The sequence below is a fragment of the Tardiphaga sp. 866_E4_N1_4 genome (genome assembly GCF_052076075.1).
GTDB classification, from domain to species: domain Bacteria; phylum Pseudomonadota; class Alphaproteobacteria; order Rhizobiales; family Xanthobacteraceae; genus Tardiphaga; species Tardiphaga robiniae.
Genome location: NZ_CP197242.1, coordinates 4,480,711 through 5,394,212, shown reverse-complemented (window position 1 = coordinate 5,394,212; position 913,502 = coordinate 4,480,711). Strand labels below are relative to the sequence as shown.

The 913,502-nt window shown below is 61.8% G+C and carries 840 protein-coding genes, 5 tRNA genes, 1 other RNA gene, 7 pseudogenes and 3 riboswitches (2 of these 856 only partly in view); of the genes and pseudogenes, 411 read left to right on the top strand and 442 right to left on the bottom strand.

The annotated features are described in order from the left end of the window. Together AB8B20_RS25970 and AB8B20_RS25965 are read right to left on the bottom strand one after the other, a co-directional pair. Positions 1–1,400 carry the beginning of an efflux RND transporter permease subunit gene (locus tag AB8B20_RS25970; RefSeq protein WP_439073125.1) on the bottom strand. Its footprint begins 1,753 nt before the window's first position, so the window shows 1,400 of its 3,153 coding nt (coding positions 1–1,400); the start codon lies at positions 1,398–1,400; its stop codon lies off the left edge, out of view. 5 nt (positions 1,401–1,405) lie between these two features. Then, positions 1,406–2,617: an efflux RND transporter periplasmic adaptor subunit gene (locus AB8B20_RS25965; protein WP_439073126.1), complete on the bottom strand. Its 1,212-nt coding sequence runs from the start codon at positions 2,615–2,617 to the stop codon at positions 1,406–1,408. A gap of 196 nt (positions 2,618–2,813) precedes the next feature. Between AB8B20_RS25965 and AB8B20_RS25960 the strand changes: the two genes are divergently transcribed. Both AB8B20_RS25960 and AB8B20_RS25955 read left to right on the top strand, forming a co-directional pair. Next, complete coding sequence (locus tag AB8B20_RS25960; protein WP_439073127.1) at positions 2,814–3,494, top strand: TetR/AcrR family transcriptional regulator; 681 nt, start codon at positions 2,814–2,816, stop codon at positions 3,492–3,494. A gap of 95 nt (positions 3,495–3,589) precedes the next feature. Next, positions 3,590–4,012, top strand: coding sequence for a hypothetical protein (locus AB8B20_RS25955; protein ID WP_184513628.1), 423 nt, complete (start codon positions 3,590–3,592; stop codon positions 4,010–4,012). Positions 4,013–4,022: 10 nt separating this feature from the next. Here the strand turns inward: AB8B20_RS25955 and AB8B20_RS25950 are convergent, their stop codons facing one another. Then, complete coding sequence (locus AB8B20_RS25950) at positions 4,023–5,234, bottom strand: glycosyltransferase (protein ID WP_093759432.1); 1,212 nt, start codon at positions 5,232–5,234, stop codon at positions 4,023–4,025. Positions 5,235–5,498: 264 nt separating this feature from the next. On the opposite strand from AB8B20_RS25950, the gene AB8B20_RS25945 reads away from it, so the two are divergent. The 9 genes from AB8B20_RS25945 to AB8B20_RS25905 all read left to right on the top strand — a co-directional run bounded on the left by AB8B20_RS25945 (position 5,499) and on the right by AB8B20_RS25905 (position 15,087). Continuing rightward, on the top strand, positions 5,499–6,437 hold the full coding sequence (locus AB8B20_RS25945; protein ID WP_068733475.1) for a LysR family transcriptional regulator: 939 nt from the start codon (positions 5,499–5,501) through the stop codon (positions 6,435–6,437). Positions 6,438–6,541: 104 nt separating this feature from the next. Then, on the top strand, positions 6,542–7,432 hold the full coding sequence (locus AB8B20_RS25940) for a shikimate dehydrogenase (protein ID WP_439073128.1): 891 nt from the start codon (positions 6,542–6,544) through the stop codon (positions 7,430–7,432). Positions 7,433–7,492: 60 nt separating this feature from the next. After that, positions 7,493–8,635 (top strand): ABC transporter substrate-binding protein, encoded by a 1,143-nt coding sequence (locus tag AB8B20_RS25935; RefSeq protein ID WP_089262041.1) that lies wholly within the window; start codon positions 7,493–7,495, stop codon positions 8,633–8,635. Positions 8,636–8,818: 183 nt separating this feature from the next. Then, a complete protein-coding gene (locus tag AB8B20_RS25930) occupies positions 8,819–9,694 on the top strand; it encodes a branched-chain amino acid ABC transporter permease (protein WP_439073129.1) in 876 nt (291 codons plus the stop codon). Beyond that, on the top strand, positions 9,691–10,686 hold the full coding sequence (locus AB8B20_RS25925) for a branched-chain amino acid ABC transporter permease (RefSeq protein WP_439073130.1): 996 nt from the start codon (positions 9,691–9,693) through the stop codon (positions 10,684–10,686). Before AB8B20_RS25930 ends, AB8B20_RS25925 begins: the two co-directional genes overlap by 4 nt. Further along, complete coding sequence (locus tag AB8B20_RS25920) at positions 10,683–11,426, top strand: ABC transporter ATP-binding protein (protein ID WP_089262045.1); 744 nt, start codon at positions 10,683–10,685, stop codon at positions 11,424–11,426. Before AB8B20_RS25925 ends, AB8B20_RS25920 begins: the two co-directional genes overlap by 4 nt. A 12-nt stretch (positions 11,427–11,438) precedes the next feature. Next, positions 11,439–12,179, top strand: coding sequence for an ABC transporter ATP-binding protein (locus AB8B20_RS25915; protein ID WP_439073131.1), 741 nt, complete (start codon positions 11,439–11,441; stop codon positions 12,177–12,179). Beyond that, positions 12,176–13,231, top strand: a complete 1,056-nt coding sequence (locus tag AB8B20_RS25910; RefSeq protein WP_439073132.1) for a Gfo/Idh/MocA family protein — start codon at positions 12,176–12,178, stop codon at positions 13,229–13,231. Before AB8B20_RS25915 ends, AB8B20_RS25910 begins: the two co-directional genes overlap by 4 nt. Continuing rightward, positions 13,228–15,087, top strand: a complete 1,860-nt coding sequence (locus AB8B20_RS25905; protein ID WP_439073133.1) for a bifunctional sugar phosphate isomerase/epimerase/4-hydroxyphenylpyruvate dioxygenase family protein — start codon at positions 13,228–13,230, stop codon at positions 15,085–15,087. Before AB8B20_RS25910 ends, AB8B20_RS25905 begins: the two co-directional genes overlap by 4 nt. 15 nt (positions 15,088–15,102) lie before the next feature. Here the strand turns inward: AB8B20_RS25905 and AB8B20_RS25900 are convergent, their stop codons facing one another. The 3 genes from AB8B20_RS25900 to mnmA are packed head-to-tail and all read right to left on the bottom strand — an operon-like array spanning position 15,103 to position 17,377. Then, the gene (locus AB8B20_RS25900; protein ID WP_439073134.1) at positions 15,103–15,474 is read right to left on the bottom strand and encodes a hypothetical protein; all 372 of its coding nucleotides are present in this window, start codon (positions 15,472–15,474) and stop codon (positions 15,103–15,105) included. Between the two features lie 50 nt (positions 15,475–15,524). Beyond that, positions 15,525–16,163 (bottom strand): class I SAM-dependent methyltransferase, encoded by a 639-nt coding sequence (locus tag AB8B20_RS25895; protein ID WP_089262053.1) that lies wholly within the window; start codon positions 16,161–16,163, stop codon positions 15,525–15,527. A 17-nt stretch (positions 16,164–16,180) separates the two neighbouring features. Continuing rightward, positions 16,181–17,377, bottom strand: coding sequence for a tRNA 2-thiouridine(34) synthase MnmA (mnmA, locus tag AB8B20_RS25890; RefSeq protein WP_120289120.1), 1,197 nt, complete (start codon positions 17,375–17,377; stop codon positions 16,181–16,183). Between the two features lie 320 nt (positions 17,378–17,697). Between mnmA and AB8B20_RS25885 the strand changes: the two genes are divergently transcribed. From AB8B20_RS25885 to flbD, 8 genes are all read left to right on the top strand, one after another. Continuing rightward, positions 17,698–19,209 carry a flagellar hook-length control protein FliK gene (locus tag AB8B20_RS25885; RefSeq protein WP_439073135.1) on the top strand — a complete coding sequence of 504 codons (1,512 nt, stop codon included), beginning with the start codon at positions 17,698–17,700 and terminating at the stop codon, positions 19,207–19,209. A 10-nt stretch (positions 19,210–19,219) separates the two neighbouring features. Next, positions 19,220–19,933: a flagellar hook assembly protein FlgD gene (locus AB8B20_RS25880; protein ID WP_175366389.1), complete on the top strand. Its 714-nt coding sequence runs from the start codon at positions 19,220–19,222 to the stop codon at positions 19,931–19,933. Between the two features lie 146 nt (positions 19,934–20,079). Beyond that, the gene (gene sciP / locus AB8B20_RS25875; RefSeq protein WP_002714638.1) at positions 20,080–20,355 is read left to right on the top strand and encodes a CtrA inhibitor SciP; all 276 of its coding nucleotides are present in this window, start codon (positions 20,080–20,082) and stop codon (positions 20,353–20,355) included. 171 nt (positions 20,356–20,526) lie between these two features. Then, positions 20,527–22,140 (top strand): flagellar basal-body MS-ring/collar protein FliF, encoded by a 1,614-nt coding sequence (gene fliF / locus AB8B20_RS25870; RefSeq protein WP_120289119.1) that lies wholly within the window; start codon positions 20,527–20,529, stop codon positions 22,138–22,140. 5 nt (positions 22,141–22,145) lie between these two features. Continuing rightward, a complete protein-coding gene (gene fliG / locus AB8B20_RS25865; protein WP_089262059.1) occupies positions 22,146–23,237 on the top strand; it encodes a flagellar motor switch protein FliG in 1,092 nt (363 codons plus the stop codon). After that, positions 23,237–23,857 carry a FliH/SctL family protein gene (locus AB8B20_RS25860; protein ID WP_175366387.1) on the top strand — a complete coding sequence of 207 codons (621 nt, stop codon included), beginning with the start codon at positions 23,237–23,239 and terminating at the stop codon, positions 23,855–23,857. Before fliG ends, AB8B20_RS25860 begins: the two co-directional genes overlap by 1 nt. 21 nt (positions 23,858–23,878) lie before the next feature. Continuing rightward, on the top strand, positions 23,879–24,223 hold the full coding sequence (gene fliN, locus AB8B20_RS25855; protein ID WP_089262063.1) for a flagellar motor switch protein FliN: 345 nt from the start codon (positions 23,879–23,881) through the stop codon (positions 24,221–24,223). 53 nt (positions 24,224–24,276) lie between these two features. Continuing rightward, complete coding sequence (gene flbD / locus AB8B20_RS25850; RefSeq protein WP_439073136.1) at positions 24,277–25,662, top strand: sigma-54-dependent transcriptional regulator FlbD; 1,386 nt, start codon at positions 24,277–24,279, stop codon at positions 25,660–25,662. On the opposite strand, the gene AB8B20_RS25845 is transcribed toward flbD, so the two are convergent. Then, positions 25,663–25,845 carry a hypothetical protein gene (locus AB8B20_RS25845; protein WP_093759441.1) on the bottom strand — a complete coding sequence of 61 codons (183 nt, stop codon included), beginning with the start codon at positions 25,843–25,845 and terminating at the stop codon, positions 25,663–25,665. After that, entirely contained in the window at positions 25,842–26,228 is a 387-nt protein-coding gene (locus AB8B20_RS25840) for a DUF4345 domain-containing protein (RefSeq protein ID WP_439073137.1), read from the bottom strand. The genes AB8B20_RS25845 and AB8B20_RS25840 overlap by 4 nt, the downstream gene beginning before the upstream one ends. Positions 26,229–26,402: 174 nt before the next feature. On the opposite strand from AB8B20_RS25840, the gene AB8B20_RS25835 reads away from it, so the two are divergent. From AB8B20_RS25835 to AB8B20_RS25810, 6 genes are all read left to right on the top strand, one after another. Continuing rightward, entirely contained in the window at positions 26,403–27,512 is a 1,110-nt protein-coding gene (locus AB8B20_RS25835) for an ATP-dependent DNA helicase (RefSeq protein ID WP_093759443.1), read from the top strand. A gap of 117 nt (positions 27,513–27,629) precedes the next feature. Further along, a complete protein-coding gene (locus AB8B20_RS25830; RefSeq protein ID WP_120288506.1) occupies positions 27,630–28,019 on the top strand; it encodes a BA14K family protein in 390 nt (129 codons plus the stop codon). A 217-nt stretch (positions 28,020–28,236) separates the two neighbouring features. Beyond that, positions 28,237–28,953, top strand: a complete 717-nt coding sequence (gene msrA, locus AB8B20_RS25825) for a peptide-methionine (S)-S-oxide reductase MsrA (RefSeq protein WP_439073138.1) — start codon at positions 28,237–28,239, stop codon at positions 28,951–28,953. Between the two features lie 41 nt (positions 28,954–28,994). After that, positions 28,995–29,408, top strand: a complete 414-nt coding sequence (gene msrB, locus AB8B20_RS25820; protein WP_093759446.1) for a peptide-methionine (R)-S-oxide reductase MsrB — start codon at positions 28,995–28,997, stop codon at positions 29,406–29,408. A 164-nt stretch (positions 29,409–29,572) separates the two neighbouring features. After that, positions 29,573–29,953 (top strand): hypothetical protein, encoded by a 381-nt coding sequence (locus AB8B20_RS25815; protein ID WP_139285870.1) that lies wholly within the window; start codon positions 29,573–29,575, stop codon positions 29,951–29,953. Between the two features lie 246 nt (positions 29,954–30,199). Further along, the gene (locus tag AB8B20_RS25810) at positions 30,200–30,484 is read left to right on the top strand and encodes a hypothetical protein (protein ID WP_068733430.1); all 285 of its coding nucleotides are present in this window, start codon (positions 30,200–30,202) and stop codon (positions 30,482–30,484) included. Between the two features lie 38 nt (positions 30,485–30,522). Here AB8B20_RS25810 and AB8B20_RS25805 read toward each other — a convergent pair whose 3' ends face one another. Further along, a complete protein-coding gene (locus tag AB8B20_RS25805) occupies positions 30,523–31,041 on the bottom strand; it encodes a DUF4112 domain-containing protein (RefSeq protein WP_374725705.1) in 519 nt (172 codons plus the stop codon). A gap of 173 nt (positions 31,042–31,214) precedes the next feature. Between AB8B20_RS25805 and AB8B20_RS25800 the strand changes: the two genes are divergently transcribed. Beyond that, positions 31,215–31,727 carry a PAS domain-containing protein gene (locus AB8B20_RS25800; protein ID WP_439073139.1) on the top strand — a complete coding sequence of 171 codons (513 nt, stop codon included), beginning with the start codon at positions 31,215–31,217 and terminating at the stop codon, positions 31,725–31,727. Between the two features lie 5 nt (positions 31,728–31,732). Here the strand turns inward: AB8B20_RS25800 and AB8B20_RS25795 are convergent, their stop codons facing one another. Then, the gene (locus tag AB8B20_RS25795; RefSeq protein ID WP_439073140.1) at positions 31,733–32,962 is read right to left on the bottom strand and encodes a GGDEF domain-containing protein; all 1,230 of its coding nucleotides are present in this window, start codon (positions 32,960–32,962) and stop codon (positions 31,733–31,735) included. A gap of 275 nt (positions 32,963–33,237) precedes the next feature. Further along, complete coding sequence (locus AB8B20_RS25790) at positions 33,238–34,065, bottom strand: lytic murein transglycosylase (protein ID WP_439073141.1); 828 nt, start codon at positions 34,063–34,065, stop codon at positions 33,238–33,240. A 911-nt stretch (positions 34,066–34,976) separates the two neighbouring features. On the opposite strand from AB8B20_RS25790, the gene AB8B20_RS25785 reads away from it, so the two are divergent. Continuing rightward, positions 34,977–35,213, top strand: a complete 237-nt coding sequence (locus AB8B20_RS25785; protein ID WP_068733419.1) for a hypothetical protein — start codon at positions 34,977–34,979, stop codon at positions 35,211–35,213. Between the two features lie 94 nt (positions 35,214–35,307). Here AB8B20_RS25785 and AB8B20_RS25780 read toward each other — a convergent pair whose 3' ends face one another. The 5 genes from AB8B20_RS25780 to AB8B20_RS25760 all read right to left on the bottom strand — a co-directional run bounded on the left by AB8B20_RS25780 (position 35,308) and on the right by AB8B20_RS25760 (position 41,104). Next, the gene (locus AB8B20_RS25780) at positions 35,308–37,770 is read right to left on the bottom strand and encodes a DUF4238 domain-containing protein (protein ID WP_439073142.1); all 2,463 of its coding nucleotides are present in this window, start codon (positions 37,768–37,770) and stop codon (positions 35,308–35,310) included. A 92-nt stretch (positions 37,771–37,862) separates the two neighbouring features. Beyond that, the gene (locus AB8B20_RS25775) at positions 37,863–38,273 is read right to left on the bottom strand and encodes a DUF4345 domain-containing protein (protein ID WP_439073143.1); all 411 of its coding nucleotides are present in this window, start codon (positions 38,271–38,273) and stop codon (positions 37,863–37,865) included. Positions 38,274–38,657: 384 nt separating this feature from the next. Further along, positions 38,658–38,978, bottom strand: coding sequence for a hypothetical protein (locus AB8B20_RS25770; RefSeq protein ID WP_439073144.1), 321 nt, complete (start codon positions 38,976–38,978; stop codon positions 38,658–38,660). A 23-nt stretch (positions 38,979–39,001) separates the two neighbouring features. Beyond that, positions 39,002–39,937 (bottom strand): non-homologous end joining protein Ku, encoded by a 936-nt coding sequence (gene ku / locus AB8B20_RS25765; protein ID WP_120288495.1) that lies wholly within the window; start codon positions 39,935–39,937, stop codon positions 39,002–39,004. A gap of 195 nt (positions 39,938–40,132) precedes the next feature. Beyond that, positions 40,133–41,104, bottom strand: coding sequence for an alpha/beta hydrolase family protein (locus tag AB8B20_RS25760; protein ID WP_439073145.1), 972 nt, complete (start codon positions 41,102–41,104; stop codon positions 40,133–40,135). 120 nt (positions 41,105–41,224) lie between these two features. Between AB8B20_RS25760 and AB8B20_RS25755 the strand changes: the two genes are divergently transcribed. Beyond that, the gene (locus AB8B20_RS25755) at positions 41,225–42,049 is read left to right on the top strand and encodes a LytTR family DNA-binding domain-containing protein (RefSeq protein WP_439073146.1); all 825 of its coding nucleotides are present in this window, start codon (positions 41,225–41,227) and stop codon (positions 42,047–42,049) included. A 189-nt stretch (positions 42,050–42,238) separates the two neighbouring features. Here AB8B20_RS25755 and rpoD read toward each other — a convergent pair whose 3' ends face one another. The 4 genes from rpoD to AB8B20_RS25735 all read right to left on the bottom strand — a co-directional run bounded on the left by rpoD (position 42,239) and on the right by AB8B20_RS25735 (position 48,737). After that, complete coding sequence (gene rpoD / locus AB8B20_RS25750) at positions 42,239–44,368, bottom strand: RNA polymerase sigma factor RpoD (RefSeq protein WP_089262093.1); 2,130 nt, start codon at positions 44,366–44,368, stop codon at positions 42,239–42,241. A gap of 280 nt (positions 44,369–44,648) precedes the next feature. Next, positions 44,649–46,667 carry a DNA primase gene (gene dnaG, locus AB8B20_RS25745; protein ID WP_439073147.1) on the bottom strand — a complete coding sequence of 673 codons (2,019 nt, stop codon included), beginning with the start codon at positions 46,665–46,667 and terminating at the stop codon, positions 44,649–44,651. A 284-nt stretch (positions 46,668–46,951) separates the two neighbouring features. Then, a complete protein-coding gene (locus AB8B20_RS25740; protein WP_439073148.1) occupies positions 46,952–48,352 on the bottom strand; it encodes a hypothetical protein in 1,401 nt (466 codons plus the stop codon). Next, the gene (locus AB8B20_RS25735) at positions 48,345–48,737 is read right to left on the bottom strand and encodes a hypothetical protein (RefSeq protein WP_231078028.1); all 393 of its coding nucleotides are present in this window, start codon (positions 48,735–48,737) and stop codon (positions 48,345–48,347) included. Before AB8B20_RS25735 ends, AB8B20_RS25740 begins: the two co-directional genes overlap by 8 nt. A 177-nt stretch (positions 48,738–48,914) precedes the next feature. Here AB8B20_RS25735 and AB8B20_RS25730 point away from each other — a divergent pair, with 177 nt between their 5' ends. Together AB8B20_RS25730 and AB8B20_RS25725 are read left to right on the top strand one after the other, a co-directional pair. Beyond that, positions 48,915–49,472 (top strand): chlorite dismutase family protein, encoded by a 558-nt coding sequence (locus tag AB8B20_RS25730; RefSeq protein WP_439073149.1) that lies wholly within the window; start codon positions 48,915–48,917, stop codon positions 49,470–49,472. Between the two features lie 242 nt (positions 49,473–49,714). Continuing rightward, on the top strand, positions 49,715–50,932 hold the full coding sequence (locus AB8B20_RS25725) for an MFS transporter (protein ID WP_439073150.1): 1,218 nt from the start codon (positions 49,715–49,717) through the stop codon (positions 50,930–50,932). Here AB8B20_RS25725 and AB8B20_RS25720 read toward each other — a convergent pair. Together AB8B20_RS25720 and AB8B20_RS25715 are read right to left on the bottom strand one after the other, a co-directional pair. Then, positions 50,929–51,324, bottom strand: a complete 396-nt coding sequence (locus AB8B20_RS25720; RefSeq protein WP_439073151.1) for a gamma-glutamylcyclotransferase family protein — start codon at positions 51,322–51,324, stop codon at positions 50,929–50,931. The genes AB8B20_RS25725 and AB8B20_RS25720 overlap by 4 nt on opposite strands. Before the next feature lie 8 nt (positions 51,325–51,332). Beyond that, positions 51,333–52,241, bottom strand: a complete 909-nt coding sequence (locus AB8B20_RS25715) for a transglutaminase family protein (protein WP_320447733.1) — start codon at positions 52,239–52,241, stop codon at positions 51,333–51,335. 126 nt (positions 52,242–52,367) lie between these two features. Here AB8B20_RS25715 and AB8B20_RS25710 point away from each other — a divergent pair, with 126 nt between their 5' ends. Beyond that, positions 52,368–53,171: an N-formylglutamate amidohydrolase gene (locus tag AB8B20_RS25710; protein ID WP_439073152.1), complete on the top strand. Its 804-nt coding sequence runs from the start codon at positions 52,368–52,370 to the stop codon at positions 53,169–53,171. Between the two features lie 48 nt (positions 53,172–53,219). Here the strand turns inward: AB8B20_RS25710 and AB8B20_RS25705 are convergent, their stop codons facing one another. Together AB8B20_RS25705 and AB8B20_RS25700 are read right to left on the bottom strand one after the other, a co-directional pair. Then, positions 53,220–54,194, bottom strand: a complete 975-nt coding sequence (locus AB8B20_RS25705) for a DUF3592 domain-containing protein (protein WP_439073153.1) — start codon at positions 54,192–54,194, stop codon at positions 53,220–53,222. 80 nt (positions 54,195–54,274) lie between these two features. Beyond that, positions 54,275–54,892, bottom strand: a complete 618-nt coding sequence (locus tag AB8B20_RS25700) for a LysE family translocator (RefSeq protein WP_120288488.1) — start codon at positions 54,890–54,892, stop codon at positions 54,275–54,277. Positions 54,893–55,109: 217 nt separating this feature from the next. On the opposite strand from AB8B20_RS25700, the gene AB8B20_RS25695 reads away from it, so the two are divergent. Then, positions 55,110–55,631, top strand: a complete 522-nt coding sequence (locus AB8B20_RS25695) for an SRPBCC family protein (protein ID WP_439073154.1) — start codon at positions 55,110–55,112, stop codon at positions 55,629–55,631. A 232-nt stretch (positions 55,632–55,863) separates the two neighbouring features. Here the strand turns inward: AB8B20_RS25695 and AB8B20_RS25690 are convergent, their stop codons facing one another. Beyond that, entirely contained in the window at positions 55,864–57,474 is a 1,611-nt protein-coding gene (locus AB8B20_RS25690; protein ID WP_439073155.1) for an acyl-CoA synthetase, read from the bottom strand. Positions 57,475–57,750: 276 nt separating this feature from the next. Between AB8B20_RS25690 and AB8B20_RS25685 the strand changes: the two genes are divergently transcribed. Next, complete coding sequence (locus tag AB8B20_RS25685; protein WP_439062224.1) at positions 57,751–58,596, top strand: DUF1499 domain-containing protein; 846 nt, start codon at positions 57,751–57,753, stop codon at positions 58,594–58,596. 22 nt (positions 58,597–58,618) lie between these two features. On the opposite strand, the gene AB8B20_RS25680 is transcribed toward AB8B20_RS25685, so the two are convergent. After that, complete coding sequence (locus AB8B20_RS25680; protein ID WP_439073156.1) at positions 58,619–59,860, bottom strand: PLP-dependent aminotransferase family protein; 1,242 nt, start codon at positions 59,858–59,860, stop codon at positions 58,619–58,621. A gap of 154 nt (positions 59,861–60,014) precedes the next feature. Here AB8B20_RS25680 and AB8B20_RS25675 point away from each other — a divergent pair, with 154 nt between their 5' ends. Next, on the top strand, positions 60,015–61,742 hold the full coding sequence (locus AB8B20_RS25675; protein WP_309947538.1) for a cation:proton antiporter: 1,728 nt from the start codon (positions 60,015–60,017) through the stop codon (positions 61,740–61,742). Positions 61,743–61,780: 38 nt separating this feature from the next. Here the strand turns inward: AB8B20_RS25675 and AB8B20_RS25670 are convergent, their stop codons facing one another. Continuing rightward, positions 61,781–62,719, bottom strand: a complete 939-nt coding sequence (locus AB8B20_RS25670; RefSeq protein ID WP_439072572.1) for an IS110 family transposase — start codon at positions 62,717–62,719, stop codon at positions 61,781–61,783. Between the two features lie 429 nt (positions 62,720–63,148). Here AB8B20_RS25670 and ribB point away from each other — a divergent pair, with 429 nt between their 5' ends. The 5 genes from ribB to AB8B20_RS25645 all read left to right on the top strand — a co-directional run bounded on the left by ribB (position 63,149) and on the right by AB8B20_RS25645 (position 68,241). Then, positions 63,149–64,240 (top strand): 3,4-dihydroxy-2-butanone-4-phosphate synthase, encoded by a 1,092-nt coding sequence (gene ribB / locus AB8B20_RS25665; protein ID WP_089263618.1) that lies wholly within the window; start codon positions 63,149–63,151, stop codon positions 64,238–64,240. A 124-nt stretch (positions 64,241–64,364) separates the two neighbouring features. Further along, the gene (locus AB8B20_RS25660; protein ID WP_120288483.1) at positions 64,365–65,579 is read left to right on the top strand and encodes an acyl-CoA dehydrogenase; all 1,215 of its coding nucleotides are present in this window, start codon (positions 64,365–64,367) and stop codon (positions 65,577–65,579) included. A 250-nt stretch (positions 65,580–65,829) separates the two neighbouring features. Beyond that, positions 65,830–66,297 carry an RrF2 family transcriptional regulator gene (locus AB8B20_RS25655; protein WP_439073157.1) on the top strand — a complete coding sequence of 156 codons (468 nt, stop codon included), beginning with the start codon at positions 65,830–65,832 and terminating at the stop codon, positions 66,295–66,297. Beyond that, positions 66,294–67,193, top strand: a complete 900-nt coding sequence (locus tag AB8B20_RS25650) for an NAD(P)/FAD-dependent oxidoreductase (protein WP_439073158.1) — start codon at positions 66,294–66,296, stop codon at positions 67,191–67,193. Before AB8B20_RS25655 ends, AB8B20_RS25650 begins: the two co-directional genes overlap by 4 nt. A gap of 112 nt (positions 67,194–67,305) precedes the next feature. Continuing rightward, positions 67,306–68,241, top strand: a complete 936-nt coding sequence (locus tag AB8B20_RS25645; protein ID WP_175368810.1) for an MBL fold metallo-hydrolase — start codon at positions 67,306–67,308, stop codon at positions 68,239–68,241. Positions 68,242–68,457: 216 nt separating this feature from the next. Here the strand turns inward: AB8B20_RS25645 and AB8B20_RS25640 are convergent, their stop codons facing one another. Next, the gene (locus AB8B20_RS25640; RefSeq protein ID WP_439073159.1) at positions 68,458–69,609 is read right to left on the bottom strand and encodes a lactonase family protein; all 1,152 of its coding nucleotides are present in this window, start codon (positions 69,607–69,609) and stop codon (positions 68,458–68,460) included. Positions 69,610–69,701: 92 nt separating this feature from the next. Next, the gene (locus AB8B20_RS25635) at positions 69,702–71,999 is read right to left on the bottom strand and encodes a TonB-dependent receptor domain-containing protein (RefSeq protein WP_439073160.1); all 2,298 of its coding nucleotides are present in this window, start codon (positions 71,997–71,999) and stop codon (positions 69,702–69,704) included. 95 nt (positions 72,000–72,094) lie between these two features. On the opposite strand from AB8B20_RS25635, the gene nikR reads away from it, so the two are divergent. After that, positions 72,095–72,535, top strand: coding sequence for a nickel-responsive transcriptional regulator NikR (gene nikR, locus AB8B20_RS25630; protein WP_320446859.1), 441 nt, complete (start codon positions 72,095–72,097; stop codon positions 72,533–72,535). Positions 72,536–72,737: 202 nt separating this feature from the next. Here nikR and AB8B20_RS25625 read toward each other — a convergent pair whose 3' ends face one another. Further along, positions 72,738–73,556, bottom strand: coding sequence for an aldo/keto reductase (locus AB8B20_RS25625; protein WP_439073161.1), 819 nt, complete (start codon positions 73,554–73,556; stop codon positions 72,738–72,740). Between the two features lie 125 nt (positions 73,557–73,681). Here AB8B20_RS25625 and AB8B20_RS25620 point away from each other — a divergent pair, with 125 nt between their 5' ends. The 5 genes from AB8B20_RS25620 (at position 73,682) to AB8B20_RS25600 (ending at position 78,969) form a co-directional block, all read left to right on the top strand. Further along, positions 73,682–73,807: a hypothetical protein gene (locus tag AB8B20_RS25620; protein ID WP_256461202.1), complete on the top strand. Its 126-nt coding sequence runs from the start codon at positions 73,682–73,684 to the stop codon at positions 73,805–73,807. Positions 73,808–73,916: 109 nt separating this feature from the next. Then, positions 73,917–75,167: a sarcosine oxidase subunit beta family protein gene (locus AB8B20_RS25615; RefSeq protein ID WP_439073162.1), complete on the top strand. Its 1,251-nt coding sequence runs from the start codon at positions 73,917–73,919 to the stop codon at positions 75,165–75,167. A 7-nt stretch (positions 75,168–75,174) separates the two neighbouring features. Next, complete coding sequence (locus AB8B20_RS25610; RefSeq protein ID WP_439073163.1) at positions 75,175–75,435, top strand: sarcosine oxidase subunit delta; 261 nt, start codon at positions 75,175–75,177, stop codon at positions 75,433–75,435. Next, positions 75,432–78,398, top strand: a complete 2,967-nt coding sequence (locus AB8B20_RS25605) for a sarcosine oxidase subunit alpha family protein (RefSeq protein ID WP_439073164.1) — start codon at positions 75,432–75,434, stop codon at positions 78,396–78,398. Before AB8B20_RS25610 ends, AB8B20_RS25605 begins: the two co-directional genes overlap by 4 nt. Continuing rightward, positions 78,391–78,969, top strand: a complete 579-nt coding sequence (locus tag AB8B20_RS25600; RefSeq protein WP_439073165.1) for a sarcosine oxidase subunit gamma — start codon at positions 78,391–78,393, stop codon at positions 78,967–78,969. Before AB8B20_RS25605 ends, AB8B20_RS25600 begins: the two co-directional genes overlap by 8 nt. A 203-nt stretch (positions 78,970–79,172) precedes the next feature. Here AB8B20_RS25600 and AB8B20_RS25595 read toward each other — a convergent pair whose 3' ends face one another. The 6 genes from AB8B20_RS25595 to AB8B20_RS25570 form a co-directional block, all read right to left on the bottom strand. Continuing rightward, positions 79,173–80,111: a 2-hydroxyacid dehydrogenase gene (locus tag AB8B20_RS25595; RefSeq protein ID WP_439073166.1), complete on the bottom strand. Its 939-nt coding sequence runs from the start codon at positions 80,109–80,111 to the stop codon at positions 79,173–79,175. 19 nt (positions 80,112–80,130) lie between these two features. Beyond that, positions 80,131–81,762, bottom strand: a complete 1,632-nt coding sequence (locus AB8B20_RS25590; protein WP_439073167.1) for an ABC transporter ATP-binding protein — start codon at positions 81,760–81,762, stop codon at positions 80,131–80,133. Beyond that, the gene (locus tag AB8B20_RS25585) at positions 81,762–82,601 is read right to left on the bottom strand and encodes an ABC transporter permease (protein WP_093759485.1); all 840 of its coding nucleotides are present in this window, start codon (positions 82,599–82,601) and stop codon (positions 81,762–81,764) included. Before AB8B20_RS25585 ends, AB8B20_RS25590 begins: the two co-directional genes overlap by 1 nt. Further along, positions 82,598–83,569, bottom strand: coding sequence for an ABC transporter permease (locus tag AB8B20_RS25580; RefSeq protein ID WP_120288470.1), 972 nt, complete (start codon positions 83,567–83,569; stop codon positions 82,598–82,600). The genes AB8B20_RS25585 and AB8B20_RS25580 overlap by 4 nt, the downstream gene beginning before the upstream one ends. 84 nt (positions 83,570–83,653) lie before the next feature. Further along, positions 83,654–85,201 carry an ABC transporter substrate-binding protein gene (locus AB8B20_RS25575; RefSeq protein ID WP_439073168.1) on the bottom strand — a complete coding sequence of 516 codons (1,548 nt, stop codon included), beginning with the start codon at positions 85,199–85,201 and terminating at the stop codon, positions 83,654–83,656. A gap of 66 nt (positions 85,202–85,267) precedes the next feature. Further along, the gene (locus AB8B20_RS25570) at positions 85,268–86,041 is read right to left on the bottom strand and encodes a class II aldolase/adducin family protein (RefSeq protein WP_093759488.1); all 774 of its coding nucleotides are present in this window, start codon (positions 86,039–86,041) and stop codon (positions 85,268–85,270) included. A gap of 138 nt (positions 86,042–86,179) precedes the next feature. Between AB8B20_RS25570 and AB8B20_RS25565 the strand changes: the two genes are divergently transcribed. The 4 genes from AB8B20_RS25565 to AB8B20_RS25550 all read left to right on the top strand — a co-directional run bounded on the left by AB8B20_RS25565 (position 86,180) and on the right by AB8B20_RS25550 (position 90,649). Next, positions 86,180–86,878 carry a GntR family transcriptional regulator gene (locus AB8B20_RS25565; RefSeq protein ID WP_231078048.1) on the top strand — a complete coding sequence of 233 codons (699 nt, stop codon included), beginning with the start codon at positions 86,180–86,182 and terminating at the stop codon, positions 86,876–86,878. Further along, a complete protein-coding gene (locus tag AB8B20_RS25560) occupies positions 86,875–87,900 on the top strand; it encodes a histone deacetylase family protein (RefSeq protein WP_439073169.1) in 1,026 nt (341 codons plus the stop codon). The genes AB8B20_RS25565 and AB8B20_RS25560 overlap by 4 nt, the downstream gene beginning before the upstream one ends. A 154-nt stretch (positions 87,901–88,054) precedes the next feature. Beyond that, positions 88,055–89,332: a 4-aminobutyrate--2-oxoglutarate transaminase gene (gabT, locus tag AB8B20_RS25555; RefSeq protein ID WP_439073170.1), complete on the top strand. Its 1,278-nt coding sequence runs from the start codon at positions 88,055–88,057 to the stop codon at positions 89,330–89,332. Between the two features lie 27 nt (positions 89,333–89,359). Beyond that, positions 89,360–90,649, top strand: a complete 1,290-nt coding sequence (locus AB8B20_RS25550) for an ArgE/DapE family deacylase (RefSeq protein ID WP_089262157.1) — start codon at positions 89,360–89,362, stop codon at positions 90,647–90,649. A 55-nt stretch (positions 90,650–90,704) separates the two neighbouring features. On the opposite strand, the gene AB8B20_RS25545 is transcribed toward AB8B20_RS25550, so the two are convergent. Further along, a complete protein-coding gene (locus AB8B20_RS25545; RefSeq protein WP_439073171.1) occupies positions 90,705–91,094 on the bottom strand; it encodes a hypothetical protein in 390 nt (129 codons plus the stop codon). Between the two features lie 228 nt (positions 91,095–91,322). Between AB8B20_RS25545 and AB8B20_RS25540 the strand changes: the two genes are divergently transcribed. Beyond that, entirely contained in the window at positions 91,323–91,730 is a 408-nt protein-coding gene (locus AB8B20_RS25540; protein WP_439073172.1) for a hypothetical protein, read from the top strand. Between the two features lie 313 nt (positions 91,731–92,043). Here the strand turns inward: AB8B20_RS25540 and AB8B20_RS25535 are convergent, their stop codons facing one another. After that, positions 92,044–92,457 (bottom strand): VOC family protein, encoded by a 414-nt coding sequence (locus tag AB8B20_RS25535; RefSeq protein WP_439073173.1) that lies wholly within the window; start codon positions 92,455–92,457, stop codon positions 92,044–92,046. Positions 92,458–92,723: 266 nt separating this feature from the next. Here AB8B20_RS25535 and AB8B20_RS25530 point away from each other — a divergent pair, with 266 nt between their 5' ends. The 5 genes from AB8B20_RS25530 (at position 92,724) to AB8B20_RS25510 (ending at position 97,295) form a co-directional block, all read left to right on the top strand. Continuing rightward, the gene (locus AB8B20_RS25530) at positions 92,724–93,947 is read left to right on the top strand and encodes an ABC transporter substrate-binding protein (protein ID WP_068733339.1); all 1,224 of its coding nucleotides are present in this window, start codon (positions 92,724–92,726) and stop codon (positions 93,945–93,947) included. 128 nt (positions 93,948–94,075) lie between these two features. Then, the gene (locus AB8B20_RS25525) at positions 94,076–94,930 is read left to right on the top strand and encodes a branched-chain amino acid ABC transporter permease (RefSeq protein WP_068733337.1); all 855 of its coding nucleotides are present in this window, start codon (positions 94,076–94,078) and stop codon (positions 94,928–94,930) included. A 1-nt stretch (position 94,931) separates the two neighbouring features. Continuing rightward, on the top strand, positions 94,932–95,861 hold the full coding sequence (locus AB8B20_RS25520; RefSeq protein ID WP_175368795.1) for a branched-chain amino acid ABC transporter permease: 930 nt from the start codon (positions 94,932–94,934) through the stop codon (positions 95,859–95,861). Then, positions 95,858–96,601, top strand: coding sequence for an ABC transporter ATP-binding protein (locus AB8B20_RS25515; protein ID WP_120288460.1), 744 nt, complete (start codon positions 95,858–95,860; stop codon positions 96,599–96,601). The genes AB8B20_RS25520 and AB8B20_RS25515 overlap by 4 nt, the downstream gene beginning before the upstream one ends. After that, complete coding sequence (locus tag AB8B20_RS25510; RefSeq protein ID WP_439073174.1) at positions 96,588–97,295, top strand: ABC transporter ATP-binding protein; 708 nt, start codon at positions 96,588–96,590, stop codon at positions 97,293–97,295. The genes AB8B20_RS25515 and AB8B20_RS25510 overlap by 14 nt, the downstream gene beginning before the upstream one ends. A 159-nt stretch (positions 97,296–97,454) precedes the next feature. Here AB8B20_RS25510 and AB8B20_RS25505 read toward each other — a convergent pair whose 3' ends face one another. After that, on the bottom strand, positions 97,455–98,663 hold the full coding sequence (locus AB8B20_RS25505; RefSeq protein WP_089262173.1) for a DUF3419 family protein: 1,209 nt from the start codon (positions 98,661–98,663) through the stop codon (positions 97,455–97,457). Positions 98,664–98,832: 169 nt separating this feature from the next. Here AB8B20_RS25505 and AB8B20_RS25500 point away from each other — a divergent pair, with 169 nt between their 5' ends. Then, entirely contained in the window at positions 98,833–99,525 is a 693-nt protein-coding gene (locus tag AB8B20_RS25500; RefSeq protein WP_439073175.1) for a class I SAM-dependent methyltransferase, read from the top strand. A 1-nt stretch (position 99,526) separates the two neighbouring features. Here the strand turns inward: AB8B20_RS25500 and AB8B20_RS25495 are convergent, their stop codons facing one another. Next, positions 99,527–100,405, bottom strand: a complete 879-nt coding sequence (locus AB8B20_RS25495; RefSeq protein ID WP_439073176.1) for a lysylphosphatidylglycerol synthase transmembrane domain-containing protein — start codon at positions 100,403–100,405, stop codon at positions 99,527–99,529. Between the two features lie 320 nt (positions 100,406–100,725). Here AB8B20_RS25495 and AB8B20_RS25490 point away from each other — a divergent pair, with 320 nt between their 5' ends. Further along, the gene (locus AB8B20_RS25490; RefSeq protein ID WP_439073177.1) at positions 100,726–100,947 is read left to right on the top strand and encodes a hypothetical protein; all 222 of its coding nucleotides are present in this window, start codon (positions 100,726–100,728) and stop codon (positions 100,945–100,947) included. 16 nt (positions 100,948–100,963) lie between these two features. Here AB8B20_RS25490 and AB8B20_RS25485 read toward each other — a convergent pair whose 3' ends face one another. The 6 genes from AB8B20_RS25485 to AB8B20_RS25460 all read right to left on the bottom strand — a co-directional run bounded on the left by AB8B20_RS25485 (position 100,964) and on the right by AB8B20_RS25460 (position 106,782). Continuing rightward, a complete protein-coding gene (locus AB8B20_RS25485) occupies positions 100,964–101,791 on the bottom strand; it encodes an NAD-dependent protein deacetylase (protein WP_439073178.1) in 828 nt (275 codons plus the stop codon). Positions 101,792–102,145: 354 nt separating this feature from the next. Continuing rightward, positions 102,146–102,532 (bottom strand): hypothetical protein, encoded by a 387-nt coding sequence (locus AB8B20_RS25480; protein WP_439073179.1) that lies wholly within the window; start codon positions 102,530–102,532, stop codon positions 102,146–102,148. A 215-nt stretch (positions 102,533–102,747) separates the two neighbouring features. Further along, complete coding sequence (locus AB8B20_RS25475; RefSeq protein ID WP_244628390.1) at positions 102,748–103,548, bottom strand: ABC transporter permease; 801 nt, start codon at positions 103,546–103,548, stop codon at positions 102,748–102,750. Positions 103,549–103,569: 21 nt separating this feature from the next. Further along, positions 103,570–104,454 carry an ABC transporter permease gene (locus AB8B20_RS25470; protein WP_093759510.1) on the bottom strand — a complete coding sequence of 295 codons (885 nt, stop codon included), beginning with the start codon at positions 104,452–104,454 and terminating at the stop codon, positions 103,570–103,572. 11 nt (positions 104,455–104,465) lie between these two features. Continuing rightward, positions 104,466–105,521 carry an ABC transporter ATP-binding protein gene (locus tag AB8B20_RS25465; RefSeq protein ID WP_439073180.1) on the bottom strand — a complete coding sequence of 352 codons (1,056 nt, stop codon included), beginning with the start codon at positions 105,519–105,521 and terminating at the stop codon, positions 104,466–104,468. Between the two features lie 97 nt (positions 105,522–105,618). Next, complete coding sequence (locus AB8B20_RS25460; RefSeq protein ID WP_176454477.1) at positions 105,619–106,782, bottom strand: ABC transporter substrate-binding protein; 1,164 nt, start codon at positions 106,780–106,782, stop codon at positions 105,619–105,621. 255 nt (positions 106,783–107,037) lie between these two features. Here AB8B20_RS25460 and AB8B20_RS25455 point away from each other — a divergent pair, with 255 nt between their 5' ends. Continuing rightward, positions 107,038–108,048: a Gfo/Idh/MocA family protein gene (locus tag AB8B20_RS25455; protein ID WP_439073181.1), complete on the top strand. Its 1,011-nt coding sequence runs from the start codon at positions 107,038–107,040 to the stop codon at positions 108,046–108,048. Positions 108,049–108,189: 141 nt separating this feature from the next. Next, positions 108,190–108,915, top strand: a complete 726-nt coding sequence (locus AB8B20_RS25450) for a FadR/GntR family transcriptional regulator (protein ID WP_439073182.1) — start codon at positions 108,190–108,192, stop codon at positions 108,913–108,915. Positions 108,916–109,020: 105 nt separating this feature from the next. On the opposite strand, the gene AB8B20_RS25445 is transcribed toward AB8B20_RS25450, so the two are convergent. Then, positions 109,021–109,097: transfer RNA gene (locus AB8B20_RS25445), tRNA-Pro, on the bottom strand. Between the two features lie 93 nt (positions 109,098–109,190). Here AB8B20_RS25445 and AB8B20_RS25440 point away from each other — a divergent pair. From AB8B20_RS25440 to AB8B20_RS25430, 3 genes are read left to right on the top strand one after another with little or no spacing between them, the layout of a single operon-like run. Next, complete coding sequence (locus tag AB8B20_RS25440) at positions 109,191–110,174, top strand: L-threonylcarbamoyladenylate synthase (RefSeq protein ID WP_439073183.1); 984 nt, start codon at positions 109,191–109,193, stop codon at positions 110,172–110,174. A gap of 39 nt (positions 110,175–110,213) precedes the next feature. Then, the gene (locus AB8B20_RS25435) at positions 110,214–111,671 is read left to right on the top strand and encodes an FAD-binding oxidoreductase (protein WP_439073184.1); all 1,458 of its coding nucleotides are present in this window, start codon (positions 110,214–110,216) and stop codon (positions 111,669–111,671) included. Beyond that, on the top strand, positions 111,668–112,096 hold the full coding sequence (locus tag AB8B20_RS25430) for a GNAT family acetyltransferase (RefSeq protein ID WP_089262327.1): 429 nt from the start codon (positions 111,668–111,670) through the stop codon (positions 112,094–112,096). The genes AB8B20_RS25435 and AB8B20_RS25430 overlap by 4 nt, the downstream gene beginning before the upstream one ends. Position 112,097: 1 nt before the next feature. Here the strand turns inward: AB8B20_RS25430 and AB8B20_RS25425 are convergent, their stop codons facing one another. Further along, on the bottom strand, positions 112,098–112,853 hold the full coding sequence (locus tag AB8B20_RS25425) for an SOS response-associated peptidase (RefSeq protein WP_439073185.1): 756 nt from the start codon (positions 112,851–112,853) through the stop codon (positions 112,098–112,100). A 61-nt stretch (positions 112,854–112,914) separates the two neighbouring features. Here AB8B20_RS25425 and AB8B20_RS25420 point away from each other — a divergent pair, with 61 nt between their 5' ends. The 4 genes from AB8B20_RS25420 to AB8B20_RS25405 all read left to right on the top strand — a co-directional run bounded on the left by AB8B20_RS25420 (position 112,915) and on the right by AB8B20_RS25405 (position 114,963). Further along, positions 112,915–113,430 carry a hypothetical protein gene (locus AB8B20_RS25420; protein WP_068733299.1) on the top strand — a complete coding sequence of 172 codons (516 nt, stop codon included), beginning with the start codon at positions 112,915–112,917 and terminating at the stop codon, positions 113,428–113,430. Between the two features lie 4 nt (positions 113,431–113,434). Next, a complete protein-coding gene (locus AB8B20_RS25415) occupies positions 113,435–113,857 on the top strand; it encodes an NUDIX hydrolase (protein WP_093759520.1) in 423 nt (140 codons plus the stop codon). 80 nt (positions 113,858–113,937) lie between these two features. Beyond that, the gene (locus tag AB8B20_RS25410; RefSeq protein WP_439073186.1) at positions 113,938–114,312 is read left to right on the top strand and encodes a TIGR02301 family protein; all 375 of its coding nucleotides are present in this window, start codon (positions 113,938–113,940) and stop codon (positions 114,310–114,312) included. A 15-nt stretch (positions 114,313–114,327) separates the two neighbouring features. Further along, positions 114,328–114,963: an HAD family hydrolase gene (locus tag AB8B20_RS25405; protein WP_439074039.1), complete on the top strand. Its 636-nt coding sequence runs from the start codon at positions 114,328–114,330 to the stop codon at positions 114,961–114,963. A gap of 118 nt (positions 114,964–115,081) precedes the next feature. On the opposite strand, the gene AB8B20_RS25400 is transcribed toward AB8B20_RS25405, so the two are convergent. Further along, the gene (locus tag AB8B20_RS25400; protein WP_439073187.1) at positions 115,082–116,356 is read right to left on the bottom strand and encodes an acyl-CoA dehydrogenase family protein; all 1,275 of its coding nucleotides are present in this window, start codon (positions 116,354–116,356) and stop codon (positions 115,082–115,084) included. A gap of 146 nt (positions 116,357–116,502) precedes the next feature. Here AB8B20_RS25400 and AB8B20_RS25395 point away from each other — a divergent pair, with 146 nt between their 5' ends. Continuing rightward, positions 116,503–117,282 (top strand): enoyl-CoA hydratase-related protein, encoded by a 780-nt coding sequence (locus tag AB8B20_RS25395; protein ID WP_320446737.1) that lies wholly within the window; start codon positions 116,503–116,505, stop codon positions 117,280–117,282. 11 nt (positions 117,283–117,293) lie between these two features. Here the strand turns inward: AB8B20_RS25395 and AB8B20_RS25390 are convergent, their stop codons facing one another. The 3 genes from AB8B20_RS25390 to AB8B20_RS25380 are packed head-to-tail and all read right to left on the bottom strand — an operon-like array spanning position 117,294 to position 119,523. Continuing rightward, positions 117,294–117,668 carry a DUF6285 domain-containing protein gene (locus AB8B20_RS25390; RefSeq protein WP_309947589.1) on the bottom strand — a complete coding sequence of 125 codons (375 nt, stop codon included), beginning with the start codon at positions 117,666–117,668 and terminating at the stop codon, positions 117,294–117,296. Positions 117,669–117,726: 58 nt separating this feature from the next. Next, positions 117,727–118,725: a phosphotransferase family protein gene (locus tag AB8B20_RS25385; protein ID WP_439073188.1), complete on the bottom strand. Its 999-nt coding sequence runs from the start codon at positions 118,723–118,725 to the stop codon at positions 117,727–117,729. Between the two features lie 3 nt (positions 118,726–118,728). After that, positions 118,729–119,523 (bottom strand): enoyl-CoA hydratase/isomerase, encoded by a 795-nt coding sequence (locus tag AB8B20_RS25380; protein WP_068733289.1) that lies wholly within the window; start codon positions 119,521–119,523, stop codon positions 118,729–118,731. Between the two features lie 218 nt (positions 119,524–119,741). On the opposite strand from AB8B20_RS25380, the gene AB8B20_RS25375 reads away from it, so the two are divergent. Then, entirely contained in the window at positions 119,742–120,533 is a 792-nt protein-coding gene (locus tag AB8B20_RS25375) for an SDR family NAD(P)-dependent oxidoreductase (RefSeq protein ID WP_439073189.1), read from the top strand. Positions 120,534–120,718: 185 nt separating this feature from the next. Here AB8B20_RS25375 and AB8B20_RS25370 read toward each other — a convergent pair whose 3' ends face one another. Continuing rightward, a complete protein-coding gene (locus AB8B20_RS25370) occupies positions 120,719–122,380 on the bottom strand; it encodes a flavin-containing monooxygenase (RefSeq protein ID WP_439073190.1) in 1,662 nt (553 codons plus the stop codon). A gap of 209 nt (positions 122,381–122,589) precedes the next feature. Here AB8B20_RS25370 and AB8B20_RS25365 point away from each other — a divergent pair, with 209 nt between their 5' ends. The 3 genes from AB8B20_RS25365 to AB8B20_RS25355 are packed head-to-tail and all read left to right on the top strand — an operon-like array spanning position 122,590 to position 125,719. Next, entirely contained in the window at positions 122,590–123,723 is a 1,134-nt protein-coding gene (locus AB8B20_RS25365; protein WP_439073191.1) for a nitronate monooxygenase, read from the top strand. Between the two features lie 16 nt (positions 123,724–123,739). Next, a complete protein-coding gene (locus tag AB8B20_RS25360) occupies positions 123,740–125,257 on the top strand; it encodes an acetyl-CoA acetyltransferase (protein ID WP_439073192.1) in 1,518 nt (505 codons plus the stop codon). Positions 125,258–125,263: 6 nt separating this feature from the next. Continuing rightward, positions 125,264–125,719: a PaaI family thioesterase gene (locus AB8B20_RS25355; protein ID WP_439073193.1), complete on the top strand. Its 456-nt coding sequence runs from the start codon at positions 125,264–125,266 to the stop codon at positions 125,717–125,719. Positions 125,720–125,777: 58 nt separating this feature from the next. Here the strand turns inward: AB8B20_RS25355 and AB8B20_RS25350 are convergent, their stop codons facing one another. The 5 genes from AB8B20_RS25350 to ltnD form a co-directional block, all read right to left on the bottom strand. Further along, positions 125,778–126,986 carry an efflux RND transporter periplasmic adaptor subunit gene (locus tag AB8B20_RS25350; RefSeq protein ID WP_439073194.1) on the bottom strand — a complete coding sequence of 403 codons (1,209 nt, stop codon included), beginning with the start codon at positions 126,984–126,986 and terminating at the stop codon, positions 125,778–125,780. Beyond that, positions 126,976–130,173 carry an efflux RND transporter permease subunit gene (locus AB8B20_RS25345; protein ID WP_089262355.1) on the bottom strand — a complete coding sequence of 1,066 codons (3,198 nt, stop codon included), beginning with the start codon at positions 130,171–130,173 and terminating at the stop codon, positions 126,976–126,978. Before AB8B20_RS25345 ends, AB8B20_RS25350 begins: the two co-directional genes overlap by 11 nt. 458 nt (positions 130,174–130,631) lie before the next feature. Continuing rightward, positions 130,632–131,909 carry a 3-oxo-tetronate kinase gene (gene otnK / locus AB8B20_RS25340; protein ID WP_439073195.1) on the bottom strand — a complete coding sequence of 426 codons (1,278 nt, stop codon included), beginning with the start codon at positions 131,907–131,909 and terminating at the stop codon, positions 130,632–130,634. Then, positions 131,906–132,688, bottom strand: a complete 783-nt coding sequence (gene otnI / locus AB8B20_RS25335) for a 2-oxo-tetronate isomerase (RefSeq protein WP_439073196.1) — start codon at positions 132,686–132,688, stop codon at positions 131,906–131,908. The genes otnK and otnI overlap by 4 nt, the downstream gene beginning before the upstream one ends. A 17-nt stretch (positions 132,689–132,705) precedes the next feature. After that, positions 132,706–133,638 (bottom strand): L-threonate dehydrogenase, encoded by a 933-nt coding sequence (ltnD, locus tag AB8B20_RS25330; RefSeq protein ID WP_439073197.1) that lies wholly within the window; start codon positions 133,636–133,638, stop codon positions 132,706–132,708. A gap of 133 nt (positions 133,639–133,771) precedes the next feature. Between ltnD and otnC the strand changes: the two genes are divergently transcribed. Further along, positions 133,772–134,440 carry a 3-oxo-tetronate 4-phosphate decarboxylase gene (gene otnC, locus AB8B20_RS25325; protein ID WP_439073198.1) on the top strand — a complete coding sequence of 223 codons (669 nt, stop codon included), beginning with the start codon at positions 133,772–133,774 and terminating at the stop codon, positions 134,438–134,440. A 6-nt stretch (positions 134,441–134,446) separates the two neighbouring features. Here otnC and AB8B20_RS25320 read toward each other — a convergent pair whose 3' ends face one another. The 8 genes from AB8B20_RS25320 to AB8B20_RS25285 form a co-directional block, all read right to left on the bottom strand. After that, entirely contained in the window at positions 134,447–134,701 is a 255-nt protein-coding gene (locus tag AB8B20_RS25320) for a ParE family toxin-like protein (protein ID WP_439057169.1), read from the bottom strand. Beyond that, positions 134,698–134,898 carry a hypothetical protein gene (locus AB8B20_RS25315; protein ID WP_231078082.1) on the bottom strand — a complete coding sequence of 67 codons (201 nt, stop codon included), beginning with the start codon at positions 134,896–134,898 and terminating at the stop codon, positions 134,698–134,700. The genes AB8B20_RS25320 and AB8B20_RS25315 overlap by 4 nt, the downstream gene beginning before the upstream one ends. 32 nt (positions 134,899–134,930) lie before the next feature. Then, on the bottom strand, positions 134,931–135,635 hold the full coding sequence (locus AB8B20_RS25310; protein ID WP_068733264.1) for an ABC transporter ATP-binding protein: 705 nt from the start codon (positions 135,633–135,635) through the stop codon (positions 134,931–134,933). Continuing rightward, positions 135,619–136,353 (bottom strand): ABC transporter ATP-binding protein, encoded by a 735-nt coding sequence (locus AB8B20_RS25305; RefSeq protein ID WP_068733262.1) that lies wholly within the window; start codon positions 136,351–136,353, stop codon positions 135,619–135,621. Before AB8B20_RS25305 ends, AB8B20_RS25310 begins: the two co-directional genes overlap by 17 nt. Beyond that, the gene (locus tag AB8B20_RS25300) at positions 136,350–137,333 is read right to left on the bottom strand and encodes a branched-chain amino acid ABC transporter permease (protein WP_176454485.1); all 984 of its coding nucleotides are present in this window, start codon (positions 137,331–137,333) and stop codon (positions 136,350–136,352) included. The genes AB8B20_RS25305 and AB8B20_RS25300 overlap by 4 nt, the downstream gene beginning before the upstream one ends. Continuing rightward, entirely contained in the window at positions 137,333–138,166 is an 834-nt protein-coding gene (locus AB8B20_RS25295; protein WP_210269314.1) for a branched-chain amino acid ABC transporter permease, read from the bottom strand. Before AB8B20_RS25295 ends, AB8B20_RS25300 begins: the two co-directional genes overlap by 1 nt. 267 nt (positions 138,167–138,433) lie before the next feature. Then, positions 138,434–139,684: an ABC transporter substrate-binding protein gene (locus AB8B20_RS25290; RefSeq protein ID WP_068733256.1), complete on the bottom strand. Its 1,251-nt coding sequence runs from the start codon at positions 139,682–139,684 to the stop codon at positions 138,434–138,436. 81 nt (positions 139,685–139,765) lie between these two features. Continuing rightward, a complete protein-coding gene (locus AB8B20_RS25285) occupies positions 139,766–140,584 on the bottom strand; it encodes a putative hydro-lyase (RefSeq protein ID WP_439073199.1) in 819 nt (272 codons plus the stop codon). A gap of 119 nt (positions 140,585–140,703) precedes the next feature. On the opposite strand from AB8B20_RS25285, the gene AB8B20_RS25280 reads away from it, so the two are divergent. The 3 genes from AB8B20_RS25280 to AB8B20_RS25270 are packed head-to-tail and all read left to right on the top strand — an operon-like array spanning position 140,704 to position 143,841. Continuing rightward, positions 140,704–141,621, top strand: coding sequence for a LysR family transcriptional regulator (locus tag AB8B20_RS25280; protein ID WP_439073200.1), 918 nt, complete (start codon positions 140,704–140,706; stop codon positions 141,619–141,621). 41 nt (positions 141,622–141,662) lie between these two features. After that, positions 141,663–142,910: a Zn-dependent hydrolase gene (locus AB8B20_RS25275; protein ID WP_439073201.1), complete on the top strand. Its 1,248-nt coding sequence runs from the start codon at positions 141,663–141,665 to the stop codon at positions 142,908–142,910. Positions 142,911–142,932: 22 nt separating this feature from the next. Continuing rightward, positions 142,933–143,841, top strand: coding sequence for an NAD(P)-dependent oxidoreductase (locus AB8B20_RS25270; RefSeq protein ID WP_439073202.1), 909 nt, complete (start codon positions 142,933–142,935; stop codon positions 143,839–143,841). A 70-nt stretch (positions 143,842–143,911) separates the two neighbouring features. On the opposite strand, the gene AB8B20_RS25265 is transcribed toward AB8B20_RS25270, so the two are convergent. After that, entirely contained in the window at positions 143,912–144,988 is a 1,077-nt protein-coding gene (locus tag AB8B20_RS25265; protein WP_439073203.1) for a tartrate dehydrogenase, read from the bottom strand. A gap of 145 nt (positions 144,989–145,133) precedes the next feature. Between AB8B20_RS25265 and AB8B20_RS25260 the strand changes: the two genes are divergently transcribed. Beyond that, a complete protein-coding gene (locus AB8B20_RS25260; RefSeq protein ID WP_439073204.1) occupies positions 145,134–145,913 on the top strand; it encodes an SDR family oxidoreductase in 780 nt (259 codons plus the stop codon). 167 nt (positions 145,914–146,080) lie between these two features. On the opposite strand, the gene AB8B20_RS25255 is transcribed toward AB8B20_RS25260, so the two are convergent. The 3 genes from AB8B20_RS25255 to AB8B20_RS25245 all read right to left on the bottom strand — a co-directional run bounded on the left by AB8B20_RS25255 (position 146,081) and on the right by AB8B20_RS25245 (position 150,753). After that, positions 146,081–146,992, bottom strand: a complete 912-nt coding sequence (locus AB8B20_RS25255) for a 4-(cytidine 5'-diphospho)-2-C-methyl-D-erythritol kinase (RefSeq protein ID WP_439073205.1) — start codon at positions 146,990–146,992, stop codon at positions 146,081–146,083. Between the two features lie 4 nt (positions 146,993–146,996). Beyond that, positions 146,997–148,784: a tetratricopeptide repeat protein gene (locus tag AB8B20_RS25250; protein WP_439073206.1), complete on the bottom strand. Its 1,788-nt coding sequence runs from the start codon at positions 148,782–148,784 to the stop codon at positions 146,997–146,999. A 310-nt stretch (positions 148,785–149,094) separates the two neighbouring features. Continuing rightward, positions 149,095–150,753, bottom strand: coding sequence for an electron transfer flavoprotein-ubiquinone oxidoreductase (locus tag AB8B20_RS25245; protein WP_439073207.1), 1,659 nt, complete (start codon positions 150,751–150,753; stop codon positions 149,095–149,097). 155 nt (positions 150,754–150,908) lie between these two features. Here AB8B20_RS25245 and AB8B20_RS25240 point away from each other — a divergent pair, with 155 nt between their 5' ends. Beyond that, positions 150,909–151,742: a uracil-DNA glycosylase gene (locus tag AB8B20_RS25240; RefSeq protein ID WP_231078091.1), complete on the top strand. Its 834-nt coding sequence runs from the start codon at positions 150,909–150,911 to the stop codon at positions 151,740–151,742. Here the strand turns inward: AB8B20_RS25240 and AB8B20_RS25235 are convergent. The 4 genes from AB8B20_RS25235 to AB8B20_RS25220 form a co-directional block, all read right to left on the bottom strand. Beyond that, positions 151,739–153,247, bottom strand: a complete 1,509-nt coding sequence (locus AB8B20_RS25235) for a glycosyltransferase family 39 protein (protein WP_439073208.1) — start codon at positions 153,245–153,247, stop codon at positions 151,739–151,741. The two genes, AB8B20_RS25240 and AB8B20_RS25235, sit on opposite strands and share 4 nt — an antisense overlap. Before the next feature lie 82 nt (positions 153,248–153,329). Next, positions 153,330–154,064, bottom strand: coding sequence for a ribonuclease HII (locus AB8B20_RS25230; protein WP_439073209.1), 735 nt, complete (start codon positions 154,062–154,064; stop codon positions 153,330–153,332). A 75-nt stretch (positions 154,065–154,139) separates the two neighbouring features. Next, on the bottom strand, positions 154,140–154,592 hold the full coding sequence (locus AB8B20_RS25225; RefSeq protein WP_439074040.1) for a VOC family protein: 453 nt from the start codon (positions 154,590–154,592) through the stop codon (positions 154,140–154,142). 117 nt (positions 154,593–154,709) lie between these two features. Then, the gene (locus AB8B20_RS25220; RefSeq protein WP_093759550.1) at positions 154,710–155,873 is read right to left on the bottom strand and encodes a PA0069 family radical SAM protein; all 1,164 of its coding nucleotides are present in this window, start codon (positions 155,871–155,873) and stop codon (positions 154,710–154,712) included. Between the two features lie 204 nt (positions 155,874–156,077). On the opposite strand from AB8B20_RS25220, the gene AB8B20_RS25215 reads away from it, so the two are divergent. Together AB8B20_RS25215 and AB8B20_RS25210 are read left to right on the top strand one after the other, a co-directional pair. Beyond that, positions 156,078–156,647 (top strand): glycosyltransferase, encoded by a 570-nt coding sequence (locus AB8B20_RS25215; RefSeq protein WP_089262399.1) that lies wholly within the window; start codon positions 156,078–156,080, stop codon positions 156,645–156,647. A gap of 35 nt (positions 156,648–156,682) precedes the next feature. Continuing rightward, positions 156,683–157,156, top strand: a pseudogene (locus AB8B20_RS25210) (GNAT family N-acetyltransferase); the annotation flags it as partial. On the opposite strand, the gene moaB reads toward AB8B20_RS25210, so the two are convergent. Together moaB and ypfJ are read right to left on the bottom strand one after the other, a co-directional pair. Beyond that, positions 157,153–157,713 carry a molybdenum cofactor biosynthesis protein B gene (moaB, locus tag AB8B20_RS25205; protein WP_120288413.1) on the bottom strand — a complete coding sequence of 187 codons (561 nt, stop codon included), beginning with the start codon at positions 157,711–157,713 and terminating at the stop codon, positions 157,153–157,155. The pseudogene AB8B20_RS25210 and the gene moaB sit on opposite strands and share 4 nt — an antisense overlap. A 5-nt stretch (positions 157,714–157,718) precedes the next feature. Then, entirely contained in the window at positions 157,719–158,657 is a 939-nt protein-coding gene (gene ypfJ, locus AB8B20_RS25200; RefSeq protein ID WP_092139544.1) for a KPN_02809 family neutral zinc metallopeptidase, read from the bottom strand. Positions 158,658–158,897: 240 nt separating this feature from the next. Here ypfJ and AB8B20_RS25195 point away from each other — a divergent pair, with 240 nt between their 5' ends. Together AB8B20_RS25195 and AB8B20_RS25190 are read left to right on the top strand one after the other, a co-directional pair. Next, positions 158,898–160,031 carry a site-specific DNA-methyltransferase gene (locus AB8B20_RS25195; RefSeq protein WP_093759553.1) on the top strand — a complete coding sequence of 378 codons (1,134 nt, stop codon included), beginning with the start codon at positions 158,898–158,900 and terminating at the stop codon, positions 160,029–160,031. Between the two features lie 149 nt (positions 160,032–160,180). Further along, positions 160,181–160,867, top strand: a complete 687-nt coding sequence (locus AB8B20_RS25190) for a glutathione S-transferase family protein (protein WP_439073210.1) — start codon at positions 160,181–160,183, stop codon at positions 160,865–160,867. Between the two features lie 53 nt (positions 160,868–160,920). Here AB8B20_RS25190 and AB8B20_RS25185 read toward each other — a convergent pair whose 3' ends face one another. Then, the gene (locus AB8B20_RS25185; RefSeq protein ID WP_089262411.1) at positions 160,921–161,349 is read right to left on the bottom strand and encodes a nuclear transport factor 2 family protein; all 429 of its coding nucleotides are present in this window, start codon (positions 161,347–161,349) and stop codon (positions 160,921–160,923) included. Between the two features lie 91 nt (positions 161,350–161,440). Here AB8B20_RS25185 and AB8B20_RS25180 point away from each other — a divergent pair, with 91 nt between their 5' ends. Both AB8B20_RS25180 and AB8B20_RS25175 read left to right on the top strand, forming a co-directional pair. Continuing rightward, positions 161,441–162,364 (top strand): LysR family transcriptional regulator, encoded by a 924-nt coding sequence (locus AB8B20_RS25180; RefSeq protein WP_439073211.1) that lies wholly within the window; start codon positions 161,441–161,443, stop codon positions 162,362–162,364. Between the two features lie 156 nt (positions 162,365–162,520). Further along, a complete protein-coding gene (locus AB8B20_RS25175) occupies positions 162,521–162,856 on the top strand; it encodes a hypothetical protein (RefSeq protein WP_089262415.1) in 336 nt (111 codons plus the stop codon). Between the two features lie 78 nt (positions 162,857–162,934). Here AB8B20_RS25175 and AB8B20_RS25170 read toward each other — a convergent pair whose 3' ends face one another. Continuing rightward, complete coding sequence (locus AB8B20_RS25170) at positions 162,935–164,260, bottom strand: methyl-accepting chemotaxis protein (RefSeq protein WP_439073212.1); 1,326 nt, start codon at positions 164,258–164,260, stop codon at positions 162,935–162,937. Continuing rightward, on the bottom strand, positions 164,223–164,759 hold the full coding sequence (locus AB8B20_RS25165) for a PAS domain-containing protein (RefSeq protein ID WP_439073213.1): 537 nt from the start codon (positions 164,757–164,759) through the stop codon (positions 164,223–164,225). The genes AB8B20_RS25170 and AB8B20_RS25165 overlap by 38 nt, the downstream gene beginning before the upstream one ends. A 207-nt stretch (positions 164,760–164,966) precedes the next feature. Between AB8B20_RS25165 and AB8B20_RS25160 the strand changes: the two genes are divergently transcribed. Continuing rightward, positions 164,967–166,256 carry a flavin-dependent oxidoreductase gene (locus tag AB8B20_RS25160; RefSeq protein ID WP_439073214.1) on the top strand — a complete coding sequence of 430 codons (1,290 nt, stop codon included), beginning with the start codon at positions 164,967–164,969 and terminating at the stop codon, positions 166,254–166,256. A 45-nt stretch (positions 166,257–166,301) separates the two neighbouring features. Here AB8B20_RS25160 and mutY read toward each other — a convergent pair whose 3' ends face one another. Next, positions 166,302–167,414 carry an A/G-specific adenine glycosylase gene (mutY, locus tag AB8B20_RS25155; protein ID WP_439073215.1) on the bottom strand — a complete coding sequence of 371 codons (1,113 nt, stop codon included), beginning with the start codon at positions 167,412–167,414 and terminating at the stop codon, positions 166,302–166,304. A gap of 27 nt (positions 167,415–167,441) precedes the next feature. Between mutY and AB8B20_RS25150 the strand changes: the two genes are divergently transcribed. From AB8B20_RS25150 to smc, 6 genes are all read left to right on the top strand, one after another. Continuing rightward, positions 167,442–167,921 (top strand): DUF721 domain-containing protein, encoded by a 480-nt coding sequence (locus AB8B20_RS25150; RefSeq protein WP_439073216.1) that lies wholly within the window; start codon positions 167,442–167,444, stop codon positions 167,919–167,921. A gap of 105 nt (positions 167,922–168,026) precedes the next feature. Next, a complete protein-coding gene (locus AB8B20_RS25145) occupies positions 168,027–168,683 on the top strand; it encodes a DsbA family protein (protein ID WP_089262423.1) in 657 nt (218 codons plus the stop codon). A gap of 62 nt (positions 168,684–168,745) precedes the next feature. After that, on the top strand, positions 168,746–169,090 hold the full coding sequence (locus tag AB8B20_RS25140) for a DMT family transporter (RefSeq protein ID WP_068733204.1): 345 nt from the start codon (positions 168,746–168,748) through the stop codon (positions 169,088–169,090). 616 nt (positions 169,091–169,706) lie between these two features. Next, positions 169,707–169,979: a hypothetical protein gene (locus AB8B20_RS25135; protein WP_439073217.1), complete on the top strand. Its 273-nt coding sequence runs from the start codon at positions 169,707–169,709 to the stop codon at positions 169,977–169,979. Between the two features lie 496 nt (positions 169,980–170,475). Continuing rightward, the gene (locus AB8B20_RS25130) at positions 170,476–171,057 is read left to right on the top strand and encodes a DUF262 domain-containing protein (RefSeq protein WP_439073218.1); all 582 of its coding nucleotides are present in this window, start codon (positions 170,476–170,478) and stop codon (positions 171,055–171,057) included. Between the two features lie 410 nt (positions 171,058–171,467). Further along, positions 171,468–174,932 carry a chromosome segregation protein SMC gene (gene smc / locus AB8B20_RS25125; RefSeq protein WP_439073219.1) on the top strand — a complete coding sequence of 1,155 codons (3,465 nt, stop codon included), beginning with the start codon at positions 171,468–171,470 and terminating at the stop codon, positions 174,930–174,932. Positions 174,933–175,007: 75 nt separating this feature from the next. Here smc and AB8B20_RS25120 read toward each other — a convergent pair whose 3' ends face one another. Beyond that, the gene (locus AB8B20_RS25120; RefSeq protein ID WP_439073220.1) at positions 175,008–176,024 is read right to left on the bottom strand and encodes a DUF6892 domain-containing protein; all 1,017 of its coding nucleotides are present in this window, start codon (positions 176,022–176,024) and stop codon (positions 175,008–175,010) included. A gap of 123 nt (positions 176,025–176,147) precedes the next feature. On the opposite strand from AB8B20_RS25120, the gene AB8B20_RS25115 reads away from it, so the two are divergent. Together AB8B20_RS25115 and AB8B20_RS25110 are read left to right on the top strand one after the other, a co-directional pair. Then, positions 176,148–177,113 (top strand): small ribosomal subunit Rsm22 family protein, encoded by a 966-nt coding sequence (locus AB8B20_RS25115; protein WP_439073221.1) that lies wholly within the window; start codon positions 176,148–176,150, stop codon positions 177,111–177,113. Between the two features lie 209 nt (positions 177,114–177,322). Next, positions 177,323–177,703, top strand: a complete 381-nt coding sequence (locus AB8B20_RS25110) for a COG4315 family predicted lipoprotein (RefSeq protein WP_439073222.1) — start codon at positions 177,323–177,325, stop codon at positions 177,701–177,703. 192 nt (positions 177,704–177,895) lie between these two features. Here AB8B20_RS25110 and AB8B20_RS25105 read toward each other — a convergent pair whose 3' ends face one another. Continuing rightward, a complete protein-coding gene (locus AB8B20_RS25105) occupies positions 177,896–180,862 on the bottom strand; it encodes an autotransporter outer membrane beta-barrel domain-containing protein (protein ID WP_439073223.1) in 2,967 nt (988 codons plus the stop codon). Positions 180,863–181,182: 320 nt separating this feature from the next. On the opposite strand from AB8B20_RS25105, the gene AB8B20_RS25100 reads away from it, so the two are divergent. Together AB8B20_RS25100 and AB8B20_RS25095 are read left to right on the top strand one after the other, a co-directional pair. After that, positions 181,183–181,743: a LemA family protein gene (locus AB8B20_RS25100; protein ID WP_439073224.1), complete on the top strand. Its 561-nt coding sequence runs from the start codon at positions 181,183–181,185 to the stop codon at positions 181,741–181,743. Positions 181,744–181,882: 139 nt separating this feature from the next. Beyond that, positions 181,883–183,046 (top strand): M48 family metallopeptidase, encoded by a 1,164-nt coding sequence (locus AB8B20_RS25095; RefSeq protein ID WP_439073225.1) that lies wholly within the window; start codon positions 181,883–181,885, stop codon positions 183,044–183,046. A gap of 5 nt (positions 183,047–183,051) precedes the next feature. On the opposite strand, the gene AB8B20_RS25090 is transcribed toward AB8B20_RS25095, so the two are convergent. The 8 genes from AB8B20_RS25090 to AB8B20_RS25055 all read right to left on the bottom strand — a co-directional run bounded on the left by AB8B20_RS25090 (position 183,052) and on the right by AB8B20_RS25055 (position 192,302). Next, entirely contained in the window at positions 183,052–183,684 is a 633-nt protein-coding gene (locus AB8B20_RS25090; RefSeq protein WP_089262445.1) for a hypothetical protein, read from the bottom strand. Positions 183,685–183,795: 111 nt separating this feature from the next. After that, the gene (gene acuI / locus AB8B20_RS25085) at positions 183,796–184,782 is read right to left on the bottom strand and encodes an acrylyl-CoA reductase (NADPH) (protein ID WP_439073226.1); all 987 of its coding nucleotides are present in this window, start codon (positions 184,780–184,782) and stop codon (positions 183,796–183,798) included. Positions 184,783–184,921: 139 nt separating this feature from the next. Further along, positions 184,922–185,431: a 6,7-dimethyl-8-ribityllumazine synthase gene (locus tag AB8B20_RS25080; protein WP_439073227.1), complete on the bottom strand. Its 510-nt coding sequence runs from the start codon at positions 185,429–185,431 to the stop codon at positions 184,922–184,924. Positions 185,432–185,511: 80 nt separating this feature from the next. Beyond that, a riboswitch (FMN riboswitch) is annotated at positions 185,512–185,664 on the bottom strand. A 65-nt stretch (positions 185,665–185,729) separates the two neighbouring features. Continuing rightward, complete coding sequence (locus AB8B20_RS25075) at positions 185,730–186,983, bottom strand: MFS transporter (RefSeq protein ID WP_089262451.1); 1,254 nt, start codon at positions 186,981–186,983, stop codon at positions 185,730–185,732. 266 nt (positions 186,984–187,249) lie between these two features. Then, positions 187,250–188,689: a cell wall hydrolase gene (locus tag AB8B20_RS25070; RefSeq protein WP_439073228.1), complete on the bottom strand. Its 1,440-nt coding sequence runs from the start codon at positions 188,687–188,689 to the stop codon at positions 187,250–187,252. A gap of 161 nt (positions 188,690–188,850) precedes the next feature. Then, positions 188,851–189,024: a hypothetical protein gene (locus AB8B20_RS25065; protein ID WP_165826769.1), complete on the bottom strand. Its 174-nt coding sequence runs from the start codon at positions 189,022–189,024 to the stop codon at positions 188,851–188,853. A gap of 28 nt (positions 189,025–189,052) precedes the next feature. Then, a complete protein-coding gene (ppdK, locus tag AB8B20_RS25060; RefSeq protein ID WP_170849757.1) occupies positions 189,053–192,025 on the bottom strand; it encodes a pyruvate, phosphate dikinase in 2,973 nt (990 codons plus the stop codon). Between the two features lie 118 nt (positions 192,026–192,143). Further along, positions 192,144–192,302, bottom strand: coding sequence for a DUF3096 domain-containing protein (locus AB8B20_RS25055; protein WP_089262456.1), 159 nt, complete (start codon positions 192,300–192,302; stop codon positions 192,144–192,146). Between the two features lie 247 nt (positions 192,303–192,549). Here AB8B20_RS25055 and AB8B20_RS25050 point away from each other — a divergent pair, with 247 nt between their 5' ends. Further along, positions 192,550–192,915 carry a DUF1236 domain-containing protein gene (locus tag AB8B20_RS25050; protein WP_093760047.1) on the top strand — a complete coding sequence of 122 codons (366 nt, stop codon included), beginning with the start codon at positions 192,550–192,552 and terminating at the stop codon, positions 192,913–192,915. Between the two features lie 255 nt (positions 192,916–193,170). On the opposite strand, the gene AB8B20_RS25045 is transcribed toward AB8B20_RS25050, so the two are convergent. The 8 genes from AB8B20_RS25045 to AB8B20_RS25010 all read right to left on the bottom strand — a co-directional run bounded on the left by AB8B20_RS25045 (position 193,171) and on the right by AB8B20_RS25010 (position 200,914). Beyond that, positions 193,171–194,271 carry a hypothetical protein gene (locus tag AB8B20_RS25045; RefSeq protein ID WP_175368723.1) on the bottom strand — a complete coding sequence of 367 codons (1,101 nt, stop codon included), beginning with the start codon at positions 194,269–194,271 and terminating at the stop codon, positions 193,171–193,173. A gap of 268 nt (positions 194,272–194,539) precedes the next feature. Then, the gene (gene glyS / locus AB8B20_RS25040; protein ID WP_439073229.1) at positions 194,540–196,630 is read right to left on the bottom strand and encodes a glycine--tRNA ligase subunit beta; all 2,091 of its coding nucleotides are present in this window, start codon (positions 196,628–196,630) and stop codon (positions 194,540–194,542) included. Next, the gene (locus AB8B20_RS25035; RefSeq protein ID WP_439073230.1) at positions 196,630–197,064 is read right to left on the bottom strand and encodes an endonuclease domain-containing protein; all 435 of its coding nucleotides are present in this window, start codon (positions 197,062–197,064) and stop codon (positions 196,630–196,632) included. Before AB8B20_RS25035 ends, glyS begins: the two co-directional genes overlap by 1 nt. Before the next feature lie 74 nt (positions 197,065–197,138). Further along, positions 197,139–198,080, bottom strand: a complete 942-nt coding sequence (locus AB8B20_RS25030; RefSeq protein ID WP_439073231.1) for a glycine--tRNA ligase subunit alpha — start codon at positions 198,078–198,080, stop codon at positions 197,139–197,141. A gap of 406 nt (positions 198,081–198,486) precedes the next feature. Beyond that, positions 198,487–198,678 (bottom strand): hypothetical protein, encoded by a 192-nt coding sequence (locus AB8B20_RS25025; RefSeq protein ID WP_089262464.1) that lies wholly within the window; start codon positions 198,676–198,678, stop codon positions 198,487–198,489. A gap of 108 nt (positions 198,679–198,786) precedes the next feature. Further along, the gene (locus tag AB8B20_RS25020) at positions 198,787–199,671 is read right to left on the bottom strand and encodes a S49 family peptidase (protein ID WP_439073232.1); all 885 of its coding nucleotides are present in this window, start codon (positions 199,669–199,671) and stop codon (positions 198,787–198,789) included. Between the two features lie 234 nt (positions 199,672–199,905). After that, positions 199,906–200,682, bottom strand: coding sequence for a tRNA1(Val) (adenine(37)-N6)-methyltransferase (locus AB8B20_RS25015; RefSeq protein WP_439073233.1), 777 nt, complete (start codon positions 200,680–200,682; stop codon positions 199,906–199,908). Between the two features lie 4 nt (positions 200,683–200,686). After that, positions 200,687–200,914, bottom strand: a complete 228-nt coding sequence (locus AB8B20_RS25010) for a putative signal transducing protein (RefSeq protein ID WP_439073234.1) — start codon at positions 200,912–200,914, stop codon at positions 200,687–200,689. A gap of 236 nt (positions 200,915–201,150) precedes the next feature. Between AB8B20_RS25010 and AB8B20_RS25005 the strand changes: the two genes are divergently transcribed. After that, complete coding sequence (locus AB8B20_RS25005; protein WP_089262468.1) at positions 201,151–202,161, top strand: polyprenyl synthetase family protein; 1,011 nt, start codon at positions 201,151–201,153, stop codon at positions 202,159–202,161. A gap of 18 nt (positions 202,162–202,179) precedes the next feature. On the opposite strand, the gene AB8B20_RS25000 is transcribed toward AB8B20_RS25005, so the two are convergent. Then, complete coding sequence (locus AB8B20_RS25000; RefSeq protein WP_439073235.1) at positions 202,180–203,070, bottom strand: AraC family transcriptional regulator N-terminal domain-containing protein; 891 nt, start codon at positions 203,068–203,070, stop codon at positions 202,180–202,182. Between the two features lie 133 nt (positions 203,071–203,203). Between AB8B20_RS25000 and AB8B20_RS24995 the strand changes: the two genes are divergently transcribed. Then, positions 203,204–203,959 (top strand): SDR family oxidoreductase, encoded by a 756-nt coding sequence (locus AB8B20_RS24995; protein ID WP_439073236.1) that lies wholly within the window; start codon positions 203,204–203,206, stop codon positions 203,957–203,959. A 69-nt stretch (positions 203,960–204,028) separates the two neighbouring features. Here the strand turns inward: AB8B20_RS24995 and AB8B20_RS24990 are convergent, their stop codons facing one another. Further along, positions 204,029–204,874: an alpha/beta hydrolase gene (locus AB8B20_RS24990; protein WP_439073237.1), complete on the bottom strand. Its 846-nt coding sequence runs from the start codon at positions 204,872–204,874 to the stop codon at positions 204,029–204,031. Between the two features lie 147 nt (positions 204,875–205,021). Here AB8B20_RS24990 and AB8B20_RS24985 point away from each other — a divergent pair, with 147 nt between their 5' ends. The 3 genes from AB8B20_RS24985 (at position 205,022) to AB8B20_RS24975 (ending at position 208,733) form a co-directional block, all read left to right on the top strand. Then, positions 205,022–206,446: an amidase gene (locus tag AB8B20_RS24985; protein ID WP_093759580.1), complete on the top strand. Its 1,425-nt coding sequence runs from the start codon at positions 205,022–205,024 to the stop codon at positions 206,444–206,446. A gap of 358 nt (positions 206,447–206,804) precedes the next feature. Continuing rightward, entirely contained in the window at positions 206,805–208,040 is a 1,236-nt protein-coding gene (locus tag AB8B20_RS24980; RefSeq protein WP_120289104.1) for an MFS transporter, read from the top strand. A gap of 30 nt (positions 208,041–208,070) precedes the next feature. Then, on the top strand, positions 208,071–208,733 hold the full coding sequence (locus AB8B20_RS24975; RefSeq protein WP_439073238.1) for a sulfite oxidase-like oxidoreductase: 663 nt from the start codon (positions 208,071–208,073) through the stop codon (positions 208,731–208,733). Positions 208,734–208,754: 21 nt separating this feature from the next. Here AB8B20_RS24975 and AB8B20_RS24970 read toward each other — a convergent pair whose 3' ends face one another. The 4 genes from AB8B20_RS24970 to AB8B20_RS24955 form a co-directional block, all read right to left on the bottom strand. After that, positions 208,755–209,321 (bottom strand): DUF2478 domain-containing protein, encoded by a 567-nt coding sequence (locus AB8B20_RS24970; protein ID WP_439073239.1) that lies wholly within the window; start codon positions 209,319–209,321, stop codon positions 208,755–208,757. A gap of 149 nt (positions 209,322–209,470) precedes the next feature. Then, a complete protein-coding gene (locus AB8B20_RS24965) occupies positions 209,471–209,845 on the bottom strand; it encodes a winged helix-turn-helix domain-containing protein (RefSeq protein ID WP_439073240.1) in 375 nt (124 codons plus the stop codon). A gap of 291 nt (positions 209,846–210,136) precedes the next feature. Continuing rightward, positions 210,137–210,736 (bottom strand): NAD(P)H:quinone oxidoreductase, encoded by a 600-nt coding sequence (gene wrbA / locus AB8B20_RS24960; RefSeq protein ID WP_439073241.1) that lies wholly within the window; start codon positions 210,734–210,736, stop codon positions 210,137–210,139. Between the two features lie 56 nt (positions 210,737–210,792). Next, positions 210,793–211,491, bottom strand: coding sequence for a pirin family protein (locus AB8B20_RS24955; RefSeq protein ID WP_184513408.1), 699 nt, complete (start codon positions 211,489–211,491; stop codon positions 210,793–210,795). 107 nt (positions 211,492–211,598) lie between these two features. On the opposite strand from AB8B20_RS24955, the gene AB8B20_RS24950 reads away from it, so the two are divergent. Further along, positions 211,599–212,525 carry a LysR family transcriptional regulator gene (locus tag AB8B20_RS24950; protein ID WP_439073242.1) on the top strand — a complete coding sequence of 309 codons (927 nt, stop codon included), beginning with the start codon at positions 211,599–211,601 and terminating at the stop codon, positions 212,523–212,525. Here AB8B20_RS24950 and AB8B20_RS24945 read toward each other — a convergent pair. Next, entirely contained in the window at positions 212,522–213,613 is a 1,092-nt protein-coding gene (locus AB8B20_RS24945; protein ID WP_441253337.1) for a glycosyltransferase family 4 protein, read from the bottom strand. The two genes, AB8B20_RS24950 and AB8B20_RS24945, sit on opposite strands and share 4 nt — an antisense overlap. A gap of 142 nt (positions 213,614–213,755) precedes the next feature. Next, a complete protein-coding gene (locus AB8B20_RS24940; RefSeq protein WP_439073244.1) occupies positions 213,756–213,950 on the bottom strand; it encodes a hypothetical protein in 195 nt (64 codons plus the stop codon). Between the two features lie 59 nt (positions 213,951–214,009). On the opposite strand from AB8B20_RS24940, the gene AB8B20_RS24935 reads away from it, so the two are divergent. Beyond that, positions 214,010–214,978, top strand: a complete 969-nt coding sequence (locus AB8B20_RS24935; protein WP_175368704.1) for an ABC transporter substrate-binding protein — start codon at positions 214,010–214,012, stop codon at positions 214,976–214,978. Here the strand turns inward: AB8B20_RS24935 and AB8B20_RS24930 are convergent. The 3 genes from AB8B20_RS24930 to AB8B20_RS24920 all read right to left on the bottom strand — a co-directional run bounded on the left by AB8B20_RS24930 (position 214,950) and on the right by AB8B20_RS24920 (position 218,875). Further along, positions 214,950–216,206 (bottom strand): MFS transporter, encoded by a 1,257-nt coding sequence (locus AB8B20_RS24930; RefSeq protein ID WP_439073245.1) that lies wholly within the window; start codon positions 216,204–216,206, stop codon positions 214,950–214,952. The two genes, AB8B20_RS24935 and AB8B20_RS24930, sit on opposite strands and share 29 nt — an antisense overlap. Next, the gene (locus AB8B20_RS24925) at positions 216,203–216,571 is read right to left on the bottom strand and encodes a hypothetical protein (protein ID WP_089262497.1); all 369 of its coding nucleotides are present in this window, start codon (positions 216,569–216,571) and stop codon (positions 216,203–216,205) included. The genes AB8B20_RS24930 and AB8B20_RS24925 overlap by 4 nt, the downstream gene beginning before the upstream one ends. 99 nt (positions 216,572–216,670) lie before the next feature. After that, on the bottom strand, positions 216,671–218,875 hold the full coding sequence (locus AB8B20_RS24920) for a TonB-dependent receptor (RefSeq protein WP_439073246.1): 2,205 nt from the start codon (positions 218,873–218,875) through the stop codon (positions 216,671–216,673). Positions 218,876–219,111: 236 nt separating this feature from the next. On the opposite strand from AB8B20_RS24920, the gene AB8B20_RS24915 reads away from it, so the two are divergent. Next, positions 219,112–220,155 (top strand): helix-turn-helix transcriptional regulator, encoded by a 1,044-nt coding sequence (locus tag AB8B20_RS24915; protein WP_439073247.1) that lies wholly within the window; start codon positions 219,112–219,114, stop codon positions 220,153–220,155. 166 nt (positions 220,156–220,321) lie between these two features. Here the strand turns inward: AB8B20_RS24915 and AB8B20_RS24910 are convergent, their stop codons facing one another. From AB8B20_RS24910 to AB8B20_RS24895, 4 genes are read right to left on the bottom strand one after another with little or no spacing between them, the layout of a single operon-like run. Beyond that, positions 220,322–221,218, bottom strand: coding sequence for an efflux RND transporter periplasmic adaptor subunit (locus AB8B20_RS24910; RefSeq protein WP_439073248.1), 897 nt, complete (start codon positions 221,216–221,218; stop codon positions 220,322–220,324). Further along, positions 221,215–221,424 carry a DUF1656 domain-containing protein gene (locus tag AB8B20_RS24905; protein WP_068733131.1) on the bottom strand — a complete coding sequence of 70 codons (210 nt, stop codon included), beginning with the start codon at positions 221,422–221,424 and terminating at the stop codon, positions 221,215–221,217. The genes AB8B20_RS24910 and AB8B20_RS24905 overlap by 4 nt, the downstream gene beginning before the upstream one ends. Beyond that, entirely contained in the window at positions 221,421–223,487 is a 2,067-nt protein-coding gene (locus AB8B20_RS24900) for an FUSC family protein (RefSeq protein WP_439073249.1), read from the bottom strand. The genes AB8B20_RS24905 and AB8B20_RS24900 overlap by 4 nt, the downstream gene beginning before the upstream one ends. Continuing rightward, positions 223,484–223,963 (bottom strand): MarR family winged helix-turn-helix transcriptional regulator, encoded by a 480-nt coding sequence (locus AB8B20_RS24895; protein WP_439062127.1) that lies wholly within the window; start codon positions 223,961–223,963, stop codon positions 223,484–223,486. The genes AB8B20_RS24900 and AB8B20_RS24895 overlap by 4 nt, the downstream gene beginning before the upstream one ends. Positions 223,964–224,271: 308 nt before the next feature. Between AB8B20_RS24895 and AB8B20_RS24890 the strand changes: the two genes are divergently transcribed. Then, a complete protein-coding gene (locus AB8B20_RS24890) occupies positions 224,272–225,027 on the top strand; it encodes a hypothetical protein (protein WP_089262507.1) in 756 nt (251 codons plus the stop codon). Between the two features lie 48 nt (positions 225,028–225,075). Beyond that, positions 225,076–225,744, top strand: coding sequence for a hypothetical protein (locus AB8B20_RS24885; protein WP_093759593.1), 669 nt, complete (start codon positions 225,076–225,078; stop codon positions 225,742–225,744). A gap of 7 nt (positions 225,745–225,751) precedes the next feature. On the opposite strand, the gene AB8B20_RS24880 is transcribed toward AB8B20_RS24885, so the two are convergent. From AB8B20_RS24880 to petA, 10 genes are all read right to left on the bottom strand, one after another. Further along, complete coding sequence (locus AB8B20_RS24880) at positions 225,752–226,297, bottom strand: adenine phosphoribosyltransferase (protein ID WP_068733118.1); 546 nt, start codon at positions 226,295–226,297, stop codon at positions 225,752–225,754. A gap of 28 nt (positions 226,298–226,325) precedes the next feature. Continuing rightward, on the bottom strand, positions 226,326–228,488 hold the full coding sequence (locus tag AB8B20_RS24875; RefSeq protein ID WP_439073250.1) for an anthranilate synthase component I: 2,163 nt from the start codon (positions 228,486–228,488) through the stop codon (positions 226,326–226,328). Positions 228,489–228,695: 207 nt separating this feature from the next. Further along, complete coding sequence (locus AB8B20_RS24870) at positions 228,696–229,175, bottom strand: GNAT family N-acetyltransferase (RefSeq protein ID WP_439073251.1); 480 nt, start codon at positions 229,173–229,175, stop codon at positions 228,696–228,698. 55 nt (positions 229,176–229,230) lie between these two features. Then, complete coding sequence (locus AB8B20_RS24865; RefSeq protein ID WP_439073252.1) at positions 229,231–229,716, bottom strand: GNAT family N-acetyltransferase; 486 nt, start codon at positions 229,714–229,716, stop codon at positions 229,231–229,233. A 14-nt stretch (positions 229,717–229,730) separates the two neighbouring features. After that, the gene (locus AB8B20_RS24860) at positions 229,731–230,405 is read right to left on the bottom strand and encodes a dienelactone hydrolase family protein (protein ID WP_439073253.1); all 675 of its coding nucleotides are present in this window, start codon (positions 230,403–230,405) and stop codon (positions 229,731–229,733) included. Between the two features lie 49 nt (positions 230,406–230,454). Further along, complete coding sequence (locus tag AB8B20_RS24855; protein ID WP_439073254.1) at positions 230,455–231,732, bottom strand: flavin-containing monooxygenase; 1,278 nt, start codon at positions 231,730–231,732, stop codon at positions 230,455–230,457. Continuing rightward, positions 231,729–232,694: an SDR family oxidoreductase gene (locus AB8B20_RS24850; protein WP_439073255.1), complete on the bottom strand. Its 966-nt coding sequence runs from the start codon at positions 232,692–232,694 to the stop codon at positions 231,729–231,731. The genes AB8B20_RS24855 and AB8B20_RS24850 overlap by 4 nt, the downstream gene beginning before the upstream one ends. Then, positions 232,691–233,620 carry a bile acid:sodium symporter family protein gene (locus tag AB8B20_RS24845; RefSeq protein WP_439073256.1) on the bottom strand — a complete coding sequence of 310 codons (930 nt, stop codon included), beginning with the start codon at positions 233,618–233,620 and terminating at the stop codon, positions 232,691–232,693. The genes AB8B20_RS24850 and AB8B20_RS24845 overlap by 4 nt, the downstream gene beginning before the upstream one ends. Positions 233,621–233,789: 169 nt before the next feature. Continuing rightward, a complete protein-coding gene (locus tag AB8B20_RS24840; RefSeq protein ID WP_439073257.1) occupies positions 233,790–235,859 on the bottom strand; it encodes a cytochrome c1 in 2,070 nt (689 codons plus the stop codon). 59 nt (positions 235,860–235,918) lie between these two features. Then, positions 235,919–236,446 carry a ubiquinol-cytochrome c reductase iron-sulfur subunit gene (gene petA, locus AB8B20_RS24835; protein WP_068733107.1) on the bottom strand — a complete coding sequence of 176 codons (528 nt, stop codon included), beginning with the start codon at positions 236,444–236,446 and terminating at the stop codon, positions 235,919–235,921. Between the two features lie 562 nt (positions 236,447–237,008). Here petA and AB8B20_RS24830 point away from each other — a divergent pair. The 3 genes from AB8B20_RS24830 to AB8B20_RS24820 all read left to right on the top strand — a co-directional run bounded on the left by AB8B20_RS24830 (position 237,009) and on the right by AB8B20_RS24820 (position 241,223). Beyond that, entirely contained in the window at positions 237,009–239,291 is a 2,283-nt protein-coding gene (locus AB8B20_RS24830) for a TonB-dependent siderophore receptor (protein ID WP_439073258.1), read from the top strand. Positions 239,292–239,397: 106 nt separating this feature from the next. Continuing rightward, positions 239,398–240,687 carry a PepSY-associated TM helix domain-containing protein gene (locus tag AB8B20_RS24825; RefSeq protein WP_439073259.1) on the top strand — a complete coding sequence of 430 codons (1,290 nt, stop codon included), beginning with the start codon at positions 239,398–239,400 and terminating at the stop codon, positions 240,685–240,687. A gap of 86 nt (positions 240,688–240,773) precedes the next feature. Continuing rightward, complete coding sequence (locus AB8B20_RS24820; protein WP_439073260.1) at positions 240,774–241,223, top strand: tRNA (cytidine(34)-2'-O)-methyltransferase; 450 nt, start codon at positions 240,774–240,776, stop codon at positions 241,221–241,223. Here AB8B20_RS24820 and AB8B20_RS24815 read toward each other — a convergent pair whose 3' ends face one another. Beyond that, positions 241,224–241,766, bottom strand: coding sequence for a hypothetical protein (locus tag AB8B20_RS24815; RefSeq protein ID WP_115031234.1), 543 nt, complete (start codon positions 241,764–241,766; stop codon positions 241,224–241,226). It lies immediately after the preceding gene. 192 nt (positions 241,767–241,958) lie between these two features. On the opposite strand from AB8B20_RS24815, the gene queE reads away from it, so the two are divergent. Both queE and AB8B20_RS24805 read left to right on the top strand, forming a co-directional pair. After that, entirely contained in the window at positions 241,959–242,591 is a 633-nt protein-coding gene (gene queE / locus AB8B20_RS24810) for a 7-carboxy-7-deazaguanine synthase (RefSeq protein ID WP_439073261.1), read from the top strand. Positions 242,592–242,622: 31 nt separating this feature from the next. Beyond that, positions 242,623–242,988: a 6-pyruvoyl trahydropterin synthase family protein gene (locus AB8B20_RS24805; protein ID WP_089262534.1), complete on the top strand. Its 366-nt coding sequence runs from the start codon at positions 242,623–242,625 to the stop codon at positions 242,986–242,988. Between the two features lie 80 nt (positions 242,989–243,068). On the opposite strand, the gene AB8B20_RS24800 is transcribed toward AB8B20_RS24805, so the two are convergent. Continuing rightward, positions 243,069–243,518, bottom strand: coding sequence for a PaaI family thioesterase (locus AB8B20_RS24800; protein ID WP_093759607.1), 450 nt, complete (start codon positions 243,516–243,518; stop codon positions 243,069–243,071). A 98-nt stretch (positions 243,519–243,616) separates the two neighbouring features. Continuing rightward, positions 243,617–244,096, bottom strand: a complete 480-nt coding sequence (locus AB8B20_RS24795) for a MarR family winged helix-turn-helix transcriptional regulator (RefSeq protein WP_089262538.1) — start codon at positions 244,094–244,096, stop codon at positions 243,617–243,619. Between AB8B20_RS24795 and AB8B20_RS24790 the strand changes: the two are divergent. The 4 genes and pseudogenes from AB8B20_RS24790 to AB8B20_RS24775 form a co-directional block, all read left to right on the top strand. Further along, positions 244,087–244,302: pseudogene (locus AB8B20_RS24790) on the top strand (hypothetical protein); the annotation flags it as partial. The gene AB8B20_RS24795 and the pseudogene AB8B20_RS24790 overlap by 10 nt on opposite strands. Before the next feature lie 13 nt (positions 244,303–244,315). Further along, positions 244,316–244,453 (top strand): hypothetical protein, encoded by a 138-nt coding sequence (locus AB8B20_RS24785; protein ID WP_439074079.1) that lies wholly within the window; start codon positions 244,316–244,318, stop codon positions 244,451–244,453. Positions 244,454–244,558: 105 nt separating this feature from the next. Then, the gene (locus tag AB8B20_RS24780) at positions 244,559–245,281 is read left to right on the top strand and encodes an aspartate/glutamate racemase family protein (protein WP_120289098.1); all 723 of its coding nucleotides are present in this window, start codon (positions 244,559–244,561) and stop codon (positions 245,279–245,281) included. 82 nt (positions 245,282–245,363) lie between these two features. After that, a complete protein-coding gene (locus AB8B20_RS24775; RefSeq protein WP_439073262.1) occupies positions 245,364–245,561 on the top strand; it encodes a YodC family protein in 198 nt (65 codons plus the stop codon). A gap of 93 nt (positions 245,562–245,654) precedes the next feature. On the opposite strand, the gene AB8B20_RS24770 is transcribed toward AB8B20_RS24775, so the two are convergent. Genes AB8B20_RS24770 through AB8B20_RS24750 form a run of 5 tightly spaced genes read right to left on the bottom strand, consistent with a single transcriptional unit; the run spans position 245,655 to position 249,355 of the window. Beyond that, positions 245,655–246,518, bottom strand: a complete 864-nt coding sequence (locus AB8B20_RS24770) for a serine hydrolase domain-containing protein (protein ID WP_439073263.1) — start codon at positions 246,516–246,518, stop codon at positions 245,655–245,657. Positions 246,519–246,532: 14 nt separating this feature from the next. Further along, positions 246,533–247,786, bottom strand: coding sequence for a CCA tRNA nucleotidyltransferase (locus tag AB8B20_RS24765; protein WP_439073264.1), 1,254 nt, complete (start codon positions 247,784–247,786; stop codon positions 246,533–246,535). Then, a complete protein-coding gene (locus tag AB8B20_RS24760; protein ID WP_089262546.1) occupies positions 247,783–248,046 on the bottom strand; it encodes a DUF6111 family protein in 264 nt (87 codons plus the stop codon). The genes AB8B20_RS24765 and AB8B20_RS24760 overlap by 4 nt, the downstream gene beginning before the upstream one ends. Beyond that, entirely contained in the window at positions 248,043–248,708 is a 666-nt protein-coding gene (locus AB8B20_RS24755; protein ID WP_439073265.1) for a CoA pyrophosphatase, read from the bottom strand. Before AB8B20_RS24755 ends, AB8B20_RS24760 begins: the two co-directional genes overlap by 4 nt. A 35-nt stretch (positions 248,709–248,743) precedes the next feature. After that, on the bottom strand, positions 248,744–249,355 hold the full coding sequence (locus tag AB8B20_RS24750; protein ID WP_439073266.1) for a DUF1285 domain-containing protein: 612 nt from the start codon (positions 249,353–249,355) through the stop codon (positions 248,744–248,746). 247 nt (positions 249,356–249,602) lie between these two features. On the opposite strand from AB8B20_RS24750, the gene AB8B20_RS24745 reads away from it, so the two are divergent. The 7 genes from AB8B20_RS24745 (at position 249,603) to AB8B20_RS24715 (ending at position 260,721) form a co-directional block, all read left to right on the top strand. Beyond that, complete coding sequence (locus AB8B20_RS24745) at positions 249,603–250,607, top strand: AAA family ATPase (protein ID WP_309947746.1); 1,005 nt, start codon at positions 249,603–249,605, stop codon at positions 250,605–250,607. Beyond that, positions 250,607–251,548, top strand: coding sequence for a DUF58 domain-containing protein (locus AB8B20_RS24740; protein ID WP_439073267.1), 942 nt, complete (start codon positions 250,607–250,609; stop codon positions 251,546–251,548). The genes AB8B20_RS24745 and AB8B20_RS24740 overlap by 1 nt, the downstream gene beginning before the upstream one ends. After that, entirely contained in the window at positions 251,548–254,361 is a 2,814-nt protein-coding gene (locus tag AB8B20_RS24735; RefSeq protein WP_439074041.1) for a DUF4159 domain-containing protein, read from the top strand. The genes AB8B20_RS24740 and AB8B20_RS24735 overlap by 1 nt, the downstream gene beginning before the upstream one ends. 9 nt (positions 254,362–254,370) lie before the next feature. Beyond that, a complete protein-coding gene (locus tag AB8B20_RS24730; RefSeq protein WP_439073268.1) occupies positions 254,371–256,434 on the top strand; it encodes a hypothetical protein in 2,064 nt (687 codons plus the stop codon). A gap of 307 nt (positions 256,435–256,741) precedes the next feature. Further along, the gene (locus AB8B20_RS24725) at positions 256,742–257,680 is read left to right on the top strand and encodes an IS110 family transposase (RefSeq protein WP_439072572.1); all 939 of its coding nucleotides are present in this window, start codon (positions 256,742–256,744) and stop codon (positions 257,678–257,680) included. A gap of 194 nt (positions 257,681–257,874) precedes the next feature. Then, on the top strand, positions 257,875–258,252 hold the full coding sequence (locus tag AB8B20_RS24720) for a DUF2946 domain-containing protein (RefSeq protein ID WP_439073269.1): 378 nt from the start codon (positions 257,875–257,877) through the stop codon (positions 258,250–258,252). 123 nt (positions 258,253–258,375) lie between these two features. Further along, positions 258,376–260,721, top strand: a complete 2,346-nt coding sequence (locus tag AB8B20_RS24715) for a TonB-dependent receptor (protein WP_439073270.1) — start codon at positions 258,376–258,378, stop codon at positions 260,719–260,721. A 143-nt stretch (positions 260,722–260,864) separates the two neighbouring features. Here the strand turns inward: AB8B20_RS24715 and AB8B20_RS24710 are convergent, their stop codons facing one another. Further along, a complete protein-coding gene (locus AB8B20_RS24710) occupies positions 260,865–261,377 on the bottom strand; it encodes a GNAT family N-acetyltransferase (RefSeq protein ID WP_093759621.1) in 513 nt (170 codons plus the stop codon). Positions 261,378–261,434: 57 nt separating this feature from the next. After that, positions 261,435–261,923 (bottom strand): NUDIX domain-containing protein, encoded by a 489-nt coding sequence (locus AB8B20_RS24705; RefSeq protein ID WP_439073271.1) that lies wholly within the window; start codon positions 261,921–261,923, stop codon positions 261,435–261,437. Between the two features lie 138 nt (positions 261,924–262,061). On the opposite strand from AB8B20_RS24705, the gene AB8B20_RS24700 reads away from it, so the two are divergent. Then, positions 262,062–262,946, top strand: coding sequence for a metallophosphoesterase family protein (locus AB8B20_RS24700; protein ID WP_439073272.1), 885 nt, complete (start codon positions 262,062–262,064; stop codon positions 262,944–262,946). A gap of 5 nt (positions 262,947–262,951) precedes the next feature. On the opposite strand, the gene AB8B20_RS24695 is transcribed toward AB8B20_RS24700, so the two are convergent. Beyond that, positions 262,952–263,500 carry a hypothetical protein gene (locus AB8B20_RS24695; protein WP_439073273.1) on the bottom strand — a complete coding sequence of 183 codons (549 nt, stop codon included), beginning with the start codon at positions 263,498–263,500 and terminating at the stop codon, positions 262,952–262,954. Positions 263,501–263,749: 249 nt separating this feature from the next. Further along, a complete protein-coding gene (locus AB8B20_RS24690) occupies positions 263,750–263,959 on the bottom strand; it encodes a DUF4170 domain-containing protein (protein WP_068733054.1) in 210 nt (69 codons plus the stop codon). 211 nt (positions 263,960–264,170) lie between these two features. Between AB8B20_RS24690 and AB8B20_RS24685 the strand changes: the two genes are divergently transcribed. From AB8B20_RS24685 to AB8B20_RS24655, 7 genes are all read left to right on the top strand, one after another. Continuing rightward, positions 264,171–265,616, top strand: a complete 1,446-nt coding sequence (locus AB8B20_RS24685; RefSeq protein ID WP_439073274.1) for a helix-turn-helix domain-containing protein — start codon at positions 264,171–264,173, stop codon at positions 265,614–265,616. A gap of 62 nt (positions 265,617–265,678) precedes the next feature. Next, entirely contained in the window at positions 265,679–266,170 is a 492-nt protein-coding gene (locus AB8B20_RS24680; protein ID WP_441253336.1) for a GNAT family N-acetyltransferase, read from the top strand. A gap of 116 nt (positions 266,171–266,286) precedes the next feature. Further along, a complete protein-coding gene (locus tag AB8B20_RS24675) occupies positions 266,287–267,516 on the top strand; it encodes a lytic murein transglycosylase (RefSeq protein WP_441253335.1) in 1,230 nt (409 codons plus the stop codon). Between the two features lie 188 nt (positions 267,517–267,704). Further along, a complete protein-coding gene (locus AB8B20_RS24670; RefSeq protein ID WP_093759626.1) occupies positions 267,705–268,208 on the top strand; it encodes a DUF1993 domain-containing protein in 504 nt (167 codons plus the stop codon). Between the two features lie 180 nt (positions 268,209–268,388). Then, a complete protein-coding gene (locus AB8B20_RS24665) occupies positions 268,389–269,480 on the top strand; it encodes an alkene reductase (protein ID WP_439073276.1) in 1,092 nt (363 codons plus the stop codon). Between the two features lie 130 nt (positions 269,481–269,610). Continuing rightward, positions 269,611–270,621 (top strand): NAD(P)H-quinone oxidoreductase, encoded by a 1,011-nt coding sequence (locus AB8B20_RS24660; RefSeq protein ID WP_439073277.1) that lies wholly within the window; start codon positions 269,611–269,613, stop codon positions 270,619–270,621. A gap of 228 nt (positions 270,622–270,849) precedes the next feature. After that, positions 270,850–271,392 (top strand): hypothetical protein, encoded by a 543-nt coding sequence (locus tag AB8B20_RS24655; protein WP_439073278.1) that lies wholly within the window; start codon positions 270,850–270,852, stop codon positions 271,390–271,392. A gap of 102 nt (positions 271,393–271,494) precedes the next feature. Here the strand turns inward: AB8B20_RS24655 and AB8B20_RS24650 are convergent, their stop codons facing one another. The 20 genes from AB8B20_RS24650 to AB8B20_RS24555 form a co-directional block, all read right to left on the bottom strand. Further along, a complete protein-coding gene (locus tag AB8B20_RS24650) occupies positions 271,495–273,288 on the bottom strand; it encodes an ABC transporter substrate-binding protein (protein WP_439073279.1) in 1,794 nt (597 codons plus the stop codon). Positions 273,289–273,349: 61 nt separating this feature from the next. Then, positions 273,350–273,679, bottom strand: a complete 330-nt coding sequence (locus AB8B20_RS24645; protein ID WP_093759628.1) for a DUF2160 domain-containing protein — start codon at positions 273,677–273,679, stop codon at positions 273,350–273,352. A 9-nt stretch (positions 273,680–273,688) separates the two neighbouring features. Then, a complete protein-coding gene (locus tag AB8B20_RS24640; RefSeq protein WP_120288339.1) occupies positions 273,689–274,495 on the bottom strand; it encodes a carbohydrate ABC transporter permease in 807 nt (268 codons plus the stop codon). Beyond that, on the bottom strand, positions 274,495–275,397 hold the full coding sequence (locus AB8B20_RS24635) for a carbohydrate ABC transporter permease (protein ID WP_439074043.1): 903 nt from the start codon (positions 275,395–275,397) through the stop codon (positions 274,495–274,497). The genes AB8B20_RS24640 and AB8B20_RS24635 overlap by 1 nt, the downstream gene beginning before the upstream one ends. Further along, the gene (locus AB8B20_RS24630; protein WP_439073280.1) at positions 275,397–276,482 is read right to left on the bottom strand and encodes an ABC transporter ATP-binding protein; all 1,086 of its coding nucleotides are present in this window, start codon (positions 276,480–276,482) and stop codon (positions 275,397–275,399) included. Before AB8B20_RS24630 ends, AB8B20_RS24635 begins: the two co-directional genes overlap by 1 nt. 1 nt (position 276,483) lies before the next feature. Then, a complete protein-coding gene (locus tag AB8B20_RS24625) occupies positions 276,484–277,572 on the bottom strand; it encodes an ABC transporter ATP-binding protein (RefSeq protein WP_439073281.1) in 1,089 nt (362 codons plus the stop codon). After that, the gene (glpD, locus tag AB8B20_RS24620; protein WP_439073282.1) at positions 277,569–279,113 is read right to left on the bottom strand and encodes a glycerol-3-phosphate dehydrogenase; all 1,545 of its coding nucleotides are present in this window, start codon (positions 279,111–279,113) and stop codon (positions 277,569–277,571) included. The genes AB8B20_RS24625 and glpD overlap by 4 nt, the downstream gene beginning before the upstream one ends. Before the next feature lie 139 nt (positions 279,114–279,252). Continuing rightward, positions 279,253–280,071, bottom strand: coding sequence for a DeoR/GlpR family DNA-binding transcription regulator (locus AB8B20_RS24615; protein WP_439073283.1), 819 nt, complete (start codon positions 280,069–280,071; stop codon positions 279,253–279,255). A 113-nt stretch (positions 280,072–280,184) separates the two neighbouring features. Further along, a complete protein-coding gene (locus tag AB8B20_RS24610; protein ID WP_093759633.1) occupies positions 280,185–280,379 on the bottom strand; it encodes a hypothetical protein in 195 nt (64 codons plus the stop codon). A gap of 86 nt (positions 280,380–280,465) precedes the next feature. Next, positions 280,466–280,897, bottom strand: coding sequence for an acyl-CoA thioesterase (locus AB8B20_RS24605; RefSeq protein WP_439073284.1), 432 nt, complete (start codon positions 280,895–280,897; stop codon positions 280,466–280,468). A gap of 27 nt (positions 280,898–280,924) precedes the next feature. Then, positions 280,925–283,021, bottom strand: a complete 2,097-nt coding sequence (locus tag AB8B20_RS24600) for a 3-hydroxyacyl-CoA dehydrogenase NAD-binding domain-containing protein (protein ID WP_439073285.1) — start codon at positions 283,019–283,021, stop codon at positions 280,925–280,927. Positions 283,022–283,028: 7 nt separating this feature from the next. Continuing rightward, the gene (locus AB8B20_RS24595; protein WP_439073286.1) at positions 283,029–284,312 is read right to left on the bottom strand and encodes an acetyl-CoA C-acetyltransferase; all 1,284 of its coding nucleotides are present in this window, start codon (positions 284,310–284,312) and stop codon (positions 283,029–283,031) included. Between the two features lie 13 nt (positions 284,313–284,325). Then, positions 284,326–286,602 (bottom strand): acyl-CoA dehydrogenase, encoded by a 2,277-nt coding sequence (locus AB8B20_RS24590; protein WP_439073287.1) that lies wholly within the window; start codon positions 286,600–286,602, stop codon positions 284,326–284,328. Positions 286,603–286,837: 235 nt separating this feature from the next. Further along, positions 286,838–287,461, bottom strand: a complete 624-nt coding sequence (locus tag AB8B20_RS24585; protein ID WP_439062100.1) for a flavin reductase family protein — start codon at positions 287,459–287,461, stop codon at positions 286,838–286,840. Between the two features lie 36 nt (positions 287,462–287,497). After that, complete coding sequence (locus tag AB8B20_RS24580) at positions 287,498–288,097, bottom strand: TetR/AcrR family transcriptional regulator (protein ID WP_089262602.1); 600 nt, start codon at positions 288,095–288,097, stop codon at positions 287,498–287,500. Positions 288,098–288,116: 19 nt separating this feature from the next. Beyond that, positions 288,117–291,257, bottom strand: coding sequence for an efflux RND transporter permease subunit (locus tag AB8B20_RS24575; RefSeq protein WP_439073288.1), 3,141 nt, complete (start codon positions 291,255–291,257; stop codon positions 288,117–288,119). 27 nt (positions 291,258–291,284) lie between these two features. Then, positions 291,285–292,391, bottom strand: a complete 1,107-nt coding sequence (locus AB8B20_RS24570; protein ID WP_439073289.1) for an efflux RND transporter periplasmic adaptor subunit — start codon at positions 292,389–292,391, stop codon at positions 291,285–291,287. Between the two features lie 112 nt (positions 292,392–292,503). Beyond that, entirely contained in the window at positions 292,504–293,850 is a 1,347-nt protein-coding gene (locus AB8B20_RS24565) for an MFS transporter (RefSeq protein WP_089262608.1), read from the bottom strand. A gap of 115 nt (positions 293,851–293,965) precedes the next feature. After that, positions 293,966–294,547, bottom strand: coding sequence for a TetR/AcrR family transcriptional regulator (locus AB8B20_RS24560; RefSeq protein ID WP_184513309.1), 582 nt, complete (start codon positions 294,545–294,547; stop codon positions 293,966–293,968). A 94-nt stretch (positions 294,548–294,641) separates the two neighbouring features. Beyond that, complete coding sequence (locus AB8B20_RS24555; RefSeq protein WP_089262612.1) at positions 294,642–295,895, bottom strand: Hsp70 family protein; 1,254 nt, start codon at positions 295,893–295,895, stop codon at positions 294,642–294,644. A 239-nt stretch (positions 295,896–296,134) separates the two neighbouring features. On the opposite strand from AB8B20_RS24555, the gene AB8B20_RS24550 reads away from it, so the two are divergent. Both AB8B20_RS24550 and AB8B20_RS24545 read left to right on the top strand, forming a co-directional pair. Further along, positions 296,135–298,474, top strand: a complete 2,340-nt coding sequence (locus tag AB8B20_RS24550) for a Tex family protein (RefSeq protein ID WP_439073290.1) — start codon at positions 296,135–296,137, stop codon at positions 298,472–298,474. A 190-nt stretch (positions 298,475–298,664) separates the two neighbouring features. Beyond that, complete coding sequence (locus AB8B20_RS24545) at positions 298,665–299,603, top strand: IS110 family transposase (protein WP_439072572.1); 939 nt, start codon at positions 298,665–298,667, stop codon at positions 299,601–299,603. Positions 299,604–299,802: 199 nt separating this feature from the next. Here AB8B20_RS24545 and AB8B20_RS24540 read toward each other — a convergent pair whose 3' ends face one another. The 3 genes from AB8B20_RS24540 to AB8B20_RS24530 form a co-directional block, all read right to left on the bottom strand. Further along, positions 299,803–300,975 (bottom strand): IS481 family transposase, encoded by a 1,173-nt coding sequence (locus AB8B20_RS24540; RefSeq protein WP_439072339.1) that lies wholly within the window; start codon positions 300,973–300,975, stop codon positions 299,803–299,805. 123 nt (positions 300,976–301,098) lie between these two features. Further along, complete coding sequence (locus tag AB8B20_RS24535; RefSeq protein WP_439073291.1) at positions 301,099–302,274, bottom strand: amidase; 1,176 nt, start codon at positions 302,272–302,274, stop codon at positions 301,099–301,101. A 32-nt stretch (positions 302,275–302,306) separates the two neighbouring features. Beyond that, positions 302,307–303,542 carry an amidohydrolase family protein gene (locus AB8B20_RS24530; RefSeq protein WP_439073292.1) on the bottom strand — a complete coding sequence of 412 codons (1,236 nt, stop codon included), beginning with the start codon at positions 303,540–303,542 and terminating at the stop codon, positions 302,307–302,309. 262 nt (positions 303,543–303,804) lie between these two features. Between AB8B20_RS24530 and AB8B20_RS24525 the strand changes: the two genes are divergently transcribed. The 6 genes from AB8B20_RS24525 (at position 303,805) to AB8B20_RS24500 (ending at position 308,790) form a co-directional block, all read left to right on the top strand. Beyond that, positions 303,805–304,236, top strand: coding sequence for a nuclear transport factor 2 family protein (locus AB8B20_RS24525; RefSeq protein ID WP_439073293.1), 432 nt, complete (start codon positions 303,805–303,807; stop codon positions 304,234–304,236). Between the two features lie 109 nt (positions 304,237–304,345). Further along, the gene (locus AB8B20_RS24520; protein WP_439073294.1) at positions 304,346–305,506 is read left to right on the top strand and encodes an ABC transporter substrate-binding protein; all 1,161 of its coding nucleotides are present in this window, start codon (positions 304,346–304,348) and stop codon (positions 305,504–305,506) included. 6 nt (positions 305,507–305,512) lie between these two features. Further along, the gene (locus AB8B20_RS24515) at positions 305,513–306,379 is read left to right on the top strand and encodes a branched-chain amino acid ABC transporter permease (protein ID WP_068732997.1); all 867 of its coding nucleotides are present in this window, start codon (positions 305,513–305,515) and stop codon (positions 306,377–306,379) included. Further along, on the top strand, positions 306,376–307,314 hold the full coding sequence (locus AB8B20_RS24510; RefSeq protein ID WP_439073295.1) for a branched-chain amino acid ABC transporter permease: 939 nt from the start codon (positions 306,376–306,378) through the stop codon (positions 307,312–307,314). Before AB8B20_RS24515 ends, AB8B20_RS24510 begins: the two co-directional genes overlap by 4 nt. Further along, positions 307,311–308,087 (top strand): ABC transporter ATP-binding protein, encoded by a 777-nt coding sequence (locus AB8B20_RS24505; protein WP_439073296.1) that lies wholly within the window; start codon positions 307,311–307,313, stop codon positions 308,085–308,087. Before AB8B20_RS24510 ends, AB8B20_RS24505 begins: the two co-directional genes overlap by 4 nt. After that, positions 308,080–308,790: an ABC transporter ATP-binding protein gene (locus AB8B20_RS24500; protein ID WP_439073297.1), complete on the top strand. Its 711-nt coding sequence runs from the start codon at positions 308,080–308,082 to the stop codon at positions 308,788–308,790. The genes AB8B20_RS24505 and AB8B20_RS24500 overlap by 8 nt, the downstream gene beginning before the upstream one ends. Before the next feature lie 122 nt (positions 308,791–308,912). Here AB8B20_RS24500 and AB8B20_RS24495 read toward each other — a convergent pair whose 3' ends face one another. The 5 genes from AB8B20_RS24495 to AB8B20_RS24475 all read right to left on the bottom strand — a co-directional run bounded on the left by AB8B20_RS24495 (position 308,913) and on the right by AB8B20_RS24475 (position 314,279). Beyond that, positions 308,913–309,872: a Bug family tripartite tricarboxylate transporter substrate binding protein gene (locus AB8B20_RS24495; RefSeq protein ID WP_439073298.1), complete on the bottom strand. Its 960-nt coding sequence runs from the start codon at positions 309,870–309,872 to the stop codon at positions 308,913–308,915. Between the two features lie 177 nt (positions 309,873–310,049). Further along, positions 310,050–311,015 (bottom strand): Bug family tripartite tricarboxylate transporter substrate binding protein, encoded by a 966-nt coding sequence (locus AB8B20_RS24490; RefSeq protein ID WP_439073299.1) that lies wholly within the window; start codon positions 311,013–311,015, stop codon positions 310,050–310,052. Positions 311,016–311,093: 78 nt separating this feature from the next. Next, the gene (locus AB8B20_RS24485) at positions 311,094–312,443 is read right to left on the bottom strand and encodes a hemolysin family protein (protein WP_439073300.1); all 1,350 of its coding nucleotides are present in this window, start codon (positions 312,441–312,443) and stop codon (positions 311,094–311,096) included. 55 nt (positions 312,444–312,498) lie between these two features. Continuing rightward, positions 312,499–313,641, bottom strand: coding sequence for a 3-dehydroquinate synthase (gene aroB, locus AB8B20_RS24480; RefSeq protein ID WP_439073301.1), 1,143 nt, complete (start codon positions 313,639–313,641; stop codon positions 312,499–312,501). Then, positions 313,638–314,279: a shikimate kinase gene (locus tag AB8B20_RS24475; protein WP_068732982.1), complete on the bottom strand. Its 642-nt coding sequence runs from the start codon at positions 314,277–314,279 to the stop codon at positions 313,638–313,640. Before AB8B20_RS24475 ends, aroB begins: the two co-directional genes overlap by 4 nt. Before the next feature lie 175 nt (positions 314,280–314,454). Between AB8B20_RS24475 and AB8B20_RS24470 the strand changes: the two genes are divergently transcribed. Then, a complete protein-coding gene (locus AB8B20_RS24470) occupies positions 314,455–314,601 on the top strand; it encodes a histidine kinase (protein WP_089262632.1) in 147 nt (48 codons plus the stop codon). Here AB8B20_RS24470 and AB8B20_RS24465 read toward each other — a convergent pair. Further along, positions 314,591–315,169: a TetR/AcrR family transcriptional regulator gene (locus tag AB8B20_RS24465; protein WP_439073302.1), complete on the bottom strand. Its 579-nt coding sequence runs from the start codon at positions 315,167–315,169 to the stop codon at positions 314,591–314,593. The genes AB8B20_RS24470 and AB8B20_RS24465 overlap by 11 nt on opposite strands. Positions 315,170–315,269: 100 nt before the next feature. Here AB8B20_RS24465 and AB8B20_RS24460 point away from each other — a divergent pair, with 100 nt between their 5' ends. From AB8B20_RS24460 to xerD, 3 genes are all read left to right on the top strand, one after another. Continuing rightward, positions 315,270–316,310, top strand: coding sequence for an SDR family oxidoreductase (locus tag AB8B20_RS24460; RefSeq protein ID WP_439073303.1), 1,041 nt, complete (start codon positions 315,270–315,272; stop codon positions 316,308–316,310). Positions 316,311–316,342: 32 nt separating this feature from the next. Continuing rightward, complete coding sequence (locus tag AB8B20_RS24455) at positions 316,343–316,753, top strand: nuclear transport factor 2 family protein (RefSeq protein WP_439073304.1); 411 nt, start codon at positions 316,343–316,345, stop codon at positions 316,751–316,753. A gap of 83 nt (positions 316,754–316,836) precedes the next feature. Next, positions 316,837–317,790: a site-specific tyrosine recombinase XerD gene (xerD, locus tag AB8B20_RS24450; RefSeq protein ID WP_439073305.1), complete on the top strand. Its 954-nt coding sequence runs from the start codon at positions 316,837–316,839 to the stop codon at positions 317,788–317,790. 3 nt (positions 317,791–317,793) lie between these two features. On the opposite strand, the gene AB8B20_RS24445 is transcribed toward xerD, so the two are convergent. After that, positions 317,794–318,576: a class I SAM-dependent methyltransferase gene (locus AB8B20_RS24445; protein ID WP_439073306.1), complete on the bottom strand. Its 783-nt coding sequence runs from the start codon at positions 318,574–318,576 to the stop codon at positions 317,794–317,796. 180 nt (positions 318,577–318,756) lie between these two features. On the opposite strand from AB8B20_RS24445, the gene AB8B20_RS24440 reads away from it, so the two are divergent. From AB8B20_RS24440 to AB8B20_RS24430, 3 genes are all read left to right on the top strand, one after another. Then, complete coding sequence (locus tag AB8B20_RS24440) at positions 318,757–319,104, top strand: MliC family protein (protein WP_439057077.1); 348 nt, start codon at positions 318,757–318,759, stop codon at positions 319,102–319,104. 84 nt (positions 319,105–319,188) lie between these two features. Further along, positions 319,189–319,956 carry a hydroxyacylglutathione hydrolase gene (gene gloB, locus AB8B20_RS24435; RefSeq protein ID WP_439073307.1) on the top strand — a complete coding sequence of 256 codons (768 nt, stop codon included), beginning with the start codon at positions 319,189–319,191 and terminating at the stop codon, positions 319,954–319,956. Then, complete coding sequence (locus AB8B20_RS24430; protein ID WP_439073308.1) at positions 319,956–320,390, top strand: cupin domain-containing protein; 435 nt, start codon at positions 319,956–319,958, stop codon at positions 320,388–320,390. The genes gloB and AB8B20_RS24430 overlap by 1 nt, the downstream gene beginning before the upstream one ends. A gap of 157 nt (positions 320,391–320,547) precedes the next feature. On the opposite strand, the gene phbB is transcribed toward AB8B20_RS24430, so the two are convergent. Together phbB and AB8B20_RS24420 are read right to left on the bottom strand one after the other, a co-directional pair. Beyond that, positions 320,548–321,273, bottom strand: a complete 726-nt coding sequence (gene phbB, locus AB8B20_RS24425; protein WP_068732968.1) for an acetoacetyl-CoA reductase — start codon at positions 321,271–321,273, stop codon at positions 320,548–320,550. A 183-nt stretch (positions 321,274–321,456) separates the two neighbouring features. Next, a complete protein-coding gene (locus AB8B20_RS24420) occupies positions 321,457–322,635 on the bottom strand; it encodes an acetyl-CoA C-acetyltransferase (RefSeq protein WP_439073309.1) in 1,179 nt (392 codons plus the stop codon). Between the two features lie 307 nt (positions 322,636–322,942). Between AB8B20_RS24420 and phaR the strand changes: the two genes are divergently transcribed. Both phaR and AB8B20_RS24410 read left to right on the top strand, forming a co-directional pair. After that, on the top strand, positions 322,943–323,542 hold the full coding sequence (phaR, locus tag AB8B20_RS24415) for a polyhydroxyalkanoate synthesis repressor PhaR (RefSeq protein WP_089262652.1): 600 nt from the start codon (positions 322,943–322,945) through the stop codon (positions 323,540–323,542). Positions 323,543–323,630: 88 nt separating this feature from the next. Next, positions 323,631–324,152: a methylated-DNA--[protein]-cysteine S-methyltransferase gene (locus tag AB8B20_RS24410; protein ID WP_439073310.1), complete on the top strand. Its 522-nt coding sequence runs from the start codon at positions 323,631–323,633 to the stop codon at positions 324,150–324,152. Positions 324,153–324,320: 168 nt separating this feature from the next. Here the strand turns inward: AB8B20_RS24410 and AB8B20_RS24405 are convergent, their stop codons facing one another. Next, positions 324,321–327,116, bottom strand: a complete 2,796-nt coding sequence (locus AB8B20_RS24405; RefSeq protein ID WP_093759686.1) for a [protein-PII] uridylyltransferase — start codon at positions 327,114–327,116, stop codon at positions 324,321–324,323. 271 nt (positions 327,117–327,387) lie between these two features. Here AB8B20_RS24405 and AB8B20_RS24400 point away from each other — a divergent pair, with 271 nt between their 5' ends. The 5 genes from AB8B20_RS24400 to AB8B20_RS24380 all read left to right on the top strand — a co-directional run bounded on the left by AB8B20_RS24400 (position 327,388) and on the right by AB8B20_RS24380 (position 331,511). Beyond that, positions 327,388–328,362, top strand: a complete 975-nt coding sequence (locus AB8B20_RS24400; protein ID WP_439073311.1) for an aliphatic sulfonate ABC transporter substrate-binding protein — start codon at positions 327,388–327,390, stop codon at positions 328,360–328,362. Between the two features lie 95 nt (positions 328,363–328,457). Next, positions 328,458–329,306 (top strand): ABC transporter permease, encoded by an 849-nt coding sequence (locus AB8B20_RS24395; protein ID WP_439073312.1) that lies wholly within the window; start codon positions 328,458–328,460, stop codon positions 329,304–329,306. Beyond that, the gene (locus AB8B20_RS24390) at positions 329,306–330,085 is read left to right on the top strand and encodes an ABC transporter ATP-binding protein (RefSeq protein WP_439073313.1); all 780 of its coding nucleotides are present in this window, start codon (positions 329,306–329,308) and stop codon (positions 330,083–330,085) included. Before AB8B20_RS24395 ends, AB8B20_RS24390 begins: the two co-directional genes overlap by 1 nt. A 57-nt stretch (positions 330,086–330,142) precedes the next feature. Continuing rightward, positions 330,143–330,652, top strand: a complete 510-nt coding sequence (locus AB8B20_RS24385) for an OsmC family protein (RefSeq protein ID WP_089262662.1) — start codon at positions 330,143–330,145, stop codon at positions 330,650–330,652. 61 nt (positions 330,653–330,713) lie between these two features. Next, a complete protein-coding gene (locus AB8B20_RS24380) occupies positions 330,714–331,511 on the top strand; it encodes a hypothetical protein (protein ID WP_439073314.1) in 798 nt (265 codons plus the stop codon). A gap of 101 nt (positions 331,512–331,612) precedes the next feature. On the opposite strand, the gene mutS is transcribed toward AB8B20_RS24380, so the two are convergent. After that, the gene (gene mutS, locus AB8B20_RS24375; RefSeq protein WP_439074044.1) at positions 331,613–334,336 is read right to left on the bottom strand and encodes a DNA mismatch repair protein MutS; all 2,724 of its coding nucleotides are present in this window, start codon (positions 334,334–334,336) and stop codon (positions 331,613–331,615) included. Between the two features lie 232 nt (positions 334,337–334,568). On the opposite strand from mutS, the gene pcaF reads away from it, so the two are divergent. From pcaF to pcaG, 3 genes are read left to right on the top strand one after another with little or no spacing between them, the layout of a single operon-like run. Continuing rightward, positions 334,569–335,777 carry a 3-oxoadipyl-CoA thiolase gene (gene pcaF / locus AB8B20_RS24370; protein ID WP_116661429.1) on the top strand — a complete coding sequence of 403 codons (1,209 nt, stop codon included), beginning with the start codon at positions 334,569–334,571 and terminating at the stop codon, positions 335,775–335,777. 58 nt (positions 335,778–335,835) lie between these two features. Further along, positions 335,836–336,537 carry a protocatechuate 3,4-dioxygenase subunit beta gene (gene pcaH / locus AB8B20_RS24365; protein WP_068732948.1) on the top strand — a complete coding sequence of 234 codons (702 nt, stop codon included), beginning with the start codon at positions 335,836–335,838 and terminating at the stop codon, positions 336,535–336,537. Next, on the top strand, positions 336,537–337,118 hold the full coding sequence (gene pcaG / locus AB8B20_RS24360) for a protocatechuate 3,4-dioxygenase subunit alpha (protein WP_089262670.1): 582 nt from the start codon (positions 336,537–336,539) through the stop codon (positions 337,116–337,118). Before pcaH ends, pcaG begins: the two co-directional genes overlap by 1 nt. Positions 337,119–337,208: 90 nt before the next feature. Here the strand turns inward: pcaG and AB8B20_RS24355 are convergent, their stop codons facing one another. After that, positions 337,209–337,667 carry an SMP-30/gluconolactonase/LRE family protein gene (locus AB8B20_RS24355; protein ID WP_439073315.1) on the bottom strand — a complete coding sequence of 153 codons (459 nt, stop codon included), beginning with the start codon at positions 337,665–337,667 and terminating at the stop codon, positions 337,209–337,211. A gap of 72 nt (positions 337,668–337,739) precedes the next feature. Between AB8B20_RS24355 and AB8B20_RS24350 the strand changes: the two genes are divergently transcribed. Next, complete coding sequence (locus tag AB8B20_RS24350) at positions 337,740–338,735, top strand: aminoglycoside phosphotransferase (protein ID WP_439073316.1); 996 nt, start codon at positions 337,740–337,742, stop codon at positions 338,733–338,735. 9 nt (positions 338,736–338,744) lie between these two features. Here the strand turns inward: AB8B20_RS24350 and AB8B20_RS24345 are convergent, their stop codons facing one another. From AB8B20_RS24345 to AB8B20_RS24330, 4 genes are all read right to left on the bottom strand, one after another. Beyond that, positions 338,745–340,316, bottom strand: a complete 1,572-nt coding sequence (locus AB8B20_RS24345) for a DHA2 family efflux MFS transporter permease subunit (RefSeq protein WP_439073317.1) — start codon at positions 340,314–340,316, stop codon at positions 338,745–338,747. Positions 340,317–340,320: 4 nt separating this feature from the next. Then, positions 340,321–341,475, bottom strand: a complete 1,155-nt coding sequence (locus AB8B20_RS24340) for an HlyD family secretion protein (protein ID WP_439073318.1) — start codon at positions 341,473–341,475, stop codon at positions 340,321–340,323. Further along, positions 341,468–341,947, bottom strand: coding sequence for a MarR family winged helix-turn-helix transcriptional regulator (locus tag AB8B20_RS24335; RefSeq protein WP_089262682.1), 480 nt, complete (start codon positions 341,945–341,947; stop codon positions 341,468–341,470). Before AB8B20_RS24335 ends, AB8B20_RS24340 begins: the two co-directional genes overlap by 8 nt. Positions 341,948–342,127: 180 nt before the next feature. Then, positions 342,128–342,973 (bottom strand): outer membrane protein, encoded by an 846-nt coding sequence (locus AB8B20_RS24330; protein WP_439073319.1) that lies wholly within the window; start codon positions 342,971–342,973, stop codon positions 342,128–342,130. 65 nt (positions 342,974–343,038) lie between these two features. On the opposite strand from AB8B20_RS24330, the gene AB8B20_RS24325 reads away from it, so the two are divergent. The 4 genes from AB8B20_RS24325 to ispG all read left to right on the top strand — a co-directional run bounded on the left by AB8B20_RS24325 (position 343,039) and on the right by ispG (position 347,148). Continuing rightward, positions 343,039–344,217 carry a helix-turn-helix domain-containing protein gene (locus tag AB8B20_RS24325; protein ID WP_439090673.1) on the top strand — a complete coding sequence of 393 codons (1,179 nt, stop codon included), beginning with the start codon at positions 343,039–343,041 and terminating at the stop codon, positions 344,215–344,217. Between the two features lie 155 nt (positions 344,218–344,372). Further along, positions 344,373–344,858: a Fur family transcriptional regulator gene (locus AB8B20_RS24320; protein ID WP_092139844.1), complete on the top strand. Its 486-nt coding sequence runs from the start codon at positions 344,373–344,375 to the stop codon at positions 344,856–344,858. Between the two features lie 42 nt (positions 344,859–344,900). Further along, positions 344,901–345,815, top strand: a complete 915-nt coding sequence (locus tag AB8B20_RS24315) for a DMT family transporter (protein ID WP_439073321.1) — start codon at positions 344,901–344,903, stop codon at positions 345,813–345,815. A 49-nt stretch (positions 345,816–345,864) separates the two neighbouring features. Next, complete coding sequence (gene ispG, locus AB8B20_RS24310; RefSeq protein WP_089262692.1) at positions 345,865–347,148, top strand: flavodoxin-dependent (E)-4-hydroxy-3-methylbut-2-enyl-diphosphate synthase; 1,284 nt, start codon at positions 345,865–345,867, stop codon at positions 347,146–347,148. A 20-nt stretch (positions 347,149–347,168) separates the two neighbouring features. Here ispG and AB8B20_RS24305 read toward each other — a convergent pair whose 3' ends face one another. Next, on the bottom strand, positions 347,169–347,474 hold the full coding sequence (locus tag AB8B20_RS24305; RefSeq protein ID WP_439073322.1) for a type II toxin-antitoxin system RelE/ParE family toxin: 306 nt from the start codon (positions 347,472–347,474) through the stop codon (positions 347,169–347,171). Then, positions 347,474–347,701 carry a hypothetical protein gene (locus AB8B20_RS24300; RefSeq protein WP_439073323.1) on the bottom strand — a complete coding sequence of 76 codons (228 nt, stop codon included), beginning with the start codon at positions 347,699–347,701 and terminating at the stop codon, positions 347,474–347,476. The genes AB8B20_RS24305 and AB8B20_RS24300 overlap by 1 nt, the downstream gene beginning before the upstream one ends. Before the next feature lie 188 nt (positions 347,702–347,889). Here AB8B20_RS24300 and AB8B20_RS24295 point away from each other — a divergent pair, with 188 nt between their 5' ends. Then, on the top strand, positions 347,890–348,279 hold the full coding sequence (locus AB8B20_RS24295; RefSeq protein WP_120288293.1) for a hypothetical protein: 390 nt from the start codon (positions 347,890–347,892) through the stop codon (positions 348,277–348,279). Between the two features lie 6 nt (positions 348,280–348,285). Here AB8B20_RS24295 and AB8B20_RS24290 read toward each other — a convergent pair whose 3' ends face one another. The 3 genes from AB8B20_RS24290 to AB8B20_RS24280 all read right to left on the bottom strand — a co-directional run bounded on the left by AB8B20_RS24290 (position 348,286) and on the right by AB8B20_RS24280 (position 351,696). Further along, entirely contained in the window at positions 348,286–349,890 is a 1,605-nt protein-coding gene (locus tag AB8B20_RS24290) for a Na+/H+ antiporter (RefSeq protein ID WP_439073324.1), read from the bottom strand. Positions 349,891–350,057: 167 nt separating this feature from the next. Continuing rightward, positions 350,058–350,756: a DUF1345 domain-containing protein gene (locus AB8B20_RS24285; protein WP_089262695.1), complete on the bottom strand. Its 699-nt coding sequence runs from the start codon at positions 350,754–350,756 to the stop codon at positions 350,058–350,060. A 13-nt stretch (positions 350,757–350,769) separates the two neighbouring features. Beyond that, the gene (locus tag AB8B20_RS24280; RefSeq protein WP_089262697.1) at positions 350,770–351,696 is read right to left on the bottom strand and encodes a polyprenyl synthetase family protein; all 927 of its coding nucleotides are present in this window, start codon (positions 351,694–351,696) and stop codon (positions 350,770–350,772) included. Between the two features lie 168 nt (positions 351,697–351,864). On the opposite strand from AB8B20_RS24280, the gene mtgA reads away from it, so the two are divergent. From mtgA to AB8B20_RS24265, 3 genes are all read left to right on the top strand, one after another. Further along, positions 351,865–352,527: a monofunctional biosynthetic peptidoglycan transglycosylase gene (gene mtgA / locus AB8B20_RS24275; RefSeq protein WP_439073325.1), complete on the top strand. Its 663-nt coding sequence runs from the start codon at positions 351,865–351,867 to the stop codon at positions 352,525–352,527. 297 nt (positions 352,528–352,824) lie between these two features. Next, the gene (rpmF, locus tag AB8B20_RS24270; RefSeq protein ID WP_068732923.1) at positions 352,825–353,010 is read left to right on the top strand and encodes a 50S ribosomal protein L32; all 186 of its coding nucleotides are present in this window, start codon (positions 352,825–352,827) and stop codon (positions 353,008–353,010) included. Between the two features lie 235 nt (positions 353,011–353,245). After that, a complete protein-coding gene (locus tag AB8B20_RS24265; RefSeq protein WP_439073326.1) occupies positions 353,246–353,908 on the top strand; it encodes a hypothetical protein in 663 nt (220 codons plus the stop codon). 15 nt (positions 353,909–353,923) lie between these two features. On the opposite strand, the gene AB8B20_RS24260 is transcribed toward AB8B20_RS24265, so the two are convergent. Beyond that, on the bottom strand, positions 353,924–354,250 hold the full coding sequence (locus tag AB8B20_RS24260; RefSeq protein ID WP_439073327.1) for a hypothetical protein: 327 nt from the start codon (positions 354,248–354,250) through the stop codon (positions 353,924–353,926). A gap of 207 nt (positions 354,251–354,457) precedes the next feature. Between AB8B20_RS24260 and AB8B20_RS24255 the strand changes: the two genes are divergently transcribed. From AB8B20_RS24255 to AB8B20_RS24245, 3 genes are all read left to right on the top strand, one after another. Further along, a complete protein-coding gene (locus tag AB8B20_RS24255) occupies positions 354,458–356,212 on the top strand; it encodes an EAL domain-containing protein (protein WP_439073328.1) in 1,755 nt (584 codons plus the stop codon). Positions 356,213–356,386: 174 nt separating this feature from the next. Continuing rightward, positions 356,387–356,752: a DUF1304 domain-containing protein gene (locus tag AB8B20_RS24250; RefSeq protein ID WP_439073329.1), complete on the top strand. Its 366-nt coding sequence runs from the start codon at positions 356,387–356,389 to the stop codon at positions 356,750–356,752. Between the two features lie 397 nt (positions 356,753–357,149). After that, positions 357,150–358,352, top strand: a complete 1,203-nt coding sequence (locus tag AB8B20_RS24245) for an ABC transporter substrate-binding protein (RefSeq protein WP_231081223.1) — start codon at positions 357,150–357,152, stop codon at positions 358,350–358,352. A 254-nt stretch (positions 358,353–358,606) separates the two neighbouring features. Here the strand turns inward: AB8B20_RS24245 and AB8B20_RS24240 are convergent, their stop codons facing one another. After that, a complete protein-coding gene (locus AB8B20_RS24240; RefSeq protein WP_439073330.1) occupies positions 358,607–358,969 on the bottom strand; it encodes a hypothetical protein in 363 nt (120 codons plus the stop codon). Between the two features lie 123 nt (positions 358,970–359,092). After that, the gene (locus tag AB8B20_RS24235) at positions 359,093–361,291 is read right to left on the bottom strand and encodes a KAP family P-loop NTPase fold protein (protein WP_439073331.1); all 2,199 of its coding nucleotides are present in this window, start codon (positions 361,289–361,291) and stop codon (positions 359,093–359,095) included. Positions 361,292–362,212: 921 nt separating this feature from the next. On the opposite strand from AB8B20_RS24235, the gene AB8B20_RS24230 reads away from it, so the two are divergent. Beyond that, entirely contained in the window at positions 362,213–364,486 is a 2,274-nt protein-coding gene (locus AB8B20_RS24230) for a transglycosylase domain-containing protein (RefSeq protein ID WP_439073332.1), read from the top strand. A 128-nt stretch (positions 364,487–364,614) separates the two neighbouring features. On the opposite strand, the gene AB8B20_RS24225 is transcribed toward AB8B20_RS24230, so the two are convergent. From AB8B20_RS24225 to AB8B20_RS24210, 4 genes are all read right to left on the bottom strand, one after another. Further along, complete coding sequence (locus AB8B20_RS24225) at positions 364,615–365,451, bottom strand: M48 family metallopeptidase (protein ID WP_089262719.1); 837 nt, start codon at positions 365,449–365,451, stop codon at positions 364,615–364,617. 291 nt (positions 365,452–365,742) lie between these two features. Further along, the gene (locus AB8B20_RS24220; protein WP_089262721.1) at positions 365,743–367,068 is read right to left on the bottom strand and encodes a polyhydroxyalkanoate depolymerase; all 1,326 of its coding nucleotides are present in this window, start codon (positions 367,066–367,068) and stop codon (positions 365,743–365,745) included. A 136-nt stretch (positions 367,069–367,204) separates the two neighbouring features. After that, entirely contained in the window at positions 367,205–368,020 is an 816-nt protein-coding gene (locus AB8B20_RS24215) for an ABC transporter permease (protein WP_439073333.1), read from the bottom strand. Then, positions 368,017–368,811, bottom strand: coding sequence for an ABC transporter ATP-binding protein (locus AB8B20_RS24210; protein WP_093760075.1), 795 nt, complete (start codon positions 368,809–368,811; stop codon positions 368,017–368,019). The genes AB8B20_RS24215 and AB8B20_RS24210 overlap by 4 nt, the downstream gene beginning before the upstream one ends. 109 nt (positions 368,812–368,920) lie before the next feature. Between AB8B20_RS24210 and AB8B20_RS24205 the strand changes: the two genes are divergently transcribed. Together AB8B20_RS24205 and AB8B20_RS24200 are read left to right on the top strand one after the other, a co-directional pair. Continuing rightward, positions 368,921–370,237 (top strand): ActS/PrrB/RegB family redox-sensitive histidine kinase, encoded by a 1,317-nt coding sequence (locus AB8B20_RS24205; RefSeq protein WP_089262725.1) that lies wholly within the window; start codon positions 368,921–368,923, stop codon positions 370,235–370,237. A 221-nt stretch (positions 370,238–370,458) separates the two neighbouring features. After that, positions 370,459–371,682 (top strand): LON peptidase substrate-binding domain-containing protein, encoded by a 1,224-nt coding sequence (locus tag AB8B20_RS24200; RefSeq protein WP_439073334.1) that lies wholly within the window; start codon positions 370,459–370,461, stop codon positions 371,680–371,682. An 88-nt stretch (positions 371,683–371,770) separates the two neighbouring features. On the opposite strand, the gene AB8B20_RS24195 is transcribed toward AB8B20_RS24200, so the two are convergent. Together AB8B20_RS24195 and AB8B20_RS24190 are read right to left on the bottom strand one after the other, a co-directional pair. After that, on the bottom strand, positions 371,771–373,009 hold the full coding sequence (locus AB8B20_RS24195; protein ID WP_439073335.1) for an MFS transporter: 1,239 nt from the start codon (positions 373,007–373,009) through the stop codon (positions 371,771–371,773). 114 nt (positions 373,010–373,123) lie between these two features. Beyond that, the gene (locus AB8B20_RS24190; protein ID WP_439073336.1) at positions 373,124–373,804 is read right to left on the bottom strand and encodes a DUF938 domain-containing protein; all 681 of its coding nucleotides are present in this window, start codon (positions 373,802–373,804) and stop codon (positions 373,124–373,126) included. Between the two features lie 145 nt (positions 373,805–373,949). Between AB8B20_RS24190 and AB8B20_RS24185 the strand changes: the two genes are divergently transcribed. Next, positions 373,950–374,990, top strand: a complete 1,041-nt coding sequence (locus tag AB8B20_RS24185) for an MBL fold metallo-hydrolase (RefSeq protein WP_115031396.1) — start codon at positions 373,950–373,952, stop codon at positions 374,988–374,990. A 49-nt stretch (positions 374,991–375,039) separates the two neighbouring features. Continuing rightward, a complete protein-coding gene (locus AB8B20_RS24180; protein WP_439073337.1) occupies positions 375,040–375,870 on the top strand; it encodes a class II aldolase/adducin family protein in 831 nt (276 codons plus the stop codon). Positions 375,871–375,880: 10 nt separating this feature from the next. Here the strand turns inward: AB8B20_RS24180 and AB8B20_RS24175 are convergent, their stop codons facing one another. Next, entirely contained in the window at positions 375,881–376,936 is a 1,056-nt protein-coding gene (locus AB8B20_RS24175; RefSeq protein WP_439073338.1) for a HoxN/HupN/NixA family nickel/cobalt transporter, read from the bottom strand. A gap of 219 nt (positions 376,937–377,155) precedes the next feature. Between AB8B20_RS24175 and AB8B20_RS24170 the strand changes: the two genes are divergently transcribed. Beyond that, complete coding sequence (locus AB8B20_RS24170; RefSeq protein WP_068732887.1) at positions 377,156–377,392, top strand: hypothetical protein; 237 nt, start codon at positions 377,156–377,158, stop codon at positions 377,390–377,392. After that, the gene (locus tag AB8B20_RS24165; protein ID WP_089262737.1) at positions 377,392–377,646 is read left to right on the top strand and encodes a hypothetical protein; all 255 of its coding nucleotides are present in this window, start codon (positions 377,392–377,394) and stop codon (positions 377,644–377,646) included. Before AB8B20_RS24170 ends, AB8B20_RS24165 begins: the two co-directional genes overlap by 1 nt. 37 nt (positions 377,647–377,683) lie before the next feature. Here AB8B20_RS24165 and AB8B20_RS24160 read toward each other — a convergent pair whose 3' ends face one another. Then, positions 377,684–377,932, bottom strand: a complete 249-nt coding sequence (locus AB8B20_RS24160) for a hypothetical protein (protein ID WP_068732883.1) — start codon at positions 377,930–377,932, stop codon at positions 377,684–377,686. 87 nt (positions 377,933–378,019) lie between these two features. Between AB8B20_RS24160 and AB8B20_RS24155 the strand changes: the two genes are divergently transcribed. Next, complete coding sequence (locus tag AB8B20_RS24155) at positions 378,020–378,244, top strand: hypothetical protein (protein WP_439073339.1); 225 nt, start codon at positions 378,020–378,022, stop codon at positions 378,242–378,244. Between the two features lie 78 nt (positions 378,245–378,322). Here the strand turns inward: AB8B20_RS24155 and AB8B20_RS24150 are convergent, their stop codons facing one another. The 4 genes from AB8B20_RS24150 to AB8B20_RS24135 all read right to left on the bottom strand — a co-directional run bounded on the left by AB8B20_RS24150 (position 378,323) and on the right by AB8B20_RS24135 (position 382,222). Next, a complete protein-coding gene (locus AB8B20_RS24150) occupies positions 378,323–379,249 on the bottom strand; it encodes a dihydrodipicolinate synthase family protein (RefSeq protein WP_089263644.1) in 927 nt (308 codons plus the stop codon). Between the two features lie 71 nt (positions 379,250–379,320). Continuing rightward, positions 379,321–380,304, bottom strand: coding sequence for a TRAP transporter substrate-binding protein (locus tag AB8B20_RS24145; protein WP_089262741.1), 984 nt, complete (start codon positions 380,302–380,304; stop codon positions 379,321–379,323). Positions 380,305–380,331: 27 nt separating this feature from the next. Then, positions 380,332–381,597: a TRAP transporter large permease gene (locus tag AB8B20_RS24140; RefSeq protein WP_093759765.1), complete on the bottom strand. Its 1,266-nt coding sequence runs from the start codon at positions 381,595–381,597 to the stop codon at positions 380,332–380,334. 1 nt (position 381,598) lies between these two features. Beyond that, positions 381,599–382,222 (bottom strand): TRAP transporter small permease, encoded by a 624-nt coding sequence (locus AB8B20_RS24135; RefSeq protein ID WP_120288274.1) that lies wholly within the window; start codon positions 382,220–382,222, stop codon positions 381,599–381,601. A 179-nt stretch (positions 382,223–382,401) separates the two neighbouring features. On the opposite strand from AB8B20_RS24135, the gene AB8B20_RS24130 reads away from it, so the two are divergent. Next, positions 382,402–383,079 carry a GntR family transcriptional regulator gene (locus AB8B20_RS24130; RefSeq protein WP_089262746.1) on the top strand — a complete coding sequence of 226 codons (678 nt, stop codon included), beginning with the start codon at positions 382,402–382,404 and terminating at the stop codon, positions 383,077–383,079. Between the two features lie 30 nt (positions 383,080–383,109). Here the strand turns inward: AB8B20_RS24130 and AB8B20_RS24125 are convergent, their stop codons facing one another. Then, positions 383,110–384,288 (bottom strand): M20 aminoacylase family protein, encoded by a 1,179-nt coding sequence (locus tag AB8B20_RS24125; RefSeq protein WP_439073340.1) that lies wholly within the window; start codon positions 384,286–384,288, stop codon positions 383,110–383,112. A 531-nt stretch (positions 384,289–384,819) separates the two neighbouring features. Here AB8B20_RS24125 and AB8B20_RS24120 point away from each other — a divergent pair. Then, the gene (locus tag AB8B20_RS24120; protein ID WP_089262750.1) at positions 384,820–385,290 is read left to right on the top strand and encodes an aminoacyl-tRNA deacylase; all 471 of its coding nucleotides are present in this window, start codon (positions 384,820–384,822) and stop codon (positions 385,288–385,290) included. A 92-nt stretch (positions 385,291–385,382) separates the two neighbouring features. On the opposite strand, the gene AB8B20_RS24115 is transcribed toward AB8B20_RS24120, so the two are convergent. Next, positions 385,383–386,183: an AMP nucleosidase gene (locus AB8B20_RS24115; protein ID WP_089262752.1), complete on the bottom strand. Its 801-nt coding sequence runs from the start codon at positions 386,181–386,183 to the stop codon at positions 385,383–385,385. Positions 386,184–386,510: 327 nt separating this feature from the next. Between AB8B20_RS24115 and AB8B20_RS24110 the strand changes: the two genes are divergently transcribed. From AB8B20_RS24110 to AB8B20_RS24100, 3 genes are all read left to right on the top strand, one after another. Then, positions 386,511–386,930 carry a CBS domain-containing protein gene (locus tag AB8B20_RS24110; RefSeq protein ID WP_120288271.1) on the top strand — a complete coding sequence of 140 codons (420 nt, stop codon included), beginning with the start codon at positions 386,511–386,513 and terminating at the stop codon, positions 386,928–386,930. A gap of 329 nt (positions 386,931–387,259) precedes the next feature. Then, a complete protein-coding gene (locus tag AB8B20_RS24105; protein WP_439073341.1) occupies positions 387,260–388,663 on the top strand; it encodes an NfeD family protein in 1,404 nt (467 codons plus the stop codon). Next, positions 388,660–389,424, top strand: a complete 765-nt coding sequence (locus AB8B20_RS24100) for a slipin family protein (protein WP_093759775.1) — start codon at positions 388,660–388,662, stop codon at positions 389,422–389,424. Before AB8B20_RS24105 ends, AB8B20_RS24100 begins: the two co-directional genes overlap by 4 nt. Positions 389,425–389,510: 86 nt before the next feature. Here AB8B20_RS24100 and AB8B20_RS24095 read toward each other — a convergent pair whose 3' ends face one another. The 7 genes from AB8B20_RS24095 to AB8B20_RS24065 all read right to left on the bottom strand — a co-directional run bounded on the left by AB8B20_RS24095 (position 389,511) and on the right by AB8B20_RS24065 (position 394,685). Beyond that, a complete protein-coding gene (locus tag AB8B20_RS24095) occupies positions 389,511–389,714 on the bottom strand; it encodes a hypothetical protein (RefSeq protein WP_089262760.1) in 204 nt (67 codons plus the stop codon). Positions 389,715–389,850: 136 nt separating this feature from the next. Next, on the bottom strand, positions 389,851–390,144 hold the full coding sequence (locus AB8B20_RS24090) for a GYD domain-containing protein (RefSeq protein WP_089262762.1): 294 nt from the start codon (positions 390,142–390,144) through the stop codon (positions 389,851–389,853). A 36-nt stretch (positions 390,145–390,180) separates the two neighbouring features. Beyond that, entirely contained in the window at positions 390,181–390,546 is a 366-nt protein-coding gene (locus tag AB8B20_RS24085; RefSeq protein WP_439073342.1) for a cytochrome C oxidase subunit IV family protein, read from the bottom strand. Positions 390,547–390,555: 9 nt separating this feature from the next. Next, on the bottom strand, positions 390,556–391,278 hold the full coding sequence (locus AB8B20_RS24080) for a heme-copper oxidase subunit III family protein (RefSeq protein WP_439073343.1): 723 nt from the start codon (positions 391,276–391,278) through the stop codon (positions 390,556–390,558). 16 nt (positions 391,279–391,294) lie between these two features. Beyond that, on the bottom strand, positions 391,295–391,999 hold the full coding sequence (locus AB8B20_RS24075; protein WP_439073344.1) for a cytochrome c oxidase subunit 3: 705 nt from the start codon (positions 391,997–391,999) through the stop codon (positions 391,295–391,297). Next, positions 391,996–393,771 (bottom strand): cbb3-type cytochrome c oxidase subunit I, encoded by a 1,776-nt coding sequence (locus AB8B20_RS24070; protein WP_439073345.1) that lies wholly within the window; start codon positions 393,769–393,771, stop codon positions 391,996–391,998. Before AB8B20_RS24070 ends, AB8B20_RS24075 begins: the two co-directional genes overlap by 4 nt. A gap of 80 nt (positions 393,772–393,851) precedes the next feature. Continuing rightward, positions 393,852–394,685: a cytochrome c oxidase subunit II gene (locus AB8B20_RS24065; protein ID WP_439073346.1), complete on the bottom strand. Its 834-nt coding sequence runs from the start codon at positions 394,683–394,685 to the stop codon at positions 393,852–393,854. 599 nt (positions 394,686–395,284) lie between these two features. Here AB8B20_RS24065 and AB8B20_RS24060 point away from each other — a divergent pair. Then, complete coding sequence (locus tag AB8B20_RS24060; protein ID WP_231078252.1) at positions 395,285–396,196, top strand: DUF2189 domain-containing protein; 912 nt, start codon at positions 395,285–395,287, stop codon at positions 396,194–396,196. 146 nt (positions 396,197–396,342) lie between these two features. On the opposite strand, the gene AB8B20_RS24055 is transcribed toward AB8B20_RS24060, so the two are convergent. From AB8B20_RS24055 to AB8B20_RS24030, 6 genes are all read right to left on the bottom strand, one after another. Continuing rightward, positions 396,343–397,215, bottom strand: coding sequence for an amidohydrolase family protein (locus AB8B20_RS24055; protein ID WP_439073347.1), 873 nt, complete (start codon positions 397,213–397,215; stop codon positions 396,343–396,345). Between the two features lie 11 nt (positions 397,216–397,226). Next, the gene (locus tag AB8B20_RS24050; protein WP_068732845.1) at positions 397,227–397,619 is read right to left on the bottom strand and encodes a RidA family protein; all 393 of its coding nucleotides are present in this window, start codon (positions 397,617–397,619) and stop codon (positions 397,227–397,229) included. 22 nt (positions 397,620–397,641) lie between these two features. Beyond that, positions 397,642–398,445 carry a 2-oxo-hept-4-ene-1,7-dioate hydratase gene (hpaH, locus tag AB8B20_RS24045; RefSeq protein ID WP_068732843.1) on the bottom strand — a complete coding sequence of 268 codons (804 nt, stop codon included), beginning with the start codon at positions 398,443–398,445 and terminating at the stop codon, positions 397,642–397,644. Positions 398,446–398,447: 2 nt separating this feature from the next. Beyond that, complete coding sequence (locus AB8B20_RS24040; RefSeq protein ID WP_439073348.1) at positions 398,448–399,308, bottom strand: fumarylacetoacetate hydrolase family protein; 861 nt, start codon at positions 399,306–399,308, stop codon at positions 398,448–398,450. Positions 399,309–399,397: 89 nt separating this feature from the next. After that, the gene (locus tag AB8B20_RS24035) at positions 399,398–400,006 is read right to left on the bottom strand and encodes a flavin reductase family protein (protein ID WP_068732840.1); all 609 of its coding nucleotides are present in this window, start codon (positions 400,004–400,006) and stop codon (positions 399,398–399,400) included. 3 nt (positions 400,007–400,009) lie between these two features. After that, on the bottom strand, positions 400,010–400,975 hold the full coding sequence (locus AB8B20_RS24030; protein ID WP_439073349.1) for a Bug family tripartite tricarboxylate transporter substrate binding protein: 966 nt from the start codon (positions 400,973–400,975) through the stop codon (positions 400,010–400,012). A gap of 135 nt (positions 400,976–401,110) precedes the next feature. Between AB8B20_RS24030 and AB8B20_RS24025 the strand changes: the two genes are divergently transcribed. After that, complete coding sequence (locus AB8B20_RS24025; protein ID WP_439073350.1) at positions 401,111–401,899, top strand: IclR family transcriptional regulator; 789 nt, start codon at positions 401,111–401,113, stop codon at positions 401,897–401,899. Between the two features lie 19 nt (positions 401,900–401,918). Here AB8B20_RS24025 and AB8B20_RS24020 read toward each other — a convergent pair whose 3' ends face one another. Further along, the gene (locus tag AB8B20_RS24020; protein WP_439073351.1) at positions 401,919–404,594 is read right to left on the bottom strand and encodes an Ig-like domain repeat protein; all 2,676 of its coding nucleotides are present in this window, start codon (positions 404,592–404,594) and stop codon (positions 401,919–401,921) included. Positions 404,595–404,910: 316 nt separating this feature from the next. On the opposite strand from AB8B20_RS24020, the gene AB8B20_RS24015 reads away from it, so the two are divergent. Both AB8B20_RS24015 and AB8B20_RS24010 read left to right on the top strand, forming a co-directional pair. Continuing rightward, a complete protein-coding gene (locus AB8B20_RS24015) occupies positions 404,911–409,737 on the top strand; it encodes an NAD-glutamate dehydrogenase (protein ID WP_439073352.1) in 4,827 nt (1,608 codons plus the stop codon). 76 nt (positions 409,738–409,813) lie between these two features. Further along, positions 409,814–410,134: a hypothetical protein gene (locus tag AB8B20_RS24010; RefSeq protein WP_439073353.1), complete on the top strand. Its 321-nt coding sequence runs from the start codon at positions 409,814–409,816 to the stop codon at positions 410,132–410,134. Positions 410,135–410,190: 56 nt separating this feature from the next. On the opposite strand, the gene AB8B20_RS24005 is transcribed toward AB8B20_RS24010, so the two are convergent. Both AB8B20_RS24005 and AB8B20_RS24000 read right to left on the bottom strand, forming a co-directional pair. Continuing rightward, positions 410,191–410,267: transfer RNA gene (locus AB8B20_RS24005), tRNA-Arg, on the bottom strand. 150 nt (positions 410,268–410,417) lie between these two features. Then, complete coding sequence (locus AB8B20_RS24000; protein ID WP_089263645.1) at positions 410,418–411,845, bottom strand: ATP-binding protein; 1,428 nt, start codon at positions 411,843–411,845, stop codon at positions 410,418–410,420. A 447-nt stretch (positions 411,846–412,292) separates the two neighbouring features. Here AB8B20_RS24000 and rpmH point away from each other — a divergent pair, with 447 nt between their 5' ends. The 12 genes from rpmH to AB8B20_RS23940 all read left to right on the top strand — a co-directional run bounded on the left by rpmH (position 412,293) and on the right by AB8B20_RS23940 (position 421,918). Further along, positions 412,293–412,427, top strand: coding sequence for a 50S ribosomal protein L34 (rpmH, locus tag AB8B20_RS23995; protein WP_011471298.1), 135 nt, complete (start codon positions 412,293–412,295; stop codon positions 412,425–412,427). Between the two features lie 24 nt (positions 412,428–412,451). After that, the gene (gene rnpA / locus AB8B20_RS23990; protein WP_089262790.1) at positions 412,452–412,814 is read left to right on the top strand and encodes a ribonuclease P protein component; all 363 of its coding nucleotides are present in this window, start codon (positions 412,452–412,454) and stop codon (positions 412,812–412,814) included. Between the two features lie 73 nt (positions 412,815–412,887). Continuing rightward, a complete protein-coding gene (gene yidC / locus AB8B20_RS23985; RefSeq protein ID WP_093759796.1) occupies positions 412,888–414,756 on the top strand; it encodes a membrane protein insertase YidC in 1,869 nt (622 codons plus the stop codon). A 135-nt stretch (positions 414,757–414,891) separates the two neighbouring features. After that, the gene (gene yihA / locus AB8B20_RS23980; protein WP_120288259.1) at positions 414,892–415,542 is read left to right on the top strand and encodes a ribosome biogenesis GTP-binding protein YihA/YsxC; all 651 of its coding nucleotides are present in this window, start codon (positions 414,892–414,894) and stop codon (positions 415,540–415,542) included. Continuing rightward, positions 415,542–415,919 carry a DUF423 domain-containing protein gene (locus AB8B20_RS23975; protein WP_439065794.1) on the top strand — a complete coding sequence of 126 codons (378 nt, stop codon included), beginning with the start codon at positions 415,542–415,544 and terminating at the stop codon, positions 415,917–415,919. The genes yihA and AB8B20_RS23975 overlap by 1 nt, the downstream gene beginning before the upstream one ends. Before the next feature lie 92 nt (positions 415,920–416,011). After that, positions 416,012–416,908, top strand: coding sequence for an acetylglutamate kinase (gene argB / locus AB8B20_RS23970; RefSeq protein ID WP_068732793.1), 897 nt, complete (start codon positions 416,012–416,014; stop codon positions 416,906–416,908). A gap of 80 nt (positions 416,909–416,988) precedes the next feature. After that, positions 416,989–417,972, top strand: coding sequence for a DUF1036 domain-containing protein (locus AB8B20_RS23965; RefSeq protein ID WP_439073354.1), 984 nt, complete (start codon positions 416,989–416,991; stop codon positions 417,970–417,972). Between the two features lie 23 nt (positions 417,973–417,995). Further along, positions 417,996–418,703 (top strand): pyrimidine 5'-nucleotidase, encoded by a 708-nt coding sequence (locus tag AB8B20_RS23960; protein WP_439073355.1) that lies wholly within the window; start codon positions 417,996–417,998, stop codon positions 418,701–418,703. Between the two features lie 98 nt (positions 418,704–418,801). Beyond that, on the top strand, positions 418,802–419,647 hold the full coding sequence (gene dapD / locus AB8B20_RS23955; RefSeq protein ID WP_439073356.1) for a 2,3,4,5-tetrahydropyridine-2,6-dicarboxylate N-succinyltransferase: 846 nt from the start codon (positions 418,802–418,804) through the stop codon (positions 419,645–419,647). 68 nt (positions 419,648–419,715) lie between these two features. Next, complete coding sequence (locus AB8B20_RS23950; protein ID WP_093759806.1) at positions 419,716–420,192, top strand: DUF805 domain-containing protein; 477 nt, start codon at positions 419,716–419,718, stop codon at positions 420,190–420,192. Beyond that, positions 420,192–421,361, top strand: coding sequence for a succinyl-diaminopimelate desuccinylase (gene dapE / locus AB8B20_RS23945; RefSeq protein WP_439073357.1), 1,170 nt, complete (start codon positions 420,192–420,194; stop codon positions 421,359–421,361). Before AB8B20_RS23950 ends, dapE begins: the two co-directional genes overlap by 1 nt. After that, a complete protein-coding gene (locus tag AB8B20_RS23940; protein WP_439073358.1) occupies positions 421,358–421,918 on the top strand; it encodes a phosphorylase family protein in 561 nt (186 codons plus the stop codon). Before dapE ends, AB8B20_RS23940 begins: the two co-directional genes overlap by 4 nt. On the opposite strand, the gene truA is transcribed toward AB8B20_RS23940, so the two are convergent. Genes truA through def form a run of 3 tightly spaced genes read right to left on the bottom strand, consistent with a single transcriptional unit; the run spans position 421,915 to position 424,147 of the window. Then, positions 421,915–422,655 (bottom strand): tRNA pseudouridine(38-40) synthase TruA, encoded by a 741-nt coding sequence (gene truA, locus AB8B20_RS23935; RefSeq protein ID WP_439073359.1) that lies wholly within the window; start codon positions 422,653–422,655, stop codon positions 421,915–421,917. The two genes, AB8B20_RS23940 and truA, sit on opposite strands and share 4 nt — an antisense overlap. Continuing rightward, positions 422,655–423,587 (bottom strand): methionyl-tRNA formyltransferase, encoded by a 933-nt coding sequence (gene fmt / locus AB8B20_RS23930; protein WP_439073360.1) that lies wholly within the window; start codon positions 423,585–423,587, stop codon positions 422,655–422,657. Before fmt ends, truA begins: the two co-directional genes overlap by 1 nt. A 38-nt stretch (positions 423,588–423,625) precedes the next feature. Next, a complete protein-coding gene (def, locus tag AB8B20_RS23925; protein ID WP_175368577.1) occupies positions 423,626–424,147 on the bottom strand; it encodes a peptide deformylase in 522 nt (173 codons plus the stop codon). 231 nt (positions 424,148–424,378) lie between these two features. On the opposite strand from def, the gene AB8B20_RS23920 reads away from it, so the two are divergent. After that, on the top strand, positions 424,379–425,593 hold the full coding sequence (locus AB8B20_RS23920; RefSeq protein WP_439073361.1) for a DNA recombination protein RmuC: 1,215 nt from the start codon (positions 424,379–424,381) through the stop codon (positions 425,591–425,593). 194 nt (positions 425,594–425,787) lie between these two features. Here AB8B20_RS23920 and AB8B20_RS23915 read toward each other — a convergent pair whose 3' ends face one another. Further along, positions 425,788–426,084, bottom strand: a complete 297-nt coding sequence (locus AB8B20_RS23915) for a GIY-YIG nuclease family protein (protein WP_093759816.1) — start codon at positions 426,082–426,084, stop codon at positions 425,788–425,790. Positions 426,085–426,317: 233 nt separating this feature from the next. Here AB8B20_RS23915 and AB8B20_RS23910 point away from each other — a divergent pair, with 233 nt between their 5' ends. Continuing rightward, complete coding sequence (locus tag AB8B20_RS23910; protein WP_439073362.1) at positions 426,318–427,685, top strand: AmpG family muropeptide MFS transporter; 1,368 nt, start codon at positions 426,318–426,320, stop codon at positions 427,683–427,685. 11 nt (positions 427,686–427,696) lie between these two features. On the opposite strand, the gene AB8B20_RS23905 is transcribed toward AB8B20_RS23910, so the two are convergent. From AB8B20_RS23905 to ffs, 5 genes are all read right to left on the bottom strand, one after another. After that, complete coding sequence (locus AB8B20_RS23905; protein ID WP_439073363.1) at positions 427,697–428,143, bottom strand: hypothetical protein; 447 nt, start codon at positions 428,141–428,143, stop codon at positions 427,697–427,699. Positions 428,144–428,159: 16 nt separating this feature from the next. Then, positions 428,160–428,762: a recombination mediator RecR gene (gene recR / locus AB8B20_RS23900; RefSeq protein ID WP_089262818.1), complete on the bottom strand. Its 603-nt coding sequence runs from the start codon at positions 428,760–428,762 to the stop codon at positions 428,160–428,162. Position 428,763: 1 nt separating this feature from the next. After that, entirely contained in the window at positions 428,764–429,084 is a 321-nt protein-coding gene (locus AB8B20_RS23895; RefSeq protein ID WP_089262819.1) for a YbaB/EbfC family nucleoid-associated protein, read from the bottom strand. Positions 429,085–429,105: 21 nt separating this feature from the next. Beyond that, complete coding sequence (locus AB8B20_RS23890; protein ID WP_309947920.1) at positions 429,106–430,983, bottom strand: DNA polymerase III subunit gamma/tau; 1,878 nt, start codon at positions 430,981–430,983, stop codon at positions 429,106–429,108. A 170-nt stretch (positions 430,984–431,153) separates the two neighbouring features. Further along, positions 431,154–431,250, bottom strand: an RNA gene (ffs, locus tag AB8B20_RS23885) — signal recognition particle sRNA small type. Between the two features lie 180 nt (positions 431,251–431,430). Here ffs and AB8B20_RS23880 point away from each other — a divergent pair. The 6 genes from AB8B20_RS23880 (at position 431,431) to AB8B20_RS23855 (ending at position 436,441) form a co-directional block, all read left to right on the top strand. Continuing rightward, entirely contained in the window at positions 431,431–431,853 is a 423-nt protein-coding gene (locus tag AB8B20_RS23880) for an HIT domain-containing protein (RefSeq protein ID WP_439073364.1), read from the top strand. Positions 431,854–431,858: 5 nt separating this feature from the next. Further along, a complete protein-coding gene (gene nudC / locus AB8B20_RS23875; protein WP_439073365.1) occupies positions 431,859–432,797 on the top strand; it encodes an NAD(+) diphosphatase in 939 nt (312 codons plus the stop codon). Between the two features lie 18 nt (positions 432,798–432,815). Next, positions 432,816–433,748 (top strand): sugar kinase, encoded by a 933-nt coding sequence (locus tag AB8B20_RS23870; protein ID WP_439073366.1) that lies wholly within the window; start codon positions 432,816–432,818, stop codon positions 433,746–433,748. Between the two features lie 78 nt (positions 433,749–433,826). Beyond that, the gene (locus tag AB8B20_RS23865) at positions 433,827–434,336 is read left to right on the top strand and encodes an Lrp/AsnC family transcriptional regulator (protein ID WP_089262825.1); all 510 of its coding nucleotides are present in this window, start codon (positions 433,827–433,829) and stop codon (positions 434,334–434,336) included. Between the two features lie 145 nt (positions 434,337–434,481). Further along, complete coding sequence (locus tag AB8B20_RS23860) at positions 434,482–435,519, top strand: YeiH family protein (protein ID WP_439073367.1); 1,038 nt, start codon at positions 434,482–434,484, stop codon at positions 435,517–435,519. A gap of 10 nt (positions 435,520–435,529) precedes the next feature. After that, the gene (locus AB8B20_RS23855; protein WP_439073368.1) at positions 435,530–436,441 is read left to right on the top strand and encodes a LysR substrate-binding domain-containing protein; all 912 of its coding nucleotides are present in this window, start codon (positions 435,530–435,532) and stop codon (positions 436,439–436,441) included. A gap of 94 nt (positions 436,442–436,535) precedes the next feature. Here AB8B20_RS23855 and AB8B20_RS23850 read toward each other — a convergent pair whose 3' ends face one another. From AB8B20_RS23850 to AB8B20_RS23835, 4 genes are all read right to left on the bottom strand, one after another. Further along, on the bottom strand, positions 436,536–437,306 hold the full coding sequence (locus tag AB8B20_RS23850; RefSeq protein ID WP_439073369.1) for a molybdate ABC transporter substrate-binding protein: 771 nt from the start codon (positions 437,304–437,306) through the stop codon (positions 436,536–436,538). A gap of 116 nt (positions 437,307–437,422) precedes the next feature. After that, positions 437,423–439,519, bottom strand: coding sequence for an acetate--CoA ligase family protein (locus AB8B20_RS23845; RefSeq protein WP_439073370.1), 2,097 nt, complete (start codon positions 439,517–439,519; stop codon positions 437,423–437,425). Positions 439,520–439,523: 4 nt separating this feature from the next. Beyond that, the gene (locus AB8B20_RS23840; RefSeq protein ID WP_089262835.1) at positions 439,524–440,315 is read right to left on the bottom strand and encodes an enoyl-CoA hydratase/isomerase family protein; all 792 of its coding nucleotides are present in this window, start codon (positions 440,313–440,315) and stop codon (positions 439,524–439,526) included. Positions 440,316–440,368: 53 nt separating this feature from the next. Further along, a complete protein-coding gene (locus AB8B20_RS23835; protein WP_439073371.1) occupies positions 440,369–441,421 on the bottom strand; it encodes a tripartite tricarboxylate transporter substrate binding protein in 1,053 nt (350 codons plus the stop codon). Here AB8B20_RS23835 and AB8B20_RS23830 point away from each other — a divergent pair. Then, entirely contained in the window at positions 441,408–442,388 is a 981-nt protein-coding gene (locus AB8B20_RS23830; RefSeq protein WP_439073372.1) for an IclR family transcriptional regulator, read from the top strand. The two genes, AB8B20_RS23835 and AB8B20_RS23830, sit on opposite strands and share 14 nt — an antisense overlap. A 109-nt stretch (positions 442,389–442,497) precedes the next feature. Here the strand turns inward: AB8B20_RS23830 and AB8B20_RS23825 are convergent, their stop codons facing one another. The 3 genes and pseudogenes from AB8B20_RS23825 to hrpB form a co-directional block, all read right to left on the bottom strand. Next, positions 442,498–443,997 carry a phosphomannomutase/phosphoglucomutase gene (locus tag AB8B20_RS23825; protein WP_089262839.1) on the bottom strand — a complete coding sequence of 500 codons (1,500 nt, stop codon included), beginning with the start codon at positions 443,995–443,997 and terminating at the stop codon, positions 442,498–442,500. A 144-nt stretch (positions 443,998–444,141) separates the two neighbouring features. Next, entirely contained in the window at positions 444,142–444,660 is a 519-nt protein-coding gene (locus tag AB8B20_RS23820) for a TIGR02281 family clan AA aspartic protease (RefSeq protein ID WP_089262841.1), read from the bottom strand. 141 nt (positions 444,661–444,801) lie between these two features. Beyond that, positions 444,802–447,479 (bottom strand): annotated as a pseudogene (gene hrpB / locus AB8B20_RS23815) (ATP-dependent helicase HrpB). A 202-nt stretch (positions 447,480–447,681) separates the two neighbouring features. On the opposite strand from hrpB, the gene AB8B20_RS23810 reads away from it, so the two are divergent. After that, a complete protein-coding gene (locus AB8B20_RS23810) occupies positions 447,682–448,746 on the top strand; it encodes an acyltransferase family protein (RefSeq protein ID WP_439073373.1) in 1,065 nt (354 codons plus the stop codon). Between the two features lie 3 nt (positions 448,747–448,749). Here AB8B20_RS23810 and AB8B20_RS23805 read toward each other — a convergent pair whose 3' ends face one another. Further along, the gene (locus AB8B20_RS23805; RefSeq protein ID WP_175368565.1) at positions 448,750–449,355 is read right to left on the bottom strand and encodes a hypothetical protein; all 606 of its coding nucleotides are present in this window, start codon (positions 449,353–449,355) and stop codon (positions 448,750–448,752) included. Between the two features lie 139 nt (positions 449,356–449,494). On the opposite strand from AB8B20_RS23805, the gene polA reads away from it, so the two are divergent. Then, positions 449,495–452,581, top strand: a complete 3,087-nt coding sequence (polA, locus tag AB8B20_RS23800) for a DNA polymerase I (RefSeq protein ID WP_439073374.1) — start codon at positions 449,495–449,497, stop codon at positions 452,579–452,581. Between the two features lie 120 nt (positions 452,582–452,701). Beyond that, complete coding sequence (locus AB8B20_RS23795; protein ID WP_089262849.1) at positions 452,702–453,337, top strand: LysE family translocator; 636 nt, start codon at positions 452,702–452,704, stop codon at positions 453,335–453,337. A 187-nt stretch (positions 453,338–453,524) separates the two neighbouring features. On the opposite strand, the gene AB8B20_RS23790 is transcribed toward AB8B20_RS23795, so the two are convergent. Further along, positions 453,525–454,151, bottom strand: a complete 627-nt coding sequence (locus AB8B20_RS23790; RefSeq protein ID WP_439057018.1) for a glutathione S-transferase family protein — start codon at positions 454,149–454,151, stop codon at positions 453,525–453,527. Positions 454,152–454,327: 176 nt separating this feature from the next. On the opposite strand from AB8B20_RS23790, the gene pyrE reads away from it, so the two are divergent. The 3 genes from pyrE (at position 454,328) to AB8B20_RS23775 (ending at position 457,293) form a co-directional block, all read left to right on the top strand. After that, the gene (gene pyrE, locus AB8B20_RS23785; RefSeq protein WP_439073375.1) at positions 454,328–454,891 is read left to right on the top strand and encodes an orotate phosphoribosyltransferase; all 564 of its coding nucleotides are present in this window, start codon (positions 454,328–454,330) and stop codon (positions 454,889–454,891) included. A 115-nt stretch (positions 454,892–455,006) separates the two neighbouring features. Continuing rightward, entirely contained in the window at positions 455,007–456,371 is a 1,365-nt protein-coding gene (locus AB8B20_RS23780) for a sodium:proton antiporter (protein WP_439074045.1), read from the top strand. Positions 456,372–456,471: 100 nt separating this feature from the next. After that, positions 456,472–457,293 carry a DUF2865 domain-containing protein gene (locus AB8B20_RS23775; protein WP_439073376.1) on the top strand — a complete coding sequence of 274 codons (822 nt, stop codon included), beginning with the start codon at positions 456,472–456,474 and terminating at the stop codon, positions 457,291–457,293. A 1-nt stretch (position 457,294) separates the two neighbouring features. On the opposite strand, the gene AB8B20_RS23770 is transcribed toward AB8B20_RS23775, so the two are convergent. Next, positions 457,295–457,726 carry a hypothetical protein gene (locus AB8B20_RS23770; RefSeq protein ID WP_089262853.1) on the bottom strand — a complete coding sequence of 144 codons (432 nt, stop codon included), beginning with the start codon at positions 457,724–457,726 and terminating at the stop codon, positions 457,295–457,297. Between the two features lie 230 nt (positions 457,727–457,956). Between AB8B20_RS23770 and AB8B20_RS23765 the strand changes: the two genes are divergently transcribed. Beyond that, positions 457,957–460,488, top strand: coding sequence for a glycogen/starch/alpha-glucan phosphorylase (locus AB8B20_RS23765; protein ID WP_120288235.1), 2,532 nt, complete (start codon positions 457,957–457,959; stop codon positions 460,486–460,488). A gap of 12 nt (positions 460,489–460,500) precedes the next feature. Here AB8B20_RS23765 and AB8B20_RS23760 read toward each other — a convergent pair whose 3' ends face one another. The 3 genes from AB8B20_RS23760 to AB8B20_RS23750 form a co-directional block, all read right to left on the bottom strand. After that, the gene (locus AB8B20_RS23760) at positions 460,501–460,938 is read right to left on the bottom strand and encodes an EamA family transporter (protein ID WP_089262857.1); all 438 of its coding nucleotides are present in this window, start codon (positions 460,936–460,938) and stop codon (positions 460,501–460,503) included. Positions 460,939–461,149: 211 nt separating this feature from the next. Continuing rightward, positions 461,150–462,763: a phosphoenolpyruvate carboxykinase gene (locus tag AB8B20_RS23755; RefSeq protein WP_089262859.1), complete on the bottom strand. Its 1,614-nt coding sequence runs from the start codon at positions 462,761–462,763 to the stop codon at positions 461,150–461,152. A gap of 183 nt (positions 462,764–462,946) precedes the next feature. Next, entirely contained in the window at positions 462,947–463,684 is a 738-nt protein-coding gene (locus AB8B20_RS23750) for a HugZ family protein (protein ID WP_439073377.1), read from the bottom strand. Positions 463,685–463,899: 215 nt separating this feature from the next. Here AB8B20_RS23750 and AB8B20_RS23745 point away from each other — a divergent pair, with 215 nt between their 5' ends. The 5 genes from AB8B20_RS23745 (at position 463,900) to AB8B20_RS23725 (ending at position 467,895) form a co-directional block, all read left to right on the top strand. Then, complete coding sequence (locus tag AB8B20_RS23745) at positions 463,900–464,601, top strand: response regulator transcription factor (protein WP_068733897.1); 702 nt, start codon at positions 463,900–463,902, stop codon at positions 464,599–464,601. A gap of 135 nt (positions 464,602–464,736) precedes the next feature. Beyond that, positions 464,737–466,542 (top strand): stimulus-sensing domain-containing protein, encoded by a 1,806-nt coding sequence (locus AB8B20_RS23740; RefSeq protein WP_439074046.1) that lies wholly within the window; start codon positions 464,737–464,739, stop codon positions 466,540–466,542. Positions 466,543–466,559: 17 nt separating this feature from the next. Further along, entirely contained in the window at positions 466,560–467,063 is a 504-nt protein-coding gene (locus tag AB8B20_RS23735) for an HPr kinase/phosphorylase (protein ID WP_439062701.1), read from the top strand. Between the two features lie 131 nt (positions 467,064–467,194). After that, positions 467,195–467,596, top strand: a complete 402-nt coding sequence (locus AB8B20_RS23730) for a PTS sugar transporter subunit IIA (protein WP_068733893.1) — start codon at positions 467,195–467,197, stop codon at positions 467,594–467,596. Then, positions 467,593–467,895 carry an HPr family phosphocarrier protein gene (locus AB8B20_RS23725; protein WP_089262865.1) on the top strand — a complete coding sequence of 101 codons (303 nt, stop codon included), beginning with the start codon at positions 467,593–467,595 and terminating at the stop codon, positions 467,893–467,895. Before AB8B20_RS23730 ends, AB8B20_RS23725 begins: the two co-directional genes overlap by 4 nt. A gap of 33 nt (positions 467,896–467,928) precedes the next feature. Here the strand turns inward: AB8B20_RS23725 and AB8B20_RS23720 are convergent, their stop codons facing one another. Continuing rightward, entirely contained in the window at positions 467,929–469,560 is a 1,632-nt protein-coding gene (locus AB8B20_RS23720; protein ID WP_439073378.1) for a glycosyltransferase family 39 protein, read from the bottom strand. A 126-nt stretch (positions 469,561–469,686) separates the two neighbouring features. On the opposite strand from AB8B20_RS23720, the gene lepA reads away from it, so the two are divergent. The 3 genes from lepA (at position 469,687) to AB8B20_RS23705 (ending at position 473,434) form a co-directional block, all read left to right on the top strand. Beyond that, entirely contained in the window at positions 469,687–471,492 is a 1,806-nt protein-coding gene (lepA, locus tag AB8B20_RS23715; RefSeq protein WP_089262869.1) for a translation elongation factor 4, read from the top strand. Between the two features lie 47 nt (positions 471,493–471,539). Continuing rightward, on the top strand, positions 471,540–472,010 hold the full coding sequence (locus AB8B20_RS23710) for a DUF1801 domain-containing protein (RefSeq protein WP_439074047.1): 471 nt from the start codon (positions 471,540–471,542) through the stop codon (positions 472,008–472,010). 203 nt (positions 472,011–472,213) lie between these two features. Further along, positions 472,214–473,434 carry an ABC transporter substrate-binding protein gene (locus AB8B20_RS23705; RefSeq protein ID WP_315840405.1) on the top strand — a complete coding sequence of 407 codons (1,221 nt, stop codon included), beginning with the start codon at positions 472,214–472,216 and terminating at the stop codon, positions 473,432–473,434. 88 nt (positions 473,435–473,522) lie between these two features. On the opposite strand, the gene AB8B20_RS23700 is transcribed toward AB8B20_RS23705, so the two are convergent. From AB8B20_RS23700 to AB8B20_RS23685, 4 genes are read right to left on the bottom strand one after another with little or no spacing between them, the layout of a single operon-like run. Continuing rightward, on the bottom strand, positions 473,523–474,698 hold the full coding sequence (locus tag AB8B20_RS23700; RefSeq protein WP_439073379.1) for an MFS transporter: 1,176 nt from the start codon (positions 474,696–474,698) through the stop codon (positions 473,523–473,525). 1 nt (position 474,699) lies between these two features. After that, entirely contained in the window at positions 474,700–475,731 is a 1,032-nt protein-coding gene (gene arsB, locus AB8B20_RS23695; RefSeq protein WP_439074048.1) for an ACR3 family arsenite efflux transporter, read from the bottom strand. 31 nt (positions 475,732–475,762) lie between these two features. Next, the gene (gene arsC, locus AB8B20_RS23690) at positions 475,763–476,215 is read right to left on the bottom strand and encodes an arsenate reductase (glutaredoxin) (protein WP_439073380.1); all 453 of its coding nucleotides are present in this window, start codon (positions 476,213–476,215) and stop codon (positions 475,763–475,765) included. Next, complete coding sequence (locus AB8B20_RS23685) at positions 476,208–476,561, bottom strand: ArsR/SmtB family transcription factor (protein ID WP_231078300.1); 354 nt, start codon at positions 476,559–476,561, stop codon at positions 476,208–476,210. The genes arsC and AB8B20_RS23685 overlap by 8 nt, the downstream gene beginning before the upstream one ends. Before the next feature lie 42 nt (positions 476,562–476,603). Here AB8B20_RS23685 and AB8B20_RS23680 point away from each other — a divergent pair, with 42 nt between their 5' ends. After that, positions 476,604–477,143 carry a DUF6428 family protein gene (locus tag AB8B20_RS23680; RefSeq protein ID WP_439073381.1) on the top strand — a complete coding sequence of 180 codons (540 nt, stop codon included), beginning with the start codon at positions 476,604–476,606 and terminating at the stop codon, positions 477,141–477,143. 69 nt (positions 477,144–477,212) lie between these two features. On the opposite strand, the gene AB8B20_RS23675 is transcribed toward AB8B20_RS23680, so the two are convergent. Next, complete coding sequence (locus AB8B20_RS23675; RefSeq protein ID WP_439073382.1) at positions 477,213–478,193, bottom strand: LysR substrate-binding domain-containing protein; 981 nt, start codon at positions 478,191–478,193, stop codon at positions 477,213–477,215. 204 nt (positions 478,194–478,397) lie between these two features. Here AB8B20_RS23675 and AB8B20_RS23670 point away from each other — a divergent pair, with 204 nt between their 5' ends. The 3 genes from AB8B20_RS23670 (at position 478,398) to AB8B20_RS23660 (ending at position 481,229) form a co-directional block, all read left to right on the top strand. Beyond that, entirely contained in the window at positions 478,398–478,784 is a 387-nt protein-coding gene (locus AB8B20_RS23670) for a cupin (RefSeq protein WP_068733870.1), read from the top strand. A gap of 89 nt (positions 478,785–478,873) precedes the next feature. Beyond that, positions 478,874–480,097 carry an FAD-dependent oxidoreductase gene (locus AB8B20_RS23665; protein ID WP_439073383.1) on the top strand — a complete coding sequence of 408 codons (1,224 nt, stop codon included), beginning with the start codon at positions 478,874–478,876 and terminating at the stop codon, positions 480,095–480,097. Positions 480,098–480,251: 154 nt separating this feature from the next. After that, positions 480,252–481,229, top strand: a complete 978-nt coding sequence (locus tag AB8B20_RS23660) for a Bug family tripartite tricarboxylate transporter substrate binding protein (RefSeq protein WP_176454493.1) — start codon at positions 480,252–480,254, stop codon at positions 481,227–481,229. A gap of 393 nt (positions 481,230–481,622) precedes the next feature. Here the strand turns inward: AB8B20_RS23660 and AB8B20_RS23655 are convergent, their stop codons facing one another. Further along, a complete protein-coding gene (locus tag AB8B20_RS23655) occupies positions 481,623–483,857 on the bottom strand; it encodes a putative bifunctional diguanylate cyclase/phosphodiesterase (protein WP_439065765.1) in 2,235 nt (744 codons plus the stop codon). 378 nt (positions 483,858–484,235) lie between these two features. On the opposite strand from AB8B20_RS23655, the gene mepA reads away from it, so the two are divergent. The 6 genes from mepA to modC all read left to right on the top strand — a co-directional run bounded on the left by mepA (position 484,236) and on the right by modC (position 488,393). Beyond that, entirely contained in the window at positions 484,236–485,171 is a 936-nt protein-coding gene (gene mepA / locus AB8B20_RS23650) for a penicillin-insensitive murein endopeptidase (protein ID WP_439073384.1), read from the top strand. A 151-nt stretch (positions 485,172–485,322) separates the two neighbouring features. Further along, positions 485,323–485,532 (top strand): TOBE domain-containing protein, encoded by a 210-nt coding sequence (locus AB8B20_RS23645; RefSeq protein WP_089262895.1) that lies wholly within the window; start codon positions 485,323–485,325, stop codon positions 485,530–485,532. Positions 485,533–485,534: 2 nt separating this feature from the next. Then, complete coding sequence (locus tag AB8B20_RS23640) at positions 485,535–486,032, top strand: hypothetical protein (RefSeq protein WP_439073385.1); 498 nt, start codon at positions 485,535–485,537, stop codon at positions 486,030–486,032. 193 nt (positions 486,033–486,225) lie between these two features. Then, complete coding sequence (gene modA / locus AB8B20_RS23635; RefSeq protein ID WP_439073386.1) at positions 486,226–487,011, top strand: molybdate ABC transporter substrate-binding protein; 786 nt, start codon at positions 486,226–486,228, stop codon at positions 487,009–487,011. A gap of 3 nt (positions 487,012–487,014) precedes the next feature. After that, positions 487,015–487,710: a molybdate ABC transporter permease subunit gene (modB, locus tag AB8B20_RS23630; RefSeq protein ID WP_093759884.1), complete on the top strand. Its 696-nt coding sequence runs from the start codon at positions 487,015–487,017 to the stop codon at positions 487,708–487,710. Between the two features lie 2 nt (positions 487,711–487,712). Next, positions 487,713–488,393 carry a molybdenum ABC transporter ATP-binding protein gene (gene modC, locus AB8B20_RS23625; RefSeq protein WP_068733910.1) on the top strand — a complete coding sequence of 227 codons (681 nt, stop codon included), beginning with the start codon at positions 487,713–487,715 and terminating at the stop codon, positions 488,391–488,393. A gap of 5 nt (positions 488,394–488,398) precedes the next feature. Here the strand turns inward: modC and AB8B20_RS23620 are convergent, their stop codons facing one another. Beyond that, the gene (locus tag AB8B20_RS23620; protein ID WP_439065761.1) at positions 488,399–490,195 is read right to left on the bottom strand and encodes a potassium/proton antiporter; all 1,797 of its coding nucleotides are present in this window, start codon (positions 490,193–490,195) and stop codon (positions 488,399–488,401) included. 239 nt (positions 490,196–490,434) lie between these two features. Between AB8B20_RS23620 and AB8B20_RS23615 the strand changes: the two genes are divergently transcribed. The 4 genes from AB8B20_RS23615 (at position 490,435) to radC (ending at position 494,253) form a co-directional block, all read left to right on the top strand. Continuing rightward, positions 490,435–491,757: a mechanosensitive ion channel family protein gene (locus AB8B20_RS23615; protein WP_184513124.1), complete on the top strand. Its 1,323-nt coding sequence runs from the start codon at positions 490,435–490,437 to the stop codon at positions 491,755–491,757. Between the two features lie 6 nt (positions 491,758–491,763). Continuing rightward, positions 491,764–492,477 (top strand): DNA/RNA nuclease SfsA, encoded by a 714-nt coding sequence (gene sfsA / locus AB8B20_RS23610; protein WP_439073387.1) that lies wholly within the window; start codon positions 491,764–491,766, stop codon positions 492,475–492,477. 131 nt (positions 492,478–492,608) lie between these two features. Beyond that, entirely contained in the window at positions 492,609–493,436 is an 828-nt protein-coding gene (map, locus tag AB8B20_RS23605) for a type I methionyl aminopeptidase (protein ID WP_068733840.1), read from the top strand. A gap of 97 nt (positions 493,437–493,533) precedes the next feature. Beyond that, positions 493,534–494,253, top strand: a complete 720-nt coding sequence (gene radC, locus AB8B20_RS23600; protein WP_439073388.1) for a RadC family protein — start codon at positions 493,534–493,536, stop codon at positions 494,251–494,253. 15 nt (positions 494,254–494,268) lie between these two features. Here radC and AB8B20_RS23595 read toward each other — a convergent pair whose 3' ends face one another. From AB8B20_RS23595 to AB8B20_RS23570, 6 genes are read right to left on the bottom strand one after another with little or no spacing between them, the layout of a single operon-like run. Beyond that, complete coding sequence (locus tag AB8B20_RS23595; protein ID WP_439073389.1) at positions 494,269–495,081, bottom strand: tetratricopeptide repeat protein; 813 nt, start codon at positions 495,079–495,081, stop codon at positions 494,269–494,271. Between the two features lie 53 nt (positions 495,082–495,134). Continuing rightward, on the bottom strand, positions 495,135–495,785 hold the full coding sequence (locus tag AB8B20_RS23590) for an AprI/Inh family metalloprotease inhibitor (RefSeq protein ID WP_184520155.1): 651 nt from the start codon (positions 495,783–495,785) through the stop codon (positions 495,135–495,137). Positions 495,786–495,841: 56 nt separating this feature from the next. Further along, the gene (locus AB8B20_RS23585; RefSeq protein WP_089266316.1) at positions 495,842–496,825 is read right to left on the bottom strand and encodes a 2-hydroxyacid dehydrogenase; all 984 of its coding nucleotides are present in this window, start codon (positions 496,823–496,825) and stop codon (positions 495,842–495,844) included. Further along, positions 496,825–497,661, bottom strand: a complete 837-nt coding sequence (locus AB8B20_RS23580; protein ID WP_439073390.1) for an ABC transporter permease — start codon at positions 497,659–497,661, stop codon at positions 496,825–496,827. Before AB8B20_RS23580 ends, AB8B20_RS23585 begins: the two co-directional genes overlap by 1 nt. Continuing rightward, complete coding sequence (locus tag AB8B20_RS23575) at positions 497,658–498,464, bottom strand: ABC transporter ATP-binding protein (protein ID WP_439073391.1); 807 nt, start codon at positions 498,462–498,464, stop codon at positions 497,658–497,660. Before AB8B20_RS23575 ends, AB8B20_RS23580 begins: the two co-directional genes overlap by 4 nt. A gap of 8 nt (positions 498,465–498,472) precedes the next feature. Further along, complete coding sequence (locus tag AB8B20_RS23570; protein ID WP_439073392.1) at positions 498,473–499,495, bottom strand: ABC transporter substrate-binding protein; 1,023 nt, start codon at positions 499,493–499,495, stop codon at positions 498,473–498,475. Positions 499,496–499,583: 88 nt separating this feature from the next. Here AB8B20_RS23570 and AB8B20_RS23565 point away from each other — a divergent pair, with 88 nt between their 5' ends. The 3 genes from AB8B20_RS23565 (at position 499,584) to AB8B20_RS23555 (ending at position 503,254) form a co-directional block, all read left to right on the top strand. Beyond that, on the top strand, positions 499,584–500,405 hold the full coding sequence (locus tag AB8B20_RS23565) for a creatininase family protein (protein ID WP_439073393.1): 822 nt from the start codon (positions 499,584–499,586) through the stop codon (positions 500,403–500,405). A gap of 191 nt (positions 500,406–500,596) precedes the next feature. Then, the gene (locus AB8B20_RS23560) at positions 500,597–500,857 is read left to right on the top strand and encodes a hypothetical protein (RefSeq protein ID WP_089266312.1); all 261 of its coding nucleotides are present in this window, start codon (positions 500,597–500,599) and stop codon (positions 500,855–500,857) included. Positions 500,858–501,268: 411 nt separating this feature from the next. Further along, a complete protein-coding gene (locus AB8B20_RS23555; protein WP_439073394.1) occupies positions 501,269–503,254 on the top strand; it encodes a carbohydrate porin in 1,986 nt (661 codons plus the stop codon). A 59-nt stretch (positions 503,255–503,313) separates the two neighbouring features. On the opposite strand, the gene AB8B20_RS23550 is transcribed toward AB8B20_RS23555, so the two are convergent. Then, complete coding sequence (locus AB8B20_RS23550) at positions 503,314–504,954, bottom strand: FMN-binding glutamate synthase family protein (protein ID WP_439073395.1); 1,641 nt, start codon at positions 504,952–504,954, stop codon at positions 503,314–503,316. Between the two features lie 212 nt (positions 504,955–505,166). Continuing rightward, entirely contained in the window at positions 505,167–505,940 is a 774-nt protein-coding gene (locus tag AB8B20_RS23545) for a ferredoxin--NADP reductase (protein ID WP_089266309.1), read from the bottom strand. A gap of 374 nt (positions 505,941–506,314) precedes the next feature. Here AB8B20_RS23545 and AB8B20_RS23540 point away from each other — a divergent pair, with 374 nt between their 5' ends. Together AB8B20_RS23540 and AB8B20_RS23535 are read left to right on the top strand one after the other, a co-directional pair. After that, a complete protein-coding gene (locus AB8B20_RS23540; RefSeq protein ID WP_439073396.1) occupies positions 506,315–507,322 on the top strand; it encodes an ATP-grasp domain-containing protein in 1,008 nt (335 codons plus the stop codon). After that, positions 507,315–508,634: a bifunctional folylpolyglutamate synthase/dihydrofolate synthase gene (locus tag AB8B20_RS23535; protein WP_439073397.1), complete on the top strand. Its 1,320-nt coding sequence runs from the start codon at positions 507,315–507,317 to the stop codon at positions 508,632–508,634. Before AB8B20_RS23540 ends, AB8B20_RS23535 begins: the two co-directional genes overlap by 8 nt. 151 nt (positions 508,635–508,785) lie before the next feature. Here AB8B20_RS23535 and AB8B20_RS23530 read toward each other — a convergent pair whose 3' ends face one another. Both AB8B20_RS23530 and AB8B20_RS23525 read right to left on the bottom strand, forming a co-directional pair. Continuing rightward, positions 508,786–509,703, bottom strand: coding sequence for an amino acid ABC transporter substrate-binding protein (locus AB8B20_RS23530; RefSeq protein WP_439073398.1), 918 nt, complete (start codon positions 509,701–509,703; stop codon positions 508,786–508,788). Between the two features lie 8 nt (positions 509,704–509,711). Next, complete coding sequence (locus AB8B20_RS23525; protein WP_089266305.1) at positions 509,712–511,007, bottom strand: dicarboxylate/amino acid:cation symporter; 1,296 nt, start codon at positions 511,005–511,007, stop codon at positions 509,712–509,714. A gap of 234 nt (positions 511,008–511,241) precedes the next feature. On the opposite strand from AB8B20_RS23525, the gene AB8B20_RS23520 reads away from it, so the two are divergent. The 4 genes from AB8B20_RS23520 (at position 511,242) to AB8B20_RS23505 (ending at position 516,167) form a co-directional block, all read left to right on the top strand. After that, positions 511,242–512,243, top strand: a complete 1,002-nt coding sequence (locus AB8B20_RS23520; RefSeq protein WP_120288202.1) for an NADP-dependent oxidoreductase — start codon at positions 511,242–511,244, stop codon at positions 512,241–512,243. Positions 512,244–513,370: 1,127 nt separating this feature from the next. After that, complete coding sequence (locus AB8B20_RS23515; RefSeq protein WP_089266877.1) at positions 513,371–513,829, top strand: PaaI family thioesterase; 459 nt, start codon at positions 513,371–513,373, stop codon at positions 513,827–513,829. A gap of 220 nt (positions 513,830–514,049) precedes the next feature. Next, the gene (locus AB8B20_RS23510) at positions 514,050–514,460 is read left to right on the top strand and encodes a response regulator (protein WP_439073399.1); all 411 of its coding nucleotides are present in this window, start codon (positions 514,050–514,052) and stop codon (positions 514,458–514,460) included. A 129-nt stretch (positions 514,461–514,589) separates the two neighbouring features. After that, positions 514,590–516,167, top strand: coding sequence for an ATP-binding protein (locus AB8B20_RS23505; protein WP_439073400.1), 1,578 nt, complete (start codon positions 514,590–514,592; stop codon positions 516,165–516,167). 3 nt (positions 516,168–516,170) lie between these two features. Here AB8B20_RS23505 and AB8B20_RS23500 read toward each other — a convergent pair whose 3' ends face one another. The 7 genes from AB8B20_RS23500 to AB8B20_RS23470 all read right to left on the bottom strand — a co-directional run bounded on the left by AB8B20_RS23500 (position 516,171) and on the right by AB8B20_RS23470 (position 526,804). Next, complete coding sequence (locus AB8B20_RS23500) at positions 516,171–518,813, bottom strand: EAL domain-containing protein (RefSeq protein WP_439073401.1); 2,643 nt, start codon at positions 518,811–518,813, stop codon at positions 516,171–516,173. A gap of 190 nt (positions 518,814–519,003) precedes the next feature. Then, positions 519,004–521,637 (bottom strand): EAL domain-containing protein, encoded by a 2,634-nt coding sequence (locus AB8B20_RS23495; protein ID WP_439073402.1) that lies wholly within the window; start codon positions 521,635–521,637, stop codon positions 519,004–519,006. Between the two features lie 269 nt (positions 521,638–521,906). Next, positions 521,907–522,692: an ABC transporter ATP-binding protein gene (locus AB8B20_RS23490; protein WP_439073403.1), complete on the bottom strand. Its 786-nt coding sequence runs from the start codon at positions 522,690–522,692 to the stop codon at positions 521,907–521,909. Continuing rightward, positions 522,689–523,462 carry an ABC transporter permease gene (locus AB8B20_RS23485; protein ID WP_093761596.1) on the bottom strand — a complete coding sequence of 258 codons (774 nt, stop codon included), beginning with the start codon at positions 523,460–523,462 and terminating at the stop codon, positions 522,689–522,691. The genes AB8B20_RS23490 and AB8B20_RS23485 overlap by 4 nt, the downstream gene beginning before the upstream one ends. A 130-nt stretch (positions 523,463–523,592) precedes the next feature. Continuing rightward, positions 523,593–524,537: an ABC transporter substrate-binding protein gene (locus AB8B20_RS23480; protein WP_439073404.1), complete on the bottom strand. Its 945-nt coding sequence runs from the start codon at positions 524,535–524,537 to the stop codon at positions 523,593–523,595. Between the two features lie 105 nt (positions 524,538–524,642). Continuing rightward, a complete protein-coding gene (gene hutC, locus AB8B20_RS23475) occupies positions 524,643–525,407 on the bottom strand; it encodes a histidine utilization repressor (RefSeq protein ID WP_439073405.1) in 765 nt (254 codons plus the stop codon). Next, a complete protein-coding gene (locus tag AB8B20_RS23470) occupies positions 525,407–526,804 on the bottom strand; it encodes a formimidoylglutamate deiminase (protein ID WP_439090577.1) in 1,398 nt (465 codons plus the stop codon). The genes hutC and AB8B20_RS23470 overlap by 1 nt, the downstream gene beginning before the upstream one ends. A gap of 77 nt (positions 526,805–526,881) precedes the next feature. Here AB8B20_RS23470 and hutI point away from each other — a divergent pair, with 77 nt between their 5' ends. From hutI to AB8B20_RS23450, 4 genes are all read left to right on the top strand, one after another. Then, positions 526,882–528,108, top strand: coding sequence for an imidazolonepropionase (gene hutI, locus AB8B20_RS23465; RefSeq protein WP_439073407.1), 1,227 nt, complete (start codon positions 526,882–526,884; stop codon positions 528,106–528,108). A gap of 11 nt (positions 528,109–528,119) precedes the next feature. Then, positions 528,120–529,793, top strand: coding sequence for a urocanate hydratase (gene hutU / locus AB8B20_RS23460; protein WP_439073408.1), 1,674 nt, complete (start codon positions 528,120–528,122; stop codon positions 529,791–529,793). A gap of 9 nt (positions 529,794–529,802) precedes the next feature. Beyond that, positions 529,803–530,372, top strand: coding sequence for a HutD/Ves family protein (locus AB8B20_RS23455; protein ID WP_439073409.1), 570 nt, complete (start codon positions 529,803–529,805; stop codon positions 530,370–530,372). Positions 530,373–530,524: 152 nt separating this feature from the next. After that, a complete protein-coding gene (locus AB8B20_RS23450; protein ID WP_089266864.1) occupies positions 530,525–531,406 on the top strand; it encodes a LysR family transcriptional regulator in 882 nt (293 codons plus the stop codon). Positions 531,407–531,592: 186 nt separating this feature from the next. On the opposite strand, the gene AB8B20_RS23445 is transcribed toward AB8B20_RS23450, so the two are convergent. Together AB8B20_RS23445 and AB8B20_RS23440 are read right to left on the bottom strand one after the other, a co-directional pair. Next, a complete protein-coding gene (locus AB8B20_RS23445) occupies positions 531,593–532,552 on the bottom strand; it encodes a phospholipase D-like domain-containing protein (protein WP_439073410.1) in 960 nt (319 codons plus the stop codon). A gap of 74 nt (positions 532,553–532,626) precedes the next feature. Then, complete coding sequence (locus AB8B20_RS23440; RefSeq protein ID WP_175365955.1) at positions 532,627–533,970, bottom strand: TAXI family TRAP transporter solute-binding subunit; 1,344 nt, start codon at positions 533,968–533,970, stop codon at positions 532,627–532,629. 190 nt (positions 533,971–534,160) lie between these two features. Here AB8B20_RS23440 and AB8B20_RS23435 point away from each other — a divergent pair, with 190 nt between their 5' ends. From AB8B20_RS23435 to feoB, 3 genes are all read left to right on the top strand, one after another. After that, positions 534,161–535,954: an ABC transporter ATP-binding protein gene (locus tag AB8B20_RS23435; protein WP_439073411.1), complete on the top strand. Its 1,794-nt coding sequence runs from the start codon at positions 534,161–534,163 to the stop codon at positions 535,952–535,954. Between the two features lie 89 nt (positions 535,955–536,043). Further along, positions 536,044–536,331 carry a FeoA family protein gene (locus AB8B20_RS23430; RefSeq protein WP_093761616.1) on the top strand — a complete coding sequence of 96 codons (288 nt, stop codon included), beginning with the start codon at positions 536,044–536,046 and terminating at the stop codon, positions 536,329–536,331. Further along, complete coding sequence (feoB, locus tag AB8B20_RS23425) at positions 536,328–538,214, top strand: ferrous iron transporter B (protein WP_439073412.1); 1,887 nt, start codon at positions 536,328–536,330, stop codon at positions 538,212–538,214. The genes AB8B20_RS23430 and feoB overlap by 4 nt, the downstream gene beginning before the upstream one ends. A 123-nt stretch (positions 538,215–538,337) precedes the next feature. Here the strand turns inward: feoB and AB8B20_RS23420 are convergent, their stop codons facing one another. Next, positions 538,338–539,930 (bottom strand): gamma-glutamyltransferase family protein, encoded by a 1,593-nt coding sequence (locus AB8B20_RS23420; protein WP_439073413.1) that lies wholly within the window; start codon positions 539,928–539,930, stop codon positions 538,338–538,340. A 176-nt stretch (positions 539,931–540,106) separates the two neighbouring features. Between AB8B20_RS23420 and AB8B20_RS23415 the strand changes: the two genes are divergently transcribed. Further along, positions 540,107–541,555 carry an amidohydrolase family protein gene (locus tag AB8B20_RS23415; protein ID WP_439073414.1) on the top strand — a complete coding sequence of 483 codons (1,449 nt, stop codon included), beginning with the start codon at positions 540,107–540,109 and terminating at the stop codon, positions 541,553–541,555. A gap of 253 nt (positions 541,556–541,808) precedes the next feature. Here the strand turns inward: AB8B20_RS23415 and AB8B20_RS23410 are convergent, their stop codons facing one another. Then, positions 541,809–543,062, bottom strand: a complete 1,254-nt coding sequence (locus AB8B20_RS23410; protein WP_439073415.1) for an acetyl-CoA C-acetyltransferase — start codon at positions 543,060–543,062, stop codon at positions 541,809–541,811. A 250-nt stretch (positions 543,063–543,312) separates the two neighbouring features. On the opposite strand from AB8B20_RS23410, the gene AB8B20_RS23405 reads away from it, so the two are divergent. Then, positions 543,313–544,875 (top strand): adenylate/guanylate cyclase domain-containing protein, encoded by a 1,563-nt coding sequence (locus AB8B20_RS23405; protein ID WP_439073416.1) that lies wholly within the window; start codon positions 543,313–543,315, stop codon positions 544,873–544,875. 127 nt (positions 544,876–545,002) lie between these two features. Continuing rightward, on the top strand, positions 545,003–545,917 hold the full coding sequence (locus tag AB8B20_RS23400; protein WP_439073417.1) for a 3'-5' exonuclease: 915 nt from the start codon (positions 545,003–545,005) through the stop codon (positions 545,915–545,917). 153 nt (positions 545,918–546,070) lie between these two features. On the opposite strand, the gene AB8B20_RS23395 is transcribed toward AB8B20_RS23400, so the two are convergent. After that, the gene (locus AB8B20_RS23395) at positions 546,071–547,060 is read right to left on the bottom strand and encodes a Bug family tripartite tricarboxylate transporter substrate binding protein (protein ID WP_439073418.1); all 990 of its coding nucleotides are present in this window, start codon (positions 547,058–547,060) and stop codon (positions 546,071–546,073) included. Between the two features lie 223 nt (positions 547,061–547,283). Between AB8B20_RS23395 and AB8B20_RS23390 the strand changes: the two genes are divergently transcribed. Beyond that, a complete protein-coding gene (locus tag AB8B20_RS23390) occupies positions 547,284–548,342 on the top strand; it encodes a ketopantoate reductase family protein (protein ID WP_184513068.1) in 1,059 nt (352 codons plus the stop codon). 82 nt (positions 548,343–548,424) lie between these two features. Here the strand turns inward: AB8B20_RS23390 and greA are convergent, their stop codons facing one another. Further along, positions 548,425–548,907: a transcription elongation factor GreA gene (gene greA / locus AB8B20_RS23385; protein WP_439073419.1), complete on the bottom strand. Its 483-nt coding sequence runs from the start codon at positions 548,905–548,907 to the stop codon at positions 548,425–548,427. A 340-nt stretch (positions 548,908–549,247) separates the two neighbouring features. Here greA and AB8B20_RS23380 point away from each other — a divergent pair, with 340 nt between their 5' ends. Further along, entirely contained in the window at positions 549,248–551,116 is a 1,869-nt protein-coding gene (locus AB8B20_RS23380) for a dihydroxy-acid dehydratase domain-containing protein (RefSeq protein ID WP_439073420.1), read from the top strand. A 182-nt stretch (positions 551,117–551,298) separates the two neighbouring features. Here AB8B20_RS23380 and AB8B20_RS23375 read toward each other — a convergent pair whose 3' ends face one another. After that, positions 551,299–551,655 (bottom strand): hypothetical protein, encoded by a 357-nt coding sequence (locus tag AB8B20_RS23375; protein ID WP_093761634.1) that lies wholly within the window; start codon positions 551,653–551,655, stop codon positions 551,299–551,301. Positions 551,656–552,114: 459 nt separating this feature from the next. Here AB8B20_RS23375 and AB8B20_RS23370 point away from each other — a divergent pair, with 459 nt between their 5' ends. The 7 genes from AB8B20_RS23370 (at position 552,115) to AB8B20_RS23340 (ending at position 562,988) form a co-directional block, all read left to right on the top strand. Then, positions 552,115–552,843 carry an outer membrane protein gene (locus tag AB8B20_RS23370; RefSeq protein ID WP_093761636.1) on the top strand — a complete coding sequence of 243 codons (729 nt, stop codon included), beginning with the start codon at positions 552,115–552,117 and terminating at the stop codon, positions 552,841–552,843. A gap of 190 nt (positions 552,844–553,033) precedes the next feature. Further along, entirely contained in the window at positions 553,034–555,178 is a 2,145-nt protein-coding gene (locus AB8B20_RS23365) for a methyl-accepting chemotaxis protein (RefSeq protein WP_093761638.1), read from the top strand. Positions 555,179–555,298: 120 nt separating this feature from the next. Then, positions 555,299–556,351 carry a biotin synthase BioB gene (gene bioB, locus AB8B20_RS23360; RefSeq protein ID WP_439073421.1) on the top strand — a complete coding sequence of 351 codons (1,053 nt, stop codon included), beginning with the start codon at positions 555,299–555,301 and terminating at the stop codon, positions 556,349–556,351. An 87-nt stretch (positions 556,352–556,438) separates the two neighbouring features. Continuing rightward, on the top strand, positions 556,439–557,503 hold the full coding sequence (locus AB8B20_RS23355; protein ID WP_309940513.1) for an MBL fold metallo-hydrolase: 1,065 nt from the start codon (positions 556,439–556,441) through the stop codon (positions 557,501–557,503). A 162-nt stretch (positions 557,504–557,665) separates the two neighbouring features. Beyond that, entirely contained in the window at positions 557,666–558,895 is a 1,230-nt protein-coding gene (gene hemA / locus AB8B20_RS23350; RefSeq protein ID WP_116661565.1) for a 5-aminolevulinate synthase, read from the top strand. 131 nt (positions 558,896–559,026) lie between these two features. Next, positions 559,027–559,356 carry a GlpM family protein gene (locus AB8B20_RS23345; protein ID WP_068732644.1) on the top strand — a complete coding sequence of 110 codons (330 nt, stop codon included), beginning with the start codon at positions 559,027–559,029 and terminating at the stop codon, positions 559,354–559,356. Positions 559,357–559,469: 113 nt separating this feature from the next. Next, entirely contained in the window at positions 559,470–562,988 is a 3,519-nt protein-coding gene (locus tag AB8B20_RS23340) for a NahK/ErcS family hybrid sensor histidine kinase/response regulator (RefSeq protein WP_439073422.1), read from the top strand. A 5-nt stretch (positions 562,989–562,993) separates the two neighbouring features. On the opposite strand, the gene AB8B20_RS23335 is transcribed toward AB8B20_RS23340, so the two are convergent. Further along, positions 562,994–563,671, bottom strand: coding sequence for a response regulator (locus tag AB8B20_RS23335; RefSeq protein WP_068732722.1), 678 nt, complete (start codon positions 563,669–563,671; stop codon positions 562,994–562,996). Positions 563,672–564,082: 411 nt separating this feature from the next. Between AB8B20_RS23335 and AB8B20_RS23330 the strand changes: the two genes are divergently transcribed. Beyond that, positions 564,083–565,735 (top strand): MFS transporter, encoded by a 1,653-nt coding sequence (locus tag AB8B20_RS23330; RefSeq protein ID WP_439074049.1) that lies wholly within the window; start codon positions 564,083–564,085, stop codon positions 565,733–565,735. Positions 565,736–565,836: 101 nt separating this feature from the next. Here AB8B20_RS23330 and AB8B20_RS23325 read toward each other — a convergent pair whose 3' ends face one another. After that, complete coding sequence (locus AB8B20_RS23325) at positions 565,837–566,307, bottom strand: secondary thiamine-phosphate synthase enzyme YjbQ (RefSeq protein WP_439073423.1); 471 nt, start codon at positions 566,305–566,307, stop codon at positions 565,837–565,839. 93 nt (positions 566,308–566,400) lie between these two features. Here AB8B20_RS23325 and AB8B20_RS23320 point away from each other — a divergent pair, with 93 nt between their 5' ends. Next, positions 566,401–566,562, top strand: coding sequence for a hypothetical protein (locus AB8B20_RS23320; RefSeq protein WP_170849831.1), 162 nt, complete (start codon positions 566,401–566,403; stop codon positions 566,560–566,562). 15 nt (positions 566,563–566,577) lie between these two features. On the opposite strand, the gene AB8B20_RS23315 is transcribed toward AB8B20_RS23320, so the two are convergent. The 3 genes from AB8B20_RS23315 to AB8B20_RS23305 all read right to left on the bottom strand — a co-directional run bounded on the left by AB8B20_RS23315 (position 566,578) and on the right by AB8B20_RS23305 (position 568,160). Continuing rightward, a complete protein-coding gene (locus AB8B20_RS23315) occupies positions 566,578–566,799 on the bottom strand; it encodes a DUF6894 family protein (RefSeq protein ID WP_089266842.1) in 222 nt (73 codons plus the stop codon). A gap of 145 nt (positions 566,800–566,944) precedes the next feature. Continuing rightward, positions 566,945–567,481 (bottom strand): hypothetical protein, encoded by a 537-nt coding sequence (locus tag AB8B20_RS23310; RefSeq protein WP_439073424.1) that lies wholly within the window; start codon positions 567,479–567,481, stop codon positions 566,945–566,947. A gap of 55 nt (positions 567,482–567,536) precedes the next feature. After that, positions 567,537–568,160 carry a 2-hydroxychromene-2-carboxylate isomerase gene (locus AB8B20_RS23305; RefSeq protein WP_093761648.1) on the bottom strand — a complete coding sequence of 208 codons (624 nt, stop codon included), beginning with the start codon at positions 568,158–568,160 and terminating at the stop codon, positions 567,537–567,539. A 275-nt stretch (positions 568,161–568,435) separates the two neighbouring features. Here AB8B20_RS23305 and AB8B20_RS23300 point away from each other — a divergent pair, with 275 nt between their 5' ends. The 5 genes from AB8B20_RS23300 (at position 568,436) to AB8B20_RS23280 (ending at position 571,093) form a co-directional block, all read left to right on the top strand. Further along, a complete protein-coding gene (locus AB8B20_RS23300) occupies positions 568,436–568,813 on the top strand; it encodes an AtpZ/AtpI family protein (protein WP_068732630.1) in 378 nt (125 codons plus the stop codon). Between the two features lie 104 nt (positions 568,814–568,917). Next, positions 568,918–569,667 (top strand): F0F1 ATP synthase subunit A, encoded by a 750-nt coding sequence (locus AB8B20_RS23295; RefSeq protein ID WP_089266839.1) that lies wholly within the window; start codon positions 568,918–568,920, stop codon positions 569,665–569,667. 73 nt (positions 569,668–569,740) lie between these two features. Further along, positions 569,741–569,968 carry a F0F1 ATP synthase subunit C gene (locus AB8B20_RS23290; protein ID WP_068732626.1) on the top strand — a complete coding sequence of 76 codons (228 nt, stop codon included), beginning with the start codon at positions 569,741–569,743 and terminating at the stop codon, positions 569,966–569,968. A 62-nt stretch (positions 569,969–570,030) separates the two neighbouring features. Beyond that, positions 570,031–570,600 (top strand): F0F1 ATP synthase subunit B family protein, encoded by a 570-nt coding sequence (locus AB8B20_RS23285; RefSeq protein ID WP_184513054.1) that lies wholly within the window; start codon positions 570,031–570,033, stop codon positions 570,598–570,600. A 4-nt stretch (positions 570,601–570,604) separates the two neighbouring features. Beyond that, positions 570,605–571,093, top strand: coding sequence for a F0F1 ATP synthase subunit B family protein (locus tag AB8B20_RS23280; protein ID WP_439073425.1), 489 nt, complete (start codon positions 570,605–570,607; stop codon positions 571,091–571,093). 72 nt (positions 571,094–571,165) lie between these two features. Here AB8B20_RS23280 and AB8B20_RS23275 read toward each other — a convergent pair whose 3' ends face one another. The 12 genes from AB8B20_RS23275 to coxB all read right to left on the bottom strand — a co-directional run bounded on the left by AB8B20_RS23275 (position 571,166) and on the right by coxB (position 582,114). Next, positions 571,166–571,846 carry a hypothetical protein gene (locus AB8B20_RS23275; RefSeq protein WP_439073426.1) on the bottom strand — a complete coding sequence of 227 codons (681 nt, stop codon included), beginning with the start codon at positions 571,844–571,846 and terminating at the stop codon, positions 571,166–571,168. Positions 571,847–572,000: 154 nt separating this feature from the next. Next, positions 572,001–572,588 (bottom strand): GNAT family N-acetyltransferase, encoded by a 588-nt coding sequence (locus tag AB8B20_RS23270; RefSeq protein WP_175365935.1) that lies wholly within the window; start codon positions 572,586–572,588, stop codon positions 572,001–572,003. A gap of 34 nt (positions 572,589–572,622) precedes the next feature. Continuing rightward, on the bottom strand, positions 572,623–573,912 hold the full coding sequence (locus AB8B20_RS23265) for a M16 family metallopeptidase (RefSeq protein ID WP_093761650.1): 1,290 nt from the start codon (positions 573,910–573,912) through the stop codon (positions 572,623–572,625). After that, complete coding sequence (gene thrC / locus AB8B20_RS23260) at positions 573,912–575,327, bottom strand: threonine synthase (protein WP_175365934.1); 1,416 nt, start codon at positions 575,325–575,327, stop codon at positions 573,912–573,914. The genes AB8B20_RS23265 and thrC overlap by 1 nt, the downstream gene beginning before the upstream one ends. 128 nt (positions 575,328–575,455) lie before the next feature. Beyond that, positions 575,456–576,211: an SURF1 family protein gene (locus AB8B20_RS23255; protein WP_439073427.1), complete on the bottom strand. Its 756-nt coding sequence runs from the start codon at positions 576,209–576,211 to the stop codon at positions 575,456–575,458. Further along, entirely contained in the window at positions 576,208–576,603 is a 396-nt protein-coding gene (locus tag AB8B20_RS23250; protein ID WP_439073428.1) for a DUF983 domain-containing protein, read from the bottom strand. The genes AB8B20_RS23255 and AB8B20_RS23250 overlap by 4 nt, the downstream gene beginning before the upstream one ends. 79 nt (positions 576,604–576,682) lie before the next feature. Next, entirely contained in the window at positions 576,683–577,540 is an 858-nt protein-coding gene (locus AB8B20_RS23245) for a cytochrome c oxidase subunit 3 (protein ID WP_089266832.1), read from the bottom strand. Positions 577,541–577,636: 96 nt separating this feature from the next. Further along, entirely contained in the window at positions 577,637–578,287 is a 651-nt protein-coding gene (locus AB8B20_RS23240; RefSeq protein WP_175365930.1) for a cytochrome c oxidase assembly protein, read from the bottom strand. 18 nt (positions 578,288–578,305) lie between these two features. Further along, positions 578,306–578,479: a CoxF protein gene (locus AB8B20_RS23235; protein ID WP_439073429.1), complete on the bottom strand. Its 174-nt coding sequence runs from the start codon at positions 578,477–578,479 to the stop codon at positions 578,306–578,308. A 16-nt stretch (positions 578,480–578,495) separates the two neighbouring features. Continuing rightward, positions 578,496–579,437, bottom strand: coding sequence for a heme o synthase (locus tag AB8B20_RS23230; protein WP_439074050.1), 942 nt, complete (start codon positions 579,435–579,437; stop codon positions 578,496–578,498). Positions 579,438–579,538: 101 nt separating this feature from the next. After that, positions 579,539–581,164, bottom strand: coding sequence for a cytochrome c oxidase subunit I (ctaD, locus tag AB8B20_RS23225; protein ID WP_068732612.1), 1,626 nt, complete (start codon positions 581,162–581,164; stop codon positions 579,539–579,541). Positions 581,165–581,268: 104 nt separating this feature from the next. Further along, positions 581,269–582,114 (bottom strand): cytochrome c oxidase subunit II, encoded by an 846-nt coding sequence (gene coxB / locus AB8B20_RS23220; RefSeq protein WP_089266828.1) that lies wholly within the window; start codon positions 582,112–582,114, stop codon positions 581,269–581,271. A gap of 483 nt (positions 582,115–582,597) precedes the next feature. Between coxB and AB8B20_RS23215 the strand changes: the two genes are divergently transcribed. Further along, positions 582,598–583,158: an invasion associated locus B family protein gene (locus tag AB8B20_RS23215; protein ID WP_231078358.1), complete on the top strand. Its 561-nt coding sequence runs from the start codon at positions 582,598–582,600 to the stop codon at positions 583,156–583,158. Between the two features lie 18 nt (positions 583,159–583,176). Here AB8B20_RS23215 and AB8B20_RS23210 read toward each other — a convergent pair whose 3' ends face one another. From AB8B20_RS23210 to AB8B20_RS23200, 3 genes are all read right to left on the bottom strand, one after another. Then, positions 583,177–583,809, bottom strand: coding sequence for a TlpA family protein disulfide reductase (locus tag AB8B20_RS23210; RefSeq protein ID WP_439073430.1), 633 nt, complete (start codon positions 583,807–583,809; stop codon positions 583,177–583,179). A 46-nt stretch (positions 583,810–583,855) separates the two neighbouring features. After that, on the bottom strand, positions 583,856–584,368 hold the full coding sequence (locus AB8B20_RS23205; protein WP_439073431.1) for a DsrE family protein: 513 nt from the start codon (positions 584,366–584,368) through the stop codon (positions 583,856–583,858). A 91-nt stretch (positions 584,369–584,459) separates the two neighbouring features. Further along, on the bottom strand, positions 584,460–584,843 hold the full coding sequence (locus AB8B20_RS23200) for a DoxX family protein (protein WP_439073432.1): 384 nt from the start codon (positions 584,841–584,843) through the stop codon (positions 584,460–584,462). 233 nt (positions 584,844–585,076) lie between these two features. Between AB8B20_RS23200 and AB8B20_RS23195 the strand changes: the two genes are divergently transcribed. After that, the gene (locus AB8B20_RS23195; RefSeq protein ID WP_410001902.1) at positions 585,077–585,409 is read left to right on the top strand and encodes a winged helix-turn-helix transcriptional regulator; all 333 of its coding nucleotides are present in this window, start codon (positions 585,077–585,079) and stop codon (positions 585,407–585,409) included. A 17-nt stretch (positions 585,410–585,426) separates the two neighbouring features. On the opposite strand, the gene AB8B20_RS23190 is transcribed toward AB8B20_RS23195, so the two are convergent. Next, the gene (locus AB8B20_RS23190; protein WP_439073433.1) at positions 585,427–586,611 is read right to left on the bottom strand and encodes a PepSY-associated TM helix domain-containing protein; all 1,185 of its coding nucleotides are present in this window, start codon (positions 586,609–586,611) and stop codon (positions 585,427–585,429) included. A gap of 342 nt (positions 586,612–586,953) precedes the next feature. Here AB8B20_RS23190 and tldD point away from each other — a divergent pair, with 342 nt between their 5' ends. Next, entirely contained in the window at positions 586,954–588,381 is a 1,428-nt protein-coding gene (gene tldD, locus AB8B20_RS23185; protein WP_439073434.1) for a metalloprotease TldD, read from the top strand. Further along, positions 588,378–589,154, top strand: coding sequence for a signal peptidase I (gene lepB, locus AB8B20_RS23180; RefSeq protein ID WP_320446419.1), 777 nt, complete (start codon positions 588,378–588,380; stop codon positions 589,152–589,154). The genes tldD and lepB overlap by 4 nt, the downstream gene beginning before the upstream one ends. Positions 589,155–589,170: 16 nt before the next feature. On the opposite strand, the gene AB8B20_RS23175 is transcribed toward lepB, so the two are convergent. The 5 genes from AB8B20_RS23175 to AB8B20_RS23155 all read right to left on the bottom strand — a co-directional run bounded on the left by AB8B20_RS23175 (position 589,171) and on the right by AB8B20_RS23155 (position 592,692). Continuing rightward, positions 589,171–589,662, bottom strand: a complete 492-nt coding sequence (locus AB8B20_RS23175; RefSeq protein WP_439073435.1) for a DUF6644 family protein — start codon at positions 589,660–589,662, stop codon at positions 589,171–589,173. Positions 589,663–589,672: 10 nt separating this feature from the next. After that, positions 589,673–590,032: a DUF6152 family protein gene (locus tag AB8B20_RS23170; RefSeq protein ID WP_439073436.1), complete on the bottom strand. Its 360-nt coding sequence runs from the start codon at positions 590,030–590,032 to the stop codon at positions 589,673–589,675. Between the two features lie 27 nt (positions 590,033–590,059). Beyond that, positions 590,060–590,575, bottom strand: a complete 516-nt coding sequence (locus tag AB8B20_RS23165) for a PAN domain-containing protein (protein WP_244628372.1) — start codon at positions 590,573–590,575, stop codon at positions 590,060–590,062. Positions 590,576–590,724: 149 nt separating this feature from the next. Further along, entirely contained in the window at positions 590,725–592,095 is a 1,371-nt protein-coding gene (locus AB8B20_RS23160; RefSeq protein WP_093761676.1) for a glutamate--cysteine ligase, read from the bottom strand. Positions 592,096–592,191: 96 nt separating this feature from the next. After that, positions 592,192–592,692 carry a MarR family winged helix-turn-helix transcriptional regulator gene (locus tag AB8B20_RS23155; RefSeq protein WP_068732586.1) on the bottom strand — a complete coding sequence of 167 codons (501 nt, stop codon included), beginning with the start codon at positions 592,690–592,692 and terminating at the stop codon, positions 592,192–592,194. Between the two features lie 125 nt (positions 592,693–592,817). On the opposite strand from AB8B20_RS23155, the gene gstA reads away from it, so the two are divergent. Beyond that, positions 592,818–593,432: a glutathione transferase GstA gene (gstA, locus tag AB8B20_RS23150; RefSeq protein ID WP_184513026.1), complete on the top strand. Its 615-nt coding sequence runs from the start codon at positions 592,818–592,820 to the stop codon at positions 593,430–593,432. 259 nt (positions 593,433–593,691) lie between these two features. Here gstA and AB8B20_RS23145 read toward each other — a convergent pair whose 3' ends face one another. From AB8B20_RS23145 to AB8B20_RS23130, 4 genes are all read right to left on the bottom strand, one after another. Next, the gene (locus AB8B20_RS23145) at positions 593,692–595,908 is read right to left on the bottom strand and encodes a 3-hydroxyacyl-CoA dehydrogenase NAD-binding domain-containing protein (RefSeq protein ID WP_439073437.1); all 2,217 of its coding nucleotides are present in this window, start codon (positions 595,906–595,908) and stop codon (positions 593,692–593,694) included. Between the two features lie 12 nt (positions 595,909–595,920). After that, complete coding sequence (locus AB8B20_RS23140) at positions 595,921–597,129, bottom strand: acetyl-CoA C-acetyltransferase (protein ID WP_068732581.1); 1,209 nt, start codon at positions 597,127–597,129, stop codon at positions 595,921–595,923. A gap of 157 nt (positions 597,130–597,286) precedes the next feature. Continuing rightward, complete coding sequence (locus tag AB8B20_RS23135; RefSeq protein ID WP_184513020.1) at positions 597,287–599,077, bottom strand: acyl-CoA dehydrogenase C-terminal domain-containing protein; 1,791 nt, start codon at positions 599,075–599,077, stop codon at positions 597,287–597,289. Positions 599,078–599,175: 98 nt separating this feature from the next. Then, positions 599,176–599,562, bottom strand: a complete 387-nt coding sequence (locus AB8B20_RS23130) for a nuclear transport factor 2 family protein (RefSeq protein ID WP_439073438.1) — start codon at positions 599,560–599,562, stop codon at positions 599,176–599,178. 77 nt (positions 599,563–599,639) lie between these two features. Between AB8B20_RS23130 and AB8B20_RS23125 the strand changes: the two genes are divergently transcribed. The 5 genes from AB8B20_RS23125 to AB8B20_RS23105 all read left to right on the top strand — a co-directional run bounded on the left by AB8B20_RS23125 (position 599,640) and on the right by AB8B20_RS23105 (position 606,711). After that, positions 599,640–600,227 (top strand): TetR/AcrR family transcriptional regulator, encoded by a 588-nt coding sequence (locus AB8B20_RS23125; protein WP_439073439.1) that lies wholly within the window; start codon positions 599,640–599,642, stop codon positions 600,225–600,227. A 227-nt stretch (positions 600,228–600,454) separates the two neighbouring features. Then, the gene (locus tag AB8B20_RS23120; RefSeq protein ID WP_439073440.1) at positions 600,455–603,862 is read left to right on the top strand and encodes a hypothetical protein; all 3,408 of its coding nucleotides are present in this window, start codon (positions 600,455–600,457) and stop codon (positions 603,860–603,862) included. Between the two features lie 118 nt (positions 603,863–603,980). Continuing rightward, a complete protein-coding gene (locus AB8B20_RS23115) occupies positions 603,981–604,796 on the top strand; it encodes a hypothetical protein (protein ID WP_439073441.1) in 816 nt (271 codons plus the stop codon). A 215-nt stretch (positions 604,797–605,011) separates the two neighbouring features. Further along, positions 605,012–605,941, top strand: a complete 930-nt coding sequence (locus AB8B20_RS23110; RefSeq protein ID WP_439073442.1) for a sulfite exporter TauE/SafE family protein — start codon at positions 605,012–605,014, stop codon at positions 605,939–605,941. After that, entirely contained in the window at positions 605,938–606,711 is a 774-nt protein-coding gene (locus AB8B20_RS23105; protein WP_068737508.1) for a TIGR02186 family protein, read from the top strand. The genes AB8B20_RS23110 and AB8B20_RS23105 overlap by 4 nt, the downstream gene beginning before the upstream one ends. A 126-nt stretch (positions 606,712–606,837) precedes the next feature. Here the strand turns inward: AB8B20_RS23105 and AB8B20_RS23100 are convergent, their stop codons facing one another. From AB8B20_RS23100 to AB8B20_RS23090, 3 genes are all read right to left on the bottom strand, one after another. Further along, positions 606,838–608,142 carry an NRAMP family divalent metal transporter gene (locus tag AB8B20_RS23100; RefSeq protein WP_439073443.1) on the bottom strand — a complete coding sequence of 435 codons (1,305 nt, stop codon included), beginning with the start codon at positions 608,140–608,142 and terminating at the stop codon, positions 606,838–606,840. Positions 608,143–608,215: 73 nt separating this feature from the next. After that, complete coding sequence (locus AB8B20_RS23095; protein ID WP_093761700.1) at positions 608,216–608,980, bottom strand: MBL fold metallo-hydrolase; 765 nt, start codon at positions 608,978–608,980, stop codon at positions 608,216–608,218. Between the two features lie 3 nt (positions 608,981–608,983). Further along, positions 608,984–609,910 carry a DMT family transporter gene (locus tag AB8B20_RS23090; RefSeq protein ID WP_093761702.1) on the bottom strand — a complete coding sequence of 309 codons (927 nt, stop codon included), beginning with the start codon at positions 609,908–609,910 and terminating at the stop codon, positions 608,984–608,986. A 96-nt stretch (positions 609,911–610,006) separates the two neighbouring features. Between AB8B20_RS23090 and AB8B20_RS23085 the strand changes: the two genes are divergently transcribed. Together AB8B20_RS23085 and AB8B20_RS23080 are read left to right on the top strand one after the other, a co-directional pair. Further along, entirely contained in the window at positions 610,007–610,870 is an 864-nt protein-coding gene (locus tag AB8B20_RS23085; protein ID WP_116664696.1) for a LysR substrate-binding domain-containing protein, read from the top strand. A 78-nt stretch (positions 610,871–610,948) separates the two neighbouring features. Further along, a complete protein-coding gene (locus AB8B20_RS23080; protein WP_439073444.1) occupies positions 610,949–611,482 on the top strand; it encodes an ureidoglycolate lyase in 534 nt (177 codons plus the stop codon). Positions 611,483–611,504: 22 nt separating this feature from the next. Here the strand turns inward: AB8B20_RS23080 and pdeM are convergent, their stop codons facing one another. The 4 genes from pdeM to AB8B20_RS23060 form a co-directional block, all read right to left on the bottom strand. Then, on the bottom strand, positions 611,505–612,200 hold the full coding sequence (gene pdeM / locus AB8B20_RS23075; RefSeq protein ID WP_439073445.1) for a ligase-associated DNA damage response endonuclease PdeM: 696 nt from the start codon (positions 612,198–612,200) through the stop codon (positions 611,505–611,507). Between the two features lie 89 nt (positions 612,201–612,289). After that, the gene (locus tag AB8B20_RS23070) at positions 612,290–614,992 is read right to left on the bottom strand and encodes a ligase-associated DNA damage response DEXH box helicase (protein WP_439073446.1); all 2,703 of its coding nucleotides are present in this window, start codon (positions 614,990–614,992) and stop codon (positions 612,290–612,292) included. Positions 614,993–615,178: 186 nt separating this feature from the next. After that, complete coding sequence (locus AB8B20_RS23065; RefSeq protein WP_439073447.1) at positions 615,179–616,396, bottom strand: ABC transporter substrate-binding protein; 1,218 nt, start codon at positions 616,394–616,396, stop codon at positions 615,179–615,181. A 105-nt stretch (positions 616,397–616,501) separates the two neighbouring features. Beyond that, entirely contained in the window at positions 616,502–617,722 is a 1,221-nt protein-coding gene (locus AB8B20_RS23060; protein ID WP_439073448.1) for an ABC transporter substrate-binding protein, read from the bottom strand. Between the two features lie 346 nt (positions 617,723–618,068). Here AB8B20_RS23060 and AB8B20_RS23055 point away from each other — a divergent pair, with 346 nt between their 5' ends. Together AB8B20_RS23055 and AB8B20_RS23050 are read left to right on the top strand one after the other, a co-directional pair. Beyond that, the gene (locus AB8B20_RS23055; protein ID WP_175365907.1) at positions 618,069–619,418 is read left to right on the top strand and encodes an outer membrane protein; all 1,350 of its coding nucleotides are present in this window, start codon (positions 618,069–618,071) and stop codon (positions 619,416–619,418) included. A gap of 197 nt (positions 619,419–619,615) precedes the next feature. Next, on the top strand, positions 619,616–621,022 hold the full coding sequence (locus tag AB8B20_RS23050) for an outer membrane protein (protein ID WP_439073449.1): 1,407 nt from the start codon (positions 619,616–619,618) through the stop codon (positions 621,020–621,022). Positions 621,023–621,209: 187 nt separating this feature from the next. On the opposite strand, the gene AB8B20_RS23045 is transcribed toward AB8B20_RS23050, so the two are convergent. Beyond that, positions 621,210–622,142, bottom strand: coding sequence for a methyltransferase domain-containing protein (locus AB8B20_RS23045; protein ID WP_439073450.1), 933 nt, complete (start codon positions 622,140–622,142; stop codon positions 621,210–621,212). 74 nt (positions 622,143–622,216) lie between these two features. Between AB8B20_RS23045 and AB8B20_RS23040 the strand changes: the two genes are divergently transcribed. Then, positions 622,217–623,245: a ligase-associated DNA damage response exonuclease gene (locus AB8B20_RS23040; RefSeq protein WP_439073451.1), complete on the top strand. Its 1,029-nt coding sequence runs from the start codon at positions 622,217–622,219 to the stop codon at positions 623,243–623,245. Here AB8B20_RS23040 and AB8B20_RS23035 read toward each other — a convergent pair. Continuing rightward, positions 623,242–624,150, bottom strand: coding sequence for a hypothetical protein (locus AB8B20_RS23035; protein ID WP_439073452.1), 909 nt, complete (start codon positions 624,148–624,150; stop codon positions 623,242–623,244). The genes AB8B20_RS23040 and AB8B20_RS23035 overlap by 4 nt on opposite strands. 22 nt (positions 624,151–624,172) lie before the next feature. On the opposite strand from AB8B20_RS23035, the gene AB8B20_RS23030 reads away from it, so the two are divergent. From AB8B20_RS23030 to AB8B20_RS23020, 3 genes and pseudogenes are all read left to right on the top strand, one after another. Continuing rightward, positions 624,173–625,849 (top strand): ATP-dependent DNA ligase, encoded by a 1,677-nt coding sequence (locus AB8B20_RS23030; RefSeq protein ID WP_439073453.1) that lies wholly within the window; start codon positions 624,173–624,175, stop codon positions 625,847–625,849. 86 nt (positions 625,850–625,935) lie between these two features. Next, positions 625,936–626,241 carry a DUF6460 domain-containing protein gene (locus AB8B20_RS23025; protein ID WP_068737958.1) on the top strand — a complete coding sequence of 102 codons (306 nt, stop codon included), beginning with the start codon at positions 625,936–625,938 and terminating at the stop codon, positions 626,239–626,241. Between the two features lie 30 nt (positions 626,242–626,271). After that, positions 626,272–627,620 (top strand): annotated as a pseudogene (locus AB8B20_RS23020) (MATE family efflux transporter). Here AB8B20_RS23020 and AB8B20_RS23015 read toward each other — a convergent pair. Beyond that, positions 627,595–628,689 carry a quinone-dependent dihydroorotate dehydrogenase gene (locus AB8B20_RS23015; protein WP_439073454.1) on the bottom strand — a complete coding sequence of 365 codons (1,095 nt, stop codon included), beginning with the start codon at positions 628,687–628,689 and terminating at the stop codon, positions 627,595–627,597. The pseudogene AB8B20_RS23020 and the gene AB8B20_RS23015 overlap by 26 nt on opposite strands. Next, positions 628,686–629,030, bottom strand: a complete 345-nt coding sequence (locus AB8B20_RS23010) for a DUF952 domain-containing protein (protein ID WP_439056926.1) — start codon at positions 629,028–629,030, stop codon at positions 628,686–628,688. The genes AB8B20_RS23015 and AB8B20_RS23010 overlap by 4 nt, the downstream gene beginning before the upstream one ends. 237 nt (positions 629,031–629,267) lie before the next feature. Here AB8B20_RS23010 and AB8B20_RS23005 point away from each other — a divergent pair, with 237 nt between their 5' ends. Continuing rightward, positions 629,268–629,897 (top strand): S24 family peptidase, encoded by a 630-nt coding sequence (locus AB8B20_RS23005; protein ID WP_089266927.1) that lies wholly within the window; start codon positions 629,268–629,270, stop codon positions 629,895–629,897. A gap of 83 nt (positions 629,898–629,980) precedes the next feature. Further along, positions 629,981–630,490 (top strand): SgcJ/EcaC family oxidoreductase, encoded by a 510-nt coding sequence (locus tag AB8B20_RS23000; RefSeq protein WP_439073455.1) that lies wholly within the window; start codon positions 629,981–629,983, stop codon positions 630,488–630,490. Between the two features lie 63 nt (positions 630,491–630,553). Here the strand turns inward: AB8B20_RS23000 and AB8B20_RS22995 are convergent, their stop codons facing one another. Both AB8B20_RS22995 and AB8B20_RS22990 read right to left on the bottom strand, forming a co-directional pair. Next, the gene (locus tag AB8B20_RS22995; RefSeq protein WP_439073456.1) at positions 630,554–632,197 is read right to left on the bottom strand and encodes a lysine--tRNA ligase; all 1,644 of its coding nucleotides are present in this window, start codon (positions 632,195–632,197) and stop codon (positions 630,554–630,556) included. Between the two features lie 72 nt (positions 632,198–632,269). Next, positions 632,270–633,151 (bottom strand): transporter substrate-binding domain-containing protein, encoded by an 882-nt coding sequence (locus AB8B20_RS22990; RefSeq protein ID WP_439073457.1) that lies wholly within the window; start codon positions 633,149–633,151, stop codon positions 632,270–632,272. Between the two features lie 118 nt (positions 633,152–633,269). On the opposite strand from AB8B20_RS22990, the gene AB8B20_RS22985 reads away from it, so the two are divergent. From AB8B20_RS22985 to AB8B20_RS22975, 3 genes are all read left to right on the top strand, one after another. Further along, positions 633,270–635,222 carry a glycosyltransferase gene (locus tag AB8B20_RS22985; protein ID WP_439073458.1) on the top strand — a complete coding sequence of 651 codons (1,953 nt, stop codon included), beginning with the start codon at positions 633,270–633,272 and terminating at the stop codon, positions 635,220–635,222. Positions 635,223–635,524: 302 nt separating this feature from the next. Continuing rightward, on the top strand, positions 635,525–635,764 hold the full coding sequence (locus tag AB8B20_RS22980; RefSeq protein WP_441253343.1) for a helix-turn-helix domain-containing protein: 240 nt from the start codon (positions 635,525–635,527) through the stop codon (positions 635,762–635,764). Positions 635,765–635,859: 95 nt separating this feature from the next. After that, positions 635,860–637,260, top strand: a complete 1,401-nt coding sequence (locus AB8B20_RS22975; RefSeq protein WP_439073460.1) for a primase-helicase family protein — start codon at positions 635,860–635,862, stop codon at positions 637,258–637,260. Between the two features lie 945 nt (positions 637,261–638,205). On the opposite strand, the gene AB8B20_RS22970 is transcribed toward AB8B20_RS22975, so the two are convergent. After that, positions 638,206–638,574, bottom strand: a complete 369-nt coding sequence (locus tag AB8B20_RS22970; RefSeq protein WP_439073461.1) for a hypothetical protein — start codon at positions 638,572–638,574, stop codon at positions 638,206–638,208. 40 nt (positions 638,575–638,614) lie between these two features. On the opposite strand from AB8B20_RS22970, the gene AB8B20_RS22965 reads away from it, so the two are divergent. Genes AB8B20_RS22965 through AB8B20_RS22955 form a run of 3 tightly spaced genes read left to right on the top strand, consistent with a single transcriptional unit; the run spans position 638,615 to position 642,059 of the window. After that, complete coding sequence (locus AB8B20_RS22965; protein ID WP_439073462.1) at positions 638,615–640,234, top strand: recombinase family protein; 1,620 nt, start codon at positions 638,615–638,617, stop codon at positions 640,232–640,234. After that, a complete protein-coding gene (locus AB8B20_RS22960) occupies positions 640,231–641,142 on the top strand; it encodes a plasmid partitioning protein RepB C-terminal domain-containing protein (protein ID WP_439073463.1) in 912 nt (303 codons plus the stop codon). The genes AB8B20_RS22965 and AB8B20_RS22960 overlap by 4 nt, the downstream gene beginning before the upstream one ends. Further along, complete coding sequence (locus tag AB8B20_RS22955; RefSeq protein WP_439073464.1) at positions 641,139–642,059, top strand: plasmid partitioning protein RepB C-terminal domain-containing protein; 921 nt, start codon at positions 641,139–641,141, stop codon at positions 642,057–642,059. The genes AB8B20_RS22960 and AB8B20_RS22955 overlap by 4 nt, the downstream gene beginning before the upstream one ends. A gap of 153 nt (positions 642,060–642,212) precedes the next feature. On the opposite strand, the gene AB8B20_RS22950 is transcribed toward AB8B20_RS22955, so the two are convergent. After that, positions 642,213–643,247, bottom strand: coding sequence for a D-alanine--D-alanine ligase family protein (locus AB8B20_RS22950; RefSeq protein WP_439073465.1), 1,035 nt, complete (start codon positions 643,245–643,247; stop codon positions 642,213–642,215). Further along, positions 643,244–644,227: a putative zinc-binding metallopeptidase gene (locus tag AB8B20_RS22945; RefSeq protein WP_439073466.1), complete on the bottom strand. Its 984-nt coding sequence runs from the start codon at positions 644,225–644,227 to the stop codon at positions 643,244–643,246. Before AB8B20_RS22945 ends, AB8B20_RS22950 begins: the two co-directional genes overlap by 4 nt. A 714-nt stretch (positions 644,228–644,941) precedes the next feature. On the opposite strand from AB8B20_RS22945, the gene AB8B20_RS22940 reads away from it, so the two are divergent. Next, a complete protein-coding gene (locus tag AB8B20_RS22940; protein ID WP_439073467.1) occupies positions 644,942–646,429 on the top strand; it encodes a hypothetical protein in 1,488 nt (495 codons plus the stop codon). Continuing rightward, complete coding sequence (locus AB8B20_RS22935; RefSeq protein WP_439073468.1) at positions 646,429–648,903, top strand: hypothetical protein; 2,475 nt, start codon at positions 646,429–646,431, stop codon at positions 648,901–648,903. Before AB8B20_RS22940 ends, AB8B20_RS22935 begins: the two co-directional genes overlap by 1 nt. A gap of 453 nt (positions 648,904–649,356) precedes the next feature. Here AB8B20_RS22935 and AB8B20_RS22930 read toward each other — a convergent pair whose 3' ends face one another. From AB8B20_RS22930 to AB8B20_RS22920, 3 genes are all read right to left on the bottom strand, one after another. Beyond that, positions 649,357–650,967 carry a hypothetical protein gene (locus AB8B20_RS22930; protein WP_439073469.1) on the bottom strand — a complete coding sequence of 537 codons (1,611 nt, stop codon included), beginning with the start codon at positions 650,965–650,967 and terminating at the stop codon, positions 649,357–649,359. Beyond that, a complete protein-coding gene (locus AB8B20_RS22925; protein WP_439073470.1) occupies positions 650,967–652,307 on the bottom strand; it encodes a restriction endonuclease subunit S in 1,341 nt (446 codons plus the stop codon). The genes AB8B20_RS22930 and AB8B20_RS22925 overlap by 1 nt, the downstream gene beginning before the upstream one ends. Before the next feature lie 77 nt (positions 652,308–652,384). Then, a complete protein-coding gene (locus AB8B20_RS22920) occupies positions 652,385–654,481 on the bottom strand; it encodes a restriction endonuclease subunit M (protein WP_439073471.1) in 2,097 nt (698 codons plus the stop codon). A 476-nt stretch (positions 654,482–654,957) separates the two neighbouring features. Between AB8B20_RS22920 and AB8B20_RS22915 the strand changes: the two genes are divergently transcribed. Together AB8B20_RS22915 and AB8B20_RS22910 are read left to right on the top strand one after the other, a co-directional pair. Further along, positions 654,958–655,971 carry a hypothetical protein gene (locus AB8B20_RS22915; protein ID WP_439073472.1) on the top strand — a complete coding sequence of 338 codons (1,014 nt, stop codon included), beginning with the start codon at positions 654,958–654,960 and terminating at the stop codon, positions 655,969–655,971. Next, positions 655,971–656,744 (top strand): hypothetical protein, encoded by a 774-nt coding sequence (locus AB8B20_RS22910; protein ID WP_439073473.1) that lies wholly within the window; start codon positions 655,971–655,973, stop codon positions 656,742–656,744. Before AB8B20_RS22915 ends, AB8B20_RS22910 begins: the two co-directional genes overlap by 1 nt. Positions 656,745–656,962: 218 nt before the next feature. Here AB8B20_RS22910 and AB8B20_RS22905 read toward each other — a convergent pair whose 3' ends face one another. Next, positions 656,963–658,246, bottom strand: a complete 1,284-nt coding sequence (locus AB8B20_RS22905) for a tyrosine-type recombinase/integrase (protein ID WP_439073474.1) — start codon at positions 658,244–658,246, stop codon at positions 656,963–656,965. Positions 658,247–658,398: 152 nt separating this feature from the next. Here AB8B20_RS22905 and AB8B20_RS22900 point away from each other — a divergent pair, with 152 nt between their 5' ends. Beyond that, a complete protein-coding gene (locus AB8B20_RS22900; RefSeq protein ID WP_439073475.1) occupies positions 658,399–658,851 on the top strand; it encodes a hypothetical protein in 453 nt (150 codons plus the stop codon). On the opposite strand, the gene AB8B20_RS22895 is transcribed toward AB8B20_RS22900, so the two are convergent. From AB8B20_RS22895 to AB8B20_RS22885, 3 genes are all read right to left on the bottom strand, one after another. Then, on the bottom strand, positions 658,842–659,435 hold the full coding sequence (locus AB8B20_RS22895; protein WP_089266787.1) for an SCO family protein: 594 nt from the start codon (positions 659,433–659,435) through the stop codon (positions 658,842–658,844). The genes AB8B20_RS22900 and AB8B20_RS22895 overlap by 10 nt on opposite strands. A 32-nt stretch (positions 659,436–659,467) precedes the next feature. Next, the gene (locus tag AB8B20_RS22890) at positions 659,468–659,662 is read right to left on the bottom strand and encodes a hypothetical protein (protein WP_089266786.1); all 195 of its coding nucleotides are present in this window, start codon (positions 659,660–659,662) and stop codon (positions 659,468–659,470) included. Between the two features lie 209 nt (positions 659,663–659,871). Continuing rightward, entirely contained in the window at positions 659,872–660,330 is a 459-nt protein-coding gene (locus tag AB8B20_RS22885; protein ID WP_089266785.1) for a hypothetical protein, read from the bottom strand. A gap of 256 nt (positions 660,331–660,586) precedes the next feature. On the opposite strand from AB8B20_RS22885, the gene AB8B20_RS22880 reads away from it, so the two are divergent. Next, a complete protein-coding gene (locus AB8B20_RS22880) occupies positions 660,587–662,245 on the top strand; it encodes an FAD-binding dehydrogenase (RefSeq protein WP_439073476.1) in 1,659 nt (552 codons plus the stop codon). A gap of 12 nt (positions 662,246–662,257) precedes the next feature. Here the strand turns inward: AB8B20_RS22880 and corA are convergent, their stop codons facing one another. Continuing rightward, the gene (gene corA, locus AB8B20_RS22875; protein ID WP_439073477.1) at positions 662,258–663,265 is read right to left on the bottom strand and encodes a magnesium/cobalt transporter CorA; all 1,008 of its coding nucleotides are present in this window, start codon (positions 663,263–663,265) and stop codon (positions 662,258–662,260) included. A 283-nt stretch (positions 663,266–663,548) separates the two neighbouring features. Here corA and AB8B20_RS22870 point away from each other — a divergent pair, with 283 nt between their 5' ends. From AB8B20_RS22870 to AB8B20_RS22850, 5 genes are all read left to right on the top strand, one after another. After that, positions 663,549–663,872 carry a hypothetical protein gene (locus AB8B20_RS22870; RefSeq protein ID WP_439073478.1) on the top strand — a complete coding sequence of 108 codons (324 nt, stop codon included), beginning with the start codon at positions 663,549–663,551 and terminating at the stop codon, positions 663,870–663,872. Next, positions 663,869–664,672, top strand: coding sequence for a helix-turn-helix domain-containing protein (locus AB8B20_RS22865; RefSeq protein ID WP_439073479.1), 804 nt, complete (start codon positions 663,869–663,871; stop codon positions 664,670–664,672). The genes AB8B20_RS22870 and AB8B20_RS22865 overlap by 4 nt, the downstream gene beginning before the upstream one ends. 945 nt (positions 664,673–665,617) lie before the next feature. After that, positions 665,618–667,018, top strand: coding sequence for a TAXI family TRAP transporter solute-binding subunit (locus tag AB8B20_RS22860; RefSeq protein WP_439073480.1), 1,401 nt, complete (start codon positions 665,618–665,620; stop codon positions 667,016–667,018). Positions 667,019–667,043: 25 nt separating this feature from the next. Next, on the top strand, positions 667,044–667,223 hold the full coding sequence (locus tag AB8B20_RS22855; protein ID WP_315844440.1) for a hypothetical protein: 180 nt from the start codon (positions 667,044–667,046) through the stop codon (positions 667,221–667,223). A gap of 309 nt (positions 667,224–667,532) precedes the next feature. Next, on the top strand, positions 667,533–667,793 hold the full coding sequence (locus AB8B20_RS22850) for a hypothetical protein (protein ID WP_439073481.1): 261 nt from the start codon (positions 667,533–667,535) through the stop codon (positions 667,791–667,793). Between the two features lie 51 nt (positions 667,794–667,844). Here the strand turns inward: AB8B20_RS22850 and AB8B20_RS22845 are convergent, their stop codons facing one another. From AB8B20_RS22845 to AB8B20_RS22830, 4 genes are all read right to left on the bottom strand, one after another. Continuing rightward, entirely contained in the window at positions 667,845–669,272 is a 1,428-nt protein-coding gene (locus tag AB8B20_RS22845) for a carbohydrate porin (RefSeq protein WP_439073482.1), read from the bottom strand. Then, positions 669,272–669,784: a DUF1003 domain-containing protein gene (locus tag AB8B20_RS22840; protein WP_439073483.1), complete on the bottom strand. Its 513-nt coding sequence runs from the start codon at positions 669,782–669,784 to the stop codon at positions 669,272–669,274. The genes AB8B20_RS22845 and AB8B20_RS22840 overlap by 1 nt, the downstream gene beginning before the upstream one ends. A gap of 1 nt (position 669,785) precedes the next feature. Beyond that, on the bottom strand, positions 669,786–670,244 hold the full coding sequence (locus AB8B20_RS22835) for a low affinity iron permease family protein (RefSeq protein WP_439073484.1): 459 nt from the start codon (positions 670,242–670,244) through the stop codon (positions 669,786–669,788). 782 nt (positions 670,245–671,026) lie between these two features. Then, positions 671,027–671,251 (bottom strand): hypothetical protein, encoded by a 225-nt coding sequence (locus tag AB8B20_RS22830; RefSeq protein WP_439073485.1) that lies wholly within the window; start codon positions 671,249–671,251, stop codon positions 671,027–671,029. Between the two features lie 326 nt (positions 671,252–671,577). Between AB8B20_RS22830 and AB8B20_RS22825 the strand changes: the two genes are divergently transcribed. The 7 genes and pseudogenes from AB8B20_RS22825 to AB8B20_RS22795 all read left to right on the top strand — a co-directional run bounded on the left by AB8B20_RS22825 (position 671,578) and on the right by AB8B20_RS22795 (position 675,841). After that, complete coding sequence (locus AB8B20_RS22825; protein ID WP_439073486.1) at positions 671,578–672,120, top strand: DUF4142 domain-containing protein; 543 nt, start codon at positions 671,578–671,580, stop codon at positions 672,118–672,120. Positions 672,121–672,131: 11 nt separating this feature from the next. Beyond that, positions 672,132–672,346: pseudogene (locus AB8B20_RS22820) on the top strand (hypothetical protein). Positions 672,347–672,355: 9 nt separating this feature from the next. Beyond that, entirely contained in the window at positions 672,356–672,505 is a 150-nt protein-coding gene (locus AB8B20_RS22815; protein WP_439073487.1) for a hypothetical protein, read from the top strand. Positions 672,506–672,616: 111 nt separating this feature from the next. After that, positions 672,617–673,387 carry a histidine phosphatase family protein gene (locus AB8B20_RS22810; protein WP_439073488.1) on the top strand — a complete coding sequence of 257 codons (771 nt, stop codon included), beginning with the start codon at positions 672,617–672,619 and terminating at the stop codon, positions 673,385–673,387. Continuing rightward, positions 673,384–674,274, top strand: a complete 891-nt coding sequence (locus AB8B20_RS22805; protein ID WP_439073489.1) for an NAD(P)H-hydrate dehydratase — start codon at positions 673,384–673,386, stop codon at positions 674,272–674,274. Before AB8B20_RS22810 ends, AB8B20_RS22805 begins: the two co-directional genes overlap by 4 nt. Before the next feature lie 31 nt (positions 674,275–674,305). Beyond that, positions 674,306–674,734 (top strand): sigma-70 family RNA polymerase sigma factor, encoded by a 429-nt coding sequence (locus tag AB8B20_RS22800; protein ID WP_439074051.1) that lies wholly within the window; start codon positions 674,306–674,308, stop codon positions 674,732–674,734. A gap of 396 nt (positions 674,735–675,130) precedes the next feature. After that, a complete protein-coding gene (locus tag AB8B20_RS22795) occupies positions 675,131–675,841 on the top strand; it encodes an outer membrane protein (RefSeq protein ID WP_439073490.1) in 711 nt (236 codons plus the stop codon). Between the two features lie 513 nt (positions 675,842–676,354). Here the strand turns inward: AB8B20_RS22795 and AB8B20_RS22790 are convergent. The 5 genes from AB8B20_RS22790 to AB8B20_RS22770 form a co-directional block, all read right to left on the bottom strand. Continuing rightward, positions 676,355–679,528, bottom strand: a complete 3,174-nt coding sequence (locus AB8B20_RS22790) for an autotransporter outer membrane beta-barrel domain-containing protein (protein ID WP_439073491.1) — start codon at positions 679,526–679,528, stop codon at positions 676,355–676,357. A gap of 798 nt (positions 679,529–680,326) precedes the next feature. After that, the gene (locus AB8B20_RS22785; RefSeq protein WP_439073492.1) at positions 680,327–682,402 is read right to left on the bottom strand and encodes a putative bifunctional diguanylate cyclase/phosphodiesterase; all 2,076 of its coding nucleotides are present in this window, start codon (positions 682,400–682,402) and stop codon (positions 680,327–680,329) included. Positions 682,403–682,968: 566 nt separating this feature from the next. Then, the gene (locus AB8B20_RS22780; RefSeq protein WP_439073493.1) at positions 682,969–683,127 is read right to left on the bottom strand and encodes a hypothetical protein; all 159 of its coding nucleotides are present in this window, start codon (positions 683,125–683,127) and stop codon (positions 682,969–682,971) included. A gap of 490 nt (positions 683,128–683,617) precedes the next feature. After that, positions 683,618–683,929: a hypothetical protein gene (locus AB8B20_RS22775; protein WP_439073494.1), complete on the bottom strand. Its 312-nt coding sequence runs from the start codon at positions 683,927–683,929 to the stop codon at positions 683,618–683,620. Positions 683,930–683,952: 23 nt separating this feature from the next. Next, positions 683,953–685,062 (bottom strand): DUF1236 domain-containing protein, encoded by a 1,110-nt coding sequence (locus tag AB8B20_RS22770; protein WP_439073495.1) that lies wholly within the window; start codon positions 685,060–685,062, stop codon positions 683,953–683,955. A 227-nt stretch (positions 685,063–685,289) separates the two neighbouring features. Between AB8B20_RS22770 and AB8B20_RS22765 the strand changes: the two genes are divergently transcribed. Further along, positions 685,290–685,517 carry a hypothetical protein gene (locus AB8B20_RS22765; protein ID WP_120286876.1) on the top strand — a complete coding sequence of 76 codons (228 nt, stop codon included), beginning with the start codon at positions 685,290–685,292 and terminating at the stop codon, positions 685,515–685,517. A gap of 273 nt (positions 685,518–685,790) precedes the next feature. Here the strand turns inward: AB8B20_RS22765 and AB8B20_RS22760 are convergent, their stop codons facing one another. From AB8B20_RS22760 to AB8B20_RS22745, 4 genes are all read right to left on the bottom strand, one after another. Then, positions 685,791–686,300, bottom strand: a complete 510-nt coding sequence (locus AB8B20_RS22760) for a PRC-barrel domain-containing protein (protein WP_120286877.1) — start codon at positions 686,298–686,300, stop codon at positions 685,791–685,793. Positions 686,301–686,649: 349 nt separating this feature from the next. Further along, positions 686,650–686,862 (bottom strand): hypothetical protein, encoded by a 213-nt coding sequence (locus AB8B20_RS22755; protein WP_120286878.1) that lies wholly within the window; start codon positions 686,860–686,862, stop codon positions 686,650–686,652. A gap of 96 nt (positions 686,863–686,958) precedes the next feature. Next, on the bottom strand, positions 686,959–687,360 hold the full coding sequence (locus tag AB8B20_RS22750; RefSeq protein ID WP_120286879.1) for a DUF1236 domain-containing protein: 402 nt from the start codon (positions 687,358–687,360) through the stop codon (positions 686,959–686,961). Positions 687,361–688,091: 731 nt separating this feature from the next. Beyond that, the gene (locus tag AB8B20_RS22745) at positions 688,092–688,841 is read right to left on the bottom strand and encodes an SDR family oxidoreductase (RefSeq protein ID WP_120286880.1); all 750 of its coding nucleotides are present in this window, start codon (positions 688,839–688,841) and stop codon (positions 688,092–688,094) included. A 99-nt stretch (positions 688,842–688,940) separates the two neighbouring features. Here AB8B20_RS22745 and AB8B20_RS22740 point away from each other — a divergent pair, with 99 nt between their 5' ends. Further along, positions 688,941–689,879: a LysR family transcriptional regulator gene (locus AB8B20_RS22740; RefSeq protein WP_120286881.1), complete on the top strand. Its 939-nt coding sequence runs from the start codon at positions 688,941–688,943 to the stop codon at positions 689,877–689,879. Between the two features lie 166 nt (positions 689,880–690,045). After that, positions 690,046–691,215, top strand: coding sequence for an MFS transporter (locus AB8B20_RS22735; protein WP_120286882.1), 1,170 nt, complete (start codon positions 690,046–690,048; stop codon positions 691,213–691,215). A 227-nt stretch (positions 691,216–691,442) separates the two neighbouring features. Here AB8B20_RS22735 and AB8B20_RS22730 read toward each other — a convergent pair whose 3' ends face one another. From AB8B20_RS22730 to AB8B20_RS22715, 4 genes are read right to left on the bottom strand one after another with little or no spacing between them, the layout of a single operon-like run. Continuing rightward, complete coding sequence (locus AB8B20_RS22730) at positions 691,443–692,087, bottom strand: HD domain-containing protein (RefSeq protein WP_439073496.1); 645 nt, start codon at positions 692,085–692,087, stop codon at positions 691,443–691,445. A gap of 23 nt (positions 692,088–692,110) precedes the next feature. Further along, the gene (locus tag AB8B20_RS22725; RefSeq protein ID WP_439073497.1) at positions 692,111–692,593 is read right to left on the bottom strand and encodes a carboxymuconolactone decarboxylase family protein; all 483 of its coding nucleotides are present in this window, start codon (positions 692,591–692,593) and stop codon (positions 692,111–692,113) included. Positions 692,594–692,635: 42 nt separating this feature from the next. Further along, complete coding sequence (locus AB8B20_RS22720) at positions 692,636–693,184, bottom strand: DUF4863 family protein (RefSeq protein WP_120286885.1); 549 nt, start codon at positions 693,182–693,184, stop codon at positions 692,636–692,638. A gap of 22 nt (positions 693,185–693,206) precedes the next feature. Further along, positions 693,207–693,914: a nitroreductase gene (locus AB8B20_RS22715; protein WP_120286896.1), complete on the bottom strand. Its 708-nt coding sequence runs from the start codon at positions 693,912–693,914 to the stop codon at positions 693,207–693,209. A 94-nt stretch (positions 693,915–694,008) separates the two neighbouring features. Here AB8B20_RS22715 and AB8B20_RS22710 point away from each other — a divergent pair, with 94 nt between their 5' ends. The 3 genes from AB8B20_RS22710 to AB8B20_RS22700 all read left to right on the top strand — a co-directional run bounded on the left by AB8B20_RS22710 (position 694,009) and on the right by AB8B20_RS22700 (position 697,323). After that, positions 694,009–695,001 (top strand): LysR family transcriptional regulator, encoded by a 993-nt coding sequence (locus AB8B20_RS22710; RefSeq protein ID WP_439073498.1) that lies wholly within the window; start codon positions 694,009–694,011, stop codon positions 694,999–695,001. A gap of 327 nt (positions 695,002–695,328) precedes the next feature. Beyond that, positions 695,329–696,345, top strand: coding sequence for an adenosine deaminase (locus AB8B20_RS22705; RefSeq protein WP_120286886.1), 1,017 nt, complete (start codon positions 695,329–695,331; stop codon positions 696,343–696,345). Positions 696,346–696,465: 120 nt separating this feature from the next. Continuing rightward, positions 696,466–697,323, top strand: coding sequence for an enhanced serine sensitivity protein SseB C-terminal domain-containing protein (locus tag AB8B20_RS22700; protein WP_439073499.1), 858 nt, complete (start codon positions 696,466–696,468; stop codon positions 697,321–697,323). Between the two features lie 1,366 nt (positions 697,324–698,689). Here AB8B20_RS22700 and AB8B20_RS22695 read toward each other — a convergent pair. Further along, positions 698,690–698,983, bottom strand: a complete 294-nt coding sequence (locus AB8B20_RS22695; protein ID WP_439073500.1) for an HdeA/HdeB family chaperone — start codon at positions 698,981–698,983, stop codon at positions 698,690–698,692. 26 nt (positions 698,984–699,009) lie between these two features. Further along, positions 699,010–699,300, bottom strand: coding sequence for an HdeA/HdeB family chaperone (locus AB8B20_RS22690; RefSeq protein WP_120286890.1), 291 nt, complete (start codon positions 699,298–699,300; stop codon positions 699,010–699,012). Positions 699,301–699,946: 646 nt separating this feature from the next. Here AB8B20_RS22690 and AB8B20_RS22685 point away from each other — a divergent pair. The 3 genes from AB8B20_RS22685 (at position 699,947) to AB8B20_RS22675 (ending at position 702,419) form a co-directional block, all read left to right on the top strand. Continuing rightward, complete coding sequence (locus AB8B20_RS22685; protein WP_439073501.1) at positions 699,947–700,210, top strand: hypothetical protein; 264 nt, start codon at positions 699,947–699,949, stop codon at positions 700,208–700,210. Positions 700,211–700,459: 249 nt separating this feature from the next. Continuing rightward, on the top strand, positions 700,460–701,209 hold the full coding sequence (locus tag AB8B20_RS22680) for an outer membrane beta-barrel protein (protein WP_120286898.1): 750 nt from the start codon (positions 700,460–700,462) through the stop codon (positions 701,207–701,209). A gap of 874 nt (positions 701,210–702,083) precedes the next feature. After that, complete coding sequence (locus AB8B20_RS22675; RefSeq protein WP_439073502.1) at positions 702,084–702,419, top strand: hypothetical protein; 336 nt, start codon at positions 702,084–702,086, stop codon at positions 702,417–702,419. A 493-nt stretch (positions 702,420–702,912) separates the two neighbouring features. Here the strand turns inward: AB8B20_RS22675 and AB8B20_RS22670 are convergent, their stop codons facing one another. The 3 genes from AB8B20_RS22670 to AB8B20_RS22660 all read right to left on the bottom strand — a co-directional run bounded on the left by AB8B20_RS22670 (position 702,913) and on the right by AB8B20_RS22660 (position 705,077). After that, a complete protein-coding gene (locus AB8B20_RS22670) occupies positions 702,913–703,176 on the bottom strand; it encodes a ribbon-helix-helix domain-containing protein (RefSeq protein ID WP_120286894.1) in 264 nt (87 codons plus the stop codon). Positions 703,177–703,480: 304 nt separating this feature from the next. Continuing rightward, complete coding sequence (gene scpB / locus AB8B20_RS22665; RefSeq protein ID WP_120286895.1) at positions 703,481–704,137, bottom strand: SMC-Scp complex subunit ScpB; 657 nt, start codon at positions 704,135–704,137, stop codon at positions 703,481–703,483. Between the two features lies 1 nt (position 704,138). Then, the gene (locus AB8B20_RS22660; RefSeq protein WP_439073503.1) at positions 704,139–705,077 is read right to left on the bottom strand and encodes a DUF1403 family protein; all 939 of its coding nucleotides are present in this window, start codon (positions 705,075–705,077) and stop codon (positions 704,139–704,141) included. Positions 705,078–705,619: 542 nt separating this feature from the next. Here AB8B20_RS22660 and AB8B20_RS22655 point away from each other — a divergent pair. Both AB8B20_RS22655 and AB8B20_RS22650 read left to right on the top strand, forming a co-directional pair. Continuing rightward, positions 705,620–706,156 carry a hypothetical protein gene (locus AB8B20_RS22655; RefSeq protein ID WP_147421593.1) on the top strand — a complete coding sequence of 179 codons (537 nt, stop codon included), beginning with the start codon at positions 705,620–705,622 and terminating at the stop codon, positions 706,154–706,156. 188 nt (positions 706,157–706,344) lie between these two features. Next, complete coding sequence (locus AB8B20_RS22650) at positions 706,345–707,358, top strand: tyrosine-type recombinase/integrase (RefSeq protein ID WP_120287934.1); 1,014 nt, start codon at positions 706,345–706,347, stop codon at positions 707,356–707,358. A gap of 53 nt (positions 707,359–707,411) precedes the next feature. Here the strand turns inward: AB8B20_RS22650 and AB8B20_RS22645 are convergent. Beyond that, positions 707,412–707,485: transfer RNA gene (locus tag AB8B20_RS22645), tRNA-Gly, on the bottom strand. A gap of 166 nt (positions 707,486–707,651) precedes the next feature. Between AB8B20_RS22645 and AB8B20_RS22640 the strand changes: the two genes are divergently transcribed. Genes AB8B20_RS22640 through AB8B20_RS22625 form a run of 4 tightly spaced genes read left to right on the top strand, consistent with a single transcriptional unit; the run spans position 707,652 to position 710,043 of the window. After that, the gene (locus AB8B20_RS22640) at positions 707,652–708,230 is read left to right on the top strand and encodes a methylated-DNA--[protein]-cysteine S-methyltransferase (RefSeq protein ID WP_439073504.1); all 579 of its coding nucleotides are present in this window, start codon (positions 707,652–707,654) and stop codon (positions 708,228–708,230) included. Positions 708,231–708,239: 9 nt separating this feature from the next. Then, complete coding sequence (locus AB8B20_RS22635) at positions 708,240–709,082, top strand: helix-turn-helix domain-containing protein (protein WP_439073505.1); 843 nt, start codon at positions 708,240–708,242, stop codon at positions 709,080–709,082. A 35-nt stretch (positions 709,083–709,117) separates the two neighbouring features. Beyond that, positions 709,118–709,519, top strand: coding sequence for an SRPBCC family protein (locus AB8B20_RS22630; protein WP_439073506.1), 402 nt, complete (start codon positions 709,118–709,120; stop codon positions 709,517–709,519). Continuing rightward, a complete protein-coding gene (locus tag AB8B20_RS22625; RefSeq protein WP_439073507.1) occupies positions 709,516–710,043 on the top strand; it encodes a hypothetical protein in 528 nt (175 codons plus the stop codon). Before AB8B20_RS22630 ends, AB8B20_RS22625 begins: the two co-directional genes overlap by 4 nt. A 7-nt stretch (positions 710,044–710,050) precedes the next feature. Here AB8B20_RS22625 and AB8B20_RS22620 read toward each other — a convergent pair whose 3' ends face one another. Continuing rightward, entirely contained in the window at positions 710,051–711,496 is a 1,446-nt protein-coding gene (locus AB8B20_RS22620) for an MATE family efflux transporter (protein WP_439073508.1), read from the bottom strand. A 129-nt stretch (positions 711,497–711,625) separates the two neighbouring features. Beyond that, a complete protein-coding gene (locus AB8B20_RS22615) occupies positions 711,626–712,678 on the bottom strand; it encodes a hypothetical protein (protein ID WP_439073509.1) in 1,053 nt (350 codons plus the stop codon). Positions 712,679–712,806: 128 nt separating this feature from the next. On the opposite strand from AB8B20_RS22615, the gene AB8B20_RS22610 reads away from it, so the two are divergent. Beyond that, positions 712,807–714,147, top strand: a complete 1,341-nt coding sequence (locus AB8B20_RS22610) for a PQQ-dependent sugar dehydrogenase (protein WP_439073510.1) — start codon at positions 712,807–712,809, stop codon at positions 714,145–714,147. Positions 714,148–714,317: 170 nt separating this feature from the next. Here the strand turns inward: AB8B20_RS22610 and garD are convergent, their stop codons facing one another. Beyond that, positions 714,318–715,862 carry a galactarate dehydratase gene (gene garD, locus AB8B20_RS22605; protein ID WP_439073511.1) on the bottom strand — a complete coding sequence of 515 codons (1,545 nt, stop codon included), beginning with the start codon at positions 715,860–715,862 and terminating at the stop codon, positions 714,318–714,320. 162 nt (positions 715,863–716,024) lie between these two features. Between garD and AB8B20_RS22600 the strand changes: the two genes are divergently transcribed. After that, positions 716,025–716,879, top strand: coding sequence for an SDR family oxidoreductase (locus AB8B20_RS22600; RefSeq protein ID WP_439074052.1), 855 nt, complete (start codon positions 716,025–716,027; stop codon positions 716,877–716,879). A 19-nt stretch (positions 716,880–716,898) separates the two neighbouring features. On the opposite strand, the gene AB8B20_RS22595 is transcribed toward AB8B20_RS22600, so the two are convergent. After that, positions 716,899–717,891, bottom strand: a complete 993-nt coding sequence (locus AB8B20_RS22595) for an aldo/keto reductase (protein ID WP_439073512.1) — start codon at positions 717,889–717,891, stop codon at positions 716,899–716,901. Between the two features lie 139 nt (positions 717,892–718,030). On the opposite strand from AB8B20_RS22595, the gene AB8B20_RS22590 reads away from it, so the two are divergent. Next, complete coding sequence (locus tag AB8B20_RS22590) at positions 718,031–718,924, top strand: LysR family transcriptional regulator (protein WP_439073513.1); 894 nt, start codon at positions 718,031–718,033, stop codon at positions 718,922–718,924. A gap of 229 nt (positions 718,925–719,153) precedes the next feature. Next, positions 719,154–719,816: an outer membrane protein gene (locus AB8B20_RS22585; RefSeq protein WP_184512957.1), complete on the top strand. Its 663-nt coding sequence runs from the start codon at positions 719,154–719,156 to the stop codon at positions 719,814–719,816. A gap of 93 nt (positions 719,817–719,909) precedes the next feature. Here AB8B20_RS22585 and AB8B20_RS22580 read toward each other — a convergent pair whose 3' ends face one another. Further along, positions 719,910–721,016, bottom strand: coding sequence for a 2'-deoxycytidine 5'-triphosphate deaminase (locus AB8B20_RS22580; protein ID WP_068737579.1), 1,107 nt, complete (start codon positions 721,014–721,016; stop codon positions 719,910–719,912). 107 nt (positions 721,017–721,123) lie between these two features. Continuing rightward, positions 721,124–721,203: riboswitch (SAM riboswitch) on the top strand. A gap of 83 nt (positions 721,204–721,286) precedes the next feature. Here AB8B20_RS22580 and AB8B20_RS22575 point away from each other — a divergent pair. Further along, positions 721,287–722,468 carry an O-succinylhomoserine sulfhydrylase gene (locus AB8B20_RS22575; RefSeq protein WP_093758062.1) on the top strand — a complete coding sequence of 394 codons (1,182 nt, stop codon included), beginning with the start codon at positions 721,287–721,289 and terminating at the stop codon, positions 722,466–722,468. Between the two features lie 155 nt (positions 722,469–722,623). On the opposite strand, the gene AB8B20_RS22570 is transcribed toward AB8B20_RS22575, so the two are convergent. Genes AB8B20_RS22570 through opgC form a run of 3 tightly spaced genes read right to left on the bottom strand, consistent with a single transcriptional unit; the run spans position 722,624 to position 725,606 of the window. Next, positions 722,624–723,595: an SGNH/GDSL hydrolase family protein gene (locus AB8B20_RS22570; RefSeq protein ID WP_439073514.1), complete on the bottom strand. Its 972-nt coding sequence runs from the start codon at positions 723,593–723,595 to the stop codon at positions 722,624–722,626. After that, positions 723,595–724,353 carry an SGNH/GDSL hydrolase family protein gene (locus AB8B20_RS22565; RefSeq protein ID WP_439073515.1) on the bottom strand — a complete coding sequence of 253 codons (759 nt, stop codon included), beginning with the start codon at positions 724,351–724,353 and terminating at the stop codon, positions 723,595–723,597. The genes AB8B20_RS22570 and AB8B20_RS22565 overlap by 1 nt, the downstream gene beginning before the upstream one ends. Next, entirely contained in the window at positions 724,350–725,606 is a 1,257-nt protein-coding gene (opgC, locus tag AB8B20_RS22560) for an OpgC domain-containing protein (RefSeq protein WP_439073516.1), read from the bottom strand. The genes AB8B20_RS22565 and opgC overlap by 4 nt, the downstream gene beginning before the upstream one ends. Before the next feature lie 242 nt (positions 725,607–725,848). Between opgC and apaG the strand changes: the two genes are divergently transcribed. Further along, positions 725,849–726,241, top strand: a complete 393-nt coding sequence (apaG, locus tag AB8B20_RS22555) for a Co2+/Mg2+ efflux protein ApaG (RefSeq protein ID WP_089266768.1) — start codon at positions 725,849–725,851, stop codon at positions 726,239–726,241. Positions 726,242–727,200: 959 nt separating this feature from the next. Here apaG and AB8B20_RS22550 read toward each other — a convergent pair. Then, the gene (locus AB8B20_RS22550) at positions 727,201–728,199 is read right to left on the bottom strand and encodes an Hsp33 family molecular chaperone (protein ID WP_089266767.1); all 999 of its coding nucleotides are present in this window, start codon (positions 728,197–728,199) and stop codon (positions 727,201–727,203) included. 129 nt (positions 728,200–728,328) lie between these two features. Here AB8B20_RS22550 and AB8B20_RS22545 point away from each other — a divergent pair, with 129 nt between their 5' ends. Then, positions 728,329–729,138 carry an aminoglycoside phosphotransferase family protein gene (locus tag AB8B20_RS22545; protein ID WP_439073518.1) on the top strand — a complete coding sequence of 270 codons (810 nt, stop codon included), beginning with the start codon at positions 728,329–728,331 and terminating at the stop codon, positions 729,136–729,138. A gap of 7 nt (positions 729,139–729,145) precedes the next feature. On the opposite strand, the gene argF is transcribed toward AB8B20_RS22545, so the two are convergent. Together argF and AB8B20_RS22535 are read right to left on the bottom strand one after the other, a co-directional pair. Continuing rightward, entirely contained in the window at positions 729,146–730,084 is a 939-nt protein-coding gene (gene argF / locus AB8B20_RS22540; RefSeq protein WP_068737593.1) for an ornithine carbamoyltransferase, read from the bottom strand. Continuing rightward, on the bottom strand, positions 730,084–731,310 hold the full coding sequence (locus AB8B20_RS22535) for an aspartate aminotransferase family protein (protein WP_093758055.1): 1,227 nt from the start codon (positions 731,308–731,310) through the stop codon (positions 730,084–730,086). Before AB8B20_RS22535 ends, argF begins: the two co-directional genes overlap by 1 nt. A 446-nt stretch (positions 731,311–731,756) precedes the next feature. On the opposite strand from AB8B20_RS22535, the gene AB8B20_RS22530 reads away from it, so the two are divergent. Continuing rightward, complete coding sequence (locus tag AB8B20_RS22530) at positions 731,757–732,266, top strand: GcrA family cell cycle regulator (protein WP_068737968.1); 510 nt, start codon at positions 731,757–731,759, stop codon at positions 732,264–732,266. Positions 732,267–732,369: 103 nt separating this feature from the next. Here the strand turns inward: AB8B20_RS22530 and phoB are convergent, their stop codons facing one another. From phoB to AB8B20_RS22480, 10 genes are all read right to left on the bottom strand, one after another. After that, positions 732,370–733,074: a phosphate regulon transcriptional regulator PhoB gene (gene phoB / locus AB8B20_RS22525; RefSeq protein WP_068737970.1), complete on the bottom strand. Its 705-nt coding sequence runs from the start codon at positions 733,072–733,074 to the stop codon at positions 732,370–732,372. A gap of 92 nt (positions 733,075–733,166) precedes the next feature. Further along, positions 733,167–733,880 (bottom strand): phosphate signaling complex protein PhoU, encoded by a 714-nt coding sequence (phoU, locus tag AB8B20_RS22520; RefSeq protein ID WP_439073520.1) that lies wholly within the window; start codon positions 733,878–733,880, stop codon positions 733,167–733,169. Between the two features lie 28 nt (positions 733,881–733,908). Beyond that, positions 733,909–734,736, bottom strand: a complete 828-nt coding sequence (pstB, locus tag AB8B20_RS22515; RefSeq protein WP_315840220.1) for a phosphate ABC transporter ATP-binding protein PstB — start codon at positions 734,734–734,736, stop codon at positions 733,909–733,911. After that, entirely contained in the window at positions 734,733–735,578 is an 846-nt protein-coding gene (pstA, locus tag AB8B20_RS22510; protein WP_089266762.1) for a phosphate ABC transporter permease PstA, read from the bottom strand. The genes pstB and pstA overlap by 4 nt, the downstream gene beginning before the upstream one ends. A 1-nt stretch (position 735,579) precedes the next feature. Next, a complete protein-coding gene (gene pstC / locus AB8B20_RS22505) occupies positions 735,580–736,578 on the bottom strand; it encodes a phosphate ABC transporter permease subunit PstC (RefSeq protein ID WP_093758054.1) in 999 nt (332 codons plus the stop codon). A 147-nt stretch (positions 736,579–736,725) separates the two neighbouring features. Next, positions 736,726–737,736, bottom strand: a complete 1,011-nt coding sequence (gene pstS / locus AB8B20_RS22500; RefSeq protein WP_439073522.1) for a phosphate ABC transporter substrate-binding protein PstS — start codon at positions 737,734–737,736, stop codon at positions 736,726–736,728. A gap of 439 nt (positions 737,737–738,175) precedes the next feature. Beyond that, complete coding sequence (locus AB8B20_RS22495) at positions 738,176–739,492, bottom strand: ATP-binding protein (RefSeq protein ID WP_089266759.1); 1,317 nt, start codon at positions 739,490–739,492, stop codon at positions 738,176–738,178. 39 nt (positions 739,493–739,531) lie between these two features. Beyond that, positions 739,532–740,578 (bottom strand): lysylphosphatidylglycerol synthase domain-containing protein, encoded by a 1,047-nt coding sequence (locus tag AB8B20_RS22490; protein ID WP_089266758.1) that lies wholly within the window; start codon positions 740,576–740,578, stop codon positions 739,532–739,534. A gap of 327 nt (positions 740,579–740,905) precedes the next feature. Next, the gene (locus tag AB8B20_RS22485; protein WP_309940781.1) at positions 740,906–741,205 is read right to left on the bottom strand and encodes a hypothetical protein; all 300 of its coding nucleotides are present in this window, start codon (positions 741,203–741,205) and stop codon (positions 740,906–740,908) included. Then, entirely contained in the window at positions 741,202–742,605 is a 1,404-nt protein-coding gene (locus AB8B20_RS22480; RefSeq protein ID WP_439073523.1) for an OmpA family protein, read from the bottom strand. Before AB8B20_RS22480 ends, AB8B20_RS22485 begins: the two co-directional genes overlap by 4 nt. A 162-nt stretch (positions 742,606–742,767) precedes the next feature. Between AB8B20_RS22480 and AB8B20_RS22475 the strand changes: the two genes are divergently transcribed. Continuing rightward, positions 742,768–743,826 carry a polysaccharide deacetylase family protein gene (locus tag AB8B20_RS22475; RefSeq protein WP_439073525.1) on the top strand — a complete coding sequence of 353 codons (1,059 nt, stop codon included), beginning with the start codon at positions 742,768–742,770 and terminating at the stop codon, positions 743,824–743,826. 56 nt (positions 743,827–743,882) lie between these two features. Here AB8B20_RS22475 and AB8B20_RS22470 read toward each other — a convergent pair whose 3' ends face one another. Next, on the bottom strand, positions 743,883–744,608 hold the full coding sequence (locus AB8B20_RS22470) for a CBS domain-containing protein (RefSeq protein WP_439073527.1): 726 nt from the start codon (positions 744,606–744,608) through the stop codon (positions 743,883–743,885). A gap of 169 nt (positions 744,609–744,777) precedes the next feature. Between AB8B20_RS22470 and AB8B20_RS22465 the strand changes: the two genes are divergently transcribed. The 4 genes from AB8B20_RS22465 (at position 744,778) to atzF (ending at position 750,097) form a co-directional block, all read left to right on the top strand. Further along, the gene (locus AB8B20_RS22465) at positions 744,778–745,584 is read left to right on the top strand and encodes an SDR family oxidoreductase (RefSeq protein ID WP_068737620.1); all 807 of its coding nucleotides are present in this window, start codon (positions 744,778–744,780) and stop codon (positions 745,582–745,584) included. Between the two features lie 263 nt (positions 745,585–745,847). Continuing rightward, positions 745,848–746,582 carry a cysteine hydrolase family protein gene (locus AB8B20_RS22460; protein WP_439073528.1) on the top strand — a complete coding sequence of 245 codons (735 nt, stop codon included), beginning with the start codon at positions 745,848–745,850 and terminating at the stop codon, positions 746,580–746,582. Further along, a complete protein-coding gene (locus AB8B20_RS22455; RefSeq protein WP_439066652.1) occupies positions 746,579–748,222 on the top strand; it encodes a regulator in 1,644 nt (547 codons plus the stop codon). The genes AB8B20_RS22460 and AB8B20_RS22455 overlap by 4 nt, the downstream gene beginning before the upstream one ends. A 54-nt stretch (positions 748,223–748,276) precedes the next feature. After that, a complete protein-coding gene (atzF, locus tag AB8B20_RS22450; RefSeq protein WP_439073529.1) occupies positions 748,277–750,097 on the top strand; it encodes an allophanate hydrolase in 1,821 nt (606 codons plus the stop codon). Positions 750,098–750,248: 151 nt separating this feature from the next. Here atzF and AB8B20_RS22445 read toward each other — a convergent pair whose 3' ends face one another. From AB8B20_RS22445 to AB8B20_RS22435, 3 genes are all read right to left on the bottom strand, one after another. Beyond that, the gene (locus tag AB8B20_RS22445; protein WP_439073531.1) at positions 750,249–752,294 is read right to left on the bottom strand and encodes a methyl-accepting chemotaxis protein; all 2,046 of its coding nucleotides are present in this window, start codon (positions 752,292–752,294) and stop codon (positions 750,249–750,251) included. Between the two features lie 282 nt (positions 752,295–752,576). Continuing rightward, positions 752,577–753,281 (bottom strand): 3-oxoacid CoA-transferase subunit B, encoded by a 705-nt coding sequence (locus AB8B20_RS22440; RefSeq protein WP_439073532.1) that lies wholly within the window; start codon positions 753,279–753,281, stop codon positions 752,577–752,579. Then, positions 753,278–753,949, bottom strand: coding sequence for a 3-oxoacid CoA-transferase subunit A (locus tag AB8B20_RS22435; protein ID WP_093758046.1), 672 nt, complete (start codon positions 753,947–753,949; stop codon positions 753,278–753,280). The genes AB8B20_RS22440 and AB8B20_RS22435 overlap by 4 nt, the downstream gene beginning before the upstream one ends. 354 nt (positions 753,950–754,303) lie before the next feature. On the opposite strand from AB8B20_RS22435, the gene AB8B20_RS22430 reads away from it, so the two are divergent. From AB8B20_RS22430 to AB8B20_RS22415, 4 genes are all read left to right on the top strand, one after another. Further along, entirely contained in the window at positions 754,304–754,789 is a 486-nt protein-coding gene (locus AB8B20_RS22430) for a (2Fe-2S)-binding protein (protein WP_068737631.1), read from the top strand. Between the two features lie 88 nt (positions 754,790–754,877). After that, positions 754,878–757,232, top strand: coding sequence for a xanthine dehydrogenase family protein molybdopterin-binding subunit (locus tag AB8B20_RS22425; protein ID WP_439073534.1), 2,355 nt, complete (start codon positions 754,878–754,880; stop codon positions 757,230–757,232). 74 nt (positions 757,233–757,306) lie between these two features. Continuing rightward, positions 757,307–758,107 (top strand): FAD binding domain-containing protein, encoded by an 801-nt coding sequence (locus tag AB8B20_RS22420; RefSeq protein WP_439073536.1) that lies wholly within the window; start codon positions 757,307–757,309, stop codon positions 758,105–758,107. A 293-nt stretch (positions 758,108–758,400) separates the two neighbouring features. Beyond that, positions 758,401–759,507 (top strand): CaiB/BaiF CoA transferase family protein, encoded by a 1,107-nt coding sequence (locus AB8B20_RS22415; protein ID WP_439073538.1) that lies wholly within the window; start codon positions 758,401–758,403, stop codon positions 759,505–759,507. Positions 759,508–759,670: 163 nt separating this feature from the next. On the opposite strand, the gene hppD is transcribed toward AB8B20_RS22415, so the two are convergent. Further along, positions 759,671–760,795 (bottom strand): 4-hydroxyphenylpyruvate dioxygenase, encoded by a 1,125-nt coding sequence (gene hppD, locus AB8B20_RS22410; RefSeq protein WP_439073540.1) that lies wholly within the window; start codon positions 760,793–760,795, stop codon positions 759,671–759,673. Positions 760,796–760,928: 133 nt separating this feature from the next. Between hppD and AB8B20_RS22405 the strand changes: the two genes are divergently transcribed. Further along, complete coding sequence (locus AB8B20_RS22405; RefSeq protein ID WP_184512917.1) at positions 760,929–761,396, top strand: Lrp/AsnC family transcriptional regulator; 468 nt, start codon at positions 760,929–760,931, stop codon at positions 761,394–761,396. A gap of 77 nt (positions 761,397–761,473) precedes the next feature. Beyond that, on the top strand, positions 761,474–761,785 hold the full coding sequence (locus tag AB8B20_RS22400; RefSeq protein WP_439073542.1) for a DUF1272 domain-containing protein: 312 nt from the start codon (positions 761,474–761,476) through the stop codon (positions 761,783–761,785). 70 nt (positions 761,786–761,855) lie between these two features. On the opposite strand, the gene hmgA is transcribed toward AB8B20_RS22400, so the two are convergent. The 4 genes from hmgA to AB8B20_RS22380 form a co-directional block, all read right to left on the bottom strand. Continuing rightward, entirely contained in the window at positions 761,856–763,202 is a 1,347-nt protein-coding gene (gene hmgA, locus AB8B20_RS22395) for a homogentisate 1,2-dioxygenase (RefSeq protein ID WP_439073543.1), read from the bottom strand. Between the two features lie 96 nt (positions 763,203–763,298). Continuing rightward, a complete protein-coding gene (locus AB8B20_RS22390) occupies positions 763,299–764,249 on the bottom strand; it encodes an MBL fold metallo-hydrolase (protein WP_439073544.1) in 951 nt (316 codons plus the stop codon). 135 nt (positions 764,250–764,384) lie between these two features. Further along, the gene (locus tag AB8B20_RS22385; protein ID WP_439073545.1) at positions 764,385–764,609 is read right to left on the bottom strand and encodes a DUF2783 domain-containing protein; all 225 of its coding nucleotides are present in this window, start codon (positions 764,607–764,609) and stop codon (positions 764,385–764,387) included. After that, entirely contained in the window at positions 764,606–766,219 is a 1,614-nt protein-coding gene (locus AB8B20_RS22380; RefSeq protein ID WP_439073546.1) for an FAD-dependent oxidoreductase, read from the bottom strand. The genes AB8B20_RS22385 and AB8B20_RS22380 overlap by 4 nt, the downstream gene beginning before the upstream one ends. A 144-nt stretch (positions 766,220–766,363) precedes the next feature. Here AB8B20_RS22380 and AB8B20_RS22375 point away from each other — a divergent pair, with 144 nt between their 5' ends. Beyond that, positions 766,364–766,837, top strand: a complete 474-nt coding sequence (locus AB8B20_RS22375) for a MarR family winged helix-turn-helix transcriptional regulator (RefSeq protein ID WP_439073547.1) — start codon at positions 766,364–766,366, stop codon at positions 766,835–766,837. A gap of 174 nt (positions 766,838–767,011) precedes the next feature. Here the strand turns inward: AB8B20_RS22375 and AB8B20_RS22370 are convergent, their stop codons facing one another. Beyond that, the gene (locus AB8B20_RS22370; RefSeq protein ID WP_439073548.1) at positions 767,012–767,824 is read right to left on the bottom strand and encodes an N-acyl homoserine lactonase family protein; all 813 of its coding nucleotides are present in this window, start codon (positions 767,822–767,824) and stop codon (positions 767,012–767,014) included. A gap of 267 nt (positions 767,825–768,091) precedes the next feature. Between AB8B20_RS22370 and AB8B20_RS22365 the strand changes: the two genes are divergently transcribed. The 5 genes from AB8B20_RS22365 to AB8B20_RS22345 all read left to right on the top strand — a co-directional run bounded on the left by AB8B20_RS22365 (position 768,092) and on the right by AB8B20_RS22345 (position 775,579). After that, positions 768,092–769,579 carry a caspase family protein gene (locus tag AB8B20_RS22365; RefSeq protein ID WP_439073549.1) on the top strand — a complete coding sequence of 496 codons (1,488 nt, stop codon included), beginning with the start codon at positions 768,092–768,094 and terminating at the stop codon, positions 769,577–769,579. A gap of 224 nt (positions 769,580–769,803) precedes the next feature. Continuing rightward, entirely contained in the window at positions 769,804–770,460 is a 657-nt protein-coding gene (locus tag AB8B20_RS22360; protein ID WP_439073550.1) for an OmpA family protein, read from the top strand. Between the two features lie 140 nt (positions 770,461–770,600). Next, complete coding sequence (locus tag AB8B20_RS22355; protein WP_439073551.1) at positions 770,601–771,554, top strand: efflux RND transporter periplasmic adaptor subunit; 954 nt, start codon at positions 770,601–770,603, stop codon at positions 771,552–771,554. Further along, positions 771,554–774,664, top strand: coding sequence for an efflux RND transporter permease subunit (locus tag AB8B20_RS22350; protein WP_439073552.1), 3,111 nt, complete (start codon positions 771,554–771,556; stop codon positions 774,662–774,664). The genes AB8B20_RS22355 and AB8B20_RS22350 overlap by 1 nt, the downstream gene beginning before the upstream one ends. Positions 774,665–774,673: 9 nt before the next feature. Further along, positions 774,674–775,579: an efflux RND transporter periplasmic adaptor subunit gene (locus AB8B20_RS22345; RefSeq protein WP_093758031.1), complete on the top strand. Its 906-nt coding sequence runs from the start codon at positions 774,674–774,676 to the stop codon at positions 775,577–775,579. Between the two features lie 15 nt (positions 775,580–775,594). Here the strand turns inward: AB8B20_RS22345 and AB8B20_RS22340 are convergent, their stop codons facing one another. Then, positions 775,595–776,461, bottom strand: coding sequence for a caspase family protein (locus AB8B20_RS22340; protein ID WP_089266722.1), 867 nt, complete (start codon positions 776,459–776,461; stop codon positions 775,595–775,597). 351 nt (positions 776,462–776,812) lie between these two features. Here AB8B20_RS22340 and AB8B20_RS22335 point away from each other — a divergent pair, with 351 nt between their 5' ends. From AB8B20_RS22335 to AB8B20_RS22320, 4 genes are all read left to right on the top strand, one after another. After that, positions 776,813–778,549, top strand: a complete 1,737-nt coding sequence (locus AB8B20_RS22335) for a hypothetical protein (RefSeq protein WP_439073553.1) — start codon at positions 776,813–776,815, stop codon at positions 778,547–778,549. 114 nt (positions 778,550–778,663) lie between these two features. Beyond that, the gene (locus AB8B20_RS22330; RefSeq protein WP_439074053.1) at positions 778,664–779,389 is read left to right on the top strand and encodes a thermonuclease family protein; all 726 of its coding nucleotides are present in this window, start codon (positions 778,664–778,666) and stop codon (positions 779,387–779,389) included. A 53-nt stretch (positions 779,390–779,442) separates the two neighbouring features. Beyond that, on the top strand, positions 779,443–780,294 hold the full coding sequence (locus AB8B20_RS22325; RefSeq protein ID WP_089266719.1) for an LssY C-terminal domain-containing protein: 852 nt from the start codon (positions 779,443–779,445) through the stop codon (positions 780,292–780,294). An 86-nt stretch (positions 780,295–780,380) separates the two neighbouring features. Further along, positions 780,381–781,559, top strand: a complete 1,179-nt coding sequence (locus AB8B20_RS22320) for a pyridoxal-phosphate-dependent aminotransferase family protein (RefSeq protein WP_439073555.1) — start codon at positions 780,381–780,383, stop codon at positions 781,557–781,559. On the opposite strand, the gene AB8B20_RS22315 is transcribed toward AB8B20_RS22320, so the two are convergent. The 4 genes from AB8B20_RS22315 to AB8B20_RS22300 all read right to left on the bottom strand — a co-directional run bounded on the left by AB8B20_RS22315 (position 781,556) and on the right by AB8B20_RS22300 (position 787,598). After that, on the bottom strand, positions 781,556–782,821 hold the full coding sequence (locus AB8B20_RS22315) for an MFS transporter (protein WP_231081241.1): 1,266 nt from the start codon (positions 782,819–782,821) through the stop codon (positions 781,556–781,558). The two genes, AB8B20_RS22320 and AB8B20_RS22315, sit on opposite strands and share 4 nt — an antisense overlap. Positions 782,822–782,908: 87 nt before the next feature. Next, positions 782,909–783,496, bottom strand: a complete 588-nt coding sequence (locus AB8B20_RS22310) for a PRC-barrel domain-containing protein (protein ID WP_093758027.1) — start codon at positions 783,494–783,496, stop codon at positions 782,909–782,911. A 58-nt stretch (positions 783,497–783,554) separates the two neighbouring features. Continuing rightward, positions 783,555–785,756: an amylo-alpha-1,6-glucosidase gene (locus AB8B20_RS22305; RefSeq protein WP_439073556.1), complete on the bottom strand. Its 2,202-nt coding sequence runs from the start codon at positions 785,754–785,756 to the stop codon at positions 783,555–783,557. A 75-nt stretch (positions 785,757–785,831) separates the two neighbouring features. Then, positions 785,832–787,598 carry an ABC transporter ATP-binding protein gene (locus AB8B20_RS22300; RefSeq protein ID WP_439073557.1) on the bottom strand — a complete coding sequence of 589 codons (1,767 nt, stop codon included), beginning with the start codon at positions 787,596–787,598 and terminating at the stop codon, positions 785,832–785,834. Positions 787,599–787,615: 17 nt separating this feature from the next. On the opposite strand from AB8B20_RS22300, the gene AB8B20_RS22295 reads away from it, so the two are divergent. The 5 genes from AB8B20_RS22295 (at position 787,616) to AB8B20_RS22275 (ending at position 792,093) form a co-directional block, all read left to right on the top strand. Continuing rightward, on the top strand, positions 787,616–787,900 hold the full coding sequence (locus tag AB8B20_RS22295; protein ID WP_139285809.1) for a hypothetical protein: 285 nt from the start codon (positions 787,616–787,618) through the stop codon (positions 787,898–787,900). Position 787,901: 1 nt separating this feature from the next. Next, entirely contained in the window at positions 787,902–788,966 is a 1,065-nt protein-coding gene (locus AB8B20_RS22290) for a glycosyltransferase family 4 protein (protein WP_089266708.1), read from the top strand. 188 nt (positions 788,967–789,154) lie between these two features. Then, entirely contained in the window at positions 789,155–790,738 is a 1,584-nt protein-coding gene (locus AB8B20_RS22285; protein WP_093758025.1) for a Na+/H+ antiporter, read from the top strand. A 112-nt stretch (positions 790,739–790,850) separates the two neighbouring features. After that, positions 790,851–791,600: a glucose 1-dehydrogenase gene (locus AB8B20_RS22280; RefSeq protein WP_093758024.1), complete on the top strand. Its 750-nt coding sequence runs from the start codon at positions 790,851–790,853 to the stop codon at positions 791,598–791,600. A 313-nt stretch (positions 791,601–791,913) separates the two neighbouring features. After that, the gene (locus AB8B20_RS22275; RefSeq protein ID WP_089266704.1) at positions 791,914–792,093 is read left to right on the top strand and encodes a hypothetical protein; all 180 of its coding nucleotides are present in this window, start codon (positions 791,914–791,916) and stop codon (positions 792,091–792,093) included. Positions 792,094–792,100: 7 nt separating this feature from the next. On the opposite strand, the gene AB8B20_RS22270 is transcribed toward AB8B20_RS22275, so the two are convergent. From AB8B20_RS22270 to AB8B20_RS22225, 10 genes are all read right to left on the bottom strand, one after another. Continuing rightward, on the bottom strand, positions 792,101–793,465 hold the full coding sequence (locus AB8B20_RS22270) for an FAD-containing oxidoreductase (RefSeq protein WP_439073558.1): 1,365 nt from the start codon (positions 793,463–793,465) through the stop codon (positions 792,101–792,103). A 114-nt stretch (positions 793,466–793,579) separates the two neighbouring features. Beyond that, the gene (locus AB8B20_RS22265; RefSeq protein WP_439073559.1) at positions 793,580–794,575 is read right to left on the bottom strand and encodes a branched-chain amino acid ABC transporter permease; all 996 of its coding nucleotides are present in this window, start codon (positions 794,573–794,575) and stop codon (positions 793,580–793,582) included. Then, positions 794,572–795,438 (bottom strand): branched-chain amino acid ABC transporter permease, encoded by an 867-nt coding sequence (locus tag AB8B20_RS22260; RefSeq protein ID WP_068737690.1) that lies wholly within the window; start codon positions 795,436–795,438, stop codon positions 794,572–794,574. The genes AB8B20_RS22265 and AB8B20_RS22260 overlap by 4 nt, the downstream gene beginning before the upstream one ends. 12 nt (positions 795,439–795,450) lie before the next feature. Then, positions 795,451–796,155, bottom strand: a complete 705-nt coding sequence (locus AB8B20_RS22255; protein WP_093758021.1) for an ABC transporter ATP-binding protein — start codon at positions 796,153–796,155, stop codon at positions 795,451–795,453. Continuing rightward, the gene (locus tag AB8B20_RS22250) at positions 796,148–796,867 is read right to left on the bottom strand and encodes an ABC transporter ATP-binding protein (RefSeq protein WP_089266696.1); all 720 of its coding nucleotides are present in this window, start codon (positions 796,865–796,867) and stop codon (positions 796,148–796,150) included. Before AB8B20_RS22250 ends, AB8B20_RS22255 begins: the two co-directional genes overlap by 8 nt. Before the next feature lie 45 nt (positions 796,868–796,912). Continuing rightward, a complete protein-coding gene (locus AB8B20_RS22245; RefSeq protein ID WP_439073560.1) occupies positions 796,913–798,157 on the bottom strand; it encodes an ABC transporter substrate-binding protein in 1,245 nt (414 codons plus the stop codon). Between the two features lie 209 nt (positions 798,158–798,366). Then, on the bottom strand, positions 798,367–799,314 hold the full coding sequence (locus tag AB8B20_RS22240) for a glutathione S-transferase family protein (protein WP_093758019.1): 948 nt from the start codon (positions 799,312–799,314) through the stop codon (positions 798,367–798,369). A 19-nt stretch (positions 799,315–799,333) separates the two neighbouring features. Next, entirely contained in the window at positions 799,334–799,543 is a 210-nt protein-coding gene (locus AB8B20_RS22235) for a hypothetical protein (protein ID WP_068737702.1), read from the bottom strand. Between the two features lie 133 nt (positions 799,544–799,676). Continuing rightward, the gene (locus AB8B20_RS22230; RefSeq protein ID WP_093758018.1) at positions 799,677–800,957 is read right to left on the bottom strand and encodes an MFS transporter; all 1,281 of its coding nucleotides are present in this window, start codon (positions 800,955–800,957) and stop codon (positions 799,677–799,679) included. An 84-nt stretch (positions 800,958–801,041) separates the two neighbouring features. Further along, positions 801,042–803,324 carry an FdhF/YdeP family oxidoreductase gene (locus tag AB8B20_RS22225; protein WP_439073561.1) on the bottom strand — a complete coding sequence of 761 codons (2,283 nt, stop codon included), beginning with the start codon at positions 803,322–803,324 and terminating at the stop codon, positions 801,042–801,044. A 188-nt stretch (positions 803,325–803,512) separates the two neighbouring features. Between AB8B20_RS22225 and AB8B20_RS22220 the strand changes: the two genes are divergently transcribed. The 3 genes from AB8B20_RS22220 (at position 803,513) to AB8B20_RS22210 (ending at position 807,086) form a co-directional block, all read left to right on the top strand. Next, a complete protein-coding gene (locus tag AB8B20_RS22220) occupies positions 803,513–804,625 on the top strand; it encodes an alkene reductase (RefSeq protein WP_439073562.1) in 1,113 nt (370 codons plus the stop codon). A gap of 81 nt (positions 804,626–804,706) precedes the next feature. After that, positions 804,707–804,898 (top strand): hypothetical protein, encoded by a 192-nt coding sequence (locus AB8B20_RS22215; RefSeq protein WP_081422070.1) that lies wholly within the window; start codon positions 804,707–804,709, stop codon positions 804,896–804,898. 97 nt (positions 804,899–804,995) lie between these two features. After that, positions 804,996–807,086, top strand: coding sequence for a molybdopterin-containing oxidoreductase family protein (locus AB8B20_RS22210; RefSeq protein WP_439073563.1), 2,091 nt, complete (start codon positions 804,996–804,998; stop codon positions 807,084–807,086). 9 nt (positions 807,087–807,095) lie between these two features. Here AB8B20_RS22210 and AB8B20_RS22205 read toward each other — a convergent pair whose 3' ends face one another. Further along, a complete protein-coding gene (locus AB8B20_RS22205) occupies positions 807,096–809,219 on the bottom strand; it encodes a molybdopterin-containing oxidoreductase family protein (protein ID WP_184512867.1) in 2,124 nt (707 codons plus the stop codon). A gap of 184 nt (positions 809,220–809,403) precedes the next feature. Here AB8B20_RS22205 and AB8B20_RS22200 point away from each other — a divergent pair, with 184 nt between their 5' ends. Next, positions 809,404–810,321, top strand: a complete 918-nt coding sequence (locus AB8B20_RS22200) for a helix-turn-helix domain-containing protein (protein ID WP_439073564.1) — start codon at positions 809,404–809,406, stop codon at positions 810,319–810,321. A 21-nt stretch (positions 810,322–810,342) separates the two neighbouring features. Here AB8B20_RS22200 and AB8B20_RS22195 read toward each other — a convergent pair whose 3' ends face one another. Together AB8B20_RS22195 and AB8B20_RS22190 are read right to left on the bottom strand one after the other, a co-directional pair. Next, positions 810,343–811,980, bottom strand: coding sequence for a GMC family oxidoreductase (locus tag AB8B20_RS22195; protein ID WP_439073565.1), 1,638 nt, complete (start codon positions 811,978–811,980; stop codon positions 810,343–810,345). 150 nt (positions 811,981–812,130) lie between these two features. After that, positions 812,131–813,303 (bottom strand): IS481 family transposase, encoded by a 1,173-nt coding sequence (locus AB8B20_RS22190; protein WP_439072339.1) that lies wholly within the window; start codon positions 813,301–813,303, stop codon positions 812,131–812,133. A gap of 415 nt (positions 813,304–813,718) precedes the next feature. On the opposite strand from AB8B20_RS22190, the gene AB8B20_RS22185 reads away from it, so the two are divergent. After that, positions 813,719–814,657 (top strand): IS110 family transposase, encoded by a 939-nt coding sequence (locus AB8B20_RS22185; RefSeq protein WP_439072572.1) that lies wholly within the window; start codon positions 813,719–813,721, stop codon positions 814,655–814,657. A 57-nt stretch (positions 814,658–814,714) separates the two neighbouring features. On the opposite strand, the gene AB8B20_RS22180 is transcribed toward AB8B20_RS22185, so the two are convergent. Beyond that, the gene (locus tag AB8B20_RS22180) at positions 814,715–815,968 is read right to left on the bottom strand and encodes a D-amino acid dehydrogenase (RefSeq protein ID WP_439073566.1); all 1,254 of its coding nucleotides are present in this window, start codon (positions 815,966–815,968) and stop codon (positions 814,715–814,717) included. Then, positions 815,965–817,128 (bottom strand): alanine racemase, encoded by a 1,164-nt coding sequence (gene alr, locus AB8B20_RS22175; protein ID WP_439073567.1) that lies wholly within the window; start codon positions 817,126–817,128, stop codon positions 815,965–815,967. The genes AB8B20_RS22180 and alr overlap by 4 nt, the downstream gene beginning before the upstream one ends. Before the next feature lie 153 nt (positions 817,129–817,281). On the opposite strand from alr, the gene AB8B20_RS22170 reads away from it, so the two are divergent. After that, positions 817,282–817,758: an Lrp/AsnC family transcriptional regulator gene (locus tag AB8B20_RS22170; protein ID WP_439073568.1), complete on the top strand. Its 477-nt coding sequence runs from the start codon at positions 817,282–817,284 to the stop codon at positions 817,756–817,758. A 68-nt stretch (positions 817,759–817,826) separates the two neighbouring features. Here the strand turns inward: AB8B20_RS22170 and AB8B20_RS22165 are convergent, their stop codons facing one another. Both AB8B20_RS22165 and AB8B20_RS22160 read right to left on the bottom strand, forming a co-directional pair. Further along, the gene (locus AB8B20_RS22165) at positions 817,827–819,452 is read right to left on the bottom strand and encodes an ABC-F family ATP-binding cassette domain-containing protein (RefSeq protein WP_309940910.1); all 1,626 of its coding nucleotides are present in this window, start codon (positions 819,450–819,452) and stop codon (positions 817,827–817,829) included. A gap of 89 nt (positions 819,453–819,541) precedes the next feature. Then, positions 819,542–820,450: a LysR family transcriptional regulator gene (locus AB8B20_RS22160; RefSeq protein WP_439073569.1), complete on the bottom strand. Its 909-nt coding sequence runs from the start codon at positions 820,448–820,450 to the stop codon at positions 819,542–819,544. Positions 820,451–820,615: 165 nt separating this feature from the next. Between AB8B20_RS22160 and AB8B20_RS22155 the strand changes: the two genes are divergently transcribed. From AB8B20_RS22155 to AB8B20_RS22120, 8 genes are all read left to right on the top strand, one after another. Then, on the top strand, positions 820,616–821,668 hold the full coding sequence (locus tag AB8B20_RS22155; protein ID WP_439073570.1) for an ABC transporter substrate-binding protein: 1,053 nt from the start codon (positions 820,616–820,618) through the stop codon (positions 821,666–821,668). Then, positions 821,668–823,134: an amidohydrolase family protein gene (locus AB8B20_RS22150; RefSeq protein ID WP_439073571.1), complete on the top strand. Its 1,467-nt coding sequence runs from the start codon at positions 821,668–821,670 to the stop codon at positions 823,132–823,134. The genes AB8B20_RS22155 and AB8B20_RS22150 overlap by 1 nt, the downstream gene beginning before the upstream one ends. 206 nt (positions 823,135–823,340) lie before the next feature. Continuing rightward, complete coding sequence (locus tag AB8B20_RS22145; RefSeq protein WP_439073572.1) at positions 823,341–824,390, top strand: ABC transporter substrate-binding protein; 1,050 nt, start codon at positions 823,341–823,343, stop codon at positions 824,388–824,390. A 189-nt stretch (positions 824,391–824,579) separates the two neighbouring features. Next, a complete protein-coding gene (locus AB8B20_RS22140; protein ID WP_092141868.1) occupies positions 824,580–825,374 on the top strand; it encodes an SDR family NAD(P)-dependent oxidoreductase in 795 nt (264 codons plus the stop codon). Positions 825,375–825,388: 14 nt separating this feature from the next. Then, the gene (gene allB / locus AB8B20_RS22135) at positions 825,389–826,816 is read left to right on the top strand and encodes an allantoinase AllB (protein ID WP_439073573.1); all 1,428 of its coding nucleotides are present in this window, start codon (positions 825,389–825,391) and stop codon (positions 826,814–826,816) included. Positions 826,817–826,820: 4 nt separating this feature from the next. Further along, entirely contained in the window at positions 826,821–827,663 is an 843-nt protein-coding gene (locus AB8B20_RS22130; protein ID WP_439073574.1) for an ABC transporter ATP-binding protein, read from the top strand. Further along, complete coding sequence (locus AB8B20_RS22125; RefSeq protein ID WP_068737726.1) at positions 827,660–828,436, top strand: ABC transporter permease; 777 nt, start codon at positions 827,660–827,662, stop codon at positions 828,434–828,436. The genes AB8B20_RS22130 and AB8B20_RS22125 overlap by 4 nt, the downstream gene beginning before the upstream one ends. Positions 828,437–828,450: 14 nt before the next feature. Then, on the top strand, positions 828,451–829,398 hold the full coding sequence (locus AB8B20_RS22120; RefSeq protein WP_439073575.1) for an acetamidase/formamidase family protein: 948 nt from the start codon (positions 828,451–828,453) through the stop codon (positions 829,396–829,398). On the opposite strand, the gene AB8B20_RS22115 is transcribed toward AB8B20_RS22120, so the two are convergent. The 3 genes from AB8B20_RS22115 to AB8B20_RS22105 all read right to left on the bottom strand — a co-directional run bounded on the left by AB8B20_RS22115 (position 829,395) and on the right by AB8B20_RS22105 (position 831,607). After that, a complete protein-coding gene (locus tag AB8B20_RS22115; protein WP_439073576.1) occupies positions 829,395–830,414 on the bottom strand; it encodes a carbon-nitrogen hydrolase family protein in 1,020 nt (339 codons plus the stop codon). The genes AB8B20_RS22120 and AB8B20_RS22115 overlap by 4 nt on opposite strands. A gap of 189 nt (positions 830,415–830,603) precedes the next feature. After that, positions 830,604–830,918, bottom strand: coding sequence for a hypothetical protein (locus AB8B20_RS22110; RefSeq protein ID WP_439073577.1), 315 nt, complete (start codon positions 830,916–830,918; stop codon positions 830,604–830,606). Between the two features lie 131 nt (positions 830,919–831,049). Next, on the bottom strand, positions 831,050–831,607 hold the full coding sequence (locus AB8B20_RS22105) for a helix-turn-helix domain-containing protein (RefSeq protein ID WP_439073578.1): 558 nt from the start codon (positions 831,605–831,607) through the stop codon (positions 831,050–831,052). 266 nt (positions 831,608–831,873) lie between these two features. Between AB8B20_RS22105 and AB8B20_RS22100 the strand changes: the two genes are divergently transcribed. The 4 genes from AB8B20_RS22100 (at position 831,874) to AB8B20_RS22085 (ending at position 835,919) form a co-directional block, all read left to right on the top strand. Then, positions 831,874–833,379, top strand: a complete 1,506-nt coding sequence (locus tag AB8B20_RS22100) for a sensor histidine kinase (RefSeq protein ID WP_439073579.1) — start codon at positions 831,874–831,876, stop codon at positions 833,377–833,379. Continuing rightward, entirely contained in the window at positions 833,372–834,013 is a 642-nt protein-coding gene (locus AB8B20_RS22095) for a response regulator transcription factor (RefSeq protein WP_439073580.1), read from the top strand. Before AB8B20_RS22100 ends, AB8B20_RS22095 begins: the two co-directional genes overlap by 8 nt. 99 nt (positions 834,014–834,112) lie before the next feature. Further along, positions 834,113–834,478, top strand: coding sequence for a response regulator transcription factor (locus tag AB8B20_RS22090; protein WP_176454687.1), 366 nt, complete (start codon positions 834,113–834,115; stop codon positions 834,476–834,478). Positions 834,479–834,614: 136 nt separating this feature from the next. Further along, positions 834,615–835,919 (top strand): PQQ-dependent sugar dehydrogenase, encoded by a 1,305-nt coding sequence (locus tag AB8B20_RS22085; RefSeq protein ID WP_439073582.1) that lies wholly within the window; start codon positions 834,615–834,617, stop codon positions 835,917–835,919. A 63-nt stretch (positions 835,920–835,982) separates the two neighbouring features. Here the strand turns inward: AB8B20_RS22085 and mmsA are convergent, their stop codons facing one another. Beyond that, a complete protein-coding gene (gene mmsA, locus AB8B20_RS22080; RefSeq protein WP_439073583.1) occupies positions 835,983–837,476 on the bottom strand; it encodes a CoA-acylating methylmalonate-semialdehyde dehydrogenase in 1,494 nt (497 codons plus the stop codon). 98 nt (positions 837,477–837,574) lie between these two features. Here mmsA and AB8B20_RS22075 point away from each other — a divergent pair, with 98 nt between their 5' ends. Beyond that, positions 837,575–838,462 (top strand): LysR family transcriptional regulator, encoded by an 888-nt coding sequence (locus AB8B20_RS22075; protein ID WP_439073585.1) that lies wholly within the window; start codon positions 837,575–837,577, stop codon positions 838,460–838,462. A 16-nt stretch (positions 838,463–838,478) separates the two neighbouring features. Here the strand turns inward: AB8B20_RS22075 and AB8B20_RS22070 are convergent, their stop codons facing one another. The 9 genes from AB8B20_RS22070 to AB8B20_RS22030 are packed head-to-tail and all read right to left on the bottom strand — an operon-like array spanning position 838,479 to position 847,314. Further along, a complete protein-coding gene (locus AB8B20_RS22070; RefSeq protein ID WP_175369531.1) occupies positions 838,479–838,925 on the bottom strand; it encodes a CoxG family protein in 447 nt (148 codons plus the stop codon). 28 nt (positions 838,926–838,953) lie between these two features. Beyond that, positions 838,954–839,658 carry an ABC transporter ATP-binding protein gene (locus AB8B20_RS22065; protein WP_092140474.1) on the bottom strand — a complete coding sequence of 235 codons (705 nt, stop codon included), beginning with the start codon at positions 839,656–839,658 and terminating at the stop codon, positions 838,954–838,956. Beyond that, complete coding sequence (locus AB8B20_RS22060) at positions 839,651–840,406, bottom strand: ABC transporter ATP-binding protein (RefSeq protein WP_439073587.1); 756 nt, start codon at positions 840,404–840,406, stop codon at positions 839,651–839,653. The genes AB8B20_RS22065 and AB8B20_RS22060 overlap by 8 nt, the downstream gene beginning before the upstream one ends. Further along, complete coding sequence (locus tag AB8B20_RS22055; protein WP_439073589.1) at positions 840,403–841,395, bottom strand: branched-chain amino acid ABC transporter permease; 993 nt, start codon at positions 841,393–841,395, stop codon at positions 840,403–840,405. Before AB8B20_RS22055 ends, AB8B20_RS22060 begins: the two co-directional genes overlap by 4 nt. 11 nt (positions 841,396–841,406) lie before the next feature. Further along, a complete protein-coding gene (locus tag AB8B20_RS22050) occupies positions 841,407–842,273 on the bottom strand; it encodes a branched-chain amino acid ABC transporter permease (RefSeq protein WP_439073591.1) in 867 nt (288 codons plus the stop codon). A gap of 18 nt (positions 842,274–842,291) precedes the next feature. Further along, entirely contained in the window at positions 842,292–843,542 is a 1,251-nt protein-coding gene (locus tag AB8B20_RS22045) for an ABC transporter substrate-binding protein (protein ID WP_439073592.1), read from the bottom strand. Positions 843,543–843,572: 30 nt separating this feature from the next. Then, positions 843,573–845,945 carry a xanthine dehydrogenase family protein molybdopterin-binding subunit gene (locus AB8B20_RS22040; protein ID WP_439073593.1) on the bottom strand — a complete coding sequence of 791 codons (2,373 nt, stop codon included), beginning with the start codon at positions 845,943–845,945 and terminating at the stop codon, positions 843,573–843,575. After that, positions 845,942–846,454, bottom strand: coding sequence for a (2Fe-2S)-binding protein (locus tag AB8B20_RS22035; RefSeq protein WP_439073594.1), 513 nt, complete (start codon positions 846,452–846,454; stop codon positions 845,942–845,944). Before AB8B20_RS22035 ends, AB8B20_RS22040 begins: the two co-directional genes overlap by 4 nt. Next, positions 846,451–847,314: an FAD binding domain-containing protein gene (locus tag AB8B20_RS22030; protein ID WP_439073596.1), complete on the bottom strand. Its 864-nt coding sequence runs from the start codon at positions 847,312–847,314 to the stop codon at positions 846,451–846,453. Before AB8B20_RS22030 ends, AB8B20_RS22035 begins: the two co-directional genes overlap by 4 nt. 150 nt (positions 847,315–847,464) lie before the next feature. Here AB8B20_RS22030 and AB8B20_RS22025 point away from each other — a divergent pair, with 150 nt between their 5' ends. Further along, entirely contained in the window at positions 847,465–848,136 is a 672-nt protein-coding gene (locus AB8B20_RS22025; protein WP_231078470.1) for a TetR/AcrR family transcriptional regulator, read from the top strand. A gap of 460 nt (positions 848,137–848,596) precedes the next feature. Here the strand turns inward: AB8B20_RS22025 and AB8B20_RS22020 are convergent. Together AB8B20_RS22020 and AB8B20_RS22015 are read right to left on the bottom strand one after the other, a co-directional pair. Further along, positions 848,597–848,785 (bottom strand): annotated as a pseudogene (locus AB8B20_RS22020) (nucleotidyltransferase family protein); the annotation flags it as partial. A 552-nt stretch (positions 848,786–849,337) separates the two neighbouring features. After that, positions 849,338–850,255, bottom strand: coding sequence for a LuxR C-terminal-related transcriptional regulator (locus AB8B20_RS22015; RefSeq protein WP_093758231.1), 918 nt, complete (start codon positions 850,253–850,255; stop codon positions 849,338–849,340). 525 nt (positions 850,256–850,780) lie between these two features. On the opposite strand from AB8B20_RS22015, the gene AB8B20_RS22010 reads away from it, so the two are divergent. Further along, positions 850,781–851,464: a LuxR C-terminal-related transcriptional regulator gene (locus tag AB8B20_RS22010; protein WP_439073597.1), complete on the top strand. Its 684-nt coding sequence runs from the start codon at positions 850,781–850,783 to the stop codon at positions 851,462–851,464. Between the two features lie 147 nt (positions 851,465–851,611). Here AB8B20_RS22010 and AB8B20_RS22005 read toward each other — a convergent pair whose 3' ends face one another. The 16 genes and pseudogenes from AB8B20_RS22005 to AB8B20_RS21930 all read right to left on the bottom strand — a co-directional run bounded on the left by AB8B20_RS22005 (position 851,612) and on the right by AB8B20_RS21930 (position 867,635). After that, positions 851,612–852,379, bottom strand: a complete 768-nt coding sequence (locus AB8B20_RS22005) for a helix-turn-helix domain-containing protein (protein ID WP_244528100.1) — start codon at positions 852,377–852,379, stop codon at positions 851,612–851,614. Positions 852,380–852,783: 404 nt separating this feature from the next. Beyond that, the gene (locus AB8B20_RS22000; protein WP_093757974.1) at positions 852,784–853,311 is read right to left on the bottom strand and encodes a 4-vinyl reductase; all 528 of its coding nucleotides are present in this window, start codon (positions 853,309–853,311) and stop codon (positions 852,784–852,786) included. Position 853,312: 1 nt separating this feature from the next. Beyond that, positions 853,313–854,290 (bottom strand): dipeptidase, encoded by a 978-nt coding sequence (locus AB8B20_RS21995; protein WP_093757973.1) that lies wholly within the window; start codon positions 854,288–854,290, stop codon positions 853,313–853,315. A 78-nt stretch (positions 854,291–854,368) separates the two neighbouring features. Further along, the gene (locus AB8B20_RS21990; protein WP_439073600.1) at positions 854,369–855,088 is read right to left on the bottom strand and encodes an ABC transporter ATP-binding protein; all 720 of its coding nucleotides are present in this window, start codon (positions 855,086–855,088) and stop codon (positions 854,369–854,371) included. Beyond that, positions 855,085–855,873 (bottom strand): ABC transporter ATP-binding protein, encoded by a 789-nt coding sequence (locus AB8B20_RS21985; protein ID WP_231078498.1) that lies wholly within the window; start codon positions 855,871–855,873, stop codon positions 855,085–855,087. The genes AB8B20_RS21990 and AB8B20_RS21985 overlap by 4 nt, the downstream gene beginning before the upstream one ends. Beyond that, the gene (locus AB8B20_RS21980) at positions 855,870–857,036 is read right to left on the bottom strand and encodes a branched-chain amino acid ABC transporter permease (RefSeq protein WP_439073602.1); all 1,167 of its coding nucleotides are present in this window, start codon (positions 857,034–857,036) and stop codon (positions 855,870–855,872) included. Before AB8B20_RS21980 ends, AB8B20_RS21985 begins: the two co-directional genes overlap by 4 nt. Next, positions 857,033–857,944 (bottom strand): branched-chain amino acid ABC transporter permease, encoded by a 912-nt coding sequence (locus tag AB8B20_RS21975; protein WP_068737795.1) that lies wholly within the window; start codon positions 857,942–857,944, stop codon positions 857,033–857,035. The genes AB8B20_RS21980 and AB8B20_RS21975 overlap by 4 nt, the downstream gene beginning before the upstream one ends. A gap of 22 nt (positions 857,945–857,966) precedes the next feature. Beyond that, positions 857,967–859,151 carry a branched-chain amino acid ABC transporter substrate-binding protein gene (locus AB8B20_RS21970; RefSeq protein ID WP_439073604.1) on the bottom strand — a complete coding sequence of 395 codons (1,185 nt, stop codon included), beginning with the start codon at positions 859,149–859,151 and terminating at the stop codon, positions 857,967–857,969. A gap of 265 nt (positions 859,152–859,416) precedes the next feature. Continuing rightward, a pseudogene (locus tag AB8B20_RS21965) lies at positions 859,417–859,590 on the bottom strand (formyltetrahydrofolate deformylase); the annotation flags it as partial. Then, positions 859,548–859,817, bottom strand: coding sequence for a dihydroneopterin aldolase (locus AB8B20_RS21960; protein WP_439074054.1), 270 nt, complete (start codon positions 859,815–859,817; stop codon positions 859,548–859,550). The pseudogene AB8B20_RS21965 and the gene AB8B20_RS21960, both read right to left, overlap by 43 nt. A gap of 12 nt (positions 859,818–859,829) precedes the next feature. Beyond that, on the bottom strand, positions 859,830–861,110 hold the full coding sequence (gene glyA, locus AB8B20_RS21955) for a serine hydroxymethyltransferase (RefSeq protein WP_439073605.1): 1,281 nt from the start codon (positions 861,108–861,110) through the stop codon (positions 859,830–859,832). 9 nt (positions 861,111–861,119) lie between these two features. Next, entirely contained in the window at positions 861,120–862,493 is a 1,374-nt protein-coding gene (locus tag AB8B20_RS21950; RefSeq protein ID WP_184512755.1) for an L-serine ammonia-lyase, read from the bottom strand. Between the two features lie 29 nt (positions 862,494–862,522). Continuing rightward, the gene (locus tag AB8B20_RS21945; RefSeq protein WP_439073608.1) at positions 862,523–863,092 is read right to left on the bottom strand and encodes a sarcosine oxidase subunit gamma; all 570 of its coding nucleotides are present in this window, start codon (positions 863,090–863,092) and stop codon (positions 862,523–862,525) included. Next, the gene (locus AB8B20_RS21940; RefSeq protein ID WP_439073610.1) at positions 863,085–866,075 is read right to left on the bottom strand and encodes a sarcosine oxidase subunit alpha; all 2,991 of its coding nucleotides are present in this window, start codon (positions 866,073–866,075) and stop codon (positions 863,085–863,087) included. The genes AB8B20_RS21945 and AB8B20_RS21940 overlap by 8 nt, the downstream gene beginning before the upstream one ends. Continuing rightward, positions 866,072–866,365 carry a sarcosine oxidase subunit delta gene (locus AB8B20_RS21935; RefSeq protein ID WP_068737808.1) on the bottom strand — a complete coding sequence of 98 codons (294 nt, stop codon included), beginning with the start codon at positions 866,363–866,365 and terminating at the stop codon, positions 866,072–866,074. The genes AB8B20_RS21940 and AB8B20_RS21935 overlap by 4 nt, the downstream gene beginning before the upstream one ends. A 16-nt stretch (positions 866,366–866,381) precedes the next feature. After that, the gene (locus AB8B20_RS21930; RefSeq protein ID WP_231078505.1) at positions 866,382–867,635 is read right to left on the bottom strand and encodes a sarcosine oxidase subunit beta family protein; all 1,254 of its coding nucleotides are present in this window, start codon (positions 867,633–867,635) and stop codon (positions 866,382–866,384) included. Positions 867,636–867,911: 276 nt separating this feature from the next. Between AB8B20_RS21930 and AB8B20_RS21925 the strand changes: the two genes are divergently transcribed. The 3 genes from AB8B20_RS21925 to AB8B20_RS21915 all read left to right on the top strand — a co-directional run bounded on the left by AB8B20_RS21925 (position 867,912) and on the right by AB8B20_RS21915 (position 870,247). Next, positions 867,912–868,427 carry a prolyl-tRNA synthetase associated domain-containing protein gene (locus AB8B20_RS21925; protein WP_439073611.1) on the top strand — a complete coding sequence of 172 codons (516 nt, stop codon included), beginning with the start codon at positions 867,912–867,914 and terminating at the stop codon, positions 868,425–868,427. Positions 868,428–868,618: 191 nt separating this feature from the next. Continuing rightward, on the top strand, positions 868,619–869,722 hold the full coding sequence (locus tag AB8B20_RS21920) for a GlxA family transcriptional regulator (RefSeq protein ID WP_115030417.1): 1,104 nt from the start codon (positions 868,619–868,621) through the stop codon (positions 869,720–869,722). Between the two features lie 33 nt (positions 869,723–869,755). Continuing rightward, on the top strand, positions 869,756–870,247 hold the full coding sequence (locus AB8B20_RS21915; RefSeq protein ID WP_309943825.1) for a GNAT family N-acetyltransferase: 492 nt from the start codon (positions 869,756–869,758) through the stop codon (positions 870,245–870,247). 445 nt (positions 870,248–870,692) lie between these two features. Here the strand turns inward: AB8B20_RS21915 and AB8B20_RS21910 are convergent, their stop codons facing one another. Continuing rightward, a complete protein-coding gene (locus tag AB8B20_RS21910; protein WP_439073613.1) occupies positions 870,693–871,970 on the bottom strand; it encodes a hypothetical protein in 1,278 nt (425 codons plus the stop codon). Here AB8B20_RS21910 and AB8B20_RS21905 point away from each other — a divergent pair. Then, on the top strand, positions 871,963–872,148 hold the full coding sequence (locus AB8B20_RS21905; RefSeq protein ID WP_439073615.1) for a CarD family transcriptional regulator: 186 nt from the start codon (positions 871,963–871,965) through the stop codon (positions 872,146–872,148). The two genes, AB8B20_RS21910 and AB8B20_RS21905, sit on opposite strands and share 8 nt — an antisense overlap. 168 nt (positions 872,149–872,316) lie before the next feature. Here the strand turns inward: AB8B20_RS21905 and AB8B20_RS21900 are convergent. Next, positions 872,317–872,406 (bottom strand) — tRNA-Ser (locus tag AB8B20_RS21900). A gap of 353 nt (positions 872,407–872,759) precedes the next feature. Here AB8B20_RS21900 and AB8B20_RS21895 point away from each other — a divergent pair. Both AB8B20_RS21895 and AB8B20_RS21890 read left to right on the top strand, forming a co-directional pair. Continuing rightward, positions 872,760–873,803, top strand: a complete 1,044-nt coding sequence (locus AB8B20_RS21895) for a PstS family phosphate ABC transporter substrate-binding protein (RefSeq protein WP_439073617.1) — start codon at positions 872,760–872,762, stop codon at positions 873,801–873,803. Beyond that, positions 873,800–874,813 (top strand): PstS family phosphate ABC transporter substrate-binding protein, encoded by a 1,014-nt coding sequence (locus AB8B20_RS21890; protein ID WP_439073619.1) that lies wholly within the window; start codon positions 873,800–873,802, stop codon positions 874,811–874,813. The genes AB8B20_RS21895 and AB8B20_RS21890 overlap by 4 nt, the downstream gene beginning before the upstream one ends. 164 nt (positions 874,814–874,977) lie before the next feature. Here AB8B20_RS21890 and AB8B20_RS21885 read toward each other — a convergent pair whose 3' ends face one another. Then, a complete protein-coding gene (locus tag AB8B20_RS21885; protein WP_093757960.1) occupies positions 874,978–876,081 on the bottom strand; it encodes an ROK family protein in 1,104 nt (367 codons plus the stop codon). A gap of 245 nt (positions 876,082–876,326) precedes the next feature. On the opposite strand from AB8B20_RS21885, the gene AB8B20_RS21880 reads away from it, so the two are divergent. Beyond that, entirely contained in the window at positions 876,327–877,667 is a 1,341-nt protein-coding gene (locus tag AB8B20_RS21880; RefSeq protein ID WP_439073620.1) for a TadE/TadG family type IV pilus assembly protein, read from the top strand. Positions 877,668–877,764: 97 nt separating this feature from the next. Here the strand turns inward: AB8B20_RS21880 and AB8B20_RS21875 are convergent, their stop codons facing one another. After that, on the bottom strand, positions 877,765–878,658 hold the full coding sequence (locus AB8B20_RS21875) for a LysR family transcriptional regulator (RefSeq protein ID WP_439073622.1): 894 nt from the start codon (positions 878,656–878,658) through the stop codon (positions 877,765–877,767). Between the two features lie 130 nt (positions 878,659–878,788). Here AB8B20_RS21875 and AB8B20_RS21870 point away from each other — a divergent pair, with 130 nt between their 5' ends. From AB8B20_RS21870 to AB8B20_RS21855, 4 genes are all read left to right on the top strand, one after another. Continuing rightward, positions 878,789–879,952 carry a mandelate racemase/muconate lactonizing enzyme family protein gene (locus AB8B20_RS21870; protein WP_439073624.1) on the top strand — a complete coding sequence of 388 codons (1,164 nt, stop codon included), beginning with the start codon at positions 878,789–878,791 and terminating at the stop codon, positions 879,950–879,952. A gap of 384 nt (positions 879,953–880,336) precedes the next feature. Further along, positions 880,337–880,831: a 50S ribosomal protein L21 gene (rplU, locus tag AB8B20_RS21865; RefSeq protein ID WP_068737819.1), complete on the top strand. Its 495-nt coding sequence runs from the start codon at positions 880,337–880,339 to the stop codon at positions 880,829–880,831. An 80-nt stretch (positions 880,832–880,911) separates the two neighbouring features. After that, positions 880,912–881,184, top strand: coding sequence for a 50S ribosomal protein L27 (gene rpmA / locus AB8B20_RS21860; protein ID WP_068737821.1), 273 nt, complete (start codon positions 880,912–880,914; stop codon positions 881,182–881,184). Between the two features lie 133 nt (positions 881,185–881,317). Further along, positions 881,318–881,908 carry a GNAT family N-acetyltransferase gene (locus AB8B20_RS21855; protein WP_089266554.1) on the top strand — a complete coding sequence of 197 codons (591 nt, stop codon included), beginning with the start codon at positions 881,318–881,320 and terminating at the stop codon, positions 881,906–881,908. 46 nt (positions 881,909–881,954) lie between these two features. On the opposite strand, the gene AB8B20_RS21850 is transcribed toward AB8B20_RS21855, so the two are convergent. Then, entirely contained in the window at positions 881,955–882,872 is a 918-nt protein-coding gene (locus AB8B20_RS21850; protein WP_093758225.1) for a DMT family transporter, read from the bottom strand. 162 nt (positions 882,873–883,034) lie between these two features. Here AB8B20_RS21850 and obgE point away from each other — a divergent pair, with 162 nt between their 5' ends. The 3 genes from obgE to AB8B20_RS21835 all read left to right on the top strand — a co-directional run bounded on the left by obgE (position 883,035) and on the right by AB8B20_RS21835 (position 885,625). Next, on the top strand, positions 883,035–884,084 hold the full coding sequence (gene obgE, locus AB8B20_RS21845) for a GTPase ObgE (protein WP_120287811.1): 1,050 nt from the start codon (positions 883,035–883,037) through the stop codon (positions 884,082–884,084). A gap of 51 nt (positions 884,085–884,135) precedes the next feature. Then, positions 884,136–885,266: a glutamate 5-kinase gene (gene proB / locus AB8B20_RS21840; protein ID WP_092140564.1), complete on the top strand. Its 1,131-nt coding sequence runs from the start codon at positions 884,136–884,138 to the stop codon at positions 885,264–885,266. Positions 885,267–885,403: 137 nt separating this feature from the next. Further along, positions 885,404–885,625, top strand: coding sequence for a cysteine rich repeat-containing protein (locus AB8B20_RS21835; RefSeq protein ID WP_439073626.1), 222 nt, complete (start codon positions 885,404–885,406; stop codon positions 885,623–885,625). Positions 885,626–885,693: 68 nt separating this feature from the next. Here AB8B20_RS21835 and AB8B20_RS21830 read toward each other — a convergent pair whose 3' ends face one another. After that, positions 885,694–887,379, bottom strand: coding sequence for an MFS transporter (locus tag AB8B20_RS21830; RefSeq protein WP_439074055.1), 1,686 nt, complete (start codon positions 887,377–887,379; stop codon positions 885,694–885,696). Between the two features lie 164 nt (positions 887,380–887,543). On the opposite strand from AB8B20_RS21830, the gene AB8B20_RS21825 reads away from it, so the two are divergent. After that, positions 887,544–888,920: a hydrolase gene (locus AB8B20_RS21825; protein WP_439073627.1), complete on the top strand. Its 1,377-nt coding sequence runs from the start codon at positions 887,544–887,546 to the stop codon at positions 888,918–888,920. A gap of 235 nt (positions 888,921–889,155) precedes the next feature. Here the strand turns inward: AB8B20_RS21825 and AB8B20_RS21820 are convergent, their stop codons facing one another. Further along, a complete protein-coding gene (locus tag AB8B20_RS21820) occupies positions 889,156–889,986 on the bottom strand; it encodes a hypothetical protein (protein WP_439060358.1) in 831 nt (276 codons plus the stop codon). Between the two features lie 210 nt (positions 889,987–890,196). Between AB8B20_RS21820 and AB8B20_RS21815 the strand changes: the two genes are divergently transcribed. The 4 genes from AB8B20_RS21815 to AB8B20_RS21800 all read left to right on the top strand — a co-directional run bounded on the left by AB8B20_RS21815 (position 890,197) and on the right by AB8B20_RS21800 (position 894,755). Further along, entirely contained in the window at positions 890,197–891,582 is a 1,386-nt protein-coding gene (locus AB8B20_RS21815) for a cytochrome P450 (RefSeq protein ID WP_439073629.1), read from the top strand. 136 nt (positions 891,583–891,718) lie between these two features. After that, the gene (locus tag AB8B20_RS21810; RefSeq protein WP_439073631.1) at positions 891,719–893,128 is read left to right on the top strand and encodes an adenylate/guanylate cyclase domain-containing protein; all 1,410 of its coding nucleotides are present in this window, start codon (positions 891,719–891,721) and stop codon (positions 893,126–893,128) included. Between the two features lie 157 nt (positions 893,129–893,285). After that, a complete protein-coding gene (locus AB8B20_RS21805) occupies positions 893,286–893,765 on the top strand; it encodes a TerB family tellurite resistance protein (RefSeq protein WP_089266541.1) in 480 nt (159 codons plus the stop codon). A 210-nt stretch (positions 893,766–893,975) separates the two neighbouring features. Then, complete coding sequence (locus tag AB8B20_RS21800; RefSeq protein ID WP_439073632.1) at positions 893,976–894,755, top strand: SDR family NAD(P)-dependent oxidoreductase; 780 nt, start codon at positions 893,976–893,978, stop codon at positions 894,753–894,755. A gap of 111 nt (positions 894,756–894,866) precedes the next feature. On the opposite strand, the gene AB8B20_RS21795 is transcribed toward AB8B20_RS21800, so the two are convergent. After that, a tRNA-Ala gene (locus AB8B20_RS21795) sits at positions 894,867–894,942 on the bottom strand. A gap of 196 nt (positions 894,943–895,138) precedes the next feature. On the opposite strand from AB8B20_RS21795, the gene AB8B20_RS21790 reads away from it, so the two are divergent. The 3 genes from AB8B20_RS21790 to folD are packed head-to-tail and all read left to right on the top strand — an operon-like array spanning position 895,139 to position 896,673. Further along, positions 895,139–895,429, top strand: a complete 291-nt coding sequence (locus tag AB8B20_RS21790; RefSeq protein ID WP_068737841.1) for a YggT family protein — start codon at positions 895,139–895,141, stop codon at positions 895,427–895,429. Between the two features lie 15 nt (positions 895,430–895,444). After that, a complete protein-coding gene (locus AB8B20_RS21785) occupies positions 895,445–895,792 on the top strand; it encodes a DUF167 domain-containing protein (protein ID WP_089266538.1) in 348 nt (115 codons plus the stop codon). Next, positions 895,789–896,673, top strand: a complete 885-nt coding sequence (gene folD, locus AB8B20_RS21780; protein ID WP_439073634.1) for a bifunctional methylenetetrahydrofolate dehydrogenase/methenyltetrahydrofolate cyclohydrolase FolD — start codon at positions 895,789–895,791, stop codon at positions 896,671–896,673. Before AB8B20_RS21785 ends, folD begins: the two co-directional genes overlap by 4 nt. A 122-nt stretch (positions 896,674–896,795) precedes the next feature. On the opposite strand, the gene AB8B20_RS21775 is transcribed toward folD, so the two are convergent. The 3 genes from AB8B20_RS21775 to AB8B20_RS21765 form a co-directional block, all read right to left on the bottom strand. Then, positions 896,796–898,277, bottom strand: coding sequence for a M20 family peptidase (locus AB8B20_RS21775; RefSeq protein WP_439073636.1), 1,482 nt, complete (start codon positions 898,275–898,277; stop codon positions 896,796–896,798). A gap of 31 nt (positions 898,278–898,308) precedes the next feature. After that, positions 898,309–898,863: an inorganic diphosphatase gene (gene ppa / locus AB8B20_RS21770; RefSeq protein WP_089266533.1), complete on the bottom strand. Its 555-nt coding sequence runs from the start codon at positions 898,861–898,863 to the stop codon at positions 898,309–898,311. A gap of 103 nt (positions 898,864–898,966) precedes the next feature. Continuing rightward, positions 898,967–899,476, bottom strand: coding sequence for a GNAT family N-acetyltransferase (locus AB8B20_RS21765; protein WP_068737851.1), 510 nt, complete (start codon positions 899,474–899,476; stop codon positions 898,967–898,969). 279 nt (positions 899,477–899,755) lie between these two features. Between AB8B20_RS21765 and AB8B20_RS21760 the strand changes: the two genes are divergently transcribed. Together AB8B20_RS21760 and AB8B20_RS21755 are read left to right on the top strand one after the other, a co-directional pair. Continuing rightward, on the top strand, positions 899,756–900,640 hold the full coding sequence (locus tag AB8B20_RS21760) for an alpha/beta hydrolase family protein (RefSeq protein WP_439073637.1): 885 nt from the start codon (positions 899,756–899,758) through the stop codon (positions 900,638–900,640). Positions 900,641–900,674: 34 nt separating this feature from the next. Further along, entirely contained in the window at positions 900,675–901,085 is a 411-nt protein-coding gene (locus AB8B20_RS21755; protein ID WP_441253334.1) for a thiol-disulfide oxidoreductase DCC family protein, read from the top strand. 8 nt (positions 901,086–901,093) lie between these two features. Here the strand turns inward: AB8B20_RS21755 and AB8B20_RS21750 are convergent, their stop codons facing one another. After that, complete coding sequence (locus AB8B20_RS21750) at positions 901,094–902,347, bottom strand: flavin monoamine oxidase family protein (RefSeq protein ID WP_439073639.1); 1,254 nt, start codon at positions 902,345–902,347, stop codon at positions 901,094–901,096. Between the two features lie 93 nt (positions 902,348–902,440). Between AB8B20_RS21750 and maiA the strand changes: the two genes are divergently transcribed. Then, positions 902,441–903,106, top strand: coding sequence for a maleylacetoacetate isomerase (gene maiA, locus AB8B20_RS21745; RefSeq protein WP_439073641.1), 666 nt, complete (start codon positions 902,441–902,443; stop codon positions 903,104–903,106). Positions 903,107–903,301: 195 nt separating this feature from the next. On the opposite strand, the gene typA is transcribed toward maiA, so the two are convergent. After that, positions 903,302–905,125, bottom strand: coding sequence for a translational GTPase TypA (gene typA / locus AB8B20_RS21740; protein ID WP_089266528.1), 1,824 nt, complete (start codon positions 905,123–905,125; stop codon positions 903,302–903,304). A gap of 232 nt (positions 905,126–905,357) precedes the next feature. Further along, positions 905,358–906,911: an alkaline phosphatase D family protein gene (locus tag AB8B20_RS21735; protein WP_439073643.1), complete on the bottom strand. Its 1,554-nt coding sequence runs from the start codon at positions 906,909–906,911 to the stop codon at positions 905,358–905,360. 143 nt (positions 906,912–907,054) lie between these two features. After that, a riboswitch (cobalamin riboswitch) is annotated at positions 907,055–907,246 on the top strand. Between the two features lie 106 nt (positions 907,247–907,352). On the opposite strand from AB8B20_RS21735, the gene AB8B20_RS21730 reads away from it, so the two are divergent. Together AB8B20_RS21730 and AB8B20_RS21725 are read left to right on the top strand one after the other, a co-directional pair. Next, the gene (locus AB8B20_RS21730) at positions 907,353–909,620 is read left to right on the top strand and encodes a TonB-dependent siderophore receptor (RefSeq protein WP_441253333.1); all 2,268 of its coding nucleotides are present in this window, start codon (positions 907,353–907,355) and stop codon (positions 909,618–909,620) included. Positions 909,621–909,622: 2 nt separating this feature from the next. Further along, on the top strand, positions 909,623–911,071 hold the full coding sequence (locus AB8B20_RS21725) for a PepSY domain-containing protein (protein WP_439073646.1): 1,449 nt from the start codon (positions 909,623–909,625) through the stop codon (positions 911,069–911,071). A 60-nt stretch (positions 911,072–911,131) separates the two neighbouring features. On the opposite strand, the gene AB8B20_RS21720 is transcribed toward AB8B20_RS21725, so the two are convergent. Then, positions 911,132–912,550 carry a TAXI family TRAP transporter solute-binding subunit gene (locus AB8B20_RS21720; RefSeq protein WP_439073647.1) on the bottom strand — a complete coding sequence of 473 codons (1,419 nt, stop codon included), beginning with the start codon at positions 912,548–912,550 and terminating at the stop codon, positions 911,132–911,134. A 200-nt stretch (positions 912,551–912,750) separates the two neighbouring features. Here AB8B20_RS21720 and AB8B20_RS21715 point away from each other — a divergent pair, with 200 nt between their 5' ends. Together AB8B20_RS21715 and AB8B20_RS21710 are read left to right on the top strand one after the other, a co-directional pair. Beyond that, on the top strand, positions 912,751–913,074 hold the full coding sequence (locus AB8B20_RS21715) for a 4a-hydroxytetrahydrobiopterin dehydratase (protein WP_256461208.1): 324 nt from the start codon (positions 912,751–912,753) through the stop codon (positions 913,072–913,074). A gap of 81 nt (positions 913,075–913,155) precedes the next feature. Beyond that, positions 913,156–913,502: the 5' portion of a YkvA family protein gene (locus tag AB8B20_RS21710; protein WP_120287796.1), read on the top strand. The gene runs 37 nt beyond the window's last position; only the first 347 of its 384 coding nucleotides appear in the window; it begins with the start codon at positions 913,156–913,158; the stop codon falls past the right edge of the window.

Below are 913,502 nucleotides of genomic sequence, written 5' to 3'. Positions count from 1 at the left end.
TAGATGATGCCGACAGAGCCGCTGAAAAAGGCCATCGGAATGAACACCGCCGACAGCACGACGCCGATGCCAACCAGCGCGCCGGTGATCTCGTGCATCGACTTCTCGGTCGCCTCGCGCGGCGACAGGCCCTCTTCCTCCATCACGCGCTCGACGTTCTCCACCACGACGATGGCGTCGTCGACAAGCAGGCCGATGGCGAGCACCATCGCGAACATGGTCAGCGTGTTGATGGAATATCCGGCAATCGACAGCACGCCGAAAGTGCCGAGCAGAACCACCGGCACGGCAATGGTCGGGATGATGGTCGCCCGCCAGCTCTGCAGGAAAACAAACATCACGATGAAGACGAGCACGATCGCCTCGAACAGCGTGTGCACGACCTTCTCGATCGACAATTTCACGAATGGCGTCGTGTCATAAGGGTAGATCACCTTCAGCCCCGCCGGCATATTCGCCGTGAGCTGATTAATGCGCGCCTTCACACCCTCGGATGTGGCCACCGCATTGGCACCGGTTGCCAGGCTGATGCCCATGCCGGCCGCCGGCTTGCCATTGTAGCGCGCGACGGCGTCATAACTCTTGGAGCCGAGTTCGACGCGAGCGACATCCTTGATACGAACCGTCTGGCCAGACGTGCTGGTCCGCAGGATGACGTCGTTGAATTGTTCGATCGTCTGCAACCGGCTCTGCGACGTGATCGTCGCATTGAGCTGCTGTCCACCGACTGCCGGGAGACCGCCGAGCTGGCCGGCGGTCACCTGGATGTTCTGAGCTGTGATGGCCGCGGTGACATCGCCCGGCATCAGATTGTATTTCGCGAGCTTGTCGGCATCGAGCCAGATCCGCATCGCATATTCGGCACCGAACAATTGCACCTGGCCCACACCGGAGACGCGGCTGATCGGCTCGTTGATCGAACTCGCCACATAATCCGCGATGTCGCTGGCGGTCATGCTGCCGTCTTCGGAGACGAAGCCGAGAACCATCAGGAAGCTCGACGACGACTTCACCACGCGCAGGCCCTGCTGCTGCACGACCTGCGGCAGAAGCGGCATCGCAAGCTGCAGCTTGTTCTGCACCTGCACCTGCGCGATGTCGGGATTGGCCTCGTTGCTGAAGGTGATCGAGATCTGCACGGTGCCGGTCGAGGTCGAGTAGGACGACATATATTGCAGATAGTCGACGCCAGTCATGTTCTGCTCGATGACCTTGGTCACCGAGTTCTCCGCCGTTTGCGCATTGGCGCCCGGATAGGTCGCGGAGATCGTGATCACCGTCGGTGCGATCTGCGGGTACTGGGCGATCGGCAGCCCGAGAATGGCCAGCAGGCCACCGAACATGATCAGGATCGCAAGGACCCAGGCAAAGATCGGCCGTTTGATGAAGAAATGCGACATGCCCGTTATTCCTTGCGGGCCGCGGGCGCAGCGTCGGGGCCCGCGTCAGCCTGCTTGCCGGGATTGAGGGTCAGGCCGGTGGCGGGATCGACGGTCACCTCGACAGTCCGGGCATTGGCGCCCGGCTTGACCTTCTGCAATCCGTCGATGATCACGCGATCACCCGAGGCAGCGCCGCGTTCGACAAGCCAGTTGTTGCCGATCGCCTGAGCGACTTCGATAATGCGCTGCTCGACCTTGCCGTCCTTGTCGACGAACATGGCGGTCGCTTGCCCGAGCGGATTACGCGACACCGCACGCTGCGGGATCATGATCGCAGTGGGATCGACACCGGCTACAACGCGCGCACGCACATACATGCCAGTCAATAGCGCACGGTTTGGATTTGCGAAGATGGCGCGGGTGCTGACCGAACCGGTCGCCTCATTCACGCTGGAATCGGTGAAGCTGTATTTGCCCTTCTGGTCGTAAGTCTTGCTGTTCTCCAGCAACAGCTCGATCTGGACACGACCATCCGGCTGCTTCAACCGGCCGCTCTGAAGCTGCGAGCGCAGCCGCTCCATTTCCGAGGTCGATTGATCGAGATCCACATAAATCGGATCGAGTTGCTGGATCGTGGTCAGCGCACTGGCCTGGCTCGCGGTGACCAAGGCCCCCGGCGTGATCGACGACTTTCCGATGCGACCTGAGATCGAGGCGGTTACCTTCGTGCGGTCAAGCGCGATTGCCGCGGTATCGCGATTGGCCTCGGCAGCTTTGAGATCGGCTTCGCCCTGCTTGAAGGTGGCGACGGCATCGTCGACATCCTGCTGACTGGCAGCATTGGTCTTGAGCAACTGCGTCTTGCGCTCGGCCTTGAGCCGCACGCTCACGAGATTGGCTTGCGCCTTCAGAACCGCAGCCTCCGCGCTTTCGAGCGCAGCCTGATATTGAACCGGGTCGATCTCATAGAGAAGATCGCCTGCTTTCACTTCCGAACCTTCGACAAAGTTTCGCTTCTGCAGGATTCCCGTAACCTGCGGCCGCACTTCCGAGACCTGATAGGCATTGACCCGGCCGGGAAGCACGGTGGAGACCGGCGCCTCCCGCGTCTTCAGAACCAGGACGCCAACTTCAGGCGCCGGCGGAGTCGCAGCTTCCTTCTTCGCTTCGCCACATCCCGCGAGCGCCAGCAGGCCAACCAGGGCGAAAGGGCGCACAAATCCAAGACTCGTCATCAGTTCACCAATGCAAAACGGCGTCCGGCATCCGCGCAAATCGCGGACGACGTCGCCGTTGGAAATATGTGGAAACTCTTCGGTTTCCGTACAGGAAACTTGGTAGTTTCCTTTCGGGAAGTCAAGCGCTATACAGCGGGGGAAGTCGCTGCTCAAGCGTTTGTGAGACGGCCTCGGTTAACAGGATCGATGCGCAATGGTTGCACCAGCAAGTGCGAGGAAGAATCGCGATGGCACTTTGTCGCAGGCAACGCGTCTGCCGCCGGCGAGTCCTGCCGCATCGAGCACTTCGGCTTCGCCATCCGACGAACGCACCGAGCATCTGCTCACGGTAGCCAAAGCAACCTTCACGTTGAAGGGCTTCGCGGCGACCACCATGGATGACATCGCTGGCGCCGCCGGCATGTCGAAGAAAACGCTCTACAAGATGTTCGCCAGCAAGAGCGAGCTGTTCCGCGCGATGCTGCTGGGCAGCCTGCCGCAGGTTCGTTTCAGTCACGTAGAAACCAAGGGTACGCCGATCGACCGGTTAAGGTTATCCCTGAAGCACATCGTCGATATCGCGCTAGCACCCGACGAAATAGCACTGCATCGGCTGATCATCAGCGAGCGCCTGCTCTCCCCGGATATCGCCGGCATCTTCGCCGAGGTCATCTTCGAACTGGGCGCCAAGGACGTGGTAGAGGCCCTTAAGCGCGTGACGCTCCGGTCCGAGCTGCGCGATCAGCCCATCAAGCAGGTCTCCGAAATGCTGCTCGGAATCGTGTTCGCCAATGATCACTTCAGGCTGATGGCGGATAACAGCTATCGCCTCAACCGGCGCATGCTCAACACGCGGATCGAGTTGGCGATCGCGATGTTCTGCAAGCCCGCCTGATCAGGTATCCGATTTCTTAACCGATTGATCACCATAATCGGCCAAGCTGCGCCATTGCGCGGCATACCGCCGCGCGCGCTTGGACCGGATACGGCATGTTCCAGATGTTCCTGCGGGCTCGTGCCCAGAACTATCTTCGCAGCCTTGTCGGCGAGCGTGAGTTCAGGGCGCGTTCGGCTGAACGCGATGCCGAAACTGATCGCGAGCGGCTGGATTACGTCCTTTCGGCCCTCGATAGCGCACTCAGCAATGCCGAAGCCGAGCAGGCCGGCCTCACCCGCCGCGTCGACGATGTGCTGGCGCGCGCGGCCGTGACCTTCGGCAATGGGGACGATGAGTATCTGACGCGGGAGAAGCTCGACAGCGATCACCTGGACCTGTTCGAGACCGAAATTTCAAACGGCCAGCGCCGGTTGCGCGACCTTGCTGTCAGCATCTCGCACTTCAAGTTCCTGAAGACCGCCATGCTGTCGCGGTTTCCGGATTACAGAGGCCCCGCGTCGCGGGCGTCATCGTAACGGCAGATGCCTATTCGCTTCGGGCGGAATCCTTGGCATCGCTCCAACGCCGCTTGAAGCCCGCCGCATCCGGCGAACTGCCATCGCGATTGCGCCGCCGCTCACCGCTGAATGTCCGCATGTGGTCGTTCACAAATGACATCAGTTCGTTGCGGAAACGCTCAGCCGAGAATTTCTCGGCCTGCATCCGGCAGTCAGCACGCGAAAATGAGCTTTCATTCGCTACAAAGGCACGGACGCATTCCGCAATCGCCTTCGGCTCGTTGGAATCGAAAAACATGCCGGTGCGCAATTCCGGAGAGGCCGAGACCGTCTCTCGCGCGCCGCCGCGGCCGAACGCCAGAACCGGCGCACCCTCGGATTCCGCTTCGACAACGATGATCCCGAAGTCTTCCTCGGCGGCAAAGACGAAGGCACGCGCCGTCGCCATCAATTCGCGCAGCTTCTCATCACTGACGAAGCCGACGAATGTCACGTTCGGGCCGGCGATCGCCTTCAACCGCTCCGCATCCGGGCCGTCGCCTGCAACGATCAGCTTCTGATCCGGCAGTTCGGCAAAGGCCTGGATCACGGCTTCGATCTTCTTGTAGGGCACCAGACGACTTGCCGCGAGGAAGTGGTCCCCCGTGGGCAGATCGGGCGGCAGCTTCGACATGGTCACCGGCGGATAGATGACCTTGGCGTCGCGGCCATAGACCTTCTTGATCCGCTTGGCGACGAAATTGGAATTCGCCAGCATGGCGTCCGGCCCATGGGCCGTGCGCACGTCCCAGATCCGGATGCGGTGCAGCAGTGCTCGCGCCAACGCGCTCTTGATGCCAGCGGTGTAACCGCTTTCATTCAGATAAGCGTGCTGCAGATCCCACGCATAACGCATCGGCGAATGCACATAGGACACGTGGAGCTGGTTCGGGCCGGTGATCACGCCCTTGGCCACCGCATAGCTGCTGGAAATAACCAGGTCGTAACCTGACAGATCGAACTGCTCGATCGCGATCGGCATGAGTGGCAAGTATGACCGATGACGTTTGCGGATGAACGGCATCTTCTGCAAGAAGCTGGTACGCGCCTTCTTGAAGCCAATCTTGGCGCGATCTTCCGGCGTCAGCACATCGAACAGCGTGAAAACGTCCGCTTCCGGATAGCACTGCAATATCTCGCGCAGCACCTGCTCGGCACCGCCCAGCGTGTAGAGCCAATCGTGGACGACAGCGACGCGCATAGGACCTCAACGGCGGAAACGACGAATGTGGGCTGACCTGAAAATAGACCAATGCGCCCCTTCTACAATCCACTCCTACAACTTGCGTTAATTCGATTGCGAACTGTCGGTAAAAATTGAATCAATTCAGATGTGTTCTGATAATCTCTGGGGAAGATGCTACCCGGTTCGCAGGACGCGGTCGGTACCATGTCCATCCAGGGCAGACGAGCGCGCATTCTGGCGCACCATCCGCGCCATTCAGCATAACGAGAGTTCTTGCGCATGATGACGTTACGCCAGGTTGAAGTGATCCGCGCCGTCATGGTGACGGGCACCATTGGCGGCGCTGCCAAGCTCCTGAATGTGTCCGCGCCCGGCATCAGCCGCCTGGTCAAATACACCGAGAAGTCGCTCGGCATCCGCTTCTTCCAGCGCCAGAACGGACGCTACTTCCCGACCCCTGAAGCGCAGAATATTTTCGAGCAGATCAACGGTGTCTACAAGAAAGTCGACGATCTCACCGAGATCATCTCCAAAATCGGCCATGGAACGCTGTCGGAACTGCGCATCGGATCGGTTCCCAGTATCTCGCAGGTGATGGTGCCACGCGCCATCGAACAGGTGCGGCGGCGTTATCCCGGCCTGCGGATCGACATCAACATTCTGAAGCTTGAGGAGGCGATCGACTATCTGCTGCTCGGTCGCGGCGACTGCGTCGCCATGAGCTATCGGCTCGAACATCCCGGGCTCGACTTCATGCCGCTGGCATCCGGCGAATTGTTCTGCATCGTGCCCGAGGGACACGAGCTTGCGGGTCGCAAGCAGGTGTCGGCCAAGGAGATCATTCGGTATCCCCTCATCGGCATCGATCCCAACGATCCCTACGGTCGGATCATGGCGGAGATCTTCGCCCGCAATAAACTCAAATACGACATCACCATCCGGGCGAGATTTGGCACCACGGTCTGTGCCCTGGTGAAGGCAGGATTGGGCATCGCGGTCATCGACCAGTTCACGGTGGCCCATGGCGGCTATCCCGGCGTCGAGGTGATCCGCATCGTCGAACCGACCCGGTTCGATACCTATGTCGCCGTGAAACGCGGCGCGCCGCTGTCACTGCATATCGAGCATTTCATCGACTGCCTGCGCACCGAGATGCGTGCAGTCGGCTCTCACAAAATTGCCGCTGCAAAGCCGGCCTCGCGCGTCCGTAAAAAATAACATCATGTTATGTTTGTTGTATAACAGGGTAATTGTGTTAGATCGCCGCCGCGCTATCTTCTGTCCTGTTTCTGATGATGATTGACAGTATTGGCCATCCGTTCATGACCTCTTCGACGCCCCATACCCCGGCGACGGGCCAACGTTTCCTCACCGGCCTGCTCGGCGCGCCGATCGCGCATTCAGCGTCACCGGCGATGCACGAGCGGGCCGCCGAGGCCATGGGCGCCCGCTGTCACTATCAGCTGATCGAAATCGCCGGTGCCGACCGCGGCGATTTGCACGCCGTTCTGGACGGCGTCCGTCGCCTCGGTTTTGCCGGCATAAACGTGACCTTCCCCTATAAGGAAGCCGTGGTCGATCTACTCGACGAGCTCTCGCCCGGGGCCAAGGCCATCGGCGCCGTCAATACGGTCGTGGTCCGCGACGGCAGGCTGACTGGCCACAACACCGACACCACGGGCTTTGCACGGGCCGCCAGGCAACTGGTCGCCAATTCCAACCACGGCCCGGTCGCGGTCATCGGCACCGGCGGCGTCGGCAAGGCCATCGCCTTTGCGCTGGCTGATCTCGGCGTTTCCGAGATCAGGATCTTTGATACGGACGCGGCCAAGGCCCGGCATCTCATTTCGCTGCTCCACAACAAGCAAAGCATCCGCGTGGCGGACAGCGTCGATGACGCCGTTCGCGGCGCGGTCGGCATCGTCAACGGCACACCCATCGGCATGTTGCCCAACCGCGGCACGCCAGTGCCCGATGCGCTGCTGCATGCGGAAGCGTGGGTTGCGGATGCCGTGTATTCCCCGCTGTGGACGCCGCTGCTCAACGCGGCCAAGGCCAAAGGCGCGCCGGTCATGACCGGCCGCGATCTGGCGATCTACCAGGCCGCCGATGCCTTTGAGTTGTTTACAGGATTTGCGCCTTCACCGACTGAAATGGGAATTGCTTTCGACGCCGTCATGGTCAAAAGGTACCCGACACCAAACGCAGCCTGAATGAAGCGGCCGCTCATAAGGCCGCACCCACAAACACAACAATAGCAACAGGAGGATTCCATGAAGCCAGTGTTCTTGGCGAGCGCCCTGCTCGCGACTGTATTGACCGGTGCTGCCATCGCGCAGTCCGGAGCCCCTATTAAACTCGCCAATGTCGCCGAATTGTCCGGCGGTGGCGCCACCGTCGGCACCAACTGGAAGAACGGCATCGATCTCGCGATCGAAGAAATCAATTCCAAGGGCGGTGTACTCGGCCGCAAGCTGGAAGTGACCCATGCAGACTCGCAGTCCAACCCCGGTGTCGCCCGCGCCCAGGTTCAGAAGGCACTGGACGCCGAGCCTTATGTGCTGCTCGGGCCCGGCTATTCCGGTTCGGTGAAGGTCACCGCGCCGCTCGCCGCCGAAGCCGGCATCGCACAAATCATGGGCGGCGAAGCCGCTGAACTCACGACAACCGGCAACAAGTTTCTGTTCCGGACGTCGTTTGGCCAGCAGTCGTCCATGCCCAAGGTCGCCAAATACATCAACGACGAATTGAAGGCGAAGTCGGTCGCCATCGTTTGGGTTAACAATGACTTCGGCAAAGGCGGGCGCGATTCCATCAGCAAGGAATTCGCCAAGTACAATATCAAGGTCGCGGCCGATCTCTCCACCGAAGCCGGCCAGGCCGATTTCGCGGCCGATGTCAGCAAGATCAAGTCGGCGGCGCCGGACGCGGTGTTCGTCTATGTCAACGAAGAAGAGAGCGCGCGCATACTCAAGGAGTTGAAACGCCAGGGCATCACTGTGCCGCTGGTCGGCGAAACCACGCTGGTCGGACAGAAGGTCGTCGAACTCGCCGGCGACGCGGCCAATGGCGCGCGCGGCCATGTCGGCCTCACCACCGACGCGCCGGTCGAACTGATCAAGGCGTTCCGCGACAAGTTCGTGAAGAAGTACAACTACGTCCCAGACCATAACGGCCTCAAGGGCTGGCTCGCGATCTACATGATCAAGGCCACCACCGAGAAGATGGGCAAGGTCGATTCCAAGGGCTTCGCCGATGCCCTGCACGGCTTCACAATCACCGCCGCCAAGGAGCCGGGCATCCTGATGGACGCGACCTTCGACGCCAATGGCGACATCGATAGACAGGGTTTCCTCGTCGAGATCGTCGAGGGCAAGCAGGTCGTCAAGCAGGTGCTGCCAAAGCTCGGCAACTGAGGCCTCGCGTACTTAAGCTCTCCCCGCTTGCGGGGAGAGGTCGGAGCCGAGCGGAAGCGAGGCTTCGGGTGAGGGGGAGCGAGTGTTTTACGTGCAAGACCCCCTCACCCCAGCCCTCTCCCCGCAAGCGGGGCGAGGGAGCGCGCGGCCGGTGCTTTAGCTGCCGGCCATTTGGAGAACCACATGTCCAACCTTCTCGATCTCCTCATCGCAGGTCTTGCCACCGGGGCGATCTACGCGATCGTCGCGGTCGGCTTCACGCTGCTGTGGCAGACCTCACAGACCATCAATTTCGCGCAGGGCGAATTCGTCATGCTGCCGGCATTCCTGATGCTGGCGGTGATGCATGCTGGCGCGCCGTTCTGGCTGGCGATCCTAATTGGCATCGCACTGTCGCTGCTGCTGCTGGGCCTCGGCTTCAAGATGCTGCTGGTCGATCCAATGCTACGCCATGGCGTGCTGCCGCTGGCGATTGCGACCATGGCCCTGGCCATCGGCATCAAGGAAGCCGCCAAGCAATTCTGGAGCGCAGAGGCCTCGCCCTTTCCCTCGATCATTCCGGGCGGCGATATCACGATTTTCGGCCGCGTCGTCGCGCTGCAGAGCGTCGGCGTGCTGGTGCTGGCGATCCTAGCCGTGCTCGGCCTGACAACGCTGCTGAACCGCACTTCCATCGGTCACCAGATGCAGGCTGCCGCGCAGAACCCGACCGTCGCGCGCATCATCGGCGTGCCCGTCGAACGCATGATCCTGCTGACCTTCCTGATCAACGCGTTTCTGGTCGCGCTGGCCTCGCTGCTCATCACGCCGATCTATCTCGCTAAATTCTCCAACGGAGAAGTGCTCGGCCAGGCCGCGTTCATCGCCGCCATTGTCGGCGGCTTCAACCAGGTCCGCGGCGCCATTGCCGGCGGCCTGCTGATCGGCGTCGTCGACAATCTGTCAGCCGCCTATGTCTCCACCCAGTATCGCGCCGCCGTGCCATTGGTTCTGCTGATCGCGATCATTCTGTTTCGGCCGCAAGGCATGCTTGGCCGGCCTGAGGAGCGCACCGTATGACCGCGGCGAAGACCCTCAAGATCGGCTTCGGCATCGTTATCATTGCCGCGCTGATCATCGTCCCGATGAATTTCAACCGCTACGGTCTGTTCATCCTGAGCCAGTGGGCTGTGATGACCATCGCCGCCATGGGGCTCAATCTGACGCTGGGCTATGCCGGGCAGGTCTCGCTGGCGCAGGGCGCCTTTGTCGGCATCGGCGCTTATACGGCTGCGATCATGACATCGAACGGCCTGCCGCTCATCGGAGCGCTCGGCGTTGCCATCGTGCTGTGCTTCGCCATCGGCTGGATTCTCGGCTATCCCGCCCTGCGCGTACAGCACCACTATCTGGCTTTTGTCACCCTCGCCTTTTCGACGCTCGCTTTTCTCGTGTTTCGGAACGAGGATTGGCTGACCAAGGGCATCTACGGCATCAGCAACATTCCTCGCCCGGAAATCTTCGGCTATCCGACGCGGCGGCCGTTGCCGTTCTATTATGTCTGTCTGGGATCGCTCGGCATCGTCTCACTGGCCGTCTGGTGGCTGATCCGTTCTCCCTGGGGCCGTGCTTTCATTGCACTGCGCGAAAATCCCGTTCGTGCGCTCTCGCTCGGCATCGACACACGGCGCTATACGCTGATGGCTTTTGCGATCGGTTCCGCGCTCGGTGGTGTCGCCGGCACGCTCTATGCGCCGCTGACCCAATATGTCGATCCCGTGCCGTTCCACCTGTCGCTATCCCTCGATCTCTTGATGATGGTGATCGTCGGCGGCTCCGGTTTCTTCTTCGGGCCGTTCCTTGGCGCGATGATCGCCGTGCTGTTGCCTGAATGGCTGCGCTTCACGCAGGGTTACTATCTGATGCTCTATGCCATCGCAGTGATCCTGTTGCTGATCTACTCACCCACCGGCATTCTCGGCATTCTCGATCGTTACATCTCCGAACGCCGCACCAAGGCAGCCTCCGCATTACGTGCGGTCGCCAAAGCGAAACTGGAAACGGCGCCATGACCGCGGTTCTCGAAGTCAGCAATATCCGTAAGAGCTTTGGCGGCATCACCGCCGTCAACGGCGTCTCGTTCGATGTGCAGGAAGGGGAAATCCTCGGCCTGATCGGTCCGAACGGCTGCGGCAAGTCCACTTTGTTCAACTGCATCCTCGGCCAGCTCACGCCAAGCGCCGGCGAAGTGAAGGTCGACGGCAAGGTGGTCACTGGTATGCGGCCGTCAGAGCTGAACGGCCTCGGTGTCAGCCGCACGTTTCAATTGCTGCAGGTATTCCCGAAGCTGTCGGTGCGCGAAAACCTGATCCTTGCCGGTCAGGAACACCAAGGTAACATGCTGTCGCGCCTGCTCGGCCCATCCGATGCCGGACTGACCGAGGCGGCCAACCAGATGATCGGCTTCTTCAAGCTCGACCATCTCGCCGATGAGCCCGCGGGCGGCCTCTCTTATGGCCAGCAGAAACTGCTCGATGCCGCGATGGCCTTCATGGGCGGCCCGCGCCTCGTGCTGCTCGACGAGCCTGCCGGCGGCGTCAACCTGACCATGCTCGCGGATCTCAAGGATCGCCTCGCGGCGATCAACCGGGAGAAGCGCGCCACTTTCGTTGTCATCGAGCACAACATGGAATTCGTGATGTCGCTCTGCACACGCGTGATGGTGATGGCCGAAGGCAAGGTTCTTGCGGTGGGGCGACCGGACGAAATCCGTGCCAATCCTGCCGTGATCGAAGCCTATTTGGGACATTGAGGATATAACGCTATGAGCGATGCAATCCTGGACGTTCTGAACCTTGTCGGCGGCTACGGCAAGATGACGATCTTGAATGGCACCACCTTCTCGGTGCCGGCTGGGTCGATCACCACCGTCATCGGGCCAAACGGCGCCGGCAAGTCCACGGTGTTCAAGGCGATCTTCGGCCTGTTGAAGCTGCGTGAAGGCAAAGTTACATTCAAAGGCAAGGACGTCACCGGTCTCAGCCAGCGCGCACTGCTGACGGCAGGCATCTGCTATGTCCCGCAGGGCCGCAACATCTTCCCGGAACTCACGGTCCGTCACAATATCGAGCTTGGTGCCGTCGCCGCCGGCCGCGACATCACCGATCTGCCGGCTCGTATCGAGGCCGCTCTCGATAAATTCCCCGTGCTGCGCACCAAGGCGAAGCAACAGGCCTCGACGCTATCCGGCGGCGAGCAGAAGCAGCTCGAAATCGCTCGCGGCCTGCTGCTCAATCCACAGCTGGTGCTGATCGATGAACCTTCCATTGGGCTGTCGCCGCTGATGGTGCTGCAGACCTTCAACATCCTGAAGGAGCTGCGTGACCGCGGTGTCTCGATCCTGATGATCGAGCAGAACGCACGCTCGGCACTGGAGATTTCCGATTTCGGCATCGTGCTCGAACTCGGCCAGACCCGCTTGATGGACAAGGCCGACCGTGTGCTTAACGATCCGCGCATCGGACAGTTGTTCCTCGGCGGCGCCATGACGGAGACCGCGGCATGAGCACGATGCGGATCGGCGTGGCGGGCGCAGGTGCGATCGGCCGCAAGCATGTCGAGCTGATCGAGGCCTCAAGGGATTGCATCGTCGCGGGGATCGCCGACCCCTCGCCCGAAGCGAAAGCATTCGCGTCGGCGCGCGGCATCGACTGGTATGCCGACCATCGCGAACTGCTTGAAGAAGCGCAGCCCGACGGCCTGATTGTCGCTTCCCCGAACGCGCTGCATCTGGCGATGACGCTGGACTGCATCGAACACGGCATCCCGGCGCTGGTGGAAAAGCCGGTCACCGACACCGTGATGGCCGCGCAGGAGTTGCTTCGGGCTACCAGGCGTTCCGGCGTGGCGGTGCTGGTCGGCCATCATCGCCGTCACAATCCACGCATCAAGGCGATACGTGACGCGATTGCTGCCGGGCAGATCGGTCAACTCACCGCCGTGGTCGGGCTGTGGCTGCTGAAGAAGCCCGACGATTATTTCGACGTCGCCTGGCGACGCGAGCCGGGTGGCGGTCCGGTCCTGATCAACCTGGTGCATGACCTCGACAATCTACGCTTCATCTGCGGCGAGATCGTCCACGTGCAGGCGCTGACCTCGAACAAAGCGCGCGGCTTCGCGGTCGAAGATACTGCGGCGCTGCTGCTGAGATTCGCCAGTGGCGCGCTCGGCACGGTGACGGTGTCCGATGCCACACCGGCGCCATGGAGCTGGGAATTGTCGTCCGGCGAAAACACCGCCTACGCCCGCGAAAACCAGCCCTGCTATCTGTTTGCCGGCACCAAGGGCTCGCTCTCCGTGCCGACCATGGAGCTGTGGTCCTATCCCGATGCCAGCGGCTGGTTCACGCCGCTCGCCCGCACCGATCTTGTCGCGGCGAATGACGATCCGCTGGCCGAACAGCTCCGGCATTTCCTCGCCGTCATCGCCCGTCGCGAAGCGCCCTTTATTACCGTCGAGGATGCCATGGGTACGCTCGCTGTTGTTGAAGCCGTACAGCAAGCAGCGCGCACCGGCATGCGCGTCTCGCCCGGCCAGATCGTGGAGCAGGCTGCATGACCAAGCTCTCAATCGCCACCGTCTCGCTATCAGGCGCACTGGACGAAAAACTCCGCGCCATCGCTGCTGCCGGCTTCGACGAGGTCGAGATCTTCGAAGCGGACCTTCTCTCTTTCAACGGAAGCCCGCGGGATGTCGGCCAGATGTGCCGCGACCTCGGCCTGACCATCTGCGCTTTCCAGCCGTTCCGCGACTTCGAGGGCATGCCGGAGCCGCAGCGCAGCCGCAACTTCGCGCGCGCGGCGCGCAAGTTCGACCTGATGAAAGAGTTGCAGACGGACTTGATGCTAATCTGTAGCAACATCTCGCCGGCCTCGCTTGGCGGTATCGACCGCGCCGCAGCGGATTTTCATGAGCTTGGAGACCTCGCCGCGCAGCATGGCATGCGTGTCGGCTTCGAGGCGCTCGCATGGGGCGCTCATGTCAACGACTATCGCGATGCCTGGGAGATCGTGCGCCGCGCCAATCACCCGTCCATCGGCGTGATCCTCGATAGTTTCCATGCACTGGCTCCGGCATTTCCCGTCAGCGCCATCGCATCGATCCCGGCCGACAAGATCTTTCTGGTACAGCTCGCCGACGCGCCGAAGCTGGGCCTCGATGTCCTGTCCTGGAGCCGACATTTCCGCTGCTTCCCCGGTCAGGGCGACCTGCCTGTGGCCAAGTTCATGGAGGCCGTGCAAGCCACCGGCTATAGCGGCGCGTGGTCGCTCGAGATTTTCAACGACCAGTTCCGCGCAGGCTCCGCGGTTCGCACTGCCACTGACGGGCTGCGTTCACTGATCCTGTTGCAGGATCAACTGGCAAAGACACCGGCCGACGCCCTGCAGCCGAAGACATCGACCCGCGGCGTCGGCTTCGTCGAATTTGCCGTCAACGAGACCAAGGCCGCGGACCTTGCGACGTTGCTCAGCCAACTTGGCTTTCGCAAGACCGGCGCTCATCGCAGCAAGGACGTCGAACGCTGGTCCCAGGGCGCGATTGAGCTCGTGATCAATTCTGAGCCGGACGGTTTCGCACATTCGCATTACGTGACGCATGGCCCCGGCGTGTGCGCCATCGCACTGGACGTCGGCAATACCAAGCAGGCCATGGCGCGCGCTGAAGCCTTGCAGGCGCGGACATTCTATCAGCCAGTCGGACCGGGCGAACTGGAAATCCCGGCGATCCACGGCGTCGGCGGAAGTCTTCTCTATTTCCTGGAAGCGGCCGGCAAGAACTGGGACGTAGATTTCGAGCCGCTGCAGAGCAATGCCGGTACAGACCATCTCTCCGTCGTCGATCACATCTCGCAATCGATGCCCTATGACGAGATGCTGTCGTGGCTTCTGTTTTACACCGGCATTCTCGACCTGCAGCGCCTGCCGCAGATGGAAATTCCGGATCCGGTCGGCCTCGTGCAAAGCCAGGCGCTGATATCAGCCAATCAGTCGCTGCGCATCATTTTGAACGGATCATCCGCAACGCGCACGCTGTCGAACCGCTTCATCTCGGAGTTCTTCGGTTCCGGCGTGCAACATATCGCGTTCTTGTGCGACAATATCTTTTCTGCTGTGGCCGATATGCGCAAACGCGGCGCCAAATTCCTACGTATTCCCGACAATTACTACGATGACGTGGAAGCCAAATATGGGCTCGATGCCGAGCTGATGGCTGCGCTGCGCGACAACCAGATCCTGTATGATCGCGAAGGCGACGGTGAATTCTTCCAGATCTACACGCCGAGCTTCGATGAGCGCTTCTTCTTCGAGATTGTCGAGCGCCGCAACTATCAGGGGTTTGGTGCGGCTAACGCCGGTATCCGTCTCGCAGCTCAAACGCGTGACGCGCGGCCTGTGTCCGTGCCGCGCGCCTGACGAACTCGTTAAGGCTTACTTCGGCCGAACGCTTTGATCGCCACCGGGACTGCCGGGCGGGGGAATCACCGGCGTATTGCTACTATCTGAATTCGGCGCGCGTGCCCGCATCGCGGGATCGACATTGCTCGGCGGGCAAAGGACACCATCTGATTGCGCGAGCTTATCGCCCAACGGCTCCGGGCTCTGGCCGGTCGTCGTACCGCTCGGAGCAATCGTCCCCTGTGGGGTCGTTTGTGTGGGTGCACAATTGGCATTTGCGCGCTCGGCCGATGGCGGCGCGGTCTGTGCGGGAGGCGTGGCAGGCGTCGGCGGCGCCTGCGCGAAGGTGGCGCTGGAACCGGCGATGACTAGACCTGCGATGACGAGCGACTGTTTGATCTGCATCCGGAGCCAACCGCGGGCGCGAACGGAGGTTCCGGTCCCGCGCTCCACAGTCAGGATTTAATGTAACGGATCAGCGAAAAATGCCCCATCGGCGGCATCGGCCGCCGCTCGGCCAGTGTGATCCCGCCATGGACCGTTGCCCAGTCCACCAGCCGCTTCCACGGAAATTCCGGTCGCCAGCCGAGACGGCGCGCCAGCGGCGCAAAGGCCAGTTCGAAAATCTTGCGCGGACCGCTTTCGGCGCCGATGTGATTGACGAGAATGAGCTCGCCGCCTGGTTTCAACACGCGGATGAAATCGTCCAGCGTCGCTTCCGGATCGGGTACGGCAGTGATGACATATTGCGCCACGACGGCATCGAAATGATTGTCGGGGAATGCGAGATTCTTCGCATCCATAACCGCCAGCGTTTCGACATTGGTGAGGTTGTGGGTGCGGACGCGCTCATGCGCCTTGCGCAGCATCGGCTCGGAAATATCGACGCCGCAAATCTTCGTGGTGCGGGCGTAATCGACCAGCGACAGACCTGTGCCAACACCGACATCAAGGATGCGGCCGCCAATGCGATCGGCCTCGATAATCGTCGATTGCCGACCGCTATCGAACACTTTTCCAAAAACCAGATCGTAAATCGGCGCCCAGCGCCCGTAAGCCTTCGCGACCCCCGCGCGGTCGATATCGCCAGCCATGCCCCTACCCTGAACTCTTACACACGCATTGCTGCGACGGCAGGGACACTAGCATCGCGGGGGGAGATGCTGACAGGGCTTTTCGCCGCAGCGCTCTTGATGAAGCCGCCGCCGAGCACGCGGGCCTGACCGTCCGGCGCGTCGTAGAACACACAGGCCTGACCGGGCGACACGCCCTCCTCGCCGCCGACCAGTTCGATCTCGTAGCCGCCATTCATAGCACGCAACCAGGCTGGCTGTGGTCCACGGGTCGAGCGCACCTTGACGAACAGCTCGAGGCCATTGCCAACAGCGCTATCGAGCGTCCCGCCGCCGATCCAGTTGACGTCGCGCAGCACAATGCGGTGCATCCGCAAGGCCTCGCGCGGGCCGACCACCACGCGCCGGGTGACGGCGTCGAGTTTGATCACATAGAGCGGCGCGCTCGCTGCAATACCGAGGCCGCGGCGCTGACCGATAGTGAAATGGATAATGCCGTCGTGGCGGCCGATGACATGGCCATCCATATCGACGATCTCGCCGGGTTCAAGCGCATTCGGCTTCAGACGCTCGATCACGTCGGTGTAGCGGCCGGACGGCACGAAGCAAATGTCCTGGCTGTCCTGCTTGTCGGCGACCGACAGATCGAACTGCCGGGCCAATTCGCGGGTCTGCGGCTTGCTCATGTCACCGAGCGGAAAGCGGAGATAATCGAGCTGTTCCTGCGTGGTGGCGAACAGGAAATAGCTCTGGTCGCGATCCGCATCGGCAGCACAGACCATGGCGCGCGAGCCGTTAGCAAGGCGGCGCGAGGCCACATAATGACCGGTCGCCAGCGCCTGCGCGCCGAGATCGCGCGCGGTCGCCAGCAGATCGCGGAACTTGACCGAACGATTGCATTCGATGCACGGCACCGGCGTTTCGCCGGAAGCATAGCTCGCGGCAAAATTGTCGATGACGGACTCGCGGAACCTGCTTTCGTAATCCAGCACGTAATGCGGGATCCCGATCCGCTCGGCCACGTCGCGGGCATCATGGATGTCACGGCCGGCGCAGCAGGCGCCCTTGCGATGGGTGGCGGCGCCGTGATCGTAGAGTTGCAGCGTAATACCGACGACGTCGTAGCCCTGCGACTTCAACAGCGCAGCCGTCGCCGAGGAGTCGACGCCGCCGGACATGGCGACCACGACCCTGGTGTCCTGCGGACGGCCTTCGAGATCGAGACTGTTAAGCATGGTTTCGGTCACTGATGCGACCGCGCTGGCTGCAAACCGTCGCGATCAGGAAAACGGAGCCAAATCCCGGAACTTAAGGTCGGTCCGACAATGGGTTGGGATATGGCACTTTAATATAGGCCGCCTTGCGCTCAATCAATCACGGCGCCTCGCCGGAAACGGCAATTCTTGCCGCCGGGCAGAAAAGATAATGCCGCGACGCTCCCCACGGAGGTTCCATCCGAATTACAACATACTGATTTATATAGATATTTTTATAAAACGAGAGGTGGCCCGGTCCTTGCTGAAAGGAGGATAGAACTCTTCTGGAAAGGCCGCCCGTGGTTAGCGTCACGTCCGATATCGTCTCAAACGTCTCGTTTCAGAACGCACGATCAAATTCGTCCCGCGACGATCAGCGGTCGGATGCCGACAGCTTCGGCTCGCTGGTCGACAGCAACACCGTTGCCAGCGCCAATAGCGACCGCGCCGCGGCAGCCCAGCCTGATCTGCCAGCATCCGCACGGCGCGACGACACCCGCTCCTCAAGTAATGACCGCACACGGCAGGCCGACGACGCGGCCGCCAATGCACGCGACCGCGACACCCACGCAGCCGATGCCGCGCAGGACTCCCGCAAGGCGAATAAGAGCGACCCGAGCGATATGAAGGTCGATTCCAAGGCCGAAGCGAAGACGGGCGACAAGACCGACACCAAGGACGCCCCGTCCAAGGATACCGACAAGACAGCAACGACCGACGCCGACGCAACGGCCTCAACCGAGAAACCCGTCGCGGTTGCCGCCGTCGCCGTTGCGATCCCCGTGCCTGCGGCCACGACCGATGTTGCAGTAGCTCCAACAGCGCCCGAAACCACCGGCGTTGCACAGCCTCTCGCCATCGCTGCAGCCGTTTTGAAAGCCCAGACGGCAGTGACCGAAGCCGCAACGGTTGACGCCGAAGCGGCGCCTGCATCGACGACCCCGGAAGCCGAAGCGAATTTCGCGGCACTTATCGCATCCGCGACACCCACGGGCGGCAAAGCCGGCGCGAACAAGACCAGCGCAGCCGATGCCGCAACGGCATCAACGGCTGAGGTCAAATCAGAAGACAAGACGAAGGCGGCCACGACGACGTCCACGCAGCCAGTCGACGCGGCCGCAGCGGCAACAGTCGGCAAGGACGCCAAGCCGGGCGACAAACCCGTAGATGGCGTAGCAACTGACGCGACCACTGCTGCACCGGAAGCTGCAAAGCCTGCGGCTAGTGCTGCCCACGAGCGTCGCACCGAACACACCGCTCAGGCTGCAGTACCGGATGTGACTGCGCCGACCACCAATAGCTTGCAGCAGCAGCCGTTGCAGACCGCAACGACGCCGATTGCAGCTGCGACCCCGCAATTGACCGCCACGGTCGCGACCAATGCGCCAGTGCCTTTGAATGGCGTCGCCGTCGAGATCGCGCAGAACGCCAAATCGGGCAAGAGCAGCTTCGACATCCGGCTCGACCCTGCCGAGCTCGGCCGTATCGATGTCCGGCTCGAAGTCGACAAGCATGGCAATGTCACCTCGCATCTCACCGTCGAGAAGCCGGAAACCCTGACCATGCTGCGCCAGGATGCACCGCAACTGCAGCGCGCGCTCGAACAGGCGGGTCTCAAGACCAACGACAGCGGATTACAATTCAGCCTGCGCGATCAATCGCAAGGCCAGCAACAGAATAGTGGCGAGAATTCGGGCCGCAACGCCCAGCGCCTTGTGATCCACGAAGACGAGTCCGTGCCTGCGATTGCTGCGGGCCGCGGTTATGGCCGCATGCTGGGATCCAGCAGCGGCGTCGACATCAGTATCTGAGGAGTGAACCATGGCAGTTGAAGCAACGACTCCAAGCCCTGTCGTATCCGGTACCACGCCGGTATCGAACTCGAGCAGCAGCTCCGGCTCGACGACCACCGGCATTGCCGATAATTTCCAGACGTTCCTGACGCTGCTGACGACGCAGCTGCAGAACCAGAACCCGCTCGATCCACTCGATACCAATCAGTTCACGCAGCAACTCGTGCAGTTCGCGGGCGTCGAACAGCAGCTCAAGTCGAACGATCAGTTGAAAGCCCTGGTCGATCTCGGCAAAGCTACGGAAGCGACGCAGGCGCTCATCTATGTCGGCAACAACGTCGCTGTCGATGGCAGCACGGCGCAATTCAAGACGTCGGCGACATGGAATCTTCTCGCCGACAAGGACTCGACAGCCACCGTCAACATTACGAATTCCGCTGGTAACGTTGTCTACACCGGCAAGTACACGTTGAAGTCCGGCAACGGCACTTTCGTATGGGATGGCAAGGGCAATGATGGTGTTCAGTATCCCGAAGGGGCCTATACGCTGACTGCAACGGGCAAGGATGACAACGGCCGCGACGTCGCCATCTCCACGGAAGTCCAGGGCGTTGTGGATTCCGTCGATCTGTCAGCGAGCCCCGCCCTGCTCTCGATCAACGGCACCAACTATACCGTCGACAAGATCAAGCGTGTGGTGCGGCCGACGACTCCGACGACGCCAACCACACCGACAACCTGACGCTGCGCCGCGTCATCTCCTCGGGACGATTATTTCGAACCAAATCCAGTTCTATTCGCATTGGAGTTGTAGGCTTAGGCAAATTTTAAGTCGCTGGGCGTAGATTGTTGAAGTGAGTTCAGTGGTTGAGAGTTTGTGAGTACGCCATGACAGAACCCCATCGCCCGAGGGTCAAATACGTCATCGGGCCTGACGGCAGTCCGTTAACAATTGCGGATCTGCCCGCGCCCGGAACCAAACGGTGGGTCATCCGCCGCAAAGCCGAAGTTGTCGCCGCCGTCCGCGGTGGCCTTTTGTCTCTTGAGGAAGCCTGCAGCCGCTATACGCTGACAGTCGACGAATTCCTCTCCTGGCAGTTCTCGATCGACCAGCACGGTCTGGCAGGACTGCGGACCACCCGCATCCAGCAGTATCGTCAGTAAACGAATCGTTAATATCTCCAATTCGATGAAAACCGGCTCCCTCGTGGGAAGCCGGTTTTCGTCATTTGGCCATATTTTTGCCACCCGTTAACCGCCGTTAACCATATCGAAACCATACCCCGGCAAAATTTGCCCAGTCGGTCTTTGAGGCCGAATCTCAGGGGCTGGTTCGTGCAGAGTCTTCTAAGTTTCCTTAAAGGTCTCGGCGCGGCGCGCCTGATGGCGATGGTTGCGGTCACGGCCGCGCTCATCGGCTTCTTTGCTTTCGTCATTATGCGGGTCACCACGCCGCAGATGACCACCCTGTTCACAGATCTGAGCGTCGAGGACTCCTCGGCGATCATCAAGGACTTGGAACGTCAGGCTATCCCCTATGAGCTGAAGAACGACGGTGCCGCCATCATGGTGCCGAAGGACAAGGTGACCCGCCTGCGCATGAAGCTGGCCGAAGGCGGCCTGCCCAAGGGTGGTGGCGTTGGCTACGAGATCTTCGACAAGTCCGACGCTCTCGGCACAACAAGTTTTGTTCAGAATATCAACCACTTGCGTGCTCTCGAAGGCGAATTGGCGCGAACCATCCGGGCGATCGACCGTGTACAGTTCGCCCGCGTTCACCTCGTCCTGCCGGAACGCCCCCTGTTCTCCCGCGAAGCTCCCGAGCCTTCGGCCTCGATCGTCGTCCGCGTCCGCGGCGCCCTCGACCCGCAGCAGGTCCGGGCGATCCGCCATGTCGTCGCCTCGGCCGTCAACGGCCTGAAGCCGGCCCGGGTTTCGATCGTCGACGAAGCGGGACAACTGCTCGCCGACGGCGCCGCCGACGCGACCATGGAGGGCGCCACCGGCGACGAGCGCCGCGCCGGCTTCGAGAAGCGGATGCGCAGCCAGGTCGAAGCGATCGTTTCCTCGGTGGTGGGCGCAGGCCGGGCCCGGGTCCAGCTCACAGCCGACTTCGACTACAACAAGGTCACGCAGACCTCCGACAAATTCGACCCGGAAGGCCGGGTCTTGCGCTCCAGCCAGAGCCGCGAAGAATCCTCCGCCGTCGGCGAGCGGGATGGCCAAGTCACCGTCAACAACGAACTGCCAGGCAATCAGGCGGCCGGCAACACGGGGACGGCGAAGGATCAAAGCAAGAAGTCGGAAGAAACCAACAACTACGAAATCTCCCGCATCACCAAGACCGAAGTGACCGAAGCAGGCCGTGTCAATCGCATCTCGGTCGCGGTACTGGTCGACGGCAGCTACAGCAAGAACGAGAAGGGCGAGCAGGTCTACGCCCAACGCCCCAAGGAAGAACTCGATCGCATCGCAGCGCTGGTCCGTTCGGCCATTGGCTTCGACCAGAAGCGCGGCGATCAGGTCGAGGTCGTCAACCTGAAATTCGCCGAGGGCCCAACTGTCGTTCCGACGCCGGAGCCGACCGGTCTGCTCGGCATGATGCAATTCACCAAGGATGACGTGATGCACGTCATCGAACTCGCGGTCATGATGCTGCTCGGTCTGGTCGTGATGTTCATGGTCATCCGCCCGCTCGTCCGCCGCGTCCTCGCCTCTGAGCCCGTGCCGGCGCTCCCTGCAGCCAACGCTCTCGTTCTTCCCGACGGTGTCGCCCTCAGCGCTGACGGACAGACCGTCATTCCCGCCAGCGGCCCCAACATGATCGACGTCGCCACCATCCAGGGTCAGGTCCACGCGCAATCCGTGCATCGCGTGGGCGAACTGGCCGATCGTAACCCCAACGAAACCGCAGCCATTGTTCGCGCATGGCTGCAGGAACCGGCGTGATCTGAATGGCATCCGTTCCGCAAACCACCGGCGACAACAGCAGCGACATCGCCAGCGTCGTCGCTTCGCTCGCACAGCGCCAGGGCGGCCGTGCGCCCGCGAAGCCGCTCAGCGGCCCGAAGCGTGCAGCCATCCTGATGCTGGCGCTGGGCGAACAGTATGGCGGCAAGGTGTGGGCGCAGCTCGACGACGACGAAGTGCGTGAGCTTTCACTTCACATGTCGTCGCTCGGAACCATCGAGCCGGAGACGGTCGAAGATCTGCTGCTCGAATTCGTGTCACGGATGTCCGCCTCAGGCGCCCTGATGGGCACTTTCGATGCCACCGAGCGTCTGTTGACCCAGTATCTGCCATCCGAGCGCGTCAGCGGTATCATGGAAGAAATCCGCGGCCCTGCAGGCCGCAACATGTGGGAAAAACTCTCAAACGTGCAGGAAGAGGTTCTCGCGAACTACCTGAAGAACGAATATCCGCAGACCGTCGCTGTGGTGCTGTCGAAGCTGAAGCCGGAGCATGCAGCGCGCGTCCTCGGCATCCTGCCCGAGGATCTCGCGCTCGACGTCATCAACCGCATGCTCAAGATGGAAGCGGTCCAGAAAGAAGTCATCGAGCGCGTGGAACAGACGCTGCGCGTCGAATTCATGTCGAACCTCTCGCAGACCCGTCGCCGCGACGCGCACGAAGTCATGGCGGAAATCTTCAATAACTTCGACCGCCAGACCGAAACGCGCTTTATCACCTCGCTGGAAGAAGACAATCGCGAGGCGGCCGAGCGCATCAAGGCGCTGATGTTTACCTTCGACGACCTCATCAAGCTCGATGCCGGCTCGGCACAGACCCTGATGCGCAGCATCGACAAGGACAAGCTGGGTATCGCACTGAAGAGCGCCAACGAGGAAGTTCGCGCCTTCTTCATGGGCAATATGTCGTCCCGCGCCGCCAAGATGCTGACCGACGATATGGCCGCGCTCGGCCCGGTCCGTCTGCGCGATGTCGACGAGGCACAGGCACTGCTGGTGAATTTGGCCAAGGATCTCGCCGCCAAGGGCGAAATCGTGCTGACCAAGAACCGCGCCGACGACGAGCTGGTGTATTGATGGCCGCCCCCGCAAAATTTCTGTTCGATATGGACTTCGCAGCGCCCGACAAGACGCGTGCGCCCGCGATCACGCCCGCCGAGATCGCGGAGAAGGTTGCCAACGCCGAAGCCCAGGCCTATCGCGCCGGATTCGATGCGGCCCAGCGCGAAGCCAAGGCTGAAAGCGACCGTCGCGCCGCATTGGCGCTGGAACAGATCGGTGTTGCGATCTCCTCGATCTCGTCGCGCTTCGGGGCCATCGAAGAAAAGATGGAAACCGAAGCTGTCGATGTCGCGGTGTCGGTGGCACGCAAACTCTGCAGTGAATTGATCGCCGTTGAGCCGCTCACCGAAGTCATGGCCTTGGTCCACGACTGTTTCAAGAATCTGGTGTCGACGCCGCATCTCGTGGTGCGCATCAACGACCAGCTCTATGACGAAGCACGCGAACGCATCGAGAAACAGGCCAAACAAAGCGGCTTCGCCGGTCGCCTCGTTATCCTCGCCGAGCCGGATATCGAGAACGGCGACTGCAAAATCGAATGGGCGGATGGCGGCGTCGTGCTCGAACGCTCAACCATCGACGCCAAGATCAACGAACTCGTCGGACGCTACATGGCGTCGCGCAATCAGGCCTGACAGGGCTGTGAGGACTAGAATATGAGCGATCCACAGGTGCCGCTTCCCGATCTCAATGCCACCGATCCCGGCGCGATGGGGGACGTGGGCTATGCTGACGAAGAACAGGTCACGCGTATTGCCGCCGATCTCGAAGCGGTTTTCGACGTTCCAGTCCAGGTCTCGGCCGTGCTCGGCCGCTCCAAGATGGGTGTGGGCGAATTGCTGAAGCTCGGGCCCGGCACCGTGCTCGAACTCGACCGCCGCGTTGGCGAAGCGATCGACATCTACGTGAACAACCGCCTGGTGGCGCGCGGCGAAGTCGTCCTCGTCGAAGAAAAGCTCGGCGTCACCATGACTGAAATCATCAAGGCTGAACGCAGCTAATTCGGGATAAACGGCGCCTCAAGGGCGCGACCAGGATATAACAGGAGATCACCATGCGGCTTCTCATCGTTGGTACCCTCAAGGGCCAACTCACCACCGCCACCAAGATCGCCATGGATAACGGCGCCTCCGTGGTTCATGCCGAAGGCCACGATCAGGCGATGGGCGTGTTGCGCGGCGGCAAGGGCGCAGACCTCCTGCTGGTGGATGTCGCCCTCGACATCCGCGACCTCGTGATGCGGCTGGAAGCCGAACACATCCATGTACCGATCGTCGCCTGCGGCATCACCACCGATGCCCGCGCTGCGGTGGCGGCGATCCATGCCGGCGCCAAAGAATACATCCCGCTGCCGCCGGATCCAGAACTGATCGCCGCCGTTCTGGCCGCCGTCGCCAATGACAGCCGCGACCTGATCTATCGCGACGAGATGATGGGCAAGGTGGTCAAGCTGGCACAGCAGATCGCCGGCTCCGATGCGTCGGTGATGATCACGGGCGAATCGGGCACCGGCAAGGAAGTGCTGGCGCGCTACGTCCACACCCGCTCCAACCGCGCCAAGAAGCCGTTCATCAGCATCAACTGCGCTGCAATCCCCGAGCATCTCCTGGAGTCCGAACTGTTCGGCCACGAGAAGGGTGCCTTCACCGGCGCGATCGCACGCCGTATCGGTAAATTCGAGGAAGCCACCGGCGGCACGCTCTTGCTGGACGAAATCTCGGAAATGGACGTGCGGCTGCAGTCGAAGCTGCTGCGCGCCATTCAGGAGCGCGTCATCGACCGCGTCGGCGGCACCAAGCCGGTGCCGGTGGACATTCGCATCATCGCAACCTCGAACCGCAATCTCTCCGACGCCGTGCGCGAAGGCACGTTCCGCGAAGATCTGCTGTTCCGTCTCAACGTCGTGAACCTGAAGATCCCGCCGCTGCGCGATCGCCCGGCCGACATTCTCGAACTGGCGCAACATTTCGCCAAGAAATATGCCGACGCCAATGGCGTTCCGGTGCGTCCGATCTCCGCCGAGGCGCGGCGCGTGCTCACCGCCAATCGCTGGCAGGGCAACGTCCGTGAACTCGAAAACACGATCCACCGTTCGGTGCTGATGGCCAACGGCGACGAGATCGGCGCGGATGCCATCCTGACCCCGGATGGCGATCGTCTCGATCTCGCCAAGACCCCGCCGGCCGTGGCGCATGCAACCCTGGCGGCAGAAACCGTGACCCGCGCACTGGTCGGCCGTACCGTAGCCGATGTCGAGCGCGATCTGATCCTGGAGACGCTGAAGCACTGCCTCGGCAACCGCACCCATGCGGCCAACATTCTTGGCATCTCGATCCGCACGCTGCGCAACAAGCTCAACGAATATGCCGATGGCGGGTTGCCGATCACACCGGCGGGAGCAGGCGCCGGCGACTATCGTGCGGCCATGGGCGCGATGTAACTACGCGAAGAACGACAACGACGCGCCCTGCGAATAGCTCGGCGCGTCCTGCTTGCGAAAAATCTTGATCGGATCACCCGGCGTCAGCTCCTGCCGGGTGAACATCGCATAGGCGTAGAGCGCGAGATAACCGATCGAAATCGCGCCGATCACATAGACGATCCCAATGCCGATCCGCTTCATGCGACCGCACCCCGGCGCACGAGACGGCGGAGCCACAGCCAGATCATCGGGACGACCACGAGTTCGCCGATCAGACTGATCAGGAGTCCCACGGTCGGAAAGCCATGACTGAGCACGGCCAGTAGACGCGCGGCAGCGCCGAACACGAGGATGAAGGTCACGATCGAAATCCGCTCAAAGCGTTTTTCGATCTGCGGGATCGCCGACCAGTAGATCAGCCCGACCGCCACCAGCACGCCTTTGATGAAGCGCACATAGCCTTCCATCGTCACGCCGAGCCTGACGCCTGAGAGGCTGGTGCCGAACAGCACGCCGGTCAGGCCGAACAGGATGGCCACGAGGCCGACAATCGCCAGTGCGATCTGAAGCAGTCTGCGTTCCAAATTGGGCTCCCTAGGCTCAAGCAGCCTAATAACTGCGTCATGGAACGACAATGAGCAACCGGCCACGTTGGCGCACACAACTTGGGGGTCTCCGGCTTGCGTCAGACGCCTGAATGGTTAGCTTTCCCCGCTGAGTCGCGGCAAAATGGCTGCGCACCGCTTTCCAGAGACGCAATGCCGACCTTTACCCCGCATCAGGATGCCGCGCTGAAAGCCGTCGACGACTGGCTGAAGGCGAAGCCAGGCCGCAACGGCACACCGCAGGTGTTCCGGCTGTTCGGCTTTGCCGGTACCGGCAAGACGACATTGGCGCGGCACGTCGCCGACAATGTCGATGGCGAGGTGAAATTCGCAGCCTTTACCGGCAAGGCGGCGCTGGTGATGCGCAACAAGGGCTGCGACGGCGCATCCACGATTCACTCGCTGATCTATCGCGCTCGTGAGAGCGGCGAGGAACAGCCGAATTTCGAATTGTGGGACGATGCACCAGCCTCGAAGGCCAAGCTGATCGTGATCGACGAATGTTCGATGGTGGACGCGGAGCTTGGCCGCGATCTCCTGTCATTCGACTGCCCTCTGCTGGTGCTCGGCGATCCCGCGCAGTTGCCGCCGATCCAGGGTGGCGGCTTCTTCACCGAGACCGAGCCCGACGTGATGCTGACGGAGGTGCATCGTCAGGCTGAGCACGATCCGATCGTGCGCATGTCGATGGATGTCCGCGAGGGGCGGTCGCTGCAGCCCGGGCAATATGGCCTGAGCGAAATCGTGTCGCGCAAGGCACTCGATCCGGACCGCGTGATGGCCGCCGATCAGGTGCTGGTCGGCCGCAACAACACGCGGCGCGCCTACAATATGCGTGTGCGGCAGAAACTTGGCATCGAGGACCTGCTGCCGGTGGCCAATGACAAGCTGGTCTGCCTGCGCAACAACCGCAAGAAGGTGCTGTTCAACGGCGGTCTGTGGCGCGTGAAGGCGCGCGCTGCCTCGAAGTCGCAGATCATCACCATGCGAATTTCGCCGGATGAGGATTTTGGCGGCAAGGTCACCAAGGTATCTGTGCGCGCGGACTGTTTCTCGGGCGGTGTTGAGACGCTGCCGTGGGAGCAACGCAAGCCTTACGACGAATTCGACTATGGCTACGTGCTGACCGTGCACAAAAGCCAGGGCTCGCAATGGGACGACGTCGTTCTGTTCGACGAGAGCTTTGCATTTCAGGAGAGCCGCGCCCGCTGGCTCTACACCGGCATCACCCGCGCCGCGAAGCGCTTGAGCATCGTGGTTTAACGCGCGTATTTTGCAATCAATCGCATGCGCTGATCTGACGCGTCTGGCTCCTAGGCATCGTGGAACAAGATGCCCGCCCGAACGTTTCGGCCACTTACGCTTAATAAGGAGCTCGATATGCATCCCGCGAAAATCTTGACGATGGCTACGATGATCGGCGCAAGCGCGCTGGCGTTTTCGGCGCCGGCAACATCTGCGCCCCTGCTTAGTCAGCCCGGCCTCGCCAGTGCCGTACCGTCGGCCACCGAGAACGTGCAGTATTATCGCCGCTACGGTTATGGCCCACGCTACGGCTACGGTCCCGGCTACTATCGCCGCGGACCCAGCGCTGGCGCCGTCGTCGGCGGCCTCGCAGCGGGCGCCATCATCGGCGGCGCGATTGCGGCCAGCCAGGCCAACGCGGCAGCCCAGCAGAACGCAGCCTATTGCTCGCAGCGCTATCGTTCCTACGATCCGGCGTCAGGCACTTATCTGAACAACGACGGCAATCGTTATCCCTGCCCATAAGCGGACAGCGCCGTCTCCAAACAAAAGCCGCGAGACTCACGTCCCGCGGCTTTTTCGTGCCTTCGTCAGATCCTCACGAATTCGTGTGCGGCATCCCGTAACAACCGGCACCCTCTTCCGTATCTCGGATGTGCCCACCGGAAATGCCGATTGCGAACCACGGGCTCCGGTCTAGACTGCCGGTCATCCGGCCATCGATCATCCAAGAGGACCTGCTATGCGCCGCTCCCTGTTCAGCCGCCTCTCGCTCTGCGCCTTTGCCGGCGCATTGGCGATTTCGACCGCCCTCGTGGCTCCTACTTTTGCCGCCGAAGAGGCTGTCATCATTCCCGCACCCGCAGCGGACACGCCGGCCGCGACCGGCATTCAGACTGCGGTGATTGCGGGTGGGTGCTTCTGGGGCGTCCAGGGCGTATTCCAGCACACGGCAGGCGTCGTCAACGCTGTGTCCGGCTATGCCGGCGGCTCCAAGAGCTCGGCCAATTACACAGCGGTGAGCACCGGCTCCACCGGGCACGCCGAAGCGGTTGAGATCAAATACGACCCGCAGAAGATCAGCTACGGCAAGATCCTGCAGATCTATTTCTCGGTGGCACATGACCCGACCCAGCTGAATCGCCAGGGCCCGGATTCGGGTACGCAATATCGGTCGGAAATTTTCGCGACGACGCCGGAGCAGAAGAAAGTGGCGGAAGCCTATATCGCCCAGCTCAACGCTGCGAAGGTCTACAAGAAGCCGATCGTCACCAAGCTCGGAATGCTCGAAGCCTTCTATCCGGCGGAAGCTTATCATCAGGACTACCTGACGCTGCACCCGAACCAGCCCTATATTGCCTATAACGATATTCCGAAGGTCGAGAACCTGAAGAAGATCTTTGCCCAGAACTATATCGAGAAGCCGACGCTGGTGAGCACGTCGAAGGTCACAAATTGACCTGAGCGCTCGCAGCCATCGCCGATCGGGAAGGAGAGAGAATGACCGACACCAAGACCACATCCGGCAAGGTCGAAAAGAGCGAAGCCGAATGGCGCCGCGAACTGACCCCGATGCAGTATGCCGTACTACGCGAAAAGGCGACGGAGCGTCCGTTCACCGGCGAGTACGAACATGACCATACGCCGGGCACCTTCGTCTGCGCCGGCTGCGGCCAGACGCTGTTCGAGTCCGACGCCAAGTTCGATTCCGGCTGCGGCTGGCCGAGCTTCACGCAGCCCTCACGAGAAAGTCATATCGACGAAGAACGCGATGTGACCCACGGCATGATCCGCACGGAAGTGCTGTGCTCCAAGTGCAATGGTCATCTCGGACATGTGTTCGACGACGGCCCCGGCCCCACGGGATTGCGCTATTGCATCAACTCTGCGGCCTTGAAACTTCAGCCTAAATAAATACGTATCCCGTATCGAACTGTTTCCATGCCCCGTGCGACTCATCGAAGTCTCGCGGGGCATTTCTGTCCAATACTTGTCCGTAAGCGGCTCGCCCATTGCCTGTTACTTGAACATGCCTCAGCGGCATGCACGTTCGCGAAGAAGAATAAGAAAGTACCAAGATGTCTACCCGTTCAAACCGTTTGTTGCTCGGCATTGCCCTTGCGGGTCTCATTCTCGAAAGCTTGGTGTCCCACCCCGCACTGGCGACCGACAAGGTGTCGCTGTTCAAGGTGATCACGGCCAAGGACGAGATCATCATCGGCATTAACGATGACCAGCTCTCCACTTTCGAAGCCAAGAATGCCGGCGGTGTCGCCAAGCATTTGGTCCAGAAGGGTACGCTGACGGCCTGGCAATACGCCGTGCGCAAGGCCGAGGCCGGGGCGCTGGAGCAGGCGCCTTTGCGGCAGGTGGGGCTTATGTCGACTGAGGCCCTGCGGGTCGAGCCCTATACCACCCCCCTCAAAATCGTGCCGCTGCCGGACGTGACCGGACAATAGGCAAATATTGCGCCGCGCGCGCCACTGCCCATGCCTTAAGCGCACGCTAAGCTCTTTAAATCACAAAGCTATTACGGCAATACCGTCCGCGAACTGCGATTCATCATGCTGTATCGCAGGTGTCGCAATCGGCCAAAACGTGCTTATATTGGGGTCTGTCCTGAAATGATGTTCCGCGCGCCGCCGGATCGGCTGCATTGCGAATGAAGCGTCGTTTCGTTGCGTATTCAGATGAGGTCCCCGACCATGGCAGCTTTCAGCTACAACACCGCAGCCGAACTCTTCCCCGCCGCGATCCGCAAGAAAAAGCGTGCCGGTTTCGCCTATCGTCGTTTCGATACGGCCGCGGCCGCGGTCCAGTTCGCGATCGAGGAGCTGCCGGCTGACTCGCTGAACGGCGCCTATCTGCAGGTCGAGGAAGCGCGTTTCGACCAGAGCGGCATCCGCTCGCTCTATGAGAGCCAGGATTTCCCGCTCGAGCGCCGCGTGCGCGCCGAAGAACCTGCGACCGACGACGCCGACGCAGCTTGAGCTTCACGAATTGAGACGATCGCAGCCCGGACTCTGAACTAGAGTCTGGGCTGTTTTTCGAGCCACTTGCGCAGCATTCTGACGTTGCGGACATTGGCCCGGAACATCACGTCGAACGCATCGCCGATAAACGGCACGATGCCGACAGCACCGTCCACCGCAACATTGCCCAGCATCCGCGCCGTGAGATGCCACGGCGCGCCGAGCGCCCGTGCCTCGCGCACCACCCAGAGCGAGATCGCCGTGGTGATGATGTCGCCCACGATCGGAATCAAGCCGATCAGACCATCGATGCCGTAGCGGATCTTGGTGCCTGGCACGATGAAGGCGACGTCGAGCAGTTTCGCCAGCGCATCCAGCCGCGCCAGCCGTTGCTCGCGCGTGAGATTGGCAAACGGATTGGCGCCCGCTCCGAAGTCGAACCGAAAGCCCTGCACATCCGGCCGAAGTTGCTCGGGCCGAACCTCAAAACCGTCCTGATCGATGATCGGACCATGCGCGGACGCCGCCTTGCGCGGGCGGCCGGCGTCGTAAGTGGTTGATTGACCTGTGCTCATCATGGCCATGACATGGGGGACACGCGCCAACTCTGCAAGCGGCATCGCGTCACGCCTCATCGGGCGCTCCACCGCGATCCCCATATTTGCTGCGCAGAAATTCTCCAACCACCGGTTGAATTGCAAGGAGCCCGCTATATTCTGCCCCCGCCGGGAACGGGTGGGGATGAGCGATGCGACGACCCTTGGGTGACCTGTGCCTCGATATTGCAAGCTTCGCCCGGGAGCGGAAGCACGAATTTCTCTCCTACATCCTGCGGCTCGCGGCAGCAGAGGCCTACCAGACCACGGCCGAAGACGACGCGTTCGAGATGCCGATGCCGCGCCGGCTCGCCGCCCGTGAACTGATCGCCGGTTTCTGGGACTGGGACATCAGCAACGACCGCAACTATCTTGATGCAGGGGCTGCCCGCTTCTTCAATGTCGATCCCGAAACGGCCGCGCGCGGTCTGCCGAACATGGCCTATCTCGCAGCGGTCCATCCCGATGACGTTGATCGGGTGCACGCGGCGGTCGCGGCCGCGATGCGATCGGGCGGCATCTTTGAGTGCGAGTGTCGGCTGATCAAGAACGACCGGATCAGCTGGGTTCTCGCGCGCGGCAGTTGCACGCTGGACGGACATGGCCGCCCCGTCCGCCTGCCCGGCGCGATCATCGACATCACCCACGACAAGACGATGAACTGAGGCGATCAGGCCAGCTTGCGGGCGCGGTCGATGGCTTCGTCCATGTTGAGAGCCGGCACCATCGACGGCGCTTCGAGATCGCAGAGGGCGAAGCGGTTCTTGCCGTCGTTCTTGGCGGCATAGAGCGCCTGGTCGGCAGCCGCGATCAGTCGCTCCGGATATTGCCCGACCTGCGGGTGCCACTGCGCAACGCCGATGGATGCCGCAATCGGAATCTCGCCGGGCGCGCAGCCTGCGGCGTCGATGCGGCACACTTCCAGAATGCGGCGCGCTATGTTTGCCGCTTCGTGTAGCGTCGTCGCCGGCAGGATGATGCTGAACTCGTCGCCGCCGGAACGCGCGAGCAGATCGCCGGGGCGGAGTTTGCTCTGGGTCATCAGCGTGAAGTGACGCAGGCAATCGTCGCCGGCCGCGTGGCCGTGGCCGTCATTGATTTCCTTGAAGCCGTCGAGATCGATCGCCAGCAGCGCAAACGGCTTTTGCGTGCGGCGCGCCAGCGCGCATTCCTCGGTGAGACGCTGCACCAGATGGCGGCGATTGGCGACGCCGGTGAGATCGTCGACCAGTGCGAGTTCGGCGACTTCGCCGCGCAGGCGGTCGATGGCCATCAGGAGGAATCCGAAATTCCACGACATCGCCAGGAACACCAGCACCAGCACCATCATGGCCTGGAGATTGTTGAAATCGGCAAAGGTCATGTTGCCGCCGATATTCGCCAGCGCCGCGGCCGAGCGCACGGCATGCGCAGCAACGAGCGTGATGGCGAGCCAGCCGGCGAGACGGGCGCCGGCATTGCCGCCGCCATCCTTGCGCGACAACAACAGCGGCACGGTCATGACAACGGTGACCGACTGGCCGGCGGAATAGATCAGCACGCGCATCGTCATGTTGTCGTGCCACAGCGTGAACAGCAGCAGGCCGGCCAGGCTGGCGGCGATGATGACGGCTTGCGCGCGCCAGCCCGCCGGGCGGCCGTAAAACTGATTCATGCCGATGGCGGCGAGGCTGGTGGCCAGCAGCAGCAGGCCGTTGCCCAGCACGATGGCGATCAGCGGATCGACGCCGACGCCGCGCAGCACCGAGATGCTGTTGCCGAGCGCCGCGGCGAACGCGGCGGCTGTCCAGTAACGTGCCGCGTGCAGATTGGGATAGCTGGTGGCCACATAGGCCCAGACCACGCCGAGGGCCAAAAAGTTGACGGTGAACACCGTGAACAGCGTGCCGACGTTCAACATCGGCGGCACCCGCCACGTTGTGCGTCGCGCTTCTGCGCGCTGCTGTCGATCCCCGCCATCACTCTCACCACTCGTTCCCGGCAGGTGGTAAAATGCGTCGGCGACGCTTAACGGAATCTGACTCGCGGCGGATAATCCCCAGTGTGGTTTTGAAAGAGTGAAAGGGAATGAGTTAATCCGACTTTCACCATCGGGGTTCCCCAAGTTCGCCCGGCGGTCGCGCGGCCTAACGAAAGCTTAACGCCGCGCGCGACCTCCCTCTATCGTCCCGTGGCCTATCGGCCGGCCGCGAGGCGATCGGCGAAATAGCCGATGGTCTTGCGATAGATCGTGGCCCTGTTCCACTCGCGCATCGCCTCGAAATTCGCCGTGCCCTCGCCGTAGGGCTGGCCGCCCTTGAAGCCTGCGGTCTTGAGCAGGTTCGCGGTCGAGGCCAGCACGTCCGGCACCGAATGGCGCAGATCCACATGGCCGTTGCCGTCGAAATCGACGCCGTATTTGATGTAGCTCGACGGCAGGAACTGCGTCTGGCCGAGCTCGCCGGCATAGGCGCCGATCAGGTCTCGCTGCGGCAGGTCGCCGCGCTGCAAGATCTTCAGAGCCGCGATCAGCTCGCCCTGAAACAGCTCGGTGCGGCGGCAGTCATGCGCCATGGTGGAGAGCGTGCGGATCACCGGCATCTTGCCGATGTCGCCCTTGCCGAAATCCGACTCCAGGCCCCAGATCGCCACCACGATTTCAGGCGGCACGCCGAAGCGCTGCTCGATGCGCGACAGCAGCGAGGCGTGACGCTGCATCATCTGCAGGCCCATGGAGATGCGGCCTTGGCCGACGCGGGTCGAGACATATTGCTCGAAACTCTTGTTGAAGGTGCCGCGCTGGCGGCGATCGAACGACAGCACCGCGGGGTCCTGCGTCACGCCGGCAAAGGCCTGCGAGATCACGCCCTGCGACACGCCGGCGGCGGCCGCCTCCTGCGACATGGCCGCGATGAAACCCTGGAAGTCGCCGCCGCATTTGGCAGCCTGCGAGGATGTGGCCGTCAGCGCAACCAAGACGAAGGACACAGCGGCAATGGCAATGGCGGTGATACGATTGGTCATGAAAAACCTGTTGGGTTGGCGATACCGGAGTGTGGCATGACCGGTGTGTCCGAACAACGGCGCGCCTTGTTCTCGTCATTCCGGGGCGCGCGCGACGCCGAAGGCGGCAAGCGTGAACCCGGAATCCCGACATGGCCTAGCGCTATCTGAGCCTCCCATGTCGGGATTCCGGGCTCGCGTCCGGCAAGCGCCGGCCGCGCCCCGGAATGACGTGCGTGGGATCTTCAGACATGCGTCATCACCCCTGTTGTTTACGGCGCGGGGGCGCCGTCGTGCTTTGCATTCCCGCCCCCTTGCGAGAGGGCGTGCGGAACGCCGGGTGCCCGTTGCACCCTTGGGCCTGATGCGAATGCGGTCTTCCGCAATTTAGAGTGCATCAGGACTTTCGGAGGCGCCGAGCAAGTGCCCGACGTTCCGCCTGCGGTGTTTTTTCGGTTGCTTGCACATCTGCCATGGCGAACGGTCCCATCACCAAAATTAATGTCCCAGGGCGGAGGGACAGGGTAGCCGCAAAGCACTTGGCCGAACGCGTTTCGACTTGGTCGTCCGTCACACCGTCCAGAGAGTCTTTCCATCCCAAGATCGGCCGTCTCCTTGCCAGTGGCAGTGCTGGCGCAGATCCGTCCTGCCCGAAGACAGACGTTCCCCATGAACCGCGTGACGCCGCATCTCCGGCGTCCACCGCATCCCACCCCGCGAACGTGACGATCGCGATCGCCCCTCTCGGTGGGGCAGGACGGAGGGGATAATAATCCTTATTCCTGAAACGTCAAGAACAAATCATGAACCTTTGGTCGCAGGCCGCGTGGCGCGTCCCGCCGGTAACCACTGCCCGCTTTTGCCCACAGATGCATGCACGCTTTGCGCGCTAAGGCTTTGACTTCGCCTGCGCCATCCCCCACTTAACCGCCATGGCCAAGAAACCCGGTACCAATCCCAAAGGCGAATTCGCCTTCTTCAACGTCTTCTATGAAGACGGCTCGCAGCGCTCCAACCGCCGCGTCCCCTCCGAATTGCTGGGCGGCCTCGACGGCGACGAGCCGGCCAAAGCCGCCATCGCCGAGCAGGACCGCGAGATCGCCGAAAAGTCCGGCCGTCCGGCGCTGGAAATCAAGAGCGTCGAGCGCGTGGGCGCGAAGAAGAAGTAGTAGCAAGCTTCGCAAAATCAGCATCTGAATTTGAAATGGCCGGGCTTGTCCCGGCCGTTTGCTGTCGAGCGCGAACTCTACGCGGCCGCAGCGGTCAACTATCGTCTACCGTGATTGCCTCGGCTGGTTCAATGAAGAAGGCCATCGGAACACCCGACAAGTGCCTCTCAGAGCTCGACATCAGGAGCAACCTGTTGACCGTATTGTCCTGCATGCCGCCTGGAGGAGCGACGCACGAGATGCGCCCTTCCTTCAAGGGCACGCCCGACTTTTTGAATCCGGCCTGCGCCGCGGCATGCGCTTTGGCGAACCGGCTGGCAAACTGCGCCTCTCGATTGGGCTTCGCCCCGCGCTCTTCCAGATTGGAAAGGTACTTGAAGAGGTCCCGGAGCAAATCCGGGTAGCCTGCGCCGCTCTTGCTCAGGGCCGCGGCGACCACGTCCGTCGCGTTCTGCGGGAACGCGAACTTCGAGCGCTCGATATCAGTCACTAGCGGGGCAAGACCGGGAGTCGCGGCCTTGTAGCGCTTCCGGATAGCGCCCTGGACCTCGCTCCAGCGAAGGGGACTATCCGTGACAATGCACGAACCCGTTGCCTGGGCTAAATACATAGTCATCTCGAAATTCGGTGCGAGCTTGAACATACTCATCTGCCCGCCGCCTTTTCCGCCTTCCAACGAGCCCTCCTGGAGGACGGCTAGAGGATCATCCTCCCGCATCCACACACTGGCACGCATCGTGGCCTCAACCTCTTCCTCACTGAGGTTTGGCTTGAACTTGTGGAGCTGCCTGCGCATCGCGTCCGGCGACATCAGCATGATACCGCGCCGGCTATCCTCTTCCATCGTCTCTCGTAGGCGGGGGTCGTACTTCGGGTCTACCCGCGAAGCTCGAGCCCGTGCCATGCCCATCATCTGCTCGCGAAGATGAAAGTCGAAGTCGCAAGGGTCCGGTACGAGGTTGATCAAGCCGAGGTCGACGAGCGGCATGACATTCAGAAAGAACATGATCGTCTTCAAGAACTCCTGCCGATAGGACTTCGGATTGCCGGTCGGGCTCATCTCCTTCTTCATGATTCCGGGGTGGACGAACGGATGCGCCACTATCAGCTCACCGAAGTACAGCGGAGCAGCGAGCGCGAAGTCTGTGATCGACGACGGATGGATAGACCCCGTGTAGACGGCGCGAGCTTCGCCGTCGGGTTTGGGCAGCAGCGCGAGCAGATCAGTTTCGAGCGGCCACAGCCCTTCGTAGAGGTGGTAAATTTCGCCTATCTTCTCGTCGGTCAGCTCGCGGCGAATCTGCACCCAGTCCTTCCCGGACTCGAGTTCCAGCACGTTCACTATCGCGTGCTGGAGCATCAGGTTGCGCTCGCGGATGCTCTTCTCGTTCCAGGCTGGCCGCAGCGCCTCGGGCTTCGACTGGCAACACTCTTTGAACGACTTCCCATGCCCGCATCCGCAGTAGTCGCCCGGCCGCAAAGGCTTCTCCGGCAGCTTCTTGATCAAGAACTCCCGGGGCTTCTCGGTCCTACCGAACTCGTCCTGGTAGTGGACGTCGCCGCTCTCGTACTTGACGAATATCTCGCCGCCGAACTCAAACAGGCCGAACTCGGGCGGCAGCAGCGTTTTCCGCAGTTCGCTCCACGGCTGTGTCACCGTCCGCTCCGGATACAGCCACTCTTTGCGCCCGCCGCCGATATAGCGACGCGCGCGCTTCTTGATCACGAAGTTGATTTGCGCGACTTCCTGCGCGGTGAGCTTTCGCCCGCGTATGAACGAGTCGATCTTGGTGATGGACTGCCGGTAGTTGCGCGCAAAGGTCCTCTTCTGGAGCGGATCGGTGTCCGGGTCCTTCGCGTATTCCAGGTTCGTGAGGATCAGGCAGTGGTCGCGGTCCATCGGGTAAATCGTCTGCGTCCCGCGCAGCGCAATTCCGGGATCAAGCGGGTAGGCGCACCCTCGATCCGTGGGAGGGACCGCGTGGTTGTAGATCGTCACAGGATGGTCACTCGTGATGAACTTCACGTCGGAGTCTTCGGCAGAGACAATTTCGCGCACGCCGCCGACCCAGATCGTACAGTGCAGCATGCGGACGCCCTGCATCTCGAACATGAGCTCGTTCTGTGTGAGAGCCGGGTACTGGGCCTTCAGCCAATCCAAACCCTTCGGCGTGCGGATTTTCTGGATATCTAGAAAGTCGAAGAAGTCTTGGAAATGCTCGTGCCATTTGCGCATGTCCGTGCCGATGAACGCGCGCACGGCCTGCGAGCCCCGAGTGTCGACATCGCCGAAGAGGCCCCGCTCGATCTCGTCGTTGACGGACGTACCGAAGAAGGTCGAATACAAATCAGTCTGAAAGAACGCCCTTGAGGTCGGCGTGTTATTCCACGCGCCGTTCTGGGTGATCACGCGCCCGTCGGGGAGGGTTTTCTGGTCCGGAGTCATGTCAACATAGGCAATCGACTTCCGGCCGGCCTCGAAGAAGCCTTCCTGATACCATTGCGGGACGTAGTGGTTATCTCTCGTTATCGACATTTCCGCTGCTTCACCTGACATCCCGTACGCTGGCGCCCTCTCCTGACGTCTCCAACGGCGCGCAGCTTTGCTGCGCTGGGGGAGAGGTGACACTGCGGACGGAGCGTGCCCCCTCACCCCGCCGCGCCCGCCATCTGCCTGTTCGTCATCACCTGCGCCGCGATGATGATCCATGGGATCGCCAGCTCCGGCATGAGATAGGTAATCCACAAAGCATGCGGTTCGGGCAGGCCGACTTTTGATATCGACAGCACGCGGCCGAGGCCGCCGACAAACACCGTCGCCGCCATCAGGAAGACCAGCGTGTTGTGTTCGCGAATGGTCGATGCCGCCCACAAGCCCATGACGCCTGACATCAGATAGATGCCGCCCATGAAGCGATGCACGTTGTCGAGCCGCGGCGCGGTCTCGGGCTGGCCGAGATACATCTGCAGCGAGCCGCCGAAGATGGCGATGGCGCCGACCAGAAACAGGCAGACCTGGGCAACGCGCTGACTGAGCAGCATCGGGGCGAGCGACGTCACGGCAATGTCCTCGGGTGAAAATGTGCTTCAAGACAATTGATCGGGCAATACGTGACGCTAGCGCGGGACGCGGCACAATCAAAGGGTGTGGCGGAGTTATCAACGTAGGCCGCGTCGTGTGCGGCGCCCCCTCTCCCGCTCCCGCGCACAGCGAGCTGTGCCAGGCGGGATGCGGACATTCTCCCGGTTCGAGACGGTGCGACCCGAAAGGTGGTGATTGCAGCTGCGTTGGTGACGACCCCTCACCCGACCGGCTCCGCCGGTCGACCTCTCCCCGCATTGCGGGGAGAGGTTAAGAGCGCGCACGATAAGAAGGCGGACCTTGCGGTCCGCCTTCTTTATTCGGTCACCCCCTCGTCGCGGAGAAGTATCTCAGGCCCCGCGTCACGCCAGCCTGAGCGTGAGCTGCTGCTCGCGGCCGGCGTGGCGCTGGACGAAGTCGTCGAGCGACGAGGTGACGTCCTCGTAATTGCGGTCGGCGCGGCGGCGGATCTCGCGGGCGACGTCTTCCGACACGTCGTCGGCCCAGCGCTCGGCCGTGTTGAAGGCGATCACGCGCTGCGGATCGTTGTACTGGCCGGACATCAGGTCGGCGATGACGGTTTCGAGATCGGTCGCCGCGACATCGGCCTCGCGCCAGGCGCAGCCGGCGCGGTCGAAACAATCCAGCACGAGATAGACGGTCTGCTCGCCGGCATCCGGCACCAGCGACGGGGTCCAGGCGCGCGTTATCCCGCCCTCCTGCCCTTGGTCACCCCTTTGGCCACCGGCCGCACCGCCTTCTTCGCCGGCGCGGGCTCCTTCTTGCCGGTGATCGGCAGCAGCATTTCCTTCTGGCCGGTGGCGCGTTTCGGGGGCTTCTTCGCCTTTGGCTTCGGCGCGGCGCCGCCGCCCTTGAGGCTCTGCTGCAGAGCAGTCATCAGATCGACCACATTGGTGCCGGGCCGCGCCTTGCCATGCGGCTTGAGGGCGACGCCGCTGCGCTTCTGGTTGACGAGATCGACCAGCGCGGACTCGTAGCGATCCTCGAATTTGCCGGGCTCGAATTCGGCGGCCTTCTGCTCCACGATATGCCGCGCCAGATCGAGCATGTCCTTGGTGACCTTGACGTCCTGGATGTCGTCGAAATACTCCGCCTCGTCGCGCACCTCATAGGGATAGCGCAGCAGCGTGCCCATCAGCCCGTTCTTCAGCGGCTCCAGCGCGATGATGTGCTCGCGATTGGTGAGCACGAGCCGGCCGATGGCCACCTTGCCCATGTCGCGGATGGTCTCGCGGATCACCGCATAGGCGTCGTGGCCGATCTTGCCGTCGGGCACGAGGTAATAGGGACGAATGGCGTAGCGCGGGTCGATATCGGCCTTCGGCACGAATTCGTCGATCTCGATGGTCCGGGTGGAGTCCAGCGCGATGTTGTCGAGTTCGTCTTTCGACACTTCGACATAGGTATCGGTATCGACCTTGAAGCCCTTCATGATGTCGTCTGCCGCCACCTCCTCGCCGGTATCCGCATCGACCTTCAGATATTTGATGCGATGGCCGGTGTTTCGGTTGATCTGGTTGAAGCTGATCTTCTCGGAATCCGACGTGGCGGGAAACAGCGCGACCGGACAGCTCACGAGGGACAGGCGCAAAAAGCCCTTCCAATTGGCACGCGGGGCCATGACAATACTCCAACTCACACGACGCGACACAATCCCGACTCAAGCGGGACCCGCCTGATTTGTTCCCGGTGCCGGAACCAGTTCGGGCAGGCCGACCTTCGAACAGCACGCGACCGAGGCCGCCGACGCGCACCGCAGGTGTGCGCGCCCATCTCGATCAAGAGAGCTGTCGGGCGAACCAAATCCAGGCCGCGACTACAGCGCCCGTGTAAAGAACGCGACGATGTCGCGATCGAAGCGCTCATGAAATGCAGCGCGGTCGAACCCCGGTCTGCTGGTGCAGATCGCCGGCACGCGTGTTGCCAGTTGCGCGGAGCATGGCGTCAAGAAATCGTAGTGCCCGGCATTCGCCACGACATGCGCCTCGGGCGACGTCGGCAAAGCGAGGCGAACGGCCTCCGCATAATAGGGATGTGGCAGGACCTGGTCGTCCTCGGCCCGCCAAAGCTGGACCGGCTGACGGACCGCCGTCAGGCCCTTGCGACCGAAGGCAAAACCAAGAGCGGGCGCCGCGGAGACGACCGCCTTGATGCGCGGATCGTGGGTCCAGACGATAGCGGCATCCAGGGGAAGCGGGTGCCGTTCGACGATCTGGCAATCTTCGAAAGCGGGATGCGCCCTGCAGTGATCTCCGAGAGTCCGCAGGTCCGGCTCGCCACCGGCCACCGCGAGCACCGTGAATCCGCCGGCCGAGAAGCCGAACGCGCCGACGCGCGTCGCATCGATACGCCCATGGTCCCCCCATGCGTCCAGCATGTAATCCGTGACCAGCTTGAATTGGCGCGGCCGTTCCCAGATCGCGGTGGGGTTGCCCGGGTCGCGCCAGCTATCGCCGTTATGCGTGAGGGCGGCGACGACGAAACCTGCATTGGCCAAGGCCATGGCGGTGTCGAGATGCCCGGCATAGGAGCCCCCGTGACCATGGGATATCACCACCAGCGGCAGGCGGTCACCCGCGAGTGCCGCATCGCGGGCAACCATCTGTTGATCGGACTCAATCGCCTGCAGCTTCGGCGCAGCGCCGGTGGGATACCAAACGCCGACCTCGATGGGTGGCCCTTGTGGATCGCTGATGCTGAAATGCTGGAAGCCGACCGCGGCGTCGGCCTGGCTGGCGGCAGCGATAGCGATGAATGCGACGAAAACCTGTGCGATGATGCTGCGCATGGAACCTCCTGCGGATTGGGATGACACGCGAGTTCTGCAAACGGCGCCGCCCTGCGCCAGCCGTTGTTCGCCAATGGGCGAACGGGTGCGCCGGTGGGCGAACCGCTGCGATGAGACGTCATGAGCAACGCTTGGCAACGTGATTTTCTGCGGGATTGGGCCGTCGACCTGGCGATCGCGACCGTCTGCGCCATCTTCCTCGGCCTGATCGGACCATTCGGCAGCTATCTGAATGGACCGGCATGGCAGCGCGTGGCGTTTCAGCTTGCCTGCTTCTGGTCGGGAATCCTGCTGTATGGGTCCCTGATCCGCGTGGTGCTGCGATTCCAGTTGAGGCCGTGGATGACGTGGACGGCGATCGTCCTCGGCGTCGCCATCCTGACCGTCCCATTTCAGATCTGGACCGCGTGGATCGGCGTATCGATATGGCCGTTCCTGAGAAGGCTGGGCCCGCTCGACTGGTATGTGCAAGGACTGATCACCGCCCTGCCTGTCGTGCTCGGCTTCACCCTGTTGCTTCAGGCGCGACGACACAAGCGGCACCAGGCCAAGGAAGCCGACGACGCGCCGCCAACGGCTTTCGGCCTGCTCGGTGCGCCGCCCGTCGCGGTGCTTTGCCTGCAGATGGAAGATCACTATGTCCGCGTCCACCATATCGCCGGCCACTCCCGGTTGGTGCTGGCAACGCTCAATCAGGCCATGGCGGCTCTCGGCACCGCTGACGGCCTGCAGGTGCACCGGTCATGGTGGGTCGCGCGGAAGGCCGTTGTGCGCGTCGTGACCGAGGGCCGCAATCTGCGCCTGCAACTCGTCAACGGGATCACCGCCCCTGTCTCCCGCTCGGCCGTGGCCATGGTGCGCGAGGCCGGCTGGCTCACGATAGAGACCGCGCCGGACAACCGCGGCGCCGAACCAGCGCGCGCAGAACCGATTGGCGACACGTAGTCCGCCATCCGCTCGCGACGGGTGGAGGACACGCGCGACACAAAGCCTCTTGACGAACAGAACAAATCATGAACATATTTGCAGCCACGTACCCTGGCAACGAGCGCGTGAAAGCGCGGCACGCACACACGAAAATGCCCGGCGCGAGGCCGGGCATCATCAGAAGGATCGAGTGATCGACAGCGACCGTTAGTTATCCAGGAACGAGCGCAGCTTGCGCGACCGCGACGGGTGCTTGAGCTTGCGCAGCGCCTTGGCTTCGATCTGGCGGATACGTTCGCGCGTCACCGAGAACTGCTGGCCGACTTCTTCCAGCGTGTGGTCGGTGTTCATGCCGATGCCGAAGCGCATGCGCAGCACGCGCTCTTCGCGCGGGGTGAGCGAGGCCAGCACGCGCGTGGTGGTTTCGCGCAGGTTGGACTGGATCGCCGCGTCGATCGGCAGGATCGCGTTCTTGTCCTCGATGAAATCACCGAGATGCGAGTCTTCCTCGTCACCCACCGGGGTTTCGAGCGACAGCGGCTCCTTGGCGATCTTCAGAACCTTGCGCACCTTCTCCAGCGGCATGCCGAGCTTTTCGGCGAGCTCTTCCGGGGTCGGCTCGCGGCCGATCTCGTTGAGCATCTGACGCGAGGTACGCACGATCTTGTTGATCGTCTCGATCATGTGCACGGGAATGCGGATGGTGCGGGCCTGATCAGCGATCGAACGGGTGATCGCCTGCCGGATCCACCAGGTCGCATAGGTCGAGAACTTGTAGCCGCGGCGATATTCGAACTTATCGACGGCCTTCATCAGGCCGATATTGCCTTCCTGGATCAGATCCAGGAACTGCAGGCCGCGATTGGTGTATTTCTTGGCGATCGAGATCACGAGACGGAGGTTGGCTTCCACCATCTCCTTCTTGGCCTGACGGGCTTCGCGCTCGCCCTTCTGCACGCCGTGTACGATCTTGCGGAATTCGCCGATCTCAAGACCCGTGAGGGCTGCGAGCTGCTGGATTTCGCCGCGCAGTTCCTTGATGCGGTCCTTCTCGATGGCAACGAAGTTCTTCCAGCCCTTGGCCGAGAGTTTCGAGACGCGGTTGAGCCAGCGCGGATCGAGCTCCGAGCCCTGATAGTTGCGCAGGAAGTCCTCGCGCGCGACGCCGTGGCTGTCGCCGAGACGCAGCAGGCGGCCTTCGAACGAGACGAGACGCTTGTTGATGTCGTAGAGCTGCTCGACGAGTGAATCGATACGCGCCTGGTTGAGGCGCAGCGACTTCACCTCGACGATGATCTCGTCCTTGAGCTTCTTGTACTTGCGCTCCTGCGACGGCGACAGCGAGGGGCCCTGCGAGGCGCTCTCGAGCTGGTTCGCAATGTCCTGTTCCTGCAGCTTGCGCAACTTCTTGTAGCTGTCGGCGATCTTGTCGAAGGTCTCGACCACCTTCGGCTTCAGCTCGGCCTCGATGGCGGCGAGCGACATCTGGTTCTCGAACTCGTCGTCGTCCATGTCGCCGTCAGCAGCGCCTTCCGACGTGCTTTCGCCGGCGGGAGCTGCAGCAGGCGCCGAACGCGGCGGCGCCGGACGGAACGGCGTGGCGGACGGCGGGGCCGCAGGCGGAGCCGCAACGGCTTCGGCGCCCTCGGCCACTGCTTCGCCATCGCCGGTGGGCGGGGCGATCAGCGCCGGGTTCATGTTGTTCTTGGCGTCGGGACCGGCGTAAGTCGCTTCGAGATCGATGATGTCGCGAAGGAAGATCTTTCCTTCGTTGAGTTCATCGCGCCAGATGATGATGGCCTGGAAGGTCAGCGGGCTTTCGCAGAGGCCTGCGATCATCGCCTCGCGGCCGGCCTCGATGCGCTTCGCAATCGCGATTTCGCCTTCGCGCGACAGCAGCTCGACGGTGCCCATCTCACGCAGATACATGCGGACGGGATCGTCGGTGCGCTCGCCGGGCTCCGACTTCTTGACTTCGGTGACGGCCTTCTGCGTGACTTCGACGAGTTCGTTGTCGGTATCGTCGTCCTCGTCCTTGCTCTCTTCCTCGCCGTCGGAGTCTTCGTTTTCGGAAACGTTGATGCCCATGTCGGAGAGCATCGACATGATGTCTTCGATCTGTTCAGGAGAGGTGGTATCGGATGGCAAGACGTCGTTGAGCTGATCGAAGGTCACGAAGCCGCGCTTCTTGGCCTGCTTGATCATCTTCTTGACGGCAGCGTCGGACAGGTCGAGCAAAGGTGACGGCGCGTCTGCGGAGTCCTTCTCCGGCGTGTCAGCTGCCTTGTCGTCTTTTTCCTTGTCCTTGGTCTGCAGCGTCTTTGCCTTGGTGGCCATTCAATGCTCCTGAAACGCGCTCACGCCGGGGGCGTCACCGCCCCACTATCAATCCAGGGGGCGCAAGCGCCCCGATCCAATCATCGTCACCGCTTGACGCACAAAGGGCGGCGCATATCCATCGCCACCCCCGACGTCGTCTTCGCGGTTTTCACTACTTAAGCCCAGACCCTTAACGTGGAGAGCCTTAAGCCCGGATTAACCCTGTTTTTGCAGCCAAACCATGGGTTTGGCGAGTCTTTTCGCGGTTTGCCCGGGCACCATCCGCAGCAAAGTTGCTTCACGAACTGCGCTGGAACCGCCCCGAGGATTCTCCGAACCCCTCGATCAGCGCCTCGATCCCGTCGACCTCAGCCAACCGGGCCTTCACATCGCGCAACCAGCCGTAGTTCGTTTCGCTCGCTTCTGCGCCCAGAGCAAGCTCCGCGTCTTTAAGCTCCCTAAGTAATGAGTGCCACTGGCGATGCAAGGCAACGAGCTGCGTCCAGGTGGAAAGAACATCCTCGCGGGCTGCGCCGGGCCGCGCCGCCCACACCGCCTGAGTGGTAACCGCCTGCTCAACGTGTTGTAATTGCTCGGAATATCCAGCTTTAACCAGATCTGAACGCATTTGTTCACTTTGCTCGGCCTCATCGCCGTGATGATGCTCATGGGCAAAGGCCGCGATGATCCCGGCACGCAGCCGGTGCATCTCGGGATGGGCGAGTTCCAGTGCCGCCACCTCCTCCAGCCGGTCATGCAGCAGCCAGGGATGGTTGATCAGCGACTGCACGATCAGCGCCTCGCGCCTGGAAATGGCGCTGCGCTGGCCGCGCATGATCGACGACGTCGCAAGCTGTGGACTGACCACCTGATAGGGCCCGCGCTGGATGGTCTGGGGCCCGGCATTGGCCCCGCCCCGCCCGCCGCCACTGATTCGCCCGGCCGGACCGGGGGTAAACGGGCGCGGAGAACGGGCAAAACCGCCGCCTCCGCCGCCCTGCTGGAAGCCGCCGCGCCCACCGTTGTTACCGCCGTAGTTTCGCGGGCCGGTGCCGAAGGCGCGCTGCAGCCGCTCGGTCATGTCCTGGCGGTAGTATTTCTTCACGACGTCGTCGCGGATGCCGTTCGACAATTCGTTGATCCGCGCCTCCAGCGCCGCACGACGCTCCGGCGTCGCGAAGGTGCCGCCGGCGATCTCGCGCGCCCAGATCAGATCCGATAGCGTGCCCGCCGCGGCCATTACGTCCTCGATCGCGGCGCGGCCGCCGGAGCGGGCGAGGTCGTCGGGATCCTGTCCTTCGGGCAGCAGCGCAAATCGCAAACTCTTGCCGGGCTTGAGATGCGGCAGCGCCAGCTCCGCCGCGCGCCATGCCGCCTTCTGGCCAGCCTTGTCGCCGTCGAAACACAGGATCGGCTCGTCGGCCATCTTCCATAGCAATTGAAGCTGGTTCTCGGTCAGCGCGGTGCCGAGCGGCGCCACCGCACCGGGGAAGCCGACGCCGACCATGGCAATGACGTCGACATAGCCTTCGACCACCACCAAAGGTGCGCCGTCATGGGCGGCCTTCCGCGCCATCGGCAGGTTGTAGAGATTGTCGCCCTTGTGAAATAGCGGTGTTTCCGGCGAGTTCAGATATTTTGCCGGCGCATCCTTCTTCAGCGCGCGGCCGCCAAAGGCGATGATACGTCCGCGCACGTCGGAAATCGGAAACATCACGCGATCGCGAAAGCGATCATAGGGCACCGGGATGTCCTCGCCGCCGATCAGCAATCCGGCCTCGACCATGTCGGGCACCGGCACGCCGGCGGCGCCGAGATATTCCTTCAGCGCGAAACGATCTTCGGATGCAAAGCCCATGCGGAACTGCAGTTGCACCGCGGGCGTGATGCCGCGATCGGCGAGATAGCCGCGTGCGCGCGCGCCTTCGCGCCCCACCAGCGTGTCCGCGAAGAATTTTGCGGCGAGATCCATCACGTCATAGAGCGTTTTCCGTCGCTGCTCATGGCGCGCCGCGTCCGGCGTCGCCGCCGGCAGCGCCACGCCCGCCATCTGCGCCAGCCGCTCGACCGCCTCGACGAAACTGGCGCCGTCGGTCTCCATCACGAAATTGATGATGTCGCCGTGCTTGCCCGACGAGAAGTCGTGGTAAAATCCCTTCTCGTCATTGACGAAAAACGACGGCGACTTCTCCTGCTGGAACGGCGACAGCCCCTTCCACTCCCGCCCGGCCTTCTTCAGCTTGACGCGCTTGCTCACGACTTCCGAAACCGGAAGCCGGGCGCGCAGATCATCGAGGAATTGGGGCGTGAAGCGCATGGGGTGTACTGCATATAGGGCGCGCGGCGACAAAGGCCAGAAATCGCCGATCCGGCCCCATTATACACAGGGGCTCACCGACCAGATACCTCAGCCCCGCTCGTCATTCCGGGGCGTCCGCGCCACTTGGCGCGGGCGAACCCGGAATCCCTGAGTGTTAGGCACTTCTATCCCGCCGTGAGGTCAGAGGGGATGAACACCTCGGGATTCCCCGCCATTCCAATTGGAATGGCTGAGTTCGGGTGCGGCTAACGCCTCCCGCGCTGTTAGCCACGGATGTCGACCTACTTGATCTCCTTATCCTTGCTGAACGCCCGGAACGGCAGCGACCACAAGAAGTCGGACTGGAAATAGACCGGCACCTTCGGCTCGCGATCGGTCGGGCAGGCTGAAACGGTCTTCGGCAAGAACTGCAGGCAGTCTTCGTTCGACATCCCGATCGCCTCCTCCGGGACCGGGGCCGATCCGAGATTGCGCGCATAATTGTTGAGGCTGCTGAACACGGCGATGCCCGACGAGTCGAACTTTCCACCAAACGGCACATCCGCACGCAGCGCCACGGTCGCTCGGGCATGGCATGCGATACAGGACGATTTCTGAAACCCGTCCTCGATCACCGGGTTCGACAAAATCGTCGGGCGCCCCTCGGCCGAGATGAACGCGATCTGGGTGCCGCGCAGGCGATAGTTCTCCCACTTCGACCCCAGCGTCTCGTTGCGCTTGCCGTTCTTGCCGGAGGGGCCGATGCCACCCGGCACCGACGTTCCTGTGGTCGCATCGCGTAGGGGACTCTCACCCGTCGATGTATGGCTGTCGCAAGCGCTCTGCGCGGTCTCGCAATCGATGTGACCGAAATCCGACCAGAACCAGTTCGGCAGATCCTTCGTGATGATGTGAAGCGCGACGAGACCCCACACTTCTTTCTTGTTGTTGCCAGGGTTGGTGACGACACGCCAATGGTAGCGATCCTTTTGCATGCAGGGCTGCTCGACCTGACAATCGGGCAGCGGCCGCCACACCGCCTTGACCTCTTTTGAAGCGGGTTCGAAGGTGACGAGACTCGTTGCGCCCGACGCTTTCGCCTTTTGCGCCGCGGCCTCAAGCCCTTCGACGCTATAAAGCACTTTTGAGCGTACCGTATTGTAGGTGGACTGGTTCATGCGGACTTCCTGATCGCTCGGTCGAACACCGACCGGCGCGGCAAATACGCTGACGTCCCCCGACCGGACCGCTGGCGGACTCGCGGGATTGGCGCGTAGGGCCGAGCGCAGGCGCGTCGTCGCTTGCAGCACCGCAATGTTCGATTTGAAACTCGGCGACAGCACCGGCTCTTTCGGCTCAGAGCGATCCAGATCTTTCCAGGCGACCGGAGCTGTCGCAGGATACTTGAAAACCTCGCTCCGATTGTTGGTGGCGCTGCCGCCGCTGGCGAACGCCCAAGTCTCCCACACCACCGGCCTGTCGGGATCGTATTGTTTTATGTCGCTTTTGGAGGCATCGGCGACTCCAGCCGTTTTCGGCGCGGCCTGCCGGTTCATGAACAGAAAAAGCCGCCAAGCGTATTCGTCCGGGTTGCTTGCTGCGAGCGCAATGTCTTCAGGGCGGCCGCCGGGCTCGATGATCTGTGCGGACAGCGGCGACGTCAACGTCATCAACGGGACCAGCAAAGCCAGAAGTCTACGCATCATCGCCCTCCGCAGGTTTGTCTGCCACCACCACATCAGACGGGCTCGGTGGCGGCGCATCTAGTTTTGCACCGTCTGAAATCCAATCAGCGATCTCATCGATCTCGGAGTCGCTCAGATACGGCCCCCCGCGCGGCATCCGCGCAAAGCCGTCGACGCCGGTGCGCAGCGCTACGACAAGATTGGATTTACGCCCTTCACCAGGCGCCATCGTCTCAGGCGCGATCAGCGGCAGACCGAACGCCTTCGCGGCGAGCAACTTTGCATGCGTGTCCCAACCGAACGTGGCGCCATGCACGCGTAGGCGCGGTGGCCGGTTATTAGCCACGGCCCAATCGTCACGGGCCTTCTTAAGCAATTCGACGACCCTTGCGAAGTCAGTCATCAATGACATCTCTAAAAAGGATATAATTCAAATTACAACCCAAGATAGAATATCCCGTACTCTTCTGCAATCATCATTTGTGAAAAGGCGTCGTTGCCTTTCTCCGCCACGGTAGGCACGCGCGGTCGTCGCACGCGATGCACTTGAACTCCGCCGGGTTCCGCGGTCACATATCCCATGTTCACAACATTCCGCGGCGGAAATACCGGTACATGGCAGGTGATCTCGATCTCGCCCGTCAAGGGCGAGGCGCTGAAACCCGTTGCGGCGCTGTCCATCACCCATGCCGATGCCATCTCACTGCCGCTGCTGCCCTCGCAGACATCCTGGCGCCTCGCCGGCGTCGCCAGTCATGTCCGCTATGTCGAACGTACCGAGAAGATCGCACTGGTCGCCGCGCAGGCCGGGCTCGGCCGCGCCGAGGCAACCCATGGCGCACTGATCCCCATCAGGAAGAACGCAGCCTGGTGGGACATGACCCAGAACGAGCGGCGCCGGATTTTCGAGGACAAATCCCGCCACATCGCCGACAGCCTGAAATACCTGCCCGCCATCGCGCGCCAGCTCTACCATTCGCGCGATCTCGGCGAGCCCTTCGATTTCCTCACGTGGTTCGAATACGCGCCGGAACACGCGCAGGAATTCGAGGATCTCGTCGGCGGCCTGCGCGAGACGGAAGAATGGAGCTATGTCGAGCGCGAGGTCGATGTGCGGGTGGTGAAGGCGGTGGTGTAAACGCGCCCCACTCGTCATTCCGGGATGAACGTCGGTCGGCGAAGCCGGCCAAAGTTCAGACCCGGAATCCCGACAATGTTCTGAACATTTCGGGATTCCGGGTTCGCGCAAGAGCGCGCCCCGGAATGACGAGGCTAGACCGGAACGGCACGCTGCATGGCTCCCATTCAAGACGCCACACTTTTGGCATGGCATCACATGCGCCATATCTCTCCCACCGCCCCGCCCGCCTGAAAGCCTCCATGTCCTCATCGTCCGAACATCTCGCCCGCGACTCCGGTCCCGGCGGCTGGCTGATTTTTTCCTTTGCCGTCGCCTGCGGCGTCACCGTCGCCAATATCTATTACGCGCAGCCGCTGGTGGGGCCGATCAGCGAGAGCTTCGGGCTCGACCTGTCGTCGGCAGGCATCATGCTGACCATGGTGATGTTCGGCTATGTGCTGGGCCTGCTGTTCCTGGTGCCGCTCGGCGATCTCGTCGAGAACAAGCGGCTGATCCTGATCACGCTGGGCAGCCTGATCGTGAGCCTGCTGATCGCCGCGGCCGCACCCACTGCAGCGATCTTCATCGCCTCGACATTGCTGCTCGGCGTTGCTGCCGTGGGCACCCAGATGATCCTGCCTGTGGTGGCGCATCTGGCGCCGGAGCAACGGCGCGGGCAGATCGTCGGCACCGTGATGAGCGGGCTGCTGTTCGGCATCCTGCTGTCGCGGCCGCTGGCCACCATGGTGGCCGGCTCGTTCGGCTGGCGCGCGGTGTTCGTGATGTCCGCGGTGCTGATGTGCGGCGTATTCGTATTGATGGTAATCGCGCTGCCGCGCCGGCAACCGAAGCATGAGCTGACCTATGCGACGCTGATCCACTCGCTGTGGGACCTGATGCTGACCACGCGGGTGCTGCAGCAACGCTCGGCCTATCAATGCCTGCTTTACGGCTCGTTCAGCCTGTTCTGGACGGCGATGCCGCTGGTGCTGGACCAGCCGCCGTTCTCGTTCGGCCATATCGCCATGTCGGCCTTCCTGCTCTCCGGTGCCGGCGGCGCATTGGTGGCGCCGCTGGCGGGACGCCTCGCCGATCGCGGCCGCGGCGATCTCGTCACGGTCACCGCGATGCTGCTGGTGTTGGTGAGTTTCGTGCTGACCTGGATCGGCGGCCACACCGGCGGCGCGACGGCCGTGACGCTGTTCGTGATCGCGGGCATCCTGATCGACGCCGGCACACAGGGCAATGTGGTGGCCGGGCAGCGCGCCATCTATGCCCTCGCCGGCAACATCCGCAGCCGGCTCAACGCGCTGTTTCTCGCCTGCGCGTTTTTCGGCGGCGCTGTCGGTTCCGGCTTCAGCGGATTTGCCGTGGCATCAGGCGGCACGTCGATGATCGCCTTGATCGGCATCGGCGCATCGCTGATTGCGCTGGCACTGTTCGGCCTTGAGGTCGCCAGCAGACGCAAAGTGAGCTAGGGCGCGAGGAAACGCCCGGACATGATGCGCTTCGTTTCATCGACCGGTTTGTTGTAGATATAGGTCCAGACTTCGCTCACGCTGCCATCGGCGAGCGTCACAGCGATCCGCTCACGCAGATACAGCGCCGGCTGCGGATGATCCGGGCCGACGCTCTCATAGTCGTCGAGCGCCGCCATCAGCTCATTCGGCTTGCGCAGCCGGAACAGCTCGCCGAACACGATGTCCCCGGGATCGTCGGAGTGCAGCAGGCCGGGATAATGCGCGACCATGTACAGCCTGCCGCGGCAGGAGGCTTCGCCGAGAAAATCGGCGCCGGACGAGAGCAGCTTCGACATCGGATGATCGAAACCGCGCATCAATGTGCCATAGACGAAGACGCGATCGGGCATGACGGCGGCTAGACTTTCTCGGCCAGTGCAGCGGCGACATCATCGCCCGCGGAGACCACATTGATACTCACATCCATGCCGAGAAATGCATCGGCCGAGCCCATATAGGTGCCGTGCAGTGGCACCGCCTGACGCGGATCGCGCGCCACCGCGACGCGAATGAGATCCTTGCTGCCGATGATGCCATTGGTCGGGTCGAACTCGATCCAGCCTGCGGCCGGCAGATAGACCTGCACCCAGGCATGGGTCGAGCCACCGCCCACATAATTGTGCTCGCGGTCGCCATGGATGAACAGATAGCCCGACACGAAACGCGCGGCGATGCCGAGCCGGCGCAGCGCCTCGATCATGAACAGCGCGAAATCGCGGCAGGTGCCGGATTTGGTCTGCAGCGTATCGAGCGGATGCTGGGTGCCGTGCTCGTAGCGCTTGCGATAGGCGAACTGCTTGCGGATGCCGAGCGTCATGCCGGTCAGAATATTGACGCTCGGCGTGCGGCCCTGCGGATCGAGAAATCCGCGCGCCCATGCGGCGAGTTCGCCATCGGGATCGCCATATTGCGGCCGGATGAATTCCTGCAGATCGGGCAGCTCCTCGGCGTCATAGAGGAACGGATAGAAATAGGCCTTGTCATCAGCGGTCAGCGCGAACTCATCCGATGGCAGATGTTCGATGGTTGCGGTGGATACGAAGGTGAGTTTGCGCGCGTGCTCATCGAAAGTGGCGATAGCTACCGAATTGCCGAACACGTCATGGATCCAGCGCAGCGACGCCGGCTCGGGCGTGATCTCGAGCTTGCCATTGAGCATGCGCAGATCATGGCCATCGCGCGGCCGCAGCATGATCCGGTGTTCGCCGAATGCGACGGGATGCGCGTAGCGATATTCGGTCTTGTGATGAATCGTGAGCAAGGGCATCAATGGTTCGTTCATGCGTGATTTGTCCCGTGTAATTTATACGGAAGCCTGCAGAATCACAGGCCGGGATGCCGCATCGTTAGGCAATATCGGGAAAAAGCCTTGGACAGAATCTTGGACAGAGCCTTGGATAGCAATCAAGACACATCCCTACGTCTCGGCCCCCAGGAGGTTCCGCCCGTTCTGGAACTCAATACCGCCGGCACATCCCCTTTTCTCCTGACCTGCGATCACTACGGCCGGCTGATTCCCGACATGCTCGGCGATCTCGGCCTGCCCGAGGGCGAGCTCGTCCGCCACATCGCCTGGGATGTCGGCATCGCCGGCGTGGCCGAGCAGATGGCTCGGGCGCTCGATGCGCATCTGGTAGCCCAGCGCTATTCGCGGCTCGTCATCGACTGCAACCGGCCGCCGGACGCCGTGAGCGCGATCCCGTTGATCAGCGAAGCGACCACCGTGCCCGGCAATGACGGTCTCACACAGGACATCAAGGCGCGGCGGCGTGAGCTGATCTTCGATCCGTATCACCGGCGCATCGACGAGGTGATCGATGCAAGGCTGGCAAAGGGCCAGCCGACAGTGCTGGTGTCGCTGCACAGTTTCACGCCTATCTATGCCGGCATTCCCCGCCCCTGGCATATCGGCACGCTCTATCAGCACGACAGCAAACTGCCACCGTTGCTGCTGCAGCTGTTGCGCGCCGAAGCCGATCTGGTGGTGGGCGACAACGAACCCTATGCGGTCTCCGACGCGACCGACTACACAATTCCCGTGCATGGCGAGAAGCGCGGACTGATGAATACGGGCATCGAGATCCGGCAGGATCTGATCACCGACCCAAGCGGCCAGACCGAATGGGCGGAGCGGCTGACGCGCATTTTTACGGAGATCGAGGCGACGCTGATCACGCCGCGCGCATCGCATCTCTAGCTCTTGATACCGGCGTAGCTGCCAATGCACCTGCGCAGCGTGAGGCGCCTAGCCGTGCGTCCCGATGAAATAAGCCACCACCACAAATCCCGCTGCGACCGCCCACAGGAAATAGGCCGCACCGCCACCAGGGCTCAGCGTCGAGTCAGACGGATTGTCCGGATTAACGAAGACCTTCACCGCGTCACCGTTCTTGTAGTCCATCCCGAACAGCCGCAACTGCCATTGCGGCGGGTTCGGGTTGCTGGTGCTCAAGCTCCCAGCGGACCCGATATAGGCGACGTGCTTGAAACGATAGTTGTATTGCACGTTCCGGGTCTGCATCACGGGCCCGCTGCGGCCGGTGTCGCTGTCCCGACTCACATAGGTCTCGGGCGCACCCAGCTTAACGATGCCGGGCACCACCGGCCACTTCTTGGCCAGAGATCCCTGCCGGTGTAGCGCCAACCCGAACAAGGCAACGAGGAAGCCGAACCCGCAGAGCGCCGTCACAATCGGGGACACCTTTGGATCGACAAGATGTGCGGCGATAAATTCGTTGATGCGGACGCCGCCAAAGATGCCGCCGACCACAATCGCCAGCACGATAACTGCAGCGATGCCAAGGCAACCGCCGATCCCCTTCGGCATCTCGCGATCGAGCACGGCATCGCGTGGGTGTCGCGGGTTGTAATAGACCATCACCGCGGTGCCGACCGGATAGCGCGCGATCGTTTCCGCGACTTCGAAATTGCCGCGGTCCTCGCCGATGCTGACGCGATTGTTGGTGAGCTTCTGTCCGCTAACAGTGTATTCGTAGACGATGTTCGCAAAATTGCGCTTTTCGGTGCGTTTGCGCTCCTCGCGCGTGTCGTCGAGCACCTTGACGTCGCGTACTTCGGAGGTCGAGACGATCACCTTACCGAAGGTGGATGGCCAATCGCTGGCAGCGCGGACCTGCAGATATTTATAGCCGGCGGCGACCAGGATCAGGCCGAACGGCGCCAGCAGCATGGCATAGACGAACCAGGGAATGTCGGGCACGGCGAAACCTCATGGCACGGCGCGGCGCGCCCCGAGGTTTGACGTGACGATGCGGCGAAAGGTTCAGCGCGACAAAAGATTCACCGTGCCCGGGTCAGCGCCAGCCAGACGCCGCCGCCGATCATGAAGCCGCCGGAGATCCGCGACAGCAACCGCGTCCGCCGCGCCGAGAAGAATTGTCGCGCGCGGCCCGCGGCCACCGCGTAGACGATATCGGTGAGCGCGGCCGTCACCATGAATGTCGCACCAAGGATGCCGACCTGCAGGATGTGGTTCTTCTCCATGTCGACGAATTGCGGAATGAAGGCGCCGAAGAACACCAGCACTTTCGGGTTGCTCAGCAGCACCATCATGCCCTGCAGGAAGAAGCCGCCGCGCGGCGGCGCCGGCGGCGTATCCGCATCGATGCCCTCGACCGGCGCACGAACCATCTTGATGCCGAGCCACACCAGATAGGCAGCACCTGCAAAGCGCACCCAGTCGAACCAATAGCCCATGGTGGCCATCAGCGTCGCAAGCCCAAGCGCGACGATGCCGATGACCACGGCGAGACCTGCTTGCGTGCCGGCAATGCTGATCATCGCCGCGCGCGTGCCGTAGCGCAGCCCATTGGCGATCACCAAAGTGACGTTCGGGCCAGGGAGCAGCGCCAGCGCGATGCAGGCAGCGACAAAGGCGAGATAGACTTGCAGGGACATCGGCACGCTCCTATTCCGATTTTATCTACGTCATGGCCGGGCTTGTCCCGGCCATCCACGCCTTTACTGCAGGCTAAGACGTGGATGCCCGGCACAGGGCCGGGCATGACGACGGTGTGTTGTCCTAACACTAGCACTCGTATTGCTCGCAGCAAAACACACTTGCCCGTCAGGGCGCCATCTGGTTGCCTGTCACTGCACGCATGGAGCAACGGCCATGATCGATATCAACAGGTTCCGGCCCGCGATCGTCTACACGATCTATATCGCCGCCACGCCCGAAAAAGTCTGGCAGGCGCTGACCTCGGCGGAGTTCAGCCGGCAGTATTTCTCCGGCTTCGCGGTGCAGCTCGAGGGAAACGTCGGCGGCGCGTTCAAGGTGCTCGCGCCTGATGGATCGCTGCATGTTTCGGGCGAGGTGATCGAACACGATCCGCCGCGCAAGCTCACCATCACATGGGATGTGAACTGGCCCGGACTTGTCGAAGCGCTCGGCTCGACACTCGTCACCTATGATCTCGTGCCATCAAGCGAGACGGTGAAGCTGACGATGACGCAGGCGCATGATCGCCAACTCAGCGACGACACCCTGTCCGGCGGACGCGCAGGCTGGCCGGCGATCCTGTCGGGCCTGAAGAGCCTGCTGGAAACGGGCAAGGTCCCCGCAATCCAGATGGAGCCGCCACTGAAGCTACTGGCAGCGCTGAAGGAGATGGGGATCAAGGTGCCGGGGATGTGAGGCGAAGCGCCGGCCGTGCGCTCCCTCTCCCCGCTCTGCGCGGGGAGAGGGTCGGGGTGAGGGGCAAGGGCACGTCGATGCACCAATTTTCTTCTATCGGGTCGGTGCGATCCGGTAGTTTCTCGATTGTTGTGAATGAGTGCCATGCCCCTCACCCGCCGCGAAGACGCGGCGACCTCTCCCCGTAAAGAACGGGGAGAGGTTAGCGGAGTGCCGCTGCTATCTTCTCGCCCTACCCCAGCGCCCGCAATTCCCGCCTGAGCACCTTGCCTGTCGCCGTCATCGGCAGCGACTCCGCGAACTGCACGTGACGCGGATACTCGTGCGCCGCGAGTTGCGATTTCACAAAGTCCTGCAGCTCGCGCGCCAGCTCATCACTCGGTTCAAAGCCCGGGCGCAGCACGATCCAGGCCTTCACAGCCTCGGTGCGGATCGGATCGGGAATGCCGACCACCGCCGACAGCGCCACCGCCGGATGCTTGAGCAGCGTGTGCTCGATCTCCGAAGGGCCGATGCGATAGCCGGCCGAGGTGATCACGTCGTCCTCGCGTGACACGTACCAGAAGTAACCGTCATCATCCTGAATGCCGAGATCGCCGGTCAGCAGGAATTCGCCGGCGAATTTCTTGGCGGTGCCTTCGGGGTTCTGCCAATAGCCGAGCATGGTGCAGGGATTAGGCTGTCTGATGCCGACAATGCCGCGCTCGCCGCGCGGCAGTTCTTCGCCCTGCTCATTGACGATACGCACATCGAAGCCCGGCGTCGGCTTACCCATGGAGCCCGGCCGGATCGGAAACAGATCGGCATTGTTGCCGACCACCAGATTGCATTCGGTCTGGCCGTAGATCTCATGCGCGTCGATGCCGAACGTATCGCGTACCCAGTCGAGCAATTCCGAACCGAGCGACTCGCCCCCAGTGAGCATGCTGCGCAGCTTCACGCCATCATGTTTGACGTTTGCCTGCCGCATCAGCTTCAGCGCCGTCGGCGGCAGGAACACATTGCGTATCTTGTGATCGGCCATCAGCTGCATCGCGGCGTCAGGTTCGAATTTCCTGGCGCGATAGCCGACGATCGGCACGCCGTGATACCAGGCAGGAAACAGCGCATCGAACAGCCCGCCGATCCACGCCCAGTCGGCCGGCGTCCAGTAGACGTCGCCGGGCTTGGGGAAGAAACCGTGCACCATCTCCACATTGGGCAGATGGCCAAGCAGCACGCGATGGGCATGGAGCGCGCCCTTGGGATTTCCCGTCGTGCCCGAGGTGTAGATGATGATCGCGGGATCGTCGCAGGACGTATCGACCGTGGTGAAGTCTTCGGACGCCGCCTCGATCGCCGACCAGAACGATTTGGCACCGGCATGCGGTGCACTGTCCGTGACGTAGATATCTTGTAAATGAGGCAGCCGCTCGCGGATTTTCGACAGCTTGTCCCAGCCGCTCGCGTCGGTGACGATGGCCTTGGCCCCGGAATTGGCAAGGCGGAATGCCAACGCGTCCTCGCCGAACAGCGTGAACAGCGGCACCGACACCAGCCCGGACCGGAACGCCGCGAGATGCGCCACCGGCAATTCCACCGATTGCGACAAAAACACCGCAATGCGGTCGCCGCGCTGCAGGCCATCCGCCTTCAGCACATTGGCGAAGCTGCGCGAGAAAGCCTGCATCTCGTCGAAGGAGAAACGATGCGTGCCGCGGTCCTCGTCCACATAGATCAGCGCCAGCCGCCCGCTACCGTCGGCATGACGGTCGCAGGCCACCGTCGCGATGTTGAATCGTTCCGGCACGTCCCAGCGGAAATTGCGGGCGAGCGTCTCATAATCCGTGGTTTCGACCAGCATCGGCACTCCCTGCCCTCATGGAGAGGAGCGCGCTCTTGCGCGCGTCTCGAACCATGATTGTTTTGCACATCCTTCGAGACGCGGTCGAAGAGACCGCTCCTCAGGATGAGGGATCGCTTGTGGATCCATTATGAAGTTCAAGGCAAAAGAACTCTAAACGATAGCCGCCGTCCGCCAAAGTGCCTTGAAATTCCCGGCCCGGCATGGTCTCAAGCACCCTATTCGGAACCCGGCGCTATCAGCGCCTTCGCAAGCTCAATCCGGCAGAAATTCCCCATGGCACGCAGGTTTTCGGCCGCTTACCAGTCGGAGCCAGTATCCAGCCTGGCGCTGTGGGCGCGGCGCCTCGCAGTTTTCGCCGCCATTGCCGCCATCACCTCGATCATCATCGTCCGCTTCGGGTTCCTCGAAGTGAAACCGGCGCTGATGACCTTCTTCGGCGCGTTGGGCTTTGCCGGCCTGTCGATCCTGGTGGCGCTCGCCGGCTTTGCCGCGATCTGGCAGAACGGCTCGCGGGGCATGAGCGTGATCATGGTGGCGCTGATGCTCGACGTGGTGATCCTGGCGTATCCCGGCTACCTTGCGTACCAGTACCGCAAGCTGCCGAAGATCCACGACATCACCACCGACCCCGTCGACCCGCCGCGCTTCGAGGCGCTGGCGCGGCTGCGGACCGGCGACGGCACCAATTCGGCCGTCTATTCCGGCCTCTACTCCGCGGAGCAGCAGCGCACCGCCTATCCGGATATCGAGCCGGTGGAGCTGGAGGTGCCGGTGCAACGCGCCTATGACGTGACGCGCGCTTTGGTCGAAAAGCGCAAGTGGATCGTCATCGACGAGCGTCCGCCGCAGCCGCCGCGCCGCATTGGCCGTATCGAGGCGGTGGCGCGCACCCCTATCATGGGTTTTCGCGAGGACGTCTCGATCCGTTTCACGCCCGACGGCGAAGGCTCGCGCGTCGATATCCGCTCGTCGTCACGCTATTTCGAAGGCGACCTCGGCAGCAACGCGGCGCGCATCACCAAGCTGATCGACGACATCAACACCGCCGTCGACAGCGCGCCGGCACCGAAGAAGGCAGCGACGCCGGCAAAGGCCGCGGCCAAGGGCGCGAAGAAGTAGGCTCCCGCCCCCCGACCAGCTCTTACCCCTGCGCGCGTTTCTCCACATTCGCGATCCGCTCTGGTACACCGAACTCCTGCCGGCAGACATCAGCGAGGACCGCGATCCCTTCGCGGATTTCGTCATGCGTCGGGCTGGCAAAGCAGATGCGAATGTGGCTGTGCGCATAGGCCTTGTCGACAGACCACTCCGGGCCGGGATTGATCGACACGCCGGCCTTGAGCGCGGCCTGATAGAGCTTCATCGCATCGACATTGGCGGGCAGTTTCACCCACAGAAAGATGCCGCCTTTGGGTTCGTCGAATTCCGCCGCCGTGCCGAACTGCTCGTTGAGCGCGTCCATCAGCGTCTCCAGCTTGGCACGCAACCCGCGCGTCGCCTTCGGCACATGGGTGGCGAAATGCGGCACGCAATATTCGGCGAGCACCATCTGCTCCAGGGCGCCGGAGCCGGCATCGGTTTTCAGCGCCAGCATGCGTGACATGATCTCCCAGGGTGCGACGATGTAGCCGACGCGGAGAGCAGGCGCGATCGACTTCGAAAACGAGCCGATATGGATCACGCTGCCGCTTGTATCCATCGCGTGAATCGCCGGCGGACGCTCGCCGTTCCAGATCAGGTCGGCATAGCAATCGTCCTCAAAGATGGGGACGCCATATCTGGCCGACAGCGCCAGCAGCTCGCGGCGACGGCTTTCCGGCATGATGGTGGCGGTCGGGTTCTGCACGGTCGGGATCGTATAGATATATTTCGGCCGGATGCCCTTCGTCTTCAGATCTTCCAATGCTGAGGCCAGCGCGTCCATCCGCATGCCGTCGTCATCCAAGGGGATGCCGACGATGTTGACGCCGAGACGGGTGAGCCGGTTGATGGAGCCTTGATAGCAGTCGCGCTCGATGATGACGGTGTCGCCCTTGACCAGCAGGCTGTGATTGACGAGGTCGAGCGCCTGCAGCGAACCGGAGACGACCAGGATGTCATCGGCGCTGCAATCGATGCTCGCATCGCGCTTCAGCTTGGTAGCAATGAAATCCCGCAGCGGCAGATAGCCCTGCGGACCGCTCGCCAGGCCGTAGGTTGCCAGCGTGCGTCCCTCGCGCAGCATGACGGCATTAGCGGCGGCAGTCAGACCCTCCACCGGCACCTGGTCCATATCGTTGTTCCCGCCGACGAAGCTGTATTTGGCGAGACCGGTCCATTTTGCCGCAGCCGCGGGCAGGCCCGGAGGCAGCAATGGCGCGTAGTCGAACCGTGCAGTGGTCATGAACGTCGTCTCCCTGAAGCTTTTTATGACGAAGGCTGCCTCGTTGGACCGCCCTCCGCGTGTATCGCGCGCCGAATGCCGGATATTACCCCTTTGCCCTCACGCGGCGCACCATTAGAGTGCCGCCGAAATGTAAGGCTTTTCCGGCAGGGGCATGCACGACTTAATCCGCGATATCACGCTGTGTATCCTGTTTGCGTGGGGCATCGGGCTTATTGCGCATTTCACCCGTCAGCCGTTGATTCTTGCTTATCTGATTGCCGGCTTCATCATTGGGCCATTCGGTATCGGCTGGGTCAAGTCGGACGAATCCATCAGCACGATCTCCGAACTCGGCCTGATCTTCATGCTGTTCATGATCGGTCTCGAGATCGATCTGAAGAAGATCATCCGCGCCGGCAAGGTCATCCTGTTCGCCGCGGGCGGCCAATTGATCGCAGGCTGCGTGCTCGGCGCCGCCTTCTTCATGGCGCTCGGGCTCAAGCTCGGCGGCGGCGGATTCGACGCGCTGTATCTCAGCGTCGCCTGTGCGCTCTCCTCCACGGTGGTCATCGTCAAGGTGCTCTACGAGAAGCGCGAGCTCGACACGCTGCCCGGCCGCATCACGCTCGGCATCCTGGTGCTGCAGGACATCTTCGCGATCCTGTTTCTGGCGGTGCAGCCGAGCCTCGCTGATCTGCAGGTCAGCGTTGTCGCGTTGTCGATCGCCCGCGTCGGCGTGCTGGTCGCCACCGCGCTGATCCTGAGCCGCTACGTACTGCCGGCGCTGTTCCATCAGATCGCGCGGCGCCCGGAGCTGGTGCTGCTGGGCGCGCTGGCCTGGTGCTTCCTGATCGGCGAAATCGCCGAACGGCTGCATCTGTCGCGCGAGATGGGATCGCTGGTGGCCGGCGTATCGCTGTCGACCTTCCCCTATGCGCTCGATGTCACTGCCAAGGTGACGACGCTGCGGGACTTCTTCATCACGCTGTTCTTCGTCGCCGTCGGCATGACGATCCCGATCCCGAACGGCGCGACCATCGGCCTCGCCCTGATCATCGCCGTGTTCACCGTGATCAGCCGCATGCTCACGACCTTCACGCCGCTGTATCTGATGAAGCAGGGCCTGCGCGCCAGCCTGCTACCGGCGCTCAATCTGGCGCAGATCAGCGAATTCTCGCTGGTGGTGCTGCAAACAGGAATTGCCGCCGGCCATATCACAACGCAGACCTCCAGCGCGGCGTCCTTTGCCTTTGTGATCCTCGCGGTGCTCTCCACCTTCGCGATGATGCGCAGCGACCAGATCACGCGCCTCTTGATCGGCCCGATGAAGCGCATCGGGCTGCGCGACCTCGATCACGGCCAGGGCCGCGAGGGCGATCATGCCGAGGGCCATGGCGACGCCCGCCGCATCGTCATTCTCGGCTTCTTCCGCACCGCCTCCGCCCTGCTCGCCGAGATCGAGCGCCAGAACACGTCGTTGCTCGACCAGATCAGCGTCGTCGACTTCAATCCGAACGTCTTCCGCACTTTGGTCGGGCGCGGCCAGCACGTGATCTATGGCGACATCAGCAATGTCGACACGCTGGTGCATGCCGGCGTCGGCAAGGCCGAGATCATCATCCTCAGCGTGCCGGACTCGCTCCTGAAGGGCGCGAATAACGAGAAGCTGGTCCGCCATGTCCGCTCGATCAACCCGACCGCCAAGATCATCTCGACCGCGGACGTGCTCGGCGACGTGAGCGATATTTACGCCGCCGGCGCCGACTACGTCACCGTGCCCCGGCTCAGCGACGCCCATGCGCTGTATGAGGTGATCGAAGCCGCCGATCAGGGCCTGCTGGACGATAAACGCGCCGAAATGGACGCGCAGCTGGCGGAGCGGCGGGAAGTGCTGCCTTGACCTCTCCCCGCTTGCGGGGAGAGCGACTGTCTTGTTGGTCAAGCGTTTTGATGCTGCCATGGGGTCTTGTCTCGCAGGATGGCGTTGAGGATGGTGAGCAGCTTGCGGGCGAGGGCGATGATAGCGACGAGCTTGGGCTTGCCGGCGGCGACAAGCTTGTCGCGGAACAGTTTGAGCTGCGGATTGAAGCGGGCGGCCACCATCGCTCCCATGAACAACACGCGGCGTACATTGGCCCGGCCGCCGCCGATGAAGCTCTTGCCGCGCCACTGGCCGGATTGCCGAGTCCATGGCGCCAAACCGGCGAGCGCCGCAATCTGACGACGATCTAGTGTGCCGAGCTCCGGCAGTTCGGCAATCAGGCTGCGCGCGATGGTCGGACCGATGCCGGGCACCGACACCAGCAAGTCTTCTTTCTCGGCCCAGGCCGGCGATCCCCGCACGTGATCGCCGATGTCGTCGTCCAGTTCGGACAACTCCTTCTCCAGTGCCTTGTGGAGCCGGGCGATGCTCTTCTTCAGCCGCAGATTGCTGACGCGCCGTGCACGCTGGCTTTCCGCGGCAATCATCTCGACGATCTGGCGCCGACGTGCCACCAGATCGGCTAGCAGCCGCGTCGTCGCATCGGGAAGCGGCCGCAGTTGCGGTTTGGTCGCCTCGGCAAAATGCGCGATCACCATGGCATCGATCGGATCGGTCTTGGCGCGCTTGCCGAGGGCATTGGCAAAGGCGCGCACCTGCGCCGGATTGACCACCACCACAGGCAGATCGGCGCCGGCCAATCCTGCGGCGACGACCGTCTCAAAGCCGCCCGTCGCCTCGATCGCCACCATCCGTGGCGGCCGCGCTTTCAGCCGCGCGATCAGATCATCGATCCCCGCACCATTGCGGGCAACCGCAAAACTCTCACCGCCCGGACGCAACGCCACATCCAGCCGATCCTTCGACACATCGATGCCAACATAAATCGCGTCCATCTGATCCCATCCTTGCGCAACCGGGCTTGCTGAGCGGCCCAAGCGACTGTTCGGGTTCGATGGAACGGCAAGCAAGGACCCGCGCTCTCCCACGGGCTTGGTGTCCCTCAGGTCACTCGGTCTCCCGCCTGCCACCGCTCCGCACAACTTAGCAGATCCGGCGGCTGGCAAGTTACAAGGTCGCCGCGTCTTCGCGGCGGGTGAGGGGGACTTTCCATCCACTCATCAGTTCGTGGAACGTCCCCCTCATCCGACCCGATCATGCTTCGCATGCTCGGGCCACCTTCTCCCCGCAAGCGGGGAGAAGGCAAACTCCCCATTCCGCACTGCGAACCCGCATACCGCCCCCCATTTCCGCGGGTTGCACCGCCCCCCGCTCTGCGCCATATGGACTTCACACAGAGCAAGAGTGCATCCGAGGCGAATTTTATGGCCGACCCGATTTCAGACGTTCTGCAAGCCTTTGCCGCCGGCGAAATGGTCGTGGTGACCGACGATGACGACCGCGAGGGCGAAGGCGATCTCATCGTCGCCGCGTCGTTCTGTACCGCCGAGAAGATGGCCTTCATCATCCGGCACACCTCCGGCATCGTCTGCGCGCCGATCACCACCGAGGATGCGCGCCGCTTGCGGCTCGATCCGATGGTCGTCAACAACGATAGCAACCACACCACCGCCTTTACCGTCTCCATCGACTACAAGCCCGATGGCGGTACCGGTATTTCCGCCGATGAGCGCGCCTCCTGCTGCCGCGCACTGGCCAATCCGAATGCCGGCGCCAATGACTTCGCCCGCCCCGGTCACATCTTCCCGCTGATCGCGCGTGAGGGCGGCGTGCTGATGCGCTCCGGCCATACCGAAGCCGCCGTCGATCTGTGCAAGCTGGCCAATCTCGCGCCCGTCGGCGTCATCAGCGAATTGATGAACGACGATGGCTCGGTGATGAAGGGCCAGCAGGTCGTCGACTTCGCGGCCAAGCACAAGCTCAAGCATGTCACGATCGCTGACATGATCGCCTATCGTCAGGCCCGCGAGAAGCTGATCGAGCGCGTCTCGACCTTCACCACCGACAGTCCGATCGGCCCGCTGCACGGCTATTCCTATCGCTCGCCCTTCGATCCGATCCACCATGTTGCCTTCGTTTACGGCAGCGTCGGCGACGGCAAGAACGTGCTGACGCGCTTCCACAAGCCGAACATCGTGCGCGACGTGTTTTTCGGCCCGGCCAAGATGCAGCCCGTGCTGGAACGCTTCAAGAAGAACGGCAGCGGCGTGCTCGTCTATCTGCGCGACGGCGCCGCGGGCGTGCCCGTCGAGCCGCTCGATGCGCCGAAGTCGGCGGAAGCCGACCGCAACCGGCAGTGGCGTGAAATCGGCGTCGGTGCACAGATCCTGCGCGATCTCGGCGTCACCTCGATCCGCCACCTGACCTCGTCGACCCATGACTACAAGGGCCTGTCGGGTTTCGGCATCGAGATCGCCTGCAACGAACAGCTTGATGGCGATAGTTCAAAGACCTAAAATGCCGTAGCACGCAATGCGCGGGTGCCGCCTGAGACGGCACCCTGTTGAGCGAAACAGCGCTTGCGACCAGAACACGCGCAGCCAATGCGCATTACTCAGCCATGATGTGAAAGGGATTTCGATGAGCGTTGCCCCCAAGGCAAAGGACAAGCCCGCCGCTGCAAGTTTCCAGTGGGACGATGCGTTCCTGCTCGATAGCCAGCTCACCGAAGACGAGCGCATGATCCGCGACACCGCGCGCGCTTACGCCCAGGACAAGCTGCTGCCGCGCGTCAACGACGCTTATCTCAATGAGCATACCGACCGCGAAATCTTCAACGAGATGGGCGAGCTCGGCCTGATCGGCATCACGCTGCCGGAAGATTATGGCTGCGCCAATGCCAGCTATGTCGCCTACGGCCTCGTGGCCCGCGAAATCGAGCGCGTCGACTCGGGCTACCGCTCGATGAACTCGGTGCAGTCGTCGCTGGTGATGTATCCGATCTACGCTTACGGCGACGAGAACCAGCGCAAGAAATACCTGCCCAAGCTCGCCACCGGCGAGTGGGTCGGCTGCTTCGGCCTGACCGAGCCCGATGCCGGCTCCGATCCCGGCGGCATGAAGACCCGCGCCGAGAAGGTGTCGGACGGCTACAAGCTCTCGGGCTCCAAGATGTGGATCTCCAACGCCCCGATCGCCGACGTGTTCGTGGTCTGGGCGAAGTCCGCCGCGCATGACAACCAGATCCGCGGCTTCATTCTCGAGAAGGGCATGAAGGGCCTCACGGCGCCGAAGATTGGCGGCAAGCTCTCGCTGCGCGCTTCGATCACCGGCGAAATCGTCATGGACGGCGTGATCGTGCCGGAAGAGAATCTGCTGCCCAACGTCTCGGGCCTGAAGGGTCCGTTCGGCTGCCTCAACCGCGCCCGCTACGGCATCTCCTGGGGCGTGCTCGGCGCCGCCGAGGACTGCATGGCCCGCGCCCGCCAGTACACGCTGGACCGCAAGCAGTTCAACCGCCCGCTCGCGGCTACCCAGCTGGTACAGAAGAAGCTTGCCGACATGCTGACCGAAATCTCGCTCGGCTTGCAGGGCAGCTTGCGCGTCGGCCGTCTGATGGACGAAGGCAATTTCCATCCGGACATGATCTCGGTGGTGAAGCGCAACAATTGCGGCAAGTCGCTGGATATCGCCCGCATGGCCCGCGACATGCACGGCGGCAACGGCATCCAGGCCGAATACCATGTGATGCGCCATGCGCAGAACCTGGAGACCGTGAACACCTATGAAGGCACCCACGACGTGCACGCGCTGATCTTGGGACGTGCGATCACGGGTATCCAGGCCTTCGGTTAAGCGCCTACGCTTCAGATTTCAAAGCTTCGAAATGCCCGGCCTCGCGCCGGGCATTTTTTATTTGGCCATACTTCCGTCATTCCGGGGCGTGGCCGGCTCTTGCCGGACGCGAACCTGGAATCCCGGAGTGTTTGGCTACGGAGACTCCCATGTCGAGATTCCGGGCTCGGTCCCGCCGCCTGCGGCGTCGGCCCCGCCCCGGAATGACAGAGGGTTGACGCTTGCCTTTTCATGTATCATCATAAGTTACATGAGACGAGACAACCGCCTCTCGGCCACGCTGCATGCGCTGCTGCACATGGCCGAGCAGAACCGCCCGATGACCTCGGCCGAACTGGCCATGTGCATGACCACCAATGCAGTGGTCGTCCGCCGCACCATGGCGGGGCTGCGCGAAGCGGGCCTCGTGCGCTCCGAAAAGGGCCATGGCGGCGGCTGGGAGATCGCGCGCGCCCTCGCAACCGTGACGCTGAAGGACATCTACGACGCGCTGGGCAAGCCCAGCCTGATGGCCATGGGTATTCATCTGGAAAGCCCGACCTGCCTTGTCGAGCAGGCCGTCAATCACTCGCTCACATCGGCCTTTGCAGAAGCAGAAGCCGTGCTGATCGGCCGCCTTGCGGATGTCACGTTGGCGCAGCTCGCCGCGGATTTTCACGCGCGGGCGGAGGATCATCGCAGCAAAATTCAGAGCAAGATTTCAAGGAAGACAAAATGAGTTTCGATGCCATCGTCATCGGCGGCAGCTATGCCGGCCTCTCCGCAGCGCTGCAATTGGCGCGGGCGCGCCGCAAGATCCTGGTGATGGATTCCGGCCAGCGCCGTAATCGCTTCGCTGAACACTCCCACGGCTTTCTCGGTCAGGACGGGCGTCCGCCGGGCGCGATCGCTGCAGACGCCCGCGCGCAGTTGATGAAATATCCTACGGTCGCGTGGGTTGATGCGAAAGCCACAACGAGTGAAGGCGAAACGAACGCTTTCAGTGTCAGCACCGAGAGCGGCGCGCAATACGGGGCCCGGCGCATCATCCTCGCTGCCGGCGTGGTCGATGCACTGCCAGATGTCCCCGGTCTCGCCGAGCGCTGGGGCAAGCATGTGTTTCACTGCCCGTATTGCCATGGCTATGAACTCGACCAGGGTCGCATCGGCGTGCTGGCCTCGTCGGAGATGTCGATGCATCACGCCTTGATGCTGCCGGACTGGGGATCGACGACGCTGTTTCTCAACGGCGCGTTCACGCCGGACGCTGAGCAAATCACGCAACTGATGCAACGCGGCGTCACTATCGAGCGCGAACCGATCAGGCGATTGTCAGGCGCATCCATCGATGTCGAACTCACGGATGGCCGCGTCGTTCCGCTCGATGGCATGTTCACGCTGACGCGCACCAGCCCGGCGTCGCCGCTCGGCGCACAGCTCGGCTGTGCCATGGAAGACGGGCCGATGGGACCGTTCCTGCAGACCGACATGTTCAAGGAAACCACCGTCTCCGGCGTGTTCGCCTGCGGTGACATGGCGCGCGCGACGGGCTCCGTGGCGCTTGCGGTGGGCGATGGCGCGATGGCCGGGGTCGGCGCGCATCGGTCGCTGATGTTCGGGACGGGCCACGGCTAGAGTTGGACGCCTAGCGGCTTCAGCGCATGGCTGCAGCGAATTGTCGTGGTTTGATTTCCCTGATCATGTTGCTAGTCATCACAGGCCAAGAACATGCTGGGAAGGACCGACCATGAGCGACAAGGATAACGGCGCTAACGACGACGTTCCGTTCAATCGCGATTATCCGCTCAAGCCCGGCGTCGTCGATCAGGTCCGCCCAAACGTGCGCCGGGTTCTCTGTAATAACCCCTCGCCTTTCACCTTTACCGGAACCAACAGCTATATCGTCGGCACCGGCAAGGTCGCGATCATCGATCCCGGCCCGGCCAATGACGCGCATCTGCAGGCGCTGCTCGATGCGGTGAAGGGCGAAACGGTGACGCATATTCTCGTCACCCATACCCATAGCGACCATTCGCCGAATACCGCGGCGCTCAAGGCCGCCACCGGCGCCACGGTCTACGCCGAAGGCCCGCACCGCGCCTCGCGGCCGCGCTTCGAGAGCGAAAAACACTCGCCGGAGTCAGGCGCCGACCGGGACTTCAAGCCGGACGTACTGGTCGCCGACGGCGACGTGATCGAAGGCGACGGCTGGGCGCTGGAAGGCGTGGCGACGCCGGGCCACACCGCCAACCACATGGCCTTTGCCTGGCGCGAGAAAAAATATCTCTTTGTCGCCGATCATGTGATGGGCTGGTCGACCTCCATCGTCGCGCCGCCCGATGGCTCGATGATCGACTACATGGCCTCACTCGACAAACTCGCGGCGCGCGACGAGGACCTGTATTTCTCCGGCCACGGCCCGGACATTCCCGACGCGCAGCGCTATGTCCGCTTTCTCATTCGCCACCGCCGCGCCCGCGAAGCCTCGATCCTGCATCGTCTCGGCAAGGGCGAAGCGGATATCCCCACCATCGTGCGCGCGATCTATATCGGGCTAGATCCACGCCTGACGGGTGCCGCCGGCTATTCGGTGCTGGCGCATCTGGAAGATCTCGTCGCCCGCGGCCTGGTGCTGACGGACGGCGACCCGGTCATCAGTGGGAGTTATCGGATGGCTGCTTAACCTCTCCCCGCATTGCGGGGAGAGGTCGCCGCGTCTTCGCGGCGGGTGAGGGGCAGGGCACACACTCACAACAATCAAGCGACGATTGGATCGCGCCGGACACGAGAGAAAAGCTCTGCGGCATCGACGTGCCCACGCCCCTCACCCCACCCCTCTCCCCGCATTGCGGAGAGAGGCAGCCAGAGGACGGTGCGTCGGATCGAAGTGAGACAGTCCTTACGGCAGATTCACGATCTCGACCCAGTTCGGATTCTTGCCCACGGGTGTTTCGCTCAGCTTGGTCAGGCTGCCCGTCGCCTTGTCGATGGCATAGGTCGTCATGCTGTTCGATAGCTGCCCGACCACCAGCAGATAGCGTCCTGACGGATCGATATTGAAGCCGCGCGGCTGCTTCTCCGTCGCGGTGGAGCCAAGCGATGTCAGCGCGCCGGTTTTGGGATCGACACGGAACGCAGCGATCGTGTTGCTGGTGCGCTCCGACGCATAGAGAAACTTGCCGTCGGGTGTCAGATGGATATCCGCCGCCCAGGGCTTGCCGTCAAAGCCCTTGGGCAGCGCGGAGGCGACCTGCGTTTCCTTCTTCAGCGTGCCGGTGGCAGCGTCCCATGGAAACACATAGATCGCCGCATCGAGCTCGTTGAGCAGATAGACGAACTTCTTGTCCGGCGAGAACACCAGATGGCGAGGGCCACCTTTCGCCTTCACGCTCACGGTCGGCGGATCGTTCGGCGTCAGCTTTCCCGCCTTGGCATCGAATTTCTGCTGATAGATGACATCGCCGCCGAGGCTCGTATGCAGCACATAGCGATTGGTGGGGTCGACGATAATGCAGTGCGCGTTCGGTTCGGTGGCGACGACCTGCTGTGCCGGCGCGATCACGCCATTGGGCCCGATGGCGTTCACCGTCACCTTGTTGCCGCCATAGGACGCGCTGAGCAGGAAGCGCCCGGTGCGATCGACGGCGATATAGGCCATGGAATCGGCCAGTGGCCCGGGGCCGACAAGTTTCAGTTTTCCAGTTTTGGCATCGATATCGAAGGTCACCGCCGTGTAGGGCTCGTTGCGCAAACCGGCATAGAGCCGGTGCTTCTCGGGGCTGATGGCCAGCGGCAGCGAGCCGCCCGGCTTCGCCGGCCCCGGCACCGCCACGGTATCGATCGCAGCGAGACTGCCATTCGCCTTCAATTCGAGAATGCTGATGTTCTGGCTGTCGGCATTACCGACATAGACGTAGGTGGCGGCACTGGCCGATGACATGATGAGCCCTGTTGCTAACGGGAGCGAGACGATCGCCAGCAGCGCCTTCAAACCGGCGCTGGCACGCGTGAATAGCCAACGGCGCGAAACGGAACGAACCCGTGCGAGCATCAACGCCTCCCTGCCTCTTTTCATTGGGAGGGATGATGCTACCGCCTTCTGGAATAGGCAAGCTGCGCTGCGGCAAAGTCAGAACCGCGAGATCAGAACCGGCCGGCCGCCGTCACCCGCAGTGCCAGCGGCTCGACCGGATGCAGCACGCGGTCCATGATGCCGGTCTGGCACACCGCGGCAGGCGCCGTCGGCGCCCCGCCGCCGCCCGGGAAGCACATGGCGAACAGCGAATCCGATTTCAGCAGCGAGCCATAGGCATAGGTGATCTGGTCCGACTTGCTATCGAGAATGTTGAAGGCATCGAGCTGGATGCGCCAGCCATTATCGAAGCGGTAACCAACCTGCCCGTTGAGCAGACCCGTGGCTGGCGAGATGAAGGCCGCGTCTTCAGTCAGCGGACGCGGGCCGAAATAACGATAGCGCAAGGCGCCAAACCAGCCGGTCGCCTCGCCCAGCCTGATGCCAGCCGAGGCGATCATGTTGGGCGCGCCGGGAATGAAATTGCCGGGCGCGTTGCCGATCTGCGAGGCTGGATAGCCATCCAGCTCCGCATAGGCCGCCGCGTGATCGGCATTGCTGCCGCGGAAGCGCGCGCGGGTCATTGCGAGATCGGCTTCAAGACTCAACCATGACGTGGGCTTGTAGTCGTTGGTCCATTCGAAGCCGACGCGGCGGCTGGGACGACTCGCTTCAGTGTCACCAGCATCACCGACGAACAGGATCTCGGAGGCGGAATCCAGCATGAAGAGCGCGATCGAGCTGGTCAGCCCTGGAATGAGCCTGGTGCGCAATCCAATCTCCGCGCCCTTTGTCTTGACCAGGAACGGCGAGCTATCGACCGGCGATCCGTCGCTCGGCGAATCCTTGATGGTCACACCGCGCGCATCGTTGCTGTGAAAACCCTCGCCGGCATTCAGGAACAGTTCGGTCCTGGCGAAAGGACCGAGCACGAGACCTGCCTTGGGGCTGCCGATGGTCGCCGTGGCGCTGCCGGAGTTCACCGGATTGAAGAACGAATTGACCGTGGTGTCGTAATAGTCGCCGCGCCAGCCGATATTGGTGCGCAGCCAGTCGGTCCAGAAGGTAGTGTTCTGCACGAACACGCCGACGCTACCCTCCTTCACGCCATCGTTGCGCGCGGTGGAGAGATATAGCCGCTGAATGGTGTTGCCGAGACTGACATTGATATCGTCGTAGCGGCTCTGGATGCCGACCTCGGTTTCGTTGCGGAAGCCTGCGATACTGTACTTGAATGTATGCGAGGCATTGATGCCGCCGAGCACGCGGTCGTCATATTGGTGAAACTGGTCGCCATTGACGGGATCGCTCAGGAAGAACGTGAAGTTGTTCCACAGATTGAGCTTGCTCTTGATGACGTAGAAATCGAGTTTGGTTGCGCTGTCGAGATCGGTTTGCCGGAGACGGCCGGACAGCGAGAAACGCTCCGAATTGCCGCCATCGCTGGGATCGAGCGCGCCATAGCGGCCGATCTCGCCGGAAGTGATTGCGCGCAGCGGCACCTGATCGGTGGAATTCCACTTGTTGCCATAGGCCATACCGGTCAGCGACAAACCATTGTCGGCGGTGCCCTGGATGTAGCGGATCACGCCATTGAGCTTCTGGAGCTTGTCGGGATTGTCCCACGGGCCGTTATAGATATTGGCCTCAGCGGCCACCAGCAGCGTGCCTTCGCCGACTTTGCCCGACGTCACGCCAAAGGCCCGGTTGTAACCGAAACTTCCTGATGTGATCGACGCCATGGTGCGCGCGACGCTGTCGATCAGGCTGACATGGATCGCACCCACGGACGAGAAGTCGCCTTCATCGGCGAAATACGGTCCCTTGCGGACGTTGACTGAATTGATCAGCTCGGGGATCACAAAATTTGTATCGGCATAGCCCTGGCCGTGACCATGGGTGCGCATGTTCACCGGCATGCCGTCGATGGAGATCGCCAGATCCGTGCCGTGATCAAGATTCACGCCGCGCAGGAAATACTGGTTGGCTTTGCCCTCGCCCGAATGCTGGGTGACGATCAGGCCGGGCGCGACTTCCAGCGCTTCGGCGGGACGCGACAGAGGACGTGCATTGATCTCGGCGCCGCTGACAGTCTTCTCGCTGGCAGAGGCGACCAGCGCCTGCGCTGCACTGGCACCGGGCGTGACACTCATGCCGCCGGCCCCCAACGTCGGTGCGGCAACATGGCGTGCCGCCGGGCGGCCCGCCTCATTCCCGCTGCGCGGTACACGTGGTTTGACCGCAGGCCCCGGCGGCGCCTCGACTTCGACCGGCGACAGCACTGTCGCCGGCTGCGCAACCGACAGCGTGACGGCTGCGAGCGACGAGGCCAGCGAGATTCCGGCCGATGAAAAGAGAGAGCGATGCATCGGTCAGTCGGCCGGGCTATGCTGGGTTCAACCGGAACACACTGACATGCCAAGTATGACAAAGTCAAAGATTCGTCATACTTTTGAGAGGGCCGATGCAGCGCATTACGATCACGCTCGATGACGACCTGATGGAAGAGCTGGATGCGATGATCGCCGAACACGGCTATCAGAACCGCTCCGAAGCGATCCGCGATTTCGCCCGTGCCGGCATGCAGCAGGCCGCGCAGGAAAAGGGCAAGGCCGGCGAATGCGTGGCCGCCCTAGTCTATGTCTATGATCACGCCCAGCGCGATCTGTCACGCCGGCTGGTCGACACCTATCACCATCACCATGACCTCTCGCTGGCGACGCTGCATGTGCATCTCGACGGCGACAACTGCATGGAAGTCACGGCGCTGCGCGGCTCCGGCAGCGAAGTGCAGCACTTTGCCGATCACATCATTGCGGAGCGCGGCGTGAAGTATGGGCGGGTGGTGATGATGCCGACGGGGAAGAAGGCGGAGGGGAAGAAGAAGGGGCACAGTCACGGGTGATGTGGAGCTTCCTTCCCCTCTCCCCCAGCGCGGCAAAGCAGCGCGCAGCGGGAGAGGGTGGATCGAACCGCGCAGCGGTTCGAGACGGGAGAGGGAGCGCCACAGGCTCCGTACGTTGTGGCGCCCCTCTCCCGCCTTCGCTTCGCTCAGGCACCCTCTCCCCCCGCGAAGCTGCGCTTCGCGGGGGAGAGGGGAAGAAAGATCAATCCCAATCCGGCGCGAAACCCGGATTGACCAGCCGCTGCGTCTTCGGCAGTGCTGCGATCGCCTTGCGGTCGTCGTCGTCCAGCGTGACCTTCAGCGCATCGAGATTGGCCTGCTGGCTTTCCTTGCGCGACGCCTTGGGGATCGCCGCGACGCCGTCCTGATCGAGCAACCATTTCAATGCGACCTGCGCCGCTGACACGCCGTGCTTGGCGGCGATCTTTTTCATCACATCGTTGTCGGCCAGCCGGCCCTGGCCGAGCGGACAATAGGCCACCAGCGGGATCGACTTCGACCGCAGATAGGTCAGCAGCTTCGTCTGGTCGAGCAGCGCATGATATTCGACCTGATTGCAGGCGACCGGCGCGCCGATCTCCTCCACCGCCTGCTTCATCAGCTTGACCGGGAAATTCGCGACGCCGATGGCGCGAACGCGGCCCTCATCCTTCAGCTTCAGCAACGTCTCGAAGATCGTCGGGAGATTCATGCCCTTCGAGGGCCAGTGCACCAGATAAAGATCGATGACATCGAGTCCGAGCTTCTTCAGGCTGGTGTCGAAGGCGCGCCTGATGGCATCCGGCGCGAGGTTCTCGTGCCAGACCTTGGTGGTGACATGCAGGTCCTTGCGCGCGATGCCCGAGGCCTTGATGCCGGCGCCGACTTCCGCCTCGTTGCCATACATTTCGGCGGTGTCGATGTGGCGATAACCGAGGCCGATGGCGCTTTCCACGCCGGCGACGCCGCCGTCGCCCGTGAGCTTGAACGTGCCGAGGCCGAGCTTCGGCACTGAAATGCCCTGCGTGTTCAGATTGTCCATGTCACTTCCTCAAGCATGTCAATTCTTCAATATGGCGAAACCGTCCGAGACGACGGCGCCTGAAGTGTTTGATACGGTGCCAGCCTGCAACGATAAACTCAAATCACCGGGAGAGTTTCAGCACCATGGAAAAGGCATTACGCGGATGGCTCGACTCCCACGGCCTGCTGGCCATCACTGCGGCCGTGCTCGGGGTCATCAGCCTGCTGGCCATGATCCTGGTGGTGGGCGGCTTCTGGCTGGCACGCTAAACGGCATCATCTCACGATGTCGCTAATGGGCTTCTGAATGTCGCACATGGACTGGTGCCGATCCCCGAAATACGCGACACTCCGGGCCTGATCGCCACCCGGATTTTCCATGCGCTATTCGCTGACGTCCCTGCTCAGGCAAACCCTCACCGGCCACAAAGGCTGGACGCCGCAATGGCGCGATGCTGCGCCGAAGCCCGAATACGACATCATCATCGTCGGCGGCGGCGGCCATGGGCTGGCGACGGCCTATTATCTGGCGAAAGAGTACGGCCTCACGAACATCGCCGTCCTCGAGAAGAGCTGGATCGGGTCAGGCAATATCGGCCGCAACACCACCATCATCCGGTCCAACTATCTGCTCTCGGAAAACATCTCGCTCTATGAGCTGTCGCTGAAACTGTGGGAAGGCCTCGAGCAGGACTTCAACTACAACGCCATGGTCAGCCAGCGCGGCGTATTGAACCTCTATCACTCCGACGGCCAGCGCGACGCCTATGCCCGGCGCGGCAACATGATGCGGCTGAACGGCGCCGATTCCGAGCTGCTGGACCGTGAGGGCGTGCGCAAACTCTATCCGTTCCTGAATTTCGACGCCGCGCGGTTTCCGATCCAGGGCGGCCTCTTGCAGAAGCGCGGCGGCACCGTGCGCCATGATGCCGTCGCCTGGGGCTATGCCCGCGGCGCCAGCGATCGCGGCGTCGACGTGATCCAGAATTGCGAGGTCACGGGGATCGACATCGTCGACGGTCGCGTGGTGGGCGTGCAGACCTCGCGCGGCGCGATCAAGGCCAAGAAGATCGGCATTGCCGTCGCCGGCTCGTCGTCGCGCGTTGCGGCGATGGCCGGGATGCGGCTGCCGATCGAAAGTCATGTGCTGCAGGCCTTCGTCTCCGAGGGACTGAAGCCTTTCATTCCCGGCGTCATCACCTTCGGCGCCGGGCACTTTTACATCAGCCAGTCCGACAAGGGCGGCCTGGTGTTTGGCGGCGATATCGACGGCTACAACTCCTATGCTCAGCGCGGCAATCTGCCTGTGGTCGAGGATGTCTGCGAAGGCGGCATGGCCCTGATGCCGGCGATCGGCCGCGCGCGGATGCTGCGCAACTGGGGCGGCCTCGTCGACATGTCGATGGACGGCTCGCCGATCATCGACCGCACCCACGTCAAAGGACTCTATCTTAATGCCGGCTGGTGCTATGGCGGCTTCAAGGCGACGCCGGGCTCGGGCTTCGTCTTCGCGCATCTGCTGGCGAAGGACGAGCCGCATCCCGCCGCCAATCGTCTGCTGCTGGGTCGCTTCCGTAGCGGCCACATCGTCGACGAAAAGGGCCAGGGCGCCCAACCGAACCTGCATTGAGGCCCCCATGCGCATCCCCTGCCCTTATTGCGGATCCCGCGACGCCTCGGAGTTTTTCTATTCCGGCGATGCCGCGCTGACACGGCCCGCGCCCGAGAGTGCGGATGCGATGTTCGACTATGTCTATCTGCGCGACAATCCAGTCGGCGTTCACAGGGAATATTGGTATCACGCCGCCGGCTGTCATGCCTGGCTGACGGTGACGCGCAACGTCTCGACGCATGAGGTGATCGACGCCGTGCTGGCCCATGATGAGGCTGCATCATGAGCATCTCGCGTCGTCTCGCATCCAGTGGGCTGATCGACCGGTCCAAGCCGATCAATTTCACCTTCGACGGCAAGACCTATGGCGGCTATGCCGGCGATACGCTGGCGTCGGCGCTGCTCGCCAATGACACGATGCTGGTCGGCCGGTCGTTCAAATATCACCGGCCGCGCGGCATCTTCTCCGCTGGGCCCGAAGAGCCGAATGCGCTGGTGACGCTGCGCTCGGGCGCGCGCGCCGAACCAAACACCAAGGCCACCACGGTCGAGCTGTTTGATGGCCTGGACGCATCGAGCCAGAATTGCTGGCCGTCGCCGAATTTCGATCTGCGCGCCGTGCATCAGCTCGCCGGCCCGCTGCTGAATGCCGGATTCTACTACAAGACCTTCATGTGGCCGGCGGCGTTCTGGGAGAAATTCTACGAGCCCGCCATCCGTGCCTCGGCGGGCCTCGGCGCACTCAGCGGCCTCGACGATCCCGACACTTACGAAAAATCGTACGCCTTCTGTGACCTGCTGGTGATCGGCGCCGGCCCGGCAGGCCTCGCCGCCGCACTTGCGGCGGGACGCGCCGGGGCGCGCGTGATCGTGGCAGAAGAAGATTTCGTGCTCGGCGGGCGCCTTCTGAGCGACACCGCGCAGATCGATGGCATCTCAGCGGCCTCATGGGCAGCGCTGGCGGAAGCCGAACTCGGCACACTGCCGAATGTCCGCATCCTCAAGCGCACGGCCGTGTTCGGCGCCTATGACGGCGAATATGGCGCCATCGAGCGCGTCAGCGATCACCTGCCGGTGCCACCGCCATTCATGCCGCGTCAGCGGCTGTGGAAGGTCGTCGCCAAACAGTGTGTGCTCGCCGCTGGCGCACAGGAACGACCGCTTGTATTTCCCGGCAATGACCGGCCCGGCATCATGCTGGCGTCGGCATTGCGCACTTACGCCAACCGCTTCGGCGTGGTGCAGGGCCAACGCGTTGCGATCTTCACCACATCGGACGATGGCTGGCGCAGTGCGTTCGACTTGCAAGCGGCCGGCGCCGAGATCGCTGTTGTGGTCGATGCACGGACGGAGGTTTCGCCTGAGGTGCGCAAACTCGCAGGCAATGCACCGCAGTTTCTCCGCGCGCATGTCTCCGACACGTCAGGCTATCGCAGGCTGACGACGATCGAGATCACCGACAGTGCGGGCAAGACCCGCAGCGTGGCTGCGGACACGCTTGGCGTTTCCGGCGGCTGGTCGCCGAGCATCGGCATCGCCACGCATCTGGGCGGCAAGGGCAACTGGTCGGAGGAGAAATCCGCATTTCTCTGCAACGACATGCCGCCCGGCATGCAGATCGCGGGCGCCGCAGCCGCGCAATGGACGCTGGCGCGGGCATTGGAGAGCGGTACACTGGCCGGAGCAAAAGCTGCTTCGCATGTCGGCGTCGGCCTGCAGACGCAGAAGCCCATCACCGCCAGCGACGAGGCGTCCGGTAACAATCCGGTCTGGCTGTTTAAGGGATCGCGCCGCAAGGCGTTCGTTGACCTGCAGAACGATGTCACCGCGACCGATGTTGCTCTCGCTGCGCAGGAGGGCTTCCGTTCGGTCGAGCAGCTCAAGCGCTACACGACTTTGGGCATGGCGACCGATCAAGGCAAGACATCCAATGTCAACGGCTTGGCGATCCTCGCCGGCGAGATCAGGAAGACCATCGCCGAAACCGGCGCGACGCGGGCACGCCCGCCGCATGTGCCGGTCGCCATCGGTGCTTTTGCGGGTCTGCACAGCGGCAAGCATTTCAAGCCGACGCGGCTGACGGCGAGCCACGCGGCCTCCGCTGCGGCGGGCGCCACCTTCGTTGAAGCCGGCCAATGGATGCGCGCGCAATGGTTCAACGCGCCCGGTGAGAGCGACTGGTTGCAGAGCGTCACCCGCGAGGTGAAGGCGGTGCGCTCCAGCGTCGGCATCTGCGATGTCTCGACCCTCGGCAAGATCGCGCTGTGCGGATCGGATGTCGGCACGTTCCTCGACCGCGTCTATATCAACACCTTCTCGACGCTGCCCATCGGCAAGGTGCGCTACGGCGTGATGCTGCGCGAGGACGGCTTCGTGATGGATGACGGCACCACCGCGCGGCTCTCCGCCGATCATTATGTAATGACCACCACCACCGTAAATGCCGGCAAGGTGATGCAGCATCTGGAATACTGCCATCAGGTGCTGTGGCCCGAACTCGACGTGCAGATGGTCTCGGTGACCGAACAATGGGCACAAGTTGCCGTCGCCGGGCCTAAGTCGCGCGAGCTGCTGCAGGCGCTGCTCGGCGATGCCTTTGATGTCTCCAATGAGGCCTTCCCGTATCTGGCCTGTGCTGAATTCCACGTCGGCACCGTTCCGCTGCGGTTGTTCCGCGTCTCGTTCTCCGGCGAGCTCGCTTATGAGATCGCTGTGCCAGCGGGCTATGGCGAAGCGCTGTTCAACGCGCTGATACAGGCCGGCAAGGCGTTCGACGTCGTGCCCTATGGCACCGAGGCGCTATCAGTGATGCGGATCGAAAAGGGTCATCTCGCCGGCTCCGAACTCAACGGCCAGACCGTGGCCCGCGATCTCGGGCTCGGACGGATGACGTCGGTGAAGAAGGACTATATCGGCCGCACCATGGCCGCACGTGAGGCGCTGATCGATCCGGATCGGCCGACGCTGGTCGGCCTGCGGCCGGTCGATCGCAGCCATCGTTTGCGTAATGGCGCATTGCTGTTCGCGCGCGGCGTGACGCCTGCGCCGGACAACAATGCCGGCTTCATCACCTCGACAGCCTTTAGCCCGGGCAACAATCACTGGATCGGCCTTGGCCTGCTGGCCCGCGGGCCGGAACGGCATGGCGAGATCATCCGCGCCTGGGATCCGGTACGCTCCGGCGACTATGAGCTCGAAGTCGTAGATCCCGTCTTCGTCGATACAGAAGGAGCGCGGCTGCGTGCTTGATCTCGCTTACGTCTCCGCATTTGCCGGCTTGCGATCCATCGGCGATGGCCGCGGCGTCATCGCCAGGGAACGTCGCGGCATCGCCATTGCCACCGTGATGGCGCGCAAAGGCCAGAGTGCCGCGCTCGCTGCTGCCGTGAAGGAACAGTTCGATATCAATCTGCCACTGGGACCGCACGGCTCCGGCAGCGACGCGACCTCGTTTCTCGGCACCGGTCCCGGCCGCTGGCTGGTGACCCACGATGCGGGCACACCGCGTTTCGTCGATAGCCTTGCGCAGCAGCTCGATGGCCTCGCCTCCGTCGTCGATCAGTCCGATGGCGTCGGATTGCTGCGGCTAACCGGGCCGGCCCTGCTCGACGTGCTCGCCAAGGGCGTCGCCATAGATCTCAGCGCCATCGCGTTTCCCGCCGGCAGTGTTGCCGTCACGCAGATCGCACATATGGGCGTGACGCTGTGGAAGGTCGACGAGGCGCCAACTTTCCACATCGCGGTCGCGCGCAGCATGGCCGGCAGTTTCCTGCACTGGCTGGAAGCGTCGGCGGCGATGACGGGATTGGCGGTGGAGTAGTCGCTTTCTTAACCTCGCCCCGCTTGCGGGGAGAGGTCGGAGCCGAGCGGCTAGCGAGGCTTCGGGTGAGGGGGAGCTAGTGTTCTACTCGCTAGCTCCCCCTCACCCGTCGCGACAAGCTTCGCTTGTCACGCCACCCTCTCCCCGCTTAGCGAAGCTTCGCTTCGCCGGGCGGGGCGAGGGAAGCAAGCCGCTCCGTCCATCTAATACCCCCGGCTGCGATCCAACGAATCCTTCGGCCGCACACCGGCCTGCACGGCTTCTGCCGTGGCAAGGATGGTATCGCCGATCGCGGTCATCGTGACTTCGCAGGCGTCGTGCGGCGTCAGCACGATCTGCGGATGCGACCAGAACGGATGGTCCTTGGGCAGCGGTTCGGTGTGGAAGACATCGAGTGTCGCGCCGGAGAGCTGCCCGCCGGCGAGCGCATCGAGGATATCCTGCTCAACGGAGTGCTCGCCGCGGCCGACCTGAATGAGATAACTGCCGCGCGGCAGCTTGGCGAACAGGCTTGCATCGAGGATGCCGCGGGTTTCCTCGGTGAGCGGCAGCAGGTTCACCAGCACCTCAGAGCCCGCGAGCATCGCATCGAGCCCATCGCTGCCGTGGAAGCCGGTCACGCCGGGTGTCGTCGGCTTGGCCGAGCGGCTCCAGACCCTGACGGGAAAGCCGAGCATCGCCAGATCGGACGCGACGCGCGCGCCGATGGCGCCGTAGCCGAGAATGCCGATCGGAACCTCGGACGGGCGGCGCCCGCCACCGAGGCGCTTCCACACGTGATCGCGCTGGTTCTGCAGATACGTCCCGAACTGGCGCTGGTGATAGATCACGTTCCAGATCACGAAGCCCGACATCATCTGCGCCTGTGCCGGCTCGACCACGCGCACCACGTCGATGCCGTCGCGCAGGCTCGGACAGTTCAGGATGCTGTCGGCGCCGGCGCCGATGGAACACGCTGCCTTCAGGTTCGGATAGTGATCGAACCCGTCGGCATGCGGATGCCAGCTCACCGCCATGTCGATTTTAGCGGGATCGGTGCCGTCGAGATGGTCGACAAAATTCACCTTGCCGTCGAGCCGGGCGATTTCGTTGGTCAGGTATTTGCGCAGGTTGATGGTCCTGCTCAGGAAAACACAAGTCACGGGAGACGTCGGCATAAGGTCAGGCGGCCTGGGATGGCGAACTCTGGCCGGGGACGGCGCCGAGCAATTCGCGGGTGTAGGGATGTTCCGGCGCCGCAAACAGTTGCGCCGTCGGCTTCAGCTCGACGATCACACCGCGCTGCATCACCGCGATGCGATCGCAGATCTGTGCGGCGACACGAAGGTCGTGGGTGATGAACAGCATCGACAGACCAAGGCGGGCCTTGAGGTCTTCCAGCAGCTTCAGCACCTGCGCCTGCACGGAGACGTCGAGCGCGGAGACGGCTTCGTCGGCGACGATGATCTCCGGATCCATCGCAAGCGCGCGGGCGATGCCGAGACGCTGGCGCTGGCCGCCGGAGAATTCATGCGGATAGCGGTCGAGCGAACCGGCATCGAGGCCGACCATTCCCAGCAGATCACGCGCACGCTGCATCGCGACCTTCGGATCGGTGCCGCGGGCGATCGGGCCATCGGTGATGATCTGGCCGACCCGGCGACGCGGATTGAGCGAGGCGAACGGGTCCTGAAAGATCATCTGGATGCGGTGGCGCTGCGCGCGCAGCGCCTTGCCTTCGAGTGCCGTGAGATCGATATCCCCGATGCGCACGGTGCCGCGGTCGGCTTCGATCAGCCGCATCACCAGACGCGCCACTGACGATTTGCCCGAACCGGACTCGCCAACGAGACCGACGGTCTCACCCTGCATGATCGAGAACGTGACTTCGTTCGCCGCCTGCACGCGGCGATCCGGCTTGAACCAGCCGCCCGAGGTCACATAGGTCTTGTCGAGGCCGATGACCTCGACAGCCTTCGCATTTTCATCCAGCGACGCGCGCACCGGCGGGTGCATCGAAGGCACGGCAGCCAGCAGAGCCTTGGTGTAATCGTGCTGCGGATTCCTGAAGACGGCGTCGATCGAGCCTTCCTCGACGATCTTGCCATGACGCAGCACCACGACGCGGTCAGCGATATCGGCGACGACGCCGAAGTCGTGGGTGATGAACATCACCGCCATGTTGCGGCTGCGCTGCAGATTGCGGATCAGCTTGAGGATCTGAGCCTGGGTAGTGACGTCGAGTGCCGTGGTCGGCTCGTCGGCGACGAGCACTGATGGTTCGAGCGCAAGTGCCATGGCGATCATCGCACGCTGGCGCTGACCACCGGAGAGCTGGTGCGGATAGGCGCGGATGATGCGCTCTGGATCGGGCAGACCGACTTCCTTGGCGAGGCTGAGGGCCTTGGCGCGGCGCTCCTTCGGCGTCAAAAGATTATGCGCCTCGAACATTTCCATCATCTGCTCGCCAATCCGCATCAGAGGATTGAGCGCCGTCATCGGCTCCTGGAACACCATGGCGATGCCGCGGCCGCGCACTTCGCGCCAGCCGCTTTCGTCGAGCTTCAGGAGATTCTGGCCTTCGAACAGAACTTCGCCGGTCTCGGTCTTCACCGTATCCGGCAACAGTCCCATCAGCGCATGGGCGCACATGGACTTGCCGGAACCGGATTCGCCGACGACGCAAACGATCTCGCCGGGAATGAGATCGATGGACACGCCATCGACCGCATAGGGACGTTCGGCGCTCTTCGGCAAAGCAATCTTGAGGTTCTTGATGGAAACGGCGGGCGCTTTAGACGGCACTTGGGTCATCAGCGGCTATCCTTCGCCAGGCGCGGATTGAGCGCGTCGTTGAGGCCTTCGCCGATCAGGTTCATGCCGAGCACCGAAATCAGGATGGCGACCCCGGGGAAGACCGTGATCCACCAGGCCTGACGGATCACCGTCCGGCCCGCGCCGACCATATAGCCCCAGGACATCAGGTTGGGATCGCCAAGGCCGAGGAACGACAGCGAGGATTCCAGCAGAATCGCATTGGCGACCATCAGCGACGCCAGCACGATCACCGGCGACAGCGCATTCGGCAAAATCTCGCGCGAGATGATCCAGGTATTACTCTGGCCGGTGACGATGGCGGCCTGGACATATTCGCGGGTACGCAGCGACAGCACCTCACCGCGCACCAGACGCGCCACCGGCGGCCACGAGACGATGGCGATGGAACCGACGATGGAATAGATCGACGGCTGCAGGATCGCCACCAGCACAATGGCCAGCGGGAAGCTGGGAATGGTCTGGAAGAACTCGGTGAAGCGCATCAGGGCGTCGTCGACCTTGCCGCCGAAATAACCGGCGATGGCGCCGAGCGGCACGCCGATCGTCAGCGCCACGGTGGTCGAAACGAGACCGACCAGCAGCGACACGCGAGCGCCATAGATCAGGCCGGCAAACACGTCGCGGCCCAGCGCATCGGTGCCGAGGGTCACCATGGGATTGGTGAAGGGCGGCAGGAACGGCCGCTGCACCATCCGCCAGGGCGAGGTCGGGAAGATCATTTGCCCGAACAGCGCGACGAAAATCGCAAGCGTGATGATGACCAGACCGATAACGCCGCCGGGATTGCGCAGCATCAATTTCCAGAACTTCTTCATGATGCAAACTCGATGCGTGGATCGACCAGCCGATAGACGAGGTCGGTGACGAGGTTGAAGATCAGGACCATCGCCGAGCAGACCACGAAGACGCCGAGCAGAAGGTTATAATCGCGTTGCAAGAGCGCCTCATAGAGCAACCTGCCAATGCCGGGCCATGCAAACACCGTCTCGGTGAGCACGGCACCGCCGACCAACGTACCGGAATGGACGCCGGCCAGCGTCACCACCGGCAGCAGCGCGTTGCGCAGCACGTGGCGGCGCTGGATGATGTTGTCGCGCAGGCCCTTGGCGCGGGCCGTCTTGACGAAATCGAGCCGCTTGACCTCAAGCATCGAGGCGCGCGTCATGCGCGTATAGGTCGCCATGAAGAACAGGCCGATGGTCATGGCCGGCATCACCAGATGCAGAGCCACGTCTTTCACATGTGCCCATCCGGTAAAGTTTCCACCGACGGTCTCGTAGCCGAAGCTCGGCAGCCAGCCGAGATAGACCGAGAACAGCAGGATCGACATCAGCGCGACCCAGAAGATCGGCGTGGCATAGAACAGCAGCGCGGAGACAGTGATGGCGGTGTCCGCCCATGTCCCCGCAAATCTCGCGGCCAGCGTACCGAATGTGATGCCCAGTAACAGCGATATGCCGAACGCCGTCAGCGTCAGCAGCAGCGTCGCCGGCAGACGCTCGGCGATCAGCTTCGCGACCGGCATCTGCTGGCGGAACGAGAAACCGAGGTCGAGGGTGACGACACCCTTCACGTAAATGAACAGCTGCTCCGGCAGCGGTTTGTCCAGTGAGAACTTTTCGCGCAGCTGCTGGACGAATTGCTCATCGCTGGCGCCGGCCTCACCGGCCATCACCGCTGCGGGATCGCCGGGCGCAAGGCGGATCAGGAAGAAGTTCATCACGATGATCGCAAGCAGGACGAACACGCCCTTCACGATCCTCTGGGCAACGAATGACAGCATCAGAGGTCCATCGCATTCAGGTCAGAGTACACAAAGAAAACCCGTGACAATCCGAGGGATCGTCACGGGCATCAGGCTGAAAGCTTACTTGTCGATCCAGGCGTCGCGGAAACCGTCATTGACGCCGATACCGGTCGTGATCAGGTTCTTGATCTTGCAGTTGGTGATGGTCGGGAACTGCAGTTCAAGCTGCCATGCCACAGGGACGTCCTCGACGAGGATCTTCTGGACCTTCTCGTAGATTTCCTTGCGCTTCGAATCCGGCGTGGCGACGGCGCCCTCTTCGAACAGCTTGTCGACCTCAGGATTGGAATAGCCCTCAAGGTTGTTGAACAGCTGGCCCTTCTGGATCGCGCTCGTCACGTAGTTACGGCCAACGCCGAGCGCCGGATCGCCGTACTGATAGAGATAGGTGAAGGAGATATCGTAATCCCACTCCATGTTCTTCTGGTTCGAACCAGGCACGTCGGTGGCGATGGTCTCGATATTCATGCCGACGTCGACGAGATTCTGCTTCACAGCTTCACCCCAGCGCGACCACGTCTCGCCGTAAGGCAGCGGCATCAGGCGGACCTTCTCGCCCTTGTAGCCGGCTTCCTTCAGCAACGCCTTGGCCTTGGCCGGATCGTAGGGATATTTCGGCACATTGTCGGTGTAGAACTTGATCGCCGACGACGACGGACCGGTGGCCACCTTGCCGAGACCGTTCCAGATCACGTCCTTGGCGAACTCGCGGTCCACCGCATACATGATCGCCTGACGAACCTTCTTGTTGGCGAGCACGGGGGTGCGGTTGTTGAGCCACATCCAGGCCATCGGCGAGAAGAATTCCCAGCCATCGCCGGTGACGCAGGTATTCGGCAGCTTGCTCACGCGCGGCACGTCGAAGTTCTCGATCGAACCGCCAGGCAGCACATCGACCTTGCCGGTCTCGTAGGCGACCGAACGCGCAGCGGCGTCCGGAATGATCTGCCAGTAGATGCCGTCGATATAGGGCTTGCCCTGGACGTGGTAGTTGGGGTTCTTCACCAGCTGGATGAACGAGCCCTTCTTCCATTCCTTGAACATGAACGGGCCGGTCCCGATCGGCGTGTTGTTCGCCGGATTGGTCTTGACGTCGCTGCCCTCATAGATGTGCTTCGGGATGATCGGCATCGAACCGACTTCGAAGATGCCGATGAAGGGGCCAAAGGGCTGCTTCAGCGTGAAGACGACGGTGTAATCGTCCGGCGCTTCGACCTTGTCGAGCTGCACGAGGTTGTTGCGCGCACGGGCATGGGTGACCTTGAGCGTCTCGATGGAGAACAGCACGTCGGCAGCGGTGAACGGCTTGCCGTCGTGCCAGGTCACGCCCTGCTTGAGCTTGAACGTGTAGGTCTTGGCATCCGGGCTGATGGTCCAGCTCTCGGCGAGACCCGGCTGCGGCTCCAGCGTTTTGCTGTAGCGCAGCAGGCCTTCATAGATATTGCCCGAGACCATCTGGGTCGGGCCGTTCTGGACGAGTGCCAGCATCAGGCCCGGCGGCTCTGGCTGGATCACCGCATTGATGGTGCCGCCCATCTTCGGCTCCTGCGCGAGCGCCATTGTACTCACGGTGCTCAGTGCCAAAGCCAATACAAATTTCTTCAACATATCTTTCCCCTTAGTGCCGGTTGGCACGTAACCCAGATCAGTTGACGATGTGTAGCGGAAGTCGGATCAATTCTTGTAATCGGCGTCCGTGCGATCGAGCATGCGCTTGAACGCTTCCCACTCGCTGTCCGGCTTGCCGCCTTCGGTGCCATGCACCTTGTCGTAACCGCGGTCATACTGGCCGGCGGTGTGTGCGGCAATGGCGTGGGACGGGCGAATGACTTCTGCGCCGGTTGAAAGAATCGCGAGCTGCGCGCGGCAGGAGCGCTCCATATTGAACATCAGCTTGAAGGCCTCACCGACCGAGCGGCCACAGGTGAGCAGGCCGTGGTTGCGCAGGATGAGAACCATCTTATCGCCGAGATCGGCGACCAGGCGCTCACGCTCGGACAGGTCCAGCGCGATACCTTCGAAGTCGTGATAGGCGATGCGGTCGGTGAACTGCATCGACCACTGGTTCAGCGGCTGCAGACCATCCTTCAGGCACGACACTGCGACGCCGGCAACGGTATGCGTGTGCAGCACGCACTGCGCATCGTGACGGGCGGCGTGAACGGCGCTGTGAATGGTGAAGCCGGCCGGATTGATACCGAGGCCGAGCGGATCGTCGACAACTTTACCGTCGACGTCGACGGTGACGAGGTTGCCGGCCGTCACTTCCTCGAAGCGCATGCCATAGGGATTGATCAGGAAGCGGTCCTGGGTGCCGGGGACGCGCACCGAAATATGCGTGTAAATGCTGTCATCGAGGCCGAGGCGATGGATCAGACGATAGGCCGCAGCAAGATCGATACGAACCTGCTTGGCGGCATCGAGGGTCGGCGTAAGGTTTGCATGCATATTCACAGGCGCGGTTCCCGGCTTTTTTTAAGGTGCGGGCAGGAAACACAATCGCATGGCAGCTCGCAAGATTAAACTGTCGACAATCGACGATTAATTCTTGTACAGGGGAAGAAACGGGTCCCCCGCATGCGTTTGATGTCTCCTCCAGTTGGTCTGACTGCCCTCGCCGACACCGATCTTGTCGGGCAGGTCGCACGCATCCTGACCCAGGCCATCATCAAGGGACAGTTGCTGCCCGGCGCCAAAGTCGTCGAAGCCGGCATCGCCCGCGAACTCGGCGTCAGCCGCGCCCCTGTCCGTGAAGCTGCACGGCTGCTCGAGCAACAGGGCCTGCTGGTCTCGCATCCGCGCCGCGGCTTCTTCGTCCGCAAGCTCGAAGCGACGGATATCGACGAGGTCTACGACCTGCGCATTTGCGTCGAATGTCATGCGGGCGTGCTCGCCTCGAAGAACATGACGCCTGCCAATCGCGACATGCTGCGCCGGCAGATCGACGTCATGCATGAGACTGCAGCGATCGACGATCACGCACGACAGATCGAGGAAGACTACAAATTTCACCGCATGATCTGCGAAATCGCCGGCAGCAAACGCCTGTTGCGCTTGTTCGACGATCTCGCTTCCGAACTGCGGATGACGATCGGCCTGATCGGCCGGCTCTATGACGATCCGCATCGGATTGCGCAGACCCATGAGGCACTGCTCGAAGTCCTCGAACAGGGGCATCCCGATATCATCACCGCACGGATCGACTATCACATCGGCGCCGCCTGGCGCGAAGTCGGCAAGCTGGTCCGCGAACTTCCCTCCTCAACGAATGGAGCCGCCACGTGAAGGCAGTGTATTCCGACAAGCACAAGAGCCATGATCCGCAGTTCTTTCTGGTACGCGGTCAGGTCCGTAAAACCACCGAGCAGCCGGAGCGCGCCGAGCGCTTGCTGAAAGGCCTCGCCGACGGCAAGCACACGATCGTCGCGCCGACCGAATTCGGCCAGGGCCCGCGCGCCCGCGTGCACTCGCCGGAATATCTGCGCTTCCTCGAAGGCGCCTGGGAGGAATGGATCAAGTTGCCGGACTACGGCCCGGAGATGATCGCCAATATCCATCCGAACCGCGTGGCAGGCAGCTATCCCACCCACATCACCGGCAAGCTCGGCTGGCACACCGCGGATACCGCAGCGCCGATCGGTCCTGGCACCTGGCTTGGTGCCTGCGCTTCCACCGATGTCGCCGTTACCGCGGCGCAGATGGTGATGGACGGTGAGGACGCCGTCTATGCACTCTGCCGCCCACCCGGCCACCACGCCTATCGCGACATGGCCGGCGGCTTCTGCTTCATGAATAATTCGGCCATCGCCGCCGAACATCTGCGCACCAAACATGAGCGCGTCGCGATCCTCGATGTCGACGTGCATCACGGCAACGGCACCCAGGGCATCTTCTATGCGCGTCTGGACGTGCTGACGGTGTCGATCCATGCCGATCCCGTCGGCTACTACCCCTTTGTTTGGGGCTACGCCCATGAGAAGGGCGAAGGCAACGGCCTCGGCACCAATCTCAACATTCCGCTCGCGCTCGGCACCGGCGACGACGGTTTCATCGATGCGCTTGCTGTCGCCGAGAAGACCATCAAGTCGTTTGCGCCGACGGCTCTCGTTCTCGCCCTCGGCCTCGATGCATCCGAGCACGATCCGCTGGCGGCCCTGAAAGTCACCACCCCAGGCTTCAAGCGCATCGGCGAAGCCGTGGCGCGCATGGGCCTGCCCACCGTTCTCGTTCAGGAAGGCGGATATCTGTCCGACATCCTGGGCGCCAACCTCACCTCGACGCTCGCCGGTTTCGAAGCCGCGCGGTGATTGGACTTATCGAGTGAACACCAGCACGCCGCGCTCTCTTAACCTCTCCCCGCAAGAGCGGGGCGAGGGAGCCTACAGCGCCCGGCGCAGCAGCCTGCTCCATCCACTGATCCACACCCAACAACATCCAAGAAAACTCGAAGGACAAACTCGCATGCCAACCAACGCAGAAATCTTCGCACGCCGCGAAGCCGCCGTTCCACGCGGCATCGGCCATTCCACTCCGATCTCGGCGCAGCGCGCGCTGAATGCCGAAGTCTGGGACGTTGAGGGCAAGCGCTATGTGGATTTCGCAGGCGGCATCGCCGTGCTGAACACCGGCCACTGCCATCCGACCATCATGGCCGCCGTGCGTGCGCAGATGGAGAACTTCACGCACACCTGCTTCCAGGTGCTGCTGTATGAATCCTACGTGACCCTCGCCGAGCGCCTGAACAGGCTGGCGCCGATCGACGGCGCCACCAAGACCGCATTCTTCACCACCGGCGCCGAAGCCACCGAGAACGCCATCAAGATGGCCCGCGCCGCTACCGGCCGCGCCGGCGTGATCGCCTTCACCGGCGGTTTCCATGGCCGCACCCACATGACCATGACCATGACCGGCAAGGTGTTCCCCTACAAGAAGGGCTTTGGCGGCGCCATGCCGGAAGTCTGGCACGTGCCGTTCCCGGCCGCGCCGCTCGATGTCACCGTTGAGGAATCGCTCAAGTATCTCAGCTTCCTGTTCAAGGCCGACATCGATCCAGCCCGCGTCGCGGCCATCATCATCGAACCCGTGCAGGGCGAAGGCGGCTTCCATCAGGCCCCGCCGGAGTTGATGCGCGCGCTGCGCAAGATCTGCGACGAGAATGGAATCGTCTTCATCGCCGACGAAGTGCAGACCGGTTACGGCCGCACCGGCAAGATGTTCGCGATGGAACATTACGACGTGAAGCCCGACCTCATCACCGTGGCGAAGAGCCTCGCCGGCGGCTTCCCGCTGTCGGGCGTGATCGGCAAGGCGAAGATCATGGACGCTGCCGATCCGGGCGGCCTCGGCGGCACCTATGCCGGCAACCCGCTGGCGATTGCCGCTGCGATGGCCGTGCTCGACGTGTTCGAGAAAGAGAAGCTGATCGACCGCGCCAACCATATCGGCGAGCGCATCACCACGCGCCTGAAGAAGATGCAGCAGCGAAACGACCTCGTGCCGATCGCCAGCATCCGCAATGTCGGCGCCATGATCGCCTTCGACATCGTCAAGGAGCGCGGCTCGGATGCGCCGGACGCCGAAGTGACCAAGAAGGTGACGCAGAAGGCCACCGAGGAAGGCCTGATCCTGCTGTCCTGCGGCGTCAACTTCAACACCATCCGCGTGCTCGTTCCGCTGACCGCCCAGGATGAAATCCTCGACGAAGGCATGGACAAGCTCGAGCGCGCGCTGACCGCCTGAGCCCTCTCACAAGAAAAGGAAAAACACATGGCTCTCGATCCCGCCCTCCGCGACAAGATCATCGCCGCCGTCGACAAGGGCTTCGATGCCCAGGTTAAGTTCACCCAGGACATGGTGCGCCACGTCTCCACGCGCGGCAACGAACACACGATGCAGGACTTCATGTTCCGCGCCATGAAAACGCGCGGCTACAAGATGGAGCGCTTCGAGATGGATCGCGCCGCGCTCGGCCATCATCCCGGCGCCGGCGCCTGGGACGAATTGCATTCGACCGCGCCTATCGTGGTCGGCACGCATTATCCACGCGAGGAGAAGGGCCGCTCGCTGATCATGCAGGGCCATGTGGACGTGGTGCCGGAAGGCCCGCACGACATGTGGACCACGCCGCCTTACGACCCCGTGATCCAGGGCGACTGGATGCAGGGCCGCGGCGCCGGCGACATGAAGGCCGGCTGCGCCTCCAACATCTTCGCCCTCGACGCACTCAAGAGCCTCGGCCTGCAGCCGGCGGCGACGGTCTATCTGCAGTCTGTCGTGGAAGAAGAATCCACCGGCGACGGCGCGTTGATGACACATCTGCGCGGCTACAAGGCCGACGCCGTTGTTGTGTCGGAGCCGTCGCATGAGACGATCACGCGCGCCAATATCGGCGTGGTCTGGTTCCAGGTCGAAGTCCGCGGCGTGCCGGTGCATGTGCAGCGCATGGGCACCGGTGCTAACGCGATCGACGGCGCCTATCGCATCATCGGCGAATTGCGCAAGCTGGAAGCCAAGTGGAATGCGACCAAGGACCAGCACGAGCACTTCAAGAACATCGAGAAGCCGGTCAACCTGAACATCGGCAAGATCGCCGGCGGCGACTGGGCGTCATCGGTCCCGGCCTGGTGCAAGGTGGACTTCCGTATCTCGCTGTTGCCCGGCAAGACGGCCGAAGCTGCGAAGAAGGAGATCACCGACTGCGTCGCCGCCTTCGCGCATCAGGATCCGTTCCTGTCGAACATCCCGCCGACCGTGACCTTCAACGGCTTCCAGGCCGAAGGCTACGAACTCAAGCCGGGCTCGGATGCAGAAGCCACGCTGGCCGCGGCGCATGAAGCGGTGTTCGGCCAGAAGCCGAAGCCGGAAATCTCGCTCGCCTATCTCGACAGCCGCGTCTACGCGCTGTTCGACAATGTGCCGACGCTGAACTACGGCTGCATTTCGCGCGGCGTCCACGGCTTCGACGAAGGCGTCAACCTGCCCTCGCTGAAGAAGACGACGACGGCGCTGGCGCTGTTCATCGCCGAATGGTGCGGCGTGGAAGAGATCAAGGCCTGATCATTCAGGCCTCAGCCTGAAGACCGAATGGGCGGCGGAGCAATCCGCCGCCTTTTCATTTCTGCCAGCTGCAGATGCCACCTGTGCGGCACGGCCAGACCTGCACCCGCGTGTCCGCCGCATTGGCGTTCAGCGGATTGCTGCGACGGCCAACCTTCTTCTGCGCAGCGGCGCGCTGTGCCACCGGCTTCGCAGACTGCGCGCGCACAAGACGCGGTGCTGCCTTCGCCGGATCAGCTTTCACATTCGCCTTCGCATCGGCCTTGGCCTGGATCTGCACCTGCTCGAATGACGCGGGCGGGCCCAGCAGTTTCGGCGACAGCACGGCCTTCTGCAGGTCGAGCAGCAAGAATTCGCCGGGCTTGTATGTGTCCGCTTGCGCGGCACCGACGCACGCCAGCAGACTGACGCCGGCCGCAATCATACTCAAACGCTTGCAACTCATTTACGCCTCCTGAGGCCGGTTCCCGGCTTCTGGACTGACAATGTCTCTAAGCTAAGCACGGATAACGTTGAATCCAGCCCCGAGTTTCCCCGGAAAGTGCCTGCGGCGCAGGCATTTCTGGCGGTAAGACTAACCGTCCATCGCGCACCCGCCGATTGATCCAGCGCAATGCGACTCCGCGCTGCTGCGCCGACCCTCCGCTCAATCACTTCAGCAGCGGAGACCGCCATGACATCCGTCCAGCCCTATCCCATCGTCAGCAATCTCATTGAACGCATTGGCGACTGGTTGATCCAGCGCCGCCAGCTCAACAAACTCGGTGCGCTCGACAGCGGCGAGTTCAGACGTATGGCCCATGAGCTTGGCCTTGCGCCAAGCGATCTCGATACGATCGTGCGCAGAGGCGTGAACGGTGCGGAGGAATTGCCGCAGATGCTCCGTGCGCTCGGTTTTGACGAGGCCGCCATTGCCAAGATCCGGCCACCTGACATGATGGAGATGCGCCACGCCTGCGCCAGTTGCGCGCACAAACGGGCCTGCGGCGCCGACCTCGCAACCAAGACGGCGGCGGCGAACTACGAGAACTATTGCGCCAATGCCAACGACATCACGCTGCTGGCCCGGGCTGCGGAGTAGATTATTCTCCACCTTTACTAAAAATGCTCGAAAAGCCGGCCAGGTAAGCCTAATCGGTTAGGTTAAGATTTGGTTTAAGTTGCGACAAAACCCGGCTGGGATAGCGTCGATCACGTCGCGCAGTGGGGCGCGGAAGTCGCTTTCCAGCCCCGAATTTCAATGCACGGCACGGGACCGCCGTTATTACCTGCGTCGGCGGTCCCACCCCTTGGCCGACAATCCTGACCACCCAAACACGCAGCCGTTACCCATTACGCGACCTGCGTCGTGCTGCGACTGCGTGCGTCCGATCACGTGCAGAGCATCGGTGCGCCTAGATATCAGCGAACACCTCCAGCAAATTCCCGTCGGGATCGCGAAAGAACAGCGTGCGGTGTCCAAAGACCTGATCGGTCGGCGGTGACACGAGGCTGATATCTTTCCGCATCAATTCCTCGGCACACGCATCGACCTCCGCCACGGAAACCTTGAAGGCGAGCTGAAGTGCTGCATTGCCAACCGGGACCGGATGATCCGACGCGGTGCGGCTTGGTATCGCCAGAGCTAACGTGTTGCTGCCGATACGAAATTCTATCCAGCCGGACGACAGCACGCGCTGCAGCGAAAAGCCGAGCACTGTCTCGTAGAAGCGACGCATCGCGTCCATGTCGCGGACGAAGATGACCGTGTAGTCGATGGCGCGAATGGCTTGAAAGGCTGAGCTGGTGCCTGCACCCTGTTCATTCATCCCGGCTTCTCCATGCTCATCCGGCGAGACGATCCATCAGCGTCAAAGCTCGCACGGCTGGCTGCGCGTCTACAACTGCAGGGCACACCGCGCATGCGCGTCATCGCAACGCAACAGAATTACACGTTGTGAATGCTCGCAATTTAATCCGCGACACAGTGTTGCTGTGCGCAATCTTCCTTGACTTGCTCTCGCCGCACTTGGCAGTCTGTGATCACACAAAAAAGCATCGGGCAACGACCCAGATGCCTCTAGGGAGAGACACCATGGACTCATTTCTGAGGCCGCTTGCGGCTGCGAGTATGATTGTTGCTGGCGCCCTTGCTTCCACTGCTCCAGCATCTGCCCAGCAAGCGCCGATCAAGATCGGCATTCCGACGTCGGTCCAGCTGCAGGTCGGTCGCGACACCCAGAACGCCGCCAAGCTGGCCATCGAAGAGATCAACGCCAAGGGCGGATTGCTCGGCCGCAAGCTCGAAATGGTTGTCGCCGACGAGACCGAGAATCCCGAACAGGGCATCGCTGCAATCAAGAAGCTCACCGCCGACGACAAGGTCAACGTGCTGATCGGCGGCTATACGTCAGGCGTCACACTGGCCCAGCTGCCGCATATTTCCAACGCCAAGACGATCTATATCGGCGTCGGCGCGGCCTCCCCGGCCATCACCGCAAAGGTGAAAACAGACTATGAGAACTACAAATATATCTTCCGCGCCTTCCCCATCAACGCGGCGCATCAGGCGCGCGCGCTGGTCGACTTCATCAACGGCAAGCTGAAAGGCGAGATGGGCCTGAAGAAGATCGCCATCGTCGGCGAGAACGCGAAATGGGTGCAGGATCTCGTTCCGATCCTGAAAAAGGGCGCGACCGACGGCGGCACCGACGTGACGCTGGCCGAATTCTTCGACACTTCGACCTCGGATTTCTCACCGCTGTTCGCCAAGGTGAAGAATTCCGGCGCGCAGTATCTGATCGTCGTGCTCTCGCATGCCTCATCGGACATCTTCGTCAAGCAGTGGCATGACGCGCAGGTGCCGATCCCGATCGGCGGCATCGACGTGAAGAGCCAGGATGCCGACTTCTTCACCCGCGTCAGCGGCAAGGCCAACGCCGAGACCGTCGGCATGTTCGCCATCCGTGCGCCGCTTACTCCGAAGACCATTCCGTTCTGGGATGAATTCGTGAAGCGCTTCGGCACCGCGCCCGTCTATACCGGCATCGGCGCCTATGACGCCGTTTATGTCTATGCCGATGCCGTGAAGCGCGCCAACTCCATCGAGCCCGATGCTGTCATCAAGGAGCTGGAGAAGACCGACCATGTCGGCATCGCCGGCAAGCTGGTGTTCGACGAAGTACACGACGTGAAGACCGGCCCGGGACTGCAGAACCTGCTGTTCGTGCAGTGGCAGAAGGACGGCGCCCGCGTCGTGGTCTGGCCCAAGGAAGCCGCAACCGGCCCGATGATCGCGCCGCCATGGATGAGCAACTGATTTGTTGATGGCGGTCATCTGACCGCAGCGTAACCGCGCGGCCGGCGATCCCTCGCCGGCCGGAAAACGGGAGAAGCGAGCCCGAAGAAGTTCGCCCTCCGCCGTCCGGTCTTCAACAGCGGGTTCTCATGCTTCAGATTCTGATCTACGGCGCGGTCTCCAGCGCCATCTATGCGATGCTGGCCGTTGGTTTCACCCTGATCTTCGGCGTCGCCCGCATCCTCAATCTCGCCCATGGCTCGTTCTACGCACTCGGCGCCTATGCGGCCTATGTCCTCACCTCGCTGCTTGGCGTTCCGCTCTTCATCGCAGCCCCGCTGGCGGTATTGATCGTCGCCGGCTTCGGCGTGGTGATGGAGCGTTTTCTGGTGCGTCCGCTGCGCTCGTCTCAGCTCGCCGTGCTGATGATTACCCTCGCCGTTTCGCTCGCGGTCGAACAGGCGCTGTTCATCACTTTCGGCTCCGAATATCGTAACGTGCCTTCCTTCGTGGCTGACAAGCTCTCGATCGGCGGCGTCGATATCTCCGGCCAGCGCCTGCTTGCCCTTGTCGCCGGCGTCCTCGTGCTGCTCGGCCTCTGGCTGTTCATCCAGCGCACCCGGCTCGGCGCCGCCATCCTCGCTGTCTCGCAGGATCCGGAAGCCGCGCAATATATGGGTATCCCGACCAACCGCATTTTCTCCATCGTGATGGCGATCTCCGCCGGCACCGCGGCGCTGGCCGGCGTGCTGGTGTCGCCCTTCCTCACGGTGCAGCCCACCATGGGCCTGCTGCCGATGGTGAAGGCCTTCGCCATCGTCATCGTCGGCGGCCTCGGCTCGATCCCCGGCAGCATCATCGCGTCGCTGATCCTCGGCTATTCCGAGACCATCGTCGCCTATCTGATTTCGACATCATGGACGGAGCTGGTGTCGCTGGTCGCGGTCGTCGTCACGCTGATGATACGTCCGTCAGGACTCCTCGGGCGACGGGCGGCATTCTGACATGAAACGCATCGCCCCCATCGACATCGCAGGCGGCATCCTCGTCGTCGCCTTCCTCGCGCTGCTGCCCATGTTCGCCGCCAGCAACTATCTCACCGGCGTGCTCACGGTCTGCGTGATCTACGGCATCTGGGCCTCGAGCTGGGACTTCATGTCCGGCCTCACCGGGCGCGAGAACTTCGGCCACTCGCTGTTCATCGGCGCCGGCGCCTATACCGCCGGCTTCCTGTCTTCGATCTGGTCGACAAATCCGTGGGTCAGCCTGCCGCTCGGCGTGGTGATCGCCATCGCCTTCAGCCTGCTGGTCGGTTTCCCGACATTGCGGTTGCGTGGGCCATATTTCGCGCTGGCGATGCTCTCCGCCTCCGCGATCCTGCAGCGGCTGTGTCTGATTTTCTGGGAATATACCGGCGGCGAGGAAGGCATCTACGGCCTCGATCCCTTGATGAAGAATCCGCTGCATTACTACTGGTTCGTGCTGGCGATTCTCGCGGTCACCGTGATCGCGCTGACGCTGCTGGCGCAGTCGCATTGGGGATTACTACTCCGCGCAATCCGCGGCGACGAGGCGACCTGTCAGGCAGCCGGCATCAACGTCACCTTCTACAAGATCGTGTCGCTGATGATCTCGGCCGGTTTCGCCGGTCTGGGCGGCGCGCTCTATGCGCATTATCAGCTACAGGTGTCACCGCCGCTGTTCTCGGTCGTGGTCTCCATCACGGTGATCATCATGGTCTATGTCGGCGGCATCGGTTCGATCTATGGCGCCGCCGTCGCCGCGATCCTCCTGACGTTGCTCACCGAGATGCTGCGCGGCTTCGGCGAATACCGGCTATGGATCTACACGCTGACCCTGATGCTGATCCTGTTCTTCCTGCCTAATGGACTGATCGCGCCGCTCTGGCGCCGGCTGACGGAGCGCCTGCGATGACTGACCTGCTCGAAGTCAACGGCGTGACCAAGCGCTTCGGCGGCCTGACCGCAGTCAAGAACGCGAGTTTCACGCTGAAGAAAGGCGAGTTCACTGGCATTCTCGGCCCCAACGGCGCCGGCAAGACCACACTGTTCAACATCCTCACCGGCTTCATGCAGCCGACAACCGGCACCATTCACTTCAACGGCGAACTGGTGCGCGAGCTTGCCCCCTACAAGGTGGTCAATCGCGGCATGGCGCGCACCTTCCAGCTCACCCGGCCTTTCGTCGGCATGAACCTGCTGGAGAACGTGCTGGTGGCCTGCATGTCGCCGCGCGCCAGCGAGGACAAGGACAAGGAGGCGCGCGCCAGCTATCTGCTGGGACAGGTCGGTCTCGGCGGACGCGACAAGGAGCCGGTGGAGACGCTGCCTTACGGCGACCTGCGGCGATTGGAGATCGCCCGCGCGCTGGCGACCCGCCCCGATCTGCTGCTGCTCGACGAGCCCTTCGCAGGGCTAGGCAGCAGCGAGATCGAACAACTGGCGCAACTGATCCGCAGGCTGCATCGCGAGGAGAACCTCACTATTTTGCTGATCGAACACAAGCTGCGCGAATTCATGGCGCTGGTGTCGCGCGTGATCGCGATGAATTTCGGCGAAATCATCGCCGTCGGCCCACCGGAAGAAATCGTGAAGAACGAGAAGGTGATCGAGGCCTATATCGGCAAGACGGAGGAAGCCCATGCCTCTGCTTGAAGTCGCCGATCTCAAGGTCAGCTATGGCAAGGCGCTGGCCATCGAATCCGTCTCGATCAGGGTCGAGAAGGGTGAGCTCATTGGCGTGCTCGGCCCCAACGGTGCCGGCAAGACCACACTGCTGAAGGCCATCTCACGCAGCATCGCTTCCCAGGGCACACTGAATTTCAAGGATGCGTCGCTACATCCGATCGAGTCATACAATGTCGTCGCCAAGGGCATCTGCCACTGTCCAGAGGGGCGAAAACTGTTCTCGGAATTGTCGGTGCTGAAGAACCTGCAGCTCGGCGCTTACCTGCGCAAGAACAATGCCGACGTCGAGAAGGACCTGGAGCGCGTCTTCACGCTATTCCCAGTGCTGCGCGAACGGCAATGGCAACAGTCCAGTACATTGTCGGGCGGCGAACAGCAGATGGTCGCCATCGGCCGCGCGCTGATGGGCAGGCCGGAGCTATTGCTTCTGGATGAGCCGTCCGTCGGCATCGCGCCGCGGCTGAAGGGGCTGATTTTCGACTCGATCCAGCAAATCCGGAGAGACGGCACCGCCATCCTGATCGTCGAGCAGGACGCGACATCGACGTTGCGGATCGCGGATCGGGTCTATGTGCTGGAACATGGGCGGACGATCCGCGAGGGGACGTCGGCGGAGATCGCCGGAGACAAGTATATCCAGCAGATCTATCTGGGGGTGTAGTCACACTTAGCTGTCGTCCCCGCGAAGGCGGGGACCCATATACGCTGGATTACAAATCAGAACGAGATCGTTGCAGCTCTGCCGCTTCTATCACGCTGCCCGTGGTTATGGATCCCCGCCTTCGCGGGGATGACAATTACAACGGCTGGTGAGCAATGCTTACGCCTTGCGCGTATACAGATGAAACCCGCCATAGATGCCGGAGCGATCCGCAGCCAGACCTTCGGCACTGCGCGCCTCATCGCGCTGCCACGTCTCACGCAGCGATGCATGTTCAGGATCGTCCAGCGGCGACTCGGCGCCGGCGGTGCGGAAGATCACCCGGATGCCGTCCTTGCCGGCGCGGTCGATCGCGTCCCACAGCGCACGGATTTCATCCGGCGCCATCCAGTCCTGCGAATCCAAGAGCACAACCGCGTCGATCTGGCGGGCCGGAAGGCTCTCCAGGAACACGCGCAGATTGGCATGCACCGGCGTGACCAGAGCGGCGCGGCTGGCGGTGTCCGCGTAACGGCTCTGCTGCAGATAGAGCGGCAAGCACTTGTCACCGGGGCCGACATAGCTGCGGCTCAGCGCCTGCCAGGCAAAATAGTTGTTGGCGTTCGGATGCACGTCGATCAGAGCGAGCAGACGCTGATGCAGCACTTCGTTGAGCGGCTGGTTGCCGCCCAGCAGCGTGCGCTGCTGCGGCGGGATGCCGAGGCTGAACAACAGCGCCGGCGTCTTCGTCATCATACGAGCGAGCCGCGAATGAAACAGCCAGTGCAGTCGTTCCAGCGCACGCTTGCGCGCCGGGGACTGCTTGTCCTCGTGCAACAACGCTTTGAGATCGATGCGGGCGAGCTTCGCCAGCGTATGCGCGAAGCCGATGAAACGGCCGAGCGCGCCATGACGATAGAAGCCGTCACTGAAGTAACCGTAGCGCGGGCGGCCCTGGATATCGCGCTCGTCCCAATAGCCACGCGCTTCGGCATCGAGCAGCGGCCGCAGCCGCTCGCGATAGAGGCCCACATTGGTATCAGATGCGCCTTCGCCGAAGAATTTCCAGAAATCCTGATAGTTCGGCAATGCGCGCAGGCCGGCGAGTTTCAGCTTCAGCAGCGACAGATGCGCCTCGTTGAGATCGACCGCGTAGACATGCTCGGGCTTCGCCGACAGATAGGATAGCGCGTTGCAGCCACCGCTGGAGATAGTCACAATCGTCGAACCGGGCGCCAGTTTCAGCGCCGCCATGTCCGCTTCGGGATCTTCCCAGATCTGGGTATAGACCAGCCGACGGAACCAGAAGGCAAACAGCCTGTCCCAGATCGTCGTTTCCTCGCGACCACGGCTATTGCGAACGGCGTCGGCGATCAGATGCGTATTCATCGGCTTCTTGGACCCTTCGAATCGACAATCTGAAATTTTTATCAAGCGCAGACTGCGGTTTTGCGACAGTCATTCTAAATTTCGGCCGATTTCCGCGACGAAACTACTGTCACACCGCTGTCGTGTTGCGATGAAATGGATCGCTCATCCGGATGCGATGAGGTGCGCCATGACGATTGTCTCCGAATACGAAGACGGCGGTCAGCCCGCATGGTCGAACGAAGCCACCCATCGCATGAACCGGATGTATCGCTGGCAGCGCTTCATCTATGACGCGACGCGCCGGTACTATCTTCTCGGCCGCGATCAGCTCATCGCAGAACTCGCGCCTGCGCCGGGCGCGACGGTGCTGGAAATCGGCTGCGGTACCGGCCGCAATCTCGTTCAGGCTGCTCGGAAATATCCACAGGCGGTATTCTACGGCATCGATATTTCGACCGAGATGCTGACCACGGCCATCGCGTCAATTGCCCGCAACGAGCTCACGGATACCGTCCGTGTCGCCCATGGCGATGCGACGAATTTCGATCCGGCACGCATCTTTGCTGTTCCGTCATTCGATCACGTCATGATTTCCTACAGCCTCTCGATGATCCCAAGCTGGCAGGATGTGCTCGATCACGCCGTATCGCAGCTCAAGCCCGGCGGCCAACTGCACATCGTCGATTTCGGCCATCAGGAGCGGTTGCCAAAGATCGCGAGCAAGCTGCTGTTGCGCTGGCTGACGCTGTTCGACGTGACGCCGCGCCGCAAGCTTCTCGATGTGCTGAAGGCGCTCGCCGAGCGTCATCACGCCAATCTCGATTTCAACCGCCCGTTCCGCGGCTATGCGCAATCGGCGGTGCTGACGTTGCCGAAGTAACTCAGGCGAGCTTGCGTCTGTTGACATTCCGGTAGGCTTCAACGGCGCCGAACAGCGTCAGCGACAGCACGAATGGAATCAGGTGATAGAATAGCCGGAACAACAGCAGCACAGCCAGCAGTTGTTCAGTATGTTCGCCGCCGAGCCCGACAAGGATCGTGGCATCGAACACACCGATGCCCGCGGGTGCGTGGCTGGCGAATCCCAACAGCGTCGCAGCGATGAAGACGACGATCACCTGCGCGACGCCAACATCCATCGTCTCGGGGATCAGCACATACATCGCCAGAGCTGCCGCCCCGAGATCGACGAGCCCGATCCCGATCTGGAAGAACACGTTGCGCCCGCTCGGCACCGGCACCGACCAGTTGCGGCCACCGAGCGTCCGAATGCCGTTCCATGTCCAGCCGACATAGGCGAGGATGCCGACGAGAATTGCGACAGCGATAAAGCGGTTGATCTCGGGCGAGAGCTGATCGATCCGGCTGATGGCGCCTGGCTCGTGCAAGGTGCTGAGCGCCAGCGCGGTGAGATTGCCGAGCCAGAAGGTCAGGCCGGTGAGAAAGCAGATGCGGGCGACGCCGGCAGGACCGATGCCATGCGGTGCATAGATCCGGTAGCGCACTGCCGATGACACCAGCAGCACGGCGCCGGTTCCGTGCGAAATCGGGTAGCTGGTGAAATTGGCCAGCGCTGCAATCCTGAAGGGAATGTCCCCTCGCCCGATCATCTGCAGCGCCAGCCAGTCATACAGCGTCAGGCTGCCGTAGGAGATCGCCACCAGCACCAGCGCCAGCGCGATGCTGCCTGGCGGTACCATGTGCATGGCAGACAGCACGTGGGCGAAATCCACGCCCTTAAGCGCCTTGGACAGCGCCATAAACGCAATCGTGGCAATTGCTATGCTAAGGAGCGCGCCAAGCCACCTCCAGCTGAGGCGCGTACGCATCAGCTGCATGATATTTTTCAATGCGGGTGGCACATTGTTCTACTTTTCATTAGGTCTGAGCACGCCGTGATTCGCGCATGTGTTCGCGCGTTCTGTTGCACGTCCATGTGACAGCTGCGCAAAAGCAGCGTTTTGGCGCCGCCCAACAATCCGGTGATTTCCAGATTTCGCCCCCGCCATGTCGCATCAAGGTCATGCGGGTTCCGTAAGCCATGCACACTGAATGCACTGATTCATCCAAGCAGGACACCATGTCGACCGAGACCGAATATCAGCTCACCGAAAACCAGTGGGACACATTGCGGATGCTTCGCCCAGCGATCCTGCCACCGGCCAAGCTGAACCGTTACGTGCTCGATCAGCTGGTTGCGTTGGGACTGGTTGCGCTATCGGACACTCACCCGGCGCTCACGCCGATGGGCCGCGCCGTGGTTCTGCGCGGCTGTCCGCGACTGTGGGACCTGGCGGCCTGAGCCGAGGCCTGCGTCGTTAGGGCGTATCCGCCCGCTGAAGCAGAAATGCGAGCGCGTCCTCGCAGCGATCTTCGACTTTGAAGCTGAGAAACTCGTCGGCGCGCGTGCGGCCGAGATTGACCGCGACAATCGGAATCCCCGCGCGCACCGCGGCTTGCACGAAGCGAAAGCCGGAATAGACCATCAAAGACGAACCGGCGATCAGCATGGCATCGGCGTTCTGCAAGTGGCCGAGCGCGGCATCGACGAAGTCGCGCGGCACGCTCTCGCCAAAGAACACGACATCCGGCTTGAGGATGCCGCCGCAGATCTCGCAGGCCGGCACGACAAAGGATGCGAAATCGACGCCCTCCAGATCGGCATCGCCATCGGGCGCAACGGCCGCATCGAGGTCCAGCCATCCCGCGTTCAAGCGACCCATCCCGTGCTGAAACTCGTCTCGCCGAATCCGGCGTTCGCAGCCCATGCAGCGCACGAGGTCGAGCCGGCCGTGGAGGTCGATGACCTTCTTGCTGCCAGCGGCCTGATGCAACCGGTCGACATTCTGGGTCAGCAGAACTTCGCATTTGCCGATCTGTTCAAGACACGCCAATGCGTGATGCGCATCGTTTGGTCGCGCCTGGCCAAACCGACGCCAGCCAATGAGACTGCGCGCCCAATAACGCTGCCGCGTCAATTCCTCGCCCATGAAGGCCTGAAAGGTCACAGGCTGTGTGCGTTTCCAGTTGCCGTCGGTGTCGCGATAATCGGGAATGCCCGAATTGGTGCTGCACCCGGCACCGGTCAGGACAAACAGACGTTGATGGCGATCGACGAAGTCGCGGAGGACATTGGGTGGGGTCATAGGGGAACGTTTATCTCTCGGCAGCAAATCATGCCAAGCCACCACGGATGCGGCACCTGGCACTGCATATGTGGGGACGGAATTCGGCGAGTCCACCACGCGAGATCACGCCGCGGCGTCGAATATCGCTGGCGAGCGGATGAACCGGTTTGTTCATGAGTGGAGACAAGGTGCTTGCGACAGTCGGAATGACTCATTTTATCTGGCAGAAAACATTTCCCGAAGCGCCGCTGCGCTTAGGTAAATGAACCGCAACAGAAACGATCGAGATTTCTGGGTCGGCAGCTCGAGGCTACGCGTCTAGACCCGATAGTCCCGGGCGGCTGACACACGCGGCTCCTTGCCGAAACGAAATCAATGGATGCTCCGCTTGGCCCAACCATAGGCAACCATTGCATCGTGAAGTGCATTCCTAGCATCAACAGTACTGACCGGATCTTCGCTCGCAGCAGCTAGCCTGCTGACGACGTCAACCCATTGAGGGGACGCGCGGGTTTCAGCTCCAACGTAGCGCTGGATCCATCTCAGCGCCGAAACAACCGACAACAGCTTCCGATCACCGGTCGGAGTCTGGCCAGGCGCATCAGCGGTTAAAGTGATCGGCGCGAAGATGACCTGCACCGTTACCCCGTCGGTTGGTGGATTAAGTTCCAAGCCGGTGTAGCGCAAAGTACGACGTATCCGCAAAGTCACGAAATTCAATTTGGAAACAGGCGCCCGTAGGACCGCGCTGATGCCCATGAACCAATATGCGAACGAGAACCCAGCCGGCTGCTCGTCATCGGACTGTTCAACGTTCCATACATCGGCACGCCTCGAACGGCAGGTTCAAGATCGCGACAAAAGTCGATGCCAGTTGCTAGGTCCGACTCCATGCTTCGGCAGTGGTTCCTGTCCGCGCTGCGTCATGAGCCAACCTTGGCGATGACCAAACACGCGCCGCCTCAAATATGAATTTACTTGTCGAGCTTGAACACCATCTGTGTCGGGCGCACGAACCGCAATGCGATCAGAAGCAGCGTCATGACCATCACCATGTAGATCACGGCCATGGCATCGATGGAATAGACGGGGCGGACACCACCGGCAAACATGTTGTAGAATAGCGCGACGACGAGCGTCTGCGATCCACCGCCGCCGAGAAGAAATGCGAGCTCGAAATTCGATATCGTATTGACCAGCACAAGGACGCCAGCGGTCAGTATTCCCGGTACCATCAGGGGAAATAGAATCCGCCTGAAAATCTGAGCCCGGCTTGCGCCAAGCATTGACCCGCTCCATTCCAGATTGACGCTGATCTGCTCGAAAAATGGCATCAACACGAAGACGGCCAACGGGACCATCGGCACCAGGACCGCTAGAATCACGCCGACGACGGATCCGCCGACCCCGTATCGGTAGAGAGTGGTCGCCAGCGGAATCCCGTAAGTCATCTGTGGGATGACCAGCGGCAGAAAATACAGCAGCAGAATGACCGATTTGAATCGGAAATTTCGTCGCGCAAGAATGTAAGCGGCCGGAAATCCAATGGCCAATGCAAGAAAGACGACAACGACTACGATTAGCAGCGTGACACCTAACACCTGCCCCAGATCGAAATTCTTCCACGCATAAGCAAACCAGTCCGTCGTATAGGCCGGCGGCAGCAGGCCGCCGAACCAACGCTTGGCGAACGAGCTCACGACAACGTGCGACACGATCCCGAGCATGTTGAGGATAAAACCCACAATGAACAGATAGAGCGAGAGCTTCCACATTCTGCTTCGCATTGTGCGGCCCTATCTCTTTCCGACGCCCATGGTCGCTGCCGGCGACAACCGGCGACGGAACAGGATGATGACCAGCAGTGCTGCCAGCTGACACAGGCCCATAACCACCGCGATCGCGGAAGCAGCCGACATGTCATATTGTTCGAAGGCCTTCTGATAGGCCGCAATAGAGATCGTGCGCGTGGTACCCGCCGGCTGCCCGAGCATGATGGCGGACGGAAAGACCGCGAAGCTCATGACGAACACCAGCGCGAATGCGATGGCAAGACCGGGCGCGATGAGCGGCAGCATCACACGCCGGAAGACGATCGAAGGTGTCGCACCCAGCATCCGCGCCGAGCGTTCAAGGCTGGGATCGATGCCGGATATGTATCCCAGCAGCATCAGGAAGCAGAACGGAAACTGCTGCATGAACAACGCCAGCATAACGCCAGCGTAGTTATGGGTCAGGATGAACGGCTCTTTGATAAGCCCTAGTCCGAGAAGGACCTGATTAAACCAACCCTGCGAACCATAGAAACCCAAGATACCTTCCGACAGCAGGATCACGCCAAGCGAAATAGGCATGATCAAAATCGTCGTCACGGTCCGTTCCATGAAAATGCCCCGGCGCATGCCGTAAGCCAGCCAAAGAGCGAGCAGAAGGACAACGATCGTAGTGGGAATCGCCAGACTGAAGGTGATCCAGATCGTACCATACTGATAGGGATCGCTGAAGAAGGTGAGATAGTTAGCGAGGCTGAAGCCGCCGACCTTTTGCGGCTGAAGGCTGAGATAGACACCATACAGAAACGGATAGACGAACATGCAGAGAACGTAAAGCAAGGACGGCAGCAAACAGAAGAATGCCAGCGCGTCGAATTCGCTCTTCTCATCGTTGGCTACGGCGCGCATTATTTTCTCGCCTATTCCGCAGGAAGCAAGACGACCTTGTCGATCGGAAACTGAAGGCCAATCGTGTCGGCGGTTCGTATCGCCTCCGCGGTGCGTAACCACACTCGCGTATTGTCATTGATGCGTATGGCGGCTTCCTGTTCCCGACCGAGATACTCGACCACTTCGACACGGCCACTGACATCCTCAGCGCCCGGCACGACTTCACCGCCCGCCCGGATATCGTCCGGGCGAATCGCCATGACCATATCGACATCCGCCCGCACATCGGCCGCTGCCCGCGCTCGAATTCGGATTCCGTCGCCGACACCTTCGGCGATTCCGTTGGACACTGACGCGATCCGGACCTTGAAGAAATTCCGGAAACCCATGAAGTCCGCCACGAAGACATTCTTGGGCCGGTCGTGGATTTCCTGTGGGGTGCCCGACTGCATCAGGACGCCATTGCGCAGCACCACTATCCTGTCCGACAGCGACAGTGCTTCGGCCTGGTCGTGAGTCACGTAGATCGACGTCAGCCCCAGCGCGGCGTGGATCTGCTTGATCTCCGCGCGCATCTCGACTCTCAGCTTCGCGTCGAGGTTCGAAAGCGGCTCGTCGAACAGCATCAGGCGCGGATGCAACACGAGGGCCCGCGCAATCGCAACGCGTTGCTGCTGACCGCCGGAGAGCTGGCCCGGATAGCGCTCCTCATAGCCGGTCAATTGCACCAGCTTGAGCATCGCATCGGTGCGCTTCTTGATCTCCTCCTTGGACAATGGCTTCAAGGTGAGCCCGAACGAAACGTTGTCGAAGACCGTCATGTGAGGAAACAGCGCGTAATTCTGGAACACCATTCCGAATGCGCGCTTCTCGGGCGGCAGATGATCGACCCGCGCTCCATTGAGCCTGATCTCGCCCTCGGTCGCCGCAATCAGGCCAGCGACGATCGACAAGGCCGTCGACTTTCCGCATCCACTCGGTCCGAGGAAGGTGACGAACTCGCCCTTTCGGATATCGAGTTCAAGGTTGTCCAGCACGGTCTTGTTGCCATAGCGCTTGGTGATTCCAAGCTTCAGCGAGTCCAACCTATCTCCCGGCCCGTTCATGTCGTCCCGTTTCTGAGTAAGAAGCAGCAAGGTCATCGGCGGGCCGCACACACGGACCCGCGCGCTCTCGAATTGATTACTTCTTGACCTGGTTTGCGCCCACTTCCCGGTCCCAACGATCCATCGCGTAGCTCAATTCCTTTACGCCGAGCGGCGGGGATACTTTCCACTTGGTTCCGACCTCGTCGTATTCCGGCCGCCAAAACTCTTTCACCAGTTCCTGGATCTCCTTGGGTGCCTTTTCCATGGTGGCTGCCGTGATAGTCGGCCCAATGAAGCCCGGCCAGGAAAGCACCTGCTGCTCTGGCCGGCGCATGAACTTCATGAGATCGAGAATGACGTCGACCTGCTCTTTCGGCACGCCTGTGGGGATGCACCAGTAATGTCCGTCGACCACGAAGGTCGTGTTCTGAAGGATGGTGATCTTGGAGTCCGGCGGGATGACGCTCTGGGCGCGCGGCTTCATGTCCCATTCCATGATGCCGGCGATGATCCAGCGTTGCCCCTGGGCGAATTCCTTCAATGTGATCGCGGTGCCCGTCGGATAGTATTCGACGTATTGCCCAAGCTCCTTCAGATAGGCCCAGGTCTTGTCCCACCCCTTGTCGGGATCAAGTGGCTTCGAGTCATTTAGAATGTGCGCCATGCCCAGCACGATCGACCGGCCCGGTCCGCTATTCGCCGGCCGCGCATACATCAGCCGACCCGGATTTGCCTTCGCCCAGGCCAGCAATTCTTCGGCGGTTTTCGGCGGGTTGGGGACCTTGCTGGGATTGTAGACGAACACCGGGCCGCCGGCGTTGCCTACCGACGGCACCATATAATCGCGGCCTTCGTCGTACAGCGCCTTGCCGGCAGGCGTCATCTCATCGCGCGGAAACTGCTTCTCAAAATCGGGGATCTTGATCAATTGGTTGTTGGCCGCGAGAAACGCGCCGCCGTCCTGTCCGGTCAGCACAAGGTTGATGTCCAGCCGTCCGGCATCCTGTTGAGCCTTGATCTTGGCCGGCAGCTCCGGCGCCGGCGCACGCTGAATCCTGATCTCCTTGATCTTGTCCGGATTGGCCTTCTTGTAGTTCTCGATGATGACCTGGGTAGATGCGAGATCGCCACCGGTATCGATGATCGAGAGAACGATGGGCTCGGCGGCCCGCAGAGGTTCACCAGCGAAGGCCGTCACGGCGAGGACAGCCACGGCGCCGGCAAACGGGCGCAATAATGCATTCGGACAGATCCGCATTTCCGATTCCTCCCTGGCATATGCACCCGCGTCGCGCGCGGTTGTCATTTATTTGTAAACACAGCATCGACGAGTTGGGCGACATCTGTCAAGCATTGGGAGATCGCAATCGGCCGATCATGAGCAGGAGTTGCTGATGTCGCGATGTCGCACCTTGCCCGTCCTGCTCGTTCGCATATCAATCTGTGACGTCATAACCGCCCCTAAGAGCCGACAAGTCGGCGCCTTGAGAAGGTCGGCCATCGGGAGAGACGCATGCCAATTGGAGTCGGCCTGATTGGGCTAGGAATGGCGGTGAGGCCGCATATTCTTTCGTTGCTTGAATTGCAGACGCAGGGACGGATCACAATCGTCGGCGGGTTTGCGCCGTCAGCGGACCGGCGGTCAGCGTTTTCACAGCAGTGGGGCGTTCCGGCTTTCGATAGCCAAGAGGATTTGCTGTCGCGCTCGGATCTCGATCTCGTCCTGATACTGACGCCCCCTGGAAGGCATCTGGCGACCGTGCAGGCTGCAGCCGCAGCAGGGAAGCACATTCTGGTGGAGAAGCCCGTCGAGATATCGGTTGCCAGGGGTGAGGAACTCGCGGCCGTCACGGAGGCTGCTGACGTGCGGTGCGGCGTGTGCCTGCAACATCGCTTTCGTCCCGCAGCACTACGCCTGAAGGCGGTGCTGGATCAGGGAGATCTGGGCGATATCCTGTCGGCGAGTGCATCGATCCGCTGGTGGCGTGATGACGCCTATTTCCGTCAACCGGGCCGCGGCATGAAGGCTCGCGATGGCGGCGGCGTATTGCTCACGCAGGCCATCCATACGCTCGATCTGCTTTTGCATTTCGTGGGGCCGCACAAGGACGTCGCCGGTTTTGCATCGACCTCGCCGCTCCGAACGATCGATACTGAAGACGTGACGGCGGCGGCCGTGCGCTTCCAAAGCGGTGCCATCGGCGTGCTTGATGCCACCAGTGTTGCGCGGCCCGGCTATCCGGAGCGTATCGAAATCGCTGGCACGCGCGGCTCGGCCTATCTCGAGACGTTCCAGTTGGTCATCCATCGCCACGAAGGCCCGCCAGAGACGGTCGGGACTGCGCAATCCGGCGGCGGTGGCGCCGATCCAATGGCGTTCGATCACGGCCCGCATCGAGGCGTGATCACCGAGATGCTGGATGCAATCGAACAGGGCCGCGAGCCGTACAATAGCGTGCGCTCCGCCCTTCACGTGCAGCGGCTGATCGAAGCCTGGCTGTCAGACGCCGCCGCCCGCGCCTGACCGACGCTCTCACGACCGCTCGCGCCCAAGCAGTTTGGCCAGCGCTGCAATCCCGGATTGTCAGCGGCAGTGCACCGACTTGTCAAAAAGATGTAATGTTGCCAAAGACTGGAGCATGTTCGGAGCAAGGACGGGGTGAACATGGGCTCAACGGTCAAACGGGACGACATTCCGGAGCGCCCGGCTGTGACGGGAAAGCTTAGCGACCGCGTCTACGACCATGTCCTCAGCCAGATCACGGTCGGAATCTATCCGGTCAATGCGCGGCTCCCTCCTGAGACACGCCTGGCAGATCAGCTTGGCGTTTCGCGCCCGGTTGTCCGTGAAGCACTGATGCGGCTGCGCGATGACGGCGTCGTCGCATCGCGGCAGGGCGCCGGTTCGTTCGTGATGCGACGTCCCGCGGCAGACGTTTACAACTACGCTCCCGTGGGAAGCATTGCCGATATCCAGCGCTGTTTCGTATTTCGGATCGGCATCGAAGGAGAAGCCGCCGCGCTTGCCGCGCGCGATCACGACCCGGAAGGTCTGCGCCGGATCCACGACGCTATCGTGGCACTTGATCAAGTGATCGCAGATGCCGCGCTGGGCGTAGAGGAAGACATTGCGTTCCACCGTTCGGTCGCAGAGGCCACCGGCAATCGCTTCTTCGCCGCGACTCTCGCCGCGATCCAGTCTCAGGTGAGCGTGGGTATCACGCTCAATCGAAACCTCTCCTTGATCCAGCCTCGCGACCGACTTCTGCGTGGGCAAGAGGAGCACCGGGCCGTGTTCGATGCGATCGCCTCCAGAGACGAAGCCGGAGCTCGCGAAGCCATGCGGTCGCATATCGAGAACGCCCGCAAGCGCGTTTTTGAAGGCGGATAGCTGCGCGCAACAGGGCACGCGCGCCCTGGTGGTCGTTCTCAGATGAAAATCGGGAGTTCTTGACAGACGGCAGCGCCGCGAAAGGACGCTAAGTCATTGAAATCATGGTCGGAGTGGCAGGATTCGAACCTGCGACCCCTGCGTCCCGAACGCAGTGCTCTACCGGGCTGAGCCACACTCCGACTAAGAGCGCGGCTTATAGCCTTGGGTTTCGCATCCTGCAAGAACCCCGGTAAAGAAGCCTGACCAATTTTGAAGACAAGGATCTGCCCTGCATGGCCGTAGGCCTGACGACCCGGATGAGCCCCGTCGACGCCGCCCATATTGCGGAGGCGGCGCGCTGCCTGCGCGCGGGCGGGCTGCTGGCGTTCCCGACCGAGACGGTCTACGGGCTCGGCGCCGATGCGGCCAATCCACGAGCCGTGGCAGGGATCTATGAGGCCAAAGGCCGGCCGTCGTTCAATCCGCTGATCGCCCATGTGGCCGACCTCGCCGCTGCCCGGCGCATCGCCCGATTCGATGCGCGCGCGCTGGCGCTTGCCGAGGCGTTCTGGCCGGGGCCGCTGACGCTGGTGCTGCCCAAGGCTGTTGACTGCCCGGTGGCCGATCTGGCCACCGCCGGCCTCGACACCATTGCCATTCGTGTGCCGGCGCATCCCGTGGCCCACGCGCTCCTGCAGGCCTTTGGCGGCGCCGTGGTGGCGCCATCGGCCAATATCTCCGGGCATGTCTCGCCGACCACCGCAGCCCATGTGCTGAGCGATCTGGATGGCCGGATCGACATGATTCTCGATGGCGGACCGGTTGAAGTGGGCGTTGAATCCACCATCGTCGGTTGTTTCGACACGCCGATGCTGCTCCGCCCCGGTGGCCTGCCGCGCGAGGCGATCGAGTGGGTGTTGGGCCAGCCGCTGGCAAGCCCGCCGGACGAACCCGCAAGCGATACAAACCAGCCGCTGGCGCCGGGCATGCTGGCCTCGCATTATGCGCCGCGGACACGGGTGCGGCTGCTGGCCGAGGCTGTGAATCCCGGCGAGGCCCTACTAGCCTTCGGATCGGCCCTGCTGCCCGGCATCGAGGCCGCCGCCGCTGTCCTGAATTTGTCCGAACAGGGCGATCTCGGGGAAGCCGCCACCAATCTTTTCGGCTATCTTCGCGCGCTCGACGCTAAAGGCGCGAGCGGCATCGCGGTGATGCCGGTGCCGAACCACGGGCTCGGCGAAGCCATCAATGATCGGCTGCGCCGCGCCGCCGTGTAAGTCGAACGCAAGACCAAGAAACGCGCTTAGGGAATAGTTATGAATATCGTCCAGCCGAAGCCGCCAACGCTCTCCCCCGAAACCATTGCGCGCTTCCGGGCCATCGTCGGCGACAAATACGCCATCACCGATCAGGCCGACGTGCATCAATACGTCACCGAGGATCGCAACCTGTTTTTCGGCACCTCGCCGCTGGTGCTGCGCCCGGGCTCGACCGCCGAAGTCGCCGCGATCTGCAAGCTCGCCACCGAGACCCGCACCGCACTGGTGCCGCAAGGCGGCAATACCGGGCTCGTCGGCGGCCAGACGCCCTATGGCGGCGAGGTTGTGCTGTCGATGCGCCGGATGGACAGAGTGCGCGATCTGGACACTTCGTCCAACACTATGACGGTGGAAGCTGGCCTCGTGCTGCAGGTTGCGCAGCAGCGCGCCGCGGAAGCCGACCGGCTGTTTCCGCTGTCGCTGGGCTCCGAAGGCAGCTGCACCATCGGCGGCAATCTCTCCAGCAATGCCGGCGGCACGACCGCCCTCGCCTACGGCGTCGCGCGCGAAATGGCGCTCGGCCTCGAAGTGGTGCTGGCCGATGGCCGCATTCTCAATGGCCTGTCCAAGCTGAAGAAGGACAATACGGGCTACGATCTGCGCAATATCTTTATCGGCGCCGAAGGCTCGCTCGGCATCATCACCGCGGCGACGCTGAAGCTGTTTCCGAAGCCGCGCGCGGTCGAGACCGCCTTTGTCGGCCTGAAGTCGCCGGACGATGCGCTGAAGCTGCTCAGCATCTCCCGCTCCGAAGCTGGCGGTAACCTCACCAGTTTCGAACTGATCGCCGATATCGCCGTCGATTTCAGCGTCCGCCACGGCATCGGCATTCGCGACCCGCTCTCCAGCAAACACGCCTGGTATGTACTGATGGAATTGTCGTCGGGACGCGACGATGCCCGCGCGACATTGGAGGCGATTCTCGAACGCGGCTTTGAAGACGGCATCGTGGATGACGCCGTGATCGCCGAGAATATCGCCCACCGTCAGGCGTTCTGGAAACTGCGTGAGGAAATCTCGCCGGCGCAGAAGCCGGAAGGCGGATCGATCAAGCACGATATCTCGGTGCCGGTCGCTTCCGTGCCTGCCTTCATCGCCGAAGCCAATGCGGCTGTCGTGAAGCTGATGCCCGGCGCACGTCCGGTGCCGTTCGGCCATCTCGGCGACGGCAACATCCACTACAATGTCACGCAGCCCAAGGAGACGCTCGGCGACAGCGACGGCCGCGAGAAATTCCTGGCGCGCTGGCACGACGTCAACGAAGTCGTCTTCGACGTCGTTCTGCGCATGGGCGGTTCGATCTCCGCCGAACATGGCATCGGCCAGATGAAGGCGGCTGAGCTGCCCTCGGTGAAGGACCCCGTCGCCATCGAACTGATGCGCAGCCTGAAGGCGATGCTGGATCCGCTGAACATCCTCAATCCCGGCAAAGTGCTGCTGCCGGTGCAACATTGAAAGTTGCCCGGCTCGTCGACACCGACATTCAAGCGGTCGTCCAGCTCTGGCTGCGCTGCGGACTGGTCCGGCCCTGGAACGATCCGGAGGCCGATATCAGGCTGGCGCGCGCAGGCACCAATGCTGATGTCCTGGTCGGTCGCAAGGGAAGGACCATTGTCGCCTCCGTGCTGGTCGGCCATGATGGCCATCGCGGCTGGGTCTATTACGTCTCGGTCGATCCCGAGCACCAGCGCCAGGATTTCGGCCGTGGCATCATGGGTGCAGCCGAAGACTGGCTGCGCGAGCGCGGCATCGAGAAGATGCAGCTCATGGTGCGCTCGGATAACACCAAGGTGCAGGCGTTCTACGAGTCGCTCGGCTACGGCGAACAGAAGCGCGTGATCTATGCCAAGTGGCTCGACGGACGGCCGCTGACGCCGTGAACTAGAACAACGAGCCCTGGCCGTCGTCCTCGCTCACCACAACCTTGCGCGGCGCCCTCGTCGGGTTCACCTGCTCCACGGCAGCTTCTTCCGCCGAGATCGGCAGGATCAGTTGCGCATCGTCATTGGCCACCTTGTTGACGGCCATCGCCACCGGATGCCAGGCGAAGGTGCCGTCTGCGGGCGCAGCGAGCATCGTCATCACATCGGACGCACTATCCGAACTGCAATCGAGCCACTGGCCGAAATGATCGGGTGCGATCGTCACCGGTACGCGATGGTGCAGAACCGACATGCCCGTGCTGGCTTCTGCGGTGATGAGCGCAACCGTGTCGACTTCTTCGCCGTTCGGTCCCATCCAGGTCTCGGCCAGGCCCGCAAAGCCCATCGGCCCGCCTGCGCTTGGGTGGATAAAATACGGCTGTTTGCGTTCACCGCGATTTTGCCATTCGTAATAGCCATCGGCCGGAATCAGACAGCGGCGTCGGCGAATCGCGTTTTTGAAGGCTGGCTTTTCTTGCACCGTCTCGGCGCGTGCATTAATCAGAAGCGTAAACTTCCGCGGGTCCTTGACCCAGGAGGGCAAAAGGCCCCATCGCATCAGACGGAAATGCCGGGATCCGTTTTCAACGATGACAACAGGAACCGGCTGCGTCGGCGCAATATTGTACCTCGCAGGAAAATTCGGTTGCTCGATATAACTGAATACCTGCCGTAACGCTTCCGGCGCTGATGTAATGACAAACCGCCCGCACATTCTCGATCCGCAATCCTGCCTCTTCAGGCGGTTTTAACCCAAAACACCAACAGTGCGACATATGACCCTGACGGCCATACAACCGGCGCAGCATGACCATCACGATCTGGCCAGTGCCGGTGCCGGCCCCGTCGCGTCCGCTGCCGAGCTGATGGCCGCCAATATCAATCCACGCACGGGTCTGGCGACCGACTATCTCAATCACTTCAATGAAGCCATCATGTTGCTCGAGCTGATCCCGGACATGCCGGACTGCTATGAGCTGTTCCTGGAATGGCAGCCGCTCAGCTATGCCGAGCACTTCATCAAATCCAACTTCAAGGCACGCGATCTCGCCATCGCATCCTATGAGGCTGCACGCCCGGCCATCCGTGCAGAATTCGATGCGCTGGTGGCGAACATGACGCAAATCCTGACGACTGTCGGCGAAGCCATGCGCACCGTGCAGCAGGACCGGACCCGTGCCATGCTGGCCGAACAGGCCGCCGGCTGGGTCAAGCCCATGGTCGGGACCGCCGGCGGCATCATCAATGGCCGCGATCAGGAATCCGACGTCGACAGCATCATGGCGCAATGACCTCGTGACCGACACGCCTCCTACCCATCCGCAGCTCGCTACCAGCGCCGCCATCTTCCGCGATGGCAAGGTGCTGCTGGTCCGCCGCGCCCGTTCGCCGGGCAAGGGCTTCTATTCGCTCCCCGGCGGACGCGTGGAATTCGGCGAATCCCTCGCCGTAGCCCTTGCCCGCGAGGTGATGGAAGAAACCGGACTGACCATCGACATTGTAGGCCTGTCCGGCTTTCGCGAAGTGCTGCCGAACGACAAGGTCGCGGGGCATTACCTGATCATGTCCTTTGCCGCGCGCTGGGTGGCTGGCGAGCCCGAGCTAAATGACGAACTTGACGATTTCCAGTGGGTCGCGCCGGACGATCTCGGCGCCTTCAAGACCACCGATGGCCTTGGCCCGATCCTCGCCATGGCGGAAGATCTGGTCGGACCATAGATAGCTCCTTGCCGCACCAGCAGCGTTGCCTTGCTTCAGACGCCTTGAAAAGGCATATCAGCCGGGTTCCGGGACCATTCATGTTGAAGCATCTGCTCATCATTCTGACCATTGCGATGACCTGCGCTGGCTCTGCCCGGGCGCAGGACGCGGCTGCGCCGTTCGACAATGACCTGCAGCGGATGTCGGAGATTCTTGGCGCGCTGCATTACCTGCGCGGCATCTGCGGCAACAACGAAGGCAACAAGTGGCGCAACGAGATGCAGGCGCTGGTCGATGCCGAGACGCCGTCCGGCGAGCGCCGCGCCCGCATGATCGCCGGTTTCAACCGCGGCTATAACGGCTTCCAGCAGACCTACCGGACCTGCACGCCGGCGGCCAGTATCGCCATCCGCCGCTATATCGACGAAGGCTCGCGGATCTCGCGCGATCTCACCGCAAGGTATGCGAACTAGATGAAGCCACATGCGATCGACACGGTCTTTTTCGATCTCGACGGAACGCTCACCGATCCGAAGATCGGCATCACGGGCTCGATCCAGTATGCGCTCGGCAAGCTCGGGCTTCCCGTCCCGACACAGGACGAACTGACCTGGTGCATCGGCCCACCGCTGCGCGCCAGCTTCGTGGCACTGCTCGGCGGCGAGAAAGATGCCGATCGCGGCGTGGAGCTCTATCGCGAACGCTTCGGCACGATCGGCCTGTTCGAGAACACGCTTTATGATGGCATCACCGCGACGCTCGATACGTTGCACGCAACAGGCCGCCGGCTGTTTGTCGCCACCAGCAAGCCGCATGTGTTCGCCGATCGCATCGTCGATCACTTCGGCCTGCGCAAATATTTCACGCGCGTATTTGGCTCAGAGCTCGATGGCACTCGCGTCGACAAGAGCGACCTGCTGCGTTATGCGCTCGACGAAACCTCCGCCGATCCCGCGCGAGCGATCATGATCGGCGATCGCAAGCACGACATCATCGGCGCCGCGAATAACGGCATTCCGGCGATCGGCGTGCTCTATGGCTATGGCGGCCGCGAGGAGCTGACCTCCGCTGGTGCGCGCCATCTGGTGGCTTCGCCTGCGGAGATCCCGGGGTTTATCGACTGAGCTATCAACGTCATTGCGAGCGAAGCGAAGCAATCCAGTCTTCGCTTGTGACCTCTGGATTGCCGCGTCGCTTCGCTCCTCGCAATGACGGCGGAAAGGGCGGCGTGTCGAAACTAGTTCAGTGCTTACCCGCGCCCATATAGCCGAACAGGAACCCCGCGACCTTGCGCTTCTGGATTTCCTCGCTGCCTTCGGTGATGCGGTAGCGGCGGTGATGGCGATAGATGTGCTCGAACGGCTTGTGGCGTGAATAGCCCATGCCACCATGCACCTGCATCGCGCGGTCGGCGGATTCACAGCACAGCCGGTTGGCCCAGTAGTTACACATCGACACCTTGTCCGACAGCGTATGCTCGACCTGGGCCTGGGTAAGCTGGTCCATCTCCCACGCGGTCTTGCGGATCAGGAGCCGCAGCATCTCCGCCTGCGTCGTCAGCTCGACCAACGGAAACTGGATGCCCTGGTTGCGCGCCAGTTCCTCGCCGAACGGCTTTCTCTCGCGTGCATATTTCACGCTCTCATTGATACAGTAGACCGCCGCACCCAGCGAACTCGCCGCCTGCCGGATACGGTTCTCATGCACGAAACACTGCGCCAGCGACAGGCCGCGGCCGATCTCACCGAACAGTGCGTCAGCCGGCACGAACACATCGGTGAACGACACACGCGGATGGTCTGTGGGCATGTTGAAGGTCCACATATATTCTTCGATCTTTACGCCTGCGGCCTTAGCCGGCACCAGGAAGCAGGTAATGCCGCGCGCATCGCCGTCATCCCCCGACGTGCGCGCGAACAGCGCGCAATGCGTGGCCACGTGCATGCCGGTCGTCCACATCTTCTCGCCATTGATGACCCAGCCCTTGACGCCGTCACGCGTCGCCTCGACGGCCGTCGTCTCCATATGCGTGGCGTCAGAACCATGCTCGGGTTCGGTGAGGCCGAAGGTGATGCGATATTTTCCGGTGATTGATCCTTCGATCATTTCCTTCTGGTCGTCGCGACCATAGCGATCCAGCATCGTCACCAGCGGCAGATTGCCGACAATGGAATGTTCGTTCTGCAGATCGTTGTGCAGGCCGAGGCCTTTGGCGGCGAAATGTTCGCGGATGACAGCCATCCAGAGATTGCTGCCATCTTTGCCGCCATAGCGCTTCGGGATTGCAAAGCGCAGATGGCCGGCGCCGTCGGCGAGATTCTTCGCCTGACGCAGCAACTGCTCCCATTCATGTCGCGGCAGCCCGCCATTGTCGAAATCGGTGCGCGCCCATTCGCGGCGATGATCGAAGAAGCGGATATTGTCATCCCGCTCTTCGAGCGGCTTGATCTCGCGCAGGATGAATGAATCGAGTTCAGCGAGATAGGCGACCAGGTCGGCCGGCAGGGAAAAATCCAAGGCGCTCTCCCGATTGTTTTCCGAGCTTTGTTGCTCTTGTTAATCGAGCGATTAAGATGGCATCGTCCGATCAAGTCAAGCGCGGCAAGTCAAGTACGCTTTGGCGTCATAAATTCTGCGTAACGAAAAACAAAAGGGAGGCCGCGATGGCTCTGCAATTCTCAACCGTGACCCGCAAGGGACCGATCACCATCGTGACGCTGTCGCGTCCGGAAGTTTACAACGCACTGCACACCGATGCGCATAACGAGTTGCACGAGGTGTTCAACGACTTCGCCAGTGATCCCGACCAATGGGTTGCGATCGTCACCGGCGCCGGCGACAAAGCGTTCTGCGCTGGTAATGACCTCAAATGGCAGGCCGCCGGCGGCAAGCGCGGCTGGAACACGTCGGGCTTCGCCGGCCTCACCGCGCGCTTCGATTGCGACAAGCCGATCATCGCGGCCGTGAACGGCGTCGCTATGGGTGGCGGCTTCGAGATTGCGCTGGCCTGCGACCTCATCATCGCTGCGGAAAATGCGACCTTTGCCCTGCCCGAGCCCCGCGTCGGCCTTGCCGCACTCGCCGGCGGCCTGCAGCGCCTGCCGCGCCAGATCGGCATGAAGCGCGCCATGGGCATGATCCTCACCGCACGCCATGTGAAGCCGCAGGAGGGCTATGAGCTCGGCTTCGTCAATGAAGTGGTGCCCCAGGGCGAGGCCCTGAATGCCGCGCTGCGCTGGGCCGAGACCATCTGCCAGAATTCGCCGATGTCGATCCGCGCCTCCAAGCAGGCGATCCAGAAGGGCATGGCGGTGTCGCTGGAACAGGCGATTACCGAGCAGCGCGAATATCCCGCCGTGAAAGCTATGGCGGCGTCGGAGGATTATGTGGAAGGGCCGAAGGCGTTCTCCGAAAAGCGCAAGCCGAACTGGAAGGGGAAGTAGCGCTGCGGCGCTTACTTCGGTTCCAGCTCGCGTTTGTACGCCGCGTAATTCGGCTGATCGACGGCGAGCTTCGCCAGCGTCGTCTGCCACAGATGCTCCTTCACACCGGGCGTCGCGAGATCGATATCGCCTTGCGCGATGCGGTCGGCGAGATCCTGGTTCAACCCGTCGAGCGTGCCATGCACGCCGAGCAGCATCGTCAATCCATGTAGCTCGGCGGCATCGCTGTCGCCGGCAAGCGTGAGCTGCCGGGTCACCAGATCGAGCGCGTTGATCGCGACACGCAACTTGAAGGCGGCATGACCTGAGATTTGAGGTGCAATGTCGTTGCGGAGAAAATCGGCAACGGCCTTTACCAGTTCGTCCGGCCTCGGTTCGTCCTGCATGTCATCACCTTGTTTTTGTGCATGATCTGATCCGAAAACCGGTCGCCACTTTTCGGGATCATGCGCGCGGCGCCAATAGCCGTAACAGATCGATCTCCGTCTCCGACGAGCGCCGTCCGATCATCGCGCGCTCCATCGAATGATCCGGGCCGAGACGAAACCGCTGCATCATGCCGACGCACATCACGCCCCAGCGCAGCGTGCCCATCACTTCCCAGAATTTCACGCGGTTAGCGTCGACGTTGATGCCGCTGGCCGTCTCGTAGCCGGCGAACAAATCTTCATAGGTGCCGAAACCGCCGACCGGCTTGTCGATGACGCCGAAGCGCCAGGAATTGACGCAGATCCAGCCGAGATCCTCCATGGGATCGCCGAGATGCGCGAGTTCCCAGTCGAGCACGGCGCGCACGCCATCGGGCCCGATCATCAGATTGCCGTGACGAAAATCACCATGCACCAAAGTGACGCGCTCTGACGGGCCGGGATCGTGATCGCGCAACCAGCGCAGCGCCAGCTGGAACACCGGGCGCGGCCAGCCAAAACCGTCGATCTCCCGCTGCAATTCGGCGGTTTCTGCTGCGGCAGTCATGCGGCGAAGCTGCGGCAGGCTTGCAGCGGACAGTCCGTGGATCCCGGCAAGGATCTCGCCGCATTGCCGGGCGAGTTTGGGCCGTGCGTCGGCGAATTCTTCGTCGCGCAGGATCTTGCGCGGGATGGTTTCGCCAGCGACTCGCTGCATGATGAAGCCCGTTCCCAGATCGTCATCCGGTCTGAGAACGTGCAGCACCTTCGGCGACGGTACGCCGGCATCAAAGGCCAGCTGCATCAGCACCGCTTCGGCATCAAGCCCTGCGGCTCGGCCGGGCGCAGCGCCATAACCCGACGGCGCGCGGCGCAGGATGGCGCCGATAGTGCCATCAGGATGCGTGATGTCGAAGGACCACGTCTCCTGACTGGCGCCGCCGGACAGCCGTCCTGCGGATGTCACGCCCGCCGCGCCGGGACACCACGCCGCCGCACTGCGCGCCAAAAGCTCCGCGACGGACGCCGTGCTCAAGGCTTACTGGCCCGTGAACTTGGCCGGACGTTTTTCCAGGAATGCCGCCACGCCTTCCTTGAAGTCCGGTGAAGCGCCGGCGGCGCGCTGCGATTTGACTTCGAGATTGATCTGGTCCTCGAAGGAATTCTCCGGGCTTTCCCAGTAGAGCTTGCGGATCAGCGACAGTGCGATGGTCGGGCCGTTGGCGAGTTCATGGGCGAGCTTCATGGCTTCATCCATCAGCGCCGCATCGTCATAGACGCGATTGACGAGGCCCCATTCCAGCGCCTTCTCGGCCGGCAGCTTTTCACCAAGCAAGGACAGTTCGACCGAACGCGCCTTGCCGATCAAGCGCGGCAGGATCCAGGTCGAGCCGCAATCCGGCACCAGCCCGATACGACGGAACGCCTGCAGGAAATAGGACGAGCGCGCACACAGAATGAGATCGCCCATCAGCGCAAAGCTCATGCCGGCGCCGGCGGCGGGGCCATTTACCGCGGTGACGATCGGGCAATGCAGGTTCTGCAGCCGGCGCAGGAACGGATGGAAAGCGGTCTCCAGCGTCGCACCGGCGTTGCTGCGCGCCTTCGTGAGCTGATTGTTGCGCCCCTGAAGATTGGCGCCCGTGCAGAAGGCACGGCCGGCACCGGTGAGGACCACGCAGCGCACGTCGGCCTTGCGATCATCGATCTCGTCCAGCGCCTCGCCGAGGCCGCCAAGCATGTCGACCGAGACCGCGTTCATCACCTCCTGATGATCGAGCTTCAGGATGGCGACATTGCCGTCGAAATCGAGCGTGACGTGTTTGAACTGCATGGTTTCCTCACGGGATGATCCGCGTGTTTATTCCGCGGTGTGGAAGCTTTGTCTGGGCATGATCTGATCCGAAAACCGGCATCCACTTTTCGGGATCATGCGATTGTATGTCAGGCGGCATATTTGATTTTTCGGACGCGCTTGTCCATGCTTCCTGGGGAACACCAGCCCACCAACGGACGCACGGCATAACGCGCGCCAAACATGGAAACGCTGACATGGCAACGTCTACACAGATATTCGACCTCAGCGGCCGCGTGGCCGTCATCACCGGCGGCAATGGCGGTATTGGCCTCGGCATCGCGCAGGCGCTGGCCACCGCCGGTTGCAACGTCTCGATCTGGGGCCGCAACGCCGAGAAGAACAAGGCCGCAGCTGCCACCATGGCGGACTGCACCGGCAAGGTCGATACGCTCATCTGCGACGTCACCGACACTGCCTCGGTGAAAGCGGCGATGGATGCCACGCTCAAGACATTCGGCCGTGTCGATGGCTGCTTCGCCAATGCCGGCATCGGCGGCGGCGGCCGGCACAATTTCATCGACCGCACCGAAGAGCAGTGGCGTACCATGTTCGCCACCAATCTGGACGGCGTCTTCCATGCCTTCCAGGTGGCCGCACGGCATATGACCGAACGCGCGGAGGCTGGCGACAAATTCGGCCGGCTGGTTGCGACATCGAGTCTTGCCTCGATCTTCGGCACCGCGCGCAACGAGCACTATGCCGCGACCAAAGCGGCGATCAATGCGCTGGTGCGCGCGCTGGCCGTCGAACTGGCGCGGCAGGGCGTGACGGCGAATGCGATCCTTCCGGGCTGGATCAAGAGCGACATGACCGCAGGGATCATGGGCAACGAGAAATTCGTCGCCAATGTCATGCCGCGCATCCCGGTGCGCCGTTTCGGCGAACCGTCGGACTTTGGTGGCATCGCGGTCTATCTGATGAGCAAGGCGTCATCGTATCACACGGCGGATACGTTCGTGATCGATGGCGGGTATACGGCGTTCTAGCTTTCTTCCCTCTCCCCTTGCGGGAGAGGGGGCCTGAGCGAAGCGAAGGCGGGAGAGGGGTGCTGGACTCGGAGCTTGCGGCTGACCCTCTCCCGTCTCGAACGCGCTTTGCGCGTTCGATCCACCCTCTCCCACTGCGCGCAGCTTCGCTGCGCTGGGGGAGAGGGAAAGAAAGTCGCCCTCTTCTACGACGCCACCGCCTCCTTTGGCCGCGCGCCCACCGTCATCGCGAATCCCTCATAGTCCTTTGTTGCGACATCATTGCAGATCTGCCGGTAGACACCGACGCCGCCGATATAGGGCATGAAAATCTGCGGCTTGCCGGGAATATTCGCGCCCATGTACCAGGAATTGGCCTGCGGATAGAGCGTGCCGGCCGCCACCTCGTTGACATGCGCGACCCACTTGTCCTCCGCGGGATGCGTTGCCTCGATCACCTCGGCGCCGCGGTCGCGCATATAGCTCAGGCAGTCGGTGATCCAGTCGACATGCTGCTCAATGGACACGATCATGTTCGACAGCACAGACGGCGAGCCGGGACCGGTGACGATAAAGAGATTCGGGAAGCCGGCGCTCATCAAGCCGAGATAGGTTCGCGGGCCTTCTGCCCATTTGTCATTCAGCGTCTGGCCGCCGCGGCCGCGAATGTCGATCTTGGCGACCGAGCCGGTCATCGCGTCGAAGCCGGTGGCGAGCACCAGCGCGTCGACCTCGTAATCCTTGCCGCCGGTGCGCACGGCATTCGGCAGAATCTGCTCGATCGGATGGGCCTTGATATCGACCAGCATCACATGCGGGCGATTGAAGGTCGCATAGTAATCTGTGTCGACGCAGATACGCTTGGATCCGACTGGATGATCCTTCGGCTGCAGAAGTTTCGCTGTGACCGGATCGCTGACGATCTCTGAAATTCTCTCGCGGATAAAATCGGCAGCGGTATCGTTGGCGCGCTGATCCAGGACCAGGTTATTGTAGACGCCCATGAAGGTAAGCCCGCCCGATGTCCATCGCGCATGATACTTCTCACGCCTTTCATGTTCCGGATCGTCGAGCGCGCCGCGATCCGGAATCGGCTGCACGATGCCGTTCTTGAAATCCTCACGCGCCTGCCGGCGAATTTCCGGATAATTGTCGCGAAACGATTTGCGCTCATCATCGGTGAGCGGCGCGTTGCGCGCCGGCACGCTGAAATTTGCGGTGCGCTGGAACACAGTGAGCTGGCTCGCCTGTTCGGCGATCAGCGGGATCGATTGGATTGCTGACGATCCGGTGCCGATGACGCCGACGCGCAGGCCGGTGAAATCGACTGTCTCATGCGGCCAGTTGCCGGTGTGATAGACCTTGCCCTTGAAATCCTTCATGCCCCTGAATTCGGGCGTGCGGGCGTTCGACAGACAACCCGTCGCGAGTACGACATGCTGCGCGATGGTGGCCTGACCATCGGAAGTCGTTACCGTCCATCGATTGGCGCGCTCATCGAATACCGCGGATTTCACCGTCGTATTAAACTGGATGTCCTTCCTCAGATCGTAGCGATCGGCAACATGGCTGGCATAGCGCAGGATTTCGGGCTGCGGCGCATAGCGCTCGCTCCAGTCCCATTCCTGCTGCAATTTGTCATCGAACGAAAAAGAGTACTGCATGCTTTCGACGTCGCAGCGCGCGCCGGGATAGCGGTTCCAATACCAGGTGCCGCCGACATCGCCGCCCTGTTCGAAGACTTTCACATGGAGACCGAGGCCGCGCAGCTTGTGCAGCAGATAAAGCCCCGCGAACCCGGCACCGACGACCACGACATCGATGCGTGCGGTTTGATGTGACACAGATTGCGGCTGTGCAGCGGCCATGCGTTCACTCCCGTATTTTTGCTTTGCTTGTTACGGGCAGCATTTCCCGCATGACGCGAAAGCGCAAGCAGGAAATCAGGCGGCGTTGCCCGGTATTTTGCCAGGCGGAATGCCCCTCGTCCGCTTGGCATCGCCCTTCCCCATACGCTAGCGTTCATCACGAACTCGCCAGATGAAGCGGGTCACAAGAGATTCAGGGAGACACGCCGATGAAGTCGCAGATCTGCGAGATGCTGGGCATCGCGTTTCCGCTACTCGCCTTCAGCCATTGCCGCGACGTGGTTGCTGCCGTCAGCCGCGCCGGCGGCTTCGGTGTGCTCGGCGCCACCGCGCATTCGCCGGAAACGCTGGAGCAGGAACTGAGGTGGATCGACGATCACGTAGACGGCAAGCCTTACGGCATCGACGTACTGATCCCGGAGAACATCTCCACCGCAGGCGAGAAGGACGTCACCTGGAAGTCGCTGGAGCGCCGCATCACGCCGGAACATCGCGCTTTCACTAGGAGTCTGCTGAAGAAATACGGCGTCGATCTCAAGATCACCGAAGTCTCCTCCGATCAGCCGCAGCCGTTCGACGGCGAGACCGCGCTGCGGCTGCTCGACGTCTCCTTCAACCATCCGATCCGGCTGATCGCCAATGCACTCGGCGTGCCGCCGAAGGCGATGATCGAGATGGGCAAAGCCCATGGCGTTCCGGTGGCGGCACTTGTCGGCGCCAAGGAACATGCGATCCGCCAGGTTGCGGCCGGCGTCGATATTCTCGTGGCGCAGGGCACCGAGGCCGGTGGCCATTGCGGCGAGGTCTCGACCATGGTGCTGGTACCGGAGGTGATCAAGGCCATCAAACCGATGCGCGAGGTCCCGGTGCTCGCCGCCGGCGGAATCATGACCGGGCGGCAGATGGCCGGTTGCATGGCGATGGGCGCTGCAGGCGTCTGGACCGGTTCGGTGTGGCTCGCGACCACGGAATCCGAAACCTCCGAAATCTTTCGCGAGAAGATGATTGCCGCCTCGTCGCGCGATGCGATCCGTTCCAGGGGCCGTACCGGCAAGCCCGCACGGCAATTGCGCTCGGTCTGGACCGATGCCTGGGATCGCGGCGAAGACAGCCCAGGCGCGCTGCCGATGCCACTGCAGAGCCTGATCAGCCGCGATGCTTTCGCCTCGATTGATCGTTCCGCAGCCGCGGGCAATGCGCAGGCACGGGATCTTGTCAGCTATTTCGTCGGCCAGGGCGTCGGCCTGATTGACAGCGTCAAGTCGGCAGGCGCAGTTGTGCAGGAATTCAAGGAGGACTTTGCCGAAGCCGCAGAGCACCTCACCATGCTGGTTTCCGAATAGAGGCAGAGCAAGAACAATGGCAGTGTCGAACCAAGCTGAAGACCGCATCCCCGTCATCGTCGGCGTCGGCGAATTCTCCGATCATCCGAAGGAGCTCACGGAAGGTCTCGAGCCACTCGCGCTGATGATTGAGGCGTTGAAGCGCGCAGAGCAGGATTCAGGCGGGAAGCTGCTTGGGGATATCGACTCGCTCGACATCGTGAACTTCCTGAGCTGGCGCTACACCGCGCCGGAGAAGCAGCTCAGCAAGAAGCTCGGCATCGCGCCGAAGCACGCCTATTACGGTCCGGTCGGCGGCGAGAGTCCGATCCGTTACATTCATGAAGCAGCCAAGCGTATCGCGCGCGGCGAATCGCACGTCGCGGCGATCACGGGCGCGGAATCGCAGGGCACGGCCACCAAGGCCGAACGCGCCAAGGTGGATCTGCCCTGGACGCCATTCGCCAAGGATGCGCCGGAGCCGCTCCGCGGTGCCAACTATCAGAGGCCGATGGCGACCAAGCTCGGCGTGGCCAAACCGGTCACGGTCTACCCGTTCTATGAAGCCGCCTCTGCCGCGCATTGGGGCCAGACGCCGCGGGAGGCGCATCGCGAATCCGGCGAGCTGTGGTCACGCTATGCGGGCGTCGCTGCGACCAATCCTGAGGCCTGGATCAAGAAGGCCTACACACCGGAACAGATCACCACGCCGACGCCGGACAACCGGCTGATCGCCTGGCCCTATACCAAGCTGATGGTCGCCAACCCGATGGTGAACCAGTCGGCAGCCATCCTCGTGACGAGTCTGGCCAAGGCGCGCGCGGCCGGCGTGCCCGAGAATCGTATCGTGCATATCCAGGGCGGTGCCTCGGCCGAAGAGCCGCGCGATTATCTCGACCGCGACCAGTATGTCGAAAGCCACGCGCAGAATGCCGTGCTGAAAGTCGCGATGGATCTGGTCGGCGGCTCCGGCAAGAATTTCGGCGCCATCGAGCTCTATAGCTGTTTCCCCTGCGTGCCCAAGATGGCCCGCCGCACCCTCGGCCTTGGCAGCGACGTGCAACCAACCGTGACCGGCGGTCTCACCTTCTTTGGCGCGCCGCTGAACGACTACATGGCGCATGCCGCCTGCGCGATGGTCCGCAAAATCCGCGCGGGGACCAAGACGGGCCTGCTCTACGCGCAGGGCGGCTTCGTCACCAAGCACCACGCATTGGTGGTGTCGAAGGAGGCACCAAAGGAGACGCTCGCGCAGGACACCAATGTGCAGGCGGACGCCGACCGCAACCGCAAGCCGGTCCCGACATATGTCACCGAGGCCTCGGGCAACGGCACTGTCGAAAGCTTCACGGTGATCTACGGCCGCGGTGGCGAGATCGAACACGGCGTGGTGATCCTCCGCACCGCGGCCAATGAACGCGCGCTGGCGCGTGTGCCAGTGCAGGACCAGGCGACGCTGGCGTTTTTGATGGATCAGGACAAGACGCCGGTGGGAGCGTCGGGGCCGATCAGCACGGCAGGTGACGGCGTGCTGGAGTGGCGAAAGGCGCGATAAAGCGAAATGACCAGATTCATTCCAAAGGATGCAAACTTCGAGGCCCGCGTCCAGGCGAGCTTCGCCCGCCAAACGGCGATGGCGACACTGGGCATCGAAGTTGCTCGCCAGGCAGCCGGCGAAGTCGAACTAAAAATGCCATACAACACCGCCTTTACGCAGCAGCACGGGTTCATTCATGCCGGCATCATCACGACAGCGCTGGATACAGCCTGCGGATATGCCGCCTTCTCGCTGATGCCCGATAATGCCGCAGTACTCACCGTTGAATTCAAGACCAATTTTCTGGCCCCGGCCCGCGGCGAGCATTTCCTGTTTCGGGCTCACGTTCTCAAGCCCGGCAGAACCATAACGGTTTGCGAGGGCCAGGCCTTTGCGGTGGAGCGAGGCGAGGAGAAACTGATCGCAACAATGAGCTGCACCCTGATGGCGCTGTTCGATCGCGAAGGCATCACTCACTAGACGATAGTAAACGCAGGGGTCACTTTGCCGGGCATATGGGCCCGGCATAGCGAACGCCCTACCCCTTCACTTCCTTCTTGTCCGTCTCCGCCGTCGGCTTGCCACTTTTCGGAGCACCGCTGCCGCCAGTGATACGGACCTTGTCGCCGTCGTTGAGGCCGTCCGGCGGGGCAATAACGATGCGGTCGCCCGCGGTGATGCCGGACGCGAGCTCGATGTCGCGGCCGAGATCGCGGGCAATGGTCACGGTCTTGAACAGGATCTTGTCGTCCGGGCCAACGGTCGCGACGCGTAGACCGCTCTTGTTGAAGATCAGCGCCGAAGCCGGCACATGCAGCGGCGCGGAATCACGCGCGAGGCTCATCTTAACATTGGCATAACCACCCGGCAGCAATTCGCCGTTGGGATTGTCGAGCACAAGCTGCATACGCGTGGTGCCCGACGCCACATCGACCGATTGCGACGAGGCTTCCACCGTGGCCGGGAATGTCTTGTTCGGATGATCGGGCACGCTGATGATCGCTTTGGCGCCTAACCTGATCGCCGGCACATAGCTCTGCGGCACGTCGACATAAACGCGCAGCTTCTTGATATCAGATACCACGAACATCGCGGCGCCGGTGCCGGTGCCGCCCGAGATCAGCGCGCCGACGTCGGTGTTGCGCTGGGTGACAACGCCATCGAACGGCGCGGTGATCTTCTTGTAACCGGCCAGCGCTTCCAGACGTTCGACATTGGCCTGACCGGAATTCACGGCGGCGCGCTTGTTGTTCAGATCGGCGGTGCGTTCGTCGATTTCCTGCGCCGAGACGAAATTCGACGCCACCAGCGTCTTGCGGCGGTTCAGCGTCGCTTCCGACAGTTTGGCGCTGGACTGCTGGCTGACAAGGTCGGCGCGGGCCTGCAGCAACTGCTGATCGAGGTCCGGGGCTTCGATCTCGGCGATCACCTGGCCGGATTTGACCTGTGCACCGATATCGGCGCTCCAGCTCTTCAGATAGCCCGAGACGCGGGCAAAAATCGGCGCGCGGTAATAGGCTTCGAGCCGGCCGGGCAGATCGAGCGACGCGTTGAGAACGCGGGCATCCGGCGGAGCCACAGCCACCGTCGGGATCGCCTGATCATCGGTCCAAGCCTTTAAATCGCTCTCGGTCTTGGCGCGGGCCATGATGCCGGTGACGACGATGGCGCCGGCGGCGCACAGGCCGATCACTCCGACCAGGCCGAGCTTGCGGCGTGACACCGGGGGGGTCTGCTCAGTGGGCATGCAAAGTCTCCGAGGTAGCCACGTCAGCCGCAGGCTGATTTTCGGGCTGCTGTTTCTTGTGAACCATGCTGAACACCACCGGCACGAACATCAACGTGGCGATGGTAGCAAAAATCAGGCCGCCGATGACAGCGCGGCCAAGTGGCGCATTCTGCTCGCCGCCTTCGCCCAGCCCCAGCGCCATCGGCGCCATGCCGATGATCATGGCCAGGGCCGTCATCAACACCGGGCGGAACCGGACGAAACCGGCTTCGGACGCGGCCTTGATGGGGTCGCCGAGAATCGCGTAGCGCTCGCGGGCAAAGGAAATCACCAGCACCGAATTGGCCGTGGCGACGCCCATGCACATGATGGCGCCGGTTAGTGCCGGAACCGACAGCGTCGTCTGCGTCGTGAACAGCATCCAGACGATGCCGGCCAATGCCGCCGGCAGCGCGGTGATGATCACGAACGGATCGGACCAGGACTGGAAGTTCACGACGATCAAGAGATAGATCAAAACGATGGCGCCGAGCAGACCGAACAGCAGGCCGGCAAAGGCGCTGTTCATGGTCTGCACCTGACCGAGCAGCGCCACATTGCTGCCCTTCGGCACATCCGCCTTGGTTTCTTCCAACACCTTGTAGATGTCGTTGGACACGGAACCGAGATCGCGCCCCTGCGTGGTGGCATAGATCTGCACCATCGACTGGATGTCATATTGCGACACCACGGCATTCGAGGTCGAGCGATTGATGCTGGCAATGCCGCCGAGCATCGGGGAGTTGTTGCTGGCATTCACGGCCGTGATCGGCAGCGTCTCCAGCGCACCCAGCGAATCCAGTTTGTATTGCGGCGTCTGCATCACGATGGAATAGGACACGCCGTTATCAGGACTGAGATAATAGGTCGGCGCGACCTGCGACGAACCTGCGAGGTTGACCACGAGGCTGTTGGTGACATCGCGCTCGGTCAGGCCGACATATTGCGCACGGGTGCGGTCGACATCGATGTTGAAGCCGGGATTGTTCGGCGACTGCTGGAGCCGTGCATCGGCAATGCCGGGAATGCGACGGATCTTGCCGAGCAGCTTGTTGGCATATTCGAAGTTCGCCGCGAGATTCGCACCGCGGATCTGCAGGTCGATCGGGGCCGGAGCGCCGAAGTTCAGGATCTGGCTGACGATGTCGGCAGGCAGGAAGGCAAAGCTGACGCCCGGGAACTGCCGCGGCAGTTGCTCGCGCAATTGTCGCACATATTCCTCGGTCGGCCTGTGGCCTTCCTTCAGCTTGATCTGGAAGTCACCATCCTGGGGGCCGATCACGCCGGTGTTGTTATAGGTGAGATTGATGCCGGAGACGGGCATGCCGATATTGTCGGTCATGGTCTCGATCTGATCCGGCGGGATGATCTTGCGCACCGCCTTGGTGATATCAGCGAACTGGTTCGCGGTTTCCTCGATGCGGGTGCCGACCTGCGCGCGAACATGCATCAGGATGGCGCCGCCGTCGACCGACGGGAAGAAGTTACGGCCAAGGAACGGCACCAGCAGAAACGACACGCCGACGACGCCGAGGAAGCCAATCACAAAAACAGGGCGCCGCGCCAGCGCCATATCCAGCAGGCCGTGATAGCCGCCACGGATACGCTCGAAGCCGGCCTCGAAGCCACGCTGGAAACGCACCAGCGGATTGCGGGTCGGCGGTTTCTCGCCGTCATGATGGACATGCGGCTGCAGCAGATACTTGGCCATGGTCGGCACCAGCGTGCGCGACAGCAGGAACGACCAGACCATCGCGAACATCACCGCTTCGGCCATCGGTACGAACAGGAAGCGCGCAATGCCGTTGAGGAAGAACATCGGCACGAAGACGATACAGATACACAGCAGTGACACGAAAGCCGGCGTCACGATCTGCGCCGCACCATCCATGATCGAGGTCTCGACGTCCTTGCCCTGCTCTAGATGGTAATTGATGTTCTCGATGGTCACCGTGGCATCGTCGACGAGAATGCCGACTGCGAGCGCCAGACCGCCCAGCGTCATGATGTTCAGCGTTTCGCCGATCATCGACAGCATGATGATGGCACCGAGCACCGCCAGCGGGATCGACACCGCGATGATAACGGTGGAACGCCAGCTGCCAAGGAACAGCAGGATCATCACCGACGTCAGCAAGGCCGCGATGACGCCTTCCACGGCCACGCCCTCGATGGCGCCGCGCACGAAGCCGGATTGGTCGCCGATATAGCTGATCTTCAATGCGTCCGGCAACGCGGCGCGATAATCGATCACCTTCTGCTTGATGCCGGATATGATATCGAGCGTCGAAACCGAACCGGCCTTCAGCACCTGCATCAGCACCGAGCGATTGCCATCCACATGCACGATATTGGTCTGCGGCGGATTGCCGTCGCGCACGGTGGCGACGTCATCCACATAGACCATGGCGCCGTTGACGCTCTTGATTGGCAGCCGGCCGAGTTCTTCGATCTTCAGCGGCGAGTTGTTGAGGTTGATCGTGTATTCGAACTCGCCGATCTTCTGCGTGCCGACTGGGGTGATCAGGTTCTGCGCCGCCAATGCATTGGCGACGTCCTGGCCGGAGAGACCGCGCGCCTGTAGCGCGCCGGGATTGAGGTCGATCTGGATCTGGCGCTGCTTGCCGCCGAACGGATACGGAATCGCGGCACCGGGCACGGTGACCAACGGCGTGCGGAGCTGGTTGATGCCGATATCGGCGAGGTTCTGTTCGGTAAGACCGTCACCCGACAGTGCGACGTTGATGATCGGCACCGTCGAGGCCGAATAGTTCAGGATCAGCGGGGGCGTAGCGCCGGGTGGCAACTGCTTGATCAGCGTCTGCGAGATCGCGGTGACCTGCGCATTGGCGGTGCGGATGTCGACATTGGGCTGGAAGAAGATCTTGATGATGCCGAAGCCGGCATAGGAATTCGCGGTGATGTGCTCGATGTCATTGACCGTGGTGGTCAGTGCGCGCTGGAACGGCGTGGTGATACGGCCGGACATCTGGTCCGGCGGGAGGCCGGTATATTGCCAGACCACGCCGATGACCGGGATGCGGATGTCAGGGAAAATATCGGTGGGTGTGCGAAGCGCGGCCAGCGGCCCGACAATCAGCAGCAGCAGGGCCAGCACCACAAAGGTGTAAGGCCGGGTCAGGGCGATGCGCACCAACGAGATCATGAACGGGTAGTCCTCGATACATTGACGAGAGGGGCACTGCGGAAGCCCGCCTGCCCACGATCGAATTCACCTGTTTAGAGAGATCGTCCGCATCCGATTAGTGAGCCGGGCCGGCATAAGCCTATCGGCTCGGTTCATGAATGAACGGGCAATCCTCTTTGCATGAAGGGCTGCGAACGAGCGGTTTCCCGGCCTGTCCACGCCACCAGATTTACCCGACCTGCGACAAAATAGCTAACGCGCGAAGCCTCACGGCAATTCACTTCAGCGGTATTGTTAATTGTTTCCGGGCCGCCGTGGCGTCCGCACAACAGTTTTAGGCTTAAAAAGACGCGGCTGCGGCCCGTGACACCAGAAGTGTCACGAGCCGGTCAAGATGAACTATCTGTAATGCGCGCGGCGCAAGCAGCGCCCTGCCTATTCGGGCAGCCTGTCGCCCCGGGATTGGGCGACATCCATCAGATCATCAGGCCAAGCGCATCTTCAAAAAAAGCCGGTCCGCCGAAATTGCCGGACTTCAGCGCCAGCAGCATCTGGCGCTCCGCCGCACCGACCGCGCGCAACACCGGCACACCGGCGGCGATTTCCGCACCGACCAGAAAACCCGGAATGCCCAGCCGATCGACGACAGCACCGGATGTTTCGCCGCCAGCCACGACGAGCCGTTGTACGCCGGCGCGGACGAGACCTTCAGCGAGATCGGCCATCGCCTGCTCGATGGCATGCCCGGCGGCATCGCGGCCATGGCGCTTTTGCAGGGCTGTCACCTGATCCGGCGTCGAACTGCTGGCGATCAAGACCGGGCCCTTGCCCAACCGCTCCTTCGCCCAGCCGAGCGCGCGCTGGACTTCCGCGCCGCCGGCAATCACCTGTTCGGGATCGAGATGCAGCACTGGCATCACCTGTTCGGCACGCGCGATCTGCTGCAGCGTCGCCTGCGAACAACTCCCAGCCAGACAGGCTGCAGCGCCACCCACAGGCGTATCCTTGATCGAGGTCGCCGCATTCGCCTTGACGCGGCCGGACGCGACCAGTGCACGCGCGAGACCAAGCCCCATGCCGGATGCACCGACAGAGACGCGATGACCCAGGGCGACCGCACCGATGGTTTCCAGATCGCTGGCAAATACGGCGTCGATGATCGCCGCGCCAAAGCCATTCTCCGACAGTCCATCGAGATGCGTCCGCACCACGTCGGCACCGCAGGCGACAACTCCGAGATCGACCAGCCCGATATTTGTCGCGCTCTGCCGCGCCAGCACACGGACGAGATTGGAGTCGTGCATCGGATTGAGCGGGTGATCCTTCAGCGGGCTCTCGTTCAGCGGCACGGAGCCAACGAACAGATTGCCCTGATAGACCGTGCGGCCGGTCTCGGGGAATGCCGGTGTCACCAGCACGATATTGTCACCGGAATCGAGCCGCAACGCGTCCATCACCGGGCCGATATTGCCGGCGTCGGTGGAATCGAATGTCGAACAGATCTTGAACAGCACATGATCCGCGCCGCGGCTGCGCATCCATTTTTCGGCGGCGCGCGATTTCTCGACCGCCTTGCTGGCCGCGATCGAGCGACTCTTCAGCGATACTACAACGGCATCGACGTCCGGCAGCTGCAGATCATCAGCAGGAATGCCGATGGTCTGCACCGTGCGCAGACCGCACCGGGTCAGCGTGTTGGCCAGGTCGGACGCACCAGTGTAGTCGTCAGCGATGCAGCCCAGCGCCAGCGTCATGCTTTCACTCCGGCATAGGGCTTGAACCAGCCAAGTCCTGCGACCGTATCGCCGGCCGGGCGATATTCGCAGCCGACATAATTGTCGTAGCCGAGCCGGTCGAGTTCATCGAACAGGAACGGATAGTTCAGTTCCTCACCGGACGGTTCGTTGCGCGACGGCACGCTGGCGATCTGGATATGCCCGATCCACGGCAGCATCTCGCGCAGCCGCATGGTGACGTCACCGTGCATGATCTGGCAGTGATAGATATCGAACTGCAGCCCGAGATTGGGAATCTTCATGTCGGCGATGATGTCGCGCGCGAACATGAAGTCGTTGAGAAAATAGCCGGGCACATCGCGCGGGTTGATCGGCTCAATCACCACGTCGACGCCATGTTCGCCGAGAAAATTCGCGGCCCATTCAACGGATTTGCGGAAGGCTGCGACGGCCTTCGGATCCTTGCGATCGGCGAGACCGGCCATCATGTGCAGGCGGCGGACATTGGTGGCCAGGGTATAAGGCAGTGCCGTGTGAATGCTCTGCCGGAGCTCATCGAACTTGTCGGGACGTGCGGCAAAACCCTTTTCGCCGGCATTCCAGTCGCCCGGCGGCAGATTGAACAGCACCTGCTTCAGGCCATTGCGCTCCAGCCGCTCGGCAATCGCCTCCGGCGGATGCTCATAGGGAAACAGGAATTCCACCGCCGTGAAGCCGGCCTTGGCCGCGGCATCGAAGCGATCGAGGAACGCGTGTTCGTTGAACATCATGCTGAGATTGGCGGCGAAGCGGGGCATCGATCGTCCTCGTGTTCTTAATTCGGCTCGCCCGGCAGCTTGGTACCGGTGACCTTGGCATACATTCGCGCCACCGACGCATCGTCATCGCGGCCCATGCCGGAGGCCGATGTCATCAGGAACATCTGCAGTGCCGCAGCGGAGACCGGCACCGGGAATTTCGCCGCGCGCGCCATATCCTGGATGATGCCGAGATCCTTCACGAAGATATCGACCGCGCTGCGCGGCGTGTAATCGCCATCGAGCACATGCGGCATGCGGTTCTCGAACATCCAGGAGTTGCCGGCGGAGGCGGTGATCACCTCGTAGACCTTGCGGATATCAAGACCCTGCTTGGCGGCAAACGCGATGGCTTCCGAGGCGGCGGCGATATGTACGCCTGCGAGGAGCTGGTTGATCATCTTGAAAGCGGCGCCCTGCCCGGCGGCATCACCGAGTTCGTAGAGCTTGGCGGCCATCGCATCGAGCGCCGGCCGCGCCTTGGCAAAGGCAGCCTCGCTGCCGGATGCAAGAATGGTGAGTTCGCCCTGCGCCGCGCGCTGTGCACCGCCGGAGATCGGGGCATCGAGGTAATGTCGGCCGGTGGCTTCGAGATCCCCAGCGAGACGGCGGGCGACATCGGGATCCATCGTCGCGGACGATACGAATACCGCACCTTTCGGCAGCGTTTCGGCAACGCCATCCGTCCCGAACAGGATGGTCTCCGTCTGCGCGGCATTGACGACGACGCTGATGACGATATCCGCGCCCTGCGCAGCGCCGGCCGGGGTATCCGCGCCCTGCCCTCCGTCCGCCACGAAGCGCTTCACCGCATCCGCCGACACGTCGCAGCCAGTCACCGTGAAGCCGGCCTTCTTGAGCGACAGGGCCATACCATAGCCCATCGACCCCAGACCAATAACGGCGACGCGTGGTCTCTCAGAACTTGGTTTTTCAGATGCAGGTGACATGCGGCAATTCCCTAGGGGTCCTCGATGGCCAGCTTGAGGCGGCCTTGCCTCTCGGTAACACGGCTTGGCCATCATGCCAAAGCGTGGGAAAAAGCATCACGAGGAAATGCCAAGAAAAGACCGAGGACATCCGGTGACTGACACAAAGCTGCGTGAAGAGATCTGCCGGCTCGGCCGCTCGCTGTTCGACCGCGGGCTGACGCCGGGCTCATCAGGCAATATCAGTGTGCGCTGCGATGATGGCGGCTGGCTCGTGAGCCCGACCAATGCGTCACTGGGCTCACTCGATCCGGCCCGGCTGTCGCGCCTCGACAGCAACGGCCGCCTCACGTCTGGCGATCCGCCGACCAAAGAGGTTCCGCTGCATACGGCACTGTATGAGACCCGCAGCGCCGCCCGCGCCGTGGTGCATCTGCATTCGACCCATTCGGTGGCGGTGTCGATGCTGCCGGAGATCGATCCCCGCGCCGCGCTGCCACCGATGACGCCCTATTACCTGATGAAATGCGGCGCGACGGCGCTGGTGCCATATTATCGACCGGGCGATCCGGCCGTCGCCGACGCCATTAAGGGCCTCGCCGGCAAATATTCATCGGTGCTGCTGGCCAATCACGGCCCCGTAGTGTCCGGCGACACGCTGGAAGCAGCGGTCTATGCCATCGAGGAGCTCGAAGAAACCGCGAAACTCTATCTGCTGCTGCGCGGGCTCAACCCGCGGCACCTAACGCCCGCGCAAGTGAAGGACCTGGTGGCGACGTTCGGGCTGGTTCTGCCGGATCATGACCGACACGGGCACGATTGAACTGCGTTATTTTATAAGTCGATTGTAGACCGCGTGCGGACCGATCCAGAACCACACCAATCCATCATCGACTTCGACCGCGAGCGCGCGATACTGCCGCCCCACCCGCGCGGAGAGATAGCGGCCTACTTTCTTGAGATGGATCGACGGGTGGCTTGGGTCACTCTTCAAAAGAGCGAAGTTTTTGTCGGCAAGCAACCGTACATGGTCGGGTAATTTTTGATACGCCGCCCAGAAAGCCGGACTGGCGTGATGTTTCATAGTTCCCGCGTCCGCCCATCGCGGTGCGCTTTCAGTGCCTCTTCAGCCAAGCGATCCAACCGACCAGACAAGGCATCGGCTTCGATCTGACGGTCGAACCGCTCTGCCTCGAACGCCTCGAACCACGCTCGAAACCGCTCCAACTCTGCCGGGGGCAGGCTTTCGACGGCCTTCTCAATATCTTCGACATTGGACATAGCGAGACTTTAGCACAACGGCGACCGGCCGCCTACAGCCCCAGATACGCCTTGCGCACATCCGGATTGGTCGCAATCTCCGAGGCCTTGCCCTGCATCTGGACGCGGCCGGTCTGCAGGATATAGGCGCGGTCGGCGATCTCCAGCACTTCGGCCATGCGCTGCTCGACGATCAGCACAGTCATGCCCGCGTCGCGGATCTTGATGACCGCCTGAAAGATCTCGTCCACCAGCTTCGGCATGATGCCCTGCGACGGCTCGTCGAGCATCAACAGGCGCGGACGGGTCATCAGTGCGCGGCTGATGGCCAGCATCTGCTGCTCGCCGCCGGACAGGGTTTCGGCGCGCTGCTCGAGACGTTCGGAAAGGCGCGGGAACAGGTCGAACACCAGCTTCAACGGCTCGTCGCGATCGGGCTTGCCGCGATACATGTAGCTGCCGAGGCGGAGGTTGTCTTCCACCGACAACCGCGGAAACAGCCGGCGGTTCTCCGGCACATAGGCGATGCCGCGCGCGGTGATGAGATGCTGCGGCACGCCGTTGATCTGCTCGCCATCGAAGGTGACAGTGCCCGAACGCGGACGCTCGGCGCCGGCGATGGTCTTGATCAGCGTCGACTTGCCGGCACCATTGGAGCCGCAGACGGCGACGATCTCGCCCTTGGCGACGTCGATGGTGACGTCCGAAATGGCGACCAGCCCCTGATAGGCGGTGGTGGCCTCACGCACCGACAGCATGGCGATCCCCGAGATATGCACTGATGACTTCAGGATGCCGCACGACATCCGCGGGTTTGCCCTCGACGAGCTTCTTGCCGAGATTGAGCACGATGGCGCGGTCGACCAGCGGCATGACGATTTCCATGACGTGTTCGACCATCAGCACGGTGACGCCGGTCTCGCGGACCTTGCGGACCAGGGCCACGCCCGACTGCGCCTCGAGCGGCGTCAGGCCGGTGAGACATTCGTCGAGCATCAGGAGCTTCGGTTCGGTGGCCAGCGCACGCGCTACTTCGAGGCGGCGCTTCTCCGACGGAATGAGATCCCTAGCAAGCTTGTCGGCGCGCGGGGCAAGACCGCAGAACTCAAGCACCTCATGTGCCTTGCGCCGCGCATCGCGCATCTTTTCGTTGCGGATCAGCGCGCCGACGATGACGTTGTCGATCACGGTCATGGTCTCGAAGCTCTTCACCACCTGGAAGGTGCGCGCGATACCGCGCTGGCAGCGTTCCGCCGCCGGCATCTGCGTGACGTTCTCGCCGTTGAACCAGATCGTGCCCTGCGTCGGCGGCAGCACGCCGGCGATCAGGTTGAACAGTGTCGACTTGCCGGCGCCGTTCGGCCCGATCAGGCCGACGATTTCGCCAGCGCCGACGGAGATCGAGACGTCACTATTGGCGATCAGGCCGCCGAAGCGCTGCCAGACGCCACGGGTTTCGAGAAGAGGTGTCGTCATTGCGGCACTCCTTTCGAAGCCGGACGTCGCGAGAACAGGCCGATCAAACCATCGGGCCGCGCCAGCGAGATCACGACGATCACTGCGCCATAGAGGATGAGATCGACGCCGCGGCCGGAGCCGCCGATGAAGGAGCGCGTCAGTTCGGTCATCGGGATCAGGATGACCGCGCCGAGCACGGGTCCCCATAGCGTACCGATACCGCCCAGCACCGCCGGCAGTGCCATCAGCAGCGAGAACTGGAAGGTCATGACGCTTTCAGGATCGATATAGGAGACGAACTGCGCATAGAAAGCGCCGCCGATCGCGGTGAGGAAAGCGGAGACGGCAGCGGCGCCCATCTTGGAATTGAACACCACGACGCCGAGGCTTTCGGCCGCATCGGGATTATCCTTCACCGCGCGCCACCAGAAGCCCCATTTGGAGTCTTCCAGCCACCAGGTGATGAACCAGGCGACGCAGCAGAACACCAGCGCGAAGTAATAGAACGGCAGCTTGCTGCGCGTGAACTGGAACTTGGCCCAGCTATCGCCGCGCACGGGAATGTCGATGCCGAGCGCCGCACCGGCATAGTCCCAATTGTGGAACAGCAGGAAGCCAATTTCGGCGATGACGATGGTGGCGATGACGAAATAGTGGCCGCGCAGGCGGAAGGTCGGATAGCCCAATGCGAGCGCGATCAGCGCGGAGATGACGCCACCGCCGAGCATGCCAAACCACGGCAGCACGCCGAATTTGGTGAACAGCAGCGCCGTCGTATAGGCGCCGAGGCCGAAATAGAGCGCGTGGCCTAGCGAGATCTGGCCGCAATAGCCGCCAAGGATATTCCAGGCCTGCGACAGCGCCGCATACATCAGGGTCAGCACCATGATGTTCTGGACATAGACGTCCTTGACGAAGAACGGCACGCAGGCGGCGATGGCCGCAAGCGCGGCGGCAAGGATGAGGTCGCGGCGGCGACGTTGGGTGAAGCTGTCCATCAGATCGATCCGAACAGGCCGCGCGGCCGGACAAAGACGACGAGAAGATAGACGGCATAGATGCCGACCGATTTGAGCGACGGCGGCAGGATCATCGCGGTGGTCGCCTCGACCAGGCCGACGATGATGCCGCCCGCGAACGCGCCGAACACGCTACCGAAGCCGCCGAGCGCCACGGTGACATAAGCGATCAGCGCAAAGGACGCGCCCACATCAGGGTAGATATAGAAGAAGATCGCCATCACGCCGCCGGCAAGGCCGATCAGCGCCGAGCCGAGACCCCAGCCGAGCGCGAACACCTTGTTCTTATCGATGCCGACCAGCGCCACGGCACCGGCATCCTCACGGGTCGCTTCGAGCGCGCGACCGAAATCGGTCTTCTTCATGAAGAAGTAGAGTGCGCCGAAGGCGGCGATCGAGATCAGCGCACCGACCAGCTGCGGCACCGGCAGGAACACGCCGAAGATCGAGATGGTCTTGCCGCCGAGCATCGAAGCCGGGATGCTGCGATAATCCGGGGTGAAGAAGAACTGCGCGAGGCCGCGCATCAGAATGGCGAGGCCGAAGGTTGCGAAGATCTGCACCATGCCGATATTGGCCTTGGCCCGCATCGCGAAGCGTATGATCACGAGATAGATCACCGCGCCGAACACGAACATGCCGGCGGCCACCAGCGGGATCGACAGCAGTGGGTCGACCGCCCAGAACATGAACAGGAAGAAGGTGAGATACATCGCCAACATCAGGAATTCGCCATGGGCGAAGTTGGTGACGTCCATCAACCCGAAGATCAGCGCGAGGCCGACCGCGAGCAGGCCGTAAAGCAGCCCCATCAGCAATCCGCTGGCAAGGCTCTGGATGATGGTCGCGGCGGTCACGAAGTAATCCTCTCTGTCTGTCGTCCCCGCGAAAGCGGGGACCCATAACCACCGACATCACAACTGGGCGATGCCGGTCAGACCAGGTGCAAACCAATCCTTCGGAGGATATGGATCCCCGCCCCCCGCACGCCTTCGGCGTGCTAGGAGGGGATGACACCGGAGTATGTGATGACATCGTCGAGTCCGACGACGCCACCACATGCGTTTAGAGAACGCGCCTTACGGCATCGGCCAGATCGCATCCGCCACGGCGGCCTGCGGCGGGAAGATGGTGACGAACTTGCCACCGTTATACTGCAGCAGCACCGGGTCGGCGTTGTTGTTCTGGCCCAACTCGTCGAACTTGACCTTCGCCCACGGCATGATCGTGCTTTCGCCAGGCATGTCGGTGGCGACCAGCGCTTCGCGGATCTTCTCACCATCGGTCGACTTGGCGCGATTGATGGCGTCGGCCATCACGATCAGGCCCATGAACTGGCGCGAGGAGTAGTCGTTGAAGTCCTTACCGGACTTCTCCTTGAACATGTCGTTGATCTTGCCGACCATCGGACGCTTGGCGGCGAGATCGAGTGAGAACGAACCGCGCGAGATGACGCCCGGAATCTTGTCACCGACCGCATCATACAGCGCCTTCTCGGAGAAGCCGGCGTCCTGTGCGACGATGTTCTTGGCCTTGTAGCCGAGTTCGCCCATGGTCTTGATGAGCAGGATGCCATCGGTGGTGTAGCTCGACGGCATCAGCACGTCGGCATTGGCAGCCTTGAGCTGCTGCACTTCGGCAGTGAGTGACGGCGAATTGGCGCGATACTTGATGTCGGCGACGATTTTGTAACCGCGGTCGGCAGCGAGCTTGAGCTGCGCATTCGCCGAGTCCGTGCCGAAGATAGTGTCTTCGTGGAACAGCGCCAGCGTCTCGATCTTCTGGCCTTTTTTCTTCAGCGCATCGAAGAAATCGAACATCGCCGTCGAGAACATTTCGTCATGCGGGGCGGCGCGGAAGTAATATTTCAAGCCGCGGCGATGCAGGCTTGGCGATGAGTTGTCGGCCGACAGGAACGGGATCTGGTAGCGCTCGCAAATCTGGCTGACGGTGACGGCGACGGCGCTCTGATAGGTGCCGACGATGGCCGAAACCTTCTCCTGGGTGATGAGACGCTCGGCTTCAGCGCGGCCCTTCTGCGGATCAGCCTGATGGTCGGCGAATACGAGACGCACCTTGGCGCCGCCGAGACCGGTGAAGCCTTCGCCCTTCGCCATCGGCAATGCGAAATCGTAATCCTTGTTGATGATATCGGCAGCAGTTTCGAAAGCTTTCTGCGCGTCGACGCCGATCTGCGCGCTGGCGCCGGACAGCGGATAAATCACGCCGATCACGACTTCCTTGACCTGCGCGCGCGCAGGCTTGGCCAGAGGCAGCAGCGCGGCGGAAGCGGCGCCTCCAAGCAATACGTTTCGGCGAGAAATCGTCATGTCTTTGTCCTTTGTGACCGGCGGCTATCGATGAAACTAATCAAGGTTACGGTAAAGCCCGAAAGATCGGCAAGCTGCTTCTTATAAAACAGCCAAATGCTTATTCTTGAGGTCTGTGACGAGCATGACACCCGGCGCATGCGTAATCGCGAACGGCACGCGCGCTGCAGCAATGACGGCTTGCGGCGTCACGCCACATGCCCAGAACACCGGGATTTCATCGTCGTTGATGTGCACCGCATCGCCGTAGTCAGGCTTGCTGATATCCTTAATGCCGATCGACTGCGGCAGGCCGAGATGTACCGGCGCACCATGCACTGCGGGAAAACGCGAGGTGATCTGGACGGCGCGGATCGCATCAGCCGGCTTCAGCGGCCGCATCGACACCACCATCGGCCCGGCGAACGGGCCTGCGGATTTGCAGGCGATGTTGGTGCGATACATCGGCACCAGCACATCCTGTTCGATATGACGGATCGGCAGATCGTCGGCCATCATGGCTTCTTCGAACGAATACGAGCATCCGATGACGAAAGAAACGAGATCGTCGCGCCAGTACTTCGTCACATCGTAAGGGCGATCAATCGCCTCGCCATCCTTCCAGACGACATATTGCGGAATGTCAGTCCGGATATCGAGATCAAGACCGAGCGCGGGAATGCTTGGATTGCCGACATCCGACATGCCGATGATCGGGCACGGCTTCGGATTGAGCTGGCAGAAGCGATGAAAGGCTGCGGCCTGGGCTTCCGGCAAAATCACGAGATTGCCCTGGACATAACCCGGGGCTACTCCGGCGGTGCTGCCATATTTGCCCGCGCGATATTCGCGGCGAGCAACCGCGCTGGGCAAATCCGAGGATCGATCGTCGCTTTGCTGCGCTGCCGAAGAAATAGCCATCTTAGTGTCCTGCCTAATTCTGCCTCGACACGCACTGAAACTCAGGGCTAGTATAATGTCTAATCGTTGTTTTTAATCGACATCCATAAATCCTACTTATCGATAGCCGGATCGCATCCATGGCGGACTTCAAGGCGCTGGAGACTTTTCTCTGGGTGGTCAATCTCGGCAGCTTCCGCGGCGCGGCCCAGAAGCTCAACACGACCCAGCCGGCAATCTCCCAGCGTATCGCGCAACTGGAACAAGAGATGGGCGTGCGGCTTCTGCAGCGTGACCGCCGTATGGCCTCGCCGACGACGGCCGGACGGCAGATGCTGGTCTATGCCGAAAAGCTGATCGGCCTGCGCTCAGAGATGATGGCGGCGGTTGGCGATCGCTCGGCAATGCGCGGCGTGCTGCGGCTCGGCGTCGCCGAGACCATCGTCCACACTTTGCTGACGCGGCTGATCAAGCACGTCAACATCTCGTATCCGAACCTGTCGCTCGAAATCGAGGTCGATATCACGCCGAACCTGAATGCGCGGTTGCAGGCACAGGAGATCGATCTCGCTTTCGTGCTCGGGCCGCTTTCGACATCCAACATTCGCAACCGTGTGCTGTGCGACTACCCCGTCGGCTTTCTCGCCAGCCCTTCGCTCAAGCTCGGCGACGGTCCACTCTCGATCCACGACCTCGCGAAATTTCCCATCATCACCTTCTCGCGCAAGACCCGGCCCTACGAGATCGCGCGTTCGCTGTTCAACCGGCCCGACCTGCCACCGATCCGGCTGCACGCCAGCGCGTCGCTGTCTACCGTGATGCATATGGCGATTGAGGGCTTAGGCATAGCACTGATCCCGACAGCCATCATCGAGAACGAACTCGCGGACGGACGCCTGCAATTGCTCAATACCAACCTGCAGCTCCAGCCGCTGACATTTTCGGCAAGCTGGCTCGCGTCACCCGACACGGCCGCGATCGAACTCGTCGCAGGCATTGCTGCGCAACTGGCGCAGAACAGCCCATTGGTTGACGAGCCGGCATCGCCGGGTCATTGAAAAGCAGGCTCTTCAACACAAACTTTCTCGGGACAGACCGCATGACCAAGCTTGGCGACAACCTCAAAATCGATTCCGCGCGGCTCTGGGACACCATCAACGAGACCGCAAAATTCGGCGGCACGCCAAAAGGCGGTGTGCGGCGTTTGACGCTCGGGCCTGAAGACAAACTGGTCCGCAACTGGTTTCGCAAAGCCTGCGAAGACGCTGGCCTGGAGGTGCATGTCGATGCCCTCGGTTCGATGTTCGCGCAGCGCAAGGGCCGCGACATGTCTAAGGCGCCGATCGGCATCGGCTCGCATCTCGATACCCAGCCGACCGGTGGCAAGTTCGACGGCATTCTCGGCGTGCTCGGCGCGCTCGAAGTCGTCCGCACGCTGAACGATGCCGGCATCGAAACCGAGATGCCGATCTGCATCGCCAACTGGACCAATGAAGAAGGCTCGCGCTTTGCGCCGGCGATGATGGCCTCCGCCGCCTATGTCGGCGACTTCACCACCGACGACATTCTGTCGCGCAAGGACATTGCAGGTGTCACCGTCGGCGAAGCGCTCGACGAGATTGGCTATCGCGGCGACGTTGCGGTCGGCACGCAGAAATTCTCGGGCTTCGTCGAACTGCATATCGAGCAGGGCCCGATCCTGGAGGCCGAAAGCAAGACCATCGGCGTAGTCGATTCCGGCCAGGGTGTGCTGTGGTTCGACGGCAAGATCACCGGCTTCGAGAGCCATGCCGGCTCGACCCCGATGCCGCTGCGCAAGGATGCGCTGGCGACATTGTCGGAGATCGTGCTCGCCACCGAGCGTGTGGTCAGCAATATCGGCGCGCTCGGCACCATCGGCGAAGCCGTGATCGCAAATCCGTCACGCAATGTGATCCCCGGCGAGATCGCCTTCACCATGGATCTGCGCAGCGCCGACGCCGGCAAGCTGGACGCCATCGAGAAAGGCGTGCGCGATGCCATCAAGGAGATCGCTGCGCATCGCAAGGTCGACGTCGCCTTCGACAAAGTCTGGCACAAGCCGCCGACGCACTTCAACAAGGACTTCGTCAATGCGGTCGAGACCGCTGCGACCTCGCTCGGCTACTCGCATCGCCGTATCACCTCTGGCGCCGGCCACGACGCCTGCAACCTCAACAACATCATGCCAACAGCGATGGTGTTCATTCCGAGCAAGGATGGTATCAGCCACAACGAGCTCGAAAGCTCGACGCAGGAAGATTGCGCCGCCGGCGCCAATGTATTGATGCATACGGTGCTGGCGCTTGCCGGCGTCGCATCGAAGTAACGAAGACAGACAGGGGATAGTGATGCGGGGTGTATTCGTCGATGCCAGCGAAGAGCTGGCGAAGATTCTGGAACGGCTGACGCAGCCGGGCGACATCGCAATCAAGATCAATCGGGATGAGGACATCAAGTCGAGCGATCTGCCTGAGGTGCTGGACGGCGCAGAGATCGCGATCGTCGATCACACCTATCTGCCGACAGACGTTGCGAAGCAGAGCACGGGCCTCAAGCATGTGGTGTTTCTCGGCACCGGTGCACGCAGCTATATGCATATCGAGGAGCTTGCTGCGCTGGGGATCGAGGTGCACCTGATCCGCGGCTATGGCGATACCGCCGTCGCCGAATGCGCCATCGCGCATATGTGGGCTGCCGCGCGCGGCCTTGCCCAGCAGGACCGTGAAATGCGGGGCGGCAACTGGCTGCGCGATGAAGGCATGGAGCTCACCGGCAAAACGGTTGGTCTGATCGGCTTCGGCGGCATCGCTGCGGAAGTCGCGCGTATTGCGCTCGGCTCGGGCATGAAGGTACTAGCCTGGAACCGGTCGCCGAAGTCCTATCCTGGCGTGACCTTCACCGATCTTGACACGGTACTGTCGACCAGCGACGTGGTCTCGATCCATCTGCTGCTGAATGACGAGACGCGCGGCATGATCACACGCGACCGCATCGCGCAGATGAAGAAGGGCGCCATCCTCGTCAACACAGCGCGCGGAGCCGTGGTCGATGAAGCGGCGATGATCGATGCGCTGCGGTCTGGTCATCTGCGCCATGCCGGCCTCGACGTGTTCGACATCGAGCCGCTGCCGGCCGGCCATGTACTGACGACACTGCCTAACGTGACATTATCAGCGCATTCGGCTTTCCGTACGCCCGAGGCGAGCGTGAACTTGATTGCCGCAGCCTGGAAACATTGCCGGCGGATCGCCGCCTAACCTTCGAGCCCCCCGAAACGACAATGCCCGGCATGAAGCCGGGCATTTTTTGCGCATCAGTGGCAGGAGCTTATTCGATCATCTCCGCGACGGCCTTGCCGCAAGCGCCTGTATCGGCCTGACCGCCAAGATCGCGCGTGCGCAGCGTGCGTTCACCGAGCGTGCGTTCGATCGCCTTGACGATCGAATCCGCTGCAGCCTTCTCGCCGAGATGTTCCAGCATCATCGCCCCGGACCAAATCATGCCGATCGGATTCGCAATGCCCTGCCCGGCAATATCCGGCGCCGAGCCATGCACCGGCTCGAACACCGACGGGAAATCGCCAGTCGGGTTGATATTGCCGGATGGCGCGATGCCGATGGTGCCGGTGCAGGCCGGGCCCAAATCGGACAGGATGTCGCCAAACAAGTTGGATGCAACCACGACGTCGAACCAGTCCGGATGCATCACGAAATTCGCGGTGAGAATGTCGATGTGATACTGGTCCCACTTCACATCGGGATAGTTCGTGCCCATCGCCTTCACGCGTTCGTCCCAATAGGGCATCGTGATCGCGATGCCGTTGGACTTGGTCGCCGAGGTCAGGTGCTTCTTCGGCCGCGACTGCGCGAGGTCGAACGCGAACTTCAGGATGCGGTCGACACCGGTGCGGGTCATCACCGTCTGCTGGGTAACGAATTCACGGTCGGTGTCCGGGAACATGCGACCGCCGACGGATGAATATTCACCTTCAGTATTCTCGCGCACCACCCAGAAGTCGATGTCGCCGGGCTTGCGACCGACCAGCGGACAGGGCACGCCGGGCATCAGGCGCACCGGGCGCAGATTGACGTATTGGTCGAATTCGCGCCGGAACTTGATCAGCGAGCCCCACAACGAAATGTGATCCGGAATCTTTGCCGGCAGGCCGACGGCGCCGAAGTAGATCGCATCGTGCTTGCCGATCTGCGCCTTCCAGTCGTCCGGCATCATCTGGCCGTGCTTCTCGTAATAGTCGTAGGACGAGAAGTCGTAGTGATCGAAATGCACCTTCACGCGATGCTTTTTCGCTGCCGCTTCAAGGACACGCAGGCCTTCCGGCATGACTTCCTTGCCGATGCCGTCGCCGGGGATGACCGCGATCCGATATTCTTTTTGTGCGCTCACGTGGGGTTTCCTTCGCCAGTAATTCTGCCTGCAGATGTGGACCAAAGCCGGCCTGCGATCAACGCTGCACTGCAATGTTGACCGGTTTTGCCGCAGGGGCCTAACTCTGTCGCAGACAATCCCTTCTGCAATCCAGAGGCATTCCATGGATCTTCATTTGCGCGGCAAGCGCGTCCTGATCACGGGCGCATCCAAGGGTATCGGCGCGGCGGCCGCGGAAGCGTTTGCCGAAGAAGGCTGCGATCTCCGCCTCGCGGCCCGCAATGTGGAGCAGATGCAAGCGCTGGCAGACCGGCTGCGCTCTAGCCACCAGATCGACGTCGCCGTGCATGGTGTCGACCTGCGCAAGCCGGACGATCTGGCGTCGCTGGCGGCAGCCGCCGGCGATATCGACATCCTCGTCAACAATGCCGGCGATATTCCCGGCGGCTCGCTCGACAAGATCGACGAACCGACCTGGCGCCATGCCTGGGACCTCAAAGTGTTCGGCTTCATCAATCTGACGCGCCTCGTCTATGCGCAGATGAAGGCCCGCGGCCACGGCGTGATCGTGAACGACATCGGCGCCGCCGGCGAGAAGTTCGACGCCAATTACATCTGTGGCAGCGCCGGCAATGCCGCGCTGATGGCGTTCACCCGGGCGCTGGGCGGAAAAAGCCTGAAGGACAATATCCGCGTGGTCGGCATCAACCCGGGCCCGGTGGAGACCGAGCGCCACATCACGCTGATGAAAACCCGCGCCAAGGCGCAATTCGGTGACGAGAATCGTTTCCGGGAATTGCAGCAGGGCCTGCCGCTGGGCCGCGCTGCGAAACCGCGCGAGATCGCCGATATGATGACGTTTCTGGCGTCAGAGCGCGCGGGCTATACGACCGGCGTGATCTACACGGTGGATGGCGGATATAGCGCTGGATGGGGCAGTTAGTCGCTTTTCTTAACCTCGCCCCGCTTGCGGGGAGAGGTCGGAGCACGAGCGGCAGCGAGTGATCCGGGTGAGGGGGAGCCAGTGTTTCACTCGCTGGCTCCACTCACCCGTCGCGGACTTCGTCCGCGCCACCCTCTCCCCGCAGGCGGGGCGAGGGAAAAAGCGCGCTAGCTCAGCGCGCCGGCATGCACCCACCACAGCGGGTGGGCGAGTTGAATGACACCGGCCGCGCGTCGCGCATCGGTGTCATTGCCAAACAGCGCAAAGCAGGTCGCGCCCGAACCCGACATGCGAGCCAAGCGAACGCCTTCGGCACCGCGCAAGGCCGACAGCACGGTGTCAATCACGGGCTCGACCTTCAATGCGGGCGCTTCAAGATCATTGTTTCCGGCATTGAGCGCGTCGATCCAGGCATCGAGTGAGCCGCCTTCATTCGGCCAGGTAGCCCGTTTCAGGACGTCTTTGACGCCGGCACGCAGCTCGCCATTCTTCAGGCCGAGCTCCTTGAACACATCCTTGGTCGCTACCGGCACGCGCGGATTGACCATCACGCAGGGCAAACGCGGAATGCTGAGCGGCAGCAGGTTTTCGCCCACGCCCGTCATCACGCAGGCGTGCGACGGCACGCAAACCGGCACATCGGCGCCGGTCAGGCGCGCCACTTCGAGCACGCGGGGATCGTCCATTTCGAGATTGTTGGCGCGCACCAGGAGGCGGAGCGCTGCGGCAGCATCCGCCGACCCGCCGCCAATGCCGGCGGCAACCGGCAAGTGCTTGTCGAGTGCAAAGCGCCCGAATGTGAGACCCTCGACGCGCTCGCCGAGCAGCCGAGCGGCCTTGATCACGAGATTATCGGCGGTGTCGCCGCATTCCTGCGCGCGCGGGCCGGTCGCGGTCAGCGACAGATCGCCGCCCGCATCCAGCGTCAATCTATCGGCGCAATCGGCAAAGGCCACGACGCTTTCGAGATCATGATAGCCGTCAACTCGACGGCCGATGACGCGCAGGGTCAGATTGACCTTGGCGCGCGCATTTTCTTCGAGAACCGGGCTCGTTGAACCGGTCGTGCCCCCAACCATTGAATCAGCCGCCTTTACCGTCTTCTTTTTTCTTGTCGTTGGATGCAGCCGACGACGATGGCTCGTCCGACAGACCGTTTTCCATCTTGGCTTCGATCTTCGGAATCTCTTCGGTTTCCGGCTTCAGATCCTTGGCGTGCTGCCACTGGAACTTGGCTTCCAGCTTGCGACCGACGCGCCAATAGGCATCGCCGAGATGGTCGTTGATAGTCGGATCTTCCGGCTTCAGGTCGATGGCGCGCTCAAGTTGCTTTACGGCATCGTCGAAATTGCCGATGCGGTAATAGGCCCAGCCGAGCGAGTCGACGATGTAGCCATCGTCCGGACGCTGATCGACGGCGCGCTTGATCATCTTCATGGCGTCGTCGAGATTGATGCCCTGATCGATCCAGGAATAGCCGAGATAGTTCAGCACGTGCGGCTGTTCGGGCTGCAATTCGAGAGCCTTGCGCATATCGACTTCAGCCTTGGCCCACTGCTTCGAACGCTCAAGGCAGATGCCGCGGAAGTAGAAATACACCCAGTTCGGCTTGTCCTGGTTGGCGGCGATGACATCGATGCCCTTGGTGTAGGTTTCGGAGCAGTCCGCAAACTTCTTGCGCCCGCGTTCGATATTGCCGAGCGCCATGATGGCTTCGAGATCCCGGGGATCGTCGGCGACAACACCCTTGAGAATCTTGATGCCTTCATCGCTGCGATCAGCCGCATCGAGATCGGTGGCCTGCTGGATCTGCGCATTGCGCTTCAGCGCCGAATTGGCCGGCACGCGCTCATAGACCTTGATGGCCATCTGCGGCTTCTTCACCGACTCGTAGAGATCGGCGAGCGACAGCAGCGCCAGCGAGTGGTCCGGCTTGAGATAAAGCGAGAGCTGCAGATAGACCAGTGCGAGGTCTTCACCGCCGCGGCGGGTCAGCGATGCGCCAATGCCATAAAGTGCTTCAGCAGCGCCGGCCTGCGGGCTGTCGACCAGCGGCGCCAGCTTCTTGCCGGCCTTGGTCTCGCGGATGCCTTCCAGCACCAGGGGGTGACGGGCGAGCTTCTTGTTGAAGGTCTCGTAGATGCCGAGCGCTGCCGCATCGTCCTTGTTGCGCGACGTCCAGCGGCCATAGGCGTCGACCACGCGCAGCGCGGAGTCGTCGAGCTTGTAGGCACGCTCGAAACGGGCGCCCGCATCCTTCTGCTTGTTGGCAAGATCGAGGATCAGGCCAGCATGCAAATCCTTGAAGATCGGATACCATTCCGGACCGGCCAGCTTGTCGATATTGGCAATCGCCGTCTTGCTCTCACCGGCGCCGTAGCCGGCCCAGGCCGACAGCAGCGTCGCAACGAGGTCGGTGATCGGGCCGCGCACCGACTGGTTGATATTGGTCTGCGCGGCAGCGTATTTCTTCAGCTTGAGATCGCGCACGCCTACGACGAGACGGGCAACGCGGTTCGACTTGTCGATGGTGAGGATGCGATCGGCGAGCTTGACGGCCTCTTCGATATCGCCGTCAGCGAGCGAGGAGATGAAGGCGCGATCGAGCAGTTCGTTGTTCTTCGGATCGGTGCGCAGAGCGGAGCGGTAAAACGCCGCAGCCGAGGTGGCATCGCGCTCCACGCTGGCATGGCGGGCGGCCAGATAACTGCCGGCGGTGGTAAGCGACTTCAGATCGCGGGAGGTGGGAAACTGGGCAGCCGAGCTATCGCCGGTATGATCCGGGGTTTGCGCCAGCAGCTGACCGGGCATCGCGAGGACGGCGACCGTCGCGGCAGCGAGCGTCAAACGATTGAAACGGATGGACAACATAGGGTTCGCCTAGCTCCAGGATTTACGGGCAGGATATCGAGCAAAATGCGAGCAGGACTGCAAGACAGGCTCGGATGCGCAGCCGACCCGGCAATAGTGCGCATGCCAACAATGCCGCGTTTGGCGGTCAATCGCAAGGATCGGGGGCGCGATCGCACCAATGGCACCTTGAAGCCTGTCAGCAATTGGGCCGCCGGATTGCGCCACTGCCCCTGAAAACGCTCGCACTGTGGCGTTATCGTGACATCCGGCCGGTGTAGCGGCCCGCGAACAGGCGCCGCCGCTCACACAATCGTAATCAGCGAGCCGGTTACATCGCCTCGTAGTTCGGGCCGCCGCCACCTTCCGGCGGAACCCAGGTGATGTTCCCGTTGGGGTCCTTCACGTCGCAGGTTTTACAATGGACGCAATTCTGCGCATTGATCTGGAATCGCGCACCGCTCGACTCTTCAACCCACTCATAGACGCCTGCCGGGCAATAGCGATTCGACGGGCCGGCAAAGACGTCGTGCTCCGACGACTTCTGCAGCGCCATGTCGGCAACCTTGAGATGGATCGGCTGGTCTTCCTCGTGATTGGTGTTCGACAGGAACACCGAGGACAGGCGATCGAAGGTGATCTTGCCGTCCGGCTTCGGATAGACGATCGGCTGATACTGCTTGGCGGGCTTGAGCGCCTTGCGATCCGGCTTCTCATGCTTCTGGGTGCCGAACAGCGAGAAGCCGAACGTGTTGCACCACATGTCGAAGCCACCGAGCGCGTTGCCGAGGAGGGTCCCGAACTTGGACCACAGCGGCTTGGCATTGCGGACCGGATAGAGATCCTTCCCGATCGAGGACGACCGCCAGCCGGCCTCGTATTCCATCAACTCGTCATTGGCGCGACCTGCAGCTAGCGCAGCGGAGACGTGCTCGGCAGCCTGCATGCCTGACGCCATGGCGTTGTGAACACCCTTGATGCGCGGCACGTTGACGAAGCCTGCGGCGCAGCCGATCAGCGCCCCGCCCGGGAAGACCAGCTTCGGCACCGACTGATAGCCGCCCTCGGTGATCGCACGGGAACCGTAGGCTAGGCGCTTGCCGCCTTCGAACGTGTCGCGGATCAGCGGATGGGTCTTGAAGCGCTGGAATTCCTCGAACGGATAGAGATAAGGGTTTTCGTAGTTCAGATGCAGCACGAAGCCGACGGCCACAAGGTTATCGTCGTAGTGGTACAGGAACGTGCCGCCGCCCACGTCATTGTCGAGCGGCCAGCCGAACGAGTGCTTCACCGTGCCCTTCTGGTGCTTGGCCGGATCGATCTGCCAGACTTCCTTGATGCCGATGCCGAACTTGCCGGGCTCGCAATCCTTGTCGAGGGCGAATTTGGCGATGATCTGCTTGGTTAGCGAGCCACGCGCGCCTTCGGCGAACAGCGTATATTTGCCCAGCAACTCCATGCCGCGGGTGAAGGAGTCCTTCGGCTTGCCGTCGCGGCCGATGCCCATGTCGCCAGTAGCGATGCCGCGCACCGCGCCATTGTCGTCATACAGCGTCTCGGCAGCCGCGAAGCCGGGATAGATTTCGACGCCGAGAGCTTCTGCCTTCGCGCCCAACCAGCGGCACACCATACCGAGCGAGGTGATGTAGCAGTGATGATTGTTCATCAACGGCGGCATCAGGAAGTTCGGCAGCTTGAAGCCGCCGGTCTTGGTCATGAAATAGAACTGGTCGTCCTTGACCTGGGTCTTGAGCGGGCAGTCCGCATCGTCGCGCCAGTCCGGGATCAGCTTGTCGAGATTGACGGGATCGATCACCGCGCCGGACAGGATGTGCGCACCGACTTCGGAACCCTTTTCCACCACGACGATGGACAGGTCCGCATTGAGCTGTTTCAGCCGGATCGCGGCCGACAGACCGGAGGGCCCGGCACCGACGATGACGACGTCGAATTCCATGGACTCGCGCGGCGGAAGTTCTTCAGTGCTCATAATCTCGTCTCAGACCCGTTTCCAACCCGTTCAGAACGCTTCTAAGGGCTGTTGTTTCCGATTTTTGACGGAAGAACAACCACCTAAATGCACAGGGGGCGTTTCGCTGGGCGGCGATCCGGCCTAGATTGGCGGCATGCCTGTGACCCCCTCTCATGACGCCTGAACCCCACCCCAGCGTTGCGCAACTGCTCGCCTTTTATCTGGAGGCCGGGGTCGATTGCGCATTGATGGATGAGCCGGTGAACCGGCTGTCCGACGACCTCCCGCCGCCTGCCCGGGAACTGTCCGACAGCGCGCCGAAGCGACCACCGCTGAATGGCATGCCGCCGCCCCCAGCACGCCCACCCGCCCGCGTCGAGGTCGCCCCGGACGTGGCGATTGCGGCCGCCCGCGACGCCGCACGCACCGCGCCCTCACTTGAGGTGCTGCGTGGCATGCTGGATACATTCGACGGCTGCGCGCTAAAATCGACCGCGACCCAACTGGTGTTTGCCGACGGCAATCCGCAGGCGCGGATCATGTTCGTCGGCGAGGCACCCGGCCGCGACGAGGACATCGAAGGCCTGCCCTTCGTTGGCCGCTCCGGCAAATTGCTCGACCTAATGATGGGCGCCATCGGCCTGAAGCGCACCGACGTCTATATCGCCAATGTGATTCCGTGGCGGCCGCCGGGCAACCGCACGCCGACGCCGCAGGAGACACAGATCTGCCTGCCGTTCATCCAGCGCCAGATCGAGCTGGTGAATCCTGACATCCTCGTCACGCTCGGCAATCCGTCGACACAGACGCTGCTGCAGACCCGCGACGGCATCATGAAGTCCAGGGGACGCTGGGTCGACTACGACACCGGTACGCGCAAGATCAAAGCGCTGGCGACGTTCCACCCCGCCTATCTGCTGCGCTCGCCGTCTTATAAGCGGATGACCTGGATGGATCTGCGCGCGATCGCGAAGGCGCTGGAAGCGTCGTCGGGCAGGACCAGTTAGGGCGCCTTTGGCCGCACGATCGCCCAGCCGATCCGCAGCAAGGGTTGCCGGCCATTCACCAGACGTTCGAAGGCGCGCGGGACTTCCGGCACGAGGTTGGGGAAACGCTGCGTAATGTCTGCAGGCGGCGTACCGACTGTATCCGCTGCGCGCCACACGACGACGCCGCCGGTCTCGGCGAACTTTGCTGGCGTAATCCACGGCGTACGGGAAGGCACTGCATCATTCAGCAGATGCGGCCGTGACGCGCTCATCCCAATCAATGCTGCGAGTTGCGCATCGCCGGCCACCGCCGGCAATGGCTTATTGGTCCGGCGCTCGAAGCTCTCGCCGAAGAAGCGCCCGATCTCGCGCGCGGGAAGCGCTGTGACATCCTCAGGACCATCGACCCAAGGCAGAATCACGAGACTGGCGAAAGCTGCCAGCGCAGGCGCAATGATGGCGAAGGCCCAGACCTTGCGCAGCACGCGCTGGCGCCGCAGCGTGATCAGGTCGCCCGACGCCACGACCACGGCGAGACCCGACATGACCAGCGCAATGCCGGCACCGCCGACCACGCGATCGAGGCCGTAAAGGGCAGCGAACAGGCTGCCGAGCAGCCCCGGCACGAGCGCGAAGAAAAATACATAGTCACGTGCCAGCGGATCGACCGGCGGGCGGAAGATAATCGGAGCTTCCTCGGTCTTCGGAACGATGCGGCCCCAGTTCATCACCGTCAGCACGATCACGCCGGTAATTGACGCAAGCAGCCAGGCCATCAGCACGCCCCACTGCCGCGCCTGGCCTGCGATATCGGTCAGTTGCGGCGGTACAGGCACAATCGGTGCCCCGGCCCGGATCACCCACATGGCCCATGGCAATGTCAGCACCGCGATGACCAGTAAGGCATAAAGCGGGTCGAACGACGTCAGGTTACGGCGGCCACGCGAGGTCGCGAGACCGAAGACGAGCGGCAGCGGCAGTAGCCACATCGCATGAGGCGTGGTCAGCAGCAGCAGGCCGGCCTCGATGGACAGTGCGAACCAGGCATTGCGACGGCCCTGCCCGATCGCCAGCCAGGCATGCAGCAGGAACATCGCCCAGAGCGGACGCGCCAGGATCAGCGGGCCGAATTCGATGCCAGGCGTGCTAAAGGCCGTAACCGTCATGGTGAGCAGCACGGCGATGACTGCCTGCGGGCCGCCGACGATGGCACTCCCCAGCTGATAGACCGCGCGGAAGGTGAGGACGACGCAGATCTGCGCCAGCAGATAGACACCGAAAACATGATTGCCGGCGGCCCGGAAGGCGATATCGGCCAACCAGAACGCCAGCGGCGGACCCATATGGGTGCCGACCTGATATTCCCGGCCATAGGCCAGCACGGTGGCGAGATCGCCCGGCGGCCCGCGATACAGCAGCAGGGGGACGACGAGCCAGATCGCGGCCTGACACAGCACGACGATCCAGAACACTAGCCGTGGCCGGGCGCGGATCAGTTCGACGATCAGGGAGGTGAAACGCATTGAACGTCTGAACCGGCCAGCAGGGAATGAAGCGTGCTCAGGTGATACGGCGCAGAGCCGGGAGAGGCAACCGCCTGAGCGCTCAGGCGGTTATCTCGATATCGATGGCGGTGTGGACTTCGATCAGACCCGCCGCACGAACGCCAGCCTGATGACGCGCACGCGCCGCAGCAACCGGCGCGAACAGGCTGCGATGATGAATGCTGGGCCCCAGTTCATTCAGCGCGGCCATATGCTGCGGCACGCCGTAACCCTTGTGCACCTCGAAGCCGTAGCCCGGGCAATCCTCGGCCAGCCGGCACATCAGCCGGTCGCGCGACACCTTGGCGATGATCGAGGCTGCTGCGATGGAGAGCACCAACGCGTCGCCGCCAATGACCGCCTCGCAATCGGCCGTCGTGTCGATCTTGTCGCGGCCATCGACGAACACTTGTTTCGGCGCATCCGGCAGCGACGCGACCGCACGCGCCAGCGCCCAGAGCGAGGCCCGCAGGATATTGTCGCGGTCGATCCGGGTGGGTGATGCGTAGGCGACGGCAAAGGACGACGTAGCGCAGATTTCCTCGAACAGCGCCTCGCGCTTGCTCTCTGTCAGCTTCTTGGAATCGTCGAGGCCTTTTGGAATGTTGCTCGGGTCCAACACAACCGCGGCGGCAACCACTGGTCCTGCCAGCGGACCACGCCCGGCCTCGTCGCAACCAGCCACCGGCCAGATGCCTCTCTCCAGCAGCACGAATTCGCGCGTAAAGCATGGCGCGACAACGATCTTGCTCTTGCGCGACTTGGCGGGGGGCTTCTTTTTCGCATCTCGAATCATCCGGCGATCCTGCTGAAGCAGGCCAACACGCGCAACCGGGAACTCGGGATCGTGCCCGCTATTCAGATTGCCGCTTTAATCGTCCAGATGCACCCGCCGGTCGTCACCGACCTCGATCCCCGGTGCCGTCACCACGTCCCAAGCGTGCCCGTCCGGGTCCGCAAAGTAGCCGGAATAGCCACCGTAATCGGTCTTTCGCGCTGGCTTCAGCAGCGATCCACCACAATCGACAGCGAAAGCGAGGACCGCATCGACCTCGCCTTCGGAGCGGCAATTCCACGCCAGCGTGCTGCCGCGAAACGCCTGCGGCCTTGGATGGTCAGGCAATGTCGCGTCCTGCGCCAGTTGATCCCATGGAAACAGCGCGAGGACGCTGGCGCCGGTGTCAAAAAAGGCGATGGCCTCGCCAGAGGCACGGGCCTTTCGCGTAAAGCCCAGCGCTTCGTAGAACGCAATGCTCCTGCGCATATCCGCCACGCCCAGCGTGATTACCGTCATGCGCGCGATCGGCGCCGGTGATTTCGTCATCGTCATGCGTGTCACTCCTGTACACACTCTATAGATCGAAAAGAGGGACGCTGGCAGGCTCTGGTTTCCTGCCAACGTCCCCTCTCCACCACTCCGTACGCTGCGAGACCTGCGGAGTTAGAACAGATTCAATTGCTGACCGGCACCGGCCGGCTTCTCAAAATGATCGAGGGTGAGCTTCGAACGACGTTTGTTGAGGCCAAGCTTCGTGCAGGCGATCTCGAAGCGGCGACCGATCATCCAGGCCATCGGTCCGGTGCCCTTCATGCGCGTGCCCCATTGCGAGTCGTAATCGCGGCCGCCACGCATTTCGCGGATCAGCGTGAAAACATGCCGATAGCGATCCGGATAATTCGCGATCAGCCACTCGCGAAACAGATCGCGTACTTCCATCGGCAGCCGCAGCAAAACGTAGCTAGCTTCCTTGACGCCGGCATGCGCGGCGGCATCGAGAATCCGTTCGATCTCGCTGTCGTTCAGCGCGGGGATCACCGGCGCCACCATCACCGTGGTCGGAATGCCAGCCTCGGATAGCTGCCGCAAAGCTTCCAGCCGCTTCGACGGCGTCGACGCGCGCGGCTCCATGGTGCGCGCGAGCTTTGGATCGAGTGACGTCACCGACAACGCCACTTTGACCAGATTGCGCTTCGCCATCCGCGCCAGGATATCGATGTCGCGCGTCACCAAAGCCGACTTGGTGACGATGCCGACAGGATGACCGGTCTTCTCCAGCACTTCGAGAATGCCGCGCATCACCTGACGCTCGCGCTCGATCGGCTGATACGGATCGGTATTGGTACCGATCGCGATCATCTTCGGCTCGTACTCGGCGGCGGCCAGCTCCTTCTCAAGCAGCGCCGGCGCATCGGGCTTCACGAACAGTTTGGATTCGAAATCGAGCCCGGGCGAGAGACCGAGATAGGCGTGGGTCGGCCGCGCGAAACAATAGACGCAGCCATGCTCGCAGCCGCGATAGGGATTGATCGAACGGTCGAAGCCGATATCCGGCGATTCATTGCGCGTGATGACCTTGCGCGCGGTGTCCGTCGCAACAGTCGTCTTGAACGGCGGCAATTCATCGAGGCTCTGCCAGCCGTCATCAAAGGCGACCCGGGCCTCGGCCTCGTAGCGCCCGCTGTCGTTGGACTGGGCACCGCGGCCGCGTCGCCGCTGCTGGTCGATCGCCACCGCGATCTCGGGAAAAGGGGAAAGCGCACCCGCCGGCTTATCGGAGGGCGCCGGGACCGGCGGGTGCTTGAGGGCAGCGATCTGGCGACTCATGAAGCCACGATAGCGCACGCAAGGAACAAAGCAAGAACATAAATAGCGTGGTACACGGCCGGGGCACTGTGCATTCTCCCGCCGCCTTGCAGGGGCGGCCGAAAGTCGAACCGCCCCGAAATTGCAGCAGCCGCCGGTGCCGCATAGACTATGACGAAATGATAACGCGGCCACCCCGTTGTTGAGAGGTATTATCCGACACCCATGCTGAGCGTGATCATCCCCACCGAAGGCGTCGAACAGCCCGCTGTTGCCACACTGGCAGCGCTGGTGCCGGGCGCTGCTGCCGGTGTGATCCGCGAAGTGCTGCTGGTCGATCGCGCTGGCACCGATGTCATCGAACGTGTCGCCGATGTCGCGGGCTGCGGCTTCCTGACCTCGCAGGGTTCGCGCGCCGCGGCAATGGCCGCCGGCGCCAAGCAGGCGCGCTCGCCCTGGCTAATGTTTCTCCATGCCGGCGCCGTGCTCGATGCCGGCTGGATCGAGGAGACCCAGCAATTCATCCAGCGCGTCTCGACCAGCAACCGCCCCCGCGCGGGCATTTTCCGCTATGCGCGCTCGCCCTATGACGAGACCAATTTTCGCGATGGCCTGAAGCACCTGGTCCGGATGATCACAGGCCCCAAGGCCGATCAGGGCCTGCTGATCGCACGCGAACACTACGACCGTCTCGGGGGCTACGCACCCGATGCCCGGCGCTCCGAGGCGCGGTTGCTGCGCCAGCTCGGGCGGTCATCACGCACATTGCTGCGCAGCCGGATCATCGTTGCCTGATCATGGCCGCCCAAGCCCCCGATGCCGTTCAGCTTGCAGTGCTACGCGATCTCCAGCCTGGCGATATCGACTGGGTCATCCGCAGTCACGGCGAGCTCTATGCGGCCGAATACGGATTCGATGCATCCTTTAAGGCGCTGGTAGCCGACATCGCTGCAGAATTCGTCGCATCATGCGATGCCACGCGCGAACGCTGCTGGATCGCCGAGATGGATGGCGCGCCCGTCGGCTCGCTGTTTCTCGTGAAGGCATCCGACGACGTCGCCAAATTTCGGCTCTTGCTGATCGATCCCAAGGCGCGCGGACAAAAGCTCGGCCAGCGCATGGTGACGGAATCCATCGCCTTTGCGCGGCAATGCGGTTATCGCAGGATCACGCTGTGGACCCAGAGCAATCTCGGCGCTGCGCGAAAAGTCTATCAGGATGCAGGTTTCGCGCTGGTCGCCACCGAGCCGCATCGCAGTTTCGGGCAGGATTTGATCGGCGAGACCTGGGAACTCGTGCTCTAGACCGACGCGCCCTTCGCCTTCGGGCGTCGCAAATGCTCATCCAGCCGCGGCATGATCTCCACGAAATTGCAGGGCCGCGTGCGGTAATCCAGTTGCGCGGCAAGGATGCCGTCCCAGCCATCGCGGCAGGCGCCGGGCGAACCCGGCAGGCAGAAGATAAATGTCGCGCCGGCGGTGCCAGCAGTCGCGCGGCTCTGGATCGTCGAGGTACCGATCTTGGCGTGGCTCAGCATGTGAAACGCAATCGAGAAACCATCCATCCGCTTCTCGAACAGCGGCTCGATGGCTTCCGGCGTGACATCGCGGCCGGTGAACCCCGTGCCGCCGGTCGTAATGATCGCGTCCACGCCGGGATCGGCAATCCATGCGCGCACGATCTTGCGGATCGCTTCGACATCGTCCGTGACGATCTCGCGCTTCGCCAACACGTGACCGGCCGATGTCAGCCGATCGGCCAGCGTCGCGCCGGACTTGTCGTCATCGAGCGACCGCGTGTCGGAAATCGTCAGTACCGCAATGTTGAGCGGTACGAAGGCTTTGGTCGTGTCGGGCTCCATCGTCGTTACAGTCGATCCGTCGCGAATGTATTGCAGGCCTGCACGGTGCCCTGCTGATAGCCGGTCATGAACCAGCGCTTGCGCTGTTCGGCAGAACCGTGCGTGAAGGAATCCGGCACGACGCGACCCTGTGCCTGACGTTGCAACGTATCGTCGCCGATGGCGGACGCGGTCTGCAGCGCGGCATCGATGTCACCGGCTTCGAGGAAACCGGGGCGCTTCTTCGATTCGCGATTGACCCAGACGCCCGACAGACAATCGGCCTGCAACTCGACGCGGACCTGCAGCAGATTGGCCTCAGCCTTGCTGCCGGCCTGCTGCTGCAGGCGTGTCACGCGCGGAATGATCCCGAGCAGGTTCTGAATGTGATGGCCGGCTTCATGCGCAATGATATAGGCCGCGGTAAATTTGCAGGCATTGCCCGAGCAACCACGGAATTTGGTTTCGACCTGACGGAAGAAGCCGGTGTCGAGATAGATCTTCTTGTCGGGCGGACAGTAGAACGGCCCCATCGCCGACTGCGCATTACCGCAGCGTCCGCCATTGGTGGCATTACGAAACAGCACGATCTGCGGCCCGGTATATTTTTGCCCGCTCTCCTTGAAGATTTCGTCCCAGCGATCGTCGATCTCGCCGAGCACGCCAGAGATCATGCTGCCCATCTCGTCAGTGGGTGCGCCTGATTTCGTCGGCGTCGAGCGACGGTCTGTCTGATAGGTCGGCGCCTGCTGGCCGCCGGTGAGAATTTCTGCACCGCCGATAAGAATGCGCGGATCGATGCCGAACGCCCAGCCAACGAGGCCAAGCACAATCACCGTGCCGATGCCGAGGCCACCGCCGCCGCCGGGAATACCGAAACCACCGCCCCCGCCACCATATCCGCCGCCGCTATCGTCACGACGGTCGTCGATATTGTCGCTGCGACGGAAGTCATCGTAACGCATGAGGTAATTCCTTCATTTCAAGTCGCAGCATTTTAGACCGGTTTGACGCGATCCGAACACCATAACGCAATTGCAGCGTAAAATTTCCATTCCATTAAGCATTAACCTGCCCGGCAAAACTTGCCTAGTTCGAACTCGTTACCAATTAAGTCGATTTTTACTTTGCCCGGTCAATGTCTGCCTGTCGGTTGTTTAGTCCCGCGTCGCCGACAGCGTCGCCTGAGTCAGAGTAATTGAGTCATGGTTGTTTCGCGTCGCGGGGCGTCTGCAAGGGCGCCCCGCTCTCACTTCGAAACCTCTCCGAGCAGCAGCATCGTCATTGGTGATTGCGTCGCAGAGATGTCAAAACTCCCGGCAGGGTCGGTCGATCTGGTGTTCGCAGATCCGCCGTACAATCTGCAGCTGAAGGGCGATCTCAAGCGCCCCGATGAATCCCATGTCGATGCGGTGAATAATGACTGGGACAAGTTCTCGTCATTCGCCGCATATGACGACTTCACGCGCGCGTGGCTCCTGGCCGCACGCCGTATCATGAAGCCGTCGGCGACCCTGTGGGTGATCGGCTCCTATCACAATATTTTCCGCGTCGGCGCAATCATGCAGGACCTCGGCTTCTGGGTCCTCAACGATATCGTGTGGCGCAAGTCCAACCCGATGCCGAATTTCCGCGGCCGTCGTTTCACCAATGCGCATGAGACCATGATATGGGCCGCGCGCGATGAGAACGCCAAGGGCTATACGTTCAATTACGAAGCCCTCAAGGCCGCGAATGAGGACGTGCAGGCACGTTCCGACTGGCTGATTCCGCTTTGCACCGGCGACGAACGCCTAAAGGGCTCGGACGGCAAGAAGGTTCACCCGACCCAGAAGCCTGAAGGCCTGCTGGCCCGCGTGCTGCTGTCATCGTCGAAACCCGGCGATCTCGTGATCGATCCGTTTAACGGCACCGGCACCACAGGCGCCGTCGCCAAGCGCCTCGGCCGCAATTACATCGGCTTCGAACGCGACCGCGACTATGCCGCCGCTGCCGAAGCACGCATCGCCGCGATCGAGCCGCTGCCCGAGGCAACACTGGCACCGTTCATGACCGCCCGCAGCGCGCCCCGCGTGGCGTTCTCCGAACTGGTCGAGCGGGGCATGATCTCGCCCGGCACCAAGCTGGTCGATCTCAAGAAGCGTCATGGTGCATTGGTGCGCGCCGACGGCGCCATCATGTTCGGCGACAAGGTCGGCTCGATCCATCGCATGGGCGCGATGGCCCAAGGCTCCGCCTCCTGCAACGGCTGGACGTTCTGGCACGTCGAGACCAAGAAGGGCCTGCGCCTGATCGACGAACTCCGCGCTGAAATCCGCAGCGAGATGGGCGCGGTCTAAAGTCCCCGCCCATGCCACCGGCCGGACGCATGCGCCCGGCCTTCGTCAAAACATCGCTTGCACTCCCCCTGAATTCCAAGCACGAGACGACGGTCCGCATCAGCGGCCCCGCCTCGTGCTTTGACGTACAAAATCCAGGGAGATTTGAGATGCTGAAGTTTTACTTCAATGGGTCGCCGAACCCGACCAAGGTCGCGCTGTTTCTGGAAGAAGCCGGCCTGGCCTATGAGCCGATCGCCATCGACACCCGCACCGGTGCGCAATTCAACCAGGACTTCCTGAAGATCAATCCGAACGGCAAGGTGCCTGCAATCGACGACGATGGCGTCAAGGTGTTCGACAGCAACGCCATCCTGCTCTACCTCGCCGAGAAGACCGGCAAATTCCTGCCCTCCAACACCCCGGCCAATCGCGGCGAGATGCTGTCCTGGCTGATGTTCGTCGCCACCGGCGTCGGTCCGTTTTTCGGCCAGGCCGTGCACTTCAAGCATTTCGCGCCGGAGAAGATCGACTACGCGCATAACCGCTATCAGTTCGAGGCAAAACGCCATCTCGGCGTGCTCAATGAACGCCTGGCCGGACGGCAATATATGGTCGGCGACAGCTACACGATCGTCGACATGGATGTCTGGGGCTGGGTGCGGATGACCAACTTCATTCTCGGCGACGAGGGCTTTGCCCAATTCCCCAACGTAAAGCGCCTGCATGACGAGATCTCGGCACGCCCGGCCGCAGCGAAGGCTGTCGCCCTGAAGGACACATTCAAGTTCAAGGCCGAGATGGACGACGAAGCCCGCGCCGCCATGTTCAAACATCTCGCCACCAGCGCAGCCTGATCACGAGCCATCGAACGAATGCCGGGCGCAGCACTGCGCCCGGCATCTTTGTGTCAGGCAGGAACGCGCGCCATCTCCTCCGGGAAAGGACCCAACACCCGCTCCACAAGCGCAGTGTCGCAATATTCCTTGATCATGGTGATCTTGCCGTTCTCGACACGCCACACCATGCAATAATCGTTGTCGTAACGATCGCCGGTCTTGGTGACATTGTCGCCCTTGGCCTCGACCACCACCAGATTGCCTTCCGCAATGAAATTGGACGCGACCGTGCGCGGCCGGATGTCAAATAGCGACCTGAAATGCCCCATGAGGCCGTTGAGGATCGCATCCTTCCCCTTGAAGGTGCGTCCCCAGGAATACTGACCGACCACGATCCAGCATGCATCATCGGCGAGATGATCGGCGAAGGTCGTGCCGCTGCGGTTGGCTGAATCGCTATAGACCTGCTGAATAAGCTTCTTGTTGTCTGCCGTGCTCATTGTTCTGCTCCATCGCTTGAACGATGACACAGTATGGGTTGGACAATCCCCATTCTTCCAATCGATAGTCCGTATGATATATATTCGGTCCATGAATTTGGCCGCGCTCGATCTCAATCTGCTGGTCGCGCTCGATGCATTGCTGCGCGAGAGCAATGTCGGCCGCGCCGCGATGCGGATCGGCCTGTCGCAACCGGCTGCGAGTCACGCATTGCGCCGGCTGCGCGACGTTCTCGGCGATCCTCTGCTGGTCCGTGTCGGCGCCCGCATGGAGCTGACGCCGCGCGCACAGGCCCTGCGCGGTCCACTTGCCCAGACACTGGAGCAAGTCCGCGGACTGTTCATCCCGGATGTCTTCGACGCCCGCCAAAGCGACCGGCACTTTCGGCTGATGATGCCGGATCTGGCCGTCGAACTGCTGATGCCGCCATTGATGAAGAAGCTCGACAGCGTCGCGCCGGGCGTCCAGATCAACGTCGTGCCATGGCGCGGCCCGGCGATCATGACGGCGGAATTCGCCCGCAGCCTCGACATGGTGATCAGCATCGGCAACGCCTTCAACGGCTTCCATCGTCAGTTGCTCTATGTCGATTCCGATGCCCTCGCCGTCCGCAGGGGCCATCCGGCGGCACCGCGCCTGAAAACGACCGAGGGGTTTCTCAAAGCCCGTCATATCGCCGTGGTGCTCCGAGGCCAAAGCGAAGACCTCATCGACGACTGGCTGCTCAGCAAGAAACTGGAGCGGCAGATTGCCCTCGTCGTCCCGAGCTATATCGAGGCGCTGCATGTTGCGGCGCGCACCGATCTCGTGGCCTTTGTGCCGCGACGCCTGATCGCCGCATTGGCTCAGCCGCTATCGCTCACAATCATTGCCCCACCGCTCGATCCCGGCATCGACGAACAATTCATGTTCACGCCGACACGCGCGCAATTCGATTCCGGATCGATCTGGCTCCGCAAGATCATGCTGGAGACCGGCCGCGAACTCGACCCGCCAAAGCGCCGCACGGCCTGACGCAGCGCGCCTCGGTCAATTTTGCCGGCAAAGCTTGCCGGCAGGCAACGCCTGATAGCAACTACAAATACCTAACCGCTTATGATTTCTGAATATTTCTGATGGCCTGATTTTTGCGTAGTGGGTCGCGAACATCTCACAGCAAGAGAAATTCAGATGTCGAACTCCATTATCTCCAGCATGCAGTCCTTCAAGCTTCCGACCAGACTGCAGCCATCCGACAAGGCCGAGAGCGGCCTCGGCAATGCAACAGCGATAGCAAAATCGCCGGAAGAGAAATTCCTCGACTACGCGAAAAAGACGCCAGCAGAAAAAATGCGCGACGCGCTGCTGTCGAGCATCGGCGTAACGGAAGAAGAATTGAACAACATGTCGCCGGAGCAACGCCGGGAGGTCGAGCAGAAGATTGCCGACAAGATCAAGGAAGCCGTGAACAAGAAGACCGAGAATGGCGGCAGCGCCAGCGGCTTCTTCACGGATATCAGCGCCTAACAGGCGCGCCTTTCACCACAAACGAAATTGGCGCCGCAACGGCGCCAATTCCAGATCATTCGAAATGAGCGGACGCGATCAGCGCGCGGCAGCCTGGCGTACCAGATTTTGCCGGGCCTCGCCGAGATAGCCGCGGATTTCCTTGGTCAGCAATCCCGACTGCGACGACAGATCGCCCGATGCCACCATGGTCGATGTGGCGAGTTGTTCGGTGTCCTTGGCCGTCGTTGCCAGCGACTGGATGTTGGTCGAGATCTCACGCACGACAGCGAAGGCCTCGTCGATGTTGCGCGCGATATCGGCCGTTGCCGCCGACTGCGCTTCGGAGGCGCTCGCGACCTTGCCGGTGATCTCGTTCACTTCCGCGATCACGGTGCCGATCTCGGTGATCGACGAGGAGACCTTGTCGGTCGCCGACTGAACCTGGCCGATTTCCTTCTCGATCTCGGCGGTAAAGTTGGCGGTCTGGGTCGCCAGCGCCTTCACTTCATGCGCCACCACGGCAAAGCCGCGGCCGGCATCGCCTGCGCGGGCCGCCTCGATCGTCGCGTTCAGCGCCAGCAGATTGGTCTGGCTGGCGATCACGTTGATCGAGGTCACGACTTCACTGATGCGCACGGCGACAGCGCGAAGCACGTCGACATTGCTGGCTGCATCGGCGACGCGTTCGACGGCGCGGCCGGCGATGGCGGCCGAGCGATTGACGTCGGCACCGACTTCGCTGGCGCTGGACGACAGCCGCGCGGTGGCCGAAGCCACTGACTGCATGTTGGCGGACGCCTGTTCGGATGCCGCCGCTACCGAGGTGACACGGGTCAATGTCGAGGATGCACCGGTCCGCAGATTGCCTGCGGTGCTGCTCATCTCGACCGCACCGCTGTCGAGTGCGGACACGATGCCGCCCACCGTGGATTCGAGCTGGCTGGTCTGGCGCTCGAAATTCCTGATACGGTCGGCGATATTGTCGGTCGCCGCATTCATCGCTTTCGCGCCGTGCAGCAGGCCGCCATGCAATCCGCCCGGCAGAATGCGCCGGTAATATTTGTTGTCGTTGAGCGCCGCCATCGCCGCGGTGGATTCACGCACGAAGGCGTCCCAGCCATCGATCATGTCATTGACGCTATGCAGCAACTCGCCGGTCACGCCGCGCACCGGGATGCCAAGGATACGGGCCTCGAAGTCACCCTGCGCGATGCGCTCGCAGGCGATACGTGCCTTCTCGATCAGGCGCGCTGTCTTGCCCATCAAAACAAGGGCGACAATCGCCGCCGCGATCGCAACGGCCTGACAGACCATGGCCGCGAGCGGAAGACCGAAGAACTGAAGCACCAAAGCAAGCGCAGAGCCAGCGATGACGACGAGCGTGCTAAGCTGCGCTCTTGAGAGAAAACATAAGTTCGTCATAGCCGACCTTCTGGGATGCAACGAAATCGGTAAGGGCCTTGTAGCCGGCGGCGAGGGATTCCTTGCCGTTCACGTGTCGCTTCTCGATTGCCAGCACGTCGGCATATACAGGCGCGATCGTCTTCTTGATGAGATCCGGCGGCGGCACGCGGCGATTGGAATGATAGCCGGCGATCTTGCCGTCAAGGCCGTAGGACGGCGTGACATGGGCGAAGACCCAGTAGTGATCGCCATTGCTCGCCATGTTTTTCACAAAGGCGAAAATCTCGCGGCGTTCCTCGACTGTGTCCCAGAGCAGCTTGAAGACACTGCGCGGCATATCGGGATGACGGATCAGGCTGTGCGGCTGGCCGAGTAACTCGGCTTCGGTATAGCCGGCCATCTTGCAGAACAAACGGTTCACATAGGTCATGCGACCCTTGAGATCCGTCTTTGATACGATGAGCTCCGACGCCGGAAAGAAAGTCTCGCGGCCGCTCGGCTTAATCTGGTTGGACATCATTGACCTGTCGGTGACCGATTCACCCCAAAAGTAGTGCTACCGGTATTAGGGAACGCGGCTGAATTTTGCGTTAAGGTTCTGTCCACCATGAATTCGCTGCCAGCGGACGATCCGGACGCGTTTTTCCGTCGCGATTGTCCCAGTTGCCGCCATCGCCTCTCCCGTGCCATGACCTCGATCAAATCGAGGGGGAGGCAACAAAAAATGACCGTTCTCATTGCAGGCGGCGGAATTGGCGGACTGACGCTTGCGCTCAGCCTGCACCAGATCGGCGTGCCGTGCCGCGTATTTGAAAGCGTGCCGGCGCTGAAGCCGCTCGGTGTCGGCATCAATGTGCTGCCGCATGCGGTGCGCGAGCTGATCGAGCTCGGCCTGCACGACCAGCTCGACTCGTCAGGCGTGCGCACCCGCGAACTCGCCTTCTTCTCCAAGCACGGCAAGCCGATCTGGAGCGAACCGCGCGGCATCGAGGCCGGCTACAAATGGCCGCAGTTCTCGATCCATCGTGGCAGGCTACAGCAGATCCTGCTCGACACCGCCATCGAACGCCTTGGCGCCGAGAACATCCTCACCAGTCATCACCTGACCGGCTGGACGGAAACGCCGGACGGCATCCGCGCCGACTTCATCGACAAGGTCACCGGCAAATCCGCCGGCAGCTATGACGGCACGCTGTTGATCGCCGCCGACGGCATCCATTCAGCAATCCGCCAGAAGCTCTATCCGCAGGAAGGCGCGCCGCTCTGGAACGGCCGCATTCTGTGGCGCGGCATCACCAAGGGCGATGCGTTTTTGACTGGCCGCACCATGATCATGGCTGGCCACGAAATCCTGAAATTCGTCTGCTACCCGATCTCGCAGGAGCCGGACGCCGACGGCAAATACGACATCAACTGGGTGGCCGAACGGCACATGCCGCCGACCTATGAATGGCGCCGCGAGGACTACAACCGTGCGGCCAGACTCGACGAATTCCTGCCCTGGTTCAAGGACTGGAGATTCGACTGGCTCGACGTGCCAGGCCTGATCAGCAACTGCCCGCACGCCTATGAATATCCGCTGGTCGATCGCGATCCAGTCGACCGCTGGACCTTCGGCCGCGTGACGCTGATGGGCGATGCTGCGCATCCGATGTATCCGATCGGCTCCAACGGAGCGTCGCAGGCCATCCTCGATGCGCGCGTACTGACGCGGGAGATTCTTGCGCTTGGCGAAGTGCCGGCCGCGCTCGAAGCCTATGAGGCCGAACGACGTCCCGCGACCACTGACCTTGTGATGCTGAACCGCCGCAACGGACCGGAACAGGTCATGCAGATCGTCGAGGAGCGCGCGCCTGAGGGCTTCAACGTCGTCACCGACGTGCTGTCGCAGCAGGAACTCGAAGACATCGCCGCCAACTACAAGCGCGTCGCCGGTTTTCAGGTTGAAGGGCTCAACGCGAAGCCGCCGATCGTGACGCTGCCGCAATCGTCGCAACTTTCCAGCGCGAGCTGATGCAGCTCGCGCGCTGGCGCGCCTTCAAGCTTCTGGATTCAAACTTCAATCCAGTCCGTGCGCGATGACCTTGCGCATGACGTTCGGCAAGGCTTCGTCGTCCAATGTTGCGATCGGGACCCAGCGCATGCCCTCCGGGGGGCGGGTGCGGGGCGGGACGTGCGCCGTATAGACGGCGAGCTCCAGCGGGAAGTGTGTGAAGATATGGGTGACCGCGCCCGTTTTGCGATGCCACGCCGTGAGATTTTTTAAGGTCGGCGCCTGCTTCAAGGCATCCTTGTCATCGTGACCGGCCAGCCACTCCGATGACGGCACTTCGGTCATATTCCCCAACAAGCCCTTTTCCGGGCGGGTGCGCACGAGGAGTTCGTTGCCGCGCGTGACCACAAAGGCGGCGCCGCGGCGCAGCGTGCCCGCCTTCTTCGGCAGTTTGCGCGGAAACGTCTCCTGATCGCCGCGGGTCTTGGCCGCGCAATCGTCATTGATCGGGCACAGCACACAGGCAGGTTTTTTGGGCGTGCAGATGGTGGAGCCGAGATCCATCAGCGCCTGCGCGCTGTCGCCGGCGCGCGACGGACCGAGCAGTGTGGCCGCCAGCCCCACAATCACGGGTTTCGATTTCGGCAGCGGTTCTTCCACCGCATAGAGACGCGACGTCACGCGCTCGATATTGCCGTCCACCGGCATGCATTGGCGGCCGAAGGCAATCGCGGCGATGGCCGATGCCGTATAGGGCCCGATGCCCGGCAGCGCGCGCAACCCGTCCTCAGTATCCGGGAAGACGCCGCCATGGTCGCGCAGCACGGCGACGGCGCAGGCGTGGAGATTGCGCGCGCGGGAGTAATAGCCGAGCCCCGCCCACATCCGCAGCACATCGTCCTGCGAGGCGCTGCCGAGATCGCTCACCGTGGGCCAGCGCGCCAGGAACTTGGCGAAATACGGCCCGACCGCCTGCACGGTGGTCTGCTGCAGCATGATTTCCGACAGCCAGACCCGATAGGGATCGATGCCCTCGCCGGGCAAAGGCCGCCACGGCAGCCTGCGGCGATGCTTGTCATACCAGGCGAGCAATTGGGCCGGACGCTTGGCGGCGGCGCTTTCCCCGCTATCCCGTGCGGAAGGTTTCTTTCGTCGGGTGGCGGCGGCTGATAGACTCATGCCGACATGTATCCAAAAGCCTCGTTCATGAACAAGCCCGGCCCGATCTCCGCCAAGCCGCTCTCCGTCCTGCTCGGCGGGGTGTTTGCCGATGCCTATGCCAAACAGGGCTTTGCTTCGCGCGAGCTGGTGACACGCTGGGCCGAGATCGCCGGCCAGCAGGTAGCGAATTTCTCGGAGCCGCTGAAGATCCAGTGGCCGCGCCCCGTCGAAGGCCAGCCGCAGGAGCCGGCGACATTGATCCTGCGCGTCGAAGGCCCGATGGCGCTGGAGATCCAGCATTCGTCGGATGCGATCCTGCAGCGGGTGAACCGCTTTTTCGGCTGGAACGCGGTCGGCAAGATCGCGCTGCGCCAGGCGCCGCTGTCACGGCCGCAGCCTCGTCGCACCGTGAAGCCGCCGGATGCCAAGGCGATCGCCCAGGTTGCGGAAACGCTGCCCGAGGTCGAGGACGAGGCGTTGCGCGACGCGCTGGCGCGGCTCGGCGCCTCGATCAAGCGAAGTTGAGGCTTTCCAGCTCGCCCGGAACCGGCGCGTGCTTGCCACATTTGTGGTTTCAAGTTAGCGAAGCGAACCTTGTCCCGGCGTCCGCCGCCGCTTTGGAGCATTCCTTTGATCATCACGCGCCGTGACTTCACCGCCGCCCTTGCCCTGACCGGCGCCGCAGCAGCCATCGGCCTGTCGCCGCTGCAGCTGATCTCCGAGGCATTCGCGCAGAACGCCGTCGACGTCGCCAAGCCGGTGTCGCTGCCCGACATGGCGCTCGGCCCGAAGGATGCTGCCGTCACCGTCACCGAATATGCCTCGATGACCTGCCCGCATTGCGCGGCCTTCACCGAGCAGGTGTTCCCGAAGATCAAGGAAGCCTTCATCGACACCAACAAGATCCGCTTCGTGTTTCGCGAATTCCCGCTCGACATCAAGGCCGCCGCCGGCTCGATGCTGGCGCGCTGCATCGCCAAGGAGGATTCGGGCAAGTACTTCGCCGTCATCGACATGCTGTTCAAGCAGCAGAACGACTGGGTGATGAAGGACACCGCCGCGACCCTGACCCGCATCGGCAAGCAGGCCGGCCTCAGCCAGCAGGCCGTGGAAGAATGCCTGAAGGACCAGGCGCTGCTCGACAAGATCGCCGCCGACCAGAAATATGCCAATGAAGTGCTGAAGGTGAACTCGACGCCGACCTTCTTCATCAATGGCGAAATGCTGAAGGGCGAACAGTCGTTCGAGGAATTCTCCAAGAAGATCACCCCGCTGCTGAAGAGCTGAGGTCTTCTTGTCCCTCCCCCGTTTTTGCGCGGGCAGGGATTCCTGAACGTCCGAGCCCTTTCATGACCCCGACCTTCCTCAACTACGCCGCGCTCGGCTGCGCCATCGTGCTGGAGACCATCGGCACGGCGCTGCTGGCTCAGTCGCAGCAATTCACGAAGCTCTGGCCGACGTTCGGCATGGCCGTCTGCTACATCCTGTCGCTCTATTTCCTGTCCCATGCGCTGAAAGTGATGCCGGTCGGCATCGCCTATGCGATCTGGAGCGGGCTCGGCATCGTGCTGATTTCGGCGGTGAGCTATTTCGCGTTCCGGCAGGCGCTCGATCTCGCCGCCATCATCGGCATCGGCTTCATCCTGACCGGCGTGGTCATCGTCAACGCGTTCTCGGCCAGCGCGTCGCATTAGCGCGCTGCCGCGCCGTCATCTTCTCTGATTTTTCGCTTCAAACAGCCAAGCTCTCGCAGTCTCGCGGCGCTTGCGCGTCCGAGGTGTGAGCAGTCCCCTCCTGAAACATGAGGGGCGGCGGCGCGCCATCAGGCGCAAAGGGTGGTGTGTGTCGCGATCCGCTCCACCGGAACGCCGGCAAGCTGCAACCGCGCAACGCCTTGAGGGCGCGCCACCGCGACGTCTTTTTAGCTTCGGGACCGTTCTTCCGGGTAAAGGGCAGAGCTCCGCACTCCGCTGATCCCGACGATTTCGCGCCGTTCACCAATACCACGTCCAGCCAGCATGAGTGGCAGAGCCCCGTAGTGGGCCCGGACGGTGACCCCAAGCCTCCCGAGTGTGCGGGGTACGTCACCCCACACCCGCAGGCGCCGCATCCTGTCCCACCTCAAGACGCCTCATGAAGCGCCCCTCGCGAACCGGATAAGATTTGATTATAATCTTATAGGAAAACTGTCAAGTTCCCGCCGGGCATTTTTTCGATGCCGGATGCAACTGAAGCCGCGCTCATGCGTTCACGTAGTTCACCCAAAAGAATGGTTCAGTCCCCCTCGTCCAACCCGATGAGACTTGCCCCATGCCGACACGCGCTAGCCACCTGCCGCATTATGTCGAGCGCACCGCGCTTCAGAAATTGCGCGATACGCCGGGCCTGCTTGCGCCGCATTTGATGCCTGCCGGGCCGAAGACCCTGTCCAAGATGGTCGCCAAGACCTGGATCGCGCTCCAGGCCGGCTCGCTGGTGCGTTATTGCATCACGCCCGAAGGCGAAGCCGCGCTGAAGGCCAAAATCCCGATGCCGCACAGCGCACAGACTCCGCCCGCTGACACCCTAGCAGCCCTGCGATAGCAGCCCGGCAGCAGCCGCGAGGCGATAGCCGCGCCACGCGCCTGCCGGATCTTAACGGATGGCGCGCTTGCAGATTAACCCTGATTCCAGGTGTAAACGCGCGTTAAGGAACGCTTAAGCGCCATCTCCGCATTCTCATCCCATTAGCGTGAGGGGCGTATCATGTTTGAAAATTTCATCTGCGAGATCATCGGCCTGGCATTTCTCGGCCTCTGCATCGCCGTGCTCGGCGCACCGCAGCAGCGTCGCCCGAATGGGTATGCACGGGACGTGTGAGGCCAAGCCTCCAACTCCAAGCCCTGACACAAACTCCATTGTAACACACAGCCAGCGGGCCAAGCTATCTCGCCCACGCCAACTCGCATACCACGCCGAGCCCCGTTAGCCTTTGTAGTGCTCCTTAGACCTCAGCTCATTTGCTATAGTACGGAAATGAACGTATTTCAGATCAACAGATCTGAAATAGCATTTCTGTTCTGAGATAATTGGGCCCTGAATGCGCAACTCAAAGTCCGTACTAAAGAGCTTCAATGAAGCTCAGGCTCAGCTGGTTGTACAAACTGCAGACTTGCCGCTTGGCACACTTGCGGGAATGGTGGACAGCGGCGCAATCGACCTTCAACCGGGCTTCCAACGGCGAGAGCGCTGGAACACAGAAAAGCAATCGGCACTGATTGAATCTTTTCTATTAAATGTCCCAGTCCCCCCCGTTTACCTCGCGGAAGAAGAGATCGGCACTTACACCGCAATTGACGGAAAGCAACGCCTCCGCGCAATCGCAGACTTTATTGGAAATCGCCTGCCCCTCCGACATTTGGATCGGCTAGACGACGTCGAAGGCCTCTATTTTCGGGACCTCCCGCCCGAAATAACCAACGCGCTTTTACTGCGGCCATTTCTTAGAGTTGTGACACTCCTAAAACAGACAAACGTGACGCTAAAATATGAAGTCTTTCTCAGACTTAATAGAGGAGGCGAATCGCTCAATGCTCAAGAAATCAGAAACGTCGCCTTTCGCGGAAGCATGAACGAAGCGATCTATGCGTTGGCAGATAGCCCCCGCGCATTACCTCGCTGAACCTCGCTGATCCTTCCAACACCATCACGCTTGGATCATCGAATACTCGGACAGGTCGATCTTCAACCTAGTCTGGCAGACACCTGACTGACCGACGCAGATGGGCGGCAGAGCTTCTTGGACGGTGAAATCCACCAATAGAAGCCGTGCTCCTCCGGCATCCTCTTTAAAACAAGCCCTTTTTCACGCCCTCCCCCACCTATCCCCCGCAAAACCCTTGGGAAAAGCGGGGTTCCGCGGTTGCGCGACTGCCCTCGTCTCGCCATTGTCCGGGCCAATGAGAGCCGCGACCAGCGAGTCTCCACCCGCGCGGCAGATGCATTTATGCTATTGTTCGTGCTGGGGGATTCGCGCTCTGCCGGGGCTTTTTCGATAAAGTGGCCTGTTCGGCTAACCAGAGTACCGTATCCATGAAACTCACGCGTCTGCGCCTGCACGGATTCAAGTCGTTCGTCGAACCGACCGACTTCATGATCGAGCCCGGTCTGACCGGCGTCGTCGGCCCCAATGGCTGCGGCAAGTCCAATCTGGTGGAAGCGCTGCGCTGGGCGATGGGCGAGACCTCGCACAAGTCGCTGCGCGCCGCCGACATGGACGCGGTGATCTTCGCCGGCTCCGGCAACCGCGCCTCCCGCAACCACGCCGAAGTGGTGATGACGATCGACAATACCGATCGCACCGCGCCGGCCATGGTCAATGACGCCGAGATTCTCGAAATCTCCCGCCGCATCGAGCGCGAAGCCGGGTCGCAGTACCGCATCAACGGCCGCGACGTGCGCGCCCGCGACGTGCAGATCCTGTTTGCCGACGCCGCCACCGGCGCGCGTTCGCCCGCCCTCGTCCACCAGGGCAAGATCGGCGAAATCATCCAGGCGAAGCCCGAGCAGCGCCGTCGCGTGCTGGAAGACGCCGCCGGCGTTGCCGGCCTGCATGCGCGCCGCCACGAGGCCGAGCTGCGTCTGAAGGCCGCCGAAACCAATTTGACTCGCGTCGAGGATGTGATCGGCCAGCTCTCGGGCCAGATGGAAGGCCTGAAGAAGCAGGCCCGCCAGGCGATCCGCTACCGCGAAGTCGCCGGCAAGGTGCGCAAGGCCGAGGCCATGCTGTTCCACCTGCGCTGGCTGCAGGCGCATCAGGACAATGCCGAAGCCGCGACGCTGCACGACCAGTATGTCCGCGATCTCGCCGAACGCACCCGCGAACAGGGTGAAGCCGCGCGCATCCAGGCGATCCGCGCCAGTGAATTGCCCGCGCTGCGCGAGGCGGAAGCCGCCGCTGCCGCCGGCCTGCAGCGCCTGACCAATGCCCGCGACATGCTCGACCGCGAGGAAGAGCGCGCCAAGGAGCGCGCCGCCGAGCTCGACCGTCGCCTGACGCAATTCGAGAGCGACGTCGCGCGCGAGATGAAGCAGTCGGAAGACGCCGAATTCGCGCTGCTGCGTCTCGACGAAGAAGACGCGATGCTCAAGGAAGAGATCATGCAGCGCGTCGAGCTGCGTGGCGGCGTCGATGACCGCGTCTCCGAGGCCGAGGCCGTGCTGGCCGCCGCCGAGCGCACCTTCACCGAACTCACCACCGCCCATGCGGACATGACCGCCAAGCGCAACCAGTTGCAGTCCAACGTGCGCAGCCAGGCCGATCGCCTCGCGCGTCTGGGCCAGGAAATCGCCAGCGTCGAGGCCGAGATTGAGGCGCTGACGGCGCAGACGTCAGGCTTCGGCGACCTGGACGAACTCGCCGCCCTGATGGAGACCTCGCAGGAAATCCTGCTGCAGGCCGAAGGCAGCGTGGCCGACAACGAGGCCGCCCATGTCGCGGCACGGCAGACACTGGAAGCCTCGCGCGCGCCGCTCAACGACGCCGACAGGAAGGTGCAGCGGCTCGAGACCGAAGCCCGCACGATTTCGAAGATCCTGAACGGCGAGACCAAGAACCTGTGGCCGCCGATCATCGACGGCGTCAGCGTCACCAAGGGCTATGAAAAGGCGCTCGGCGCCGTGCTGGGCGACGATCTGGACGCGCCGGTCGATCCGTCCGCACCGATGCGCTGGACCAATGCCGGCGATCACGCCAACGATCCGGCGCTGCCTGCGGGCGTGGAATCGCTGGCGTCGCATGTCAATGCGCCGGCCGAACTCGCACGCCGCCTGAAGCAGATCGGTGTCGTCTCCAAGGATCAGGGCGCGGCCCTGGTGTCGCAGCTACAGACCGGCCAGCGGCTGGTGTCGCTGGAAGGTGACGTCTGGCGCTGGGACGGTTTCGTCGCCGGTGCGCATGCGCCGACCGGCGCTGCCCGCCGTCTCGCCGAGCGCGCCCGCCTCACCGATATCGAAGCCGATCTGGAAAACGCCAAGATCGACGCCATTGCCAAGCGTGAAGCGCTGGAAAGCGCCGAACAGGCGCTGAAGGCTGCGGCTTCGGCCGAAGGCGCATCGCGCGATGCCCTGCGCAATGCCCGCCGCGATGTCGACCAGGCCCGCGAGCGCCATGCCAATGCCGAGCGCGAGATCAACCGCCATGCGGCCCGCCGTGCGACGCTGACCGAAGCGCAGTCGCGCCTCTCCAACGATCGCATGGAAGCGGAAGCGGCGCATGAGAGCGCGCATGCCGCGCTGGAATATCTGCCGGAAAGCTCCGACGCCGAGGCGCAGCTCGCCAGCGTGCGCGGCGAGATCGAAGGCCATCGCCGCGGCGCAGCTCAAGTGCGCGCCGAAGCGCAGGCACTGGCCCGCGAGGCCGAACTGGCCGACCGCCGCCTGCAGGCGATCATCGCCGAGCGTACCGACTGGGCGAACCGCAAGACCTCCGCGGCCTCGCAGATCGAGACCGTTGCCGCCCGCGTCGCCGAAGTGACGCGCGAGCGCGCGGAACTGGAAGACGCACCGGCGCTCTATCTGCAGAAGCGCCGCGCGCTGATCTCGGAAGTCGAGAGCGCCGAACAGGCGCGCCAGCTCGCCGCCAATGCGCTCGCCTCGGCCGAGAACGCCATGCGCGAGACCGACCGCGATGCCCGCGGGTCGCTGGAGGCTCTCTCGGCCGCGCGCGAAGCCTGCGCCCGCACCGAGGAGCGCATGGAAAGCGGCAAGCGCCGCCTCGAGGACATCGAGCGCGAAATCCGCGACATGCTGGAAGTCGAGCCGGAAGGCGTCGCGGCGCTGGCCGAAGTCCGTCAGGACGATACGTTGCCTCCGCTGGCCGACATCGAAGCCGATCTGGAAAAGCTGCGCCGCGACCGCGAGCGTCTCGGCGCCGTCAACCTGCGCGCCGAGGAAGAGCTCAACGAAGTCGAAGGCACGCATAACGGCCTCGCCACCGAGCGCGACGACCTCGTCGAAGCCATCAAGAAGCTGCGCACCGGCATCCAGAGCCTGAACAAGGAAGCCCGCGAACGGTTGATGACCTCGTTCGACATCGTCAACGGCCACTTCAAGCGCATGTTCGTCGAACTGTTCGGCGGCGGCGAAGCCGAGCTGAAACTGATCGAGAGCGACGATCCGCTCGAAGCCGGTCTCGAAATCGTCGCCAAGCCGCCCGGCAAGAAGCCGCAGACCCTGTCACTGCTGTCCGGTGGTGAACAGGCGCTGACCGCGCTGGCGCTGATCTTCGCGGTATTCTTGACCAACCCGTCGCCGATCTGCGTGCTGGACGAAGTCGACGCGCCGCTCGACGACCACAACGTGGAGCGCTTCTGCAGCCTGCTGCATGAAATGTGCGCCTCGACCGAAACGCGCTTCATCACCATCACGCACAACCCAATCACCATGGCGCGCATGCACCGCCTGTACGGCGTGACGATGGCTGAGCGCGGCGTGTCACAGCTGGTGTCGGTGGATCTCGAAAACGCGGTGAAGATCCTCGATCAGGAAGTGGCGTAACTCTTCCTTGCCCCCCCCCGCGCGAAGCGAAGCTTCGCCAGGTGGGGAGGGCAAGACAAACAAAGCTCGCCTCCCCTACGCGTCGATGCGCACCGCGACGCCACGCGCCTTTAACGCGGCGATCAAAGCCGGATCGCGGATGGCGGTTTCCGGGAATGTCAGCTTCTTCAGCGCAGGGAGCTCGAGCAGACGCCCGGGATTGTCGCACACCGACGGCAGTTGCAACGTTTCGAGCTTGCCGAGACCGACGAGATCCGCCGCATCCAGCCGCTCGATCATCGCGATGCAGGTGAGCTGCCGCAGGTTCTGGCACAGGCCGATCCCGGCCGTACTGGAAATGTCGAACTCTTCGCTCTCGCCGTCCCAGAAATAATAGCAATAGGGATAGATCTCGCTGCCGCCATCGAAGGTAATGGCCTCGACCTTCGCCAGGTCCGCCTCGGTCAGGGGATAGCGCACCAGATAATCGTAGGCATCGCTGATCAGATCGTAACCGTCCTCCTCGAGATCGACCGCGCGTTTCAGCACGAACGCGGCGAGATCCCCGGGCTCGGCCAGATCGAGCGCGCCGCTCTCCAGCAATGACGACATCACGGCGAGTTTGAAGTTCGGATCGCCGAAGGGAGCGCCGGGCGCACCGGCGGCCACCGGATACGCCATCGGCTGCTTGTCCGGATAGACGGCCGCTGGATTGCGCAACGAGATCGCGTAAAGCTCCTGCCAGCGAAACGCCAGCGCAAGCTTCGTCGCATGCGAGACGTCGGCGACAAAATACATGGAATCGTAGACCGGCGCGCGATGCGACAGCGCGAGCTGCGGCAGCGCCGCCAGGGCGTCCGCGACCGGCATACCGATCCGCAGACCGAGAACACCTGGCGCGGCGGGGAACGGCTCGCGATAACGAATAGCGCCGATCCGTCCCGCTGTATCGATCTGCGCTTCAAAGCCGTGCTGCTTCGACAAGGCGGTGACACGGCCCTGCTGATGCGGCGCAGGTTCGCACCAGCGCGCACCAAGCGCGCGGCTGAGATCTTCGCGCGCGTCGCCGGGCCGAAGCGCCGCAAGTGCGGTGAAATTGACCGGGTGATCCATCGTCGATATTCCTGTCTTGGCGTCACCGACGCCATGTGGTGAGAAGGCCTGTTGGTGTCGCAGCCGCGGCCTCGGGTTCAATACGAAGGTCGCGGCGCACCGCGACAACATGACGGACCACCGATGTCACCCGACCTCCCGGCCGAACTCACCGCCGCCCTCAACGCCCGCCTGCACGGCTTCTCGCGCAATGACGCCGCGGAGCGCTCCGACGCGATCTCGAAGACCTATCGCAGTGGCGGCGGCTCGACGACCATCCGCAACGAGAGCGACGCACTGGCCTATGCGCTCGCCCGCATGCCGGCGACCTATGCGGCGGTCGTCGCCAGCCTCAATGCGCTGCAGGAGACACGACCGGACTTCGCACCGACCACGCTACTCGATTGCGGCGCCGGGCCGGGAACGGCGACATGGGCCTGCGCCGAAGCCTTCGCGTCGCTCGCTTCGTTCACACTGCTCGATGCCAATCCCGCTCTGCGCACCCTGGCGCTTGGTTTGGCGCAGGACAGCCACCGCATCCCCGCGATGAACTACACGCTCGGCGACGCTGCCGCGACAATCGCCAATGCCCCATCCGCCGATCTCGTCATCGCGAGCTATGTCATCAACGAACTCAACGATCTCGCGCGGACAAAACTCGTCGCGGCGATGTGGACGAAGACGAATGATACGCTTGTTATCGTCGAGCCCGGCACGCCGTCGGGCTATCAACGCATCCTCGATGCGCGTGCGCAGCTCATCAAGAACGGCGCGCATGTGATTGCGCCCTGCCCGCATGACGATGCATGCCCGCTGGTGAAGCCGGACTGGTGCCACTTCAGCCAGCGGCTGCAGCGCTCCCGTGTGCATAAACAACTCAAGTCTGCAGAACTTCCCTATGAGGACGAGAAATTTATTTACGTCGCGCTGTCGCGTGCGCCGATCGCCCAGCGGCCTTCGCGCGTGCTTGCGCAACCGGTGACGACAAAGATCGAAATCACGGCAAAACTCTGCACAAATGCAGGCGTTATCGCCGCGAATGCACCGCGCCGCGACAAGGCGAAGTATGCCAAGTTCCGCAAGCTCGATTGGGGCGATGCGGTTACCTGACCCATCGGTCGTCATTGCGAGCGCAGCGAAGCAATCCAGCCCTGCCTCGCTTGTGCTTACTTGCTTGCTTCGTCGCTGCGCTAAGGGGAAAGCTGAAAGCTTTCCCTGACCTCGCAATGACGTGGAGAGGCCATGGGAATAATCCAACCCACCCGGCGTTTGTTCTCCTGACGCGACTGCGTCGCCCAATCATCAGGAGTACCGCTGCAATGACCAAATCATTCGCCGCCCTCGCGGCTCTGACTCTCATGCTCGCCTCAAGCGCCGCTTCGGCGCAGGCGCTGAAGACCGCCGACACCGCCAAGGGCAAGACCTTCGTCGATGCCAAGGGCATGACGCTCTATACTTTCGACAAGGATGCCGGTGGCAAGTCGATGTGCAACGGTCCCTGCGCCGAAAACTGGCCGCCGCTGTTCGCGGTGGACGATGCCAAGCCGAGCGCCGACATGACCATCGTCGTGCGCGACGACGGCAAGAAGATGTGGGCCTATAAAGGCAAGCCGCTCTACACCTTCAAGAAGGACACGGCCGCCGGCGACACCAATGGCGACGGCTTCCTGAACGGCGCCTGGCATATGGCGAAGCCGTAAGGACGACTTACTTCCCCTCCCCCCCAGCGCAGCGAAGCTGCGCGCCGTGGGAGAGGGTGCCTGAGCGCAGCGAAGGCGGGAGAGGGCCTTGCTTGTGGCGCCCCCTCTCCCGTCTCGAACATGCTTCGCATGTTCGATCCACCCTCTCCTACCAACGCAGCTTCGCTGCGCTGGGGGAGAGGGGAAGAAAGATCAGAACGAATGCCGGATGCGGCCCATCACCTGATGCGCGACGGCGTCATTGCTGCCGACGATCGCATCATAGTTCACCGACAGTACCGTGAGCGGCGCAAGCTTGCCGGACAGGCCGGCGCCGATCACGCCGCGATCACGCAGCGCGCTGCCGGTCGCGGTGATGAACGAACCCGGCAGCGTGGTATCGGCGAAGCTCGCATTGATGCCGCGCACGCCATCGCTGAATTCATGCAGCCAGGCCAGCCGCAATTCCGGCGTCAGCACGCCGCCATTCAGCGCGTAGTCATAGGCGAAGCGTGCGCCGACGCTCGAGCGCAGCGATTCCGAACTGTCCGAGCCGACCACCAGCGCCGCAGCGCCGCCGCGTTCGGCGAAGCCGTCGGTCATCACCCGCGTATATTGCAGGCCGATCTCCGGCGTGACGACCCAGCCGCTGACGCGCAGGTCTGTGCCGACCGTGCCGCGGATCGCATAGTGATCGCCGCTGAACGCCGCGGTGTTCGTCGTGCCGACCGCCACGCGCGTGGTGTCGTAATCGCTGAAGCCATAGAGGCCCATGGCGGTCGCGAACCAGCCGGGCGCCTGATAGGTGCCGTAGCCGCCGATGGTACCGGTCGAAATCTTGGTGTGGCTGCCGACATTATCGATATCGCCGCGGGTCAGCGCGTAGCCACCGAACACGCCGGCGACGATGCTGTCCGTGATGCGCCGGTCGTAGCCGGCAAGCACGTTGACGGTGTTCGACTTGAAGCCCGGCGCGTCAGTTCGCGCGCCTTCACGGGCGAAGCTCGCGCCCGACGTGATGAACAGGCCCTGTTCGGCAGCGACAGCCACCGGACGCAGACCGGGCAGAGCCTTGGTCACCGGCGCATAGGCCATCGCATCGGCGGCATTGCCGCCCCAGCCGGCATCCGCCAGCGCAGAACTTGCGCTGCCAGGGAATCCCGTCACCGCAGCTAGCGCACGATCGGCACTGAAATTCTTGTCGAACATGCCGCCATCGAACATCGCCAGCGCGTTGCCGACACCGGACATGTCGGTGCCGAGGCCGCCAAGGCGGTTCTGCGTCAGGTGTTGGCCGACCAGCGAGGTCGTCTGGAACGCGTCATTCATGGTCATGCGGCCGAGGCCCTGATAGGCCGCGGGCGTGAGCTGCGCCAGCGCCGCGCCGACATCTGCCGAGCTGGCAACGCTGTCGAGCAGGTTGACCACCGAACTGCTGGTGGCGTTGGCCGGCAGATTGTCGAACAGCGAGGCGACGCCGAGCGAGCCCGCGCTGGCAAAGGACGCGAACGAAGACGACGTTCCGGTGATCACCTCGAACGAGGTATAGAGCGTACCGCCGATATTCACGGTCTGACCGGCCTGTAGCGCAGCGCGCTTGGCGTCGGTGAGGCCCGCTTTGTTGTAGTTCAGCGTATCCGTACCAACGCCGCCATCGACGAGGCCGACGATCCGCGAGCCCTTCATGATGTTGACGGTGTCGTTGCCGCCTTCCATGTTCACGGCGCGGCCGGTGTTGCCGATGATGGTGCCGTAATTGGTCAGCACGTCATTGCCTTCGCCCATCTGGATCGCCGAACCATCGCCGCGGATGAAGCGGGCGGAGCCGGTACCGGTATAGGTGACGCCGTTGAGGGTGCCGACGGAATTGGGATCTGCCACGCCCGTATTCATCAACACGATCGCATTTGGGTCTGGGATCGCGCCATTGCCGATGATGGTGCCGTAGTTGACGATCGCGTCGTTATTGATTGCCGGCGTTGCCGTGCTCTTGTTTTCGAGACGGATCGCGTAGCCATTCTGGCCAATAATGGTGCCGCCGACGTTGTTTATGATCGTCGTCGCCGCCACGCCGCTCCGCGTCCCATCAGCGTTGGAATCATTGTTCACAACGATGCCGTAGGACGCGCCGCTGATTGTACCGAAGTTGGTGACGGTACCACCGCCGATCGACAGGCCTTCGCTGTTGTTGGCGCGACCGTTGTTGTCGAAACCACCGGCACCGGTACCTTCGATAATGCCGTAATTGGTGATGGTTGCCGCGAGGTCGATATCAACGCCGTCACCATCGCCGTTGAGCGACGCAACCCCGGCATTGGTGAAGATATTGCCGGCGCCGGCATAGGCGCCCGTGATCCGCCCGTAGTTGAACACAGTGCCGGTGCCATCTGAGCCGACGCCCGAGCCGTTGCGACCGATGATCGTCGCGCCCGCGTCGTTGACGACATTGATGTCGACACCGGCATTCACGCCGTGCCGCGCGCCCGAAATGAGTCCGCTTCCGGAGTTGATGACCTTGACGCCGGTCAGATTGCCCGCATCGATCGCATCGGAAATATCAGCGCCGCTGCCCGTATTCGCTCCAAAGCTGCGGATGATTCCGAAATTCTGGACCGTTGCATTCTGTCCTGGGCGCACGGCATCGGTCGTCGTCGCTTCGATAATGCCTGTCGCGCGATTGATGACGGTGATGGTGACGCCGTTGTTTGCAACCGGCCGGATATCGACTGCATTGCCCAGCGCCGCAAAGCCGGTGCCGCCTGCCTGGATGAGACCGGCATTGTCGAGAAGAATGGTGCCGCTCGTGAGCACCGTGCTGATCCGGAATGCGTCGTCGGACGACGAACTCAAGACCGCACCGATGTTGTTCAAGAACGTAAAGGTGCGTGACGTGGTCGCCCCCGTTGAATTAACGGCGCGGGCACCTGTGGCGGCGATGGTGCCGGAATTGATAACAGTGTTGGACGAGCCATTCCAGATCACGGACACAGCGCCGGTCGTCGACAGCGTGCCACCACTATTGACGGTCAGCGTGTCGGTCGTGGTGAGCGTCTTCTGGGTTGTGTCCGGCGCGCCCGGATTCACCACATAGTCCGTCGCCTCCGCCGTCATCGGCGCGAACAGCGCCGCCACAACAACGCCCATCGCAAGCCGGCTCGCGCCGTTACGCCATTCCAACATCACAGTTCATTCCCCAGCCCAAAGGTTAGGATTTCATTAGGTTTTGCGCATGACGGTTGGATGACGAATGGCACATGCGCGCTAACCCGCAGGCATTGAGCGCAAAAGTCTCGAAGACCGATGCAATGTTGCAACGTTGCAACACTTCCGGCTTGCACGCATGCCATGCAGGTTCTGCGGTGACCTCTTCGCCTCGCCACCTTGAACGTATTCCACCCTCGCGGCGACCAATCCGTGCCGCGACGTGCCTGCGGCCCCTGCTCTGCGGCCGCATGATCGGCTAGGCTTTGGGTTTGGTGGTTTCTTTTGGGGGTTCTTACATGTCGACCGGCTGGATCGTTCTTGGCGTCATCGTTGTCCTGATCTTCCTGGCATTTGCTGCCTACAACCGGCTGGTGGCGCTGAGCCAGCGGGTCAACCAGTCCTTTGCCGATATCGACGTGCAGCTCAAGCAGCGCCACGACCTGATCCCGAACCTGATCGAGACCGTGAAGGGCTATGCGGCCCATGAGCGCGGCACCCTCGACGACGTCATCAAGGCGCGCAATTCGGCGATGAACGCACAGGGCCCGGCGCAGGTCGGCGCCGCGGAAAACCAGCTCTCCGGCGCGCTCGGCCGGCTGATCGCATTGTCCGAGGCCTATCCGGACCTCAAGGCCAATACGAACTTCCAGCAGTTGCAGACCGAGCTCTCGGACATCGAGAACAAGATCGCCGCCTCGCGCCGCTTCTTCAACAATGCCGTGTCCGAATACAACACCGGCATCCAGCAGATGCCCGCGGCGCTGTTCGCCGGCACCTTCGGCTTTCACCCGAAGGAGTTCTTCGACCTCGGCGAGACCCGCAAGGAGGTCGAAGCCGTGCCGCAGGTCAAGTTCTGATCCTCAGACCCAGAACACATGCCCCCCACGTCATTGCGAGCGCAGCGAAGCAATCCAGAAAGCTATAAGCGAAGACTGGATTGCTTCGTAGCAAGAGCTCCTCGCAATGACGGCTGATAGTGAATCCTAGGACTGCATCATGGCCGCCTATGGTCTCTATACGCATATTGCCTCGAACAAGACGCGTTCGATGCTGCTGCTCGCGGGATTGTTCCTGCTGATTTACGTGATGGTGTTCGCCGGCGCCCTGATCGGCGAGGTGGCGGTCAACAGCAACGGCTCGGTCGCCTATTACATCAATGCTGCAACACGCGACCTGATCAAGGCGCTTCCCTTCGCCACCATCGGCGCGGTGCTGTGGATCGTCATCGCCTATTTCGGTCATCAAAAGATGATCGATAGCATCACCGGCAGCGAAAGTGTGACGCGGCAGGAGCAGCCGCGACTCTATAATCTCCTTGAAAACCTCTGCATCTCGCGCGGCATACCGATGCCGAAGCTGAAGGTGATGGACAGTGATGCGCTGAACGCCTTCGCCACCGGCCTCAACCCGCGGCAATATTCCGTCACGGTCACGACGGGCCTCCTGCGCGCGCTCAACGATGACGAGATGGAAGCAGTGCTCGGCCACGAGCTGACGCATATCCGCAACGGCGACGTGCAGCTGATGGTAGTCGCCGTCATCATCGCCGGCGTGGTCGGCTTTGCGGCTGAATTGTTCTTCCGGATATTCATCAATTCCGGTTTCCGCTTCGGCGGCAGCCGATCATCGCGATCGTCTTCCTCGTCTGACAGCGACAGCAAAGGCTCTGGCGGCGGTGCAGTCATTGTCATCATCATCGCGGTGGCGCTGATCGCGCTGGCCTGGGCATTGTCGCTGGTGGTGCGCTTCGCGCTGTCGCGCTCGCGCGAACTGCTGGCCGACGCAGGTTCGGTGGAGCTGACCAAGAATCCCGACGCCATGATCTCGGCGCTGCGCAAGATCGAGAATCGCGGCGAACTGCCCGGCGCGACTTCGGCCGTGATGGAGATGTGCATCGACAATCCCCGCGAGGGTTTTGCCGATCTGTTCGCGACACATCCGTCGGTGGATTCGCGGGTGGCTGCATTGGTGAAATTCGCCGGAGGACACGACCCCGGCCGGATGGCACTGCCGTCCGATACGGATGCGCCCGGAGAGGCCGACGACACGCCGCCGCTCCCGCCGCGCTCCGGCCCATGGAGCAACGGCAAATCGCCTACAGGCAGCGCGCAGGAGCCGCTACGGGGCCCGCTCAAAGGCCCTTGGGGTCGCCACGCTTAGCTTGCTTAGTTGGTGGATTTGCGCAGTTCGAGCGCTTCGGTCTTTTCCGGCTCCGGCGTCTTGGCAATTTCCTTGGCCGGCTCGGACTTGATCGATCCGACGGCGTCGATCTTGCTGCTCTCGACGCGCGGGGTCGAGACGCGGGTCACGGTGTTGTCGGCGCCAGCGGAAGCATCGGCCGAACGGGTGGTGGACGGCGCGCGCAGCGAGCGCGGGGCCGACAGCGAGCGGGCCATCAGCATCTGGCCGCGGCCGCCCTGGTGGCGGAAATCGCAATAGGCGAAGCCCATGCCGGAGACCGAGCCGCGGAACGAGCGCTCGTCATTCTTGTTGAGATTGAAACACGGTTCGAACGGGATGCCCTTGATCGAGGCGCAGATGGCTTCGCCGCGGACCTGCAGCGTATTGCCCGGCAGGCGCATGTTGCGCGCCGGACCGGAGCCCGAGAACTGCACAGCGCCCGCCGCACCGCCATCGTCGAACACGCGGCCTGCGCCGCGGGTGCCGTCGAAACAGGTGAAGGCAAAGACCTTGCCGGCAACAAACTTGCGGGCCTCTTCGGCCGTCATCGACCCAGCCAGCGCGGGGGTCGCCACCGTGGCGGCAAGCACCGCTCCCAACACATAACGCGCAACCATAGGATACTCCGAACAACCGAGCGCGGATGACCGCCTGATGTCTTTACCCGCTGCTTACCATACCAACCGTGGCAACAATGGAGCAGGTTGGTTGGTAAAGTCTGAACGTCGTTAGCCGATCTTTACCACGATTCGCCCGCGGACCTGCCCGGCGAGCACCTTGGCGCCGGCCTCGATCACCTGGTCCAGCGGAATTTCATTAGTAATTTCAGCAAGTTTTGCGTGATCCAGATCCGTCGCCAATCGCGCCCAGGCCTGCTGCCGCAGCTCGATCGGGCACATGACAGAATCGATGCCGAGAAGACACACGCCGCGTAAAATGAAGGGTGCAACCGAAGATGGCAGGTCCATGCCGGCTGCGAGGCCGCAGGCGGCGACGGCGCCGCGATACTTTGTCATCGACAGGAGATTCGCGAGGGTGGTCGAACCGACGCTGTCGATGCCGCCCGCCCAGCGCTCCTTGGCCAGCGGCTTGGCCGGGCCGGACAGCTCGTTGCGGTCGATGATCTCGCTGGCGCCAAGGCCCTTGAGATAGCCCTCCTCGGACGTGCGCCCCGTCGAGGCGATGACCTGGTAACCGAGCTTCGACAGCACCGCGATCGCCACCGAGCCGACGCCGCCCGCCGCCCCCGTCACGACGATCGGGCCATCGGCCGGCTTCAGCCCGTGCTTCTCCAGCGCCAGTACGCTGAGCATTGCGGTGTAGCCGGCGGTGCCGACCGCCATGGCGTCGCGGGTGGTCATGCCGGCCGGCAGCCGCACCAGCCAGTCGCCTTTCACGCGGGTCTTTTCGGCATAGGCGCCGAGATGGGTTTCGCCCATGCCCCAGCCATTGCCGATCACCTTGTCGCCGGGCTTCCAGTTCGGATTCTCCGAGGATTCCACCGTGCCTGCGAAATCGATGCCGGCGATCATCGGAAAACGCCTCACCACCGGCGCCTTGCCGGTGACGGCGAGGCCGTCCTTGTAATTCACCGTGGACCATTCGACCCGCACGGTGACGTCGCCATCCATCAATTCGGATTCGTCGAACTGCGTCAGCGCAACCGTGGTGCCTTTATCAGCCTTGTCGATGCGGACAGCCTTGAACGTTCCCAACACGCCACTCCCGAGTTTTTGCTTGTGATTTCCGTTGCCGAATTATGCCGCGCCGTTGCGGGAAACGCCACCCGCGCCAGCCGGGCAGGAGCTCTGCAGCCCTGCCCGGCCATAGCGGCATAACGCGGTGTTGCGGCGATCAGGCGGCCAGTTGCCGGGTCGCCGCAATATTGGCGATGGTCGCTGCACAGGCCGTCGCCGCCTCGGTGCCCTTCACAACGAAATGCTCGCGGAAGAAGCGCAGGTGCTCGGCGTGCTCATGGAAATGCTGCGGCGTCAGCACCGCCGAGATCACCGGCACTTCGCTGTCGAGCTGCACCCGCATCAACCCGTTGATCACAGCGTCAGAGACGAATTCATGGCGATAGATTCCGCCATCGACGATGAGCCCGGTGGCAACGATCGCCACATAGCGGCCGGTGCGCGCCAGCAATTTGGCCTGCAGCGGAATTTCGAAGGCGCCGGGCACCTCGAAGACATCGATCTGACTGTCAGGCACACCATGCCGTGCAAGTTCGGCGACAAAACCGACATGGCATTGATCGACGATATCCTTGTGCCAGCACGACTGGATGAAGGCGATCCGCCCGGTCGATGGTGCAAGATTTACGGAAGTGGAAGTTTTGAAGTTCATCACAGGCTGATTCATGGATGCTCTCGCGGTTTGAGACCAGAATCAGGACGTACGGTCACACGCCGAGCATCCGCCAAGGCGGACTCCCTGCGCATACCCGTTCTCTTTCATCCGGACTATGACCGTCGGCTCCGGCATCGCACCGGATCTGCTGACCCCGACGGTGTAACCCGTCAGGCGCTCGCGGGCTCCCGAGCTTGCGCCCGATTACCGCCGGTGGGGATTTTCACCCCGCCCTGAGAACGAAGGCCGCCCCGATTGGGACGGCCAAGATCAATTTTTATCGCTGGAGATCAGCGAGTCAACAACAGGCTCATGCCGGCTGTGCAATCGGACGCTTCACCGGCTCTTCCACGATCGGCAGATTGATCAGCGCCGACAACACGCCAAACAGCACCGACAGCCACCACACCGGCGTGTAGGAGCCGAACTTGTCGAACACGACGCCGCCCAGCCAGGCGCCAAGGAAGCCACCGACCTGATGGCTGAAGAAAGCAAAGCCGTACAGCGTGGCCAGCCAGCGCGTGCCGAACATCAGCGACACCAGACTCGATGTCGGTGGCACGGTGGAGAGCCAGGCAAGCCCGCTGATGGCGCCGAAAACGAGCGCCGACGTGGTGGTCAGCGGCAGCATGATGAAGGCTACCGTCGCCAGCGCGCGGGTGAAATAGATGAAGGAGAGGATGTAGCGCTTCGGCAGTTTGCCCTGCACATAGCCGACCGTCAGCGAGCCGATGATGTTGAACAGGCCGATGATGGCAATCACCCAGCCGCCCACAGCCGCCGGCAAGCCGCGATCGACCAGATAGGCCGGCAGATGCATGGTGATGAAAGCGAGCTGGAAGCCGCAGGTGAAGAAGCCGAGCACCAGCAGCACATAGGAGCGATGGCCGAAGGCTTCCGTGAGTGCGCTCTTGAACGACTGCTTCTGCGCCACCGGCGCGTCGGCGGACGCAGCACTCGCGGTTGGAGTCGCCAACGCGAGCGACAACGGGATCACCAGCAACATCAGCACCGCAAACACGGTGAGCGTCGCCTGCCAGCCGGTGTTGTCGATCATCGCCACTGTGAAAGGCGCGAAAATGAACTGGCCGAACGAGCCTGCGGCGGTGCCGGCGCCGAGCGCGATGCCGCGCCATTCCGGCGGCACCAGTTTGCCGAAGGCAGACAGCACCAGATTGAACGAGCAACCCGACAGGCCAAAACCGATCAGCAGTCCAGCGCTGATATTCAGCTCGAGCGGTGTCGAGGAATAGCGCATCATCAGCAAGCCAGCCGCATAGAGGAAGGCGCCGACGCAGATCACGCGCACGCTGCCGAACTTGTCGGCAACGGCGCCGGCGAAAGGCTGGCCGATGCCCCAGAGCAGGTTTTGCACGGCGAAGGCGAGCGCGAAAACGTCACGGCCCCAGCCGAACTCCTGGCTGAAGGGCTGCATGAAGAAGCCGACGCTGGAACGCGGCCCGAAGGTGAGCATGCCGATCAGCGATCCGCAGATGATGATCACCAGCGGGGTACGCCAGCCAAAACCAGATGCCGGGCGCGTCGCGCCGTCGATTGCCGCCATGTCGTTTCCCCGGATCAAATTCGGATTGAAAATTCAGCCGGCCCAAGAGCACAAGCCCGGTCCAGATTGGATGGAAGATTAATGCATTCGCATGGAAATCCCAATGGCGATGATGGGGTTTTCAGAGGATGCATTGCTGGGATGCAGGGCCACGCGGACGTCATCCCGGCCCAGGGTCGGGATGACGTTCTGCGGAATCCGGAATGGAAAGAGCGATGCCGGGCATGGCATCGCTCTTGGTAGGCTCGGAGGTAAAGTCGTGGCTGTTACGGCTTGATTTCGGAGAGCTTGGCGGAGATTTCCGCCGTCTGCGCCGCCGTGCCCCAGCTCGGCGCCTCGCTGCCGTCGCCCCAGTTACGTGGACGGTAGAAGGAGTGCACGCCGGTCTTGTACATCTTCTTCATCTCGCGGACCCAGGACGGATGCACCCAATAGGCATGGTAATGCGTGGACTTCGCGACTTCCGGCAGCCAGATCCGGCCGTCGAGCGTCGCCTTCGCGATCTTGCGGGCGCGTTCCCACATGTCGGGCTCTTTCACGACATCCGGAATGCCGTCGCAGGCGAAGGTGAACTGGCAGGCCAGGCGGCGATGCTTGTTCTGATAGACCACGCCGCAGACGGTTGTCGGATAGAAGCCGGAGAACACGCGGTTCATCACCACCTGCGCCACCGCCATCTGGCCACGTACCGCCTCGCCGCGGGCCTCAAAATAGATGGCTTCCGTCAGACACTTTTCCTGCTTGCCGCGGGTCTGCTCGGTGAGGCCCATACGTTCGGCCGGCGTCTTCGCACGCTGATTGGCGCTGTTGACCTCGCCCTTGCCGGCAACGCTTTCGCCGCCATCGGTCGGGTTGATCGCCGCATTCGGCACCACCGCCGTAGCCTTCATGTCCGGGTCCAGGCTTGAGCCCGGCATGGCATTGCCTGGCACGGCTGTGCCTGGCATTACGATGGTCGGCTCTTCGCCGGGCTGCCAGCGTTCCATTGTCTCGACCGATGCGCCAAGCGACGAGCTACCGAAAAACAGGCTCGCGGTCTTCACAGAGAAGCCGTCCTTGGCCGGCGCCGGCTCGACGGGGATCACCGCTGCATCGGTCTTGGCGTCCTCGGTGGGCTGCACGGGCTGCGACGTGTCGTATTGAGCGAGCGGCGGGGCACGCAGCGCTTCATCGAGTTCGGGATCGAGCGGGGCATGCTGCACGGATGGCAGTGCATCGACGGTCTTCGCGCCCATCACCGATCTGTTGTCGTCGAAAGAGTCCTGTCTGGCCGGCTCGGGCGCCATGGTCTCCGGCGTGCGGATGGCGAGGCGATCGCCCTTCAGCGAGCGATCCACTTTTGGAAAATCTGCAGCTTCATAGCGGCGGGGCGGTTGCGCCAACGGATTGCGGGTCAGTGCACCGGTGATGTCAGTCAGCGCTCCGCTGGCGGCGATGCCGGAATTGTCGAGGCTGGCGAGTTGCAAGGTCGGATTGCGCGAGGCCGTGCCCATCGGGCGGCCGAACGAGAATGTCGCAACCTGGATGGAGGAGACGGCGGGCGCGAACACGCGCTTCTGCCAGCGTTCGGTCACGCCCGGCTGGCGAGCCAGCAGCGAGGCGATGTCCTGATAGCCAGATTCTGTCGGGGCCAATGCGAAAACGCAGAGACCGAAGCCGAAGAACGCGCCACGCGCGCCCTTCGGCCGGTTACGCAGTACTAACATCGATACGCTCACGCAACGCTTACACCAGCATCGCCCTGCACGGCACTAATCTGCACATCCGTACATTTCGATCTATTTCGTTAGTACGGAATCAAAGTTGCCGCGGAGTTAATCGGCGATGCAACGACGCCACACGCAAGCTGTACGAGCGCAGCGCAAAATCATTCGAAAGCCTTGGTAAACCGCGGCTCCACAAAAGTAGTAAACATCGCGTTGACAAAGATGATGAAGAGAAATTCGCGGATGCGTGAAAATGTTTGCGAGTTCCATTCCGACGCACGAACAAACACGGCATGAGGCACGCAATAAAAATGGCCGGGGAACTCCCCGGCCATTTTTCAGATCATGAAATCAGCGAAGCACTTACGCTTGGCTGGAAATTTCCTTGCCGAGCGCAGCCTGTGCGGCAGCGAGACGCGCGATCGGCACGCGATAGGGCGAGCACGACACGTAGTCGAGGCCGATCTCATGGCAGAAGGCTACCGACGCCGGATCACCGCCGTGCTCACCGCAGATACCAACCTTGATATCGGGGCGAGTCTTGCGGCCACGCGCGACGCCAATCTTCACGAGTTCGCCGACGCCGCTGCGGTCGACCGTGATGAACGGATCGACGGGCAGAATGCCCTTGGCGATATAAGTACCGAGGAAGCTCGCGGCGTCGTCACGGCTGATGCCGAAGGTCGTCTGCGTGAGATCGTTGGTACCGAACGAGAAGAACTCGGCGGTCTCGGCAATCTCGCCGGCCAGCAGACAGGCACGCGGCAGTTCGATCATGGTACCGACCGAATAGTTCAGCTTGCCGCCGGTCTCCTTCATCACCGACACCGCAGTGGCATCGATGCGCGCCTTGATGAGATCGAACTCCATCTTGGTGACGATTAGCGGCACCATGACTTCGAGGCCGACCTGTTCGCCAGTGCGCTTGCCCGCTTCGATCGCGGCTTCGAACAGCGCGCGCGCCTGCATCTCGGCGATTTCCGGATAGGCGATCGCGATGCGTACGCCGCGGAAGCCGAGCATCGGATTGAACTCGGCGAGATCACGCGCACGGTCCGCAAGCTTGCGCGGATCGGTGCCCATGACACGCGCCACTTCCTCGACTTCGCCCTGGGTGTGCGGCAGGAATTCGTGCAGCGGCGGATCGAGCAGACGGATCGTGACGGGCAGGCCCTTCATGATCTCGAACAGTTCGACGAAGTCGGCGCGCTGCATCGGCAGCAGCTTGGCGAGCGCGGCGCGGCGGGCCTGCTCGTCTTCGGCGAGGATCATCTCACGCACGGTGCGGATGCGGGTCTCTTCGAAGAACATGTGCTCGGTACGGCACAGGCCGATGCCTTCAGCGCCGTACTTGATGGCGGTGCGGGCATCTTCCGGCGTGTCGCCATTGACGCGGACCTTGAGCTTGCGGACTTTGTCGGCCCAGCCCATCAGCGTTGCGAATTCGCCCGACAATTCCGGCTCGATCATCGGCATGCGGCCGGACAGCACATGGCCAACCGAACCGTCGATGGTGATGACGTCGCCAGCCTTGAACACGCGGCCACCGATCGACATGGTGCCGCGGCCGTAGTCGACGCGGACGGTGCCGCAGCCGGAGACGCAGGGCTTGCCCATGCCGCGCGCGACCACCGCCGCATGCGAGGTCATGCCGCCGCGGGTGGTAAGAATGCCTTCGGCAGCGTGCATGCCGTGAATGTCTTCCGGCGAGGTTTCGACGCGAACAAGAATAACCTTCTTGCCGTCGGCCTGCAGCTTGGCGGCTTCGTCCGACGAGAACACGATCTCGCCCGATGCGGCGCCCGGCGATGCCGGAAGGCCGGTGGCGATGACGTCGCGATTGGCCGATGGATCGATGGTCGGATGCAGGAGCTGATCCAGCGACGCCGGATCGATGCGCGATACCGCATCCTTCTGCGAGATCACGCCTTCATTGGCGAGTTCGACCGCGATGCGGATCGACGCCTTGGCAGTACGCTTGCCGTTGCGGGTCTGCAGCATCCAGAGCCGGCCCTGCTCGACCGTGAACTCCATGTCCTGCATGTCGCGGTAGTGCTTCTCGAGTTGGGTGTAGATGCGCGTCAATTCCTTGAACGCCTCCGGCATCGCCGCTTCCATCGACGCCTTGTCCGAACCGCTCTCGATCCGTGCGTCTTCGGTGATGTCCTGCGGCGTGCGGATGCCCGCCACCACGTCTTCACCCTGCGCGTTGATCAGGAATTCGCCATACAGCTTGCTCTCGCCGGTCGACGGGTTGCGCGTGAACGCAACGCCGGTGGCCGAGGTCTCGCCCATATTGCCGAACACCATGGCCTGCACGCTGACGGCGGTGCCCCACGACTCCGGGATATCGTGCAGGCGGCGATAGGTCACCGCGCGGGTATTCATCCAGGATGAGAACACGGCGCCGACGGCGCCCCAGAGCTGCTCATGCGGATCCTGCGGGAAGTCCTTCCCCGTTTCGCGCGCGACGGCTTCCTTGTACTGGCCGACAAGCTTGACCCAGTCGTCACCATCGAGATCGGTGTCGAGTGTGTAGCCCTTGTTGTCCTTGTAGGTGTCGAGAATGTCCTCGAAGTGATGATGCTCGAAGCCGAGCACCACGTCGGAATACATGGTGATGAAACGGCGATAGCTGTCATAGGCAAAACGCTTGTCGCCGGAGAGTTCGGCCAGCGCTTCCACCGTGGTGTCGTTGAGACCGAGATTGAGGACCGTATCCATCATGCCCGGCATCGAGGCGCGGGCGCCGGAGCGCACCGAAACCAGCAGCGGGTTTTTCTCGTCGCCGAAGCCCTTGCCGGTGATCTTGCCGACGGCCTCGAGCGCCTTCTCCACCTGCGACTGCAATTCCTTCGGATAGGATTTGCCGTTCGCGTAGAAATAGGTGCAGACCGAGGTCGGAATCGTGAAGCCGGGAGGCACCGGCAGGCCCAGATTGGCCATTTCAGCGAGGTTCGCGCCCTTGCCGCCGAGCAGGTCGCGCAGGCCAGCCTTGCCCTCGGCCTTGCCGCCGCCGAACGAATAAACCCACTTGCCAGCCTTGATGACGTCAGTCACCGGCTTGCTGGTGGCCTTCTTGACGGCCTTGGTCGCCGAAGTCTTGGCTGTAGAAGATTTGGCCACAACCGCCTTCTTGGATGCGGGAGCCTTTGCAACAGGCTTCGGAGCAACCTTTGCTTTCACAGCCGTTTTGGCCTTCGCCGCGGATTTTGCTGCAGGTTTTGCAGCTGACTTCTTAAGCGCCTTGCGGGCCACCGAAGCTACTTTGGGCGCAGCCTTGGACAACTTTGACTTCGCAGGGGCTTTCTTGGACTTCGAGGCGGTTTTGGCCATGGTTCTCAATCAATCCGCGAGAGGAAACGACAGGGAAATGTGCCGCGTTACACCACGTTTCAGGGACGTGGCGCAAGCAGCCCGGAGGTACCGCTGTAGGTAACGGCCGTGTCGAAATTTAGCCGATTTTCAACATCCTGAAGACGCCGAGTCCGGCCAGTCCGACGAAGATCAGATAGATCGCCACCACCAGATTGAGAAACCGCGGCATGATCAAAATCAGAACGCCAGCGATAAGCGCGACAATCGGCTGGATGTGAGCTGCCGTGATGACCATGAAGTGTCTCCGTGAGGGAATCGATTCGGGTGCGATGCGCCGCGGGGATTTAGCAGCATAAAGACGCCCTGCCCATCAATGGGTTCCCGCATACCTGCCTGCAGTGCATCAAAAACCAGCAATTGCGCGTGGAAAATTCCGGAACGATCGCTGGCGGCATGCATTGGCCGACGGTGAATAAACCAAACCAGGCTGGATGGCACAGACCGGCGCGGCAAGCCGGACATCGTTCACGAAGGAGACGATCATGCGAAACAAACTTATTGCAGCAGCGGCCCTTTTCGGCGCCCTCGGCGCACCGCTGGCCGTGCAGGCTCAGGGCGTCACCGTCGGTGTATCCGGGGGCGATCGCGTCATCGTCGACAACAACGATCCCGATGGCATCACTGTGCAGGAGCGTCCGGCATTCCGTGAGTATGTGGTGCGCGAACGCGTGCCTACCTTCACCGTGCCCGATCGCATCGTCGTCGGCACCACGCTCCCTGAAGCCGGCGTGACCTATTACGACGTGCCGCAGACGGTCGCGACGACGCCGTATCGCTACACCGTGGTGAATGGTCAGACGGTGCTGGTGGAGCCGCGCTCACGCCGCATCGTGCAGGTCGTCGACTAGCACGTCACGTTGAAAGAAGATTCGTTCGGGCGCCGCGAATGGCGACCGGGCGAAGAAGCCCCGCCCCGGTCATCCCCCACCGGGCGGGGCTTTTTTGTTTGCGCATGACGCCACAAGCTCCGCCTCATGAGGAGCGCGACTTCTCGAACCATGAATGGGTGAGCGCTGGCGTTCGCAGCCATCCTTCGAGACGCGGCGAAGATGCCGCTCCTCAGGATGAGGACGGAGTGTTGCAGCACCTTCCTGTATCGACGCTTATCCGCTCTTCAGCAGCGACAGGATGTGGTTGGTCGACTTGTAGCTCGCCACGGCATTGTCACGGAAGCTCGGCGTCCAGTTGGACGCGGTCCGCTCCTCATCGCTCATCGCCGAATAGGTATTGAGAATGCCGAGGCTGAACTGGCTGGGATCGCCGCTCTTCTGGCTTGCCTGCAACGCCTCGAGAATACTGGTGCGATTGCGTGAATCGAGCACCTGTTTGGCGGCAAAGCTCTCTTCCTTCGAGAACAGACCATCCTGATTGAGCGAGATCGCCGAGAGCGAACGATTGTCGACGGCAGAGAAATCCGCGAGCTGGCCGGTCTTGCGGCGGCTGTCGTAAACGAGTTCGCCCTTGCCCGCCTCTTTCGCCGCCTTGGCCTGCGCATCCAGCGCCGCACGCACGCTCTTCGCAACGGTGGCGATGTCCTGCACGGGCGTCGTTGTATCGGGCTGCGCGAGATAGGCTGCGACCGGATCGTTGGCGATGCCTGATGGCGCCTTGGTCGGTGTCTGCTCGGTCGCCTGAATGCCCTTCAGCACGGCCTCGCGCTGCGCGGACCAGGCCGCCGAGGCTTTCTCTTCGCTGCCCGCGGCATCGAGATAGTCCAGCGCCGCCTTGTAGATGCCGCTGAAATCGCCGGTGAGCTTGGCCGTGCCTGCAGCAGGCGCCAGCGCCGCGTTGAAACGATTGCCCAGTTCGGCTTGGGCGACCTTCTGCTCGTCGGCGGTGAAGGTGCCGCCATTGTTGGTGGCCATGGCGTAGAGCGAACGGCGATCCAGCGTCGAGAGATCGATGGTCAGCTTGCCGTCCTTGTCCAGCGGACCCGTCGCCTTTGCGGCCACATATTGGGCCGCCAGCTTCGCCCGCAGATCCGTAATGACGGTCGCGATATCCTTGTCGGAGCCGGAGCTCGCAAGCTTCGCCCGCGCCGCCTCCGACAGCGTCAGATTGGTCGCCGCATCGGACGAGGACGACGATGCGCTCTCATTGCTGTTGAGCGCATTGGCCAGCGATGGCTGGGCGGTGGCGGCGGCACGCGCATAGGCGGAGCCGTAATTGGCATAGGGATTGAGGCCGGTATTGACCGAGGTCATGGGCGATCCTTGGGCAGTCCTGCCCGCGCTGGGAAGCGACGGTTAAGAAACCGTTACGGAACCGGACCATTTCAAGGGATGGTTAATGTAAGGTAAATGTTTCGGGAGATTGCTGGAAATATCGCGTCAGCCGACGACTGCCGCGCCCTCGGTTCAATCTCCGTCATGCCCGGCCTCGTGCCGGGTATCCACGCCTCGGCGACAGAGAAAGAGGTGGATGGCCGGGTCAAGCCCGGCCATGACGTGGGGAGAGGCCCGTGTGTAAGCCTTAGTCTTGGATCTTCGAGAAATCCGCCACCGCACGCGTTGCCGCGCGGATCTCGTTCAGCAGCTTCAGACGATTTTCGCGGACCGCCGCGTCGTCGTCATTGACCTTCACCTTGTCGAAGAATGCATCCACCGCCGGACGCAGCTTGGCCATGGCGGTCATCGCACCGGCGAAATCTTCCTTGGCGACAGCCGCGCTCGCTTCCGGACCGACCTCGGCAATCGCCTTGGCCAGTGCCTTTTCTTCGTCGAGCTTGAACAGTGCGGCATCAGGTGCGCCGTCGAACTTGCGCTTGTCCTTCTTCTCCTCGATCGCGAGAATGTTGTTGGCGCGCTTGGTGCCGGCCAGCAGGTTCTTGCCGTCATCGCTGTCGAGGAATTTGCCGAGCGCTTCGACGCGGCGGACAACCATCAACAGATCGTCCTGACCGCCGAGCGCGAACACCGCATCGACGAGATCGTGACGCGCGCCCTGATCGCGGAGCTGACCTTTCAGGCGGTCGGCGAAGAAGGCGAGGAGATCGGCCGGTTTGCTCTCGTCATAGCCGGTCATCGTCGACGCATGAGACGACGCGACAGACTTCAGCTTGAGGCGCAGATTGTTTTCGATGATCAGACGGATCACACCGAGCGCCGCACGACGCAATGCGAACGGGTCCTTCGATCCCGTCGGCTTTTCGTCGATCGCCCAGAAACCCACCAGCGTATCGAGTTTGTCGGCCAGCGCCACGGCGACACTGACAAGATCACTCGGCACGCGATCGGTCGGCCCCTGCGGCTTGTAGTGATCCTCGGATGCAGCAGCGACGGCGGCGTCTTCGCCTTGCGCCAGCGCGTAATACTTGCCCATCAGGCCCTGCAGCTCTGGAAACTCGCCGACCACTTCGGTGAGCAGATCGGTCTTCGCGAGCTGCGCCGCACGCTTGGTCTTCGTGGCATCGGCGCCGACCAGCGGGGCGATCTCGGCAGCGAGCTTTTCAATGCGCGCGATACGCGCGGCCTGCGTGCCCAGCTTCTCGTGAAACACAATCTGCTCGAACTTCGGCAGTCGCGATTCCAGCTTCGTCTTCAGGTCCGTCTCGTAAAAGAACTTCGCATCCGACAGGCGCGCGCGGATGACGCGCTCGTTGCCGGCGATGATCGCGGTGCCGCCGTCGCTCGCTTCGATATTGGCGGTGATGACGAACTTGTTAGTCAGCTTCTGGGTCTTGGGATCACGGACCACGAAACATTTCTGGTTGGCGCGGATGGTGGCGCGGATCACCTCGTCGGGGATCGACAGGAAATCCTTGTCGAACGAGCCCATCAGCACCACCGGCCATTCGACCAGGCCCGCGACTTCGTCGAGCAGCGCGGGATCTTCGACCAGCTCAAAGCCCTGCGCGAAAGTGAGCTGCCGCGCGTCAGCCAGGATGATTTCCTTGCGGCGCTCGGGATCAAGCACGACTTTCGCGGCCTGTAGCTTCGCCACATAGTCGTCGAAGCGGCGCACCTCGATGGCATCAGGCGCAAGGAAGCGATGACCGTAGGTGGTCTGACCGACGCTGACGCCGCTGAGGTCGAACTGCACCACTTCCGGTTCTTCGGTCTCGATGCCGAAGGTCGCGACGATGGAATGCAGCGGACGCACCCAGGTCAGCGCGCTCGATTTCGCGGAAGCCGCACCCCAGCGCATCTGCTTCGGCCACGGGAAGGTGCGGATGATGATGGGGAGGATCTCGGCCAGCACATCGACCGTCGGCTTGCCCGGTTTCTCCGTCAGCGCGATGTAGAAATCGCCCTTGGGGTCGCGCTGGATCTTGGCTTCATCCAGCGAAGCGAGGCCGGTGGCTTTCAGAAACCCCTGGATCGCGGCTTCGGCGCCGCCGACACGCGGTCCCTTGCGTTCCTGCTTGAGGTCCGACTGCCGTGCGGGAATGCCATGCACCGTGAGCGTCAGACGACGCGGCGTCGCAAAGGCCTTGGCGCCTTCATAGACGAGACCTTCGGCAACCAGTCGGTCAGTGACCATGCGGCGCAGGTCTTCCGCCGCCTTGGCCTGCATGCGGGCGGGGATTTCTTCAGAGAACAATTCGAGGAGAAGATCAGGCATTACTGGTTCTCCCCACGCAAAGACTTACCCTCCCCTGGAGGGGGAGGGTCGCCCGCCTCTTGCGGGCGGGGTGGGGTGACAGCGGTCATGTTATGGATAACTTCCAGCACAGCGTCGGTCCTGCTCATCACATCATTGTTCCAAAATCGTATCACTCGGTAGCCTTCCGACTGCAGCCAGCGCGTGCGGCTTTCGTCGTGGGCAAGCCCCTCATCGTCGCCGTGTTGCGAACCATCGACCTCGATAATCAGCCGCGCCGCGAGGCAGGCGAAATCGGCGATATAGGGTCCAATCACAACCTGCCGTCTGAAATGGCTTCCCTTCACATCGAGTCTTCGCAAATGTCGCCAGAGAATTTGCTCAGCGACCGTCGTATTTTCGCGCAGCCGTTTCGCGCTTTGGCGTTTGAAGTCGCTGATGGGCCGCTTGACCATATCACCACCGCTGTCACCCCACCCCGCCCGCCCGTGACGATGCAGAGCATCGTCAGTGCGGGCGACCCTCCCCCTCAAGGGGAGGGTAAAGAAGAACCGGCTTCGGTATGCACCCACGCTTCGCCGCAGGCCTTGGCGAGTTCGCGGACGCGCATGATGTAGCTCTGGCGCTCGGTGACCGAGATCACGCCGCGCGCATCGAGCAGATTGAAGACATGGCTGGCCTTGATGCACTGGTCATAGGCCGGCAGCGCCATCAGATGTTCTTCGCGCTTGTCGCTCTTCCAGCCGGCGTCGAGATATTTCTTGCAGGCGGCCTCGGCCATCTTGAACTGCTCGAACAGCATCGCGGTGTCGGCATGTTCGAAATTGTGCCGCGAATATTCCTGCTCGGCCTGCAGGAAGACGTCGCCATAGGTCACCTTGTCGGCGCCGTCGCGGCCGTTGAAGTTGAGATCGTAAACGCGGTCGACGCCCTGCACATACATTGCGAGGCGTTCGAGACCGTAAGTGAGTTCGCCCGCTACCGGCGCGCATTCGACGCCCGCGACCTGCTGGAAGTAGGTGAACTGGCTGACTTCCATGCCGTCGCACCAGCATTCCCAGCCGAGGCCCCAGGCGCCCAAAGTCGGGCTTTCCCAATCGTCCTCGACGAAGCGCACGTCATGCAGCGCGGTGTCGATGCCGATGGCCTTGAGCGACTGCAGATAGAGGTCCTGCAGATTCGCCGGCGACGGCTTCATGATCACCTGGAACTGGTAATAGTGCTGCAGCCGGTTCGGATTCTCGCCATAACGGCCATCCTTCGGCCGGCGTGATGGCTGCACGTAGGCGGCCTTCCACGGCTTCGGCCCCAGCGCGCGCAAGGTGGTCGCGGGATGGAAGGTGCCGGCGCCCATTTCCATGTCGTAGGGCTGCAGGATCACGCAGCCCTGCTCGGCCCAAAACCGCTGCAGAGCGAGAATGAAGCCCTGGAACGAACGTTCCGGGCGCATGTGCGGAGGCAGGGAGTCCATGGTGGTTTCTGGGCCGTTTTTCCGGGGATTCGCCAAGGGGATCAAGGCGGATCAAAGCGCGCGGACCGTATCGGCGCGGCCTTGCGGAATCAAGGCAATGTGGCCCGATTTGGCGGTAACCGACGGGTAACCGCGCCGGCACATCGCCTGATCAGCAGGGTTAGTCGTTAAGTCCCGCGCACTATCCTGAATGGCATCGGTGGGAACGAACCCGGTCATCGGGACTTACCCCAGCGAAAGGCCCGAACGATCCAAGTCGCGCGGGCCGAAGACTTCCAAGTCTTAAGTTGTCCAAATCTCCAGGGCCGAGGGACCTCCAAGCCTGAAAGCCCAACTTTGTCGCCGGTCTCGAGGACGTGCCCCGTCCTCAGGCCGGCGCAAATGTTTTGGGGCCTGTTTGCGGCTCCTAGCCCGGCCGATAGGCGCCGGTGACGGGATCGCGGCGCAGGGTCGGGACCTCCGTGGTCCCGCTGCGTTCGGCTACCCGCGCCTGACGGGCTTCTTCCAATTCATGATTGATCCGCTTGGCGGTTCTGTAGGCCCAGCGGACAACGGCTGCGCTCCCAAGCGCGCCTGCAAGTGCGACCAGCGGCGGCATGTGTCGATTCCTGTCGTTCATCTCAAGCCCCCTGCCGATAGTCTCGCGCAAGTGCCGGATTCCTGCAATTAGCTTTTAAGCCACCAAATGCCGCGCAATACCGTCCTGCTAAAAGCCGTATTTGGACCACAGCGCGCGCGTCTCCAGCGCCGAGATCAGTTGATCCGGCAGTCCCGACAGGCCGTCGAGCGAGAGCTGCGAGCCCGCGCCGGATTTGCGGCCGAGCAGACCCGACAACATGCCGGATGGCTGCGCGATCACCGGCATCTGCACCTTGTCGCCATAGCGCGCGCGCAGCACCGAGCGCAGATCGCCAATGGCATCGCTAAGGCCAAGCGCGATGGATTTTTCGCCGGCCCAGTATTCGCCGGAGAACAGCACGTCCTCGGCGCCCTTCAGCCGGGCACCGCGGCTCTCCTTCACGAGATTGATGAAGATCGCGTGGATTTCGCGCTGAAGCGATTTCAACCGCGCCACATCATCGGCATTTTCCGGCAGGAACGGATCGAGCATCGCCTTGTGCTCACCCGCGGTATAGAGCCGCCGCTCGACACCGATCTTCTTGATCAATTCCTGAAAACCGAAGGTGCCACCGACCACGCCGATGGAGCCGACAATCGACGACGGATCGACGAAGATTTCATCGCCGGCGCAGGCGATCATGTAACCGCCAGATGCAGCGACATCCTCGACGAACACATACACCGGTAGTTTCTTCTCCGCGGCGAGCTGGCGGATGCGCAGATAGATCTGCCGCGACTGCACCGGCGAGCCGCCCGGCGAATTGATCACCAGCGCAACAGCCTTGGCATTCTTGATCGCAAATGCCTTGTCCAGCAGCCTTGCCACGCCTGCGAGCGACAATCCCGGACGCAGCGGCGTGACGGCGCCGATCGTGCCGGACAGACGCACCACCGGAACGACTGCAGATGCGCGACGGAAACGCGCAGGCAGCAGCCTTGTGATCGCCGCTTTTAAATTGGATTCGCTCATTCAAATTTCCTCGACATTAACCAACTCTTATCACGCTGCTGTCATTGAACCGAGAGACGCTTTCAGCGTTTGAAAACCATAACAGGCCTTTACGCCGCAGCGGGAGAAGACATGAAAATCTATCTGCTCATGCTGATCATCGGTACGCTGCTTACGGCGATCCACTTCACGTCGGCGCCGCAGAAACGTTCCGAAACAGCTCCTCAATAAACACCAGGCCGACTGCGGCATCGCCTAGAGCGATGTCCGAAGCGACGACCACGGCAGAACCGCCTGCCCGGCCAGCACGCGCTGGATATGGAGATCAGGCGCGCCATCCGCATCCCGCAGCGAGATGCCCGGCTCAATTGCCGCAGGCGCGCGGCCACCCTTCACAGCACGCACCAACACCCTGATCGCCGGCGCCTCCGCATCGCCATGCACCGGCATGATGGCGACGCTGCCGAAGCCGCGACCCAGCGCCGCCAGCACATCGGCCAATCCGTCCGCTCGCCAGATCAGCGTTAGCACGCCGCCGGATTTCAGCACGCGGCGCGCCGCGTGAATCCATGTCTGCAGCGTGTCCTCCGTCGCGACATGGGCGATCTCGCGCGATTTGTTCGGCGAGGCGCGATGGCGCGCGGGATCGTTGAAAGGCGGATTCATCAGCACCCCGTCGGCGCTGTCTTTCGGCAGGCCTGCGGCAGCGAAAACATCGGCACTCGCGGCAATATCGAGCGTCACGACATCCGCAGCAATACCATTCGCTGCAGCATTTTCCCTCGCCAGTTCAGCCAGTTGCGGATCGATCTCGACCAGTGTCAGGGACACGCCGGGGACACGCCGCGCCAGCGCCAGACCGGCCGTCCCCACGCCCGATCCAAAATCGACGACCTTGTGACCGGCTTGCGCCGAGGTTGCAGCAGCCAGCAGGATCGCGTCATGGCCGGCGCGATGGCCGGATTTCGGCTGCCGCAGCCGCAATTGGCCACCCAGGAAGCCGTCCTCCGTGGTCACGATCGCGTCAGCCATAGGCTTAATCCTGCACCCGCAGCTCGTGGGCCAGCCCGGCATCCGTCAGCACACGGCGCGCCTGCAGGTCATCGTCTTCATGCACCAGGATCCGGCGCGGAATGATGCCCAGCGATCCTTCGATCACGCTCATATTCTGGTCCAGCACCAGATGGTGGATATTCGCGCCGTCGAGCAGCGCGCTCACCGCCGAGACCAGCACCACATCGTTCGTCCGCATGATTTCGCGCAATTGGAGGTCGCTCCCTGCCAGTAACCGGGTGTGTATCTATGGGGAAGTCAAGGTTCCGATGCCCTTGCCGCGCCGCTGCGCAGTTTCTATTGTGCGGCCCGATATCGGTCGACGGCAATTCAGCAGATGGGGACACCTGTTTTCAACGTGAATTCGCCCTATTTGAATATAAGCGCTGCCAGTGCCTGCCTTTTTCATGGCCCGACGAAGCGCCCTTGTAATTCGGAGAGCCCAGCGTGGCGGTGATTGTTCCCTTCGAGAGTCACGCGACAGCGTCGATCGACCAGTTGGTCAGCCTTGTCGCCCCTGACATGGAGCGCGTCAATGCGACGATCCTGTCGCGGACCGGCTCGGAAGTCACCATGATCCCCGAGGTCGCCAACCACCTGATCTCCTCGGGCGGCAAGCGGCTGCGCCCGATGCTGACGCTCGCGATGGCCAATCTCACCGGCTACACCGGCGATGGCCATATCAAGCTCGCGGCCTCCGTCGAATTCATGCACACCGCAACGCTGTTGCATGATGACGTGGTCGACCAGAGCGAATTGCGCCGTGGCAAGCTGTCCGCGCGCATGCTGTGGGGCAACGAGGCCAGCGTTCTCGTCGGTGACTTCCTGCTCGGCCAGGCCTTCCGCATGATGGTCGAAGTCGGCTCACTGCGCGCGCTCGATATTCTATCCTCGGCTGCCGCCACCATCGCGGAGGGCGAAGTGATGCAGCTCGCCGCCGCCAAGAACACCGCCACCACCGAAGACGAATATCTCGCGGTCATCCGCGGCAAGACGGCCGAACTGTTCGCCGCCGCCTGCGAAGTCGGCCCGGTGATCGCCAACCGCCCGAAGGCCGAACAAACGGCGTGCCGCTCGGTCGGCATGAATCTCGGCATCGCCTTCCAGCTCATCGACGACGTGCTGGATTACGGCGGCAAGGCCGCCAAGCTCGGCAAGAATGTCGGCGACGATTTCCGCGAGGGCAAGATCACCCTGCCCGTGGTGCTCGCCTTCCGCCGTGGCAACGACGCCGAGCGCGAATTCTGGATCAAGGCGCTGGAGCGCGGCGAGATCGGCGAAGGCGACCTCGATCACGCCATCGGCCTGATGACCAAGCACCGCGCACTGGAAGACACGATCAACCGCGCCCAGCATTACGGCGCCATGGCCGTCGATGCGCTGGCGCTGTTTCCGTCGTCACCGATGAAGACTGCACTGGAGCAGGTCGTGGCGTTCTGCCTGGCACGGACGCATTAAGGGCTCATCAGACCTCGGTCATGCGACAGCGCGTGCTTTCTCCCGCGCCGATTCGATGTCGCGCACCGGCGGTGCACCGAACATGCGACCATATTCCCGGGTGAATTGCGGCACGCTCTCATAACCGACGGCGAAGGCCGCAGTGCTGGCACTCGCGCCTTCCCACAGCATCAGCCGCCGCGCCTCGATCAGGCGCAACTGCTTCTGGAACTGCAGCGGCGTGAGTGAGGTCACCGTGCGAAAATGCTGGTGGAATGACGACGGGCTCATGCCCGCAACATCTGCGAGACGCTCGACCAGCACCGGCCGCGCGAACTCGGTGCGCAACACCGCAACCGCGCGCGCGACACGCTGCGCGTGGCTATCCGGCCAGCCAAGCCGTCGGATCGCCGGCCCGTGGCGACCAGCCAGCAGCCAGTAATGCATCTCCCGCACCAGCTGCGCGCGCAGCACCGGCAATGACGCCGGACGATCGAGCAAGCGCATCAGCCGCAACGCCGCGTCCGTAACTTCGGCATCGGTGGGCTCGACCCGGACACGCGCGAGATCGGCGCTTGGCTCCGCTTTCATCTCGACAACCAGTTCGGCGATCACGGCCAGATCAAGTTCGAACACCAGCGAGAGATAGGGCGCGGCAATGCTCGCCCGTGTGATTTGACTGACGATCGGAACATCGGCCGTGATGATCAGCGAATCCCCGGCGGCGAAGACAAAACTCTCCGTGCCCATGGTGACATGCTTGGTGCCCTGCACGACGAGACAGATCAGCGGCTGGAAGATCGCGTGGATAATGTCGCTGGGTGTGGTTGCGCGCACGGCAGCAAGGCCGAGGATCGGCGTGGTCGCGATGCCGGCACTATCAGCATGGGTCTCTGTGTAACGGCGAACGGCATTGAGAAGCGTGGTCATGACGCCCAGCCTACATCATCGCAAATGCGCCAGCACATGATTTTGGAGGATTAGGCAAGGAACGTCGAGCTTCGGGCAACCAAGCCCGGTTCGCCGGGGCGATATCGGGATGGTCACACCACAGGAGCTGACCATGACCAAGATTACCCTCGTTACCGGCGCCAGCCGCGGGCTCGGCCGCAACACCGCTCTCAATATCGCCCGTCACGGCGGCGATGTCGTCCTCACCTATCAAAGCCGCAGCGAAGACGCACAGGCTGTCGTCTTCGAAATCCAGCGCATGGGCCGCAAGGCGGTGGCGCTGCAACTCGACACCGGCAAGATTGCCGGCTTCGCCGTTTTTGCTGATCGTCTCCGAGCAGCGCTGCGCGAAACCTGGTCGCGCGAGACGTTCGACCATCTCGTGAACAATGCCGGACACGGGGATTATGCACTGATCTCCGATACCACCGAAGCGCAGTTCGACGGGCTGGTTAACGTCCATTTCAAAGGCGTGTTCTTTCTGACGCAGACACTGCTGCCACTGATCGTGGACGGTGGCCGCATCGTGAACCTGTCGTCCGGTCTTACGCGGATGTGCCTGCCTGGCTATGCCGCATATGCCGCGATGAAAGGCGCCGTCGAGGTGATGACCATGTATATGGCGAAGGAACTGGGCAGCCGCCGGATCACCGTGAACACGGTCGCGCCCGGCGCAATCGAAACCGATTTCGGCGGCGGTGCCGTGCGTGACAATCCGGACATCAACAAGACGATCGCCGGCATGACCGCCCTTGGCCGCGTCGGCCTGCCCGACGATATCGGGCCGATGATCGCGAGCCTGCTGTCGGAGGACAATCGCTGGGTGAACGCGCAGCGGATCGAGGTGTCGGGCGGACAGGGGCTGTAGACAAAACAATCCCGGCGCTGACGAGCGGCGCCGGGATACGTCTCACATATTCAAATTGCTGGTCTGATTCTAAATCCGCGCGACCAATTCCTTGATCAGCGTCGTGATCCGCCCCGTCGGCGATTCCAGTTCTTTCATGATCGAGAAGTGATCCGCGCCCGGGATCTCCTCATAGCTCACCGGCAGACCGTACTTTGCCCGATGCACGGCGAGGTCCGCGGTCTGCTGGCGCAGGATCGGCAATTCGCCGCCGCCGACCACCAGCGCCAGCGGCTTGTTCGGGCCGCCATCCTGCAGCAACGGCGACTGGCGCTTCGACATCGCCTCGTCGAGCTTGAGCTTCTCGTTGAGATAGGACGCGCGGATCGGTTCGAGATCGTAGATGCCGGAAATGGCGACACCGCCCTTCACCTTCGGATGCGACAGCGTCGTCGAGGTGAGATGACCGCCGGCGGACCAGCCGGACACCACGATGCGGTTCGGATCGCCGCCGAGCGAGGGAAGCTTCTCAACCAGCGCATCGACGCCGGCATGCATCTCGGCGACGATCTCCTCCAGCGTCGCATCCGGCGCGAGCGTGTAACCAATTGCAGCGACGTTGATACCGTGGGCGATGGGACCTGCAGCGAAGCAGGTGAAAAAATCCTTCGAGCGCATCTGCCAGTAGCCACCATGGATCAGCAGCAGTGTCGGCCCGCCATCGGCAGCCTTGATGAAATCGAACCTGTTGCGCTCGCGTGGACCGTAGGCGACATCGAGATGCGCAGGGTACTTCGCCTTCATCGTGTCAGAGCGCTGGCCCCATCCGGCGGCGATGTCGGCGCTGCCCGCAACGGCGGTCGAGTTATTCAGGCCGGCATCGAGCTGCTCGCGCGTCATCGCGCGCCAGTTGGAATCGCCGAAAGGCTTACTCATGGTTGCATCCCTGCATTGTGTGAGGCGACTTGGGTTAAGGAGATTTGGCCTGCGAGTCCCATTTATCCAGAAAATGGTCTACACGGCTACGTCGGGATCGACATCCCAAGCATACGAATTGCTCTGCATCCGAAATTGGAGACGTGCGTGGCCTCTCAGCAAGATCTCATCAAAGCAACGGCCTGCGCCGTGGTCGATCAACTCAATGCCGGGACGGTAACGCCGCTCGACCTGCTGGACGCGCTGGAAGCGCGCATCAAGGACGTCGATGGCCAGGTCAACGCGCTGCCGATCCTGTGTTTCGATCGCGCCCGCGATCACGCGAAGGAATTGATGAAGAAGCCGCTCGGCGAACGCGGCATCCTTGCCGGCCTGCCGGTGCCGATCAAGGATCTCACCGCCGTCGCCGGCGTACGCACCACACAGGGATCGCCGATCTACAAGGACGTTGTGCCGACCAAGTCCAACGTGCTGGTCGAACGCCTCGAAGAAAACGGCGGCGTGATCTATGCCAAATCCAACACGCCTGAATTCGGCGCGGGTGCCAATACGTTCAACGAAGTGTTCGGCGCGACGCTGAACCCGTGGGACCTGTCGAAGTCGGCCGCCGGCTCGTCCGGCGGCGCCGCGGCAGCACTTGCCAGCGGCACGGCGTGGATTGCCCATGGCTCCGACATGGGCGGCTCGCTGCGCAACCCCGCCAGCTTCTGCGGCATCGTCGGCCTGCGTCCGAGCGTCGGCCGCGTTGCGTCCACGCCCGCCGTGGCGCTCGCCCGGATGGTGAGCGTGCAGGGCCCGATGGCCCGCACCGTGGAAGACCTCGCGCTGATGCTCGATGCCATGAGCGGCGAACATCCTGCCGATCTGATCTCGCTGCCGAAACTGCCGACCTCGTTCCGCTCGGCCGTGCGCGCCGGCACCAAGCCGAAGCGGATCGCCTATTCGCCGGATCTCGGCATCACCCCGGTGGACCCCGAAGTGGTCGCCATCACCCGCAAGGCAGCGATGGCATTCGCCGACGCCGGCGTGATCGTCGAGGAAGCGCATCCCGACCTGCGCGAAGCCCACGAATGCTTCCATGTGTTGCGCGCCTATGACTTCGCGATCTCGAAGCTCCAGCTGCTCCGCGACAAGCGCGATCAGCTGAAGCCGGAAGTAATCTGGAATATCGAGCAAGGCCTCAAGCTCACGGTCGATGACCTGGCGAAGGCGGAAGCGCAGCGTGTCACGCTGGCGGCGCGGGCCTACGAGTTCTTCCAGACATACGACCTGCTGCTGTGCCCGGCGACCATCACGCCACCGTTCCCGATCGAGCAGCGCTATCTCGCCGAATGCAACGGCACCAAGTTCGACAACTACGTGCAGTGGCTGGGCATCGTCTATGCGATCACGCTGACCTGCTGCCCGGCGCTGTCGATGCCCTGTGGCTTCACCTCAAAGGGTCTGCCGGTCGGATTGCAGGTCGTCGGCCCGCCGCGCGGCGAAGCCTCACTGCTCGCCGGCGCACGCGTGCTGGAGGACATTCTGGGCCTGCGCGACTCCACGCCGATCGATCCGCGCCCGGCGAAGTAACGAAACTCCGCCCTCATACTCGCTCGTCCTGGCTGGCCCTGTGCCGGCCAGGACGACGCCTTTGGGCAGAGCCGCCCGGAGTACCGCTACCCTTCATAGACTTTTGTCTAAGCCACATTGTCGCATGTCGAGGCTAGTCATGTGCGGCCGCCGGGATGCAGACATCGGCTGACAGAACGATCCTGCCAGCAGCAATGCATTCCGCGGCATTGGCTTTTCGTGCCGCGCGTGGCAACGGGACATTTCACTTCACGGAATACGAGGGTTCTACGTGGCAGATTCATTCGCACCGCCGGTGGACGGCAAACTCCATTTCGACGACGCCAAAAAACGCATCAAGGCGATCTTCATCGGCTCGATGGGCAATCTCGTCGAATGGTACGACTTCTACGCCTACACCGCCTTCGCCCTGTATTTCGCGCCGGCCTTCTTCCCGAACTCCGACCCCGTCGTTCAGCAGCTCAATGCGGCCGTGCTGTTTGCCGCCACCTTCCTGATGCGGCCGCTCGGTGGCTGGCTGTTCGGCTATCTCGCCGACACCTATGGCCGTCGTATATCGCTGACGATCTCGGTCCTGTGCATGTGCTTCGGCTCGCTGATCATCGCCTGCACGCCGACCTATGCCACCATCGGCATCGCGGCACCGATCCTGCTCGCGCTCGCCCGCATCATCGAAGGCCTCAGCCTCGGCGGCGAATACGGCGCCAGCGCCACCTATCTCTCGGAAGTTGCCGATCCCAAGCATCGCGGTTTCTATTCGAGCTTCCAGTATGTCACGCTGATCGGCGGCCAGCTGACCGCGATCATCGTGCTCCTGCTGCTGCAGAAGGTATTCCTCACCGAGCAGGAGCTGAAGGACTGGGGCTGGCGCATTCCGTTCGTGATCGGCGCTGGTCTTGCGGTCTTCACCGCCGTGATGCGTCGCGACATGCACGAGACTGACCAGTTCGTTGAAGCGAAGAAGCAGGCCAAGCCAATGGGTTCGCTGCGCGCGCTGATGGCCTATCCGCGCGAATTGCTGCTGGTTGTCGGCCTCACCGCCGGCGGCACCGCAGCGTTCTATACCTTCACCACCTACATGCAGACCTTCGTCAAGCTCTCGGTCGGCCTCACCGCGGACCAGACCACCACGGTGATCTTCGGCACGCTGATATTCGCCTGCCTGCTGCAGCCGATCTATGGCGCGATCTCCGACCGCATCGGCCGCAAGCCGCTGCTGATCTTCTTCGGCGTTGCCGGCACGCTGGCGACTGTTCCGATCCTCACTACGCTGCAGACCACCAAGTCGCCATTCACGGCGTTCCTGCTGATCTGCGGCGCCTGGATCTTCGTGGCCGGCTATACCTCGATCAATGCGGTGGTGAAGGCCGAACTGTTCCCGACCAATATCCGTGCGCTGGGCGTCGGCGTGCCCTATGCGCTGACGGTGTCAATCTTCGGCGGTACGGCGCCGGCGATCGCGCTGTACTTCAAGCAGATCGGTCATGAACAGTGGTTCTACTATTATCTGTCGGGCATGATCTTCCTGTCGCTGCTGATTTACGCCACCATGCGCGACACCAAGCACAAGTCGGCGATGCACCGTCACGAGTGACGGCGTCGATCTAGGGAAGGAGCGTCAGCCATGACCGAGGATCACACCCCGCCGGAATCCAAGCTGACGCAGACCAAACAGCGCTGGGCGCGCGAAGGCCGGTTTCTCACCGGCAAGATTGCGCGCCCGGACGACCAGCGGCTCCCGCCCGGCCAGCATCTGACCCAGGATTGGCCGGTGCTGGATCTGGGCATCACGCCAAACATCCCTCGCGAGCGCTGGCGGCTCGATGTCTACGGCGCCGTCGAGACGCCGCTGTTCTGGGATTTCGGCCAGTTCAGCGCACAGCCGCAATCGACCTTCATCTCAGACATCCATTGCGTCACCACCTGGTCGCGTTACGACAACCAGTGGGAGGGTCTTTCGACCCGCGCGTTGCTCGACGCCTGCCAGCCGAAGCCCGAGGCGCGCTTCGTCGTGCTGGAATCCCATGACGGCTACACCACCAACCTGTCCCTGGAAGATTTCGCTTCCGAAGACGCACTGCTGGCACATTCGTGGCAGGGTTCCCCGATCGAGCGCGACCATGGCGGCCCCGTGCGCGTGATCGTGCCGCATCTCTATTTCTGGAAGAGCGCGAAGTGGCTGCAGCGCATCCAGTTCGTCAGCGACGACAAGCCCGGCTATTGGGAAGTTCGCGGTTATCACAACCGCGGCGATCCGTGGCAGGAGCAACGGTATTCGGCCGATTGACGACTGCGCGTTGATGGAATTCTATTTCAGCACTTCGCAAACGCTGCGATGGTCCTGACGTATCAGTCCCTCGCTGCGACAAGAGACTTTCGCCCACCAGCCGTCGAGCGACTCGCGATCGCAATGAAGTTTGACGCTCATGCCATCGGCAAATGCGATCCATTCGGCAAAGCGATGCGACGGCACGGCGATCACCACGGGGATATCGCTGGAGAGCGCGCGTTCGATCAGATAAGCGAGCCCCTTGCCCTCGCGCTCCTGCTTGCCGAACCGGTTGATGATCACGAGATCGGCGCCCTCGTCGATGGCGTCGGCGACCTCCGTGCCGGCATCGAGCAATTGCCCGACATCGAGCTTGCAGCCCTTGGCGCCGGGACCGAGATCCTGAAACAAGCGCACGTGCGCACCGGTGTGCAGCATGACCGCAGTCAGCTTCGGCACGTCGAATTCGCGATGCCCGAGTTGCACCAATCCGACGGCACGAATGCCCTGCTTGCTCAAATCCGCCGCGAAGGTGTGCAACACTGCATCGGGATCCTGATCCTTGTCATAGACAAGCGCAGCCAGATCGCATTGGGCGTCGAACATTGCGAAGTTCCAGTTTAGACCACGGCGCGCCACGAGCGACCAAGGATGGATCAATCCTATTCCAGAATAGAGCCATTCGAAAGCGCGATCGGGGTGACCGTCACGATATATTTATCCGGATACAACGGTGATACCGCCGGCTTGACCGGTTAGAATCTACGCTTCTTGCCGATATCGCCCTTCAGCGCCATCAGCTCCTTGCGCGCGGCTGTAGCCGCAGCGTTTTCGATGCCGCGATAGCGCTTGATGAGCATCAGACCGAATGGCGTGAGGATCGCCCCGCCCCCATTCTTGCCGCCAGTCTGGCGCTCGACGGCAGGCTGCCCGCAGATCCGGTTGAGTTCATCCACCAGATCCCAGGCCCGCTTGTAGGACATCGCCATGGCGCGGCCGGCGGCCGAAATCGAACCGGTAGCGTGAATATGTTCGAGAAGCTGAATCTTGCCCGGTCCGATCCGTCCCTCGGGATCGAGGTCGATGCGGATACTGAGGACTGGCGCGGGCGAGCTGGCTGGCTTGGACATAGCCGAAGTCTACGTCCCCAGACGCAACCTTGCCAGTCCAACAATCAAGGAACGTTTCAGTGTTGGCGGCATTCGGGGCAAACGACTTCGCCCCTGGTCACATGCGCGATGCCGCGACAAAGCCATTTCCGGGCTATCGCGTGCAGCGGCCGCCGGGCCAGCTGATAAATGAAATACACGTCGAGCATGATGAAATCGAATCCGTTCGTTCCGACATAGATAGGGCGGCGTCCTGCAATCAGAACGCCGCCTTTCTCTTGTCAGCCATCTCTTTTCAGTTAGCCACGCAGCTTAGCCGTGAAGTTTCTTCGCGGTCTCGGCGATCGCCTTGCCCTGATAACGGGCGCCGGCCAGTTCGTTGGCCGAAGGCTGGCGGCTGCCGTCGCCACCGGTCAGGGTGGTGGCACCATAGGGCGAGCCGCCGGTGACTTCATCGAGCTTCATCTGGCCCTGGAAGCCGTAATTGAGGCCGACGATGGTCATGCCGAAATGCAGCAGGTTGGTGATGATCGAGAACAGCGTGGTTTCCTGGCCACCGTGCTGGGTCGCGGTCGCGGTGAAGGCACCGCCGACCTTGCCATGCAGCGCGCCCTTCATCCACAGGCCACCGGCCTGATCGAGGAAGTTGGCCATCTGCGAGGACATGCGGCCGAAGCGGGTGCCGGTACCGACGATGATCGCGTCGTAATTGGCGAGATCGTCGATGGTCGCTATCGGGGCAGCCTGGTCAATCTTGTAGTAGGACGCCTTGGCGACCTCGGCAGGCACCAGTTCAGGCACGCGCTTGATATCGACAGTGGCACCGGCTTCGCGGGCACCTTCGGCGACGGCATTGGCCATCGCTTCGATATGGCCGTAAGCGGAATAATACAGAACGAGTACTTTGGTCATGGTCAGTCTCCGTTGGATTGGGATGAATAGGTCGGGTTGATGATTGGTGGGCACCGTCAGGCCGCGTCCACCAGAACGAGTTCGGAATCTTCCAGCGCGGTGATCGTGACGTTTGCTTCGTCACGGATGGCGACACCGTCGCGGGCGTTGACGCGAATGCCGTTGATCTCAATCGCGCCGGCCGCCGGCACGAGGTAGCCGTTGCGCGAGCTACCCAGCGGATATTGCGCGGTCTCACCGGCCTTCAGCGTGGTTGCCAGCACCCGGGCGTCAGCCCGGATAGGCAGTGCCCCGGCGTCGTCCTTGAAGCCGCTGGCAATGGTGACAAACTGGCCGGAGCGATCGGCCTTCGGGAACGGCTTGGCGCCCCAGCAAGGCTGGCCGCCCGTTTGTGTGGGCTCGATCCAGATCTGGAAGATCCGCGTGGTCGATGCCTCCAGATTGTATTCGGAGTGCCGGATGCCTGAGCCCGCACTCATCACCTGAACGTCGCCGGCCTCGGTACGACCCGTGTTGCCCAGACTGTCCTGATGCGTGATCGCGCCTTCGCGGACATAGGTTATGATTTCCATGTTGGAATGCGGATGAGCCGGGAAACCGGTGTTCGGCGCGATCTCGTCGTCGTTCCAGACGCGCAAGCTGCCGTGGCCCATATTCTCGGGGTCGTAGTGGCTGCCGAACGAGAAATGGTGCTTGGCCTTGAGCCAGCCGTGGTCGGCGCCGCCGAGTTTGTCGAAAGGTCTCAGGTCGATCATGACGAAATCTCCGTCGTTTGATGCATTTGCATCCTGGGCATCTGGATATGCCCGCGCAGATGGCGCATAAATAGAAATGATGGAAACTCATCGTTTCGGATTTTGAGATGCCCAAACTTCCCGATTTCGAGGCGCTGGCGATTTTCGCCAAGGTGGTCGAACTGCGGTCCTTTGCGGCGGCGGCAACCGAGCTAACCCTGTCCAAGGCCACCGTCTCCAAGGCGGTGAGCCGGCTGGAGGACCGCCTCGGTGCTAGGCTGTTCAACCGGACCTCGCGGCGGCTGGCGCTGACCGATGCCGGCCGGACGCTGGCGGTAAAGGCCGCGCAATTGCTGGCGGACGGCGAAGCGCTCGAGAACGAGGCGCTGGCGCAGTCGGCGACACCGCGCGGGCTGGTACGGCTGGCCGTGCCGATGACCTACGGCACCAATACGGTGGCGCATCTGCTGCCGGAGTTCCTCGCCAAATATCCGGAAGTCTCCATCGACCTCAGCCTCAGCGACGCCACCGTCGACCTGATCGGCGAAGGTTTCGACGCCGCGATCCGCATCGCATCATTGCCGGATTCATCGTTGATCGCGCGGCGGCTCTGCCCGGTGAAGCGCCACATCGTGGCGGCGCCGTCCTATTTCGCAAAATACGGCCGGCCGACGCACCCCATGCACCTCGCCGACCACAAATGCTTTGGCTACACCTATCTCTCAACCCCCGGCGTCTGGCACTTCACCAATGCGGCCGGCGAACAGGCCAGCGTTCGGCCAGCTGGGCCGCTCCGCGTCAACAATGGCGAGGCGCTGCTGCCTGCGCTGATCGCCGGATTGGGGATCAGCGACCTGCCGGATTTCATCGTCGGCGATGCATTGGCGAGCGGCGCGCTCGAGGCCGTGTTGCAGGACTGGTCGCAATCGTCGAGCGGCGTCTACCTCGTCACGCCGCCGGGCGGTCCCCGCCCTGCCCGTGTCGAAGTGCTGCTGGAATTTCTTGCTGACAAACTCGCTGCCACCGGCAAGCGCACACGCAAGACATCAGGCTAGCTCACCCTCATCATCTGCCCGTAGATGCCGAAATACTGGTCGCGCATATTGGCGATATCGAATTCGGTGACGAAATCCTTCGCCGTCCTTGCGATCTTCGCGGCGAGCTCGGGCTGCGCCGCAAGCGCCGCGATCTTGTCGGCGAGATCCTCGGCGGATCCGACCTTGAATTTGATACCGTTCGATCCATCCACCAGCAGCTCGGCCGGGCCATCGACATCCGCGGCGATGACAGGCAGGCCGACCGCCATGGCTTCGAGCAACACCAGTCCGAAACCTTCGAAACGCGATGGCAGGACGAAAATATCGGCCTCGTCCAGCGGACGGCGCACATCGGTACGCCCGCACAGGAAGCGAACACGATCGGCGACATTCTCGGCGATCGCCTGCGCCTTCAAACTCAGGAGGGTCGACTCGTCGCCCTCCGGTGGGCTGCCGACGAAATCGCAGCGAATGTCGAGCCCGCGCGCGACGCAGAGGCTGACCGCCTTGATCAGGATGTCCTGCCCCTTCTGTTTCGGATAGATGCGGGCGACATTGATCAGACGCAGAGCCGGTCCGAGGCGACGTTGCCGCGCCACTCTATCGAATGTCGCGAGCGGTATGCCGTTATGCACCTTGAACAGGCGCTTCAGTTTGACAGATTCACATTCACGCTCGACCGCAGCAGAGATCGCGATGTTCCAATCGACGAACCGCTGATGTAGCCGAAGCTTTACGCGGTCCCACGCGTTGACGAGGCCGGTATTGTGAATCGTGTAGCCGACGCTCATCGGACGATACAGTTTACTCAACATGGCGAAGTGCTTGGCGCCGCTGTCGTGCGCATGGATGATGCGAATATCGTGACGGCGGATGATGTTGAGTAAACTTAGAATGACACGTGGATTGCGGTTCCCGGGTGGACGCTTGAGGAAGTAGACCGGATGACCTGTCGCGGAGAGCTCGGCAGCAAGGTCGGGATGGAAAAAGTCGTTAATGACGACGAAAACCTGCGGAATGTCCTCTCCCGGCGTGCAACTGGCAGCGAAATTGATCAGCAGCCGCTCCGACCCGCCCACGGTCAGCGACGAAATCAATTGAAGCACACAACCCACTTTGAAATGCTCCCGGCCCGAATGCCGGGCGACTTCCAAATCCGTCGCGCTCCAAACGGCCCGATTGCGAAATAGCGCCAGGGTTTTTGTCTGTTCGGAGTAATCCATTCCCTATTTCGGCTGACGCTCGTGGCTATTCTGCGGCGCACCAAATGCGCTGCGGAAGTGAATTCTGGCGGAAAGGCGGCAGAGTTGGGCGGGAATGCGCATGCAGGTTGACGATGGGCCAAAACACATCAGATTTTCCGAAAGCGCAAAACTTCCACGCTACTTCCAGCAGCGCTACATTCGTTGCTTCCGCTCGATGATATTCAGTCAGCCATTTCATTGACTGAATCCGTGTCGGACGTAGCTTTGATGCTCGCCATTGCATCAGAGAAAGTGACCATGACCGCCTCTTCCACCTCGCGCCGCTTGCTTTCAACGCTCATCGCCACAGCCTTCAGCGCAACGCTCGCCACCTCCGCTTTCGCGGCGGACCAGATCACGCTGCGCGTCGGCGACCAGAAGGGTGGCAACCGCTCGCTGCTGGAGATCTCCGGCTTGGCGAAGGACTTGCCTTACAAGATCCAGTGGTCGGAATTCCCTGCGGCAGCGCCGATTCTCGAAGCCATCAATGCCGGCGCACTCGATGTCGGTTACACTGGCGACCTCTCGTTCCTCACGGTCTATGCCAACGGCGCACCGATCAAGGCGATAGGCGGCACACGCTCCAATGCGGACACACAGGCGATCCTGGTGCGCAACGATTCACCGATCAAGACCGCTGCCGACCTCAAGGGCAAGCGCCTCGCAGGCACCCGCGGCGGCTGGGGCCAGTTCCTGATTGAGGCGACGCTGGAGAAAGCCGGTTACAAGACCAGCGACGCAACTTTCGCGCCGCTCGGTCCCGTCGATGCCAAGATTGCACTTCTCGCCGGTTCGATCGACGGCTGGGCCGTATGGGAACCCTACATCTCCTACGCCGTGCTGAAAGACAATGCGCGGGTGGTTGCCGATGGCACGGGCCTGACCCCGACCCTGACCTTTATCGTCGCTTCCGAACAGGCAATTGCCACCAAGCGCGAGGCCGTCGCCGACCTGTTGCAGCGGCTTAACAAGGCCCGCAACTGGTCGCGCGAGCATGTCAATGAATATGCCAAAAACACCGCCGAGCTGACCAAGCTGCCGGAAGACGTGCTGGCGCGCGCCTACAAGGCGCAGGACACACGGCCGATCGCCATCGACGATGGCGTGGTGAAGGAGTTCCAGGAAGCCTCGGATCGCGCCACGCGCTACGGAATCCTGTCGAAGCAGGTCGATGTCAGCAAGGCCGTCGACCGCAGCTTCACGCAGGCTGCGCCGGCGTCGAACTAGCGGGCGGTTGCGCAGCGAGAATGCGCATCGTGGCGATCGCCGCGATCAGCGACAACACGGTGGCGACGCTGAACAGCGTCCCATAGCCGAGCAGATCGGCAATGCGGCCCGACAGCATCGAGCCGATGAAGTAGATGATGAGCTGGGCGCAGGCGAGAATGGTGAAGTCGGTGCCCGGCTGCTCCTTCGACGCCGCGGCCATGAACAGGCTGTAGAGCGCAACGATCTCCATGTAGCGGATCAGGGTCTGGAATCCGGCCGCACCGAAAATCGGCCAGAAGCCCGAGATCACACCCAGCGCATGAGCCGTAAACAGCGCGAAGCAGATAGTGCGGAGAATGCCCAGCAGACCCAGCGTCCAGCCGGTGCCGCAGCGTTGCAACAGCCATGCTGCGCCAGCGGCACCCGCGAGGCCCGCCGTCGTCGCGGCGCCGCCGGAAAGATAACCGATCTGTTTGAGCGGCACGCCGGCATCGACGAGATAGCTGCCCTCCATCGCCTTCACGAGGCCCTCGCTCATCCGGTAGATCAGTGCGATCCAGAGAATGTTGCGCACCTCGCGGCGGCGCAGGAAGGCCATCACGGAAGGCCGCGGCTTCAACGGATCGATCTGCCCGGCTTCGTCCTCGCGCATGGCGAAGGCGGCAAACAGCGGGATCAGCGAGAAGCCGGCGATGGTCAGCAGCATACCGGTCCAACCGATCTGCGCATACAGCACCAGCCCGAGCGTGCCGCCGATCACGACACCGAACGCGACCGAGCCGCCCTGGATGGCGTTGCCGATGGCACGATCCTCCGGCGCCAGATATTTCGCAGCATAGCCATCGGTGGCGATATCCTGCGTCGAGATCAGCAGTGAACCGAACAGGCCCACCGTGATGATGCCCCAGATATTGGTTGCGCCGAGCGGGATCAAACACAGCAGGCTGATGATGACCCCGGTTTGGGTCACGATCACCCAGCCGGCGCGATGCGCGCGCGCGAAGGGACGGATACGATCCACGACCGGCGCCCAGAAGAACTTCAGCAGCAACGGCAGAAACCAGAGGCTGAGATATCCGATCTCGCTGCGCGAGACGCCGGCTTCGCGCATGATCGGCGGCAGAGCGGCGGCGAACAGATAGGACGGGATCGCCTGTGCCAGATACAGCCCGCCAAGCACGACGAACAGACGCTTGCGTCCCATGACGGCGACCGGCGCAGATGCGTTAAACTCTGCGGTGCTCATGCGAGGCCGCGATGTTCGGCGAGAAAGGCGCGCGCGGCGATCTCGTCCTCGAGCGCCACCAGCGGCATCGGCCAGAGCTTCCGAAACGTCTCTTCCATCTTCTTGTTGGCGCCGGGGCGTACAATCGCCACAGCACGGCAGCGCGCGGAGATATGGCCGCGCGTCGCCTTGAACCACAGCGCCTGCTCCCGCTCGCCGGCGACGGACAGTTTCCCGCCGCCCCCGAACACGGTCAGAAGTTCGAATGGCGCATCATGCTCGCCGACCCGGGCCAGCGCGGCCAGATAATCGCGCTCGTCCGACTCCGCATAAGGCGGCAGGAACCGTAGCGTCAGCAGGCTCCCATCAATCTCCAGATCCACCATGATGGCAATTAGAACTCCCTGGGAAGTGGCCTTGGAAGGTTTGTCTCGTTTGAGCGTGATCTGATCCGAAAACCGGCGACCACTTTTCGGGATCACGCCCTAGAACGTCTTGCGATAGCCGACCGTCACGGTGCGGCCCCAGGAATAGACCGGCAGGTTGCGCACCGACGTCGCGGTCGGGTTCTGCAACTCCGTATCGAACAGGTTGTTGACGGCTGCATAGGCCTCGCCGCCATAGACCGGCCCGCTCAGCGCGGCATTCATCGTGAAACCACCCTCGATGGGATAGACCGTATTGGTCAGGTTGATGCCGCGGTTCCGGCCCGAATAGCCCTCGCCCTCGACGCGCAGCTTGATGCCGTTGTCGAAGCGATAGTCGCCGAAGATCAGACCGCGCACCGGACTGCCGATGCGGTTGTTGGGCAGCCACGAGTCGAGCACACCGTCCTTGTTGGTGTCGTAGCGGCCTTCCTTGTAGCCGATCGTGGTACCGAGCGTGAAATTCCGGTTGATCGCCATCTCGCCGATATATTCGACGCCGTAGATCATTTCTTTCTGCTGCGAGATCAGGTTGGTGACTGGGTCGAAGGTCACGCCCTTCTCGGACGTGCTGACAAATCCCGTGATGCTGCCCTTGTAGGGGCCGTCGCCGCCGCGAATGCCGATCTCGTAATTATTGACGATCTGGGCTTCCGGCGCGATCGAGCTGAAAGAGATGGTCTGGCGTGCCAGCGGCAGGCAGTTCGGCGTCGCTACCGGACAGGCAAAGGCCGTGGATGACAGGCCGGCGCGGCGCGTATAGGCGCCGACATCAGGCAGCGCATAGCCCTGCGAGAAACCGCCGAACAGATCGATCTTGTTGTTGAGCTTGAAGGTCGCCCCGAGATTGTAGGTCGGCGAGGCATATTCGTACTGGCCGCCGATAACATTGAGCGCCGGCAGAACGAAGCGCGTCACGGGCGAGATCGCGGCATAGGCGGCCGGACGCAGGAAGTCGTCAACGCTGAGATCGAAATGCTCGTAGCGAACGCCGCCCCGCGCGGTCAGCCGATCGGTGATCGGGACTTGTACCAATGCAAATCCGGCGGTCGTCACCTGGGTCAACGGCGTGAACACATCGCGTCCATCGGTCAGTGTCTGCCATGTCTTGTCATGGACGACGTCCGTCCCCCAGGTCACCTTGGCGCCGTTCCAGATGCGGTCGAGCGGCGTATCTATCGTCAGATTGACCCCGCCGCGCTCGGAATACAGCGTGGTCTGGTTGGCCGGGCTGGTCGGGCTCAGCGGGTTGCCGGAATAATAGACCAGCGAGTTATAGGGATAGGAGAACTCCGAATAGTTGAAGCGCTTCTTGATGTCGTTATAGAAGCCGACCACGCTGAGATTGCCGAGCACGAAGTCGGTATCGCTGTAGCGCAATTGGAACGAGCGCGAATCTTCCAGCACGCTCTGCCCGGTATAGGGCTTGGTAAAATCCGGCTTCGCATAGGCGCCGGAATAGTCGGTGAGGTATTTCGGCGTCTGGTCGAGATAGAACTGGCTGATCGAGGCTTCGATGCGCTTGCCGCCATCGAAATCGTAACCGATCTTGCCCAGGAAATTACCGCTGACGAGGCGATCGCCGCCTCCCTGGCCGAGCATGGCATCCGATGGCAGCTCGCGGCCCGCGCCGTCATAAGTCTTCTGCGCGCCGCGACCGCTGCCGACGAACACGTAGTCGATGCCATTCGTGCCCTTGCCACTGACCGTCGCCGACATTTCCGGTGCCAGCGAACCGCCGGGATCGGCGGTGAAGGTGCGCAGCGCCGTGTTGACGCTAACACGGGGACCGCCCGGCTGCGCTTTCTTGGTGACGAAATTCACCGTACCGCCTGTCGCGCCGGCGCCATACAGGCTCGATGCACCGGCGACCAGTTCGATGCGCTCGACGGAATTCAGATCGATCAGCGACAGGACGCGCGAGACGTCGCGGAGCGGCGTCGTCAGCGGCACGCCGTCCATCAGCACCAGGAGGTCGCGGCCGCGATAGCTTTCGGAAGCGCCGGAGATGGTCTGGTTCGACACCGAGAAGCCCGGCAGCAATTTGGCCAGCAGCGCGGATGCGCTGCCGCTTTGCTTGAGCTGTTCGTCGATCTCCTTCTGGTCGATCACCTGCACGGTCTGCGGAATATCCGAAATCGAGCGCTGGGCACGCGCGGCCGTTACCGTGATCTCGTCGAGCGTGACGCCCGCGCTCTGCTGCGCAACGGCCTGCGACGACATGAGCCCGACGGCGGGGATGAGAAGGAACTGGCTGTAACGCATGAGCTCGAAGTCTTCCGTATGTTCGTGGCGACGAAGCACTGGAGAGGTCGAGCCGGTCAATTCGACCGAGGCCGCAGCAGTTTGGAATCAATGTAAATTCCAGCCACGGCTTTACTCTTCTTACGCCTGTGCATTCCGTCTATCGTCACAGCGATACGGCACAGCCCATGGCATGACTTGGACTCGGTGAATTGATAGTCGGACTGGAGCGAACGAAGCGGTTTGGATTCGATGCTGTGGCAAACGCGCATCAGTCGCGGTCTCCATCCTGCGTCGATGCCGCTCCCGATTGCCCTCTCGTCCCGCTCTGGCTGGTTGCCGACGATATCGATGACACCCTGCGCAAACCGCTTGAAAGCCGCCTGCCGTGGAAGACCGTGCAGCGCAATTCGCTGGGATCATTTCGCGCAGCGCCGTTCCAGTCAAAGGCGATCCTGCGGATGCAGCCGCATCTCGGACTGATGTCGTGTTTCGATCCCGCACCGCTCTGGACCATGCCCGACGACGATACCGCCACGACTGGCAACGACTCGCCGCAGGACATCCTGGTGCTGCGCCCCTCGGACGGCGTCGTGATCGTCCAGCAGGATGGCCAGCGCCAGACATGCATGCCGCGCGAGGCGATCGTTCTCGATCCCGGCCGCGCCACCACCTTCATCATGAATGATGTGAGTCGCGTCGACTGCCTGCTACTCGCCGGCAATGGCCATACCGGATTGCGCCATATCGCCCATGACAATGGCGGGCTGATCGCGCTTGGCCATTACGCCGCCGCGGTGATGCGCGGATTGTTGCCGATGAATTCCGTTGCGCTGACGGGTCTTGCCATCAACTATATGAACGGCCTCGTCGCCACCATGATCGATGAAGCCGATGCGCCGGGACGACGTGCAGCACTGCGACAGGATCGGCCGACCATCAGCCTGCTGTCGCTCAAGGCCGATATAGAGGCCAGCCTCAGCCAGCCGACGCTGTCACTGGAGCGGCTCGCGACCACCCATGGCGTCACCGCGCGTTATTTCCAGAAATTGTTCGAGGCCGAAGGGCGGACGTTTTCGGATTATCTGCTGGAGCGTCGGCTCGAGCGCGCCTTCCATATGCTGCGCGATGGCAACCGCGGGGATCGCGCCGTCAGCACCATCGCTTTCGAGGTCGGCTTCGGCGACCTGTCTTATTTCAACCGCACCTTCAAAAAGCGCTTCGGCGCCACGCCTCGGGAAATACGGGCGCGGTTTGAAGTGATGCTGGTGGGTGCACAGTCACCGATAGTCGACAATTAGCGAGTTGAAGCACGAACAACTCTACTGTCGTCCCCGCGAAGGCGGGGACCCATAACCTCCATCCTCTCCGCTGAAGTGAAGGCTTCTCCCAACGGTGATCAACGAGACTACAGTGTGTATGGATCCCCGCCTTCGCGGGGATGACAGACTGTGAGTATGAGCTTCGTCAATTCGCCTTCGCGACCGTCGTACGATTGCCCGGCAGAATCTCCACCGTCGCCGTGCGGCCCGCGACGAGTGTAGCGCCGGCCGGGACCGGATCGAGCGCTACGCGCACAGGCACGCGCTGGGCGAGGCGCACCCAGCTGAAGGTCGGCGTTACATTGGCCAGGAGATTGCTGCCTTCAGCGCGGTCACGATCCTCGATGCCGGCGGCAACGCTTTCGACATGGCCGGTGAGCTTGGCGGCGTCGCCCATCAAGTGAATGTGGACGGGATCGCCGACGTGGATCCGCGACAGCTTGGTCTCCTCGAAATAGCCGTCGACATGCAGGCTCGACGTATCGACCAATGCCATCACGCCCTTGCCGGCGGTGACATAGGTGCCGGGGCGCAGGTCCATGTTGGAGATCACGCCCGAGACGGGCGCGTGAACCTCGCTGCGATCGAGATTGAGCTGCGCCACGGCCCGATCGGCAATGGCCTGATCCAGCGACGCCTTGGCCAGCAGCTGCGTTGCAAGCACCTGCTCCTGCTTCTGCTGCGAGACGGCGGCCGTTGTCAATTCCTTGTAACGCTTCAGATCGAGATCGGCCTGTTCAAGGCTGGCTTTGCGACCGGCCACAACGGCTTCGGCCTGCTGCAGTGCCAGCGCGAAACGTGCACGGTCGATCCGCATGATGACGTCGCCGCGGGCCACCTTCTGATTGTCCTTCACCAGAATCTCAGTGACGAAGCCGGAGACATCAGGCGCCACGGTGACCACGTCGGCACGGACGCGGCCGTCGCGGGTCCACGGCGCATCCATATAATAGACCCAGAGATAGCGCCCCACGGCGAGCGCGGCGACGACGGCCAGTGCGGTGACAGCGAAACGACGAACGAAACTCACAGCGTTTTTCATGACAGCAATCCGGAGGACAGATAGACCACGCCGCCCAGCAGGCAGACGTACAGAGCAAGATCGAACAGCGCGCGGTGCCAGACATAGCGATAGAGGCCGGAGCGCTCGATCAACGGGCGTAGCAGTGCGCCGATGGCGTAAGTGATGACCAGCCACAGCATCAGCGATGGCAACAGCACACCGAACAGATCGATTTCATATCTCATGCTGCCACACTCCCGGCATGAAGGCCCGGTTCGGGCAGATAGGCAGGTGCCGTCGGGAACAGACCGCGGCGAATGCCAACGAGCCCGATCAGCGCATCCTCGCGCCCTGCCCCGCGTTCGCCCATGGCTTCCGACAGCGCGTGATCGACTTTCGCCAGCAGTGGTTCCGGCATCGCACCGCCTTTGTAGTTGCGGAAGCTCGCGGCCAGTTCGTCTAGCATCGTGTCCATCGCATTGAGCGTCGGTGACGACAGATGATGCCTTGCGCGGCGCAGATCGACGATATTCAGCCCGACGCGCAATTCGCGCAGGTTGTCGACAGCACGCAGCGGTGAATCCCTCAGCGCCGTCAGCCGTGGCGCCAGAAGGCCGATGCGGTTCAGCATCAGCCCGGCAAAGGCTGCGCGGTCACGATTGCCGCGCTGTTCGGCAGCCTGCGCGATGGCGATCCAGCCGCGCCGCATCAGCCGCTTCACACTCCATTCGGAGCCGACTGAGCGGATCAACTGGATCGAGATGACCGACAGTTCAGTACCGACGAAGAAAGCCACGCTGGAATTGGCGAAACTTGCGAAGTCGGCATTGTAAGTCGTCTGCAACGCCATCAGCGTCGCGGTATTCGCCGCCAGCAGCATGCCGATGAAGAAGGTGGCGGGGCGTGCGATGAGATAGCCAAACAGCAGGAACGGCGGCGCCAGCACGGCGACCAGCACTTCGACATCGGTGATAGCCGGCAGGATCGCGAACAGATAGAGCGCGATGATCACCATCGCGGCCAGCGTCCATTTGGCAAAGCCGCGCAACCCCACCGCGGGATCATCCATGCTGGCGAAGAACGAGCAGCCGACAGCCGCCATGGTCGGTGCTGTCGCGCCATCGGTCCAGCCGGTGGCGATCCAGAACGCGCAGCAGACGAGGATGGTCACGAATACGCCTGCTGCGGACCATAGCGCCATGCCGTGATCGACATGCCGCACCGGGGCCACACCGGCTTCAGCCTGAAAGGCGAGTTTCGCGCCCGGCGGACGGCCGCCCTCGGCAATCGCCTGATTGAGGACCCGGCAATCCGCCGAAATATCGACAAGCTCGCGCATCCGCATCAGCAGACTGGCGATCATGATCTCGGTCCACGACGACGACGCGCTCAGTTTCGGCTGCTGCGCGGCGATCATGCTGCGCAGCCGCTCGGCGGGTTCGCGGTCGGTATCGTTGTCGGCGATCCAGGCGGAGACGTCGTCGATCAGCGCCATCAATTGCGGTGAGGTCGTCCGCGCGTCTTCGCCCAGCGCGTCGATGCGATCGCCCATGGATGACAGCAGCGGCAGGAATGTCAGCATGCGCGTGCGCAGGGCGCGCATCCAGCGTGAAGTCTCGCGTCCGCCGAGCCGATCATAGGCCAGATGATCGGCGAGCGTATCGATATCGACGGCATCGGCGGCGAGCTTGAGGCGCAGATCGCGCGTGGCCGGATCGGCGCTGCGGCCGGCCAGCACGTCTTGGGTCAGCTTGCGCGCACCGGCGAGCCAGCTATCGACCCGCGCTGCAACCGCCGGACCGACGCTGCGCGGCAGCAGGATCGTGGATACCAGCGTCGCGCAGAGAATGCCGACAATGATTTCCTCGCTGCGCGCCACGGCCGTATCGAAGATCGCGGCGGGGTCGTTGACCGAGGGAAAGCTGATCAGCGCACAGGTGTAGCCCGCCAGCATGAACATGTAGCCGCGGGGGGTCCTGTCCAGCAGCGACACATAAAGACAGAGACCGACCCACAGCGCGATGGCGAGACTCAGCAGTTCCGGCGAATTGACCAAGTTCGGCACCAGCACCACGCTGGCCGAAGCCCCAACCAGCGTGCCGATGACGCGAAACAGCGCCTTCGAACGCGTCGCGCCGGCCAGCGGCTGCGAGGCGATATAGACCGTGGCCAGCGCCCAGTAGGGCCGCGGCAGATCCATCGCAAAGCCGATCAGCAAAGCCATCATGCCGGCGATGAAGGTTTTGACGGAGAAGATGATGTCGGCGTGGCGGACGAGAAACGGCGGTTGGGCAGCAGCGGAGGTCATGGCAGCGCCTCCGCCTCCTCGGCGGCCTCATACAGGCGATTGGCCGATAGCTCGATCCGTCCGAGCACATCGAAGGCGATAGCGAGTTCATCCGGCGCGATGCCCTTCATCAGGTCACCGCGCAGCCGGCGCATGACACGCCTGATCTCTTCGGCCTTGGCTTCGCCAAGCGGGGTCAGGTGCAAAACCTTGGCGCGGCGGTCGGTCGGGTCCTCGCGGCGCTCGACCAGCCCTTCGGCGGCCAGCAGGTCGATCAGCCGGACCACCGACGGGCCCTCAAGCCCCATTTCGTCAGCGAGCACGCCCTGACGCACATTCTCCCGTCCGGGCCGCGACAGGATCAGCAGCGGATGGGCCGTGGCTTCGGACAGGCCATGCGCCGACAGGGTCTGGTCAGCCTTGCGGCGCCAGACCCGTGCCAGTCGCGCAACCAGCAGACCCAGTTCGGCCTGGATATGCGCTTGGGAGTGGGGCATGGAAATTAGATAGGACCCTATCGATTAGGCTGCAATCTATTTTGTGCGTCGCATCAATCACGGTGTGGTGAGCGCCGCCGGGGACCCCGGCACCTGCAAGCCAGGTAGGGTAGCCGTAATGCGGGGAAACAACGCCGGCAGCCAAATATTGAGAATTTCCCAATGATTTCCGTGGGCCATATCTTTCAGCGATTGAAATCCCCCTTGTTTCTGCCATGTTCGCGCCCAAAGCAGGCATCGGGTAGTGTTCTCCGGCGCGCGAATCTCCATCGCGCGGATGCTCCAGTTGAAAGCGGCAAAGGAATTCCATGGCGAAGCCAGCAGTGATTGTCGTCGGCGCGGACAAGGGTGGGGTCGGCAAGACCACGGTTTCGCGGACGGTTCTGGACTATTTCAGCGCCAACAACGTTCCGACGCGCGCTTTTGACACCGAAGCGCCGCGCGGCACGCTGAAGCGGTTCCATTCGGACATCACCGAAATCGTCGACATGACGACCACGTCCGACCAGATGAAGATCTTCGATACGCTCAACAGCGCATCCCCCTCGGTGACCGTGATCGACGTCCGCGCAGGCCTGCTGTCCCGGGCGCTGGCCGATCTGCGTGACATCGGCTTCCTCGATGCCGCCAAGTCCGGCCAGATTACCTTTGCCGTTTTCCATATACTCGGCCCGTCGATCGCCTCCCTGGACGAGATCGCCGAGACCGCCGGCTTCATGGACGGCGCGAAGTATTTCCTGGTGAAGAACTTCATCAACAACACCAGCTTCTTCGAATGGGACCAGGCGACCTACAACTCCTATTTCCACCGCATCAAGGGCGCCACCGAGATCACCATCCCGAAGCTGAACGAAATGGCCTATGAGCAGGTCGAGGTCTCCAGCGTGCCGTTCCTGAAATTCGTCGCCAACAAGGGACCGCATGACGAGACCGCGAACTATTCGTTCGTGCTGCGCGGCTATGTCCGGCACTGGCTGGCCAATGTCTGGAGCGAATTCGACCGCATCAAGCTGACCGACATCGTCCACGACAAGCCCGGTGCCCGCAGCCCCGGCGAGAAGTAAGTCCATTTAACGATTGGAGCGGCGTCGGATTCGCCTGATATTGCGCCGATGCGACGCACGCCCGTTTATATCATCTGCTCGACGCGACCGATGGTCGGCAAGACCCTCGTCGCGCGCCTGTTGTGCGAATTCCTGAAGCTGCAGCGCGGCGACGTCACCGCCTTCGATGTCAGCCTGAAAGAACCGTCGCTGCTGGATTTCCTGCCGAAGCTGACCGAGACCGCCGATATCGGCGACACATTTGGCAAGATGTCGCTGATGGACCGGCTCATCATCAATGACGACGTCGCCAAGGTGATCGACCTCGGCTATTTCGCCTTCGACGAATTCTTCAAAATGACCGGCGAGATCGGTTTCGCCAAGGAAGCCGCACGCCGCGGCGTGGCGCCCATCGTGTTCTTCATGGGCGATAGCGACCGCGCCTCATTGCGCGGCTACGAGATGCTGCAGCAGCAGTTCACCCGCAATTCGCTTTATGTGATCGACAACGAACACGTGCTGCGCGGCGAAATCCCGGTGGCGCTGGCGCAGGGCCGCATGCTGCGCATCGCGGCACTGCCGGTGTTCCTCAAGACCTATATCGACCGGCTGAATTTCTCCTTCACCGGCTATTTGCGCTCGGAGCAGGATTCATCCACCGAGCTGCATCAGTGGATCAGGAAGAATTATTTCAGCTTTCGCGAGATCGAGCTGGGACTGCTGCTGCAGGGGTCGTGACGGGCAATCAATGCCCGTCGAACGTCATCAACGTCCGCACCGGCACATTCATCGCCCGCAGCTTCGCCGCGCCGCCGAGATCCGGCAGGTCGATGATGAAACAGGCGGCCATCACCTCAGCACCGATCTGGCGCATCAGTTTGACCGCACCTTCAGCCGTGCCGCCGGTGGCGATCAGATCATCCACCAGGATCACGCGCTCGCCGGGCTTGATGGCATCGGCATGCACTTCCATCTCGTCGATACCGTATTCAAGGGAGTAAGCGATGCGCACGGTCGTGTGCGGCAGCTTGCCCTTCTTGCGGATCGGCACGAAGCCGGCCGAGAGCTGATGCGCCACGGCGCCGCCGATGATGAAGCCGCGCGCTTCCATACCGGCGACCTTGTCGATCTTCAGCCCCGCCCAGGGCTGCACCAGCTCATCCACCGCGCGGCGGAACGAGCGCGCATCACCCAGCAATGTGGTGATGTCGCGAAACAGGATACCCGGCTTCGGATAATCCACAATGGTGCGGACGGAGGCTTTGAGATCGTGCGCGAGTTCGGGTGTCATCAGGGTCTTTCGATTCTTCAGATGGAGATCAGTTGGGGCGCTGCCCCAACCGGAATGCGTTTTCGACGATGCGTAAGCCGACCTCGCCGCCAAGCGACATCAGCGATTCCGGATGAAATTGCACGCCGCCGACCGGCAGCGTCTTGTGTTCGATGGCCATGGCGACACCGTCCTCGGTCGAGGCCGTCACGGTGAGCACATCGGGCATGCTGTCCTGCTCGACAAACAGCGAGTGATAGCGGCCGATGACGATTTCATTGGGCAGACCGTTCATCAACTTTCCGCCCCGCACCTGCACGCGCGACGGCCGTCCATGCGCCGGCTGCGCGAGCTGGCCCAGCACGCCGCCGAAATATTCGCCTATTGCCTGCACGCCAAGACAGACACCGAACACCGGCAGCTTCTTTTCGAGCGCGGTATCCAGCGTTTTGCCGATGCCGAAATCGGCGGGACGTCCCGGCCCCGGCGACAGCACGAGGAGATCGAAACTCTCGCGGTTCAGGACGGTCTGTGCATGGACATGACGAACCACGCTGACGGTGGCGCCGACCTGACGGAAATAATCCGCCAGCATATGCACGAAACTGTCATCGTGATCGATCAGCAAGACCTTCTTGCCCGAACCGGTAGCATCCGGCGCGAAGGCCGACAGCCGCTTCGGCGGATCGCCGCGCAGCGCCTGGAACAGCGCTGCAGCCTTGGTCTGGCATTCCTTCTCTTCGGCGACGGGATCCGAATCGAACAGCAGCGTCGCGCCGACGCGCACTTCGGCGAGACCATCCTTCATGCGGATAGTGCGGATGGTGATCCCGGTATTGATGCCGCCATCGAATGACACGGCACCAATGGCGCCGGCATACCAGCGCCGCGACGAGCGCTCGTTATCCTCGACGAACTGCATCGCCCAGAGTTTCGGCGCACCGGTCACCGTCACCGCCCAGGCATGGGTCAGGAACGCATCGAGCGCATCAAATCCGGGACGCAGCATGCCTTCGACGTGATCGACGGTGTGGAACAGTTTTGAGTAGGTCTCGATCTGCCGACGCGCCAGCACCTTGATGGTGCCGGGCACGCAGACGCGCGCCTTGTCGTTACGATCGACGTCGGTGCACATGTTGAGTTCGAACTCGTCTTTCTCCGAATTCAGGAGCTGTCGGATCTGCTCGGCATCGCCGATGGCATCGACGCCGCGCGCGATGGTGCCAGAGATCGGACAGGTCTCGACCCGTCGCCCGTCGGAACGCACGAACATTTCCGGCGACGCCGCAACAAGAAACTCGCCATCGCCGAGATTCATCAGCGCGCCATAGGGCGACGGGTTGATGACACAGAGCCGCTGGAACACTTCCGCCGGTGAACGTTCGCAGGGCTCGGCGAACAACTGACCGGGCACTGCCTCGAACAGATCGCCGCGCGCAAAGGCAGCACGGGCGTTCTCGACCGTCTTCTGATATTCGCCGGGCGCATGATCGGCAAAGCCCTGGCGCGGTGCCTTGTTATAGCCGCTGTCGGGCGTGTCGCGTGGCAGGCCCTCGGTGGAGCGATCCTTCCAGGTGAAGTCATAGGACATCACCACGCCGCGGCCGGTGGCGCGGTCATAGGCCAGCAGCGTGTCGGGCAGATACAGCACGATGTCGCGCTGGTCGGCCTCGCGCATGCGCTTCTGCTTCAGGTCTTCCATCTGGAACACGAGGTCATAGGCGAAGGCGCCATAGAGCCCGAGCATGGAATCGTCTGAGGAGAACAATTGCGCGACCATGTCGCGCACCAGTGACATCACGCTGGCGCGGCGGGTGCGCTGATCTTCCTCGACCGGCGCCTCGCCGCGGATGATGTGGCCCTTGAGCTTCGACATCGTCCGCCCGTCGAGCGCGATACAGGGATCCTGCAGCGTGTCGGCGAGGAAGGCGATCAACACCTGGCCACGCTTGTTCAGCGCCGTCAGCGTGAAATCCGTTCCGGTGGTTTCCAGCAGCAGCGGCGGGTCGGCGAAGCCGAGATCGAAACTCTCATAGCGGCCGGGCACGGTGGTGCCCGACGACAGCACCACGCCGCGGCGCTGGTCGAGCCGGACGATCAGATCGTCCAGCGCGGTGCCGCCGGTGAAATAATCGACATGGCGCGCCACGGAGAGACCCGCGCGGGTCTTGTAAGCGCTGTCAGCGGGGAGCGAAAACACAGTCCTGTTCATGGTGTCCTCTTAGGAAACATGCCGGAGGGGGCGCCACACAGAACAAACAAGCAAAGGCCGTCGCACTGCGATGGCGGCCTTCGACGATTGAAAATAAGCAAATCGCACCGACCACCTCTTCAGGAGGTGCGCCACCAACGACGGCTGTTGCGGACAGGGGTGCTCATGGCGGGCAAATCACCATGGCCGGCCCGGAAGGTCAAGGGACTAGACGGCCCCCGGCCGCTCCCGGACGAATACCGTCAGTTTAAGCGCCCCGACGCCGTCCTCGATCGGGGTCCAGCCGATGCTCTCGTACCAGGCCCGACGGGGCGGGGCAGCGCAGAGATAGACCCGGGCACGCCCCCGGGAGAAGGCCTCCAGGCACGCCCGCTCGATCAGCGCCGGGGCGATACCCTGTTTGCGGGCATCTGGCTCGGTCCAGACCGCCGCCACCCAGGGCGTATATTGCGGACGCTCGTCGAGATCGGACACCAGCAGCGACGCCGTTCCGAGAAAGTCTGGCCCACGATGGGCCACCAGCGCGATCGGCAGGTCGGTCCCCTGCATGTTCTCGCGCAGTCGCTCGACGATATAGGCCTCGGGCACGCCATGACGCTTCCACCACGCCTGCCAGATCCGATCGGCGACGATGTCGAAGAAGTCGGCCTGCTGGCGCAAATCGGAAATGGTGTAGTCGGATGTCATTGGCCTCGACCTACAGGGTCGGGCCTGTCGCATCAAGCTGCCACGCGGCTATGCATCACGATGTGTGAGATTCACCGGTGAGCCGCTTCAGCATGGGAAAGGATGACGTCGTGCCGAATTTTCCCTGTGGCACTCCGCAGTCTTCATAGCCGGCAGACAGATACAGGCGATGGGCTGTCTCGGTGCTGATCAGATGGCAGACATCGTTGCCATGGTCCCGTGCGGTCGCCTCTAGCTGTGCCAGCATCGCCTTGCTGACGCCCCGGAACCGGGCATCCGGCAAGACGTAGTTGCACGTAATCTCGCCATCGTGTCTGACGATGCCGACGGCGAGCACTGTTTCTTCCTCGACCGCGACGAGAACGAAATTGTCCGGATGGGCGATCCAGCCCTCCACTATTTTAGGAGTCTTGTTGGCGAGCCACCTGTGCAGGATCGCTGGATCGTCATGATGATCGGCGCCGCAGAGCTCGGCGATGGAGCGGCGCAAAACATCGCATATCTCGGCCGCTTCATCGGGGCGCGCTCTGCGGATCAGCATCCGATCATAGGACCTCAGCCCAGGTGCTTCTTGAAGAACGCGGTCGCGCGGCCCCAGGCGAGTTCGGCGGCTTCACGGTCATGTACGCTGACGCGCTGCTCGTTGACGAAAGCGTGGTCGGCGTCATAGCGGAAGAACTCGGCCGACTTGCCGGCAGCCTTCAGGCCGTTCTCGAACGCATCAACCACCGCAGGCGTGCACCAGTCGTCGCGATTGGCGAAATGGCCCTGCAGCGGCACCTGCACATCGGCGGGCTTGGCGGCCTGCTCCGGCGGGATGCCATAGAACGCCACGGCGGCCTTGAGTTCGGGAATCTTGCACGAACCGATGATGGTCACGGCGCCGCCAAGGCAAAAACCGGTGAGACCGACTTTGGCACCGTTGCGCGACAGGTACTGTGCAGCACCGCGCACGGTCTGCGTCGTGGCATCCATGAAATCGAGCGAGTTCATTTCTTTGCCGGCCGCGTCCGTGTCGTGATAGGGCACGACCACGCCGTTATAGAGATCAGGCGCCAGCGCATCGAAGCCGGCCAGCGCGAGACGATCGGCCAGGCCCTTGATCTGCTCCTGCAGGCCCCACCATTCCTGGATGACGACGACGCCGGGCGCATTGCTGGCCTGGGCATTGGCGAGATAGCCCTTGGCTTCCTTGCCGTCGGGGCGCTTGAAGCTGATCGATGTTCCCATGATGTCCTCCGCTGGAATGGTTCGGGGCAACTTATAGACCCCTCACGTGTCAACTCAACCGGGCCAGCGCGCGCTGCAGGTCTCGCTTGTAGGCCAGAAAATCGACAAACAGTCCGTGTTCGCCGCCGTCCCGCCGTGGCGGTTGCACGAACCATTGCGTGATCTCCTGCCGCAGCGCTGCTGCCGCATCCGGCCGGGCACTGCGCGCTGTGAGATAGGCTGCGATCACGCGGGCCTGCAAGGCCCGCCCCTCCCAACCGACGCCGGCGCCTTCGAGAAGTCCGGCCACATACAGACCGTTATCCTCCGACGGAAACATGTTCATGAACAGCCTGGGCGCACCGATCGCGTCCTGCCAATCGAGTGCACGGAGATCGTCCAGGAACGGAAACGTGATCCGGTAACCGGTCGCGAACAGCACCAGATCGACCTCGTCGGAACGGCCATCGGCGAAGGCCACCGACCTGCCGCTGAATTCGCGGATCGGCTTGCGCAGGGCGACATCGCCCTGGCCGAGATGCTGCAGCACCAGCGAATTGACGATCGGCGTGCGGTCATAGAGCCGGTGCTGCGGCTTGGGCAGACCGAAACGCTCCGGCGCGCCGACGATGAAGCGCAGGATCGGCTCGTGCAGCCTTGAGCGCAGGTTCTTCGGAATGATGAAGCGCTTCGGCTTGTGATTGCCTTCGTCCGCCGGGTTGCCAGCGAGAAACTTCGGCACGAAATGATTGCCGCCGCGCACGCTCCACAACACCCTATCCGCGCGATGGATCGCATCCACGACAATGTCGCAGCCGGTATTGCCCATGCCCACCACCAGCACGCGCTGGCCGGTGAAGATATCGGCGGTCTTGTAGTCCTTGGCATGCATCAGTGGGCCATCAAAGGTGCCTGACGTTTTGGGGATCAGGGGATCGCTGAGATGGCCATTGGCGATGACGACGCCGGCATAGTCGGCTGCCGTACCGTCGCTGAAAACGGCGCGCCATCCGCCACCCTGCCGCGCCAGACTGCGCACGCCAGTGTTGAAGCGGATTAGCGGATAGAGATCGAAATGCCGGGCATAGCTCTGCAGATAATCCAGCACCTGGCGATGGCCCGGATAGGCCGGCCAGTCCTCCGGCATCGGGAAATCCGCAAAGGCCGTGGTGCGCTTCGACGAGATCAGATGCGTCGAGGCGTAGACTGCGCTCGGCGCCGCGCCATACAGCCACTGCCCGCCGACATCGGCATTCTGCTCCACGGCTTCCACCGCATGGCCAGCGGCTTTCAGGCTCTGGATTGCGGCAAGACCTGCGGGACCGGCGCCGATGACAAGGAAAGTCATGACATCGGCTCCGGGCGCTCGTCGCGATAGCGTTCGAACACGGCGCGCGCATCGAGCTGCGGTGAGTAGCCGAATTCGGACTTGAGGCGCGTATTATCGAGTACCGGACGATACTGGATGAATTTGACATTCTGTGGTGTCAACTTGGTCAGCCCGAACGCATGGAGCAACCACAGCGCACCCTTCATCACCGCGGGCGGAATTGGAATGAACGGCTTGCCATTCAGCTGCGCAATCTCGCGCAGGCTGAGCGTACCATCGCCGGCGAGATTATAGATGCCGCCCTTGCCAGTGTGCACGGCCTGCGCCAGTGCCGCCACCACATCGGAATCGGCGATCAGCGAGAACGGCGTTGCGGTGCCACTGAGGCCGGTGACAACAGGGCGCTCGAACAATGCAGTGATCTGGTTGTTCGTGGTTGGCCCCAGCACCGTGCAGGGACGAAACACGGTCTGCCGCAATTGCGGATGATCGCTACGCCAGCGCGCCAGCATCTCCTCGACCTCGCGCTTGTTGCGCGCATAAGGGAAATCCTCGTTACCGCGCAGCGGATCGGCCTCGCGCAACGGGACGGGATTGTCGGCGTGATAGCCATAGGCCGCGCCGCTCGAGGTGACGATGAGGTGGCCAACACCAGCCGCGAGACAGGCTTCCAGCACATTGCGCGTGCCCAGCACGTCGATCTCATAGTCGCGCCGGTCGTCGCCGCCGACGGCAACGACCGAAGCCAGATGCACCACCGTACGGGGTTTCACGCGGGCGACGACATCCTTCAAGCCGGGATCGCGAATGTCGCCGTGCTCATAGGCTACGCCGTCGAGGCGCTGTTGTGGCGGCACCTCGCGCAGATCGAGCGCTGTCACCGGCCCGTCACTGCGCGCCAGCTCGCGCAACAGCGCGCTGCCGATGAAGCCAGCAGCGCCGGTGATCAGCACCCCACTATTCGCCATCGCGTCGCTCATGCAGCACCTTCCATGCGTGCCGGATGTGGATCGCGCCGTTTCCACCAGGCCGCCAGCGCCCAGCCGGAGACGAGGTGCCAGACTCCCCAGCCAGCGGCGACCAGCGCAGCCCCGCCAAGGCCGTCGAATTGCGTGAGGATCAGCGCCAGCCCCAGGCCGGAATTATGCATGCTGACTTCGATGGTGAGCGCGCGGGTGTCGTAGTCGCTGAGCCCAAGGATCTTCGCGACGCCCCAGCCGAGTGCGACGGCGATCGCGTTATGCAGCACGACGAATGGCAGCACCGAGGTCGAGAACACCGAGATGTAGCGCCAGTTGGTGACGGTTGCGGCCAAAATAAATCCGATCAGGAACACGAAAGACAGGATCTGCAGCGGCCGGCGCAGACGGTCGGCCAGCCCCGGCAGATGACGCACCGTGAGCAGACCGGCAACCATCGGCACGCCGAGCAGCAGCACGGTCGATCCGATAAACGAGACGAGATCGACGCTCACCTGGCGCAGCAGTGCGGCGGTTTGCGGATTGAGCCCGGCCCAGAACAGGATGTTCAGCGGCGTCGTGACGGACGCAAGCAGGCTGGAGATGCCGGTCATCGACACCGACAGCGCCGTGTTGCCGCGCGCCATATGAGTGATGAGGTTGGAAATGTTGCCGCCGGGACAGGCCGCCACCACCATCATGCCAAGCGCGATGGAAGGCTGCGGCTTCAACACCATGGTGATCGCCCATGTGACCGCCGGCAGGAGGATCAGTTGCGCGGCGAGCCCCGCGAGCGGCGCCGCCGGACGTCGGAACACATCGACGAAATCGGCGACGCGAAGATCGAGCGCGACGCCATACATGATCAGCGCCAGCACGATGCCGAGCGCCATCTGGCCACCCGGACTGATGTTCAGCAGAATATCGTCGATCGCCGCGCCCGCCATCCATCCCCCCGATGAGCGTGGATATCCGTGACGCTCACCGAGCCCGCGTCTCCCGCCTTTGCGCGAAGCTTAGTCAACGGTTCCCCGAGAATCCATGGTCCGGGCGCGCACAGGCTGAAAACGAAAAAGGGCCCCATCGGGGGCCCTTTTGAAAGAATGTTTGCGATGCTCAGTGAGCGTTCGCCCAGACCTTCTTCTTCGTGAAATACATCAGGAACGCGAAGATGATCAGGAACACCATCACCTGCAAGCCAATACGCTTGCGGGCCTCAAGATGCGGCTCCGCGGTCCACATCAGGAAGGTCGAAACGTCCTTGGCGTAGTTCTCGACCTTCTGCGGGGTGCCGTCGTCATAGGTCACCTGATCGTCGGAGATCGGCTTCGGCATCTTGATGGCGTGGCCGGGGAAGTACTTGTTGTAATACGCGCCCGGCGGCAGCTGGAAATCCTTCGGCGCCGGATCGACGTAACCCTGCAGCAGGGCGTCGATATAGTTCGGGCCCTTCTCCTGGAACTGGGTGAAGAAGTCGAACACGAATTGCGGGAAGCCGCGGTCGTAGTTGCGGGCCTTAGCCATCAGCGACAGGTCCGGCGGATAGGCACCGCCATTGGCCGCGCGCGCCGCGTTCTCGTTCGGGAACGGCTTGGGGAATGGATCCGCGAGACGACCGGGACGTTCGAACATATCGCCGGCGTCGTTCGGACCGTCCTGCACCTTGATCTCGGATGCCACTGCCAGCGCCTGAGCCGCAGAGAAGCCCGGGCCGCCCACGTCCGCGAGGTTGCGGAAGTGGATCAGGCTCATCGAGTGACAGGTCGAGCAGACTTCCTTGTAGACCTTGTAACCGCGCTGCAGGGCACCGCGGTCAAACTTGCCGAACGGGCCGGCAAATGACCAGCTCAGAGACGGCGGCGTCGGGCCGCCATGCTCGTCGGCAGCCTTGGCGCTCTGCGTGCCGCCGGCCATCAGGCCACCGGCGAGAACCAGCGCGACGATCGCGGAGGCTGCCTTCTTGCCGTATTTGGCCAGCACATCGTCAGCGATCGAGTTCGGCACTGCGCGCGGCGTTTCGATACGGCTGAGGATCGGCAGCACGATCAGGAAGTAGGCGAAGTAGCAGAACGTCAACACGCGGCCGGCGATGATGTAGATGCCTTCCGCGGGCTTGCCGCCGAGCCAGCCGAGCAGGACAGCCACCACGACGAACATCCAGAAGAACTGCTTGGCCAGCGGACGATACTTCGACGACTTGGTCTTGGCGGTATCGAGCCAGGGCAGGAAGGCCAGCACGATGATCGCCGAGAACATCGCGATGACGCCGCCGAGCTTGCTCGGAATCGAACGCAGGATGGCGTAGAACGGCAGGTAGTACCATTCCGGCACGATGTGCGCGGGCGTCACACCCGGATTGGCCGGGATATAGTTATCGGGATCGCCGAGATAGTTCGGGATGTAGAACACGAACCAGGCGTAGAAGATCATGAAGCAGACCATGCCGAAACCATCCTTGATGGTCGCGTAGGGCGTGAACGGCACGGTATCCTTCTCGGTCTTCGGCTCGACGCCGGCCGGATTGTTCTGACCGGCGACATGCAGCGCCCAGACGTGCAGCACGACGACGCCGGCGATCACGAAGGGCAGCAGGTAATGCAGCGAGAAGAAGCGGTTCAGCGTCGGATTGCCGACCGAATAGCCGCCCCACAGCAGGGTCACGATGCTCTCGCCCACATAGGGAATCGCCGAGAACAGGTTGGTGATGACGGTGGCGCCCCAGAAGCTCATCTGGCCCCACGGCAGCACGTAGCCCATGAAACCGGTCGCCATCATCAGAAGGTAGATGATCACGCCAAGGATCCAGAGGATTTCGCGCGGTGCCTTGTACGACCCGTAATACAGGCCACGCAGCATGTGGATGTAGACGGCGATGAAGAACATCGATGCGCCGTTGGAGTGCAGATAACGCAACAGCCAGCCGTAATTCACATCGCGGACAATGCTCTCGACCGAATTGAACGCCATATCCACATGCGGCGTGTAGTGCATCGCCAGGATCACGCCGGTGACGATCTGCACGCCGAGCATGAAGGAGAGGATGCCGCCGAACGTCCACCAGTAATTCAGGTTACGCGGTGTCGGATAGGCAACGAAGGAGGAATGGACGAGGCCGATAATTGGCAGACGCTTTTCAATCCACTGCAAAGCGGGATTGGTCGGCTGGTAGGTCGATGGTCCGCTCATGATGCGATCCTGAGAAGAGAAAAACACTATCGGCGCGAGATCGGATGGGATCCGACAGCTCAGCCGATCTTGATCTTGGTGTCAGAGACGAAGGCGTAAGGCGGGATCGGCAGGTTGAGCGGCGCCGGACCCTGACGGATGCGGCCCGAAGTGTCGTAGACCGAGCCGTGGCAGGGGCAGAAAAAGCCGTCGTAAGCGCCTTCGTGAGCAATCGGGATGCAGCCCAGATGGGTGCAGATGCCGATGACGACCAACCACTGGTCGTGGCCTTCCTTGACGCGGGCCTGATCGGTCTGCGGATCGGGCAGGCTCGACACCGGAACGGCGCGCGCCTCTTCGACCTGCTTCTTGGTCCGGTTCATGATGTAGATCGGCTTGCCGCGCCAGAACACCTTGATGTCCTGCCCCTCGGCGATGGGGGCCAGATCGACCTCGATCGGCGCACCCGCCGCGATGGTCGAAGCATCTGGATTCATTTGAGAAATCAGCGGCCAGACGGCGGCTGCGGCGCCCACTGCAGCCACTGCCCCAGTGGCCACGAACAAGAAATCACGGCGCGTGTGTTCCGCCGAAGACGTTGTCGTCACGATCCCAACCCTTTCTTATCTGCAGCCGGCTTAGACACTCCCGGTCACGTCTTTGCGTTGACCTGAAGCAAAAAACCGACGCCCGCGATTCTCCCCACGGCGGCAGAGGCCTACTAGTCCTTGCCTAACAGGCAGAACACGCAGTCCAGAATCGTTCTATTGGCACCCTTGGTGCGGCAGTGCAAGCCTACGATCGGCGAAGCAAGATGCGATGCACCACAGAATCAACGCCTTTCCGCGCGGCGGATAATTCGGCACGTCGTGACTATCGGAAACGGCCATCAGGCTTTGCGCGGACAAAGGATCGCGATTCGCAGTCGATCGCGCTCCGCCGATTTTCCGGACACCTCTCGCGCGCCACGATTCGCGCGACGGTCAGGCAAAAACAGCAACAATTCATGATCGTGAATAATTCTGCGTCGTTTCAGCAACAAATCGCGCTCAAGTAGCGGGTTTGAAGACGTTCTAAATCCCTAATTCTGTTCTCATTCTTCGCCTGCGCTAAAGCGAAAGCATCCAAATTTTACCGGTAGAGCCGGCCTAACTGGGGCATCGCAGCGTCATGACAACATTCCACTCCATCGAATCGGCAACTCGGCTGCACATGCTGCGGGCTCTATGTCTTTGCGCCGTCAGCGGTCTCGCTTTGTCGATTCCGACAGGTGCTGCCGACGCTCAGTCTGCCCTGCCACCAGTGACGGTGGATGCGCCGCAGCAGCGTACGCGTCCGGCGACGGCCAGGCCGACCCAGCGCGCATCGACCAGCCGCGCTGCCCGCACCAATCGCACGGCCCGTGCGCCGCAGGCGGCACCGGTGGCACCAGCCAATCCCAACGCCGGTGAGCGCGCCGGCGGCCCCGTGATCGGCTTCGTCGCCAATCGCAGCGGCTCCGCCACCAAGACCGACACCCCGATCATGGAAACTCCGCAATCGATCTCGGTGATCACCTCCGACCAGATCAAGACCCAGGACGCACAGACCCTCACTCAGGCGCTGCGCTACACCGCGGGCGCCAATGGCGACGTCAATGGCGGTTCCGACACCCGCAACGGCGGCATTCAGATCCGCGGCTTCGACATGACGCAGCAGGGGCTGTATCTTGATGGCCTGCGGCTGCCCAGCACGCCCTATATCCATTTCGACAGCCTCGATCCCTTCGGCGCGTCTCGTCTCGAAGTGCTGAAAGGGCCGTCCTCGGTGATGTATGGTGGCAGCGGGCCGGGCGGCATTCTCAACTATGTCAGCAAGCTTCCGACCGCCCGGCAGTTCGGCGAAATCTCGGTGTCAGGCGGCAGTTTCGACCGCTATCAGGGCGAGTTCGATTTTGGCGGCCCCGCCAACAAGGAAGGCACAGTGCTCTATCGCCTGACCGGTCTGGTCCGCGACGGCGGCACCCAGGTCGATGACGCCAGGGACAGCCGCGTCTTCATCGCGCCGGCCGTCACCTTCAAGCCGAACGAAGAAACCACACTCACAGTGCTGGCGAATTATCAGAAGGAGAAGAACGGCTGGGGTCTGCAGTTCCTGCCGGCATCCGGCACGATCTATCCGAATGCGGGCCGTATCATCCCTATCAACCGCAACACCGGCGAACCCGGCTTCAACAGATACAACAACGAGATCGCTTCGGTTGGCTACCTGTTCGCGCATAACATCAACGACAACCTGACCTTCCGGCAGAACCTGCGCTACTCGTGGATGCACAACGAATCCGACAGCATCAATGCCGGCGGTTACCTCGACGAAGCCGCCGGACTGCTCTACCGCTACGGCGGATCATCGGCCTCTACGATCAACTCCATCGCCGTCGACAACCAGCTGGAGGGCCACTTCACCACCGGCATCCTGAGCCACACCACGCTGTTCGGCATCGACTATCGAAACACGACATCGACCGACGTCAACACGAGCTACAGCGCCGATCCCCTCAACGTCTTCAACCCCGTCTACACCAACACCTGGACCAAGGGCGCCCTCTACGAAGACTATCGTGTGAAGCAGTCGCAGGTTGGTATCTATGCGCAGGACCAGATCAAGCTCGGCCGGCTCTCGGTCCAGCTCGGTGGCCGGCAGGATTTTGCCAAGACGACCTACGACAATTACATGGACGGTTCATCGACCTCCACCGACGCCTCGGCCTTCACCGGTCGTGCAGGCGTGATCTACAATTTCGACAGCGGCGTGGCGCCCTATTACAGCTACTCGGAATCTTTTCTGCCGGTGCTGAACATCGCCAATGGCAGCCTGCTGGCGCCGGAAACAGCGCATCAGCATGAGGTCGGCATCAAGTATCAGCCGGTCGGCGTCAATGCGATGATCACACTCGCCGCATTCGACCTGACGCGGCAAAATGTCGTTCGCTTCCTGCCTGTTGCGCCGTTCACGGCGATTCAAACCGGCGAGGTCAATTCGCGCGGCATCGAACTGGAAGCCACCGCCACCCTCGCCGCCGGCTTCAATGTCCGCGCCGCCTATTCCTACATCGACATCGAAGTCACCAAGGATCCGGTGAATGTTGGCAAGGCTCTGACCACCGTGCCGATGAATCGCTTGGGCATCTGGAGCGACTACACGATGCAAGGCGGCCTGTTCGAGGGCGTCCAGGTCGGCGGCGGCATTCGCTACATCGGCGATAGCTGGGCCGACGATGCCAACACAAGCAAGGTGCCGGGAGCCACCGTGGTCGACGCGCTGCTGGCCTATAATCAGAAGAACTACCGGCTCGCGCTCAACGTCACCAACGTTGCGGACACCCGCTATGTTTCATCCTGCTACAGCCCCGTCTATGGCTGCTTCTACGGTGACTCGCGCAAAGTCGTCGCCAAGCTGACCTATCGCTGGTGAACATTAGAATCACCCTAAAACGCGACAATACGCCACCGCCGGTCTCTCGACCGGCAGTGGCGACACTTGGTAGTAAACGCGACCACAACAACACGGGCGGAACGCCATGAGATCGATCTTCGGGCGCCTGCATCGCTGGGCTGGACTCCTCACCGCAGCATTTCTGTTTTTCTCGGGCGTTACCGGCGCGGTTATCTCGTGGGATCACGAGCTTGACGATCTTCTCAACAGCAAGCTGAAGGATGTCACCACCGCAGGCCCCGCCAAACCGTCGATCGAACTCGCGGGCTTGATCGAGCAGCGCGATCCGCGCGCGCGCGTGATCCACATGTACATGACGCCGGAAAAGAATGAGTCGCTCTCGTTCTTTGTTCTGCCGCGGATCGATCCCACGACAAGCAAGCGTTACACGCTCGATTACAATCAGATCTTCCTCGATCCCAACACCGGTGAGGAACTCGGCCGCCGCTATTGGGGCGCCGTCTGGCCCGTGACCCGCGAGAACTTCGTCTCGTTTCTCTACAAGCTGCACTACACGATGCACATCCCGGAATTCTGGGGCAGCGACCGCTGGGGCATGCGCATCCTCGGCGTCATCGCCATCATCTGGACCATCGATTGCTTCATCGGATTCTATCTGACACTGCCGTCGCGCAAACGCGTCAAGGCGGGAGCCGCTCCCGCCGTCGCGCGCGAACTCGGCAAGGGGTTCTGGGCGCGCTGGAAGCCGGCCTGGATGATCAAGACCTCGGGCAGCGCCTACCGGATCAATTTCGACATCCACCGCGCCTTCAGCCTGTGGACCTGGGCCCTGCTCTTCATCATCGCCTTCACGGCGTTCTCGCTGAACCTGTATTTCGAAGTCTTTTCGCCGCTGATGAAGAAGTTCTCGGACTACACGCCGACGCCTTACGAGCAGCGTGAGTATCGTCACCTCGATAATCCGATCGAACCCAAGATGACCTGGGCCCAGATCCTCGAACGCGCCACCGCCGACGGCAAGGCGCGCGGCTGGACCACACCGATCGGCTCGCTGTTCTATGGCCCGGCACACGGCGTGTATCAGGTGTTCTTCTTCGAACCTGGTGACGATCACGGCGCCGCAGGCGTCGGCCCGCCGTCGCTTTTTTACGACAGCGAGGACGGCCGCCCGCTCGGCGCCAAGCTGCCCTGGGTCGGGACCGCCGCGGACATCTTCGTGCAGATGCAGTTCCCTATGCATTCGGGACGAATCCTGGGTCTGCCCGGCCGCATCCTGATTTCGGCGATGGGCCTGGTCGTGGCGGCGCTCTCAGTCACCGGCGTGGTGATCTGGTCGCGCAAGCGCCGCGCACGCGTGAAGGTACGCGAGACAACGGAAGCACGTTCGAATACGCGACTCGCGCCGGCGGAGTAGAGCCGCCGGCCTTGTCCGACTGCATGTCAGGCGGTATCGCCTGACATGGGCCGCGTCGATCAAGATGCGGCCGGAGAAAGTCCGCCGTGCGCATCGCCCTCTACCAGCCTGACATTCCGCAGAACACCGGCACCATCCTGCGGCTCTGTGCCTGTCTCGATGTCGAAGCGCATATTATCGAACCGGCGGGCTTTCCGACCTCCGACCGCCATTTCCGCCGCGCCGGCATGGACTATCTCGATCAGGTATCGATCGTCCGGCACGATTCATGGCGGCATTTCGAGGACTGGCGGCGCGAGGCCGGTCATCGCCTAGCGCTGTTCACCACCAAGGGCGCCACGCCCTATCTCGAGCATCGCTATTCTGACGATGAGATTCTGCTGTTCGGCCGCGAGAGTGCCGGTGTGCCGGAGGAGGTTGCGACCGCCGCAGAGAACCGCGTGGTCATTCCCATGCGTGAGAGTCTGCGGTCGATCAATCTGGCGATGACGGTGGCCATGGCATTGGGAGAGGCCCTGCGGCAGACGCGCGGCTGACTACCGCCCGCTCGGCACACGCGTGGCGATGTAGTCTTTGCCCTTCGCCGTGAAGGTTTCGCGGATGATGAAGCCGTCCGCCGGCGACATCGGGCCGATCGGCACTGGCCCCGTGGGCATGATCAGCGTGGCATTGCCGCCGACGAAGATCAGCAGGTGGCGACGTTCTGCCAGCAGCTTCTCCGACCAGGCGATCAGGCCGGAATGGATCGGCTCCTTCTGCCAGGCGAAAGGCGTGCCGGGATCGACCTGGCCATATATGAAGCCCGTCGTCGGATAGACCGAAAACACGATCTTCGAGTTTTCCGGCTTCCAGGATTCCGGCATCTCGTTGTCCTGGATCCAGACGCAATCGAAGGCGCGGCATTGCTGCGGCCGGCTGTCGTAGATCTTACAACCCTGCGCGATCGCGCAGTGCTTGCACCACTTGCCCGCCGGCTTGGCGAGGTCGTCGATGCGATAGACCTTGCAGCACATGGTGCAGGTCCCGCACGTACGTGTGGCGGCGGCAGAACTGCCGGATGTGACGAGCGACGGCTGCATGGTATCCAGGTGCGACAATTTGACGTGATGTCATCGACCTTTGGCGGCCCGCGCCGGACATCGCAATTGACATGTCGGTGATCGGCCGGGACATCCACCGGCTAGCCGTGCTAAGAGCCGCGGCTTACCCCATATGGAACCGAGATGTGGCCCGAGGCGGATCGGGCATGCCGGTTTTAGAGAGCTAAGACAGTGAGTTACGCGGTCAAAGAGATTTTCCTGACATTGCAGGGCGAAGGCGCCCATGCCGGCCGCGCGTCCGTCTTCTGCCGGTTCTCGGGCTGCAACCTCTGGACCGGCCGGGAGCAGGACCGCGCGGAGGCCACCTGCCAGTTCTGCGACACCGACTTCGTCGGCATGGACGGCACGCTGGGCGGTCGTTACCCCACCGCCGACCAGCTCGCCGACACCATCGCCGCGCAATGGGTGGGCCCTTCCGATAACCGCTATGTGGTGCTGACCGGCGGCGAGCCGCTGCTGCAGGTGGACGCCGAACTGATCGACGCGCTGCATGCGCGCGGCTTCGAGATCGGCGTCGAGACTAACGGCACGGTCGCGCCGCCCGAAGGCATCGACTGGATCTGCGTCAGCCCGAAGGCCGGTGCGGAACTGGTGGTGCACAGCGGACACGAATTGAAGCTGGTCTATCCGCAGGCGCAGGCGATGCCGGAAAAATTCGAAGGCCTCACCTTCGAGCGTTTCTCATTGCAGCCGATGGACGGGCCGGACGCCATCAGCAATACCGCTGACGCAGTGGACTACTGCCTGCGCCACCCGCAATGGCGGCTAAGCGTGCAGACACACAAGACACTTGGGATCCGCTAAGGACCCGGACTTCTAAGGACGACGACTTCCTATGTGGGAACTGACCAAATCGTTTCGCTTCGAGGCGGCGCATGCGCTGTCTCACACCACGCTCGGTGAAGTGAGCCAGGAAATCCATGGCCACTCCTTCCGTGCCGAAGTCACCATCCGCGGCGTACCTGATCCCGTGACCGGCATGGTGATGGATCTCGGCTTGCTCGACCGCAGCCTCGATGAGCTGCGCAAGACGCTCGACCACAAGTTTCTCAACAAGATCGAAGCGATCGGCATTCCGACGCTGGAAAATCTCTCACGCTTCATCTGGGACCGCGTCGCCGACAAGGCTCCGGTCGTCCGCGTCGGCGTGTTTCGCGACAGCTGCAACGAGAGCTGCGTATATTTCGGGCCGAAGGGTTAGAGGCTTTATTGGAGCATGATCTCTCGACAAACGAATTCGTTTGTCGGCGAAAACCGGAATCCAGTTTTCGGGATCATGCTCTAGTCTTTTCCCGTGATCATGCAGGTCGCGGTCGCATGCGCGCAAAGCCTGCCATCCTTGTCGGTTAGTGTACCCTCCGTAGCAGCCATCCTGCGCCCCATGTGAATGATACGGCCTTCGGCGCGGATCGGCCCTGACGCGGCCGTCATGGCACGGATATAGGTGACCTTGAGATCGAGCGTCGCGTAACCAGTGCCCGCAGGCAGCGAGGTCTGCACTGCCAATGCGATGGCGCCGTCCAGCATCGTGGCTGCGTAACCGCCATGCACCGTTCCGAGCGGATTGTAGTGATCCTCGTTCGGCGAGCCGACCAGCACAACCTTGCCCTGCTCTGCGGACTCGCCCTTGATGCCGAGTGTGCGGCCGATGCCGCGCGCAAATCCGCCTGCGGCGAAGGCCTGCTGCACAAGCTTCAGTCCGCTGCTCGCGTCACCAATCTCAGTTGTCATGTTTGCCTCCGCCGTCCCGTGAACATCCTTGTTATGGGACCGGGATGGCAGAGCTTGCCTATCAAGTCAATATTGTTGACCTCAAGACTTGAACTTGGCTAGTCGCGCGCCGCCTCCGCCATCACCGCCGACCATGCGGCCTGGCTGCCCGCCCCCGCCTTCTTGAAGGCGCGGGCCATGATCTTGCGCTCATGACCGGATGCGATGCGCTCGACCGCGCGGCCGGCGGGCGTCAGTTCAAGAATCTTGAAACGATGCCGCGTCGGATCGCGCTTGACGGCCACATAGCCCTCATCGAGCAATTGCTTCATCGGGCGATGCAGCGCCTGTTTCGAAATCTGCAGGATCGCCAGCAGATCCGACATCGTGATGCCCTCGCCGCGCAGCACGGCATAGAGAATGCGATGGTGAACCCGAGACAGGCCGACCGTCGCCAGATACTCGTCAGCCGCACGCGTCATCCCGCGCCATCCGAAATACATCAGCGCCAGTGCATCATCGAGCGGATCGAGTTTCTTAAGGTCAATATCATTGACTTGAGAAACGGCGATGCTAGGTTTTCTGGGAGATGGGCTCATCGAAGGCTCACGACAGGGAGACGGGACTCATGTTGACGCGGCAGGACGCGATGGCATTCGCGCAGCAATGGGCTGCAAACTGGAATCGGCTCGCGATCGATACGATCGTTAATCATTTTGCTCCCGAAGGTGAGATGCGCAGCCCGCTGGCAACGAAACTGGCGGGATCATCCACCATAAAGGGACGCGACGCCATTCGCACCTACTGGCACGCCGCCTATGGCGGGCTATCCGAGCCACATCTCACCCTGGAGCGCGCCGCTGCCCGGTGGACCGACCCGGGCGTGCGAGATGATGGATTTCGATGCCGATCACCAGATCGTCCGCAGCGAAGCCTATTACGGCGCCGGCAGCTAGGACGGCGGCGGGCGGCACGTCTCATGCGCCCGCATGCGTTTCGATGATCGCCGTGCATTTCCCGCACTGGCGCCTATAGTGGACGGACTCATCGAGAGCCCCCCTGTGCGCATTCTGTTGATCAATCCCAACACCACCGAGAGCGTCACCACGCTCGTAAAACGGCATGTCGAGGCCGTAGCCGGCGATGCCGCGACCTTTGTGCCGGCGACCGGCCGGTTCGGCGCCCGCTATATTTCGACGCGCGCCTCGGCGGCCATCGCAGGCCATGCGGCGCTCGACGCCTATGCTTCTCATGGCGCCGGCTGCGATGCGGTCTACCTCGCCTGCTTCGGCGACCCCGGCCTGCTGGCGCTGCGCGAAATTGCAGACGTTCCCGTGGTCGGCATGGCCGAAGCTTCCTGCATCGAGGCCTCCAGACGCGGGCGTTTCGCCATCGTCACCGGCGGCGCGCTGTGGGGGCCGATGCTCCGGGAGTTCGTCGGGAGCATTGGCTTGGCCGACAAGCTCGCCAAGGTGCGCACCATCGCACCGACCGGCGGCGATATCGCGCGGAATCCCGATGCAGCACTGGCTGCGCTCGCCAGCGCCTGCACGGCCTGTGCCACGGACGACGGGGCCGAGGTCGTGATCCTTGGCGGCGCAGCACTCGCCGGCCTTGCGTCTCGCATCCAAGCTGACGTGCCGGTACCCGTCTTGTGTTCCGTCGAAACCGGCACGCGTGCCGTGATCGCCGCAGCAGCGAAAGGTCTCGACAGCAGCCCGCCGCCTGCGCTGGAGAGCGTCGGCCTCGGCGCGGAACTCGCAAAACTGCTTCAGCAAAAATAGCTGACAGAAACATCCCCGTGTTCGGCCTGTCATGACGCGGAGCTAGACTCAGCGCGTGTCACACACATTTCGGGAGCCGACCATGGAATTGAAATCAGGCGATGTCGTCATGCTGAAGTCGGGCGGTTGCCCGCTGACCGTGGCCGACATTGACGGCGACAACATCGAATGCATCTGGCTGGGCGAGGAAGGCGATCTGTTCCGCGAGACCCTTCCGCGTGCCGTGCTCGAACTCGCCCTCGTCATCCCGCATGACGACGAGCGAAGAGGACGAAGCTGAAGAACACGACGACGACGAAGAAGAGCACAAGAGCAAGGTGGCCTGATCAGGCCGTCCGCCGCCGGGCGCAAATGTCCGGCGGCAGCTTGTCGCTCAGCCTTGCAGAGCAAGTTCGAACGCATTTGTCTCGATACGGCCCGCAGCGCCGCCGGTCGCGAAGACCGCAACGGTTGCTTGCGCATGTTCGGGACAATGATAGACGGCGATGCCACTGCCCGGACCTCCGCCGGTATGCCCGACGACGCGTAAATTACTGGTTGTCGTTCCAGCCATAACGCCAAGGCCGTAAGCCGCGTGTTGCCACGGACGTCCTGTACCGGGATCACCCACTGCGATTCCGTGGCACATCTCGTCGCGCAGCCCCACAGGCAGCAAGTCCGTCGTCATCAAGCGGTGCAGCAGCATTGCGGCATCGCGCAATGTCCCGACCGCCAGCCCGTGATAGACCCAGCGCGGATCGTAAGACTGCGCATTGCCCATCCGGACATCGGCGAGATCGCTGCGTTGATTGGCGATGCGCGGCCCGACCACACCGAAGGGTTCGAGCAACCGGTGTCGTATCAAGGCATCGAGCCCCAGCCCGCTCACGCGTTCGAGATGTTCCCGGACCAGCAAATAGCCGACATTCGAATAGGCGAAATGGCCCGGCCCAATTCCGGCATGCAGAGGAGAAACTGAGTGCAGCAGCCGGTCCACCGGCCAGGCGTCTTCACCGGCAGCGACAGCCGCATGGTAGGCCGTAACAGAACCGTAGTCGGCCAGACCGGCGCGATGCTGCAACAACTGGCGGAGCGTAAAGGACTCGCCCGGCAACGCATCATCCAGACGCAACTGTCCATCACGCACCATGGTCAGTGCCGTGGCGGCAATCAGCGTCTTGGTAAAACTCCACCACGGCACAACGATGTCGGCATCATCGCTGATATCGGCAGAACCGGGGCGAATGACATGCTTCATGGTGCCGTCGAAACTTAGAGCTGATGGTCGTGCTTGAATCGCGCAATCGTTTGGTCGGCGATAACAGTCAGCACATCGACCTCCATCGGAAAGTCCAGCGCCAGCCAGGCATCTTCCGCCAGCGCCAGCACATGGCCGAGCGCCGGGCCCTTGGCGATGCCGCGCGCCATGAAGTCGGCGGCCCTGAGCGGAAACACCGGCGGTGTCCATCGTTCCGGCAAGGTTACGAGCGTTTTCCACGCCTCTACATCGGCATCGCGGCCGGCGCGGGCCCAGGCGAGCATCATGCGGTTGCGATAACGGGTTTCGCCCAAGCGATAGAGCCGCCGCCGGGCATGGGATTCATCCATGCCCTTCAGCCGCCACCAGCGATGGCCCATCGAATCCAAGGCCTTGGTTTCGTCATTGGAGAGCCGCAGCTTTTGCGCAAGCCGGCGCGCATCTTCCGTAACTGCGACGCCGAGCGCACCAAGCCTCAGAACCGCATCGGGTTTTAGCCCCAACGCCTGCTCGATGGCGATCATTGCGGCGAACGGCCCCTTGTAGGTGACACCGCCCACGATCCGCAGCATCAGGCCGGCATCGACCATCGCATCCACCGCCGCGAAGGCGCCATCGGCCACCAGCAGCTTGAGCAACTCCATCCTGATACGCTCGGCCGATATTCCCGCCAGTCCATCGCGGCCGCGAATGCTGGCGAGATAACCTTCGCGATCCGGCGCGCCGGCGCCATAGGCGGCATGAATGCGGAAGAACCTGAGAATGCGCAGATAGTCTTCGGCGATGCGCCTGTCGGGATCGCCGATGAAGCGCACCCGCCGGGCATCGAGATCGGACAGGCCGCCGACATGATCATGCACCACGCCGTCGATGGATGCCGAAAGGCCGTTCATCGTGAAATCACGTCGTTCGGCATCGCGCTTCCAGTCGCGCCCGAATGCCACCTTGGCCTTGCGGCCAAAGGTCTCGACGTCTTCGCGCAATGTCGTGATCTCGAACGGTGCGCCATCGACAACCAGCGTCACCGTGCCGTGCTCGATGCCCGTCGGCACGCTCTTGATATGGGCCGCCTTGGCGCGGCGGATCACTTCATCGGGCATGGCCGTCGTGGCTATATCGATTTCGCCCACTGGCAATTTCATCAGAGCGTTGCGCACAGCGCCGCCGACCGCGCGGGCTTCCTCGCCATTGCCGTTGAGCAGCGCCAGCACCTGCCCGCACGGTCCTGACGTGAGCCACGGCGCGTCGGGCAGTTTGCGCACGCTCATTTTTCGACCCCGGGAACGAGCCTGCCGTTTTCGATATGCGCCGGGACATAGGTCGATCCCGGCGGCGCGCCGGAAAACTGCGCCAGCAGCACGAGGCTCACGATCACCAGCACGGCGGCGGCGATGGCGAGCCTGATCATCACCGGCATCGGCCATGACGATTTCAGTGTCACACCATTCTTGGTCGCGATCAGGAAAATGGCATAGAGCGCAAACGGGATGAGGAAAATGCCGACTTCGGTCAGAACCGGACGGATCATGTGAGCACGATCCGTTCGTACAGCACGCGCAGGATGCCTGCGGTAGCGCCCCAGATATAACGTTCGGCGAACGGCATCGCGTAATAGGACCGCTCCATGCCGCGGAATTCCTTGCTGTGCAGCTGATGATTGGCAGGGTCCATCAGAAACGCCAGCGGCACCTCGAAGGCGCTTTCGACCTCGTTCTCGTTGATCTTCAGATTGAAGCCTGGTTTCACACGCGCCAGCGTCGGCAGGATTCGAAAGCCGAAGCCGGTCGCATAGAGATCGAGATAGCCGATCGGCTCGACGAAGGAGCGATCAAGACCGATTTCCTCCTCGGCCTCGCGCAACGCGGCGTCCAGCGGCGAGACATCGGTCGGATCGATCTTGCCACCGGGAAACGAGATCTGTCCGGCATGATCGTTGAGATGCGCGGAGCGCTGGGTAAGCAGCACGGTTGGTTGTTCGTGTTCGACGATGCCGATCAGGACCGCGGCCGGGCGGATCGGCCGCTCCTGCGCCACGATCTGGATCATGCGGTCGTTGCCGGCATCGCCGGTGACGGGAATGATGCTGGCGTCGGTGAGCCCCTCGGGCACATCGAAATTCAGGCGTGCCTTCGCCCGCTTGAAAAACTCAACTGAACCGATATCCGCGGCATCCGCGTCGGTCTTCAGCATCGGCTCATTCGCCCGGCTCACTTCAATCGGCTCACTTATGTAGCTTCCCTGACCTGCTCCGCATCGGCCATGGCGAAAAACGCGCCCGCGGAGGCGATGCCGAACATCGCGATACCATCGACCATCCGCTCCTCGCCCATGTCAACCAGATCGTAATAGACCGCCCGCGTCACCTTGGCCCACAGGTCACTGCGGACATGCAGATAGGGCGTCAACCCGCCGTCCTCAGCCATCTCGAATCGCAGCCGGTGTTCGCTGTCACACGCGACCCAATCGTCCACATTCGTGCGAAACTTCAACACCGTGCCGCGCGTGTCCTGCTCCTTGAGCATCTCGACGGCGAGAAATGGGGCATCGTCCACGGTGATGCCGACCTTCTCCACGGGGGTCACGAGAAAGTGCTTGCCGCCCTCACGCTTCAGGATCGTTGAGAACAACCGCACCAATGCGGGCCGGCCGATCGGCGTTCCCAAATAGAACCACGTACCATCGCCAGCGATTCGCATGTCGAGGTCGCCGCAGAATGGCGGATTCCACAGATGCACCGGCGGCAGGCCCTTGCCGGCTTTACCGTTGGCCGCCGCATCCCTCGCCGCAGTGGTCAGGCCATCCAGCCCCTGATTTGCGATCTGCCCTTGCTTCGCCATTGTTTGCCCTGACCTTACCGCTGCCATTTGGCACGATTGGTGCACGTATTGAAACGTGTGATGTCACAATCCAACTCGCCACAACGTGATGCAGTTCATAGCCGCATCCCGATATTGTGGGGATAGTTTAATTCAACAAATACATGGCCTTCGCTTAAGTTTAGCATCAGGTCCATGGAATACTAAGATGGCGTGACGACAAATGCGGCGGCGTATTTCAGGCGCCGTTCACCCGAAGGAGCAATGGATGGCTGGCGCTGACAGTGTCGAGAAACTCGAAGACGTGATTGTCCGCTCCGCGGAACAGGTGGCCGGCCAGATGCGCGCCGCCAAGGACGCGATCTCCACTGTCATCTTCGGCCAGGAACGCGTCGTCGAAAACACGCTGGTGACCATCCTGTCCGGCGGCCATGCGCTGCTGATCGGTGTTCCGGGCCTCGCCAAAACCAAGCTGGTGGAAACGCTGGGCGTCACGCTCGGCCTTGATGCCAAGCGCATCCAGTTCACCCCCGACCTAATGCCTTCAGACATTCTCGGCGCCGAAGTGCTGGACGAGAGCGTCGCCGGCAAGCGCTCGTTCCGCTTCATCTCGGGACCTGTCTTCGCACAGCTTCTGATGGCCGACGAAATCAACCGCGCCTCGCCGCGCACGCAATCCGCATTGCTGCAGGCGATGCAGGAACAGCACATCACCGTCGCCGGCGCCCGGCACGATCTGCCGAAGCCGTTCCATGTGCTGGCCACGCAGAATCCGCTGGAACAGGAAGGCACCTATCCGCTGCCGGAAGCGCAGCTCGATCGCTTCCTGATGGAGATCGACGTCGATTATCCGGATCGCGACGCCGAACGCCGCATCCTGTTCGAAACCACCGGCGCCGAAGAAACCATCGCCAAGGCTGCCGTGACCGCTGAAACGCTGATTACCGCGCAGCGCCTAATCCGCCGTCTGCCGGTCGGCGACAGCGTGGTCGAAGCGATTCTTACATTGGTGCGCTCGGCACGTCCGGGACCGGACGCAGGCGATGCCAGCAAGCTGATCGCCTGGGGCCCAGGTCCTCGCGCGTCACAGTCGCTGATGCTGGCAGTGCGTGCCCGTGCATTGCTCGATGGCCGTCTCGCGCCGTCGATCGACGACGTGCTCTATCTCGCCGAACCGATCCTGAAGCATCGTATGGCGCTGACCTTCTCGGCGCGTGCCGAAGGCCGCACAGTCCCCGACGTCATCCGTCAGCTCAAGACGCGGATCGGTTAATGGCCGCAGCGCCGGATCACGCCACGCAGGAGATCATCGCAGTCCGCCGCGCCGATGGCGAAAGCCGTACGCTTGCTGCATCGCTGCCGCGTCTGGTGCTGGAGGCCCGGCGCATTGCTGCGACCGTCATCCATGGCCTGCATGGCCGGCGCCGCGCGGGCCATGGCGAAAGTTTCTGGCAATATCGTCGCTTCGTCTCCGGCGAACCGTCGCAGAATGTCGACTGGCGCCGTTCGGCGCGTGACGATCATTTGTATGTCCGCGAGCAGGAATGGGAAGCCGCGCACACCGTCTGGCTGTGGCCGGACCGTTCGCTGTCGATGGCTTTCGCCTCCAAGGGCGCGCGCGACAGCAAGCTCGAACGCGCACTGATCGTGACCTTCGCACTGGCTGAACTCCTGGTCGCCGGCGGCGAACGCGTCGGCGTGCCCGGCCTGATGAATCCAACCTCGAGCCGCAGCGTCATCGACAAGATGGCGCAGGCGATGCTGCACGACACGACGAACCGCGCCAGCCTGCCACCTTCGTTTGTGCCCTCAGCACTGGCCGAGATCGTGGTGCTCGGCGACTTCTGGTCGCCGATGCCGGAGATCAAGGGGATGCTGGCCGGTCTGTCGTCATCCGGCGCGCATGGCGCACTGGTGCAGGTCGTCGATCCCGCCGAGGAGAGTTTCCCTTATTCCGGCCGCGTCGAATTCGTCGAGCCCGAAAGCGGCAATGTCATCACCGCAGGCCGTGCACAGACCTGGGCCGAGGATTACGTCGCGCGCGTCGCCGCGCATCGCGAAGAAATCCGCGCCGAGACCGCCAAGCTCGGCTGGCTGTTCTCGACACATACCACCAGCCGCTCGGCGGCTGAACTGCTGCTGTTCCTGCATGGCGGCATGATGGTCAGCAAATCTGCCGGCGGCAGCATGGTCAAGGCAGGACGTTCAGCATGATCGGTGGTTTTCCGCTCGCCTTTGCTCAACCGCTGCTGCTGCTCGGCCTGATCAGTCTTCCCGCCCTATGGTGGTTGCTGCGCGTGATGCCACCGCGTCCGCAGCGCATCGCGTTTCCGCCGACACGTCTGCTGTTCGATATCACACCGAAGGAAGAAACCCCGTCGCGCTCGCCCTGGTGGCTGACGCTGCTGCGCCTGCTGGCTGCGGCACTGATCATCTTTGCCGCAGCCGGTCCTATCTGGAATCCGCAGACCGGCACGGCCGGCAGCAATGCACCGCTTGCGATTTTGCTGGACGATGGCTGGAGCGCCGCGGCAAGCTGGGACGCTCGCGTCAAGGCGGCGGATGAGCTGATTGCCAATGCCGACAGCAACCGCCGCGGCGTGGCCCTTGTTCCGCTGTCGGAACCGAACCGCGACATCACGCTGCTGCCCGGCGGCACCGCCCGCGTCGCGTTGCGTCAGCTCTCGCCGAAGCCCTATGCGATCGACCGCGTCGATACGCTGCCGGCGCTGGAGCGCTTTTTGAAAGCCACCGGCGACAGCGAAATCGTCTGGCTCTCGGATGGCGTTGACACCGGCCGTGGCGCGGATTTCACGCAGGGCCTTGCCAAGGCCATCGGCGACCGCACGCTGACCATCTATGACGGCGGCGCCACGCCGGCCCATGCGCTGGTCGCAGCGGAAAACGCCGCAGCTAAGATGACCGTGAAGGTGCTGCGCGCCAATAGCGGCGGCCCGGATGGCGGCGTGGTGCGCGGCCTCGACCAGAAGGGATCGCCGGTTGGCGAAGCCAAGTTCCTGTTCACACCGAACGACCGCGAGACCGAAGCCTCGTTCGATCTGCCCGTGGAACTGCGCAACGACATCGCGCGGCTTGAAATCACCGGCGAACGCTCCGCCGGCGCCGTGCAACTGCTGGACAAGCGCTGGCGCCGTCGCGCCATCGGCATCGTCTCGGGCGCCACCAACGATACCGCGCAGCCGCTGCTAGCCTCGACGTTCTATCTAACGCGCGCGCTGGCGCCATTCGCGGATGTGCGCCTCGGCGATCGCGGCGCGCCGCAACAGGCGATCACACAATTCTTGGACCAGAAACTTCCGATGATCGTGCTGGCCGATGTCGGCACGCTGTCGCCGGAAATCCGCGAGCGTCTGAATGCCTGGATCGATGCGGGCGGCGTGCTGGTGCGCTTCGCCGGCCCGCGCTTGGCGCAGGGCGATGACGATCTCGTGCCAGTGAAACTGCGCCGCGGCGACCGCAGCCTCGGCGGCAGCCTGACCTGGGAGAAGCCGCAGCATCTGGCGTCCTTCGCCGCCGATGGCCCATTCGCTGGCCTCCCTGTGCCGAAAGACATCACCGTGAACCGCCAGGTGCTCGCAGAGCCGAATGCTGCGCTGGCCTCGAAGAGCTGGGCGTCGCTGGTCGATGGTACGCCGCTGGTCACCGGCGAGCGTCGTGGCAAGGGTCTTGTGACGCTATTCCATGTCAGCGCCGATATGCGCTGGTCCGATCTGCCATTGTCTGGCACCTTCGTCGAAATGCTGCGCAGGGTCGTCGATATCTCCGGTTACACGTCCACGCCCGGTGCAGGTGTCGCCGGCGAGACCGGCGCGGAAACGGTTGCGCCGCTGCGCACGCTCGATGGTTTCGGCGCATTCACGCCGCCGCCCTCCACGGCCAAGCCGCTCGCCGCCGACTATCGCGACCGCGCCACGCTCGATCACCCGCCGGGCTTCTATGGCCCTGCCGATGGCCCGCTCGCGGTGAATGCACTGGCATCGACCGATCGCATTGAGCCTATCGATTTCTCAGGCCTGAAGGCCAACCGCGCCAGCTACACCAATGCCGAACCTCGCGACCTTCGCGGCATCCTGCTCTCCACGGCGCTGGCGCTGTTTTTGGTGGACGCGATCATCGTCGCGCTGCTCGGCGGTGCCATCGCCGCGATGTTCCGCCGCCGTGCCGTCTCGGCGGCCCTCGCCGTGGCATTCGCGCTCGGCACCGTCATGGGATCGCCGGTGCCATCGCGGGCCGATCCAGCCAGTGACGATTTCGCCGTCAAGGCGGTGTCGCAGACACGTCTCGCTTACGTCGTCACTGGGAATGCCGATGTCGACTCCATCGTGAAGTCGGGCATGACCGGACTGACGCTGTTTCTCGCGCAGCGTACCGCGCTGGAAGCAGGTGAGCCGGTCGGCGTCGATCCTTCTCGCGATGAACTGTCATTCTTCCCGCTGATCTACTGGCCGATCATTCCCGGCGCGGCCAAGCCGCCGCAGGAAGCCATCAACCGCATCGACGCTTACATGAAGCAAGGCGGTACGGTGCTGTTCGACACCCGCGACGCCGTCGAGGCGCCGCCTGGACCTAATGGCGAGTCGCAGACGCCGGGCATGCTGACGCTGCGCAATATCCTGTCCTCGCTCGATGTGCCCGAGCTCGAGCCGGTGCCGCGCGAACATGTGCTGACCAAGACCTTCTATCTTCTGCGCGACTTCCCCGGCCGCTTCAATTCCGGACCGACCTGGGTCGAGACCCTGCCGCGCGACGATGGCGATGACGCTGCCTCGCGTCCGGCTCGCGGCGGTGACGGCGTGTCACCGATCATCATCACCTCGAACGATCTTGCCGGCGCCTGGGCGATGCGCCCCGATGGCCAGCCGATGCTGCCACTGACGCCCGGCGAACCGCGGCAGCGCGAATTCGCGTTCCGCGCCGGCGTCAACATCGTGATGTATACGCTAACCGGCAACTACAAGGCCGATCAGGTGCACGCGCCCGCACTCATCGAACGTCTCGGACAGTAGGAGCGCGACATGCAGTACGGCATCGCGTTTACGCCCCTCGTCCCGACCATCGTGCTGTGGATCGGCCTCGCCGCCATCGTGGCGATATCAGCATTGCTATTGCTCGGCCGTGCACGCGGTGCTGCAGTGCGTGTGGCCGCATTGGCGCTGATCCTGCTGGCGCTGGCCAATCCATCGTTTACGCGCGAGGAGCGCGAGCCGCTCACATCGGTCGCCGCCGTCGTCATCGACAAGAGCCCGAGCCAGAATTTCGGCGCGCGCACCAAGGAAACCGAGGAAGCGCAGAAGCAGCTGGTCGACCGGCTGAAGCAGGTCAAGGGCCTCGAGGTCCGCGTCGTCGAAGCCGGACAGGCTGATGGCGAAACCGACGGCACCAAATTGTTCGGCGCACTGTCCTCCGCTCTCTCCGACGTGCCGACAGACCGTGTCGCGGGCGCCTTCCTGATCACCGACGGCCGTGTCCATGACATCCCGGCCAATGTCGCGGGTCTCGGCTTCAATGCGCCGGTGCATGCGCTGATCACCGGCCGCAAGGACGAACGTGATCGCCGCATCGCCATCACGGCTGCTCCCAGATTTGGCATCGTCGGCCAGTCGCAACGCGTCACGTTTCGCCTTGACGATCAGGGCGTCACCGGCGAGCGCGCCCGTGTCGCCATCCGCCGCGACGGCGATACGCTGAGCGAGCGCACGGTGCTGTCCGGCCAGACCGTGTCGGTCGATATCGACATCAAACATGCCGGCCCGAACATCGTCGAGATCGAAGCCTCGCCGCTCGACAACGAACTCACACTGGTCAACAACCGCGCCGTGGTCGCCATCGACGGCGTGCGCGACAAACTCCGCGTGCTGCTGGTGTCGGGCGAGCCGCACTCCGGCGAACGCACCTGGCGCAACCTGCTGAAGTCCGACGCCTCGATCGACCTCGTTCACTTCACAATTTTGCGCCCGCCGGAGAAGCAGGACGGCACGCCTATCAATGAGCTGTCGCTGATTGCGTTTCCGACCCGCGAATTGTTCCAGCAGAAGATTCACGAATTCCAGCTGATCATCTTCGATCGCTATGCCCGCCAGGGCGTGTTGCCGATCGCCTATTTCGACAATATCGCGCGCTATGTCCGCGCCGGCGGCGCCGTGCTGGTCTCGGCCGGGCCCGATTACGCGTCGAACACCTCGATCTGGCGCACGCCGCTGGATTCAGTGCTGCCTGCCGAACCTGTCGGTGTCAGCGAGAAGCCGTTCTATGCTCATCTCAGCGATATCGGCAAACGTCACCCGGTGACGCGCGGTCTCGAAGGCTCCAATTTCGAGCCGCCGAAATGGAGCCGCTTCTTCCGCACCGTCGAGACCCGCAATACCACCACTCCCCCTGTCATGACCGGTGCCGACGGTCAGCCGCTGCTGCTGCTGTCGCGGTCCGGCGAAGGCCGCGTCGCGCTGCTGCTGTCGGATCACATCTGGCTATGGGCACGCGGCTATGAAGGCGGCGGCCCGCATCTCGATCTGCTTCGTCGCACGTCGCACTGGCTGATGAAGCAGCCGGATCTCGACGAGGAAGCACTCAAGCTGCAGAGTCAGGGCAAGGATCTCGTTGTGCTGCGCCAGACCATGGGCGACGCCGTGCAGCCCGTGACGGTGACCTCACCATCAGGCAAGACCCGCGAACTGACGCTGTCAGCCGGCGAGCCCGGTCTGTGGCGCGCGACCACGCCGGCCGATGAACTCGGTCTGTGGCAGGCCACCGACGGCACGCTGAAGGCGCTGATCAATGTCGGCCCGATCAACCCGAAGGAATTCTCCGAGGTCACCTCGACCACCGAGATGCTGAAGCCGCTGGCGCAGGCCAGCGGTGGCGACGCTCGACGGATCAATGAAGGCTCGGGCGTCGAGCTGCCGCGTATCGTGCCGGTGCGCTCCTCGACCGTATTCCGCGGCGACGGCTGGATAGGCGTGCATATGCGCGATGCCAGCGTGGTCCGCGGCGTCGGCGTGCTGCCGATGTTTGCCGGCCTGATCGGGCTGCTGCTGCTGCTCGGCGCGTTTGCCGCGACATGGCTAAGAGAGAGCCGGTAGCTTCTTCCCTCGCCCCGCTTGCGGGGAGAGGGTGGCGCGGACGAAGTCCGCGACGGGTGAGGGGCAGCCAGCGAGTGAAACACTGGCTCCCCCTCACCCGTCATCCACGCTAACGCGTGAATGACGACCTTGTAACTTGCCAGCCGCCGGATCTGCTAAGTTGTGCGGAGCGGTGGCAGGCGGGAGACCGAGTGACCTGAGGGACACCAAGCCCGTGGGAGAGCGCGGGTCCTTGCTTGCCGTTCCATCGAACCCGAACAGTCGCTTGGGCCGCTCAGCAAGCCCGGTTGCGCAAGGATGGGATCAGATGGACGCGATTTATGTTGGCATCGATGTGTCGAAGGATCGGCTGGATGTGGCGTTGCGTCCGGGCGGTGAGAGTTTTGCGGTTGCCCGCAATGGTGCGGGGATCGATGATCTGATCGCGCGGCTGAAAGCGCGGCCGCCACGGATGGTGGCGATCGAGGCGACGGGCGGCTTTGAGACGGTCGTCGCCGCAGGATTGGCCGGCGCCGATCTGCCTGTGGTGGTGGTCAATCCGGCGCAGGTGCGCGCCTTTGCCAATGCCCTCGGCAAGCGCGCCAAGACCGATCCGATCGATGCCATGGTGATCGCGCATTTTGCCGAGGCGACCAAACCGCAACTGCGGCCGCTTCCCGATGCGACGACGCGGCTGCTAGCCGATCTGGTGGCACGTCGGCGCCAGATCGTCGAGATGATTGCCGCGGAAAGCCAGCGTGCACGGCGCGTCAGCAATCTGCGGCTGAAGAAGAGCATCGCCCGGCTCCACAAGGCACTGGAGAAGGAGTTGTCCGAACTGGACGACGACATCGGCGATCACGTGCGGGGATCGCCGGCCTGGGCCGAGAAAGAAGACTTGCTGGTGTCGGTGCCCGGCATCGGTCCGACCATCGCGCGCAGCCTGATTGCCGAACTGCCGGAGCTCGGCACACTAGATCGTCGTCAGATTGCGGCGCTCGCCGGTTTGGCGCCATGGACTCGGCAATCCGGCCAGTGGCGCGGCAAGAGCTTCATCGGCGGCGGCCGGGCCAATGTACGCCGCGTGTTGTTCATGGGAGCGATGGTGGCCGCCCGCTTCAATCCGCAGCTCAAACTGTTCCGCGACAAGCTTGTCGCCGCCGGCAAGCCCAAGCTCGTCGCTATCATCGCCCTCGCCCGCAAGCTGCTCACCATCCTCAACGCCATCCTGCGAGACAAGACCCCATGGCAGCATCAAAACGCTTGACCAACAAGACAGTCGCTCTCCCCGCAAGCGGGGCGAGGTAAGACCGCAGCGTTGCCGTAATCCCACAGCAGGCCGGGTTTCTGTGTCCGGAGATGACTGGCCGTTGACACCCGGCCGCCCGTTGCGCGATGTTACATTATAACATCGGTGCTGGCAGACCTCTCCGCCGACCGATGCCGGGGCAGCCTGTCGGCATGAAGTGGTTTCGCGCGAATATCAGACAAGGGGCAAAGCTGGCGCTGTTCGCGCTGGCGGTGCAGCTCGTTCTGTCATTCGGCCACGTTCACGGCGGGACGGTCCATGCTGCCCCTCTCGACGCCACCTTGGCACTCTCGGCCAGCGACGTTGCGCAAACACCGGCCGCTCCCGATACTGACCACCATCACCGCGCAGCCGATCCCTGCGCCATCTGCGCCGTCATGGCGATGGCCGGTACAGCGCTGTTCGCCGCGCCGCCGGTCCTGCTGTTGCCGCAGGCTGCCGTCCTGCTGCAGCGGATCACCGAGGCTGAGTTCGACCATCTCGACGCCATCAGCGGCGCATCGCAGCCGCGCGGCCCTCCTGTATCCTGACACGACATTTGACGATCGCTGCCGCGAATTTCTCGCGAACGGCGTAACCGAAGTCAGATTCGCATCACCGCGAGTCCCGGCGCAAGCGCCCGAGCGCGCGGCCGGTGAAGTCAGGACAAACCTATGTCGATTCAATTCAAGCGCGCCCTCCTGCTCGGCACATCTGCCGTGGTGGGACTGAGCTGCCTCCCGCAATCCGCGCTGGCGCAGACGCAGCTTCCCGCCGTGGAAGTCACCGCGCCAAGCCCGATCGTGCGCCGCAAGCCGGTGCCGTCACGCACCGCGCATACCCATGTCACGCGCCCCGCACCGAACCGCAATGCCGCGCCGGTGCCCGTCGAGGCAGAGCCGGCCCAGCAGGGCGAACTCCCGATCGTTACCGATCAGTTCGCCACCGTGACCGTGGTGCCGAATGACGAGATCCGCCGCTCCGGCGCCTCGACACTCGGCGACCTCCTCGCCAACAAGCCTGGCATCACTGGCTCCGGTTACGCACCGGGCGCATCGAGCCGGCCGATCATCAGGGGTCTCGACGTCAATCGCGTCGGCATCGTCGAGAACGGCATCGGCAGCAATGGCGCGTCGGACCTCGGCGAAGATCATTTCGTGCCGGTGGATCCGTTTGCCGCCAATCAGATCGAGGTGATCCGCGGCCCGGCGACGCTGCGCTACGGATCGCAATCGATCGGCGGCGTGGTCAGCTCATCAAACAATCGCATTCCCGACGCGCTGCCGAACTGCGCCGTGGCGGCGCCGTTCCAGAGCTACGGCATGCCGGTGAAGGCGCCGGTCGCCGGTCTCGCAGCGCCGGGCTGCATGAATGCCGAGGTGCGCACCTCGTTCAGTTCAGTGGACCGCGGCGTCGATGGCGGCATTCTCCTTGACGCCGGCGGCGGCAATGTCGCCGTTCATGCCGACGTCTATGGCCGCAAGGCCGGCGACTACAATGTGTCGAGCTATCCCTATGCCGAGCCCGGCCTCGCCTTCAATGGACGTCAGCCGAACTCGGCTAACCAGTCGGCCGGCGCATCGGTCGGTGGCTCCTACTTCTTCACCGGCGGCTATATCGGCGCGGCGATCACACAGAACAACACGACCTATCGCATTCCGGGCGTTGAAGGCGCGCAGGTCGGCACCCGTATCGCCGGCCAGCAAACCAAGTTCACGGCGAAGGGCGAATATCGCCCGGACGCCGCGGCGGTCGAAGCGATCCGCTTCTGGGTCGGCGCGACGAACTACAAGCACAACGAAATCGGCCTTGCGGACGCCAGCGATCTCTTGTCCGACGGCGTGCGCCAGACCTTCACCAACAAGGAGCAGGAAGGCCGGCTCGAAGTGCAGATGATGCCCTTCAACGCACGTTTCGCCACGATCACCTCGGCCTTCGGCCTGCAAGTCAACCACCAGGAACTGACGGCACCAAGCCCCGACGACATCGGCAGCCCTCTCAATGGCCTGTGGGATCCGAACAAGAATACAAGGGTCGCCGGCTACAGCTTCAACGAGTTCAAGTTCACCGAAACCACGAAGGCGCAGATCGCTGGCCGCATCGAGCATGTCGAACTGTCCGGTACGACGCCATCTTCGACTCCGAACGAGTTCGATCTCAATGCCGATCCCGGTGCCATTGGGCCGGCTGTCGGGCGCAACCTGACCTTCACGCCGAAGAGCGGCAGCATCGGTCTGATCCAGGATCTGCCCTGGTATGGGCTCTCCGCCAGCATCACCGCGCAATATACCGAGCGCGCACCGAAGCCCGCCGAACTGTTCTCGCGCGGCGGACATGATGCGACGGAGACCTTCGACATCGGCAATCCCAATCTAGGCATCGAGACGGCGAAGTCGGTCGAACTCGGCCTGCGCCGCGCCGCCGGTCCGTTCCGCTTCGAGCTCACCGGTTACTACACGCAATATAGCGGCTTCATCTATCGCCGCCTGACCGGCAACACCTGCGGAGACGGAGTCTGCCAAGCGGGACTTGGCCTCGAACTGAACCAGGCGATCTATTCGCAGCGTGACGCCACCTTCCGCGGCGGCGAATTCCAGAGCCAGCTCGACGTTGCGCAGATCTATGGCGGCACATGGGGTATCGAGACCCAGGCCGACATCGTGCGCGCGACCTTCAGCGACGGCACCAATGTGCCGCGCATTCCGCCGGTGCGTGCCGGCGGCGGTCTGTTCTGGCGCGATGCCAACTGGTTCGCGCGCGTGAACTTGCTGCACGCTTTCGCGCAGAACGACATCGCTGAGATCGCCGAGACGCCGACATCGGGCTACAATCTCCTGAAGGTCGAAGTGAGCTACAAGACGCTGCTCGACCCGCGCATCTACGGCGCCAAGGAAATGACGCTTGGCGTGGTCGGCAACAATCTGTTGAACGAGAACATCCGCAACGCGGTGTCCTATAACAAGGACAACGTGCTGCAGCCCGGACTGAACGTGCGGGCGTTTGCGAGTGTGAAGTTCTGATTGTAAGCGTCGTTCCGGGGCGTGCATTCAGCGCAGCTGAGTGCGCGAACCCGGAACCTCATGCGGTTCTATCACTTCGAGATTCCGGGTTCGCTCGCAGCTAACGCTGCGCGCGCCCCGGAATGACGGCTTGGATCAAAAAATTACTTCGCCGCGTCCCAATCCGGCCGAACGGCGCCGGCGAGACCCGTAGCGGCGCCCTCCACCAGCTCGAGCACAAGCAACCGGTTTTGATCGACCGGACCCGGCATGGTCACATTGCCCTTAGGGATCGCCTTGAAGCCGACCCGGCGGTAATAGGGCTCGTCGCCGACCAGCACGATGAGCTTGTGGCCCTTCTTGCGCGCATCCGCGATGGCGCGGTCCAGCAGCTTGCGGCCGACGCCGCGGCTGCGGAACGGCGGCTCGACGGTGAGCGGCCCGAGCAGCAGTGCCGGCGTATCGCCGACGCAGATCGGCAATTGCCGGACCGAGCCGACCAGCAGCGTGCCGATCCGTGCCGTGAAAGACAGGTCGAGCAGATGACCGACATGTTCACGCAGCCGGTAGGCTGATAGCACGTAACGGCCCGGGCCGAAGGTGCGGGCATGCAGCCGTTCGATGATCTGGGCGTCGTTGGCGGTTTCCGCCAGGATGGTCAGAGAAAGGTCATTCATGTCGGGAGGCGGGATAGCATTTGGCGGGCGCGCGGTCCATTGCCCGGGCGGACGGGATCAGACCCGCCAGGTAGCACTGATCGGCTTGCCGTCGAAGATCTCGGCCAGCCGCAGCCGGGTGCCCTCGGTGGTGTCGTGAGGCAGGGCATCGAGGACGAAGAAGCCGGTTTCGGCGATTTCGCGATTGGGCTCGGGCAACCAGTCCTGCCGGAACTGCCTGACCACATAGACCGCCACATGATCGCGGATCGAGACGTGACTGTTGAGAAAGACACCATGCAGAACCGGCTCTCCCGTGAGTTCGATGCGCCCCTCTTCCCGCAGCTCCATGTCTAGCGCCTCGCGAAAGGTCTGGCCGACTTCGACGCCGCCGCCGGGTAGATACCAGCCGGTGACATAAGTGTGCCGGACTAGAAACACGCGATTGTCAGCGTCCAGCACCACGGCGCGGACGCCCAAGGTCATGCCGCGGGCGAAGCGGAAATACAGATGCACGAATTTGCGCAGGGTCGGCTCCAGCCGCTGCCGCAACGTCGGTGAGGTCATCACGGCAAATTCCTGGCTGGCGACACGGTGGGTGCTTGCGTCATATGCCCCACCTTGCCAAAACATGCAGGGATTTCACAGGCATGAGGGCGCATTGAGCCGGCTTGTTCACATACGCGCAGGGGCAGATCGCTTCTCATGACCGCTTTCACCCTCGCCCATCTGTCCGATCCGCATGTTCCGCCGATGCCAGAGCCGCAATGGCGCGAGCTCCTGGGGCAGCGCGTGCTCGGCTATCTGAACTGGCGGCGCAACCGGCACCTGATCCACCGCCGCGACATGCTGGATGTCATCGTCAGCGACATGCAGGCGCAGCAGCCGGACCATATTGCCGTCACCGGCGATCTCGTGAATCTCGCCCTGGATGCCGAATTCCCGCGCGCGCGCCGCTGGATCGAGAGCGTCGGCACACCGGACAAGGTCTCCCTGGTCCCCGGCAATCACGACGCCTATGTGCGCGGGGCACCGGAGCGCTTTGCGGCAACCTTCGGCGACTATATGCGCAGTGACGGCACCCCCGATACGCGCTTTCCATTTCTGCGTATCCGCGGCCCGCTGGCTCTGATCGGCGTTTCGTCGAGTGTGCCAACCGCGCCGTTCATGGCGACGGGCTCGCTCGGCGACGCACAGCTTAGGGCGCTCAACATTATGCTTGGCGGCCTCGCCGACGCTCATCTGTTTCGCGTATTGCTGATTCATCATCCGCTACGCTCAAAGCAGAAAATGAAGCGACTGACGGATTCCGAAGCGCTGCAAGCTGTGCTCAAGCGCCACGGCGTCGAACTGATCCTGCACGGCCACGACCACATTCATTCGACCATGTGGTTCGACGGCCCACAGCGGCGCATTCCCGCAATCGGCGTGCCATCGGCATCATCGGTTGCACACGGCCACAAGCCGGCAGCCGCCTACAATCTGTTCGCCATCGAACGCGACGGCGAACGCTGGCGCTGCGAGCAGACGGTGCGAGGATTCGGGGGCAGCAATATGGTACACGAGCTGACGCGGACGATGCTGGTGTAGCGTGACTAATGTCCGCGCACGGACACGAACAGCGCGAGCGCAAATAGTCCCACGACGCCGACAATCACACCGAACACGAACGGCCAGAATCTGCTGCGCGGCTTCTTCACCGCCGTCGCTACCTCCGGCGCCGGCATTGTCACCAGCGCGTGCTCGCGCTCAATCATGCGGCGCGCGATATAGTCGGTGACCGCCTTTACGATGGTCGGAACGTCATGCGCCTCGGCCAGCACCACGCGACCGTGGCGGGTGTCCTGCACGAAGCGATACATGCGCTTGTCGCGACCCATCGCGACATGGGCGACCATGTCGATCCACAGCCGCGGCGTGTCGCCCTGGCTGATGCCCCGGTCGAACATCTCGATGCCAACGGGGATCTCGGCGAACGGCAGGTCGAGCGCTTCATTGAGGATCTCCAGCCGCGCCACTTCGGCATCGCGCAGCTCGACGACGACACCGGTGCGATCGGCCGCCTCGATGCGGGCCTGACGCAACGCGTCGCGCAGCCGCTGCGGCCTGGCTTCCTGGACAGGCTTCGTCCCGTTACTCGCCACGCTGGACCCCTTTCTGGCTGCCTGAGCGCGCCATCCACCGGCAGTAACCTATCAGTAACCACGAGTGCCGGAAAGGCCGTTTGTTTCCAGAGGCTTGGCCGCTAAACGCATCAACGGCCCCACCCGGTTTCCCGGATGAGGCCGCTGATATCCTTGGACGTCTTCTTATGGGCAAATCAGCGACAGGCTTGAGGCGATCCAGCGGCACTGACGCCGCTCGGGATCTCAGCTTCAGGCGACCCGTCGGTCCTAAGCGACCTGACGGCTCGGCTCTTCGACGATGGAGAAGCGGACGCCGGCGCGGTGGCGATTCTCTTCCGACACGGTCTTCCAGGCTTCTTCAGCCTGCTTGCGCGTCTTGAACGGGCCCTGCACCTGGGCCGAGCCTTCAACCAGCTTGTGGAAGTTCATCGAACCGAACTCGCCGCCGATGACCCAGAAATTGCTACCGTGTGACATGTCGTGCTCCTGTTTATTCCTTAAATCGACATTCGTGACATGCGATGCATTCACCGTGTGAACAGATAACGCCATGTCAGACAAACCACCAGATGCCTTGTGTTTGAATGGTGATGCGATGTAACATCACGACTTGTAATAAATGTCATTTTGTTAATTTTGTCACAATCAACGACCGGGTGGCGACTCGGGGAACCAGGAATTGGCGCGGATGGCGGGCGAGTCTGGCAAGAAGCTGTTCGTGGGGCCGCGCTTCAGGCGGATCCGGCAGCAACAGGGCCTGTCCCAGACCCAGATGGCAGAGGGCCTCGGCATTTCGCCGAGCTACATCAATCTGATTGAGCGCAACCAGCGGCCGGTCACCGCGCAGTTGCTGCTGCGCCTCGCCGAGACCTACGACCTCGATCTCCGCGATCTCGCGACGGCGGATGAAGATCGCTTCTTCGCGGAGCTGAACGAAATCTTTTCCGATCCGCTGTTTCGCCAGATCGATTTGCCGAAACAGGAATTGCGCGACCTTGCCGAACTCTGTCCCGGCGTCACGCATGCGCTGCAGCGGCTCTATGCGGCTTATACCGAAGCGCGGCGCGGCGAGACCATGGTGGCGGCGCAGATGGCCGATCGGCACGAAGGCGCGCCCTTCGAAGCCAATCCGATCGAGCGCGTGCGTGATTTGATCGAGGCCAACCGCAATTACTTCCCCGAACTCGAAACGACCTCCGAAGGCCTACGCGACGAGATCAACGTGCCGTCGCAGGATCTGTTTGCTGCGCTGAGCACACGACTACGCGACAAATATTCGATCGTCACCCGCATCATGCCGGTGGATGTGATGCGCGAGACGCTTAGACGTTTCGACCGACATCGCCGGCAGTTGCTGATCTCGGAAATGATCGATGCGCCCGGCCGCGCCTTTCAGGTCGCATTCCAAATCGGCCTCGTCGAGTGCTCATCGCATTTCGAGACCATCATCGGCCGCGCCGGGCCGCTCGACGACACCACACGGCGGCTCTATCGCATCACGCTGGCCAACTATTTCGCAGCCGCCGCACTGATGCCCTATGCAGCGTTTCATGCCGCCGCGGAAGCGCTGAGCTATGACGTGCAGGTGCTCGGCCAGCGTTTCAATGTCGGATTCGAGCAGATCTGTCATCGCCTCACCACACTGCAGCGGCCGAATGCGCGCGGCGTGCCGTTTTTCATGCTGCGCGTCGACAATGCCGGCAACGTCTCGAAGCGGTTTTCATCCGGCACCTTCCCGTTTTCGAAATTCGGCGGCACCTGCCCGCTGTGGAACGTGCATTCGACCTTCGACACGCCGGACCGCCTGCTGAGCCAGGTGATAGAACTCCCCGACGGCAGCCGCTACTTCTCCATCGCACAGACACTACGCCGGCCCGCAGCGCCGCATCCGCAGCCGCAACCGCGCTTCGCCATCGGCCTCGGCTGCGAGATCCGCCATGCCGGCAAGCTCGCATATTCAGCAGGCCTCGATCTGGAGAAGACTGAAGGCACGCCGATCGGCGTCAATTGCCGTCTCTGCGAGCGCGAGAATTGCAGCCAGCGGGCCGAGCCGCCGATCACGCGCAGCCTGATCCTCGATGAGAACACACGGCGGGTGTCGTCATTTGCTTTCAGCAATGCGCGGGAACTATAGTTGCAAGGTCTTCCCGATCGCCCCTAACATTGAGGCCATTGATGACGTTGCTGGTCCGGGAAATGCTGCCGTCCGAAGTTCACGTCGTCAGCACCTATTTCCACAATGCCACGCCGGAATTCCTGGAAGCGATGGGCGTCGATCCAACGAGGATGCCGCCGGCGCTGATCTGGCAGGAGCGTATCGGCCAACAATATGCCCTCCCGCCGGAACGCCGCGCCGCCGTTGTTGCGCTGTGGCTCATGGATGATCAGCCCATCGGATTTTCCAGTTGTGACAAGATCGTCTATGGCGAAAGCGCCACCATGCATCTTCACGTGCTGCACCCGGATAAACGGCAGAGCGGTATCGGCACTCAATGCGTCCGCCAGAGCGCCGCACTTTATTTCGATATGCTGAAGCTGAAATCGCTGTTCTGCGAGCCGAATGCCTTCAACATCGGGCCGAATCGAACCTTGCAAAAAGCCGGCTTCAAGTATGTGAAGACCCACATGACGGTGCCCGGACCGTTGAATTTTCATCAGGCCGTAACACGATGGGTCCTCCAGCGCTGATGCTTGTATGACATGTCATGGCCGGGCTTGACCCGGCCATCCATCTTGAATGTTAGTGTGGGAGAAAGATGGATGCCTGGATCAAGTCCGGGTATGACAGCGGAGAGGTCTGGTTCATGCTGCGAATGTCTGTGCGATCCACAATTCTCATTGCAGCATCTGCCCTTATCTCCTTCACCTCCCCCGCCTCCGCCCAGCGCGCCGCATCCTGTCATGGCGGCCAGAGCTTCGACCAATTCCTTGCCGGGCTGAAACAGCAGGCTGTCGCTAGCGGGGTATCGCAGCGCGCGATGGCGGAAGCGGCGCCCTATCTCGTCTACGACCAGGGCATCGTCAATCGCGACCGCGGGCAGCGAGTATTCGGGCAGTTGTTCACGCAATTCGCCGGTCGCATGGCGGCTGATTACCGGATGCAGAACGGGCAGCTCAAGATCAAGGCGAACGCCGCAGCCTTTGCACGTGCAGAGAAAGAGTATGGCGTGCCGCCAGCGGTCATCGCCGCATTCTGGGCGCTGGAGAGCGACTTCGGCGTGCAGATGGGCAATCTGCAGACGCTGCGCTCGCTGGTGTCGCTGGCCTATGACTGCCGGCGCTCGAAGATGTTTCAGGACGAGACCATCGCCGCACTGAAGATCATCGATCGCGGCGACCTGTCGCCGGCCGAGATGATCGGCTCATGGGCCGGCGAACTCGGCCAGACGCAGTTCCTGCCGACGCACTACTTCAACTATGCCGTCGACTACGACGGCGATGGCCATCGTAATTTGCTGCGCAGCCCCGCCGACGTGATCGGCTCGACGGCGCATTACATTTCCACGGGCCTTAAATGGCGGCGTGGCGAACCGTGGCTGCAGGAGGTGCGGGTCACCGAGAACGTACCTTGGGATCAGGCCGATCTCACCATTCAACTGCCGCGCGCCAAATGGGCATCGTTCGGCGTGAGTTATCCCGATGGACGGCCGCTGCCGAATGACAGCATGCCGGCCTCGCTGCTGCTGCCGATGGGCCGCCACGGTCCCGCTTTCCTCGCCTACGCGAATTTCGCCGCCTATACCGAATGGAATAATTCGCTGATCTATTCGACCACCGCCGCCTATCTCGCCACCCGCATCAATGGCGCGTCCAAGATGCGGCAGCCGTCCGCCCCTGTCGCGCAACTGTCACATCCTGAACTCCGCGAGCTGCAGCAACTGCTGGCGAAGCGCGGCTTCAATGTCGGCAAGATCGACGGCATCCTCGGCCAGCAGAGCCGCACGGCCGTCAAAGCCATGCAGGTCAAATTCGGCCTGCCCGCGGACTCCTGGCCGACGGCTGAATTGTTGGCGGCGCTGAAATCCGGGCGCTAGAGCCTGATTTATCTGATCCGAGAAACGGTATCCACATCTCGGGATCACGCTCGAAATTTCTTCTCTTTTGTAAGGCTGGGGCGGTTGAATTCGGCTGGCCGCGCCCCAAGTCCATGCAGCAGCATCTTTCTTGACCCTTTCGGGTCGTCACCGCTGCGCAGCCGCAATCGACCGAAAAAGAGCATCACATGTCATTTTACGATTCCGCCGTGCCTGCTTATCTGCAGATGCTCGGCAGCCTCTCCGCCATTCTCGACAAGGCTGAGGCCCACGTCACCGCGAAAAAGATCGAGCCGGAAGCCTTGCTCGGCGCCCGGCTTTATCCCGACATGCTGCCGCTCTCTCGCCAGGTTCAGGTCGCCTGCGACCAGGCCATGCGTGGTTGCGCCCGGCTCACCCAGAACGAACCTCAGTCGGTGCCGGACACCGAGAAAACCTTTGGCGAATTGAAGCAGCGTCTGGCCAAGGCGATGGATTATGTGAAGGGCTTCACGCCGGCTCAATTCGAAGGCGCCGACGTACGCGAGGTCACGTTTCCGATCGGCGGCGGCAAGACCACGACCATGACGGGCCAGCAGTATCTGAGCAGCTTCTCGCTGCCGAACTTCTACTTCCACGTCGCTATCGCCCACGGCATTCTCCGGCATAGCGGCATCGAGATCGGCAAGCGCGACTTCCTCGGCGCGCAGTAAGCCGCGCCATCACCGCAGGATATTCGGCTGCTGGCCGACCGATAGAGAGATCATGATCATTCAATCCGTCATCGCCACGATCGTTTTATCCTGAACCAACGACATGCAGCGCAGCGGTATTGCCAATGCGCTGCATGATGCCCAATTCGATTTCACCTTTCATCGACTGGATCATTCATCATGAGCACGTCCAAACTCTTCGACCCCTACAAGCTTGGTGCGAACACGCTGACCAATCGCACGGTGATGGCACCGCTGACGCGCAATCGCGCATTGCCGGGCAACGTGCCGAACCCGCTGGCGGTCGAATATTATAGCCAGCGTGCCAGCGCCGGCCTTCTGGTGACCGAAGGCACACCCGTCTCGCAGCAGGGCCAGGGCTACCAGGACGTCCCGGGCATCTACACCAAGGAGCAGATCGCCGGCTGGAAGAAGGTGACGGAGGCCGTGCATGCCAAGGGCGGTCATATCTATATGCAGATCTGGCACGTTGGCCGCATCTCGCATGTCAGCCTGCAGCCGAATGGCGGCGCGCCGGTGGCCCCTTCGGCGATCCGCGCCAACACCAAGACCTTCGTCAACAACACCTTCACCGACGTCTCGGAACCCCGCGCGCTGGAGCTGGGTGAAATTCAAGGCGTCATCGACAGTTTCGCACGCGGCGCTGCCAATGCGGTCGAAGCCGGTTTCGACGGCGTGGAGATTCATGGCGCCAACGGTTATCTGCTTGAGCAATTTGCGCGTGACAGCACCAACAAGCGCACCGACGCCTATGGCGGTTCGCTCGAGAACCGCGCCAAACTAATGCTGGAAGTGGCCGCGGCAGTTGCCAAGGAAATCGGCGGCGACAGAACCGGTATCCGCATCTCGCCGGTGACGCCGGCCAACGATGCCGCCGCCGACACGCAGGCCCAAAAGCTGTTCGACTACATCACCGACGGGCTCAGCGCCGAGAAGCTGGTCTATCTACATGTCGTCGAAGGCGCGACCGGCGGTCCGCGCGACGTGGCACCGTTCGACTATGTCAGCCTGCGCAAGCGTTTCAGTGGAACGTATATCGCCAATAACGGCTTCGATCTCGCGCTCGCCAACAAGGTGCTCGCGGCCGATGCCGCCGACCTGATCGCCTTCGGCAAGCCGTTCATCTCGAACCCGGATCTGGTCGAGCGCCTGAAGAGCGGCGCGCCACTCAACGATGCCGACAAGGCGACGTTCTATGGCGGCGGCGCCAAGGGCTACACGGACTACCCAACGCTGGCTGCGGCGAAGTAAGATCCGCTATCGATAAAGTGAAAAGGCCGGGATCGTCCCGGCCTTTTCTGTTATTTGTGCGCTTGCAACGCGCTTCGTAAATTCTCCATCTCGTGCCGCAACGACGCGGCGACGCCTCAACAGGTTCGACATGACGCAGCCCACATATCCCGCTTCCATGAAGGCTATTGCCTTCGATCACTTCGGCGGCCCGGAGGTCTTGCGATATGTCGGGCTCCCCTCGCCCTCCGCAAGGCCAAACGACCTGATCGTGCGCGTCGCGGCTGCCGGGATAAACCAGGCTGATATCAATTATCGAAAAGGGAAGTATGGCAAGGAGCCTAACTTCGGCGATTCCGACCTGACGGGCCTGGAGATTGCCGGAACGGTTATCGATACCGGCGAAGCCGTGACGCAATTCAAGCCGGGTGACCGGGTCATGGGGATCACGGGCGGTGGCGGCTATGCAGAGTTTGCACGGATGGATGCCGGGCTGGCGATACCCGTCCCGACCTGGATGACGGATATCGAAGCGGGAGCCATTCCCGAAGCCTTTGTTACAGCCCATCAGGCACTCTTTCATCTCGGGCGCCTGCAAAAAGGCGAGCGGGCTCTGATCCATGGTGCAGGCGGGGGCGTCGGCTCTGCAGCCGTGCAACTGGCGGTTCTATCCGGAGCGGGCTCCGTCATCACTACAAGCAGCGACGAGAAACGTACGAGGTTGCTGGCTCTTGGCGTCGATCTGGCGATCAACTACCGCGGTGAACAGTTCGAAGACGTTATCGCGCAGCTGTCCCCCGATCCCGGCGTCGATGTGATTGTCGACTTCGTCGGAGGCCCTTATCTCGAGCGCAACATTCGTTCACTGCGGCCGGGCGGACGCCTGATCCAGATTGGCGTCTCCGGTGGATCGCAAGCAACGCTCCCCCTCGATCTCGTGCTCTTCAGGCGACTACGGATTGAAGGGACGGTAATGAAATCCGTCTCTCTGCATGAGAAGCGGAATATGGTTGGGCGTTTCGCGGAGCGATGGATGCCAGCGCTCGTGGAAGGTGAATTGAAGCCGATCATCGACCGGACATTCGCCTTGCGCGAGGCCGAAGAGGCGCATCGCTATCTAGAACGCGCTGCGCACTTCGGCAAAATACTCTTGATCCCCTAAAGTCGGAAGCGGCAGCGCAATAGCGTCTTGTAAGTTCCTGCGCCTCCGGCATGCGGGGCGCATATACGTTCGTTGCTATGGCGCAAACGCAAGCATGCGAACAGCAAGCTACCGCGTGATGGAGGAATGTGGGCGGTGCTGCCAGAACAGTGGTGTCGTTCCCGTTAGCGAACGTCGGATGGATGCACTCGATAGCTGAGGCGCCCTCGTCACTGCAAAGGACATAGCATGAAGATCCTCCTTGATCAGATACTCTCTCAATCGGCCTATTCGAGCGAGATCGACGTTCCCATCGAAAAAATCGATATCGCCGACTGGCTGTTCAACCTGCCGGAGGCCGAATATCAGCGCTGCTGCCCGCCCGACCACATCTCCGCCGGAACGACCAGTACCGACGATGGACGCCGGATGTCCATCAATGTCGAGCAGATCGGAGCCGGACTGGTGATACAGCATTATGTGGCTGAAGAGGCGACGCCTACCTATTGCCGGATGAATTCGATCTCGGACGTGTTCACCGCGAGCGGGCACACACAGGTCAACGTCATCTGGGAGCTGATCGCGGAGCCACTGGATGCCAGCCGCACGCGTTACACCAACCGCGTCACCTGTCATCCGACAGACGCATTCATGGCGTTTATCGCCGAGCGCGGCCAGACATACGAGCAGGCAGCGGCAGCGCGGCAGGCCGCTGGCGGCGATCACAACAATCGCGAGACACCGCTGTTCGCAGCCAGCATCGCCCGCAAGGCACTGGCGACCGAGGTTTGAGATGAGGATCGTCATTACGGTCCCTGTAATGACGACAGCAGGAGTGCTGGCAGAAAGAAAAGGCCGGGATCACTCCCGGCCTTTGTGTTTATTGAGTCAGCCTTAATTCGCCGACGCGCGCTTCTGCGGCGGGGTCGCGGGCCACGACTTGATCAGCGTGTCGTAGTCCACCGTCTCGCCCTTCGGCTTCTCGTTGGCCAGCTTGCGCTGGGGCGCGATGTTGCCGTCCTTGGCGGACTTCGCATACCAGAACTCGGCCGTTTCCTTCTTGTTCAGCTTCGGTCCGCATTCGCCCTGAACCTTGGATCGTTCAAGACGTTCGAGCACCGAATCCTGAGCTGCGGCCAGTGAGTCCATCGCCTGCTGCGGGGTCTTCGCACCGGACGACGCATCGCCGATGTTCTGCCACCACAACTGCGCCAGCTTCGGATAGTCCGGGATGTTGTTGCCGGTCGGCGACCACTGCACGCGGGCCGGCGAGCGATAGAACTCGACCAGACCGCCGAGCTTCGGCGCACGTTCGGTGAACGACTTGTCCCAGATATCGCTCTCACGGATGAAGGTGAGACCGACATGGCTCTTCTTCAGCGACACCGTCTTCGAGGTGATGAACTGCAGATAGAGCCAGGCTGCCTTGCGGCGATCGGCAGGCGTCGACTTGAGCAGCGTGCCCGAACCGACGTCCTGATAGCCGAGCTTCATGCCTTCCTTCCAGTAGGAGCCATGCGGCGACGGGGCCATGCGCCACTTCGGCGTACCGTCGGCATTCATGACCGCAAGACCCGGCTTCACCATGTCGGCGGTGAAGGCGGTGTACCAGAACATCTGCTGGGCGATATTGCCCTGCGCCGGCACCGGCCCCGACTCCGAGAAGGTCATGCCTTGCGCCTGCGGCGGGGCATACTTCTTCATCCAGTCGAGATATTTCGCGATCGAATACACGGCGGCCGGACCGTTGGTATCGCCGCCGCGCTCGACGGAGGAGCCGACCGGACGACAGCCTTCCATGCGAATACCCCACTCATCGACGGGCAGACCGTTCGGAAGACCCCTGTCGCCGTTGCCGGCCATCGACAGCCACGCGTCGGTGAAACGCCAGCCGAGCGACGGATCCTTCTTGCCGTAGTCCATGTGGCCATAGACCTTGACGCCGTTGATCTCCTTGATGTCGTTGGTGAAGAACTCGGCGATGTCTTCATAGGCCGACCAGTTCACGGGCACGCCGAGATCGTAGCCATACTTGGCCTTGAACTTGGCCTTGTAGTCGGGATTGGTGAACCAGTCGTACCGGAACCAGTAGAGGTTGGCGAACTGCTGGTCGGGCAGTTGATACATCTTCTTGTCCGGCGCGGTGGTGAAGGACGTTCCAATGAAGTCCTTGACGTCGAGCGTCGGGCTGGTGACGTCCTTGCCTTCTGCGGTCATGTAGTCCGACAGCGCAATGGTCTGGCCGTAGCGGAAATGCGTGCCGATCAGGTCGGAGTCGTTGATCCAGCCGTCATAGACGTTCTTGCCGGACTGCATCTGGGTCTGCAGCTTCTCGACCACGTCGCCTTCCTGGATCAGGTCGTGCTTCAGCTTGATGCCCGTGATCTCGGAGAATGCCTTGGCCAGCGTGCGCGATTCATATTCGTGCGTGGTGATGGTTTCGGAGACGATATTGATCTCCATGCCTTTGAACGGCTGCGCGGCCTTCTCGTACCACTGCAGTTCTTTCAGCTGCTCTGCCTTCGACAGCGTCGATGGCTGGAATTCGCTGTCGATCCACTTCTGAATGGTGGCGTCGTCGGCCTTGGCCGGTGCGGCGAGCAACGCAGTCGCCGTGATCAACGCAGCAGCGCTGGTCATCGTGATATGGCGCGTCGGGCGACGTGCCTGTGTCGTCAGGTGCCTCATAGCTTCCTCCCTCACTTCTGTTTCAGGCCCGGGTTCATCCCGGGACTGCAGTCCATGCCGGTCAGACGGTGCGAAAAATTGCCACCGCCGAGACCAGCGAAATCAATGTCGCGAACCACAGATTCGAGATTTCAACTCCCTCCTCGCCGATCGGCAGCGTCGCGATCGGGTCGGAACCGACGAAGCCGATCCACAACAGGTGGATGACGGCCGCCGCGATCAGCGACAGGAACAGCCGGTCGCCGCGCGTGGTAGGAATGCGCAGGATGCCGATGCGTTCGGCTTCGGGATAGGCGACTGCGAGCCAAGTCATGGTGCCCAGCGTGAGTGCCAGCAGGCCGAAGAAGATCGCCGTCGGCGGCGTCCAGGCCATCCATGCGATGTTTTCCATGACGACCTCCTAGACCCGGCCAAGCGCGAAACCGCGCGCGATGTAATTGCGGACGAACCAGATGACGAGGGCACCGGGGATGATGGTCAGCACGCCGGCGGCGGCGAGCAGGCCCCAATCCATACCAGAGGCCGACACGGTACGCGTCATGACCGCGGAAATCGGCTTGGCATTCACCGAGGTCAGCGTGCGCGCCAGCAGCAGTTCGACCCAGGAGAACATAAAGCAGAAGAAGGCAGCGACGCCGATGCCCGACGCGATCAGCGGCACGAGAATCTTCACGAAGAATTTCGGGAACGAGTAGCCGTCGAGAAACGCCGTCTCGTCGATCTCGCGCGGCACGCCGGACACGAAGCCTTCGAGGATCCACACCGCCAGCGGGACGTTGAACAGGCAATGCGCCAGCGCCACGGCCCATGGCGTGTCGAACAGGCCGATGGCCGAATAGAGATTGAAGAATGGCAGCGCGAATACGGCGGGCGGCGCCATCCGGTTCGACAGCAGCCAGAAGAACAGGTGCTTGTCGCCGAGGAAACGATAGCGCGAGAACGCGTAAGCTGCCGGCAGCGCGAAAGAGATCGACAGGATGGTGTTGATGATGACGTATTTCAGCGAATTGATGTAACCGGAATACCAGCTCTCGTCGGTGAAGATGCGGGTATAGTTCTCCAGCGTCGGCTGGTGCGGCCACAGCGTCATGGTCGAGACGATCTCGCCATTGGTCTTGAAGCTCATATTAACGAGCCAGTAGATCGGCAGCAGCAAGAACACCAAAAACAGTAACAGGATAATGCGACGCCCAGGGATCGTATGCATCAGACCGCTCCCTCGCGCTTGGTGTGATCGACGCCGGCATTGGTCATCACGGTGTAGAATATCCAGCACACGATCAGCACGATGATGTTGTAGACCAGCGACAGCGCCGCAGCCTTGCCGAGATCGAACTGGCCGAGCGCGATCTTGACAAGCTCAATGGAGACGAAGGTGGTCGAATTTCCGGGGCCGCCGCCGGTGACCACGAAGGGCTCGGTATAGATCATGAAACTATCCATGAAACGCAACAGCACGCCGATCAGCAACACACGGTTGAGCTTCGGCAACTGGATCGCGCGAAACACCGCCCAGCGCGACGCGCCGTCGATCTGTGCCGCCTGATAATAAGCGTCGGGGATCGACTTCAGGCCTGCGTAGCACAGCAGCGCAACGAGGCTGGTCCAGTGCCAGACATCCATCACGATGACGGTCGCCCAGGCATCGAACTCGTTCGACACATAGTTATAGTCGATGCCCATGTGATTGAGCGTGTAGCCGAGCAGGCCGATATCGGGACGCCCGAAGATCTGCCAGATGGTGCCGACCACGTTCCATGGAATCAGCAGCGGCAGCGCGAGGATCACGAGGCAGGCTGCGACGCGCCAGCCGTCACGCGGCATCGACAGCGCGACAAGAATGCCGAGCGGCACTTCGATGGCGAGGATGATCGCGGAGAAAGCCAGGTTTCGCAGCAGCGACGCGAAGAAACGCCCGCCGAGATCGCTGGACGGATCGAGCAACTCCTTGAACCAGCCAACGCCGTTCCAGAAGAACTGGTTGTTGCCGAAGGTGTCCTGCACCGAATAGTTCACGACCGTCATCAGCGGCAACACCGCGGAGAACGCCACGATGAGAAACACCGGCAGGACGAGGAACCAGGCTTTTTGATTGACGGTTTTGTCCATCATGCAACCCCTTCGACAAGGCGGCTGTCAGCATAAACGTGCACCCGGCCGGGATCGAACACCAGCCCGACATCGCTCCCCGCAACAGAAAATCCCTGAGGTACGCGCGCGGCGAACTTGACGCCGCCGATGCGGACGCGCGCGAAACTGATACGGCCGAGATCGTCGACCCGCTCGACCTGCGCCAACAGCAAGCCCGGTGCGGGCGTCGCAACATGGACAAATTCGGGGCGAACGCCGATTTCGATTGTCGCGCCCGCTGGCAACTTGTCGTAACTGCGCTGCAGCGCGATCACGTGCCCGCCGATACGCGCCTCGCGGCCGCTGACTTCGGCCGGCACGATATTCATGCCGGGCGAGCCGATGAAATAGCCGACGAATGTATGTGCGGGCTTGTCGAACAGCTCCTGCGGCGTGCCGGACTGTACGACACGCCCGTCATGCATCACCACCACCGTATCGGCAAAGGTCAACGCCTCGGTCTGGTCGTGGGTCACGTAGATCATCGTGAGGTCCAGCGCGCGGTGCAGTGCCTTGAGCTTCGAGCGTAGTTCCCATTTCAGTGCGGGATCGATCACCGTCAGTGGTTCGTCGAACAGCACCGCAGCAACGTCGGAACGCACCAGGCCACGGCCGAGCGAGATCTTCTGCTTGGCATCGGGCGTTAGCCGCGTTGCCTTGCGGCCCAGATAGGGCGTGAGATCGAGGAGTTCGCCGATCTCGGCGACACGTGCATCGATCTGGGCTTTCGGCACGCCGCGATTCTTCAGCGGAAAAGCGAGATTCTCACCGACCGTCATGGTGTCGTAGATGACCGGGAACTGGAACACCTGCGCGATGTTCCGCTTCTGGGTCGACAGCGGCGTGATGTCCTTGCCGTCGAACAGGATCTGGCCGCGCGTCGGCGTCACGATGCCGGAGATCAAATTGAGCAGCGTGGTCTTGCCGCAACCGGATGGGCCGAGCAGCGCATAGGCGCCGCCCTGCCGCCAGGTCATGGAGATCGGCTTGAGGGCAAAGCTCTCCAGATCGGCATCGGGGCCGCTGTAGGACTGCGCGAGATCGACGAGATCGATGCGGGCCATGTTACGCTCCCTGCACAGTGTTGGGAGCGGCAACCAGACGGTCGCTGCCATCGAAGACGAACAGATTGGCGGGATCGAGCACGGCGTCGAGCATGTGGCCGGGCAGGAATTCATGCACGCCCTGCAGCACCGCAACCCAATTCGACGCGTCGCGCTTCAGATGGACGAAGCTTTCCGACCCGGTGATTTCGGTCACGGTCACTTCGGCCGGAAACGCATGCCGTCCGGCGAGACCACTGGCGACTTCGAGCTGATGCGCGCGGAAGCCAACGCGATAGCTGCCGTCGGCGAGGTTTGCGTAGAGCCCGCTGGCGGGCGCTGTCGCGCCACCGGCATAGTGCACATTGCCGTTCTTCTTCTCGATCACCACCAGATTGAGTGGCGGATCCGAGAACACTTCGGCGGCCTTGAGAGTCTCGGGATGGCGATAGACCCTGGAGGTCTGGCCGACCTGCAAAACCTGGCCTTCCCACAGACACACGGTGCTGCCGCCCAACAAAAGCGCTTCGGAAGGCTCCGTCGTCGCATAGACGAAGATCGCACCGGAGGCCTCGAATATCTTCGGCAGTTCGGTGCGCAATTCCTCGCGCAGCTTGTAGTCGAGATTGGCGAGCGGCTCGTCGAGCAGCACGAGATCGGCGCCCTTGACCAGCGCGCGGGCAATGGCGGTGCGCTGCTGCTGGCCACCGGAGAGCTGCAGCGGCGTGCGCTTCAGATAGGGCTCAAGCTTGAGCAAGGCCGCGGCTTCGTGCACGCGGGTTTCAATCTCGGCTTTCGGCTTGCCCTGCACGCGCAGCGGCGAGGCGATATTCTCATAGACCGTCAGCGAAGGGTAATTGATAAACTGCTGATAGACCATCGCCACCGAGCGTTTGCGGATATCAACGCCGGTGACGTCCTTACCATCGACCAGCACACGACCTTGGGTCGGCTTATCGAGCCCGGCCAGCAACCGCATGATCGAGGTCTTGCCGGCCAATGTCGGCCCGAGCAGCACGTTCAGTGTGCCCCTTTCCAGCGTCAGCGACACGTCACGGATCGTCGTGACGCCATCGACCATCTGCGAGACGTGATCGAGTGCGACGCTCATGACCGCACTCCCGCTTCACGCATTGGATTGGCGGGCTGGGCGCGATTAGCCTGCAGCCATTGATCGAGAGCCGCTATCTCTTCCTTCGACAGGCGCAGACCGAGTTTGGAACGGCGCCACACGATATCCTCGGCACTGACGGCCCATTCATTGGCCACGAGATAGCGCACTTCGCGCTCGGTCAGCGTTGCGCCAAAGGCCTGACCGAGATCGGCCGGCGATTTCGCGGTGCCCAGCATCTTTGCGGCGCGCGTGCCATAGGCATGTGCCAGCCGGTTGGCATGGGCCGGCGTCAGGAACGGATAGTCGCGCAACAATTCGGCGATCAGCGCATCGACCGCGGAGACATCGAAATCACCGCCAGGCAGCGTGGCATGGGCCGTCCAGCCTTCCCTGGCCTTGGTGCCCTTCAGATACGGCGCAAGCTTCTGCAAGGCTTCTTCGGCAAGGCGGCGATAGGTCGTGATCTTGCCGCCATAGATCGACAGCAGCGGCAGGCCGCCGGGCAGATCGAGCTCGAACACATAGTCGCGCGTCGCCGCCTTGGCCTCATTGGCGCCGTCGTCATAGAGCGGACGCACGCCGGAATAGGTCCACACCACGTCTTCGGCCAGCACGGGCCTGGCGAGATATTCGCTGACCGACTTGCAGAGATAGTTGATCTCGTCGGCAGAGATTTTCACATCGGCGGGATCGCCGTCATAATCGATATCGGTGGTACCGATCAGGGTGAAATCGTTCTGATAGGGAATCGCAAACACGATACGACCATCGGCATTCTGGAAGATGTAGGCACGGTCGTGGCTGTAAAGTTTCGGCACCACGATATGCGAGCCCTGCACGAGGCGGACTTTCGCCTTCGCATTGACGCCGGCACCGACCGCCAGAACATTCTCGACCCACGGACCGCCGGCATTGACCAGCGTGCGCGCACTGATGGTCGAGCGGTCGCCCGTCGCCGTATCCTGCACCGTGACCTGCCACATCCCGTCGGCCTGCCTGATCTCGGTTGCGCGCGTGCGCGTGCGGATGTCAGCGCCCCGGTCCGCGGCATCACGCGCGGTGAGCACGACAAGACGCGCATCATCTACCGAGCAGTCGGAATATTCAAAGCCACGCTTGAACCGGCCGGGCGCCAGCGGCTTGCCGGTCTCGTCGCGGGTGAGGTCAAGCGTGCGCGTCGGGGGCAGAAGCTTACGGCCGCCGATATGGTCGTAGAGAAACAACCCCAAGCGCAGCAGCCAGGCGGGCCGCAGACCGGCGTGATGCGGCAGCACGAAACGCAAGGGGCGGATGATATGCGGCGCGATCTGCCAGAGAACTTCGCGCTCCAGCAGCGCGTGGCGCACCAATTTGAAGTCGTAATATTCGAGGTAGCGCAACCCGCCATGGATGAGCTTGGTCGACCACGACGAGGTGCCGCTGGCCAGATCGTTCATCTCGCAAAGGAACACGGAATTGCCGCGGCCGACGGCGTCGCGGGCGATGCCGCAGCCATTCACACCGCCACCAATGATTGCGAGGTCGTAGATCTGACCCACCCCGTGTCCCCTCCTGCGCCAATTGTCTGGCGCCTTCCTTCGGACGCGCCATCTTCGCTTTCAGCGATTTGGCTTTCGCTTTCGATTAAACCACAACCTAAAACGAAAGCAACTGGCGTTTTCGGGGTCTGAACAGGGTCTAAAGCGGGGTCGGCTCGGGTTCCAGGTCGTCCGCATCGTCGGCGGAGCCCGGCAAGGCGGCGATGACCTGTACGCCCCGGCTTCGGCAGATCTCCTGCAAGGGCGGTGGCAGCGGCACGTCGGTGACGAAGGTCTGTATCTGGCTGATATGGGCGATGCGCACCGCCGCCGAGCGCCGCAGCTTGGTCGAATCGCAGACCAGCATGACACTGCGGGCATTGGCGATGATCGCCTGCGCCGCCTGCACCTCGCGATAGTCGAAGTCGAGCAGCGCACCCTCCTCGTCAATCGCCGAGGCGCCGATGATGGCGTAATCGACCTTGAATTGGCCAATCAGCTTGATCGCCGTGGAGCCGATCACCGCACCATCGGAGCGACGCACGGTGCCACCGGCTACAATCACCTCGATATGCGGGTGACGATAGAGCATCATCGCCACATTGAGGTTGTTGGTGATGACCAGCAGGTTTTCGTGATTGATCAGCGCGCTCGCGACTTCTTCCGTGGTGGTGCCGATATTGATGAACAGCGACGAGCCATTGGGAATCTGCGCCGCGGCAGCAACGCCGATCGCCTTCTTCTCTTCGGCGGCCACGAATCGCCGCGCTTCATAAGCGAGGTTTTCGACGCCGGACGCGACGATGGCGCCGCCGTGGATACGCGTGAGCAGGCGCTGGTCGCAGAGATCGTTGAGATCCTTGCGGATGGTCTGTGCGGACACCTCGAAGCGCCGCACCAAGTCGTCGACCATCACGCGGCCAAAGGCCCGCGCGTGATTCAGGATTTCGGATTGGCGATGGGTCAGGCCAGCAGTCACAACGGCACCTCGGAACGAACGGTTCCATGGTGCGGGTGTTGGCGGCAATGGTCAACGCATCACCAGCGCAGGTGCCATACGCGTCGCCGCCGATGTCGTCAGAGAATCGCCCTCTAGGGCGTCACAGCTGCTTGGATACCCTGCGCGAATTGAAAGGCAGCGCGTTCAGCTTCGCGCGCATTGCGAAACAGTTGGCCTTCCATCGGGTTGAAACGGTGAGACGCGGCGAAGAACCTGTACCCACCGGGATCGCGAACCACGATGCCGGCAGCCTGCGATGAGACTTCGATGATGTAAGTGTCTGACATGGCGGCCCCCTACGCGATAGGCGATGCATATTCCGGGCCACTAACTGCAGAGGAGGTATTTCGTTCCCGCCGGTGTTTAGAATTGCTCAGGTCGAGATCGTCGCGTCCGGACGCTTGATCACCTGCGGGCGCCCCGCCTCGTCAATGGACACGAAGGTGAAATTGCCGTCGGTCACCAAGATCGGGGCGTTTTCGTTGCGGCGAAGCACCCAGGCCTCGATATGCACGGTAAGTGACGTGCGGCCCATCCGCACCAGTTCCGCATGCACGGACACGACGTCACCGACATGAACGGCCTTGCGGAAGGTCATCGCCTCGATGGCGACGGTGACGGTACGCGTCTTCGCCACCTTGGCGGCAAAGATGCCGCCGCCGAGATCCATCTGGCTGAGCAGCCAGCCGCCAAAGATATCGCCATTGGCATTGGTATCTGCTGGCATCGCCACCGTGCGGATGGTGAGATCGCCGGTCGGCTCCGCATCCAGCCCCGTCACTAGCTGCGTCGTTGATTCAGTCATGAGCAAAGCCTGCCGCAAATTGAGTCATCATTTAAAGGTTTCCCAGCCGGCATCCGGCGCAAAGCGGTCGCCGAACCGGGCCGCCAGCGTGCGCAGCGTGGCGGTGATATTCTCGGTTCCACGCGTCCGCGCATAGTTCAGCGGGCCGCCGCGGAATGGCGCGTAACCTGTTCCGAAAATCATTGCGCCATCGACAACATCGGGGTTGTCGACGATGCCTTCGCGCAGACAGGCGACGCAGACATTCGACATCGGCAGCACCAAGCGATCGATCATCTCCTGTGTCGGACGCGCGGTGGCAACCGCACTGGAACTCTTCTCGGCCTTGCCGTCACGCCATGTATAGAAGCCACGGCCGGTCTTCTTGCCGAGCTCGCCCTTGTTGACCTTCTCGCGGAGCCAGGCCGGCGTCGGCGGCAGCAGGTCACCAAATTTCGAGCGCAGCATGTCGCCGACGGCCAGGCAGATATCGAGCCCGACCTGATCGGCCAGTTCGATCGGACCCATCGGCATGCCGAATTGCTCGGCGGCGGCGTCGATGGTTTCCTTGTCGACCTTCTCCTCCATCAGCATCATCGCCTCGAGCATGTAAGGCGTCAGCGCGCGGTTGACGAGGAAGCCCGGCGAGCTCTTCACCGGCAGCGGCAGACGATCGATCGCGCCGACGAAGGCCGTGGCCTTCTTCAGCATGTCCTGGTCCACGCCATCATGACTGACGACCTCGACCAGCTGCAGGCGCGAGACCGGGTTGAAGAAATGCAATCCCAGCAGCCGCTCCGGCCGCGCCAGTGTGCTGCGCAGATCCTGCAGGGGAATGCTCGATGTATTGGTGGCGAGGATCGCATCCGGCTTCATGCGCGGCTCAATGCCGGCATAGACCTTCTGCTTCAGTTCGAGCTTCTCCGACACCGCCTCGATGATGAGGTCGGCATTGCGTACGCCCTCGCCGTCCATATCGGGAATCAGGCGATCCAGCGTATCACGCTGATCGGTGCGCTTGCGGATGATCTTGCTGTAGAGATCGGCGGCGCGCTTGATGGCGCCCGCGATAGGTTCAGGTTTCATGTCGGCGAGCGTGACACGGATGTCCTGATGCGCGCACCACGCCGCGATGTCGCCGCCCATGGCGCCAGCACCGATCACATGAACATGTTTGATGGTGTTGCCGTCACCGGCCAGCTTCTTCATCTGCTCGCGCAGGAAGAAAACGCGGATCAGGTTCTGCGCCGTCGCCGTCACCATTAGCCGGGCGAAGGACGCCTTCTCGGCATTGAGCATCGCCGCACGGTCACCGCCATGCTTCTCCCACAGCTCGATCAACGCATAGGGCGCGGGGTAATGTTCGCGCGGCGCAGCCTTGCTGGCCTCCGCGACCATGCGCGATGCGAGAATCCCGCGCATCGGCGAGAAGTTCATGATCGGGATCAACGCACTCGGCTTGGCGCGCTTGAGCTTGCCGAACACCGCATCGCGCACGGCGTTACGGACATGGCGTTCCTCAGTCACCGCATCGACAAGGCCGATCGCCTTCGCCTTGCGTGCGTCGATGGTCTTGCCGGTCAGCATCAGCGGCATCGCCTGCATCGGATTGACCAGATGCGTGAAGCGCGCGGTGCCGCCCAAACCTGGATGCAGGCCGAGCATGACTTCCGGGAAACCAAACCGCGCACCATCGATGGCGATGCGCATCTGGCAGGCCAGCGCCACTTCGAGGCCGCCGCCGAGGCAGAAACCGTGAATGACGGCCACAGTCGGGATCTTCAGCGCCTCGAAGCGGTCGATCACCGCGTGAGCACGGCTGATCTGCGTTTCCACTTCCAATGGATCGCTGGCGCCACGAAATTCATTAACGTCGGCGCCGGCGATGAAACCGGACGTCTTGGCCGAACGAACCACGATGCCGGTCGGGCGCTGGGCTTCCAGCGCGTTCAGCACCTGATCGAATTCTTCCAGCACCACAGCTGACAGCGTATTGGCGCTCGCATCGGCGCGGTCAAACAACAGCCACGCGATGCCATCGGCATCGCGCGTCAGCTTGAAGTGGCGATAAGCGCCTGATGTGTCGGGAGCCGGCCCGAGTTCGAGCACGCGATCCCCAAGAACGTCCATGATCTTGCTGTCCATGACGCCCTCACACCGTCTCGATCAACATCGCGCCACCGAGGCCGCCGCCGATACATTCGGTAGCGATACCCCGCCTGGTGCCAAGCCGCTTCATCGCATTGACGAGATGCAGCACAATACGGTTGCCAGACGTGCCAACGGGATGGCCGAGGCTGATCGCACCGCCATCGACATTGAGCCTGGCGCGATCGATCTCGCCCGCGGCGCCATCAAGGCCGAGCACCTCGCGGCAGAATTTTTCGTCCTTCCAGGCGGCGAGACAGCCGAGTACTTGCGTGGCGAAGGCTTCGTTGAGCTCCCAGGTCTCGATGTCCTGAATCGTCATGTTGTTGCGCTTCAACAGATCGTTCGACGACAACACCGGACCGAGCCCCATGATCGACGGATCGAGCGCAGACCACTGGCTGTCGATGATCACCGCCTTCGGCGTGAGACCATGTTTCGCCACCGCTTCTTCGGACGCAAGAATCGTCCATGATGCGCCATCGGTGATCTGCGAAGAATTGCCGGCGGTGACCTGCCCCCACGGACGTTCGAATACCGGCTTCAGTGTCGCGAGCTTGTCGACCGACGAATCCGCGCGTACGCCGTCATCGTGGTCGTAGAAATTGCCCTTGCGATCGAAGGCGGTTTCAACCTCACCCTTCAGCCAGCCCTGCTCCTGCGCATACGCAAGGCGCTTGTGGCTTTCGACGGCATAGGCATCGGCCTGCGCACGCGTGATGCCGAACAGATGCCCGACCTTCTCGGCGGTCTGGCCCATATTGAGGTCGGTGATCGGATCGGTGAGACCGCGCTCAAGGCCGATGATCGGCTTGAAATAAGCCGGCCGGGCCTTGGCGATCGCCGCCACCTTGCCGAGCACACCCTTGGCCATGGCAAGCCCGGCGAACCAGCGTACGCCGTTCTGCGGCCAGACCAGCGGCGCGTGGCTGAGCGCTTCGGCACCCCCGGCTAGGATCAGATCGGCATTCCCCTCGCGGATATAGCGATAGCCGGTGTCGATCGACTGCATGCCGGAGCCGCAATTGATCTGCACGGTGAAGGCCACCATCGCCTCACCCATACCGAGCCTGAGCGCGGCGACGCGCGCCGGGTTCATCTCGTCGGCGATGACATTGACGCAGCCGAGGATCACCTGATCGAAGGCATCGGGCGCAAATGGCTGCCGTGCCAGCAGCGGGCGGCCGCATTGAACGGCAAGATCGACAGGGGTGAACGGGCCGGGGCCACTGCGCGCCTTCAGGAACGGCGTGCGGCTGCCGTCGACGATATAGACTGGTCTTGTCATGAAAGTCTTGCCATTAGCTTGCTGCCCGCTGCTCACCAAGTTCCTGGAAGAACTGGTGCACGTTATCGGACTTCTTATAGCCGGGCGACAGCTCTTCCGGCGCGAAGTGATCGACCTCGATCACCAGCTTGACGGCTTCCTGCGCAGCGGCGAGCTTTTCGCCCTCGGCCTGAGTGATGACGCCCTGCGTCACTGCATCCTTCCAGTTCTTGAGCTTCGCCGTCCGAATGCGCTTGGCAATATCGTCACTCGATGTCACCAGTTTGAACGCCTTCTCAAGCCGCGCGAGACCGCGGTCATCATCCACATGCGACAGATCCGGCGTCAGGCGATCGCGCGTCGCCGACGGCTCCAGGATCATCTGCGCGCAGCGATGCACCACGCGGTCCGAAGGCCCGAGCACCGATGCACCATATGGCTGCACGATGAATTTGAGGATGCCGGCGACAAAGCGGTTCGGCAGGTTGGCCAGAATCTCCGCAAAGCGGTTCTCGATGGTCTTGAAGCCGAACGCCATACACCATTCAAGCGCCGGCAGGTCGTCCTGCTGGCGGCCTTCGTCCTCCCAGCGCTTCAGCGCAGCCGAGAGCAGATAAAGCTCGGAGAGAATATCGCCGAACCGCGCCGACAGCATTTCCTTGCGCTTCAACGCTCCGCCCAGCGTCAGCAACGCCATGTCGGCGCACAATGCGAAGGCCGAGGAATAACGCGAGAGCTGGCGATAGAACTGTGTGGCATCGCCGGCATCCGGCGCAGGCGCGAATACGCCACCGGTCCAGCAGCGACCCCAGGCGCGGAACAGCGTGGTGACGCTATGGCCGATATGTTTCCAGAACGCAGTGTCGAAGGCCTCTAAGCCCTTCGCCTTGTCGGGATCGCCGAGCGCATTCATTTCCTGCAGCAGATAAGGATGCGCGCGGATGGCGCCCTGCCCGAACACGATGAGATTGCGCGTCAAGATGTTCGCGCCTTCCACCGTGATGCCCACCGGCACCGCGCGATAGAGATTGCCCATATAATTCTGCGGCCCGTCGATCACGGCCTTGCCGCCATGGATGTCCATGGCATCATCGATGGCCAGGCGCATACGCTCGGTGGCATGCAGCTTCATGATGCCGGAGATAACCGCGGGATGATGGCCTTGATTGAGCGCCGCCGAGGTCAGGCGCCGTGCGGCATCGAGCAGATAGGCCGTGCCGGCGATACGGGCCAGCGGCTCCTCGATGCCTTCGAACTTGCTGATCGAAATGTTGAACTGCTCGCGGATGCGGGCATAGGCACCGGTGGTGCGCGCGGCATAGGCGGCACCGGCGGCAGATAGCGACGGCAATGAGATGCCACGACCGGCGGCGAGCGCCGACATCAGCATCTTCCAGCCCTGCCCCAAGCGCTCCTGACCGCCGATGATGTAATCGAGCGGGATGAAGACGTCGCGGCCCCAGTTCGGGCCGTTCTGGAACACCTGCATCGACGGTAGATGGCGCTGGCCGATCTCGACGCCCGGAAGATCATGCGGGATCAGCGCAACTGTGATGCCAAGCTCATCCTGTGAGCCCACGAGGTGATCGGGGTCATAGGCCTTGAAGGCGAGACCGATCAACGTCGCGACCGGGCCGAGCGTGATGTAGCGCTTGTGCCAGTTGAGGCGCAGGCCCAGAACCTCCTGGCCTTCGAACGTGCCCTTGCAGATGATGCCGCTGTCGATCATCGAGGCCGCGTCCGAGCCCGCTTCCGGGCTGGTGAGGCCGAAACAGGGAATGTCGCGTCCATCGGCAAGGCGCGGCAGCCAGCGCTGGCGCTGCGCGTTGGTGCCGAACTTCATCAGCAGTTCGCCGGGGCCGAGCGAGTTGGGCACCATCACGGTGACGGCGGCGACCACCGACCGCGACGAAATTTTGCGCACCACTTCCGAATGCGCATAAGGCGAGAAGCCGAGACCTCCGAATTCCTTCGGAATGATCATGCCGAAGAACTTTTCGCGCTTGATGAACTCCCAGACGTCCGGCGGCAGATCGCGCAATTCCCAATTGATCTTCCAGTCGTCGATCATCTCGCAGAGACGATCGACAGGTCCGGTCATGAAGGCCTGTTCTTCGTCGGTCAGTGTGGCCGGCTTGACGGCGAGCAGCTTGGCCCAATCCGGATTGCCGGTGAACAGATCCGCATCCCACCAGACGTCGCCGGCTTCCAGCGCCTCGCGCTCGGTATCCGACATTTTCGGTAGCACGCCCTTGGCCCAGCCAAAGATCGGCTTGGTGAGATGGTCGCGGCGCAGACTGGACGAGCTCATGGAGGCTTCCTCTCAATCGAGACGACAAGCAGTCCGGGCGGACCACGGGCGCCAAAAGGCAGACGCTCTTGCAGGACGGTGTCGGTGTCACCTTGGCTTTCGCATTGAAATTCAAGCGAAATTTGACAGCATCGAGCCATCATTAACGACAGGATACCGCAACGGTTCCCGAAAGGCGATTTCCCGCCGCGTGACCAGTGGTCGCGCGACCGAAATGCCGGAAGAATAGCCGGCCTCAGTCCGGCCGGTTCATCTCGAACATGGCGTCCTGCTTGATGTGGAAATAGTCGCCGCGGCGGCCGGCGCGCAGGATCGGGCCAGCCAATGCGGTCTGGTACACGCCATCCACGATCAGGGTCTTGTCGATATGCACGGCGACGACTTCACCCATGGTGAGGAAGGCGTTGGCCGAAGCGCCGTTCGCGCCCTTGAGTTCGATGATCTGAGTCACCTTGCACTCGAAAGCGACCCGGCTCTCGCCGACACGAGGTACGTTCACCAGCTTGCTCGGCACCGGCGTCAGGCCGGCGATCTCGAATTCATCGACTTCCGGGCCGACATGCGCCGCCGTGGCGTTCATCTGCTTGGCCAGATCCATGGTGGCCAAATTCCAGACGAATTCCTTCGTCGCCTGCATGTTGCGGGCGGAGTCCTTGATCCCGATGCTGGAAAAGCCGATCAGCGGCGGCGTGTAGTTGAAGGCGTTGAAGAAGCTGTATGGCGCCAGATTGACGTGGCCATTGGCATCCCGGGAGGAGACCCACCCGATCGGACGCGGACCGATGATGGCATTGAAGGGATCGTGCTTGAGGCCGTGGCCGTTGACGGGCTCGTAAGAATGCAGATCGAATGCGGTCACGCGGAAGATCCCCTGAATTGACGTCAGAGAGATCGTCTAGCCCCGCGGGGCCAACCCGGCAAGAACGAAGTCGATCATCTGGTCCAGGGTCGGGCCAGGTTTCGTCGCACATTGCGCGATCATCTGCGGGTGAAAGAAGCGCATCATGGCGGTGCAGGCGCACATGGCTGCCAATTCGACGTCCGGAGCCTGAAACTCACCCTTGGCAGCACCGTCCGCGATGACACCGCCGATGGTAACGGTGATGCGCTCCATATGAGCAGTGCAGACATCCCAACTCTCTTCCATGGCGATGGCGACCATCTCATGCAGCTTGGCATCGCCGACATAGCGTTCGGCATTCATCTCATGGATCGACGTCAGCAGTTCGCGGAGCCGCGCGGCGGCCGGCTGCGGATTTTCAGCAATCGCTCCAGCGGCCTCTTCAACTTCCCCCATCAACCGCTGCGCCACGGCCGAGATGATCGACTTCTTCGAATCGAAGAAGCGATAGACGTTCGCCGGCGACATCCGCAGCACCTTCGCAATATCGGCGACGGTGGTCTTCTGGTAGCCTATTTCACGAAACAGCTTTTCCGCGACCACAACGATGCGGCCCCGCATATCGGCTTCGACGTGATCAGAAATCAGAGTCATCTCGGCGTGCAGTCTTCAGTTATTCGGCAGCAAGCGGAAAGGCCTGTTGCTTGTCGTGATGGTGCGGTGCGTGATGATCCACATCCTCACCCGATCCGCGTTCATCCAGGCTCTTGCGAAACCATAGGGCATAGAGACCCGGGAGATACAACAACGTCAAGAACGTCGCCACAAACAATCCACCCATGATGGTGACCGCCATCGGCCCCCAGAAGGCCGAGCGCGACAGCGGGATCATCGCCAAAATGGCCGCCAGCGCCGTCAGGATGACCGGACGCGCACGGCGCACGGTCGCCTCGACGATGGCTTCGCGGCGGGTCAGGCCGTGCCGCACGTCGGTTTCGATCTGATCCACCAGAATAACGGCGTTGCGCATGATCATACCCGCCAGCGCGATCAGGCCGAGCAGTGCCACGAAGCCGAACGGCTTGTTGGCAACGTTCAGCGCCAAAGAGGCGCCGACGATGCCGAGCGGCGCCGTCAGGAACACCAGGATCAGGCGCGAGAAGCTCTGCAACTGCACCATCAGCAGCGTCAGCATGATGATCATCATCAGCGGAAACAGCACGGCGATCGAGGCATTGCCCTTGCTGGATTCTTCCACCGCGCCGCCGATCTCAATGCGATAGGCCGGCTGCAGGCTGTCGCGGATCTGCTGCAACTGCGGCCAGATCTGGTTGGTGACATCCGGGGGCTGCACGCCATCGACGACGTCGCCGCGCACGGTGATCGCCATGTCGCGGTTACGGCGCCAGAGGATCGGCTCCTCATGGGCATATTCGATCTTTGCCACCTGTGACAAAGGCACCGGAACGCCGTTGCGCGAGATGATGGTGAGATCGCCCACACGGCCGAGATCGAGGCGTTCCGACGGAACGGCACGGGCGACGACGCCGACCTTCTCGATACCGTCACGCACGGTCGTGACCGACGCGCCAGAGATCAGCATCGCCAGGGATTGCGACAGCTCCTGCGGCGTCAGGCCGAGGGCGCGGGCACGGTCCTGATCGACCACCAGCCTGAGAGAAGGCGTCTGCTCGTTCCAGTCGAGCTGCGGATCGACCATATTCTTGTTGGCGCGCATAACCTCGCGCACCCTGTAGGCGATATCGCGCACGGTCGCGGTATCCGGCCCGATGACGCGGAACTGGACGGGGAAACCGACCGGCGGACCGAAATTGAAGCGATCGACACGCACGCGTGCTTCCGGCAGCTGGCCATCGGCGACGGCCTTCTCGATCTTGGACTTGATGCGCTCGCGTGCCTCGACATCCTTGGACACGATCACGATCTCGGCGAAGGCCTCATTCGGGAGCTGCGGATTGAGGCCGAGCCAGAAGCGCGGCGAGCCGCGGCCGACATAGGCCGTATAAGTGGCGATGTCCTTGTCGTCCTTGAGCAGCTTCTCGGCGTCCTTGACCGCCTTTTCGGTAACGCCAAAGGCCGTGCCTTCTGGCAGGCGCAGCTGCAGGAACAGTTCGGGACGTTCCGACAACGGGAAGAACTGCTGCTGGACATGGCCGAAACCGACGATGGCAGCGATGAAGATACCGACGGTGGCAGCCACCACCTTGATGCGGTGCGTGACGCACCACTGCACGACGCTGCGCAACCCGCGATAGATGCGCGTCTCATAGACCGCATGCGGATCGTGATTGGCCTTTCCGTGGGCAGCAAAGTTCGGCAGCAGCTTGACGCCGATATAGGGTGTGAAGATCACCGCGACGAACCAAGAGGCGATCAGCGATATCGCCACAACCCAGAAAATGCCGCCGGCATATTCGCCCACTGCGGAATTCGCAAAGCCGATCGGCAGGAAGCCGACGGCCGTGATCAGCGTGCCGGTGAGCATCGGAAATGCCGTGGACTCCCAGGCGAAGGACGCCGCGCGCACACGATCCCAGCCCTGCTCCATTTTCACCACCATCATCTCGACCGCGATAATGGCGTCATCGACCAGTAGGCCGAGCGCGATAATCAACGCACCTAGCGTGATACGGTGCAGGTCCATACCCATCGCATTCATGACCATGAAGACGATACCGAGCACCAGCGGCACCGAGAGCGCCACCACAATGCCGGTGCGCCAGCCGAGCGCAAGGAAGCTGACGAACAGCACGATGCCCAACGCCTCGATGAACGAGTGCGTGAATTCCCCAACGGCATGTTCGACCACCAGCGGCTGATCGGCGATCTGCTCGACATTGACGCCCTGCGGGACGGCGACCATGAACTCGTTCTTGGCCTTTTCGACGTCCTTGCCGAGTTCAAGAATGTTGGCGCCGTTCGCCGTCACCACGCCGATGCCGAGTGCGTATTGGCCCTTCTGCCGGACCTTGAAATCCGGCGGATCGACGAAGCCATGGCTGACCGTCGCGATATCGCCGAGGCGGAACGTGCGCCCGTTACTCTCGACCGGCGTCTCCGCGACGGTCTTCACGCCATCGAGCGCGCCGGTGACGCGCAGCGGCACGCGCTGCGACGAGGTTTCCACCGTGCCCGCCGGCTGGATCGCGTTCTGCTTGGCGAGCGAGTCGAACAGCGTCTGCGGCGTGATGCCGAGCGTCGCCAGTTTGGCGTGGGAGAATTCGACGAAAATGCGCTCGTCCTGGGTGCCGTAGAGATTGACCTTGGTGACACCCTTCACCTTCAGCAGGCGCTGGCGCAAGCCTTCAGCGACCACCTTCAACTGTTTGAAATCGGCGCCGTCCCCGGTCATCATGTAAAGAATGGAATCGACGTCGCTGAATTCGTCATTGACCGTCGGCCCGATCAGATTGGCGGGCAGGCTGCCCTGCACGTCCGCGAGCTTCTTGCGCAACAGATAGAACAGGAACGGTACTTCCTTGGCGGGCGCGTTATCCCTGAACGTGACCTGCAGCGCCGTGAAGTTCGGCTTCGAATAGGTCTGCACCTTTTCGAAGTAAGGCAGTTCCTGCATCTTCTTCTCGATGGGATCTGCAACCTGTTCCTGCATTTCCTTGGCGGTCGCCCCCGGCCAGATCGCCGTGACGTTAACGACCTTCACCGTGAAAGATGGATCTTCGGCACGGCCGAGCTTCTCGTAAGAGAAGAAGCCACCGACACCGAGCGCGATGATCAGAAACAAAATCAGTGCCGGATGAGCGACGGCCCAGGCGGAGAGGTTGAAGCGATGCATCGGCTTCGTCCTTTGAATGCGAGCGTCTTAAAACGACAATGCGGAGACGACGTGAACCTTCAGCGCCGGGTCGAGCTTCTGCACGCCCAGCGTCACGATCTTGGCACCTTCATCGACGCCACCTGAGATGATGACGTCGTTGCTCTCATAGGACTTCACCTTGACCGGCTGCAGCGCGACGTCGCCCGATGCGTTCACGACGTAGAGCGAAGGGTTGTTGCCCTGGCTGAACAGCGCCGAGAGCGGCACGCGCGCAACGCGTTCGGTGGCGGGATCGGACAGCGTCAGCGTCGCCGTCATGCCGAGCGACACCTTGTCGTCGGCCTCGGGCAGCGAGAACTTGGCGAGATAAGTGCGCGTCGCGGTGTCGGCATTGGGCGCAAGTTCACGCAGCTTGGCGGCATATTGCTTGCCGGGCTCGGACCACAGCGTCACGCTAGCTTTGCCTTCCTTGGCGCGGCCAACCAGCGTTTCCGGAATGGAAACCACCGCCTCCTTCTCGCCGAAACGCGCGACACGGATGGCGGCCTGCCCTGCGGCGACGACCTGCCCGGCATCGATCAGCGTCGCGGTGACAACGCCGCGGGTGTCGGCGATCAGCGTCGCATAAGAAAGGCTGTTCTTGGTGAGTTCGACCGAGCGTTCGGCGCGATTGAGACGCGCGCGGGCTTCGTCGCCTGTGGCCTTGGCCTGATCGAGCTGTGCCTGAGTGGACCAGCCCTTGGCGCGCAATTCGGTGGCGCGGCCCTCGGCTGCAGTGGCATTGGCCAGCACGCCCGTGGATGCGTTGAGTTCGGCGACGGCCTGCTCGGCCTGCAGCTTCAGATCGACCTCGTCGAGCGTAGCCAGTGGCTGGCCGATCTCGACGTTCTGCCCGACCTCAACAAGGCGCTTGGCGACCTTGCCGGTGACCCGGAAGCCCATATCGGTCTCGATCCGCGGGCGGATGGTGCCGACGAAACTGCGCTGCGGCGATTCCGGCTCGTAATGCACAGTCGCGACCAGCACGGGGCGGGTTGGCTTGGCTTCCGCCTCAGTTTTCTTGCCGCATCCGGCCAGAGCAAGGGCTGGGATCAGCAAGAGCGCGGCAGCGAATGGCTTGCGGGAAGCGCTGACTTTGGTGTGGCCGAGCATCACGAGCGTCCTTCGAATGAATGTTCGAAGGGAACTTAGGCGTGACCACTGACGAATGTCAATATTCGTCAGTGGTCACAATTTCGGCAGATTGCCGCACCCCATCCCGGCCTTATTTCACCCGCGCCGGTTTGCCGGTAGCTGCGAACTCCGTTGCTGTCCCGTGATTGCCGACCAGCACGAGAATACCGGCGACCAGCGGCATCGCCGCCAGGACCAGAAGCCCGGTCGAGGTGCTGCCGGTCAATTCCTTGACCCAGCCGATCAGATAGGGACCGCCGAAGCCGGCGAGATTGCCGATCGAATTGATCAGCGCGATGGCGCCGGCCGCCGCCGTGCCGCTGAGCCACGCCGTCGGCAGCGTCCAGAACAGTGCGAAGGTGCAGAACACGCCGATTGCCGCGACCGTCAGCGCGACCATGGTCAGGGTCGGATTGGTGGAAATGCCGGACAGCGCGAGCGCCACGGCGGTCAGCAGCAGCGGCAGGCCGACATGCCAGACGCGCTCGCGGGTCTTGTCGGAATGCTGAGCCCACAGCACCATGGCAATGGAGCCGAACAGATAGGGGATCGCAGTGACGAAACCGGTCTGCAGGTTGGTGAAGCCGAACGCCTTCACGATCTGCGGCAGCCAGAACTGCATGCCATAGAGCGCGCCGACGAAGCCGAAATAGATCACGCTCAGCATCAGCACCTTCGGCGACGACAGCGCCTGCCCCAGCGTCATGCCATGGGCGCTCTCCTTGGCGAGACGCTCGCCTTCCAGCTTGTCGGACAGCCACATCTTCTGGTCAGGCGTCAGCCATTCGGCCTTTTCAGGCTTGTCGGTGAGATAGAACCAGGTGACGACGCCGAGAATGACCGAAGGAATCCCTTCGATGATGAACAACCACTGCCAGCCCTTCAGGCCCATGACACCGTCGAGCCCCAGCAGCATGCCGGAGATCGGCGCGCCAATCACCGTGGATACGGGCACCGCGATCGCGAAGGCGGCGAGGAAACGCGCGCGATATTCGGCCGGAAACCAGTAAGTGAGATAGAGGATAATGCCGGGGAAGAAGCCGGCCTCAGCGACACCGAGCAGAAAGCGCAGCGTGTAGAAGCTCCACGGGCCACTGACGATCGCCATCAGCGCGGAGATGATGCCCCAGCTCACCATGATGCGCGCGATCCAGCGGCTGGCGCCGAATTTCTCCAGCGCGATGTTGCTGGGAACCTCAAAGATGAAATAGCCGATGAAGAAGATGCCGGCGCCCCACGCAAAAACGGTGGGCGAGAAATTCAGCTCGGCATTCATGGTGAGCGCGGCGAAGCCAAGATTGACGCGGTCGAGATAGGCCAGGAAATAAGCCAGCACCAGAAACGGGATCAGCCGCCAGGAAATGGCGCGGATGGTCGAGGTTTCGATGTCGGATTTTGCGCTGCGCGTGGCGCGCGCGCCGACGGCGGTCTGGCTCATGGTTCACTCCCGGTCGCTTGTTGTCGGCGACGGCCTCTGCGGGCCGCGCTGTCATGTCGCACGGTTTAGCGAAAGAGCCGAGGAGCGGCAATGTCTGTGCAGAGCAGCAATCAGCTCAGCGCAGCACCTGCGTGAACAGCACCTGCGCGAAGCGCTCAATCGGTGCCGGGCTGCGTTCGGCTTTCGACAGCAGGTTGGCGCCCTGCAGCGAGGAGACGATGAAACCCGCAACCTCCGCGCATTTGAAGTCGGCCGGCAGCTCGCCGGCTTTCACCGCGGAGGTCAGGCATTCGGCAATACTCTGCTGAACATCGGCGAAGATCGTCAGCAGCCGGTCGCGAATGAGATCGCTGTGGTCGCTGGCTTCGGCCGTGAAGTTGCCGAACAGGCAACCGTTGCACATCTGGTCTTCGCTCAGCCGGGCCACGTTGGCATCGATATAGGCGCGCAACCGCGCCAGTGGCGACAGGCCCTCATTGCGCAGCGTCTGCGCCATCAGTTCGCGACCCTTCGCGAAATAGAGATCGATGATCTCGAGGCCGAATTCTTCCTTGGAGGTAAAGTGGTTGGTGAAGGTGCCCTGCGGCACGCCCGCGGCATGCACGATGTCGCGAACACTGGCGCCCGCATAGCCGCGCGCATGCACGACCGCGAGGCCTGCCGTGAGAATCCTGTCGCGATTCGAGAGCTTCGCCATGGACTTAATATGGCTGTGCCGGGCGCCGGATCAAGCGACCGCCACGCATAACCACAAGGCGTTCAGCCCCCTTTTACTGCCCTGGCCTTTGGGTCTAGCCGTGCCCGTAGCGGCGGGCCGCCTCGACAGTCAAACCCTTGCCGACGGCCCCGAACGTGTCGCCATCGATAGCGCGGGCGGCCGGCAGCGCCGCCGTGATCGCCTTGCGGACATGGGCGAGCTGCACCGAACCGCCGGTCAGGAACACCGCATCGATCGCTTCGGGCTTCAATCCGGCCTGGTTCAGGCAGATCTTGATCCGCGCGGTGATCCGATCGGCGAGCAACTGGGTGTGGCTGACGAGTTCCTTGCGGGCGACGCCAGCGGCCAAACCCGGCTCGATCCAGTCCAGCGCGATGCTCGATTTCGGCTTGTCGGACAGGCCAATCTTGGCGCCCTCGACTTCCATGGCCAGTGTGTGGCCGCGCTGCTCGTCCAGTACGCGCACCAAGCGATCCAGCAGCTCCGGCTGCTGTGCCTCATAGCGCACCTGTTTCACCTCATTCATGACCTTGGAATCGTACATCCGGTTGATGCTCGACCAGGTCGCCAGATCGTGGAAATAGCCTGACGGCACATCGAGCCCCGCGCGCTTCATCGCCGAGCGATAGCCGAGCAGCGGCATGATCACGCCGAGGCTGAGATGTCTGTCGAAATCGGTACCGCCGATGCGCACGCCATCATTGGCGAGAATGTCGTCCTTGCGGTCGGCATGACGGTGCCGCTCGGGCGACAGGCGCACGATGGAGAAATCCGACGTGCCGCCGCCGATATCGGCGATCAGCGCGATCTCCTCCGAATTGATCTGGCGCTCGTAATCCAGCGCCGCGGCAATCGGCTCGAACTGGAACGTGACGTCCTCGAAGCCGACGTCTTTCGCTATGGCGCGCAGCGTAGCTTCGGCCTTGGCATCGCCCGCCGGATTGTCATCGACGAAATGGACGGGACGGCCATGGACGACCTGGCGGAGTTCAAGCCCTGTGGCCTGTTCCGCACGCCGCTTCACCGCACCGAGATAATAGGCGATGACATTGCGGAAGCTGACGCGCTCGCGGCCGACGCGTGTCGTCTCGTCGATCAGCGACGTGCCGAGCACGGATTTGAGGCTGCGCATCAAGCGGCCAGGCGCGCCCTCGACATAGGCTTCGATCGCCTTCCGGCCAATGAAGGCGCCGGTATCGGCCTTGTAAAAGATCGCACTCGGAATTGTGACATGATAGTCTTCGAGCGCCGCCAGCACCGGAACATCATTGATGACCGTGCCTAGCGTCGTGTTCGACGTCCCAAAATCCAGACCACAAACCGACATTGCCGCTCCCGAAAGGAACGTCCGTCTACACAGTTCGCAGGCCGCGATCTAGCATTATATTTTTGCACAGCCGCACTGTCATGAAGCGCATCGAACACTGCAATTTTCGAAGCAAAACAACGCGATCCACAGAACAATCGACTGCATCCGCCGGGGTTGATGAATCGTGCGGCATCGGTCCATAAGCGTTTTGCGACGGCGGTATGACCCGCCACGGAATTTCGAAGGAATCTCTACGCGTGGCAAACATCAATCAGAAGATCGCAGACGAACTTGGCGTGCGCGAACAGCAGGTCGCGGCAACGGTAGAACTGCTCAACGGCGGCGCCACGGTGCCCTTCGTTGCACGCTACCGCAAGGAAATCACCGGCGGTCTCGATGACGCACAACTGCGCACGCTGGAAGAACGCCTGACCTATCTGCGCGAACTCGAAGAACGTCGCCTCGTGATTCTGGAATCAGTGCGCGAACAGGGCAAGCTCGATGCCGCGCTCGAAACCGCCATCATGACTGCCGACACCAAAGGCCGTCTCGAGGACATTTATCTGCCGTTCAAACCGAAGCGCCGCACGAAGGCCGAGATCGCCAAGGAAGCCGGCCTTGAACCGCTGTCTGAACTGCTGCTCACCGAGCCGCAGAACGATCCGAAGAAAGTTGCCGAAGCTTTCGTCAATGCCGAGAAGAACGTCGCCGATGTCGCCGCTGCGCTCGACGGCGCGCGCGCGATCCTCGTCGAGCGCTTCGCCGAAGATGCCGATCTGATCGGCGCGCTGCGCGAGCAGATGTGGTCGAGCGGCCTGATGGCCTCGACCGTGCGCACCGGCAAGAAGACCGAAGGTGAGAAGTTCAAGGACTATTTCGACTTCAGCGAGCCGCTGCACAAGCTGCCGTCACATCGCATTCTAGCGCTGTTTCGCGGCGAGAAAGAAGAGATCCTCGACCTCGCTATGCAGCCCGAGCCGGTACCGGCCACGCCTGCTCCAACAACCGCACCCAGCTCCTATGAGCTGAAGATCATGAACCGCTTCGGCGTCTCCGATCAGGGCCGCCCCGGCGACAAGTGGCTGACCGAAACCACCCGCTGGGCCTGGCGCACCAAGATCCAGGTCCATCTCAACATCGACCTGCGCATGCGGCTGTGGACTGCGGCGGAAGAAGAAGGCGTCCGCGTGTTCGCCTCCAATTTGCGCGATCTCCTGCTCGCAGCGCCTGCCGGCGCGCGCGTCACCATGGGTCTCGATCCCGGTTTCCGTTCGGGTGTGAAGACCGCGATTATCGACGCTACCGGTAAAGTCGTCGCAACAACCACGATTTATCCGCATGAGCCGCAGCGCCAGTGGGATGCGTCGCTCGCCATGCTCGGCAAGCTCGCCGTCCAGCACAAGGTCGATCTGATCGCCATAGGCAACGGGACGGCCTCGCGCGAGACCGACAAGCTGGCGATGGAGCTGGTCAAGCTACTGCCGGACCTCAAGATGTCGAAGATCGTGGTGTCGGAAGCCGGCGCCTCGGTCTATTCGGCCTCGGCCTTTGCCTCCGAAGAATTGCCCGAACTCGACGTCACGCTGCGCGGCGCCGTGTCGATCGCGCGCCGCCTGCAGGATCCGCTGGCCGAACTGGTGAAGATCGATCCAAAGGCGATCGGCGTCGGCCAGTACCAGCACGATCTCGGCGAGAGCAAACTGGCGCGGTCGCTCGATGCCGTCGTGGAAGACTGCGTGAACGGCGTCGGCGTCGATGTGAATACCGCATCGGCGCCGCTGCTGGCGCGCGTGTCGGGCATCGGAACCGGATTGGCACAGAGCATCGTGCAGCACCGCGATGCCAACGGCCCGTTCAAGTCACGCAAGGCGCTCAAGGAAGTGCCGCGGCTTGGCCCGAAGGCGTTCGAACAATGCGCCGGCTTCCTGCGCATCAATGACGGCGAGGATCCGCTTGATAAATCCGGCGTGCATCCGGAAGCCTATCCACTGGTGCGCAAGATTCTCGAAGCTACCAAGAGCGACATCAAGGCGCTGATCGGCAATGCCGAGATCCTGCGCAAGGTGCAGCCCAAGACCTTCGTGGACGACACCTTCGGCCTGCCGACGGTCACCGACATTCTGAAAGAACTCGAAAAGCCCGGTCGCGACCCCCGCCCCGCCTTCAAGGCTGCAGTGTTCATGGAAGGAGTCGAGAAGCTCAGCGATCTCAAGCCCGGCATGGTGCTCGAAGGCACTGTGACCAACGTCGCTGCCTTCGGCGCCTTCGTCGATATCGGCGTGCATCAGGATGGTCTGGTGCACATCTCGGCGATGTCCAAGACCTTCATCAAGGATCCGCGCGAGGTCGTGAAGTCAGGCGACATCGTCAAGGTGAAGGTGCTGGAAGTCGAAGTCGCCCGCAAGCGCATCGCTCTGACGCTGCGCATGGACGATCCTGTCGGCGCCAAGGCCGATCGCCCGCAAGCCGATCGCGGCCCGCGCTTCAACGAGCGCCAGATGACGTCGCGTGCGCCTGCCAAGCAGGAGAGCGGCGGTGGTGCATTTGCGGAAGCATTGCGCCGTGCGGCCGAGAAGGGCGGAGGGAAGGCGAAGTAGTCTTACTTAACCTTGTAACTTGCCAGCCGCCGGATCTGCTAAGTTGTGCGGAGCGGTGGCAGGCGGGAGACCGAGTGACCTGAGGGACACCAAGCCCGTGGGAGAGCGCGGGTCCTTGCTTGCCGTTCCATCGAACCCGAACAGTCGCTTGGGCCGCTCAGCAAGCCCGGTTGCGCAAGGATGGGATCAGATGGACGCGATTTATGTTGGCATCGATGTGTCGAAGGATCGGCTGGATGTGGCGTTGCGTCCGGGCGGTGAGAGTTTTGCGGTTGCCCGCAATGGTGCGGGGATCGATGATCTGATCGCGCGGCTGAAAGCGCGGCCGCCACGGATGGTGGCGATCGAGGCGACGGGCGGCTTTGAGACGGTCGTCGCCGCAGGATTGGCCGGCGCCGATCTGCCTGTGGTGGTGGTCAATCCGGCGCAGGTGCGCGCCTTTGCCAATGCCCTCGGCAAGCGCGCCAAGACCGATCCGATCGATGCCATGGTGATCGCGCATTTTGCCGAGGCGACCAAACCGCAACTGCGGCCGCTTCCCGATGCGACGACGCGGCTGCTAGCCGATCTGGTGGCACGTCGGCGCCAGATCGTCGAGATGATTGCCGCGGAAAGCCAGCGTGCACGGCGCGTCAGCAATCTGCGGCTGAAGAAGAGCATCGCCCGGCTCCACAAGGCACTGGAGAAGGAGTTGTCCGAACTGGACGACGACATCGGCGATCACGTGCGGGGATCGCCGGCCTGGGCCGAGAAAGAAGACTTGCTGGTGTCGGTGCCCGGCATCGGTCCGACCATCGCGCGCAGCCTGATTGCCGAACTGCCGGAGCTCGGCACACTAGATCGTCGTCAGATTGCGGCGCTCGCCGGTTTGGCGCCATGGACTCGGCAATCCGGCCAGTGGCGCGGCAAGAGCTTCATCGGCGGCGGCCGGGCCAATGTACGCCGCGTGTTGTTCATGGGAGCGATGGTGGCCGCCCGCTTCAATCCGCAGCTCAAACTGTTCCGCGACAAGCTTGTCGCCGCCGGCAAGCCCAAGCTCGTCGCTATCATCGCCCTCGCCCGCAAGCTGCTCACCATCCTCAACGCCATCCTGCGAGACAAGACCCCATGGCAGCATCAAAACGCTTGACCAACAAGACAGTCGCTCTCCCCGCATTGCGGGGAGAGGTCGACCGGCAAAGCGCAGCGTAGCCGGTCGGGTGAGGGGCGTGGCAGCGCCTCTCCTCAATGATTGATCTCTCAGATCGGATTGTGCGACCCGCAACGTCATTCGATTTATTTTAGTGAGTGCCCAGCCCCTCACCCCACCCCTCTCCCCGCGCAGATGTTCAGTCGGGAGACATGGTTGACACCTGTTCGGAGACATCACTGACACTTTTTGTGCCAGTCAAGTCGATTTCTGCGACTTTCCGGCTGCCGAAGAAAATCCCGTAGTGGCCGTCGCTGTCCAAGGGGCGGATTGCCAGCCGTTCGCCGCGAAAGGCTTTTGGTACGCGCCATCGCCGGCCCTTGAAGTCGATGCGCGGATTGACTGAGACGCGGCGCACGATGTCATTGCTGGCATATTCGACCTCGACGATTTTGTCGGGCATCGGCCGCGTGCTGGGTTTGTAACGGGTAGCGGGAACGTCCATGCCGAGTGCTTCGTGGGGGCGTTGCAGATTGTAGACGGTGCGCCATGTATCGAAAGCGCGCTGTAGTTCGGCAAAGTCGCGGAACCGGCGTGCCGCGAATACTTCGGCCTTGAGGGAACGGTGGAAGCGTTCGTTCTTGCCGCGGCTTTGCGGGTGGAACGGCCTTGCATAGATCGTGTCGACGCCAAGCTTGAGCAACCAGACCCGCAGGGCAGTCCAGCGCGAGCCGCCGCTGTCGCCCCAAGGCGAGCCGTTGTCGACGAAGAACGCGTCCGGCAGACCATAGCGCCGGAAAGTCTGTATCAGCCGCTGCTGCACGGTTGCACTCTGTTCGTTTGCGCAGGCCTGGATGCAAAGTGCATAGCGCGAGTGGTCGTCGATTACGGTGAGCGGATGGCATGCTGCGTTGTTGGCCAGCGGCATGCGCCCTTTGAAATCCATCTGCCATAGCTGGTTGGGCGCCTCCTTCTCGAAGCGCTGCAGCGGCTGTGTTGCGCCGCCCGGCGGCAGGATAATGCGGCCGTTGCGGTGCAGGATCTCATGCACGGTGGAGATCGCCGGCGGTGTCATCCCGTCACGCTGCAGGCAGTACGCAATCTTGCGCGCGCCCCAGGCCGGATGGGCATCGCGCACCGCAAGCACCAGCGTCTCGATTGCCATATTGCTGCGTCGTGGGCTGACAAGCGGTCGCCGCGACCGATCGGCCAGTTCCGCATCGCCGGCCTCGACCCGCGCCAGCCATTTGTAGCCGGTCTGCGGGCTGATCCCGAACCGCCGACACAGTTCTCGCCGATTGACGCCCTCCTGCATTGCCAAAAGGGCAAACTCCCGCCGTTGATCCATTGCCGACACCTCGCGCCATGGCATGGAAACCTCCTGAAAAGGAGGACTCCAGCCAATCTGAATGTGTCAACTATGTCTCCGAACACCTGTCAGCGATCTGTCCGGACTGAACAGCAGAGCGGGGAGAGGGAGCACACGGCCGGTGCGTTACTTCCCCAACTCCACGGCCAGCGCCAGAATATCCTCATCGCAGTCCCGCGCGCCCATGATCGACACCCCGATCGGGCAATCGTCGAGTTTTGCCACAGGTAGTGAAACCTGCGGCGTGCCGGCATGGCCGGACACACACAGCAGTTCGATCGCGCGGGCACGAAATACGTCGAGCGTCGCATCCGGTGTATTGCGCAGCGGCGCAATACCGGGTGCTGTCGGCAACAGCATGACCGTATCGGCCGTCAGCAGCGACAGCACGCGTTCAACGATCGTCTTGCGAATGGCCTGCGCAGCCGCGATTTCGGCGGGATCGAGAACCGCCGCAGCAGCGAAACGCTCCTTCACGCCGGGGCCGAGCTTCGGCTGCGTCGCCTTGATCCATTCGCCCTGCGCGGCCCAGGCTTCTTCCGACTGAACTACACGGAAGGTGTTGCGCCAAGCGTTGAGTTCACCGCTCGCGACATCCACCTCCTCGCTCGCGCCAACCAGCGCCTTGATGCGATCGACCGACGGCTGCAGCAGGTTGCGAACCGTTTCATCGACCGCGCCAAACAGATCGGCCGCGATCAGAACCTTCTTCGGCCGACGCGGGGCACGCGCATTGTCGAGCAGCACCTTGCCGACCTCGACCATCAATTCGGGCGTGCGCGCAAACCAGCCGACAGTGTCGTAGCTCGGTGCCAGCGGCACCGCACCGTCGAGCGGAATGCGACCATGCGTGGTGCGAATGCCGTAGACACCGCAATAGCTGGCGGGCAAACGCACCGAGCCGCCGGTGTCGGAGCCGATGGCGAAGTCGACCAGCGCGCCAGCGGTCGCTGCGGCCGACCCGCTCGACGAGCCGCCGGGAATGCGGCCGGGCGCAGCCGGATTGATCGGCGTGCCGTAATGCGCGTTCTCGCCGTTGAGGCTCCAGGCCAGTTCGTCCGCATGCGTCTTGCCGACCAGCTTCGCGCCGGCATTCAACAAACGATCCACGACCGGCGACGATTTTGTCGGCACCGGATGCGTCGCCAGCCATTCCGGGCTGCCGGCGCCGGTTGGCACATTGGCGAGATCGAAGAAATCCTTCAGCGCAAAGGTGAGACCCGCGAGAGGCCCCTCTGTCGTGGTCTGCACTTCGATGTGGCCATGATCCACAAAGGCGTTGAGCGTGTCATTGATCGGCATCGAAGTCTCCGTACGACAAAAGGACGCCCGCTTCAGTGGGGCTTGAGCAGACTCGCAGCCGGCCTGATGAAGGTCCTGATGCCGTTCTTGAAACCGAACAGCGGCTGCGCGATCTCGCATACCGCCTCTGCCTTGGTCTCGCAATCGAGCACCACGAGATCGGCGGGATTGCCGACGGCAATGCCGTAGTGCTTCAGGTTGAGCAGCGTCGCCGGTGCGGACGTCACGAGGTCGAGACATCCGGCGAGATCGTCGAGAGCGCCGACCTGCATCACATTGGCATAGAGATTGATCATGCGGATCAGCGAGACATCGCCGAACGGCGTGAACGGATTCAGCACGTTGTTGGTGGAGATATTGGCGTTCACGCCAAGCGCACGGAGTCTGTGCGCCGAGGTGACGCCGCGCGGCACATTGTGATCGTGGTCGCGGCCAGTGAGGAACAGGTCGGTCGCCGGCAACACCGTGACCGCGACGCCGGCATCGGCGAGCCGTTTCGCCGCCGCCTCGAAATCCGCTGGCGGCATCGCCGACAGCTTTGTGGCATGGCCGATGGCCACGCGGCCGCCCCAGCCCGTGGCCTCCGTCATGCGGCAGACCTCTTCGTAGTCCGACCGCGTTGGATCGAGATCGAAATCGAGGTGGAAATCGATATCGACGCCAAACTCCTGCGCGATACCAAAAATCCTGGCGATCTGGCCATTCGAATCCTTGTCGATGTAAGGCACACCGCCGACCAGATCGGCGCCCTCTCGCATCGCCTGCAGCAGGACCTCCTCGCAGCCGGGATCGTCGAGCAATCCCTCCTGCGGAAACACACACAACTGCAGATCGATCGCCCAGGCGTAATCCTGCTTCAACTTCTTCAGCGCGCGAAAACTGGTCAACCCGATACGCGGATCGACCTCCACATGCGTGCGCATGCGGTTGGTGCCGTGCTTGATCGCTTTCTCCAGCGTCTGCGATGCGCGTGCATAGACGTCCTCTTCGGTGAAGTCGCGTTTGGCCCGGGAGACTTCGCTGATCACCTCCGCGAGCGTACCCTTCGCGCAATTGCAGCGGCCCAGGAGGCAGGATTTGTCGAGATGAATATGCGTCTCCACAAAGCCCGGCACGAGCAGCCGGCCGCCGACATCCTGATCCGGTGCCACGCCGCGCGGCAGGCCGATCTCGATGGCCTCGAACCGCCCGCCGCGAATGCCGATATCCACCGGGCCATCAGGCCGGTCGGCAATGCGCGCGTTGCGCAGGATGAGATCGAAGGTCATGGAAGGACTCCTGGAGAGGCCACGCCACCGAGCGGGACGTAGCATATGCGTGGGCAAGCAAGGCATGTGCCAAGGCGCATGCGATTCGAAATCTGATTAACCATCTGAAAGCACACTAATATCTTCAAATATTCCTTCGGAGAACGCCCAATAATTAGTCGTGGCACACAGAAATTGTATACGATTTGACGCATCTACCGAATACAATTCTGGCACCGGTTTTGCTATGATGGCGCCAGCATCTGCCCGCAGGAGAAACCCGATGTCGCAATCCCCCACCGCGCTTGCGCCCGTCACCGAGGAAACCGCCCAGGCTGCCGACCTCGTCGAGCGGTTTCTCGTCGCCTCCATGGTGCCGGACCCGGAAACCGCCGGCACCTTCATGTCGGCCGACGTCGCGATCACCTTCACCGGCGGTCGCAAGTTCAAGCATCCGCGCGATGCCACCGCGTTCAACGCCATGCGCTACAAATGGGTGAAGAAGAAGATGGAGCGCACCGACGTGTCGCCGGGGAATGGCGAGACCATCGTCTACAATACCGGTACGCTCTATGGCGAATGGCATGACGGCACGCCATTCGAAGGCAATCGCTATGTCGATCGCTTCATCGTGCGCGACGGCAAGATCGTGAAAATGGATGTCTGGAACGACAGCGCCGAACGCATTCTCATACGCATGGATATCGAAGCGTAGCGTAAACACGGCGGCTTGATCGCCGCCGGCATTCAGCACCTCGAAATGTCGACGATCTGGCACTCAGCTTGCATACAGAATGCAAGCTGAGTGTAACCAGGGAACGTCGATGTTGCAGGGATTCTCCAAGACCATGATGACAGGCGCGGCGCTGCTGTGCCTGATCGGTGTCACCAACACCGCCAAGGCCGATGCAGCGGCCTGCCCAGCGACGATCCCGTTCGGATTGACCACGCCGCTGACTGGTAACCTTGCGTTGCTCGGCACCCAAGCCCGCAACGGCGCTGAATTCGCTGTCGACGAGATCAACGCCGCCGGCGGCATTTCCGGCAAGAAGATCGCACTCACCACCGAGGACACCGGCGCCTCGTCGACCGACGCTCTGAATGCGATGAATCGCATCATCGAGAGCAAGCCGCTGGTCATCATGTCGTCGATGATCTCGCCGCATGTGTTTGCACAGACCGAGAGCGTCAACAAATCCGAGACCCCGTTCATCGTCGGCGCCACCAACGCGAAAGTCACCGCGCAGGGCTCGAAGTGGCTGTTCCGCACCCACGCCCATGACGGCCAGCTCGCCGAGCTGATCCCCGAATATCTCGTGAAGTCACTGAAGAAAACCAAGCCCGGCATTCTCGTCGTTGCCGACGATTACGGCCTCGGCGCGTCGAAGGGCATTCAGGCGGCACTAGCCAAACTCAATGTCACGCCGGTCGCGACAGCCTCTTATGCCCCGTCCGACAAGGACATGAGCGCGCAGCTTCTGGAGATCAAGGACAAGGGCGCCGACAGCCTGATCCTGTTCGGTCGTCCCTCCGACATCACGCTGGTGCTGAAGCAGATGGGCGATCTCGGCATCAAGCTGACCACCATCGGCAATACCAGCATTGTCGCGCAGACCACCCTGAACAATCTGTCCGCAGCCGAAGCCGACGGCAACTACGCGATCGGGGGGATGATCCCCCAAACCTCGACCGATCCGAAAATTCTGGATTGGGCAAAGCGCGTGCAGGACAAATACAAAGTGCCGGCCGACAACTTCACCGTCTCCTATTACGACTCGGTCTTCATGCTGAAGTCGATCATTGAGAAAGTCGGCTGCGACAAGCCGGCGATCCGTGATGCCCTTGCAGCCACCAAGGACTTCAAGGGCATGCTGATCTCCTACCAGGCCGATGCCAATGGCGATCTTACCCATACGCTCGGCATCTACCGCAACAAGGGCAAGACCCCCGAATTCACCGGGCCGATCAAAGAGAGCGGGTTCTAAAACTTCATGGGCCAGCTCGTCGTCAACGGTCTGGCGCTCGGGAGCATCTACGCTCTCGTGGCGCTCGGTCTGCTGCTGATTTTCAACACCGTTCAGATCGTCAATTTCGCGCAGGGACAGTTGTTGATGCTCGGTGCCTTTATCGGCATTTCGGGCGCGGTGACGCATGAACTGCCGATGGCGCTGGCCTGGGCCTCCACCATGCTGGCGATGGCGCTGATCGGCATCGTCTTCATGGTGCTGGTCTATTTCCCCTTGCGCGGGCGGCCACCATTCCTCGTGATCCTCACCACCATCGCGATGGGCATCGTGTTGGAGAACATCGCGCTGATCGTCTGGGGGCCGCTGCCGGTGTCGCTGCCCTCGCCGGTGCGCGGTCCGCCGCTGCGTTTTGCCGGCGTTGTCATCTCGATGCACCAGCTCTTCATCTTCTGTACGCTGGCAGTGATCCTGCTGCTGCAATATCTGATGCTCACCAGAACGCGCTTCGGCATCCTGATGCAGGCGACTGCGCAGGATCTGCACACCGCGCGGCTGGTCGGGATTCCCGTCAACCGCACCATCGCCGTCGCCTTTGCCTTTGGCGCGATCCTGTCGGGCATCGCCGGCCTGCTGGTGGCACCGATTTTCCTCGCCGAGCCGACCATGGGCGGCAGCCTGGGCCTCAAGGGTTTTGTCGTCAGCGTGATCGGCGGCTTTGGTAATCTGCCCGGCGCCGTGATCGGCGGCCTGTTTCTCGGCCTGATCGAGACCTTCGGCGCGCGCTACATCTCGTCGAACTTCCGCGACGCCTATGCCTTCATCGTGATGATTGCCGTGCTCGTGGCGTGGCCACGCGGATTGTTCGGCGAGAAGAGCAGCGAGAAGGTATGACAGTGAAACGCTGGCTTCCGCTCGCGCTTTGCGCCGCCGTTGCGCTGCTGATCCCGGCCGTGAGCCACGAAAACTATGTCATCCAGCTCCTCAACATTGCCATTCTCAACGCCATCGTCGTGCTCGGCTTGAACTTCGCCACCGGCTGGGTTGGCCAGATCAATTTCGGCCAGGCCGCATTTTACGGCCTCGGCGCCTATACGACGGGCATCGCCACCAAGGCCGGTTTGCCCTGGATTACGACGCCGTTCCTGTCGATGGTCATCGTGATGGCGGCGAGCCTCGTGCTCGGGCTGCCCACCTTACGGCTGCGCACCTACTATCTCGCAATGACGACGATCGGCTTCGGCGAGATTGTCCGGTTGATCATCGTGCATTGGGAACCGGTGACCGGCGGCACCTCGGGCTTGCGCACCATTCCGGGGATCAGCGTATTCGGCATCGGCCCGCAGGGGCAGATCCAGCATTACTATTTGCTGATCGCCGTGCTGGCGATTGCGGTTCTCGTGGCCGTTCGGATCAGGCAGTCGTCCCTCGGCCGCGCCATGATCGCCACCAAAGATTCCGAGATCGCCGCCGAACAGAGCGGCGTCGACACCACGCGTACCAAGCTGATCGCCTTCATGATCGGTGCGGTCTATGCCGGCCTCGCAGGTTGCCTCTACGCCTCCTCGATCCGCTTCATCAGCCCGGACAGTTTCTCCGGCACCCAGGCCATCCTGCTGATGACCATGCTGATCGTCGGCGGCATGGGCTCGATCCCCGGCTGCATCATCGGCGCCGTCGGCTTGACCATTCTGCCGGAGGCGTTGCGGTTTCTCGGGCAATGGTACCTCGTGCTCTACGGCCTCGGCGTCATCGCCGTGATCGTGCTGGCGCCCGGCGGTCTTGCTTCGCTGGCTGCGCGACTGCCGCGTTGGGTAGCGGCGCGATGACGGATCAAACGATCATCACTGCGCGTGGCGTGACGCGGCGCTTCGGCGGCCTCGTCGCGCTTGATGGTGTCGATCTCGATGTGCCCAGAGGCATCGTGCAGGCGATCATCGGCCCCAACGGCTCGGGCAAGACCACGCTGCTGAATGCGCTGTCCGGCGCCTCACATGCCGATGCCGGTTCGATCCGCATCGACGGCAAGGAGATCTTCCGCCTCAGGCCCAACCGCATCGCGCGGCTCGGGCTGGCACGCACGTTCCAGAACATCCGGGTGTTCTCCAATCTCACCGTGCTGGAAAATGTGAAAGTCGCTGCAGCCTGCAACACGCCCATGTCGATGCTCAACATCATGCTGTCGAACGGCACGCAGCGACAACGCGAGGCTGAGATCGAGAGCACCTCACGCGAAGCGCTGGAGATCGTCAGCCTCGCCGCACGCGCGGACGATCGCCCGACCCAGTTGCCCTATGCGCAGCAACGCCTGCTGGAAATCGCACGCGCACTGGCATCGAAACCGAAGGTGTTGCTGCTGGATGAGCCCGCCGCCGGCATGAACACGACCGAGAGCATGACCCTGCTCGACACCATCGCGAAACTGAAGGGCAAGGGCATCACCATATTGCTGGTCGAACACAATGTACGACTAGTGATGGGGATCAGCGACCGCGTGGCCGTATTGGATTTTGGGAAGAAGATCGCTGAAGGCGCGCCAAGCGCGGTTCAGCAAAACCCATTGGTGATCGAGGCCTATCTCGGCAGGCGGCGCCATGCTTAAGATCGAGAACCTCCATGTCTCCTACGGCCACATCGAAGTACTGAAGGGCATCTCGTTCAGCGTCGAAATGGGCGAGATCGTCGCGCTGATTGGCGGCAACGGTGCCGGCAAAACGACAACCCTGAGCACCATCTCCGGCCTGCTGCGACCAACGTTCGGCTCGATTTCGTGGAAGGGCGAGGCCATCCACGGCACCGCTGTGGAAACCATCGTCGGCGCCGGCATCGCGCATTGCCCCGAAGGCCGCCGGATATTTCCGGGCCTCACCGTGCGCGAGAACCTGATCACGGGAACGGCGTCCCGCGCCTACAAGAAGGCCGAGGTCGAAGACGATCTGGCGCTGGTGTTCGAACTGTTTCCACGACTGAAGGAGCGCATCAAGCAAGGCGGCTGGTCGCTGTCGGGAGGCGAACAGCAGATGCTTGCGATCGGCCGTGCGCTGATGTCGCGGCCGAACCTTCTGATGCTGGACGAGCCGTCACTGGGCCTCGCACCCATCGTGATCGAACAGGTGTTCGACAAGATCGTTGAACTGAACAAGCGAACCGGGCTTAGCGTGTTGCTTGTCGAGCAGAATTCCGCGATGGCGCTGGAGGTTGCGGCACGCGCTTTCGTGCTGGAAACCGGATCGATCGCACTGTCCGGACCGGCATCCGTTCTGGCAGACGATCCGCGTATTCGCGAGGCGTATCTGGGCGGGTAGTCCAATTCCCCTCATTGCGAGGAGCCCTTGCGACGAAGCAATCCAGTCTTTGGCCAAGAACTGGATTGCTTCGCCCAACGAATTGGCTTTGCCAATTCGCCAAGGCTCGCATTGACGAGGCGTTACTTCACGTCTTTCAACAGCGCGATGTTTGCGGCGACCTCCTTTGCCACCAGCTCATCCATCGCTTTCGGCTCCATCGTGATCGTCTCCACGCCGATCTTTTTCAGGGCCGCCTGCATCTCAGGTTTGGCGAGTACCTTGACGCCGGCGTCGTGCATCTTGGCGACGATCTCGGGCGACGTCTTTGAGGGCACGAACACACCGATCCAGCTTTCGCTGACGCCGTCCTTGAGGCCGACCTCAGTCATCGATGGCACGTCGGGCAGTTCGGCAGAACGCTTCTCAGTGGAGACAACGAGCGCGCGGACCTGACCCTCACGGATCAGCGGCAAAGCGGTCGCCGCCGGGCAGAAGTAGAAATCGATGCGGCCACCGAGAATGTCGGCGATCACTTCAGGGCCGCCGCGATACGGCACGTGGGTCGCTTCGAACTTGCCGGCAATGCGAAATTTCTCGGCGCTTATATGCACAGCGCTGCCAATACCGACCGAGCCGAAATTGATCTGCGATCCCTTGGCCTTCGCATCCTTGAGGAAATCGTCCACAGTCTTCCAGGGCCGCTCCTTCGGAATGATCATGATTTGCGGGCTGGAGCCGATCATGATGACCGACGACAGGTCCTTCGACGTGTCATAAGGCAGGTTCGGAAAGATCGCCGGCGTGATCGCCAGCGCCGAGGAATGCGCCAGGATGCTGTAGCCATCCGGCTCCGCTTTCGCCACTGCATTGGTGCCGATCGAGCCGCCGCCGCCGACACGGTTCTCGACCACGATCGTCTGACCGAGCTCAGGACCAAGACGCTCGAAGAAGATTCGCGGCACCACGTCGGTGGCGCTGCCGGGGCCGAACGGGATGGTGGCCTTGATCAACCGGGTCGGCCAGTTGCTTTCGGCCTGCACCGCGACAGACGACAGCAGCACACCGGCGAAAACACACGACCACCGCATAAGCTTATTCATTACTTGCTCCAATAATACCATTCGAAGGGGAATGGCCGCCCAATGATCGGGCCAATCGGCGACAGCGAAGCAAGTTTCGGACCGTTTGAAGCCTAAAACAACGCCCAAACGCGCGGTGATCCAGCCCAGACAAAGGACAACGCCGCCCCCCCGTGCTGGCAAGGCCGGCCAGTCCGCCTACTTAGCCGCGACCTCGCTTTTGAGCAGCACCTTGTTGTCGGCGATTTCCTTAACCAGCAGCGCATCCATCTCGGATGACTTCATCGGCATCGGCTCGACGCCGATCTTCTTCAGCGAAGCCTGCATATCTGCCATGTTCAGCACCTTGGTGCCGGTCACATAAAGCTTCTCGACGATCTCCGGCGGCGTTTTCGATGGCACGAACACGCCGAACCAGATCGAGCTGTCCGCATCCTTGAGCCCGGCATCGATCGGCGTCGGCACATCCGGCAGATCCCGCACGCGGGTCGGCGTCGACACCACCAGCGCGCGGACCTGGCCTTCGCGAATCAACGGCAGCGCCGTGGCCAGCGGGCAGAAGTAGAAATCGATGCGACCGCCGATGATATCGGTGATCACCTCGGAGCCGCCGCGATAGGGGATATGCGTGGCCTCGAAACCGGCAGCGGCGCGGAATTTTTCCGAACTGATATGCACGGCACTGCCAACGCCCACCGAGCCGTAATTGATCACAGTGCCCTTGGTCTTCGCGGAAGCCAGGAAATCCTGAATCGTTTTCCATGGCCGTTCGTTGGGCACGATCATCACATTGGCCGCATAGCCGATCATCAGCACCGAGGACAGCTCCCTGGTGGTGTCGTAGTTGAGGTTGGGAAAGATCGCTGGCGCAATGGAGATGGCGTTGGTCTGCGACAGCAAGGTGTAGCCATCCGGATCGCTCTTCGCGACCGCGCCCGTGCCCACCGAGCCACCCGCACCCACGCGATTTTCAATCACGATCGGCTGCCCTAGCTCCGTGCTCAGTTTTTCGAAGAAAAGGCGCGGGACCACGTCACCCGCACTGCCGGCACCGAACGGATTGACCGCCTTGATCGGCTTCGTCGGCCAGTTGGTGTCGGCCAGCGCAGCGCCGGACATCAACACAGCGGCCAATACGCATGACAATCGCCAGGACTTGTTCATCGCTCGCTCCAATTGCGCCATTCAATGGAATGGCAGCTCATGGAATAAAGCAAAAGCAAGAACCGGACCGGCGAGGGCCTAGAACGACGTCCCGGCCCGCGGCTTTTTCTCCGGCACTTCCGGCTCGGTCGGTACCGGGCCGATACGCAGCGCGGTGATGCGGTTGCGCTCACGGCGCAGCACGCGGAAGCGGAAGTTGTAGAAGGTGAAGCTCTGCCCGCGCTCGGGGATGGAGCGCGCCTCGTGAATGACGAGACCGGCCACCGTGGTCGCTTCATCATCCGGAAGATGCCAGTCCATTGCGCGGTTGAGGTCGCGGATCGGCACCGAACCATCGACCACCACCGAACCATCGGCCTGCGCGCGCACACCCGCGACGACCACGTCGTGTTCATCCGCGATGTCGCCGACGATTTCTTCCAACACGTCTTCCAGCGTCACCATGCCTTCGACTTCGCCATATTCGTCGACCACGAGCGCAAAGTGAGTCTTGCGGCGACGGAAGGCTTTCAACTGATCCGACAGTGGACGCATCTCCGGGACGAACCACGGCGGCAGCGCGATCGAAGCTACGTCGATCTTTGCGGTATCGCCATCGACGGCGCGGATCGCGCGCAGCAGGTCCTTGGCGTGGAGCACGCCGATGATGTTTTCCGGCTTCTCACGCCAGAGGGGAATGCGGGTGTATTCAGTGGCCAGCACTTCGCGCACCAGCTCTTCGGATGGCAGGTCCGCATTCAGCGTCACCATCGCCGTGCGATGGACCATGACATCGGACACCGCGAGATCGCCGAAGCGAAACACGTTCTGGATATACTCAGCCTCGCCCGACGCGATGCCGCCATGTTCGGCGGATTCACCGACAAGACCTTCGATCTCCACACCGGTGAGAATCTCGTGCGGCGATGCTTCCTGCACGCCGAGCAGCGCCAGCGTGCCACGCGACGCCGCGTTGAGCAGCCAGTTCAGCGGATAGAACAGGATGTAGGATGCGTAGAGCGGATAGGCGATCCATTGCGACACCGGCTCCGGCTGCCGGATCGCCAGCGTCTTCGGCACCTGCTCGCCGATCACGATATGCAGCGAGGAGAAAACAAGGAAGCCGGTGAGGAAGGAGGTAAAGTGCAGCGCGGATTCCGAGAGGCCGAGCGGATCGAGCACCGGCTTCAGCAGTGCCGCCACCGTGGGCTCGCCGACCCAGCCAAGGCCGAGAGAAGCCATTGTGATGCCGAGCTGGCAGCAGGCCAGATAGGCTTCGATATTGCCCATCATGCTCTGCAGCAGGCGTGCGCCGAAGCGGTTCTGCTCGACCATGCTCTTGACGCGGAAGCCGCGGCTTTTGACCAGCGCGAACTCCGCCGCCACGTAAAACGCGTTGGCGGCGAGCAGGAAGATCGCGATCAGCAGATTGACGGTAATCGAATTCATGAAAGTCCTGCGACGGCGCCGGCTTTGGTAACTCCCAAACCGGACACGGTCAGTTCTATCCCGTCAGCTTCTGATGCAGAAAGGCGCGAACCGTCGCGGGATCAACATCGTTTGCAATGACGGCCCGGCCGACGGCTTCCAGCAAAATAAAGGTGAGCTTGCCGCGTTTCACCTTCTTGTCCTGCGCCATCAGCGCCATCAGCGTATCCGCGTCCGCGAGGCCTTCCTGCGCGAAGCCGGCAATGTCCTGCAGCTTCGTGGGGAGACCCACATCGGCGAGATGATGCTGCACGCGGGTCGCATCGCTCTCCGCGATCATTCCAAGCTGCGCCGACAGTTGCGCAGCCAGCACCATGCCGACCGACACGCCCTCGCCATGGAACAACCGGTCCGAGAAGCCGGTCACCGCTTCCAGCGCATGCCCGAAGGTATGACCGAGATTGAGCAGTGCGCGCTCGCCGTTCTCGCGCTCGTCGCGCGACACAACACCGGCCTTGGCGCGGCAGGAGGTGGCAATGGCGTGTTCGCGCGCTGCACCGCCGCGCATGATGTCGGCATGGTTGGCTTCCAGCCAGGTGAAGAACTGGTGATCGCCGAGCACACCGTATTTGGCGACTTCCGCATAGCCCGAACGAAATTGCCGTGGCGACAGCGTATCGAGGACCGCCGTATCGGCCACAACCATCACCGGCTGATGGAACGCGCCAAGCAGGTTCTTGCCCTGCGGCGAGTTGATGCCGGTCTTGCCGCCGACGGATGAGTCGACCTGCGCCAGCAGCGAGGTCGGCACCTGCACGAAATCGACGCCGCGGCGCACGATCGCTGCAGCAAAGCCCGCGAGATCGCCGACGACGCCGCCGCCAAGCGCGATGACGAGATCGTTGCGCTCGATCTTCGCCGCGATCAGCGCCTCGGAGACTTTCTCGAGTCCAGCATAGCTCTTCGAGCCTTCGCCTTCCTCGACGACGATATGCGAGGTCGGAATATCAGCCGCCGCCAGCGAGGCTTCCGTTGCAGTCAGCCAATGCTTGGCAACGGTCCTGTCGGTGACGATCGCCGTGCGCACACCCGGCCGCAGTCTGGCGATACGCGCACCAAGCGACGGCAGTACATTGCGGCCGATGACGATGTCATAGGCGCGCTCAGCCAGCGCGACGTCCACGATGATCGGATCGGAATGTTTCAGCGGGGCGGTCATAGTTGAGAACTCAAGGGATCGCCTGTCGGTTCGGAAATGGCGGAAGCTGCGTGCGGGCGGAACAGATGCTCGTGCAGCGCGATGATGCCTTCCTCAACGATCTTCTCATGCGGCACGTCGCGCGAGTCGATCGTGATGTCGGTCTGCTCGTAGAACGGATGGCGCGCCTCGATCAGCCGCGCAATGGTCGCCGCGGGATCGGCGGTCTTCAGCAGCGGGCGGTTTTCCCGGCGCCGCACCCGGCGCAGGATCACATCCGCATCGGCTTTCAGCCACAGCGAGATCGCCTTGTCGCGAATGCGCTGCCGGGTGTCCTCGCGCAAGAACGCGCCGCCGCCGGTCGCCAGCAGGATCGGTCCGCTGTCCAGCAGCCGGGCGATCACCCGCGCCTCACCGTCGCGGAAATGCGGTTCGCCGTGGACTTCAAAAATGTCCGGGATCGACATCCCGGCCGCCGCCTCGATCTCGTTGTCGGCGTCGACGAAAGGCAGCCGCAGCCGCGTCGCCATGCGCCGGCCGATGGTGGATTTGCCCGCCCCCATCATGCCCACCAGCACGACCGAGCGCTTTCCCAGCGCCGCGACGATGGCGGCCTCCTGGGGTGCGCTGGCAATGGCCGGCAAGATGGTCTCGGACATCAAAAACACCTGCAAAATCAGTGAGCGACAAGGGATCGCGGAGGTTTGCCGCATTCCGGTCACCTATACTACCCCCAGCGCCAGCGTTGCCAGCACCTCTTGCAGTCTGTATCCGGACAGGGTGACCGCCCCCGGCGGAACGAATCGTCCCATTTCGCCGCCGAGTTCCCTGATCATGCCCAGCCTGTTCCGCTTTTTGACGGTCGTCGCGGTGATCGTCGGCGTGGTCTATGGCGTCATCTTCGCGCTGGCCAATTTCGTCAATCCGAAGCCACGGGACATGACGGTCACCATCCAGCCGGACAAGTTTCTTAAGAAATAGCTGCGCGCAGCAAGCGCATGAAGAGCTGCATGTCCTCCGCGAATTTCGGACCGGCTCCCTCCGCGTGCTTGATGCCATCGATCGCGGCGACAATGACTCCCGCGACGTCGGCGGGTCTGGCTTGCAATGAGCCGAGATTAATCATGCCCGCGGTCTCGGCATCGCTCAGCGCCTGCGCCAGCAGAGCGACCAGTCGGGCCCGCGCGGCGAGCGTGATATCTTTGGCCAGAGCCATGTTGACGTCGAACAGCTCAATGGCGTCGGCGCTGCCCGCGAAAGGAGCGATCAGTTCGCGCTGAAACACGGCCATCGCCGTCTCGATGCGGCCGAACACGTCACCAGCGCCTGAGAGTGCCGCCTCGACATCGCGCATCGTCCGCGCATGGGCGCGCGTCGAGCCCGCCCGAAACAGATCTTCCTTGCTGTTGAAGCTCAGATAGAGCGACGCCCGCGAAATTCCTGCCGCACGCGCGATGTCGGCCATCGACGCCTTGCGGAAACCGTGGCGGACGAACACCGGGAGTGCGGCATCCAGAATGTGATCGGTTTTGGCATCTCGTTCGCTCATTCAGACAGATTGACAGTTCGTGTCCAAAGCGTCAAAAGACAATTAGACAATAATAGTCCAATTGTCCAATTCACGCATTCCACATGGGACAGGAGCGAACATGCATTCGGAATCGGTCGGCAATCGAGAGACCATTGTTCTTGTCACGGGCATCGGCGGCTTTCTGGGCGGACACATCGCCCGGCAGTTGCTGGCCAAGGGCTACGCCGTCCGCGGTAGCGTTCGTCGCATGAGCGGCTGCGACCGGATCGCGAAGCAGATCTGTGCGACGCCAACCGACTCGCACTCGCTCAGTTTCGCCGAAGCCGACCTCTGCTCCGACATCGGATGGGATGCCGCCGTCACAGGCTGCAACTATGTGATCCACACGGCATCGCCGTTTCCGGCAGGCCTTCCGAAGGATGAAAATGAACTGATCCAACCCGCGCGGGACGGCGCGTTACGGGTACTACGTGCCGCGCACCGCGCAGGCGTGACGCGGGTGGTGCTGACGTCCTCGATCGCGGCCACCAATCACGGTAGCGGCAAGGCGCCGTATACCGAAGACAACTGGACCGATCCGACGGGCAAGCGGGCAACGCCATACTATAAATCCAAGACGCTGGCCGAACGGGCGGCATGGACCTTTGCTGCGGAAACCGGACTGGATCTCGCCGTCATCAATCCCGGCATCATTTTCGGACCTCTGTTGGGTCCGGATTACGCCACGTCGATCGGGCTTGTTCAGCAGATGATGAGCGGCAAGCTCAAACGTGTGCCGCGTTTCGGCATCGCGGTGGTCGATGTCCGCGATGTGGCTGACGCGCATATCAGGGCAATGACCCATCCGGATGCGTCAGGCCAGCGCTTCATCGCGGCCGGGCAGTTTCTATGGATGCGCGACATGGCGGCCGTACTGGCGCAGTCATTTCCGAATTATGCGCCGGTTCTGCCCTCGGGCGAAGTGCCTAACTGGATGATCAAAGCAATGGCGCCGTTCAGCGCACGCTCGCGCATGATCGTCCACGAACTCGACGTTGATCTGAGTGTCAGTGCCGCGAAGGCGCTGCGAATGCTGGATTGGCAACCAAGGTCCGCCGACGAGGCCATTCGCGCCAGTGCACAAAGCCTGATCGACCACGGCCTGCTCGCGACCTCCTGAATTCCCACACCTCACAACAACGGAACCAGCCTATGACCTCATCCATCATCGATCCGAAAGAGCATCCGGAAGCGGAAGCCATCCAAGGTATCGAACGCGCGCGGCTTCGTGCGCTTGTCAGCGCCGACATGGCAGCGGCCGAGCCGCTGCACGCCGCAGACTTCCAGCTGATCACGCCGATCGGCGCGGCACTGTCAAAAGCCGAATATCTTGGTGCCGTTGCAGGTGGCCACATCAAGTACCTAACATGGACGCCCGGTGACATCGCCGTGCGGCTGTATGGCACGAGTGCCGTGATCCGGTATCGCGCCCGCATTGAGGTGGTTTTCGGGGGCCACAAGGTCCCGCCAGGCGACTATTGGCACACCGATGCTTATGAAATGCGTGACCGGCAGTGGATGGTGGTCTGGTCGCAGGCCACATCGATCACACAGTTTGCCTGATCTTTGTGGATCTGCATTCGCTCCGGGTTGCTGCAGCCAGTGAAAACCGCTGCTGCAGCCCGGATCATGGGTTATGATGGCACATGACCACTTCCTCAGACGCCAAGCTCTCCAATCTGTTCCTCGACATGCTCGCCGCCGAACAAGGTGCTGGCGTCAATACACTGGACGCCTATCGCCGCGACCTCGAAGATTTCTCCGAATTTGCTGCCGGGGCGAAATCCAGTTTTGCCGGTGCCGACACCCAGTTGCTGCGCGACTATCTGGAAGATCTCGACGAGCGCGGCTTCAAATCGACCACGGTGGCACGGCGGCTGTCCGCCATACGGCATCTGTTCCGCTTTCTGCTCAGCGAAAAAATCCGCACCGACGACCCGGCCGCCATCCTGTCCGGCCCGAAGCGGGGCCGTAGCCTGCCCAAAGTGCTGTCAATTGCCGATGTCGACCGCATGCTGGTGCAGGCGCGCACGCAAGCGCAGAATGCCGAAGCCTCTGCGCAACAGCGGCTGCGCGATGCCCGGCTCTATTGTCTGCTCGAAGTGCTTTACGCCACCGGGCTTCGCGTCTCCGAGTTGGTCTCGCTACCGCTCACCGCGGCGCGCCGCGATGCCCGCATGATCGTGGTGCGCGGCAAGGGCAACAAGGAGCGGCTGGTGCCGCTCAACGAAACCGCAAAACAGGCGATGGCCGAATATCTCGCCGCGATGGCCGAGTTGCAGAAGGCTCAACCAAAAAAGAGTGCAGCCTCGAAATGGCTGTTTCCGTCCTTCGGCGAGAGCGGCCACCTGACCCGACAGCATTTCGCGCGCGACCTGAAAGAACTCGCGGCGGCATCCGGCATCGCGCCGCGGCTGGTCTCGCCGCACGTGCTGCGCCACGCCTTTGCCAGCCATCTGCTGCATAACGGCGCCGATCTTCGCATCGTGCAGACGCTGCTCGGCCATACCGATATTTCGACCACACAGATCTACACCCATGTGGTGGAAGAGCGGCTCAAGAGCCTGGTCCGCGACCTGCATCCGCTCGCGGAAAAATAGCGCTCAGCGCGAGTGCGACTCGGCCTCGCCAAGATGATCCGCCTCGTCGTCGCGCCGCATCCCGGAGGTCGGCACCAGTACCGGCTGCAGCGCCGGAATCAGCCGCGTGCGTTCGCGCTTGGCGGGGATCGCCCGATAGACCTGTTTGGTGGCTTCGACGATATGCACGCCGGCGAACGGCATCGACAGCGCCGCGCCGATCCGCTCCCAGGCCATAGCCGAGCGCAGGAACCAGCCCATTCCTACCGGCGGCATGAATAGCGCCTCGCTCCACGCTGTCGGCGTAAACCAGGTCTGTCGCAGCAACTGTGTGATTTGCGAACGCGAATAGGGGCGGCCGTGACCGAACGGCGTCGAGTCGGTACGGGTCCAGACGCCCCGGCGATTCGGAATCACCGCCATCAACCGGCCGGACGGCGCAAGCACGCGCCAAACCTCGCGGAGCAGACCTTCGGGATCGTCGGACATTTCCAGGGCGTGCACCAGGATGATGCGATCGACGGCGGCATCCGGCAGCGGCAGCGAGAATTCGTCGACCAGCGTGGCCAGCGCGGGCTTTGCCGTCGGCCATTTCAGCACCCCCTGCGCCGCCGGCATGAAGGCGATGCAGCGTTCGGAATTCTCCCGGAAAAGGCCGAGATAAGGCGTGGGGTAACCCAGACCGAGCACGCGCTGACCCTCCGCGTCGGGCCAATGCGCCTGAATACCGCGATTGATCAACCGCCGCGCCACGATGCCGAGTCGGCGCGAATAGAAATCCCGGAGATCGATCACATCGATGGTCATGGTGACTTTCTAACACGTTGCGGCGGCCTACGATCCCCCGAATCGCGCATTGCCGGGGCAGCGTTAACGCCAGATATCCAGGCCATCGCGGGCGGTGAGTTGCACCAATTGACAAGGCCGGCCCGGCTGCGGCCTAGTCGAAGAAACAGGCGCCGCGACGTCGTTGCAGGAGAGACAAAAATGCTGTCACGCCGAGGTCAAACAATCACAAGGGCGGCGGCGATGGCCGCGGGTCTGGCCGTGGCAGCACTCGCGCCATTCTCCGCCGAGGCCAATCCGGCGACGGTCGATTACATCTGCACCCCCGCACTGCCGGGCGGCAACAAGATCTCCGTCGATTACAATTCAGGCGGCAAGTCGATCACCCTGTTCTATCCCAATGGCGAAACGCTCCGCATGCCGATCCAGCGATCCGGCTCGGGCTTCCGCTACGGCGAAGGCAATGTCGGGATTGCCGGCAAGGGCCAGACCACCATCACGCTGCAGGTTGCCGGCCAGCCCGCGCGCCAATGTGTGACACCGCGCTGACCGTCATGCATCGCCCATATTCATCCCCATCAATTTGCCGCACGTATGTGCGAGCGCATCACGACGTGATCCAACGGAGTTATCATGGCTGCTGAAATTCGTGTGTTCCCCTGCCTGTCCGACAATTTCGGCTACCTGATCCACGATCCGCAGAGCCTGAAGACTGCCGCCATCGACGCGCCGGAGGCCGGTCCCATCATGAAGGTGCTGCAGCGCGAGGGCTGGAAGCTCACCGATATTCTGGTGACGCATCACCATGCCGACCATGTGGGCGGCATCGCGGAGCTGAAGAAAACCTATGGCTGCAAGGTCACAGCGCCGCACGATCAGGGCACGGCAATTCCTGAAGTCGACGTCCGCGTCGCCGAAGGCGATACCGTGCAGGTCGGCGCGCTCACCGCACGGGTGTTCGAGACCCCCGGCCATACGCTCGACCATATCTGCTACGTGTTCGACAGCGAGCTGGCGCTGTTCTCAGCCGACACGCTGTTTTCGGGCGGCTGCGGGCGGGTGTTCGAAGGCACCTATCCGATGATGTGGCAATCGCTGAAGAAGCTGCGCACACTGCCCGACGACTACCGGGTCTATTGCGGCCACGAATACACCGCGGCCAACGTCAAGTTCTGCCTCGGCATCGACGCCAACAACGAAGCGCTGAAGAATCGCGCCGACGAAGTGGCGCAGCTGCGCGCCGTCGGCAAGCCGACCATCCCCGTCCTGCTCGGGCTTGAGAAGAAGACCAACGTGTTTCTGCGCGCTGACGATCCGGCCATCGCCGCCGCGGTCCGCCTCAAGGGATTCAGCGAGGAGGACGTGTTCGGCGAACTCCGTGAACGCAAGAACAAGTCCTGATGACAGGCAAGACGCCAACTGCAGCCGAGATCATCGCGACGCTCGGCCTGCAGCCGCATCCCGAAGGCGGCCACTACCGCGAGACGTTTCGCGACAGTCGCGTAGATGCCGGCGGGCGGGCGGCGTCTACGGCGATCTACTTCCTGCTGGCATCAGGCGAACGCTCGCACTGGCATCGCATCGATGCCGTCGAGATCTGGCACTATCATGCGGGCGCTCCGCTTACGCTGGAAATCGCCAGCGACGCCGGCCAGCGCACGATCACGCTCGGGCCGGACGTCGCCGCTGGACAAGAGCCACAAGGCATTGTCCCACCGCATGCTTGGCAGGCCGCCTCCACCACTGGCGACTGGACGCTGGTCGGCTGCACCGTGGCACCGGGTTTCGATTTCGCGACGTTTGAGTTGGCCCCGAAGGGCTGGAAGCCCGACTAGCCCGGCTTCCAGATCATATCCTTCGCTGCGATGCGGCGTCCTCCGTAAAGCGATGTACGGCGAAGGCCAGAAACGCGACGTTGACGCATGTCGCACATCCTTCGAGACGCCCGCAGGGCGGGCTCCTCAGGATGAGGTCAGCGGAAACCGCGTCTGCTCAGGCGTGATATTGCCCGCCATTGATGGTCATGGTCGAGCCGGTGAAGAAGCCGGACTCGTCTGCAGCCAGGAACACCACGGCGCGCGCAATTTCCTCGGGCTCGCCGAGGCGATTGACCGGGATCTGCGGCAAAATGCTCTTCTCGAGCACGGCGAGCGGCACGGCCTGCACCATCTCGGTGTTGATGTAGCCAGGACAGATCACGTTGACGGTGATGCCGAGCTTGGCATTCTCGAGAGCCAATGCCTTGGTGAAGCCGATGTCGCCGGCCTTGGCGGCGGAATAATTGACCTGGCCGAACTGGCCCTTCTGGCCGTTGATCGATGAAATGTTGATGACACGGCCGAACTTACGTTCGCGCATACCCTCGATCACCTGACGGGTCATGTTGAACAGCGAACCGAGGTTGGTGTTAACCACCTTGTTCCACTGTTCCGGCGTCATCTTGTGGAAGGCACCATCCATTGTGATGCCGGCATTGTTGACCAGCACTTCCACCGGTCCCAGATCGGCCTCGACCTTTTTCACGCCCGCGGCGCATTCATCGAACGAACCGACATCCCACTTGTAGGTGCCGATACCCGTCTCGCTTTTGAATTTCTCGGCGGCGGCATCGTTGCCGGCATAGCTTGCCGCGACGCTGTATCCCGCAATTTTCAAAGCCTTGCTGATCGCAGCGCCAATCCCTCGTGTTCCACCGGTCACCAATGCTACGCGCGCCATGATCGATCCCTCCACCAATCTCTTTTGTAGTTATAGCTTCGAATTAATCTCGCGATACGCTGAACATCAAGCAGAATTGGACCATCAAGCGAAAATGCCCGACGCAAAGCGCCGGGCATTTTGTTGTAGCAGTGTGTGCAGTGCACGCGCGAGCCGATGTTTTCGGCACGCGACGCGTAAGGATTAGTCGCGTGCGATGCACATCGCGATGCCCATGCCGCCGCCGATGCACAGCGTGGCGAGGCCTTTCTTCGCGTCGCGCTTTTCCATCTCGTGCAACAGCGTGACCAGCACGCGCGCACCGGATGCACCCACCGGATGACCGATCGCGATCGCGCCACCGTTGACGTTAACCTTCGACGTATCCCAGCCGAGGTCCTTGTTCACGGCGCAAGCCTGCGCAGCAAAAGCTTCATTGGCTTCGATCAGGTCGAGATCGTTGATGGTCCAGCCGGCCTTCTTCAGCGCAGAGCGCGATGCCGGGATCGGGCCGGTGCCCATGATCTTCGGATCAACGCCGGCCTGGCCCCACGACACGATGCGGGCGAGCGGCTTGAGGCCTTCCTTGGCGGCCTGCTTGGCGGTCATCAGCACCACGGCAGCAGCGCCGTCATTGATGCCCGATGCGCTACCGGCGGTGACGGTGCCGTCCTTCTCGAAAGCCGGACGCAGCTTGGCCATGGCTTCAATCGTGGCGCCATGGCGCGGATATTCGTCGTCACTGACGATGACGTCGCCCTTGCGGCCCTTGATTGTGACCGGAACGATCTCGTCCTTGAACTTGCCGGCCTTCTGCGCAGCTTCCGCTTTCTGCTGCGATGCAACAGCGAACTCATCCTGCTGCTGGCGCGTGATCTGGTACTGCTTAGCCACGTTCTCGGCGGTGTTACCCATGTGATAGCCGTTGAAGGCATCCCACAGACCGTCCTTGATCATGGTGTCGACGAATTCCACCGGACCCATCTTCACGCCACCGCGCAGATATTGCGCATGCGGGGCCATGCTCATGGATTCCTGACCGCCAGCAACGACGATTTCCGAATCACCATTGAGCAACGCCTGATAGCCGAGCGCGACCGTGCGCAGGCCGGAGCCGCACAGCATGTTGACGCCCCAGGCCGAAGTTTCCACCGGCAGGCCAGCAGCAATCGAGGCCTGACGCGCGGGGTTCTGGCCCTGCGCAGCAGTGAGGATCTGTCCCATGATGACTTCGGAGACGCGGGCCGGATCGATCTTGCCGCGCTCAAGCGCCGCCTTGATGGCAATGGCGCCGAGATCATGCGCCGGCATGGTGGCGAAAGCGCCGTTGAAGCTGCCGACGGGTGTGCGGGCAGCGCTGACGATGACGACATCGTCTGACATGGACATCTCCTGTGTTGAGGTTTTTTCGACGGTCAGAGCCAGAATGGCGGGGCCCGCGTTGCAAACTATCCTGTTAACTGAGGGTTGGACTGTCAATTGGCCAGACGCCAAATTACGGCCGCAACGCACGCAAAATGGCACGGATGTCGCTTTGCATAGCACAAGACTGCTGCCATTTTAACCGTGACGCACAAAACGGTAGCCGAGCCCCTTTGAAAGTGCTTACTTTATTGCATTGCGTTGTTCGACAACCTTATGGCGCGCTGCCGTAAGGTTCCCTGTCCTCGGTCCGTATGTGTGAGCCCCCATGGCGAAATCAGATCAACCCACGACAATCAAAAAATATGCGAACCGCCGGCTTTATAATACCGGAACAAGCACTTACGTGACGCTTGAAGATCTCGCTGCGATGGTAAAGGACGGCGAGGATTTTCTCGTCTATGACGCCAAGACCGGCGACGATATTACCCGCTCGGTGCTGGCCCAGATCATCTTCGAACAGGAAAACAAGGCTGGCCAGAATCTCCTGCCAACCACTTTCCTGCGCCAGTTGATCCGCTTCTATGGCGACAGCATGCAGATGGTGGTGCCGAAGTATCTCGAGCAGTCCATCGACAGCCTGACGCGCGAGCAGGAGAAATTCCGCAAGCAGATGACGAACACGTTCAGCATGACGCCGTTCGCGCCACTTGAGGAAACCGTTCGTCGCAACATGGAATTGTTTCAGCAGACCTTCGCGATGTTCAAGCCGTTCGTGCCGCCGCGCGGCGGCGCTGCGTCGCCGGAGCCAGAAAAGGCGCCGGAGCCGACCGCTGAGCCTGCCGACACCATGGATGACCTGCGTCGCCAGATGAAGGAAATGCAGGAACGCCTCGAGCGCATGTCGCACGAGCCGAAGCCGGAATAATTCGCGGCTCACTTATCGGAAATCGGAATGACGCCGGCCGTAGCTACACCCACGGTCGGCGTTTCCATTTGATGAGCGCAACATCGCCATGGCGAAGCAACCCACCCCACTCACTCTCGACCGGCTCGACACCCCGATCGGCATCGCGCTGCTGGTGACGAACCACGGTGGCGCACTCTGCGCACTCGACTGGATCGATTACGAAGAGCGCTTGCTGACTTTGCTGCGTCGTTACTATGGGACGGTCGAACTGACCGAAAACTCGGCACCATCCGAGATCCGCAGTGCACTCTCACGCTATTTCGACGGCGACCTCGACCAGCTCGATGGCATCACCTGCCACATCCCCGGCACGCCGTTTCAGAACCGCATCTGGACGGCACTGCGAAAAATTCCTGCAGGCAGCACACTCAGCTACGGCACGCTGGCCGCGCAACTCGGCGTGCCCAATGCGATGCGCGCGGCCGGCCATGCCAATGGTGCAAATCCTCTGAGTGTCGTCGTGCCCTGCCACCGCCTGATCGGCGCCAACGGTTCGCTCACCGGCTATGGCGGCGGCATCGCGCGCAAACGCTGGCTGCTAGAGCATGAGGGTGTGGTGGTGAAGTGACATACTAACCTCGCCCCGCTTGCGGGGAGAGGTCGCTTTCCGCATGCGAAGCATGTGGGAAGCGGGTGAGGGGGACTCTCCACTCGCTCCGAGCTTGCTGAGAGCCCCCCTCATCCGTCGCGGACTTGGTCCGCGCCACCTTCTCCCCGCAGGCGGGGAGAAGGAAGATCACGCCGCCGGCTTCTCCGCGATATCGCCGTTTGCCAACAGATGGATCAATGCGCGCTTGATCGCAGCCTGACGCGTCGGGGCATTGATCTGCGCGCCGAGCAAATCGGTGACGTAGAACACGTCGCGCGCGCGCTCGCCGAAGGTCGCCACATGCGCCGAAGCGATATTGAGGTTGAGCTTCGAGATCGCCGTGGTCAGTTGATACAGCAGGCCCGGCCGGTCGAGCCCCGAGACCTCGATCACCGTGTAACGATCCGACCACTGGTTGTTGACGATAACTTCCGGCTCGACGGTGAAAGCCCTGATCTTGCCCTTCGTCGAGGCGCGCTTCGCCACGGTTTCCGGCAGCCGCACCTTGCCTTCGAGCACGTCCTCGATCATGTCGCCGATTCGTGTTGCACGGCGGCCTTCGTCGTCATCGCGATCGTATTCCCGGGAGATCGCGATGGTGTCCAGCGCGCGGCCATCGGTCGTGGTGTAAATCTGCGCGTCGACGATGTTGGCGCCGGCTGCGGCGCATGCGCCGGCGATGATCGACAGCAACCAGGGATGGTCGACGGCCAGAATCGTGAGCTCAGTGACGCCGCGGGCTTCATCGAACCCGACATTGATCGCGAGCTTGTGCCCGGCCTCTTCCGATGCCCGCAGGAAGCGCGCGTGGCGAATTTTGCGGTCGAGCTCGACCTTGAGCCAGTAGGCCGGATAGTGCCGCAGAATATACGCGTTGAGATCCTGCTCGGGCCACTCGGTGAAGGCACGGCGGAATTCCGCCTGCGCCGACGCGATGCGCTGTGCGCGATTGACCTCGGAGAAACCACCGGTCAGCACCGGCTCGGTTTCGTAATACAGCGTCCGGATCAGCTGCGCCTTCCAGCCGTTCCAGACGCCGGGACCGACGCCGCGGATATCCGCGGTGGTGAGGATCGTGAGCAGCTTCATCTGCTCCACCGACTGCACAACGGCGGCGAAATTCTCGATGGTCTTGCTATCCGACAGGTCGCGCGACTGCGCCACCGTGGACATCGTCAGATGCTCTTCGATGAGCCACGCAACGAGATCGGTGTCGGCGGCGTTGAATCCGAGCCGCGGGCACAGTCGCCGCGCCACCTTGGCGCCGGCGATGGAGTGATCCTCCGGACGCCCCTTGGCGATGTCATGCAGCAACACCGTGATATAGATCACCGCCCGATGTTCCGGGCGGATCTTACGCATCAGATCGCTGGCGACAACGAACTCGTCATTCCCGCCGCGCTCGATCTCCTGAAGGATGCCGACACACCGCAGCAGATGCTCATCCACCGTATAGTGATGATACATGTTGAACTGCATCATCGACACGATGCGGCCGAAGGCACGAATGAAATGACCGAGTACGCCGGTCTCGTTCATCCGCCGCAGCACGATCTCGGCATTGTCCGAGGTCAGGATCTCCATAAACAGCGCGTTGGCTTCGGCGTTCTCGCGGATCTCGGGCGTGATCAGCCGGAGCGAACGCGTCGCGGTCCGCATCGCATCGGGATGGAAGGCCAGATTGTGCTTCTGCGCCAACCGGAAGAACCGGATCAGGTTGATCGGGTCTTCCTTGAACACGTCGGGCGCAGCAAGGTTGATGCGGTTGTTGTCGATGATGAACGCATCGCTGTCCGGCAACCGGCGGCGATGCATCTCGGGCCGCAACTTGGCCATCATGCGCGTCAGCGCCGGCGCCGGCTTGGCCTGCTGGTCTTCGAGCTTCGCGCACAGGATCGCGGTAAGATCGCCGACTTCCTTGGCAATCAGGAAGTAGTGCTTCATGAAGCGCTCGACGTCCTGCATGCCGGGATGCGAGGTATAGCCGAGGCGAACCGCAATCTCGCGCTGCAGGTCGAAGGACAGCCGCTCTTCCGGCCGTTTGGTCAGGAAGTGGATATTGCAGCGGACCGACCACAGGAAGTCTTCACAACGCTTGAAGGTGCGGTATTCCTGCGGATCGAACACGCCGCGCGCGACCAGCTCCTTGCTGTCGCGCACCCGATAGACGTATTTCGCGATCCAGAACACGGTGTGCAAATCGCGCAGACCGCCCTTGCCGTCCTTGACGTTGGGCTCGACCAGATAGCGCGACTGGCCGCCACGGCGATGGCGCTCCTCGCGTTCGGCGAGCTTGGCAGTGACAAATTCCGCGGCGGTTCCCTGCACCACTTCGGCATCGAAGCGCGTGACCAGTTCGTCGTAGAGAGCCTGATCGCCGGTGAGGAAGCGCGTTTCCAGGATCGCGGTGCGAATCGTCATGTCGCCGCGCGCCTGGCGGATCGACTCATCCACCGAACGCGTAGCGTGGCCGACCTTCAGGCCCATGTCCCACAGGCAATAGAGAATCACTTCGGCGACCTGCTCGCCCCAGGCGGTCTGCTTGTAGGGCAGGATGAACAACAGATCGATGTCGGATTCCGGCGCCATCAGCCCACGGCCATAGCCACCGGTGGAGACCACCGCCATCCGTTCGGCACCAGACGGGATTGGCGAATGATAGAGATGCTTCGTCGCGGCGGCGAACAGCATGCGGATGATTTCATCCTGCACGTGGCAGAGCTGCTCGGCACAGCGTCGGCCGTGGCGGTCCTTCAGCAACACGGCCTCGGCGGCTTCACTGGCCTTGAGCAGTTCGGCCTTCAGCAGCTTGGCGACCGCGGCGCGAAACAAATCGTTCTTGCCGCGATGCTGCACTGCAAGCGCATCGATCTCGGCGGTAATCCGCGTCGTGTCGAAGTCGGTTTCGGTCGTCGGTCTGTCTTGTGTAGCAACGCTGTCCATGAACAACCCGGATATCGGACGGCGCAAGCGCTGTCACGGTGATTGTAGCCCCACAGCTAGTCCATGCTGCCTTTTGCGCAATCCGGGCAACAACGTTCTCGCGGCGGTGTCCTTGGCGCATCATATCTTCTCGTTGACGGAACGCCATAACTAATTGAAATTAAAGCACGTTTTCGCACAGAGAGCGACCCCAGCATGGTGCCATGACGCCCGCAGGATGCAAGTCGCCTTCGAACCTCACGTTTCGACAGTCCATCAGGGAGAGACCAGAATGTTCACGATGTCACGGCGCGCTGTCGCCGGTCTGATTGCTGCGGCTGCACTGCTGCCCGGAGCTACCTTCGCCGCCGAACCGCTCAAGGAAATCCGGCTCGACTGGGCGACCTACAATCCGGTCTCGATCATCCTCAAGCAGAACGGCCTGCTGGAGAAGGAATTCGCCAAGGACGGCGTGAAGATCACCTGGGTACAGTCGGCCGGCTCCAACAAGGCGCTCGAATTCCTCAATGCGGGGTCCATCGATTTCGGCTCGACCGCGGGCTCCGCTGCGCTGGTGGCGAAGATCAACGGCAACCCGATCAAGTCGGTCTACGTCTATTCGCGTCCGGAATGGACGGCGCTGGTGACCGGCAAGGACTCCAAGATCGCCTCCGTCGCCGATCTCAAGGGCAAGCGGGTCGCGGTGACCCGCGGCACCGATCCCCACATTTTTCTGGTCCGCGCTTTGCTCGGCGCCGGCCTGACCGACAAGGACATCACGCCAGTTCTGCTGCAGCATGCCGACGGCAAGGCCGCGCTGATCCGCGGCGACGTTGATGCATGGGCCGGACTCGATCCGATGATGGCGCAGGCCGAGGTTGAAGACGGCGCCAAGCTGTTCTTCCGCAAGCCGGACGCCAACACCTGGGGCATCCTCAATGTGCGAGAACAGTTCCTGAAGGACTATCCGGATGCCGCGCGCCGCGTGCTCGCCGTCTATGAAGACGCCCGCAAATATTCGCTGGAGAATTATCCCGAGCTGAAGAAGGCCTTCATCGGCGTCACCAAACTGCCCGACGCCGTGGTCGACAAGCAGCTCAAGGAACGCACCGAACTGACCCATAGCCGCATTGGCGCACCGCAGCGCGAGTCGATCCTCGCCGCCGGCTTCGCATTGCAGCAAGCCGGCGTCATCGACGCCAAGGTCGATGTGAAGGCGACGGTGGATGCACTGATCGACGATCAGGTGCCGCTGCCAAAGAGCTGACGTCCCGCATCTGCGAAGCCGCCCTTCACCCTCCCTGCAAAGGGCGGGTGAAGCTTTTGAGTATCTTGCAAACCCAATCGAGACGCGCTTCAGCTATGGCCATGACGCTCGACACGACTGCGCTCGACGCGACGGAAACGCGCGCGACATCTGTATCCAACAAACGCTGGCAGCGTTTCGCGCGGCCGGCGCTGGGCGTCGTATTGCCCCTGACACTCGCGCTGGCATGGGAGCTGGCCGTCTGGTCCGGCTGGTCGAACGGCCGGCTGGTGCCGCCGCCGTCGCGCGTCTTCGCCACCATTATGGAGCTCGCCCGAAGCGGCGAACTCTGGCGCCATATCACCACGACGCTGTCGCGCGTTGCCGCAGGCTTCGGCCTCGGTGTCGTCGCCGGCACGCTGCTCGGCGCTATCTCCGGCTATTGGGGAATCGCGCGGCGACTGCTCGATCCCACCGTTCAGGCGCTGCGCGCCATCCCGTCGATCGCCTGGGTGCCGCTGTTCATCCTGTGGCTCGGCATTTTCGAGACCTCGAAGGTCGCGCTGATTGCCGTCGGCGTGTTCTTTCCGGTCTATCTCGGCGTGATGGGCGCGATCCTCTCGGTCGATCGCAAGATCGTCGAGGTCGGTCGTACCTTCCGCCTCTCTGGCCCCGCCATGATCCGCCGCATCCTGCTGCCTGCGGTGCTACCGGCCTATGTTGTTGCACTTCGCGTCGGCCTCGGGCTCGGCTGGATGTTCGTGGTTGCCGCCGAATTCATGGGCGCCTCCGAAGGGCTCGGCTATCTCCTCATCGACGGCCAGCAGCTCGGCAAGCCCGCGCAGATCCTCGCCGCCATCACCATTTTCGCATTGCTCGGCAAGACCACCGACTGGCTGATCGAACTCGTCACCGCACCACTGCTGCGCTGGCAGGATGCGTTCCGACCGGGTGGAGAGACCTGATGCTCGCCCTCGACAAGGTCGGCAAGACCTATCCCAACGGCGTCCATGCGCTGGAGCGCTTCACCGCGCAAATCCCGCAGGGCGAGATCGTCGCCATCATCGGTGGCTCCGGCTGCGGAAAATCGACACTGTTGCGCGCCGTGGCCGGGCTCGATCGCGCCTCGACCGGCAGCATCCGCATCGACAATATCGATATCAGCGCGCCGCATGAGAAAATCGGCATCATCTTTCAGGAACCGCGGTTGCTGCCGTGGCTCAGCGTCGCCGACAATATCGGCTTCGGCCTGTCCGAGCTTCCTGTCGCCGCACGCCGCGAGAAAGTCGCGCAGGCCCTGGCGCGCGTCGGCCTGTCGGATAAAGCCAAGGCATGGCCGCGCGAATTGTCCGGCGGGCAGGCGCAGCGCGTCGCCATTGCCCGTGCATTGGTGCCGCAGCCGGAGGTGCTGTTGCTGGATGAGCCATTCTCCGCGCTCGACGCCTTCACGCGCCGCGACCTGCAGGATCATCTGCTTGATCTGTGGGCCGACACGCGGCCGACGCTGGTCCTTGTCACCCATGATGTCGACGAAGCCGTTGTGCTGGCGGACCGCGTGCTGGTGATGCGTCCGCGGCCCGGTCGGCTGTTCGCCGAGATCGATGTCGGCCTCGCGCGTCCGCGCGACCGTGCCTCGCCGCTGTTCGAAGCCGTGAAGCGCCGCGTGCTCACCGCGCTGGATCGATCTCTCGATCGCAACGTGCCCGATAACGCGCCTGCCGAGGCGGTCGGCGCGTGGTGGTGACAACAGCACCGCGAGCTAATAAAAGCTGCAACTAACAAAATCTCAGGGAGAGATATCATGGACGCCGCCGCGCTTCGCGCCACCCAGGCCCCCATCAAGGAGCTCTACAAGACCGATCCCAAGGCAGCCTTCATCACGCTGAAGGCCAAGGGCTCGATCGACAATGACGGCATCGCCTGCAAGGTCGAGACCGGCCGGCAGATCGCAGCCGCCGGCCTGCACCCGGCCACGGGCGGCTCCGGCCTCGAACTCTGTTCGGGCGACATGCTGCTGGAAGCATTGGTGGCTTGCGCCGGCGTGACGCTGAAGTCGGTGGCCACCGCGGTCGAAATTCCCTTGAAGTCCGGCAATGTGACAGCCGAGGGCGATCTCGATTTCCGCGGCACGCTCGGCGTCGACAAGGAAGCCCCGGTCGGCTTCGCCGAAATCCGCCTGCGCTTCGACGTCGACACCGACGCGCCGCAGGACAAGCTCGATCTGCTGCTCAAGCTGACCGAGCGTTATTGCGTGGTCTACCAGACCATCAAACATGGCCCGAAGGTTTCGGTGTCCCTCAACAGGGTGTAAGCAGGCCAGACGACTCTCACCAAGAAAGAGGAGGCCAAGCACCTCCTCTCGTCAGGCTGCCATGTCCCCCGAACTTGCCTTCCTCCTGACGCTCACTTTGCGCATGGCGATCACCGCCGCCTTTGTGATCACCGCCTCCATCATCACCGAACGATCCGGCCCGGTGATCGGTGCATTGGTGGCAACGCTGCCGATTTCGGCGGGTCCATCCTATGTCTTTCTTGCGCTCGATCATGACGCCGCCTTCATCGCGCAAGGTGCATTGGCCAGCCTGCCGATCAATGGCGCGACGATGTTTCTCGGATTGACTTACGTGCTGCTGGCGCAACGCCACAACGTGATCGTCAGCCTCGGCGCCGCTGTGCTGGTGTGGTTCGCCCTCGCCCTGCTGGTGCGGCAGTTCGAATGGACTTTGCTTGGCGGTATCGCGGCCAATGTCGTGGCCTTCGGCATCTGCCTGCCGCTGATGGCGCGGTTTCGCCATGCGAGGATGCCGCTCATCACCAGGCGCTGGTACGATATCCCACTGCGCGCCGCACTCGTCGCGACACTGGTCGCCACCGTGGTGACGCTGTCCTCGACCATCGGCCCGACCGGCAGCGGCATTCTCGCACTTTATCCCGTGGTCTTCACCAGCCTGATGCTGATCCTGCATCCGCGGATCGGTGGCCCGCCCACCGCCGCCGTGATCGCCAATGGCGGCTGGGGCCTGATGGGTTTCGGCATCGCGGTGGCCGTGATGCATGTCACCGCTACCCGCTTCGGCTCGGTGGTCGCCCTGAGCCTCGCGCTCGCCACCTGTGTCGTGTGGAATCTCGGCCTGTGGGCGTGGGGCCGCAGGCGGGTGCGCTACGTGTAAAACCCCGTCATGGCCGGGCTCGTCCCGGCCATCCACGTCTTTGGCGCAGAGAAACAAGGCGTGGATGCCCGGCACAAGGCGGGGCATGACGATAGAGAATGTTACTTCGGCAGTTTCGCCTTCAGCGTATAGAGCGCATCCAGCGCCTCCCTTGGCGACATCTCGTCGGGATGCAGCGCCTTCACGGCGTCCATCAGCAATTCCGCCTCCGACGGAGGAGTCGCCTCGGCCGGTGCGCGCGCGGTGATCGCGAACAGCGGCAGGTCATCCATCAGCGCCTTGGCGCTCTGGCCGCGATCCTGCGCCTCGAGCTTGGCCAGCACCGACTTCGCGCGCGCGATGACCGCCGGCGGCAGGCCCGCGAGCTTGGCCACCTGAATGCCATAGGAGCGATCCGCCGAGCCCGGCAGCACCTCGTGCAGGAACACCACGTCGCCGTGCCATTCCTTCACCCGCACCGTCGCATTGAACAGCCGCGGCAGCTTGGCGGAGAGTGCGGTGAGCTCGTGATAATGGGTCGCGAACAGTGCGCGGCAGCGATTGCTCTCATGCAGATGCTCGATCGCGGCCCAGGCGATCGATAGACCGTCGAAGGTCGCAGTGCCGCGGCCGATTTCATCCAAGATCACCAACGCGCGTTCGGTCGCTTGATTGAGAATGACCGCCGTCTCCACCATCTCGACCATGAAGGTCGAACGGCCGCGCGCCAGATCGTCGGCGGCGCCGACGCGCGAAAAGAGCCTGTCGACAATGCCGATGCGGGCGCGCGAGGCCGGCACGAAACTGCCGATTTGCGCGAGCAGCGCGATCAATGCGTTCTGGCGCAGGAAGGTCGACTTACCGGCCATGTTCGGACCAGTGATCAGCCAGATCTGGCCGGACTTCTGCCCCGGCCCGGGCGACAGATCGCTGGCATTGGCGATGAACGGCTGGCCGTCGCGGCGCAGCGCCTGTTCGACGACGGGATGCCGGCCGCCCTCGATGGCGAATAACAGCGAGTTGTCTACTTCGGGGCGGACGTAGTTGTCATCGACCGCCAGCTTCGCCAGAGCCGTTGCGACATCGAGCAGCGCGAAAGCATGCGCGGCGGCGCGCAGATCTTCCGACGCCTCGGCGACCATCGCCGACAGCCGTTCGAAAATTTCGAGCTCGAGCCCGAGCGCACGGTCGCCGGCATTGGCGATCTTGGCCTCGATCTCGCCGAGTTCGGACGTGGTGAAGCGCACCTGCCCTGCCAGCGTCTGGCGATGGATGAAGGTCGCGTTCAGCGGGGCCTGCATCAACTTGTCGCCATGCTGCGCGGTGACTTCGACGAAATAGCCGAGCACATTGTTGTGACGGATCTTGAGGCCCTTCACGCCGGTGTCATCGGCATAGCGCGCCTGCATCGCGGCGACCACGAGGCGCGAGGCGTCGCGCAGATTGCGGGTCTCGTCGAGCACCGGCTCGAAGCCTTCGCGCACGAAGCCGCCGTCGCGCTTTAGCAGCGGAAGATCGTCGGCCAGCGCCCGCGCAAAGGTCGCGGCGAGTTCGCGCGATGGCCGGCGCAGGCCGGCCATCGCAGCCGTGATATCCGCTGGCAGATTGTCGATGACGCCGAGACGATCAAGCACCTGATCGGCGGCAAGCACACCATCACGCAGACAGGCGAGATCGCGCGGACCGCCGCGGCCGACCGAAAGCCGCGCCAGTGCGCGCGACATATCAGGCGCAGACTTCAGGGCCGAGCGCAGATCGTCGCGCAGCCCGCTGTCGGATACGAAACTCGTGACCGCATCGAGCCGGCGGCCGATCGCCACTTCATCGGTAAGCGGCGCGGCGAGGCGCTGCGCCAGCAGGCGCGAACCGGCGGCGGTGACGGTGCAGTCGATCGCATCCAGCAGCGAGCCCTTGCGCTCGCCTGATAGCGTGCGCGTCAGTTCGAGATTGGCGCGGGTCGCCGGATCGATGGCCATGGTGGTGCCGACCGCTTCGTGGGTCGGCGGCGACAACGGCACGCGTTTGCCGACTTGCGTGCGCTCGACATAGGTGACGCACGCCGCCGCAGCGGTCGCTTCCAGCCGCGACATGGCGCTGAGGCCGTCCATGGTGGCGACGGCAAAGTAATCGCACAGCCGGCGTTCGGCGGCGGCACCATCGAACACGTCACGGGTCAGCGGCGTCACCGCCGGCAATTCGCGCAGCAACTGGCTGAGATCAGGATCGCTGTAGAGCGCATCCGTAACCAGCACCTCGTTCGGATTGATCCGCGCCAGCGTCGCGCCGAGTTCGCCTGTCGCACATTCGGTGACAATGAATTCGGCAGTCGAAATATCGATCCAGGCCAGACCGATGCGATCCGCACCGCTTGAGCCCTTGCTGCGCGCAATCGCCAGCAGATAATTATTGGCCCGCGCGTCGAGCAGGTTTTCTTCGGTCAGCGTGCCCGGCGTAACCACGCGCACGACGTCGCGGCGAACCACGCTCTTGCCGCCGCGCTTCTTCGCCTCGGCCGGATCCTCCATCTGTTCGCAGACGGCGACACGGATGCCGAGCGAGATCAGGCGGTGCAGATAATCATCGGCGCGAACCACCGGCACGCCGCACATCGGGATATCCATGCCCTGATGCTTGCCGCGTTTGGTCAGCACGATGCCCAGGGCGCGCGAGGCGACCTCCGCATCCTCGAAGAAGATCTCGTAGAAATCGCCCATCCGGTAGAACAGCAAGAGGCCGGGATTGGCGGCCTTTATCTCAAGGTACTGTTCCATCATGGGAGACACTTTTGCGGTGTCATCCACGCGGGGAGCGGGTTCTGGGGCGGTAATGGGCTGCTGGATCGTCATGGCGCCGGACGCTAGCAAATTTTGCTCCGCCGATCCCACCCGCGGCTGTCGCAAACCGTAGTTTTCCCCACCGCGGAGAGGCAGTTGACAAGTCAACTGCGATCTCATATCCGCAATTCCAAGGACAACGCTGCCATCCAGCAGCAGCATTTGACCGGGTCAGCGGGGGTTCTTAAAACCACCGCGAAAATCCGGCAATCGAGCGCGGATGCAGTCTCCAGGGAGAGAATTGATGAGCGATGTCTTCATTTGCGACGCCGTCCGCACCCCCATCGGCCGTTTCGGCGGCTCCCTTGCCAAAGTTCGCGCCGACGACCTCGCCGCCGCCCCCATTAAAGCCCTGATGGACCGCAATCCCGGCGTGGATTGGGCTGCCGTCGAGGAAGTCTATTTCGGCTGCGCCAACCAGGCCGGTGAAGACAACCGCAACGTCGCCCGCATGGCCGCGCTGCTGGCCGGCCTGCCGGATTCCGTTCCCGGCGCCACGCTGAACCGCCTTTGCGCATCCGGCCTTGATGCCGTTGGCGCCGGTGCCCGCGCCATCCGCGCCGGTGAAATCGATTTCGCCATTGCCGGCGGCGTCGAATCCATGACCCGTGCGCCGTTCGTTCAGGGCAAGGCCACCGAAGCCTTCTCCCGTTCGGCGGAAATCTTCGACACCACCATCGGCTGGCGCTTCATCAACCCGCTGATGAAGGAAAAATACGGCGTCGACGCCATGCCTGAGACCGGCGAAAACGTCGCGCAGGATTTCCAGATCTCGCGCGCCGACCAGGATGCCTTTGCGATCCGCTCGCAGCAGAACGCCGGCAAGGCGATCGCTTCGGGCTATTTCGCCGAAGAAATCATCCCGGTGATGGTGCCCGGCGGCAAGGCCGGCCCCATCGCCGTCGACAAGGACGAGCATCCGCGCCCCGAAACCACGCTGGAAGGCCTCGCCAAGCTGCGCCCGATCGTCCGCAAGGACGGCACGGTCACCGCCGGCAACGCCTCGGGCGTCAATGATGGCGCCTGCGCCATGATCCTCGCCTCGGGCGCCGCTGTGGAGAAGCACGGCCTCAAGGCCCGTGCCCGCATTCTCGGCCTCGCCTCGGGCGGCGTCGCGCCGCGCATCATGGGCATCGGCCCCGTGCCGGCGACCAAGAAGCTGATGGAACGCCTTGGTCTGAAGATCAGCGATTTCGATCTGATCGAGCTCAACGAAGCCTTCGCGTCGCAGGGTATCGCCGTGCTGCGCCAGCTCGGCGTCAAGGAAGACGCTGACTTCGTCAATCCGCATGGCGGCGCAATCGCGCTCGGCCACCCGCTCGGCATGAGCGGCGCGCGCCTGGCGATGACGGCGGTGCATGGCATGGAGAAGCGCGGCGGCAAGCTCGCGCTGGCCACCATGTGCGTCGGCGTCGGTCAGGGCGTCGCCATGGCGATCGAGAAGCTGAACTAAAACTTAAGTCCACAAGCAAGCCGCCGCGGGATCCGCGGCGGCCAAAGGGGAAACCAGCATGACGCTAATCTATCCCGTCGAGAGCAATGCGGCGCACGCGCCGCGCCTCTCACCCGGCTACAAGAGCACCATCAAGCGTGCCCCGCAGAAGCAGCGGATATTGATGCCGCACACGCTGTCGGAGACGACGGGACCGGTCTACGGCCACGAGACCGTGCGCCCCGGCGATCATGACCTCACCACCATGCATGCCGGCGAGCCGCTTGGCGAACGCATCATCGTGCACGGCACGGTGATGGACGAGGACGGCCGCGGCGTGCCGAACACGCTGGTCGAACTCTGGCAGGCCAATGCCTGCGGCCGTTATGTGCATGTCTGGGACCAGCATCCCGCGCCGCTCGATCCGAACTTCACCGGCGCCGGCCGCACCGTCACCGACGCCGCGGGCAACTACAAGTTCGTCACTATCAAGCCCGGCGCCTATCCGTGGGGCAATCACCATAATGCGTGGCGCCCTGCGCACATCCACTTCTCGGTGTTCGGCCATTCCTTCGTCTCGCGCCTCGTGACGCAGATGTATTTCCCGAACGATCCGCTGTTCCCGTTCGACCCGATCTTCAACTCGGTCACAGACGAAAAGGCGCGCTTGCGCATGGTGTCGGATTTCGACCTCGACGTCACTGAGCCTGGCTGGGCGCTGGCCTATCGTTTCAACATCGTGCTGCGCGGCCGCAACGCCACCCCGACGGAGAATCACTGATGCCCGGAATTACCCCGTCGCAGACCGTCGGCCCGTTCTATGCCTATGGCCTGACGCCGAACGGCAAGTACGCCTGGAACGACGCCTTCACCAGCAACCTGCTGACACCCGACGTCACCGGCGACAAGATCCGCATCGAAGGCGTGATCTATGACGGCGACGGCAAGGTTGTGCCCGACGCCGTGCTGGAAATCTGGCAGGCCGATGCGCAGGGCCGTTTCGCCGATCCGCAGGATACCCGCGGGCTGCCGAATTCGAGCTTCAAGGGTTTCGGCCGCTCCGGCACCACCGATGCCGGCGAATATTCGTTCGACACCATCAAGCCAGGCGCCGTGCCGGGCATCGATGGCAAAGAACAGGCGCCGCATATCGTGATGGCCGTGTTCGGCCGCGGCATGACGATGCAGTCGATGACGCGTATCTATTTCGAGGACGAAGCCGCGACGGCTGATGATGCGGTGATGAACCTCGTCCCGGCCGACCGCCGCGCGACGATCATCGCGAAGAAGACGGCGCCTGGCGTGTATCGGTTTGATATCCACCTGCAAGGCGACAACGAGACGGTGTTCTTCGACGTGTGAGTCTTCGCGATCGTCGCACAAAGAAGAAGGCCGGGTATGCCCGGCCTTCTTCTTTGAACCCCGCATCTCCTCAATGAGCAACAACCCTGATCAGATATCGAACCTGCTTTCCGGCAACCCGCGCACACCGACATCGAGCGCAAGCACCGCGCCGGCATGGGTCTCCTTCGCCAGCATATCCGCCTCGATCATCTTCGTCGCCGACGTGACATAGAGCGTCGCAAAATCGGGGCCGCCGAAGCAGACGCAGGTTGGATTCGTGACGGGCATCTCGATGACCCGATCAACGCGACCGTCCGGCGCGTAGCGCATAATGCGATGGCCGGCGAAAATCGCGTTCCAGAGATAGCCCTTCGAATCCACGCAGGCGCCATCCGGACGACTCTTGTCGGCGGTGTAGTCCGCAAACACCCGCTGATTGCTGAGATCGCCGGTTTTGGTGTCGAGATCGAACGCCCAGGTTAGGTACTGGCGGGTATCGGAGAAATACAGCGTGCGCCCGTCCAGTGAGAACGCCAGCGTGTTGCTGCAGATGATCCCCTCGAACATCCGCGTCACCTTGCCCGACGGATCGACGCGATAGAGGCTGCCGATCTCACCGCCGCGCTTCGCAAGTCCGGCGTGCTCGGAGACGGTCGCGTTCGCGATGTCACCGTGGAGCGTTCGTTCAATACGGTGCTGTCTCGGATCGACCGGCTGCGCCTGAGCTACGATGGCGACGACACCGATGCACCGGGCTCCATCATTCTCAAGACCGTCGTCCCCGAACGCGCGGCGACATTCTGGCATGCCGGCCGCAACGAAGTTGCATTCTACAACACCGTTGGTTCGGCCATGTCCGAGCATCTTGTGCCGCGTTGCTACGAAGCGGTCAGCGATGCCGACACCAAGGCCTGGCATTTGCTACTCGAAGACCTCACTGAGTCTCACTTTGTCGCCACCACCTGGCCGCAGCCGCCGACATTCGCACAATGCGAGCAGATCGTTCGGTCTCGGGCACGTTTTCACGCCGCGTGGTGGAATGATGCCCGCCTCGGCGTCACAATCGGGGCATGGCAGGAGTCCACCGAACTGGATCAGCAGGTGCAGACGCTCACGCGCCAGTTGGAAAAATTCACCGAGCGCCAGGGCGATCGCCTGTCGCCCGAGCGGCGCGAGCTCTACACACGGCTACTCGACGCGGCGCCGCGCCTGCAGGCGCGCTACTGTTCCCACTCCAACATGACGATCGTCCAGGGCGACTCCCATGTCTGGAACATCTTTCTGCCGAAAGATGAGAACAGCGATGAAGCGCTGCAATTCGATTGGGATAGCTGGCGCGTCGACACGGCATCGGACGATCTCGCTTATATGATGGCGATGCACTGGTATCCCGACCTACGGCGGCGCTTTGAGCGACCTTTGCTCGACCACTACCACGCCGAACTGGTGGCACGGCGCGTGCCCGGCTACGACCGGCGTGCGCTGAATGACGACTACCGCCTGTCCGTGTTGTGGCAGATCACCACCCCGGTATGGCAGGAGGCCAATAACATCCCGCCGGTGATCTGGTGGAATAACCTTGAACGTATCATGCTGGCGGTCGACGATCTCGATTGCCGCGAGCTGCTCGGCTGAGGGCTGGCTTTATTCCATCACCGCCGGATGCTCATCCGCGCCCGGCTTCGCCGCCTGCGCGCGCAAGGTCGCCTTGGACGAGCCGATGATCAGCGCCATCGGAATCGCGCAGAGCGTCACCAGCATCACCATCTGATAATCCAGCCCGAAGGCGATGATCGTTGCCTGCAGCGTGACGATGGCGTCCATCATGGCGCGGCCGCTATCGGTGGCGAGGTTGATCGCGCTGGTCACATTGGGCATCTGCAGCGCATTGCTGAACGGCGTGATGTGCTCGACCAGCACCGCATGGGCCATACGGGTGTTTGAGGTGAGCTGCGCGATTACGATGGAGATGCCGATCGAACTCGCGACATTGCGCAGCAGCGTGAGCATCGAGGTGCCGTCGGTGCGCAGATGATTTGGCAGCGTCAGGAACGCCACCGTGGACAGCGGCACGAAGACGAGACCAAGGCCAAATCCCTGCGCGATGGAGACGATCACGATCTCCGGCACGCCGGTCTGGTCGGTCCACATCGACGTAAAGAACAGCGACACCGACATCAGCGCCATTCCCACCATGATCAATGTACGCGCCTCGACATATTTCATGATGCGCCCGACCAGCATCATCGCCACGAAGGTGCCGGAGCCACGCGTCGCCAGTAGCAAACCTGCCGTGAGGATCGGATAGCCGATGACGTTCTGCAGATAGGGCGACGATAGTGCCATGGTCGAATACAGCACCAGCCCCATGACGGCCATGAACACGCAGCCGCCGACAAAATTCTTGTCCTTGAAGATGGCGAACTGGATGAACGGCTTCGAGGTCGTGAAGGAATGCGCGAAGAAATAATAGAAGCCGATGACCGAAACGATCGCCTCGATGACGATTTCGTTGGATTCGAGCCAGCCGAGCTGCTCGCCGCGGTCAAGCGCGAGCTGCATCGCACCGATGCCGATGGCCAGCGCGCCAAAGCCGAACCAGTCGAATTTCAGTTCTGCATTGGTCTTGGTCTCGTCCATGAAGGCCAGCAGGCCAAACACCGTGACGATGCCGAAGGGCAGATTGACGAAGAACACCCAGTGCCAGGAATAGGTTTCAGTCAGCCAGGCGCCCAATGAAGGCCCCATGATCGGGCCGAGCATCACGCCCATGCCCCATATCGACATCGCCTTGGCGCGCTCATGCAGCGCGTAGCTGTCGAGCATCACCGCCTGCGACAGTGGCACCAGTGCCGCGCCGAACACGCCCTGCAACAGGCGAAAGCCGACCATCTGGTTGATGTCCTGCGCAAGGCCACACAGCACCGAGGCGACCGTGAAGCCCGCCGAACAGACGATGAAGATCTTCTTGCGGCCGAACCGGTTGGCGATCCAGCCGACCGGCGCGGTCATGATCGCCGCAGCCACGATATAGGAGGTCAGCACCCAGTTGACCTGATCCTGCGACGCCGACAGCGTGCCCTGCATATAGGGCAACGCGACATTGGCAATCGTGGTGTCTAGCGCCTGCATGATGGTTGCGGTCATGGCGCAGATCGTCACCATGTTCCGGCGAAAGCCGGGGACCGCGCTGGGAGATGGCGCCGACGTGCTCATGAGATCAGTCCTGAGCAGCCTTGGCCGATGACAGGCCGAGCAGGCCCGCCAGCGAGCGATGATGCTTGGTATCGATGGTCGTGTAAGTGCTCATGCCGGCCTTGAGCCGCTTCACGAACGGATCGTTGTAATCGAGATAGATTCGCACCGGCACACGCTGCACCACCTTGACGAAGTTGCCGGTGGCGTTTTGCGGCGGCAGGATTGCGAATTGCGCACCGGTGCCGGGGCTCAGCGAACCGACGGTGCCCTTGAAGGCGTGGTTCGGGAACGCATCGACATCGATCTCCACGGTCTGGCCAACGGCGATGTAAGTGAAATCGGATTCCTTCAGATTGGCATCGACCCATGGCCTGTTGTCGTCGATCACCGTCAGGATCGGCGTGCCGGCCATCGCGAAGCGGCCGAGCTGGATGTTATCGACCTGCGTCGCGACACCGGAGATCGGCGCCTTCAGCACAGTGTGGTCGAGATTGCGCTGCGCCTGATCGAGCGCCGACTGCGCCTGCGCGTAAGGCGGGAACTGGGCCAGCGGCAGGTCGGGATTGCCGAGCAACTGGTTCATTGAGGTCGCGAGCTGCTGCCTCAGGAGTTCGAGCTGTGCTTTCGCGGTCACCGCCGCGGTCGCCGCATTATCGAGATCGAGCTGCGAGCCGAAGTTGCTCTTGACCAGAGTCGACTTGCGTTCGACGTCGCGCTGTTTGAAGTCGACACCCTGCTGCGCCAGATCCTGCATCTGGCCATAGATCTTCACGTTGCTGACGAGGTTGTCATAGGTGGTTTTCGCCTGCGCCAGCTTGGCCCTGGCATCGTCAAGCGCCAGCCGGAACGGGACCGGATCGATCTCGAACAACACGTCGCCTTCTTTGACATGCTGGCCTTCGCGCACCACGACCTTGTCGACCTTGCCGGAGATATCCGGCGTGATCAGCACCTTCTGCGCGCCGACATAGGCGTCGTCGGTACCGACATAACGGCCACCCGAGAGATAGAACGCAACGCCGCCAACAAGAACGATGGCCGGCAGTACGACCAGCAGCAACGTTCGCCGATAGCGCTTCAAAAATCCTGTCAGACCCTGACGCTGCGTCATCGCGGTGCCATCGGATCCGCCCTCGGGCGCATCCTTGTCGGGAAATTTCAGCACGGGCTCAGCCATAGACTTGTTCCTTGGTCTTTGTGGCTGCGGGGTTCAGCGCAGCGCGGATATTGTCTTTGATGGTTTCGAGATGCGCGACCAGCTGGTGCATGTCGGCCTCGCTCACGCCGTCGAACGCGACCTGCATCAGGTTGCCGCGCAGCACCGCCAGCTTTGCCGTCAACGGGCGCGCGGCCTCGGTGAGATAGAGGCGCTTGATGCGGCGGTCGGTGTCGTCATTGCGGCGTTCGATCAGGCCGCTGTCGCAGAGCTTGTCGATCAGCCGCGTCAGGCTGATCGGCGCCATTTCCATGGCGTCGGCGAGGTCGGTCTGTTTTTGGCCCTCATTGCGCTCAACCTTGGCGAGCACCGCCCATTGAGCGCGGGTCATGCCGAACTGGCGCGCTTCCTTGTCGGCCAGCAGCCGCAACATGCGCTGGGTCTCGAACAAGGCGGACAGAAAATCGGTGCCGGTGTCAGGCTGGCAGGACATGGAGGCGCTCCATAAACTTAGCTTATTATAAGCAAGCTTATGAATAACGCATCGGTGGACGATACGACGCAGCCCCGCGACAAGCGCATGGCTAGATCTCCCGGACCTCCCCAGAATAGGCGGCACAGCAAAAAGCCCGGCACGAGGCCGGGCTTGAAGTCGTCAGGAGGGTCGAAAGGGTCAGTATTTGGCCACAACAGCCGGGCTGAAGGCGTAATTGATGCCGGCGCGGAAGACGTGGTCATGGAAGCCGACCGAGGTCTGGTTGGCCGTCCCCCCGAAATAGGTCGCCGAGCCGAGATCGAGATACAGATATTCGAGCTTGGCCGACCAGTTGGTGCCGAACTTCTTTTCCAGACCGGCGCCCAGGGTCCAGCCGACGCGGGTCTGCGATTCCGACAGTGACGCGCCGGGAACCGTCACGGCGGCGCTGGCCGGTGTCGTACCCTGCGATCCCGGCCCGAACAGCTGCCCGGTTACGGTCGTCTGTGTCGAATACTTGACCTCGCCGACAGCGAGACCGCCGGTGCCGTAGAGGAGCAGATCCGGCGTTGCCAGCAGGCCGACGCGGCCGCGGAAGGTCGCAAACCACGGGAAGCTCCAAGAGCTGTTGGCCGATGTCTGCGTCAACAGATTGAAGTCACCGCCGGGCAAGGTGGTCCGCAGCGAACTCACTGGAGAGTTCGCGCTGCCACGTTCACCGGTCCCCTGGATATCGGCTTCGAGACCGACGACCCATGTGCGATCGAGCTGCCAATTATAGCCGATCTGGCCGCCGCCGAGGCCGCCATTGACATCCTGCTTGACCGGCGACGCAAAGGCGGTGCCTGGCAGGAAAGTGGCGTCGCCCTTGCCCCAGCTGTAGCCGCCGTTGAGGCCGACATAGAATCCGGTCCAGTTGATGCCGGGGTCCACCAGAACCGGCGCCTTGGTATACATGCGGGGCGACAGATCCGCAGCGCCGGCGGTCGACGAAAACGCCACGATGGCGAGGCCTGCAGCGGCCAATACGGTGCGTTTCACCATCAGTCTCCTCAACAACAGGTCAACAAAGGCAGGCCGAAGGCCCTGCTTCGATGATGTGTAGTTGAATGAGACATCAGCGACTTGGAACGGACGCGACGCGGCAGGACTGGGCGAGACTGGCACCGCAATTCGTTCTGCTTGTTGCGTTCAGGCCACATGGCGCATCACGAACTATCAAAGACAGAAATACCCAAAAGCGCGCTAGCTGCGATCATTATGAACGTGATCCGGCGCTGGCACGACCAAGATGTAGTTCAATGCTTGCAGGACTGATCCTCGTGACTTCAGGGCCCGGTCCCGAAACGCCCGATTCATTAATCGCGGCTGCTTCCGAAAATCTGCCGACACCGCAGCTCCAATTCGGGCGCCTGACATTCAACGTCGAATCCCCTTTTCCGATGGACACCCCGTTTTCAACCGATACTGCATTGCACAGGCTGCCCGGCGCGATTGTTTTTATCGGCACGGGATTTCCGGCGAACGATCGCATGCTCGATGCTGCGACTGCGTCATCGCTCGACGATGTCGTCTTTGCAGTCGTTCTGAAAGGTCGCGCTCGCGCATCGCAGCATGGCCGCGAAGAAATCATCGAGCAGGACCATGCGGTCTTGATGACAACTAGGGACGCCGGTTGGCATACGTCATCTTGTGAGACACAGCATCTGATCGTTCAGATCGACCGTGCTGCACTGTCGATCAAGGTGCCCAATCTCGGCGCCTGGCTCATGCGACCTGTCCTCCTGGAGGCTCAGACGTTGCGGCTGTTGATGGCGCATTGTCAGGAAGCAATCGACCTTGACGGGTCCGCCCCCACCCATCTTCAACACCATGTCGTGGCCGATCTGTGTAGCCTGATCGCACTTCTGACGATCGGTTGCGAGAACCGCTCCGAGACATCTCCACCTTCCAGCACCCGCATGTTGCGCTTGCATGCGATCAAGGCAGCCATCGAAGCAAGTCTCGGAAATCACGACCTCTCGGCCGAAACACTGGCGGCGACTCAGAAAATCTCGCCTGATTATGTCCGCAAGCTGTTTCGCGAACACGGCCTCAGCCTGTCGGAATATTTGCTCGAACGGCGTCTGGCCCTTGCTCATGCACTGCTACTCGACCCATTGCGGGCCGATGAGCTGATCGGGAAGATCGCCGACGAGGCCGGCTTCAACGATTTGTCGTATTTCAACCGGACATTCCGGCGCCGATATGCAACCTCGCCATCGGATCTGCGCAGAAGCGCGACCTGATCCGGCACGGTATGCCCGTTCAACCTTTGCAATCGACCGGTCGGCGCCCCATCTGCAGGGAACGCTCGTCGTTTATCGCTGGATTTGGTGTAAGACTGGGGCCCAGCGCCAAAAAGACGGGCACAATCACAGCCAACGGGTTAAGCTACCTCCATATGGCAGTTCCGAAACCAACTTTCCCGGCTCCTGGCCACGATCACGACCGCTGTACGGCGGACGCGATGCATCATGCCGAGCATGTCTGTGCGGCCCGATCGCAAAAGCTGACCCCGATCCGCCGGCAGGTGCTTGAAGCGCTGCTCGCGAGCCATCGGCCGCTTGGGGCCTACGAGATCATCGATGAGTTGGCCAAGACCACTTCGCGTCCGGCACCCATCACCGTGTATCGCGCACTTGATTTCCTGATGGAGAACGGCCTCGTTCACCGCATCGAGAGCCGCAACGCCTTTCTGGCCTGCGCGCACGACCACGGCACGGCCTCGATGGTCGCGTTTCTGATCTGTGACCAGTGCGGGTCGGTCGGCGAAGTGCCGGCCACGAAGGTCGCGCAGAGCCTGAATGACGCCGCACGGACGACTGGCTTCGTCCCAAAACTGTCTGTTGTCGAAATCACCGGAACCTGCGCGCACTGTCAGGCGTGACGATCCCATAACAACACGGCGACAAGCCGGGTCCGAGGCTTCATGTCTGCAGAAACCATTATCAGCCCACCCGGCGGACGCGCACTCACCGCCGGCGCCATCGCCCTCGTGCTGATGCTGTGCCTGACCTGGGGCTTCAACCAGATCGCCATCAAGCTGGTGCTGCACGATATCCCGCCTTACACGCAGGCGATGCTGCGCTCGGCCGGCGCACTGCTGGTCATCCTGGCCATTGCGCGCATGCGCGGCGTCAAGCTGTTCGAACGCGACGGCACGCTGAAAGCAGGCCTGTTTGCCGGCGTGCTGTTCGGCATCGAATTCGTGCTGATCTTTCACGGCCTGCAATTCACGACGGCCTCACGGGCCGCGGTTTTCCTCTACACGATGCCGTTCTTCGTGGCCTTCGGCTCCTATCAATTCCTGGGCGAACGCCTGCGCCCGGTGCAATGGGCCGGACTCGCGGTGAGTTTTGCCGGTGTCGCCGTGGCGATCGGCGTCCCGCAGCCCGACGTCACCGCCGATGTGCTGATCGGGGATCTGATGATCGTCGCCGGTGCGGGGCTATGGGCTGCGACCACGCTGGTGGTCAAGATGACGCCACTCCTCTACGCACCGCCCGAGAAGGCACTGGGATACCAGGTCGGACTGTCTGTCCCGATTTTGGGTCTGGCGGCGCTGCTGGCGGGCGAGACCGTGACCCGGGTTCCCGGTCCGCTGGCGCTGTCCCTGCTCTCGTTTCAGGCCTTTTGGGTGGTCGGCTTCACGTTTTTGCTCTGGTTCGGGCTGATCAAGACCTATTCCGCCAGCAAATTGTCGGCTTTTACCTTCATCACCCCTTTGTTTGGCGTCGCGGCGGGCTATCTCATCATGGGCGACCATCTGACCCCCGCCTTCGGCCTCGCTGCGCTATTGGTCATCGCCGGGCTGGTTCTCGTTAACCGACCGGTCAGGGCCTAGACCACTAACGCATTGCTGGATGTCATCTAAATCTGATATTCGAGACCCCATGAACAAGATTGAAATTCCGTCTGATATCGCTGGTCCGGCGCCCCGGCACCTCACCACACAGGTCATGGTTGGCAACGTCGCTGTCGGCGGCGGCGCCCCGATCGTCGTGCAGTCGATGACCAACACTGACACGGCCGACATCCAGGGCACCATCGACCAGGTCGCAGCGCTGTCGCGCGCGGGCTCGGAAATGGTCCGCATCACCGTCGACCGCGACGAGGCTGCCGCCGCCGTTCCGCATATCCGCGAGGCGCTCGACAAGCAGGGCATCACCACGCCGCTGGTGGGCGACTTCCACTACATCGGCCACAAGCTGCTCGCCGAATATCCGGCCTGCGCCGCGGCACTCGACAAATACCGCATCAATCCCGGCAATGTCGGCTTCAAGAGCAAGCGTGACAGCCAGTTCGCCGACATCATCGAGATCGCCAACAAGAACAACAAGGCCGTCCGCATCGGCGCTAACTGGGGTTCGCTCGATCAGGAACTGCTCACCAAGCTGATGGACGAGAACGCGCTGTCCGCGAACCCGAAGGACGTCCGCGCGGTGACGCGTGAAGCGATGGTGCAGTCGGCATTGCTGTCGGCGGCCCGCGCCGAAGAACTCGGCATGCCGAAGAACAAGATGATCCTGTCCGCCAAGGTCTCGGCGGTGCAGGACCTCATCGCGGTGTATCAGACGCTCGCCTCGCGCTCCGACTATGCGATCCATCTTGGCCTGACCGAAGCCGGCATGGGCTCGAAGGGCATCGTCGCCTCCTCGGCCGCGCTGGGCATTCTGCTGCAGCAGGGCATCGGCGACACCATCCGTATCTCGTTGACGCCAGAGCCCGGCGGTGATCGCACGGTGGAAGTTCAGGTCGCGCAGGAACTGCTGCAGACTATGGGCTTCCGCACCTTCGTGCCGCTGGTTGCAGCCTGCCCCGGTTGCGGACGCACCACCTCGACCACGTTCCAGGAACTGGCGCGTTCGATCCAGGATTTCATCCGCGACTCGATGCCAGGCTGGAAGACGCAGTATCCGGGCGTCGAAAACCTCAACGTTGCGGTCATGGGCTGCATCGTCAACGGCCCCGGCGAATCCAAGCACGCCAATATCGGCATCTCACTGCCCGGCACCGGCGAAAGCCCGGCCGCTCCGGTGTTCGTCGATGGCGAGAAATTCCGCACCCTGCGCGGCCCGAGCATTGCGGCCGACTTCAAGGCGCTGGTGATCGACTATATCGATCAGCGCTACGGCGCCAACGCCAAGGCACCGGAAGTCGTGACCGCGGCCGAGTAATTCAAGCAGCTGCTCCAAAATCAGCCGGCGACCGGATCATCCGTCGCCGGCTTTTTTCGTGCCGTATGACGGACATGAAGGATCACGACTTCATCCAAGCCTTCGTCAACTGCATAGAAGATCGAAAACGGATAGCGCACGATCGGCAGCATACGGGCCTCGTCTTCGCTCGTAGCCACACCTGAGAACGGGAATTGTTCGAGTTGTGCCCAAACCCGCTCGATACGAGCCACAACGGCACGTGCAGCCGCCTCATTGCGCTCGGATATATAAAGGAAAATCTCTTCGAGTTCGATCAGGGCGGTCTTAGACCACCTGACTTTCATCAGCGAAAGCGATTGAAGAGAGCCCCAACTTCTTCTTCGCTAGCCAACTGGCCAGCTCGCATTTCAGCAAGACCGCGGAGCACGGCAGCCCGCTCTTCGTCATTCAATTGGTAGACACCGACGTGCTTTGCCTCGATCTCATTGAACGACGTCAAAAACTCTTCCTGCGCCTCTTCCGGCCAGGTGGCGACTTGTTCAAGGATGAGTTCGATATCCTGACGGGTCATCGATTATGTTTAGCACATTTTTGCTGCCATGGCGATAATTTCAATCTATGGTTTTATTTTAGGATACAGCACGTGAAGAGGCAGTCTTGCGTCTCGGCAATCGCTTATTCGGATTGGCACCCGGGCCGAACGCTACGGTCGCCGGCGCCTTTTTCATTCTTGTCTCCTCAGCCTCTTGCAACGCTCAGATGTTTGGCCTGCCTGGCCGCTTCACGCGGCCTGACATCGCGCCATCACAGCAGACGCCGCCGGCAGCGCCCCCTCAGGTGCCGAAGCGGACCGGCAACGCTGCAGCTCACTGGGGACCACTCTTCAAAGCCCAGGTGGAGCGATGCTGGAAAAAGCCCGGTGGTGGCGGCAAGGAGCCGATCGAGGCGATCTTCGTGATCAAGCTGAATCGCGATGGCATGATCGATGAGGCGCGCCCGATATCGATCACCTCGACTACGCCCTATAGCAAGGCGTATCAGATGAGTTGCATGCGTGCGCTCGAGAACTGCCAGCCCTACAGGCTTCCCGATGCCTATTACGACGAGTGGCGCTTCTTCGAGCCGGTCTTCACCGAGCGCATCCGCTGAGCGACGCTACAGCGGAATCCGTCGAAATTCCCGGTTGCTCAAGCCGGCCTCTTCCAGATCCAGATCGCGCTCGATCCGCCGCCTGCTTTCGTCGGTGATCTTGCCGTCGCGCAGTTGCGCGTGGATAAACTTGCGCTCGGCCTTGATGAGTTCGCGCACCAGATCGATGCCCACCGCCGAGACGTCGACGTCGGGATCGAGCTCGCCCGGTAACTGGTTCGACCGGCTTTCGTGGCGCGCGCGCAGCAGCTTCACGACCTCGTCGGACAGTTCGCGATCGTCGGTCATGGCATCGAGCCGCGCCAGGGCTGTGGCCAGCGCCTCACGGCGTGTCGCGAGCTCGGCCTCGTGCTCGGCGATATATTCCTCGCGGCCGATTTTGGTCACGCCGAGCCACTTCACCACGATGGGTAGGCACAGGCCGAAGCCAACCAGCGTGATGAGAATGATGTTGAAGGAGACGAACAGGATCAGGTCGCGCGACGGAAAGCCTTCGTTCGAGACCAGCGTGAATGGCAGCGCCAGCGCAGCGGCGAGCGATACGGCACCGCGCACGCCGGTGAAGGCGACGACGAAGGTCCATTGCCAGTTCGGCGCGGGATCGCGCTTGCGCAGGTCTGCGCTGAGCCAGCGCGGCACATAAATCGCCGCATAGACCCAGACAAAACGCGCCACGATGATCACGACGGTGACGAGCACCGTGGCCCACATGATCTCGGCAAACGGAAACGCCTTCGATTTCTCGATCAGCGCCCGCATCTGGAAGCCGGTCAAAAGGAAAAGCAGACCCTCGACCAGATAGATCACCAAATCCCAGAAGAAGATGCCCTGCAGACGCGTCGCCGCCGAGATCAGCAGCGGGCCGTTCCAGGAAATGTAGAGACCGCAGGCCACAGTGGCGATGATGCCGGAGCCACCGAAATGTTCGGGAATGAGATAGGCGACATAGGGCGTCAGCAGCGATAGCGTAATCTCGACCTGCGGATCGCGTGCGCGGTGACGCATGCGCAGGCTGATCCAGCCGATGGCGAGGCCGAAGACGAGTTCGCAGGCGAGAATGGCGACGAAAGTGCCCGCCGCCTTCGGCAGCGAGAACGCCCCGGTGGTGATCGCCACCACCGCAAAGCGATACAGGATCAGCGTCGTCGCATCATTGGCGAGACCCTCGCCTTCCAGCACCACAAGAATCCGGCGCGGCAGGCCGATCTTTCGCGCAATCGCCAGCGGCGCCACCACGTCCGGCGGCGCGACGATGGCGCCGAGCAGGAAGCCGACGGACCACGGCAGCCCGATCAGATAATGCGTCGCGGTGGCGACGAGGCACGCGGTGAAGATCACGCAGCCGACCGCGAGCAGCGTGATGATGCGCAGATTGGCGCGGAATTCGCGCCAGCTCATGGCGACGGAGGCCGAATAGATCAGCGGCGGCAACACACCGAGCAGCACCACGTCCGGCGGCAATTGGATCGAGGGCATGCCCGGCACGAAGGCCAGTGCAATGCCGGCCAGCAGCAGCAGGATCGCCGGGGCAATGCTGACGCGCTTGGCCAGCCACGCCGTACCTGCGAGCGCAGCGATCAAAACCAGGAAAATCTGAAATTTGGCTTCCACGCGGGCGGCATCCTTTGCGTGCCTAATTTGCCCGGATGAGAAGTGAGGTCAATGCGATCGTCATTGCGAGGAGCGAAGCGACGAAGCAATCCAGTCTTACTTCGCTTGTGGCCTTCTGGATTGCCGCGTCGCTTCGCTCCTCGCAATGACGGCGGAGAGGTCGAAGCTCAGATCGCGCTTGCCGCGATATTGACCATCAGCGCCACCAGCGCGGTGTTGAAGATGAAGGAGACGATGCCATGGGCCGTGGCGGTGCGGCGGATGCTCTTCACGGTGATGCCGACGTCGGAGACCTGCGCAGTCATGCCGATGACGAAAGAGAAATACACGAAGTCCCAATAATCGGGCTGTTCCTTCGTGTCGTCATCGCCAGACGGAAATGCCAACCCGCCGGGTTTGGCGCCGCGATAGAACTGATGGGCATAGTGCAGCGAGAAAGTCGTGTGCACCGCGGCCCAGGACGAGGCGATGGTGACGATCGCCAGCGTCAACTCCCAGCCCGTGCGATGACCCTCACCAAGTTCGAAGACAATGGCCGCGATGCTGGCGAAGGCGCCCAGCGCCGCCACCAGCAGGATGATGAAACTGCCATCGTCCTGCAAGGCGGCGTTGCGGCGGATGTGTTTCTGACCGCCGCTTGACAGCATCATGCCGTAGACCAGCATGAGATAGAACGCGATGAACACGTCCCAGCCGATCAGCAGACGCGTCACCAGCCGCAGCGACGACGGCAGGACGAAAAAGGCGACGATGCCGATCAGAAGCGCCAGAAACGTGCGCGGTCGCCCATAGACGACGCGGAGCGGCGCCGGCATCTTGCGAAAACGGACAAGGAGCTCATCGAGATCCTTGCCCGTCTCCGACATGATCAGGGCTTCCTTAGTTCTTGCGCTCGGCCACGAAGCGGGCGGCGGCGCGCAGCACGTCGCCCTTGGCGCCGAAGATCGACAGCGATGCGTCGGCGGTGGCGATCAGATCGGCGACACGCTTCTTGGCGCCCTCGACGCCGAGCTGGGTGACGAACGTCGTCTTGTTCAGCGCGGCATCGGCGCCCGCGGGCTTGCCGAGCGCAGCGGCGTCGCCTTCGACGTCGAGCAAATCATCGGCGATCTGGAAGGCTTCGCCGAGCGCGCGGCCGTAATCGTCGAGCGCCTTGTATTCCTTCTGCGTGGCCTGGCCGAGCAGCGCGCCGGCGATGACGCCGTAACGCAGCAGCGCACCGGTCTTCATCTGCTGCACACGTGCAACGTCGACCGGACCCTTGTCGCCGAAGCGGCCTTCGCCGGCGAGATCGAGCATCTGGCCGCCGACCATACCACCGAGACCGGCGCAGCGCGCCAGCGCGCGAGTCAGCAGCAGGCGCACCGTCGCATCCGAATGGATCTCGTCGCGGGTGACAATGTCGAAAGCCAGCGTCAGCAGCGCGTCGCCGGCGAGGATTGCGGTGGCATCGTCGGTCGCCTTGTGCAGGGTCGGGCGGCCGCGGCGCAGGTCGCTGTTGTCCATCGCCGGTAGATCGTCGTGGATCAGCGAATAGCAGTGGATGCATTCGAGGGCGGCGCCAACCAGCAGCGCCTGCTCGCGATGCACGCCGAATACCGCCGCGCTCTCCACCACCAGGAACGGACGCAGCCGCTTGCCGCCGCCGAGCGAGGAGTAACGCATCGCATCCATCAGCCGCTTCGGCCGGGCGATTTCATCGGGTAACACGCCATCGGCGAGCACTTTGGTCAGTACGGCTTCGGTATCGTCCGCGGTCTGGTCCAGGCGCGAGGCAAAATCTTTGGTGGAAGCACCGGTCGACATTAAGAATAGCTCCAGAACAATTTGGCCGGACAATCCTCTATGGCAAAGGCCACGTCAATTGCGCCTGCGGCGTCCCGCCGCGATTGGTCGCGGCAAGCTTAACCGGCTTGAAAAGAGCGGGGAAAGCCCGCTTTATCAGCGGCATAGCTCCGACCGGGAACGCCCCTCTTGCGCCTTATCCGCCGCCTCATCCTGATCGGAATCCTGCTCCTCGCATTGCCCTATCTGCTGACGCCGCTTTATGCCGTCGGCCGGCCGATTTCGGCGCTGATGGCCTGGCGCTGGATCACCGGTTCCCCCGTGGAGCGGACCTGGGTTGACCTCAAGGCCATGTCGCCGGCCCTGCCGCGCAGCGTGGTCGCGTCCGAAGACGCCAAATTCTGCAGCCATCGCGGCATCGACTGGAATTCCCTGCAAAACGCCATCGAGGACGCCCAGGACGGCGAAGTCTCCGGCGGCGGTTCCACCATCACCCAGCAGGTGGCAAAGAACCTGTTCCTGTGGTCGGGCCGCAGCGTGATCCGCAAGGGCCTCGAAATCCCGCTGGCCATATGGGTCGATCTGATGCTGTCCAAGCAGCGGATCCTGGAAATCTACCTGAATATCGCCGAAATGGGCCCATCCGGGCAGTTTGGCGCCCAGGCCGGCGCCGAATATGCCTTCAATCGGCCGGCCCCGAACCTGTCGGCCCGCGAAGCCGCGCTCCTGGCGGCGATCCTGCCCAATCCGGTCACCCGCAGCGCCCGGACGCCGGGGCCGGGGGTGCGGCGGCTGTCGGGAACCTATATGGCACGGGCGCAGGCCGCGGAGTTACAGCGGTGCTGGAACTAGGCTGTCATTCCGGGGCGCGGCCGGCCCGGCCGGACGCGAACCCGGAATCCCGATATGTTCAAAACACTTCGAGGTTCCGGGCCCATGCCCGTCGGCTTTGCCGCCGGTCCTGTCCCGGAACGACGAGTTCGGGGCCCCATTTGCCGTAAAATTCCCGCGGCCCCGCCCTAGCCATCGCGTCGTCATTCCGTTATAAGCCCGGCCTTATCAGCGATTTTGCCCGCGCGTTCTGTGCTGGCCGCCTGTCACCGGGCGCCGATCGAAACCATCTGCCAAGAACCTGCAAGGACTTTTCCTATGGCCGTTCCGAGAAGAAAAACATCGCCGTCGCGGCGTGGCATGCGTCGTTCGGCTGACGCGCTCAAGACCCCGACCTATGTCGAGGACAAGGACTCCGGCGAACTGCGCCGTCCGCACCACCTCGACCTGAAGACCGGCATGTACAAGGGTCGTCAGGTTCTGAAGGTGAAGAAAGAATCCTGACCACTGGATGGAGGGCAGCGCCGCGTCAGGTGGCGCCGCCTTCGCTCGTCCACGTAAGGTCCGGGTCAGGCGGGTCGAAGCGCCAGCGGGCAAGCCGAGAAAGCTGTTCAGACTATAATTCTGAACTGGTCTTCCGCCCGAATTCGCTCCAACTCTGGAGCTAATGCGTTGTCCCGGTGATGTCCTGCATCGCCCACATACGTTCTGGTTCTCTCGCTCGCAAAGAAGGCCTTCGATGGCGTCGATCGGTTTCCCGCTGCTGCTGATTCCGGTGGCGATCTGCAACATCATCGCCTTCCTGATGCCCGACCTCGCGCTGTCGGGCCCGATCCCCCTCTTCCCGATCACGCTGATGTCGAAAGACATCTGGATGGTGACGCTCAACGACCTGCTCGTTGCGCTCAGCATTCTCTTGCTGTGGCTCGAAGTGATGCGCGCCGCGCGCCCGGCGCCGAAATATTTCACCGATCATTTCCTGTCGCTGCTGGTGTTCGGCGCGGCAGCTACTGAATTCGTGATGCTGCCGAAATTCGGCAATGCGACCTTCTTCCTGATCACCCTGACAGCGATGGTGGATTTCCTCGCCGGCATCTCGCTCCGCGCCCGCCGTCCGCGCCGCGCCGCCGCGCCGGTCTATGCACCGGAGCCGGCACCGCGTTATGAGCCCGCGCCAGCCCCGGTCGCTCCGACGCATCCGCCCGCTCCCGTTCCGGCCGCGACGTCAGTTGCCGAAGCCGTGTTGACCGATCGCCCGGAGCCGAAGGTCGAACGGATCGAGCCGAAACTTGAACCGACCCCGGTCCCGCCGGAAGTCGTGGCGCATACGTCGCCGCAAATCACGTCGCCGGATTTGCAGCCGGGTGGCGTCGCGTCGCCTGACGACAAGCCGAAGACGTAAGCGGAGAGTGCCGAGTCAGGCCATACGCTGCGTGCGGTTGATCGCCGATCCCGCAACATACATATTTGCCACCGACCGGTAGGCCGCCTCGACATCGGCCACATCCGCGCGGCGCAGCTCGCGGGTTTGCGGCGCCTGCTCGGCGGTCGCGATCAGATGTGCGATGAAAGATGCATCGGGCCGCGCCACGCGCGACGACACCGGGTTGGTATGCTGCACCGGCTCAAGCCGCGTCAGCGCCACGGCCTCCACGATGACCGACTCTTTCTCGACCACGAAATCGCCGGCGCGCCGCATGGGCTGCGGCGTCGTGGCGTAAGCGCGGGTCGCGGAAATCGACATCGTTAACAGTGCTCGCGTCTCAATTCGGGACGAGGGTTGCCCCTCCACCCTCTGCGTCGCAAGGGTCGTGCCGCGGCCCTCCACAGATCAGATCGGGGCCTCATCAGCTTTGCGAAGGCCTGCCCGGCTACACTTTCTTAAGTCTTTAGGAACTTTGACTAACGATTGTAGCGATCTGAGCCGTATTGTCGGGGGGCGAATCACCCGATGACGTCCCAAAACGAGGCGACTTTGACATCCGCTGTTTCCCAGAGTGCCGATTCTTCCTTGCAGGCAGGTCGCACTTCCGAGCCGCAGGCAGCAGAGATTCTGGCCGCACTCGGCCAGGCCGCCTTCATCTGGGACATCGCCAGCGACCGGATCACCTGGACCGACCAGGCTAGCGCGATCTTCACCGACATTCCCGCTGCGACCATCGCCAGCGGCGCCGAGCTGGCGACTCTCATTGAGCCGCAGCGTGGCATTCGCACCGAGGCACTGGCCAAGGCACTCGCTTCCGGCGGCGGCACCTACCGGATCGAATACGGACTACGCGCCTCGACCGCTGCCGCCGTGCTGTGGATCGAGGAGAGCGGCAATTGCCGTGCCGATGCCGCGGGCAAGGCAATACGCGTCGAGGGCGTCGTCCGCATCGACAACGAACGCCATGCCCGCGACGAACAACTGCTGAAACTGGCGCAGCACGATCCCGTCACCGGCGAACTCAATCGTGCGCATCTTCTGGCATCCCTCGCCGAAGCCATCGAGGAAGCCACCCGCTTCCGCTCGTCCTTTGCCTTCATGCTGATCGGCATCGATCATCTGGCCCGGATCAACGACGCCTTCGGCTTCGATATCGCCGACGAAGTGATCGTCGAGATCGCCAGGCGGATTCGCGCGCGGCTGCGCGGCGGCGACGTGATGGGCCGCTTCTCCGGCAACAAGTTCGGCCTGATCCTGAAGAACTGCACTGTTGACGATGCCACCATCGCCGCCGAGCGCTTTCTGGTCGGCATCCGCGACGACGTCATCCCGACACAGTCCGGCCCGGTCTCGGTGACCGCCACCATCGGCGCCGTCAGCGTTCCCCGCTATGCGCAGAACGTCAACGAAGCCGTCAACCGCGCGCAGGAAACCCTGAACGGCGCCAAGCGCCGCCGCCACGGCAGCTTTGCTTTGTGGCGGCCGAACGTGGAACGCGATGCGCAGCGCCGCGTCAATATCCGCGTCACCGACGAGATCGTGACTGCGCTGAACGAGCGCCGCATCGTCACGGCCTTCGAACCCGTGATGCATGCCGACAGCCGTACCCCCGCCTTCTATGAAGCGCTGGTGCGCATGAAGCAGGATGACGGGCAGTTGCTGCTGGCGCCGGATATCGTGCCGGTGGCCGAGAAACTGGGGCTGATCCGGCTGGTCGATCACCGCGTGCTCGAACTTGTCGTCGCCGAGCTGGCCGCCGCACCGGATGTGCAGCTCTCGCTGAACATCTCGCCGGATACGACAATGGATCCGGACTGGTGGACCTCCATCGAGTCGATGATGGCGGCGCATCCCGGCGTCGCGCAGCGGCTGATCGTCGAGATCACCGAGACCGTGGCCATCCAGGACCTCGACGACGTCCGCGGCTTTGTCACGCGGCTGAAGAATTTCGGCAGCCGCATCGCCATCGACGATTTCGGCGCCGGCTACACCTCGTTCCGCAACCTGCGCAAGCTCGGCGTGGATATCGTCAAGATCGACGGCGCCTTCGTGCAGAACATCGCGCATTCCGCCGACGACCGCGCTTTCGTGCAGACCCTGATCGATCTTTGCCACCGGCTCGGCATCAAGACCGTTGCCGAATGGGTGCAGGACGAGGAGTCCGGCCTGATGCTGCGCGACTGGGGCTGCGACTACATTCAGGGTCGCCTCACCGGCCTCGCATCATCCGCGCGTCCGTGGCTGGACCCGGCATCGCTGCCGAAGCCGGCGGTGGGATAGTTCACGCGTCATTCCGGGGCGAACGCAGCGTTAGCGGCGGGCGAACCTTAGCCACTCCAATGGGAGTGGTGGGGAATCCCGATATAGTATGAACACATTGAGATTCCGGGTTCGGTCCCGTCGCCTTCGGCGCCGGCCCGCCCCCGAATGACAGCTTTTTTATGGGGCCTCATCATGAACTTCATCGGTAATCTTCTGACCGCGCTGGTCGCGGCGCTGCACATCTATTTTCTCGTGCTGGAAATGTTTCTCTGGCAGAAGCCGCAGGGCCTGAAGACCTTCAAAAATACGCCGGAGAAGGCCGAGATCACCGCGGTGCTCGCGGCCAATCAGGGCCTCTATAACGGCTTCCTCGCCGCCGGTCTGATCTGGGGCCTGCTGCATTCAGCGCCCGCCTTCGCATTCCAGATCAAGGCGTTCTTTCTGCTGTGCGTGATCGTCGCCGGTGCTTATGGCGCAGCAACGGTGAGCAAGCGTATTCTTTATGTGCAGGCTGCACCGGCCGCGCTGGCGCTGATCGTATTGTGGCTGGCAAGTTAGCCCGGAGCGCCGCGCGGCTCCTTCTCCCCGCTTGCGGGGAGAAGGGTGGGATGAGGGGCAAGGCACGCGGCCGGCGACAAACGCACGCCCTCGAATCGCACTGATCGTCCGAACCACGCCTACCGAATTTGCATCAAGATCGGCGCTCCGCCCCTCACCCGCCGCGAAGACGCGGCGACCTCTCCCCGCCTAGCGAAGCTTCGCTTCGCCGGGAGCGGGGAGAGGTGAGGGAAAGTGCCCATCTCCTCGCCTTGCCAACTCAAAATCCTTGCCTCACACTCCCCGATAACGACGGCGCCCACACGGGAACGACTGTCGAATGACATATCATCAGGGAGGCAACGACATGAGAACTTCGCTTCTTCATCGCTTCGCCACGACGGCTAAATTTGTCGGGATGGCGGCGATTGCGCTCACGGCCACATCCGCCGCGATCAATCCGGCATCCGCGCAGAAGAAATACGATCCCGGCGCCACCGATACGGAGATCAAGATCGGCCAGACCGTGCCGTTCTCCGGCCCCGCCTCGGCCTATTCGTCGATCGCCAAGACGCAGCTCGCTTATTTCAAGATGGTCAACGACCAGGGCGGCGTCAACGGCCGCAAGATCAACCTGATCCAGTATGACGACGCCTATTCGCCGCCCAAGGCCGTGGAGCAGGTGCGCAAGCTGGTGGAGTCCGATGAAGTTTTGCTGACCTTCCAGATCATCGGCACGCCGTCCAATGCGGGCGTGCAGAAATATCTGAACCAGAAGCAGGTGCCGCAGCTGTTCGCGGCCACCGGCGCCACGCGCTTTACCGATCCGAAGAACTTCCCCTGGACCATGGGCTATAATCCCAACTACCAGACCGAAGGCCGGATCTACGCCAAATACATCCTGAAGAACCATCCGACCGCCAAGATCGCCATCCTCTGGCAGAACGACGATCTCGGCCGCGACTATCTCACCGGCATGAAGGCCGGGCTCGGCGACAAGGCCGCGTCGATGATCGTCTCGGAGGCGTCCTATGAACTGGCCGACCCGACCATCGACTCGCAGATCGTCAAGCTGAAGTCATCCGGCGCCGACCTCTTGTTCAACGCCTCGACGCCGAAATTCGCCGCCCAGGCGATCAAGAAGGTGGCTGATCTCGGCTGGAAGCCGATCCACATCGTCGACATCAATGCGACCTCGGTGGGCGCGGTGCTGGTGCCTGCGGGGCTGGACAATTCCAAGGGCCTCATCTCGACCAATTACGGCAAGGACCCGCTGGACCCGCAGTGGAAGGATGACGAGGGCATGAAGCGCTACATGGCCTTCATGGACAAATATTATCCCGACGGCGACAAGAACTCGAACTTCAACACCTATGGCTACGGCAATGCCCAGCTCATGGTGGAAGTGCTGAAGCGCTGCGGCGACGACCTCACCCGCGCCAATGTGATGAAGCAGGCCAGCAGCATTTCGGGCTTCAAGACCGATCTCGGCCTGCCCGGCATGAGCCTCTCCACCTCGCCCACCGACTACCGCGTCAACAAGCAGCTGCAGATGCAGCGCTTCAACGGCGAGCGCTGGGAACTGTTCGGCCCGATCATCGAGGATGACTCGGCGGGCTAGGCTGCAAACGACAAAGCCACGCGCGGGTATCCCTGCGCGTGGCTTTGCATTTGTGCGTGGCTTCAACCTTCGCTGACGCGCTCAACACTCCCACCACGTCATGCCCGGGCAAAGCGCGAAGCGCGGCTTCGCCAGATGACCCGGGCATCCAGCTTCAACAAAGCGTACGGCAAAGATGGATGGCCGGATCAAGTCCGGCCATGACACCCGAGAGTGTAGCGACGTCTGGTACAAGCCACGTCAGCGAGCACCACTTACGCCGTCTTCGCGAACATCGTCAGCACACCATCGGCGATATTGATCGCCACCACCTGCGCTGAACTCATGCCCTTTTCCTTGAGCGCATTGGCGGCCGCCGGCGAGGCGTCGATCGAGGCGCGCAGCGCCTTCAGATCCTCCTCGCTGGATTTCGACACGACCTCCTCGACCTGCTTCTTCACCGCCTCCGGCAATTGCTTCACATCCACCACCTGGATGCTGGAGATCTTGGCACTGGTCTGCCCGCCGGACTTGGCCGGCGCTTTTTCGGCCTGGGACGCCGCTCCCTGTGCGAGCACGAAACCCGGCGTGCCGAGCGAGAGAATGGCCACGAGGGCCGTCGCTGTCATAATGCGCATGGTCGTTCCTTTCCGGTTGGAAGGGGCGAAGCATTAGCGGGGAAGTGTGCGGAAGGTCTGGAGTGGATGTGGTGGTTTGGTGAGATCAATGCGGCGACAGGATGATTCGATCTGATTAATCAATTAATCTTCACTGCCGCGCAGTTCAGCCTTAAGAAATTCACTCTGAATACGACGGCTCTCGTCTGAGCCAGCATTCTGCGCGGCACTGGAAAGTCTCTCCTTAAAGTGCGTGACGTCAATCAATTCGGAGAATGTCTTTGCATTAAAAATTCGAACCTCTGACCTAGTCGTTCCAACTGTACGATATGACGTGCTTGCAAGAACCTGAGCTAACCGCAAAACAGAATCATCAACGGCGATCTCTTTCATTAGCCACTCTCTAACTGGTTTAACACCAGCGATTGATCGCCAAATGAAGATAAGCCGGACGGGCCGAATGAGTTGAAGAAGCTGGCCATTCTCAGCGATGCTGCTAATCTTGGTTGCGATCATCTCCGCCGCATTGATAGCTTCCTCGCGTCCCATATAACAATCATCGCCGTAAGTGGCCTCACCTCCATAAAGACCATGCTGACCCGCAAGACGGATTACAGCGTTGCTCGCAAGCGTGATCCCTCTAGGATGCGCTTGTAAAATTGAAAGCCTTTTCAGCCTCTCAGCCGCAGAGAGTGGAGTGAGGCCATGCACGGCAATAGATTCCAACCTCTGAAGATTATCCTCCACAAAGAATTCCCAGACCCTATCCTCCCTTTGGATCAGCTCATCACTAACGTCGAGAAATGTTCTTAATGTCTCCTCGGACAATAGTGGCTTCACGTGCACAGTCTCGAAGACCTGCTCCAAAAAATTTGCGACAGGTGGGTTCCGCTTGCCAACTTTCCTCTGAGCGAGTTCCCTCAGAAAAATGGGGAGTCTCTCACTCACATCCACCGCCGAAAGTAACGCTTCAATATCAGCTTTGGATTGTCGGCTTGGGTCGCGCCCAAACAGAAAATAATTTCTATAGTATTGTTTAGTACATATCCGTCTGTGTTCGCGCTTTTTTAAGTAGGGAATATCGCCAATGTGCTCATTCCAACCTTTTGCAAGTGCGGGGAAGAGATAAGCGAGAGCCTTCTTCGCTGCCTGTGGATTCTTCGCATTTCTCGGCTCGAAGCCAGAGGAAAATTCTTTCTCCTCCTTGAAGGTCCAGTTTTCACCAGACAGTTCCTCGATGTTCTCGAAAATTTTCTCATACTCTCCGGGCTCGAACAATTGCAACGACGTTAGAATCACAAGATCCGTTAGATCAACGTCACCTGCAACATTCGGCCATATGATCTGCATCGCATTGTAGATACGTGATACATCCCGCGGCGTCTGAATATAAGGCTGAACCGCCTGAAAGAAAGCCATTTGCCATCTCTCGAAATCGTTCGGCTCCGTATCGCCAATGACGGAATTTAGACGCTGAAAGAAGAGGTCTCGTATCTCCGCCTGCCAAGGAGGCGGTAACTTGACCTGCACTTGTATGATCTTCTCGAGGAAATCCGGATCAACGCGATCTACTCCGGCTCCCATGGCCTGCGTCACCACACTCCTGTCGAAGGATAGAACGTAAAGAATATTCGGCAGATCACCCAGACTTTTGACGAGCGAGAAGATCGATCTCATTTCAGAGGGCATAAGCCGATCGACGTCATCAATTACAATGATGATTCTCTTCGCAGATTCTCTAAGGGCAACAGCAAGATCACGCTTTAATGATTCAAGACTCGATGTTTTTGAAGCAAAGCTTTGAATGCCCTCACCGACGGCTCGCCCAGCTGCGCTACCAACGCCAAACGCTGCAACACCACCTGCTGCTAGCGCACCAGCACCACCAGCAACTACACCTACGCTCGGAAGGTATGCCGTTAGCTTCTTTATTGCATTCGATATTGCCCCATTTTCTGAATGACCAATGGCGGCGCCAACTTCACCGAAGAAGGCGCGCACCAAGTTCTCTTGACCGCTGAAATTCCATGGGTTGAAGCGAATTAAATGGGTCTTCCTTTTGCCGTGGAAGGCTTCCCATTCGACCTCAACGGCAGACCACTCACGTTCAACTAGGTCTGCAACTGCAATACCGCTCTCGCGCGCCAACTCGCGAATAATGATGCGACGCTCAATTAGTCTAAGCGCGCTTGTCTTACCTGCTCCCCAGGCCCCTTCGATCGATACGACAATCCCTTCGTCCGGCGCCATCTCGGTTAGTGATCGGGCTAATGCATCGGCAAACTGAGAGAATCCCAGCACGTCGTCGTCTTCACTAGCGATAGGGCGATCGCTCGATAGCATCGTACGAATCCTTCTATTTTGAGACAGAAGGTAGAACTAATACTACGCGTTGTCCCGGACAGGATTGACAACATCCGCAGCTGTGATTATATTCCATTTCGTCCTACTCACGAGGGGCGCTTCTCGAGGGCGCTTTCGAAGTGGAGTTTGGATGCGGCGCCCGCGGACGTGCCTCGCAAGCACGGACTCGGGAGGTCGGGGGTCACCGTCCGGGCCCACTACGGGGCTCTGCCGGAAACGGCTGGACGGGTGCGGGTGAAGGCAGGCGAAAGCCTGTCCGGAACGAAGGACTTTCATTAGTCCTGCCCAGTACCCGGAAGCACGGTCCCTCGAACAGAAAAGCCGCGATGGCGCGCCGAAAGGCGATGCGCGGATCGCAAGGGCTTTCGCAAGCCGGAGCGAAACGCGAGAACGACCAAGTTGCGCCTTTCGGCGCGTCATCCCCCTCATTGTTCGAGGGGGAAAACCGGTCCACCCGCTTTGCGCCGAGGGCGCGATACGGACGGCGCGTGGGCGCAGAGATTTTTCCAGGGAATGGCGTGGCTGTTTGACAGGTGAAGCGGTGAGCGAGAGTGCGAGGGACAGTGCGTGTGTTGCGCAGTGCAGCCACACAACACTCTGGTGTCATCCCCGCCTAGTGCGCCGAAGGCGCACGCGGGGCGGGGATCCATACACACGTACAGAGATAATCGAGACGAGGATCTCGCAACGCTTATCCTTCGGGCCAAACATGAACTCGGAGGTTATGGATCCCCGCCTTCGCGGGGATGACAGCCATGTTTGCAGAGGCTTCGCGCATACGAGCACGTACACATAGCGGCCCAACCATGGAACCTCGTTTCCCTTACGTTAACTTCTGCGTAACCGCCCCTTAAACCGCGCCCGCTAGGCTCGCGGTCTCGGGTGGCGTGGTGTTTGCGTATGGCGTGGGGCAAGAAAAAGAGCGGGCGCAAGGAGCCGACCTTTGGGCTCGGCGCGGCGCTGTCCGATCTGCGCCTCACGGCGGATGATCGCGTACCCGGCGGCGGCGATGACCGGCCCAGGAAAACGCCCAAACAGGCGCCGAAGCGCGAGCCTAATAGCGGCGGCGGCGACAAGCCGCGCAAGGCCCGAACATCCAGCAAGGCGCGCAGCTCCGGCGGTTTCGGCAAGGGCATCAAGCGGCTGTTCTACTGGGGCGCGGTGCTCGGCCTGTGGGCGGCGATCGCCATTGTCGGCGTCGTGATCTATGTCGGCGCGCATCTGCCGCCGATCCAGTCGCTGGAAATTCCCAAGCGCCCGCCGACGATCCAGATCGTCGGCATGGACGGCACGGTGCTGGCGACGCGCGGCGAACAGGCCGGCGCCAATGTGTCGCTGAAGGATCTGCCGCCCTATCTGCCGAAGGCGTTTATCGCCATCGAGGACCGGCGGTTCTATTCGCATTACGGCGTCGACCCCATCGGCATCGCGCGCGCCGCGGCCACCAACCTGATGCATCGCGGCGTCTCGCAGGGCGGCTCGACGCTGACACAGCAGCTCGCCAAGAACCTGTTCCTGACGCAGGAGCGCACCATGGCGCGCAAGCTGCAGGAAGTGGAGCTGGCGTTCTGGCTGGAGCGCAAGCATTCCAAGGCCGAAATCCTGGAACTGTATCTCAACCGGGTCTATTTCGGCTCCGGCGCCTACGGCGTGGAAGCCGCGGCGCAAAAATATTTCGGCAAACCCGCCAAGAACGTCACGGTGGCGGAAGCGGCGATGCTGGCGGGGCTCGTGAAGTCGCCGTCGCGGCTGGCACCGAACCGCAATCCGGAAGGCGCCGAGGCGCGCGCCAAGGTGGTGCTGGCGGCGATGCAGGATGCCGAGTTCATCACCGCAGCCCAGGCCAAGGGCGCGACCGGCGTGCCGCAATACAACGTCAAGCCGGTCGGCGCCGGCACGGTGAACTATGTCGCCGACTGGATCGGCGAAGTGCTGGACGATCTCGTCGGCCAGGTCGACGAGAGCATCATTGTCGAGACCACCATCGATCCCAAGCTGCAGAGCGTCGCCGAAGCCGCGATCATCGACGAGCTGGCGGCGAAGAGCGTGAAGTTCAATGTGACACAGGGCGCACTGGTGGCGATGACGCCGGACGGTTCGGTGCGCGCCATGGTCGGCGGCCGGAACTACTCCGAGAGCCAGTTCAACCGCGCGGTCACCGCGAAGCGCCAGCCGGGATCGAGCTTCAAGCCGTTCGTCTATCTCACCGCCATCGAGGCGGGGCTGACGCCGGAAACCATCCGCACCGACGCGCCGATCGACATCAAGGGCTGGAAGCCGGAGAACTACACCCACGAATATTTCGGCTCGGTGACCCTGACCCAGGCGCTGTCCATGTCGCTGAATACGGTGGCCGTGCGGCTCGGCATCGAGGTCGGCCCGGCCAGTGTGGTGCGCACGGCGCATCGGCTGGGCATCGCCTCAAAGCTCGAGGCCAATGCCTCGATCGCGCTCGGCACCTCCGAAGTGTCGATGACCGAACTGGTCGGCGCCTATGCGCCCTTCGCCAATGGCGGCCTCGCTGTGTCGCCCCATGTGGTGAACCGCATCCGCACGGTGGAAGGCAAGAAGACGCTCTATACGCGCCCGGCGGAGACCGCGAGCCAGGTGATCGACGGCCGCGCCGTGGCGATGATGAACACCATGATGCAGCAGACCATTTTGTCCGGCAGCGCCAAGAAGGCCGAGCTGCCGGGCTGGCAGGCCGCGGGCAAGACCGGCACCAGCCAGGATTTCCGCGACGCCTGGTTCATCGGCTACACCTCGCAGCTCGTCACCGGCGTCTGGCTCGGCAATGACGACAACTCGCCGACCAAGAAGGCCACCGGCGGCGGACTGCCGGTGGAGATCTGGTCGCGCTTCATGAAGACGGCGCATCAGGGCCTGCAGCCGCAGCCGGTGCCGGGATTGGCGCCGTCGAATTCGTTCAGCACCAATCCGATCGGCCAGGCGCTGTCGAGCTTGCTGCCCGGATCGCCCGCACCGTCGCCATCAGCGCCACCGGAACGCGGCTATGTGCCAAGCGCCCCCGTCTATAACGGCTATCGTCCGCAACCGCCGGCACCGACGCAGACCAACTACCCCGCCGCGCGCCAGCAGCCACAGCAAAACGTGCGGCCTGAAGCCGCGAGCGGACTGGATGGCTGGCTGACGGAGCGATTGTTCGGGAGATAGGATAGAGGGAGAGCGCTTTGCGCTGCCCCCTCTCATGTCATCACCCGCGAAAGCGGGTGATCCAGTACACGTTGTCATCGCCGGTGTTTACTGGCTCGCCCGGTCAGGCCGGGCGACGACAGGCTGAGTCAGTCCTGCACGCCGAAGCGATGCAGGTCGTTGCCATGGGTATCGAGCCAGGCCTTGGCGCGTTCGGTCGCCGGGCAGATGCGCCCGACCACGCGCCAGAACTTCACCGAGTGGTTCATCTCGACGAGATGCCCGACTTCATGCGCCGCGAGATAATCCAGCACGAAGGGCGGCGCCAGGATCAGACGCCACGAGAACGACAGCGAGCCCTCGGTGGTGCAGGACCCCCAGCGGCTCGACTGATCGCGGATCGAGATCCGCTTCACCTTGACGTTCAGCTGCGCCGCATAGCGGTTCGATGCCTTGACGAGATCGGCCTTGGCTTCGCGCTTGAGGAAATCGTGGATACGTCGGTCGATATGCTCGACATCGCCGGCGACACAGATGATTTTCTCGCCGTTGTCGCGGGTCTCGGTCCACACCGTCCCCCGCCCCGCACGGTGCACGATTCGATGCGGAGTTCCCCGCAGCGGAACCGTTGTGCCATGTTCGAATGGTGCTGCTTTCGGCAAACGGCCAAGACGCGCGGCGATCCAGGCGCCATGACGTTGTGCAAAGTCCTTTGCATCGGCCAATGACCCACGCGGCGGCATGGTCAGGATGGCTTCGCGCTCGCTCGGATGAATGCGCAGCGTGTAACGCGTCGCACGGCGGTGCCTGCGCAGGCGTATGGCGAAGATCTGGGAGCCGTGTTTGACGGCAAGCGTGTCTGGTTCGGTGGGGCGGCGGTAGAGAAGTGCGCGGAAGGCCATGTCAGTAGTCCCGGTCGTCAGTAGATCGACCGGATTCTGCCATAACCGCCGCCACGGGAATTGCTCGGCGCAAAAACAAATCATTTGCCCAATATACGGGGTCAAAAGGCGATTTGTCCCCTACCGGATGGGGTCCGGAACAGGAATCTGGATTCAAAAGAACGTTGAATTTCGGAATCTAAGAGTGAATCGCGCACCGCTACTAGAAATAGGCGGAAAATCCGGTTTCCATGCCTATTTTCAAGGGCTTAGAAAGCGCGCCATCGCAACTCACCCGCGATGATCGCGCATTTCAACGATGTTGTTTTCGATTCATCGATGGTGATCGCGCACATGCGATGACGATGCATCGTCACCGCATGTGCGCGTGTTGAATCACTCAGCAGCAGCGGCGCGATGGCGCGCGCTTGCTGCGCTCAGCATGAAGTCAGACACGCGCGGCACGATTTCAGATTTGAATCGCGATCCATTGAACACGCCGTAGTGTCCAACGCCTTTCTGAACGTAATGCACACGACGCTCATCGGGGATCGAACTGCACAACATATGCGTCGCTTCGGTCTGACCGAGGCCAGAAATATCGTCGTTCTCGCCTTCGACGGTCATCAGCGCAACGTTGACGACCTTCGACGGATCAACAGGCTTGCCGCGATGGGTCATCTCGCCCTTCGGCAGCGCATGTTTGACGAACACGGTATCGACGGTCTGCAGGTAATACTCTGCAGTCAGATCCATCACCGCCAGATACTCGTCGTAGAATTCGCGATGCTTGTCCACGAGATCGCCATCGCCCTTCACCAGGTTCTCGAACAGCTTCTTGTGTGCTTCCACGTGGCGGTCGCGATTCATGCTGATGAAGCCGCTGAGCTGCAAAAAGCCTGGATAGACGTCGCGCATGATACCTGGATGCGGAAACGGCACCTTGGTGATCACGTTGTTGCGGAACCAATCCATGCCCTTTTCGGCCGCGAGATTGTTCACAGCGGTCGGATTGCGGCGTGTATCGATCGGGCCGCCCATCAGCGTCATCGACAGGGGCACATAGGGATCGTTCTCAGCTTCCATCACCGACACCGCAGCAAGCACCGGCACGGCGGGCTGACAGACGGCGAGAACATGGACGTTGCCGCCGAGCACGTGGAACATCTCGATCACATAGTCGATGTAGTCTTCGAGATCGAAGCGGCCCGCGGCCAGAGGTACCTGACGCGCATCCGACCAGTCGGTGATGTAAACCTCATGGGTCGGCAGGAAGGCTTCGACGGTACCGCGCAGCAATGTCGCGTAGTGACCGGACATCGGCGCCACGATCAACACACGCGGCTGCGGTGCGCGCAGCGGACGCGGGTGCTTGCGATCGAAATACAACAGACGGCAGAACGGCTTTTCCCACACCGAGCGAATCTCGATCGGCGTGCGCACGCCGTTCACGTCGGTATCGTGCAGGCCCCATTCCGGCTTGCCGTAGCGGCGCGTGGTGCGTTCGAACAATTCGCAGCCCGCCGTCACCGACTTGCCGAACTCAGTCTGCGAGAACGGATTCAGCGGATTCTGAAACAGCATCCTGGTAGCGTCTGTCATCGCGCGCGCCGGATTGAGCGACGCGTAGGCCATCTCATACATCCAGTACATCGGGGTGGTCAGAGCCGGGCTCGTCTCGGACGGCAGGGCTGGCGGCCTGCCAAATTCACCTATCGGCATCTGTCCTCACTCGTTGAGCGTCTGCTTTTGCGCTGCAGTATATACTGGTGTCTGCGTAAGAAAGCGTCAATGCGCCGCAAGCATGGCTTTCAGGCCATCGGCGGTAAAAACGGCGGTTATCCCTTGATAAATGGTCTTATTCGCCGCCGGAGATCAGCGTTCCGGCGCGCCTGGCGCTGTTCAAAAGCCCAAGAAATATCGCGAATGAAACAATAAACAGCACGACGTTGATGCCCAGCGCAGTCAACATCAGGTCGGCGCGGAAGGTGTGATCGAACAGCAGCGCCCGCATGCCCTCGAACACATAGGTCGGTGGCAAGGCCCAGGCGACATATTGCAGCCACGTCGGCAGCACCGAGACTGGATAGTAGACGCAGGCCAGCGGCATCAGCCCGAACATCAGCGTCCAGACAATGCTCTCGGCGCCGAGGCCGTTGCGCAGCACCAGACCCGACACGAAGATACCGAGCGACCAGCTCGTGAAGATCAGGTTGCAGAAGAACGCGATCAGCGGCAGGCCGAGCGCGAACAGGTTGAATTTGAAGAACATTGCGAGAATCACCATCGGGATGATGCCGATGGCGAGGCGGATCAGGCTCATGATCATCAGCGAGATCAGAAACTCGATCGGCTTCAGCGGGCTCATCATCAGGTTACCGAGATTGCGCGCCCACATTTCCTCGAGGAAGGAGATGGAGAAGCCAAGCTGGCCGCGAAACAGGATGTCCCACAGGATCACTGCGCCGATCAGCGTGCCGCCGGCCTGGGCGAAGAACCCGGCATTCTGCGAGATGTAATTCTGCAGGAAGCCCCAGGTGATGATCTGCAGCGCCGGCCAATAGACCAGTTCCAGCATCCGCGGCCACGACGACACCAACAGATACCAGTAGCGCAGCACCATCGCATTGATGCGATGCATGGCGATGCCGTGTGACCGCTCTACGAGGCTCATGGCGCCTGCTCCCGGTCGCGACCGCGTGCGACGTCGAGGAACACGTCTTCCAGCGTCGTGCGGTTATAGCGCAGCAAAATCTGCTCCGGGCTATCGTCGTCCTCGATGCGGCCCTTCTTCATGATGATGACGCGGTCGCATAGCCGCTCGACTTCCAGCATGTTGTGCGAGGCCAAGAGGATCGTGGCGTTGTTGCTCCTGCGATAGGTCTCGATATGTCGCCTGATCCAGTCCGCGGTATCCGGGTCGAGCGAGGCCGTCGGTTCATCGAGCAGCAACAGCTCGGGCGCATTGATCAACGCCTTGGCCAGCGCGACGCGCGTTTTCTGGCCTGCAGAGAGCTTGCCGCTGGCGCGGTCGAGAAAATCCTTGAGATCGAGGTCTTCGGCCAGTTGCGCGATGCGGCCCTTGAGGTCAGGCACGGCATAGAGCTTTCCGAACACGGTGAGGTTCTGCCGGACCGTGAGTCGCATCGGCATGTCGACGTAGGGGCTTTCAAAATTCATCCGGCCGAGCACTTCGGCTGATTGCGCCGGCATCGCACAGCCGAGCACCGAGACCTTGCCCGAGGTCGGCAGCGTCAGCCCCATGATCATGGCAATGGTGGTGGTCTTGCCGGCGCCGTTGCCGCCCAGGAGACCGGTGATGCTGCCGCGCGCGATCTTGAACGAGATGTCGTCCACGGCGCAGTTGGTCTTGTAGAATTTGACGAGATGAGCGACGTCGATCGCCGCCGCAGCATTGCGATCAACCGTCGCCGCATGACCTGACTTGGTGTCTTCAATCGTCATTGCTGCCGTTCCATGCGGCATTGTGGCGGCGAAGGCAAGCTTGGGCGCTTCAAGTGGCCGCAGCCCGCATGGGTTTGTGGTCATCGCCCGGGGCGTCTAATGTCCTGATATGACCGATATTTCCGCCTCCGACTTTCGCCAGCCGCGCCGTTATGTTCGCCTCGACACGATCCTGCGTTTGCGCTGGCTCGCGGCGCTCGGCCAGTTGGCTGCGATCTTCGTCGTGGTGCAGGGGCTCGAATACGACGTCGCCATCATTCCCTGCGTGACGATCATCGGCCTGTCGGCGACCCTCAATCTCGTGCTGCAGACGCTGTTCAATCCGGTCCACCGGCTGGAACCGCTTTTCGCAGCCGCCCTGCTCGCGCTCAATATCATCGAGCTGGCGGGCCTGCTCTACTGCACCGGCGGATTGCAGAATCCGTTCTCGTTCCTGTTTCTGGCACCGGTGCTGATCTCCGCGACGGCACTGCCGACGCGTTTCACCATCGCGCTCGGCGTTCTCGCCGCAGCCTCTGCCACCGTGCTGGCCTTCTTTCATCTGCCGCTACCGTGGGATTCCGCAGAACCGCTGGTGCTGCCACAGATCTATCTGCTCGGTGTCTGGTTCTCGATCCTGACCGCCATCGGCGTGACCAGCCTCTATGCGTTTCAGGTCACTGAGGAAGCCCGCAAGCTTTCGGACGCGCTCGCCGCCACCGAACTGGTGCTGACGCGCGAGCAGCATTTGACCCAGATCGACGGTCTCGCCGCCGCTGCCGCGCATGAATTGGGAACGCCGCTCTCGACCATCTTCCTGATCTCCCGGGAGCTTGAGAAGAACATCCACAACAACCCGGAACTTGCCGATGACCTGAAGACCGTCCGCGAACAGGCGCAGCGCTGCCGCGAGATTCTTTCCAAGATCACGCAGCTGAATTCGAGCGGCGCGCCATTCGACCGCATGCCGCTCTCGCAGCTGATCGAGGAAGCCGTGGCGCCGCATCGCGACTTCGGCATTGCCATCAAGATACGTATCGCCGTCGCCAACGCCCCCGAACCGGCCGGCATGCGTAATCCGGCAATCCTCTACGGCGTCGGCAACATTCTGGAGAATGCGGTCGATTTCGCGCGGGAGCAGGTCGAAGTGAACGCCTGGTGGAATGCGGAAAGTATCGTGATCTCGATCTCGGACGATGGCCCGGGCATTCCACCGGACCTGCTGAAGCGGATCGGCGAGCCCTATCTGTCGCGGCGTCGCCCCGCCGAAGAGGGCGAACATCGCGGCCTCGGCCTCGGCGTATTCATCGCGCGCACGCTGCTGGAGCGCACCGGCGCCAGGGTAACGTTCAGCAATCGTGTCTTTCCGGATCACGGCGCGGTGGTGCAAATCTCGTGGCCGCGCGACGCGTTCGAGACTGCGGACCAATTGGCCGATGTCGACTGATACAGGTCTCACTGTCGCGTGAACGCAGCCGACAGTTGCACCTCATTGACAGCTAGACGCCTTTGAGCCAATTTTATCTCGGTTGATACGACCTGCCGGTTGCGCCCTGAACGGGACGGTGAACGTATCACTTCCTTTGCCGACACCCTTTGTCCGAGCGACCGGGTCAGCAACGCAACCACCTGATGCCCCCTGGTTCGCTCACGCAAAGGACGAAACAGATGCGCGATTTTCGCGATGCAAAGGCTATGGCGCAGACCCTGCGCGAAAACCTCACCACCAAAGCCGTCACGATCAGTCACAGCGAAAGCCTGGAGTTGATATCGAGAATATTGGGTGTCGCTGACTGGAATACCTTGTCTGCGATGCTGCAGGTCGGTCGAACTTCGCCAGAAGTGCCGACTATCAAACTTCAAACCGGAATATCAAGCTACCCGGCCATTCCGCTGAGAGATCTCGTTCCATTCCCGACAGCGACCTACCCGCTTTTTGTCGGACGGGAGAAAACAATACTCGCTCTGAAAGATGCCTTCGATCGGCAACGCGAGGTCGTGCTTGCTATTCAAAAGAACGAAACTGTTGACGAACCTGGCTTCGAGGACATCTACGACATTGGCGTTCTCGCCCAGTTGCTTGAAATTCAAAGGATTGATGACGGCACGCTCAGGGTTCTGGCACAGGGGCGTCAACGCGTCGTGATTCAGCGTTTCGTAGGCGAGACTGGCTCGTATAGAGCCGATGTTACAGGCGTGAGTGAGGGTCCTATTCCTGATGAGCCCGAACTGATCCAGCAGGCAGTCAAGCGGTTCGAGAGCTACGTTTCGGCTCACGACATGCGCGTGCCACTAATTTGGCCGCCACTGGAGCGAACCCTCGACCCCGGACGGGTTGCCGACGTCATCGCCTCGCATATCGTCCTGCCGATCAGCGAAAAGCAGAAGCTGCTAGCGACTCTCGACCCCGTAAAGAGGCTGAAAAGCGCCGATGCCCTCATCGACCTGTCGACGCTGCCGCTTTCGCCCGCGCTTCACGCGACACGGCGACGCGCTATCGAATATGCCGACCAGAGAGGCCATCAATATGCAACGTTGGAGCACCTGTTACTTGCACTGGTCGATGACACCGATGCCGCCGCGGTGCTGCGGGATTGCAATGCCGATTTCGGAACGTTGAAAGCCGACCTGATCCGCTACCTCGATAAGGAACTGAAAAATCTGATGATCGAGACCGGCAAGAATGGCCAGCCGACGGCAGCATTTGTGCGTGTGTCCCAGCGCGCTGCGATTCACGCGCAGGAGCTTGGCTGGTCTGAAGTGAAAGGGTCAAACACCCTGCTGGCCATCTTTCCCGAAACAAGAAGTCCGGCTGTCCGCCTGCTGAGCGGACAAGGCATCACCCAGAAACTGGTGGCTGCCTCGATCACTGGAAACACAGGATCGGCCTGACGACGTCCGGACGTCCCAGAGTGTCGTTCACAAATGCCGGCTTGGGCGATGGTGATCGCCAGGCCGGCAAGTGTGTGATGCGCCTTGGTTAGATAGCCGGATCGGGAAACGCCGCAGCCTGCTGCACCGCGCGGCGCTTGATGAAACCGGCCATGACCAGCGCCACGAGCCCGAGAACGACCGGCGGGAAAACCACAGCATTGACCGTGGACCAGCCATAATTCGCCAGCAACTGGCCGGAGGAGAACGAGCCAACCGCCATCAGGCCGAACACCAGGAAGTCGTTGAAGGCCTGCACCTTGTTGCGCTCCTGCGGCCGATGGGTCTCCAGCACCAGCGCGGAAGCGCCGATGAAGCCGAAATTCCAGCCGAGGCCGAGCACGACGAGACAGACCCAGAAATGCATCGCGCTGATGCCGGCGATGCCGATCACCGCGGCGATCGCCTCCAGCGCCAGACCTGCGGCCACGACCTTCGACGCGCCAAAGCGTGCGATCAGCGATCCCGTGAAGAAGCTCGGACCGTACATCGCCACGATGTGCCACTGCAGGCCGAAATTGGAATCGCTCAGCGTCAGCCCGCAAAGCTTCATCGCCAGCGGCGCCGAGGTCATCACGAGATTCATCATCGAATAGGACACCACGCCGCAAATCGCGGCTGCAATGAAGCGCGGCTGCCGCACTATCTCCAGCAACGGCCGGCCACCATGCATGTCCGCAGGCGCGGGCCTCGGCGCATCCACGGTGGAGAGCAAGGCCATCGCGATCAGGGCGACCACCGCCTGCGCCGCGAAGCTCGCGGCAAACAGATAGGGCGACCAGATATCCATGGTCCATTGCACGAGTTGCGGGCCCAGCACGCCGGCGAATACGCCGCCAGCCATCACCCAGGAGACGGCTTTCGGACGATAGGACGGGCTGGCGCCATCGGCGGCGGCGAAGCGATAGGATTGCGCGACAGCACCGTAGAAGCCGCCGAAGAATGTCGCGCAGCAGAACAGTGCGAATGATGCTTTCAGGATCGCGATGGCGCCGAGCAGGCCGCAGATCGCACCGGCGCCACTGCCGATGATGAAGGCGACGCGGCGGCCATAGGCGCGGGAGATCATGCCGACCGGCAGTGTTCCGCAGGCAAGCCCGACGACATAAACCGAGATCGGCACCGTCGCGAGCGACACACTCGGCGCCAGCGTGGCGCCAACAATGGCGCCGGTGGCGAAGATGACCGCCGAATTGGCGCCGCCAAGCGCCTGCGCCGCAGCCAGCCGCATCACGTTGGAACGTGCGCGCGCGTCATCGTGAATCTCTGGGGTAGCCGCGTCGATCATGGGGAAATCCGCCCGGATGTGGCCCGGTTCGTCCCGGGGTCTTTATTCGCCACGACTATGACGACCGCCCTCCGGCAGATCAACACACGCCAGCGCGCACGCACCATGCGCCGATCATTCGGGCGGCCGGGCAAATACAAGGATCAGATTGTTGGCGGGCATCTCGATGACCTCAGCCAGCCGAAGGCCGACGCCCTGCGCGACGTGCTCCAGATCCTCGACATCGCGCACGCCCCAGTCAGGATTACCGTCGCGCAGGCTGGTATCGAACACAGCATTGCTCACGGCCGTATGTTTGCCGCCGCGCTTGAACGGGCCATAGATAAAGAGACGTCCATCCGGCCGCAGATATCTTGCTGCGCCCGCGATCAAACCTTCGGCGACGGACCAAGGTGCGATGTGGACGACATTGGCGCAGAACACCGCGAGCAGCGCACCCGGGCCGCTGCCGTTCTCCATCTCCGGGCACCACGCCGGATCCAAGAGATCGATCCGCAGCGGCGGTCTGACATTCGTCAATTTCGCATGGGTGCGCCAGGCGGCGATGCTTTTGAGATGGGCGTCATTGAGATCGCTCGGCCACCAGGTGATGTCGGGCGTTTGTCCAGCGAAGTGAATGACATGCTGGCCGGTGCCGCTGCCGACTTCCACAACATCGCCGCAAGCCTGCTGCAGGAAAGTCGCAAGAACCCGCCAGATCGCCTCGTGGTTGCGATGGAAAGCTGCGGCATCGAGCCGGCCATCATCTTCCACGCGCCGGCCATCCCGACCGAACTCGACCACATATTCCGCCATCAGGCCCTCACTGCTCCGGGCAGTATCCCGAACTTGCGTTCACGAACAAGAGAAGAAAGAGATCGTCCAACCGCCAGTAACTGGGTTAATATTCTGACGAATACACGATCCGAAGAAGGATCGACCACGCAGAATTGGTGCGCCTATGATCTTCCGTCAGCTGTTCGACAGTGTGTCCGGCACATATAGCTATCTGCTTGCCAGCCGCCACGGCGGCGAGGCGCTGATCCTCGATCCGGTCCTGGAAAAGGTCGATCGCTATTGCCAGTTGTTGCGCGAGCTCGACCTGAAGCTCGTGAAGGCGGTCGATACGCATCTCCATGCGGACCACGTCACCGGCCTCGCCGAACTGCGCGACCGCACCCATTGCGTGACCATCATGGGCGACCAGAGCAAGGCCGACGTCGTCGCCATGCGTGTCAGCGACGGCGACAAGGTGACGATCGAAGGCGTCGAGCTCGACGTGATGTATACGCCCGGCCACACCGATGACTCCTACAGCTATCTGATGGGCGACCGCGTCTTCACCGGCGACACGCTGCTGATCCGCGGCACCGGCCGCACCGATTTCCAGAACGGCAGCGCGCGGGCGCAATATGATTCACTGTTCAACCGCCTGCTCAAGCTGCCCGACGAGACGATGGTGTTCCCGGCGCACGACTACAAGGGCGACACCGTGAGCACCATCGGCGAAGAGAAGCGCTACAATCCGCGGCTGCAGGTGAAGTCCGTGGAGGACTACATCGAGCTGATGGGCAAGCTCAACCTGCCGAACCCGAAACTGATGGATGTGGTAATCCCGGCCAATATGAAGGTCGGGCTGAAGCCGGACGCGCTGAAGAAGCAAGGCCTGGCGCTGTCTCCGCGGGAGGCCATTGCCCATCTCGGCGATCCCGCCATCCTGCTGGTTGACCTGCGCGAGAGCGGCGAACGCGCCAAGCACGGCGTGCTCGCCGGTGCGCTGCATGCGCCCTACCCGTCGATATCGGACAGCCTCAAGCCCGGCGGCATGCTGCGCGAGGTCGCCACTGCCACCAAGCGCCGCATCGTGTTCTTCTGCGCCTTCGGCGAACGCTCGGCCATGGCGGTCACTGCCGCGAAGGATGCAGGGATCGACAATGCCGCACATCTGGACGGCGGCATCGATGCGTGGAAGAAAGCTGGCGGCCCGGTGTTGGCCGCATGATATAGCGAGCAAGGCGGACCAACCCGCCACTCGACAGGGGGAGACTATAATGGCGTCGACACGATCGGCTGCGCCAATGCTGCTGGCAATGGTGTTCGCACTCTCTCTGCAACCGGCCTCCGCACAAACCGCAGCACAGCCCCCAGCACCAACATCTGCCGGCCCCGTCGATCCAGCGTTGATGCAAGACCTCGTGGTGGCGAACCGCGTCCTCACCGATCTCAATGTGATCGACGGTTTCGGCCATGTCAGCATGCGCCATCCGACCGACCCCAATCGCTACCTGATGGGGCGCTCCGTGGCGCCAGCGCTGGTCACGGCCGACGACATCATGGAATACGACCTCGACTCCAATCCCGTCGACGCGAAGGGGCGCGCCAGTTTCCTCGAACGCTTCATCCACGGCGAAATCTACAAGGCCCGGCCCGACGTCAAAGCCATCGTCCATACACATTCGCCGGGGATCATCCCCTTCAGCGTCAGCAGCACGCCGTTACGGCCGGTGTTCCACCTCGGCGCCTTCCTGTTTCCCGACGTGCCGGTGTTCGAGATCCGCGATAGCGCCGGCATGAGCAACATGCTGGTCAGCAACGCGCAGCTGGGCAAGGCGCTGGCCAGTACGCTCGGTGACCGCAGCGTGGCACTGATGCGGGGCCATGGCAGTGTCGTCGTGGCGAGCACAATTCCGATGGCAGTGTTTCGGGCCCATTACAGCAACGTCAATGCGCAGCTGCAGTCGCAGGCGCTCGCGCTTGGCGGATCCGTGAGCTATCTGCTGGGCGAGGAAAGCCAGAAAACGCTGGCTGTGATCGACCAGATCCATGGCCGGGCCTGGGATCTGTGGAAGCGCGCCGCGCTGGAAAAGATGGCGCCCAAATAGCGACGCCGCATCAGGCTTCGTGAACCCGAACCTCGATGTCGTCATAGCCTTTGATGCGATAGACGATCACCGAGATCATCCAGCTCAGGATGAAGATCGCGATGATGAGGTAGCCGAGCGCGCCGAAATTCTCGTTCAGCGCTTCGATGCCGTCCCAGAAGCTACCTGACAGATCGAGCTTGCGGCCAATCAGGCCGAGCGCCTCGACGCCGCCGATCACCAGCGCCACGATCACCGACACCAGCGTGATGATCATGTTGTAATACAGCTTGCGGATCGGCTTCACGAAAGCCCAGCCATAGGCGCGCACCATCAAGACCGAGTCCGTCGCATCGACCAGCGACATTCCCGCCGTGAACAGTGCGGGAAACACGAGAATCGACCACATCGACATGCCATCGGCGCTTTGCGAGGCGGAGATACCCAGCAGCGCGATTTCGGTCGCGGTGTCGAAGCCGAGGCCGAACAGGATGCCGAGCGGATACATGTGCCAGCTCTTCGAGATCACGGCGAAGACCGAACGCAGCATGCGGCCGATGACGCCGCGCTGCGAAAGCAAAACATTGAGATCTTCATCGATGAATCGCTCACCGCGCTTCACTGCCTTGAACAGCCGATACACCGATACGAGAATGAAGATATTGGCCACTGCCACGATCAGCAGGAAGAAGGCCGAGACGCTCGTGCCGATCAGGCCGCCAATTTCCTTGAAGTCCGCGAATTTCTCCTGCAGTGCCGACACTGCCAGCGCCACGAAGATGGATGCCACGACGACCACAGTGGAGTGACCGAGCGAGAAAAACAGGCCCACCGACAGCGGACGCTTGCCGGACTGCATGAGCTTGCGCGTCACATTATCGATGGCTGCAATGTGGTCGGCGTCAACGGCGTGGCGCAGGCCGAAGGTGTAGGCGAGCAGCGCGGTGCCCAGCAGAACCGGCTGGTCGCGGAAGGCGATCAGGGCCCATATCCAGGCCAGCACATTGGCCGGGATCAGAATGGCGTAGATGGCGATGATGCGGCCGCGCAGGTTGTCGGCGCCATCGTTGAACAGTGTGCGGATCATGGAGATTCTTGCAGTCCGGATTACCACCGGATTGTCTCAGGAAGGCCTGACGGACGCAACCTGGCCTCATTCGCGTCGAATTCGCCGCATTTCCGGCACAAAGCGATTAACTGCAGCGGCCAGTTAGGTGGCAGCAGGGGTGCCGCTTCCTATATCTACGTGATAAGAATGACACAGAGTTCGCTGCGCGCCGATCGCGCGGCCTAACCCGAGGCGTTGATGGACACCGAACAGGAACAGAAGACACCCGCAGAACTGAAGGAAATCCGGCTCGCCCGCAAGGCGGCGCAGGAAGCCGAAGGCGTGAAAGCGATGGCCGACATTGCGGCCGCCGATGTCGCCATCCGCAAGCGGACCGAGGAACTGCGCGCGCTTCGCCTTGCCAGGGAAGCCGAAGAACTGGCCAACCCGCCCGAACCCAAACCGAAAGCTACCAGAAAAAAGAAAACGAGCTGATGCCAACTGACGACAAAGCGACGAAATCCGAACGCGACGCCGCGGCCAAAGCGGTACTCGACAACATGGCCCGACTGAAGGCCATGCGCCTTGCCCGCGAAGCGGTATCGCCCCCCGCGCCGGCCAAGAAGAAGACCGCAACGAAATCGGGCAAGACGTCTTCGAGCAAGACATCGTCGAGCAAATCGGCGGAAAAAGCACAAGCCCTGGCAGCGTGGCTCGCCGATCAGCGCAGCGGCGGCCGCAGGACCTGACTATCGCAGGACCTGCTTTCGCAGGGTCTGATCTATCTCAGGCCGCGCTCGGCGCAGGCCATTCGATCATGGTACGGGTCTTGGTTGCAGAATCGTAGACCTGGATCTGAAGCATCTGAAACTGGTTCTTCAGCTTCATGCCGGCTTCTTCCGCGGCTTCGACCGTATCGTGGTGGGATTTGAAATGGCCATCCACCACCAGTGAATAACCTTCGGTCGGCGCCCTGTCGGCGCGAATGAATTTGCGCGCCTGCGGTTCGTCGAGCTCTAACTTCGGTTTTTTCATCGTCACTCCAGAACAAGATTCGCCCGATTTCAAAGCGGGCAGGATTCGCCCCCCGTTTACACGGTCATGCGGAAAAACACAGGGCAATTGCGGGATTACGGCAATATCTGCTTCAATCGCGGTCAGAATGAGGTCAACACAAGCAATCCGGCGGGGAAAATGATGAGCGGACGAGTGGGCGGAGCCCGCGACGACAAACCGGCCAAGGACGACAAGCAAAAACCCGTCCCCACGCCGCCGCGGCCTGACGACGACGAGGAAGACGGCGATATCGCCACGCCGAAACGCGATCGCGACGACGAAGATATCTAACTGTGCGAAGGCATCGCTACATAAGACATCGGCGCGCCACGACTGACGCGCCGATAAATTTCAGATAGCGACGAGTCGTTAAGCTGCCTTGAGGCCGACATCCGGCAGCATCGGACGGTGACGTAGCGCCTTGGTCATGATCCCCTCCACTTCCGCCTTTTCATGCGGCAGCAGCGCCAGACGTGGCGGCCGGGTCAGTGCGGTACCGCGGCCCATGATGTTTTCGCACAGCTTGATGCACTGGACGAGATCCGGGCGCGCATCGAGATGCAGCAGCGGCATGAACCATTCATAGATCGCCATCGCCTCTTTGAGGCGCCCGGCCTTGGCCAGACGGAACAGCGTCTCGCCTTCGCGCGGGAAGGCATTGGACATCCCCGACACCCAACCGACGGCGCCCATCGCCACGCTCTCAACGATCACGTCGTCGAGGCCGGCGAACAACACGAAGCGGTCGCCGACCATATTGCGCGTGTCGATGAAGCGGCGTGTATCGCCTGACGAATCCTTGAAGCAGACGACCGTGTCGACATCGGCCAGCGTAGCGAGAATGTCGGGGGTGACATCGTTCTTGTAGATCGGCGGGTTGTTGTAGAGCATCACCGGCAGATCGGTGGCGGTGGCGACCGAACGAAAGTGCGCGGCGGTCTCGTGCGGCTTGGACGAATAGACCAAAGCGGGCATCACCATGATGCCATCGATGCCGACGCGTGCGGCTTCCTTCGCGGTATCCACGGCAAAGGCCGTGGTGAATTCGGCGATACCGCAGAGCACGGGCACGCGGCCCTTCGCGACCGACTTGGCCGCTTCCATGATCGCGATCTTTTCCTTGCGCTCCAGCGAGGTGTTCTCGCCGACGGAGCCGCAGATGATCAGGCCGGACACACCGTCACGGATCAGGCCGTCCATGACCTTCGCGGTGGCGTCGATGTCGAGCGACAGGTCGTCATGGAATTGCGTGGTGACTGCCGGGAAGACGCCTTCCCAGGAAATACGGGGACTCATGGCAAAACTCCGTGTGATGCCGGCGCGCATAGCGCGCCGGCTGATGAGGATGATGGGCAAGAATTAGAGGATCAGATCGTCGCGCCGACCTTGCGCAGCTCGGCGAGCACTGGCGCTTTCGGCAGCCAGATCTTGTCGAATTCGGCGATGACGGCTTCGGTATCCTTGACGGCCACCTGACGCACCGGCACCGACGTGCCCTTGAAATTCTCGATCAGTGCCGGCTCGCCAGCAGCCAATTCGTCGATCTGCGCATCGAGCGTCGACTTCACCGCCTTGGTGATCAGCTCCTTGTCAGCGGCGGGCAGCGACTGCCAGACGCGGCCGGACACGACGGCGGCCATCGGCATGAAGACGGCATTCATCTGCAGGATCGACTTCGACACCTTGTCGAAGCGCTGGTTCCAGGAGAATTCCAGATCGGCTTCCAGACCATCGACCTGGCCATTCGACATGGCGTCGAACACCTGCGGCGTCGGAATCGGCGTCGGTGCGGCGCCGAGCGATGAGTAGAAGTCGCGATAGACCGGCGTCGGATTGATACGCAGCTTCATGCCCTTGATGTCAGCGAGCGTGTTGAGATCCCTGACCGCGAAGACCGCGCGCATGCCGGTGATGCCCCAGCCGAGGCCAATGGTGCCGGTTTCCGCAGGCAGCACGTCGAACAGTTTGACTGCCGCCGGATGACGCACGAATTTCGCCACGGCTGGCGTGGAGCGCACGATATAGGGCGCGTTGATCGCCGCGATATGCGGCACGCGCGAACCGAGTTCGGCAGCCTGGATGAAGCCCATATCGAGCGCGCCGGTCTGCAACTGCTGCATCATCGCTGCTTCGTTGCCTAGCTGGCCGGAGTGAAACACCGTCATGGTGAGACGGCCCTTGGTCTCTTCCTTGAGCTGATCGGCGAGCTTCAGCGCAGCCTTGTTCCAGGAATGGCCGTTCGGCGTGATCAGGCCGAGACGCAGTTCCTTGGCCTGCGCCAATGCGAGCGACGGCGCAAATACCGAAGCAGCTGCCGATGCGGCGAGGAAGCGACGACGTGAGATGGTCATGACGGAGGCTCCTTGATGAGTATGGGCTTACTTGATGAGGGCGAGAGACAGATACGGATAGAGCGAGAGCAGCACCAACAGGATGCAGGAGATGAAGAAGAACGGCAGCGTCACCATGAACATCTTGCCGGGCTTGGCGCCTGTGACGGCGGCGGCGACGAAAAAACAGAGTCCGACCGGCGGCGACAGCAATCCGAGCACGAGATTGATCACGACGACCACGCCGAAGTGACGCGGGTCGATGTGGTAGATCTCGGTCGCCACCGGCAGCAGGATCGGCACGGTCATGATCAGGCCGGGCACGCCGTCGATCACCGTACCGATGACCAGCAGGATGACATTGCAGATCAGCATGAAGCTGATCGGATCCTTGGCAACGGTCTGGATCCAGGCCGCGGTCTCCTGCGGCACTTTGCCGAAGATCAGAACCCAGGAAAACACGGCGGCAGCGGCAACGAGAAACAGCACGATCGCCGAATAGATGCCCGAGCGCAGCATCATTTGCGGCAGTTGCGACCACTCGAATTCCTTGGTCCAGTATTTGCCGACAACAGCAGCGGCGACAGCGCCGACGGCAGCCGATTCCGTTGCGTTCGCCAGACCGCCGAGGATGGAGCCGACGATGACGATGGGAATCAAAAGGGTCGGCGAGGTGCGCAGGATGGTCATCACACGCTGTTTCGGCGTCTGATAGTCCGCACGCGGATAGTTGTAGACGTAGCCCATCAGCGCGATGACGACACAGAACATCACTGTGAGGATGACACCGGGAATGATGCCCGCGATCAACATGTCGCTGACCGACACCTGCGCCAGCACGCTGTAGACCACGAACATTACCGACGGCGGAATGATCGGGCCGAGCATGCCGCCATAGGCGGTGAGACCGGCAGCGAAGGTCTTGTCGTAGCCTTTCTTTTCCATTTCCGGGACCATGATCTGCGCCATGATCGCGACCTGTGCGGTCGCCGAGCCGAGAATGGAGGAGATGAACATATTGGCGAGAATGTTGACGTAAGCCAGTCCGCCCTTCAGTGAGCCGACAAAGGCCATCGCCATGTCGACGATGCGCTTGGTGATGCCGCCGCCATTCATAATCTCGCCGATCAGGATAAACAGCGGGATCGCGATCAGACCGTAGCTGTCGACGCCGCCGAACAGTTGCAGCGGATAGGACTGGAACAGCACCGGATTGCCGGACGCCATGATGTAGACGAAGCCGGCGAGGCAAAGGCAAAGACCGATCGGCACGCCGACCAGCATGATCACCGTGAATGCGGCGAAGGTGATCATATTAGTTCACCCCGTCGAGTTCGGAGAGCTGGAAGCCTTTCGGCGGCACCTTGGCGACGAGGCCGAGGTCCTCGAGCAGATTCGCAATGCCATGGATGGTGATCGACACCGCGAAAATGGGCAGTGTCAGATAGAGGACCCATGTCGGCCAGTTCAGCGTCTGGGTGCGCTCGGTGTAGAGAAAATTGAAGGTCTGGCCCGCGAACTTCTTCGCGTCGAAGCCTGCTTGCGCAAGGCCGATCGGGTCCATCCAGAGCATGCAGGTGACGATCAGGCCGACACCGAACACGATCACCGTGCTCGTGGCGATAATCTTGAAGATCTGCTGGCTTCTGGCCGACAGACGTTCGGTCATCATGGTGACCGCAAAGTCGAGCCGCAGGCGGGTCATCGCGGAGGCGCCGATGAAGGTCAGCCAGACCACCGAATACACCGCCGACTCATCGATCCAGTAGATCGGGAAGTGCGAATAGCGGGTGACGACATTCACCAGGATCAGCGCCGTCAGCAGATACATCAGGCCCATCAGAGCCAGCCGCTCGAAGGCCAGCAGCCCGGCGGACGCCACCAGGATGACCCGGCGGGCCCCGATGGCCGGGGCCGTCGACATCGTCTGGTCACTCATAAACTGCCCCCGCTGTCACGATTGTGATATGATTTTTTGATCGTATAATTTATACAATTTCTCTGTCAAACGCTGATTTGCACAAATTCACGCCTTGAGGAGTTTTTGTGCGGCAGCGAAGACGGGACGAGATCTGAGATCAATCCGGCCGAAATCCAGAGAAAAGGCTCGATAAATCAATGAGCGCGCCGCTAAAGCACCGCACCCTGTCGGCCATGATCGCGGATCAACTCCGGCAGGCCATCCTCGACGGCACCCACCCGGCCGGCGCGCAGTTGCGCCAGGACGCCTTGGGCGAGGCCTATGGCGTCAGCCGGATTCCGGTGCGGGAAGCCCTGTTTCAGCTTGAGGCCGAAGGGCTGGTGAAGATCGTCCCGCAGAAGGGCGCCATCGTCTCGGAACTGTCGCTCGACGAAATCAACGACGTGTTCGATCTCCGGGTCATCCTCGAGCCACGGATGCTGGCGCAGTCCGCGCCGCATTTTGTCGACAACGACTTCGCTGCACTCGACGACATCCAGCACCGCTTCGAGAAGGCGATTGCCGCCGGCAATATCAGCGAATGGGGACAGCTCAACGCCGATTTCCACATGGCGATGTATGTCCGGGCGCGGCAGCCGCGCACACAGACGATCGTGATGGCGCTGCTGCAAACCAGCGACCGCTACACGCGCATGCAACTCTCGACCACCACCGCGATGGGCATCGCTGAGAAAGAACACGCCGAACTCATCGCGCTGTGCCGCAGCCAGAAGATCGATGACGCCTGCCGTTTCCTTGAACGTCACATCGAGTCGGTGCGCGCAGACCTTTTGCGCGTCATCGGCCGCACCATTCCGAAGAGCGGCGCGGCGTAGACACGCCGCTCAGATCGCGTTGATCGCAGTCTATGCGAGCTCTTGCTCCACCAGCCCGGCGAGATAGCTCGCGCCGATCGGTAGGAGATCGTCGTTGAAATCGTAGCCGGGATTGTGAACGGGCACGCCGCCCTTGTCGGCGGTGCGCTGCCCGAACATCAGATAGGCACCACGGTTGCGTTCGAGCATGAACGCGAAATCTTCACCGGCAAGAATTGGATTGCCTTCGCGCAGCACCTCGGTAACGCCCGGCACCGCCGCCGCCGCTTCTGCCGCGCGCACCGTCTCGTCGGCCGTGTTGATCGTGGCCGGATAGGCGTGGCGATACTCGATCTCCGCCGTGCCGCCGCAGGCCTGCGCGGTCAGCGTCACCGTGCGCATGAACAACTCCTCGACGCGCTCGCGCACCTCGGGCTTCAGCGTACGTACCGAGCCGCGCAACTCCACCGTCTCGGGCAGAACGATGTCCGAGGTACCGCCGTGGATCTGGCCGATGCTGATGATGGCGGATTCCAGCGCATCGACCTGACGGGACGGAATCGCGTTCAGCGCATTCACCACTTGCGCGGCCATCGCCACCGTATCGATGCCCTGATGCGGATGCGCGCCATGCGACGAGCGCCCACGCAGCGTTACCTTGAAATAATCGATCGCCGCTAGCGCCGTGCCGGTCAGCGCCTTGACGCTGCCGAGCGGCATGTCCGGGCTGTTGTGGATCGCATAGATGGAATCGCACGGGAAACGCTCGAACAACCCGTCGTCCATCATCGCCTTGGCGCCAGCGAGGCCTTCCTCGGCCGGCTGAAAGATCAGATGCACCGTGCCGGCGAAATTGCGCGTCTCGGCAAGATATTTCGCAGCACCAAGCAACATCGTGGTGTGACCGTCATGGCCGCAGGCATGCATACGGCCGGCATTCTGCGAGCGATGGGCAAAACCATTGCCCTCCTCCATCGGCAGCGCGTCCATATCGGCGCGCAAGCCAATGGCCCGGTTGCTACCCGCCGCCTGATGACGGCCACGGATTACGCCCACCACACCGGTGCCGCCGAGGCCACGATGCACCTCGATACCCCACTCCGACAGCCGCTCCGCCACCAGCGCACTGGTGCGCTCCTCCTCGAAGCCAATCTCCGGATGCGCATGGAAATCCCTGCGCCATGCGGTCATTTCCGGGTGCAATTGGTCGAGACGTTCGCGCGGGGTCATATGCTCTCACCTTTGGGCTTGTCCTGCCCATAGGCTAGCCCGGTGATCTTGCCCTCGCAACCAACCGGCCGCACACGCTGCGCGCGCCACACACTTCAGCGCTCCGTGGTGACAACAAGCAGTTGGGATTAGCGGCTGCGAGATGCGCGCCACCACATGATCGACATCGTGATCGAGCGGCCTGTCTGTGAATGCTGAGCGTTCTGGAAAATGGCACGCCATTCAGAATAAGACTGCGAACCCTTATGCTGTTGAAACAGATACATAATTTCGATTGAACACCTCATGCGCTCAAATGGACAGCAGCCACTCTCGTTTGGGGAAGAAGTGTCGCGGCGCTCGCGCACTCCCCATCGACAGCGCGGGGTCCTGACTATCTCGCGAGAGAGTTGGTCATCGATAACGAATTGCAGCTGTCGGATGGGAGGCCTATGCTGAGCCTATAACCACGCAGCCGCCCATCGCACGGCGAGAGTCTGCAGACAAAGACCTTACGATGGATGGCTTGCATTTTGCCCCGGAGGTCACGCCATGACCATTGCTCCCACCCTGCAAAAATACCTGGCCGCTGAAAACATCCAATACGAGGTGATCCCGCACGAACTCCGCATGACGTCGTCCGGCACGGCTGAGGCATGCCACATCTCGGGCGATCGCCTCGCCAAGGGCATCGTGTTGCGGCGTGACGGAGAATATATACTGGCCGTCTTGCCCGCATCGCATCACCTCCGCCTGTCGGACCTGAGGACATCACTCGGCGACAATGTCCACATGGCCGATGAAACCGAGATCCATCAGCTGTTCCGCGACTGCGCACACGGTGCAGTTCCTGCCGTCGGTAAGTGCTACGGGCTGGATATCATCGTTGACGACAGCATCCAGGCGCAGCCGGAGGTCTATCTGGAAGCTGGCGATCACGAGACGCTGCTTCATATGGGTCACGCGCAGTTTGCTCGCCTGATGGCCAACGCGCAGCACGGGCGCTTTAGCGCGCATGACTGAGAATTAGTCGGACGATCCGCGGCGACCGTCGCGGTCCCGAATGGGAAGATTATGCCGCTGCTAAACTGTAGCTGCAGCGGTGCGACGCCTCTTTACGTCTCATGCCCTGCATCGAAATCGTCTTCGAAACGCAAATGCTTGACGCTGCGGCCGCGGCGCCGCACAAGCTTCAGGGCCTCCACCCCGATCCTGATATGCCGTTCGACATAGTTCGCGGTCACCTCCTGATCCGACGCTTCGGTCTTCACACCCTCGGGAATCATTGGCTGATCGGACACGAGAAGCAGTGCGCCAGTCGAAATGTGATTGGCAAATCCCGCAGCAAAGATTGTTGCGGTCTCCATGTCGATCGCCATGCTCCGTGTACGACGCAATATATCCCTGAAGCGATCATCATGTTCCCAGACACGACGATTGGTCGTGTACACGGTGCCAGTCCAATAGTCGTGACCGAGATCGCGGATCATGGTCGACACCGCGCGTTGCAACTGGAACGCGGGCAGCGCAGGAACCTCCGGGGGCAAATAATCATTTGAGGTGCCTTCGCCCCGAATGGCCGCAATCGGTAGAACCAAATCGCCAATTTTATTTTTGCGTTTCAACCCACCGCATTTGCCGAGAAACAACACGGCTTTCGGCGCGATGGCACTTAACAGATCCATCACGGTTGCAGCATTCGGGCTTCCCATGCCGAAGTTAATCAGAGTGATACCATCGGCAGTCGCATTGGGCATCGGTCGATCTGCGCCCTTTACCAAACTGCCATACGCCGTGGCGAACCATTCGACGTAGTTGTCGAAGTTGGTCAAGAGAACATACTCTCCGAACTCAGCAAGCGGCGTGCCGGTGTAACGCGGCAACCAGTTTTCTACGATATCCTTTTTCTCTTTCATTCCCAATGATCTCGTCCGGAGGTGTGCAGCACCGCCGCCTGCCAAACTAGTGGATAGGACCGCTCCCTGTCCAATGAGGCATGTTTGGATTATTTGGGTTCCATTAATCCACTTGCAACCGTGAATGATCCGGGCCTTGCGTCGAATGCGCGCTGTTCAGGAGGATGGATTGAAACAGCGGCCGCGTTTGTCCAGTCTGATCGCGCAGGCATGATGTTTTCTTCTGCGACCTCGCACGTAATTGATTGTATAGTTGGAGGACATGGAGGGAGGCGAGACATACTGCATTGCATCAATTCACCTGAACTCTAGGAATGGAGGTTCGCCATGAAAGTCAAAGAGGTGATGCACAAAGGTGTCGACTGGGTCAGCCCTGACACTCCTGTCACTGAGCTCGCGAAATTGATGCGGGGGCATGACATTGGCTGCGTTCCGGTTGGCGAGGACGACCGCCTGATCGGGATGGTGACCGACCGCGACATTGTCTGCAAAGGGCTCGCGAGGAACAGCTTCGATGCCGGCCGCGCGACGGCACGCGATGTGATGACCGAAGGTATCCATTGTTGCCGGGAGGACGATGACCTCGCAAAGGCAATACATCACATGGAGAAACTGCGGGTCCGCAGGCTGCCGGTGATCAACAAGAGTAAACGGATGGTCGGTATCGTCAGTCTGGGCGACGTCAGCCATTCTGCATCAGGTGATTTGTTGTCCGAATGCGTCAAGAGCGTTTCGGCCCATCACTGAAGCACGGCCAGCGCTCCTCTTGCGATCCGGCGGAGGGGCGCGGCCAGTCGGCACGATCGTCGAACAGTTCGATGACAGAACTTTGCTCATCGAGCCGCGATGAAGAAGGCCGTGCCTACGCGGTCACGCCATTGTTCGGAGGCGAAGCGAGGGCGTGGATCGAAACTGCGAACTTCTTATGCCATTGAGACTGCCTGATAATATCGACGATTCTTCTCGTCTTACGCAACCCTCACATTCGTTTCGACAACGAGCGTTGGCTCGCCAATCCCGTCGTATTGAGATTCTGCCAGGACCCCCCACATCATCTTGATAAGGGAGTCCAGGCTGTGCCGACCGTACGGGCTACTCTTGCCGCGACAATTGCGGTTGTCGCTCTGGCTGTCTCTCCCACCACGCCTGTCTCGGCGGAGGGGAGCGGGAAACTTGTGCTGACGATCGCAATCGACGGAGCGATCGGACCGGCAACCGCCAATTATGTAAAAGACGCACTCGCCAAGGCAAGCGAACGGCGTGCCGAAGCTGTTATTCTGCGTCTGAATACGCCGGGCGGTCTCGTCACCAGCATGCGCGAGACCATCGCCGACGTGCTGGCATCGCCCGTTCCTGTCATAGGTTATGTCGCCCCGTCGGGAGCCCATGCTGCCAGCGCCGGCACCTATATTCTCTATGCAACGCATATCGCCGCAATGGCGCCGGGCACCAATCTCGGCGCGGCGACGCCAGTGCAAATCGGCAGTCCGGTGCCGGGCCTGCCGGGCATCACCCCTGACAAAGACGGCAAGGACAAGAAAGACAGCACCCAGCAAACGGAGCCGAAGGATGCGATGATGGCGAAGACGACGAACGACGCCGTCGCCTTTATCCGCAGCCTTGCCGAGTTACGCGGACGTAACGCCGATTGGGCCGAGAAAGCCGTCCGCGAGGCAGCCAGTCTTTCCGCCAGTGCTGCGTTGCAAGCGAATGTCATCGATCTCATTGCACGCGACCCGGTCGAACTGCTCAGGCAGGTCGATGGTCGCGTCGTGGAGCTCCCCGGTGGGGACAGACGGCATCTGGCGACGAAGGATGCGATGATCGAGACGATCGATTCCGGATGGATCGCTCAATTTCTGTCTGTGATCACCAACCCCAACATCGCCTTCATTCTTCTGCTGGTTGGCATCTACGGCCTGATTTTTGAATTCATGTCTCCTGGCGCCGTCGCGCCCGGCGTGGTCGGTACGATCTGTCTGCTGCTGGGCCTCTATGCCTTCAACCTGCTGCCGATCAACTATGCCGGCCTTGGGCTGATGATGTTGGGGATCGCGCTTCTGATTATCGAGGCCTTCAACCCGACCGTGGTTCTTGGCCTCGGCGGAGCCATCGCCCTCGTCCTTGGTGGGTTGATGTTGTTCAGGATCGAAGCGCCCGGATACCGGCTGTCATGGACGCTCGTCAGCATCGTGACGGCAATGTTCATCGGACTGCTTCTCATTGTGCTCGGCTCGCTCCGGCGCGCCCGCAAAGCTCCGGCACGAATCGGCGCGCAGGCCATGCGCGGCCTGCCCGCCGAAGTTCTCGACTGGAATGACATCGAAGGTCACGTCTTCACGCAGGGTGAGCGCTGGCGAGCCCGCGGCATGGAAACATTCAAGCCCGGAGAGACGGTCGAGATCGCCAGCATCACGGATCTGACGCTGATGGTGCGTCGCCGGCCGGCACTCAGCGCCGGCGAGGGAGGTGTGCGATGATGCTCGATTACATAGCCTATTCGCTGCTCGCGATCATCGTGATCGCCTTTCTCTCCTCCGCCATTCGCATCCTCCGGGAATACGAGCGCGGCATCGTCTTCACGCTCGGACGCTTCACCGGCGTGAAAGGTCCGGGCCTTATTATCCTGATTCCGTTCGTTCAGCAGATGGTGAAAGCCGATCTCAGGGTGATGGTGCAGGATGTGCCGCCGCAGGACGTCATTTCCCGCGATAACGTTTCCGTCAAGGTGAACGCCGTTCTCTATTTCCGCATCGTCGACCCGGAACGTGCGATCATCAAGGTCGGGAATTTCATGGCCGCGACCAGCCAGTTGGCACAGACCACGCTGCGCTCGGTGCTCGGCAAGCATGAGCTGGATGAAATGCTCGCAGAGCGCGACAAACTCAACGCCGACATTCAGGAAATCCTCGATCAGCAGACCGACGCGTGGGGGATCAAAGTTACCAACATCGAGATCAAGGATATCGACCTCAATGAAAACATGGTGCGTGCCATCGCCAAGCAGGCCGAAGCGGAGCGGCTGCGGCGGGCGAAAGTGATCAATGCGATAGGCGAGCAGCAAGCCGCCGAGAAGCTCGTCGAGGCTGGCCGGATCCTCGCTCAGGAGCCGCAGGCTATGCAGCTGCGCTATTTCGCGGCGTTGCACGACATTGCAGGCGAGCGATCATCGACTGTGGTCTTTCCGTTGCCGATGGATCTGCTCAGCCATATGACGCCGCGGCCGGGCGGAGTACCGTGAATCTACTTCTTGTGCTTCAGCTTGAGTCTGTCACGGCCCGAACGAACCATGGCTTGCGCTGGCTTGCTCATCACCCCAATTTACCATCAATGAGTATCCTCGGCGCGCTCGTCGACAGGCACATGTGACGGGTGTCGTGCGTCGCCGCGCCGGTTTTGTGGACGCACGTACATTGTCATCGCTTCCGGGAGCTCCGCCTTGACCTTCAGAGCGGCGACAAGCGCGTCCTCGGCGTCCACGACGACATGGCCCGCCTTGCCCTTTAACTTGAATCCAACGGTAAATTGCATCTGCGCATCACCTCGTCTTCACTGCAATTGTGTCCTCGCCTACTTTCCGCCAGCGGGCGCCATCTCGGCGGTCGTTCCTGTCGACATATCATTTGACCGGCGCGTAGCACCTCGCGGACGCGTTTCCGATCCGCAATCAGTCCAGCGACTTTATGATCTCCCGGTAGGCCGTTTCGGGAAACGCTTTCAATGTATGCGTTCGAATGTTTCCCAGCATACCCAGCTGCAAGTTGAATCGCGCGGCGACGGCATCGTCCGGCGCTTCGTAAACCGCGACGATGTCATAGTCGCCCATGGTCAGAAAAAACGATTTGAACTCGCCGTCCATATCCTTGAGAGCTTTCTTCGCCAGGTCGAGACGACGCGGCGAGTCCTTGACGTGCTGCACACCTTGATCAGTCCAGTTTGCAAGCATGATATATGTGGTCATGGAAGTCCTCCTTGCGCACGAGACCCCCGCTCATCTTCACGCCCCAGTCTTGAAGAAAATGATCCGGCTCAACAACGTGTAGTCCGATTCAAAAACCATGATCCCGACAAAAACCAACAACACCAACGGTGGGAGCAGGATGGCATAGGCCAAAGCCAGACGCTCCCACGCCATGTGCATGAAGACCGCAACAATCAAGCCTGCCTTCAACATCATGAACACCACGATGAGAGACCACCTCAGATATCCCTGCAGGTTAAAGTAGTCGACGAGGTAAGAGCATGTACTCAAGACAAACAGCCATCCCCAGACCACGAGATAAAGCTTGATCGGCTGCTGGTGTCCCTCGGCATGTGCTGCGGGAGTTGCATGAGGTGTTGCATGTAGCGTGACTTCAGCCATGTTTTTCCCTCACCAAAGATAGAAAAAGGCAAAGATAAACACCCATACCAAATCGACGAAATGCCAATACAGGCCGGTGATTTCGACGATCTCGTAGTTCCCCTTCCTGCTTGTGAAAAAGCCCCGACGTTCAGTCTCGAAATCTCCGCGCCAGACCTTTCGCGCAATGATGATCAGGAAAATCACGCCAATCGTTACGTGCGTTCCGTGGAATCCTGTAATCATGAAAAAGCATGAGCCGAATTGCTCTGCCCCCCACGGATTTTCCCAGGGCCTCACCCCCTCCATGATCAGCTTGGTCCATTCGAAAGCCTGCATTCCGACAAATGTCGCACCGAACGCGGCGGTCACCAGCATCAGAATCGCCGTTTTGCGGCGATCGTGGCGGTAGCCGAAATTGACGGCCATCGCCATGGTCCCGCTGCTGCTGATCAGCACGAAGGTCATGATGGCAATCAGAATGAGCGGGATGTGTTGTCCTGCAATCGTCAGAGCGAAGACTTCACTCGGGTTTGGCCAGGGCACCGTCGTGGACATGCGCGCCGTCATGTACGACAGCAGGAAGCAACCGAAGATAAAGGTATCGCTGAGGAGAAAGATCCACATCATGGCCTTTCCCCAAGATACATTCTTGAATGCCTGTTGATCCGAAGACCAGTCGGCGACAATACCTTGCCAGCCTGCGGTCGTCGTTCGGCGCTTTTCGATGTTTGTCAGCACAGTCTCTGTCATCGCATCGATGCCTTCCCTATGTCAGCAACTGGCGACAGATGGTGACGAAGTCATCCGCCCAGCCTGTCAGCAGAGCGAGCAGGATCAACCAGACCAAAAGCAGGAAATGCCAATACATCGTGCACAGTTCCACACTCAAACGCAGGCGCGGGATTTCAACACCACGCCATGCCTTGACGATGGTTCTGCCCAGAGCGACGAGACCGCCGAGCAAGTGCAGTCCATGGACTGCGGTGATCAGATAGAAGAAGGCGTTGGCAGGATTGGCCGCCAGAAAGTAGCCCCCGGTGTTGAGCTGCTGCCACACCAGCAACTGACCTATCAGGAAAACAACGGCGGAAACGCCGCTTGCAAGCAGGCCGGTCAGCACATTTTCGCTGTCGTTGCGATGTGCGGAAACCTGCGCCCATTGCAGTGCGCCACTGCTCACGATCAGAACACCCGTGTTGAACCACAGCAACCCGGGCACGGGCAGCGACCGCCAGTCGATCAGTTGCATGCGCATGGAGTAAGCGCTGACGAAGAGCGCAAATAACGACCCGACGACCGCGAGAAACACACCCAAACCTATTTTCGCCGCCGGCAACGACATCGAACTTCCGCCGGGAAAATCGCCGACCGCCCCCTCCTCCAGCCAGGGCTTGGCCGCAAGCCGTTGCTGCGAGAGCCACCATCCCGCAATGGCCGCTATTCCAGCCATGAACAGGACGATGGCCGTCATGGATGCGCTCCCTTCGGCGTCGAGCTGGCCGGCGGTTCATTCTGGGGGATGAAATCCCGCGCTGCGCCGGGCACGCTATAATCATAAGCCCAGCGACAGACGACCGGGAGCTCCTTGCCCCAGTTGCCATGTGCCGGCGGCGTCTGCGGCGTCTGCCACTCGAGCGTGGTCGCGTTCCACGGATTCCCGCCGGCGTCCTCGCCCTTGGACAGGCTCCGGATCATGTTGAACACAAATACGAGCTGGGCAAAGCCGACGATGAGCGCAGCGATACTCATGAATGCATTCAGGTCATGGGCCGACGCCGGGACGAATGCCGTCCCACCGATGTCGTGATAGCGGCGCGGCACACCCAGCAGCCCGAGATAATGCATGGGGAAGAAGATCGCGTAAGCTCCAAGGAACGTGACCCAGAAATGGAAGCGCCCCAGCGTCTCGTTCAGCATCCGTCCCGTCACTTTCGGATACCAGTGATAGATCGCACCAAACACGACCATGATCGGCGCAACCCCCATGACCATGTGAAAATGGGCGACCACGAACATGGTATCGGACAACGGAACGTCCACGACGACGTTGCCGAGGAACAGGCCAGTCAGGCCGCCATTGACGAACGTGATAATGAATGCGAGCGCGAACAGCATCGGAACGGTGAGGTGAATGTCGCCACGCCACAGGGTCAGGATCCAGTTGTAAACCTTGATCGCCGTGGGGATCGCGATGATGAGGGTCGTTGTTGCGAAGAAAAATCCGAACTTCGGATTCATGCCACTGACATACATGTGGTGCGCCCACACCACGAAGCTCATCGCTCCGATTCCAACAATCGCCCACACCATCATGCGATAACCGAAAATATTCTTTCGCGCATGAGTACTGATGAGGTCAGAGACAATGCCAAAAGCAGGTAACGCAACGATATAGACTTCGGGGTGGCCGAAAAACCAGAACAGGTGCTGGAACAGCAGCGGACTGCCACCGCCGTACTTCCCCAGCTGCCCCATCTCCACGAGCGTTGGCATGAAGAAGCTGGTGCCAAGAAGCCGATCGAACAGCATCATCACCGAGGCGACGAACAAGGCTGGAAATGCGAGCAAGGCCATCACGGTCGCTGTAAAAATGCCCCACACCGTCAAAGGCAGCCGCATCAGCGTCATTCCGCGCGTGCGACCCTGCAGCACCGTCACGACGTAATTCAAGCCGCCCATGGTGAAGCCGATAATGAACAGGATCAGCGACACCAGCATCATGATGATGCCTGCTTCCTGTCCGGGGCTTCCGGAAAGAATGGCCTGCGGCGGATACAGCGTCCAGCCAGCGCCGGTCGGCCCACCCGGTACAAAGAAGGTCGCAACCAGCACCAGCACGGCAAGCAGATAGATCCAGTAGCTCAGCATGTTCGCATAGGGGAACACCATGTCGCGAGCACCGACCATCAGCGGGATGAGATAATTCCCGAAGCCTCCGAGAAACAGCGCCGTGAGAAGGTAGATCACCATGATCATGCCATGCATGGTGATGAACTGAAGATACTGGCTCGGATCGATAAACGAAAACGTTCCGGGGAATCCGAGCTGCAGCCGCATCAGCCACGACAGCACCAGCGCGACCATACCGATGGCCATTGCTGTCATCGCATACTGGACCGCAATGATCTTGGCATCTTGCGAGAAGACATATCGCGTCCACCAACTTCGTGGGTGATAGAGATCGACCTCCCCCACTTCGGCCGGCGGAATTCCTGCGAGTACGTCAGACGGGACATCAACCATTAAAATGTCCTCCCGGATTTATCCTCTGATCGTCGCTCATCGTAAGTGTTACAACGTGCAACGCCGCCGCGCCGGTCCTGCTATTTGCCGCGGGTCTTGTAAGTCGCCTTCGTGATGGGTCGGTGGCCGGATAACGCTGCGAATGTCTGCTGCTTCTCCAGCCATGCATGATATTCGCTCTCTTCCTGGACGATGACGTTGCTCCGCATTTGCGCATGCGCGATGCCGCACAATTCCGCGCAAAGAACCTCGAATGTTCCTGTGCGCGTGGGAGTGAACCAAAAGTATGTGACCGAGCCCGGCACCATATCCATCTTCGCCCGGAACTCAGGCACGTAGAAATCGTGAAGAACATCGATTGAACGGAGCAATACCTTGACCGGCTTCCCGATCGGGAGATGCAAATCGTCGTTCTCAACCACGACGTCGTCCTGACCATTGGGATCGTTCGGATTCAAGCCCAGTGGATTCTCGGCACTGACGTTGCGGGCATCGACCGTCCCGAGCCGGCCGTCTTTTCCTGGCAGCCGGTAGCTCCAGCGCCATTGCTGGCCCATGACCTCGATCTCTGTTGCATTGGACGGCACCGTCACAAACTGATGCCAGACAACCAAACCGGGCGCCAACATCGCTCCGACACCGATCGCGGTCCCTATGGTGAGCCACCATTCGAGCCTTTTGTTTTCGGGCTCATAGGCCGCTTGTCTTCCTTCTTTGTGATGAAAACGGAAGATGCAATAGGCGATGAATGCGACGATCGCGAAGAAGACCGCTCCGGTGATCCAGAACGTCATGGTGATCGTGTCGTCGATGTAACTCCAGTTCGATGCGATTGGCGTCCACCACCATGGGCTAAGGAGGTGAAACAGCACCGAAGCGACTGCGACCAACAGCAGTATGAATGCTACAGCCATCCCTTGTTCATCCTTGCCTCTAGAGGCTGCGGACAAGACTTAGAAAAGGGCGCAGTTCACGTCTGCATCGATGGCTGATTTCGAGCTCGCCATCACAATGCTGGCCGCCTTGCCCTCTAACCGGTCGCAACATCGAATTCGAAAAGTTGCGATCGCTGGTGTCGTCGAACTACGGGCACTTGCCACTACAGGATGTTCCCCGGCAGGCTTGATTGTCAATAGACCGGCTTATTCCTCACGACGACGATAGCACCACGATCGAACCGTTGAGCAATGGCACGCGCAATGGATTCCCATATCGCATTGCAATACACGACACCGTGCGTCCGCATGGCAGACAAAGTGATGCGTCGATTGCCATCAGCACGCGATGAAACGTAAACCTTACAAGGGAGAAATTCACCGAACAGTGCGTGCTATTCTTTCCGGATTGCGCTAAACTTGCTGCACAGGTTGCGACAGGTTTTGCTCGGCAAAGCTCTCTTCGTTGAACTTGGCCGTCTTCCAGAACCAGTCGCGATTTCTGCGCACGAAGGCGAAGACTCGTCATTTGAAAATGACCCGATCTCGCCGGTGCGAACGCATGGGAGATCGTGACCATGGCTACTCCGTATTCTGACAAGATCTCGCAGACAGTGCCAGGCGCTTCCGATAGCGTCGCCGCGCCCGTCATTCGCAAGATCGGGTTGTCCGATCTGCATGACGCGTTGCGGCTGGGCTGGGAGGACTTCAAGGCGGTTCCGAGTCACGCCATTATTCTGTGCGTCATCTATCCTGTTCTCGGGCTTGTGCTGGCCAGAATGACCCTTGGCTATTCGGTGTTACCGCTGCTTTTCCCGCTAGCCGCCGGTTTTGCGTTGATTGGTCCTTTTGCAGCCCTCGGTCTCTATGAACTCAGCCGCCGCCGCGAACGCGGCGAAGAGGCGTCGGCATGGCATGCACTCGGCGTGCTGCGCTCGCCGTCCTTCGGGGCCATGCTTGGCCTCGGCACGCTCCTGCTCATTCTATTCGTGGTCTGGGTGACCACAGCGAATGCGATTTACGTCTCCAAGTTCGGCAATGCCCCAGCGGCCAGCATTCCCGATTTCGCATCGCGCATCTTCACAACCACAGAGGGGCACCAACTGATCGTCCAGGGCTGCGGCGTCGGACTATTGTTCGCTATCATGGCCCTGTGCGTTAGCGTCGTGGCGTTTCCGCTGATGCTCGACCGACATGCGAGCGTGACAGACGCAGTTCAGACCTCGCTGCGGGTCGTGATGAAAAATCCTGTGACGATGGCGGCATGGGGTCTGATTGTGGCCGCGCTGCTGGTGGCCGGTTCGCTGCCGTTATTCGTCGGTCTCGCCGTTGTTCTGCCCCTACTCGGTCATGCCACCTGGCATCTTTATCGCAAGGTGCTGGAGCCGGACCCGAATCCTCGGCAGGACCCTCCCCGTCCGCCGAAAGGGCGGCGCTATGCGGCCGATTTTCCGGTCTCTCTCTTCCCGTGGGGTCGCGATAAGCCGTAGGTCGAAACAAACGACCGGGACGCGCGTGTCGGCTTCAGAATACGTCGAGCCACCCCGCGCGGATGAAATCCGCCCGAATGAGGGGCGATCGGCATATCCTGCCGGAAGCGGACTCCGCTTCCGGCAGGGTGTCCGCCCACGATCTATTAGGAGAACCCAAACAGCTTTGCTGGATTTGTGACCAGTATCTTTTCCAGCAAGGCATCGTCCGGCGCGTAGCGATAGAGCAATTCAAGCAGGTCGGCGTCGTTCGGCGGCTGGACAACCGATACAGGGTGCGGCCAGTCGCTTGCCCAGACGCAGCGATCGGGCGCGGCTTCGAGATAGGCTTGCGCGATGGGAACGACGTCGTCCCACGGCGGACCTTTCCTGGACGTCTTTTCGCCGAGCGAGAGCATCACCCAGAAATTGCCCTTCGACAGCAGATCGAGAACTGCACGCAAATTCGGATCGTTCTTGCCGAGCGTTGGATCCGGGCGGCCCATGTGATCGATGAGGACCGGCACCTTGAGAGACGCGATCTTGTCGAGGTTGGCAACGATGCCGTCCTTCTCTGGCTGGAATTTAGCGTACCAGCCGAGTTCGGAAATACGTGCGATCGCGCGCTCGTAGTCGCTGTCCGAAAGCACGGCGCCGAGTTCCTTGCGGAAGCTGAACCGCGCCCCGCCGACGCCGGCGCCATTCAGCTTGGCGAGATACGCATCGTCGCGCTCGGCGAAAACCAGTGCATTCGCGCAGGCCTTGTAGTTCGGCCCCATCGCCGCCAGCCCGTCCAGAACCACCGAGTGATCGGCACCATATGTCGTCGTCTGCACGATGATGCCGCGCTCGATACCAAGCGCCTTGTGTACCCGAAGTGCGGCCGCCCAGGTCGCCGTCGGCATCTGATAGGCCGCGCCGGGCCGGATGGGATAGCGTTCCACGGGACCAAGCACATGGAACTGACTGTCGATGCTCTTCGGCGGCGGCTTGCGGGATGGCGTGCGCGGGTTTGGATCAAATGGAAGATAGTCGGGCATCTGTCGCTCCTTTAATCGATCACCGCAGTGAAATCGCATTGCACCAGGGCGCCGCCCTCCATCTCCATGGAGAGCGCATGACGGGCTGGGCGCGAATGCTCGTCGGGAAACATCTTGAGCCACTCGACATTGACCGGCCCGCGATTGCTGCGATCCTTGAGCCAGACCGTCATCTTGATGATGTCGTCAGTACTGCCGCCGCCGGCTTCCACGATCGCCTTCATATGCGCGAACATGTTGGCGCACTGGCTTTCGAGATCGGGTGGCATCTCGCTCGTCTTGGGATCGCGGCCGAGGATGACGCCGGACATCAGCAGATTGTTGATGCGGCAGGCATTGGGAATCGGATTTGCGTGCTTGAACTCGCCGATATGAACGCTGCGGCGGCGCCTGGAAGATGTCATGGCTGCAGTCTCCGGATAACGGTCAGACGAATTGGCACGACACCGAGCCATACGGCCCGTAATCGGCATGTATCGTATCGCCGCGGCTGACCTCGATTGGACGCGTGAAGGATCCGGCGAGCACCACCTCGCCTGCAGCGAGATATTCGTCGTGCGGCGCGAGGCGATTGGCGAGCCACGCGATGCCGTTTGCCGGATGGTTCAGCACGCCGGCGGCGACGCCGGTCTCCTCGATCTGGCCATTCCGGAACAGCAGCGCGCTGACCCAGCGCAAATCGACATCCAGCGGACGGAATGGACGACCGCCGACCACAAGCGCGGCATTCGCTGCGTTGTCGGAGATCGTGTCCACCACCGTGCGGGGCTTCTTGGTTTGCGGATGCACGCGGTGCATGCGCGTTTCCAGGATTTCGAGCGCCGGTGTGACGTAGGCTGTCGCGTTCAGCACGTCGAAGATCGTACAATCCGGCCCGCGCAGATCGGTCTTGAGCACGAAGGCCAATTCGACCTCCACGCGCGGCGCGAAGAATCGTTCATAGGGGATGGTACCGGCATCCTGATAGAACATGTCGGCGAACAGCACGCCGTAATCCGGCTCGGAGATGCTGACCGCATTCTGCATCGCCTTCGAGGTCAGGCCGATCTTGTGGCCTTTGATCACCCGCCCGCGTTCGAGCTGCAGCGCCGTCCAGGTCCGCTGGATCGCATAGGCATCCTCGATGGTGAGATCGGGATAGTCAGCGGTGAACATGGTGATGAGCGTCTTGGTCCGCTCCGCCTCGTCGAGGCGACGCGCCAGCGCATCGATGACCGTCTGATCAAGCATCGCTATTTCTCCTCTGCGACGACGTTGCGAAGAATGCCGATCTGCCTGGACTCGACCTCGACGACATCGCCTGGCTTGAGCCAACGCGGCGGCGTGAAGCGGGCGCCGGCGCCGGTCGGCGTTCCGGTCGCGATCATGTCGCCGGGCTTCAAGGTGGCGAATGTCGACAGATAAGAAATCAGATAGTCGAAGGTGAACATCAGCCGCTCGGTCGAGTCGTTCTGACGCTCCTCCCCGTTCACCCGCGTGACGATATCGTGCGTCCCCTGCGGATCGCATTCGTCGGCCGTGACGATCCACGGCCCGACGCTGCCGGAACGATCGAAATTCTTGCCCTGGGTGACGTTGAACTTGCCGTGGTGCAACCAGTCCCGCACCGAGCCCTCGTTGCAGAGAGTCATGCCGAAGATGTGCGACCACGCATTCTCGCGCGCGATATGACGACCTTCCTTGCCGATGACGATCACGAGCTCGCCTTCGTAGTCGAGCTGCTCGGAGATCTTCGGCTTTTCGATCGGCTGATCGGAGCCGACCACCGACGACGGATTGCGGACGAACAGGCTCGGATATTTCGGCAAATCCGAGCTGTCTTTGTATTCAGCATTGCGGTCCTTGTAGTTGACCCCGATGCACCACAGCTTCTCCGGCGCCGGGATCGGCGGCAGCAAGACCAGATCCGACAGTCGATGATCGGGCTTGCGGCCGGCGCTCACCTGTTTCGCCTTCGCCAACCCGTTGCCGGCGATCAAGCTGCGCAGATCGGGAAACTCCGATCCAAGCAATGCACTGAGATCGATAACGCCGTCATCGGCCACCACGCCGTAGCGGCTGTTTCCGCCGGTCGAATAGCTGCATAGTTTCATGAAGGCTCCTGAATAATTCACTGGATCGATTGCCGCCGGATCGCGGTGCCGGACCGGCTGCTCGAGTTGCGCCCGCGGCGTTCTTCCAATTACTTCGATGTCTGGAATACGGACTTCAACGTGAAGATCTCGCCTAGCCGCGCGTAACGCGGACCGGCAATACGGGCGATCGGATCGAGGCTCTCGGTCTCGATCTTGCCGTTGGCGAGCAGATCATCCTTGATGTGAAATGCGACCACTTCGCCGACAATCAACCGGCTGCGTGTATCGCCGAATTCGAGGCATTGCCGAAATCGGCATTCCATCGCAATAGGCGCCGCCGTCAGCCGCGGCACCCCGATATGGTCGCTGGGGGTCGTCTCGAGACCGAGGACTTCGACCTCACTCACCTCCGGCGGATGTTCCGCGGAGCTTTCGTGAACCGCCGACATCAACGGCGAATCCGCGATGTGAATGACGTATTCTTCGCGATCCAGGATGTTGCGCGCCGTGTCTTTGTAGACGCCTGATTTGCGGCCGACGCTGATTGCCAGCATCGGCGGCTTGGGCGAGACGAAGGTGAAAGCACTGAACGGCGCAAGGTTGACGGTACCTGCCTGCGACAGGCTGGTCACCCATGCGATCGGTCGCGGGACGACGATGCCGGTGAGCAGACGATAGGCCTTCTCGGCACCAAGTTCAGCGGGATCGATCTTCATTCGTCAATCCGCCTTTACGTTGGCCTTGCGCACGACCGGAATCCACTTGGCGTCCTCACGATCGAGATAGGCTCTGAACTCACCCGGCGTCATCGGGAGCGCTTCGGCGCCAAGCTTTTCGAACTTGTCGACCACGCCTGGCTCCTTGAGAATCTCAGCCAGCGCTTTGTTCAATTTATCGGCGACCGGAGCGGGGGTGTTCGCCGGAGCAAACAGCCCTGTGAAGGTCTGGCCGTCAAAATCCGGATAGCCGAGCTCGGCGAAAGTGGGCACGTCCGGAAGCGTCTTCAGTCGATGTGGGCTCGTGACCGCCAAGGCGCGCAACATTCCACTCTTGATATATTGAAGGCTGACCGACAGTTGATCGAATGCGAACTGAACCTGGCCGCCGAGCAGGTCATTGGTCGCGGGCGCGTTGCCGCGATAATGCGCCGTCACCCAACGAATCTCGAGCTTGGACTGCATGAGTTCGCTGAGCAGGTGATTGGTGGTGCCCGGCCCCGGAGAGGCCATCGTCAGCTTGCCCGGATCGCGCTTCGCGAGTTCGAGCAATTCGGCGAACGACGTAGCCTTCACGGAAGGATGAACCTCGAGCACCAGCGGCGTCATCGAGATGCTCGAGATCGGCAGGAAGTCGCGCTTCCAGTTGTAGGCGTCGCGCTTGTTGATTTCGGGAGCGAAGAGAACCGGACCATTGGCGCCGACCATGAGCGTGTAGCCATCATTCGGCGCTTTCGCCAGCGCCTCACCGGCGATCATGCCGCCAGCGCCCGACTTGTTTTCGATCACGAAGGGCTGGCCCAATTTCTCTTGCAGCCGATCCGCGACAATGCGCGCCGCGCTATCGACATTGCCGCCGGCCGGATAGGGCACGATCAGTTTGACAATGCGCGCGGGCCATTCCTGGGCCGTCGCCGCGCCATTAACCAGCGTCGCGGCAATGGCTGCAGCGATCCATAGCGACCTCATCATTTCCTCCCGCCAGATGCGGCATTCACGCCGCAGACCGTATGTTCGACGCCGATTGGGACCAGCGCTCTTGCGGCGAACCATTGGTTCAACCGCTTTACTTGTCGATGCCAATGTGCGGTTATTGTCCACATTATGGACAACGGATTGCCGACAACACTCGATCCGGAACCGCGACAAGGCGCGCAGGCGATCCGGCGCGCGCTCTTCCTCCTTCGCGTGCTTGCAGCCGGCGGTGAGAGTGGATTGCCGTTGAATGAAGTCGTCCAAGCGACGCGTCTATCGCGCCCGACCGTACACCGGATCATTCATGTCCTGATGGAGGAGGGGCTCGTCGAGCGCCACGAGCGCTCGGGTCGCTATGCAATCGGCACGCAGGTCCCTGAATTGGCACTCGCTCGCCCATCGCGCTCGCCATTGCTCGCCGCAGCGGACGACATTTTGCGCGAAACATCGCAACGGGTCGGCGACACACTGTTTCTAACGGTGCGCACCAGCAACGACACTTTATGCGTGGATAGGAGAATTGGCTCATATCCGATCCAGGTACTCTCAATCGCCGTCGGTGCGCGGCGGCCGCTCGGCGTCAGCAGCGCAGGCGTTGCCATCCTGGCCGCGCTACCGGCTCAAGAATCACGCCGGATCGCTATGACGAATGAGCCTCGATTTGCGGGATATCGGACCGATCGGCAGACTGTGTTGTCAGAGATCGCCGACGCCCGGCGCAGGGGCTATGGCGTGCGCGAAGTCGGGTTGGTCCAGGGCACGAAATCGATTTCGACCTGGATCAAGACAGCCGACGGCGACCCGGCGGCGGCCCTCACCATATCGGCCGTCCGAACGCGGCTCGGCCCGCGACGCGAGCAGGAAGTTGTCGAAACGCTTCTGAAGGCAGCTTACGAGGTCGAGCAGAAAATCCGATAAGCAAGGACGCATCGTCGCCTCAAAATGGAACCGATGCTCTTCCGCGGAACGTCCAGATTTGCACATTGCTGCCGATGCCGCCGAATTCGGCGCCAAGAGCAACAATGGCTTCGTTGCCGAGGTTCGCCGCCACCCCTCCCGTTGCCCGCGCGGACCAGCCATCGAGCAGCGGGACGGAGGCCAGCGGTACGGTCCCGGCCAACGACAAGGCAGCGGCATCGTCGCCAGTGAAGTAGTAATCCGCATAGAAGCCGGCATAAGGCGCGAGCATCACGGTGGCGCTGGTGAGCCAGGGATAGCTAAGCTTGATGCCGCCCGAGGCGCGCCCGGTGAAAAAAGTACGATCCGCCTGCAGTGCGCCGAGCGAATCCGTATAGGCGTTCTCGCGTTCCCACAGCGCATAGAACTTCGCTGAAGGCTCGATATCGAAGCCGTAGGTCTTGTAGCTGCCGGTCAGCCCGCTCGACGCCAGCCAGCGATGGCCGCTGAAGCTGCCCGTGGCAGTGCCTGCGGTGCCGTCATAACCGATTCCGGAATAGGCCGCGGCTGCGTCGAAGCGCAGTCCCGGCGCAAACCTCCATCCAAGGTACGAACCGAGCGTCCAGCCATCGCCCTTGAGATGCCCGTTCAAGGCGTCGGATCGATAGTCGAAGGTCTCATAGCCGCCGAACGCCCCGACCAGAAAATTCGGTGTGACCCTGCGCGTCAGGCCCATGAGAGCGTTGACCTGACTGCCGTACAGAATGGGTGCCAATGTCGATGATCCCCAGCGAGCGATGCCGCTGCCTTTGACATCCGCCCACAACAGCCAGTCCTTCGGCGCGACGGTGCGCAACCCGGGCGCCTTGGCAGGCATCGTACTGCGATCGATCGCCGCGAAGGCATTCTCGACACGAGATGCGCCCTGCGGCAATTGCGATTGCGTAGTGCCATTGGCGTTACCCGGCAGGCCACTGCCGCTTCGCCCGTACAATCCATTCCAGCGATCCGGCATGTCCGCGCCAGCGGTTGCAGTTTGCGGCCGATCGGGATCGGCGGAGAAGTTGAAACGAATGCCCGCTCCACTCGGCGTGACCAGGTTGCCGCCGTCGCTGAAGCCTTCGGAGATCGCGCTATCGATCGCGCCGGTAATCGCGGCGCCCGAATTTTGCGCCACGACCTTGGTTGCAATGACCTGCAAGGCCCGCAGCTTCAAACTGTCCTGCGGCATGTTCACCGCCTGCAGCAGCGCCGCCGACGTACTGGCCTTGAAGTTGCCGTTGCCGGCATAGACGGCGGTGATGGTGTGGGTACCGGCCGTCAGCGCCGAGGTCGTCAGGGTAGCGGTCCCGCCGGCCAAAATCGCGCTGCCTATTGCGGCACCACCGTCGTTGAAGCTCACCGTGCCGGCCGGCGTGCCGCCCCCGCCTGTCACGGTTGCTGTGAACGTCACCGCCTGTCCCGGCGCGCTGGGATTGGCAGATGAGACGAGGACTGTCGACGTCATCGCCTGATTCACGGCCTGGCTCAGCGCCGATGACGTGCTGGATGTGTTGTTGGTATCGCCGCCATAGACGGCTGTGATCGCATGCGTTCCGGAGATCAGCGCCGATGTGGTCAATGTCGCCAGTCCGCTGCTGAGGGTGCCGGTGCCCAGCGTCGCCGTGCCGTCCATGAACGTGACCGTGCCCGTGGGCGTGCCGCTCGTGCTAGTCACGGTTGCTGTGAACGTCACCGCCTGTCCCGGTGTGCTGGGATTGGCAGATGAGACGAGGACGATCGATGTTCCCGCCTGATTGACGGACTGGTTCAGCACCGGTGACGTCGCGGGCGCGTTGTTGGTATCGCCGGCATAGACTGCCGTGATTGCATGCGTTCCGCCAGTAAGCGCCGATGCGATCAGTGTCACCACTCCGCCGCTCAGGACGCCGGTGCCCAGCGTCGTCGCGCCGTCCATGAGCGTCACCGTGCCGGTGGGCGATGAGCCCGACACTATCGCGGTGAAGGCGACGGCCTGTCCCGGAAGGCTCGGGTTGGCTGACGCAGTCAACGTAATATTGCTGGCCACCCTAGCGATGATGATGTCCTGGGTCACCTGGCTTGCGGCCGCGTAGGTGGCGCCATTGCCGGCCTGATCGGCGGCCACCGTGCAGGTGCCTGCGCTGATCATGGTCACGATACCACCGAAAACCGTGCAGACGCCCGTGGTCAGCGAGGAATAGGTCACCGCCAGGCCGCTGCTTGTCGTGGCCAACGGACTGACGGCAAACGTGCCGCCGCTAACAAAGGTCCGTCCTGCCTGGGCGCCGAAGGTGATGGTCTGGCTGATCGGTCCGACTGAATAATTATTTGAAACGGCGGTGCCGATGCCGGCTTCCGAGCCTGAGTTCACCGTCCCGGATAAGTCCAGGACGACGTGGTTGGTTGCGGCCGTTATCCCCGACACTGCGGTGAGGGTGGTTGTGTAGGTTATGTTATCCGAGGTCGCGAGACCGGACAGGCTACCATTGTCAACGGTCAAGTCACCGATACCAAAGCCGGTCACCGCTTCGGAAAACGTGATTGTCACGGTCGCTGTTTGACCATAGGCGAGTTGGTTCGGGGCGACAGCGACGGCTGCTGTCGGGGGCGATGCACTGGCTGACGTCGAAACGGCAAGAAATGCGAATACGATAAGTGCGGCCAGCTTGATGCTGCCCAAGATGCGACCAAACACCTGACCCCCAGCACGTCGTCTTGCAATATTCTCAGAAGGCAGCCGTTGGTCGCACAGCGGGACGGGTTGAGCAAGTAAATTAATACCGCCCGATATATCTCACAGGACGGCGCGAGGCTCGTCCGCATCGATTCCGGCCTCAAGTCACACCTCACAACTCCGCGCGCCACGGCGGCTCCGGGGTGCTAACATAGTCAAGACCGCACGACCGAAGATTTCACCTGTGCGATTGAAACGCGGTCGGGACACGATGGCGCACGAAGAGATGCACTCCAAAAACAACGGCCGACCGTAATTGCGGTGAGTCGGCTGGGACATGGAGGACGCTATGGCGTGGCGTGACGACAAGGCCCGGGCAACTCTGATCCGCGACGCGGCGGGAAGCGTGCAGCCGGGCAAGGCTCCCCGAACCTTTGCCGAGCTTATGTTCGGCTACACCAATGCCGAGGACCTCGCCAGTTACGATGCCTCCTCGCTTGCCTTCCTGGCGGAGCAAGCCTGGGAGCATGTACAGCGACGCACGGCGGGTCGTGCCGATATCCGCGTCGTCAATCCGATGATGCCGGACGGACGCGAGATGTCCGTGCTCGAAATTCTCAACGACGATATGCCTTTCCTGTTCGATTCCATCATGGCGGAGCTCGCCGAGCAGGGCATCGAAGTCACCCTCGTCGCTCACCCCATCATCGCGGTGGAGCGCGATGACCAAGGCAAGCTCCTGCACTTCCACGGTGAAGCGCTGCCGGAAGGGGCAAAGGGCGCGCGCGAGAGCCTGATTCACCTCCACATCACCCGCCTCGACGCCGACGCTGACCGCGAGAGGCTGATTGACGGCCTCACCAGGACGTTAAGCGACGTGCGCGCCAGCGTCGCGGACTGGCGCGTCATGCGCGACCGCGTCGAGAACGCGATCAAGACTTTCTCTTCCAATCCACCGCCGCTGCCGATCGACGAGGTCGCCGAGGCCAACCAGTTCCTGCAATGGCTGTGCGCGGACAATTTCACCTTTCTCGGCGTGCGCGAATATCGCTTCTCGCCCGACAGCGATGCGTCGGACGACATCACGACCGCTGAGGGCCTCGGCATCCTCCGCGACCCCGATGTAAAGGTCCTGCGCCGCGGCAACGAAATGGTGGTGATGACGTCGGAAATTCGCGAGTTCATGCGCGAGCCCACCCTACTCATCGTCATCAAGGCCAATGTGAGTAGCCGCGTTCATCGCCGCATCCGGATGGATTACATCGGCATCAAGCTCTATGCGCCCGACGGCCGGCTCGAGGGTGAATTGCGAGTCGTCGGCCTGTTCACCTCAGGCGCCTATACGCGCTCGGCACGACAGATCCCCTATATTCGCCACAAGGTATCGCGGGTACTCCAGCGCGCCGGCTTCGATCCGAACAGCCATTCGGGCAAGGCGCTGATGCATATCCTCGAGGAATATCCGCGAGACGAACTATTCCAGGTCGACATCGACACCCTCTTCAATTTCGTCATGGAGATCCTGATCCTCTATGAGCGCCCCCGCGTCCGGGCGCTCGCTCGGGTCGACAAGTTCGATCGCTTCGTCTCCATCCTCGTCTTCATTCCGCGCGACAAATACGACACTGATGTGCGCATGCGCGTCGGCGCCTTCCTGTCGCAGATCTACAAAGGGATGCAGGCCGCCTCCTACGTGTCTTTCCCCGAAGGAGCATTGACGCGCGTTCACTACATCATCGGACGCTATGAAGGTAAGACTCCTGCCGTCGAGCGCGCCGCGCTGGAAGCCGGGATCAGCGCCATTGCCGCGACCTGGGCCGACAAGCTGAAGGCCGCGCTGACTGCTTCTACCGATGGCATGCGGGCGCGCATGCTCGCCAATCGCTATGCCCAGGCCTTTACCGGCGGCTATACCGAGGTTTCCACGGCGGAACAGGCGATAGCCGATATCGCCGCCATCGAAAGGCTCACGCCAACCCGCCCGGTGACGATTTCGGTTCATCGCTTCGAGGGCGAGGACGATCCCAAACGCTTCGGCCTGAAGGTGTTCTCGGATGCCGCGCCGTTGTCGCTGTCCTATCGCGTGCCGGTGATCGAAAATCACGGTCTCCGCGTGGTCGATGAACGTACCTATCAGATCGTGCCCGGTGGCAGGCCGGAGCCGGTGTGGCTGCACGACATGACGATAGAGACCAACGACGGCCAGCCGATCGAGATCAACCGGGAATTCAGCCATCGGCTCGAAGCCTCGATCATGGCGGTGGTCGGTGATCGAGCCGAATCCGACGGATATAACGGGCTGATTCTGCGCACGGCCCTGGGCTGGCGCGAAGTCTCGACCATCCGGGCGCTGTCCCGCTATTTGCACCAGATCCGCGCGCCGTTCAGCCAGGATTATATGTGGGAGACTCTGCGCAAGAACACAGCGATCACCGCCAACCTCGTCGCGCTGTTCCAGGCCCGCCTCGATCCACGCCTCACCCTTACTGATTCCGAGCGCTCGGCCCGGGAGACCGCCCTCCTTGCCGATATCGAGGAGCAGCTCAAATCCGTCGCATCGCTCGACGAAGACCGCATCCTCCGCCGTTTCACCAATCTGGTGCAGTCCACTATTCGCACCAATTTGTGGCAGGTCGGCGAGGACGGACATCCGCGTCCGGTGATCTCCTTCAAGTTCGACGCGCGCGGAATCGAGGACCTGCCGGCTCCACGACCGCTCTACGAGATTTTCGTCTACTCCCCCCGCGTCGAAGGCATTCACCTGCGCTTCGGCAAGGTTGCGCGCGGCGGACTGCGGTGGTCCGATCGGCCGCAGGATTTCCGCACCGAGATTCTCGGCCTGGTCAAAGCCCAGCAGGTCAAGAACGCCGTGATCGTGCCGGTCGGCGCCAAAGGCGGCTTCGTGCCCAAGCGCCTGCCGCCGCTCTCCAGCCGCGACGCGTGGCTCGCGGAAGGCACCGAAGCCTATCGCATCTTCGTTCGCTCGCTGCTCGAACTCACCGACAATCTCGACGGCGACGACCTCCTCCCGCCCGACTCGACCTTGCGGCATGATGGCGACGATCCTTATCTGGTCGTCGCCGCCGACAAGGGCACCGCCACCTTCTCCGACATCGCCAACGCGATTTCGGCCGAGAAGAACCATTGGCTCGGCGATGCCTTCGCCTCCGGCGGCAGCCAGGGCTACGACCACAAGAAGATGGGGATTACGGCGCGAGGCGCCTGGGAGGCGGTCAAACGCCACTTCCGCGAGCTCGGCACCGACATTCAGACCATGCCTTTCACTGTAGTTGGCGTCGGCGACATGTCCGGCGACGTCTTCGGCAATGGCATGCTGCTCTCGCCCGCGACGAAATTGGTTGCGGCGTTCGATCACCGCGACATCTTCATCGATCCCTCTCCCGATCCGGCGATCAGCTACGCCGAACGCAAGCGCATGTTCGACATGCCGCGATCGAGCTGGCAGGACTACAACAAATCGCTGATCTCGCAAGGCGGCGGCGTGTTCTCGCGCTCCCTCAAGGCGATTCCGCTCGCACCGGAAGTGCGCACCTTGCTCGATCTCGACAAGCCGCAGGCGACGCCCTTCGAGGTGATGACGGCGATCCTGAAGACGCGCGCAGACCTGCTGTGGTTTGGCGGCATCGGCACCTATATCCGGGCGTCGGTGGAGAGCGACGATCAGGCCGGCGACCGCGCCAATGATCCGATCCGCATCACCGGGACCGACGTTCGCGCCAGGGTGATCGGCGAAGGCGCCAATCTCGGCGTCACTCAGCGCGGCCGCATCGAAGCGGCGCAGACGGGCGTCAAGCTCAACACCGACGCGATCGACAATTCGGCCGGTGTGAATACGTCCGACGTCGAGGTCAATATCAAGATCGCATTGGCCCGCCCCGAGCGCGAGGGACGCCTCAGCCCGGCTGACCGTAACACCCTGCTTGCCGCGATGACCGACGACGTTGGTGCGCTGGTCCTGCGCAACAACTATCTGCAGACGCTCGCGCTCTCGCTCGCCGAACGCAAGGGCGTGGCCGCGACCGGCTTCCTCACTCGCCTGATGCAGTCGCTCGAGCAGCGCGGCCTGCTCAGCCGCGCAGTCGAATTCTTGCCCGACGACGCCGCGATCACCGAGCGCACGCGGCGCGGGCAGTCCCTGACACGGCCTGAACTTGCCGTGTTGCTCGCCTACGCCAAACTGACGCTCTACGACGACCTGCTCGGCACCAGCGTGCCGGACGATCCTTATCTCGCCCGCGAGCTCTCCGGGTATTTTCCGGGCCAGGTTCAGGATAGGTTCCCGACAGCGGTAGAGTGCCATCGCCTCCGACGCGAAATCATCGCGACCAGCCTCGTCAATACGGTCATCAACCGCGGCGGCCCGGCGTGTATCGTGCGCCTGATCGACGAAACCGATGCCGATATCCCCACCATCGTCATGGCCTATGTGGCGGTGGATGAATCCTACGGGCTCAAGTGGCTAAATGATGCGATCGATACGCTCGACGCCTGCATCGAAGGGCAGTTGCAATTGTCCCTCTATGAGGCGGTCCAGGACCTTCTGCTTTCCCGCATGGTCTGGTACGTGCGCAATATTGATTTCAAGGATGGCCTCGAGGCAGTGATCGCACGTTTCGGCCCGGGTATCCGCGAGATCAGCGCCTCTCTCGACAACACCCTGCCACCGGACTTGCAGGCCGCGCGCGGCAAGCGCCGGCAGGAGCTGACCGATGCCGGCGTCCCGTCCGGCCTCGCCGGCGAACTGGCCGATCTCGACACCCTGGTCTCGGCGCCGGACATCGTGACGGTCGCCGAGCGCACCGGCCGCAGCATCGGCGATGCCACCGCGACGTTCTTTGCCGCCGAGGCCAATTTCCGTCTCGACCGCATCATCGCTGCCGCGCGCAGCGTGCCCGCCAGCGATCGTTTCGAACGCCTCGCCATCGACCGCGCCGTCGACCTGATCGCGGCTGCCGAAAGAGGCCTCGCTGCGGATATGTTGGCAACCGGCCAATCCGGCCAGCAGGCTGCGGAGACCTGGCTTGCAGCTCATCCCGAGGCGACGCGCATCCGCCGCGCAGTCGAAGAGATTGCGGCAGGCGGCCTAACGCTCGCCAAGCTGATGGTGGCGGCAAACCTGCTGGGGGACTTGGTCAAAGGCTGAGGCGTGCGGGGCAGCGATGTGAAACTCTAAAGAGCAACGCTAGCGCAGGTTGTTAGCCAGCGAACGGAGGACCCCAATGATCCACGCTACTTGCCATACCGCTGATAATGCCCGCTGCATCGAGTTCGATGCCACGCCCTGGTTCAGCGAGGCTAACGCTCCGAGCATTATCGATTTGGCCGAACGCGGATGGGCCAGCACAGCGATTGCAGATTCCCTCGAGAGCCGACGAGGATACGAACGCTTGCACGACCTCGTTGAGTATGCAGCGAAGCGACTGCAACCGGAATCCCTGGAGGACCCCACCTGGGAAACCTTCGAGTGCGTCGTCGATGGACCCGAGGCCGTAGCCTGGCTCGAGAAAAACCGGCCCGACGTTGTGGCAAGGATCCCGTAAGCTACGAGAAGCGCAGCAATGGCGACGATGATTGGCGCATCACAATGAAGCGGAAATGGCGCGCCCGAAAGGATTCGAACCTCTGACCCCGTGATTCGTAGTCACGTGCTCTATCCAGCTGAGCTACGGGCGCGTGCCGCGATGTGGGGCCAAAGCCGCCAGCACCGGATGCGTTTCGGAAACGATGTTTGCGAAAGCGGGCCATAGCTACCGGGTCGAGCCCGGCTTGGCAAGCGCCCTGAGCCGCTTATTTCACTCCCGTGACATACCCGGAAAAGACGGCTCAGGCCCGCGCGCGTTCGTTGCGGATGCTGTGCAGTTCCACCGGCCTGTCCGGAAGGCTGATCCGGAAGGTGGCGCCCAAAGTGCCTTCCACAAGGTGAATATCGCCGTCATGGGCGCGGACCAATTCGGCCGCGATCGCGAGGCCCAGCCCACTACCACCGGGGCGGGACGAGCCCTGAAATGCCTCGAACAGGTGGTCGCGCGCCCGCTGCGGAACGCCGGGGCCGGTGTCAGACACTTCGAGAATCGTGACAGCGCCTTCGCGGCGCCCGGTGATGCGGATCTGCTGCGGGGCTACGTCGCTCTGCGGCTGCCCCTCCAGCGCCTGGGCCGCATTGCGGACCAGATTGAGCAAAATGCGAAACAACTGGTCGGGATCGGCATCAATCATCAGCCCGCGCTCGATGGCGTTGACCCAGCCGATCGACACGTCGGTCGCAAGCCCGGCCGATTCGCGGACTTCGTTGACCACCGGCTCAACGAGAATCATCTTGCGATCCGGGGCAGCTTCCTGCGCGCGGCCATAAGAGAGTGTCGACTGGCAGAAGGCGATGGCGCGCTCCAGCGAGCGCATCAGCTTCGGCGCGAAGCGCTGCACGCGAGGATCCGGCACGCTGGCGAGCTGATCCGACAGCAATTGTGACGACGCAAGCAGGTTGCGCAGGTCATGATTGATCTTCGAGACCGCGAGGCCGAGCGCAGCGAGACGACTCTTCTGATGCAGCATCGAAACGAGATCGCGCTGCATGTCGGACAATTCGCGCTCCGCCACGCCGATTTCGTCGGCGCGCTGGCTCGGCACGATGATCCGCGCCGAGCTCTCGGGGTTTTCATGGAAAGCGACGAGATTGGCCGTCAAATTCCGCATCGGCCGCACGAACAGATAATGCAGCGCCAGATAGACCAGCCCGGCAGAGAGAATCGCCAATCCCAACGACACCCACAATAGATTGCTGGAGAAACGATACATCGCCTGCCGCAGCGGCAATTCATCGACCACCACTTCAATGAATTGCGCGCCGCCGGGCGCCGGCCCGATGATGCGCATCGTCTGGTCGCCGGTTTCCAGCATGACTTCGAACGCATCGACAATCGCCGACCACACCGTCATCGACCGCATATCGATGTCATGGTCGATCTGCGACGGAAGATCCGCGCTGGCGAGCAGACGGCGCTGCTGGCCCATCTTGATGGCCACCGCACGGGCGCCGATGCTGCTCAGGATCTGTCGCGACAGCGATTCCGGGACCATGCCGAGCGGCGCGGCATCCAGCACCAGTGCTGCCGTATTGGCCGCGGCCAGCCTGTCGTTCAGCCTGTTGATCCGGAAATTGGCGATCGAGGGCACATAAATGAGAATTTCGGCAATCAGCACCAGCGGAATGGTGAGCAGCAACAGCTTGCCCGACAGCCCCAGCCGTCGCATGGGGCCGAGCCTGAACGCGGGCTCGATGGGCTTTTCGCCGGCCGAAGACACAATATTGGCCTCTGATCTCACGGTCTGACGCTGAACTATCGAGAGATACGGGTCCAACGACGATTTGTTACGATGATGCTTGCGACCAGTTCTTAAATTTGTCCGCTCAGCGAACACGCTTAAGCCATAGAGCAATTTCACAACTGCCAACAACCTGAAAACACCGGGAAATTGGGATTAATCCCATGGTTCCAAGAATTTGGCGGATCAGAACACCGCTACAGGGCAACATTGACGAAAACAGGACGCTCCCGTATAAGCCCGCCAACTGTCCGCGATGACCCGGTTTTAGATCGGGTGCGGCTCGTCTTTGGGCCGGAAATGGCTCGTTGAGCCAACATCTTAGGACTTACCTCAAATTACTCGGCGAATTGCCCGGTCAGCGGAGAACGACCCGTGAAGCGGACTTATCAACCCAGCAAATTGGTGCGCAAGCGCCGTCACGGCTTCCGCGCTCGCTTGGCGACCGTTGGCGGCCGCAAGGTTCTGGCTGCGCGCCGCGCACGTGGCCGCAAGCGCCTCAGCGCCTGATCGGATCTCTTCCGAGAGTTCATCATGGACCGGTTACGGCAGCGGGCGGACTTTCTCGCCGCTGCCAATGGGCCGCGGGTGAACAGCCCTGCCTTTGTGATGCAAACCCGGCGACGTGACGACGACGGCCCGATCAGGGTCGGCTTTACCGTGACCAAAAAAAACGGAACCGCCACCGAGCGGAACCGTATCCGACGCAGGCTTCGCGAACTGGTGAAGCGCGTCGATGTCTTATCCATGCGACCCCACAGCGATTATGTGCTAGTCGGCCGTCGTGTCGCGCTCCAACGCGATTTCACGATGATGCTCGACGACCTCCGCTCGGCGCTGCACCGCCTCGATCGGCAATCTTCTAAGACGCAATCTTCTAAAACCAGCGTGACCTGACGCTTTCAGCCTGCGACAAGCGCGCAGCCGGAAGCGAGAGCCGCACCCGCATTTGAATGACGAGACCTGAACGATGACCGACAATCGCAACACCATCATTGCCGTCATTCTGTCCGGCCTGGTGCTGATCGGCTGGCAATATTTCTACAACATCCCGCAGATGGAGAAGCAGCGCGCACAGACCGCGACGCAGACCCAGCTCGCCAACCCGACCGCACAGCCAAACGCCACGCCCGGCAGCACGACGCCGACCGCGAATTCCACCGCCGCAGGCGGCGCACCCACGAATGTGGCGCCGGCCAACGCTCCGATCGTCAGCCGCGATAGTGCCATTGCCGCGTCGCAGCGCGTCAAGATCGACACGCCGCGCATCTCCGGCAGCATCGCGCTGAAGGGCGCGCGCCTCGACGATATCTCGCTGACCAAGTTCCGCGACACCGTGGATCCGAAGTCGCCGGCGATCGTGTTGTTCTCCCCCTCCGGCACTGCCGCGCCTTATTATGCCGAGTTCGGCTGGGTCGCCGCCGCCGGTGCAAACACCAAGATTCCCGACCAGAACACCCAGTGGCAGCAGGAAGGCTCCAACGCCCTGACGCCGACCACGCCTGTCGTGCTCAAGTACAACAACGGCGACGGCCTGACTTTCACCCGCACCATCTCGATCGACGACCGTTATCTGTTCTCGGTCAAGGATGACGTCAGCAATATCGGCAACGCGCCGGTGACGCTGTATCCCTTCGCGCTGATCTCGCGCCACGGCACGCCGCATGTCGAAGGCTATTACATCCTGCATGAAGGCCTCGTCGGCTATCTCGGCGACCAGGGCCTGCAGGAATACGGTTACAAGAAGATCGACGAAGCCAAGGCGGTGAATTTCAAGGTCACCAATGCCTGGCTAGGCATCACCGACAAATACTGGGCTTCGGCACTGCTGCCCGACACCAATGCGCAGCTGCAGGCCCGTTTCTCATCGAACCTGACCGGCACCCAGCGGACCTACCAGACCGACTATCTGCAGGACGCGCAGACCATCGCCATCGGCGGCACCGGCACGGCCAATGCCCGCCTGTTCGCCGGCGCCAAGGAAGCGGCCACTGTCGGCATCAACTTCCCGCTGGCGGTTGGCCTCGGCGGCTACAATCAGGCGCTCGGCCTCAACCACTTCGACCTTCTGATCGACTGGGGCTGGTTCTACTTCATCACCAAGCCGATGTTCCTGGCGCTCGACTGGTTCTTCCACCTGTTCGGCAACTTCGGCATCGCCATTCTGCTGGTGACGGTGCTGGTGAAGATCATCTTCTTCCCGCTGGCCTCGAAGTCCTACGCCTCGATGGCGAAGATGAAGGCCGTGCAGCCGCAGCTGGCGGCGCTCAAGGAGCGCTTCCCTGACGACAAGATGAAGCAGCAGCAGGAGATGATGGAGATCTACAAGAAGGAGAAGATCAACCCGATCGCCGGTTGTCTTCCCGTCATGTTGCAGATCCCGGTGTTCTTCTCGCTCTACAAGGTTCTGTTCGTCACCATCGAAATGCGCCACGCGCCGTTCTTTGGCTGGATCAAGGATCTGTCGGCGCATGATCCGACCAATCTCTTCAACCTGTTCGGCCTGATCCCCTTCGATCCGACGACGATTCCGGTGTTCGGTCACTACCTCGCGCTCGGCATCTGGCCGATCATCATGGGCATCACGATGTGGTTCCAGATGAAGCTGAATCCGACACCGCCGGATCCGACGCAGAAGATGATCTTCGACTGGATGCCGCTGATCTTCACCTTCATGCTGGCCGGCTTCCCGGCTGGTCTCGTGATCTACTGGGCTTGGAACAACACCCTCTCGGTGCTGCAGCAGGCCTACATCATGAATCGCAACGGCGTGAAGGTCGAACTGTTCGACAACGTGAAGTCGACCTTCGCGAAAAAGCCGGCTGAAAAGAAGACGTAACCCTTGGAGCCCTCATCCTGAGGAGCGGCCACTTGGCCGCGTCTCGAAGGACGAGGGCGGGGCGCTCATGGTTCGAGACGGCGCTTGCGCGCCTCCTCACCATGAGGGCCGGAGCAGCACAGAAAGCCACTTCGCATGACCACTGACACCGATGCGAAGCTGATCGAACAGGGCCGCCTGCTTTTTGCAGGCGAATGGACGTTCATCTGGGCCTCGCCCTCGATCGAGACGCTGCCGCCAATGGCAGGGATGGAAGTTGCCTTTGCCGGACGCTCCAATGTCGGCAAATCCAGCCTGATCAACTCCCTGACCGGGCGCAACGCGCTGGCGCGGACCTCGCATACGCCGGGCCGCACACAGGAGCTGATCTTCTTCGAAGGTCCTGATGGCTCCGACTTCCGGCTCGTCGATATGCCCGGCTACGGCTATGCCTCGGCGCCAAAGGTCAAGATCGCGTCCTGGACCAAGCTGATCTACAATTTCCTCCAGGGCCGGGCGAGCCTCGCGCGCGTCTACGTCCTGATCGACTCCCGGCATGGCCTGAAGGATGTCGACCTCGACGTGCTCAAGTCCCTCGATCGCTCGGCGGTCAGCTACCAGATCGTGCTGACCAAGGCTGATCAGGTGAAGAAGAGCGAACTCGACAAGACCCTCGAAGAGGTCCGCACCGAGTTGCGGACTCATCCGGCAGCCTTTCCGGACGTGCTGGTTACATCGTCGCGCACCGGTGACGGCATGGCCGAATTGCGGGCTGCAATGGTCCGCCTGTTGAACGAGCGCAACTGATGACCCGCTTTAGCCTGTTTCGCATTCTTGTCATCCTGGCTGGCGTGATGGGCGCCGACGGCGTCATTCTCGCCGCCGCTTCGGCGCATCAGCCGGACGCGACGCGGCTGGCCTCGGCCTCCTCGATGCTGCTGTTTCATGCCGCCGCCATTCTCGGTGCCGTCGCCCTGATCGAGCGCGGCGTCGCCCATCTGCAGATCGGCCTGACAGCTGCGTTCGGCTTCGTCATTGCTGCCGCGATCTTCGCCGGCGACCTGACCCTGCGCCAATATGTCGGTCACGGCTTGTTCACAATGGCCGCGCCGACCGGCGGCACCCTGCTGATCCTGAGCTGGCTGGCGCTGGCGGTATCCGCAGCCTGGCCGCGCCCCGCCTGACGCCGGGCCACTGGACAGAGCAGCGATGCTTTGCGCGGCGGCAATCAATCGGCTAGAACGCGCCGCAGATTGCTCACCGTGAGATCCGCTTCATGACCGACGCGCCCATCATCAGTGCTCTCGACCAGGCCCGCATCCTGTCGGAGGCGCTGCCCCACATGCAGCAATATGACGAAGAGACGATCGTCATCAAATATGGCGGGCACGCCATGGGCGCCGAGGATACGGCCCGCGCATTTGCCCGCGATATCGTCCTCTTGGAGCAGACCGCCATCAATCCGGTGGTTGTGCATGGCGGCGGCCCGCAGATCGCGCAGATGCTGCAGCGTCTCGGCATCAAATCGGAATTCGCCGCCGGATTGCGCATCACCGATGCGGCGACCATCGAGATCGTCGAGATGGTGCTGGCAGGCTCCATCAACAAGCAGATCGTCAGCTACATCAACGAAGCCGGCGGCAAGGCCGTTGGTCTCTGCGGCAAGGACGGCAACATGGTCACCGCGTCGAAGGCGACGCGCACCATGGTCGATCCCGATTCGAACATCGAGAAGGTGGTCGATCTCGGCTTTGTCGGCGAGCCGGAAAAAGTCGACCTCACGTTGCTGAACCAGCTGATCGGCTATGAGCTGATCCCGGTGCTGGCGCCGCTCGCAGCAAGCAAGGACGGCAAGACCTTCAACGTCAATGCCGACACCTTTGCCGGCGCCGTCGCAGGCGCGCTGAAGGCCAAGCGCCTGCTTCTGCTCACCGACGTGCCGGGCGTGCTCGACAAGTCGAAGAAGCTGATCCCGGAACTGTCGATCAAGGATGCCCGCAAGCTGATCGCTGACGGCACGATTTCCGGCGGCATGATCCCGAAGGTCGAGACCTGCATCTATTCGCTCGAACAGGGCGTCGAAGGCGTCGTCATCATCGACGGCAAGACTCCCCATGCCGTGCTGCTCGAACTCTTCACCAATCAGGGCACGGGCACACTGATCCACAAGTGATGGACACACCACACCACACGTCGTCATGGCCGGGCTTGTCCCGGCCATTCGCGTCTGGCTGGTGGGCGCGAAAAACATCGTTGACGCTTCTCGCCAGCATCATCTGGCTATTTGCCAGCACGGCCGCCCGCGCCGATCTCAAGCTTTGCAACCGCATGAGTTATGTCGTCGAAGCCGCCATCGGTATCGACGACAAGAGCGCTACCGCGACGCGCGGCTGGTTTCGCATCGATCCCGCGCAGTGCCGCGTCGTCGTACAGGGAACGCTGACGGCCGACCGTATCCTGCTGCATGCCCGCGCGCTCAGCATCTACGGCGCCTCGCCCGTAGCGCAGAACGGCACCGACAACCTGTGCATCGCGCCGGATAACTTCGTGATCGCCGCTGCCCGGCAATGCCGCGCCGGGCAGTCACAGGTGCCGTTCACGATGATCAAGCCGACGCAGACCGACGACGGCAACATGGTCGCCTATCTCGCCGAAGACAGCGAATATGACGACGAACAGGCCAAGCTCGCCGCGATCCAGCGCCTGCTGGTGATCGCCGGTTACGACGCCGCGCCCATCGACGGCGTGGATGGGCCGAAGACCCAGAGCGCGCTCTCGTCCTTCCTCAAGAGCCGTAGTCTTGCTGCCGATGTGGTTTCAACGCCGAATTTCTTCGAGACAATGATCGCCGCCGTGCAGGCGCCCTCCGCAACAGGCCTCACCTGGTGCAACGACACGTCCTACAAGGTGATGGCGTCAGTCGCGACCGATGATGGCAAGGGCGTTGTCAGCCGCGGCTGGTATCGCATCGAACCAGGCAAATGCCTGCGACCGGATGTTGTCGGCCAACCCCGCCAGATCCTCAGTTTCGCCGAGGCCGTCGACGACAATGGCCGCGGCATCAAGCTCAACGACAAGCCGCTAAACTGGGGTGGCGTTCGCATGCTGTGCACGCGCGAGAGCAAATTCGAGATTCGCGACCACAACGACTGCAATACTCGCGGCCTCACCAGCGCCGGCTTCGCTATCGTCGACATGTCGGGCGGCGGCAGGACGCTGCGCTTTGCGACGCCGTGACGACCGGACAACAGAGACAATCAATGACCCTGCCGACCAAATCGCCCCGTGCCTTCAACCATGTCGAGACATGGGTGTTCGATCTCGACAACACGCTGTATCCGCACCACGTGAACCTGTGGCAGCAGGTCGATGGCAAGATCCGCGACTTCGTCGCGAACTTCCTCAGGATTTCGCCCGACGCGGCCTTCAAGGTTCAGAAGGATTATTACAAGCGCTACGGCACCACCATGCGCGGCATGATGACCGAGCACGGCGTCCGCGCCGACGACTTTCTGGCTTTCGTCCACGAGATCGATCACTCGCCGCTGGAGCCCAATCCGGTGATGGGCGCCGCCATCGCACAACTACCAGGCCGCAAACTGATCCTGACTAATGGTTCGGTCGCCCATGCCGGCGCCGTGCTGGAGCGCCTCGGTTTCGCCGATCAGTTCGAGGCTATCTTCGACATCATCGCCGCCGATCTGGAGCCGAAGCCGGCTCAGCAGACCTATGACAAGTTTCTTCGCCTGCACGGCGTCGATCCCTCCAAGGCCGCCATGTTCGAGGACCTGTCACGCAACCTCGTGGTGCCGCACAAACTCGGCATGACGACCGTGCTGATCGTGCCCGACGGCGCCAAGGAGGTCGTCCGCGAGGACTGGGAGCTGGAAGGCCGTGACGACGACCATGTCGATCACGTCACCGACGATCTGACCGGGTTTCTGGCGGCGCTGAACGCGACGCGCTAGGGCGGGATGTGCGGGCGCGTCTTGACTCTCCCCGGCCGAATCCCGACAAAAGCTCCAAGAAATCACCTTTTACCCACGATCTGCCCAAGGAAACCGCGATGTCGCTGACCGCCCTCGAATCCACCATCAATGCCGCCTTCGACGCGCGCGATAACGTCAACGCTGCGACCAAGGGTGAAATCCGCGACGCCGTCGATCAGGCGCTGAACCTGCTCGACAAGGGCGAGGCCCGCGTCGCCGTCCGCGCCGACGACGGCAAGTGGACCGTCAATCAGTGGCTGAAGAAGGCCGTGCTGCTGTCGTTCCGCCTCAATGACATGGCGCAGATCTCTGGTGGTCCCGGCGGCGCGGCCTGGTGGGACAAGGTGCCCTCGAAGTTCGAGGGATGGGGCGACAACACCTTCCGCGACGCCGGCTTCCGCTCTGTACCGGGCGCTATCGTGCGCAAGTCCGCCTTCATCGCCAGGAACGTCGTGCTGATGCCGTCTTTCGTCAATCTCGGCGCCTATGTCGATGAGAGCTCCATGGTCGACACCTGGTCGACGGTGGGCTCCTGCGCCCAGATCGGCAAGCGCGTGCACATTTCGGGCGGCGTGGGCATCGGCGGCGTGCTGGAGCCGCTGCAAGCGGGCCCGGTGATCATCGAGGACGACTGCTTCATCGGCGCCCGCTCGGAAGTCGCTGAAGGCGTGATCGTGCGCAAGGGCGCGGTGCTGGCCATGGGCGTCTTCCTGGGCGCATCGACCAAGATCGTCGATCGCGAAACGGGCGAAGTGTTCGTCGGCGAAGTGCCGGAATATGCGGTGCTGGTCCCCGGCAACCTGCCCGGCAAGCCGATGAAGAACGGCCAGATCGGCCCCTCCACCGCCTGCGCCGTGATCGTGAAGCGTGTCGACGAGCGCACCCGCTCCAAGACCAGCATCAACGAGTTGCTGCGCGACTGATTGTCGTTCGGACCGGTTTGCGCGTAGCATCGCGCAGACCGGACCGATCCGTTGACCTGGGGGCTGCCATGGACTGGACCACGCTGCTTTTCAGCTTCAAGGGACGGATCAACCGCGGCAAATACTGGCTCGCGATCCTGATCTACATAGTGGCCTGGATCGCCTTCGTGGCTGCTGCCGTGATGTGGCTCGGCGGCTTTGACACCGATCGCCTGTTCAGCATGGTCGGCGGCGCGTTGCTGCTGTGGCTGGCCGCCATTGTCCTCATCACCGCCGGTACATGGTCCGGCATCGCCACCGGCATCAAGCGGCTGCATGACCGCGAGAAGAGCGGATGGTGGATCCTGGTGTTCTGGCTTGGGCCGAGCGTCCTCAGCGGCATCGGCAGCACCAGCAGCGCGAGCACCAGCTTCGTCTTTCATATCGCCAGCTTCGCCGTGACCATCTGGGCCATCGTCGAACTGGGCTTCCTGCGCGGCACCGCCGGGCCGAACGAATACGGTCCCGATCCGCTTGCCGCGCTTGCCACTGCACCAAGGGTCTGATGTCCACCGACGCTCTCTCCATCGCTCAAGATCTTCTCCGCTGCCCCTCAGTCACTCCTGCTGACGCCGGCGCCCTCGGCGTGCTCGAGAGCCTGCTGACGTCGGCCGGCTTCGAAGTCCATCGCGTCACCTTCAGCGAGGAAGGCAGCGCCGACATCGAAAACCTCTATGCCCGTATCGGGACTTCCGCGCCGCATATCTGTTTTGCTGGCCATACCGACGTGGTGCCGCCCGGTGATGAAGCGGCGTGGACCCATGGCGCTTTCTCCGGCGACGTGACGAACGGCCTGCTCTACGGCCGTGGCGCGGTGGACATGAAGGGTGGCATCGCCGCGTCAGTCGCCGCCGTGCTGGACTATCTGGCCGCGAATGACGGCAAGCCGCAAAAGGACGGCGGCGGTTCGATCTCCTTCCTGATCACCGGCGACGAAGAAGGCATTGCCGTCAATGGCACCGTGAAGCTGCTGCAATGGGCGGCCGAGCGTGGCGAAAAATTCGATCATTGCATCGTCGGCGAGCCTTCGAATGTCGAGGAGATGGGCGACACCATCAAGATCGGCCGCCGCGGCTCGCAATCCGGCACGTTGGTCGTCGATGGCGTGCAGGGCCATGTCGCCTATCCGCATCGCGCATCGAATCCGGTACCGGATATCGCCGCGTTGATCACAGCGCTGAGCAGCGATCCGCTCGATCAGGGCAATGCGCAGTTTCAGCCGTCCAATCTCGAATTCACCTCGGTGGATGTCGGCAACAAGGCGACCAACGTCATCCCCGCGCAAGCGCGGGCGAAGTTCAACATCCGCTTCAACGACCATCACACGCAGGCGTCATTGCGCGACCTGATCGATGCACGCGTCGCAACTGCCGCCGGCAATCGCATTCGCGCGCATGTGATCTGGGAGCCGAGCAATTCGGACAGCTTCGTCACAAAGCCCGGCGCATTTACCGATACGGTCGTCGCCGCGATCAAGGATGTCACCGGTCGCATACCGGATCTCAACACGGGCGGCGGAACCTCGGATGCGCGCTTCATCAAGAACTACTGCCCGGTGATTGAATTCGGCCTGGTCGGGCAGACCATGCATCAGATCGACGAACACACGAAGGTTGCCGATCTGGAGAAGCTCACCCAAATCTATCGTGGCGTGCTGGATCGGTATTTCGCATGAACGGCAAGATTCTCGTCCTCACCGCGCTCGAAAGCGAGCTCGACAAATCACGCGCGCCTGCCGAGATCGAGGTGATTTTCACCGGCGTCGGCAAGATCAACACCACGATCGCAACGCTTCAGGCGGTGCAGGCCATGCAGCCCAAGCTCGTCGTGAACTACGGCACCGCCGGCAAGCTAAACACCAAACTCAACGGCCTCGTCGAGGTCAGCGACGTGATCCAGCGCGACATGAATGCCGAGCCGTTGGCGCCGCGCGGCCGCACGCCCTTTGCGCCCGATCTCGACCGCCTGGTCTCGGGCCAGCGCGGCGTGATCTGCGGCAGTGGTGACAGTTTCGTCACCTCCACCGATCCTTGGCTGGTGTCGAACAATGTCGATATCGTCGATATGGAACTGTTTGCCATCGCGCAGGTCTGCCTGCGCCACGGCATTCCCTGGCGCGCCTTCAAGTTCATCACCGACGACGCCAATGATTTTGCGCATGAGCATTGGACGGCGAATGTCGCGAATGGACAGGATCTGTTCTGGAACGCGATGAAGGGCGTAAAGGTCTAGTAGTCGACCTTTACCAGATACAGCCCATCCGGCGGCGCCACGATGCCGCAGGCGCTGCGGTCCTTCGCGGCAAGCGCCGCAGCCAGATCGTCCGGCGTCCAGCGGCCGTTGCCGACCCAGACCAGTGAGCCAACCATCGAGCGCACCTGGCTGTGCAGGAACGAGCGTGCGGAGGTCGTGATAGTGATCGCCTCACCGTTCTGCACCACATCGAGCTGATCGAGCGTGCGGATCGGCGACTTGGCCTGGCATTCGGTATCGCGAAAGGTCGTGAAGTCGTGTCGACCGAGCAAACGCTTCGCAGCCTCGCTCATGGCAGCGACATCGAGCGGGCGCGGCACGCGCCAGACCCGGCCGGCATCGACGGCGAGGTTCGCGCGGCGATAGGTGATGCGATAGACATAGTGGCGTTTGATGGCCGAGAACCGCGCCTCGAAATCATCCGGCACGATATCAGCCGACAGCACGCCGACCGGGTGTGGCCGCAGATGGGCATTCATGCCATCGCGAAAGCGACCCGGCACCAGCACTTTCGGCACGTCGCAATGGGCGACCTGGCCGAGCGCATGGACGCCGGCATCGGTGCGACCGGCGCCATGGACGCGGATCGGCTCGCCGCAAATGGCCTCGGCGGCACGCTCCAGCGCGCCCTGTACGGTCAGCGTCGCGTTGGCCTGCACCTGCCATCCGGAAAATGGCGCGCCGTCATATTCGATGATCATCTTGTAGCGCGGCATCAGCCCACCTGCAGAGGCGGCTTCAGCGGCGTGCCACGCAGAAATTCACTGGCCTTCATCGGCTGCTTGCCGGCGCGCTGCAGATCGATGATGCGGATCGCGCCCTCGCCGCAGGCGATGGTGAGCTGATCGTCGATGATCTCGCCGGGCGCGCCCGCGCCCTTTGCAAGCTCGCAGCGCAGAACCTTCACGCGCACCGCCTCGCCCTCGATCGGCACTTCGCACCACGCGCCGGGAAACGGCGACAGGCCATGACAATGCCGAAGCACGTCGCGCGCCGGCTTCGACCAGTCGATCTTGGCCTCGGCCTTGTCGATCTTGGCCGCGTAGGTGACGCCGTCTGCGCTCTGCGGGGTCAGGCTCAGCCGTCCCCTTTCCAGCGCACCCATGGCCCGCACCATCAAGTCGGCACCAAGCGGCGCCAGCGCATCGTGCAGGTCCAGCGCCGTCATCGCATCGGTGATCGCCAGCCGCTCGGCCATGGCGACATCGCCGGTGTCGAGACCGACATCCATCTTCATCACCATGACGCCGCTCTCGGCGTCGCCTTCCATGATCGCGCGATTGATCGGCGCCGCACCGCGCCAGCGCGGCAACAGCGAGCCGTGCAGGTTGAAGCAGCCGAGCGGCGGCACATCGAGAATGTTCTGCGGCAGGATCATGCCATAGGCGACGACGACCGCAGCCTCGGCCTCATGCGACCGGAACTCGACTTCCGCCTCCGGCGTCCGCAGCGTTTTCGGCGTGAAGACGGGAATGCCGAGCCGTTCCGCCTCGCGCGCCACGGGCGTCGGCTGCAGCTTCATGCCACGGCCGGCGGGCTTTGCTTCGCGGGTATAGACCGCCACGATCTCATGGCCGTGGGCCACGAGTTCGAGCAGCGTCGGCACCGCGAAATCCGGCGTGCCCATGAAGATCAAACGAAGCGACATAGGTCGGAGCCGATCTGTTGCAGCGTTGCGCGGAGAAACTACTCCGCGCGCTTGGCGAGCTTGGTGAACTTCTTCAGCACGCGGTCGCGCTTCAGCTTCGAAAGGTAATCGACGAACAGCACGCCATTGAGATGGTCGATCTCGTGCTGAATGCAGGTCGCGAACAGGCCAGAAGCCTCTTCCTCGATGGTCTTGCCGTCGAGGTCCATATAGCGGATCCGTACCGTCGCCGGACGTTCCACTTCCTCGTAATATTCGGGGATCGACAGACAGCCCTCTTCATAGACCGAGAGCTCTTCCGAGGCCGAGATGACCTCCGGATTGATGAAGACACGCGGCTTCTTGCCGTCCTCCTCATCGTCCTTCTTGGCGATGTCCATGGTGATCAGCCGCAGCGGAACCGCGATCTGGATCGCCGCCAGCCCGATCCCGGGTGCGTCGTACATCGTCTCGAACATGTCGTCGGCGAGCTTGCGCACCTCTGACGTCACCTTCTCGACTGGTTTGGAGATCAGCCGCAACTGTTTGTCGGGCAGGATAATGATTTCACGAATGGCCATGGCGGCGATTTAATCTGCGCGCCGGTCCGGGTCAATCCGCTGGAAAAGCTGGACTTTGAAGGGCGTTAACTCACCGCTAACCATGAAAATTGAGGCGCGGTTAACCATGCCGGTTAAGGTCTGCTTAACCACATTTCTTAGGCTTGGCTTAACCAGGAAAATTCATTTTGCATTAACTATAAATGTTCCCTCTTCGTTCGCATGACCGACCGAATCGGCTACAAGGATGGGATGAACGAGATTCTTTTCATGATCGGCGACATGCCGGTCACCGCCGGTGTGGCATTGATGGGCTTCAGTGCTCTGGCGCTGGGTTTGCTGCTCACCATCGCCATCATCATCGCTCGCTCCGGTAGCCGCGGCGCCGCCATGGCCATGGCCCAGGCGATCCGCGCCGACGAACTGGAAGAACGCCTCAGCGAAGTGCTGAAAGCACAGAACGAAGCCACCGGCCGCGTCGACGCCATGGGCCAGGCCTTGGCCGGCCGTCAGGCCGACATGGCACGCGCGGTGTCCGAGCGGCTGGACTCGGTGACCCATCGCGTCGGCCAATCCATGGAACAGACCACCCGCAACACGATGGAAAGCCTGAGCGCGCTGCATGAGCGGCTGGGCATCATCGACAACGCCCACAAGAACCTCACGGACCTCACCTCGCAGGTGACGACCTTGCGTGACGTACTTGCCAACAAGCAGTCGCGTGGCGCGTTCGGTCAGGCGCGGATGGAAAGCATCGTCAAGGACGGCATGCCGAGCGGCGCCTATGCGTTCCAGCACACGCTATCGTCGGGCAAACGGCCGGACTGCGTGATCTTCCTGCCGGATCAGCGTCCACTGTGCATCGATGCGAAATTCCCTTTGGAGGCCGTCACGGCGCTGCATGACGCGCGCAGCGACGAGGAGAAGAAATACGCGGCGCAGCGCTTGCGCGCGGACGTGATGAAACATGTCACCGACATCGCCGAGAAGTATCTGGTGGCCGGCGAGACGCAGGATACGGCGCTGATGTTCGTGCCGTCGGAATCCGTCTATGCGGAAATCCATGACGGCTTCGACGACATCATCCAGAAGGCCTATCGCGCCCGCGTCGTGCTGGTTTCCCCCTCGCTGCTGATGCTGGCTATCCAGGTGATGCAGCAAATCCTGAAGGACGCGCGGATGCGCGACGCCGCCGACCAGATCCGCACCGAGGTACTGAATCTGGGCGACGACCTCACCCGGTTGCGCGATCGCGTGATGAAGCTGCAGACGCATTTCGGGCAAGCCAATGAGGACGTCCGCCAGATCCTGATCTCCGCCGACAAGATCGAGAAGCGCGCCGGCCGCATCGAGGAACTGGATTTCAGCAAGAGCGAGCCGGCGGCCGAGATAGCCCCGGCCATCGCGAAGACCGCCGCCCCCGACATGTTCGCGCCGCTGCCGCGCAAGCTGCAGGCGGGGGAATAGCTCCAGAACTCCAACTGTCATCGCCCGGCCGAGCGCGCAATTGCGCGCTTGGACCGGGCGATCCAGTATCCGACGGCGGTTGTAGTTTGCTATGAAGTATCAACGTTAAGGGCAGTGTATACTGGATCGCCCGGTCAAGCCGGGCGATAACAACTGAGAAAGTGGTGCCGAGAGGCAACTGAGTTATTGCGCCCTCACCGGCAGATGAGGGGATACAGATCGTCCCAATTGGGATTATCTTTCTCGATCAGTGCGATCTTCCATTCCCGCATCCACTTCTTGAGCCGCTTCTCGCGGTGCATGGCGTGTTCGATATTGTCGAAGCGTTCGTAGTAGACGAGCCGGTCGATGCCATAGGCCTTCGTGAATCCCTCTGCGGCTTTCGTTTTGTGTTCGTATACGCGGCGAATGAGATCGTTCGTCACGCCGATATAAAGCGTTCCGCCGATGTCGCTTGCCAGAATGTAGACGTAAAAGTTGTAGGCACGCATCGTCAGGACTCGCCACTGCCGTTGCACCAAACTCACTTGTCGTCACCCGGCTTGACCGGTTGACCCAGTATACACCGACCTTACGTTCGTACGACGCTGCCAAACACAACCAACGCCGGATACTGGATCGCCCGGTCCTAGCGCGCAATTGCGCGCCAGGCCGGGCGATGACAACCGAGGGGAAGGATACGAAGCCACAGGCCGCTTTCCCCCGAATCTGCTAACCCTTCCCCATGACCAGCGCGCCTGACTCGTCCGAAGCCGCCCTCGCCTTGAAACCCCGTGCCACCTGGCGCGAGAGCATGGCGGTGTATCTGCAGCCGCGGGTGCTGATCGTGCTGCTGCTTGGCCTGTCGTCGGGTCTGCCGCTTGCATTGTCCGGCTCGACGCTGCTGGTGTGGATGCGCGAATCCGGCGTCGATCTCGGTACCATCGGGTTGTTCGCCCTCGTCGGCACGCCCTACACGCTGAAATTCCTCTGGGCGCCGCTGGTCGACGCGCTGCACGTGCCATTCTTTACACGGCAGTTCGGTCGCCGCCGCGGCTGGCTGGTATTTTCACAGCTGCTGCTGATCGGCGCGATCCTGCTGCTGGCGCTGACCGATCCTGCACGTTCCCCGCTGTTCGTCGCCCTCGGCGCGCTACTGGTCGCCGCGATGTCGTCGACACAGGACATTGTCGTCGACGCGTTTCGTGTGGAGAGCCTGCCGGAGAGCGAACAGGCAGCCGGCATGGCGTCCTATGTCGCGGCCTATCGCATCGGCATGCTGATCTCCACCGCCGGCGTGCTGTTTCTGGTCAGCGCCTTCGAGAGCACCGGCATCGCGCGCTCCACCGCATGGATGTGGGGCTATGTGGCGATGGCTGCGATGGTGCTGATCGGCACGGTCACAGCGCTTGCGGCCACCGAGCCCGAGCAATCCGCGCAGGCCGAAGCCGCCACGCGCGGCGACAGCGCCTTCACGCGCGTGCTGCAGGCAGCGATCGGTGCGTTCTCCGAATTCCTGGCCCGTAAGGACGCCTGGGCCGCGCTGGCGTTCGTGGTGCTGTTCAAATTCACCGACGCATTTTCCGGCACCATGACGGCGCCGTTCGTGATCGATCTCGGCTTCACCCGCAACGACTATGCCGCCATCGTCAAAGGCGTCGGCCTTGCCGCCACGCTGATCGGCGGCTTCGCTGGAGGTTTTGTCGCGCGGCGCTATTCACTGGCGGCGAGCCTGTGGATCGGCGCTGTGTTGCAGGCGCTGTCCAACCTGGCATTCTCGTGGCTCGCCATCGTCGGCGTCAATCAATGGGCGCTGGCACTGGCCATCTCGGTCGAGAATTTCACCAGCGCCATCGGTACGGTGATCTTCGTCGCCTACCTTTCGGCGCTGTGCAAAAACCCGCTGCACACCGCCACGCAATATGCGCTGCTCACGGCGCTCGCTGCGGTGGGGCGGACCTATCTGTCGGCAGGTGCAGGTTACGTCGCGCAGGCGACGGGATGGCCGATGTTCTTCGTCATCAGCGTGGTGGTCGCGGTACCGAGCCTGATCTTGCTGATCTGGCTGCAGCGCCGCGCGCATTTCGAAATGCTGGGGCCAGTGCGGGTTTAACCGAAGCGAACTCAGTTCGGCTTCGTCACCACGCTCCATTTCGTCACCAGCGCTTCACTCATCTGCCCGGCCTGCTCGGCGCAGGTGACTTCAGCAACCTTGAGCGCAACTTCCTTGCCGACAAGCTTCTTCAGCTGCGTGGCCTGCACGTCATTGGCAACGACGATCTCGAACGTCTCAGGTCCGGTCTCAAGATTGCACAGCCCTGCAGGCGCCGGCAGCCGACGCGGCTCGCTGACCACTTGATACACATTGGTGCGCTTGCCCTTGGCATCGCGGCTGCGCATGGCGTTGAGCTGCCCGGTCAGCACATCGCCGATCTTCATCGTCTTCGGTGCCACCGGCGTCGCAGGCGCAGCCGGCGTTTCGGTCGCGCCGCTGGCGGCCGTAGCAAACAGGCCGGCCGCACAAATCGCAGCGGCCCAGGTCGGCAAAGCCTTCAAGTCATATCGTGTCATCAATGCTCTTCCAGTCTTAAAACAGCGTCCGCTGTCGCATTGCTGCCGACAGCGTGCCTTCGTCGAGATAATCGAGTTCACCACCAACCGGCACGCCATGTGCCAGCCGCGTCACCTTCACATTGGCCTCCTGCAGGAGGTCGGTGATGTAATGTGCCGTGGTCTGCCCATCAACCGTCGCATTCAGCGCCAGGATGATTTCGCTCACCTCTGAATCATGCGCACGTGACACCAGCGCGTCGATGGTCAGATCCTGCGGGCCGACGCCGTCGAGCGGCGACAGCGTTGCACCCAATACATGATACTTGCCCGTCGTCGCATGGGCGCGTTCGAGCGCCCACAAGTCTGCGACATCGGCGACCACCACGATGGTCGAGGGATCGCGGCGCGGGTCCGTGCAGATCGTGCAGGGATTCTGCGTATCGATATTGCTGCAGACCTTGCAGACCTGAATCCGGTCGATCGCCACCTGCAAGGCACCGGCTAGCGGCGTCATCAGCGCCTCGCGCTTCTTGATCAGATGCAGCGCGGCACGCCGGGCCGAGCGCGGGCCAAGACCGGGCAGCCGCGCCAGCAGTTGAATCAGGCGCTCGATTTCCGGACCGGCCGTGGATGCCATCTCAGGTAAGGCCCATCCCCGGCGGCAGACCGAGGCCGCCGGTCAGCGCCTGCATCTTCTCTTGCATCGCAGCTTCCGCCTTGCGGCGCGCATCACCGAGCGCTGTGACCAGCAGATCCTCAAGGATCTCGACTTCGTCGGCTTTGACCAGCGAGGGATCGATCTTCACGGCCTTCACTTCGGTCTTCGCGGTCATCCGCACGGACACGAGGCCACCGCCGGAGATACCTTCGACCTCGACATGGTCGAGCTCGTCCTGCATCGCCTTCATCTTTGATTGCAGCTGCGCTGCCTGTTTCATCATGCCGAGAAAATCAGCCATGAGTTTTCCTTCGCAGTTCGATTAATCGTCGTCATTGAGACCGTCGGTCGCGTCATCGCTGATCAGGTCGCTATCGCTGCCGTTGAAGTCCGGCGGCTCAGGGGCGATGACACGAACCTCGACCTTCGCACGCGGAAACCGTGCCAGCACTTCCTTGACCCGCGGATCGGCTTCCGCCGCGCGCTGGCGTTCGTTCTTCTGCTCGAGCTGCTGATCGCGCAGCGTCGGCTGTCCCTGCTCGTTGGACACGATCACGGCCCAACGCCGGCCGGTCCACTGTTCGAGCTTGCGCGACAGATCGTTGATCAGCGTGCGCGACGCCGTGCGCTCCATCGCCAGCTCAAGCCGCCCGTCTTCGATCTTGATCAGGCGCACATCGGCTTCGAGCGCCCCGCGCACCATCAGGTCGCGTTTCTCGCCGGCCAGTGCGACGAGTTCAGGGAAGGTGGAAATCTTCAGCACCGCTGCGGGCGGTGCATCTGCCATGCCGACTTGCGGCCGCGGCGATGGTTCCGCGCCGCCGCGCTGCATGGTCGGACCACGCGACGCACTCGCTGACATCGTCGGCATGGCGGACGGCATCTGCGCTGACGGCAAAGATGCCGACGGAGCGGACGATGGCGCGGCACGGCCTCCACCATTCGTTGGGATCATCGGCGACGTCCCGCCATTCTGGTCGAGCATCCGGATCGCTTCATCCGGCGTCGGCAGATCGGCAACGTAAGCGATGCGCACCAGCACCATCTCTGCGGCGGCGGCGGGACGCGTCGCGCCCTGCACCTCCGTGATGCCCTTGAGCAGCATCTGCCACATCCGCGACAGCACCCGCATCGACAGCTTCGAGGCGAAATCGCGCGCGCGCAGACGTTCGGTCTCTCCAAACGCGACATTGTCGGCGGTTGCCGGCACGATTTTCACGCGGGTGACGAAATTGACGAATTCGGCAAGATCGCTCAGCACCACAATCGGATCAGCGCCGACGTCGTATTGTTCGCGAAATTCCTTAAATGCACTGGCGATGTCACCGCGCGCCAGCGAATCGAACAAGTCGATCACGCGGGTGCGGTCAGCAAGGCCGAGCATCTGCCGGACGGCGTCGGCGCGGACCGTGCCCGCGGCATGCGCAATGGCCTGATCGAACAGCGACAGCGAATCGCGCACCGAGCCTTCGGCGGCGCGGGCGATGATGCCCAGCGCTTCCGGCTCGACCTCGACATTCTCTTTGCCCGCGATGTTCGACAGATGCGACATCAGCACGTCGGCATCGACGCGGCGCAGATCGAAGCGCTGGCAGCGCGACAGCACGGTCACCGGCACCTTGCGGATTTCGGTCGTGGCGAACACGAACTTGGCGTGTTCCGGCGGCTCTTCCAGCGTCTTCAGGAACGCGTTGAAGGCGGCGGTCGACAGCATGTGGACTTCGTCGATGATGTAGACCTTGTAGCGCGCGCTGGACGGCGCATAGCGCACGCTGTCATTGATCTGGCGGACATCGTCGACGCCGGTATGCGACGCGGCGTCCATTTCGAGAATGTCGATATGCCGGCTTTCCATGATCGCCTGGCAATGGATGCCGGGCGTCGGCATGTGGATGGTCGGGCCTTTGACCGAGCCATCGGCCATCTCATAATTCAATGCGCGCGCCAGAATACGCGCCGTCGTTGTCTTGCCGACACCGCGGACACCGGTAAGGATCCAGGCCTGCGGAATGCGGCCGGTCTCGAACGCGTTGGAAACGGTGCGGACCAGCGCTTCCTGGCCGATCAGATCGTCGAAACTGCCGGGGCGGTATTTACGCGCGAGCACGCGATAGGGCGTGGCGGCAGCAGGCGCCGGGGCAACGCCCATATCGAAACCGCTCTGGTGATCATCAGGAGGGGACGTGCCAGCGTCGGTCATCGAGGAATCCGCAATGTGTTGTCTCGTAAAGCCGGCTTGCGGAACATCTGGCGCATCATAGGCGGAACGGGACACAGGTTCCGGCCTTCGATGCTGCCTCACTCATGGAACAAGGCGCCCACCGAGCTAACGACCCATGTGCAGGACGCTGAATTTGCTCGATAAAACAAGTAGGAGACTGACGAGCGACCCGATCCGGATCTCGTTAGGGCTGCTTCCTTCCGGACCTGACCCGATTGGCGAGTGGCTCGTCCACCGCCAATCTCCCGGTGCTTATTTGGGGCCAAAATGGTCGGAAAGCAAGCGCGGCGCGTGTCGCAAGTCCGCCGCAAGTTTTGCGCAGGAAAGTCGCAAGAAAACGTGGTCCAGACGCGCAAAACCGGCCATGACGGGAGTTGTCTGCGCAGCCGCTTCCTGCGACGCTGTGCGCCTTAATCGAGAGTCAGAATGGCCGCTCCCTCCTCCTGGTCGCTGCACGAGCAGCTGCAACAAGACACCATCGACATCGGCGACCTCCCCCTCAGCCGCGTGCTGGTGGTGAAGGACGCGCACTACCCCTGGCTGATGCTGGTGCCGCGCCGCGCCAACACGACCGAGATCATCGATCTCGACGAGGTCGCGCAGGGCCAGTTGATGACCGAGATCAACCGTGTCGGCCGGGCGCTCAAAGAAACCACCAAATGCGACAAGCTCAATGTCGCGGCGCTCGGCAACATGGTGCCGCAGTTGCACGTCCATATCATCGCGCGCCGCAAGACCGATGCCGCCTGGCCGCGGCCGATCTGGGGCGTAATGCCGCCACTCGCCCATGACGCGGCAGAAGTGCAGCGCTTCATCTCAGAACTCCGCCGCAAGATCTGGCTCGGTTGACCATCATGACAAGCAAGCTGTTTCCGCTCGGCCATCCGGCCTTCGTCTCCAACACGCTCGACCGCGCCGCGCATCTGCGCTTCAGCGACGAGAAACTGTTCGCGCTGGAGGGCAAAAGCTCCTCGCGCGCTTATGTGATCTACCGCGACTCGCTGGTCATGAAGAAGGATGGCGATGCCCAGCGCGCGCTGCTGACCATCGACGAGGCGCTGAAATTCGGCGCCAATCCTGGCACTGTCTTTCTCGGCCTGCGTGATGGCGATGCCGTGTTCGGCATGGGCATCGGCGCACCCGCCGTCGAAAAGCTGCTGACCCGCGACGATGCCGTCGTCAGCGAACTCCGCGGTATGGCCATGCAGGGCATGGTGCCGCCGGAGCAGCTTTCGGCGGTTGCACAGGCCAAGTCGCTCGTCTCCTGGCATCAGCGCCACGGGTTTTGCGCCAATTGCGGCGCCAAGTCCTCAATGGCCGAAGGCGGCTGGAAGCGCGTTTGCCCGAGCTGCAAGACCGAGCATTTCCCGCGTACCGATCCTGTCGTCATCATGCTGGTGGAGAAGGGCGACAAGTGCCTGCTCGGCCGCCAGAAGCAGTTCGCTCCGGGCATGTATTCGTGCCTTGCCGGTTTCGTCGAGGCGGCCGAGACCATCGAGGACGCGGTGAAGCGCGAGATCTTCGAGGAATCCGGCATTCGCTGCACCGACGTCACCTATTACATGACACAGCCTTGGCCCTATCCGTCATCGCTGATGATCGGTTGCTCGGCGCGCGCCATCAGCGACGAGATTACCGTCGACAAGATGGAACTTGAGGACGCCCGGTGGTTTGACCGTGATGAGGCGATGCTGATGTGGAAGCGCGAACACCCGGACGGGCTCGCTGGACCGCACCCATTCGCCATCGCGCATCATCTGCTCGGTCGCTGGCTGCATCCCGACCAAGCCTGACCACACGGGGAATCCTTCATGAGTGCCAAGCCTGTCCACGTATTGTGTATCGGCCTGCCGGTGCGCGACCTGACCTTTGCCGTCGAAGCCGTCCCGGGGCGTGGCCAGAAATTCCCCTCCCAACGTTTCGCCCAGATCATCGGCGGCAATGCGCTCAACGCCGCCATCGGCGTCAGCCGGCTGGGTGGCCGGGCGTCGATGACCGGGCCGATGGGCGACAAGAACGAGACCGCCGACCAGTTTCTGTTTGACGACCTTGCCAAGGAAGGCATCGACTCCGCGCATCTGGTGCATATGCCGGATCTGGTGACACCGATCTCGGCCGTCATGATCGACCCTTCGGGCGAGCGCACCATCGTCACCTTCCGCGATCCCGAACTCTGGAAGGTAAAGCTGCCCGACCACGACCTGCTGTTGAAGGACTGCAACGCCATTCTGGTCGAAAGCCGCTGCGCCGGCTTTGCCACCGAGCTTTGCATCGAGGCACGCCATCGCGGCATTCCCGTCGTCGTCGATATCGACAGCACGCTGTCGCAGCGCGAGGGCCTGCTGACCGCCTCCTCGCACCTGATCTTTTCGGACGATGCGCTGCAATCGACCGCCGGCATCACCGACAATCTCAAGGCGCTGCAGAAGATGGCGACGCTCACCTCGTCCTTCCTTGCTGTCACCCGCGGCCCCAAGGGCACCCTGTGGCTCGACGAGCAGGGACATCCCAAGGAAACCCCGGCCTTCCCCGTTCACACCGTGGACACCCTCGGCGCCGGCGACATTTTCCATGGCGCCTTCGCGCTGGAATTCGCGGGCGGCAAGTCGGTACCGGAGGCGCTGCGCTTCGCGTCCGCCGCCGCGGCCCTGAAATGCACCCGCTATGGCGGTGCTTTTGCCTGCCCGCAACGTGCTGAAGTCGAACAGCTTTTGAGGGAATCCAGGGTCGGCGCCCTTAGCTGAGGCGGTACAGGGCTTGCTTTGGAAGAATGTTCTATATATGAGGTTACTCGACCCCATAATTAGAACAAAGTTCTTCCCATGACCGATGTCGCCGACCAGCCCCTTGAATCCACCCGCCGCCTCGATGCGATCGATCGCAAGATCCTGACCGTCCTGCAGGAAGACGCCTCGCTGTCGGTGGCCGAGATCGGCGACCGCGTCGGGCTTTCGTCGACACCGTGCTGGAAGCGCATCCAGCGCCTCGAGGCCGATGGCGTAATCCTCCGCCGGGTTGCCCTGGTCGATCAGAACAAGATCGGCCTGGGTATCTCGGTGTTTGTCTCGGTGGAGAGCGGCGACCATTCCGACGCCTGGCTGAAGAAATTCGCCGATGCCGTCAGCGCCATGCCCGAAGTCATGGAATTTTACCGGATGGCCGGCGACGTCGACTACATGCTGCGCGTGGTCGTGGCCGACATGCAGAGCTACGATATCTTCTACAAGAAGCTGATCAGTGCCGTGGCCCTGAAGAACGTCACCTCCCGCTTCGCCATGGAGAAGATCAAGTCGGTCACGGCGCTGCCGGTGCCACCGATGCCGGCTGCTTGAGAAATACCGCGCTGTCGTCGCCCTGTCGGACCGGGCGACGACGCCGAAACAGATCAATCATATACTTCGATTGAATCAACAATAATGATCAATTAGATTTATTGATCAAACGGCATGAGGATGTGGCCAAACCGGAGTTTGGCCCATGACCGTTCTTGCCCAAGATGCGAACCGCACCAGCCCGCTTGCTGCTCGCAACCTCCCGCTTCTTCCCGGATTGGCGCTCACCGGCGCCATCGCCGGCACTGCACTCGCCTTGCGTGAAATCCCCTATATCGGCCTCGCCAGTCCGATGATCCTGGCCATCGGCATCGGTATCGCGATCCAGAACACATCCGGCGCGCCGGCTGCGGCCAAAGCCGGCATCAGTTTCTCCATGCGCAGCATCCTGCGCTTCGCCATCATCCTGCTCGGCCTGCAGCTCACCGCGGCGCAGTTGCTGGAAGTTGGCGGCATCAGCTTCGCGGTGATCGCGGCGACGCTCGTTGCAACCTTCATCTTCACCACATGGCTTGGCCGCGCGATGGGTATCGACCGCAGACTGGTCGAACTGATCGCCGCCGGCACATCGATTTGCGGCGCGTCCGCCGTGATCGCAACCAACACCGTGACCCGCGCGCCCGATGAGGATGTCGCCTACGCGGTCGCCTGCGTCACCATCTTTGGCTCGATCGCCATGTTCGTCTATCCGCTAGTCGGTAGCGTGCTGGAGCTCGACCCACATCATTTCGGGCTTTGGGCTGGCGCATCGATCCACGAGATCGCGCAGGTGGTCGCGGCCGCCTTCCAGCAGAGCCGTGAGGCCGGCGAATTCGGCACCGTCGCGAAACTCGCGCGCGTGATGATGCTGGCACCGGTGGTGATCACGCTTGGCCTGCTGGCGACACGGCGCGCACGCGCCATCGGCGCGGGATCCGGCAGCGCCAAGGTGCCGATGCCGTGGTTCGCCTTCGGCTTCGTGGCGATGGTGATCCTGAATAGCCTCGTTGACGTGCCGCATGCAGCTATGAGCGTGATCATTCCGATCACGACCTTCCTGCTGACCATGGCGCTCGCCGCCATGGGGCTGGAAACCGATATCCAGAAGCTGCGCGCCAAGGGCCTGCGCCCGCTGCTGCTGGGTGCTGCAGCCTTCCTGTTCATTGCCGGCTTCAGCCTCATGCTGGTGAAACTGACTACATGATGGAGATGCCATGACGCTCGAACAGCTCCGGATCTTCGTCGCCGTCGCCGAACACGAGCACATGACGCGGGCTGCCGAGAGTCTGCATCTTACCCAATCTGCCACCAGCGCCGCCATTGCGGCGCTGGAAACGCGCTATGCGACGCAGCTGTTTCACCGCGTCGGCCGCCGCATCGAATTGACCGAGATTGGCCGCGCCTTTCTGATCGAAGCCCGGGCCGTGCTGGCACGCGCTGCCGCCGCGACGACCGTCCTCACCGATATGGCCGGCATGACGCGCGGCTCCCTTGCGCTGGCCGCGAGCCAGACCGTCGGCAACTACTTTCTGCCGCCTGTCATGGCGCACTATCGCCAGCGCTTCCCCGGCATCGACCTCAGCCTCCGCATCGGAAATACCGAACAGGTGGCCGACTGGGTGCGCGACGGCGAAGTCGATCTCGGCATCGTCGAAGGCGCGGTTGACCATCCGGCACTCGCGACCCAGCCCGTCGGCGACGACGAACTTGTGCTGGTGGTCGGCCGATCGCATCCATGGGCGAAGCAACACACTGTCGTGCCGGGTCAGTTCGCCGAGACGAACTGGGTGCTGCGTGAAGCCGGTTCCGGCACGCGCGCCATTGCGCAATCGGTACTGGACCCATCAGGAATCGCGCCCGACGACATCCGTATCGCCATGGAGCTGCCGTCGAACGAAGCCGTCTGCGCGGCCGTCGTGGCCGGCGCTGGTGCGAGCATTATCTCCCGGCTGGTCGCCACCGCCCTGATCGGCAACGGTGACCTGATTGCGCTCGACGCCCAATTGCCGACCCGCCGCTTCGTCATGCTTCGGCATAAAGAGCGCTACGCGACACGAGCCGCACGCGAAATGTCGCAAATGATCATGGCAGGCAAGACGACAATGACCAATTCTACAGTGTCATAAATCCAACAAGGCAAGCATCGGATGAGTCCAACGACGAGGCAGGGCAAGACGTCTTGCCTGCCTCGTCGCAAAACCCATCTCCGCTTCGAGCTGATCAATCGAGGCCGCTCTTCTTCATCAGAGCGACGGCGGCGGGCGACGAGATGTAGGTGAAGAACTGCTTGGCAGCTTCCACGTGCTCGGCCTTCGACGAAACCGCCGCAGTGACAACACTGCTCTTCTGCAGATCCTCCGGCAACGGCCCCACAATCGCCAAACCCGGCTCCAGGCGCAGCTCGCTAATTTGCTGCAGGCCAAGTTCGACCTCTCCGCTCGCAACCGACTCGCCGACGAATTTCCGGCCGAGAATGACCTTGCTCTTGGCAGCGACTTCGTCGGCGATACCGAGCTTCTTCAAGAGAACGTTGGCGACGTAACTGCCGCTGGCGCCCTCCGAATAGCCGATCGATGACGCGTTCAGGAGCGCTTGGCGCAGAGCCGCCGCGGAGGATATGTCAGGCAGCGGATGCCCCATCTTGACCGCCACGCCGATCTTGGAGACCGCGATATCCTTGCGCTCGAGAGGCACAAAGAAGCCGCCCTTCACCAGCTCGTCCATCCCCGTATTCACCATGATCAGCACATCGACGTGCTCACCGTTTTTGATACGTACCTGGCTCGCTTCCGGCGAGTTGCCGGACGACGGCCCCCACGACATCGTCACTTTGTGACCGGTATCGCGTTCGAACAGAGCCGCGATTTCGGAAAAAGATCCTTTCAGGATTCCCGTGGTCAAGACTTTGATGTCGTCTGCCCGTGCATTGCCTGCACATGCGAGCAGGGCGCCGACGGCAACCAAAGTCTTCGCTGTTCGTGTGAAGTTCATACTGAATCCTCCCTTTCTTGTTTTGGCGATCACGGCTGACCGCAAGGCCGGCATTTGCCGGATCTTGCGGTCAGGTCTTGGACTTGCGTCGCCGCTCTGCGGAATGCTGCCGGCAATCAAGTGTCAGCGGGGCCGAGAACGATCACCCCGTCCGCCGCGCGCACGCCCTGACCCGTGGGAAGCACGAAGACGGGATTGATCTCGGCCTCGATGAGGCGCTCGCCGAGCTGCGCCACCATCTCCGAGAAGGCAACGATCGCCGATACCAAGGCATCGACATCGCATTTCGGCCGACCACGGAAGCCGTCCAGCAGCGGCCATGTGACGAGTTCGCGAGCCATGGCCAGCGCCTCGCTGCGGGTAAGGCCGCCCTCCGGCGGGAGCAGGCGCATCGAGGTGTCCTTGAAGAGTTCGGCGGTGACGCCGCCCATGCCGAGCAGGACCGCCGCCCCCAATGAATCCCGATGCATGCCGAGGATGAACTCGACTCCGCCGGTAACCATTTCCTGGACGAGAAAGCGTCGCGGACGCTCGGACGTGTTGCGCTCGACCTCGTCGGCCATGGCCAACAGGCGAGCGCCGATCGTTTCAAACGTCAAATTCACCGCAACGCCACCGACGTCGCTCTTATGCGTGATGGTGCTGGAGAGGATCTTGAGGACGACGCGGCTGCCGAGTTCTCGCGCCGCGGCTTCCGCTTCCGAAGGCGTGGTGACGATCTTCTCCGCCGCGGTCGGCACACCGAAACGCGCGAACAGCGTCTTCGCCTGTGCTTCGTCGAGCGCGCCCGCAGGAAAGTCGCTGATGTCGATCGTGCGCCCGATGCTCCCGGATGGCTGCAGCTGCACGGCGTGTGCAGCCTGCAGCAGCCCATCCAGCGCACCGGCACAGCTCTCTGCGGATGTATAGGCGGGAACACCACGCTGGGTCAGGACCGACACGACATTCGGCGCGTAGGGGCTCACATAGGCGATGACCGGCTTGTCGCTCATCGGCAGGCAGTCCCGGATTGCGTCGGCCATCAAGGCCGGCGTGCCCACTGCGGACGATCCGGCGATGATGACCAGGGCATCGTAGGTGGTGCTGGCCAGCAGGATGCGAATGGCGCCCCGGAGCAGGTCCGGCTGCAGACCAGCCAATGTCACGTCGATCGGATTGCGATCCAACACGGCATGAGACCCTGACTGCAATGCGCGCAACTGCTCGGCGGTCTTTTCGTCGGGCGCGGGCGTTTCGAAGCCTGCCATCCCCAGACAGTCGGAGACGATTGTGCCGGCACCGCCGGTCGACGTCAGAATTGCCACGCGCCTGCCGCGAAGCGACCGTCCAGCCGAAAGAGCCGCAGGAATATCGAGCAGATCCTCGAAGGTTTTCGCACGAACGATGCCAAGCTGCCTGAAGAAGGCATCATACATGCGATCCGAGCCCGCCAGCGCTCCCGTATGCGATATGGCGGCCTTTGCACCCGCCTCCGATCGACCGATCTTGAAGACGACAACCGGTTTCCCGGCGCGTCGTGCTTTCAGCGCCGCCTCGCGAAAGCGTGCGGGATTGCGGATCGCCTCGATGTAAAGCGCAATGACTTTGGTGGCATCGTCATCCGCGAGATAGTCGATGAAGTCGGCGAGCTCGAGATCCGCCTCGTTGCTGGTTGAGACCAGCTTCGACAGTCCGATGCCGCGCGCCGCCGCGCGCGACAGCAGGGATCCGAGAATGCCGCCGCTCTGTGAAACCAGGCCGATCGATCCCGCGGTGAAGTGGTCCATCGCCAGCGCGCCCGACGCGGACAGCACGATATTGTCGGTGAGATTTACCAGGCCGATCGTATTCGGCCCGAGAATACGCATCGATCCGGCAGCTTCCAGAAGCTGCTGCTGCCGTTCGGCGCCGTCTGCGCCGGTTTCCGTAAAGCCGCTGGCCAGAACGATCGCCGCAGCCGTTCCACGCTTGGACAATTCGCGCACCGCGCCGTGGGCGCGCTCCGCGCCGAGCAGGACAATGGCGACGTCCGGCACGGCCGGCAGCGACGCGATGTCCGGGTAGCAGGTAAGGTCGCCGATCTTGTCCACCTTCGGATTAACCGGATAGATCTCGCCGACAAAGCCGTGCTTGAGGAGAAACGAAGCCGGTCGCCCGGACGTCTTGCTCGGGTCCGCCGAGGCACCAATGATGGCGACGCTGCGCGGTTGGATCAGCCGCTGGATGGCATTCATCGGTCTACTCCTTCGACGACGACTGGGCGAGAAACGCCAGCACAGCTTCCCGATGCTCGGTGCTGGTGTAGCAGATGCCCTGCGCCTGACTGCCGAGCGCGAAAATCTCGTGCGCAGAATGTTCGAACGTTTCGTTGAGGATCTTCTTGCCCAGCGCGAGTGCGGTCGGAGAATACTGCGCGAGGTCGGCCGCCCAATTCTGCGCGGCCGTCAGCAGCTCGGCGGACCCCACCTTGCGATCCATGATCCCGAGCGCAAGCGACTCATCGGCCTCGACGACGCGGCCGGTAAAAATCAGCTCTTTCGCTTTCGACAGTCCGACGCGTCTGGGTAGAAAATACATCCCGCCGCCGTCCGGGATCAGGCCACGTTTGATGTAGGACCAGGTGAATTTGGTGTGCTCGGTTCCCATCACGAAATCGCAGGCCAGCGCAACATCCGCGCCAAGGCCGGCAGCGGCGCCGTTGACGGCGGCTATAGTCGGCTTCGGCAGGTTGAGCAGCAACGATTGCGCGCGATGCACGCCCTGCTGCCGGCTCCAGCCGTTGAACGCAACCTCTCCCTGTGGCGCTTCAAGCCGGCGCTTCATACCGCTGATGTCGCCGCCGGCACAGAATGACTTTCCGCGGCCAGTCAGGACGAGGGCCTTGATCGCATTGTCACGGGTGACCGTTTCGAGCGCGCTGACGAACTCGCTGCGCATATCGTCGCTCATTGCATTGCGCCGATCCGGGCGGTTGAGGGCGATCGTTGCAACGCCGGCGTCAACGGAAAATTCGATCAACTGAAAGGACATGGAAAGGCCTGTGCTTGAAGTTTGAGATGGGCGGATGCGCGTGGAGAGCCGACCTATTCCGCCTTGATGTTGGCGTCCTTGATCAGCTTGCTCCAACGTTCTTCTTCGCGCTGGACATAGCGATCGAGTTCGGCCGGAGAACTCGCCTCCATGATGAGACCTTCGTTGGTCTCGAGGCGCTTGAACGCTCCCGAGCTCACCGCTTGTTTAACGGCCTTGTTCAAGCGATCGATGATCGGAACGGGAGTCTTCGCTGGTGCATAGAGGCCATACCAGGATTCAGCCGCGTATCCGGGGACGCCTGCCTCTGCCACGGTCGGCAAATCTGGATAGGCGGGCGAACGCTCCGACGACGTCACGGCCAATGCGCGAAGCTGGCCAGACTCGACCAGCGAAGCCGCACTCGCCACGGTCGTAAAGATGACCTGGATCTGGCCGCCGAGAAGATCACTGATCGCGGGCGCAGCTCCCTTGTAGGAGACGGTGGTCAACTTCACGTTCGCCATCGTATTGAAGAGCTCGCCGGCGAGATGGGCGGACGTTCCGACACCGAATGTCCCATAGTTCATCTTGTCGGGGTTCTTTTTCGCCTCGGCGATCAGGTCGGCAATCGACTTGATGCTCGACGACGGATTGACGACGACGACGTTGAACGATCGCGCGATCAGCGAGACCGCGGCAAAGTCTTTGTGCGAATCGAACGGCAGCTTCGCATTGAGGCTCGGATTAACCGCGTGCGCGAACGTCGCCATCAGCAGCGTGTAGCCGTCAGGATCGCTAGTCGCCACAGCCTGGGTGCCAAGGATTGTACCCGCTCCGGGCCTGTTCTCGATGATCACCGACTTCTTCAGATCCGGAGAGATAGCCTGCGCCAGCGTCCGTGACACGATATCCGTTCCCCCGCCGGCCGCAAACGGAACAACGATCTTGACGAGTTTTTCGGGGTATTCGGCATGGGCCGGTCTGGCAGATACGGCAACCAATGCGACGTATCCGATCAGGCAGGCGACCACGCCTGCGGAGCCAAGCGCGACGCGAAATGCGGCCGCAGGTATTTTTGATGTGCGACCGATCAGGGCGCTTGAGGCTTCCATGCTGGCATTCATGCCAATCTCCCTTCGATTTTTTTGCGCGAGGCATCTGAACGTGCCGTCGTCATCAAATGCAGCGCGATGCCACCTCGACGGTGCGCTGTTTAGCAGTTGCACGAACGCGGTCATCGCCGCATTTCCATCTGGTGGAATTGGCGAACATACCCTATTTGATGTCGGGATCGCGATTGGAGGCGTCATGGCAAAGAGATTTGTTCCGCAAAAAGCTCCTATAAATCGCTCATTGGACAGGGGCATCGCGATCCTCAGAGCGTTTCGGCCCGGCGCGGAGCTCCTCGGCAACGGTGAGCTATCGGAGCGAACGGGTCTGTCACCTGCAACGGTCAGCAGACTCACGCAAACGCTCACTCATGCTGGATATCTGGAATACGATTCCATGCAGCGCGCGTACCGGCTGGGTGCAGGCGTCCTCAGCCTCGGACATGCCATGCGGACAGGATCGTCCGTTCTGCGGGTTGCTACACCTCTGATGTCGGGACTGGCACGACGCCTGCGTATCAATGTCGGGCTGGCGGTGCAGGATTCAGACGAGATGGTGTATCTCGAATCGCTTCGCTCTAATGTCCGTGCTTCTCAACGCGTCATCGTATCCGGACATCGGGTGCCCATCGAGCTCACGGCGCTGGGCCGCGCATTTCTGGCCGCTGCAAAGGACCCCGAGCGAGCCGCGCTCATCGCCCGGCTGAAATCGAAAGGACGCAAACGCTGGCCACTCATCGAGCGGGGAATTGCCGAAGCCGCAGCCAGCATCAAACAAAAGAACTACTGCATCGCCACGTGGCAGCCCGAAGTCACAGCGCTCGCAACGCCCATCGTCATAGAAGGGCGACCGGTCTATGTGCTCAATGTCAGCGTCACCTCGGACGAATCCGCTGCCATCTGGGAAGAGCGGCTACACCAGCCCCTTCTGGATCTGGCCGCACAGATTCGGGCAGCCATCATCGATCTGGAGCTGCCCTAAACACGATCCTGTCGCGAAGCCTCGTTCTCTCTCATCGAAGCCGAGACTCCATCTTTTTGTCGTGATGCGTTCCTCGCGAGAACCGGCATCCACGTCGTTCGAATGCGCCCTATATCGTCTGGTTATACGCGCCGACTTCCGGATGCGTCCGCAGCACCACATTCATGGCTTCGAACATGTCGTGCATCCGCGCTTCGGAGACCGGGCTTTCGACCACGACCACCAATTCCGGCTTGTTGGATGACGCCCGCACCAGACCCCAGCTGCCGTCCTCGCAGGTAACGCGCACGCCGTTGACCGTCACGAGATCGCGGATCGATTGTCCGGCAACCTTGTCGCCCTTCTTCTGCGCATCCTCGAAATGCTTCACCACCGCAGCGACGACGCCGTATTTGGTCTCGTCGGCACAATGCGGCGACATGGTCGGCGACGACCAGGTCTTCGGCAGCGCGTCCTTGAGATCGGCCATGGTCTTGCCCGGCGCGCGGTCCATCATTTCGCAGATCGCAATCGCCGAAACGAGGCCGTCGTCATAGCCACGGCCCACCGGCGCATTGAAGAAGAAGTGACCGGACTTCTCGAAGCCGGCGAGCGCCTTCAGCTCATTGGTGCGGCGCTTCATGTAGGAGTGGCCGGTCTTCCAATAGGTCGTCTTGGCATTCTGCTTCTGCAGCACCGGATCCGTCACGAACAGTCCGGTCGATTTCACGTCGACCACGAAGGTCGCATCCTTGTGAACCGCCGACATATCGCGCGCGAGCATCACGCCGACCTTGTCGGCGAAGATTTCCTCGCCGGTGTTGTCGACGACGCCGCAGCGATCGCCATCACCGTCGAAACCAAGACCGACATCGGCCTTGTGTTCGAGCACCGCATCGCGGATCGCGTGCAGCATTTCCATGTCTTCCGGATTCGGATTGTATTTCGGGAAGGTGTGATCGAGCTCGGTATCGAGCGGAATCACCTCGCAGCCGATCGCTTCCATCACTTGTGGCGCGAATGCGCCCGCGGTGCCGTTGCCGCAGGCCACGACGACCTTCAGCTTGCGCTTCAGCTTCGGACGATTGGTGAGATCGGCGATATAGCGCGCCGGATAGTTTTCGTGGAATTGATAGGAGCCGCCAGCCTTGTTCTTGAACTCGGCATTGAGCACGATTTCCTTGAGCCGGGTCATCTCGTCCGGACCGAAGGTCAGCGGCTTGCTGGCACCCATCTTCACACCGGTCCAGCCATTGTCGTTATGCGAGGCCGTCACCATGGCGACACAGGGCACATCGAGATCGAACTGCGCGAAATAGGCCATCGGCGTTACCGCGAGGCCGATATCATGGACCTTGCAGCCGGCGGCCATCAGGCCCGTCATCAGCGCATATTTGATCGAGGCGGAGTAGCCACGGAAATCGTGTCCGGTGACGATTTCCTGCTTCTGGCCGAGTTCTGCAATCAGCGCGCCGAGCCCCATGCCCAGCGCCTGAATGCCCATCAGGTTGATTTCCTTGCCGAACAGCCAGCGCGCGTCATATTCGCGAAAACCCGTGGCCTTTACCATCGGCTCGGATTCGTAGGCGTAGGTATTCGGCACGAGCAAGGGCTTCGGCTTCGGAAACATTGCAGGACCTCGCATCAATTGGGATCAGTCTTGAATGCGCAGGCTTAGCCTTTGCGCACGCCTGTGGGAAGACGCATGGGCATTCAAGGATGCGAGTTTGTTTAGAATTGGGCTGCGGCGTGAATGCGTGGGGGATATGAGGTACTACTGTTCGAGTACCATCCGGCCATTTGCATATTCGAAGCGTTTCAACTTCGAGAGAAACGACAGGCCAAGCAGATTCTCGGACAGTGCCTCATCGGGCAGCACCATCGCATCGACATCACGCACGGTCAGCTCACCAACCTGCACGACAGCGATTCGCGTGCGCGCAGCCTTCAGCGTTCCGTTCGCCGTTGTCACCGTGGCGTTATAATCGGCACGCGACGGACGCAAACCAAATCGTGCCGCCGACTTTTCATTCAATGCGATGACGGACGCGCCAGTATCGACCATGAAGCCGATGCGCTGGCCCTCGATGCTCCCCTCAGTCTGGAAGTGACCGCGCGCATCGCGCGCAATCGACAGGCTACGGACACCGGCCTTTGCATTGCCCTGTGTGGTGGGTGCAGGGGATGACGCCTTCGCCATGGCCGGCGTCGTCGCCGTCATCTTGTCGGCCATCTGCGCCATCACGGTGCCCAGACCGATCAGGATCGCCGCGAAGAACATGATACTACGCATACGCAACCTCACTGAACGCAATCAGGGGAACCGCGAGTTCATCACACGGGCTCACCACCGTCCGTTCAGGACGGTCTTACAGACTGCTATTTTCGCGAAAAGGATGAGCGAAGCGTTAATGAGCGGCACTTTGCCTGATGATCACGTCCCGCGCGGCTTCACGCGGCGCGTCGGCAGCGCATTGGCGGGATCTTCCGGCCAGGGATGTCGCGGATAGCGGCCGCGCAGGTCCGAGCGCACGTCGAGGTAGCTGCCCCGCCAGAAGCCCGGCAGATCGCGCGTCACCTGCACCGGCCGCTGCGCCGGCGACAGCAATTCCAGCACCAGCGGCACCTTGCCCTTGGCGACCGACGGATGGGTGTTGAGCCCGAACAATTCCTGCAGACGGACGGCAATGGTCGGCCCCTGCTCGGCTTCGTAATCGATCGCCAGTACCGTCCCCGTCGGCGCCTCGAAATGCGTCGGCGCTTCCTTGTCGAGCCGCGCACGCAGCTCCCAGGGCAGCAAGCCCATTACGGCATCGGACAGATCGCCGGCCGAAAAATCCTTCAGCGAGGTCTTGTCGAACAGCGCCGGCATCAGCCACGTCTCGCGTGCCGTGGCGAGTGCCGTGTCGGACAGATCGGGCCATGCATCGCCTTCCGACACACGCAGGAACATCACGCGCCCCCGCCACTGCTGCAACGCCTTCGACCATGGCAAGCGATCGATGCCCGCGGCGACCAGACCGTCGGCGAAAACGCGCGCGGTGGCTTCGGACGGCTTCAGCGTGAACGGCGCTTCCGACAACGTGATCGCATGCAGCACACGCTTACGGCGGCCGCGCAGTGACATCGACGCCCGATCGAAACTGACATCGTCGGTATTCTCGATCTGATCGGCGAAACGCGTCTCGATATCGGCCTGCGCGATCGGCGCCGCCAGCAGGATACGACCATTGGCGGCGGTGCCGGTGAGTTCGGCCACCGCAATATAGGGTGCCCGCGCAAGAGCCGCGCTTTGTTCGATCGACGCGCCCCGGCCATTGGCCAGCACGAAACTGCCATTGCCGCGGTTCTTGGCCACGCGATCCGGGAAGGCGAAAGCGAGCATGGTGCCGGTGGTCAGCGTATCCGAGGTTGGGCTGCGGCGGTCGAGCCCCCTTCCCCCTTGCGGGGGAGGGTCGGGGATGGGGGTGCCCCACGCTCCGACCTCACTTGTGGAGGGGGGGGCCCCCCCCCCCCCCCCCCCCCCCCCCACCCCCCCCCCCCCCCCCCCCCCCCCCACCCCCCCCCCCCCCCCCCCCCCCCCCCCCCCCCCCCCCCAAGGGGGGAGGGAGCAGAAGCGCCGCGCTCGTTGCCTTCGACCTGCCCCGCCCAGCGCTCCGCGAGCTGCCGGGCGCTGCCGGCGCGCTGCGAGCGGTCGCGGCGGAATAGATCGAGACGATGGTCGAGATCGACGCTGTCGCCACCGAGACCGCGTTCAGTGAGAATGGCGGCGATCTCGGACGCCTCCTCGCCATAACCAAACCGCGCCGAATCCACGATCATGCGCGCCAGCCGCGGCGGGAGCGCCAGCGCGCGCAGCGCGTGACCTTCCTCGGTAATACGGCCATCACCATCGAGCGCGCCGAGCTCGCCGAGCAGGCCGCGCGCTTCCTTCAGCGCCGGCGCGGGCGGCGGATCTAGGAAGGTCAGTTGCGCGGGATCGCTGACGCCCCATTGCGCGAGATCGAGCACCAGCGTCGACAGATCCGCGCTGAGAATTTCGGGCTGTGTGTAGGCCGGCAATGAGGCGGTCTGCGGCTCGTCCCATAGCCGGTAGCAGATGCCGGGCTCGGTCCGGCCGGCGCGGCCGCGGCGCTGATCGACCGCAGCGCGCGAGGCCCGCACGGTTTCCAGCCGCGTCAGTCCGATATCCGGCTCATAGCGCGGCACACGGGCGACGCCGGAATCCACCACGATCCGCACGCCTTCGATAGTCAGCGAGGTCTCCGCAATCGAGGTCGCCAGCACCACCTTGCGCTGCCCCTTGGGCGCCGGCTGGATAGCACGGTCCTGCACGCCGGCATCGAGTGCACCGAATAAAGGGACGATCTCGATGGATGCGTCCTGTACGCGCTCGGCGAGAAAATTCTGCGTGCGGCGGATTTCCGCGGCACCCGGCAGGAACGCCAGCACCGAGCCGGGATCGGCACGCAAGGCGGTCGCGATGGCGTCGGCCATCTGCCGCTCGAGCTGGATGTCGGGCTTGCGGCCGAGATAGCGCGTCTCCACCGGATAAGCGCGACCCTCGCTGGCGATGACCCGCGCGTCGCCAAGCAGCTTCGCGATGCGCGCGCCGTCGATGGTCGCCGACATCACCAGGATGCGTAGGTCCTCGCGCAATCCGGTCTGCGCGTCGCGCGCCAGAGCCAAGCCCATATCGGCATCGAGCGAGCGCTCGTGAAATTCGTCGAACAGTACCGCGCCGATATTCTTCAGCTCGGGATCATCGAGGATCTGCCGCGAGAAAATCCCTTCGGTGACCACTTCTATCCGGGTGTTGCGCGAGATCTTCGAGCCGAAGCGGACGCGATAGCCGACGGTCTCGCCGACGCGCTCGCCCAGCGTTTTCGCCATCCGCTCGGCGCTGGCGCGGGCTGCGATCCGCCGCGGTTCCAGCATGATGATCTTCCTGCCCTTCAGCCACGGCGCATCGAGCAAAGCCAGCGGCACGCGCGTGGTCTTGCCGGCGCCCGGCGGCGCCACCAGCACCGCGGCGTTGCCGGCGTCCAGCGCGCCTGACAGCTCATCGAGCACAGCATCGATGGGCAGGGATGTATCGAAGGTTCGGGTCAAATCAGGCTCTGTAATGGTCCCGGCTGTCATACGCGGCAGCGGAGCGGCGGACCATCCCACATTCCTTAACCTGCGTTAACCACCCCGCCAAACTCGCCCTGCCGCGACCATTTGCGGGGCATATTTGGGGTTCAGAGAAAGGCAATTGAAACCGATCTCGTCTCATGATCCCGCCAAAAGAAGCGCCGAACAGGGGATACCGATGACCACCAGTGGCACCTTCGCCGTCGCCGATCGCGCGGCGCTGTCAGGGACAGAGCGAATCGACTGGGTCGATTACGCCAAGGGTATCTGCATCATCATGGTGGTGATGATGCATTCGGTGCTGGGTGTCGAACTGGCCGCCGGCCAGACCGGCTACATGCATCTGCTGGTGGCCTTCGCCAAACCGTTCCGGATGCCGGACTTCTTCCTGATCTCCGGGCTATTTCTGGCCCGTGTCATCGATCGCGACTGGCGGACCTATCTCGACCGCAAGGTCGTCCACTTCCTGTATTTCTACGTGCTGTGGGTGACCATCCAGTTCGGCTTCAAGGCGCCCGGCTTTGCTGCCGAACACGGCTGGGCCTATGTCGCCAATCTTTATCTGATCTCCTATATCGAGCCGTTCGGCACGCTGTGGTTCATCTATATGCTGCCGGTGTTCTTCATCGTCACCAAGCTGGCGCGGCGCGTGCCGCCGCTGCTGATCTGGGGCATCGCCGCCGCGCTGGAGATGGCGCATATCAGCACCGGCTGGACGATGATCGACGAGTTCTGCTCGCGCTTCGTCTATTTCTATTCGGGCTACCTGTTCGCGACGCAGGTCTTCGCGCTGTCCGATCGCGCGCGGGCCAAACCAGTGATGGCGCTGGTCGGCCTTGCGGCCTGGGCGCTGGTCAATGCCGCTCTCGTCTATGACGGCTGCAGCGAATGGCCAGTGATCTCGCTGATGCTCGGCTTTGCCGGAGCGGTCGCGATCATCGTGATGGGCACGTTGCTGGCGAAGATGCAGTGGCTCGGCTTCATCCGCTTCTTCGGCGAGCATTCCATCGTGATCTATCTCGCCTTCTTCCTGCCGATGGCGACATCCCGCGCGCTATTGCTGAAATTCAGCCCGTTCGACATCGGCACTGTCTCGCTACTGGTGACGCTCTGCGGCGTCATCGGCGCGCTGGTGATCTGGAGGCTCGCGCTGATGGTCCGTGCGAACTTCCTGTTCGAGCGCCCGGCAGCGTTCTGGATTGCGCCGAAGAAGAAAAGCGCGACGCTGCAGGCGGCGGAGTAGAACTTACACCGCCGTCGGCGACCTTCCGTCATCGAGCTTTACGCCGTCCTTCATGCCCTCAATCTTGGCGCGGAAACCTTCCGCGTCGCCGAAATCTGCGAAGCCGACATAATGCGGATGCGGGCCGAGCACGCGGCGCGCGTGCTTGATCGGGCACCAATAGACTTCGGTGCGGGCGGCAACTTCGCGCACAAAGGCAGCGACCCCGTTGCAATACGAGCAATAGGCGCAGTTCACCTTTTCGATGATGTTGAGGTAAGCGAGGTGATGCCGGTCGAACACCAGATAGTCGCGCCGCCGCACCTTGGGGATGCCATAGATCGGAAAGCAGATTGCCTGATAGGCCATCACCCAGAGATCGATCAGTACGAAGGGGATGATCAGCGAATAGATCACCGGAGCGGACAATACGATCAGCGGATTGGCGCTGAAGAGGTATTTCGACGCGCCCACCTTGATGGCGCGCTGCAGCTTCTCGATATCCTGCTCGAAGACAATCTTGCGCCGCTCGAAACGGAAGCGCAGCTCTTCCCGCCGGCGGGTCAGCTCGGCCTCGATCTCGGCCTCCACGCCCTTCATCTTGTCCATCAATTCGGCGAGCTCGGGCATGAATGGTCCTTCGATTGGCAATGACCGGCGCAAGGGCACATGGAACAGGGCGCGGCGCAAGCCGGGCGGCATCACAAAAACCGGCGGGATGACTGGCTGACAGACTGTCATTTCCGGCGAAAATCCTTAAGTTGCGGCCATGCCGAAAACCTCAGAAACAGCTGCCGCCAAGCCCGCCACCGTCAAGGCCCTCGCGAAGGGCGACCATGTCTTTCTGGTCGACGGCTCGTCCTATATTTTCCGCGCTTATCACGCGCTGCCGCCGCTGAACCGCAAGTCCGACGGGCTGCAGGTCAATGCGGTGCTGGGCTTCTGCAACATGCTGTGGAAGCTGATCCGCGACATGCCGCCGGACAACCGGCCGACGCATCTGGCGATCATCTTCGACAAGTCGGAAGTGACCTTCCGCAACAAGCTCTACCCCGAATACAAGGCGCACCGGCCGCCCGCGCCGGACGACCTGATCCCGCAATTCGCGCTGATCCGCGACGCCGTCCGCGCCTTCGACCTGCCGAGCATCGAACAAGGTGGTTTCGAGGCCGATGACCTGATCGCAACCTATGTCCGCGAAGCCGGTGAACGCGGCGCGACCGCCACCATCGTGTCGTCGGACAAGGATCTGATGCAGCTCGTGACCGAGCAAGTCACCATGTACGACACCATGAAGGATCGTCGCCTCGGCATTGCCGAGGTGATTGAGAAATTCGGTGTGCCGCCGAACAAGGTCGTCGAAGTGCAGGCGCTGGCCGGCGATAGCGTCGACAACGTGCCCGGCGTCCCCGGCATCGGCATCAAGACCGCTGCGCAACTCATCACCGAATATGGCGATCTTGAAACGCTGCTGAATCGCGCTGGCGAGATCAAGCAGCCGAAGCGGCGAGAGTCGTTGATCGAGCACGCAGAGAAGGCGCGCATCTCGCGGCAGCTCGTGCTGCTCGACGACAAGGTCGCCCTCGACGTGCCACTCGATGACCTCGCAGTGCACGAGCCCGACGCGCGCAAGCTGATCGCGTTCCTGAAGGCGATGGAATTCTCGACGCTGACGCGCCGTGTCGCTGAATATGCCGAGATCGATCCGGCGGATGTGGAGGCCGACAGCGCGACGAAGAGCAGCTCCGCGCCCTCCGCCCCCTCCCCCCTTGCGGGGGAGGGCCGGGGTGGTGGGTCCACAAGCGAGGGCGATCTGTTTGGCTCACCCCCCTCCCCAACCCTCCCCCGCCTAGCGGAGCTTCGCTCCGCGCGGGGGGGAGGGAGTCCCTCGCGTCCGTCAAGCAGCAGCGCTCATATCGAAGCGGCTGTTCACAGCGACCGCCCTGCCCTCACCCCGATCTCGCTGGCCAAGGCCCGCGCCGAAGCCGCGCGCAAGATGCCGGTGAAGCGCGAGGCCTATCAGCCTGTACGCTCCCTGAAAGAGCTCGAGCTATGGATCTCCCGCATCCTCGATACCGGTCACGTCGCATTCGAATGCAAGGCGTCGTCGATCGATCCGATGCAGGCCGACATGGTCGGCATCGCGCTGTCGCTCGGTCCGAATGATGCCTGCTATGTGCCGCTGGCCCATCGCCAATCCGGCGACGGCGCAGGCCTGTTCGCCGCCGATCTCGAGCCCGACCAGATCAAGGCCGCCGATGCGCTTGCTGCGCTGAAACCGGTACTGGAATCCGCGGGCCTGTTGAAGATCGGCTTCAACATCAAGTTCACCGCGGTGCTGCTCGCACAGCACGGCATCACGCTGCGCAACCATGACGACGTGCAACTGATGTCCTATGCGCTCGACGCCGGGCGCAACGCCCATGGCCTCGATGCGCTCGCCGAGATCTGGCTCGGCCATGCCATGTTGACCTTTGGCGAACTGATCGGCTCCGGTAAGGGCAAGCTGACGTTCGAACAGGTCAAGATCGACCGCGCCACAGCCTATGCCGCCGAAGACGCCGACGTGCTGCTGCGGCTGTGGAATGTGCTGAAGCCGCGCCTTGCGGCCGAGCACATGACCACCGTCTATGAGACGCTGGAGCGGCCGCTGATTTCCGTGCTGGCCCGCATGGAGCGCCGCGGCATTTCCATCGACCGTCAGGTATTGTCGAAACTCTCGGCCGACTTCGCGCAAACCGCTGCGCGCATCGAAGCCGAAATCCGCGAGATTGCCGGCGAAGAGGTCAATATCGGCAGTCCCAAGCAGCTCGGCGATATCCTGTTCGGCAAGATGGGCCTGCCGGGTGGTAGCAAGACCAAGACCGGTGCATGGTCGACGTCCGCGCAGGTGCTCGATGACCTCGCCGAACAGGGCCACGAATTCCCGCGCAAGATTCTCGACTGGCGGCAGGTCTCGAAATTGCGCTCGACCTATACCGATGCGCTGCCGAACTACGTGCATCCGCAGACCCATCGCGTGCATACGACTTACGCGCTGGCGGCGACCACCACAGGCCGCCTCTCGTCCAACGAGCCGAATTTGCAGAACATCCCGGTGCGCACCGAGGACGGCCGCAAGATCAGGCGCGCCTTCATCGCCGCGCCCGGCCACAAGCTGGTGTCGGCCGACTACTCGCAGATCGAATTGCGACTGCTGGCAGAGATCGCCGATATCCCTGTGCTGAAACAGGCCTTCCAGGACGGCCTCGACATTCACGCCATGACGGCTTCGGAAATGTTCGGCGTGCCGGTCAAGGACATGCCGGCGGAAATCCGCCGCCGCGCCAAGGCGATCAATTTCGGCATTATCTACGGCATTTCGGCGTTCGGCCTCGCCAACCAGCTCAGCATCCCCCGCGAGGAAGCCGGCGCCTATATCAAGAAATACTTCGAGCGCTTCCCGGGCATCCGCGCCTATATGGACCAGACGCGCGATTTCTGCCGGGAGCACGGCTATGTGCAGACCCTGTTCGGGCGTAAATGTCATTACCCGGACATCAAGGCCTCGAACGCCTCGATCCGCGCCTTCAACGAACGCGCCGCGATCAACGCCCGCCTGCAGGGCACCGCTGCCGATATCATCCGCCGCGCCATGACGCGGATGGAGGACGCGCTGGCGGAGAAGAAGCTCTCAGCCAAGATGCTGCTGCAGGTGCATGACGAACTGATCTTCGAGGTGCCCGACGACGAAGTCGCGGCGACGCTGCCGATCGTGCAGCACACCATGCAGGACGCACCGTTCCCGGCGGTGCTGCTGTCGGTGCCACTGCAGGTCGATGCGCGCGCGGCGGATAACTGGGAAGAGGCGCACTAGTTTTACCGCCCACGAACGGCATTGCAGATGGATTTCGACTATCTGCGATGCTGAATCCGAAATGGTCCGACGCCATCGCATGGGCTACACAACGACCATTCCCAGCCTGCGAGTAGTCCCATGCCCCATCTCACGTCCCTGCTCGGCTTCGCCCTCGTCTCGCTCGGCATGGTGCTGACGCCGGGGCCGAACATGATCTATCTGATCTCGCGCTCGATCACGCAGGGGCCTGCGGCCGGCATGGTGTCGCTTGGCGGCGTCGCACTGGGTTTCATCTTCTACATGCTGTGCGCGGCCTTCGGCATCACCGCGCTGCTGTTCGCAGTCCCTTACGCCTATGACGCGCTGAGGCTCGCCGGTGCGGCCTATCTGCTGTGGCTGGCATGGCAGGCGCTGAAGCCGAACGGACGCTCGCCGTTCCAGGTCAAGAAGCTCGCCATCGACAGCCCGCGCAAGCTGTTCGTCATGGGCTTCGTCACCAATCTGCTCAATCCAAAGATCGCGATGCTGTATCTGGCGCTGCTGCCACAGTTCATCGATCCCACGGCCGGCAGCGTGCTGACGCAGTCGCTGGTGCTCGGATCGACGCAGACGATCATCAGCGTCGGCGTCAACGGGCTGATCGCGCTTGGCGCCGGATCGATCGCGCTGTTTCTCGGCGAGCGACCGACCTGGCTCAAGCTGCAGCGCTGGCTGATGGGCACGGTGCTGGCCGGCCTCGCCGTGCGGATGGCGCTGGAAACGCGGAAGGCGTGATCTTCCTAACCTCGCCCCGCTCTTTGCGGGGAGAGGTCGCGCGCAGCTTTGCGCGCGGGTGAGGGGCAAGGCACCGGGCCTGCCTCACTAACAATCTATCGAATCGGAAAGTCGAACCACGCATTGCGTAATACGCGAGTAGCACGGACATTGTGACGTCCGCGCCATGCCCCAGAGGGAGCCGACCTCAATCCAGCTTCGCGTCCATGCCGCGCTTCACACCCGGACGGGCCATCAACGCATCGTACCAGCGGCCGACATTCGGGAAATCGGCGAACGACACCTTGTGGCGCTCATGCCGCCAGGCCCAGCCGAGGACGGCGAAATCGGCCACCGACAGCGCGCCGGCGACGAATTCGTGGTCGGCCAGGCGACGATCCAGCACGCCATAGAGCCGGCGCGTCTCATCGGAATAGCGCTTCAACCCGTAGGCCCGCTGGGTCTCATCTTCCAGCGCGATGAAATGATGCACCTGGCCGGGCATCGGACCGAAGCCCCCCATCTGCCACATCAGCCATTCCAGCACCGGAATCCGCTCGCCGAGAGATTTCGGCAGGAATTTGCCGGTCTTTTCGCCGAGATAGAGCAAGATGGCGCCGGATTCGAACACGCTGACCGGCTTGCCATCCGGCCCGTCGGGATCGACGATGGCCGGGATCTTGTTGTTAGGGCTGATTTTCAGGAATTCGGGCTTCATCTGCTCGCCCTTGCCGATATGCACCGGGAAAACCTTGTAAGGCAGGCCCATTTCCTCCAGCGCGACGGAGATCTTGCGGCCGTTCGGCGTATTCCAGGTGTGCAGCTCGATAGTCATGCGATTCCTCTTCCGGTCTTGCCCGATCTTGTTGCCCGGTCTGTAGCATCGTCCCAACGGGCGGTAAAACGGCCTGGAGAGTGTTGACGAGGCCCGCGCCAGTCTGGAATGTGCCGGAAAGCGCCGGTAGATTGCGCCCGGTTCAGCACAGAGACCGTTTCAGCAGAGACATGCCATTGACCAAATCAGCCGCCCGCGCCCGCCTGTTCGAGATCATCCGCGACCGTTCGTTCGGTTATGGTGAGATCACTTTGGCTTCAGGCCGCAAGAGCAATTTCTATTTCAACCTGAAGCCAACCATGTGCGACCCTGAAGGTGCTGCGCTGCTGGCCGAGCTAACCTATGACGCGCTGCGCGACGACAATCTCGATTATGTTGGCGGGCTTGAGATGGGCGCCGTGCCGCTGGCCGGTGCGCTCGCACAGCTCTCCTGGCTGAAAAACCATCCGATCGCGGCCTTCTTCGTCCGCAAGAAGCCGAAGGAGCACGGTGCACGTCTCGCTGTCGAAGGTCTCGCCAAGGGCGAGACGCTGGAAGGCAAACGCATTGTCATCGTCGAGGACGTCACCACCACTGGTGGCTCTGCCGTGAAGGCACTCGATGCGGTGCGCGAGGCCGGCGGCGAAGTCGTGCTGGTCTTCACCATGGTTGATCGCGATGAAGGCGCAGCCGAAACCTTTGCCAAGGCCGGCGTGGCGTTTCGCTCGCTTTACAAGGCCGGGGAATTTCTGAAGGGTTGATCCTTCATCGGCTCCGTTCGCGCACAATGCGCGCAAGGACGCAGTGAAAGGTCACCTTTTGCTTCGCTTCATCGCCCTCGCTGCTTTGCTCCTCATTGTCACGCTTGCGCCCGATATGGCGCACGCAGCCGAGGGCGGCCTCGATGGCACCAGGCTGTCGCTGCTGTGGGCATTACCGTTTGCCGGCATCCTGTTGTGCATCGCCACGGGGCCGGTGCTCTATCATCATCTGTGGGAGCACCATTACGGCAAGTTCGCCGCGTTCTGGGCCACGTTGGTGATCGTGCCGCTGTTCTTCGTGACTGATGCAACGACCGTGGTGCACACGCTCTCCCACACCGTGCTGCTCGAATATCTGCCGTTCATTCTGCTACTGCTGGCGCTGTTCACCGTGGCCGGCGGAATCTATGTCGAAGGCAACCTGCATGACAGCGTCTTCACCAATACGGCGCTGCTAGGCTTCGGCACGCTGATCGCCAGCGTCGTCGGCACCACCGGCGCGTCGATGATCCTGATCCGGCCGCTGATCCGCGCCAATGACGATCGTCGCACTAACGTCCACGTGGTGGTGTTCTTCATCTTCCTCGTCTCGAATATCGGCGGCTCGCTCTCGCCGCTCGGCGACCCGCCGCTGTTTCTCGGCTTCCTCCGCGGCGTCGATTTCTTCTGGACCACGGTGCACCTTTTTCCGGAAATGCTGTTCGCGGCCGGGATCCTGCTTGCGATCTTCATGGTGCTCGATGTCTATTTGCATCATCGCGAAGGCAACTTTCCCAGGAAGAAAGACCCGACACCGGATTCGCCGTTGCATTTGCACGGCAAGATCAACCTGCTGCTGCTGGTCGTGATCATCGGCGCGATCCTGATGAGTGCGAGTTGGAAGCCCGGCGTCACTTTCACCGTGCTCGGCACGCCACTCGCATTGCAGGATCTGCTACGCGACGTGATTTTCGTGCTGGCGACGTTTGCGTCGCTGTGGCTGACGAAGGCCGAGCACCGCAAGGCCAATGATTTCACCTGGGGTCCGATCCAGGAAGTCGCGCTGCTGTTCGCTGGCATCTTCATCTGCATCGTGCCTGTGATGGCGATGCTGCAGGCGGGCGCGCAGGGGCCGTTTGCGGTGCTGGTCGCCCTGGTCAGCCATGCCGACGGTACGCCGAACAATGCCGCCTATTTCTGGCTCACCGGCATTCTGTCGTCGTTCCTCGACAATGCCCCGACCTATCTGGTGTTCTTCGAACTCGCGGGCGGCGACGCCAAGACACTGATGACGACGGGGGGCGCGACGCTGGCGGCGATTTCAGCAGGCGCAGTGTTCATGGGCGCCAACACCTATATCGGCAACGCGCCGAATTTCATGGTCTATGCCATCGCTCGCGACGCGGGCATAAAAATGCCAAGCTTCTTCGGTTACATCCTGTGGTCGGGTGCGGTGCTGATCCCGGTCTTCCTGGTGATGACATGGGTGTTTTTCATCTAGCGCGCCGCGCTGGTTACCATTCATTTACCATGACGCCCTAACATGACACCGCACCGGAGCGTTTTCGCTCGGGCACTGACATGCGGTCGCGGAGCTGGCGTTGCGTCACAATCGAACATCCTCGCGTGTCGTGCGTCCCCTGATGCTGCTGACGGCGATGAGTCTCGTCGCACTGACCCCGCAGACGGCATCTGCGCAGAATTTCTTCGATTTCCTGTTCGGCGGCGGCCAGCCGCAGAAACAGCAGCAGCGCCGCGGCGCGCCCGCGCCGGAGAGCAATTTCTTCTCCGATCCGTTCGGCCTCAACACGCCTGCCGAAGCGCCGCCGCCCCAGCGCAGCGCATCTATCGGCGGCTCCGGTCCCGCCTTCTGCGTGCGCACCTGCGACGGCAAGTATTTTCCGCTAGGTCGCGGCATGAGCCCGGCGCAGATGTGCCAGGCATTCTGCCCAGCGGCGACCACCAAGGTCCTGTTCGGCAGCAGCATCGAGAACGCATCATCGAGCACCGGTGAGCGTTACAACGATCTGGAAAACGCCTTCGCCTATCGCAAGGCGCTGAAGGCCGACTGCACCTGCAACGGCCGCGATCCCTCCGGCCTCGCGCCGGTCGATCTGACGCTCGATACATCGCTGCGTCCCGGCGATGTGATCGCGACGACCAACGGTCTCGTCGCTTTCTCGGGCGTCCGCACCGGCAACACCCAGACCGCGGAATTCACGCCGGTTGCGAATTATCCCGGCCTGACCTCGGATGTCCGTGCCCGGCTCGGCGAGATGAAGGTGGCACCGGTCTCTGCAGAAATGATCACCGACGAAGCGCCGATGTCGGAAGCCGCGCGTGATGCAGCGCCGGCTGCTGCCACGACCGTCGTGCCGAAGAGCGCGCCAACGGCCCGCGCCAAGCGCGCCGAGCTTCAATAGATCATCGCCCGACGATGACGCCGATCACGTTCGGCGCCGAGAGATACTTCTCCTCGATCTCGGCACGCGCCGCCGCGCGATTCTCCGGCGTCAGCAATCCGCGCTTCTCGGCGAGGATCATCCAGCAATAGCCCCACCAGTCGGTGAGCATGCCGTGGTCGTCGACGAGGTCGTAGCCCTGCTCGGCCGCAAATATCCGCGCATGCGCCTCGTCGAGCTGATCGAGCCAGGCGTGATCTTCCAGCGAGAACAGGTCATCGCTGATGTCGTCCGTCGTATAGCCCCAGACCGAGAGGCAAACGGTGTTGAACTCGCGATCGATTTGATCGTCATCGATCGGATGCCGGCGCGCCATCAAATGCAGCCGCGACAGCGACCGCGCAAAGTCGGCTATGCGGGTGAGAGCAAACTGATCGAAGGCAATGGTGGACATCTAGTCCTCGCGAGCTTGAACAGACCATAGATATTGTAGGCGAAGGCAACGAATCACCTCGGAATATCAATAGCTTACTAATTTGTTCTTAATTTGTTCCAATTTTTATAAATTCGGTTCTCGCATGCCTGCCCAAATCCCGGGCAGCTCCATGGCAAAAGCTCGCCACCCCCACGGGTTCCGGGAGCAGCCAAATGCGCGTATGATTTTGGTCAGTGACACAGCTCAGGATGGCCGGTTTGTCAGATTTATCAGTCCCAGCAAAATTCCAGCCCGAGAATACGGCTGTCGATGAACTGGCGCTTGCCGACATCAAGAGCGCTATTCTCGTCAAGTTGAGGCTGGCAATCGGCAAGGAAGCCGCATTCGCCACCAAGCACGACTGGTACAAGGCTGCCGCCCTGACGCTGCGCGACCGCATGGTGCATCGCTGGCTGAGCTCGGACAAAGAGAGCTACGACGCCGGCCGCAAGCGGGTCTATTACCTCTCGCTGGAATTCCTGATCGGCCGCCTGTTCACCGATGCGCTGAACAATATGGGCCTGCTGCCGCTGTTCGAAGCCGCGCTCGGCGATCTTGGTGTCGGCCTCGACGAACTCCGCAAATGCGAGCCGGATGCAGCGCTCGGCAATGGCGGCCTCGGCCGCCTCGCCGCTTGCTTCATGGAGAGCATGGCAACGCTTGGCATTCCAGCTTTTGGCTACGGCATCCGCTACAACTTCGGCCTGTTCCGTCAGGTCATCTCGCACGGCGTGCAGCAGGAATATCCCGACGAGTGGCTCGGCTTTGGCAATCCGTGGGAACTACCGCGGCGGGAAGTCACGTATAACGTCTATTTCGGTGGCAGCATCGAGACCGTCGAGGACGGCAAGGGCCGCAAGCAGGTCATCTGGCATCCCGGCGAGACCGTCGAGGCCGTTGCCTATGACACACCCATCGTCGGCTGGCGTGGTCAGCATGTGAACGCGCTGCGGCTGTGGTCGGCGCGCGCGCCGGATCCGCTGCGGCTCGACGTCTTCAACACCGGCGACTATGTCAGCGCCAGCGCCGAGCAGGCGCGCGCCGAAGCGATCTGCAAATTTCTCTATCCGAACGACGAGAGCGCCGCCGGCCGCGAATTGCGTCTGCGCCAGGAATATTTCTTCGTCTCCGCCTCGCTGCAGGATCTGGTCAAACGTCACCTCCATTCCGATGGCAATCTGCGTGGCCTCGCCAACAAGGCGGCGGTGCAGATGAACGACACGCATCCGAGCCTGGCCATCGCCGAGCTGATGCGCATCCTGGTCGATCAGCACAATATGCGCTGGGATGCCGCCTGGCAGATCACCAACGCGACTTTGTCCTACACCAACCACACGCTGCTGCCCGAAGCGCTGGAGACCTGGCCGGTCGAACTGTTCCAGCGTCTGCTGCCGCGGCATCTTGAAATCATCTACCGCATCAATGAAGCGCATCTCGACCGCGCCGATGCGACGCGCCCCGGCGACACCGCCTATCGCGCTTCGGTCTCGATCATCGACGAGACGTCAGGTCGCCGCGTGCGCATGGGCAATCTCGCTTTCATCGGCTCGCACCGCATCAACGGCGTTTCGGCGATGCATTCGGAGCTGATGAAGGAGACCGTGTTCCACGATCTCAACCAGCTCTATCCCGGCCGCATCACCAACAAGACCAATGGCATTACTTTCCGCCGCTGGCTGATGCTGGCCAACCCGAAGCTCACCGACCTGTTGCGCGCCACTTGCGGCGAAGCCGTGCTCGACGATCCCACGCGGCTCATCAAGCTCGAGGCTTTTGCCGGCGATGCCGCGTTCCAGCAGGAATTCCGCAAGGTCAAGCATCACAACAAACTCGCGCTCGCGCGTGTGATTGGCGAGAAACTCGGCGTGCAGGCCGATCCGTCGGCGCTGTTCGACGTGCAGATCAAGCGCATCCACGAATACAAGCGACAATTGCTCAACCTCATTGAAACAGTCGCGCTGTATCAGGCGATCAAGGACGAGCCGGGCAAGGACTGGGTGCCGCGCGTCAAGATTTTCGCCGGCAAGGCGGCGGCGAGCTATCGTTATGCCAAGCTGATCATCCGCCTCATCAATGACGTCGCCGAGGTCGTGAACAACGATACGACGATCGGCGGCAAGCTGAAGGTCGCGTTCCTGCCTGACTACAATGTCAGCCTGGCGGAAGTCATCATTCCCGCGGCCGATCTGTCCGAACAGATCTCGACCGCCGGTATGGAAGCCTCCGGCACCGGCAATATGAAGCTCTCGCTGAACGGCGCGCTGACCATCGGCACGCTGGACGGCGCCAATATCGAAATCCGCGACAATGTGGGCCCGGAGAATATCGCGATCTTCGGCATGACTGCTGCGGAAGTTGTCGAGCGCCGTGCCAAGGGCCTCGACGCCTCCGATGTGATCAACAAGTCGCCCAATCTCGGCCGCGCGATCCAGGCCATCGAGACCGGCGCATTCTCGCCGGATGATCCCGGCCGTTACGCGTCGGTCGGCCACGCGCTGCGCCACCTCGATCACTATGTAGTCTCGGCCGACTTCGACTCCTATTACGAAGCCCAGCGCGGCATCGACACGCGATGGAGGGCCGGCTCCGCCTGGAGCCGCGCCGCGATTCTCAACACTGCCCGGATGGGCTGGTTCTCGTCAGACCGCACCATCCGCGAATATGCCGATGATATCTGGGGCGTGCCGGTTGCTGGCGATCTGCCGGGCACACCGAGTCTGCAGGCACGAAAGGCAACGTAAGCGCGATGGTGCTCACGCGCGATACGCAACGAGCACCGCGCCGCAGGCGATCAGGATGACGCCGAGCCAGTTCGGCAGCGACAATTTCTCGCCGAGAAACAACACGGCAAACACCGCCACGAACACCACACTGAGCTTGTCGATCGGCGCCACCTGCGCGGCATTGCCAAGTTTCAGCGCGCGGAAGTAGCAGATCCACGATGCTCCGGTCGCTAAACCAGACAGCACGAGGAACAACCACGTCTTTGCTGAGACCGCTGACGGCGATTGCCAGTTTCCCGTGACATAAACCATCATACCGGCGGCAAAGAGAATGACGATGGTGCGGATGAAGGTCGCGAAGTCCGAATTGACGTTCTCGATGCCGATCTTGGCGAAGATCGCCGTCAGCGCAGCGAAGGCCGCGGATAGCAGCGCCCAGAACGGCCAGGAGAGCATGACGTTTTTCATTTGAAGTGTCCTTGCCTGTCAGCCGTCATTGCGAGGAGCCCTTGCGACGAAGCAATCCAGTCTTCGCGTTCTAGCTGGTCGTGCATCGCATGCCGACTAACGGTTTCGTCATGGCCGGGCTTGTCCCGGCCATGACGGCTGACAGGTTCCGCGTGACATGAAAAAGGCGGCCTTACGGCCGCCCTTTCGCACTCAATCTTAAAGCAGCGACTTACTCCGCCGCCAGCTTCACATCCGGCGCGGCGGCGCGGACATCCGCATCGACCTGGGCTTCGAACTTGGCGAAGTTCTTCTGGAACATGCCGACCAGTTTTCGCGCAGTCGCGTCGAATTCGGCCTTGTCCTTCCAGGTGTTGACGGGATCGAGGATCTCCGACGGCACGCCATCCAGCGCGGTCGGGACTGCGAAGCCGAAATACTTGTCGGTGCGGAATTCCACGTTGCGCAGCGAGCCGTTCAGCGCCGCAGTCAGCAGCGCGCGGGTCACCTTGATCGGCATGCGCGAACCAACGCCATACTTGCCACCGGTCCAGCCGGTATTGACCAGCCAGCAGTCGACGTTGTGCTTGGCGATCAGGTCGCGCAGCATGTTGCCATAGACCGACGGATCGAGCGGCAGGAACGGCGAGCCGAAGCAGGTCGAGAATTCCGGCTCCGGATCGTTGCCGAGGCCGCGCTCGGTGCCGGCGACCTTGGCGGTGTAGCCGGACAGGAAGTGATACATCGCCTGCGCCGGGGTCAGCTTGGCGATCGGCGGCAGCACGCCAAACGCGTCGGCGGCGAGCATCACCACATTCTTCGGCTGCGGCGCGCGGCCGGTGCGCGAGGCATTCGGGATGAAGTCGAGCGGATAGGCGGAACGGGTGTTCTCGGTCTTCGAGCCATCGTCGAAATCCGGCAGACGAGTATTGGCGTCGAGCACGACGTTTTCCAGCACCGCACCGAAGCGCTTGCTCGCCGCATAGATCGCGGGCTCGGCTTCTTCGGAAAGCTTGATGGTCTTGGCGTAGCAGCCGCCTTCGAAATTGAAGATGCCGTCCTTGCCCCAGCCATGCTCGTCGTCGCCGATCAGCGTGCGCTTCGGATCGGCCGAGAGCGTGGTCTTGCCGGTGCCAGACAGGCCGAAGAAGATCGCGCTGTCGCCGTCGGGGCCGACATTGGCCGAGCAATGCATCGGCAGCACGCCCTTGGCGGGCAGATAGTAGTTCAGCGTGGTGAAGACCGACTTCTTCATCTCGCCGGCATAATAAGACCCGCCGATCAGGACGATCTTGCGGGCGAAATCGATTGCCACGACGTTTTCCGAGCGGCAGCCGTGACGTTTGGGATCGGCCTTGAAGCTCGGCAGGTCGATGATGGTGAGTTCAGGCACGAAGTCCTTCAACGCAGCTGCTTCCGGACGGATCAGCAGCGTGCGGATGAATAGGGAGTGCCATGCGAGTTCGGTGAACACGCGGGTCTTGATCTGGAAACTCGGATCGGCACCGCCATAAAGGTCCTGCGCGAACAGGGTCATGCCTTCGGCGTGCTTCTTGAAATCGATATAGAGCGCTTCGAACTGCTCCGGCGTGATCGCCTGATTGCCAGCCCACCACATCTGTTCGGTGGAAGCGTCCTTGACGGTGAACTTGTCCTTTGGGCTGCGGCCGGTGAATTCACCCGTGTCAGCACAGAGCGCGCCATCGGACGACAATTCGGCTTCGCCGTTACGCAGCGAATATTCGTAAAGCTGCGGCGCGCCGAGATTCCAGTTCACCGCTTTGAGATTTTTCAGTCCGAATTTGTCGGCACCATAGGCACCGTTGCGTACGCCCGTCTCTTGCACGGAATATTCCTCCTTGAGTCCGCATATCCGACCTGTGCAACTGTCTTCAATCGCACGTCAGCAGCGGTAGCCGTCATTATAACCACCGAGGCCGTAACCCGGCGATCTAATAGTGACGAAGATGTGAAATGCCAAGCTGCTGTCCGCATATTTGGTTTATTCCAGCACGGCACTTGATACCGCTCAATTCTTCAAAGCGCGGGCCTGCTCTGCGAGTTCCTTCAGGACTTGCCGCAATGCACCCGGAGTGACAATCCGCCGCGGAAAGTCCAGCCGGATCACCGTCGCGCCGTTCTGCAGGTCCATGCCATCCGGATCGCATCCCGTGCACCACCAGTCGCCTGCGTCCGCGTGGAGGAGCTTGGTTGCATAGAGATTGAGCGCGTCGAGATGATCGGCGTTCATATGAGCAACGGCGCCCTCCTCGGCCTCGAGCATGCCTTCGGCATCGGTGAGATCGGTCAGGAATTGCTCTGGCTTCAGGTCGTTAATGCGGCCAAAGCCGGCCACCAGATGGGCACTCTTCGGCTTGATCCGGAAGAACGAAAAATCCTTAAAATCCACAAAGACTTGCGCGGATGGATGGACGCTGAGATAGCGCCGGCGCAGCAGCAATTTTTCGCTGTTGCTGGCCTCCTGCGCGATACCTCCGAGCATGATGCGTGAGCCCTCCAGGGGGTCCCCCGGCGCCCGCTCATCCAGCATCAGCGAGACGCGGGCATCCGCCAGAATATTGCGGGTATGCTGCGCCAGCCGGGAAATCAGGAGAATCGGCGACCCGTCCGGGTGGCTGGCGACATTGGCCAGCGCACAATAAGGATCGCCGGAACCGACGGCCAGGGTAGCCAGCGCCCCCTGCCGACTGCGCCGCAACAGCGACCGGGTGACGCGCGAGGGGTCGAAATCGGAGGTCGGCTGCATCGTTAAATCCCGTATTTCATTGCAAAAAGTGGCTATTTCTTCTTCCCCGGGAGGTCTATACATCTACGGAACCCACGCATCATTCAAGCGTTCAGGGAACTCGGCCACACTTCAGCCCAGCTTGCATTGCTCGTTGACTGTGTTCTTAAGGCCACCTCATACGGCGGATTGTTGAATTCTGCCGGATAGCCCATCCCGCTTCGGAAAGCAGGCTCATGCCAACTATCGCACTGGTCGACGACGACCGTAACATTCTCACATCCGTATCGATCGCGCTGGAAGCCGAGGGCTACCGCATCATGACCTATACGGATGGTGCTTCCGCACTCGATGGCTTCCGCACGAGCCAGCCGGACCTCGCAATCCTCGATATCAAGATGCCTCGCATGGACGGCATGGAGACACTGCGCCGTCTGCGCCAGAAGTCCGATCTGCCGGTGATCTTCCTGACGTCGAAGGACGAGGAGATCGACGAGCTGTTCGGCCTGAAAATGGGCGCCGACGATTTCATCCGCAAACCGTTCTCGCAGCGTCTGCTGGTCGAGCGCGTCAAGGCCGTGCTGCGCCGCGCCGCGCCGAAGGACCCGACTGCCGCTCCGAAGGAGACCGACGCCAAGGCGCTCGATCGCGGTTTGCTGCGGATGGATCCGGAACGTCACACCTGCACCTGGAAGAACGAGCCGGTCACGTTGACCGTCACCGAGTTCCTGATCCTGCAGGCGTTGGCGACGCGCCCCGGCGTGGTGAAGAGCCGCAACGCGCTGATGGATGCCGCCTATGACGATCAGGTCTATGTGGACGATCGCACCATCGACAGCCACATCAAGCGGCTGCGCAAGAAGTTCAAGGTCGTCGACGACGACTTCGAGATGATCGAGACGCTGTATGGCGTCGGTTATCGCTTCAAGGAAACCTGATCTGTAAGGGTTCCCGCGGCACGGCTGGGGGCCTGACGGCTCAGCCGTGCTGCGCTAGAATGCGCATACACATACGCAACAATGAGCGCCGCGTGGTGTATCGCAGATATCGACAACAACCGGGCAGTTTTGGCATTGCTGGATCGTACGCAGCCTGATGAAAGCCTGGACGCTGACGGCACGTCGCCGAATGCGGCAGGCGGCGATGCCGATCGCACCCGTCGCGGCTGGCAGCGCCCGCTCGACTGGCTGCGCCGTGCCCGGCAGTTCTTCGTTGCGCTGACCTTTTCAAGTCTGACGCGCCGCATCGTCTCGCTCAACCTCGCCGGCCTCTGCGCGCTGGTCGCCAGCATTCTCTATCTCTCGCAGTTTCGCGCCGGCCTGATCGACGCGCGTGCGCAGAGCTTGCTGGTGCAGGCCGAAATCATCGCCAGCGCCATTGCCGCTTCGGCAACCGTCGAAACCAATACGATCACGATCGACCCCGACCGCTTGCTCGATCTCAAGCCCGGTGAAACCTATGGCGTGCCGGACGAACTCTCCGGCCTCGATTTCCCGATCAATCCCGAACGCGTTGCACCGGTGCTGCGGCGGCTGATCTCCCCGACTAAGACGCGCGCGCGCATCTACGACCGTGACGGCGTGCTGATCCTCGACAGCCGCAGCCTTTATGGCCGCGGCGATGTGCTGCGTTTCGAACTGCCGCCGCCGACCACCGAGAAGCCCGGCTTTGCCGAACGCACGATGATCGCGGTCCGAACCTGGCTCAATCGCGGCGACCTTCCGCTGTATCGCGAACTTGGTCCGGAAAACGGCAACGGCTATCAGGAAGTGCAACAGTCGCTCGACGGTCTGAAGAGCAGCATGGTGCGCATCAACGAACGGGGCGAAGTCATCGTCTCGGTCGCCGTACCAGTGCAGCGCTTCCGCGCCGTCCATGGTTCGCTGATGCTGTCGACCCAGGGCGACGACATCGACCAGATGGTGACGGCCGAGCGTCTGGCGATTCTGAAAGTCTTTGCGGTCGCCGCCGTGGTGATGATCGTGCTGTCGCTGCTGCTGGCATCGACCATCGCAGGTCCGGTGCGACGTCTTGCCGACAGCGCCGAACGCGTTCGCCGCCGCATCCGCACCCGTGTCGAGATCCCGGATTTTACGCGCCGCCGCGACGAGATCGGGCATCTCTCCGGCGCGCTGCGCGACATGACCGATGCGCTTTATAACCGCATCGAGGCGATCGAGATGTTCGCGGCCGACGTCTCCCACGAGCTCAAGAATCCTTTGACCTCGCTGCGCTCCGCCGTGGAAACACTCCCGCTGGCAAAGAACGACAACAGCCGCGGCCGCCTGCTCGCGGTGATCGAACACGACGTGCGGCGGCTTGACCGGTTGATCTCGGATATTTCCGACGCCAGCCGTCTCGACGCCGAACTACAGCGCAACGACACTGCGCCCGTCGATGTCCGACGGTTGTTGACCACACTGACCTCGGTCGCCAACGAAACCAAGCTCGGTCATGACGTCGGCGTTGAAGTCCGCTTCGAAGGCGCTGCCACCGACGCCTTTTCGGTGCCCGGCCACGACTCCCGCCTCGGTCAGGTCATCACCAATCTCGTCACCAATGCGCAGTCATTCTCGACGCCGGGCGGCAAGGTGCGGATCGTCTGCCGTCGCCTGAAAGGCAAGATCGAGATCGTCGTCGATGACGACGGCCCCGGCATCGGACTGGATGCACTCGAACGGATCTTCGAACGCTTTTACACCGACCGCCCGCATCAGGGCTTTGGCCAGAATTCCGGTCTGGGCCTGTCGATCTCCAAACAGATCGTCGAAGCCCATAGCGGTACGATCTGGGCGGAGAACCGCATCGGCCCGGCCAATGCCGACGGCGAGATCCCGGTGCTGGGTGCGCGCTTCGTGGTACGGTTGCCGGCCACATGAGCGCGGATGGCAAAAGCATCCATGCCTCCGCCGTACTGGTCGATGAGCGCGCGGTCCTGATCCGGGGGCCGTCCGGCTCCGGGAAATCGCGGCTGGTCTTCGACCTGATCCTCGCCGCTCAGAGCGGACAGCTTCCCGAGGCCATGCTGGTCGGCGACGACCGGGTGCATCTGGATGTCAGGGATGGAAAACTGTGGGTACGGCCGGCGCCCGAACTGGTCGGGCTGCTTGAGGTCAGGGGGCTCGGAATCCGGCGTCTGGACTGCGCTACCGGCGCCATCGTCGGGCTGGTGGTTGATCTCGCCGCCACCGACGCTGCGCGCCTGCCAGAGCCGGAAGCGCTCAAAACCACACTGGAGGGCGTTGAATTGCCCCGAATCCCGGTCGGGACAGGCTTTTCACCACTACCATTGGTCGTGGCCGCGCTTATTACAAACGATGGTTTAGCCGCAGTGCGACCTTTGGACGATTGCTCGAAGGGAATTGGTAACCATATTAGTCCCACTATCGCCACCGAATAGACCCGCGCTACTTCCCGCCGCATCCGTGCAATTTAAGGGAGATTCGCGAAGAGCCCTCTTGCATAGGGGCTCTGGATGGTCAAAGTGGCCCTTTCGTGCGGTGCACCAAAAGCACCCACGAGGAGTTTCCGATGATTGGTCTAGTACTTGTGACCCATGGGCGCCTTGCCGACGAGTTTAAGGCGGCGCTTGAGCACGTAATGGGTCCGCAAAAACAAATTGAAGCCGTGACGATCGGCGCCGAAGACGATTCCGATTTGTGTCGCAGCGACATTATCGAAGCGGTCAATCGCGTCGACAGTGGCGATGGCGTTGCCATCCTCACTGATATGTTCGGCGGCACGCCATCGAATCTGGCGATCTCCTGCATGAGCCGGCCGAAGGTCGAGGTTCTTGCCGGTATCAATCTGCCCATGCTGGTAAAGCTCGCAAAGGTGCGCGAAGAGCGCACGCTGCCCGATGCGATCGCCATGGCGCAGGAAGCCGGCCGCAAATACGTCACCATCGCCAGCCGCGTTCTCGCCGGCAAATGAGCGACAGCCCAGACGATACGACGGTGTCCGGCAGCGTCTCCCGCGAGATTCCGATTACCAACAAACGTGGCCTTCATGCGCGCGCCTCTGCCAAATTCGTGCAGATGGTCGAGCGGTTCAATGCCGACGTCACGGTGACACGCAACGGCGAGACCGTTGGCGGTACATCCATCATGGGCCTGATGATGCTGTCCGCCGGACCCGGGACCAGCATCATGGTCACTGCCAAAGGCGCCGAAGCTCAAGCGGCGCTGGATGCGATCACCGAGCTTGTAACCAACAAGTTCGGCGAAGAGTAGCGGTTCGCCGAAAGCTGCTTCGTCAGCGAACGGCTATTTCATCGCTCCAGGCGCCACCACATAGACATTCCACCGCGTGGTCGTGCCGACATTGCCCTTGAAGAAGCGTCGCGTCGACATCACGATGCGTTCGGCATTCGGGAGATTGTCCTTCATCCACGCTTCGCAGCGATCGAATTTCCAGTCACCGACCATGCAGATTCCGATGAAGCCGTTACGCTTCGCTTCGGCCATCGACGTCACGCCTGACGGCCATGGCTCGTAAGGCGTCAGCGGCAGCGGATGATCGGGACTGTAGAACGTCATCTGCTCGGCAACATCGACGAAGCCCACGACCTCGCTCCAGCGCGTGTGGAAGCGCTTGTGCCAGACTTCGGTGAGTTCGCGCGCGAGTTGCGAGTAGGAGATGTGAGCGAAATTGCCGTTGGCATCGCGCGGCAGTGACGCGATGGCGATCTGCGGTGCGGCGGCGAGCGTGACCAGCGACAGCACCAGCCAGATCGCGGCGAGCCGTACCAGCGCGACCCGCGGCATCTTCAGCGCCGGGATCGCAATGACCGCCAGCGGCACCAGGAAGAACAGCGAGATACCCCAATCGGTCTTGATATAAACGTCGAACAACAACGCACCGATCGGCGGCCCGACGGCGACAATGGCCTGGATCAGCCAGATATTCAGGGCCTGGTCCCTGCGGACACCGGGATTGGTCATCAGTGACCAAGGCCGCCTGACGAATGCGCGGGGATCGCGCGCCACCAACACCCACCAGCGTGGGCCCCAGGCCAGCACCGCAGCGGCCAGCCCCAGCGGCAACAGCAGCAGCGCGACGTTATGGCCGACATAGCCCCACGCCAGCTGCAAACTCTCCCAGCGTGACGAGATCGCATAGGTATTGCCGGCATAACGAAATGGCGCGTATTCCACCTGCCGCACCCAGTCGAGATGCGGAATCAGCGCCGCCGCCATCGTCGCGATGGCGATCCATGGCGCCGGCGAGCGCAGGAACAGCATCCGCTGGGGATGGATCAGCGCGGCCAGACCGATGGCGCCGATCATCGTCACCACCCAGTATTTGGTCATCAGCGCCAGCGCAGCGGCGAGGCCAAGCAGGAAGCCCGAGCGGATCGAGCGCTTCTCGAACGCGTGCAAATAGGCGAGCACCACCAGCGGCAAAGTTACCAGCTGCAGCAGGTCCGGATTGTATTTGAAGCCCTTGAAATTGAAGATCGGATAGATCGCGACCATCAGCAGCACGAAAAAGGCGCGGCGACGATCGACCACGCGCAGCGCGATCGCCCAGCAAAGGATCATGCCGATGCCGACCGTGACCATGGCGAGCAGATAGGTCGCCCAGTCCACCGGCGGGAAAAATCTGAACCAGACGCCCGAGATCCAGCCCGACAGCGGCGGATGCTTGCCGTAGCCCATCAGGAACTTCTGCCCCCAGGCATAGCCCTCGGAGACGTCGAAATGGATGTCCTGCGCCGCCTTTACCTGGGTCAGGATCGCGGTCCATAGCACCACATGGGCGATCGTGAAGCCGAGCACCAGCAGGACGCTCAATTGCGGATCACACGCCCAGGCAACGAGCCGCGCAGCGCCGCGGCGGCCGATCGACAGCAAGCCCCGGCGTTTGGCGGGGGTGGAGGAAGCGATTGTACTCATGGGGCCCTGCCTAGCGTGTTTCGGGCCGGAGTAAAATCAGGATGCCGTGACGGAAACAGGGCCGGGAAACAGGCCGAAACCCGCATTAAGGTTGCCGCATCGGGGCCTGAATGCTATCCCGCGCGCATGACAACCTCCCCGATTTCGAACGTCCGCAACTTCTCCATCGTCGCCCATATCGACCATGGCAAATCGACGCTGGCCGACCGCCTGATCCAGATCACCGGCGGCTTGCAGGCGCGCGAGATGAAGGAGCAGGTGCTCGATTCGATGGATATCGAGCGCGAGCGCGGCATCACCATCAAGGCGCAGACCGTCCGCCTGCATTACAAGGCCAAGGACGGCAAGGATTACATCTTCAACCTGATGGACACGCCCGGCCACGTCGACTTCGCCTATGAGGTCTCGCGGTCACTGGCCGCCTGCGAAGGCGCGCTGCTGGTGGTCGACGCCTCGCAGGGCGTGGAAGCGCAGACGCTCGCCAACGTCTATCACGCACTCGACGCCAATCTCGAAATTGTGCCGATCCTCAACAAGGTCGATCTGCCCGCGGCAGAGCCCGAGCAGGTGAAGAAGCAGATCGAGGACGTCATCGGCATCGACGCCTCGGACGCGTTGATGATCTCGGCAAAAACGGGTCTGGGCGTGCCTGACGTGCTGGAAGCCATCGTGCACCGGCTGCCGCCACCGAAGGGTGACCGCGACGCCACGCTGAAGGCGCTGTTGGTCGATAGCTGGTACGACGTCTATCTCGGTGTCGTCGTCCTCATCCGCGTCGTCGACGGCGTCATGAAGAAGGGCCAGCGCGTCCGCATGATGGGCACCAACGCCGCCTATGATGTCGAGCGCGTCGGCTACTTCACGCCGAAGATGGTCAATGTGGACGAACTCGGCCCCGGCGAGATCGGCTTCATTACGGCCGCCATCAAGGAAGTCGCGGATACCCGCGTCGGCGACACCATCACCGACGACCGCAAGCCGGTCACCGAGATGCTGCCGGGCTTCAAGCCTGCCATCCCCGTGGTGTTCTGCGGCCTATTCCCGGTCGACGCCGACGACTTCGAGACGCTGCGCGCCGCCATGGGCAAGCTGCGGCTGAACGACGCGTCATTCTCCTTCGAAATGGAAACCTCGGCTGCGCTGGGCTTCGGCTTCCGCTGCGGCTTTCTCGGTCTGCTGCATCTGGAAATCATCCAGGAGCGCCTGAGCCGCGAGTTCGATCTCAACCTGATCGCGACCGCGCCAAGCGTGATCTACAAGATGCACCTCACCGATGGCGAGGAGATCGAGATCCATAATCCGATCGACATGCCGGATGTGGTGAAGATCGCCGAGATCCAGGAGCCGTGGATCGAAGCCACGATCCTGACGCCCGACGAATATCTCGGCAGCGTGCTGAAGCTCTGTCAGGAACGCCGCGGCAATCAGAAAGAACTTACTTACGTGGGCGCCCGCGCGATGGTGAAATACGAGCTGCCGCTCAACGAAGTGGTGTTCGATTTCTACGATCGCCTGAAATCGATCTCGAAGGGCTACGCCTCGTTCGACTATCATCTGACCGACTACAAGGCCGCCGATCTCGTCAAGATGCAGATCCTGGTCAATGCCGAGCCGGTCGACGCGCTGTCGATGCTCGTGCATCGCACCCGCGCCGAAGGCCGCGGCCGCGCCATGGTCGAGAAGATGAAAGAACTGATTCCGCCGCACATGTTCGTCATCCCGATCCAGGCGGCGATCGGCGGCAAGGTGATTGCCCGCGAAACCGTCCGCGCGCTGCGCAAGGACGTGACCGCGAAGTGCTATGGCGGTGATATCAGCCGCAAGCGCAAACTTCTGGAGAAGCAGAAGGAAGGCAAGAAGAAGATGCGGCAGTTCGGCAAGGTCGACATCCCGCAGGAAGCGTTTATTGCGGCGCTGAAGGTGGATAGCTGAGGGCATATCGCTTGCAGCTCTGACAGGAGGGGCACCACGTGGCAGCGATGCGGAAGTTGAGCAAAGCGGCCCCGCAACACCCCTCCGGTTTTTCCGATCCAGCTGTCAAAGCAGCATTCGACCAGCATCCGCCGGCGATCAAGGCCCGGCTCTTGGCGCTCCGGCAACTGATCTTCGAGACCGCCGCAGGGATCGAGGGCGTAGGCCCGCTGCAGGAGACCCTCAAGTGGAATCAGCCCAGCTATCTGACAAGCGAGACGAAAAGCGGCAGTACCATCCGGCTTGATCGCATGAGGGCCACAGAGCAGTACGCGCTGTTCTTTCACTGCCAGACCGATCTGGTCGCGACCTTTCGTGAATTGTATCCAACGGAGCTAAGTTTCGAAGGCAACCGCAGCATCGTGCTGCACGTCGATGATCCCGTGCCGGAACAAGCCCTGGGTCACTGCGTCGGACTGGCGCTGACCTATCATCTCCGCAAGCGCAGGCCTTCAACGAGGTCATCTCAGGCTGAATGAGCGCGGCGACAACTGGCTGTCGTCCAGGAATAAATAGCGCCGTGAATGAACGGATTCCGCCGGCACAATTTTCCGCCCGCCGCAATGCGGCAGATTTCTGCGACCAAACATCCCCCACGCCGCCCTTGCCTCCCCGCCCTTCGCCCCTCATGCTGCCGCCACGACGCCGAAAACGGCGCGTATGAAAATTTGGGGAGGATTGAATGATCGCGCACCGCACGGTTGCGGCTACGACGTTTGCTGTTTCGCTGCTTTTCGGCGCTTCCGCGCTGGCCCAGCAGGCCAACACGCTTCCGCTCAAGATCGGCGTGCTCGCCGACTTCGCCTCGGTCTATGCCGACATCGGCGGCCAAGGCAATGTCGAGGCAGCCAAGATCGCCATCGAGGAATTCGGCGGCAAGATGTTCGACAAGCCGATCGAACTGGTCACCGCAGATGCGCTGAACAAGGCCGACGTCGCCGCCACCATCTCGCGCAAATGGTATGAGGCCGAGAATGTCGACATGATCATCGACATGCCGACATCGGCCACTGCGCTGGCCGGCATGGAGATGTCGAAGCAGTTCGAGAAGATCATGATCGTCACCGACGCCGCGTCGTCGGACATCACCGGCAAGTCGTGCTCGCCCTATACCGCGCACTGGACCTACGACACCTATGGCAACGCCCACACCGTCGGCAGCGCCATCGTCAAGCAGGGCGGCGATTCCTGGTACTTCATCACAGCGGACTATCTGTTCGGCCATTCCATCGAACGTGACACCGGCGACGTGGTGCGCGCCGCGGGCGGCAAGGTGGTCGGCAGCTCCAAGCATCCGCTGAACACGGCGGACTTCTCGTCCTTCCTGCTGCAGGCACAATCGTCCAAGGCCAAGATCATCGGCATGGCCAATGGCGGCGGCGACACCATCAACACCATCAAGCAGGCGTCGGAATTCGGCATCGTCGCCGGCGGCCAGAAGCTCGCCGGCATCGTGATGTTCATCTCCGACATCCACTCGCTCGGCCTGAAGATGGCGCAGGGGCTGATCATCACCGAGGCCTATTACTGGGATCTCAACGATCGCACCCGCGCCTTCGGCAAGAAGTTCTTCGACAAGATGAAGCGGATGCCGACCATGAACCAGGCCGCGACCTACAGCGCCACGCTGCACTATCTCAAATCGGTGCAGGCCGCAGGCACCCGCGCCACCAAGCCGGTGCTGGCGAAGATGCGCGAGATGCCGGTGCGCGACGCCTTCACCGATAACGGCGTCCTGCGCGAGGACGGCCGCATGGTGCACAGCATGTTCCTGCTCGAGGTCAAGAAGCCGGAAGAATCCAAGGCGCCATGGGATTACTACAAGGTGCTCGCGGAGGTCCCCGGCGATCAGGTGTTCCGTCCGATGAAGGACGGCGGCTGCCAGTATGTGAAGAAGGACTGAGGGTCTTTCGCATCAGCAACAACGGCCGTCGCCCGGCCTGGCGCGCAATTGCACGCCTGGCCGGGCGGCACGTTAGTTTTCATCGCATTTAAACGATGGCACTCGTTGCCGGCTTCGCCGCTGGGGTTCTTAGCCAAAACAGCGCCAGGAATGCGAGCGACGTCAGCGCACCTGTGAGCGCCAGCGCGACGCGCGGGCCACCGTGATCCAGCACAAGGCCGAACAGCAGCGGCGCTGCACCCTGCAGGATGCGCGCCGGCGCGGCCAGCCAGCCGGTTCTCATGCCGTATCCGACGGCGCCGAACATGGCCAGCGGAAGCGTTCCGCGCGCGATCGTGAACAGGCCGTTGCCGGCACCGTGCAGAAGGGCGAATGGCAGCGCGACGGGCGCTCCGAACAGGATCAGCAATCCGGCACCAACCGGATGCAGGCCTGCGGCCAGGCGTGCGGATATCATCGCCGACGCATGTCGTAGCAGACCGAATTCCCCGATCCGGGCTGCGACTTGCGCAGGCCCCATCAAAGCCCCGGCGAGCACGGCCTGCGCCGGGGTGGCCCCGAGCGCTTCCAGCAGGCGCGGCATGTGCGCGGCAAAGGCGGTGGTGACAAACCAGGTCGCACCAAAGACGCCCGCCAGAACGATCATCGCCCATGGAATGCCTGATGTCGGGACGGCAGGCTCATCCAGATGCGCATGCGACGGCGCCTTCGGAACGAGAAAGCGGTTGAGCGGCAGACCGATGACGATGTGCAACGCGGCCCATGCGAAGCAGGCACCGCGCCAGCCGAAGGCATCGATCATCGCGGCACTGAGGGGCCAGCCGATGGTGCTCGCAAAGCCGGCGAACAGGGTGATGCCGGTGATCGCACTGCGGGCCTGTCGCCCCCACAATCCCGCAACCGTCGCAAACGCAGCCTCATACAGGCCGAAACCCATGCCGGCGCCGATGACCAGCCAGGCCAGGGCCAGCGTGATCGGTCCCGTTGCAACCGCAAGCAAGGCCAGCCCCGCCGCAAACATCAGATTGGTGGCGACAAGCACGTCCCGGCCACCGCTGCGGTCGATCATGCGGCCGGCGAGCGGACCAAGCAAACCCGACACCAGCAACGCCACGGAGAACATGGCGAAGAACCACGTCCTGGACAGATGCAGGTCGTCGCAAATGGGATCCGCGAATACGGCCGGAACATAGTAGCTGGAAGCCCATGCCAGTGTCTGCGTCGTACCGAGCGCGGATACGACTTGCCAACGAACGACTGCCACCTCAGGTCACAGCTCCCCGCTCGTACCAGTCCCGTGTCGCCTTCACGATGTGAACCACGGAGAGCATCACCGGCACCTCGATCAGAACGCCGACGACCGTTGCCAGTGCCGCGCCCGATTGAAAACCGAACAGTGCGATCGCCGCCGCTACGGCGAGCTCGAAGAAGTTCGATGCGCCGATCAGGGCGGAAGGGCCGGCCACGCACCAGGCGACGCCCAGGCGGCGGTTGAGCCAGTAGGCGAGACCGGCATTGAAATAGACCTGGATCAGGATAGGGACGGCGAGCAGCGCAATGACCATCGGCTGCCGTGTGATCTGCTCGCCTTGCAGGCCGAACAACAGCACCAGGGTCAGCAGGAGCGCGACGAGCGATACCGGGCCGAGCAGCGACAGCGCCTGCGATAGCTCCGCCTCGCCTCCCCTCGCCAGCAATGCGCGCCGCCAGAACTGCGCGATCGCCACAGGCACGATGATGTAGAGCAGGACGGACAACAGCAACGTGCCCCAAGGCACGGTGATGGATGACAGTCCGAGCAGAAGGCCGACGATCGGCGCGAAGGCGACCACCATGATGGTGTCGTTGAGCGCGACCTGTCCCAACGTAAAGTTCGGCTCGCCATCGACCAGATTCGACCAGACAAACACCATCGCCGTACAAGGCGCAGCGGCAAGCAGAATCAGACCGGCCGTATAGCTATCGATCTGGTCCGCGGGCAGATAAGGCCTGAACAGATGGCCAATGAACAGCCAGGCGAGAAGCGCCATCGAGAACGGCTTCACCAGCCAGTTGATTCCGACGGTCGCGGCAATGCCGCGCCAGTGTGCGCCAACGTGACCGAGCGCTCCGAGGTCCACCTTGAGCAGCATGGGAATGATCATCAGCCAGACGAGGACAGCCACCGGCAGATTGACCTGTGCAATCTCCGCCGAGCCCAGCGCATGGAAAACGGCCGGCATCCATCGCCCCAGCAGAATGCCGACGACGATGCAGAGACCGACCCAGATCGTGAGATAGCGCTCGAACAAGCCCATCGCCGGAGCGGAAACCGGCCTGCCAATGACTTCACTGGTCATGACGTTGTCCTGCGATCCGCTGGCCGCTCGCATCCACGACCCGGTCGCCATCCTCTTTCGAGAACGCTCCAAGCTGCGGAGTGGGCATGATGTCCAGAACCGCTTCGGATGGCCGGCAGAGTCTCACGCCCAGCGCGGAGACCACGATCGGGCGGTTCATCAGGATCGGATGGGCTTCGATGGCGTCGAGCAACTGCGCGTCGGTCAGACTGGTGTCGGAGAGGCCCAGCTCGGCATAGGGCGTTCCCTTCTCACGCAGGATGTCGCGCACCGACATGCCGGCGCGCGCGAGCAATTGAACGAGCAGGACCCGCGACGGCGGTGTCTTCAGATACTCGATGATGTGTGGCTCGATGCCGGCATTGCGGATCATGGCCAGCGTGTTGCGCGAGGTACCGCAATCAGGGTTGTGATAGATGATGACGTCGACGCTATCAGGCACGTGACAGCTCCTTGCTGTCCGAGGTGCATGCGGACGCCGTGGCCGGCATACAGATGTCGGGATGACCCGCGCAGCAATCCCGCATCAGGAACTGGATGAGGCCCGACAGGGCGTCGTAATCGGCGGTGTAGACAATCGAGCGGGCCTCCCGCTTCGCGCTGGCAAGGCCGGCCTGGGTCAGCTCCTTCAGATGGAAGGACACGTTCGAGGCCGACACGCCTGCAGCCTCCGCGATGGCGCCGGCCGGCATCCCGGCGGGACCGGCCTGCACGAGCAGGCGCACGATGCGAAGCCGTGTCTCCTGGGACAGCGCTGCGAAAGCCGACAGGGCTTGACGTTCTTCCATATTTCAATAATCCTAAAAATATCGAATCATGGAGTAACATCGATGCTGGACCTTGCCAAGCCGGAAATTCCGCCTTCGCCGCAGATCACCGCCGACGACATCAGCATCGGGGCGCTCCTCGCCGCCTGCGACGCGGCACCGGCATTGCCTTTGGTGTTCACCTATAGCGGTCACAGCATTCAGGCGGGCTACCACATCACCGAAGTCAAGGCGGGCGCTTTTTCCGCACTTGATTGCGGCGGCAATCCCGAAGCGTGGTCGGAGATCTTCGTACAGTTGTGGGACATCATCGAAAGTGGCCGGACCCATATGACGGCGGCTAAATTCGCCGCCATCATCCGGAAAGTCTCCGACCATGTCGCTCTCGATATCAATGCGCGACTGACTTTCGAAGTGAGCGATGGCATCGCGCCGATGCAACTACACTGCGCGGATACCCCGCGCATACAGGGCGACGTTCTCACGGTGGCGCTTGCCCCGCGTCCGGCGAGTTGCAAGCCACGCGACCGCTGGCTGGAGGCGCAGAAGGAAGCCAGTGCATGCTGCGCGCCGGTATCGTCCAAAAGCGCGTGCTGCCGGTAGACGCCGCGGTTCAGACCGGAGACCTGTTACTGGACTCTCATCGAGAGCGCGCGGTAGAGCCCGCGATCATTATCCTTTGCCACCTGCGGTCGTTGCGCTGCGTCGATCCGCGAGGCGACCAGTCACTTTTGGCAAAGCTCCTGGCGAGGAGCCGGGATGCGCAGACGCCTGGGCTTGCGACAGCAACCACGCCCGGAATGCCTGCAGCAAAGGATTCCCGGCTTTCTCCTCCGGGCAGGCGAAATAGTACGAGCCGACGCTTTTCAGGGTCAGGCTCGACAACACCTTCAATTTGCCCGACCTGAGTTGGTCGGAAATCAGGAATTCGGGAAGCAGGGCAACACCAAGGCCCGAGCTTGCCGCGCTGATCAAAGTGGACTGGATATCGAAACGCGGCCCGCGGATCACATTCGTGCCGCCGAGCTCCGCAGCATCGAACCAGCGACGCCATGCATCGGCGCGTGTGACGAGATGCAGAAGCCGCAGCTCGGCGACCTCGCTCGGCGGCAATTCGCCGCGCCTGCCGATCAGCGTCGGCGATCCGACCGGCAGAAGAATTTCATCGAACAGATAGTCGGCCTGCGTGCCCGGCCAGTCCGGTTCGCCGAAGTACAGCGCGCCGTCGAGCGCGGTCTCGCTGAAGAAGAAGCGCGTGTTGCGCGCACTCACATTAACAGCGACGCCGGGATGGCGCGCATAGAAGTCCGGCAGGCGCGGAATGAGCCACTGGGCGCCGACAGTGGGCAGCGCCGCGACGTCCAGAACCATGCCGTCGGCCTCATAGCCCATGATCTCGAGCGCATCGCGCTCGATCCGCTCGATCGTCTGCGCCACGCGGGTGCTGTAGGCCGCCCCTGCCCGCGTCAACGTGATGCGTTTCTTGATCCGATGAAACAGTTTCACGCCGAGCTGCGTCTCCAGCTGCGCAATCTGGCGCGACACCGCACTTTCGGTCAGCGCGAGTTCGCTGGCGGCACGCGTGACGCTGAGGTGTTTGGCAGCCGCGCTGAACGCCATCAGCGCGCCGAGGCTCGGTATTCTGCGGCGCATAGTTCATTCCAAAAACGCAAGATGTCCGCAGATTAAATTGTTTGCACGCCTAAGCACAAGGCAACAATCTCCCCGCGGACGACAAAAGTCATGGCGGGCGGCGACCTCTGGCGAGGTCACGCCCCGGCAACGGTCTCAAGACATGCAGACTGCAGCGCGGTGCCCGCACAGGTGCTTCGGTCATCAACTTCAAGGAGCACATCAGTGGCAGTCAACAAATTGCATGACGAATTCCACACGCTCGACATGGAGAGCGGCTGGCAATTGCCCGAGGGCTACGATCCCGCGTCGGGCGCGCTGGAGAAGATCCTGTCCGGATCGCTCGATACCGCGAACAAACGCGGCAGCCGGACGCGATTGCTGAAGTTCCCTCCGGGTCTCTTCACCACACAGCAGATCGTTCACGACCACTGGGAAGAAGTCTTTCTCGTCTCCGGCGACCTGATCGTTGGCAATGACGAGAACGGGCAAGGCGGCACGCCGTTCGCCGGCTACACCTACGCCGTCAGACCGCCAGGCGCGTGGCATGGTCCGTTCAAATCCGAGGGCGGCTGCCTGCTTCTCGAAATGCACTACTACGATCCCGCCTGAGAGCCACAGAGACGATGACGGCAGCCTCTTGGAGGGGCCGCCGATCAGAGCCGATGCTCCCTGAAATCCCCGCAAGAGGTCTTGATAGAATGAGTAATGCGAAGCTTCCCGTCATCATCGCCGGTGCAGGGCCGGTCGGCATGGTGGCTGCCGCAGATCTGGTGCGACAGAACATTCCGGTTCTGGTGCTCGAGAAGAACGACGCGCTGAGCAGCGAGTCGCGCGCATCGACGTTCCATCCGCCCACGCTGGACATGCTCGACGATCTCGGTTTCGCCAGCACGTTGATTGCACAGGGGCTGAAGGCACCGACGGTCCAGTACAGCTCGTCCGAAGACGGTGTGCTCGGAACATTCGATTTCGCGGCGATCTCCGATCTGGTGCGGCATCCGTTCCGTCTGCAAGCCGAGCAATTCAAGCTCACACGCATCATTCTGGACGCCCTGTCCGGCAATCCGCTGTTCTCGATCGCGTTCGGCAGCGAGGTTAAATCGGTCGAGCAGACCAGCGATACCGTCAAGGTGGTGGTCACGGCCAACGGCCACGACACCACGCATGAATGCGCCTGGCTGATCGGCGCCGATGGTGCGAACAGCATCGTCCGCCGCAGCCAGGATATGGAATTCGAGGGCTTCACCTGGCCCGAGCGTTTCCTGGTGATGACGACACCGGTCGATTTCACCGCGCTTCGGCCGGGCGTCTCGTCGGTCAGCTATGTCGCCGATCCCGAACGCTGGTACTTCCTTCTGCGTATCCTCGGCGCATGGCGCGTGATGATGCCGGTGGCCGCGGAAACATCCGATGAGGAAGCACTGTCCGAAGCCTATGTGACGGCGTCGATCCGGCGGATCGTTCCCGCAGAGCTGGACGCCCCCATCCTCCACACGACGCTCTATCGTGTGCACCAGCGCGTGGCCGCGAATTTCCAGAAAGGCCGCACGTTTCTGGCCGGTGACGCCGCCCATATCAACAACCCGCTCGGCGGCATGGGCATGAATGGCGGCATTCATGATGCATTGAACCTGACCGCGAAGCTGGGTCCGGTCATCAACGGCGCGGCTGATGAGAGCATTCTTGCCGATTACGATCTGCAGCGCCGGACGGTCACGATGCAGGCCATTCAGGGCGACACCATCCGCAACAAGAAGAACCTCGAAGCGAAAGACGAAGCCGATCGTGCGCGTTTCCGCGACGACATTCGCGCAGCAGCCGCCGATCCGGAAAAGGCACGAGCGCTATTGCGCCGGATCGCGATGCTCGACTCGCTTGAGCGGGCCGGTGCGTTGCATGTGGCTGAGCACCGCCCGGGGTGATCAGCAACTCTCTCTGAGACGATGTCGACGGCAACCGGTCACTCGGCTGGATAAGAACCGCGGCAGTGGAAGCGCCAGTAAGCCTGGAGGAGCCAACACCATGGTTCCCAAGATGTCATGCAGGAGTTTCAGAATGCCAAGCAAGGATTTACGGATGAAGTGGACGACGTTTCTTTTGGCGGCGCTGGTAGCGCCTGTCGCCTTGGGCGTGCCCGGCGCGGCAGCGGCCGGCTTTCCGGAAAAAATGATCACAATCGTGGTCCCTTATCCGGCTGGAAGTACGGCGGACGCGATTCCACGACTAGTGGCTCCGCTGATGTCGAAGTCGCTCGGCGTCACCGTGATCATCGAGAACCGCGGCGGCGCCAACGGCTCGATCGGGGCGGCTCGCGTCGCCGCGTCGCCGGCGGATGGCTATACGATTCTGCTCGCGACAACCGGCATGATGGCGATCAATCCGTGGATCTATGAAAAGCCCGCCTATAATTCCGAAAAGGATTTCGCGCCCATCACCAATGGCGCTTCGACGCCGAACATCCTGGTCGTCAATCCTTCGGTCAAGGCGAACTCGCTGAAGGAACTGGTGGCGCTGGCCAAGGCCGAGCCGGGCAAGCTGACATTTGCGTCAGCCGGTATCGGCAGCACGAGCCATCTGTGCGGCGAGACGCTGAAGGTGCTCGAAGGCATCGATGCCGTCCACATCCCGTATCAGGGCGCAGCTCCGGCACTTCAGGATGTCATCGGTGGTCAGGTGTCCATGATGTGCGATAATCTGTCGAACACGGTCCAGCAGGTACAAAGCGGAGCGCTGAGGCCCATCGTCGTGACCGCGCCTGAACCAAGCAAACAGCTGCCCAATGTGCCGACGTCACCGCAGGCAGGCTATCCCGATCTCCTCGCGGGCAACTGGTACGGCTTTGTCGCTCCATCGGCGACCCCCAAGGACGTGATTGAGAAGCTCAACACATCGATCGTGGAGGCGTTGCGAGATTCAACTGTTTCGGCTCGCCTGGAAGGCCTTGGTTTGACCGTGATCGCGGACAAGCCCGATCAGTTCGGAGCTGTTATCGCCAAGGATTCTGCGCGGATGGAAAATATCGTGAAGCGCTCGAAAGCGAAGATTTCCAACTAGGGATTTTTCGGCATCCCTCCGAGCTTAAACTGGTATTGACTTTAGTCCTAGATTGAGTTACCTCGCTTCCAGCCTGCTCGATTGCTGCGTGCTCATGACACACAGCGTCGATCAGACTGCAGCGGCGACCCGGTCATCCGGGCAGCTGCTGGTGGAGCGCCGGGAGGCGCAGCGTTCGCTCGGCGGGCTTCGCACCCCCACCGATGTCGTAACGCGCGCGTCTTCCCTGCGGGACTCGCAATCCCGCCGGTGCTGACGTGCGGGCCGGCCCTCGCAAGGCCAGCCTCAAGGGGTCTCGCAAACCCCTGGCGCCTCCCGGCGCTCCATTCTCGCAATGGGAAACGGGATGAAGGGTCGTCCGCACCCTCGCCGAAGCGGAGATCGGCGTATGCCTTATGCGACCTGTGCGCGGACGGACAGTTCCGCGTCTGGCGCAGCAATGGCCTGAGCGCGCAGCAGCTCGATGATCTCCTCATTCGGCCGCGCCCGGCTGAACAGGAAGCCCTGCCCTTCATGGCAGCCTTCGCTGCGCAGGCAGGCGAGTTCGGATTCGGTCTCGACCCCTTCCGCCGTGATGGTGACACCGAGGCCCATGCCGAGGCTGATGATCGAGCGCACGATCGCCTGTGCATCGCGATTGGAGCCGAGATCGCGCACGAAAGACTGGTCGATCTTGATCTTGTCGAACGGAAAGCTTCTGAGATAGCTCAGCGACGAATAGCCGGTTCCGAAATCGTCCATCGAGATGCGCACGCCGAGCGCGCGCAGCGCGTGCAGGGTCGCCAGCACCTGATTGCTCTTTTCCAGCAGCAGCGTCTCGGTGATTTCAAGCTCAAGCCGCCGCGGCGGCAAGCCCGAATGCTTCAGCGCATCCATCACCACCGAGAGCAGATTGCCGACACGGAACTGCAGCGGCGATAGATTGACTGCGACGCGCACTTCATCGGGCCAGCGCGCAGCCTCATTGCAGGCGCGGCGCAGGATCTGCGTGCCGAGCGCATTGATCAGGCCGGTGTCTTCCGCAACGGGGATGAAATCCGCCGGCGAAATCATGCCGCGCTCCGCATGCGGCCAGCGCACCAGCGCCTCGCAGCCGGTGATGCGGCCGGTCTTGAGATCGATCAGCGGCTGATAGAAGGGCCGGAGCTGATCGTCCTGAATCGCGGAGCGCAGATCGATCTCGATCTTGCGGCGCGCCTGCGCGCGGGCATCCATGCCGGACTCGAAGAAGCTGAAGGTGCCGCGCGAGTCGTTCTTGGCGCGCGACAGCGCCATGTCGGCGTTCTTGAGCAACCGCTCGGATTCGTCGCCGTCGCTCGGCGCCATCGCGATGCCGATGCTGGCGCCGATGACCACCGAATGACCGTCGAGCAGATAGGTCTCACCGACGGCGTCGAGCAGCCGGCGCGCCAGCAGCACGACATCCTCGGGACGGTTGATGCCGGTCTGGATGATGGCGAATTCGTCGGAATTCAGCCGCGCCAGCGCGTCTTCCTCGCGCAATGACGAGCGCAGCCGCCGCGCCACGCCGCGCAACAGCTTGTCGCCGATACCATGGCCGAGCGTGTCGTTGACGCCCTTGAAGTTGTCGAGGCCGAGAAACAGCACCGCGACCTTCTCGCCGGTGCGCCGCGTATGCGCGAGGACCTCGTCGAGACGCTGGCGCAGCAGGTTGCGATTTGGCAGGCCGGTGAGGCCATCATGATGCGACATGAAAGCCAGCCGCATCTCGGCACGCTTGCGCTCCGTGATATCCATCAGCGCCAGCATCACGGCTGGCTCCTCGTTGTAGACGAGGTGCCGCGAATAGATCGCCAGATCGATCAGCGAGCCGTCGGCCTTGACGTGTTTCCAGGTTCGCGCGGCCTGCTCGTCATTGGCGTGATCGCCGACCCAGGGCGGGGCGGCCTCGAAGGCCTGCAACTGGCGAATGGTGAGCTTCTCAAATTCCGGACGCGTGTAACCGTAATGTTCGATCGCAGCGTCGTTGACGCTGAGGATGCGTTCGTCATCGAGCGCACAGACGATCATCGGCACCGGATTGCTCTCGAACAGCAGGCGGAACGACGCCTCGCGCTGTTTCAGCTCGGTAATGTCGACGCGCAGACCGATGACACCGCCGTCTTCGGTGAGCCGCTCTTCGATCAGGACAACGCGGCCGTCGGCCAGAACCTGCTCGTGACGTTCGCCTGGATGGAACAGTTTGGCGACGCGTTCCGCGATCCATTCGTCCTCGCGGCCGATGGCTTCAGGATAGTCGCCGCGCTCGACACCGACGCGGATCGTGTCCTGCAGACGCGCACCCGGCACGAACTGATCCGAGCTGCGGTTGTAGATTTCCGCGTACTTTTTGTTCCAGAGGATGTAGCGCCCGTCGGAATCGAGAAACACGATGCCTTGCGGCAGGATGTCGATCGCCTCGCGCAGACGCTCGTGGGATTTACGGGCTTCCGCGATCGCCGCCTCGGCCTGGGCACGCTGGCGCACGATCTCGCGAATGGGACCGCTGACAAGACCCTTTTTCGGCGCCAGTTTCGGCGCAGCCGCGATCGCCCGGCTCGGCCGGGTGATCCGAGACGCCAGTCCGGCTTTCGCTTTCTTTTTCGCTTCAGGCCGGAACTTCGGCATCAATGATCCACTCGCAACGCGCGTGTGACAATATGTGCAAGAAGTGTCTGAAAAAACGGTATCAATGCCCGTTCACAGCAACCGATTACCGTCTGAACTGCGCGCCTGTACACATCCCGTGCCTTCACAACAGGCAAAAACCGTGGGCCTATGGTTACCCATGTCTGGACGTTACCGGGTCACGCGCGATCATCCCCGCCAAGTGAGAGACGCAAGCGGCTCGAAACGCTGATAAAACGACTGAGCCGGTGGCAACAGGAGGACCGGCAAACCCAAACGCAAAAAAAAGCGCCAGCGTCAGACGTGGTTACCCGCGCGTTAAAATCATGCGTGCCGCAGGTCACTCACCTCATCGACAGCTTCAGCTATAGTCGCAGCATGAGCCTTCGCCTGATTCTCAGCCTCATATTCCTGCCCGCCGTCATTGCTTCAACGCCGCTGACGTTGGCGCAAACCAAAGGCAGCGTCGATCTGAAACCGCTGCCGCCGCTGGCCAATCCGAACGACCCGGCCATCGGCGCCAAAGAACTATTCGGCCGCAAGGTGCTGCCGACGAAATCGCCGGTGCGCGTGGTCGGCTTCTACGCCAAGGGCTGCATCGCAGGCGCCGAAGCGCTGCCGATCAATGGGCCGACCTGGCAGGTGATGCGGCTATCGCGCAATCGCAACTGGGCGCATCCGCAACTGGTCGAGCTGCTGGAGCGGCTATCGGTCAAGGCTAACAAGAACGCCGGCTGGCCAGGCATCCTGGTCGGTGATATGTCGCAGCCGCGCGGCGGCCCGATGATCACAGGCCATGCCAGCCATCAGGTCGGGCTTGATGCCGATATCTGGCTGACGCCGATGCCGAACCGCCAGCTCTCGCGCAACGAGCGTGAGGAGATGTCGGCGGTGATGATGGTGCGGCACGACCGGCTCGACATCGATCCGACCACCTGGACGCCGTCCCATCTGCCGGTGATCCGCGCCGCGGCGGTGGAGCCCAGTGTGGAGCGCATCTTCGTCAACGCCGCCATCAAGAAGGCGCTGTGCCGCGAGGCCAAAGGCGACCGCAGCTGGCTGTCGAAGGTGCGGCCGATGTACGGCCATGATTATCACTTCCATGTCCGCATCAAATGCCCGGTCGGGAGTGCCGAATGCGAATCCCAGCCACCGCCGACTGATTCCGAGGGCTGCAGCGCCGGCGATCTGGCTTACTGGTTCAGCGATGCCGTGCTGCATCCAAAACCGCCGCCGGTTCCGCCCAAGCCGAAGCCACCGATGACGCTCGCAGAAATGCCGGCTGCGTGCCGACAGGTTCTGACGGCACCGTGATCGGCCGATTGGCTATCGCATTGTCGTGAAACCGGGTTAGAACACGCCATCGTTGTGCCGTAAGCCGACGATCAACAACGGGCGCCCCTCCCGAACTCCTTCCATATCAGCCGCGGCCGTCAGCTGCCCGGCCCAATCGGCGAGATCCAACATGCGCATCAGTGCACGCAACCAGATCAAGGGTACTGTTCTCGAAGTCACCAAGGGCGCGACCACGTCGCATGTCCGCGTCGACATCGGCGGCGGCCAGGTCGTAACCTCGTCAATCACCAACGAAGCCGTAGACGATCTGGCGCTCAAGGCCGGCGGCAAATGCATCGTCGTGGTGAAGGCCTCCGACGTCATGATCGCGGTGGATTGACTATGTATGCGCGTCTGATTGTCGCGCTCACACTGCTCGGTTCGGCGCCTGCATGGGCTGCCGAACCCAGCGGCTGTGACAAGTTCAAGTGGCCGATCGACAAGGAGCGCGCCGCACTGACGGCGCAGGATCGCCTCAAGATTGCCTCTGGCGCCGACCTCGCAATTCCCGCCACAGCGATCCTTGATTTGAAGACACCCGCTGAGGCGAAGCTGCCGACGTCCCCAGAGCGAAAGCCGAAAGACGGCACATTTGCAGGCTTTGCGCGCTTCCAGAAGGCGCCGAAGGCCGGCACATACACCGTCAGCCTGTCGGCGGCGGCGTGGGTCGACGTGGTGCAGGATGGCGAGATCCTGAAGCCGATGGAGTTCAGCGGCGCGACCGACTGCGCCGGCATCCGCAAGACCATGAAGTACGATCTCGCGGCAGGTCCGTTCGTGATCCAGGTCAGCGGCGTGACTGAAAACACCATCAGCTTGGCCGTGCTGCCGTCCGAGTGACGGCAGCCTTAGAGGCCTCCGCGCCCAAGGGCCTTTACCCCCTTGGCCAGCCTGATATTATTCCCCAGCGATATCCCCTGCGGACCGTAAGTCCTCGGGATTGCCGGAACGGCGCTTCCGCCTGTCGCATGTCCCACCCAACCAACGCCTGAGTTGCGCGCATTTTGCGCTGCGCTCACGCATGGAGCGCCACATGAACCGTTTTGCCGGACTTTTCGCTGCGTTCTCGATCCTGCTCGGATCGACCTTCACGCCTGCCCATGCGCAGGACAAAACCCTCACCGTGTTCGCTGCAGCGTCGATGAAGAACGCGCTCGACGAGCTCGATGCCGCCTACACTGCCAAGACCGGCGTGAAGATCACCGCCAGCTATGCTGCAAGCTCGGCGCTCGCCAAGCAGATCGAACAGGGCGCGCCGGCCGACGTCTTCGTGTCCGCTGACACCGACTGGATGGACTACGCCATCGGCAAAAAGAACATCAACGTCGCCACGCGCACCGACCTCCTCGGCAACAGCATCGTGCTGATCGCCGCAAAGGACGCCAAGCTCGACAACGTCATCATCGGTCAGGGCTTCGATCTCGCCAAGCTCGCCGGCGACGGCAAGATCGCCACCGGCGATGTGAAGTCGGTCCCGGTCGGCAAATACGCAAAGGCCGCGCTTGAGAAGCTCGGCAGCTGGACCGCCGCCGAGTCAAAATTCGCCATGGCCGAGAGCGTGCGCGCTGCGCTGACGCTGGTCTCACGCGGTGAAGCTCCGCTTGGCATCGTCTATGCGACCGATGCCAAGATCGATCCGGGCGTGAAGATCATTGGCACCTTCCCGTCGGACTCGCATCCTGCGATCATCTATCCGATAGCTGCGACCACCACCGCCAAGAGCGAAGCCGCCGACTACCTGACCTTCCTGAGGTCATCGGCCGCAAAGACGGTTCTCGAGAAGTACGGCTTCACTTTCCTGGTCAAGCCGACGTCCTGACACGTGTCCAACATCTCCCCTGAAGAATGGACGGCGATCCTGCTTTCAGTCAGGGTCGCCGTGATCGCGACATTGATCTCGACGCCGATTGGAATCGGCGTCGCCTGGCTACTCGCTCGGCGTGACTTCTGGGGCAAGCCGATCATCGACGCCATAATCTATCTGCCGCTGGTGCTCCCGCCCGTCGTCACCGGCTATCTGCTGCTGTTGCTGCTCGGCAAGCGCGGCATTCTCGGCGCCTGGCTCGCCGAACATCTGGGCATCGTCTTCGCCTTTCGCTGGACGGGTGCCGCGCTTGCATGCGGCGTGATGTCGTTCCCTCTGCTTGTGCGGCCGATCCGGCTCTCGATTGAAGCGGTTGACCGGCGGCTCGAACAGGCGTCGAGCACGCTCGGCGCATCGCCCTGGAAGGTGTTTGCGACCGTGACCTTGCCGCTGGCGCTGCCCGGCGTCCTGGCCGGCATGGTCCTCGGCTTTGCCAAGGCCATCGGCGAATTCGGCGCCACCATTACTTTCGTCTCAAACATTCCCGGCGAGACCCAGACGATTTCCTCCGCGATCTACTCGTTGATCCAGACGCCCGACGGTGACGCGGCAGCCTCACGTCTGGTGATGATCTCCATCGGCATCGCTGTGCTGGCGCTTATCGCTTCGGAATGGTTCGCGCGCCGCGCGACGCAACGGCTGCACGGAAACTGATCGTGCTGCGCGTTGATGTGTTCAAACAACTCGGCGAATTTTCAGTCGACGTCGCCTTCACCAGCGAAGGCCGCGTGACGGGCCTGTTCGGCTCCTCAGGTGCGGGCAAGACCTCGCTGGTCAGCATGATTGCCGGCCTCGTGCAGCCGGATCGCGGCATCATCGCCGTGGATAGTGACGTGCTCTATGACGGCAGCGCGCGCATCCACGTCCCGCCGCATCGGCGCCGCATCGGCTACGTGTTTCAGGATGCGCGACTGTTTCCGCATCTGAGCGTCGCACAGAACCTCGATTACGGTCGCCGGATGAACCGTCTGACACGCGATCCCGCTGAGGAAACACGCATTACAGAGATGCTTGATATCGGACATCTGCTCGATCGCCGTCCCGGCGGCCTCTCGGGCGGCGAACGCCAGCGCGTCGCGCTGGGACGTGCGCTACTATCGCAACCGCGGCTGCTACTGCTCGACGAACCGATGGGTGCGCTCGACGAGGAGCGGAAGGCGGAGATCCTGCCCTACCTCAAGCGGCTGCGCGATGCAGGCGATGTGCCGATGGTCTTCGTCAGTCACGATGCCGACGAGATGCGGCAACTGGCGACGCAGGTCGTGATGCTGAAGCGCGGCCGTGTCGCGGCCTTCGGTGGCACAGAGATCCTGCCGCGTATCATCCCGGCAGCCTGAGCCAATCAGGCGCCGGACAGCGTGGTCCAGCCTCGCTTCAGTTTCGCCTTGAAGGCTTGCCTGCGTGTCAACTTCGGCGGCGCGGGATCTTCATCTTCGGGTAGACGCAGACCGACCACGTTGACACGCCCGCCGCCAAGGCTGCGCGCGACGAGATCGATACTGTCGATCGGCAAGGCGGCGCCAACAGTCGGCGCATGATCGAGATGGATATCGAAATAATCGGCCAGCGTCAGCGATGCCTGGGCTGGATCAACGGCGATGCCGTAGATCGCTGCAAGGTCGCCGAGAGTGATTTCACCAGACACCATGAAGTCACCAAGCAGATGCGGGTCCGGTGCTGTACTGGGCGGCATGTCGACAAAGAAGCGATCCAGCGCCTCGGCCTTTTCCGGCGGCGCCAGCAGATAGATGTAATCGCCGGCCGTAACAGGCTCGGCCTCCGCCGGCGTCAGGATGCGCTCATCGCGAATGACCAGCGTCGGCTTCGACCATGACGGAATAAGGTTGCGTTTCAGGTAGAGGCTCTTCGGGCGCACGGCATAGCCGACCAGTTGCTGTTCGAGCTGACCTGGCAAATCGAGTTCGATACGGCGCGGCCCCCTGTCGGTGCGCGGCAGAGCGACATGCAGCTTCCGGGCGGCAAAAGCCAGCGTCCATCCCTGAAACAACAGCGAGATGATCACGACCACGAAAGCGACGTCGAAATACAACGACGCCTTGGGCAGACCAACCAGCATCGGGATCGAGGCAAGGAAGATTGCGACGGCACCGCGCAGACCGACCCACGAAACGAACATCTTTTCGCGCCAGTTGAAGCGGAAGGGCTGCAAACACAGGAAGACCGCGACCGGGCGCGCCACGAACATCAGAACCAGGGCAACGCCGACCGCCGGAACGATGCTGCCCACCAGCCGCTCCGGCGACACCAGAAGACCGAGCATGACGAACATCACGATCTGCGCCAGCCACGTCGCAGCGTCGAGGAACGTCACCACGGAATTATGCGCCCGCGTCGGACGATTGCCGATGATGATGCCGGCAAGATAGACCGCCAGAAAGCCTGAGGCGTGAGCGATCTGAGCCAGCCCGAAGATCACCAGAGCCGCGGTGCAGACGAAGGGCGCATGCAACCCCTGCGGCAGCGCCACGCGATTCATGGCCAGGACAACCAACCGGCCACCGACGACGCCGATCAGGGTACCCAGCACGGCTTCCTGAACAAATTCCATTGCTACGTGACCGGCAGAGGCGTCCCCCAGCGACAGAAGCTTGACCAGCGTCAGGGTCAGAAAGACGGCGAACGGATCGTTCGTTCCGGACTCAACTTCGAGTGTCGCGCCAACCCTTGGTCTGAGGCGCAGGCCTTGCGCGTGGACCAGCAGAAAGACAGCCGCCGCGTCGGTGGAAGCCACCACCGCGCCAGTCAGCAGCGCCTGGGTCCAGTTCAGGTCGAGGGCATATTTGGCGACCGGCGCTGTGATCAACGCCGTCAACAACACGCCAATCGTAGCCAGCACCATCGACGGGGCCAGCACTGCGCGAATGGCCTGAAATCGTGTCTTCAACCCACCGTCGAAGAGGATCAGCGCGAGCGCAACCGAGCCCACTACATAGGTTGTATGGACGTCGTCAAACCGCAGTCCGCCGGGGCCCGCTTCGCCGGCCACCATGCCGATAAACAGGAAGAACAGCAGCAATGGCGCGCCAAAGCGAAGCGCAAGCAGGCTGGACAGGATGCCGGCCATGACCAGAACTGCGCCGAGAAGGATGGCAATGCTGACGGAATCAAGTGACGCCATGAGGCTCCGAGGCCGGAAATACTTGTAAATCCATGCTTATCGTCGTCATCCCGAGACGCCAAACGTTTTCTGCGTGATACCTATTTGCAGGTATATTTCTCGGGAATTGCTCAAGGCAAAAGCTCCGCTCGATGGCGTCGACGTGGTGCTTGTGTGAATCTCTGCCCACCCGAATCAAATGCGCCGTCCAGCGATGATTCCACACCACACGATACATTCACGACAACGAGAGCCGCGCGATGCTTGACCTGACCGACACCCACGAATTCGTGCTGGCAACCGCACGATCGTTCGGCGCCGAGGTAACCTCGCCGTGGTTCTATCTGCAGCTCGGACTGATGATGGCCGGTGGTGGCATTGCCTTCGCCATCGGGGCCGCAATCCGCTCGCGGGTCGATATGACCTCGCTGGCGATGGGCTGGCCGGCGCCGCTGCGCATGTTCATGCGCATTCTCGTCGGCAGCGCGGCCACCGCCGCCTTTGCCATCCTGATGACCCTCGACCGCGTGATCATGCTGAGCGTGACATGGCCGAGCCGCAGCTATTTGCTCTCAGTGGCCGCGAAGCTTGCACTCGCCTGGCTGGTGATCCGGCTTGTCACCAGCGTGATCCGTAACGAATTCCTGGTCCGGCTGGTGTCGATCTCGGCCTGGCTCGTCGCGGCCCTCAGCATTGTTGGCCAGTTGCAGCCGACCATCACCATGCTGGATGCGAACGGGATTGATCTCGGCGGCCTCCGGCTGACCCCGCTGCTCTTGATCAAGCTCGGCGTCTTGCTCGCGGTAGCGCTATGGCTCTCGAACATCGCCAGCAATTTTCTCGAAGGACGCATCAGGCAGTCCCACGATCTGACCCCTTCGATCCAGGTCCTGCTGATCAAGCTGGTGCGCCTGCTCTTGATGGTGTTCGCCGTCGCTCTCGTCATGGGTGCGGTCGGCATCAATCTCTCGGCGCTCGCAGTGTTCTCAGGCGCAGTCGGTGTCGGTATCGGTTTCGGCCTGCAAAAAATCGTCGCCAATTTCATCAGCGGCGTGATTCTGCTGGCGGATAAATCGGTGAAGCCCGGCGACCTCGTCACCATCGGTGACAGCTCCGGCCGCATCAGTGCAATGAATACGCGTTACATCTCGGTCGCCGCGGGCGACGGCCGCGAGTTCCTGATCCCCAACGAGGACCTCATTACCCAGAAGGTGGTGAACTGGACCTATACGGACAAGGACACGCTGGTGAAGGTCAATTTCAGCGCCAATTACGATGCGGATCCGCGCGTCGTCTGCAAGCTGGCTATCGACGTCGCAACGGCATCGCCACGGGCCAATACGGCCAAGACGCCGAACTGCATCCTCACCGAATTTGCCGAAGCCGGCATGAAATTCTCGCTGACCTTCTGGATCGACTCGCCCGACGGCATGGATGCTGTGAAGAGCGAGGTGATGCTGGGACTGTGGGATGCCTTCAAGCGCGAGGGCATCCGCGTGCCCTATCCGGTCCGCGAGCTGAAGATCCGTGGCGGTGCACTACCGGTCGAAACCATTGTCGAAGTCGCATCCGGTCCGGAATAAGTCCCGATGAAGCTTCCCGCCGACCTCGTTCCGGCGACGCTGCTGCGACGCTACAAGCGCTTCCTTGCCGATGTCGAGCTCGCCGATGGCAGCATGATCACCGCCCATGTCGCCAATCCCGGCGCCATGATCGGCCTGCAGGCGCCGGGCGCGCGGGTCTGGCTGTCGAAGTCGCCGAGCAAGACCCGCAAGCTGCCTTTTTCATGGGAGCTGATCGAAGCCGATTTCGGCAATGGCCCGGAACTGGTCGGCGTCAATACAATGCACCCCAATGCCATTGTCGCCGAGGCGCTGGCCGCCAATGCGATCCCCGAACTCGCTGGCTACGACACCATCCGCCGTGAGGTGAAATACGGCGCTGCGTCGCGGGTGGACTTCCTGCTGGAACACCCGTCACGGCCGCCCTGCTATGTCGAGGTCAAAAACGTCCACATGATGCGCCAGCCAAGTTTGGCCGAATTCCCGGATTCCGTCACCGCGCGCGGCGCCCGCCATCTCGACGAACTGGCCGCCATGGTCGCTACGGGTGCACGGGCCATGATGCTGTTCGTGGTCCAGATCGGCTCGTCCACGGCTTTTGCGCTGGCGCGGGATATCGACCCAGCCTATGGCCGCGCGTTCGACAAAGCCTGCACCGCAGGCGTCGAAGCCATCGCCTATACCTGCCGGATCGACCATGACGGCATCGTTCTGGCCGGCCGAGTGCCGATTCAGCCATGAATATGGCTGGGGTGGGGACCGAGCGATGAGGTCCTGGAGGGGCTGCTTTGGCTTGCGCTGACCGCCCCAGCCATTAAATTGGGGCCTCAAATCGCACATTCCCGTCGCATCCTGCCTGGCAAGATCACCTGATGAGCTACGTCGAAGCCTCCGAAACCTCCCAGCGCAAAACCGGTCAGATCAAGCTGCATGGTCCCGCCGCTTTTGCTGGCATGCGCAAGGCCGGCGCGCTGGTGTCGCTGTGCCTGGACGAGCTAACCGATCTGGTGAAGCCGGGTGTGCTGACTTCGGCGATCGACGATTTCGTGCGGGAATTCGCCTTCAGCCATGGCGCCTTTCCGGCCACGCTGATGTATCGCGGCTATCGCTATTCGACCTGCACGTCGATCAATCACGTGGTCTGCCACGGTATGCCCGGCGACCGCGCGCTGAAGGAAGGCGACATTGTCAATGTCGACGTCACCTTCATCGTCGAGGGCTGGTATGGCGATTCCAGCCGCATGTATGGCGTCGGCGAACTCGCCCGCAAGGCGGAGCGACTGGTCGAGGTCACCTATGAATCGCTGATGCGCGGCATCGCCGTGGTCAAGCCCGGCAATACTACCGGCGACATCGGCCATGCGATCCAGAGTTTCGTCGAACCGCAGCAGATGAGCGTGGTGCGCGACTTCTGCGGCCATGGCCTCGGTCGCATGTTCCATGACGAGCCAAACATCATCCATGTCGGCCGCCCCGGCGAAGGCGTGACCTTGCGCCCCGGCATGTTCTTCACCATCGAGCCGATGATCAATCTCGGCAAGCCGCATGTGAAGGTCCTGTCCGACGGCTGGACCGCCGTGACCCGCGACCGGTCGCTGTCGGCACAGTTCGAGCATACCGTCGGCGTGACCGCGACCGGCGTCGAGATTTTCACGCTGTCGAAGCGGCATAACGAACAGCCGCCGACACCCGCCGCCTAAACTTCAAATCGCCGCAGCGCTACAGACACTTTCTGGTTGCAAATGCAGCCGGGCACGGCATGCTCGTGGATACGATCCATGCGAGCCTTGGCGCCACATGCCCGTCAGTCCCAGTGATCCAGCCACGCCGACGGGTCTTGCCGAAGCGCCGCATTATCATGGCCACCGAGAGCGACTGCGGGAGCGCTTTCGCAGTGTCGGCGCCGATGCACTGAGTGACTACGAGCTGCTGGAAATGGTCCTGTTCCGCGCGCTGCCGCGCCGGGACGTGAAGCCGCTGGCGAAATCGCTCATCACCAAATTTGGTTCCTTTGCCGAGACGGTGCATGCGCCGGATACACGACTGCGCGAAATCGGCGGCCTCGGCGAAGCCGCGATCACCGAGATCAAGCTGGTCGCTGCCGCCGCCAGCCGCGTTGCCAAGGGTCAGCTGAAGCAGCGCACCGTATTGTCGTCATGGGCCACGGTGATCGACTATTGCCGCATGGCCATGGCCTTCGCCGACAAGGAACAATTCCGCATCCTGTTCCTCGACAAGCGCAACCAGTTGATCTCGGACGAGGTGCAGCAGGTCGGCACCGTCGATCACACACCGGTCTATCCGCGCGAGGTCGTGAAGCGTGCCCTCGAACTATCCGCGACTGCCATCATCATGGTGCACAACCATCCTTCCGGCGATCCGACACCGTCGCAGGCCGATGTGCAGATGACCAAGGCGGTGATCGATGTTGCCGCCCCGCTCGGCATCGCGGTGCATGATCACATCATCGTCGGCAAACATGGGCATGCGAGTTTGAAGGGGCTGAAGCTGATCTAAGGCCAATCAGAACACTTAGTTCTTGGCGGTTTTGACGTATTCTTCTGCTGCTCGAATACCACTCTTTGCCTTGAGTGTTAAAGCAGTTGTCCGCGGCTTCCATTCGGACACCAGTTTTTCTGCGTTCCTGAGCTCTTGTTCGGACAACAGTGCAGCCATCTCATTCACATTTTTCGCGGGCGCCAGCTTCGAGAGTTTGAAATACGCATATGACAAAGACAGATCCTTTGGCGCTCCTTTTCCGGCGGAATACAAACGGGACAAACCAAAGAGGGCACCGGGATATCCCTGATCGCCCGCCCTCTTCCACCACTTGAGCGCTTCTTCTGAATTTCCTCGCCTGTCATACAGATTAGCGACATCGTGCTGCGCAAGCGCGTAGCCGGCTTCGGCAGAAACAAGCTTATATTTCAAAGCTTGATCCGAGTCAGACTCCACGATGCCTGCGCCTTGCCCATCATAGTAACAACCAAGCTTATAGGCGCCCAACGCGTCGTTCGACGCAGCTGATTTTTGAAACCACTCAAAGGCCTGCCTGCGATCCTGTTGTGTACCGATGCCATTATTGTACATCATGCCCACATGATATTGCGCCTCTGCGTCTCCCTTGTTCGCCAATGCGACCATTGCATTAAAGGTGTCTGCGTCATTTGCACTGGCAGGCATTGAGAAAAATAAAAGGCACGAAAAAGCCAAGGCCACAAATTTCATCTCACCCTCCAATCGGGTTTGAACCATTTCATCTTGGTAACGCGCGACGGAAATAGGTTCGAAGAGGCTGATTTGGACCGGACGGATTGTTGCGCAGAGCGCAGTCCGGGCAACCACCTCTCCTCGTCCTCGCCTTCGCAGGGCGACAAAAACGGGCGCGGAGCGAGCCCTTACTGCCGCAGCAGGATCAGCGGATCTGCACTATCAGGCACACGGCGCCACTGCGCGTTGTCGTCCGCCTCGAAATGCCAGGTCTCACCCGATGCTGACATCATCAGCAATTCGCCGCGTTCGAGACGCCACTGCTTGGGATTGAAATTCGCCACCAGGGGGTCGCAGCGCGGCTTCAGGAACACGGCGAAATTGTCCTGCGTCGTCTCGGTATTGGTCAGCGTCAGGCCGCAGACCACGCGGCCGCTGCCGCGCACCATCGACCAGTCGCCAATCATCTGGTCCATTGACTTAGTCAACGAGCGGGCTGCCGCCAGGTTCTGCAGGATATAGACGCCTTCGCCGGTACGAATGCCCTCGAAGATGCCGCTCTCAACTTCGGTGAAGTCGATCACGGCTTCGCCCGTCGGATTCTGCAGCCGGACGATATCGAGCCCCTTGATGTTCCAGGCCGTGATATCCTTGGTGAAGGGCAACGCCTTCGCGCAATCCGGTTCGAGTTCGAGCTTCAGCCCCTGCGGCGACGTGTCGTTCTTCAGCGTCACCACGCAGGTCTTGCTGCGCTCGGTGGTGGAGAGCTCCCACTGCCCGATCATATTTTTCCGAAGAGTGGCAGCATCCTGAGCACGCGCCGGTGCGCCGACGAGCATCGCGCCGGCAACTGCCAGCGCAAAATATCGACAGCGCGCCGACGCGAGTTTCACGATCAGCGTCCCTTTATCGGTGTTTCCGCAATCGGCGTCGTCGGCGCCTTGCCGGCGAACCAGAGTTTGAGGTTGTCGACCACCAGCTGATCCATCGCGTTGCGCGTCACCACCGACGCCGAGCCGACATGCGGCAGCAGCACGACGTTCTGCATCGACTTCAGCTCGTCCGGCACCTTGGGCTCCTGCGCAAACACGTCGAGGCCCGCGGCCAGAATGGTGCCCGATTTGAGCGCCGCAATCAGTGCAGGCTCGTCGATCACCGAACCACGCGCGATATTGATGATGATGCCGCGCGGACCGAGCGCCTGCATGACTTCAGCATTGACGAGATTAGCCGTCGACGGCCCACCCGGCGTAATGACGATCAGCGTATCCACCGCCTTCGCCATCTCGATCAGGTTCGGATAGTGCTTGTGCGAGACGCCAGCGGCGGGGTTGCGCGAGTGATAGACCACCGGCACCAGCGAGGCGTCGAGACGACGCGCGATGGCCTGACCGATCCGGCCCATGCCCACCATGCCGACCTTGCGGTCGCGCAACGAGCCGACCGTGAGCGGATAAGGCTGTGTCAGCCACAGGCCCGAACGGACATATTTGTCCGCCTTGATGAATTCGCGGGCAGTGGCGATGAACAGGCCGAGCGCCGTATCGGCAACTTCCTCGGTCAGCACATCCGGCGTGTTGGTGACGAGGATATTGTTCTCGGCGGCGTATTTCGCGTCAATGTGATCGTAGCCGACGCCGAACGAGGAGATGATCTCGACCTTGGGATATTTCGCCAGCACGGCGCTGTTGGTCGGCACAAGGCCCGTCACGGCGATGCCGCGGATTTTCTCGGCGACGCCCGCCGGCAGCCGTTCGAGATCGTGCTGGGTTTCATATTTATGCAATACGAACTGATCCGAGAAGCCGTTATTGATCAGCGGCTTCGTCGGTCCATAGATCAGCAGGTCGATTTTGTCCGAAGAGATTCCCGTCCCCATTACTTTTCCTTTCGCAGTGCACTCTCATGCCAGCGCCGCAACAATCCGTGGGATACCAGCGCGAGCAGCATATAAATCACAATCCCCGCAACGGACAGCAACAATAACGCAGCGAACATTCGGGGAATATTGAGGCGATAGCTGGATTCCGAAATGCGATAGGCGAGGCCTGAACCAGCACCCGCCGCACCTGCAGCGATTTCCGCTGCCACCGCGCCGATCAGCGACAATCCGCCGGCAATGCGCAATCCGCCAAGTATGAATGGCAATGCCGCCGGAAGCTGCAAATAGCGCAGCACCTGCCAACGCGATGCGCGATAGAGCTGGAACAGCCCGGCTAGATTGCGATCCACCGAATTGAGGCCGAGCGTCGTATTGGCCAGCACCGGGAAGAACGCCACGATCCAGGCGCAGACAACAACGGCCGTCTGCTGCGGCAGATAGATCAGCATCAAGGGCGCGATGGCGATGACGGGCGTCACCTGCAGCACGATGGCATAGGGCAGCAGCGAATATTCCAGCCATTTGGACCGGTTGAACAACAGCGCTAATGCGATGCCCCCGATGGCCGCGGCGATGAAGCCCTCCAGCGCGGTCAGAAGCGTCACGCCGAGGGATTCAGACAGGATCGACCAGTCGGCGATCAACGTCTGAAAGACGAGCAAGGGACCGGGCAGCAGATAGGGCGGCATTTCGCCGATCCGAACGACGAGATCCCACAGCATGATGCCCGCAATGAACACGACGACGGGCCAGACGATGCGCTGCCACGGCGTGCTGCTGCCGGGTATTGCCGAACCGCGATCGACTGCAGGCAGTGGCTCCAGACCTTTCATGCCCGCGCCTTTGCCTCGTTGAATGCCGCGTCACTGGCCGCCATCAGTGCTTGCGAAACATCACGGCAATAGCCGGCATAGGCCATCGAGGTGCGAAACGCGTCGTCGCGCGGTTCAGAGGATTCGATATGGCATTCGGTGCTGACGCGACCAGGCCGCGAGGTCATCACCACAACGCGCTGCGACAGATAAACCGACTCGAACACCGAATGGGTGACGAAGATGACCGTCTTGCCGAGTTCGCGCCATAGCGCCAGCAGGTCGTTGTTGAGCCGGAAGCGCGTGATCTCGTCGAGCGCCGCAAAAGGCTCGTCCATCAGCAGGATATCCGGCTCGGTCACAAGCGCGCGGGCCAGCGACGCCCGCATCTTCATGCCGCCCGATAATTCACGCGGATAGGCTTCGGCAAAGTCCGCGAGACCGACCTGTGCGAGCACCTCATCGACCCGCGCCGTCGACTGCGCATCCGGCATATGTGCCAGCTTCAGCGGCAGCCGCACATTTTCCCGGATCGTGCTCCATGGCATCAGCGTCGGCTCCTGGAACACGAAGCCAATAGCGTGACCGCTGCTGCGTGCGGCCACATCCAAAGTGCCCGCTGACGGCGCGATCAGGCCTGCAATCAGGCGGAGTGCGGTGGATTTGCCGCAGCCGGACGAGCCCAACAGCGAGACGAACTCGCCCTTGCGAATATCGAGATCAAGAGGCCCCAGCGCCACGGTGCCGTTGTCATAGACCTTCGTGACACCGCGCAGGCGCACGGCGGTGGGTGCATCGCTCGACGACAACGCAGGTTCGACCATCTGCCGGGCTACTTCTTCGGCCGGAGATCGAGACCGACACCCTTGTTGATGAACTGCAGCGTATAGGCCTTGCGATAGTCGATATCGCGCTTGACCACGCCTGCGCGTGACATCTTGTCGAAGAAGCTGGCAACACGCGCTTCGCTCATGGCGCCGATACCGTCTTTCAGCGTGTCACCTGAGTCGACGATGCCGTATTCCTTCATCTTGGCGATGGAATAGGCCAGCAGGTCATCGGTCATTTCCGGGTTGAGCTTCTTGATGACCTCATTGGCGGCTTTGTTATCGCCATAGAGATAATTGTACCAGCCGATCATCGAGGCATCGACGAAACGCTGGACAAGGTCCGGCTTCTTGTCGACCCATTCGCGGCGCGTTTCGATCAATGTCGAATAGCCATCGAAACCGTAATCCGCGAGCAGCATCACGGTTGGCTTGAAATTGGCCTGCTTCTCGACCACGAACGGCTCGGACGTGACATAGCCCTGCATCGCACTGTTCTTGTCGACGATGAAAGGCTGCGCATTATAGGTGTAAGGCTTGACCTTGGACGCGCTGAAGCCAAGCTCGGATCGCATCCATTGGAAATAGCCGGCGACGCCCTCCTTCGAGATCAGCAGCGTCATGGGCTTGAGATCTTCGAGCTTGGTCACCTTGGGATTGGGATGCGCCAGAAAAACCTGCGGGTCCTTCTGAAAGATTGCGGCGACAGCGACCACCGGCACATTATTGGTGACGGCATCGAAGGATTGCAGCGTGTTGGCGCTCATGAAGAAGTCGAGCTTGCCCGAGATCAACAGGATGCGATTGTTCACGTTCGGCCCGCCCGGCACGATGGTGACGTCGAGCCCGTAATTCTTGTAGGTGCCGTCCGCGACCGCCTGGAAGAAGCCGCCATGTTCAGCCTCGGCCACCCAGTTGGTTCCGAAACTGACCTTGTCGAGCCTGGTTTCCGCCGCGGCAGGCGACCACGCGGCCATCACGGCTAGTGCGCCAATGGTTAACGCGCGCAGCAGGGATATCGGGCTCATATTGGACTCCGTCGACCGTTATGGCCCATGATAGGAAGCAATCTGCTGCCAGACTACCCTGCAAAATTGACCAAAGAAACGCACCTCGATGACTGCCAACATGCCGCCCCGCGACTGGACTGCCATTCGCTGGCCCGACATCGCCAAGAGCGATCCGGCCTCCTGGATTGCAGTGCTGCCATTGGCCGCGACCGAGCAGCACGGACCGCATCTGCCGCTCGGCACCGACATCATGATTGCGGAGGCTTATCTTGCAGAGGTCCAGCGCCTGCTGCCCGCCGATATTCCGGCAACGTTCCTGCCGCTTCAACCTGTGGGCATTTCGACCGAGCACCTCGCTTTTCCCGGTACGCTGACCCTGCCGACCGAGATCGCATTGCAGACCTGGACCGCGATCGGCGAAAGCGTCGCGCGCGCCGGCGTTCAGAAACTCGTGATCGTCACTAGCCACGGCGGCAACAGTGCAGCAATGACGCTCGCGGCGCAGGACCTGCGCGCCGAATACGGCATGCTGGTCGCCACCACTGGATGGAATCGATTCGGCACACCGGATGGCCTGTTCACTGACGCAGAGTTACATCACGGGATTCATGGCGGCGCTATCGAGACATCGATCATGCTGGCGCGCTATCCGCAGCATGTGCGCAACGACAAGATCGCAAATTTCGCATCGTCAGCGATTGCGATGGAGAAGAACTATCGCTGGCTGTCCGCAAGCCGGCCCGCGCCATTCGCGTGGCAGGCTGAAGACCTCCATCCCAGCGGCGCGATTGGCGACGCCACGCAGGCATCAGCCGACAAGGGCGAGAAGCTGCTCGCCCACGTCGCAAAGGCCTTCTGCGAATTGCTAGCGGACATGCATCGCTTCGACGTGACAGCGTTTGATCGCGAACCGGATGCCGGCGCGTGAGATGTGGTTAACCGCGGATTGCGCGATTCACGCGACGACATATTCCACGCGGATGACGACACGATTCTGAAACCAAAAGAATTTGCCTGAAACCAAATAGTTCGACCGGGTCTCGAACCCGATCCGTTTGGGCTCCGACTGATTGGCATGCAGGCCACGATGGCTGCACTTCAACAGGATGGAGTTATCCCATGTCGATCAAGTCCAAGATTGCTGCTTTCGCTCTCGTTGCTCTCACCGCTGCCGGCACCGTGGCATCGTCCCAGCAGGCTCAGGCCAAGGGCCCGGGCATCGGCTTCGGCATCGCTGCCGGTGTAGTCGGCGCCGCAGTCGTCGGCAGCGCCATTGCCGCCAATAACGGCTACTACGGTTACGGATATCGCTGCGGTTGGGTCCGCCAGTATGACGGCTACGGCAACTATGTCGGCCGCGTCCGGACCTGCAACTATTAATCTCTTGATCGACTGACGTGGATTTGCGTCCGACACGGGCGCCTCATCCACCCCGTGTCGCACCAGACCCGCTCGGTTGTCCCCCCGAGCGGGTCATTTTTTTGCGCTCGCCAAATGCCTTTCGAGCCGTGCCGGCCAGCTGCTGTTATCCAACCGTCATGATCGACTGCCACTGAAACATGCTTCTCCAGTTGCTTCTTGCTATTGCGAATTAGTTGCAATTATAGTCGGGGAGTCGACGGGTTGCTCGTTCTGTTTCGTTTTGTCTCATGACGACCCTCGATACCCCCAACGTTATGGGCGAATCGACTATTTTTGTGGAATATCAAACGGTTCGTCGCATGATCGGCGGCGACCTAAAGCGAGAAACGACGGCCGCATGAAGTACCCCGACCGATCGCGAGTATTGTCGTGAAGCGCGTTTTGGCCGGTTTTGCGCTGGGCGCATTGGCGTTCGATGGCTCTGCGATCGCGGCCGATATTTCGCCCGGCATGGCGCTGAAAGCGCCCCGCCTGGTTTACGACTGGACCGGGTTTTATCTCGGCGGTCACATCGGCTATGGCGGCGGCAGCTTTGGTCCCGGCAGCAATCCGCTGCCCGCGCAGGGCGTTTTCCTGCCGCCTTCGCCGACCGGCCTGATCGGCGGCTACCAGATCGGCTACAACAGGCAGCTCAGCAACAACGTCGTGCTGGGCTTCGAGGCCGACGCCACGTTTAGCAGTCCGCAGGACGCAGCGCGGTTGATGCCAGCGCCTTTCCATACGACCTTCGACTATTTTGCGACCGCACGCGGCCGCATCGGCTACGCCTTCGGTGCGTTGATGCCGTACGTCACCGGTGGCGTGGCGTGGGGACGCACCAAACTCAATCTCAATGATGCCGACGGCGACCTCATATCATCGGCGACCCGCACCCATTTCGGCTGGACCGCCGGCGCGGGCGTCGAATTTGCCGTTGGCGGCAACTGGACCGCGAAGGCCGAATACGCCTATCTCGATTTGATGCGGCAGACCTATGACCTCGGCAATACCGGGCTGCCGAATGTGAGCGTTGATCCGAATATTCACACCGTCAAAGTCGGCTTGAATTATCGGCTGTGGGACACGCCGCCATGGTTGCCGTCAGCTCCCATCACCGGCAAGACTGTGCTGCCGGAATCGACAGACTGGAACGTTCACGCCCAGACCACTTTCATCGCGTCCGCCTATCCGCGGATTCGCTCGCCCTATGAAGGCACCAACAGCCTTCCCGGCGGCGGCCAGGGGCGCGAGACCTTTACGACGACGGCGTTCCTCGGCTGGCGACTGTGGCAGGGCGGTGAGCTCTATCTCAATCCCGAGCTGGCGCAGGGCTTCGGCCTCAACTCCACGCTCGGCCTCGCCGGCTTCCCCAATGGCGAGGCGCAAAAGGGTGGCGCGCCGTTTCCGCGCTTTCGCATGCAGCGCTATTACTTCCGCCAGACGCTTGGCCTCGGCGGCGAGCAGGAAGACGTCCCCGACGCCGCCAATCAATTGGCAGGCAAGCGCGATATCGACCGCATCACGCTCACGGTCGGACGCTTCGCGGTGGGTGATTTCTTCGATGGCAATTCCTACGCCAAGGATCCGCGCGCCGACTTCATGAACTGGGCGATGTGGTCATCGGCCGCTTACGACTTTCCAGCCGACCTGCCGGGCTTCACCCGCGGCGCCATCGTTGAACTGAATCGCAAGGACTGGGCGATCCGAGCCGGCCTGTTTCAGGTGCCGGCGCAGCCTAACAACGACGTCCTGACGTTCAAGACCGGCGGCGCGGTCGTCGAATTCGAGGAGCGTCACCAGATCTTCGACCAGCCCGGCAAGCTGCGCGTCGGTGCCTTCATCAATCGCGGCAATACCGGCAGCTATCGCGGCGCACTGGCGATCGAGGCCAATGATCCCACGCTGGATATCAACGACGTGATGTCCTCGATCCGCCGCGCCAGCGACAAATACGGCTTCTACGTCAACGGCGAGCAGCAGGTTGCCACTGACGTTGGTATCTTCGGGCGCGTCAGCTGGAACGATGGCCAGAACGAGATCCTGTCCTTCACCGATATCGACCGCAGCGTCTCTGCCGGCGTCTCGATCAAGGGCAGCCATTGGGGCCGCGCCAATGACACGATCGGCCTTGGTGGCGCGATCAACGGCCTGTCCGCTGCGCATCGCGACTTCCTCGCCGCTGGCGGCAACGGATTGCTGATCGGCGACGGACGGCTAAATTACGGCACCGAGCGCATTCTCGAAACCTATTACGCCTATGCCATCGACAAGAACTTCACCCTCACGGCCGACTACCAGCTGATTGCGAACCCCGCCTACAACAAGGATCGCGGACCGGTCTCGATCTTCTCAGGCCGATTGCACGGCGAGTTCTGACGACACATCCTGCGCCGTTTGTAGCCGGATGAGCGCAGCGATATCCGGGCTACGATAATCTAGGCCGAACGTTCCATGGCCGCCGGCAGGAACGAGCCCGCTTGCGCCATCTCCCATGCATCGCGAAAGCGCTTGTCGCCGGTGCCATCGACCAGCTCGTTGTGGCGCAACGCCGGATACATCCGCGTGAAGGACAGGACGTCGGTACTGGAGGCGCGGTGCGAGAAATGGATCGGGCGAATATCCTGCGGATGAGCGAGCCCGGCTGCCGCGATCAGCTCAGCCAGCGCATGCAACGTCGCCTCGTGATAGTTGTAAACGCGATCGGTCTTCTGTGGCACGGCAAGGGCGCGATTGCGCGTCGGGTCCTGCGTCGTGACGCCGGTCGGGCAACGATCGGTGTGGCAGCTGAGTGACTGGATGCAGCCCAGTGCGAACATGAAGCCGCGCGCCGAATTGCACCAGTCGGCGCCGAGCGCCATCGCGCGGGCGATATCGAAGGCTGTCGCAATCTTGCCGGAGGCGCCAATCTTGATACGGTCACGCGCGCCGATGCCGATCAGCGCATTGTGCACGAAGTTGACGCCCTCGCGCATCGGCATGCCCAGATGATCCATGAACTCCAGCGGCGCCGCGCCCGTGCCGCCTTCATTGCCATCGATCACGATGAAATCCGGATAGATGCCGGTCTGCAGCATCGCCTTGCAGATCGCGAGGAATTCCCAGGGATGACCGATGCACAGCTTGAAGCCGGCGGGCTTACCGCCGGATAGACGGCGCATCTTGTCGATGAACTCCATCATCTCGATCGGTGTTGAAAACGCCTTATGATAGGCCGGCGAGATACAGTCCTCACCCATGGCGACGCCGCGGATGCGCGAGATCTCTTCCGACACTTTTGCCGCTGGCAACACGCCGCCGTGGCCCGGCTTTGCGCCCTGGCTGATCTTGAGCTCGACCATCTTGATCTGATCGTTGACGGCAAGCTTCGCGAAGGCGTCGGGATCGAAGTTGCCATCACGCGTGCGGCAACCAAAATAGCCGGAGCCGACCTCCCAGATCAGATCGCCGCCGTTCTCCTGATGATACGGACTGACGCCGCCTTCTCCAGTGTCATGCGCGAATTCACCACGCTTGGCGCCAGCATTCAGCGCGCGGATCGCATTGGGGCTGAGTGCACCAAAGCTCATAGCCGAGATGTTCAGTACCGAGGCCGAATAAGGCTTGAGGCAATCCGGGCCGCCGATGGTGATGCGGAACTGCTCAGTCGCATGCGGCCGCGGCGCGACCGAATGGTGCATCCACTCATAGCCCTCTTCGTAGACGTTCTTCTGGGTGCCGAAGGGACGTTTGTCGAGCACCATCTTGGCACGCTGATAGACCACCGCGCGCGTGTCGCGGCTGAAAGGCATGCCATCCTTTTCGCTCTCGAAGAAATACTGCCGCATCTCCGGACGGATTTCTTCGAGCAGGAAGCGGATATGCGCCGAGATCGGATAGTTGCGCAGAACCGCATGGTCCTTCTGCAGCACGTCGTGAATGCCGAGCATGGTCAGGCCGCCGAAGACGATGACCGGGATGACAACGAGAGGGATGACTTTCGGGTCGTGAATGCCAATGCCGACCAGCAGCAAGGTGGCGACACTGCAGATCGTCAAAACGATGAAGCGCGGCGAGAGGGGAAGCATCAACGTTTCCATAAAAATCCTGCCTGACATGAATGGCGCTAGCGTTACACAGACCCGATGACGCAAACATCACAAGCGCGTTGCCGCAGAGCATCGCGCCAGAGTGCCCAATCTATCGCGCCACGCTCAATGAATCGTTGCAAAAAGCGAGGGCCCCAGACGACAAAACCCGCGCCGGAGCGCGGGTTTTGCAGTGCAGTGAATTTTGATGGTCTCGGGCTGCCTTAGCGCTCGACGAACGCCTTCTCGATCACGAAGTGGCCCGGCTTTGAGCCGCTGCCTTCGATGAAATCGCGCTCTTCGAACATGATCTTGAGATCTTCGAGCATGCTCGGGCTGCCGCACAGCATGATGCGGTCGGTCTCGATAGAAAGCGGGCCCTGGCCGATGTCGTTGAACAGCTGCGACGACGCGATCAGGTCCGTGATCCGGCCGCGGTTGCGGAACGGCTCGCGAGTGACCGTCGGGTAATAGGTGAACTTGTCCTTCATCAGTTCGCCGAACAGCTCGTCCTCGGCCAGCTTGGCGACCAGGCGCTCGCCATAAGCGAGCTCGGAAACCTGGCGGCAGCCATGCACGAGCACCACATGCTCGTAGCGCTCATAGACGTCGGGGTCCTTGATCAGGCTGGCGAAGGGCGCGAGGCCGGTGCCGGTGGAGAGCATCAGCAGGCGTTTACCGGGCAAAAGATTGTCGGTGATCAGCGTACCGACGGCCTTCCGGCCGACCAGGATAGTGTCGCCTTCCTTGATCTTCTGCAGGCGCGAGGTCAGCGGACCATCCGGCACCTTGATGCTGAAGAATTCCAGCTCTTCCTCGTGGTTCGCACTGGCCATCGAATAGGCGCGCAACAGCGGCTTGCCGTCGACTTCCAGGCCGATCATGGCGAACTGGCCGTTCTGGAAGCGGAAGGAGGTGTCGCGGGTGGCTTTGAAGCTGAAAAGTGTATCGGTCCAATGCTGGACAGAAAGAACTTTCTCTCTGTGAAAGGCGCTCATGAGATTTGATTTTCCAGTGCGGGCTTTTTTAGAACAAGTCCATTGTTTGCCGCGTCACGATGCCGAGAAACCATTGCGGCTATTGGCTAATTTTGGTTCTCGCAGCTGCGAATGACAATTAGTCAAAGTAGCCATGAAGTGCAATTGCGGACTGAGGGAGGCGGTCGATTAATTTCCAAAGCAGGTTACCCATGCAGCAGCAGCCCATCTGGCCGCGACATTAAATTACCCGATATGGGAGGTTTCGTTCAGTTTCTTGCCGGACACCGTTAATGGTATCCGGCTGGATCGCGTGATCCCGATCCGGTAGTTTCCGGCCACCTCGTTAAAGTCGTCGCAGGCGGCTTTTCGTTCAATCGTCGGCCTGGTCCTTAATGACATCCCTTCGCGACATCCGGGCCGGAAAGCCCCCATCCTATCCCGACCAGTCGATCTATGCCGAATACGCTTGCCGCCAGTTCGGGCTGGATTTCGCCGACGTCGATGGCGGAACGGGTCTGATCTTCACCGTTGGCCGCAATGGCAGGAGCGCATCCTTCGGCGCCGGACGCGGCTCGTTCTTTCCGCAGAACAACGCCACGGCTGCGACGCTGGCGAATGACAAGTATTTCGCCAATGTGCTGATGGAGCGCGCTGGCGTCCCGACTTTGGGCGGGAAATACTTCTTCCTGCATGAGCGTTATCGCGCCCATCGCCCGCCCGGCCACGAACATGCCGACGCCGTCTGGCATTTCGCCGAACTCGGCGACCGGGCCTTCATCAAACCGCTGATGGGATCGCGCGGCGACTTTGCGGAGATCGTCACGGGCGGCGACGCGCTCATGGCCTATCTCAGGCAGGTCGCGCAGTATTATGACGCGATCCTGATGCAGCGCATCTATACCGGCCAGGAATATCGCGTGTTCATCCTCGACGACGAGGTCGTGTATTGCGCGCAGAAGACGGCGCCCTTTGTGACCGGCGACGGCAAGGTGACGCTCAGGCAATTGATCGCCGCGGAGACGTCTACGCTGGACCGCCACGGGATTTCGTCGGTCACGTCAGGTCTCGATGACGCCTCCCTCGATCGCGTGCTGCCATACGGCGAGCGACGCGCGATTCCTGGCCGGATGAATCGGAGCGCAGGCGGCAGCATGAGCTTTGCGGCGCCGGGTAACGAGACTGTCGCTTTTGCGATGGCGCTGCAGGCCGCCAAGGCGCTCGGCCTGCGCGCTGGCGCGGTCGACCTGTTTACAGATATCGACGGAGATGCTGCGGCCTTGCGCGTGATCGAGGTCAATGCCAATCCGTCGATCCGCTTTCTCGAAGACAGCGGCCGTGAGGACCTGATCCTGCGCATCTGGCGGCATACATTCACGGCGATCGGCCTGCTCGATGTTTAACCTGCCCAAATATGGCGACGGCCTCTGCTTCGCCCGGCTGGCGATGCTGCTCGACGCGCTGTCCATCGACCGTGTCAGGCTGCGCAAACATTCCGTCGTCGTCGCCGGCTCCAACGGCAAGGGCTCGACGGCCGCATTCTGCGCCAGCATCGGACGCGCTTTCGGCCTGCGGACGGGCTTGTTCACGTCACCGCACCTCTATCGCTTCAATGAGCGCTTCCAGATCGACGGCGTCCCCGTCGATGACGAGTTGCTCGAAGCCCTCGTCCTGCGCGTGGCTACGGCCATCGCAGATCTCAAGCAGCACACGCTGCATGAGACCTTCGGTGCCTTCGAGGCGCAGTTCGCGCTGGCCTGCCTGTATTTCCAGGAGACCGAATGCGAATTCGCCGTGTTCGAAGCGGGCATCGGCGGACGCTACGATCCGGTTCGGCTGGTCGGCGCCGACATCACCTGCGTCACCTCGGTCGATCTCGAACACGTCAACCTGCTCGGCAACTCGCTGGAGCTGATCGCCTGCGACAAGAGCGATGCCTGTATCTCGGGCGGCACCGTCGTCTACGGCGAGAACTGCCTGCCCATGCGCGGCAATCTCGCCGAGTACAATCGCAACCGCAACGTCACCGGCCTGCATATCGGCGACGAGATCACGATCAGTAACGTCTTTGCATCAGCCAAGGCCCAGGCCTTCAACTGCCGGCTGGGCGCATTCGATCTGCGCGCGCTCGAACTCATGCTGGCCGGCGAATTCCAGCTCAACAATGCTGCCATTGCGGCTGCGCTGTTCATTCTCTGGATGCAGCGCATGCATCCGGATGCGACCACCAGCGCCATCGATCTCGCGGTCCGGACCGGACTGCGCGATACCAAATGGCCAGGACGGCTCGAGATCGTTCAGCGCGATCCCCTGACCGTCATCGATGTCGGCCATACGCCTGATGGCGTGGCACAGGCCCTGAAGAGCCTTCGCGCCATCCATGGCGATGACAACTGGTTGCTGGTGCTCGGCGTGTCCGGCGACAAGAATGTCGACGATATCGCCAAGCATCTCGCCCCCGTCTTCGATACGATCGTGTGCACCCGCGCCTATCACAAGGGCGCAGACGCGCGCGTGGTCGGCGCTGCAGCGCGCAAGGCTCATCCGGCGGCGCGCATTCATGTGGCCAATGCCATGGAAGACGCGGTGCGCCTCAGCCAGCAACTGGCTCGCGCCGTGCCGCGCAAGATCTATGTGGCGGGCGGACTGTTCGCGGCGATCGAATACGCAACGGTGCTGCGCGGCGGCAAGGCGCAGGATCTGGTGTTTTTCTGAGATCTCACGTTCGTCATTCCGGGGCGTGGCCGGCACTCGCCGGGCGCGAACCCGGAATCTCGACATGAGAATCTCCGGAGAGCCAAACACACCGGGATTCCGGGTTCGCGTGCAGCTAACGCTGCCCGCGCCCCGGAATGACAGTGTATGGCTAATTCGTCCCGCCCGCTGAATCGTCCAGCACCTTGAAGCTCTCTTCCAGCTGCGGCGAGATCGAAACGCCCATGCGCTCGCCGGTCGGCAGGCGGGCGACGAACCATTTGTTGTAGAGCGGGATCAGATCACGATTGGAGCCGAGCCGGCGAAACGCACGTTCGACGACAGCCGCAAGCTGCGGCTCACCCTTACGAAACATGATGCCGTAGGGATCATAGGACAGGTAATCGCCGACCACGCGGAACTTGTCCTGCGATTTGTGCCGCGCGATCAGGCCCGACAGCAGGATATCGTCGGTCGCGAAGGCATCGGCCTTGCCGTCGACCAGCATCTGATAGCTCTGCTCGTGATCGGGCGAGACCACGATGTTGAGACCGAGATTGAATTTCTTGTCGACCGCATGCATCGCCTGTTCGTTGGTGGTGCCTTTGGTAACGACGATGGTCTTGCCCTTGAAGTCGGTCGGCGCGGTACCCGTGGTGGTTTTCGGCACCATCAGCTTGGTGCCGGCGACGAACATCAGCGGCGAGAACGCAACCTGCTTGCGCCGTTCGGCATTGGCCGTGGTCGAGCCGCATTCGAGATCGATCTTGCCGTCGACCACGGCGGGAATGCGATCGTCCGACGTTACTTTTACATATTCGATCTTGAGCTGGGGATCGTCGACCTCGATGCCGATATCCTCGACGATGGCCTCGCAGAGTTCGAGACTGTAGCCGATCGGCCGGCCCGCCTGATCGAGAAACGAGAACGGCGGCGAGCTTTCGCGGTAGCCGAGTTTGACCACATGCGCCTTCTTGATCGCCGCCAGCGTCGGGCTAAGCCCTTCCGCAGGCGCTTGCGCCTGCGCAGTCGTCGCCAGCAGCAAAGCTGCCAGAAGCCCGGTGATCGAACCGGTCAGATAGTAGCGCATCACGCACCTCAACCATGTCCGAGGGCGGGGATTTCTCCGGGAATCATGTCGCCAGGCACCACATCGTCGGGGCCGAGCTCATGTTCGGGCGCGAGTTCGCCTTCCCATTTCGCGACCACCGCCGTGGCCAGCGAATTGCCGATCACATTGGTGGCGCTGCGGCCCATATCGAGGAACGTATCGATACCCATGATCATCAACAGGCCCGCTTCGGGAATGTTGAACTGGCTGAGCGTCGACGCGATCACCACCAGCGAGGCGCGCGGCACGCCGGCCACGCCTTTCGAGGTGATCATCAGCGTTGCCAGCATCGCGAGCTGCGTGCCGAGCGACATCTCGATGTGATAGGTCTGCGCGATGAAGATGCTGGCGAAGGTGCAGTACATCATCGTGCCGTCGAGATTGAATGAATAGCCCAGCGGCAGCACAAAACTGGAGATGCGCGACGAGGCGCCGAAGCGGTTAAGACCTTCCAGCGTCTTCGGATAGGCCGCTTCCGAACTCGCGGTGGAGAAGGCGATCATCAGCGGCTCGCGGATCAGCCGCAGCAGATGGCTGTAGCGCGGCCCGATGACGATGAAGCCGACCACCACGAGAATGCCCCACAGGATCGCCAGCGACAGATAGAAGCCGCCCATGAAGACGATCAGCTTCCACAACACGCCCAGGCCATTCTTGGACACCGTCGCCATGATCGCCGCCCAGACCGCGAGCGGTGCGAACAACATCACATAGCCGGTGACCTTCAGCATGATGTGACCGAGGTCATCGATCAGCTGCAGCATCGGCTTGGAGCGTTCCGGCATGGCGCCCATCGCAACTGCGAAGAACACTGCAAAGATGACGATCTGCAGGATCTCGTTCTGCGCCATCGCGTCCGCGATGGAGGTCGGGATCAGATGGGTGAGGAATTTCTCGATCGAGAAAGCCGACACCGGCAAGCCCGTCGACTGGCCTGCGGCCGGCAGCGTTCCCGGAAAATTTGCGCCCGGCTGCAACAGGTTGACCATCACCAGGCCGAGCAGCAGCGAGATGAAGGAGGCGCTGACGAACCAGCCCATGGTCTTGGCGAAGATGCGGCCGAGCTTGGAGCCCGAGCCCATATGGGCGATGCCGCCGACCAGCGTGGCGAAGACCAGGGGCGCGATAATCATCTTGATCAGGCGCAAGAACAACATCGCGATCAGATTGACGTCGGCCGCGATCTCACCGCGGCTATCGGGCAAATAGTTGAAAACCAGCGAGCCCATCACGATGCCAAGCGCCATCGCGATCAGAATGTATTGCGTAAACCTGTTCGACATACCGACCCCCGTTACACATTCCCAACTGCGACAGTCTGTCATATTGATCAGAGCGCGCAACAAGCTTCGTCAGCCACGTACCGTTTCGGTATCATCAGGCGGCAAATAGCCGTTGTGGAATGCCGCGCTGCCGCATAGCGTCATCGCCAACTACAAAAACTGTGCAGCCTGATTGTTTTGTACGCGGCGACTGCAACAAGTTTCGACAAAGGAAGAAACAGGGAGACAACGGCCATGACCGACACCGTCAATCATCAGGTGCTGCTCGTCGAAAAGCCCACAGGAAAATTGGGGCCCGAGCATTTCAAACTATCAAAGGGACAGATTCCCGAGCCGAAGGATGGCGAAGCGCTGCTGCGCGTGCGTTACATCTCGCTCGATGCCGCCAATCGCGCATGGATGCATGGCGCGACCTATCGCGCGGCGGTCGAGGCCAATACGGTGATGGCGGGCGGCGGCATTGCCGAAGTCGTGTCGTCGAAGTCGCCTGCGCTGAAGCCGGGTGACATCGTGTTCGGCGACACCGGCTGGCAGAATTACGCGGCGGTGCCGGCCAAGCATCTCAACAAGATGCCATCAATGGAGCCGATGACGCATCTGCTCAGCGTCTATGGCATCGCCGGACTTACAGCCTATTTCGGCCTGCTGGACGTCGGCAAGCCCAAGGCGGGCGAGACCGTCGTCGTCTCGGCGGCGGCCGGTTCGGTCGGCTCCATCGTCGGCCAGATTGCCAAGATCAAGGGCTGCCGGGTGATCGGCATCGCCGGCGGCAAGGACAAATGCGACTGGCTGACCAAAGAACTCGGCTTCGATGCCGCGGTGGACTACAAGGACGGCGCGGTGTTCAAGGCGCTGAAGGCGGCTGCGCCGGGTGGCATCGACGTCTACTTCGACAATGTCGGCGGTGACATTCTCGAGGCTTGTCTCGCACAAATGAATCTCAACGGCCGCATCGCCTGCTGCGGCGCCATCTCGCAATATGACGGCGCGCCCTCGGCGACCGGCCCACGCGGCGTGCCCGGTCTGATCGTGGTGAAACGCCTGATCATGCAGGGCTTCATCGTGATGGACTATATGAACCAGCGCGAAAAGGCTTTGACCGATCTGCAGTCCTGGGTCGCCGCCGGCAAGCTCAAGGTGCAGGAAGACGTCATCGACGGGCTGGAGAACACGCCGCAGGCACTGATCGGTCTGCTGGCCGGTGAGAACCGGGGCAAGCGGATGGTGAAGGTGTAGGGAGATCGTGTAGCGGGGCTTCTCTCTTATCCCTCCCCCTTGCGGGGAGGGTGGCCGGCCGCTTGGCCGGTCGGGTGGGGGTGCCACAAGCGACGCTCTCACGTGGGGCACCCCCACCCCGGCCTCCAATTCGTCGATGCTCCGCATCGCCTCGTTCGGCCGACCCTCCCCGCAAGGGGGAGGGATGCCTCTAACGCCTGTGCGTCATTGCGGATTCAACTGTCAAACAGCCACTGCTCTTCAGACATGCGTTATCACCCCCATTATTTGCGGCGCGGGGGCGCCGTCGTGTCTTGCATTCCCGCCCTCTGTTGAGAGGGCGTGCGGAACGCCGGGTGCCCGTTGCACCCTTGGGCCTGATGCTAATGCGGTCTTCCGCAATTTAGAGTGCATCAGGACTTTCGGAGGCGCCGAGCCAGTGCCCGACGTTCCGCCTGCGGTGTTTTTTCGGTTGCTTGCACTTTGCCTCAACGAACGCTCCGATCGCGAATTAAAGTCCCAAGGCGATGGGAAGGGAGCCTCAAGCGACTAGGCCGAACGCGTTTCGAGTTGGTCGTCCGTCACACTGTCCAGAGGTCCTTCCATCTCAAGACCGGCCGTCCCCTTGCCAGTGGCAGTGCTGGCGCAGATCCGTCCTGCCCGAAGACAGACGTTCCCCCATGAACCGCGTGACGCCGCATCTCCGGCGTCCACCGCATCCCACCCCGCGAACGTGACGATCGCGATCGCCCCTCTCGGTGGGGCAGGACAATGGGGAATATAAACCTGATGGAGATATTGTCAACGGGATATAGGAATAAATGTTTGGATGCTGTCTTGCCGCCCCATACTGTCATTCCGGGGCGTGGCCGGCACTTGCCGGACGCGAACCCGGAATCTCGACCTGTTCAGCGCCAAACACTCCGGGATTCCGGGTTCGCGCCGGCCCGCTTCGCGGTCCTCTGCGCCCCGGAATGACGAGGGGGTAGCTGACCACTCCGGCAGTCCGGCCCGGGACAACGAGCGACGAGCCATGCAGATTGCGACGCGCCCCAACGCCGCGACGTCCTATCCACCCGCCCCCCGCTTTTGTATGACCTAGCACTCACTCCCTCCAGCCCATCGATATCTCGCAAGAAGGAAAATCCATGACTGATGCGGCGACTGACGCGGCCTATGCTGAACTCGAAGCCGCCGGCTGGAGCATCATGGACGATGACGGGTTCATCCATTTCGTCGGCCCGATGTGGCACCGGGTCGTCGATGGCATCAATGAATTCGCCATTCTTGGCCAGGACAAGCACCGCAACCGCCGCGGCGTGGTTCAGGGCGGGGCAGTGATGACGCTCGCCGACCGGAGCTGCGGCATGGCGGCGCGCGAGGCTGCGGGGGTCGAGGCGCTCGCCACGGTCCAGATGGATACTTATTTCGTCGATGCCGCGCGGATCGGCGACCTGATGATCTCCCGGCCCAAGGTCGTGCGTGCCACCAAGAGCCTGATCTTCATGAGCACCGAGGTCAGTGTGAACGATCACGTGGTCGCCACGGCGCATGGTGTGTTCAAGACGGTCCGCGACCGCACAGATGCCGGGCGCAAGAACGACTGACCTGAGGGCGCCGTGGATTTTCGTCATCTTCACGGATTTTTTTTCGCACGCGGCGGAACGAAAGCGCGATCAGCTCGCTTAGCAAAGACATGCGAACCAAAACAGTTTTTACGCGACCTATATTCGTATTCGATTGATCACGTTTAGACTGACCGATGCTTTCGACCCGAACCATCCCGGCCCTGTGGCCCATGGAACCGGCGATCAAGGTTCAAATCCCATGGCCCAAGACGCTGCCGTAAACGACGCCGCCCTCCCCGCCACCGTCCTGGTCGTCGAGGACGATGTACTGCTGCGCATGTTTGCGGTCGAGATGATCGAGGACGCTGGTTTCCGGGTGATCGAGGCGCCGGATGCAGACGCTGCGATCCGCGTGCTCGAAGCGCGCAACGATATCCGCATCATCTTTACCGATATCGACATGCCCGGCTCGATGAACGGGCTCAAGCTCGCCCATGCGGTCGCCAATCGCTGGCCGCCCATTCGCATCATCGCAACATCAGGCCACTTCAGGATAGGCGAACGCGACCTGCCGGATGGCGGTCGCTTCATTGCCAAACCCTATCGGCAGCACCAGATCATCGGCGCCCTCACCGAATTCGCCAATCCCCGCAGCGCATTCGGCGTCTGATAAGCTCCGTTCGCAATTGCGCTCACGCTTGACGCCTCCACACCGCCCGGTCACCCTCGGTTGCTAGATACCAGCTATCGGCGGGGGCAGGCGATGTGGGCATCACTCAAGAACTTTCTCGATAGTTCCATGTTTGCCCCGCACGGCATTTGTCTGCTGTGGGATCCCGGCCTGATCTGGCTTCACGTCGGCTCGGATGCACTGATCGCCGCGGCCTATTTCTCGATTCCCGTCGTCCTCACGATCTTCGTCTGGAAGCGCCGCGATGTGGAGTTCGGCTGGATCTTCTGGGCCTTCGCGCTCTTCATCATGGCCTGCGGCCTGACCCATGTGATGTCGATCTACACGCTGTGGGTTCCGGCCTATGGCGCCGAAGGAATCCTCAAGGCGATCACGGCCGTCGCTTCGGTCGTCACCGCAGCGATTCTCTGGCCCCTGCTACCGCGGCTACTGGCGATCCCCTCGCCTGCGCAATTGCGCGAAACCGAACTGGCGCTGATCGAGGAAGGCCGGCACCGGCGCGAGGCCGAGGACATGCTGCGCCATACGCAGAAGATGGAAGCGATCGGTCACCTCACCGGCGGTGTCGCCCATGACTTCAACAATCTGCTGACCATCATCATCGGCAATCTCGAAATCGCCGAGCACAGCATCTCGACCTGGACGGAATCGTCACGCGATCGCCTCAGGCGCGTCATTGCCAGCGCGGCCGGCGGCGCGCAACGCGCCGTGGTGCTGACCCAGCGCCTGCTCGCCTTCGCACGCAAGCAGCCGCTCGACCCGAAGACCATCAATGTCAACGGATTGCTCCACGGCATGTCGGACTTCTTCCAGCGCACATTGAGCGAGAATATCGATCTCGAAATCGTCGGCGGCGCCGGGCTGTGGCAGGTCGAGGTCGATCCGAGCCAGATGGAAGCCGCCATCCTCAATCTCGTGGTCAATGCACGCGACGCCATGGCCGGCCAAGACCATCTGAAGATCGGCAAGCTGACGATCGAAACCAGCAACGCTTTCATCGACGAGATCTACGCCCTGCAGCATTCGGATGTCGTCATCGGGCAGTATGTCCTGATCTCGGTGACGGATACCGGACCGGGCATGCCCAAGGACGTGCAGGAGCGCGCGTTCGACCCGTTCTTCACCACCAAGGAGCCCGGACAGGGCACCGGCCTCGGCCTGAGCCAGGTCTACGGCTTCGTCAAGCAATCCGGCGGCCATGTGAAGATCTATAGCGAGGTCGGCGAAGGCACGACCATCAAGGTCTATCTGCCGCGCAGCAGGCAGCATACGGAGCAGGCAAGCGAGATCGAGAGGCGCATCGTCGGCAGCAAGGGCAACGAGACTGTGATGATCGTGGAGGACGATCCGGATGTGCGGTCCTACCTGGTCGAGACGCTGGAAGGTCTCAACTATCAGGTCCGCGAAGCCGGCAATGCCGACGCAGCGCTGGCCGACTTCGCCGACGATCCCGAACCGTTCGACTTGCTGCTGACCGATATCGTGATGCCCGGCATGAACGGGCGACTGCTGGCCGACGAGATGCAAAAGCGGCAGCCGAAGCTGAAAGTGCTGTTCATGACCGGCTATTCGCGCAACGCCATCGTGCATCAGGGCCGGCTTGATCCCGGCGTGTCGCTGCTGCAGAAGCCGATCACGCAAGCGGCGCTCGGCAACAAGGTGCGCGAGATGCTCGACAAGAGATAACGACTACGGGATCCGTCTGACGGACGGGACGACGCCCAGCGTCCGCTCCGGATGCGCCTGACGCCGCATCTCGCTCAGGGCGATGGCGGCACGCGACGTTTCGTGATTCGCGAACCAGAGTTCGAAATCGGGCACCGGCAGCGCAGGCGAATAGACGAAGCCCTGAATAACATCGCAACCGAGTTCGGTGAGAATCCGGCGTTGCCCCTCGGTCTCGACGCCCTCGGCGACCACGATCATGTCGAGACTCTGGCCGACGCGGATGATGGCGCGCGTAATCGCCAGCGCGCTCGCCTCGCTTTCAAGGCCACGCATGAAGCTGCGATCGATCTTCAACTCACGGATCGGCAGATGCGCGAGGCGGCTGAGGCTGGAATAGCCGGTGCCGAAATCATCCATCGACAGCTGCACGCCGGACTTGCGAATTTTCTCCATGGTCTCGACGGCGGTCGAATGCTCGCTCATCACCACGCCTTCGGTGACCTCCAGCATCAGCATGTCCGGCGACAGACCGTTTTCGGCGATCACTTCGCCGACCAGCGTGGCGAGATCGCCATTCTGGAAATTGATCGGCGACAGATTGACCGAGACGCTGGGCACGTCGACGCCATTTTTGCGCCAGGCCGCAACCTGCCGGCAGGCTTCGCGCAGCGACCAGGTGCCGATCAGCTCGATCAGCCCGTATTCTTCCGCGAGCGGGATGAACTTCGATGGCGGCACTTCGCCGAGCACTGGATCGGACCAGCGGGCCAGTGCCTCGACACCGTAAAGGCGACCGTCAGCGCGAACCTGCGGCTGATAGTGAAGCCGCAGCGCATCCTGCACGATGGCATTGCGCAGCGCCGTGCTGAAGGCGAGACGCTCCTCGCTGACGCGGTTCATCTCCGCGCTGAAGAAACGATAGGTCGAGCGGCCGGCCTGCTTGGCCTGATACATCGCCGCATCGGCATGTTTGAGCAGACCGTCGATATCGCCGGCATTGTCGGGATAGATGCTGACGCCGATACTGGCCGATACCGGCACCAGCTTGGCGCCAAGCTGCATCGGCGGCAGCAGTGTCTCGAGCAGGCGGCTGGCGATCAAGGCGGCGCCTTCGACATCGCAATTCGGCAGCACAATAACGAATTCGTCGCCGCCCTGCCGGCTCAGCGTATCGGCCGGCCGGATTTGCCTGCACAGCCGTTGCGTGACCTTGACCAGCAACTCGTCGCCAATGGAATGACCGAGCGTGTCGTTGACGTCCTTGAAGTGATCGATATCGAGGAACATCACGGCAATGCGGTCCCGCGGTTTGCTCTTGTCGATCAGCCCCGTCAGGATCTGGCGCAGCTGCGCGCGGTTCGGCAGGCCGGTCAGCGCATCGAAATAGGCCAGACGCGCGATTTCGCTGCGGGCCTCGTGCCGTTCAATGGCCAGTGCGCACAGATGCACACAGGCATCGACGATGGTCTGATGCCAGCGCGTCGGGCCGCGTACTTCACGGAAATAGAAAGCAAAGGCGCCGATGACGCGGCCGTCCCGCGCCTTGATCGGCGTCGACCAGCAAGCGCGCAGGCCGGCTTCCAGCGGCAGGCTGCTATAGAGCCGCCACCGCGGATCGGTGGCGATATCGGTGGCCAGCACCGCGTGGCCGAGAAAGGCCGCCGCGCCGCAGGACCCGACATCGGGACCGGTGGCAATACCGTCAACAACAGGCGCGAAGGCGGCCGGGAGGCTGGGACCACCGAGTGGATGGAGCCGACCTTCCGCGTCCACATGCAGCACCGACGAGACGATATCAGGCGCGATGGCTTCGACGCGGTGGCAGAGATCACCGATCACATCCACAACCGGCATGTCGTTGGCGAGATTTTCCAGCACATGATGCTGCAGCGAATTGATCTGCTTGCTCTCGGTGATGTCGTCGAGCACCGCGACCAGATGCTCGACCTCACCGGCTTCATTGCGGCCTGCGTTGACCGTGCTTGAGATCCAGATCTCGTGACCGTCCTTGTCATAGACAAGGATATCCTCTTGCCCGTGTCCTTCGGCATCGATCTGCGCGTGAAACCGCTCCAGCGTTTCGTTGTCGGTATACTCTCCCGTCAGCAAATCCCGGGGGTGTTTGCCCATTGCTTCCGCGAGCGTGTATCCGAACAACTCCGTGAAAGCGTCGTTGACATAGACGATGGTCATGTCGCGCTTGGAGACCATCACGACACGGTCGGTCTTTTCGGCAACCAGTGCCATCAGCGCATTTTGCTCGCGGTCACGGACGTCGTCCGTCACGTCGCGGATAAAGTTGATGTAGAGCGTCTTGCCGGCATAATCGACGCGTGAGATCGAGAACGCGCCCCAGGCCTCGCTCCCGTCCTTGCGGCTGATCCTGAACTCGCGGCGGCCCTTGACCGCCGTCCGAGGGTCCATGGCAGACTTTGCCGCGATCACTCCATCGAGATGTTCGCGCACGTCGAGCGGCACAAGGACGCTGACCTGGCGTCCGACGACTTCGTCGCGGTGATATCCCCACATCCGCTCGGCCGCGGCATTGAAGTGTCGGATCTGGTTGTCGATCCCGGTGATCACGACAGCATCGACCGCCCGCTCGAACGCAGAGAACAGCGCCATCGCCTCTTCGCTGGGCTGGCCGACAGGACTTGCAGACATGAAACGACCTTCGATCACAGGAGCCGCGCGAGCACGACGACAACTGTCTTCGTTACAGCGGCAATGTCATTCGCTGGTACGAGTGTATTCGAACTCCAGTAGCTAAGAAGTTCGTTCGATCTCATCTCGAGGGGCCGGAATACCGGATGTCGTTAACAACGCGTGAACGACGATCGTCAACTTCTCGAGATTACATGGCCGCGAGCGCACCCGGCCACATTTCCTCTTGCGCAGCTTCGGCCCGGCGCTCGTCAACCAGCGCCGCCCAGCGTTCGACATGGCGGGCCACCAGCCAGGCTTCGAGATCGAATGCGGACAGTGCGGGCGAATACAGGAACCCCTGAATGACGTCACAGCCCAGCCCGGCGAGAATCCTACGCTGTTCTTCGGTCTCGACGCCTTCGGCCACGACCGTCATGTTGAGGCTCTGCCCGACGCACACGATGGCGGTGGCGATCGCCAGAGCACAGACCTCGGTCTCGATACCGCGCATGAAGCTGCGATCGATCTTCAGCTCGCGCACCGGCAAATGCGCCAGGCGACTCAAGCTCGAATAACCGGTGCCGAAATCATCCATCGACAATCCGATGCCCGCCGCGCGGATCTGCATCATGATCTCGATCGCGGTCGTGTGTTCACTCATCACCGCGCCCTCGGTGACTTCGAGCATCAGCCTGTTAGGCGCCAGCCCGTTTTCCGCGATGATGTCGGAGATCAACGCCGGCAATCCCGGATTCAGAAAATTGATCGGCGACAGGTTGACCGAGACGCAAGGCACATCGAGCCCTGCCTTTTGCCACGCCGCAATCTGCCTGCACGCCTCCCGCAGCGACCAGACACCGATCTGCTCGATGAGGCCGCATTCCTCCGCGAGCGGAATGAACTTCGCCGGTGACACATCGCCCAATACGGGATCATGCCAGCGCGCCAGCGCCTCGACACCGTACAGATCGCCGCTGCTCGCGCGGATCTGCGGCTGGTAGTGCAACCGCAGGCCGCCTTGTGCAAGCGCGTGGCGCAAAGCGGCGCTGAGACGGAGGCGCTCCTCATTCACGCGGTCCATGTCGTTGCTGAAAAACCGATGCGTGGAGCGGCCGGCCTGCTTCGCCTTGTACATCGCCGCATCGGCATATTTCAGCAGACTATCGAGATCGCGGGCATTGTCCGGAAACATGCTGATGCCGGCGCTGGCAGAAATCGGCACCTGATGGCCGCCGAGCTGCAGCGGAACCGACAGCGCCTCGGTGAGACGGCCCGCGATGCGGGATGCATCTGCCGCGATACAGTTCGGCATCAGGATGATGAATTCATCGCCGCCCTGACGACTCAGGATATCGCCCGGTCGGATGTGCTGATGAAGCCGCTGTGTGACAGCGACCAGCAAGTCATCGCCGACAGCATGCCCCAGCGTATCGTTGACGTCCTTGAAGTGATCCAGGTCAAGAAATATCAGCGCCATCTGCGCATCTGCGGGGCATTCCGCGACGGCGCGCTCCATCAACTGGCGCATGTGGGTCCGGTTCGGCAGTCCGGTGAGTGCATCGAAATAAGCAAGCCGCGAGATTTCGTTGCGCGCTTCCTCACGCTCGATGGCGACCGCGGCGAGATGAACACAGGCATCGACGATGCCGTGATGCAAGCGGCTGGGTCTGCGACATTCCCTGAAGTAGAATGCGAACGTACCGATGACGCGCCCATCCCTGGTCTTGATCGGCATCGACCAGCAGGCCTTCAGACCGGAAGCCAGCGGCGCGCTGTTGTATGGCAGCCAGAGAGGATCGTTTTCGATATCGGTGACCAGAACAGGCTCGCCGCGAAAGGCCGCGGTCCCGCAAGACCCGACATCCGGTCCGATGGCAATGCCGTCCAGCGCCTGCGCATAACCTGCCGGGAGGCTTGGTCCTCCCAAAGGATGCAGCAATCCCGCAGAATCGACATGTAGCACCGAACAGACGACATCGGGCGCGATCTGCTCCACCTTCCGGCAAAGATTGTCCATCACGTCGAGCAGCGGCTGCTCATCGGCCAGCGCTTCGAGGATGTGATGCTGCAGCGACTGAAGCTGCTTGCTCTCGGTGATATCGGTCATCAATGCGACAAGGTGCTGGATTTTTCCATCCGTGCCATGAATCGCATTCAAGGCAACCGAGACCCAGACCTCGTTGCCCGCTTTGTCGTAAAGGAGGATTTCGTCTTCAGCAGAACCTTCCGTTCTGATCTGCTGGTCCAGATATGCGAGCGTCGCCTGGCTGGTATATGCGCCGACGAGGAATTCCTCCGGGATGAGTCCCGTCGCTTCATCCAGCGCGTAGCCGAACATGCCGGTGAAGGCGCCGTTGACATAGCAGATCCGTGCATCGCGACCCGCGATGTAGATAGCGCGTTTCGTCTTGTCGACCACGAGAGCCAGCGGGATAATTTCTTCCCTGCGCTTCACCTCTTCCGTCACATCGCGGACGAAGCCCATATAGGTGATCTCGCCATTCCCCTCGACCCGCGACATCGACAACGATCCCCAGATCTCGCTGCCGTCCTTGCGTTCGATTCTCACCTCGCGGCTATGACCGACGATGCGATTGACGCCGGTCGCGCGGTTCGCGGCGATGTATCCGTCATGCTGCGACCTGATGGCCATCGGCACCAGAAAGCTGATATTTCGCCCGAGCACTTCATCGCGCTCATAGCCCCACAACCGTTCGGCGGCGGCGTTGAAATGGGTCACGCTATTCGTGCTGTCGATCATCACGACAGCATCGATGGCCTGCTCCAGCCCGGCGAGGAGCGTCCTGGCAGCATCACTCTGGTCGACATGCACCAACGTCATAAACGCAACTCGCAATTACTTTGCTCAAACCATCGGACCGTCGTTGAAATGACCCGATCACCGGCTTTCAGCCGAGGTGGTGCAATCGTATGTGCGAGACGTCGCCAAACTGTTTTGCGCGGCGCCCGAGTTCCAGGCGACCGCGAACGTACTTAAGGTCCGGATAAAACCACGCAGCCACAGCAGGACACGCAAGCAGCGACGCAACCTTCGATAGTTGGCGCGTCGCTCAAGCGGTATCCTGACGCCGCTGATGCGGCCTGAGAATCCTAGTGGGCCTCAGCCGCGAGCACGGCCTCGACACGGATTTCTTCCGTGAGCCGCGCTTTGAGATCGGAAAAAGCCGGGCTGGTCTTGATTGTGTAGTGCCGCGGATGCGGCAGATCGACCGGGATATCGGCCTTGATGCGACCGGGACGCGCCGACATCACCACGGTTCGCGACGCCAGGAACACCGCTTCCTCGATATCGTGGGTGACGAAGATCACCGTCTTGCGCTCGCGCTCCCAGATGCCGAGCAGCAATTCCTGCATCAAGGCGCGAGTCTGGTTATCGAGCGCGCCGAACGGCTCGTCGAGCAGCAGGATCTTCGGATCGTTGGCGAGCGCACGCGCAATCGCGGTGCGCTGCTGCATACCGCCCGAAAGCTGCTTCGGAAAATGATTGGCGAAACTGGTGAGGCCCACCTTCTCCAGCCACTGTTTGGCGATGTCGTTGCGTTCACGCTGGGACACACCGCGCTCGCGCAGACCGAAGGAAATATTCTCCGACACCGTGAGCCAGGGAAACAGCGTGTAGGACTGGAACACCATGCCGCGATCGGCGCCGGGACCAGTAATCGCCTTGCCGTCGAGCATGATGCGGCCGGTGGTCGGCGTATCCAGCCCGGCGACCATGCGCAGCAGCGTGGACTTGCCACAACCACTTGGTCCGAGGATCGTGACGAAGTCATTATCCGCAACGGAGAGATTGGTCGGCTCCAGCGCACGCGTCGGCGTGCCGCCGCGGACGGCGGGGAAAATCCGCGAGACGTTGTCGATGACGAGCTTGCTCAAATGATGCTCCACGGAAACAAGCGCCGGTTCGCAGCCTTGAACGCGTAGTCCGAAATCAAACCGATGATACCGATGACGATGATGCCGAAAATGATCTGACCAGTGGCCAGCAGCGCCTGGCTGTCGATGATCATGTGGCCGATGCCGGAGGACGAGCCGATCAGTTCGGCGACGATGACATAGGTCCAGGCCCAGCCGAGCACGAGGCGCAGGATTTCCGCGATCTCAGGCGCGGCGGACGGGATGAGAACGCGCTTGAGCACCCCGGCATCGCGCGCGCCAAGCGTCAGCGATGCCTCGACGAGATCCCGGCGCACGCTGCCGACACTGACAGCGACCATCAAAATGAGCTGGAACACCGAGCCGATGAAGATCACCAGGAGCTTCTGCAATTCGCCGATGCCAGCCCACAGGATCAGCAAGGGGATGAAGGCCGAGGCCGGCAGATAGCGCGCAAAGGATACGAAGGGTTCGAGAAAGGCTTCGATCGGCTTGTAGGCGCCCATCAGGATGCCGATCGGCACCGCGAACAGCGCCGCCAGCACGAAGCCGCCGATCACGCGCCAGATGGTCATGCCGATATCGTGCAGGAAGCCCTGCTTCACCAGCAGAAACCAGCCGTCCTGCAGCATGGTCCACGGATTGGCGAGAAAGGTCTTGGAGACGAAGCCGCCAAAGGTCGCATAGGACCACGCGGCAACGAACAGCACGAAGAAGGATATGCCGAGCACGACGCGCGCGGTGGATGAAATGGGGGCGAGTGGCTTCATGCTGCGTATTCGATGCTCATGATCGTCATTGCGAGGAGCTCTTGCGACGAAGCAATCCAGTCTTCCTTAAGTAAGAGCTGGATTGCCGCGTCGCTTCGCTCCTCGCAATGACGGAAGCGACGGCGGAGATTTACTGAATGAAGCGCGGATCGGCGAGCTTCGTCAGATCCGGGATTTCCTTGATCACGCCGATCTCGAGCAGCAGCTCGGCCGCTTCCTTCGAGAACGCCTGATGCTCGCCGGCGAAGAACTTCTTGTTCGCCTCCTGATCCTGCCAGCGCAGATACTGCGCGGAGGCGCCGAACTTCTCGCCGGTCTGCTTCACGTCGGCGCCCATGATCTCATAGGACTTGGCCTGGTCGGCCTTGATCATCGCGACGGCTTCGAAATAGCTCTTGGCCAGCGCCTTCACGGCGTCGCCATTGTCGGCGATGAATTTCGGTGTGCAGCCGAAGGTATCCATGATCATCGGATAATCGAGCGTGGTGGCAATGATCTTGCCGGCTTCCGGCTTCTCGCGCACCGCCGACAGATAAGGCTCATAGGTCATAGCCGCATCGTTCTGGCCGGCGATGAAGGCCTGCGCTGCCGGACCCGGCTCCATGTTGACGACGGAGACGTCCTTCACAGAAAGACCGTTCTTCTTCAGGAACCAGGCGAGCGTGAAATAGGGCGCAGTGCCCGGCGCCGACGCGGCAACCGTCTTGCCCTTCAGATCCTTGATCGACGCGGTGCCGGCGCGCACAGCCATGCCGTCGGCGCCGTAGGACTTGTCGAGCTGGAACAGCTGCGTGGTGGCGACGCCATTGGCATTCCATACCACCCAGGTTTCGACCGTGGTGGCGGCGCATTGCACGTCACCCGATGCGATGGCGAGATGGCGGCTGGCCTGCGGGACTTTCTTGATGGTGACGTCGAGTCCATTTTTGGCGAAGATGCCGGCTTCCTTCGCCAGCGTCAGCGGCGCGAAACCGGTCCAGCCCGAAATGGCGATAGTGACCTTGGTCTGCGCCGCAGCCGGGGTCGCAACGAGAGCCGCGAGCATGGCGGCGACGGAAACTCCAATCAACTTCATAACGCACTCTCCTCAGCCAGATTTAGAATGATACTGCATGGCAACATGGCGGATTGCCAGAGTCAATTTCCGCAGACGGCCTGCGGCAGATGATTCATATCGTCCTCATGATCGCAGCCCCGTCGGCGTGAAGCGCGCGGTGAGCTGATACAGATCGTTCGGATAGGTGACGCGCACCGATGTGATGATCTTGTTCTTGCGCCAGGTGCGGCGCTCGACCACGAGACAGGCGGCCGGCTTCTTCAGCGTCAATGCTTTCAGCGCGACATCGTCGGCGAGAGATGCCGTAATGCGATGCTCAGCCTCATTCCACGGTACGTGACCAAGCAGCCAGGTACCGGGCGGCACGCGCGTGAAATCGATTTCAGACGCAGGCGGCACCACGTCGAGATTGATCAGGCGCTCTTCCAGCGCGAAAGGCCTGCCCTTGGCAATGTGCCGACAGCTCAACACCAGCACGTCGCAGCTCTTGTCGATGCCGAGACGTTCGAGATCGTCCTTGGTTGCCTTGCGTCGTTTGCGCGTGAGCAACTCATAGGCATAGGCCTCCCCGCGCTTGGCGATCTCGGCCTGGATATCCGGAATATGCAGCACTGCGGACTGCACCAGCGGCTTGGCGACGAAGCTCCCGACGCGGCGCTTGCGTTCGATGACACCAGCGGCTGCGAGACCCGACAGCACCTTGTTCACGGTCATCCGCGAGCAATTATAGCTCTCGACCAGCTCATGCTCGAACGGAATGCGATAGCCGGGCGGCCAGCGGCCGGAGAGGATCTTCTCCTCTAGATCGGCGCGGATGCGCTGATACAGCGCCTGCGGCGCGGCCTGCGCTTTTCCATTTGCCGATTTTGATACGCGCGCTGTCGCCATCAGAGTGTCGCCAGCCGCTGCACGACGCGCCGATAGCGCTCGGTGATGGATGCGCGCTTGATGTGGCGACCGCCGTTGACGACCTGCTTGCCGCCGACGAAGACGTCGGAGATCGCCGATTTGCCGGCAACAAAGATCATGGCATCGAGCCAGCGGTCGCCGGTGACGGCACAGAGATCGGGATGCGCGGTGTCCAGCACGACAATATCCGCACGCTTGCCGACCGCCAGCGCGTCGATATTGCGGCCCGAGGCCTGCGCGCCGCCGACCAGCGCATGTTCATAGAGCGCACGGCCAGTGGACTCGCCCTCATGGCGCGCCACGGCATTGCGGACGCGATAGGCCAGACGCTGGCTGTATTCGAGCTGCTTGAGTTCGCCCGGCGCGGTGATCTCGATATTGGAGTCGCTGCCGACACCGAACACACCGCCGGCATCGATGAAGCGCGGACCTTCAAAAATGCCGTCGCCGAGGCTGGCTTCGGTGAGCGGACAGAGGCCGATGACGGCACCTGCTTTCGCGACACCGGCGGTTTCCTCATCGGTCATATGGGTCGCATGGATCAGCACCCAGCGTCTATCGACCGGCATGTGATCCAGCAGCCATGCCACCGGCCGCTGGCCGGACCAGGCGATACAGTCCTCGACCTCTTTAGTCTGCTCGGCCACGTGGATATGGATCGGACCATCGGGCACCGCCTTGAGGACATCACTCAAGGTCTCCGGCGTAATCGCGCGCAGAGAATGCGGCGCGATGCCGATGGCGGCGTCATCGAGAGGCGCGATAGCCGCACGGGATTTGTCCAGCAGCGCCAGAAAGCGCGTGGGATCGTTGATGAAACGGCGCTGACCATGGATCGACGCGGCGCCGCCGAAGCCACTGAAATTATAGAAGGACGGCAGCAGCGTCAGACCGATGCCGGTCTCGCTGGATGCCGCCGCGATGCGCGTACCCATCTCCGCGAGATTCGCATAGGGCGCGCCGGTCTCGTCGTGATGCAGATAGTGGAATTCGGCCACCGAGGTGAAGCCGCCTTCCAGCATCTCGGCATAGGCGAAAGAAGCAATCGCCTCGACGTCATCCGGCGTCAGCGTATCGATGAAACGATACATGAGCTGCCGCCAAGTCCAGAAACTGTCCTGCGTGGCGCCGCGGATTTCGGTGAGGCCGGCCATGCCGCGCTGGAACGCATGGCTGTGCAGATTGGGCAGTCCGGGCAGCGCCACGCCGCTGATGATTTCAGCGTCAGCGCTGCTCGAATTCGCGGCAACGGCCGTGATGGTGCCATTCTCGATCGCGACAATGACGTCACGCGCCCAGCCTGACGGCAGCAGCGCGTGCGCGAAGAACAGCCTTTTTGCAGCACGTTGCGTGCCCATAGCGATTGCCTGTTGCATTCAAAAGACGCTCGACAATAAGCGAGGCCGCTGATTATGTATAGACATACGACGTCCCGAATTTATGGCAGTCCGTCATGACCTTCGATACCATCTGGACCAATGCACGCCTTGCCACCATGGCGCCCGGCACGCCCGACCTCGGGATTGTGGAGCACGGGTGCATCGCAGCAAAGGATGGCCGGATTGCTTACGCTGGTCCTGCGTCAGACCTGCCACCGGATGCCGACGCCAAGACGCGGATCGATTGCGATAGCCGATGGATCACGCCCGGCCTCGTCGATTGCCACACCCATCTGATCTATGGCGGCAACCGTGCGAGTGAATTCGCGATGCGGCTCGAAGGCGCGAGCTATGAGGACATTTCACGCGCCGGCGGCGGCATCGCATCGAGCATGAAGGCCACGCGGGCGGCCAGCGAAGCGCAGCTCGTCGCCAGCGGATTGAAGCGGCTCGACCATCTGCTCGCCGAAGGCGTCACGACCATCGAGATCAAGTCGGGCTACGGCCTCGACAAGGATACCGAAATCCGCTGCCTCACAGCGGCGCGCCAGCTCGGCAGGGAGCGCGATGTCTCCGTCGTGACATCGTTTCTCGGCGCGCATGCGATGCCGCCGGAAGCCAATGGCGACAAGGACGCCTATATCGACACGGTCATCGCCGAAATGCTGCCGGCGATTGCCGAACTAAAGCTCGCCGACGCTGTCGACGCGTTCTGCGAAGGCATCGCATTTTCGCCGGAGCAAACGGCGCGGGTGTTCGACGCCGCCAAGAAACTCGGCCTGCCGGTCAAGCTGCATGCGGACCAGCTGTCGAACCTGCACGGTGCTAAACTTGCCGCCGACCACGGCGCGCTGTCTGCGGATCATCTCGAACATACCGATGAAGACGGCGTCATCGCGCTGACCAAGGCCGGCACCGTCGCCGTAGTATTGCCGGGTGCTTACTACACCCTGCGTGAAACCCAGGCGCCGCCGATCGCGCTGTTCCGCAAGCATGGCACCCATCTGGCACTGGCCACCGACAGCAATCCCGGCACCTCGCCGCTGACCTCGCTGCTGCTGACCATGAATATGGGCGCGACACTGTTCCGCATGACCGTGGATGAATGCCTGCTCGGCGTGACGCGCGAAGGCGCGCGGGCACTGGGCAAGCTGAGCGAGGTCGGCACGCTGGAGACCGGCAAGGTCTGCGATCTCGCTATCTGGGACATCGAACATCCCGCCGAGCTGGTCTACCGCGTCGGCTTCAATCCGCTTCACGCCCGCGTCTGGCACGGCCGGACTTCCGCGACATCCAAATAAGGATCGACATCATGGATCGCAGCAAGAACAGCCGCATCGTGCGCAGCCCGCGCGGCATCGAACTGTCCGCCAAGGACTGGCTCACCGAAGCGCCGCTGCGCATGCTGATGAACAATCTCGATCCGGAAGTCGCCGAGAACCCGAACGAGCTGGTGGTCTATGGCGGCATCGGCCGGGCCGCACGGAACTGGGAGGCGTTCGACCAGATCGCCAAATCGCTGCGTGAGCTCAACAGTGATGAGACACTGCTGGTGCAATCCGGCAAGCCGGTCGGCATATTCAAGACGCATGCAGACGCGCCGCGCGTGCTGATCGCCAATTCCAACCTTGTGCCGCGCTGGGCCACCTGGGAGCACTTCAACGAACTCGATCGCAAGGGTCTGATGATGTACGGCCAGATGACGGCCGGCTCGTGGATCTATATCGGCTCGCAGGGCATCGTGCAGGGCACCTACGAGACCTTCGTGGAGGCTGGACGGCAGCATTACAATGGCGATCTCTCCGGACGCTGGATCCTCACCGCCGGCCTCGGCGGCATGGGCGGCGCGCAGACGCTGGCGGCCACCATGGCCGGCGCGTCGTGCCTCGCGGTCGAGTGCCAGCCGAGCCGCATCGAGATGCGCTTGAAGAGCCGTTACCTCGATGTGCAGGCGAAAGACCTCGACGACGCCCTGGCGATCATCGAGAAGGCCAACAAGGAGAAGAAGCCAATTTCCGTTGGCGTGCTCGGCAATGCTGCCGATATCTTCCCTGAACTGGTCCGCCGCGGCGTCAGGCCGGATATCGTCACCGACCAGACCTCGGCGCATGATCCGGTCAATGGCTATCTGCCGAAGGGCTGGACGCTGTCCGAGTGGGAAGCCAAGCGCGCCAGCGATCCGCAGGCCGTCGAGAAGGCCTCGCGCAAGTCGATGAGCGAACACGTGCGCGCCATGCTCGACTTCCACAAGATGGGCGTGCCGACGGTCGATTACGGCAACAACATCCGCCAGATGGCCAAGGAAGAAGGCGTCGACAACGCGTTCGACTTCCCGGGCTTTGTCCCAGCTTACATCCGTCCGCTGTTCTGCCGCGGCATCGGCCCGTTCCGCTGGGCTGCTCTCTCAGGCGATCCCGAGGACATCTACAAGACCGACGCCAAGGTGAAGGAGATCCTCGGACACAACAAGGCGCTGGTGAACTGGCTCGACATGGCGCGCGAGCGCATCCAGTTCCAGGGCCTGCCGGCGCGGATCTGCTGGGTGGGCCTTGGCGATCGCCATCGCCTCGGCCTCGCCTTCAACGAGATGGTGGCTTCGGGTGAGCTGAAGGCGCCGATCGTGGTCGGCAGGGATCATCTCGACTCCGGTTCGGTCGCAAGCCCGAACCGCGAGACCGAAGCGATGAAGGACGGCTCCGATGCCGTGTCGGACTGGCCGCTGCTCAATGCGCTGCTCAACTGCGCATCTGGCGCGACGTGGGTGTCGCTACATCACGGCGGCGGCGTCGGCATGGGCTTCTCGCAGCATTCCGGCATGGTCATCGTCGCCGACGGTACGCCGGAAGCGGCCAAGCGCCTCGAACGCGTGTTGTGGAACGATCCGGCCACCGGCGTGATGCGCCACGCGGATGCAGGCTATGAGGAAGCCATCGACTGCGCCGAGGAACATCACCTCAATCTGCCATCGCTGCACGCCAAGGGCTGAGTGCGGCGCATGCAGATCCTGCGCGCCGCGAACTACAAGGTGATGCCCTGGAAGAACGGGCTGGGATCGACCACGGAGATCGCGATCTTCCCGGCGAATGCAAAGCTGGACGATTTCGACTGGCGCGTCAGTATGGCGCAGGTGACGAGCGACGGACCGTTCTCGTCATTTCCCGGGATTGATCGTACACTTCTGGTCATCGATGGCGCCGGCATCGACCTCAATGTCCACGGCCGCGCATCTGTGCGCATTGATCGCAGTACGATCCATTCCTTCCCGGGCGATCAGCAAACGTCAGCGTTACTGATCGACGGCCCCATTACAGATTTGAATGTGATGAGCAGGCGCGGGATCGTCTCACAGCATGTGAGACGCATCAACGTCATGAAACGTCAGGATTTTATAGTTTCTGCACAAGCGTTTCTGTTCGTTGAGCATGGCACTGCGACCGTACGCTCGGCATCGACCGTCGATAGCCTGTCGGCGCATGATGGGCTGCTTGTGGAACAAGGATCAGCACCTGTCGCGATTGAGTCCGATGCCACGGCGCGTGTCGTCATCATCGAATTCGGTAGATAGCCGCCACACATTGATTTTGATGACGCCATAAGTTCCCGAAATGCCATCCAAATCAAATATATAACCAAGAGTGATTACGCCTATATGATTGGTAGAGAATCGCGACACCACTTGGTCCGACTCATGGCGCAATTGCGAGGCTGGATATTCAAATGCACAAGCGGCATCTCAATATTCCGATTGAAATTGTTCGTACCGTCGTTGCCATTTCAGAAACAGGTAGCTTGACCAAGGCTGCGGAGCAATTGGGGTTGAGTCAGCCCGCGGTGAGTTCGCAGATCAAGCGCCTCGAACAACTTGTTGGCGGTTCGCTGTTCAGCAAGACGCCAAACGGAAGTTGTCCGACCGATCTCGGCAAGCTGGTGCTTGCGCAGGCGCGCAAGATCATCGAGGCCAACGATCAGGTGCTTGCGCTCGGCGGAGCCGATAATCATGTCGACCGGCTTCGTTTGGGCCTGAGCGTTGTCCTCGCGCAGCGCTTCGTCGCCGAGCAGAGCCTGAGCAACCTCAATGACATCCATATCCATGCCGGAATGTCCACCGAGATTGCGACAGCATTGATCGACGGCCATGTCGACGTCGGGTGTTTTTTCCAGCGGGGAGAAATCAGTGCCGATCTGGCTCCGCTCATTGTCGATGAATCCGAGGATCGGCTGGCATGGGTTCGCTCGAAATCATTCGTGCTCAGCCCCGGCGCACCGATCCCAATCGTCACCTGGACCAATGACGACTGGATGATTCATACACTCACGCGGCATGGCCTTTCCTATCGGATTGCCTTCAGCAGTCAGGACTACAGCGCGAAGAAAGCCGCCGTCGAAGCCGGCATCGGACTGACGGCTGTTCCCAGCCGGATCATTCCGCCGGGACTGGTCTGGGCCAGGGACTATTACTTGCCGGAGCTTCCGACCATCAAAGCGCTGCTCTGTATTCGCCCGGGTATGACATCGCCGCGTGTCCTGGAAATCAAGGATCAGCTCTCGGCGATGTTCCTGCGCCCCGCACTGCCCATGGAAAACGACAAAGTTGCCTAGCGAAGCCGCATATTTCAGAGAGCAGGCCGAGCGCTGCGAAAAGCTGGCGCGGGAGATTGATGACCCCGTGGTTCGCGAACGACTGCTGAACCTGGCCACGGAATATGCTCGCCGCGCCGAAAGGAAACCTGTGCAGCCCCGAGCCCGGCTATCGCCGCGGCCGGATCGGCGCTGAGCGACAACGCGCTACTGCCGGATGCCGTGTTTTTCCAGATCCGCCTGAACCGCCTCGTCGGAGAGGTCGAGCTTGCGCGAATGTTTCCAGTCGTGATGCGAGGTCTCGACGAGACGCTTCACAACATGGTGCTCATCGGTCTCAATGGCCAGTTCGCGGCGATCGTCAAAACTGCCCGGCGTGAGATTGATCGAACCGACGATAGCGCGTTCCTCGTCGGCCAGCAGCATCTTGCCGTGCAGCTTCATGTCATTGAGCCGGTGCACCTTGGCGCCGACGTCATGCATGATGCGCAAGCCGCCGATCCCCTCGATCAGCTTGTTCTTCTTCAGCTTGTGCGGCTGCCGCGCCATGATGTGGACCTGAACGCCGCGCAGCACCGCGCGAACCAGCCGCTCGATGATGTCCGTGTCCTGATAACGCTCGTTCTGGATCCAGAGCGTGTCCCGCGCAGAATCGATGAAAGCGCCGATCCGCTCGCGGCCGTTGTTCGGGCACCAGATCAGTTGCGAGTCCGGGTTCGGTACGAAATCCTGCTTCGCCCAGTCGGCCTCGAAGCAATCCACCATCTCGGAAATCTCGAGCTTCTTGGTCGTGGTCACCGCGTAGTCGCGCGTTTCGGTGAGATCGCGGGTCTCCCAGTTCAGCGACTCGACAAAGCCCCATTCGTCATCGATCACCATCGACTTCTGATGGGTCAGCGCGAAGGCCGGATTGCTGTCACGGACTTCGACCCCGGCCGCAGCCAGCGCCGCGGCGGTTTCGTTATTCTCGCTCTCGCCGTTGCGCCGGGCCGGATTGAGCATGACGCGCACTTTGACGCCGCGCCGCTTCGCCGCGATCACCTCATGCAGCAGCGTCGGATCGGTGAACAGGAACATCCGGATGTTCAGGCTGCGCTTTGCGGCCCTGATCGGATCGATGATGCACTGCGCGGTGTCATCCGGAAACACGAGCAGGTTATGCGTCATGATTGACCTCTCGCGAGAAATAAAGGTGCCCGCAAACGGCTGGTGGTTCTGCAAAACAGCGTCATGGCCTGGAACTACGTCTCCGACTCTATACTTGAATGCGGCGCGGCAGAAAATGGGGCCCGCGCCAGCGCCGAACGGCGGTGATGAATGAGGTTATCGAGGCGCTGTGCCGAAGAGACCAGCGTCGCCATTTCAAGTGCATCGTCATCATTGCGCATGGTCTTCGCCAGCTGCGCGCTGAGAAGATCGTCGACCTCCTGCTCGATCGCGCACAGTTCCGCATCATCCGCCGCCGCCCGGATCCGGCGCGGTAATGCATAAAGTGCATTGAGTGTCGCCTCACGGTGGTCGGGCGGGCGGATGCCGAGGAATTTCCAGGCGGCAGCCAGCACAGAGGCAAGGGCGCCAAGGATCATGGGGGCGAGATAGATGTCGTCGCCGTATTTGTCCATGAAGCTCTGCTCGGTACCGTTGTAGTAGGCAGCCGCGCCGGGATGAATGGGGATAAAGGCATCGGGATCGGTGTCGGCAGCGGCGATACCGGCCAGTTGCGGTTGCCCGGCGATCAGATCGCGGCGCGCCGCGATCACCATTTCGGTCAGACGCGCGATCAGGCTGGAATGGAGCTTCTTGTTCGCGACCAGATAATAACTGACCCGAAGCGTCGTCACGTCATCATCCGGGACGGGCGGCGCACCGCGGAGCGACCCTTTCGGAATGTCGAAGCTTTCATAGGCGCCATTGGCGTCGGCAATGGCGCCGGCGGCATCGATCGGGATCAGCACGGGGGCGCCGGTTTTGAACAGACCGCGCACCAGGGACAAATACTTCTCGGTCAGCGGAATCACCACCAGCAGCGCGCCGACTTCCTTGGCTTCCACCGCGCGCCGGGTATCGCTGACCTCAAGATTCTTGAATGTGACCCTCGCGCTCGTCAGGTCGTATTGCTTGGTGAGCGCATCGACCAGCCTGCGATTGACCTCGCCGCCCACCACACCGACGGTGCGGCCGCGCAGGCCTTCGACGCTGGTGATTTTCGAGCCGGGCGGCGCGATCAGCATGACGACCGCCTTGGCCATGACGGCAACGGCGCGCGCCTCGGAGAGATCGCCGACATCGGCCCGGACCACAGCGAGATCGACCTTGCCGGAGGAGAACGCCTTGCCGGCATCGACGGCGTTGCCGAAGGTCTCGAAATCCAGCCGGATTGGCGACTTCCTGGTGGCGAAATGGCTGGCGATGATCGATGCCGTCTTGCCGGCTTCGCCATCGATCGACCCGACCGCCAGCTTGAGCACGGTCGGACGCTCGATATAGCGCCAGGTCAGAAGGCCGCCGCCCACCACCAGACCGAGGATGCCGGCCAGCAGAAGCACCCTGCCCCAGAACGGGAAAGCAACGGATCGCACGTTCATGTTCGGTCCTGCGCAGCCCTGCCAAATTAACTGACGCTCCTGCCCGCATGCCACAATGCGCGGGCTGTCAGCAAAAATCCATCTGTACCCGACTACAGTTAAGACCCGCTAACCGACGGCGGCTATATACTGCGGCCGCCAGGACTGCTCATGATTCCCGGTCTGGCCGTGTTGCTGGAGACAATGTTCGATGACTCGTCTGGTACTCGAGATGCTCCGGCCCTATCGCGGCTGGCTGATCATCGTCTTCCTCGCCATGCTGGTCGAGATCGCCATGAGCCTGGCCGCGCCTTGGCCGCTGAAACTGGTGCTCGATGACGCGCTGGGCAGCCATCACCTGCCCGCCTGGCTGGACTGGGCCCATGACTACGGCATCGGCCGCCACACGCTCGGCGTCGCATTGTTCGCCGGCATCGCCACCCTGGTGATCGCCGTGATCGGCGCGATCGCCACTTACATCGACAACTACTATTCGACATCGGTCGGCCAGTGGGTGGCCAACGACCTGCGCATCCGCATCTATGCGCATCTGCATCGGCTGTCGCTGCGCTACTACGACAAGGCCAAGACCGGCGCGCTGATGTCCACGATCACCACCGACGTCACAACGCTGCAGAACTTCGCGTCATCCTCGACGCTGGATATCCTGCTCGATCTCATCACCATCGTCTTCATGATCGGGCTGATGTTCTGGCTCGACTGGGATTTTACACTGATCGCGCTCGGCATCACGCCGTTCCTGATCGTCTTCGTGTTCCATTTCAAGCGCGCCGTGAAGGAGGTGACGCGCACGGTGCGGCAACGGCAGAGCGAGATCGTTGCCGTGGTCCAGCAGGGCCTCGGCCAGGTGCGCGCAGTGACGGCCTTCGGCAGGCAGGATCTCGAACTGGCGCGGCTGGAGGCCGCCAGCCATGCGACGGTCGAGGCCGCCATGAAGGCGCGTCAGGTGAAATCACTGCTCTCGCCTGTGGTCAGCATCGTGGTGGCGTTCTGCACCGCCATCGTGCTGTGGAAGGGGACCTCGCTGATTGTCGCCGGCACCATGACGGCTGGCGCGCTCACCGTGTACCTCGCTTATCTCGCGCAGTTCTTCAAACCGGTGAAGGACCTCGCCAGCATGACCAGCGCGATCGCGCAGACCACCGTGGCGCTGGAGCGGATCCAGAACATCCTGGCCGCCGACGATGTCATCGTGGAAAAATCGGGTGCGGTCGATCCCGGTCGCGCCAAGGGAGCCATCACCTTCGAAAACGTCGCCTTCGCCTATAGCGAGGAGACCAGCGTGCTCCGCGATGTTTCGCTGCATATCGAACCCGGCCAGATCGTCGGCGTGGTCGGGCCGACCGGTTCCGGCAAATCCACGGTGCTCAGCCTGATCCCGCGCTTCTACGACGCAACATCGGGGCGCGTGCTGATCGATGGCGTCGACGTCACCGACTACAAATTATCGGCGCTCCGCGCCCAGGTCGGCTTCGTGCTGCAGGAGACCGTGCTGTTCCGCGGCACGATCCGCGAGAACATCGCCTATGGCCGCCCTGGTGCAACTGACGAGGAGATCATCGCCGCCGCGAAGATCGCCAATGCCGACGAGTTCATCGGCCGCATGCCACACGGTTACGACTCCATGGTCGGCGAACGCGGCGACACGCTGTCCGGCGGCCAGCGCCAGCGCATCGGCATCGCGCGTGCGGTGGTGCGCAACAGCCCGATCATGATCCTGGACGAGCCGACAGCAGCGCTCGATCCGGAATCCGAGGCGCTGGTGATCGAGGCGCTGCGCCGGCTGATGCAGGGCCGCACCGTCATCATGATCGCGCATCGGCTTTCGACCATTCGCGACGCCGACAAGATCATCGTGCTGAAAGAAGGCGTCGTCGCCGAGCAGGGCTCCAACGACGAATTGATCGCGCAAGGCGGCATCTATGCAGAACTGGTGAAGATCCAGCAGCGGGTGGTGAACGAGCAGTCTGCGGGCGCATCGTAAGCGGTGCCGGAGCGCCTCTTTATAATCATTCTAATAACATACGAGCGTTTGTCTTGACCTTGTCAGGACGCTGCTCGACAAGGTCGGGCATGACCGTCCACCAGACTGCATCCGAAACATCCACACACGAATTGCGCCTCGGCAATGCGCCGCGCGGATTCATCGGAACCATCGTGGCGTTGCAGCCCGATATTGCAGGCGCCGCCGAGAGCGGCCACGAGCTCGAACGGCATCTGCTGGAAATGGGCTTCACCGAAGGTGCGCGCGTCGAGATCCTGCATCAGGGTGCCATCCAGCGCGATCCGATCGCGGTGCGCGTCGACAATATTACGATCGCCGTTCGCCGGCGCGAAGCCATGGCAGTTGTTGTGAAATGACCCATACAGACGTGACCACCGAGCGCTTTCATCTCGCGCTGGTGGGAGCCCCCAATAGCGGCAAGACATCGCTGTTCAACGCACTCACCGGCAGCCGCCAGAAGGTGGCCAACTATGCGGGCGTCACCGTCGAGCGCAAGGCAGGCGCCTTCGTGACGCCGGCCGGCCGTCAGGTCACGCTGCTCGACCTGCCCGGCACCTATTCGCTGCGCGGCCGCAGCCCGGACGAAGAGATCACCCGCGACGTCGTGCTCGGCAAGCGCCCCGGCGAAGCTGCGCCCGATCTGGTCCTGTGCATCGCCGATGCCACCAATCTGCGCCTCACGCTGCGGCTGATCCTGGAACTCAAGCGCACCGGTCGCCCGCTGCTGGTGGTGCTCAACATGTTCGACATCGCGCAGCGCCGCGGCGTCAGCATCGATGTCGACGCGATGTCCGCAGCACTCGGCGTGCCGGTGATCACATCGATCGCGGTGAAGAAGGCCGGCGTCGAGGAATTACGCAAGCGCACCGACGAATTCGCCGCCAATATGCCGGCGGTCGTCGCCGGCGACGGCTGGAAGCCGCTCGGCCTGTCCGAGATGAAGGCGCTGCAGCGCGAGGCCGACCGCATCATCCGCGAAACCGTGACGATGCCGAGCAAGCCGGACACGCTGACCACGCGCGTCGATGCCGTGGTGCTGCATCCGGTCGCCGGTCTCGCGATTCTCGCGCTCATTCTGTTCGTGATGTTCCAGGCGGTGTTCTCCTGGGCGCAGCCGCTGATGGAGCTGCTGTCGGATTCATTCGGCGCGCTGGGCACGGTGGTAGCGCAGGTGCTGCCCGAAGGCATCTTGCAGAGCTTCCTGCAGAACGGGTTGATCGCCGGCGTCGGCAGCGTGCTCGTGTTCCTGCCGCAGATCATCATCATCTTCCTGTTCATCCTGCTGCTGGAAGATTTCGGCTACATGGCGCGCGCGGCGTTCCTGATGGACCGCATCATGGGCGGTGCCGGCCTGCATGGCCGCGCCTTCATCCCGCTGCTGTCGAGCTTCGCCTGCGCCATCCCCGGCATCATGGCGACGCGCGTGATCGACAATCGCCGCGACCGCCTCACCACCATCCTGATCGCACCGCTGATGACCTGCTCGGCGCGCATCCCGGTCTATACGCTGATCATCTCCGCCTTCATTCCGGCCGAAACCGTCTGGGGCTGGGTGAACCTGCAGGGCCTCGTGATGTTCGGGCTCTATGTCGCCGGCATCGGCAGCGCGCTGGCCGTCTCCTTCGTCATCAAGTTCTTCATGTGGCGCGACTACCAGCCGGCGCCGTTCATGCTGGAATTGCCGGACTACAAACTGCCGCGCCTCAAGAGCATCGCCATCGGCGTCTATACCCGCGCCAAGATGTTCCTGCAGCGCGCCGGCACAACGATCCTGTCGATGATGATCCTGATCTGGTTCCTCGCCTCGTTCCCGCAGGCACCGGCCGGCGCTGAAGGGCCGGCGATCAATTACAGCCTCGCCGCGATGATCGGAAAATTCCTGGAGCCGTTCTTCGCTCCGCTCGGCTTCAACTGGCAGATCGCCGTAGCGCTGATCCCCGGCATGGCGGCACGCGAAGTCGCGGTCGGCGCGCTCGGCACCGTCTATGCGATTGAAGGCGGCAAGGAAGCAGCGGACGCCATCGGCCAGGCACTGGCGAGCAAATGGAGCCTCGCGACGGCTCTGTCGTTCCTGGCCTGGTTCATCTTCGCCCCGCAATGCGCTTCGACGCTGGCCGTGATCCGCCGCGAGACCGGCAGCACCAAATGGATGGTGGTGACGTTCCTCTACATGTTCGCACTGGCCTATGTGGCGAGCCTGATCACCTACACCGTGGCCAAGGCCGCCGGGCTGGGCTGAGGCAGAAGAAGCTCGTCATTGCGAGCGCAGCGAAGCAATCCAGAAAGAACTGGATTGCTTCGTCGTTTCGCTAAGGGGAAAGCTTGCTTTCCCTGACCTCGCAATGACGGCCGAGTATCGGACTCAAAATCCCGCCGCGAGCCCATCCTTGCGCGGGTCGGAGCCGGCGACATAGCCGCCATCGATTTTGCGCACGAGCTGCGCGCCGCCGAAACCGAAGGCGGAGTCCGGCGGTTCGCGCTCGATGACGTGGCCGCGGCTGGCGAGATCGGCCGCGACATTGTCCGGCACCGCCGTCTCGATCGCGACTTTCAAGCCTGCTACGTAGCGCCAGCGCGGTGCATCCGCTGCCGTCTGCGGATCCTGTCCCCAGAGCTGCATGCGCAGCATGATCTGCAGATGGCCCTGTGCCTGCATCGGGCCACCCATCAGGCCGAAGGCCATCAGCGGCTCCCGGCCCTGCATCACGAAGCCGGGAATGATGGTCTGGAACGGCCGCTTGCGCGGGCCGACCTGATTGGGATGGCCCTCGGTCAGAATAAAACCGAAGCCGCGATTCTGCAGGCTGATGCCGGTGCCGGGCACGACCACGCCGGAGCCGAAGCCGGAATAATTCGACTGGATATAGGACACCATCATGCCGCTGGCATCGCCGGTGGACAGGCACACCGTGCCGCCGGTCTTCGGCGCGCCGGCGCCAAAATCCTGCGCGCGGCTGCGATCGATCAGCTTGGCGCGTGACGCCAGATAGGCCGGGCTGAGCAGATGCGCGACGGTGACGTCACGCATGTAATCGAGATCGGCCGCATAGGCGTAGACATCCGCGAAAGCGAGTTTTGTGGCTTCGATCTGCAGATGGAACGCGTCGCCGCTGTCGAGCACGAGAGCGTCGGTGCCGTAGGCTCGCATGATCCCCAGCGCCATCAACGCGGCGATGCCCTGCCCGTTTGGCGGGATTTCATGCAGCGAGGCATCGCCGAAATCCTGATGGATGGTGCCGCACCAGTCGTTCTTGTGCGCAGCCATGTCGGCCTCGTCGAGGACTGCACCATTTGCGCGTGCGAAATCGGCAATGCGCTTTGCGAGTTCGCCGCGATAGAACGCTTCGCCCTTTGTCTCCGCGATCAGCTTGAGCGAATAAGCATGGCCCGGTGCGCGAAACAGTTCGCCAGCCGCGGGCGCACGTCCGCCGGGCATGAAGGCTTCGGCGAAGCCCGGCTGGTTCTTGAGTTCCTCCGCGCCGCGGCGCCAGAGTTCGGCGATCACAGGCGAGACGTGGAAACCATTCTCCGCATAGGAGATCGCAGGCCCGAACAGGTCCGCGAAGGGCAGCTTGCCGAAGCGTTCGGACAGATCGACCCAGGCCGAGACGGCGCCGGGTACGGTCACGCTTTCCCAGCCGCGATGCGGGAACGTCTTGTGATTGGCAAATCGCTCAGGGGTCCATCCCGCCGGCGACCGGCCGGACGCGTTGAGGCCATGCAGCTCCTTGCCATCCCAGAGGATGCAATAGGCGTCCGATCCGATGCCGTTGCCGGTCGGCTCGACCACGGTCAGCGTGATCGCGGCCGCGAGCGCCGCATCCAGCGCATTGCCGCCGCGCTCCAGCATGCGCAGACCCGCCTGTGTCGCCAGCGGCTGCGACGCCGCCACCACATTGCGCGCCATCACCGGCGAGCGGCGGGAAGCGTAAAGGCCGTCATGTCTGTATTGCATCAGTTCAGGCTCTCTTCAGGACTTTGCAGATCAACGCGTCTTCTTATCGGCATTTGCACCTGCCGAACAGACGGGTTGCATATGCCAAATAGACAGGCGGGTCTGCTCACCTCTCGATCTTGCACCGCCGGGTCGCTTGCGCCTACGGTTCCTCGCCTTCCATCAAGAGGATCAGTATGGCCATCACCGTCATCCGCAACGCGGACTATGTCGTCGCCTGGGACGCCGCAAAGAGCAGCCACACCTATGTCATCGGCGGCGACGTCGCTTTCGACGGCGGCCAGATCGTGTTTGCCGGCCGCGACTATCGGGGCGAAGCGGCCAAGACCATCGACGGCCGTGGCTTCATGGTGATGCCGGGCCTCGTCGATATCCACTCGCATCCGTCCAGCGAACCGCTCAACAAGGGCTTTCTCGACGAGATCGGCTCGCCCGGTCTGTATAATTCGTCGCTCTACGAATACATGCCGATCCTGCGGTCCGATCCGGAAGGCGTGCCGGACTGCGTGCGCGTCGCCTATTCCGAACTGCTGCTGTCCGGCGTCACCACGGTGGTCGATCTGTCGATGCCGCATCCGCAATGGCTCGATCTCGCCGGACAAAGCGGCCTGCGCGTCTATATCGCTCCGGGGTTCCGCTCGGCGCGCTGGTTCACGCCGAATGGCACGCTCGTCGATTACGAATGGAACGAGAAGGCCGGCGAAGACGGCATGCTGCAGGCCTTCGCGCTCATCGATGCCGCCGAGAGCCATCCGTCCGGCCGTCTCTCCGGAATGATGTACCCAGCACAGATCGACACCTGCACGCCGCAACTGATGAAAGACAGCTACGCTGAAGCGAAGCGCCGCGGCATTCCGTGGCAGACTCATGCCGCACAGTCGGTGTCGGAATTCCACGAGATCGTCCGCCGCCATGGCGTGACGCCGATCCAGTGGCTCGGCGAACTCGGCGTGCTCGGCCCGACCTCGCTGGTCGGTCACTCCATCTTCGTCGACGACCATCCGCTGACGCCGTGGCACACGAAGCGCGACCTCGCGCTGCTCGCCGAGACCGGAACGACAGTGGCGCATTGCCCGACCGTGTTCATGCGGCGGGGCATCGCGCTGCGCGATGTCGGCCGCTATCGCGCAGCCGGCATTTCGGTGGCGATCGGCACCGACACCTATCCGCACAACATGATCGAGGAAATGCGCAACGCGACGATGACCTCCCGGCTGATGGCCGGGCATCCGCGCGGCCTGAACTCGACCATGCTGTTCGAGGCGGCCACCACCGTCGGCGCCAAGGCGCTCGGCCGCAACGATATCGGCAGGCTCGAAGCCGGCTGCAAGGCGGATTTCGTGATGGTCGACGTCACCCATCCGATGATGCAGCCGCATCGCGACCCGATTCGCAGCATGATCTATGCGGCGGCGGAACGCGCGGTGCGTCACGTCTATGTGGATGGCCGACAGGTGGTGAAGGACGGCGTGGTGCAGACGTTCGATTATCCAGCGGCTGCGCTGCGCGTACATGAAGCGCAGATCCGCGCGGAAGAGCGCACGCCGGGTCTCGACTGGGCCGGCCGCAAGCTGACGGAAATCTCGCCGCTGTCGTTCCCGATGGCGTGGCCGTCGAACGAATGAGCCGGTGCTTGCCGCATCCGGACTCTACCACGCGCGCCGGCGCGCTCCCTCTCCCCGCCCTTTTGCGGGGAGAGGGTTGGGGTGAGGGGCGAGGCACGGCGATTCATCACGCACGGATTCTCGGATCGAAGAATTCTCGACCCGAGAGCGCGAGTATGCGGCAGTTCCAGTGAGGGCCCCTCACCCGCCGCGAAGACGCGGCGACCTCTCCCCGCGCAGAGCGGGGAGAGGTTAAGGCTGGAGAGTTTAGAGCTTACACGCGTTCGATGATGATCGCCGGTGCCATGCCGCCAGCGGCGCACATGGTGACCAGGCCGCGCTTCAGGTTGCGGCGCTCAAGTTCGTCGAGGATCGTGCCGATCAGGATCGCGCCGGTGGCGCCGATCGGATGACCGAGCGCGATCGAGCCGCCATTGACGTTGACCTTGCTGCGATCGAGATCGAGATCGCGGATGAACTTCTCGGCGACCACGGCGAAGGCTTCATTGATCTCCCACAGATCGATGTCTTCCTTCTTGAGACCGGCCTTTGCCAGCACCTTCTTCGCAGCCGGCACCGGCGCATTCAGCATCAGGGTCGGATCGTCGCCGATATTGGCCATGGCCACGATGCGCGCGCGTGGCTTCAGGCCATGCTTGTCCGCATAGGATTTCGAGGTCAGCAGCAAGGCTGCGGCACCATCGACCACGCCCGATGAATTGCCGGCGTGATGGAAATGCTCGATCTTGAGATCCGGATATTTCTGGTTGATCTGCTTGCGGAAGGTCATGCCGCTTTCATCCAGCGGATGATCGGCCATCGCGGCGAAAGCCGGCTTCAGACCGGCGAGACCTTCGGCAGTGGTTTCCGGACGTGGATATTCGTCCTTGGCGAGCACGATATTGCCCTCGTCATCCTTGACCGGGACGATGCTCTTGTCGAAACGGCCTTCCTTGATGGCGACGGCTGCGCGGCGCTGGCTTTCCAGCCCGAGCGCATCGAGCGCCTCGCGGCTGATGCCCTCCATCGAGGCGATGGCGTCACCGCAGATACCCTGATGCGACTGCGGATGCACCTTGGCGAGCCGCTTATTGCCCGAGCCCATGCCGAGCGGCGCCTTGCCGGCGGCCATATCTTCGGCGGCCATCGCACCGGTCAGCGACATCATCTCGGTGCCGCCGGCGATGACGACGTCTTCCATGCCCGACATGATCTGCGCCGCCGCGAAATTTACCGCGGTGATGCCACCACCGCAGAAGCGATCCAGCGTCGTGCCGGACGCCTTGATGTCATAGCCGGCATCGAGCGCAGCCATGCGGCCGAGATCGCCGCCCTGCTTGCCGCGCTGGGTCGAGGTCGACCAGATCACGTCATCGACGTCGGCGGTGTTGAGTTTGTTGCGCTCAGCAATCGCCTTGAGCACGGTGGCGGCGAGATGCTGTGGATGCTGTTCGGCGAGCTTGCCCTTGCCCACTTTGCCGATGCCACGGGGCGTGCGGACTGCGTCGATAATATAGGCGTCGGCCATGATCTTCTCCCAAGAGTTTTGAAGTGTTTTTCTGACCGCGAGATTGGCCAAGCGACCCGTGAAGTCAAGGTGCGCAGGCGGCATGCACGTCTGCCAAAATTGGCGGGCGTCGGTGCAATTTCATCCACTACTAGAAAATTGGCACAACCCAGGCACGATATTATAACCATACCGGCGCTATGAGACGGAGGCGGCCGCGCCGCTGCACGCTCATTGCGCTCAACAGCCAGAAATCCAGGAACCTATCTTCATGGATCAGCCTGATGTCACCCGCCGACGCTCGCGCGTATTTGCGCCCGGCCTCGCCGTCGCCGCTCTGCTGCTGCTCCTCCCGGTCGCCGTGTGGCTGGATCTGACCAATCTGGTTGACGCCGCCTTGCGCCGGCAGGCCAACGACCTGAACTCCGTGATCACCAGCGTGCGTGGTTATTACGCAACCAATGTGGTCGGGCGCGTGCTGGCCCATCAGGGCACCACGCAGGTGGTTCACAATTATGAAAGCGTGCCCGGCGCGATCCCGATCCCGGCGACGCTGTCCCTCGAACTCGGCCGGGTGATCGGGGCGCAGCAGGAGAATATCAACTACCGCTTCGTGTCGGATTATCCGTTCCAGAACCGCGCGCCGCACCAGCTCGACGATTTCGAAAAGACATCGCTGCGCAGCCTGCGCGACAATTCCGAGCAGAAGATCATCGACACCAGGGCGTCGCTGTTCAGCGACACCGTCCGCATCGTGGCACCCGTCCTGATGGGCCCGGCCTGCGTCAGTTGCCACAACACCCACCCGGAAAGCCCAAAGAAGGACTGGAAGGTCGGCGACGTCCGCGGCATCCAGGAAGTCATTATCACGCAACCGATCGCGGCCAATCTGTTCTCGTTCAAGTTTCTGCTCGCCTATTTCGCGCTGGCGGCCGTCAGCGGCGTCTCGTTCCTGGCTTTGCAGCGCCGCCAGTCGCAGCGCATTGCCGGCATGAACCATGAGCTGGAAGCCAACAACGATTTCCTCGCCGCGCTCTCCATGAAGATCTCCCGCTACATCTCGCCCCAGGTCTACAAGAGCATCTTCAGCGGCCAGAAGGACGTCACCATCCATACCGAGCGCAAGAAGCTGACGATCTTCTTCTCCGACATCCAGAATTTCACGGCGACCACCGAGCGGCTGCAGCCCGAACTGATCACCCATCTGCTCAACGAGTATTTCACGGAGATGTCGGCCATCGCCCACGAATATGGCGGCACCATCGACAAATTCATCGGCGACGCGATGCTGATCTTCTTCGGCGACCCTGAAACCAAGGGCGACCGGCAGGATGCTCAGGACTGCCTGCGCATGGCGTGGCGGATGCAGCGCAGGCTGATCGAGTTGAATGCGAAGTGGCGCACCGAAGGCATCGAGGAGCCGTTCAAGGCCCGCATCGGCATCAATTCCGGCTATTGCAATGTCGGCAATTTCGGCAGCGTCGATCGCATGGACTATACGATCATCGGGGCCGAGGCGAACCTCGCGGCACGCCTGCAGTCGATCGCAGAACCTGGTGGCATCGCCATCAGCTATGAGACGTTCGCGCTGGTGAGCGACATCATCACCTCGCATCCGCTGCCGCCGATCACCATGAAGGGCATCAGCCGCGAGGTCGTGCCCTATGCGGTGGACAGCATCATCGACGACAGGCCGGTACAAACCGATATCGTCGTTGAACGCATGCCCGGCCTCGATTTCTATCTGGACCCTTCCGCCGTGCGGCCGGCCGACGCCGACCGCCTGCGTTCCGTGCTGAACGAGGCGCTCGCCTCGCTGGATCGCAAGGTATAATCGGCGCCGAATCAACGCCCCAGCGCCACACAGCTGTGTCTATCGCCGGCAGGCAGGTTGCCCCGATTCAGCGAACACCATAGTCATTGCTGAACGACGCTGCGCCTGAAGAACTGCCCGGAATCAGATGCTCCAAGATGATCTTAGCCTGCAGGACGATCCCAGCCTTGCCGCCATGGCGGACACGCTCGCCAGATCGACCGACTACCGCGTGCTCCGCCGGCTGATCCCGCGCACCGAATTCGCGCCGGCCAATGGCCAGCCGACCCGCTCCGGCATTCTCCTTGACGTCGAGACCACGGGCCTCGATCAGGTGCGCGACGAAGTCATCGAACTTGCGATGATCAAGTTCGACTATCTGCCGGACGGCAGCATTACGCGCGTGGCGGATGTTTTCACCGCATTCAACGAGCCGTCGCGGCCGATCCCGCCGGAGATCACCGAGCTCACCGGCATTACGGATGAGATCGTCGCGGGACACCGCATCGATCCTGATGCCGTCGCCGCTTTCGCCGACGACGCCGTCATCGTCATCGCGCACAATGCGGGCTTCGACCGCAAGTTTTCCGAGCGCTATTGGCCGGTGTTCCAGCACAAGGCCTGGGGCTGTTCGGCTACTGAAGTCGACTGGCGCAAACATGGTTTCGATGGCTCGCGGCTGGGCTATCTGCTCGCCGGCGCAGGGTTCTTTCATCAGGCGCACCGGGCGATCGACGACTGTCATGCGCTGCTCGAGATTCTCGCGTTCGAATTGCCCGATCTCGGTACGCCGGCACTGGCGGTTCTTCTGGAACGCGCCCGGAAGAAAACGATGCGGGTCTGGGCAGAGCAGTCGCCCTTCGATCTCAAGGACGAGCTGAAGCGGCGCGGCTATCGCTGGAGCGACGGCTCCGACGGCCGGCCGAAGTCCTGGTACATCGATGTCGAAGAAAGCAAGGAAGCGAGCGAAATCGAATTCCTGCGCAAGACGATCTACATGCGCGACGTCGAGCCACGCGTGCAGGCGCTCAGCGCGATGAGCCGGTTTTCGGTGCGAGCGTAGAACATCTAGAGAAAAGGCTAGATATTCGCGCCGTCATTGCCAGGAGCTCTTGCGACGAAGCAATCCAGTCTTTTTCTTCTTGAAGACAAGAACTGGATTGCCGCGTCGCTTCGCTCCTCGCAATGACGGACGTTAATTCAATCCAGCCGGCGGTCAGACCGGCTGCAAACCGAGCGCCTGTGCCGCCTCGATCCAGACCGGCAACTCCTTCTGATACAGCGCATTGGTCTCCTTGAAGCCGAGCGCCGGTTCGAGCACGAAGGTCTTCAGCACTTCCTTCACTTTCGGATCGCTGTTGGCGGCGACGCAAAGCTGCGACAACCGATCGACGATCGGCTGCGGCGTTGCCTTGGGCACAGCCCAGCCCGTGAAGCCACTCACCGTGAAGAACTTCGACGTCGCCCCCTGTTCAGGCAGCGTCTTCACATTGGGGATGGCGTCGACCTTCTTCGAATGCACTGCGAATGGCACGCCGCGGTCGCTCTGCAGCACACTTTGTGATGCCGTGTAGCTGCCCATCGCAAAATCGATCGAGCCTTCCGCCAGTCCCGTCCACATCGGCGCTTCGCCGCGATAATGGATCGGCTCGATCTTGAGGCCATACTGCTTGTTGAGTTCGTTGATCGTCATGTGCGGGGCCGAGCCGACGCTATAGGTGCCGAAATTCACCTTGTCGTTCTTGCGCGCGAAGGCGACGAAGTCCTCCAGCGTCTTGACGCCGGATTTCGGACTGGCGACCAGCGGCAATCCGGCGCCGGGAATGACGCTGACCAGTGTCAGGTCCTTGTCCATATCGTAGCCGGGCGTCTTGAGCATCACCCGGTTCATCACATAGGTGGTCGAGATGGAGCAGAGAATCGTGTGACCGTCTGGCTCGGCGCGCGCGACTTCCGCTGTGCCAATGGCGCCGGATGCGCCGGCCTTGTTTTCGATGACGACAGTCTGTCCGGCCTGTTTGGAAATGTATTCGCCGAAGGCGCGCGCGAGTAGATCGGTCTGCCCGCCGGCTGGATAACTGCAGATCATGCGGATCTGCCGCGATGGCCAGGCGGCTTGCGCCGAAGCACCGCGCGCGACGAACGGCATGGCGGCAGCTGCCGACCCGGCAGCAATGAAGTGACGACGATTGATGATCGCAGACATGTTTCCCTCCGTTGTTTTTTATGACGGTACCCGATCGCTCCCTCATTCGCCACGACGATAGGCGGGACAGATTGGCGCATTGGAAAAGCAAATCGCTTCCAGCTCTGCACCTATCGGCTCACGCCATCTGGATCGAAACGCAGCGGTGCAGTAGTGTCCGCGCAAACTAAAAATGCCGGACCGCTCGGATCTGGCGCACACATCACGTGAGGGACGAAACACCATGGCGCGGAATATTCTGATTCTCGGAGCTTCCTACGGCTCGTTGCTGGCTACGAAGCTCTTGATGGCCGGTCATAACGTGACCCTCGTGTGCCGGAAGAAGACCGCCGAACTCATCAATCGCGATGGTACTGAAGTGCGCATCAAACTGCGCGACGAACCGACCCACCGCGCCATCTTCTCACGCGACCTGCCGGGCAAACTGGATGCGACCTCGCCGGATCAGGTCGACCTGTCGCGCTACGATCTGGTCGGTCTTGCGATGCAGGAGCCGCAATATACCAACCACACGATCCGCGTGCTGATGATCAAGATCGCCGCGGCGAAGCTACCTTGCCTGTCGATCATGAACATGCCGCCGCTGCCCTATCTCAAGCGCATTCCGGGGCTGGCCGACATGAAACTCGAAGAGGCCTATACCAATGCCCAGGTGTGGGAGCGCTTCGACCCCGGATTGGTCACGCTGTGCTCGCCCGATCCGCAGGCCTTCCGGCCGCCGGAAGAAGCAGCGAATGTGCTTCACGTCGGCCTGCCGACGAATTTCAAGGCATCGGCCTTTGCCGATCCGGCTCACAACAAGCTGCTGCGCGAACTCGAAGCCGACATCGACGCTGTGAAGCTCGACGGCCAGGACGTGCCGGTGAAGCTGAAAGTATTCGACTCGCTGTTCGTGCCGCTGGCGAAATGGTCGATGCTCCTGACCGGCAACTATCGCTGCATCACGCCCGAAGAGCCGCAGTCGATCCGCGAGGCCGTTCACGGCGATCTCAAGGTATCGCAGTCGATCTACGAGCATGTCGATGCCGTTGCGCGGCGCCTCGGCGCTGATCCCGAAGATCAGGTCCCGTTCGCCAAATACGCCAAGGCAGCCGAGAGCCTGCTCAAGCCGTCATCGGCCGCCCGTGCAGTCGCTGCCGGAGCGCCGTTTATCGAGCGGGTCGATCTTCTGGTGAAACTGATCTCGCATCAGCTCGGCATGACCAATGCAAATATCGACCGCACGGTCGAAGTCGTCGATCAGAAGCTCAACGAGCGGCTGGAGTCCAGCGCGGGAATCTGACGCGCTGGCGTGACGGTGCTGCGATTGAATACCGGCTTCGCGACTGACATCAGACGCGAAGCCACCGCCGCGACGGCGTCCTCTATTTGATCGATATGATCTCGAGTTCCTGAGGGCCTGCGCCGACGATGTCGCCGACAGCTTTGCCCATGAGCGATTTCGCCACCGGGGAGACGAAGGAAATCGAACCGGCCTTGGGATCCGCTTCGTCCTCGCCCACGATCCGATAGGTCTGCACGCGTCCGTCGTTGCGGGAGAAGGTCACCGTGCTACCAAAAGCTACCGTGTCCGTCGATGTCGGGGCTGGAACGAGCTGGGCCGTGCGGACGCGGGCTGCGAAATAGCGCATGTCCCGCAGCGGGATCGCAGCCTGACGCCGTCGCTCGTTCACGTCGTCGATCGCGCTTGCAGCGTCATGGGCCTCGCGGGCCTGCTGAAGCTGCGTCTCCAGCGCCTGTAAACCTGCCTCCGTCACAAGGTTCGGATGAGGCGAAATAGGGCGATCGGGCAGCTGGGTTTCTGCAGCCGTTTCGGCACTTTCTTCCTTGGTGAAGGCAACGCTCAATCTCGAACTCCGTATCGACGCGATCCGCTGTGACGGCGCAGGAAGCGATTACCCCATTGGTTTGTCAAAACCATGCAGAAATAGCCTGATCGCGTAAATGGCACCCGGAATTTTGCTGCTTTGCGGCACCGGACGGCGACAAGGCAGCCCTGTTCCAGCGGAGGGGCAATCCGATTGTGTTTGCGATCTTCGGGGGTTATGCACTGGCTAGACCGATCCTAAATTGGATCGTGGACGGACCCTGCCCTGACCGCAGGGTCTGACATGCGCCAATGCCGAGCGCCGGCGGCGGTGCATTCAAGCCTCGCAGATCAAGAACGCCGTCAGGAAGGAATTCGTCGTGTCCAAGTCGCCCGTCGTCACCATCGACAACCATCCCGGCCGCTCCGCGCAGACCATCGGCATTGCGCGCATACTCGGCACGGACGAGACGCTCATTCATGAGCCGTCGGTGGGCGTGGTGGGCACCAAGGGCGACAGCCAGTGCTATATGGGCGTGATGTCCAAAGTGGACGCGATCCATGAGAGCCTGAAGAAGCGCATCGGTCGCGGCGAAGGCCAGTTGCCCTATCGCCTCGTGCAGCCGGAATACACCATTGCGACCTCGGACGGCATCCGCAACGGCACGCGCGAAATGCGCTATTCGCTGATCGGCCGCGAAGTGACCAACGACGCGCTGTCGGAGCATCTGAGTGCCACCGGCCTGCTCGGCACCATCGCCGTGGTCGCCTGCGACAAGCCGCCGGTCGGCGCGCTGGCCGCGCTGCTCGAACATAACGAGCCGTCGATCATCATGTCGGACGGCGCGATCCATCCCGGCACCGATCCGGAGACGGGCGAGAAGCTCGACATCGTCAGCGCCTATCAGGTCGCCGGCAATCCCGACGCCGAATATCGCCACCGCATCGCCTGTCATGCCTGCCCAGGCTATGGTAGCTGCGGCGGCATCTTCACCTACAACACCATGCAGACCTTCATCGGCGTGGTCGGCATGCAGCCGCTGCACATGGTGGCGCCGCCGTCGGACGATCCGCGCCGCCTGAAGGAATTCCCGGAGCAGCTCGTCAGCTATCTCGCCAACATGATCGCCAAGGGCATCAAGCCGCGCGACATCGTCAGCCGCGACTCGATCCGCAACGCGATGATCGTGTCGCTGGCGATCGGTGGCTCGACCAATGTGACGCTGCATGCGCCGGAAATCGCGCGCGCCGCAGGCTTTGCGGATTTCTGGAAAGAAGTCATGACGCCGGCGGAGTTCAACTACCTTTCGCAATATATCGTGCCGGTCCTCACCGACGCCCGGCCCTATGGCAAATATTCGATGGTCGATATCGATGCGGTCGGCGGCGTGCAGGTGATCGTGCGCGAGCTGATGGATGCCGGCCTGATCAATGGCGACGTGCTGACCTGCACCGGCGAAACGCTGGCCGAGCAGATCAAACGCCTCGAGACCAAGCCGGCCGACGGCCGTGTCGTCTATACTGTCGCGAAGCCCTACAAGCCGACCGGCGGGTTGCGCGTGCTCGGCGGCAACCTGTCGCCGGAATTTTCCGCCATTCTCAAGCTCGCCGGCGTCGAAGGCGGGCTCGAGGACAATCGCTTCCGCGGCACCGCGCGCGTGTTCGAAGGCGAGCGCGGCCTGCTGCAGGCGCTCGACCAGCATCCGGAAAAATTCCAGAACCACGACATGGTCATCGTGCGCTACGACGGCCCCGTGGGTGCGCCCGGCATGCCGGAAATGCTCGACCCGACCTCGCGTATCACCACCCTATGCCGCGAGCGCAACATCGTCGTGGGTCTCATGACCGATGCGCGCTTCTCCGGCGGCTCGGTGGGCCTCGTCATCGGCCATGTCGGCCCGGAAGCCGCACTGGGTGGTGCCATCGGACTGATCGAGGACGGCGACGAGATCATCGCCGATCTCAATCTCAACGAACTCAACTGCACGCAGCTGCAGGACCCCGCCATCTATGCCAAGCGCAAGGCGGCATGGGAAAAGGTGGTTGCGGACAATGGCGGCATCCATCCGAGCTGCGGCGAGGCTGATACGCGCTTGCTGCATCGCGCCCGCACCAGCGCCGTGCCCGCCACCCGCGGCGCCGGCCTGCATCCGAACCGCGAGGTCTGGGTGCGCAACCAGCGCGAGGCCACACGCTCCGGTTTCGTGCCGAAAAATACGCATCGTCCGGAAGCCAACAAGGCTTTCTAGACCTGCGGACGGGCGCTCAGGGCCGGGTTTGCTGCAAAGCTCCCGGCCTGAGCCATTTCCCGTCATCTTCCATCAGCTCTTCCCAAAGCGGCTGGAGCATTTTTCTTTATTGGAAGCATGATCTCTCGACAAACGAACTCGTTTGTCGGCGAAAACCGGCATCCACTTTTTGGGATCATGCTCTAACCGTCTCCCGCTTCAAGCATTTTGAGCGCCTCGCGGTTATCGGCGGCGCGCGCATCGTCGATGTAAGCGACGAGCAACCGGTTGATGGCGACCGAATCAAGCAGCCTGAATTCGCGGGGCCTGATCCAGCCATCGAAATAGCGGTCGATATAACCGATGGGGCTATCGCGCTCCTCCACCCAGTTCGGCCCGATCAGACCTTGAGGGTGCAGTTCCCAGTAGCAGGAAATGAGGTGGCCGCCTTGGGCACCGGCCTGGGCAGAGTGGCCAAGGATTCGCTGACCGTCGCGTGGCGCCTCACTCATCGGCCGAAGGAAGTGGCCGTATTCACGTAAAATCCGCTCAACCTGCATGCAACGCGATTCCATTCACGGAGGCGCCGACCGGCACCACGCAAACATCTAACGGGTCGCGCGTTTTTTGTTTCCCATGACAGACCGGTCGGTGTCATCACGCAGCCGGCATTCGCACAGCGCTTTGAGACGTTCCAAAACGTGATGTCGGAGGTTGCAGGCGATGCAGATAAAGCGCTGTAGCTTGCCGATCACAATAAATCGATCTAGAGCAAAACCAAACTGCTGCGGGTTAGCGCGAGCAGGTAAGCTGGTCCGCCAAACCTCTGTAGATTAAGGCATCTTTCAGCTTTTATTAAGGCGTCGATAAGCATGCCGTTGCGCCAATCCAGATCGTGTCGGGTTGTCGATTGCTGTGGCGAATGGGTGACAGCATTTTACGCAAAAGCTGTCTAAGTCCACGCCATAGACGGAGCGAACGCGCTCTCGCTCTAAAATGGTTTTCTGGAGAAGAAGAAAATGAAGAACTTCCTGATGGGCACCGTTGCCCTGATCGCCCTGGGCGCCTCGGTTCCGGCAATGGCCGCTGATCTGGCTGCTCGTCCCTACACCAAGGCTCCGGCTTACGTTGCCGCTCCGATCTACAACTGGACCGGTTTCTACATCGGCGGTCACGTCGGCGGCGCGTTCAACGGTTCGAACGGCTTCGGCGGCACCTCCGACAATTCGGATGGCCGTTTCCTCGGCGGTCTGCAGATCGGCGCTGACTACCAGTTCGCTCCGAACTGGGTCGTTGGTATCGAAGGTCAGTACAGCTGGGTTGGTTCGAACAACACCAACGTGCTGTTCGCCGGCTCGGGCAACACCTACAACCTGAACCAGAAGGGCCTCGGCTCGGTGACCGGTCGCATCGGTTACACCTGGGGTCCGGCACTGCTCTACGTGAAGGGCGGCTACGCTTACTCCGACTACAGCGAATCGCTGGTCAACGTTGCGGGCGCTCCGGTCGCCTTCACGAGCGGCACCAAGCATGACGGTTACACCGTCGGCGCCGGCCTCGAATACCTGTTCACCCAGAACTGGTCGGGCAAGGTCGAGTACCAGTACTACGACTTCGGCAGCACCAACCTGTCGCCTCTCGCAACGGGCATCGTTGGCGGCGCTTCGTCCAAGAACGACGAGCACACCGTCAAGGCTGGCCTGAACTACCGCTTCAACTGGGGTGGCCCGGTTGTTGCGAAGTACTGAGCTTCGCGCCTGATTTCAGGCTCTTAACTACGGAAAGGCCGGCGGAAACGCCGGCCTTTTTCGTTTTACCCTTTGGTAACCTCGCAAGCCCCGCGACAGCCAAAGGTTGCCGATTTACCCGAATATTAACTCGGTACCTACATACTCTCTACGCGATCCGCCACCAGGACGGTGGACGCGGGGGGAATCAATGGCACTGACGTCGTTCATCGGAAAATTCGGACGGTTTCGTTTCTCGCGGCCCCGTTGGGGCATTCGCGGCAGCCTGTTCGCCGCCTTCGCTGTTATCGCGGGCATGGCGATCCTGATCAGTGCCGGTGCCGGCATGATTCTCGGTCAGCTCGGCGGCATGATGACGGACCTGAACGGCCGGGACATTCCGAAACTGACCGCCAGCCTTCAACTGGCCACCGCCAGCGAGAGCCTTGCCAGCCAGGGCCCGATGCTGCTGGCATCGAGCAGCCCCGACGTTCTGAAGGAACGCTCGCAGCGCATGCGCGATACGCACAAGATTGCAGTCGAGAAGCTCGACACCATCGCCAAGCTCGGCGCCGACAAGGCCGTGGTCGCCGCCCTGGCCGATACCGTCAAGAACATCGAAGACACGATTCGCAGCCTTGGCGCTGCCACCCAGGAACGTCTCGACGCCGTCGCCCAACATCAGAAGCAATACGACTCCCTGCGCGCCGCTGCAGCAAACTTCGTCAAGATGTCGGAGCCAGCCGCCACCGACGCCCAGAACGTGATGAACGACACGCTGCGGGCAACAGTCTTCTCGGCCGAAGATTCGGGCGAAGCCGCGCGAGTCATCGTGCAGGTCGGCGAGGTCGTCGCCAGCACCAACCTGATCTCGTCCGATCTGATGGCCGCACTGTCGGCCGGCTCGTCCGAAGCGCTCTCTCCGATCGAAGACAACTTCAAGGCCGCACAAGCTCGCGTCAAATCGAATCTCGATGCCCTCGTCGGCATCAAAGGGACCAAAGAACTCAAGGAAGCCGCCCTGCAGCTGCTGGCGATCGGCGACGGCAAAAACAGCGTCTTCAAGGTGCGCCAGAAAGAGATGGACACCGTCGAATATGGCGAACTCATTCTCGACGAGACGCGCAAGCTCAATGTCGGCCTCGGCATGAGCGTCAAGCAACTGGTCGACAAGGTACGCAGCGAAACCGATGCCGCCACGACACAGGCACAGACGACAATCACGCTGGCGACGCAGGTGATGCTCGGCCTCGGCGCGCTGACGCTGATCGGATCGGCATTGTTCGTCTGGCTCTATGTCGGCCGCAGCATCCTGCGCCGGCTCGCGCAATTGCAGCGCGCGATGCAGCGGCTGTCCAGCGGAGATCTCGACACCGAGATCGCCCGCAGCCGCCAGCAGGACGAAATCGCGGCGATGGCAGGCACGCTCGAAGTGTTCCGCGACAGCATGATCAACGCCCGCACGCTCAGCGCGGAGCAGGATCAGGACCGCATCGCCAAGGGCGAACGCACGTCGCGCATCGAAGCCCGCATCGTCGACTTCGAGAGCAAGGTGCGCACCGCTTTGGAGAAGCTGCAGAGCTCGGCCGATTCCATGCAATCGACCGCACAGAGCATGACGGCTACGGCCGATCGTTCCAGCGCGCTGGTCAGCGCCGTCGCGTCGGCCGCAGAGGAAACCTCGGTGAACGTCCAGACGGTGTCGGCCGGGACCGAGCAACTGTCGTCATCGATCAACGAGATCAGCCGACAGGTCGTCACGTCAACCGAAATCGCCGCAAAGGCCGTCAACGAGGCCGGCGAAACCGATGTAACGATGCAGGGCTTGGCCGACAACGCCAATCGCATCAGTGTGGTGATCGATCTGATCCAGACCATCGCGTCGCAGACCAACCTCCTGGCGCTCAACGCGACCATCGAGGCGGCACGCGCGGGCGACGCAGGCCGGGGCTTCGCCGTGGTGGCTTCGGAAGTGAAGAGCCTTGCCGATCAGACCGCAAAGGCCACCGACGAGATTCGCACGCAGATCGTCTCGATGCAGCAGGTCACGTCCACCGCCGTCGGAGCGATCCGCAACATCGGGCAGACCATCGCCGAGATCAATCATGTGAGTGCCGCCATCGCCACCGCCGTCGAACAGCAAGGTGCGGCAACACGCGAGATCGCGCGCAACATCCAGCACGCCGCCGGCGGCACCAGCGAAGTGTCGAGCAACATTGTCGGCGTCAGCGATGCATCGACGCAGGCCGGCACGGCTGCCAACGACGTGCTCGGCGCCTCGGGCGAATTGCGCCGCGAGGCCGACGTTCTTCGTGGTGAAATCGACGAATTCCTGTCGAGCATCCGCGCGGCATAGGAGCGGCGATCCAGCGCATGGCTGCACCCGGCCAGCGTCATTGCTCCAACCCTCAAAATCATGGACTGCTTTCACGGCAGCCCATGATCGGTGGCTGCGCAGAATGTAAGGATTGCGTGAATGCCCCCAACACCCTCTGCATGGACATCGACCGAACTGCGCCACGACTGGCAGCGCCATGAAGCCCAGGCACTCTATGATTTGCCGTTTGCGGACCTGATTTTTCAGGCGCAGAGCACCCACCGCAGCAATTTCGATCCGAATCACGTCGAGACCGCGAGCCTGCTCAGCATCAAGACCGGCGGCTGCGCGGAAGACTGCGGTTATTGCTCGCAAAGCGCGCACTACAACACTGACGTCAAGGCGACCAAGCTGATGGATCGCGACGCCGTGGTTGCCACGGCGCAGCGCGCAAGGGATGCCGGTGCGAGCCGTTTCTGCATGGCCGCGGCCTGGCGCAATCCCAAGGACAAGGATCTCGACCGCGTATGCGACATGGTCAGCGCGGTGAAGGATCTCGGCCTCGAGACCTGCGCGACGCTGGGCATGCTCACGGAAGATCAGGCCAAACGCCTGCAGGACGCCGGTCTCGACTTCTACAATCACAATGTCGATACCTCGCCGGAATTCTACGGCAAGATCATCACCACGCGCACGATGGAAGATCGCATCGAGACATTGGCGCGGGCGCGCCATGCCGGCCTCAAGGTCTGCTGCGGCGGTATCATCGGCATGGGCGAGCAGGTCGAGGATCGCCTGGGCATGCTGAGGCTGCTGGCGAACCTGCCGCATCATCCGGACAGCGTGCCGATCAATATGTGGAACGAGGTGAAGGGTGTGCCGGTCAACGACACCGCCGAACGCCCGGATCCGATCGCGCTGGTCCGCATGATTGCCGTGGCGCGTATCATGATGCCGAAGAGCGTGGTGCGGCTTTCCGCCGGACGGCAATATATGACCGATGAATTGCAGGCACTGTGCTTCGTCGCCGGCGCCAATTCGATCTTCATCGGCGACGTGCTGCTGACCACGAAAAACCCCCAGACCGACCGCGACGCTAACCTGCTGGACCGGCTCGGCATGACCTCGCGGCTCGACGACGTGAGCGGAAAGAGCACGCCGGCTCTGCCGGTTACCGCTTCAGCACAGGCCGATATGCGCGCCAGCGCATAAACCCATGCCCTGCGCCAGCCGAATTTGTGCTGGCGCAGGGGTCCTTGGCCCGCTAAGCCGGATGAAAAGGACATTGTGACAGAACCGATGCATTCGAAAACAGACGCCAGCACAAAGCCAGCCGATGACCTCCGCTATCCCTGGGAGAACCATCCCGGGACCGATCAGGTGGTCGAAATTGCTCCGGGCGTTCTCTGGATCCGGCTCGACCTTCCGTTTCGCCTCAACCATGTGAACATCTATCTGCTCGCCGACGGCGATGGCTGGGCCATGGTGGATACCGGCATCGGCAACGACGCGACCATCGCTGCATGGACGAAACTGTTCGAAGGTCCGCTGAAGGGCAAACCGATCAGCAAGGTGATCGTCACCCACGCGCATCCCGATCATGTCGGCCAGGCCGGTTGGATGGTGCAGCGGTTCAACTGCCCCTTCTATATGTCGCAAGTCGAATATCTGCAGGGCGTCTATCACCAGCACCGCCGCACCGAAGAGCGCATCGTCAATATGCGGCAGTTCTTCCATCGCCACGGCATGGATGCAGATATTACCGAGCAATTGCTCGGCCGCGGCCAGGAGTATCTGAAGAAGACGGTACCGCTTCCGGCCGCCTATCGCCGACTGTCCGATGGCGACGATCTCGTGATCGGCACGCGCACCTTCCGCGTGCTCACCGGCGCCGGCCATTCTCCGGATCAGGTGATGCTGTATTGCGAGGCCGACAAACTGTTCCTGTCGGCCGATCAGGTGCTGAGCAAGATCTCGCCGAATGTCAGCGTCTGGGCCCATGAGCCCGACGAGAATTCGCTCGGCTCCTATCTGCATTCGCTGAAGCGGCTCGCCGATACGCTGCCCGATGACGTGCTCGTGCTCCCGGGTCACGGGGTGCCCTTTCATGGCCTCAAGATCCGCATCAAGCAGCTCGCAGACCATCATGAAGAGCGCTGCCAGATGATCGCCGCCGCATGCAAGGATACCGGCAAGACCTCGGCCGAGCTGGTGCCGGTAGTCTTTCACAAGCACAAGCTCGATGCCCACCAGACCGGATTTGCCGCCGGCGAATTGATCGCCCACGTCAACCACATGCTGGCGCAGAAGCGGCTGACCTCGACAATGGGCGCCGACGGCATGCTGCGGTTCAAATCGACGTAACCTGCAGCGCAGCAAAAATTCGTGAATGACCTCAGGCTCTTGATGCACATCAAAAGCCGCAGCGCTTGGTCAAATTGACCAATTGCGCCTCGACAGCCAAGCTGGAAAAGCTCTAAAACGCACCTGACGCTGGGTTCGGGTTTCGTTTTTGGGTCTTTTGCGATGGATTACAGCAAGTTCTTCAGTGACGCGCTCAATCGTTTGCATGACGAGCGCCGCTATCGTGTCTTCGCCGACCTTGAGCGCATTGCTGGTCGGTTCCCGCATGCGGTCTGGCACACGCCGAATGGTCCGCGCAATGTCGTGATCTGGTGCTCCAACGATTACCTCGGCATGGGCCAGCACCCGAAAGTGGTTGGCGCCATGGTCGAAACCGCGACCCGCGTCGGCACCGGCGCCGGCGGCACCCGCAATATCGCAGGCACCCATCATCCGCTGGTCCAGCTTGAGGAAGAACTCGCCGACCTCCACGGCAAACAGGCCGCCCTGCTGTTCACCTCTGGCTATGTCTCGAACCAGACCGGCATTTCGACGCTCGCCAAGCTGATGCCGAATTGCCTGATCCTGTCCGACGCGCTTAACCACAATTCGATGATCGAAGGCATCCGGCAGGCCGGCTGCGACCGCGTCGTGTTCCGCCATAACGACGTCGCGCATCTCGAAGAGCTGTTGAAGGCTGCCGACCCCGCGCGGCCGAAACTGATCGCCTGCGAGAGCCTGTATTCGATGGACGGCGACGTCGCGCCACTGGCTGCGATCTGCGATCTCGCCGAGCGCTATGGCGCGATGACCTATGTGGATGAAGTCCATGCGGTCGGCATGTATGGCCCGCGCGGCGGCGGCATCGCCGAGCGCGACGGCGTGATGCATCGCATCGACGTGCTCGAAGGCACGCTCGCCAAGGCCTATGGCTGCCTCGGCGGCTATATCGCAGCAAACAAGGACATTGTAGACGCCGTGCGCTCCTATGCGCCGGGCTTTATCTTCACCACCGCATTGCCGCCGGCGATCTGCTCGGCCGCGACCGCAGCGATCAAGCACCTGAAGAGCTCGAGCTGGGAACGTGAGCGCCATCAGGATCGCGCTGCGCGGGTCAAGGCGATCCTCACCGCCGCCGGCATTCCGGTGATGTCCACCGACACCCATATCGTGCCGGTGTTCGTCGGCGATGCCGAACTCTGCAAGAAGGCCTGCGATCTGCTGCTCGAAGATCACGGCATTTACATCCAGCCGATCAACTACCCGACGGTCGCCAAGGGCGCCGAGCGCCTCCGTATCACGCCGTCGCCCTATCACGACGACGTGCTGATCGATCATCTCGCAGAATCGCTGCTGCAGGTGTGGGATGAACTCGGCCTGCCACTGCGCACCAAGGCGCTGGCAGCGGAGTAATCCTCTCACGGCCGTCATTGCGAGCACAGCGAAGCAATCCAGAGGCCCGAAGCGAAGACTGGATTGCTTCGTCGCTATGCTCCTCGCAATGACGCGGAGAGAACGGCACCCGCTTCAAACGAGTCACCATCATGGACATCATCTGGAAAGGTATTCTCGGCGGACTGCTCACCGCCCTGATTGCCTGGTTGTCCAAACGGGGCAACACGCTGCCCGGCATTCTGCCGTTGTTTCCGACCTTTGCGATCATTGCGCTGCTCATCGTCGGCGCAAAAGGCGACAGCGCAGGCTTCCGGGAAGCCTGCATGGCCGGCGCGAAGACCATCCCGGCCTATCTCGCCTTTCTCGGCATCTGCTATCTCACGGTCGGCACGTTCGATTACCGCCTCGCTCTGCTGGCCGGCGTGACGGCCTGGCTATTCATTATCCTGATTGCCTTTTTCGGCCCGCGCTGGATTTAACGACGATCCGGCATTCCCCGGCGTCCGGCCAAATCCCTGTCGCCTGCACCGGCGCAACCGGCTAGATTTTCGCCTGACGGACGGGCTTGCGCCCGCCAAAGGGAGCACGCACGATGCTGCACGACTGGGGCGTGATTGTTGCCGCCCTCTGCTACATCGGATTTCTGTTTTGCGTCGCCAGCTATGGCGACCGGATCGCGCTGTTCCAGAGCGGCCGCGCCAAGGCCGTCATCTATCCGCTGTCGCTGGCGATCTATTGCACGTCATGGACGTTCTTCGGCTCGGTCGGCGTGGCCAGCCGGACCAGCGTGGATTTCCTCGCCATCTATGTCGGCCCAATCCTGTTCTTTGCCTTCTTCTCGCCCGTGCTGCGGCGTGTGATCCATCTCGCCAAGACCCAGAACATCACCTCGATCGCCGACTTTATCGCCGCACGTTACGGCAAGAGCCAGGCCGTCGCTGCCACCGTCGCCGTGATCGCCATCATCGGTTCGGTTCCGTACATTGCGCTGCAGCTGAAAGCCGTCGCATCGTCGCTGGAAACGATCCTCGGCGAAGACAAGGCCATTGCCGGCGTTCCCATCGTCGGCGACATGGCGCTGGTCGTGACGCTCGCCATGGCGATGTTCGCCGTCCTGTTCGGCACGAGGCAGACCAATGCGACCGAGCATCAGCACGGCTTGATGCTCGCCGTGGCGACCGAATCCATCGTCAAGCTGGTGGTGTTCATCATCGCCGGCGCCTTCGTGACATTCTGGATGTTCGGCCCCTCGGAGCTGGTCGAGCGCGCGATGAAGACACCAGAGGCGATGCGCGCCATCAACTATGTGCCGTCGTTCGGCAATTTCCTCACGATGGTGCTGCTGTCGTTCTGCGCCATCATGCTGCTGCCCCGGCAGTTCCACGTCAGCGTCGTCGAGAATTCCAGCGACTCCGAAGTGAGCCGTGCGCGCTGGCTGTTTCCCACCTATCTGATCGCCATCAACCTGTTCGTCATTCCGATCGCCCTGGCGGGCCTCGTGACCTTTCCGTTCGGCGCCGTCGACAGCGACATGTATGTGCTGGCGCTGCCGATCGAAGCTGGCTCCAGCACGCTCAGCATGGCGGTGTTCATCGGCGGCTTGTCGGCTGCCACCGCGATGGTGATCGTCGAATGCGTTGCGCTGGCCATTATGGTGTCCAACGATATCGTGTTGCCACTGGTCTTGCGGCGCGGGCCACAGACGCAGAATGAGCAGACCGACTTCGGCAACTTCCTGCTGAAGGCGCGGCGCTTCTCGATCTTCGCCATCATGGTGATGGCCTATTTCTATTTCCGCGCGCTCGGCAATACGCAACTGGCTGCCATCGGCCTGCTGTCATTTGCCGCCATCGCGCAACTCGCTCCAGCTTTCTTTGGCGGGCTGATCTGGCGGCGCGCAACTGCCCGCGGCGCCATGGGCGGCATGGTGGTCGGTTTTATGGTCTGGGCCTATACGCTGTTCATCCCGAGCTTCCTTGAAGGCAGCACCGCAGGCGTCCTGTTCCTGCAGCACGGGCCGTTCGGCATCGAGGCGTTGCGGCCACAGGACCTGCTCGGCACCGAACTGCCACCGCTGCTGCACGGCACGCTCTGGAGCCTGTCGCTCAATATCCTGACCTATATCGTGCTCTCGCTGATGCGGGCGCCGTCGTCGATCGAACGGCTGCAGGCCGATGTCTTCGTGCCCAATACGCTGGCGCCGATCACACCGGCGTTCCGGCGCTGGCGGACCACAGTCACGGTGCAGGATATCCTCAGCACCGTGACCCAATATCTCGGCCCGGACCGCGCGCGTGAATCCTTCGATGCTTTCGCCACGCGTCGCCGTGTCGATCTCGATCCAGCCGCGCCTGCGGATTTCGAATTGCTGCAGCACGCAGAATATCTGATCGCGTCATCGATCGGCGCAGCTTCGTCCCGGGTGGTGATGTCGCTGCTGCTGCGCAAGCGCACGGTGTCGGCCAAGGCGGCGCTGAAGCTACTCGACGATTCGCATGCGGCGCTGCATTTCAATCGCGAGATCCTGCAGACTGCGCTCAATCACGTCCGCCAGGGCATCGCCGTCTTCAACCCCGACCTGCAACTGATCGTGTCAAACCGGCAGTTCGGCGAACTGCTCGGCCTGCCGCCGCAGATCGTGCAGATCGGCATTCCGCTCCGGGAGATTCTGGAATTCATCGGCATCCAGAGGGCGTCGCCTTATGGCGACAACGAAACCCTGACGCAGGCGCGGTTGGCTGCCTACACGACTGAGGGCGAGCCTTATCTTGAACGTCTTCAGGACCGCCAGATCGTCATCGAGGTCCGCACCAACAAGATGCCCGATGGCGGGCTCGTGCTCACCTTCTCTGACGTCACGCCCAGCTTCGAGGCAGCAGAGGCGCTGGAGCGCGCCAATGCCACGCTGGAAAAACGAGTCCGCGACCGCACCGAGGAACTGACACGACTGAATTCCGAACTGGCGCTCGCCAAGAGCACTGCGGAAGACGCCAATATCTCAAAGACTCGCTTTCTGGCCGCCGCCAGCCACGACATTCTGCAGCCGCTCAATGCCGCACGGCTCTATGTCACCAGCCTGGTCGAACGAAAGAGCGGCGGCGAGGATGCGCGGCTGGTCGAGAATATCGACGACTCGCTGGAGGCCATCGAGGAAATCCTCGGAGCGCTGCTCGACATCTCGCGCCTCGATGCCGGCGCCATGAGTCCCGCGATTTCGAGTTTCCGCATCGGCGACCTGATGCGCTCGCTCGAGATCGAATATGCACCGATTGCACACGCCCGCGGCGTCAAGCTCACATTCGTGCCGTGCTCACTGCCCGTCGAATCCGATCGCCTGATGCTGCGGCGTCTGCTGCAGAACCTGATCTCGAACGCGATCAAATACACGCCGCATGGCCGCGTCCTGGTCGGCTGCCGGCGCCGCGGCAAGGCCTTGCAGATCGGCATCTACGATACCGGCGTCGGCATTCCGATCCTCAAACGCGGCGAGATCTTCAAGGAATTTCACCGGCTCGAACAGGGTGCGCGGATCGCGCGTGGCCTCGGGCTCGGCCTGTCGATCGTCAAGCGCCTCGCGCATGTGCTCAATCACGGCATCGCGCTGGATTCCAATCGTAGCGGCGGCTCGTTCTTCTCGGTGACGGTGCCGGTGGCCAAGGCGATCAATCACACCACCGCGGTCACCAGCGCGACGCCGCTGTCGAAGTCACCTATGTCGGGCACGCTCGTTGTCTGTATCGAGAACGACATGGCGATTCTCGATGGCATGAAGACGCTGCTGCAGGCCTGGGGAGCCGAGGTCGTCGCAGTCCCTGATCCGGAAGCCGCGATGAATGCGATTGCCGAAATCCAGGGCTCGGGCCGCCGCCTCACGGGCCTCCTCGTCGATTATCATCTCGACCGCGGCAACGGCGTCGCCGCGATCCGGGAAATCCGCAACCGCTTCGGCAAGGAAATTCCGGCCATCCTGATCACTGCTGACCGCAGCCCGCATGTGCAGTCCGCCGCGCGCCAGGACAAGATCGCCGTGCTGAACAAGCCGGTCAAACCGGCGTCGCTGCGCGCGCTGCTCGGGCAATGGCGCACGCAGCAGATGATCGCGGCGGAGTAGCCAGACTATTGCGGGGTCTGCTCGCCCTGGCGCCACTGGCCCCCAGCGATCTTCGCGGCAGCGATGACCGCCTGGGTGCGGCTCTCGACACCGAGCTTCTGCAGGATCGCCGAGACATGCGCCTTGATGGTCGCCTCGGATACGCCGAGCTCATAGGCGATCTGCTTGTTGAGCAGTCCTTGCGACAGCATCATCAGCACGCGGACCTGCTGCGGCGTCAGCGTCACCAGCCGATCGCGCAATTTGCTCATTTCCGGATCGGCTGCTGCGGACATATCGACGTCCGGTGGAACCCAGACGTCGCCATCCATCACGCGCACGATGGCATCGCGCAGCGTATCGACGCCGAAGCGCTTTGGAATGAAGCCTGACGCGCCAAAGTCCAGCGATTGGCGGATCGTACCGACGTCATCGCTGGCGGAGACGATAACCACCGGAATCGCGGGATACTGTGCTCGGAGGTAAATCAGTCCCGAGAATCCTGATATCCCCGGCATCGACAGATCGAGCAGGATCAGATCGACGTCGGAATCCTGTTCCAGCAGTTTGGTCAGATCCTCGAATGTACCAGCTTCATCGACCGTGGTCGTCGGCAGCACACTGCTGACCGCCTGCCGCAATGCACCGCGGAACAACGGATGATCGTCGGCAATAATGAGGCGCGAGGGAGCGATAACGGTCATCAAAATCCATGCAAAAATCTTGCGGCGAACCAGCGACCGCGTTGAGACGACGCGCAAAAGCGCATTTCGCCACAAGTGTCCCCCGCGCGACAACGTCTTGCAAGCGTCCAATGCTGCCACGCGGTAAATTGGTGAACGCCGGCCATTGTGCGACGCAATATTTCATATGCACGCGCACGTCCGGATGGACGTTTTCGCCACTGCGACGTCTGCGCACAGCCCCTTGCGCACGGCCTAAAGTCGTATTGGGTCGCATTTCCCCGCAATGCTACCTTTTGCATCGAAGTTCTCTGCAATGAGCCGACAGAAGTTCGGCGCAGCGAGCGAGAAGCCACAATAAATTTTGCAACGGATTTGGGGAGCGATTCAAACATGTCCACCATCGCAGCAACATCGGCGAAAGCCCAAGGGATGACGAAGGACGAACGCTTCGTCATCTTCGCGTCATCGCTCGGCACTGTTTTCGAATGGTATGACTTCTACCTGTTCGGCTCGCTGGCCGGCATCATCGGCGCGCAGTTCTTCGGCGTGATCGATCCCGCCACCAAGCTGCCGATGTTCAACCAGGCCACGCGCGACATCTTCGCGCTGCTGGCCTTCGCCGCGGGCTTCATCGTTCGTCCGTTTGGCGCCATCGTGTTCGGACGCGTCGGCGACATCGTCGGCCGCAAGTATACGTTCCTCGTCACCATCCTCATCATGGGCCTGTCGACCTTCATCGTCGGCATCTTGCCTAATGCAGCGACCATCGGCATCGCGGCTCCGATCATCCTGATCGGCCTGCGCCTGCTGCAAGGCCTTGCGCTCGGCGGCGAATATGGCGGCGCGGCAACTTATGTGGCGGAACACTCGCCGGCCGGCAAGCGTGGCTACTACACGTCGTTCATTCAGACCACGGCCACGCTCGGCCTGTTCCTGTCGCTGCTCGTGATCCTGTTCACGCGGTCGGCGCTGGGTGAGCCTGAATTCGCCGCCTGGGGCTGGAGAATTCCGTTCCTGGTCTCGGTGGTTCTGCTCGGCATCTCGGTCTGGATCCGTCTGCGCCTGAATGAATCGCCCGTGTTCCAGAAGATGAAGGACGAGGGCAAGGGCTCCAAGGCTCCGCTCACCGAAGCCTTCGGCAACTGGAGCAACGCCAAGATCGTGCTGATCGCACTGTTCGGCGGCGTGATGGGCCAGGGCGTGGTTTGGTACACCGGCCAGTTCTACGCGCTGTTCTTCATGCAATCGATCCTCAAGGTCGACGGTTACACCGCGAATCTCCTGATCGCGTGGTCGCTGCTGCTCGGCACCGGCTTCTTCGTGTTCTGGGGCGCCCTGTCCGACAAGATCGGCCGCAAGCCGATCATTCTGGCAGGCTGCCTGATCGCAGCGCTGACCTTCTTCCCGATCTTCCGGATGATCACCACCAACGCCAACCCGACGCTGGAAAAGGCGATCGAGACCGTGAAGGTGGAAGTCGTTTCAGATCCCGCGCTTTGCGGCGATCTGTTCAATCCGGTCGGCACCCGCGTGTTCTCCACGCCTTGCGATACAGCCCGCGCCTATCTGGCCCAGTCGTCGGTCAAGTACTCGACCGCCTACGGTCCGGCAGGCTCCGGCGTGAAGGTGGTCGTCAACGGCAAGGACGTGCCCTACACCGCGGCTGCAGCGTCGAACCCGCAGGTTCTCGCAGCTGTTCAGGCGGCGGGCTATCCCAAGGCGGGCGACGCGCAGATCGTGAAGATGGCGCATCCGTTCGATATCTTCCGTCCGCAGGTCGCGGCGGTGATCGGACTGCTGTTCGTCCTGGTGCTGTTCGTGACCATGGTCTACGGGCCGATCGCGGCAATGCTGGTCGAACTGTTCCCGACCAAGATCCGCTACACCTCGATGTCGCTGCCCTACCACATCGGCAACGGCTGGTTCGGTGGACTTCTCCCGGCGACCGCCTTCGCCATCGTGGCCTCGACCGGCGATATCTACGCCGGCCTCTGGTACCCGATCATCTTCGCGGCAATCACCGTGGTCGTCGGCTTCTTCTTCCTGCCGGAGACCAAGGACGTCGATATCAGCGCGAACTAACTTCGCCAAGCCGGCAGCCCAGGCTGCCGGCAGACACGACAACAACAAACCGGCCGCGGAGCAATCCGCGGCCTTTTTTTGTTTCAGCAGATCTGCGCGCGTCAGGTCGCGCCGACGAACTGCAGCACCACCTCGCGGCGATGCGGGCGGGCGCGGTGTTCGATCAGATAGATCCCCTGCCAGGTTCCAAGCGCGAGCTTGCCTGACAGAACGGGGATGTGCAGCGAGGTTGCGGTCAGCATGGTACGAACATGCGCCGGCATATCGTCGGGACCCTCCGTATCGTGCGTCCAGTTAAAATCCTGAGGCGCAAGACGATCGAGCGTTGTCATGAGATCGATCAGCACGGAAGGATCGGCGTTTTCCTGGATGGTGAGCGACGCTGAGGTATGGCGGATGAACAGCGTCAACGCACCTTCTCGGGCGCCGATCTCGCTCAGGAATTTGCCGACCTCGCGGGTGATATCGATGAAGCTGGCACCGGATGTCTGCACAGTCAGCAGCGACGACACGACAGTTTCGACACGAACTGCAGACGGCGCGCTGCGCGTAACGGATCTGGCAGATGTCATGAAATCCCCTCTTGGCCAATTCCACCTTGACTGATGAACCAAAACGCCGAGATGGCGTTTCCCCTTCAATCAAGACCGACAAGGGAAAACGCCATGAAGCCTAAAACATCAAGGGACATTCCGGGGCCGGGGCCACGCAAGGACGAACAGCGCGCACAGGAGAAAGCTGTCATCAAGGACGCAGACAACACCGATCAAGCCGACCGCGACGCCATTCATGGCGACGGCGACGATATCGGGCTCGACCGCAAATAAGAGCTGCGCACTGCGTTAATCGTCGGAGCTAACCACGTCTGCGCGGTGAATTTCCTCGCCCTCTTCGTTGCGGACGGAAATGGCGAAGTGCTTGCCGCGAAGCTCGGGCCTGATCTTGTAAATATCGCCTGCGAGCTTGTCGGCGACCTCAGCGGCCAGCAATTCATTGCGCAAAATCTGCCCGGAAGCGTCGGGCACGGTCGTCCCATCGACGAGATCAAAATAAAATCTCGGCATCAAAGTGCTCCCTTAAGTCGAAAAACGTACGATTTGGCTCCTCTCTGCTAGTACCGAATTATTCTCTCAATATCGCCGCAGAGGCGCTGCGCATCATACCAGTCAACTATGTGAGCACTTCCATCCGGCGCGAAACTCGCAGCGCTCAGATTTTCCCGCTGGAATCGCGCTGGATGCGGCTAGCCATGTCGACAAGGCGTCGCCACGCGTTTTCGACAAAGGCCATCACCCGATCGACATCGCGTTCGCTCGGCAGCGGAATCTCGATCTTGCGCTCGCCATCCGCACTCCCTGACTTCCCGGGCTTCAGCGAATCCTGCTTCGGGAGCGCTTCATCGGTCTTGCCGGCGACGGCTGGACCGCGCTGGGCAAGCTCCGCCTTCAGTCTGTCGTTGTCCCTCTGCAGCCGCCCTATCTCGGTATCGAGCGCGGCACGTTCATCCGGCAAAACATAGCAGGCCCAGCCGGATCCCTTATCCGTGCATGTCGAAACCGTGCCGGTGCGGGTATCCAGGCGGATGACGCCTTCAGCGATCGGCGACAGCGAATAACGGCCATTCTCGATGTCCGGGAGGGCCTGCGCAGACGCACTGACGGTCCCGGCCATCAGAACCGCGCCGACCCATGCAGCGTACCGCATGGACTGCCCGGGGGAGGTAAAACGCACCACAGCATTCTTCATGGAGATGCTCCGCGTTGCGAGTCGGGGCGATAGCCGCCTTTACTCTCAGATGTGCTCAGATTTGAGATTTGAAAGGCGCCCGCTTCGCCTTCAACGCATCAGCCAGCAATTCGAGCCGGTCCTGCCCCCAAAATACTTCACCGTTGAGCACATAGGCCGGCGAGCCGAACACGTCAGCCGCAATCGCTTCCTGACGGTTCTGTTCGTATTTTGCAGCCACATCGCTCGACGCCGCGCGCTCTAGCAGTTTCGCGCCCGGCAGCCCCGAATCATCCGCCAGCCTGGTCAGCACGGCCGTGTCGCCGAGATTGAGCTGACCTTCCCAGACCGCGGGAAATGCGCGGCGCAGGAACGGGTCCGGATCGTGTCCGGCCTCCAGCGCCGCGATCACCAGACCATCGGCGAGTCGGCCATCGAATGGCCAGTTCTTCGGCTGCAGATGAAAATCGAGACCGCGTTTGTCGCGCCAGCGCTGCAATTCAAGCATCCGGTAGCGCTGCCGCACCGGATGACGCTTGCCCAGCGGAAGGCCGCCGGTTTCCGAAAACAGATCGCCGAGAAATACCGGCTTATGATTCACCTTGAGATCATAAGTACTTACGAGATCGCGAAAGAGCGTGTGGCCGATATAGGCCCAGGGCGATGGCAGCGAAAAATAGTAGTCGATCTCTTGAGACATTCCGGGCTCCGGCAGGGGCGTTTTCAAACTCAGCGGTACTCCAACAGAGCGCCCTGCGCCGTGCAAGATAGATCACCTCGAAAGTCATTCTTGCGCTGCGGCGATCCCGCGCAGCGGGATTCGAATTTCGTCAATAAAATCAAGTGAATCAAAGCACTAACAGGCGATCAGCGAATCTTGACTTGGCAAGATGCGCTAAGTATGGTCCGCCCGGCTTTGAAGGGTGATGGGGCGTTATTTCCAGCATTTGCAGCGTTATTTCGAGTGTCGCAAGCATGACGAACGGCACACGGGACGATGACAGTGAACGCGGAAACGATGGCAAATCGTCTCCCGATGAGGCTGCGCTTTCCGCAAGGCTCGGAAGTCTGAATCAGCGTCTGTCCAAACTTCAGGATGAGCGCAAACTCCAGACTGACCAATCCGAAACTGGAAGCGGAAACGCGCAGTCCAGGGCATCGGCCATGGCGGTGGGTCTCCGTCTTTCTTCGGAACTGGTCGCGGGCGTCGTCGTCGGAACGATTCTGGGCTGGGGCTTCGATCGTTTGCTGTCGACATCGCCGTGGGGCCTGATCGTTCTCATGCTGCTCGGTTTCGTCGCCGGCGTGATGAACGTGATGCGCTCGGCTGGTGTCGGGAAAAAAGCGGAATAAGAAATTCGCGCCCAAGACCTCTGCGTCGTTGGCGCAGCATTTGAGTGCCGGCTGTCCGGCAAGGAAACGCCGGACGTTCCGGCCGAATTGAAAGACCGACGTGGATGGCCGATCCGATCCATCAATTTGAGATCCACAAGATCTTCACCCTGGGCCATATCGGCAATCAGGAAATCGCCTTCACCAACTCATCGGCCTATATGTTCGGCGCCGTCGCCGTCGTGTCGCTGCTGATGATCGGCGGCAGCGCCGGACGTGCGCTGATCCCGAGCCGTTTCCAGTCGGTCGCCGAGCTGTCCTTCGAATTCGTGTCGAATACGGTGCGCAGTAGCATCGGCGAAGAAGGCATGAAGTTCTTCCCGTTCGTGTTCTCGCTGTTCATGTTCATCCTGACGGCGAATCTGATCGGCATCATCCCCTATACCTTCACCGTCACCAGCCATCTGATCGTCGCCGTCGCGCTGGCATTGATGGTGTTCCTGACCGTGCTGCTCTACGGCCTCTACAAAAACGGTCTCGGCTTCTTCAAGCTGTTCGTGCCGCACGGTATTCCGATTTACATCCTGCCGCTGGTCACGGTGATCGAGGTGATCTCGTTCCTGTCCCGCCCGGTGTCGCATTCGGTCCGTCTGTTCGCCAACATGCTGGCCGGCCACATCACGCTGAAGGTTTTTGCCGGCTTCGTGACCTCGCTGAGCGCACTCGGCGCACTCGGCATTTTCGGTTCGGTGCTGCCGCTGGCCATGACCACGGCGCTGACCGCGCTGGAACTGCTGGTCGCCTTCCTGCAGGCCTATGTGTTCACGATCCTGACCTGCATCTATCTCAACGACGCACTTCATCCGGGCCACTAACCATCGCTTCTTAGTGTCCTGGCGGAATTCACCCTCAACCGTCTAAATCCCTATCCCAAGAAGGAGTTTTACTATGGATCCCATCGCAGCGAAGTACATCGGCGCCGGCATTGCTTGTCTCGGCATGGGTGGCGCTGGCATCGGCGTCGGCATGATCTTCAGCCAGTTCCTCAACGGTGCGCTCCGCAATCCGTCGGCTTCCCAGGGCCAGTTCGCGAACCTGATCTTCGGCTTCGCCGTGACCGAAGCGCTCGGCATCTTCTCGCTGCTGATCGCGCTGCTGCTGCTGTTCGCCGTCTAAGCTGAAAACGGATCCGGTTGCCGCTCCGTCCTGGAGTGCTTCCGATCGATAAGGAGACTGCTGTGGCTGAAGGTCAGGGCAAATCCAAGGGCGCCGATCACGGGACTGCCGCACACACTGCGGCAGACGGTGGTCACAAGGCGTCGTTTCCGCCGTTCGAGAGCAACACCTTCGCTTCACAGCTGGTGTCGTTCGCGATCGCGTTCGGCTTGCTCTATCTGATCGTGTCGCGTCTGGCGCTGCCCCGCGTCGGCGGCGTGCTTGCGGCCCGTCAGCAGGTTCTCGATACGGACCTGAACGAAGCCGCCAAGCTCAAGGGCGATTCCGACGCTGCATTGAAGGCTTACGAAACCGAACTCGCCAATGCCCGCGCCAAGGCGCAGGCGATGGCGACCGAAGTTCGTGAGAAGCTCAATGCGGAACAGGAGCAGGCCAAGGCGAAGCTCGAAGAGAGCCTTGCCACCAAGCTTGCTGCAGCGGAGCAGACCATCGCCACCACCCGCGCAACGGCGATGGGCAATGTGCGCAGCATTGCTGCGGACACGGCCTCGGCGATCGTCGAACGCCTGACGGGCATCAACCCGGATGCAGGCGCCGTCAACGCCGCGCTCGACGCGTCGCTGAAAGGATAAACGGATGTTCGGACTTCAAGCTGAATTCTGGGTCGCCGTCGCTTTTGTCCTTCTGATGGCGGTGTTCGGCTGGTTCGGTATTCACCGCACCATCCTGACGGCGCTCGACCACCGCAGCGTCCGTATCAAGCAGGAACTCGACGACGCCCGTCGCCTGCGCGATGAAGCCGCCGCGTTGCTCGTCGACTACAAGAAGCGTCATGCCGCGGCCGAGCGCGAAGCGCAGGACATCATCACGTCCGCCAAGGAAGAGGCCGAGCGCATCGCCGCCGAAGCCAAGACCAAGATGGAAGATTTTGTCGCTCGCCGCACCAAGAGCGCAGAGGGCAAGATCGCAATGGCGGAAGCCCAGGCGATCGCAGACGTTCGCGCAGCCGCAGCCGAAGCCGCAGTGAATGCCGCGGCCTCGGTGCTATCGCAGTCGGTAAAGGGCTCGGTGGCCGACGACCTGATCACCAAGGGCATCGGCGAAGTTCGCTCCAAGCTGAACTAAGCGAAAGACTTCAAACTGAAAAAGCCGGCGCGAGATGATCGCGCCGGCTTTTTTGTTGGCTCGGATTGCCCCTTAGCGCCGCTTGCGTGCGGGTGCCTGCGATTTCAGGGCCTGCGGATCGAAGCCGATATAGAAGATGTAGGAATCGCCTGCAGTACCTGTGGGCACGGGATAGACGAGATCCTCACCGACCAGACTGAACGGCACGCTGGTCTCGCTGCCGATCTGCACATTGGTCTGGAACACCTTGGTGGCGATGGTCTTCGGCGTCACGCCCTCCTGCACCACGGCGACACGCAGCGGCACATCGACCACTGCTGGCGCGCCGGCCGGCCCGACGATGACGCGGCCCTGGATGCCGATCTTGACCGAGATCTGACCGCCATTGAGATCGCAGGAGCGCGCCGTCCGGGTGATGGTGGCCTGGAAAGCCAGATCGTTGCCGACCGCAGGCTTGCCCGCAGCGCCGACCGCATAGGTCGAGGCGCCCGGCCGGATGCTGACGCTCGGGCAGGTCAGATCGTTCTCGTCGGTCTGCGGCGACTGCGGCGCGCCGACCTCGGTGGACTTGCCCGAGAACAACTGAGTGAAGCGATCGGTCATCGACGGGCTGCCGCTGCTGCTCGGCGAACCGCCGCCGAACATGCTGCCGCCGCCGCAACCGGCCAGCGTCAGGCTTGCTGCAGTGATCACCAGCAGGCCGCGGAGCGCGCCGGTGCGGCCGCTGATCGGCATCGAACGAATGTTTCGCATTATGAAGATATCCCCGGAAATTCAGTCGTTTGCGCAGCCCCGCCCAAGGCGTGCGCAGGGCCTTATAACAGCGCAATGGCGGCGAACCCAAGGCGCTTGAGAGAGGACAGATGCGCGCCATTGCGCCACATCCGGACATCGCGTTGCAGCACGACTACCCGCGGAAATCCTCATGCAGCATGCCGTAAAGCAGGTGATCCTGCCAGATGCCATTGATGCAGAGATAACGCCGCGCCAGTCCTTCGCGCGAGAAGCCACACTTCTCCAGCACCCGCACCGACGGCAGGTTGCTGGGAATGCAGGCGGCCTCGATGCGGTGCAGGTTCAACTCGCCGAACAAGGTTGGCAACAGCACCCGCAGCGCCGCGGTCATGACGCCCTGCCCGGTATAGGGCTGGCCGACCCAGTAGCCGATGGTGCCGGCCTGGACGATGCCCCGGCGCACATTGGCGAGCGTCACGCCGCCCAGCAGCGTGCCATCGGACTCGCGAAACACCAGAAACGGATAGGCGCGATCAGCGGACGCATCGTCGGCATAGCGGCGCAGCCGGCGGCGAAAGCCGGAGCGCGTCAGGTCGTCTGACGGCCAGATCGGCTCCCACGGTGTGAGATAACCCCGGCTCAGCTCACGCAGATCGGCCCATTGCGGAAAATCGCTCATCACGGGCGCGCGCAACGCAACGCCGTAGCCGCGCGGCGCCAGCGCCGCCGGCATACTCGATGGCAAACGAAACAGGGCCATAGGCTCGCTCCCTGATGCCTCGGACCTCACCTGCCTAGTGGAGCAGGCTCTTGTCCTTGGCGCGGGTCAATCCTTCCGCAAAAGCCACTGCCGTGTCCAGCCCCCGGCCGCTGCCGAGCGCCGCCACGGCCGGGCGGCTGCGCGTCAGCAGGCCACGGGCGACGTTGCGGGTCGATTCCACGCTGACATCATCGATGCGCTGGACGAGCTCTTCCACGGTGAGCGGACGGCCATAGGCCAGCATGTGCCGCGCCAATTGCTCGGCGCGCGAGCTGCAGCTCTCCAGCGCCATCAGCAGACCGGCCTTCATCTGCGCCTTGGCGCGCGCGATTTCGGCTTCGGTCAATGTCTCCACCGACTCGTTGATGACGTCGACGATGACTTCCATCATCTCCGGCGCATCGGTGGGATCGGTGCCGGTATAGAGACCGAAGAAGCCGGTGTCGGTATAGGGCGCGTGGAAGGTGTAGATCGAATAGCAGAGGCCGCGCTTCTCACGCACTTCCTGGAACAGCCGCGAGGACATGCCGCCGCCGAGAATGTTGGTGAAAACCTGCAGACTGAACAGCGACAGGTCCGATTGCGGCAAGCCTTCCAGCGCCAGCGTCAGATGCGCCTGTTCAAGATCGCGATTGACCACACGCGAACCGCCCTTGCCGAACATCGCCGGCTGCGGCTTCGGAGCGGCCGTGCCTTCGAAGCTGGAAAAGCGATCGGCGGCTTCATGCACGACCTGGCGATGATTCACGGCGCCGGCTGCAGCCACCACCATGTCCGGCCCGCGATAATGCGTGGACAGGTAGCTCTGCAGCATGTCGCGATCAAACCCCTTCAGCGTCTTGGCGGTGCCCAGAAGCGAACGGCCCATCGGCTGGTCGGGATAGCAGAGCTCGTTGAGATGTTCGAACACGACGTCATCGGGCGTATCCTGCGCCGCGCCGATCTCCTGCACGATCACGCTCTTCTCGCGCTCCAGCTCATCCGGCACGAAAGTGGGGTTGGCGAGAATGTCCGAGAGCACATCGAGCGCCAGCGGCACATCGGCCTTCATCACGCGGGCGTAATAGGCCGTGGTCTCGGTCGAGGTCGCGGCATTGAGATCGCCGCCGACCGCCTCGATCTCCTCGACGATCTCGCGCGACGAACGCTTCTTGGTGCCCTTGAACGCCATGTGCTCAAGCAGATGCGAGATGCCGTGCTCGTTGGGCTTCTCATCGCGGCCACCGACGCCGGTCCAGACGCCGAGCGCTGCGGTTTCCAGATGCGGCATGGTATCGGTGATGACCGTCAGGCCCGAAGGCAGTTTGGTAACTTCGACAGTCATCAGGACACTCCTTGCTTCGCAGCACGGCTGACCGACAGCACGAACTGCTCAATATCGCTTTGGTCATTCTTCATGACCTTAATATGCTCGGGCTTCGTCATCAGCCCTTCCAGATAGACCGGCAATGCCGGCCGCACTCCGCAAGCCGCCTCCACCGCATCGGGGAATTTTGCCGCATGCGCCGTCGACAACACGACATTGGGCACATGCATCTCGGTGGTGTCGCGATCGGCGACGGCCAATGCCACGGCAGTATGCGGATCGATCAGGTCGCCGGTTTCGCGCCACGCGGCGCGAATGGCAGCCGAGGTCTCGTCCTCGTCGGCGCGGCCGGATTCGAAATCGGCACGGATCGCGGTCAGCACTTTCTCGGGCAGCACGAAACGGCCGGACTGTTTGAGCGAATCCATCAAGCCGCGCACCAGCGCAGCATCGCGGCCGGAAGCTTCGAACAGCAGGCGCTCGAAATTCGACGACACCTGAATGTCCATCGACGGCGACGACGAGGCGTGAACCTCACGCACCTCGTAGATGCCGGTTTTGAGCGTGCGATCGAGAATGTCGTTGACGTTGGCAGCAACGCGCAGCTTGCGCACCGGCAGACCCATGCGCTTGGCCACATAGCCCGCAAAGATGTCGCCGAAATTGCCGGTCGGCACGGTGAAATCGACCGATCGCGCTGGCGCACCGACGGCAACGGCCGAGGTGAAGTAGTAAACCACCTGCGCAACGATACGTGCCCAGTTGATCGAGTTCACACCCGACAGCGACACGGCGTCACGAAACTTGTGATGATTGAACAGACCCTTCACGATCGCCTGGCAATCGTCGAAATGGCCCTCGACGGCGAGCGCATGGACGTTCGACGCGCCGGTCGTGGTCATCATGCGACGCTGCACGTCGGAAATACGGCCGTTTGGGAACAGTACGACGAGATCGACATTGTCGCGACCGGCGAAGGCATCGACGGCAGCGCCACCGGTGTCCCCGGAGGTCGCGACCACGATCGTGGTACGCTGATTGCGCTTGGCGAGGACGTGATCCATCAGCCGCGCGATGAGCTGCATGGCGACATCCTTGAACGCCAGCGTCGGGCCGTGAAACAGCTCGAGCACGAACTGGTTCGGCGCGGTCTGGTCGAGCGGCACCACGGCGGGATGGCGGAAGGTGGCATAGGCCTCATTGGCCATGCGCCCGAGATCTTCGTCGGAAATCTCGCCGGCCACGAACGGCCGGAGCACCTCGACGGCGACTTCCCAATAGGGCCGGCCGAACAGCGACGCGATGGTCTCGGCTGACAACTGGGGCCAGACCTCGGGAATGTAGAGACCGCCGTCGCGGGCAAGCCCGGTCAGCATGACATCGCAAAAACCGAGTTTCGGGGCCTCTCCCCGCGTCGAGATATAGGTCGTCAAAGCGTCCTCCAAAGGCGCGGAAAACCGCCAAGCCTTTGATAATAATGGGGTTAAAACTTCACGCCGCGTGAAATCGAAGGGCACCATAATGGGTTTCGCCGGGCGAGGAAACCGACTTTGGCCAGGGTTCAGGCCCGCCGCTGGCCCCTGATCCAGACCCCGAAGGCAATCACCACGGCGGCCGCGAGGCCAAACCAGGTGATGGCATACTGCATGTGGTCATCCTTGAGATGGATTTCGAGCGGACCGGGCTTCGGGATGGCGTTGGCCGGCACGGGGCTTTCCAGATCGACATAGAACGGCGCGACAGGGTCCCAGCCGAGCGCCTGCGCCATGGCGCGCTGGTCCCGGTTGAACCAGAGGCGCTTGCTGACGTCGTCATGGGGCGTCAACGTGCCCGCGGTTTCGGGAAAGCGCAGATAGCCGGTCAGGGTCACGGGGGTGCCGGTGATGAGCTTCTGCACGGCGCGGTCCTGCTGGGCGCGATCCTGCATCGTGTTCTGCACGAAGCCCGCATTGATCACGACAGTCTCGCCGGATACCAGCTGCGCCGGCAGGAAGGCCCAGGTCACCGGACCCGGTACATCAGGCCGCACGCCGGAGCCGGAGCTGTAGACCATGCCGTCCGGCACGGATTTGTAGGTGGCCGAGAAGCTGACGCGGCGGAATTCGTCCTTCGTCGGGGTCAGCGCGCTCCATGTGGCCGGCGCGGGCAATGCGCCGGGCGCACCTGCAAGGCGCTCCGTGAGTGCGGCGATCAACGCGTGTTTCTCGGTACGGCGCTGCAACTGCCAGAAGCCGAGGCTGAGGAGCACACCGACGATGATGAGCGTGACGATGCCGAGACCGGTGATACTGCGCCGGCGCGCTGCAACTGTGTTCATTTCGGCGTGCGATCGATGAGTTGGCCTTCGGAGGCCTTGTGGTGGAATTGCAAGGCGATCAGCAGCGACTTCATTGAGCGCAATGGCAGCAGCGTGGTCGCGAGAATCAGCGGCAGCCACAATGCGGCATGCAGCCAGAATGGCGGCTGATACTTGACCTCCACCACCAGCGCGCAACCGACCACGATGGCACCGGCGAGCATGATGATGAAGATCGCCGGACCATCGCCGCTGTCGATGAAAGCATAGTCCAGTTCGCAACGCTCGCAGCGCGGCGCCAGATTGATGAAGCCCGCATAGAGCTTGCCCGCACCGCAGCGCGGGCATTTGCAGGTAAGGCCGCGGATGACGGTCTGGCCGAGCGTGACGGGGGCAGCGAGTTGATCGGGCATCGAGTCGAATTCTTTCACGCCGCAGAGGCCAACGAAAAAGGGCGGCCCTGCGGCCGCCCTCTTGTAGCACCGAATGCGGTCAGTGCGCGGCTGCGCCGACGATGGGGCCGCCATAGCCCCAGACATAGATCGTGACGAACAGGAACAGCCAGACCACGTCCACGAAGTGCCAGTACCAGGCGGCGAATTCGAAGCCGAGGTGCTGCTTCGGCGTGAAGTGGCCGGCATAGACGCGGAACAGGCAGACCAAGAGGAAGATGGTGCCGACCAGCACGTGGAAACCATGGAAGCCGGTCGCCATGAAGAAGGTCGCACCGTAGATGTTGCCCTTGAAGCCGAAAGCGGCGTGGGCATATTCGAACGCCTGCACGCAGGAGAAGGCTGCGCCGAGCAGCACGGTGAGGATCAGCGCATACTTGACGGCCTTGCGATCGCCTTCCAGCAGCGCGTGGTGCGCCCAGGTGACGGTCGTGCCCGAGGTCAGCAGGATCAGCGTGTTGAGCAGCGGCAGGTGCCAGGGGTCGAAGGTCTGGATGCCCTTCGGCGGCCAGACGCCACCGAACAGCGCCTCGCGGGTGGCGTGAACGGGATCGCCGGGGAACAGCGACGAATTGAAGTAGGCCCAGAACCAGGCGACGAAGAACATCACTTCCGAGGCGATGAACAGGATCATGCCGTAACGGTGACTGATCTGCACCACGCGGGTGTGGTCGCCCTTGTACTGGGCTTCGCGGACCACGTCGGTCCACCAGCTTGCGAACACGTAGAGCACGCCGATGGTGCCGACGCCGAACACGATGGGCGCCGCGGCATACATGTGGTGCATCCAGCTGACCGCGCCAACCGCCATGATGAAGGCGAACAGCGAGCCTACCGCCGGCCACGGCGAGGGATCGACGAGGTGATAGTCGTGGTGCTTTGCTTGCGCCGTAGCCATTGCGGTTCTCTCCGTCAGCTGCGCCGGTTGAAGCCGGTGCGAGTTCTCTCAATTTTATAACGCGGAACGCTCCGGGATTTCTCTCAGAGCTTTCTCTTAGAGGTTACCCTTGCGCTTGTCAGTCTCCGTCGCCGCCAATGGCTTCGGCGCCGGATCGCGCAGGGGGTAGAACGTGTAGGACAGTGTGATCGACTTCAGTCCGTCATTCTCGCTATCCGCGGCCAGCGCAGGATCGACATAGAATACGACGGGCATTTCGCGCTTCTCACCGGGCGCCAGGGTCTGGTCGGTGAAGCAGAAGCAATTGATCTTCTGGAAATACGCACCCACCGTCAGCGGCGCCACATTATAGGCGGCCTGTGCGGAGGTGGTACGGGCGGACTGGTTGGTCACGGTGTAGAACACGGTCACAACCTCGCCGATCTTGACCTCGATCTCGCTCTGCTCCGGGACGAATTTCCATGGCAGGCCGCCGGACACATTGGCGTCGAAGCGGACGGCGATCTTGCGTGCGATCGGGCCCGTCGCGGGTGCCGAACTCGCCACCATCGTGGTGCCGTTGAAGCCGGTGGCGCGGCAGAACCAGTTATACAGTGGCACGGCGGCGTAGGACGCGCCGACCATGAAGGCCACCAGCAGACCGCAAGCCGCAGCCACAGTCGCATCACGGCCCAGACCGCGGCGCGCATTCTTATCGCTGCGCGGGCTGCTCACTTCGACTGGCTGGATCTGCGGCTGATCGGTCATGTCACTCAGCTTTTGTCATTACATGGGCCGGATGAGAACGGCCGGCCCTTTGACCATGGTGACGGCAAAGAACAGTACGACGAGAATGCCGAGCGCCCAGGCGATAGCCAGCGACCGTTCGCGCCGGCTCCTCTTCTGGGCCTCGGTGAGGACGATGCCCTCTGGCTCGGTAGGCTTGTGCTCATTGTCCATCGGATCATGCGCCCCTCTACCAGACCAGCGGGAGGATGGCCTTCACGACCACCTCGAGCAGCAGAATGGCAAACAGCGCGAACAGATAGACGATCGAGAACGCAAACAGCTTGCGCGTCGCGCGATTGGCAGGCGTGCCTTCGCGCAGACGATAGACCTCGACGGCGAGATACATCATGCCGGCGCCAAGGATCAGCGAAGCCGTGCCGTAGACGGCCGAGAAATAACCGAGTGGCCAAGGCGCGACGGCAGTTGCGACCAGCACGACGGTGTAGAGCAGGATCTGCAGCCGGGTCGCGTCGGGACCGGCGACCACCGGCAGCATCGGCACGCCGGCGCGGGCGTAATCGTCGTTGCGGAACAGGGCCAGCGCCCAGAAATGCGGCGGGGTCCAGAAGAAGATGATCAAGAACAGCAGGACCGGCTCCATCGAGAGCGTTCCTGACGCCGCAGCCCAGGCGACGACTGGCGGCAGCGCACCGGCGGCACCGCCGATGACGATGTTCTGCGCGGTCCAGCGCTTCAGAGCGATGGTGTAGATCACGACATAGAAGAAGATGGTGAAAGCGAGCAGCGCGCCGGCGAGCCAGTTGACGAGGATGCCGAGCGTCATCACCGAGAAGAAGGCCAGCACCAGACCGAAGGTCAGCGCTTCCGGTCGCGTGATGCGACCGCGCGGGATCGGGCGGTTGGCGGTGCGCGACATCAGCGCGTCGATATCGGCTTCGTACCACATGTTCAGCGCGCCGGAGGCGCCGCCGCCGACAGCGATACAGAGGATCGAGGTGATCGCCAGCACCGGGTGATGATCGCCCGGCGCCAGGAAATAACCGACCATCGCCGTGAACACGACCAGCGACATCACCCGCGGCTTGAGCAGCGCGATGTAGTCGGCAACACCCGCTTCGGAGATGCGGGGGGCAGACAGGTCGATGGTATGGTGGTCGAGGACGGACAAGATCATTCTCACTTTTGTTACGAGCACTCCGCCGAAACTCTTGCGAGTTCGGCGGAGGCATTAACTCGGTGCGGCACCCAAGAGCGCCGCACGAAAACCACTTACTGAACGCGCGGCAGCACTTCGAACTGATGGAACGGCGGTGGCGAGCTCAGGGTCCATTCCAGCGTGGTCGCGCCCGAACCCCACGGATTGTTCGCAGCCTGTTCCTTGCGGACGAAAGCTTCGATCACGCCGTAGATGAAGATCAGTACGGCAAAGCCGGAGATGTAGGAGCCGATCGACGAGACCAGGTTCCAGCCGGCGAAGGCATCCGGATAGTCGACATAGCGGCGCGGCATCCCCGACAGACCCAGGAAGTGCTGCGGGAAGAACACCAGATTCACGCCAATGAAGGTGACCCAGAAATGCGCCTTGGCGATGGTTTCCGAATACATGTAGCCGAACATCTTCGGGAACCAGTAATACCAGCCGGCGAAGATGGCGAACACGGCGCCCAGCGACAGCACGTAGTGGAAGTGCGCGACCACATAGTAGGTGTCCTGCAGCACGCGATCGACGCCGGCATTGGCCAGCACGACGCCGGTGACGCCGCCGAGGGTGAACAGGAAGATGAAGCCCACGGCCCACAGCATCGGCGCTTTGAACTCGATGGAACCGCCCCACATCGTGGCGATCCAGGAGAAGATCTTCACGCCGGTTGGTACCGCGATGACCATGGTGGCGGCAACGAAGTAGGCCTGCGTCGCCGACGACATGCCGACGGTGTACATGTGGTGCGCCCAGACGACGAAGCCGATGCCGCCGATGGCGACCATCGCATAGGCCATGCCGAGATAGCCGAACACCGGCTTCTTCGAGAAGGTCGAGATGATCTGCGAGATCATGCCGAAGCCAGGCAGAATCAGGATGTACACTTCGGGGTGACCGAAGAACCAGAACAGATGCTGGAACAGGATCGGATCACCGCCGCCGTCTGCGGCGAAGAAGGTTGTGCCGAAGTTACGATCCGTCAGCAGCATGGTGATGGCGCCCGCCAGAACCGGCAGCGACAGCAGCAGCAGGAACACGGTGACCAGGATCGACCACACGAACAGCGGCATCTTGTGCAGGGTCATGCCCGGCGCGCGCATGTTGAAGATGGTGGTGATGAAGTTGATGGCACCGAGGATCGACGATGCACCGGCGAGATGCAGCGCCAGAATCGCGAAGTCGACGGCGGGACCCGGATGGCCCGATGTCGAGAGCGGCGCATACATGGTCCAGCCGGCACCGACGCCGTTGGCACCGGGCTCACCTTCCACGAAGGTCGAGATGATGAGCAGCGCAAAGGCGGCCGGCAGCAGCCAGAACGACACGTTGTTCATGCGCGGGAAGGCCATGTCCGGCGCACCGATCATCAGCGGCACCATCCAGTTGCCGAAACCGCCGATCATCGCGGGCATCACCATGAAGAAGATCATGATCAGACCGTGCGAGGTGACGAAGACGTTGTAGGTGTGGCTTTCGTGGAAGATCTGGACGCCCGGATACATCAACTCGATGCGGATCAGGATCGACATGATGCCGCCGATGACGCCCGCCACAATCGCGAAGATAAGGTACATCGTGCCGATGTCCTTATGGTTCGTCGAATAGACGTAGCGCCGCCACCCCGTCGGATGCGCATGCGCATGATCATCGTGGGCGTGGTCGTCGTGAGCCGGTGTTGCCGCGGTCGTTGCCATTTTCAAATCCTGCTTTGTCTTCTTCTGGCAGTCTTTCGGACCTTGCGGTCCCCTCGCCCTAATTTCTTACAGTGCGTGCGGAGCCTCGCGGCTCCGTCACCCGCTTACTGCGCCACAGCGGTTCCGGCCGAAGCGTAGGAATTCGCCGGATTGGACGCGAACTTCTTCTTCGCGGTCTCGACCCATGCGGTAAATTCCTGATCGCTGACGACGCGGATCGCGATCGGCATGAACGCGTGATCCTTGCCGCACAGTTCCGAGCACTGGCCGTAGAACATGCCGGTCTTGGTGGCCTTGAACCAGGTTTCGTTCAGACGGCCCGGAACGGCGTCGATCTTGATGCCGAAGGACGGGATCGCGAAGGAATGGATGACGTCCGCGGCGGTCGTCTGCACGCGCACGACCTTGTTCACGGGAACGACGACTTCGTTATCAACGGCGAGCAGGCGCGGCTGCTTGTCGGTGGCCATCAGCGAGTCGAACTCGAACGGGCCGTTGTCGGGATAGCTGTAGGTCCAGAACCACTGCTTGCCGGTTGCCTTGATGGTCAGGTCGGCTTTCGGAATATCGAGTTCCAGGAACAGCAGACGGAACGACGGCACCGCAACTGCGACCAGGATCAGAACCGGGATGATCGTCCACGCCACTTCGATCAGCGTGTTGTGCGTGGTCTTGGAGGCGACCGGGTTGGCCTTGGAGTTGAACTTCATCACCACGATGACGAGAAGTACAAGCACGAACAGTGTGATGGCGGTGATCAGCCAGAGCAGAAAATTATGAAACCAGGTGATGTTCTCCATCACCGGCGTGGCGGCTTCCTGCAGCTTGAATTCCCACGGCGCGGGCTGGCCCATCACCTCTGCGAATGCAGCACCGCCAAAAGCAAGCCCGGCCCCAACAACTGCTAACCCCAGCAACCGGCGGCCAATCTGGCCCCTCGACATCCTCATGCCGCTCGCGCTCCCATATTTACTGTCGCATTTCGGCCTGTCGCCGAATTATGCCGCCCGATCCGCACCCTGCCAATTTGCCAAAACGCCCAAGTGATTGGCCTGGAGGCAGTTGTTAGAATGCGTCGAAATCTAGCCTCTCAAACCATAATTCGCGGTCTGTCGCAATGCAGGAGTGGCGCATCCCGTAATGCATTCGGCGGTATTGAACGAAGGTCGCAATTGCTGCATGAAATCAGGCATAAAGAGGCGCGCGGCAGCCGAACGGCGCTTGACAGCGGAATTGTCCGATGTAGGCACAGATCAGGCGATCGGCAGGATGCTGATTCGCGCCTGCGAGCGCTTTCGTGGCTCCGTGGATGCCTTCAAGGCGCCGTCATTGCCGTATCATTCCGTGGTCTGGAAAAATCCTCCGGACAGACAGCGTCAAGCGTGCTGCCCTGGACTACGACCACCACGTCACCGCCTAAGGAATCGACCCGGATGGGGCACTCGAAGTTGCAGCATAAACCGACCCTGAACCGCCCGGCCCATGGGATCGCAGGCTGGCGCCGGCTGGCGCTCGGTTGTCTCGCCCTGGCGGCGATCGCCGCCGTCCCGACTACCGCCAGCGCCCAGGGTGCGGTGCGCTCGGTTCATGGCGACTGGCAAATCCGCTGCGATACCCCGCCCGGCGCCCAGGCCGAGCAATGTGCCCTGATCCAGAGCGTGGTGGCGGAAGACCGTTCCAATGCCGGCCTGACGGTGATCGTGCTGAAGACCGCCGACCAGAAGAGCAAGCTGATGCGCGTGGTGGCGCCGCTCGGTGTGCTGCTGCCGTCCGGCCTCGGCCTCAAGCTCGACAATCAGGACGTCGGCCGCGCCGGCTTCGTGCGCTGCCTGCCCAATGGCTGCGTTGCCGAAGTCGTGATGGACGACAAGCTGCTCGCCCAGCTCCGCACCGCCAAAACTGCCACCTTCATCATCTTCGAAACGCCCGAAGAAGGCATCGGCTTCCCGCTCAGCCTCAACGGCATCGGCGAGGGTTACGACAAGCTGCCATAGGCCTTGAACCCGGCAGCATTAGCCGGAACCGCGCCCTCTGTAATAGTCCAGCAATCGCCGGGCATCTTCAGACGTCCAGTCGGCCTCTCCAGCAAGATACCCCTCGACCTGCCCCCTCGTTCCGATCAGATATGAGATAGGCATCGCATAGAGGCTGAACGGGGTATCCGGAGCGGCAACCTCGCCGGCACGTGCGACCAGTCCACCGGGATCGATACCGACATCGAGGTGCCTCAGCTTCAGGTTGCGCACGAACGAAGCAACGTCTGCGCGATCGGTGGCGATCGCGATAACCTGCAGATTTGCGTGTGTCTCGATGTCCTGAAGCCGATCAAGGATCGGCAACTCGGTCTTGCAGGCCGGGCACCATGTCGCCCAGAAATTGACCAGAACGACCTTTCCTGGAAACGCGGTCAGATCAACCGGCTTGCCAACGAGGCGAGGCACCGCAACGGACGGGATCGGCCGCGCTCCCCGGATGACGGTGAACTGATGCCGGGCGGTGCCAAAGGGCGGCGGCCCATCAGGCCGCGCATCCGCGGCAGCGCCCCTCACAGCCAATGCGGCCGTCGTGGCCAATGCCCCTTTGAGCAGCGTACGTCGCGAGATTGGCGAGCGAGTAATAGCCCGTCCGCGGTGCGGTGTTGTCACGGTCCAGCCTCCGATGGGCATCAAATAGGGTAGCGAAGTGTGCCGCTCAGGATCGGATATAGGACCAACCCGCTTCCTGTAGCTCGATGATCCGTCCAGGCCCGCTCGGAACCATCTGAACGTTATCGATAAACGAAATCGGATGGCCCTCGCTGCGCTCCATACCGAGCTTGGTCGCTTCGCAGACCACAAAGCGAATGTCAGGGGTCAGGGCCTGAACGACCTTCAGCAGTTCCTTGACCGGCGACGTGTCCACTCGAAACATATGAATGCCGGCGTTGTAAGCGACGATTTCGATCGAGAAGTCCTGCTTCGTCTCCCGGTAGTATTTCGGCAGGTTCAGCGACGTCGAAATCAGCGCTCTCATGACGGTCGGGTCGTCAGTGTTGATCTGCAGTACGAGACGATGTGTCTTGGCCGCCGCAGGCTTCGTCTCCGGCGCCCACGGCTTTGAAATGGCGGACCCTGCATCCGTCAAAGCCAGCGTGACGAATAACGGTGCCGCAAACGCCAGACCGAACGCCACCGTGGCCAAAGCCTTGCCGCTATAACTCCGCATTGAACTCATCACCTGAACTCGAGCACACTGAAACGTTCGGCTTTTTCCAACGGCAATCCGTGGATGGCCGGATGAGAGCGATGAGCACTCGCTACCTGAGGATCATGCTGCGCTTGGCGTAAGCCACGATACCGCTCAATGCGAGCAGCACGATCGCCGGAATCGGCGAACCACCAATGACAAACACATGCGTGAAAATCGCACCGATCATGATGCAGCACAGGAGGGCCGCGCCAAACGCGACCGTTGACGGAATGATGATCAGGACCGCTCCGAGGATTTCGAGCGCGCCGGTCAGATAGCGGAACCATTGCCCAAGGCCGATATGTTCGAACTCCTCGACGAGCATCGGCACGCCGTAAAGCTTGGCAGTCCCCGCAGCGGCGAACGCAAGAGCGAGCAAGCCCCTGACGGCCCAGAGACTGATGGAGGTCCAGCGCCGCGGTGCTGACGAGGTGACGGAAGACGATGACATGGGCAGCTCCGAAGATGGTCAAAACGGTTTCGGCGGCGCGGCTGACGACAAAGTCTGCTTCAGATCCACGGCGCGCTTTCGAAGCACAAATTTCGGCAGTAAGATGAAAAAGACAAGTAGAATGCTTTTTCTGAGATAGTATGAAAAACATGACTAATGGAAAAACAGGCGATATCGCGCTCCCCGAATGTCAGCAGGGACGGGAAGTAGAAGATTTTCATCGGGCGCTGGGGATGATTACCGGCAAATGGAAATGTGAGATCCTCTGGCAACTGGTCCAGAGCAAACACCGGTTTGGAGAACTGCAGCGAGCGATTCCGAGTGTCACGCAACACATGCTGACGACACAACTGCGCGATCTTGAGTCCAACGGACTCGTCAAGCGCACGGTCTTCGCCGAGATCCCTCCGAGGGTGGAATATGAAATCACGGAATCGGCGAGAGCGCTCAGGCCGGTCTTCGACGAACTGTTCCGATGGTCGCAGGCGCATTTCTCTGCGATGCAGGCTCGATCCGCGACCTCATCCGGCTCCGACGAGAGCGCAGCGCCCCTGACTCATCCTTGATCCGGGAACGGAGCGGCTTACTCGCCGGGCACCAGGTTGACCGCATGACGGCGCCCGGGCTTCGATGCCGCGCGCAGGCGGCGGCGCGAGAAATACAGGATGAAGCCGGTCACGGTGAACAGCGGCATCAAGGCCGCGGCCAGCAAGAACACGATGCGACCGGGCAGCCCCAGGAATGCACCGGTGTGGATGTGCAGCACCGCGGCCAGAATGCGCTCACCGAATGTCTTGTCGTTGTAGAGCTCTGCCGACACCATGCGGCCGGTCACGCCATCGATGCGGAAATCATCGCGCGCTTCATCGAATGACGCATCCTTTGCCACCGAGCGGATACGCACGACACTGCCCGGTCCGTTCGGCACCTGCATGATCGCCATCGCATAGCGGCTGCCCTGATCAGCCAGAAACGTCGACCAGACCTTGTCGAGGGACGGAACCGCAGGCACATCAGCGGCAGGTGCTTTGGCGCCCCCCTTTGCTGCGCGCATTGCCGGCGCACTCGCAGCGGGCTTGCTCGACAGCAGCCAGGTCGCGCTGGCCTTGTACCAGTCGAACGACCACCAAAGGCCGGTGAGAATGGTCACCAGATAGACCGGCAGCAACCAGGTGCCGACGACGCTATGCAGCGACCTGTGAAACGGACGGCCGGGCATCGCCAGATTCGGCCTCAGCCAAGCCTTGATGCTGCCGACACGGCGCGGCCAGCGCAGCACCATCCCGGAGATCAGCAACACCAACAGGCCAAGCACGGCGACGCCGGTGATTAGACGGCCATAGCCATTGCCGTTACCGGGCAGCAGCAGAAAGCGGTGCAGGTTGCGCAGCGTCGCAAAGAAGCCCTCCCCCTGCATCGCCGAGACGACGCGGCCGTCATAGGGATCGACATAGACCGACGAGCGTTCCCCAGTCTCGCTGCGGGCAAAGCGCATACGTACGGCGATACCCGGTTCGCTCGAAAAGACGATGAGGCCAACCTTGCCCGCCCCCGGCACCGCCTGAACCCGCGCCACCAGCGCATCAGGTCCGAGCACAGGTGCAGGCCGCGGATCGACTTTCGTCACATCGCGGTTCAACGCAGCGACGATTTCGTCCTCGAAGCTCAGCATGGCGCCGGTCAGACCGATCAGGCCCAGGATCAGCGAGATCGCCAGGCCGATGATGGAATGGACTTGCAGGAATGCGGATTTGGTTCGTGAGGCCATGAAAAGCGATAATTGCCAGAAGAGATTAGTCCTGCAAGGAATACCGTTCACACAGGATGATGCTCGGAGGTCTACCGCACCGCAGCCTGAGGCGCATCGGAGCGCAGTTTGTAATAGCTCCAAGGTAGCCCATCATGGCTGGCACGGTTGCCCCCAGAGGATCTCGCCCCGGCGATGTGCAGGCCTCCCTTTTTGTCAAAACAGCACCTATCTTGGTTTGAATCGCCTGTTTCGCCGCAGGTTACGCCATTGTAAGGCGACCCATCCCCGGGTTGTCGCTACAAATTGAAATCGTGGCCCCGCGCCTGGCGCCCGGGCCGCGCCGCTGACATTGGAGCCTGCATGACCAGCCCAGCCACCACCTCCCTGATCGACCGCGCCAATCTGGACCGCGACGAGGTTCGCCGCGAGCTCATGCGGGGGCTTCAGGGAGCTGACGATGGCGAGCTGTTTCTTGAATACAGCCAGTCCGAGGCGCTTGGCTTCGACAACGGCCGGCTGAAGCAGGCGACCTACGACACCGCGCAGGGTTTTGGCCTTCGCGCCGTCAAGGACGATGCGGTCGGCTATGCGCATTCCTCCGACGTCTCGATCCCGGCGCTGATCCGTGCGGCCGATGCGGTCAATGCGGTCCGTGGCGGCTATGCCGGTACCTTTGCCGCAGCCCCCTCGCATACCAATGTGCGGCTCTATAGTGACGACAATCCGCTGGACGCGCCGGGCTTCGAGGCCAAGGTCAAGCTGCTGGCCGAAATCGACGCCTATGTGCGCGACAAGGACCCGCGCGTCCGCCAGGTCTCGGTCTCCCTCGGCGCCACCTGGCAGGTGGTCGAAATCCTGCGCCCGGACGGCGAGAGCTATCGCGACATCCGTCCGCTGGTCCGCGTGAATATCTCCGTCGTCGCCGGTCAGGGTGATCGGCAGGAAAGCGGCTCGAAGGGCTATGGCGGCCGCGAGGGCTATGCGCGCTTCATCGAGAGCGGTTCGTGGCGCACGGCAGCCGACGGCGCGCTGCGCGAGGCGCTGGTGAACCTGGAATCGATCCCGGCCCCTGCCGGCGAAATGGATGTGGTGCTCGGCCCCGGCTGGCCCGGCGTGATGCTGCATGAAGCCGTCGGCCACGGACTCGAAGGCGATTTCAACCGCAAGCAGACCTCGGCTTTCGCCGGTCTGATGGGTCAGCAGGTTGCCGCCAAGGGCGTCACCGTGGTCGATGACGGCACCATCTCGTCACGCCGCGGCTCGCTGTCCATCGACGACGAAGGCACGCCCACCAATCGCACAACGCTGATCGAGGACGGTATCCTTGTCGGCTACATGCAGGACCGCCAGAACGCGCGCCTGATGGGCATGAAGCCGACCGGCAACGGCCGTCGTCAGGGCTATGCCCATGTGCCGATGCCGCGCATGACCAACACCTACATGCTCGCCGGCCAGCGCAATCCCGCGGAGATTCTGGCTTCGGTGAAGAACGGCATCTATGCGGTGAACTTCGGCGGCGGCCAGGTCGACATAACCTCCGGCAAATACGTGTTTCAGTGCACCGAGGCCTACAAGATCGAGAATGGCAAGATCGGCGCGCCGCTGAAGGGCGCGATGATGATCGGCAACGGTCCGACCGACCTGCACCGCATCAGCATGATCGGCAACGATCTCGCGCTCGATGACGGCATCGGGACTTGCGGCAAGCACGGCCAGGGCGTGCCGGTCGGCGTCGGCCAGCCGACGCTGCGCATGGACAAGGTGACCATCGGAGGAACGGGCCAGTGACCACGGATACGGAAACCACAACCGTCGCATCGACTGCAAAGCGCTGGTCCGGCCAGCTGGCACAGATCGTCGCGATTGTCGGCATCGTCTTCGTGGCCAAGGGCGCCCTCGCCGAACCGTTCTATGTGCCGTCGGCCTCCATGGAGCCGACGCTGCTGATCGGCGATGCATTGCTGGCGACAAAGTTTCCCTACGGCTACTCAACAGCTTCGCTGCCGATCCATGTCTCCCTTCCCGAGACCGGCCGCGTCTTCGCGACCACGCCGAAGCGCGGCGATGTCGTGGTGTTTCGCTGGCCCGGCGACCGCTCCCAGGTCTGGGTCAAGCGTGTGATCGGCCTGCCCGGCGACCGCGTCGAACTGCGCGGCGGTCAGGTCTGGCTCAATGGCGTCGCGACTTCGGTGAAGGCCGACGGCATCGGTGCCGCGGAAGACGATAGCGGCGGCTCCGAACCGGCGCATCGTTACGTCGAAACGCTGCCCGGCGGCGTGTCGCATCCGATTTTCAAGCTGCGCGACAACGGCCGCCTCGACAACACGCCGGAAGTCGTCATTCCCCCCGACCACCTGTTCGTGATGGGCGACAACCGCGACAACTCCGCCGACAGCCGCGTGCCGGTCAGCCAAGGCGGCGTCGGCCTGCTGCCGATGGATAACCTCGTCGGCCGGGTCGACGCCATCGTCGGCTCATGGGATCTCGGCGTGCGCAACCAGCCAGTCACCAACTGGCTATCGGGCTTCCGCATGGCGCGGTTCTTTACCGGGGTGCATTGAGCACCGCGATGGCAGCTCAGAAATAAGCAATGGCGCGGCCGCATATGGCGACCGCGAACCAGATGGCGATTGATGCCAGCGCGCCTTGCCGCGCGCCCACAGGCATCGGTGACAGCGGCGGCAACGCTGCGATCTTCGGCACGATGATCGCCTCAACCCAGACGACATTGAGCAAGCCCAGCGCGATCAGGGCCGCCTTGATCTGAAACACGCGGTTCAGCACCACATGACTCGCTTCGGCGGTAAACAGAATGCCGCCGGTGAGCACGAGGCCGAGAAATCCGGCAATGGCAAAGCGGCGCGCCCTGCGCAGCAGCGGACCGGGCGCCGTTGCAGCCAACCCGCCTGCAAGCCGGACATCCATCACCGCAATGGCACCGGCGAAGAACATCAGCGCAACGATGTGGCCGATATTGGCGGACATATAGAGCCAGCGCGATTGCCGGATCGCTGCGCCAATTGCGGATGCTTCCATCGCCATGAAGATTGCGGGCGCGCCTTCTGTCATGCCCGTAACGCTATCGCAGTTCGTAGGTTTTGCCGTCCACGGTGATGCGTTCGGCGCGCATCTCGTCCTTCTCGACGGTGGATAGATAGCCGAAGGCCGAGACGGTCTTGCCGACGGCCACGATATCGGCAGACGCCCCGCGCGCCGTCATGCGGGAGGTCGGCGCAAGAGTGACAGTCCAGGCCTTGTCGGCCCCCTTGATCACGATCGTCGCGTGCGGGTTCTCGAATTTGCTGTTTTCGACAGGACCGTTCACGGTGACCGGGTTGGCAGCGTCGTAGCTGCCCCAACCGTGATGGGCGACGGCGGCGACCGTCGTAACAGCAATCAGTAATCCAGCGAATGTTACTGCGGGCAGGAGACGCGTCATGGCTCAACTCCCTTTATTGCCGGAATGCTACCTCACAACGCCCGAGATGAAACCCGGTTTTCGCCGCGGCGGCTTGATGTCGTTCTTCAGGAAGCAGCGCGCATTCTTGCCGGCATAGCCGGGCCGCGCAAAGGTCCAAGCGCGGCATTTATTGTCGCCCTGGCAGGCATCGCGGCAGGCATCGCCGTGCTCGGCCTTGTCGTCGTTCTTGATCTCGAACGAACGATAGTCGCCGCCAAAACGATCAGTCGAGGTTTCCACCGGACCGGTGCGCGGTTCGATGACGCCGGCGCCACGCACGCCGGAGACGCAGCAATAGCTCTCGACCCGCGGCGGCACCTTGTCTTTCAGCCAGCACACCGCGTTTTCGGAATTGTCGCTCGGATAGTTGAAGCTCCAGGCACGACACTTCTTGTCGCGCTCGCAGATCAGCGCGCATTCGGCCGGATCGCCGGACAGTGAGACCGAACGCGAATAGTCACCGCCGGGGCGATCGAAATTGGTTTGCGCCTGAGCGGGCGCAACGGCTGCGAGCAACAGCATGGCGAGGGCTGTCAGACACGCTCTGAACAGGTTCCTCGGCATGCAGGATGACTTTCAGCGGTTTGCAAACGGCATAAGAAGGACGCCATTGGAACGCCGGTCACCTGTACCGCTGATGAACGGATTTTCAGCTTCGCCAAGCCGCTGATCTAGAAGCAGTATTCCTTATAGGCGGGCGCCACCGAGCCACCCCAGGCGCCATGGAACCTGTCGAGCATCTGCTCGGCCGGAGTCTTTCCGGAATCCAGGATCCGATCGAGTGCCTCCAGATGGTGGGACTCATCGCGGCCGTGCGCGTCGAGCTTGCCGCGCCGGCGCAGGCCGCCATGGGCGAGCAACAGACACTCTTTGGCGATTTCGAACAGATACCGATCCTTGATCTTCGCCTTGAAGCCCAACTTCGGCACATCGTCGCGCAACGCCTGTCGCTCCGCCGCAGTCCAGTTCTTGACGATATCCCAGGCCGCATTGAGGGCGCTGTCGTCATAAAGCAATCCGACCCAGAACGCCGACAGTGCCGGCAAACGATCCGACGGCACGCCATCGGCGCCGCGCATTTCGAGATAGCGCTTCAGGCGGACTTCCGGGAAAATCGTCGAAAGATGATTGGCCCAATCCGAGAGAGTGGGACGCTCGCCGGGTATCTTCTCGTTCTTGCCCGCGAAGAAGTCGCGGAACGACGAGCCGGACACATCGATGTAAGTGTCGCCGCGCTTGACGAAATACATCGGAACATCCAGCGCGTAATCGACCCAGCGCTCGAAGCCCATGCCGTCTTCGAACGCCCACGGGATCATGCCGGAGCGGGCATTGTCGGTGTCGCGCCAGACTTCGGATCGGAACGACAGGAAGCCGTTCGGCTTGCCTTCGGTGAATGGCGAATTGGCGAACAAGGCGGTCGCGATCGGCTGCAGCGCAACGGAAACGCGCAGCTTCTTGACCATGTCCGCTTCCGAGGAGAAGTCGAGATTGGTCTGCACCGTGCAGGTCCGGTACATCATGTCCAGACCGTACTGGCCCACTTTGGGCATGTAGTTGGTCATGATCTTGTAGCGCCCCTTGGGCATCACCGGAATCTGCGCGCGCGACCACGACGGCGTAAGACCGAGACCCAGAAAGCCAATGCCGAGCGGCGTCGCCACTTCGCGCACCTGCGCCAGATGCGCCATCAGTTCGGACTGCGTCTGGTGGACTGTCTCCACCGGCGCGCCCGACAATTCAAACTGGCCGCCGGGCTCAAGCGAGATTGCGCCGCCGCCGGTGACATCATAGAGGCCGATGATATTGCCGGCTTCCATGATCGGCTCCCAGCCGAGCAGATGCTTCATACCGTCAAGCACCGCGCCGATGCCGCGCGGGCCTTCGTAAGGCACGGGATTGTGACCGTTCAGCGTAAACGGCGTCTTCTCGTGTTCGGTGCCGATGCGGAATTCCGATGGCGGCTTCACGCCCGCCGCCAGCCACGCCACGAGTTCGTCGCGCGACTGCAGCGGCGTCATATCGATTTGGTCACGCGCCATGGAAATTCCGAATGAAAGGCGCTGCAATCTGTTGCGCGCGGTGTCGGGAACGCCCGCGGCCCGTGCGGGTCGCGAACGCAGGCAAAAATTTAAGGTTCATCGCGCCGGCGCGGCGTCTCTGGCGGCCGGCGATGTCACTGTCGATGCCGCTTCTTGGCACGCGCAGCCGAGCCGGTCGAGCAGGCCGCACAGTTTTGCTGCATCTGCGTCGGACAGTTTCGAGCCGACATGTTTCTCGATTGCCGTTGAATAGGCGCAGCCCATCTTCTTGTGCAACTCGCGCCCGGCAGCCGTGATTTCGACGAACAGGCCGCGCTTGTCCATCTTGCATTCGCGGCGTGCAGCCAGGCCTTCGTCGACCAGACGATCGATCAGCCGCGATGTCGAATATTGCGGTATCAGCATCTGCTTTTCGAGCTCGACCGGACGCATCTCGCCGGTCGGCGAGCGCGACAACTCGGCCAACGCGTCGTACCATGCGAGCGGCGGAAAACCGGCGCGCTTGAGGTCCTGCTCGACGCCGTCCAGCACCCGGCTCTGGATTCGCATCAGGCGGATCCAGGCGGCTGTCGCCTCGGTGGAAGGTTTACGTTTCATGGCTCAGTCCAAATGGTGGCGGCACCCTAGCCCACTTGATGCAGCTGCATCAATCTTGACTCTTTCATGCATATGCATTTAGTCACCCGCGTGGTTAAACCAATGTCCTCAGGGAGGAATTTTCGATGAAGCTGTATTATTCGCCAGGCGCCTGTTCGCTCTCGCCTCATATCGCACTTCTCGAAGCTGGCCTGCCTTACGATCTCGTGAAGGTCGACCTCAAAGCCAAGAAGCTGGAAAATGGCGACGACTATCTCGCCATCAACCCCAAGGGCCAGGTGCCAGCCCTCGGCCTCGACAGCGGTGCGCTCGTGACCGAAGGTCCGGTTATCGTGCAGTACATCGCCGACCAGGCTGCTGCCAAAAATCTGGCGCCGACCCATGGCAGCGATGAGCGCCGTCAGCTGCAGGAGTATCTTGGCTTCATCAACGGCGAGCTGCACAAGAACTTCAGCCCGTTGTTCCAGCCGGTGTTCGATGACGAAGTGAAGGGCTTCTTCAAGACCCGCCTGATGGGCAAGTTCAAATATCTCGATGGCCAGCTCGCAGGCAAAGACTACCTGCTGGGTAAGGATTTCAGCGTCGCTGACGGCTATCTGTTCGTCATGCTGAAATGGGCCGACCGGATGAGCATCGATCTCTCCGAATTCAAGAACCTGATGACCTACAAGGACCGCGTCGCTGCCCGTCCGCAAGTGCAGGCCGCGCTGGAGAAGGAAGGCCTGATGAAGGCAGCGTAAGCTGCTGGCATCGCGCTGAAATACGAAAGGGCCGGATCAATGATCCGGCCCTTTTTTGTTTGTGTTGGATGCCGTGTTGATCACCACATGATAGACTTGGCGCTGTCGTCCCCTCTCCCCTTGCGGGGGAGGGTTAGGGAGAGGGGTGGCCGCAAATCGCGACGTCCGAGTTCTGGGCACCCCTCTCCCCGGCCCTCCCCCGCCTAGCGAAGCTTCGCGTCGCCTTGGGGGGAGGGAGCATTACGGTCCGTGCTATCGACTACGCCGCCGCGAGTTTCTTCGGCGGGAAGCGGCCGTAGAACGTCTCGCCCTTGGCGGCCATCTCTTCGAGCAGCTTCGGCGGCGTGAAGCGGGAGCCGTATTTGGCTTCAAGCTTGTGGCAGAGCTCGACGAACTTCTTCGTGCCCATGAAGTCGATATAGCTCAGCGTACCGCCGGTGAACGGCGCGAAGCCGAAGCCGAGGATCGAGCCGACATCGGCTTCGCGCGGATCGACGATCACGTGATCCTCGACGGTGCGCGCGGCTTCCACCGCCTGCACCACCAGGAAGCGCTGTTTCAGCTCCTCCACATCGAGCGTATCGGGATCGACCGGCTTCGGCAGCAGCGGAGCGATGCCCTTCCAGAGCGCTTTCGAACCCTTGCCCTTCGGCGGATACTCGTAGAAGCCCTTGCCGTTCTTGCGACCGAAGCGCTCCTGCTTCTCCACCATCTCGACGATCAGCTTCTTCTGCGCCTGATCGACTGCCTGCGAGCCCAAATCGGCTTCGGTGGCCTTCATGATCTTCAGCACCAGATCGAGCGCGATCTCGTCCGACAGCGACAGCGGCCCGACCGGCATGCCGGCCATCTTCGCGGTGTTCTCGATCATCGCCGGCGGCACGCCCTCGAGCAGCATTTCAAGGCCTTCGGCCGTGAAGCGCAACACGCAGCGATTGGCGAAGAAGCCGCGGGAGTCATTCACGACAATCGGCGTCTTGCCGATGACGCGGACGTAGTCCAATGCGGTGGCGAGCGCGACATCGCCGGTGTTCTTGCCGACAATGACTTCCACCAGCATCATCTTCTCGACCGGCGAGAAGAAATGGATACCGATGAACTTGGACTGGTCCGCGAATTCTTCGGCGAGCGAGTTGATCGGCAGCGTCGAAGTGTTCGACGCGATGATCGCGCCTTCCTTCAGCAGCGGCTGCACCTTCTTGTAGATCTCGGCCTTCACGGCACGATCCTCGAACACGGCCTCGATAACGAGGTCGCAGTCCTTGATGACGTCGAAGTCGGCGGTTGCAGTGATCTTCGCCAGCAGCGCGGTCTTGTCCGCCTCCTTGGCGCGGCCCTTGGCGATCAGACCGTCGATCGCGGCGATGCAATGACCGAGGCCCTTGTCGGCGCTGGCCTGATCGCGATCGATCAGCACGACCTCCATGCCGCCGCGTGCCGAGACGAAGCCGACTGACGCGCCCATGAAGCCGGCACCGATGACGGCGAGCTTCTTGACCTTGGTCGGCGGCACGTTCTGCGGACGACGCGCACCCTTGTTGAGCTCTTGCATCGACAGGAACAGGCTGCGGATCATCGCCGCCGCTTCCTTGGTCTGCAGGATATGCGCGAACTGACGGGACTCGACGCGGAGCGCCGCATCCATCGGCAACTGCAGGCCTTCATAGACGCACTGCATGATGGCGCGGGCTGCCGGATAGTTGTCGAAGGTCTCACGGCGATAGATGGCGTTGCCAGCCGGGAACATCATCATGCCCTGCTTGGAATAGACGGGGCCGCCGGGAAGCTTGAAGCCCTTCTCGTCCCACGGCGCAACGGGCTTGCCGCCAGCCTTGATCCACTCCTTCGCAGTCGTGATGAGATCGGCCGATGGCACAACCGCGCCGACGATGCCCATCGCCTTCGCCTTGACGAGATTGATCGCGTCGCCCTTCAGCAGCATCTGCATGGTGTCTTGCGGCTGCAGCATGCGCGCGAGGCGCTGGGTGCCGCCGCCACCTGGGAACAGGCCGACCTTGATTTCGGGCAGGCCCAGACGCGTCTTCGGATTTTCCGCAGCAACGCGATAGTGGCAGGCCAGCGTCAGCTCGAACGCGCCGCCGAGCGCGAGGCCATTGATGGCTGCGACCCATGGCTTGCCGGAGGTCTCGATCTTGCGCAGCGTCAGCGACAGCTTGCGGCTCTCGTCGAACAGCATCTGCTGCGCGGCTTCCTCGCCCTTGGCTGCCTTGGTCTCGGCAAACACCTTGCCCATGCCTTCGAGCATCGACAGATCGGCACCGGCCGAGAAAGCTTCCTTGCCGGAAGTGATGACGACGCCCTTCACGGCGGCATCCGCAGTGGTCTGATCGACGATCGCGCCGAGTTCCTCGATGGTCGCGACGTCGAGCACGTTCATCGAACGGCCGGAGATGTCCCAGGTGACGAGCGCGATGCCATCGGCGTCGGTCTCAACCTTGAAATTTTTGAAGGTCATGTTGGCCGCTCCTTACACGCGTTCGATGATGGTGGCGGTGCCCATGCCGCCGCCGATGCAGAGGGTGACGAGGGCCGTCGATTTGTTGGTGCGCTCGAGTTCGTCCAGCACGGTGCCGAGGATCATCGCGCCGGTGGCGCCGAGCGGATGGCCCATGGCGATGGCGCCGCCGCAGACATTGATTTTCTCATTGTCGATATCGAAAGCCTGGATAAAGCGCAGCACCACCGAGGCGAAGGCTTCGTTGAGCTCGAACAGATCGATGTCCGACAGCTTCATGCCGGAACGCTCCAGCACCTTCTTGGTGACATCCACCGGACCGGTGAGCATCATCGCCGGCTCGGAGCCGATATTAGCGAAGGCGCGAATCTTCGCGCGCGGCTTCAGGCCCGCCTTCTTGCCGGCGGCCTCGCTGCCAAGGAGCACGGCGCCGGCGCCATCGACGATACCCGACGAGTTGCCGGCGTGATGGACGTAGTTGACGCCTTCGATTTCCGGATGCGACTGGATCGCCACCGCATCGAAGCCGCCCATCTGCGCCATAGTCACAAAAGAAGGCTGCAGCGCCGCGAGCGACTGCATCGTGGTGGACGGGCGCATATGTTCGTCCTTGGCCAGAATGGTGAGGCCGTTGATGTCCTTCACCGGAATGACCGAGTTCTTGAAGCGACCTTCGTCCCAGGCCTTGGCAGCACGCTGCTGGCTCTGCACCGAATAGGCATCGACGTCGTCGCGGGAGAAACCGTATTTGGTCGCGATCAGATCCGCCGACACGCCCTGCGGCATGAAGTAAGCAGGCACGGCGATCGACGGATCGACCGGCCATGCGCCACCGGCGGCACCAATGCCGACGCGGCTCATGGATTCAGCGCCGCCGCCGATGGTCATGTCGTGCTGGCCCGACATGATCTGCGCCGCGGCGAAGTTCACAGCGTCGAGGCCGGAAGCACAGAACCGGTTGATCTGGATGCCCGGGACGTCGTTGCCATAGCCGGCCGACAGCGCAGCCATGCGCGCGATATCGCCGCCGGCCTCGCCGACCGGATCGACCACGCCGAGGATGACGTCATCGATAGTGCCCGGCTGCAGGTTGTTGCGCTCCTTGAGCGCCTTCAGCGGCGCAGTGGCGAGCGCCAGCGCGGTCACCTCATGCAGCGAACCATCGGCCTTGCCGCGGCCGCGCGGCGTGCGAACGTGATCGTAGATATATGCCTCGGGCATTCATTCTCTCCCGGTTGTCGGATAGTTGATCTATCGGCTCGTCATTGCGAGGAGCACTTGCGACGAAACAATCCAGTCTTCGCTTGTGGCTTTCTGGATTGCTTCGCTGCGCTCGCAATGACGGCGTGTATTGGTGATGACGGAGTACTTATTAGTCTCAGAACGCTTCCGCAGGAAGCTCCATCGTCGTCGCGCTTCCGGTCTGGATGCGGGCGAGATGGAGTGCGGTTTCGGGCAACATCCGCTCCATGAAGAAGCGGCCGGTGACCAGCTTCGTCGTCAGATAAGGTGTCGCGCCATCAGTGGCAATCTTGTCCTGCGCGACCTTGGCCATCTTCGCCCACATATAGGCGAAGGCCGTGAGGCCGAACAGTTGCATGTAATCGGTCGCGCCGGCACCGGCGTTGTCGGGCTTCATCATGGCATTGTTCATCAGCCACATGGTCGCCTGCTGCAGATGACCGAGCGCATTCGAGAGCGGATCGATGTAAGGCTTCATGGCTTCGTCAGCGCCATGCTCCTTCGCAAATGCGCCGACCTCGCCGAAGAACGCCATCGCGGCACGGCCGCCATCGCGCGGCAGCTTGCGGCCGACCAGATCGAGTGCCTGGATGCCGTTGGCGCCTTCATAGATCATGGCAATACGTGCGTCGCGCACGAACTGCTCCATGCCCCATTCGGCGATATAGCCGTGACCGCCGAACATCTGTTGCGCGGACACCGCGTTGGCAAAGCCGCCATCAGTGAGCACGCCCTTCAGCACCGGGGTCATCAGGCCCATGTGATCATCAGCGGCCTGACGCTCCTTCGGATCGTCCGAGCGATGCGCGACGTCGCTCTTCAGCGCGGTCCACACCACCATGGCGCGGGCGGCTTCGTTGAAGGCGCGGATGGTGAGCAGCGTGCGGCGCACGTCCGGATGAACCATGATCGAATCAGCCGGCTTGTCCGGCGACTTCGGCCCGGTCAGCGAGCGGCCCTGCAGGCGGTCCTTCGCATAGGCGACCGCGTTCTGATAGGCGACTTCGGACTGCGCGAGGCCCTGCACGGCAACGCCGAGACGGGCTTCGTTCATCATCACGAACATGCCCTGCATGCCCTTGTTCTCTTCGCCGATCAGCCAGCCCGTGGCGCCGTCGTAATTCATCACACAGGTGGAATTGCCGTGGATGCCCATCTTGTGCTCGATCGAGCCGCACATCACGCCGTTGCGCGCACCGATCGATCCATCGGCATTGACCATGAACTTCGGCACGACGAACAGCGACACGCCCTTGATGCCGGCTGGTGCGCCCTCGATGCGGGCCAGCACCAGATGGATGATATTGTCGGCAAGGTCGTGCTCACCGGCCGAGATGAAGATCTTGGTGCCGGAAATCTTGTAGCTGCCGTCCGCCTGCGGCGCGGCCTTGGTGCGCAAAAGACCCAGATCCGTGCCGCAATGCGGCTCGGTGAGGTTCATGGTGCCGGTCCATTCGCCGGCGACCATCTTCGGCAGGAACATCGCCTTCTGCTCGGGCTTACCATGCACGATGAGTGCTGCGGTCGCACCCATGGTGAGGCCGCCATACATCGAGAACGCCATATTGGCGGAGATCTGGAATTCGGCGACGGTCTGCGACAGCGTCACCGGCAGACCCTGACCGCCGAATTCAGCGGGAGCCGAGAGGCCGAGCCAGCCGCCCTCGGCGACCTGCTTATAGGCTTCCTTGAAGCCTTTCGGCGTCGTCACGCTGCCGTCGTCGTTGCGCTTGCAGCCTTCGAGATCGCCGACACGATTCAGCGGCTGCAGCACTTCTTCGCTGAGCTTGGCGGCTTCGCCCAGAATCGCTTCGCGCACATCGGCGGACGCGTCAGCAAAGCCGGGCAGATTGTTGTAGCGATCGAACTGAAAAACGTCGTTGAGCAGGAAGCCGACGTCTTCGAGCGGGGCTTTGTAGCTGGGCATGGAATTCTCTCGGTTTGAATTCGATTGATCGGATGATACGGCGCCGCCGTGTCAGATTTACGCAATTGTTATCGGAGATGAAGCAAGCGGCTGGCGGCTCATTGCCGCGCCAATTCCTCGCCCATCAACCGGTGCAACAGATTGATAGCCTTGAGCGGCCTGACCATCACCTTGAAGTGGGTAATGCGTCCGTCATCGGCGAAGGTGATCATGTCGACGCCATTGATTTTGATGCCTTCGATCTCGTTCTCGAATTCGAGCACCGCGCCGTTGTCGCTGCGCCATTCGCCTTTGTAAGCGAAGCCAGCGCCACCCAGCACTTTCTCTGCAGTCGTCAGATACTTGAACACGATCTCACGGCCCCGCTGCGGCGCATGCACGACCGGGCTTTCGAACACGGCGTCCGGATGCAGCAGGTCCCACAGCATCGCCCGATCATGAGACCGCATGAAGCTGTACCATCTATCGAGGCCGCTCACGCTCATCGGCTCTCCCTCCCGCATCGGGCACTGTTCGGCCAGTGCCGCTCCATACACTTCTGCATGGACGTTAACGCCAGAGCGTGGATTTCGTCAATACACATGTGTATGGTCGGGGAATGGATGACCAACTGACCAAAGACCGCCTGACGCGCTCGGCCTGGCTCGACCACGGGCTGAGGATCCTCGCGCGGCAAGGCGCCGACGCGCTGAAGGTCGGCGCACTGGCCACCGGCCTAAACGTGTCACGCGGAAGTTTCTATTGGCATTTCAAAGACATATCTGAATTTCGACTACAGCTTTTGCAGCGCTGGCAGGAGCGGACGACCGATCAGGTGATCGAGGGGATCGATACGTCGATCGTGGGTGCCGCACGTCTGACCCATCTGATGAAGCTCGCCTTCAACGAAGACCGCAGCCTGGACCGTGCCATCCGCGCCATGGCCTCGACCGACGCAGACGTCGCCAAAATGGTCGCGTCGGTCGATGCCAGGCGCGTCGGCTATATGGCGAAATGGTTGATTGAAGCCGGGGTCGAAAGCCAGCGGGCGCTACCCCGCGCCGAGTTTCTCTACTGGGCCTATATCGGACAGTCCGCCGTCATGGACCCGCGCCACAGCGCCATCACCGAACTGGATGTCGACGATTTGAGTGCACTGTTTACGCGCTGACGCCAAAGCCAGAGACATCTGATCCTACCTGCAAATCGGCGCAAGTGTATCAGCGAGTTAACTTTTAAGGCTGGCCGAGCCCGATCCTTAACCCGTTATTTACCCTAACCCTGAAAAGTCCGGATCAGAGGCAGACGACCCGCGCACGTTACGATTGTCTTCACAATGGGACGCGCGGGGGAGGCTGCAGGCGCTGGTGGGCGTCAAGCTCGGAACCGGACCAAAGCATGAATTCGCGCGTATCGTGGAGTGTTGACGGGATTGAGCCATCGGTTCGCGAGCGGGCCGAAGCTGCGGCGCGCCGTGCCGGCATGTCGCTCGGCGACTGGCTGAACTCGACCATCGGCGAAGCTCCCCCGCGCTACAACTCGCCCAATGCACGCCCGCGCGACCAGGAACGCCCCCTCACCCCACGTGCAGCGCTGCCGCAGCGCGACGCTGCCGATGTCGTCGAAATCCACGAGCGGCTTGACGCCATTGCCCGGCAGATCGAACTGTTTTCGAAGCCTGCCCAGCGCAGCAGCGAGCCCGGTGTTGCGCGCCAGCTCAATGATGCGATTTCGCGGCTTGATGCGCGTTTGTCGCAGATCAGCGAGCCCGCATATCGCCCCGCGCCGCCGCCGCAACAGCCGCGCATCGATATGGTCGAGCGCGCTGCCAATCAGGTCTATAGCGCCTCGCCGCCGATCGATCCGTTTTCGCTGGATTTCGCCATCGCCGAGATCGCCGCCCGCCAGGGCGAACTCGACGGCACGCCGCGCATGGCCCCGCGCAATGCGCCGCCGATTGCACCGTCATTTGTACAGCCGCCTTACGCACAACCTGCCGCGCCGCCGCAAAGCTTCATGCCGGATATGTCCGGCCTGGAGCGCCAGCTGTTCCAGATCACGACCAAGATCGATGCGCTGCAGCGCCCGGAGAATAATATCGAGCAGTCGATCGCGGCCTTCCGCAGCGAGCTTGCCGACATCCGCAACGTCATCACCGAAGCGATGCCGCGCCGCGCCATCGAGTCGATCGAGAACGAGATCCGTGAACTCGGCCGCCGCATCGACGACAACCGCCACAGCGGTATCGACGGCGACGTGCTGGCCAATCTCGAACGCGCACTGGCCGACATCCACAAGACGCTGACCACGCTGACCCCGGCCGAACAGCTCGCCGGCTTCGACGAGGCGATCCGCAATCTCGGCGGCAAGATCGACTTGATCGTGCGCTCGAGCAACGATCCCGGCACCATGGAACAGCTGCAGGGCGCGATCGCTGCGCTGCGCGCCATCGTTTCCAACGTCGCCTCCAACGAAGCGCTCGGCCGTCTCAGCGACGACCTGCAGACGCTGTCGTCGAAGGTCGATCAGCTCGCACGCGCCGACAACAGCGATTCCTTTGCCGCGCTTGAGGCGCGCATCATGACGCTGACGGCAGCCCTGGAAAATCGCGAGCGCCCGGCCGTCATGGCGGGCTCGGATCATCTGGAAACGGCATTGCGGACGCTGTCCGAGCGTCTCGACCATATGCCGGTCGGCAACGACTCCTCGTCGGCCTTCGCGCATCTCGAACAGCGCGTCTCCTATCTGCTTGAGCGGATGGAGAGCATCACCGATACGCGCGGCAACAATCTCGGCCGCGTCGAGGACGGGCTGCAGGACATCCTGCGCCATCTCGAACGCCAGCAGTCGCTGTTCGCCGCGCTGGACAATCCCCGCAGCAAGGCGTCGTCGATCGATCCCGGCCTGGTCGACACGATCAAGCGCGAACTCTCCGACATGCGCTTCAGCCAGTCGGAAACCGACCGCCACACGCAGGATTCGCTGGAAGTCGTTCACTCGACGCTCGGCCATGTGGTCGATCGCCTCGCAAGGATCGAGGGCGATCTGCGCGCGGTCAGCGCCGCGCCTGCCAAGCAATCCGCGCCCGTTGCAACACCCGCTCCGACGTCGCGCCCGGCAACCGCACCAGCCGTTTCGGTGCCGGCTCCGACGCGCCCGCAGATGCCCAATCCGGTGAAGCCACAGGCTGCGCCGTCGCAGGTCGAGGTGCGTCCGCCGCAGGTTCACTTCGATGCCGCGCCGCGCGACTTCGCGGCAACTGCGATCTCGCACGAACCGGCATCGGCCTTCCCTATGCCGAAGGCGATCAGCGACATTCTCGATCCTCCGCCCGCGCCAAAGCCAGTCGCGCAGTCTGCATCCGCTGCTGAGCGTCCGTCGCCGCGCCCGATGGTTGACCCGGCGCTGCCACCAGATCATCCGCTCGAACCCGGCACGCGTCCGCAGGGCCGCGGCGCATCGCCATCCGAACGCATCGCCGCGTCGGAAGACGCGATCAGCGAAATCGCCGTCGATGCCCCCGAACAGGCCACCGCGTCGAGTTTCATTGCTGCCGCACGCCGCGCCGCACAGGCTGCAGCCGCAACCGGCAACGACAAATCGAGGTCTGACAAATCCAGGGCCGACAAATCGAAGGCCACCAGACCTGGGCCGCAGCTCGCCGATAGCGAAAAGTCATCCTCCACGATCGGCTCGAAGATCCGCTCGCTGCTGGTCGGCGCCAGCGTGGTCGTGATCGTGCTCGGCTCGTTCAAGATGGCGATGACGCTGCTGGACAGCGGCTCGCCGGCGCCGGTGGCCGAGAATATTTACTCGGCACCGCCGCTGCAGCTGAACGCGCCCGAGCCGGCCGAGGTCCCGACCAAGCCCGCCGTCCCCGTGCCGGCCGCGCCGTCGATGACATCGCCCACCCCGATCGGCAAGCAGTCGCTGATCGCCCCGTCGCCCGCCGCGGTCGAGCCTGCGCCGCAGCCGGTGCCACAGGCTGCGCCCGTGCCATATGTGTCGCCCGATGTGACCGGCAGCATTGCAGCGCCGCAGGCCAGCGCCGCAGGCCCGGTGCTGCCATCCAGTGGCCAGAAGATCACCACAGCCTCGATCCCCGCCGGCGAGCGCCTGCCCGAGACCATCGGCAGCACCGCGTTGCGCAACGCGGCGCTCAAGGGCGACGCCTCTGCCGCGTTCGAAATCGGCGTCCGCTATGCCGAGGGCAAGGGCGTAGCGCAGAACTACGACGAAGCCGCCAAGTGGTATGACCGCGCGGCGCAGGCCAATGTCGTGCCGGCCATGTTCCGCCTGGGCGCGCTGTTCGAGAAGGGCCTCGGCGCGAAGAAGGATCTCGACGTCGCCCGCCGCTATTACGTGCTCGCCGCCGACCGTGGTAACGCCAAGGCGATGCACAATCTCGCCGTGCTCGATGCCGACGGCGGCACCAAGGGCGCCAACTACAAGAGCGCGTCGTACTGGTTCCGCAAGGCCGCCGATCGGGGCGTCGCCGACAGCCAGTTCAATCTCGGCATTCTCTATGCCCGAGGCATCGGCGTCGAACAGAACCTTGCCGAGAGCTTCAAGTGGTTCAGCCTCGCCGGAGCCCAGGGCGACGTCGATGCCGGCCGCAAGCGCGATGACATCGCCAAGCGCCTCGATCCGCAGTCGCTGGCCGCGGCCAGGCTGGCGGTCCAGACTTTCGCACCGGAAGGCCAGCCCGAGGACGCCATTAACGTGGCCACTCCCGCGGGCGGTTGGGATGCTGCGCCGGCACAGGTCGGGGCGAAAGCATCGATGGGCAAGCGAGCTGCGCGCTAAGACAGATTTTTCTGGACCGTCGGATCGAACCGGCGGTCTTATTTCCTCAACAAACCTTCAGCAGACTTGCCGCGGTGAAGTGCGCGCCGAGCCGGACTGAACGACGAGGAAAACTGGTTTGTCTTTTCGAAATGACGACACATCGGGGGACGCGGAACGCCCATCAGGGATTCCTACGGTCAACCCCTGGGCCGCACGTCCCGCCGAGCCGCCCGCTCCATCGCAGCCTCCACCACCCGAAGCACCGCGCGGCAAATGGTTCAACTGGCCCTCGGTCGCATTCGCGGTCGTGATATTCGGCGGTATCGGCGCGCAGGCTTATCAGGAGCTCTCCAAACCGGAGGCCTGGGCCTATTGGAAAGACCTCTATGTCTCGCCGAGCATGGCGTCTTCGGAGGTCGGAAGTCTCGATCCGGACAATTCGGGCCGCGGCCGTCCAGCGTTGGCGATCACCGGCGAGATCGGCCCGGCCACTGCGAGCTGGTTTCGCGAAAAGCTCGATGAAGCCAAACTCGCGCCCGGCGATACCGTATTGCTGTCGTCTCCGGGCGGAAATGTCGGCCAAGCCATCATCATGGGCGAGATCATCCGTGCGCGCGGGCTGACTACGGCGGTGGGCACGGTGGATTCGGCGGGCCGCATCAAACCGTCCTACTGCGCCAGCGCCTGCGTGATGACCTATGCCGGCGGCAAGGCCCGCATCGGCGTCGAGGGCTCAAAGCTGGGCGTTCACCGCTTCGTCTCGCCCAAGCCGGGGGCGGATCCTGTTGCGTCCGCGCAGCGCACCATGGGCTATGTGCTGAGCTACATGACCAAGATGGGCGTCGCCTCGTCGGTCGTCGAGGCGATGTCAGCCACCGAGAAAATCCGCTGGCTCGGCACCAGCGAGGCTGCCGCCATGAACCTCGTCACCGATCCGGCCAGGAAGTCGTGACGCCGCCGGCCTGCGCCTGGCCCAACAAAATTTACCACCTTGAAAGGTGCCTCATCGGTAGAGGCGGAAAACCGCGCCTGTACCGGATTCTTTAATCCCATCAACGGACGATATCGTCTAAGACGGGGACGCGGCTCGCAATCCGCGCCGCCTCCAGAACCACGCCATGAGCGGTTTCGGCCCAACTCAGGGCCAGAATTCCGAAGCGAACGCGCGTGCAACTGTATCTCCCGATCGCCGACATTCCGATCAATGTGTTGCTCATCCTGGCGATGGGCGCTGCGGTCGGCTTCGTCTCCGGCATGTTCGGGATCGGCGGCGGCTTCCTGATGACACCGCTGCTGATTTTCGTCGGCATCGCCCCCGCGGTATCGGTCGCGTCAGTGGCAAGCCACATTGCAGCCTCGTCTTTCTCCGGTGCGCTGTCCTACTGGCGACGCCGCGCCATCGATCCCGCGCTTGCGACGGTCCTTCTGACCGGCGGCGTGGTCGGCACAGCGCTCGGGGTGTGGGCCTTCACGCAGCTGCGCAATCTCGGCCAGCTCGACCTCACCATCTCGCTGTCCTATGTGATCCTGCTCACCGCCGTCGGCAGCTTGATGTTCTGGGAGGGCCTGCGCGCGCTGCTGCGCATCCGGCGCGGTGATCCCGTGAACTTGCGCCGGTCCGGCAGCCATAGCTGGGTGCATGGCCTGCCGTTGAAGATGCGGTTCAAGCGCTCCAAGATCTATCTCTCGGTGATCCCGGTGATCGCCGTCGGTCTCCTGATCGGCTTCATCGGCGCCGTGATGGGCATCGGCGGCAGCTTTATCCTGATCCCGATCCTGATCTACTGGCTGCGCATTCCGACTTCGACGGTCATCGGCACATCCATGGTGCTGACGCTGGTCACCATGGTGATCGCGACATTGCTGCACGCCGTCACCAATCATCTGGTCGATGCGGTGCTGGCCCTCATCCTGATGGTCGGCGGCGTCACCGGCGCACAATTCGGTGCCCGCGCCGGACAGAAGATTCGCGGCGAGCATTTGCGCCTGCTGCTGGGCCTGCTGATCCTGGCGGTCGGCGTCCGCTTCGCGGTGGAACTGGTCGTTCGCCCCGCGGATCTGTTCACGATCCGCGATACCGGAGGCGTCGCTCCATGATACGCGCGCTCCCGATCATCGCCGCACTCGGCATCGGAATGCTCGCCCCGGCCCGCGCCGAACAACTGATCGTTTCGGTGTCGAACCATCGCGTGACCGTGACGCCGAATTATGCCGGCGAGGAACTGGTGCTGTTCGGGGCTGTCGAGAAAGACGACAAGACACCGCCCGGCCGCAACAACTACAATCTCGTCGTCACCGTCAACGGACCGCGCACCGACCTCATGACCCGGCGCAAGGAGCGCCGCTTCGGCATCTGGATCAACACGGATTCGCGCCAGTTCCTGCAGGTACCGTCCTATCTCGCCGTGTTTTCCAACCGTCCGATGGACGCCATCGCGCCCGCCGACGTGCAGCGCCGCCAGCAGCTCGGAATCAATAACGTCCTGCTGACCCAGCGCGTCGGCACCGACTATGCGGACGTCGTGGCGACAGACCCGTTCCGCAGCGCCTTTGTGCGACTGCGCAAGGAACACGGACTTTATCGCGAGGAGACCTCAGCGGTGACATTCCTGACACCGACGCTGTTCCGAACCAGCATTCCGTTGCCCGCCGAAGTGCCCATCGGAACCTACGATGTCGAGATCAAACTGTTCGCCGACGGTGCGCTGATCTCGAAAGCGGAGACGGCGTTCGATATCGTCAAGGTCGGCTTCGAGCAGTTCGTCGCCAATGCCGCGCGCAATCACGGTTTCATCTACGGACTGCTCACCGCCGCGATGGCACTAATGTCTGGCTGGGCCGCGTCGATCGTGTTCAGACGGGATTAACGCTACTCTCACCACCGTCATTGCGAGGAGCCCTTGCGACGAAGCAATCCAGTCTTCCTTCGCTTGTGGCCTTCTGGATTGCCGCGTCGCTTCGCTCCTCGCAATGACGGTTGAGGATTCTGCGCGTTACAAAAATATCCCCACCACCATCGCCACCACGCTGATGGCCATTGCTGCAGTCGACAGCCAACCGAGCCAGTGCAACGGCCCCTTGATCACAAAATCGCCCATCACATCCCTGCGGCGCGACATCACCATCAGCAACACCATCACCGGCACGGCCAGAACGCCGTTGATGACGGCGCTCCAGTACAGCGCCGAGATCGGATTGATCGAGGTGAAATTCAGCGCGATCCCGATCGCCGCGGACAGCGCCAGAACCGAGTAGAACGCCACGGCCTCGCGCGGCTTGCGATCAAGGCCGACCAGCCAGCGCTGACCTTCGCCCACAGCATAGGCAGTCGAGCCTGCGAGCACCGGGATCGCCAGCAGACCCGTGCCGACGATGCCCAGCGCAAATATCCATTCCGCGAATACTCCGGCGATCGGACGCAAGGCTTCAGCCGCCTGCGCCGAGGTCTCGATATCCGTCTTGCCTGAGGCATTGAGCGTGGCCGCAGCCGTAATGATGATCGACAGTGCGATCAGGTTGGAGAACGCCATGCCGACGATCGTGTCGGCCCGAATGCGCGAAAACTCCATCGCGGCACCAATCGGCCTCTCGATCAACGGAGCTTTGGCGGGATCGATACGTTCGTCCTCCGCCTCCTGCGAGGCCTGCCAGAAGAACAGATATGGCGAAATCGTCGTCCCGAGAATGGCGACTATGGTGGTGAGATACGAGTCACTCCAGGTGATTTGCGGCAGCAGGATGCCTGTGAGAGCCGCGCTCCAGTCGACCTTCACCACCGCAAGCGCGGCGACATAGGAAAACAGGCAGAGCGTCAGCCATTTCAGCACCGAAACATAGCGCTTGTAGTCAAAGAAGATTTGCGCGCCTACCGAGAGCGCGCCGAACAGAACGACATAGACGATGCCATGACCTCCAACGAGCAGCTTGGTGGCATCGGCCATGGCGCCGAGATCGGCCGCGATGTTGATCGTGTTAGCGATGAACAGCAGCGACACGATGAGGTGCAGCAGCGACGCCGGATAGTGCCGACAGACATTTCCGGAAATGCCACGACCGGTCACGCTGCCGACGCGTCCGGAAATTTCCTGGATTGCGACCATCAGCGGAAAGGTCAGCAGCATGGTCCAGCCGATGCCGTAACCAAGTTGTGCCCCGGCCTGACTATAGGTGCCGATGCCGGACGGATCGTCGTCGGAAGCGCCGGTGATCAGACCAGGACCAAGCCGTTTCAGAAAGCCTTTCGGACTAGTAGCTTCTCCCTCCTGATCATCAGGCTTCTCGCTGGACTGGTCCGACATCTGATCCCTGCCATCTCACCGCTCGGCAACGTGCCGTCGCAGCTAACGTTCCGAAGCAGGGACTGGCAATGGGCTAGATCAAAGTCCGCACACCCGGTTCGAGGATACGCAGACGGGCACCGAAGCCGAGCGTGTCGAAGGATGCGCGCAGGTCGCCGGCGCTCTGTTTGAAATGCGCCCATCCGTCGGTGTGCACCGGCACAATCGTCGCATCGGGAAACGCGCGCGCCGTCTCGATCGTGTCGTTGGTGTCCATGGTGAGGTGGAATGGCCCGCGGGTTTGCGCCGCGCCGGCGAAGGGTAGCACAACGCCGGCCGGAAAACGCCGCGCGACCTCGGCGACACCATCGAACCAGACGGTGTCGCCTGTAATGTAGATCGGCCTGCTCCCTGGCGCGTTCGAGCTCAGCACGAATCCGATGACATCGCCCGACAGCGGCTCGATGCCGGCCGGGCCATGACGCGCGGGCGTCGCGGTGATCGTCAGCGAGTGACCATCCTTGCCTGTAAGTTCGGTGCTGTCCCATGGCGCAAGACCCTCGACATCCCCACCGAGGCGCTTGGCGCCCGCAATGGTTGTCAGTGCGCGCGGCGCGTGGCGCAGGAAATCGCGCCCGGAGTTATCAAGGTTGTCGGAGTGCTGATCGTGACTGAGCAACACCGCATCAACCGCGCCGACTTGCGCGGCGGAGATCGCGGGACCGACGAGTTTTTCCAGCGTGACATGCGGCAGCTTGTAAGCGCCCGGATGATCGAAAGTCGGATCGGTGAGCAGCCGGAAGCCGTCGAATTCAATCAGCGCGGTGGGTCCGCCAATCAAAGTGATGGTGAGAGACATGAACTACTCCTGTCGCAGGGGGGCTGGTGAAGCGGCCGGTCTGGTGACGAGATAGATACCGAGGGCGACCGGGACGATCCCCAGGAGATCACGACTTTCAACATGCTCGCCGAGCACCATCCAGGCGAACAGCATGCCGAGTGGCGGCATCAGGAAGTGATAGGCGCTGGCAGCGGTGGCGCCGCAGGTCTTCAGCAGGTGAAACCACAGCAGATAGCCGAGGATAGAACCGCCCAATGTCAGGAATGCAAACGAACCGATCAATCGCGCACTCGGCACGATCGCGCCGATATCGGAAAACGTGAGCGCCACCGGGATCAGCACCACGCCGGCCACAAGATTCTGCACGCCGTTGCCGAGCCACAGGCTGCCCTTTGGTGCCAGCAGCTTGAACAGGATCGTCCCGGTCACGATGGACGCGAGCGATGCCAGCGTGAATACGATGCCCTGCGCGCTGTCGGTGCCCACCGATATGCGGTGCCAGACGATCGAGGTGACGCCGGCGATGCCGAGTAAGAGCCCGGCGACCTTGCGCCCTGTGAGCGGCTCCTTCAGCAACAGCGCTGCGAACACGGCCGTAAACACCGGGTTTGCGCTGACGACCAGGCCGCCGAGACCGGCGGAGATGGTTTGCAGGCCGGTATAGCCGAGGCCGAGATACAGCGCGTTATTGGCCAGACCGATGACGGCGTAGGCCGCGACATCGCGCCAAGACAGCGACCAGGCACCGCGGCGCAGGGCGGAAATGCCAAGGATCAGAACACCCGCGAGCGAAAACCGCGCAGCGAGCAGAATGAGCGGCGGGCAATCGGTGACAGCGATCTTCCCTGCGACGAAGGAGAAACTCCAAAGCAGACAGAAGATGCCGATATAGATCGGCAGCGGATTGAAGGCGGCACGAGGAACCGCGACTGACGGCGCGAGGGACATCGGAAATCTCCTTTGTCCGCTGGTTTATGCGCCCGCCTTCCCATTTGGAAATTAAATGATATACTTTTTGTCAGTTGAAAAACGAATGGGCAGCCGATGCTGGATCTCGAACTCCTGCGCAGCTTCGTCTCGGTGGTCGATGCCCGCGGCTTTACCCGCGCCGGCGAGCGCGTTCACCGCACCCAATCCACCGTCAGCCAGCAAATCAAGCGACTGGAAGAGGATATCGGCCAGCCGCTGCTGAACCGCACCGGCAAGGACGTGACCCCGACCGAAGCCGGCGAGCGGCTCTTGTCCTATGCGCGACGGCTGCTGGCGCTGGCGGAGGAAGCCCGCGACGTGCTGGCCCGGCCGACCAATGAAGGCGCTGTCAGGCTCGGCATCCCCGAGGATTTCGCGGCCTATCGCCTGACCGAATTGCTGGCGAATTTTTCGCGATCCCGGCCCGGCTTGCGGCTCGACGTGCGCGCCGACCAGAGCACGTATTTGCGCCGCGATCTCGAACGCGGCGAACTCGACCTGGCACTGTTCAAGCGCGCCGCCGGTGAGAAAGGTGGCATTGCGGTGTGGCCCGAGCGGATCCATTGGGTCACGAGCAAGGCGCATCCGATCGACCCCGCCATCCGGTCGGTCCCGTTGATCGGCTTTCCCGCCGGCTGCCTTTACCGGACCCGCGCGATTCACGCCATCGAGGCGGCAGGCCGCAGTTGGCACATGGCCTATACGAGCTCCGGCCTCGCCGGCATCCAGGCTGCGGTCGCCGCCGGACTTGGCCTCAGTATCTTGTCCGACATGGCTATCCAGGCCGACCATCGCATCTTGACGGCGAAAGAAGGCTTCGCGCCAATCGACCAGACTGAAGTGACGCTGATGGCCGCCCCCGACGCGAGCCCGGCAACGCTGCGGCTTGCCGACCACCTCGCCGAGTTCTGCGATACGGTGCAGGCGAAGGCGGCGTAAGGCCGCTCTTTCTTTTAATGCTCGTCGGTTTGCAGGGCCATGAAGCCATGCTTCGGACACGCCCCCAAGGAGCCCTCCATGCCGACATCCGACGCTGTCACTGTCGAGGCTCTGAGTCCCACGTCGTTCGAACCCTTCGGATGGGTGCTCGGCAAAACCGATCCTCTCAAAAAAGACGCAGTCGGTTTTCGAAGCCCGGCGAGCGATTTCTGGCACGAACACTTCTTTGATCCCGGCACGGGAGGCAACACCGAGGTCTTGTGGGTCGAGTATCGTGACAACAATCCGCTTGTCTCAAAGCTCGAAGTCCATCACCTGACCCAGCAGGCGGTCGTGCCTCTCACGAAAGAGATCGTTCAGATCCTTTGCTTGAGTGACGCAAACCGGCAGCCGGATTTGTCGACCCTCCGAGCTTATCGTTTGTCTCCTGGCGTCGGAATCTGCATGCGCGCCGGCGTTTGGCACGCAACGCGTGCCGACAATGCGACCTGCCTGATGCTGACCCGAGGCTCGACGACGGAGGATCTTATCGACCATCTCGTCAACAGACAGCCCGCAAAGGAGTCTTCCATCCTGGAAATCCCGCAGGTTCGCCTGATCCAGCGAGCATGACGATCTGTTGGATATCGCTGATCTAGCAACAGCGCGATGCGGCAATGGCGTGCATGCGCCGATCGCCGAGCACATGGGCAACGAAGCCGAGGGTCTGGAAGATTTTCGCGAATGCCGCGTCGCGGATGTTAAGCCCGCCGGTATAGGCGCCGAAGGCCGGCATCACCGCGCGGGTGCCGTCGCTCGCAAAGCAACGACGTTCGACGGCGCGGCCGCGGGTGCTGACGCGCGCCTTTGGATGCAAGTGACCGGCAATCTCGCCTGCAGCACCGGTCGGCTCATGACGGAAGGTGATCGGGCCGATGGCGACTTCTTCAGCGACGGTGCCGCCGAGATCAGGTGGCAATGCAGGATCATGATTACCTGATATCCAGATCCAGTCACGGCGCGTCTGCAATGTGGACAGCAGGTCGCGATTGGCCGGCGATAACCGCTCATGGGCGTCACGGTCGTGGAAACTGTCGCCGAGCGCAATCACAATGCGCGGATCGTGACGCGCGATCACCGCACCGAGGCGACCGAGTGTTGCGATCGTATCGTAGGGCGGCAGCAGCACGCCGCGATTGGCAAAGCTCGATCCCTTTTCGAGATGCAGATCGGACACCACGAGAAGTTTCTGCTCTTCCCAATACAAGGCGCCCGACAGGTCCGCAGCCAGCGTGACGCCGGCAATGCTGACGGTGCTCATGTCAACGGTGATGATCGAATCGGCGTGCATGGTTCTTTTGTAGGATGGGTAGAGCAGTTGCGAAACCCATCAATAGCGCGGAACTGCAGCATGGGTTTCGCTTCGCTCTACCCATCCTACTATCCAGAGGCCTCTTTCACGAGTTCCTCGGCGGCTTCCGCCAGGAGCTCGTCCGACGCTTCGCCGTATACCGCTTCACGGCCAATTTCCAGCATCACCGGCACCGCCAGCGGCGACACGCGATCGAGTTCCCGGTGAATGATACGGCCCTGGATGCGCGTCAGCATGTCGCTCAATCGCCGAATGTCCAGCAATCCCGTCGCGGCGTCGGCGCGCGCGGCGCGCAGCAACACATGATCGGGCTGATGCTTGCGCAGCACGTCATAGATCAGGTCCGTGGAGAACAGCACCTGACGGCGCGATTTTTCCTCGCCGGTGAAGCGCGTATGGATCAGCCCCGAGATCACCGCGCAGGTGCGGAACGTCCGCTTCATCAGCGCCGATTCCGCGAGCCATGCTTCGAGATCGTCGCCGAGCATGTCGGGATCGAACAAAGCGGCGAGATCGAGCCTGCCCTGCCTGATCATGTGCGACGTGTCGCCGAGGCCCCATATGGCCAGCGCATATTCATTGGCAACGAAACCCAGCGGCCGCGCTCGGGCGCGTTCCAGCCGCCGCGTCAGCAGCATGCCCAATGTCTGATGCGCAAGACGGCCTTCAAACGGATAGCAGACGAGGTAATGCTTGTCGGCGCGCGGAAAGGTCTCAACCATCAGTTCGCGCGTGCCAGGCACATGCGAGACATGGGCCTGCAGCAACAACCATTCGCGCACCTGGTCGGGCAGGCCTTTCCAGGCGCCCTCATCGTCCAGCAGTTTGCGCACGCGTTCGGCGAGATAGGTCGAGAGCGGAAACTTGCCGCCCATATAGGACGGCACCTTGGCGTCCTTGTCATGGGCGCGCGAAACATAGACCTGATCCTCGACCAGGGATTCATAGCGCACGACTTCGCCGCCAAAAACGAAGGTGTCGCCGACCACGAGGCCTTCGATGAAATACTCCTCGATCTGGCCGAGCATGCGTCCCCCGCGCGTCAGCGCACCAGTGACACCCTTTTTGCCTTTTCCGCTGCCTCCGCGCACCAGCCGCACCTTCAGCATCGCATCCTCGACGATGGTGCCGACATTCATGCGATACATCTGGCGCACCTTGGGATTGGTGACGCGCCACTTGCCGGAGGCGTCCTGCTTGATACGGGCGAAACGCTCATAGATTTTCAGCGCATAGCCGCCGGACGCCACGAACTCCACGGTATCGTCGAAATCGACCCGCGACAGGTCGGCATAAGGCGCCGCCGAGCGCACTTCGTCATAGAGATCGTCGGCACGAAACGGTGCGCCGCAGGCGCAGCCGAGCACGTGCTGCGCCAGCACATCGAGCGAACCAGTCCGCAGCGGCGGCGTATCCTGTGCATTTTCGGCAACGGCATCGATGGCGACGTGGCATTCCAGAACTTCGAAGCGATTGGCCGGGACCAACACGGCGCGCGAAGCTTCGTCGATGCGGTGATTGGCGCGGCCGATCCGCTGCATCAGCCGCGAGGCGCCCTTCGGCGCGCCGACATTGATGACGAGATCGACATCGCCCCAGTCGACGCCGAGATCGAGCGACGAGGTACAGACCACGCCGCGTAACTTACCGGCGGACATCGCGTCCTCGACCTTGCGGCGCTGCGCGACGTCGAGGGAGCCGTGATGCAGCGCGATGGCGAGGCCATCGTCATTCATGCGCCAGAGATCCTGGAACAGCATCTCGGCCTGGCTGCGCGTATTGACGAAGACAAGCGTCGTCTTGTTGGCCTTGATGAGATCGTAGATCTCGCCGAGCGCATGGCGCGCCGAGTGCCCGGCCCAGGGCAACCGTTCCTTGGTGTCGAGCATCTCGACCACGGGCTCGGCCGCGCCGCCGGCGACGACAATATCGGCCGAGACGCTTTCGCCTGATGGCTGCGGCACCAGAAAGCGCGCCAGCGATTCAGGCTCGGCGACCGTCGCCGACAGGCCGATGGCCCGCATGTCCGGCGCGAGCTTCCAGAGCCGCGCAAGCCCGAGCGACAGGAGATCGCCGCGCTTCGACGTCACCAGCGCATGCAACTCGTCGAGCACGACGCGCTTGAGTGACGAGAACAGAAACGGCGCGTCGTCGGACGACAACAGCAGCGCCAGCTGTTCCGGCGTGGTCAGAAGAATATCCGGCGGATAGCGCCGCTGCCGTGCACGCCGCGACACCGGCGTGTCGCCGGTGCGCGTCTCGACCTTGATCGGCAGCTGCATCTCCGCGATCGGCGTTTCCAGATTGCGCGCGATGTCGACGGCGAGGGCTTTCAGCGGGGAAATGTAGAGCGTGTGCAGGCCACCGGTGCGCTGAACGGCGCGGCCGGTGGAGACGAGGGCGTTTTTCCCCTCGCCCCGCTTGCGGGGAGAGGCTGGCGCGGACGCAGTCCGCGACGGGTGAAGGGGAGCTTCGGCGAACTCGGGAGTTTCAATTATGCGCTCCCCCTCACCCGGCTTGTTCGCTGCGCTCTCAAGCCGACCTCTCCCCGCAAGCGGGGAGAGGTTAGACAGTTCCACCAGCGTCGGCAGGAATCCGGCCAGCGTCTTGCCGGCGCCGGTCGGCGCGATCAGCAGCGCCGAGCGATCGTCCCTCGCCTTCTGCAGCAGCGCCAATTGATGTTCGCGCGGCGACCAGCCGCGCATGGCGAACCAGCGCAGGAAATGATCGGGCAACAGGTCGGGTTCGGCGACGGATTTACGGGGCGGCACGCGTTAGAACTAGGCACTCTCAGCCGTCATTGCGAGGTCAAGGAAAGTTGCCGTGCAACTTCCCCTAACCCCTTGCGACAAAGCAATCCAGAAAACAGCAAGAGAGGACTGGATTGCTTCGCCCAAACGAAATTGGCTGCGCCAATTTTCGCCGGGGCTCGCAATGACGTGGAGAGACCTGTGGTCTTATTGCGTCACCGACTTGTCGGAGATGATCCAGTCCTTGCCGTCGAACCGCTGGGTGTACAGCGTGGCCATCGGAACATAGGCGTCATTGGTATAGCTGTAACTCACCCCCGGCAGCATTTGCGGAGCGCGGAAGCCGTTCAGGCCGATGGCCTGTTTCAGCACGTTCTCATGGGTAAGCTCATCGCCGCAGCGGCGCAGGATCTCCGCCATGGACACGGCCTGACCATAGCCGAAGAAGGCGATCGAATTATCGGCCGAGACCGTGGGCAGATATTTCGCGCGCAAAGCTTCGAACGCCACGATGTCGGGATCCTTGGCATAAAGCGGCGAGCCGATATCCTTGCCATAGGCAATCGAGACGATGCCCTTGGCATTCTCCAACCCTGCCGCCTCCAGGATCGATCGGCCGGTAGAGCCCGCCGACAACAACTGCAGCGGCTTCCAACCGAGTTCAACCACCTTGCGAATCGACTGCGACGTCGCCTTGCCGGTGGTGATGTTATAGAAAACATCGGCACCGGACTTGGCGAGATTGATCAGCTGCGAGTCGATCGTGGGATCGGTGAGATCATAGGTCACCTCGGCGATCACCTTCGCGGAGCCGCCGGCTTTCGCGAGTTCATCCTTGAACGGCCCGAGGAAATCCCGGCCGAAATCATCGTTCTGATAGAGGATACCGACTTTCGCATTCGGATTCACGCTGACGGCATATTTGGCGAGAATACGCGCCTCGGTCGGATAGAGCGGCAGGCCGGCCATGGTCCATTTGTTGTTCTTCGGATCGTTCCACTTCGACGCGCCGGTGTTGAGCAGTAACTGTGGCACGCCCTTGGAATTGAGATATTTGTGCACGGCCGTCTGCGGCGCTGTGCCGAGCGAGCCGTACAGAGCCAGGACTTCTTCCTGCTCAACAAGACGGCGCGTGGCCTCGACCGCCTTCGGCGCGCTGTAGGAATCGTCCATCGTCAGAAACTTGATCTTGCGGCCGTTGATGCCGCCTTTCTCGTTCAAGCTCTGGAAATAGGCTTCGCCAACGCGGCCGAGCACGCCATAGAGCGAGCCGGGTCCACTATGCGGAATGGTTTGCCCGATCTTGATTTCAGTGTCACTGGCACCTGCATCGTATTTCTTGTCGGCGGCGACAGCGGCCGTCACAGTCAGTGGCAACACGACGACGGCGACCCGCGCCGCAGACGCAAACAGTCCCTTGTTCATAGCGTTTTCTCCCTGATGATTTTTGATCCGGCTCTTTGCGAGTCCGATTGGTCGTCTCCATCCCCGGCGTGTCGCCGGGGATGGTCGTTATTCTAAAATACGCGCTTACTGGCTCACCGGCTTGTCCGACAAATCCCAGTCGGTGCCGTTGAAGGTGCCGACATAGAGCGCCTTGATGGTGGTGTAGTCGGTCGGCGTGAAGCCATAGGTGATCCCCGGCAGGAACACCGGCGCGCGGTAGCCTTCCAGATTGGTCGCGTGCTTGAGCACGTTCTCGCGGGTGAGATCGTCGCCGCAGCGGCGCAGGATCTCCGCCATGGTCACACCCTGCGAATAGCCCTGAAACGCGATGGTGTTATCGGGATCGACATTCGGCAGATACTTCTTGCGCAGCTCCTGGAAGGCGATCACGTCCGGATCGTCCTTCCACTTCTCGCTGCCGACTTCCTTGGTGTAGGTCATCGCCACGATGCCCTTGGCGTTCTCGGCGCCGGCGGCGTTGATGATCGAGCGGCCGCTTGATGTCGATACCAGCAGATGCAGCGGCTTCCAACCGAGCTCCGCGACCTTGCGGATCGACTGCGACGTCGCCTTGCCGGTGGAGATGTTGAAGAACGTATCCGCGCCCGATTTCGCCAGATTGATCAGTTGGGAATCGATGGTCGGATCGGTGAGATCATAAGACGCCTCGGCGATCACCTTCGCGGAGCCGCCCGCTTCGGCCAGAATCTCCTTGAACGAATTCATGAAGTCCTTTCCGAACTCGTCGTTCTGGTAAAGGATCGCGACCTTGGCGTTCGGCTTGGCCTGCATCAGGTAGCGCGCGATGATCCGGCCCTCGGTCGAATAGATCGGCAGGCCCGGCGTGGTCCACTTGAACTCTTTCGGGTTATTCCAGCGCGAGGCGCCCGTGTTGAGCAACAGCTGCGGGATCTTCTTGCTGTTGAGAAACTTCTGCACCGCCGACTGCGGCGCAGTGCCCAGCGAGCCGAACAGCGCCAGCACCTCGTCCTGCTCCGCCAGCCGGCGGGTGGCCTCGACGGCCTTCGGCGCGCTGTAGGCATCGTCCAGCGACATGAAATTGATCTCGCGCCCGTTGATGCCGCCCTTTTCGTTCAGCATCTGGAAATAGGCGGCCTGTGTCCGACCGATCACGCCGTACAGGGAACCGGCGCCGCTATAGGGGATGGTCTGGCCAAGCTTGATCTCGGTATCGCTGGCACCCGGATCGTATTTCTTGTCTGCTGCGAAGGCCGAATGGGCCAGTACGGAGACAACTGCAGCGAGTGTTGCGGTCCTGAAGACGGACCTGTGGCGCGAAGGCATCTGGTGTTTTCTCCCTGAGACCCGCTTGTGCGGGTGTGTTTTTGTGACCCGTCGCGGCGTTGATCGCGGCTGTACGGGCTTGCCCTTATCCTCTGCGGGCGCGACAGGCTTGGCAATCCCTCACAGGTTGCCTCATGTTTTCCGTGGGTTGGCTATCGACAGGGTCTCAGCGCACCCAAACGTGACGAAATACGCATCGCGCCACGGACGTCTAAACGCTTATTTAACCGGCTTTTTTTGGCCGGCGCCCCTGCGGTTGCAATGTCGGACAGTGTGGCCGTCCGGATACAGCCAATATGGCCCGACTCCCCTATTCTAACGGTTCAAATCTGAATTGGGGTCGACCATGAAACGTATTCTTCTTGCGAGCGCCGCGCTGCTCGGAACCGCTGTGAGCGCGCAGGCTGCCGATCTGGCCGTCAAGGCCCCTTATTACAAGGCGCCCCTCGTCTCGGTCTATAACTGGACCGGCTTCTACATCGGTGTGAACGCCGGCGTCGGCATCGGCCGCGACCGCGTCACACACAGCTACACCGGCGACTCGCTGTATCTCACGCCGCAGGGCGGCTTCGGCGGCGGCCAGATCGGCTATAACTGGCAGGGCGACTCGCTGCTCGGCCCGATCGTTTACGGCCTCGAAGCCGACATCCAGGGTTCGGGCCTCACCGGCGGTGGCGCCAATGTGGTTGGCCCGCTGCAGACCGTCTACGGTCAGAAGTCGGATTGGTTCGGCACCGTTCGTGGCCGCGTCGGTCTCGCAACCGGTCCGGTCCTGAGCTACTTCACCGGCGGTTTCGCTTACGGCAACGTCAAGACCACGATCACTGAAGGCGGCGTGACGGCGTTCTCGGATAGCCGCATGGCGACCGGCTGGACCATCGGCAGCGGCGTGGAAGCAGCGCTGGGCGGCAACTGGACCGGCAAGATCGAATATCTCTACCTGAACCTCGGCAACCGCTCTGATGCGTTCGCTACCCCGACCCAACTCACGAACACCGAACTGCGTGAAAACCTGTTCCGCGTCGGTCTGAACTACCGCATCGGCGGCAACAGCGTTTACACCCCGGTCGCTGCGGCGAACTGGACCGGCTGGTACCTCGGCGGCAACATCGGTTCCGGCACCGGTCGTGATCGCACCACGCTTACCGGCGTCACCCCGGTTCCCGAGCAGTTCAACCTTTCTCCGGACGGCATCAACGGCGGTGCCCAGATCGGTTACAATTGGCAGGCATCGAACTGGGTTTACGGTCTTGAAGCCGACATCCAGGCTTCCAGCCAGCGCGACAACAAAACTGCCGTTGCTCTCGGCCTCGTCAGCTACGATCAGAAGCTGCCTTGGTTCGGCACGGTTCGTGGCCGCCTCGGCTACTCGGTCGGTTCGACCCTGTTCTACGCCACCGGCGGTTACGCCTACGGCGGCGTGAAGACCAAGATCAACGCACTGGGCGTGGAAGTTGCCAACGCTTCGACCACCAAGAGTGGCTGGACCGCCGGCGCCGGCATCGAGACCCCCTTCAAGCTGCTCGGCCTGTTCGGACCGAACTGGACCTCGAAGACCGAATATCTCTATGTCGACCTCGGCTCAGCTTCGACCACGATCCTTCCCGGCGTCGTCAGCGAGAGCAAGGTTACCGAGCACATCTTCCGCACCGGTCTGAACTATCACTTCAACAGCCCGGTTGTTGCGAAGTACTGATCTCAGCGACATTCGCTAAAATCGAAAACCCCGGCCTCGCGGCCGGGGTTTTTGTTTGCGCCCTGAACAACGCTGTTCCGAGAAAATTAACCACAACGAACCCAATATCCAAATACCGCAATTTCTGGTCGCGCGGCTACAGACAGCATTCAGTTACCCCTTCATAGTTCGGCCAGAAACCTGAACTGGATCCCATCATGAAAACCCTTCGCCTCACCGCCGCGGCACTGCTCTCACTGACCGCCGGTGCGCAAGCCGCCGACATGGCCGTGAAGGCCCCCTACTACAAGGTGCCGGTAACAGCGGTTTATGACTGGACCGGCTTCTACATGGGCGTGAACGCGGGCTACGGCGTCGGCCGGGATCGGCTGCAAAACAACGACCCCATCACTCCCGGCTCAGCCACCTCGACCTATCTGCAGCCCGCTGGCGGATTCGGCGGCGGCCAGATCGGCTACAACTGGCAGACCGGCTCCATGTTCGGCCCGCTGGTCTACGGCGTCGAAGCGGACATCCAGGGCGGCGAGTTGAAGGACAGCTATCCGTTGCTGAACAACGGCGCCTTTCCGCTGGCGCCGCAGGACACCTACAGCCAGAAAATCGACTGGTTCGGCACGGTGCGCGGCCGCGTCGGTCTGGCAACGGGTCCGGTGCTCAGCTATGTGACCGGTGGCTATGCCTATGGCAACGTCACCACCACCACCACCTCCCTGGGCTTTCCTGCCCTGGCTACGAGCCGCGTCCAGGGCGGCTGGACCGTTGGCAGCGGCGTCGAGGCATCTCTCGGCGGCAACTGGACCGGCAAGATCGAGTACCTCCATCTCAACCTCGGCAACAAGACCGATCAGGTGATGGTGCTCGGCACGTTTCCGCAGACCACCACCACTGAACTGCGCGAGAATCTGTTTCGCGTCGGCCTGAACTATCGCATTGGCGGCAACAACAGCACCTATGTGCCAGCGCCCGCAGCGAACTGGACCGGCTGGTATCTCGGCGGCAATGTCGGCTCGGGCATCGGACGCGACCGCACCTCGGTCTCCAAAGCCGGTGACGGCCTTGGTGACCTACCTTCCTACGATGCTTTCAACCTCGCTCCCGATGGCATCAATGGCGGCGTACAGCTGGGTTACAACTGGCAGATGGCGAACTGGGTCTACGGTCTGGAAACCGACATCCAGGCCTCCAGCCAGCGCGACAACAAGACGGCCATTGGCCTGGGCGACGTCCCGTTCGACGCCAAGCTGCCCTGGTTTGGCACCGTACGCGGCCGTCTCGGCTACTCGGTCGGTTCGACGCTGTTCTACGCTACCGGCGGTTACGCCTATGGCGGCGTGAAGACCAAGGCCAGCGAAGACGGCGTCGTGCAGCTCAATGCTTCGACCACCCGGAGCGGCTGGACCGCGGGCGCCGGCATCGAGACGCCTTTCACCCTGCTCGGCCTGTTCGGCCCGAACTGGACCTCGAAGACGGAATATCTCTATGTCGACCTTGGTTCGACCTCGAACCTGATCAACACCACGACCATCACGACCAACGTCACCGAGCACATCTTCCGCACCGGGCTGAACTATCACTTCAACAGCCCGGTCGTTGCGAAGTACTGATCCTGGTGACATCGCTGAAACGCAAAACCCCGGCCTCGCGGCCGGGGTTTTTATTGGTATGACGCCTGGCGCTCACAGACGTTATTGCCCGGCCGTCATTGCAAGGAGCCCTTGCAACGAAGCGACCGTCTTTTCGCTTCGATTCGGGATTGCGCCAGCAAACTTGCCCTTGCGGACCCCGACGGCGTTAAAGCCGACGCTTGATCGCGACGGCCACCAGTCCTGGCGCAGCAACGCCGCGTTCCGTGCGAGACGAAACGTGTTCAAGATGAATGAGCGCCAGGCCGGCCGCTGCGATCAGGTCACGGAGATGATCTTCGCTCTGCGCATAACGCAAGCCCGCGCCGAGAGCGACACCGTCGCCGTCATGGGTCTCGGCCGTGAAGGCGAGCAGCCCGTCTGGAACCAGCACGCGCGTAGCTTCTCGCAAAACCGGCGCAAGGTCGTGCAGATAGATCAGCACGTCGGCTGCGATGACCAGCTCGACACTGCTATCTGACCGGCGGCACAAACCCTCGACGATCTCGGCCACTTCAAGCTCGGCGTAAAGCCCGGTGGCATGAGCGCGCTCGATCATGCGCGACGACAGGTCGATGCCGATAATGGCGCCGGTGCAGGCGGCAAAAGCGCCGGCCGCCAGCCCCGTGCCGCAACCGAGATCGATGGCGCGGGGGAAGAGCATCGCCCTATCCGTCGCAGCGCACGCGGCACGCACGGCGCCCAACAGGACCGCTGGTCCGCGATAACCGAGCGTATCGACCAGCGCGGCGTCGAACTTGGGCGCGTATTGATCGAACAGCGCCGTCACATAGGTCGCCGGCATGGCCGAGAGATCGTGAGCGCCGAGCCGCATCAACCGCAGACCAGCACCGTTGCGATCACCGGGATCGCTGGCCTGCGCGCGGCGAAACGCGGCGATGGCGGCGGCGGTGTCACCCAGTTGCTCCCGGACCTCCCCGAGCACGAACCATGCGGTGGCAAAGCCCGGCGCCAGATCAGTGGCCTGCTCGAACAGATCGGCGGCCGCCACCAGATCGCCCTGCACCTGCAGGTCGCGCGCATAGTCGAAACGCCGGTCGGCGTTCATATCGCCGGATGACATGAACAAGCGCGCGGGCATGGTGGGAACCGATCGGAGGGCGGGGCGTTCGCAGGATGACTCGAACCAACCCAAGGCGGACCTATATAACCGAGATGCGTCCGCAAGACATCCTTATCCCGGTTCCCGCCGGCCTTTGCTGCAAACCGGGCGGCTTCCATATCGATCCGGTCAGACCGGTGGATCGCGCGGTCATTACCCACGGGCATTCGGATCACGCGCGACCGGGTCACGGCCATGTGCTGGCGACGCAGGAAACGCTCGACATGATGCGACTGCGCTATGGCGACAATTTCGCCGGCAGCACGCAGGCCATTTCCTATGGCGAGACGGTCAGGCTCGGCGACGTCACGGTCTCCTGCCATCCCGCCGGCCATGTGCTGGGATCGGCGCAGATGGCCGTGACCTGCAAGGATATCTGCATCGTCGCGTCCGGCGACTACAAGAACGCCCATGATCCGACCTGCACGCCGTTCGAGGTGGTGCCCTGCGACGTCTTCATCACCGAAGCCACGTTCGGTCTGCCGGTGTTTCGTCATGGCAATGCCGCCGACGAAGTGAAGAAGCTGCTGGCCTCGGTCGCGCTGTTTCCGGAGCGTGCGCATCTGGTCGGCGCCTATTCGCTGGGAAAGGCGCAGCGGGTCATCAAGCTGATCCGTGAGGCCGGCTACGATGCACCGATCTATCTGCACGGCGCGATGGAGAAGATCACACACTATTATCAGAGCCGTGGCATCGATCTTGGCGACTTGCGGCCGGTGAAGGGCGTCAGGAAAGCGGATCTCGCCGGCACCATCACGCTGGCGCCGCCATCGGCCACGTCGGATGTGTGGACGCGGCGCTTTCCCGATCCAGTCACCGCCTTTGCGTCCGGCTGGATGCGCGTGCGCGCCCGTGCGCGGCAACGCGGCGTCGAACTGCCGCTGGTGATTTCGGATCACGCCGATTGGGACGGCTTGATCGCAACAATCGGTGCGACAGGCGCCGGCGAAATCTGGGTGACTCATGGCCAGGAAGACGCGCTGGTGCATTGGTGCCAGAGCCAAGGCCTGACCGCACGGCCTCTTGCGCTGGTCGGCTATGGTGATGAGGAGGAAGAGGAAGAATTAAGGCTCAGAACCTAAACCTTCGGCAGGCCAGAAAGCTCAGCTTCCGCATCTTGCACCAATTCTATGAGTTCTTCGTCTTCAAAGTCCTCCCAATCTTTTCGTGGTTTTATTCCAGCTTTCCGCAGAATAATACTCAATAGCTTCCTGGCAGAATCTTTATCCTTGCTTACCTCCTCCAAAATGCCGACCGCCACGTTATGCCAAAGCCTGTTTTCTCTTGTCAGGCTCATTACTTGGCGAATTTTTGTCAGTCTAAATCGCAGCACTTGATCTTTGAGCTTCTGTAAAGCCAAGCGCATCTCTTCTGCTTCAGTCTTTTGGGTATCAAAGCGCTCTATCACTTCGTCGGAATGTGTGCGAACAGCACTTATCCTCCGCTCGAAGTACATCATTCCCGCAACGTAGATTGCAAACTGGATGAATGCATTGAGAAATTGGGACCAATCAAGCCAAGACTCCGATATCCTATCTTTCGATTTGTATCGGGCGCCGCTGGGCCCTTTAACGACGCGCGCGCTTTCGTCTGACAGTTGAACGTCACTTTGCAGCAAAACCGACGCCTGTCTATTTGGAAGAACGCCGGATATTTTGATTAGGACCGTCCTCGGACCTAAACTGGTTTGCTCAAATTTCTCAAAATTCACAGGCGCTACGATCTCAACTCTGTCAGCTGCCACCGAGAGCTGAACGTCGTTCAAGATGCTTGAAGAAAAATTATCTACTACTAGAAGTTTTTGATATTTTGAATCGGGGAGCGTTGGGCGCTCTACCATGTAGATGTCAGCCCTTTCGCTAAAAAAATAGTTCGCCGCTGTGCCAATCACATAGTTGAATGCCGCGAGCAGCAGTCCTGTGGCGACGGTACTGAAAATAGTAGACCAGGAAACTTTTTGTCCGGTAGCAGCTTGTTCTTTTGACATTCAGACCTAGCCCCGCATTAGCATGAATCGATTCGCTGAATTTCTTGATCGTCTGGCTTACGAGCCAGGCCGCAACAACAAGTTGCGGCTGATAACAGGTTATTTCCGCGAAGTGCCCGATCCCGATCGCGGCTATGCGCTGGCAGCGCTGACCGGCGCGCTTTCGTTCAAACATGCGAAGGCCGGCTTGATCCGCGACCTGATCGCGGCGCGCGCTGATCCGGTGCTGTTCGAGCTCTCCTATGACTATGTCGGCGATCTCTCGGAAACCGTCGCGCTGATGTGGCCCAAATCACCCGAGACCGCACACAACAACCCGCCACCACCGACACTCACCGAAGTCGTCACTACACTCCGCACGCTCGGCAAGGCCGAATTGCCCGCACAACTCACCCGCTGGCTCGATGAACTCGACGAGACCGGGCGCTGGGCACTGCTGAAGCTCGTCACCGGCGCGATGCGGATTGGCGTTTCGGCGCGGCTGGCCAAGACCGCCGCCGCGGCGCTCGGCGACAAGGATCCGCATGACGTCGAGCTGGTCTGGCCCGGCCTTGCGTCGCCCTATGGCGAATTGTTCGCCTGGCTCGAAGGTCGCGCGGAGAAGCCGGTCAATCGCGATCCGGCGCCGTTCCGCCCGGTGATGCTGGCACATGCCATTGAAGATTCCGACTTCGCCAATCTCGACGCGTCCGATTTCGTCGCGGAGTGGAAATGGGATGGCATCCGGATTCAGGCGGTCAGCGGCAAAGGCGATGACGACAGGATCGTCACGCGGCTCTATTCGCGCGCCGGCGAGGACATCACCGGAAGCTTTCCGGACCTGACGCCATCGCTGCGGCTGCCCGGCGCGATCGATGGCGAGTTGCTGGTGCTGCGCGAAGGTCGCGTGCAGTCATTCAACGTGCTGCAACAACGGCTCAACCGGAAGAGCGTGACGCCGAAGCTGATGAAGGAATATCCCATTCATCTGCGCGCCTATGATTTGCTCAGCGATGGCGAGACAGATTTGCGGGAGCTGCCTTTCGAGCAGCGCCGTGCCAGGCTTGAGACGTTCATCGCAGAGCTCGACGACGACAGGATCGATCTGTCCGACCAGATCCCGTTCGCAACATGGGATGTCCTCACCGCCGCGCGTGCCGATCCTGTCAGTGCCGGAGCCGGCGAAGATGCCGATGCCGTCGAAGGCGTGATGCTGAAGCGGCGCGATTCCGCCTATCTCCCGGGACGACCGAAAGGCCAGTGGTGGAAATGGAAGCGCGACCCGCACATCATCGACGCCGTGCTGATGTATGCGCAACGCGGCCACGGCAAGCGCTCGTCCTATTATTCGGATTACACCTTCGGCGTCTGGACCGCCGGCGAGAGCGGCGACCAGCTGGTGCCGGTCGGCAAGGCCTATTTCGGCTTCACCGACGAGGAACTGCTGCAAATCGACCGCTTCGTTCGCCGCAATACCACCGAGAAGTTCGGCCCGGTCCGCCACGTCACCCACGAACCTGACAAGGGGCTGGTGCTGGAAGTTGCCTTTGAAGGGCTGGCGCGCTCGCCCCGGCACAAGTCGGGTGTCGCAATGCGGTTTCCCCGCATCAGCCGGCTGCGCTGGGACAAGCCGCCACGTGAGGCCGACCGGCTGGAGACGCTGGAGCGCATGCTGAAGGCGGAGACCACAATTGCGCCGCCCGAGCCTGCGACGCCTTGACGGTCCATACTTGACGAACGAGCCGGGTTCCCCATTTGCGTGGGACCACCTATGATCAGCGCGCGATTTGCGCGCAGGAGACCATGATGCAGCCAAATGAGACCCGGGACTTGCCGGCCAACAATGACGGCCTGGCGCGCTTCCTCGGCGGTTCGCCGCTGGCGGTACTCGGCCGGCTGATCCTGCTGTCGATCCTGGTCGGCGTCGTTCTCGCCGCCATCGGCTTCGATCCGTGGAACATCGTCACCAGCATCCGCCGCCTGTTCCAGTGGGTCTATGACCTCGGCTTCGATGCCATCAATGGCCTCTGGCGCTACTTTCTGCTCGGCGCCGTGATCGTCGTGCCGATCTGGCTGATCATGCGGCTGTTCAGCGCCCCCCGCGGCCGCTGAGACGCGCATCATCCGCTTCAGGCTGCATTGATGTCGTCGGGATTGTCCGTCACCAACAGGCGCGTCTTTGCCATTGCCGGCCCGGCCATGCTGGCCAATCTGACGACGCCTCTGATCGGCATCGTCTCGACCGCGGCAATCGGCAGGCTTGCGACCCGCACCTGCTCGGCGGTGTGGCTTTGGCCTCCGTGGCATTCGACTGCATTTTCTGGCTGTTCGGATTTCTGCGCATGGCGACGGTTGCCTTCACCGCACAGGCGCTTGGCGCCGGTGACCGGATCGAGGTGCGCGCTATCCTGCTGCGCGCGTTGATGCTCGGAGCGGCGATCGGGCTGACGCTGATTATCTTACGGACACCGCTGGCGGCGCTGGTGTTCAGCATCATGGGCGGCAGCGACGCCGTCACATCCGCCGCACGCCAGTATTTCTTCATCCGACTCTGGTCCGCGCCGCTGATGCTCGGCAACTATGTCATTCTCGGCTGGCTAGTCGGCCAGGCGCGCACCGGGATCGCTCTGGCACTGCAGGTCGGCATCAATCTCGCCAACATGGCACTCACCTCCCTGCTGGTCCTGCAATTCGACTTTGGCGTCAGCGGCGCAGCACTGGCCACGGTGATCGCGGAAACCGCGGGCTTTCTCGCCGGCCTCATCGCCATGTGGAAAATCCTTGGCGGTCGCATCGATGTGCCGCGCGCGATCCTGTTCGACCGCATCCGGCTACTACGGTTGTTCGCAGTCAATCGCGACATCATGATCCGTACGGCAGCACTGATTGCTGCATTTCTCTTCTTCACGGCGCAGGGCGCCCGTGCAGGCGACCTGACCCTGGCTGCCAATGCAGTGCTCAACAACTTCGTCATGATCGGCTCGTTCTTCCTCGACGGCATCGCCACCGCCGCCGAGCAACTCTGCGGTCAGGGCACCGGCGCTCGCGACCGCAAGCAGTTTTCCCGGGCCGTAAAGCTCGTCCTGATCTGGAGCACGGCATTCGGCATCGCTGTCACGTTGCTATTCGTGCTGTTCGGCGGCGCGCTGATCGATTTCATCACCACCAGCCCCGAAGTTCGGCTCGCTGCGCGGAATTACATGCTGCTGGCAGCGCTGGCGCCCGCCTGTGGCGTCCTCGCTTACCCCTATGACGGCATCTATATCGGCGCATCGTGGGCGCGCGACATGCGCAACCTGATGCTGCTGGCGTTAGCGATTTACATCGCCGCATGGTTCGCACTGGCCAGCCTTGGCAATACCGGACTATGGCTCGCGTTTCTGGTGTTCATGCTGTCGCGCGGCGCGTTGCAGGCGCTGCGTCATCCAGCCCTGCTGCGACAGTCGTTTCCGCAGCAGGCCTGGCTTACGCCGGCCAGTCTTCCGCTGTGATCGTCGCCGCATCGGCGCCGACGATTTCCGACAGCGATTCGCGGCCGGTGCGCAGCAGCGTCGAGGAAAGATCAGCCTTGATGCTGTCGACAAGGCCGACGCCTTTATAGACCAGCGCCGAATAGAGCTGGATCAGGCTCGCACCCGCGCGAATCTTGGTGAGCGCCGCACCGCCGCTGTCGATGCCGCCGGCGCCGATCAGCGGAAATGCACCTTCGACACGTACGAAGGTCTCCGCCACCATGCGGGTGGACAGCCTGAACAAGGGCCGCCCTGACAATCCGCCCTGCTCTTTCGAGCGTACCTGTTCGCGCAAGGTCGAGGGACGGCCGATCGTGGTGTTCGCGACGATCATGCCATCAACGCCGCGCGAGCGCGCGACATGGACGACATCGTCGAGGTCGGCGAGGCTGAGATCGGGCGCGATCTTCAGCAACACCGGAGAATCTCCCGCATTCTTGCGAACGCGCTCACGCGCATCGATCACCCGCGCCAGCAGATCGTCGAGTTCGGCGGCCTGCTGCAGATTGCGCAGGCCCGGCGTGTTCGGCGATGACACGTTGACGGTGAAATAGCTCGCCACCGGCGCAAAGGTCTCGATCAGCCGCACATAATCCTGCGTGCGATCGGGCGAATCCTTGTTGGCGCCGACATTGACGCCGACAATACCGCCATTCTGCGCACGTGCAGCCAGCCGACGCAGCACGACCTCCGCACCGTCATTGTTGAAGCCAAGCCGGTTGATGACCGCTTCGTCACGCTCCAGCCGAAAGATGCGCGGGCGTGGGTTGCCGGATTGTGGCTTCGGCGTCACTGACCCGATCTCGGCAAAACCGAAGCCGAGACGGAGCAGCGCGTCCGGCACCTCGGCATTCTTGTCGAAGCCGGCAGCGATCCCCACCGGATTGGGGAAGTTCAGACCGAATGCACGGACCGCGAGTTTCGGATCGTCCGGCCGCGGGCGGGCGTAAGGCAGCATGCGCAACCCGCGGATCGCGAGGCGGTGCGCGTCTTCGGCGTCGAGCATACGCAGCATCGGCAGGGAAAAGGCATCGAAAGCGCGGATCACGATTTGAGCTCCGGAATGTCGTGGTTGCCGTCGGAGCGCGCACGCAGATCCATGACGGCCGTGACGGCGCCGAGATCGAGTTCGCCGTAGAGATGCGGGAACAGATCGCCGCCGCGGGATGGCTCCCAGCGCAGGGCATCGCCGAGTGCGTCTGCGTCCACAGCGACCAGAAACAGGCCGGTCTGGCCGAAATAATACTTCCGGAGCGTCTCGGGGAGCTGTGCCGCGGTCGAGAAGTGGATGAAGCCGTCCCGGGCATCGTCGGCGCTGCCGCGATAGGTGCCCTGGCGCTCAGCCTCGCGCCAGCTCGAGGCCGGACAGATTTTATAGATGGTGCGCAACCGCCCAGACTTCCAATTTGGTTGAATCAGCTGTTTTCGATGTGGTGTGGACGCCCAGTCGCGGGATTCGATGGCTGGAGCCGACAGTCGACCGTATCGGCGCCCCCCCTCCACTTCAAGGCTGCACATTTTTTTCAAATGCCTGTTGCGAAATCCGTGCATTCACGGCAATAATTCCTAGATTTCGCCACGATTCACCGCCCCGCAGAAATCCGGGCCAAGGGACCGAAACCGATGATGCTCTCGCACGCCCAGATCTGGAACGCCCTCGACCGCCTCGCAGAGCGCAACGGCATGTCACCCTCCGGCCTTGCGAAGAAGGCGGGGCTCGACGCCACGACCTTCAACAAATCCAAGCGCATCACCAACGACGGCCGCGAACGCTGGCCGTCGACGGAGTCGGTCTCGAAGGCGCTGACCGCAACCGGCGTGACCATCGACAGCTTCGTCACGCTGATCGAAGGTACCAAGCGCATCGTGCAGTCGGTGCCGCTGCTCGGCTTCGCACAGGCCGGCCATGGCGGCTACTTCGACGACGCGGGTTTTCCCGCCGGCAGCAAGGGCTGGGACGAAGTGGGCCTGCCGTCGGTGAATGACGAGCACGCTTATGCGCTGAAGATCTCCGGCGACTCGATGAAGCCCGCTTATCGCGACGGCGACATCATCGTCGTCTCGCCGGAAGCGCAGATCCGCAAGGGCGACCGCGTCGTGGTCAAGACCAAGGACGGCGAGGTGATGGCGAAGGAATTGAAGCGCCGAACCACGAAGATCATCGAGCTGCAGTCGCTCAATCCGAACCATGTCGACCGCAGCTTTCCGGCCGCCGACATCGCCTGGATCGCGCGCATCGTTTGGGCGAGCCAGTAACCGAACACACTCTGGACTGGCGTCCGGCCACCGAATGATCTATGCGAGTTCCCTATCCGAAACTCGCAACCTTCGGTGGCGCCATGAAAACCAGAACAATCGTTGCCGGCGCGATCGCGCTGGCCCTCGTTAGCGCAGGTTCTCTCGCACATGCGAAGCCCATGACCTGCGCGGTCGTCACGACAAAGCAGATCGAAGCGCTATTCGACCGCTGGAATGCCTCGCTCGCAACGCTCAACCCCGCCAAGGTCACCGCCAATTACGCCTCGGACGCGGTGCTGCTGCCGACGGTGTCGAACACGCCGCGCACCGACAGCGCGTCGATCCAGAACTACTTCGTGGATTTTCTGAAGAAGCACCCGCAAGGCAAGATCGACACGCGCACCGTCAAGATCGGCTGCAACATGGCATCCGACGTCGGCACCTACACCTTCACGCTGTCCGGCAAGTCCCCCAGCGATACGCAAATCGTCAAGGCCCGCTACAGCTATGTCTATGTCTACCGCGACAAGAAATGGCTGATCGCACACCACCACTCGTCGGCAATGCCGGAGCCTGTCACGTCGGCGGCACCGACAGCAGCGCCGAAATAGGCATCAAGAAAAAGGCGCGCTCCGTCAGGAAGCGCGCCTTTGACGTTTCGCAGGGCGTGAGCCTCAGGCCGAGCGCGCCAGCGCGCCGTCGATCATATTGATCGCATTCTGCACGCCATAGACCGCGACGAAGGACCCGAAGCGCGGACCCTTCTCCTGGCCGAGCAGCACCTGGTACAGCATGTTGAACCAGTCGAGCGAGACGCCGGGCCGGCCATCCTTGGCGAGCTTCTTGTGATCAAGGAACGGCTCGCGGCGGCCGATCTCATAGACCGCGTTCTGGATGTCTTCCGGCGTGGCCTCCGCCGGCAGTTGCGACAGTGCATCGCGCAGATCCTGCAGCGCCACGCGCTCGACATCAGTGGGCTCGCGGAACGTCTTGGTCGGCGCCACAAAGTCCCGATAGTAGTTGATGGCATAGCCGACCATCGCGTCGAGCCGCGGATGCGTCGCCGCGGAGACGCCCGGCCGATAACGCCGAATGAAGCCCCACAGGGTTTCGGCATTCTCGGCATTCGACGACGACACCAGCGTCAGCAGCAGTTGGAACGTGACCGGCATATCCGCCACCGGCGGATCGCCGGCATGGATGTGCCAGGCCGGATTGGACAGCCGCTGCTTGCCGTCCTGCCTGGCGTAACCTTCGACGAACTGCTGATATTCGTCGACATTGCGCGGGATGACGTCGAAGAACAGCCGCTTGGCCGCCTTCGGCTCGCGATACATGAACAGTGACAGCGATTCCGGCGAGGCATAGCGCAGCCATTCGTCGATGGTCAGGCCGTTGCCCTTCGACTTCGAGATCTTGCCGCCCTTGTCGTCGAGGAAGAGCTCATAGTTGAAACCTTCCGGCGGTGTCCCGCCGAGCGCCGCGCAGATCTTGCCCGACAGCTTCACAGAGTCGATGAGATCCTTGCCGGCCATTTCATAGTCGATGCCGAGCGCCGCCCAGCGCATCGCCCAGTCGGCCTTCCACTGGCACTTCACATTGCCGCCGGTGACCGGCGTCGTGACTTCTTCGTTAGTGTCAGGATCGACATAGGTGATGGTGCCGGCGGCAACGTCGCGGCGAATCATCGGCACTTGCAACACGACGCCAGTGGTCTTGCTAATGGGAAGGAACGGCGAATAGGTCGCGCGACGATCCGGGCCGAGGGTCGGCAGGATGATGTCCATGACCTTGTCATAGACTGCGAGCATCTTCAGCAGCGTCGCATCGAACCGGCCGGATGTGTAGTAGTCAGTCGACGAGGCGAATTCGTAGTCGAAGCCGAACTGATCCAGAAAGACGCGCAGCCGTGCATTGTTGGCCGCGCCGAAGGAGGGATATTCGTTCGAGAACGGATCCGGCACCCGCGTCAGCGGCTTGCCGAGATGCGATGCCAGCATGTCCTTGTTCGGCACATTGTCCGGCACCTTGCGCAGGCCGTCCATGTCGTCCGAGAAGGCAATCAGCCGGGTCTTGATCTTGTCCTCGGTGAGTACGCGGAAGGCGTGGCGCACCATGGTGGTGCGCGCGACTTCGCCGAAGGTGCCGATATGCGGCAGGCCCGACGGGCCGTAGCCGGTCTCGAACAGCACTTCATCTTTCGGCGTTTTTTTCAGACGTGCCACCAGCGCCTTCGCCTGCTCAAACGGCCAGGCGTTGGAAGTCTCGGCGAGCGCGCGCAACTCGCTCGGGCTCATGGTGGGGTCTAGCGTGGACATCGTATTTTGGGCCTCCGGGCCGCGGAACCTAGCGGCTCCGCACCGAAATGCCAAACCGCGGGATGAGAAAATTCAGAAAGGGCTGACCGAGAAATAACGCAGCCACAAATCGGTGTAGCGGCCTTTCTCCCAGACCCGGAACAGGGCCCAGTTCAGCGCCTGGCGCAGCGTGTCGTTGCCTTTGCGGACGGCGATGCCGATGCCCTCACCGAAAAAGCGGCTTTCGATGAAGGGGCCGCCGCTGAAGGCGCAACAATCGGCGGAATCGCTGCCATTGATCCAGAAGGCGAACGAGATCGCATCGCCGAAGATGAAATCGACCTCGCTGCGTTTCAGCGCCTGGCGTAGCGCATCGTCGCTTGGAAAAGGCACCAGCACCGCATCGGTGAACATCGCCTTCAGATAGGCTTCATGGGTCGAGCCCGCGATCACGCCGACCTTCTTGCCCTCGAGATATTCCGGGCGGATCTCCGGCATCACCGCATTCCTGCGAGCCACGAAGCGCGCCGGCGCACGGTAATAGGGATCGGTGAAATCGACGCGGGCGCGAATCTGCGGCGTCACCGCCATGGAGGCGATGATCGCGTCGCCCCGGTTGCTGGAAATGGCATCGAGCAACGTCTCGAAGCGGCGCATCTGTACGGTGCAAGTGACCTTGATCTCCTCGCAGAGAAGGCGTGCGAGATCGACGTTGAAGCCCGCCGGATTGCCGTCGGGGCCGGTAAAGTTGAACGGCGGGTAGTCGGTCTCGGTCAGGAAGCGGATCACGGTGATGCGCGACAGGTCCGGCCGGTCCGGACGGCGACGCGGATCCCAGAAGCCCGGCACGGCCTGCGGACCGGGCTGGCTCACAGCCGGAGCCGACGTCTGCGCCAAAGCCGGTGCGGCCGAAAACAGCGACATCCATGCGGCCAGCAAAGCGCCAAGGGTCAGCGCAGTTGCGCGACACTTCATCAGCGGTATTTGGTTGCGGGAATTAACCATCTGTGGTTGCATAGAGTGCTTCCGGATCGCGGTCTTATAGACCATCCGGCGCGAGACGCGAGTAGCGTTTGTGGTGTGAGGGCGTTGCATGGGGGTGCAGCAATCTTCCCGGGGTCATCGGCCGCGCGTTTCGCGCCAGCCGGCCGCTGCAATACGCCCGCCTTCCGCACCCATCGGCAGGACGTCCTCCTTCCCCATGCCGGACCCAGGCGTCGGGTCAGACCGCGGCAAAGATCCGGCCAGCGAGCTCGACTGCCTGCGTGGCATACTCCCGGTCCCGCTTCTGCACGCCGCGGAGCGACGGAGCCGCGAGCTCAATCTGGGCGCCGATCAGGTCCTGATCCAATGGGGCGTGATCAGCGAGGAGACGTATGTCGCGCATCTGGCCCGCCACCTTGGCATCGGCTTCGACGATCTCTCGACAGTCGGGCGCGCTCACTGCCCCCTGGCGGATGCCGATCTTCCGGGGATCGCAGAGTTCGGCATCCTGCCCCTCCAGGAGGATGACACACTCAACTGGATCGTCACGCCGCGCGCCTTTACGGCACGGCGGCTGATGCGTTTCTCCACCACATATCCATCGCTGATCGCGCGCATTCGGCTGACCACGCGGCGTCACCTGCATCAATATCTGACCGAGCAGACCGGCGACGCGCTTTCGGATATCGCCGCCGAAGGCCTGCTGCGGACGCGACCTGCCATGTCGGCCAAGTCGATCATCGGTTGGCGCAGAGGATTGCAGCCAGCGATTCTGCTGCTGGTATGCGCGGTTCTCGCGCTTCTGTATCCGACGCTGGCGATGGATCTGATCGGCGGCCTGGCGGCGATCTGGTTTCTCGCCTTTTCGCTTCTCAGGCTGACTTGCGTGCTGGTGCCGCCGCAGCCGGAGCAACGGTTTCCGCCGCTGCGCGGCGATCAACTGCCGATCTACTCAGTGGTCGTCGCGCTCTATCGCGAGGAAACGTCCGTTCCGGGTCTGTTGCGATCCCTGCAAAGGCTCGACTATCCCTCCGAAAAACTCGACATCATTCTGGTGCTCGAGCCCGACGATCTGCGGACCCGCGCCGCCGTTGCCAGAGCCCGGCCGGGGCCACAGGTTCAGGTCCTGATCGCACAGGCGACGGGTCCGAAAACCAAGCCGAAGGCGCTGAATGTTGCACTTCCCTTCGTGCGCGGCAGCTTTCTGACCGTGTTCGATGCCGAAGACGATCCCGACCCCGGCCAATTGCGCGCCGCGCTCGGCATGTTTCGCCAGCACAACGACGACGTCGCCTGCGTTCAGGCTGGGCTGCATTTCGACAATCTGACGCACAGCCTGCTGTCGCGCATGGCGGCAGTCGAATATGCCGGGCTGTTCGCGGTCTTCCTGCCCGGGCTGGTCGCATTGGGCATGCCACTGCCGCTTGGCGGCACCTCCAATCATTTCCGCACGGACACCTTGCGCCGCATCGGCGGCTGGGACGCCTATAACGTCACGGAAGATGCCGACCTCGGGATCCGCCTGGCGCGGCTGGGCTATCGCTCGGTGACCATTCCATCGGTCACGCTTGAGGAAGCACCGATCGCGTTCGGCGCGTGGCTGCGCCAACGCTCACGCTGGATGAAGGGCTGGATGCACCTTCTGTCAACTTCTAATAATTGCAGTGATTTTATGGAGTTACGCCTCGATCACTCACTCGGGCGCCTCGCGTCGCAACACCATCGCAACAGGCTCGCTCAATCGGCCAAACCAATAGTCGGGGCCGAACCTAGATCGTTCTGGACGCCCGTAATCAAAAGGCGTGCGCCAGCGAGAAAAACTTCAGCGCTGGCGTGGTTATTTCGACCGCACGTTGTCGAAAACAAGCGCGAGTCCATCGCCGGGCTAGCTTTGAAGCATCCTGACGGCCGCGCGATTCGGCGAAGACTGCGGCGTTCGATGGCCGGAGGTGCACTTCGACAAACGTCTGGACAGTGCCTGAGGAAGGCAGGCGGGCAACACCGCGCGTCGCTTACCGAGGCACATCGAAAGCTCGACAAAGGTCCATGCACCGAGGCCTGATTGTGATTTCGTATTTCCCACAGGCAGCAGGACGGCCTCTATCAAGTATCGCGATGGCGCTACGGCGCATGAAGATCACCGATGCCACCGCGTATGGCTTCCGATCAAACTTCCGCGATTGGCCGGCAACGCATCCATTTCTCGCGACAGCTCCCTGATGCAGCGCTCGCATATGTTATCGGCACGTGAATGCAGTGCAGACGTTTCTCAAGTTATTATCGCTCAATAGCTTAGGTCGCTTTCTGTCACACCCCCTAGTCAAGATTCGATTCCGGAATACTGTCTTCGGCGATCAGCAGCAAATGCTGCCGACAAACACAATACACCGAGGGACGATGAGCGACGAAAAGCAACACAACAGTGCACCGAAGTTGCTGAGGACGGTTCTCGAAGCTGCTGATGAGCTTCGTGTTGGCCGCAGCACTGTTTACGAATTGATCCGTACTAGGCAGCTAGAGACCATAAAGATTGGTCGTTGCACGCGGATACCCGCGACATCGATCACAGCATTCGTTGAGCAACTGCGCACAACTGCAGCGTAGCCTCCCCTTAGAACAGATGTGCTACCGAGCTCGCTTCAAGCAAGCCGCGGCTGGCAATCCTTTCACATTTTGAGACCAACACAATGGACACTCACGTGACCAAACAGCCGAACTCGGCATATGAACGCATCACTAGGCTAATCGAGGGCGTGGATAGCAACGACATTCCCCCCGCCATCGCAGCAGTCAACGAGCGCGACGCACTTACCATGTGGGGCAGCAAGGCCGTCGTGGTCCACGAAGATCCCTCAGGCGCGATCCAGATTCGCTCCCTGGAGGCGCATCGAGCTTGGTACGCCAATCAAACGATCCAGATTCCTGATGCTGCCGGCAACTTAAAATCAGTTGCTTTGGGATCTGCGTGGCTCAGCCATCGGGACCGACGTCAGTACGAAGGAGTCGAGTTCTTCCCCAATCCCGATGGCGCGCGTGGAAAACCGAACTTTCTGAACCTCTGGAAAGGTTTCTCGGTCGAAGCGTCGGAAAACGGAAGTTACGCCGTCTTTAAGGATCACATCCTGAACAACATCTGCAATTCGGACGCGGACCTCTATGCCTACGTATTCGGCTGGTTCGCGCAGATGATGCAGCGCCCCCGAGAGAAGCTTGGGACTGCACTTATCCTGCGAGGACAGATGGGGACCGGGAAGAGCAAGCTCGGCGAGGTGTTTGGCTCTCTCATCTTGAACCACTATCTGCAGGTCGACGACGTACGTTACGTCACGGGCAATTTTAACAGCCACATGGCCAATTGTCTGCTTCTCCAGGCTGATGAGGCCGTCTGGGCCGGCGACAAGGCCGCGGAGGGCCGATTGAAGGGCCTAATTACGTCTGACAAGCAGTTGATCGAAGCCAAGGGCGTCGAGCCGATACAAATGCCCAATTATGTTCGCTGCCTCATGACGTCGAATGAGAGGTGGGTCGTACCTGCGGGGCTCAATGAACGTCGTTTCTGCGTCCTCGACGTTGATGCGCGTTGCGCGCAAAATAACGAATACTTCCGCGAAATGCAGGCCGAGCTGGATGCAGGCGGACGTGGGCGGTTGCTGTACGACCTGCTGCGATTTGATCTCGAAAGCGTGAACTTGCGAAAAATCCCAACAACCCGAGCGTTGCTCGATCAAAAGGTACGATCCCTGGATTCTGTCGATAGTTATTGGTTCGGACGTTTGTGGGAGGGCGTGACTACGACCGATAGCACCGAATGGCTTGTCCAGGTTCCGACGTCATTGTTGTTCCAAGACTATCTAAAGGTGTCGACGCAGATCGGGGAGCGGCGACGCCAGACAAGCTCACAGTTTGGCGAGCGCATCCTCCGGCTTGGTGCCCGTAAGATTCGGCCAGTCAGCAACACGCAGGATGGATCGTCGCAACGAGCCTATCACTATAGCCTGCCGGGGCTTACCGAAGCGCGTAAAGCGTTCGAAAGCCTCGCGGGTCAGACCGTCGGTTGGCCAAGCACAGATGCATGCGATGATGACGTTCCCTTTGAATAACGGGGCTCTGTCCAGGCTGTCCTACCAGTCCAACCATTTTCAGGACCGTCAGAGGGGGGAGGATGTTAAAGGTGCAGAGCGGGCCGGGTCGATCTAAGCCCTATTCCTCTAATCTTCTAGAATAATCGAAGTGATAGGACTGCCTGGACGGCCCGTTGATTTGCAGAGGTTTCTCAGGTCCCGGCACCTGTGACATGCAAGGGACCTGTCGGACCGAGATGACCCTTACCGGCAGGCAAGTTGAATTTGCCGAATCGATGACCAATCGCCGTTGGACCGTGCTGGAGGCGCTTTCAAACTTCTGGTCCTACCTGAGCGCTAGCGAGCGCGCAGATCTAGAGCCGTATGCGCTGATGCGAAACGGCTTGGCGAGCTGTCACGCATCGGTGCCCGGGCGAAGTCTTCGCAGCAGCTCGGCGAGATCGGTCGGACGGGCAATCCTCAACCAAAGGACAAGAAAGACTCGCGCCGACCTGAATCGGGCTCTGTCGAGAAGGCCGGTACTGATGGCATGCGAACCGAGGAAGAGGAAGCGGGTCCTTCCCCGGCCGGGGTCCCCGCGCGGCCACCGCAGTCCGGGATTTCCCCAGTTTGTCAGATCAAAATTCAGGGTTGACCAGGTTGACGACTGTCGGAATGGTTGACCGTCTAGCTCCGGTGTAATTGCCGTTCGCGGATTGACGCTGCAGCCAACCGCATTTTTTGCCCGTCGCTGCGTCGAGCAACAGGCATTGTTGGAGGGAGAAGAACTGGACTCAAACCTTCTCCGCGAGAGCCCGCGTACCTGGTCGCACCCCGTCGTTGACGGAGCGTATCCCGCGGTGAGAACCTGGAACGCCCTCCCGTTAGGTCAGAGCTTCGACTATACGGCGGTTGTTCTCATGGGGGCGACGAGCGGCGGAGGCTGACCCGCCAAGCCGGTCCAGCCGTATCCGGATCTGGCTCCTATTCTATTTTGAGCCCGCCAAGCGCGTCGGCAAGATCCCTGACCCGCCGCTCGATGTCCGCGACCCGGTGACCCACCAGCAGCTCCCGCCGCCCCATCATGACAATCATGGCGTCCAGGACCTGATCGCAATGGCGCGCCAAGGTCAAAAGGTGCTCCCCATTGGGACCATAAGTTCCCGCGAACCAGTTTTTGACGGTCCGTTCGTTGGCACCCGTCCACCCCGCGACCGCTTTAACGTGCACGGCGCTTTCGACAGACGCTCTGTTCAAAGCCGCAGCAATCTCTTGCGCAAAGGTTCGCCCGTTTGGAGGGAAGCCCTCGCCAGGAGCGCTGAGAAAGAACTTACCCATCATTGGAAACGACATTCCGCACCCTTCTCGCTACCATCTGGCTGCAGCAAGCCAGGTGTCCTCGGGGGAAGGCACAGCAGATAATCCTACAGGTGCCCGCTTGATCAGGCGAACCCGCGCCTCTGTTGTCAGCACAAGCTCAGCGGACACGCTGTGTCCAGCAGCCGCGTACGTGAGGATGTCAACAGAGCACCAAGATTACTCGACGGAGAATCAACTCGATACGATCAGTCGCTATGCTGAACGGCGTGGTTTTGAGATTGTTCAAGTATACGAGGACTCTGGACGGAGCGGCTTGCGAATTGACGGCAGAGACGGTCTACAAAGCTTGATGAGGGCAGTGCAAAGCCAGCAGGCGGCGTTCAAGGCTATTCTGGTTTACGACGTGAGCCGATGGGGACGGTTCCAGGATGCGGATGAGGGCGCCTATCACGAGCACCTCTGCTCCAGGGCCGGCATCCGTGTGCACTACTGTGGGGAGCAATTCGACAACGACGGCAGCATCGGCTCCATCCTGCTTAAAAATGTAAAGCGGGTGATGGCGGGAGAGTATAGTCGCGAACTCTCTGTTAAAGTGTTTGCTGGGCAGTGCCGGTTGGTTGAATACGGATTTCGTCAAGGCGGCCCAGCCGGCTACGGTCTGCGTAGACTTCTCCTCGACCAAAGCAGAGCCCCGAAGGGCGAGCTCGCCGCGGGGGATCGCAAGAGCCTTCAAACAGATCGGGTCGTTCTGACCCTTGGTCCGCCAAACGAAATTGAGCAAGTCAATCGAGTCTATTCGCTCTTCGTCCACGCTGCGATGTCGGAGCGCGAGATTGCGACGCTGCTCAATAATGAAGGCCGCACCACTGAGCGCGGGACGGCTTGGAGCCGCGCCTCGATCCACCAAATCCTCACCAACGAAAAATACATCGGCAACAACGTATTCAACCGCGTCTCGTACAAACTGAAGCAACGCCGCGTCGTCAATCACCCAGACACATGGGTCCGCGCCGACGGGGCCTTTCCCGCTGTCGTCGATATCGCGCTATTTGAGCGGGCGCGGGCGATCATTGACCAGCGTAGTCATTATTTTTCCGACGAAGAGCTTCTGGCGCTCCTAAGATCAGTACTGACGGAAGAGGGATCCCTATCCGGGCTCGTGATCGACGAGCGCGAGAATATGCCGTCGTCGAGCACTTATCGATATCGATTTGGCAGCCTGACCCGCGCTTACGAACTGATCGGCTATGAGCCGGACCGTGATTACAGATACATCGAAATTAATCGGAACCTACGGCGATCGTATCCGGATGTTCTCGCGACCGTCACCGCCGGCTTGCGAGAGGCGGGCGCCGATGTCGCGTTTGATGCCGCGACTGAGTTACTGACAATCAATGACGAGTTCACCGCATCCTTGATCATCGCGCGATCCTTCCAGACAGAAGCGGGCGCCCTGCGCTGGCGGCTCAGATTCGATACGGGTCTGGTTCCCGATGTGGTCGTTGCCCTTCGCATGGATGCGGCCAATAAGGTACCGCATGACTACTATCTGTTTCCGAGCATCGACCTCAACGCCAATCATTTGCGGTTGCAGGAGGACAACCCGTTGGCATTGGACGCCTACCGCTTCGATTCACTCGACTTCTTCTACGCGATCGCAGCTCGTACCAACTTTTTGGAGGATGCCGCATGAGCAAGTCTGCAGCTACCGAAAACGGCAAGACGATCAAGATCATTCCCATCGCTGAGATCCGACTGCTGAACCCGCGGGCCCGCAGCCGGCGCAATTTTCAAGAGATCGTCCGCAGCATCGCCAATGTCGGGCTCAAGCGCCCGATCACCGTAAGCCCGCGTGAAAGCGACTCGGACAACGCGCGTTATGATCTGGTATGTGGGCAAGGAAGGATTGAGGCCTTCATTCAGCTCGGACAGTCCGAAATCCCGGCGATCGTGACCGACGCGGCGGAAACCGACTGCCTGGTGATGAGCCTCGTTGAGAACTGTGCACGGCGCCAGCATCGCGCCGTCGATCTATTGGAGGATATCAGTACGCTGCGGGGCCGCGGCTATACCGATCGGGAGATCGCCGCAAAGATTGGTGTGACCTCGGAATATGTGACGGCGATCGCCAAGCTCCTGGAAAATGGCGAGGAGCGGCTGCTAGCGGCCGTCGAAAACGGCCTGCTGCCCCTCAACATGGCGATCGAAATCTCGAAGTCGAGCGACGACGAGGTGCAGCAGGCACTCACCCAAGCCTATGCCGAGAAGAAACTGCGCGGCCGCAAGCTTGTTGCCGTCCGCCGCTTGATCGAGCAACGCCAACGACGCGGCAAGCACATCCGCGACATTTCCAACGGGCGGCGCGAGCCGAAACGCCCTTTGACCAGCGAGGCCATCGTGCGCGTTTATCGGCAGGAAGCCGACCGCCAGAAGCTGCTGATCAAAAAGGCCGAGGTCACCCAACAGCGGCTGCTGTTTGTGGTCGAGGCGATACGTTCGCTGCGCGACGACAGCAATTTTACCAACCTGCTTCGCGCCGAACGCCTGGATTCGATGCCGGCGTTCCTGCAGGAACGCCTCACCTCGGGGGCGGCCGCATGAGTACCTATTCAGAGCCCGGTCCGATCGATGCCGTCGTTCAAGGATTTGATGCGACCTGCAGGACAATCCCCCTGACGGCGATTTTGCCGGTCAGAGCAATCGGAAAGACAGTCAAGACGAGCCACAAGTATAAGCAGATTGCAGCGTCGATTCGTGAGATCGGATTGGTCGAGCCGCCTGTCGTCACTCCTGACGCGCGCAGCCCGCAGCTCTTTCTGCTGCTGGATGGGCATCTTCGGGTCGAGGTTCTGCGCGACCTCGGGGTGGCTGAGGTGGAATGCCTGATCTCCCGGGATGACGAGGCGTTCACCTATAATAATCGCATTAATCGCCTGTCGCCGATTCAAGAGCAGCGGATGATTGCCAAGGCGATCGAGCGCAAAGTCCCCAAAGACAAGATTGCCCGTGCCCTCGACATTAAGATCCGCAGCATCTCGCGGAAGATGCAGATGCTGGATGGTATCTGCGGCGAAGTCACCGGACTGCTGAAAGACAAATTCTGTCCGCTCGCCGTGTTCGATATCTTGCGCAAAATGCGCCCACTGCGGCAGATCGAGGCGTCGGAACTGATGATCAACGCCAATAATTTTGCCGTCAGCTACGCATCCGCCATTCTCACTGCAACGCCTCAGTCCGAGCTTGTCGATGCCCAGACTCCGAAACGATTAAAGGGCATGACCGCCGAGGCGATCGCCCGGATGGAGCGCGAGCTTGCCCGCCTGCAGGAGGCGACCTCCTCCATTCAGGACACCTATGGTCAAGACCACCTGCATCTCACCGTCGCCAAGGGCTATCTCGGGAAGCTGATCGGCAATGAGCGCATCGCGCGCTATCTCGCGCAGCATCAGCCGGAAGTATTGGGGGAATTTCGCAAGATTGCCGACATGACCTCGACGCTGGCGAGCGAGGCGGCCTAACGCCGGACACGCGTGCGGGTCAGATTCGCGTATAAGCAATATTATGGAAAAACTCGGCCACTGGCCCAATCGACGGCAACTTAAGAGCGACGCGCGGACAGAGCGACGCCGCTAGGCCGCGGCCCTGACGGACAGACCACGTCGGCCGCCCCGTCAGCCGACCGACGCCCCCGCTTTCGCCCGGCTGATCCCCAAGGCCAAAATGCGATGCAGCAAGCTCGGATAGTCGATCCCGTCATGTAGCGCCGCCTTGGCAAATTCCTGGCTTTGCGCGATCTCAGGGTTCGGGTTGGCTTCAATGAAATAGGGCGTGCCGTCCGCAGACAAACGAAAGTCGATGCGCGCATAGCCGTCTAGCCCCAATGTTCGGTAGATGCGTTTGGCAGTCCGTTGGATGCGAGCCGTGACTTCTGGTGCCAGATCATCAGCCGGCCCATCCACAATGCCGACGCGCTCCTGATAGTCGGTATCGTGTTTGGCCTTTTCGGTCGCGATCTGCCGCGCGCCTTGACCACCCAAAGTGCCGAATTTGAGCTCCCAGACCGGCAAGGCCCGCAGCCGGTTGTTGCCGAGCACCCCCACATAAAGCTCACGGCCCTCAATATACTGCTCGGCGATCGCGGCCGTCTGCAGGCGCTCATGAACAAAGGCGACGCGCTCGCCAAGTTTCTCGTCGGTATCAACGATCGACGCCTGCGAAATCCCATTGGACCCATCTTCACTGAGGCTCTTGACGATCAAGGGCAGAGCGAGCCGCGCGGGGCGTTTGACCTTGCGGTGCATCGGAAACACACCAAAGGCCGGCACCGCAATTCGGCGATTTTGCACCAGCGTTTTGGACAGGTCCTTGCCACGCGCCAGGATCAGGCCGCGCGGGTTGCACCCCGTATATGGAATCCGCATCAGCTCGAGAAGGCTTGCGATGTGCTGATCAAACGTGGTCGTGTAGTGAAATTCCTCCAGCAACGTATAGACGACATGGGGTTTAAAATTTTCCACCTCATCGCGTATCGGCCGGATTTCCTCCTGCACCGCGAGCGGACGAACATCGTGGCCTGCAGCACGCAATGTGCTGACGACGTCAAATTCTGTTTTCCATAGATTGATTTCCTGCGCGCTGTAGCCATCGGTTGAGTCCGGCGGCACGCAATCGGGATGCATGAGAACGAGCACGCGCAGCCGCCTCATAGCGCAATCCATTTGCGCCTGGACGGACCGAACAACGCGTGCATGGTCTTGGCCGTCAGAAGAATGGTGAAGTTGACCAGCAATTGTTGTTCGGATCCCACCACACGCAGGTCAAGCTCGCGGCAACGTGAAATCATGTCGTCCAAAACGGCGTCGAGCGTGAGCTGGTTTTCACCTGTCCATCGCGCGACCATCTGCCTGACCCGCGCGCGGTGCCGCCTGATGAAAGACGCCGCCGATTGCGCGCGGCGATGCCGCGGATCGGCTGAGAAAAGGCGGTTGAGGTCGCGATCGTAGGTTTTCGGCGGCGTGAAAGCATAGAACGCTTGCTTTGTCTGATAATGCTCGCCCAGCGTTTGGCTCAGCTTCGACAGAGGGTCAACACGCTCGCGTGTGGTGATCAGTGGCTTTTCGCCCGCGATCTCGCTCATCAGCTCGTCGACATATTCGAGCTTCTTCAGCGCCGGCCAATCGGCATAGCGGGTTCGCCAGCTCGACCGCGGTCGCAGCCACACCGCAAAGGTTTCCGCGAAATCCTCGTCCGGGTGGCTCTGCGCATACCAGCGTCGAAGGTGCTGGACGTAACGCCGGCTGGCCGGATTTGGCCGGTAGTAAAGTGGGTAGCGCTTGGACGACAGGCCGAACAGTTGCTGCCAGCGCCGGCGACGTTGCAACTGGTAGGCATGCTGCACGGCATGGCCTGTCTCGTGACGGAGAATGGCCATGCACTCTGACCGAGTGCTGCCCTCGGCCTCAAACATCATCCTCTTCTCGAGCTTCATGAGGCGGGGATGGGCGAGGTAAAACGGGATGGCGACGCCAGGCACGCCAGCCGGGCTGAACCACTCGCTCGAAATCCATACATGCGGCCGAAGCCGAATACCGCGATCCTTCAGCTCTTCATACAGAGTGTCGACACAATCCTCGAGCCAAGTGCCTTTGATCGTCACCCTCAAGGTACTAAAGCGTTGATTGAGCAACTGCTCATCCGACAATTGTTCCCAAGGATGCTTCCGAAGCGGCATAAGAGTCCATGGCGAAGAAGACAGGACTTGGATCGTGTCACAGGTTGCCGGTCGCAACAACCACCGAGGCTTCGCGGATAGCGTGGCCCGGAGCGGCTATACAACACAGCCAACGTGCGTCGGCGGAGGTCAATTTACGAATCTCAACCGTTTAACGATGAAGCGACGCGCCGGACTGGACTCGGAAAAGAGATGGTACGGAATAAGTCAGCCAATGGCTGACCTTTGCAACATTTGCTCCGTGCTGATCCAATTTTTCCGAGACCACTCGCTTGCCAATAAGATTGATTTAGAAAGCAAAGGCTTCATCGGCCACTTGCCTAGCCTCGCCCCCTACATAGGGCCGCCAGCTGATCCGCTTCCCGGCGAAACCGTCAGAACCGCTCCAACCACCCCCCACTTTACTCATCTGATTTCGAGACAGCGTGAAGAACTAGACCAGCGACGGACGAGCACTCGTCGTCCGACCTGACAGACGTCTGTTCATAGACTTCACTGCTTGCAAACGGCCAACACCTCCGCACGGCGCACTCATGCGATCAACGCTACGCGACCTCTGACGTTCAAACCGAATCTTGCACCCACACCCTAAGGTAGGCCTAGACAGACGATGCGTATTTTTGTCTTGTCTTACGCTTAGGCACGAGGTCTCATTCGGGGGAGCGCAAAATGGACGTCGCATGGGGGTCACGTTTGAGTGGTGAGACGAAAGGTCTCGACATCTTGGGTATCCGAGCGCTCGACCAGAATATTGAGGCTTCACTCACCAACGGCATCACGACGATCTCCATTCGCGCGCGCTACATTTCGATCCTAGCTTGGGCGATTGGTCGTTATTTCGTAGATGAAAGTGCGGGTGGACCGGTACAGCACGATAAGGATGCGCGGGCGATCTATTTTAACCGCGTTCGCTTCATGGTTCTCGCCGCGACATATGTCGATCAAGGGTCTTCTGAGGTCGGCGTCATGGGGTCGGATTCCTACGGGGCTGAGGCGGAAGCCCTCAGAGCGGGATCCTCCGTCCGGCTGCCCGACACCGGCAATATGGCGTTGCTTAACACCTATTTCGGCCCGGCAAGCGCGCTCGGCCTCGTAGAATCTCGGCCGGAATCAAGTGGTCTGCCATTCGGGCTCACCGCACGAGGCACCGCCATGTATCACGAGCGGGACAAGCAACTCGAAGGCACCGGCCTGATTGAACTGCTGCGAAATGGCGGCGAGCTGGACCATGAAACGGCTCAATCGGCCAGACCCGCTTTTTCGCTTGCGCGAACTTCGGAATTTGGCCGCGAGGCTGAACTGCTTCGAGAGGCGCTTACCGACGCCTGGGTGCCCGGGAATGCGATGTCGGCCAAGCGCGTGGCCGAAGCGTATGAAAAGATGACCGAGACTTGCGCTTGGCTGGAGCGTGAACTCAAAAACGGCGCGACCGGCGCAAATCAACTCATTGCTCAAAATTACGATCGGGCGGTTTCAAACGGAGCTTGCGGGATCGAGTATGAATGGGCGAGCTTCGAATGGCACCGTCGCGTGCATTTTGCGCTTGAGCTTCTGCTGGCCGCAATCACGAAGACCCTCATCAACGTAGGCAGCATGTCGATCTCGCAGGTCATTTCGACGTGGTCCTCGACGAGCAGTGCCTCCGAGCCACTTTCAGCTCATTGGCACTCGCCGGCTAGCGACGCTGCTTCGCTCGTATCACCCGGGCAGTTTACCGGCAGCCTCTTGAAGCCCGACGACTATGGAGGTGATCCGCAAATTCAGGCGCTCCGAGCGTTTGAGATCATCGTCACCCAAGCAAGGGATTCACAAACTGTTGGTCGTGCTAGTAACAAAAGTTTGGGTTCGTTGTCGCCGGCGGCGCGCACGATAGAAATTTTGGAGAACGGAGATGGGACGCTTTCCGATGTATTGCTTGCCATCTGCAATGAATGCGTAGCGCAGCGACACATCGCAAACACCATGAGGAAAATGGGAAATCAGCAGGACTGTTCGCTGCGCTTCTACCCCGACGGCCCTGTGCTTGTTCCTACAGGTATTGACATTGCGCCGAGTTATTCTGGCAGCCGTCTCCAGAACACGATGCGAATCCTGGCCGACATCAAGATGCTCAATCTAGGAGCAAATGGTGCGGTCGCTGCGGGTGTGGCTGCCTGATGAGTGAGATCAACGTTTTACAGAAACTGGTTGACGCAACAAAGCACGCGACCACCGCAGTCATCCTGACCCACAATATCGACTTTATGTTCGCCCAAGCCATTTTGTTGAATCGCTTGCGCAAATGCGGGTCTCCTCGGCTAACGGTTTTTGCCGATGCAGGCTGCGCCGCTGGATCATTCAAGCGACAAAGCGACATCGCAGACCGCGTAGGCAGGTCGTTTCGGGTGGTCCCGGTCAATCTCGGACCCGGGCGGCGTTTTCATCCCAAGGTGATTTTTCTGGCTGGCCCTTCAGGTGCGAATCTGGCGGTGGGAAGCGGCAACCTCGGTCATGGCGGTTGGAGCGGAAATCGTGAGATCTGGACCTACTTTAGCTTTCCGGGGAACGGCGGACCGGCGATTGCCGCGTTCCGTAACTACCTCGCAGAGATCTGCGGCTTTGCTGACGCAAGTGAAGCGGTGCGCATGTCAGTTATCGAGCTGTTCAGTGCTGAGGCTTGGGCCGCGGATCTTCCTGAGCCGGGAGACCTGCTCACGCTGCCAGCCGATACACCGCTGATGGACAAGCTGCTTGCGCAACTCGACAAGCCACCCTCGTCCTTCGACATGCTTGTCTCATATTTTGATGCCGAGGGTGCGGCGGTCAGCGAGCTTGCCCGACGTCTTGGCGTACCTCTGCGAGTTCTGATCCAACTCGGCAAAGAAGGCCTGTCGTCGCCGGCAGCCTCCAAGTTGCCAGCATCTGCGCAAGTATTGGGGGTGACGCCTTTAGAGAATGAAAGGCAAACCATCCACGCAAAGCTCTTCGCAGCGATTTATCCCGACGAAGTCGTGCTGATCGCCGGTAGCGCAAACTGTTCACGAGCCGCACTGTTGAGCCGCCGCGATGGCAACGCCGAACTCATGGCAGTTTCGCGCCTTTCCGTGAGCGAGTATGAGCAACTCCTTGCAAGCATCCAGATTTCTGATCATCCGCCGAATCTCCCGCTTGAGGCACCGAACGGAGACTGGGACGCAATCGAAAGCCCGCCCGTACGCATTCTGTCCGCAAGCTTCGACAACGGGGTTATGACAGTCCGTTGCGCCTTTGCTGCGAGCGTCCCGCCTTCGAAAATAAACGTGGTGCTAGATTCCGAAGCGCATATGGTGGCCCGAACTGAGGGTGCGTACGTCTTCAGCGTATCGGACCCGGGCTCGCGCATTTGGGTGGAGATCGACGCCGCTGACGGTATTGCGCGCAGCGCTCCCATGTGGATCGACCATGAGCAAGAGCTCCAAATCGGAAGACCAGAGCACAACGTTCAGGCCAAGCTGAATGGCAATGAGGGACTGATTAGCTCGGACAGTCTGATCGACATCTTCACGCTTGTCGTCGACCACTACAACAGCCCTATCCGCTGGGCCGGCACGCAAGACAAGAGCAAGACTTCGCCCTCCATCGGATACAATCTTGACGATGTATTTTCGGAAGGGTTCGGTCAACGAGCTTACGCCCCCGTATTAGGCGGCGGCCACCTTGTCACAGACGAATGGGCCTTGATGAACGATTATTTCAGGCTCGGTGACCGGCCGCATTGTCCCAAAGAACAGAGCGAGCCGCCCGACACTCCAGATCGCCCGCCCCTTGGGCCCAAGCCGTTACCGAGCCGCCCGAAGGTGCTTGAGCCGACACAAGCTCAAAAGCTTCGCCGGCTCATCGATAAGGCGGTGACTTCCATGTCATCGATGGCATTTCTCGAGAGCCGCCCCCCCGCACGGCTCGCGGCTGATGTCAGAACCGCCGCTCTTCTTCTAGCCATCGCTAGACGTCGCGAAGGTATGGACCGCGCCCATGTCGACGCCGCTAGCGCGAAGCTATTCCATACGCTGTTTGCAGGCAGCGATGGCAGCCGTCCCTTGCTCGACCTCTATATCGCTGCTCACTCAGATGCTCCGAGCCTCATGCTTTCTTCCGATCTTACGGCCGCAATGACGCTTTGGGTTGCAGATCTCGTAAACGGGCGGGAAGCTGGATCGTGGTTCGAGTTCGCGGTTACACGCCTTGCCGCTGCACATCCATGGTTAATCCACGGTAAGGAGGATACTCCTGAGAGCCTCGAACGATTGTCTGCGCATGTTGGGAGCCTTTCCAAAGCTCTGCCCGACTTCTGGTTAAGCTGGGTACAGGGCGGCGCCGCTGTGGCCGCGTTGATGGGCCGCCTAGCTACTGCCCCTTTAGAGATCCTTGGGACGGTAACTCGATCCCGCGTCCATCGCGGTGAGATCGTCTGGATCGCAAACCAGTTTGCTGTTGCTCAAGCAGACTTTGATCGCAATGCCAAAGCGGAGCTCTACCTTTTGAACGACGCGCGACGTACAAAATTTGTCGGCGAAATGGCCATTCCCGTTCTTGATATTCTTGAAGAGGTCGGTCTGCCACATGCGATACTATGTATGCTTCGTCCAATCCTCACACCACGGGCAACGGCTTAGAGATGACGGGACTATTAAAAAACAATGAGAGTAACATGCGAAATTGAGATACCCGCGATCGTCTCCGATACCACGACAACTGAAGTTGAACCAACCTATGGTACTCCTGGGTCGTAACGGATCCGGAACAATTTGTCTTAGCATTTTCATTGACGGTCTGCAGTGCCCGAAACCAATCTCTGCTCATCGTAGACGAACCCGAACTGCACATGAACAGGGCTATGTTGGTTCGCTTTTGGCGCGCCATCGAGCACACCCGTTCCGACTAACGGCCTCCCAACTTTTGCTCCGGAGGCGACAACGCGCGGACCCAGGCCGGGACAACGTACATCCGAGACCCGATACGCTTGCAAGCCGGTCTTCAGCCCTTCTACAGCGCGATGCGTCAGTACTAGCCGACGATGGCGGGCTGGAAATACTGAATGAATTTCGGACCCTTCGGTTTCACCATATCTATAGCCTGTAATAGTTCTCGAAAGCGCCGATTAACATTCCGACTAGCTCAAGATCGCTTGTGAACCGCAACTGCTGCCACGGGCGCAAATTAAAGCCTATCGAATTGTCTCCCTTCAGTTCATTCTGATCTGCTATCAGAATGAAGTTGTCTTGATCGCCCCCGCGGCCCTTGTTGAGACCCATCATGAAGCCAACTTCATGATAGACGTTCTTATTTCCTTGCGTGAGGTCAGCAATCAGCAGGCCGGAACCGTCAATGACACTGAGGATTTCATCGTTGATCGTATAGGAGTGCCCCTTGATGACCCGATCAATGCGGATTGGCTTCAAGGCTAGGTCGAGTTGAACGAGCGAGTGCTTGTCATTGACCTCGGCAATAGCTTTTTCGATGGCCTTGTAGACGTAATTTGTATGGGCCCCAAATTCCATAGAGACAAAGACATCTCGGCTACGCGCCCTGAGGATGCTTTCAAAGACTTCTACAAGGCTCGCCGCGTCCACAGCCTGCGTCTGGCCCAAATGATAGTGATAGCCTAGCCCGCGCGTTGTGCCGGCAGGGGTAAGTCTATCTATCCGATTGCTCGTCACCCAACGTGCGAAAGCGGGAAGCTGTGCACCATCGTTCTTATAGGCGAAGAATACGGCAGCCGTCAGCACTCCGTGGCATCCTGCTTCCCGCAGCTTCTGTTGCTGCGCGTCCTCGTACATTCCATTCGTGCGCTTCAACGCCTCGCGGATCGGACCTATCAGGGCTTTGATTTCTTCAGTAGTAGCTGCATTGCCAAGTGTTTCATCGCGCGCCATCAAGAACTGAGAAAGGCCGAGCGCTAATGTGTGGCGACTATCGAAGTGTTTGGTCAAACCCGACAGGAATCTGGGCTCGAACTCCGGCAGCAGTTTCCGCGCCATTAGGTAAGCAGGCCCAAGGCTCGGGTTATTTACGAGATCGGCATCGTTGAACAGCGACCCATCTCCCTCTTCAAGAATGAGTCGCAAATTCTCTTCCGAGGTCAAGGGTATCTGTTTAGCGTTGATGTTATGGAACACGACCTTTTCAAACTGCCGAGCAAGCATCGGGTCCTGATGCAACACGATGCAGAACGGGGTTCCGAGGTTATATGTGTCCTGCCCAGGTTTGAGGCCATTGGCAGCACTGAGGCGATGATTGCCGTCTATGCGAAAGAGCTTTACCTCATCTCCGGCGTCCAGTTCGCCCTCGGGCAGCTCCAGATACACCAGAGTTGGAGCGTTGACCCCGCCGACCGTCTCCAGCGCTTTCGGTAGCTTTGTTTGTTGCACGGTGATCTTAAGCCCGTTGACGTTGGAAACGAATCCCTTGCCCGTGAACAAGTCACCGAGTGGCTCCACCACGCGGCGGCGTGCCTTGTCGAAGTCGAACTTGAGAGAGGCGGACAGAACGACCTCTGGGAAGAATAGAAAATGCCGATCTGCAAGAAAGCGTTCGATTTCCGCCTTGTGGGTATCGATCAGATTGCGCTGATAGGCAGGATCGAAACGCGAGCAGCGGGCCAAGTCACCTAACGGTGCGACGCCTCGGATAACCAAAAAGCCGCCCAACGACGAGTGAAGAATGCCAGACAGGATCATCACCCAACTCCGTTCAACAATTTGGCCTCAAACCTCTGGCGAGCGGATCGCCACTTTTTCCCTGCCTCCTCCTGGAGTTCACGCGCCTGGCGTTTCCGGTCTTTTACCTCCTCCGCGATTCGCTGTTGCACATTCATCGGTGGGACAGGAATGCGTAGCTCGCCCAAAGTTGCGGAGTTTATCCCTGCCTGATTGTTGAAATAGGTGCTTAGCGCTTTGAAATAACCAAGCCCACGTAGAGCGTTCAACAGAGCGGCAAGATAGTAAGGGTCTATCAGATTTCCTAGAACGATCCGCGTCATGTGGTTTGAGCAAGCACATGCGGTGCCGATGTCGAAGACGGCTGTTTTCCCGACCCATTCTGCTGAGTTTGTATTGTTGAAAAGAACTTCGCCGGGCGCCAGAAGTTCGGCATCCGGCAAGCTCGCGCGAGGAACACTTTTTGTGCCTTCGAGCGTCAACTCACCGTAGCCATTGAGGTTGAGCGGGCGGAGGTGAGGTATCGAGGGAATACCATCGCGCGCTTGATCCTTCGAGCCTGCGGCAAAGCCGGAGCGAATTGATAGGGCCAAATCCCGCAGATGCGCACTGCGAAATGACGACTGTGCGATGGCCCTACGAAGCACTTCAAATCTTGGGCTGTTGTAGTCGGCATCCAATCTTTCTTTGACTGCCCGCCTGGTCACGGCAAAAATTGCGCGGCTCTCGCCTTGCGGACTGATTTGGAGATCATCAAGGACGAACGCGTCAACTCCCTTCGCTAGGACTCCGGAAGCTTGAAGTAGGTGATCGCGCTCAGCGAGCGTGGCCGCATAGTCCCGCAAGATGTCGCCCTGCACCGAGAGAGGAGGCAGAGGGATTTCGAGCTCCTTTAGCTCCTCCGCATTGACGTTGGACATTCCCGCAATCTGGCGGCTCACTTGATCGATCTGCATCCGTCCGGTTTCCGTGTTTAGGAAGGCCGATACGAAATCGGGCAAGGCCTTGCTGCGATCCAATCGGACACGGATGAGGTAGGAAGCGAATACCCAGTCGCCCGGCTCGTTGAAGACCTCACACTTGCCGACCAGCTCTTTAGAATTGGTGCGGTTGAACAGAATGTCGCCGGGCTCGAGCCTGTGTTTCTTCAGCGCGGCTTGCCCCAGCTCGATGTGCTTAAGGTCCGAAAGGTCCCAGCCGAGCGGTTGTAGATTGGTCATACGGATCATCGGCACGCCCGCGCCATCCGTGTTCGCGCGTTCGGAGATACCGTATTGGATGAATTCGGCTAGTGCGCCGATTTTTGCGAAAGGATATTTCGGGCTCGCGTATCGGATTTCCTTCCGCCGCTTCAACTCCAAGAATTGAGGGTCTAGTCTTGCGCCGGTTTCCCCCCGTTGCACCGCGAAGCAGATTGCCTGCCTTGCGGGAGCGGGGGCTAGACGAAAAAAGGTGCCGGGTCCTTTTGAAAAGCGGCGTACCGGCCTAGCAAGCCACTGCCAGGCGTTACCTCGCGGTGTCGTTCGTTCCAAGTCCCCGGCTTTCGTGCTTCGCCTGGTTTCCAATCATAGGTGACCCTCCAGTCGAAGAGATCGGAGCGGTGACGCTCGATCCGCACCGCCCCCGGCGTCTCGCTCAGCATCTCGATCTGATAAGTGTTTCGCCCGGCCGCGTCGTAGCCGATGTTCTCGGCCATCGCCATGAAGATAGGCTCGTCGTCGCGAGCCGCGCTGACCACGACGATGTCCTTGCCGTTACGCTTGGTCGTGGAGAAGGGGCGCTTCTCGAGGAAAACGACGCTAGACTTCACACCCGCGCCAAAATGGGCGAAGGCAAACTGCGGCAAAGATATCACAGCTAGCACCTTGAAGCGCTCAAGCAACCAATCGCGGACACCTTGGAGGCTGGCGTTAGTCAGGAGCCCATCGGGCAGGACAACGCCCGCCTGACCACCGGGCTTCAACAGCTGCCAGATGCGTTCGACATAGATAACCTCGGTCTTGACGCTGGCGCGTTGCTTAATTGCCTTCTTGCCGGACCGTGGGCTGCTTGCATCGTCGGAGTCGTCGTCGCCCGCAGTGCCTTTTGCGACATAGCGGGATAGCTCGTAGCCACTAAGGTAAGTATGCAGCTCTTCCTTGACCACGGCACCGAAGGGCGGGTTCGTCGTAATTTTCGAGAAACCTTTGGTCTCGTCACGTCTGCCGGTTGCCCGGTCAATACCCATGATCCTGGCGAACGTCTCATTACGGTCGGCAATTACCGTCAGGGGCTCCAAGGCGTCATTGCCGATCACGTTGGTATGGCCGTCGTCGTGGACGATCATGTTCATCTTGGCGACGCGCGCAATCTCCTCGTTGATCTCGATCCCGAAGAGCCTCTTTTCCGCAAAGTCATGCCAGTAGTTGAAATGCTTTGGGCTATCTCCGCTGTAGAATTCACTTGCCTGTCTACGAACGTGGTCGAGAGCATGAAGTAGGAAGCCGCCGGACCCGCACGCTGGGTCCATTACGGTGTCGTTGTTTTCGATCCCGAGCATCTGAATCGAGAAAGCGATGATGTTGCGAGGCGTGAAATACTGACCAAAATCGCCCTTGAAGAAGCCATCCATGAACTGCTCGAAGGCGACGCCCTTGGTATCAAGGTCGGTCGCCGTGAGATTCACCCCTTCAAGGTGGAGGACGACGTTCTTTAGGGTGACATCGTCAATCCTAATACTTTCGTTGAAGACTTCAGGATCGTTCGCCTGCTCGGCCTCGTAAAGCGCTCGGATGCGCTTAGCCAATCTGTCAGGTGTCTCATTGGTCTTAATCTGAAACTCGTAAGGCTCACCCTTCCGGCGTGGCTTCTTCTCGTCGCGAGTTTTCACAAAAATCAGCTTGCACAACTCGCCGAAGGCAGTGGGTGGGGACAACCGCCCGCCCCCCCAAAGGGTTTGATGGCATTTTCGAATGGTCTTGATGAGGTCGTCGCGACCCACCGCTGAAATATCGGGCTTCGGCGGTGCAGCGAGGTAATACTTGAACTCTTCCGGCTTGCCGTATTTTACGGGCAGGTCTGCGACGATGTTAGCTTCCCGCTCAAGCACCCCGAAGCGATCAGAGCAGTCATAGAAAGCACGGGTTTGGCCCGCGATCACACCGATATATTCAGCGCGGAATTTGTGTGCATGGCCGTTGCCGAAAGCCTGCTCAACGGCTTGCCGTAGTTCCGTGTCAGTAACCCCGTCACGCTTGCACTCGATGACGGCGAAAGGACGTGTACGTGCTTTGTCACGAAAAACGACGAGGTCTGCACGGTCGTGGGGGACACGATCTGGAACGGTCACTTCCACGCCGATGACCTCGGGGGCATACCCGTATCGATAGATCAGTTCGGCATAGTAAGACGCGCGAACCTTTTCCTCCGGGTCATTCCATCCTTCGGTCGTGTTGCTGGCAACATAGCGGATCTTTTCGCTTCGCCCCGACTGGATGAGTTGTAGGTGCCCATCCTCAAGAGCTTTCTCCACCCAACTCGCTGCTGCTTCGGCCATTCGTTAACTTGCCCCAAATCAAATCAATCCCGGCATGGACGTAGCACAAATTGAATTGGAAATTCCGATATTGCGCTCAGTCGGTTGCCGGAGCCTTACGAGGGGTCAGGCCGTGCTTTGGGACAAACCGCGCACTTTTGCAGACCGCAGAAACGGCGCCATATTCACCAGCTGCTGGCCAGCTTTCGAGATGCGCAACAAAAGACCGATATCCGGGCTTCGCAGCAAGGTCGGCGACGGATCATCAGTGGCCAGGCCATTGCCTCCGTAGCCCGTCAAAGAGGACTTTCTAGGGTACAACGAGTTAATGGCACGTGCACACCCGCGGCACGACACCTTTCAGTTGCAAGAAGCGGAGGACAACCCTATTTGGATGGAGATCCCAATCTAAGGCATTGCGGGGGCACTCGATGGCCGATTTTTTTGAGATAGATTTCATTCCCGTCCATCGCCGCGACAGTGGCGATGCGATCTCGATGCGCTACCAGGTCGGCAAGTCGTGGTCGGTGCATGCCGTCGACGGCGGCTTCAATTCCACGACCCCGCTTATCTCGGCCCACATCCGGAAGAACTACGGGACCGACCTTATCAACAGCGTCGTCGTCACGCACCCTGATCAAGATCACGCCGAAGGCCTTGCTGGCATCCTCGAAGACTTCAAAATCGGCGAACTGTGGATGCTGCGACCGTGGCAGTATGCGGACATCCTGCTTCCGCACTTCGCGCGGTACACGAGCGCGGACCGGCTGCGCGCGCGTCTGCGCGATGACTATCCGTACATCGCAAAGCTCGAAGAGATCGCCACGCGACGTAAGATCAAGATCTACGAGCCCTTTCAAAGCGCCGAGATCGGCGCATTCACGGTGCTCGCGCCGTCGTCAGAGCGGTACCTGAACCTCGTTCTTGAATCCGAGCGCACGCCACGACGCTCGATCCGCTCGAGATCGCAGAACCTCCTAGCTGGGCTTGTCGAGGCCGCGCGGCCGCTCGGCTCATTCAGCAGGGCCGGCTGGGGCTCCGAGAAGTTCTCGCCAGATGCGACGAGCGTCGAAAACGAGATGAGCGTCGTGCAGTACGCATACCTCTGCGATGAACGGATCCTGCTTACAGGTGACGCCGGGCGCGAGGGCATGAAAGAAGCGGCCGATTATCTCGAGAGCCGCGGCGTGCTGCTGCCGGGGATCGATCGTTTCCAGTTCCCGCATCACGGCGGACGGCGCAACATGTCGACCGAACTCATGGACCGCTGGGTAGGACCAAAGCTCCAGATTCCGGTGAAGAAAGGCGAAGAGCTGTTCACCGCCATGATCTCGTCCGCAAAGGAAGATCCAGAACATCCGCGAAAGGCTGTGATGCGCGCGCTCTATCACCGCGGCGCGCAAATTGCGACGACTGAAAATGGGCAATTCCGCACGCAGAAGAACGCACCGAATCGCGACGGCTGGACCGCGTTGAAGCAGCCGCCGTATCCGGACGAGCAGGAGGACTGATGTTCAAGGGACTTGATGCATATGCGTTAAAGGCGCGCTACTACCCAGCATTGCTCGCGACCATCCCCGCGCTCGTGGCGCTCGCGATCCTGATCTCCCGCGCGAAGTTCGGGCTCACGACCGGCATCGCCTCTCTTGCGATCCCGGTCCTCGTGTTCGCCGCGGCCGACATAGCGCGGCGGGTCGGCAAGCGGATTGAAGACGATATCTATGCGAAAAGCGGCGGTAAGCCGTCAGTCACGATGCTCCGATACTCCGACCACACCTTCGATGCGACATCGAAAGAGCAGTACCGCGCGTTCCTCTCGACGAAGATCAGCCTGCCGGTCCCGACCGAGGCAGCCGAGAGAAACAATATCAAAGCCGGCGATGCGTTTTACGAACGCGCCGGAGCATGGCTGCGTGAGAACACCCGGAGCACGAAGAAATTCGGCGTGCTGTTTGCGGAGAACGTAACGTACGGCTACCGGCGCAATCTGCTCGGCTTGAAGTGGCCGGCGCTCCTGACGAATATTGCGCTGGTGCTTCTTTCCGCGTTCCTGACATACAGAAAGGGAACGGTCGATACCGACGACGAGACGACAATCGCCCTTTTGATCGTGGTCGCTCTTGCCCTAGTGCATTCCACCTTCATGGCCTTCGGCGTTACACGCCAGAGCGTGATCGAGGCGTCCCGCACTTACGCGCGACAGCTAATCCTGTCGTGCGAGACCTTGATCGGAAAACGAAAGGAGTCGGAGAAATCGGTGAAGCAAAACGCAAAAGCTAAATGAACTCGAGCGTCCGTGAACTCTTGCGAACGAAGGCATGGAGCGCTCATCGCACGCCGTCGAAGAAGCTGCACTAGAGGACGTGACGATGTCCTATCTCCTCAGGTTTTCCCGATCAAAGCCGCTCAGTAGCGGACGCGATAATAAACGCGAGTTGCGCCAAACTCGCGCGGGGCAGAAGACAAGATCGCCCGTATTCGCGCTTTGGTGCTTGCGAATAATCATCCCGCCACCTGCGCCAGTGTAAAAACGTTATTAGAGTGATGGCGACCATCAATGATCCCCGCCAATCGACGGTCCCATGCCTCCAGAGCTGCAGTCTTTTGAGGAATGAGGTCAGATCGAACATAGTGCTTCACCAATGTTCTAGTATTCTTATCTCCTGGCTCATGGCCAAGAGTGACTGCGACAATGTCATAGTTGATTCCAATCTCAATAAGCTGAGTTGCCACGGTCCTTCGGATATCATGGGAAACAAAATGATTGAGCGGGATCCGCCTGCGCCTCGTTACAATCGCCGAACCGACATCATTGGAGCGAAGCGCCGCGCCGGTTTCGTTGATAAAAAGTGGCCCCGCTGTCACGGTCCGCAGCCGTTCGCTTAGGATCTTTCGAGCGATGCCAACGATAGGGGTGACGCGCGCCTTCTTATTTTTGGATCGAGCCGCAGGCAGTGTCCATTGCCAGCTAATTGAATTTAGCTCGTCGGCCCTCATGCCAGCTGTCTCGCCGATGCGGGCACCGAGACAAAGCTGCAGTCGAAGAGCATCAGCCATGTCGTCTGTAAGATCGGCGAAGTCAAGCCAATTCCAGAAAATCCTGATCTCTTCGGGAGACAGGATGCGATCTCGGGCCTCTCCTGAGCTATAAGCTTTGAGGCCGCGGATCGGGCTGCTGGACACGATATCTTGCGACGTGGCCCAATTGAACATCGCCCCGATCGATTGCCGTTGCTTTTCGGCCTCACGGGGCGCTCCTCGATCTGATACCGCATCCAGAAGGCCGCGAAGATCTCGCCGCTTGATGTCTTCCGCAGGTTTGTCAGTTATGCTCGACAACGCACGCTTCAATCGCAGGCTGATTTCATGCCGCGTTCGGAGTTTGCCGCAAGCTCTGCGGACGTACTCGTCAATAAGCTTGCCCACAGTCGTGCGGCAGGCGAGTTCCGCTCTTGCATGAGCCTCTTGTTCGAGCAGGTCCTTCCCCACTTGCGCTGCGCTTGTAAGAGCGGCTACGCGAGCTCGGGCATCCTCCAGAGTAACGGATGGGAATGATCCAAGAGCCTTACGCTTTACGGTTGGTGTCCCTCTGATCCGATAAGCTGCCTCCCAACTTTTTGCACCCGAAACGGCAACACGAACGCCCAAGCCGGGGCAGCGAATGTCCGAGACCCGATAAGCTTCTGGCCCGGGCTTCATCGCTTCGACAGCGCGGTGGGTCAGCACAATCCGGCGCGAACCACGATACGGTGCGTTTTTCAACAAAAGGACACCCTTTCTCTCCATCGCAACACCATCGCAACAAATTCCCAGGCTCAGCGCGAACGAATCAGGACGGTAGCAACCGACAACAGAATACTAAGCTATTGTTTTTACAGCGCAAATCTGCACGTCGGGAGATTTCAGCGCACGCCCACGGACGATACTTAAAAGGATGGATGCAGACCTGGGCCGTGCATATGCGCGATCCCCGAAAACTGTGGGACCAAGCCGGCGCGCGGGGATTCCTCGCACTCAACATCATCTTCGGCGGCAATATCCTGACGTCGCTGGCTTTTACGGTGCTGGTCGTCAAACTTATCGCCTGCCTGCTGCTTGCCGATAGCACCCTGCTGCTTGGCGACCGGCTGTCGTCACTGCACGTACTGGCCATCGCCTGCGGCTTCATCGCGACCTGCATCCTGGGCCTCACCGGCCTGATGCGCCGCGGCCGTCTGCGCGACGGCTGGATCCTCGCCCTGACGCCGATTTATTGGGGATGTCTCTCGATCGCGACCTGGCGCGCGCTGTGGCAATTCTGGACCCGGCGCCATCACTGGGAAAAGACCGAGCACGGTCTCGTGCATCGGACCGGCACGATGGCAGCGAACCGCAGGCGACCTCAGAGATAGCGTTTGAGATCCGTGGCCGCTTCTTCCGGCTTGCGCTTGAGGTTGAACGGCGCGACGAAATTGCCGTCGCGGTCCATCAGATAGATCAGCGCGGTGTGATCCATCGTATAGTCACCGTCCTTGGTCGGCACCTTCTTGGCATAGACGCGGTAGCCGGAAATCACCTTCGCTACCGCATCAGGCGTGCCGGTCAAACCCTTCAGGTGCGGATCGAAGCTCGACAGATATTCCTTCATGATCGGTGCCGTATCGCGCTCGGGATCGACCGAGACGAAATAGGTATTGATACGATCGGCGTCCTTGCCCATCGCGCGCAGCACTTCCGACATTTCGAACAGCGAGGTCGGGCAGATGTCCGGGCAATGCGTGAAGCCGAAGAAGACCAGCGTCGGCTTGCCCTTCAGGCTCTGCTCGGTGACGGTCTGGCCGGACTGATCGGTGAGCTGGAACGGACCGCCGATCGAGGCCGGTGCGGCGACATTGCGAAAACCACCCGTCAGCCACAACACGACCAGCAATCCCGCCGCGAGACTGCCGGCAAAGGCAGCAATGATCACCAGCGGCCGGGTGGTTCGATCAGTCATGGAATGTCCCCTGAATTACCCTTGGCAGCCGATCACATGCAGGCGGCGATGCCAGTCTTGATCATCTCGAAAAATACGGCCGTGCCGTAATGTGCCCACAGCCCGATGGCGCCCACCACAAGGAGCGCCACGAATGCCGCGGCCGATGCAACAATGACCGACGCAAGCCGTGACGGCCGCTCGGACGCGGGCATCGTGCTCTCAGGCGTCGATAAAGGCTGCACCATCAGACGATCTCATAACGGCCAAGGCCCGAGATCATTCAGGAGCCCGCCATCCTAGTTCCAGATAGGCTGAGATGACGGCGTGGGCAAGCGTTCCCGGCGCCGCAGGGCATCACGTCATGCTGATGGAATAAAGCTCAGATCGGTCTTTAGCTTTTTGTTCTGACGCGTTTTCTTGACGCGAACCGGCATCCACTTCACTCGAAAACGCTCTAGCGCGCGCTGGAGGCGTGGGCATCCATGTAACAGGGCTTGTACATGCCCATCAGCTGGCGGCCGCGCAGGAAGATCATCTGCGTCTTCAGCCCGCCGCGTTTGGAGATCCAGCGCCGGATCTGCGTCGGATACATCGAATACAGCATCTGGGTGGCTTCCGGATTGGTCACCGCGCGACCATTGGCACCCATGTCCCAGGCCGCATGAAAGCCGAGATTGGCATTGGAGGTGACGCAGATCCGGTCACGCGGAACCGCGCCGAGCACGATCGTACAGGCCGAGGCGCACAGGCCATCGATGATCACGGTTTCGCCGGAAGTGCGCAATCCCTGATATCTGTCGACATAGGTTCCGATCCGTCCGCCACGATCATCCGCGATGCGAACCACCGCGTGACTTGCCCCGACGCCCGCGAACAGCAAGACCGCCGCCAGCAAACCCGTAACGAACTTCATGTCCAGCCCCAAAACCTGTCGATCCCGAATCTGAGCGCCCTGGTGATGCAGGGCATGATCAGCGTGTTGCCAGATCGTGGCTTTGTCCAGACGAGCATGACGCTTCCAATGCGATTCAAATCGAGTGTTGCGCGCGGGATGCACCTCGTTCCGTCGCGGTATCAATCTGAAACAGCGCCGCCCTTCGCGCGCAATTTCCGTTGACCAAAGTTCCCGCGCCGACTTCAATCTCCATTAACAAAATGGGGGAAACAGTATGGCCGTTGATGCGGATGTCATCGTCGTCGGCGGCGGACTCGCGGGCCTTGTCGCGGCTACGGAAATTGCCGATGCCGGCAAGCGCGTTGTCGTGGTCGATCAGGAAGGCGAGCAGAATCTCGGCGGCCAGGCGTTCTGGTCGTTCGGCGGTTTGTTCTTCGTCGACTCTCCGGAACAGCGGCGCCTTGGCATCAAAGACTCCTATGACTTAGCCCTGCAGGATTGGAATGGCACGGCCGGCTTCGATCGCGACGAGGACCTCTGGCCACGGCGCTGGGCCGAAGCCTATGTCGCTTTCGCCGCCGGCGAGAAACGCGACTGGCTGCGCGCGATGGGCCACCGCGTGTTTCCCGTGGTCGGCTGGGCCGAGCGCGGCGGCTATGACGCGATGGGCCACGGCAATTCGGTTCCGCGCTTTCATGTCACCTGGGGCACTGGCCCCGGCATCGTCGAGCCGTTCGAGCGGCGTGCGCGCGAGGCACAGAAGAAGGGCCTGCTGAGTTTCAGGTTCCGCCACCGCGTCGATGCGCTCAGCGTGACCAACGGAACTGTCGATGGCGTCACCGGCGCGATCCTCGAACCATCCAACACCGAGCGCGGCGAAAGCAGCTCGCGCGACGTGATCGGCGACTTCTCGTTGCGTGCGCAAGCCGTGATCGTCGCCTCCGGCGGCATCGGCGGCAATCACGATCTGGTGCGCCAGAACTGGCCGAAGCGCCTCGGCGAACCGCCGAAGCGCATGATCTCCGGCGTGCCCGCCCATGTCGACGGCCGCATGATGGGCATCACGGAAGCCGCCGGTGCGCGGCTGATCAATCGCGATCGCATGTGGCACTATGTCGAGGGCATCGAGAACTGGAATCCGATCTGGCCGAAACACGGCATCCGCATCCTGCCCGGCCCGTCGTCGATGTGGTTCGACGCCACCGGCAAGCGGCTGCCGGCGCCGCTGTTTCCGGGCTCCGATACGCTCGGCCAACTGCAATATATCCAGTCCACTGGCTATGATTATTCATGGTTCGTGCTGACGCAGGCGATCATCAAGAAAGAGTTTGCGCTCTCGGGCTCCGAGCAGAATCCCGATCTCACCGGCAAGAGCTGGCTGATGACCGCGCGCCGCGCCACCAACAAGGGTGCGCCAGCGCCTGTCGAAGCCTTCAAGGATCACGGCATCGACTTCGTGGTGCGCGACAATCTCGACGATCTCGTCAGCGCCATGAATGCGCTGACCGGCGACAATCTGCTGAAGCTCGATGAGATCCGCATGCAGATCGAGGCGCGTGACCGCACCATGGCCAATCCCTACGTCAAGGATGCGCAGGTGATGAACATCCACAATGCGCGCAAATATATCGGCGACCGCCTGATCCGCACCGCGAAGCCGCATCGCATTCTCGATCCCGCGCAGGGCCCGCTGATCGCCGTGCGGCTCAACATCCTGACGCGCAAGACGCTGGGCGGTTTCGAGACCGATCTGGACTCGCGCGTGTTCGGCAGCAACGGCCAGATCATGCCAGGGCTCTACGCGGTCGGCGAAGCTGCCGGCTTCGGCGGCGGCGGCATGCACGGCTATCGCTCGCTGGAAGGCACGTTTCTCGGCGGCTGTCTGTTCACGGGTCGCACCGCCGGGCGCGCAGCGGCGAAGGCGGTGGGGTGATCGGTCTCCCGCTCACAGCCATCCGTTGCGCTTGAAGCGGGTATACAGGTAACCGCAGATCGCGGCGATGCCGCCCAGCACCACGTAATAACCGTAAGCCCATTTCAGCTCCGGCATGTGTTCGAAATTCATGCCGTAGATTCCGGCAATCGCCGTCGGCACCGCCAGGATCGCCGCCCAGGCCGCAAGCCGGCGGGTAATCTCGGTCTGCTGCGACTGCCCTGACATCAAGCTGGCTTCAAAGGCAAAGGCCAGCACTTCGCGCAGCGAATCGATATCTTCTTCCGCGCGTTTGACGTGATCCAGCACGTCGCGGAACAGCGGCTTCATGTCATCGTCGATGAACAGGATATCGATATGTTCGAGTCGGTGACAGACATCGACCAGCGGTCCGACCGCGCGACGAAGGCGCAATAGCTCGCGGCGCAGCTTGTAGAGCCGCTCGAATTCGGCCCGCGTCAGCATGCGGTGCAGGACACCATCCTCGAGCTCGTCGATCTCTGACAGGATGGATTCGATGACTGGACGATAGTTGTCGACGATGAAATCGAGAATTGCGTAGAGGATGTAGTCTTCGCCGTGCGTCAGGTTTGTCGGGCAAGCCTCGCATCGCTCGCGGACAGACGCATAGGACGTCGAGGCGCCATGGCGCACGGACACGACGTAGCCTTTACCCAAGAAGATGTGCGTCTCGCCGAAAGCAACAGTCTGATCGACCAGTTGCGCCGTTCGCGCGACGATGAAGAGCGCCTCGCCATATTGCTCGACCTTGGGGTGCTGATGCGACTTCAGCGCGTCCTCGATGGCGAGCGGATGCAGATCGAATTGCGCGCGCAGTTTTTCGAGCAGTTCAAGGGACGGTTCAAACAGCCCGATCCAGACGACATGGCCCGGCTTCTGCGCCCAGACGCCCGCCTCCTCGACGGGGATATCCGCAACACGGCGGCCACCGGCATAGACGCTGGAGGCGACAACGCCCGGGACATTGCCGGCGGTTGCAGCTGAGAGGGGAAACGTCATGCAAGAACCCTGTGTTGTGCGAACAGCAACGGGCGCCTTTGAAGAACGGCGGGAATGCCAAACCGTTCAATCGCCATGCGGCACCGATCATCTGGAATGAATGAGGGGGCTGGAGCGGACGGAGGGAATCGAACCCTCGTATGCAGCTTGGGAAGCTCAACGTTTTTAAAGAACGTCAGGGACTTAGCTGCAAAACATGTACTTTACCTCTCAAACGAGATCAATGCGTTAGAAGCCAAAAGCAAAACTTCGCGACCCCTCCTGTTGCACCGGGAGTGGCAGTATGAAGGACGCGGGTGGGCGGCATCACACCTCGGAAGCACGCGCCAAAATCGCGGCCTCCAACCGCGCTCGCTGGACTAACCCTGCTAAACGAGCGGAAGTCAGCGTGGCGACGAAAGCCCGAATGGCCGACCCGGCGGTGCGACAGCGCATCAAGGACGGTATGCGCAATGCTGCGCAGCAGGCCGGCGAACTGCAGGCCTTGACAGCGGCATGGCAAGCCGTGTCTTCCGCCACGCGTCGGCGATTTTTATCCGATCTGATCTTGCCCATCAGTTCCGCGCCGGCCCTCGCGAGAGATACGGACGGCGAGGTCGTGACATGAGCTGGGAAGCGACCAATTGGGCTACCCAACTGCGCGTCGGGTCGCCGATAGACAAGTTGTGCTTGCTGATGCTCGGTAATCGTGCCGATCAAGATGGCGTTTGCTGGCCGTCACAAGCACGTCTGGCGGACGAAGGCGAGATGTCGGCCGATACAGTGCAGCGTAGCCTGAAGCGCCTGGAGGAGGCCGGATTCATCCGTCGAAGCCGATCGCTTAAGACGCGGGGGCGAAAAGGATATGTTTATCAGCTGATGATGCCCCATGTTGTAGGCGAGAAGGCCGCACAAAGCGGCCTTCCTAAAATCGCTGAGCAAAAACAAGCTCAGAAGGCCGCTGTGAGCGGCGTACCTCCAAAGCAGAGTAGGCCGCACAAACCGGCTTCACTACCTCGCACAGAGCGGCCTAAGTACTCCGCACAGAGCGGCCTAGAATCTTCACTTGAATCATCAATTGAACCTTCAGTGAAAATTCCAGTCAAAGGGGCGGCCGAAACTCAGGGACGCGAGAAACTGGCGCAGCACGCCTTTCCGATACCGGACGTCGTCGCGTCGTGCCTCCGCAGGAAGCTTGGCAATGATCGGTATGCGGCATGGTTCAGTGATGTCGTTGTGATCGCCAGTGACTGCGGCAAGGTCACCCTATCTGCCGGGACCAAGTTCAGGTCCGATCGCATCAACTCAAATTACGACGTTGACCTTGTTCAGGCTTGGCAGACGCTCGATCCAGAGATTCGTCGCGTAACCGCGATCGCGGGTCTCCCTCGTCCGCAGGACGAACGTACTGCTGCCTCCAGCAACTAACGGGAACGATGATGTTCGATACAAGAAGCGAAGCTCGAGGTCAGGTTCTACGGTGCTTCGACAATCTTCTCGGCGCTCTCGGCGGCGGCCCCGCCCGCGCTGTCATGACGCGCACGCTCAATCATGAGGGTGACAAGCCGAGATTGCTGAGACCTTCACGAAGGGCAGCGCATGAACCGCTGGTCGCATTACCCATGAGATCTCCCCTGTGTTCCCGAAGTAACCGTTGGAGACAAGTCATGGGTGTCAGAGTGGCTATGCTAGGCGTGGCGGCCGGGGCTCTCGGTAAGCGGCATGCTCCCCACCCCCATGTAGGGACCGTATCCCGCGTTTTTCGTGTTCCACGGGGTCGCAGCCCCTGGGATTTCGCCAGTAGATCACCTCGCAAGCGGTACACGCGAACGCGTGGGCTGCACGCGTCTGCACGCCTCAATACACGGTTGCGAGCCCCGGGCGCAGAGCGGCCTCGGAACACATCGGGCTCGCTCGGTTTGACATAGGCCGAACCGAGGAGCGGACAATGCAATCCAGATCACTGGCCTTCCTGACAGCGGCGATCGTCGCAATCTCATCTCCGGTCTATGCCCAAGGTGGCGGGGGTGGCGGTTCTGGAGGAGGCTCAACGAGCGGTAATGGGCCTTCAGGTAGCGGCGTCGGATCGTCTGGCCCAGGTACGGTTCGCGCTGGCGGAGCCGCCGCGAACTCCGGCAACATCGGGACCGGCAACGTCAACAGCGTCACCGCAGCGCCGTCATCTTCCACTAGCTCGCCGTCATATGGACAGTCCCCTTCCGGGGCCGCTGCGACCAGGTCGCTGAGCAGCACGAACACGGGCGTGATGGTTAATCCGAATGCCGCACCGCCTTCCTCAGCGAACAGCGGTGCGAGCGTCGCGCCAGCCGGTCGGATCGGGGACAAAATGCCAAGCCGGGATGAGAAGTAGGAATGGCCCAGAGCCAATTGCATTCACGTGAACAACGAGCGCGCAGGCGCCGGCGCGCGTCGCGAACCTTTGCAGGCTTCGTCGCTGCGAGCGTGATGCTTTGCGTCGGACTTGCAGCCGTCTCGATATATCTTATTAACCGCCCGATCACCCTTCGTGTCGCGGTCGGCCCGGCCGGCGCCGATGATGCGAGATTCCTGCAAGCGATGGCGCAGACATTCGCGCGCGAGCGCGACCACATCCGCCTTGCGTTGATTCCCACCGAGGGTCCGGAATCATCACTCATCATGCTAGGAGACCGCAAAGCGGATCTGGCAGTGGCTAGGGCCGATCTGCCGATGCCCGTCGGCAGCGAAGCCGTCGCTATCCTTCGCAAGAACTATGTTGTGATTTGGTCAGTGCCGAGGCCCGGGGAAAGCAAGGGTCATCGGGCGCATGAGGCCATCAAGGCACTAGACAATCTTCCGGGGCATCGGATCGCCATCATAGGTAAGACCTCTGCAAACCTCTCGCTCCTCAGACTGCTGCTGGCCGAGGCCGGCGTCGCATCGGATAAGATCGAGATGGTGCAATACGGCACCAATGATCTCGCGGCGATGGCGCAGGATTCCAAGAATGACGCCTTCATGGCCGTAGGGCCACTCCAGAGCAAAGTAACAGCGGATGCAATCGCGTTGACCGCGCGCAGCCGGGGTGAGCCGCACTTCTTGAGCGTTGACGTATCGGAGGCTATCGCACAAAAGCATCCAGTGTTTGAATCCGCGGAAATCCCGGGAAGTACGTTCAACACGTCCCCCGCTAGGCCCGACGACAAGATAGAGACGGTCAGCGTCGACCACCTCGTTGTTGCGCCTAAATCGCTTGCCGAGACCACCGTCGTCTCGCTGACGCGCCAGATGTTCGTCGCAAGGCCCGCGCTGCTGCGGGAGTTGCCCGGAATCGCGACGCTGGAGAAGCCGAACACGGACAAGGACGCAACCATTCCAGCGCACCCGGGGGCTGCGGCGTATATCGATGGCACGGACCGAACCTTCCTCGAGCGCTATAGCGATTTTTTGTGGGGTGGGCTGTTGTTGCTGTCCGGCTTGGGCTCAGGGGGGGCATGGCTACGCAGCTATTTGAAGCGTGATGAGACAAATGCCTATCTCGCGTCCCGCGATCGCGTGCTGGACATGATTGAAGCGTCGCGCGAGGCGGCCACCCCTCAAGAGCTCGAAGATATGCAGATTGCGATAGATGACGTGTTGCGAGAAACACTCGACTGCTACGAAGACGGAGCAATCGAAGAAGCTGCGCTGCTGGCGTTCGGGCTCGTTCTCGAGCAATTCCACTTTGCTGTTTCCGACAGGCGCCAAGTTTTGGCCGATCGGCGCGCCTTGCAGAAATTAGCCGCTTCAGAGTAGTAATCCCTTCGAGCAGGGTATTTTTATGAGAAACTGGAAAGACGATATTGAGCTCGACTGGACGCTCCGCGACATCTACGCCAACCGACTAAAGATGTCACCGATCACAGAAGACCAATTGAGCGAGCTCCTCGATATGGGGCTAGTCGAGGTGGTGAACGACCAGGTGAAGTTGACTGAGGCGGGATACCGGAAGATTAGCTGAGGGATGCGATGGCCAGACGCGCGATTAACAAAACCTGGACGCCTGAAGACGTTAACCGATTGATCAGCCTCGCCGAAAGCGGCGCAACAGTGCTGCGAGCCGCTGCGGCCCTCGGGCGGCCGGCGACGGCGGTCCAAAACAAAGCGCGACAATTAGGAAAGCGCTGGTTGGCATTCGGCAGGCGAGGGCAACTGCCCGAGGCCTTATCGAAACCAAGTAACACCCTGATATCGTCCTAAACCCTTTCTGGCCTTCCAGTGTTTTGATTCGCGAAAATCCCCGAATAGTACGTTGAACACGGACGCCGCCATGCTCGACGACAAGATCAAGACGGTCTGCGTCGATCGCCTCATTTTTGCGCCAAAATTGCAGGCCGAGACTAGTGTAGTCTCGCTGGCGCGCCAGATGTTCGTCGCACGGCCTGCGCTGCTGCGCGAACTGCCCGGCGTCGCGACGCTGGAGGAGCCGGACACGAACAAGGACGCAACCTTCCAGCGCCCGGGGACTACTGTCTCTATCGACGGCTCACACCCTCTTCAAATCATGGGCGGGAGTTTCACTGCCCGCTAGGGCGAGCCCAATATTTTTAGCTGTTGCACCGAGACAGTGCGGCTGCAAGTTTCAGAATTTCACGACAGTCCGCAAACCGAGAACAGCGGCATCTTTCAAGACCAAACCTGGCGTTGAGCTCAGCGGGTTCGTTGCACCGCCGCCCGGCCGGACGATGTATTGCACATTGGGTTGCAGGGACCAGCCAGGGCGGATCTCGTACTGATAGGCTGTCGTGATCATGACCTCGGACGTTCTCACGGGCCAAGACGGGTCGGTATATAGGCGGTAATCTGCGTCCAGGGCGCGAGCTTCCCGTGAGACGTGTGTGTAACCAATCGAGACGCCGAACTTGTCGTTCGGCCGCGCGTCGCTCGGCCCGATCCATTCGAGCCCCCCATCGGCATAGAAATCGACCAGGTTGCGGTCGGACGGACTGAAAGACGCTCGCGCAAAGACACCGACGCCGCGATCGTCACTGCCCCGAACACGGTACAGCTGTTGTTCCAAAACGGCCCACAAACCGTAGTTACCCGACAGATATGCCGGAATGCCAGATGTAGTTGGATGCGCCAGAGATCGCCCGTCTGCCGTAAAGCGCTCGTCCGCAAAAGCGCCAAAATGTCGCCAGCCGCCGAGCTTCAGGGTGCCGGCGAGATGCTCATCACCTTTGTGATTGTTCCATGCGTACTGCAGCTGCCCCAGCAGAAGCGGGGGATCGTTGATACGGAAATTGACGCCGTACCGATTGCGCAGCTGCGGATCGTCCAACCCGGGTCCCGAGGAATCGCCATTGAAAACCGCGCCCTGAACCGTCCAGGCTTCCGACAGGTTGACCTGGAGCCGCGCTCCGAGCGCGGCGAGGGGTGGCGATGGACCGCCGCTCGGAAGGTTGATCGAGGTGATCGCCGGCCAACCCAGGGATGCATTGGTGAAAACGTCAGTATATTTGGTGTTGAAGAACTCGCTGTCGGCGGCTAACTGCCCGACTTTGAGCGACGCGATATTATCACCCCACTTTTGCTCGAACCACATTTCGTACAGACGTGTGGTCGGTAGGGCCTCGATGCCGCTCACGACCATAAAATTCTGCAGATAGCTGCGCGACAGCCCATCTCCGTGAATTTGAAACAGGTTGGCGTGAAATGTTAGCTTCGATAGGCCAACGAGTTTTTCGAGATCCGCGTCCACCGCGAGATTGAGACGCCCCTCATATATAGCGCCCTGACGGACGCCGCCGGAAACGTTCCCAAGCGTCTCCCCGATGTACGTGGCCGCGAACTTGATGCCGCGGTCAACAAAGGGATTTGGCAGTACTCCCAGTGTCGTCTCTTCGATGGTGCTCTGACCAGTATCCGGATCGGCTGGCTTGTCGTCGTCAGTCTTTTTATCTTCCTGCGCCCAAGCGCCCGCCGGGACGATACATCCAAGCAGCACGTATATGCAAAGGCGACACAGACGGCCGCGTGCACGCCGGACCGGGTCGGCAGCGAAAACCATCACTCTTCCCGCGCGCGGATATGTTGGGCGATCTTTTCCACATTGGTTTCGCCTGCGAGGACATCGACCTTTTGCTCTTCTTCGACATCTAGCTTTTCGGCCACCTTACGCAGGAGCCGGAGGATCGCCGTCGCTTCCTCTTCAGCCAACAGGTTGATTTGCAGGTCAAGGTGATTGCGACGGTCAGATTGCAGATCATTGGCGCTTTGCCGGATCAGCACAAAGGACGTGAGCAACACCGCTTCCAGGGCGAGCACGGCTGATAATAACGGAAACGGGTAGGGATCGAAGGGGCTCGGGAGACTAAGAGGGCCCGCATTCAGCACCACCCATACGACCAGGCAGAAGCACTGGAGAATAATGAAATACACGGTACCGACAAACCAGCCGACCGCATGAAATGACTTTTGCAGCGCCGACATCGACTGCTGATCGTCATGTTCAAGTTTTAGGATGGACTCGATATTGCGAGCTTCCGAACCTGAGCGTTTGACTGGCCGCGCGGAGGACAAGCTAACCGACCGCCTTGTCGGCGGCCCTTCTGGCCTTCTCGCCGGCGCGCTGAACCGAATCTTCGCCAACCTTTTCCGCTTGTGCTCGCAGCTCACATTTGGAGCGGATTTCCTCGAGTTCTTCGTCGGTCAGGTGCTCAATTCCAACGAAGGAATTGTGCGCCGTGCTGACCCGGATCAGCTCATCCAATTTGACTTGAATCGCCGCGCTGTCGCGATTCTGGGAATTCTGAATCAGAAAAACCATCAGGAAGGTGACAATGGTGGTGCCTGTATTGATCACCAACTGCCACGTATCCGAGTACTTAAAAAGCGGACCCGTCACCGCCCAAATCACCACCACGGCCGACGCCAGCGTAAAGGTGCTCGCCCGGCCTGCCGCCTGCGACGTCTTGTTGGCGATATCTCCAAAAAAGCGAGCGAAGCCGTTGACTTGGTCCGCGTTGGAATGATCAGGCACAGATCAGTCTCCGTGAAGCATGTGCGACACTTCAGCACAGATCGTCGGTGCGGGGAAAGCAAGTTTGAGCTTCGCAGCTGCGAGATTAGTTAAGTTCCCTAGTCAAAAGCCAGCCGTCCCCAATGGGATCATACCATCAGGTGCGCGTCCGCGATTTCGGCCTTAGCGAACAGAGGGTGGGGGCTTTGAGATAGACGTTGAACATGGGCGGTGCGCGCCGTAATTGGATCGGAAGTCGACCGTCAACCGGGAGGGATCGTTCGCGTCCAGCGCTGGCGCTGTCTTAGCTTGGCCTCTTCGCATGATGGCCCACCCAGCGAGGGTTGCAGCCAGAATAAGCGCATACTTCTGCACTCCTTCATTCCGTTTCCGAGCGGGAGTCGATCTTAAGCTCGCCACTGCTGTTACAGGCGACAGATCGTCGACCGACGGCGGATCGCTGATTGCAACGCGCAATCGGCTCGCCAACGGGACAATGCGCTTTGCAGGTCGCTTTAAACGGTAGATCGCGAGAGCGACGCAGAGGATGGTGATAATGGTTAGCAAGCCGCCTAGCGCCACAAAGGCATAAAAAAGGCCATATCGAAGTTCGAACCATCGGAAGGCTGCGGTCGCGCCTACGAGCAGCGCTGAGATCAGAAAGATGCTGGCCGTCGCAAACAGCCCGCCTGCGACAGCGTAGGAGACCGCCGTCGCTTCGGTCTTTTCCACTCGATCGTGCACGTAGGCCTGAGCAGCTCGTCTAGCTCGGTCATATTTCGGCGCTAGTCGTTCACCCCTCATTACCAACGCCTTTTCGACGCCCGACCGATCAGAAACGCGACGCACATTGCGGCTAAGGGCGCCTGACGGACAACCTTGCTCAAAGTGTCGAGCGCGTTCCCCGGCTTCCTGCCTTCCTCGATCGCGTCCCTAATGGTGGTCGTCGCGGATTTGACGCCCTCAGTTACCGTGGTCCGGATATCCGATACCTGCTCGCTTATGGAGGGTGTTTGTTCATCGGTCATGGTGCGTGCTCACCTAGCATTTGGCGGACGAAGCGACGAGGGGGAGGGATCTTGCCTTCAGCAATCACGCCCGTTTGCGAGGTTGACTTCGAAGCCTACTCGTAAAGCGCCTCGTATGAGAAATGCTCAACGGGACCGCGGCGTCGGAGTTCCCAGCAACCTGATCGTGGCATTCTCTCTCTCCAGAGATTTCAAGAAAACTCGACGAGCTCGACGGCTCTAATCGCGCCCAAAAGCGTCTCTGAGGTCGACGCTTGTGCCGCAATGGAACCTTGCGTCAAATCGATCATTTTTCATGCCTTGCTGCTTTTTTCAGGGATACCGCCATGCACAAAGTCACCTTCGCTACCGCGACCGTTTTATCACTCGCGCTCGGCGCTACGAACGTCTTCGCACAGTCAGTCGGGGAGAAGACCGGTGTTAACTCCGTCCTGGGCGTGGCACCGACCACTGCCGACTTCGTCAAGGAGGCCGCCCTCAGCGACCTGACTGAGATAGCGACCAGTAAGCTCGCGCAAGAGCGCGGAGATGCGGATGCCAAGACATTCGCGTCCCAGATGATCACTGACCACACCAAGACATCCGAAGAGTTGAAGGCTCTGGTTGGCGGCGACTTGAAGGCGGCGCTGCCAGCGGCACTTGACGACACGCATCAGAAGAAAGTGGACAAGCTAAAGGACGCCAAAGCGGACAGTTTCACGTCCGACTACGCCTCGATGCAGGTCAGCGCTCACAAGGACGCCGTGTCGCTATTCGAGCGCTACGCCAAGGGGGGCGAGGATCCGAAACTCAAGGATTGGGCCGGTAAGACGCTCCCCCACCTTCAACATCATCTCGAGATGGCGCAGAATCTGAACAAAAATAAGTAGCTGGAGACAAGATGGGACTGGCATCTTACGAAGTGATCGAAAGCGGGTCCAGTTGGGGCGTGCTCCATGACGGAAACGTCGAGGGTACCTTCGAAACGAAGGAAGCGGCTTTTGAGCGGCGGTTTCCGCCGCATCACTTGCCATTCGACAGGGGCATGAGGTTCGTGTAACCGCGCCGAGCAGAGACGCTGGGAACAAGACAGCATTGGGCGGCGAGACAAATTAGGGCAGTACCATGGGTCAGGAAGTCGTCTTCGGGATCGGAGCCCTTTTGCTTCTCTCCGCACTGGTTTTCGGTGTGCTTCAGTACCAGCGTCGCAACAAGGCGGCGGTTCGCGAAGGCGACAAGATTGTCGCCGATCGATATCGCAACGACGAGACCTAGTCAGTCCCGTCGGCGTGTCGCCTTCGCTTTAGCATCGACACAATCGGCAACCGTTATCAGCGTTTGTCAGCCGCAATTATCGAGAGACACATAGGGACTCAGCGAGACCGCATGGGCCAAGACACCAAGAAACGATGGCCTACACGGCTATGGATCGTGCGACATGGGGAAAGCGCGGGAAACGTCGCACGAGACGCTGCCCACGCTGCAGGGCTGGCGGATATCGCCATCGAGCTGCGGGACGTTGACGTCCCGCTCAGCGCGTTGGGCGAACGGCAAGCGGAGGCGTTGGGGCGTTGGTTTGCAGAGTTGCGAAGTGAAGACCGCCCGAGCGTTGTGCTCAGCTCTCCGTATCTTCGCGCACAGCAAACTTCGGAGATCATTCTGAGGGCCGCTGGAGAGGCTAAACGTGCTGTCACGATCATCCACGACGAGAGACTGCGTGAAAAGGAGTTTGGCGTTCTGGACCGTCTCACCAGAATGGGCATCGAACAGCGCTACCCGGAGGAGGCCAGACGGCGCGCGCTCATGGGAAAGTTCTATTATCGGCCGCCAGCTGGTGAAAGCTGGGCGGACGTCGTGTTGAGGCTTCGAAGCGTGCTCGATTCCGTAAGCCTGCATTACGCCGGGGAACGCGTCCTGATTGTTGCTCATCAGGTCGTCGTTCTCTGCCTGCGATACCTTTTGGAAAACATGGACGAGAGCACGATCCTTTCGATCGACCGGGAAGGCGACGTCGCAAATTGTTCGATAACCGAGTTCGGACCGAGCCAAGACGGTGAGAGCTCGATGTGCCTAGTCCGGTACAACTTTGTCGCGCCGCTGAAACGTCAAGGCGCACCCGTCACCCTGGAGCCGGACGATAGCGGAGCGGCGAGATGAAGCGCTACCGGGAGTTATCGGAAGACTACCTGCGTGCGCATCCGCTCCCGTCCCATGAAAACGGCGACGGCAAGGAAGCTCGCGGCCGCGTCCTCGTGGTTTCAGGCAACGCCCGCGTGCCTGGTGCGGCCATTTTGGCGGGCGTGGCTGCCTTGCGCGCAGGAGCCGGTATTCTTCAAATTGCGACGAGTGCGTCGGTTGCCCCCAACATAGGAGTGGCTGTGCCCGAGGCTATGGTCTTGGGATTTTCGGAGACTTCGCAGGGGGAGATCAAGCAATCGAATGCCACGGACATCGTCGCGCTCGCCCAGGATGTCGACGCCGTCGTGGTCGGACCAGGCATGATGGGTGAAGACGCGCTCAGTCACTTTGTGAGGTTGCTGCTTGCGACGCCGACGAAGGCGCGCATCGTCCTGGACGCCGCTGCGTTCACCTGCATGGGCGATCCTTCGCCGGACTTTCGCCAAGACTTGCAGGGAGCGATCGTCACGCCGCACGCTGGCGAAATGGCCCGCTTCCTCGGTCTCGACCGCGCGACCGTTGAACGCAACCCTCTCGAGGCCGCCCAGCGCGTCGCGGTATCCGCTGGGTGCATAGTGGTGATGAAGGGAGCCGAAACTTTTGTTGTTGGCAAGGAGGTGTGGCGCTCGTGCTTTGGCTCGGTCGCATTAGCGACGTCCGGCTCTGGCGACGTTCTTGCAGGCGTTCTCGGAGGTATTCTGGCGCGCGGTGCGGATCCGACGCTGGCGGCGCTATGGGCAGTCTTTTTACACGGGGAGGCGGGCAGGCGCCTCGGTCTCCGACATGGCAACGTTGGAGCGTTAGCAAGAGAATTGCCGGCGGAGATTCCGCGGCTGATGTCAGGATCCGAGGTGACGTCGGCTTAAGCCGACCCGCGATGGTACGTTGCTTATCACGGTGGCTATCGAACACGCGCCGCAAGCCTTGAGGGCGTCGGAGACGCGCCCGACGTCAACGTTCTCGCATCCAACTGACATCTTGATCTCTCCTCCAACTCCAGATGCTCGTCGCCCTTCGGTTCTGACGAGCTGCTCACAGCGTCCGCTCCGGAGCGAACTCAACTGGCGGCGGCAGATCCTCAGGCGAGCGCTTGACCAGCTGAAACCGAGAGAGCTTCGTATCATCGAAGCACGATGGCTAGCAGACACGCCGGTTACACTTGACGAACTGGCGGCAGAACTAAGCGTGTCACGCGAGCGTGTGCGGCAATTGGAAGTCAGAGCACTCGAAAAGGCCCGAGCATATGCAGTATCGCTCTTGAGCGCTGATGTGCGCGACCGTCCATGTGCGCGGGCTGACACGGTTTCCAGCCCGTCGGGTCTTTAACGAGCCGTCGAAATGCCGAATTTGGTGGTTCGATCTGCTGGCGCAACGTGTGCCAAAGTACCCGACTATCCGTTTGCAGGGGTATGTATGGTCACAGAAGTGATAAAAAGCCGTCAGGAATGGCTTCTGGCGGCTTCCGGTGCCTCGGCAAGTTGACCTGGTGGTTCAACGCCTCGACCCAGCCCCATCTCCGACAGCTCGCCTGGTTGACCGCCGTCATCGGCGACAGCCTGTTGGCATAGACGCTCGAAGAGTTAGCCCGAGTTCGATCGTCCTGCCAGTTTCTCAGCCAATGAGGCCGGTTTCAAAAATTTCAGCCTGTGGCGAATTGGTGACAGCCTCGAGAAACACTCAGAAATATTATGGATTCGCGAACAAAACTTACAGGGGATTCGAATGAATAAGTATGTGTTGGCCACGGTCGCTTTGACCATGAGTGCAGCATCGGCATCGGCAGCCGATTTGGCGGCCCGCCCGTACACCAAGGCTCCGGCGGCTCCCGTCGCAGTTGGTTACAACTGGTCCGGTTTCTATGCCGGCGTCATGGGCGGCTATAGCTGGTCGGACCGTATCCGCGTTGACGGCTTCACCGCCGCCTCGAGCGACATTAATGGCGGCTTTGGCGGCGGCACTATTGGCTACAATTGGCAGACGCCCGGCAGCAACTTCGTTTGGGGCCTTGAGGTCGACGCGGCAGGCGGTGACGTCAAGTATCGTGAGACGGGGTTGTTCGGCATTGTCCCGGTCACCGCGGAAGATAAGATCCGGGCTTTCGGCAGCGTCACGGGGCGCCTTGGTGTGACCTCGGGAGCGGCACTATTCTACGTAAAGGGCGGCTACGCCTGGGCTGATAACCGCCTTTCATTCACCACTCCCGCCGCGACGCTGTTCTCGGAGAGCAAGGTTCACTCAGGTTGGACCGTGGGTGGCGGCGTCGAGTACATGTTCGCCCCGAACTGGTCGCTCAAGGGCGAGTACATGTACGCCGACTATAGCAGCGAGCGTTACGGCACAGTGCTCACCGGTTTCACGGACCTCGGAGTCACGACCCATACTGTTAAGGGCGGCATCAACTACCACTTCAACTGGGGCGGCAGCAACTTCTAAGACCATTTCTGAAGACCAGGGCCCGGCGAAAGCCGGGTCCTTTCTTGTGCTAAAGCTACGTTGTTGCCAATATTGGTCATGACGTCGGAGTCGGCCAGACTGTGACGTCCGTAGAAATGCTACGAACAGTGATTGTGTGAGGGGCGTTACTTTTATGTAGCCTTTCTGCGATCTCTATAGCGACGTTGAGATCGGCATAAGTGCCACCAGTGCGCTGGTTATTCACGAGCACCTCGTAATCGCCTGGTTCAACAAGCATGCTTTCCCGCCTCGAAAAATAAGAATATATTCCATAATGAAACTTATGCGAATCCGAGATGTGAGCCTCTGGGGCCTAGCTTGAGCCTTCCCTCAAGATTCCGACGAGCTCGCCGAGTGGGTCCTGACCATGGTCGAGAACCGGCTGCTGACCTGGCGCCCGGACGCGATGTCAACGAGTAGCGCTTCCGCAAGCGCGGACGTCACCTCTCCCGCGAGCGGGAGAGGGAAGCAAAGCCTCAGCCCTGCCATCAATCACCACGTATAGCGCACCACGCCCTTGCCGGCGTAGCTGCGGGTGACGTCGGAGAACTCGCCTTCGAACGCCGCCGCCAGCGAGATACCGCTGACGAATTTCATTTCAGCCGAAGCGGTGGTCAGCGCCGCGTCGCGCGCCGGCTGAGCGCCGTTGACCACGAACGAGGCGCCAGGCAGCGCCTGGAACGTGGCCTGCGCGCTCCGGTCGGTGTTAAAGTCATGAGCCCAGGCGGCGCCCCCGCGCAGCGTCAGCATCGCACCATCGACCACGAACGATTTGTCAGAGCGCAGGCCGATCTCGCTGCGCGTCGTGGCTGCGGTCTTCGACGCATAGGCCAGCGCGAAAGTGTTGATTCCGCTGGCGGCGGTTTCGGCATAGGCCGGCAGGTCGAAGGCAATGACCTTGGCCGCCGCATAGGGTGTCAGGCCGACGCCGCCGAGCCACGACATCGCATAGCGATTGCCACCCTCGATCCGTCCGGACCACGCATTTGCGCTGAAGCGCCCCTGCAACTGGCTGCCGCCGATGCTGCGGTCAGTGGTGATGTCCTGCCAGCCATAGGCCGCCGCCGCGGTTACATAGGCCGAACCGACCGTGTGCCGGACAAAGCCGCCGGCCTGGAATATGTCGGAGCGGCCGGACCCCAAACCGTTGACGCTGAAGCTGGTGCCGCCGCCGGCCAGCGCGAAGCCGGCCAGTGTCTGCGGCGTGATCCGATAGTCGGCGCCCACGGCCATGCCGTAGATGCGGCTGGTGGCCGCGTTCGAACCGGTGACGGCGTTGCCGTCGGTGGTTTGTGATCCCCCGAAGCCCGCAGCCCACACGCTCCAGTGCGGCGCGAATACCGACGGCGCTTTGACCGCCATGGCCAGCGCATCGCGCGCCGCGCCGCGCGGTCGCGCGGCAAAGGCCAGCGCGTCCTGCTCGCCATAGGACAGCGCCCCGCCCTGCGACGGCAGGCCGGCGCCGCGGCCTTCCAGCAACGGATCGGTCAGCACGCCCATAAACTGGTTCATGGCATCGAAAGTGGTCTGTTGCGATGCGACGGCGCTTTCGCCGGATGCTTGTGTCAGGCCCGCTGCATTCAAAGCGCCGAATGCCATGGGAATGCCGCCGGTGCGGTCGAAATAGTTGGTCAGTGCGTTGGCTGTATTGGTCTGATTGCCGTTCAGCCCGCTATTGACCGGCAGCGGCGACGGCGTGGGTGTCGGCGTAAAATCCAGCACCAGATTGAGATAGGCGTTGTTGGCGTCATAGCCGAGGCTGGACTTGAAGCCCGACGGCAGGTTGCCGTTCACCAACGAACCGAATCTGCCGACGATGCCGCCGGCGGCATTGAGGATGGTGTACTGCTTCTCGACATAGCTGCCGGATGCGAAGCTGGCATTGACTGTGGCGCCTGACAGGGTCGCGGTGCCGGTGACATTGGTGCGATCGGCGGCGGTCGGCGACACTTCGACCATGTAGGCTGAAGCCGCGGTGAAGGTCAGGTTGCCGTTGACATTGAGGGTGCCGATCGAATTGCCCGGCGCCAGCGCGCCGCCATTGATCGCCGTGTTGCCGACGGTGCCGTTGCCGCCCAGCGCTCCGCTGGCATTCACTGTGGTCAGCGACGACGATGCGATCGAGCCGTTGACGCTGAGCGTGCCGGCATCGACCGTGGTGGCGCCCGTGTAAGTGCTGAGGCCCGTCAGCGACAGGGCGCCGGCGCCGCGCTTGACGACCTGGCCGCCGCCGGAAATCACCCCGCCGAAGCTCGCGGCGTCGGATCGATTGAACGCAAGCGTGGCATTGTTGCTGACGTTGCCGACGATCGAGCCCGAGGTGCCGCCGTTGCCGATCTGCAGTGTGCCGCTGGAGACGGTCGTGCCCCCGGTGTAAGTATTGATTCCCGTCAACGTGAAAACGCCGCTGCCGCCGCTGCCGCCGAAGCTGATCAGATTGCCGGTGCCGGAAATCGCGCCACTGAACAGATGGGCGTCCGAGCGGGCGAATTCCAGCGTTCCGTTGTTGACGACGTTGCCGACGATCGATCCCCCGGTGCCGCCGTTGCCGACCTGCAAGAAACCGGCACTGATGGTGGTGCCGCCGGTGTAGGTGTTGTCGCCGAACAGGAGTAGCACGTCGCTGCCGAGCTTGGTGACGCTGCCGGTGCCCGAAATCACCCCGCCGAAGCCGATTGCGTCGGAGCGATTGAACACCAGCGCTGCGTTGTTGGTGATGTTGCCGGTGATCGACCCGGTGGTGCTGCCATTGCCGATCAGCAGCGTGCCGACCGAGATCGTCGTGCCGCCGGTATAAGTGTTGGCACCGGTCAGCGTCAGTGTGCCGCCGCCGAGCTTGACCAATTCGCCGGTCCCTGAAATCACGCCGCCGAGGCTGGTCCCGTTGCTGCGGTTGACGGCCAGCGTCGCATTGTTGGCGATATCGCCGGTGATCGAGCCGTTCAAGCCGCCATTGCCGAGTTGCAGCGTGCCGTCCGAAATCGTGGTGCCGCCGGTGTAGAAGTTGTTCCCCGTCAGCGTCAGCGTTCCGGTCCCGGTCTTGACCAGCGCGAACTGCGCGCCGTTATCGACCATCGTGCCGGAGAATTCCGTGGAGGTGTTCAGGCTGCCGATGGTCAAGCTCTGCACCGGAACGCCAGCCACCGTCGTTGCGAAGACGGTCCCGCTGCCCGACAGCGATCCGATCGAGAGTGAGCCCGACGTCGTCCGGAGGACCAAATTGCCGTTATTCTCGATTTCTGCTGTCCCACCCGAAGACGACTGGCTGAAGATGAGTGTCCCACCAAAATTCCTGATGGTCGCATTTCCTGCGGTGCTGCTTGCCAGAAAATCGATCTGCGAGCTGGGATCGATCAGAAAATTCTGGGCATTGCCGGAGTTGTTGACGATGCCGGCGCCGCTCACGTTGAGCTGACCGCCCGACGCTATGCCGATGGTGTAGGTCGGTGCTCCCGCATCGAACGTGAAGCCATCCGGGCTGCGCGTGATCGACAGCACCAGCGACGTCGACGCGCCGTTGTTGCGGAACACGGCGGTCGAACCGGTGTCGGGCACGGCTGCGGGACTGCTCCAGTTCGACGCATTGTTGTACTGCTGATCGGCGCCGATCCAGACCTGCTGGGCGCGAGCCGGCTTGCCGGCCACGAACAGCGCCGTTGTGGCCATCAGGGCCGACAGGAGGGCTCGCCGCCGCCTCCGAACTTGAATCAACTCCGCAGCTTCCAGCCGCGACCTCGTATTGTCGCCAGTTTGCCGATATTGCAACTTACACCCCGTCACCTCACAGGCCACAACCAAGCCCGCTTCATGGATCAAGGTACAGATACACCATTGGGATGAACAGGTCGGCGGTACCGATGTACTGAAATCTTCCGTTGGGTGTGGACATGAGGCCACAAAGGTTCCCTTTTTGGAACCATGTTCCGAGTCCCACCCTATGCTTTTTTCGCAAAATCAGCGAGGATTTTCAAAGCCCTGAGCGCTTTATCGTCGTCGATCTTCCCTTTGCCCCATACTCTTCATCCATCTATCTAATTGTAGCCGCGCCCCCCTGTCCCGGACGTCGAAAGGTTCTTCTCCTTCGAACGTCGCCAGGGCGGCAATAGCGTCGGCCTCCTCTCCGAAAAGCACGATAAGGTACGATCGATGTTGGTAGGTGAGACAATAGCTTTAGGTGGACAGTCTGCGACCGACGCACCGGGACGGAGTTCGAAGCGTGCCGCCGGCAGAAACAGTGGACTTGAAGTGCCCCCCGAAACTAGGCGCGCCCAGCTAAGCATTAAAACGACCGAGACGCACCGAGCGTCAGCGATGAAAGCTGAACGTTAGCTGCACCGCAGACCTCGTTCGTATGCCGTTAGAAACAACCTTGTCGAGGCCTGACTCATAAACAACTATCCGCCCGCCGATTTTACGAAGTTCTGGCTTGGCCGAACGTTAAATTCCGGCCCTGCTCCGGACCCCCTAACTGTAGGCCCCGTGGGCGTCCCACGCAGGCGCGGCGACCGGGCTTTCGGATAGAATTCGTAGAAGTTCGTTCGCAGGCATAGGGCGCGCATAGAGGTACCCTTGGGCTTCGTCACATCCTTTGCACTTGAGGAATGCGCCCTGCTCCTCGGTCTCTACCCCCTCCGCGGTCACTGATAAGCAGAGATTGTGGGCCATCATAATAATTGATGTAGCAATCGCGGTTTCCTGGTAGCCCGCGCCCTGTGCGATGTTCTGTACGAAGGATTTGTCAATCTTTATCCGGGTGAGCGGGTACTTCGCAATGCAAGCAAGTGATGCGAAACCTGTACCAAAGTCATCGAACGCTAATTGCACACCAAGCGATCTCAATGATCGCAGCGTCGAAAAGATGGTATGGTCGCCCAGCGCGATATTCTCCGTTATCTCGGCTTCCAGGTGCTGGGGGAGCAATTCATGCCGAGCGAGCGACTGCTCAATGTCCCGGAGCAACGTCCCTTCCTTGAACTGACAGGGAAACAGGTTGACGGCTACGCGGAAAGGCTTCGAACGGCTCGCATTATATTTAGCTCCCCATTTGCACGCTTCATCGATGATCCAACGACCCACTTCGGGCGCAATGGGGCTGTTTGCAAGCGCATCGATGAAGGCGCCGGGCGCCACCAACCCCTTCGTTGGATGGTTCCACCGAAGCAGCGCTTCTGCCCCGGTGATGACCCCAGTTGAAAGGTCTACCTGCGGCTGGAAGTAAAGCTCGAACTGTCCAGTCTCGGCAGCGCGCCTCAGTTCTGTATCCATATCGAGGCGCGCTTGTGCGGACGCTCTCATTGAGGGCATGAATAGCCGGCACTTCCGCCCGCCGCCCCCCTTTGCATCATAAAGGGCAAGATCCGCGCTCGCAGTCAACTCGTCCAACGTTCGCGCGTCCCGAGGCGCGAACGCGAGCCCAGCACTGGCTCTAAGTGTTATGCGCTGGCCTTCGAGATCAATCGGTGTATCGATGGCCTTAAACATGCGCGTGATAGTTTCCTGCGCAGCCAGTGGATCGCGGCAGTCGCGTAAGAGCAAAGCGAATTCGTCCCCGCCGAAGCGATAGACGTCGACATTCAACGGTGCGGCGGCGGCGAGCCGAGCGGCCATCTGCTTGAGGACCTGATCACCAAAAGAATGCCCGAGCGTGTCATTGACGTCCTTGAATCCATCAAGATCGAGCATCGCCAACGCGGATGGGCGACTGGCTTCGTCCGCCATGAAGGCGCTGAAGTCCCGCACGAAGCTTGTACGGTTGGGCAGCTTCGTGAGCTGATCAAAGTGCGCCAGCTCGCTCAATTTCTCCGAGGCAAGTTTGCTTGCCGTCATGTCGCGCCCTATGAGGAAGAAACGCTGCGCGCGCGCTGACCAAACCCCGGAGATTTGCAATACGACGTCGTGGCCGTGCTTATGGCGAAACCGGCATTCGACGTTCTGAAGCACTTCGCCTCGGAGTGTTTTGTCGAGTTCGTTTCGAAATGATGCGATATCGGCGAGAGAGGCCATCTCGCCACCGTATCGATTTAGCAACTCGTCGGATCGATAGCCAAGGATTGCTTCGCAGCTATCGCTTATTCTGCGAATAATTCGGTCCGCGTCGGTAACGACGATGAGGTCGACGGATGTCTCAAATAGTCGGCGGTGCTCTTCGCTCTCTTGATCCAGCGCCTGCTTGGTCTCCTGGAGTATAATTTCTGCGTTCGCCTTTTCGCGCTGCGTATGAGGCAGCCAGCGAAACACGAGCAGCGACAAAACTATCAGAGCGGCTGCGACATTCGCCATTTTGGGAAGGATCAATAGATACGGCTGACCGAGGACCCTCGTCAGGTGATGCGAGAAGAACCCGTACTGAGCTCCGAAATAAGCCCCGAAGTAGATGTTTTCCAAAATATTCCGGACCGTGTCGATCATGACGACAACGAGCAAAAGCTTCGCTGAGCCGAGCCTTGCTGCGTTTCGTGCGAACGCAACGGCGACGGTGACAAGAATTGCGGACCAAAGGCAGACGATAACCCAATAGATTGAAGCTGCGGCGAGACTCATGGCGGGAACCAGTCGATTTTGGACGAGATCATGAGCCGTCGCTGGTAAACGTTTCTTCTACAACGACCGCGTGTAAAAAATTGACCGTCGATCGACGCATATTTGCTTAAGAAAAACTTACCGTCTCATGCCCTCTTGGTCGGCGAAGCGCTCCTCACGCCCGCGGGTTGAGCAGCACCCAGAGCCGAACGATCCGGCTACCCTCGATCTCCGCCGCGTCGGCGCCTGTCACCGCGATAGGACCGCCCTTCGGCCCGGCGTGCTAGCGCAACACGGCGATGCCTCTTGGAGCGGCGCTGGCCGGCGACGTTGACAAGCCCCCGATCTCGACAATTCTTTGTCCTGGAGCCGTTAAGAAGCGCCTACAATGCCGGAAACCCTTTCAGCCGGCCGAGGCAAACTAGGAAGACACTGTCACGCCGGCCTGATTAGCAGCTTGCGATCTCGTTCGGCGTAACGCTCGATAAAGTCCTTCACCCCCGGTGGCAGCTCCTCGCAGGTAGCTGCAGCCCGCTGGCGAATATACCGGGCGATATCCGCCGACACGTCTCGCGTCCAACATTGGGTCACATTAAAAGCGACAACCCGATCAGGGTCAGAATATCGCCCTGAAAAGAAATCGGCGATGACAGTATCAAGGTCTGTTTTCCCGACAACAGCCTCTCGCCAGACGCAGCCATGCGGCCCGCCATCGACGACCAAATACACATTGTGATCGTCGCCATTTAGCACGATCGATGGGGTCCAAACCCCACGCATAACGCGATACTCCACCGTAGCGTTGATCGAACCGCGTGTTCAATTGTAGTTGGAATGATTTGTTCCCTGATACCCGGGGCCCGATCCACAAATCAAAGCCTCAAGGAAGGACAGAGGCGCTTCACGTCGGGTCGTGAGTGCAAAGGCAATGGCGAATTGCGGTATCTTTTGCGTGCCCCGATAAAAGTCCGAGGCACAAGCGACAGCTGGGCGAGCGGCTCTGAAGCCAAGCAACGGAGAATCCATCGAAAGGTCTAGAGAGGAGTGCCCAAGACAAGCGCACCGTCTACTAAGAGATGCTGTGCGCTGTGCGCGATTGGGCCACTAAGGCTATTGGCAATAATCTGCAGGCTGCCCTAAACCGCCCAGACCGATCGACTGGCGCTCGGCATACTCCTGGCCAGGAATTAGGTAATCGACGTCGAAAGGGCCGCTTGTGAGCGGCCCTTTCCAAATTCACCAGCTTCGGGTGCCGAAGCTAAAACCAACGCTGGGGCCACCGCCGTAATAGCCGTAACCCCGATCGTAGCCGGGCCGGCCATAGTAGCCGTAGCTGCGGCGGACCCCATAGCCGTCTCCGCCATAGTACCGGTGGACATAGCGCGATCCGCGTGTCCGGTAGCAGCGGCCATACTCGTTGCAAACGAGGCGGACCTGCTCGATGCCCGTGACCTCCGTCGACGCGATGGCCGCTGGCGCAAGAGGGGCGGCACTCGCAGACGACGCCGTCAGGGCCGCCGCAAAAACTCCTAACGTGATCATCTTCATGACTTTCTCCTTTCTTGGCTGGCTCAGTCGATCTCTTCGATGATGCGACGCTCACGAGGCTCAATAATGTAGGTGCGGCTGTCCCGGTTGACGTACCGGTACTCGCGAAGGGTAGGAGCATCCCGGTACACCTCGTCGGGGAATGCTTCGATCTCCACGCTGTCCGGCACGCGCTCTCCGGTGCGGATCTGGGTACGAACCGCGCTGCCGGTAGTACGACGCTCCCGCTCGACTGGACGAGATTTGGCGTACTTGCGGACCACGTCGCGGTCATTGTCGCTGAAGGTCGTCTTGCGCTGCTCGGTGCGCACCGGCGCAGCCGCCGTGGACCGGCCCGAGTACGGCAACACCGCGACGATCTTGTAACTGGAGGGCTCCACGATCACGATCTCATCCTTTACCAAGGCAAAGTTGTAGCCTCGGTACTGGGGCACGATCTCCACGACCTCTGCAGGCAGGGACCGCAGACGCATATCGCGCGGCACTGCTGTTCCGACGGATAACGAGAAATTCACATTGTTGATCGGCCGCACGTCCAGTTGCGAGATCGACGTGCTGATCCGGGTCCGCTGCTGATCGTTGATGTTTACCGACACGTTAACGTTCGGGCTCGACGTGCGATCGGCCCTGTTTGGCTGATTGGTCGGCTGCTGGGCCGCGGTGGTCGGATTGCCACCCGTCGGAGACTGCGTCTGATTGGTGCCCGAGGCCGGTGGGTTCGTGCTTTGCGCCTGGTTTTTCGCCGGCGGGTCAGTCTGCGACTGGCTCGCCGCCGGGCTGGTCTGGTTGGAGGGCTGGCTGGTCTGCGCCTGGTTAGTAGAATTGTTCGGCGGGGGCGCCTGTGTAGCAGTGGTGCCCGTACTGGGGTTGGACGTTTGGCCTGCCGCGTTCTGTCCAGTCGATGACGAAGGCTGCGTCTGAGCCGAATTCGTCGATGGACTGGTCTGCGCGGATCCTGAAGAAGAATTGGACGACGGCGTCGACGTCGAAGAGGACGGCGCAGTTGATGTGGAATCCTGCTGACGCGGCGGAGCCGACGGATTGGGGCTCGACGTAGTCGGAGAAGATTGCGCGAGAGCCGAGGTCGCGAGCGCGACGGCGGCAGTCGTGGCCAACAATAATCGCATGTTCATCTAACACCTCTTGATTGGATTAGTCGCCGAACAACGCTGGGCGACGACGCCGGTTCCGGACCGGGATAATCTGGCAATCCGCTAAGGAAAACGGGGGCGAAACAGCGTCTCCGAGCCGGGAAGTACGCGAAATGTTAAGAAACAGTCTCCGAGGTACCGGGAATAAGTGGAACATTTTCAGGCGTGCTTCGTTGACAATGACTACATCTAAGCCATGGAGGAGACACATGAAGAAATTGATTGTGTGCGGCGCTCTGGCCGCTTTTGCCCTCGCTACCCAGGCCGCTAGTGCCGCCGAATTCTATATTGTTCGCGATGCTTCTACCAAGAAGTGCACCGTCGTTGACACCAAGCCGACGACGACGACGACGACGGTCGTGGGCGATGGCGTCTACAAGACGAAGATAGAAGCCGAGTCCGCTGTGAAGACCACCAAGGTCTGCACCGAACGGTGACCGGCTCGTAGGCCGTTCCGGTTCGTAAAATTCTGACAGCAAGTGGAGGAGAAGATGCCTGTCCTGGTCTTGTGGGCTGTGCCCGCGGTGTTGGTTATTGGCGGCGTAGGCTACTGGATACTGCATATGCACTGAGAGAAGCGATCGCCTCGCATCCGAAACTCGCCCGCAAGCTGGGCGAGTTTTTTATTGACCCACTGTGCCGCTTGACCCCCTACGCTGAAAAAAAGGGCCCCAAGCTTGGGGCCCTTCCTTCGCGAGCTCTCGTTATCACTAATTGTAATCCGAGTATTTGAACTGCGGGAGAGCCTTCAGCTGCTCTTTGTTGCCGCTCATAACAGCATGGTCGGGAACCCAATCATTGTTGCGGTTCGCCGTAGTCGAGGATGCCGCACCGGTCGTGGTGTCGCGCGAAGCAGTCGACGTGCTACTCGAGCTGGTCCGGACCGGCTCCTCGATGAATTTCAGCTTGTCCATCGAGACGGCGATGTCGTGCTCTCCCATGCCAAGGAACCCGCCGATGCCGATCACAACTGCTCTAACGTTACCGCTCTTGTCGACGAGCAGTTCATTGATGTCGCCGAGCTTTTCGTTGGCCTCGTTATAGACGTTCAGGCCCATCAGCTTCGAAGCGCGCCAGTTTCCCTTGAGCGCCATCTTCGCGTCGGCCGGCTGGGCGGTGGCGGCCGGTGCGGCGCGATCGACCGGTTGAGTGGATTGCGCAAACGCGGCGCTCCCAATCACGGTAGTGCCAAGCAGTGCCACGGCAAGAAAGTGCTTCATCTTTTATCTCCTCCTAAGTGATTTCACATCCGCTCAGATGCCCGGCCCAACGCTCGCGATTGCCGGTTGTTCCTGACTACTCCGTCAAACGATACTCGGCGATGGATTGAATGTGGGTCTCGCAAGTAGGGTGCCGTCAGGTTAAGAGGCCAGGTCAAGCTGGGCCTGCTTCAATCCATCGTGGCCGGCGCGAGCCCGCAACTCGGGATATTGGCGCTGGTACTCATTCGGGTCGCGGCGAGCGGTCCTCAGACCGGGCGCGGATCACTCCTCTGTCCAGCCTTCCCAGTTCATCTACGCAATAATCGCCTGCTCCTCATTCTCCACGATACAAGCCGGCACCCCGTCTTCAACGCTTCTGGCACCGAATCCGCGGAAGGCAACCACAGGCGTTCCGAACGCTATTGTTTTCGATCAGGAAGAGCGCGAACGCTTCCGGCCATTTGATCGGAAACAACACGGCGGCGGCATCGGCGAGCGTCGGCTGCTTCCCTAATTTCTTCCACCTCGCCGACAGGTTGGCTCCACTACCATCGGTATTCGGCGCGAGTTTCTTCTCCAAGTACTGTCTCGGTGCGAGGTTTCGGACTGAACGGCGAGGCGTAGATCCTCATCCACGTGAAAAGAGCGGTCCTTTACAGGACCGCTCTTGAGCAAACTATTCGATGATCTGAACGACGCGATGCGTACCGGGATCAACCAGCACTGTCCGATCGTTTACAACGGTGTAGCGATACTTAGTGACGCCGTATTCTTTCGGAACTTCATAGTAGGTCACGCCGGTATTGGGAAGATCGGCACCGACCTTGAGCTCCCGCTCGTATCGGTACGATGGAACGCGACGCTCACTAACATAGCTGCGAAAGCGCGGACGTGTATCATCAGCGATGCCGCCCGCGATTGCACCCGCGCCGGCACCGACAGCCGCTCCGACTGGGCCGCCAACCACGGCACCCGTCACTGCGCCGGTAGTAGCGCCTGCAGCCACACCGCTCTGGGCGTTGGCCATGGGAGCAGTAAGTATTGTTACTGCGAAAGCGCTGATCAAAATTCGCTTCATCCGTCGTCTCCTCTGTTATTGGAACATACGAAACCATCGAATCTGCGATCCGTTCCCACGGAAGTGCCACTTTATCCCGATCCCTGGATGCACCTGCGTCCATAAGAGCGAAGGCAGAGGTCGCTCAGGAGAACGCCTCGTGGGAAACGTTGCGGTGCTTGGTATGCTGACCAGCGCTCGAAGTGACACCACGCCCTGGTTCGTGCCTGTCCGCCGCGGAAGGCGGATATGAAGGCGGTGATCGGCACCACAGAGTTCGGCTCAAGGCCTGCTTGGGAATACCCCGCTTATCACGCGTTCGCTGGATGAAGAGCATAGAGATCCAGCGAGTTTGCCGCCACCACCACCGGGCATCGCCCTTCGGATGTTATGGAAGGAGAGCAAGCTGACGCGTCCGCGCGCGCAAGATGAGTGTGACGTGGTCGGCGCCTCCATTCCTTCATAGAACGCATTAAGAATCCCGTTCTTGAAATCATCGCCTCGTGGATAGCAGCGACGATTGTCTGCCGTTGATCGTCGGTGAAGCCGTCGTATCCGAAACCGGCGACATCCATGCACCAAAGAATTCTCCGCATGCATGTGCTCGGGAATGCCAGGCGTCGTATGTAGAGCGACCGCGTCTCAGACTCCCTCGACGTCCAATTCGTTATGGCCTAACTCCGTAGGGAGCTGCGGCGTCAGCGCCGTCCAGTGCAGTCAAGCCGATGTCGTGAAACATGGCCGCCGCGCGGTCAGACTAGCCGCGCGCCCCCATCCACGTTCAAAGTTGCACCGTTCATCCAGCCATTCGTCATGAGAAATACGACAGCGGCCCCTGCTTCCGTCGCAGTGCCCAGCCGATGCAGTGGTAGAGTCTGAATCATGGACTTGACGACGGTATCGCGGTTTTCGCCGAGCGCTTTTGTCAGCAGCGGAGTTTCAATCGGTCCAGGAGAAACGGTATTGACCCGGATGGGCGCGAGCTCAAGTGCAAGCCCACGTGCGAGTGCTTCCATGGACGCCGATGCTGCAGCGAGGACTGCGGTACCATAGCCATTCGGCCGATCGGAAAGTGCACCGGAGACGAAAGTGATTGAACCATCGCGCGCCAGTCGATCGCCGAGTGCGCGAAGAATATGAATTGCTGCCCAGACGCGTTCGTCGAAGGCCCTGCGAAGATGACCGACGTCGGCCTCTAGTACTTTGCCCGTGACAAAGCTGCCCGCGAGCAAAACGAGGTGATCCACTCGGTCGATGCCAGCTAGAGCCTCGGCGATTGTCTCGCTGCGGGTGACATCGGCGGCGCGCCATCCTTCAAAGCCATATTGCGATGCGACTTGCCGGGCGCGATCGGGTTCGAAACCGACCACGGTAACCTTGGCGCCTGCGTCCTTGGCTTGAATGGCGGCCGCCAGCCCTATCCCCGAGGTGCCGCCAAAGATCAGCACATTTTTGTCCCGCAGCGCGGACTGGGAAGATCCAACTGAAAGGTCGTTGCTCAACGTTTTGCTCCTCGACCGGCCCGAAAGCGGCGCCGTGGCAAACGTCTAACTCAGCGACATGAGGTTGATAATCGCCGGGCAATTCCGTATTCATGTGCCATGACGGAACAAATTGGCGTTGAACGATTGACTGGGCTGCTGGCGTTCGCAAAGGCAGGCTCTCTTGGCAGCTACACCGCTGCCGCACAGGCGTTGTCCGTATCTCCCTCTGCCGTGAGCAAAAGTATTCAGCGGTTGGAAAAGCATCTCGGGCTTAAGCTGTTCAGCCGTACGACCAGATCGTTATCGTTGACGGCAGAGGGCCGCGATCTTCATGCTCGGGCAGTCAGACTGCTACGAGATGCCGCGGAAATCGAACAGGCCGCCCTCGCTTCTCGGGCCGAGCCGGCCGGAACGATCAAAGTGACAGCGCCATTGCCGATCGGCGTGAACGTGCTGGCCTCGGCATTACCCCAATTTCGCGCGCGCTATCCGAAGCTCACGGTAGATCTGAGACTGACCGATCGGCTGGTGGATATTATCGACGAAGGGATCGATGTGGCGATCCGTGTCGGCGATGTCGTCGATTCCCGCCTCATCGCTCGTCCGCTTGCCCCGCACCGCCTGTGCGCCTTTGCGTCGCCGTCCTATCTCGCTGCTCGAGGCACGCCTTTGCATCCGAGGGAGCTGGCGGCCCACGACTGCGTCAATTTCCGCTACCAAAGTTCTGGCCAAACACTTCGATGGCCCTTCAATGTCGGAGGACGCATTCTTGAGATCACTCCCGAAGCGGGCGTTGTAGTCGACGTGAGTGATGCAGTCGTCGCCGTTCTTGCGGCCGGCGGCGGGATCGGGATTTCGGCGACCTACGTAGCCGCGCCTTTCGTAAAGCGCGGAGAGCTGATCCCTTTGCTCACGGATTTCGCAGTCGACCGCTTCGACATCACGGCGCTCTGGCCGGAAAGTCGGCGAGGCAATCCAAACGTTAAGGCGTTCACGACATATCTAGGCGAGGTGTTTCCGTCGCCGACACCCTGGGACGCTTTAATTACGGGCTAGGTTATGTCTGATCATGAAGCCTAGCGAAGTATCGCCGTCGCACAGTGCTGTCAGATAACCGCCCTGCGCCAGGAGCGACCATCGTTTTTGAAGACAGCCGTATGACCACTTGGAGCTTTGCAGAAAGATCCCTACCGTAGAAGGCTAGCAGCTGGAGCATTGCATCGTGAAGCAGCGTTGGAGCATACTCTTAGTTCTTTTCACCGTCCGATTAGGGATGGCTTTCCAATTTCAATCCGCGGCCTCGTTGTCGCCGACTATCATGCAGACTTATGGCGTGGGGTTGGGCGATATTGGACTACTTATCAGTCTGTATCTCGCGCCCGGAATTGCTTTCGCTTTACCGGGAGGTGAAATCGGACGCCGTTTTGGCGACAAGCGAATAGTTCTTTGTGGGCTTGTCTTGATGATGGCCGGGGGCCTCCTGATGGCATTTGCCCCAAACTGGAATCTTCAAATTGCGGGGCGCATTGTTGCTGGCATCGGGGGCGTGTTGCTTAATGTACTGATGTCGAAAATGGTAACGGACTGGTTCGTCGGCAAAGAAATTGCTACGGCCATGGCGATCTTTGTCAACTCTTGGCCGGCCGGAATCGCGCTGTGCTTATTTCTATTGCCGGCGATCGCGGCGGCCAGCGGTCTCACCACAGCACTCCTGATGACAGCGGCATTCTGCGCGCTCGGGTTCTTTCTTCTTGTGACGTCATACGAGGCGCCGTCGCAGATCGATCCGGTAAAGGTCCCCGCTGCAGCCGTATGGCCACGTCGATTAACAATCCAAGCGATGGTTGCGGCTGGCGCGATTTGGGGCCTGTTCAATGCCGCGTTAGGAATGGTTTTCGGGTTCGGGACCATCCTGCTTGTTGAACGTGGCTGGAGTCTCGCCGCAGCCGGCTATGCGACCAGCCTCGTTTTGTGGATTGTGAGCTTGTCAGTCCCCTTTGGCGGTATTTTGGCAGACAGAACCGGAAAACACGTTGAGATCATGCTTATCGGTTTTGCGCTGTTCGCAGTTACGCTCCTCATTGCTACCCGCACCGACGCCGTGATCACGGCATTTGTCGCGTTGGGAATTGTCGGCGGTGTGTCCGCTGGACCTATCATGAGTCTGCCCGCTCGCGTGCTTACCCCGTCGATCCGCGCTGTTGGGATGGGTATCTACTTTACATTGTTCTACGCGTTCGTTGTTGCCGCTCCCATCATTGCCGGCCTTTTGTCGACTCGAATCGGAACAGCAGCGACCGCTTTCGACTTCGGAGCCATAATGCTGGCCCTCTGCTTTCCGGCCTATTGGGTCTTCGATCGGCTTGCCACCCGGGTCGCTCAAATGGCTTGATCGCACGAAACGGGCGGCAAATCGCTTGAGTGTTTGTGGCTTACGGCAGAGTCGGCTGGATGCCTGTTTCGAGCCAATACCGAACATTCGCAGGCGCACTCATCTTTCGCACGCGGACCCATCGATTTGCTCTATTGCCTTCCGCGCATTCCATAACCTTCGAACAACGGAGGAGGATGCCCTAGACGCCTGTAACGAGGTGAGAACCAATCCGTTGAAAACTCGTCTTAATGATCCCACGGCGAGTGAAGTATGATGCTGCAGAGATCCACTCGGTGAAACGTTGAATCCTTGAACGCCAGAAAGTCGTCGTTGAACGTGCCGAACGTCGTGTTGGGCCGCCGCTTCATGCCCTCGTAGAAAGCATCGATCATACCGTTCTTGAAATCATCGCCTCGTGGATAAGCGGTGACGATTGTCTGGCGCTGATCGTCGGTGAAGTCTTCATATCCGCGACCGGCGACATCCATCCCTGCCCCAAGTTGCACCAGAGATATCTCCGGATGCATATGCTCGGGAATGCCGGGTGTCGTATGCAGAGCGATCGCGTTCCAGACTTTCTCGATGTCGGATTCTGGGATGGCGTAGGCTCGTAGGAAGTTGCGCGCGGCGTCGGCGCCGTCCACTTCGAAGCGACGCTGACTGTCGTGGTAGTGAGCAGTCAGGCCAATATCGTGGAACATGGCCGCCACGTAAAGCAGTTCGCTATCGTAAAGAAGGTTTTGCCGCGTTCCCGTCAGGGCCCCCCAGAAGAAGACGCGGCTGGAGTGCAGGAACAGCAGGTCGTCCTCCGTATCACGGATGAACTGCGTGACATCCCGCGCGAGCTTACTGTCCGGGATGCCGATACCAGACACACTGATCATGGTCATAAAACTCCCAATGCTTAATACGGCTACGTTGATGTGGCCGTGGCCGGCGCGGAAGCGCGGAGAATTGCGGAAGGCGGCGCGCGGAAACTGATCGCCATCCGGTTATAGGCATTCATAAGGCTGATCGCGATCGCAAGGTCGGTCAACCGCTGGCTGTCAAAGGCTGCCGCCACTGCTGAATATTCCTCGGTCGGGACACCGGTGTCCGCGATGCGGGTCACGGTCTCGGCCCACGCGAGCGCTGCACGTTCTTCATCGCTGAACATCCCGCCGGCCTCGCGCCAAGCCTGCAGGAGCACGAGTTTCTCGATGTCCATGCCGTCCTTCAGTAAGTCTCTTGAATGCATATCGATGCAATAGGCACAGCCGTTGAGCTGCGAGACGCGAAGATACACGAGCTCAATTAGGGACTTTGAAAGCCCGGAACGTGCGACGTATGTATAGACGCCGGCGAGCGCTTTCATCCCGGCTGGAGAGGTTACGTTATAGTCCAGGCGCTGTGTCATCCCTTTGCTCCTTGGTCAAAGATACCGGGCGGGCTTAATTGGTTAGCTGCGCGGCGCTTCGATGTCGTAGGAAATGCGGCCAGAAGGCAGAAGGAAGAAGGCGATCAACGCGCCGCCCCTTGCCTCTGGATAGTGATGGCTACCAGGCGCGGGCGCTGTCCAGCCGGCGTGCCGCCACCCCAGAGGTCCCATCAGCTCAGCGGAAGCGCTTAAGGGAACGACGAGATTGAACTCACCGTAGGGATGGAGGTGATAGTGGCCCCTAAATGTATGGTCCCCCTCAGTGCTTCGATCGGCGTTAAGACCGCTGGCTTGGCTGTCCATGTAGACAGTCGTCAGGCTGAAATAATGAGATCTCTCACATGGCTCGAGAAGCCGGCTGCGACGATAGTGAGGGCCAGAGATCTCCACATTGGCGGCCCACCCCTGGTCGACGCCCTGCTTCACGCGGTGCGCCAGTTCTTCGTAAACCGAGCTACCCGGCCCGTGAATATCGTTCAGCCAATTCTCTACGTCTCGTCCGGGCGTCTTGTCCTTGATTTGCCCGATGAAAGCGATGGCTGCCTCGATCAACCCGTCACGGTCATTCATTGAACCTCTCCCTGAAACCAACTCAGAATCCGTAAAACGATGCGATGTCATCGACAGGCGCCTTCGGCATATGGGGACGTCGCAGCGACCATTCGGGATCGCCGAAGCCCATCGCCATGCCACAGATGACCATTTCCTGAGGTGCTAGCGGGAGCTTGTTCCGAATAACCGCGTGGTAGCGGGAGAAGAACTCCTGCGGGCATGTCTCGAGGCCTCGCGCGCGGGCCGCCAACATCACATTCTGAATGAACATTCCGAGATCGAGCCAACTGCCCCTTTCGAGGCGGCGATCGATCGTAAAGATCAGGCCGACCGGCGCATCGAAGAAGCGATAGTTCCGGGCAGTTTGCGCGGCGCGAGCGGCCTGGTCCTCGACCGAGATTCCCAGCGCGCCATAGAAGACGGCGCCGAACTCGCGACGACGCGATGCGAACGGCTCGGGCAACTCTGTCGGCAGATAGTTGTATTCAGCTTGATGGAGACCAGCCTCAGTCTCGTGCGCAGCTCCAAGAGCTTCGACTAAGGACGACTTGGTCTGGCCTGTCAGAAGATGCACGTGCCAAGGTTGCAGATTTGCTCCCGTGCCGGCATGGCCTGCCACCTCCACGATCTGCCTAACTGTCGCAAGATCCACAGGGCGGTCCATAAAGTATCGGTTAGCAAATCGACCGCGGATGACGCCATCTACGGTAGCGACGGTGCCTGAGAGTGCTCTGGATCCTTCGGTCATTGCGTTTCCACCTGTCTTTGAAGGTTGATCATTATCCCGGAGTGCCGTTTCGGGAAGTGCAATGTTGACAAAGTCAAAATGCATGCGATGCATTATGCTCAATCTAGCAACAAGCCGGATCGGACCTTCAATCGTGGGAAGTTTGGACCTCAATCTTCTGACCGTCTTCGATGCCGTCATGCGAGAACGAAACGTGCTTCGGGCGGGACAGGCGATCGGCCTTAGTCCGTCGGCCGTCAGTCACGCATTGTCGCGCCTTCGCGCTCATTTGAACGACGATCTGTTCGTCCGCACAGCAGCCGGAATGGTACCGACCGTGCGCGCAACCGAAATGGCCCCGCTGATACGCGATGCCCTCGTGTCTGCCGAACGGGCGATAGGGCCGCCGGAGTTCGAACCTCAGAGCTCGGCTCGCCAATTCTGCATCGCGGCTACGGACTACATGACCGCGGTTGTCGTCCCGCATTTCCTGCGCACGCTAATGGCTATGGCGCCTGGTGTTGGATTGACGATCCTCCCCGCGACGAGGATCGACCTCACTGCACAGATCGACGTGGGACGAGTGGACGTGGCTCTCGGCTCGTTCCTGGACATACCCCACCGCCTGCATGTTCAGACCCTGTTCGAAGAGCGTGACGTTCTCATTGTCGCTCCTGACCATCCCCTTGCAAACCGACGCCTTACCGTTAAGCAGCTTTCCGCGCTCCCGCTTTTCGTTGTCGCACCTGGGGGCGTGGAGGACGGGCCGATCTCCGAGCGTGGCCTGATCCGTCGCACTGAGATGTTTGATGGCTCGGTGCTGGCAGCAGAGTTCGCAAAGATCGGCACAACGCCGAAGCTGAAGGTGGTCCAGCCGCACTTCCTTGCACTACCCGCACTGCTGGAAGGATCCTTAGCAGCAGCGATTGTTCCTGCCACGTTAGCGGAGGTGTTTCGCAAAGCTGGCTTCGTCGCGGTCTTAGAGTTTCCTTGGCGGGCGACACCAACGCCAGTTCGAATGGTGTGGCATGACCGGTTGGATCATGATCCAGCCCAGCTATGGCTGCGATCACAGCTCCAAAATGCGGCGCAGGCAGCGAGCACATAGCCGGAGAGCTAAACCGAGCTGAAGGTCGTGCCTGTCCGCATCGAGGACTGAGCACACAATCGCATGATGTGGTGCCGAAACAGAGATTCTCCGTTCGAATGTTATGCAGTATTTCGAATAGCAAGATCGTTCGACGTCTTGCTTCGCGCCATGCGCGCCATCTGAGATTAAGCTTCCTTAGAGAGGGCGAAGGGCGGCCTGTTGAAAGATAACCGTAAGATCATCCAGCCAACAGTCCCGCCCCGCTCCGCTGTGGCTTGCTTTCGCCCGCCCAGACAGCCTATTCAGACTTACTGACCTCCCGGTTCCAAAATACTGAGCTTCACTATGATAGATATCGATGCCTTCGTCCGGAATATGCCCAAGACAGACCTGCACATTCACCTGGAAGGTAGCATCGAGCCCGAGTTGATGGTTGCGTTGGCTGCCCGCAATGGTGTCAAGCTCCGCTGGGACACGCCGGATGCGCTGCGCCGCGCCTACGAGTTCCAAAATCTTCAAACGTTCCTCGACCTGTATTTCGAGGGATGCAAGGTCATTGTCACCGAGGCAGATTTTTACGACGTGACCCAAGCATATTTGCATCGGGCGCACGAGGATGGCGTAATCCGCGCTGAGCTGTTCGTTGGCCCGCAAAGCTTCACCGAGCGTGGGACGCCGATTGAGGCTTTAATGTCCGGAATTTTGCGCGCCATAAATGAGGCCCGAGAGAAGTTCGGTATGAGCGTCGGCTTGATGATCAGCGTACACCGTCACCGCACCGAAGCGGATGCGATCATCGTTCTGGATCAGATTACGCCCTGGAAGGACAGCATCATCGCCGTCGGCATGGGCGGCGCGGAGGTTGGCAACCCGCCTTCCAAATTTGCTCGCTTCTTCAAGATTGCTCGCGAACGGGGTTTTCGAACGACTGTCCACGCCGGCGAGGAGGGACCTGCCGATTATGTGCGTGAGGCACTCGAACTTTTGCAGGTGGACCGCATCGACCATGGCAATGCCTGCCTCGCTGATCCCGATCTCGTAAGGGATTTGGTGGAACGCCGTATTCCGCTTACGGTCTGCCCGCTTTCCAACTTGAGGCTTCGGGTTGTCGCGGATCTGGCTCAGCACCCTATCAAAGCTATGATGGAGGCTGGGCTGCACGTCACAATCAACTCTGACGACCCACCGTATTTTGGGGGTTATGTAACTGAGAATCTTTTGGCGTGCCAAACCGCGCTTGACATGTCCCCGCAGGAGATCGTGCACTTGGCCCGCAATGGACTGGAAGCCGCCTTCGTATCGGACGATGAGCGCGAGATATTACTGCAGCGATTAGCTGGCTATGTTGCGACATACGGCTAAATTGCCGAACCAGTCGCAAGTATAAGTAACGCAGGCTCGATGCGAACAAGTTTGCCCAGCTTGCGACAAGGCGACACCGGGTGAGCTAGCGCGACGCCGTTGGGCGCTTGGGAGTCGATCATGAGCTCCGCAGAGCGCGTGAACCTGCGGATTGATCCGGAAGACACATCGTTTCCGGACCAACCGAATTCCATGGCATCCATGTTCCAGCCTGAGAACGACATCGAGCGTGTGTTGATGCGGGCAGCGAAAGAGCCGGCCGAACGGCCGGGCTTTGACCGTGCCATCATAGACGCCGAGATCTTCGTTGTATTGCTTCCCGAAGCCGGCACCCTCGTGCCGGACGTAAACGGTCGTGCCGTTCTTCCGGAGAGGGCCAGGTTGGCGACGGCAACAGTTACGCGTGGAGATGAGCAGTTGTTGCCATTCTTCACGGCAGCATCGCGCGCGCGCGTCATCTTCAGTGGCGATCACATCGTCGCGCCCGATGTCACGCGTAACTTCTTCAAGCGGAATCCGGACAGGGCTTTCGTGCTCAATCCGGGGTCCGATTACGGCAAGGAATTCACGCGCAGCGAAGCAGGGCGTTTGCTGGCCGGTCATTTCGGTGAAGGTGGCGAAACCATCGTCATCGATAATCCGCAGGATGTCCTGCTCGGCCGGCCGAAGCAGGCTCCCGAGGCCTTGATCGCGGCGCTCGGCCGCGAACTCGGCGCGCTCAAGACCGTGCAGGGCGCATGGTTGCTGCAGGCGCAGCATGCCGGCGAAAACCAGCCGAGCTGGATGCTCGGCGTCGATCACAATGGCGATTGGCGCGACGTCCAAGGCGCTCTCAGTCGCGCGGTACGCGGCGACATTCTCAGGGGCCGCTTCCTTGATGCGGTCTCGATCAACGAAAGTTCTCTCGAGGCGGATCTCCGGGCCGGGATTCCGCTCATCGATCGGAAACGCGGCTTCTTCAGCAAACTATTCCGCTAGGTCCGGTTATTTCGCCGTTCGAATGTTATGGAATGTCGGAAGCTGCGACGGTGTACGAAGGCGACCGTCGGCAAACTTCTTTGCAAAGGCTGGATCCGGCCATTGGCGCTAGCCGAAAATCCAACGCGGCCGGGGCAGAATTGGCGGGGGCATTACCGGCTTCAGCTCTCCGCATTGACGGGCCACATCGCGCGGCGAACGTGGCGCCCTACGTCTGCGCGCGAGGCCGGCGCCTCCGGCGTTACGTCACCTGCGACTAGGAGACATTCCTTTCTAGGTCAACGGAACCTTTGGCATTCATCTTAGGGTCGGCTGCGCTGGAGGCGGTTGCGGCCAACTCTCGGTCTCCACAAATAGGAGTCTGACATGCATTCCAGAAAGGGTGATTCGGTGAAGTCTGCAACGTTGCGGGGCTTGTTGCCGGAGTCCTGTTAGGGCTTGCTGGCGTCACTCCTGGGTCCGGCGCCTGCTATGGCGGTTGTGTATTGCCAATATGTTGGGTATTCGCCGAGTTGCATCGCGAGGGCCGGCGTCGCGCTCAGGCCCCGGCCGGTGGCGCGCGCTGCAGTCCGTCCTAACGCAGGCGGCAACGGCAAACTCGATTGCCCGTCATGTGGGCGGTCCGGAACAGCGCCGTAGGTCTTCCAAGCTGGTTTAGCCACGGCTACTGTAGGAGTCAGTGTCCTTCAGCGCGCTTGCCCATCAGGCGGATGTCGGGACCGGAAAACTGGTCTACAAGAATAGTTCAACTTAGCGCTAAAGCGTGGATTCAAGACGGTTAGAGGCGCTCGTTCCGACCCAGTGAGGCCACCCCGCATTTCGGCGGAGTTGAACGGTGTCATGACAATCTGTGTTTCCTGTGCGTTCAATATGTTCTAGTAGAGGTCTGTCAAAGACTCCGTTCCTTCTGAGATTGACGCCATGTTGCCCGTCCGGGACGCAGAGTGGCTCCGCAAGGAAAGCGAAGAATGCCTAGCGCAAGCTGACGAAGCCATTAGCCCATTTTCAAGGGCTCAATGGCTGCTTTTCTCTGATGAGTGGATGGATCTCGCGGACGTGGCCGAAGCCTCTGCGGCCGCAATAAGCCTTGGCGATCGCTTAGGGAGTGCGGAGTTTAAGACGAGGGCTGATAGCATAAAACACTCGGGGGCAACGCCCACTTTTAAAGTCCGCTCCGCGCACTGAGAGTGTCATGAGACGTCACTTGACGTAAAGTGTCAGCTCGCCGTCTGGCTCGACGGGCGCCGTCATGAGGTCGTCCCGTCCGCGTCGCTCACGATGGCGGTCCCTATTGTTGCACTCTCGATGCGACGGACCCCCAGTATCTCGATGGGCAGCGCGGCCATCATCAGCTAATTCGGAGTGCTTATCGCCAGTTCTTTCGCATCGCATTCATAACGGTGTTGCTCTTGTTTGTTTTGCAGTACTCTGTGACAACCTTAGCGTTCCGTTTGACGTACCGCAGATCCAACTCGTTGAGGTTCTTGGTTGCGCTGAAATAACCGCTCATCCACCAGCCCACCAGCGCTTGGCGTTCCGCATCCATCTTTAAAAATTGCCCGCAAGTGACCTGCGAAAGGTCGATCGTAACCTGCGCGTTGGCCGGCAAAAGTCCGACGCTCATTAACACGACCAAACATGACACAATGAGCCTATACATACTCTCACCGTCCTTGGTTATGATTGCTATCGGCTTATCGACTGCTGAAGTCCCGACATAACTGTTTGGCTTGGATGGGAAGCGCACCAAGACTTTAGGTTCGCGACATTCCTGGTATATGCATCCAGGTCCACGTAGACATAGCCGGACTTCTGATTGAACCAGCCACTCATCCATGCCGAGACGACAGCTGAGTCTGAGGCTGACAGCGCCATGTACTGCGCGCAGCTAACGCGGGCCATGTCCACGGTTACTTGAGCGTGCGTCGTTGATGACAAAAGTATACCGACGAGGGGAAAGTAGGCCAGCTTCCTCATGATGGGCTCCTTGATGCGAGCACTTTCGCGGGTTCGCCGGGCCAAGTGTTGATCTACCTCAATAGTCGGCGCAACATTTCATATGCAAATGAGCCATCGGCCCGACCGGATATCGATGGAGAAGTATTATGTTCAGATCAGCAGCATTAGTTCTGCTTGGGTTATCGATCGCGTCTTCTGCATATGGCATGACACCGACGCCCGTCCCTCGACCAGACGCTATGGTGCACGAGATCGCGGTCGGATGCGGCCCCGGCCGAACGCGAATAGACGGTATATGCGTAGCGCGGACGACGGTCCGCCAAACTCGGCGCGCGGTTCGCAGATGTGTGCGATGGCAGGCCGGCGTCTGCGCTGCCTACCAGTAAGACCCTCGACCCGCGTATTACGACCGCGAAGGGATTCGCTGCGTCTAAGCGTGGGCCACAGACTGCCCTTGCAATGGGCGTTTGCGGCGTGCAGACGCGTGGTTCTCATCTGCGCAACTGCTTGGAAGTCGCGTGTGGATACCCGGTTGCTCGCGGGTTTGCGGCCGACGACTTCATAGTAAGACGCTCATTTGAGGTCAGGTCGGCGCAACCGGACGCCCTTTTCGCGAGAAAATGCGGTGGTCAACCAGAGCTTTGCTACGCCGTGTGGACCAAAAATGACTTACATTTGGTATGTCACATTTGAAGTGCCAATGAGCGGCACATTGGTACGCCGGCGAAATCCCCGACTAAGCAAGATCTTCAAAACCGAGGCGGAAGCGAAGGCGTTTGCGCGCCAGAAGTTTGACGCAGGGCTGATCGTGACCGCAGGCACTATCAATCCTTATCGTCCGCGAGCGGCAATTCCGTCGGACAAGATTTCTATATGGTTTGAAGCGAGCCACGCGATCGATCAGTCAGAGAACGACACGCCGACCTAGAACCCCGGTCGAATGCCCCGTGCTATTGGGGCCTTCAGTCCTGCGACCCGATAGGCAGTCCAGTCCTGCGGACTGCGTCTGGTTGGTAGTCAGAACCCCAGCTTAACGGCAGGATGAGCCGCAGTGCAAAATCATCCGGCAGTAGTAAATTGTCTTGAGTGTTGCCATTCTGGCACGCGTCATCCAATCCGCGACGCCTATGTTGCTCAAATAGTGACCCATTCTTCTCAAGAAGTGAGGATGCAGATCATGAAAAGGCACTTGCTAGCTACTATTGGACTAGTTGGGATGTCAGTACCGGCTATTGCTGCTGATCTTCCTGTTCGAGCATACAAAGCACCACCTGTTGTCGCGGCCGCCGTTTATGACTGGACAGGTTTCTATATCGGCATAAATGGCGGCTGGGGATCTAGTCGCAACTGCTGGGGTATTGTCCCATTGGCTGGTGCAACGATCGCAGACGGCTGTGCCGACCGCTCGGGAGGGGTTTTTGGTGGTCAGGTCGGTTATCGTTGGCAGTCTGGCCAATTTGTCTTCGGCCTCGAAGGTCAAGGCGATTGGGCGGATCTCACGGGATCCAGCGTTAGTACACTCAACCCTGTCTATTCGACGGGCGTCAAAGTGGATGCGCTTGGCCTCATCACGGGCCAGATTGGTTATGCTTGGAATGCCTCCCTATTTTACCTGAAAGGCGGCGCTGCGACCGCAAGAAGCCGGCTGGACGTATGGAATACGGCGAGCGGCATCAACGTGGCGTCGGCTAGCGCAACTCGATGGGGCGGCGTCGTTGGTATCGGATGGGAATATGGCTTCGCGCCAAACTGGTCCTTCGGTATCGAATACGATCGTCTCTTCATGGGGGATGCAAATAACTCGTTCTCGGTGCCCAATCCCATTCTAGCCGGTGCAGCTAACCGGATTGGACAAGACGTCGATCTAGTCACGCTACGCATAAATTATCGCTTCGGCGGCCCGGGTAGTGTGGTTGCCAAGTACTGACTAGTCGACGCATCAACGCGTGAAGGACCGGCCACTGTCCGGCCCTTCACAGCAGTGAATTTGCGACAATGAGTTACATAGCGTTTACTTGCGACAGACCTGCGCGCACCATTGCAAATGGTGGAATCGCGGATGCGTAGGGAAACGGACCCCGGCGACTTCGATTTCCGCTGGGCCAAGTGTAAGATTTTTTACTTGGCTTGAAGCAAGTCATGGGACTGGACAGTCAGATGAGAACGGCGTTGCGACTTAGCGGGGATAAAACGGCGGCTGGAGAGCCGCCGTTTCTTCAATCGAGCTTACCGACACACCTGCACTAAGCCATCCGACGCAACATAAAGCGCGCCAGGAGTACAATAAGGACCGCTAGCAGGGCCTTCCTGGTAAGCCGCCCGGGCAGAGAGAGGACCACCGTAGTATCCGGTACCTACGGAAGGACCGCTGCCCCCTCCCCAAGGCTGATTGGCGGCAACGGCTGCTGCTGTGCCAACGGCGGCAACACCGACTCCCGCGCGCACAACACCTCCGCCATACCCGTATGCAGCCCGCCGGTTTTGTCGGCGCGCAACTCCAGCGACGCTTACGGGCGTCAGTGGCCGACCAACCCTTGCCTCCGCCTTATCGACTAAGAGCGATACGCCGCGTTGCTCAGACCAGCTGAATGAGAACAAGGCGGCACACACAAAGGTCGCGATCGCAACCGAAACCTTAATCAGATTTGCCTGCTTCATGGGTTTCTCCATCACCGCTGCCCGCCCCATGATGAAGCACATTCCTCGCCCGGGAAAATTGCTTGATCTAGATCAACGTAATCTCCGCTGCAAAATTAAGGATTGAAGAGGGGACGAGCACAACGGAGGAAGAAGGCATGAGAATGACTCTGCGAACAATGGTTATTGCTGCTGCAAGCCTGGCTTCTGCGACGCTGCTGTCGCCGGGCTGGACTGAGCAAAGTGGCTTATCACTGACAGTTAGTCAGGCGGAGGCACAGACCCGCGTCTACATCAGGAGAGGTTATCTCGGAAGCCACTACTACACTGCGGCCGGGCTGCCTTGGTACGCCGTGAGGGCCTACCATTATGATGGGCCATGGAGCGGCCCCGGATTCAGCTATGCGAGCTGGAGCGACTACGCTGCGCGCAATGGTATCGGCTGTACGCCGGGCACTGCGATCAAGGGCGGCGATGGCATTATGTATAATTGCCAGTAAAGCCGAGGTTGCTGGACTGGGTGAGATCATCCACTCAGTCGAGCAAACTTGCGCTTCGGGGACGGTTTGGCCGCGCGTTGCGGACTCTCACAATTATGGATCCTCTATGCCTGCCAACCATCAGTAAAACATCCCGCGTATAGATTGTCTTTGCTGAGCAGGTTCTAGGTCGGCTGTTATGTCCGGCAGGCGTGCAGGGGTCAAACCCGAGCGTCAGGAATGCCATTGTGGTGACGTAGGTGCAGGGTGCGCCGGGCCGGACGCCCGCCGACCGGAGCCGATCAAGTCTCGGCGCAGATGCCGATCACATCGCGGCCGATCTCTCGCCGAACAACCGAGCGAGCTTGCCAAAGCTGATCGGCCGGAAATAGCCCACGTGCAGCAGCATGCATCTCGCTCGCCGACAGCGCGCTGTCCGGCTCGATCAGACGGTGCGTGGAATGTGCAATGCGTCTTGACCTAGCCTTACATATTCATGGATGACCTTTTGGAGCTACCGCCTGAGTTCGTTAACAAGGTGCGCTTGCGGATTGGGCGGTGGAATTTGATCGCGATAGTGTGCAAGAACTTGAAGCCGAATTGCCGACGACAGATTTCCCTGATCCCTATTGCGGTCGATCTCGCTCACCAGATCGGACATTGTGATGCTGCGGGCATCCGCGATCTCTCTGATGCCGCTCCAGAACGCCTCTTCCAAGCTGACGCTCGTCTTGTGACCGCCGACGACGATTGACCTTTTGGCTACCGGAGACTTCATCTGACGCTCCCTGGCTTTTCTCACTCAATGGTAGGTGGCTTAAGAATCTACCCCTATAGCAGATTGGCTTTCAACAACTCCTTCGTCTGCATGGGGACGCGCCACACGTGTCGCGGAGAGGCGCTGCCTAGCGACGGTGATGTATTCCAGCGCCCCCATTGTTCTTCCTGGCATTTTTCAGGATGTGGGGTGCAGCGCAAAAGCCGTTTCCGAACGGTCTGAAGCGTCGCTTGCAGCAGGACCGCGAGTCTGGGTCAGCAGCAAGATAAAACCGAAATCAGTCTGGCTCCGAATTTGAGCAGCACTAATGCTCGTCCTGGTCGTTGCCATAGATCACTTCACTTATGTCCGTCGCGAACAACCTGTCTTTGCTGAGCAGACCGGCATCCTCGAGCGCCTCGATGTCCGGGAGGTCGCGCAAGGTATCGAACCCGAACTGCGCCAGGAACGCCTTGGTCGTCACATAGGTGTACGGCGCGCCGGGCTGCGGCGCCCGCGGCCCGTGGTCGATCAAATCAAGTCTGCGCAGATGCCCGATGACGTCGCGGCTGATCTCCCTGCCGAAGAACTTCCCGAGCTCGCTGCGGGTGATCGGCTGGAAATATCCCACGCACAGGAGCACCTGCATCTCGCTCTCCGACAGCCCGCCGCCTGGGTCCCCTGCCCCGGTCGCGGTGCGGATCGCATCGGCGAACTGTTTGCGGGTGCGGTGCTGCCAGCCGCCGGCGACGGCGACGAGCTCATAGGGTCGGCCGCGCAGTTCGGCCTGAATGTCGTCGATGATCAGATCGAGATTGCAGTCGGCCCCGACGACCTTCGCCAGCATGGCGCGGGTGACCGGCTCGCGCGACGCGAAGATCACCGCTTCGACCCGGCCCATCCATTCGCGCCAGCGCAGCGCACTCGGCAGATCCGTCAGCGTGGTGTCCAGCGTGACTTTGGCTTTGGCGGGGCGTCCCATCTTACAGCCCGTACAGTCTGAACGTGGGTCGCCCGGTCAGTTCGCGCACGACGCCGAGCGATACCAACCGTTCGAACAGCCGGCGGCTGGAGCGATCGCTGGTCTGCCCTCCCCGCGCCGGCTGCGCATCCTCGCTGAGTAAGGTCGCCACCATGGTGTCGGCATCCCGGCCGCGCAGTTTTGGCGCCGCGGCAAGCAAGCGATCGGCGCGGTGTCCGAGCTCGGCATAGCGATCCCATGCGGCCGCCGCGGCGCGCGCATAAGCCAGGCTGCAGGTCTGCATCCAGCCTTGATCATCGCCGTTAGTTGCCGCCCGGCGCAGACCATGTCCGGTGAGATGCGCCGCCAGCAGCGGCACCGGCGCCGGCCAGCTGAGGTGATGCGCGAGCACGGCATCAGCCAGCCACAGCGCCAGCGGCCGGCAGTCCGGTCGCAGCCGCAGGCTCATCGCCGCCGTCGCCGCGGCGGCCTGCACCGGATTGCCGCCGCCGATGCACTGCGCAAGCGCATATGCGATCGCCTCCTGCAGCGCTTCGTCGTCGCGGTAAGCCAGCAGCGCCGGCAGCATGGTCGGCCACGTGTCCTTCAGCGTGAGCGCCTTGCTGGTCCCGAGGCGGCGCCAGGCGCCGAGCACGTGGCCTGCGGGACCCGGATCATCGCTGCTCTGGCGCAGATACCAGTGATCCCGCAGCATCGCTTCGTCTTCGCTGCGACCGCCCTGCCCGGCCAGCCTGGTTGCGCATGTCAGCGCGAGGCGCTGGCGCCACAACGCGCCGAGCAGATGCTCATCGCGGGCGATCGGGTGCAGCGCCGCCAGCGCTGCGCCGGCCACAAACGGGGCATCGTCCGCGCGGCCCGGGACTTCGCGCAGCCGCGCCCAGCCCGGCATCGGCGGGAAGCGGCGGGGCGGTGCGGGAATCGTTCGAGCACGGGATGGCATGCCGCAGCGTAGGTCGGCGCGGCGCTTTGCGCCATAAAATCCGCCGAAACCGCCCCAGGTTATGGTTAATAAAAACGAACGATAATGTTGCCTTATCGTTCATTGAAAGCTTTGGAAGCGTTGAAGCGGCACAGTCGTCAGTCGTTACGGATGGATCACTCTTTCCGAATCTATGCGCGGCATTTATGCGCTCGCAATTTGGCGCTGGTCTTCGCCCCTCAGGGCATCGCTCAGCGTGACACTGGGTGACGTTTCATAAGTCGATCGACCAAGTATTTGGGTTGAGCTTACTAGTGGCAACGGAACCGCCCGAGCGGCCGTAAATTCCGAAGCGGATCTAAGACTGATTAGAACAACGCCATATCGGCCTCGCTCTTTGAGAGGAAGTCGAAGAAGCGGCGATGCGGTTTATGTGGATCTAACCTGGTTTGTCGCTGTCCAACGACAGAGGGGCACTGAATAAAAAGAGAGGGGCATCTTGCCCCCGTTTATCCAACGGGGTACAAAGGGGGCAATTCGCCCCCTTGTACTTTGGAATGCCCATGATTGTTCTGACACGCGAACAGCACTGCCTCCTAGCCGGTATCGACGTTGAGACATTCAAGTCAATGAAGAAACGCGGACAGCTACCAACCGCCGATTACGCCAAAACGCCCGAAGGTGATCGTGGTTACACGCCGACGTCGACACTTATGTTACTCATAGCGATCGACCTATTTTACGCCTGCGGCCTCTCCCGCGACAGCGCTGCTATCATTGCAAACGCAGGCAATTATGCACATCGCAATTGGCCTGCAATCGCAAGCTCCAGCCTGTTGATAGCTCAAGGCAAGCCCGTCGAAAACCCGGTCATGTGCGGTCTGGTGGAAAGGACGAAGCACAAAGCCGAAGCCGCCCGACAGTATGCCCTCTCCCACAATCGTCACCTATCCGCCTTTTGCGGAACCGTTAGCGATCTGGCTCGCCTCGCTCCCATAGGGCGGATGGTTTGCACCAATGTCTCGGAGATCGTCGCACGCATGCGGCTGGCCGCTGAGCGCGCAAACATCGATCTCGAACAATTCTGGCGCGAGGGCTAATCGCATGCGCCGGCCAACCATCCGTAAAACCGACATTGACGCTGCCACGGCGTCGTTGCTGGCCCGCGGCCTTAAGCCAACGGCTATAGATTTCTTGCCCTCTGGCGGTATCCGCTTCCATTTCGGAGCAAGCGCAAAGCAAGCGGACGAGGATCTCGACCGTGAGCTTGCCGAGTTCGAGGCTCAGCATGGTGCAAGTTAACCTGAAGGGCCTCGTCAAAGTCAAAGCTAAGGGCAACACGTACTGGTACGCGTGGCGCGGCGGCCCTCGTCTGCGCGGCGAACCAGGATCGCCAGAATTCATGGCGTCATACAATGAGGCAGTCGAAGATCGACGCACTCCTGACAAGAACCGCTTCCGCTTCGTCGTGGCTGACTACAAAAGCAGCAAGGACTACAAGAAGCTTGCTCAATCTACCCGCGATCAGTGGGGCAAGTGGCTGGATCGGATATCGATCCACTTTGGCGAACTGCGCACAAAACAGTTTGACCGCCCGGAAAAGATTCGTCCGGTGATCCGACAATGGCGGAACAAATGGGCTGACACACCCCGCACGGCTGATTACGGCATGCAGGTGCTCTCTCGCGTTTGCGCCCATGCTGTCGAACGTGGAAGCGTCGCCGGCAACCCGTGCGAGGGCATCAAGCGTCTTTACAGCAACGACCGTTCGGAGATCATCTGGACCGACGCCGACGTTGCGCAGATTAAGAGAAGCTGTTCGCCCGAGATTGCGCACGCGATCGACTTGGCTGGTCATACAGGTCTTCGTCTAAGCGACCTGATGCGGTTGGCGTGGTCGCACGTCGGTGAAGATGCGATCGTTCTGACAACAGGGAAAAGCCGGCATCGCCGCGAGGCGATCATACCTCTTTACGATGGCTTGAGCGAGGTACTGGCCCGCATTCCGAAGCGAGCGACCACTATACTGACAAATAGCCGCAGCCGTCCTTGGTCCGCTGACGGCTTCGGTAGTTCTTTCAACAAGGCAAAAATCGACGCCAAGATGGCTGGGCAAGATCTCCACTTCAACGATCTGCGTGGCACCGCGGCTACCAAATTTTACGTCGCCGGCTTCACCATGCGCGAGATCGCGGAGACGCTCGCCTGGGAAGAGGAATCCGTCGAAAAGATCATCCGACGCTACGTGGGTCGCGCCGCAGCGATGAAGGCGCGCATTAGGAAATTGGAGGCCAGACAATGAACAAACTTTGCAAAACAGCCAGCAAAACTTTCAAGGATTTCCCGGCTAAGTGCTGGAGCGGACGGAGGGAATCGAACCCTCGTATGCAGCTTGGGAAGCTGCCGTTCTACCATTGAACTACGCCCGCATCGTCGCGTCATCTGATCTAGCCGAGACCGGCCGATCCGCCAAGCGGATTGATGGCAGCCGGCTACAGTTTCATCGCGCTGCACACCCGGCCGCGCCCTTCGAAAGGTAACCGCTCCAAAGATTCCAGATGACGGCTTCAATTCGCCTGCTAACATCCCTTCGGGATGGCTGGGCACGGATACACAACCTTCGACACGTCGGTGGGCCGATGCGGTATCGCATGGGGCGACGCCGGCATTGTTGGCGTGCAGTTGCCGGAAGCGCGCGAGATCGAGACCCGGCGCCGCCTGCTGCAGCAATTTCCCGATGCGCGCGAATTCCGGCCGCCGACCGATGTCGACTACGCCATCGAGGGCATCGTTGCGCTGCTGCGCGGCCAAGCCGTCGACCTCGTCGATATCCCCGTCGACATGCATGGCCTGCCGCTGTTCAATTGCCGCGTCTACGAGGCGATCCGGATGATCCCGCGTGGCGAAACCCGCACCCATGCGGAGATCGCAGCAAAGCTCGGCGCCAGCGGTGCGGTCTATTCGGTCGGGCAAGCCATCGCGCGCAATCCGTTTGCGATCCTCGTGCCATGCCACCGCGCATTGGCCGTTGCGGGCCAGACCAGCGGCTTTGCCGGCAATGGCGGCATCATCACCAAGTCGCGGCTGCTCTCGATCGAGGGCGCGCTGGCGGGCCGGACGACCACCCTGTTCGACGCCCTGCTGTCGGTTGCCCCGTCACGCCCGCAGGGCTAACCTCCGCATATGCAGGCAACAACACTGTTCCAGAGCAACGCTATCACCGTCACGGACTATCGCTGTACGGCGGGTCCGGACGACGAGCCGTTTTCCGAACAGCACGCCGGCCATTCGCTCTCCTATGTTCGCAAGGGCAGTTTCGGCTGTCGCTGCCGCGGGCAATCGCACGAACTCATCGCCGGCGCGCTACTGATCGGGCACCCCGGCGACGAATATACCTGCCATCACGAGCATCATGGCTCTGGCGACGAGTGCCTTTCATTCTCCTTCGCGCCTGAGCTGATCGACACCGTCGGCGACGCCAGGGACATCTGGCAGCAGGGCGCCATCGCGCCACGCGCCGAATTGATGGTGCTGGGCGAGCTCGCGCAGGCCAGCGCAGAGGCGCACAGCGATCTCGGGCTCGATGAGATCGGTCATGCCTTTGCGTCGCGTTTTGTCGACGTCGTCTCGGGCGAGCCGCGCAGGCGTGTGAACGGCAATGCACGGGATCGCCGGCGCGCGGTCGAGGCCGCGCTGTGGATCGACGCCCATGCCAGCGAGGAGATCGATCTCGATGCGGCCGCCCGTCAGGCCGGATTGAGTCCGTTTCATTTCCTGCGCCTGTTCAGGAATGTGCTCGGCGTGACACCGCACCAGTATCTGGTGCGCGCGCGGCTACGGCGGGCTGCAAACCTGTTGGTCGAGAAAGACCGCGCCATCACCGACATCGCCTTCGATGTCGGCTTCGGCGATCTCTCGAATTTCGTGCGCAGCTTCCATCGCGCCGCCGGCGTCTCGCCCCGCGCATTTCGACAGGCTTCCCGCGGCGACCGCAAGATTTTCCAAGAACGGCTGGCCGTGCACTGAGTAACTTGCCGTCCTGATCAACCGGGAGGCACAGCATGGCATCGATTCACAAAGAGATTTTCCTTGGCGCACCGGCAGACGATGTCTGGTCCGCACTGGCCGACTTCGGCGCGTTGCATACAAGGCTGGTGCCGGGCTTCGTCACCGACACAAAGCTGGACGGCGACGCGCGTATCGTGACGTTCGCCAATGGGTCCGTCGCACGCGAAATACTGGTCACCTGCGATCACGACCGGCAGCGCCTCGTCTATGCCATCGTCAGCGAACGTATCAGCCAGCACAGCGCGTCAGCGCAGGTGTTTGCCGATGGCGATGCGCGCTGCCGGTTTGTCTGGACGGCCGACGTGCTGCCGAACGAGATCGCGCCCTATATGAGCAGCCAGATGGATCTGGGCCTCGCAGCGATGCAGAAGCAATTCGGGAAAGTGGTGGCATGACAGCCTCTTTCCTCGATGCGCTCAAAGCCGATGGCCCTGCCCCGGATCGCATCGGCCAGATGGATCTCTATGGCTGGCTGATCGGCGCCTGGGATCTCGATGTGGTCAGGTATATGCCGGACGGCGGAGAGCGCCGGCGCAAGGGCGAATGGCATTTCGGCTGGGTGCTGGAGGGTCGCGCCATCCAGGACGTCTGGATCGTGCCGCCGCGCGGCCGTTTGCGCGACGGCGACGCCGCAACGAATGCCTACTCGTATGGAAGCACGCTGCGGATCTACGATCCGCGCATCGATGCGTGGCAGATCCAGTGGACCGATCCGGTGATGCAGAATTTTCTCACCATGACCGGCCGCAAGCAGGGCGACGACATCATCCAACTCGGCCGCGACAATGACGGACGCCCGATCCGCTGGAGCTTCTCGCAGATTACGCCGCGCTCGTTTCTATGGCGCGGCGAGACCTCGCATGACGACGGCGCGACGTGGCGGCGCGATGTGGAATTTACTGCGACACGCGTCGGCTAGAGACTGCTCAGACGAGCTCCGGCCGGATCTCGGGCACGGGACCGGCCTTCGGTCCCCACGGCGTCAGCAGCACGCTGAGTGCCGACAGCACGCCGAGCAGCACCATGGACGCCGCCGCGAGCCAGAAAAAGCTTGTGGCCGAGGCATCGATAGACAGCAGCCACCAGCCTCCAACGCTGACGAAGACCAGCCGCGCGGTTTGCGCTAGCACCGGGCCGAGTACCTTGGCGGCGCCCTGCGAGGCAAAATAGGCCACCGTGGACAGCCCCAGAAAGGCATACATTGGCGCACAGGTGGCCAGATAGGTCCGGCTTGCCGCACGCACACCGGCATCATTGGTGAACATATTGACCCAGGCATCGGGGAAGATCGCGATCAGTGTGCCGAGCAGGCCGACGACACCGAAGGCGATCACGCTGCCAGTCCAGGTCACGCGGCGCGCACGCGCGATGCGGCCAGCGCCGATTGCCATGCCGACGATCGGCACCGAGGCGATACCCACCGCGAAAGCCAGCGTGCTCAGCATGAATTCGAGCCGCGCACCGATACCGTAGCCGGCCAGCACCGCGGTGCCGTATTGCGCCAGCATATGGGTGAAAATCAGGAGAGTCAGAACGCCCTGTAGCGGATTGAAACAGGCGATGGCACCCACTTTCAGAATATCGAAGAACATCCCGCGCTGAATGCGGAAGCCCTTGATCTGAGGCCGGACTCGCGCACGACCGGAAAAGACATACCAGCCCATGACGCCTGTGCCGATCGTGAATGCAATCAGCGTGCCCGCCGCGACGCCGGGCATGCCGAATTGCGGGATCGGACCGAAGCCGAGGCCCAGCACGCCACCGAGAACCACCTGCAAGGCAGCCCCCGCCATCTGCATGGCGGAGGGCATCTTCATGTTGCCGGTGCCGCGCAGGATCGCCGCGAAGGTATTCAGCAGCCAGGGGATCGCGCCACCAGCGAAGAAGACGGTGATGTAGCCCTGCGCCTGGCTCAGCACATTGCCGCGGCCACCAAGCAGTTGCAGCAGCATGGAGCCGAAGGTCAGCATGCCGACCGTGAAGGTGAGGCCGAAGCAGATGGCGATCAGCAGCGCATGGCCCGCCAGCGTATCGGCGCGCGCGCGGTCGCCGGCGCCGAGCGCGCGCGCGATGGCCGAGGACACGCCACCGCCCATGGCGCCGCCGGACATGGTCATGGTCAGCATCACGAAGGGAAACACCAGCGCCATCGCCGCCAAGGCTTCGGTGCCGAGCCGGCCGACATAGGTGGTCTCGAAAATAACGACGACGGCGCCTGCCGTCAGCGCGACGACATTGGGCCAGGCCAGCCGCAGGATGGTCGGCAGAATGGGATGATCCAGCAGGGGGTTTTTGGCCGGAGCCTTCAGGCTCGGAAGCGGCTGCTTGTCGGCATCGACCAATCGGGGTTCGGCGACGACAGCGTCGGACATGCATTCTCCCTGAGCTTCCGGTCTTGCCTGCCGGACACCTCGTTCCTAGCACCGATCGCGGACAATGCCATGCGCGACGCACGCATGGGGGATGTTCGATTTGCACTGCAGTATCAAGGGAGCGAGGCGCTAGCCGACCGACCAGATGAACGGGAGCGCACCACCTCGTGCCGGCGTCATCGCGACGGGTATATTGCGACCGCATCCGGCGGCGAGGCCCTCGACCAACCCCTGCAAGGCCCTCGCGCAGGCGGCATTGTTGTCGGCGACGCCGTCCATCAATTTCCAGCTCTGCTGCCGGATCTCGAACTGGCCCTCGGACTTGCTGATCTCCACGACATCGTCCTGCGCCGCGAACAAGGTGCCCAAAAATTCTGCGAAGACCTTGGCGTCGCCACGCTGTAAGCCGAAGCCCGCGGAGACCTCGTCGAAATACTGCATGCCGATCAGCTTGCCGGTGAGATGCAGCAAATAACCGGCATCGACCGGACCGAACAGTTGAACCGCCACAGGCGCTGCGGTCCGTACATATTCCATGGCGTAGTTGCGATAAGCCTTTTCCAGCCGGGCTTTCGGCCAGCTATCCACCGGCAACGCGGGTGCCTTGGCGGGATCGAACAACGGCGCTTCCAGATGACGCGCGAACACCAGACGCTGATCGATATCCAAATCATGGTCGTATTCGCAGTAATAGCCTTCGAGCCCATCCTGCCCGTCGACACTCTGCTTGGTGCAAACGAAACCCATGCGGGGATTGCCGAGCGAGACGCCATTATTGGCGTGCCAGCCGCGCAGCATCGCGCGCGAGACCTCGCCGGGCACACCGCAGATTGCCGTGCCGCGCCAGATCCAGCGCGGCGGCGGATAGCGGATCCAGGCCTTGCGGTCGCTCTCATACATGTACTCGACCGACACGCCGCCGATCCAGTTCGAGAGATAGTGATACTGGGCCGCAGCGACCGCGGGTGGCAGGCCGGACAGACCGAGCTTCACGAGTCCCGGCAGAAACCGCTCCTGCTGCTGCCGGCGAAATATCCGAAACATGAACTCGGCGGCGTCTGCCGTGCCGCGGCGCGTGACCGTGGTCAGGATCAGGCCGGTGAAATAGGCGTGATAGAGATCGGCAACGCTGCGCCAGCGCGTCCATGTGCCTTCGTCGCTCGTATTTGTCGGTCCGGTCATCGTTTCTTCCCTGATTATTGGGAAGGACCATAGCCGCGCATCACCCCGGCTTCACATGAAATTCATGCAGGGAGGTCGAACGTTCCTGCATCGCGCGCATTGAATTCCGTCAGCCACAAGGACATTCCATGCGCCAGAAATTCCTGCTTTCCGCCTGTCTCGTCGCTCTGGCGCTACCGCTGGCCGGATGCAACGAACAATCCACCATCGCATCCGGCGAGGATTTCGGACCGTCGCCGAAACTTGTCGAGCCCCACAAGTCGCTGATCCCGACGGTCAATGTCTCCAAGGCTGTCGGCTGGCCCGAGGGGGCCAAGCCGAAGGCTGCGGACGGCATGACGGTCAACGCTTTTGCGCGCGGGCTCGATCACCCACGCACGGTCTATGTGCTGCCCAATGGCGACGTGCTGGTGGCAGAAAGCAATGCGCCGCCGAAACCGGAAGATGGCCAGGGCATCAAGGGCTGGGTCATGAAACTGGTGATGGGCCATGCTGGCGCGGGTACGCCGACGGCAAATCGCATTTCGCTGTTGCGCGACGCGGATGGCGACGGCGTCGCCGAGACCAGGACAGCGTTTCTCGAAGGGCTCAACTCACCCTTCGGCATGGTGCTGGTGGGCGACGAATTCTTCGTCGCCAATGCCGATGCCGTGGTGAAGTTTCCCTACAGGACCAATGATACCAGGATCACAACGCCTGCCGTGAAGGTGGCTGACCTGCCCGGCGGCCCGATCAATCACCACTGGACCAAGGATCTCACGGCGAGTCCCGACGGCACGAAACTCTATGCAACCGTCGGCTCCAACAGCAATGTCGGTGAGAACGGCATGGAGGCCGAGAAAGACCGCGCCGCGGTGATCGAGATCGACCGCGCGACCGGCGCCTCACGCGTCTTCGCATCCGGCCTGCGCAATCCCAACGGCCCGTCGTGGCAGCCGCAAAGCGGCGCGCTGTGGGTGACAGTCAACGAGCGCGACGAGATCGGCAGCGACCTTGTGCCGGACTATATGACCTCGGTGAAGGATGGCGGCTTCTATGGCTGGCCTTACAGCTATTACGGACAGCATGTGGATGTCCGCGTGCAGCCGCCGCACCCTGATATGGTCGCCAAGGCCATCGCGCCGGATTACGCACTCGGCGCACACACAGCATCACTCGGGCTGACTTTCAACACCGGCGATCTCTTCCCCGCCAACATGAAGAACGGTGCTTTCATCGGACAACACGGCTCGTGGAATCGGCGCCCGCAAAGCGGCTACAAGGTGATCTTCGTGCCCTTCACCGACGGCAAGCCATCAGGCAAACCGCAGGATGTGCTCACCGGCTTCCTCAATGACAGTGGCGAAGCGCAGGGACGCCCGGTCGGCGTGCGCATCGACAGCAAGGGCGCACTACTGGTGGCCGACGATGTCGGCAATACGGTCTGGCGCGTGACGCCATCGGGCGCGAAGGCGGCAGCGTTGAAGTGACACCAGAGCGCTGACGAAGCTCCGTCATGGCCGGGCAGCGCGAAGCGAGGGCTTCACTTGATTGTCCCGGCCATCCACGTCTTCCTGAGTTTATGGCCGAGACGTGGATGCATGGCACGAGGCCGGGCATGACGAGTTTTTATTACTTCGCCTATCCCACTTGAAATACTTCACGTCACCGGCGCGGGGTTGAACAGTACCAGATCGTTGTGCAGCCCCCATTTGTCCGCCCACACCTGCTTGCGGCCGCTGGCAACGTCGAGGATCAGCTGGAACAGCTCCCAGCCGGCTTCCTCGATGGTCATCTCGCCACTGGCAATGCGGCCGGCGTCGAAATCGATCAGGTCCGACCAGCGTTTCGCCAGTTCAGTCCGCGTCGAGACCTTGATGACCGGCGCCTGCGCCAGCCCATAGGGCGTGCCACGTCCCGTGGTGAAGATCTGCATCTGCATGCCAGCGGCGAGTTGCAGCGTGCCGCAGACGAAATCGCTCGCCGGCGTTGCTGCAAACAGCAGTCCCTTCGTCGTCGCGCGCTCACCCGGACCAATCACGCCGCTGATCGCTGATGATCCGGACTTGACGATGGAGCCCAATGACTTTTCGACGATATTGGCGAGACCACCCTTCTTGTTTCCGGGCGTCGTATTGGCGCTGCGATCGGCGCCGCCCCGCGCCAGATAGGAATCGTACCAGTCCATCTCGCGTATCAGCGCGCGGCCGACATCCTCGTTGACCGCACGGCGTGTCAACAACTCGATAGCGTCACGCACCTCGGTGACTTCGGAGAACATCACCGTTGCGCCGGCGCGCACCAGCAGATCGCTGGCGAAGCCGAGAGCGGGATTGGCGGTGACGCCGGAAAACGCGTCGCTGCCGCCGCATTGCAGGCCGATCACGAGGTCGGAAGCCGGGCAGGTCTCGCGCTTGCGCTGGTTGAGAATCTTCAGCCGCGCTTCGGCCATGGTGGTGATGGTATCCACCATGTCGCCAAAACTCTGGTTACTCTCGTCCTGCAGGCGCATCATGCTGGCGGGATCGTCCTTCGGCAACAATCGCTCCGGCGCCAACTTCTCGCAGCCGAGGCCGACCACCATCACCTCGCCGCCAAAATTGGGATTGCGCGCGATGTTCTGCAACGTGCGGATCGGAATATAGGCATCCGGCGCATTGATGGCGACGCCACATCCATAGCCATGGGTGACAGCGACAACGTCATCGACATTGGGATAGCGCGGCAGCAATTCCGCCTTGATCCGCTTCAGCGCGAATTCCAGCGTGCCGGCGACGCATTGCACCGAGGTGCTGATGGCGAGAATGTTCTTCACCCCGACGGAGCCGTCGCGATTGCGAAACCCTTCGAATGTGTAGTCGTTCAGAGGCGGCTGCGGTTCCGGATCCGCATTGGCAATCTCAAGGCTGTCGAGGTCCGGCGCATCTGGCATGTGGATACGCGCCTCCTCGACCCATTCGCCGGCCGAAATCATATCCAGGGCATAACCGATGATCTCGCCGTAACGGATGATGGGCGCATCCTTTGCGATATCGGAGAGCGCCACCTTGTGCCCCTGCGGCACGAAGTTACGCAGCTCCAGGCCGCCGGTCATCAGGGTGCCCGCGGGAAGGCCGAAATCATTGACGATGATGGCGACATTGTCGCGCGCATTCAGTTTGATGTAGCGCGGCGCATATGCGTCTGCTGCCAGCGTGGTGGCCATCGCCTTGTCCTTCCCAAATCTGCCGGCATTCGCGCCGGTCTCGCAGCAGAGCAGTAGCACAAAAGATGGCGGTGTCGCGCACTTGACCGGCACGCTCTGCAGCCCGAATGATGATCTTGAAATGGGCCGGCGCGCCCGAATTCATGCAGAAATGGAATGAACGTGCGTCTTTTCGTCTTCGGGCTCGGCTACAGCGCAAACCGCTTCATCGCCCGGCATGGCGTTCAATTCACCGGGATTGCCGGCACCGTCCGCACGGCCGGCACATCCGCAGCCTTGGCGTCAGCCCGCGATATCGAGACGCTCGTCTTCAACCCTGATGTCGCCGATCCCCGCATCGCCGATCGTCTCGCAAATGCCGATGCACTGCTCGTCTCGATCCCGCCCGGCGCGGATGGCGATCCCGTGCTGCAGACTTTTGGCTCCGAGATTGCCGCCAGCGGCATCCGGCGCATCGTTTATCTCTCCAGCGTCGGGGTTTACGGCGATCATCAGGGCGCCTGGATCGACGAAACTGCCCCGGTCTTTGGCGAGGGTCGGCGTAAGGCACGTATCGATGCGGAAGCCGGCTGGCGCGCTCTGGTTGGTGATCGCACGACGATCCTGCGCATCGCCGGCATCTACGGCCCCGGCCGCAATGCGCTGGAAAATCTCAAAGCCGGCAAAGCCCATCGCATCGTCAAGCCGGGCCAGGTGTTCAACCGCATTCATGTGGATGACATCGCAACATCTGTCGCCGCAGCATTCGATCACGCGCAGACCGGCATCTTCAATCTCTGCGACGACGAGCCGGCGCCGCCGCAGGACGTCGTGACATTTGCCGCTTCGCTGATGAGAATCGCGCCGCCGCCCGAGCAGGACTTCGCAACCGCCGAGATGAGCCCGATGGCGCGCAGCTTCTATGCCAGCAATGACCGCATCTCGAATGCGCGGCTGAAACGCGAGCTCGGCGTGAAGCTCGCATTTCCGACCTATCGCGAAGGCCTCACGGCGCTGTGGCAGCGGCGCGAGACCTAAGCAGCGAGTGACCTGCGGACTACCGGCCGGTCATCGCCTCCAGCCTGTCCGGATAGCGGTTGCCCTGCACGGTGATCTTCGCAGCAGCGCTGTCGATGTCCTGCAGATCGCCAGCCGTCAGTTCGACAACCGCAGCACCGAGGTTCTCTTCAAGCCTGTGCAGTTTCGTGGTGCCCGGGATCGGCACGATCCACGGCTTCTGGGCCAGCAGCCACGCCAGCGCTATCTGCGCGGGTGTCGCCTGCTTCCGTGCCGCGATCTCGCCAAGCAGATCGACAAGAGCCTGATTGGCCTTGCGCGCTTCGGGCGTGAAGCGCGGCAAGATATTGCGGAAGTCTCCGCTGTCGAGCGTCGTGCTCTCGTTCATGGCGCCCGTGAGAAAGCCCTTGCCGAGCGGACTGTAGGGCACGAAGCCAATCCCGAGTTCTTCGAGCGTCGGCAGCACTTCCTTTTCGGGACTGCGCGTCCATAACGAATACTCGCTCTGGATCGCAGTAATCGGCTGCACGGCATGGGCACGGCGAATTGTCGTCACACCCGGTTCGGACAGGCCGAAGTGCTTCACCTTGCCCTCGCGGATCAGGTCCTTCACCGCGCCGGCCACGTCCTCGATCGGCACGTCGGGATCGACGCGATGCTGGTAGAACAGATCGATGGCATCGATCTTCAAGCGCGTGAGCGATGCTTCGGCGACCTCACGAATATGCGCGGGTCGGCTGTCGAGACCAATCTGCTGACCGGTGGCGGGATCGAGCCTGAAGCCGAATTTGGTGGCGATGACGACCTGATCGCGAACCGGCGCGAGCGCCGCGCCGACGAGTTCTTCATTGGTGAACGGACCATAAACTTCGGCGGTGTCGAAGAACGTGACGCCGAGTTCGACCGCCGCGCGGATCAGCGCGGTCATTTCTGTTGTGTCGGCCGGAGGCCCGTAACCGAAGCTCATGCCCATACAGCCGAGACCGATGGCCGAGACCTCCAGTCCGCTGCGTCCGAGTTTGCGTGTCTTCATGTCAGATCTCCTGTGCCATCCGGCGAATGAGCGGCTCCCGGACTGGTGGGATTTTGCCGCCGACATGCGACATTTGGAGATCGTGCGCCCATGAGACTAGATGATATAATCTGCACGCACTTATCAGCCGGATTCATGAATGGCCCGCCAGACAATCGACGACCTCCTCGCCTTCTTTGCCGTCGCGAAGGAGGCGAGCTTCACGCGCGCAGCCGCCAAGCTTGGCGTCTCGCAATCCGCGCTCAGCCACACCATTCGCGGTCTTGAGGAGCGGCTTGGACTGCGGCTCCTCACCCGAACCACCCGCAGCGTGGCGCCGACCGAGGCTGGCGAACGCCTGATCCGGACGATCGGCCCCAAGCTGGAAGAGATCGACGCCGAACTCGCGGCGGTCACGGAGCTGCGCGAGAAGCCGGCCGGCACCATCCGCATCACCACCGGTGAGCATTCCGCCGAAACGATCATCTGGCCCGCCCTCGCCAAGCTGCTGCCGCGCTATCCCGACATCAAGGCCGAACTCGTCGTCGATTACGGCCTCATCGATATCGTTGCGGAACGCTACGACGCGGGCGTTCGCCTGGGCGAACAGGTCGCAAAAGACATGATCGCCGTCCGCATCGGACCGGACTTTCGCATGGTCGTGGTCGGCGCACCGTCCTATTTCGCCAAACGACCGCTGCCGAAACGCCCGCAGGACCTCACCGCGCATGACTGCATCAATATCCGTCTGCCGACCATGGGCGGCCTCTATGCGTGGGAGTTCGAGAAGCGTGGGCGCGCCTTGAAAGTGCGCGTCGATGGCCAAATCGTGTTCAACAACATGTCGCTGCGCCATAAGGCGGTGCTGAACGGACTGGGGCTGGCCTATTTGCCGGAGGATCGCGTGCGCGAGCACATTGCCTCAGGCCGGCTTGTTCAAGTGCTTGACGATTGGTGCCAGCCGTTCTCGGGTTATCACCTTTATTATCCGAGCCGCCGACAACCGACATCCGCATTCGCGGCGCTGGTTGAAGCGTTGCGTTACCGTGGCTGATCAACGGTTGTCGTGTTCCAGCGCCTCAATCCGAACGTGATTGAAACGAAATCGCACATTGTGAAAAGTTCCTGAATCAATTTGGGCAATGCTGTGTCCTAAGCGCGACGTGGTCGCCAAAGCTGCCTTTTTCGTTTAAGGTGCTGTTGCACGCGTGTGACAGCAATCACTGCGCAATAGTCTAGGTTGCCTTTCGTCATCCCCCGTCGGGATTGAGAAGGAACACCTGATGAAGAAGCTTCTATTGTCTACCGCTGCTCTGGCCCTCGTCGCTTTGGCCGCTCCGGCGTCCGCTGCTGACCTGGCTGCGCGCCCTTACACCAAGGCTCCGGCCTATGCTCCGGCTGCTCCGATCTACAACTGGACCGGTTTCTACATCGGCGGTCACATCGGCGGCGCGTTCCCGGGCAACGACAACAACCTGCTCGGCGGCAGCAATGACGGCACGTTCATGGGCGGTGTGCAGGGTGGTTACGACTACCAGTTCGCCCCGAACTGGGTGTTCGGTCTTGAAGCCAATTACAGCTTCCTCTCCACCAGCAGCAACTTCGACAATCGCGGCCTCGGTTCGGTCACCGGTCGTCTCGGTTACACCTGGGGTCCGGCCCTGCTTTACGTAAAGGGCGGTTACGCCTGGGCTGACTCGCGCTTCACCAACGGCTTTGCCGGCGATGGTGGCCGCGATGGCTACACGGTTGGCGGCGGTCTCGAATATCTGTTCACCCAGAACTGGTCGGGCAAGGTCGAGTACCAGTATTACGACTTCGGCAACGTCAACTTCATCACGCCGACCCTCGCCGTTGGTGGTTTCAAGAACGACGAGCACACGATCAAGGCCGGCCTGAACTATCGCTTCAATCTGGGCAACTTCGGCGCAGGCTTCGTTCAGTAAGCCTGACGATCTATCGTCTACTTCGTCTCCAGAAAAAACTTAGGCCCGCAGCAATGCGGGCCTTTTTTCTTGCTTACTCGGAGCGGTGAGCGATCAGACTTTGAAGTGCTTCGACAGCTTCAGGCTCTGGCCCTGATAATTCGAACCGATGCGCTGGCCGTAGAGGGCATCCGGACGATCCAGCATACGCTCATAGACGAGACGACCAACGATCTGGCCGTGTTCGAGAATGAACGGAACTTCGCGCGAGCGCACTTCCAGCACGGCGCGCGAGCCCTTGCCGCCGGCGCCATCATGACCGAAACCGGGATCGAAGAAGCCGGCATAGTGGACGCGGAATTCGCCGACCAGCGGATCGAACGGCACCATTTCGGCGGCGTAGTCCGGCGGCACCTGCACGGCTTCCTTGGAGGCGAGAATGTAGAACTCGCCGGGATCGAGGATCAGCGTGCCGTCCTTGCGCGCCGAGATCGGCTCCCAGAATTCATTGACGCTGTAGCCACCGCGACGATCGATATCGACCACGCCGGTATGACGCTTGGCGCGGTAGCCGACGAAGCCCGAGGCGTTCTCGCCCGACAGATCGACCGACAGTGCGAGGCCATTGTTGAGATCGGCCGTGTCGCTGTCGACCAGCGGCTCTTGCGCGTGGAGTTCTTCCAGCGCCTCGGTGTCGAGCACCGCATCGCCGACCCGGAAACGGACCTGCGACAGGCGCGAGCCTTCGCGCAGCAATACCGGAAATGTCTTCGGGCTGATCTCGGCATAAAGCGGCCCGTGATAGCCCGCACCGATCACATCGAACCGTCTGGTGCCATCAGCAATCACCCGCGTGAACACATCGAGGCGTCCCGTGGAGCTCTTCGGATTGGCGGCAGCGAAGATGTTCGGCGGCAGCGCTAGGCTCTCGATCAGCGGCACGATGTAGACGCAGTTGGTTTCGAGCACCGCGCCATCGGACAGATCGATCTCGTGCAGCTTCAGCTCGTCGATGCGCTCGGCGACCGTCGAATTCGGCCCCGGCAGGAAGCTGGCGCGCACGCGATAGGCGATGGAGCCAAGCCGCAGATCCAGGCTGGCGGGCTGAATCTGGCTCTCGACGAAGGGATATTCCGGCAGGATCAGGCCGGCATCGGCCATCGCCGCAATCATGCGGTCGGGCAGAATTCCATCGGCATCGGGGGCAAGCGTAAACGGCACAGGTCTCGTCCTTCGGTCGTCCTTCAGCGAGAATACACTGAAAAATAGCGACTTTACCGGTTATCTCAGCCCCGCCTTGACGAAAAGGGCAAGCGGGAATATGCACATCGTTATCCCGTGGTGATTTGAGCCGGCCGGCTTGCAGCCACGTAAAATAAGTCGCTAAACAGGCCGGGGACACATGTCCTTCCAGCATGCGATCCCGGCCTGAGGACGTCCGTCCAGGCCGGTTTTTTTGTGCCCGTGCTACGCGGGTACGTTGGAGGTCACATGTCTACGAAGTCCTATCGCCCCGAAACCCGGCTCGTTCATTCCGGCGCGCTGCGCTCGCAATTCAACGAGACGTCCGAAGCCCTCTTCCTCACGCAGGGCTTCATCTACGAGACCGCAGAAGCCTGCGAGGCGCGGTTCAAGGGCGAAGATCCCGGTTTCATCTATTCGCGCTTTTCGAATCCGAATACGTCGATGTTCGAGAGCCGCATGATCGACCTCGAAGGCGCGGAGGCTGCACGCTCGACGGCCACCGGCATGGCCGCCGTGACCACCGCCATTCTCGCGCCGCTGCGCATGGGCGATCACGTCGTCGCCGCCAAGGCGCTGTTCGGCTCCTGTCGCTACGTCATCGAAGAGTTGCTGCCGCGCTACGGCATCGAATTCACGCTTGTCGATGGACTCGACCTCGACCAGTGGCAGAAGGCGATGCGCCCGAACACCAAGTCGCTGTTTCTCGAAAGCCCGACCAATCCGACGCTCGACGTGCTCGACATATCAGCCATCGCTGACATCGCCCATGCCGGCGGTGCGCGGCTGATCGTCGACAACGTGTTCGCGACGCCGCTCTGGCAGAGCCCGCTGGCGCTCGGTGCAGATGTCGTCGTGTATTCGGCGACCAAGCATATCGACGGACAGGGCCGCTGCCTCGGCGGCATCATCCTGTCGTCGAAGGACTTCATCGACGAGCACATTCACAACTATCTGCGCCAGACCGGCCCCTCGATCTCACCGTTCAATGCGTGGACGCTGGTGAAGGGACTGGAGACGCTGGCGATCCGCGTCGAGCGGCAAACCCAGACGGCCGCGGCGATCGCGGATGTGCTCGCCCAGCATCCGAAGATTTCGCGGCTGATCTATCCGGGCCGCGAGGATCATCCGCAGGCGGCAACGGTGAAGAAGCAGATGCGTGCGGGTTCGACGCTGATCGGCTTCGAGGTAAAGGGAGGCAAGACAGCGGCGTTCCGCGTCCTCAACGAGCTGAAAGTGGCCCGCATCTCCAACAATCTCGGCGACGCGAAGAGCCTCGTCACGCATCCGGCGACGACGACGCATCAGCGTCTGCCGCTGGAGGCGCGACTCGAACTCGGGATCACCGAAGGCTTCATCCGCTTCTCGGCCGGCCTCGAGCATCGTGACGATCTGATCGAGGATCTTCAGGCGGCACTGGCGAAGGCGTAGCCAATCTCTCCATCGTCATTGCGAGGAGCACTAGCGACGAAGCAATCCAGACTTTCTTTCAAGCAAGACTGGATTGCTTCGCTCAGCGAAAATCGCCGAAGGCGAATTTCGCGGGCTCGCAATGACGGCTGAGAGGCATTCGCCCCTCTTCGAACTTACAGCGGCTTCTGCGCCTGCTGAATCTGCGGCTCGTTGATGCCGAGCTTCACCTGGCCGACCGACTTGATGATGTTGTCGCCCAGCAACTGCGCGAAGCAGGCATAGCCCCAATCGTTCATATGCAGGCCGTCGGCAATGACGAAGCTGTCGAAGGACATCTGCTGGCCTTCGTGCCATTCCTTCATCACTTCGAAGCGCGGGAAGATGCCGACCTTGCGCAGTTCGGCCACCTTATGCAGCAGCGAGACCATCTTGCTGGTGCCCTCTGGCCGCGTATTCACCAGCGGCGAATATTGCGGATCGACCAGCACCAGATCGGCACCCGCCGCCTGAATGCGGGCGACGCCGTCTTCCACCATCTTGCTGGTTTCGCCGGGATCGAGATTGCGCAGCACCGCATTGGTGCCAACCTGCCAGATCACGAGGTCAGGCTTCGAATTGATCACTTCGCTCTGCAGCCGCGCCATCATTTCCGGCGCATCTTCGCCGCCCTTGCCGCGGTTGAGCACGGTGATGTTGGCCGACGGGTAAGCACGATGCAGCTGCGCTGCAAGGCGGTTCGGATAGGTGAATTCCGGCGCTGTCGAACCGTAGCCTTCGGTGGAGGACGAGCCGAACGCAACGATGACCACGGGCTTGCCGGCCACGAGCTTGCTGGCCACATGCGGCAGCGCGCCCATCGCCTTCATGCCGCCTTTCGGTGTGCGGCAGGGGACGCGGCTCAAGATATCGGTCGCGGTCTTTGCGACTTCCTTGACCCTGTCGATGGCCTTCGCAGCAACGCCCTTCTTCGCGGCGTCCGCGGGATCATTCACCGTAACGCTCTGGTCAGCGCCCTTGCCGTCAGCCGGGGCGGCCTGCGCCGCTTCGGCATGCGCGATGGACGATGAGATCGGGAGTGCGAGAGTCGTAGAGGCAGCAAAGGCAGCGACGACAGCAAAGCGAGACAAATGGCCGACGAAACTCATTAACGCTGAATCCTCAAATCCGCTGCTTTGATCTTGGCCGCATCGACGACAAAGGTCGAAAGCGCCCGGCCAAGACAATCATGCACCCGCTTCGCCAGCTCCATGCCGGGCGACGCGCTGAACAGGTCAAAATCACCGCTCTCATTCCAGTGCCGCATGATGGCGAAACGGTCGAACAGCGGGACGTCGTGCTGCTGCGCCACCACACGCATGTTATCTAGGTAGGCAGAGCCGGAAATCATCGTCTCCGTGCGCGGACTGTACTGCAGATTCATTAAAATGACGTCAGTTCCGGCCTTTTGCATGGCGGCAACGCCCTCATCCAGGGCGTTCCGGAAGTCGTCGGCGTCGGCCTGTTTCATGGCATCCACGGTTCCGGTCTGCCAGATCACCAGGTTCGGCTTCTTGTCCGTCACCAGCTGTTCCAGGGTCGGGGCCATTTCCTCGGCTGTCTTCTTGACCTGCAGCTCCAGTGCCACGTTCACCTCGACGCCCGGTAGCTTCTCCTTCAGATAGGCCTGTAGGCGGTTCGGATAGGCTGCGGAGTGGTCTGAGACCCCGATCACCGAGGATCGGCTGCCAATGACCAGAATATCGAGCTTTCCACCCGGTTTGGCCGCAGCCTGGACCTTGGGCAGAGTGCTTTCGGAGGTCAGGAGGTAGGCGGGAACCTCACAGGTATGCGCGGGCGGTTCGGCCCGGACAGGAGCCGCCACCAGCAGGCCAGCCAGCATCGTGAGCCGCAGAACGGCCTTCATGCTTCCCCTCCTGCGAGATCCGCGTCGGATCGTTTGGCGCGGGATCCGCCTTTGACAGTGACGCCCTTGTACCACGAAAACACCCAGGCGGCGGTTGACATAACAACTATGCCGAGGAAGCTGACCAAGGCATGCATGCCGGCTCCGCCGGCGACCTCAGCCAGCACGAAATGGCCGGCAAAGGCCAGGAACACCCCGATACAGAAGATTTCGAGCGAGTGCTGGCCGCACAGCACCATCGGCCGCAACCAGACCGATTTCAGCCCCGGCCAGTCCTTGGGCAGGAAACGGACGGTGAGCGCCGCCAGCGCCAGGAAGTGGGCGAAGCGCAGCACGTCGAGATCGGTCTTGTTGATGGGATACATCCACTGCTCGATGACCTTCGGCAGCAGATGGTGGATCTGCGGAATGTACCAGGTCAGCGTCACCCAGAACGCCGCCAGAAGATAGGCCACGCAGAGCCATAGCGTGATGTTGGACGACAGTATCCGCGACATCCTGACGGCGCCGCCCAGTGCGCACCAGGCGCCAAACACGAACAGCAACTGCCAGGCGAACGGATTGAAGGCCCAGACGCCATTCGGGTAGGCGGTCAGATGCAGGTCGAATTCCCAGGTCAGCGCATAAAGACCGACCGACAGCGCCAGCGTGAGATCGGCGCGGCGCCGCATCAGCCAGAGGATCGGCGGCAGGAACAGCATGAGGACGATATAGAGCGGCAACACGTCCATGTTGACCGGGCGAAATTTCAGTAACAGCGCCTGAACGATGGTCACGTCGGGCTGTTTGAGAAAATCGAGAATCCCCATTTCCTCGGAATAAAGCGGGTTCTCGAACCGCGTCGCAACATAGGAGATTTCCGCGAGGAAGATCGTGAACAGGAAGACGTGGGCGACATAGATCTGCCAGACGCGCTTGAAGATGCGCGCGCTGGCCACCAGCGTGCCCTGCTCCTGCATCGCGCGGCCATAGACGAAAGCGGCGGTATAGCCGGAGATGAAGATGAAGATCTCGGTGGCGTCGCTGAAACCGTAATTACGGATCGTCAGCCAGGTCAGGATATTCGGCGGCAGGTGATCGATGAAGATCAGCCACAGCGCCAGCCCGCGAAACAGATCGAGGCGCAATTCGCGTTCGGTGCCTGCGACGGGAAACGACACGGCATCGGCACGCGTCGAGGCGCGCGACGCGGACACGTGGGAGGACGCATCTGCGTGGGGCAGGCCGGCAATCGGGTCGGCAACAGAGGTCATTCAGCACCGCTCAACGGAAATCGTCGCATGATGAAAATCGACCGCCCCACACCACGCAGGCCATCTGCATGGGGCGATCCGTCACGTCATAGCCAAATCAGGGATCGATTATGGGGTAACTATGTTGAAACCGCGATGGGTTGCCGCCGTTCCGCGCAGCACTCCACGCCGATTTTCCCTGGATTTGGCCGGTAACGTGTTTTTCGCTATGCTTGCGACGCATTTTGAACGATGACACCGCCATGTACCGCGCCATAACACGACAGATCGAAGTCACCGTCGAACCGAATTTCATGCCTGAAAGCTCGTCGCAGGAGAAGCGACAGTTCTTCTGGTCCTATACGGTCGTCATCACCAATGCCGGCAAAGAGACCGTGCAGTTGAAGACCCGGCACTGGATCATCACCGATGCATCCGGCCGCATGCAGGAAGTGCGCGGCGAAGGCGTCGTCGGCGAGCAGCCCGTGCTCGGCCCCGGCGAACGCTTCGAATACACATCGCGTGTGCCGCTGCCGACAACGTCCGGCTTCATGGAAGGCACCTATCAGATGGTGACCGATACCGGCGAGCCGTTCGAGATCGACGTGCCGCTGTTTTCGCTGGACGGACCGGACGGAAAGCGCGTGCTGAATTAGGCGACCGCCGTAGAAATGTAGGATGGGTAGAGCGTCTTCGCGAAACCCATCATCACCACCGTATGTTGATGTTGGTGATGGGTTTCGCTCCGGCGCAAGATGCGCCTGCGCTCTACCCATCCTACGGCCTCATCGCAGATTCAACTGTCAAACAGCCACTGTCCTTCAGACATGCGTCATCGCCCCCATTGTTTGCGGCGCGGGGGCGCCGTCGTTGCTTGCATTCCCGCCCCCTGTGAGAGGGCGTGCGGAACGCCGGGTGCCCGTTGCACCCTTGGGCCTGATGCGAATGCGGTCTTCCGCAGAGTAGTGTGCATCAGGACTTTCGGAGGCGCCGAGCGATTGCCCGACGTTCCGCCTGCGGTGTTTTTTCGGTTGCCTGCACATCTGCCTTGGCGAACGGCCCCATCACCAAAATTAGTGTCCCAGGGCGGAGGGACAGGGTAGCCTCAAGCTCTTGGCCGAACGCGTTTCGATTTGGTCGTCCGTCACACTGTCCAGGGCTCTTTCCATCTCAAGGTCGGCCGTCTCCTTGCCAGTGGCAGTGCTGGCGCAGATCCGTCCTGCCCGAAGACAGACGTTCCCCCATGAACCGCGTGACGCCGCATCTCCGGCGTCCACCGCATCCCACCCCGCGAACGTGACGATCGCGATCGCCCCTCTCGGTGGGGCAGGACGAGGGGGAATATAAACCTGATGGAGATGCTGTCAACCGAGGATAGGAAAAAATGTTTGGTGCGGGCTTGTCCCACGTTCGTCATTCCGGGGCGGCTGCGCGCCTTCGCGCAGGCGAACCCGGAATCCCGACCTGTTCACCGCAAAACACTTAGAGATTCCGGGCTCAGTCCGGTCCGCTTCGCGGTCCGTCCTGCCCCGGAATGACGAGTGTGGATTGAGTTTCCTCGCCGCAACAATTGGTGTGCCGGGGAATGACAGCGGGGCGTGACGCGGGCGAATGCCTATTCCACGCCCGCTTCCTGCGGTGTGAACTCATACACCGACGAACAGAACTCGCAGGTCACGACGACCTTGTCGTCCTTGACCATGTCGGCGCGGTCCTGCGGCTCGAAGCTCTTGAGCATGCCGGACACGGCATCGCGCGAGCAGGAACACTCCGCGCGCAGCGGCGATGAGGCGAAGACGCGGACGCCGCGCTCGTGGAACAGGCGATACAGCAGCCGCTCGCCGGACAGATCGGGATCGATCAGCTCGACATCCTCGACGGTGCCAATCAGCGACTGGCCCTCGACCCAGGCGTCATCTTCCGGCACAGCATCCACCTCCGCGCCCTCCGGCGCATCGCCGGCATGGAGGTCGCGCTGCACGCGCTCCGGCGCCTTTGGCAGGAACTGCAGCAGCATGCCACCGGCGCGCCAGCGATGTGTCGGGCCACCTTCCTCGCCGCTGCGCCATTCCTCGCCGACGGCGAGGCGCACCTTGGTCGGAATCTGTTCGGAGCGCAGGAAGTATTCATGTGCGGCATCTTCCAGCGTACCGCCGTCAAGCGCGACGAGCCCCTGATAGCGGCTCATATCCGCCCCCTGATCGACGGTCATCGCCAGATGGCCCTTGCCGAGCAGCGCCGCGGTGCCGAGACCGGGCAAAAGGCGCTCGGCATCGAACCGCGCATAGGCGCGCATTTTATCCGGCGCGCGGAAGTCGACGATCATCAGCGACACCGGACCATCGGTCTGGGTCTGCAGGATGAAGCGGCCGTCGAATTTCAGCGAGGAGCCGAGCAGCGTGGTCAGCACGATGGCCTCGCCGAGCAGCTTGGCCACCGGCGCGGGATAATCATGCTTGGCGAGCAGCTCGTCGAGCGCCGGGCCAAGCCGCGTCAGCCGCCCGCGCAGATCGAGCGGGGCAACCTCGAAGGGCAGCACCGCGTCATCGACCGGAACGGAGGACGGCGCGCGGATGGGGGCGTCGGGCTGGAGATTTGGATTTGATGGGGTCATGGCGCTCTATGTAAGGGCGAGGAGCTGAAATCGAAACCCCGCAAAGGGGCAAATGTCCGAACGAATACAAGGCATCCGGCGACGATTTGCCCCCGCTCGGATGAAATATCTACCAAGTATAAGCGAACGATGTTTGAAACCTACCTTAGGCGATGGCACCTCGTCCCGGACGGCACGGCCATTACCTCCCACGCCGGATATTTGCTGCCAGTCCTGCATCGGGGCCAGCCGGCGATGCTGAAACTGGCCAGGGGCGAGGACGAACGCGCCGGCAGCGCGGTACTGGAATGGTGGGACGGCGACGGCGCCGCGCGGGTTCTGGCCCGCCATGACGACGCGTTGCTGATGGAACGCGCACAAGGGCCGGCCTCGCTCTCCGACATGGCGCGTGGTGGACAGGACGACGAAGCCTCGCGCATCCTGTGCGCCGTGGCGGCGCGGTTGCACCGGCCAAGGCAAAAATCGCCGCCTCCGCTGGTACCGCTGCAGCATTGGTTCCGCGAACTCGCGCCGGCCGCAGCGACCCATGGCGGCCTGTTACGTCGCTGTTCCGAAACGGCCAACGCTTTGCTGGACGACCCGCGCGAGGTGACCGTACTGCACGGCGACCTCCACCATGACAATGTGCTGGACTTCGGGGAGCGTGGTTGGCTTGCCATCGATCCGAAGCACATCATCGGCGAGCGCGGCTTCGACTTCGCCAACATTTTCACCAACCCGGATCTCTCGGACCCCACGCGCCCGGTCTCAACCTTGCCAGGCCGTTTCCAGCGGCGTGTCGAGGTCGTCAGCGACGCGGCCAAACTCGATCGCTATCGCTTGCTGCAATGGGTCCTGGCATGGACCGGCCTCTCGGCCGCATGGTTCCTCGGCGACGACGATCCGGCGAGCATCGACTTTCAGGTGGCCGAGCTGGCCGCGACAGAACTCGATCGCTGATCGCGCCTCACGCCACCGCGTTGAGGCACCAGGCCAGAATGCCCTTCTGCGCATGCAGACGGTTTTCGGCCTCGTCGAACACCACCGACTGCGGACCGTCGATGACCTCGTCGGTGACCTCCTCGCCGCGATGCGCCGGCAAGCAATGCATGAAGAGTGCGTCCGGCTTGGCCAGTGACATCAGGCGCGCATTGACCTGATAGGGTTTCAACAGGTTATGGCGGGTCTCGCCGTCCTTGTCGCCCATCGACACCCAGGTGTCGGTGACGACGCAATCGACGCCCTTCACCATCGCATCGGGATCGTCGCTGAAGGTGATCGGCGCGTTTGCCGCCTTGACCCAGTCCTTGAACGGCTTCTTCGGCGACAGCTGCGGCGGTGTCGCGATATTGAGTTTGAACTGGAAGCGCTCGGCCGCATGCGCCCAGGACATCAGCACATTGTTGTCGTCGCCGGTCCAGGCCACGGTGCGGCCCTTGATCGGGCCGCGGTGCTCCTCATAGGTCATCACGTCCGCCATCACCTGGCAGGGATGCGAGAACCGCGTCAGGCCATTGATGACCGGCACCGTCGCATTCTCCGCGAGCTCCATCAGCGAGTCATGATTGAGGATGCGGATCATGATGATGTCGACGAAGCGCGACAGTACGCGTGCGGTGTCGGCAATGGTCTCGCCGCGACCGAGCTGCATTTCGGCGCCGGTGAGCATCACGACTTCGCCGCCGAGCTGGCGCATGCCGACCTCGAACGATACGCGGGTGCGCGTCGAGGGCTTCTCGAAGATCATCGCCAGCGTCTTGTTCTTGAGCGGACGATCGGGCTCGGCATTCGAGCCATCCCGCCCTTTCAGCTTCGCCTTCATGGCGGCAGCCGCGTTCATGATATTGCGCAACTCGCTGGCCGGCACGGCCGTGAGATCGAGGAAGTGCCGCGGTGACGTGCTCATCACGCGGCTCCCTGCGTCTTGGCAGATGAACCGAGGGCCACGCAGGCCTGTTCCAGCCGCTGCACGGCCTGCTCGATCTCGGACTCGCTGACGATCAGCGGCGGCAGGAAGCGCACGACATTGTCGCCGGCGCCAACCGTCAGCAGCTTCGCGTCACGCAATGCGGCCACGAGATCACCAGCCGGCACCACGGCCTTGAGGCCGATCAGCAGACCTTCGCCGCGCACTTCGCTGAGCACATCAGGGTGGCCGTCGACCACGCCCGCGAGTTTCTGTTTGAGCAGCAGCGACATCTTCTTCACATGGTCGAAGAAACCGGGCTTCAGCATGATATCGAGCACGGAATTCGCAGCAGCGACCGCCAGCGGATTGCCGCCAAAGGTCGAACCATGGGAGCCGGGCGCCATGCCTTCGGCCGCTTCCGCCGTGACGAGGCACGCACCGATCGGGAAGCCGCCGCCGAGCGCCTTGGCCAGCGACATGACATCCGGCGTCACACCGATGCGCTGATAGGCGAACAACTCGCCGGTGCGGCCCATGCCGGTCTGCACTTCGTCGAAGATCAGCAGGATGCCGTTCTTGTCGCAGAGTTCGCGCAGCGCGCCGAAGAACGCGTTGCTCGGCGCACGCACGCCACCCTCACCCTGCAGCGGCTCGATGAGAATGCCGGCGGTGTTCGGACCGATCGCCTTCTTCACCGCTTCGATATCGCCGAGCGGCAACTGATCGAAGCCGTCGAGCGGCGTGCCGTAGCCTTCGAGATATTTGGCAGCGCCGGTCGCTGCGAGCGTGCCGAGGGTGCGGCCATGGAACGCGCCTTCGAAGGTGATGATGCGCGTGCGCTCGGGGTGGCCCTTGGAGAAATGATAGTGGCGGGTCACCTTGATCGCGCATTCCATCGCTTCCGCACCCGAATTGGCGAAGAACACGAAGTCGGCAAAGCTCTGTTCGCACAGCCGCGCGGCGAGGCGCTCGCCGTCCGGGCTCTTGAACAGGTTCGACATGTGCCAGAGCTTGGTGGCCTGCTCCTGCAATGCGGCGACCATATGTGGGTGCGCATGGCCCAGCGCGTTCACGGCAACGCCGCTGGTGAAGTCGAGATAGCGCTCGCCATCGGTTCCAATCAGCCACGCGCCTTCACCGCGCTCGAAAGCGACATCCGCACGCGCGAAAACAGGCAGCAAGTGAGCCTGAGAGAGGGGCGAAGACGTTGCGTTGCTGGTCATAACCGATCCGATCGAAAAGACTGCGGCCGCGTCGATGACAACTGTGCGAAATCGAACAACGGACCCTAGAAACGAAACGTGCCGCCCTTCTCGGGCGGCACGTGGGCATTATTCTATGTGTGCTGTGAAGACTGTCAACCGCGCACTGCGGCTTTCGAGTCACACGGAGTCGCAGAAAAAGCCGATTTTGCAGCTTTATTTGCAGAAGCATGTGGACGCGGCATGCCCGACTCTTGCGCGCGAGTCACGGCATATTGTAGCTTTTGCCTCGTCGGATACGACATCTCGTGCGGCGGTAGATCCTTTTGACACATCCAGTGCGGCGTAACAGCCGGACGCGAAATTCGCGCCCGGTGAGCGCTAAAGGATTCTGACCGCAGGGATTTTTGAAGTCTCAACTCGCAGCGCTGCCCGGTCAGGCCGGCGCTCACGAAGGGAAAACGGCGATGACGGTAATGACATGGACCGACGATCGCGTCGAACAGTTGAAGAAACTCTGGGAAGGCGGCCTTTCCGCCAGCCAGATCGCTGCGGAACTCGGTAACGTGACCCGCAACGCCGTGATCGGCAAGGTGCACCGCCTTGGCCTGTCCGGCCGTGCCAAGAGCCCCTCCTCGGCAGCTCCGCGGCAGCGCAAGGCGCGCCCGGCACAGCAGATGGTGCGCGTCGCCCGCCCGATGGCCCGTGGCAACACAGCATTGGCCCATAACTACGAGATCGAGGCCGAGCCCGACCCGATCGCCTATGACAACATCGTGCCGATCAGCCAGCGCCTGTCGCTGGTCGAACTCAACGAAGCCACCTGCCATTGGCCGATCGGCGATCCGTCGAGCGCGGACTTCTATTTCTGCGGCGGCAAGGCCCTGGCCGGCGCCCCCTATTGCGCGCATCACTCGCGCATCGCCTATCAGCCGGCCAGCGACCGCCGCCGCGCGGTGCCGAAGCCGACGCGCTGAGCTGGAAAGTATCTAAACCAAATGAAAATGCCCGGCGATGAGCCGGGCATTTTTTTGTTTGGGGCTTCTAACCTCTCCCCGCTTGCGGGGAGAAGGAAGATACCTACTCCGCCGCCTTGTCGAACCGATCATCCAGCGCGTAGCCGGCGCCGCGCACGGTGCGGATCGGATCGGGCTCACCGGCGGGGTTGAGCAGCTTGCGCAGGCGGCCGATATGCACGTCGACGGTGCGCTCGTCGATATAGATGTCGCGGCCCCAGACGCTGTCGAGCAACTGCTCGCGGCTGAACACGCGGCCCGGATGTTCCAGGAAGAACTCCAGCAGGCGATATTCGGTCGGACCGAGATCGATCGGACGGCTTGAGCGCACGACGCGGCGCTTATCACGGTCGAGTTCGATGTCGCCAAATGCCAAAACGGTAGCGAGACGCTCGGGAGCTGCACGACGGAGCAGGCCCTTCACGCGGGCCAGGAGCTCCGGCACGGAGAACGGCTTGACGATGTAGTCGTCGGCACCGGTGGCGAGACCGCGAACGCGCTCGCTCTCTTCGCCACGCGCCGTCAGCATGATGATCGGCAATGCCTTGGTTTCGGGCCGTGCGCGCAAGCGGCGGCACAGTTCGATGCCGGACAGGCCCGGCAGCATCCAGTCGAGCACCACGAGATCCGGCACCCGCTCCTTCAAGCGGGTGTCGGCATCGTCGCCGCGAGCGACGGTTTCAACATCATAGCCTTCGGCGTCGAGGTTGTAGCGAAGCAGCGTCGTTAGTGCCTCTTCATCTTCCACAACCAGAATGCGTGCATTCACAGCCATCTTGATCAATACCCTCAGTGACGTCCGACAAGTCTTTAAATCATGATCCTTGCGGAAGACTGGCTTCCACTTTTCCTGATCATGCTTCAGGCCGTCGGCGTATTCGCGAATGTGGTCATGTCGCCCTTCGGGCGCTTGTCGAGGATCTGCTGGCCCTCGATCATGTAGAACACGGTTTCCGCAATATTGGTGGCATGGTCACCGATCCGCTCGATATTCTTGGCGCAGAACATCAGGTGGATACAGAACGAAATATTACGCGGGTCTTCCATCATATAGGTCAGGAGTTCGCGGAACAGCGAGGTGCAGATCGCGTCGATTTCCTCGTCGCCCTTCCACACCGTCATCGCGGCGGGCAGATCGTGTGCGGCATAGGCGTCGAGCACAGCCTTGACCTGGGTGGTCACGAGGTCGGTCATGTGCTCGAGGCCGCGGATCAGCTTCAGCGGATGGAAGTCGCTGTCGAGTGCATTGACGCGCTTGCCGATATTCTTGGAGAGATCGCCGATGCGTTCCAGATCGGTGGCGACGCGCAGCGCGCCGACGATCTCGCGCAAATCGACAGCCATTGGCTGGCGCTTGGCGATGGTCAGCACGGCGCGCTCTTCGATCGTGCGCTGCAACTGGTCGATCTCGGAGTCAGTGGCGACGACGCGCGCACCGAGCGCGACGTCCCGGCGGATCAGCGCATCGACGGATTCGACGATCTGCCGTTCCGCGAGGCCACCCATCTCGGCAACGAGACGGGTCAGCTCCTGCAGATCGTCGTCGAAAGCCTTGGTGGTGTGTTCAAAAGCCATCTCAAATTCCTCCCGCGAATATGTCGCGTCAGCCGAAGCGGCCGGTGATGTAATCCTGGGTACGGCGGTCGGTCGGCGACGTGAAGATCTTGTTGGTCTGATCGAACTCGATCAACTCGCCGAGATACATGAAGGCCGTGCTGTCGGAGACGCGGGCAGCCTGCTGCATGTTATGGGTCACGATCGCGATCGTATACTGATCCTTCAACTCGTCGATCAGCTCCTCGATCTTCGCGGTCGAGATCGGATCCAGCGCCGAGCACGGCTCGTCGAACAGGATCACTTCCGGCCGAACCGCGATGGTGCGCGCGATGCACAGGCGCTGCTGCTGACCGCCCGACAGGCTGAGGCCCGACGCGTTGAGCTTGTCCTTGACTTCGTTCCAGAGCGCACCGCCGCGCAGCGCCCTCTCGACGCGCACGTCCATCTCGGACTTGGAGATCTTTTCGTAGAGGCGGATACCGAAGGCGATGTTTTCGTAAATCGTCATCGGGAACGGAGTCGGCTTCTGGAACACCATGCCGACGCGGGCGCGCAGCAGGTTGAGGTCCAGCTTCGGATCCAGAATGTTCTGGTTATCGAGCATGAGCTGACCTTCGGCGCGCTGGCCGGGATACAGATCATACATGCGGTTGAAGATGCGCAGCAGCGTGGACTTGCCGCAGCCCGACGGGCCGATGAACGCAGTCACGCGGTTCGCCATCAGCGTCAGGTTGATCTTCTTCAGGGCGTGGTGTTCGCCATAGTAGAAGTTCAGGTCGCGCACGGTGACCTTGGGACGGGTCTCGCCCTGCAGGGCCGACGGCGGCGGCATCGAGACGGAAGGAACGCCAGACGACACAGAAAGCTCACTCATTTTGCTGTCCTCTCGGCGCCGAGAATGCGCGCGCCAATGTTAAGGGCAAGTACGGTCAAGGTGATGATCAGGGCACCGCTCCAGGCGAGCTGCTTCCAGTACTCGTAGGGGCTCTGCACGAAGTTGTTGATGGTCACCGGCAGGTTGGCCATCGTCTTGGTGAGATCGAGGCTGAAGAACTGGTTGCTCAGCGCGGTGAACAGCAGCGGCGCCGTTTCACCGGCGACACGCGCCGTCGCCAGCAGCACGCCGGTGATGAGACCGGCGCGGGCTGCACGATAGGCGATCCGCTTGATGACCAGGGAGCGCGGCAGGCCGAGCGCCGAGGCCGCTTCGCGCAGCGGGTTCGGCACGAGACCAAGCATATCTTCAGTGGTGCGAACCACAACGGGGATCACGATCACGGCGAGCGCAAGCGAACCGGCGAGAGCCGAGAAGCCGCCCATCGGAACCACCACCGCACCATAAACGAACAGGCCGATGATGATGGACGGGGCCGACAGCAACACGTCGTTGATGAAGCGGATCACCGAGGTGAGTTTGTCGTGCTTGCCGTATTCCGCGAGATAGGTGCCGGCAAACAGGCCGAGCGGCGCGCCGATGCCGACGCCGATGACGGTCATGATGATCGAACCGACGATGGCATTGAGCAGGCCGCCTTCCATGGAGCCGGGCGGCGGCGTGTTCTGGGTGAAGATCTGCAGGCTGATGCCGGCGATACCGTTGTAGAACAGCGTGAACAGGATCAGCGCAAGCCAGGTGACGCCAAAGAGAGCGGCACCCATGCAGAGCCCACGGATGATCATGTCGTTGCGGCGGCGTGAAGCGTAAATCGGGTTCATATTAGTTGCCCGCCTTCTTTTCCAGACGCAGCAGCATCAGACGCGCTGCCGAGAGCACGAAGAATGTCAGCACGAACAGCAGGAGACCGAGCAGGATCAGACCCGATTGATGCAGACCGTCGCTCTCCGCGAACTCGCTGGCGATCGCTGCCGAGATCGTGGTGCCCGGGCCAAAGATCGAGCCTGTGATCCGGAACGAGTTTCCGATGATGAAGGTCACCGCCATCGTTTCACCGAGCGCACGGCCGAGCGCCAGCATGACGCCACCGATCACACCAACGCGGGTATAGGGGATGACGACGTTGCGGACGACTTCCCAAGTGGTGCAGCCGACGCCGTAAGCGGCTTCCTTGAGCACCGGCGGCACCGTCTTGAACACGTCGACCGAGATCGAGGTGATGAAGGGCAGCACCATGATGGCGAGGATCAGCGACGCGTTGAACAGCGAGAGATAGGACGGCGGGCCGGCGAAGATCACGCCGAGGACCGGGACGCCTTCGAAGGCGTTGATCATGAATGGCTGCACGTGGTTGGCCAGGAACGGGCCGAGCACGAAGAAGCCCCACATGCCGTAGATGATCGAAGGAATACCGGCGAGAAGCTCAACCGCCATGCCGATCGGGCGGCGCAGCCAGTTCGGGCACAGTTCGGTGAGGAAGATCGCGATGCCGATGCCGACCGGAATGGCGATAGCCATCGCGATCACCGAGGTGATCATCGTGCCGTAGATCGGGCCGAGCGCTCCCAGCACCGGCGGATCAGCCGACGGTGCCCAGCGCTGCGTCGTCAGGAACGAAAAGCCGAATTCGCGGAGCGCCGGCCACGCACCAACGATAAGCGACAGAATGATGCCGCCGAGGATAAACAGAACGGACAGCGCCGAGATGCGGGTGATCCAATAAAACGCCTGGTCCCCCGTCTTGAAGGCATTCAAAGCCTTCGCACGATCATAAGGTCCGGCAGCGTCCATCGAAGAGCTCTGTACGGCCATGTCTGCCACGCCAGTCCCCTGTAATTGTTACAATACCCCAAAACGCATTGCCCTGGAGGGGCTTGTCAGGGCGCGAAGTCAGAAGAGAAGAAGAAAGAAATTCAGCCCTGCAGCAAACGGAGGAGAGATGCCCCTCTCCTCCGCCCACACACCAGATCAGCTCTTGATGTCAGCCGACCAGGTCTTTTCGATCAGTTTGACGACCGAGTCCGGCATCGGGATGTAGTCGAGCTCTTCGGCAGCCTTGTCGCCCTTTTCGAACGACCACTTGAAGAACTTCAGCGCTTCAGCCGAGGCCGCCTTGTCGGTCGGGGCCTTGTGCATGAGGATGAAGGTCGCCGCAGTGATCGGCCAGGACGCTTCGCCCGGCTGGTCGGTGAGGATCACGTAGTAGCCGGGAGCCTTGGCCCAGTCGGCATTGGCAGCAGCAGCCTGGAAGGCAGCGACGGTCGGCTGCACGGTCTTGCCAGCCTTGTTGACGAGGCCGGCATAGGTCAGCTTGTTCTGCTTGGCGTAAGCATATTCAACGTAACCGATTGCGTTCTTGGTCTGACCGACGTTGCCGGCAACGCCTTCATTGCCCTTGGCGCCGACGCCAACCGGCCACTCGACAGCCGTACCGGTGCCAACCTTGGTCTTCCAGTCAGCCGAGGCCTTCGACAGATAGTCGGTGAAGTTGAAGGTGGTGCCCGAACCGTCCGAACGACGAACGACGGTGATGGCAGCCGAGGGCAGCTTCAGCTTCGGGTTCAGCTTGGCGATGGCAGCGTTGTCCCACTTGGTGACCTTGCCGAGATAGATGTCGCCGAGCACTTCGCCGGAGAGAACCAGCTCGCCAGAGGCAATGCCTTCGAGATTCACGACGGGAACGATCGCGCCCATCACCATCGGCCACTGAACGAGGCCGTCCTTCTCGAGCTGCTCAGCCTTGAGCGGCGCGTCGGTGGCGCCGAAGGTCACGGTCTTGGCCTGGATCTGCTTGATGCCGGCGCCCGAACCAATCGACTGGTAGTTCAAACCATTGCCAGTCTCTTTCTTGTAGGCGTCGGCCCACTTCGAATAGACCGGGAACGGGAAGGTTGCGCCGGCACCCGTGATGTCGGCGGCAAATGCCGAGGTCGAGGCGGCAACGAGGCCGGCAGCGACGATCGCTTTGAGGAATTTCATGGGATGTCTCCAATCTCGTGAGCGACCGCGCCGGATGCGCCAGTTGTGCTCACGCCGCCCGTTTAGGGGTGGTCGATTGTGCTTTTATGATAGTTCCGTGACACTTGGATGACGGCACCAAGCACTTGTAAATGCTTTGTTTTTCTGCCTCCGCGGATAATTTTACCGTGCAAATGACATCGAAAATGCCCTGCCATAAGGATCATGCCAGGCCGTCAAAATCCGCCGTCACAGGGGTTAACAATATGTTTCAGCAGGCGGAATCCGGCCTCGCGCGCATGCGCGCGTATGACAGCGGCGGGCACGATATTGAGGGGGATCGGACGCAATGCCGCACCATCCGCCAGGGCTTTTTGACTGTCTGAGCGAAGCGCTGCGATGCCCGACCGCCCGAGGGCGGCCCTGACGGGCGCAAGAGAACGAAGAGAGTTTTAAGGCGTCAGGACGCGGCGGAGGTAGGAGGGGCCGGCGGCGTCTTCACCTGCGGAAAGGCGGCGGTAAAAGTCGCGCCGTTCTTCGGCACGCTTTCGATCAGCAGCCGGCCGCGATGCCGGTTCAGGATGTGCTTCACCAGCGAGAGGCCGAGGCCCGTACCGCCCTGTGCGCGGCTGTCGCCGACATCGACCCGGTAGAAACGCTCGGTCAGGCGCGGCAGATGCTCGGGGGCGATGCCCGGGCCATAGTCCCGCACGGCGACGCGGATCTCCGGCACACCCTCCGAGGTCGACTCCGTGGTCAACGATACGTCCACCTTGCCACCGGATGCGCCGTATTTCAGCGCGTTCTCGATCAGGTTCTCGAACAGCCGAAGCAATTCCTCGCGATCGCCAGCGATGGACACCGGCGTCTCCGGCAGCGCCATTTCGATCCTGACGTTGCGCTCATTGGCCAGCGGCTCCAGCCCATCGCCGACCTGACGGATAATGGGGAGAATATCCACCAGCGTATCCGGCCGCACATGCGCCGACAGTTCGACGCGCGACAGCGACAGCAGATCGTCGATCAGCCGCGCCATGCGGGTCGCCTGCGCATGCATGATGCCGAGAAAGCGCTCGCGCGCCTTGGCGTCGTCCTTGGCCGGCCCCTGCAGCGTATCGATGAAACCGGACAGCGCCGCCAGCGGCGTGCGCAGCTCGTGGCTGGCATTGGCGACGAAGTCGGCACGCATTTCCTCGACACGGCGCAGCGGCGTCTGGTCGTGGAACGTCATCAGCATACAGGTGTCGGTGCCGCCAAAGGCGGTCGGAACCGGCACCGGTGTGATCATCAGTTCCATCCAGCGATCGACCGGAACGTGGTCGAGATAGGTGGCGCGGCGCGGCTCGGTGGTGGCGATGGACTCGCGCAAGGCGGTGATGATCTCCGGCGAGCGCAGCGCGAATTGCGCCAGTTCGTTCTTGCGGAGTGCGGGCGCGAGCTGCGCCGCTGCGGCATTGAGATGGATGACGCGGCCGGCACGGTCGAGCAGCACGGCGGGATCGGGAATGCCGGCGATGATGGCGCGCACCGCAGGCGCCTCGACAGGATTGGCGGCCAGCGCCTCGTCGCGCGCCGTCACCACGTCATGCAGCCGCCACGGCACCAGCGCCGCGCCGGCGATACAGACGAACACGATGCCCGCGCGAACAGGCGACAGCTCGCCGAAAAACACCAGTGCGGCTAGCGCCAGGCCGGCGGCCAGCAGGATGATCGCCGAATGCCGCAGCCGGTCCGGCCACGGCGAAAACATGGTCGATGGAGAAGCTTCAATGGCCATCTGAACCGGATCTCTTCCTGCTGCGAATGCGAACGTATGTCAGGCGCCGGAGCGGCCATGTTCCTTGAGCGGGTGGCCGACGCCGGGCTTGGCGTCCGCCGCGACCGCCTGCAGCTTTTTCGATCGCGAACCGATAATAAGCTCGCGAAGCGTCAGTAACATGACTGATATAAAGAACGGCGCGAGGTAATAAAGCACCCTGAACAGCAGCATGCCAGCCAGCAGCTTTTCCTGATCCATCATTTCGAGGCCAACCAGCATGGCGGCGTCGAACACGCCAAGACCGCCGGGCGAATGGCTGGCGAAACCCAGCAAGGTGGCCGAGACGAACACCACCGCCACCACGACGAAACCGACGTCGGGCTCGGCGGGCACCAGCATGTACATCGCCAGCGCGCAGAAACCGAGATCGATGATGCCGATGGTGATCTGCAGCAGGGTCAGCGGGCCGCCCGGCAGTACCACCGACCATGGGCCGCGGCCGACGCTGCGCGGCTTCATCCAGACCCAGACCACATAGCCGACGAGGCCGGCGAGGATGATATAGGCCAGGATGCGGTTCATCCATGGCGGCACCTGGTTGATCGCGCTGGCCGCCTCCGGGTGATAGGCGATGCCCATGCCGAGCACCGCGAGATTGCCGAGCCAGAAGGTGAGGCCGGCGAGAAAGACGATCTTGGCGACATCGACGGCGCTGAGATCCCAGGCCGAATAGATGCGATAGCGCACCGCGCCGCCGGTGAAGACGCTGGCGCCGACATTGTGGCCGATGGAATAGCTGGTGAAAGCCGCCAGCGCGTTGATCCGGTACGGCACGTCGCGGCGACCGATCGTGCGCACCGCGAACCAGTCATAGAATGTCAGCGTGAAATAGCCGGCGGCGACCGACAGCGCCGACAGCATGATCAGCCGCGGCTCGGTCTCGGTCATCGCCCGGAAAACGGCAGCAGCGTCGATGTTGCGCAGCTTGTGATACAGCATGTAGCAGGCGATGCCGATCACCGCGACGCTGATCAAGACACCGAGCTTGTGCAGGATTTGCTTCTCGCGCAGAAACGAGATCGCCCTGCGTATTGCTTCCAGCATCTCAACCTCGAATGCGATCCCCTGACCAGAGAGATCTGGACCAGGAAGTCAGACTAGCCTCGGCGGAACCGCCACATCAGTTGTCTCCGGCACAACCGTCGTAGCGCGTTTTGCGGCAAAGTGGAATTCGCCGGCTGTGAATAAAAACAAGCCACATCAGTATATTAGGTCAGTCCTAACAAACCACCAGCCTCTCGGGCGCATTCGCTGCGGCAAAATGCCGACGTCGTGACGCGTCTCACGTGACAATGAGGCTTTCGTGACCTCATGCCGCCGATTTGGCGGCGAGACGTTGATAAAAAAGACGGCAGCGGCGCACCACAGTCCTCAGCTCGCGCGGGCCTGCTGCCTGACCACCACGATGTCGCGCAGCCATGATCCGATGGCGCAGCCGACGAGATAGAAGCCGAACAAGGCGAGGCCGAGATCGAGCCAGTAGCCGAAGCGGCCGGGCACGACCTTGGCAATCGCGATGCCGACGATGACCGCGGCGATCACCGACAGGCGCTGGATCCAGACCCGCGACACCGAACGCCCGCGATAGACCACGGCGATCCAGCCCATGCAGAAGCCGATCAGGAACGCCCCGAGCAGCCAGCCCCAGTGAAACATCGCAAGATAGGTCATGGCGCTTGCCTCACGACGAATTCGATCCGGCGATTCTGCAGCTTGCCTTCGTCGGTATCGTTGGTGGCGATCGGCTGCGTGCTGCCGTAGCCGATGGTGGAGAAACGGTCCGCCGGCAGGCCGGCCTTCACAAGATATTCTTCGACGGCGAGCGCGCGCTTTTCCGACAGCGACTGATTGAACGCCGCATCGCCATCGCCGTCGGTGTGACCGGCAATCTCGACCCGGACATTGGGGCAGCGCATGGCGATTTCCACGAGGCGATCGAGCAAGCCCGCGGAATCCACATTGATGCTGGCGCTGGACGTCTCGAACCGGATGCGACCCTTGGTCAGGTTCTGCGCGAAGAGCTGCTGGCACACGCTGGCATCGACCGGTGCCGCGGCGGGCTTCACCGAGACTTCGGCCTTGGCCTGCCAACCCTGCGGGAGTTCGCGCGCCAGGCTTGCGCGGATCTGGTCCGCGGCCACTTCGTAGAGCGCGTCACCTGACAGCTTCACCTCGCGGTCGGACACCACCAGCGTGCCGGTCGACAGCCGCGACAGCGCACCCAATGCCGTCGTCACCGCGGCGGCAAAACCACCGGGCGCGCCGATACTGGCCTTCAGGTTATCGACGATCTTCTCATTGCCGAACTTGCGTCCGGCAGCCGACGCCAGCGCGGCGTGAATGGTGTTGTCCGGGACATAGCCGCTCAGCGTCAGCGTATTCGTCACCGGGTCCTTGTTGGCCTGGAACACATAGGGCGGCGCCTTGACGTCATTGGCCGCGACCGTGAAACCTTCCGGCAGATTCTTCAACGCGGCCGCAATGGCTTCGCGGCCACCGAGATCGCGCGCCATGCCGGAGAGGCTGACATTGGTATCCGAAATCACCGCCTTGCCTTCCTTCAGCTTGGCGACCTGATCGAGCAACAACACAGCTGCGGCATCGAACCGCGGCGGCGCGCCGCGCTTCAGACCCATGCGGTCGGAGACCTCGGTTCCGCTGAGTGCGGCGCGGGCCGCTTCCACGATGCGCGCCTTGCTGGCCGGCAATGGCGCGGTTCCCCACAGCGTCACGCGGACATTGTCGCGCTCCGCGACCCAGACGAACGGCTTGGCTTCCGCGACGAGGCGGGTTTCGTCATTGACCAGGCGAACGCCCGGCGTGGCCTCGACCGACGAGACCGCACTGCGGCGACCATCTTCGGAAAATGCTTCGGCAGAAAACGAGACGTCACGCCCGGCAACCGTGATCTGGCTCTTGTCGAGGATCGTGTTTTTCAGCGCCGCAGTGCTGTGCGCCGTTAAATCCGTTTCAAGCGGAATCGTGCTAACCCAGGCAGCAACCGCCCAAAGGATGGCAAGCGGGATGAGCCCGGGCCACCATTTGGCACTCCACCTGTAAAATCCGTGCATTCGACGTCCTGCGGGTCTGGAAACAGAGAGAAAACAAACCCTTGCGGGACTGTCAAATTGAAATCAAGGCAAACCTCTGGCGTCGCCGCGGGTATTCGAATAACGCTTTGTTCAATCGTTTCTGATCATTTCCGTGGGTAGCATCAATTGCTCGGTCATACGATGAAGCAGATTCGCAACACGATTATTCGTGCCGGCCTGGATGCGCTGTATTTCAGCGGCGCCCACCGCGTGTTGCGACCGATCTTCGGCGGCGTGGGCACCATTTTCATGCTGCACCATGTGCGCCCTGCGCATGCCGGTCCGTTCCAGCCCAACCGTCACCTCGAGATCACGCCGGATTTCCTGCGCGCCACCCTCGCTTATCTGCGCGCAACCGACGTCGATATCGTGACGCCCGATGAAGTGCAGCGGCGGTTGACGGAGCGGGATTTCTCGCGCCGTTTCGCCTGTTTCACCTGCGACGACGGCTATCGCGACAACCGCGACCATGCATTGCCCGCGATGCGGGATTTCGACGCTCCCTTCACGGTCTATGTCACCAGCGACTTCGCCTCCGGCACAGGCCGGCTGTGGTGGGTGGCGCTGGAGCGTGTCGTTGCCAGAGCCGATGTGATCGAGGCCCCGATCGACGGACAGATGGTGCGCCTGGACACATCGACTCTCGCCGGCAAGGACATGGCGTTCGACCGCCTGCATGGCTGGCTGCGCGGATTGCCGGAAGAAGCGGATATCCGCCGCGAGGTCAGCGCGCTCTGCGCTGCGCATGGCATCGACGAAGACGCGGTCAGCCGTGAGCTGTGCATGTCGTGGGACGAACTCAAACCTTTCGCCGCCGATCCGCTGGTGACAATCGGCGCGCATACTGTCAGCCACTGCAATCTCGCCAAGCAGACCGAAGCGATGGTCGTGCATGAGCTGTCAGCCAGCCGCACCGATATCGAAAACGTTCTGCAGCGCCCGGCCATGCATCTTGCTTATCCCTATGGCGACCGCTGCGCCGCGGGCACACGGGAATTCGCATTGGCGAAAAGCGCCGGCTTCGAGACAGCCGTGACGACGCGCCCCGGCGTGATCGCCTCGGAGAACTCCTCGCAGCTCACGGCACTGCCGCGCGTCTCGCTGAACGGCAACTATCAGGACACCCGCTATCTGCCGGTGCTGACCTCCGGCGCGGCCACCGCTATGTGGAACGGCTTCCAGCGCGGCGGCGTCGGATAGTCTGGCTCGCTGCAGGCGAACTGCAGTCTTGCTGGAGTCTTGCGTCCTGCGCCGGATCAGACCGGCTTTTGCGGCAGATCGGTCTCCGGCGGAAAATACACGCCCGACATCGGATCGACCCAGCACAGATGCTCGTTGACGCGGGTTACGCCAGCCACATTTTCAGCAGCCACGACAATCGCCCGACGGACATTCTCGTCCGTGATGAAGCCGTCGATGTCCACGACGCCATCCTTCACGCGGACGTCGAGGCCGAATGGTGTCCATTCGTTATGCCTGAGCACAGCGACGATGCGGCGGCGGATCAACGCATCACTCGACCCGACATCGGAGACATCGTGCATGAGATCGGCGATGGCTTCGACGAAATTCTGCCGGCTGACGATACCCACGAGCTTGTCGCCCTGCACCACCGGCACGCGCTTGATGTGATACTTCTCCATCACGTCGACGATATCGGCGAGACCGGTCTCCTCCGTTACCGTGCGGACCTCGCGGGTCATGATCTCATGCACCTTGCGGCCGGCTTCGCGGACATAATCGATGGCCTGCAGGCTGGGGCCACGCACGAATTCGAGCCAGCGCGGACGCCTGCGCTGCGTGCCGACCTCGTGCCGACGCAGGAAGTCCCGCTCGGTCACGATGCCGACCAGCTTGCCGGCCGCATCCACCACAGGCAATCCGCTGACGTGATAATCGATCATCAGCCGCGCAGCTTCGCTAATCGACGCGTCCGGCGACACGGTGACGAGCTTGCGGGTCATAATTTGATGGGCTCTCATGACACTCTCCCGTTGGGTTGAGGTCCGTTTGCTGGACGAACCAACGCGAGAAGCCTACGCCGGCCGCCGGTTCCGGCCTTGATCTGGGTCAACTGCAGCAGCGCTTGTTGACTCCCCTTGCCCGCCGCCGCACACAATCGGCCCAACGACAAAACAAACGGGAGGCATCATGTTCACCAATCTGTTTTCGCTCGATGGCCGCATTGCACTCGTCACCGGCGGCTCGCGCGGCATCGGCAAGATGATCGCGGCAGGATTTCTCAGCCAGGGCGCGGCGAAGGTCTACATCACCGCGCGCAAGGCCGGGCCGTGTGAAGCCACCGCGAAAGAACTCTCAGCGCAGTATGCCGGTGAATGCATCGCACTGCCGATCGACATCTCGACCATGGCCGGCATCGAGATGCTGGCTGCCGAAATCAAGAAGCGCGAACCCAAGCTCGACATTCTCGTCAACAATGCGGGCGCCGCCTGGGGCGCGGACTTCGATGAATTTCCGGAGAGCGGCTGGGACAAGGTGATGACGCTGAACGTCAAGACGCCGTTCTTTCTGACCAAGGCGCTGGCCGGACCGCTGCGTGCAGCAGCCAGCGCGGACAAGCCCGCCAAGGTCATCAACATCGCGTCCATCGACGGCATCTTCGTCAATCCGATGGAGACCTATTCCTATGCGGCGAGCAAATCCGGCCTGATCCACCTGACGCGGCGGATGGCCGTCAAACTGATCCAGGATCACGTCGTCGTCACGGCCATCGCGCCGGGCCCGTTTCAGTCGGACATGAACAAGGCTGCACGCGACAATGCCGATGAAGTGGCGACCCGCGTGCCTGCCGGCCGGATCGGCACCGACGAGGACATGGCGGGCGCCGCGATCTATCTCGCTTCGCGCGCCGGCGACTACGTGGTCGGCGCCACCATCGCGGTGGATGGCGGCATCGTCTATGCGAATCCAGGCATCAAGGGCGACGGCTGGGACTGAGGGCAAGCGCGCCGCGTCATTGCGGCCCTCGGGGCTGCAATGACGCGCGATCGCTGCCAATCTATCAGCCTCGGCTATAAACTAAGCAATTAACCAGCGCCCGGACTGCGAACGACATTTAGGCCGCAAAGCTATTCTGAAATAACCATCTGATTTATATAAATATAATCTCCTGAACCATTCAACCGTCGCAGTTGTACACAATGGCACGCTGCTTGCTTTGTTAACCTCTGAGACATCCATGCCTCGGGGAGTACACGGCAATGGCGGACTCACTGCATACAACGACGGTCCTTGCAGAACCCGGCCCGATCGCGGTCGACTGGGGCACGACGGCGCTCGTCATCATCGACATGCAGCGCGATTTCATGGAGCCCGGCGGCTTCGGCGAGACGCTCGGCAACGACGTGTCGCAACTCGCCAGCGCCGTCGCCCCGATCGCCGCGGTCCTGAAAGCCGCCCGCGAAACCGGGATGATGGTGGTGCACACCCGTGAGGGGCACCTGCCTGATCTTTCCGACGCACCGCCCGCCAAGATCGACCGCGGCGCGCCGAGCCTGCGGATCGGCGATCCCGGTCCGATGGGACGCATCCTCATTCGCGGCGAGGCCGGTCACGACATCATTCCCGCGCTCTATCCGGTCGAAGGCGAGATCGTCATCGACAAACCCGGCAAGGGCGCATTCTACGCCACGACGCTCGGCGCCGATCTCAAGGCGCGCGACATCGACACGCTGCTGGTCTGCGGTGTCACCACGGAAGTCTGCGTCAACACCACCGTGCGCGAAGCCAATGACCGCGGCTACCGCTGCATCGTCATTTCTGACGGCTGCGCGTCCTACTTTCCTGAATTCCACGAGATGGGCTTGAAGATGATCAAGGCCCAGGGCGGCATCTTCGGCTGGGTCGCCTCATCCGCCGCAATCCTTGAAGCAATGACACTTTCTGAAAATGCACCGGAGATTTCCAACAAACTTGCAGCAGGAGCATCACGATGAGCACGACCGCGGGGACGTTTTCTAAAGATTCTGCCGGCAAATCCGACTTCAAGCCCGCTCTATGGACGCCGGGCGACTGGAATGCGTTTTTCGGCTTCGGCACCAATATTCTCGTCAACATGCTGGTGCTGACCGGCCTGCTGCGCTTCGTCCTGAAAATGCCTGACAACATCGTGTTCGGCCGCATCCTGCCGGCCATGGGCCTGATGATGTGCTTGTCGACGATGTACTACGCCTGGCTCGCCTACAAACTGGCGCAGAAGACCGGCCGCAGCGATGTCTGCGCGCTGCCCTCGGGCATCAGCGTGCCGCATATGTTCATCGTCACCTTCGTGATCATGCTGCCGATCTCGATCACGACGGGCGATCCCATCAAGGGCTGGGAAGCCGGCCTCGTCTGGGTGTTCTTCCAGAGCTTCATCCTGATGATCGGCGGCTTCATCGCGCCCTGGATCCGCAAGGTAACACCGCGCGCCGCGCTCTTGGGCACGCTGGCCGGCGTCTCCATCGCTTTCATCGCGATGCGCCCGGCGCTGGAAATGTTCATGACGCCGGTGATCGGCCTCACATGTTTTGCCATCATCATGCTGAGCTGGTTCGGCGGCTATAAATATCCCAAGGGGATTCCGGCAGGCCTCGTCGCGATCGGCGTCGGCATGGTGATCGCCTGGGGCTCCAATCTCTTTGGAGTCGGCATCGGTGGCGTCAGCGTCGCCGGCGTCAAGGCAGCCTTCACCAATTTCGGCTTCTCGGTGCCGATCCCGGCCTTCGATCACGTGTTCTCGGGATTCCAGTTCCTCGGCATCATCCTGGTCACCGCCATTCCCTATGGCATCTACGATCTGGTCGAGGCGATGGACAACGTCGAAAGCGCGGAAGCTGCCGGCGACGAATATCCGACCACCCGCGTGCTGACCGCCGACGGCGTCGTCTCGCTGATCGGCTGCCTCATGGGCAACCCCTTCATCAACGCGGTCTATATCGGCCATCCCGGCTGGAAGGCGATGGGCGGCCGGATCGGCTACTCGGCAGCGACCGGCCTGATGGTGATCGTACTGTCATGGTTCGGCGTCATCTCGCTGATGCTGGCCGTCATCCCTGTGGTCGCGATCTCACCGATCCTGCTCTATATCGGCATGTTGATCTGCGCGCAGGCGTTCGAGACCACGCCACGCGAGCACGCGCCCGCCATCGCGCTTGCACTCACGCCGCATCTTGCGGCCTGGGCCACGGTGCTGCTGTCGGGCGCACTCGGTGCCGCCGGCATGAATTTCGGCGCGATCCACTCGCCCGAATTCATCGCCAAGATGGGGCAGAACGGCGTGCTGTTCCACGGCCTTGAAGTCATGGGCGGCGGCTCGATCCTGGTCGGCCTGGTGCTCGGCGCCATCGCGGTGTTCGTCATCGAGCGGAAGTTCATCAACGCTTCGGCTTTCGCTCTGGCCGGTGCGGTCCTGACCTATTTCGGCTTCATGCATGGCGAGGCGATCGGGATCGGCGGCGGATTGGGGGTGACGCCCGGCGTCGCTCTCGCTTATGCTCTTGTTGCAGCCGGGCTCTTTGCCGCGGACAAGTTCGGCGCAACCAGCCTGTCTTCTGTCCCGCAATCGGAGCCGCCACTTGCCGTGCCTGCTGAATAACATCGTCTCAACCTGCGGGTGGCACACCCGTGCCATCCGCAGCAGGTTCGCATCGTGAGTGAGTCCGTTCCCGAGACCACCGTTCCCGAAACGATCGCCGCCATCGTCGCCGCGCATCGCGCCGGCACCGTGACGCCCGCACAGACAGTCGCCCGCAGCTATCAGCGCATCCGCGACCGCGGTGACACGGCGATCTTCATCACACTGCGCGTTGAGGCCGAGGCGATCGCAGAAGCCGAGGCGCTCGCTGCGAAAGATCCCGCGACGCTGCCGCTCTACGGCGTGCCGGTCGGCGTGAAGGACAATATCGACGTCGCCGGTCTGCCGACTACCGCCGCCTGTCCCGCTTTCGCCTATCATGCAACACGCGATGCCAGCGCCGTGGCGCGGCTGCGCGCCGCTGGCGCGATCATCATCGGCAAGACCAATCTCGACCAGTTCGCGACAGGTCTGGTCGGCGTGCGCTCGCCCTATGGCATTCCCAAGAATGCGATCCGCGACGATCTCGTGCCCGGCGGATCGAGCTCCGGCTCTGCCGTTGCGGTATCCGCAGGCCTCGTGCCGCTGACGCTTGGTACAGACACTGCGGGCTCCGGCCGCGTGCCGGCCATGCTCAACAATATCGTCGGCCTCAAGCCCAGCCTTGGCCTGATCCCGACGGCCGGCGTGGTGCCGGCCTGCCGCACGCTGGATTGCGTGTCGATCTTCACGCTGACGGTGGACGATGCTGTTGCCGCGCTCGATGTGATGGGCGGCTATGACGCCCATGATCCCTATTCGCGCAAGCGGGTGCCGGGTTCGCTCACCGCGTTTCCGAAGGGCCTCAAGCTCGGCGTGCCACGCAACGGGCAGTTGATCTTCTTTGGCGACAAGGCCTCGGAGAAAGCCTATGCGGACGCGCTGAAGCGTTGGACCTCGCTGGGTGCGACGCTGGTCGAGTTCGACCTCGAGCCGTTCTATGAGACCGCGCGACTGCTTTACGATGGACCATGGGTCGCCGAGCGCCTGCTGGTGATCCGCGATCTGCTGGCGTCTGCGCCGGATGCGATCCATCCCGTCACGCGCGAGATCACCATCGCCGGTGCACGCCAGAGCGCGACCGATACGTTTGCGGCCCTGTACAAGCTGCAGGAGCTGAAGCGTGTCGCCGAACAGGCTTTCACGGCTATCGACGCGCTGGTGTTGCCGACCGCGCCGACCGCCTATACGACGGCGCAGGTGCTCGCCAACCCCATCGAGCTCAATTCGCGGCTCGGCACCTATACCAACTTCGTCAACCTGCTCGACCTCTGCGGCCTTGCCATCCCCGCAGCGATGCGTGCCGACGGCATCCCGTTCGGCATCACTTTGCTGGCGCCGGGCGGCGACGACGCCTTGCTGGCCAGCATCGGACGCGTGTTTCACGCCGACACCAAATTGCCGGTTGGCGCCAGGGACCTGCCGCAGCCGGCGCTCGCGCCGCTGTCCACTGAGTTGGCCGCCGGCGAAATCGCGATCGCGGTCGTCGGCGCACATCTCTCAGGCATGGCGCTGAACAGCGAATTGACGGCGCTGAACGGTCGCCTGCTGAAAGCCACGACGACGGCACCGGACTACAAGTTCTATGCGCTCAACGGCACGACGCCGGCGAAGCCCGGCCTGCTGCGCGTCGCCGCTGGCTCGGGCGCGGAAATCGCCGTCGAAGTCTGGGCGTTGTCGGCAGAGGCCTTCGGCAAATTCGTTGCATCTCTGCCGTCGCCGATGTCGATCGGCACGCTGACACTGTCCGACGGATCGAACGTCAAGGGCTTCCTGGTGGAAGCCAAAGCGACGGAAGATGCGCGGGACATTTCGTCGTTTGGCGGATGGCGGGCGTATATGGCGAGCGTGAAGTAGCGGCTCTTTGCGGCGTTGCTAATAAAAACGCTGTCGTGGCCGGGCCTGACCCGGCCATCCATCTTGCGACCAAAGATGGATGCCCGGGTCAAGCCCGGGCATGACGGAGTGTGGTGAGAGCCTGAAGCGGAGGACGCGCTGAATGCGCCCCTTACGCCGCCCGGATATTCCCCATGAACCGGTCCAGCTCGGCACGCAGGCGCGCGCTCTCGCTCGACAGGGTCTGTGCCGAATTCAGCACCTGAGCCGATGCAGCGCCGGTTTCGGTCGCGCCGCGGTTGACGTCGACGATATCGCCGGCGACCTGCTGGGTGCCGTGGGCAACCCGCTGGACGTTCTGTGCGATTTCGCGCGTGGCAGCGCCCTGCTGCTCGACGGCGCTGGCGATCTCGGACGCAATGCCGGAAATCTCGCCGATGGTGCTGCCGATCTGCTTGATCGCCGACACCGATTCCTGCGTCGCGCTCTGCATGCCCGCGATCTGGGTCGAGATTTCCTCGGTCGCCTTTGCAGTCTGGCTGGCCAGCGACTTCACTTCGGACGCCACGACCGCGAAGCCGCGGCCGGCATCTCCGGCACGCGCAGCCTCGATGGTCGCATTGAGCGCCAGAAGGTTGGTCTGTTCCGCGATCGCCGTGATGAGATCGACGACGTCGCCGATGCGCTGTGCGGCGCGCGACAATTCGCCGATGCGGGCATCGGTCTGCTGCGCCTGCACGACCGCACTATCGGCGATCTTGCTGGAGGTCTGCACCTGGCGGCCGATTTCATTGACCGACAGCGAGAGCTCCTCGGTTGCGGTCGCCACTGACTGCATGTTCGAGGAGGCCTGATCCGATGCGCCGGCGACGCGGCTCGACAATCCCTCGGTGGTCTCGGCGGTGCGCGTCAGCGTGCCCGCTGCGGTTTCCAGCTGCCCTGCCGATGCCGACACGTTCGAGACGATCGCACCCACGGCGGCCTCGAAATCGTCGGCAAAGCGGATGAGTTCGGCACGGCGCGCCGCACCGGCCTCGCGGCTTTGCTCTTCCTGCGTAGCGGCATCCCGCTCGGCCTTCGCGATGGCCTGTACCTTGAACTCTTCCACGGCCGACGCCATGTCGCCGAGTTCGTCGCGGCGGCCGAGACCCGGCAGTACGACCTCGAAGTCGCCGGCTGCGAGCTTGCGCATCGCTGCGCACATCGCAATCATCGGACCGGCAATGCTGCGGCCCAGCAGCAGCGCAAGGATGGCACCGACGATGAAGCCGCCAACGCCCAGCACCATCACCTGGCGCTCGGTGTCGTGGATCGTGGTGTCGGATTCGGTTTCAAGACGCTGCTGATCGGACAGCAGATCCCCCTTCATCGCCGTCGACAGCTTGGTGATCGCTCCCGCCGTCTCCGACATTTCCTGAACGAGACCGTCGACCTTCTTGGTGTTCTCAACGAACTTGACGAAAGCATCGGCGTAGAGCTTCGTCTCCGCGGTGATCTCCTTCACCTTGTTGTTGATCTTGTCGTCATTGGCATAGATCGTCGCAAACGAGTTCTGCAGGAACTTGATGCGAGCCGTTGCGGCATTCGAGGTCTTGTCCTCGGCCTTGCCGATATAGGTGTTCACGAGCGAGGTCGCGGTGATGAACTGGGTGGTGATTTCCTTGACCTGATCCTGCACGGAGGCAAGGCCGGCCATGGTCGCGGTATCGCCGAGATCATCGATCTTGTTACGCAGCATCAGGCTGGTGCGCGACAACTGGGTCGAGGCGATGGCGTCGTTCTGTCCCTTGACGGTGAGGATGTCGGCGAACACCTTGGTGAACGTAATGAATTCGCGGGACAGTTTGGTGATCTTGTCGAGCCGCGCGGAGTCCTTGGTCACCTTCATCGACTGGTCGATGGCGTCCTTCAGACTTGCTTCCGCAGCCTTCGCTGCCTTGGCGTCCGCTTCATTGCTGGTGAGGACGTAATAGCGCGTCAGCGCCTGATAGGAGGTCAGTTCGCGGTCGATATTGCGGGCCAGACCGGACTCCGCAACGCTGGTGCGATACGACACCACGCCGGCCGAGATGCGCTCGAAGCCGACATAAGCGAGCACCATGCTGAGCGCGGAGATGGCGAGTACGGCCGCAAAGCCCAGCGTCACCTTGGCGCGAAACCTGAGGGCAGGAAACTTAAAAGAAGCCGGCTTCTTCCGGACAAGCGTCGTCGTTGCCACGTGGGGCCCCCGTTCATCACTCCCAACATCCCGGTCATCGCGCGCAAGCGCGCGCAAAGCCGATGCCCAAACCTACGGCACATTGGCTAAGGACGAGTAAACGGATACCGGAACTTCTGGAGGTTGCGCGGCAGGCGAACAGGACTGTCATTCCGGGGCGGGCCGACGCCGTAGGCGGCGGGACCGAATCCGGAATCTCGACATGTTGTGCAAAGCAGCTCAAGATTCCGGGCCCATGCCGGCCCGCTACGCGGTCCGTCCTGTCCCGGAATGACGAGCCAACTACGCCGCCATCGCCGGCGGGGTGAGCGACTGCCAATTGTTGGCGAGCTGCAGCTTGGGCTCGGTGAGCGCCCGTAACTGCTCCAGCGTCATGCCCTCGACCATCTCGCGCACGAACAGGCCCTGCTCCGTCACGTCAATGACCGCCAGATTGGTGTAGATGCGCTTGACGCAGCCCGGTGCCGTGAGCGGCAGCCGACACTTCTTGAGAATACGTGGCTTACCGGCTTTGTCGGTATGATCCATGATCACGCGGATTTCCTTAGCGCCGACCGCGAGATCCATCGCGCCGCCGACTCCCGGCGGAAAGGATGGATCTTCCGTGGTCCAGTTGGCGAGATCGCCGGCTTCGGAGACTTCAAAGGCGCCAAGCAGGCTGACATCGAGATGCTTGCCGCGGATCATCAGGAACGCGTCGGCGTGGTGCATGAATACGCCGCCCTTGATCAGCGTCGTGTAGTTCTTGCCGGCATCGATCAGGTTCTCGTCTTCAGTGCCGGGCTCCGGCTTCGGCCCGAGGCCGAGAATGCCGTTCTCGCTGTGGAAGATCACCTCGCGCCCATCGGGCACGTAGCTCGCCGCCCGCGTCGGCATGCCGATGCCGAGATTGACATAGGCGCCTTCCTGCAGGTCCTGCGCGGCGCGCCAGGCCATCTGGTCGCGATTGAGCGGCTTGTATGTTGCGGTCTTATCAGACGACGTCATGCCTTTGCTCCCACTACCACCACACGATCGATGAAAATGCTCGGTGTCACCACCGCTTCCGGATCGAGACTGCCGAGTTCGACCATTTCATTGACCTGCACGACGCTGAGATCGGCAGCCATGGCCATGATCGGATTGAAGTTACGCGCCGACTGGTCATAGACGAGGTTGCCCCAGCGATCCGCCTTCTTGGCGCGCAGCAGTGCAATGTCGCCCTTCAGCGGCTTCTCGAACACATACAGCACGCCGTCGATCTCGCGGGTCTCCTTGCCCTCGGCGAGCTTGGTATGCGCCGTGACCGGCGAGAAGAAGCCGCCGAGCCCCGCGGCATGGGCATGCATGCGTTCGCTGATGATGCCCTGCGGCACCAGTTCGAGTTCCAGCGTCTTGGCACGATAGGCATTGAGGAAGGCGCTGTAGTCGCCGGAGCGCGGATAAGAACAGATCACCTTGGCTACGCGGCCGGAATTGATCAGCCGGGCCAAACCAGTATCGCCATTGCCGGCATTGTTGTGGACGATGGTGAGATTGGTCGCACCCTGCTCGTGCAGCGCCTCCAGCAGATCATCGGCAATGCCGACAGTACCGAACCCGGCCACCAGGACGACTGCCCCGTCCTTCACCCCAGCCACGGCCTCGGCCGCGCTGGCTACGCGCTTGTCGATCACTCCCGAAAACTCCTCGTCGCGGAATTGTTATTGTCCGCAATCGCTTGCGGCATTATTGCGCCGCGACTAGAGCATCGCAGCCTGTGGATATGAAGGCACAAATTTGCAGGAGGGATACGCGCCTACCCTCCCCTGGAGGGGGAGGGTCGGTGAGCAGCCGCGAAGCGGATGCGAGACGGGGTGGGGTGAGACCACACACTGCGTCGCTTGTGATTTCACCCCACCCCGCTGCGAGCTACGCTCGCATCGACCCTCCCCCTCCAGGGGAGGGTGAAGCACCCACCAAATTCCCAGTTGCAAACTTTCCGGACCGCGCTTCTAATTGGAATAATTAAAAAATACCGGGAGGTCTGCGTGTCCACAGTCAAGCTGACGGTCAATGGCAAATCTGTCTCTGCCACGGTCGAAGACAGAACCCTTCTCGTCCATTTGCTCCGCGAAAATCTCAACCTGACCGGGACCCATGTGGGCTGCGATACCAGCCAGTGCGGCGCCTGCATCGTGCATATCGACGGCAAGGCCGTGAAATCCTGCACCACGCTGGTCGGTCAGATCGACGGTGCCAATGTCACCACCATTGAAGGCATTGCCAAGGGCGACCAGCTGCATCCGATGCAGGCGGCGTTCCGCGACAATCACGGCCTGCAATGCGGCTACTGCACGCCGGGCATGATCATGTCGGCGATCGACATCGTGAATCGCCACGCGGGCGATCTCGATGAAGAGACGGTGCGCCACGAGCTCGAAGGCAATATCTGCCGCTGCACCGGCTACCACAACATCGTCAAATCGGTACTCGACGCCGCCGGACGCATGAAGGTTGCGCAAGCGGCTGAATGAGCCGCGGCGCATTGATCTGAGCTGAGCCAACCGCGCCTTTCGATGGAAAGCGCGGACAATCAAAAACTCCGGCAGGGAGACCCATGAGATGGGCGTTGAAGGCATCGGCGCACGCGTTGCGCGCAAGGAAGACAAGCGATTCATCACCGGCCGCGGCCGCTATGTCGACGACGTCAAGATCGTCGGCCTCACCCACGCGCATTTCATCCGCAGTCCGCATGCCCATGCGAAAGTGAAGGGCATCGACGCTTCCGCGGCGAAGGATATGCCGGGCGTGGTGGATGTGCTGACAGCACAGCAATTGGTGGACGACAAGATCGGCAATCTGATCTGCGGCTGGGCAGTGTCCTCCAAGGACGGCTCGCCGATGAAGATGGGCGCATGGCCGGCGATGGCGCCGGACACGGTGCGCTTTGTCGGACAGGCCGTGGCAGTCGTCATCGCCGAGACCAAGAACCAGGCCAAGGATGCCGCCGAAGCCGTCGTCGTCGAATATGAAGAGTTGCCCGCCGTCAGCAGCATGACCGCAGCACTCGCCTCGGGCGCGCCGCAACTACATCCGGAAGCGCCAGGCAATGTGGTCTATGACTGGTCGATCGGCGACGAGAAGCTGACCAAGGATGCCTTCAGCAAGGCGGCCAATGTCGTTTCGCTGGACCTGACCAATAACCGCCTGGTGCCGAATGCGATGGAGCCCCGCGCAGCCGTCGCGGAATATGACGAAGCTGAAGAGCACTTCACGCTCCATACGACATCGCAAAATCCGCATGTGGCGCGGCTCGTGCTGTCGGCGTTCTATAACGTGGCACAGGAACACAAGCTGCGCGTGATCGCCCCGGACGTCGGCGGCGGCTTCGGGTCGAAGATCTTCATCTATCCCGAGGAAATGGTCGCACTCTGGGCGTCGAAGAAAGTGCGCCGCCCAGTGAAATGGACCGGCGACCGCACCGAGGCCTTCCTTACCGATGCGCATGGCCGCGATCACATGTCGCATGCCGAGATGGCCTTCGACGCCAACAACAGGATCCTGGGCCTGCGGGTGAAGACCCACGCCAATTTCGGCGCCTATATGTCGCTGTTCTCGTCCTCGGTGCCGACCTATCTCTACGCCACGCTGCTATCGGGCCAGTACAATATCCCGACCATCTATGCCGAAGTGATGGGCGTCTATACCAACACCACGCCGGTTGATGCCTATCGCGGCGCGGGACGGCCAGAGGCGAGCTATCTCGTGGAGCGCTTGATGGAAACATCGGCGCGGCAGTTGAAGGTCGATCCCGCGGAACTGCGCCGCATCAACTTCGTCACCCAGTTCCCGCATCAGACGCCCGTCATCATGGCCTATGACATCGGCGACTTCGGCGCGTCGCTCGACGCGGCGCTGAAAGCGATCGATTATGCCGGCTTCCCGGCGCGGAAGGCCAAGGCCAAAGCCAGCGGGAAACTGCGCGGCCTCGGCTTCTCCTGCTACATCGAGGCCTGCGGCATCGCGCCCTCCAAGGCAGTCGGCTCGCTCGGCGCCGGCGTCGGCCTCTGGGAATCCGCGGAGGTCCGCGTCAATCCGGTCGGCACCATCGAAGTGCTGACGGGCTCGCACAGCCACGGCCAGGGCCACGAGACAACCTTCGCACAGCTCGTTGCTGACAGGCTTGGCATCTCTGTCGATCAGGTCCAGATCGTGCATGGCGACACTGATAAAGTGCAGTTCGGCATGGGCACTTATGGCTCGCGCTCTGCGGCGGTCGGCATGTCCGCGATCTTCAAGGCGATGGAGAAGGTGGAGGCCAAGGCGAAGAAGATCGCCGCGCATCTGCTCGAAGCCTCCGAAGGCGACATCGTCATCGAGAATGGCGAGTTCAAGGTCGCAGGCACCGACAAGGCGATCGCGCTGCCGATGGTCGCGCTCGCGGCCTATACCGCGCACAATCTGCCGGATGGCATGGAGCCCGGCCTGAAGGAAGGCGCGTTCTACGATCCCACCAACTTCACCTTCCCGGCCGGCGCCTATATCTGCGAAGTCGAGATCGATCCCGGCACCGGCAAGACCGACATCGTCGACTTCGTGGCCGTCGATGACTTCGGCCGGCTGATCAACCCGATGATCGTCGAAGGCCAGGTCCATGGCGGCCTCGCCCAGGGCATCGGTCAGGCGATGCTCGAAAGCGCTATCTATGACGACAACGGCCAGCCGGTGACGGCGTCGTTCATGGATTACGCCATGCCGCGCGCCGACGACGTGCCGTCGTTCCGGGTCTCGCACACCACGACGCTGTGCCCGGGCAATCCGCTCGGCGTGAAAGGCTGCGGTGAGGCTGGCGCGATTGGTTCGTCACCCGCCGTCATCAACGCCATTACCGATGCGCTTGGTCACAACAAGATCGAGATGCCGGCGACGCCCGGCCGTGTCTGGGAAGCGCTGCAATTGCAGCAGGCAGCGGAATAAGCGGAGTGTTTTCAAGCGAAGTGGAAGCCGGTTCGCGTCAAGAAAACACGACCAAAAGATAAGGAAGCAATACGATGTACGAGACCACTTATCACCGCCCCGCCAGCATCGACGAAGCAGCGGCCCTGTTCGCCAAGCATCCCGAGGCCAAATATCTCGCCGGCGGCCACACGCTTATCCCCGTGATGAAGCAGCGGCTTGCGGCACCCTCGGATGTCATCGACCTCGCGAAGATCAAGGACTTGATCGGCATCGAGGCAACATCCGACGCGCTGATCATCAAGGCCGCGACGACCTATTACGAGATCACACAGAGCCCCGTGGCCAAGAAGGCGATCCCGGCGATCGTGCATCTGACGTCAGTGCTCGGCGACCCTGCCGTGCGCTATCGCGGCACCATCGGCGGTTCGATTGCCAACAACGATCCCGCCGCCGATTATCCCGCCGCCGTGCTGGCGCTGAATGCCACGATCAAGACCAACAAACGCGAGATCAAAGGCGACGATTTCTTCCAGGGCCTGTTCTCGACCGCGCTGGAAGAGGACGAGATCATCACGTCCGTGTCGTTCCCCATTCCGGCCAAGGCCGGCTACGCCAAGATGCGCCACCCGGCGTCGCGCTTCGCGTTGACCGCCGTTTTCGTCGCCCAGACCAAATCCGGCGAGGTCCGCGTCGCTGCTACCGGCGCATCGCAGAGCGGCGTGATGCGGGTGCCGGCGATCGAGGCGGCACTGAAGGCGAACTGGTCGGCGGGAGCGCTGGACGGCGTGAAGATCTCAGCGGATGGGTTGATGGGTGACATCCACGGCTCGGCGGAATATCGCGCCAATCTCATCAAGGTGATGGCACAGCGCGCGGTGGAAGCGGCGGGGTAAAACTCGAACCTCTCAATTGTCATCCCCGCGAAGGCGGGGATCCATAGCCTCCATCCCGTCGTGGCGGAATGGCGGCAGAGGCCTTTGCAAAACACGAACTCGGTGGTTATGGGTCCCCGCCTTCGCGGGGACGACATCGAGTTTTGGCTTCAGCATTTTTGTGCAGTGCCGCAGCATGGCCGCATGCAGGATTGCGGCCAAAAGCTTCTTGCCCTTGTCACCTCCAGCATAGACAGTTTCCGGCAAATCGGCCCGTCGCCATCGACGGCCTATATCAAGCATGGGAAACACAAGTGCAGGACACCACCATCGCGTCGTCGCGATCACAAACCAAAGCCACCGGCCCGCTCAAAGGCACACGCATCGTCGAGTTCGCGGGCATCGGCCCCGGTCCGTTCGCCTGCATGCTGCTGGCCGATATGGGCGCCGAGGTGATTACGCTGGTGCGGCCGAAGCAGATGCCGAAGGGCGCGGCGTCACGCGGCCGCAAGGTGATCGAGGTCGATCTCAAGGACAAGGCTGCCATCGCACAGGTGCTGTTGCTGCTGGATAGCGCCGATGCGCTGGTGGAAGGCTATCGCCCCGGCGTGATGGAACGCCTCGGCCTCGGGCCGGATGTCGTCCTCGGCCGCAACAAGAGACTGGTCTATGGCCGCATGACCGGCTGGGGCCAGCACGGCCCGCTGGCGCAGGCCGCCGGCCATGACATCAATTACATCTCGATCACCGGGGCCCTCGCCGCCATCGGCGGCGCCGACAAGCCCGTGCCGCCATTGAATCTGGTCGGCGATTTCGGCGGCGGCTCGATGTATCTCGTGATGGGCATGCTCGCCGCCATGCTGGAAGCCAGCCGCTCTGGCCAGGGCCAGGTGGTGGACGCCGCCATGTGCGACGGCGCGGCATCCTTGATCACCATGTTCTTCGACATGACCGCGGCCGGTCGCTGGAAGGAAAGTCGCGAGAGCAACATGCTCGATGGCGGCGCGCATTTCTACGGCGTCTATGAATGCAGCTGCGGCAACTTCATCTCGATCGGATCGATCGAGCCGCAGTTCTATGCCGAGCTGCGCGAACTCGCCGGGCTTTCGGAGGCCTGCTACGACAATCACATGGACTCGAAGAATTGGGCCGCGGTGAAAGACAAGCTCACCGCGGTGTTCAAGACCAAGAGCCGCGACGAGTGGTCAAAGATCATGGAAGGCACCGATGTGTGCTTCGCACCGGTGCTGACCATGTCGGAAGCCACGAAACATCCGCATATGGTGGCACGCGAAGTGTTCATCCAGCACGAAGGCGCGACACAGCCGGCACCCGCACCGCGGTTCTCGCGCACGCCGTCGGCAGCACGGCCGGCGGTGAAAGTGGAGCTGGGGGATGCGGTGAAGGAGTGGGCGCAGTAAGGTCCATCTGCACCTGATTTCGCATTGACCTCTCCACGTCATGGCCGGGCTTGTCCCGGCCATCCACGCCTTTGATTGCCGCAAGACGTGGATGCCCGGTACAAAGCCGGGCACGACGGTTGAGGAGTGGCGTTCGACTATAGAGGCTGTCGGAGCAAAAACACTACGCCGCCGTCTTATCGCCGACGTGCAGCACACCGCGCCTGATCTGATCTTCTTCGATCGACTCGAACAGCGCCTTGAAATTCCCCTCGCCGAATCCGTCATCGCCCTTTCGCTGGATGAATTCGAAGAAAATGGGTCCGATCGCATTGGCCGAGAAGATCTGCAGCAGCACCTTGGTCTCGCCGCCTTCGACCACACCCTCACCGTCGATCAGGATGCCGTTCTTCTGCAGGCGCGGCACGTCCTCGCCATGCTTGGGCAGCCGTGCATCGATCTTCTCGAAATAGGTCACAGGCGGCGCCGGCATGAAGGGCAGGCCATCGGCGCGCAGCTTCTCGATGGTCGTGTAGATATCCGTCACGCCGCAGGCGATGTGCTGGATGCCCTCGCCGTGATACGTATTAAGATATTCCTCGATCTGGCCGGCATCGCCAGCATCCTCGTTGATCGGAATCCGGATCTTGCCGTCAGGGCTGGTCAGCGCACGCGAGAACAGGCCGGAAGCGCGGCCTTCGATGTCGAAGAAGCGAATCTGACGGAAATTGAACAGTCTCTCGTAGAAGCCGGTCCAGACGTCCATGCGGCCGCGATGGACGTTGTGAGTGAGGTGATCGAGATAGAACAGGCCCGCGCCCTCAGGATGCGGATTCTTCGCGCCCAGCCATGTGAATTCATGGTCATAGGCCGAACCCTTCGCGCCATAGCGATCGACGAAATACAGCAGGCTGCCGCCGATGCCCTTGATGGCAGGCACGTCGAGCGTCTTCTGCGCTGCGATCGCATCCGCCGGCTCGGCACCGAGCAAGATCGCGCGGTCATAGGCCGCCTGCGCATCGACGACTCGGAACGCCATTGACGGCGCGCAGGGACCGTGCGCGGCGACGAAATTGAAGCCGTGAGTTCCGGGCTCTTCGTTGACGAGATAGTTGATGTCGCCCTGACGATAGACCGTGATCTTCCTGGTCTTGTGCTTCGCGACCGGCACATAGCCCATCAACCTGAACAGCGCGTGGAGTTCTTCAGGCCTCGGATGCGCGTATTCGACGAATTCAAAGCCGTCGGTGCCCATCGGATTATGTGCCGAGATGGTGGCGGCCGGCGCGTCGTGCGGAAACGGACCCATGGTGATCTCCCGAAGCTGATTTGCATTATTGCTTGCCTGGAGTGTCGGTCGTTTGCGACGCAAGGTGCATGCAAATTCGGATGGAATATGCGATATTCATGCACGATTCGCGCATGAAAGAGGCTTTTGACGCATGATTCCGGTAGACGCCTTCGATCTCAAGATGCTGGCTGCCTTGCAGGATGACGGCCGGCTGACCAACCAGCAGCTCGCCGATGCCGTCGGCCTGTCCGCCTCGCAATGCTCGCGGCGCCGGATGCGGCTCGAAGAGGAGAAGGTGATCTCCGGCTATCACGCCGACCTGTCGTCGGACGCGCTCGGCTTCAACGTGATCGCCTTCATCCAGGTACAACTGGCCACCCACTCGCCGGACAATGCCAAGAAGTTCCGCACGCTGGTGCAGCGGGTCGACGAGGTGCAGGAAGCCTACTCACTGACCGGCGACGCCGACTATGTCCTCAAGGCTGTCCTGCGCGACCTCAAGGGATTGTCCGATCTCGTCAACAATGTGCTGATGCCGCATCAGAGCGTGGCGCACGTGCGCTCGTCGATCGTGCTCGATCGGTTGAAGGAAACATCGAAACTGCCGCTGAGGAGCTGACAGCTCTGCACAATCGACGTTCTCACCAGCATCGCGATCTGCGAAGATCGCGGCAATCAATTGGGAGGACAACATCGATGGCACTGGCGCTGCGACCGAACTGCGAATATTGCGACAAGGACCTGCCGCCCGCGGCACGCGATGCATTCATCTGCACTTTTGAATGCACGTTCTGTGCGGACTGCGTGGAGAGCAAACTCTTCAATGTCTGCCCAAATTGCGGCGGGGGTTTCGCGCCGCGCCCGATCCGGCCGGCCACCGAATGGCGGCCGGGACTTTCCGTTGCCAAGCGCCCGCCATCGGACAAGCGCGTATATCTGTCGCACAGCCTCGAGGACATCGCGGCGCATTCGGCGCGGATCAGGGACGTACCGCCCGGAGAGCGGTGAGGCACGTCAACTTGATGGCGTCGTAGGATGGGTAGAGCGTCTTCGCGAAACCCATTCTACGGCCGGTGTATCACCGCTTGTTCGGATCGAAACGCTTCTCCAGACCCTTCCAGCAATCGGCATAGTCGCTTTGCAGCGTCGCCGACGTCGCGGCATGCTCGGTGACGCGCTGCGGATAGCGGGTCTCGAACATGAAGGCCATGGTGCCGGTGAGCTTCACGGGCTTCAACTCGCCATTGCTGGCGTGATCGAAAGCCTCGCGATCCGGCCCATGGGGCAGCATCATGTTGTGCAGGCTGATGCCACCGGGCGTGAAGCCCTGCGGCTTGGCGTCATAGACGCCGTAAATGAGACCCATGAACTCCGACATGATGTTCATGTGATACCACGGCGGACGGAACGTGTTTTCCGCCACCGCCCAGCGCTCCGGGAAGATCACGAAATCGATATTCGCGGTGCCGGCGGTTTCCGAGGGCGAGGTCAGCACCGTGAAGATCGACGGATCCGGATGATCGAAGCCGATGGCGCCGACCGGCGAGAAAGTCCGCAGGTCGTATTTATACGGCGCGTAGTTGCCGTGCCAGGCGACGACATCGATGGGCGAATGCGGCAGCGTGGTGACAAACAGCAAGCCGCCCCATTTCACATAGAGCTCGGTCGGCGTGTCCTTGTCCTCATAGGCGGCCACCGGCGTCAGGAAGTCACGCGCATTGGCGAGGCAATTGGCGCCGATCGGTCCGCGCTCGGGCAGCGTGAAGGCGCCGCCATAGTTCTCGCAGAGATAGCCGCGCGCAGCGCCACCCGTGAGTTCGACGCGAAACTTGACGCCGCGCGGGATCACCACAATCTCGCCGGGCTCGGCATCGATGCGGCCGAATTCGGTGACGAACAACAAGTTACCCTGCTGCAGCACGAACATCATCTCGCCGTCGGCATTGTAGAAGTGCTGATCGACCATGGATTTGGTGATCAGATAGACATGCGCTGCCATGCCGGCCTGGGTGCCGGCGTCGCCGGCCGTGGTCATGGTCTGCACGCCCTGCAGGAAGGTCATGTCCTCCTTCGGGATCGGCGCAGGATCCCAGCGCAATTGCGCGATCGGCAGATCGTTCTCGTGGCACGGCGCGGTGCGCCACAGCTTGCTATCTGCCTTCTCGAACCGCCCCGAATGTTTCACCGACGGGCGGATGCGATACAACCAGGACCGTTCATTGGTGCCGCGGGGCGCGGTGAAGGGCGAACCGGAGAGCTGTTCGGCATAGAGCCCATAGGCCGCACGCTGCGGCGAGTTGCGGCCGATGGGCAACGCGCCCGGCAGCGCCTCGGTTTCGAAGCTGTTGCCAAAGCCGGACATATAGCCCGGCGTGACGTTGACGGTGTTGCGGCTGATCAGATCGGGATTGGTGGTGATGTTCATCTCATCCTCCTTTTCCTACCGTCATTGCGAGGAGCGCTTGCGACGAAGCAATCCAGTGGATTGCTTCGCTTCGCTCGCAATGACGAATCTACTACGTTACCCTTGAAGCGCGGCCCACATTTCGCGGTCGCGCTTGTCGGTCCAGATCACGGGGTCGTCGATTCCCGACGCTTCATCGAAGGCGCGGGATACATTGAACGGCAGGCAGTGTTCGTAGATCGCAAAGCTCGAGAACTTCTTGTCCATGACCTCGCGGGTCGACGCCATGGTCTCCTTCAGGCTGCGTCCCTTGGCGACCGACAGCTCCGCCGCGCCGTAGAGCGACATCACGAAGTCACGCGTCATCGCGATCGCCTCGCGGGTCGTTTCCAGCCCCTTCAGTGCATCGCCGCGGCCGGGCGCAATCGCTTTCGGGTTGAACGCACGGATCTCGTTCAGCGTCGACGGCCATTCACGCAGCAGCGCATCGCCGCAGTAACAGGCGGAGTGATATTCGATGAGATCGCCGGAAAACATCACTTCGGCATCGGGCACCCAGGCGACGATATCCCCCGACGTATGACCGGCGCCGAGCTGCATCAGGCGCACCTCGCGCTTGCCGAGGAAGATCGACATCTCGCCTTCAAAAGTGAGCGTTGGCCAGGTCAGGCCGGGAATGCTCTCAGCATCCTGGAACAGGCGCGGGAAACGCCCGAACTCGGAATCCCAATCCTGCTGGCCGCGTTCTTCCACCAGCCGATAGGTTTCCTGCGACGCGACCACGCCCTGCGCCTTGTAGGCGGACGCACCGAGCACGCGCACCGCGTGATAATGCGATAGCACGACATATTTGATCGGCTTGTCGGTGACCGTCCGTACCCGTTCGATGACCTTGTTGGCCATCGCCGGCGTCGCCTGCGCGTCGAACACGATGCATCCATCATCTCCGACGATGACTGCCGAGTTCGGATCGCCCTCGGCCGTGAAGGCATAGAGATCGGTGCCGATCTCCGAGAAGGTGATCTTCTTCTCGGTCATGTCGGTGGTGGATGCGAAACCCTTGGTCATTCGATATTCCCTTTTGTATTTGTCTTTAGCCTCTGGGCCGTCATTGCGAGGAGCTTTTGCGACGAAGCAATCCAGTCTTTCTTTGTGGTTTTCTGGATTGCCGCGTCGCTTCGCTCCTCGCAATGACGGCTTCTGCTATTTTCGCTTCGTCTCGTCCCTCACATTCGGCAGCCGCCGCTTCGCCAGCGCTATCGCGTCACCGAGCACAGCGGCATCGCCGATATGATTGGCGAGGATCAGCACGAGTGCCGTATCGAGCGCCGCGCTTTGATCGTCGGTCAATCCGCGATGCGCCTCGACGATCGCACGATAGGCGTCGTCGGGACTGGCGAAATTGGACGTCGTGGATAGTGCCGTCATGACGGCCTCCCGGAGGCACGCGCGACCGCGGCCTTGATCGCCTGCGGCGTTGGATGCCGGAAACGCGCCGCGACATAACCATCGGGGCGCAGCAGATAGGCGTTTCCGGGATCTGCACCGTAACGTGCCTTGAACAGTCCGGCCTCGTCGCGCAGCGCCGCATCATCGCCGACGACCAGGCGCGCCACGCCCTCGGGCAGTTCGATCGCCTGACCATCCGACTGCAACACGGTAAAGCCGCGGCCGGCTCCGGCGAAACATTCCGAGAGAAACACATGTGCGCCGTCATCGCTGACGAGCGGCGCATCCGGCATATGCGCGCCCGGCTGAGGACCGGCCGACCAGTCATCGCTATCGGTCGTCGAGAGCGGCGTCTGATAGACCGACGGCACGGACAGCCGGCCGCCATTGATCATCCGCTTGGCGAAATCGGCCTCCCTGGCAAGCGACAACACGGCTTGCCGCATGCGCTGCTCCTGCTTCGAATGCGGCGCGATAAAATCCGTGGCATGGGTCGAGGCTCGGATGTTCTCGTCCGCGGCCGGACCCCGCTCGGCGTCATAGCTCGCCAGCAACGACGCCGGCGCATCGCCAGCCAGCACCAGTGCGAGCTTCCAGGCGATATTCTCGGCGTCTTCGAGGCCGGAATTGGCGCCCCGCGCGCCGAAAGGCGACACCTGATGCGCGGCATCGCCGGCAAAGATCACGCGCTCATGCAGGAAGCGCTGCATGCGGCGGCACTGGAATTTGTAGACCGAGATCCACTCGAAATCGAAATCATCGTGGCCGAGCATGCGTGCGATGCGCGGACGCACCTTCTCCGGCTGCCGCTCCTCGGTGGGGTCTGCGTCCGGCCCGAGCTGCAGATCGATACGCCAGACATCGTCGGGCTGGCGATGCAGCAGCGCGGACTGGCCGGAATGGAATGGTGGATCGAACCAGAACCAGCGCTCGGTCGGGAATTCCGCGGTCATCTTGACGTCGGCGATCAGGAACTGATCCTCGAATACCTCGCCGGAAAAGTCCGCGCCGACCATGCCGCGCAGCCCGGAGCGAGCCCCATCGCAGGCAACGACATAGTCGGCACGCAGCGTGTATGGCCCATCGGGCGTCTCGATGGTGAGTTCGGCGTGGTCGTTGTGCTGCGCTAGCGCGATGACCTTGTTGCGCCAGCGCAGATCGATCTCCGGCAATTGATGCACGCGATCGACCAGAAAGGATTCAGCGTAATATTGCTGCAGATTAATGAAGGCCGGCATCTTGTGGCCGGTCTCCGGCAGCAGATCGAACTGGTACAGCATGTCCGGTCCGAGAAAGATCTTGCCGACCTTCCACACCACGCCCTTGTCGATCATGCGATGGGCGGCGCCCAGGCGATCCCAATATTCGAGCGAGCGCTTGGAGAAGCAGATGGCGCGCGAGCCATCGCCGATGCGATCGGCGTCATCGAGTAGCACCACGCGCTGGCCGCGCTGCGCCAGATCGATGGCCAGCGACAGGCCGACAGGGCCAGCACCAACAACCACTACGGGATGATGCGCCGCAGCGGCGGCTGACCGCACCTGATCGGCATGGCGGCGATAGGCAAACTGGCGGACATGCTGCGCCATGGATCAGCCCCTGCCCTGCAACCGGATGTATTTTCGGATCAACGCTGGTCTGGCCAACGGATCGCACTCCCTCTAAGATAGTCTCATTTGCAACCATCTAAACGCCGGACCCGTGGCGGCGTCAACAGCAGAATTGGTGGCTCCGTGGCAAAATTCGACCTGTTTCAGTTCGTTCCATTCCGGCTCAACCGGCTGGCCGCGGAGGTCAGCGCCGCGCTCTCGGACGAATATCAGGTGCGCTACGGGCTCGACATTCCGGAATGGCGCGTCATCGCCACGCTGGGCTTTCGCGACGACGCCTGCAGCGCGCAGTTCATTTCGCAATGCACGCGCACCCACAAATCCACCATCAGCCGGGCGGTGACGGCCCTGCTGGACCGCGAACTCATCGAACGGGTGGAGAACGAGGATGATCGCCGCGCCTTCGAGCTGCGGTTGTCCACGAAAGGGCAAGCGCTTTACGAGGAACTGATCCCGCGCCTGCTCAGCAAAGAGCGCGACATCCTGTCGTGCCTGACGGCGCAGGAGCGCAAGGACTTCGCCGCCGCACTCGGCAAGATCGAGCGTAGCCTCGACCTCGTGCAGACCCGGCACGGACACAAGGCTGGAGCTTATTGAGGCGATCCAGCTTCCTTCTCCCCGCTTGCGGGGAGAAGGTGGACCGAACTTGCGCAGTAAGTTCGGGACGGATGAGGGGGAGCCCGCGAGTGAAACACGGGCTCCCCCTCACCCGCTTCCACATGCTCCGCATGTGAAAGCGACCTCTCCCCGCAAGCGGGGAGAGGTTAAAATCTAACCTGCTGCAAACGAGCGCGATGGCGGCAGATGCAACGCATAGGCATCGGCCTTGCTGCCCTCCACGCGCGGATAGAGCTCGCGCACCAGCGGATCATGGCCGGGAATGATGCGGTCGGGATGGCCCGCAAGGCGCTCGCAGGTGGTCCAGCCGTCGCACATGTCGCCGATATTGTAGACGATCGGAAACGGGCTGCGGCGCTGCATGTTGCCGTAGTAATGCGAGGCGTCCGAGGCGAGCACCACTGGACCGCGCGCGGTTTGCACGCGCACGATCTGCAGACCATCGGAATGGCCGCCAACGCGGTGCAGCGTGACGCCCGGCGCAACCTCGCCATCGCCATTGTGGAACGTGACGCGCTCATTGAACACGTGTCGCACCATCAGCGTGACGTCTTCCGCCGAGAACGGATGCCGCAGCAGCCCGTTGCACATACAGCGGCCCGTCGCGTAGCTCATCTCGCGGTCCTGGAGATGGAACCTGGCATTGGGGAGACGATCGAGATTGCCGGCATGGTCGTAATGCAGATGCGTGACGATGACGTCGCGGATGTCCGCCGCGCGAGCGCCGAAATCGGCCAGCGCGTCGATGGGATTGATCGTGAGCTTGCGGCTGCGCTCCTTCGAGGCGGCTTCGTTGAAGCCGGTATCGACAAGAATGTCGCGGCCACCGCCGCGGATCAGCCAGACGAAATAATCGAGATCGGCCGCTGCGGTCTCATGGGGATCGGGTGCGAGATAATTCATCTGCGGCGTCCGCGGCGTCATCGTGGCGTAGCGGATCGCATAGATTTCGTAAGTCACGCTCATTCGTCCCGTCCCATTCCCGATCGTTGTTATGCGCAACAAGCCATTGCTGCCGGGAAAGGTCAAACCGTTCCAACCACCGGAATGACCGGGAACCGGGACTGCAGCGACAACGCCGGACGCGTGGTGAATTGACGCGATAGCTGCCGCCCGCACTGCACGTTGACAGCCGCGATCACGCCGGTTTGATAATGCGAATGGCGTGGATTAGTGTCGCTGCGGCGCAAGCCACAGCTTGGACAGCGCCCTCAAGTCTGGACCGGTTTCATTATGAAAATGCGCATTGCTCTGATCGCTCTCCTGACGTTTGCTGCCACGCCCATCTGGCAGGCCTCCGCCGCGGAAGATCGGACCCACCGGATCGCACTGGTGATCGGCAATGCGAAATATCCGGACGCCGAGACACCGCTCAAAGAGCCCATCAACGACGCCCGCGACGTCGCCGCCGAATTGAAGCGTGACGGATTTGAGGTCGATACCGGGGAAAATCTCGGCGGCGATGGCATGCGCCGGGCGCTCGACAAATTCTACGGCAAGGTGAAGCCCGGCTCGGTCGCCCTGGTGTTCTTCAGCGGCTTCGGCATCCAGTCCGCGCGCCAAAGTTACATGATCCCGGTCGATGCCCAGATCTGGACCGAGCCCGACGTGCGCCGCGACGGCTTCAGCCTCGAGACTGTGCTGGGCGAGATCAACGGCCGCGGCGCCGGCGTCAAGATTGCGCTTTTGGACGCATCCCGCCGCAATCCGTTCGAACGCAGGTTCCGCAGTTTCTCCGCCGGACTCGCTCCGGTGATCGCACCGAGCGGCACGCTGGTAATGTATTCGGCGGCACTCAGCTCGGTCGTCAGCGACGGCGGCGGCGATCACGGGTTGTTCGTCGGCGAATTGCTGAAGGAAATCCGGGTTCCCGATCTCACCGCCGAGCAGACGCTGAACCGGACCCGCGTCAACGTCACCCGCGCGTCGCGCAGCGAGCAGGTGCCGTGGATTTCGTCGTCGCTGGCAGAGGACTTCTCTTTCATAGCGGGAACGCGCCCGGCATCGGCCGCTGTGGCAGAAGCCAAACCGGCCGATCCGGCGCCGGCTGCGACACCGCGCCCCGCTGCTGTGGCCAAGCCGGAAGTCGTCGCCGCACCTGTCGCCCCCGCGCCTGCCGCTCCAGCAGCAGCAGCACCACCTGCGCCGGCCGCGGCACCGACTCCTGCCCCTGCCGTCGCCGCCGAAGTTCCTCGCGACGAAAACAAAATCCTGCTGGCGCTGGCGGAGGATCCGACCGTCAAATCGCTGAACGTCAAGCTGACCGATAATCCGGAAGACGCCGGCGCGCTGTATCGCCGCGGCCAGGTCTATGCCAGCAAAGGCGCCTATTCCGCTGCGATCAAGGATTTCGACGCCACGATCAAACTGAATCCCAAGGATGTCGAAGCCTACAACAATCGTTGCTGGGCACGCACCGTGACTGGTGACCTCGCCGCCGCGCTCAAGGACTGCAATGAAGCCCTGCGCCTGCGCCCGAATTTTGTCGATGCGCTGGACAGCCGCGGCCTGGTCAACCTCAAGAACGGCCAGAGCAAGAATGCGATTGCGGATTTCGACGCTGCGCTGAAGATCAATCCGCAGCTGACCTCATCGCTCTATGGCCGTGGCCTGGCCAAACATCGCCTTGGCCAGACCGCTGAAGGCGATCTCGACATCACCAATGCCAAGGCCATGGACCCGGACATCGTCAAGGAATTTGCCAGCTACGGCGTTCGATAGAACGGCGTTTGATAGAACGGCATCTGGCGATCCCCAGAGGTCACCAGGATTTCGCAGGAAAGTCGCAAGAAAATCGTAGGAAAGTCGCACGCCCGGTTTGAACCTGCGGCGCGCGAGCGGACACTATTGGTGGCAAGCCGGAAGCCATCCTGAAGCGATCCGGCACCAGATTTTGCTGGATTTGATTCAAGCGCGTTTCGCGCGACGAAATGAAGGATGCACCCATGCCGAACACATCCGCACGCCCCGGCTTCAAGGCACTTGGCACGATCGCCATGATCAGCGTCGCCCTGTCGCTGACCGCAGGCATCGCCGCAGCGGCTGAGGAAGTGACCTCCGACCAGATCCTGCGCGCGCTGGCGCCGAAGAAGCCGCTGACCCGCGGTCTGTCGATGACGCCGCCGGCCGAGCCGGCCGTCAATGCCGCCGAAGGCAAGTTCGTCGACTCCCTTCGCAATCGCAGCACGCGGTCGCTGTCGATCGGCGAGCGCGAGCAGATCGCCGCCGTCGCCCAGACCAAGCCGGCGATCGATCTGGAAATTACCTTCGACTACAATTCGGCGAATATCAGCAAGAAGTCGCTGTCCTCGGTGCAGGCCCTCGGCAAAGCGCTGAGCAGCGAAGATCTCAAGGGCGCGACCTTCGTGGTCGCCGGCCATACCGATGCCGTCGGCGGCGAAGAATACAACCAGGATCTCTCGGAGCGCCGCGCTGATGCCATCAAGCGCTATCTGACGGACAAATACGGCATCGCCGGCGCCGACCTCGTCACCGTCGGCTATGGCAAGGGCAAGCCGAAGGCCGGCGTTGCGCCGACCGATCCGTCCAACCGCCGCGTTCAGGTGGTGAATATGGCGAACAAGACCACCGCGTCCCAATAGAGCTCGGTGGTACCTCTGAGCTTGCTGCGGATTGCCGCACCACAGCGTTCCGCGCCACGCGGGACGCTGTTTGCTGTGGTGATCGCGGATATCCTGTATAGATTGCCCCGACCTGCCGCCGCACCGATCGAATGCCCCTGGTGCTCCGTAATACCAAGTGGATCGATCTCGCAATGAAGGCTTTTGCCTGCTTCTCCCCCTCTCTCGCATGTCTATCGCTGGCGGCCACCGTGGTCGCAACCACCTCTATCGGCTTCGCCGCTGAACCCGCACCTGCCGGCTCCGCCTCGCCGAATGGCGCCATGGTGATCGTCGCCAAGGCCACCAACGCCTGCTTCTCCGATCTCGTGCGGGTGACCGGCTTCGTGGTTCCGCGCCGCGAGGCCGTGGTCGGCGTGGAGACCGAAGGTTCAAAGGTCTCCGAAGTGCTGGTCCGCGAAGGTGACACCGTCACCGAGAACCAGGAACTGGCCCGGCTGATACCGCCGCCGACAGCAGGCAATGCACGCCCGAATCCTGTGACGCTGCGCGCCCCGGCGGCAGGCCTGATTACCTCCGTGAACACCATCGCCGGCGCACCGGCCTCACCGCAGGCCGGGCCGATGTTCAGGATCGCCATCAACAACGAGCTCGAGCTCGATGCGGAAGTGCCGAGCATCCACATCCTCAAGCTCAACCCCGGCGTCACGGCGCGGATCAGCCGCGACGATCAGCCCGATATTTTCGGCAAGGTGCGGCTGGTGTCGCCACAGATCGACCGCGTGACACAGCTCGGCCATGTCCGGCTGTCGCTGGCCAGCAATCCGTCGCTCAAGGTCGGTGTCTTCGCCCGCGCGAGCATCGACGCCAAGCGCAGCTGCGGCGTCGCAATCCCGCGCTCGGCGATCGAACACTTCATGGTGCAGCTCGTGAAGGGCAACACCATCGAGACCCGACGGGTAAAAGTCGGGCTGGTGTCCGATACATCGACGGAAATTCTTGAAGGCGTCGAGGTGGGCGACATCGTTGTCGCCGATGCCGGCACATCACTCCATGACGGCGACAAGGTCCAGACCATGTTCGCCGATGACCTCGATCGATCGCGGGTGCGTTAATGGCAATGAATATCTCGGCATGGTCGATCCGCCATCCGCTTCCGTCCATCGTCTTCTCGATCATTCTTCTGGTACTCGGCTGGATCAGCTTCACCAAGCTGGCGATCACGCGGCTACCGAGCGCAGACATTCCGGTGATCTCGGTCGCCGTCTCGCAATTCGGCGCGGCGCCCGCGGAACTTGAAGCGCAGGTCACCAAGACCATCGAAGACGGCGTCTCCGGCGTCGAAGGCGTGCGGCACATCTCGTCGTCGATCACTGACGGCTTGTCGGTCACGACGGTGCAATTCGCGCTGGAAACTAATACCGACCGCGCGCTGAACGACGTCAAGGACGCCGTGACGCGCGTGCGCGCCAACCTCCCCCAGAATGTCAACGAACCGCTGATCCAGCGCGTCGACGTCATCGGCCTGCCGATCGTGACCTATGCGGCGATCTCGCCGGGCAAGACGCCGGAGCAACTGTCGTGGTTCGTCGACGACGTGGTGAAGCGCGCGCTGCAGGGCGTGCGCAACGTCGCCCAAGTCGAGCGCATCGGCGGTGTCGAGCGCGAGATTCTGGTGTCGCTCGATCCTGATCGCCTGCAGGCCGCCGGCCTCACGGCCGTCGATGTATCCAGGCGCCTGCGCGGCACCAATGTGGACCTCGCTGGCGGCCGCGCCGAAATCGGCAAGAACGACCAGGCAATCCGGACACTGGCGGGCGCCAAGACGCTGAACGAACTTGCCGGCACCATGATCAGCCTGCCATCCGGCGGCGAAGTGCGGCTCGAGGATCTCGGCACCGTCACCGACACCATCGCCGACCGGCGCACTTTCGCGCGTTTCAACGGCGAGCCGGTGGTGGCGCTGGGTATCAAACGCTCCAAGGGCGCCAGCGACGTGGTTGTCGCGGCGGCTGTGCAGAAACGTATCGATGCGCTGAAGGCGTCCTATCCCGATGTCGACCTGAAGCTGATCGACACGTCGGTGGATTTCACCAAGGGCAATTACGAGGCCGCGATCTCGACATTGTTCGAGGGTGCAGCGCTTGCCGTCATCGTGGTGTTCTTCTTCCTGCGCGATCTGCGCGCCACGGTCATCGCCGCGATCTCGCTCCCGCTGTCGATCTTTCCGGCCTTCTGGGCGATGGACCTGCTCGGCTTCTCGCTCAACCTCGTGAGTTTCCTCGCCATCACGCTTTCGACAGGTATTCTCGTCGATGACGCCATCGTCGAGATCGAGAACATCGTGCGGCATATGCGGATGGGCAAGTCGCCCTACCGCGCCGCGCTGGAAGCGGCCGACGAAATCGGCCTCGCCGTGATCGCCATCAGCCTCACCATTATCGCGATCTTTGCCCCAGCCAGCTTCATGTCCGGCATCGCCGGACAATTCTTCAAGCAGTTCGGCATCACCGTGTCGGTGCAGGTATTCTTCTCACTATTGGCGGCACGCTTCGTCACGCCCGTGCTGGCCGCATACTTTCTGAAAGATCACAAGCACGACGACCCGCCCCCCGGGCACATCCTGCAGGCCTACAACAAGCTCGTGACGCTGTCGGTGAAACGCTACTACGTGACGGTTCTGTTCGGTCTCGCCGTCTTCGCACTGTCGATCTGGAGCATCCAGCTGCTACCGCAGGGCTTCCTGCCGGCCCAAGACACGGCGCGTTCGCTATTGGCGATGGAATTGCCACCGGGATCGCAGCTCGCTTACACCGAGAAAGTCACAGAAGACATCGTCGCACGGCTCCGCAAGCGACCTGAGGTGAAGAGCGTGTTCGTCGATGGTGGTCACGTCCCGCCCGGCACCTATGAAGTGCGGCGCGCCGCTCTGATCATCAACTACACCCCAAAGAGCGAACGCGACAGCGCCCATACGCAGCGCCTGCTCGAACTCGATATCAGCAAGGAACTCGAAAGCGTTCCGGATATTCGCTACTGGTTCCTCGACGAAAACGGACTACGCGCTATCTCGCTGGTGGTGACCGGCACCGACAGCAACATCGTCGCCAATGTCGCCAGCGAACTGGCGACGCAGATGAAGCGCATTCCGCTGATCTCCAACGTGATCTCGGAAACCTCGCTGGATCGTCCCGAGCTGCGCGTGCAGCCGCGGGCCGATCTTGCGGCACGGCTCGGCGTCTCCACCGAGAGCCTGTCGGAAACCATCCGCGTCGCCACCATCGGTGACGTCGGCCCGGCTCTGGCGAAATTCGATGCCGGCGACCGCCTGGTGCCGATCCGCGTGCAACTCGAAGACACGGCACGTGCCGACTTCCAGATCCTCGAACAGCTGCGGGTGCCACTTGGCGGCGGCCGCGGCGGCGTGCCGCTATCCGTCGTTGCCGACATCAAGCTCGATCAGGGACCGACCAGCATCAACCGCTACGACAGAGAACGTCAGGCCACCGTGGCCGCGGATCTCGTGGGCACCGCCGCACTCGGCGATGCCCTGAAGAAGATCTACGAACTGCCGGTCATGAAGAGCCTGCCGAAGAATGTGAGCGTCAAGCAGTCCGGCGACGCCGAAAGCCTGAACGAACTCGCGGATGGTTTCGCCACCGCGATCTCGGCAGGCCTGATGATGGTCTATGCGGTGCTGGTGCTGCTGTTCGGCACTTTCCTGCAGCCGATCACCATCCTGTTCTCGCTGCCGCTCTCGATCGGCGGCGCGATCCTGGCGCTGCTCCTGACGGGCAAGCAACTCACGACGCCTGTCTGGATCGGCATCCTGATGCTGATGGGCATCGTCACCAAGAACGCCATCATGCTGGTGGAATTTGCAGTGGAAGCCATTCGCGAAGGTAAACCGCGCGAGGTCGCGATCATCGATGCCGGCATGAAGCGCGCGCGGCCGATCGTGATGACCACCGTTGCCATGGTCGCTGGCATGATGCCGTCCGCACTGGCCTTCGGCGCCGGCGGCGAGTTCCGCTCGCCGATGGCGCTTGCTATCATTGGCGGCCTGATCTTCTCGACGGCGCTGTCGCTGCTGTTCGTGCCGGCGATGTTCATGATGATGGACGATGTCGGACAATTGGCATGGCGCTTCGGGCGCAAGCTGCTGGTGTCGAGCGGCGAGGAAGACCCGCAAAACGGTCAACCACCCGCCGTCCCGCACAAATAGGCAAAAGCAATGACCCTGTCCGTCGCCTCTTCCAAGCGAACCACCACATGGGCCAGATTGCTGGTCGCGCTGTCGCTATGCGTGTTCACCCAGCCGGCTCTGGCCGCCGACGATCCTGCTGATGCCCCGAAGGGTGCAGCAGTGACCGTGCTGACCGCCGCGAAGTCCTGCTTCTCCGCCACCGTCGAAGTCTCCGGCATCCTGATTCCGCGCGAGGAAGTCTCGATCCGTCCGGATCGCCCGGGCCTCAAGGTCGCAGAGGTCATGGTCGATGCCGGCGAGAACGTCACTGCGGGCCAGATCCTCGCACGCCTGACGCCACCGGAAGGCGGATCGCTTCAAGTTCAGGCCACGGTCGCAGGATTGGTCAGCGCCTCGTCCGCCGTTGTCGGATCACTCGCATCGGCCAAGGGCGAGGCTCTTTTCAGCATCATCGCGCGGAGCGAATTCGAATTCATCGGCCAGGTACCGACGCGCGACCTGCCGAAGCTGAAAGTCGATCAGCCGGTCAAGGTCAAGGTGATCGGCGCTGGAGAGCTGGACGGTAAAGTGAAACGCGTCGCCTCCACCGTGGAGCCCAACAGCCAGCTCGGCCAGGTCGTGGTCTCGATCACCTCGGCCCGGCGGCTGATGAGCAATTCCTACGCGCGTGCCATCATCAAAACAGGCGAAAGCTGCGGCGTCGCGGTGCCATTGACCGCCGTTCTCTACAGTGCTGGCGGGACCGTCGTGCAGGTGGTCCGGCGGCAGCGCATCGAGACGCGCCGCGTCGAGATCGGGCTGATGTCAGGCGGACGCGTGGAGGTACGCGAAGGTTTGAGCGATGGCGATGTGATCGTCGCGCGGGCAGGCGCCTTGTTGCGCGAAGGCGATCCGGTTCGTCCGGTGATGGCCAGCGCAGACGCTAACAAGTAAACGCGATGGGAAAGCTTAGCTGCCGGCCTTGGCCGTTGCGCTATCGCCGAGCAGGATATCCTCAACGAGCGACGACGACACCGCAGGAACCTGCTCACCGGCAGTCGCGCGGGTAACCGCAACGCGGGTGTTGGTGAAGACGGACTCGGCACTCGCCGGCTTGGCCTTCATGTTCTTCAGCAATTCGGTTGCGAGCAGGCTGTTCTGACCATCCACATCGTCGGCAACCTTGCCTGGCGTCGCCGAGGTCAGGATCAGGGCATTCTCAGGAACATCGATCGGCGCGAGACCACGGGAGTAACCGCGGAAACGACGCTCATAGGGATTGCGGCGGGACGCATCCAACACGACCAGTTTGGCCTGGGCACCCTGCTCCTTCATGATATCGAGAACGGCCTCGACGCTCATGCCATCGCGGCGGATGTCACGCTCTTTCCAGATCGCAGCATCGACCGGGATCATGTAGCTCTGGCGGCCAACCTGAACGCCATAGCCACCGAAATACAGCATCACAACGGTTTCGGGCTTGATCTTGGCCTTCAGGCGCTCGACAGCGCGGGTCATGTCATCGCGGGTCGCGTCTTCCACCACATCGACGTCGAAACCGTCGCGGCGGAGTGCGCTCGTCATGGCACGTGCATCATTGATCGGCTGGCTCAGCGGCGCGCCGGCGTCGGGGTAATGACCATTGCCGATCACCAGCGCGATGCGCGACGCCTTCGTAACGGGATTGATCGTCCCGGTCACCGTCTCGGCCTGTGCGGCTTCCAGCGAGCGCTTGTTCAGCGCGGCATTGGCGCCAAGCACCAGCGACACCAGGCCGACAAAAGCTGCGGCCACAGTGATCGAGCGACGGGATACGCGAAACTGCCGTACGTTCATAACGTCATTCCTGCTCATCGTTCAGGCGCAACCGTGGGTCGCGCGAACGTCGAAATAGGTTTGAAGGGATGCCAAACCAATGAGTATTAAATGCGCTCAATTTGCGGCATCGCAGCAAACTGGTTGTTAACCCGTCGAGCCCACCCGGGCAACCGGTAAAGGCCGGGATTTAAGACAGGGTTACTGACTGACCAGGCTAAGGTCTTGAACGGGCTCGCGCTTCACGCAATTGTAATTCAGACCGATTCGTGCAATTTTTCAAAGGCTTGCAGGTGTCGGGAAGCGATTGCGCCGCAGCAGCGGCGGGCGGTTTTCGAGGCGTGCGCAGGGGGCGGCACTGAAAGAAACCTCATGGGTGTGACTTATTTTGCCGGCGCCGCATACCGCGCGCTGACAGCGAGCAAGGTCGGCCCGTCGCTTTACGACCTCTGCGACCCCCTATTCCACAAGCACACCGGCGGCGACGCCCATATCGTCAAGTTCTACAAAACCGCGCTCGGCAATGCCGCGCTCCGTCCATTGCTCTGTCGCGCCGGCCTGCCCGAGTTGCGCGACCCTGCCCGGTTCAAAGCCATACAGCAGGCCCTGAGAGCGGCGCGCGACGACGATAACCCCGATTGGGAAGCCATCGGCCAGCCCATCGCCGAGCTGCTCGACACGGTCGCATTGAGCCATCCAGAGCCGAAGCCGGTGACGGCATCAGCGCAGGCACCGTCGCTGGGCGAGATCGACAATGTCATCAAGGCCTGCGGCGCGCATCTGCTGCGCTCGTTCGACCGCAACGGCTTCATTCCTACTTACGCGGCGTTCAACCTGATCGGCGATCCCGACATGCATGGCCGCGATTTCCTGATGGCCCTGACAGGCCTCAATTCGCGCGGCTACAAGAATTCGACGCTGCTGTTCACCCTCGCGCGTATCTTCATCGTCCGCTCACCGGCCGGAAAACTCATCAACCCGCCATGGACCGGAATTGCCGAACCCATGTGGGAGCCGGTGCAGATCCGGCATCGCTCGGCCTATTACGACGCGTTCTTCACCGAGGCGCTGCTGAGCTTCGGCGAAACCGGACTGCCATCGCCGGACCAGACGACATCCTCGCGCCGCGCCATCGATGCGATGGTTGAATTCTGCCTGGTCACGAGCCGCGAGGAAGTCCGCTCGCATGACGGGACGAGCGTGAACGTCATCACGGCGCTGGCGCCGCCGCCGCATCCGCGCTTCAGCCGCCTCTTCGCACAGATCAAGCAGGACCTCGGCTTCGGCATCTATGTGCCGGACTGCGACACCACCGCCTGCTCGTTCTCCGCCGCCACACAGGCCGGCTCGACCGATCCGATCCTCGATCAGCCTTTGCTCGACTTCTATGCCGGTTATCAGGTCGGCAACGGCAGCAACGAGCCGATGGTCACCGTGCCGATCAACAACCATATCGACTATGACGGCGCCATCGTCACCTGGATCGACAATCTCGCGGGCGAACGGCCCTATGGCAACGATCTCGATCCGACGCTCAATCTCGACGTACTCGAAGTCTCGTTCCGGAATCTCGTCCGCTGGAAGGTGATGGAGACGCCGACACGTCTGGAAACGATGCAGCGGATCATCGGCTTCCAGCGCCGCCTCGTGGCATCTGGCGCCTTCGCCGATCCGAAATCGCACATCTACTATCTGCCGGAGCTCTACGGCGCCTATTTCGGCCGCTGCTATGCGGCTTTCCGTGAATTGCCGGCCGAGACACAACAGGCCATCGATACCGACGGCGCGTTCGACTTCATCCGCCTGCGTGTGCTCGCTTATGTGCAGGACGAGTTGATTGCGCGCGAGATGAATACTTTCGATGCGGCACTCGCACTGATCGCGCTCGGACATCTCGGCGGCGAGCTCGCGCATTTCGCACCTGCGCTGCGCTGCATCATCACCGCCACAGGCGAAGGTGGCCGCAAGGGTCCGTTCAAGGCCTATGAATGGAACAAGATGAAAACACCGACACGGATTCTCGTCGGCGGTCCCGAAGTGACCTCAGCCTTCGTGCTGATGGGTCTCGCGCTGGCGCGGCGGAGAATGATGAACGGCCACGCGGCATAGGTCATCGCGCGAAGTTGAAGGTATGAAGGAGCGACCGCGCTGGCATGGGCGGCGAAATGCCCGCACTGTCTCCGGATTGTCGTCATGATTTTGCAATCAAACGGTTCGATGCGCATGTTCCGCACCTTCTCTCTTTTTATCGCGATGCTTTGCATTCCCGCACTGGCACAGGCCGCCGACGTGACCGGGGTGCCGAAGATTCGCGATGGCGACCAGATGACCATTGGCGCGACCCGCATCCGGCTCGCCGGCATGGACTCGCCCGGCCTCGATCAGTTGTGCCTGAATGCCGCCGGCGAGCGCTGGACCTGCGGTGTCGCAGCGCATGAAGCGCTTGTTGAACATGTCGGCGACAAGAGCTGGACCTGCCATGTGCTACGGACCGATCGCTTCGGTCGCTCGGTCGCCAAATGCGAGGTGGACGGCGAGGACATCAGCCAATGGATGGTGAAGAGCGGCTGGGCGCTTTCCTATGTGCGCTTCTCGCATGCCTATGATGCCGACGAGAAAGCCGCACGTGAGGCCAAGGCCGGACTTTGGGCCGGCGCGTTCTTTGCGCCCTGGGACTGGCGCGTACGCAACAAGAAAACCACCATTCTTGGCTCGATCAAGCCTCCGGAGGATGCCTTGCCGATCCTGCTGGCCTCGGCATCCGGCCACGTGGCGCCGTCGCCAACCTGCCGGATCAAGGGCAACGTCAACCGGGCCGGCGTCTGCATCTACCACACGCCCGAAAGCCGCTGGTATGCCAAGATCAGCATGCGGATCAGCAAGGGAACACGCTGGTTTTGCTCTAAAGAAGAGGCCGAAGCCGCCGGCTGCCGCGAGACCCGACGATGACATCGTGGCGCTGACGTGGCAGGTTCCCCGCTCAGATTCGATCGAGCGGAACCGTGGCTGACCTGCAGACGGATGTCATTGCGCAAAAACAACGCCGCAGCCGGACATTCCGGGCGGCGCGGCTGACGCTGCTCGCTTTGGTCATCTATGGCGGCATCGCCTATCTGTTGCTCCCGGAACTCTGGACCCATTACGAGCACCAGAAGAGCCTTGCCGGATTGCCGATGACGACGATGACCGCGCAAGGCATTCCCGGCGATCCCATCAATGTCGGCCTGATCGGCGACAAGAAGGACGTGCTGTGCGCGATGCATGCTGCCGGCTGGTATCCCGCCGATCCCGTAACCTTGCGCTCGTCCCTCGAGATTGTCGGCAGCGTCTTGCTCGACCGACCCTATCGCGAAGCACCGGTGAGCCCGCTGGTTTATCTCGGCCGCCGCGAGGATCTCGCTTTCGAGAAGCCGGTCGGCAACAGCGCTGATCATCGCCACCACATCCGGCTCTGGAAGGTCCTCGACAAGGGACAGGAAGATCGCCCGGTCTGGCTCGGCGACGCGACTTTCGATCGCAGCGTCGGGATCAGCAAATACACCGGCGCGATCACGCATCATATCGCTGCCGATATCGACGCGGAGCGCGCGGTGCTCGCAGGCGACCTCGAAAAGGCCGGCATGGTCGAGGCCAAATATCAGGTCACAGGAATCGGGCCAACCGTCGCCGGCCACAATGGCGGCGGCGACCTGTACTACACTGATGGCGAAGTCTGGATCCTGCGGCTGGTGGTGGCTTGCGCCAAACACGACGGCCCTCCCGAGACGATCCCGAGCCCGGCGGCGACCGAGATCAAGGACCAGATCTTCCAGGCCATCGCGAATGTGATCGGTCGTGATGCGCTGACCCACTAAGCATTGAAATTCAAACCACCTCACACGCGCTTTGATTTCGCGCTGCGCCATGGCACCATGGCCAAAAATACCAACAAGGATTGAAAATGGTCGTTCGTGCAGGTCGTGAATTTCTCGCCATCCCCGGCCCCACCACGATGCCAGACGAAGTATTGCGGGCGATGCATCGTCCGCCGCTGGATATCTACTCCAAGGAAATGGTGCAGCTCACATTCGGGCTGCTGCGCGATATCGGCACGTTATTCGCCACTAAAGGCAACACCTATATGTATATCGCCAACGGCCATGGTGCCTGGGAAGCGACGCTCACCAATGTGCTGTCGCGCGGCGACAAGATTCTGGTGCTGGAAAGCGGGCGTTTCGCGGTCGGCTGGGGCCATGCGGCGCGCGCCATGGGCGTCGACGTGCAGAGCCTGAAGGGCGACTGGAATCGCGCCATTCGTCCTGCCGAGGTTGAAGCAACGTTGCGACAAGACACCAAGCACGAAATCAAGGCTGTGCTTGCAGTGCAGATCGACACGGCTTCGGGCGCGTTCAACGACATTGAAGCCATCGGCAAGGCGATCAAGGCCGCCGGCCATCCCGCATTGTTCATGGTCGACACCGTCGCATCGCTCGGCTGCATGCCATTCGAAATGGATGCATGGGGCATCGATGTCGCCATGTCCGGCTCACAGAAAGGCCTGATGACACCGCCCGGCCTCGGCTATGTCGCGGCGAATGACCGCGCCCGCGAAGTGCACAAGACTGCCAATCTGCGCACACCCTATTGGGACTGGACCGAGCGTGACGGCGACGAGCACTACCGGAAACATTCGGGTACCGCGCCGGTACACCTGATGTTCGCACAGCGCCAGGCCATCGACATGCTGTTCGACGAAAAGCTCGTCAATGTATTCCAGCGCCATCGATTGCTGGCGGAAGCCGTCCGCCGCGCCGTTGCCGTATGGGCCGATGGCGGCGTGCTGAGCTTCAATATCATCGAGCCGAAAGAACGCGGCAACACGGTCACGACGGTGCGGATGGACGACCCGACGCCGCTGCTCGGTTATTGCCGCGATAAATGCGGCGTCATTCTCGGCGTCGGCATCGGCGACCTGCACGGAAAAGCATTCCGCATCGCCCATATGGGCCATGTCAACGCGCCCATGATTCTCGGAACGCTCGGCGTGATCGAGATGGGACTGCAGGCGCTCGGCATTCCGCACGGCAAGGGCGGTGTCACGGCGGCGGTCAACTTCCTCGGCGAGAGCGTCGCGCCCTAAGGTCCGCTCTCAACCTCGCCGTGGTCGCGGCGGGTTTCCGGCATCACCAGCCAAATCAGCAACAGACCAAGCCCGGCGACGCAGGCCAGGCCGACAAAGGCAACCGGCGCGCCGAGCTTGTCGGCGACGAAGCCGGCGGTCACCGTACTGAGCGACGCACCGATGCCGGTGGCTGTTCCGACAATGCCTTGCGCAAGGCTGAAGCGACCGCTGCCAAAAGCGATGTCGGCGACGATCAGCGGGATCATCACGCTGAACACGGCAGCAGTAACGCCGTCGAAGATCTGCACGGCGACCAGCGCAAACGGGTCGGTGACCACGGCGAATAGCAATCCGCGGATCACGAGCGCGGCGAAGGCGATCAGCAGCAGCGGCCGACGGCCCCATTGCTGCGCCTTTCGGCCAACCGTCGGCGAGGTCGCCGCGACAATGGCCTGCGGTACGACGATGCAAAAGGCGATCAGCGCCGGCGCCCAGTCGGCCGAGCGCGTCGTGACGACGCCGGCCATCAAAGGCAGCATCGCGGCATTGGCAAGCTGCAGCAGCAGCACAGCGCAGGCGAAAATCAACAGCGGTTTCTGCCGCACCAGATCGCGAAAACGGATCGGCTTATTGCTTTCGGCTTCCTTGGTGCTGGCGCCATGGGCCTGCGCGGAATTGATCTCCTGAGGTCGAATCCGCGACAGCGCGTAGAGCACCGGCAGCGCCAGCAGGAAGGTGACGATGAACACCGACCGGCTGGACAGCAGATAGCCGCAAGTACCCATGACGGCGGCAGCGACGCCATTGCCGAGCGAGGCGAAGCGCGCATTGCGCCCCAGCCGTTCGCCGATCCGCAGCGGCCCGACCAGCCCGAGGCTGATAGCGGCGATCGCAGGGCCGAGCACACAGCTCGCCATCGCATGCAACGTCGCTGCGGCGACGATGACAGGAAACACCGGCAGCGCGGCATAGGCTAGCGCACAGCCGCCGATGGTCGCTACCGCGGCGCCGGCGACCAGCCGCGTCGAGCGCGCCGCATCGATGATCGCGCCACCCGGAATTTGGCCGAGCAGCGCGACGATGCCCCCGATCGACAGCACGAAGCCGATCTCGACCTGGGTCCATTTCTGTGTGGTGAGATAGACCGCAACGAACGGACCGAATCCGGTTTGCACATCGGCGAGAAAGAAGATGAACCAGTCGAGCCCGCGCAGGCTCTGCTTCGATGGCTCAGGACTCCGCTGCGGCTCCTGCGGGCCCAGCTCGGACTCCGGCGCAATCCCCGGCGCACAGGCGACCTCGGGCACCGCCGCGACATCGTCGCGGCGGGAGAGATCGGCTGCACGTGTGGTCGCGTGAACCGCCAATTAGCGCTCCTGCATGGTGAGAGGCGGAAACCTCAGCGGCGTCAGTGTGCCGGACGCGCCGAGCACGACGATGGGCTGGTCGTCCTTGTATTCCGGCGCAGCACGCACCTGCTCGCGTGTAAGATCGAGCGTGATGCTGGCGGTCTTGTCGGCCACGTTCCAGAAATGCAGCGCACCCCAATCGACCACGATCTTGCGCGAGCCGACCCCGAGGAATCCGCCGAAGTCGATGACCGCGCCGCGCACCTGCCCCGCGCGATCGACGATCACGTCGGCAATGCGTCCCATATTCTCGCTTGCGGGACTGCGCACGTCGCGGCCGAGAATGCCTTTGGCATCGAAAGCGTCGATCACCGTAACCGATGGCGGCTTGGCGACAGGCGCAGGAGGCGTGGACGCGACCGGTGGCGCTGCCGGCTGCACCGCAGCCGCATCCGGTGCGGGCGACGGCACGGACGGCTGCGCTTCAGGGGTGGATTTCTCTGACGTCGCGGGCGGAGGCACAGGCGCATCCGCCGCCTGGCACACGGCCACGGCGTTCAACGCCAACGCTACAGCCAATCCGGCAACGATGCGAATTGCAGGCATGGAAACTCCCTCACTCACGCGTTTCGCTGATGGGCACGACCCAGCGCCAGGCGACGCGTCAATGCGTCAGCACGATCGACACCTGGATTTGACCGCGGGTCCGCAGCACTTCCAACGACACATCGTTCTCGTGTTTGCGCAGGCAGAGATCGACGCTGGATTCGCCGAGCTGAAGATCGCGCAAAATGACGTATTGCAGGAAGGCGGGCAGCCGCGGATCGCGGAAACGAATTTCGCCGCGCGCGACATCGAATTCGATTCCTAGCGCTGCCTCGAGCAGGGTATACGGCGTTGCGCTGGCCCAGGCCTGCGGCGCGCAAGCCACCGGATACAAGGTCGGGCCGCGGCGTTTTTCGCGCTGGAAGCCGCAGAACAATTCCGGCAATCGTCGCAAGTCCATATAGGCCGCGGTGTCGAACAGTCCCTTGAAGACGGCCTCGACCGAATGCTTCAGGCCATAGCGCGCCAGACCGAGTGTGATCAGCGCATTGTCGTGCGGCCAGATCGAGCCGTCATGATAGGACATGGGATTGTAGCGCGCCTCGCCGCGCGCGATGGTGCGAATGCCCCAGCCGGTGAAGAAATGCGGACGCATCAGGTCGGCGGCGACCATGCGCGCACGGTCTTCACGGACGATGCCTGTAAACAGCAACTGTCCCGCATTGGAGGCACGAACCGCGCAAGGCATCTTCTTGCCGTCGAGCGCAAGCGCATAGGTGCCGAGTTCCTCGCACCAGAATGCTTCCTCGAACCGCGCAGCAAGTTGCTCCGCTTCGGCCTCAAGCTGCCGGGCCTTGTCGGGCAGGCCTATGCGCAATGCGAGACGCGACGCCAGATGCTTGGCGGCGAAGACATAGCCTTGCACCTCCGCCAGTGCGATATTGCCCTCAGCGAGCTTTCCATCGGCATGGAAGATGGCGTCATACGAATCTTTCCAGCCCTGGTTCTGCAGTCCCTGTTCAGTGGCGCGCTGATATTCGACGAAGCCATCCTTGTCGGGGTCGCCGGGACCATCGATCCATCCGAGGGCCGCCTCAACGGCCGGCCACAGCTCGCGCAAGGTTTCATCATCACCGGTGCGCTCGACATACATCCCCGCGAGCATCACAAAGAGCGGCGTGGAGTCGACGCTGCCGTAATATTGCGCGAACGGCACCTCACGCAGGGCAGCCATCTCGCCGCCGCGCATTTCGTGCAGGATCTTGCCGGGCTCGGCATCCGCAAGCGGATCGACCGACTTCGCCTGAAATGCCGCAAGCCGTTTCAGCACGCCGCGCGCCACGCGTGGATCGATCCACAACAGCTGCAGCGCCGTGATCAGACCATCGCGACCGAATGTCGTCGAATACCAGGGAATACCGGCATAGGGATATCGCCCCTGCGGCGTATTCGTCATCAGGATACTGAGATCGGCCATCGCCTGGCAGAGCACCTCGTTGAAAATATCATTCGAGGTCTCGACCGTCGCCGCCCCCTTGCTGAAATTGCGCATCTCGCGGCGATGCGCGAGCAACCCGCGAAAGAACGGTACAGGCTTGTGGCCGACCTCGGCGTTGCAACTGACAGCAACGAACAGGGACGTCGTTTGCTGCGGCTTCAGCTCGAAGTGGTAGGTCGCGGTATTGGCCGCCAGCCGCGTCGGGCGCGGATCGAAATGCACCATCGTGCTGAGCGGCTTGCCGTCGAGGCCGGTATATTCCAGCGCAACGTCACTGGGCCCGACCAGGCGGCTCGTGGCGATGCCGCGATGCTTGCGTTTTTCGCCGCGCACTTCGAACAGATCGGCAAAGTCATTGTCGAATGTGAGCGTCAGATCGAAACTGGCGCGGTGTTCGCCGTGATTCTGCAGGCCGATCCGCTGATAAGCCGCACCACGCCACAGGAAGAACGTGCGCACGATGTGCAGCATATCTTTCTGCAGCACGAGGCGGCCGTTGCGATAGATATCCGGATTGGTCAGATCGACGGTCAGCGACGAGTTGTCATCGCGCAGATTCGAGCCGAGCAGCAGCGGCTGAACATCGTTCAGCGCCAGTTCGAGCCGCGCGAGATAACGCGTATCGGCATTGAACAGGCCATCCGGGCCGCCTGCGGACGCGCCGATATCACCATGGCTGTCGAGCACCACGAACGTATCGTCGTGCTTGAGCGCTCGCCGCGGGCGCGACGCAGGACCCGTCATCGGAATGTAGAACGGCGACTCGACCGCCTTTTGATCGGCGATAGCGTTCAACTTGGTTGCGGCGGCTTCGATGGGCATGGATGACCTCGGCCGGTTGTAAGGTGAAGACAGGCACGAAGATAAACGCAGCGCCTGGAGAGGATAACTGAGTCGTCAGGCTGCGTGCTGCGCGAGACGGCTCATTTCCTGTGTGACGAGTTCCCGATACGGCCCCTCGCCCTGCATCAGATGATCAGGTTTGCCGTCCTCAATGATCTTGCCGCTCTGCAGCATGACCACGCGATCGAAATTGCGCAACGTCGCGAGGCGATGCGCGATCGCGATTACCGTGCGACCACGCATCAGACGCGCCAGCGCCTCACGGATCGCCTCCTCCGATTCACTGTCGAGGGCCGCCGTTGCCTCATCCAGCAGCAGAATGGGCGCGTCCTTCAGGAAGGCGCGTGCAATGGCGATGCGCTGGCGCTGCCCGCCGGACAGTTTGACGCCGCGGTCCCCGACCATGGTGTGAAGACCTTCCGGCAGCGTCTCGACGAAGTCGCAACGCGCCGAAATGGCTGCACGCAATACCTCGTCATCCGTCGCCTCGGGACGTCCATACCGGATGTTCTCCATGATGGAGCGATGGAACAATGAGATGTCCTGCGGTACCACGGAGATTGCATGACGCAGGCTGTGCTGGGTCACGCGTGAAATATCCTGGCCATCGATGGTGATGCTGCCATCCTGGACGTCATAGAAGCGCTGCAACAGCACGAACAGGCTCGACTTGCCGCCGCCGGACTGGCCGACAAGGCCAACGCGCTGGCCGGCATTGAGCCGCAACGTGAACTTGTCGAATACCTGCAGACCGCCGGGATAGCGGAACGAGATATTGTTGAAGGCGATCGCTGCACCGGACTTCACCAGCGGCTCGGCCTCGGGATGGTCACTGAGTTCATGGGGCACCAGCAATGTGGACAGCGCCTCGGACAGGCGCGCAACATGTTGCGTGACATCCACGAGCGCTACCGCAAGATCTCGCGTCGCATGCAGGATCGAGAGACCGAGCGTACAGATCAGAACGACGTCGCCGGTGCTGGCGCCGTCGCGTTGCCACAGCATGATCGCCCAGGCGAGCAGCCCGATCGTGAGCGCGACCGTGATGGCCGCATGCGTCAGGCGCAGGCGCTCAAGATAGCGCAGGCTGCGACCACGGGCGTTCAGCTCGCGATCGACCGTTTCATCGAAGCGGTCATGCTCGAAGCTCAATCCGCAGAATGCGCGGACCAGCGGCATATTGTTGATGACATCGACCATTTCACCATCGACGGCGGCCGCCTTGCTGGCGAAGTCGTCATGCAGTTTCTTGCCAGCCGCGGCCATCTTGAACATCATCACGACGACCGCGCCCGCCACGACCGTCAGTCCCGCCGCCATCGGCAGGCTGACGGTTCCAATTAGCAGGATAGCCGCGAATGTCGCGACGCAGGGCGGCAACACGTTCCAGACAAACATGTTTTCGACCGTGAAGACCGCGTTGGATGTTGCCGTGATACGGCTGGTCAGCATGCCGGGCAGCCGATCCGAGAAGTAGCTCGGTGCGTGTCCGGTCAGATGGCGAAAGATATCGCGCCTGAGATCGCCGGTGACACCAACGAATGTGTAGCTCGCGGTCCAGCTGGCCACGCGCCACAGAAACATGTCTGCCGTGATCAGCGAGATTAGAACGCCAAATGCGATCCAGACGGTATTACCGGCTCCCGAAGGTCCAGATGAGAGGCCATCGACTAAAAATTTAATTCCGTACTGCGTGCCCACCGAACAGGCGACGGCTGCAAGCACGGATATCAGGATGATCAGATGCGATGCAGAACGCATCCTGATGTAGCGCATCACGAAAGCGAAAGGGCGATACGCATATCCGGAAAGACTGTCCATGTGATTGTCAAAACCCGTTGAATAAGAACAAGAATCTCGACGGACAGCGTCCCCGCCCGCTGATGGAGATGATGCCATCCCGAATTTCCCACGCTCTCGCCATCTCGGCGCAACATTCGGGCAGCATTAACACTCCGGAAACCGTGGTTGAACGTGATGGCATCAGCAAGACCACAGTGTGGACGAACTACGCAGATCACATAGGAACCTCGCAGATGCGAGAACGTTCCAGCTTCAGGCATACCGGTACCGACACGTCGTCGCTGAAGTTGTTCATCACTTCCAACATGGGAGATATGTAAAATGCGCATCGCGCAAGTTGCTCCGCTGACAGAAGCCGTTCCGCCGAAGCTCTATGGAGGCACGGAACGCGTCGTACACTGGTTGACCGAAGAGCTGGTGGCGCAGGGGCATGATGTTACGCTGTTCGCCAGCGGCGACTCTCAAACGTCAGGCAAGCTCGACGCCGGATGGCCGAAGGCGCTGCGGCTCGATGGCTCTGTCCGCGATCCCAACGCCCTCCATATGGAAATGCTCGAGCGCGTAAGACAGAAATGTGACGACGACGAATTCGACGTTCTGCATTTCCATCTCGATTACTATCCGTTCTCGCTATTCTCCCGCCAACCCACACCATTTCTCACGACGCTGCACGGCCGTCTGGATCTGCCGGAACATCAGCCGACCTTCACGACTTTCTCCAAGATTCCCGTTGTTTCGATTTCGAACGCGCAGCGGCGCCCGGTACCCCAGGCGAATTTCGTGCGCACGATCTATCACGGCCTTCCCGAGAAGCTGCTGACGCCGCAACCGATCACGCCGAGCTACCTCGCCGTGCTCGGGCGTATTGCGCCCGAGAAGGGCGTTGACCGCGCGATCAAGATCGCCATCCGCGCCGGCATCCCGCTGAAAATCGCGGCCAAGATCGACCGCGCGGATGAGGACTATTACGAGCAGGTCGTTCGCCCACTGATGGATCATCCGCTGGTCGAATATATCGGCGAGATCAGCGACCGGGAGAAGCCGGAATTCCTCAGCGGCGCCTATGGTCTGTTGCTGCCGATCGACTGGCCCGAGCCGTTTGGCCTGGTGATGATCGAATCCATGGCCTGCGGCACGCCGGTCATTGCCTATAACCGCGGCTCGGTGCCGGAGATCATCGACGAGGCCCTCACCGGCTTCATCGTCGAGGACGAGACCAGTGCAGTTGCCGCGGTGGGTCGTCTCGCCGGCATGGACCGTACAGCGATCCGCAAGCAGTTCGAAACCCGCTTCACCGCCCGGCGCATGGCTCTGGATTATGTGGCCACCTATCGCAGCATGATGGAGCATAGGGTGTCGCTGCGACTGGTCAGCAGCGCAGAGTAGTCTGAAGCGCATAATTAAGGCATCGAAGGGCGGCCCGTCGGGTCGCCCTTTTTGGTGCGGGCCTGCTGCAAAATCACTGGCCCGCTGTACAGCCCGTGCGACATTTGCGAGATAGATGACAGACATCAGATCACGGCATTGGCCCGAATCGACGTCCGACCGTTTTTCTCGCATCTCGACAGGCCCTCATGACCGCCGTTTCCCGCTTCGAAATTATCCTGCTGCTGATGGCTGTCATCGTTTTGCTCGATATGATCGCGCGGCGTTTTCAGCTTCCGCGCGCGGCTGCACTGATCCTCGGCGGCATCGGCTTCGCACTGATCCCGGGCACCCCGGATGTCGAAATCGACCCCGAGCTGGTGCTCGTGTTGTTTCTGCCGCCGCTGCTGATGTCGAGCGCCTGGTTCACCTCCTGGCGGGATTTCCGCGCCGATCTTCGCATCATATTGCAGCTCGCCGTTGGCGCTGTCTTCTTCACCACCCTCGTGGTCGGCGTAGTCGCGCATCTGGTGATGCCGTCGCTGCCCTGGGCCGCCTGTTTTGCGCTCGGCGCCATTGTCTCGCCGCCGGATTCGGTGGCGGCCAAGGCCGTGCTGCAGAGCGTGCCGCTCCCGCCGCGCATTATCGTGCTGCTGGAGGGCGAGAGCCTCGTCAACGACGCATCGGGCCTGGTGCTGCTGCGCTTCGCCATCGCGGCAGCGCTGACCGGCTCGTTCAGCGTCACTGCGGCCACCGTGAGTTTCTTCTCGGTCGCGATCGGCGGCCTGCTTGTTGGCATCGTCTTCGCCTTCGCTGCCATTCTGGTGATCAAGCGCATCAAGGAAATCGACCTTGCCATTGCCTGGACCTTCCTGGTCGCCTGGATCTCCTATATCGCCGCGGAAAAGCTGCACGTCTCGGGCGTGCTGTCCACCGTCGCCTGCGGCATGATCCTCGGATGGAAGCAGCACGAATTCTTCGGCGCTGCGACGCGCACCCGCGCCACCGCAGCGTGGAGCGTCGTCGTATTCGTGCTGGAATCTCTGGTGTTTATCCTGATTGGCCTGTCGCTGCGCGGCGTGCTGTATCGCCTCGGCGGCTATGACGCGGTGGTGGCGCTGTTGCCGGTGACGGCTGCTGTCATCGCAGCAGTGATCCTCGCCCGCTTCGCCTGGATGTTTCCCGGCACCTATCTGCCGCGCATGCTGATGCCGAAGCTGCGTGCCCGCGACCCCGCTCCGCCATGGACGGTGCCGTTCATCATGAGCTGGGCCGGTTTGCGCGGCGTGGTGAGCCTCGCTGCCGCATTATCATTGCCGGAGGAATTTCCGGGCCGCGACGTCATCCTGGCGATCACCTTCGCAGTCATCCTGGTGACGGTCCTTGTCCAGGGCTCGACGCTGGCACCGATCGTGCGCCGTCTCATCAAAACCGACAATGTCCGCGCACCGCATCATTCCAAACTCAGCGAAGCGCAGGCGCGCGCGCGCGTTGCGGCCGCGCAATTTTCTGCCATCGAGAAGGCGTCACGCAATGATGACGGCACACATCGCCATCCGCGCCTGTTCGAGCAATATACCTATCGCAAGGGCGCCGCGGCGCGCTATGCCGAAGAGGCTGAGGCACTATCGCCGCACCGCATCGACCATTACACGACCGTGCTGGCCGCCATCGAAGCCGGCCGTGCAGAGCTTCTGAAGATGCACCGTGAGGGCGAAATCCACGACAGTGTGCTGCATGCGATCGAGGAAGGGCTAGATCTCGAAGAAGTCAACGCAAGACGTTTTCTGTAAAGGCACGCTTCCTTTAGCAGCCATTCGCCGTGGCGCCTTCACAGCCGCCACCATCGGCTCTAACCTTGATCGTCAAGCGCCAGTCAAGGCGCAAAATCCGGGAGAAAACAACATGCGACTTCAAGGCCTATCCACTATCGTCACCGGCGGCGCATCGGGTTTCGGTGCCGAGATCGCGCGGTCTTACGCGCGCGAAGGCGCCAAGGTCGTCATCCTCGATCTGAATGCCGATGGCGCGAAAAAGGTTGCGGCCGAGATCGGCGACAGCGCAATCGCCCTTGGCGGCAGCGTCACCAGCAAGGCCGATGTTGATGCCTCGGTGAAGCTCGCGGTCGAAAAATTCGGCAAGCTCGACGTCGTCGTCAACAATGCCGGCTGGACCTTTCGCAACAAGCCCTTGCTCGAAGTGACCGAAGAAGAATTCGACAAGGCGTTCGACATCAATGTGAAATCGATCTTCCTGATGACCAATGCCTGTGTGCCGGTGATGAAGAAGCAGAAGAGCGGTCGCATCATCAATATCGGCTCGACAGCCGGCGTCCGGCCGCGCCCGGGCCTGACCTGGTACAACGCCACCAAGGGCGCGGTGAACCTGATGTCGAAATCGATGGCCGTGGAACTGGCGCCCGATGGCATCCGCGTCAATTGCATCGCACCGGTGATCGGCGAAACCGCGCTACTGGAATCCTTCATGGGCGTGCCGGATACGCCAGAGAACCGCGCCAAATTTATCGGGACGATCCCGCTCGGCCGCATGTCGCGCCCCTCGGATATCGCCAATGCCTGCGTTTATCTGGCGGGCGAGGAATCCGAGTTCCTCACCGGCGTGATCCTCCCAGTCGATGGCGGACGGACGATTTAGGTTTACCGTCATTCCGGGGCGCGGACGGCTCTTGCCGGACGTGAACCCGGAATCCCGGCATGGTTTCAATCTCGAATCGACGCACACTACGAGATTCCGGGTTCGCGTGCGCAAGAATGCGCCCGCGCCCCGGAATGACGAACTGGGAAATTCATAAACCATCGAATCCGGTCAGATTCGATTCACCACGCGCGTTAAGCAGTTCACCGGCCATTCATGCGATGGTCGCGCCATGATCGAGGGACACACCTCGGCAGGGAAGGCGTCAGGGTCAGGCCGGTCAACGGTCTGACCCCTCTCTTTGGGGATCATCATGGCAGCAAAGAAGAAACCGGCTCCGCGCAAGAAAGCCAGTGCATCGGACGCTGTTCATCCGATTTCTGCAGTCGCGGCCGTTGCAGTCCGCAGCCTTATCAATATGGCGATTGTGTCCGCATCCTGCGCAACCACGTTGTTGACTCTGATGGCCGTGCTCAAGTTCCAGACCGCCTGAGCGGCGATCACTTCATCTCGTTGAGTAGCGTCGGGATCAGTTCCGACACCGTCGGATGGATCGGCACCGCCCATTGCAACTGGGTGTAATCGGCGCCGGCATTCATGATGTCGAGAATGCCATGGATCGCCTCGTCGCCTCCGGTACCGAGGATGGCGGCTCCCAAAATCTTCTTCGTTTCAGCATCGACCACAACCTGCATCATGCCCGCGGTCTCGCCCTTCTCGACGGCGCGGCCTACATGGGTCATCGGCCGGTTGCCGATCAGCAATTTCTTTCCTGTGGCCTTTGCCTGAGTCAGCGTCATGCCGACGCGGCCAAGCGGCGGGTCGATGAACAGCGCATAGCCGGGAAGCCGATCGCTGACGCGGCGGCTTGCACCATCGAGCAGGTTCGCGGCAATGATCTCGAAGTCGTTGTACGCTGTATGCGTGAAGGCCCCGCGGCCGTTGCAATCGCCCATGGCAAAAATGCCCGGCACATTGGTGGCGAGACCGTCATCGACCTTGATGTAGCCGCGGTCATCCACAGCGATGCCAGCCTTGTCGAGACCGAGATCGTCGGTATTCGGACGGCGTCCCACCGCAAGCAAAACATCACTACCGATGATCTCCGGCGCGCCTTCGGTGCAGTCGACACCGACAGCCACGCCATCGGGATGCGGCTTGAAGGTGATGCATTCGGCATTGGTTCGTATATGGATGCCTTCGGCGAGAAGGATATCGCGGATCGCTTCGGAGATCTCAACATCCTCACGCGAGACCAGATGCGCGCCCTTCTCGACCACCGTCACTTCGGCGCCGAAGCGGCGATACATCTGCGCAAATTCGAGCCCAATATAACTGCCGCCGATGACCACCAGATGTTTCGGCACGCGATCCAGCTGCAGGATTCCCGTATTGGTCAGATAGGTGACGTCGTTGATGCCCGGCATATCAGGCACGACAGCCCGCCCACCGACATTCAGGAAAATCCTCGGAGCCGTCAGCAACTCATCGCCCACGCGGATCGTATCCGCTGATTCGAACCGCGCCTGGCCGTTGATGACCGTGCATTTGTCCATGCCGCGCAACCAGCTTTCGACGCCATTGCGCGAGTCATGGATCACCTTGTCTGCCCGCGCCTTCACGCGAGCCATGTCGATCCGCACCGGCGCGTCAATCATCACGCCATAGTCGCTGCCGCGGCGCGCAAGATGCGCGGTATAGGCGGAGGCGACCAGCGTCTTGGTCGGTTTGCAGCCGGTATTGACACAGGTGCCGCCAAACAGATGACGCTCGACGATCGCGACCGACATGCCTGCGGATGTGAGCCGACCCGCGAGTGAAGGTCCGGCCTGCCCGGCCCCAATGATGATGGCATCGAAGCGCATGATTTCAGCTCCCAACCGGCAGAGCCAATGCTCCACCGCGGCGAGAGACTAGCGTTGGAAACAGCATCAGCCAACGGATGACCGAAGTTCCAGCGCCGGCAGCTCCCGGGCCGCTTAGGGCTTGCCGGCAACTGCAGGGCCGCGCCAGCGCGCCCAGAGCCGTTCAAACAGCGGCAACAGCCCGCGCGGCGTCACCAAAATCACCGAGATCACCACGAGGCCGTAGATGAAATAATGCAGGCCGGGCAGCGTGCTGCCGAGCTTGCCGCGCAGGATTTCACCAAGTGGCACCAGCAGCAATGCGCCAAGCGCGGGGCCATAGGCGCGGCCGAGCCCGCCGACGGTTGCAAACAGCACGATCTCGATGGTGATCACGGGCGAGATCAGCAGATAGGGATCGGCAAAAGTGAGATAGCGCACATAGGCGGTACCGACGACGGAGGCGAGCATCGCCGAGATCACCATGGCGGTGATCTTGTAGCGCAGGACGTTGACGCCAATCGCCTGCGCCGCCTTCTCATTGTCGCGGATGGTGCGCAGATAATAGCCAAGCGGCGAATTGAGGATCGCGACATTGACCAGTACACAAATCGCGGCCAGCCCCAGCATCATCCAGAACGCGCCGTGGCCACCGCCAAACTGGAACGCCAGGAAATTACCCGTGTCCTTCGGCAGCAGCAGCCCGGACGCGCCGCCGAGGAAGTCCCAGCCTTCGACGACGATGCTGCCCATTTCCGCGAAAGCCAGCGTGATCAGCACAAAAGAGAGATGGCCGAGCTGAAAGCGGAAATCGATCCAGGCGATGACGGCGCCGAGGATTCCCGAGATCACCGCCGAGATCACGAGACCCAGCCACATATTGATGCCGAGCTTGAGCAGGAGCGCGGCCGAGAACATCGATCCGATGCCGATAAAGAGGCTGTGCGCCAGCGAGATCTGCCCGGCCATGCCGCCGACGATGTTCCACGACGAAGCCAGTGCCACATAGACCAGCGCCAGCGTGAGGATGTGGACGTAATAGCTCGACAGCACGAAGGGCATGATGGCGGCGATGACCAGCGCGCCCCACCAGATCGGCGATGCGAGCGTCTTGTAGAATTCGTCTCTCATCGTGCCGAGCTCCAGGTCAGGCCCTTCGGGAGAAACAGCATGATCGCCACGAAGATGATGTAGGGCAGCAGCAAGCCGATCGGGCCGTCGAGATAGATCGTGCCGAAGGCTTCGGCGATGCCGATAATCAGGCCGCCGAGCATGATGCCGACGAAATTGGTCATGCCGCCGAGCACCACGACCAGCAGCGTGATCACGGTGTAACGCAGACCCTGGGTCGGCTGGATCGGCGTGCCGGGCAGTAGCAGCGCGGCGGCCAGCGCGAGAATGCCGATGCCGAGCGCGAAAGTGAGCACCTGGACGCGGCCGACATTGATGCCCATCAGCGCGGCGGCATGGGCATTCTGATGCACGGCGCGGATCGAGCGGCCGAAATCGGTTGAGCGCAGCATGATGTAGAGGCCGATGGCCAGCGCGAAGGAGACGACGAAGGCCACGATATGCGGCACCCGCAGCACCACGTCACCGAGAATGATCAGCTTGGATTCGACGAAGGACGGCGTGCGTGCCGGCTCGCCGCCGAACACCATCAGGATGCCGTTCTGCAGCACGAGGCTGAGTCCCAACGTGAGCTGCACCACCATCAGGAACTGATGCCCGACCATCGGCCGTATCAGGAAGATGTAGACCAGTGCGCCGATGGCGGTCATCAGCGGCACCGTGATGATGATCGACACATAGGGGTCCATAGCGAAGGCGGAGTACAGGGCGAGGCACATGAACATGCCGAGCGAGATGAAATCGCCATGCGAGAAGTTGACGACGCCCGAAACGCCGTAAACGAGCCCCATGCCCAACGCCAGCAAGCCATAGGTGGCGCCGATCAGAAGGCCTTGGGCGAGAGCTTGATAAAGTTCGGTCACATCACTCTCCGATCACAGACCAAGATAGGCGCTGCGGGTACGCGGATCGTTCTTCACGGTCTCCGCATCACCCTCCACCGCCACCTGCCCGCGCTCCAGCACGTAGCAGCGCTTGGCGTGGCGCAACGTCAGATTCAGATTCTGCTCCACCAGCAGGATGGTCAGCCCATCGGCATGCAACTTGTCGATGATCTCAAAAATATACTGCACGAACAGCGGCGACAGACCGAGCGAGGGTTCATCGAGCATCAGGAGCTTGGCTTCCGCCATCAGCCCGCGGCCGATGGCCAGCATCTGCTGCTCACCGCCTGACAGTGACCCGGCGCTCTGGGTCAGCCGCTCGCCGAGCCGCGGAAACAAACCGATGACTTTCTCCATCTGCTGCGGACGATGCTTGCGCGCATGCGCATTGATGCCGCCAAGCAGAAGATTTTCGCGGATGCTCATTTCCGGAAACACCAGACGGCCTTCCGGCACCTGCACGATGCCGAGCTCGACACGCGCCTGCGGCGTTAATTTGCTGATGTCTTCGCCGAGAAACAGAATGCGCCCGGAGAGCGGCTTGACCATGCCGGACAGCGCATTGATCAGCGTGGTCTTGCCGGCATTGTTGGCGCCCAGCAGGCCGACGATCTCGCCCGCAGCGATCTTGGCGTTGATGTCGCGCAGCACCGGCACGCCACCATAGCCTGCAACCAGGTTATCGATCTCAAGCATCGAGATGATCTCCGAAATAGGCATCGACGACGCGCTGATCTCGAAGGATCTCGTCGGGCGTGCCCTGCGCGATCTTCTCGCCGAAATTGATCACCACCATACGCTGCGCCAGCCGCATGATGACCGGCATCACGTGCTCGACCATCACGATGGTGACGCCCTGCTTGTTAAGCTCCTCGATGATCGCGATCGGCGCGGCGGTCTCGGCCATGGTCAGGCCGGCCATCACTTCGTCGAGCAGAATGCAGCGCGGATCGGTGGCGATGCACTTCGCGAGCTCCAACAGCTTCTTGTCCTGCAGCGACAGTGTCGCCGGCGTCTTGTGCTCCTTGCCGCCGAGGCCGACGCGCAGCAGCGCCTGCGCCGCATAGTCGATGGCCTCGCGCATCGGCCGGCGTGTCAATGCTGCGGTCGTGACGACGTCGAGCGCCGTCATGTCGGCAAAGGACTGGACGATCTGGAAGGAGCGCATCAATCCGCGGCGCACCAGCCGATCCGGCGACACCCCGATAATGCTTTCACCGTCATAAACAACGTCGCCCGCGCTCGGCGGAATGAAGCCGGAGATCACACCGAACAAAGTGGTCTTGCCGGCACCGTTCGGGCCAATGATGCCAAGAATTTCGCCCTTCTCGACGTCGAAGCTCACCGCGTTGAGCGCGACCAGCCCGCCAAACCGCCTGGTGATGTTGGAGACTTCCAGAAATGCCACAGCCGTCCACTCTTTATGTTGCGCTCAGTCTTACTACAGCGCCGATCAGGACTTCGGCCGCGGCGGCACCTGGGCAAATTCCTTCGGGAACACGACCTGCTGATCCTGCTCGGGAGTCCATTGGATGAACATCGCAGAACCATCCTTGAGCAGACGGTCTTCTGCGAATTGCAGGCCCTTCGGCTTGGCGATGTAGAGGTTCGGATCGCCTGCCGGAATGTTGACGTTCTTCAGCGCCTCGAGCAACGCATCGCTCTGCAGCGACTTGGCATTCTCAAGCACCTGCTGCAGCACGCGCGCCGCCTGGGCGTATTGCACCGCGCCCTGGCCGATTTTTTCGAGCTTGGCGACATCGCGCAATTCCGTGACGATCTTCTGCATCGACTCGATTTTGGCGCCGGCGCTGAAGCCGGTCATACCGAACAGGTTCTTCGTCAGCACGGCCTTGCCGATCTCGGGGCCGAGATCCTTCCAGAGCGACAGATCCGAGTAGCCGCCGGTGCCACCGCAGAAGATGCTGCCGTGATAGTTCAGATTGTAACGCGCCTGATGCAGCAAGATGCCATCGCGCGGCGTCACGAGGCCGACAACGACGTCCGGCTTGAGCGAGCGAATACGAACCATCGCCGCCGTCTGGTCCTGCGCACGAATATCGAGCGCGGCTTCGCCGATGATCTGGATGCCGCTCGCCTTCAGCTTCTCGACCAGGAATTTGTTCGACTGCTGGCCGGCCTCGTAATTCGAATAGGCCATGACGGCGGTCTTGATCGGAAACTTGAAATCGTCGCGCAATGAGATGACGAAATCATGCATGGTCTGCGCATAGCCGCGATCATACGGGTATCCCAGCGTGAACATATAGTTCGACTGCGACCCACCGGCCCAGACCGACAGCGTCGGAATCTTGGCTTCGTCGACCACCGGCGTCAACGCCAGCATCTGTGCGCTGAGAATGGTGCCGGTCAGAAGCTGCACTTTTTCCTCGGTGATCAGGCGCCGCGCTTCGGCAGCGGTCCGCGCCGGCTGGCTGGTATCGTCCGCCAGCACCAGCTCGATCCTGGCGCCGCCCTTGCTCTTGATGCCGCCTTCGGCATTGATCTTCTTGATGATGTATTCGAAAGCCGGCTGGCCTTCCTGCGCGTAAGCCGCAAGACCGCCGCTCATCGAATTGACCACGCCGATGCGGATCGCCGGCTCGGCGGCGCCTGCGCTACGAATGAACGGCGCGGCGATCGGCCCTGCCAGAACGGCAGAGGCACCAAGGCCAAATGTGCGGCGGGTCATGGTCATGTCATATCCTCCGATGCGCAACGACGCTGAAGCGACGCGCTTTCTTGTTCTGTTACTGGGCGCTGGAGTGTCGAACACTGCGTTACAGATTGGGAGTCTGCATATCGCAGTCGGGCAGCGTTTTTCGGACTTAGCCGCCTTTGCGCAGCCGCGTCAAATTGCGGCGTACGGGAATCGCGAATGAGGGCCATGCATCCGTGACGGGGCTTTCACAGGCGAGCAATCGCAAAGCCTGCACGCGGGAAATGTACAACCGTCGCGCCGACATCGGGATCCTCACGCCGCAAAGCGATGCTGTCATGACCCGCAGAAACAAACGCACCGATGACGGGATCGAAACCCCAATCGGTCGGCATGACCGATACCATTACGCCTTCCTTAAACGGCAGACCTTGATCATCTGCAATATCGTTATGAGGAGAAGCAGATGTCGCCATAGGCTGACAGAGCCGCGCTATGTCCAGCGCCAGCTCGGGCGACAGCTCCTCAACCGTTCCGTGCCCCAGCGCGGCAACCCGGTCCATCCACGCGAGAACGCGCGGATGCTCGGCAAGACCTTCGCTCTCACCGAGATTGCGGCGCGCGTACCAGAGCGGATGGTAGACGGCGATGTCGGCAAGTGATGGCACGTTGCCGAGCAGGAATGCGTCGCCATGCGCAAGCCAATCGCTCAGCCAGGCAAGATGAATGCGAAACTGGTTGCGCAGCGCAGGAATCTGCTCACGCATCTTCACGCTGTCCCAGCCATCGAACTTGCCTGACGTGAAACTCGCGCGATCGGCATGCAGTTCTGGCGGAAAACGATCGCCGTTCAGGCCGAAGACCAGTCCAAGAGCATTGGCAAAGAGCGCGCGATCGGCCCAGGCCGCGATGATATCGGCCTGACCGCGCGTGCCCGTCGGATAAAGCGTCGTCTCGGGAAAACGCCGCTCAAGCTCCGCGAGAATGCGGCGCGTATCGCAATAAACGTCTGCGCCGATCTGCAGCACCGGAACGCGGCGATAGCCTCCGGTGAGCGCCACGAGCTCTGGCTTCGGCGCGATCCGCGGCTGGATCACTGACTGCCAATGCAGGCCCTTCAATCCAAAGGCGACGCGCACTTTCTCGGCAAACGGCGAACGCGGATAGTGATGCAGAACAAGATCGGTCGCCGTCACTGCATCCCTTGCCTGTCAGCTATGTCGCATGCACCGCCGTCGTCGCGCCGGCGGAATACATCGCCTCGAATTCGGCAATCGGATGCGGAAGTCCATCCGGGCCGGTGATCTCAACATCCCAGCTGCCGTCGTCGAGCAGCTCCCTGGCCTTCTTGACAGCTCCGGCCGCGTTGTCGCGGCGGAGTGAAACAGTCCCTGACGTATCGGTTCCCCTGACGAAAAACGGCAAGTCACGTCCTCCCTGTGTGAGGCGCCCCGCAATGCGAGACCGCGCGCGACGTCTTGATCGCGTCACTCTGCGCATCAGACCACAGGACTCGCGGCAATTCCAGCAACTTGCCGTCGCAATCGTCATGAACCTGTTATGCAGCCCCGCGCTGCGCTGCGGGACGCGTCAACGCGAAGAAGACGAGGGTGCATACGGTCAGGAATACCGCCATTGAGATTAAAACTGCGGGCAATCCCCAGGCGGCGGCAATCGGACTGGTAGCCGATTGCATTACGGCGGTGCCAAGGAAGAACGACAGGTTTGCTGCAGAGAGCGCTTTGCCAATATTCTCGGCAGCAACGACCTGGCGGATCATCGCATAGACGAGCGGCTGCATCGCCACGAGAAGGCCGATGACCACAAGCAGGCCGGTATCGACTGCCACGGGCATCACTGGCAGGCCGAAAAGCGTGGCTAACGGATAGCCCGGTGCACCGAGCGCCATCACGAGTAGCAACGCGGCGGCGCACAAATGGACCGCAAACAGCAGCATGCGGCGATGACCCAGCTTGCGATCGAGCAGGCCCGACAGCGCCGGTCCGATCACCAACGCAACCGTAAACAGAGCCAGTACATTGCCGGCCTCTATCCGCGACAGTCCCTTGATATTCATCAGCCAGGGACCTGCCCAAAGCCCACGCAACACGAGTTGAACCGCCAGCGACACGAAAGCGAGGATCACGATACCGCGCACCGCACGTGATACACCGAGTTGCAGAACCGAAACCATCTCGCCCAGAAGCGCGCGCGGCCGGCCTTCGGGACGCGATGCCGGCACCATGACCGCGATCAGCATCGCCACGACAATCGCCGCTGCGGCGGCAATCCAGAATCCGGCGCGCCATCCCCAGTGTTCGACAACGTAAGCAAGCGGACTGGCCGACAACAGCAGCCCCGCATTGCCGAATGACAGAATGATGCCGGACCACAGACCGAACTGCGCTGGTGTCAGCCGCTTGGCCGCGAGCGTCATCGGGCACATCAGCATGCCCGACGTCGCCATGCCGATCGTTGCCTGCGACACGAAGAACGACAGAGGCCCTGTCGACAGCGCCGCAATCGCCGCGCCGCAGACCGTACCGGCGAACAGCACGAGCGACACCGAGCGGATGCTGTAGCGATCCAGCGCGACGCCGACCGGAATCTGCAGGAGCGCGAAGAAAAAATGATAGGCCGAAGTCAGCGCGGCCAGCGTCTGCGGCGTCACGCCGAGATCGGTCGACATCACATCGATCGCGACCGCAGGCGTGGTGCGCAGCATGTTGGACAGTACATGCCCGCAGGTCAGAATGAGCATGGCGGCCACGAGCGCTACGCTCACGGGCGGATCGATGGCAACGGGCTTGAAGGCAGAAGAGTCGGCAGCACTGGTCATGGCGCTCGCCTACGCGGAAACACGGCGCGCATCAACCGCCACGAAAGCCGTGGCGGTCATGCTCTCTCAATGCTGCGGTGCAGCTTAGGCGACCGATGCCTCGATTCGGATCGGGATCGATTTGTAAGCCGGCGTTCCCGACTTCGCATCATGCTGGTCGAGTGACACGAGCACATTGGCCTCAGGATAATAGGCCGCCACCGATCCTTGTGGGATGTTGTAAGCCACCGCCGTCACCCGACGCAGCGCGCGCGGCGCGCTGTCCGGACGATCCAGCACGATGTCGATCAGATCACCGTGGCTCAGCCCGCTGCGGGCGAGGTCCTGCTCGTTGACGAACACCACATCGCGCCGCCCGGTGATGCCGCGATAGCGATCGTTCATACCGTAGATCGTGGTGTTGTACTGGTCGTGGCTGCGCAGTGTGGTCAGCGTCAACGCGGTCTCGGCGGGGCCGTCCTCATAGAGGCCGGAGAAGACCAGGAACTGCGCCTTCTTGCTCGGCGTCAGCCATTCCCGTTCCGAGGCGGCGTTGCGCAGCCGGAAGCCACCCGGCTTCTTGATCCGTGCATTGTAATCCTCGAAGGCCGGAAAGACCGACTCGATGGCGTCGCGGATCTTGCTGTAGTCGGCCACGTAGTCCAGCCACTTCACCTTGGTATTCGGCAAAGTCGCGATGGCCATATCGGCAACGATCGCAGTCTCGGACTTCAGATGCTCGGACGCCGGCTTCAAGCCGCCGCGCGAGGCGTGCACCATCGACATCGAATCTTCCACCGTCACCAGTTGCGGACCCGTCGCCTGCACGTCGATCTCGGTGCGGCCAAGGCATGGCAGGATGATCGACTCTTTCGCGATCAGAAGATGCGAGCGATTGAGCTTGGTGGCGATATGCACCACGAGATCGAGGCTACGCATCGCCGGATAGGTCGCCTCGGGATCTGACATCGCGACCGCGAGATTGCCGCCAAGACAGATCAACGCCTTCGAACGGCCATCGCGGATCGCCTTCACCGACGCGACGGCATCGTGACCATGCGCGCTCGGCGGCTTGAAGTTGAAGGTGCGTTCGATGCCGTCGAGCAGCGCGGCGTTGGGTACTTCGGTGATCCCCACGGTGCGGTCGCCCTGTACGTTGGAGTGCCCGCGCAGCGGCGAGATGCCGGCGCCGGGACGGCCGATGTTTCCGCGCAGCATCAGGAGATTGGCGATCTGCTGCACGTTACCGGTGCCGTGGCGATGCTGGGTGATGCCCATGCCGTAATTGATGATGACGCTCTTGGCCGCGGCGTAGATATTGCCTAGGTTTTCGATATCGGCGCGCGGCAGGCCAGACGATTTCTCGATCGCCTCCCATGAGGTCGCGTCGAGATCGGCGAGCAGCGCCTCGATGCCGTTGGTATGTTCGGCGATGAAGGCGCGGTCAAGCACGCCGGGGCCGCCTTCGGCAAGGCTCGCGGCGTCGAGCGCCACGACGGTCTTCATCATGCCCTTCAGCACGGCAATGTCGCCGCCGACCTTGACCTGGTAATAGGTCGACGAGATCTGCGTAGAGCTCAACGTCAGCATTTCCGCTGGATGCTGCGGGGATGTGAATCGTTCCAGCCCGCGCTCGCGCAGCGGATTGATTGAAACGATGGCAGCACCGCGCTTGGAGCATTCGCGCAGGGTCGTCAGCATGCGCGGATGATTGGTGCCGGGATTGTGCCCGATACAGAACACCGCATCCGCATGATCGAAATCCCCGAGCGTCACCGTGCCCTTGCCGACGCCAATGGATTCCGGAAGGCCGACGCTGGTGGCCTCGTGGCACATGTTCGAGCAATCGGGAAAATTGTTGGTGCCGTATTCGCGCACGAACAACTGATACATGAAGGCTGCTTCGTTAGAGCAGCGGCCCGACGTGTAGAACTCCGCCATGTTCGGATCGGGCAAAGCGCGCAAGCCGGCACCGATCCGCGCCATCGCATCCTCCCACGAGATCGGAAGATATTTGTCGCTAGCCCGGTCATAGGCCATCGGATGGGTGAGACGTCCCTCGTTTTCGAGGTCGTGATCATGCCAGCCCCAGAGTTCGCTCACCGTATGGGCCGCAAAGAATTCCGGCGTCGTGCGCTTGGCTGTTGCTTCCCACGACACCGCCTTGGCGCCGTTCTCGCAGAACTCGAATGATGACGTATGCTTTGGATCGGGCCAGGCGCAGCCCGGGCAATCAAAGCCATGCGGCTGGTTCATCGTCAGCAGGCCGTGCGTTTCGTTGACCACCGCCATCTGTCCGCGCACCGCGTCGGCCACTGCCTTCAACGCACCCCAACCTGCGGCCGCGCCTTTATAGTCTTCGACGCCCTGAACGTGCTTCTTCGCCATCGCGATCCGTCCTTCACCATTCCGGCCCATATGGCCTAATTCCGCCTCGTAGCATTAAAGGCTGTAATGCAGCGAATAAATGCCATCAACTTTGATTGACCGACCCCTGCGCTGTATTGAACGATACGAATGCCGCGACACCTGTTCACCAAGGCTATCGCCCGATTGATATTTTGAATGGAGCGCCGATGACCTCTTCTTCCCTGTTCCAGCCGCTGCAAGTTGGCCCGTATCAACTCAGCCACCGGGTTGCGATGGCGCCGCTGACGCGCATGCGTGCCGAGAAGACATCTCTCGCTGCGTGGACGCTCAATGCCGAATATTATGCTCAGCGCGCGACCGAAGGCGGATTGATTATCGCCGAGGCGTCGCAGGTCATGCAGGAAGGCCAAGGCAACCCGAACACGCCGGGCATCTATTCGAAAGAGCAGATCGCCGGCTGGCGTCAGGTCACTGACGCCGTGCATGCCAAGGGCGGCATCATCTTCCTGCAGCTATGGCATGTCGGCCGTGCCTCACATTCCTCGTTCCAGCCCGGCGGCGGGCTTCCGGTCGCGCCGTCAGCCATTGCGATCGACGCTACCACGCGGACGGCTTCAGGCGAGACGGTATCTTACGAAACGCCCCGCGCCCTGGAGACCAGCGAGATTCCCGGCATTATCGACGCCTACCGACAGGCCACGCGCAACGCCAGGGAAGCCGGCTTCGACGGCGTCGAGGTGCACGGCGCCAACGGCTATCTGCTCGAACAATTTCTGCAGACCCGCAGCAATCGGCGCACCGACCAATATGGTGGCTCCATCGAGAACCGCGCCCGCCTGCTGCTCGAAGTGACCAATGCCGTCATCGACGCCTGGAGCGCGGATCATGTCGCCGTCCGCCTGTCGCCCTATGGTGTCTCGAATGACTCCGGCGAAGCCGATCCGATGCCGCTCTACAGCTATGTGGTCCGTGAGCTCGACAAGCTCGGCCTCGCCTACCTCCATTTCGTCGAGCCGCGCACCAGCGGCGTCGGCCGCGCGGAAGTGTTTCATAACAATGTGCCTAAAGCCTATGAGCTGTTCCGGCCGATGTGGAGCGGCGTGCTGGTCACGGCCGGCGGCTTCGACGGCACCTCCGCCGAGGAGGCCGTCGCTTCCGGCAATGTCGATATCATCGCGTTCGGCCGCCCGTTCATTGCTAATCCGGATCTGCCGGAGCGTATCAAGCGCAAGGCGCCCTTTACGCCTTATAACCGGGCGACGTTTTACGGCGGCGATGTGGCTGGCTACACCGACTACCCGGTGCTTGGCGCAGGCTAGTCTGCGGATTATTCAATAGAAACCACTTCTGGCGCGCTATAGTCTGTGTATGGGCCCGTAGCGGGTCAGGAGTATCGCCCCATGGATTCCACCCTCTCAGCCGCCGAGCTCGACGATCGCATCGCCATCCTTCGCGACAATATCCGGCAGTTGATCGAGCAGGCCACCGCGGCTTCCGGCGAGAGCAACGAGGAGCGCACTGCGGATCGGCTGGCTCAGCAGAATGAGGAGCTGGACCGGCTGATCGCCCAACGCGACGCCTTGGGCAAATAGCCGAGAGGACTACGGACTGGAAGTCCTGCCCGGTTGTCGGGCGGGATGCGCAAAACCGCGGCTTTTCCTCCAGTAAACTTTTGGCTAGCTTGGCTGCATGAACGTTCAAGCCAAGATCGACATCAAGCACTCCACCTGCCCGCATGATTGCCCCTCCGCCTGCGCCCTCGACATCGAGGTGATCGGCGGGAACACCATCGGCCGGGTCCGCGGCTCCAAGGAGCAAAGCTATACCGCCGGCGTGGTCTGCGCGAAGGTCGCGCGCTATGCCGAGCGCATCCATCATCCCGAACGGCTGATGTATCCGATGCGCCGCACCGGTCCCAAAGGCTCCGGCCATTTCACCCGCATCACCTGGGACGAGGCGCTCGACGAGATCGCTTTGAGGTTCAACGAGGCCGAGCGCGACTTTGGCGCGGAATCGGTCTTCCCGTATTACTATGCCGGCACCATGGGCCTGGTGATGCGCGATGGCATCAACCGCCTCGCCAATGTGAAGAAATATTCGCGCTTCTACTCGACGATCTGCGCAACCATTGCCTGGGCCGGCTTTGCCGCCGGCACCGGCAAGGTCGCCGGCGTCGATCCGCGCGAGATGGCGAAGTCGGACCTAATCGTGATCTGGGGTACCAATCCGGTATCGACGCAGGTCAATGTGATGACCCACGTCTCGCGCGCGCGGAAAGAACGCGGCACCAAGCTGGCGGTTGTCGACATCTACGACAACGACACCATGAAGCAGGCCGACATCAAGATCCTGCTGCGGCCAGGTACAGACGGCGCCTTCGCCGCCGGCGTCATGCATGTGCTGTTCCGCGACGGCCTAGCTGATCGCGACTATCTCGCCAAATACACCGATGCCTCGCCGGAGTTCGAGGCGCATCTTGCTTCGCGAACGCCGGAATGGGCGTCGGACATTTGCGGCGTGCCCGCTGCGGAAATCGAAGCCTTTGCGCGCCTGGTCGGCGAGACCAAGCGCAGCTATTTCCGCCTCGGCTATGGCTTCACCCGCAGCCGCAACGGAGCCGCGCAGATGCATGCAGCGCTGTGCGTGCCCACCGTTACCGGCGCCTGGCAATATGAAGGCGGCGGCGCTTTCTTCAACAATGCCGCGATCTGGAAATTCGACAAGACGCTGATCGAGGGCCTCGACGTGCTCGACGAGAGCGTTCGGCGTCTTGATCAATCGAAGATCGGCCGCATCCTGACCGGCGATGCGGAGGCCTTGCACAACGGCCCGCCGGTTAAGGCGATGCTGATCCAGAACACCAATCCGATGACGGTGGCGCCTGAGCAGGCCTTGGTGCGGCAGGGCTTTGCCCGCGAAGACCTGTTCGTCGCGGTGCATGAGCAGTTCATGACCGAAACGGCCATGATGGCCGACATCGTGCTGCCGGCGACCATGTTCATGGAGCACGACGATCTCTATTACGCCGGCGGCAACCAGCACATCTCGGTCGGTGCCAAGCTGATCGACGCGCCGGAAGAGTGCCGCTCGAACCACGACGTTCTGCAAGGCATCGCCACCCGCCTCGGCGCGAAACACCGCGCGTTCGATATGCATCCGCGCGACATCATCGACGAGACGCTGCAAGTCAGCGGCCGCGGTGGCATCGAAGGGCTGGAGGCCGACAAATGGCGCGATATCCAGCCGGATTTCCGCACCTCGCACTATCTCGACGGTTTCGCCCATGCCGACGGCAAATTCCACTTCGAGGCGAACTGGTCGACAGTGCCGATGCCCAATGCCGGGCTGATGGGGGCGTGGGACGAGATGCCGTCATTCCCCGACCACTGGGCGGTGATCGAACAGGTCGATGAGGCGCATCCGTTTCGTCTGGCCACCAGCCCGTCGCGCTCATTCCTCAACACCTCGTTCAACGAGACGCCATCATCGCAGGCCCGCGAGGGTGCACCCAGTGTGATGATGCACCCCGTCGACGCGGCGAGGCTCGGCATTACCGATGGCGATGCCGTGACACTCGGCAACACGCGCGGCGAGACGACCCTGACCGCGCGTATCTTCGAGGGCCTGCGGCGCGGTGTGCTGATTGCGGAATCGGTGCACCCCAACAAGGCGCATATCGGCGGCCATGGCATCAATATGCTGACCGGCGGCGAAGCCGTCGCGCCCTATGGCGGCGCGGCGTTTCACGACAACAAGGTGTGGGTGAAGAAGGCGGGATAGCCCGCCTTCTTACGCCGTCGATACCTGCACCAGGATGTCGGAGAAGGTCGGCGCACGTCCGAGATCGGCCATCGCCGGCGAAGTCAGCGCATGCACCGTTGCACTCTTGCGGGTCGAGCGTTGCCAATAGCCGCTCGGTGCCACCACCACGCCGGGCTTCACATCCGCCGAGATGGTGACGAGCGCCTCGAACGAGCCGCGATCGTTATAGACACGGATCGGCGCGCCCGCTTCGATGCCACGTACTGCAGCATCGTCGGGATGCAGTAGTACGGCCTGCTCGCCGGCATGATGGAGCTGCTTCGGCATATTGCCGAAATTGGAATTCAAGAATGCGTGGCTCTTCGGCGAGATCAGGCTGAGCGGATATCTCTTCGCCAGCTCGGGATTGGTCTGCGGCGATTCTCGTGGTGGAATATAGGACGGCAACGGATCGACCGGCTCGCCGGACTGTTGGCCACCATAGCCCTGCCGGAACAGCGGCACGACGAAATTGCCGCCGGCGGCGATCGAGGATTTGAATTCGCATTTGCCTGACGGCGTGAAAAAATTGCCTTCGCGATGTGGCGCGTAAGTATCGGATCCCTCGACTTTCAAGCGCGCATAGCCGGTTTGCTTCAATTGCTCGATGGTGATGTTTTCCAGCACGGGACTGGTCCAGTCCATCGAATCCGCAATCATCTCGTCATCGCTGCGGAAGAACGACGGATCGTCGATGCCCATGGCGGCGGCGAGCCTGCGAAACAGCTCGGTGTTCGATACGGCTTCGCCGAGGGGTTCGATCGCCTGGTTGTTGTAGGACAGATAAAGATGCCCCCACGAGAACATTAGATCCTTCTGTTCGAGCTGCGTCGTCGCCGGCAACACGATATCGGCAAAGCGCGCGGTGTCGGTCATGAAGTGTTCGCTGACGACGGTAAACAGATCCTCACGCGCCAGGCCAGCCTCGATCTTGCCCTGCTCTGTGACCATGGCCATCGGATTGGCATTGTAGACGCACAGCGACTTGATCGGTGGATCGAAACCAAGCTCGCCGGTGAGCACCGGGCCGAGTTGCCACAGATTCACGATGCGCAGATCCTCTCCTTGTAGGTCCGGGCGCATCAGCACGTCCCATTTCACCGGAAACGCCCAGATCGGCAGCTGCAGCAGACCGCCGCCGACGTGACGCCAGGCACCGATCAGCGCGGGCAGACATGAGATCGCGCGCACGGTCTGGCCTCCGCCGGCATGTCGCTCGACGGCGACGCCGATGCGGATTACCGCGGGCGGCGTGGTGGCATATTCACGCGCCAGCGTGCGGATGTCGTCCGCCGCGATCCCGGTGATTCCAGACACGTAGTCGGGCGTGTAAATCGCGGCACGTTCGGCCAGCTCGTCATAGCCGATCGAATAGTTGTCGACGTAATCGCGATCGATCAGCCCCTCGGTGGTGATGACGTGGATGAGGCCCAGCGCCAGCGCCGCGTCTGTCCCCGGCCTTATAGCGATGTGCCAGTCCGCCTGCTGCGCGGTCCGCGTCCGCACGGGATCGATGACCACAAGCTTGGCGCCGTTCTTCATCGCCTGCTTGATATAAGGCCAGTGATGCGAGTTGGTGCTGAGCGTGTTGCAGGCCCAGAGGATAATGTATTTAGAGTGGACGAAGCTCTCCGGATCGGTACCCGGTGTATGGCCTATCGTCATCAGATAGGCTGTACAGGCGCCGGAATCGCAGAACGTACGTTCGGCCACCGTGGCGCCGAGCTTGTTGAACAGGGGATCGCCGACATTGAGGCCGTTGATGATGCCCTGGGTGCCAAGATAGCTGCACGGCAGGATCGCCTTGGCGCCGTCCTCGGCGATGATCGTCTTCCATTTGCCGGCGATCTCGGACAGAGCGTCATCCCATGAGATGCGCGTAAACTGGCCACTGCCCTTCGGCCCCGAGCGCCGCATCGGATAGAGAATGCGCTGGTCGCTATAGACGCGCTCCTGATAATCGTTGACCTTCACGCAGAGCCGACCTTGCGTGAACGGGTGATCCGGATTGCCCCGCACGGACACGGCGCGGCCATCTTCGACCGTCGTGATCATGGAGCAGGTGTCGGGGCAATCATGGGGGCATGCACCAATTACGGTTATCTGGGTCAAGCTGGCCTCCGCTGGCTACCGATCTGGGTTGATGCCGAGCATGCTGAGCTGACGGACTGTTGGCTTTTCCGAGCCTGCTGTTCTGTTTGCAAATCCTGCTGACCACGCGGCGGGTTCCGCCCCGCGCCCATGGCACAGGAATTGAATGTTAAGCGGCGATCATTTCAGCGAGTGGGGGTTGGCTATGACGATTGCAGGCCACGGCGCGGAAAAGTATGTCACCGGACATCTCATCGATGGGTCTCAGGACCGGAATTGGCCCCATCTGCTCGCGGAGCGCTGGAGCCATCGGGCCGGCGATCTACCCTCGGTGCTGCCACGAGATACCGAGATTGCCATGTTCCTGCGCGGCAACTCGGTCGTGGAGCGTCAGGGCGGCGGTATGCGGCAACGAACGTCGGGCCATCGCGGCACCATCTGGCTCTGCCCCGCCGGCATTCGCGAAGAATATATCAACGTCTCCGAACCGGTCGCGGACTGCCTGCACATCTATCTTCCCGGCCAGCCCTTTGAGGACACGCTTCTGCAGGATCTGGAAATCGATCCATCACGTATGACCTTGCGCTATGAGAGCGTCGATCATGATCCATTCATCGAACAGGTCGCCGAGCTGATCCTGCAAGAGCTGAATACCGAGACCTCCGCCGGCCGACTGCTGATTGAAACACTCAGCAGTGCATTGTCCGCACATCTCGTTCACAAATATGCGGCGAGCGCGCTTCCGCTGAAGCCGCCACCGTCATCCGACAAGCCATTGGATCAACGGCGGCTGGCGCGGGTAATCGAATTCGTTGACGCCAACATCTCGCGCGAATTCGCGGTCGCCGATATGGCCCGCACGGCCTGTCTCAGCCCGGCGCATTTCGCGCGGGTGTTCAAGGTCCGAACCGGTCTCACACCGCATCAGTTCGTCAGCGAACGGCGGCTGACACTGGCGAAACAAATGCTGGCGGATCTGTATCGACCAATCGTCGATGTCGCCTATACCGCGGGCTTTTCATCTCAAGCCAATTTTACCCGCGCCTTCCGCCGGGCGACCAACATGACGCCCGGCCAGTTCCGCGGCCAGACAGCCGCCTATCGGATGTCCGACGAACTGTAGCGCTGGAGCTCGCAACTGAAGCTACCGCGCATCCTCCAGGATCATATCCGACGCCTTCTCGGCGATCATGATCACCGGCGCATTGGTGTTGCCCGACATCAGGTCCGGCATGATCGACGCATCGATCACGCGCAGACCTTCCAGTCCACGCACCCGCAACCGCTGATCGACCACCGCTTTCGAATCATTGCCCATGCGACAGGTCGAGGTCGGATGATAGACCGTGCTGCCGCGCTGACGGCAATAAGCGAGCCATTGCTCATCGGTCACCGTGCCCGGACCAGGCTCGACCTCCTTGGTCACGAAAGGCTTCATCGCCGGCGCGTTCAGCATCTTGCGCAGGATCTTGAGCCCTTCGACATTCGCCGTACGATCGGTTTCGGTCGCGAGATAATTGATCCGGATCGCCGGCGGCACCGAAGGATCAGCACTCTTGATGCGCAGCGAGCCGCGGCTTTCCGGGCGCAGCTGACAGACCGAGGCGGAGAAGCCGGAAAACGGATGCAATTTCTCGCCCATCTTGTCGGTGGAGAACGGCAGGAAGTGGATCTGGATATCTGGCGATGCCATGCGCGGATCGGTCTTGAAGAAGGCGCCGGTGGTACCGGCAGCATAAGTCAGCGGACCGGTGCGGAACGCCGCATATTGCAGACCCATCATCGCCCTGCGAACCGGATGATTGACGAAGTCATTGAGCGTGATCTTCTGTGGACACTCCATCACCATCCGGACCTGCATGTGATCCTGCAAATCGCTGCCGACGCCGGGTGCATCGAGGAGGACCTCGATGCCGTGTTCCTTGAGCAGATCGGCGGGACCGACGCCGGAGAGCTGCAGCAGCTGCGGCGAATTATAGGCGCCGCTCGACACCAGCACTTCCTTGCGGGCGCGCGCCTTGCGCACCACGCCATGCTGCTTGAATTCGATGCCCACCGCGCGCTTGCCTTCGAACAGGATACGCTGGGCCAGCGCTTCGGTTTCGACGCGGACCTTGCCCTGCTTCAGCGCCGGGCGCAGATAGGCCCGCGCGGTCGAGGCGCGGCGGCCACCCTTCGTCGTGGTCTGGAACCAGCCAGCCCCTTCCTGCGTGGCACCGTTGAAGTCGTTGTTCGCGGGAATGCCGGTCTCGGCAGCAGCGGCGATGAAGGCCTCCGACAACGGATCGGGGCAGCGCGAATCCGACACCGGCAGCGGGCCACCGACGCCGTGATACTCGCTCGGCCCACGCGTCTGATTCTCTGCCTTCTTGAAATAGGGCAGCACATCGTCATAACCCCAGCCGGTATTCCCGAGCTGACGCCAGCGATCGTAATCCTCGTGCTGACCGCGTACATAGAGCAAGCCGTTGATGGAGCTGGAGCCACCGAGCACTTTTCCGCGCGGCTGAAACACTGAGCGTCCATCGAGGCCCGGTTCGGGCTCGGTCTGGTACATCCAGTTGACGGACTTCTCCTTGAAGAGCTTGCCGTAGCCGAGTGGCACATGGATCCAGATATTGCGGTCCTTCGGGCCGGCTTCCAGCAGCAGCACCGAATATTTGCCGGATGCCGAGAGGCGATTGGCGAGCACGCAACCGGCCGAGCCGGCGCCGACGATGATGTAATCAGCCTCAATGGCATCAGCCGACGCGCGATGCGCCGACGCAGTTTGACCGCTCATGTTTCCCCCAATTGTTTTCAGCAACTGAAAACGGAAATGGTGGGGATGTAAATGGGCGTGCCCTGAAGCATGGCACGCATGCGGCTAGAATCGTCGCAATGCGAAAGCGAGCGACTGCGTGAGGTAAGCTCCCTCTCCCCGCTCTGCTGTTCAGTCGGGAGACATGGTTGACACCTGTTCGGAGACATCACTGACACTTTTTGTGCCAGTCAAGTCGATTTCTGCGACTTTCCGGCTGCCGAAGAAAATCCCGTAGTGGCCGTCGCTGTCCAAGGGGCGGATTGCCAGCCGTTCGCCGCGAAAGGCTTTTGGTACGCGCCATCGCCGGCCCTTGAAGTCGATGCGCGGATTGACTGAGACGCGGCGCACGATGTCATTGCTGGCATATTCGACCTCGACGATTTTGTCGGGCATCGGCCGCGTGCTGGGTTTGTAACGGGTAGCGGGAACGTCCATGCCGAGTGCTTCGTGGGGGCGTTGCAGATTGTAGACGGTGCGCCATGTATCGAAAGCGCGCTGTAGTTCGGCAAAGTCGCGGAACCGGCGTGCCGCGAATACTTCGGCCTTGAGGGAACGGTGGAAGCGTTCGTTCTTGCCGCGGCTTTGCGGGTGGAACGGCCTTGCATAGATCGTGTCGACGCCAAGCTTGAGCAACCAGACCCGCAGGGCAGTCCAGCGCGAGCCGCCGCTGTCGCCCCAAGGCGAGCCGTTGTCGACGAAGAACGCGTCCGGCAGACCATAGCGCCGGAAAGTCTGTATCAGCCGCTGCTGCACGGTTGCACTCTGTTCGTTTGCGCAGGCCTGGATGCAAAGTGCATAGCGCGAGTGGTCGTCGATTACGGTGAGCGGATGGCATGCTGCGTTGTTGGCCAGCGGCATGCGCCCTTTGAAATCCATCTGCCATAGCTGGTTGGGCGCCTCCTTCTCGAAGCGCTGCAGCGGCTGTGTTGCGCCGCCCGGCGGCAGGATAATGCGGCCGTTGCGGTGCAGGATCTCATGCACGGTGGAGATCGCCGGCGGTGTCATCCCGTCACGCTGCAGGCAGTACGCAATCTTGCGCGCGCCCCAGGCCGGATGGGCATCGCGCACCGCAAGCACCAGCGTCTCGATTGCCATATTGCTGCGTCGTGGGCTGACAAGCGGTCGCCGCGACCGATCGGCCAGTTCCGCATCGCCGGCCTCGACCCGCGCCAGCCATTTGTAGCCGGTCTGCGGGCTGATCCCGAACCGCCGACACAGTTCTCGCCGATTGACGCCCTCCTGCATTGCCAAAAGGGCAAACTCCCGCCGTTGATCCATTGCCGACACCTCGCGCCATGGCATGGAAACCTCCTGAAAAGGAGGACTCCAGCCAATCTGAATGTGTCAACTATGTCTCCGAACACCTGTCAGCGATCTGTCCGGACTGAACATCTGCGCGGGGAGAGGGTTGGGGTGAGGGGCGAGGCACATACGATGCAAAAGGAGTGGTCTCTCGGGTCGAAGACATGTGAACCGAGAGACCCGTGATGGAGGCTTCGTCCGAGACGGCCCCTCACCCGCCGCGAAGACGCGGCGACCTTGTAACTTGCCAGCCGCCGGATCTGCTAAGTTGTGCGGAGCGGTGGCAGGCGGGAGACCGAGTGACCTGAGGGACACCAAGCCCGTGGGAGAGCGCGGGTCCTTGCTTGCCGTTCCATCGAACCCGAACAGTCGCTTGGGCCGCTCAGCAAGCCCGGTTGCGCAAGGATGGGATCAGATGGACGCGATTTATGTTGGCATCGATGTGTCGAAGGATCGGCTGGATGTGGCGTTGCGTCCGGGCGGTGAGAGTTTTGCGGTTGCCCGCAATGGTGCGGGGATCGATGATCTGATCGCGCGGCTGAAAGCGCGGCCGCCACGGATGGTGGCGATCGAGGCGACGGGCGGCTTTGAGACGGTCGTCGCCGCAGGATTGGCCGGCGCCGATCTGCCTGTGGTGGTGGTCAATCCGGCGCAGGTGCGCGCCTTTGCCAATGCCCTCGGCAAGCGCGCCAAGACCGATCCGATCGATGCCATGGTGATCGCGCATTTTGCCGAGGCGACCAAACCGCAACTGCGGCCGCTTCCCGATGCGACGACGCGGCTGCTAGCCGATCTGGTGGCACGTCGGCGCCAGATCGTCGAGATGATTGCCGCGGAAAGCCAGCGTGCACGGCGCGTCAGCAATCTGCGGCTGAAGAAGAGCATCGCCCGGCTCCACAAGGCACTGGAGAAGGAGTTGTCCGAACTGGACGACGACATCGGCGATCACGTGCGGGGATCGCCGGCCTGGGCCGAGAAAGAAGACTTGCTGGTGTCGGTGCCCGGCATCGGTCCGACCATCGCGCGCAGCCTGATTGCCGAACTGCCGGAGCTCGGCACACTAGATCGTCGTCAGATTGCGGCGCTCGCCGGTTTGGCGCCATGGACTCGGCAATCCGGCCAGTGGCGCGGCAAGAGCTTCATCGGCGGCGGCCGGGCCAATGTACGCCGCGTGTTGTTCATGGGAGCGATGGTGGCCGCCCGCTTCAATCCGCAGCTCAAACTGTTCCGCGACAAGCTTGTCGCCGCCGGCAAGCCCAAGCTCGTCGCTATCATCGCCCTCGCCCGCAAGCTGCTCACCATCCTCAACGCCATCCTGCGAGACAAGACCCCATGGCAGCATCAAAACGCTTGACCAACAAGACAGTCGCTCTCCCCGCATTGCGGGGAGAGGTTAAGAAAGAGCGTCGCTTCAGCTATAGCGGCTGATCGCCAGATCCTTGACATCCAGCTCCGGCGCCTTGCCGGAGATCTGGTCGGACAGCACGCGGGCGGTGCCGCAGGCCATGGTCCAGCCAAGCGTGCCGTGACCGGTGTTGAGATGGAGATTGCCGAGATGCGTGGGGCCGACGATGGGCGGGCCATCCGGCGTCATCGGCCGCAAGCCACTCCAGAAGGTCGAGCGCGAGAGATCGCCGGCGGTCGGAAACAGATCGGTCACCGATTTGTCGAGCGGCATACGGCGCGGGGCGGTGGGCACCGGGTGATAATTACCGACTTCGGCGGTGCCGCCGACGCGGATGCGGTCACCAAGGCGCGTGATGGCCACTTTGTAGCTTTCGTCCATGATCGTCGATTGTGGCGCAACGCTCTCATCGGTGATCGGCACCGTGAGCGAATAGCCCTTCACCGGATAGACCGGCGCATCGATGCCCAGCGGGCGCAACAACAGCGGCGAGAAGCTGCCGAGCGCCATCACGTAACTATCCGCGATGAAGACACCCTTGTCGGTGGTCACCTGCGCGACGCGGCCGCCGGTGGCATCCACCGACTTGATGGTCGTGTCATAGACAAACTTCACCCCAAGTCCGGCCGCGATCTTTTCCAGCCGCTGCGTGAACAGATGGCAGTCACCGGTCTCGTCCTCGGGCAGACGCAAACCGCCGACGAACAGGTCCTGCACGCCGGCGAGGCCCGGTTCATACTTCACGCAGCCGGCACGATCGAGCACCTCATAGGGCACGGCATATTGCTTGAGCACGTCGATATCGCCGCCGGTGGCATCGAGCTGCGACTGTTTGCGGAACAGTTGCAGCGTGCCCTGGCTGCGATCGTCATAGGTGATGCCGGTTTCGGCGCGCAGTGCGCGCAGCTGGTCGCGGCTGTATTCGGCGATACCCACCATGCGCGACTTGTTCAGCGCATAGCGCGCGCTCGTGCAGTTGCGCAGCATCTGCAGCATCCAGCGCCACTGGTGCGGATCGGCCTGTGGCCGCACCACCAGCGGACCGTATTTGTCCATGATCCAGCCAAGCGCCTTCTTCGGCACACCGGGGCCGGCCCAGGGTGAGGCGTAGCCGGGCGAGACTTCGCCGGCATTACCGAACGAGGTCTCCAGTGCGGCGCCGGGCTGACGGTCGATCACCGTCACCTCATGGCCTGCCTTGGCCAGATAATAGGACGTGGTAACGCCGATCACGCCCGCGCCAAGAACCAGAACCTTCATCGTACCGCGCCTCCAGACCGGGCGGTCCACCGCACATCGATCTCATCCGAGTAAATTCGTTCATAGCGCTGACCGAGAGAAGTCAGCATTTCATAGCCAATGGTGCCCGCGGCTGCGGCCAACGCGTCGAGCGACTGATGCCCGCCGATGATTTCCACTTGCGATCCCCGTGCCAACATGCCGGGCGGCAGATCGCCAAGATCGACGGTCAGCGAGTCCATCGATACGCGCCCGGCAACCGCCAGCCGGCGCCCGCGGAAATAGACCGCACCGCCATTGCCGAAGGCGCGCTGTAAACCGTCGGCGTAACCGATCGCCAATGTCGCCAGCCGTGTCGGCTTCGTCGCCCGGAAAGTCCAGCCATAGCCGACATGGGCATCGGCTTCGACGTCGCGGGTCTGGATCACCTGCGCGGTGAGCCGAACCACTGGCAGCATCGGATTGCTTTGCGCGGGATGGGGATTGAGCCCGTAGAGCGCGGCGCCGGGGCGGACGAGGTCATGATGATAGTTGCGCCCAAGGAAAATGCCGGACGAATTGGCCAGAGATTGTCGCGCAGCAGGGAAGCGTTTCGCGAGCGCCTGAAACGCGGTGAGCTGGTGCGCATTGGCCGGATGCTCCGGCGTGTCGGCACAAGCGAGATGGCTCATCACCATCTGGATATCGAGAACTGAGGTGTCCTTGCCCGAGAGTTCGGCGACCTCACGCGGCGACATGCCCAGTCGCGACATGCCGCTATCGACCTGAACGACCGCGGGCAGAATCCGGCCGCGTTGCCGCGCCTGATCCGACCAGGCCTCAAGCTGTTCGCGCGAATTGAGCACCGGAATGATGCCGGCTTCCGCGCAGTCACGCTCGCTGCCCGAGGGCAGACCGTTGAGCACGTAGATCGTAACGTCGCGGGCCAGATGGGTCTGGAGATCCAGCCCTTCGTCGAGATGCGCCACGAAGAAGGCGCGGCAGCCGGCCCGATAGAGTGCCGGCGCGACACGATCAGCGCCGAGGCCATAGGCATCGGCCTTCACTACGCTGGCGCAGGTGACGCCGGGGCCGACCCGCTCGGCCAATAGCCGGTAATTGCGTGAGATGGCTTCGAGATCGATGGTCAGCACCGCACTCGCGTGCCGCGTGCCCGTTCCGCCTGTCCAAGGTGCCAGCATCACATCCCCCGCCACGAATGATCGCAACGGCAGTATCTCACCTTCCGCATGGCGCTTTACGGCGATTCCGGCCGCTGCTACGGTCACAAACGGTGATTATCGGCGTAAATTTACGTACTTGTAGAGAAATCCTGCAAAACTTTGGCGAGAACCATGGCAAGCGACCTCGATTCGACCGACCGGAAGATCCTTCGAGAGGTCGTCCGGGATGCCCGGATCAGCCAGATGGCACTGGCAGAGAAAGTCGGCCTGTCACCGACCGCCTGTACCCGGCGTCTCGCGGCCCTGGAAAAGAAGGGCGTGATCAAGGGCTATGCCGCCGAGATCGACGCATCCGAGCTCGGCTACATGATGACGGTCCATGTCCACATCACGCTGGACAAGCAGAGCGAGGATGCGCTGTCCGCCTTCGAGCGCGAGATCGCCAAATGCCCGGATGTCGTGTCCTGCTACCTGATGTCGGGCAATGACGACTATCTCGTCCATGTGCAGGCGCGCGACATGGAGGACTATGAGCGCATCCACAAGCAGCACCTCTCGCGAATGCCCGGCGTGGCGCGGCTGCATTCAAGCTTCGCGATGCGCAGCGTGGTAAAGCGCGGCGTCTCGCTGTCCGCGCTGACGGGCTGAACTTGCTTAACCTCTCCCCGCCTAGCGAAGCTTCGCTTCGCCGGGCGGGGCGAGGAAAACAGGCGCGCTTAATTCGGGTGCAGGCCCGGCGCTTCCTGGCCGGTACGTTCGACATATTCAGTATAGCCGCCGCCATATTGCTGGATGCCGTCCGGGGTCAGCTCCAGCACGCGGTTCGAGAGCGCCGCGAGGAAGTGGCGGTCATGCGACACGAACAGCATGGTGCCTTCGTAATCGGCGAGCGCCTTGATCAGCATTTCCTTGGTGGCCATGTCCAGATGGTTAGTCGGCTCGTCAAGCACCAGGAAATTCGGCGGATCGAACAGCATCTTGGCCATCACGAGGCGCGCCTTCTCGCCGCCTGACAACACGCGGCAGCGCTTCTCGACATCGTCACCGGAGAAGCCGAAGCAGCCGGCGAGTGCGCGCAGCGTGCCCTGGCCCGCCTGCGGAAATGAGTCTTCGAGATTCTGGAAGATCGTGCGCTCGCCATCGAGAAGATCCATCGCGTGCTGCGCGAAGTAACCGAGCTTGACGCTGCCGCCGATGGTGACGTTGCCGTTGTCCGGCTCGGCCGCGCCGGTGACAAGCTTCAGCAGTGTCGACTTGCCGGCGCCGTTGATACCCATGACGGCCCAGCGTTCCTTGCGACGCACCGAGAAGTCCAGCCCTTCATAGATGGTGCGGCTGCCATAGGCCTTGTGGATGTTCTTCAGGCTGACGACGTCTTCGCCCGAGCGCGGCGCCGGCAGGAAGTCGAACGACACGACTTCGCGGCGCTTCGGCGGCTCGACGCGCTCGATCTTGTCGAGCTTCTTGACGCGGCTCTGCACCTGCGCGGCATGCGAGGCGCGGGCCTTGAAACGCTCGATGAACTTGATTTCCTTGGCCAGCATCGCCTGCTGGCGCTCGAACTGCGCCTGCTGCTGCTTCTCGTTCATGGCGCGCTGCGCTTCGTAGAATTCGTAATCGCCGGAATAGGACGTCAGCGATCCCGCATCGATCTCCATGATCTTGGTGACGATGCGGTTCATGAATTCGCGGTCATGCGAGGTCATGAGCAGCGCGCCCTCGTAGCCCTTCAGGAACCCTTCGAGCCAGATCAGGCTTTCGAGATCCAGATGGTTCGAGGGTTCGTCGAGCAGCATCACATCGGGACGCATCAACAGAATGCGTGCCAGCGCGACGCGCATCTTCCAGCCGCCGGACAGCTTGCCGACATCGCCGTCCATCATTTCCTGTGTGAATGAGAGACCAGCGAGCACTTCGCGGGCGCGGCCTTCCAGCGCGTAACCATCGAGTTCCTCGAAGCGGGCCTGCACCTCGCCGTAACGCTCGATGATCGTGTCCATATTGTCGGCCTGGTCCGGATCGGCCATGGCCGTTTCCAGTTCCTTCAGCTCGGTCGCGACCACGCTGACGGGGCCGGCGCCCTCCATGACCTCGGCGACGGCGCTATGGCCCGACATTTCGCCGACATCCTGACTGAAATAGCCGATGGTGACGCCGCGCTCGACCACCACTTGCCCCTCGTCGGGCAGTTCGCGGCCGGTGACCATGCGGAACAGGGTCGTCTTGCCGGAACCGTTTGGGCCGACCAGACCGATCTTCTCGCCCTTCAGCAGCGCACCGGCGGCTTCGATGAAGACGATCTGATGACCGTTCTGCTTGCTGATATTGTCGAGGCGGATCATGGGAACTACGGGCTCACGAGACAGGGATTGAGGCCTGCCAATAAGGCATCCGGCCCGCTCAAGGAAGGATATTTTGCACCGCAAAAGAGCTAAGTGCCTGCCCGCATCTCGCCCAGGCTCTTCATCAGGATTTCCGCGAAAGTCGCCGCGGCTACCGGTAGCGTGCGACCGCGCAGCTGGCACAGCACCAGATCGGCGGTGGGCACATCGCGGGTATCGATCGGGCGGCCGACCAGCCCCATTCCGAGGTTCCCGGTGGGGGCTCCGATCTCGATCTGGAACGAGATCATGTTGCAGCGGAACACCAGCCCGCGCAGCATCTCGAAGGAGTTTGATTCCGCGAGCATGTTGAGGCGCAGATCGCGCCGGGTCGTGACTTCATCGAGAATCTGGCGCCCGCTCAAAGTCCGATCCGGCAGGGCTGCGGGATAATCGACACAATCGGAGAGGCGCAGCATTTTCTTGGCTGCCAGCGGATGATCCGAGCGGGTGATCACCACAAGACGCTGGGGAAGGCTGGCGATGACGCGCAGTGACGGCCACATCGCCGGACGATGCACCAGAGCGAGATCGACGTCGTAAGCCGCCAGCGCGGCCAGCGCGCGCTCGTGATCCATCACCTTGAGGTCGAACACCACTTTCGGATGTTTCTTCTGGAACGCAGCGACGCGCAGCGCCAGAAAATCCAGCGCCAGTGCCTGGCTGCAGGCGATCTGGATCGGACCGCGCCGCAGACCTCTGAGATCCTCGACCTGCGATCTCATCCGCTCGGCATCGGCAATCTGGCTGCGCGCGTAGCGCACGAACATCTCGCCGGCGGTTGTCAGCTTCACGCCCCGTGGCCGGCGCTCGAACAAAGGCGTGCCGATTTCCGCTTCGAGGTCCTGAATGCGCCGGTTCATCGCGGAAGGCGTCAAGTTGAGCAGTTCCGCGGCGCGGCGGATCGAGCCGGTGCGGGCCACTTCGACCACATGGGTCAGCAACCGCAGATGCCTCATTGCCCTCGCCTCTCAAGTGATGCCTTTTTCACACCGGTCACTGGAAAAGATAGCAGCAGATGTGACCACTCGAATAGGTCTATCCTGATTCACACAGGAAGATAGTCGCGAGAGCGACGTCGCCCACCGACCAATCATGTCACGTTTCGCAACAGGAAAGCATCGATGACCGAACGCCGGGCACTTCGTGGATTACTGACGCTCGTATTAGCCTTGGGCGTAGCCGCAGGAACACTCACTCTTGCCCGGGCTGCCGGGCCAACCAAGATCAAGTTTACCCTCGACTGGAAAATCCAGGGTCTGCATGCGTGGTACTACTGGGCGAAGGCCAAAGGGTACTTCAAAGATGAAAATCTCGACGTGACGATCGATCAGGGCGAAGGCTCGGCGGCGACCGTCACGCGGATCATGTCGGGCGCTTATGATGCCGGCTTCGGCGATATCAACGCCATCATTCAGAATGCCGCCACCAAGCCGGACGATGCACCGGTGATGGTCTACATGATCTATAACAAGACGCCGTTCGCGCTGCTCAGCAAGGCGGATGGACCGATCAAAACTCTCAAGAATCTCGAGGGATCCAAGCTTGCCTCGCCTTCCGGCAGTGCGTCGCTGAAACTACTGCCGCTGCTCGCCAAGCAGAACGGCATCGATTACAGCAAGATCAGCATTCTGCAGGTTTCGCCGGCCTTGCAGGAACAAATGCTGCTGCAGGGCCAGGTGGATTCAATCGCGGTGTTCGCGGCCACCAGCTATCTCAACCTCGTGTCGCTCAAGGTCGATCCCGACAAGGACTTCCGCTGGAACTTTTATTCTGACGCCGGCCTCGACCTCTATTCCAACGGCGTAATGGTGTCGCAGAAGCTGCTGAAGGAACATCCGGAGGCGGTGAAAGGTCTGCTGCGCGCCATTAACCGCTCGATCAAGGAAACCGTCCAGGCACCGGACGCCGCCATCGACCTGCTCGCCACCGAGGAACCGCTGATCAAGAAGGATATCGAGAAGCGGCGCCTGACCTACGTTTACAACAACTTCATCAACACGCCGGAGGTCGGGGATCTGGGCCTCGGCGAGCTCGATCAGAAGCGCCTGACTTCAGCGATCTCCACCATCGTCACCTCGTTCGAACTGCCGCGCACACCGAAGCCCGACGACGTGTTCAACGATACGTTCCTGCCGGCCAAGCCCGACCGGATTCCCCCGACCATCGCGCCGTAATGACAACGACTCGCCCCACCGCCGCGCCGCGTCGCATCACCTGCGCTCATGTGCTTGGCCCGGACGGGCCGATGGCCGGCGCACAGGTGATCGCGCTGCAAGACGGCAAGATCCAGTCGATCGCGCTGACAACTGAAGCAACAGAGCCGATCATGGCGCTGCCCGCCTTGGTCAATGCCCACGACCACGGCCGCGCGGTCCGCACCAGCTCCATCGGCGCCGACGCCAAGCCGCTGGAGTCCTGGATCCACTATCTCGCATTGTTTCCTGCAGTCGATCCCTATGTAGCGGCCTGCGTCGCGTTCGCTAGCAGCGCGCTGGGCGGTGCCGGTATCGTCATGAACCATTACACCCGCGTGCAGGGCTTCACTGATCTGCCGACCGAACTGGCCGAGGTATCGCGCGCGGCACGCGATGTCGGCGTGCGTGCCGGCCTCGCCGTGGCAATGAGAGATCGCAATCCTCTGGTCTACGGTCCCTCGGAACCTGTGCTGGCAGCGCTGCCGCCGGACGTTCGGGCGGAGATCGCGCAGCGCTTCACGCGTCCGCCGCTATCGCCGCTATCGCCGCGCGATTACATGACGCTAGTGGACGAGATTGTCTCCGCCGCCGATGGCCCGAAATTCGATGTGCAATATGGTCCCAATGGCGTGCAGTGGTGCAGCGACGCGCTGTTGCAGGCGATTGCCGAAGCCTCGGCACGCACCGGCCGCCGCGTCCACATGCATCTGCTCGAGACCAAGTATCAACGCCAGTGGTGCGACGCCAATTATCCTGGCGGCGTAGTCCGCATGCTGGACGAGATCGGTCTGCTGTCCCCGCGGCTGACGCTGGCACATTGCGTCTGGGCCCGGCCCGATGAACTCGAACTCCTGGCCGAACGGGGCGTCGTCATTTCGGTCAATACCAGCTCCAACCTGCATCTGCATTCGGGTCTGGCTCCCATGACCCGGATGTGGACCGCCGGATGCCGGATCGCCCTCGGCATCGACGGCAAAGCGTTCGACGACGACAACGATGCACTGCGCGAGCTCCGATTGTCACATCTGCTTCATTCCGGCAGCGGTTTCGATCAAGTCGTGACCCGCCACCGGGCGCTGCATGAGAGCGTAAGCAACGGCCGCTTCGCCGTCACCAATATCGCCAGCGACGGCGGCCTGCGCGACCGCGCCGATGCGGACATGCTGCTGCTGGACTGGAACGCCCTCAACGACGACGCGCTGCGCAGCGATCTCGACCCGATCAATCTCCTGTTCTCGCGGGCAACCGCGCGCCATATCCGGGAGGTGATCGTCGCAGGCCACACTATCGTACGCGATGGGCATGTCACCGGGATCGACTTCACGGCCGCGCGGCAGGAGATTCTGGCTCAGGTGCGCGCCGGCCTGCCCTCTGGCCAGAACCTGGCTGGGGCCCTCGCCGCGCTCGACGGCGTGATTGCCGCAAGCTTTTGCGGATGCTGCTGACGTGCCTGCGCCTCGCGGTTCTGCAAGCGCCGGCCCGAACAACGCGTTATCTGGACGATTCCGGTGAGGCCTTTTTTGCACCGCTTAAGCAAAAAGATAGCAGCAGATAAGCGCACTCGGATAGGCTTAACTTGTTCCTGAGGGCGGCCGCAGGCAGAGACACCCCACCGGCCGATCGTGTCACTCTTCTCAACAGGAACACACCGATGACCGGACGCCATGCATTTCGTGGATTGCAGACGCTTGCCCTGACACTGATCGTGACGGCCGGATCGTTTGTCGCCGCGCAGGCCGACACCAAGATCAAGATGGTCCTGAACTGGAAGTATGAAGGTCCGCAGGGCATGTTCTTCCTGGCGCAGGATCGCGGCTACTTCAAAGCTGAAGGCCTCGACGTCAGTTTCGACCAGGGTAACGGCTCTGGTGCGGCGGTGCCGCAGGTCGCCAACGGGGCCTATGACATGGGGTTCGGCGACATCAATGCGCTGATCGAACTTGCCGCCAGGAAGCCGGACGAAGCGCCGATCGGCGTCTACCAGATGTACAACCGCCCGCCCTTCACGGTGGCGGTGAAAGCCGACAGCCCAATCAAGACCCCCGCCGATTTCGTTGGACGCAAGCTCGGCGGTGCGGCCAACGACGGCGCGCTGAAGCTATTCCCGGCGCTCTGCGCGGCGACCAAGATTGACTGCAGCAAGGTCGAGGTTACCAACATGCAGCCGAATCTGCGCGAACAGATGCTGATGAAGGATCAGGTCGATGGCGTGTTCGGCTACATCACCACCATCCGCTTCAGCGCCAGGCTGATCGGCATCGATCCTGAAAAAGAGATTCGCTTCATCAAGTTCGGGGACTACGGCATGGATCTGTATTCCAACGCCATCATTGTCTCGCGCAAGTTTGCCAAGGAAAACCCTGACGCCGTGAAGGGCTTCCTCAAGGCGCTCAACCGTGGCGTCAAGGATGCGATGGCCGATCCGAAGGCCGCCATCGAGGCCGTGCAGAAGCGCGAACCGCTGATCAAGCCGGAGATCGAACGCGCGCGCCTGGAAGCCACGCTGTCCGACGAAATGACTTCGCCGGAAATTTCAAAGATCGGCCATGGCGACATCAGCGACGAGCGCATGAGCAAGGCGATCGATATTCTCGTCAGCGCCAAGGAGCTGCCACGCACGCCGAAGGTCGGCGACGTATTCGACCGCAGCTTCATGCCGCCGCTGGCCGATCGCCCAACGGCCATCAAGGCCGCGATGTAACGACGAACCGGCCCCTCAGCATCATCGCCTCTCAACCGTCATTGCGAGCCCTGGCGAATTGGCGAAGCCAATTCGTTGGGCGAAACAATCCAATCTTCCTGCGCTCATGGCTTCTGGATTGCCGCGTCGCCTTTGCTCCTTGCAATGACGTGGAGGGGCCAGAGCAAACGACCCAAGAAAGACAGCACCATGAAACTCTCCCTCGAAAACCGCGTCGTCATGATCACAGGCCCCGCCAAGGGTATGGGCGCCTCCATCACCCACGCCTTTGCCGAACAAGGCTGCAAGCTGGCGCTGCTGGGCCGCGATATCTCGGCGATTGAGCCGGTTGCCGCCGAGGTGAAAGCCAAGGGCGGCGAGGTGATCGTCATTCCCTGCGATCTCACGAAGTCCGAGCAATGCGAGGCCGCGGCCGAGAAGACCAAGGCGGCGTTCGGCGGGCGCATCGACATTCTTGTCAATGTCGCCGGCGGCTCCGGCCCGATCGGCAAAACGGGGGTGCAGACCACGCCGGAGGAATTCGACGAGATCGTCACGCTCAATATGAATGGTTGCTTCCACTCCATGCGCGCGGCACTGCCGACCATGATCGATCAGCGTTACGGCAAGATCGTCAATGTTGGCGGCACCTTCGGCATGCGCGGCCGCGCCGGCCGGATGGCCTACTCGGCCTCGAAATGGGGTCTGCGCGGCATCACGAAGAGCTTCGCGCTCGAGGTCGGCCCGCACAACATCAACGTCAATTGCGTGGCGCCTGGCATGGTCGATGGCCCGCGCTTTCGCGACAAGGTCTGCCGCGACATGGCGCTGAAGCTCGGCATCACCGAACAGGAAGCCGCCGAGCGTCACGCCATGGACTACGCACTGCGCCGCGTCACCGTCGATGCCGACGTCGCCAATGCCTGTCTGTTTCTGGCCAGCGACGTCTCGCGCCAGATTACCGGCGTCGACCTGCCCGTCGATGGCGGTTGGGCAATGCTGTGAGCGAGGGGGCTAACATGGGCGACAAGGTCGATCTGGTCATCAATGGCGGCACCATCGTATCGCCCGATGCAAGTTACAGGGCTAGCATCGCCATCAAGGACGGCGTGATCCACGCTATCGGCGCGCCGGAGGCGATGCCGCCGGCGACGCAGATACTCGACGCCACGGGACTTTATATTCTGCCCGGCGCCATCGACGTGCACGTGCATTTCCGCGATCCCGGCTATCCGCAGAAGGAAGACTTTGCCAGCGGCACTGCCGCGGCGGCCTTTGGCGGCGTCACCACCGTGTTCGACATGCCCAACACGCTGCCGACCATCAACAATGCGGAAGCGCTGGCCGACAAGCACAAGATCGCTTCTGCCAAGGCCTATGTCGACTACGGGCTCTATGCGGTGCTGGGCGAAGACAGCATCGAACATGTCGACGCGCTGATCGATGGCGGCGTGATCGGCTTCAAGCTCTATATGGGCAACACTTTCGGCCGTATCCCCTCGCCGACCACCGGCGCGATGCTCGAAGCCTTCGAAGTGGTGGCCCCGACCGGCAAGCGCATCTCGCTGCATGCCGAGACCAATTCCATCATGGAGCGCCGCGAAGCACGGCTGCGTGCCAGCGGACGCATCGAACCGATCGCGCACCTGGCAGCACGGCCCGCCGTCGTCGCCGTCGAGGCCGTCGCTCGCGCGGCGATCCTCGCCGAATGGACCGGTGCGCGCATCCACGTGCTGCACATTTCCTCCGCTGCCGAACTGCAACCGCTGGCCGAAGCCAAGGCGCGGGGTGTCGACATTACCGGCGAGACCTGTCCGCAATATCTGCTGCTGTCGGAGACCGATTACGAGAAATTCGGCGGCGTTGTGCGCGTCAACCCGCCGGTGCGCGAGAAGCCCAACCAGCAGCCGCTGTGGAACGCCCTGATGGATGGCACGATCGACATGATCGCCACCGACCATGCGCCACATGCACCGGACGAGAAGACCCGGCCGGACATCTGGACGGTCGACTGCGGCTTTCCCGGCGTCGAGACCCAGATGCCGCTGATGCTGACCGAGATCAACAAGGGCCGCGCCACCATCAACGACTACGTGCGCTGGAGCGCCGAGAGCCCCGCCAAGATCTGGGGCCTGTATCCACGCAAGGGTACGCTGACGGTGGGGTCCGATGCCGATATCGCCATCGTCGACCTCAAGCGCGAATGGACCGTCGACGACGCGATGATCCAGTCGCGCGCGAAGATTTCGCCGTGGCATGGCCGCAAGGCCTCGGCACTGCCGATCCATACCATCGTGCGCGGCCGCTTCGCGATGAAGGACCGGATCTTGCAAGAGGAAGCCCGCGGCACCGGGCAATCGGTGCATGCGATCCAGCAGATGCCGCCGGCGACGCCGGTCAACACCGACTCGACCATGGCCGCGATCACCTCCGTGCAGAAAGCCTGACCCGATGAACGCACCGCTCGCCCACCCAAAGCCCCGCGCTGTGGACAATGTGATCGAGCTCGAAAAGGTGCGCGTCACCTTCGGCACGGCGAAGAACGCCGTGACCGCGCTGGCCGAGACGTCGCTACGCATAGACAAGGGCGAATTCGTCGCCCTGGTCGGCCCGTCCGGCTGCGGCAAGTCGACGATTCTGAAACTGGTGGCCGGCACGCTGAATGCTACCCAGGGCAACGTGTTCGTTGCCGGCCGTGAAATCGGCGCGGGTGCGGCGCGCATCGGCATGGCGTTCCAGAACCCCACGCTGCTGCCGTGGCTGAATATCCGCGACAATGTCATACTGCCACTGAAGATCGTGCCGCCGTTCAAGGAACGCTTCAGCGCCAAGCGCAAGACCGAATATCGCGACCGCGTCGAGGCCTCTCTGACGCAGGTCGGCCTCGGCGGCTTCGGCGACAAGTTTCCCTGGCAGCTCTCCGGCGGCATGCAGCAGCGTGCCTCGCTGTGCCGCGCGCTGATCCACGATCCCACGCTGCTGCTGCTGGACGAGCCGTTCGGCGCGCTCGATCAGTTCACCCGCGAGGAATTGTGGGAGATCATGCAAAATCTCTGGATCGAAAAGCGGCCGACGGTGCTGCTGGTCACCCACGACCTCAAGGAAGCCGCCTATCTGGCGTCGCGCATCTGCGTGATGCAGGCGCGGCCCGGTCGCATCGTCGATGACAGCACGGTGCCGTTCGCGCGGCCGCGCACCATCGACGTGTCGTTCGAGCCGGATTTCGTCACGCTGACCCAGCGCCTGCGCCAGCGCATCGTCGCGGCTCGCGCCGTTCAGGAGATCGTGTCATGAGCGAACGCGTCCGCCGCCAGGTCATGTCCACCGCCTGCATCATCGGCTTCTTCGTACTGTGGGAATTGTTGTGCCTGATGTTCCATGTCTCGGACATCGTGCTGCCGCGGCCGAGCCAGGTGCTTGCGACGCTCTGGACGCGCTTCCCCGCGATCTGGCCGCATGCGCTGCAGACGCTGTACACAACCATGGTTGGGTTCGGCTTCGGCATCGCGATCGGCATTCTCCTGGGCATGCTGATCGGCTCGTCGAAGCTGGCCTATGACGTCGCCTATCCGATGCTGGTGGGATTCTCGTCGATCCCGAAAGTCGCGGTGGTGCCGATCTTCGTACTGTGGTTCGGCGCGGGCACCGTGCCGGCGATCCTCACCGCGATGATCATGTGCATCTTCCCGATCGTCGTGAACGTCGCCACCGGCCTTGCGGCGACAGAGCCCGAATTGCAGGACGTCATGAAGACGCTGCGCGCGACCAAGCTGGAAATTCTGTGGAATGTGGGCCTGCCGCGCACCATGCCGTACTTCTTCGCCTCCCTGAAGGTGGCTGCGACGCTGGCTTTCGTCGGCACGGTGATTTCGGAGACCGTGGCCTCCAATCGCGGCATCGGCAATCTGATGATGATCGCGTCGTCCAGCTTCGACGTGCCGCTGGTGTTCGCCGGCCTGTTCATTCTGGCTGCATTGGGCGTCGGCTTGTATATTGTGTTCTCGCTGATCGAGGCGCGCGTCACCGGCTGGGCCGTGCGCAGCGACAGTTTTGCCGCCGGCGGCTGAACACAGGACATTCCATGACGCAGACACTGCTTCCGAGCCCGACGACCGTTCATTGGGGTTATTTTGACGCCACGCTGAAGCCGATCGCCACCATCGATCCCGGCGAGACGGTCACGATCACGAGCGTCAGCGGCACGCGCGAGAACCTCCCGACAGAAGCGGGCATGACCATCCGCCCCGAACTTGTCGCCATCCTGGATGCCGTCACGCCAGAACTCGGGCCGCATATCCTCACCGGGCCTGTCGCCGTGCGCGGCGCCCAACCGGGTGACGCATTGCGTGTCGAGATCCTTGACGTCCAGCTCGCGGATGACTGGGGCTATACGCACTTCAAGCCCGGCATGGGCACGCTGCCCGACGACTTCGACTATTTCCGCCGCGTCCATATCGGACTTGATCGTGCCAGCGGCGCGGTAAAGACCCCATGGGGCATCACGCTAAAGGCGCAGCCGTTCTTCGGTGTGATGGGTACCGCGCCGAAACCTGCGGTTGGCCGGGTCAGCACGACCATGCCCTCGCATTTCGGCGGCAATATCGACAACAAGGAGCTCGGCGCAGGCTGCGTTCTCTATCTTCCTGTCTGGACCGAGGGCGGCCTGTTCTCCTGCGGTGACGGTCACGCCGTGCAAGGCGACGGCGAAGTCTGCGTCACCGCCGTGGAGACCGGCCTCACTGGCACATTCAAGATCGACCTTGTCAAGAATGCGCAGCTTGAGGCGCCCTATGCCGAGACGAAGGATCACCTCATCTCGATGGCCTTCGATCCCGATCTCGACGAAGCCGCGCGTATCGCGCTCCGCCGGATGGTGAGCATGATCGTGGCACGCACGACGCTGACGCCCGACGATGCCTATATGCTCTGCAGTCTCGCCGCCGATGTCCGCGTCACCCAGCTGGTCAACCTCGACAAGGGCATCCATGTGATGATGCCGCATGCGGTTCTGAACCAGTCGACGCGCTAAACCGTGCGTTCGGCCGGCTCAAACGCGAACTCTTCGTCGTCGATCTTGTCGACGAAGGTCGCCGGCACGAGACGCTTGCGATTGATGGTGAGATCGAACACGTCGAAGCGATTGTAGTAACCGACCACGTCGTGGAACTGCTTCGGCTCGATGCAGCGGCGCAGGTCGAATTCGGCATAGGCGATGCCCTCCTCGTCCTGCAGCATGTCGCCGAGCACTTCGCCGGTCGGGTCGACGAAGAAGCTGGCGGCGCGCTGCGTGCGATCGATCACATCGACTACATCGGGATCCCGCGCTATCAGGAAGTCGCGCATTGCCTTGTCCATATAACCGGCGGTGACGATGCCGAAGGCCTTGGCCTCGAAGGAATGCGCGCTGGCGCGAATGCGATTGGCGGCGACATTGTTGAAATTGCCGCCGCTGCTCGGGCGGCGCGTCGGCCACATCGGCGGCCAGCTCGAAATGTGGATCTGCTCGGCCTGAGCCATCAGTGTATAGCGTGCCAGCGGATTGGTGTTCTCACCGCAGATGAGATTGCCGACACGGCCCACGGGCGTATCGGCGACACGGAGGCCCGCGCCATCACCGGCAGCCCAGACCAGCTTCTCATAGAAGGTCGGCACCAGCTTGCGATGATGGTTGAGAATGCTGCCGTCGGGCCCAATCAGAACATTACTGTTCCAGATCAGGCCGACGCTGGCCGGCGAGCTCTCGCTGATGCCCATCGAGACGGTCACGCCAAGCGCCCGCGCCTCGTTGCGCAAGGCGGCCATTTCCGGACCTGCAATCGAGACCGACTGTTCGGCCATCGTCACGAACAGATCGTGATTCTCGATCGGCGCCCATAGTGCCGCCCAGACCGGAAACGCCGGGATATAAGTTTCAGGAAATGCGATCAGCTGCGCACCCGCTCCCGCAGCCTCGCGAATGATCGACATCGCCTTCGCCGTGGTGGCCGCGCGATCGAGAAATACCGGCGCAGCATGGACCGCAGCGACTTTAACCTGTGACGACATCGTCATTCTTCCTCTTGCATCGATGCAGCGATGTCTCAGGCTCGTCGGAAGGCCCCGAAACGTCGCTGAACCATGTTCGAGGAGGAACCTATCCATTCGGGGCCGCGGGACCACGGGGCATTTCTGCAACCCGGGGTGCACGGACCACCATGCTTCGAGGATCGACCGGGCCTGGCTGGGCGCCTCGCTTCACCACGTCTGGTTTCGGGAGTTGTCGCCGATGCCGTAGCCATAGCTTGTCGGCGCACTCGCATAGGAATCCATCGGCCGCACCGGCGGAGCAACGGAAGGAACCGTCACGCGGGCGGGAGCATGGACACGTCGCTGCTGTACACGGCGGGCTGCGCTGATGTCGGTGGAGAGCCGGGGATCTCCGATCCAGCGATAGGCCTTGTCGGACGCCGCCGAGCTTTCCGCCACGGAGGTCAACATCACGAAAGCCACGGATGCGGGCACCAGGAGCCACCGCCGGGCCGATTTCATCATCGTGTTGGGCGCAGACATTTGAGCGATCCTTTCATAGTGGTTGAGGTAGCGAGATATCTTCGGGTGGAGCGTCGATGCGAACTATTCGTCAAAGGCGGGACGATCATGCAAGCGTCCATGGCCCGTTTCTGGATACTCCCCGAGCAGCATCACTGCTGTGTTGCGAGTACGGACATCATCATGTTGTCGCGGCGCCAGGCGTTGGGGCTGGCCCCTGTCGCGCGGCGAAACTGGCGGCACATATGGGCCTGATCGGAGAAGCCGCAATCGATGGCGATCTCGCAGAGCGACTTGCTGCTGGATGTCATCAGCTCCATCGCACGCGTCAGACGGCGGGAGACGATATAGGCATGGGGAGATTGGCCAAAGGTGGTCTTGAACGCATTTGAGAAGTAACCGCAACTCAGGCGAGCGAGACTCGCGAGATCCGATACTTGGATCGCCTCATCCAGATTTGAATCAATGTGGCGCTTGATCCGCTCCGCCTGCCAGCGTGCGAGGCCGCCCCTCGCGGGGCTGACGGGCGACGGTTGGGAGGGCGCCTCGAGCAGCGATGCAGCCTGCCTGATGCAGCGAAGAGCCGCACCGACATCCGATCCAATCGCCTGCCGTGCATCTAGCAGGAGCTGGGCGACCGTCGTAGAACTTGCGTCAGACAATACACCGGCAAACGAGTCAGAATTCTGGGACTGTGAATCGAGCAGCATATCGGTCTCCTTTGGGTGGTGAATGACATCGACATCGCGATGACTTCGACGATCCAAGGATGAGAGATTCCGGCCGCGCTAACCATTCTACGAGGATAGAGATTCAAGAAACGAAGGTAATCCCGCCCTATACCAAGGTTTATCCCGGGCGAGACGCTACCGACTTCGGACGACTTCACCATTCCCTGCAGGACGCACGCCCTGCTTCCTATTTTGCGGCTCAAATGACCAATTCTGATCGGGTGCCCCGCCCCTCACAGCTGCCCATGGCCATTGCGACAGCTATTCTTGCCGCTGGTATTTTCGCGTTCGACGCCTTCAGCACATTCGAGATCGCCGTCGCGGCGCTTTATATCGTCGTGCTGCTGATGGCGCTCCGTTTCACCAATGTCATGGGCATCATCCTGATCGCCCTCGGTTGCATCGGCCTGACAATCCTCGGTTATCTGATCGGCCACGCGAACGACCCCAATGAGGGAGCAATGCTGCGCGGCGCCGTCAGCGCGCTCGCCATTGCCATCGCCGCCGTGCTCTGCGTCCAGATCAGGATGACGGACGCAAGGCTTCGGCAGAGCGAAGAGCGCTATCGCAACATCTTTCAGGGCACGAGTGTTGCCATCTGGGAGCAGGACTTCACGGAAGCGGCCAATGCCTGCGCGCCGATCCTTCAACAAGGCATTCCCCGGTTGCGCGATTACTTCATCGCCAATGAGGGCTTCCTCAAGCATTGCCTGTTTCTGGTGCGGACCCTCGACGCGAATGACGCCGCAAAGCAATTGATCGGCGATCTCGACCAAAAGAACGTTCAGCAGTCCTGGGATGCGGCACTTGAGCCGGAGACTTTGGTCGCCTTTCGCGAAATCCTGCTCGCATTCCTTGCGGGAGAAAGCTCATTCACGATTGAAGCCGCCATCCGTGCCGTCAACGGCGAGTTGCGCACGACCATCGTCACGGCAACCTTCCCCACCGATCGGTCTCGTTCCGTCCTGATCAATTCGCTCGATGTCACCGCCAAGATCGCAGCCGAGCAAGCACTCCAGCAGAGCATCGCAGAACTCACCCGCGTGTCGCGCATCGCGACCTTGGGTGCCTTGACGGCATCGATCGGCCATGAGGTCAACCAGCCGCTTGCCGCCGTAGTGACCAATGCGGAGGCGGCCTTGCGCTGGCTGTCGCGGGAACGGCCCGATCTCGGCGAAACCACGGCCTGCCTCAAGGAAGTCGTGCAGGAGGGGCGCAGGGCCGGCGACATCATTCATCGGCTGAGGTCGCTCGCCGTGAAGGGCGAGTTGGCGCGCGGCCCGGTCGACGTCAACGCTATAGTCACGCAGGTACTGGCGATGGTTCAGCGCGATCTGACACAGCACCAGATTTCAGCAGTCCTCGACCTGACACCCGATCTGCCCACCATCGCCGGCGACGAAGTACAGCTTCAGCAGGTGCTGATGAATCTCGTCAACAACGCCGTCCACGCCATGAAGGCGACCGAGACGAAAGAGCTGAGGGTGTGGTCGGCATTCGACGCGGCACGAGGAATTCTCGTCTCGGTGCGCGATTCAGGATCAGGTATCCCGGACGACCATATGCAACGCCTGTTCGCGCCGTTCTTCACGACAAAGGCCGAGGGGATGGGCATCGGCCTCTCGATCTCCCGATCCATCATTGAGTCGCATCACGGGCGCATCTGGGCGGAACGAAACGAGAGTGGTGGAACCACCTTTCATTTCATGATACCGACAGCCACCGCAGAAGGACCCGGCAGCCTTGCCTAACGACGCAGAAGTACCTTTGGTCGTCGTCGTGGACGACGAAGCCGCCATCCGCACTGCGGTTGGCAGTCTGCTGCGCTCGGTCGGATATGAAGTCAGCTTCGCCTCCTCGGCAGTGGAGCTTCTTGAGAGCGACATTCTCACCAGGGCCAGCTGCCTTGTCCTCGATATTCGGCTGCCTATCGTCAGCGGCCTCGATTTCCAGAAGCGCCTGGCCGATCTCGGCGGCAATACGCCTATCGTCTTCATGACCGGCCATGCCGATGTGCCGATGACGGTGCGCGCCATGAAGGCTGGAGCCGTCGATTTTCTCGCCAAGCCGTTTCGCGATCAGGAAATGCTCGATGCCGTCGCGGGCGCCGTGGAGCGCGACCGCAAGGCGCGGCAGGAGCGCGATGGACTGGCCGATATCAAGGAGCGTTTCGGCACTTTGAGTGCGCGGGAACGCGAAGTGATGGAATTTGCCACCGCGGGGCTGCTGAACAAACAGATCGCCGCAAAGCTGAACCTCAGCGAAATTACGGTTAAGATCCACCGCGGCAAGATGATGAAGAAGATGGATGCGAAATCCTTCGCCTCTCTGGTGCGCATGGCCGAGGCCATCGGCAAGAAACCAGCCCCGGGTACCTCCCGATAAACCTCAGTATGATTTCACTACACGGCGTTATTTGACAATATCCTAGGCGAAACGGCTCAACACTGGGGTCGCTGTCAAAGCCGCCGTGTGGAGATTGCGTTGAACTCTGAACATGCCATTGCCATCATCGACGATTCCTCGTCGGTTCGCCGCGCGCTTGAAAGCCTGCTGCGATCGCTGGGCTTTGTCGTCCTCAGCTTCGAATCCGCCGAAGCGTTTCTGACATCGCCGTCGGTGCTCGCTACGTCATGCGTGGTGACCGACGTCGAAATGCCGGGCCTCACCGGCATCGACCTCTATGAGCGCATGCGCTCGGACAAGAACCAGACGCCGGTCATTTTCATCACGGCCAATTCCGAGCAAAAGGTGCGTCAGCGGCTGGGCAACACGCCCTGCGTCCTCAACAAGCCGTTTGAAGTCGACGAACTAGCCGCCTGCATCAACCAGGCTATCGCGACACCATAGCAGCGCTGATCTTCCCAATATCGATGGCACCGATCCCCCAATAGCGATGGGCTCACATGCCCTATATGCCGTCACGCGGCGGTTTTAACGCGCGCGCGTGTCGGATAGTGTGCGCGCACTTACATGGGGGAATGACATGAGTTTGTCTGGAGTTTTTGCGCGCGTCGTGGCGGTCATCGGCGGCGCGGCGCTGCAGTGGCGCCGCCTGCAGGGCAATACACACGCGCCCGCCTGGGGCAGCGCGCCGGTGGTGCCAGAGGCGAAGCCGCAAGGCGCCATCCCCACATTGAAGATGCCGACTGCCCAGGGATGGGCCGCGGGACAGAAGCCCGAGGTCGCGCCCGGGCTCAAGGTCAATGCCTTTGCCTCCGGCCTAAAACATCCGCGCTGGATCAATGTTTTGCCCAACGGTGACGTCCTCATCGCGGAGGCGACGCAGGTCGCAGGCCCGGTGCGTAATATGTTCGGCTATGCGATGCAGGCAACGATGCGGCGGGCCGCCGCGCTCGGCGTCAGCGCAAACCGCATCACGCTGCTGCGCGACCGGGATGGCGATGGCGTCGCCGAGACCAGCCAGACCTTCATGGAGGGACTGAACCAGCCGTTTGGCATGGCGCTGCTGAACGACACGTTCTATGTCGGCAATGTCGATGGCGTGGTGGCCTTCCCTTATGTGGCGGGCGCGGACAGCATCACGGCACCGGGCAAGAAACTCACCAATTTCAAATCCGGCGGTCACTGGACCCGGAGCATCCTGCCGAGCCCTGATGGCAGCAAGCTGTACATCGGCGTCGGTTCGCTGAGCAACATAGCCGAAGGCGGCATGGAGGTCGAAGAAGGCCGCGCCGCCGTCTATGAGCTCGATATTGCGACGGGCAAGAGCCGCATCTTCGGCGCCGGCTTGCGCAACCCCGTCGGCCTCGCTTGGGAGCCGACGACCGGCGCGCTGTGGACCGTGGTCAATGAGCGCGACGGCCTCGGCGACGAGACGCCACCGGATTATCTGACCTCGGTGCGCGACGGCGGCTTTTATGGCTGGCCCTATTGCTACTGGGGCAAGACGGTGGATGACCGCGTGCCGCAGGATCCGGCACTGGTGGCCACTGCGATCACCCCCGACTATGCGCTGGGCGGTCACACCGCATCGCTCGGACTGTGCTGGCTGCCGGCCGGCACACTGCCGGGATTTCCGGACGGCATGATCATCGGCCAGCACGGGTCGTGGAATCGCAGCACGCTCAGCGGCTACAAGGTCGTCTTCATCCCGTTCGTGAACGGCAAGCCGTCCGGCCCGCCGCGGGATATCCTGTCGGGTTTCCTCGCACCCGACGAGAAGGTGTCCTATGGGCGCCCTGTCGGCGTCACCCTCACCCCGGACGGCGCGTTGCTGGTGGCCGACGATGTGGGCGACGTGATTTGGCGTGTGACGGGCGCGGCCTAAGACCTGCGGAATAATCCGGCGGGCTCGTGAGGCGCGCGTTAATCGCGCGCCTCACGCTCTGACCTACTTCATGGTTGGCATCACGAATTCCGGGCCCTGCGCAATGCTCGTCGGCCAACGGCTGGTGACGGTCTTGAGCCGGGTATAGAAGCGAACGCCTTCCGGTCCGTGCATCGAATGATCGCCGAACAGCGAAGCCTTCCATCCACCGAAGGAATGGAATGCCACGGGCACCGGGATCGGCACATTGATGCCGACCATGCCGACACGGATGCGATGCGCGAATTCACGCGCGACGTCGCCATTCTGCGTGAAGATGGCCGTGCCGTTGCCGTATTCGTTGTCGTTGATCATGCGCGCTGCCGTCGCATAATCCGGCGTACGCACCACGGCGAGCACCGGCCCGAAGATCTCTTCCTTGTAGATCTTCATCTCGGGGGTCACATGGTCGAATAGCGAACCACCGATGAAGTAGCCGCCTTCATTGGACCGGAAGTCCCGGCCATCGACAACCAGCTTCGCGCCCTGCTCGACGCCGGAATCCACATAGCCACGCACCTTGTCGAGATGCTGCTGGGTGACTAGCGGGCCCATTTCGGATTCGGCGTTGAAGCCTGAACCGACTTTCAACGCACGAATCTTTGGCTCAAGCTTCGAGATCAAGGCATCCGCCGTCTTCTCGCCGACGGGCACAGCCACCGAAATCGCCATGCAGCGCTCGCCGGCCGAGCCATAGGCGGCGCCCATCAACGCATCCACGGCCTGGTCGATGTCGGCGTCGGGCATCACCACCATGTGGTTCTTGGCGCCGCCTAGAGCCTGGCAACGCTTGCCGGTGCTGGTCGCGGTCGAATAGATGTAGCGGGCAATCGGCGTCGATCCGACGAAGCTGATCGCTGCAACATCGGGATGATGCAGCAGCGCATCGACGGCTTCCTTGTCGCCATGCACGACGTTGAAGACGCCAGCCGGCAGGCCGGCTTCGGCGAGCCATTCCGCGATCAAGAGCGATGCCGAAGGGTCACGCTCCGAGGGCTTCAGCACGAAGGTATTGCCGCAAGCCAGCGCCACCGGGAACATCCACATCGGCACCATGACCGGGAAGTTGAACGGCGTGATGCCGGCCACGACACCAAGCGCCTGACGTACGCCATAGCTGTCGACGCGTGTGCCGACATTCTCGCTGACTTCGCCCTTCAGCAGCTGCGGAGCACCGACGGCGAATTCGACCACTTCGAGGCCGCGCTGGATTTCGCCCTTGGCGTCCGACAGGGTCTTGCCGTGTTCGGAGGTGATCACAGCCGCGAGATCGTCGATGCGATCTTCGCAGATACGCAGGAATTTATTGAGAATACGGGCACGACGCAGGGATGGCGTATCGGCCCAGCTTTCGGCAGCCGCGCTTGCCGCAGCAACCGCGGCGCCCACTTCGGACGTGCTGGCAAGACCCACCTGAGCCGTCTGCTCGCCGGTGGCCGGGTTGAAAACCGGCGACGTCCGGCCGCTGCGACCTGCCACCTGCTGTCCGCCGATATAGTGCTTGATTTCCGAAGCCATCGAACTCTCCTTTGATGCTCCGGCGGTCTTGCGCCGCTTCCCCGGCCCGGACAACGCGAAGTATTGCGGCTTCGATGTGCAGCAAATAGAGTCCGACGATGGATTGGGACAAAGTTCGGATTTTCCTGGAAGTCGCCCGTACCGGCCAGATTCTGGGCGCCGCCAAGCGGCTCAAGCTCAACCATGCGACGGTCGCGCGCCAGCTCACCGCCCTCGAAAAAGACCTGAAGACAAAGCTGCTGAACCGGCAGACGACGGGCTCGTCACTGACGCCATCGGGGGTTGCGCTGCTCGCAGCGGCCGAGCGCGCCGAATCCGAACTGCTCAAGGTGGGATCGCAGCTGACATCGGCCGCCGATAAGGTGGCAGGCACGGTGCGGATCGGCGCGCCGGACGGACTCGGCAATTATTTTCTGGCCGACAAGCTCGGCAGCTTTGCCGCAGCCAATCCGGATCTTATCGTTCAGCTCGTAGCGCTGCCGCGCACCTTCTCGCTCGCCAAGCGTGAGGCCGATATCGTGGTGACACTGGAGCGCCCGGATGAGGGCAAGCTGATCTGCACCAAGCTCACCGACTATACGCTGAGCGTCTACGCGTCGGAGGATTATCTGGCTCGGTCGACACCGATCCGCGAGCCCGGCGATCTCGCCGACCACCTGCTGATCACTTACATCTACGACATCATCTACAGCCGCGCGCTGGACTATGCGTCGACCTTCAGCGAACTGATCACCCGCCGCTTCGAATGCGGCAGCGTGGTCGGCCAGCTTGAAGCGGTTCGCGCCGGTCACGGCGTCGGCATCCTGCACGATTATGCCGCGCAGCTTTATCCCGAGCTGAGGCGCATCCTGCCCGCCAGTCGCTTTACGCGAAGCTATTGGCTGGTCTCGCATCCAGACACGCATGACACGAGCCGGGTCCGCGAGGTACGGCGCTATATCGTCGCCAAGGTCCGCGAGGCCCGCAGCCAGTTCGTCGTGCAATAGGTCACAGCCGCTGCTTTCAGCTTGCGGAAACGACCGCGCCGAATTTGGTGAAGAACTCGCCGGCCAATTTCTTGGCGGTGGAGTCAATCAAGCGCCCACCGAGCTGCGCCAGCTTGCCGCCAATTTGGGAGTCGACCTCATAGTGCAGGATCGTTTCATTGTCGCCGGCCGCCTCGAGCCTGATTGCTGCGCCGCCTTTGGCGAAACCGGCGACACCGCCGGAGCCTTCACCCGTTATCCTGTAGCCGTTTGGCGGGTCGAGATCGCTCAGCGTCACCTTGCCCCCGAAGGTCGCTTTCACCGGGCCCACCTTGATCACGACCGTTGCCGTCATCTCGGTCGGTGACGTCATATCCAGCACCTGACAGCCAGGAATACACTGCTTCAGCACAGCGGGATCGTTGAGCGCGGCCCAAACCTTGTCGCGCGAGGCCGGAACGGTTTGGCTGTCCTTCATCTGCATGGGAGTGACCTGTCTGCAAGCATGCGCGTCAGACCGCGCAATAACGTTCCTGGATTTCCTTGTCGGCAAGCAATGCCGCCGAGCTACTCTCGTAAACGACCTCGCCCTGGTCCATGATGATCGCGCGATCAGCAAGGCGCAGCGCCCATTCCACATTTTGCTCGACCAGCAGCAGCGTGACGCCCTGATCGCGCAGCTTGCGGAACAACACACCCATCTCCTCGACCAGCACCGGCATGATGCCTTCGGAAGGCTCGTCGAGCAGGATCATCTTGGGTTTGGCGATGGTGGCGCGGGCGATGGCCAGCATCTGCTGCTCGCCGCCGGACATGGTAACGCCTTCCTGATCGAGGCGCTCCTTGAGGCGTGGAAAGCTCTCCGCGATTTCCTCGATCGCGTCTTTCTCGTTGATCTGACCGCGGCTGGCGACGAGACCGAGTTGCAGGTTCTCGCGCACCGTCAGGCCCGGAATGATCCGGCGCTCCTCGGGCACATAAGCAAGCCCCAGCCTGAAACGATCATGGGCGGGCATCGACGTCAGGTCGTTGCCGTCGAATGTCATGCCGCCCGTGGTTTTCGACATCAACCCCATGACCGAACGGATCGTGGTGGTCTTGCCGGCGCCGTTACGGCCGACCAGCGCGACGACTTCGCCCTGCGCCACCGAGATCGAGACCCCATGCAGCGTATGGCTGGCGCCGTACCAGGCGTTCAGGTCTTTGGTTTCAAGCATAGCCATCGTTCTGTCCCAGATAGACGCGACGAACCTCGGGGTCCGTCTGAATGTCGTGCGGCGTGCCATCAGCGATCAGCCGGCCATGGTGCAGCACCAGAATCCGGTCGCTGAGGCCGAGGATCATCTTCATCTTGTGTTCGACCAGGAGGATGGTGCGTTCCGCCGCCAGCTTCTCCAGCAGCGCCACCATTTCCTTGGTCTCTTCCGGCCCCATGCCTGCGGTCGGTTCGTCCAGCAGCAACACTTCCGGATTGGAGATCAGCGCGATGGCAATCTCCAGCGCGCGTTGCTGGCCGTGGGCGAGAAACTTCGCGGTCTCATCGCGCTTGGCGCCCAGACCGACAGCCTCCAGCGCCGCATCGGCTTTGGCATCCAGCTCTGTGAACTTGTTCCGGTTGGTCCAGATATTGTAGCGCGAGCGACTGGCCTGCGCAGCGACACGAACGTTCTCGTGGACGCTCAGATCGGGAAAGATGTTCGTGATCTGATAGGAGCGTGCGATGCCGCGATGCACGAATTCGTGCTGCTTCGTGCCCTTGAGATCGTCGCCCTTGAAGCGGATTGATCCGCTGGAGGGCGTCAGCACGCCGGACAGCACATTGAAGAACGTGCTCTTGCCGGCACCATTGGGGCCGATGATGGAGGTGACGCGGCCCGACCGGAACTCCGTCGTCACGCCTTGCAGCGCGACGAAGCCGCCGAACCTCACTCCGATATCGTTGACGGCGAGAAGCGGCGCGTTCATCGCATGACCTTTGTGAGAAATGTGCCCCAGATGCCCTTGGGCAGAAACAGCACGAACAGCACGAAGATGGATCCGACGATGATCTGCCAGTGCGACGTCCACAGCGAGAAGACGTCTTCCATCACCAGGAACACCAATGCACCGATGAACGGGCCGAAGAAGCTGCTGGCGCCGCCCAGCAGAGTCATCATCACGATCATGCCGGAGGACAGGTAGTGCAGCGAATCCAGCGGCACGAAGGCCAGATGCAGCGCCGACATAGTGCCGCCAAGCGCGCAGATCGTGCCTGACAGGGTAAATGACAACAGCTTGGTGCGCTCGACATTGTAACCGCAGGTTCGTGCGCGACGCTCGTTCTCGCGGATCGCCTCGATGGCGGCGCCGAAAGGTGAATTGAGAATGCGCGAGACCAGCCACAGTGCTGCGGCGGCGAACGCCATCAGCACATAGTATTTGTTGACCGGATCGAGGAAGTTAATGTCGAAGCCGAACAGATTGATCTTGTTGACGGTGAAACCGCGCAATCCGTTCTCGCCACCTGTCCAGGACGGCGTCTGGAGCGCCACGTAATAGACGAGCTGCGCGAGAGCAAGCGTCACCATCGAGAAGTAGATGCCGCGTGTGCGCGTGGACAGCGCGCCCATAACGAAGGCCAGCAGCGCACCGCCAATAACGCCCATCAGCACCGCGAGATACCAGGGCACACCGAACTGGCCGATGGCGATACCGGTGACGTAAGCCCCAGTGCCGACAAAGGCTGCATGGCCGAATGATAGCAGGCCGGTATAGCCGAACAGCAGATTATAGCCGACGGCGACCGTGCCGTAGATCAGGACGTTCACCGCCAGCGCCTTGGACGGCAGCAACCACGGCAACAGACAGAGCGCGAGGATCGACAGCGGGACGCGATATTTGGTCACGAGCGATTTGAAGCGGGCAGGCTTTCGCGCACTGGCGGGAGGAGAAACGGCGAGCGCCGGTGATGTCATGGTCCGCTCCGTTACGCGAGTTTGCCGAACAGGCCCTGCGGCCGGATCAGAAGAACGATGGCCATCAATGCGAACATCACGATAGTCGCCATTTCCGGTGCGAATAGCGCGGTCATGCTGATCACGACGCCGACCAGAAGACCCGCGATGATCGAGCCGACCAGCGAGCCGAGGCCGCCGATGACAGTCACGACGAAGGCTTCGGCCAGCACTAAGGCGCCCATCTCGGGATTAACTGACCGCATCGGGCCGGAGAGCACGCCGCCGAGCGAGGCGAGACCAACACCGAGCCCGAACACCAGCAACCAGACCTTGCTAATATCGACGCCGAGCACCTTCATCATGGTCGGATCTCGCGCGCCGGCGCGCACGATCAGACCGAATTTGGTCTTCTCCAGCCCCAGCCACAACAGCACCACGACCAGGAAGACGACGCCGACAACGAAGATGCGATAGACCGGAAAGAAACCGACGCCGAGATCGACCACGCCGGTCAGTGACGACGGCGTGGGAAACGGAATGCCGTCACTGCCAAATACAATGCGAACACCTTCGACCAGCACGTAACTGAGACCGAAGGTCAGCAGCAGCGGATCGTCGATCGAACGGCCGTAAAGCGGGCGTATCAGGACATATTCGATCGCCATCCCGAACACACCGATCATGATGGGGGCAACGAGCAGCCCCCACCAGAAACTGCCGGTCAATGAGGCGACCCATAGCCCGGCATAAGCGCCGACCATGAACAGCGCGCCATGCGCGAAGTTCACCACACCGAGCATGCCGAAAATGATCGACAAGCCGAGCGCGGTGATCACGAGGATCGCACCGAGGGCAACTCCGGAGAAGAGTTGCATCAGAATGAGTTCTGTATCCATGGACGACGAATGCTTTCGTTAGGCCGGGAAGCCGAGTTCAGTGCAGCTGCGCAGCACGGCCTCCGAAGCCGGCTCATTGGCCACGATGCTGAACAGATCGCTGTCGCCCTTCATATCGGCCTTCTTCTTGGACTCGAGCACGAGCACCGACTGGACCGACTGGTGATCGCATTTGCGATAATATTGCGGGCCCTTGGCGACATCGTATTTCAGGCCTTCCAGCGCCGCGATCACCTTGTCGGTGTCGGTGCCGCCGGCCACCTGCATCGCCTGCAGCAGCGACGAGACGCCGGTATAGCCATAGGCGCCGTAATCGGTCGGGATCGCGCCGCCATTCGCCGCACGATAGGCATCGTTGAATGCCTTGGCGCTCGGCAACTGGCTCTCAAGGCCCCAATAGTAATTTGAACCGCCAACGACGCCTTCGAACACTTCCGGGCTCACCGCTAGCCGCTGGTTATGCAGCAACACTGGCACGACGATCTTGGCCTGCTGCTTGAGGCCGAAATCCACCGCCTGCTTGATCGAATTGGCCTGGTCGCGGCCGAAATTGCTGATGCACAGGATATCCGGACGCATCGAGCGCAGACGCGGCATGAAAGTCGAGTAATCCGCAGCACCGAACGGGTGCATGATCTCGCCAACGGTCTCGGCGCCGATTACGGCCTGCGCACGCTTGAAGCCACGCAGCATTTCATGGCCATAGGCATAGTCGGCCACGAGATGCGCAACCTTGGTGCCCTTCTTGAACGCGTGCCGCGCCACGGCGCCTGCGGTCATCGTGGGATTCAGCGCTTCGTGGAAGGTGTATTTGCTGAAGTCCTTGACCTCATTGATAGTGTCGGATTGGCTGATCGAAACATAAAGCACGCCGCGGGCACGCGTCACTTCATTGACCGCGAGCTGCACCGCGCTGGACAGCGATCCGACGATCGCATGCACCTTGTCTTTTTCGATGAGCTCAAGCGTGCGCGTTGCCGCCTCGCCGCCATTGAGCTTGTCATCGCGCACCAGCAGCTCGATCTTGCGACCGTTAACGCCGCCCTTGTCGTTGAACTGCTTGACGGCGAGCTCTGCGCTCTTGACCTGATCCTTGGCTTCCGCCGCGAACGGGCCGGTCAGCGGTGTCGGAAAGCCGATGCGGATCGTGTCATCGGCAGCGCGTGCGATCCACGGCATGGCGACGACGCTCGCGCCGGTGCCGAGCGCAGCCAGCACATGGCGGCGCGAGATATGATTGCGTTTGGTGTCTCGAATGTCCTTCGTCATGATGTCCTCCGTTTGATTTCTTTTATGGGATCAGATGTGTCCAAGCGCCTTGAGTATTCGCGCCGGTGTCATTGGCACCTGCGCAACCGTGCCTCCGAATGGCTTCATCGCATCATTCATCGCATTAAGCGCTGCTGCCGATGCCGCAGCCGTGCCGGCCTCGCCGACGCCCTTGGCGCCGAGCTGGGTATCCATCGTCGGCGTCTCGACATGTCCGATTTCGATATCCGGCATCTCCACCGCCATCGGCACGAGATAGTCGGCGAGCGAGCCATTGGTGAGCTGGCCGTTGTCTCCGTAGACGCATTCCTCGAAGAACGCCGCGCCGAGCCCCTGCACGACGCCGCCGCGGATCTGCTCGTCGACCAGCAGCGGATTGATGACACGGCCGCAATCCTCGACCACCCATTGTTTGAGGATCTTGACCAGACCTGTCTCAACGTCGAGTTCGAGATGACAGGCCTGGACACCATTGGTGAAGGCAAAAGGATAGCCCTGCGGCGCATAGTGATGCGCGACGGAGAGCTGCGCCTGTGTGCCGGGCGGCAGCGTGTCCGAGCGGAAATAGGCGATGCGCGCTATCTCCGAGAGCTCCATGCGCTGCTGCGCCGTCACAGCGTCGACAATCCAGCCACTGTGAATATCGAGCTTATCCGGCTCGTCCTGTAGGATCGCCGCAGCCACCGCGAGAACATTGGCTTTTAGCTTTTTCGCCGCTTGCAGCGCCGTCTCGCCGCCAATGCCGGCGCCGCGGCAGGCATAGGTCGCGCCGCCATGCGGGGTAGTGTCCGTATCACCTGTCATCACCTTGATGCGATTGCTATCGACGCCGAGATGTTCGGCGACGATCTGCCCGATGATGGTCTCGGTGCCCTGCCCGAGTTCGGTCACTGAAATCGAGCAATGAACATCCCCCGACGGCGTGATCTTGATGATGGCGCCATCCTGCGACGAGATGCGCGCACCGCCGACGCCATAGAAGGCCGGACCGGGATTGGTGATTTCCACAAAGGTGGCAATGCCGATGCCGCGATGAATGCCTTTGGTGCGCAGCTCCGCCTGCTCGACGCGCAGCCGGTCGTAGTCCATCATCTCCTTCAGCTTGGCGAGACAGGCGTGATGCGACAGCGCTTCGAACTGGTAGCCGGTCGGCGACGTGCAGGGATAGGCATCGTCGGGGATCAAGTTGCGGCTGCGGATGTCGAACACATCCTGCGCCGTCTTGTCGGCGATCATGTCCACCAGACGCTCGGTGACGGTACAGGCCACCGGATGCCCAACGGCGCGGTACTGACTCATCTGCACCTTGTTCTGGAATACCACTTGGAGATCAGCCCGGTAATTCCTGAACGTGTAAGGCGCGCCCATCAGGCGGTAGACCTGATTGCCTTCGACCACACTGGTGCGCGGATAGGCCGAGAAAGCGCCGATGCCGGTGACGTCTTCCACATCCATCGCTAGGATCATGCCGTCCGCATCGGCCGCCATGCGCGCGCGGACGCGGTGATCTCGCGCGTGAATGTCGGACACGAAAGATTCGATGCGATCGGCGACGTATTTCACCGGGCGCCCCAGCATGATGCTGAGCCCGACCACCGCCATGTCCTCGTGATACATGTGCAGCTTCATGCCGAACGAACCGCCGATATCCGGTGCGATCACGCGAACGCGGGATTCAGGAAGGCCGTAGTGGCGGGCATAGATGTCCTGGAACTGATACGGCGTCTGCGTCGCATGATGCACCGTCAATTGCCCTTCGCTGGCATCGTAGTCAGCGATGATCGCGCGCGGCTCCATGGTGACCGCCGTGTGGCGGCCGAAGTGAAACTCCTCTTCCACCACATGGGCGGCGCTGGCGAAGACATCCTCGACACCACCGGTATCGATCTTGCCGTGGAAACAGAGATTGCTGCCGAGTTCCGGTGAAATAACCGGCGCATCCGGTGCGCGCGCAGCGTCGATATCGACAACAGCGGGCAGTTCATCGAACTCGATATACACCGCCTCGGCTGCGTCTTCAGCCAGCGCGCGCGTATCGGCCACGACCGCGACAACCGCCTGGCCGGACCATACGACCTTGTCGATCGGCAACGGCAGCTGTGGCGGCGACTTCATACCCTTGAAGTGATCCATGGTACCAACCCATGGCGTGCAGAGCCTGGCAAGGTCCTCGCCGGTGGCAACCAGCCGCACGCCAGGCATCTCGCGCGCCGTCGTCGCATCAATCGAGACGATGCGGGCGTGCGCATAAGGACTGCGCACATAGGCGACATGGAGCATGCGCGGCAGCGTGATGTCGGTGACGTATCGGCCGCGACCGGCCAGCAATCGCTTGGCATTCGGACGCGGCACCGAGCGGCCGATATACGAATTCGGACGATCCAGTGGGGTGAGCACGCTCATGCGCCAACCTCCTCGGGAGCCGAAGCATTCGCGCCCGCATGACGATCGCGCGCGACCTTCTCGATCGCATCGACGATCGCCTCATAACCGGTGCAACGACAGTAATTGCCCGACAGTGCGTCGCGAATGTCCTCACGCGACGGCACACCTGACTGCGACAACAGGGCGTGGGCTGTCATCAACATGCCGGGCGTACAGAAGCCACATTGCAGGGCGTTGCGCTGATGAAACGCCTCCTGAAGATCGGCAATCGCAGCGCGCTCGGTGAGACCTTCGACGGTCTCGATGGCCGCCCCGCTCGCCTGCACCGCGAAGGTCAGACAAGAATGTACGACGCGGCCATCCAGAATAACCAGACAGGCGCCGCAAACGCCCATCTCGCAGCCGGTATGGGTGCCGGTCAGTTCCAGCGTCTGGCGCAGGAAATCCGCTAGCGTGATGCGCGGCGCGATGCTGCGCGACACCTCAGCGCCATTCACCGTCATGGTGACATTGACGAGATCGCTCATGCGCCCTGCCTCTCGATCTCGCCCAGCAGTCGACCGAGAAGAACGCGCGCAAGATGGCGCTTCATGGCAGGCGGCGCGTGCTCGTCTTCAGGCGGATCGAGATCGTCGCCAACGACGGCCTGCGCCGCAGCGATCGCGGCCTGATCCAGCGTCTTGCCGATCAGACTGTCCTCGGCCTGCCGGGCGCGCAGCGGCGTGCTGCCGACGGAGAAGAACGCAATACGCACCTGTTTGACGACGTCATCGACGAATTCGGCGAGAACACCGCAGCCGACCAACGCAAAGTCGCCACGCCGACGCGCAAGCTCATGAAAGGCCCAGCGATGACTGGGCTGAACCACCGGCACATGAATCGCGACAAGCAGCTCGCCCGGTTCGATCGCTGTCTGAAACAGATCGAGGAAGAAATCGTCGGCCGGCACGCGGCGTACGCCGTCGCGGCTAGCAATTTCGAGCTCGGCGCCCAGCGCCAACGTCATCGCCGGGAATTCCGACGCAGGATCGGCATGAGAGATACTGCCGCCGAGGGTGCCTTTGTTTCGTATAGCCGGATGCGCCACATGCGGCGCGGCTTCGCTGTAGAGCGGCGCGTGCCGGCGGATCAACGGATCGGTCAGCACTTCGTGATGGCGGGTGAGCGCGCCGATGCGCAACCAGTCACCCTGCAGGTCGACACCACGAAGCACCGGGATATGCGCGATGTCGATCAGCAATTGCGGCGCCTGCAACCGCAAGGCAAGCGCCGGCACGAGGCTCTGGCCACCTGCGATGTAACTCGCATCGTCGCCGGCTTCCTCGAACGCTTTCAAAGCCTCCACCACCGTGGAAGCCCTCACATAGTTGAACGCCCTCGCCTTCAACGTCTTCTCCCTAAACGTCTCGCGGACGTCCAGTTGTGACCATTTGGTCGGAAATCTAGAACACGTCGATTTCCCCGGGTCAACTTAAAATGACCATTTGGTCTCTTTTTCGAATTGAGCTATTCAGAACTCCCGCAACGCGAAGCAAAAATGGCAAAAAAGCCCATCAAATCAGTCGAAAAGCCACCGCGTCGCAACATGCGCGCGGCGGAGCGCGAGCGCTTCATCGTCGATGAAGCCGTGAAATTTTTCGCGGAACACGGCTTCGGCGGGCAGACGCGCGAACTGGCGAAACGCATGGGCATCACCCATTCGGCAATCTATCGCCACTTCCCGAGCAAAGAGGCGCTGATCGAACGCGTCTATGAAGAGATCTATCTCAGCCGCTGGTCGCCGTCCTGGGCCGGCCTGATCCAGGATCGCACGCTGTCGCTGCAGGCCCGGCTGTCGCGCTTCTATCTCGAATATGTCGAGCAGGTCTTCGAATACAACTGGGTGAGAATCTTCGTCTTCTCCGGGATGAAATCGTTCGACATCACCAAACGGTATCTTCAGATCGTCCGCGAACAAATCATCGAGCCCGCCTGTTGCGAACTTCGTCACGAGTTGAAGCTGCCTTCAAGCGATCAGGTCCCGCTGTCGGAGCGCGAAGTCGAAATGTTCTGGGGTTTGCACGGCCGCATCTTCTATATGGCCATCCGGCGTTTCGTCTACGACACGCCGACACCGGAGCGACTGGACGACATCGTCAACGACGCAGTGAGGGTGTTTCTTGATGGCTCAAAACAGCTGATGCCTGAGCTTGTACAATCGGCATCATGACATTTGTAGCACAGCAACGCCGGCAGATTGATCAAGCTGCTCGAGCGCATGAAGTGCAGCTACGGAGCCAGGTTCTGCCGCGACATTGATGTGACCCGGCACCGGCGCACGCATTTTGCGTCGAAAGAGTGAGATCGCGCCACACCGACATTACGGGCTTTCCGAAGTGCGACGCCCGAAATGGGCACCCGAGGTCGGAGAGAAGCTTGCTGTCGTCGTCACGAGTGCAACTGCAGCAGAGGAAAGCGAAACGCGCGTCACCGAGTATCATTTCTCTCAGCGATACTTATGCGCGCTTGTGTAGTTCCTTCACCGCATCGGGACTATCGAAAGTACCGCTGCGAACAGATTGAATCGTTACGCACCGTGCCAACACTTCTCTGATACCAGCCTCCAAGTTTTAGCACAATAAACTCACTGTTTCGTCCGGTGCTGCGACAAACTCCCGCCTCAAACGTAAACAAACGTTAATAAGGTGGCCCAGATATCCAGTCGTGATGAAGACTTCTCTGATGCCATTTCGCCTGAGCCATTTGAGCAGGAGCTCGAGTACGGGCCGCGATCCGATCGGCATAAGCGGTTTCGGCAAGATGGATGTATGCGGACGCAAGCGCATTCCCTTTCCGCCGCATTGAATGACAGCCTTCATATTACCCTCCTGTGTTGCTGAAGCGCGCAATCGTTCATCATATCAACGCGACAGCCCGACCTGGTGCTGATGGCCAAACCGGAATGCCATTGACGAGAAAACTAGACGCTGACTATCCACGCGTCTTCGTGCGTTTGCATGAGATGTCGGAATGATAGTTGGATTGCGCGCGAGCACTGTATTGCAGCGGCAAAGCTGCAGCTCGCAGTGGTGCATGATGGGACGAGACAGACCGAACCGGACTTCGGCTGCATCGCTGGCGCGCGATATCGCGAGGCCCGATTAACATCGCTGCGCTTAGAATGACGACGACAGCGCAACGAGCCGGCTTTTCAGAAAGCCTGTTAGAAACCCGGCATCCCTCACGCGCGCGAGCGACATCGCACTAACCGTTGCCCAAGATCGGTGGAATGATTTATTGAATCGCGTCGCAAGAACACGCGCGATCGTCAGCGCCTCACGTATCCATGTTCGATCGCTCACCGGCGCGAGCGCCACGCTCCGACAATCACCGGTCGGCGCGACTTGCTCGCCTACGCCAACAATCGCTGACTATTTGCCGATTCGTGCCGCGCCGCAGATCTTTCCGTTGATGCCCTTACGGATCAGACCATCGATGCGCGAGACCTCAATATGATTTGGCTCGTGGTTGATCACACCCAGTGGCACTGGCGTCTCGTTTTTCTTGATCTCGGAGATCATCGCAACGGGATTTGAAAGCCGACCGTTCGAATCGCCTGCTAAAGGCGGAGAGTTGCTGTTTGCCGGTTCTGCCAGTGATCCGTTGTTCATCCCCCAAATCGCTGCCTGTGTCCGATTCTGGACACGGAGCTTGCGAAGGATCGCCTTGACGTGGACTTTTACAGTTGCTTCGGCGATATGGATCGTCCGCGCGATGCTTTTGTTGGAGGCACCTTCAATCAAGCAGTGCAAAATTGATTTTTCCCGCGGAGAAAGCTGCGGCGTGGTCATATCTTCTGTAGCGATAAGAATCGCCTGCGTCTTGTTTTGGTCGCGCGACCCCGTCTCGCCTGGGTGACTGCCTTCGGGAGCAAGAACAGATGATAGAAATGCCGGAGGAAAGATCGTTTCACCCATCATTATCAGTTCGATGGACTTTATGAATACATCGCAGGTCATGACGTTGACAAAGTAGCCGTTGGCACCTGCCCGAAACGCAGAAGCCAGTTCGTCCATTCGATAATGATCGGCCACGATCGCAATGCGCCCGCCCGGATGGTAGTCCCTGAAAAGTTCGATTTGTTCAATCGCGGCGTCAAAATCATCGCCGGTGTGAGCAATAAGAAGCAGAGGCTGGTGTGCTTGCGGTTGACCCGGGAGCAAATCATCCACGCTTGATACTGAGGCTAGGATACGAAAATTTGCTGAGCGTAAAATCCTGGCAAGACCTTCTCTGAGTAAAGTATTTTTCCCAACGAGAATTGTAAAAAAAGATTGTTGCCTCCGCATCGCGACCCTCCCAACCATACGCAACTGATTAAAAAAAACTGAGCGATTGAAATTCAGCTCATTCTTGGTGATCTGTCGGCGGTTAAGCCCCGCTTCTTCGGCAGAAATTTTGGCATTGGAATATTTTCAGTCGGCAAGAAACTCTGTCTTTTTAGAAGCATTTCGTCGTCGAATTGAAGACGCCTCCCTTCTCGTTTGCGACGATTTTATGAATGTTAGATGCGAATTCTCGATCTCCCTATATACCTTTAGTTATAGGCGATGGGCCGGTACTGAGGGATGTCGTTCATAATAGTAAACGGGGGAATCACCGCAGACTTCGCAGAGGGAGTGCGTGCTTCGTCATACGGGGCATCTATCCTTGAGTGACAGTTTCAGATACGTCCACCCAAAGTTGTTACGTGTTTTCTTTGTTGCGTTGCGATGTAGCGTAACAAATTTGAGCCTCCAGAAAATTAGGCTAAGAAGGGAATATCCGGGGTCGCGTGGAGTTTAAGTTTTGGGGGGCTAGGCTGAGGACCGCCCATGCGTTGCACCAGTGTCGTGATCGCAGACCGCCATCCTGTGGTTCTGCAAGGTTTGACGAGCGTGCTTGAAGCGCAAAACGGCTTCAAGATTGTCGCGTGCTGCAGCACTGGCCCGAGCTGTATCGAAGCGATTCGAAATTTAACGCCGGACATCGCCATTATAGACATCGAAATGCCGGGCCTGACCGGGCTGGAAATCGTTGCCATCGCCAACTCCGAGGGGCTTTCAACGCGGGTCGTCTTTTTCACCGCTGTCGTTGAAGATCGCCAACTGGCTTTATCGGCCGCTGCTGGCGCCTACGGTGTCATCCTGAAGGACATGCCGCTCGAACCCCTGGTGCAGTCCTTGCGGGAGATCGCGGCTGGCCAAAGGCTATTGCCGCTTCCCGCGGTCAATCACGTTATGCCTTCCGAGCAAAAGAGTATCGCGATCACGGAGAGTGTTCTGGCGGTGCTGACAGAGCGCGAGCGTCAGATCATGCGCCTGGTCTCTGAAGGGTTGTCGAACAAGGAAATTGGGCGCCGGCTGAATATTGCTGATGGCACCATCAAGCAACATCTCCATCACATCTATCAGAAGCTTGAAATCAACAACCGGACAGTGCTTGCGGCGCTTGCCATATCCCACAACGAACGTGGGGGCTTTCTTGAGGATCGGGCTCTGTCGGTTCATTGTGATTGAGCGTCTGCAGTCGCACTGCCGACCCGTGTGCCACTTCCACGCTGATACGGGCGCTGATTGGCGCACAATCCTGATCGGCGACATTCACCTTGCCGCCAGCGCGGAGGCCGAAAGGACCCTGATGTGCGCTTTACTACCCTGCCGACATCAGTAGGCCTTCTTCAGCAAATCGCTGGGGAACCTGCATTGCCAGTCGCGCGGCGCCAAGCCCCGCGGCAATCCGGTCGCAGCAGAAAAGATGCGAGTGAAGTGGCTTTGATCCGCAAAGCCACAAGCCTGTGTAACATCGGCCAACGGCATATCGGTCTTCATCAGAAGATCTCGGGCCTGCTCGACGCGCTGGGACAGTGTCCACTGGCCGGGCCACGAAGCCACCACGCAGGATAGACCGGGAAGAAACCACGGTCTTGTCTGTAAGTCATCGGTATTGAACGATCGGCCACCACGCGGCGTTCCGAACGCTTCTCCGCGGCCTGACTTGCACCCCTCTGCCATGCTTCGGAAACTATATCGATGCATGCAGCCGTGCATATCGATGCGCCGACGTAGGTGCATGAGATCGTGACCACCGCCGAACTTGTTGCCGCCATCAGGAGCGAAGCAAGATAGGCTTGGGCCTGTCGCCGTCCTTGCCATGTCGATAGCCGAGCCGACGCTGAAATAGTACGGCACGACCTCTCCCAGACAGCAGTCTAGATAGATCATCTTCGGCGCGTCCGGCCATGCGAGCGATACAGTGCAGCCGCTCGCGGTCGCCAACCGCTGTAACTGCTCGTGGACAACGGGCAGAACTCTCATATTACTCAGTAGCGAAAAAACCGGCATCAGAACGCGCGGACGGAACTGATATTTGCCACCGACGGGTTCGTAATCGAGGTAACCCGCGGCCACCAAAGCTCGGGTCAGCCGGGACACGATCGGCTTCGAAGGTACTCGACGATATTTCCAAGACAATCTCGGAGAAGCCTATCGAACGCGCTTGTATCGACCGATTGCACCGAGACGGGACAATCCCATAGGGCGGAGCCCTCGCGGTCGTTGCGTGGACGCACTACGAGGCCCACCATGAAATGTTAGATTCCAATCATGGTTCTACACGGAATACTCGTACGGCAAGCCGCCCCTTGGCAGCACAGACCCACGATCATTCGCGCGATAACTCACGGTGAGCCAAAATGCGGCAGCACCTAACGAGGCGGTGGCACCGCTGCCGGAGGCCTCTCGTCTACTGCAACTTTCTGAATGCTTGGCCGATCTGATTGCGCTAGCCAGGCTAGGCGCGTCTCAATACCGTCGCAGACGGATTTCGCCGGCTCAAATTAAGCCGGCTCGACCTTGAACAGACAATGATCGTGAGCGCCTTCAGCCTCGCAATAGACCTCCTGCGCCCGCAGCCTGACCTCACGACCGGCACTTGCGGCAACATATTCGAGCGAGCCCTCGAGCCAAGACGCAAACATGTAACACACCTTGCGACCGCTGTTGCGGCGCTCGCCATCAACCATTGCCGAATTTCGCAAGCGCACTGTCGCCGTCCCTGCTTCCGGCGACACGTCGAGTACATCAAATTGGCCCCATCCGCGCTGCGTGATGCGGCGCATATAGTGACGGAACACATCGATGCCGGACATGCCGTGGAATTCGGCTTCCTTCTCGCACCAGTAATAGGCCGAGCGATGGCCGGCCGGCCGCAGAATGCGCTCCAGCTCCGCCGCTCCCACCGCCGCCTCGATGGCGAAGTGGTTGTTCATATAGAAATGCTGCGGCACCAGAATCATATTGGTCGCGTCGACCGACCAGCGCCCGGTCTGGTCGTCAACATTGATATCAACCTGCGGCTTCCCCATCTCAGGCTCCCCAGACGGTCTTCAGGAGATTAACCCAGTTATTGCCAATGACGGCCTCGATGCGTGAGGCCTTCCAGCCGCGCTTCTCCATGGCGGCGGTAAGGTTCGGCCATTCGCCGATGGTCTTGATGCCTTCGGGATTGATGACGTCGCCGAAATTGGTGAGGCGGCGGCCATATCCCTTGTCATGGGTGATCCAGTCGAAGAATTCCTGGCCATAGCCCTGCGTGAAGTCGGTGCCGATGCCGACGCTGTTCTCGCCGCAGATATCGATGACGTATTCTATTGCCTCGACATAATCGTCCACAGTCGATGCCGGACCGCGCTTCAGGAAAGGCGGGAACATGGTGACGCCCACAAAGCCGCCGTGATCGACAATGAAGCGCAGTTGCTCGTCGGACTTGTTGCGCGGATGCTCCTTCAAGCCGGCTGGCAGGCAGTGCGAATAAGCAACCGGCTGCTTGGAGGCGAGGATGACATCTTCGCTGGTCTTCGATCCGACATGCGACAGGTCGCAGAGGATGCCGAGGCGGTTCATCTCGGCAACGACCTCGCGACCGAAGTCGGACAGGCCACCGTCCTTGGACTCGTAGCAGCCGGTGCCGACCAGATTCTGCGTGTTATAGGCCATCTGGATGATGCCGACGCCGAGCTCCTTGAACAGGCCGAGATAGCCGATCTGATCCTCGATACCAGTGACGTTCTGCCAGCCCAGGATGATGCCGGTCTTGCCTTCCTCCTTGGCCTTCAGGATGTCAGCGGTCGTGTAAACTTGCTTGAGAATGTCGTCGTTGTCTGCGAACCAGCGCTTCCACTTGACCACATTGCGCATGGTGGCTTCGAAGCCTTCCCAGACGCAGCAGGTGCAGTTGGCGGCGGTCAATCCGCCCTTGCGCATGTCCTCGAAGACCGGACGCCCGAAATCCGAGATGATCAATCCATCGACGACGATGGCGCTTTCATGGATGGTTGAGGACATGACGTTTCCTTTCAGATGATAGTCTGACTTTTCGTTGTGATGCGGCAGCCATATCAGCTAGCGCGACGTTCTTTCTGATCAGTGCGCTCCACCGAAGTAGGCGCTTTGGACTTCCTCGTTCTTTGCCAGCATCTCGGAGTCGCCCTGGACGATGATCTTGCCTTGCGACAGCACATAGCCGTAATGGGCGATCGCAAGGGTCTGGTTGACGTTCTGCTCGACCAGGAGGACCGTCACACCGGTTTCGTTCAACCGGCGCACGATGTTGAAGTTCTCCTGCACGAACAGTGGAGACAGGCCCAGCGATGGCTCGTCAATGATCAGAAGCTTGGGATCCGTCATCATTCCGCGGCCGATCGACACCATCGCCTGTTCGCCGCCGGACATGGTGCCGGCAAGCTGCTTGGCGCGCTCTTTCAGGCGCGGGAACACCTCATACACCTTGCCAAGGCGCGCTTTGACCGTCTTCTCCGCATTGACGAGATAGGCGCCAACCCGAAGATTCTCTTCGACCGTCATCTTCGCGAAGATCCGGCGCCCTTCGGGAATGCAGGCAATCCCGAGACCGACGATCTCGTGGGTCGCCATCTGATCGAGCGCCTTGCCTTCGAAAGCGATGGAGCCGGCGCGCGGCGGCGTCAGTCGCAGGATTGAGCGGATCAGCGTCGACTTGCCGGCACCATTGGAACCGAGGATACAGGTGATCTTGCCCGGCTGCACGTCGATGGAAATGCCGGACAGCACGTCGGCCCGATCATAGGCGGTGAAGATGTTCTCGACTGTGAGATGACCGCTCATGCTTGCCCCAGATAGGCTTCGCGGACCACAGGATCAGCCGCGACATCACGGAATTTGCCTTCGCAGATCTTCTTGCCGTAGTTCAGCACGACGCAGCGATCAGTGACACGTTCGATCAAGCCCATTTCGTGCTCAACAATGATGATCGTGAGCCCGCCGAGCGATTTGCGGATGCCGAGAATTTCATCCACCACCTGATCCGTCTCGTCATGGGTCATGCCGGCAGACGGTTCATCGAGCAGCACAAGCTTTGGCTTGCCGATCAATGCGCGGCAGATCTCAACCCTGCGCCGATCGATCATGCCGAGCGAGATCGCTGGATCGAACAGTTTGTCCGGCAGCGCAGGATTGAAGACGCGCAGCAGCTCGCGAGCTTCTTCCGCGATCTTCTGCGTTTCCGCGGCGAATGATTTCCGCTGCACGATATTGTGCCAAAGGCCATTGTTCAGCGTTCGCTGCGCACCCAGCGCAATATTGTCGAACACCGATAGCGACAGGCACAAGCGTGATCGCTGGAACGTGCGCGACAGGCCATAAGACGAGATGTTGTGAGCCTTCTCGCGGGTGATGTCGATGTCACCCAGCAAGATCTTGCCTGCACTTGCGGAATAGACGCCGCTGATCACATTGAGGAACGTGGTCTTACCGGAGCCGTTCGGCCCGATCAGTCCGAGCACTTCGCCATTGCGGACGTCAATGTTCAGCTCATTAAGTGCGAACAGGCCGCCGAAACGGACCGTCAAGCCGCGGCTCTCGAGCAGCACGTCGTTGGACAAGCTCGTCATGCGCTTGCCTCTGTATGCAGTTTCCGGACCCGGCGCGCCACGAGGCCGTCCGGACGCATGGTCAGAATCGCGATGACCAGAACGGCATAGAAGATAAGCCGGTATTCCTGGATAAACTGAAGCTTTTCGGGCAGCAGGACGACGATCAGTGCCGCCGGCAGCACGCCCCAGCGATTGCCGATGCCGCCCAGGATCACGATGGACACCATCACCAGCGAGTCGCCGAATGTGAAATTCGCGGGTGCGATGAACCCAGTCATTTTCGCATAGACCGCCCCCATCAGGCCGGCCAGGAAGTTGCCGATCGTGAATGCCAGCACTTTCCAGTAAGCTATCTTCAGTCCGAAAACGGATGCTGCGGTCTCATCGAGGCGCACCACATCGAACCAGACACCGACCCATGAGCGGTCCAGCAGTCCGACAAAGATCATCGCCAGCGCCGTCAGAATGCCGGTCAGGATCACGTAATTCACATAGGACGACAGCACGAGGCCGAAGATGTGGATGTCATTGGTGAAGTCCCAGCCGAACAGATTGATGCCGGGAAGCTTCAGGCCCTGCGGACCGCCAAAGAAGTCATTCGCATCGAGAAAGACGTTGAACATCACGCCGAACGCCATGGTCGTCAGCGCGCCGTAATGTCCGCGGGTGCGCAGCACCGGGAGGATGAGCAGCGAGCCGATGAAGACCGCGACCAAGCCGCCGCAGACCAGAACCAGCGCATCGGGCAGACCGCCCTGCTGTCCCAGCATCGCTGCGGTATATCCGCCGGTGCCGGCGAAAGCTGCGGCTGCAAAGTTGGTCAGGCCAGCATAGCCCATCTGCACAGTGAGGCCGAGGCAGATCGTCGCGTAGATCAGCACCGTTGCCAGCATCAGCAGGCCGAAATTGTCGTCGCGCAGCACGAAGATGACAGCGAGCGAGGCCACCGTGATCAGGCCACGCAGCAGCCAGGGATTTTCCGAAGCGGCGACTTCCGTCGCGGCGACGCCTCCGAACCGAGCGGCGCAGAAGCAGACCGCAGCCGTGATCGCCAATGCGGCGCCCAGCAATTTCTGGTTTTCGATCAGGACCAGCGCCGTGAGCGCCACTGCAGCGAAGGCCACAGCAACAAACAGCGGCCACACCGGCACCCGTACAAGCGTCCGAGAGGTCGGCGTCATACCCGCTCGCTCCCGCGTTCGGCGAGAAGCCCGGTCGGTCGCCAGGTGATGAGGACGATGATCAGCACGAAAGCGAACACGTTCTTGTAATCGCTCATCGACGGCATCGCGGCAACGACGAAAGTCTGCAGCCCTGCGAACAGATAGCCTCCGATGATCGCGCCCCAGATATTGCCGAGACCGCCCACGATCGCAGCCGTGAAGCCGATTACGGCCAACAGCAGGCCCATGCTATAATTGATCTCGCTGTAATACAGCGCATAGATCATGCCGGCGAAGCCTGCGGTGATGGAGCCCAATGCAAAGGTCAGCGGGATGATGCGACCGAAATTGATCCCCATCACACGTGCCGTTTCGGTGTCTTCGGCCACTGCCCGCATCGCGAGGCCGAATTTGGAGTGGTTGATGATCCAGTAAACGGCGCCGATCGAGGCGGCGCCGGCAATGATCAGAATGATCGCGTCGGTGCGAAAGAACGACGGACCGATATTGAAGCCTCCGGCCGGCAGCAATTCCGGAAAGCGCTGTGGATTCGTGCCATTCGGAAAGAACAGCCGGATGGCTTCACGGATGGCCGTACCGACCATCATCGTCATCAGCAGCATATTAAGCGGCGGCGCATTGCGCAGCGGCATGATGAGGAAATGCGAGATGCCGGCGCCGACCACCGCGGTCAGTGCCATTGCCACGCACAGCGCGACAATGAACTGCAGAGGCACCGACAGTCCCAGCGCATTCGCCGCCCAGACGGCGACGAGGCCTCCGAAGGCGCCGAGCGTGAGCACGTCCCCATGCGAGAACTTGATCACGTTCATGACGCCGAAGAAGATGGTGAACCCCATGGCGACGAGGCCATAGATCGTTCCTTGCATCAAGCCGTTCAGCAGGTGTTGACCGATCATACCCATGGGATGTCCCGACGATCCGCGCTTACGGCAGGTTCTTGAGCTTGCGCTTGCCGGACACGTATTCGCTTTCTTCCCAGACCACCCACTTGCCGTCCTGGACGACATAACTCGTGGTCAGCGGCGTGATGTTCTGGCCATGGTCGTCGAAGGTGACCGGACCGACGATGGACGGACGGTCCTTCACATCGCCAAGGTCGGTGGTAACCTTGGCGCGATCCGGCCCGACCTTCTCGATGGTCTCCATGACCAGACGGGTGGCGACATAGGCGAACGGTCCATAAGCTTCCGGCGGTTCGGAATAGCCGGCAGCCTTGTAGGCATCCGAGAACATCTTGCCGCCCGGCATCTTGGACAGCGGCGGGCTGTCGAAGAAGGTCAGCGTGCCTTCGGCGAGCTCCGGACCAGCGGCGTTGACGAACGCGTCGCCCATGATCCCGGAATTGCCCTCCAACTGCGCGTTGATGCCGAACTTGGCCATCTGCGTGCGGAGGCGCGCGCCGAGCGGCGTCAGGCCACCAAAATAGATGACCTCCGGATTGAGCTCCTTGATCTTGGTCAGCTCGGCCGACAGATCCTGCTGATCCGGCGGGACCGAGAAGCTGCCCAGGATTTCATTACCGTTCTCGAGCGTGAACTGGGTGAAGTACTTGTTCATCGACTTGCCGTAGTCGGTGGAGTCGGCGAAGGACACGAACTTCTTGTAGCCGCGTGCCTTCATGAACTGTGCGCCAATGCGGTTCTGGCCGATCAGGATGCCGCTGACGCGGTGCACTTCCGGATACTTCTTGGCATAGGTAATTTCGGGCAGCACGGCCGCCCACACGACCATCGGCATCTTGAAGCGATTGAAGATATCGACGGTGGCAATCGCGGTAGCGGAACAGTAATGCGGGATCGCGGCAATGATCGAACGATCGGACGCGATCTTGGTGACGACCTGCACGCCCACGTTGGGCTTGCATTCGTCGTCAAGCACGACGAGCTCGTACTCATATTTGGTGCTGGGCTCGGCATTCATCAGCTTCACGGCCAGTTCGGCCGAGTTGCGTCCGCCAATACCGTGAGGCGAAATAGCGCCGGTCAGCGGACCCACGAAAGCAATCTTCACCTTGTCCTTGGCGAAGGCCGCGCTGAAGCTGCCAAAGGCCAGTGGCAACACGCTCGCAACGGCCAATGCGGCCAAACCACGCTTGCTAATCGTCCCCATCGCTGATCCTTCCAGGTTGATCCAGCCTGCAACGCTAGTGGTCCGCGAATGCGGCAGATAGGATGCACGCGCGCTGTTGCTTGTAGAATTGCGTCATAACTACCGAATATCGACCGCCTGTTCTTGGTTCGCGCGCCGACTGCTCGTCGGACTATTTTGCGTAGCAAACACAATGATTTCCGCTGCGCTGCAAAATTCATCGCGAAGATCAAATCTTGGCCTGTCGATGCTTTTCAAACGAGCATTCGTCGTCGCATTGCGGGCGCTAGAACACCACCGTCTTGCGTCCATTCAAAAGGACACGACGCTCGAGATGAAGCCGCACGGCGCGCGCCAGCACTCGCGACTCGATGTCGCGCCCAACGGCGACAAGATCGTCCGAGGACGACGCATGCGTCACCCGTTCGGTCTCCTGTTCGATGATCGGGCACTCACATAGCGCGACGCCAGAAATGCCTCAGTCGCGGTGGCGACGACCGACGCGTAGTCGATCGTCTGTCCGATGTCGTCCGAACTGGCCGCGTCGCAGAGGTCGATCTGCAGATCGATATCGATCACGAAGCGCTGCCCCAGTTGCGCCTCGTGATCCAGCAAGCCGTGGCACGCGTGAACATTCAGCCCCTGGATGAGTATCCCGTCCGCCTGCCGCTCTCCGACACGCTCCATCAAGCGGCCTGATCAGGACCGATAGATCGGAAACGACGCAACCAGTTCGGCGACGCGGCCGCGTGTCTTTGCCTCGACCTCCGGCGCTCCCTTATCCGGCGCGCCAGAATTCGCATCCAGGACGGCGGCAATGAGCTTGCCGACTTCTTCGAATTCACCGACGCCAAAGCCGCGCGACGTCGCCGCCGGCGAGCCGAGCCGGATGCCCGACGTGATGGTCGGCTTCTCCGGATCGAACGGGATACCGTTCTTGTTGCAGGTGATGTTCGCCCGCCCGAGCGCCGCCTCGGCGAGCTTGCCGTTCAGGTTCTTCGGCCGGACATCGACCAGCATCAGGTGATTGTCGGTGCCACCGGTGACGATCGGATAGCCGGCCTTTGAGAGCGTGTCCGCCAGCGCGTGCGCATTGGCGACGACGTCGGCCGTATATTGACGGAACGATGGTTGCAGCGCTTCGCCGAACGACACGGCCTTGGCGGCGATGACATGCATCAGCGGCCCGCCCTGCAATCCCGGGAAGATCGCCGAATTGATCTTCTTGGCGATGTCCTCGTCATTGGTCAGGATCAGTCCGCCGCGCGGGCCGCGCAGCGTCTTGTGAGTGGTCGAGGTCACCACATGCGCATGCGGGAACGGCGACGGATGGGCGCCGCCCGCCACGAGGCCAGCAAAATGCGCCATGTCGACGAACAGGTAGGCACCGACCGCATCCGCGATGCGGCGGAACGCAGCAAAATCCCAGAACCGCGAATAGGCCGAGCCACCGGCGACGATGACCTTCGGCTTATGCTCCACTGCCAGTTTCTCGAGCTGCTCCATGTCGATGGTGCAGTCGTCGCGACGAACGCCATAGCTGACGACGTTGAACCACTTGCCCGACATGTTCGGCTTGGCGCCATGGGTGAGATGACCGCCTGCGGCGAGATCCAGACCCATGAAGGTGTCGCCAGGTTTCATCAGCGCGGCCTGATTGGCCTGGCTGCCGGAATTCGGCTGCACATTGGCATAGCTGCAGCCGAACAGCGTCTTGGCGCGCTCGATCGCCACCTCCTCGACTTCGTCGGCGAAGCGACAGCCGCCATAGTAGCGCCGGCCGGGATAGCCTTCGGCATATTTGTTGGTCAGCACCGAGCCCTGCGCCTGCAGCACTGCACGCGATACGATGTTCTCGGACGCGATCAGTTCGATCTCGTCACGCTGCCTGCCGAGTTCTCCGGCAAGCGACGACGAGATGGTCGGGTCTGCTTGGGCGAGATCGGTCGTGAAGAATGCCTCGCGTTCGGCTTGGGTCATGGTCTTCCCTCAACATTCTGCCAGATTGACAGCGAGACCTCCCAGTGAGGTCTCCTTGTATTTCGATTGCATGTCGCGCCCGGTCTCGCGCATCGTCGCGATCACCTTGTCGAGCGGCACCACGTGGGTACCGTCGCCCTGTAATGCGAGCGACGCCGCATTGATCGCCTTCACGGCACCAAAAGCGTTGCGCTCGATGCATGGCACCTGCACCAGCCCGCCGATCGGATCGCAGGTCATGCCGAGGTGGTGCTCCATGCCGATCTCGGCCGCGTTCTCGATCTGCTCATTGGTGCCGCCGAGCACCGCCGCAAGTCCCGCCGCCGCCATCGAACAGGCCGAGCCGACCTCGCCCTGGCAGCCGACTTCCGCGCCGGAGATCGACGCATTCATTTTGAACAGCGCGCCGATAGCGGCAGCAGTCAGCAGGAACACGCGCATGTTTTCAGGTGACGCCTCGCGGCAATGGTCGCGGAAATAGCGAAGCGTGGCCGGGATGATGCCGGCCGCGCCATTGGTCGGTGCCGTCACCACCTTGCTGCCGGCCGCATTCTCCTCGTTGACCGCGATCGCATACAGACTGACCCAATCCATCACCTCATGCTGGGCGCGGCTGTTCGAGCTTGCAGCGGCGACAAGGCGTCGATGCAGTGAGGGCGCGCGGCGCTTGACGTTCAGCCCGCCCGGTAGCTGCCCCTCTTTGGTCATGCCGCGATCGATGCAGTCCATCATCACCTGGATGATGTGATCGAGCCGCTGCTCGATCTCCTCCGGCGGGAGCGACGACATCTCGTTGGCCATGACGATCTGCGCAATCGACAGACCGGTTTTCGCACCGATCTCGAGCAGCTGCTTGCCCGACCTGAAAGGATGCGGGACGGGAACGTCCTCGACAATGCCGACGACGCCGACCTGCGCTTCCGGAACGACAAAGCCGCCGCCGACGGAGCACCAGCGCTCGCCGTGAAGAACATGACCAGCCGCATCGAAGGCGGAAAGCGCCAGCGTATTCGGATGGTTTGGCGGCTCGGTCACACCGTCGAAGATGATGTCATTGGTGAAATCGAATGGGACATTGCGCCGCTCGGCCACCCGCAGCGTGCCCGCCGCGCGGGCGCCATCGACCAGCGTCTCCGCTTCTTCCGGATCGATCGTTTCCGGAAACTTGCCTGCAAGACCGAGAACGACCGCCTTGTCGGTGCCATGACCGCGACCGGTCCAGGCCAGCGAGCCGAACAGCTCGACCTTCACGCGCGCGAGATCCTTCAGCAGACCACGCTCCGCAAGCTGGCTGGCAAACAGCGCCGCGGCCTTCATCGGTCCCATCGTATGTGACGACGACGGCCCGATGCCTATCTTGAAGAGATCGAACGTTCCAATCATCGCGCGGTCTCCAGGGCGCAGCCGGGCTGCTAGGACAGGCTTCGCGCTTCGTCGAGGAATTGCCAGACATAGGGCGCAAACGAACGCCATACATCCACGTGGAACACGTGCTCTTCAGAACGTGACAGCAGAAGTGATGCCTTGCCCAGCACCGTGCGCGTGCACATCCCGACCGGGAACGCCTTGAGGGACAGATCCAGCGGGCAGCCATGGTTGAGCACCAGCGCCGCCGTTGGACCTGCAACCGCGATGCCATCCGAACGATGGCTGACATCCACCAGCGAACAGGCCTGCCCCTGCAGCGCTACCGACATCCCGCCAAATACCTCGATCGGATTCTCGTTCACCGCCTGGAACAGCCATTCGTCCGGCCCCAGCCAATAGACCGACCGGCCGCCGACAGCCGCGAAGCGGCAGGCCTCCAGGCTCGGCTTGACGCCAAAATGCGCCCCGGCAGCCTCGATCGCCTCGGTCTTGCCGCGAAACACCAGCTTCGCCGCATCGGGAAGAATCGAGAGCGTCGTGGTGGACGCAGCAGTCGTGCCGGATGACTGCATTGGGGACAACGCGTTCGAACGCATGATCGCAGGACTAAGCATTCAAACGTTCCCCCTTCGGATCGAACAATATCGAGTCGACGACTTTCGCCTTGATCACGCCGTCCGGCATCGGGATCGAGAGCTCCTCACCCATCCGCGAGCGACCGCCGCGAACGAGTGCCAGCGCGATCGAGCGGTTCAGCGTCGCGCTCCAGTAGGCGGAGGTGACATGTCCGATCATCGGCACCGGGATCGGATGGGTCGGATCGAGCACGATCTGGGCGCCCTCTTCGAGGACCACCTTGGGATCCGTCGTCAGCAACCCGACCAGTTGCTTGCGATCTTCCCTGACCAGCGCCGGCCGCGATAGCGAGCGCTTGCCGACGAAATCCCGCTTCGCCTTGCCGACAGCCCAGCCGAGGCCGGCGTCATCGGGCGTCACCGTGCCGTCAGTTTCCTGACCGACAATGATGTAGCCCTTCTCCGCGCGCAGCACATGCATGGTCTCGGTACCGTAGGGCGTGATCCCGTAGGGCTTGCCCGCCGCGAAAATCGCTTCCCAGACCGCCCGGCCATAGCCGGCGGGAACGTTGACCTCGAAGCCCAGTTCGCCGGTGAACGACACGCGGAACAGCCGCGTCGGCACGGCGCAGATACGTCCTTCGCGGACGCTCATATGCGGCATGGCATCGGCCGACAGATCGATGCCCTCGACCAGCGGCTCCAGCACCTTGCGCGCATTCGGTCCCTGCAAAGCAATGACCGACCACTGCTCGGTGGTCGAGGTGAGCCACACTTCGAGATCCGGCCATTCGGTCTGGAGGTAGTCCTCCATCATGGACAGCACGCGGGCCGCGCCGCCGGTCGTCGTGGTAACGTGGAAACGATCCGTCGCCATGCGGCCGACGACGCCGTCATCCATGATGAAGCCGTCTTCGCGCAGCATCACGCCATAGCGCAACCGTCCGGGCTCCAGCTTGGTCCAGGCATTGGTGTACATGCGATTCATGAATTCGGCAGCGTCCTTGCCGACGATCTCGATCTTGCCGAGCGTTGAGGCATCGAAGATGCCGACCGACTCGCGCGTCGCCTTGCATTCGCGCGCGACGGCAGCATGCCTGTCCTCGCCGACCTGCGGGAAATACCAGGCGCGCTTCCAGACGCCGACATCCTCGAACCGTGCGCCCTGGGCTTCGGCCCATGCATGGATGCTGGTCTTGCGCACGGGATCGAACAGATCACCACGCGATTGGCCGGCAAAGGATCCGAAGGTCGTCGGCGTATAAGGCGGCCGGAACGTGGTCAGGCCGACCTTCGGCACCGCGACATCGATCTGCTTCGACACGACACCAAGGGCGTTCATGTTGGACAGCTTGCCCTGGTCGGTGGCCATGCCGGTGGTCGTATAGCGCTTGACGTGCTCGATCGACCGGAACCCTTCGCGGGTCGCGAGCCGGACATCCTTGGCCGTCACGTCGTTCTGGAAATCGACCCAGGCCCGCTTTTCCGCCTGATGATCGGTCATCACGGAGCCGATGAACGCATCGGCACCCACCGACTGCGCGGAGACCGTATAGCTGCGCTCGCCGCGCGGGGAGAAGCCGGCCTTGGCCGCAGCGTCCCGACCACCCTTGGCGCCGCTTTCGATGACGCTTTCGAGCGCGAACAGTCCCTTGCACGCCCCGACCGACCGCTCACGCTCGACAGACTCGCCAGGCACATAGGCCCGCAGCTCTTCGCTGTAGCTGAGCTTGCCGCGGCTCTGCGAGAACAGATGCACCGACGGCGTGAACCCGCCGGACATCAGGATAAGATCGCAAGCCACCGTCTCGGCATCGCCGCCCTGCGCGTTGGAGATCTGCGCCGACTTTACCCGCAGCCAGCCCGACGTGCCGCGAACGATGCTGTCGGAGCGGACCATGATGCCTTCGGCGCGTGCCTTGTCGACCCAATGGCCCGACACGCTCTTGCGCAGATCCACGATCACCTGGATCTTGGCACCGGCTGCCTTGAGGTCCAGCGCCGCGCGATAGGCGCTGTCGCAGGCGGTGAACACGACCACCTGCTTGCCCGGCACCACGCCGTACCGATTCACATAGGTCCGGGCAGCACCGGCCAGCATGATGCCCGGCCGGTCATTGTCGGTGAAGACGAGCGGCCGCTCGATCGCGCCGGCGGCCAACACGACTTCCTTGGCCCTGACCTGCCAGAGCCGCTCACGCGGCTGGTTCGTCGCGGGATTGCTGAGATGGTCGGTGACGCGCTCGTTGAGACCGACAAAATTGTGCGGGTACCAGCCAAACGCCGTCGTACGCGACATCAGCTTCACATTGGGGCGCTTACGCAATTCATCGAGCGCCGCGCGCGCCCAGTCGGCGGCCTGCATGCCGTCGATCGATGCCGAACGATCGGACAGCAGCGAGCCGCCCATCTCTGCCTGCTCGTCGCACAGGATCACGGTGGCATCGCTGTTGCTGGCTTCGAGCGCTGCGGCAAGACCCGCAGGTCCGGCGCCGACGATCAGTACGTCGCAATGCGCAAACACCTGCGTATAGCGATCGGCATCCGACTCGGCTGGCGCCTTGCCGAGACCCGCCATCCGCCGGATCACCGGCTCATAGAGCTTCTTCCAGGCCGTGCGCGGCCACATGAAGGTCTTGTAGTAGAAACCAGCCGGCAGGAAGGAGGAGAAATATTCGTTGAGGAAGCCGGCATCGGTCTCGAGCGACGGCCAGCGATTCTGGCTTTCGGCCACCAGCCCGTCATAGATCTCGACCTGGGTCGCGAGCAGGTTCGGCGTATAGCGCGACTGGGTCGCACCGACACCGACCAGCGCATTCGGCTCTTCCGAACCGGCGGAGACGAAGCCGCGCGGCCGGTGATACTTGAACGAACGGCCGACCAGATGCACGCCATTGGCGATCAACGCGGAGGCCAGCGTGTCGCCGGCCAGACCCTGATACGACTTTCCATCGAACGTGAAATGAACTGCGTTGCGACTTTCAGCGCCGTCGCCGCGCCGCACGCGATACGTATCCGTCATGGCTTGGCACCCTGATGTTCGGCTTCGGGGCGCTCGCCCATGCGATAGGTGCGCTTGATGACGTCCGTGGTCGTGTCGCGGCTGGCATTAAAGAAACGGCCGCAGCCATTGGCGTGCCGCCAGCGCTCGTGATGCAGCCCCTTGGTGTTGTCGCGCATATAGAGATAGGCGGCCCACTCGTCGTCAGTGAGGCTCATCGGGTCGGCCGGGCGGGCGATATGCGCCTGCCCGCCATTGGCGAATTCGGCCTCCGGGCGCGGCCCGCAATAGGGGCAATTGATCAAGAGCATCTCGTTTTCCCCGCTATCAATGCGCCACGGCGGCCGCAGCCGCTTCGTCGATCACGGCGCCATCGCGGAATCGCTCGATGGTGAACGGCGCATTGATCTTGTTCGGCTCATCCTTGGCGATCGTACTGGCGAACACCTCGCCCGATCCCGGCGTCGCCTTGAAGCCGCCGGTGCCCCAGCCGCAATTGACGTACAGCCCGGATACCGGCGTCTTCGCCACGATCGGCGAGCGATCCGGCGTGACGTCGACGATGCCGCCCCAGTTGCGCAGCATGCGCAGGCGCCGGAACGCCGGCACCAGTTCGCAGATCGCATCCAGCGTATGATTAACGATATGCAGGCCGCCACGCTGCGTATAGGACGTGTAGACGTCCGTCCCCGCACCGATCACCATCTCGCCTTTGTCCGACTGCGAGATATAGGCGTGGATCGTGTTCGACATCACCACGCAGGGGAAGATCGGCTTGACCGGCTCGCTGACCAGCGCCTGCAGCGGGAAGCTTTCCAGCGGCAGACGCACGCCGGCCATGTTCATCACCGTGCTGGTATTGCCGGCCGCGACGACGCCGATGCGCTTTGCATTGATGCTGCCGCGCGTCGTATCGACGCCGACCACCTCACCGGTCGGCGCGCGGCGGATGCCGGTGACTTCGCAATTCTCGATAATATCCACGCCGAGCGCGTCAGCAGCGCGGGCATAGCCCCAGGCCACAGCGTCGTGGCGCGCCGTGCCACCGCGCCGCTGTAGCGCGCCGCCGAGGATCGGATAGCGCATGGACCCACCGACATTCAGCGGCGGACAGAATTCTTTGCATTCCTCCGGCGACAGCCATTCATTGTCGATGCCGTTGAGACGGTTGGCATGAACGTGTCGCTTGAAGCTCTGCACATCGTGAATGTTGTGCGCCAGCATCAAGACGCCGCGTGGTGAATACATCACATTGTAGTTCAGTTCCTGCGATAGCCCTTCCCACAGTTTGAGGGCGTGCTCGTAGATCCCGGCGCTTTCGTCGAACAGATAGTTCGAGCGAATGATCGTGGTGTTCCGGCCGGTATTGCCGCCGCCGATCCAGCCCTTTTCGAGAACGGCAACGTTTTTGACGCCGTAGCGGCTGGCCAGGTAGTAGGCCGTTGCAAGTCCGTGGCCACCACCACCGACGATGATGACGTCATAGCCCGGTTTCGGTTCAGGCGAACGCCACTGTCGCTGCCAGCCGGCATGACCGGTCAGCCCTGCCCGTAGTAATGAAAGCGCTGAAAATTTCTGCATGGCTGTCCACGTTGTGATTGGACGGAGCCTACAACTCGCTGCCGCTTCGCGGCCAGCATCAGCCCGCCAATCATGTTGGATCAGAGCGACATCGGAACGCCGCAGGTTTGCAAAGCCCCGACACGAAACACGTAGATTTGCGACAAGCCGCCCGGCTTCGCTCGCCAGGGTCTCGAATTCGCGACGTATCCATGCGACACGGATCGCTGCCATGTAGACAGGACGGCATGCCCCGGGCGCACGCAGTCCCGCCACCGACGATCAAGGACACGCAGGATGAGCATCGAACGCAGCGACGAGATTCTTCAGTATCTCAAAGACAAGTCGATCGTGGTGGAGACGTTCGAACACCCGCCCGTGCATACGGTGGAAGAGTCGCGTGCGCTACGCGGCGACATTCCCGGCATTCACACCAAGAACCTGTTCCTCCGCGACGGCAAGAAACGGTTCTTCCTGTTTGTCACCGACGAAGCCGCGACCGTTCACCTGAAGTCGCTGGCAAAGACGATCGGCGCCAAGGGCGGGCTGTCATTTGGAAGCGCGGAAGCCCTGAAGGAATTGCTTGGGATCGAACCGGGATCGGTCTCGATTCTGGCGCTCTACAACGATGCCAATCAGGCGGTCACTCCCGTCATCGATGCGCGCTTACGATCGGCGGAGCGCATCAATTGCCACCCCATCATCAACAGCCGCACGACATCGCTGTCGGTCGACGCACTCGACGCATTTCTTGCTGCGATCGGCCGCGAAGCCCAGTTCGCGACGCCAGAAGAGCCGCCATCCGCCGGCTGACCCTCCTGCGCCGCACCGGCCGACCTGATCTGGCCGCAACAACCCGGGGCTTCCCCGTTTCCCAACCGACGCCCCAACGTCGCGCGCCGGGCGAGACGCTTCGCCGCTCTTGCGCGCGCGCCAATGTATTTTTAGGATCAGCCTGTCGTAAATGCCTGCCCCGGCGCGCTGGAGGTATGTAATGATGCGACATGGGTCCGTTTTGGAGCATCGTCTCGCGGCGATCACCCGGATTGCCATTCGACCATATGGTGAATGCGAAGGCAGGGGTGATGCAACCAAAGGTCCGTCCGCTGCGCGTTGGCTTCATTCTGACCAAGAATTTCACGCTGACTGCGTTGGCCAGCTTCGTGGACGTGCTGCGTCTCGCCGCCGACGAGGGCGACAACAGTCGGCCGATCCGCTGCCAGTGGCACATCATGGCCGACACCGACGAGCCGATCCGTTCGAGTTGCGGTCTGCTGATGTATCCGAATTCCCGGTTCCTCGATCCGCGCGAGCTCGATTATGTCGTCGTCGTGGGCGGCCTGCTGCATCAGGGCCCGCAGATCGATGACAAGATCAAGCGCTATCTGCTGGAGGCTGCGAACACCAAGGTTGATCTGATCGGCGTCTGCACCGGCAGTTTCGTGCTGTGGCGTCTAGGCCTTCTCAACCAGAAAAAGTGCTGCATCAGCTGGTACCACTATCGCGATTTCCTGGAGGAATTCGGCGAGACACTCCCGGTGGCCGACCAGCTCTTCGTCATCGACGGCAACCGCATCACGTGTTCGGGCGGCATGGGCGTTGCCTACCTCGCCGCCCATATCGTGGAACAACGCATGGGCCTGTCGAGCGCGCAGAAGGCGCTCCACATCATGTTGATCGATCGCATGAAACCCGGATCTTCGGCTCAATCGGCGCCGCCGACCGAATTTGCCGAGACCGACGGACGGATCTCGCGCGCGCTGCTAATGATGGAGCAGAACCTATCAGCGCCGCTGTCTGTCGCGCGACTGGCCGGCAAGGTCAGTCTGAGCACGCGGCAACTGGAGCGTCTTTTCAAAGAGGAAACCGGACAGTCGCCGCAGGCGACATATCTGCGGCTGCGCCTGAAACATGCACGGTGGATGCTGAAAACCGACCTATCGCTGGCCGCGATCGCCGCCGAAACCGGCTTCGTCGACGGTTCGCATCTCAGCAAGGCGTTCAAGGCCGCCTTCAATACCAACCCGTCCGAGGAACGCCGCAGAATAATCGGTCAATCGCACGGGCAAGATGCCGGCGAAGGTCGGCGTATATTCAGTCTGGCTTAGGCGGCACTTGTTATGGTCATACACTCCGACGACCTGATCATTCGCCCGGCTGAGCCGGCAGACCGGGCAGACATCTGGTCGGTCATCGAGCCGACCATTCGTGCAGGCACGACCTACGCCCTGGACCCCCTGATGACGAAGGACGATGCTTTGTCCTACTGGCACGGTCCGGATAAACGAACCTTCGTTGCCGTGCGCCAAGGTCAGATCGTGGGATCTTATTATGTGCGCGCCAACCAGGACGGTGGTGGCAGCCACGTGGCCAATTGCGGCTACATGACGCTGGCGAGCGCGCAAGGCGGCGGTGTGGCGCGCAATATGTGCCTACACTCGCTCGACTATGCCAGAAGCTCCGGATTTCGCGCGATGCAATTCAACTGTGTCGTCAGCAACAATATACGTGCGGTGAAACTCTGGACCACGCTCGGCTTCGCGATTGTCGGGCGGCTGCCTGAGGCTTTTCGGCTTCCGACTGGCGAATATGTTGATGCGCTCGTGATGTTTCGTAAGCTTGACGCTCAATAACGGCATCGCGAGGCGCACAAGACATAGATTGAGCCATGTGTACCACCCGCATGCACCAATCGGGCGGAAAAAAGCCTATTTCTTTCAATGTCTTATTGATTTCGTTGTGATTTTCGTCTGGCTGGCGGAGAGGGGGACCAACTCTGCGGGTATTGCCCTCAGTCACACACGTTCGCCCAAGTTCAAGAAACATCTGCGGTACAGGCGCAAACTGTGCGTCGGAGTTCTTGCGCATTCGCTCCAATCCGCGTGCAGTCTTTGCGCAAATATGGGCCGGCGTATGGGCGAAAATGTTCGACGGAAGGTTGGCGATAGTTGGAAATATTCCTGCCCGCTAGTTGACGTGAAAGGCGCTTCGGCTCCTTCGGCTATCCCGACGCTCACGACGCAGAGCTTCGAAACGGTTTTTAAACCGGCCGCGAACGACGCCGCGGAATGGTCCTCGTCAAAAGGCGTGTCGCCGCAGCGTCGCCCCCGCTGGGACGTAGCCAGGGTTGAGGCTTGAAAAATCGCGCATCTGGGCCACGGTGCGGAAATAAGCAACGTCGACCAAGTTCATGTCGATCAGCCTGTGCAATTCGCCGCCGTGAAGCAAGCGTAGCAACTCGCTAAGTACCAGCGTCGCAGCAACCGCCCCCACGAACGGGGCGCCAACGGCCTTGCCCGCTAGCAGGGTCACGCCGCAACGGTCGAGAGAGCCTTCGTCGAGCATCCTCCGATAGGCCACGGCGTCTGCCGTCTGGACGGCTTTGCCTTCCTCCTTCCACAGCGCACTCGCTGGCACTTCGCCAGGCAACGTGTGGATCAACAGGCTGCGGAAATCCTGATGTCCGCGCCCCAGCCCGGCTTCGACCACGAAGTCGTAGCCGACTTGGTCGAGCGCGCGTCGGCCGGCGGCATTGTCGAGGCCACACAACGCGATCGACGGTTCATCGCGGTGACGGCGACAGGTTTCGTCGAAGAGTCGCTCGGTGATGGCGGTGGCGAAGCCTCGCCGTTCCGCCCACGCCGCGGCAACCCGGGTTTTCTTCTCGCCAAGCATCATGCTGTCCGAGAGGATCGATGTGCTTTCGGTCGAAGGCGTGATCACATCGATATCTTGAAGCACCAGTTCAACCTTCGCGTCGGGCGCGTAAGGCAACAGGCCAAGGCTCCAGAGATAGGCCTGGCCGAGGTGCCCGAGACCGATGAGCCAGAGGCGGGACGGAAGATAGTGCAGCTCCGGCGTATTCTCGTCGCACGACATCCAGTCCGTCGACCGCGACAGATTCCAGAGATTAAGTCCGGCGCTTCGCCTTCCGGCGAAAGGACTATCGCCGGAAAGGTGGAGAAACGTTTCGTTGATCGCCAGTGCGGCAGCGAGCATCGGCGCCAAAGCCATCGGACCGATCTTGCCGCGATCAGGACTTTCAGCGTGACCGGGCACGATCCCGCCGCGCCAGCCATCGAACACGGTCCGGATAGAGAACCCGTCCGCCTTCTGCTTGGCCGGACCGCCGATCGAGATGACTGGGATGCCCTTGGTTGCCGTTCCCGGCGTGCCGCCTGCCGCCACGACGGCGTGCCGGAGCGTCGGGCCGGGAGACACCGCAATGGTCAGCGGCACATCGAGGTCGCCCTCGACGGTTACGCCTCCAAGAAAGACGCGCCGGCCGAGTTCCACTGCGGTCAGCAGCGCGGCCTGGTGATGACGATTGATCGCCTCGTCCGGTCCGATGGACAAAGCAATCCGATATCCGGAACACGGTGTCGGCAAGATCCTCGCCATCGAGCATCAGGAGGCAGCCGGCGCTAATCTTGAGATGTTCGTCATTAATTTTAAGACGGCGGGGATGACACTTCGTATTCCGACCGGAAAGCACGCTGCCGTAGGGATGCGGCGCCTGGAGGACGAGCTTTAGGCCAGCAACCGCATCGAGCACGCGATCGCTATATCGCCGCGGCCCGAATGCGGCTTAACATCCTCCGAACAACCGCTCTGCAATCAAAAGCAAGGTATGGGCTGCCATATGGGCCCATAACGTGTGGTCATCAGATCACATTGAAATATAGAGCTTTTCCGGCGTGAATGGCGGAGAGGGGGGGATTCGAACCCCCGATGGGCTTGCACCCATGCCGCATTTCGAGTGCGGTACAATCAACCACTCTGCCACCTCTCCAAGGCGCCAAGACCCGCGGTCGCCCGCAGGTGGTTGGCGGTGTTCTAGGCGAGGATGACTCGGCAGACAAGCCGGGCGAGCGGGAATTTCCAGCGATCTTTGCCGATGCCCGGCCAAGTCGCCGGGGACAGAGGGCTCGCGCGATCCGGGTAACTAGAGCGATAGTAAAATACCCGTCGCGAGACGCACCTCTTGTCGGCTCCGCATATAAGTCACCAATTTCATTACGATTTCGGCGAGACCGTCAGCCTGCGCGAGCCGCGCCGAGCCGCTCCCGCACCTCCTCGTTCGTTGCGCCCAAGCCGTGATCGCCATAGGGCACGATGGCTTCACCCTCGAGCGAGATCACAACCATGCTTCTCACTGCCCGCGCCTGCGCGGCGTCACTGGCCCTGCTGGTGCCCCTTGCTGTTGCCGCACCGGCCGCAGCCGAATCTTTCGCGGTAGATCCCGCAATTCCCTCTTATGCACCGGGCAACGCCAAGCCTATGGCCGGCGCAGCCTATCTGACATCAGACGGGGCGATCCGGATCGGCGGTGCCGTGCACGCCAAATTCGTCGTGGAACGCGCCAACGCGCTGTATGCGAAGACCCATCCCGGCGCGAAGTTGGTCGACGTCTCCGCCGGCGCGGAAACCGCGATTCCCAACCTGACCTATAATCGCATCCTGGTCGGATCGATGGGACGTCCGATCAAGCTGCTGGAAGCCGCCGGCTTCAAGAGCGCTTTCGGCGCGGAACCGATCGAGATCAGGGTTGCGCATGCCGCCAACGATACGTCGCAGCATCTTGCCACCTCGCTGGCGGTTTACATCCATCGCGATAACCCGATCACGCAGCTGACCACCACGCAGGTCGCGCAAATCCTCACCATCGGCAATACCGGCGGCGACTTCTCGCGTTGGGGCCAGCTCGGCCTCAAAGGCGACTGGACCAAGCGCCTGATCCATCCGCTCGGCACGCCGCAATATAGTGGCTTCGGCACGTGGATGCTGGCCAACCGGCTCGATGGCAAGCCCTACAGCACCCGCTATGAGGAATATTCCTCGACCGACGAATTGCTGAAGCGGCTGGAGAGCGAGCCCGGTGGCATCACCGTCGCCGCGATTGGGCGCGAGACCGACAGGATCAAGCAGGTCGCAGTCGCCGAGACGCCGGAAGGTCCTTTCATCAAGGGCACGCCGACAGAGATCCAAGCCAATAAATATCCCTATAGCCGCTACCTGTATTTCTACGCGCGCCGCGAAGCGGACGGCAAGATCGACCCGGTCGCCGCCGACTATCTGAAGCTCCTACTCTCGAAAGAGGGCCAGGACATCTTCGCTGCACAGGCCAATGGCTACATCCCGCTCAATGCCGCCGACGCGGCCATCGAACGCGCAAAGCTCGACCAATGAAAAACACGCTCTCTCTCCTCGCCCTGCTGATCGGCCTCTCAGACGCCCATGCGCAGAACATCAAACCACAGCCGGCCACCGCTCCCAAGGATGCCAGCTATCTGTTGCCGGACGGCCGCATCGCGCTGCACGGCGATGATGCGCTGGCGCCGGTGATCGACGCGCTGAACGCGAAATTCGCTGAGAGCCATCCCGGCTTCAAGTTCGCGCCCGCACTGAAGGGCTCCGCGACGGCGCTGCCCGCACTAGCGGCCGGTGCAACGGCAATCGGTTTCGTCGTCGGCGAAGCGACGCGTCCCGATGTGCGAGCGTTCAAGGCCATCAACAAGCACGATCCGCTCAGCATCAGGATCGGCTATGCCGGCCATGGCCCACGCGCCAGCGGCAAGACACCGCCTGCGGTCTATGTGAACAGCGCCAACCCGCTGCAGGGCCTGACGATGGCGCAGCTTGCCGGGCTGTTCACCTCGGGTTCGCCCCGCGGCGACATCAATACCTGGAGCCAGCTCGGCATGACCGGTGCATGGGGCACGCGGCGCATCCATCTCTACGGCCAGCGCGATGACGGTGACTTCTCGACCAGCCTGCGGCTGGCGCGTCTCGGCGGCATGCCGTTTGCGGGACATTACGAGCCGCTCGCGGACGATGCCGCCGTGCTGCTGGCGGTGGCGCAGGATCCCTACGGCATTGCCATCGTCGACTGGCTTGAACCGAAGCAACCGTCGAACGCTGTGCGCATCGTTCCGCTAGCCGCGGAGACCGGCAAGCCGTTCGCGGCGCCGGACAAGGCCGGCGTCGCAAACGGCGCCTATCCGCTAACCCCCGCGATCACGCTCTACATCGCCCATCCGCCGAAGAGGCCGACCGAGTCCTTCATCAAGGACTATCTGACGATGGCGCTGTCGGACGAAGGCCAGGCGATCATCGCGCGCTTCGTTGACAGCGAGACGGGATTTCTGCCGCTGTCGCAGGACGATCTGCGCGTCGAACGCGAGAAGCTGAAGGATTAATAGAGCAACTAAACTATCATTCCGGGGCGCGAGCGCATTCTTGCGCACGCGAACCTCAGCCACTCCAGTTGGAGTGGCGGGGAATCCGGACGCGCTCAGCCATATCGAGATTCCGGGTTCGCGTATCGCTTGCAGGCTACGCACCCCGGAATGACGAGCGTAACTCAATCCTTCTCTTTCTTATCGTCCTTGGCCTTGTCTTTCTTTGTTTCTTTCTTGCGGTTGGTGAAGCGAGCATTGCCCAGCCCCGTTCCGATCGTCAGCACGCCCCATCGTTCGAAGTCCTGCATGAAAGGGACTTCACTGAGGCCTTGGACAACGCCGTCATTGTGCATGAGCACCGCAGTATCGTGATCTCCGATTGTGGGAATGCCTTCGGCAAGCAAGGCGGGCAGGTTGAACTTGCTGCTTTCCCAGTTACCCGGAAGATTCTGCGCTCCCTTCGCGATGGTGCCGTCTTCGTTGATCACCCCCGGGCACGAGATGCCGATGAACGGCGCCAGCTTGAGGCCTTCATTGTCGGCGGCGGAGATCAGATCCTTCAGCATCTTCACTAGCCGCTTCACGGCGCCTTCACGCGTCGGCTCATCATCGGCATGTTTCCAGAGATCGGACTTCCATACCGCGGCCTTGGAGAGATCCTTCGATTTCTTCCATGCGGTTTCGACCACGCCGCAACGGATGTTGGAGCCGCCGATGTCGACCGCAAGAATGCTGTCGTAACCTTCGAAAATCCATGACGGCGCCAGATGCAGGCAACCGATGAGGCCGGCTTCATCTGGATGAAACCGGATCGGCACCAACGCAACCTTGAGATCCTCGGCCTTGAGGATGATGTCCGTGCGCGCAATAACAAGTTCCCCGACACGACTCTGGCGGAAACCGCCGCCGACAACGATGCATTCCGTATCTGCCCAGGCCTTCGTCTTGAAGAAGCGCTGCGTGACATAAGCCAGCTCCCGCGCGAATTCTTCGATCGCACCATGGACGAGTGCAGCCGCGGCCACATCGTCGCCAAGCAGGATTTCGTCGAGGCTGGATTTACTGATCTCGTTGGCAGCCTTTTTGCCGAGCGGGTCGTCGCCGTTTTTCTTCAATGGCTTTCTGAGATCATCCAGTATGCGCTGAAAAGCGCCCTTGCTGGCGCGGTCACCGAGAAAGCCGTTGTCGTCCTTCAGCTCGATGTTGAACGTGTCCACATCAACGGACGGCAGCCGCTTGGCACCGTGATTGCCGATGCCTACGGTCGTCATTGTGTCTTCAGCCATATTGCCCCTGCCAGACTAGAACCGCATGACAATGCTCCGGGGGCCGGTTTGTTTCATTGCTCCGCCGGGATGATCGTACCGCTCACCTTTTGCGTCGGTCGCGCGAGCCGATTTCAACGATACAGGTAGAACATCCTTAACTAACCAATAGGGCAGCGACCCAAGCCACTACCTTTCTGCGATCGACCTAACAGTAAATTTATTAGCTCAGGTAATTATCTCCGCATTCATACGGGTGCGTATTCATGCGGAAGTCATTCCTCGGGCTATCTTTCCTTGGGCTAACCGATCGTTTTCGCGGCGACCGGCGCGGCAATGTCGCGATCATATTCGCGATCACATGCATCCCCCTTATTTCCATGGTCGGTGCCGCGATCGATTATACGCGAGCGCTACAGATCAGATCCCAACTGCAAGCTGCCCTTGATACTGCCAGCGTCGGCTCCATCGTGCAGAAGTCTGCTGCATTCATTACCGCAGGTTCGATGGCGGCGGACGGCGCCGTCCCCGGGGGCGACGTCGACGCAATCAATATTTTCAAGGGCAACACATCCGGCAGGACCGGCTTCACGCTGACCAGCACGACAGCGACCGTCAATCGCGCCAACGGCGTCGTGACGGCCACCATGCAATTCTCGGCGGACGTGCCGACCAGTCTCACATCCGTCATGGGCTTTTCCAAGATGACCGTTACCGGCAGTTCTGTCGCGACGGCGACAATGCCGAATTACATCGATTTCTATCTGCTGCTCGACAATTCGCCATCCATGGGCGTCGGCGCAACACCGGCCGACGTGGCTCTGATGGTCAAGAATACGTCGGACAGCTGCGCCTTTGCGTGCCACGACCTCAACAATACCAACAACTACTACAAACTCGCCAAGACACTTGGCGTGATCACGCGCATCGACGTGCTGCGTACGGCCACCCAGAAGTTGATGGATACCGCGGCCAGTACGCAGACCTATTCCAACCAGTTCCGCATGGCGATCTACGACTTCGGCGCGGCCGCCTCGACGTCCGGTTTGAGAGCCTTGTTCACATTGTCGTCCAGCCTCTCGAGTGCGAAGACGGCGGCCGGAAACATCGACTTGATGACGGTGAACGGTCAGAACGACAACAATGATCAAGACACCGGCTACAGCGCTATATTCCCGGCGATCAACACCGCCATCAGCGCCCCCGGAGCCGGCACAGCCGGTGCACCACTCAAATACCTCTTCTTCGTATCCGATGGCGTGGCTGACGAATACAATCCCGGCAACTGCCTGAAACCGACGACTGGTGGACGATGCCAGTCGCCGATCAATCCGGCGCTTTGCACCACGTTGAAGAACCGCGGCATCAAAATTGCCGTGCTCTACACGACCTACCTCGCACTTCCGACCAATGCCTGGTACAATAGCTGGATCGCACCATTCAACGCTGGTCCTTACGGACCTTCGCCCAACAGCCAGATCGCCAGCAACATGCAGAGCTGTGCTTCGCCGGGCTTCTATTTTGAGGTCAGCCCAACCCAGGGCATCTCGGACGCGATGACAGCGCTGTTTCAGCGTGCCGTCGCCGATGCGCGCGTGAGCCGTTAGCTCGCGCAACAACCAGGCAAGTCGGTCTCAGCTCCGCGACATCGATTGCGCGATCCATCTTCAAGATCATGTACGACACCGCAGTCGTGGCGAATTCTCATTCGCTCGCGCTCTCCTTCAGGCTATCCAGTAGCAATTGCGCCGGCCGGCTGAGGCCCTTGTCGCGCACCGCCACGATGAATTGCCGTTTCGCCCAATCATTACTGAGCGGAATGACTTTCAGCCCCAGCGTTTGCTGGATCGTGGAGGCTTCTTCCTGCGGGATGATCGCGACAGCCAGTTGCGCGGCGACGATGCGATAGGCGGCATCCACGGTGGAAACCTGAATGCGGTAGCGCATCTGCTTGCCGGCCGCAGCCGCGACGCTTCGCTGCATGGTTTGCATGATGCTCCGCGCGACGATGTCGACGTGCTCGAAGTCGATCGTATCCTCGAACGATACTGGCGTGCGTTTCGCAAGCGGATGATCGGGGTGCACCACCACCGCGAGCCGATCGCGGTGATAGGGAAACGTCCTGAGGCCGCGCAGGTCGACGGCATTCCAGCACACGCCGATATCGGCGCGCCCTTCCTCGACGCCGCGCACGACTTCCCAGATCTCGCGCTCTTCCAGACTGACGCGCACGTCACGATAGCGCTTCGCAAACAGGCTGATGTCTTCGGGCAGCACCTGCGCAACCGCCGATTTCGAGGCGAACACCCGCACATGGCCCTGCACACCATCGGCGAAAGCGCCGAGTTCGGCCTGCATCCGGTCGAGCAGTTGCAGCGACTCGCGTGCGTAACGACACAGCGCTTCACCGGCCGCCGTCACGGTGACACCGCGTCGGCCGCGCTCAAGCAACTGGACGCCAGCTTCTTGCTCCATCTGACTGATACGCTTGCTCACCGCTGAGGGCACGATGGCCTCGCGCTTTGCGGCATTGGCGATATTGCGCTCCTCGCAGACAGCGATGAACAGGCGGAGTGAAATTGGATCGAAGCTTTGCATGAGACGTCCGGGATGGCACCAGCCATCTTATCTTGGAACTTCTTAGATGAAAAATGACCATTTCAGAGATGGCTAATAGAGGCGTATGCCTCTCCGCAAGAACTTCTCACCCCAGCCGCAGGAGCGCCTCATGCGCATCGTCGACATCCGGGAGCGTACCGCCCCGATTGCCTCCCCTATCGCTAACGCCTTCATCGACTTCAGCAAAATGACCCTGAGCCTGGTCGCTGTGGTCACCGACGTGATCCGCGACGGCAAGCCGGTGATTGGCTACGGCTTCAACTCCAACGGCCGTTACGGCCAGGGCGGCCTGATCCGCGAGCGCTTCGCGCCGCGCATCCTGGAAGCCAAGCCCGACAGCCTGATCGACGCCTCGGGCAACAATATCGACCCGCACAAGGTGTGGGCCACCATGTTTACCAACGAGAAGCCGGGCGGCCACGGCGAGCGCTCGGTCGCGATCGGCACCATCGACATGGCGGTGTGGGATGCGGTCGCCAAGATCGCGGGCAAGCCACTGTTCCGTTTGCTCGCCGAACGCTATGGCACCACCGCTGACCCGAAGGTCTTCGTCTATGCCGCGGGCGGTTACTATTATCCCGGCAAGGGTCTCGAAGGCCTCGCCTCGGAAATGAAGGGCTATCTCGATCGCGGCTACAATGTCGTGAAGATGAAGATCGGCGGCGCGCCGCTGGCCGACGACTGCAAGCGCATCGAGCATGTGCTGAAACTGCTTCCAGCAGGGGCTAAACTCGCTGTCGACGCCAATGGCCGCTTCGATCTCGACACGGCCGTCGCCTACGCCAAGGCACTGCGCGAATACGACCTGTTCTGGTACGAGGAAGCCGGCGATCCGCTCGATTACGAGCTGCAGGCAAAGCTCGCCGAGCATTATCCCGGCCCAATGGCGACCGGCGAAAACCTGTTCTCGATGCAGGATGCGCGCAACCTGATCCGCTATGGCGGCATGCGCTCGGACCGCGACTGGCTGCAGTTCGACTGCGCGCTGTCTTACGGTCTCGTCGAGTATCTCCGCACGCTCGACATGCTGAAGTCTTACGGCTGGTCATGGCGCCGCTGCATCCCCCATGGCGGCCACCAGATGTCGCTGAACATCGCGGCCGGTCTCGGCCTCGGCGGCAACGAGTCCTATCCGGACCTGTTCCAGCCCTATGGCGGGTTCCCGGATGGCGTGAAGGTGATTGATGGCCACATCACCATGCCGGAACTCCCGGGCATCGGCTTCGAGGGCAAGTCTGATTTAATCAAGGAAATGAGGGGCTTGGCGGAGTAAGGGCGGCCGAGCGCCTGATCGACCGTTGAAACTCCGTCATGGCCGGGCCTGACCCGGCCATCCACCTTCTACGTCGTCCCGCGGCAAAGATGGATCCCCGGGTCAAGCCCGGGGATGACGGGCGAGAGGGCAGAGCCCAGCCAAGACTCTGTTTTTGGCTCGCTTTTCGCCCGTCTTTCCTTGACTCTCCGCCTTCGCCCTCTATAAAGCACGCTTCGGCGCAAGCTTTGCTTGGCGCCGATTGTTTTTGCGTGGGGTCGCAACGTCGACCAAAAACGCAAAGATGCGCGACTTCCTGGAAGTCGCGATGAACCCTTATCGACTGAACAAGAAGCCATCCCGGATCTGATCCGAGGATGGGATCGAACACGAAGGAATATAACGATGTTCGCAGTCATCAAAACCGGCGGCCGGCAATACCGCGTCGTTCCGGATGATGTGCTCGAGATTGGCAAGATCGCCGGCGATGTCGGAACGATCGTGCAGCTTGGTGAAGTTCTCGTGCTGGGCGGTGATACGCCTGTGCTCGGCCTGCCCCTAGTGGCCGGCGCGTCGGTTGCGGCCGAAGTGCTCGATCACAAGCGCGGCCCCAAGGTCATCTCTTTCAAGAAGCGTCGCCGCAAGAATTCGAAGCGCAAGCGTGGCTACCGTGACGAACTCACGATGATCCGCATCACCGAGATCCTGGCCGACGGCAAGGCGCCGACGATCGGACCTCGCCCGAAGCGTGAGAAGCCCGTCGTGGCCGCTCCGGTTGATGGCGACGAAGCTCCTGCCAAGAAGGCGCCGGCGAAGAAGGCCGCTGCTCCGAAGGCAGCCGCCGCCAAGCCTGCTGCGGCCAAGAAGCCGGCTGCGAAGAAAAAGCCCGCCGCGGAATAAGCCGCTGCGAAAAGTTGAGAATCTGTGAGACAATTCCTTCAAGGAATTGATCTAGAACTTATCGAGATCGGAGACGGGCTATGGCTCATAAAAAAGCAGGCGGTTCATCGCGCAACGGCCGCGATTCGGCTGGCAAGCGCCTCGGCGTGAAGGCGTTCGGCGGCGAACGCGTGATTCCCGGCAACATCATTGCGCGTCAGCGCGGCACGACCTGGCACCCCGGCCTTAATGTCGGCATGGGCACAGACCATACCCTGTTCGCCAAGGTCGAAGGCCACGTGGAGTTTCGCGCCAAATCGAACGGCCGCACTTTCGTATCGGTACTCCCGATTACTGAAGCCGCGGCCGAATAAACGGTGGACACATTGGAGTCCGCCGGGTCCTGTTGAACCGGCGGAGCGCCAAAATTGGGCTCCAGGGGAGGCGGGAAACCGGCCTCCCCTTTTCGTTTGGTGCGTCGCTTCGGGGCGCACACAGGAGCCCGAGATGTTGCAGGATATTCCGACGCCGACGTTGAGAGAAACCAGAGGCTGCGTCCTCGAGACCGAACGGCTGGCCTTGCGCAAGCCGACACTCGCGGACGTAAAAGCCATCGCGCTTCTCGCCAATGATCGCCGCATCGCCGAGATGACGCGTCGCCTGCCCTTCCCGTATCAGCAGGATCACGCAGTCGATTTCGTCAATTCGCTGAGCGGCACGGCAAGCGACAGCGTGTTCCTGATCGAACTCGATCGTCGTCCCATCGGCATGGTCGGAATCGACTGGCGCGAAGCCGAATCGCCGGAGCTCGGCTACTGGCTCGGCGTCGATCACTGGGGCCAGGGTTTTGCGACCGAGGCCGCACGTGCCGCGATCGATTACGCATTCGACGAATTCGATATCGATCACCTGATCTCGGGCGCGCGCGTCGCCAATCCGTCGTCGCGCAACATCCTGGAGAAGTGCGGCTTCCAGTGGAGTGGTGTTCAACTGCACCGCTTCGAAGCGATCGGCTCGTCAACACCGGTCGACTGCTTCAAGCTGACAAGGGGCGTGTGGAGTTCGCTGAAGAACTGGGGAACGTCGACGCGACGGTGAACGACTCTTACTTTCCCTCTCCCCTTGCGGGGGAGGGAAAAGAAGTTCACACCGCTGGCGGTACTTCGTCGGCGATCTTTCCGAGCTGCTGCTCGCGCAGGAAGATATAGAGCCCTGCTGCGATGATGACCGCCGCACCGATCAGCGTGGCCCACGACGGCAATTCGCCGAACACGAGATAGCCGAAGATCACCGCCCAGATGATCATCGAATACTGATACGGCACCACAGTGCTCGCCGGCGCCAGCTTCAGCGAGCGATTGACGCAGAGCAGCGCGCAGACCGAGACAACGCCCGCCAGAAAGAACAGGCCGAGATCGCGCAGATCGGGCGTCACCCATCCGAACGCCGTGAATACGGCGCCGAAAGTAAACGTGCCGATAAACTGGGTCGTCGCGAGCACGACGTCCGGCGCGGAACGCAACGAGCGGGTGATGAGCATCAGCGCGGCGAAGGACAGGCTGCCGCCGAGCGCGATCAGCGCCGGCCATGTCACCGTCTGCGCCGACGGCTGCAGCGCGATCAGTACACCGCAGAAGCCGACGAAGATCGCGCTCCAACGCCGCCAGCCGACAGATTCGCGGAGAAAGATCGCGGAGCCCGCGGTGACGAAGATCGGACAGGCCAAATAATAGGTGATGACATCCGCCAGCGGCAGATAGGCCGCCGCCCAGAAGAACGCCGCGACTTCCAGTGTCGACAGCACCACGCGAATGAGCTGCAGACCCGGCCGGTCGAGTTGCAGGAAGTCCGCACGATGCCGCCAGATCGACGGCGCCAGCAGCGCCAGCGCCGCGCAGGCCCGCAGCAGCATCAATTGCCCGACCGAATAGGTGCCGACGAGGAATTTGCCGATCGCATCGCCGCAGGAGAACATGCTGATGCCCAGGAGCATCAGGCCGATACCGGCCAGCCGGGCGGCACGATTGTCGGCCGCGGTCGAAATGGTCGCAAACATGCCTATATGAGCCTTTAGGTAAGCTTCTGGGTGCGGCTTGGTTAACGGCGCGATGTTGTCGTTTAGGACGCCACCAGATGCGCAGCAAGGCCCGAAAATAAGGGCTTTTCACGATGCGCCGACGATGAAGTGGTTGCCGCGACCACCCCCCTGCGATACGGATACGCCATGAAATTCCTCGATGAAGCCAAGGTTTACATTCGCTCCGGCGACGGCGGAAACGGCTGCGTGGCCTTTCGCCGCGAGAAGTATATCGAATTCGGCGGTCCCTCCGGCGGCAATGGCGGCCGCGGCGGCGATGTCATCATCGAAGTGGTCGACGGCCTCAACACGCTGATCGACTATCGCTACCAGCAGCACTTCAAGGCGCCGCGCGGCACCAATGGCATGGGCAAGGACCGCCATGGCGCCAATGGCAAGCCGATCACGCTCAAAGTACCGGTCGGCACGCAGATCATCGATGAGGATCGCGAGACGCTCATCCACGACTTCACCAAGCTCGGCGAGACCTATGTGCTGGCCGAGGGCGGCAATGGCGGCTTCGGCAATGCGCACTTCAAGTCATCGACCAATCGCGCACCGCGCAATGCCAATCCCGGCCAGCCCGGCGAAGAGCGCTGGATCTGGCTGCGACTGAAACTGATCGCGGATGCGGGCCTCGTCGGATTGCCCAATGCCGGCAAGTCCACTTTCCTGTCCAAGGTCAGCGCTGCGCGGCCAAAGATCGCGGACTATCCGTTCACGACGCTGCATCCGCAGCTTGGCGTCGTTGATGTCGATGCGCGCGAATTCGTGCTGGCCGACATTCCCGGCCTGATTGAGGGCGCGCATGAAGGCGCCGGCCTCGGCGATCGCTTCCTCGGCCATGTCGAGCGGTGCCGCGTGCTGCTGCATCTGATCGATGCGACCTGCGAACATGCGGGCAAGGCCTACAAGACCGTCCGCGCCGAACTCGATGCCTATGAGGGCGACCTTGCCAACAAGGTCGAGATCGTCGCGCTCAACAAGATCGATGCGGTCGAGCCGGACGAGTTGAAGAAGCAGAAGGACCGGTTGAAGCGCGCTGCGAAGCAGACGCCGCTGCTGATCTCGGGCGCAACGGGCGAAGGCGTGCCGGACGCATTGCGTGCGCTCGTTGCAGTGATCGGCGAGGCGCCGGTGTCGGACAAGGCCAAGAGCGCAGCGCAGTCTGCGCCATGGGCGCCGGCGACGAGCTGATCTGCCTCTGACGTCCGTCCAAGCATCACACGCACTGCCAAAGCCCACATCATGTCGCGCCCCGAGCTGAAGAACTTTCGCCGTATCGTCGTCAAGGTTGGCTCGTCGCTGCTGATCGATTCCGCGGCCGGCGAAGTCAGGGCCAAATGGCTTGCGGCGTTGGCCGCCGATATCGCCAAGCTGCATGCGGACGGTCGCGACGTCCTCGTGGTCTCATCAGGCTCGATCGCGCTCGGCCGCAGCCGCCTCAAGCTTCCGCGCGGCCCGCTGAAACTCGAAGAGAGCCAGGCCGCCGCTGCCGTCGGGCAGATCGCGCTGGCGCGCATCTGGTCGGAAGTACTGGGCCATCACGGCATCGGTGCCGGACAGATTCTCGTGACGCTGCAGGACACCGAGGAACGTCGTCGTTACCTCAATGCGCGCTCGACCATCGGCAAACTGCTGGAATGGCGCGCGGTGCCGGTCATCAACGAGAACGACACGGTGGCGACCAACGAGATCCGCTATGGCGACAATGATCGCCTCGCGGCGCGCGTCGCGACCATGGCATCCGCCGATCTGCTAGTGCTACTGTCGGATATCGACGGGCTCTACACTGCACCACCCGGCGCCAATCCCGATGCGAAGCTGATTCCCATCGTCGACAGCGTCACTGCCGAGATCGAAGGCATGGCGGGCGCTGCCGAGAGCGAATTGTCGCGCGGCGGCATGTACACCAAGATCGAAGCTGCCAAGATCGCGACCACCGCGGGCACGCATATGATCATCGCGTCCGGCAAGGTCGAGCATCCACTGCAGAAGATCGCCGATGGCGGCCTGTGTACCTGGTTCCTGACTCCTGCAAATCCCGTCACTGCGCGCAAACGCTGGATTGCGGGATCGCTGGAACCGAAAGGCACGCTGACCATTGATGCAGGTGCGGTCGCCGCACTCCGTGCCGGCAAGAGTCTGCTGCCTGCCGGCGTCATCAAGGTGGAAGGTGACTTCGCACGCGGCGACGCCGTTATCGTGCGTGGACCGGACACGCACGAAATTGGCCGCGGCCTCGTGGCTTATGACGCAGACAATGCTGAGAAGATCAAAGGCCGCTCATCTCCGGACGTGATGATTATTCTTGGGATCAGCGGCCGCGCCGAAATGATCCATCGCGACGATCTCGTGATTTCGGGATCACGAAGTTAAGCAGCGACACTTCGCCTGAATGACGTAACGCGCAATCCGTAAACTTGGCGCCGGACGCTCGCCATCATTGCGCCATTCCCGCGTACTTCGTTGCGCGCCATAGAATCAGATAGCCAATTTTTAGGGAGGCCCATTTCATGACCCGACTTTTGATCATCCCGTTCCTGCTGATCGCAACGTCCGCTTTCGCGCAGAGCGGTAACACATCAGCCAATCAGTCGGCCTGCTCACGCGACGTCTCGCGCTTCTGCCGCGCCAAGATGAACGATGGTGACATGGTCGTGCTCAGCTGCCTCAAGGAAAACCGTTCGAAGCTCAGCAAGGCCTGCGCGAAAGTTCTCGCCGAGAATAATCAATAGCGCGACTAGCGTTTTCGAGCGAAGTGAGCACCGGTTTGCGTCAGGAAAACGCGTCAAGATAAGAAGCTCTAACCGCTGCTGCCGGCCGGCGTCGCGACAGGAAGCACCTCGGTCGCTGCGCGATCGGGCGTATCGTCCTTCCAGCGCACCGAACCGAACGGCCGCTCCAGCATGCGGCGCACGCGAACCGGATCCGGCCCCAGATGATAGTCCGCCGCGCGCTGATACAAAGCGCGCTCGGACTGCGTCGAACGATTACGCTGGCGCAGGAAATCGAGCCAGGTCGGGCAGTGGTAGCGTTCGGTCCACAATTCGGGATCAGCGATGTCGCGCGCGATGGACCACCCATAGGCGCCGTTGCGCTGGCGCGAGAGCTGCACGTCCTGCATCACGCCGTGGAATGCGCGCGCATTCTCTTGATCCACGCGATATTCGATCTCCACCACCAGCGGGCCACTGCGCGCCGTCAATTGGAGTTGCACTTCAGGATCGGCCAGCGTCTCGGCATCCTCGTCGCGCGCGCCGGTCGGCGGCATCCGTAGGAACAGGCCAAATAGCGGCGAGAGAAACATCGCTCCGCCGGACACCAGCAATGCCGCTTCGACGCCGACCATGTCTGTGAGATGCCCCCAGCCCCAACTGCCAATCGCGATGCCCCCGGCAATCGCAGCCTGAAAGGCGGCGAGCGAACGTCCGGCAACCCAGCGCGGCGCCGAGAGCTGTACGCCGATATTGAACAGCGCGACCGCCAGCATCCAGACAGAGCCGGCCACCACCAGCGCCGCCGCAGTGATGACCGGCTCGCTGCTGACCGCCACGACGGCAATCGCAACGCCCATGATCAGCGCACAGGCCCGGATCGAACTTTCGCCGCTCAGATGCTTGCGGACATGCCCAATATTCATTGCGCCGATCACCGCACCCATGCCGAAGGCGCCGAGCATGATTCCGTAGGTCTGCGCGCCGCCATGCAGCAGGTCGCGCGCAACCAGCGGCATCAGCGCCGAGACCGAACCACCGCAGATGCCGGTGATCAGCGTGCGCGTCAGCACGATCTTGATCGACGGCGAATTAGCAATGTAACGCACGCCGGACACGATGGCCCGGCTCAGCCGCTCACGCGGCAGCCTGGAAACATCGACCTTGCGACGCCACAGGAACAGCACCACCAGCAACGGGATGTAGAGCACCGCATTGGCCGCGAAGGCTGCGACGGCACCGGCGGTGGCGACCACGATGCCGCCGATCGCCGGGCCGAAACTGCGCGCGATATTGTAACTGATGCCGTTCAGTGCCACGGCGGATGGCAGTACCTCCGGCGGCACCTGCTCGCCGACCGAGGATTGCCAGGCCGGTCCGAACAGCGCCATGCCGCTGCCGATGATGAAGCAGAAGGCGAGCAGGATGTTCGGCGTGATGTGACCGGTCCAGTCCAGCATGGTCAGTACGCAGGCGCCGACCAGCGACAGCACCAGCGAAGCCAGCGACACGACACGGCGGTCATACATGTCGGCCACGGCGCCCGCCGGCATCGAGATCAGCATGATCGGCAGCATCAAGGCGGTCTGCACCAGCGCCACCTTGTCGGCCGACGCGGTCATCTGCGTCATGGCCCAGGCAGCGCCCACGCTCTGGATCATCAGGCCCAGATTGGACAGCAGGCTGGCGAGCCAGATCCGCCGGAACACCGCAAACCGCAGCGGGGCGGCAATGCCGTCGGAGGGAAGAACCACTGGTTTCGCTGCTTCGGCCATCATCGTCCCGTCGTCTGCTGCAGATAGCGACTGCAGAGCCATGCGGGCCTGATTCCCCACTTGGCGTATCAAGGTGATGCCTGCGAAACGCGTTGTCTGTCCAGTGCCTGCTCCGCTATCACAGCGGCAAGCACCGGACGTGTGCAGATAGAGGGAGACCAGCCATGGCGCTGTCGCGACGGACCATCCTCACGAGCGCAGCCATGTTGCCGCTGGCTGCCCATGCGCTCCGTTTCGAGGCCGCAGCACAGACGGGCCCCGGCGCAGCGGCTGGTTCCGACATTCCCCCGATCCTGTTCGTCCACGGCAATGGCGACCACGCGGCGCTCTGGATGACGCAGATCTGGCGCATGGAAACCAATGGCATCCCGCGCAACCGGCTGATGGCGCTCAATTTCACCGATCCGCTGGCGCGTTCCGACGATGCTGTGGCGCAGCAGGGCCGCTCCTCCACCGAAGACCAGCGCCGCGAACTTGGCGAAGCCATCGCGGAACTGAAAAAGCGCACTGGTGCTGCGAAAGTGGCGCTGGTCGCCAATTCGCGCGGCGGCAATGCGGTGCGCAATTACATCAAGAATGGCGGCAGCGCCGATGTCAGCCACGCCGTCCTATGCGGCACCCCCAATCACGGCGTGTTCGACGGGACCGATAGTCCCGGCAGCGAATTCAATGGCCGCAGCCCGTTCCTCAAGAGCCTCAATCCCGACGAAGGCCCTGAGGTGACTGAAGGTACCGCCTTCCTCACCCTCCGCAGCGATGGCATCGACAAATATGCGCAGGCCGACGGTCGCCTGCTCGGCAAGCCGGGCGTGGCCACCGGCGTCACCGCCGATGGTCCGGCGCTGCGCGGCGCCACCAATCTCGTCCTCGGCGCCATCGATCATCGCGAGACGGGCTTTCACCCTCGCGCCTTCCGCGAGATCTACAAATTTATCGTCGGCCGCGAGCCCGTGCGGATCGATATCGCGCCGGAAGCTGAGGTGAAAATCAGCGGTCTCGTCACCGGCGCGCCCGGCGGCGTGCCCACCAACCGGCCGGTCGCGGATGCCCTGGTCGAGGTGTACCGCGTGGCGCCGGACACTGGCGAGCGGATCGGGGCAGCGCTCCATTCGGCCCGCACATCCGCCGATGGCCGCTGGGGTCCCGTTCGGGTCGATCCGGCCTGGCCTGTTGAGATCGTGCTGACATCGGCCGGAGCGCCGATCACGCATTCCTATCGCTCGCCATTCCCCCGCTCGTCCGAGGTCGTGCATCTACGCGCCGGCCGGCCGCTGGGACCCACCGATGCCAATGCCGGTGCAGTGGTGTCGATGTCGCGCGTCCGTGGCTATTTTGGATTACCGCGCGATGTCGTGCTGCTCGACGGCAAGGAGCCGACCGACGTGAAAGCCGGCGTGCCCACGGATTCGCTCTCGACTATCCGCCTTCCGGCCACGGACATCGGACGTCCGGTGGCAGCGCTGTTCAATCAGGAGCGGATCGTGGCGCGCGCCTGGCCGGCGTCGGAAAACCGGATCACGGTGGCGGAATTCACCGAGTAGATCACGCCAACTCGCGCGCCTCAGCGGTCTGGCTTTCTATATAACCGCTTTGCTGACTTCCCTACGCGTCTCCGATTAGATCGCATGAGGCATTGTTCGAAATCGCAAAGAGCCCCGCCATGTGCGGGGCTCCTTCGTTATTCTGTTATCGCAGCAACAGTACCAGGATGATGAGGGGAAGCGGGATTCCGAGTAGCCACAGAAGAATGGGCATGGTTGTCTCCTTTGATTGGGGTTAACGACGCTTCTTCCAGGTCCCGTCACGAAGCCCGCCACCTTCCGTCGCGGCAAGGCTGGCGGAGAAGGCGCCGATCAGCAGCGACGCCGTGAGCCAGAATGCGAGCTGCATCGCGGCCTTGCGTGCGGCATCCACCGCGGTCTTCGCATCGTTGATGACTTCAGTGACGCGCTTGTCGGCATCTGCCTCGCTCAGACCGGTGCGGCTGGCGACAACCTTGTTGACGTAGCTGCGGTCGGCAGGCTTGAGCTCTCCACCACGGAAACTGGCAGCCATCACACGTGACAGTTCACCACGCGCTTCCGCGCTGGTGCCATCGGCCGACGGCGTCGTCGGACGCAGCAGCGAATCCAGGTAGCCATCGCTCGGACCTGACTGGGCTGCAGCAGCGGTTGCACCGGCAGCAACACCCGACGCGGCTCCGCTCAGCAAAGTGGTTGCTGGAGATGCCAGCAGGATCGCTCCCAAAACCGTCGCGAACGACCAGGCCAGGAATCCATGCGCGGTGTCACGAAAGTAGACTTCGTCCGAATGCACGCCGATCCAGCGCGACCGCAGACGGCCGGCAATATAACCACCGAGCGATGACGAGATCATCGCGATGACGATCAGGTAGATACCGGTCGTGATCTTGAACGTGGTCGCGGAGGCGCCGGCACTTGCCCACGGAGACACGACAGACAGACCGAGACCTGTGCCAAAGGCAATCAGGACGAGCGTCAGTGCGAGCGAAACCACGGCACCGGCTGCAACCGCAGCCCACGATACGCCGGAGGTTTGCGGTTCGTCGACGCTTACATTGGGTTGGACGACAACGGTATCGATCATTTTAAATCCTCAGGCCGGTCCGATATGGAGCCACTGCCTCCCTAATGTGCATGCGTGAGTATCGTTCCGAGGGATGCGCCCGCTGGACCGCAATATTGGTCGATGCGTGCGTTGCGGCCACGCTTTCCATCGAGGCCTCCATGGCGCGCGGATGGACGCCTGCTATAATGACGAGACGCTCCGGTCCCTGGATCAATTGCGAGGCCCATCGTGAGCATTGCCGAGGTCTACGATTTCTCCGCTGCGCGAGCGCCCCTGGTGCCGCCGAGCCCGCCACGTGCGCCCGAGAACATGGGTGCGCTAGGGCGTATGTCGGCAATGCGCCGCAGCGCCATCGAGACCTGGGGTCAGCGCGCCTATGAAGATGACATCGTCAAGGGCCGCTTCTTCGGCCACGCGAGCTTCATCCTCAACGACCCCGATGCGATCCGCCATGTTCTGGTGGACAATTACGAGAACTATACCCGCACGCCCGCTGCATTCCGCGTGCTGCGGCCGATGCTCGGCGAGGGCCTGCTGCTCGCCGAAGGCCGCACCTGGAAACACCAGCGCCGCACCCTGGCGCCGGCTTTCACGCCGCGCGCGGTGACGACTTTGGTGCCGCACATGATCTCGGCCGTCGACGATACGCTCGCCGATTTACAGTGCGCCGAGGGCAAGCCGGTCGATCTTCGCGCGATCATGCAGCGGATGACGCTGGAGATCGCAGGCCGCACCATGTTCTCCTTCGGCATGGCCGAGCATGGCGCGAAGCTGCGCGACTTCGTGATGGAATACGGCATGAACCTGGCACGGCCGCATTTCCTCGATCTGCTGCTGCCGCTGGGCTGGCCGACGCCGCAGGATATCTCGCGCGCCTTCTTCCGCAGACGCTGGACGAGATTCGTCGGCGAGCTGATGACCGCACGTCGCGCCGCCGGCAAGAACGACGACGCGCCGCGCGATCTGTTCGACCTGATGGTGGCCGCACGCGATCCGGAAACCGGCGCATCCTTCACCGATGGGCAGCTCGGCGATCAGGTGGCGACGATGATCCTCGCCGGCCATGAGACGACGGCAACGGCGCTATTCTGGGCGCTGTATATGCTGACGCTCGATCCGGCGACCCAGGAGCAGGTCGCGGCCGAAGCCCGTGCCGCCAGCGCGAGCGGCACATTCGACATGGAGCATCTGAAGTTCACCCGCGCGGTGATCGACGAAACCATGCGGCTCTATCCGCCCGCCTTCCTGATCGCACGCGCCGCCGCGGGCCCTGATCGTCTGGCTGGCCAGTCCGTCGCCAGCAAGGACGTGATCCTGATCGCGCCCTGGCTACTGCATCGGCACGAGAAATTGTGGCACGAGCCCAACGCCTTCATGCCGTCCCGTTTCATGCCCGGCGCGACACCGCCGGACCGCTTCGCCTATCTGCCTTTCGGCGTCGGTGCCCGGGTCTGCATCGGCGCGCATTTCGCGCTTGTCGAGGCCACGTTAGCGCTGGCGAAAATCATCGGCGCGATCCGCGTCGAGCTACCGGATAAAGCACCCGTCATGCCTATCGGCGTGGTGACGACACAACCGGATCGCTCGCCACAGTTCTGGATTGAGCGGCGCTGACGTTATTTCAGCACGCCCTCTCCTCACGTGTTCCCCACCCCCCCGCGCTCATGGCACGTTAGGCGGAACGACAAGTTGAAGCGCAGCGGCAAAGCCCTGTCTTGGACGTAGCGACTATTTGGCCTAAACTGATGCCATGAGTGATGTTCAGGCACTATTCGCGACATTGAACCAGGCGACCGATCCGGCCGTAGCCGATGCCATTGCACAACTGATCCGCGACGGCGCGGACCACGAACTCAATCGTATCAACGTGCTGGATTTTGCGGCACGCCGCGGCCTGAACGAAGAGCGCGTCATTTCCGGCTTCCTGCATGCCTCCCGCCTCGGCCTGTTCGACCTGACCTGGAATGTGTTGTGCCCGGGCTGCAGCGGCGTCCTCGACGCCCACAGCACGCTGAAATCGCTGCGCCATGACGACTACCATTGCGGGCTCTGCGCCTGCGGCTATGAAGCGTCGGTTGACGAGCAGGTGGAGGTAGCGTTCACGGTCGCACCGCGCGTCAGGCACATCGCTGCACACGACCCCAATACGCTGCCGCTCTGGGAATACTTCAAGCAGGTGTTCTGGAGCTCAGGCGTCGATCTCAATCAGGAATCGTTTGCGTCACTCACCGATGAAGTGACACTGGACGCAATGGAATTGCCGGCACATGAAAAAGCGGTGATGTCGCTGCACTTGCCGTCAGAATTCGTCATCGTGTTCGAGCCGGTAACCCATGCCGCGCAGTTCATTGACGTGCAGGGCGAGCCGACCAAGGAACGACAGCATCTGTCGCTGATCTACAACCGGCAGCATACACCAACCGGCACCATCACGCTGCAACCCGGACCGTTGCGATTGTCCCTCGAGAACCAGACCGAGGTGCGTGTGCTGCCATCGGTATTTGTCGCGGCCGAGGGCCTCCATCACCTGATCGGCAAACGCAAGCCGTTCCTCACGGCCAAGCGAATACTCACCAACCAGACCTTTCGCGATGTCTACAAGGCCGACAACCTCAACATCGATCAGCGACTAAAGATTACCTCGCTGACTTTCCTGTTCACCGACCTCAAGGGCTCGACGGCCTTGTACGAGCGCGTCGGCGATCTCGCAGCCTTCGATCTGGTGCGTGCGCATTTCCACGCACTGCTGGAGATCATTGCGTCGGAAGCCGGTGCCGTCGTGAAGACCATCGGGGATGCCGTCATGGCGACCTTTACGCGGCCCGAACAGGCGCTGGCCGCAGGTCTGCGCATGCGCGCCGCGATGGAGCGACTGAACGAGGAGCGCGGCACCAAAGACCTCGTGGTCAAGATCGGTATCCATGAGGGACCCTGCCTCGCCGTGATGCTGAACGAGCGGCAGGATTACTTTGGCCAGACCGTCAATATCGCTGCCAGGGTGCAGGGCCTGTCAACCTCGCAAGCGATCCATATCACCAGCCCGGTGATATCGGCGCTGGCCGTGGAAGCCATCCTGAGGAAGGCCGAAATCACGCCGATCCAGAAGCACGCCGCCTTGCGCGGCATCGCCGACAAGATCGTGGTCTATGAGATTCCGTGACACGAGATCCCGTAAACTACCGCTCGTCTCAATTGTTACTTAACTGTCATCAGCGCTTCGGGAACCCGGCCGCATTGCATGCGTTCCATTTTCGCGCCACAAAGCACGAGCGCTTTCGCCGCATGGCGGGCCTCGCGATCATCTGGTTCAAAGAATAATGCTGGAAAAACTGCGCCAATTCATTGCCGACGTGGTGTCTCCCGATGCGCACGGAAATCAGGCATTCGACGATACCGGCTTCCGTCTTGCCGCTACGGCGCTGATGCTTCACGTCATCTCACTGGACGGGGAGCCCTCAGCTATCGAGAGAGCCAAGTTGCACAGCCTGATCGAGTCGCGTTTCGAGCTCGATCCGGGCACGGCTGACAGGCTCATCTCGGCTGCCACCCTCGTCGAAGGCGAGGCCGTCGATCTCTATCACTTTACGAGCGTCATCATGCGCGTGGTCGACGAGCCTGGTCGTGTCCGTCTCGTCGAGATGATGTGGCAGCTGGTCTATGCTGACGGCCGCGTCAGTGAGTTCGAGGAAAATGTGGTCTGGCGCGCAGCCGACCTGCTCGCAGTTTCATCACGTGACCGGATGGAGCTCAAACGACGCGTGGCGGGCGGTACAGCCACAACGGATACGACTGTCTGAGCAGGCGCAGCCTGACCGGAAAATGACAGCACTACGACGCATAACCAAAGTTTAATGCGCGGTCCCCGATAATTCATGCCACTGCTACGCATTCGGGAACTGAAGGCCTGCGGTATTCCGGTGGTCATTCCGACTTGCACATCACGGGTATCCCTATTACGCCTGTAGATGCATGCAAATCGTCCTCACGTATTTTAAGAGTACCTTATTGTGACTGAGCGCGTGACGTTAATAACCGGAGCCTCGGCCGGAATTGGCGCCGAATTCGCACGCATCTTCGCTGCGAACAAGCATCGCGTCGCTCTGGTTGCACGCCGTGCCGAGCGTCTGAATGCACTGGCCGCTGAAATCACGGCCGCCGGCGGTGCTGCGCCCATTATCATTCCCTGCGATCTCGAACAGCGCGACGCCTGCGACCAGATCGCGGCTGCCCTCGCTGCCGCCGATGTCGAAGTTGAGTATGTGGTCAACAATGCCGGCTTCGGCATGTTCGGCCGCGCGATCGACATGGACCGCGATCGGCAACTCGGCATGCTCGAGGTCAATGTGCGCGCACTGACGGATCTGTCGCTGCGCTTTTCCGAGAGCCTGATCCGCAACAAGGGCGGCATTCTCAATCTCAGCTCGATCGCGGGTTTTTTGCCGGGTCCCGGAATGGCCGTGTACTACGCCAGCAAGGCCTATGTGCTGTCCTTCACCGAAGCGCTGCGTCAGGAGCTCGGCTCCAAGGGTGTGCGCGTGACCGCATTGTGCCCCGGTCCGGTGCCGTCGGAATTCCAGGCGCGCGCCGGATTCACGCCGGGCCTCGACTCGGCGATCCTCAATGTCTCGGCGGCTGACGTCGCCCTGCTGGGCTATCAGGGCCTGATGGCCAATAAGCGCACAGTTTTCCCCGGCCTCGGCATCAAGATCGTGCCGCTGCTGCTGCGGCTTTTTCCGCGCGGCTTCATCGCGGGGGCGGTGGCAAGGTTGCAGTTGAGACGGGTGTGAAGCCGGTCTGCCTACGCCCTGCGGGCTTCGGCGAGACATCCTTCGTTTGCTTCGCTTTTTATGGTCGGGAGGGTGGCTTGCCGAGCCGGAGCTTGCGAAGCAAGCGAAGGATGGTGGAGCCAGGCGGGATCGAACCGCCGACCTCGTCATTGCGAACGACGCGCTCTCCCAGCTGAGCTATGGCCCCGATACGAACCGGGTCGCCCATGCGATCCGGTCAGCAATCGGCGCCATTTACAATCCCCGTTAACGGCAAGTCAAGAACGTCGCAAAAGCGCGGTTTTCCGGCACTTTTCGCCCGGAACTTCCCTTGTTTGAGGGGGGCTGAACCGATATTTAGCGGACAGTCGAATCCGCGACCTAACCCGCGAGCCATCCCCGCCATGCGCGCCGTTCTCGATATCGTGCTGATCATTCTCGATCTCTATGTCTGGCTGCTGATCGCCTCGGCGATCCTGTCCTGGCTGATCGCCTTCAACGTCGTCAACACCCGCAACCAGTTCGTCTCCGCGATCGCCGAATTCCTGTTCCGGATCACCGAGCCCGTGCTGGCGCCGATCCGCAGGATGCTGCCGAGCCTCGGCGGTCTCGATATCTCGCCGATCATCCTGATCCTGATCATCATGTTCCTGCAGCGGGTGATCACCTACTACATCTATCCCAGCGTCTTCTGATCGGCCGCCGGGTTCGTGGCAGATCCCTGGCGCTACGCGACTGACGGTGTCAGCATCGCCGTGCGCGTGACGCCGCGGGGTGGCCGAGACGATATCGACGGGATCGAGACGATGGCCAATGGCCGTTCGGTAGTGAAGGTGCGGGTGCGCGCCATCGCCGAGGGCGGCGAAGCGAACCGCGCCGTGACCGAACTGCTTGCCAAGCGGCTCGGCGTGCCGAAGCGCGATGTGCGCGTGCTGTCCGGCACCACGTCGCGCGTGAAGCAGATCGCGGTCGACGGCGACCCGACGAAACTGGGCGCGATGCTGCGCAGGATCACTGCAGCAACGCCCGACGACACTGACGACAGGACCGACACATGACCGCCAGCATCATCGATGGAAAGATCATTGCCGCCGAATTGCGCGGCCGCGTCGCCGCCGAAGTCGCGCGCGTCAAAGCCGAACATGGCGTGACGCCCGGCCTCGCCGTAGTGCTGGTCGGCAGCGATCCTGCCAGCGAAGTCTATGTCCGCAGCAAGCACAAGCAGACCCAGGAAGCCGGCATGGCCTCCTTCGAGCACAAGCTGCCGGCTGATGTCGCACAGGCCGATCTGATCGCGCTGGTGCAGAAGCTCAACGCCGACCCCACCGTCCACGGCATCCTCGTGCAGCTGCCGCTGCCGAAGGGGTTCGATACCGACGCCGTCGTCAATGCCATCGATCCCGCCAAGGATGTCGACGGCCTGCACCCGACCAATGCCGGACGCCTTGCCAGCGGCATGCCTGCACTGTCGCCCTGCACGCCGCTCGGCTGCATCATCCTGACCAAGAGCGTCCACAAATCACTCGAAGGCATGAATGCCATCGTGATCGGCCGCTCCAATCTGGTCGGCCGTCCCTTGGTGCAACTGCTGCTCAATGAAAACGCCACCGTGACCATCGCGCATTCGAAGTCGCGCGACCTCGCCAAGCTCTGCGCGCAGGCCGATCTGGTCTATGCGGCAGTGGGCCGCCCTGAAATGGTGCGCGGCGACTGGATCAAGCCCGGCGCGACCGTGATCGATGTGGGCATCAATCGGCTGCCCGGTGCCGAAGGCAAGACGCGTCTCGTCGGCGACGTGGCCTATCAGGAAGCGCTGAAGACCGCCGGCGCGATTACGCCGGTGCCCGGCGGCGTAGGTCAGATGACAGTCGCCTGCCTGCTGGTGAACACGCTGCGCGCGGCATGTGCGATTCACAAGCTGCCGGCACCGACGGTTTAAAGCGCTCGCTCCGGCCCATCCACGTCATTGCGAGGAGCCTTGCGACGAAGCAATCCAGTTCTTGGCTTTCTGGATTGTTTCGCTGTGCTCGCAATGACGGCTGAGGGGTCGACGCAGAACTCTTACTTCGCCGTATTCTCGATCAACCGTCGATAGAACCGGATCATGTCGGCGTAATTCGCGACGCTCAGCCGTTCGTTGGTGCCGTGAAAACGCTTGAGGTCTTCCGACGTCGCGCGCACCGGCGAGAAGCGGAAGATGTTGTCGGTGACGTCCGTGTAGTGCCGGGAGTCCGTCGCCGCCACCATCAGACCAGGCGCCACCAGCGCATCGGGGAAGATCTCGCGAATGGTCTGATTGAGCGCGCGATAGGACGAGCTCGCCGTGCCGGTCACCGGGGGCGGATCGGTATTGCCGGGGAATGGCGCAATCGAAATCCTGTCGTTGCTGACTGCGCTGCGTACATGTTCGGTAACGCTGGCCTGTGTATCGCCGGGCAACAGCCGGAAATTCACCGTGGCCTCCGCATTGCCCGGCAACACATTGTCCTGCTCGCCGGCCTTGAAGATCGTCAGCGCCGTGGTCGTGCGAACCGTCGCCTCGGTCGGGCCGCTCTTCTCGAATTCGCGCAACAGCAGCGGCTTGAACAGCCACAGATTGGACAGCACCACGCGGTTGAAGCCGCTCATCTCCGGCGCGATCGTATCGAACATCTCGCCGACCGTACCGCGGATCTGCATCGGCAGACGCTTGTTTTCGAGCTGGGTCAGCGCCGCGCTCATCATGCCGATGGCGGTTTCGCGCGGCGGCATCGACGAGTGACCGGGCGTGCCATGCGCGGTCAGCACCAGCGTCGCATAGCCCTTCTCGGCGACGCCGATCAGCGCCATCGGTTTGTCGAGACCCTTGAGAATGCCCTCGGTGATCAAAAGGCCTTCATCGAGCACGAAGTCGAGCTTGACGCCACGCGACGTCAGCAGCGCCGCGATCGCCCTTGCGCCGCGGGTGCCGGAGACTTCCTCGTCATGGCCGAAGGCGAAATAGATGGTGCGCTTGGGGCGGAAACCCTGCTTCGCCATCACCTCGGCGGCCTCGAGGATTGAATACAGATTACCCTTGTCGTCCCAGGAGCCACGGCCCCAGATGAAGCCATCGGCGACGACGCCCTTGAACGGCGGTTGCTGCCAGTCTTTCTCGGTGCCCGGTGCGACGGGCACGACATCCTGATGCGCCAGCAGCGCAATCGGCTTCAAGGCGGGATCGCTGCCTTCCCATGTGTAGAGCAGACTGTAGTTGCCGACGAGTTCGCGCTTCGCCACGGCATGGAAGGCCGGGAAGCTCGCCACCAGATGCGCCTGCATCGCGCGCAGCGGTTCGGCGGCCTGATCGGAATTGAGGAAATTGGAGATGGTCGGGAAGCGTATTGCTTCCGCAAGTCGCTCTGCCGCCGCCTGCTCATTGACCGGCGCTTTCGCCGCCGCGGTCACCTGAAGCTGCCGCGATCCTCCACTGAATGTCTTGACGAGCACGATGCCCGCGAGCAGCAAAACGGCCGCGATGACGATCAGCGCGGCCGTTCGGAGCAGTTTGATCCATCGGCGCATCGGAAGTCCCCTTCTGCTACGCCGGTCTCTGTTACTTGGTCTTGGCGGCCGACTCTTTTGCAGATTTGGCGCGCTCGATCCCTTCGAGGATCAAGCGCTGCGCATCGGCGGCGTCGCCCCAGCGCACCACCTTCACCCACTTGCCGGGCTCGAGATCCTTGTAGTGCTCGAAGAAGTGCTGGATCTGTTGCAGCGTGATCTCAGGCAGATCGCTGTAGTTCTTCACCTTGTCGTAGCGCTGGGTCAGCTTCGAGGTCGGCACGGCGATGATCTTCTCATCGAGGCCGCCTTCGTCTTCCATCAACAGCACGCCGACGGGACGCACGCTCATCACGGCGCCCGGCACGATGGCGCGGGTGTTGGCGATCAGCACGTCGCAGGGATCGCCGTCGCCGGACAGAGTGTGGGGGATGAAGCCGTAATTGCCCGGGTAACGCATCGGGGTATAGAGGAAGCGATCGACGAACAGGGCGCCGGATTCCTTGTCCATCTCATATTTGATGGGCTCGCCGCCCACCTGGACCTCGATGACGACGTTCACTTCATGCGGCGCCTTGGCGCCGAGCGGGATTGCGTCAAGACGCATCAAACACTCCAGATTTCATAGGACAGGTTGCGACAGGCGTAGCCGAGCGGGAGCCCGGATTCAACGCCTGCGAGACCAGAAAATCATGAACCGGCTTAATGGCTTAATTCGTCCAGGCGAATGCCACTTTATCGAGCGATTTTGCGCCGAAACGCTCCGAGGAGCGGGCCACCATGCGGCCACCCAGAGCGCGGTAGAACTCCGTGGCGCCCTCATTGTCCGACAGCGCCCAGATCACCATGCTCTTCAGCCCGCTCTGCACGAGATCGCGCTTGGCGGAGGCGAACAGCCGGCGGCCGAAGCCGAGGCCCTGGAATTCCGGACGCAGGTAAAGTTCGTAGATCTCGCCTTCGAACTGCAGGCTGCGGGCGCGGTTGCGACCGTAATTGGCGTAGCCGGCGACCTTGTCACCGAAGCACAAAACGCTGACGCGGCTGCCCTTGCGGATCGCCGAATCCCACCAGCCGGGACCGCGGCGGTTGATCAGCTTTTCCAATTCGGGGCCCGGGATGAGACCTTGATAGGCCGCGCGCCAGGCTTCGTCATGGGTGGACGCCACCGCGGCTGCATCCGCAGCTTTGGCCGGCCGAACCTCGATCAGGGTTGTGCTCATGAGGGGATCAAAGCAAGTCGGCGGGCGCTCTTCAAGGTCCATCGTTAATTATCGGTTAACGTGTGGATTTTCAGCATCAGTTTACCGAAAGAGTTGTATCGAAAAAGGACAGAGCTGCATCCAATGCGCGCCGAACGCCATGTTTTCCACTGCTGGCACGTATCGCGCGAGTCGTGTCGCAGTTGCACACGCGTATCGATGTGCACAACTGCATCGATGTGATTCGCGGCGTGTAGAGTTCGACAGGCATTGCGTCCGCACGAAAGTCCCTGAGCGCTCATGAAACACGTCCAAGCGCTTTGCCTGCTGGCTGCATTGCTCGGAAGCGCCGCTACTGCCGCAGCCCAGACATCAGGCGCGCAGGCCCCGGAAGAAGCGCCGCATCGCCGGCAGGTCTGGTCGGTAGCGTCGCCCGATCCAAATACCAGTTCCCGCGCGGTGCTATTCCGCCCACCCGGCAATGGCCCGTTCCCGCTCGCTGTCATTGCGCATGCCACCACGCAGAATGCGCTGCGCCGCGCGCAGATGCCGCAACCGGAATATCGCGCACTGGCCTCCTGGTTCGTTGGGCGTGGCTACGCCGTGCTGGTGCCCGAGCGCCCCGGCCATGGCTTAACCGGCGGGCGTTATCTCGAAGACCAGGGCGGCTGCGACAATGCCGACTATCTCGGCGCCGCCCGCGCCACGGCGGATAGTATCGCCGCAGCGATGACTGACATTCGCAAACAACCCTTCATTCGCAGCGACGGCACGATCGTCGTCGGCCATTCCGCGGGCGGCTGGGGCGCGCTCGCCATGGCCGGCGCCAATCCGCAAGGCGTCAGAGCGATCATTGCCTTTGCCCCAGGACGCGGCGGCCATGCCAATGACCGACCGAATGACGTCTGCGCGCCGCAGCGCCTGATCGCCGCTGCCGCGACCTTCGGACAGACGGCGCACGTGCCTGTGATCTGGCTCGTCGCGCGCAATGACAGCTATTTTTCGCCGGACTTGTCACGCCAGCTAGCGGATGCGTTTCGCAAGGGTAGCGACAAGGTCGATGTCTACGAACTGCCTAATTTTCGAAGCGAGGGCCACTGGCTTGCGGAGAGCGACGGCGGTAACGACATCTATGGTGCCACGCTGGACAAGGCGTTGAAGGCAATCACGGCGAGGAAGCGATGACGCGCAAACCTGCGCAACCGGAATGGACAGTGCAGTGACCGAGCCCTGGCCCGATGACAATGTCATCCTTTATGACGGCGTCTGTATCTTCTGCTCGCGCTGGATCCAGTTCGTCGCCAAACGCGACACCGATCACCGCTTTCGTTTCACCCCGATCCAGTCCGACTATGGCAGCCGCCTCGCCCGCCATTTCGGCATCGATCCCGCCGATCCCGACACCAATGCGGTGATCCATGGCGGCGCGGCTTATGTCAGATCCGATGCGGCGCTGACGGTGCTGTCGACCCTGCCCGGCTGGCAATGGGTGCGCGTGCTGTTCGCGGTGCCGAAGGCGCTGCGCAATCCGGTCTACAGCCTGATCGCAACGAACCGCTATCGTATCTTCGGAAAGACCGAGGCGTGTATCGTGCCGGACGCGGGGATGAGGGCGAGGGTGATAGAGTAAGCGAGCGTCTACGCTTTGCTCTGCTTGCCTGTAGCCATCACGTCCTTCGCCGCCCGCTCTCCACTCTCCCGCGCCCCATGCGCCGTCGAGAAGAAATTCGGCGATGTCGCTTCGCCGGCAAAGAACAGTCTGCCATCCACCGGCGCCGCGAGGACCGCGCGGGCATCGGCATGGCCGGGCTTTGCCGCCGAATAGGCGCCTTGCGCGAAGCGATCGTGTCCCCAGCGGGATTCCGCGAGCGGCGTGAGCTTGCTGCGGATATCCGAGCCGAGCAGCGCCACGATCTCGTCGATGCTTTGCGCAGCGAGCGCGCCCTCACCGGCGTCTTCCAGGTCGCGTGCGAAACTGCCCCCGAAAAAGCCGGCGATGCAGGGGCGGCCGGACGGGCGCAGGTGAAAACTGCCGACACCCGTGCGCAGGGCGGCGCCGCGCAACCCGATATCCGACGGCCATTTCTCCGCGTTGGAGAGCGCCAGCATTACCTTGTTGTCGGCGCCGAGCGGCAGGCCCGCGGCGGCCTCGACCTTGCTGGGCAACGGCGGCGTGAAGCGGATATTTTCATTGGCGATGAGATTGGTCGGCACGCAGACGATCACTTTCGCCGCGCTGAGCGTGCCGCGCGACGTCTCGATGCGAATACGCGCACCGGAATGATCGATGAGTGTCACTTCGGTATTCAGCGCTACCGAACATGGCGCGCCATAGGCCGCGATCAGCGCACCGTAGCCATCGGGCAGGCGCCAGTTGATGTCCGTGTCCTCATAGGCATCCATGTCGTGCAGCGACACATCCTTGAGCTCGAAACCGTTGATATAGGTCGAGACCGCATCGATCATCGGATTCCATGGATTGCCGGGCTCAAGGCATGTCGCCGCCGGCGCATCGATCTCGTTTTCTGCGGCCTCCTCGGCGCGCTCATAGAACGCGTCGATCGCGGCGAAGAACTCATCGCGCTTCGCCTTTGAGAAGGCGACGTCATAAGCCTGATCGCGCCACGGCGGGCGCGACTTGTCAACGGCGAAGCCGAGCTCTTTCGCGATGCCGACGAAGTCATTCTTGTCGGCGGAGTGCAGCCATTCACAGCCCAGATCGAACGGAATGCCGGGGGCCGCCATGATCGTATGGGCACGGCCGCCGATCCGGTCGCGCGCTTCCAGCACGATCACGGAGAGCCCGGAACCTTCCAACATACGCGCGGCGCCGAGGCCGGCAGCGCCGGCTCCGATGATGGCGACATCTACTTCGGAAGGCAGTCTGGTCATCGCGTCGGTATTCACAGCGGATGGGAAACGGGTGACAACGGGATAAAGGCTTGCTTGAATTATTCAAGCCACCGCTGCCCTCGGAGAAGATGCATGACAGCCCCACACGATTTCGAACTCTACGGCTTCTGGCGGACGTCCGCGACCTATCGCGTCCGCGTAGCGCTCAACCTGAAGGGATTGGAAGCGCACGAGCGCGTGATCGACCTCGACAAGGGCGAGCAGCGCGGCGACGCGTTCCTCAAGATCAATCCGCTCGGCGCGATTCCGGCCCTGATCGAGCCCGGCCACCTGCCGCTGACTCAGTCGCTGGCGATCCTGGAATTCCTCGACGAGATCCATCCGACCCCGCCGCTGCTGCCGAGCGATCCACACGGCCGCGCCCGGGTGCGTTCGATCGCCGCGATGCTGGCCGCCGACACCCACCCGCTCATTACGCCGCGTGTGCGGAAATATCTCGCCATCACCGCCGGCTTTGACGATGCCGCAGTTCGCGCCTGGCTGGTGCACTGGTTCACCACGGGCCTCGCCGCCGTGGAAGAGCGCCTCGCCAGCGAACCCGCCACCGGCCGCTTCTGTCATGGCGACGAAGTGACTATCGCCGACATCTGTCTGCTCAGCATCACCGCAACCATGAAGGTGCTGAAGATCGAAATTGCAGGTATTCCAACCATCAATCGCATCGTTGCTACCTGCGAGGCGATGGAGGCGTTTGCGAAGGCGGATCCGTTAAAGCAGGTGGGCGCGCCGGCAAATTGACTCCGCCCTCGTCCTGAGGAGCCGCGCAGCGGCGGCTCGAAGGATGGCCACAAGCGTCGGCGCGACACCAACTCATGGTTCGAGACGGCGCTACGCGCCTCCTCACCATGAGGGACGGAGTGAAGGCATCGCACCATACAAAAAAATGCCCGGCTTTCGCCGGGCATTTTATAACCAGTCAAAGAATGCTCTCGCTTACGCGATCACTTCCTTGGTCTTTTCGGCGCGCTTGCGATCGTTGGCATCGAGATGCTTCTTGCGCAGGCGGATCGACTTCGGGGTGATCTCGACCAGCTCGTCGCTCTCGATATAGGCCAGCGCCTTTTCCAGGGTCATGCGGATCGGCGGCGTCAAACGCACCGCTTCGTCCTTCGACGTGGTGCGGATGTTGGAGAGCTGCTTGCCCTTGAGAACGTTGAGTTCGAGATCGTTCTCGCGGGTGTGCTCGCCGATGATCATGCCCTTGTAGACCTTCCAGCCCGGCTCGATCATCATCGGGCCGCGATCTTCCAGCTTGAACATGGCGTAGGCCACCGCTTCGCCCTGGTCGTTGGAGATCAGCACGCCATTACGGCGGCCGGCGATCTCGCCCTTGTAGGGCAGGTAGTCGTGGAACAGGCGGTTCATGATCGCGGTACCCTTGGTATCGGTCATGAGTTCGCCCTGATAGCCGATCAGGCCGCGGGTCGGCGCGTAGAACACCAGACGCAGACGGTTGCCGCCCGACGGACGCATCTCGATCATCTCGGCCTTGCGTTCGCTCATCTTCTGAACGACCACGCCGGAGAATTCCTCATCGACGTCGATGACGACTTCCTCGACCGGCTCCAGCGTGTTGCCGTTTTCGTCCTTGGTAAGAACCACGCGCGGACGCGACACCGACAGTTCGAAGCCTTCGCGGCGCATGTTCTCGATCAGGATCGCGAGCTGCAATTCGCCGCGGCCCGACACTTCCATCGCGTCACGGTCGGCGGATTCGACGACCTTGAGCGCGACATTGCCTTCGGCTTCACGCAGCAGGCGGTCTCGGATCAGGCGGCTGGTGACCTTGTCGCCTTCGGTGCCGGCGAGCGGCGAGTTGTTGACGATGAAAGACATCGACACGGTCGGCGGATCGATCGGCTGCGCCTGGATTGGAATTTCAACCGACGGATCGCAGAAGGTATCGGCGACCGTGCCCTTGGGCAGGCCGGCGATGGCAACGATGTCGCCGGCTTCGGCGAGTTCCACCGGCTGGCGCTCGAGGCCGCGGAAGGCCAGGATCTTGGTGATACGGCCGGTTTCGACGACCTTACCGTCACGCGACAGCACCTTGACGGCCTGGTTCGGCTTTACCGAACCGGCCGAGATGCGACCGGTGATGATGCGACCGAGATAGGGGTTGGCTTCCAGGATGGTTCCGAGCATGCGGAACGCACCTTCTTCAACCACCGGCGGCGCGACATGCTTGATGACGAGATCGAACAGCGGCTTCATGCCGACATCATGCGACGCGTCCGGGCTGTCGGCCATCCAGCCGTTGCGGCCCGATCCGTACAGAATCGGGAAATCGAGCTGGTCGTCGGTGGCGTCGAGCGCTGCGAACAGGTCGAACACTTCGTTGACGACTTCGGTGATGCGGGCGTCCTGACGGTCGACCTTGTTGATCGCGACGATCGGCTTGAGGCCGAGCTTCAGCGCCTTGCCGACCACGAACTTGGTCTGCGGCATCGGGCCTTCAGCGGCGTCGACGAGCACAATCACGCCATCGACCATCGACAGGATGCGTTCGACTTCGCCGCCGAAGTCAGCGTGGCCCGGGGTGTCGACGATGTTGATCTGGACTTCATCCCACAGCACCGAGGTGCACTTGGCGAGAATGGTGATGCCGCGCTCTTTTTCGATGTCGTTCGAATCCATCGCGCGTTCCTGGACGCGCTGATTGTCGCGATACGTGCCCGACTGCTGCAGCAGCTTGTCCACGAGAGTGGTTTTGCCGTGGTCAACGTGGGCGATGATAGCAATGTTGCGAAGGTTCATAGGTCTTCTTCTGGTTACGGTCTGGGTGCCCTTGAGCGGGTTCAACAAGACATGCTCGACAACAAAAGGCTTATGCCTTGCGCTCGAGCGCGTTCGATAACTGCCTCGTCTGAAAACGCGCTGGGGCAATCCCTCCAAAAGCAAACCCGGCCAGAAGGGGCCGGGTACTCGGACGCGTTGCGGCGCAATATAGGGGGAAATCGCCGAAAAACAATGCGAATCTGCCAAATGGTTAGCCCAATTTCGGGTCCAGAACCGTGGCCCAAAGGGCCATATCGGCCCGATCCCGCAAGGTAACGGTCATTTGGCCGCTTTGGCCGTCGATTTTGACGTGACCGAAGAACTGCATGCCGGCCGACGGGGGCAAATTCTGCTTATCGGGCCCCGGCGCCTTCACGAAATGGACCTCGGGACCGAAGGTATTGTCGAGCGCCGCCGGCCCGAAAGTTCCGGCGTGAAACGGGCCCGAAACGAACTCCCAGAACGGCTCGAAATCCTGAAACTGCGCCTTTTCCGGATTGTAGTAATGCGCCGCCGTGTAATGCACGTCGGCGGTTAGCCAGACCGTGTTGCGGATACCGGCCGATTTGATGAAGCGCAGGGCATCGGCAATTTCCAGCTCGCGGCCCCGCACTGGCCCGTCGCCCTGCGCAATGGCCTCAGACCCGGTTTTGTCGGCAGCGTTGTCATAGACGACGAGGCCGATCGGCATGTCGGAGGCGATGACCTTCCAGGTCGCCTTCGACGCCATCAGGGCGCGCTTCAGCCAGGCCATCTGCTCCGGGCCGATGAAATACGCATCCGGACCATAGCTCTCCTGCAGATTCGGGCCGTTGGGCCCGCGATAGCTGCGCTCGTCCAGCATGAAGACGTCGAGATGCGGGCCGTAATTGAGCGTGCGATAGACGCGGCCAGGTTCGGCCGGACTGACCGAGATCGGATACATCTCGTGATAGGCACGGGCGCCGCGCGCAGCCAGCAGCGTGATGTCGCGCTCCTTGTAGGATGCCGGTAACTGTTTCGAGAGCGACCAGTTGTTGGTGACCTCGTGATCGTCCCACTGGCCGAAGATCGGCACCTGCGCATTGAAGGCGCGAACATTGTCGTCCAGCAGATTGTATTTGTGCGCAGCGCGGAATTCATCGAGCGTCTCGGCGACCTTCGCCTTTTCCGGCACCGTGATGGTGTTTTTCCAGATCGTGCCGTCCGGCAGTTTCGTTTCAGGCAGGATCGGGCCGTCGGCGTAGATGGTATCGCCGGAATGGATCAGGAAATCCGGATTGTGCTTGCGCATGGTGGCGAAGGTGACCATTCCGCCGTCATCGGCGTTGATGCCCCAGCCCTGCCCTGCGACATCGCCGCCCCAGACAAAGGACACATCGCGGCGATCCGCCGGCGCGGTGCGGAAGCGGCCGATGACCGGCTCGCCAACGATGTCGGTATGCGAGAGATCGCGGAATTTGACGCGGTAGAAGATGTCCTGCCCCGCGGGCAGATTATCGAGCAGCAGCTTCGCCGTGAAATCGCTCTCGGGCAGCGCCGTGACGACGGGCAACAACCGCGCATTGCTGAAGGATTCGGTGGTGGCGACTTCCACCATCATCTGCGCCGGGCGATCGGCGCGCGACCAGATCATGCCGCTGCTCGTCCCGATATCGCCGGACTGCACGCCATGCGACACGACCGGACGATCCGCCGCACGGCTGAGGTAAGGCATCGCCAGGAAGCTTGCGCCTGCTGCGGCTGAGTGCGTGAGAAAACGACGGCGGGAAATATGTAGCGCCATGGCGAACTCCTGATCCTGGCTCTGGCACCAGTGGCTCTAGGCAGATCGCTTGACGCTGCGATGACAGGTGATGCGCAATATCAACACCCGCCGATGCAAGTTGCGAATGACTAGCGACTTAATTGACACATTTGGAAATTTCACCTTAACGTGAAGGCGACGGTTCCCTTCGGGGATCAAAAGGGAATGCGGTGAGGGGGATCCCCCGATTCCGCGGCTGCCCCCGCAACTGTAAGCGGCGAGCCTGCGCCAAGAGCCACTGGGTGTTCACCTGGGAAGGCGGCGACAGGCAGTGACCCGCGAGCCAGGAGACCTGCCGCCAGTCGTGGTCACACGCGAGCACATTGGGCGGGGTGTCCTGGTGGAAGTCACACTGCCTGTTTGAAAGCGGCGGGGCGACTTGGTTTGCGGTGACGTGCCACGTAACCGCGAGTCCTGTTCATGACCTCCGTTTCTTCCGTCGCATTGAAGCGACATGCTCCCTTACTTTATTCTGTTGCTCTCTCCTGCTTGTTGTGTCCAAGCGAAAGCTGGTCGCAAACCACACAGTCGAGCCAGACGCTCGATCCTGTTGTCGTTCAGCCGTCAGCGACACCTCAACGCGCACGCCGCACCACGAACGGCAATGCATCGCGCGCTGCGCGCTCGCGGCAGCAGCGCAATGTCGCCGCCAATACGGGTACGCCGGTCGCTGCTCCGACAGGCCCCGTCTTCGCAGCACCGACGCTCAACCTCACCGGCACCACATCCACCGGCAGCCGCCTCGGCCTGACGCGCCTGCAGACGCCGGCCAGCGTCGAGGTCATCTCGGCAGAAACCATGGCCGAGCGCGGCCAGCAGAACGTCGTCGATGCCGTCACGCAGAATGCCACCGGCTTTACGGCCATTGGCGAACCCGGCAATGGTGGCATTGCTTTCAGCACCCGCGGCTTCGCCGGCAGCGGCTCAGTCACCTCGCTCTATGACGGCACGCGCCTCTATGTCGGCTCCGGCACGGTGAACTTCCCCTTCGACACCTGGACTGCCGAAAAGATCGAGGTGCTGCGCGGCCCCGCCTCCGTCATGTATGGCGAAGGCGCCATCGGCGGCGCTATCAACGTGATTTCAAAACTGCCGCTCTGGGTGCCGCGCAACCAGGCTGAAATCTCGCTAGACAGCAACATGACGCGCCGTATCGCCCTCGATAGCGGCGGCCCGGTCAGCAAGGACGTCGCCTATCGTATCGCCGTCACCGGCAACGCGTCCGATGGTTGGGTCGATCGCGACAACACCTCGAACATCGCACTGCACGCCGCCGTGCAGATCAAGCAGACCGAGGACATCACCTGGACGCTCTCCACCGACTATGGCGACCGCCATCCATCAAAATATTTCGGCACGCCGCTGATTAACGGCCAGCTCAATGAGGCGATCCGCTTCAAGAACTACAATGTCAGCGACAGCAACATCCGCTATCAGGACAGTTGGAGCCAGGTGAAGACCGAGTGGCAGGTGGCCGACGGCATCACCCTGCGCAACACGCTCTATTACATGTATGCGAAGCGCCACTGGAAGGAGGTCGAGATCTACGGCTTCAATTCCGGCACCGGCCTGATCGATCGCGGCGATTATCTCGAGATCTTCCACCAGCAGCAGCAGATCGGCGACCGCATGGACGCCACCTTCGAGGGCCATCTGTTCGGCATGGTCAACACCTTCGTGGCGGGCTTCGACGTTAACCGCATCGACTTCAAGCATACCAACAATTCGCCGTTTAGCGGGTCCTCATCGGTCAATCCGTATAATTTCGATCCCGGCCTGTTCAGTAGCCCCGACCCAACTGTTCCGGGCTTCAAGAGCGTCGCCAATCAATACGCGTTCTTCGCAGAGAATCGATTGGCTGTGACTGAGCAGCTGTCGCTAATCGCCGGCGTCCGCCAGGATCAACCGACCGTCGAACGAACCGACTATCGCACCCCCGCCAACAGCTACACCCGGGACTATTCGGCGACCTCGTGGCGCGCCGGCGTCGTCTATACGCCGATTCAGAATCTTGCTTTCTATGGCCAGTATTCGACGGCGGTCGATACCATCGGCGGCTTGATCTCGGCGAGTAACGCCAATGCGAAGTTTGACCTCGCGACCGGCAAACAGGCCGAGATCGGCGTCAAGCAGTCGTTCTGGGGCGGCCGCGGCGAGTGGACGCTCGCTGCCTATGAGATCGTGAAGAACAATCTGCTCGCAGCGGTTCCGGGTAGCGGCGGAGCGGTTCAGCAGGTCGGCCAGCAGTCGTCGCGCGGTGTCGAGGCCTCGATCGGTCTCGTGCTCGAATACGGCTGGCGCATCGATGCCAACACCGCGCTCCTGCGCGCAAAGTATGACGACTTCCTGCAGGCCAGCGGCGTGAATTTTGCCGGCAACGTCCCGATCAATGTCCCGCAGAACGTCTCCAATATCTGGGCAACATGGGGCTTTGCGCCAAACTGGTCGGCCAATGCCGGCGTGCAGATTGTCGGCAAGACCTATGCAGACAACGCGAATACGCTGGAAATGCCGAGCTACACAGTTGTGAATGCCGGCCTGCAATGGAAGCCGGACGTCAACACCACGGTGTCGCTGCGCGTTTACAACCTGTTCGACAAGATCTACGCGACGTCGAGCTACAGCGACAATCAGTGGATGCTCGGCATGCCACGCACCGCCCAACTCGCTGTCAACGTGAAATTCTGAACTTGTCACGCAAGCTGACACGCACACTCCGGCGGTGGCTGTATATCGGCCACCGCTGGGTCGGCATCGTCACCTGTCTCTTCTTCGCGATGTGGTTCATCTCCGGCGTGGTGATGATGTATGTCGCGTTTCCGGGCCTCTCCGACAAGGAGCGGCTGGCGGCATTGCCCGATATCGTCTGGGAGAAAGTGGCGCTCTCTCCCGACGAGGCGATGAAGGCTGCCGGTGCCACGCGCCATCCGCGCGAATTGCGATTGAACATGGTTGCCGACGAGCCGGTGTATCGGTTGACCGGCTGGGACGGCAAACGACAGGCGATCTCCGCCGTCGATGGCCGTACCATCACCGAGGTCAACGAACAGCAGGCACTTGCCGTTGCCGGGCATCATCCCGCCAGCAAGTCGCCTCAGCTCGACGAGATCGTCGATCGCGATCAATGGAGCGTCACCGCGCGCTACGACCCGCTACGGCCATTGTATCTGATCACACTCGGCGACGATGCCGGCACCAAACTCTACGTCTCCTCGCGCTCCGGCGAGATCGCACTCGATACCAACCGCACCGAACGCGTCTGGAACTGGCTCGGTTCGATCCCGCACTGGATCTATCCGACCGTGCTGCGCAAGGACGGTCCGCTGTGGCGGCTCGTGGTGTTGTGGATCTCCGGCATCTGTTTGATCGTCGGCGTTACCGGAATCTGGATCGGCATTCTGCGCGTGCGCCTCAAGCGGCGTTATGCGAGCGGTAATATCACGCCCTATCGCGGCTGGATGGCGTGGCATCACGTCACCGGACTGATCGCCGGCCTCTTCGTGCTGACCTGGATGTTCTCGGGCTGGCTGTCGCTTGATCCCGGCCGCGTTTTTGCCGACCGCAATACGCCACGCGAGGTATTGCAACGCTATGCCGGCCACGACGCACCTGATATCGCTGCGGCCATTCGCGCACCGGCGGACAAGGCCGCGGTCGAAGCGCGCTTCGTATGGATCGACGGCATGCCGCTGATGATCGTCGCGAAGCGCGACGGCACGAAGATGGCGATCAATCCGACAAGCGGCGAAATCGCAAGACTGCCGCAAGACCGCCTCTGGAGCGCCGCAACAAAACTGCTTCCGGATTCGCGCCTCGAACGCCAGATAACCCTCGGAAAATACGACGCTTATTGGTACGCGCACCACAATGACCGCGAATTGCCGGTGTTACGCGCCAAATTCGATGACGACGCGCAAACCTGGTTTCACATCAGCCCGGTCACCGGCGACATTCTCGGCCGCGTCGACTCAAGCCGGCGTACCTATCGCTGGCTGTTCAATGCGCTGCACAGTTTCGATTTTCAGCTGTTGTTGATGTATCGCCCGGCCTGGGACATCGTGGTGTGGCTGCTGTCGATTCTCGGCACCATCCTCTCGGCGAGCGGCGTCGTGATCGGCTGGCGCTATCTCAAGCGCTAAAGCGTTTTCAAGCGAAGTGGTCCCGGTTCGCGTGAAGAAAACGCGTCAAAACGAAAGACTCTAGACCGCCAGCGGCCGCGGCGGCTGACGCAATTGCTCCGGCGGGTTCATCGGCTCGGGCGGGATCATGCCGATCAGCGCCTTGCGGTCGGCGACGGCGTTGTGGAATTGCTCGAGCGCGATGTTGAAGGCTGTCAGCGTGCCTTCCTCAATGGCACCATGCTCGTAGCAATTCAGCGTATGACGCAGAATATCGTCGGCTTCCGCCTGCATCGTATCGAGCTCTTCGAGGGACTCGCTCTTGCGCGCGGCGGCAATCATGTCGAGCAGACGATCGCGCTCCGACACATTCACGTTGCGCTCATCCTTCTTGAGATAGCTCGCGAACCAGGCGCCGATCGAGCCCATCGCCGAGAGCCCCATCAGGCTCCACCAGATGTAATCGCTGTAGCGATCAAGGAAGGTTTTTTCTTCGCCATCCACATAGGCGGCCGCGCCGGGATGCACGGGGATCACCGCATCCTTGTCGGTATCGGGCGTCTCGATCTTCGCCGCCAGCGGGAAATCGTTGATGATCTGCTGACGGATCGCAAACAGCTGCCGCGTGAAGGCAGCAATGGTCACATCGGACAGGCTCTGCCGAGCCACGATGTGATGCGAGAAGCTGATGGTCTTGACGTCATCGTCCGGCCGCGCCGGCGCGCCGCCGAATGCGCCTGCAGGAATTTCCGATGATTCATACATCGGGAAATTCTGCGCGATGGCTTCAGCCGAATCGATCGCGAGGAAAGTCGGCGTGCCATCGCGGCTCGAGGCCTGGATCGCATCATTGGTGATCTTGCTGTTCACCGGACCGGCCGCAATGAACGCATCGACCTTCTGGTCCTTCACCGCGTCGGCCACCTCGGTGGTCGAGAACTGCACGATGGTGACCTTGGCAGGATCGACGCCGTATTGCCGCAGAATGATGTTCAGCAGGTTGACGTTGGCCTGCGTCTTGCCGATCACGCCAACGCGGCGGCCGGCGAGCTGCGAGAATTTGGTGATCTTCGGCCCGGACTTCTTGCCCTTGGCGGCCGGCGGCACCCAGATCACGGCGACGTTCTTGCGCAGCGTGGCGACCGCGCGCGCATTCTTTGGCACTTCCAGATCGCCGCGGATGATCGCGAGATCGGCCTTGCCATCCGCGAGCGCCTTGGCGCTGGCGGTGGCGCCTTCGGTGAGGATCGGCCGCAAACGAACCGTATAGTGATCGCGCGAGAACGACTGCACCAGCGCCTGCACAACCTTCACGTCATCGCTGTTCGGCGGACCGACGGCGATCCGCAGCGGCACCGGCTTCATGGCGAAGTAGTAAGCGCCTGCCACGGCTGCGACGATCGCCAGAGTCCCGGCCAGCGTAATCAGCGTCATCTTGCGCCGGATCGACCGCGGTGACGGCGGCCCTATCGGCCCGATAACATCGGGACCGTCTGCCATGGATCTGGAAAACAATCGCTTCAAATTCATCTGCGCCAAATGGGTTCGAGCGACAATGTAGCAAAGTTTCGGGTCGACGCGCCGTTCCACCGGCAGCATGGTTACCGGCGCGATTGGTTACTTTCCTGCATGCGCGGCATTTGCTGCCTTATTGTGGCATGGATCCCAACTGTGTCACCGGGCGTTAGAGTAAAGTTCAAGTGAAGCAGGAGGTTGGCATGGTGGAACGACTCTCGGCCGAGGCCCGCAAGGCGGCGCTCAAGGAGCTCTCGGGCTGGAGCGAGGTTTCCGGGCGCGATGCCATCGCCCGGACCTTTACGTTCAAGGATTTCAACGAGGCCTTCGGTTTCATGGCGCGGGTCGCTCTGGTCGCCGAGAAGAGCGACCACCATCCGGAATGGCGCAATGTTTACAAGACAGTGGAGGTAGTACTGTCCACCCACGACGCCGATGGCGTCACCAAGCGCGATGTCGATCTGGCCAGGGCCATGAATACCATCGCCGGGCAACTCGGCCACTCCTGAGCGTTGCTGAATGTTGCGACGCCGGAGCCGGATCACCATTTACCGGAAAGGCTGCAAACTGCAGCCGTGAGGACATTGCCGATGGCAACCGACCACAGCGTGGGCTTCGAGCCAGCCGATGAACTGGCCAAAGACCGCGAAAGCGTACGCAAGCAGTTCTGGCACAAGCTCAAGCGACTGGCGGTCAAGCTGCCTTTCGCCGAAGATTTGCTGGCGGCTTACTACTGCGCCTTCGACCGGCAGACACCGCGCCATGTCCAGGCGGCGCTGCTCGGCGCCATCGCGTATTTCGTGCTGCCATTCGATTTCGTGCCGGACATGCTGCCCGTTCTGGGATTCACTGATGATGCCGCGGTGCTGGCCACCGCCTTGCGCATGGTGGCGAGCCACATCAACGAAGACCATCGCGCGGCTGCCAGAGCGGCGAT

What these genes read in the sequence shown, in the direction of transcription:
- AB8B20_RS25965 (WP_439073126.1), bottom strand. Translation starts at nt 2,617, where the DNA reads ATGACGAGTCTTGGATTTGTGCGCCCTTTCGCCCTGGTTGGCCTGCTG.
- AB8B20_RS25960 (WP_439073127.1), top strand. Translation starts at nt 2,814, where the DNA reads ATGGTTGCACCAGCAAGTGCGAGGAAGAATCGCGATGGCACTTTGTCG.
- AB8B20_RS25955 (WP_184513628.1), top strand. Translation starts at nt 3,590, where the DNA reads ATGTTCCAGATGTTCCTGCGGGCTCGTGCCCAGAACTATCTTCGCAGC.
- AB8B20_RS25950 (WP_093759432.1), bottom strand. Translation starts at nt 5,234, where the DNA reads ATGCGCGTCGCTGTCGTCCACGATTGGCTCTACACGCTGGGCGGTGCC.
- AB8B20_RS25945 (WP_068733475.1), top strand. Translation starts at nt 5,499, where the DNA reads ATGATGACGTTACGCCAGGTTGAAGTGATCCGCGCCGTCATGGTGACG.
- AB8B20_RS25940 (WP_439073128.1), top strand. Translation starts at nt 6,542, where the DNA reads ATGACCTCTTCGACGCCCCATACCCCGGCGACGGGCCAACGTTTCCTC.
- AB8B20_RS25935 (WP_089262041.1), top strand. Translation starts at nt 7,493, where the DNA reads ATGAAGCCAGTGTTCTTGGCGAGCGCCCTGCTCGCGACTGTATTGACC.
- AB8B20_RS25930 (WP_439073129.1), top strand. Translation starts at nt 8,819, where the DNA reads ATGTCCAACCTTCTCGATCTCCTCATCGCAGGTCTTGCCACCGGGGCG.
- AB8B20_RS25925 (WP_439073130.1), top strand. Translation starts at nt 9,691, where the DNA reads ATGACCGCGGCGAAGACCCTCAAGATCGGCTTCGGCATCGTTATCATT.
- AB8B20_RS25920 (WP_089262045.1), top strand. Translation starts at nt 10,683, where the DNA reads ATGACCGCGGTTCTCGAAGTCAGCAATATCCGTAAGAGCTTTGGCGGC.
- AB8B20_RS25915 (WP_439073131.1), top strand. Translation starts at nt 11,439, where the DNA reads ATGAGCGATGCAATCCTGGACGTTCTGAACCTTGTCGGCGGCTACGGC.
- AB8B20_RS25910 (WP_439073132.1), top strand. Translation starts at nt 12,176, where the DNA reads ATGAGCACGATGCGGATCGGCGTGGCGGGCGCAGGTGCGATCGGCCGC.
- AB8B20_RS25905 (WP_439073133.1), top strand. Translation starts at nt 13,228, where the DNA reads ATGACCAAGCTCTCAATCGCCACCGTCTCGCTATCAGGCGCACTGGAC.
- AB8B20_RS25900 (WP_439073134.1), bottom strand. Translation starts at nt 15,474, where the DNA reads ATGCAGATCAAACAGTCGCTCGTCATCGCAGGTCTAGTCATCGCCGGT.
- AB8B20_RS25895 (WP_089262053.1), bottom strand. Translation starts at nt 16,163, where the DNA reads ATGGCTGGCGATATCGACCGCGCGGGGGTCGCGAAGGCTTACGGGCGC.
- mnmA (WP_120289120.1), bottom strand. Translation starts at nt 17,377, where the DNA reads ATGCTTAACAGTCTCGATCTCGAAGGCCGTCCGCAGGACACCAGGGTC.
- AB8B20_RS25880 (WP_175366389.1), top strand. Translation starts at nt 19,220, where the DNA reads ATGGCAGTTGAAGCAACGACTCCAAGCCCTGTCGTATCCGGTACCACG.
- sciP (WP_002714638.1), top strand. Translation starts at nt 20,080, where the DNA reads ATGACAGAACCCCATCGCCCGAGGGTCAAATACGTCATCGGGCCTGAC.
- fliG (WP_089262059.1), top strand. Translation starts at nt 22,146, where the DNA reads ATGGCATCCGTTCCGCAAACCACCGGCGACAACAGCAGCGACATCGCC.
- AB8B20_RS25860 (WP_175366387.1), top strand. Translation starts at nt 23,237, where the DNA reads ATGGCCGCCCCCGCAAAATTTCTGTTCGATATGGACTTCGCAGCGCCC.
- fliN (WP_089262063.1), top strand. Translation starts at nt 23,879, where the DNA reads ATGAGCGATCCACAGGTGCCGCTTCCCGATCTCAATGCCACCGATCCC.
- flbD (WP_439073136.1), top strand. Translation starts at nt 24,277, where the DNA reads ATGCGGCTTCTCATCGTTGGTACCCTCAAGGGCCAACTCACCACCGCC.
- AB8B20_RS25845 (WP_093759441.1), bottom strand. Translation starts at nt 25,845, where the DNA reads ATGAAGCGGATCGGCATTGGGATCGTCTATGTGATCGGCGCGATTTCG.
- AB8B20_RS25835 (WP_093759443.1), top strand. Translation starts at nt 26,403, where the DNA reads ATGCCGACCTTTACCCCGCATCAGGATGCCGCGCTGAAAGCCGTCGAC.
- AB8B20_RS25830 (WP_120288506.1), top strand. Translation starts at nt 27,630, where the DNA reads ATGCATCCCGCGAAAATCTTGACGATGGCTACGATGATCGGCGCAAGC.
- msrA (WP_439073138.1), top strand. Translation starts at nt 28,237, where the DNA reads ATGCGCCGCTCCCTGTTCAGCCGCCTCTCGCTCTGCGCCTTTGCCGGC.
- msrB (WP_093759446.1), top strand. Translation starts at nt 28,995, where the DNA reads ATGACCGACACCAAGACCACATCCGGCAAGGTCGAAAAGAGCGAAGCC.
- AB8B20_RS25815 (WP_139285870.1), top strand. Translation starts at nt 29,573, where the DNA reads ATGTCTACCCGTTCAAACCGTTTGTTGCTCGGCATTGCCCTTGCGGGT.
- AB8B20_RS25810 (WP_068733430.1), top strand. Translation starts at nt 30,200, where the DNA reads ATGGCAGCTTTCAGCTACAACACCGCAGCCGAACTCTTCCCCGCCGCG.
- AB8B20_RS25805 (WP_374725705.1), bottom strand. Translation starts at nt 31,041, where the DNA reads ATGAGCACAGGTCAATCAACCACTTACGACGCCGGCCGCCCGCGCAAG.
- AB8B20_RS25800 (WP_439073139.1), top strand. Translation starts at nt 31,215, where the DNA reads ATGCGACGACCCTTGGGTGACCTGTGCCTCGATATTGCAAGCTTCGCC.
- AB8B20_RS25795 (WP_439073140.1), bottom strand. Translation starts at nt 32,962, where the DNA reads ATGTTGAACGTCGGCACGCTGTTCACGGTGTTCACCGTCAACTTTTTG.
- AB8B20_RS25790 (WP_439073141.1), bottom strand. Translation starts at nt 34,065, where the DNA reads ATGACCAATCGTATCACCGCCATTGCCATTGCCGCTGTGTCCTTCGTC.
- AB8B20_RS25785 (WP_068733419.1), top strand. Translation starts at nt 34,977, where the DNA reads ATGGCCAAGAAACCCGGTACCAATCCCAAAGGCGAATTCGCCTTCTTC.
- AB8B20_RS25780 (WP_439073142.1), bottom strand. Translation starts at nt 37,770, where the DNA reads ATGTCAGGTGAAGCAGCGGAAATGTCGATAACGAGAGATAACCACTAC.
- ku (WP_120288495.1), bottom strand. Translation starts at nt 39,937, where the DNA reads ATGGCCCCGCGTGCCAATTGGAAGGGCTTTTTGCGCCTGTCCCTCGTG.
- AB8B20_RS25760 (WP_439073145.1), bottom strand. Translation starts at nt 41,104, where the DNA reads ATGCGCAGCATCATCGCACAGGTTTTCGTCGCATTCATCGCTATCGCT.
- AB8B20_RS25755 (WP_439073146.1), top strand. Translation starts at nt 41,225, where the DNA reads ATGAGCAACGCTTGGCAACGTGATTTTCTGCGGGATTGGGCCGTCGAC.
- rpoD (WP_089262093.1), bottom strand. Translation starts at nt 44,368, where the DNA reads ATGGCCACCAAGGCAAAGACGCTGCAGACCAAGGACAAGGAAAAAGAC.
- dnaG (WP_439073147.1), bottom strand. Translation starts at nt 46,667, where the DNA reads ATGCGCTTCACGCCCCAATTCCTCGATGATCTGCGCGCCCGGCTTCCG.
- AB8B20_RS25740 (WP_439073148.1), bottom strand. Translation starts at nt 48,352, where the DNA reads ATGCGTAGACTTCTGGCTTTGCTGGTCCCGTTGATGACGTTGACGTCG.
- AB8B20_RS25735 (WP_231078028.1), bottom strand. Translation starts at nt 48,737, where the DNA reads ATGACTGACTTCGCAAGGGTCGTCGAATTGCTTAAGAAGGCCCGTGAC.
- AB8B20_RS25730 (WP_439073149.1), top strand. Translation starts at nt 48,915, where the DNA reads ATGTTCACAACATTCCGCGGCGGAAATACCGGTACATGGCAGGTGATC.
- AB8B20_RS25725 (WP_439073150.1), top strand. Translation starts at nt 49,715, where the DNA reads ATGTCCTCATCGTCCGAACATCTCGCCCGCGACTCCGGTCCCGGCGGC.
- AB8B20_RS25720 (WP_439073151.1), bottom strand. Translation starts at nt 51,324, where the DNA reads ATGCCCGATCGCGTCTTCGTCTATGGCACATTGATGCGCGGTTTCGAT.
- AB8B20_RS25715 (WP_320447733.1), bottom strand. Translation starts at nt 52,241, where the DNA reads ATGCCCTTGCTCACGATTCATCACAAGACCGAATATCGCTACGCGCAT.
- AB8B20_RS25700 (WP_120288488.1), bottom strand. Translation starts at nt 54,892, where the DNA reads ATGTCCCTGCAAGTCTATCTCGCCTTTGTCGCTGCCTGCATCGCGCTG.
- AB8B20_RS25695 (WP_439073154.1), top strand. Translation starts at nt 55,110, where the DNA reads ATGATCGATATCAACAGGTTCCGGCCCGCGATCGTCTACACGATCTAT.
- AB8B20_RS25690 (WP_439073155.1), bottom strand. Translation starts at nt 57,474, where the DNA reads ATGCTGGTCGAAACCACGGATTATGAGACGCTCGCCCGCAATTTCCGC.
- AB8B20_RS25685 (WP_439062224.1), top strand. Translation starts at nt 57,751, where the DNA reads ATGGCACGCAGGTTTTCGGCCGCTTACCAGTCGGAGCCAGTATCCAGC.
- AB8B20_RS25680 (WP_439073156.1), bottom strand. Translation starts at nt 59,860, where the DNA reads ATGACCACTGCACGGTTCGACTACGCGCCATTGCTGCCTCCGGGCCTG.
- AB8B20_RS25675 (WP_309947538.1), top strand. Translation starts at nt 60,015, where the DNA reads ATGCACGACTTAATCCGCGATATCACGCTGTGTATCCTGTTTGCGTGG.
- AB8B20_RS25670 (WP_439072572.1), bottom strand. Translation starts at nt 62,719, where the DNA reads ATGGACGCGATTTATGTTGGCATCGATGTGTCGAAGGATCGGCTGGAT.
- ribB (WP_089263618.1), top strand. Translation starts at nt 63,149, where the DNA reads ATGGCCGACCCGATTTCAGACGTTCTGCAAGCCTTTGCCGCCGGCGAA.
- AB8B20_RS25660 (WP_120288483.1), top strand. Translation starts at nt 64,365, where the DNA reads ATGAGCGTTGCCCCCAAGGCAAAGGACAAGCCCGCCGCTGCAAGTTTC.
- AB8B20_RS25655 (WP_439073157.1), top strand. Translation starts at nt 65,830, where the DNA reads ATGAGACGAGACAACCGCCTCTCGGCCACGCTGCATGCGCTGCTGCAC.
- AB8B20_RS25650 (WP_439073158.1), top strand. Translation starts at nt 66,294, where the DNA reads ATGAGTTTCGATGCCATCGTCATCGGCGGCAGCTATGCCGGCCTCTCC.
- AB8B20_RS25645 (WP_175368810.1), top strand. Translation starts at nt 67,306, where the DNA reads ATGAGCGACAAGGATAACGGCGCTAACGACGACGTTCCGTTCAATCGC.
- AB8B20_RS25640 (WP_439073159.1), bottom strand. Translation starts at nt 69,609, where the DNA reads ATGCTCGCACGGGTTCGTTCCGTTTCGCGCCGTTGGCTATTCACGCGT.
- AB8B20_RS25635 (WP_439073160.1), bottom strand. Translation starts at nt 71,999, where the DNA reads ATGCATCGCTCTCTCTTTTCATCGGCCGGAATCTCGCTGGCCTCGTCG.
- nikR (WP_320446859.1), top strand. Translation starts at nt 72,095, where the DNA reads ATGCAGCGCATTACGATCACGCTCGATGACGACCTGATGGAAGAGCTG.
- AB8B20_RS25625 (WP_439073161.1), bottom strand. Translation starts at nt 73,556, where the DNA reads ATGGACAATCTGAACACGCAGGGCATTTCAGTGCCGAAGCTCGGCCTC.
- AB8B20_RS25620 (WP_256461202.1), top strand. Translation starts at nt 73,682, where the DNA reads ATGGAAAAGGCATTACGCGGATGGCTCGACTCCCACGGCCTGCTGGCC.
- AB8B20_RS25615 (WP_439073162.1), top strand. Translation starts at nt 73,917, where the DNA reads ATGCGCTATTCGCTGACGTCCCTGCTCAGGCAAACCCTCACCGGCCAC.
- AB8B20_RS25610 (WP_439073163.1), top strand. Translation starts at nt 75,175, where the DNA reads ATGCGCATCCCCTGCCCTTATTGCGGATCCCGCGACGCCTCGGAGTTT.
- AB8B20_RS25605 (WP_439073164.1), top strand. Translation starts at nt 75,432, where the DNA reads ATGAGCATCTCGCGTCGTCTCGCATCCAGTGGGCTGATCGACCGGTCC.
- AB8B20_RS25590 (WP_439073167.1), bottom strand. Translation starts at nt 81,762, where the DNA reads ATGACCCAAGTGCCGTCTAAAGCGCCCGCCGTTTCCATCAAGAACCTC.
- AB8B20_RS25585 (WP_093759485.1), bottom strand. Translation starts at nt 82,601, where the DNA reads ATGAAGAAGTTCTGGAAATTGATGCTGCGCAATCCCGGCGGCGTTATC.
- AB8B20_RS25580 (WP_120288470.1), bottom strand. Translation starts at nt 83,569, where the DNA reads ATGCTGTCATTCGTTGCCCAGAGGATCGTGAAGGGCGTGTTCGTCCTG.
- AB8B20_RS25575 (WP_439073168.1), bottom strand. Translation starts at nt 85,201, where the DNA reads ATGTTGAAGAAATTTGTATTGGCTTTGGCACTGAGCACCGTGAGTACA.
- AB8B20_RS25570 (WP_093759488.1), bottom strand. Translation starts at nt 86,041, where the DNA reads ATGCATGCAAACCTTACGCCGACCCTCGATGCCGCCAAGCAGGTTCGT.
- AB8B20_RS25565 (WP_231078048.1), top strand. Translation starts at nt 86,180, where the DNA reads ATGTCTCCTCCAGTTGGTCTGACTGCCCTCGCCGACACCGATCTTGTC.
- gabT (WP_439073170.1), top strand. Translation starts at nt 88,055, where the DNA reads ATGCCAACCAACGCAGAAATCTTCGCACGCCGCGAAGCCGCCGTTCCA.
- AB8B20_RS25550 (WP_089262157.1), top strand. Translation starts at nt 89,360, where the DNA reads ATGGCTCTCGATCCCGCCCTCCGCGACAAGATCATCGCCGCCGTCGAC.
- AB8B20_RS25545 (WP_439073171.1), bottom strand. Translation starts at nt 91,094, where the DNA reads ATGAGTTGCAAGCGTTTGAGTATGATTGCGGCCGGCGTCAGTCTGCTG.
- AB8B20_RS25540 (WP_439073172.1), top strand. Translation starts at nt 91,323, where the DNA reads ATGACATCCGTCCAGCCCTATCCCATCGTCAGCAATCTCATTGAACGC.
- AB8B20_RS25535 (WP_439073173.1), bottom strand. Translation starts at nt 92,457, where the DNA reads ATGAATGAACAGGGTGCAGGCACCAGCTCAGCCTTTCAAGCCATTCGC.
- AB8B20_RS25530 (WP_068733339.1), top strand. Translation starts at nt 92,724, where the DNA reads ATGGACTCATTTCTGAGGCCGCTTGCGGCTGCGAGTATGATTGTTGCT.
- AB8B20_RS25525 (WP_068733337.1), top strand. Translation starts at nt 94,076, where the DNA reads ATGCTTCAGATTCTGATCTACGGCGCGGTCTCCAGCGCCATCTATGCG.
- AB8B20_RS25520 (WP_175368795.1), top strand. Translation starts at nt 94,932, where the DNA reads ATGAAACGCATCGCCCCCATCGACATCGCAGGCGGCATCCTCGTCGTC.
- AB8B20_RS25515 (WP_120288460.1), top strand. Translation starts at nt 95,858, where the DNA reads ATGACTGACCTGCTCGAAGTCAACGGCGTGACCAAGCGCTTCGGCGGC.
- AB8B20_RS25510 (WP_439073174.1), top strand. Translation starts at nt 96,588, where the DNA reads ATGCCTCTGCTTGAAGTCGCCGATCTCAAGGTCAGCTATGGCAAGGCG.
- AB8B20_RS25505 (WP_089262173.1), bottom strand. Translation starts at nt 98,663, where the DNA reads ATGAATACGCATCTGATCGCCGACGCCGTTCGCAATAGCCGTGGTCGC.
- AB8B20_RS25500 (WP_439073175.1), top strand. Translation starts at nt 98,833, where the DNA reads ATGACGATTGTCTCCGAATACGAAGACGGCGGTCAGCCCGCATGGTCG.
- AB8B20_RS25495 (WP_439073176.1), bottom strand. Translation starts at nt 100,405, where the DNA reads ATGGCGCTGTCCAAGGCGCTTAAGGGCGTGGATTTCGCCCACGTGCTG.
- AB8B20_RS25490 (WP_439073177.1), top strand. Translation starts at nt 100,726, where the DNA reads ATGTCGACCGAGACCGAATATCAGCTCACCGAAAACCAGTGGGACACA.
- AB8B20_RS25485 (WP_439073178.1), bottom strand. Translation starts at nt 101,791, where the DNA reads ATGACCCCACCCAATGTCCTCCGCGACTTCGTCGATCGCCATCAACGT.
- AB8B20_RS25480 (WP_439073179.1), bottom strand. Translation starts at nt 102,532, where the DNA reads ATGGGCATCAGCGCGGTCCTACGGGCGCCTGTTTCCAAATTGAATTTC.
- AB8B20_RS25475 (WP_244628390.1), bottom strand. Translation starts at nt 103,548, where the DNA reads ATGTGGAAGCTCTCGCTCTATCTGTTCATTGTGGGTTTTATCCTCAAC.
- AB8B20_RS25470 (WP_093759510.1), bottom strand. Translation starts at nt 104,454, where the DNA reads ATGCGCGCCGTAGCCAACGATGAGAAGAGCGAATTCGACGCGCTGGCA.
- AB8B20_RS25460 (WP_176454477.1), bottom strand. Translation starts at nt 106,782, where the DNA reads ATGCGGATCTGTCCGAATGCATTATTGCGCCCGTTTGCCGGCGCCGTG.
- AB8B20_RS25455 (WP_439073181.1), top strand. Translation starts at nt 107,038, where the DNA reads ATGCCAATTGGAGTCGGCCTGATTGGGCTAGGAATGGCGGTGAGGCCG.
- AB8B20_RS25450 (WP_439073182.1), top strand. Translation starts at nt 108,190, where the DNA reads ATGGGCTCAACGGTCAAACGGGACGACATTCCGGAGCGCCCGGCTGTG.
- AB8B20_RS25440 (WP_439073183.1), top strand. Translation starts at nt 109,191, where the DNA reads ATGGCCGTAGGCCTGACGACCCGGATGAGCCCCGTCGACGCCGCCCAT.
- AB8B20_RS25435 (WP_439073184.1), top strand. Translation starts at nt 110,214, where the DNA reads ATGAATATCGTCCAGCCGAAGCCGCCAACGCTCTCCCCCGAAACCATT.
- AB8B20_RS25425 (WP_439073185.1), bottom strand. Translation starts at nt 112,853, where the DNA reads ATGTGCGGGCGGTTTGTCATTACATCAGCGCCGGAAGCGTTACGGCAG.
- AB8B20_RS25420 (WP_068733299.1), top strand. Translation starts at nt 112,915, where the DNA reads ATGACCCTGACGGCCATACAACCGGCGCAGCATGACCATCACGATCTG.
- AB8B20_RS25410 (WP_439073186.1), top strand. Translation starts at nt 113,938, where the DNA reads ATGTTGAAGCATCTGCTCATCATTCTGACCATTGCGATGACCTGCGCT.
- AB8B20_RS25395 (WP_320446737.1), top strand. Translation starts at nt 116,503, where the DNA reads ATGGCTCTGCAATTCTCAACCGTGACCCGCAAGGGACCGATCACCATC.
- AB8B20_RS25390 (WP_309947589.1), bottom strand. Translation starts at nt 117,668, where the DNA reads ATGCAGGACGAACCGAGGCCGGACGAACTGGTAAAGGCCGTTGCCGAT.
- AB8B20_RS25380 (WP_068733289.1), bottom strand. Translation starts at nt 119,523, where the DNA reads ATGCAGTTCAAACACGTCACGCTCGATTTCGACGGCAATGTCGCCATC.
- AB8B20_RS25375 (WP_439073189.1), top strand. Translation starts at nt 119,742, where the DNA reads ATGGCAACGTCTACACAGATATTCGACCTCAGCGGCCGCGTGGCCGTC.
- AB8B20_RS25370 (WP_439073190.1), bottom strand. Translation starts at nt 122,380, where the DNA reads ATGGCCGCTGCACAGCCGCAATCTGTGTCACATCAAACCGCACGCATC.
- AB8B20_RS25365 (WP_439073191.1), top strand. Translation starts at nt 122,590, where the DNA reads ATGAAGTCGCAGATCTGCGAGATGCTGGGCATCGCGTTTCCGCTACTC.
- AB8B20_RS25360 (WP_439073192.1), top strand. Translation starts at nt 123,740, where the DNA reads ATGGCAGTGTCGAACCAAGCTGAAGACCGCATCCCCGTCATCGTCGGC.
- AB8B20_RS25355 (WP_439073193.1), top strand. Translation starts at nt 125,264, where the DNA reads ATGACCAGATTCATTCCAAAGGATGCAAACTTCGAGGCCCGCGTCCAG.
- AB8B20_RS25350 (WP_439073194.1), bottom strand. Translation starts at nt 126,986, where the DNA reads ATGCCCACTGAGCAGACCCCCCCGGTGTCACGCCGCAAGCTCGGCCTG.
- AB8B20_RS25345 (WP_089262355.1), bottom strand. Translation starts at nt 130,173, where the DNA reads ATGATCTCGTTGGTGCGCATCGCCCTGACCCGGCCTTACACCTTTGTG.
- otnK (WP_439073195.1), bottom strand. Translation starts at nt 131,909, where the DNA reads ATGACGCTGGCGCTGGGCTGCATCGCTGACGACTACACTGGTGCGTCC.
- otnI (WP_439073196.1), bottom strand. Translation starts at nt 132,688, where the DNA reads ATGCCCCGCTTCGCCGCCAATCTCAGCATGATGTTCAACGAACACGCG.
- ltnD (WP_439073197.1), bottom strand. Translation starts at nt 133,638, where the DNA reads ATGTCACCTGCATCTGAAAAACCAAGTTCTGAGAGACCACGCGTCGCC.
- AB8B20_RS25320 (WP_439057169.1), bottom strand. Translation starts at nt 134,701, where the DNA reads ATGAAACATCACGCCAGTCCGGCTTTCTGGGCGGCGTATCAAAAATTA.
- AB8B20_RS25315 (WP_231078082.1), bottom strand. Translation starts at nt 134,898, where the DNA reads ATGTCCAATGTCGAAGATATTGAGAAGGCCGTCGAAAGCCTGCCCCCG.
- AB8B20_RS25310 (WP_068733264.1), bottom strand. Translation starts at nt 135,635, where the DNA reads ATGCTGTCGGTGCGTGAGGCCACCACCGCCTATCAGGGGCTGGTCGCC.
- AB8B20_RS25305 (WP_068733262.1), bottom strand. Translation starts at nt 136,353, where the DNA reads ATGACGACACCTCTTCTCGAAACCCGTGGCGTCTGGCAGCGCTTCGGC.
- AB8B20_RS25300 (WP_176454485.1), bottom strand. Translation starts at nt 137,333, where the DNA reads ATGGACAGCTTCACCCAACGTCGCCGCCGCGACCTCATCCTTGCCGCC.
- AB8B20_RS25295 (WP_210269314.1), bottom strand. Translation starts at nt 138,166, where the DNA reads ATGGGGCTGCTTTACGGCCTGCTCGCGGTCGGCCTCGCGCTGATCTTC.
- AB8B20_RS25290 (WP_068733256.1), bottom strand. Translation starts at nt 139,684, where the DNA reads ATGACGATTTCTCGCCGAAACGTATTGCTTGGAGGCGCCGCTTCCGCC.
- AB8B20_RS25285 (WP_439073199.1), bottom strand. Translation starts at nt 140,584, where the DNA reads ATGGCTATTTCTTCGGCAGCGCAGCAAAGCGACGATCGATCCTCGGAT.
- AB8B20_RS25280 (WP_439073200.1), top strand. Translation starts at nt 140,704, where the DNA reads ATGGCGGACTTCAAGGCGCTGGAGACTTTTCTCTGGGTGGTCAATCTC.
- AB8B20_RS25275 (WP_439073201.1), top strand. Translation starts at nt 141,663, where the DNA reads ATGACCAAGCTTGGCGACAACCTCAAAATCGATTCCGCGCGGCTCTGG.
- AB8B20_RS25270 (WP_439073202.1), top strand. Translation starts at nt 142,933, where the DNA reads ATGCGGGGTGTATTCGTCGATGCCAGCGAAGAGCTGGCGAAGATTCTG.
- AB8B20_RS25260 (WP_439073204.1), top strand. Translation starts at nt 145,134, where the DNA reads ATGGATCTTCATTTGCGCGGCAAGCGCGTCCTGATCACGGGCGCATCC.
- AB8B20_RS25255 (WP_439073205.1), bottom strand. Translation starts at nt 146,992, where the DNA reads ATGGTTGGGGGCACGACCGGTTCAACGAGCCCGGTTCTCGAAGAAAAT.
- AB8B20_RS25250 (WP_439073206.1), bottom strand. Translation starts at nt 148,784, where the DNA reads ATGTTGTCCATCCGTTTCAATCGTTTGACGCTCGCTGCCGCGACGGTC.
- AB8B20_RS25245 (WP_439073207.1), bottom strand. Translation starts at nt 150,753, where the DNA reads ATGAGCACTGAAGAACTTCCGCCGCGCGAGTCCATGGAATTCGACGTC.
- AB8B20_RS25240 (WP_231078091.1), top strand. Translation starts at nt 150,909, where the DNA reads ATGACGCCTGAACCCCACCCCAGCGTTGCGCAACTGCTCGCCTTTTAT.
- AB8B20_RS25235 (WP_439073208.1), bottom strand. Translation starts at nt 153,247, where the DNA reads ATGCGTTTCACCTCCCTGATCGTCGAACTGATCCGCGCCCGGCCACGG.
- AB8B20_RS25230 (WP_439073209.1), bottom strand. Translation starts at nt 154,064, where the DNA reads ATGATTCGAGATGCGAAAAAGAAGCCCCCCGCCAAGTCGCGCAAGAGC.
- AB8B20_RS25225 (WP_439074040.1), bottom strand. Translation starts at nt 154,592, where the DNA reads ATGACGAAATCACCGGCGCCGATCGCGCGCATGACGGTAATCACGCTG.
- AB8B20_RS25220 (WP_093759550.1), bottom strand. Translation starts at nt 155,873, where the DNA reads ATGAGTCGCCAGATCGCTGCCCTCAAGCACCCGCCGGTCCCGGCGCCC.
- AB8B20_RS25215 (WP_089262399.1), top strand. Translation starts at nt 156,078, where the DNA reads ATGCTGAGCGTGATCATCCCCACCGAAGGCGTCGAACAGCCCGCTGTT.
- moaB (WP_120288413.1), bottom strand. Translation starts at nt 157,713, where the DNA reads ATGGAGCCCGACACGACCAAAGCCTTCGTACCGCTCAACATTGCGGTA.
- ypfJ (WP_092139544.1), bottom strand. Translation starts at nt 158,657, where the DNA reads ATGCGTTACGATGACTTCCGTCGCAGCGACAATATCGACGACCGTCGT.
- AB8B20_RS25195 (WP_093759553.1), top strand. Translation starts at nt 158,898, where the DNA reads ATGGTTGTTTCGCGTCGCGGGGCGTCTGCAAGGGCGCCCCGCTCTCAC.
- AB8B20_RS25190 (WP_439073210.1), top strand. Translation starts at nt 160,181, where the DNA reads ATGCTGAAGTTTTACTTCAATGGGTCGCCGAACCCGACCAAGGTCGCG.
- AB8B20_RS25185 (WP_089262411.1), bottom strand. Translation starts at nt 161,349, where the DNA reads ATGAGCACGGCAGACAACAAGAAGCTTATTCAGCAGGTCTATAGCGAT.
- AB8B20_RS25180 (WP_439073211.1), top strand. Translation starts at nt 161,441, where the DNA reads ATGAATTTGGCCGCGCTCGATCTCAATCTGCTGGTCGCGCTCGATGCA.
- AB8B20_RS25175 (WP_089262415.1), top strand. Translation starts at nt 162,521, where the DNA reads ATGTCGAACTCCATTATCTCCAGCATGCAGTCCTTCAAGCTTCCGACC.
- AB8B20_RS25170 (WP_439073212.1), bottom strand. Translation starts at nt 164,260, where the DNA reads ATGACGAACTTATGTTTTCTCTCAAGAGCGCAGCTTAGCACGCTCGTC.
- AB8B20_RS25165 (WP_439073213.1), bottom strand. Translation starts at nt 164,759, where the DNA reads ATGTCCAACCAGATTAAGCCGAGCGGCCGCGAGACTTTCTTTCCGGCG.
- AB8B20_RS25160 (WP_439073214.1), top strand. Translation starts at nt 164,967, where the DNA reads ATGACCGTTCTCATTGCAGGCGGCGGAATTGGCGGACTGACGCTTGCG.
- mutY (WP_439073215.1), bottom strand. Translation starts at nt 167,414, where the DNA reads ATGAGTCTATCAGCCGCCGCCACCCGACGAAAGAAACCTTCCGCACGG.
- AB8B20_RS25150 (WP_439073216.1), top strand. Translation starts at nt 167,442, where the DNA reads ATGAACAAGCCCGGCCCGATCTCCGCCAAGCCGCTCTCCGTCCTGCTC.
- AB8B20_RS25140 (WP_068733204.1), top strand. Translation starts at nt 168,746, where the DNA reads ATGACCCCGACCTTCCTCAACTACGCCGCGCTCGGCTGCGCCATCGTG.
- AB8B20_RS25135 (WP_439073217.1), top strand. Translation starts at nt 169,707, where the DNA reads ATGCCGACACGCGCTAGCCACCTGCCGCATTATGTCGAGCGCACCGCG.
- AB8B20_RS25130 (WP_439073218.1), top strand. Translation starts at nt 170,476, where the DNA reads ATGCGCAACTCAAAGTCCGTACTAAAGAGCTTCAATGAAGCTCAGGCT.
- smc (WP_439073219.1), top strand. Translation starts at nt 171,468, where the DNA reads ATGAAACTCACGCGTCTGCGCCTGCACGGATTCAAGTCGTTCGTCGAA.
- AB8B20_RS25120 (WP_439073220.1), bottom strand. Translation starts at nt 176,024, where the DNA reads ATGGATCACCCGGTCAATTTCACCGCACTTGCGGCGCTTCGGCCCGGC.
- AB8B20_RS25115 (WP_439073221.1), top strand. Translation starts at nt 176,148, where the DNA reads ATGTCACCCGACCTCCCGGCCGAACTCACCGCCGCCCTCAACGCCCGC.
- AB8B20_RS25110 (WP_439073222.1), top strand. Translation starts at nt 177,323, where the DNA reads ATGACCAAATCATTCGCCGCCCTCGCGGCTCTGACTCTCATGCTCGCC.
- AB8B20_RS25105 (WP_439073223.1), bottom strand. Translation starts at nt 180,862, where the DNA reads ATGTTGGAATGGCGTAACGGCGCGAGCCGGCTTGCGATGGGCGTTGTT.
- AB8B20_RS25100 (WP_439073224.1), top strand. Translation starts at nt 181,183, where the DNA reads ATGTCGACCGGCTGGATCGTTCTTGGCGTCATCGTTGTCCTGATCTTC.
- AB8B20_RS25095 (WP_439073225.1), top strand. Translation starts at nt 181,883, where the DNA reads ATGGCCGCCTATGGTCTCTATACGCATATTGCCTCGAACAAGACGCGT.
- AB8B20_RS25090 (WP_089262445.1), bottom strand. Translation starts at nt 183,684, where the DNA reads ATGGTTGCGCGTTATGTGTTGGGAGCGGTGCTTGCCGCCACGGTGGCG.
- AB8B20_RS25080 (WP_439073227.1), bottom strand. Translation starts at nt 185,431, where the DNA reads ATGAATCAGCCTGTGATGAACTTCAAAACTTCCACTTCCGTAAATCTT.
- AB8B20_RS25075 (WP_089262451.1), bottom strand. Translation starts at nt 186,983, where the DNA reads ATGGCGGCAATCGACGGCGCGACGCGCCCGGCATCTGGTTTTGGCTGG.
- AB8B20_RS25070 (WP_439073228.1), bottom strand. Translation starts at nt 188,689, where the DNA reads ATGTTAGTACTGCGTAACCGGCCGAAGGGCGCGCGTGGCGCGTTCTTC.
- AB8B20_RS25065 (WP_165826769.1), bottom strand. Translation starts at nt 189,024, where the DNA reads ATGGCCGGGGAGTTCCCCGGCCATTTTTATTGCGTGCCTCATGCCGTG.
- ppdK (WP_170849757.1), bottom strand. Translation starts at nt 192,025, where the DNA reads ATGGCCAAAACCGCCTCGAAGTCCAAGAAAGCCCCTGCGAAGTCAAAG.
- AB8B20_RS25055 (WP_089262456.1), bottom strand. Translation starts at nt 192,302, where the DNA reads ATGGTCATCACGGCAGCTCACATCCAGCCGATTGTCGCGCTTATCGCT.
- AB8B20_RS25050 (WP_093760047.1), top strand. Translation starts at nt 192,550, where the DNA reads ATGCGAAACAAACTTATTGCAGCAGCGGCCCTTTTCGGCGCCCTCGGC.
- AB8B20_RS25045 (WP_175368723.1), bottom strand. Translation starts at nt 194,271, where the DNA reads ATGACCTCGGTCAATACCGGCCTCAATCCCTATGCCAATTACGGCTCC.
- glyS (WP_439073229.1), bottom strand. Translation starts at nt 196,630, where the DNA reads ATGCCTGATCTTCTCCTCGAATTGTTCTCTGAAGAAATCCCCGCCCGC.
- AB8B20_RS25035 (WP_439073230.1), bottom strand. Translation starts at nt 197,064, where the DNA reads ATGGTCAAGCGGCCCATCAGCGACTTCAAACGCCAAAGCGCGAAACGG.
- AB8B20_RS25030 (WP_439073231.1), bottom strand. Translation starts at nt 198,080, where the DNA reads ATGGACTCCCTGCCTCCGCACATGCGCCCGGAACGTTCGTTCCAGGGC.
- AB8B20_RS25025 (WP_089262464.1), bottom strand. Translation starts at nt 198,678, where the DNA reads ATGCCGCCGCTGGTCGCACTTGCAGGCGCGCTTGGGAGCGCAGCCGTT.
- AB8B20_RS25020 (WP_439073232.1), bottom strand. Translation starts at nt 199,671, where the DNA reads ATGAGCGAATCCAATTTAAAAGCGGCGATCACAAGGCTGCTGCCTGCG.
- AB8B20_RS25015 (WP_439073233.1), bottom strand. Translation starts at nt 200,682, where the DNA reads ATGGCTGACGCGATCGTGACCACGGAGGACGGCTTCCTGGGTGGCCAA.
- AB8B20_RS25000 (WP_439073235.1), bottom strand. Translation starts at nt 203,070, where the DNA reads ATGACCACGCTTCTCAATGCCGTTCGCCGTTACACAGAGACCCATGCT.
- AB8B20_RS24995 (WP_439073236.1), top strand. Translation starts at nt 203,204, where the DNA reads ATGACCAAGATTACCCTCGTTACCGGCGCCAGCCGCGGGCTCGGCCGC.
- AB8B20_RS24990 (WP_439073237.1), bottom strand. Translation starts at nt 204,874, where the DNA reads ATGAGTAAGCCTTTCGGCGATTCCAACTGGCGCGCGATGACGCGCGAG.
- AB8B20_RS24980 (WP_120289104.1), top strand. Translation starts at nt 206,805, where the DNA reads ATGGGCAATCTCGTCGAATGGTACGACTTCTACGCCTACACCGCCTTC.
- AB8B20_RS24975 (WP_439073238.1), top strand. Translation starts at nt 208,071, where the DNA reads ATGACCGAGGATCACACCCCGCCGGAATCCAAGCTGACGCAGACCAAA.
- AB8B20_RS24970 (WP_439073239.1), bottom strand. Translation starts at nt 209,321, where the DNA reads ATGTTCGACGCCCAATGCGATCTGGCTGCGCTTGTCTATGACAAGGAT.
- AB8B20_RS24965 (WP_439073240.1), bottom strand. Translation starts at nt 209,845, where the DNA reads ATGTCCAAGCCAGCCAGCTCGCCCGCGCCAGTCCTCAGTATCCGCATC.
- wrbA (WP_439073241.1), bottom strand. Translation starts at nt 210,736, where the DNA reads ATGACCAAAGTACTCGTTCTGTATTATTCCGCTTACGGCCATATCGAA.
- AB8B20_RS24955 (WP_184513408.1), bottom strand. Translation starts at nt 211,491, where the DNA reads ATGATCGACCTGAGACCTTTCGACAAACTCGGCGGCGCCGACCACGGC.
- AB8B20_RS24950 (WP_439073242.1), top strand. Translation starts at nt 211,599, where the DNA reads ATGCCCAAACTTCCCGATTTCGAGGCGCTGGCGATTTTCGCCAAGGTG.
- AB8B20_RS24940 (WP_439073244.1), bottom strand. Translation starts at nt 213,950, where the DNA reads ATGAAATGGCTGACTGAATATCATCGAGCGGAAGCAACGAATGTAGCG.
- AB8B20_RS24935 (WP_175368704.1), top strand. Translation starts at nt 214,010, where the DNA reads ATGACCGCCTCTTCCACCTCGCGCCGCTTGCTTTCAACGCTCATCGCC.
- AB8B20_RS24930 (WP_439073245.1), bottom strand. Translation starts at nt 216,206, where the DNA reads ATGAGCACCGCAGAGTTTAACGCATCTGCGCCGGTCGCCGTCATGGGA.
- AB8B20_RS24925 (WP_089262497.1), bottom strand. Translation starts at nt 216,571, where the DNA reads ATGGTGGATCTGGAGATTGATGGGAGCCTGCTGACGCTACGGTTCCTG.
- AB8B20_RS24920 (WP_439073246.1), bottom strand. Translation starts at nt 218,875, where the DNA reads ATGCGTTACAGCCAGTTCCTTCTCATCCCCGCCGTCGGGCTCATGTCG.
- AB8B20_RS24910 (WP_439073248.1), bottom strand. Translation starts at nt 221,218, where the DNA reads ATGAAAAACGCTGTGAGTTTCGTTCGTCGTTTCGCTGTCACCGCACTG.
- AB8B20_RS24905 (WP_068733131.1), bottom strand. Translation starts at nt 221,424, where the DNA reads ATGAGATATGAAATCGATCTGTTCGGTGTGCTGTTGCCATCGCTGATG.
- AB8B20_RS24900 (WP_439073249.1), bottom strand. Translation starts at nt 223,487, where the DNA reads ATGACCTCCGCTGCTGCCCAACCGCCGTTTCTCGTCCGCCACGCCGAC.
- AB8B20_RS24895 (WP_439062127.1), bottom strand. Translation starts at nt 223,963, where the DNA reads ATGCCCCACTCCCAAGCGCATATCCAGGCCGAACTGGGTCTGCTGGTT.
- AB8B20_RS24890 (WP_089262507.1), top strand. Translation starts at nt 224,272, where the DNA reads ATGGCGAAGCCAGCAGTGATTGTCGTCGGCGCGGACAAGGGTGGGGTC.
- AB8B20_RS24885 (WP_093759593.1), top strand. Translation starts at nt 225,076, where the DNA reads ATGCGACGCACGCCCGTTTATATCATCTGCTCGACGCGACCGATGGTC.
- AB8B20_RS24880 (WP_068733118.1), bottom strand. Translation starts at nt 226,297, where the DNA reads ATGACACCCGAACTCGCGCACGATCTCAAAGCCTCCGTCCGCACCATT.
- AB8B20_RS24875 (WP_439073250.1), bottom strand. Translation starts at nt 228,488, where the DNA reads ATGAACAGGACTGTGTTTTCGCTCCCCGCTGACAGCGCTTACAAGACC.
- AB8B20_RS24870 (WP_439073251.1), bottom strand. Translation starts at nt 229,175, where the DNA reads ATGACATCCGACTACACCATTTCCGATTTGCGCCAGCAGGCCGACTTC.
- AB8B20_RS24865 (WP_439073252.1), bottom strand. Translation starts at nt 229,716, where the DNA reads ATGCTGATCCGCAGAGCGCGCCCCGATGAAGCGGCCGAGATATGCGAT.
- AB8B20_RS24860 (WP_439073253.1), bottom strand. Translation starts at nt 230,405, where the DNA reads ATGGGAACATCGATCAGCTTCAAGCGCCCCGACGGCAAGGAAGCCAAG.
- AB8B20_RS24855 (WP_439073254.1), bottom strand. Translation starts at nt 231,732, where the DNA reads ATGACTTTCCTTGTCATCGGCGCCGGTCCCGCAGGTCTTGCCGCAATC.
- AB8B20_RS24850 (WP_439073255.1), bottom strand. Translation starts at nt 232,694, where the DNA reads ATGAGCGACGCGATGGCGAATAGTGGGGTGCTGATCACCGGCGCTGCT.
- AB8B20_RS24845 (WP_439073256.1), bottom strand. Translation starts at nt 233,620, where the DNA reads ATGGCGGGCGCGGCGATCGACGATATTCTGCTGAACATCAGTCCGGGT.
- AB8B20_RS24840 (WP_439073257.1), bottom strand. Translation starts at nt 235,859, where the DNA reads ATGAGCGGACCATCGACCTACCAGCCGACCAATCCCGCTTTGCAGTGG.
- AB8B20_RS24830 (WP_439073258.1), top strand. Translation starts at nt 237,009, where the DNA reads ATGACAACATTCCACTCCATCGAATCGGCAACTCGGCTGCACATGCTG.
- AB8B20_RS24825 (WP_439073259.1), top strand. Translation starts at nt 239,398, where the DNA reads ATGAGATCGATCTTCGGGCGCCTGCATCGCTGGGCTGGACTCCTCACC.
- AB8B20_RS24815 (WP_115031234.1), bottom strand. Translation starts at nt 241,766, where the DNA reads ATGCAGCCGTCGCTCGTCACATCCGGCAGTTCTGCCGCCGCCACACGT.
- AB8B20_RS24805 (WP_089262534.1), top strand. Translation starts at nt 242,623, where the DNA reads ATGTGGGAACTGACCAAATCGTTTCGCTTCGAGGCGGCGCATGCGCTG.
- AB8B20_RS24800 (WP_093759607.1), bottom strand. Translation starts at nt 243,518, where the DNA reads ATGACAACTGAGATTGGTGACGCGAGCAGCGGACTGAAGCTTGTGCAG.
- AB8B20_RS24795 (WP_089262538.1), bottom strand. Translation starts at nt 244,096, where the DNA reads ATGAGCCCATCTCCCAGAAAACCTAGCATCGCCGTTTCTCAAGTCAAT.
- AB8B20_RS24785 (WP_439074079.1), top strand. Translation starts at nt 244,316, where the DNA reads ATGGCGGGCTATCCGAGCCACATCTCACCCTGGAGCGCGCCGCTGCCC.
- AB8B20_RS24775 (WP_439073262.1), top strand. Translation starts at nt 245,364, where the DNA reads ATGGAATTGAAATCAGGCGATGTCGTCATGCTGAAGTCGGGCGGTTGC.
- AB8B20_RS24770 (WP_439073263.1), bottom strand. Translation starts at nt 246,518, where the DNA reads ATGAAGCATGTCATTCGCCCCGGTTCTGCCGATATCAGCGATGATGCC.
- AB8B20_RS24765 (WP_439073264.1), bottom strand. Translation starts at nt 247,786, where the DNA reads ATGAGCGTGCGCAAACTGCCCGACGCGCCGTGGCTCACGTCAGGACCG.
- AB8B20_RS24760 (WP_089262546.1), bottom strand. Translation starts at nt 248,046, where the DNA reads ATGATCCGTCCGGTTCTGACCGAAGTCGGCATTTTCCTCATCCCGTTT.
- AB8B20_RS24755 (WP_439073265.1), bottom strand. Translation starts at nt 248,708, where the DNA reads ATGCTGAAGACCGACGCGGATGCCGCGGATATCGGTTCAGTTGAGTTT.
- AB8B20_RS24750 (WP_439073266.1), bottom strand. Translation starts at nt 249,355, where the DNA reads ATGGCGAAGCAAGGGCAGATCGCAAATCAGGGGCTGGATGGCCTGACC.
- AB8B20_RS24745 (WP_309947746.1), top strand. Translation starts at nt 249,603, where the DNA reads ATGGCTGGCGCTGACAGTGTCGAGAAACTCGAAGACGTGATTGTCCGC.
- AB8B20_RS24740 (WP_439073267.1), top strand. Translation starts at nt 250,607, where the DNA reads ATGGCCGCAGCGCCGGATCACGCCACGCAGGAGATCATCGCAGTCCGC.
- AB8B20_RS24730 (WP_439073268.1), top strand. Translation starts at nt 254,371, where the DNA reads ATGCAGTACGGCATCGCGTTTACGCCCCTCGTCCCGACCATCGTGCTG.
- AB8B20_RS24725 (WP_439072572.1), top strand. Translation starts at nt 256,742, where the DNA reads ATGGACGCGATTTATGTTGGCATCGATGTGTCGAAGGATCGGCTGGAT.
- AB8B20_RS24720 (WP_439073269.1), top strand. Translation starts at nt 257,875, where the DNA reads ATGAAGTGGTTTCGCGCGAATATCAGACAAGGGGCAAAGCTGGCGCTG.
- AB8B20_RS24715 (WP_439073270.1), top strand. Translation starts at nt 258,376, where the DNA reads ATGTCGATTCAATTCAAGCGCGCCCTCCTGCTCGGCACATCTGCCGTG.
- AB8B20_RS24710 (WP_093759621.1), bottom strand. Translation starts at nt 261,377, where the DNA reads ATGAATGACCTTTCTCTGACCATCCTGGCGGAAACCGCCAACGACGCC.
- AB8B20_RS24705 (WP_439073271.1), bottom strand. Translation starts at nt 261,923, where the DNA reads ATGACCTCACCGACGTTGCGGCAGCGGCTGGAGCCGACCCTGCGCAAA.
- AB8B20_RS24700 (WP_439073272.1), top strand. Translation starts at nt 262,062, where the DNA reads ATGACCGCTTTCACCCTCGCCCATCTGTCCGATCCGCATGTTCCGCCG.
- AB8B20_RS24690 (WP_068733054.1), bottom strand. Translation starts at nt 263,959, where the DNA reads ATGTCACACGGTAGCAATTTCTGGGTCATCGGCGGCGAGTTCGGTTCG.
- AB8B20_RS24685 (WP_439073274.1), top strand. Translation starts at nt 264,171, where the DNA reads ATGGCGGGCGAGTCTGGCAAGAAGCTGTTCGTGGGGCCGCGCTTCAGG.
- AB8B20_RS24680 (WP_441253336.1), top strand. Translation starts at nt 265,679, where the DNA reads ATGCTGCCGTCCGAAGTTCACGTCGTCAGCACCTATTTCCACAATGCC.
- AB8B20_RS24675 (WP_441253335.1), top strand. Translation starts at nt 266,287, where the DNA reads ATGCTGCGAATGTCTGTGCGATCCACAATTCTCATTGCAGCATCTGCC.
- AB8B20_RS24670 (WP_093759626.1), top strand. Translation starts at nt 267,705, where the DNA reads ATGTCATTTTACGATTCCGCCGTGCCTGCTTATCTGCAGATGCTCGGC.
- AB8B20_RS24665 (WP_439073276.1), top strand. Translation starts at nt 268,389, where the DNA reads ATGAGCACGTCCAAACTCTTCGACCCCTACAAGCTTGGTGCGAACACG.
- AB8B20_RS24660 (WP_439073277.1), top strand. Translation starts at nt 269,611, where the DNA reads ATGACGCAGCCCACATATCCCGCTTCCATGAAGGCTATTGCCTTCGAT.
- AB8B20_RS24655 (WP_439073278.1), top strand. Translation starts at nt 270,850, where the DNA reads ATGAAGATCCTCCTTGATCAGATACTCTCTCAATCGGCCTATTCGAGC.
- AB8B20_RS24650 (WP_439073279.1), bottom strand. Translation starts at nt 273,288, where the DNA reads ATGAGGCACCTGACGACACAGGCACGTCGCCCGACGCGCCATATCACG.
- AB8B20_RS24645 (WP_093759628.1), bottom strand. Translation starts at nt 273,679, where the DNA reads ATGGAAAACATCGCATGGATGGCCTGGACGCCGCCGACGGCGATCTTC.
- AB8B20_RS24640 (WP_120288339.1), bottom strand. Translation starts at nt 274,495, where the DNA reads ATGCATACGATCCCTGGGCGTCGCATTATCCTGTTACTGTTTTTGGTG.
- AB8B20_RS24635 (WP_439074043.1), bottom strand. Translation starts at nt 275,397, where the DNA reads ATGGACAAAACCGTCAATCAAAAAGCCTGGTTCCTCGTCCTGCCGGTG.
- AB8B20_RS24630 (WP_439073280.1), bottom strand. Translation starts at nt 276,482, where the DNA reads ATGGCCCGCATCGATCTCGTCGATCTCGCGCAGTCCTACAGCGGCCCC.
- AB8B20_RS24625 (WP_439073281.1), bottom strand. Translation starts at nt 277,572, where the DNA reads ATGAGCGTCGCACTCGATCACGTCTCGCAGATGGTCGATGGCGTCACG.
- AB8B20_RS24610 (WP_093759633.1), bottom strand. Translation starts at nt 280,379, where the DNA reads ATGTCAGACACTTACATCATCGAAGTCTCATCGCAGGCTGCCGGCATC.
- AB8B20_RS24605 (WP_439073284.1), bottom strand. Translation starts at nt 280,897, where the DNA reads ATGACTGAATCAACGACGCAGCTAGTGACGGGGCTGGATGCGGAGCCG.
- AB8B20_RS24600 (WP_439073285.1), bottom strand. Translation starts at nt 283,021, where the DNA reads ATGGACAGCAAGATCATGGACGTTCTTGGGGATCGCGTGCTCGAACTC.
- AB8B20_RS24595 (WP_439073286.1), bottom strand. Translation starts at nt 284,312, where the DNA reads ATGACAAGACCAGTCTATATCGTCGACGGCAGCCGCACGCCGTTCCTG.
- AB8B20_RS24590 (WP_439073287.1), bottom strand. Translation starts at nt 286,602, where the DNA reads ATGAGCTCGTCCAGTCTGCGCCGCGACCATCTCACCAAGCCGATCTTT.
- AB8B20_RS24580 (WP_089262602.1), bottom strand. Translation starts at nt 288,097, where the DNA reads ATGACTCTGATTTCTGATCACGTCGAAGCCGATATGCGGGGCCGCATC.
- AB8B20_RS24575 (WP_439073288.1), bottom strand. Translation starts at nt 291,257, where the DNA reads ATGCATCGCTTCAACCTCTCCGCCTGGGCCGTCGCTCATCCGGCACTG.
- AB8B20_RS24570 (WP_439073289.1), bottom strand. Translation starts at nt 292,391, where the DNA reads ATGCTCGGCCACACCAAAGTCAGCGCTTCCCGCAAGCCATTCGCTGCC.
- AB8B20_RS24565 (WP_089262608.1), bottom strand. Translation starts at nt 293,850, where the DNA reads ATGAGCCAGACCGCCGTCGGCGCGCGCGCCACGCGCAGCGCAAAATCC.
- AB8B20_RS24560 (WP_184513309.1), bottom strand. Translation starts at nt 294,547, where the DNA reads ATGGCGAAGCTCTCGAATCGCGACAGGATTCTCACGGCAGGCCTCGCG.
- AB8B20_RS24555 (WP_089262612.1), bottom strand. Translation starts at nt 295,895, where the DNA reads ATGTCGGTTTGTGGTCTGGATTTTGGGACGTCGAACACGACGCTAGGC.
- AB8B20_RS24545 (WP_439072572.1), top strand. Translation starts at nt 298,665, where the DNA reads ATGGACGCGATTTATGTTGGCATCGATGTGTCGAAGGATCGGCTGGAT.
- AB8B20_RS24540 (WP_439072339.1), bottom strand. Translation starts at nt 300,975, where the DNA reads ATGCCATGGCGCGAGGTGTCGGCAATGGATCAACGGCGGGAGTTTGCC.
- AB8B20_RS24535 (WP_439073291.1), bottom strand. Translation starts at nt 302,274, where the DNA reads ATGCCGATCAATGACACGCTCAACGCCTTTGTGGATCATGGCCACATC.
- AB8B20_RS24530 (WP_439073292.1), bottom strand. Translation starts at nt 303,542, where the DNA reads ATGACCTTCGATCTCATCCTGCGCAACGCGCGCATTGCCGACCGGCCT.
- AB8B20_RS24525 (WP_439073293.1), top strand. Translation starts at nt 303,805, where the DNA reads ATGTCGCAATCCCCCACCGCGCTTGCGCCCGTCACCGAGGAAACCGCC.
- AB8B20_RS24520 (WP_439073294.1), top strand. Translation starts at nt 304,346, where the DNA reads ATGTTGCAGGGATTCTCCAAGACCATGATGACAGGCGCGGCGCTGCTG.
- AB8B20_RS24515 (WP_068732997.1), top strand. Translation starts at nt 305,513, where the DNA reads ATGGGCCAGCTCGTCGTCAACGGTCTGGCGCTCGGGAGCATCTACGCT.
- AB8B20_RS24510 (WP_439073295.1), top strand. Translation starts at nt 306,376, where the DNA reads ATGACAGTGAAACGCTGGCTTCCGCTCGCGCTTTGCGCCGCCGTTGCG.
- AB8B20_RS24505 (WP_439073296.1), top strand. Translation starts at nt 307,311, where the DNA reads ATGACGGATCAAACGATCATCACTGCGCGTGGCGTGACGCGGCGCTTC.
- AB8B20_RS24500 (WP_439073297.1), top strand. Translation starts at nt 308,080, where the DNA reads ATGCTTAAGATCGAGAACCTCCATGTCTCCTACGGCCACATCGAAGTA.
- AB8B20_RS24495 (WP_439073298.1), bottom strand. Translation starts at nt 309,872, where the DNA reads ATGAATAAGCTTATGCGGTGGTCGTGTGTTTTCGCCGGTGTGCTGCTG.
- AB8B20_RS24490 (WP_439073299.1), bottom strand. Translation starts at nt 311,015, where the DNA reads ATGAACAAGTCCTGGCGATTGTCATGCGTATTGGCCGCTGTGTTGATG.
- AB8B20_RS24485 (WP_439073300.1), bottom strand. Translation starts at nt 312,443, where the DNA reads ATGAATTCGATTACCGTCAATCTGCTGATCGCGATCTTCCTGCTCGCC.
- aroB (WP_439073301.1), bottom strand. Translation starts at nt 313,641, where the DNA reads ATGACCGCCCCGCTGAAACATTCCGATCCGATCATCGTGGACGTCGCG.
- AB8B20_RS24475 (WP_068732982.1), bottom strand. Translation starts at nt 314,279, where the DNA reads ATGTCCGAGACCATCTTGCCGGCCATTGCCAGCGCACCCCAGGAGGCC.
- AB8B20_RS24470 (WP_089262632.1), top strand. Translation starts at nt 314,455, where the DNA reads ATGCCCAGCCTGTTCCGCTTTTTGACGGTCGTCGCGGTGATCGTCGGC.
- AB8B20_RS24465 (WP_439073302.1), bottom strand. Translation starts at nt 315,169, where the DNA reads ATGAGCGAACGAGATGCCAAAACCGATCACATTCTGGATGCCGCACTC.
- AB8B20_RS24460 (WP_439073303.1), top strand. Translation starts at nt 315,270, where the DNA reads ATGCATTCGGAATCGGTCGGCAATCGAGAGACCATTGTTCTTGTCACG.
- AB8B20_RS24455 (WP_439073304.1), top strand. Translation starts at nt 316,343, where the DNA reads ATGACCTCATCCATCATCGATCCGAAAGAGCATCCGGAAGCGGAAGCC.
- xerD (WP_439073305.1), top strand. Translation starts at nt 316,837, where the DNA reads ATGACCACTTCCTCAGACGCCAAGCTCTCCAATCTGTTCCTCGACATG.
- AB8B20_RS24445 (WP_439073306.1), bottom strand. Translation starts at nt 318,576, where the DNA reads ATGACCATCGATGTGATCGATCTCCGGGATTTCTATTCGCGCCGACTC.
- AB8B20_RS24440 (WP_439057077.1), top strand. Translation starts at nt 318,757, where the DNA reads ATGCTGTCACGCCGAGGTCAAACAATCACAAGGGCGGCGGCGATGGCC.
- gloB (WP_439073307.1), top strand. Translation starts at nt 319,189, where the DNA reads ATGGCTGCTGAAATTCGTGTGTTCCCCTGCCTGTCCGACAATTTCGGC.
- AB8B20_RS24430 (WP_439073308.1), top strand. Translation starts at nt 319,956, where the DNA reads ATGACAGGCAAGACGCCAACTGCAGCCGAGATCATCGCGACGCTCGGC.
- phbB (WP_068732968.1), bottom strand. Translation starts at nt 321,273, where the DNA reads ATGGCGCGCGTAGCATTGGTGACCGGTGGAACACGAGGGATTGGCGCT.
- AB8B20_RS24420 (WP_439073309.1), bottom strand. Translation starts at nt 322,635, where the DNA reads ATGTCAGACGATGTCGTCATCGTCAGCGCTGCCCGCACACCCGTCGGC.
- phaR (WP_089262652.1), top strand. Translation starts at nt 322,943, where the DNA reads ATGGCGAAATCAGATCAACCCACGACAATCAAAAAATATGCGAACCGC.
- AB8B20_RS24410 (WP_439073310.1), top strand. Translation starts at nt 323,631, where the DNA reads ATGGCGAAGCAACCCACCCCACTCACTCTCGACCGGCTCGACACCCCG.
- AB8B20_RS24405 (WP_093759686.1), bottom strand. Translation starts at nt 327,116, where the DNA reads ATGGACAGCGTTGCTACACAAGACAGACCGACGACCGAAACCGACTTC.
- AB8B20_RS24400 (WP_439073311.1), top strand. Translation starts at nt 327,388, where the DNA reads ATGTTCACGATGTCACGGCGCGCTGTCGCCGGTCTGATTGCTGCGGCT.
- AB8B20_RS24395 (WP_439073312.1), top strand. Translation starts at nt 328,458, where the DNA reads ATGGCCATGACGCTCGACACGACTGCGCTCGACGCGACGGAAACGCGC.
- AB8B20_RS24390 (WP_439073313.1), top strand. Translation starts at nt 329,306, where the DNA reads ATGCTCGCCCTCGACAAGGTCGGCAAGACCTATCCCAACGGCGTCCAT.
- AB8B20_RS24385 (WP_089262662.1), top strand. Translation starts at nt 330,143, where the DNA reads ATGGACGCCGCCGCGCTTCGCGCCACCCAGGCCCCCATCAAGGAGCTC.
- AB8B20_RS24380 (WP_439073314.1), top strand. Translation starts at nt 330,714, where the DNA reads ATGTCCCCCGAACTTGCCTTCCTCCTGACGCTCACTTTGCGCATGGCG.
- mutS (WP_439074044.1), bottom strand. Translation starts at nt 334,336, where the DNA reads ATGACGATCCAGCAGCCCATTACCGCCCCAGAACCCGCTCCCCGCGTG.
- pcaF (WP_116661429.1), top strand. Translation starts at nt 334,569, where the DNA reads ATGAGCGATGTCTTCATTTGCGACGCCGTCCGCACCCCCATCGGCCGT.
- pcaH (WP_068732948.1), top strand. Translation starts at nt 335,836, where the DNA reads ATGACGCTAATCTATCCCGTCGAGAGCAATGCGGCGCACGCGCCGCGC.
- pcaG (WP_089262670.1), top strand. Translation starts at nt 336,537, where the DNA reads ATGCCCGGAATTACCCCGTCGCAGACCGTCGGCCCGTTCTATGCCTAT.
- AB8B20_RS24355 (WP_439073315.1), bottom strand. Translation starts at nt 337,667, where the DNA reads ATGTTCGAGGGGATCATCTGCAGCAACACGCTGGCGTTCTCACTGGAC.
- AB8B20_RS24345 (WP_439073317.1), bottom strand. Translation starts at nt 340,316, where the DNA reads ATGAGCACGTCGGCGCCATCTCCCAGCGCGGTCCCCGGCTTTCGCCGG.
- AB8B20_RS24340 (WP_439073318.1), bottom strand. Translation starts at nt 341,475, where the DNA reads ATGGCTGAGCCCGTGCTGAAATTTCCCGACAAGGATGCGCCCGAGGGC.
- AB8B20_RS24335 (WP_089262682.1), bottom strand. Translation starts at nt 341,947, where the DNA reads ATGTCCTGCCAGCCTGACACCGGCACCGATTTTCTGTCCGCCTTGTTC.
- AB8B20_RS24330 (WP_439073319.1), bottom strand. Translation starts at nt 342,973, where the DNA reads ATGGTGAAACGCACCGTATTGGCCGCTGCAGGCCTCGCCATCGTGGCG.
- AB8B20_RS24325 (WP_439090673.1), top strand. Translation starts at nt 343,039, where the DNA reads ATGAGACATCAGCGACTTGGAACGGACGCGACGCGGCAGGACTGGGCG.
- AB8B20_RS24320 (WP_092139844.1), top strand. Translation starts at nt 344,373, where the DNA reads ATGGCAGTTCCGAAACCAACTTTCCCGGCTCCTGGCCACGATCACGAC.
- AB8B20_RS24315 (WP_439073321.1), top strand. Translation starts at nt 344,901, where the DNA reads ATGTCTGCAGAAACCATTATCAGCCCACCCGGCGGACGCGCACTCACC.
- ispG (WP_089262692.1), top strand. Translation starts at nt 345,865, where the DNA reads ATGAACAAGATTGAAATTCCGTCTGATATCGCTGGTCCGGCGCCCCGG.
- AB8B20_RS24305 (WP_439073322.1), bottom strand. Translation starts at nt 347,474, where the DNA reads ATGAAAGTCAGGTGGTCTAAGACCGCCCTGATCGAACTCGAAGAGATT.
- AB8B20_RS24300 (WP_439073323.1), bottom strand. Translation starts at nt 347,701, where the DNA reads ATGACCCGTCAGGATATCGAACTCATCCTTGAACAAGTCGCCACCTGG.
- AB8B20_RS24295 (WP_120288293.1), top strand. Translation starts at nt 347,890, where the DNA reads ATGTTTGGCCTGCCTGGCCGCTTCACGCGGCCTGACATCGCGCCATCA.
- AB8B20_RS24285 (WP_089262695.1), bottom strand. Translation starts at nt 350,756, where the DNA reads ATGTCGGAGACGGGCAAGGATCTCGATGAGCTCCTTGTCCGTTTTCGC.
- AB8B20_RS24280 (WP_089262697.1), bottom strand. Translation starts at nt 351,696, where the DNA reads ATGTCGACCGGTGCTTCCACCAAAGATTTTGCCTCGCGCCTGGACCAG.
- rpmF (WP_068732923.1), top strand. Translation starts at nt 352,825, where the DNA reads ATGGCCGTTCCGAGAAGAAAAACATCGCCGTCGCGGCGTGGCATGCGT.
- AB8B20_RS24265 (WP_439073326.1), top strand. Translation starts at nt 353,246, where the DNA reads ATGGCGTCGATCGGTTTCCCGCTGCTGCTGATTCCGGTGGCGATCTGC.
- AB8B20_RS24260 (WP_439073327.1), bottom strand. Translation starts at nt 354,250, where the DNA reads ATGTCGATTTCCGCGACCCGCGCTTACGCCACGACGCCGCAGCCCATG.
- AB8B20_RS24255 (WP_439073328.1), top strand. Translation starts at nt 354,458, where the DNA reads ATGACGTCCCAAAACGAGGCGACTTTGACATCCGCTGTTTCCCAGAGT.
- AB8B20_RS24250 (WP_439073329.1), top strand. Translation starts at nt 356,387, where the DNA reads ATGAACTTCATCGGTAATCTTCTGACCGCGCTGGTCGCGGCGCTGCAC.
- AB8B20_RS24245 (WP_231081223.1), top strand. Translation starts at nt 357,150, where the DNA reads ATGGCGGCGATTGCGCTCACGGCCACATCCGCCGCGATCAATCCGGCA.
- AB8B20_RS24240 (WP_439073330.1), bottom strand. Translation starts at nt 358,969, where the DNA reads ATGCGCATTATGACAGCGACGGCCCTCGTGGCCATTCTCTCGCTCGGC.
- AB8B20_RS24235 (WP_439073331.1), bottom strand. Translation starts at nt 361,291, where the DNA reads ATGCTATCGAGCGATCGCCCTATCGCTAGTGAAGACGACGACGTGCTG.
- AB8B20_RS24230 (WP_439073332.1), top strand. Translation starts at nt 362,213, where the DNA reads ATGGCGTGGGGCAAGAAAAAGAGCGGGCGCAAGGAGCCGACCTTTGGG.
- AB8B20_RS24225 (WP_089262719.1), bottom strand. Translation starts at nt 365,451, where the DNA reads ATGATTTGTTTTTGCGCCGAGCAATTCCCGTGGCGGCGGTTATGGCAG.
- AB8B20_RS24220 (WP_089262721.1), bottom strand. Translation starts at nt 367,068, where the DNA reads ATGCCGATAGGTGAATTTGGCAGGCCGCCAGCCCTGCCGTCCGAGACG.
- AB8B20_RS24215 (WP_439073333.1), bottom strand. Translation starts at nt 368,020, where the DNA reads ATGAGCCTCGTAGAGCGGTCACACGGCATCGCCATGCATCGCATCAAT.
- AB8B20_RS24210 (WP_093760075.1), bottom strand. Translation starts at nt 368,811, where the DNA reads ATGACGATTGAAGACACCAAGTCAGGTCATGCGGCGACGGTTGATCGC.
- AB8B20_RS24205 (WP_089262725.1), top strand. Translation starts at nt 368,921, where the DNA reads ATGACCGATATTTCCGCCTCCGACTTTCGCCAGCCGCGCCGTTATGTT.
- AB8B20_RS24200 (WP_439073334.1), top strand. Translation starts at nt 370,459, where the DNA reads ATGCGCGATTTTCGCGATGCAAAGGCTATGGCGCAGACCCTGCGCGAA.
- AB8B20_RS24195 (WP_439073335.1), bottom strand. Translation starts at nt 373,009, where the DNA reads ATGATCGACGCGGCTACCCCAGAGATTCACGATGACGCGCGCGCACGT.
- AB8B20_RS24190 (WP_439073336.1), bottom strand. Translation starts at nt 373,804, where the DNA reads ATGGCGGAATATGTGGTCGAGTTCGGTCGGGATGGCCGGCGCGTGGAA.
- AB8B20_RS24185 (WP_115031396.1), top strand. Translation starts at nt 373,950, where the DNA reads ATGATCTTCCGTCAGCTGTTCGACAGTGTGTCCGGCACATATAGCTAT.
- AB8B20_RS24180 (WP_439073337.1), top strand. Translation starts at nt 375,040, where the DNA reads ATGGCGTCGACACGATCGGCTGCGCCAATGCTGCTGGCAATGGTGTTC.
- AB8B20_RS24175 (WP_439073338.1), bottom strand. Translation starts at nt 376,936, where the DNA reads ATGATCCGCACACTGTTCAACGATGGCGCCGACAACCTGCGCGGCCGC.
- AB8B20_RS24170 (WP_068732887.1), top strand. Translation starts at nt 377,156, where the DNA reads ATGGACACCGAACAGGAACAGAAGACACCCGCAGAACTGAAGGAAATC.
- AB8B20_RS24165 (WP_089262737.1), top strand. Translation starts at nt 377,392, where the DNA reads ATGCCAACTGACGACAAAGCGACGAAATCCGAACGCGACGCCGCGGCC.
- AB8B20_RS24160 (WP_068732883.1), bottom strand. Translation starts at nt 377,932, where the DNA reads ATGAAAAAACCGAAGTTAGAGCTCGACGAACCGCAGGCGCGCAAATTC.
- AB8B20_RS24150 (WP_089263644.1), bottom strand. Translation starts at nt 379,249, where the DNA reads ATGAGTCCCCGTATTTCCTGGGAAGGCGTCTTCCCGGCAGTCACCACG.
- AB8B20_RS24145 (WP_089262741.1), bottom strand. Translation starts at nt 380,304, where the DNA reads ATGACCATCTCACGTCGTCGCTTCCTCGCCGCATCGGCAGCTGCTTCG.
- AB8B20_RS24140 (WP_093759765.1), bottom strand. Translation starts at nt 381,597, where the DNA reads ATGATCACCTTCGCCGCATTCACGGTGATCATGCTGGTCGGCGTGCCG.
- AB8B20_RS24135 (WP_120288274.1), bottom strand. Translation starts at nt 382,222, where the DNA reads ATGAGTGACCAGACGATGTCGACGGCCCCGGCCATCGGGGCCCGCCGG.
- AB8B20_RS24130 (WP_089262746.1), top strand. Translation starts at nt 382,402, where the DNA reads ATGAGCGCGCCGCTAAAGCACCGCACCCTGTCGGCCATGATCGCGGAT.
- AB8B20_RS24125 (WP_439073340.1), bottom strand. Translation starts at nt 384,288, where the DNA reads ATGACCCCGCGCGAACGTCTCGACCAATTGCACCCGGAAATGACCGCA.
- AB8B20_RS24120 (WP_089262750.1), top strand. Translation starts at nt 384,820, where the DNA reads ATGACCATTGCTCCCACCCTGCAAAAATACCTGGCCGCTGAAAACATC.
- AB8B20_RS24115 (WP_089262752.1), bottom strand. Translation starts at nt 386,183, where the DNA reads ATGAAAGAGAAAAAGGATATCGTAGAAAACTGGTTGCCGCGTTACACC.
- AB8B20_RS24110 (WP_120288271.1), top strand. Translation starts at nt 386,511, where the DNA reads ATGAAAGTCAAAGAGGTGATGCACAAAGGTGTCGACTGGGTCAGCCCT.
- AB8B20_RS24100 (WP_093759775.1), top strand. Translation starts at nt 388,660, where the DNA reads ATGATGCTCGATTACATAGCCTATTCGCTGCTCGCGATCATCGTGATC.
- AB8B20_RS24095 (WP_089262760.1), bottom strand. Translation starts at nt 389,714, where the DNA reads ATGCAATTTACCGTTGGATTCAAGTTAAAGGGCAAGGCGGGCCATGTC.
- AB8B20_RS24090 (WP_089262762.1), bottom strand. Translation starts at nt 390,144, where the DNA reads ATGACCACATATATCATGCTTGCAAACTGGACTGATCAAGGTGTGCAG.
- AB8B20_RS24085 (WP_439073342.1), bottom strand. Translation starts at nt 390,546, where the DNA reads ATGGCTGAAGTCACGCTACATGCAACACCTCATGCAACTCCCGCAGCA.
- AB8B20_RS24080 (WP_439073343.1), bottom strand. Translation starts at nt 391,278, where the DNA reads ATGACAGAGACTGTGCTGACAAACATCGAAAAGCGCCGAACGACGACC.
- AB8B20_RS24075 (WP_439073344.1), bottom strand. Translation starts at nt 391,999, where the DNA reads ATGACGGCCATCGTCCTGTTCATGGCTGGAATAGCGGCCATTGCGGGA.
- AB8B20_RS24070 (WP_439073345.1), bottom strand. Translation starts at nt 393,771, where the DNA reads ATGGTTGATGTCCCGTCTGACGTACTCGCAGGAATTCCGCCGGCCGAA.
- AB8B20_RS24065 (WP_439073346.1), bottom strand. Translation starts at nt 394,685, where the DNA reads ATGGCTGTAGCATTCATACTGCTGTTGGTCGCAGTCGCTTCGGTGCTG.
- AB8B20_RS24060 (WP_231078252.1), top strand. Translation starts at nt 395,285, where the DNA reads ATGGCTACTCCGTATTCTGACAAGATCTCGCAGACAGTGCCAGGCGCT.
- AB8B20_RS24055 (WP_439073347.1), bottom strand. Translation starts at nt 397,215, where the DNA reads ATGCCCGACTATCTTCCATTTGATCCAAACCCGCGCACGCCATCCCGC.
- AB8B20_RS24050 (WP_068732845.1), bottom strand. Translation starts at nt 397,619, where the DNA reads ATGACATCTTCCAGGCGCCGCCGCAGCGTTCATATCGGCGAGTTCAAG.
- hpaH (WP_068732843.1), bottom strand. Translation starts at nt 398,445, where the DNA reads ATGCTTGATCAGACGGTCATCGATGCGCTGGCGCGTCGCCTCGACGAG.
- AB8B20_RS24040 (WP_439073348.1), bottom strand. Translation starts at nt 399,308, where the DNA reads ATGAAACTATGCAGCTATTCGACCGGCGGAAACAGCCGCTACGGCGTG.
- AB8B20_RS24035 (WP_068732840.1), bottom strand. Translation starts at nt 400,006, where the DNA reads ATGAAGATCGATCCCGCTGAACTTGGTGCCGAGAAGGCCTATCGTCTG.
- AB8B20_RS24030 (WP_439073349.1), bottom strand. Translation starts at nt 400,975, where the DNA reads ATGAGGTCGCTATGGATCGCTGCAGCCATTGCCGCGACGCTGGTTAAT.
- AB8B20_RS24025 (WP_439073350.1), top strand. Translation starts at nt 401,111, where the DNA reads ATGGACAACGGATTGCCGACAACACTCGATCCGGAACCGCGACAAGGC.
- AB8B20_RS24015 (WP_439073352.1), top strand. Translation starts at nt 404,911, where the DNA reads ATGGAGGACGCTATGGCGTGGCGTGACGACAAGGCCCGGGCAACTCTG.
- AB8B20_RS24010 (WP_439073353.1), top strand. Translation starts at nt 409,814, where the DNA reads ATGATCCACGCTACTTGCCATACCGCTGATAATGCCCGCTGCATCGAG.
- AB8B20_RS24000 (WP_089263645.1), bottom strand. Translation starts at nt 411,845, where the DNA reads ATGCGACGGCTGGGGCTGTCGGGCAAGCTGTTGCTGCTCACCATTCCG.
- rnpA (WP_089262790.1), top strand. Translation starts at nt 412,452, where the DNA reads ATGGACCGGTTACGGCAGCGGGCGGACTTTCTCGCCGCTGCCAATGGG.
- yidC (WP_093759796.1), top strand. Translation starts at nt 412,888, where the DNA reads ATGACCGACAATCGCAACACCATCATTGCCGTCATTCTGTCCGGCCTG.
- yihA (WP_120288259.1), top strand. Translation starts at nt 414,892, where the DNA reads ATGACCACTGACACCGATGCGAAGCTGATCGAACAGGGCCGCCTGCTT.
- AB8B20_RS23975 (WP_439065794.1), top strand. Translation starts at nt 415,542, where the DNA reads ATGACCCGCTTTAGCCTGTTTCGCATTCTTGTCATCCTGGCTGGCGTG.
- argB (WP_068732793.1), top strand. Translation starts at nt 416,012, where the DNA reads ATGACCGACGCGCCCATCATCAGTGCTCTCGACCAGGCCCGCATCCTG.
- AB8B20_RS23960 (WP_439073355.1), top strand. Translation starts at nt 417,996, where the DNA reads ATGACCCTGCCGACCAAATCGCCCCGTGCCTTCAACCATGTCGAGACA.
- dapD (WP_439073356.1), top strand. Translation starts at nt 418,802, where the DNA reads ATGTCGCTGACCGCCCTCGAATCCACCATCAATGCCGCCTTCGACGCG.
- AB8B20_RS23950 (WP_093759806.1), top strand. Translation starts at nt 419,716, where the DNA reads ATGGACTGGACCACGCTGCTTTTCAGCTTCAAGGGACGGATCAACCGC.
- dapE (WP_439073357.1), top strand. Translation starts at nt 420,192, where the DNA reads ATGTCCACCGACGCTCTCTCCATCGCTCAAGATCTTCTCCGCTGCCCC.
- AB8B20_RS23940 (WP_439073358.1), top strand. Translation starts at nt 421,358, where the DNA reads ATGAACGGCAAGATTCTCGTCCTCACCGCGCTCGAAAGCGAGCTCGAC.
- truA (WP_439073359.1), bottom strand. Translation starts at nt 422,655, where the DNA reads ATGCCGCGCTACAAGATGATCATCGAATATGACGGCGCGCCATTTTCC.
- fmt (WP_439073360.1), bottom strand. Translation starts at nt 423,587, where the DNA reads ATGTCGCTTCGTTTGATCTTCATGGGCACGCCGGATTTCGCGGTGCCG.
- def (WP_175368577.1), bottom strand. Translation starts at nt 424,147, where the DNA reads ATGGCCATTCGTGAAATCATTATCCTGCCCGACAAACAGTTGCGGCTG.
- AB8B20_RS23920 (WP_439073361.1), top strand. Translation starts at nt 424,379, where the DNA reads ATGAACGAGATTCTTTTCATGATCGGCGACATGCCGGTCACCGCCGGT.
- AB8B20_RS23915 (WP_093759816.1), bottom strand. Translation starts at nt 426,084, where the DNA reads ATGCGTGCCTACAACTTTTACGTCTACATTCTGGCAAGCGACATCGGC.
- AB8B20_RS23910 (WP_439073362.1), top strand. Translation starts at nt 426,318, where the DNA reads ATGACCAGCGCGCCTGACTCGTCCGAAGCCGCCCTCGCCTTGAAACCC.
- AB8B20_RS23905 (WP_439073363.1), bottom strand. Translation starts at nt 428,143, where the DNA reads ATGACACGATATGACTTGAAGGCTTTGCCGACCTGGGCCGCTGCGATT.
- recR (WP_089262818.1), bottom strand. Translation starts at nt 428,762, where the DNA reads ATGGCATCCACGGCCGGTCCGGAAATCGAGCGCCTGATTCAACTGCTG.
- AB8B20_RS23895 (WP_089262819.1), bottom strand. Translation starts at nt 429,084, where the DNA reads ATGGCTGATTTTCTCGGCATGATGAAACAGGCAGCGCAGCTGCAATCA.
- AB8B20_RS23890 (WP_309947920.1), bottom strand. Translation starts at nt 430,983, where the DNA reads ATGACCGACGCTGGCACGTCCCCTCCTGATGATCACCAGAGCGGTTTC.
- AB8B20_RS23880 (WP_439073364.1), top strand. Translation starts at nt 431,431, where the DNA reads ATGGCCGCTCCCTCCTCCTGGTCGCTGCACGAGCAGCTGCAACAAGAC.
- nudC (WP_439073365.1), top strand. Translation starts at nt 431,859, where the DNA reads ATGACAAGCAAGCTGTTTCCGCTCGGCCATCCGGCCTTCGTCTCCAAC.
- AB8B20_RS23870 (WP_439073366.1), top strand. Translation starts at nt 432,816, where the DNA reads ATGAGTGCCAAGCCTGTCCACGTATTGTGTATCGGCCTGCCGGTGCGC.
- AB8B20_RS23865 (WP_089262825.1), top strand. Translation starts at nt 433,827, where the DNA reads ATGACCGATGTCGCCGACCAGCCCCTTGAATCCACCCGCCGCCTCGAT.
- AB8B20_RS23860 (WP_439073367.1), top strand. Translation starts at nt 434,482, where the DNA reads ATGACCGTTCTTGCCCAAGATGCGAACCGCACCAGCCCGCTTGCTGCT.
- AB8B20_RS23855 (WP_439073368.1), top strand. Translation starts at nt 435,530, where the DNA reads ATGACGCTCGAACAGCTCCGGATCTTCGTCGCCGTCGCCGAACACGAG.
- AB8B20_RS23850 (WP_439073369.1), bottom strand. Translation starts at nt 437,306, where the DNA reads ATGAACTTCACACGAACAGCGAAGACTTTGGTTGCCGTCGGCGCCCTG.
- AB8B20_RS23845 (WP_439073370.1), bottom strand. Translation starts at nt 439,519, where the DNA reads ATGAATGCCATCCAGCGGCTGATCCAACCGCGCAGCGTCGCCATCATT.
- AB8B20_RS23840 (WP_089262835.1), bottom strand. Translation starts at nt 440,315, where the DNA reads ATGTCCTTTCAGTTGATCGAATTTTCCGTTGACGCCGGCGTTGCAACG.
- AB8B20_RS23830 (WP_439073372.1), top strand. Translation starts at nt 441,408, where the DNA reads ATGCTGGCATTCATGCCAATCTCCCTTCGATTTTTTTGCGCGAGGCAT.
- AB8B20_RS23835 (WP_439073371.1), bottom strand. Translation starts at nt 441,421, where the DNA reads ATGAATGCCAGCATGGAAGCCTCAAGCGCCCTGATCGGTCGCACATCA.
- AB8B20_RS23825 (WP_089262839.1), bottom strand. Translation starts at nt 443,997, where the DNA reads ATGTTTCCGAAGCCGAAGCCCTTGCTCGTGCCGAATACCTACGCCTAC.
- AB8B20_RS23820 (WP_089262841.1), bottom strand. Translation starts at nt 444,660, where the DNA reads ATGCGTAGTATCATGTTCTTCGCGGCGATCCTGATCGGTCTGGGCACC.
- AB8B20_RS23810 (WP_439073373.1), top strand. Translation starts at nt 447,682, where the DNA reads ATGACCACCAGTGGCACCTTCGCCGTCGCCGATCGCGCGGCGCTGTCA.
- AB8B20_RS23805 (WP_175368565.1), bottom strand. Translation starts at nt 449,355, where the DNA reads ATGCCCGAGCTCGCCGAATTGATGGACAAGATGAAGGGCGTGGAGGCC.
- polA (WP_439073374.1), top strand. Translation starts at nt 449,495, where the DNA reads ATGCCGAAAACCTCAGAAACAGCTGCCGCCAAGCCCGCCACCGTCAAG.
- AB8B20_RS23795 (WP_089262849.1), top strand. Translation starts at nt 452,702, where the DNA reads ATGCCCCATCTCACGTCCCTGCTCGGCTTCGCCCTCGTCTCGCTCGGC.
- AB8B20_RS23790 (WP_439057018.1), bottom strand. Translation starts at nt 454,151, where the DNA reads ATGACTATCGAGCTGCACACCTGGAATACGCCGAACGGCCGCAAGATC.
- AB8B20_RS23780 (WP_439074045.1), top strand. Translation starts at nt 455,007, where the DNA reads ATGGCGCACGCAGCCGAGGGCGGCCTCGATGGCACCAGGCTGTCGCTG.
- AB8B20_RS23770 (WP_089262853.1), bottom strand. Translation starts at nt 457,726, where the DNA reads ATGTCCACCATTGCCTTCGATCAGTTTGCTCTCACCCGCATAGCCGAC.
- AB8B20_RS23765 (WP_120288235.1), top strand. Translation starts at nt 457,957, where the DNA reads ATGGCCGGTTTGTCAGATTTATCAGTCCCAGCAAAATTCCAGCCCGAG.
- AB8B20_RS23760 (WP_089262857.1), bottom strand. Translation starts at nt 460,938, where the DNA reads ATGAAAAACGTCATGCTCTCCTGGCCGTTCTGGGCGCTGCTATCCGCG.
- AB8B20_RS23750 (WP_439073377.1), bottom strand. Translation starts at nt 463,684, where the DNA reads ATGCAGCCGACCTCCGATTTCGACCCCTCGCGCGTCACCCGGTCGCTG.
- AB8B20_RS23745 (WP_068733897.1), top strand. Translation starts at nt 463,900, where the DNA reads ATGCCAACTATCGCACTGGTCGACGACGACCGTAACATTCTCACATCC.
- AB8B20_RS23730 (WP_068733893.1), top strand. Translation starts at nt 467,195, where the DNA reads ATGATTGGTCTAGTACTTGTGACCCATGGGCGCCTTGCCGACGAGTTT.
- AB8B20_RS23725 (WP_089262865.1), top strand. Translation starts at nt 467,593, where the DNA reads ATGAGCGACAGCCCAGACGATACGACGGTGTCCGGCAGCGTCTCCCGC.
- AB8B20_RS23720 (WP_439073378.1), bottom strand. Translation starts at nt 469,560, where the DNA reads ATGAGTACAATCGCTTCCTCCACCCCCGCCAAACGCCGGGGCTTGCTG.
- lepA (WP_089262869.1), top strand. Translation starts at nt 469,687, where the DNA reads ATGACAACCTCCCCGATTTCGAACGTCCGCAACTTCTCCATCGTCGCC.
- AB8B20_RS23710 (WP_439074047.1), top strand. Translation starts at nt 471,540, where the DNA reads ATGCGGAAGTTGAGCAAAGCGGCCCCGCAACACCCCTCCGGTTTTTCC.
- AB8B20_RS23705 (WP_315840405.1), top strand. Translation starts at nt 472,214, where the DNA reads ATGATCGCGCACCGCACGGTTGCGGCTACGACGTTTGCTGTTTCGCTG.
- arsB (WP_439074048.1), bottom strand. Translation starts at nt 475,731, where the DNA reads ATGGGCTTGTTCGAGCGCTATCTCACGATCTGGGTCGGTCTCTGCATC.
- AB8B20_RS23685 (WP_231078300.1), bottom strand. Translation starts at nt 476,561, where the DNA reads ATGGAAGAACGTCAAGCCCTGTCGGCTTTCGCAGCGCTGTCCCAGGAG.
- AB8B20_RS23680 (WP_439073381.1), top strand. Translation starts at nt 476,604, where the DNA reads ATGCTGGACCTTGCCAAGCCGGAAATTCCGCCTTCGCCGCAGATCACC.
- AB8B20_RS23675 (WP_439073382.1), bottom strand. Translation starts at nt 478,193, where the DNA reads ATGCGCCGCAGAATACCGAGCCTCGGCGCGCTGATGGCGTTCAGCGCG.
- AB8B20_RS23665 (WP_439073383.1), top strand. Translation starts at nt 478,874, where the DNA reads ATGAGTAATGCGAAGCTTCCCGTCATCATCGCCGGTGCAGGGCCGGTC.
- AB8B20_RS23660 (WP_176454493.1), top strand. Translation starts at nt 480,252, where the DNA reads ATGAAGTGGACGACGTTTCTTTTGGCGGCGCTGGTAGCGCCTGTCGCC.
- AB8B20_RS23655 (WP_439065765.1), bottom strand. Translation starts at nt 483,857, where the DNA reads ATGCCGAAGTTCCGGCCTGAAGCGAAAAAGAAAGCGAAAGCCGGACTG.
- mepA (WP_439073384.1), top strand. Translation starts at nt 484,236, where the DNA reads ATGAGCCTTCGCCTGATTCTCAGCCTCATATTCCTGCCCGCCGTCATT.
- AB8B20_RS23645 (WP_089262895.1), top strand. Translation starts at nt 485,323, where the DNA reads ATGCGCATCAGTGCACGCAACCAGATCAAGGGTACTGTTCTCGAAGTC.
- AB8B20_RS23640 (WP_439073385.1), top strand. Translation starts at nt 485,535, where the DNA reads ATGTATGCGCGTCTGATTGTCGCGCTCACACTGCTCGGTTCGGCGCCT.
- modA (WP_439073386.1), top strand. Translation starts at nt 486,226, where the DNA reads ATGAACCGTTTTGCCGGACTTTTCGCTGCGTTCTCGATCCTGCTCGGA.
- AB8B20_RS23620 (WP_439065761.1), bottom strand. Translation starts at nt 490,195, where the DNA reads ATGGCGTCACTTGATTCCGTCAGCATTGCCATCCTTCTCGGCGCAGTT.
- AB8B20_RS23615 (WP_184513124.1), top strand. Translation starts at nt 490,435, where the DNA reads ATGCTTGACCTGACCGACACCCACGAATTCGTGCTGGCAACCGCACGA.
- sfsA (WP_439073387.1), top strand. Translation starts at nt 491,764, where the DNA reads ATGAAGCTTCCCGCCGACCTCGTTCCGGCGACGCTGCTGCGACGCTAC.
- map (WP_068733840.1), top strand. Translation starts at nt 492,609, where the DNA reads ATGAGCTACGTCGAAGCCTCCGAAACCTCCCAGCGCAAAACCGGTCAG.
- radC (WP_439073388.1), top strand. Translation starts at nt 493,534, where the DNA reads ATGCCCGTCAGTCCCAGTGATCCAGCCACGCCGACGGGTCTTGCCGAA.
- AB8B20_RS23590 (WP_184520155.1), bottom strand. Translation starts at nt 495,785, where the DNA reads ATGCTCGTCGGCGCACCGGCGCGTGCTCAGGATGCTGCCACTCTTCGG.
- AB8B20_RS23585 (WP_089266316.1), bottom strand. Translation starts at nt 496,825, where the DNA reads ATGGGGACGGGAATCTCTTCGGACAAAATCGACCTGCTGATCTATGGA.
- AB8B20_RS23580 (WP_439073390.1), bottom strand. Translation starts at nt 497,661, where the DNA reads ATGAAAGGTCTGGAGCCACTGCCTGCAGTCGATCGCGGTTCGGCAATA.
- AB8B20_RS23575 (WP_439073391.1), bottom strand. Translation starts at nt 498,464, where the DNA reads ATGGTCGAACCTGCGTTGTCGTCGAGCGATGCACCCACCGCCGTGCGC.
- AB8B20_RS23570 (WP_439073392.1), bottom strand. Translation starts at nt 499,495, where the DNA reads ATGAGCCCGATATCCCTGCTGCGCGCGTTAACCATTGGCGCACTAGCC.
- AB8B20_RS23565 (WP_439073393.1), top strand. Translation starts at nt 499,584, where the DNA reads ATGACTGCCAACATGCCGCCCCGCGACTGGACTGCCATTCGCTGGCCC.
- AB8B20_RS23560 (WP_089266312.1), top strand. Translation starts at nt 500,597, where the DNA reads ATGTCGATCAAGTCCAAGATTGCTGCTTTCGCTCTCGTTGCTCTCACC.
- AB8B20_RS23550 (WP_439073395.1), bottom strand. Translation starts at nt 504,954, where the DNA reads ATGGAAACGTTGATGCTTCCCCTCTCGCCGCGCTTCATCGTTTTGACG.
- AB8B20_RS23545 (WP_089266309.1), bottom strand. Translation starts at nt 505,940, where the DNA reads ATGAGCGCCTTTCACAGAGAGAAAGTTCTTTCTGTCCAGCATTGGACC.
- AB8B20_RS23540 (WP_439073396.1), top strand. Translation starts at nt 506,315, where the DNA reads ATGACATCCCTTCGCGACATCCGGGCCGGAAAGCCCCCATCCTATCCC.
- AB8B20_RS23535 (WP_439073397.1), top strand. Translation starts at nt 507,315, where the DNA reads ATGTTTAACCTGCCCAAATATGGCGACGGCCTCTGCTTCGCCCGGCTG.
- AB8B20_RS23530 (WP_439073398.1), bottom strand. Translation starts at nt 509,703, where the DNA reads ATGCGCTACTATCTGACCGGTTCGATCACCGGGCTTCTGGCAGCTTTG.
- AB8B20_RS23525 (WP_089266305.1), bottom strand. Translation starts at nt 511,007, where the DNA reads ATGTCGAACAGGTTTACGCAATACATTCTGATCGCGATGGCGCTTGGC.
- AB8B20_RS23520 (WP_120288202.1), top strand. Translation starts at nt 511,242, where the DNA reads ATGACCGACACCGTCAATCATCAGGTGCTGCTCGTCGAAAAGCCCACA.
- AB8B20_RS23515 (WP_089266877.1), top strand. Translation starts at nt 513,371, where the DNA reads ATGACTGATGCGGCGACTGACGCGGCCTATGCTGAACTCGAAGCCGCC.
- AB8B20_RS23510 (WP_439073399.1), top strand. Translation starts at nt 514,050, where the DNA reads ATGGCCCAAGACGCTGCCGTAAACGACGCCGCCCTCCCCGCCACCGTC.
- AB8B20_RS23505 (WP_439073400.1), top strand. Translation starts at nt 514,590, where the DNA reads ATGTTTGCCCCGCACGGCATTTGTCTGCTGTGGGATCCCGGCCTGATC.
- AB8B20_RS23500 (WP_439073401.1), bottom strand. Translation starts at nt 518,813, where the DNA reads ATGTCTGCAAGTCCTGTCGGCCAGCCCAGCGAAGAGGCGATGGCGCTG.
- AB8B20_RS23495 (WP_439073402.1), bottom strand. Translation starts at nt 521,637, where the DNA reads ATGACGTTGGTGCATGTCGACCAGAGTGATGCTGCCAGGACGCTCCTC.
- AB8B20_RS23485 (WP_093761596.1), bottom strand. Translation starts at nt 523,462, where the DNA reads ATGAAGCCACTCGCCCCCATTTCATCCACCGCGCGCGTCGTGCTCGGC.
- AB8B20_RS23480 (WP_439073404.1), bottom strand. Translation starts at nt 524,537, where the DNA reads ATGAAGTTGATTGGAGTTTCCGTCGCCGCCATGCTCGCGGCTCTCGTT.
- hutC (WP_439073405.1), bottom strand. Translation starts at nt 525,407, where the DNA reads ATGGCGACAGCGCGCGTATCAAAATCGGCAAATGGAAAAGCGCAGGCC.
- AB8B20_RS23470 (WP_439090577.1), bottom strand. Translation starts at nt 526,804, where the DNA reads ATGCAACAGGCAATCGCTATGGGCACGCAACGTGCTGCAAAAAGGCTG.
- hutI (WP_439073407.1), top strand. Translation starts at nt 526,882, where the DNA reads ATGACCTTCGATACCATCTGGACCAATGCACGCCTTGCCACCATGGCG.
- hutU (WP_439073408.1), top strand. Translation starts at nt 528,120, where the DNA reads ATGGATCGCAGCAAGAACAGCCGCATCGTGCGCAGCCCGCGCGGCATC.
- AB8B20_RS23455 (WP_439073409.1), top strand. Translation starts at nt 529,803, where the DNA reads ATGCAGATCCTGCGCGCCGCGAACTACAAGGTGATGCCCTGGAAGAAC.
- AB8B20_RS23450 (WP_089266864.1), top strand. Translation starts at nt 530,525, where the DNA reads ATGCACAAGCGGCATCTCAATATTCCGATTGAAATTGTTCGTACCGTC.
- AB8B20_RS23445 (WP_439073410.1), bottom strand. Translation starts at nt 532,552, where the DNA reads ATGACGCATAACCTGCTCGTGTTTCCGGATGACACCGCGCAGTGCATC.
- AB8B20_RS23440 (WP_175365955.1), bottom strand. Translation starts at nt 533,970, where the DNA reads ATGAACGTGCGATCCGTTGCTTTCCCGTTCTGGGGCAGGGTGCTTCTG.
- AB8B20_RS23435 (WP_439073411.1), top strand. Translation starts at nt 534,161, where the DNA reads ATGACTCGTCTGGTACTCGAGATGCTCCGGCCCTATCGCGGCTGGCTG.
- AB8B20_RS23430 (WP_093761616.1), top strand. Translation starts at nt 536,044, where the DNA reads ATGACCGTCCACCAGACTGCATCCGAAACATCCACACACGAATTGCGC.
- feoB (WP_439073412.1), top strand. Translation starts at nt 536,328, where the DNA reads ATGACCCATACAGACGTGACCACCGAGCGCTTTCATCTCGCGCTGGTG.
- AB8B20_RS23420 (WP_439073413.1), bottom strand. Translation starts at nt 539,930, where the DNA reads ATGCAATACAGACATGACGGCCTTTACGCTTCCCGCCGCTCGCCGGTG.
- AB8B20_RS23415 (WP_439073414.1), top strand. Translation starts at nt 540,107, where the DNA reads ATGGCCATCACCGTCATCCGCAACGCGGACTATGTCGTCGCCTGGGAC.
- AB8B20_RS23410 (WP_439073415.1), bottom strand. Translation starts at nt 543,062, where the DNA reads ATGGCCGACGCCTATATTATCGACGCAGTCCGCACGCCCCGTGGCATC.
- AB8B20_RS23405 (WP_439073416.1), top strand. Translation starts at nt 543,313, where the DNA reads ATGGATCAGCCTGATGTCACCCGCCGACGCTCGCGCGTATTTGCGCCC.
- AB8B20_RS23400 (WP_439073417.1), top strand. Translation starts at nt 545,003, where the DNA reads ATGCTCCAAGATGATCTTAGCCTGCAGGACGATCCCAGCCTTGCCGCC.
- AB8B20_RS23395 (WP_439073418.1), bottom strand. Translation starts at nt 547,060, where the DNA reads ATGTCTGCGATCATCAATCGTCGTCACTTCATTGCTGCCGGGTCGGCA.
- AB8B20_RS23390 (WP_184513068.1), top strand. Translation starts at nt 547,284, where the DNA reads ATGGCGCGGAATATTCTGATTCTCGGAGCTTCCTACGGCTCGTTGCTG.
- AB8B20_RS23375 (WP_093761634.1), bottom strand. Translation starts at nt 551,655, where the DNA reads ATGCAGGTTGAGCGGATTTTACGTGAATACGGCCACTTCCTTCGGCCG.
- AB8B20_RS23370 (WP_093761636.1), top strand. Translation starts at nt 552,115, where the DNA reads ATGAAGAACTTCCTGATGGGCACCGTTGCCCTGATCGCCCTGGGCGCC.
- AB8B20_RS23365 (WP_093761638.1), top strand. Translation starts at nt 553,034, where the DNA reads ATGGCACTGACGTCGTTCATCGGAAAATTCGGACGGTTTCGTTTCTCG.
- bioB (WP_439073421.1), top strand. Translation starts at nt 555,299, where the DNA reads ATGCCCCCAACACCCTCTGCATGGACATCGACCGAACTGCGCCACGAC.
- AB8B20_RS23355 (WP_309940513.1), top strand. Translation starts at nt 556,439, where the DNA reads ATGCATTCGAAAACAGACGCCAGCACAAAGCCAGCCGATGACCTCCGC.
- hemA (WP_116661565.1), top strand. Translation starts at nt 557,666, where the DNA reads ATGGATTACAGCAAGTTCTTCAGTGACGCGCTCAATCGTTTGCATGAC.
- AB8B20_RS23345 (WP_068732644.1), top strand. Translation starts at nt 559,027, where the DNA reads ATGGACATCATCTGGAAAGGTATTCTCGGCGGACTGCTCACCGCCCTG.
- AB8B20_RS23340 (WP_439073422.1), top strand. Translation starts at nt 559,470, where the DNA reads ATGCTGCACGACTGGGGCGTGATTGTTGCCGCCCTCTGCTACATCGGA.
- AB8B20_RS23335 (WP_068732722.1), bottom strand. Translation starts at nt 563,671, where the DNA reads ATGACCGTTATCGCTCCCTCGCGCCTCATTATTGCCGACGATCATCCG.
- AB8B20_RS23330 (WP_439074049.1), top strand. Translation starts at nt 564,083, where the DNA reads ATGACGAAGGACGAACGCTTCGTCATCTTCGCGTCATCGCTCGGCACT.
- AB8B20_RS23325 (WP_439073423.1), bottom strand. Translation starts at nt 566,307, where the DNA reads ATGACATCTGCCAGATCCGTTACGCGCAGCGCGCCGTCTGCAGTTCGT.
- AB8B20_RS23320 (WP_170849831.1), top strand. Translation starts at nt 566,401, where the DNA reads ATGAAGCCTAAAACATCAAGGGACATTCCGGGGCCGGGGCCACGCAAG.
- AB8B20_RS23315 (WP_089266842.1), bottom strand. Translation starts at nt 566,799, where the DNA reads ATGCCGAGATTTTATTTTGATCTCGTCGATGGGACGACCGTGCCCGAC.
- AB8B20_RS23310 (WP_439073424.1), bottom strand. Translation starts at nt 567,481, where the DNA reads ATGAAGAATGCTGTGGTGCGTTTTACCTCCCCCGGGCAGTCCATGCGG.
- AB8B20_RS23305 (WP_093761648.1), bottom strand. Translation starts at nt 568,160, where the DNA reads ATGTCTCAAGAGATCGACTACTATTTTTCGCTGCCATCGCCCTGGGCC.
- AB8B20_RS23300 (WP_068732630.1), top strand. Translation starts at nt 568,436, where the DNA reads ATGACGAACGGCACACGGGACGATGACAGTGAACGCGGAAACGATGGC.
- AB8B20_RS23295 (WP_089266839.1), top strand. Translation starts at nt 568,918, where the DNA reads ATGGCCGATCCGATCCATCAATTTGAGATCCACAAGATCTTCACCCTG.
- AB8B20_RS23290 (WP_068732626.1), top strand. Translation starts at nt 569,741, where the DNA reads ATGGATCCCATCGCAGCGAAGTACATCGGCGCCGGCATTGCTTGTCTC.
- AB8B20_RS23280 (WP_439073425.1), top strand. Translation starts at nt 570,605, where the DNA reads ATGTTCGGACTTCAAGCTGAATTCTGGGTCGCCGTCGCTTTTGTCCTT.
- AB8B20_RS23275 (WP_439073426.1), bottom strand. Translation starts at nt 571,846, where the DNA reads ATGCGAAACATTCGTTCGATGCCGATCAGCGGCCGCACCGGCGCGCTC.
- AB8B20_RS23270 (WP_175365935.1), bottom strand. Translation starts at nt 572,588, where the DNA reads ATGGCCCTGTTTCGTTTGCCATCGAGTATGCCGGCGGCGCTGGCGCCG.
- AB8B20_RS23265 (WP_093761650.1), bottom strand. Translation starts at nt 573,912, where the DNA reads ATGACTGTCGAAGTTACCAAACTGCCTTCGGGCCTGACGGTCATCACC.
- AB8B20_RS23255 (WP_439073427.1), bottom strand. Translation starts at nt 576,211, where the DNA reads ATGAACACAGTTGCAGCGCGCCGGCGCAGTATCACCGGTCTCGGCATC.
- AB8B20_RS23250 (WP_439073428.1), bottom strand. Translation starts at nt 576,603, where the DNA reads ATGCCCGATCAACTCGCTGCCCCCGTCACGCTCGGCCAGACCGTCATC.
- AB8B20_RS23245 (WP_089266832.1), bottom strand. Translation starts at nt 577,540, where the DNA reads ATGGCTACGGCGCAAGCAAAGCACCACGACTATCACCTCGTCGATCCC.
- AB8B20_RS23240 (WP_175365930.1), bottom strand. Translation starts at nt 578,287, where the DNA reads ATGACCGATCAGCCGCAGATCCAGCCAGTCGAAGTGAGCAGCCCGCGC.
- AB8B20_RS23235 (WP_439073429.1), bottom strand. Translation starts at nt 578,479, where the DNA reads ATGGACAATGAGCACAAGCCTACCGAGCCAGAGGGCATCGTCCTCACC.
- ctaD (WP_068732612.1), bottom strand. Translation starts at nt 581,164, where the DNA reads ATGGCAACGACCGCGGCAACACCGGCTCACGACGACCACGCCCACGAT.
- coxB (WP_089266828.1), bottom strand. Translation starts at nt 582,114, where the DNA reads ATGAGGATGTCGAGGGGCCAGATTGGCCGCCGGTTGCTGGGGTTAGCA.
- AB8B20_RS23215 (WP_231078358.1), top strand. Translation starts at nt 582,598, where the DNA reads ATGGGGCACTCGAAGTTGCAGCATAAACCGACCCTGAACCGCCCGGCC.
- AB8B20_RS23205 (WP_439073431.1), bottom strand. Translation starts at nt 584,368, where the DNA reads ATGCGGAGTTATAGCGGCAAGGCTTTGGCCACGGTGGCGTTCGGTCTG.
- AB8B20_RS23200 (WP_439073432.1), bottom strand. Translation starts at nt 584,843, where the DNA reads ATGTCATCGTCTTCCGTCACCTCGTCAGCACCGCGGCGCTGGACCTCC.
- AB8B20_RS23195 (WP_410001902.1), top strand. Translation starts at nt 585,077, where the DNA reads ATGATTACCGGCAAATGGAAATGTGAGATCCTCTGGCAACTGGTCCAG.
- AB8B20_RS23190 (WP_439073433.1), bottom strand. Translation starts at nt 586,611, where the DNA reads ATGGCCTCACGAACCAAATCCGCATTCCTGCAAGTCCATTCCATCATC.
- tldD (WP_439073434.1), top strand. Translation starts at nt 586,954, where the DNA reads ATGACCAGCCCAGCCACCACCTCCCTGATCGACCGCGCCAATCTGGAC.
- AB8B20_RS23175 (WP_439073435.1), bottom strand. Translation starts at nt 589,662, where the DNA reads ATGACAGAAGGCGCGCCCGCAATCTTCATGGCGATGGAAGCATCCGCA.
- AB8B20_RS23170 (WP_439073436.1), bottom strand. Translation starts at nt 590,032, where the DNA reads ATGACGCGTCTCCTGCCCGCAGTAACATTCGCTGGATTACTGATTGCT.
- AB8B20_RS23165 (WP_244628372.1), bottom strand. Translation starts at nt 590,575, where the DNA reads ATGCTGTTGCTCGCAGCCGTTGCGCCCGCTCAGGCGCAAACCAATTTC.
- AB8B20_RS23160 (WP_093761676.1), bottom strand. Translation starts at nt 592,095, where the DNA reads ATGGCGCGTGACCAAATCGATATGACGCCGCTGCAGTCGCGCGACGAA.
- AB8B20_RS23155 (WP_068732586.1), bottom strand. Translation starts at nt 592,692, where the DNA reads ATGAAACGTAAACCTTCCACCGAGGCGACAGCCGCCTGGATCCGCCTG.
- gstA (WP_184513026.1), top strand. Translation starts at nt 592,818, where the DNA reads ATGAAGCTGTATTATTCGCCAGGCGCCTGTTCGCTCTCGCCTCATATC.
- AB8B20_RS23145 (WP_439073437.1), bottom strand. Translation starts at nt 595,908, where the DNA reads ATGACCTTCAAAAATTTCAAGGTTGAGACCGACGCCGATGGCATCGCG.
- AB8B20_RS23140 (WP_068732581.1), bottom strand. Translation starts at nt 597,129, where the DNA reads ATGCCCGAGGCATATATCTACGATCACGTTCGCACGCCGCGCGGCCGC.
- AB8B20_RS23135 (WP_184513020.1), bottom strand. Translation starts at nt 599,077, where the DNA reads ATGCCCAGCTACAAAGCCCCGCTCGAAGACGTCGGCTTCCTGCTCAAC.
- AB8B20_RS23130 (WP_439073438.1), bottom strand. Translation starts at nt 599,562, where the DNA reads ATGAGCGTGAGCGGCCTCGATAGATGGTACAGCTTCATGCGGTCTCAT.
- AB8B20_RS23120 (WP_439073440.1), top strand. Translation starts at nt 600,455, where the DNA reads ATGAATTCGCGCGTATCGTGGAGTGTTGACGGGATTGAGCCATCGGTT.
- AB8B20_RS23105 (WP_068737508.1), top strand. Translation starts at nt 605,938, where the DNA reads ATGATACGCGCGCTCCCGATCATCGCCGCACTCGGCATCGGAATGCTC.
- AB8B20_RS23100 (WP_439073443.1), bottom strand. Translation starts at nt 608,142, where the DNA reads ATGTCGGACCAGTCCAGCGAGAAGCCTGATGATCAGGAGGGAGAAGCT.
- AB8B20_RS23095 (WP_093761700.1), bottom strand. Translation starts at nt 608,980, where the DNA reads ATGTCTCTCACCATCACTTTGATTGGCGGACCCACCGCGCTGATTGAA.
- AB8B20_RS23090 (WP_093761702.1), bottom strand. Translation starts at nt 609,910, where the DNA reads ATGTCCCTCGCGCCGTCAGTCGCGGTTCCTCGTGCCGCCTTCAATCCG.
- AB8B20_RS23085 (WP_116664696.1), top strand. Translation starts at nt 610,007, where the DNA reads ATGCTGGATCTCGAACTCCTGCGCAGCTTCGTCTCGGTGGTCGATGCC.
- AB8B20_RS23080 (WP_439073444.1), top strand. Translation starts at nt 610,949, where the DNA reads ATGCCGACATCCGACGCTGTCACTGTCGAGGCTCTGAGTCCCACGTCG.
- pdeM (WP_439073445.1), bottom strand. Translation starts at nt 612,200, where the DNA reads ATGCACGCCGATTCGATCATCACCGTTGACATGAGCACCGTCAGCATT.
- AB8B20_RS23065 (WP_439073447.1), bottom strand. Translation starts at nt 616,396, where the DNA reads ATGAACAAGGGACTGTTTGCGTCTGCGGCGCGGGTCGCCGTCGTCGTG.
- AB8B20_RS23060 (WP_439073448.1), bottom strand. Translation starts at nt 617,722, where the DNA reads ATGCCTTCGCGCCACAGGTCCGTCTTCAGGACCGCAACACTCGCTGCA.
- AB8B20_RS23055 (WP_175365907.1), top strand. Translation starts at nt 618,069, where the DNA reads ATGAAACGTATTCTTCTTGCGAGCGCCGCGCTGCTCGGAACCGCTGTG.
- AB8B20_RS23050 (WP_439073449.1), top strand. Translation starts at nt 619,616, where the DNA reads ATGAAAACCCTTCGCCTCACCGCCGCGGCACTGCTCTCACTGACCGCC.
- AB8B20_RS23045 (WP_439073450.1), bottom strand. Translation starts at nt 622,142, where the DNA reads ATGCCCGCGCGCTTGTTCATGTCATCCGGCGATATGAACGCCGACCGG.
- AB8B20_RS23040 (WP_439073451.1), top strand. Translation starts at nt 622,217, where the DNA reads ATGCGTCCGCAAGACATCCTTATCCCGGTTCCCGCCGGCCTTTGCTGC.
- AB8B20_RS23035 (WP_439073452.1), bottom strand. Translation starts at nt 624,150, where the DNA reads ATGTCAAAAGAACAAGCTGCTACCGGACAAAAAGTTTCCTGGTCTACT.
- AB8B20_RS23030 (WP_439073453.1), top strand. Translation starts at nt 624,173, where the DNA reads ATGAATCGATTCGCTGAATTTCTTGATCGTCTGGCTTACGAGCCAGGC.
- AB8B20_RS23025 (WP_068737958.1), top strand. Translation starts at nt 625,936, where the DNA reads ATGCAGCCAAATGAGACCCGGGACTTGCCGGCCAACAATGACGGCCTG.
- AB8B20_RS23005 (WP_089266927.1), top strand. Translation starts at nt 629,268, where the DNA reads ATGCTCTCGCACGCCCAGATCTGGAACGCCCTCGACCGCCTCGCAGAG.
- AB8B20_RS23000 (WP_439073455.1), top strand. Translation starts at nt 629,981, where the DNA reads ATGAAAACCAGAACAATCGTTGCCGGCGCGATCGCGCTGGCCCTCGTT.
- AB8B20_RS22995 (WP_439073456.1), bottom strand. Translation starts at nt 632,197, where the DNA reads ATGTCCACGCTAGACCCCACCATGAGCCCGAGCGAGTTGCGCGCGCTC.
- AB8B20_RS22990 (WP_439073457.1), bottom strand. Translation starts at nt 633,151, where the DNA reads ATGAAGTGTCGCGCAACTGCGCTGACCCTTGGCGCTTTGCTGGCCGCA.
- AB8B20_RS22985 (WP_439073458.1), top strand. Translation starts at nt 633,270, where the DNA reads ATGGGGGTGCAGCAATCTTCCCGGGGTCATCGGCCGCGCGTTTCGCGC.
- AB8B20_RS22980 (WP_441253343.1), top strand. Translation starts at nt 635,525, where the DNA reads ATGCTGCCGACAAACACAATACACCGAGGGACGATGAGCGACGAAAAG.
- AB8B20_RS22970 (WP_439073461.1), bottom strand. Translation starts at nt 638,574, where the DNA reads ATGTCGTTTCCAATGATGGGTAAGTTCTTTCTCAGCGCTCCTGGCGAG.
- AB8B20_RS22960 (WP_439073463.1), top strand. Translation starts at nt 640,231, where the DNA reads ATGAGCAAGTCTGCAGCTACCGAAAACGGCAAGACGATCAAGATCATT.
- AB8B20_RS22955 (WP_439073464.1), top strand. Translation starts at nt 641,139, where the DNA reads ATGAGTACCTATTCAGAGCCCGGTCCGATCGATGCCGTCGTTCAAGGA.
- AB8B20_RS22950 (WP_439073465.1), bottom strand. Translation starts at nt 643,247, where the DNA reads ATGAGGCGGCTGCGCGTGCTCGTTCTCATGCATCCCGATTGCGTGCCG.
- AB8B20_RS22940 (WP_439073467.1), top strand. Translation starts at nt 644,942, where the DNA reads ATGGACGTCGCATGGGGGTCACGTTTGAGTGGTGAGACGAAAGGTCTC.
- AB8B20_RS22935 (WP_439073468.1), top strand. Translation starts at nt 646,429, where the DNA reads ATGAGTGAGATCAACGTTTTACAGAAACTGGTTGACGCAACAAAGCAC.
- AB8B20_RS22930 (WP_439073469.1), bottom strand. Translation starts at nt 650,967, where the DNA reads ATGATCCTGTCTGGCATTCTTCACTCGTCGTTGGGCGGCTTTTTGGTT.
- AB8B20_RS22920 (WP_439073471.1), bottom strand. Translation starts at nt 654,481, where the DNA reads ATGGCCGAAGCAGCAGCGAGTTGGGTGGAGAAAGCTCTTGAGGATGGG.
- AB8B20_RS22915 (WP_439073472.1), top strand. Translation starts at nt 654,958, where the DNA reads ATGCGCTACCAGGTCGGCAAGTCGTGGTCGGTGCATGCCGTCGACGGC.
- AB8B20_RS22910 (WP_439073473.1), top strand. Translation starts at nt 655,971, where the DNA reads ATGTTCAAGGGACTTGATGCATATGCGTTAAAGGCGCGCTACTACCCA.
- AB8B20_RS22905 (WP_439073474.1), bottom strand. Translation starts at nt 658,246, where the DNA reads ATGGAGAGAAAGGGTGTCCTTTTGTTGAAAAACGCACCGTATCGTGGT.
- AB8B20_RS22900 (WP_439073475.1), top strand. Translation starts at nt 658,399, where the DNA reads ATGCAGACCTGGGCCGTGCATATGCGCGATCCCCGAAAACTGTGGGAC.
- AB8B20_RS22895 (WP_089266787.1), bottom strand. Translation starts at nt 659,435, where the DNA reads ATGACTGATCGAACCACCCGGCCGCTGGTGATCATTGCTGCCTTTGCC.
- AB8B20_RS22890 (WP_089266786.1), bottom strand. Translation starts at nt 659,662, where the DNA reads ATGGTGCAGCCTTTATCGACGCCTGAGAGCACGATGCCCGCGTCCGAG.
- AB8B20_RS22885 (WP_089266785.1), bottom strand. Translation starts at nt 660,330, where the DNA reads ATGAAGTTCGTTACGGGTTTGCTGGCGGCGGTCTTGCTGTTCGCGGGC.
- AB8B20_RS22880 (WP_439073476.1), top strand. Translation starts at nt 660,587, where the DNA reads ATGGCCGTTGATGCGGATGTCATCGTCGTCGGCGGCGGACTCGCGGGC.
- corA (WP_439073477.1), bottom strand. Translation starts at nt 663,265, where the DNA reads ATGACGTTTCCCCTCTCAGCTGCAACCGCCGGCAATGTCCCGGGCGTT.
- AB8B20_RS22870 (WP_439073478.1), top strand. Translation starts at nt 663,549, where the DNA reads ATGAAGGACGCGGGTGGGCGGCATCACACCTCGGAAGCACGCGCCAAA.
- AB8B20_RS22865 (WP_439073479.1), top strand. Translation starts at nt 663,869, where the DNA reads ATGAGCTGGGAAGCGACCAATTGGGCTACCCAACTGCGCGTCGGGTCG.
- AB8B20_RS22860 (WP_439073480.1), top strand. Translation starts at nt 665,618, where the DNA reads ATGGCCCAGAGCCAATTGCATTCACGTGAACAACGAGCGCGCAGGCGC.
- AB8B20_RS22855 (WP_315844440.1), top strand. Translation starts at nt 667,044, where the DNA reads ATGAGAAACTGGAAAGACGATATTGAGCTCGACTGGACGCTCCGCGAC.
- AB8B20_RS22850 (WP_439073481.1), top strand. Translation starts at nt 667,533, where the DNA reads ATGCTCGACGACAAGATCAAGACGGTCTGCGTCGATCGCCTCATTTTT.
- AB8B20_RS22845 (WP_439073482.1), bottom strand. Translation starts at nt 669,272, where the DNA reads ATGGTTTTCGCTGCCGACCCGGTCCGGCGTGCACGCGGCCGTCTGTGT.
- AB8B20_RS22830 (WP_439073485.1), bottom strand. Translation starts at nt 671,251, where the DNA reads ATGACCGATGAACAAACACCCTCCATAAGCGAGCAGGTATCGGATATC.
- AB8B20_RS22825 (WP_439073486.1), top strand. Translation starts at nt 671,578, where the DNA reads ATGCACAAAGTCACCTTCGCTACCGCGACCGTTTTATCACTCGCGCTC.
- AB8B20_RS22815 (WP_439073487.1), top strand. Translation starts at nt 672,356, where the DNA reads ATGGGTCAGGAAGTCGTCTTCGGGATCGGAGCCCTTTTGCTTCTCTCC.
- AB8B20_RS22810 (WP_439073488.1), top strand. Translation starts at nt 672,617, where the DNA reads ATGGGCCAAGACACCAAGAAACGATGGCCTACACGGCTATGGATCGTG.
- AB8B20_RS22805 (WP_439073489.1), top strand. Translation starts at nt 673,384, where the DNA reads ATGAAGCGCTACCGGGAGTTATCGGAAGACTACCTGCGTGCGCATCCG.
- AB8B20_RS22795 (WP_439073490.1), top strand. Translation starts at nt 675,131, where the DNA reads ATGAATAAGTATGTGTTGGCCACGGTCGCTTTGACCATGAGTGCAGCA.
- AB8B20_RS22790 (WP_439073491.1), bottom strand. Translation starts at nt 679,528, where the DNA reads ATGGCCACAACGGCGCTGTTCGTGGCCGGCAAGCCGGCTCGCGCCCAG.
- AB8B20_RS22785 (WP_439073492.1), bottom strand. Translation starts at nt 682,402, where the DNA reads ATGAGTCTCGCCGCAGCTTCAATCTATTGGGTTATCGTCTGCCTTTGG.
- AB8B20_RS22780 (WP_439073493.1), bottom strand. Translation starts at nt 683,127, where the DNA reads ATGGCGACGATCACAATGTGTATTTGGTCGTCGATGGCGGGCCGCATG.
- AB8B20_RS22775 (WP_439073494.1), bottom strand. Translation starts at nt 683,929, where the DNA reads ATGAAGATGATCACGTTAGGAGTTTTTGCGGCGGCCCTGACGGCGTCG.
- AB8B20_RS22770 (WP_439073495.1), bottom strand. Translation starts at nt 685,062, where the DNA reads ATGAACATGCGATTATTGTTGGCCACGACTGCCGCCGTCGCGCTCGCG.
- AB8B20_RS22765 (WP_120286876.1), top strand. Translation starts at nt 685,290, where the DNA reads ATGAAGAAATTGATTGTGTGCGGCGCTCTGGCCGCTTTTGCCCTCGCT.
- AB8B20_RS22760 (WP_120286877.1), bottom strand. Translation starts at nt 686,300, where the DNA reads ATGAAGCACTTTCTTGCCGTGGCACTGCTTGGCACTACCGTGATTGGG.
- AB8B20_RS22750 (WP_120286879.1), bottom strand. Translation starts at nt 687,360, where the DNA reads ATGAAGCGAATTTTGATCAGCGCTTTCGCAGTAACAATACTTACTGCT.
- AB8B20_RS22740 (WP_120286881.1), top strand. Translation starts at nt 688,941, where the DNA reads ATGACGGAACAAATTGGCGTTGAACGATTGACTGGGCTGCTGGCGTTC.
- AB8B20_RS22730 (WP_439073496.1), bottom strand. Translation starts at nt 692,087, where the DNA reads ATGACCATGATCAGTGTGTCTGGTATCGGCATCCCGGACAGTAAGCTC.
- AB8B20_RS22725 (WP_439073497.1), bottom strand. Translation starts at nt 692,593, where the DNA reads ATGACACAGCGCCTGGACTATAACGTAACCTCTCCAGCCGGGATGAAA.
- AB8B20_RS22720 (WP_120286885.1), bottom strand. Translation starts at nt 693,184, where the DNA reads ATGAATGACCGTGACGGGTTGATCGAGGCAGCCATCGCTTTCATCGGG.
- AB8B20_RS22715 (WP_120286896.1), bottom strand. Translation starts at nt 693,914, where the DNA reads ATGACCGAAGGATCCAGAGCACTCTCAGGCACCGTCGCTACCGTAGAT.
- AB8B20_RS22710 (WP_439073498.1), top strand. Translation starts at nt 694,009, where the DNA reads ATGCTCAATCTAGCAACAAGCCGGATCGGACCTTCAATCGTGGGAAGT.
- AB8B20_RS22705 (WP_120286886.1), top strand. Translation starts at nt 695,329, where the DNA reads ATGATAGATATCGATGCCTTCGTCCGGAATATGCCCAAGACAGACCTG.
- AB8B20_RS22700 (WP_439073499.1), top strand. Translation starts at nt 696,466, where the DNA reads ATGAGCTCCGCAGAGCGCGTGAACCTGCGGATTGATCCGGAAGACACA.
- AB8B20_RS22695 (WP_439073500.1), bottom strand. Translation starts at nt 698,983, where the DNA reads ATGTATAGGCTCATTGTGTCATGTTTGGTCGTGTTAATGAGCGTCGGA.
- AB8B20_RS22690 (WP_120286890.1), bottom strand. Translation starts at nt 699,300, where the DNA reads ATGAGGAAGCTGGCCTACTTTCCCCTCGTCGGTATACTTTTGTCATCA.
- AB8B20_RS22685 (WP_439073501.1), top strand. Translation starts at nt 699,947, where the DNA reads ATGACTTACATTTGGTATGTCACATTTGAAGTGCCAATGAGCGGCACA.
- AB8B20_RS22680 (WP_120286898.1), top strand. Translation starts at nt 700,460, where the DNA reads ATGAAAAGGCACTTGCTAGCTACTATTGGACTAGTTGGGATGTCAGTA.
- AB8B20_RS22675 (WP_439073502.1), top strand. Translation starts at nt 702,084, where the DNA reads ATGACTCTGCGAACAATGGTTATTGCTGCTGCAAGCCTGGCTTCTGCG.
- AB8B20_RS22670 (WP_120286894.1), bottom strand. Translation starts at nt 703,176, where the DNA reads ATGAAGTCTCCGGTAGCCAAAAGGTCAATCGTCGTCGGCGGTCACAAG.
- scpB (WP_120286895.1), bottom strand. Translation starts at nt 704,137, where the DNA reads ATGGGACGCCCCGCCAAAGCCAAAGTCACGCTGGACACCACGCTGACG.
- AB8B20_RS22660 (WP_439073503.1), bottom strand. Translation starts at nt 705,077, where the DNA reads ATGCCATCCCGTGCTCGAACGATTCCCGCACCGCCCCGCCGCTTCCCG.
- AB8B20_RS22655 (WP_147421593.1), top strand. Translation starts at nt 705,620, where the DNA reads ATGATTGTTCTGACACGCGAACAGCACTGCCTCCTAGCCGGTATCGAC.
- AB8B20_RS22650 (WP_120287934.1), top strand. Translation starts at nt 706,345, where the DNA reads ATGGTGCAAGTTAACCTGAAGGGCCTCGTCAAAGTCAAAGCTAAGGGC.
- AB8B20_RS22640 (WP_439073504.1), top strand. Translation starts at nt 707,652, where the DNA reads ATGGCTGGGCACGGATACACAACCTTCGACACGTCGGTGGGCCGATGC.
- AB8B20_RS22635 (WP_439073505.1), top strand. Translation starts at nt 708,240, where the DNA reads ATGCAGGCAACAACACTGTTCCAGAGCAACGCTATCACCGTCACGGAC.
- AB8B20_RS22630 (WP_439073506.1), top strand. Translation starts at nt 709,118, where the DNA reads ATGGCATCGATTCACAAAGAGATTTTCCTTGGCGCACCGGCAGACGAT.
- AB8B20_RS22625 (WP_439073507.1), top strand. Translation starts at nt 709,516, where the DNA reads ATGACAGCCTCTTTCCTCGATGCGCTCAAAGCCGATGGCCCTGCCCCG.
- AB8B20_RS22620 (WP_439073508.1), bottom strand. Translation starts at nt 711,496, where the DNA reads ATGTCCGACGCTGTCGTCGCCGAACCCCGATTGGTCGATGCCGACAAG.
- AB8B20_RS22615 (WP_439073509.1), bottom strand. Translation starts at nt 712,678, where the DNA reads ATGACCGGACCGACAAATACGAGCGACGAAGGCACATGGACGCGCTGG.
- AB8B20_RS22610 (WP_439073510.1), top strand. Translation starts at nt 712,807, where the DNA reads ATGCGCCAGAAATTCCTGCTTTCCGCCTGTCTCGTCGCTCTGGCGCTA.
- garD (WP_439073511.1), bottom strand. Translation starts at nt 715,862, where the DNA reads ATGGCCACCACGCTGGCAGCAGACGCATATGCGCCGCGCTACATCAAA.
- AB8B20_RS22595 (WP_439073512.1), bottom strand. Translation starts at nt 717,891, where the DNA reads ATGAAGACACGCAAACTCGGACGCAGCGGACTGGAGGTCTCGGCCATC.
- AB8B20_RS22590 (WP_439073513.1), top strand. Translation starts at nt 718,031, where the DNA reads ATGGCCCGCCAGACAATCGACGACCTCCTCGCCTTCTTTGCCGTCGCG.
- AB8B20_RS22585 (WP_184512957.1), top strand. Translation starts at nt 719,154, where the DNA reads ATGAAGAAGCTTCTATTGTCTACCGCTGCTCTGGCCCTCGTCGCTTTG.
- AB8B20_RS22575 (WP_093758062.1), top strand. Translation starts at nt 721,287, where the DNA reads ATGTCTACGAAGTCCTATCGCCCCGAAACCCGGCTCGTTCATTCCGGC.
- AB8B20_RS22570 (WP_439073514.1), bottom strand. Translation starts at nt 723,595, where the DNA reads ATGAGTTTCGTCGGCCATTTGTCTCGCTTTGCTGTCGTCGCTGCCTTT.
- AB8B20_RS22565 (WP_439073515.1), bottom strand. Translation starts at nt 724,353, where the DNA reads ATGAAGGCCGTTCTGCGGCTCACGATGCTGGCTGGCCTGCTGGTGGCG.
- opgC (WP_439073516.1), bottom strand. Translation starts at nt 725,606, where the DNA reads ATGACCTCTGTTGCCGACCCGATTGCCGGCCTGCCCCACGCAGATGCG.
- apaG (WP_089266768.1), top strand. Translation starts at nt 725,849, where the DNA reads ATGTACCGCGCCATAACACGACAGATCGAAGTCACCGTCGAACCGAAT.
- AB8B20_RS22550 (WP_089266767.1), bottom strand. Translation starts at nt 728,199, where the DNA reads ATGACCCCATCAAATCCAAATCTCCAGCCCGACGCCCCCATCCGCGCG.
- AB8B20_RS22545 (WP_439073518.1), top strand. Translation starts at nt 728,329, where the DNA reads ATGTTTGAAACCTACCTTAGGCGATGGCACCTCGTCCCGGACGGCACG.
- argF (WP_068737593.1), bottom strand. Translation starts at nt 730,084, where the DNA reads ATGAGCACGTCACCGCGGCACTTCCTCGATCTCACGGCCGTGCCGGCC.
- AB8B20_RS22535 (WP_093758055.1), bottom strand. Translation starts at nt 731,310, where the DNA reads ATGACCAGCAACGCAACGTCTTCGCCCCTCTCTCAGGCTCACTTGCTG.
- AB8B20_RS22530 (WP_068737968.1), top strand. Translation starts at nt 731,757, where the DNA reads ATGACGGTAATGACATGGACCGACGATCGCGTCGAACAGTTGAAGAAA.
- phoU (WP_439073520.1), bottom strand. Translation starts at nt 733,880, where the DNA reads ATGGCTTTTGAACACACCACCAAGGCTTTCGACGACGATCTGCAGGAG.
- pstB (WP_315840220.1), bottom strand. Translation starts at nt 734,736, where the DNA reads ATGAGTGAGCTTTCTGTGTCGTCTGGCGTTCCTTCCGTCTCGATGCCG.
- pstA (WP_089266762.1), bottom strand. Translation starts at nt 735,578, where the DNA reads ATGAACCCGATTTACGCTTCACGCCGCCGCAACGACATGATCATCCGT.
- pstS (WP_439073522.1), bottom strand. Translation starts at nt 737,736, where the DNA reads ATGAAATTCCTCAAAGCGATCGTCGCTGCCGGCCTCGTTGCCGCCTCG.
- AB8B20_RS22495 (WP_089266759.1), bottom strand. Translation starts at nt 739,492, where the DNA reads ATGGCCATTGAAGCTTCTCCATCGACCATGTTTTCGCCGTGGCCGGAC.
- AB8B20_RS22490 (WP_089266758.1), bottom strand. Translation starts at nt 740,578, where the DNA reads ATGCTGGAAGCAATACGCAGGGCGATCTCGTTTCTGCGCGAGAAGCAA.
- AB8B20_RS22485 (WP_309940781.1), bottom strand. Translation starts at nt 741,205, where the DNA reads ATGACCTATCTTGCGATGTTTCACTGGGGCTGGCTGCTCGGGGCGTTC.
- AB8B20_RS22480 (WP_439073523.1), bottom strand. Translation starts at nt 742,605, where the DNA reads ATGCACGGATTTTACAGGTGGAGTGCCAAATGGTGGCCCGGGCTCATC.
- AB8B20_RS22475 (WP_439073525.1), top strand. Translation starts at nt 742,768, where the DNA reads ATGAAGCAGATTCGCAACACGATTATTCGTGCCGGCCTGGATGCGCTG.
- AB8B20_RS22470 (WP_439073527.1), bottom strand. Translation starts at nt 744,608, where the DNA reads ATGAGAGCCCATCAAATTATGACCCGCAAGCTCGTCACCGTGTCGCCG.
- AB8B20_RS22465 (WP_068737620.1), top strand. Translation starts at nt 744,778, where the DNA reads ATGTTCACCAATCTGTTTTCGCTCGATGGCCGCATTGCACTCGTCACC.
- AB8B20_RS22460 (WP_439073528.1), top strand. Translation starts at nt 745,848, where the DNA reads ATGGCGGACTCACTGCATACAACGACGGTCCTTGCAGAACCCGGCCCG.
- AB8B20_RS22455 (WP_439066652.1), top strand. Translation starts at nt 746,579, where the DNA reads ATGAGCACGACCGCGGGGACGTTTTCTAAAGATTCTGCCGGCAAATCC.
- AB8B20_RS22440 (WP_439073532.1), bottom strand. Translation starts at nt 753,281, where the DNA reads ATGACGTCGTCTGATAAGACCGCAACATACAAGCCGCTCAATCGCGAC.
- AB8B20_RS22425 (WP_439073534.1), top strand. Translation starts at nt 754,878, where the DNA reads ATGGGCGTTGAAGGCATCGGCGCACGCGTTGCGCGCAAGGAAGACAAG.
- AB8B20_RS22420 (WP_439073536.1), top strand. Translation starts at nt 757,307, where the DNA reads ATGTACGAGACCACTTATCACCGCCCCGCCAGCATCGACGAAGCAGCG.
- hppD (WP_439073540.1), bottom strand. Translation starts at nt 760,795, where the DNA reads ATGGGTCCGTTTCCGCACGACGCGCCGGCCGCCACCATCTCGGCACAT.
- AB8B20_RS22405 (WP_184512917.1), top strand. Translation starts at nt 760,929, where the DNA reads ATGATTCCGGTAGACGCCTTCGATCTCAAGATGCTGGCTGCCTTGCAG.
- AB8B20_RS22400 (WP_439073542.1), top strand. Translation starts at nt 761,474, where the DNA reads ATGGCACTGGCGCTGCGACCGAACTGCGAATATTGCGACAAGGACCTG.
- hmgA (WP_439073543.1), bottom strand. Translation starts at nt 763,202, where the DNA reads ATGAACATCACCACCAATCCCGATCTGATCAGCCGCAACACCGTCAAC.
- AB8B20_RS22390 (WP_439073544.1), bottom strand. Translation starts at nt 764,249, where the DNA reads ATGACCAAGGGTTTCGCATCCACCACCGACATGACCGAGAAGAAGATC.
- AB8B20_RS22385 (WP_439073545.1), bottom strand. Translation starts at nt 764,609, where the DNA reads ATGACGGCACTATCCACGACGTCCAATTTCGCCAGTCCCGACGACGCC.
- AB8B20_RS22380 (WP_439073546.1), bottom strand. Translation starts at nt 766,219, where the DNA reads ATGGCGCAGCATGTCCGCCAGTTTGCCTATCGCCGCCATGCCGATCAG.
- AB8B20_RS22370 (WP_439073548.1), bottom strand. Translation starts at nt 767,824, where the DNA reads ATGAGCGTGACTTACGAAATCTATGCGATCCGCTACGCCACGATGACG.
- AB8B20_RS22365 (WP_439073549.1), top strand. Translation starts at nt 768,092, where the DNA reads ATGAAAATGCGCATTGCTCTGATCGCTCTCCTGACGTTTGCTGCCACG.
- AB8B20_RS22360 (WP_439073550.1), top strand. Translation starts at nt 769,804, where the DNA reads ATGCCGAACACATCCGCACGCCCCGGCTTCAAGGCACTTGGCACGATC.
- AB8B20_RS22350 (WP_439073552.1), top strand. Translation starts at nt 771,554, where the DNA reads ATGGCAATGAATATCTCGGCATGGTCGATCCGCCATCCGCTTCCGTCC.
- AB8B20_RS22345 (WP_093758031.1), top strand. Translation starts at nt 774,674, where the DNA reads ATGACCCTGTCCGTCGCCTCTTCCAAGCGAACCACCACATGGGCCAGA.
- AB8B20_RS22340 (WP_089266722.1), bottom strand. Translation starts at nt 776,461, where the DNA reads ATGAACGTACGGCAGTTTCGCGTATCCCGTCGCTCGATCACTGTGGCC.
- AB8B20_RS22335 (WP_439073553.1), top strand. Translation starts at nt 776,813, where the DNA reads ATGGGTGTGACTTATTTTGCCGGCGCCGCATACCGCGCGCTGACAGCG.
- AB8B20_RS22330 (WP_439074053.1), top strand. Translation starts at nt 778,664, where the DNA reads ATGTTCCGCACCTTCTCTCTTTTTATCGCGATGCTTTGCATTCCCGCA.
- AB8B20_RS22320 (WP_439073555.1), top strand. Translation starts at nt 780,381, where the DNA reads ATGGTCGTTCGTGCAGGTCGTGAATTTCTCGCCATCCCCGGCCCCACC.
- AB8B20_RS22310 (WP_093758027.1), bottom strand. Translation starts at nt 783,496, where the DNA reads ATGCCTGCAATTCGCATCGTTGCCGGATTGGCTGTAGCGTTGGCGTTG.
- AB8B20_RS22305 (WP_439073556.1), bottom strand. Translation starts at nt 785,756, where the DNA reads ATGCCCATCGAAGCCGCCGCAACCAAGTTGAACGCTATCGCCGATCAA.
- AB8B20_RS22300 (WP_439073557.1), bottom strand. Translation starts at nt 787,598, where the DNA reads ATGGACAGTCTTTCCGGATATGCGTATCGCCCTTTCGCTTTCGTGATG.
- AB8B20_RS22290 (WP_089266708.1), top strand. Translation starts at nt 787,902, where the DNA reads ATGCGCATCGCGCAAGTTGCTCCGCTGACAGAAGCCGTTCCGCCGAAG.
- AB8B20_RS22285 (WP_093758025.1), top strand. Translation starts at nt 789,155, where the DNA reads ATGACCGCCGTTTCCCGCTTCGAAATTATCCTGCTGCTGATGGCTGTC.
- AB8B20_RS22280 (WP_093758024.1), top strand. Translation starts at nt 790,851, where the DNA reads ATGCGACTTCAAGGCCTATCCACTATCGTCACCGGCGGCGCATCGGGT.
- AB8B20_RS22275 (WP_089266704.1), top strand. Translation starts at nt 791,914, where the DNA reads ATGGCAGCAAAGAAGAAACCGGCTCCGCGCAAGAAAGCCAGTGCATCG.
- AB8B20_RS22270 (WP_439073558.1), bottom strand. Translation starts at nt 793,465, where the DNA reads ATGCGCTTCGATGCCATCATCATTGGGGCCGGGCAGGCCGGACCTTCA.
- AB8B20_RS22265 (WP_439073559.1), bottom strand. Translation starts at nt 794,575, where the DNA reads ATGAGAGACGAATTCTACAAGACGCTCGCATCGCCGATCTGGTGGGGC.
- AB8B20_RS22255 (WP_093758021.1), bottom strand. Translation starts at nt 796,155, where the DNA reads ATGCTTGAGATCGATAACCTGGTTGCAGGCTATGGTGGCGTGCCGGTG.
- AB8B20_RS22245 (WP_439073560.1), bottom strand. Translation starts at nt 798,157, where the DNA reads ATGACCATGACCCGCCGCACATTTGGCCTTGGTGCCTCTGCCGTTCTG.
- AB8B20_RS22230 (WP_093758018.1), bottom strand. Translation starts at nt 800,957, where the DNA reads ATGACCAGTGCTGCCGACTCTTCTGCCTTCAAGCCCGTTGCCATCGAT.
- AB8B20_RS22225 (WP_439073561.1), bottom strand. Translation starts at nt 803,324, where the DNA reads ATGGCGAAGAAGCACGTTCAGGGCGTCGAAGACTATAAAGGCGCGGCC.
- AB8B20_RS22220 (WP_439073562.1), top strand. Translation starts at nt 803,513, where the DNA reads ATGACCTCTTCTTCCCTGTTCCAGCCGCTGCAAGTTGGCCCGTATCAA.
- AB8B20_RS22215 (WP_081422070.1), top strand. Translation starts at nt 804,707, where the DNA reads ATGGATTCCACCCTCTCAGCCGCCGAGCTCGACGATCGCATCGCCATC.
- AB8B20_RS22210 (WP_439073563.1), top strand. Translation starts at nt 804,996, where the DNA reads ATGAACGTTCAAGCCAAGATCGACATCAAGCACTCCACCTGCCCGCAT.
- AB8B20_RS22200 (WP_439073564.1), top strand. Translation starts at nt 809,404, where the DNA reads ATGACGATTGCAGGCCACGGCGCGGAAAAGTATGTCACCGGACATCTC.
- AB8B20_RS22195 (WP_439073565.1), bottom strand. Translation starts at nt 811,980, where the DNA reads ATGAGCGGTCAAACTGCGTCGGCGCATCGCGCGTCGGCTGATGCCATT.
- AB8B20_RS22190 (WP_439072339.1), bottom strand. Translation starts at nt 813,303, where the DNA reads ATGCCATGGCGCGAGGTGTCGGCAATGGATCAACGGCGGGAGTTTGCC.
- AB8B20_RS22185 (WP_439072572.1), top strand. Translation starts at nt 813,719, where the DNA reads ATGGACGCGATTTATGTTGGCATCGATGTGTCGAAGGATCGGCTGGAT.
- AB8B20_RS22180 (WP_439073566.1), bottom strand. Translation starts at nt 815,968, where the DNA reads ATGAAGGTTCTGGTTCTTGGCGCGGGCGTGATCGGCGTTACCACGTCC.
- alr (WP_439073567.1), bottom strand. Translation starts at nt 817,128, where the DNA reads ATGCTGGCACCTTGGACAGGCGGAACGGGCACGCGGCACGCGAGTGCG.
- AB8B20_RS22170 (WP_439073568.1), top strand. Translation starts at nt 817,282, where the DNA reads ATGGCAAGCGACCTCGATTCGACCGACCGGAAGATCCTTCGAGAGGTC.
- AB8B20_RS22165 (WP_309940910.1), bottom strand. Translation starts at nt 819,452, where the DNA reads ATGATCCGCCTCGACAATATCAGCAAGCAGAACGGTCATCAGATCGTC.
- AB8B20_RS22160 (WP_439073569.1), bottom strand. Translation starts at nt 820,450, where the DNA reads ATGAGGCATCTGCGGTTGCTGACCCATGTGGTCGAAGTGGCCCGCACC.
- AB8B20_RS22155 (WP_439073570.1), top strand. Translation starts at nt 820,616, where the DNA reads ATGACCGAACGCCGGGCACTTCGTGGATTACTGACGCTCGTATTAGCC.
- AB8B20_RS22150 (WP_439073571.1), top strand. Translation starts at nt 821,668, where the DNA reads ATGACAACGACTCGCCCCACCGCCGCGCCGCGTCGCATCACCTGCGCT.
- AB8B20_RS22145 (WP_439073572.1), top strand. Translation starts at nt 823,341, where the DNA reads ATGACCGGACGCCATGCATTTCGTGGATTGCAGACGCTTGCCCTGACA.
- AB8B20_RS22140 (WP_092141868.1), top strand. Translation starts at nt 824,580, where the DNA reads ATGAAACTCTCCCTCGAAAACCGCGTCGTCATGATCACAGGCCCCGCC.
- allB (WP_439073573.1), top strand. Translation starts at nt 825,389, where the DNA reads ATGGGCGACAAGGTCGATCTGGTCATCAATGGCGGCACCATCGTATCG.
- AB8B20_RS22130 (WP_439073574.1), top strand. Translation starts at nt 826,821, where the DNA reads ATGAACGCACCGCTCGCCCACCCAAAGCCCCGCGCTGTGGACAATGTG.
- AB8B20_RS22125 (WP_068737726.1), top strand. Translation starts at nt 827,660, where the DNA reads ATGAGCGAACGCGTCCGCCGCCAGGTCATGTCCACCGCCTGCATCATC.
- AB8B20_RS22120 (WP_439073575.1), top strand. Translation starts at nt 828,451, where the DNA reads ATGACGCAGACACTGCTTCCGAGCCCGACGACCGTTCATTGGGGTTAT.
- AB8B20_RS22115 (WP_439073576.1), bottom strand. Translation starts at nt 830,414, where the DNA reads ATGTCGTCACAGGTTAAAGTCGCTGCGGTCCATGCTGCGCCGGTATTT.
- AB8B20_RS22110 (WP_439073577.1), bottom strand. Translation starts at nt 830,918, where the DNA reads ATGTCTGCGCCCAACACGATGATGAAATCGGCCCGGCGGTGGCTCCTG.
- AB8B20_RS22105 (WP_439073578.1), bottom strand. Translation starts at nt 831,607, where the DNA reads ATGCTGCTCGATTCACAGTCCCAGAATTCTGACTCGTTTGCCGGTGTA.
- AB8B20_RS22100 (WP_439073579.1), top strand. Translation starts at nt 831,874, where the DNA reads ATGGCCATTGCGACAGCTATTCTTGCCGCTGGTATTTTCGCGTTCGAC.
- AB8B20_RS22085 (WP_439073582.1), top strand. Translation starts at nt 834,615, where the DNA reads ATGAGTTTGTCTGGAGTTTTTGCGCGCGTCGTGGCGGTCATCGGCGGC.
- mmsA (WP_439073583.1), bottom strand. Translation starts at nt 837,476, where the DNA reads ATGGCTTCGGAAATCAAGCACTATATCGGCGGACAGCAGGTGGCAGGT.
- AB8B20_RS22075 (WP_439073585.1), top strand. Translation starts at nt 837,575, where the DNA reads ATGGATTGGGACAAAGTTCGGATTTTCCTGGAAGTCGCCCGTACCGGC.
- AB8B20_RS22070 (WP_175369531.1), bottom strand. Translation starts at nt 838,925, where the DNA reads ATGCAGATGAAGGACAGCCAAACCGTTCCGGCCTCGCGCGACAAGGTT.
- AB8B20_RS22065 (WP_092140474.1), bottom strand. Translation starts at nt 839,658, where the DNA reads ATGCTTGAAACCAAAGACCTGAACGCCTGGTACGGCGCCAGCCATACG.
- AB8B20_RS22060 (WP_439073587.1), bottom strand. Translation starts at nt 840,406, where the DNA reads ATGAACGCGCCGCTTCTCGCCGTCAACGATATCGGAGTGAGGTTCGGC.
- AB8B20_RS22055 (WP_439073589.1), bottom strand. Translation starts at nt 841,395, where the DNA reads ATGACATCACCGGCGCTCGCCGTTTCTCCTCCCGCCAGTGCGCGAAAG.
- AB8B20_RS22050 (WP_439073591.1), bottom strand. Translation starts at nt 842,273, where the DNA reads ATGGATACAGAACTCATTCTGATGCAACTCTTCTCCGGAGTTGCCCTC.
- AB8B20_RS22045 (WP_439073592.1), bottom strand. Translation starts at nt 843,542, where the DNA reads ATGACGAAGGACATTCGAGACACCAAACGCAATCATATCTCGCGCCGC.
- AB8B20_RS22040 (WP_439073593.1), bottom strand. Translation starts at nt 845,945, where the DNA reads ATGAGCGTGCTCACCCCACTGGATCGTCCGAATTCGTATATCGGCCGC.
- AB8B20_RS22035 (WP_439073594.1), bottom strand. Translation starts at nt 846,454, where the DNA reads ATGAGCGATCTCGTCAATGTCACCATGACGGTGAATGGCGCTGAGGTG.
- AB8B20_RS22025 (WP_231078470.1), top strand. Translation starts at nt 847,465, where the DNA reads ATGGCAAAAAAGCCCATCAAATCAGTCGAAAAGCCACCGCGTCGCAAC.
- AB8B20_RS22015 (WP_093758231.1), bottom strand. Translation starts at nt 850,255, where the DNA reads ATGCGGAGGCAACAATCTTTTTTTACAATTCTCGTTGGGAAAAATACT.
- AB8B20_RS22010 (WP_439073597.1), top strand. Translation starts at nt 850,781, where the DNA reads ATGCGTTGCACCAGTGTCGTGATCGCAGACCGCCATCCTGTGGTTCTG.
- AB8B20_RS22000 (WP_093757974.1), bottom strand. Translation starts at nt 853,311, where the DNA reads ATGGGGAAGCCGCAGGTTGATATCAATGTTGACGACCAGACCGGGCGC.
- AB8B20_RS21995 (WP_093757973.1), bottom strand. Translation starts at nt 854,290, where the DNA reads ATGTCCTCAACCATCCATGAAAGCGCCATCGTCGTCGATGGATTGATC.
- AB8B20_RS21990 (WP_439073600.1), bottom strand. Translation starts at nt 855,088, where the DNA reads ATGAGCGGTCATCTCACAGTCGAGAACATCTTCACCGCCTATGATCGG.
- AB8B20_RS21985 (WP_231078498.1), bottom strand. Translation starts at nt 855,873, where the DNA reads ATGACGAGCTTGTCCAACGACGTGCTGCTCGAGAGCCGCGGCTTGACG.
- AB8B20_RS21980 (WP_439073602.1), bottom strand. Translation starts at nt 857,036, where the DNA reads ATGACGCCGACCTCTCGGACGCTTGTACGGGTGCCGGTGTGGCCGCTG.
- AB8B20_RS21975 (WP_068737795.1), bottom strand. Translation starts at nt 857,944, where the DNA reads ATGGGTATGATCGGTCAACACCTGCTGAACGGCTTGATGCAAGGAACG.
- AB8B20_RS21970 (WP_439073604.1), bottom strand. Translation starts at nt 859,151, where the DNA reads ATGGGGACGATTAGCAAGCGTGGTTTGGCCGCATTGGCCGTTGCGAGC.
- AB8B20_RS21960 (WP_439074054.1), bottom strand. Translation starts at nt 859,817, where the DNA reads ATGGAGCGTGTCGGAGAGCGGCAGGCGGACGGGATACTCATCCAGGGG.
- glyA (WP_439073605.1), bottom strand. Translation starts at nt 861,110, where the DNA reads ATGACCCAAGCCGAACGCGAGGCATTCTTCACGACCGATCTCGCCCAA.
- AB8B20_RS21950 (WP_184512755.1), bottom strand. Translation starts at nt 862,493, where the DNA reads ATGATTGGAACGTTCGATCTCTTCAAGATAGGCATCGGGCCGTCGTCG.
- AB8B20_RS21945 (WP_439073608.1), bottom strand. Translation starts at nt 863,092, where the DNA reads ATGCTTAGTCCTGCGATCATGCGTTCGAACGCGTTGTCCCCAATGCAG.
- AB8B20_RS21940 (WP_439073610.1), bottom strand. Translation starts at nt 866,075, where the DNA reads ATGACGGATACGTATCGCGTGCGGCGCGGCGACGGCGCTGAAAGTCGC.
- AB8B20_RS21935 (WP_068737808.1), bottom strand. Translation starts at nt 866,365, where the DNA reads ATGCTCTTGATCAATTGCCCCTATTGCGGGCCGCGCCCGGAGGCCGAA.
- AB8B20_RS21930 (WP_231078505.1), bottom strand. Translation starts at nt 867,635, where the DNA reads ATGCAGAAATTTTCAGCGCTTTCATTACTACGGGCAGGGCTGACCGGT.
- AB8B20_RS21925 (WP_439073611.1), top strand. Translation starts at nt 867,912, where the DNA reads ATGAGCATCGAACGCAGCGACGAGATTCTTCAGTATCTCAAAGACAAG.
- AB8B20_RS21920 (WP_115030417.1), top strand. Translation starts at nt 868,619, where the DNA reads ATGGGTCCGTTTTGGAGCATCGTCTCGCGGCGATCACCCGGATTGCCA.
- AB8B20_RS21905 (WP_439073615.1), top strand. Translation starts at nt 871,963, where the DNA reads ATGGACAAAGCAATCCGATATCCGGAACACGGTGTCGGCAAGATCCTC.
- AB8B20_RS21895 (WP_439073617.1), top strand. Translation starts at nt 872,760, where the DNA reads ATGCTTCTCACTGCCCGCGCCTGCGCGGCGTCACTGGCCCTGCTGGTG.
- AB8B20_RS21890 (WP_439073619.1), top strand. Translation starts at nt 873,800, where the DNA reads ATGAAAAACACGCTCTCTCTCCTCGCCCTGCTGATCGGCCTCTCAGAC.
- AB8B20_RS21885 (WP_093757960.1), bottom strand. Translation starts at nt 876,081, where the DNA reads ATGGCTGAAGACACAATGACGACCGTAGGCATCGGCAATCACGGTGCC.
- AB8B20_RS21880 (WP_439073620.1), top strand. Translation starts at nt 876,327, where the DNA reads ATGCGGAAGTCATTCCTCGGGCTATCTTTCCTTGGGCTAACCGATCGT.
- AB8B20_RS21875 (WP_439073622.1), bottom strand. Translation starts at nt 878,658, where the DNA reads ATGCAAAGCTTCGATCCAATTTCACTCCGCCTGTTCATCGCTGTCTGC.
- AB8B20_RS21870 (WP_439073624.1), top strand. Translation starts at nt 878,789, where the DNA reads ATGCGCATCGTCGACATCCGGGAGCGTACCGCCCCGATTGCCTCCCCT.
- rplU (WP_068737819.1), top strand. Translation starts at nt 880,337, where the DNA reads ATGTTCGCAGTCATCAAAACCGGCGGCCGGCAATACCGCGTCGTTCCG.
- rpmA (WP_068737821.1), top strand. Translation starts at nt 880,912, where the DNA reads ATGGCTCATAAAAAAGCAGGCGGTTCATCGCGCAACGGCCGCGATTCG.
- AB8B20_RS21855 (WP_089266554.1), top strand. Translation starts at nt 881,318, where the DNA reads ATGTTGCAGGATATTCCGACGCCGACGTTGAGAGAAACCAGAGGCTGC.
- obgE (WP_120287811.1), top strand. Translation starts at nt 883,035, where the DNA reads ATGAAATTCCTCGATGAAGCCAAGGTTTACATTCGCTCCGGCGACGGC.
- proB (WP_092140564.1), top strand. Translation starts at nt 884,136, where the DNA reads ATGTCGCGCCCCGAGCTGAAGAACTTTCGCCGTATCGTCGTCAAGGTT.
- AB8B20_RS21835 (WP_439073626.1), top strand. Translation starts at nt 885,404, where the DNA reads ATGACCCGACTTTTGATCATCCCGTTCCTGCTGATCGCAACGTCCGCT.
- AB8B20_RS21830 (WP_439074055.1), bottom strand. Translation starts at nt 887,379, where the DNA reads ATGGCCGAAGCAGCGAAACCAGTGGTTCTTCCCTCCGACGGCATTGCC.
- AB8B20_RS21825 (WP_439073627.1), top strand. Translation starts at nt 887,544, where the DNA reads ATGGCGCTGTCGCGACGGACCATCCTCACGAGCGCAGCCATGTTGCCG.
- AB8B20_RS21820 (WP_439060358.1), bottom strand. Translation starts at nt 889,986, where the DNA reads ATGATCGATACCGTTGTCGTCCAACCCAATGTAAGCGTCGACGAACCG.
- AB8B20_RS21810 (WP_439073631.1), top strand. Translation starts at nt 891,719, where the DNA reads ATGAGTGATGTTCAGGCACTATTCGCGACATTGAACCAGGCGACCGAT.
- AB8B20_RS21805 (WP_089266541.1), top strand. Translation starts at nt 893,286, where the DNA reads ATGCTGGAAAAACTGCGCCAATTCATTGCCGACGTGGTGTCTCCCGAT.
- AB8B20_RS21790 (WP_068737841.1), top strand. Translation starts at nt 895,139, where the DNA reads ATGCGCGCCGTTCTCGATATCGTGCTGATCATTCTCGATCTCTATGTC.
- folD (WP_439073634.1), top strand. Translation starts at nt 895,789, where the DNA reads ATGACCGCCAGCATCATCGATGGAAAGATCATTGCCGCCGAATTGCGC.
- AB8B20_RS21775 (WP_439073636.1), bottom strand. Translation starts at nt 898,277, where the DNA reads ATGCGCCGATGGATCAAACTGCTCCGAACGGCCGCGCTGATCGTCATC.
- ppa (WP_089266533.1), bottom strand. Translation starts at nt 898,863, where the DNA reads ATGCGTCTTGACGCAATCCCGCTCGGCGCCAAGGCGCCGCATGAAGTG.
- AB8B20_RS21765 (WP_068737851.1), bottom strand. Translation starts at nt 899,476, where the DNA reads ATGAGCACAACCCTGATCGAGGTTCGGCCGGCCAAAGCTGCGGATGCA.
- AB8B20_RS21760 (WP_439073637.1), top strand. Translation starts at nt 899,756, where the DNA reads ATGAAACACGTCCAAGCGCTTTGCCTGCTGGCTGCATTGCTCGGAAGC.
- AB8B20_RS21750 (WP_439073639.1), bottom strand. Translation starts at nt 902,347, where the DNA reads ATGACCAGACTGCCTTCCGAAGTAGATGTCGCCATCATCGGAGCCGGC.
- maiA (WP_439073641.1), top strand. Translation starts at nt 902,441, where the DNA reads ATGACAGCCCCACACGATTTCGAACTCTACGGCTTCTGGCGGACGTCC.
- typA (WP_089266528.1), bottom strand. Translation starts at nt 905,125, where the DNA reads ATGAACCTTCGCAACATTGCTATCATCGCCCACGTTGACCACGGCAAA.
- AB8B20_RS21735 (WP_439073643.1), bottom strand. Translation starts at nt 906,911, where the DNA reads ATGGCGCTACATATTTCCCGCCGTCGTTTTCTCACGCACTCAGCCGCA.
- AB8B20_RS21730 (WP_441253333.1), top strand. Translation starts at nt 907,353, where the DNA reads ATGACCTCCGTTTCTTCCGTCGCATTGAAGCGACATGCTCCCTTACTT.
- AB8B20_RS21720 (WP_439073647.1), bottom strand. Translation starts at nt 912,550, where the DNA reads ATGGCAGACGGTCCCGATGTTATCGGGCCGATAGGGCCGCCGTCACCG.